At 36.2% G+C, this 922,746-nt stretch carries 868 protein-coding genes, 9 tRNA genes, 9 rRNA genes, 1 other RNA gene, 14 pseudogenes and 2 riboswitches (1 of these 903 running past the window's edge); of the genes and pseudogenes, 508 read left to right on the top strand and 393 right to left on the bottom strand.

What is annotated here, in order from left to right; translation table 11 throughout:
* The first annotated feature begins 83 nt into the window (after positions 1-83).
* From EIB73_RS09385 to EIB73_RS09365, 5 genes are all read left to right on the top strand, one after another.
* Positions 84-518, top strand: a complete 435-nt coding sequence (locus EIB73_RS09385) for an RrF2 family transcriptional regulator (protein WP_125024795.1) — start codon at positions 84-86, stop codon at positions 516-518.
* A gap of 54 nt (positions 519-572) precedes the next feature.
* Positions 573-1,697 (top strand): DUF2249 domain-containing protein, encoded by a 1,125-nt coding sequence (locus EIB73_RS09380; protein ID WP_125024793.1) that lies wholly within the window; start codon positions 573-575, stop codon positions 1,695-1,697.
* Positions 1,698-1,926: 229 nt separating this feature from the next.
* On the top strand, positions 1,927-2,760 hold the full coding sequence (locus tag EIB73_RS09375) for a DUF2249 domain-containing protein (RefSeq protein ID WP_125024791.1): 834 nt from the start codon (positions 1,927-1,929) through the stop codon (positions 2,758-2,760).
* Entirely contained in the window at positions 2,761-4,026 is a 1,266-nt protein-coding gene (locus tag EIB73_RS09370; RefSeq protein ID WP_125024789.1) for a hypothetical protein, read from the top strand.
* On the top strand, positions 4,023-4,352 hold the full coding sequence (locus tag EIB73_RS09365; RefSeq protein WP_125024787.1) for a metal-sulfur cluster assembly factor: 330 nt from the start codon (positions 4,023-4,025) through the stop codon (positions 4,350-4,352). The genes EIB73_RS09370 and EIB73_RS09365 overlap by 4 nt, the downstream gene beginning before the upstream one ends.
* A gap of 112 nt (positions 4,353-4,464) precedes the next feature.
* Here the strand turns inward: EIB73_RS09365 and EIB73_RS09360 are convergent, their stop codons facing one another.
* The 5 genes from EIB73_RS09360 to EIB73_RS09340 all read right to left on the bottom strand — a co-directional run bounded on the left by EIB73_RS09360 (position 4,465) and on the right by EIB73_RS09340 (position 8,066).
* Positions 4,465-4,932, bottom strand: coding sequence for a DUF6702 family protein (locus EIB73_RS09360; protein ID WP_125024785.1), 468 nt, complete (start codon positions 4,930-4,932; stop codon positions 4,465-4,467).
* A gap of 40 nt (positions 4,933-4,972) precedes the next feature.
* Complete coding sequence (locus EIB73_RS09355) at positions 4,973-5,731, bottom strand: LOG family protein (RefSeq protein WP_125024783.1); 759 nt, start codon at positions 5,729-5,731, stop codon at positions 4,973-4,975.
* 3 nt (positions 5,732-5,734) lie between these two features.
* Entirely contained in the window at positions 5,735-6,448 is a 714-nt protein-coding gene (locus tag EIB73_RS09350) for a nucleotidyltransferase family protein (protein WP_125024781.1), read from the bottom strand.
* Between the two features lie 51 nt (positions 6,449-6,499).
* Positions 6,500-6,925, bottom strand: a complete 426-nt coding sequence (locus EIB73_RS09345; protein WP_125024779.1) for a RapZ C-terminal domain-containing protein — start codon at positions 6,923-6,925, stop codon at positions 6,500-6,502.
* Positions 6,926-7,043: 118 nt separating this feature from the next.
* Positions 7,044-8,066, bottom strand: coding sequence for an aminoglycoside phosphotransferase family protein (locus EIB73_RS09340; RefSeq protein ID WP_125024777.1), 1,023 nt, complete (start codon positions 8,064-8,066; stop codon positions 7,044-7,046).
* 53 nt (positions 8,067-8,119) lie between these two features.
* Between EIB73_RS09340 and xrtF the strand changes: the two genes are divergently transcribed.
* Positions 8,120-8,662 carry an exosortase family protein XrtF gene (gene xrtF, locus EIB73_RS09335; protein ID WP_125026092.1) on the top strand — a complete coding sequence of 181 codons (543 nt, stop codon included), beginning with the start codon at positions 8,120-8,122 and terminating at the stop codon, positions 8,660-8,662.
* Positions 8,649-9,080 carry an exosortase F system-associated membrane protein gene (locus EIB73_RS09330; protein ID WP_125024775.1) on the top strand — a complete coding sequence of 144 codons (432 nt, stop codon included), beginning with the start codon at positions 8,649-8,651 and terminating at the stop codon, positions 9,078-9,080. The genes xrtF and EIB73_RS09330 overlap by 14 nt, the downstream gene beginning before the upstream one ends.
* Here the strand turns inward: EIB73_RS09330 and EIB73_RS09325 are convergent.
* The 10 genes from EIB73_RS09325 to EIB73_RS09280 form a co-directional block, all read right to left on the bottom strand.
* Positions 9,077-10,078, bottom strand: a complete 1,002-nt coding sequence (locus EIB73_RS09325) for a cation diffusion facilitator family transporter (RefSeq protein ID WP_125024773.1) — start codon at positions 10,076-10,078, stop codon at positions 9,077-9,079. The genes EIB73_RS09330 and EIB73_RS09325 overlap by 4 nt on opposite strands.
* A 79-nt stretch (positions 10,079-10,157) precedes the next feature.
* Complete coding sequence (locus EIB73_RS09320; protein ID WP_125024771.1) at positions 10,158-11,150, bottom strand: aspartate-semialdehyde dehydrogenase; 993 nt, start codon at positions 11,148-11,150, stop codon at positions 10,158-10,160.
* A 25-nt stretch (positions 11,151-11,175) separates the two neighbouring features.
* Positions 11,176-11,622, bottom strand: coding sequence for a hypothetical protein (locus tag EIB73_RS09315; protein WP_125024769.1), 447 nt, complete (start codon positions 11,620-11,622; stop codon positions 11,176-11,178).
* 142 nt (positions 11,623-11,764) lie between these two features.
* Positions 11,765-15,073: a TonB-dependent receptor gene (locus tag EIB73_RS09310; protein WP_125024767.1), complete on the bottom strand. Its 3,309-nt coding sequence runs from the start codon at positions 15,071-15,073 to the stop codon at positions 11,765-11,767.
* A 218-nt stretch (positions 15,074-15,291) separates the two neighbouring features.
* Positions 15,292-16,152: a carboxylating nicotinate-nucleotide diphosphorylase gene (gene nadC, locus EIB73_RS09305; protein WP_125024765.1), complete on the bottom strand. Its 861-nt coding sequence runs from the start codon at positions 16,150-16,152 to the stop codon at positions 15,292-15,294.
* Between the two features lie 97 nt (positions 16,153-16,249).
* The gene (nadB, locus tag EIB73_RS09300; RefSeq protein ID WP_125024763.1) at positions 16,250-17,821 is read right to left on the bottom strand and encodes an L-aspartate oxidase; all 1,572 of its coding nucleotides are present in this window, start codon (positions 17,819-17,821) and stop codon (positions 16,250-16,252) included.
* A 40-nt stretch (positions 17,822-17,861) separates the two neighbouring features.
* Positions 17,862-18,491, bottom strand: a complete 630-nt coding sequence (locus EIB73_RS09295) for an NAD(P)H-dependent oxidoreductase (RefSeq protein ID WP_125024761.1) — start codon at positions 18,489-18,491, stop codon at positions 17,862-17,864.
* 193 nt (positions 18,492-18,684) lie between these two features.
* Positions 18,685-19,167: a ribonuclease HI gene (gene rnhA / locus EIB73_RS09290; protein WP_125024759.1), complete on the bottom strand. Its 483-nt coding sequence runs from the start codon at positions 19,165-19,167 to the stop codon at positions 18,685-18,687.
* 2 nt (positions 19,168-19,169) lie between these two features.
* Positions 19,170-20,771, bottom strand: a complete 1,602-nt coding sequence (gene dnaB, locus EIB73_RS09285; RefSeq protein ID WP_125024757.1) for a replicative DNA helicase — start codon at positions 20,769-20,771, stop codon at positions 19,170-19,172.
* Between the two features lie 250 nt (positions 20,772-21,021).
* The gene (locus EIB73_RS09280) at positions 21,022-22,260 is read right to left on the bottom strand and encodes an MFS transporter (RefSeq protein ID WP_125024755.1); all 1,239 of its coding nucleotides are present in this window, start codon (positions 22,258-22,260) and stop codon (positions 21,022-21,024) included.
* A gap of 239 nt (positions 22,261-22,499) precedes the next feature.
* Here EIB73_RS09280 and EIB73_RS09275 point away from each other — a divergent pair, with 239 nt between their 5' ends.
* On the top strand, positions 22,500-22,838 hold the full coding sequence (locus EIB73_RS09275; protein WP_125024753.1) for a DMT family transporter: 339 nt from the start codon (positions 22,500-22,502) through the stop codon (positions 22,836-22,838).
* A gap of 2 nt (positions 22,839-22,840) precedes the next feature.
* On the opposite strand, the gene EIB73_RS09270 is transcribed toward EIB73_RS09275, so the two are convergent.
* The 5 genes from EIB73_RS09270 to EIB73_RS09250 all read right to left on the bottom strand — a co-directional run bounded on the left by EIB73_RS09270 (position 22,841) and on the right by EIB73_RS09250 (position 26,342).
* Positions 22,841-24,340 (bottom strand): GH3 auxin-responsive promoter family protein, encoded by a 1,500-nt coding sequence (locus EIB73_RS09270; protein ID WP_125024751.1) that lies wholly within the window; start codon positions 24,338-24,340, stop codon positions 22,841-22,843.
* Between the two features lie 68 nt (positions 24,341-24,408).
* Positions 24,409-25,023: a hypothetical protein gene (locus EIB73_RS09265; RefSeq protein ID WP_125024749.1), complete on the bottom strand. Its 615-nt coding sequence runs from the start codon at positions 25,021-25,023 to the stop codon at positions 24,409-24,411.
* On the bottom strand, positions 25,020-25,391 hold the full coding sequence (locus EIB73_RS09260; protein WP_125024747.1) for a hypothetical protein: 372 nt from the start codon (positions 25,389-25,391) through the stop codon (positions 25,020-25,022). Before EIB73_RS09260 ends, EIB73_RS09265 begins: the two co-directional genes overlap by 4 nt.
* 65 nt (positions 25,392-25,456) lie before the next feature.
* A complete protein-coding gene (locus EIB73_RS09255; protein ID WP_125024745.1) occupies positions 25,457-25,741 on the bottom strand; it encodes a hypothetical protein in 285 nt (94 codons plus the stop codon).
* 181 nt (positions 25,742-25,922) lie between these two features.
* A complete protein-coding gene (locus tag EIB73_RS09250) occupies positions 25,923-26,342 on the bottom strand; it encodes a hypothetical protein (RefSeq protein WP_185144615.1) in 420 nt (139 codons plus the stop codon).
* 258 nt (positions 26,343-26,600) lie between these two features.
* On the opposite strand from EIB73_RS09250, the gene mfd reads away from it, so the two are divergent.
* Genes mfd through pth form a run of 3 tightly spaced genes read left to right on the top strand, consistent with a single transcriptional unit; the run spans position 26,601 to position 31,479 of the window.
* Positions 26,601-29,963 (top strand): transcription-repair coupling factor, encoded by a 3,363-nt coding sequence (gene mfd, locus EIB73_RS09245; RefSeq protein ID WP_125026090.1) that lies wholly within the window; start codon positions 26,601-26,603, stop codon positions 29,961-29,963.
* A gap of 55 nt (positions 29,964-30,018) precedes the next feature.
* Complete coding sequence (locus EIB73_RS09240; RefSeq protein WP_125024743.1) at positions 30,019-30,906, top strand: hypothetical protein; 888 nt, start codon at positions 30,019-30,021, stop codon at positions 30,904-30,906.
* A 9-nt stretch (positions 30,907-30,915) separates the two neighbouring features.
* Entirely contained in the window at positions 30,916-31,479 is a 564-nt protein-coding gene (pth, locus tag EIB73_RS09235) for an aminoacyl-tRNA hydrolase (protein WP_125024741.1), read from the top strand.
* 43 nt (positions 31,480-31,522) lie between these two features.
* Here the strand turns inward: pth and EIB73_RS09230 are convergent, their stop codons facing one another.
* The 7 genes from EIB73_RS09230 to EIB73_RS09200 form a co-directional block, all read right to left on the bottom strand.
* Positions 31,523-32,158: a carbonic anhydrase gene (locus tag EIB73_RS09230; RefSeq protein ID WP_125024739.1), complete on the bottom strand. Its 636-nt coding sequence runs from the start codon at positions 32,156-32,158 to the stop codon at positions 31,523-31,525.
* 41 nt (positions 32,159-32,199) lie between these two features.
* On the bottom strand, positions 32,200-33,798 hold the full coding sequence (locus EIB73_RS09225; RefSeq protein WP_125024737.1) for a SulP family inorganic anion transporter: 1,599 nt from the start codon (positions 33,796-33,798) through the stop codon (positions 32,200-32,202).
* 142 nt (positions 33,799-33,940) lie between these two features.
* Positions 33,941-34,234 carry a hypothetical protein gene (locus tag EIB73_RS09220; RefSeq protein ID WP_125024735.1) on the bottom strand — a complete coding sequence of 98 codons (294 nt, stop codon included), beginning with the start codon at positions 34,232-34,234 and terminating at the stop codon, positions 33,941-33,943.
* A gap of 17 nt (positions 34,235-34,251) precedes the next feature.
* Positions 34,252-34,932 (bottom strand): carbonic anhydrase, encoded by a 681-nt coding sequence (locus EIB73_RS09215; protein ID WP_125024733.1) that lies wholly within the window; start codon positions 34,930-34,932, stop codon positions 34,252-34,254.
* A 126-nt stretch (positions 34,933-35,058) separates the two neighbouring features.
* The gene (locus EIB73_RS09210; RefSeq protein WP_125024731.1) at positions 35,059-35,613 is read right to left on the bottom strand and encodes a serine acetyltransferase; all 555 of its coding nucleotides are present in this window, start codon (positions 35,611-35,613) and stop codon (positions 35,059-35,061) included.
* 31 nt (positions 35,614-35,644) lie between these two features.
* Positions 35,645-37,138: a phosphoethanolamine transferase gene (locus tag EIB73_RS09205; RefSeq protein ID WP_125024729.1), complete on the bottom strand. Its 1,494-nt coding sequence runs from the start codon at positions 37,136-37,138 to the stop codon at positions 35,645-35,647.
* Positions 37,138-38,289 (bottom strand): glycosyltransferase, encoded by a 1,152-nt coding sequence (locus tag EIB73_RS09200; protein ID WP_125024727.1) that lies wholly within the window; start codon positions 38,287-38,289, stop codon positions 37,138-37,140. The genes EIB73_RS09205 and EIB73_RS09200 overlap by 1 nt, the downstream gene beginning before the upstream one ends.
* An 80-nt stretch (positions 38,290-38,369) precedes the next feature.
* Here EIB73_RS09200 and EIB73_RS09195 point away from each other — a divergent pair, with 80 nt between their 5' ends.
* Positions 38,370-38,672 (top strand): DUF4298 domain-containing protein, encoded by a 303-nt coding sequence (locus EIB73_RS09195; protein ID WP_125024725.1) that lies wholly within the window; start codon positions 38,370-38,372, stop codon positions 38,670-38,672.
* A 47-nt stretch (positions 38,673-38,719) separates the two neighbouring features.
* On the opposite strand, the gene EIB73_RS09190 is transcribed toward EIB73_RS09195, so the two are convergent.
* From EIB73_RS09190 to EIB73_RS09165, 6 genes are read right to left on the bottom strand one after another with little or no spacing between them, the layout of a single operon-like run.
* Positions 38,720-39,280, bottom strand: coding sequence for an acyltransferase (locus tag EIB73_RS09190; RefSeq protein WP_125024723.1), 561 nt, complete (start codon positions 39,278-39,280; stop codon positions 38,720-38,722).
* A gap of 1 nt (position 39,281) precedes the next feature.
* Positions 39,282-40,424: a glycosyltransferase gene (locus EIB73_RS09185; protein ID WP_125024721.1), complete on the bottom strand. Its 1,143-nt coding sequence runs from the start codon at positions 40,422-40,424 to the stop codon at positions 39,282-39,284.
* 35 nt (positions 40,425-40,459) lie between these two features.
* On the bottom strand, positions 40,460-41,479 hold the full coding sequence (locus EIB73_RS09180; RefSeq protein WP_125024719.1) for a glycosyltransferase family 2 protein: 1,020 nt from the start codon (positions 41,477-41,479) through the stop codon (positions 40,460-40,462).
* Between the two features lie 48 nt (positions 41,480-41,527).
* Positions 41,528-42,439 carry a polysaccharide deacetylase family protein gene (locus tag EIB73_RS09175; protein ID WP_125024717.1) on the bottom strand — a complete coding sequence of 304 codons (912 nt, stop codon included), beginning with the start codon at positions 42,437-42,439 and terminating at the stop codon, positions 41,528-41,530.
* Positions 42,423-43,469 carry a GNAT family N-acetyltransferase gene (locus EIB73_RS09170; protein ID WP_125024711.1) on the bottom strand — a complete coding sequence of 349 codons (1,047 nt, stop codon included), beginning with the start codon at positions 43,467-43,469 and terminating at the stop codon, positions 42,423-42,425. Before EIB73_RS09170 ends, EIB73_RS09175 begins: the two co-directional genes overlap by 17 nt.
* 3 nt (positions 43,470-43,472) lie before the next feature.
* A complete protein-coding gene (locus tag EIB73_RS09165; protein WP_125024709.1) occupies positions 43,473-44,291 on the bottom strand; it encodes a glycosyltransferase family 2 protein in 819 nt (272 codons plus the stop codon).
* A 190-nt stretch (positions 44,292-44,481) separates the two neighbouring features.
* Between EIB73_RS09165 and EIB73_RS09160 the strand changes: the two genes are divergently transcribed.
* Together EIB73_RS09160 and EIB73_RS09155 are read left to right on the top strand one after the other, a co-directional pair.
* Positions 44,482-45,486, top strand: coding sequence for a glycosyltransferase (locus tag EIB73_RS09160; protein ID WP_125024707.1), 1,005 nt, complete (start codon positions 44,482-44,484; stop codon positions 45,484-45,486).
* Between the two features lie 25 nt (positions 45,487-45,511).
* Positions 45,512-46,372, top strand: a complete 861-nt coding sequence (locus EIB73_RS09155; RefSeq protein WP_125024705.1) for a glycosyltransferase family 2 protein — start codon at positions 45,512-45,514, stop codon at positions 46,370-46,372.
* A gap of 12 nt (positions 46,373-46,384) precedes the next feature.
* Here the strand turns inward: EIB73_RS09155 and EIB73_RS09150 are convergent, their stop codons facing one another.
* The 10 genes from EIB73_RS09150 to EIB73_RS09105 form a co-directional block, all read right to left on the bottom strand.
* On the bottom strand, positions 46,385-47,323 hold the full coding sequence (locus EIB73_RS09150) for a glycosyltransferase family 2 protein (RefSeq protein ID WP_125024703.1): 939 nt from the start codon (positions 47,321-47,323) through the stop codon (positions 46,385-46,387).
* A gap of 13 nt (positions 47,324-47,336) precedes the next feature.
* Positions 47,337-47,972 carry a TDP-N-acetylfucosamine:lipid II N-acetylfucosaminyltransferase gene (locus EIB73_RS15050; RefSeq protein ID WP_164467877.1) on the bottom strand — a complete coding sequence of 212 codons (636 nt, stop codon included), beginning with the start codon at positions 47,970-47,972 and terminating at the stop codon, positions 47,337-47,339.
* A gap of 514 nt (positions 47,973-48,486) precedes the next feature.
* The gene (gene rffA / locus EIB73_RS09140) at positions 48,487-49,629 is read right to left on the bottom strand and encodes a dTDP-4-amino-4,6-dideoxygalactose transaminase (RefSeq protein WP_125024699.1); all 1,143 of its coding nucleotides are present in this window, start codon (positions 49,627-49,629) and stop codon (positions 48,487-48,489) included.
* Between the two features lie 21 nt (positions 49,630-49,650).
* Entirely contained in the window at positions 49,651-50,442 is a 792-nt protein-coding gene (locus tag EIB73_RS09135; RefSeq protein WP_125024697.1) for a hypothetical protein, read from the bottom strand.
* 7 nt (positions 50,443-50,449) lie between these two features.
* Positions 50,450-50,746 (bottom strand): hypothetical protein, encoded by a 297-nt coding sequence (locus EIB73_RS15345; RefSeq protein ID WP_394341099.1) that lies wholly within the window; start codon positions 50,744-50,746, stop codon positions 50,450-50,452.
* Between the two features lie 28 nt (positions 50,747-50,774).
* The gene (locus EIB73_RS09125) at positions 50,775-51,653 is read right to left on the bottom strand and encodes an IS982 family transposase (protein WP_125021619.1); all 879 of its coding nucleotides are present in this window, start codon (positions 51,651-51,653) and stop codon (positions 50,775-50,777) included.
* A 40-nt stretch (positions 51,654-51,693) separates the two neighbouring features.
* The gene (locus tag EIB73_RS09120) at positions 51,694-52,710 is read right to left on the bottom strand and encodes an ABC transporter ATP-binding protein (protein ID WP_380219201.1); all 1,017 of its coding nucleotides are present in this window, start codon (positions 52,708-52,710) and stop codon (positions 51,694-51,696) included.
* An 88-nt stretch (positions 52,711-52,798) separates the two neighbouring features.
* On the bottom strand, positions 52,799-53,647 hold the full coding sequence (locus EIB73_RS09115; RefSeq protein ID WP_125024695.1) for an ABC transporter permease: 849 nt from the start codon (positions 53,645-53,647) through the stop codon (positions 52,799-52,801).
* Between the two features lie 35 nt (positions 53,648-53,682).
* The gene (locus EIB73_RS09110) at positions 53,683-54,660 is read right to left on the bottom strand and encodes a hypothetical protein (protein WP_125024693.1); all 978 of its coding nucleotides are present in this window, start codon (positions 54,658-54,660) and stop codon (positions 53,683-53,685) included.
* Positions 54,661-54,692: 32 nt separating this feature from the next.
* Positions 54,693-56,003, bottom strand: a complete 1,311-nt coding sequence (locus tag EIB73_RS09105; RefSeq protein ID WP_125024691.1) for a UDP-glucose dehydrogenase family protein — start codon at positions 56,001-56,003, stop codon at positions 54,693-54,695.
* 188 nt (positions 56,004-56,191) lie between these two features.
* Here EIB73_RS09105 and rimP point away from each other — a divergent pair, with 188 nt between their 5' ends.
* The 14 genes from rimP to EIB73_RS09035 all read left to right on the top strand — a co-directional run bounded on the left by rimP (position 56,192) and on the right by EIB73_RS09035 (position 77,881).
* A complete protein-coding gene (rimP, locus tag EIB73_RS09100) occupies positions 56,192-56,659 on the top strand; it encodes a ribosome assembly cofactor RimP (protein ID WP_125024689.1) in 468 nt (155 codons plus the stop codon).
* Between the two features lie 99 nt (positions 56,660-56,758).
* On the top strand, positions 56,759-58,006 hold the full coding sequence (gene nusA, locus EIB73_RS09095; protein ID WP_125024687.1) for a transcription termination factor NusA: 1,248 nt from the start codon (positions 56,759-56,761) through the stop codon (positions 58,004-58,006).
* A gap of 75 nt (positions 58,007-58,081) precedes the next feature.
* Positions 58,082-60,964 carry a translation initiation factor IF-2 gene (gene infB, locus EIB73_RS09090; RefSeq protein ID WP_125024685.1) on the top strand — a complete coding sequence of 961 codons (2,883 nt, stop codon included), beginning with the start codon at positions 58,082-58,084 and terminating at the stop codon, positions 60,962-60,964.
* A 291-nt stretch (positions 60,965-61,255) separates the two neighbouring features.
* On the top strand, positions 61,256-64,153 hold the full coding sequence (locus tag EIB73_RS09085; RefSeq protein ID WP_125024683.1) for a SusC/RagA family TonB-linked outer membrane protein: 2,898 nt from the start codon (positions 61,256-61,258) through the stop codon (positions 64,151-64,153).
* Positions 64,154-64,163: 10 nt separating this feature from the next.
* A complete protein-coding gene (locus tag EIB73_RS09080) occupies positions 64,164-65,741 on the top strand; it encodes a RagB/SusD family nutrient uptake outer membrane protein (RefSeq protein ID WP_125024681.1) in 1,578 nt (525 codons plus the stop codon).
* A gap of 155 nt (positions 65,742-65,896) precedes the next feature.
* On the top strand, positions 65,897-67,825 hold the full coding sequence (locus tag EIB73_RS09075; protein ID WP_125024679.1) for a putative porin: 1,929 nt from the start codon (positions 65,897-65,899) through the stop codon (positions 67,823-67,825).
* Between the two features lie 9 nt (positions 67,826-67,834).
* Positions 67,835-69,421, top strand: coding sequence for a bacillithiol biosynthesis cysteine-adding enzyme BshC (gene bshC / locus EIB73_RS09070; protein ID WP_125024677.1), 1,587 nt, complete (start codon positions 67,835-67,837; stop codon positions 69,419-69,421).
* Positions 69,422-69,457: 36 nt separating this feature from the next.
* Entirely contained in the window at positions 69,458-71,410 is a 1,953-nt protein-coding gene (locus EIB73_RS09065; protein ID WP_125024675.1) for an amino acid ABC transporter substrate-binding protein, read from the top strand.
* 45 nt (positions 71,411-71,455) lie between these two features.
* A complete protein-coding gene (gene fabD, locus EIB73_RS09060; RefSeq protein WP_125024673.1) occupies positions 71,456-72,334 on the top strand; it encodes an ACP S-malonyltransferase in 879 nt (292 codons plus the stop codon).
* 8 nt (positions 72,335-72,342) lie between these two features.
* Entirely contained in the window at positions 72,343-73,248 is a 906-nt protein-coding gene (locus EIB73_RS09055; RefSeq protein WP_125024671.1) for a GYDIA family GHMP kinase, read from the top strand.
* Positions 73,249-73,369: 121 nt separating this feature from the next.
* Positions 73,370-74,974 (top strand): phosphoenolpyruvate carboxykinase (ATP), encoded by a 1,605-nt coding sequence (gene pckA / locus EIB73_RS09050; RefSeq protein ID WP_125024669.1) that lies wholly within the window; start codon positions 73,370-73,372, stop codon positions 74,972-74,974.
* 179 nt (positions 74,975-75,153) lie between these two features.
* Positions 75,154-76,500, top strand: a complete 1,347-nt coding sequence (gene radA, locus EIB73_RS09045) for a DNA repair protein RadA (protein WP_125024667.1) — start codon at positions 75,154-75,156, stop codon at positions 76,498-76,500.
* Between the two features lie 231 nt (positions 76,501-76,731).
* Positions 76,732-77,259 (top strand): basic secretory protein-like protein, encoded by a 528-nt coding sequence (locus EIB73_RS09040; protein WP_125024665.1) that lies wholly within the window; start codon positions 76,732-76,734, stop codon positions 77,257-77,259.
* 49 nt (positions 77,260-77,308) lie between these two features.
* Positions 77,309-77,881 carry an acyl carrier protein phosphodiesterase gene (locus tag EIB73_RS09035; RefSeq protein WP_125024663.1) on the top strand — a complete coding sequence of 191 codons (573 nt, stop codon included), beginning with the start codon at positions 77,309-77,311 and terminating at the stop codon, positions 77,879-77,881.
* Here EIB73_RS09035 and EIB73_RS09030 read toward each other — a convergent pair.
* Positions 77,878-78,381, bottom strand: coding sequence for a DUF6702 family protein (locus tag EIB73_RS09030; protein WP_125024661.1), 504 nt, complete (start codon positions 78,379-78,381; stop codon positions 77,878-77,880). The genes EIB73_RS09035 and EIB73_RS09030 overlap by 4 nt on opposite strands.
* Before the next feature lie 15 nt (positions 78,382-78,396).
* Between EIB73_RS09030 and EIB73_RS09025 the strand changes: the two genes are divergently transcribed.
* From EIB73_RS09025 to groL, 4 genes are all read left to right on the top strand, one after another.
* Complete coding sequence (locus EIB73_RS09025; protein ID WP_317132661.1) at positions 78,397-79,008, top strand: HupE/UreJ family protein; 612 nt, start codon at positions 78,397-78,399, stop codon at positions 79,006-79,008.
* Positions 79,009-79,217: 209 nt separating this feature from the next.
* Positions 79,218-81,587: a M1 family metallopeptidase gene (locus tag EIB73_RS09020; RefSeq protein ID WP_125024660.1), complete on the top strand. Its 2,370-nt coding sequence runs from the start codon at positions 79,218-79,220 to the stop codon at positions 81,585-81,587.
* A gap of 283 nt (positions 81,588-81,870) precedes the next feature.
* The gene (gene groES / locus EIB73_RS09015; RefSeq protein ID WP_125024658.1) at positions 81,871-82,149 is read left to right on the top strand and encodes a co-chaperone GroES; all 279 of its coding nucleotides are present in this window, start codon (positions 81,871-81,873) and stop codon (positions 82,147-82,149) included.
* 92 nt (positions 82,150-82,241) lie between these two features.
* Positions 82,242-83,864: a chaperonin GroEL gene (gene groL, locus EIB73_RS09010; RefSeq protein WP_125024656.1), complete on the top strand. Its 1,623-nt coding sequence runs from the start codon at positions 82,242-82,244 to the stop codon at positions 83,862-83,864.
* An 80-nt stretch (positions 83,865-83,944) separates the two neighbouring features.
* On the opposite strand, the gene EIB73_RS09005 is transcribed toward groL, so the two are convergent.
* The 11 genes from EIB73_RS09005 to EIB73_RS08955 all read right to left on the bottom strand — a co-directional run bounded on the left by EIB73_RS09005 (position 83,945) and on the right by EIB73_RS08955 (position 95,345).
* Positions 83,945-85,147, bottom strand: coding sequence for a hypothetical protein (locus EIB73_RS09005; protein WP_125024654.1), 1,203 nt, complete (start codon positions 85,145-85,147; stop codon positions 83,945-83,947).
* Between the two features lie 317 nt (positions 85,148-85,464).
* On the bottom strand, positions 85,465-86,910 hold the full coding sequence (pyk, locus tag EIB73_RS09000) for a pyruvate kinase (protein WP_125024652.1): 1,446 nt from the start codon (positions 86,908-86,910) through the stop codon (positions 85,465-85,467).
* Positions 86,903-87,373 (bottom strand): IPExxxVDY family protein, encoded by a 471-nt coding sequence (locus EIB73_RS08995; protein ID WP_125024650.1) that lies wholly within the window; start codon positions 87,371-87,373, stop codon positions 86,903-86,905. Before EIB73_RS08995 ends, pyk begins: the two co-directional genes overlap by 8 nt.
* The gene (gene rnc, locus EIB73_RS08990) at positions 87,348-88,112 is read right to left on the bottom strand and encodes a ribonuclease III (RefSeq protein ID WP_125024649.1); all 765 of its coding nucleotides are present in this window, start codon (positions 88,110-88,112) and stop codon (positions 87,348-87,350) included. Before rnc ends, EIB73_RS08995 begins: the two co-directional genes overlap by 26 nt.
* 16 nt (positions 88,113-88,128) lie before the next feature.
* Positions 88,129-89,373, bottom strand: coding sequence for a beta-ketoacyl-ACP synthase II (fabF, locus tag EIB73_RS08985; RefSeq protein ID WP_125024647.1), 1,245 nt, complete (start codon positions 89,371-89,373; stop codon positions 88,129-88,131).
* Positions 89,374-89,397: 24 nt separating this feature from the next.
* Positions 89,398-89,637, bottom strand: a complete 240-nt coding sequence (locus tag EIB73_RS08980; RefSeq protein WP_002976354.1) for an acyl carrier protein — start codon at positions 89,635-89,637, stop codon at positions 89,398-89,400.
* Between the two features lie 319 nt (positions 89,638-89,956).
* Positions 89,957-91,624, bottom strand: coding sequence for a GEVED domain-containing protein (locus tag EIB73_RS08975; RefSeq protein ID WP_164467876.1), 1,668 nt, complete (start codon positions 91,622-91,624; stop codon positions 89,957-89,959).
* Positions 91,625-91,888: 264 nt separating this feature from the next.
* A complete protein-coding gene (gene hutG, locus EIB73_RS08970; protein ID WP_125024643.1) occupies positions 91,889-92,815 on the bottom strand; it encodes a formimidoylglutamase in 927 nt (308 codons plus the stop codon).
* 180 nt (positions 92,816-92,995) lie between these two features.
* On the bottom strand, positions 92,996-93,937 hold the full coding sequence (gene paaA / locus EIB73_RS08965; RefSeq protein WP_125024641.1) for a 1,2-phenylacetyl-CoA epoxidase subunit PaaA: 942 nt from the start codon (positions 93,935-93,937) through the stop codon (positions 92,996-92,998).
* Positions 93,938-93,971: 34 nt separating this feature from the next.
* On the bottom strand, positions 93,972-94,229 hold the full coding sequence (locus tag EIB73_RS08960; RefSeq protein WP_125024639.1) for a hypothetical protein: 258 nt from the start codon (positions 94,227-94,229) through the stop codon (positions 93,972-93,974).
* 27 nt (positions 94,230-94,256) lie between these two features.
* Complete coding sequence (locus EIB73_RS08955) at positions 94,257-95,345, bottom strand: FAD-binding oxidoreductase (protein ID WP_125024638.1); 1,089 nt, start codon at positions 95,343-95,345, stop codon at positions 94,257-94,259.
* Positions 95,346-95,673: 328 nt separating this feature from the next.
* Here EIB73_RS08955 and clpB point away from each other — a divergent pair, with 328 nt between their 5' ends.
* Together clpB and EIB73_RS08945 are read left to right on the top strand one after the other, a co-directional pair.
* The gene (gene clpB / locus EIB73_RS08950; RefSeq protein ID WP_125024636.1) at positions 95,674-98,265 is read left to right on the top strand and encodes an ATP-dependent chaperone ClpB; all 2,592 of its coding nucleotides are present in this window, start codon (positions 95,674-95,676) and stop codon (positions 98,263-98,265) included.
* 542 nt (positions 98,266-98,807) lie between these two features.
* The gene (locus tag EIB73_RS08945) at positions 98,808-100,733 is read left to right on the top strand and encodes an ABC-F family ATP-binding cassette domain-containing protein (RefSeq protein WP_125024634.1); all 1,926 of its coding nucleotides are present in this window, start codon (positions 98,808-98,810) and stop codon (positions 100,731-100,733) included.
* A gap of 86 nt (positions 100,734-100,819) precedes the next feature.
* On the opposite strand, the gene EIB73_RS08940 is transcribed toward EIB73_RS08945, so the two are convergent.
* Positions 100,820-101,695, bottom strand: coding sequence for a DUF4846 domain-containing protein (locus EIB73_RS08940; RefSeq protein WP_125024632.1), 876 nt, complete (start codon positions 101,693-101,695; stop codon positions 100,820-100,822).
* Between the two features lie 182 nt (positions 101,696-101,877).
* Here EIB73_RS08940 and EIB73_RS08935 point away from each other — a divergent pair, with 182 nt between their 5' ends.
* From EIB73_RS08935 to EIB73_RS08905, 8 genes are all read left to right on the top strand, one after another.
* Positions 101,878-102,711, top strand: a complete 834-nt coding sequence (locus tag EIB73_RS08935; RefSeq protein WP_125024630.1) for a hypothetical protein — start codon at positions 101,878-101,880, stop codon at positions 102,709-102,711.
* Positions 102,712-102,862: 151 nt separating this feature from the next.
* Positions 102,863-104,191, top strand: coding sequence for a hydroxymethylglutaryl-CoA reductase, degradative (locus tag EIB73_RS08930; protein ID WP_125024628.1), 1,329 nt, complete (start codon positions 102,863-102,865; stop codon positions 104,189-104,191).
* 1 nt (position 104,192) lies between these two features.
* Positions 104,193-104,363: a hypothetical protein gene (locus EIB73_RS15045; protein ID WP_164467875.1), complete on the top strand. Its 171-nt coding sequence runs from the start codon at positions 104,193-104,195 to the stop codon at positions 104,361-104,363.
* A gap of 1 nt (position 104,364) precedes the next feature.
* Positions 104,365-104,751 (top strand): DUF423 domain-containing protein, encoded by a 387-nt coding sequence (locus EIB73_RS08925; protein ID WP_125024626.1) that lies wholly within the window; start codon positions 104,365-104,367, stop codon positions 104,749-104,751.
* Entirely contained in the window at positions 104,751-105,008 is a 258-nt protein-coding gene (locus EIB73_RS08920; RefSeq protein ID WP_125024624.1) for a zinc ribbon domain-containing protein, read from the top strand. Before EIB73_RS08925 ends, EIB73_RS08920 begins: the two co-directional genes overlap by 1 nt.
* Positions 105,009-105,011: 3 nt before the next feature.
* Positions 105,012-105,878, top strand: coding sequence for a DMT family transporter (locus tag EIB73_RS08915; RefSeq protein ID WP_125024622.1), 867 nt, complete (start codon positions 105,012-105,014; stop codon positions 105,876-105,878).
* A 321-nt stretch (positions 105,879-106,199) separates the two neighbouring features.
* The gene (gene azu / locus EIB73_RS08910) at positions 106,200-106,724 is read left to right on the top strand and encodes an azurin (protein WP_125024620.1); all 525 of its coding nucleotides are present in this window, start codon (positions 106,200-106,202) and stop codon (positions 106,722-106,724) included.
* Between the two features lie 171 nt (positions 106,725-106,895).
* Positions 106,896-107,315: a hypothetical protein gene (locus tag EIB73_RS08905; protein WP_125024618.1), complete on the top strand. Its 420-nt coding sequence runs from the start codon at positions 106,896-106,898 to the stop codon at positions 107,313-107,315.
* 101 nt (positions 107,316-107,416) lie between these two features.
* Here the strand turns inward: EIB73_RS08905 and EIB73_RS15040 are convergent, their stop codons facing one another.
* Positions 107,417-107,590 (bottom strand): hypothetical protein, encoded by a 174-nt coding sequence (locus EIB73_RS15040; protein WP_164467874.1) that lies wholly within the window; start codon positions 107,588-107,590, stop codon positions 107,417-107,419.
* A gap of 185 nt (positions 107,591-107,775) precedes the next feature.
* On the opposite strand from EIB73_RS15040, the gene EIB73_RS08900 reads away from it, so the two are divergent.
* The 5 genes from EIB73_RS08900 to EIB73_RS08880 all read left to right on the top strand — a co-directional run bounded on the left by EIB73_RS08900 (position 107,776) and on the right by EIB73_RS08880 (position 114,401).
* On the top strand, positions 107,776-108,153 hold the full coding sequence (locus EIB73_RS08900; protein WP_125024617.1) for an HYC_CC_PP family protein: 378 nt from the start codon (positions 107,776-107,778) through the stop codon (positions 108,151-108,153).
* A 98-nt stretch (positions 108,154-108,251) separates the two neighbouring features.
* Positions 108,252-108,722, top strand: a complete 471-nt coding sequence (locus tag EIB73_RS08895; protein ID WP_125024615.1) for a DUF3347 domain-containing protein — start codon at positions 108,252-108,254, stop codon at positions 108,720-108,722.
* A 178-nt stretch (positions 108,723-108,900) separates the two neighbouring features.
* The gene (locus EIB73_RS08890; protein ID WP_125024613.1) at positions 108,901-111,396 is read left to right on the top strand and encodes a heavy metal translocating P-type ATPase; all 2,496 of its coding nucleotides are present in this window, start codon (positions 108,901-108,903) and stop codon (positions 111,394-111,396) included.
* 10 nt (positions 111,397-111,406) lie between these two features.
* On the top strand, positions 111,407-111,889 hold the full coding sequence (locus EIB73_RS08885; protein WP_125024611.1) for a DUF305 domain-containing protein: 483 nt from the start codon (positions 111,407-111,409) through the stop codon (positions 111,887-111,889).
* A gap of 76 nt (positions 111,890-111,965) precedes the next feature.
* Entirely contained in the window at positions 111,966-114,401 is a 2,436-nt protein-coding gene (locus tag EIB73_RS08880; RefSeq protein ID WP_380219202.1) for a multicopper oxidase domain-containing protein, read from the top strand.
* A 48-nt stretch (positions 114,402-114,449) separates the two neighbouring features.
* Here the strand turns inward: EIB73_RS08880 and EIB73_RS08875 are convergent, their stop codons facing one another.
* Positions 114,450-115,424: a phosphatidylserine decarboxylase gene (locus tag EIB73_RS08875; protein WP_125024608.1), complete on the bottom strand. Its 975-nt coding sequence runs from the start codon at positions 115,422-115,424 to the stop codon at positions 114,450-114,452.
* A 452-nt stretch (positions 115,425-115,876) separates the two neighbouring features.
* Between EIB73_RS08875 and sucC the strand changes: the two genes are divergently transcribed.
* Positions 115,877-117,070: an ADP-forming succinate--CoA ligase subunit beta gene (gene sucC, locus EIB73_RS08870; protein ID WP_125024606.1), complete on the top strand. Its 1,194-nt coding sequence runs from the start codon at positions 115,877-115,879 to the stop codon at positions 117,068-117,070.
* A gap of 239 nt (positions 117,071-117,309) precedes the next feature.
* On the opposite strand, the gene EIB73_RS08865 is transcribed toward sucC, so the two are convergent.
* Positions 117,310-118,164, bottom strand: a complete 855-nt coding sequence (locus EIB73_RS08865) for a mechanosensitive ion channel family protein (protein WP_125024604.1) — start codon at positions 118,162-118,164, stop codon at positions 117,310-117,312.
* A 99-nt stretch (positions 118,165-118,263) separates the two neighbouring features.
* Here EIB73_RS08865 and rnpB point away from each other — a divergent pair.
* An RNA gene (gene rnpB / locus EIB73_RS08860) (RNase P RNA component class A) lies at positions 118,264-118,592 on the top strand.
* A gap of 164 nt (positions 118,593-118,756) precedes the next feature.
* On the opposite strand, the gene EIB73_RS08855 is transcribed toward rnpB, so the two are convergent.
* Together EIB73_RS08855 and EIB73_RS08850 are read right to left on the bottom strand one after the other, a co-directional pair.
* On the bottom strand, positions 118,757-119,626 hold the full coding sequence (locus EIB73_RS08855) for a polyphosphate kinase 2 family protein (protein WP_125024602.1): 870 nt from the start codon (positions 119,624-119,626) through the stop codon (positions 118,757-118,759).
* Between the two features lie 78 nt (positions 119,627-119,704).
* The gene (locus tag EIB73_RS08850) at positions 119,705-120,163 is read right to left on the bottom strand and encodes a DUF1573 domain-containing protein (RefSeq protein WP_125024600.1); all 459 of its coding nucleotides are present in this window, start codon (positions 120,161-120,163) and stop codon (positions 119,705-119,707) included.
* A gap of 126 nt (positions 120,164-120,289) precedes the next feature.
* Here EIB73_RS08850 and EIB73_RS08845 point away from each other — a divergent pair, with 126 nt between their 5' ends.
* From EIB73_RS08845 to EIB73_RS08815, 7 genes are all read left to right on the top strand, one after another.
* Complete coding sequence (locus EIB73_RS08845) at positions 120,290-122,911, top strand: valine--tRNA ligase (protein WP_125024597.1); 2,622 nt, start codon at positions 120,290-120,292, stop codon at positions 122,909-122,911.
* Positions 122,908-123,543, top strand: coding sequence for a DUF4241 domain-containing protein (locus EIB73_RS08840; RefSeq protein ID WP_125024595.1), 636 nt, complete (start codon positions 122,908-122,910; stop codon positions 123,541-123,543). Before EIB73_RS08845 ends, EIB73_RS08840 begins: the two co-directional genes overlap by 4 nt.
* A 57-nt stretch (positions 123,544-123,600) precedes the next feature.
* Positions 123,601-124,494, top strand: coding sequence for a ribokinase (locus tag EIB73_RS08835; RefSeq protein ID WP_125024593.1), 894 nt, complete (start codon positions 123,601-123,603; stop codon positions 124,492-124,494).
* A gap of 97 nt (positions 124,495-124,591) precedes the next feature.
* Positions 124,592-125,431 carry an alpha/beta hydrolase family protein gene (locus tag EIB73_RS08830; protein WP_125024591.1) on the top strand — a complete coding sequence of 280 codons (840 nt, stop codon included), beginning with the start codon at positions 124,592-124,594 and terminating at the stop codon, positions 125,429-125,431.
* Positions 125,432-125,493: 62 nt separating this feature from the next.
* Positions 125,494-126,063, top strand: a complete 570-nt coding sequence (locus tag EIB73_RS08825; RefSeq protein WP_125024589.1) for a cob(I)yrinic acid a,c-diamide adenosyltransferase — start codon at positions 125,494-125,496, stop codon at positions 126,061-126,063.
* The gene (locus EIB73_RS08820; RefSeq protein ID WP_125024587.1) at positions 126,053-126,706 is read left to right on the top strand and encodes a thiamine diphosphokinase; all 654 of its coding nucleotides are present in this window, start codon (positions 126,053-126,055) and stop codon (positions 126,704-126,706) included. Before EIB73_RS08825 ends, EIB73_RS08820 begins: the two co-directional genes overlap by 11 nt.
* A 57-nt stretch (positions 126,707-126,763) precedes the next feature.
* The gene (locus EIB73_RS08815) at positions 126,764-128,155 is read left to right on the top strand and encodes a type III PLP-dependent enzyme domain-containing protein (protein WP_125024585.1); all 1,392 of its coding nucleotides are present in this window, start codon (positions 126,764-126,766) and stop codon (positions 128,153-128,155) included.
* Positions 128,156-128,327: 172 nt separating this feature from the next.
* Here EIB73_RS08815 and EIB73_RS08810 read toward each other — a convergent pair whose 3' ends face one another.
* From EIB73_RS08810 to EIB73_RS08790, 5 genes are read right to left on the bottom strand one after another with little or no spacing between them, the layout of a single operon-like run.
* Positions 128,328-128,987, bottom strand: a complete 660-nt coding sequence (locus EIB73_RS08810; protein WP_125024583.1) for an HAD family hydrolase — start codon at positions 128,985-128,987, stop codon at positions 128,328-128,330.
* Positions 128,988-129,008: 21 nt separating this feature from the next.
* Positions 129,009-129,221, bottom strand: a complete 213-nt coding sequence (locus EIB73_RS15210; protein ID WP_125024581.1) for a DUF5808 domain-containing protein — start codon at positions 129,219-129,221, stop codon at positions 129,009-129,011.
* Positions 129,222-129,260: 39 nt separating this feature from the next.
* Positions 129,261-130,613: an alpha/beta hydrolase family protein gene (locus tag EIB73_RS08800; protein ID WP_125024579.1), complete on the bottom strand. Its 1,353-nt coding sequence runs from the start codon at positions 130,611-130,613 to the stop codon at positions 129,261-129,263.
* A gap of 10 nt (positions 130,614-130,623) precedes the next feature.
* A complete protein-coding gene (locus tag EIB73_RS08795) occupies positions 130,624-131,202 on the bottom strand; it encodes a YIP1 family protein (RefSeq protein ID WP_125024577.1) in 579 nt (192 codons plus the stop codon).
* 1 nt (position 131,203) lies between these two features.
* Entirely contained in the window at positions 131,204-131,473 is a 270-nt protein-coding gene (locus tag EIB73_RS08790) for a DUF2089 family protein (protein ID WP_125024575.1), read from the bottom strand.
* Between the two features lie 199 nt (positions 131,474-131,672).
* Here EIB73_RS08790 and speB point away from each other — a divergent pair, with 199 nt between their 5' ends.
* Positions 131,673-132,527 carry an agmatinase gene (speB, locus tag EIB73_RS08785; RefSeq protein ID WP_125024573.1) on the top strand — a complete coding sequence of 285 codons (855 nt, stop codon included), beginning with the start codon at positions 131,673-131,675 and terminating at the stop codon, positions 132,525-132,527.
* A gap of 53 nt (positions 132,528-132,580) precedes the next feature.
* Here speB and EIB73_RS08780 read toward each other — a convergent pair whose 3' ends face one another.
* On the bottom strand, positions 132,581-132,871 hold the full coding sequence (locus EIB73_RS08780) for a GNAT family N-acetyltransferase (RefSeq protein ID WP_125024571.1): 291 nt from the start codon (positions 132,869-132,871) through the stop codon (positions 132,581-132,583).
* 242 nt (positions 132,872-133,113) lie between these two features.
* Positions 133,114-133,866: an RDD family protein gene (locus EIB73_RS08775; protein WP_125024570.1), complete on the bottom strand. Its 753-nt coding sequence runs from the start codon at positions 133,864-133,866 to the stop codon at positions 133,114-133,116.
* A gap of 22 nt (positions 133,867-133,888) precedes the next feature.
* Here EIB73_RS08775 and EIB73_RS08770 point away from each other — a divergent pair, with 22 nt between their 5' ends.
* The 9 genes from EIB73_RS08770 to EIB73_RS08730 are packed head-to-tail and all read left to right on the top strand — an operon-like array spanning position 133,889 to position 142,009.
* Positions 133,889-134,893, top strand: a complete 1,005-nt coding sequence (locus EIB73_RS08770) for a stage II sporulation protein M (protein ID WP_125024568.1) — start codon at positions 133,889-133,891, stop codon at positions 134,891-134,893.
* On the top strand, positions 134,850-135,818 hold the full coding sequence (locus EIB73_RS08765) for a DUF4013 domain-containing protein (RefSeq protein WP_125024566.1): 969 nt from the start codon (positions 134,850-134,852) through the stop codon (positions 135,816-135,818). Before EIB73_RS08770 ends, EIB73_RS08765 begins: the two co-directional genes overlap by 44 nt.
* Positions 135,808-136,596, top strand: coding sequence for a DUF4129 domain-containing protein (locus EIB73_RS08760; protein ID WP_125026087.1), 789 nt, complete (start codon positions 135,808-135,810; stop codon positions 136,594-136,596). Before EIB73_RS08765 ends, EIB73_RS08760 begins: the two co-directional genes overlap by 11 nt.
* 26 nt (positions 136,597-136,622) lie before the next feature.
* Positions 136,623-137,780, top strand: a complete 1,158-nt coding sequence (locus tag EIB73_RS08755; protein WP_125024564.1) for a DUF4350 domain-containing protein — start codon at positions 136,623-136,625, stop codon at positions 137,778-137,780.
* Positions 137,781-137,829: 49 nt separating this feature from the next.
* On the top strand, positions 137,830-138,837 hold the full coding sequence (locus EIB73_RS08750) for an AAA family ATPase (RefSeq protein WP_125024562.1): 1,008 nt from the start codon (positions 137,830-137,832) through the stop codon (positions 138,835-138,837).
* A 58-nt stretch (positions 138,838-138,895) separates the two neighbouring features.
* Positions 138,896-140,218 (top strand): DUF58 domain-containing protein, encoded by a 1,323-nt coding sequence (locus EIB73_RS08745; RefSeq protein ID WP_125024560.1) that lies wholly within the window; start codon positions 138,896-138,898, stop codon positions 140,216-140,218.
* Between the two features lie 44 nt (positions 140,219-140,262).
* Positions 140,263-140,694, top strand: a complete 432-nt coding sequence (locus tag EIB73_RS08740; RefSeq protein WP_125024558.1) for an OsmC family protein — start codon at positions 140,263-140,265, stop codon at positions 140,692-140,694.
* A 60-nt stretch (positions 140,695-140,754) separates the two neighbouring features.
* A complete protein-coding gene (locus EIB73_RS08735; protein ID WP_125024556.1) occupies positions 140,755-141,537 on the top strand; it encodes a hypothetical protein in 783 nt (260 codons plus the stop codon).
* Positions 141,527-142,009: a PIN domain-containing protein gene (locus EIB73_RS08730; protein WP_125024554.1), complete on the top strand. Its 483-nt coding sequence runs from the start codon at positions 141,527-141,529 to the stop codon at positions 142,007-142,009. Before EIB73_RS08735 ends, EIB73_RS08730 begins: the two co-directional genes overlap by 11 nt.
* 25 nt (positions 142,010-142,034) lie before the next feature.
* On the opposite strand, the gene EIB73_RS08725 is transcribed toward EIB73_RS08730, so the two are convergent.
* A complete protein-coding gene (locus tag EIB73_RS08725; protein ID WP_125024552.1) occupies positions 142,035-144,659 on the bottom strand; it encodes an MGH1-like glycoside hydrolase domain-containing protein in 2,625 nt (874 codons plus the stop codon).
* Positions 144,660-144,771: 112 nt separating this feature from the next.
* Positions 144,772-144,875, top strand: a riboswitch (SAM riboswitch).
* A gap of 264 nt (positions 144,876-145,139) precedes the next feature.
* Between EIB73_RS08725 and EIB73_RS08720 the strand changes: the two genes are divergently transcribed.
* Positions 145,140-146,678, top strand: a complete 1,539-nt coding sequence (locus EIB73_RS08720) for an ACT domain-containing protein (RefSeq protein ID WP_125024550.1) — start codon at positions 145,140-145,142, stop codon at positions 146,676-146,678.
* 180 nt (positions 146,679-146,858) lie between these two features.
* Here EIB73_RS08720 and EIB73_RS08715 read toward each other — a convergent pair whose 3' ends face one another.
* From EIB73_RS08715 to EIB73_RS08700, 4 genes are all read right to left on the bottom strand, one after another.
* Positions 146,859-147,647 (bottom strand): SDR family oxidoreductase, encoded by a 789-nt coding sequence (locus tag EIB73_RS08715; RefSeq protein WP_125024548.1) that lies wholly within the window; start codon positions 147,645-147,647, stop codon positions 146,859-146,861.
* A gap of 8 nt (positions 147,648-147,655) precedes the next feature.
* On the bottom strand, positions 147,656-148,888 hold the full coding sequence (locus EIB73_RS08710) for a 3-phosphoshikimate 1-carboxyvinyltransferase (RefSeq protein WP_125024546.1): 1,233 nt from the start codon (positions 148,886-148,888) through the stop codon (positions 147,656-147,658).
* 40 nt (positions 148,889-148,928) lie between these two features.
* The gene (locus EIB73_RS08705; RefSeq protein WP_125024545.1) at positions 148,929-149,261 is read right to left on the bottom strand and encodes a nucleotide pyrophosphohydrolase; all 333 of its coding nucleotides are present in this window, start codon (positions 149,259-149,261) and stop codon (positions 148,929-148,931) included.
* Positions 149,262-149,422: 161 nt separating this feature from the next.
* Positions 149,423-150,808: a hypothetical protein gene (locus tag EIB73_RS08700; RefSeq protein ID WP_125024543.1), complete on the bottom strand. Its 1,386-nt coding sequence runs from the start codon at positions 150,806-150,808 to the stop codon at positions 149,423-149,425.
* Positions 150,809-150,992: 184 nt separating this feature from the next.
* On the opposite strand from EIB73_RS08700, the gene EIB73_RS08695 reads away from it, so the two are divergent.
* The 4 genes from EIB73_RS08695 to EIB73_RS08680 all read left to right on the top strand — a co-directional run bounded on the left by EIB73_RS08695 (position 150,993) and on the right by EIB73_RS08680 (position 154,844).
* A complete protein-coding gene (locus tag EIB73_RS08695) occupies positions 150,993-151,244 on the top strand; it encodes a type B 50S ribosomal protein L31 (RefSeq protein WP_125024541.1) in 252 nt (83 codons plus the stop codon).
* 315 nt (positions 151,245-151,559) lie between these two features.
* Positions 151,560-152,720, top strand: a complete 1,161-nt coding sequence (locus tag EIB73_RS08690; protein ID WP_125024539.1) for a GlmU family protein — start codon at positions 151,560-151,562, stop codon at positions 152,718-152,720.
* Positions 152,721-152,818: 98 nt separating this feature from the next.
* Positions 152,819-154,174, top strand: coding sequence for an oxygen-dependent tRNA uridine(34) hydroxylase TrhO (trhO, locus tag EIB73_RS08685; protein WP_125024536.1), 1,356 nt, complete (start codon positions 152,819-152,821; stop codon positions 154,172-154,174).
* Positions 154,175-154,256: 82 nt separating this feature from the next.
* Positions 154,257-154,844: a 5-formyltetrahydrofolate cyclo-ligase gene (locus EIB73_RS08680; RefSeq protein WP_125024534.1), complete on the top strand. Its 588-nt coding sequence runs from the start codon at positions 154,257-154,259 to the stop codon at positions 154,842-154,844.
* Here EIB73_RS08680 and EIB73_RS08675 read toward each other — a convergent pair.
* Positions 154,781-155,365 carry a hypothetical protein gene (locus EIB73_RS08675; protein WP_125024532.1) on the bottom strand — a complete coding sequence of 195 codons (585 nt, stop codon included), beginning with the start codon at positions 155,363-155,365 and terminating at the stop codon, positions 154,781-154,783. The genes EIB73_RS08680 and EIB73_RS08675 overlap by 64 nt on opposite strands.
* Positions 155,349-156,518, bottom strand: coding sequence for a hypothetical protein (locus tag EIB73_RS08670; protein ID WP_125024530.1), 1,170 nt, complete (start codon positions 156,516-156,518; stop codon positions 155,349-155,351). Before EIB73_RS08670 ends, EIB73_RS08675 begins: the two co-directional genes overlap by 17 nt.
* Before the next feature lie 170 nt (positions 156,519-156,688).
* On the opposite strand from EIB73_RS08670, the gene EIB73_RS08665 reads away from it, so the two are divergent.
* Positions 156,689-157,030, top strand: a complete 342-nt coding sequence (locus tag EIB73_RS08665; RefSeq protein ID WP_125024528.1) for a hypothetical protein — start codon at positions 156,689-156,691, stop codon at positions 157,028-157,030.
* Between the two features lie 54 nt (positions 157,031-157,084).
* Here EIB73_RS08665 and EIB73_RS08660 read toward each other — a convergent pair whose 3' ends face one another.
* The 5 genes from EIB73_RS08660 to EIB73_RS08640 form a co-directional block, all read right to left on the bottom strand.
* Positions 157,085-157,852, bottom strand: coding sequence for a TrmH family RNA methyltransferase (locus EIB73_RS08660; RefSeq protein ID WP_125024526.1), 768 nt, complete (start codon positions 157,850-157,852; stop codon positions 157,085-157,087).
* 69 nt (positions 157,853-157,921) lie between these two features.
* The gene (gene rmuC / locus EIB73_RS08655; RefSeq protein WP_125024524.1) at positions 157,922-159,304 is read right to left on the bottom strand and encodes a DNA recombination protein RmuC; all 1,383 of its coding nucleotides are present in this window, start codon (positions 159,302-159,304) and stop codon (positions 157,922-157,924) included.
* A gap of 226 nt (positions 159,305-159,530) precedes the next feature.
* Positions 159,531-160,712, bottom strand: coding sequence for a nicotinate phosphoribosyltransferase (pncB, locus tag EIB73_RS08650; RefSeq protein WP_125024522.1), 1,182 nt, complete (start codon positions 160,710-160,712; stop codon positions 159,531-159,533).
* Between the two features lie 87 nt (positions 160,713-160,799).
* The gene (locus tag EIB73_RS08645) at positions 160,800-161,276 is read right to left on the bottom strand and encodes a Dps family protein (protein ID WP_125026086.1); all 477 of its coding nucleotides are present in this window, start codon (positions 161,274-161,276) and stop codon (positions 160,800-160,802) included.
* Positions 161,277-161,380: 104 nt separating this feature from the next.
* Positions 161,381-163,012, bottom strand: a complete 1,632-nt coding sequence (locus tag EIB73_RS08640; protein ID WP_125024520.1) for a leucine-rich repeat domain-containing protein — start codon at positions 163,010-163,012, stop codon at positions 161,381-161,383.
* 306 nt (positions 163,013-163,318) lie between these two features.
* Here EIB73_RS08640 and rpsL point away from each other — a divergent pair, with 306 nt between their 5' ends.
* The 6 genes from rpsL to EIB73_RS08610 all read left to right on the top strand — a co-directional run bounded on the left by rpsL (position 163,319) and on the right by EIB73_RS08610 (position 168,054).
* Positions 163,319-163,729 (top strand): 30S ribosomal protein S12, encoded by a 411-nt coding sequence (rpsL, locus tag EIB73_RS08635; RefSeq protein ID WP_125024518.1) that lies wholly within the window; start codon positions 163,319-163,321, stop codon positions 163,727-163,729.
* Between the two features lie 25 nt (positions 163,730-163,754).
* Positions 163,755-164,231 carry a 30S ribosomal protein S7 gene (rpsG, locus tag EIB73_RS08630; protein ID WP_125024516.1) on the top strand — a complete coding sequence of 159 codons (477 nt, stop codon included), beginning with the start codon at positions 163,755-163,757 and terminating at the stop codon, positions 164,229-164,231.
* Between the two features lie 6 nt (positions 164,232-164,237).
* Entirely contained in the window at positions 164,238-166,355 is a 2,118-nt protein-coding gene (fusA, locus tag EIB73_RS08625; RefSeq protein WP_125024514.1) for an elongation factor G, read from the top strand.
* 19 nt (positions 166,356-166,374) lie between these two features.
* Complete coding sequence (gene rpsJ / locus EIB73_RS08620) at positions 166,375-166,680, top strand: 30S ribosomal protein S10 (RefSeq protein ID WP_002661363.1); 306 nt, start codon at positions 166,375-166,377, stop codon at positions 166,678-166,680.
* 277 nt (positions 166,681-166,957) lie between these two features.
* Positions 166,958-167,230 carry a DUF1294 domain-containing protein gene (locus EIB73_RS08615; RefSeq protein ID WP_125024512.1) on the top strand — a complete coding sequence of 91 codons (273 nt, stop codon included), beginning with the start codon at positions 166,958-166,960 and terminating at the stop codon, positions 167,228-167,230.
* Positions 167,227-168,054, top strand: a complete 828-nt coding sequence (locus tag EIB73_RS08610) for a GLPGLI family protein (RefSeq protein WP_125024510.1) — start codon at positions 167,227-167,229, stop codon at positions 168,052-168,054. The genes EIB73_RS08615 and EIB73_RS08610 overlap by 4 nt, the downstream gene beginning before the upstream one ends.
* Before the next feature lie 290 nt (positions 168,055-168,344).
* On the opposite strand, the gene EIB73_RS08605 is transcribed toward EIB73_RS08610, so the two are convergent.
* Complete coding sequence (locus EIB73_RS08605; RefSeq protein ID WP_125024508.1) at positions 168,345-171,020, bottom strand: hypothetical protein; 2,676 nt, start codon at positions 171,018-171,020, stop codon at positions 168,345-168,347.
* Positions 171,021-171,022: 2 nt separating this feature from the next.
* Positions 171,023-171,991, bottom strand: coding sequence for a hypothetical protein (locus EIB73_RS08600; RefSeq protein ID WP_125024506.1), 969 nt, complete (start codon positions 171,989-171,991; stop codon positions 171,023-171,025).
* A gap of 185 nt (positions 171,992-172,176) precedes the next feature.
* Here EIB73_RS08600 and rplC point away from each other — a divergent pair, with 185 nt between their 5' ends.
* The 28 genes from rplC (at position 172,177) to rplQ (ending at position 186,142) form a co-directional block, all read left to right on the top strand.
* Entirely contained in the window at positions 172,177-172,803 is a 627-nt protein-coding gene (gene rplC, locus EIB73_RS08595) for a 50S ribosomal protein L3 (protein ID WP_125024504.1), read from the top strand.
* Positions 172,794-173,423 carry a 50S ribosomal protein L4 gene (gene rplD, locus EIB73_RS08590; RefSeq protein ID WP_125024502.1) on the top strand — a complete coding sequence of 210 codons (630 nt, stop codon included), beginning with the start codon at positions 172,794-172,796 and terminating at the stop codon, positions 173,421-173,423. The genes rplC and rplD overlap by 10 nt, the downstream gene beginning before the upstream one ends.
* 3 nt (positions 173,424-173,426) lie before the next feature.
* Positions 173,427-173,714 (top strand): 50S ribosomal protein L23, encoded by a 288-nt coding sequence (gene rplW / locus EIB73_RS08585; RefSeq protein ID WP_125024500.1) that lies wholly within the window; start codon positions 173,427-173,429, stop codon positions 173,712-173,714.
* 18 nt (positions 173,715-173,732) lie between these two features.
* On the top strand, positions 173,733-174,554 hold the full coding sequence (rplB, locus tag EIB73_RS08580; protein ID WP_125024498.1) for a 50S ribosomal protein L2: 822 nt from the start codon (positions 173,733-173,735) through the stop codon (positions 174,552-174,554).
* Positions 174,555-174,556: 2 nt separating this feature from the next.
* Positions 174,557-174,835: a 30S ribosomal protein S19 gene (gene rpsS, locus EIB73_RS08575; RefSeq protein ID WP_125024496.1), complete on the top strand. Its 279-nt coding sequence runs from the start codon at positions 174,557-174,559 to the stop codon at positions 174,833-174,835.
* 2 nt (positions 174,836-174,837) lie between these two features.
* Positions 174,838-175,239, top strand: a complete 402-nt coding sequence (gene rplV, locus EIB73_RS08570) for a 50S ribosomal protein L22 (RefSeq protein WP_125024494.1) — start codon at positions 174,838-174,840, stop codon at positions 175,237-175,239.
* Between the two features lie 7 nt (positions 175,240-175,246).
* Positions 175,247-175,990, top strand: coding sequence for a 30S ribosomal protein S3 (gene rpsC / locus EIB73_RS08565; protein WP_125024492.1), 744 nt, complete (start codon positions 175,247-175,249; stop codon positions 175,988-175,990).
* Between the two features lie 83 nt (positions 175,991-176,073).
* The gene (rplP, locus tag EIB73_RS08560; RefSeq protein ID WP_125024490.1) at positions 176,074-176,499 is read left to right on the top strand and encodes a 50S ribosomal protein L16; all 426 of its coding nucleotides are present in this window, start codon (positions 176,074-176,076) and stop codon (positions 176,497-176,499) included.
* Positions 176,500-176,510: 11 nt separating this feature from the next.
* Positions 176,511-176,699, top strand: a complete 189-nt coding sequence (gene rpmC / locus EIB73_RS08555) for a 50S ribosomal protein L29 (RefSeq protein WP_125024488.1) — start codon at positions 176,511-176,513, stop codon at positions 176,697-176,699.
* An 11-nt stretch (positions 176,700-176,710) separates the two neighbouring features.
* Entirely contained in the window at positions 176,711-176,968 is a 258-nt protein-coding gene (gene rpsQ, locus EIB73_RS08550) for a 30S ribosomal protein S17 (protein ID WP_088263399.1), read from the top strand.
* Complete coding sequence (gene rplN / locus EIB73_RS08545) at positions 176,968-177,336, top strand: 50S ribosomal protein L14 (RefSeq protein ID WP_031503404.1); 369 nt, start codon at positions 176,968-176,970, stop codon at positions 177,334-177,336. The genes rpsQ and rplN overlap by 1 nt, the downstream gene beginning before the upstream one ends.
* Positions 177,337-177,354: 18 nt before the next feature.
* On the top strand, positions 177,355-177,681 hold the full coding sequence (gene rplX, locus EIB73_RS08540; RefSeq protein ID WP_125024486.1) for a 50S ribosomal protein L24: 327 nt from the start codon (positions 177,355-177,357) through the stop codon (positions 177,679-177,681).
* Positions 177,682-177,692: 11 nt separating this feature from the next.
* On the top strand, positions 177,693-178,244 hold the full coding sequence (gene rplE, locus EIB73_RS08535) for a 50S ribosomal protein L5 (RefSeq protein WP_125024484.1): 552 nt from the start codon (positions 177,693-177,695) through the stop codon (positions 178,242-178,244).
* Positions 178,245-178,247: 3 nt separating this feature from the next.
* Positions 178,248-178,517, top strand: coding sequence for a 30S ribosomal protein S14 (gene rpsN, locus EIB73_RS08530; RefSeq protein ID WP_125024482.1), 270 nt, complete (start codon positions 178,248-178,250; stop codon positions 178,515-178,517).
* 127 nt (positions 178,518-178,644) lie between these two features.
* Positions 178,645-179,043 carry a 30S ribosomal protein S8 gene (gene rpsH / locus EIB73_RS08525; protein ID WP_125024480.1) on the top strand — a complete coding sequence of 133 codons (399 nt, stop codon included), beginning with the start codon at positions 178,645-178,647 and terminating at the stop codon, positions 179,041-179,043.
* A 17-nt stretch (positions 179,044-179,060) separates the two neighbouring features.
* A complete protein-coding gene (rplF, locus tag EIB73_RS08520; RefSeq protein WP_125024478.1) occupies positions 179,061-179,606 on the top strand; it encodes a 50S ribosomal protein L6 in 546 nt (181 codons plus the stop codon).
* Positions 179,607-179,623: 17 nt separating this feature from the next.
* A complete protein-coding gene (rplR, locus tag EIB73_RS08515) occupies positions 179,624-179,971 on the top strand; it encodes a 50S ribosomal protein L18 (RefSeq protein ID WP_125024476.1) in 348 nt (115 codons plus the stop codon).
* Between the two features lie 18 nt (positions 179,972-179,989).
* Positions 179,990-180,511, top strand: a complete 522-nt coding sequence (rpsE, locus tag EIB73_RS08510; RefSeq protein WP_125024474.1) for a 30S ribosomal protein S5 — start codon at positions 179,990-179,992, stop codon at positions 180,509-180,511.
* Positions 180,512-180,520: 9 nt separating this feature from the next.
* A complete protein-coding gene (gene rpmD, locus EIB73_RS08505; protein ID WP_125024472.1) occupies positions 180,521-180,697 on the top strand; it encodes a 50S ribosomal protein L30 in 177 nt (58 codons plus the stop codon).
* Between the two features lie 73 nt (positions 180,698-180,770).
* Complete coding sequence (gene rplO, locus EIB73_RS08500) at positions 180,771-181,217, top strand: 50S ribosomal protein L15 (protein ID WP_125024471.1); 447 nt, start codon at positions 180,771-180,773, stop codon at positions 181,215-181,217.
* An 8-nt stretch (positions 181,218-181,225) separates the two neighbouring features.
* Positions 181,226-182,608 (top strand): preprotein translocase subunit SecY, encoded by a 1,383-nt coding sequence (gene secY, locus EIB73_RS08495; protein ID WP_125024469.1) that lies wholly within the window; start codon positions 181,226-181,228, stop codon positions 182,606-182,608.
* Positions 182,609-182,616: 8 nt separating this feature from the next.
* Complete coding sequence (gene infA, locus EIB73_RS08490; RefSeq protein WP_015806726.1) at positions 182,617-182,832, top strand: translation initiation factor IF-1; 216 nt, start codon at positions 182,617-182,619, stop codon at positions 182,830-182,832.
* A gap of 140 nt (positions 182,833-182,972) precedes the next feature.
* Positions 182,973-183,089 (top strand): 50S ribosomal protein L36, encoded by a 117-nt coding sequence (gene rpmJ / locus EIB73_RS08485; protein WP_007839480.1) that lies wholly within the window; start codon positions 182,973-182,975, stop codon positions 183,087-183,089.
* Between the two features lie 9 nt (positions 183,090-183,098).
* Complete coding sequence (gene rpsM, locus EIB73_RS08480) at positions 183,099-183,476, top strand: 30S ribosomal protein S13 (protein ID WP_125024467.1); 378 nt, start codon at positions 183,099-183,101, stop codon at positions 183,474-183,476.
* 12 nt (positions 183,477-183,488) lie between these two features.
* Positions 183,489-183,878 carry a 30S ribosomal protein S11 gene (gene rpsK / locus EIB73_RS08475; RefSeq protein ID WP_027376638.1) on the top strand — a complete coding sequence of 130 codons (390 nt, stop codon included), beginning with the start codon at positions 183,489-183,491 and terminating at the stop codon, positions 183,876-183,878.
* 89 nt (positions 183,879-183,967) lie between these two features.
* Positions 183,968-184,576, top strand: coding sequence for a 30S ribosomal protein S4 (rpsD, locus tag EIB73_RS08470; RefSeq protein ID WP_125024465.1), 609 nt, complete (start codon positions 183,968-183,970; stop codon positions 184,574-184,576).
* A gap of 33 nt (positions 184,577-184,609) precedes the next feature.
* On the top strand, positions 184,610-185,605 hold the full coding sequence (locus EIB73_RS08465; protein ID WP_125024463.1) for a DNA-directed RNA polymerase subunit alpha: 996 nt from the start codon (positions 184,610-184,612) through the stop codon (positions 185,603-185,605).
* Positions 185,606-185,611: 6 nt separating this feature from the next.
* Complete coding sequence (gene rplQ, locus EIB73_RS08460) at positions 185,612-186,142, top strand: 50S ribosomal protein L17 (protein ID WP_125024461.1); 531 nt, start codon at positions 185,612-185,614, stop codon at positions 186,140-186,142.
* A gap of 169 nt (positions 186,143-186,311) precedes the next feature.
* Here the strand turns inward: rplQ and EIB73_RS08455 are convergent, their stop codons facing one another.
* Positions 186,312-186,734 (bottom strand): hypothetical protein, encoded by a 423-nt coding sequence (locus EIB73_RS08455; protein ID WP_125024459.1) that lies wholly within the window; start codon positions 186,732-186,734, stop codon positions 186,312-186,314.
* Between the two features lie 178 nt (positions 186,735-186,912).
* On the opposite strand from EIB73_RS08455, the gene eno reads away from it, so the two are divergent.
* The 9 genes from eno to EIB73_RS08410 all read left to right on the top strand — a co-directional run bounded on the left by eno (position 186,913) and on the right by EIB73_RS08410 (position 196,036).
* The gene (gene eno / locus EIB73_RS08450) at positions 186,913-188,205 is read left to right on the top strand and encodes a phosphopyruvate hydratase (protein ID WP_125024457.1); all 1,293 of its coding nucleotides are present in this window, start codon (positions 186,913-186,915) and stop codon (positions 188,203-188,205) included.
* An 81-nt stretch (positions 188,206-188,286) separates the two neighbouring features.
* The gene (locus EIB73_RS08445; protein ID WP_125024456.1) at positions 188,287-189,573 is read left to right on the top strand and encodes a citrate synthase; all 1,287 of its coding nucleotides are present in this window, start codon (positions 188,287-188,289) and stop codon (positions 189,571-189,573) included.
* A gap of 248 nt (positions 189,574-189,821) precedes the next feature.
* A complete protein-coding gene (locus EIB73_RS08440) occupies positions 189,822-190,511 on the top strand; it encodes a DUF6624 domain-containing protein (protein ID WP_125024454.1) in 690 nt (229 codons plus the stop codon).
* Between the two features lie 43 nt (positions 190,512-190,554).
* Positions 190,555-190,836 (top strand): hypothetical protein, encoded by a 282-nt coding sequence (locus EIB73_RS08435; protein ID WP_125024452.1) that lies wholly within the window; start codon positions 190,555-190,557, stop codon positions 190,834-190,836.
* The gene (gene paaZ, locus EIB73_RS08430; RefSeq protein WP_125024450.1) at positions 190,833-193,325 is read left to right on the top strand and encodes a phenylacetic acid degradation bifunctional protein PaaZ; all 2,493 of its coding nucleotides are present in this window, start codon (positions 190,833-190,835) and stop codon (positions 193,323-193,325) included. Before EIB73_RS08435 ends, paaZ begins: the two co-directional genes overlap by 4 nt.
* Before the next feature lie 89 nt (positions 193,326-193,414).
* Positions 193,415-193,792 carry a GxxExxY protein gene (locus EIB73_RS08425; RefSeq protein ID WP_125024448.1) on the top strand — a complete coding sequence of 126 codons (378 nt, stop codon included), beginning with the start codon at positions 193,415-193,417 and terminating at the stop codon, positions 193,790-193,792.
* A 48-nt stretch (positions 193,793-193,840) separates the two neighbouring features.
* The gene (locus EIB73_RS08420; RefSeq protein WP_125024446.1) at positions 193,841-194,530 is read left to right on the top strand and encodes an SMUG2 DNA glycosylase family protein; all 690 of its coding nucleotides are present in this window, start codon (positions 193,841-193,843) and stop codon (positions 194,528-194,530) included.
* The gene (locus EIB73_RS08415; protein ID WP_125024444.1) at positions 194,530-195,297 is read left to right on the top strand and encodes an enoyl-CoA hydratase/isomerase family protein; all 768 of its coding nucleotides are present in this window, start codon (positions 194,530-194,532) and stop codon (positions 195,295-195,297) included. The genes EIB73_RS08420 and EIB73_RS08415 overlap by 1 nt, the downstream gene beginning before the upstream one ends.
* A gap of 4 nt (positions 195,298-195,301) precedes the next feature.
* On the top strand, positions 195,302-196,036 hold the full coding sequence (locus tag EIB73_RS08410) for an SDR family NAD(P)-dependent oxidoreductase (RefSeq protein WP_125024442.1): 735 nt from the start codon (positions 195,302-195,304) through the stop codon (positions 196,034-196,036).
* A gap of 74 nt (positions 196,037-196,110) precedes the next feature.
* Here EIB73_RS08410 and aspS read toward each other — a convergent pair whose 3' ends face one another.
* The 3 genes from aspS to EIB73_RS08395 form a co-directional block, all read right to left on the bottom strand.
* Positions 196,111-197,865: an aspartate--tRNA ligase gene (aspS, locus tag EIB73_RS08405; protein WP_125024440.1), complete on the bottom strand. Its 1,755-nt coding sequence runs from the start codon at positions 197,863-197,865 to the stop codon at positions 196,111-196,113.
* 160 nt (positions 197,866-198,025) lie between these two features.
* Positions 198,026-198,235 carry a helix-turn-helix domain-containing protein gene (locus EIB73_RS08400; RefSeq protein ID WP_125024438.1) on the bottom strand — a complete coding sequence of 70 codons (210 nt, stop codon included), beginning with the start codon at positions 198,233-198,235 and terminating at the stop codon, positions 198,026-198,028.
* Positions 198,236-198,237: 2 nt separating this feature from the next.
* Positions 198,238-198,834: a DUF2975 domain-containing protein gene (locus EIB73_RS08395; protein WP_125024436.1), complete on the bottom strand. Its 597-nt coding sequence runs from the start codon at positions 198,832-198,834 to the stop codon at positions 198,238-198,240.
* Positions 198,835-199,242: 408 nt separating this feature from the next.
* On the opposite strand from EIB73_RS08395, the pseudogene EIB73_RS08390 reads away from it, so the two are divergent.
* Positions 199,243-199,318: pseudogene (locus tag EIB73_RS08390) on the top strand (30S ribosomal protein THX); the annotation flags it as partial.
* Positions 199,319-199,573: 255 nt separating this feature from the next.
* Here EIB73_RS08390 and EIB73_RS08385 read toward each other — a convergent pair.
* Positions 199,574-200,242 (bottom strand): DUF937 domain-containing protein, encoded by a 669-nt coding sequence (locus EIB73_RS08385; RefSeq protein WP_125024434.1) that lies wholly within the window; start codon positions 200,240-200,242, stop codon positions 199,574-199,576.
* Between the two features lie 114 nt (positions 200,243-200,356).
* Positions 200,357-200,863: a DUF2480 family protein gene (locus tag EIB73_RS08380; RefSeq protein ID WP_125024433.1), complete on the bottom strand. Its 507-nt coding sequence runs from the start codon at positions 200,861-200,863 to the stop codon at positions 200,357-200,359.
* Positions 200,864-200,930: 67 nt separating this feature from the next.
* Here EIB73_RS08380 and lpxB point away from each other — a divergent pair, with 67 nt between their 5' ends.
* The 14 genes from lpxB to trmB all read left to right on the top strand — a co-directional run bounded on the left by lpxB (position 200,931) and on the right by trmB (position 218,020).
* A complete protein-coding gene (gene lpxB, locus EIB73_RS08375) occupies positions 200,931-202,037 on the top strand; it encodes a lipid-A-disaccharide synthase (RefSeq protein ID WP_125024431.1) in 1,107 nt (368 codons plus the stop codon).
* A gap of 27 nt (positions 202,038-202,064) precedes the next feature.
* Positions 202,065-203,861, top strand: coding sequence for a ComEC/Rec2 family competence protein (locus EIB73_RS08370; protein WP_125024429.1), 1,797 nt, complete (start codon positions 202,065-202,067; stop codon positions 203,859-203,861).
* A gap of 123 nt (positions 203,862-203,984) precedes the next feature.
* The gene (locus tag EIB73_RS08365) at positions 203,985-204,647 is read left to right on the top strand and encodes a succinate dehydrogenase cytochrome b subunit (RefSeq protein WP_125024427.1); all 663 of its coding nucleotides are present in this window, start codon (positions 203,985-203,987) and stop codon (positions 204,645-204,647) included.
* Between the two features lie 57 nt (positions 204,648-204,704).
* Entirely contained in the window at positions 204,705-206,717 is a 2,013-nt protein-coding gene (locus EIB73_RS08360; RefSeq protein ID WP_125024425.1) for a fumarate reductase/succinate dehydrogenase flavoprotein subunit, read from the top strand.
* A 20-nt stretch (positions 206,718-206,737) separates the two neighbouring features.
* A complete protein-coding gene (locus tag EIB73_RS08355; protein ID WP_125024423.1) occupies positions 206,738-207,505 on the top strand; it encodes a succinate dehydrogenase/fumarate reductase iron-sulfur subunit in 768 nt (255 codons plus the stop codon).
* A 181-nt stretch (positions 207,506-207,686) separates the two neighbouring features.
* Positions 207,687-209,195, top strand: a complete 1,509-nt coding sequence (locus tag EIB73_RS08350; protein WP_125024421.1) for a TlpA family protein disulfide reductase — start codon at positions 207,687-207,689, stop codon at positions 209,193-209,195.
* A 77-nt stretch (positions 209,196-209,272) separates the two neighbouring features.
* The gene (locus tag EIB73_RS08345) at positions 209,273-209,578 is read left to right on the top strand and encodes a hypothetical protein (RefSeq protein WP_125024419.1); all 306 of its coding nucleotides are present in this window, start codon (positions 209,273-209,275) and stop codon (positions 209,576-209,578) included.
* Between the two features lie 102 nt (positions 209,579-209,680).
* Positions 209,681-211,090 (top strand): 23S rRNA (uracil(1939)-C(5))-methyltransferase RlmD, encoded by a 1,410-nt coding sequence (rlmD, locus tag EIB73_RS08340; RefSeq protein ID WP_125024417.1) that lies wholly within the window; start codon positions 209,681-209,683, stop codon positions 211,088-211,090.
* A gap of 18 nt (positions 211,091-211,108) precedes the next feature.
* A complete protein-coding gene (locus EIB73_RS08335; protein WP_125024415.1) occupies positions 211,109-211,588 on the top strand; it encodes a DUF6452 family protein in 480 nt (159 codons plus the stop codon).
* On the top strand, positions 211,554-212,213 hold the full coding sequence (locus EIB73_RS08330; protein WP_125024413.1) for a DUF6048 family protein: 660 nt from the start codon (positions 211,554-211,556) through the stop codon (positions 212,211-212,213). The genes EIB73_RS08335 and EIB73_RS08330 overlap by 35 nt, the downstream gene beginning before the upstream one ends.
* A gap of 255 nt (positions 212,214-212,468) precedes the next feature.
* Complete coding sequence (locus EIB73_RS08325; protein ID WP_125024411.1) at positions 212,469-215,387, top strand: reprolysin-like metallopeptidase; 2,919 nt, start codon at positions 212,469-212,471, stop codon at positions 215,385-215,387.
* A 167-nt stretch (positions 215,388-215,554) separates the two neighbouring features.
* On the top strand, positions 215,555-216,346 hold the full coding sequence (locus EIB73_RS08320) for a hypothetical protein (protein WP_185144614.1): 792 nt from the start codon (positions 215,555-215,557) through the stop codon (positions 216,344-216,346).
* A gap of 211 nt (positions 216,347-216,557) precedes the next feature.
* The gene (locus EIB73_RS08315; RefSeq protein WP_228411219.1) at positions 216,558-217,277 is read left to right on the top strand and encodes a DUF6759 domain-containing protein; all 720 of its coding nucleotides are present in this window, start codon (positions 216,558-216,560) and stop codon (positions 217,275-217,277) included.
* Between the two features lie 65 nt (positions 217,278-217,342).
* A complete protein-coding gene (trmB, locus tag EIB73_RS08310; RefSeq protein ID WP_125024407.1) occupies positions 217,343-218,020 on the top strand; it encodes a tRNA (guanosine(46)-N7)-methyltransferase TrmB in 678 nt (225 codons plus the stop codon).
* A gap of 91 nt (positions 218,021-218,111) precedes the next feature.
* Here trmB and rpsB read toward each other — a convergent pair whose 3' ends face one another.
* The 4 genes from rpsB to EIB73_RS08290 form a co-directional block, all read right to left on the bottom strand.
* Positions 218,112-218,888 carry a 30S ribosomal protein S2 gene (gene rpsB, locus EIB73_RS08305; RefSeq protein ID WP_125024405.1) on the bottom strand — a complete coding sequence of 259 codons (777 nt, stop codon included), beginning with the start codon at positions 218,886-218,888 and terminating at the stop codon, positions 218,112-218,114.
* Positions 218,889-219,050: 162 nt separating this feature from the next.
* On the bottom strand, positions 219,051-219,437 hold the full coding sequence (gene rpsI / locus EIB73_RS08300; RefSeq protein ID WP_125024403.1) for a 30S ribosomal protein S9: 387 nt from the start codon (positions 219,435-219,437) through the stop codon (positions 219,051-219,053).
* Positions 219,438-219,442: 5 nt separating this feature from the next.
* Positions 219,443-219,898: a 50S ribosomal protein L13 gene (gene rplM / locus EIB73_RS08295; RefSeq protein WP_125024401.1), complete on the bottom strand. Its 456-nt coding sequence runs from the start codon at positions 219,896-219,898 to the stop codon at positions 219,443-219,445.
* A gap of 162 nt (positions 219,899-220,060) precedes the next feature.
* On the bottom strand, positions 220,061-220,393 hold the full coding sequence (locus tag EIB73_RS08290) for a hypothetical protein (RefSeq protein ID WP_125024399.1): 333 nt from the start codon (positions 220,391-220,393) through the stop codon (positions 220,061-220,063).
* A gap of 148 nt (positions 220,394-220,541) precedes the next feature.
* On the opposite strand from EIB73_RS08290, the gene EIB73_RS08285 reads away from it, so the two are divergent.
* The 48 genes from EIB73_RS08285 (at position 220,542) to EIB73_RS08045 (ending at position 274,145) form a co-directional block, all read left to right on the top strand.
* Positions 220,542-220,937 (top strand): hypothetical protein, encoded by a 396-nt coding sequence (locus EIB73_RS08285; protein ID WP_125024397.1) that lies wholly within the window; start codon positions 220,542-220,544, stop codon positions 220,935-220,937.
* Between the two features lie 93 nt (positions 220,938-221,030).
* On the top strand, positions 221,031-224,411 hold the full coding sequence (locus tag EIB73_RS08280) for a methylmalonyl-CoA mutase family protein (RefSeq protein ID WP_125024395.1): 3,381 nt from the start codon (positions 221,031-221,033) through the stop codon (positions 224,409-224,411).
* Positions 224,412-224,781: 370 nt separating this feature from the next.
* Positions 224,782-225,180, top strand: coding sequence for a GlcG/HbpS family heme-binding protein (locus tag EIB73_RS08275; RefSeq protein ID WP_125024393.1), 399 nt, complete (start codon positions 224,782-224,784; stop codon positions 225,178-225,180).
* A gap of 143 nt (positions 225,181-225,323) precedes the next feature.
* Entirely contained in the window at positions 225,324-226,463 is a 1,140-nt protein-coding gene (locus tag EIB73_RS08270) for a serine hydrolase domain-containing protein (protein WP_228411218.1), read from the top strand.
* Positions 226,464-226,985: 522 nt separating this feature from the next.
* A complete protein-coding gene (locus EIB73_RS08265) occupies positions 226,986-227,657 on the top strand; it encodes a response regulator transcription factor (protein WP_125024391.1) in 672 nt (223 codons plus the stop codon).
* Positions 227,658-227,671: 14 nt separating this feature from the next.
* Complete coding sequence (tssO, locus tag EIB73_RS08260) at positions 227,672-228,211, top strand: type VI secretion system TssO (protein WP_125024389.1); 540 nt, start codon at positions 227,672-227,674, stop codon at positions 228,209-228,211.
* 9 nt (positions 228,212-228,220) lie between these two features.
* Complete coding sequence (tssO, locus tag EIB73_RS08255) at positions 228,221-228,748, top strand: type VI secretion system TssO (protein WP_125024387.1); 528 nt, start codon at positions 228,221-228,223, stop codon at positions 228,746-228,748.
* Positions 228,749-228,766: 18 nt separating this feature from the next.
* Positions 228,767-229,684 (top strand): PKD domain-containing protein, encoded by a 918-nt coding sequence (locus tag EIB73_RS08250; protein WP_125024385.1) that lies wholly within the window; start codon positions 228,767-228,769, stop codon positions 229,682-229,684.
* A gap of 25 nt (positions 229,685-229,709) precedes the next feature.
* Complete coding sequence (tssR, locus tag EIB73_RS15035; protein ID WP_164467871.1) at positions 229,710-232,076, top strand: type VI secretion system protein TssR domain-containing protein; 2,367 nt, start codon at positions 229,710-229,712, stop codon at positions 232,074-232,076.
* Between the two features lie 124 nt (positions 232,077-232,200).
* Entirely contained in the window at positions 232,201-232,608 is a 408-nt protein-coding gene (gene tssD, locus EIB73_RS08240; RefSeq protein WP_125024384.1) for a type VI secretion system tube protein TssD, read from the top strand.
* A 49-nt stretch (positions 232,609-232,657) separates the two neighbouring features.
* A complete protein-coding gene (locus EIB73_RS08235; RefSeq protein ID WP_125024383.1) occupies positions 232,658-233,539 on the top strand; it encodes a lytic transglycosylase domain-containing protein in 882 nt (293 codons plus the stop codon).
* Between the two features lie 83 nt (positions 233,540-233,622).
* Positions 233,623-234,063 (top strand): GPW/gp25 family protein, encoded by a 441-nt coding sequence (locus tag EIB73_RS08230; protein ID WP_125024382.1) that lies wholly within the window; start codon positions 233,623-233,625, stop codon positions 234,061-234,063.
* Between the two features lie 12 nt (positions 234,064-234,075).
* Positions 234,076-235,956 (top strand): type VI secretion system baseplate subunit TssF, encoded by a 1,881-nt coding sequence (locus EIB73_RS08225; RefSeq protein ID WP_125024381.1) that lies wholly within the window; start codon positions 234,076-234,078, stop codon positions 235,954-235,956.
* Between the two features lie 21 nt (positions 235,957-235,977).
* Complete coding sequence (locus tag EIB73_RS08220) at positions 235,978-236,922, top strand: type VI secretion system baseplate subunit TssG (RefSeq protein ID WP_125024380.1); 945 nt, start codon at positions 235,978-235,980, stop codon at positions 236,920-236,922.
* A 52-nt stretch (positions 236,923-236,974) separates the two neighbouring features.
* On the top strand, positions 236,975-237,895 hold the full coding sequence (locus EIB73_RS08215) for a TssN family type VI secretion system protein (protein ID WP_125024379.1): 921 nt from the start codon (positions 236,975-236,977) through the stop codon (positions 237,893-237,895).
* 7 nt (positions 237,896-237,902) lie between these two features.
* A complete protein-coding gene (locus EIB73_RS08210) occupies positions 237,903-239,048 on the top strand; it encodes a hypothetical protein (protein WP_125024377.1) in 1,146 nt (381 codons plus the stop codon).
* A 154-nt stretch (positions 239,049-239,202) separates the two neighbouring features.
* Positions 239,203-239,649: a type VI secretion system contractile sheath small subunit gene (locus EIB73_RS08205; protein ID WP_185144613.1), complete on the top strand. Its 447-nt coding sequence runs from the start codon at positions 239,203-239,205 to the stop codon at positions 239,647-239,649.
* 24 nt (positions 239,650-239,673) lie between these two features.
* Complete coding sequence (locus EIB73_RS08200) at positions 239,674-241,044, top strand: DUF5458 family protein (protein WP_125024373.1); 1,371 nt, start codon at positions 239,674-239,676, stop codon at positions 241,042-241,044.
* A 358-nt stretch (positions 241,045-241,402) separates the two neighbouring features.
* The gene (gene tssD / locus EIB73_RS08195; protein ID WP_125024371.1) at positions 241,403-241,813 is read left to right on the top strand and encodes a type VI secretion system tube protein TssD; all 411 of its coding nucleotides are present in this window, start codon (positions 241,403-241,405) and stop codon (positions 241,811-241,813) included.
* A gap of 235 nt (positions 241,814-242,048) precedes the next feature.
* Positions 242,049-244,034: a type VI secretion system Vgr family protein gene (locus EIB73_RS08190; protein ID WP_125024369.1), complete on the top strand. Its 1,986-nt coding sequence runs from the start codon at positions 242,049-242,051 to the stop codon at positions 244,032-244,034.
* Between the two features lie 3 nt (positions 244,035-244,037).
* Positions 244,038-245,090 carry a hypothetical protein gene (locus EIB73_RS08185; RefSeq protein WP_125024367.1) on the top strand — a complete coding sequence of 351 codons (1,053 nt, stop codon included), beginning with the start codon at positions 244,038-244,040 and terminating at the stop codon, positions 245,088-245,090.
* Between the two features lie 24 nt (positions 245,091-245,114).
* On the top strand, positions 245,115-246,377 hold the full coding sequence (locus EIB73_RS08180; protein ID WP_125024365.1) for a PAAR-like protein: 1,263 nt from the start codon (positions 245,115-245,117) through the stop codon (positions 246,375-246,377).
* A gap of 1 nt (position 246,378) precedes the next feature.
* Entirely contained in the window at positions 246,379-247,305 is a 927-nt protein-coding gene (locus EIB73_RS08175; protein WP_164467870.1) for an ankyrin repeat domain-containing protein, read from the top strand.
* Positions 247,306-247,470: 165 nt separating this feature from the next.
* On the top strand, positions 247,471-247,878 hold the full coding sequence (gene tssD, locus EIB73_RS08170) for a type VI secretion system tube protein TssD (protein WP_125024361.1): 408 nt from the start codon (positions 247,471-247,473) through the stop codon (positions 247,876-247,878).
* Between the two features lie 253 nt (positions 247,879-248,131).
* Positions 248,132-249,163 carry a hypothetical protein gene (locus EIB73_RS08165; protein WP_125024359.1) on the top strand — a complete coding sequence of 344 codons (1,032 nt, stop codon included), beginning with the start codon at positions 248,132-248,134 and terminating at the stop codon, positions 249,161-249,163.
* A gap of 4 nt (positions 249,164-249,167) precedes the next feature.
* Positions 249,168-249,917: a DUF4280 domain-containing protein gene (locus tag EIB73_RS08160; protein WP_125024357.1), complete on the top strand. Its 750-nt coding sequence runs from the start codon at positions 249,168-249,170 to the stop codon at positions 249,915-249,917.
* A 16-nt stretch (positions 249,918-249,933) separates the two neighbouring features.
* A complete protein-coding gene (locus EIB73_RS08155; protein ID WP_125024355.1) occupies positions 249,934-252,507 on the top strand; it encodes a CHAP domain-containing protein in 2,574 nt (857 codons plus the stop codon).
* Between the two features lie 7 nt (positions 252,508-252,514).
* Entirely contained in the window at positions 252,515-253,681 is a 1,167-nt protein-coding gene (locus tag EIB73_RS08150) for a hypothetical protein (RefSeq protein WP_125024353.1), read from the top strand.
* A gap of 270 nt (positions 253,682-253,951) precedes the next feature.
* On the top strand, positions 253,952-254,707 hold the full coding sequence (locus tag EIB73_RS08145; RefSeq protein WP_125024351.1) for a hypothetical protein: 756 nt from the start codon (positions 253,952-253,954) through the stop codon (positions 254,705-254,707).
* Between the two features lie 304 nt (positions 254,708-255,011).
* The gene (locus tag EIB73_RS08140) at positions 255,012-256,073 is read left to right on the top strand and encodes a hypothetical protein (RefSeq protein ID WP_125024348.1); all 1,062 of its coding nucleotides are present in this window, start codon (positions 255,012-255,014) and stop codon (positions 256,071-256,073) included.
* A 53-nt stretch (positions 256,074-256,126) separates the two neighbouring features.
* Positions 256,127-256,477, top strand: coding sequence for a hypothetical protein (locus EIB73_RS08135; RefSeq protein ID WP_125024347.1), 351 nt, complete (start codon positions 256,127-256,129; stop codon positions 256,475-256,477).
* The gene (locus EIB73_RS08130; RefSeq protein WP_125024345.1) at positions 256,477-257,310 is read left to right on the top strand and encodes a hypothetical protein; all 834 of its coding nucleotides are present in this window, start codon (positions 256,477-256,479) and stop codon (positions 257,308-257,310) included. The genes EIB73_RS08135 and EIB73_RS08130 overlap by 1 nt, the downstream gene beginning before the upstream one ends.
* A 202-nt stretch (positions 257,311-257,512) precedes the next feature.
* Positions 257,513-258,199 carry a DUF4280 domain-containing protein gene (locus EIB73_RS08125; RefSeq protein WP_228411217.1) on the top strand — a complete coding sequence of 229 codons (687 nt, stop codon included), beginning with the start codon at positions 257,513-257,515 and terminating at the stop codon, positions 258,197-258,199.
* Between the two features lie 18 nt (positions 258,200-258,217).
* The gene (locus EIB73_RS08120) at positions 258,218-260,467 is read left to right on the top strand and encodes a hypothetical protein (protein WP_125024343.1); all 2,250 of its coding nucleotides are present in this window, start codon (positions 258,218-258,220) and stop codon (positions 260,465-260,467) included.
* An 11-nt stretch (positions 260,468-260,478) separates the two neighbouring features.
* The gene (locus EIB73_RS08115) at positions 260,479-261,558 is read left to right on the top strand and encodes an SH3 domain-containing protein (protein WP_125024340.1); all 1,080 of its coding nucleotides are present in this window, start codon (positions 260,479-260,481) and stop codon (positions 261,556-261,558) included.
* A gap of 110 nt (positions 261,559-261,668) precedes the next feature.
* Complete coding sequence (locus EIB73_RS08110; RefSeq protein ID WP_125024337.1) at positions 261,669-261,956, top strand: hypothetical protein; 288 nt, start codon at positions 261,669-261,671, stop codon at positions 261,954-261,956.
* A 317-nt stretch (positions 261,957-262,273) separates the two neighbouring features.
* Positions 262,274-264,214 carry a glycoside hydrolase family 19 protein gene (locus EIB73_RS08105; RefSeq protein WP_125024333.1) on the top strand — a complete coding sequence of 647 codons (1,941 nt, stop codon included), beginning with the start codon at positions 262,274-262,276 and terminating at the stop codon, positions 264,212-264,214.
* Between the two features lie 13 nt (positions 264,215-264,227).
* Positions 264,228-265,400 carry an SH3 domain-containing protein gene (locus EIB73_RS08100; RefSeq protein ID WP_125024331.1) on the top strand — a complete coding sequence of 391 codons (1,173 nt, stop codon included), beginning with the start codon at positions 264,228-264,230 and terminating at the stop codon, positions 265,398-265,400.
* Between the two features lie 81 nt (positions 265,401-265,481).
* Positions 265,482-265,820 (top strand): hypothetical protein, encoded by a 339-nt coding sequence (locus EIB73_RS15205; RefSeq protein WP_228411216.1) that lies wholly within the window; start codon positions 265,482-265,484, stop codon positions 265,818-265,820.
* A complete protein-coding gene (locus tag EIB73_RS08085; protein ID WP_125024328.1) occupies positions 265,817-266,455 on the top strand; it encodes a hypothetical protein in 639 nt (212 codons plus the stop codon). The genes EIB73_RS15205 and EIB73_RS08085 overlap by 4 nt, the downstream gene beginning before the upstream one ends.
* Complete coding sequence (locus EIB73_RS08080; protein ID WP_125024325.1) at positions 266,430-266,900, top strand: hypothetical protein; 471 nt, start codon at positions 266,430-266,432, stop codon at positions 266,898-266,900. Before EIB73_RS08085 ends, EIB73_RS08080 begins: the two co-directional genes overlap by 26 nt.
* Positions 266,901-267,380: 480 nt before the next feature.
* Entirely contained in the window at positions 267,381-268,583 is a 1,203-nt protein-coding gene (locus tag EIB73_RS08075; RefSeq protein ID WP_125021533.1) for an IS256 family transposase, read from the top strand.
* Positions 268,584-268,731: 148 nt separating this feature from the next.
* The gene (locus EIB73_RS08070) at positions 268,732-269,814 is read left to right on the top strand and encodes a hypothetical protein (protein WP_125024322.1); all 1,083 of its coding nucleotides are present in this window, start codon (positions 268,732-268,734) and stop codon (positions 269,812-269,814) included.
* A 386-nt stretch (positions 269,815-270,200) separates the two neighbouring features.
* Entirely contained in the window at positions 270,201-270,428 is a 228-nt protein-coding gene (locus EIB73_RS08065) for a hypothetical protein (RefSeq protein ID WP_125024319.1), read from the top strand.
* Between the two features lie 307 nt (positions 270,429-270,735).
* Entirely contained in the window at positions 270,736-271,938 is a 1,203-nt protein-coding gene (locus EIB73_RS08060) for an IS256 family transposase (protein ID WP_125021533.1), read from the top strand.
* 69 nt (positions 271,939-272,007) lie between these two features.
* The gene (locus EIB73_RS08055; protein ID WP_125024316.1) at positions 272,008-273,138 is read left to right on the top strand and encodes a hypothetical protein; all 1,131 of its coding nucleotides are present in this window, start codon (positions 272,008-272,010) and stop codon (positions 273,136-273,138) included.
* Between the two features lie 83 nt (positions 273,139-273,221).
* Positions 273,222-273,488: a M23 family metallopeptidase gene (locus EIB73_RS08050; protein WP_125024313.1), complete on the top strand. Its 267-nt coding sequence runs from the start codon at positions 273,222-273,224 to the stop codon at positions 273,486-273,488.
* 189 nt (positions 273,489-273,677) lie between these two features.
* Positions 273,678-274,145 carry a transposase gene (locus EIB73_RS08045; RefSeq protein ID WP_125024311.1) on the top strand — a complete coding sequence of 156 codons (468 nt, stop codon included), beginning with the start codon at positions 273,678-273,680 and terminating at the stop codon, positions 274,143-274,145.
* Positions 274,146-274,156: 11 nt separating this feature from the next.
* Here the strand turns inward: EIB73_RS08045 and EIB73_RS08040 are convergent, their stop codons facing one another.
* From EIB73_RS08040 to EIB73_RS08015, 6 genes are all read right to left on the bottom strand, one after another.
* Complete coding sequence (locus EIB73_RS08040; RefSeq protein ID WP_164467869.1) at positions 274,157-274,540, bottom strand: integrase core domain-containing protein; 384 nt, start codon at positions 274,538-274,540, stop codon at positions 274,157-274,159.
* A 286-nt stretch (positions 274,541-274,826) separates the two neighbouring features.
* The gene (locus EIB73_RS08035; protein ID WP_125024304.1) at positions 274,827-277,319 is read right to left on the bottom strand and encodes an ATP-dependent Clp protease ATP-binding subunit; all 2,493 of its coding nucleotides are present in this window, start codon (positions 277,317-277,319) and stop codon (positions 274,827-274,829) included.
* Between the two features lie 366 nt (positions 277,320-277,685).
* Positions 277,686-279,488, bottom strand: coding sequence for an SdrD B-like domain-containing protein (locus EIB73_RS08030; RefSeq protein WP_125024301.1), 1,803 nt, complete (start codon positions 279,486-279,488; stop codon positions 277,686-277,688).
* A 118-nt stretch (positions 279,489-279,606) separates the two neighbouring features.
* A complete protein-coding gene (locus EIB73_RS08025) occupies positions 279,607-280,125 on the bottom strand; it encodes a hypothetical protein (protein ID WP_125024298.1) in 519 nt (172 codons plus the stop codon).
* Between the two features lie 533 nt (positions 280,126-280,658).
* Entirely contained in the window at positions 280,659-281,372 is a 714-nt protein-coding gene (locus EIB73_RS08020; RefSeq protein WP_125024295.1) for a hypothetical protein, read from the bottom strand.
* Positions 281,369-281,692: a PadR family transcriptional regulator gene (locus EIB73_RS08015; protein WP_125024292.1), complete on the bottom strand. Its 324-nt coding sequence runs from the start codon at positions 281,690-281,692 to the stop codon at positions 281,369-281,371. The genes EIB73_RS08020 and EIB73_RS08015 overlap by 4 nt, the downstream gene beginning before the upstream one ends.
* A 115-nt stretch (positions 281,693-281,807) precedes the next feature.
* Between EIB73_RS08015 and ruvC the strand changes: the two genes are divergently transcribed.
* Both ruvC and EIB73_RS08005 read left to right on the top strand, forming a co-directional pair.
* Positions 281,808-282,362, top strand: coding sequence for a crossover junction endodeoxyribonuclease RuvC (ruvC, locus tag EIB73_RS08010; protein ID WP_125024290.1), 555 nt, complete (start codon positions 281,808-281,810; stop codon positions 282,360-282,362).
* A gap of 143 nt (positions 282,363-282,505) precedes the next feature.
* Positions 282,506-283,579: a DUF4407 domain-containing protein gene (locus tag EIB73_RS08005; protein WP_125024288.1), complete on the top strand. Its 1,074-nt coding sequence runs from the start codon at positions 282,506-282,508 to the stop codon at positions 283,577-283,579.
* Between the two features lie 60 nt (positions 283,580-283,639).
* Here the strand turns inward: EIB73_RS08005 and EIB73_RS08000 are convergent, their stop codons facing one another.
* The 22 genes and pseudogenes from EIB73_RS08000 to EIB73_RS07895 all read right to left on the bottom strand — a co-directional run bounded on the left by EIB73_RS08000 (position 283,640) and on the right by EIB73_RS07895 (position 300,714).
* On the bottom strand, positions 283,640-284,209 hold the full coding sequence (locus EIB73_RS08000; protein ID WP_125024285.1) for an SCO family protein: 570 nt from the start codon (positions 284,207-284,209) through the stop codon (positions 283,640-283,642).
* Positions 284,206-285,057, bottom strand: a complete 852-nt coding sequence (locus EIB73_RS07995) for a formylglycine-generating enzyme family protein (RefSeq protein WP_125024282.1) — start codon at positions 285,055-285,057, stop codon at positions 284,206-284,208. The genes EIB73_RS08000 and EIB73_RS07995 overlap by 4 nt, the downstream gene beginning before the upstream one ends.
* 47 nt (positions 285,058-285,104) lie before the next feature.
* Positions 285,105-286,082, bottom strand: a pseudogene (gene nirK / locus EIB73_RS07990) (copper-containing nitrite reductase); the annotation flags it as partial.
* Positions 286,083-286,275: 193 nt separating this feature from the next.
* A complete protein-coding gene (locus EIB73_RS07985) occupies positions 286,276-286,725 on the bottom strand; it encodes a DUF6759 domain-containing protein (RefSeq protein ID WP_125024275.1) in 450 nt (149 codons plus the stop codon).
* Positions 286,726-286,824: 99 nt separating this feature from the next.
* Positions 286,825-288,285 (bottom strand): IMP dehydrogenase, encoded by a 1,461-nt coding sequence (gene guaB / locus EIB73_RS07980; protein WP_125024272.1) that lies wholly within the window; start codon positions 288,283-288,285, stop codon positions 286,825-286,827.
* Positions 288,286-288,529: 244 nt separating this feature from the next.
* Positions 288,530-289,054, bottom strand: a complete 525-nt coding sequence (locus tag EIB73_RS07975; RefSeq protein ID WP_125024269.1) for a DUF4252 domain-containing protein — start codon at positions 289,052-289,054, stop codon at positions 288,530-288,532.
* Between the two features lie 4 nt (positions 289,055-289,058).
* Positions 289,059-290,330: a DUF4252 domain-containing protein gene (locus EIB73_RS15030; RefSeq protein WP_164467868.1), complete on the bottom strand. Its 1,272-nt coding sequence runs from the start codon at positions 290,328-290,330 to the stop codon at positions 289,059-289,061.
* 77 nt (positions 290,331-290,407) lie between these two features.
* On the bottom strand, positions 290,408-291,082 hold the full coding sequence (locus EIB73_RS07965; RefSeq protein WP_125024266.1) for a hypothetical protein: 675 nt from the start codon (positions 291,080-291,082) through the stop codon (positions 290,408-290,410).
* Positions 291,083-291,093: 11 nt separating this feature from the next.
* Positions 291,094-291,606, bottom strand: a complete 513-nt coding sequence (locus EIB73_RS07960; protein ID WP_125024263.1) for an RNA polymerase sigma factor — start codon at positions 291,604-291,606, stop codon at positions 291,094-291,096.
* Positions 291,607-291,860: 254 nt separating this feature from the next.
* Complete coding sequence (locus EIB73_RS07955; RefSeq protein WP_125024260.1) at positions 291,861-292,217, bottom strand: helix-turn-helix domain-containing protein; 357 nt, start codon at positions 292,215-292,217, stop codon at positions 291,861-291,863.
* A 5-nt stretch (positions 292,218-292,222) separates the two neighbouring features.
* The gene (locus EIB73_RS07950) at positions 292,223-292,516 is read right to left on the bottom strand and encodes a type II toxin-antitoxin system HigB family toxin (RefSeq protein WP_125024257.1); all 294 of its coding nucleotides are present in this window, start codon (positions 292,514-292,516) and stop codon (positions 292,223-292,225) included.
* A gap of 109 nt (positions 292,517-292,625) precedes the next feature.
* Positions 292,626-293,039, bottom strand: coding sequence for a PaaI family thioesterase (locus EIB73_RS07945; RefSeq protein ID WP_125024254.1), 414 nt, complete (start codon positions 293,037-293,039; stop codon positions 292,626-292,628).
* A gap of 61 nt (positions 293,040-293,100) precedes the next feature.
* Positions 293,101-294,240 (bottom strand): 3-hydroxyacyl-CoA dehydrogenase NAD-binding domain-containing protein, encoded by a 1,140-nt coding sequence (locus tag EIB73_RS07940; protein WP_125024252.1) that lies wholly within the window; start codon positions 294,238-294,240, stop codon positions 293,101-293,103.
* Positions 294,241-294,280: 40 nt separating this feature from the next.
* The gene (locus EIB73_RS07935) at positions 294,281-294,631 is read right to left on the bottom strand and encodes a four helix bundle protein (protein WP_125026081.1); all 351 of its coding nucleotides are present in this window, start codon (positions 294,629-294,631) and stop codon (positions 294,281-294,283) included.
* Positions 294,632-294,670: 39 nt separating this feature from the next.
* On the bottom strand, positions 294,671-295,468 hold the full coding sequence (locus EIB73_RS07930) for an enoyl-CoA hydratase-related protein (RefSeq protein WP_125024249.1): 798 nt from the start codon (positions 295,466-295,468) through the stop codon (positions 294,671-294,673).
* Between the two features lie 161 nt (positions 295,469-295,629).
* Entirely contained in the window at positions 295,630-296,103 is a 474-nt protein-coding gene (gene paaD, locus EIB73_RS07925) for a 1,2-phenylacetyl-CoA epoxidase subunit PaaD (protein ID WP_125024246.1), read from the bottom strand.
* Positions 296,104-296,244: 141 nt separating this feature from the next.
* Complete coding sequence (paaC, locus tag EIB73_RS07920; RefSeq protein WP_125024243.1) at positions 296,245-296,994, bottom strand: 1,2-phenylacetyl-CoA epoxidase subunit PaaC; 750 nt, start codon at positions 296,992-296,994, stop codon at positions 296,245-296,247.
* A gap of 144 nt (positions 296,995-297,138) precedes the next feature.
* On the bottom strand, positions 297,139-297,420 hold the full coding sequence (paaB, locus tag EIB73_RS07915; RefSeq protein WP_125024240.1) for a 1,2-phenylacetyl-CoA epoxidase subunit PaaB: 282 nt from the start codon (positions 297,418-297,420) through the stop codon (positions 297,139-297,141).
* A gap of 35 nt (positions 297,421-297,455) precedes the next feature.
* Positions 297,456-298,679, bottom strand: coding sequence for an imidazolonepropionase (gene hutI, locus EIB73_RS07910; protein ID WP_125024237.1), 1,224 nt, complete (start codon positions 298,677-298,679; stop codon positions 297,456-297,458).
* Between the two features lie 76 nt (positions 298,680-298,755).
* A complete protein-coding gene (locus EIB73_RS07905) occupies positions 298,756-299,901 on the bottom strand; it encodes an MFS transporter (protein WP_125024234.1) in 1,146 nt (381 codons plus the stop codon).
* 148 nt (positions 299,902-300,049) lie between these two features.
* Positions 300,050-300,403 carry a transporter gene (locus tag EIB73_RS07900; protein WP_164467867.1) on the bottom strand — a complete coding sequence of 118 codons (354 nt, stop codon included), beginning with the start codon at positions 300,401-300,403 and terminating at the stop codon, positions 300,050-300,052.
* Positions 300,400-300,714, bottom strand: a complete 315-nt coding sequence (locus tag EIB73_RS07895; protein ID WP_125024229.1) for a hypothetical protein — start codon at positions 300,712-300,714, stop codon at positions 300,400-300,402. The genes EIB73_RS07900 and EIB73_RS07895 overlap by 4 nt, the downstream gene beginning before the upstream one ends.
* A gap of 105 nt (positions 300,715-300,819) precedes the next feature.
* On the opposite strand from EIB73_RS07895, the gene ruvB reads away from it, so the two are divergent.
* From ruvB to coaE, 5 genes are all read left to right on the top strand, one after another.
* On the top strand, positions 300,820-301,842 hold the full coding sequence (gene ruvB / locus EIB73_RS07890; RefSeq protein ID WP_125024226.1) for a Holliday junction branch migration DNA helicase RuvB: 1,023 nt from the start codon (positions 300,820-300,822) through the stop codon (positions 301,840-301,842).
* 146 nt (positions 301,843-301,988) lie between these two features.
* Complete coding sequence (locus EIB73_RS15330) at positions 301,989-302,183, top strand: GxxExxY protein (protein ID WP_317132660.1); 195 nt, start codon at positions 301,989-301,991, stop codon at positions 302,181-302,183.
* A complete protein-coding gene (locus tag EIB73_RS15325; RefSeq protein ID WP_317132659.1) occupies positions 302,167-302,367 on the top strand; it encodes a GxxExxY protein in 201 nt (66 codons plus the stop codon). The genes EIB73_RS15330 and EIB73_RS15325 overlap by 17 nt, the downstream gene beginning before the upstream one ends.
* A 116-nt stretch (positions 302,368-302,483) precedes the next feature.
* Complete coding sequence (locus EIB73_RS07880) at positions 302,484-303,350, top strand: MBL fold metallo-hydrolase (RefSeq protein WP_125024224.1); 867 nt, start codon at positions 302,484-302,486, stop codon at positions 303,348-303,350.
* Between the two features lie 23 nt (positions 303,351-303,373).
* A complete protein-coding gene (coaE, locus tag EIB73_RS07875; RefSeq protein ID WP_125024222.1) occupies positions 303,374-304,000 on the top strand; it encodes a dephospho-CoA kinase in 627 nt (208 codons plus the stop codon).
* A 144-nt stretch (positions 304,001-304,144) separates the two neighbouring features.
* On the opposite strand, the gene EIB73_RS07870 is transcribed toward coaE, so the two are convergent.
* Positions 304,145-308,362 carry a T9SS type B sorting domain-containing protein gene (locus tag EIB73_RS07870; RefSeq protein WP_125024219.1) on the bottom strand — a complete coding sequence of 1,406 codons (4,218 nt, stop codon included), beginning with the start codon at positions 308,360-308,362 and terminating at the stop codon, positions 304,145-304,147.
* Positions 308,363-308,550: 188 nt separating this feature from the next.
* On the opposite strand from EIB73_RS07870, the gene EIB73_RS07865 reads away from it, so the two are divergent.
* On the top strand, positions 308,551-309,816 hold the full coding sequence (locus EIB73_RS07865; RefSeq protein ID WP_125024215.1) for an alkaline phosphatase family protein: 1,266 nt from the start codon (positions 308,551-308,553) through the stop codon (positions 309,814-309,816).
* A 133-nt stretch (positions 309,817-309,949) separates the two neighbouring features.
* On the opposite strand, the gene EIB73_RS07860 is transcribed toward EIB73_RS07865, so the two are convergent.
* The 5 genes from EIB73_RS07860 to dinB all read right to left on the bottom strand — a co-directional run bounded on the left by EIB73_RS07860 (position 309,950) and on the right by dinB (position 315,320).
* Entirely contained in the window at positions 309,950-311,011 is a 1,062-nt protein-coding gene (locus EIB73_RS07860; protein WP_125024212.1) for an NAD(P)-dependent alcohol dehydrogenase, read from the bottom strand.
* An 86-nt stretch (positions 311,012-311,097) separates the two neighbouring features.
* A complete protein-coding gene (locus EIB73_RS07855) occupies positions 311,098-311,487 on the bottom strand; it encodes a barstar family protein (protein ID WP_125024209.1) in 390 nt (129 codons plus the stop codon).
* Positions 311,488-311,537: 50 nt separating this feature from the next.
* Positions 311,538-313,010: an alpha-amylase gene (locus EIB73_RS07850; RefSeq protein ID WP_125024206.1), complete on the bottom strand. Its 1,473-nt coding sequence runs from the start codon at positions 313,008-313,010 to the stop codon at positions 311,538-311,540.
* Between the two features lie 326 nt (positions 313,011-313,336).
* Positions 313,337-314,011 carry a YceI family protein gene (locus tag EIB73_RS07845; RefSeq protein ID WP_125024203.1) on the bottom strand — a complete coding sequence of 225 codons (675 nt, stop codon included), beginning with the start codon at positions 314,009-314,011 and terminating at the stop codon, positions 313,337-313,339.
* Positions 314,012-314,270: 259 nt separating this feature from the next.
* Positions 314,271-315,320: a DNA polymerase IV gene (dinB, locus tag EIB73_RS07840; RefSeq protein ID WP_262706689.1), complete on the bottom strand. Its 1,050-nt coding sequence runs from the start codon at positions 315,318-315,320 to the stop codon at positions 314,271-314,273.
* 146 nt (positions 315,321-315,466) lie between these two features.
* Between dinB and EIB73_RS07835 the strand changes: the two genes are divergently transcribed.
* Positions 315,467-316,222 carry an NYN domain-containing protein gene (locus tag EIB73_RS07835; RefSeq protein ID WP_125024198.1) on the top strand — a complete coding sequence of 252 codons (756 nt, stop codon included), beginning with the start codon at positions 315,467-315,469 and terminating at the stop codon, positions 316,220-316,222.
* An 82-nt stretch (positions 316,223-316,304) separates the two neighbouring features.
* Positions 316,305-316,742 carry a DUF2059 domain-containing protein gene (locus EIB73_RS07830; protein WP_164467866.1) on the top strand — a complete coding sequence of 146 codons (438 nt, stop codon included), beginning with the start codon at positions 316,305-316,307 and terminating at the stop codon, positions 316,740-316,742.
* A 69-nt stretch (positions 316,743-316,811) separates the two neighbouring features.
* Here EIB73_RS07830 and EIB73_RS07825 read toward each other — a convergent pair whose 3' ends face one another.
* Positions 316,812-317,630, bottom strand: a complete 819-nt coding sequence (locus tag EIB73_RS07825) for a purine-nucleoside phosphorylase (RefSeq protein ID WP_125024192.1) — start codon at positions 317,628-317,630, stop codon at positions 316,812-316,814.
* Positions 317,614-318,639, bottom strand: coding sequence for a tetraacyldisaccharide 4'-kinase (lpxK, locus tag EIB73_RS07820; RefSeq protein ID WP_125024189.1), 1,026 nt, complete (start codon positions 318,637-318,639; stop codon positions 317,614-317,616). The genes EIB73_RS07825 and lpxK overlap by 17 nt, the downstream gene beginning before the upstream one ends.
* Before the next feature lie 163 nt (positions 318,640-318,802).
* Between lpxK and EIB73_RS07815 the strand changes: the two genes are divergently transcribed.
* The 3 genes from EIB73_RS07815 to EIB73_RS07805 all read left to right on the top strand — a co-directional run bounded on the left by EIB73_RS07815 (position 318,803) and on the right by EIB73_RS07805 (position 320,976).
* Complete coding sequence (locus EIB73_RS07815; protein ID WP_125026080.1) at positions 318,803-319,789, top strand: D-alanine--D-alanine ligase; 987 nt, start codon at positions 318,803-318,805, stop codon at positions 319,787-319,789.
* Positions 319,790-319,858: 69 nt separating this feature from the next.
* Positions 319,859-320,326, top strand: coding sequence for a pantetheine-phosphate adenylyltransferase (gene coaD / locus EIB73_RS07810; RefSeq protein ID WP_125024186.1), 468 nt, complete (start codon positions 319,859-319,861; stop codon positions 320,324-320,326).
* Between the two features lie 71 nt (positions 320,327-320,397).
* Positions 320,398-320,976 (top strand): trimeric intracellular cation channel family protein, encoded by a 579-nt coding sequence (locus tag EIB73_RS07805; protein ID WP_125026079.1) that lies wholly within the window; start codon positions 320,398-320,400, stop codon positions 320,974-320,976.
* Positions 320,977-321,289: 313 nt separating this feature from the next.
* Here EIB73_RS07805 and EIB73_RS07800 read toward each other — a convergent pair whose 3' ends face one another.
* Positions 321,290-321,856 (bottom strand): DUF2892 domain-containing protein, encoded by a 567-nt coding sequence (locus tag EIB73_RS07800; protein WP_125024183.1) that lies wholly within the window; start codon positions 321,854-321,856, stop codon positions 321,290-321,292.
* 71 nt (positions 321,857-321,927) lie between these two features.
* Positions 321,928-322,425, bottom strand: a complete 498-nt coding sequence (locus EIB73_RS07795) for a dihydrofolate reductase (protein WP_125024180.1) — start codon at positions 322,423-322,425, stop codon at positions 321,928-321,930.
* 77 nt (positions 322,426-322,502) lie between these two features.
* Between EIB73_RS07795 and EIB73_RS07790 the strand changes: the two genes are divergently transcribed.
* From EIB73_RS07790 to EIB73_RS07780, 3 genes are read left to right on the top strand one after another with little or no spacing between them, the layout of a single operon-like run.
* Positions 322,503-323,111, top strand: coding sequence for a LemA family protein (locus EIB73_RS07790; protein WP_125024178.1), 609 nt, complete (start codon positions 322,503-322,505; stop codon positions 323,109-323,111).
* Entirely contained in the window at positions 323,111-323,539 is a 429-nt protein-coding gene (locus EIB73_RS07785; RefSeq protein ID WP_125024175.1) for a TPM domain-containing protein, read from the top strand. The genes EIB73_RS07790 and EIB73_RS07785 overlap by 1 nt, the downstream gene beginning before the upstream one ends.
* A complete protein-coding gene (locus tag EIB73_RS07780) occupies positions 323,520-324,326 on the top strand; it encodes a TPM domain-containing protein (RefSeq protein WP_125024167.1) in 807 nt (268 codons plus the stop codon). The genes EIB73_RS07785 and EIB73_RS07780 overlap by 20 nt, the downstream gene beginning before the upstream one ends.
* Before the next feature lie 276 nt (positions 324,327-324,602).
* On the opposite strand, the gene EIB73_RS07775 is transcribed toward EIB73_RS07780, so the two are convergent.
* Complete coding sequence (locus EIB73_RS07775) at positions 324,603-325,400, bottom strand: head GIN domain-containing protein (protein ID WP_125024165.1); 798 nt, start codon at positions 325,398-325,400, stop codon at positions 324,603-324,605.
* A gap of 78 nt (positions 325,401-325,478) precedes the next feature.
* Between EIB73_RS07775 and EIB73_RS07770 the strand changes: the two genes are divergently transcribed.
* The 11 genes from EIB73_RS07770 to EIB73_RS07720 all read left to right on the top strand — a co-directional run bounded on the left by EIB73_RS07770 (position 325,479) and on the right by EIB73_RS07720 (position 334,495).
* A complete protein-coding gene (locus EIB73_RS07770; protein WP_125024164.1) occupies positions 325,479-327,689 on the top strand; it encodes a M3 family metallopeptidase in 2,211 nt (736 codons plus the stop codon).
* Positions 327,686-327,988, top strand: coding sequence for an immunoglobulin-like domain-containing protein (locus EIB73_RS07765; protein WP_317132715.1), 303 nt, complete (start codon positions 327,686-327,688; stop codon positions 327,986-327,988). The genes EIB73_RS07770 and EIB73_RS07765 overlap by 4 nt, the downstream gene beginning before the upstream one ends.
* Positions 327,989-328,245: 257 nt before the next feature.
* The gene (locus tag EIB73_RS07760) at positions 328,246-329,451 is read left to right on the top strand and encodes a pyridoxal phosphate-dependent aminotransferase (RefSeq protein WP_125024160.1); all 1,206 of its coding nucleotides are present in this window, start codon (positions 328,246-328,248) and stop codon (positions 329,449-329,451) included.
* 195 nt (positions 329,452-329,646) lie between these two features.
* Complete coding sequence (locus EIB73_RS07755) at positions 329,647-330,165, top strand: DUF2199 domain-containing protein (RefSeq protein ID WP_125024158.1); 519 nt, start codon at positions 329,647-329,649, stop codon at positions 330,163-330,165.
* Between the two features lie 3 nt (positions 330,166-330,168).
* Positions 330,169-331,188, top strand: a complete 1,020-nt coding sequence (gene murB / locus EIB73_RS07750; protein ID WP_125024156.1) for a UDP-N-acetylmuramate dehydrogenase — start codon at positions 330,169-330,171, stop codon at positions 331,186-331,188.
* A gap of 251 nt (positions 331,189-331,439) precedes the next feature.
* Complete coding sequence (gene proC, locus EIB73_RS07745; RefSeq protein ID WP_125024154.1) at positions 331,440-332,243, top strand: pyrroline-5-carboxylate reductase; 804 nt, start codon at positions 331,440-331,442, stop codon at positions 332,241-332,243.
* A gap of 171 nt (positions 332,244-332,414) precedes the next feature.
* Positions 332,415-332,657 carry a 50S ribosomal protein L28 gene (rpmB, locus tag EIB73_RS07740; RefSeq protein WP_125024152.1) on the top strand — a complete coding sequence of 81 codons (243 nt, stop codon included), beginning with the start codon at positions 332,415-332,417 and terminating at the stop codon, positions 332,655-332,657.
* Between the two features lie 3 nt (positions 332,658-332,660).
* Positions 332,661-332,843, top strand: coding sequence for a 50S ribosomal protein L33 (gene rpmG / locus EIB73_RS07735; protein WP_015806891.1), 183 nt, complete (start codon positions 332,661-332,663; stop codon positions 332,841-332,843).
* A gap of 19 nt (positions 332,844-332,862) precedes the next feature.
* Entirely contained in the window at positions 332,863-333,018 is a 156-nt protein-coding gene (locus tag EIB73_RS07730) for a DUF4295 domain-containing protein (RefSeq protein WP_125024150.1), read from the top strand.
* A gap of 116 nt (positions 333,019-333,134) precedes the next feature.
* Positions 333,135-334,088 (top strand): signal recognition particle-docking protein FtsY, encoded by a 954-nt coding sequence (gene ftsY, locus EIB73_RS07725; protein WP_125024148.1) that lies wholly within the window; start codon positions 333,135-333,137, stop codon positions 334,086-334,088.
* Between the two features lie 152 nt (positions 334,089-334,240).
* Complete coding sequence (locus EIB73_RS07720) at positions 334,241-334,495, top strand: GlsB/YeaQ/YmgE family stress response membrane protein (protein ID WP_125024146.1); 255 nt, start codon at positions 334,241-334,243, stop codon at positions 334,493-334,495.
* Positions 334,496-334,556: 61 nt separating this feature from the next.
* Here EIB73_RS07720 and sppA read toward each other — a convergent pair whose 3' ends face one another.
* Positions 334,557-336,314, bottom strand: coding sequence for a signal peptide peptidase SppA (gene sppA / locus EIB73_RS07715; RefSeq protein WP_125024144.1), 1,758 nt, complete (start codon positions 336,312-336,314; stop codon positions 334,557-334,559).
* A gap of 21 nt (positions 336,315-336,335) precedes the next feature.
* Here sppA and folK (EIB73_RS07710) point away from each other — a divergent pair, with 21 nt between their 5' ends.
* The 5 genes from folK (EIB73_RS07710) to fmt all read left to right on the top strand — a co-directional run bounded on the left by folK (EIB73_RS07710) (position 336,336) and on the right by fmt (position 342,371).
* Entirely contained in the window at positions 336,336-336,767 is a 432-nt protein-coding gene (folK, locus tag EIB73_RS07710) for a 2-amino-4-hydroxy-6-hydroxymethyldihydropteridine diphosphokinase (protein ID WP_125024142.1), read from the top strand.
* A 1-nt stretch (position 336,768) separates the two neighbouring features.
* Entirely contained in the window at positions 336,769-337,866 is a 1,098-nt protein-coding gene (locus tag EIB73_RS07705; protein ID WP_125024140.1) for an OmpA family protein, read from the top strand.
* 81 nt (positions 337,867-337,947) lie between these two features.
* Positions 337,948-339,381 carry an OmpA family protein gene (locus EIB73_RS07700; protein ID WP_125024138.1) on the top strand — a complete coding sequence of 478 codons (1,434 nt, stop codon included), beginning with the start codon at positions 337,948-337,950 and terminating at the stop codon, positions 339,379-339,381.
* An 88-nt stretch (positions 339,382-339,469) separates the two neighbouring features.
* The gene (locus EIB73_RS07695) at positions 339,470-341,377 is read left to right on the top strand and encodes a RecQ family ATP-dependent DNA helicase (protein ID WP_125024136.1); all 1,908 of its coding nucleotides are present in this window, start codon (positions 339,470-339,472) and stop codon (positions 341,375-341,377) included.
* Positions 341,378-341,423: 46 nt separating this feature from the next.
* Entirely contained in the window at positions 341,424-342,371 is a 948-nt protein-coding gene (gene fmt, locus EIB73_RS07690; RefSeq protein ID WP_125024134.1) for a methionyl-tRNA formyltransferase, read from the top strand.
* Positions 342,372-342,375: 4 nt separating this feature from the next.
* On the opposite strand, the gene EIB73_RS07685 is transcribed toward fmt, so the two are convergent.
* Together EIB73_RS07685 and tsf are read right to left on the bottom strand one after the other, a co-directional pair.
* Positions 342,376-344,688, bottom strand: a complete 2,313-nt coding sequence (locus EIB73_RS07685; protein ID WP_125024132.1) for a choice-of-anchor L domain-containing protein — start codon at positions 344,686-344,688, stop codon at positions 342,376-342,378.
* A gap of 99 nt (positions 344,689-344,787) precedes the next feature.
* Positions 344,788-345,612: a translation elongation factor Ts gene (gene tsf, locus EIB73_RS07680; RefSeq protein WP_125024130.1), complete on the bottom strand. Its 825-nt coding sequence runs from the start codon at positions 345,610-345,612 to the stop codon at positions 344,788-344,790.
* Positions 345,613-345,747: 135 nt separating this feature from the next.
* On the opposite strand from tsf, the gene EIB73_RS07675 reads away from it, so the two are divergent.
* Complete coding sequence (locus EIB73_RS07675; protein WP_125024128.1) at positions 345,748-346,326, top strand: DUF6759 domain-containing protein; 579 nt, start codon at positions 345,748-345,750, stop codon at positions 346,324-346,326.
* Positions 346,327-346,329: 3 nt separating this feature from the next.
* Here EIB73_RS07675 and EIB73_RS07670 read toward each other — a convergent pair whose 3' ends face one another.
* From EIB73_RS07670 to EIB73_RS07660, 3 genes are read right to left on the bottom strand one after another with little or no spacing between them, the layout of a single operon-like run.
* The gene (locus tag EIB73_RS07670) at positions 346,330-347,025 is read right to left on the bottom strand and encodes a tRNA1(Val) (adenine(37)-N6)-methyltransferase (RefSeq protein ID WP_125024126.1); all 696 of its coding nucleotides are present in this window, start codon (positions 347,023-347,025) and stop codon (positions 346,330-346,332) included.
* Between the two features lie 47 nt (positions 347,026-347,072).
* The gene (locus EIB73_RS07665; RefSeq protein ID WP_125024124.1) at positions 347,073-348,554 is read right to left on the bottom strand and encodes a sensor histidine kinase; all 1,482 of its coding nucleotides are present in this window, start codon (positions 348,552-348,554) and stop codon (positions 347,073-347,075) included.
* A complete protein-coding gene (locus EIB73_RS07660) occupies positions 348,535-349,137 on the bottom strand; it encodes a riboflavin synthase (RefSeq protein ID WP_125024122.1) in 603 nt (200 codons plus the stop codon). The genes EIB73_RS07665 and EIB73_RS07660 overlap by 20 nt, the downstream gene beginning before the upstream one ends.
* A gap of 129 nt (positions 349,138-349,266) precedes the next feature.
* On the opposite strand from EIB73_RS07660, the gene pdxA reads away from it, so the two are divergent.
* The 10 genes from pdxA (at position 349,267) to EIB73_RS07610 (ending at position 358,610) form a co-directional block, all read left to right on the top strand.
* The gene (gene pdxA / locus EIB73_RS07655; RefSeq protein ID WP_125024120.1) at positions 349,267-350,355 is read left to right on the top strand and encodes a 4-hydroxythreonine-4-phosphate dehydrogenase PdxA; all 1,089 of its coding nucleotides are present in this window, start codon (positions 349,267-349,269) and stop codon (positions 350,353-350,355) included.
* An 89-nt stretch (positions 350,356-350,444) separates the two neighbouring features.
* The gene (locus EIB73_RS07650) at positions 350,445-350,966 is read left to right on the top strand and encodes a YceD family protein (RefSeq protein WP_125024118.1); all 522 of its coding nucleotides are present in this window, start codon (positions 350,445-350,447) and stop codon (positions 350,964-350,966) included.
* Positions 350,967-351,034: 68 nt separating this feature from the next.
* Positions 351,035-351,238 (top strand): 50S ribosomal protein L32, encoded by a 204-nt coding sequence (gene rpmF, locus EIB73_RS07645; RefSeq protein ID WP_125024116.1) that lies wholly within the window; start codon positions 351,035-351,037, stop codon positions 351,236-351,238.
* Positions 351,239-351,353: 115 nt separating this feature from the next.
* On the top strand, positions 351,354-351,836 hold the full coding sequence (gene accB, locus EIB73_RS07640) for an acetyl-CoA carboxylase biotin carboxyl carrier protein (RefSeq protein WP_125024114.1): 483 nt from the start codon (positions 351,354-351,356) through the stop codon (positions 351,834-351,836).
* Between the two features lie 89 nt (positions 351,837-351,925).
* Entirely contained in the window at positions 351,926-353,278 is a 1,353-nt protein-coding gene (accC, locus tag EIB73_RS07635) for an acetyl-CoA carboxylase biotin carboxylase subunit (RefSeq protein ID WP_125024112.1), read from the top strand.
* A 104-nt stretch (positions 353,279-353,382) separates the two neighbouring features.
* Positions 353,383-354,633: an ornithine--oxo-acid transaminase gene (rocD, locus tag EIB73_RS07630; RefSeq protein WP_125024110.1), complete on the top strand. Its 1,251-nt coding sequence runs from the start codon at positions 353,383-353,385 to the stop codon at positions 354,631-354,633.
* 6 nt (positions 354,634-354,639) lie between these two features.
* Positions 354,640-355,416 (top strand): glycosyltransferase family 2 protein, encoded by a 777-nt coding sequence (locus EIB73_RS07625; RefSeq protein WP_125024108.1) that lies wholly within the window; start codon positions 354,640-354,642, stop codon positions 355,414-355,416.
* Positions 355,413-356,372, top strand: coding sequence for a glycosyltransferase family protein (locus tag EIB73_RS07620; protein ID WP_125024106.1), 960 nt, complete (start codon positions 355,413-355,415; stop codon positions 356,370-356,372). Before EIB73_RS07625 ends, EIB73_RS07620 begins: the two co-directional genes overlap by 4 nt.
* Positions 356,369-357,304: a glycosyltransferase family 2 protein gene (locus EIB73_RS07615; RefSeq protein WP_125024105.1), complete on the top strand. Its 936-nt coding sequence runs from the start codon at positions 356,369-356,371 to the stop codon at positions 357,302-357,304. The genes EIB73_RS07620 and EIB73_RS07615 overlap by 4 nt, the downstream gene beginning before the upstream one ends.
* Positions 357,305-357,311: 7 nt before the next feature.
* On the top strand, positions 357,312-358,610 hold the full coding sequence (locus tag EIB73_RS07610) for a glycosyltransferase (RefSeq protein WP_125024103.1): 1,299 nt from the start codon (positions 357,312-357,314) through the stop codon (positions 358,608-358,610).
* A 69-nt stretch (positions 358,611-358,679) separates the two neighbouring features.
* Here the strand turns inward: EIB73_RS07610 and EIB73_RS07605 are convergent, their stop codons facing one another.
* Positions 358,680-359,024, bottom strand: a complete 345-nt coding sequence (locus EIB73_RS07605) for a phosphomannose isomerase type II C-terminal cupin domain (protein ID WP_125026078.1) — start codon at positions 359,022-359,024, stop codon at positions 358,680-358,682.
* Between the two features lie 173 nt (positions 359,025-359,197).
* On the opposite strand from EIB73_RS07605, the gene gltX reads away from it, so the two are divergent.
* On the top strand, positions 359,198-360,709 hold the full coding sequence (gene gltX, locus EIB73_RS07600; RefSeq protein WP_125024101.1) for a glutamate--tRNA ligase: 1,512 nt from the start codon (positions 359,198-359,200) through the stop codon (positions 360,707-360,709).
* 47 nt (positions 360,710-360,756) lie between these two features.
* The gene (locus EIB73_RS07595; protein ID WP_125024099.1) at positions 360,757-361,713 is read left to right on the top strand and encodes an acetyl-CoA carboxylase carboxyltransferase subunit alpha; all 957 of its coding nucleotides are present in this window, start codon (positions 360,757-360,759) and stop codon (positions 361,711-361,713) included.
* A gap of 189 nt (positions 361,714-361,902) precedes the next feature.
* Here EIB73_RS07595 and EIB73_RS07590 read toward each other — a convergent pair whose 3' ends face one another.
* Both EIB73_RS07590 and rpmH read right to left on the bottom strand, forming a co-directional pair.
* On the bottom strand, positions 361,903-362,613 hold the full coding sequence (locus EIB73_RS07590) for a cell division ATP-binding protein FtsE (protein WP_125024097.1): 711 nt from the start codon (positions 362,611-362,613) through the stop codon (positions 361,903-361,905).
* A 157-nt stretch (positions 362,614-362,770) separates the two neighbouring features.
* Positions 362,771-362,929 carry a 50S ribosomal protein L34 gene (gene rpmH, locus EIB73_RS07585; protein WP_125024095.1) on the bottom strand — a complete coding sequence of 53 codons (159 nt, stop codon included), beginning with the start codon at positions 362,927-362,929 and terminating at the stop codon, positions 362,771-362,773.
* 367 nt (positions 362,930-363,296) lie between these two features.
* Here rpmH and EIB73_RS07580 point away from each other — a divergent pair, with 367 nt between their 5' ends.
* Both EIB73_RS07580 and EIB73_RS07575 read left to right on the top strand, forming a co-directional pair.
* Positions 363,297-364,304: a DHH family phosphoesterase gene (locus EIB73_RS07580; protein ID WP_125024093.1), complete on the top strand. Its 1,008-nt coding sequence runs from the start codon at positions 363,297-363,299 to the stop codon at positions 364,302-364,304.
* A 366-nt stretch (positions 364,305-364,670) separates the two neighbouring features.
* Positions 364,671-366,248, top strand: a complete 1,578-nt coding sequence (locus EIB73_RS07575; RefSeq protein ID WP_125024091.1) for a T9SS-dependent choice-of-anchor J family protein — start codon at positions 364,671-364,673, stop codon at positions 366,246-366,248.
* A gap of 76 nt (positions 366,249-366,324) precedes the next feature.
* Here the strand turns inward: EIB73_RS07575 and EIB73_RS07570 are convergent, their stop codons facing one another.
* From EIB73_RS07570 to EIB73_RS07555, 4 genes are all read right to left on the bottom strand, one after another.
* Positions 366,325-367,107 carry an alpha/beta fold hydrolase gene (locus EIB73_RS07570; protein ID WP_125024089.1) on the bottom strand — a complete coding sequence of 261 codons (783 nt, stop codon included), beginning with the start codon at positions 367,105-367,107 and terminating at the stop codon, positions 366,325-366,327.
* 12 nt (positions 367,108-367,119) lie between these two features.
* Entirely contained in the window at positions 367,120-367,626 is a 507-nt protein-coding gene (locus EIB73_RS07565) for a hypothetical protein (protein WP_125024087.1), read from the bottom strand.
* A 69-nt stretch (positions 367,627-367,695) separates the two neighbouring features.
* Complete coding sequence (dtd, locus tag EIB73_RS07560; RefSeq protein ID WP_125024085.1) at positions 367,696-368,145, bottom strand: D-aminoacyl-tRNA deacylase; 450 nt, start codon at positions 368,143-368,145, stop codon at positions 367,696-367,698.
* Positions 368,146-368,165: 20 nt separating this feature from the next.
* On the bottom strand, positions 368,166-368,615 hold the full coding sequence (locus EIB73_RS07555; RefSeq protein ID WP_125024083.1) for a hypothetical protein: 450 nt from the start codon (positions 368,613-368,615) through the stop codon (positions 368,166-368,168).
* 99 nt (positions 368,616-368,714) lie between these two features.
* On the opposite strand from EIB73_RS07555, the gene greA reads away from it, so the two are divergent.
* From greA to EIB73_RS07520, 7 genes are all read left to right on the top strand, one after another.
* The gene (gene greA, locus EIB73_RS07550) at positions 368,715-369,185 is read left to right on the top strand and encodes a transcription elongation factor GreA (RefSeq protein ID WP_125024082.1); all 471 of its coding nucleotides are present in this window, start codon (positions 368,715-368,717) and stop codon (positions 369,183-369,185) included.
* A 144-nt stretch (positions 369,186-369,329) separates the two neighbouring features.
* On the top strand, positions 369,330-369,719 hold the full coding sequence (locus tag EIB73_RS07545; RefSeq protein ID WP_125024080.1) for an HIT family protein: 390 nt from the start codon (positions 369,330-369,332) through the stop codon (positions 369,717-369,719).
* Positions 369,720-369,780: 61 nt separating this feature from the next.
* Entirely contained in the window at positions 369,781-370,962 is a 1,182-nt protein-coding gene (clpX, locus tag EIB73_RS07540) for an ATP-dependent Clp protease ATP-binding subunit ClpX (protein WP_125024078.1), read from the top strand.
* A gap of 99 nt (positions 370,963-371,061) precedes the next feature.
* Positions 371,062-373,044, top strand: coding sequence for a T9SS type A sorting domain-containing protein (locus EIB73_RS07535; protein ID WP_125024076.1), 1,983 nt, complete (start codon positions 371,062-371,064; stop codon positions 373,042-373,044).
* A 10-nt stretch (positions 373,045-373,054) separates the two neighbouring features.
* The gene (locus EIB73_RS07530) at positions 373,055-373,279 is read left to right on the top strand and encodes a signal peptidase (protein WP_125024074.1); all 225 of its coding nucleotides are present in this window, start codon (positions 373,055-373,057) and stop codon (positions 373,277-373,279) included.
* Between the two features lie 58 nt (positions 373,280-373,337).
* Positions 373,338-374,621, top strand: coding sequence for a peroxiredoxin family protein (locus tag EIB73_RS07525; protein WP_125024072.1), 1,284 nt, complete (start codon positions 373,338-373,340; stop codon positions 374,619-374,621).
* Between the two features lie 46 nt (positions 374,622-374,667).
* Positions 374,668-374,741, top strand: a tRNA-Met gene (locus EIB73_RS07520).
* A 428-nt stretch (positions 374,742-375,169) separates the two neighbouring features.
* Here the strand turns inward: EIB73_RS07520 and EIB73_RS07515 are convergent.
* From EIB73_RS07515 to EIB73_RS07500, 4 genes are read right to left on the bottom strand one after another with little or no spacing between them, the layout of a single operon-like run.
* Positions 375,170-376,246: a DUF3810 domain-containing protein gene (locus EIB73_RS07515; protein ID WP_125024071.1), complete on the bottom strand. Its 1,077-nt coding sequence runs from the start codon at positions 376,244-376,246 to the stop codon at positions 375,170-375,172.
* Positions 376,230-377,678, bottom strand: coding sequence for an MFS transporter (locus tag EIB73_RS07510; protein WP_125024070.1), 1,449 nt, complete (start codon positions 377,676-377,678; stop codon positions 376,230-376,232). Before EIB73_RS07510 ends, EIB73_RS07515 begins: the two co-directional genes overlap by 17 nt.
* Before the next feature lie 41 nt (positions 377,679-377,719).
* Complete coding sequence (locus EIB73_RS07505; RefSeq protein ID WP_125024067.1) at positions 377,720-378,445, bottom strand: lysophospholipid acyltransferase family protein; 726 nt, start codon at positions 378,443-378,445, stop codon at positions 377,720-377,722.
* Positions 378,446-378,490: 45 nt separating this feature from the next.
* A complete protein-coding gene (locus EIB73_RS07500; protein WP_125024065.1) occupies positions 378,491-378,949 on the bottom strand; it encodes a GtrA family protein in 459 nt (152 codons plus the stop codon).
* A gap of 214 nt (positions 378,950-379,163) precedes the next feature.
* On the opposite strand from EIB73_RS07500, the gene EIB73_RS07495 reads away from it, so the two are divergent.
* Positions 379,164-379,412, top strand: coding sequence for a hypothetical protein (locus EIB73_RS07495; RefSeq protein ID WP_125024063.1), 249 nt, complete (start codon positions 379,164-379,166; stop codon positions 379,410-379,412).
* Positions 379,413-379,540: 128 nt separating this feature from the next.
* Positions 379,541-380,971 carry a CCA tRNA nucleotidyltransferase gene (locus tag EIB73_RS07490; protein ID WP_125024061.1) on the top strand — a complete coding sequence of 477 codons (1,431 nt, stop codon included), beginning with the start codon at positions 379,541-379,543 and terminating at the stop codon, positions 380,969-380,971.
* Between the two features lie 68 nt (positions 380,972-381,039).
* Here the strand turns inward: EIB73_RS07490 and EIB73_RS07485 are convergent, their stop codons facing one another.
* The 4 genes from EIB73_RS07485 to ppk1 form a co-directional block, all read right to left on the bottom strand.
* Positions 381,040-382,002: a T9SS type A sorting domain-containing protein gene (locus EIB73_RS07485; RefSeq protein ID WP_125024060.1), complete on the bottom strand. Its 963-nt coding sequence runs from the start codon at positions 382,000-382,002 to the stop codon at positions 381,040-381,042.
* A 117-nt stretch (positions 382,003-382,119) separates the two neighbouring features.
* Positions 382,120-383,160 carry a DUF5074 domain-containing protein gene (locus tag EIB73_RS07480; protein ID WP_125024058.1) on the bottom strand — a complete coding sequence of 347 codons (1,041 nt, stop codon included), beginning with the start codon at positions 383,158-383,160 and terminating at the stop codon, positions 382,120-382,122.
* Between the two features lie 11 nt (positions 383,161-383,171).
* Positions 383,172-384,998 (bottom strand): TonB-dependent receptor plug domain-containing protein, encoded by a 1,827-nt coding sequence (locus tag EIB73_RS07475; protein ID WP_125024056.1) that lies wholly within the window; start codon positions 384,996-384,998, stop codon positions 383,172-383,174.
* A 28-nt stretch (positions 384,999-385,026) separates the two neighbouring features.
* A riboswitch (cobalamin riboswitch) is annotated at positions 385,027-385,207 on the bottom strand.
* A gap of 195 nt (positions 385,208-385,402) precedes the next feature.
* A complete protein-coding gene (ppk1, locus tag EIB73_RS07470; RefSeq protein ID WP_125024054.1) occupies positions 385,403-387,469 on the bottom strand; it encodes a polyphosphate kinase 1 in 2,067 nt (688 codons plus the stop codon).
* 143 nt (positions 387,470-387,612) lie between these two features.
* Between ppk1 and EIB73_RS07465 the strand changes: the two genes are divergently transcribed.
* Together EIB73_RS07465 and EIB73_RS15105 are read left to right on the top strand one after the other, a co-directional pair.
* Positions 387,613-388,215: a Crp/Fnr family transcriptional regulator gene (locus tag EIB73_RS07465; RefSeq protein WP_125024052.1), complete on the top strand. Its 603-nt coding sequence runs from the start codon at positions 387,613-387,615 to the stop codon at positions 388,213-388,215.
* Between the two features lie 50 nt (positions 388,216-388,265).
* Positions 388,266-389,480, top strand: coding sequence for a hypothetical protein (locus EIB73_RS15105; RefSeq protein WP_185144612.1), 1,215 nt, complete (start codon positions 388,266-388,268; stop codon positions 389,478-389,480).
* 66 nt (positions 389,481-389,546) lie between these two features.
* Here the strand turns inward: EIB73_RS15105 and EIB73_RS07455 are convergent, their stop codons facing one another.
* The 8 genes from EIB73_RS07455 to EIB73_RS07420 all read right to left on the bottom strand — a co-directional run bounded on the left by EIB73_RS07455 (position 389,547) and on the right by EIB73_RS07420 (position 396,882).
* Positions 389,547-390,101, bottom strand: coding sequence for a fasciclin domain-containing protein (locus EIB73_RS07455; protein WP_125024050.1), 555 nt, complete (start codon positions 390,099-390,101; stop codon positions 389,547-389,549).
* Between the two features lie 154 nt (positions 390,102-390,255).
* Positions 390,256-391,023 carry an ABC transporter permease subunit gene (locus EIB73_RS07450; RefSeq protein ID WP_125024048.1) on the bottom strand — a complete coding sequence of 256 codons (768 nt, stop codon included), beginning with the start codon at positions 391,021-391,023 and terminating at the stop codon, positions 390,256-390,258.
* Positions 391,020-391,751 (bottom strand): ABC transporter ATP-binding protein, encoded by a 732-nt coding sequence (locus EIB73_RS07445; RefSeq protein ID WP_317132658.1) that lies wholly within the window; start codon positions 391,749-391,751, stop codon positions 391,020-391,022. The genes EIB73_RS07450 and EIB73_RS07445 overlap by 4 nt, the downstream gene beginning before the upstream one ends.
* A 51-nt stretch (positions 391,752-391,802) precedes the next feature.
* Complete coding sequence (locus tag EIB73_RS07440; RefSeq protein WP_185144611.1) at positions 391,803-393,047, bottom strand: nitrous oxide reductase family maturation protein NosD; 1,245 nt, start codon at positions 393,045-393,047, stop codon at positions 391,803-391,805.
* A gap of 43 nt (positions 393,048-393,090) precedes the next feature.
* Positions 393,091-393,504 (bottom strand): nitrous oxide reductase accessory protein NosL, encoded by a 414-nt coding sequence (locus tag EIB73_RS07435; protein WP_125024046.1) that lies wholly within the window; start codon positions 393,502-393,504, stop codon positions 393,091-393,093.
* 46 nt (positions 393,505-393,550) lie between these two features.
* Positions 393,551-394,138 (bottom strand): hypothetical protein, encoded by a 588-nt coding sequence (locus tag EIB73_RS07430; RefSeq protein ID WP_125024044.1) that lies wholly within the window; start codon positions 394,136-394,138, stop codon positions 393,551-393,553.
* A gap of 149 nt (positions 394,139-394,287) precedes the next feature.
* Positions 394,288-396,282, bottom strand: a complete 1,995-nt coding sequence (nosZ, locus tag EIB73_RS07425) for a Sec-dependent nitrous-oxide reductase (protein ID WP_125024042.1) — start codon at positions 396,280-396,282, stop codon at positions 394,288-394,290.
* A gap of 93 nt (positions 396,283-396,375) precedes the next feature.
* Complete coding sequence (locus EIB73_RS07420) at positions 396,376-396,882, bottom strand: c-type cytochrome (protein ID WP_125024040.1); 507 nt, start codon at positions 396,880-396,882, stop codon at positions 396,376-396,378.
* Positions 396,883-397,019: 137 nt separating this feature from the next.
* Between EIB73_RS07420 and EIB73_RS07415 the strand changes: the two genes are divergently transcribed.
* The 14 genes from EIB73_RS07415 (at position 397,020) to EIB73_RS07350 (ending at position 409,298) form a co-directional block, all read left to right on the top strand.
* Complete coding sequence (locus tag EIB73_RS07415) at positions 397,020-397,406, top strand: c-type cytochrome (RefSeq protein ID WP_125024038.1); 387 nt, start codon at positions 397,020-397,022, stop codon at positions 397,404-397,406.
* A gap of 161 nt (positions 397,407-397,567) precedes the next feature.
* The gene (gene dnaK / locus EIB73_RS07410) at positions 397,568-399,466 is read left to right on the top strand and encodes a molecular chaperone DnaK (RefSeq protein WP_125024035.1); all 1,899 of its coding nucleotides are present in this window, start codon (positions 397,568-397,570) and stop codon (positions 399,464-399,466) included.
* Positions 399,467-399,697: 231 nt separating this feature from the next.
* Entirely contained in the window at positions 399,698-400,267 is a 570-nt protein-coding gene (locus tag EIB73_RS07405) for a helix-turn-helix domain-containing protein (protein ID WP_125024033.1), read from the top strand.
* Positions 400,264-401,511: a site-specific integrase gene (locus EIB73_RS07400; RefSeq protein ID WP_125024031.1), complete on the top strand. Its 1,248-nt coding sequence runs from the start codon at positions 400,264-400,266 to the stop codon at positions 401,509-401,511. Before EIB73_RS07405 ends, EIB73_RS07400 begins: the two co-directional genes overlap by 4 nt.
* Positions 401,508-402,290, top strand: a complete 783-nt coding sequence (locus EIB73_RS07395) for a mobilization protein (protein WP_125024029.1) — start codon at positions 401,508-401,510, stop codon at positions 402,288-402,290. Before EIB73_RS07400 ends, EIB73_RS07395 begins: the two co-directional genes overlap by 4 nt.
* Positions 402,291-402,402: 112 nt before the next feature.
* Positions 402,403-402,780: a helix-turn-helix domain-containing protein gene (locus EIB73_RS07390; protein WP_125024027.1), complete on the top strand. Its 378-nt coding sequence runs from the start codon at positions 402,403-402,405 to the stop codon at positions 402,778-402,780.
* The gene (locus EIB73_RS07385; protein WP_125024018.1) at positions 402,777-404,015 is read left to right on the top strand and encodes a primase-helicase family protein; all 1,239 of its coding nucleotides are present in this window, start codon (positions 402,777-402,779) and stop codon (positions 404,013-404,015) included. Before EIB73_RS07390 ends, EIB73_RS07385 begins: the two co-directional genes overlap by 4 nt.
* Positions 404,016-404,236: 221 nt before the next feature.
* Positions 404,237-405,121, top strand: a complete 885-nt coding sequence (locus EIB73_RS07380; RefSeq protein ID WP_125024016.1) for a toprim domain-containing protein — start codon at positions 404,237-404,239, stop codon at positions 405,119-405,121.
* A complete protein-coding gene (locus EIB73_RS07375; protein WP_125024014.1) occupies positions 405,118-405,756 on the top strand; it encodes a cyclic nucleotide-binding domain-containing protein in 639 nt (212 codons plus the stop codon). The genes EIB73_RS07380 and EIB73_RS07375 overlap by 4 nt, the downstream gene beginning before the upstream one ends.
* 392 nt (positions 405,757-406,148) lie before the next feature.
* The gene (locus EIB73_RS07370) at positions 406,149-406,637 is read left to right on the top strand and encodes an RNA methyltransferase (RefSeq protein WP_125024012.1); all 489 of its coding nucleotides are present in this window, start codon (positions 406,149-406,151) and stop codon (positions 406,635-406,637) included.
* 81 nt (positions 406,638-406,718) lie between these two features.
* The gene (locus EIB73_RS07365) at positions 406,719-407,645 is read left to right on the top strand and encodes a WYL domain-containing protein (protein ID WP_125024010.1); all 927 of its coding nucleotides are present in this window, start codon (positions 406,719-406,721) and stop codon (positions 407,643-407,645) included.
* Between the two features lie 16 nt (positions 407,646-407,661).
* Entirely contained in the window at positions 407,662-408,372 is a 711-nt protein-coding gene (locus EIB73_RS07360; RefSeq protein WP_125024008.1) for a hypothetical protein, read from the top strand.
* Positions 408,360-408,590 (top strand): hypothetical protein, encoded by a 231-nt coding sequence (locus EIB73_RS07355; protein WP_125024007.1) that lies wholly within the window; start codon positions 408,360-408,362, stop codon positions 408,588-408,590. The genes EIB73_RS07360 and EIB73_RS07355 overlap by 13 nt, the downstream gene beginning before the upstream one ends.
* A gap of 165 nt (positions 408,591-408,755) precedes the next feature.
* Positions 408,756-409,298 (top strand): YqiA/YcfP family alpha/beta fold hydrolase, encoded by a 543-nt coding sequence (locus EIB73_RS07350; RefSeq protein ID WP_125024005.1) that lies wholly within the window; start codon positions 408,756-408,758, stop codon positions 409,296-409,298.
* 40 nt (positions 409,299-409,338) lie between these two features.
* Here EIB73_RS07350 and EIB73_RS07345 read toward each other — a convergent pair whose 3' ends face one another.
* Together EIB73_RS07345 and EIB73_RS07340 are read right to left on the bottom strand one after the other, a co-directional pair.
* Positions 409,339-409,521: a hypothetical protein gene (locus tag EIB73_RS07345; RefSeq protein WP_125024003.1), complete on the bottom strand. Its 183-nt coding sequence runs from the start codon at positions 409,519-409,521 to the stop codon at positions 409,339-409,341.
* Positions 409,522-409,536: 15 nt separating this feature from the next.
* Complete coding sequence (locus EIB73_RS07340) at positions 409,537-409,890, bottom strand: DUF2493 domain-containing protein (RefSeq protein WP_125024001.1); 354 nt, start codon at positions 409,888-409,890, stop codon at positions 409,537-409,539.
* A 234-nt stretch (positions 409,891-410,124) separates the two neighbouring features.
* On the opposite strand from EIB73_RS07340, the gene EIB73_RS07335 reads away from it, so the two are divergent.
* Both EIB73_RS07335 and EIB73_RS07330 read left to right on the top strand, forming a co-directional pair.
* Positions 410,125-411,786: an ATP-binding protein gene (locus tag EIB73_RS07335; protein WP_125023999.1), complete on the top strand. Its 1,662-nt coding sequence runs from the start codon at positions 410,125-410,127 to the stop codon at positions 411,784-411,786.
* Between the two features lie 240 nt (positions 411,787-412,026).
* Positions 412,027-412,260: a hypothetical protein gene (locus EIB73_RS07330; protein WP_125023997.1), complete on the top strand. Its 234-nt coding sequence runs from the start codon at positions 412,027-412,029 to the stop codon at positions 412,258-412,260.
* 105 nt (positions 412,261-412,365) lie between these two features.
* On the opposite strand, the gene EIB73_RS07325 is transcribed toward EIB73_RS07330, so the two are convergent.
* Positions 412,366-412,917 (bottom strand): WG repeat-containing protein, encoded by a 552-nt coding sequence (locus EIB73_RS07325; protein ID WP_125023995.1) that lies wholly within the window; start codon positions 412,915-412,917, stop codon positions 412,366-412,368.
* Positions 412,918-413,051: 134 nt separating this feature from the next.
* Between EIB73_RS07325 and EIB73_RS07320 the strand changes: the two genes are divergently transcribed.
* Genes EIB73_RS07320 through EIB73_RS07305 form a run of 4 tightly spaced genes read left to right on the top strand, consistent with a single transcriptional unit; the run spans position 413,052 to position 415,452 of the window.
* Positions 413,052-413,324, top strand: a complete 273-nt coding sequence (locus EIB73_RS07320) for a beta propeller repeat protein (RefSeq protein ID WP_125023994.1) — start codon at positions 413,052-413,054, stop codon at positions 413,322-413,324.
* Positions 413,325-413,384: 60 nt separating this feature from the next.
* Entirely contained in the window at positions 413,385-413,834 is a 450-nt protein-coding gene (locus EIB73_RS07315; RefSeq protein WP_125023992.1) for a hypothetical protein, read from the top strand.
* 42 nt (positions 413,835-413,876) lie between these two features.
* Entirely contained in the window at positions 413,877-414,515 is a 639-nt protein-coding gene (locus EIB73_RS07310; RefSeq protein WP_125023990.1) for a metallophosphatase domain-containing protein, read from the top strand.
* Between the two features lie 37 nt (positions 414,516-414,552).
* Positions 414,553-415,452, top strand: coding sequence for a WYL domain-containing protein (locus tag EIB73_RS07305; protein ID WP_125023988.1), 900 nt, complete (start codon positions 414,553-414,555; stop codon positions 415,450-415,452).
* A 55-nt stretch (positions 415,453-415,507) separates the two neighbouring features.
* On the opposite strand, the gene EIB73_RS07300 is transcribed toward EIB73_RS07305, so the two are convergent.
* Genes EIB73_RS07300 through EIB73_RS07290 form a run of 3 tightly spaced genes read right to left on the bottom strand, consistent with a single transcriptional unit; the run spans position 415,508 to position 418,233 of the window.
* On the bottom strand, positions 415,508-416,365 hold the full coding sequence (locus tag EIB73_RS07300; RefSeq protein WP_125023986.1) for a hypothetical protein: 858 nt from the start codon (positions 416,363-416,365) through the stop codon (positions 415,508-415,510).
* 45 nt (positions 416,366-416,410) lie between these two features.
* Positions 416,411-417,271, bottom strand: a complete 861-nt coding sequence (locus tag EIB73_RS07295; RefSeq protein ID WP_125023984.1) for an AlbA family DNA-binding domain-containing protein — start codon at positions 417,269-417,271, stop codon at positions 416,411-416,413.
* 11 nt (positions 417,272-417,282) lie between these two features.
* Positions 417,283-418,233, bottom strand: coding sequence for a hypothetical protein (locus tag EIB73_RS07290; protein WP_125023982.1), 951 nt, complete (start codon positions 418,231-418,233; stop codon positions 417,283-417,285).
* Between the two features lie 198 nt (positions 418,234-418,431).
* Between EIB73_RS07290 and EIB73_RS07285 the strand changes: the two genes are divergently transcribed.
* The 16 genes from EIB73_RS07285 to EIB73_RS07210 all read left to right on the top strand — a co-directional run bounded on the left by EIB73_RS07285 (position 418,432) and on the right by EIB73_RS07210 (position 440,699).
* Positions 418,432-419,352, top strand: a complete 921-nt coding sequence (locus tag EIB73_RS07285; protein WP_125023980.1) for a helix-turn-helix transcriptional regulator — start codon at positions 418,432-418,434, stop codon at positions 419,350-419,352.
* Positions 419,353-419,535: 183 nt separating this feature from the next.
* Complete coding sequence (locus EIB73_RS07280) at positions 419,536-421,014, top strand: DUF2779 domain-containing protein (protein ID WP_125023978.1); 1,479 nt, start codon at positions 419,536-419,538, stop codon at positions 421,012-421,014.
* 57 nt (positions 421,015-421,071) lie between these two features.
* Complete coding sequence (locus tag EIB73_RS07275; protein WP_125023976.1) at positions 421,072-421,761, top strand: hypothetical protein; 690 nt, start codon at positions 421,072-421,074, stop codon at positions 421,759-421,761.
* 109 nt (positions 421,762-421,870) lie between these two features.
* Entirely contained in the window at positions 421,871-422,920 is a 1,050-nt protein-coding gene (locus EIB73_RS07270; RefSeq protein ID WP_125023974.1) for a hypothetical protein, read from the top strand.
* A gap of 28 nt (positions 422,921-422,948) precedes the next feature.
* Positions 422,949-423,239 (top strand): hypothetical protein, encoded by a 291-nt coding sequence (locus EIB73_RS07265; protein WP_125023972.1) that lies wholly within the window; start codon positions 422,949-422,951, stop codon positions 423,237-423,239.
* A gap of 34 nt (positions 423,240-423,273) precedes the next feature.
* Positions 423,274-424,872, top strand: coding sequence for a class I SAM-dependent DNA methyltransferase (locus tag EIB73_RS07260; protein WP_125023970.1), 1,599 nt, complete (start codon positions 423,274-423,276; stop codon positions 424,870-424,872).
* Positions 424,869-426,101 carry a restriction endonuclease subunit S gene (locus tag EIB73_RS07255; protein WP_125023968.1) on the top strand — a complete coding sequence of 411 codons (1,233 nt, stop codon included), beginning with the start codon at positions 424,869-424,871 and terminating at the stop codon, positions 426,099-426,101. The genes EIB73_RS07260 and EIB73_RS07255 overlap by 4 nt, the downstream gene beginning before the upstream one ends.
* Positions 426,102-426,139: 38 nt before the next feature.
* Positions 426,140-428,164, top strand: coding sequence for a DUF262 domain-containing protein (locus EIB73_RS07250; RefSeq protein WP_125023966.1), 2,025 nt, complete (start codon positions 426,140-426,142; stop codon positions 428,162-428,164).
* Entirely contained in the window at positions 428,161-430,326 is a 2,166-nt protein-coding gene (locus EIB73_RS07245; protein ID WP_125023963.1) for a DUF262 domain-containing protein, read from the top strand. Before EIB73_RS07250 ends, EIB73_RS07245 begins: the two co-directional genes overlap by 4 nt.
* Before the next feature lie 17 nt (positions 430,327-430,343).
* A complete protein-coding gene (locus tag EIB73_RS07240; RefSeq protein WP_125023961.1) occupies positions 430,344-433,517 on the top strand; it encodes a type I restriction endonuclease subunit R in 3,174 nt (1,057 codons plus the stop codon).
* Between the two features lie 170 nt (positions 433,518-433,687).
* On the top strand, positions 433,688-434,650 hold the full coding sequence (gene rhuM / locus EIB73_RS07235; RefSeq protein WP_125023959.1) for a virulence protein RhuM/Fic/DOC family protein: 963 nt from the start codon (positions 433,688-433,690) through the stop codon (positions 434,648-434,650).
* A 266-nt stretch (positions 434,651-434,916) separates the two neighbouring features.
* On the top strand, positions 434,917-435,018 hold the full coding sequence (locus EIB73_RS15340; RefSeq protein ID WP_376751233.1) for a HipA N-terminal domain-containing protein: 102 nt from the start codon (positions 434,917-434,919) through the stop codon (positions 435,016-435,018).
* A gap of 666 nt (positions 435,019-435,684) precedes the next feature.
* Positions 435,685-436,518: an AraC family transcriptional regulator gene (locus EIB73_RS07225; RefSeq protein WP_164467865.1), complete on the top strand. Its 834-nt coding sequence runs from the start codon at positions 435,685-435,687 to the stop codon at positions 436,516-436,518.
* Between the two features lie 93 nt (positions 436,519-436,611).
* Positions 436,612-437,922, top strand: coding sequence for a TolC family protein (locus tag EIB73_RS07220; RefSeq protein WP_125023955.1), 1,311 nt, complete (start codon positions 436,612-436,614; stop codon positions 437,920-437,922).
* Between the two features lie 15 nt (positions 437,923-437,937).
* Positions 437,938-439,092, top strand: a complete 1,155-nt coding sequence (locus tag EIB73_RS07215) for an HlyD family secretion protein (protein WP_125023953.1) — start codon at positions 437,938-437,940, stop codon at positions 439,090-439,092.
* Positions 439,092-440,699, top strand: a complete 1,608-nt coding sequence (locus EIB73_RS07210; RefSeq protein ID WP_125023950.1) for an MFS transporter — start codon at positions 439,092-439,094, stop codon at positions 440,697-440,699. The genes EIB73_RS07215 and EIB73_RS07210 overlap by 1 nt, the downstream gene beginning before the upstream one ends.
* Before the next feature lie 244 nt (positions 440,700-440,943).
* Here the strand turns inward: EIB73_RS07210 and EIB73_RS07205 are convergent, their stop codons facing one another.
* From EIB73_RS07205 to EIB73_RS07195, 3 genes are all read right to left on the bottom strand, one after another.
* The gene (locus EIB73_RS07205; protein ID WP_228411299.1) at positions 440,944-441,495 is read right to left on the bottom strand and encodes a tetratricopeptide repeat protein; all 552 of its coding nucleotides are present in this window, start codon (positions 441,493-441,495) and stop codon (positions 440,944-440,946) included.
* Positions 441,496-441,722: 227 nt separating this feature from the next.
* A complete protein-coding gene (locus EIB73_RS07200) occupies positions 441,723-442,577 on the bottom strand; it encodes a T9SS type A sorting domain-containing protein (RefSeq protein WP_125023946.1) in 855 nt (284 codons plus the stop codon).
* A gap of 297 nt (positions 442,578-442,874) precedes the next feature.
* Complete coding sequence (locus tag EIB73_RS07195) at positions 442,875-443,732, bottom strand: T9SS type A sorting domain-containing protein (RefSeq protein WP_125023944.1); 858 nt, start codon at positions 443,730-443,732, stop codon at positions 442,875-442,877.
* Positions 443,733-443,909: 177 nt separating this feature from the next.
* On the opposite strand from EIB73_RS07195, the gene EIB73_RS07190 reads away from it, so the two are divergent.
* The 3 genes from EIB73_RS07190 (at position 443,910) to EIB73_RS07180 (ending at position 446,485) form a co-directional block, all read left to right on the top strand.
* Positions 443,910-444,923: a nucleoid-associated protein gene (locus EIB73_RS07190; protein WP_125023942.1), complete on the top strand. Its 1,014-nt coding sequence runs from the start codon at positions 443,910-443,912 to the stop codon at positions 444,921-444,923.
* Positions 444,924-445,007: 84 nt separating this feature from the next.
* Positions 445,008-445,670, top strand: coding sequence for a phosphatase PAP2 family protein (locus EIB73_RS07185; RefSeq protein ID WP_125023940.1), 663 nt, complete (start codon positions 445,008-445,010; stop codon positions 445,668-445,670).
* Positions 445,671-445,750: 80 nt separating this feature from the next.
* Positions 445,751-446,485, top strand: coding sequence for a DNA-formamidopyrimidine glycosylase family protein (locus tag EIB73_RS07180; protein WP_125023938.1), 735 nt, complete (start codon positions 445,751-445,753; stop codon positions 446,483-446,485).
* Between the two features lie 53 nt (positions 446,486-446,538).
* Here EIB73_RS07180 and cysK read toward each other — a convergent pair whose 3' ends face one another.
* Together cysK and epsC are read right to left on the bottom strand one after the other, a co-directional pair.
* Positions 446,539-447,468, bottom strand: a complete 930-nt coding sequence (cysK, locus tag EIB73_RS07175) for a cysteine synthase A (RefSeq protein WP_125023936.1) — start codon at positions 447,466-447,468, stop codon at positions 446,539-446,541.
* Positions 447,469-447,514: 46 nt separating this feature from the next.
* Positions 447,515-448,330, bottom strand: coding sequence for a serine O-acetyltransferase EpsC (epsC, locus tag EIB73_RS07170; RefSeq protein ID WP_125023934.1), 816 nt, complete (start codon positions 448,328-448,330; stop codon positions 447,515-447,517).
* Positions 448,331-448,652: 322 nt separating this feature from the next.
* On the opposite strand from epsC, the gene EIB73_RS07165 reads away from it, so the two are divergent.
* From EIB73_RS07165 to EIB73_RS07155, 3 genes are all read left to right on the top strand, one after another.
* Positions 448,653-449,579, top strand: a complete 927-nt coding sequence (locus EIB73_RS07165; protein ID WP_125023932.1) for a malate dehydrogenase — start codon at positions 448,653-448,655, stop codon at positions 449,577-449,579.
* Positions 449,580-449,908: 329 nt separating this feature from the next.
* Positions 449,909-451,549 carry an alkaline phosphatase PafA gene (gene pafA, locus EIB73_RS07160; protein ID WP_125023930.1) on the top strand — a complete coding sequence of 547 codons (1,641 nt, stop codon included), beginning with the start codon at positions 449,909-449,911 and terminating at the stop codon, positions 451,547-451,549.
* 175 nt (positions 451,550-451,724) lie between these two features.
* Positions 451,725-452,927 (top strand): IS256 family transposase, encoded by a 1,203-nt coding sequence (locus EIB73_RS07155; protein WP_125021533.1) that lies wholly within the window; start codon positions 451,725-451,727, stop codon positions 452,925-452,927.
* Between the two features lie 339 nt (positions 452,928-453,266).
* Here the strand turns inward: EIB73_RS07155 and EIB73_RS07150 are convergent, their stop codons facing one another.
* The 23 genes from EIB73_RS07150 to EIB73_RS07040 all read right to left on the bottom strand — a co-directional run bounded on the left by EIB73_RS07150 (position 453,267) and on the right by EIB73_RS07040 (position 473,776).
* The gene (locus EIB73_RS07150; RefSeq protein ID WP_125023929.1) at positions 453,267-453,770 is read right to left on the bottom strand and encodes a hypothetical protein; all 504 of its coding nucleotides are present in this window, start codon (positions 453,768-453,770) and stop codon (positions 453,267-453,269) included.
* Positions 453,771-453,773: 3 nt separating this feature from the next.
* A complete protein-coding gene (locus EIB73_RS07145; RefSeq protein WP_125023927.1) occupies positions 453,774-454,262 on the bottom strand; it encodes a hypothetical protein in 489 nt (162 codons plus the stop codon).
* A 38-nt stretch (positions 454,263-454,300) separates the two neighbouring features.
* Positions 454,301-454,546: a hypothetical protein gene (locus tag EIB73_RS07140; RefSeq protein WP_125023925.1), complete on the bottom strand. Its 246-nt coding sequence runs from the start codon at positions 454,544-454,546 to the stop codon at positions 454,301-454,303.
* Positions 454,527-454,964 (bottom strand): hypothetical protein, encoded by a 438-nt coding sequence (locus EIB73_RS07135; protein ID WP_125023923.1) that lies wholly within the window; start codon positions 454,962-454,964, stop codon positions 454,527-454,529. The genes EIB73_RS07140 and EIB73_RS07135 overlap by 20 nt, the downstream gene beginning before the upstream one ends.
* 12 nt (positions 454,965-454,976) lie before the next feature.
* Positions 454,977-455,864, bottom strand: a complete 888-nt coding sequence (locus EIB73_RS07130) for a phage baseplate assembly protein V (RefSeq protein ID WP_317132711.1) — start codon at positions 455,862-455,864, stop codon at positions 454,977-454,979.
* A gap of 625 nt (positions 455,865-456,489) precedes the next feature.
* Positions 456,490-457,173, bottom strand: coding sequence for a hypothetical protein (locus EIB73_RS07125; RefSeq protein WP_125023921.1), 684 nt, complete (start codon positions 457,171-457,173; stop codon positions 456,490-456,492).
* Between the two features lie 2 nt (positions 457,174-457,175).
* Positions 457,176-457,619 (bottom strand): hypothetical protein, encoded by a 444-nt coding sequence (locus EIB73_RS07120; protein ID WP_125023919.1) that lies wholly within the window; start codon positions 457,617-457,619, stop codon positions 457,176-457,178.
* Positions 457,620-457,635: 16 nt separating this feature from the next.
* Positions 457,636-458,769 (bottom strand): hypothetical protein, encoded by a 1,134-nt coding sequence (locus tag EIB73_RS07115; protein ID WP_125023917.1) that lies wholly within the window; start codon positions 458,767-458,769, stop codon positions 457,636-457,638.
* 1 nt (position 458,770) lies between these two features.
* A complete protein-coding gene (locus EIB73_RS07110; protein WP_228411320.1) occupies positions 458,771-459,520 on the bottom strand; it encodes a phage baseplate assembly protein V in 750 nt (249 codons plus the stop codon).
* A 284-nt stretch (positions 459,521-459,804) separates the two neighbouring features.
* A complete protein-coding gene (locus EIB73_RS07105) occupies positions 459,805-460,455 on the bottom strand; it encodes a hypothetical protein (protein WP_125023915.1) in 651 nt (216 codons plus the stop codon).
* A 40-nt stretch (positions 460,456-460,495) separates the two neighbouring features.
* On the bottom strand, positions 460,496-461,302 hold the full coding sequence (locus EIB73_RS07100) for a DUF7738 domain-containing protein (RefSeq protein ID WP_125023913.1): 807 nt from the start codon (positions 461,300-461,302) through the stop codon (positions 460,496-460,498).
* Complete coding sequence (locus EIB73_RS07095; RefSeq protein WP_125023911.1) at positions 461,303-463,777, bottom strand: HET-C-related protein; 2,475 nt, start codon at positions 463,775-463,777, stop codon at positions 461,303-461,305.
* 11 nt (positions 463,778-463,788) lie between these two features.
* The gene (locus EIB73_RS07090; RefSeq protein ID WP_185144636.1) at positions 463,789-464,505 is read right to left on the bottom strand and encodes a phage baseplate assembly protein V; all 717 of its coding nucleotides are present in this window, start codon (positions 464,503-464,505) and stop codon (positions 463,789-463,791) included.
* Between the two features lie 220 nt (positions 464,506-464,725).
* Positions 464,726-465,139: a hypothetical protein gene (locus EIB73_RS07085; RefSeq protein ID WP_125023909.1), complete on the bottom strand. Its 414-nt coding sequence runs from the start codon at positions 465,137-465,139 to the stop codon at positions 464,726-464,728.
* Complete coding sequence (locus EIB73_RS07080) at positions 465,133-465,705, bottom strand: hypothetical protein (protein WP_125023907.1); 573 nt, start codon at positions 465,703-465,705, stop codon at positions 465,133-465,135. The genes EIB73_RS07085 and EIB73_RS07080 overlap by 7 nt, the downstream gene beginning before the upstream one ends.
* Positions 465,671-466,261 carry a hypothetical protein gene (locus EIB73_RS07075; RefSeq protein WP_125023905.1) on the bottom strand — a complete coding sequence of 197 codons (591 nt, stop codon included), beginning with the start codon at positions 466,259-466,261 and terminating at the stop codon, positions 465,671-465,673. Before EIB73_RS07075 ends, EIB73_RS07080 begins: the two co-directional genes overlap by 35 nt.
* Positions 466,262-466,364: 103 nt before the next feature.
* Positions 466,365-467,567: an IS256 family transposase gene (locus EIB73_RS07070; protein WP_125023903.1), complete on the bottom strand. Its 1,203-nt coding sequence runs from the start codon at positions 467,565-467,567 to the stop codon at positions 466,365-466,367.
* Positions 467,568-467,703: 136 nt separating this feature from the next.
* Entirely contained in the window at positions 467,704-468,330 is a 627-nt protein-coding gene (locus tag EIB73_RS07065; RefSeq protein ID WP_125023901.1) for a hypothetical protein, read from the bottom strand.
* Positions 468,331-468,717 carry a hypothetical protein gene (locus tag EIB73_RS07060; protein ID WP_125023899.1) on the bottom strand — a complete coding sequence of 129 codons (387 nt, stop codon included), beginning with the start codon at positions 468,715-468,717 and terminating at the stop codon, positions 468,331-468,333. It lies immediately after the preceding gene.
* Between the two features lie 467 nt (positions 468,718-469,184).
* On the bottom strand, positions 469,185-469,799 hold the full coding sequence (locus tag EIB73_RS07055; protein ID WP_125023897.1) for a hypothetical protein: 615 nt from the start codon (positions 469,797-469,799) through the stop codon (positions 469,185-469,187).
* A 5-nt stretch (positions 469,800-469,804) separates the two neighbouring features.
* Positions 469,805-470,761: a hypothetical protein gene (locus EIB73_RS07050; RefSeq protein WP_125023896.1), complete on the bottom strand. Its 957-nt coding sequence runs from the start codon at positions 470,759-470,761 to the stop codon at positions 469,805-469,807.
* A gap of 8 nt (positions 470,762-470,769) precedes the next feature.
* Complete coding sequence (locus EIB73_RS07045; RefSeq protein WP_125023894.1) at positions 470,770-471,807, bottom strand: hypothetical protein; 1,038 nt, start codon at positions 471,805-471,807, stop codon at positions 470,770-470,772.
* A gap of 1 nt (position 471,808) precedes the next feature.
* Positions 471,809-473,776, bottom strand: coding sequence for a type VI secretion system Vgr family protein (locus EIB73_RS07040; protein ID WP_125023892.1), 1,968 nt, complete (start codon positions 473,774-473,776; stop codon positions 471,809-471,811).
* Between the two features lie 492 nt (positions 473,777-474,268).
* Between EIB73_RS07040 and tssD (EIB73_RS07035) the strand changes: the two genes are divergently transcribed.
* Positions 474,269-474,679, top strand: coding sequence for a type VI secretion system tube protein TssD (gene tssD / locus EIB73_RS07035; RefSeq protein ID WP_125023890.1), 411 nt, complete (start codon positions 474,269-474,271; stop codon positions 474,677-474,679).
* A gap of 744 nt (positions 474,680-475,423) precedes the next feature.
* Here the strand turns inward: tssD (EIB73_RS07035) and EIB73_RS07030 are convergent.
* Both EIB73_RS07030 and EIB73_RS07025 read right to left on the bottom strand, forming a co-directional pair.
* Positions 475,424-475,957, bottom strand: a complete 534-nt coding sequence (locus EIB73_RS07030; RefSeq protein WP_125023888.1) for a DUF4136 domain-containing protein — start codon at positions 475,955-475,957, stop codon at positions 475,424-475,426.
* A gap of 107 nt (positions 475,958-476,064) precedes the next feature.
* Positions 476,065-476,253 carry a DUF5522 domain-containing protein gene (locus EIB73_RS07025; protein ID WP_125023886.1) on the bottom strand — a complete coding sequence of 63 codons (189 nt, stop codon included), beginning with the start codon at positions 476,251-476,253 and terminating at the stop codon, positions 476,065-476,067.
* A gap of 39 nt (positions 476,254-476,292) precedes the next feature.
* On the opposite strand from EIB73_RS07025, the gene EIB73_RS07020 reads away from it, so the two are divergent.
* From EIB73_RS07020 to EIB73_RS07000, 5 genes are all read left to right on the top strand, one after another.
* Positions 476,293-476,625, top strand: a complete 333-nt coding sequence (locus EIB73_RS07020) for a hypothetical protein (RefSeq protein ID WP_125023884.1) — start codon at positions 476,293-476,295, stop codon at positions 476,623-476,625.
* 152 nt (positions 476,626-476,777) lie between these two features.
* Positions 476,778-477,683, top strand: a complete 906-nt coding sequence (locus EIB73_RS07015) for a 1-aminocyclopropane-1-carboxylate deaminase/D-cysteine desulfhydrase (protein WP_164467864.1) — start codon at positions 476,778-476,780, stop codon at positions 477,681-477,683.
* A gap of 218 nt (positions 477,684-477,901) precedes the next feature.
* Positions 477,902-478,951 (top strand): glucosaminidase domain-containing protein, encoded by a 1,050-nt coding sequence (locus EIB73_RS07010; RefSeq protein ID WP_125023882.1) that lies wholly within the window; start codon positions 477,902-477,904, stop codon positions 478,949-478,951.
* A gap of 137 nt (positions 478,952-479,088) precedes the next feature.
* Entirely contained in the window at positions 479,089-480,372 is a 1,284-nt protein-coding gene (hemL, locus tag EIB73_RS07005) for a glutamate-1-semialdehyde 2,1-aminomutase (RefSeq protein WP_125023880.1), read from the top strand.
* 66 nt (positions 480,373-480,438) lie between these two features.
* Complete coding sequence (locus EIB73_RS07000) at positions 480,439-480,645, top strand: hypothetical protein (protein ID WP_125023878.1); 207 nt, start codon at positions 480,439-480,441, stop codon at positions 480,643-480,645.
* A gap of 67 nt (positions 480,646-480,712) precedes the next feature.
* Here the strand turns inward: EIB73_RS07000 and EIB73_RS06995 are convergent, their stop codons facing one another.
* Together EIB73_RS06995 and EIB73_RS06990 are read right to left on the bottom strand one after the other, a co-directional pair.
* The gene (locus EIB73_RS06995) at positions 480,713-481,759 is read right to left on the bottom strand and encodes an NADH:flavin oxidoreductase/NADH oxidase (RefSeq protein ID WP_125026073.1); all 1,047 of its coding nucleotides are present in this window, start codon (positions 481,757-481,759) and stop codon (positions 480,713-480,715) included.
* Positions 481,760-481,899: 140 nt separating this feature from the next.
* On the bottom strand, positions 481,900-482,472 hold the full coding sequence (locus tag EIB73_RS06990) for a DUF892 family protein (protein ID WP_125023876.1): 573 nt from the start codon (positions 482,470-482,472) through the stop codon (positions 481,900-481,902).
* Positions 482,473-482,810: 338 nt separating this feature from the next.
* On the opposite strand from EIB73_RS06990, the gene cdd reads away from it, so the two are divergent.
* Together cdd and EIB73_RS06980 are read left to right on the top strand one after the other, a co-directional pair.
* Positions 482,811-483,290, top strand: coding sequence for a cytidine deaminase (gene cdd, locus EIB73_RS06985; protein ID WP_125023874.1), 480 nt, complete (start codon positions 482,811-482,813; stop codon positions 483,288-483,290).
* A 97-nt stretch (positions 483,291-483,387) separates the two neighbouring features.
* Positions 483,388-484,272: a Ppx/GppA phosphatase family protein gene (locus EIB73_RS06980; protein WP_125023872.1), complete on the top strand. Its 885-nt coding sequence runs from the start codon at positions 483,388-483,390 to the stop codon at positions 484,270-484,272.
* 20 nt (positions 484,273-484,292) lie between these two features.
* Here the strand turns inward: EIB73_RS06980 and EIB73_RS06975 are convergent, their stop codons facing one another.
* Positions 484,293-484,784, bottom strand: coding sequence for a metallophosphoesterase family protein (locus EIB73_RS06975; RefSeq protein ID WP_125023869.1), 492 nt, complete (start codon positions 484,782-484,784; stop codon positions 484,293-484,295).
* Positions 484,785-485,021: 237 nt separating this feature from the next.
* Between EIB73_RS06975 and truA the strand changes: the two genes are divergently transcribed.
* Both truA and EIB73_RS06965 read left to right on the top strand, forming a co-directional pair.
* Positions 485,022-485,753 (top strand): tRNA pseudouridine(38-40) synthase TruA, encoded by a 732-nt coding sequence (gene truA, locus EIB73_RS06970; protein WP_125023867.1) that lies wholly within the window; start codon positions 485,022-485,024, stop codon positions 485,751-485,753.
* 90 nt (positions 485,754-485,843) lie between these two features.
* Positions 485,844-487,586, top strand: a complete 1,743-nt coding sequence (locus EIB73_RS06965; RefSeq protein ID WP_125023865.1) for an ABC transporter ATP-binding protein — start codon at positions 485,844-485,846, stop codon at positions 487,584-487,586.
* Here the strand turns inward: EIB73_RS06965 and EIB73_RS06960 are convergent.
* Positions 487,583-487,999 carry an FEKKY domain-containing protein gene (locus tag EIB73_RS06960; protein ID WP_125023863.1) on the bottom strand — a complete coding sequence of 139 codons (417 nt, stop codon included), beginning with the start codon at positions 487,997-487,999 and terminating at the stop codon, positions 487,583-487,585. The two genes, EIB73_RS06965 and EIB73_RS06960, sit on opposite strands and share 4 nt — an antisense overlap.
* A gap of 124 nt (positions 488,000-488,123) precedes the next feature.
* Positions 488,124-489,410: an aldehyde dehydrogenase family protein gene (locus tag EIB73_RS06955; protein WP_125023861.1), complete on the bottom strand. Its 1,287-nt coding sequence runs from the start codon at positions 489,408-489,410 to the stop codon at positions 488,124-488,126.
* Between the two features lie 248 nt (positions 489,411-489,658).
* Between EIB73_RS06955 and gcvH the strand changes: the two genes are divergently transcribed.
* From gcvH to rrf (EIB73_RS06870), 17 genes are all read left to right on the top strand, one after another.
* Positions 489,659-490,036: a glycine cleavage system protein GcvH gene (gene gcvH, locus EIB73_RS06950; RefSeq protein ID WP_125023859.1), complete on the top strand. Its 378-nt coding sequence runs from the start codon at positions 489,659-489,661 to the stop codon at positions 490,034-490,036.
* 55 nt (positions 490,037-490,091) lie between these two features.
* A complete protein-coding gene (locus EIB73_RS06945) occupies positions 490,092-490,388 on the top strand; it encodes a VanZ family protein (protein ID WP_228411298.1) in 297 nt (98 codons plus the stop codon).
* A gap of 715 nt (positions 490,389-491,103) precedes the next feature.
* Positions 491,104-492,620, top strand: a 16S ribosomal RNA gene (locus tag EIB73_RS06940).
* Between the two features lie 196 nt (positions 492,621-492,816).
* A tRNA-Ile gene (locus tag EIB73_RS06935) sits at positions 492,817-492,890 on the top strand.
* Between the two features lie 85 nt (positions 492,891-492,975).
* Positions 492,976-493,049: transfer RNA gene (locus tag EIB73_RS06930), tRNA-Ala, on the top strand.
* 376 nt (positions 493,050-493,425) lie between these two features.
* Positions 493,426-496,189: ribosomal RNA gene (locus EIB73_RS06925) — 23S ribosomal RNA — on the top strand.
* A 150-nt stretch (positions 496,190-496,339) separates the two neighbouring features.
* A 5S ribosomal RNA gene (rrf, locus tag EIB73_RS06920) occupies positions 496,340-496,447 on the top strand.
* Positions 496,448-497,551: 1,104 nt separating this feature from the next.
* Positions 497,552-499,068, top strand: a 16S ribosomal RNA gene (locus EIB73_RS06915).
* 196 nt (positions 499,069-499,264) lie between these two features.
* Positions 499,265-499,338 (top strand) — tRNA-Ile (locus EIB73_RS06910).
* Between the two features lie 85 nt (positions 499,339-499,423).
* Positions 499,424-499,497, top strand: a tRNA-Ala gene (locus EIB73_RS06905).
* A gap of 376 nt (positions 499,498-499,873) precedes the next feature.
* Positions 499,874-502,637 (top strand): 23S ribosomal RNA (locus EIB73_RS06900).
* A gap of 150 nt (positions 502,638-502,787) precedes the next feature.
* Positions 502,788-502,895 (top strand): 5S ribosomal RNA (gene rrf / locus EIB73_RS06895).
* 1,104 nt (positions 502,896-503,999) lie between these two features.
* Positions 504,000-505,516 (top strand): 16S ribosomal RNA (locus tag EIB73_RS06890).
* A gap of 196 nt (positions 505,517-505,712) precedes the next feature.
* A tRNA-Ile gene (locus EIB73_RS06885) sits at positions 505,713-505,786 on the top strand.
* A gap of 85 nt (positions 505,787-505,871) precedes the next feature.
* Positions 505,872-505,945, top strand: a tRNA-Ala gene (locus tag EIB73_RS06880).
* 376 nt (positions 505,946-506,321) lie between these two features.
* Positions 506,322-509,085, top strand: a 23S ribosomal RNA gene (locus EIB73_RS06875).
* Between the two features lie 150 nt (positions 509,086-509,235).
* Positions 509,236-509,343: ribosomal RNA gene (gene rrf, locus EIB73_RS06870) — 5S ribosomal RNA — on the top strand.
* Together the 16S, 23S and 5S rRNA genes with 6 tRNA genes alongside form the textbook arrangement of a ribosomal RNA operon.
* Before the next feature lie 116 nt (positions 509,344-509,459).
* Here the strand turns inward: rrf (EIB73_RS06870) and EIB73_RS06865 are convergent.
* The 3 genes from EIB73_RS06865 to EIB73_RS06855 all read right to left on the bottom strand — a co-directional run bounded on the left by EIB73_RS06865 (position 509,460) and on the right by EIB73_RS06855 (position 514,041).
* Entirely contained in the window at positions 509,460-511,007 is a 1,548-nt protein-coding gene (locus EIB73_RS06865) for an IS1182 family transposase (RefSeq protein ID WP_125026038.1), read from the bottom strand.
* Positions 511,008-511,746: 739 nt separating this feature from the next.
* Positions 511,747-513,237 (bottom strand): histidine ammonia-lyase, encoded by a 1,491-nt coding sequence (hutH, locus tag EIB73_RS06860; protein ID WP_125023855.1) that lies wholly within the window; start codon positions 513,235-513,237, stop codon positions 511,747-511,749.
* 252 nt (positions 513,238-513,489) lie between these two features.
* On the bottom strand, positions 513,490-514,041 hold the full coding sequence (locus EIB73_RS06855; protein WP_125023854.1) for a hypothetical protein: 552 nt from the start codon (positions 514,039-514,041) through the stop codon (positions 513,490-513,492).
* A gap of 202 nt (positions 514,042-514,243) precedes the next feature.
* Here EIB73_RS06855 and uvrC point away from each other — a divergent pair, with 202 nt between their 5' ends.
* Positions 514,244-516,037, top strand: a complete 1,794-nt coding sequence (gene uvrC, locus EIB73_RS06850; protein ID WP_125023852.1) for an excinuclease ABC subunit UvrC — start codon at positions 514,244-514,246, stop codon at positions 516,035-516,037.
* Positions 516,038-516,041: 4 nt separating this feature from the next.
* On the opposite strand, the gene EIB73_RS06845 is transcribed toward uvrC, so the two are convergent.
* From EIB73_RS06845 to EIB73_RS06835, 3 genes are all read right to left on the bottom strand, one after another.
* Entirely contained in the window at positions 516,042-516,818 is a 777-nt protein-coding gene (locus tag EIB73_RS06845; RefSeq protein WP_125023850.1) for a hypothetical protein, read from the bottom strand.
* A gap of 84 nt (positions 516,819-516,902) precedes the next feature.
* A complete protein-coding gene (locus tag EIB73_RS06840; RefSeq protein ID WP_125023848.1) occupies positions 516,903-517,985 on the bottom strand; it encodes a putative type IX sorting system protein PorV2 in 1,083 nt (360 codons plus the stop codon).
* The gene (locus EIB73_RS06835; RefSeq protein ID WP_125023846.1) at positions 517,985-518,878 is read right to left on the bottom strand and encodes a DMT family transporter; all 894 of its coding nucleotides are present in this window, start codon (positions 518,876-518,878) and stop codon (positions 517,985-517,987) included. The genes EIB73_RS06840 and EIB73_RS06835 overlap by 1 nt, the downstream gene beginning before the upstream one ends.
* A gap of 327 nt (positions 518,879-519,205) precedes the next feature.
* Here EIB73_RS06835 and EIB73_RS06830 point away from each other — a divergent pair, with 327 nt between their 5' ends.
* Together EIB73_RS06830 and EIB73_RS06825 are read left to right on the top strand one after the other, a co-directional pair.
* A complete protein-coding gene (locus tag EIB73_RS06830; RefSeq protein ID WP_125023844.1) occupies positions 519,206-520,834 on the top strand; it encodes an acyl-CoA carboxylase subunit beta in 1,629 nt (542 codons plus the stop codon).
* A gap of 17 nt (positions 520,835-520,851) precedes the next feature.
* The gene (locus EIB73_RS06825; RefSeq protein WP_125023842.1) at positions 520,852-521,460 is read left to right on the top strand and encodes a hypothetical protein; all 609 of its coding nucleotides are present in this window, start codon (positions 520,852-520,854) and stop codon (positions 521,458-521,460) included.
* 77 nt (positions 521,461-521,537) lie between these two features.
* Here the strand turns inward: EIB73_RS06825 and EIB73_RS06820 are convergent, their stop codons facing one another.
* Positions 521,538-522,047 carry a YceI family protein gene (locus EIB73_RS06820; protein WP_125023840.1) on the bottom strand — a complete coding sequence of 170 codons (510 nt, stop codon included), beginning with the start codon at positions 522,045-522,047 and terminating at the stop codon, positions 521,538-521,540.
* 158 nt (positions 522,048-522,205) lie between these two features.
* On the opposite strand from EIB73_RS06820, the gene EIB73_RS06815 reads away from it, so the two are divergent.
* The 3 genes from EIB73_RS06815 to EIB73_RS06805 all read left to right on the top strand — a co-directional run bounded on the left by EIB73_RS06815 (position 522,206) and on the right by EIB73_RS06805 (position 525,588).
* A complete protein-coding gene (locus EIB73_RS06815) occupies positions 522,206-522,874 on the top strand; it encodes a phosphatase PAP2 family protein (protein WP_164467863.1) in 669 nt (222 codons plus the stop codon).
* Positions 522,875-522,984: 110 nt separating this feature from the next.
* On the top strand, positions 522,985-525,126 hold the full coding sequence (locus EIB73_RS06810) for a S9 family peptidase (RefSeq protein ID WP_125023836.1): 2,142 nt from the start codon (positions 522,985-522,987) through the stop codon (positions 525,124-525,126).
* 3 nt (positions 525,127-525,129) lie between these two features.
* Positions 525,130-525,588, top strand: coding sequence for a DUF1801 domain-containing protein (locus tag EIB73_RS06805; RefSeq protein ID WP_125023834.1), 459 nt, complete (start codon positions 525,130-525,132; stop codon positions 525,586-525,588).
* Between the two features lie 83 nt (positions 525,589-525,671).
* Here the strand turns inward: EIB73_RS06805 and EIB73_RS06800 are convergent, their stop codons facing one another.
* Positions 525,672-526,220 carry an L-threonylcarbamoyladenylate synthase gene (locus EIB73_RS06800; protein ID WP_125023832.1) on the bottom strand — a complete coding sequence of 183 codons (549 nt, stop codon included), beginning with the start codon at positions 526,218-526,220 and terminating at the stop codon, positions 525,672-525,674.
* A 149-nt stretch (positions 526,221-526,369) separates the two neighbouring features.
* Here EIB73_RS06800 and EIB73_RS06795 point away from each other — a divergent pair, with 149 nt between their 5' ends.
* Positions 526,370-527,389 (top strand): LLM class flavin-dependent oxidoreductase, encoded by a 1,020-nt coding sequence (locus EIB73_RS06795; RefSeq protein WP_125023830.1) that lies wholly within the window; start codon positions 526,370-526,372, stop codon positions 527,387-527,389.
* A gap of 109 nt (positions 527,390-527,498) precedes the next feature.
* On the opposite strand, the gene EIB73_RS06790 is transcribed toward EIB73_RS06795, so the two are convergent.
* Together EIB73_RS06790 and EIB73_RS06785 are read right to left on the bottom strand one after the other, a co-directional pair.
* On the bottom strand, positions 527,499-530,537 hold the full coding sequence (locus EIB73_RS06790) for an AAA family ATPase (protein ID WP_125023829.1): 3,039 nt from the start codon (positions 530,535-530,537) through the stop codon (positions 527,499-527,501).
* 3 nt (positions 530,538-530,540) lie between these two features.
* Positions 530,541-531,746 carry a metallophosphoesterase family protein gene (locus EIB73_RS06785; RefSeq protein WP_125023827.1) on the bottom strand — a complete coding sequence of 402 codons (1,206 nt, stop codon included), beginning with the start codon at positions 531,744-531,746 and terminating at the stop codon, positions 530,541-530,543.
* A 140-nt stretch (positions 531,747-531,886) separates the two neighbouring features.
* Between EIB73_RS06785 and EIB73_RS06780 the strand changes: the two genes are divergently transcribed.
* Complete coding sequence (locus EIB73_RS06780; RefSeq protein ID WP_125023825.1) at positions 531,887-532,135, top strand: VF530 family protein; 249 nt, start codon at positions 531,887-531,889, stop codon at positions 532,133-532,135.
* A 176-nt stretch (positions 532,136-532,311) separates the two neighbouring features.
* On the opposite strand, the gene EIB73_RS06775 is transcribed toward EIB73_RS06780, so the two are convergent.
* From EIB73_RS06775 to gldB, 5 genes are all read right to left on the bottom strand, one after another.
* Positions 532,312-532,689 carry a YchJ family protein gene (locus EIB73_RS06775; RefSeq protein WP_125023823.1) on the bottom strand — a complete coding sequence of 126 codons (378 nt, stop codon included), beginning with the start codon at positions 532,687-532,689 and terminating at the stop codon, positions 532,312-532,314.
* 5 nt (positions 532,690-532,694) lie between these two features.
* Positions 532,695-533,207, bottom strand: coding sequence for a DinB family protein (locus EIB73_RS06770; protein WP_125023821.1), 513 nt, complete (start codon positions 533,205-533,207; stop codon positions 532,695-532,697).
* Positions 533,208-533,276: 69 nt separating this feature from the next.
* Complete coding sequence (locus EIB73_RS06765) at positions 533,277-534,416, bottom strand: trans-sulfuration enzyme family protein (RefSeq protein ID WP_125023819.1); 1,140 nt, start codon at positions 534,414-534,416, stop codon at positions 533,277-533,279.
* Between the two features lie 47 nt (positions 534,417-534,463).
* Positions 534,464-534,790 (bottom strand): gliding motility protein GldC, encoded by a 327-nt coding sequence (gldC, locus tag EIB73_RS06760; protein ID WP_125023817.1) that lies wholly within the window; start codon positions 534,788-534,790, stop codon positions 534,464-534,466.
* A 108-nt stretch (positions 534,791-534,898) separates the two neighbouring features.
* Positions 534,899-535,879: a gliding motility lipoprotein GldB gene (gene gldB / locus EIB73_RS06755; protein ID WP_125023815.1), complete on the bottom strand. Its 981-nt coding sequence runs from the start codon at positions 535,877-535,879 to the stop codon at positions 534,899-534,901.
* A gap of 43 nt (positions 535,880-535,922) precedes the next feature.
* On the opposite strand from gldB, the gene EIB73_RS06750 reads away from it, so the two are divergent.
* From EIB73_RS06750 to EIB73_RS06735, 4 genes are all read left to right on the top strand, one after another.
* Positions 535,923-536,471, top strand: a complete 549-nt coding sequence (locus EIB73_RS06750; protein ID WP_125023813.1) for a GNAT family N-acetyltransferase — start codon at positions 535,923-535,925, stop codon at positions 536,469-536,471.
* Between the two features lie 168 nt (positions 536,472-536,639).
* A complete protein-coding gene (gene nadE / locus EIB73_RS06745) occupies positions 536,640-537,431 on the top strand; it encodes an NAD(+) synthase (protein ID WP_125023811.1) in 792 nt (263 codons plus the stop codon).
* A 111-nt stretch (positions 537,432-537,542) separates the two neighbouring features.
* Positions 537,543-538,067, top strand: coding sequence for a ribonuclease domain-containing protein (locus tag EIB73_RS06740; RefSeq protein ID WP_125023809.1), 525 nt, complete (start codon positions 537,543-537,545; stop codon positions 538,065-538,067).
* A 203-nt stretch (positions 538,068-538,270) separates the two neighbouring features.
* Positions 538,271-538,564 carry a barstar family protein gene (locus tag EIB73_RS06735; protein ID WP_125023807.1) on the top strand — a complete coding sequence of 98 codons (294 nt, stop codon included), beginning with the start codon at positions 538,271-538,273 and terminating at the stop codon, positions 538,562-538,564.
* A gap of 61 nt (positions 538,565-538,625) precedes the next feature.
* Here the strand turns inward: EIB73_RS06735 and EIB73_RS06730 are convergent, their stop codons facing one another.
* Positions 538,626-539,849 carry a hypothetical protein gene (locus EIB73_RS06730; RefSeq protein ID WP_125023805.1) on the bottom strand — a complete coding sequence of 408 codons (1,224 nt, stop codon included), beginning with the start codon at positions 539,847-539,849 and terminating at the stop codon, positions 538,626-538,628.
* Positions 539,850-539,882: 33 nt separating this feature from the next.
* Complete coding sequence (locus tag EIB73_RS06725; RefSeq protein ID WP_125023803.1) at positions 539,883-542,477, bottom strand: TonB-dependent receptor plug domain-containing protein; 2,595 nt, start codon at positions 542,475-542,477, stop codon at positions 539,883-539,885.
* Between the two features lie 192 nt (positions 542,478-542,669).
* Here EIB73_RS06725 and EIB73_RS06720 point away from each other — a divergent pair, with 192 nt between their 5' ends.
* The 10 genes from EIB73_RS06720 to EIB73_RS06675 all read left to right on the top strand — a co-directional run bounded on the left by EIB73_RS06720 (position 542,670) and on the right by EIB73_RS06675 (position 553,707).
* Positions 542,670-543,347 carry a response regulator transcription factor gene (locus EIB73_RS06720; protein ID WP_125023801.1) on the top strand — a complete coding sequence of 226 codons (678 nt, stop codon included), beginning with the start codon at positions 542,670-542,672 and terminating at the stop codon, positions 543,345-543,347.
* Positions 543,348-543,389: 42 nt separating this feature from the next.
* A complete protein-coding gene (locus EIB73_RS06715) occupies positions 543,390-544,421 on the top strand; it encodes a sensor histidine kinase (protein ID WP_125023799.1) in 1,032 nt (343 codons plus the stop codon).
* 132 nt (positions 544,422-544,553) lie between these two features.
* Positions 544,554-545,126, top strand: a complete 573-nt coding sequence (locus EIB73_RS06710) for an IS1096 element passenger TnpR family protein (protein WP_125023797.1) — start codon at positions 544,554-544,556, stop codon at positions 545,124-545,126.
* 156 nt (positions 545,127-545,282) lie between these two features.
* Positions 545,283-546,632, top strand: coding sequence for an alpha-amylase family glycosyl hydrolase (locus tag EIB73_RS06705; RefSeq protein WP_125023795.1), 1,350 nt, complete (start codon positions 545,283-545,285; stop codon positions 546,630-546,632).
* A 54-nt stretch (positions 546,633-546,686) separates the two neighbouring features.
* On the top strand, positions 546,687-547,127 hold the full coding sequence (locus EIB73_RS06700; protein WP_125023793.1) for a GreA/GreB family elongation factor: 441 nt from the start codon (positions 546,687-546,689) through the stop codon (positions 547,125-547,127).
* Between the two features lie 73 nt (positions 547,128-547,200).
* A complete protein-coding gene (locus tag EIB73_RS06695; protein WP_125023792.1) occupies positions 547,201-547,995 on the top strand; it encodes a thymidylate synthase in 795 nt (264 codons plus the stop codon).
* Between the two features lie 131 nt (positions 547,996-548,126).
* Positions 548,127-548,351 carry a hypothetical protein gene (locus EIB73_RS06690; RefSeq protein WP_125023790.1) on the top strand — a complete coding sequence of 75 codons (225 nt, stop codon included), beginning with the start codon at positions 548,127-548,129 and terminating at the stop codon, positions 548,349-548,351.
* Between the two features lie 45 nt (positions 548,352-548,396).
* Positions 548,397-550,907, top strand: coding sequence for a M1 family metallopeptidase (locus EIB73_RS06685; protein WP_125023788.1), 2,511 nt, complete (start codon positions 548,397-548,399; stop codon positions 550,905-550,907).
* Positions 550,908-551,365: 458 nt separating this feature from the next.
* A complete protein-coding gene (locus EIB73_RS06680) occupies positions 551,366-552,610 on the top strand; it encodes a copper resistance protein NlpE (RefSeq protein WP_125023786.1) in 1,245 nt (414 codons plus the stop codon).
* Between the two features lie 182 nt (positions 552,611-552,792).
* The gene (locus EIB73_RS06675; RefSeq protein WP_125023784.1) at positions 552,793-553,707 is read left to right on the top strand and encodes a DMT family transporter; all 915 of its coding nucleotides are present in this window, start codon (positions 552,793-552,795) and stop codon (positions 553,705-553,707) included.
* A 209-nt stretch (positions 553,708-553,916) separates the two neighbouring features.
* On the opposite strand, the gene EIB73_RS06670 is transcribed toward EIB73_RS06675, so the two are convergent.
* Both EIB73_RS06670 and EIB73_RS06665 read right to left on the bottom strand, forming a co-directional pair.
* Entirely contained in the window at positions 553,917-554,729 is an 813-nt protein-coding gene (locus EIB73_RS06670) for a metallophosphoesterase (protein WP_125023738.1), read from the bottom strand.
* Between the two features lie 131 nt (positions 554,730-554,860).
* Positions 554,861-555,388 carry a hypothetical protein gene (locus EIB73_RS06665; protein WP_125023782.1) on the bottom strand — a complete coding sequence of 176 codons (528 nt, stop codon included), beginning with the start codon at positions 555,386-555,388 and terminating at the stop codon, positions 554,861-554,863.
* 743 nt (positions 555,389-556,131) lie between these two features.
* Here EIB73_RS06665 and EIB73_RS06660 point away from each other — a divergent pair.
* Together EIB73_RS06660 and EIB73_RS06655 are read left to right on the top strand one after the other, a co-directional pair.
* Complete coding sequence (locus tag EIB73_RS06660; protein ID WP_063970727.1) at positions 556,132-556,695, top strand: Crp/Fnr family transcriptional regulator; 564 nt, start codon at positions 556,132-556,134, stop codon at positions 556,693-556,695.
* Positions 556,696-556,896: 201 nt separating this feature from the next.
* A complete protein-coding gene (locus EIB73_RS06655) occupies positions 556,897-557,574 on the top strand; it encodes a type 1 glutamine amidotransferase domain-containing protein (RefSeq protein ID WP_031503614.1) in 678 nt (225 codons plus the stop codon).
* Between the two features lie 189 nt (positions 557,575-557,763).
* Here EIB73_RS06655 and EIB73_RS06650 read toward each other — a convergent pair whose 3' ends face one another.
* The 4 genes from EIB73_RS06650 to EIB73_RS15195 all read right to left on the bottom strand — a co-directional run bounded on the left by EIB73_RS06650 (position 557,764) and on the right by EIB73_RS15195 (position 560,760).
* Positions 557,764-558,057: a putative quinol monooxygenase gene (locus tag EIB73_RS06650; protein WP_088468742.1), complete on the bottom strand. Its 294-nt coding sequence runs from the start codon at positions 558,055-558,057 to the stop codon at positions 557,764-557,766.
* 437 nt (positions 558,058-558,494) lie between these two features.
* Positions 558,495-559,349, bottom strand: a complete 855-nt coding sequence (locus EIB73_RS06645; protein ID WP_125023780.1) for a hypothetical protein — start codon at positions 559,347-559,349, stop codon at positions 558,495-558,497.
* Between the two features lie 53 nt (positions 559,350-559,402).
* The gene (locus tag EIB73_RS15200; protein WP_228411297.1) at positions 559,403-559,921 is read right to left on the bottom strand and encodes a transposase; all 519 of its coding nucleotides are present in this window, start codon (positions 559,919-559,921) and stop codon (positions 559,403-559,405) included.
* 11 nt (positions 559,922-559,932) lie between these two features.
* Positions 559,933-560,760, bottom strand: coding sequence for an IS110 family transposase (locus tag EIB73_RS15195; RefSeq protein ID WP_228411296.1), 828 nt, complete (start codon positions 560,758-560,760; stop codon positions 559,933-559,935).
* Between the two features lie 589 nt (positions 560,761-561,349).
* On the opposite strand from EIB73_RS15195, the gene EIB73_RS15375 reads away from it, so the two are divergent.
* A complete protein-coding gene (locus EIB73_RS15375) occupies positions 561,350-561,727 on the top strand; it encodes a phage integrase N-terminal SAM-like domain-containing protein (RefSeq protein ID WP_449404362.1) in 378 nt (125 codons plus the stop codon).
* A pseudogene (locus EIB73_RS15370) lies at positions 561,685-561,876 on the top strand (IS91 family transposase); the annotation flags it as partial. The gene EIB73_RS15375 and the pseudogene EIB73_RS15370, both read left to right, overlap by 43 nt.
* 248 nt (positions 561,877-562,124) lie before the next feature.
* Here the strand turns inward: EIB73_RS15370 and EIB73_RS06625 are convergent.
* The 3 genes and pseudogenes from EIB73_RS06625 to EIB73_RS06610 all read right to left on the bottom strand — a co-directional run bounded on the left by EIB73_RS06625 (position 562,125) and on the right by EIB73_RS06610 (position 564,515).
* The gene (locus EIB73_RS06625) at positions 562,125-563,198 is read right to left on the bottom strand and encodes a serine hydrolase domain-containing protein (protein ID WP_125023778.1); all 1,074 of its coding nucleotides are present in this window, start codon (positions 563,196-563,198) and stop codon (positions 562,125-562,127) included.
* 179 nt (positions 563,199-563,377) lie between these two features.
* Positions 563,378-564,055: pseudogene (locus EIB73_RS15185) on the bottom strand (DUF2461 domain-containing protein).
* Complete coding sequence (locus EIB73_RS06610; RefSeq protein ID WP_125023772.1) at positions 564,048-564,515, bottom strand: YdeI/OmpD-associated family protein; 468 nt, start codon at positions 564,513-564,515, stop codon at positions 564,048-564,050. Before EIB73_RS06610 ends, EIB73_RS15185 begins: the two are co-directional and overlap by 8 nt.
* 265 nt (positions 564,516-564,780) lie before the next feature.
* Here EIB73_RS06610 and EIB73_RS06605 point away from each other — a divergent pair, with 265 nt between their 5' ends.
* Entirely contained in the window at positions 564,781-565,983 is a 1,203-nt protein-coding gene (locus EIB73_RS06605; RefSeq protein WP_125021533.1) for an IS256 family transposase, read from the top strand.
* 244 nt (positions 565,984-566,227) lie between these two features.
* Here the strand turns inward: EIB73_RS06605 and EIB73_RS06600 are convergent, their stop codons facing one another.
* The 6 genes from EIB73_RS06600 to EIB73_RS06575 form a co-directional block, all read right to left on the bottom strand.
* Positions 566,228-566,446 carry a hypothetical protein gene (locus EIB73_RS06600; RefSeq protein WP_125023770.1) on the bottom strand — a complete coding sequence of 73 codons (219 nt, stop codon included), beginning with the start codon at positions 566,444-566,446 and terminating at the stop codon, positions 566,228-566,230.
* 84 nt (positions 566,447-566,530) lie between these two features.
* Entirely contained in the window at positions 566,531-568,849 is a 2,319-nt protein-coding gene (locus EIB73_RS06595; RefSeq protein ID WP_125023768.1) for an outer membrane beta-barrel family protein, read from the bottom strand.
* 465 nt (positions 568,850-569,314) lie between these two features.
* Complete coding sequence (locus tag EIB73_RS06590) at positions 569,315-569,638, bottom strand: type II toxin-antitoxin system PemK/MazF family toxin (RefSeq protein WP_125023766.1); 324 nt, start codon at positions 569,636-569,638, stop codon at positions 569,315-569,317.
* Entirely contained in the window at positions 569,629-569,874 is a 246-nt protein-coding gene (locus EIB73_RS06585) for an AbrB/MazE/SpoVT family DNA-binding domain-containing protein (protein ID WP_125023765.1), read from the bottom strand. Before EIB73_RS06585 ends, EIB73_RS06590 begins: the two co-directional genes overlap by 10 nt.
* Positions 569,875-570,091: 217 nt before the next feature.
* Positions 570,092-570,640: a hypothetical protein gene (locus tag EIB73_RS06580; RefSeq protein ID WP_125023764.1), complete on the bottom strand. Its 549-nt coding sequence runs from the start codon at positions 570,638-570,640 to the stop codon at positions 570,092-570,094.
* 230 nt (positions 570,641-570,870) lie between these two features.
* The gene (locus EIB73_RS06575) at positions 570,871-571,818 is read right to left on the bottom strand and encodes an alpha/beta fold hydrolase (protein WP_125023762.1); all 948 of its coding nucleotides are present in this window, start codon (positions 571,816-571,818) and stop codon (positions 570,871-570,873) included.
* A 117-nt stretch (positions 571,819-571,935) separates the two neighbouring features.
* Between EIB73_RS06575 and EIB73_RS06570 the strand changes: the two genes are divergently transcribed.
* Together EIB73_RS06570 and EIB73_RS06565 are read left to right on the top strand one after the other, a co-directional pair.
* The gene (locus EIB73_RS06570) at positions 571,936-573,384 is read left to right on the top strand and encodes an IS1182 family transposase (protein WP_125023760.1); all 1,449 of its coding nucleotides are present in this window, start codon (positions 571,936-571,938) and stop codon (positions 573,382-573,384) included.
* A gap of 92 nt (positions 573,385-573,476) precedes the next feature.
* Complete coding sequence (locus tag EIB73_RS06565; RefSeq protein ID WP_125023758.1) at positions 573,477-574,679, top strand: IS256 family transposase; 1,203 nt, start codon at positions 573,477-573,479, stop codon at positions 574,677-574,679.
* Positions 574,680-575,044: 365 nt separating this feature from the next.
* On the opposite strand, the gene EIB73_RS06560 is transcribed toward EIB73_RS06565, so the two are convergent.
* Positions 575,045-575,626: a DUF7010 family protein gene (locus EIB73_RS06560; RefSeq protein ID WP_125023757.1), complete on the bottom strand. Its 582-nt coding sequence runs from the start codon at positions 575,624-575,626 to the stop codon at positions 575,045-575,047.
* Positions 575,627-575,980: 354 nt separating this feature from the next.
* Between EIB73_RS06560 and EIB73_RS06555 the strand changes: the two are divergent.
* Positions 575,981-576,922: pseudogene (locus tag EIB73_RS06555) on the top strand (tyrosine-type recombinase/integrase).
* Entirely contained in the window at positions 576,906-578,012 is a 1,107-nt protein-coding gene (locus EIB73_RS06550) for an IS91 family transposase (protein ID WP_125023755.1), read from the top strand. The pseudogene EIB73_RS06555 and the gene EIB73_RS06550 overlap by 17 nt, the downstream one beginning before the upstream one ends.
* 247 nt (positions 578,013-578,259) lie before the next feature.
* Here the strand turns inward: EIB73_RS06550 and EIB73_RS06545 are convergent, their stop codons facing one another.
* Positions 578,260-579,120, bottom strand: coding sequence for a CPBP family intramembrane glutamic endopeptidase (locus EIB73_RS06545; RefSeq protein ID WP_125023754.1), 861 nt, complete (start codon positions 579,118-579,120; stop codon positions 578,260-578,262).
* Between the two features lie 360 nt (positions 579,121-579,480).
* Between EIB73_RS06545 and EIB73_RS15180 the strand changes: the two are divergent.
* Positions 579,481-580,499, top strand: a pseudogene (locus tag EIB73_RS15180) (IS91 family transposase).
* Positions 580,500-580,747: 248 nt separating this feature from the next.
* Here EIB73_RS15180 and EIB73_RS06530 read toward each other — a convergent pair.
* A complete protein-coding gene (locus tag EIB73_RS06530) occupies positions 580,748-581,530 on the bottom strand; it encodes a leucine-rich repeat domain-containing protein (RefSeq protein ID WP_125023748.1) in 783 nt (260 codons plus the stop codon).
* Between the two features lie 259 nt (positions 581,531-581,789).
* Between EIB73_RS06530 and EIB73_RS06525 the strand changes: the two genes are divergently transcribed.
* A complete protein-coding gene (locus EIB73_RS06525; RefSeq protein WP_125023746.1) occupies positions 581,790-582,731 on the top strand; it encodes a tyrosine-type recombinase/integrase in 942 nt (313 codons plus the stop codon).
* A pseudogene (locus EIB73_RS06520) lies at positions 582,715-583,822 on the top strand (IS91 family transposase). The gene EIB73_RS06525 and the pseudogene EIB73_RS06520 overlap by 17 nt, the downstream one beginning before the upstream one ends.
* Positions 583,823-584,091: 269 nt before the next feature.
* Here the strand turns inward: EIB73_RS06520 and EIB73_RS06515 are convergent.
* Both EIB73_RS06515 and EIB73_RS06510 read right to left on the bottom strand, forming a co-directional pair.
* On the bottom strand, positions 584,092-584,964 hold the full coding sequence (locus tag EIB73_RS06515; RefSeq protein ID WP_125023744.1) for a WG repeat-containing protein: 873 nt from the start codon (positions 584,962-584,964) through the stop codon (positions 584,092-584,094).
* 138 nt (positions 584,965-585,102) lie between these two features.
* Positions 585,103-586,641, bottom strand: a complete 1,539-nt coding sequence (locus EIB73_RS06510; RefSeq protein ID WP_125023617.1) for an IS1182 family transposase — start codon at positions 586,639-586,641, stop codon at positions 585,103-585,105.
* Positions 586,642-586,972: 331 nt separating this feature from the next.
* Here EIB73_RS06510 and EIB73_RS06500 point away from each other — a divergent pair, with 331 nt between their 5' ends.
* Both EIB73_RS06500 and EIB73_RS06495 read left to right on the top strand, forming a co-directional pair.
* Complete coding sequence (locus tag EIB73_RS06500; protein ID WP_125023742.1) at positions 586,973-587,914, top strand: tyrosine-type recombinase/integrase; 942 nt, start codon at positions 586,973-586,975, stop codon at positions 587,912-587,914.
* Complete coding sequence (locus tag EIB73_RS06495) at positions 587,898-589,004, top strand: IS91 family transposase (RefSeq protein WP_125023740.1); 1,107 nt, start codon at positions 587,898-587,900, stop codon at positions 589,002-589,004. The genes EIB73_RS06500 and EIB73_RS06495 overlap by 17 nt, the downstream gene beginning before the upstream one ends.
* Before the next feature lie 245 nt (positions 589,005-589,249).
* Here EIB73_RS06495 and EIB73_RS06490 read toward each other — a convergent pair whose 3' ends face one another.
* Both EIB73_RS06490 and EIB73_RS06485 read right to left on the bottom strand, forming a co-directional pair.
* Positions 589,250-590,062, bottom strand: a complete 813-nt coding sequence (locus tag EIB73_RS06490) for a metallophosphoesterase (protein ID WP_125023738.1) — start codon at positions 590,060-590,062, stop codon at positions 589,250-589,252.
* A gap of 131 nt (positions 590,063-590,193) precedes the next feature.
* The gene (locus EIB73_RS06485; RefSeq protein ID WP_125023736.1) at positions 590,194-590,721 is read right to left on the bottom strand and encodes a hypothetical protein; all 528 of its coding nucleotides are present in this window, start codon (positions 590,719-590,721) and stop codon (positions 590,194-590,196) included.
* Positions 590,722-591,464: 743 nt separating this feature from the next.
* On the opposite strand from EIB73_RS06485, the gene EIB73_RS06480 reads away from it, so the two are divergent.
* From EIB73_RS06480 to EIB73_RS06465, 4 genes and pseudogenes are all read left to right on the top strand, one after another.
* Positions 591,465-592,028, top strand: coding sequence for a Crp/Fnr family transcriptional regulator (locus EIB73_RS06480; RefSeq protein ID WP_063970727.1), 564 nt, complete (start codon positions 591,465-591,467; stop codon positions 592,026-592,028).
* 201 nt (positions 592,029-592,229) lie between these two features.
* Positions 592,230-592,910 (top strand): type 1 glutamine amidotransferase domain-containing protein, encoded by a 681-nt coding sequence (locus EIB73_RS06475; RefSeq protein ID WP_138089451.1) that lies wholly within the window; start codon positions 592,230-592,232, stop codon positions 592,908-592,910.
* A 121-nt stretch (positions 592,911-593,031) separates the two neighbouring features.
* Positions 593,032-594,233, top strand: a pseudogene (locus tag EIB73_RS06470) (IS256 family transposase).
* A 146-nt stretch (positions 594,234-594,379) separates the two neighbouring features.
* Positions 594,380-595,927, top strand: coding sequence for an IS1182 family transposase (locus tag EIB73_RS06465; RefSeq protein WP_125026049.1), 1,548 nt, complete (start codon positions 594,380-594,382; stop codon positions 595,925-595,927).
* Positions 595,928-596,185: 258 nt separating this feature from the next.
* Here EIB73_RS06465 and EIB73_RS06460 read toward each other — a convergent pair whose 3' ends face one another.
* The 15 genes and pseudogenes from EIB73_RS06460 to EIB73_RS06390 all read right to left on the bottom strand — a co-directional run.
* The gene (locus tag EIB73_RS06460; RefSeq protein ID WP_031503611.1) at positions 596,186-596,479 is read right to left on the bottom strand and encodes a putative quinol monooxygenase; all 294 of its coding nucleotides are present in this window, start codon (positions 596,477-596,479) and stop codon (positions 596,186-596,188) included.
* Between the two features lie 468 nt (positions 596,480-596,947).
* A complete protein-coding gene (locus tag EIB73_RS06455) occupies positions 596,948-597,523 on the bottom strand; it encodes a hypothetical protein (RefSeq protein WP_125023734.1) in 576 nt (191 codons plus the stop codon).
* Entirely contained in the window at positions 597,524-598,063 is a 540-nt protein-coding gene (locus EIB73_RS06450) for a mechanosensitive ion channel domain-containing protein (RefSeq protein ID WP_125023732.1), read from the bottom strand.
* 8 nt (positions 598,064-598,071) lie between these two features.
* Positions 598,072-599,241, bottom strand: coding sequence for a cation:proton antiporter (locus EIB73_RS06445; protein WP_125023730.1), 1,170 nt, complete (start codon positions 599,239-599,241; stop codon positions 598,072-598,074).
* Between the two features lie 18 nt (positions 599,242-599,259).
* Positions 599,260-599,883: an HdeD family acid-resistance protein gene (locus EIB73_RS06440; RefSeq protein ID WP_228411294.1), complete on the bottom strand. Its 624-nt coding sequence runs from the start codon at positions 599,881-599,883 to the stop codon at positions 599,260-599,262.
* Positions 599,884-600,100: 217 nt separating this feature from the next.
* Positions 600,101-600,460, bottom strand: coding sequence for a hypothetical protein (locus EIB73_RS06435; RefSeq protein WP_125023726.1), 360 nt, complete (start codon positions 600,458-600,460; stop codon positions 600,101-600,103).
* Positions 600,457-601,455 (bottom strand): sigma-70 family RNA polymerase sigma factor, encoded by a 999-nt coding sequence (locus EIB73_RS06430; RefSeq protein ID WP_125023724.1) that lies wholly within the window; start codon positions 601,453-601,455, stop codon positions 600,457-600,459. Before EIB73_RS06430 ends, EIB73_RS06435 begins: the two co-directional genes overlap by 4 nt.
* A 174-nt stretch (positions 601,456-601,629) precedes the next feature.
* Positions 601,630-602,598 carry a DnaJ C-terminal domain-containing protein gene (locus EIB73_RS15315; RefSeq protein ID WP_125023722.1) on the bottom strand — a complete coding sequence of 323 codons (969 nt, stop codon included), beginning with the start codon at positions 602,596-602,598 and terminating at the stop codon, positions 601,630-601,632.
* 15 nt (positions 602,599-602,613) lie between these two features.
* Complete coding sequence (locus EIB73_RS06420) at positions 602,614-603,312, bottom strand: zinc metallopeptidase (protein WP_228411293.1); 699 nt, start codon at positions 603,310-603,312, stop codon at positions 602,614-602,616.
* 309 nt (positions 603,313-603,621) lie between these two features.
* Positions 603,622-603,990, bottom strand: a complete 369-nt coding sequence (locus EIB73_RS06415) for a hypothetical protein (RefSeq protein WP_125023720.1) — start codon at positions 603,988-603,990, stop codon at positions 603,622-603,624.
* Positions 603,991-604,247: 257 nt separating this feature from the next.
* A complete protein-coding gene (locus EIB73_RS06410) occupies positions 604,248-605,192 on the bottom strand; it encodes a YfdX family protein (RefSeq protein WP_164467862.1) in 945 nt (314 codons plus the stop codon).
* Positions 605,193-605,213: 21 nt separating this feature from the next.
* Positions 605,214-605,651 (bottom strand): Hsp20/alpha crystallin family protein, encoded by a 438-nt coding sequence (locus EIB73_RS06405; protein ID WP_076781576.1) that lies wholly within the window; start codon positions 605,649-605,651, stop codon positions 605,214-605,216.
* 78 nt (positions 605,652-605,729) lie between these two features.
* Positions 605,730-606,170 carry an Hsp20/alpha crystallin family protein gene (locus EIB73_RS06400; RefSeq protein WP_125023716.1) on the bottom strand — a complete coding sequence of 147 codons (441 nt, stop codon included), beginning with the start codon at positions 606,168-606,170 and terminating at the stop codon, positions 605,730-605,732.
* Positions 606,171-606,281: 111 nt separating this feature from the next.
* On the bottom strand, positions 606,282-606,965 hold the full coding sequence (locus EIB73_RS06395) for a Crp/Fnr family transcriptional regulator (protein WP_125023714.1): 684 nt from the start codon (positions 606,963-606,965) through the stop codon (positions 606,282-606,284).
* A 193-nt stretch (positions 606,966-607,158) separates the two neighbouring features.
* Positions 607,159-607,422: pseudogene (locus EIB73_RS06390) on the bottom strand (efflux RND transporter permease subunit); the annotation flags it as partial.
* 191 nt (positions 607,423-607,613) lie between these two features.
* Between EIB73_RS06390 and EIB73_RS06385 the strand changes: the two are divergent.
* From EIB73_RS06385 to EIB73_RS06370, 4 genes and pseudogenes are all read left to right on the top strand, one after another.
* Complete coding sequence (locus tag EIB73_RS06385) at positions 607,614-608,021, top strand: hypothetical protein (protein ID WP_228411292.1); 408 nt, start codon at positions 607,614-607,616, stop codon at positions 608,019-608,021.
* Positions 607,987-608,127, top strand: a pseudogene (locus EIB73_RS15365) (IS91 family transposase); the annotation flags it as partial. The gene EIB73_RS06385 and the pseudogene EIB73_RS15365, both read left to right, overlap by 35 nt.
* Before the next feature lie 1,235 nt (positions 608,128-609,362).
* The gene (locus EIB73_RS06375) at positions 609,363-609,629 is read left to right on the top strand and encodes a phage integrase N-terminal SAM-like domain-containing protein (protein WP_262706729.1); all 267 of its coding nucleotides are present in this window, start codon (positions 609,363-609,365) and stop codon (positions 609,627-609,629) included.
* 638 nt (positions 609,630-610,267) lie between these two features.
* Positions 610,268-611,806 (top strand): IS1182 family transposase, encoded by a 1,539-nt coding sequence (locus tag EIB73_RS06370; RefSeq protein WP_125023617.1) that lies wholly within the window; start codon positions 610,268-610,270, stop codon positions 611,804-611,806.
* Positions 611,807-611,857: 51 nt separating this feature from the next.
* Here the strand turns inward: EIB73_RS06370 and EIB73_RS06365 are convergent, their stop codons facing one another.
* The 4 genes from EIB73_RS06365 to EIB73_RS06350 are packed head-to-tail and all read right to left on the bottom strand — an operon-like array spanning position 611,858 to position 614,059.
* A complete protein-coding gene (locus EIB73_RS06365; protein WP_125023712.1) occupies positions 611,858-612,049 on the bottom strand; it encodes a hypothetical protein in 192 nt (63 codons plus the stop codon).
* Positions 612,046-612,903 carry a DUF4236 domain-containing protein gene (locus EIB73_RS06360; protein ID WP_125023710.1) on the bottom strand — a complete coding sequence of 286 codons (858 nt, stop codon included), beginning with the start codon at positions 612,901-612,903 and terminating at the stop codon, positions 612,046-612,048. The genes EIB73_RS06365 and EIB73_RS06360 overlap by 4 nt, the downstream gene beginning before the upstream one ends.
* A 57-nt stretch (positions 612,904-612,960) precedes the next feature.
* A complete protein-coding gene (locus tag EIB73_RS06355; protein ID WP_125023708.1) occupies positions 612,961-613,164 on the bottom strand; it encodes a DUF4236 domain-containing protein in 204 nt (67 codons plus the stop codon).
* Positions 613,154-614,059, bottom strand: a complete 906-nt coding sequence (locus EIB73_RS06350) for an ion transporter (RefSeq protein ID WP_228411291.1) — start codon at positions 614,057-614,059, stop codon at positions 613,154-613,156. Before EIB73_RS06350 ends, EIB73_RS06355 begins: the two co-directional genes overlap by 11 nt.
* Positions 614,060-614,283: 224 nt before the next feature.
* Here EIB73_RS06350 and EIB73_RS06345 point away from each other — a divergent pair, with 224 nt between their 5' ends.
* From EIB73_RS06345 to EIB73_RS06335, 4 genes and pseudogenes are all read left to right on the top strand, one after another.
* On the top strand, positions 614,284-614,763 hold the full coding sequence (locus tag EIB73_RS06345; RefSeq protein WP_228411316.1) for a phage integrase N-terminal SAM-like domain-containing protein: 480 nt from the start codon (positions 614,284-614,286) through the stop codon (positions 614,761-614,763).
* A pseudogene (locus EIB73_RS15360) lies at positions 614,729-614,869 on the top strand (IS91 family transposase); the annotation flags it as partial. The gene EIB73_RS06345 and the pseudogene EIB73_RS15360, both read left to right, overlap by 35 nt.
* Before the next feature lie 359 nt (positions 614,870-615,228).
* Positions 615,229-616,194, top strand: coding sequence for a tyrosine-type recombinase/integrase (locus EIB73_RS06340; RefSeq protein WP_125023706.1), 966 nt, complete (start codon positions 615,229-615,231; stop codon positions 616,192-616,194).
* Positions 616,178-616,330: pseudogene (locus EIB73_RS06335) on the top strand (IS91 family transposase); the annotation flags it as partial. The gene EIB73_RS06340 and the pseudogene EIB73_RS06335, both read left to right, overlap by 17 nt.
* Before the next feature lie 128 nt (positions 616,331-616,458).
* Here the strand turns inward: EIB73_RS06335 and EIB73_RS06330 are convergent.
* Together EIB73_RS06330 and EIB73_RS06325 are read right to left on the bottom strand one after the other, a co-directional pair.
* Complete coding sequence (locus tag EIB73_RS06330) at positions 616,459-617,691, bottom strand: dicarboxylate/amino acid:cation symporter (protein WP_125023704.1); 1,233 nt, start codon at positions 617,689-617,691, stop codon at positions 616,459-616,461.
* 80 nt (positions 617,692-617,771) lie between these two features.
* A complete protein-coding gene (locus EIB73_RS06325) occupies positions 617,772-618,416 on the bottom strand; it encodes a hypothetical protein (RefSeq protein WP_125023702.1) in 645 nt (214 codons plus the stop codon).
* A 122-nt stretch (positions 618,417-618,538) separates the two neighbouring features.
* Here EIB73_RS06325 and EIB73_RS06320 point away from each other — a divergent pair, with 122 nt between their 5' ends.
* From EIB73_RS06320 to EIB73_RS06290, 7 genes are all read left to right on the top strand, one after another.
* Complete coding sequence (locus EIB73_RS06320; RefSeq protein ID WP_125023701.1) at positions 618,539-619,456, top strand: DnaJ C-terminal domain-containing protein; 918 nt, start codon at positions 618,539-618,541, stop codon at positions 619,454-619,456.
* Positions 619,453-619,746, top strand: coding sequence for a chaperone modulator CbpM (locus EIB73_RS06315; protein ID WP_125023699.1), 294 nt, complete (start codon positions 619,453-619,455; stop codon positions 619,744-619,746). The genes EIB73_RS06320 and EIB73_RS06315 overlap by 4 nt, the downstream gene beginning before the upstream one ends.
* Positions 619,747-620,146: 400 nt before the next feature.
* Entirely contained in the window at positions 620,147-620,518 is a 372-nt protein-coding gene (locus EIB73_RS06310; RefSeq protein ID WP_125023697.1) for a PadR family transcriptional regulator, read from the top strand.
* A gap of 4 nt (positions 620,519-620,522) precedes the next feature.
* A complete protein-coding gene (locus EIB73_RS06305; RefSeq protein WP_125023695.1) occupies positions 620,523-622,232 on the top strand; it encodes a PspC domain-containing protein in 1,710 nt (569 codons plus the stop codon).
* Positions 622,233-622,533: 301 nt separating this feature from the next.
* Entirely contained in the window at positions 622,534-623,100 is a 567-nt protein-coding gene (locus tag EIB73_RS06300; RefSeq protein ID WP_125023693.1) for a 1-acyl-sn-glycerol-3-phosphate acyltransferase, read from the top strand.
* Positions 623,101-623,175: 75 nt separating this feature from the next.
* The gene (locus EIB73_RS06295; protein ID WP_125023691.1) at positions 623,176-623,592 is read left to right on the top strand and encodes a PaaI family thioesterase; all 417 of its coding nucleotides are present in this window, start codon (positions 623,176-623,178) and stop codon (positions 623,590-623,592) included.
* 43 nt (positions 623,593-623,635) lie between these two features.
* On the top strand, positions 623,636-624,607 hold the full coding sequence (locus tag EIB73_RS06290) for a chorismate-binding protein (RefSeq protein WP_125023689.1): 972 nt from the start codon (positions 623,636-623,638) through the stop codon (positions 624,605-624,607).
* Between the two features lie 103 nt (positions 624,608-624,710).
* Here EIB73_RS06290 and EIB73_RS06285 read toward each other — a convergent pair whose 3' ends face one another.
* Both EIB73_RS06285 and EIB73_RS06280 read right to left on the bottom strand, forming a co-directional pair.
* Entirely contained in the window at positions 624,711-625,088 is a 378-nt protein-coding gene (locus EIB73_RS06285) for a DUF1634 domain-containing protein (protein ID WP_125023687.1), read from the bottom strand.
* Positions 625,088-625,918 carry a sulfite exporter TauE/SafE family protein gene (locus EIB73_RS06280; RefSeq protein WP_125023685.1) on the bottom strand — a complete coding sequence of 277 codons (831 nt, stop codon included), beginning with the start codon at positions 625,916-625,918 and terminating at the stop codon, positions 625,088-625,090. Before EIB73_RS06280 ends, EIB73_RS06285 begins: the two co-directional genes overlap by 1 nt.
* Positions 625,919-626,029: 111 nt before the next feature.
* On the opposite strand from EIB73_RS06280, the gene EIB73_RS06275 reads away from it, so the two are divergent.
* The 7 genes from EIB73_RS06275 (at position 626,030) to purE (ending at position 632,241) form a co-directional block, all read left to right on the top strand.
* Complete coding sequence (locus EIB73_RS06275) at positions 626,030-626,581, top strand: DUF1543 domain-containing protein (protein WP_125023683.1); 552 nt, start codon at positions 626,030-626,032, stop codon at positions 626,579-626,581.
* Between the two features lie 3 nt (positions 626,582-626,584).
* Positions 626,585-627,709 (top strand): 5-(carboxyamino)imidazole ribonucleotide synthase, encoded by a 1,125-nt coding sequence (locus EIB73_RS06270; protein ID WP_125023681.1) that lies wholly within the window; start codon positions 626,585-626,587, stop codon positions 627,707-627,709.
* Positions 627,710-627,755: 46 nt separating this feature from the next.
* The gene (locus tag EIB73_RS06265; protein ID WP_228411289.1) at positions 627,756-629,237 is read left to right on the top strand and encodes a TonB-dependent receptor; all 1,482 of its coding nucleotides are present in this window, start codon (positions 627,756-627,758) and stop codon (positions 629,235-629,237) included.
* A complete protein-coding gene (locus EIB73_RS15165; protein WP_228411288.1) occupies positions 629,234-629,782 on the top strand; it encodes a TonB-dependent receptor in 549 nt (182 codons plus the stop codon). The genes EIB73_RS06265 and EIB73_RS15165 overlap by 4 nt, the downstream gene beginning before the upstream one ends.
* A gap of 105 nt (positions 629,783-629,887) precedes the next feature.
* Positions 629,888-630,355 (top strand): CYTH domain-containing protein, encoded by a 468-nt coding sequence (locus EIB73_RS06260; protein ID WP_125023679.1) that lies wholly within the window; start codon positions 629,888-629,890, stop codon positions 630,353-630,355.
* Between the two features lie 52 nt (positions 630,356-630,407).
* A complete protein-coding gene (locus EIB73_RS06255) occupies positions 630,408-631,574 on the top strand; it encodes a BaiN/RdsA family NAD(P)/FAD-dependent oxidoreductase (RefSeq protein WP_125023677.1) in 1,167 nt (388 codons plus the stop codon).
* 163 nt (positions 631,575-631,737) lie between these two features.
* Positions 631,738-632,241, top strand: coding sequence for a 5-(carboxyamino)imidazole ribonucleotide mutase (gene purE / locus EIB73_RS06250; protein WP_125023675.1), 504 nt, complete (start codon positions 631,738-631,740; stop codon positions 632,239-632,241).
* On the opposite strand, the gene EIB73_RS06245 is transcribed toward purE, so the two are convergent.
* Positions 632,242-633,069, bottom strand: a complete 828-nt coding sequence (locus EIB73_RS06245; RefSeq protein ID WP_125023673.1) for an alpha/beta hydrolase — start codon at positions 633,067-633,069, stop codon at positions 632,242-632,244.
* A 63-nt stretch (positions 633,070-633,132) separates the two neighbouring features.
* Positions 633,133-634,335, bottom strand: a complete 1,203-nt coding sequence (locus EIB73_RS06240) for an aminotransferase class I/II-fold pyridoxal phosphate-dependent enzyme (protein ID WP_125023671.1) — start codon at positions 634,333-634,335, stop codon at positions 633,133-633,135.
* 153 nt (positions 634,336-634,488) lie between these two features.
* Here EIB73_RS06240 and EIB73_RS06235 point away from each other — a divergent pair, with 153 nt between their 5' ends.
* Positions 634,489-634,944: an Lrp/AsnC family transcriptional regulator gene (locus EIB73_RS06235; RefSeq protein ID WP_125023669.1), complete on the top strand. Its 456-nt coding sequence runs from the start codon at positions 634,489-634,491 to the stop codon at positions 634,942-634,944.
* A gap of 18 nt (positions 634,945-634,962) precedes the next feature.
* On the opposite strand, the gene EIB73_RS06230 is transcribed toward EIB73_RS06235, so the two are convergent.
* Positions 634,963-635,601, bottom strand: a complete 639-nt coding sequence (locus EIB73_RS06230) for an alpha/beta hydrolase (protein ID WP_125023667.1) — start codon at positions 635,599-635,601, stop codon at positions 634,963-634,965.
* A gap of 227 nt (positions 635,602-635,828) precedes the next feature.
* Here EIB73_RS06230 and EIB73_RS06225 point away from each other — a divergent pair, with 227 nt between their 5' ends.
* Positions 635,829-636,548: an SDR family oxidoreductase gene (locus tag EIB73_RS06225; RefSeq protein WP_125023665.1), complete on the top strand. Its 720-nt coding sequence runs from the start codon at positions 635,829-635,831 to the stop codon at positions 636,546-636,548.
* 107 nt (positions 636,549-636,655) lie between these two features.
* Positions 636,656-637,438, top strand: a complete 783-nt coding sequence (gene folK, locus EIB73_RS06220) for a 2-amino-4-hydroxy-6-hydroxymethyldihydropteridine diphosphokinase (protein ID WP_125023663.1) — start codon at positions 636,656-636,658, stop codon at positions 637,436-637,438.
* Between the two features lie 148 nt (positions 637,439-637,586).
* Here folK (EIB73_RS06220) and EIB73_RS06215 read toward each other — a convergent pair whose 3' ends face one another.
* Together EIB73_RS06215 and tyrS are read right to left on the bottom strand one after the other, a co-directional pair.
* Complete coding sequence (locus tag EIB73_RS06215) at positions 637,587-638,339, bottom strand: acyl-CoA desaturase (protein ID WP_125023661.1); 753 nt, start codon at positions 638,337-638,339, stop codon at positions 637,587-637,589.
* A 102-nt stretch (positions 638,340-638,441) separates the two neighbouring features.
* A complete protein-coding gene (gene tyrS, locus EIB73_RS06210; RefSeq protein ID WP_125023659.1) occupies positions 638,442-639,737 on the bottom strand; it encodes a tyrosine--tRNA ligase in 1,296 nt (431 codons plus the stop codon).
* A gap of 285 nt (positions 639,738-640,022) precedes the next feature.
* Here tyrS and EIB73_RS06205 point away from each other — a divergent pair, with 285 nt between their 5' ends.
* Positions 640,023-640,754: a sterol desaturase family protein gene (locus tag EIB73_RS06205; RefSeq protein ID WP_125023657.1), complete on the top strand. Its 732-nt coding sequence runs from the start codon at positions 640,023-640,025 to the stop codon at positions 640,752-640,754.
* A gap of 342 nt (positions 640,755-641,096) precedes the next feature.
* On the top strand, positions 641,097-641,543 hold the full coding sequence (locus EIB73_RS06200) for a KTSC domain-containing protein (protein WP_125023655.1): 447 nt from the start codon (positions 641,097-641,099) through the stop codon (positions 641,541-641,543).
* A gap of 136 nt (positions 641,544-641,679) precedes the next feature.
* Here the strand turns inward: EIB73_RS06200 and EIB73_RS06195 are convergent, their stop codons facing one another.
* The 3 genes from EIB73_RS06195 to EIB73_RS06185 all read right to left on the bottom strand — a co-directional run bounded on the left by EIB73_RS06195 (position 641,680) and on the right by EIB73_RS06185 (position 645,113).
* Complete coding sequence (locus EIB73_RS06195) at positions 641,680-643,131, bottom strand: FAD-dependent oxidoreductase (protein WP_125023653.1); 1,452 nt, start codon at positions 643,129-643,131, stop codon at positions 641,680-641,682.
* A 271-nt stretch (positions 643,132-643,402) separates the two neighbouring features.
* Positions 643,403-643,717, bottom strand: a complete 315-nt coding sequence (locus EIB73_RS06190) for an HPF/RaiA family ribosome-associated protein (RefSeq protein ID WP_125023651.1) — start codon at positions 643,715-643,717, stop codon at positions 643,403-643,405.
* A 331-nt stretch (positions 643,718-644,048) separates the two neighbouring features.
* A complete protein-coding gene (locus tag EIB73_RS06185; RefSeq protein ID WP_125023649.1) occupies positions 644,049-645,113 on the bottom strand; it encodes a Gfo/Idh/MocA family oxidoreductase in 1,065 nt (354 codons plus the stop codon).
* A 280-nt stretch (positions 645,114-645,393) separates the two neighbouring features.
* Here EIB73_RS06185 and EIB73_RS06180 point away from each other — a divergent pair, with 280 nt between their 5' ends.
* On the top strand, positions 645,394-646,707 hold the full coding sequence (locus EIB73_RS06180) for a M16 family metallopeptidase (protein ID WP_125023647.1): 1,314 nt from the start codon (positions 645,394-645,396) through the stop codon (positions 646,705-646,707).
* A gap of 6 nt (positions 646,708-646,713) precedes the next feature.
* Positions 646,714-648,762, top strand: coding sequence for a M16 family metallopeptidase (locus EIB73_RS06175; RefSeq protein ID WP_125023645.1), 2,049 nt, complete (start codon positions 646,714-646,716; stop codon positions 648,760-648,762).
* A 158-nt stretch (positions 648,763-648,920) separates the two neighbouring features.
* Here the strand turns inward: EIB73_RS06175 and EIB73_RS06170 are convergent, their stop codons facing one another.
* The 5 genes from EIB73_RS06170 to EIB73_RS06150 all read right to left on the bottom strand — a co-directional run bounded on the left by EIB73_RS06170 (position 648,921) and on the right by EIB73_RS06150 (position 653,474).
* Positions 648,921-649,388, bottom strand: a complete 468-nt coding sequence (locus EIB73_RS06170; RefSeq protein ID WP_125023643.1) for a GNAT family N-acetyltransferase — start codon at positions 649,386-649,388, stop codon at positions 648,921-648,923.
* 204 nt (positions 649,389-649,592) lie between these two features.
* Entirely contained in the window at positions 649,593-650,135 is a 543-nt protein-coding gene (locus EIB73_RS06165) for a hypothetical protein (protein ID WP_125023641.1), read from the bottom strand.
* A gap of 42 nt (positions 650,136-650,177) precedes the next feature.
* Positions 650,178-651,056: an IS982 family transposase gene (locus EIB73_RS06160; RefSeq protein ID WP_125021619.1), complete on the bottom strand. Its 879-nt coding sequence runs from the start codon at positions 651,054-651,056 to the stop codon at positions 650,178-650,180.
* Positions 651,057-651,252: 196 nt separating this feature from the next.
* A complete protein-coding gene (locus EIB73_RS06155) occupies positions 651,253-652,815 on the bottom strand; it encodes an Rne/Rng family ribonuclease (protein WP_125023639.1) in 1,563 nt (520 codons plus the stop codon).
* A gap of 368 nt (positions 652,816-653,183) precedes the next feature.
* Complete coding sequence (locus tag EIB73_RS06150) at positions 653,184-653,474, bottom strand: HU family DNA-binding protein (protein WP_039346147.1); 291 nt, start codon at positions 653,472-653,474, stop codon at positions 653,184-653,186.
* A gap of 47 nt (positions 653,475-653,521) precedes the next feature.
* Here EIB73_RS06150 and mutY point away from each other — a divergent pair, with 47 nt between their 5' ends.
* From mutY to EIB73_RS06125, 5 genes are all read left to right on the top strand, one after another.
* The gene (gene mutY, locus EIB73_RS06145; protein WP_125023636.1) at positions 653,522-654,565 is read left to right on the top strand and encodes an A/G-specific adenine glycosylase; all 1,044 of its coding nucleotides are present in this window, start codon (positions 653,522-653,524) and stop codon (positions 654,563-654,565) included.
* Between the two features lie 202 nt (positions 654,566-654,767).
* Positions 654,768-655,325 (top strand): gliding motility lipoprotein GldD, encoded by a 558-nt coding sequence (gldD, locus tag EIB73_RS06140; RefSeq protein ID WP_125023635.1) that lies wholly within the window; start codon positions 654,768-654,770, stop codon positions 655,323-655,325.
* A 101-nt stretch (positions 655,326-655,426) separates the two neighbouring features.
* Positions 655,427-656,347 (top strand): PfkB family carbohydrate kinase, encoded by a 921-nt coding sequence (locus EIB73_RS06135; protein ID WP_125023633.1) that lies wholly within the window; start codon positions 655,427-655,429, stop codon positions 656,345-656,347.
* Positions 656,348-656,484: 137 nt separating this feature from the next.
* Positions 656,485-658,314, top strand: coding sequence for a peptidylprolyl isomerase (locus tag EIB73_RS06130; RefSeq protein WP_125023631.1), 1,830 nt, complete (start codon positions 656,485-656,487; stop codon positions 658,312-658,314).
* Positions 658,315-658,379: 65 nt separating this feature from the next.
* Positions 658,380-659,753, top strand: a complete 1,374-nt coding sequence (locus EIB73_RS06125) for a peptidylprolyl isomerase (RefSeq protein WP_125023629.1) — start codon at positions 658,380-658,382, stop codon at positions 659,751-659,753.
* 352 nt (positions 659,754-660,105) lie between these two features.
* Here the strand turns inward: EIB73_RS06125 and EIB73_RS06120 are convergent, their stop codons facing one another.
* Positions 660,106-661,191 (bottom strand): tyrosine-type recombinase/integrase, encoded by a 1,086-nt coding sequence (locus EIB73_RS06120; RefSeq protein ID WP_125023627.1) that lies wholly within the window; start codon positions 661,189-661,191, stop codon positions 660,106-660,108.
* A 185-nt stretch (positions 661,192-661,376) separates the two neighbouring features.
* On the opposite strand from EIB73_RS06120, the gene EIB73_RS06115 reads away from it, so the two are divergent.
* From EIB73_RS06115 to EIB73_RS06090, 6 genes are all read left to right on the top strand, one after another.
* On the top strand, positions 661,377-661,808 hold the full coding sequence (locus EIB73_RS06115; RefSeq protein ID WP_125023625.1) for a hypothetical protein: 432 nt from the start codon (positions 661,377-661,379) through the stop codon (positions 661,806-661,808).
* A 163-nt stretch (positions 661,809-661,971) separates the two neighbouring features.
* Positions 661,972-662,544 carry a hypothetical protein gene (locus tag EIB73_RS06110; protein ID WP_125023623.1) on the top strand — a complete coding sequence of 191 codons (573 nt, stop codon included), beginning with the start codon at positions 661,972-661,974 and terminating at the stop codon, positions 662,542-662,544.
* Positions 662,541-662,981 (top strand): DUF3276 family protein, encoded by a 441-nt coding sequence (locus tag EIB73_RS06105; protein ID WP_185144635.1) that lies wholly within the window; start codon positions 662,541-662,543, stop codon positions 662,979-662,981. Before EIB73_RS06110 ends, EIB73_RS06105 begins: the two co-directional genes overlap by 4 nt.
* A gap of 179 nt (positions 662,982-663,160) precedes the next feature.
* Positions 663,161-663,898, top strand: a complete 738-nt coding sequence (locus EIB73_RS06100; protein ID WP_228411287.1) for a phosphodiester glycosidase family protein — start codon at positions 663,161-663,163, stop codon at positions 663,896-663,898.
* A 176-nt stretch (positions 663,899-664,074) separates the two neighbouring features.
* Positions 664,075-664,581 carry a Crp/Fnr family transcriptional regulator gene (locus tag EIB73_RS06095; RefSeq protein WP_125026066.1) on the top strand — a complete coding sequence of 169 codons (507 nt, stop codon included), beginning with the start codon at positions 664,075-664,077 and terminating at the stop codon, positions 664,579-664,581.
* Positions 664,582-664,637: 56 nt separating this feature from the next.
* Positions 664,638-665,189 carry a DinB family protein gene (locus tag EIB73_RS06090; RefSeq protein WP_125023619.1) on the top strand — a complete coding sequence of 184 codons (552 nt, stop codon included), beginning with the start codon at positions 664,638-664,640 and terminating at the stop codon, positions 665,187-665,189.
* A gap of 218 nt (positions 665,190-665,407) precedes the next feature.
* Here the strand turns inward: EIB73_RS06090 and EIB73_RS06085 are convergent, their stop codons facing one another.
* A complete protein-coding gene (locus tag EIB73_RS06085) occupies positions 665,408-666,946 on the bottom strand; it encodes an IS1182 family transposase (protein WP_125023617.1) in 1,539 nt (512 codons plus the stop codon).
* Between the two features lie 137 nt (positions 666,947-667,083).
* Here EIB73_RS06085 and EIB73_RS06080 point away from each other — a divergent pair, with 137 nt between their 5' ends.
* From EIB73_RS06080 to EIB73_RS06060, 5 genes are all read left to right on the top strand, one after another.
* Entirely contained in the window at positions 667,084-667,497 is a 414-nt protein-coding gene (locus tag EIB73_RS06080; RefSeq protein WP_125023615.1) for a hypothetical protein, read from the top strand.
* A gap of 2 nt (positions 667,498-667,499) precedes the next feature.
* Positions 667,500-668,105 (top strand): hypothetical protein, encoded by a 606-nt coding sequence (locus EIB73_RS06075; protein ID WP_125023613.1) that lies wholly within the window; start codon positions 667,500-667,502, stop codon positions 668,103-668,105.
* Between the two features lie 148 nt (positions 668,106-668,253).
* A complete protein-coding gene (locus EIB73_RS06070; protein ID WP_125023611.1) occupies positions 668,254-669,138 on the top strand; it encodes a hypothetical protein in 885 nt (294 codons plus the stop codon).
* Between the two features lie 167 nt (positions 669,139-669,305).
* Positions 669,306-669,854: a GNAT family N-acetyltransferase gene (locus tag EIB73_RS06065; RefSeq protein ID WP_125023609.1), complete on the top strand. Its 549-nt coding sequence runs from the start codon at positions 669,306-669,308 to the stop codon at positions 669,852-669,854.
* Positions 669,855-670,004: 150 nt separating this feature from the next.
* Positions 670,005-671,609: a DUF4435 domain-containing protein gene (locus EIB73_RS06060; protein ID WP_125023607.1), complete on the top strand. Its 1,605-nt coding sequence runs from the start codon at positions 670,005-670,007 to the stop codon at positions 671,607-671,609.
* Positions 671,610-671,840: 231 nt separating this feature from the next.
* Here EIB73_RS06060 and EIB73_RS06055 read toward each other — a convergent pair whose 3' ends face one another.
* From EIB73_RS06055 to EIB73_RS06025, 7 genes are all read right to left on the bottom strand, one after another.
* Complete coding sequence (locus tag EIB73_RS06055; RefSeq protein ID WP_125023603.1) at positions 671,841-672,959, bottom strand: IS91 family transposase; 1,119 nt, start codon at positions 672,957-672,959, stop codon at positions 671,841-671,843.
* Positions 672,943-673,908, bottom strand: coding sequence for a tyrosine-type recombinase/integrase (locus EIB73_RS06050; protein WP_125023601.1), 966 nt, complete (start codon positions 673,906-673,908; stop codon positions 672,943-672,945). Before EIB73_RS06050 ends, EIB73_RS06055 begins: the two co-directional genes overlap by 17 nt.
* Positions 673,909-674,155: 247 nt before the next feature.
* The gene (locus tag EIB73_RS06045; protein ID WP_125023605.1) at positions 674,156-674,545 is read right to left on the bottom strand and encodes a hypothetical protein; all 390 of its coding nucleotides are present in this window, start codon (positions 674,543-674,545) and stop codon (positions 674,156-674,158) included.
* 255 nt (positions 674,546-674,800) lie between these two features.
* The gene (locus EIB73_RS06040; RefSeq protein WP_125023603.1) at positions 674,801-675,919 is read right to left on the bottom strand and encodes an IS91 family transposase; all 1,119 of its coding nucleotides are present in this window, start codon (positions 675,917-675,919) and stop codon (positions 674,801-674,803) included.
* A complete protein-coding gene (locus EIB73_RS06035) occupies positions 675,903-676,868 on the bottom strand; it encodes a tyrosine-type recombinase/integrase (protein ID WP_125023601.1) in 966 nt (321 codons plus the stop codon). Before EIB73_RS06035 ends, EIB73_RS06040 begins: the two co-directional genes overlap by 17 nt.
* A gap of 907 nt (positions 676,869-677,775) precedes the next feature.
* Entirely contained in the window at positions 677,776-678,882 is a 1,107-nt protein-coding gene (locus tag EIB73_RS06030) for an IS91 family transposase (RefSeq protein ID WP_125023599.1), read from the bottom strand.
* On the bottom strand, positions 678,866-679,807 hold the full coding sequence (locus EIB73_RS06025) for a tyrosine-type recombinase/integrase (RefSeq protein WP_125023597.1): 942 nt from the start codon (positions 679,805-679,807) through the stop codon (positions 678,866-678,868). The genes EIB73_RS06030 and EIB73_RS06025 overlap by 17 nt, the downstream gene beginning before the upstream one ends.
* Before the next feature lie 511 nt (positions 679,808-680,318).
* On the opposite strand from EIB73_RS06025, the gene EIB73_RS06020 reads away from it, so the two are divergent.
* A complete protein-coding gene (locus tag EIB73_RS06020) occupies positions 680,319-680,567 on the top strand; it encodes a hypothetical protein (protein ID WP_031504859.1) in 249 nt (82 codons plus the stop codon).
* Between the two features lie 248 nt (positions 680,568-680,815).
* Here EIB73_RS06020 and EIB73_RS06015 read toward each other — a convergent pair whose 3' ends face one another.
* Positions 680,816-681,922, bottom strand: a complete 1,107-nt coding sequence (locus tag EIB73_RS06015; protein WP_125023595.1) for an IS91 family transposase — start codon at positions 681,920-681,922, stop codon at positions 680,816-680,818.
* Positions 681,906-682,847, bottom strand: coding sequence for a tyrosine-type recombinase/integrase (locus EIB73_RS06010; protein WP_125023593.1), 942 nt, complete (start codon positions 682,845-682,847; stop codon positions 681,906-681,908). The genes EIB73_RS06015 and EIB73_RS06010 overlap by 17 nt, the downstream gene beginning before the upstream one ends.
* Positions 682,848-683,140: 293 nt before the next feature.
* Between EIB73_RS06010 and EIB73_RS06005 the strand changes: the two genes are divergently transcribed.
* Positions 683,141-683,866, top strand: coding sequence for a M949_RS01915 family surface polysaccharide biosynthesis protein (locus EIB73_RS06005; RefSeq protein WP_125023591.1), 726 nt, complete (start codon positions 683,141-683,143; stop codon positions 683,864-683,866).
* A 399-nt stretch (positions 683,867-684,265) separates the two neighbouring features.
* The gene (locus EIB73_RS06000) at positions 684,266-684,559 is read left to right on the top strand and encodes a putative quinol monooxygenase (protein WP_031503611.1); all 294 of its coding nucleotides are present in this window, start codon (positions 684,266-684,268) and stop codon (positions 684,557-684,559) included.
* Between the two features lie 454 nt (positions 684,560-685,013).
* Here the strand turns inward: EIB73_RS06000 and EIB73_RS05995 are convergent, their stop codons facing one another.
* The 4 genes from EIB73_RS05995 to EIB73_RS05980 form a co-directional block, all read right to left on the bottom strand.
* Positions 685,014-685,574, bottom strand: a complete 561-nt coding sequence (locus EIB73_RS05995) for a Crp/Fnr family transcriptional regulator (RefSeq protein WP_125023589.1) — start codon at positions 685,572-685,574, stop codon at positions 685,014-685,016.
* Between the two features lie 81 nt (positions 685,575-685,655).
* Positions 685,656-686,654: an alpha/beta hydrolase gene (locus EIB73_RS05990; RefSeq protein WP_125023587.1), complete on the bottom strand. Its 999-nt coding sequence runs from the start codon at positions 686,652-686,654 to the stop codon at positions 685,656-685,658.
* 114 nt (positions 686,655-686,768) lie between these two features.
* Positions 686,769-687,668, bottom strand: a complete 900-nt coding sequence (locus EIB73_RS05985) for a 3-hydroxyacyl-CoA dehydrogenase (protein WP_125023585.1) — start codon at positions 687,666-687,668, stop codon at positions 686,769-686,771.
* A gap of 65 nt (positions 687,669-687,733) precedes the next feature.
* On the bottom strand, positions 687,734-689,641 hold the full coding sequence (locus EIB73_RS05980) for an oleate hydratase (protein WP_125023583.1): 1,908 nt from the start codon (positions 689,639-689,641) through the stop codon (positions 687,734-687,736).
* A gap of 1,278 nt (positions 689,642-690,919) precedes the next feature.
* Between EIB73_RS05980 and EIB73_RS05975 the strand changes: the two genes are divergently transcribed.
* Both EIB73_RS05975 and EIB73_RS05970 read left to right on the top strand, forming a co-directional pair.
* Entirely contained in the window at positions 690,920-691,963 is a 1,044-nt protein-coding gene (locus EIB73_RS05975; RefSeq protein ID WP_125023581.1) for a tyrosine-type recombinase/integrase, read from the top strand.
* A gap of 139 nt (positions 691,964-692,102) precedes the next feature.
* On the top strand, positions 692,103-692,711 hold the full coding sequence (locus EIB73_RS05970; RefSeq protein WP_125023579.1) for a hypothetical protein: 609 nt from the start codon (positions 692,103-692,105) through the stop codon (positions 692,709-692,711).
* 244 nt (positions 692,712-692,955) lie between these two features.
* On the opposite strand, the gene EIB73_RS05965 is transcribed toward EIB73_RS05970, so the two are convergent.
* Together EIB73_RS05965 and EIB73_RS05960 are read right to left on the bottom strand one after the other, a co-directional pair.
* Complete coding sequence (locus EIB73_RS05965) at positions 692,956-694,062, bottom strand: IS91 family transposase (protein WP_125023578.1); 1,107 nt, start codon at positions 694,060-694,062, stop codon at positions 692,956-692,958.
* Positions 694,046-694,987 (bottom strand): tyrosine-type recombinase/integrase, encoded by a 942-nt coding sequence (locus EIB73_RS05960; RefSeq protein ID WP_125023575.1) that lies wholly within the window; start codon positions 694,985-694,987, stop codon positions 694,046-694,048. The genes EIB73_RS05965 and EIB73_RS05960 overlap by 17 nt, the downstream gene beginning before the upstream one ends.
* A 342-nt stretch (positions 694,988-695,329) precedes the next feature.
* On the opposite strand from EIB73_RS05960, the gene EIB73_RS05955 reads away from it, so the two are divergent.
* A complete protein-coding gene (locus EIB73_RS05955) occupies positions 695,330-696,127 on the top strand; it encodes a class I SAM-dependent methyltransferase (protein ID WP_125023574.1) in 798 nt (265 codons plus the stop codon).
* A 232-nt stretch (positions 696,128-696,359) separates the two neighbouring features.
* Here EIB73_RS05955 and EIB73_RS05950 read toward each other — a convergent pair whose 3' ends face one another.
* Complete coding sequence (locus tag EIB73_RS05950; protein WP_125023572.1) at positions 696,360-697,478, bottom strand: IS91 family transposase; 1,119 nt, start codon at positions 697,476-697,478, stop codon at positions 696,360-696,362.
* Complete coding sequence (locus EIB73_RS05945; RefSeq protein ID WP_125023570.1) at positions 697,462-698,403, bottom strand: tyrosine-type recombinase/integrase; 942 nt, start codon at positions 698,401-698,403, stop codon at positions 697,462-697,464. The genes EIB73_RS05950 and EIB73_RS05945 overlap by 17 nt, the downstream gene beginning before the upstream one ends.
* 271 nt (positions 698,404-698,674) lie before the next feature.
* Here EIB73_RS05945 and EIB73_RS05940 point away from each other — a divergent pair, with 271 nt between their 5' ends.
* From EIB73_RS05940 to EIB73_RS05920, 5 genes are all read left to right on the top strand, one after another.
* Positions 698,675-699,373, top strand: coding sequence for a hypothetical protein (locus EIB73_RS05940; protein WP_125023568.1), 699 nt, complete (start codon positions 698,675-698,677; stop codon positions 699,371-699,373).
* A gap of 161 nt (positions 699,374-699,534) precedes the next feature.
* On the top strand, positions 699,535-699,936 hold the full coding sequence (locus EIB73_RS05935; RefSeq protein ID WP_125023566.1) for a hypothetical protein: 402 nt from the start codon (positions 699,535-699,537) through the stop codon (positions 699,934-699,936).
* A 63-nt stretch (positions 699,937-699,999) separates the two neighbouring features.
* A complete protein-coding gene (locus EIB73_RS05930; RefSeq protein WP_164467861.1) occupies positions 700,000-700,239 on the top strand; it encodes a hypothetical protein in 240 nt (79 codons plus the stop codon).
* Between the two features lie 28 nt (positions 700,240-700,267).
* Positions 700,268-700,519 (top strand): FUSC family protein, encoded by a 252-nt coding sequence (locus tag EIB73_RS05925; RefSeq protein ID WP_125023562.1) that lies wholly within the window; start codon positions 700,268-700,270, stop codon positions 700,517-700,519.
* Positions 700,520-700,672: 153 nt separating this feature from the next.
* Entirely contained in the window at positions 700,673-701,011 is a 339-nt protein-coding gene (locus tag EIB73_RS05920) for a cupin domain-containing protein (protein WP_125023560.1), read from the top strand.
* A gap of 136 nt (positions 701,012-701,147) precedes the next feature.
* Here EIB73_RS05920 and EIB73_RS05915 read toward each other — a convergent pair whose 3' ends face one another.
* The gene (locus EIB73_RS05915; protein ID WP_125023558.1) at positions 701,148-702,446 is read right to left on the bottom strand and encodes a DEAD/DEAH box helicase; all 1,299 of its coding nucleotides are present in this window, start codon (positions 702,444-702,446) and stop codon (positions 701,148-701,150) included.
* 423 nt (positions 702,447-702,869) lie between these two features.
* On the opposite strand from EIB73_RS05915, the gene EIB73_RS05910 reads away from it, so the two are divergent.
* From EIB73_RS05910 to EIB73_RS05895, 4 genes and pseudogenes are all read left to right on the top strand, one after another.
* Complete coding sequence (locus EIB73_RS05910) at positions 702,870-703,211, top strand: hypothetical protein (RefSeq protein WP_125023556.1); 342 nt, start codon at positions 702,870-702,872, stop codon at positions 703,209-703,211.
* A 316-nt stretch (positions 703,212-703,527) separates the two neighbouring features.
* Entirely contained in the window at positions 703,528-704,472 is a 945-nt protein-coding gene (locus EIB73_RS05905) for an NAD(P)H-dependent flavin oxidoreductase (RefSeq protein WP_125026065.1), read from the top strand.
* A gap of 46 nt (positions 704,473-704,518) precedes the next feature.
* Positions 704,519-705,921: pseudogene (locus tag EIB73_RS05900) on the top strand (DUF1800 domain-containing protein).
* Between the two features lie 39 nt (positions 705,922-705,960).
* The gene (locus EIB73_RS05895; RefSeq protein ID WP_228411286.1) at positions 705,961-706,776 is read left to right on the top strand and encodes a DUF1501 domain-containing protein; all 816 of its coding nucleotides are present in this window, start codon (positions 705,961-705,963) and stop codon (positions 706,774-706,776) included.
* 170 nt (positions 706,777-706,946) lie between these two features.
* Here EIB73_RS05895 and EIB73_RS05890 read toward each other — a convergent pair whose 3' ends face one another.
* Positions 706,947-707,282 carry a HopJ type III effector protein gene (locus EIB73_RS05890; RefSeq protein ID WP_125023554.1) on the bottom strand — a complete coding sequence of 112 codons (336 nt, stop codon included), beginning with the start codon at positions 707,280-707,282 and terminating at the stop codon, positions 706,947-706,949.
* A gap of 138 nt (positions 707,283-707,420) precedes the next feature.
* Here EIB73_RS05890 and EIB73_RS05885 point away from each other — a divergent pair, with 138 nt between their 5' ends.
* Positions 707,421-708,131: a hypothetical protein gene (locus EIB73_RS05885; protein ID WP_125023552.1), complete on the top strand. Its 711-nt coding sequence runs from the start codon at positions 707,421-707,423 to the stop codon at positions 708,129-708,131.
* A 212-nt stretch (positions 708,132-708,343) separates the two neighbouring features.
* Here EIB73_RS05885 and EIB73_RS05880 read toward each other — a convergent pair whose 3' ends face one another.
* Positions 708,344-712,360 (bottom strand): AAA domain-containing protein, encoded by a 4,017-nt coding sequence (locus EIB73_RS05880; protein WP_125023550.1) that lies wholly within the window; start codon positions 712,358-712,360, stop codon positions 708,344-708,346.
* A gap of 123 nt (positions 712,361-712,483) precedes the next feature.
* The gene (locus EIB73_RS05875) at positions 712,484-713,821 is read right to left on the bottom strand and encodes a cytochrome P450 (RefSeq protein WP_164467860.1); all 1,338 of its coding nucleotides are present in this window, start codon (positions 713,819-713,821) and stop codon (positions 712,484-712,486) included.
* A 272-nt stretch (positions 713,822-714,093) separates the two neighbouring features.
* Between EIB73_RS05875 and EIB73_RS05870 the strand changes: the two genes are divergently transcribed.
* On the top strand, positions 714,094-716,514 hold the full coding sequence (locus EIB73_RS05870) for a S8 family peptidase (RefSeq protein ID WP_125023546.1): 2,421 nt from the start codon (positions 714,094-714,096) through the stop codon (positions 716,512-716,514).
* Here the strand turns inward: EIB73_RS05870 and EIB73_RS05865 are convergent.
* The 3 genes from EIB73_RS05865 to EIB73_RS05855 all read right to left on the bottom strand — a co-directional run bounded on the left by EIB73_RS05865 (position 716,511) and on the right by EIB73_RS05855 (position 720,126).
* Positions 716,511-717,536, bottom strand: coding sequence for an AAA family ATPase (locus EIB73_RS05865; RefSeq protein ID WP_125023544.1), 1,026 nt, complete (start codon positions 717,534-717,536; stop codon positions 716,511-716,513). The genes EIB73_RS05870 and EIB73_RS05865 overlap by 4 nt on opposite strands.
* A gap of 162 nt (positions 717,537-717,698) precedes the next feature.
* The gene (locus EIB73_RS05860) at positions 717,699-719,057 is read right to left on the bottom strand and encodes an acyl-CoA dehydrogenase family protein (protein WP_125023542.1); all 1,359 of its coding nucleotides are present in this window, start codon (positions 719,055-719,057) and stop codon (positions 717,699-717,701) included.
* 67 nt (positions 719,058-719,124) lie between these two features.
* Complete coding sequence (locus tag EIB73_RS05855; protein ID WP_125023540.1) at positions 719,125-720,126, bottom strand: helix-turn-helix transcriptional regulator; 1,002 nt, start codon at positions 720,124-720,126, stop codon at positions 719,125-719,127.
* Between the two features lie 135 nt (positions 720,127-720,261).
* Between EIB73_RS05855 and EIB73_RS05850 the strand changes: the two genes are divergently transcribed.
* The 3 genes from EIB73_RS05850 to EIB73_RS05840 all read left to right on the top strand — a co-directional run bounded on the left by EIB73_RS05850 (position 720,262) and on the right by EIB73_RS05840 (position 724,285).
* On the top strand, positions 720,262-721,641 hold the full coding sequence (locus EIB73_RS05850) for an RtcB family protein (RefSeq protein ID WP_125023538.1): 1,380 nt from the start codon (positions 720,262-720,264) through the stop codon (positions 721,639-721,641).
* A gap of 119 nt (positions 721,642-721,760) precedes the next feature.
* Positions 721,761-721,866, top strand: a tRNA-OTHER gene (locus tag EIB73_RS05845).
* A 178-nt stretch (positions 721,867-722,044) separates the two neighbouring features.
* Complete coding sequence (locus EIB73_RS05840; RefSeq protein WP_125023536.1) at positions 722,045-724,285, top strand: hypothetical protein; 2,241 nt, start codon at positions 722,045-722,047, stop codon at positions 724,283-724,285.
* Between the two features lie 74 nt (positions 724,286-724,359).
* Here EIB73_RS05840 and EIB73_RS05835 read toward each other — a convergent pair whose 3' ends face one another.
* Complete coding sequence (locus EIB73_RS05835; protein WP_125023534.1) at positions 724,360-726,627, bottom strand: polyribonucleotide nucleotidyltransferase; 2,268 nt, start codon at positions 726,625-726,627, stop codon at positions 724,360-724,362.
* A 341-nt stretch (positions 726,628-726,968) separates the two neighbouring features.
* Here EIB73_RS05835 and EIB73_RS05830 point away from each other — a divergent pair, with 341 nt between their 5' ends.
* Positions 726,969-727,211 carry a GlsB/YeaQ/YmgE family stress response membrane protein gene (locus tag EIB73_RS05830; RefSeq protein WP_125023532.1) on the top strand — a complete coding sequence of 81 codons (243 nt, stop codon included), beginning with the start codon at positions 726,969-726,971 and terminating at the stop codon, positions 727,209-727,211.
* 209 nt (positions 727,212-727,420) lie between these two features.
* Here the strand turns inward: EIB73_RS05830 and EIB73_RS05825 are convergent, their stop codons facing one another.
* Complete coding sequence (locus EIB73_RS05825; RefSeq protein ID WP_125026064.1) at positions 727,421-728,968, bottom strand: IS1182 family transposase; 1,548 nt, start codon at positions 728,966-728,968, stop codon at positions 727,421-727,423.
* 108 nt (positions 728,969-729,076) lie between these two features.
* Complete coding sequence (gene rpsO, locus EIB73_RS05820; protein WP_125023530.1) at positions 729,077-729,346, bottom strand: 30S ribosomal protein S15; 270 nt, start codon at positions 729,344-729,346, stop codon at positions 729,077-729,079.
* A gap of 177 nt (positions 729,347-729,523) precedes the next feature.
* Between rpsO and EIB73_RS05815 the strand changes: the two genes are divergently transcribed.
* Positions 729,524-730,135 carry a pyruvate decarboxylase gene (locus tag EIB73_RS05815; protein ID WP_185144634.1) on the top strand — a complete coding sequence of 204 codons (612 nt, stop codon included), beginning with the start codon at positions 729,524-729,526 and terminating at the stop codon, positions 730,133-730,135.
* Positions 730,136-730,200: 65 nt separating this feature from the next.
* Here the strand turns inward: EIB73_RS05815 and EIB73_RS05810 are convergent, their stop codons facing one another.
* From EIB73_RS05810 to EIB73_RS05785, 6 genes are all read right to left on the bottom strand, one after another.
* Positions 730,201-731,151 (bottom strand): ADP-ribosylglycohydrolase family protein, encoded by a 951-nt coding sequence (locus tag EIB73_RS05810; RefSeq protein ID WP_125023529.1) that lies wholly within the window; start codon positions 731,149-731,151, stop codon positions 730,201-730,203.
* A 239-nt stretch (positions 731,152-731,390) separates the two neighbouring features.
* Positions 731,391-731,966, bottom strand: coding sequence for a pentapeptide repeat-containing protein (locus tag EIB73_RS05805; RefSeq protein ID WP_125023527.1), 576 nt, complete (start codon positions 731,964-731,966; stop codon positions 731,391-731,393).
* Positions 731,967-732,109: 143 nt separating this feature from the next.
* Positions 732,110-732,625 carry a hypothetical protein gene (locus tag EIB73_RS05800; protein ID WP_125023525.1) on the bottom strand — a complete coding sequence of 172 codons (516 nt, stop codon included), beginning with the start codon at positions 732,623-732,625 and terminating at the stop codon, positions 732,110-732,112.
* 35 nt (positions 732,626-732,660) lie between these two features.
* A complete protein-coding gene (locus EIB73_RS05795; protein WP_125023523.1) occupies positions 732,661-733,224 on the bottom strand; it encodes a hypothetical protein in 564 nt (187 codons plus the stop codon).
* A gap of 59 nt (positions 733,225-733,283) precedes the next feature.
* Positions 733,284-733,979 carry a hypothetical protein gene (locus tag EIB73_RS05790; RefSeq protein WP_125023521.1) on the bottom strand — a complete coding sequence of 232 codons (696 nt, stop codon included), beginning with the start codon at positions 733,977-733,979 and terminating at the stop codon, positions 733,284-733,286.
* Positions 733,980-734,164: 185 nt separating this feature from the next.
* Positions 734,165-734,623: a hypothetical protein gene (locus EIB73_RS05785; RefSeq protein ID WP_125023519.1), complete on the bottom strand. Its 459-nt coding sequence runs from the start codon at positions 734,621-734,623 to the stop codon at positions 734,165-734,167.
* A gap of 409 nt (positions 734,624-735,032) precedes the next feature.
* Between EIB73_RS05785 and EIB73_RS05780 the strand changes: the two genes are divergently transcribed.
* From EIB73_RS05780 to EIB73_RS05760, 5 genes are all read left to right on the top strand, one after another.
* Positions 735,033-735,362 carry a single-stranded DNA-binding protein gene (locus tag EIB73_RS05780; protein WP_125023517.1) on the top strand — a complete coding sequence of 110 codons (330 nt, stop codon included), beginning with the start codon at positions 735,033-735,035 and terminating at the stop codon, positions 735,360-735,362.
* A gap of 80 nt (positions 735,363-735,442) precedes the next feature.
* Positions 735,443-735,889, top strand: a complete 447-nt coding sequence (locus tag EIB73_RS05775) for an HRDC domain-containing protein (protein ID WP_125023515.1) — start codon at positions 735,443-735,445, stop codon at positions 735,887-735,889.
* A gap of 125 nt (positions 735,890-736,014) precedes the next feature.
* A complete protein-coding gene (locus EIB73_RS05770) occupies positions 736,015-736,497 on the top strand; it encodes a GNAT family N-acetyltransferase (RefSeq protein ID WP_125023513.1) in 483 nt (160 codons plus the stop codon).
* Positions 736,498-736,589: 92 nt separating this feature from the next.
* Complete coding sequence (gene hisS, locus EIB73_RS05765; protein WP_125023511.1) at positions 736,590-737,939, top strand: histidine--tRNA ligase; 1,350 nt, start codon at positions 736,590-736,592, stop codon at positions 737,937-737,939.
* A gap of 210 nt (positions 737,940-738,149) precedes the next feature.
* The gene (locus EIB73_RS05760; RefSeq protein WP_125023509.1) at positions 738,150-738,566 is read left to right on the top strand and encodes an EamA family transporter; all 417 of its coding nucleotides are present in this window, start codon (positions 738,150-738,152) and stop codon (positions 738,564-738,566) included.
* 7 nt (positions 738,567-738,573) lie between these two features.
* Here the strand turns inward: EIB73_RS05760 and EIB73_RS05755 are convergent, their stop codons facing one another.
* Positions 738,574-738,792 carry a hypothetical protein gene (locus EIB73_RS05755; protein WP_125023508.1) on the bottom strand — a complete coding sequence of 73 codons (219 nt, stop codon included), beginning with the start codon at positions 738,790-738,792 and terminating at the stop codon, positions 738,574-738,576.
* Positions 738,793-738,937: 145 nt separating this feature from the next.
* Here EIB73_RS05755 and EIB73_RS05750 point away from each other — a divergent pair, with 145 nt between their 5' ends.
* The 5 genes from EIB73_RS05750 (at position 738,938) to EIB73_RS05730 (ending at position 742,627) form a co-directional block, all read left to right on the top strand.
* Positions 738,938-739,729: a class I SAM-dependent methyltransferase gene (locus EIB73_RS05750; RefSeq protein WP_125023506.1), complete on the top strand. Its 792-nt coding sequence runs from the start codon at positions 738,938-738,940 to the stop codon at positions 739,727-739,729.
* Between the two features lie 82 nt (positions 739,730-739,811).
* A tRNA-Ala gene (locus EIB73_RS05745) sits at positions 739,812-739,885 on the top strand.
* Positions 739,886-740,347: 462 nt separating this feature from the next.
* Complete coding sequence (locus EIB73_RS05740; protein WP_034716917.1) at positions 740,348-740,623, top strand: hypothetical protein; 276 nt, start codon at positions 740,348-740,350, stop codon at positions 740,621-740,623.
* 99 nt (positions 740,624-740,722) lie between these two features.
* Entirely contained in the window at positions 740,723-741,952 is a 1,230-nt protein-coding gene (locus EIB73_RS05735) for a primase-helicase family protein (protein WP_125023504.1), read from the top strand.
* A 210-nt stretch (positions 741,953-742,162) separates the two neighbouring features.
* The gene (locus EIB73_RS05730) at positions 742,163-742,627 is read left to right on the top strand and encodes a hypothetical protein (protein WP_125023502.1); all 465 of its coding nucleotides are present in this window, start codon (positions 742,163-742,165) and stop codon (positions 742,625-742,627) included.
* An 81-nt stretch (positions 742,628-742,708) separates the two neighbouring features.
* Here the strand turns inward: EIB73_RS05730 and EIB73_RS05725 are convergent.
* Positions 742,709-743,769 (bottom strand): annotated as a pseudogene (locus EIB73_RS05725) (IS3 family transposase); the annotation flags it as partial.
* Positions 743,770-743,856: 87 nt separating this feature from the next.
* Between EIB73_RS05725 and EIB73_RS05720 the strand changes: the two are divergent.
* The 17 genes from EIB73_RS05720 (at position 743,857) to EIB73_RS05640 (ending at position 766,235) form a co-directional block, all read left to right on the top strand.
* Positions 743,857-744,306 (top strand): toprim domain-containing protein, encoded by a 450-nt coding sequence (locus tag EIB73_RS05720; RefSeq protein WP_125023500.1) that lies wholly within the window; start codon positions 743,857-743,859, stop codon positions 744,304-744,306.
* A 248-nt stretch (positions 744,307-744,554) separates the two neighbouring features.
* Positions 744,555-745,013, top strand: a complete 459-nt coding sequence (locus EIB73_RS05715; RefSeq protein ID WP_125023498.1) for a plasmid mobilization protein — start codon at positions 744,555-744,557, stop codon at positions 745,011-745,013.
* Complete coding sequence (locus EIB73_RS05710; protein WP_125023496.1) at positions 745,006-746,154, top strand: relaxase/mobilization nuclease domain-containing protein; 1,149 nt, start codon at positions 745,006-745,008, stop codon at positions 746,152-746,154. Before EIB73_RS05715 ends, EIB73_RS05710 begins: the two co-directional genes overlap by 8 nt.
* An 11-nt stretch (positions 746,155-746,165) precedes the next feature.
* On the top strand, positions 746,166-746,804 hold the full coding sequence (locus EIB73_RS05705; protein ID WP_125023494.1) for a hypothetical protein: 639 nt from the start codon (positions 746,166-746,168) through the stop codon (positions 746,802-746,804).
* A gap of 396 nt (positions 746,805-747,200) precedes the next feature.
* The gene (locus tag EIB73_RS05700) at positions 747,201-748,760 is read left to right on the top strand and encodes a type I restriction-modification system subunit M (RefSeq protein ID WP_125023492.1); all 1,560 of its coding nucleotides are present in this window, start codon (positions 747,201-747,203) and stop codon (positions 748,758-748,760) included.
* Entirely contained in the window at positions 748,750-749,880 is a 1,131-nt protein-coding gene (locus EIB73_RS15095) for a restriction endonuclease subunit S (RefSeq protein ID WP_185144633.1), read from the top strand. Before EIB73_RS05700 ends, EIB73_RS15095 begins: the two co-directional genes overlap by 11 nt.
* 13 nt (positions 749,881-749,893) lie before the next feature.
* Positions 749,894-751,036, top strand: coding sequence for a PDDEXK-like family protein (locus EIB73_RS05690; RefSeq protein ID WP_125023490.1), 1,143 nt, complete (start codon positions 749,894-749,896; stop codon positions 751,034-751,036).
* A 112-nt stretch (positions 751,037-751,148) separates the two neighbouring features.
* Positions 751,149-754,325 carry a P-loop NTPase fold protein gene (locus tag EIB73_RS05685; protein WP_125023488.1) on the top strand — a complete coding sequence of 1,059 codons (3,177 nt, stop codon included), beginning with the start codon at positions 751,149-751,151 and terminating at the stop codon, positions 754,323-754,325.
* Between the two features lie 99 nt (positions 754,326-754,424).
* Positions 754,425-754,769, top strand: a complete 345-nt coding sequence (locus EIB73_RS05680; protein WP_125023486.1) for a DUF3024 domain-containing protein — start codon at positions 754,425-754,427, stop codon at positions 754,767-754,769.
* Positions 754,770-755,100: 331 nt separating this feature from the next.
* On the top strand, positions 755,101-755,715 hold the full coding sequence (locus EIB73_RS05675) for a DUF6088 family protein (RefSeq protein WP_125023484.1): 615 nt from the start codon (positions 755,101-755,103) through the stop codon (positions 755,713-755,715).
* Positions 755,705-756,700, top strand: a complete 996-nt coding sequence (locus EIB73_RS05670) for a nucleotidyl transferase AbiEii/AbiGii toxin family protein (protein ID WP_125023483.1) — start codon at positions 755,705-755,707, stop codon at positions 756,698-756,700. The genes EIB73_RS05675 and EIB73_RS05670 overlap by 11 nt, the downstream gene beginning before the upstream one ends.
* Positions 756,701-756,706: 6 nt before the next feature.
* Entirely contained in the window at positions 756,707-759,847 is a 3,141-nt protein-coding gene (locus tag EIB73_RS05665; protein ID WP_125023481.1) for a type I restriction endonuclease subunit R, read from the top strand.
* A 20-nt stretch (positions 759,848-759,867) separates the two neighbouring features.
* The gene (locus tag EIB73_RS05660; protein ID WP_125023479.1) at positions 759,868-761,901 is read left to right on the top strand and encodes an McrB family protein; all 2,034 of its coding nucleotides are present in this window, start codon (positions 759,868-759,870) and stop codon (positions 761,899-761,901) included.
* A gap of 6 nt (positions 761,902-761,907) precedes the next feature.
* Positions 761,908-763,140 (top strand): McrC family protein, encoded by a 1,233-nt coding sequence (locus EIB73_RS05655; RefSeq protein WP_125023477.1) that lies wholly within the window; start codon positions 761,908-761,910, stop codon positions 763,138-763,140.
* 148 nt (positions 763,141-763,288) lie between these two features.
* A complete protein-coding gene (locus EIB73_RS05650) occupies positions 763,289-764,401 on the top strand; it encodes a hypothetical protein (RefSeq protein ID WP_125023475.1) in 1,113 nt (370 codons plus the stop codon).
* 155 nt (positions 764,402-764,556) lie between these two features.
* Positions 764,557-764,775, top strand: coding sequence for a hypothetical protein (locus EIB73_RS05645; RefSeq protein WP_185144632.1), 219 nt, complete (start codon positions 764,557-764,559; stop codon positions 764,773-764,775).
* Between the two features lie 257 nt (positions 764,776-765,032).
* Positions 765,033-766,235 carry an IS256 family transposase gene (locus EIB73_RS05640; RefSeq protein ID WP_125021533.1) on the top strand — a complete coding sequence of 401 codons (1,203 nt, stop codon included), beginning with the start codon at positions 765,033-765,035 and terminating at the stop codon, positions 766,233-766,235.
* A gap of 52 nt (positions 766,236-766,287) precedes the next feature.
* Here the strand turns inward: EIB73_RS05640 and EIB73_RS05635 are convergent, their stop codons facing one another.
* The 6 genes from EIB73_RS05635 to EIB73_RS05610 form a co-directional block, all read right to left on the bottom strand.
* Complete coding sequence (locus tag EIB73_RS05635) at positions 766,288-767,247, bottom strand: HipA domain-containing protein (RefSeq protein ID WP_125023474.1); 960 nt, start codon at positions 767,245-767,247, stop codon at positions 766,288-766,290.
* Complete coding sequence (locus EIB73_RS05630) at positions 767,237-767,566, bottom strand: HipA N-terminal domain-containing protein (RefSeq protein WP_125023472.1); 330 nt, start codon at positions 767,564-767,566, stop codon at positions 767,237-767,239. Before EIB73_RS05630 ends, EIB73_RS05635 begins: the two co-directional genes overlap by 11 nt.
* A complete protein-coding gene (locus tag EIB73_RS05625; protein WP_125023470.1) occupies positions 767,553-767,765 on the bottom strand; it encodes a helix-turn-helix transcriptional regulator in 213 nt (70 codons plus the stop codon). Before EIB73_RS05625 ends, EIB73_RS05630 begins: the two co-directional genes overlap by 14 nt.
* A gap of 253 nt (positions 767,766-768,018) precedes the next feature.
* Positions 768,019-768,471 (bottom strand): DUF3853 family protein, encoded by a 453-nt coding sequence (locus EIB73_RS05620; protein WP_125023468.1) that lies wholly within the window; start codon positions 768,469-768,471, stop codon positions 768,019-768,021.
* A gap of 8 nt (positions 768,472-768,479) precedes the next feature.
* Entirely contained in the window at positions 768,480-769,730 is a 1,251-nt protein-coding gene (locus tag EIB73_RS05615; protein ID WP_164467859.1) for a tyrosine-type recombinase/integrase, read from the bottom strand.
* 239 nt (positions 769,731-769,969) lie between these two features.
* A complete protein-coding gene (locus EIB73_RS05610; RefSeq protein ID WP_125023464.1) occupies positions 769,970-770,158 on the bottom strand; it encodes a hypothetical protein in 189 nt (62 codons plus the stop codon).
* A 147-nt stretch (positions 770,159-770,305) separates the two neighbouring features.
* On the opposite strand from EIB73_RS05610, the gene uvrA reads away from it, so the two are divergent.
* The 4 genes from uvrA to EIB73_RS15160 all read left to right on the top strand — a co-directional run bounded on the left by uvrA (position 770,306) and on the right by EIB73_RS15160 (position 774,873).
* Positions 770,306-773,137 carry an excinuclease ABC subunit UvrA gene (uvrA, locus tag EIB73_RS05605; RefSeq protein ID WP_125023462.1) on the top strand — a complete coding sequence of 944 codons (2,832 nt, stop codon included), beginning with the start codon at positions 770,306-770,308 and terminating at the stop codon, positions 773,135-773,137.
* 83 nt (positions 773,138-773,220) lie between these two features.
* Positions 773,221-773,739 (top strand): DUF421 domain-containing protein, encoded by a 519-nt coding sequence (locus tag EIB73_RS05600; protein WP_125023460.1) that lies wholly within the window; start codon positions 773,221-773,223, stop codon positions 773,737-773,739.
* Between the two features lie 14 nt (positions 773,740-773,753).
* The gene (locus EIB73_RS05595; protein WP_125023458.1) at positions 773,754-774,251 is read left to right on the top strand and encodes a GNAT family N-acetyltransferase; all 498 of its coding nucleotides are present in this window, start codon (positions 773,754-773,756) and stop codon (positions 774,249-774,251) included.
* 130 nt (positions 774,252-774,381) lie between these two features.
* Entirely contained in the window at positions 774,382-774,873 is a 492-nt protein-coding gene (locus tag EIB73_RS15160) for a hypothetical protein (protein WP_228411284.1), read from the top strand.
* Between the two features lie 73 nt (positions 774,874-774,946).
* Here the strand turns inward: EIB73_RS15160 and EIB73_RS05585 are convergent, their stop codons facing one another.
* From EIB73_RS05585 to EIB73_RS05575, 3 genes are read right to left on the bottom strand one after another with little or no spacing between them, the layout of a single operon-like run.
* Positions 774,947-775,195: a DUF6952 family protein gene (locus tag EIB73_RS05585; RefSeq protein ID WP_125023456.1), complete on the bottom strand. Its 249-nt coding sequence runs from the start codon at positions 775,193-775,195 to the stop codon at positions 774,947-774,949.
* Positions 775,196-775,504 (bottom strand): thioredoxin family protein, encoded by a 309-nt coding sequence (locus EIB73_RS05580; RefSeq protein WP_125023454.1) that lies wholly within the window; start codon positions 775,502-775,504, stop codon positions 775,196-775,198.
* A gap of 7 nt (positions 775,505-775,511) precedes the next feature.
* Positions 775,512-776,150 (bottom strand): peroxiredoxin, encoded by a 639-nt coding sequence (locus EIB73_RS05575; protein WP_125023452.1) that lies wholly within the window; start codon positions 776,148-776,150, stop codon positions 775,512-775,514.
* A gap of 242 nt (positions 776,151-776,392) precedes the next feature.
* On the opposite strand from EIB73_RS05575, the gene EIB73_RS05570 reads away from it, so the two are divergent.
* The 4 genes from EIB73_RS05570 to murA all read left to right on the top strand — a co-directional run bounded on the left by EIB73_RS05570 (position 776,393) and on the right by murA (position 779,714).
* Positions 776,393-776,890, top strand: coding sequence for a heme-binding domain-containing protein (locus EIB73_RS05570; RefSeq protein WP_125023450.1), 498 nt, complete (start codon positions 776,393-776,395; stop codon positions 776,888-776,890).
* Complete coding sequence (locus EIB73_RS05565) at positions 776,890-777,300, top strand: thiol-disulfide oxidoreductase DCC family protein (RefSeq protein WP_125023448.1); 411 nt, start codon at positions 776,890-776,892, stop codon at positions 777,298-777,300. Before EIB73_RS05570 ends, EIB73_RS05565 begins: the two co-directional genes overlap by 1 nt.
* Positions 777,301-777,762: 462 nt before the next feature.
* A complete protein-coding gene (locus EIB73_RS05560; protein WP_125023446.1) occupies positions 777,763-778,404 on the top strand; it encodes a DUF4290 domain-containing protein in 642 nt (213 codons plus the stop codon).
* A 2-nt stretch (positions 778,405-778,406) separates the two neighbouring features.
* A complete protein-coding gene (gene murA / locus EIB73_RS05555) occupies positions 778,407-779,714 on the top strand; it encodes a UDP-N-acetylglucosamine 1-carboxyvinyltransferase (RefSeq protein WP_125023444.1) in 1,308 nt (435 codons plus the stop codon).
* A 282-nt stretch (positions 779,715-779,996) separates the two neighbouring features.
* Here the strand turns inward: murA and EIB73_RS05550 are convergent, their stop codons facing one another.
* On the bottom strand, positions 779,997-781,919 hold the full coding sequence (locus tag EIB73_RS05550) for a DUF2207 domain-containing protein (protein ID WP_125023442.1): 1,923 nt from the start codon (positions 781,917-781,919) through the stop codon (positions 779,997-779,999).
* A 3-nt stretch (positions 781,920-781,922) separates the two neighbouring features.
* Positions 781,923-782,477: a LemA family protein gene (locus tag EIB73_RS05545; RefSeq protein ID WP_125023440.1), complete on the bottom strand. Its 555-nt coding sequence runs from the start codon at positions 782,475-782,477 to the stop codon at positions 781,923-781,925.
* 190 nt (positions 782,478-782,667) lie between these two features.
* On the opposite strand from EIB73_RS05545, the gene der reads away from it, so the two are divergent.
* Positions 782,668-783,975, top strand: coding sequence for a ribosome biogenesis GTPase Der (gene der / locus EIB73_RS05540; RefSeq protein ID WP_125023438.1), 1,308 nt, complete (start codon positions 782,668-782,670; stop codon positions 783,973-783,975).
* Positions 783,976-784,056: 81 nt separating this feature from the next.
* On the top strand, positions 784,057-784,707 hold the full coding sequence (gene upp, locus EIB73_RS05535; RefSeq protein ID WP_125023436.1) for a uracil phosphoribosyltransferase: 651 nt from the start codon (positions 784,057-784,059) through the stop codon (positions 784,705-784,707).
* Between the two features lie 54 nt (positions 784,708-784,761).
* Here upp and EIB73_RS05530 read toward each other — a convergent pair whose 3' ends face one another.
* The 3 genes from EIB73_RS05530 to EIB73_RS05520 all read right to left on the bottom strand — a co-directional run bounded on the left by EIB73_RS05530 (position 784,762) and on the right by EIB73_RS05520 (position 788,040).
* Positions 784,762-785,415, bottom strand: coding sequence for a ComF family protein (locus EIB73_RS05530; protein WP_125023434.1), 654 nt, complete (start codon positions 785,413-785,415; stop codon positions 784,762-784,764).
* A 72-nt stretch (positions 785,416-785,487) separates the two neighbouring features.
* Positions 785,488-786,465 carry a tetratricopeptide repeat protein gene (locus tag EIB73_RS05525; RefSeq protein ID WP_125023431.1) on the bottom strand — a complete coding sequence of 326 codons (978 nt, stop codon included), beginning with the start codon at positions 786,463-786,465 and terminating at the stop codon, positions 785,488-785,490.
* A 105-nt stretch (positions 786,466-786,570) separates the two neighbouring features.
* Complete coding sequence (locus EIB73_RS05520; RefSeq protein ID WP_125023429.1) at positions 786,571-788,040, bottom strand: helix-turn-helix domain-containing protein; 1,470 nt, start codon at positions 788,038-788,040, stop codon at positions 786,571-786,573.
* Positions 788,041-788,218: 178 nt separating this feature from the next.
* Between EIB73_RS05520 and aceB the strand changes: the two genes are divergently transcribed.
* The 10 genes from aceB (at position 788,219) to EIB73_RS05470 (ending at position 800,176) form a co-directional block, all read left to right on the top strand.
* Entirely contained in the window at positions 788,219-789,796 is a 1,578-nt protein-coding gene (aceB, locus tag EIB73_RS05515; RefSeq protein ID WP_125023427.1) for a malate synthase A, read from the top strand.
* 226 nt (positions 789,797-790,022) lie between these two features.
* Positions 790,023-791,309 carry an isocitrate lyase gene (gene aceA / locus EIB73_RS05510; protein WP_125023425.1) on the top strand — a complete coding sequence of 429 codons (1,287 nt, stop codon included), beginning with the start codon at positions 790,023-790,025 and terminating at the stop codon, positions 791,307-791,309.
* A 491-nt stretch (positions 791,310-791,800) separates the two neighbouring features.
* Entirely contained in the window at positions 791,801-792,247 is a 447-nt protein-coding gene (locus EIB73_RS05505; RefSeq protein WP_125023423.1) for a 6-pyruvoyl trahydropterin synthase family protein, read from the top strand.
* 102 nt (positions 792,248-792,349) lie between these two features.
* Entirely contained in the window at positions 792,350-793,114 is a 765-nt protein-coding gene (locus EIB73_RS05500) for a UDP-2,3-diacylglucosamine diphosphatase (protein WP_125023421.1), read from the top strand.
* A 94-nt stretch (positions 793,115-793,208) separates the two neighbouring features.
* Positions 793,209-793,622 carry a hydroxyisourate hydrolase gene (uraH, locus tag EIB73_RS05495; protein ID WP_125023419.1) on the top strand — a complete coding sequence of 138 codons (414 nt, stop codon included), beginning with the start codon at positions 793,209-793,211 and terminating at the stop codon, positions 793,620-793,622.
* A gap of 106 nt (positions 793,623-793,728) precedes the next feature.
* Positions 793,729-794,199 carry an IS200/IS605 family transposase gene (gene tnpA / locus EIB73_RS05490; protein ID WP_125023417.1) on the top strand — a complete coding sequence of 157 codons (471 nt, stop codon included), beginning with the start codon at positions 793,729-793,731 and terminating at the stop codon, positions 794,197-794,199.
* Between the two features lie 575 nt (positions 794,200-794,774).
* Positions 794,775-795,821 carry a LuxE/PaaK family acyltransferase gene (locus EIB73_RS05485; protein ID WP_125023415.1) on the top strand — a complete coding sequence of 349 codons (1,047 nt, stop codon included), beginning with the start codon at positions 794,775-794,777 and terminating at the stop codon, positions 795,819-795,821.
* A gap of 12 nt (positions 795,822-795,833) precedes the next feature.
* On the top strand, positions 795,834-796,379 hold the full coding sequence (locus EIB73_RS05480; protein WP_125023413.1) for a hypothetical protein: 546 nt from the start codon (positions 795,834-795,836) through the stop codon (positions 796,377-796,379).
* A 171-nt stretch (positions 796,380-796,550) separates the two neighbouring features.
* Positions 796,551-797,201, top strand: a complete 651-nt coding sequence (locus tag EIB73_RS05475) for a DUF4230 domain-containing protein (RefSeq protein ID WP_164467858.1) — start codon at positions 796,551-796,553, stop codon at positions 797,199-797,201.
* Positions 797,202-797,308: 107 nt separating this feature from the next.
* Positions 797,309-800,176, top strand: coding sequence for an alpha-amylase family glycosyl hydrolase (locus tag EIB73_RS05470; RefSeq protein ID WP_125023409.1), 2,868 nt, complete (start codon positions 797,309-797,311; stop codon positions 800,174-800,176).
* A 190-nt stretch (positions 800,177-800,366) separates the two neighbouring features.
* Here the strand turns inward: EIB73_RS05470 and EIB73_RS05465 are convergent, their stop codons facing one another.
* The 3 genes from EIB73_RS05465 to pfkA all read right to left on the bottom strand — a co-directional run bounded on the left by EIB73_RS05465 (position 800,367) and on the right by pfkA (position 803,976).
* On the bottom strand, positions 800,367-801,566 hold the full coding sequence (locus tag EIB73_RS05465; protein WP_125023407.1) for an oxygenase MpaB family protein: 1,200 nt from the start codon (positions 801,564-801,566) through the stop codon (positions 800,367-800,369).
* 385 nt (positions 801,567-801,951) lie between these two features.
* Positions 801,952-802,956, bottom strand: a complete 1,005-nt coding sequence (gap, locus tag EIB73_RS05460; RefSeq protein WP_125023405.1) for a type I glyceraldehyde-3-phosphate dehydrogenase — start codon at positions 802,954-802,956, stop codon at positions 801,952-801,954.
* Positions 802,957-802,989: 33 nt separating this feature from the next.
* Complete coding sequence (gene pfkA, locus EIB73_RS05455; RefSeq protein ID WP_125023404.1) at positions 802,990-803,976, bottom strand: 6-phosphofructokinase; 987 nt, start codon at positions 803,974-803,976, stop codon at positions 802,990-802,992.
* Between the two features lie 166 nt (positions 803,977-804,142).
* On the opposite strand from pfkA, the gene EIB73_RS05450 reads away from it, so the two are divergent.
* From EIB73_RS05450 to EIB73_RS05370, 17 genes are all read left to right on the top strand, one after another.
* Positions 804,143-804,499, top strand: a complete 357-nt coding sequence (locus EIB73_RS05450; protein WP_125023402.1) for a hypothetical protein — start codon at positions 804,143-804,145, stop codon at positions 804,497-804,499.
* Positions 804,500-804,589: 90 nt separating this feature from the next.
* Positions 804,590-806,974: a TonB-dependent receptor gene (locus EIB73_RS05445; protein ID WP_125023400.1), complete on the top strand. Its 2,385-nt coding sequence runs from the start codon at positions 804,590-804,592 to the stop codon at positions 806,972-806,974.
* A gap of 12 nt (positions 806,975-806,986) precedes the next feature.
* The gene (locus EIB73_RS05440; RefSeq protein ID WP_125023398.1) at positions 806,987-807,544 is read left to right on the top strand and encodes a hypothetical protein; all 558 of its coding nucleotides are present in this window, start codon (positions 806,987-806,989) and stop codon (positions 807,542-807,544) included.
* Positions 807,545-807,671: 127 nt separating this feature from the next.
* Positions 807,672-809,006 carry a trigger factor gene (locus EIB73_RS05435; protein WP_125023396.1) on the top strand — a complete coding sequence of 445 codons (1,335 nt, stop codon included), beginning with the start codon at positions 807,672-807,674 and terminating at the stop codon, positions 809,004-809,006.
* A gap of 259 nt (positions 809,007-809,265) precedes the next feature.
* The gene (locus EIB73_RS05430; RefSeq protein ID WP_125023394.1) at positions 809,266-810,243 is read left to right on the top strand and encodes a hypothetical protein; all 978 of its coding nucleotides are present in this window, start codon (positions 809,266-809,268) and stop codon (positions 810,241-810,243) included.
* Positions 810,244-810,272: 29 nt separating this feature from the next.
* Positions 810,273-810,764 carry a DUF4280 domain-containing protein gene (locus EIB73_RS05425; RefSeq protein ID WP_125023392.1) on the top strand — a complete coding sequence of 164 codons (492 nt, stop codon included), beginning with the start codon at positions 810,273-810,275 and terminating at the stop codon, positions 810,762-810,764.
* Complete coding sequence (locus EIB73_RS05420; RefSeq protein ID WP_164467857.1) at positions 810,764-813,277, top strand: phospholipase effector Tle1 domain-containing protein; 2,514 nt, start codon at positions 810,764-810,766, stop codon at positions 813,275-813,277. Before EIB73_RS05425 ends, EIB73_RS05420 begins: the two co-directional genes overlap by 1 nt.
* Positions 813,249-814,328: a DUF2931 family protein gene (locus EIB73_RS05415; RefSeq protein ID WP_125023388.1), complete on the top strand. Its 1,080-nt coding sequence runs from the start codon at positions 813,249-813,251 to the stop codon at positions 814,326-814,328. Before EIB73_RS05420 ends, EIB73_RS05415 begins: the two co-directional genes overlap by 29 nt.
* A gap of 13 nt (positions 814,329-814,341) precedes the next feature.
* Positions 814,342-815,367 carry a DUF2931 family protein gene (locus tag EIB73_RS05410; protein WP_125023386.1) on the top strand — a complete coding sequence of 342 codons (1,026 nt, stop codon included), beginning with the start codon at positions 814,342-814,344 and terminating at the stop codon, positions 815,365-815,367.
* 12 nt (positions 815,368-815,379) lie between these two features.
* Positions 815,380-816,402 carry a DUF2931 family protein gene (locus EIB73_RS05405; RefSeq protein ID WP_125023384.1) on the top strand — a complete coding sequence of 341 codons (1,023 nt, stop codon included), beginning with the start codon at positions 815,380-815,382 and terminating at the stop codon, positions 816,400-816,402.
* A 274-nt stretch (positions 816,403-816,676) separates the two neighbouring features.
* Entirely contained in the window at positions 816,677-817,666 is a 990-nt protein-coding gene (locus tag EIB73_RS05400; RefSeq protein WP_262706726.1) for a DUF2931 family protein, read from the top strand.
* A gap of 274 nt (positions 817,667-817,940) precedes the next feature.
* Positions 817,941-818,933: a DUF2931 family protein gene (locus EIB73_RS05395; protein WP_262706725.1), complete on the top strand. Its 993-nt coding sequence runs from the start codon at positions 817,941-817,943 to the stop codon at positions 818,931-818,933.
* Between the two features lie 12 nt (positions 818,934-818,945).
* The gene (locus EIB73_RS05390) at positions 818,946-819,974 is read left to right on the top strand and encodes a DUF2931 family protein (RefSeq protein WP_125023378.1); all 1,029 of its coding nucleotides are present in this window, start codon (positions 818,946-818,948) and stop codon (positions 819,972-819,974) included.
* A gap of 11 nt (positions 819,975-819,985) precedes the next feature.
* Entirely contained in the window at positions 819,986-821,011 is a 1,026-nt protein-coding gene (locus EIB73_RS05385; protein ID WP_125023376.1) for a DUF2931 family protein, read from the top strand.
* 12 nt (positions 821,012-821,023) lie between these two features.
* On the top strand, positions 821,024-822,049 hold the full coding sequence (locus tag EIB73_RS05380) for a DUF2931 family protein (RefSeq protein ID WP_125023375.1): 1,026 nt from the start codon (positions 821,024-821,026) through the stop codon (positions 822,047-822,049).
* A 10-nt stretch (positions 822,050-822,059) separates the two neighbouring features.
* Complete coding sequence (locus EIB73_RS05375) at positions 822,060-823,103, top strand: DUF2931 family protein (protein ID WP_125023373.1); 1,044 nt, start codon at positions 822,060-822,062, stop codon at positions 823,101-823,103.
* Between the two features lie 37 nt (positions 823,104-823,140).
* Positions 823,141-824,157 (top strand): DUF2931 family protein, encoded by a 1,017-nt coding sequence (locus EIB73_RS05370; protein ID WP_228411283.1) that lies wholly within the window; start codon positions 823,141-823,143, stop codon positions 824,155-824,157.
* Positions 824,158-824,604: 447 nt separating this feature from the next.
* Here the strand turns inward: EIB73_RS05370 and EIB73_RS05365 are convergent, their stop codons facing one another.
* From EIB73_RS05365 to EIB73_RS05355, 3 genes are read right to left on the bottom strand one after another with little or no spacing between them, the layout of a single operon-like run.
* On the bottom strand, positions 824,605-825,249 hold the full coding sequence (locus tag EIB73_RS05365) for an MgtC/SapB family protein (RefSeq protein ID WP_125023369.1): 645 nt from the start codon (positions 825,247-825,249) through the stop codon (positions 824,605-824,607).
* A gap of 24 nt (positions 825,250-825,273) precedes the next feature.
* Positions 825,274-825,858 (bottom strand): DUF3109 family protein, encoded by a 585-nt coding sequence (locus EIB73_RS05360; RefSeq protein WP_125023367.1) that lies wholly within the window; start codon positions 825,856-825,858, stop codon positions 825,274-825,276.
* Between the two features lie 7 nt (positions 825,859-825,865).
* A complete protein-coding gene (locus tag EIB73_RS05355) occupies positions 825,866-826,771 on the bottom strand; it encodes a DUF6427 family protein (protein ID WP_125023365.1) in 906 nt (301 codons plus the stop codon).
* Between the two features lie 41 nt (positions 826,772-826,812).
* Here EIB73_RS05355 and EIB73_RS05350 point away from each other — a divergent pair, with 41 nt between their 5' ends.
* A complete protein-coding gene (locus EIB73_RS05350) occupies positions 826,813-827,049 on the top strand; it encodes a hypothetical protein (RefSeq protein WP_125023363.1) in 237 nt (78 codons plus the stop codon).
* A 74-nt stretch (positions 827,050-827,123) separates the two neighbouring features.
* Here the strand turns inward: EIB73_RS05350 and EIB73_RS05345 are convergent, their stop codons facing one another.
* The 5 genes from EIB73_RS05345 to EIB73_RS05325 form a co-directional block, all read right to left on the bottom strand.
* On the bottom strand, positions 827,124-827,558 hold the full coding sequence (locus tag EIB73_RS05345; protein WP_125023361.1) for a universal stress protein: 435 nt from the start codon (positions 827,556-827,558) through the stop codon (positions 827,124-827,126).
* 58 nt (positions 827,559-827,616) lie between these two features.
* Positions 827,617-828,225 (bottom strand): fumarylacetoacetate hydrolase family protein, encoded by a 609-nt coding sequence (locus tag EIB73_RS05340; RefSeq protein ID WP_125023359.1) that lies wholly within the window; start codon positions 828,223-828,225, stop codon positions 827,617-827,619.
* A gap of 51 nt (positions 828,226-828,276) precedes the next feature.
* Positions 828,277-828,699 (bottom strand): putative signal transducing protein, encoded by a 423-nt coding sequence (locus EIB73_RS05335; RefSeq protein WP_125023357.1) that lies wholly within the window; start codon positions 828,697-828,699, stop codon positions 828,277-828,279.
* A 34-nt stretch (positions 828,700-828,733) separates the two neighbouring features.
* Complete coding sequence (locus EIB73_RS05330) at positions 828,734-829,498, bottom strand: 3'-5' exonuclease (protein WP_125023355.1); 765 nt, start codon at positions 829,496-829,498, stop codon at positions 828,734-828,736.
* Between the two features lie 64 nt (positions 829,499-829,562).
* Entirely contained in the window at positions 829,563-830,279 is a 717-nt protein-coding gene (locus tag EIB73_RS05325; protein ID WP_125023352.1) for a CDP-alcohol phosphatidyltransferase family protein, read from the bottom strand.
* Between the two features lie 115 nt (positions 830,280-830,394).
* Between EIB73_RS05325 and EIB73_RS05320 the strand changes: the two genes are divergently transcribed.
* The 9 genes from EIB73_RS05320 (at position 830,395) to EIB73_RS05280 (ending at position 841,440) form a co-directional block, all read left to right on the top strand.
* The gene (locus EIB73_RS05320; RefSeq protein ID WP_125023350.1) at positions 830,395-832,317 is read left to right on the top strand and encodes an LTA synthase family protein; all 1,923 of its coding nucleotides are present in this window, start codon (positions 830,395-830,397) and stop codon (positions 832,315-832,317) included.
* Positions 832,318-832,456: 139 nt separating this feature from the next.
* Entirely contained in the window at positions 832,457-832,876 is a 420-nt protein-coding gene (locus tag EIB73_RS05315; RefSeq protein WP_125023348.1) for a DUF2147 domain-containing protein, read from the top strand.
* A gap of 115 nt (positions 832,877-832,991) precedes the next feature.
* Complete coding sequence (locus EIB73_RS05310; protein ID WP_125023346.1) at positions 832,992-833,975, top strand: pyruvate dehydrogenase complex E1 component subunit beta; 984 nt, start codon at positions 832,992-832,994, stop codon at positions 833,973-833,975.
* A gap of 96 nt (positions 833,976-834,071) precedes the next feature.
* Positions 834,072-836,057: a KUP/HAK/KT family potassium transporter gene (locus EIB73_RS05305; protein WP_125023344.1), complete on the top strand. Its 1,986-nt coding sequence runs from the start codon at positions 834,072-834,074 to the stop codon at positions 836,055-836,057.
* Between the two features lie 76 nt (positions 836,058-836,133).
* Positions 836,134-836,607, top strand: a complete 474-nt coding sequence (locus EIB73_RS05300) for a Fur family transcriptional regulator (RefSeq protein ID WP_125023343.1) — start codon at positions 836,134-836,136, stop codon at positions 836,605-836,607.
* Entirely contained in the window at positions 836,607-838,340 is a 1,734-nt protein-coding gene (locus EIB73_RS05295) for an OstA-like protein (RefSeq protein ID WP_125023341.1), read from the top strand. The genes EIB73_RS05300 and EIB73_RS05295 overlap by 1 nt, the downstream gene beginning before the upstream one ends.
* A 162-nt stretch (positions 838,341-838,502) precedes the next feature.
* The gene (locus tag EIB73_RS05290; RefSeq protein WP_125023338.1) at positions 838,503-839,237 is read left to right on the top strand and encodes a hypothetical protein; all 735 of its coding nucleotides are present in this window, start codon (positions 838,503-838,505) and stop codon (positions 839,235-839,237) included.
* 337 nt (positions 839,238-839,574) lie between these two features.
* Positions 839,575-840,159 (top strand): ATP-binding cassette domain-containing protein, encoded by a 585-nt coding sequence (locus tag EIB73_RS05285; protein ID WP_125023336.1) that lies wholly within the window; start codon positions 839,575-839,577, stop codon positions 840,157-840,159.
* Between the two features lie 105 nt (positions 840,160-840,264).
* Entirely contained in the window at positions 840,265-841,440 is a 1,176-nt protein-coding gene (locus EIB73_RS05280) for an aspartate aminotransferase family protein (RefSeq protein ID WP_125023334.1), read from the top strand.
* Between the two features lie 85 nt (positions 841,441-841,525).
* Here the strand turns inward: EIB73_RS05280 and EIB73_RS05275 are convergent, their stop codons facing one another.
* Positions 841,526-842,176, bottom strand: coding sequence for a hypothetical protein (locus EIB73_RS05275; protein ID WP_125023332.1), 651 nt, complete (start codon positions 842,174-842,176; stop codon positions 841,526-841,528).
* Between the two features lie 572 nt (positions 842,177-842,748).
* On the opposite strand from EIB73_RS05275, the gene EIB73_RS05270 reads away from it, so the two are divergent.
* Together EIB73_RS05270 and EIB73_RS05265 are read left to right on the top strand one after the other, a co-directional pair.
* Positions 842,749-843,135 carry an START-like domain-containing protein gene (locus EIB73_RS05270; RefSeq protein ID WP_125023330.1) on the top strand — a complete coding sequence of 129 codons (387 nt, stop codon included), beginning with the start codon at positions 842,749-842,751 and terminating at the stop codon, positions 843,133-843,135.
* Between the two features lie 67 nt (positions 843,136-843,202).
* Positions 843,203-844,012 (top strand): aminotransferase class IV, encoded by an 810-nt coding sequence (locus EIB73_RS05265; RefSeq protein WP_228411282.1) that lies wholly within the window; start codon positions 843,203-843,205, stop codon positions 844,010-844,012.
* A 378-nt stretch (positions 844,013-844,390) separates the two neighbouring features.
* Here the strand turns inward: EIB73_RS05265 and EIB73_RS05260 are convergent, their stop codons facing one another.
* Positions 844,391-844,939 carry a YqgE/AlgH family protein gene (locus EIB73_RS05260; RefSeq protein ID WP_125023327.1) on the bottom strand — a complete coding sequence of 183 codons (549 nt, stop codon included), beginning with the start codon at positions 844,937-844,939 and terminating at the stop codon, positions 844,391-844,393.
* Between the two features lie 53 nt (positions 844,940-844,992).
* Here EIB73_RS05260 and pdxH point away from each other — a divergent pair, with 53 nt between their 5' ends.
* A complete protein-coding gene (gene pdxH, locus EIB73_RS05255; RefSeq protein ID WP_125023326.1) occupies positions 844,993-845,637 on the top strand; it encodes a pyridoxamine 5'-phosphate oxidase in 645 nt (214 codons plus the stop codon).
* A 46-nt stretch (positions 845,638-845,683) separates the two neighbouring features.
* Here the strand turns inward: pdxH and EIB73_RS05250 are convergent, their stop codons facing one another.
* On the bottom strand, positions 845,684-845,986 hold the full coding sequence (locus EIB73_RS05250) for an HU family DNA-binding protein (protein ID WP_125023324.1): 303 nt from the start codon (positions 845,984-845,986) through the stop codon (positions 845,684-845,686).
* A 402-nt stretch (positions 845,987-846,388) separates the two neighbouring features.
* Here EIB73_RS05250 and panD point away from each other — a divergent pair, with 402 nt between their 5' ends.
* Positions 846,389-846,739, top strand: a complete 351-nt coding sequence (gene panD, locus EIB73_RS05245) for an aspartate 1-decarboxylase (RefSeq protein ID WP_125023322.1) — start codon at positions 846,389-846,391, stop codon at positions 846,737-846,739.
* Between the two features lie 20 nt (positions 846,740-846,759).
* On the top strand, positions 846,760-847,809 hold the full coding sequence (locus EIB73_RS05240; RefSeq protein ID WP_125023320.1) for a lysylphosphatidylglycerol synthase transmembrane domain-containing protein: 1,050 nt from the start codon (positions 846,760-846,762) through the stop codon (positions 847,807-847,809).
* A 66-nt stretch (positions 847,810-847,875) separates the two neighbouring features.
* Here EIB73_RS05240 and EIB73_RS05235 read toward each other — a convergent pair whose 3' ends face one another.
* Together EIB73_RS05235 and EIB73_RS05230 are read right to left on the bottom strand one after the other, a co-directional pair.
* Positions 847,876-848,253, bottom strand: a complete 378-nt coding sequence (locus EIB73_RS05235; protein ID WP_125023318.1) for a cupin domain-containing protein — start codon at positions 848,251-848,253, stop codon at positions 847,876-847,878.
* Position 848,254: 1 nt separating this feature from the next.
* Complete coding sequence (locus EIB73_RS05230; RefSeq protein WP_125023315.1) at positions 848,255-850,270, bottom strand: M3 family metallopeptidase; 2,016 nt, start codon at positions 850,268-850,270, stop codon at positions 848,255-848,257.
* 124 nt (positions 850,271-850,394) lie between these two features.
* Here EIB73_RS05230 and EIB73_RS05225 point away from each other — a divergent pair, with 124 nt between their 5' ends.
* The 6 genes from EIB73_RS05225 to EIB73_RS05200 all read left to right on the top strand — a co-directional run bounded on the left by EIB73_RS05225 (position 850,395) and on the right by EIB73_RS05200 (position 857,293).
* Positions 850,395-851,030 (top strand): hypothetical protein, encoded by a 636-nt coding sequence (locus tag EIB73_RS05225; protein WP_125023313.1) that lies wholly within the window; start codon positions 850,395-850,397, stop codon positions 851,028-851,030.
* Between the two features lie 232 nt (positions 851,031-851,262).
* Positions 851,263-852,327: a DUF6263 family protein gene (locus EIB73_RS05220; protein WP_125023311.1), complete on the top strand. Its 1,065-nt coding sequence runs from the start codon at positions 851,263-851,265 to the stop codon at positions 852,325-852,327.
* Between the two features lie 67 nt (positions 852,328-852,394).
* Positions 852,395-852,610, top strand: a complete 216-nt coding sequence (locus EIB73_RS05215) for a hypothetical protein (protein WP_185144631.1) — start codon at positions 852,395-852,397, stop codon at positions 852,608-852,610.
* A 48-nt stretch (positions 852,611-852,658) separates the two neighbouring features.
* The gene (locus tag EIB73_RS05210) at positions 852,659-855,217 is read left to right on the top strand and encodes a YfhO family protein (RefSeq protein WP_125023307.1); all 2,559 of its coding nucleotides are present in this window, start codon (positions 852,659-852,661) and stop codon (positions 855,215-855,217) included.
* A 210-nt stretch (positions 855,218-855,427) separates the two neighbouring features.
* Positions 855,428-855,835, top strand: coding sequence for a GxxExxY protein (locus EIB73_RS05205; protein ID WP_125023305.1), 408 nt, complete (start codon positions 855,428-855,430; stop codon positions 855,833-855,835).
* Positions 855,836-856,000: 165 nt separating this feature from the next.
* On the top strand, positions 856,001-857,293 hold the full coding sequence (locus tag EIB73_RS05200) for a glycosyltransferase family protein (RefSeq protein WP_125023303.1): 1,293 nt from the start codon (positions 856,001-856,003) through the stop codon (positions 857,291-857,293).
* Between the two features lie 197 nt (positions 857,294-857,490).
* On the opposite strand, the gene EIB73_RS05195 is transcribed toward EIB73_RS05200, so the two are convergent.
* Together EIB73_RS05195 and EIB73_RS05190 are read right to left on the bottom strand one after the other, a co-directional pair.
* Entirely contained in the window at positions 857,491-858,471 is a 981-nt protein-coding gene (locus tag EIB73_RS05195; protein ID WP_125023301.1) for a PLP-dependent cysteine synthase family protein, read from the bottom strand.
* Between the two features lie 158 nt (positions 858,472-858,629).
* A complete protein-coding gene (locus tag EIB73_RS05190) occupies positions 858,630-859,859 on the bottom strand; it encodes an ABC transporter permease (protein ID WP_125023299.1) in 1,230 nt (409 codons plus the stop codon).
* Positions 859,860-859,863: 4 nt separating this feature from the next.
* On the opposite strand from EIB73_RS05190, the gene EIB73_RS05185 reads away from it, so the two are divergent.
* Entirely contained in the window at positions 859,864-861,060 is a 1,197-nt protein-coding gene (locus EIB73_RS05185) for an exo-beta-N-acetylmuramidase NamZ family protein (RefSeq protein ID WP_125023297.1), read from the top strand.
* A gap of 153 nt (positions 861,061-861,213) precedes the next feature.
* Here the strand turns inward: EIB73_RS05185 and EIB73_RS05180 are convergent, their stop codons facing one another.
* Positions 861,214-864,405, bottom strand: coding sequence for a hypothetical protein (locus EIB73_RS05180; protein WP_125023295.1), 3,192 nt, complete (start codon positions 864,403-864,405; stop codon positions 861,214-861,216).
* A 192-nt stretch (positions 864,406-864,597) separates the two neighbouring features.
* Between EIB73_RS05180 and EIB73_RS05175 the strand changes: the two genes are divergently transcribed.
* Positions 864,598-865,338: a T9SS type A sorting domain-containing protein gene (locus tag EIB73_RS05175; RefSeq protein ID WP_125023293.1), complete on the top strand. Its 741-nt coding sequence runs from the start codon at positions 864,598-864,600 to the stop codon at positions 865,336-865,338.
* A gap of 148 nt (positions 865,339-865,486) precedes the next feature.
* Positions 865,487-866,266: a T9SS type A sorting domain-containing protein gene (locus tag EIB73_RS05170; protein ID WP_125023291.1), complete on the top strand. Its 780-nt coding sequence runs from the start codon at positions 865,487-865,489 to the stop codon at positions 866,264-866,266.
* Between the two features lie 55 nt (positions 866,267-866,321).
* Here EIB73_RS05170 and EIB73_RS05165 read toward each other — a convergent pair whose 3' ends face one another.
* A complete protein-coding gene (locus EIB73_RS05165; protein WP_125023289.1) occupies positions 866,322-869,144 on the bottom strand; it encodes a gluzincin family metallopeptidase in 2,823 nt (940 codons plus the stop codon).
* A gap of 78 nt (positions 869,145-869,222) precedes the next feature.
* Between EIB73_RS05165 and EIB73_RS05160 the strand changes: the two genes are divergently transcribed.
* Positions 869,223-870,101, top strand: coding sequence for a DUF4846 domain-containing protein (locus EIB73_RS05160; protein ID WP_228411281.1), 879 nt, complete (start codon positions 869,223-869,225; stop codon positions 870,099-870,101).
* A gap of 56 nt (positions 870,102-870,157) precedes the next feature.
* On the opposite strand, the gene EIB73_RS05155 is transcribed toward EIB73_RS05160, so the two are convergent.
* Positions 870,158-870,736 (bottom strand): YceI family protein, encoded by a 579-nt coding sequence (locus EIB73_RS05155; RefSeq protein ID WP_125023285.1) that lies wholly within the window; start codon positions 870,734-870,736, stop codon positions 870,158-870,160.
* A 160-nt stretch (positions 870,737-870,896) separates the two neighbouring features.
* On the opposite strand from EIB73_RS05155, the gene EIB73_RS05150 reads away from it, so the two are divergent.
* Positions 870,897-872,060, top strand: coding sequence for an MFS transporter (locus EIB73_RS05150; RefSeq protein WP_125023283.1), 1,164 nt, complete (start codon positions 870,897-870,899; stop codon positions 872,058-872,060).
* Positions 872,061-872,070: 10 nt separating this feature from the next.
* Here the strand turns inward: EIB73_RS05150 and EIB73_RS05145 are convergent, their stop codons facing one another.
* The 11 genes from EIB73_RS05145 to EIB73_RS05095 form a co-directional block, all read right to left on the bottom strand.
* Positions 872,071-872,571 (bottom strand): GreA/GreB family elongation factor, encoded by a 501-nt coding sequence (locus EIB73_RS05145; protein ID WP_125023281.1) that lies wholly within the window; start codon positions 872,569-872,571, stop codon positions 872,071-872,073.
* Positions 872,572-872,691: 120 nt separating this feature from the next.
* Entirely contained in the window at positions 872,692-873,396 is a 705-nt protein-coding gene (locus EIB73_RS05140) for a DsbA family oxidoreductase (RefSeq protein WP_125023279.1), read from the bottom strand.
* 142 nt (positions 873,397-873,538) lie between these two features.
* A complete protein-coding gene (locus tag EIB73_RS05135; RefSeq protein ID WP_125023277.1) occupies positions 873,539-874,465 on the bottom strand; it encodes an AEC family transporter in 927 nt (308 codons plus the stop codon).
* A 136-nt stretch (positions 874,466-874,601) separates the two neighbouring features.
* Complete coding sequence (gene pyrF / locus EIB73_RS05130; protein WP_125023275.1) at positions 874,602-875,960, bottom strand: orotidine-5'-phosphate decarboxylase; 1,359 nt, start codon at positions 875,958-875,960, stop codon at positions 874,602-874,604.
* A gap of 156 nt (positions 875,961-876,116) precedes the next feature.
* A complete protein-coding gene (locus EIB73_RS05125) occupies positions 876,117-876,503 on the bottom strand; it encodes a response regulator (protein WP_125023273.1) in 387 nt (128 codons plus the stop codon).
* Entirely contained in the window at positions 876,500-877,066 is a 567-nt protein-coding gene (locus tag EIB73_RS05120) for a chemotaxis protein CheB (protein WP_125023271.1), read from the bottom strand. Before EIB73_RS05120 ends, EIB73_RS05125 begins: the two co-directional genes overlap by 4 nt.
* On the bottom strand, positions 877,067-877,888 hold the full coding sequence (locus tag EIB73_RS05115) for a CheR family methyltransferase (RefSeq protein WP_125023269.1): 822 nt from the start codon (positions 877,886-877,888) through the stop codon (positions 877,067-877,069).
* 1 nt (position 877,889) lies between these two features.
* On the bottom strand, positions 877,890-878,264 hold the full coding sequence (locus EIB73_RS05110) for a response regulator (protein ID WP_125023267.1): 375 nt from the start codon (positions 878,262-878,264) through the stop codon (positions 877,890-877,892).
* 11 nt (positions 878,265-878,275) lie between these two features.
* Complete coding sequence (locus EIB73_RS05105) at positions 878,276-881,857, bottom strand: response regulator (RefSeq protein WP_125023265.1); 3,582 nt, start codon at positions 881,855-881,857, stop codon at positions 878,276-878,278.
* Positions 881,854-882,993 (bottom strand): ATP-binding response regulator, encoded by a 1,140-nt coding sequence (locus tag EIB73_RS05100; protein ID WP_125023263.1) that lies wholly within the window; start codon positions 882,991-882,993, stop codon positions 881,854-881,856. Before EIB73_RS05100 ends, EIB73_RS05105 begins: the two co-directional genes overlap by 4 nt.
* Positions 882,994-883,205: 212 nt before the next feature.
* Entirely contained in the window at positions 883,206-883,526 is a 321-nt protein-coding gene (locus EIB73_RS05095) for a VOC family protein (protein WP_317132693.1), read from the bottom strand.
* A gap of 92 nt (positions 883,527-883,618) precedes the next feature.
* Between EIB73_RS05095 and EIB73_RS05090 the strand changes: the two genes are divergently transcribed.
* On the top strand, positions 883,619-885,169 hold the full coding sequence (locus EIB73_RS05090; protein ID WP_125023261.1) for a serine hydrolase: 1,551 nt from the start codon (positions 883,619-883,621) through the stop codon (positions 885,167-885,169).
* A 74-nt stretch (positions 885,170-885,243) separates the two neighbouring features.
* Here EIB73_RS05090 and EIB73_RS05085 read toward each other — a convergent pair whose 3' ends face one another.
* Entirely contained in the window at positions 885,244-885,720 is a 477-nt protein-coding gene (locus EIB73_RS05085; protein ID WP_125023259.1) for a SixA phosphatase family protein, read from the bottom strand.
* A 366-nt stretch (positions 885,721-886,086) separates the two neighbouring features.
* Here EIB73_RS05085 and ruvX point away from each other — a divergent pair, with 366 nt between their 5' ends.
* From ruvX to mazG, 4 genes are all read left to right on the top strand, one after another.
* Positions 886,087-886,503: a Holliday junction resolvase RuvX gene (gene ruvX / locus EIB73_RS05080; RefSeq protein ID WP_125023257.1), complete on the top strand. Its 417-nt coding sequence runs from the start codon at positions 886,087-886,089 to the stop codon at positions 886,501-886,503.
* Positions 886,500-887,072, top strand: coding sequence for a peptide deformylase (gene def, locus EIB73_RS05075; protein WP_125023255.1), 573 nt, complete (start codon positions 886,500-886,502; stop codon positions 887,070-887,072). The genes ruvX and def overlap by 4 nt, the downstream gene beginning before the upstream one ends.
* Positions 887,073-887,126: 54 nt before the next feature.
* On the top strand, positions 887,127-887,675 hold the full coding sequence (locus tag EIB73_RS05070) for a DUF5606 family protein (protein ID WP_125023253.1): 549 nt from the start codon (positions 887,127-887,129) through the stop codon (positions 887,673-887,675).
* Between the two features lie 121 nt (positions 887,676-887,796).
* Positions 887,797-888,564, top strand: a complete 768-nt coding sequence (gene mazG, locus EIB73_RS05065) for a nucleoside triphosphate pyrophosphohydrolase (RefSeq protein WP_125023251.1) — start codon at positions 887,797-887,799, stop codon at positions 888,562-888,564.
* A 51-nt stretch (positions 888,565-888,615) separates the two neighbouring features.
* Here mazG and EIB73_RS05060 read toward each other — a convergent pair whose 3' ends face one another.
* From EIB73_RS05060 to EIB73_RS04935, 26 genes are all read right to left on the bottom strand, one after another.
* On the bottom strand, positions 888,616-889,107 hold the full coding sequence (locus EIB73_RS05060; RefSeq protein WP_125023249.1) for a hypothetical protein: 492 nt from the start codon (positions 889,105-889,107) through the stop codon (positions 888,616-888,618).
* Entirely contained in the window at positions 889,104-889,475 is a 372-nt protein-coding gene (locus tag EIB73_RS05055; protein ID WP_125023247.1) for a hypothetical protein, read from the bottom strand. The genes EIB73_RS05060 and EIB73_RS05055 overlap by 4 nt, the downstream gene beginning before the upstream one ends.
* 99 nt (positions 889,476-889,574) lie before the next feature.
* A complete protein-coding gene (locus EIB73_RS05050; protein ID WP_125023245.1) occupies positions 889,575-890,699 on the bottom strand; it encodes an ABC transporter permease in 1,125 nt (374 codons plus the stop codon).
* Between the two features lie 205 nt (positions 890,700-890,904).
* Positions 890,905-892,005 (bottom strand): ABC transporter permease, encoded by a 1,101-nt coding sequence (locus EIB73_RS05045; RefSeq protein WP_125023243.1) that lies wholly within the window; start codon positions 892,003-892,005, stop codon positions 890,905-890,907.
* A 289-nt stretch (positions 892,006-892,294) separates the two neighbouring features.
* Complete coding sequence (locus tag EIB73_RS05040; protein WP_125026063.1) at positions 892,295-893,047, bottom strand: ABC transporter ATP-binding protein; 753 nt, start codon at positions 893,045-893,047, stop codon at positions 892,295-892,297.
* A 4-nt stretch (positions 893,048-893,051) separates the two neighbouring features.
* Positions 893,052-893,975 (bottom strand): ABC transporter ATP-binding protein, encoded by a 924-nt coding sequence (locus EIB73_RS05035; protein WP_125023241.1) that lies wholly within the window; start codon positions 893,973-893,975, stop codon positions 893,052-893,054.
* A 229-nt stretch (positions 893,976-894,204) separates the two neighbouring features.
* Positions 894,205-895,176, bottom strand: a complete 972-nt coding sequence (locus EIB73_RS05030; protein ID WP_125023239.1) for an HlyD family secretion protein — start codon at positions 895,174-895,176, stop codon at positions 894,205-894,207.
* Positions 895,177-895,256: 80 nt separating this feature from the next.
* On the bottom strand, positions 895,257-896,504 hold the full coding sequence (locus tag EIB73_RS05025) for a TolC family protein (protein WP_125023237.1): 1,248 nt from the start codon (positions 896,502-896,504) through the stop codon (positions 895,257-895,259).
* Positions 896,505-896,616: 112 nt separating this feature from the next.
* Positions 896,617-897,213, bottom strand: coding sequence for a TetR/AcrR family transcriptional regulator (locus EIB73_RS05020; RefSeq protein WP_125023235.1), 597 nt, complete (start codon positions 897,211-897,213; stop codon positions 896,617-896,619).
* Between the two features lie 132 nt (positions 897,214-897,345).
* Positions 897,346-898,725 (bottom strand): NADH-quinone oxidoreductase subunit N, encoded by a 1,380-nt coding sequence (locus EIB73_RS05015; protein WP_125023233.1) that lies wholly within the window; start codon positions 898,723-898,725, stop codon positions 897,346-897,348.
* Positions 898,726-898,808: 83 nt separating this feature from the next.
* On the bottom strand, positions 898,809-900,302 hold the full coding sequence (locus EIB73_RS05010) for a complex I subunit 4 family protein (RefSeq protein WP_125023231.1): 1,494 nt from the start codon (positions 900,300-900,302) through the stop codon (positions 898,809-898,811).
* 3 nt (positions 900,303-900,305) lie between these two features.
* On the bottom strand, positions 900,306-902,201 hold the full coding sequence (nuoL, locus tag EIB73_RS05005) for an NADH-quinone oxidoreductase subunit L (RefSeq protein ID WP_125023229.1): 1,896 nt from the start codon (positions 902,199-902,201) through the stop codon (positions 900,306-900,308).
* Positions 902,202-902,207: 6 nt separating this feature from the next.
* On the bottom strand, positions 902,208-902,537 hold the full coding sequence (gene nuoK / locus EIB73_RS05000; protein WP_125023227.1) for an NADH-quinone oxidoreductase subunit NuoK: 330 nt from the start codon (positions 902,535-902,537) through the stop codon (positions 902,208-902,210).
* A 4-nt stretch (positions 902,538-902,541) separates the two neighbouring features.
* Positions 902,542-903,036, bottom strand: coding sequence for an NADH-quinone oxidoreductase subunit J family protein (locus EIB73_RS04995; protein WP_125023225.1), 495 nt, complete (start codon positions 903,034-903,036; stop codon positions 902,542-902,544).
* A 1-nt stretch (position 903,037) separates the two neighbouring features.
* A complete protein-coding gene (locus tag EIB73_RS04990; RefSeq protein ID WP_125023223.1) occupies positions 903,038-903,586 on the bottom strand; it encodes a NuoI/complex I 23 kDa subunit family protein in 549 nt (182 codons plus the stop codon).
* 55 nt (positions 903,587-903,641) lie between these two features.
* Positions 903,642-904,703 carry an NADH-quinone oxidoreductase subunit NuoH gene (nuoH, locus tag EIB73_RS04985; RefSeq protein WP_125023221.1) on the bottom strand — a complete coding sequence of 354 codons (1,062 nt, stop codon included), beginning with the start codon at positions 904,701-904,703 and terminating at the stop codon, positions 903,642-903,644.
* Between the two features lie 2 nt (positions 904,704-904,705).
* Positions 904,706-905,704, bottom strand: coding sequence for a 2Fe-2S iron-sulfur cluster-binding protein (locus tag EIB73_RS04980; protein WP_125023219.1), 999 nt, complete (start codon positions 905,702-905,704; stop codon positions 904,706-904,708).
* A gap of 40 nt (positions 905,705-905,744) precedes the next feature.
* On the bottom strand, positions 905,745-906,578 hold the full coding sequence (locus EIB73_RS04975) for a hypothetical protein (protein ID WP_125023217.1): 834 nt from the start codon (positions 906,576-906,578) through the stop codon (positions 905,745-905,747).
* 92 nt (positions 906,579-906,670) lie between these two features.
* On the bottom strand, positions 906,671-908,026 hold the full coding sequence (nuoF, locus tag EIB73_RS04970; protein WP_125023215.1) for an NADH-quinone oxidoreductase subunit NuoF: 1,356 nt from the start codon (positions 908,024-908,026) through the stop codon (positions 906,671-906,673).
* 12 nt (positions 908,027-908,038) lie between these two features.
* Positions 908,039-908,548, bottom strand: coding sequence for an NADH-quinone oxidoreductase subunit NuoE family protein (locus tag EIB73_RS04965; RefSeq protein ID WP_125023213.1), 510 nt, complete (start codon positions 908,546-908,548; stop codon positions 908,039-908,041).
* Between the two features lie 278 nt (positions 908,549-908,826).
* A complete protein-coding gene (locus EIB73_RS04960) occupies positions 908,827-910,050 on the bottom strand; it encodes an NADH-quinone oxidoreductase subunit D (protein WP_125023211.1) in 1,224 nt (407 codons plus the stop codon).
* A gap of 65 nt (positions 910,051-910,115) precedes the next feature.
* Positions 910,116-910,610 carry an NADH-quinone oxidoreductase subunit C gene (locus EIB73_RS04955; RefSeq protein ID WP_125023210.1) on the bottom strand — a complete coding sequence of 165 codons (495 nt, stop codon included), beginning with the start codon at positions 910,608-910,610 and terminating at the stop codon, positions 910,116-910,118.
* Between the two features lie 5 nt (positions 910,611-910,615).
* The gene (locus tag EIB73_RS04950; RefSeq protein ID WP_125023208.1) at positions 910,616-911,173 is read right to left on the bottom strand and encodes an NADH-quinone oxidoreductase subunit B; all 558 of its coding nucleotides are present in this window, start codon (positions 911,171-911,173) and stop codon (positions 910,616-910,618) included.
* A gap of 40 nt (positions 911,174-911,213) precedes the next feature.
* Complete coding sequence (locus tag EIB73_RS04945) at positions 911,214-911,585, bottom strand: NADH-quinone oxidoreductase subunit A (RefSeq protein ID WP_125023206.1); 372 nt, start codon at positions 911,583-911,585, stop codon at positions 911,214-911,216.
* Positions 911,586-911,703: 118 nt separating this feature from the next.
* Complete coding sequence (locus EIB73_RS04940; protein ID WP_125023204.1) at positions 911,704-911,892, bottom strand: hypothetical protein; 189 nt, start codon at positions 911,890-911,892, stop codon at positions 911,704-911,706.
* The gene (locus EIB73_RS04935; RefSeq protein ID WP_125023202.1) at positions 911,892-913,037 is read right to left on the bottom strand and encodes a GTP cyclohydrolase; all 1,146 of its coding nucleotides are present in this window, start codon (positions 913,035-913,037) and stop codon (positions 911,892-911,894) included. Before EIB73_RS04935 ends, EIB73_RS04940 begins: the two co-directional genes overlap by 1 nt.
* Before the next feature lie 109 nt (positions 913,038-913,146).
* On the opposite strand from EIB73_RS04935, the gene EIB73_RS04930 reads away from it, so the two are divergent.
* The gene (locus EIB73_RS04930; protein ID WP_125023200.1) at positions 913,147-913,854 is read left to right on the top strand and encodes a zinc metallopeptidase; all 708 of its coding nucleotides are present in this window, start codon (positions 913,147-913,149) and stop codon (positions 913,852-913,854) included.
* 36 nt (positions 913,855-913,890) lie between these two features.
* Here the strand turns inward: EIB73_RS04930 and EIB73_RS04925 are convergent, their stop codons facing one another.
* The 7 genes from EIB73_RS04925 to EIB73_RS04895 form a co-directional block, all read right to left on the bottom strand.
* Entirely contained in the window at positions 913,891-914,499 is a 609-nt protein-coding gene (locus EIB73_RS04925) for an IMPACT family protein (protein ID WP_125023198.1), read from the bottom strand.
* A 2-nt stretch (positions 914,500-914,501) separates the two neighbouring features.
* Positions 914,502-915,524: a bifunctional diaminohydroxyphosphoribosylaminopyrimidine deaminase/5-amino-6-(5-phosphoribosylamino)uracil reductase RibD gene (ribD, locus tag EIB73_RS04920; RefSeq protein WP_125023196.1), complete on the bottom strand. Its 1,023-nt coding sequence runs from the start codon at positions 915,522-915,524 to the stop codon at positions 914,502-914,504.
* A gap of 56 nt (positions 915,525-915,580) precedes the next feature.
* Positions 915,581-916,174, bottom strand: coding sequence for a hypothetical protein (locus EIB73_RS04915; RefSeq protein ID WP_125023194.1), 594 nt, complete (start codon positions 916,172-916,174; stop codon positions 915,581-915,583).
* Positions 916,175-916,178: 4 nt separating this feature from the next.
* Positions 916,179-918,269 (bottom strand): DUF349 domain-containing protein, encoded by a 2,091-nt coding sequence (locus EIB73_RS04910; protein ID WP_125023192.1) that lies wholly within the window; start codon positions 918,267-918,269, stop codon positions 916,179-916,181.
* 65 nt (positions 918,270-918,334) lie between these two features.
* Positions 918,335-919,072, bottom strand: a complete 738-nt coding sequence (locus EIB73_RS04905; RefSeq protein WP_125023190.1) for a shikimate dehydrogenase family protein — start codon at positions 919,070-919,072, stop codon at positions 918,335-918,337.
* Between the two features lie 295 nt (positions 919,073-919,367).
* Positions 919,368-921,410, bottom strand: a complete 2,043-nt coding sequence (locus tag EIB73_RS04900; RefSeq protein WP_125023188.1) for an endonuclease — start codon at positions 921,408-921,410, stop codon at positions 919,368-919,370.
* A gap of 227 nt (positions 921,411-921,637) precedes the next feature.
* On the bottom strand, positions 921,638-922,746 hold the 3' portion of the coding sequence (locus tag EIB73_RS04895; RefSeq protein ID WP_125023185.1) for an ABC transporter permease. The gene runs 103 nt beyond the window's last position; 1,109 of the gene's 1,212 nt are visible here — the last part of the coding sequence; the start codon falls outside the window, past its right edge; the stop codon is at positions 921,638-921,640.

Below are 922,746 nucleotides of genomic sequence, written 5' to 3'. Positions count from 1 at the left end.
TATACTAATATTAAATTTAATTAAGATAAATTAGTCCGAAATAGAAAGATTGTTTTATCTTTGTCTTATCGAAATCAAAAAGTATGTTATCTAAAACCTGTGAATATGCATTAAGAGCAATGATTTATATCGCTCAGCAGTCACGAGACGGAAGTACGACCAACATCAAAAAAATTGCGGCAGAAATAAACTCTCCGGAACTTTTCATTGGAAAAATACTGCAGGCATTAAGCAAGCACGGATTTCTAAAATCCTCCAAAGGGAGAAACGGCGGATTCTATATTTCCGATGCAGAGGCGAAACATTCCCTCGCAGATATTATTACTGCGATTGATGGAGATAAAATATTTGCCGGTTGCGGAATCGGGTTAGCCTATTGTTCCGAAACAAATCCCTGTCCCATTCACAACACGTACAAAGCGGCAAGAGATCAGTTGTATGAAATTTATGGGAAAACAACTTTGAGCCAATTCAGAACCGAAAAATGCGGAGAAAAATTACAACTTAGAAGAGAATAAATAGCAATTATTGTACTTGAATTATCAATAAAATTTAACTAAAAATTATTAAAAATGGCGACAATAGAAACTTTAGATGTGACGAAATTAGAACCTCGAATGAAACATCCTACTATTTTTAAATATTTTGATGCTTTGCAGCCCGGCGAAGAATTCGTGATTGAAAATGACCACGATCCAAAACCACTTTATTACGAGTTGATCGGGGAGCGGGGAAACATTTTTACTTGGGAATACTTGCAAAAAGGCCCTGAATGGTTTATTGTAAAAATTTGTAAAAATCTTTTAGAAGAACAAAAAGAGGTCGAAAGATTAATAGTGACCACCATAGAACCGAAGTTTAAACACCCAACTATTTTTAAATATTTTGATGCTTTACAACCCGGCGACCGTTTTATTATTGAAAATGATCATGATCCAAAGCCGCTTTATTATGAATTAATCGCGGAAAGAGGAGATATATTTACGTGGGAATATTTACAACAGGGTCCGGAAGTTTTTGAAGTGCAGATCACCAAAAATCCACTCACTGAAAACACAGACTCACTCCCTGAAAAAGATATTAAAAAAGCCGAAATGCTGAAAGCCAAAGGGGTTCAGTTTCAGTGCAGTTCTTCGAAAAATGACAGCGATACAAAATCTCCAACTTACGATTACGATAAATGGGAACTCGATTTTCTGGTAGATTATATCGCAAATACCCATCACCGTTATATTAAAGACAATGCAGAAAATCTGAATGATCTGGCTATAAAAATAGCCGAACATCACGGTGATAATCATCCGGAATTAAACAGAGTTTCTACCGTCATGTATCATTTCTTACAGGATTTATTAGACAATATCGCAAGAGAGGAAAAAGTATTATTCCCTGTGATTAAGCAGATGGTTTCAAAAAAAGCAAATGCAGCCACAGAAATTACCTATAAAATGGGTTCATTAGAAGAACCTATCAATCTGCTCAAGAAAGACCACGAAGTTGCCCTTGCAGATTTATCATTCTTCAGAATATTGACAGGCGATTACACTCTTCCGACCGATGCTTGCAGTTCTTATCAATATCTGTTTCAAAAAATGAAAGAATTCGAAAATGAAGTGCAAACCCATATTCGGTTAGAAAATATTATTCTTTTCCCGAAAGCAGTTCTCTTAGATGCAGAACTGGTGCTATTGAATTAGAAAAGTGAGGATGCGCTATTTGGAATAAAAGCAATTTTCATTGCGAAATTTGAGATGTGAAATTAAGATTTTACAAAATCACACGAATGTTCAAGCCTCTGCATTAAAAAGTGTAAGTAGGTAGAAAAACGCACATTTATAAAGGAAATTACAGCAGACTAATGAGATGTTTAAATTTGAAAAGTTAAAAAATGTCTGCAGTTTTTTCCTTTAAATACCTAATCAAATTATGGAAGATATTACGGCTAAAACGAAAATTTCTGAATTGATAAAAGCCAATCCGAAAAGTATAGATGCGATTGCTTCTTTGGCAAAACCTTTAGAAAAATTAAAGAATCCAATCCTCCGGAAAATTATGGCCTCGCGAGTTACAATCGGCGAAGCTGCGAAGATGGGCGGAACAACTGTAGAGGAATTCAAGCGCGTTCTTTTACCGCTTGGTTTTACTTTTAAACAAGAAACTTCCACGAAAGAAGAAACAATTTCAGAACCGAAACCCACGTGGTTGCAACAGGCAAATAAATCCGACATCGACTTTTATGATGTTCGACCTATTATTGATAATGGTGCAGATCCTTTAAAGGAGATTCTGGGACGTTTCAAAACCACGCAGCCCGGGAAAATTCTCTGTATCATTAATAATTTTGTGCCGACGCCTTTAATTCACCTTTTAAAACAGGAAAAAGCTGAAGATACTTTTGTAGAAACCTTTAGTGATAAAGAGTTCTATACCTACTTTTTGAAAAAAGAAAAAGAAGCAAGTCAATCATCAGAAACTGCGGAGGAAAAATTGCAGATGAATGATGAAGAAAGTTTCGCGGCAATTTGCAGTCATTTTACCAAAGACCAAACCAAAGAAATCGATGTTCGCGAACTCGAAATGCCCGGACCAATGCAATTGATTCTTGCGGAGTTAGAAGAACTTCCTGTTGGTCATGCTTTGTATATCAATCACAAAAGAGTCCCGGTTTATTTACTGGAAGAACTTGCGGATAAAAATTACCAAGTTCACATTAATAATAGAGAAGAAGGGAACGTGAAAATGTTGATTTTTAAAAAATAAATGGCACAAATTAGTATCGGAAAAGCCCCTGGAAATCGCGCTGTACTTCCGTTTTATGCAACAGGAGCGGTCATGTTTTTTGTTCTATGTGTGTTGATGGTTTTCAGCCCCGAATCATTTACGCGTCATTATTTTACACCGCATTTATTGACCATTGTTCATGTCGCAGCTTTAGGTTGGGGAACAATGATCATTTTGGGAGCGGCTCATCAGCTGTTACCTGTTATATGCGAACAGGATCTGTACAGTGAAAAAATGGCATCTTTTGTTTGGTATACTTTGACTTTGGGAATGATTTTACTCACGACCAATTTCTGGAATCTAACCGTAGGGTGGGTGATGATTGCTGGTGGTTCCTTAATTGTGATATCAGCGGCGCTCTATTTATTCAATGTTTTGAAAACGACTAGAATTTTTAATAAATATTCGATTCAAAAACTCTTTCTGGTCAGTTCGGCGATTTGGCTTTTGTTTACGGTAATTGTCGGTTTGTTGCTGGCAATTAATTTAAAATTTCCTTTCTTTAAACAAAGTCATTTAGAAATATTAAAACTCCATTCTCATGCGGGAATTGCGGGTTGGTTCTTACAGCTAATTACCGGCGTTAGTTCCAAATTAGTTCCGATGTTTTTATTGGGGAAATCGAAGAAAGACTATTTATTAAACTGGGCTTTTATTTTTCAGAATCTTGGACTTATTCTTTTCCTTGTTGATGGTTATTTTATCGGAGTAAGCGTCCGAGTTTTAATTTACGCAGCGATTGTTTTAATCGGAGTGGTTTTTTGGTTGTTGTATTTATATGACAATTTCAAAAACCGTTTAAGGAAAAGAGTAGAGTTGTTGATGAAACACGCTTTTCTTTCTTTTTTAGCCTTGGTGATTTCTATCTTACTTTTGCCTGCCGTCTATTTTTCCAGTGGTTATCGCTGGACCATGCTTTATGGAACACTTTTGTTTATGGGCTGGATTACCAGCATTATTTTAGGAAAAACCTTTAAAACCCTGCCTTTTATTATTTGGAATGACCATTATAAAAATCTTTCCGGAAAAGTGAAAGTTCCACTTCCAAAAGATTTGTACAGCGAGAAACTCACCGTTTGGCAATTCAGAATTTTCATCGCTGCCTTTTTGGTGTTTGCCTCGGGAATTATTCTACAACAGGTAATCATCATCAGAATTGGTGCGATATTGTGGGTTGCAGTCGCCGTTTTATACAATGTGAATGTCTTTAAATTATTGTTACACAAAAGAAATAACAAATCATGATACTCGATTCTACCGATAAAAATTACGATAAAATAAGCCGCACAGAAATGGCGTTGTACGAAGTTATAGATCCTGAATTGATGGTCAATATTGTTGATCTGGGTTTGGTCTACGATGTTGAAATAATAGATGATACCATCATTAAAGTTACCATGACTTTAACCACACCACATTGCCCAATGGGCGACGCCATTCAAACCGGAGTTAAAAATGTTTTGGAAAAAGAACTGCCCGGACATGAAGTGGAAATCAATCTCGTCTTTGAACCCGCCTGGAATTACGATATGGTTTCTTCCGAAGGAATGCAGCAACTGAATAACCGATAAGTAGTATTTTTTTATAATTGTTTGGCGAAATACATTCGTGTATTTCAAATAAAAATCCGCCTCAATTGATGAGACGGATTTTGTTTTCTTATAGTTGTTATAAAAGGTACGGTTAGAAATTAACCTCATTTACCTCTTTCCCTCTTTGAAAATTCATGGTTTTCTGAGCACCTTTGTAAGCAATATTCACCAAGTTAAACTGTTTCGGGAAAGTACTTAATAAAATGGTATTTTTAATTTTAATTGAATTGATGTCGGTAACGCCGCCCGCTTCAAAATAAACCCATACTGATTCCCCATTTACCTGACTTCCTGTAAAAGTGAGTGTCTTGGCACTTCCATTTACATATAAGTCGAAATTATTGTTCACATACTTTTTAACTTCCGCTTCAAAACCCGCAGTATTTGGATTTATTTTAATCGCATCTGATATATGTGAAGTATTCATTTTGGTCGTAAACTTCAATGTTTTACTTCCTTCAAGATAGTCAACTTTTGTCATTGAGGAGTAAAATTCTGCAGCAGCAAAACTCATCATTATCAAAGCAAAAATAGATAAACTATATAAAAATTTTTTCATCTCCCTAATTTATATTGGGTTAGCTCAAATATAATGCCAACTAAAAGTTTACGTTAACCGAGTATTTATCGTAGAAAGCTTTAATGTGAGCGACCGCTTCGTCCGCAGTATCTACCACTCTGAAAAGCTCAAGATCAGTCTCCGCGATCATGCCGTTTTCTACCAGAGTTCCTTTAAACCAATCTAACAGGCCAGACCAGAATTTTGATCCCACCAAAACGATAGGGAATCTGCCGATTTTATTGGTTTGAATTAAAGTAAGCGCTTCCGTTAACTCATCCAGCGTTCCAAAGCCGCCCGGCATTACGATGAATCCTTGCGAATATTTCACGAACATGACTTTTCTTACAAAGAAATAATCGAAATCGATGCTGTATCCTTTGTCAATATATGGATTAAAATGTTGTTCGAAAGGCAAATCGATATTCAGTCCGATCGATTTTCCTCCTCCTTGATGAGCACCTCTGTTTCCGGCTTCCATAATTCCGGGGCCACCGCCGGTAATGATACCGAAGCCAATTTCTGTGATCTTTTCGGCGATTTCTACGGCAAGTTTATATCGGTCATCATCTTCCTGTAATCTTGCGGAGCCAAAAAGTGAAACGCAGGGACCAATTTTTGCCATTTTCTCATACCCATCTACGAATTCTGCCATGATTTTAAAAACCATCCAGCTGTCTTTGGTTACGGTTTCATCCCAGGTTTTTTCTTTAAAAGAATTTTGAACTTTCTGGTCGATTTCGAAGGTGTTTCCTGCGGCAAGTTTTGTAGTTCCTTTGCCTCTGCTTATTTTGCTCATTGTTTATTTAAAAATTTTTTCAGCTTCCAAAATCGATTCAGGTCTTCCGACATCCACGATGGTTGCTGAATGTTCATATCCGCGTATACTTTCGTAGCTCATTAAATCAAGATACTCTTCCATGATTGAAAATTTTCCGCTTCTTTTGATCTTTCGGAAAATTTCAGGATTGATACAGTGAATTCCGCTAAAAGCCAATGGTTTAAATCCTTTGTTAAATTCTGCAAGTCTTTGCTCGCCACTTTCAACATTCAGCCAACCTTTCAAAATCATTTCGGGATTGAAAAGCAGTTTTCTGGAGCTTTTACGATCGGAGACTGCTAAAGTAGCGAAATCTTTTTTTTCCCGATGATATTCCACAAAATAATTTAAATCCAGATCTGTTAAAATATCAGCGTTCATAATCAGAAAATCTTCGCCATGGTCAAGAAATTTTCTTGCAAAAACCAATCCACCACCCGTTTCTAAAAGTTGATTTTTCTCATCTGAAATTTCGATATTGGAATTGAAATTATCATTCTTTTTAAGGAATTCTACGATCTGCTCTCCAAAATGATGAATATTAATCACGAAATCATTGATTCCAAAACTTTGTAAATATTTAATATTTCTTTCCAGCAAAGGAACTTCATTCACGACCGCCAAGGCTTTCGGATGATGATCTGTAAATGGTTTCAGCCGCGTTCCTTTTCCGGCTGCGAAGATGAGTGCTTTCATAATATTATCGAAGATAATTGAGGGTTTCTAATTGATCTTAATCACGATCGATTAACGATCGTTTATCAATGAGGAGTTTAATTGTGGTTGCTCATCGTGCTGCAGGAAGACGGTTGCCTGAGGATATTTCTCGCGGATGAATTCTGCTGTTTTTTCCGCTGCGTAAACCGAACGGTGTTGTCCACCGGTGCATCCAAAATTAATTTGTAGATTCTCAAAACCTCTGTCCAGATAATTTTCAATGTTAATGGAGGTGATGCTTTTTACCAATTCTAAAAATTTGGGCATCTCTGTTTTAGTTTCCAGATAATCCTGAACACCAATATCACAACCGGTTTGGGTTTTGTATTCTTCAACTCGACCGGGATTTAATATGCCCCGACAGTCGAAGGCAAAGCCGCCGCCGTTACCGGAATTATCTTTTGGAATGCCTCCTTTTTTATAGGAGAAACTGTGTATTTCTATTTTTAAACTCATGATTTATTTTAAATTAAATTTTTAAAATTGGCCACTGGAACTTTTACCATTAACAACTATCAATTTTAATGTTTGAAGACTTAGCTTCTTAATTCAAACTTAATTGTAAAAGTTTATTCTACTTTTTCGCAATGATCATTTCAATTTTACTTCTAATTTCTTCCGATTTCAATTGCAAAATTAAATTCTTCAACTCCGGATATTCTTCCATCTCCTCCCATGACTCTGAAAATGCGTAAAGGTTTTCAATCCCTTTGTCCAGACTGGAAATAAAATGTTGCTTCCGCTGAATTAAGCCGCGGAAACCATACGCTCCCAAGACCTGTACAAATCTTATCAATTGAATGGGCTTCACCGACCTTTTTAGTTGTGTAACGATTGTTGGATCTTCCCAAAGAGAGAAATAATAATCCAACATTTCATTTTTAAAATCCTGCGGAAAGTTTGCCTTTGCCTGATAAAGAAAGGAGATGACATCATAGATCAAAGGGCCTTTCATCGCGGATTGGTAATCGATAAAGAAGATCTTGTCTTCATCATTCACCATGATGTTTCGTGACTGAAAATCACGCATCATCAACCCCGTAGGTTGTAGATCTTCTATTTTCGTAACCAGTTTTTTAAACTCTAAAAGGAGGCTAGATTTGTGATAGGGAATCTCTAAAACATCTGCAATAAAACTTTTGAAATAAAATAAATCGTTGGTGATCGGTAGTTCATCGTACTTTTTGTATTCAAATGTTTTTGAATAGTCGATGAGATCAATGGTTTTACTTTGGGCGTCCGCCAGTTGCTGAAGTGTTTTTTTTACTAAAACTTTAACCCGTTCCGAAAGACCTTCTTTTTCGATGATTTCAGATAAAGTGTGGTTTCCCAGAAATTCCTGAATGTAAAGTGTACGGTTTTCGCTGATTTTTAAAACCTTTGGCGCCTGTATTTCGTGGTCTGAAAAAATTTGAGAGAAATAATAAAAACTTTCATTCTCCGCAATATTTTCGTTGTAGGTAATGATATATTTCAGGCCGGCACTTTTGCCCACAAAATTAATGCGGGCAGATCCGCTTTGAGCCAATGTGAAAAATTCCTGTGCTTTTTCGCCCGTAAATTCTTCTAAGAAAAGTTGTGCCGTTTTGCTGGTCATAGGTTTACAAATATAGGGAATTTCATATTTTGGAAAGCAGTATATTTGCAGGAATGTTCAACGATTTCAAGCCCGTTCTCAAAATATTACTGCGTTTCATCATTATTTATGTGGTGATGGTTTTGGCGTACCAGCTTTATTTGAATGGATATAAGAACGCTGGACTGGATCCTTTCTCAACCTGGATTATGAGACAAGTCGATTTTTTACAAAATAAAATTGGATATCCCTCTGAAATGGTTCCCGGAAAACCGGAAGATGAAACCACCTGGTTTTTTGTAAGTGGCAAATATGTCTCCCGGATGGTGGAAGGTTGCAACGCGATCTCGGTGATGATCTTATTTTTGGCGTTTATATTTGCTTTCTACGAAGGTTCGAAAACTTTTTTGTTTGGTGCAGTAGGAGTAATTGCTCTTCACATTATGAATGTCTTGCGGATTGTTGGGTTGAATGTTTTATTGGTAGAATATCCTCAGTATTCCAGAATGGGACACGATTATCTTTTTCCGGCCATCATTTATGGCAGCGTGGTTTTGCTTTGGCTGGTGTGGATTAAATTTTATGCTTTAAAAGATACGGAGCATGAAAATACTTAAATGGTTATTGGTTGGCATTCTGATTTTTGGTCTTGTCGGCGTGAGGATTTTGGAGGCTCAAATTTTTTATGATCCATTTCAGGCGTTTTTTCATTTGGCAAATAAACATGCACCTTTCCCAGATTTCAACTGGACTCCTTTGATCCTGAATTACCTTTTCCGATTTGGAATGAACTTGCTGTTATCTGCGGGCGTCGTTTATTTAATTTTTAAGAATAAAAAATGGACGATACAAGCGGTTGTTTTAATGCTCATCGTTTTTGCCATCACTTTTCCCCTTTACCTTTATTGCATTCATACCAAGTTTGAGATCGGATATCTTTTCTCTTTTTATATGAGACGCTTTGTAATTCAGCCTTTAATCCTGTTACTGATTATTCCGTTGTTCTACTACCGTCAGCACGTGGAGAAGATTTAATCTTCCACGGAATGCTTATCAACTTGGGCAATCGTTTTTTTGTTCCATTCCACTTTTTTAACGAACGTATTTTGACGGACAGGACACTCATATAATTCACAAATTTCGCAGGAAAAAGATTTGCAGTCATCTAAATGAAAATTAAATTCTATGGTACGATCTGTATTATTTGCAATCAATTTATACACTTCTTCCATTTCTTTATGGGCTTTTCGAAGTTCATAATACCAAGGCAAAGTTAAATGGGCATCAATATGAAGTCCGCTTCCGTGCTGTTGTATCCGCATATTATGAATGTCGATCCATTGGCGCTCCCGATTTTCATTAAGGAATTTTGAGAGGTTTTCCAGCATTCCCAAATCGGCTTCATCCATAATTCCACTTAATGATTTCCGGATGATTTTATATCCTACAAACATAATATAGCTCCCGAAGAGAAGGGCGACTAACGCGTCGATCCAGTACAGTTTTGTAAGCTGTACCAAGACCAAACTTATCACCACTCCTAGAGTCGTTACTGTATCGCTTTTTAAATGCTTCCCGGAACTTTGTAATACGAGGGAGTTTTCTCTGATGCCTTTTTGATGAGAAATATGGCCCATTAAATAATTCACGACGGCTGTAGCAGCAACAATCCAAATTCCCCAATCTAACTGCTTTGGTATATTGCCATGCAACAGCGAATCTACCGACTGCACAATGATAATAACACCAGCGAAAATAATCAGAGCACCTTCTACACCAGAAGTAATAAATTCCACCTTCCCATGCCCGTAAGGATGATCAAAATCTTTTGGTTTTGCCGCGAGATAAAGAGAATACAAACCCATGAAAGCTGCAATGATGTTCACAATACTTTCCATAGCGTCTGAAAATACCGCATCGGAATTGGTGAAGTGCCACGCCAGCAATTTCGCCAAGAAAAGAATGATGCCGATAATGGCAACATTTCTTTGGAAAGTAAAATTATTGAGGGATGGATTTTTATTTTCTGCCATAGGGTTTTATTAAACTTATGATGAATGTTTGATGGGTCTAAGCGATAAAAAAAATGCTCACTTTTCGTGAGCATTTAATTTAGACTAATTTATTTTGGTAAAGATATTCTGCAATCTGAACTGCGTTGGTAGCAGCGCCTTTTCGGAGGTTATCTGCAACAATCCAAAGGTTTAAAGTTTTTGGATTAGAGCGGTCTCTTCTAATTCTTCCGACAAATACCTCATCTTTCCCTTCAGAGTACAAAGGCATAGGATAGATGTTGTTTTTCACATCATCTAAAACAATGACTCCCGGTGTTTGAGAAAGAATAGTTCTGATTTCGGCCAGATCGAAATCGTTTTCGAATTCAATGTTTACACTTTCTGAATGTCCGCCCTGAACTGGTACTCGAACTGCAGTTGCGGTAATAGTAAAACTGTCATCACCCATAATTTTTTTGGGTTCTGTCATCAGTTTTATTTCTTCTTTGGTGTAATCGTCTTCTGCGAAAACATCACATTGTGGCAGTGCATTTTTGAAGATGTCGTAAGGATAGACTTTTTCAACTTCGTTATTTCCCGCGATTTCTCCATTCAACTGATCTACGGCATTTTTACCGGTTCCTGTAACCGACTGATAAGTGGAAACGATAACTCTTTTAACATCGAATTTTTGATTTAAAGGATGTAGAATCATGACCAACTGAATTGTGGAACAATTTGGATTGGCAATAATTTTATCGTCTTTTGTCAAAACAGTTGCGTTGATTTCGGGAACGACTAATTTTTTGTCTGCTTCCATTCTCCACGCCGAAGAATTGTCAATCACCGTAGTTCCAACTGCCGCAAATTTCGGTGCGAATTCTAAAGAAGTTGCTCCGCCTGCAGAGAACATAGCAATTTCGGGCTTTCGGTCTATCGCGTCTTGCATCGAAACAATTTCGATTTCGTTGCCTTTAAATATAATTTTTTTACCGATTGACTTTTCCGAAGCGACAGGAATCAGTTCGGTAATGGGGAAATTTCTTTCTTCCAAAACCTTCAACATGATTTGTCCCACCATTCCGGTAGCGCCTACTACTGCTATTTTCATTAAGAATATCTGTTATTAAAAATGTTTATGCGAAAAGTGAAGGAAAGACTCTCATCCATGGGAAGGCATATGCAAATAATGCAACAGCGATTACGCCCATAATAACGATCTTCATGGCAAGCGTTTCATTGGTTTTCATGTACTTATTAATGATGGTCATTAATACCACTCCAATTAACATGGAGACTGGATGCTCCACATAAGAGAATCTTGAGGCTGCGTTGCTCATCAAAGTTCCGGTTTCCAATGCTCCTTTTAATCCGGGAGAAAACACCAACATAAAAATTCCCACGATTAATTGAACGTGGAAAAGAATCATGGTAAACAAAGTTGATTTTCTCAACAGTTTAGAAATTTTTCCTGAATACCCAAACATGGTAACCAATAATGCAACGATGAAAATGATGCCCGCAAGCAAAATCAGATAAGCAAAACCTTTGTGTGCTTCAGTAATAATTTTAAATGTATCCATAGTATTTTTTGTTAAAAGCAAAGATAAAAAAAATCCCGGTGATTCGTGTATAGTCCGTGAATTGTTAAAGTTCAGTTTAAAGCCAATAAAGAAGCCTTACAAAATTAATTGTAAGGCTTCTTTTTATATCACATTGAAAGTGTTAGAATGAATATTTAAATCCAAGCATTGCACTCCAAGTAGTAAATCTTGAACTTGCTGGTCTGTATGGTGATTTAACTAAATTAGCTCCATCACGTAACATTGTAAAAGTTGGGTCAGGAGATAGATTCCCTGATCTTCCTAATACTGCTGCTCCATAAGAACTTACCGTATTGTCCTGAATTCCCCATTCTGAATTAAGTAGGTTACCAAAGTTTAAGATATCTAAAGTAATTGCAACTTTGTCTCCTTTTTGAACCATATCAGTAAAGATATTCTGAGCAATTCTTACATCAACACGGTTTAACCATGGTAACAAGAATTCGTTACGTGGAAGAATTTGACCTCTGTATTTTTCTAAACCATTATCAGCGATGAACTGGTTGAAAGCAGCATCTTGTTGTCCTGCAGTAAACAAAGTAGTTGTACCACTTTTAATATCAGCAAACTTAGTTACTTCTCCAACATTAGGGATGTACATTAAGTCATTCGCGATACCATCACCATTCACATCATTAGAGTAGTAGTAAGAGAATCTTCCTTGGTTTGCACCTGAATAGTAAACTCCAATTGTCGTATTCTTGATGTTATAACTAATATTTGCAACAATTCTGTGTGGAACTGAGAAGTTTGAAATACTCAAATCTTGTTGATTTGGTGAATCAACTGTTGGTGATGCTTGCCATGCTGAACTTGCACTTGATCCTGCGTTTGCAGAGATTTCTTTTGCTTCAGAGAAGGTGTAGAATACAGACCCAGAAAGTCCTTTCCATGTTCTCATATTTGCCCCAAACGTTGCAGAGAAAGCAGTTCCTTTAGTATCAGAGTTCGTTAAAACTACCGCGCTGTTTGCTCCAATTGCAGTGTTGTATTGGTATGATGCAGCATTCGGGTAATAAGCACGATCTTGACGAGTCATTCTCGCTGTAGATTCTTTTCTGTTTGCTCCATATTGGAATACAGAATTTACGTCTTTAGTATAGAGAATGTCTGTTGTTAATGTGAATACAGAGTTTGGAATTTTGTAGTCAGCACCGAAACTTGATCTCCATACTGACGGCATTTTGAAATCTCTATCAACTAAAGCGAATGATGCTGGTGCACCTGCTTTTGGATTGTTGATGAACACACTTCCTGCACCTGCTGGTGGATTATTTACATAGTAATAAATGTCTTGTGGCTGGAATCTTACGTTTCCGATCCATCCTGCAACTTCAGCATAAGAACCTGGCTCTACAGTGTTTTGTAAAACTCCCGCATTGGTTGGCATATTTGTTAACCATACGAAAGGAACACGACCTGTAAAGATTCCTGTGCCTCCACGTAAAGTTAAACTTCTGTCTCCCATTACGTCATAGTTAAATCCTAAACGCGGAGAAAGAGAAACTTTAGATTTTGGCCATTCACCTGAAGCATAGTTTCTTGGGTTTCCGTTTTTGTCTAATAAATCTAAAGCATCAATTGAAGGATTTGCTGTAAGATCATTTAAATAATTAGGAAGTTCTGCTCTTAAACCTATTGTAACGTTGAATTTGTCATTTAATGTAATTCTGTCCTGTAAATAAGCAGATGCTAAACCGAAGTTAACTCTAGAGTAAGTATCTTGATTAGCATATGGATAAGTTAAACCAAACATAATTGGTGCAACCTCTGCGGATGTTCCTGTTTTCAAGAAATCTTCTACTGAAGCATAACGGTAATAACCTGTTCCCATTCTGGTATAAGAGTTACCAAATTTCTGAACTTCGTATGCGATACCTGCAGTGAAGTTATTTTTTCCTGTGGTATAGGTTAAGTTATTGGTAAATGAGAAGTTATCATTCACAACATCATTCAGGTAAGAGAATAATTCTGTACCGAAACTGATGTAGTTTCCACCAGTTGGCGAACCATCCCAGATATCAACAAAAGGGAAAAGAGATTCTGAAGGTGATGTTCTTTTATCTTGAATTTTCGAGTAGGTAAATAATAATTTATTTGAAAGACTCGAGTTGAAAGTTGAGTTTAATTCAGCTGTAACAGAACTTACCGTGTTTTCAAATCCATAATTACCACTTTCAAAAGTCATTGCTTTATCACTCACACGACTCCAAGAAGATCTTGGCGCTGGACCGGAAGAAGCATTTGCAAGTTGCTGTGATGTTCCTTTCAACATATTATAACGAACCGCAAACTTGTGTTTATCGCTGATGTTCCAGTCTAAACGAGCTAGGAATTTGTCACCTTGTTGTTCTGCTTCATTAGCATAACCTTGGTAACGTCCTGGATTATAACCCCATCTGTTGATCAAGTGATTTTGAACAGCGATTAGGTCAGATTCTTTAACTCTTGAGATGTTATTTGCAGGATCTGAAATTCCGTCTTGTGAAGCTTTCCAAAGATTCGCGCCAGAAGCATTTGCTCCAGTAGCAGTTTCTCTTTCACCACTAACAAAGAAGAATAATTTATTTTGAATAATTGGTCCACCTACAGTAAGACCATTGGTCATTTTAGCACCAGACACTTTTTGAATGTCTTCACCATTTATTTTCCAACCGTTCAATTCTTTACCATTATAATAACCGTATAATGAACCATGGAATTTATTAGTACCTGATTTGGTAATCGCATTAATACCAGCACCTGTAAAACCAGACTGTGTAACATCAAAAGGGGCAATGTTTACAGAGATTTCCTGAATTGCATCTAAAGAAATTGGCTGCGAGTTACCCCCTGGAAGTGGGCTGTTGCTTAAACCAAAACCGTTATTGAAATTCGCTCCATCAATTTGAAGGTTGTTATAACGAGCATCACGACCTGCAAATGAATTGCCGTTTGCTTGTGGAGTTAATCTCGTAAAATCTGTAATACTTCTAGAAGATTGCGGAAGTTCCTGAATTAGTTTTTGACCAACGTTTGTTGCAGCTCCCGTTTTGTTAGCGTTTCTGCTTACTCCGGTAACTACTACCTCAGCAATATTTGCTGTTTTCTCACCGAATACTGGATTCAGCGCAAATGGTTGACCGAGTTCCAAGTACACATCATCGTATATCATTGGTTGTTCATTACCATAGGTAACTTCTACTTTGTAAGGTCCACCAACACGCATGTTGGATAAGTTAAAAACTCCTGCAGAATTTGCAGTAGCCGAATAAACCGTTCCTGATGGCATGTGTGTTGCCTTAATGGTTGCCCCAGTGCTTTTTTTGCCGTCTGTAGTTGTTACAACGCCCGACATGTTACTGGTAGTAACCTGTGCGTGGATGTTACCATAACCTGCAAATGCAATAGCGGCAATGAGCGCGGTCTTTTTAAGTGGATTAAAATTCATATCAGTTAATTTAAGTTTACCTTTTTAGTAAGTTTGGTGCAAAACTATTATATTTAAACGGTATTTTCGTTAACAAATTGTTAAATTTTAAAGTTTTGTTAATTTGTGGAATAATTGATTGAAAATCAATGGTTTAAAATTATTATTTAATGCCTTTAATCTCAATTTGTGTTGTCTATTTGTTCTAAAGTACCTTTTTTAATTACCATTTCGATAAATTATTTTACCGCTTTTAAACTCAAATCAATATTCTTCGCTGAATGAGTAAGCGCTCCCGCAGAAATATAATCCACTCCCGTTGCGGCGATTTCTTTCAACATGTCTCGTGTAATTCCACCCGAAGCTTCGGTTTCGCACTGTCCACCAATAATTTTTACAGCTTCTTTCATGGTTGCGACATCCATATTGTCAAGCATAATACGGTCTGCTCCGGCCTTCAGCGCTTCTTCCACTTCTTCCAGAGTTCTCGTTTCAACTTCTATTTTCAAAGGTTTGTTAAGTTTTTCAATATATTTTTTCGCCATTTTTACCGCTTTGCTGATGCTTCCGTTGTAATCAATGTGGTTGTCTTTCAGCATAATCATATCGTACAATCCATAGCGGTGATTCGTTCCGCCTCCAATTGCAACAGCCCATTTTTCACAAATTCGGAAATTCGGTGTTGTTTTTCTTGTATCGAGAAGTTTGGTTTTTGTACCAAGTAATCTGGAGTCCCAATCATGTGTTAAGGTCGCTATTCCACTCATTCTCTGCATACAGTTCAGTACGAAACGTTCCGTAGAAAGAATTGATCGTGCACTTCCGGTTACGTAAAAAGCGATATCGCCTACTTTCGCAGCGTCGCCATCATTGAGCAAACGTTCTACTTGCAAGTTTTTATCAAACTGTTTAAATATAATTTCTGCAAGCTCGACTCCGGCTAAAATACAGTCTTGTTTTACAAGTAATTTGGCTTTTTGTTCCAAGTCCTTCGGGATGGTGGCTAAGGTAGAGTGGTCGCCATCCTGAATATCTTCTTCTAAAGCATTTTTAATGAAAGTTTTTAAAGCGTCTTTCGTTACGTATGCTGGTTTTTTCATTTTGTATATTTTAAGAAACCTTTAGGTTTATATTGAGTTAATTATGGGTGCTTGATGGTTTCGAAATTTTCACCTATTTTTTCTGGTACTATTTCCCTCAGACCAAATCTCTGTTAAAAAACGAACCTTTATTCTCTTTCATCTGTAAGGAATGTTTGATAATTAAATAAGAAATATTTGTAAGATTTCTTAATTCCGAAAGTTTTGGAGACAGGATAGAGTAGTTGTACAATTCATTTACAGCGTCAAAAATCTCGTGCTGTTTTTTCTTTGCAATAGCTAATCGGTCGTTACTTCGCACAATGCTTACCAAATCGCTCATCATTTCCTGAAGCTGTCTGCGCAGGTAAGAAACCATCACCATTTCATCCATCATTTTCATTCCGTCTTCATTCCATTCCGGAATTGCTTTCAGATCATCAAAGTTGAAATCGTTGATCCCGAGAAGTTCAACGGTTTTCATTGCGGCGTTGTGCCCGAAAACCATTCCTTCCAATAAAGAATTTGAAGCCAGTCGGTTCGCGCCGTGCAATCCGGAGTTTGTACATTCTCCCACGGCAAAAAGATTTTTAATGGAGCTTTGGCCATCTCGGTCAACATCGATTCCGCCCATTAAATAATGACACGCCGGAACCACCGGAATAAGCTGTTTAAAAGGATCGATTCCTTCATCCATACATTTCTGATAAATATTCGGAAAATGTTCCATAAATTTTTCATGGTCCATATCGCGACAATCTAGGCCTACATATTCATCTCCCGAAATTTTCAACTCATTGTCAATCGCTCTTGCGACAATATCTCTGGAGGCTAATTCTTCACGCTCGTCGTATTTGTGCATGAATCTTTCGCCATCTTTTGTCCGGAGTTTTGCACCATCACCACGCACGGCTTCGGATATTAAAAACAACATCCCATCTAATTTAGAATACAGCGCAGTAGGATGAAACTGGTAATACTGCATGTTCGAAATCTTGCCGCGCGCTCTGTGAACAAAGGCAATTCCGTCACCTGTTGCAATAAGTGGATTGGTTGTGTTTTTATAAACATGACCGGCTCCACCTGTGGCAACCAAAGTTATTTTAGCGGTGATCTTTTTTATTTTCTTGTTTTTCTCATCCAAAATGTAGGCGCCGTAACAGTCTATTTTTTCCAGGTCAAAAACTTTCCCCGGAACATGGTGTTGCGTAATTAAATCGATGACATAATGATGTGCCATGATTTCGATGTTCGGCGATTTGTTGGCAGTTTCCAATAACGCGCGCTCAATTTCTTTTCCGGTAATATCTTTATGATGCACTATTCTGTTTTCGGTATGACCACCTTCCCGCCCCAGCATCAGATGCCCATCTTTCTGGTCGAAATTTGTTCCCCATTCCACGAGTTCACGGAAACGTTCGGGTCCTTCTTCGATGACCATTTTTACGACGTCCAGATTATTTTCCCCGTCGCCGGCTCTCATGGTATCATCAATATGTTTTTGGAAACCATCATTGTCAAAGTCTGTCACCACTGCCAATCCGCCTTGAGCGTATTTGGTATTGCTTTCATCTTCATCTGCTTTGGTGACGATGATAATTTTGGCTTCAGGCATTTTTTCGGAAATCTTTATCGCATAAGAAAGTCCGGAGATTCCTGATCCGATGACGAGTACATCTGCTTTTATCATTAATTTATTTCAGGTATTATATTGTAAGTTCAAATTTTGGTTAAATAAATTTAAACATTTTCTCACTAGGTTTCCTCACTTTTTTCAATTTTTGGAATTCATCTTCTTCAGATCGATAACCAATCGCTAAAGTCACAGCTACTTTTTCTTTCGTGGTGTCAAGGTCTAAAATTTTATCAATTTCCTGTTGTTTAAAACCTTCCATCGGACAAGTGTCTACGTTTTCTAAGGCTGCGGCGAACATCAAATTTCCCAGCACGATATAGCACTGTTTGTCGGCCCAACTTATCATCTCATCTGCAGTTAATCTCTCAATATGGTTGCTGATGCTTTGTTTAAAGGGATTTAAGCTTTCTAAAGAAATTTCGCGGGTTTCTGAAATATAATTGAAGTAACTCCCAATATATTGAGGTTCAATATTGTTTTTAGAAACGATGGCGATTAAATGAGAACAGGTTGAAATTTGCGATGGATTGTAAAATGCCGGAATGAGTTTTTCTTTCATTTCCGGACTTTGAACTATAATCAACTTATAAGGTTGTAAACCTAGCGAACTTGCGGAAAGTCTTGCTGCTTCGAGAATGTGATAAAGTGCATCTGGTGACACCGTTTTTTCAGCATCAAATTTCTTCACCGAATATCTTTTGTTCAGGGCTTCAAGGTAATTCATCTAACAAAGATAAATAAATGAGCCGGAAGTTTTGTGCGCAATTAAGGAATGTTGACCGTTAACGTCAATGATTCATTTCTAAAGATGATTTTAAAACATCCTCAGTTTAAAAAATCCATTCACAGCAAATTTGGTTGAAGATTGTAAATTGACTGTTGAACGAAAAGAAATTTCAGCACAAAGAAATGTGCTGTTAGAATAGGCCTCCGTTTTGTTGGTTTTCAAAAAACTCGTCAACGAGCAAGGGTTCAGTTTGCGCTGCTTTGACAGCAAGTTGATCACAGATTTCATTTTCGATATGTCCGGCGTGGCCTTTTACCCAATGAAAAGTGGTTTGATGCATTTTAAGTAAAGGAACCATTCTTTTCCACAGATCCGGATTTTTCACATTTTTAAAACCTTTTTTGATCCAGCCGAAAATCCATTTTTGGTTAATTGCGTCTGAAACATATTTGCTGTCCGTGTAAATATGGATGTCGTTTTCGGTTGATTTAAGTTTCTCTAATGCGGTAATTACCGCCAATAATTCCATGCGGTTGTTGGTGGTGAGACGGAAACCTTGCGCATAGCGCTTTTCGTAATTTTTTTCGGGAACTTTCATGACGATTCCGTAACCGCCTCTTCCGGGGTTTCCACTACAGGCACCATCAGTATAAATTTCTATCTTAAGACTCATTCCTAAAATTGAAAATCATCATCATCATCCAGGTCATTCATAGAAGAGCCTGAGAGGTTTTGTTTGCTCGGCAGATCAAAAGCCGCTCCCGGATCAATGGTTGTTTTTATTTTATCAAAACCACTAGGATTATCAAGTTGTCCAAAATTAGAAGACTGATATCCGGCACCCGATCCATATTGATTTCCAAACAAGTCGAGGTCGGCAAATTTCGCAATATTTTTATAGAAAGACATTCTAACATCGGCAGTTGCACCATTTCGGTGTTTCGCAATAATTAATTCCGCTTGATTTTCGGTTGACGATTCACCACCATCTTCATCGTTGTCCCAAGTTGCAATTTTATAATATTCCGGGCGGAAAATAAAGGAAACGATATCGGCATCCTGCTCAATCGCTCCGGATTCCCGTAGATCAGAAAGCATCGGTCTTTTTCCAGGTCTGGTTTCCACACTTCTGGATAGCTGAGAAAGTGCAATTACAGGTACGTTTAATTCTTTTGCAATCGCTTTCAAAGAACGGGAAATCATTGCAATTTCCTGCTCACGGTTTCCTGCGCCACCTTTTCCATTGTTTGCCGTCATCAGCTGAAGATAATCGACCATGATGATTTTTACACCATGTTGCATCACCAAACGTCGGCATTTTGCGCGGAAGTCAAAGACCGAAAGGGAAGGTGTTTCATCGATATATAAAGGCGCATTTTCTAAAGCAGAAACATTGGAGAACAATCGTTGCCACTCTTCATCGGTCATTTGTCCTTTTCTCAGTTTCTCGGAAGAAATTCCTGTTTCTGAGGCAATCATTCTTGTAATTAACTGTACAGAGGCCATCTCCAGGGAGAATAATGCCATGGGAATATTATGTTCTACCGCAATATTTCTCGCCATAGAAAGTAGAAAGGCCGTTTTACCCATCGCCGGACGCGCCGCTATGATAATTAGATCTGAATTCTGCCAGCCTCCAGTTTCTTTGTCGATATCTCTAAATCCAGAAGGAATCCCGGAGATTCCTTCTTTATCTTTTAAAGCTTTAATGGTGTCGATGGCTTGTTTTACCAAAGTATTTGCCGTATCAAAACCTTTTTTAATGGTTCCGTTTGTGATTTCGAAAAATGCCTGTTCAGATTTATCCAGCAATTCGAATACATCTGTCGATTCTTTGTAAGAACTGTCGATTACGTTGGCAGAAACATTAATTAAACTTCTTAGAATAAATTTTTCCAAGATGACACGAACGTGATATTCTATGTGTGCACTGGACGAAACACCCATCGTTAAATCAATGATATAATGATCGCCACCTGCCAAAGCAAGTTTATCTGTTTTTTTTAATTCCTGAATTACGGTCATTAAATCAACCGGATGGTTTCCTTCAAACAAACGAACTATAGCTCGGAAAATCTCCTGATGTCTGGGATCGTAAAAAACGTCTGCTGTTAAAAGATCAATGGAATAATCGAGTCCTTTTTTATCGATAAGAAAAGTTCCGATGACGAGTTTTTCGAATTCTACTGCATTGGGTGGCATTTTGCCGTCGGAGATTGAAAGCTCCTTGGCGAAATTACCGTGTATAAGAGATGATAAAGTGTCCTTTTGTGTCATGTCACAAAGATAGTTTTTTTAAGTTTTTGTTCTAAATATTTAACCAACATTTAGCGTGGTTTTTGGGTTAAGTTTTTGGTTTTCAGGTGTTTTGTCTGTTGGTAAGTCGACTTAATGCCCGGTTTTCCTTATAGCCCGGATTGTAATGAAAATCCTTTTTTTTGCGTGGGACAAAGGTAGGGCAAAAAAGATTGTAATGGAAAGCCGGACGGTATTTGAAAGAAGCTGAAATTGTGATGCTCCTAAAAAATTAATAGTTCATTTTGCGAAGTTTTGGAACGGTACTTCCGACTAAGAGTGCAATCAAAACGGTCATAGTACCACCAAATACTACCGATCTCACGACGCCTAAAAGTTTGGCTGCAACACCACTTTCAAACTGTCCCATTTCGTTGCTGGACATAATGAAGATTGAATTCACACTCAAGACTCTGCCCCGAATATGATCGGGTGTTTTCAACTGAACGATGGTGCCGCGAATAACAACTGAAATTCCATCCAGCATTCCACTTGCGACCAAGAGGAAAAAGGAAAACCAATAAAGTTCTGAGAGGCCGAAACCGATGATGCACAACCCAAATCCAGCAACGGCAAGTAAAAGAATTTTTCCTTGATTTTTCTTTAAAGGGACAAAGGCGAGAAATGCTATAATACACATAGAACCAATATCTGACGCGGCATTTAGCAGACCGAATCCTTCTGAGCCAACTTTTAAAATGTCGGTTGCGAAAACGGGGATCATGGCAACGGCGCCACCAAAAAGTACGGCGAACATATCGAGACAGAGTGCACCTAATATTTCTTTCGTTTTGTAAATATAGGCGAGCCCTTCGCGCATGCTTTGTACCACTCCAATTGTCTTATCGGTGTTTTCCGACGGGTGTTTATTCAGAAACCAGAAAAAGATAGAGGAAAAAATCATTAATCCTACAATCACCAGAATGGTTCCGGAAATATCAATCCAGTGAATCAGAAATCCTCCCAACGCGTGACCGGAAACCGAAGCGGTAAGAAATGTCGCCTGATTTAAAGTGATGGCATTGGGAAGTTGATCCCGGGATACAATTTTTGGAATCATGGAAGGGATAATTGGACCTATAAAAGCCCGACAAAATCCGGTGAAGAAAATGACGGCGTAAATAAAATAGGAAATCTGAAGATTGCTGAAGTGCAGTAGCTGATGACCAAAAAATGCCGGTATTGCGAGCAGGCCGATCAGAAATACGTAAGCATAATTACAAATGAGCAAAAGTCTTTTCTTTTCAGAATTATCGATCACATGACCCGCATATAATGCCGTGGAGACGGCGGGAATGACTTCTGATAAACCAATTAAACCGATGGCAAAAGGATCTTTGGTTAACTGATAAATCCACCAACCCATTAAGGTAGCCAACATTCGAAAGGATAAAACCAGAAAAAACCGGCCGGTCATAAGGTTTCGAAATTCGGGTATTTTTAGGGTTTGAATGGGTTGCAGAGAAATCATTCTGCAAAAGTAAATTTTCGCAAGGAAAAATCATCCATGAATTTTGTTGGAATTCTTATTTTTTTTGCAAGAATTTATCAGTTTATTTTTGGAGTTTTCTTTGAGATTTTGGTAGAGGTTTTTGATGTTGAATTGTATTACTATTACATTAATGATCTTGATTCATCATTAATAAATTTTAAGCTCTTACTTTTTATCTCGATGAGGTTTTGAAGTCAGAAAAAAATTATCTTTGAAAAATGAATTGGATTTTACTTATTATTGGCGGTTTATTTGAAACCGGTTTCGCAACTTGTCTTGGAAAAGCACAGGAAACCACGGGCAGAGAAAGTTATTTCTGGTGGGCAGGATTCGTGATTTCCTTATTTCTAAGTATGTTTTTGTTGTACAAAGCAATATCTGTCGGGACAAGTCCAATTCCGATTGGGACCGCTTATGCAGTGTGGACGGGAATTGGTGCTGTTGGCGCTGTTTTTATGGGAATTTTTATATTTAATGAACCTGCAACATTCTGGCGGATGTTTTTTGTGTTTACTCTGATCGCTTCGGTGGTTGGATTGAAAGTGGTTTCGAATTAAAATTACTTTTTAAAATTAATTAAGAAATCACCTATCTTCCGATCGTTCGCTAATCTTGGGATTTTATTTTGTCCGCCCAATTTTCCTTGGGATTTTGCATAATCCTGAAATGCATTTTTATTTAAACTGGTGATAATCAAAGGCTGCAAAATTTTCCCGGAGATGAGGTCATCATAATAGGAATTTCTTTTCCGCATTTCTTCATCCAGATTATTTCTAAAATCTTCTAAACTTTCGGGCTCTTTTTCAAACTCGATAAACCATTCATGATACGGCAATCCTTCTGCAGGATTTACTTGTGGTGCCAAATGAAATTCTGTGATCTGCGCGGGATATTTTTCTACTGTTGCTTTTAGTGCTTCCTCCACTTCAAAAGCAATGACATGTTCCCCAAAAGCCGAAGTAAAATGTTTTGTTCTGCCTGAAACTAAAATTCTATAAGGGTTTTTGGAAATAAAACGCACCACGTCACCAATGGAATAAGCCCACAATCCAGAGTTTGTAGTCAATATTAAAGCGTAATCTCTATGAAGTTCAATATTTTTTAACGTTAATCTTCGGGGATTTGGTTTTCCATATTCTTCAAGCGGAATAAATTCATAAAAGATTCCGTGATTGGTCAAGAGCAATAAACCGTCTTTTTCAAAATCGTCTTGAAAGGCGAAAAAACCTTCACTCGCCGGAAAGGTTTGCAAGGTATCAACCGGTTTTCCCAGTAGTTCATTCATCTTTTCGCGATACGGTTCGAAGTTGACGCCTCCCGTAATAATCAGCTGAAGATTGGGAAAAAGTTCGGTGATTTTTTTACCATTTCTTTCAATTAACTTCTCAAAATACATAATCAACCACGGTGGGATTCCGGAGATCAGTGTCATGTTTTCTTTTTCAGTTTCCTTTACAATGGCATCTACTTTCGTTTCCCAGTCTTCGATGAGGTTGGTTTCTAAACTCGGCAGGCGGTTTTTCTGTAAATAAGACGGAATGTGATGCGCCACAATTCCAGAGAGTCGTCCTGTTTTGATACCATACAGATCTTCCAGTTCCGGACTTCCCTGTAAAAAAATCATTTTACCATTTACAAAATCAGCATTGTTTTTTTGCGTGATATAATGAAAGAGTGCGCTTTGAGCGGCGGCAATTTGGTAAGGCATTCCTTCCTTAGAAATGGGAATATATTTTGAGCCGGAAGTCGTACCGGAAGTCTTTGCAAAATATTCCGGAGTGTCGGTCCAGAGAATATCCCGCTGACCTTTTTTTATCTTTTCGATATAGGGCTTTAAATCTTCGTAATCTGAAACGGGTACTTTTGTTTGAAAATCCTCTATTGTTTTGAGTTCTTCAAACTGATAAGTGCGTCCAAATAAAGTTTTTTCTGCAGTTTTTAAAAGTGAAAGTAAAAGTTGCTCCTGGTCTTTTACTGCATTTTGTTTAAAGGATTGGGTTCCTTTAACATGCTTTTTTGCCCAAAGCAAGGCGATATTTTTCTTTATGAAATTTAGCATATGCAAATTTAAATCATTTTATAAATGAAGAAACAAGAGGTTAACGAAAAAGAACCTTTTTAGATTTTTTAAAAATTATAGCGGTAACCTAAATTTAAACTGAGAAAAGTAGAGCGGTTATAAAACTTTTTAATTTCTGGGTTTTCGTTGTACACATTATTAAAATAGAAATTCACTTTTCCAGAGACGAAAACCTGCTGGTAACCTTCGCGGTCTAAAGTGTACAGGGCTTTTCCTCCCAAATTGAAACCGGTTGCGTTGTCTTTTATCTTTTTATTTTTCGCATCGATCAATAAATTGGTTTGACGGTAATAACTGAAACCAGCCATTTCTTCAATCGAAAAATCTTCCGAAACCACATGCCGATGAGTGAAGTATAAATCGATGTTCGTAATGGTGGGCGAACCAATATTACCATACAAACTCTGTTCACCGTATTTCACATTAGAAAAGAGAACATTGTAATCTACTCCAACCCCAAAATTCAGCGGAGTCATTAAATTTCCACCAAATCCGAAACCGTAGAAAGGTGACACTAATTTTGCCAAATAATTATTTCCAAGAGGTTTCATCACGATAACTCTTGTTTCGATATTAGAAACCACGTCAAGTTTATTTTTCTTTTTTTGCGCGAAAAATACAGTTGAAAAAACAATAAATGGGAGGACTAAAATTCTCATCATTCCAAATTAATCTCGTTAAAAGTAATGTAGGTCGTGCCAATCGGAATCGTTATCTCCAATGAATCAGTGGAAAGTGAACATCCTTCTTTTGACGCAGAAAAAGTTTTTATTTTCTTCGAAAGCACAAGGGAAAAAGAATCCGATAAAAGAGGACCGGATAATTTGAATTGTCCATTTATATCCGGAATGGTTTCGGCCACGTTTTTCGAATCGCTTCTGATGACGACTTTAACTTCGCTAAAGTCAATTTCATTTCCGGTGATTGTACCTTCGACATAAGCGCGCGCATTATCTCGGTTTTCAGATGTACAACTCATAAAAAAGAGGAGGAACAGGCAAGTCGTAAGAACCAGTAATTTTTTCATCATAATTTTTAAAGATAATAAAAAAACCTTTCGAACGTACTGAAAGGTTATTGAATTGCGACAGAAATTTATTTGTTTTCTTTATATCGTTTGTCTGGGGTGCCGTCTTTTTTTAATTTTTGATTTGCTTTGTACCTTTTATCAGGCGTTCCGTCTTTTTTCAATTTCACTGCAGAATTTGAAGCCGGTGATTTTGCCACTGATAAAGTTTTTGCCTCACCTGTTTTCTTCGCCGGTTGCATCTGTACTGATTTGGCTGGAACCGCATTTGTGGATTTTTGTGGAGTAATCTGTTGTGCAGTTGCAAGTCCAAGGCCTAAAACCAAAGATAGTGCTGATAATAATTTTTTCATCTTATTACAATTTTAATAGTAGCGTGTTGTTATTCAACGCCGTAAAATTAAACAAATAGAGTTATTGTAAATTCTTGAGGGTTCATTTTAACCAAACTTTAACACCAGTTTTTACGATCCTTTTAGTAAAAAAAAGCTGCTTCAAATAATGAAGCAGCTTTTTTATTTAGACATGAAAAATTTATCTGGTACAGTTTGCAGTCCATGTTTTACCATCTGCAAAGTACAGAATTTTCAATTCGTTGTTATCAATTCTGATATAAGAAGTAGCCGTTCCGCCTACCATTACCAAAATATTGTCGCCTTCTTTTTTAAATTCAACACCATTTAGATCTGGAATTCCATCAGAAAATCGGAAGTTGTATTTTGTTCCGCTTGCAATTTTAGTTACAAACACACTTCCATTATCTTTGGAAATGGTTGATGAACCATCATTGTAGGAAATACTTCCATTGTAAGTTCCGGCAAAAAAGTCGTTGTCTACAGGATCATCATCACTTCTACAAGATGAAACTGCAAATAGAGAAAATACCAGAACAAAAAGTCCGAAAAATTTAAGGGCATTTCTTAGCGTAGTCTTTTTTAAAGTCGTTGATTTCATAAATTTTTATTTTTAAGTTTAGGTTTTAGTCTTTTTCAAACTTTATGCCGAGGAACGCACATCCTATTTAATTTGGCTTTTATTATTACTTTTTAAGAAATTTTAAAACAATAGATTAAAATAAGCGGAATATTGGGTGGAAAAGTAGAGTCGCAAATAATTCTTAAATTTGCACTTTCACACGATTTCGGAATCATCCCGAAATCGCTTTTTCCGTTTGTATACGACCTTATTAATAGACAGACCGTCAGAATTTATATGCAGTTAAAAAATATTAGCGATACTTTTCTTCCTCAACTTCTTCAGTTGGGATTTGGGAAAGAATTATTCACCCATTTAGACGAGAACAAACATCTTGCGGTAAAGTCTTCTGCAGGTTCTTCGCCTGCCGTGTTTGCGGCGGAACTGTTTCTTATTAAAAAGAAATCGCTCCTTTTCCTGACCGATGATAAAGAAGATGCGTTGTACGTTACCGATGAACTGGAAGATTTGTTAGGCAAAGAAAATGTGCTCTATTTTCCACCCACCCATTTGGAGCCTTATCAAATTGAAAAGACACAAAATGCAAACCTGGTCTTGAGAACTGAAGTTCTGAACCGCATTCACAACGATAAAAAACCACGGGTAATGGTTGCGCCTTTTTCGTCACTGGCAGAAAAGGTGATGAAGAAAGACGATTTTCAAGCCATTTCACATACCATAAAAACAGGAGATCAACTTGATTTTAATTTCACCGAGGAATTGCTGCATCAGTTTAATTTTAATCACACCGATTTTGTCTCAGAACCCGGAGAATTCTCGGTACGTGGAGGGATTGTTGATGTTTTCTCCTACTCAAATGAAGAGCCTTACCGAATTACTTTTTTCGGTAATGAAGTAGAAAGCATAAAAACATTTGATATTGAAACCCAGCTTTCTAAAGAAAAAATTAAAGAATTCCAGCTCGTTTCAAACATGAATTTTTCGGTAATCGGGAAGAAAGTTTCGTTATTTGATTTGGCACCTAAAGATTTAGTGGTGATCACGAAAAATGCTTTTTCGGGACTTTCTTATATTAAAAATTTCTATGAAAAAGCAGAAGAGAATTTCGCGAAATTAGGGACCGAAATCAGACATCAAACGCCGGAAGAGCTTTTTATTTCTGATGAGGATTTTATAAAGGAAATCAATAAATTTGGATGGATTGATTTTACGTTGCAGGAAGTAAAGGGCAGCGACGCAACCGTTATCGAATTGAAACAGTCGCCGCAACCAAGCTTTCACAAGAAGTTTGAAATGTTGCAGGAAGATCTGGAGGAAAAACAAAATCAGGGTTTTGAAACCTGGATTTCCTTCTCGACCGAAAAACAGAAAGAAAGACTGGAATCTATTTTTGAATCTTTAGAAAAAAATGTTCCTTTTAAATCTTTCAGATCCGAACTTCACGAAGGCTTTGTAGATTTTGAACATAAAATTTCGGTCTATACCGATCACCAGATTTTTGACCGTTACCAAAGATTTAAAGCCAAAAATTCTTTTGCTAAGTCGGAACAGATCACGCTGAAAGATTTAATGCAGATGAAAGTGGGCGATTATATTGCACACATTGATCACGGCATCGGAAAATTCATGGGGTTGGTGAAAGTGAATAACAACGGTAAAATTCAGGAATGTTTTAAACTCGTGTATAAAAATGGGGATTTGCTTTATGTCAGCATTCATTCCTTAAATAAAATCTCAAAATACAACGGACCCGACGGTAAAGAAATCGTGCTGTCGAAACTCGGTTCACCCGCCTGGAAATCATTAAAGCAAAAAACAAAAGCCAAAGTAAAACTCATTGCTTTTGATCTCATCCGTCTGTATGCAGAACGGAAAACAGCAAAAGGTTTTGCCTTTACGCCGGATTCTTATCTTCAAAATGAACTGGAAGCCAGCTTTATTTACGAAGATACACCTGATCAGGAAAGAGCAACGGTTGATGTAAAAACAGACATGGAAAACGATACCGTCATGGATCGTCTGATTTGTGGTGATGTAGGTTTCGGGAAAACGGAGATTGCAATTCGTGCTGCTTTTAAAGCCGCAACCGATGGAAAACAGGTGGCGATTTTAGTGCCGACCACGATTTTGGCTTTTCAGCATTACCGAAGTTTCACGGAAAGGTTGAAGGATTTTCCGGTGACAATTTCTTACATGAACAGATTTCGGTCTGCCAAACAGAAAGCAGAAACTTTAGAAGGGTTAAAATCTGGAAAAATTGATATTGTCATCGGAACGCACCAGTTGGTTGGCAGTTCGGTGAAATTTAAAGACTTAGGTTTATTAATTATTGATGAAGAGCATAAGTTCGGCGTATCAGTAAAAGATAAACTGAAAACAATGAAAAGTAACGTTGATACGTTAACCTTGACTGCTACACCGATTCCTAGAACTTTGCAGTTTTCCCTAATGGCAGCGCGGGATTTATCCGTCATCAAAACACCACCGCCAAACAGACAGCCGGTAGAAACGTCTATTGTTGGCTTTAATGAAGAAGTAATTCGGGATGCGATTTCATACGAAATTCAACGGGACGGTCAGGTTTATTTCATTAATAACAGAATTGAAAATCTGAAAGATATTGCCGGTTTAATTCAACGCTTAGTTCCTGATGCTAAAGTGATTACAGGTCACGGGCAAATGGAGGGTAAACAACTCGAACGAAACGTTCTTGATTTCATGGAGGGGAAATATGATGTTTTAGTCTCTACTACGATTATTGAAAGTGGAGTAGATGTTCCGAATGCAAATACCATTTTTATCAATGATGCCCAGCGTTTCGGCATGGCAGACATTCACCAGATGCGTGGTCGTGTGGGTCGCAGCAACCGTAAGGCTTTTTGTTATTTGATCACGCCGCCCTTTGATATGGTGACGCCGGATGCACGTAAGAGATTGGAAGCCATTGAGCAGTTTTCTGACTTGGGAAGTGGTTTCCAGATTGCCATGAAAGATCTGGAGATTCGTGGTGCAGGAGATCTGTTGGGTGGAGAGCAAAGTGGTTTCATTAATGAAATGGGCTTTGACACCTATCAGAAAATTATGCAGGAAGCTTTGGAAGAATTGCAGAATGATGCAGAATTCGAAGATTTATTTGACAATGAAGAAGACCGTAAGAAACTCTTTAAATCAACGAAGGAAGTCAATATCGATACCGATTTAGAATTGATGTTACCAGATTCTTACGTTCAAAGTATTGAAGAGCGTTTGTCTCTCTATCAGAAATTAGCAGAGATCGAAAATAAAGAAGATCTGCAGAAATTAGAAAGTGAATTGGTAGACCGTTTTGGAGCACTGCCTTCTGAAGCGATTAATCTTTTGAAATCTGTTGAATTAAAGTGGATTGCGGCTGACATTGGGTTTGATAAAATTGTGGTGAAGAACGGAATTTTCCTCGGTTATTTCCCACCAAATCCGCAGGACAAATTTTATCAAAGTGAAAAGTTCAGGAATATCATTTCTTACTTATCTAAAAATCCGAAAGATGCGACTTTAAAAGAGAAATCAAATAAAGAAGGAACACAGTTAATGATGCGTAAAGAGAATGTGCAAAATGTAGATGAGGTGAATGCTGTTTTGGAGCGGATTTTAGCGAAATAGCATGAACGCTTAATTTTCTAAAAAAAATGTACTTTTGCTAAAACGTTTTTAAATAATGAAAAAAATTATAAGTTTTCTAAGTTTTGTTTTCAGTTTGGTTATTCTGTTCTCTTGTGAACCAGGCCGTGACGAAAATGGCGATTTGCTTTTCGGTGTGAACCAAAACCCAGAAACAGGCGGCGGAACAACTGGTGTTTCCAAACTGTTAAAGAAAATGACGGCCACCGATAAGGAGGGGAATATGTCTACTTTTATTTACAATTACGAAAATGGGTTGTTGAAAAGCGTGAGCATTAATGAAAACGAAGATCAAAGAGACCTTGATTTAACGTACGATAAGGATAAGATCTCTACAATGTTGATGACGGAGACCGATGGTTCAAACATCATTACGACAACTACAGATTTAATCTATGATAACAATAATAAGTTGATTAATACTGCAGGAAAAATGGAATCTGGTGGTGAAGAAATCTCTAAAAACAAAACCACTTTTACCTATAACGGAACAGTACTTAAAAAAATTGAAACATCCATCCAGCAGAAAGATCCAGAGAATCCTGATACTTACGTAGACTTATTTAAACAGGTAAGTGATATTTTGTTTCAAGGAAATAATATCGCTTCCTGGAAAATGACAATGACAACCATTTCACCTCTGCCGGTTGGCATTCCACCCATTGTTTTAGACGTGAAATTCAGTAATTATGATGCCGCAAAAAACCCTTTGGCGACATTACCACGGGAGTTAAATATTGCGGCAGCACATTTGTTAAGTGGAACAAATTCAATTCAGGGACTTTCGGTGAACAACTATAGAACCGCTTCAACTACGGCGGGAGGAACATCGCAAGATGTTACTTATGTATACGAGTACGACAAGGATGGCTATCCGAAAAGTGCAACGTCTACCCAGGGAACTATAACATACGAATACCAATAAAATTTATTTATGAAATACCTAATCGTAGGGCTCGGAAATAAAGGCGAAGAATATACTGAAACCCGGCATAATGTCGGGTTTAAAGTTGCGGAGAAAATCGCGGAAACTATTGAAGCTTCCTTTAAATCATCTAACTTCGGATTGCTCGCCGAAGGTAAATATAAAGGCAGAAAAGTGTTTATTCTGAAACCAGATACCTATATGAATCTTTCCGGTAATGCCGTAAAGTTCTGGCTTCAGAAAGAAAATATCCCTTTAGAAAATTTAATGATCGTAACCGATGATCTGTCTCTACCCTTCGGAACTTTACGAATGAAAATGAAAGGTTCTGACGCCGGACACAACGGCCTCAAAAGTATTCAGGAGCAACTTCAAACCCAAAATTACCCAAGGTTGAGATTTGGCATTTCTGCAGAATTCAGCGAAGGGAAACAGATTGATTACGTTTTGGGAAAATGGACGGTGGAAGAACAAGAAAAACTTGCCGAAAGAATCGAGAAGTCTGCTAAGGCTTGTCTGTCATTTGTTTTTGCTGGAATTCAAAATGCAATGACGACGTTTAACGGGAAATAATAATAAAAAAAAGGCGAAGATAATTCGCCTTTTCTACTATATTCTAATTCCAGGTTACTTCGCCTGTATCGACGTCGTAATGAGCGCCGGCGATGATAATTTCTTCATCCTCTTCCATCTTTTTCAGCGTGGAGCTTTTTTTCCGGATGTTGCTAATCGTATTGTCGATATTTTTAAAGGTTAACCTGTTAAGCAAATCATCATTGGTAGAGCATTTTTTTTCGCCTTCTTTGATGATCTCCTGAATACTGGAATCAAAATTATTCACCAGTTTTGTGAGATAGTCTATACCCAAAGGTCCGATCTTTTCGGCATCTAAAGCACCTTTCAAGGCGCCACATTTAGAATGTCCGAGCACTAAAACCAATTTTGAACCTGCAATTTTACAGGCATATTCTATAGAACCTAAAATATCTTCGTTGCTGAAATTTCCGGCGATTCTAACGCTGAAAATATCACCCAAACCCTGATCAAATATTAATTCGGAAGAGGTTCTGCTGTCAATACAACTTAATATTACTGCGAAAGGAAACTGGCCTTCTCTGGTATCATTTACTTGCTCCAGCAGGTTTCTGTTCATTTTCAGGTTATTAACAAAACGCTGGTTTCCCTCTTTTAAAAATTGTAAGGCTTTATCTGGTGAAATGGTTGATTGTGTCTCTAAAGTATGTGCTTTCATATAATATGAATTTCTTTTATTTTTATTGATTAACTGCATGATTACATCGCTCTTCTATGGGCGATCAGAACGTGAGAGTCTTTAACGGCATGTTCAAGCGGCGTGTACGATGTTCGAAAACCCACCAGCCGAACGTCAATCTCTTCCTCTTTTGCTCTTATGTTTGCAAAATCCTGTATCATTTCTAAAATATCATCGGCGATATAAGAAGTGCCTTTGGCATCGATGGTTACCACCGAATTTGGTTTGATGTTTTTTAATGTTTTCTTAATGGCTGCCTTATTTAAAAACGAAACTTCTTCAGCTAATTTTATTTGAATGTCATCAGCATCGTTCAATTCTTCGCGACTTAAATAGTAAGCTCTCTTCATATTTCCCTGTAAAATGTAGAAAACAGAAATGAGTAAACCGATCCCCACTCCTTTTAATAAATCAAGGAATACTACGGCCAAAACCGTCGCAATAAACGGGATGAACTGATATTTTCCTTTTTTCCAAAAATGCATAATGGTGGCAGGTTTCGCGAGTTTATAACCGACTAGAATTAAAACTGCAGCCAAAGTTGCCAACGGAATTAAATTCAAAATAAAAGGAATTGAAAGAACGCAGATTAATAAAAGTGCACCATGAATCATGGCCGAAACTTTTGTTGTTGCACCGGCCGCGGCATTTGCAGAACTTCTTACTACGACAGAAGTCATGGGAAGCCCACCAATTGCAGCGCTGATAAGATTTCCGATTCCCTGCGCTTTAAGCTCAAGATTTGTGTCTGTTGTTCTTCTGTGCGTATCTAATCTATCTGATGCTTCAATGCATAAAAGTGTTTCGATCGACGCTACGATAGCGATTGTGGCTCCGACTATCCAAACTTTGGGATCAAGAAATCCCTGTACATTCGGAAAGACAATCATGTTTTTAAAATCATCCACGTTTTGTGGTACGGGTAGTGAAACCAAATGGTCCGCGCCGATGGCTAAAGAGCTCCCGGAGATCTTAAAAATAAAATTAAGTAAAATGCCGACCACCACAGCAACTAAAGCTCCGGGAATCATTTTCAGCTTTTTTAAGGCAGGAAAACGATCCCACGCCAAAAGAATTCCTATCGAAACAGTGGTGATGATGATCGCGCCGGGGTTAATGCCGGAAAGTAATTCTGTAAAATAGGTGGGATTAAAACCGTTTACGAAAAGACTTTCATTTCCCTCGAAATCTTTATCGAAACCTAAAGCGTGCGGTATCTGTGTTAAAATTATAATGATTCCGATCCCCGCCAACATTCCTTCAATAACATTGTTGGGAAAGTAATTTGAAATACTGCCGGCTCGAATAAATCCTAAGATCAGTTGTAGTGCTCCGGCAATAATTCCGGCACACAGAAAAAGTTCAAATGCTCCTAAATCGGTAATTGCTGTAAGAACAATAGCGCTTAAGCCCGCTGCAGGACCAGAAACTGAGATGTTAGAATTACTTAAGAATCCTATTACCAAACCACCAATGATACCGGCGATAATCCCGGAAAGTGGTGGTGCGCCCGAAGCCAGAGCGATTCCTAAACAAAGTGGAAGCGCAACTAAAAAGACCACGAGTCCTGAAGGGAAATTTTCTTTAATTCCTCCGAATGCTAATATTGCTTTTTTCATTTTTTTGAAAAAGTATTTGGGTGTTGTGATCAGAACACCGGAAAGTGTGATCAAAACACAAGATTGTTTTAATTTAAAATCAAAATAGAATCTGCTCAAAATCTTGATGAAATGAGTGTTTCTACTTTTTTACGATAAAAAATTAAGCATTCGGAGGTGGAGAAAAAATACTGAGAAAAGGCGACAGATGAATAGAATCATCTGCTGGAATGAAAGATTTAACGAGTAAATCGGTTTCAAAGAATTTGATAAAATCATGAACGTTCAACGTTTTGGGAACGGTTTTTTCGTTGATGACTAAAGGAGCGTGCTGGGTTTCTTCTTCAGAGAGTACTACATTAGTCGTCGAAAAATCCCAATCGAAAATAGTGGCCATACTGGGTAAAGCCATAAAATTCAAAAAGACCGTTAATGTAAGAATACTCCAAAATTTCATATAGAAACTGCTACAAGTTAGATGAGGTTTTTATTATTTAATCTGCTCATCACCCAATCAGAATTGGTAAGGTTATATATTTTTTGAATGTCTTTCAAGATTTTCTCAAAATCAATTTCTAAATCGATAATGTTACCCGTTCTTAAATCGAAAACCCACCCATGAACAATAGGATATTCATCGATTAAGTACTGTTCCTGCACCACTGCCATTTTAATAACGTTGATGCATTGTTCCTGCACATTAAGTTCTACAACTCGATCGTAACGTTTTTGTTCATCTTCAATAGCATCTAATTCTGTCTGATGCAAGCGGTAAACGTCCCGAATATTTCGCAGCCAAGGATTCAGTAATCCGAGATCCTGCGGGGTAAGTGCGGCTTTTACTCCGCCACAGCCGTAATGTCCACAAACGATAATATGTTTCACTTTCAAATGTTCCACAGCGTACTGAATTACTGCTGTTGAACTCATATCTAAACTGTTGACTACATTAGCAATATTACGATGAACAAAGAGCTCACCAGGTTTCATACCCATCATTTCCTCTGCAGAAACGCGACTATCTGAACAACCGATGTAAAGAAATTCCGGCGTCTGTGTAGAAGATAAAGTCTTAAAAAACTCTTTATCCTGAGCCAGTTTAGATTCTACCCATTTCTTGTTGTTTTCAAAAATAGCTTCGTACGATTTTTTCATGTGTATAATAGTCAAAAGTTAATATTAAACGGAATCGTTTAATTAGTTTTCAGATTTATAACGATGCAAAAGTATTGTTTAGAAAATAAAAAAAAGAGAAATTAACAAAATTTAATAGTAAGAATTTTAGATTTTATGATTGATGTAACCTTCTGTAGCTTGCGTGTTGGGGACAATATTGCCGGGATTTCCGACAACAACGGAATGTGAAGGCACATCAAAATTGACGTAGGCATTTGGCGCGATCAAAACATTGTTTCCAATGATTATTTTCCCAACGATAACAGCGTTGGGGCCAATCCAAACCTCATCGCCAATTTCCGGCACGCCTTCGTTTTTACCGCGATTGGCTTGTGCGATCGTCACACCCTGGGCGATATTACAGTTTTTTCCGATTTTTGCTTTTGGATTAATAACCAGCGCTCCCCAATGTCCGAGATATAAACCTTCCCCAATCTGAGTTTCCGGGTAGATCTGAAAACCATATTTTATTTGATAATGTCGTAAAATCAAACGCCAGATTTTTCCTGAGAAGGAGCTTTTAGGATGTTTTTGCGCTGTTCTTAAAAGATAGATGAAATGCAGATTGGGACTGAAGCATTTTTTCCACATTTGAAAAGTGGAAAGCCATTGCCCGCTTTCGCGATAGAAATCTTTTTGAAGGGGAGTTTTATTATGCATTAGGACAAAGCTAGCGGATTAAAGATAAGATTTATTCTTTTAATTCAGAATACGGAATGACGCTTAAATCTAATTTTAAATATTTTAATCTTTCGTCCTTGTATTTCTCCGGTTCTTTTAAACCCATAAATCTTGAGATTAAAGGGAAAATTTTAGTGGTCTGTGTTACTTGGTTCACAGTTCCTATTTCTCTGTATTTGTCTGCAATGTCATCTGAATACCATATGAAAAAAGGAACTTGCGTTGATTCTTTTGAGTCAGTGTGAAGAAATTTATTTCCCTTTATTTTAACTCCGTGATCCGAGAAATAAATAACAACGGTATTATTCTTTTTTGAAAATTTAAAAACTTGTCCGAGGAGTTTATCGGTATACTGAATCGATTGATCATAACAGTTTAGTTTATCTGATTTTTCCTCCGGCGGAATTCTGTCGCAAGGATTTGGATGACTTCCATTTAAATGAATGACGACCAAATTCTTAGTTTTGGGATTATAAATCTCTTTAAAATGTGAAATTGAAACCTCATCATAGCCATTTAACCATTTTTTATAGGCGGCCATATTGGCAATACTAGTTATTCCGCGGGCAGCTCCCTGCATACTGATCCAAGATGTTTTGTAACCTACATGATTTGAGAGGTTTATGATATTATCTGAAATTTTATTAAAATGAGCTTGAAATTCACTGGGCTCAACCGTTGACAAAACCAATGGTACACTTAGATTTGTTATTCCCGCAGGCGAAACGGCGTTTTCAAATAATAGCATATTCTTTTTCTCGGCATCCTCATAAGGAGTAGTTTTTTTATGATATCCGTAAAGGGAAAAATTTTGTTTTCTAGCGGACTCCCCAATAATCAAAATAATATTTTGAACGCCTTCGTCAATTTTCTGAACATCAAACGATGGTTGAACTGCTGAGATTTCCTCTGATTCCTTTCTAATCTGTAAAGACTGATCAATATAATTTGATAAATAAAAAACATTTTTTATCATTTTTCCCCCGCCTTTGTTACTGATATACTTATGTTTCATAAAGAAAATGAAAGGCATTAAAATCCACAAAGATGAAATTACTGCTGTTTTCCAGTTAAGACGAATGGTATTTTTAATGGTGATCGCACAATGTATGGAAAGCGCCAACATAATTAATCCTATAACGGATGGAAGAATAAACATGGTTGACATACTTACAGCCTCATTAATGTTCGTATCCATGATACTCAGAATCATACCGATATTTACATCTGACTTATAAATTAGGGCAGCGCCAATTGATAATCCAAAATTGAGCGTAGCTAAAAAAATTAAAATATAGGCGATGACCGAAGTAAACTTATTTTTTAGAAGAACACTGCAAAATATAATCAGTGACACAAACATGACGCTGTATTCGACAATATTTCGGCTTAAATCTAAAAGTTTACCTGGAGTAAGTGCTTCAAAAAGATACGAAAAGGCTAAAAAGAAACCTAGGAGGTAGAGTATTGTCACTAGCGCTAAAAGAAGAATTGTTTTTTTCATTAAATAGTATCAATTATCTCAGTGATTATTTTTACAGAGTTTTCCAGGTCAAATGGCATATTATAATTTATCAGGCTTTCAGTGTAGGTGTCAAAGATAGGGTCGTTTTGTAAAGCTTTTTTCATTCCTTCATAAATTCCGTTTTCCGAATTATCGACAATAAGTCCCAGTTTTCCCTCTTCCAGCATTTCGCGAACCCCGGAAACATCGGTTGCGATAATCTTCTTCTTCAAAGTGATGGCTTCAAATAAAACAGTGGGAAATCCTTCATATCTTGAACTCAAAATATAGAAATCAGCTTTTTTAAAGTAGGGATAAGGATTATCAGTAAAACCCAGCAACGTCACCGTTCCCGCAACTCCCAATTCTTTTTTTAAGTTTTTTAGATTTTCAAAATCGTAACCATCGCCAAGAATGAGAATTTTATGATTTAAACCTTCATAAAGAAGTCTTTTATGAGCTTTTAATAACCGGTCAAATCCTTTTTGAGGAAAAACGGTGCCGACTGAAACAAAAGTTTTTGCACGTTTATCAAAATTATAATTCTTGAGTTCTAATTTTGATTTTGATAAAATTTCTTTTGTATCTAATGGATTGTAAATTCTTACAATTTTATCTTTTTCTTCTTCAGTTATTGCTATTGTTTCGAAATCCTGTTTAATTTTTTCTGAGATCACCATGATTTTATCGAACCCAAAAAACTTTCTAAATTCTTTGTCAGTATAATTATGAAATTCTGTTTTCTTTAAATCATTATGAATCCAAATTAATTTTTTTGAAAACTTTAACGGTGAATTTAATATTTCATCGCGCATTCCATGGATCGCAGCAAATTCGATATCGTATTTTTTACCTTTTAAGATAAATTGGTAAAGAATTTGAGGAAACATTTTCAGAATTTTTTGATACAAAACACGGAAAGCTTTCACCGGTAAATCCTGAATCCGATTGGTAGTGATCATTTCCCCTTTATTCAAGTATAAAATATTGACCCAACTCGGAACTTCTTTCAGATATTTCCCCGAATGTAAATTCAATAAAAGGTCGATTTCATATTTGTCTTTGGGTAAGTTTTTTAGAAAAGTCACCAATACTTTTTCTGCGCCGCCATGACGCAGGGAACCGATTCTGATGAGGATTTTCTTTTTCAAACGATTGTGTTTCTGCAAAGATAATAAAGCGGGTCAGTTGAGAAAAGTTATCCGTATATTTAATTCTAAAATAAAATTGAATGGAAAAACGTCTTGAAAATATTACTAAAATGGAAAACATTCTGAACCGCACGGATGAACTGATTTCAGAAATGGAAAAATTACTCGAAAAGTGGGAGCAGAATCAGCAAGATTTTAATGATTTGATGAATTATTATACCAGTGAAGAAAGAGGAAAAGATCTTGAAGACGACCGTCTGCAAATCATTCCGCAAGATTTACCGCGTGGTGTTTTAAGTGAAGATGCAGTTTTCGATACCTATGGGAACAGAAAAGATCTTTCTATAAAAATGATCAAATTGGGAGTAGCAGGTTTGGAGTGATTTTTTAGAATGTAGAAGTCTTTATTGGATTTCCTTTTTATCTAAATTTATTTTACGGGTTTATAAATATGCGGAAGATATTCTTTAATATATTCGTCTAATTTTGGGCGGTCAGTTTCCAGTTCTCTTGGATACAGTACGTTGTTCTTCAATGCTTTGTCGCCGTATTGTTCAATTGTACAGATGAATTTTGCCGGAGTTCCCGCATAAACAGAATTGGAGGGCATCGAAGAATTAAGCACAGAGCCTGCGCCCAAAATGCAGTTATCACCCATTTCAACACCTGGAAGAATCGTACAGTTGTTTCCAATAAAACAGTTTTTGCCAATCTTTATTCGTCCGAAATTTCTTGTATCTCGGTATTTTTCCATGGAGCGAATCGTATACATTGCCCCATCATGATTGATGAAGGTGCAGTTTGCTGTGATTTTAGTGCGGTCGCCAATTTCTATTAAATACGGTTCGGAACCGAATTTTGGTGCTTCAATGAAGATCACGTCTTTGCCAACTTTCAAACCGCGGGATTTGCAGATTTCAATGTAGGCTTTGTCGCGCAGTCTTTTCAAAATATCTTCAACTTTTAAAATAATTCGGTAGAGTAGGTTCATATTATTGAAATAATTGATCTAATTGCTGAAATATACGATTGTTTTTTTCTTTCAATTCTACTAAAGAATCCTGTTTAGATAATATTTTCTCTAAAGAAGGATTGTCCAAAACCAATTTTATTACTTTATAAAGTTCCTCTTTTCCAGGATTAAATAATAATCCATTTCTATTATTTTGAACCATTTCCGATATTCCTCCTACGTTGGTTGATAAAACGGGTTTGTTAAGACAAAGTGCTTCGCCGATGACCATTGGGTAACTTTCACTATAAGATGGAAGCACGAAGTAGCGGGATTCTTTAATGTATTTTATTGGATTTTCAGAAAATCCATAAAGTAGGAAAGTGTCCTCAATATGATATTTTTCAATGAGCATTTCTAAATCTTTACGCTGAATACCCTCGCCAATAATAGCTGTTTTTATTTTGTACCCCTCACAAACCAGTTGGTTATGAGCTTTCACCAAATCTTTGAAACCTTTTGCTGAAAACAATCGTCCCACCGATATAAAGTCGATATTTTTAAACGGCTCTTCTGCAGGTTCTTTCGCTTGTGCAAGTATTTGATCTATCTCTAAGGGATTGTAAATCACCTGAGCATTTTTTAACTGAACATTCCAATGCTTCTCCACGATATTTTTGCCATGGTTAGAAACGAAAATTCCAGTGTCAAATTTTTGCATTAATTCAACAAATAAATTATTCTGTTTAACGCCGAAACCGGAATTTCGTAAGTCTCCGTGAATCCAGTATATTTTTTTACTTTTTTTATTCGGGCTGTTGTAGACATCTTTCAACATGTAATGACTGAAAGCTACTTCGAAATCATAATCTAAAAGCTGGTGTTTTTTATAGAAAAATTTAGGATAATTTTCAAAAATCGCATATTTCAACCTTCGTTTTGCTTTTTGAATGAAATTCAAATATTTATTTTCTGAAGAAAGTTCGCTGTCCTGACCAATGTATAGTACTTTGACTTCTGTAGGTACACGATGGAGAAATTCACCTTGTTTGTAATTGAGCAAAAGCACCACCTCATACTTATTATAATCCAGGTAGTTTAATATATTTAGCAGCACCATTTCTATGCCGCCCATTTCAAGGGAGCGGTGGCGGAAGAGTATTTTTATTTTGTCATTTGACATTTTGTGTGCTTATGTGGATTATAGTATTTCCCTTTTTAATCATCGACAGTTGCTCCCAAATTTCGGTATTGTTCTTTAAATCTATCAACCCATTTGGTAAATTCTTCAGTTTTAATAGTAGAATCTAAGAAAATAGTAAAATAATCGATTGAAAAATCTCGTGGAAAATTTTGCATCACATCAAACTTCCCTTCTAACCAGGCTTTATTGATGAGATGATTAAAGTAATTAACATCAAAATCAATGTTATACTGATGATAAGAATTGGTGGCTGACGATTGAAAGGTGGTTTTTAAAACTTCGGTTTTTGTTCTCGCAATGAAATTAGGATTTTTATTTTTATGATAATAAGTTGCAGCATTTCTGAGCTGCTGTTTTTCATCCACTTTTTCCCGCGAATCTTTCCATATATGAAGCCAATATTTTTTCTCATAAATTCCCATTGCAATGGAATTTAGCGCGTAATATTTTCTTCGCGTCTCATTATTCACGACACCTAATTTATATAAAATAGTAAAAAACTTAAATCGGTTGTACATAAAACAATCCATTATAAATTGATTTCCGGTAAAAAGATGGAGAGGAATTACCTTAGAAATTCTGTCATTAATCGGATTTATTTCAAGGTCTTTGTCGTCTATCTGATTTCCAAGCCAACCTAATTTTAGCAGTGAAATATCATGGGTCGAAATGTCGTTTTCCAGATCTGATAAGTTGAGGGGCTTTGTAAACCACACATCATCTTCAGTAACAAGAACATAGTCATCTGCATTTTTTACGCTGTCATACCATAGCGTAGTCGGGATTTTAAAACCATTGATTTCTGTTCCCGATTCGATATTTTTTTGAATTGAATTTATCTTTTCATCATATTGTAATGAGGTTCGAATTTCAATCGTCGGATGGAGTTCTTGAATTTTCTGCAGATATTTTTCTGGCGTTCCATCATCCAAAATAATAACCTTATAATTGCCGCTAACATTTTGCTTAATGCTTTTTAAGCAGCGGTCCAGATAATATGGTCGGTTAAAAGATTTTATTAAAATACTTGTCATGTTTAAGTTTTCAAAATCTAAACTAGTGATTTATATAATTATATAACGCTACAATCTAAACTTTTTCTGCAACTTTCGTCTGTATTTATCTTCGTTATTTAAAAACTGTTTTTTCACAGGTTCCCAGAGTGCTCCATATCTTAGTTTATTGCGTATGAAGTCCTTGTTTCCATGATACAGACCATAGCGTGGAATCGCCAATAAATTATTATTAGGACTTAAATTTTTAAATTCAAAGGAGTAGGCATATTTAACTCCGGATTTCTTTAAAAACTCAATTTCTCTGGGACCAAAATCCAAATTTACACTTCCATTGGGGTAGGCAAAAGTGGTGATATTTCTGTGGAGCAGTTCACCTAAACGGGTAATAGATTTGGTAATTTCAAATTCTGCGGTCGCATCCTTTTCATTTGATAAAATGGGGTGATTCAAGGTATGAGCTCCAATTTCAAAAATACCTGATTTCTCCATTTCAAGTAATTGATTTAAGTTGACATACTGACTAATCTTAGCGGGGCTATTAAATTTTTTTTGATATAATCTTATGATTTTCCAGATTTGATCCAGCCTCAGCAACTTCATCAAGGACCGTGGATAAATACCCATAAGATTTTCGGGTTTTATATTTAACATCTCACCTATACAAAATATTAATTTCTCTTTATCATAATCACAGCTTTCAGAAAACCAAAAGTTGGATTCTTCTTCAATAATTTTAGGGGAAACAAATATTGATGCCGTCAATCCTCTCTTCTTTAAAACAGGATAAATAATTGAATAAGTAGAAATGTGCCCATCGTCTACGGTGAGGTGGGCTATGTTTTTCGTCTTTACTTTTCCATTATAGAAATTTTGAATTTCATAGAAAGGTACCACTTCATAAAGGTCTTGAATCACATCAAGGGTATCTTCAAACCAGTCTTTATCATGAATTTCATGAAAATTAATAATCTTCGGCATAGTTGAATTTTCCTAAGTTAGAATGCATGTCCAAGTCGCTGTCTGCAAAACTCATAACCAGATGATCGTGGGTTTCTTGGGTATTTTTAAAATTAAAAGGGAATGTCGTGAGAACAACTTCATGCTTGAACTGTGTAAAAAAGTGCTCGGAGAGCCATTGATCAGTGATGTTTTGAGATGAAGATATTATAGTACCATAAAGTTTTAGTTTTTTTCTCAATAATTCCGCGCTCATCAATATAGCGGTAAACTCGTTTATTTTATGATTATTAAAGCGATAGTCCACTATCTTCAACCAATTTACTCCTTTATAAAAATAGGGTTTTGCCACAAAATAAGTGGGGTTTTCATCCAAAGATGACGAAGAGATGTAGAAAAAATAGCGGTCTGGTTTATAAAAAAATCGCCATTGGAAATACCTTTTATCTCTAAGTGTTTCAATTACATTCTTATTCCAGTTTAAAGTGGATAAATTTAATTGTGCTGCATCCTTTATTCTTTGAAATCTACCGATATTATCTGGGAATTGATAACTCTTAATATCTTTTGGTGGCATACGAAAAACTCTTTGGGTTAAGAATTTCAGCCTATGGAAGATAGATCCCCATTTAAGGTAAAAATTGAGATGACTTATTACTTTTGCACCCCTATCCTGATGAATTCTTGCAGACTTCTCTGAAAACCCTACGGCAATGTAGTAATCGTTTTTAAGATAATAATCGGCTAGCTTTTTTCCTATTCCTTTATTTCGGTATTCTTCCAAAACATAATAGTCCTGCCCCCAAAAGGCAGGAATGACTTCTTCATTTAAAGAAAGAGGTGCCGGCATAGTAAGCATTTGGGCAATGTATTTACCATCATTCTCTACACAATATATGAAATCTGATTTGATAGAGGAGAAGGGATTATCAATAAAACGGAAGTGGTCATATTCATTATGATTCTGACGGATTTTAAAACAAGAATTATTAAATTTTGTTACATCCGAGATAGAAAAACCGGAATCTGAGAAAAGTGGGAAATAGCGCATCAATTAGAATTTTTTACGGATGTACCTGTTTAATTTCTTTCTAAACGTATTCTCTCTTTCAAAAAGAACTTTTGCGAGATTAATATCCGTGGATGCTTTAATATTTCCAAATTGATGAATATTTCTTCTTACGCAGGTATCAAAAAGAACTTTATTCCAACTTTCAATAACTGTTTTTTTTCTGTGTTTATTCTGTGAGACTCCACTAGAATGTTGTCTGTAATAATATAGAGGACTGTTAATAAATTCAAATTTTCCTTTTTCGTAAAGCTTGAGATAAAGATCGAAATCTTCAGATGCGATAAGTTCTTCATTAATGCCATCTGTTTTAAAATAAAAATCTCGCCGAAATGTAAAAAAATGAGAAACTTCATTATTAATGTTAAAAAAATATTGATCACCATTTTTAATTCTTTTAGTTCTAGAATAAATTTTTTGAGGCGTAAGTAAATTATCGCACAACATGATTTGGGAATAGGTTGCAACAATATTTGGATGATCAACATATTTTTGGATACTAAGCTCCAAAGCGTCTGATACTACAGCATCATCTGGGTCAATGAATCCACAAATTTCTCCTTTTGCCAATTCTACACATTTTCGTTTTGTAAAACCTACTCCTTTATTTATCTCGTTTTTATAAATCTTTACGGCTTTGTTATTTTCAGTTAACGATTTAATTTTTTGCAAAGAATCATCGGTAGAACAATCATCAACAATGATGATTTCAAAATTCTGGTACGTTTGATTGAGAACGCTTTTATAAAAATCTTTGAAGTATTCAAAGTTATTGTAATGTGCAACAAGTATAGAGAATAGCATAGTTTTTTTTAATTAACAGAAATATGGTTCATTATATCTTCAATTATTCTCGTAAACTCTAAAAATCTACAAAATAAAAATAGAGTGTCGGTAATTTTTAGATACAATGCAGTAAAAACAAAAGTAGCGTTTACTGTTTTTCTATCTTGCAAAGATATGGATTTAGGAATTATTAAGTATTTTTGGGAAAATGAAAATGATAAATCCCCTAGTCACAATCTCCATCCCACTTTATAACTGCGCCGATTTCCTGGAAGCCTGTCTGGAATCCGTTCGGTTGCAGACTTATGCTCATATCGAAGTGACGTTGATTAATGATCAGACTCCTGATAACAGTGTGCAAATTGCAGAGGAATTCATTCAAAAACATCAACTTGAAAATTGGAGAATTATACACTTAGCAAAAAATTCAGGACTTTCAGTGGTAAGAAATAAAGGGATTGATACCGCTTTAGGTAAGTATATTTTTTTTGTTGATAGTGATGACGTTATAACACGGGACTGTGTTTCAAAACTAGTCGTGATCTCTGAGAATAGTGGTGCCGAAGTTACGATGTCTCAATTAGAATGTGTAGAATTAAAAACTGGTAAACGTTCAATCTGCATTAAATTAAATTCTGAGGAGAAATTAATCAGTGGTAATATAAATATTTTGACAGCTTTTTCAAATAATGAGCTTGTTTCTTATAGTGTAAACAAATTATTTCTGGTAGATTTCATTAGAAAAAATAGCATTTATTTTACTCCAGGCTTGTTTGCAGAAGATGAGCTGTGGAATTTTCAGATGATTTTAAAACTAAATAAAGTTGCGATTCATAAAGATGTGACGTATACTTATTTTTTGCATCAAAAATCAATTATTCATAATAGAGACAGAAAGTATTTCAATAACTGGTTTACAATCGCCAAATATGTAGATGAGGCCTTAAAAACAGAAGACAACAATATTCGAAAAGCTTTAATTTTAAGATACCTTATTAGCTACAAATCTATGACATTAATGATGAATTGGCGAGCAAAGAAAGATGAGCAACTGTGGAAGGAAAGTTATTGCAATTATAAAACGTTATCAGGTTTACATTGGAGCGATTACTTCTCAACAAAAATTCCGTTATCGATTAAAAAAGCTGATCTATTAAATAGTTTACCTACTGATTTAGGATTTAGGTTTTTCAAGTGGAGATGGGAACGGTAAACCAATATTTTAATATCTTAACAATATGCTATTTACCATTTTTACTCCTACTTACAATAGAGCCTATACGCTGCCTAAATTATACGAAAGTTTAAAAGCCCAAAATCATAAGAATTTTGTGTGGCTAATTGTTGATGATGGATCTACAGATGGTACACAAGATCTTATTGAAGGTTATAAAGCTGAGGATAAAATACCTATCCGGTATTTTAAGCAAGAAAATAAAGGTAAACATATTGCGGTCAACGAAGGGTTAAAGTATGCTGATACTCAATGGTTTTGTATTATTGATAGTGATGACTATCTTGAAAGTACGGCGACGGAAGTTTGGGAGCAGCTTTCACGGGAGATTGCGAACCATAAAAATTACGCTGGTTTTTCATTTATTCATTTTTCAGATAAAATTATTTATGACGAGAAAGAATATGGAAATAAACGTTTATCTAAGGTCAGTGATTATAAATGGGAGCATTATGGGGAAATGTTATTTTGTTTTAAAACGGATGTAATCTCCGATTTCTCTTTTCCTATTTTTCCTGATGAAAAATTTTGCCAGGAGTCAGTTTTGTTTTTTCCGATATTAAGAAAATATAGGATATTGGTAACAGATCACGTTCTTGTTCATGGTGAGTATCTTACAGATGGACTGAGCCAAAACCATTATGCATCAATGTTGAAGAGTCCTAATTATGGATTGTTATCAATTCAAGAATATTTTTTAGACGCTACAACTGCTAAAGAGAAAATGTATTTAGCAGAAGCGTATTGGGATATTGTTTTGAAATCTAGGAGAATACCTGTGATGAAAGCACTTACGGGATTACCATTTATATGGACTATAAAAGTATTTAAAGATAAAATTTTAAAGAAAATAGGGAATAAGTGATTATATTTCTTATTAAATATATCTTGTTTTGCTTTTGTTTCTTTTGGTGATGATCAAAAAATAGATACTTAGGAAGGACACTAGATTCGATCGGGTAAAACCGCCTGTGAAAATTGCTTTATTTAAGAGTTTATATTTTTTACCCATAATCAGAATTGGAATATATTTTTTTCCAAAATCTTGGAAAATAATATCAATATTAGAACTGTATTTTCCTTTTCTCTCTAAAAAAGATTTTACGATTTTTCTGGCGCAGATATAATTGTACGTTCGATCATACAGTATTTTTGAATTGTAAGACATTCCATCAGGATGTTGTCGCAGAGAAACTAATTGTTTATCAATAGTCTCGTACTGATCAAAGTCAGCAAATACTCTAATGTAAAATTCCCATTCTTGAGCTGCTTTCAGCTTTTCATTAAACCGGTATGCGTTAGATTTTATAAATTCAGTCTTAAAAACTGATGATGGCGTCATCACTTTAATTTTATCTGAAATATAATCTAAAAGTGGGTTATCGCTTTTAATCTCGTTAATTACAAAATCTTTTGCTTCACTTTGCTTCGTGCTAAACTGGTTACATTTACACACGCTGAAAGAAAAAGCTGAGTTAATTAAAAGAGATAAGTGTTCGTTTAAAAAGTTTGGGAGCATTATATCATCGCTGTCAAACCAATTTATATATTCTCCTTTTGCTAGATCTAAACCGTAATTACGTGCACCATTTCCCCCGCTCGCATAAATAGGTGGTCTTTTGTAATATATAATTCTCGGATCAATTGTTGAATAATGCGAAATTATATCTTCAGTATGATCGGTGCTTCCATCATCTATAACCAAACATTCCCAGTTTTTGTAAGTTTGCTCAATAATTGAATCCAATGTTTCAACCAAAAGATCAGCACGGTTGAAGGTGGGAATGATGATCGAAACTAAACCTTTATTAATCATAGAGATAAATTAATCATTTTTTTTTCAAATCTGAAAACACTTCTTCAACAGATTTTTTAAGTTCTTTTTTTAAAGTTTCACTACTAAAAATCTTAGTGAGAATTGTTCTGTTATATTCTATCTCTTTTTGAGAAAAAGCGGTGTCGAAATGGTGTGAAAGTAAATCTTTTTCGTAGGAGAAAACTTTTATTTTATTTCTCTTTAGGTAATGAAAGAACGTACTTCTTTCACTTATAAAAACTTTAGCGCCTGCATAGATTAATGCTATTATATTCCCAACGGCTTGTTGCCGACGGGTGTTTAAAATTGCTACTTGAACATCATCTAATACGTTTTGGTAATCTTGTAAACTCATAAAATCCTCCATGAACGCAAACGTATTCCCGGGAATAAGAGCTTTCTCCCTAATCGCAGAAATATACTTTTGATCACCATATGAAACGGGGCTAAAGATTTCTTTATTTTTTATTTTAAGTTCACTCAGACGCTTAAAAACATCAAGATGGTTGTTTGTTTTAAAGCCTGAATTTCCAATCATTACTTTTGATTTATTCAAATTAATAGGGGCATCGGTTTCAAGAATCTTTTCCAGTGGATAATACCAAAAATTAAACACTGGTCTTTTTAAACCCAATAATTTTTGAATCATCACGTGCTCTTCTTTGAATGATGTTCCAAAGTAGTCTAGTCTTCTTAAGGCATTTATCTTTCTTTCTCTTTGCGTAAGATAAAGATCTTTTTTTACGATTCTGTAAATTGGCCAAATTTTCTCTTTTAGTTTTTTCTTAAAGGTTAAACTTTTATCTGCAAAATATAATTTGGTAAGGGGTGAAAGTGCTTTGTTTTCGGAATATAGAAAGGGGTCATTGTACACTTCAAAGCCAAAAAATAATCCGACTGTTATTGCTTTTTTTGGTAGAAATTTTAAATGCTCGATGATATTTTGGGGTAAGCTATGGAATATTATGATGCTTTTCTCAGGGAGTTCTTCTATGGTTTTTTTTAAATTATCAATGATGGTAAATCGAGAATTTAAATGAATGTGTTTTGGGATAGATTCATTTAAATTATAAATATAGAAATGGTTTTGCTCGGGATATAATTCTTCAAACTGCGCATAGCCCGAATTTATAAATTTTTCATCTTCGCAAAAATGATAGATTTCAGGCATTATAAAACTCTTTAAGTTGTGCTATTACTAAATCCTGTTCGGCAACGCTAAGCTCAAAATAAAAAGGCAGACGTAAAAGGCAGTCGGTAAAATGATCAGCATTAGGGATGTCTATTTCTTTTTCTTCGTTCAAGAAAAACTCACTTTTATTTAAACTTAAATAATGAAAAACAGGATGTATGTCTTTCTCTTTCATACATTTGATTAATGCTGTTCTTTCTTCATACGATTTGCAAATGATATAAAACATATGACCATTATTCGTGGCATACTCCGGAATTACAGGAAGCGAAATTTTGCCTTTTTCTTCAAGTGTTTTTAGTTCAGTAATGTACTTCTTCCAAATGGATATTCTTTTGGTTTGAATTTCTTCCAAATGTTCTAACTGACCATAAAGAAAAGCAGAAATGATTTCTGAGGGTAGGAAAGATGAACCTAAATCTACCCAACCATATTTATTAACTTCACCACGGAAAAATGCACTTCTATTCGTTCCTTTTTCACGGATGATTTCAGCGCGTTCATTATATTTTGGATTATTAATGGAAAGCATACCACCTTCTCCAGCAATAATATTTTTGGTTTCATGAAATGAAAATGTGCCAAAATCACCAATAGAACCCAGAGCCTTTTCTGTACCGTCGCTAAAAGTATAATAACTGTCAATTGCTTGTGCAGCATCTTCCACTACGAAAATGTTGTGTTTTCTCGCAATCGATATTATGGCTTCCATATCACAGGCAACTCCGGCATAATGAACCGGAACAATGACTTTTGTTTTTTCGGTGATTAATTTTTCAATACTTTTCGGATCAATATTGGGATTGTCTGGATAAGAGTCAGCGAATACAATTTTTGCTCCTCGTAGGGCAAAAGCATTTGCAGAAGAAACAAAAGTATAACTTGGAACAATCACTTCATCTCCTTCTTTGATATTACAAAGAAGTGCAGCCATTTCTAAAGCATCAGTACAAGAAGTGGTTAATAATACTTTTTGAAAGCCAAATTTCTCTTCAAAAAACTGATTGCATTTTTTTGTGAAAATTCCGTCGCCAGAAATTTTCCCACTTTTTACGGCTTCTTCAATATATTTTAATTCATTACCGATGATAAAAGGTTTGTTGAATGGAATCATTTTTCAAGATATTATAATTTCTTAAAATTCTATAGGTGTAAATTTAGCTTTATCAGGAAGAAGAAATCTCATAAACTCAATTTCTTCAATAGATTTCCTCTTGGTATACTCACGAGTTTCAACATTGAAAAAGGAAATACTTGTATTGTCAACGTCAACGTCATTGAAATTCTTAACTATTTCTATTGTTTTGCAGTTAGGATCAAATTTATTTAAATATTCTTTCATCTTTTGAAACTTATCTACTATGGAATTTTCAATAAACTGAAATCCCACTTTAGATGATATTGATGATGCAGGAGAACCTGCATATATTTCATTAAATTTCATGTCCTTAGTTATTACAGAGCCAGCCATTGCCATTGATTTATCTTCTGCCGTAATCGGAGAAACTATACAATGCCCAACAAACCAAACATCATTTCCTATATTCATGCTCTTTTCAGATAAAAATCTACACCCTTCCAGAGTGTCTCCAAATTTAATATGACTCCATATTTGGGAATGTGCTCCTATCCCACAATTGTTGCCTATCGAAGTTCCTCCTATCGAATCGATAATAGTATACTGTCCAATCCAAGCATTATGTCCAATTTTGCACGGCAGATAACCATGAATATTGGTGTCATGTTGAATCTTGCTATAATCTCCCAATTCGAAATTGTTACATATTATTTGAACGTTATGTCCAATGTAACAATTGTCTCCGATAATTATATTATCAGCGTCACCGTTTACTCCTCTTATTGTCGCCGTGGGTTCTATAATAGTGTTTTTACCAATAGTTATTTTTTTGGATTTAATATTTTTCATTACATTTTTATTTAAAAGAAGCGTCTAATAGAAGAGAACTGCCAGGTCTGATTTTTCGCCCGACATTAAAAAAATCAGATTCTATTACCGTAATACTTGCTGCATTATGGAGTACATCACAAAAATCTTTTGGACTTGTGGTCTTATGTGATATCTGATACGTGAAATAATAATTTTCTGCCCTCAAATTAAATTGGGGGACTTCTAGTATTATCTTATTATTAGCTGAAACATTGAAAGGCATTTCGTCTGATACCCAAGACACTATTTTGTTTTCGTACTTGTCAGTAAATCCACAGGCAATTATTAATTCGTTTAAACCTGTTGTGCATTTAGCACAAATTAACTTTTAGTTTATTCAAACTTCTTTTGAAGACGAAAAAATTGAGGTATTGAATCATCGTAAAAGAAGTTATTTTCGACACTATCCTTGTCGCCAAACCTTGAAAGGTTTTTGCAAAGTTCACGTTTATTGTAAACTGGCCGCATAGTTGCGATATATTGGTTTCAATCCGTTTCCTTATGTTTGATTTTGTCCTTGAAAACTCTACAAAACCATGCTGGTTTTTCCTCATCGGGACCGAAAGATTTATCTTGGAATAGTTGAATAAATCTACTTGAAATTTTTTACTGATATATCCTCTGTCCCCGATCAATAAACAGTTTTTAAAGTTTTCCTTAATATCCTTGAGGTAATTTACATCATGAACATTTGCAGGGGTGAAATCAAAAGAGTGAAAGATTCCATTCTTGTCACAAACCGCATGAAGTTTATAGCCAAAATACCTTGACTTCTGCGCGGCACAATATCCAAACGAAGGTTTGATATCATCTGTGGAACAAATTGCCGAACGGTTTGCACGACTGAATTTACATATTTCAATCGGTGTTGAATCAACAATGAAGACATCGCTGAAATCAGAAAATTTACCGCTTAAGGTCTCCCTTATTTTTTCAATATATGGAAAAAGCCTCCTCCTTCTTTTATTGTAGACGCTCCTCTCGATCTTCCCATCCAAATCGGTTCCCGAAATACATCTAAACAACTGTAATTCAGAGTTAATGGACATGTATTCAGCGGTAATATTAAGTGCCACAAGTTCCAAGTCAGACATTTTCGGGAGTCTGATCTGCTTATTTGACTTAATATGTTTACAGGTTGCTGTCAATTCTTTTAAAATAATTTCGTAGTTTTGAATGAGATTGTTCATGTATTTAAATGACTTGGTAATCAATTAAATATACGATTTTTTAATCAAATGGACAATCTTTTTTCCTTTCAATTTCTAAATGCACAACAGGTTCGTTTAAATTAATTTCAGCATTATTCTGCAAAGAAAACTCAACAATAAGTGAATCTCCGGACAGTATTTCTGAAGTTCTTTGATTATATTTATTCTTAAAAATAACATCTAGAACTTCTACTTTTTTATTTCCAATTTTATCATCGCGCAATTGGATTGATTCGTCCATATTTCCGCTGGTAGAAATGAGGTATTTTGAAATAGTATCATCAATTTTTCCTTGATATTGTAATAAGCCGTCTTTCAAATAAATACCAGTTTGACATAATGTTTTTACTGCCCCAATATTATGACTCACAAACAAAACCGTCCTCCCTTCACCCTTACTCACATCGCCCATTTTTCCCAAACATTTTTTCTGAAATTCCGCGTCACCTACTGCTAAAACTTCGTCGACAATCAGAATTTCTGACTCTAAATGCGCAGCGACGGCGAATGCCAAACGCACATACATTCCAGAGGAATATCTTTTTACCGGCGTGTCAATATATCTTTCTACACCTGAGAAATCGACTATTTCATCAAATTTGCGCTTGATTTCCTTTCGGGTCATTCCGAGAATGGCTCCGTTTAGATAAATATTCTCACGGCCTGTCATTTCTGGATGAAATCCGGTTCCTACTTCTAATAAGGAGGCAATTCGTCCATTGGTGTAGATTGTTCCCGTAGTTGGTTTTGTTACCTTACTTAATAATTTTAGCAAAGTCGATTTTCCCGCGCCGTTTCGGCCAATAATTCCTACGGCATCTCCCTGTTCAATTTCAAAATTTATATCGCGTAAAGACCAAACATAGTCACTGTTTCCTTTGGAACTGCGGTCGTTCGTTTCCCCAATCTTTAAATAAGGATCTTCTTTTCCGCGCACCTGATGCCAAAAGCGGTTCAAGTCATGCGACAGCGTGCCTGTTCCAACCTGTCCGAGCCGGTATTGTTTTGATATGTTCTCTGCCTTTAATGCCAGCATTTTATTTTCTTTAATAAATTTTTAAAATTATTGAGACTGCTTTTAATCACAATTTTAATTGGTTCTTTTTACTTTTTACTTGGATCTTCTAAACCGTATCCATAAAGCTTTTCTCAACTTTATTAAATACCACAGTTCCGATCGCTAATAAAATGAAGATAATGACACTGCTGGTTAATAACATAGCAGCGGAGAAATCTCCTACGCCAAGCCAGGCATATTTGAAACATTCAAAAATTCCGGAAAGGGGATTATAGTATGCAATTGCTTTAAACCGTTCGGGAAGTGCAGAAAGTGGATAAATAACTGGAGTTACATACATGAATAAACTCACACCAAATCCCAAAAGCATCTGGATGTCGCGGTATTTCGTCGTTAAAGAAGAAAATATCATTCCCATACCCAATGCAAAGGCTGCCATTAAAATAATTAAAAAAGGCGTGGCCAAAATCCAGATATTCGGTTGTACTTCTCCTTTAAAATAGTAGTAAAAGAAAGCCACGAGAAAAAGCCCCATCTGTACGCCAAAGCGCATGAGGTTTGAAATCACAACGGTTAGTGGCATCACCAATCGGGGGAAATACACTTTTCCAAAAATGGAGGCATTGCCTGTAAAAACATTTGAGGTTCCTGTTAAGCAGGAAGAAAAATAGTTCCACAATGTAACACCGGCAAGATAAAAGAGAACTTTCGGAGCGCCATCAGTAGATAAATTGGCGATGTTTCCAAAAACAATTAAATAAACCAGAGTCGTGAAAATAGGGTTAATGAAAAACCATATCGGACCCAAAATCGTTTGCTTAAATCCCGACACAAAATCCCGTTTCACAAACATATAAACCAAATCTTTGTACCGCCAGACTTCTTTTAATTTGAGGTCAAAAAGAGAGTGGCTGGATTCGATGGTTTCCGTCCATTGTTGTTGAGGTTCGGTCATTTGTGTAAATAAATTTTTAGCAAAATTAAGGTAAATTAATCAATTCTAGAAAGTTCCGTTCTGCTAAGCAAAAGCGAGGTGAGAAATAGTGGAATATATAGACGGACTTCATAAAGGATTCCCGTGTAAAAACATAAAATGATGTAGGGGAAAGAAAGAAAATGAAACAAACAAATCGCTCTGATTGCATTTTTGTCTTTTGCTAACATTAATGTGAAAATAAAGAACACCAGCCAAAACATAATCCCTAAGATGTTTTTAGGTTGTGTGAAATTCTGGAGTAAAAGATTTCCATCATTGGTGGAAAAATTTTCATTGATGAATCTCAATCCCAAATACACCCCGATAAAGATCAGGCCTAAAAATAAAATCGGTTTCAAAGTTTCTTTTTTTAAACCGAATTTCCCATATAACAATGTTGCAGCTAAGGACAATGAAAGTGCTGACGATTCGCGATTTAATGTTGAAAACAATATAATGACGCCTAACACCATTAAGATGGAAGAAGATTGATCCTTTAAATATTTTAAAAGGAAGAAAAAGAAAAGCGCCAGGAAAAAGTAGCTGGAAATATCATAAGGAACGATCACGAATTGAGAGAGACCAATTGCTAAAATTGATAAACCTGTTATTAATAGTTTTTCGGACGAAGTCGCAACGAAAGTTTTAGTTTCAGTAATTAAAACCATTAGTCCGGCGAAAAGTATCAGAAAGAATGTATTTAAAATATAGATTGATAAATACATTTGCGGTTCCGAATCGGGTTGTAGAAACTTTAATTTGAAAATTCCGTAATCTAAATTTAAAGTAGAAAAAAAATCATAAACTGCTATGAGCAAATATCCACTCAAAATACGGTACTGATAAATGCCTGACTGAAACTGCTCCTGAAAACTTTGAATATTTAAAATTTTTGAGGAATAAATATTTGCAAAACCGAAATAAACAAAACTATTGACTGTGAAAGCCAATAGTATCGAAAAAATGAGTTTTGAAAATAAATTTAATTTCAAGTGTAAACGTTCTAATTACTGATTCCGAAATTTTATTTTAATGTTTTTCTTCCGATCGACTTGTAGAAAAATCCAGTATCTTCTAATTGTTCCAAAGCAAACATATTCCTTCCGTCAAAGATGACTTTGCTTTTCATTTTCTGCGCCATCAGTTCAAAGTTAGGATTTTTGAATTCACTCCACTCCGTTGCGATCAAAAGACAGTCTGCATTTTCTAAAGTAGAATACATGTCCTGAGCATACGATATTTGATCACCAAGTACATTACGCACATTTTCTTCTGCAATTGAATCGTACGCCGTGATTTCTGCGCCTTTCTCTAAAAGCAATTTAATGTTATCCAAAGATGAGGCTTCTCTGATATCGTCAGTATTCGCTTTAAAGGCCAAGCCCCACATTGCAATCTTTTTACCTTTTAAATTGCCCTCGAAATACTTTTCAATTTCAGAAACCAAAATAATTTTCTGCGCATGATTCACTTCTTCGGTCGCTTCAAGAATTTGAAAATCAAAACCTTCCTGTTTGCCGGATTTTATTAAAGCTTTTACATCTTTCGGGAAACAGCTTCCGCCATATCCAATTCCGGGGAAGAGAAAACGGTGGCCAATTCGGTCATCAGAACCCATTCCCAAACGAACTTTATCAACATCAGCTCCTACTTTTTCACAGTAATTCGCGATTTCATTCATAAAAGTAATCTTAACGGCTAAGAACGAATTTGCGGCATATTTTGTCAATTCAGACGATTTCTCATCCATAAAAATAATAGGAATTCCCGTGTTGGTAAAAGGCTGATAAATTTTAGCCATGATTTCCTGCGCCTTTTCAGATTCGCTGCCAACAATCACCCGGGCCGGATTCATAGAATCTTCTACCGCAAAACCCTCTCTTAAAAATTCTGGATTAGAAACAACGTCAAATTCGACGGAAGTTTTAGAAGCAATAGTTTCGCGAACTTTATCAGCCGTGCCCACAGGAACCGTTGATTTATTCACAATCACTTTGTATTCCATCAGCAATTCTCCAATTTGGTTGGCGACGGAAAGTACGTAAGAAAGATCGGCAGATCCATCTTCGCCCGGCGGCGTTGGTAAAGCAAGATAAATGACTTCACTTTTCCCCAGAACTTCTTTGATATCGGTGGTGAAAAATAAGCGCTGTGCCTGAATATTTCGAAGGAACATTTCTTCCAAACCCGGTTCGTAAATAGGAACGACGCCTTCTTTCATGCGTTCCACCTTTTTCGCATCAATGTCAACACAGTATACGGTGTTTCCCAATTCTGCCAAAGTAGTTCCTGTAACCAATCCTACATATCCAGTTCCAACGATCGTAATATTCACAGTTTAAGTGTTTTTAAATTTTTGCAAATATAGGAATTAATCGTTTGTACCTTGATTTCGGGCATTGAAGAAAGTATAATATTTTGGTATTTTATTTAAAAGATGTATATTTGCATCGGATTAACGGAAAAACAATGAAAAGGCCTTCGGAAGAAAGCCTTTTTTCGTAAGAGTATTTTAAATAAAACATGGAGTTTAGAGCACAAATAGAACAACTTTTAAACGACTTTCTGGCAGAGAGAGAAGATCTTTTTTTAATTGATATAAAGTTTTCTGCAACAGATCATATTAGAGTCATTTTAGATGGTGATGAAGGAGTAACGCTTCAGGACTGTTTGGATGCAAGTCGTGCAATTGAGTTTAATATGGATCGCGACGAACACGATTTCTCGCTGGAAGTAATGAGTGCTGGCTTAAGTGAGCCACTTAATTCCCTCAGACAATACCGTAAAAATATTGGCAGATCGCTGGAATTGATCTTAAATGATGGTTCGGAAGTGGAGGGCGAATTGGAAAAAGTGGAAGATGATCATATTACCCTTGTTTTGAAATACAGAAAGCCGAAAGACATCGGTAAAGGAAAAGTAGATGTTGTAGAAGAAAAAGATTTTCTTTATTCCGACATTAAGAAAGCTTTAGTTGCAGTAAAGTTTTAAAGCACTGAGGAGCGGTGACCACATCGTGTTCTCATAAAATTGAATTAAATATAAAGTGTAAAAACTTTTTATCTCAAACCTAAAACAAAACATATATAAATGGACGGTTTAGCATTGATTGAAGCATTTGGCGATTTCAAAGAAGAAAAAAGCATCAGCAAAATTGACTTGATGGCAATTATTGAGGATTCTTTGAAAACATTATTAAGAAAAAGATTTGATTCCGACGATCATTTTGATGTGATCGTGAATCCTGATAAAGGTGACTTTCAGATATTTTTAAATAAAACCATTGTTGAAGACGATATGTCGGAAGATGATGATTTGGAAATTGAATTGGCAGAAGCGAAGAAAATAGATCCTACTTTCGAAGTGGGCGAAGATTTTACCGTTGAAATTCCAATTGAAAAATTAGGAAGAAGAAGTATCTTAACATTGAAGCAGATTTTAGCAACGAAACTTCAGGAGCATAATAATGCGCTTTTGTATGATCAGTTCCGTGATAAGATTGGTGAAATCGTTATGGGTGAAGTACATCATATCCGTCACAAACATGTTATTTTGTTGGATGATGAAGATAATGAGTTCATCTTGCCGAAAGAAAATCAAATTCCGTCGGACTTCTTCAAAAAAGGAGAAAGCATTCGTGCCATTGTAGAAAGTGTAGATTTTAAAGGGGCAAAACCTCAAATCATCGTTTCAAGAACAGCTCCACGATTTTTGGAGAAATTATTAGAACTTGAAATTCCTGAAATCCAGGACGGTACCATTATTTTGAAAAAAGTAGTTCGTATTCCGGGAGAGAAAGCGAAGATTGCTGTAGATGCTTATGATGACCGAATTGATCCGGTTGGTGCCTGTGTTGGAGTGAAAGGTTCCCGAATCCACGGTGTGGTAAGAGAATTGAAAAACGAAAATATCGACGTGATTCAGTGGTCTAAAAACCCTGAGATCATGGTGAAAAGAGCCTTAGGAAATATTACCATCAATAAAATTGAAATTAACGAAGAAACCAATTACGCTTTGGTTTATACTCCGGTTGAAGAAATTTCGAGAGTGATTGGTAAGCAGGGACAAAATATCAGACTGGCTTCTTGGTTAAGCGGTTATGATATTGACGTGTACAGAGAAGCAAGTGAAGATGATGATGTAGAATTAAGAGAGTTTGCAGGATCTGATGAAGGTGACATCGAACAGTGGATTATCGATGAATTCCGAAAAGTTGGGTTGAATACCGCGAAGAGCGTTCTGGATAAAGAGACAGATGCGTTGGTCAACATGACAGATTTGGAAGAAGAAACGATTGCGGAGGTAAAACGCATCCTAAAAGAGGAGTTAGAGGACTAAAAATCTCTAAATACCATATCTAAAGTTAAAATAGGTTAACTTTGCCAAAAATTAAAATAAAAGTATAAAGTATACATGCCAAAAATTAGATTAAATAAAGCGGTTAAGGAATTTAATATTTCGATGACAAGACTTGTAGAATTTCTGCAGTCAAAGGGAATCGAGGTAGAAAGTAACCCGAACGCTCAATTGGAAGAATCGGCATATTCTGCATTAGAAGCTGAGTTTCGCAAAGATGGGGAACAAAGAAAAGCTTCTCATGAGGTGATAATCGCTAAAGTTCCGGAAGAAAAACTGGAAATTGAGCCATCGCAACCTGAGGTAATAAGAGCCAAAGCGAGTCTGAGACCTGAAACAAAAATCTTAGGTAAAATTGACTTGGACCAAAAGAAAACCGAAGCCAAGGTAGAGCAGCCCGCTCCACCCGCAGAGGAACCAAAACCGGTTGTGGAAAAATTAACCACTCCTGAAAAACAGGAATTTAAAGTTTTGGATAAAATCGATTTGTCGCAGATTGAAGGCAACAAGCCACGATCATCCAAAAAAGATCAACCTAAACCACAGGAAGTTCCTGTGCGAAAACCAGTTGCTGCTGAGCCAGTTGCTGAAAAACCTGCAGTGGAAGCACCACCTGCGGAAAAGGCAGCAGAAACACCTGCAGCAAAGAAAGAAGAACCTGCTGCTTCTGCAGAGCCTAAGACAGCGGACTCACCAGACCCTGACAGAATTGAAACCGTTTATAAAAAATTAGATGGTCCTAAAATTCTGAAGCAAACGGTCGACTTATCTCAATTTAATAAACCGAAACCTTCAGCAAATTCATCCGCTGCCAAAAAGAAAAGAAAACGTATTGAAAAACCAAATCCTACGGGAGGAGCTACTCAACAGGGTGCTCAGGGGAATCGTCCGCCGGGACAAGGTGGCAACCGTCCTCCAGGTCAAGGTGGGAATCGTCCTCCTGTTCAAGGTGGTGGTGGAAATCGCCCTGGATATCAAGGTGGTGGTAACAGAGGTCCTGTAAGAAGAGGTCCGAATGTAATGCCGGTTGAATTAACAGACGAGCAGGTTAAAAATCAAATTAAGGAAACTTTAGAAAAACTGACCAGCAAGGCCGGTAAAAATAAAGGTGCCAAATATAGAAAAGAAAAAAGAGTATACCGTCGTGAGCAAGATGAGCGTCAGGAGGAAATTGATGCAGCAGACAGATCATTAAAAGTGACGGAGTTTATTACCGTAGGCGAATTGGCCTCGTTAATGAACGTAAGTCCAATGGAAGTTATTTCTGCATGTTTCTCTCTTGGAGTAATGGTGACAATGAATCAGCGATTAGAAGCAGATACTTTGTTACTTGTAGCTGACGAATTTGGATATAAAATTGAATTCTCTGATGCTGATGTTGAAGAATCAGCGTTAGAAGAAGATACAGATACTGAAGAGGATTTATTATTCAGAGCGCCAATCGTAACCGTAATGGGTCACGTGGATCATGGTAAAACTTCCTTACTGGATTATATTAGAAAGACCAATGTAATCGCCGGGGAATCCGGAGGAATTACACAGCATATTGGAGCATATAACGTGCAGCTGGAAAATGATCAAAGAATTACGTTCTTAGATACACCAGGTCACGAGGCATTTACCGCGATGAGAGCCAGAGGGGCGCAGATCACTGACATTGCAATTATCGTAATTGCAGCTGATGATGATGTGATGCCACAAACCAAAGAGGCGATTTCTCACGCACAGGCGGCGGGAGTTCCTATGATCATTGCCATCAATAAAGTAGATAAGCCAAACTCTAACCCGGATAATATTCGCCAGCAACTTTCTGCAATGAATGTATTGGTAGAAGAATGGGGTGGTAATGTACAGTCACAAGAAGTATCTGCCAAATTTGGTAACAATATGGATGCTTTACTTGAAAAAGTATTGCTTCAGGCGGAACTTTTAGAATTAAAAGCAAATCCTAATAAAAGCGCAAGTGGTGTAGTAATCGAAGCTTCTTTAGATAAAGGTAGAGGTTATATTTCAACCATTCTTGTACAGGCAGGAACACTTAAAGTGGGTGATTATATTCTAGCAGGTAAAAATCACGGTAAAGTTAAAGCATTGCTTGATGAAAGAGGAAAACCGATGGAAGAAGCAGGACCTTCAATTCCGGTAACCGTATTGGGATTAGATGGAGCACCAACTGCTGGTGATCGTTTCAGAGTTTTTGCGGATGAAAGAGAAGCAAAAACCATTGCAACCAAACGGGAACAGTTACAGCGTGAGCAATCTGTTAGAACGAAAAAACACGTAACGTTAGACGAATTAGGAAGACGTATCGCACTTGGAGATTTCAAAGAATTGAATATTATCTTGAAAGGAGATGTGGATGGTTCTGTAGAAGCACTATCAGATCAGCTTCAAAGTTTATCTACTGAGGAAATCAGCGTTAAAATTATTCACCAAGGCGTAGGACAAATTACTGAGTCAGATGTTTTATTAGCAGCAGCATCAGATGCGATCATGATTGGTTTCAACGTGAGAGCTGGTGTTAATGCGAAAGAATTAGCAGATAGAGAAGAAATTGAAATCAGAACTTATTCTATTATCTATAAAGCGATTGATGAAGTGAAAGAAGCCATGGAAGGCATGCTTTCTCCGGAAATCAAAGAACAGGTAATTGGTAATGTTGAGATTCGCGAGGTGTTCAAAATTTCTAAAGTAGGATCTATCGCAGGATGTATGGTTCTTACAGGAAAAGTAACCCGTAATTCTAAAATCAGATTACTAAGAGACGGAATCGTGAAATTTGATGGAGAACTTGAAAGTTTGAAACGTTTCAAAGATGATGTGAAAGAAGTAACAAAAGGTTACGAATGTGGATTGAACATCAAAGGCTACAATGATATTGAAGTCGGCGACATCTTAGAGGTTTACGAAGAGATTTCAGTGAAGAAAAAGTTGAAGTAATTGTTTAAATATGATACAAAATCTGCTATTCTAGCAGGTTTTTTTGTGCGTTGTAATTCATACTTGTTCTAAATAGCTTTTTACGCACCACCTTTTCTGTAAAAAGAATATACTGAAACTACTAAAAATTCAATAGATGACCGAAAATGGGAAACATTTTTACATTATATGTTTTTAATTGTTATATAATTACCATTAATGCTCTCAATATTGAAAATATAACACATCACTGTATTGCCTATGTTAAATTTTATTAACATATTTGCCACTTAAATATTAAAATGTGTTAATATGAATGTTAAACTAAAAATCTTAAGTGTTGGTGTTGCATTTTTCGTAACCCAAAACTTATCAGCTCAGCAAGACAGTGCTAAGGTTCAGGATATCGACGAGGTGATCGTTGTTGGATATGGTGTACAAAAAAAGAGCGAAGTTACGGCCGCAATCTCGCAGGTGAAAGGATCTGAAATTGCAAACTTAAATACGCCGACTTTTGAAGCCCAGCTAGCAGGTCGCGCAAGTGGAGTTCAGGTTACAACCAATTCAGGGATTTTAGGGGATGCTCCCAGAATCAGAATTAGAGGAGTAAATACCATTTCTTCCGGTGCTTCTCCATTGTATGTGGTAGATGGTATTCCGATTTTTTCAGGTGATACCGGCGGTGGATATACCGGTTCAAACGCTCTTTCCGATATCAATCCAAATGATATCGAATCCATGGAGATCTTAAAAGATGGTGCAGCAACCGCGATCTATGGATCAAGAGCGGCAAACGGCGTTGTCTTAATTACCACTAAGAAAGGTAAAAATGGAAAGTTTGTTTTCAATTACAACAACATGATGAGTTTCGCTACGCCGGTGAAATATTTCGATTTACTGCATACCCCGGATTTTCTTGCAATTAGCGCAGAAAAAACAGTTGCTGCAGGTCTCGCCCCGGATTATTGGGCAAATGGAAGTGAGTTTGATACCGATTGGCAAAAGGCTATTACAAGAAGTACTCTACAACAGGATCATTATATTTCTTTCGGTGGAGGAACTGCAAAAGGAAAATACTTTTTCTCCTTGGGGTATGCCAACCAGGAAGGAATTATTGTAGGAAACAGTATGGATCGTTTCACCGTTCGTGCAAATGCCGATCAGAAATTAACCGACTGGTTAGAAATTGGTGGAAGTATGTCTGCAGCCAGAACCCGTTATGACGGATTAAACAATGGACAGTCTTCTCTGTCTGGAGCAATGTATAATGCGTTAAGACAATTACCAAATACGCCAATTTACGATCCAAGTACGCCAACGGGATATAATATTTATACGCAGGGTACGGTAAGTGTTGTTGGTCCGTGGGATAACAATTCATTTATCGCGAACAACATTACAAATATCGCTTATGTATTGAACAACAATATTAACAATTCAAAGCTTACCAGATTTATTGGAGATGTGTACACCAATGTAAAAGTAACCGATTGGTTGACCTATAGATTTCAGGGAAGTGCAGATAATTCAATTACTGATGGAAGATTGTACTGGAATAAAATTCATGGAGATGGCTTTTCCAGTAACGGTGTAGTTGAAGGGAATAACCTAAATATGTTGAGATGGAATATTCAAAATATGTTAACCGCTAATAAAGCTTTTGGACAACACAGCTTAAACTTAACATTAGTACAGGAATATTTAGAGCAAAAATCTGATTACATCGTGGCTGGAGGAAGTGGTTTGCCGGATGACTATTTCGGTCAGGGTGGCCCAATTTCAAACTCCATGACCGTACAAACCTCCGGAGGTAGTGTGAATGGAAACAGCTTATCTTCCTACCTGGGTCGTTTCAATTATAATTTTGCTAAAAAATATTTTGTTCAGGCTTCCTTGAGAACTGATGGTCTTTCAAAACTCCCTTATGCAAACCGATGGGGAACATTTCCCGGAGTTTCTGTAGGTTGGACGGTTTCTAATGAAAACTTTATGCAGTCTATCAATTCTACGGTGTCAGACTTTAAATTGAGAGCTTCCTATGCAAAAGTTGGAAACACTGATATTGGAAACTATCCATTTATGTCACTGTACGGAAATGCCAGATACGGAAATAACACAGGTCTTGCACTGGTACAGGGTGGTAACCCTGATTTGAGATGGGAAACAAGCATCAAGTATGATTATGGAGTAGATATAGGATTGTTTAATAACAGAATAACTATTAATGCAGATTATTTTATTAATGATCAAAATGATATTATTTTGGATCGACCGACTGATCCTTTGGTGGGAATTCCAAATAACTTTATTCGTCAAAACATCGGTGCAGCAACCAATAAAGGTTTTGAATTAGGTTTAAATGCAGATGTTATTAAAAGACAGGATTTTAACTGGAGTATTGGCGGGAATGTCTCTTTTGTACAAAATGAAGTGAAGGCATTGATCGATGATAAAGATATTTTATTTAATATCGATTCGAAAAGACAGCAAGTTGGAATCATTAGAGTTGGAGAGTCAATTCGTTCACTTTATGGGTTTGAATATTGGGGAGTAAATACTGCAAATGGAAACCCGGTTTACTATAAAGCAGATGGAAGTTTGGTTGAGCAGAACGCAAACACGGGTGCTTACACTGTATTTAATGCAGCAACGCCGGGCGTAGTAGGAGCAGCATCCAATTTAATTTCTGATGATAAAAAGATCCTGGGAAATACATTGCCAAAATATTTCGGCGCATTCAATACCACTGTTAGATATAAAAACTTTGATTTAGGAGCATTGGTAAGATTTAGCGGCGGGAATAAAATTCTCAATTTAACAAGAAGAGATTTATTAGGAATGGACTTTACCAATAACTCTACCGAAATTCTGGGAAGATGGCAAAGTGCTGCAAATCCTGGAGATGGATGGACGCCGAGAGTGATCGCCGGAAAAAGTAATTACATAAACTTTGATGGAGTTGCAACCTCTCGTTTTGTTGAAGACGGCAGTTTTGTGAAAATTGATAATATTAGTTTAGGATATACCTTGCCGAAAGATTTAATCAGCGAGTTGGGTTTAAGCGGATTTAGAATATTTACAACTTTACAAAATGCCTTTACATTTACAAAATATAAGGGAATCGATCCGGAAATGGAAGTGAATGGAGTAGATTTTAACGCCGCGCCAAGACAAAGAACTGTATCTGTAGGTTTAAACGCATCATTTTAATTAAAGAGCTATGAAAAAATATAATTTAAAACTTAATAAAAACTTGAAAGGTATTTTTGCCGTCGCAAGTTTTGCATTTCTGCTTGCTACTGCTACAGGGTGTAGCGAAGATCGATTAGATCAACAGCCTTTCAATGAAGTCCCGGAAGAAACGATCTTCACAAGTCAGGCGCTCGTAGAACAGGCCGTGAATGGAATGTACAATGCCGCTCAAATAGGAGATTATGCGGGTGCCGGTAGAGGCTATCCTTTTGGCGCAGCATATCAAATACAAAATGATATGCGTGGCGAAGATATGGTGAGTACCGCAACCTTCTTCCAAAATACCTATATCTCTGCAATTAATGGAGCAGCAGCTCTTAATAATATTTATTACTGGCTGGATACTTACCGATTGATCAATCGTGCGAACTTATTGATTGAAGGTATTGATAAGGCGGTGGCAGCAGGAACCGTTTCCGCTGCAGATACCGATAAGTTTAAGGGAGAAGCTCTGTTTTTTAGAGCAATTTCTCATTTCGAAATGCTTAAACATTTTTCAAGACCCATTCAGCTGACGGGTTCAGATTTATTTGATTACGGAGTTCCGTATATGTTGAAAGGTTCTACAAATTTGCAGGATGCACTGGAAAATGCAAATGTTGATAGAGAAAATGTAGGCGTTACTTATGGTAAAGTTTTAGCAGACTTAGACGCTGCGGAAATACTTTTAGCGAACCAATATACCGTTTACAGAATTTCTAAGGAAGCTGCGATTGCCTATAAAACGGTAGTAAAATTACACCAGAGAGATTGGGCGGGAGTAATAACTGAAGCCAATAAATTGGATGGTAAATTTACCATGGAACCAGATCCAAATACCCCTTGGGCTAATAATAGCGGAAACAAAGAAAGTATCTTCTCTATTGAAAATACTGACACGAATAACCCAACCGTGAATGGAGCATTGCCGTCTATGCACGCTGGTCGTAACTTGATCGCGATTAGTCCTGTGCTTTGGAATAAAGCAATGTGGCTTGCTACAGATAAAAGACGGTCTGCAAATATGGTACTCACGCCTGCTTCCGGCGCAACGGCCGGTCGTAAATATTCTCTTAAATATAAAGATACGACTACACGCAAAGATGCAGCTCCGATCATTAGATATGCTGAAGTATTACTGAATCGTGCAGAAGCAAAAGCCAGATTGGGTGATGCTACATATTTAGCTGATTTAAACGCGGTACGAAACAGATCATTAGCAAACCCCGCTACAGAAGCATATACTGCTGCGAGTTTCGGAACAATGGTTTCCCAGGTCGATGCAATTTTAACAGAAAGAAGAATCGAATTTGTAGCAGAAGGGAAAAGATGGGGAGATATTCACCGTCTGATCAATGATGATTTAGCCCCAACTGCAGGTGTTCCACAAAAATATAAAAATGGCGTACCTAAAGCAACTGATTATACCATCGGAACTCCATATGTATTTGGATCAGGTGATGTGGGAGCAATTCCTTACACCGACAGAAGATTCTTATGGCCAATACCGGATGCTCAGGTCAATGTAAATCCTACCCTAAAAGCGCAGCAAAATAAAGGTTGGTAGAAACAGTATTCTTCAATTAAATTTTAATAAAAAACCACCAGCAATGGTGGTTTTTTTATGATCCAATTCGTGATTAGACTGTTTAGATCGCAGCAAAAATGACAGCCCTTTTTTATTTCATCATATTTCTTACATTTGTACCCCAAACACAAACAATGCGGCATCTTCTTTTTTGTCTCTTCTTTATCACCTGCGGATTACAGGCGCAAACGCTTAATAAAACCGATTCCAACCGAGTGAAACCGAGCGATACCCTGGTGATTGACTCCGGTTTTAAAGATTCGCTTAAAGTCTTTAAACCAACCATTTACGACTATACCTATCAAACCCAATTTTCCGAAAAGAAGATTTTTGATACCGCTTTTACCCAAGATAAAACTTTCATTTTTTCTCAGTATAATAACAAAGACAACTTTGGAAAAATTCAGTTTGCGAATATTGGATCGGGTTTTCAACCGCTTGTTTTTGAAGTGAATACCGACCAGAATTTATCATTGTTGCCGACGAACAAAAGCGCGTTTCTTCGCGGCATTAATGATATTAAGTATTATGATGTAAAAACGCCAACGACTACCTTTATCTACCATAATGCGGTGCGAAACGGTGCTGTTTTGTATTCTACGTACACCCAAAATATCGGTAAGAACTTTAACTTTGCCGTGGAATATACCGGACTTCGTTCCCAGGGAAATTATCTGAAATCACTTGCTGCTAACAATACGACCCAATTTTCTGCCCACTATCTATCGGAAAATAAAAAGTATGAAGCATTTGGTCACTTTATTCATCAAAATATAAATAATGAGGAGTATGGCGGAATTGCAGATGTAAATTTATTTTTGAACGGCGATTCAGACTTTAATAATCGGGAGAACTTAGAGGTGAATTTAAACAATTCAAATTCAAGGTTCGCCTACCGAAGATTTTATTTCAGTCATGAATTCCGACCGTTCGCCTCAGAGAAGTTCCCCTTTAAAATACGACATACTATTTTTAATCAAAGTAATAAATACTACTACAATCAGTCGCAACCGGAAAGTTTTTACTTTACCGATGCTTCAGATTTAATTAATTATAGTGCAGACTCTAAAAAATATTCAAAAAATCTAAGCAATACCGTAAGTATTCTTTTCGATAAAGAAAGTTTTAAGCTTGATGCAGGAATTCGTCATCAACTGATCAAACTGGGAATAGGATCACCTTTGCCGGTGTCGCAAAATATTCCACAAGAACTTTCGGAGAGCAGAATTGGTGCAGTCGGAAATCTTAAAATAAATCTTTTGGGTAAAATCGCCCTAAATTCAAATTTTGAATTTTCTACCGGAACAGAATTTGGAAGCTTTCTACGCTCCCAGAATCTAATTAGATTTGAACCGATTCCAGAGTATTTTGTGAATGCAAAAGTGAATTTTCAAACCGGATCTCCAAGTTTTAACCTGTTACTGAACCCTTCAGTCTATAGAAAATTCAATTATTATTTAGAAGATCCGAAAAATGAAAGCATTACTGAAATTGGTGGTGATGTAAATCTGAAATGGTTCAAGAGTAATGTTTTTGCTAATTTTTTCCGCGTTGATAACTATACCTATCTTGATGATTTAGCACAACCACAACAAAGTGCAACTTCATTAAATATCTCCCAAATTGGCGGCGAAGCTACTTTTTCTTCTGGTAAATTTCATTTGAATCCAAAGGTTCTTTTTCAAAGTGCTATTGGCAACAAGGATCTTTTACCGATGCCAAATTTCGTAGGTCGCGCCAATCTTTACTGGCAATCAAAAGCCTTCAAAGATGCCGCGGAAATTCAAGCCGGAGTTAAAGTCTATTATTTTTCTAAATTTGCCTCACGGGAGTTTTTTCCAGTCTTAAATGAATTTATTTTACCGAGTGCAAACTCATATTCGATTGGTGGCCAACCAATTGCCGATGTTTACTTTAATTTAAAGGTTAAAAGAATGTTTTTCTTTATAGAAGCGCAGCATTTAAATACGACCTTTATGAAGAATAAATCATTTACCGTACCTTATTACCCAATCTATGATTTCCGTTTAAATCTGGGAATCGTTTGGTATCTTTTTAGTTAAAAATTCGTTTTGAAAAAAATTAACCACATACCGTTTCTAGAAATTGAGAGCATTCCACAGCTCATCAAAGATTTTCTGAAACAAAATATTCCCGGCTTCGAATCGCAGTTTTTTAATCTGGAAAATATTGAAAAACAGTTTCAATTAAAAGGTTCCTCATTTTCTGAGGCTCAAAGAAAAGTATTGGTCGATGTTTTAGAGGATCAGTATTCGGATTTTCGAAAATCAGAAAAACAAGAGTCCAATTTAAACGATATTTTATCAAATCAAACCTTTACGGTAACCACAGGACATCAGTTAAATTTATTTACGGGACCTGCATTCTTTATTTATAAAATTTTGCAAACCATAAAATTGGCGGAGTTTCTTAAACAGAAATTTCCGGAGCAGAATTTTGTCCCTCTTTTTTGGATGGCTTCAGAAGATCATGATTTTGAGGAGATCGATCATTTTAAAACAAAGAATCACTATTACGAAACCAAAGCAAAAGCGGGTGGCGCGGTTGGCCGTATTAAAATAGAAGATGATTTTTTTATCTCTCAGTTTGAAGAGGAATTTAAGGATTCTGTATATGGAACTGAGTTGATTTTATTGCTCAAAAAGGCGTATAAGAAAGGAAATAATTTATCCCAAGCTACCAGGATCATTGTACAGGAACTGTTTGCTGATTACGGACTTATCGTACTTGATGGAGATGATGTACGGTTGAAAACAGAAATGAAACCTGTTTTTAAAGAAGAACTTCTACACCAGACCTTATCCGATTCTACCCAGGAAACCGTGCGTTTTTTAACAGAAAAATATGGTAAAGTTCAGGTAAATCCGCGTGAAATTAATTTATTTTACCTCTCAGAAACTCGTGACCGTATTGTTTTTGAAAATAATGTATTTAATATTGTTTACCGAAGTAAAACATTTACAACGGAAGAAATTTTAGATGAACTGGAGAATCATCCCGAACGTTTCAGTCCAAACGCTCTTTTAAGACCTGTATTTCAGGAAACCGTTCTGCCCAATATTGCATATATTGGTGGAAACGCGGAAATTATGTACTGGTTAGAATTAAAGAATTTCTTCAGCCAGATCAAACTTCCTTTTCCTGTTCTTATTCCGAGAAACTCCATGTTGATGTTAATGGAGAAAACGGTGGAAAAAATGGATCATTTAAATTTAAAGATCAATGATTTTTTCAAAAACTTCGCCACCGTTACGAAAGACATGATTCTTGAAAATAATGAGATTCTACCTCTTTTGGAAAATCAGGAAATGACCTTAAAAAACCAGTTCCAAATATTAAAAACCGAAGCGGAAAAGACGGATCAAACCTTTGGAAACCTTGTAGAAGCTGAACAAACGCGCCAGCTCAAATCTTTTAACCGTATGCGAAAAAGACTGCTTCGTGCAGAAAAAATAAAACAGAATGAGAAGTTAGAACGTTTAGAAAACCTCTTCCTCACCATTCATCCGGGTAAAAACTGGCAGGAAAGAACCTATAATTTTTCCGTATTCTATGCAGATTTAGGCAGAGACTGGCTTCATAATTGTTACGACGGAATGGAGATTGAAAGTTCTGAATTAATAATTTTTACTATTTAATTTTAAAGCAGTATTTTTGTAAATATTTATCTGAAGATGATCAAAAAGTTTTTTATTATAGCTGGTTTAACGGCATTTGCAGGCTTATCTGCCCAGAAAACCCATACCGTGGTGAAAGGAGACAATCCCTACAACATCGCGAAAAGATACGGCATGACCGTAGATGATCTGGTGAAGCTGAATCCCAACGCAAAAGATGGTAAAATTGCCATCGGGGATGTGCTAAAAGTAGATAAATCAACAACGAAGGTGGCCGCATTTCAACCAAAAGCAGCGACTCAAAACGCCGCATCTTCGGGGAAAGTCGGTACGATCATTCTGAAGCCTAAGCAAACTATTTACGGAATTACGAAACAATATCAAATCTCCGAAAGTGATTTAAGAAAACTGAATCCGGACCTGGATTCTCATATGAAGATCGGTGATCAGGTGACCTTGCCTTTAGCTAGTATTCAGAAATTTGGTGATGCTGATAAAAATGTAGTTGAAGTGGCTGAAAATGCTGCCAAAGATGCAAAGGAAGCAGCGGCAGTAGCGGTTTCAACAGAAGTGGCTAACGTGGTAAATGAAAATTCATATACCGTGCAGCCAAAAGATAATTATTATAAACTCAGTCGTAAATTTAATCTTTCGCAAAAAGAACTTTTTGCTTTGAATCCCGGTTTAGAATCCAGAGGTTTGCAGGCAGGTGACATCATCACCATTAAATCAAATGCTTCTTCCGAACAGTCCGTTTCTCAAACCGTTGCAACGACAAGCAAAGTTGATGAAGAAACTTCAGTACAAACTTATTCTACTACATCAACAGCCGACGATTATGTAACGTACACCGTTCAGGCTGGTGATACCGTTTTTGGTATTTTAAATAAATTTGGAATTACCCTGGATGATTTGTTGAGCCTTAACCCTAATTTGAGCCAAGGTTTAAAATCAGGAATGGTTTTAAAAATTAAAAAATTAGATGCGGCCTACGTTAAAAAGAATGGCGATGCTCTGAATGTGGTTTTAATGTTGCCTTTCGGTTTTGATACCAATGATTCAAAATATAGAAATTTATCTCTTGATTTTCTCGCTGGTGCAAAATTAGCCATTGAGCGTCAGGCGAAGACCGGTCAAATCTTAGATGTTAAAGTCATTGATGCCGGCAACGAAAAAAGTTTCAAAAACTCTTTAACTCAGATCAATCAGAATAATACCGATCTTATTATCGGCCCGTTCTTTAAATCCAGTGTTTTAGAAGTTTTAGACTATGTGAAAACAAGCAAAATACCGGTGGTTGCGCCATTTGCAAATTCCGATGATTTGTTGGGTTACAGCAATTTGATCATGGTGGAAACCAATGAGATGATTTATGCAGACCGCATTGTAAAAGAAGTGAAAGATGTGTTTTCAGATCAGAAAATATATGTTCTTTCAGATAATGACCAGACTTTTGCAAAATATCTGAAAACCAATTTAGAGAAGGAATTGAAAAATCCGAATATTGTGATAGTAAAATCAGCTACAGATATTCAGGTTGATCAGAACATGATGACAGGTCAAGCTGCACCTGTAATTGCAATTTTGGCTAATAATAATGACCAAGTGGGCGATGCTTTTGGTAACCGATTAATCGAATTATCAAAAGAGGCGCTGGGGACAAAAGGTTTCAGCATGTATTATTCTCCAATCTTCGAGAAAAAAGAAGATGAGCTTCTGCCAAGTAAATTAGTTTACATCATGGATCGCAAAATTAATACCGAGGGAAGTTTTGAAAATGAGATTTTAGCAGAATACAAAAAGAAATATTGCAAATCTCCGTCAAAATATGCGGTAATAGGATTTGATGTGGTTAATGATATGTTAACCCGAGAGAATAAAAAAGGAGAAATCTTCAAACAAATGAATAAAGTGCAAACTCAGTTGGCAACAAAATTCGAATTTGAAAAAACGAAAACAGGTGCTTATGTAAACAGAGGATACAGAGTCGTTCGTTTAAATCCTAACTAACAAGACACATTCAGAATAAAATAAAATAATTAGCCTTAAAACTTTATGAAAGCACTTGTATTTCCTGGGCAAGGTTCACAATATGTCGGCATGGGAATCGATTTATATGAGTCCCGCAAGGATATCAAAGATTTGATGGACTCTGCCAATCACATTTTAGGTTTCGATATTCTCTCCGTGATGTTCAGTGGAACTGATGAGGATCTGAAGAAGACTGAAGTAACACAGCCTGCAATTTTTATATATTCCGTTGCTGCTTTGAAAGCTCTGAATAATGGTTCTACGCCTTCTATGGTGGCAGGGCATTCTCTGGGAGAGTTTTCCGCCTTGGTTGCCAATGGCGTTTTAAGTTTCGAAGACGGACTGAAGCTTGTTTCTACGCGTGCAAAAGCAATGCAGGAAGCCTGTGATGCAAACCCAAGTTCCATGGCGGCCATTTTAGGTCTGGCTGATGAGCTGGTAGAAAAAATTTGCGAAGACACACCCGGAATTGTTGTTCCGGCAAACTATAACTGTCCCGGTCAGCTCGTAATTTCCGGTGAAACTGCTGCAGTAGAAATGGCCTGTGAGAAAATGAAAGAAGCAGGTGCAAAACGTGCTTTGTTGCTACCCGTAAATGGAGCATTCCATTCGCCGTTAATGCAACCAGCACAGGAAAAATTAGCCGAAGCCATTAATAATACCAAATTCTACAAGCCAACCATGGATATTTATCAAAATATCACCACCACGGCAGTAGAAAATCCCGAAGAGATTAAACTTAATCTAATTGCACAGTTAACAGGTCCTGTAAAATGGACGCAATCTGTACAAAATATGATTAAAAAAGGGGCAACTTCTTTCGTAGAAGTTGGTCCGGGAAAAACTTTGCAGGGTTTAATTAAAAAAATTAACAGCGAAGTTTTGGTTTCTTCCGCAATATAAAATACAACATGAGTACGATTTTTTCGCACGGAAAATTATTGCTCACCTCCGAATATGTCGTCTTAGATGGCGCTTTAGCTCTTGCCGTACCGACTAAATGGGGGCAAGAGTTTTTTGTTGATGAAAATCCCGATGGGAAATCCTTCGTTACCTGGACTGCGCTTCATCAGGGAAAACCTTGGCTGAAAATTCTGATTGATTATAATCAAGAAGAGGTTTTATCCACGAATATTCCAGAATCTGCAACATTTATTTTAAAGGTTTTAAAAGAGATCAAGTTGGTTTCGAAAATTTGTCTGCAATCCGATACTTCTTACTACATCACCACAGATTTACAGTTTCCGGCAGATTACGGGTTGGGAAGCAGTTCTACTTTGATGAATAATTTAGCACAGTGGGCCGCGATCGATGCTTTTGACCTTAATGAAAAATGTTTGGGTGGAAGTGGGTATGATATTGCGGTAGCGCAGGCTAAATCATCTATTATTTACCAAAATCAACCGCAAAGAAATGTTGAGAAAGTGATGTTTGATCCCAGCTTTAAAGATGATCTGCTTTTTATTCACTTAAATGAAAAACAAAACAGCCGCGAAGGAATTCAACTCTATCGAAGCAAAGAAAAATCGCCGGAACTTATAGATGAGTTTTCGCTTATTACCCAGCAAGTTTTACAATGTAAAACTTTAATAGAATTTTCTGATTTAATGAATCTTCACGAAAAAAAATTAGGAAACTTTCTTGGAATTGAAACGGTAAAAGAAAAATATTTCGAAAATGGACCTTCTTTCGTCAAAAGTTTGGGAGCTTGGGGCGGCGATTTCATCATGACATCGAAATTTTCTGGTTTTGAGGACTATTTTCGGGAGAAAGGTTTTTCAACAATCTATTCCTATAATCAGTTAATTTATTGCTAATCAATATTTTATCAATTTTATAATTTCTTGGTCATTCTGACGAATATCAGTATTTTTAGATCCTCATTAATGCAGATTATGATTAAATTTGTATTTTACTAAAAATCAGAAATAAGAAGTTATGAAGAACATTAAAATCATTCAGCAACTCCATGATCTAGGAATCACAGGTTATGAAGAAGTATCTTATAATCCCACCTACGAGGAATTGTTTGTTGCAGAGATGTCAAGTAAAAACAAAGGTTTTGAAAAAGGCGCACTTACAGACTCCGGCGCAGTAGCGGTAAAAACAGGTGTTTTCACGGGACGTTCCCCGAAAGACCGTTTTATCGTAAAAGATGAGGTGAGTAAAGATACCATTCACTGGGATGGTAAAGTTAATTTACCAACCACTCCTGAGATTTTTGAAAGTTGCAAGCAATTGGTTTTAAAGCAATTATCTTCATCAAAGAAAATATATGTGGTTGATGCATTCTGCGGAACCAATCCTGATACAAGACTGAAAGTTCGTTTCATTATGGAAGTGGCGTGGCAAGCGCACTTCGTGACCAATATGTTTATTCGCCCTTCAAGTTTTGAATTGGAAAGCTTTGGTGAACCAGATTTCATCGTGATGAATGGTTCTAAAACAACCAATCCAAACTGGAAAGAGCAAGGATTGAATTCTGAGAATTTTGTAATGTTTAACCTTACAGAAAAAATGCAGATCATCGGTGGAACTTGGTACGGTGGCGAAATGAAGAAAGGAATGTTCGCGATGATGAATTATTACCTTCCATTAAAAGGAATGGCTTCTATGCACTGTTCAGCTAACGTAGGTGAAGACGGAGATGTCGCTTTATTCTTCGGACTTTCCGGAACTGGTAAAACCACGCTTTCTGCAGATCCAAAAAGATATTTGATCGGTGATGATGAGCACGGTTGGGATGATAACGGCGTTTTCAATTTTGAAGGCGGGTGTTATGCCAAAGTAATTGACCTTTCCGAAGAAAAAGAACCGGATATTTTTAAAGCGATCAGAAGAGATTCATTGTTAGAAAATGTGGTGGTAAATGAATATGGTGAAGCGGACTACACGGATAATTCAATTACAGAAAACACCAGAGTTTCTTATCCGATCTACCATATCAGCAAAATTGTGTTGCCTTCAAAAGCAGGGCACGCGAAAAAAATCGTTTATTTATCAGCAGACGCATTTGGAGTATTGCCTCCTGTTTCTATTTTAAATGAAGACCAGGCACAATATCACTTCCTTTGCGGATACACCTCTAAATTGGCAGGAACAGAGAGAGGAATTACAGAACCACAACCTTCATTCTCTCCGGCGTTTGGTGAAGCGTTCTTAACTTTGCACCCAACTATGTATTCTAAAACATTGATCGGTAAAATGAAGGAGCATGGTGCAAAAGCCTATTTAGTGAACACGGGTTGGAATGGAACTGGAAAAAGAATTTCTTTGAAAGATACGCGTGCGATTATCGATGCCATTATTGATGGTTCAATTGACAACGCGGAAAAAACGACGATTCCGGTGATGAACTTAGAAATTCCTACCGCATTGCCAAATGTTTCAGAGGGAATTTTAGATCCAAGAGACACTTATTCCAGCGCTTCTGAGTGGGAAGTTAAAGCAAAAGATCTGGCAGCACGTTACATCAAAAACTTTGAGCAGTATTGTGATACTGAAGAAGGAAAAAGATTGGTGCCGGCTGGACCACAGCTATAAGAAATTTTGATTTATAAAATAATTCCTTCAGTTTTTGCTGAGGGAATTTTTTTTATGCAATTCAACAGGTCAGTATCAGGGAGAGATTTCCGTTTACCGTCAAATCATCGCGCAGAATAATTACGCTGCAGATGATAATTAAATAATTAAATGTCAAAAATTTTCAAGAAATTCGCAACATGGCAAAAGTGAAAACGGCATATTTCTGTCAAAACTGTGGATCCCAGTATCCGCAGTGGTTGGGACAGTGCAAAAATTGTGGAGAATGGAATACTTTGGTGGAAGAAATTGTAGAAAAATCGCCCACGAAATCGTTTACCGATAGATCTAAACAACACATCATTAATATTATTGAAGTAGAGACTTTTGAAGAACCTCGAATTGTAAGTCCTTCCGAAGAATTAAACCGTGTGTTGGGAGGTGGAATAGTTTTAGGTTCTGTCACTTTAATTGGCGGTGAGCCGGGAATCGGAAAATCTACGCTCTTGTTGCAACTGGCTTTGAAAATGAAGAAGAAAATTCTTTACGTTTCCGGTGAAGAAAGTGCATCGCAAATAAAAATGCGGGCGGACCGCTTGACGGAACTTCAGAATCCAAACTGTTTTCTTTTTACTGAAACTTCCGTGGAAAAAATTCTTCACGAAGCCAAAAAATTGCAACCGGATTTTTTAATTGTAGATTCTATTCAAACGCTTCAAAGCCAATTGATTGAAAGTTCTCCGGGAACGGTTTCTCAAATTCGGGAATGTTCCAATGAGATCATTAAATATGCGAAAGAAACCAATACACCTGTTTTTTTAGTTGGACACATAACAAAAGACGGCCAAATTGCGGGGCCTAAGGTTTTGGAACATATGGTGGATGTGGTTTTAAATTTTGATGGAGACCGAAATCATCTGTTTCGATTGTTGCGGGCAAGTAAAAACCGTTTTGGCTCTACGGCAGAAATTGGAATTTACGAAATGGTTTCCCAAGGCTTAAAAGAGATCAAAAATCCTTCAGAAATATTAATTACGAAGAAATTCGAGGAACTTTCCGGGAATTCTGTCGCCGTAACTTTAGAAGGAAACCGCCCGATGCTCATCGAAATTCAAGCCTTGGTAAGTTCTGCCGTCTATGGAACTCCACAAAGAAGCTGCACTGGTTTTGATTCTAAAAGATTAAATATGCTGTTGGCTGTTCTGGAAAAAAGAGCCGGTTTTCAACTCGGTGCGAAAGATGTTTTCCTCAATATTACTGGGGGAATAAAAACCGGCGATCCTGCGTTGGATTTAGCGGTGGTGGCTTCCATACTTTCTTCGAATGAAGATATTGCTATTTCTGAGCATTTCTGTTTCGCAGGAGAAATTGGGTTAAGTGGAGAAATTCGTCCGATTCCACAGATCGAACAGCGGATTTCGGAAGCAGAAAAATTAGGCTACGAAAAAATATTTGTATCGAATCTTAATAAAATTCCGAAGAAAAAATTCGGGATTGTAATTGTAGAAGTGAGCAAGATCGAAGATTTTCACGAATGTTTGTTTTAAAAATACTATTTCCTTCCGAATGATGTTGTTATATAAAAATAGAGGAACAAAATAATCCGTTTTTTATCGTTTTTACTCCTGATCGGCTTTACCGTATCCTGCTCCAGAAATGATGATGAAACCTTTGAAGATCCAAACTTTTTAGAGAGTTTTGATTATGATCAAAATGTCTTCAGTCATGACGGTTTAAAATTAACTTTCCTAATTACCAGCGGAACTCTTTCAGCGCCAATGAAAAAGGATCTTGTCGAAAATTTCTTTGTCGTTTATCCAAAACTGAAAAATGATTTTAATACCAAGGCTCCTGTTAATATTACGTTTGAAATAGAATCGGCGATCTCCTCACCGGCGTACGCAAGTGGAAGTAAAGTGACCTATCAATCGGAGTGGTTAGCGGAACACCCGGAAGATCGCGATATTGCGACGCATGAGATGACGCACTTGGTTCAAGCCTACAACTGGGGAAATATTCCGTGGTGGATTACCGAGGGAATCGCTGATTATACCAGAGATAAGTACGGGATATCAAACGCGGGATGGACTTTAACACCTTATTCAGAAGGTCAGAATTATGATAATGGATACCGAATTACCGCCCGCTTTTTAAAATGGATCGAAGTGAAAATTAAACCGGGTTTTGTAAAACATTTAGATACGCAATGCCGCACGGGAAATTATTCAGAATCTGTCTGGTCTTCCTTCACCGGGAAAACTTTGCAGGAATTATGGACCCAATATAAAGCCGATCCCACTATTTAATCTGAAACCATTTAATCTTCTTAACCGAAGATTTTTTTTATATTTGAGTATGAACTATCTCGCCCATTCTTTTCTCTCTTTTTCCGACGAGCAAATCGTGGGTCAGTTTCTGGAAGATGTTATTCCGAACAGAGATCGCTTTTCTTATCCCGAGAAAATGCAGCAGGGAATTACCCTGCATCGCGAAATTGATACTTTCACCGATGCTCACCCCGCGCTTCGGGATGCTAAGAAGATTTTCAGTCCGCTCGTGCGCTTGTATTCGGGTGCGTTTGTGGATGTAGCGATGGATTATTTTTTGGCAAATTCTCTTTCAGATCAAGAGTTGAAAAATCATGCAGAAAAAGTATATCTCGTTTTACGGAAATATGAAGAGTTGCTGCCCGAACGATTGGTGCGAATGGTGAGTGGCATGGAAAAAGACAATTGGCTCTACAATTATAAAGAGGAATGGGGTATTCAATATTCCATGCAAAATGTCCTGAACAAAGCCAAGTATTTAGATAAAGATTTAGCGGTTTTCGAAGTTTTCAGAAAAAATAAGCCGCAGTTACAAAAGCATTTTAATGTGTTCTTTCCGGAGCTTTTGTCTCACGCAAAAAAAGTTAATGCTGCCTTTTAAAAAGTCTTGTATAGATACCGATTCGGATAATTCAATCGTTCGCTCTGGCGCTTCCCGTTGACGATGATGTGAATGATATTCATTTGATCATCAAAAAAATTATACAGAAAGCTCACGGCAGTTTCTACTTTTTTTGGAGGATTTACGGTTTCAGATTCCAGAAAAATATTTACGGATTCGTTATCTTCTTCAAAACCGATGTAATTGATTGTTAAAAATTTGTTATCCGTTTTAAGTTTCAGATATTCTTCGCAATATTTCTTTAGCAGTGAATTTATTTCTGCCGTATATTTCCCGTCATTAAAATGTACTGGACTTCCATACTTTTGCTTCAAGGCATTTTCTAAATCATCCAGAAAGAATTTCCCTGTAATTTCAAAAGTTTTCGATTTTGAATTATAATTGAATTCTACCGAACCAACGTGATATGGATGAATCTCCTTCGCTTGAGAACAAACAAAAAGAACCATCGCAAAAAGCACCAGAAGTTTTTTATACATCAATTTTAAAATAAGATGACGAAATTAATCATTATTTTCGTAAAAAATTACAGAATGACGGACTTCTTCTTCTATCTTAAACTTGGCTGGGAACATATTATTTCTTTAGATGCCCTTGATCATCAATTGTTTATATTGGTTTTGGTGGCTGTTTATTTCTATAGAGACTGGCGTAAAATTCTGATCTTAATTACGGCATTTACCATCGGGCACTCTATAACTTTGGCTTTAAGTGTTTTAGATGTGTTCCGGCTTCCATCAAACCTGGTAGAAATTTTAATTCCTGTCACCATTATGCTCACTGCATTAGACAATATACTGTTTCGAAAAAATCAAAAAAAATTGATGCAGATTAATTATTTTCTTGCTTTGGTATTTGGATTAATTCACGGGATGGGATTTGCAAATACGGCCAGAATGACGATGGCTTCTGAACAGAATATTGCACTGCCACTTTTAGGATTTAATATTGGGTTAGAATTAGGACAGATCACCGTAGTTTTATTGGTGATGGGTTTGCTTATTTTACTTTCTAAATTTGTAAAATTCCAGCAGAAATACTGGATTATCGGAATTTCTGTGGTTTCTGTTTTACTGTCCGCACAAATGATTTTAGAACGTATTTAGATTTTTATGTGGGCGCACATTTCCGCCCTCCGTTCCCACTTTTTTATAGAATTTGCCACTGCTGAATCCCGCCGCTAAAATTCTATAAAAAGAGTTCCACTCAGGTCGGGGCGCAAGTCTTTATTAGATTCAATTTTATTGATGAAAAAATATCTTCATCCGAATTAAATTAATTAAATTTGATTCTTATTCCCAATATCTTATCACCTATGAAATTTACCCTTTTATCTTTTCTGTTTTTAACCGTGTCTATTTTCGCACAGGACATTAAAAACAATCCAACGAGCAATCACGGTAACAAGTTTGAGCAGCTCGGAACTATTCTTCCCACGCCTAACATTTACAGAACGGGTTCAGGAGCTCCCGGACAGGGATATTGGCAAAATAGAGCAGATTATGACATCACCGCTTATTTAGATGAGGATAAAAGAAATTTAAAAGGTTCAGAAACAGTAACCTATTATAATAATTCTCCTGATGATCTAGAGTATTTGTGGTTACAACTTGACGAGAATGAACATTCTTCAGTGAAAAATGCCGGCTATGACAGTTCAACATTTTTACCGAAACTAGCCAATTCCGATGATTTAAAACCGAGTGAATTACCGGTTAAAAATAATGGCTATGGCGTTAAATTAGACAAAGTGACGGATGCTGCGGGGAAACCTTTAAATTATGTCGTCAATAAAACCATGATGAGAATTGATCTTCCCCAGGTTTTAAAGAAAGGACAAAAATTTATTTTCAAAATTGACTGGAATTATAATATTTCTGACCGTATGAAAATGGGCGGTCGTGGCGGTTATGAATTCTTCCCGGAAGATGGAAACGATTTGTATACGATCACACAATGGTATCCAAGAATGTGTGTTTACAGCGACTTCAAAGGATGGCAGCATAATCAGTTTACAGGTCGTGGCGAATTTGCTTTGGTTTTCGGTGATTTCAAAGTATCTATGAATGTTCCTGCAGATCACATTGTAGCGTCTACAGGAGCAGGGAAAAATTTTGAAGAGGTTCTGAGTCCTGCTCAGTTCGCAAGATGGAAAGCCGCGCAAACTGCGAATGAGCCGATTGAGATCGTTACGCTGGACGAAGCTAAAAAAGCCGAGAAATCTAAATCCAAGGAAAGAAAAATCTGGAAATTTGAAGCAAATGACGTTCGTGATTTTGCCTGGACTTCTTCCCGTAAATTTATTTGGGATGGAATGAAAGTGATCATTCCGGAAAATAAAAATGAGGTGATGGCGATGAGTTTTTATCCAAAAGAAGCCTATAACCTTTACCGAAAATTTTCTACCAAAGTAATTGCGCATACCATAAAAACCTATTCAGAATTTACGATTCCTTATCCGTATCCTGTGGCGCAGTCCATAGAAGCAGCTAACGGAATGGAATATCCGATGATTTGTTTCAATTTCGGACGAACCGAAAAAGATGGAACGTATTCCGAAGGAACTAAAAACGGAATGATTGGCGTGATCATTCACGAAGTAGGACATAACTTTTTTCCAATGATCATTAACTCCGATGAAAGACAATGGTCTTGGATGGATGAAGGTTTGAATACTTTTGTAGAATATCTTACAGAAGAAAAATGGGATAATAAATTCCCTTCACGTCGTGGCCCCGCGCACACCATTGTGGATTACATGAAATTGCCGAAGGAGCAACTGGAGCCGATCATGACGAATTCTGAAAACATCATTCAGTTTGGTCCAAATGCCTATTCAAAACCCGCAACGGGACTAAATATCTTGCGTGAAACCATCATGGGTCGGGAATTATTTGACAAAGCTTTTAAAACCTACTCGAAAAGATGGGCCTTTAAACATCCGGAGCCTGCAGATTTCTTTAGAACGATGAATGATGCGAGTGGCGAAAACCTTGATTGGTTTTGGAGAGGTTGGTTTTACGGGATTGATCCTGTGGATATTGCAATTGATAAAGTGACGGTTCTAAAACCTGATTTTGATGCAATGCCGCCAAGTCGAGAGTTTTCCTATACGGTAGATAAACCTTTGCAGAATGAGTTTGAAGACATTTCAAAAGTTAGAAACCGAGAAGATAAAAATATCACCTTCTATACCGATAAGGATAAAGAAGTTCAGGATTTCTACTGGCGTTATAACCGCGGACAGGAAAAAGTTGATGATAAAAAGGAGTATATAATTAAATCAGATAATTTAGAAAAAGTTCCGGCGAAGGACAGAGCCAAGTTAGAAAATATTTACGCCTATCAAATTGATTTCTTAAATAAAGGAGGTTTGGTAATGCCTATCCTTTTAGAGTTTACCTTTGAAGACGGAACGAAATTAACTGATAAGTCATCTGCTCAGATCTGGAGAAAAAATGAGGGTAAAGTTTCTAAAACGTATTACTTCGACAAGAAATTAAAATCAGTGCAACTTGATCCCATGCGGGAAACAGCAGATATTGATACTTCAAATAATTTCTGGGGTGAGATCTCAGAACCGACTTCGAAGTTTCAAGTCTTTAAACAAAAAAATGCAGGAGCTGCAAGAGGAGCTGCGAACGGAAAAACAAATCCAATGCAGGCTGCCGGAAAGAAAAAATAAAAGCTGTAAAAATAAAAAAAGCTGTTTCAAATAATTGAAACAGCTTTTTTTATGATCAATATCTAACTGCGATTTGCCGAATAAAAGTGGTGGTTTGAAAAAAAGCAAAAATGAAAGTAGTTTTTTGCATAAAGTGTTGCCTGTAATTTTTTGCGATAAAGAGGAATCTTAAAATTCTGCCATAATTTCTTACTCAGAATATTTAAAGTGCCATTTTATCACCTTTTTTACGTGGCACAAATTTAGTGAAACAATCAACATAATATTAAAATAATTTAAAAATATGTCATTAAATTTCAAACCTTTAGCGGATCGCGTTCTTGTAGAACCAACCGCAGCTGAAACTACAACCGCATCAGGAATTATTATCCCAGACACTGCAAAAGAAAAACCTCAGGAAGGGACTGTTGTTGCAGTAGGACCGGGGAAAGTTGATGAACCTACCACCGTAAAAGTTGGTGATAAAGTGCTTTACGGAAAATACTCAGGCTCAGAATTGAAGTTAGATGGTAAAGATTATCTTATCCTGAAAGAAGGAGATCTTTTAGGAATCTTAGGATAAAATTTAAAGAGCGAATAATAAGTCGACTCAATTATTAATAGTAATTAACCAAATCCCGTACATGTTATCATGTACTTTAATTAAATAAAAAGATGGCAAAAGAAATAAAATTCGATATTGAATCAAGAGATGCACTGAAAAGAGGTGTTGATGCTTTGGCAAACGCTGTAAAAGTAACACTGGGACCAAAAGGAAGAAACGTTGTAATTGAGAAATCATTCGGCGCTCCACATGTAACAAAAGACGGAGTTTCTGTTGCGAAAGAAATCGAACTTGAGGACCGTGTAGAAAATATGGGAGCTCAAATGGTAAAAGAAGTAGCATCCAGAACCAATGATATCGCTGGAGACGGAACAACAACTGCAACAGTATTGGCACAGGCTATCGTTCGAGAAGGTCTTAAAAACGTAGCTGCTGGCGCAAACCCAATGGATCTGAAAAGAGGGATTGACAAAGCAGTTTCTGCAGTTGTAGCAAACTTAAAAGGTCAATCTAGAGAAGTTGGTGATTCTTCTGAAAAAATCAGACAAATTGCCTCTATTTCAGCAAATAATGATGATACCATCGGAAGTTTGATCGCAGAAGCTTTTGGAAAAGTAGGTAAAGAAGGAGTGATCACTGTTGAAGAAGCAAAAGGAACTGACACTACAGTTGATGTGGTAGAAGGAATGCAGTTTGACCGTGGATATCAGTCACCATATTTCGTGACCAATCCGGAGAAAATGATTGCTGAATTAGAAAATCCTTATATTCTTTTGGTAGAGAAAAAAATCTCTTCAATGAAAGAATTACTTCCAGTTTTAGAGCCGGTTGCTCAGGCAGGAAAATCTTTATTAATTATTTGTGAAGAAGTTGAAGGTGAAGCTTTGGCTACTTTAGTTGTTAATAAATTAAGAGGTTCGTTAAAAATTGCTGCTGTAAAAGCACCAGGATTTGGAGACAGAAGAAAAGCAATGTTAGAAGACATCGCGATTTTAACTGGCGGAACTGTAATTTCTGAGGAAAGAGGTTTCACAATGGAAAACGCTACTTTGGAAATGTTAGGTACTGCTGAAAAAGTGGTGATCGACAAAGACAATACAACATTAGTAAATGGTGGAGGTGACGAAGCGCAAATCAAAGGCCGAGTAAGCCAGATCAAAGCGCAAATGGAAACCACAACATCAGATTACGATAAAGAAAAACTTCAGGAAAGACTGGCGAAATTAGCTGGTGGAGTAGCTGTACTTTATGTAGGTGCTGCTTCTGAAGTAGAAATGAAAGAGAAAAAAGACAGAGTTGATGATGCCCTTCATGCAACTAGAGCTGCAGTAGAAGAAGGTATCGTTGCCGGTGGTGGAGTAGCCTTAGTTAGAAGCATCGAAGCTTTAAATTTCGAAGGTGATAACATGGACGAAACAACTGGTATCAAAATCGTAAGAAGAGCCATCGAGGAGCCATTGAGACAAATTGTGATCAATGCAGGTGGAGAAGGTTCCGTAATCGTTGCGAAAGTAATGGAAGGTGAAGCTGACTTTGGTTTTAACGCGAAAAATGATGAGTACGTAAATATGTACGAAGCAGGAATCATTGACCCTACAAAAGTAGTACGTGTTGCTTTAGAAAATGCAGCTTCTGTTTCTGGAATGCTGTTGACTACAGAATGTGTGATCACAGAAATTAAAAGTGCAGAGCCAGCAATGCCGATGGGCGGTGGAATGCCGGGAATGATGTAATATCAAGCCACAATTGTAGCAATACTTGCAAATATAAAATCCGTTCAATTAATTTTGAACGGATTTTTTTATTAATTTTTTTACGACGTTTGGAGAAGAGATTGGTCAGCACAGGTTCTGGCTTTTAACAGCTCACGCAGTCTTCCCGAATAATAAGTAAAATGAGTTTCTTCTATCAATTGCGTTAATTCGTCAATAATTTTCGATATTTCTTCCCGATCGGCGAAGTTATAGTATACAAAATAGTACATAATCGAATAATATTTTTTCCAGCCCAGCGCAAGTTTATCCAAAGAAACTTTATTCAAATATGATTTAGATTTTGCCTGCTTTTTTGCTTTAATATAGGCCATAGCACACATGATGTTCCAGCAAGTGTCATGGTTTTCTTTGCGGTGTTGCGTTATGAATTTGCGGTCGCTATGAACCTGAAAAGTGTTATTCTCAATTAGAAACAGCATTTCCTCAGTTTTATCTGTAAAGATTATATGCTCGAGAACTGCATATTCAAAACTGCACACCGATCTTTCTGAAAACTCTTTATATCTTTGTCTCACAAACAGCATTTCGTTCCAGATTTTATTGAATTTAATTTCGTCTTTTCGCAACCACACTTCAAGCAACAGCACTCCAAATTTTCTGCCGGCCGGTAAGATGTAAACATCTGTGGTTAAGGGTGTTTCTTCAATTTTATTAAAGTAAATATTCCTGAATTCATTATTTTGAGTTAAAAATGAACCCATGTAAAGAAAACCGTAGGCGAAAAGTCTTGCTTCATTTGTTTCTTCGTATTTTAAATATTCCTGAAAATATTGCAGATAAACTGTGCCCGCCAAATCCCGCATTGGGTGGTGTTCCATAAAAAATGTTCGGGCTAAAGGATATTTTAATAATTGGTGATGAACGCTTGCTAATAGGGATGGTGATTCTATAATTTTAGAACAAAGGGTTTCACTTAGTTTCCAATAGTCAAATTCCTGACTTTCCGTTTTTACACCTTCCAGAAATAATTCAAGTTCATCGTCAATTAAACTTTTTTTAAAGGTGGCAAAATCAGAAAAATCACAATATTGTGCTAAAGTATCGAGGGTATAAATGTGGAATTTACCGCTACTTTTGATCAGACCAAAAAATCGTCGGAAGGTTTGGGGATTAATTACAATTCCCATTTTTTTTATCTCTGCAGCAAGTTCCTCACAGTGTGATGATGAAGAAATGTCCTTTCCCATCTTGTTTTTTACCGCCTGTCGTAATTCGTTCAGGATTCTACTTATCGTATTCATCTCTTTTCAAATGTGCTTAAACAAACTTAACAAATTTTAACAAAACTTTAATGTACAAAATTGTACACAAAACAAATCATTTTTAATTGTAATTTTGTCCTACAAACACAAATGCTAAAAATAAAATTTTAGGAAGACGGATCAAGAATAATTAACTTCTTGCGAAGTCTTCTTTTTTTTAATGACTCAGATATTGAGTTCGTTTCAAATAAAATCTTTTTGTTTCCATTACTCACAAATATAACATTCTCCTTATCTAAAATAAAAAAAATTGCGTTCAAGATGAACGCAATCATGTTTTTTAGAAGTCGGAGAAATTAAATCGTCGTTAATCTCAACGTGTTTGTTTTACCGTCTTCGTAGGCAGGAGTGGCATTTAAGTTTAATACGAAATCACCTTTTTGCACGTAACCGTGGGTATGTGCAAGCATATTGACTTGAATAATTGTTTCGTCGGTTGATTTCTGCATATCGTAATGGAATGCGCGAACGCCCCAAAGTAAATTAAGCATTGTAATCACCCTTTTGTTGGAACTGAATACGATAATATTGGAATTCGGTCGGTGAGCCGAAATTTGAAAAGCCGTGAAACCTGAATAGGTAAGCGTAACAATCGCTTCTACGTTCGTCGTTTTTGCAATCCTTACAGCAGCTAAACATATTCTTTTGGTGATAAAACGCTCATCGATACAATCAAAATCGTGTTCAATAGGGGAATTTTTGGTTCTGTAAAAATGTGTTTGCTCAATATTTTTTACAATCTTCGCCATGTTTATTACCACATCTACAGGATAGCGTCCAACGGAGGTTTCTCCCGAAAGCATCACGGCATCCGCTCCATCTAATACAGAGTTTGCAACGTCATTAACCTCCGCTCTTGTCGGTGTTAAACTGTTGATCATGGTTTCCATCATCTGGGTCGCGATAATGACCGGTTTGGCATATTTACGTGCAATTTCTACCAGGTTTTTCTGAATTGCAGGAACTTCTTCCATCGGAACTTCTACACCCAGATCGCCACGTGCAACCATTAATCCATCACATTCCTGCAGAATTTGCTCGATGTTTTTTACCCCTTCAGGCTTTTCAATCTTCGCAATGATCGGAGTTTTCTGCTTGTTAGTTGGGTGATTTTTAATGATTTCTTTTAAATCAATAATATCCTGTGCATGACGAACGAAGGATAAGGCAATCCAATCCAGTTCTAAATCCAGGATGAAGTTTGCGTCTTCGATGTCTTTTTCTGTTAAAGCAGGAAGGGAAACATTCGTATTCGGCAGGTTAACTCCCTTCTTGGAACTTAGCGGTCCCCCTTGAATTGTTTTTGCTCTAACGGTGTCTTTTTCATTGGTTTCAATAACTTCTAAAACCAATTTTCCATCATCGATCAGAATTCGTTCTCCAACTTTTACGTCTTGCGGGAATTTCTGATACGTCATATAAACGCGCTTAGAATCGCCTTCTATTTTTTCATTGGTAAAGGTAAGAATGTCGCCTGGATTCAAGTAGGATCCTTCCTTCACAACGCCTACACGAAGTTTAGGACCTTGTAGATCTCCAAGTATTCCAACAGATTGACCCAATTCCTTATTTATTTCGCGTATAGTTTCTACATGCTTTCTTACAAGGTCGTAGTCTGCATGCGAAAAATTTATTCTGAAAACATCAACACCGGCCTGAACCAGTTGGGTCATCGTTTCTTTATCTGAAGAAGCCGGACCTAAGGTGGCGATTATTTTAGTTTTTTTTAAATATCTATTCATAATATTGAATTAAATGGTAAAGCTCCGCGCTGGGGCATAAATGAAAATCCTGTATTTGAAACATGAGATTTTCAGGGAGCAAAATTACTGAAAAATCACCAAATGGTTCTGAAGTAGATATTATATAATCAACATCTTCATAATTTTCCAGTAAAAATTTTGTATCTTCTTCATTTCCAAAAAGTTCTGTGCTTTCTTTTTTTAAAACACTGTGGTCAGATTTATTGGCGATAAAGTGAATACATATTTTAGAATCGTGATGAAAAGCTTCAAATTTGGGATAGTAGTAGTCATAGTAAGTTCCGTGAAATACCAAATCATTGACCCTCTTAAACTGAAAAGTATTAAGAGTATTCAGATGATAAAAAAGTTCATAGTCAGGAACTTGCTTTGCAAGACGAACCAATCCAAGTGTAATTTCTTCGTCCGCATCAATCTCAAGAGTGAGCTTTTGGGTTTTCAAGGATGCTTTGTTTTTTATTGAGAATATAAAAAGCCCGTTGTGCCGCTTTTTCTTCCGCTTTCTTTTTTGAAGTTTCGGTTGCGTTTGCTATTCTTTCCTGATCTAGCCAAACATAGGTACGGAATACCATATTTTTATTGGGCTGCATTTCTTCACAGGTTTCATACTTTATGACGACTTTCTTCTTTTGGCTCCATTCTAAAAGCAGGCCTTTGTAGCTTACAATTTTGTTTTCCAACTTATTGATTTCAGACGGCGTTAGTAAGCGATCTAAAACAATTTTCTTACAGATTTCATAATCTAAATCCAGATAAATGGCGCCGACTAGAGACTCAAAAAGGTTTCCCGCAATATTCTCACTGAGTGAAGTTGTCGTCTCATTTTGTAAAAATTTGATAAGGTTCAGCTCTGTGCCTAACTTATTTAGATTTTTACGGTTGACAATCTTCGATTTCATTTGGGTTAAATATCCTTCGTTTGCATCCGGGTAGGTTGCAAAAAGATGGCATGAAATGATTGTTCCTAATACAGAATCACCTAAGAACTCTAAGCGTTCATAGTTTTTGGATTGTTTGTGTTTAGAAGATGTTTTCAACGAGAAAGCCTCCCTATAAAGATTAATGTTTTGAACAGCAAAACCCGTAATTTTCGTGATTTCACTGCTTAAAAAATAGTCTTTTTCGGAGAGAGAGTTTTTTCTTCTGGCTAGGAATTTAGAAAAGTATTTCTGTAACTCCATAGAATGAATTTAATTCTTAAATTTTGGTAAAGAGAACACATGCATTGTGCCCGCCAAAACCGAAAGTATTGCTCATGGCAATATTTACCTCCTTTTTTACAGCATGATTAAATGTGAAATTTAATCGACTGTCAATTTTAGGATCATCCATAAAATGGTTGATGGTTGGTGGAACGATGTTATGAATAATCGTGTGAATTACGGCAATCGCCTCAACAACTCCGGCAGCACCTAAAAGATGACCGGTCATTGATTTGGTTGAATTAATCTGAATGTCGAAAGCATGATCTCCCAATAATCTGGAAATCGCGTTAGATTCTGCGATATCTCCCAATGGAGTAGAGGTCCCATGCATATTGATGTGATCTACTTCATCGGCAGTAATACTTGCATCTTCTAAACAATTCTTCATTACCAGGTATGCTCCTAAACCTTCAGGATGTGGTGCGGTCATGTGGTAAGCGTCTGCGCTCATTCCGCCCCCTTTTAACTCAGCGTAGATTGTTGCTCCACGTTTTTTGGCATGTTCGTACTCTTCCAGAATAATGGTTCCTGCGCCTTCGCCCAATACAAAACCATCTCGGTCCTGATCAAACGGTCTTGAGGCAGTGGTAGGATCATCATTACGGGTCGAAAGTGCCATCATTGCATTAAATCCACCTACACCACTTGCGGTAACTGCTGCTTCGGAACCTCCACAAACAATGACATCTGCTTTTCCCAGTTGGATGAGCATTTTACCATCGATCAGCGCATTGGCAGATGAAGCACACGCAGAAACTGTCGTGTAATTAGGACCATGAAAACCGTATTCTATTGAAATTTGGCCTCCTGTGATATCGGCAATCATTTTCGGAATAAAGAATGGATTGAATCGGGGGATTTCTGTATTCGCCCAACCCAAAACTTCTTTCTCGAAGGTTTCTAAACCACCAATCCCGGAACCCCAAATTACACCAACTCGGTTTTTATCGACGTTGTCTTCCATAATCCGCGAATGTTCCACGGCTTCTCGGGCAGCTACGACTCCCAGTTGGGTGTTGCGGTCCATTTTTTTAGCTTCCTTTTTGTCAAAGTGAGCTAATGGGTCGAAGTCTTTGACTTCACACGCAAATTTGGTTTTGAAATTTCTGGCATCAAAAAGAGTAATAGGAGCAGCACCGCTCTCACCTTTTACAAGGCTTTCCCAGTAATCTTTGGCATTTTTTCCAATGGGTGTAATAGCGCCGAAGCCGGTTACAACTACTCTTTTTAATTCCATAAATTTTTCTTTGTTGATAGAATATTATTTGTTCACTACTTCTTCAATGTAAGCAATAGCGTGTCCTACCGTAGTAATTTTTTCTGCTTGATCATCTGGAATCTGAATATTAAATTCTTTTTCGAATTCCATGATTAATTCTACAGTATCCAAAGAATCAGCTCCTAAATCGTTTGTGAAGCTAGCTTCTGGAGTTACCTCTGTTTCCTCAACGTCGAGTTTATCAGCGATAATCGCTTTTACTCTTGATGCAATGTCTGACATAGTAAGTTATTTTTAATTAATTGTTAGTTGCTGCAAATATATAAAATTCTTTATCAATTCGACTTCTTTTTACACTTTTTAAAGATAAATTGGAATGAATTTTTATTATTCCACAGCGTATTTTCGCTTTTTAAGTATGATGCTAATATAATATTTTTCTTTTGAATTTAAAATTATATAAAAATTTCTTTTTTAATGGATTGATAGTCAAATGCATAAATAATAATTTCCTTCTATCGTTGATGAATAGTAGATGTCTCATAAAAAAAAGCCAGTCTGAAAGCATTTCAGACTGGCCTTAAGTTGAGGGTTAAAAATATTATTTTTTAATCACTTTGAATGATTCATTTTTGCCACCTTCTAGAATAGTGCTGATAATGTACATTCCAGGAGCTAATTTGCTCATGTCTACTTTACCGTTTACTAATTTTGAAGATACCTGCATTTTCTGACCAGAGATGTTATAAACATGTACTGTTTCAATTGCTTTTTTAGAATTGATGGTCAAGAAATCTTTCACTGGGTTAGGGTAGAAGTTTACCTGTGCCGTTTTTGTGTCGTTTACTGCAAGCCCATTACACATTAGGTTAAATACATAATCATCTGTACCAATAACCCATGCTCCTGATGTACCGCTATTTTGGAATGCATCTTTAGTTCCCAGAGTAGCAATTGACGAAGATTCCCAAGCTACAGCATCAGTTACTATTTCTAACCAGTATTTTGTATTTGCATCAAAATTGAATGGAGAATCGAATGATACAGTATATTTGATGAAATCGTAACCGAAATTAGTTCCCGTCGTCATATTTCCATTAATAGTACCTACGCGTGTTCCTAGTAGTGTTCCAGGCAATCCTGCATTGTCACTATAGAAATTGAAGTTGAAACTGGTGGCTGTTCCGATAACGGTAGGCTCTATACCGTATATGGTAAATGCGGTGCTTCCAATTGGTAAATCGATAGCCAGTTTTTGTGCAGTTTCCCCATTAAAGAAGCCTCCGTTTTCTAAGTTATTTGAAAGAACTTTAAAGTCTTCACATGAGGTAGGAGCAGGTGGTGGAGTTCCACATTTAATTGATCTTGTGTGAATTGTTGCGCTTGTTCCACTTCCACAAGCTGCATCAGTGTGAACATAAAAACGAACCACTCCTGAAAGGGTAGAGGTCCACGTAAGACTTCCTGTTCCGGATCCTAAAACGGTTGTTCCATCAGCATCTGAAATAGTGATGAAATAGTCAGGTTTAGAAACAGAGAAGGTATAAGAGGTACCGCTTGTTACGTTAACCTTAGAGTATTCTCCTGCATAACCTACAGTCGTAATATTTGCAACAAGACCATTACAGTTTGGAGTATATGTTGCTGACGGATATTGTCCATTTGGTGAAGTAAGACATCCTGTTGCAGCTGGAGCTTCGATCACTAAGGTATAATCTTCAGTTTCACCATAGGCATTAGGAACACAAGCATCGGTAATAGCAGGATTACCACTTCCTGTTGCACCAACCATTACCCTTAATCTGTACGAACCAGCGGCTAAATTAGCAGGAATTGAAATGTTTCCAGATAATACTCCTCCTACATCTGTTCCTTCGCCGATCTCTCCTAAGTATTCATCTGCGTCAAAAACGTCATTCTTGTTAAAGTCAACCCAAGCAGAAACTCTTTCAAACCATCCGCCTCCTACGGTTACAGATATTGGATAGGTTTGTCCTGCTTCGATTTGACCCTGCATTGCCGTGTAATCGCCATATCCACCGGTACTGCAGGTGGTAGTGTTGTTAATACCAGCTACCGTAACGTTGGTAATTACGTCACCGTCACTACAATCTGAACTTGGTAAGCAATAAGCGGTTGGAACCAGCTTAGAAGCTATTTTTACTGACACCACGGTTTTTTTTGCACTGTTCGGGTAAACCGAGGCTTTTGATGCGGTACGGCCTGTTGTATTTTGGCCGAAAGCGATTAATGGCATTGCAGCCAACATCAACAAAGATAATTTTTTCTTCATAATAAATAATTTAGTTAAACAATAAATTTCATTGCCTCTAAATTATTATAATGTTCAAAGATGTGCAAGTTTTTTTAAACTTTTAATTAAAAAAGTGTGTTTTTATTGATGAGTACGGAAGTAACTAGGGTATTATCTTCTTATAATTTTATTAAAACTGGAGATTTAAACATGGTTAATTGCTTTTAAAATCTTTTAAATAACTTTTAAAAGGAAAGATGAAGTGAAATTTCACATCAACTACATGCTTTTATTAATCATAAACCACTCATTTATAAGAGATGCAGCAAGTCTTACGGTGATTTCATTCTGGTCGTAAATTGGATTAACTTCTGCAACATCCATCGCAATTAATTTATCCGATGTTAAAATAAGTTTAAACAAATGCATAAATGTGGCATCGGCAAAAATTCCGTTGTAAGCCAAAGCTGAAACTCCGGGAGCGATTGCAGCGTTAAATACGTCCATACATATCGTTAGATAGATGACATCGGATATTTCTATAAATTCCTCAATTTTTGGATAAAGAGTAGGAAGATTTTCGAAAAAAACTTCTTCTGCGAGAATGTAATTCATTCCATATTGATGTGCAGTATCGAATAGTTTCAAAGTGTTAGAATTCCTTTGAATCCCTATATGTAAAGATTGAATGTTTCCTTCCTGCGCAATTTGCCAGAAGCCGGTTCCGGAGCTTGCGCCAATTTTAGGGTCTATTTCACGGTTGTCAAAATGGGCGTCTATATTAATGATCCCAATTTTTTTAGTGGGAAATGCTTTTTTAATTCCTGAGTAATGTGCAAATGTTACTTCGTGCCCGCCACCGAAAACTATTGATTTTCCGCCTTTCTGTAAAACGAGTTGAACTTTTTCAGCAAGTTTATTTTGGACATCTTCTAAATTTTGGTCTTCACACGTGATATTTCCAAAATCCTTTAGATTAAAATTTGGATGAACAACAGGAAAATTTGAACAGTTTTTTCTAATGACATCCGGAGCATCTTTAGCGCCTATTCTTCCCTTATTACGCTTCACGCCTTCATCTACGGCAAACCCGTGCAAAACGAAATCGTTCGGTGAAATGTTTTCGTAATTGTCCTCCAAAGAGACCCGTTGGAAAATCCTGTGATATAATGGTTCATCACCATCGAAACGTCCTTGCCAGATCATAATTTAATTTTTAATTAATTGATTAGAAATGTATTTTAAACCGGAAAAAAAAGAAACTATTCAAAAGAATGCAAGAAGTTGAACTATCGTTTGATCATTCTTCTGCAATCTTTTGAATAGCTTGTTAGAAAAAAAACATTTAGTGTTTTTTGCTTCGTTTCAAGAGAACTTTAGAGTTGTTTAATTATTTACCAGTTCGCCTTTTTTCTTTGCAAACGCCATCGCCGCCTCTTTTACCCAAGAATGCTCTCTTTGAGCCTTTCTCTTGGTTTCCAAGCGCTTTTTGTTACACGGACCATTTCCTTTTAGTACCTCCATAAACTCATCCCAAGGCAATTCTCCAAAATCATAATGTTGTCTTTCCTCATTCCATTTCAAATCTTTATCAGGAATTTTTAAACCCACAAATTCAGCCTGCGACACTGTAACATCTACGAAACGTTGTCGTAAATCGTCATTGCTTTCCCGTTTCACACGATAATTCATAGATTTTTGAGAATTCGGCGAGTCTGCGTCATTTGGTCCAAACATCATTAAAGCCGGCCACCAAAAACGGTTCAGTGCTTCCTGGGCCAGATCTTTCTGCTCTTTTGTCCCTCGACAAAGCGTCATTAAAATTTCATAACCCTGTCTCTGGTGGAAAGATTCTTCTTTACAAATCCTCACCATCGCTCGGGAATAAGGTCCATAAGAATTACCCATCAACATCACCTGATTCATGATCGCAGCGCCATCAACGAGCCAGCCGATTGCGCCAATATCTGCCCAGGAAAGTGCAGGATAGTTGAAAATACTGGAATATTTTGCTTTTCCGGAAAGCATATCATTATAAGTAGAATCCCGGTCTGCCGCGATTTCTCCGTTGTTCAAAGTTTCTGTGGCGGCATAGAGATAAAGTCCGTGTCCAGCCTCATCTTGAATCTTTGCCAAAAGAGCCATTTTTCTTCTTAAAGTTGGCGCACGAGAGATCCAGTTCGCTTCTGGAAGCATTCCTACGATTTCTGAATGGGCGTGTTGCGAAATCTGTCTCACCAATAGTTTTCTGTAATCATCGGGCATTACATCCTTTGGTTCTACTTTGTTTTCTGCCTGTACGTATTCTAAAAATTTATCTTGGTTCATAATAAGTGCTTTTAAAAATTATAAGAAATTCTATTTACTGAGAATTAATAGCGATTTCTTCCGGTAAATAAAGTCCGATCCGACCTTCGGAAAATTCTCCGACGACAAAAGAAATTGTTTTTTCTGGAGTTCGGATTTCATAGTGGTTAAACAAATACGGATTTCCGCTGAGCGGTCCAATCACTTCGATCTTGCGGTCTGCACAATGCCAGTAGTGATTCCAGATGTTTATGCCATCTATTTTAAACTCTTTATCCTCTTCGATTATTGATTTGAATTTCCAGGTGCTCATCTTTCTAAATTTTTACGGTTATATCATTTAAACGTCATAATTCAACATCACCACATTAGTGGTCGGGTGACATTGACAAGTAAGTACAAAACCACGCTCAACCTCATCGTCGGTCAATGCGAAGTTTTTCTCCATAAATACTTCTCCTTCCATAACTTGCGCTTTGCATGTACAGCAAACACCTCCTTTGCAGGCAAATGGAACGGGAAGTTTCTCGTGCAACGCCTGATCCAAAATGCTTTTTTTCTTTGAATTAAGGTGGAACGAGTATTCGTCGTCATCAATAATCAAAGTTACCATGCTTTCCAGATTCGGGATCGCTTTAAATTCGTCGCTCATTTCTGCATTTCCTTCATCATCAGGAGCGGAATAATATTCATACATAATTTGAAGGGAAGGAACCTTCTTCTCTTTTTTCAAATAATCCGAAATTCCTTTAATCATTTCTGAAGGACCACAAATAAAATAAGTAGCATCCTGTACGGGTATTTCGGGAAATCTTTCAAATAAAAGATCCAGTTTTTCTGCAGAAATTCGGCCTTCAAAAAGTTCATCTTCAAAATGTTTCTCTCTGGAGAGTAGATAAATCACTTTTAATCTGCCCTCAAATTTTTCTACGAGCGCATCAATTTCTTTTTTAAAGATAATTTCATTCAGACTTTTATTGCTGAAGAAAAGATACGCAGAACTTAAGGGTTCCTGATAAAGCGCTTCTTTGATATTTGATATTACCGGAGAAATTCCGCTTCCTGCCGCTAATCCAATATACGTTTTTTGATTTGAAACATGGTAATGGGTATAAAAATGTCCTGCAGGAGCCATTACTTCTATAAAGTCCCCTAATTTTAATTCCTGATTAAGATAGGTTGAAACTTTTCCTTGATCCAAATGTTTAACTAAAATTTCGATTTCCGGGTTATCTTCACTGGGCGCATTAATAATAGAGTAGCTTCTGCGCAAGTCTTCTTCCCCAAAAACAAAACGTACATTCAAATACTGTCCTTGTTTAAATGAAAATTCATGTTTTAAATGTTCCGGAATTTCGAAAGCAATATGAACGCAATCGTTGGTTTCCCGTGAAACTTTTGTTGTTTTTATCTTATGAAAATGATGCATAGTATTTTAAAATCTCTATATTTGGGAGTTCAACAAATATACTTATTTTTTGAAACGTGTAAAAGTCAGGTTTTTAATTCTTTCTGTAAATGAAACTGAATGTTCATTAATTTTAGATTAAAAAGGATCAAATTGGAAATTTTGGCCGATTAAAAAAGCTTAAAATTTTTGATTTCGGAAATTTTGACCGAATTTATTTAATTATTGTCAATAGAATGGTTTTTGAGCATTGGTAATCAGAATTAAATAATGATTGACAGTAAGAGTAGGAATTCGTATCTTTGTAGGGATTCTTACTGTTTCTGAAACCTAAAAAAAACTTATTGATATGAATTTAAACCAATACACCGTAAAATCTCAAGAAGCCATCCAGAAAGCGCAACAAATCGCTATGGAATTTGGCAATCAGAGTATCGAGCCTCAACATTTGCTTGAGGGAATATTTCAGGTAGATGAAAATATTTCTGAATTTTTATTGAAGAAATCGGAAGCTGAATTAACTTTAGTCAGAGAAAGAAACCGCGAGAATATCCAGAAACTGCCGAAAGTGGAAGGCGGAAATATTTATCTTTCACAATCTGCAAACAAAGTTTTGCTTGATGCTCCAAATGTAGCGAAGAAAATGGGCGATGAATTTGTTACCATTGAGCATCTCTGGCTTTCACTTCTCGACGTAAATTCCGATGTTTCAAAAATGCTCAAAGATATGGGCGTTACTAAAAATGGACTGGAAATGGCGATTAAAGAACTGCGAAAAGGTTCAAAAGCCACCTCTGCAAGTTCAGAAGAAACCTATCAAAGCTTAAATAAGTATGCAAAAAACTTCAATGAACTGGCTGCAGAAGGAAAACTCGATCCCGTCATCGGTCGTGATGAGGAGATCCGTCGTGTTTTGCAGATTCTTTCAAGAAGAACCAAGAACAATCCAATCTTAATTGGGGAACCAGGCGTAGGTAAAACTGCTATTGCGGAAGGGATTGCGCACCGAATTATTTCTGGCGATATTCCTGAAAATCTCATGGATAAAACGCTTTATTCCCTGGATATGGGAGCTCTGATCGCTGGTGCAAAATATAAAGGTGAGTTCGAAGAAAGGCTGAAATCAGTCATTAACGAAGTTACTAACTCCGATGGACAGATTATTTTGTTTATTGATGAAATACACACCTTGGTAGGAGCTGGCGGCGGTGAAGGTGCGATGGATGCTGCAAATATTCTGAAACCAGCGTTGGCAAGAGGTGAACTTCGTGCAATTGGTGCCACGACTTTAAATGAATACCAAAAATATTTCGAGAAAGATAAAGCACTTGAAAGACGATTCCAGAAAGTGATGGTGGAGGAGCCTGATACCGAATCGGCCATTTCGATTCTGCGTGGTATTAAAGATAAATATGAGGCGCACCACAAAGTCAGAATTAAAGATGAAGCCATTATTGCTGCCGTAGAAATGTCTCAGCGCTATATTTCCGACCGGTTTTTGCCGGATAAGGCGATTGATTTGATTGATGAAGCGTCTGCAAAACTTAGAATGGAAATTAATTCAAAACCCGAAGAACTCGATGTTTTGGACCGTAAACTCATGCAGCTGGAAATTGAACTGGCCGCGATTTCACGGGAAGGCAATGAGATTAAAATCAATCACTTGAAAGAAGATATCGCAAGGGTTTCTGAACAGCGCAACGAAATCAACGCCAAATGGCTCAAAGAAAAACAAAAATCTGAAGATCTTACCCGTATTAAAAAAGAAATTGAAGCTTTAAAATTAGAAGCTGAAAGAGCTTCCAGAGTGGGTGATTATGCAAAAGTTGCTGAAATTCAGTACGGAAAACTTCGGGAAAAAGAAGAAGAACTTCAAAAGCTGGAGCTTGAAATGCAGAATAGTGAAAATGAGTTGATTAAAGAAGAGGTTACTGCTGAAGATATCGCGGAAGTCATTTCAAAATGGACCGGAATTCCTGTCACCAAATTAATTCAGTCTGAACGAGAAAAATTATTGCATCTGGAAGATGAGCTGCACAAAAGGGTAGTTGGTCAGGAAGAAGCCATAGAATCCGTTGCAGATGCCATCAGAAGAAATCGCGCCGGATTAAATGACGAAAAGAAACCAATCGGAAGTTTTCTATTCCTCGGGACAACCGGAGTTGGGAAAACGGAATTGGCAAAAGCACTCGCAGAATTCCTCTTTGATGATGAAAATAATATGACGAGAATCGACATGAGTGAATACCAGGAAAGACATTCGGTGTCGCGATTGGTTGGTGCTCCTCCGGGATATGTGGGTTATGATGAAGGTGGACAATTAACGGAGGCAGTTCGAAGAAGACCTTATTCTGTCGTGCTTCTAGATGAAATTGAAAAAGCGCATCCTGATGTTTTCAACACTTTACTTCAGGTTTTAGATGACGGTCGTTTGACGGATAATAAAGGTCGGGTGGTGAATTTTAAAAACTCCATTATCATAATGACGTCTAATTTAGGATCGCACATTATTCAGGAGAATTTTGAAAATATTACCGATGATAATGTTGTGGAAATCGTTGAGAAAACGAAGGAAGAAGTTTTCACTTTATTGAAACAGACCTTAAGACCGGAATTTTTAAATAGAATTGACGAAACGGTTCTCTTCCAGCCTTTAAGCAAGAAAGAAATTGGTAAAATCGTACATTACCAGTTACGCGGTTTCAATCAGATGTTGGAAAAACGTGGCATTATCATGACGGCGACCGAAGATGCAATTGCTTATATCACCGAAAAGGGTTACGATCCAAGTTTTGGAGCAAGACCATTAAAAAGAGTCTTGCAGCAGGAAGTTTTAAATAAATTATCGAAAGAAATTCTTGCCGGACATGTAAACGATGGAGACCGAATTATACTGGATTACTTCGATGAAAGTGGTTTGGTTTTTCGACCAGCAGAGTAATTTTAAAAGGTAACTGCTTCTATGTCTTATTTTTGATATTACTTAAAGATCAAATAATTTATGCAAGGCATTGCAATTTATACCGATCCGCTAAGCATTTTAGCGGATTTTTATTATGTAATTATTAAAAAATAATTAATCAGTTAGGCAATTTCTATTCTAAATATTTTGCCATGTGAAAAAAATAGCTAATATTTGCATTGTTCTTATGCTTATAACAAGTAAAGAATAAATTTTTTTTCATCATTTGTGTTTTTAGAATCCACTTTCATCGGTGGATTCTTTTTTATTAATTCTTTTCCAAATATTTTGATAAGGAAATTAGAAGAATTAAAAGTCTTCAGAACTACTTTCCTCAGCGCTAAAAGGATTAAAAATTCAAAAAGGGTGTTTTATTTTTACATTTTGCCCCTAGCGTGATCTTAAAAAATAATTATTCCTTTTCAAATTAGAGGAACTGAGTTTACAACTTGGTCTGTAATTCAATTAGTTTCACTACTTTTGCACCTCGAAAATTCACTCATTAATTAGCATTCATCAATATGATTTCGGTTCAAAATTTAGGTCTTCATCATTCTGGAAATTACCTTTTTCAAAACGTCAACTTCACCATCAAAAAAGATGATAAAATTGGGTTGGTCGGTAAAAATGGAGCAGGTAAATCTACTTTGTTAAAGATGCTTACGGGCGAAATTAACTTTTACGAAGGTAGTATTGTTCAGGAAGGAGCCGTGACAATTGGATTTCTAAAACAGGATTTAGATTTTGTAAAAGGTCGTACCGTGTGGGACGAAACACTTCAGGCATTCGAAGCCATCAATGCGATGAAAAACGAACTCGAAGACGTAAATCATCAAATGCTTACCAGAACAGATTATGAAAGTGATTACTATGAAAATTTAATTCATAGAATGACCGAACTGAATGATTTGTTAATGCACCACGATGCCTACAATTTGGAAGGTGATGTGGAAAAAGTATTATTGGGTCTGGGTTTTAAGGCAGATGATTTCCATAAAATCACCGATGAATTTTCTGGAGGTTGGAGAATGAGAATTGAATTGGCGAAACTGCTTTTGCAAAAAAATGATTTAATGTTACTCGATGAGCCAACCAATCACCTGGATATGGAATCGATTATCTGGCTTGAAGCTTTCTTGAAAGATTATCCAGGCGCCATCGTATTGGTGAGTCACGACAAACAGTTTATGACCTCAGTTTGTAACAGAACTTTTGACATTAATAATAAAAAGGTTGACGACTACAAAGCCAACTATACCAAATATTTAGAGCTCAGTAAAGAGCGTAAGGAAAAGCAAATTCAAGCCAAGAAAAATCAGGATGTCGAAATTAAGCAGATGGAAGATAACATCAACCGTTTCCGTGCTTCTGCAACTAAATCATCATTCGCGCAATCGTTGATCAAGAAATTAGATAAACTGGAAAGAATTGAAGTGGATACAGATGATGTTTCCAAATTTAATATTCGCTTTCAACCGGCCATAACTCCGGGGAAAGTAATTTTCGAAGCTAAAAATTTAGGAAAAGCGTACGGCAACAAGCAGATCTTTGATAAGGTCGATTTCTTTATTGAACGCGGACAGAGAATCGCTTTGCTGGGTCAGAATGGTCAGGGTAAAACTACCTTGGCGAAAATATTATCAGGTGAAATTAAAGATTATACCGGAGAATGGAATCTGGGACACAATGTAAACATTGGTTATTTTGCTCAGAATCAGGAGGAGGTTCTAACACCAAACAAAACCGTTTTAGAAGAAGCCGAAGATGCGGCGACGGAAGAAACACGTCCCAGAGTTCGGGATTTGCTGGGAAGTTTCCTTTTTCAGGGGGATGATGTAACCAAAAAAACAAAAGTGCTCTCCGGAGGGGAACGTAACCGTTTGGCTTTGTGTAAATTGTTGCTGCGTCCTTTCAATACCTTGATTATGGATGAGCCGACGAATCACCTGGATATTCAGTCGAAAGAAATTATCAAACTGGCTTTACAAAAATTTGAAGGAACGTTAATCGTAATTTCTCACGACCGGGAATTTTTACAAGGTTTGAGTGATAAGATTTTCGAATTCCGAGATGGAAGAATGAAAGAATTTCTCGGTGATGTTAATGAGTACTTAGAATTCCGTCAGAAAGAAAGCATTCGTGAAATTTCTGCCGAAAAATCGAAATTGCAGGAATTGCGAAACGAACCGGCACCGGTAAAGGTGGTGGAAAAACCTGTTGAGAAAAAAGTGGTGATGGTTTCTAAAGACCAGAAAAATATTCAGAATAAAATAAAGAAAGTAGAAGAAAGGATTTCTGACCTCGAGCAGAAAATTGAGGAAATGGAAGCTTCTTTTACCACCGAAAATCCCTCCGCAGAAACTTTAGAAGTTTACAATACAAAGAAAGCAGATTTAGATCTGGCATTGCAGGAATGGGAATATTTGGGAACGCAGTTAGAAGCGTAACCGAAAATTAATTAAAAAATATTCTTATGTAACCGTGTCAAGGCTCAAAATCTTGACACGGTTTTTTTTGTAGGATTGCTAATGGCTTAAAAACTTCTAAAATTGCTCGGCTCAAAAAAATACCGCGCTGTTTTAGTTTCAGGCGAATTCACATCCAACTTATACCAAGGTGAAATTTCTTTATCAAAAGGATTTTTTAACAAATGAATTGATTGTGCGGGTGTAAAACCTTCAGATAAAAGAAATAATTTGTCTCCTTTTTGATTTTCAGCCACGCCGGAAATAAAGACAATATGTCCCGGACTTCCAGCGGTGATCAAAATATCTCCCGTCTTCAAATCGTTTGTTTTCAAAACGGGTTTTGTTTCTTTATTTAAAGAAATCGTGCCGGCATAATTGAAAATTAAATCCAGATATTTTCTAAAATTTTCTTTTGAGTCATCAAAATTCTCCGTCTTTCTGAATTGCACCGAATTTCCATTAACAAAGGCGCGGGTTCCATTTTTATAATTGTTCCAAGTCATTAAATCACCACTCGTAAAATGAAATTGAATATCATCGAATCTTTTGTTTTTAAATAAATATTCTGCCCGCAATCGAATGATTGCATCCGCACACTGTTGCAAGTCTTTGGTTCCCGTATCGATATCGAAAATAGCTTCGTGAAGATCTTGAGTTGAAATCGGTGTTCCATCGTATTTCAAAATAGGAGCACCATATTTTTGAAGCCGGAAATTTTCAATATAGGATCCGAAAGAATTGGGATCTTCTTCAGTCCAATGGTAATCATCAGGTGCGGGAAAGCGTTCTCTAATGGTGTTTTTGTCTTTATTTATTTTCAAAGAAGATGCAGTTTGTGTCACTTCACTAAGGTCTCCATCAACAATTTCCGATGAAGAATCCGGTGTTTTCTCACAACTGAAAAGAAAGAAAACGGCACATAGAAATGATATTTTTCTCATGGGTTAAATATAACTAAAATCTTATATTTAGCATATAAGGCTCAATATCTAACGCTAAACATCTTACGGTGTCAAGGTTCTAAACCGAGATACAGTTTTTTATTATCCATAAAACTTGAATATTTCATGTGAAGTTGGAGTCGCAGAAAATATTATATTTGATTTTTAGAAAAATACTTTCTATGAAAATAAAATACCTTTTTCAGCTTCTTCTTTTTTCGATATTAATGATTTCTTGCAGTAGAGACGCAGAACCCGAAAAAATGGTAAAGAATGAAATATTAACTAGTAAAGTTAAAACCGGCATTCTTTACCCAGATTTGCGGATACAAAATTTAGCTGAAGTTAATTTTATGTTCGAATATGACAGCCAAAAAAGAGTGACGAAAAAAAACGGAGGATTTCTTTCAATTTCCGGATCAACAGGTTTTAATGCAGCATTTACTGATAAAATATATACGTCACTCCTTTATAATAATGATAAGGTAACCGTAGAAGATTTTTATAATTCCAAAGAATTTACCGTCCCAAAAAATAGTAAGTATTTTACTTTAAATTCTTCGAATTTGATTGCGGAAAAAGAAGTTCCAGATAGGTTTAGTTCTTATAGTTATAAAAAAGAATTTTACTCTTATAAAAATGGTCTTTTAGACGAAATAAAGACCACTTTTCCCAATGCACTATATGAGCCAACTGATCCCAATGATTATATCGAAACTTATTCTGAAAGATTTTATTATGATGCTACAGGAAATTTAACGAGAACAGAATACTTTGAACTTCATGATGGGGTTAAAACGGAAAACAAACGCATTCGACAGTTTGAAAATTATGATAATTCGGGCAATCCGTTCAAAAGATTTACACTTTTGGATGAATATTTTTACCGCTCACTTTCCAAAAATAATTTTAGAAGTTACAGGGAAGAAGTGTATAGATTTGATGAAATAATCTCGACAAAGACGCAAGAATGGACTTTTAATTATGATGCAAACGGACAAATCATAATCAATTAAGAATCTTTTTGTGCAAAACGTCATTAGTTTTTGGCTACAAAAATATTTTAGAAATCACCAAATTCTCGGTGATTTTTTGATTTTTAGAAATGATAATCAACATGAAACATCCCACCGAATTTGCTATCTTTACATTTCAAATTTTGTTTCTATGAATCACAGTCTTGTTGAAGGTTTTTCTAAGCTTTCAAAACAAAGAAAAATCGATTGGCTCATCAAAGAATATCTGAGTGAAGACCGCAGTTACGAGCAAGTTCTTCAGCAATATTGGAACGGCGATGAAACCCTGCAAAAATTACACGAAGAATTTTCGGAAAATACCATTTCCAACTTTTATATGCCTTATGGAATTGCACCCAATTTTCTCATCGACGGAAAATTGCTGGCTTTACCAATGGCCGTAGAAGAGAGTTCGGTCGTTGCAGCAGCTTCAAAAGCTGCGAAATTCTGGATTGACAAAGGCGGTTTCAAAACCACCATTATTAACACCAAAAAACTAGGACACACGCATTTTATCTTTAATGTGGAACCTCATAAAATCTTGCATTTCTTTAACTTTAAATTAAAGAAAAGGTTATTTGAGGCCACGGAAGATATTACCAAAAATATGCGTAATCGCGGTGGTGGAATTCTGAACATCCATTTGATCGACAAATCGGCCGAATTAGAAAATTATTTTCAACTGAAGGCAAGTTTCGATACAGTAGATTCAATGGGAGCGAACTTTATTAACTCCTGTTTGGAGCAATTTGGTAAAACTTTAAAAGAAGAAGTTGAAAAAGAAGAAAGTTTCACTCGGGAAGAGAAGGATTCTTTGCAAATTGTGATGAATATTCTCTCCAACTTTACACCCGACTGTATCGTTCGAGCGGAAGTTTCCTGTAAAATTGAAGATTTAAAAGACGACAGCGGAATTTCAAATGAGGAATTTGCGACCAAATTCAAACGCGCCGTTACCATTGCCGAAATTGAACCTTACCGTGCAACTACGCATAATAAAGGAATTATGAACGGTGTTGACGCCGTTGTAATTGCAACCGGAAATGATTTCCGTGCTACTGAAGCTTGCGCACACGCTTACGCAGCGAAAGATGGAAAATATACGAGCTTAACGCATTGTACGATTGATAACGGAATTTTTAGATTCTGGATCGATCTGCCAATTTCCGTTGGAGTTGTGGGAGGTTTAACCAATCTTCATCCTTTGGTGAAGTTTTCGTTGGCTTTGTTAGGAAAACCTTCTGCGCAGGAACTTATGAGTATTTTGGCGGTTTCCGGCTTGGCGCAAAATTTTGGCGCATTGCGTTCCTTAGTTACCACCGGAATTCAGAAAGGTCATATGAAAATGCATTTATTCAATATTCTGAATCAGTTAGGGGCGACCGAAGAAGAGAAAAATCACTTTGTGTCTTATTTTAAAGATAAAACAGTAACGCATCATGAAGTGATTGAGGAGTTTAACAAAATGAGAAATAAATAGGATGTTTCAAATCTTTTTAGGACTGTTAATTTTAATTTTTGGTGTTTTTCTTAAAGTGACCAAAGATCCCGGATTTTCAAGAACAAAGAAATTTTGGTGGATGTTTGTCTCCATCGGAGTTTTAGCCATTATCGGCCAATTATTTATTAAATATCAATTAGGAGAATTATAATATGAAAACATTTACGCTAATTATTGGGGCAGTTTACGGCTTAGTCGCCGTTATTTTAGGTGCTTTTGGGGCGCATGCTTTAAAGAAAATTATTTCTGTAGACAAACTCGCAAGTTTTGAAACTGGGGTAAAATACCAAATGTACTCGGCGCTTTTTCTGCTGATCGTGGGGTATATTTTAAAATTTGAATCGCCCTCAGAAAAATGGATTTCTATATTAATGATCGCCGGAACTTTTATTTTCTCCGTAAGTATTTATCTGCTGGCTTTTAGTGAAGTCGCGGCAATCCCGTCAAAAGTAATTGGTCCCGTTACTCCATTGGGTGGATTGATGATGATCATTTCCTGGGCAATGCTTATTTTTTATTTTGCTAAAAATAAGTTGTAATGCTTTTCATTGCGGGAAACACTAAAAAATTAATCGGTCAGGAGACCCGTAAAATCAATAAAAATGGTTTTTTAGTGAATGCTGAAATTAAAGTTTTTAGAAACTTTATCACCTTGTTCTTCATCCCTATTATTCCCATTGGAAGAAAGTACAGCATTTACATTCCACATTCCGACGAATATTATGAGAACGGCACTTTTTCTAAAATGCCCGCTGAATATTTGGAGATCTGCAAAGAAGTCGGTAGAAAATTTTAAAAAATGACAAAGCCTAGAATCGCCCTCTTTATCGGGATTTTGTGCATTTCTATTTTTCCCGTGATCGTGAGGATGAATTTAACCTCCGGATTAATTTCTGCGTTTTATAGAATGGCCATTGCGACGGCGATTATTTTGCCTTTTGCACTTTACACGAAGAAACTGAAGTTAGAAAGTATAAAAATGCTCTTGCCGATTATGGTTTGTGGTATTTTGTTTGCGTCTGATATTGCGGTCTGGAATATTTCGATTCAGAATTCTACGGCAACACAGGCGACATTGCTTACGAATCTTTCTCCTATTTGGGTCGGTGTTTTTTCTTTGATCTTTCTGAATTTTCGACCACGAAGAAGCTTTTGGCTCGGAACGGTTATCGCACTGATTGGCATGACTGTTTTTGTTGGAGTTGATACGATTCTAAACTTACAACTGGACTTTGCGTTTTTCCTCGGGATTTTATCTGGTGTACTTTATGCGCTTTATATTTTGGTCAGTAAAACTGTTTTGGAAAAATTGGAAGTCATCACATTCATTACCTATAGTATGATTTTCAGTACTCTGTTTCTTTTCATTATCAATGTGGTTTTCGGAGAACAATTTTTCGGCTTCAGTAATGTGGCTTGGGTTTCTCTTTTGATTCAAGGGATTGTTTGCCAGTTGATCGCGTGGTTGCTGATCAGTTATTCAACCCAAAACATGCGTGCAACGAGAGTTTCTTTAAGTTTATTGAGTCAGGCCATATTTGCTACAATCTTAGCAGCGATCTTTCTTAATGAAAAAATATCGGTGATTCAAATGGTTGGCAGTGTCATCATATTAGCAGGAATCGCAACTACTTTTTATGAGAAAAATTCAATAGAGAATTTATAATTTATATTAAAAGTAAATAAGCAGCTCGCATAACGAATGGTGATTTTCAACTTTTAATAAATATAATTTAGAATCTCTTTGTATACTATTTTTAAAAATATTGGAGTTAAATTGCTGTTAATAAATACTGTATAAGTAAATTGCTTCCAGATAATTAAAAATAGCATTGTTGGATTTAACTTAACTACGGCAATCATTTTACGAAAATTAAAAGTTATAGACCTTTTGTTAATGCAGTTTACTCGATTTCATTCGGTACTATTCAAATTTGAACTTGCTTAATTCATATTTATTAGCTATATTTGTTAAAAATATTACAATATGAAATATTCAAAAATCAAATCCGTTTTGGCGTTATTAGCAATTAGCAGTACGCTTCTAATTTCTTGTAACAAAACTGAAAAAAATGAAGTGGTAACTGAAGCTCCCGTTGAGACTGTTACCAATGATGTCGATGACGCTGCTAAGCAGGACACGATCAAGATCACATTGAATGGCAATGATAAGATGCAGTATGATCTTTCAGAAATTGATGTTTATGAAGGGCAAACGGTTGTTCTTACTTTAAACCACACCGGAACAATGCCGGCCGCGTCCATGGGACACAACTTCGTGCTGTTAAAAAATGGGACTGATCTTGAAAAATTCGAAGCTGAAGCAGCGAAAAATCAGAAAGATGGATATATTCCAACGGACACCAGTGAAATTATCGCGCGCACCAAACTACTTGGTGGTGGAGAAAGTGACACAATAACTTTCCAGGCGCCAGAAAAAGGAACGTATGATTTCCTTTGTTCATTCCCAGGACATTATTCTATGATGAAAGGGAAATTCAATGTAAAATAATTTTTAGAGATTTGTAATCTCTTGGATTTTTTAAATAAAAGGATTGGTAAGTTTTTACTGATCCTTTTATTTTTTACGCTCAATTCATTAAAGTCGAATTTCTGCCCAGAAATAATTCAAGTTAATTAGTAAATTATTTAAACTTACAAAAAATAAAATTAAATTTTAGAAATGAAAGAAACGATGTTAATTCTTCACTTTATTGGTTTGGCCATGGGCGTAGGAACCAGTTTTGCGCATATGTTTTTAGGACCTACTTTATCTAAATTAACACTAGCCGAAGCCGAGACATTCAAAACTCAAACGAAAGGTTTAAGTCTTATGGGAACGGTGGGGACCGTTGTGCTACTTGGTTCTGGAATCTATCTCATCATTCCCTATTGGCCCGTCATTTTGACCTTGCCACTTTTAATTGCGAAACTGGTATTATTTGTTGTTTTGGTGGTATTGATCATTCTTATCAACCTCGGAGCCCGGAATAATTATCAAAATCAAGACCTTGCAACTCTAAAGCGGATAGAGCTCCTGGGGAAAATTTCCATGGTTATTGGTGTTGCGATCGTGATTCTCGCGGTTAATGTTTTTAATTAAACAGAACTTTTGAAAGACAAGAACCTCATTTATATTGCTTTCAAAAAGTAATACGATGTTTGTCCCACTGAAAGTTAGTTGAGAAATGGAGGACGAATATTTTATTCCGAAAAATCTCCACCTTGATCTTTGGTTCCTGTGTACAATAGATTCATAGGATGGTCTAATTCTTTTTGTTTTATATTGATTTCAGTCCACGCTATATTTTTATCACAGGTGTTGATGGTTTCAAATATTACGGCAGAAAATATATTCTGGATAATTTCGAAAATCATGAGCGCTGAATGATGATTTCAATTAATCTCTCAATCTCATGAGATAATCCCTTAGTTCGGTGTAATTATTGCTCTATCAATTCGCTTTGGATATATTATTAAATATCATACTCATAAGATTAATAAATAATTGCTAAAGTTTTTTTTAATTCTAAATTTGTATTTTTGTACTCAATATCAATCAATTGAAAAAGTATCTGGCCATAATGTTTACGTTCTTCTATTTCGGATTTTCATCCGGGATGGTCTATAACGTGCATTATTGTCTGGATCAAATTTTTGTTTCTTCCACTTCTTCCTCTAAAACATGTGAACTGTGTGGAACCAAAAAAGAAAAGGATTGTTGTAAGAGTGAAATTAAGATCTTGAAAACTGACGTTGCTCAGAAAGCCGATATTTCATTTATAAATAACGCTCCTTTAGTAGCAATTGTTCCTGAAGTTATCTACGCGGAGTTTTTGATGCCTATTGTAGAACGGAATCAATTTTCTGTACAGGTTAACGCGCCACCCGACAAAGCAGAACTTCCTCTCTTTATTTCTTATTGTAATTTTAGAATTTAGAATCGATCCATCGTTTTTTACTTGAAGAATGATGCTCAACTGTGTCCAAATATTTTTTTGGACTTACTCTATTTTAAAACAATCTAAAATTTATTACAATGAAAAAGTTAATTTTCACAACCCTATTCTCTGTATTTTCAATTCTAAACCTGTCGGCTCAAAAGAACGATGCTTCGATTTCAAAACTGTATCAAAACTACCTGAATATTAAAACAGCCTTGGTCTCAGATAATTCTGATGACGCTTCTAAAGCAGCCAATGCTTTTGTTAAATCAGCCTCAATGGTTGATTACAAGGTTTTATCGGAAGGCAATCTAGATGTCTTGAGAAAAGGAGCAAGTACGATCGCAGATAGCAGAAGTATTGAAACGCAGAGAGAATCATTCAATGGTCTTTCTAAAAATATGATTGCACTCACGAAAAATTTTAAACTTGCGGACGATACCGTTTTTGTTCAGTACTGCCCAATGGCAGATGCAAGCTGGTTGAGCGCCGAAAAAGCCGTCAAAAATCCTTATTACGGAAAATCCATGTTGACGTGTGGCAGTGTGAAATCTGAAATAAAGTAAACTACTTTAAGGATGCATGTACTGATTTTCAGATTATTGTAAAGTTGAATAGTTAGTTCATGTTCAAAATTTCAACAACCTTTTCTGAGTCCAACAATCAAAGAAATATAAATTTCTCATTGTTGGTCAGAAGGGTTTAAGGATTTCTTTCACGAGCAATTAATTTAAACATTTTTCAATGAAACACATTTATCATATCCATGGAATGACTTGTGGCGGTTGTCGGGGTCATGTAGAAAAAACACTCTCTAATATAGAAGGAGTTTCAAGCGTTTCTGTAGATTTAGAAAAAGCAGAAGCAAGCATCGAAATGGGTTCTCATATTCCCCTCGAAAAATTTCAGGAAGCTCTGAAAAAAGATGGTGATCAATATACCATTCATAATCCCGGTGAACATCACCATATTGAACCGAAACAAGAAAAACCGAAAGTAAAAGGAAACGGAACTTTCTACTGCCCAATGCACTGCGAGGGTGAGAAAACCTACGATAAAGCGGGTGATTGTCCGGTCTGCGGAATGGATTTGGTTGAAGAGCAAAAATTAAGCAACTCCAATTCGGAACAATGGACTTGTCCGATGCATCCGGAAATTATAAGAGATGAACCGGGAGCATGTCCGATTTGTGGGATGGATTTGGTGCCGATGCAGCCTGATATTTCCGCCGAAGAGAAAACCTATAAAAAATTATTAAGCAAACTATGGATTGCTGCAGCTTTTACGCTACCCATTTTTATAATGGCGATGAGTGAGATGATTCCAAACAATCCACTCTATAATTTGATGGAGCAAAAACACTGGAATTGGGTCCAGTTTGCTTTGTCGATTCCAGTTGTATTTTATGCAACCTGGATGTTTTTTGAACGTGCCTATAAAAGCATCAAGACGTGGAATCTCAATATGTTTACACTGATTGGAATTGGAGCTGGAGCAGCTTTTCTGTTCAGTGTTTTCGGAATGTTTTTTCCCGATATTTTCCCGGAACAATTTAAATCGCATACCGGAGCAGTTCACGTTTATTTTGAGGCTGCCACGGTGATTTTGACTTTAGTTTTATTAGGACAAGTGTTGGAAGCCAGAGCGCACAGTAAAACAAATTCCGCGGTTAAAGAATTATTAAAACTCGCCCCAAACAGAGCTATCAGAGTTAAAAACGGAGTTGAAGAAGAAGTAACAATCGAACAGATCGTGATCGGTGACATTCTCCGGGTAAAACCGGGTGAAAAAATTCCTGTCGATGGTGCAATTACAGAGGGTGAAACTTCTGTAGATGAATCAATGATCACAGGTGAACCAATTCCCGTAACCAAAACAATAGACGACCAAGTAAGCAGCGGAACCATCAACGGTAATCAATCCTTTTTAATGAAAGCCGAAAAAGTGGGGTCAGATACGTTACTTTCTCAAATTGTGGAAATGGTGAATAACGCCAGTCGCAGTCGTGCCCCAATCCAGAAATTAGCCGATACCGTTTCGGGTTATTTTGTGCCGATCGTGGTACTTGTTTCGATCATTACCTTTATAGTCTGGGCAGTTTTTGGGCCACAGCCAGTTTATGTTTATGCTTTTGTAAATGCGATTGCAGTGCTGATTATTGCCTGTCCATGTGCTTTAGGATTAGCAACACCAATGTCTGTAATGGTCGGTGTTGGCAAAGGTGCTCAAAATGGAGTATTGATAAAAAACGCGGAAGCTTTAGAAAAAATGGACAAGGTAGATACTTTGATCATCGATAAAACAGGAACCATCACGGAGGGAAAACCAACCGTTGAAAAAATAGGAGTTTTCGGAGATAACTTTACAGAAAAAGAAGTTTTACAGTTCATTGTTTCTTTGAATAAAATGAGTGAGCATCCCTTGGCAGATGCTACCGTAAAATATGGAAAAGAACAAAATATAGAAATTGTAAATGCTGAAAATTTCAGTGCAGTTACAGGCAAAGGTGTTGAAGGGAAAGTCAACGGCAAAAAAGTCGATTTGGGTAATGCCAAGATGATGGAATATGCCCAGGCTGAAATTACCTCTGAAATGGAAACTGAAGCCCAGAATTTTCAGAAACAGGGGAAAACAGTTTCGTACCTATCTGTAGAAGGAAAAGTTGCCGGATATGTCGTTATTGGTGACAAAATAAAACCGACCAGTGCAAAAGCAATTAAAGAATTAATGGAAAAGGGCATTGATGTCATCATGCTTACGGGTGACAATCATGATACTGCACAAGCGGTTGCAAAAGAACTCAATCTTGTCCATTTTAAAGCCGGAATGTTACCTGAAAATAAACTGCAGGAAGTAGAAAAACTTCAGCAAAGCGGGAAAATTGTAGCAATGGCAGGAGACGGAATTAATGATGCACCTGCTCTGGCAAAAAGTGATGTCGGTATCGCCATGGGAACCGGTACTGATGTTGCAATCGAAAGCGCAATGATCACATTGGTACAAGGCGATTTGCACGGAATCGTAAAAGCAAGAAACCTAAGTGATGCGGTGATGAAGAATATCAAACAGAACTTATTTTTCGCTTTAGGCTATAATATATTAGGAATCCCAATTGCAGCTGGCGTTTTATTTCCAGTTTTTGGAATCCTTTTATCACCCATGATTGCAGCGCTGGCGATGAGTTTCAGTTCCGTATCAGTAATCGGCAATTCATTACGTTTGAAAAACATTAAAATTTAAAAATAAAATAATGGATAATTCAATGGACCACTCAAAAAGTAACGTGTACACCAAATTTGTTTTAATGCTTGCTGCCTCATTTGTAGCGATGTACATTACCATGTATCTCAATACCTATGAACTGGATCATGTTTATTTCAGCATGACCAGATTTTATATGGTATGTCTTGGAATTTCTGCGATGGCTTTGATCATGTTCTTTTTTATGCGAAAAATGTACAAGAATAAGCAAAAAAACCTTGGAATAATAGTGGGAAGTGTAGGTTTGTTTTTCGCTGCGCTAGGTTTGGTTCGCGAGCAAAGTCCTGTCGTAGGTGATGTTTTTTGGATGAAAGGAATGATACCCCACCACTCAATCGCAATTTTAACAAGTGAAAGAGCGGATATTAAAGATCCTGAAGTAAAAAAATTAGCAGAAAGCATCATTTCTGCGCAGAGAAAAGAAATAGAAGAAATGAAAACAATGATAAAAAGATTAGAAAATGAAAAATAAGATACCCAACTTTTTCAAATTATGCACGCTCCTCTTTCTCGTCGTATCGGTTCAGGGGTTTTCTCAGGACCATACCATGCATGTGGAGAAAAAAGAGACCGCAAAAGAAGATGGCAATGGCAAAATTTCTTTTGGCGGTAAAACAGTTCGTTATGATCTTTACGTAAAAGACACGCTTGTTAATTTTAGCGGAAAACCCGCTAGAGCCATTTCGACGAATGGAAAATTGCAGGCACCAACTTTATATTTTAAAGAAGGCGACACGGCAGAAATTTATCTGCATAATCAATTGAAAGAAAACACAGGTCTTCACTGGCACGGCGTAATTCTTTCCAATGAAATGGATGGGGTTCCCTATTTAACTACGAAAGAAGTGAAACCTGGTGAAACGCATCTTTACAAATTCCGTATTTCCCAAAACGGAACCTATTGGTACCATTCTCATGAGGGAACTCAAGAGCAGATTGGAATGAATGGCATTTTGGTTTTCCAAAAAAGAGATGGTCAGCCCGACAAAAAATTCGATGCTGATATTCCGGTGCTTTTAGGAGAATGGACGGATGAGAATCCGAAACAAATTATGCGTCGTCTGCATATGGATCAGGGAGATTATTGGTCAGTAAAAAAAGGTACCGTTCAAAGTTATTCCGAGGCGGCGAAAGTCGGTCATTTCGGCACCAAACTTCTGAATGAATGGAAACGAATGGAAGCCATGGATGTGAGCGATGTTTACTACAATAATTTTCTCATCAATGGTAAAATCTCTTCGGATTATAAAAATCTGAAAGCCGGTGATAAAGTTCATCTGCGCGTTGTTAACGGTGGATCTTCGTCTTATTTCTGGTTAAATTATGGTGGCGGAAAATTCACTGTGATTGGCAATGACGGGAACGAAGTGGAACCCGTGGAGGTTGACCGATTGATTGTTGGCGTTTCTGAAACCTACGATATTGTAGTGACTATCCCCGAAAATAAAAGTTTTGAATTTCGTGCCACGTCGGAAGATAGGCAAGGTCACGCATCGCTATATTTAGGAGATGGAGAAAAAATTGGTGCACCAAATCTGCCAAAATTAATGCTTTTTGAAGGCATGAAAATGATGAACGGCATGATGGAAATGAGTGGTGATATGAAACCGATGACCATGACCATGGGGAATCAGATGATGGATATGAATGAAGTCATGTATCCTGAAATTCCAGAAAGTCAAAGGATGCAGACGATGAAGCATATGAATGAAATGATGGGAATGAAGGAGAAATCTTCAGACATGGAAATGGATCACAGCAAGATGGATCACGGAGCGATGGATATGAAAGCTGACATGAATAAAGATTCCAAGGAAAGAGATCACAGCAAAATGGATTACAGCGAAATGAAAATGGATGCTGACAAAGAAGTAGATCACAGTAAAATGGATCATAGCAAAATGGACATGAACTCTGATATGAAAATGAAAGATGATAAAATGGATCACAGCATGCATGATATAAGTTCCACTGACCAAAAAAGTATTAAACGCTTAAATTATAACATGCTCAAATCTCCCTTCAAAACAGTTTTGCCTGATGACAATGTAAAAGAATTAAATTTCACTTTGGAAGGAAATATGAGAAACTACCTGTGGACTTTGGATAATAAAACGGTAGCCGAAAGTGACAAAATTTTAATTAAAAAAGGTCAGGTCGTAAGAATTACACTGTATAATAATTCGATGATGCGTCATCCGATGCACCTTCACGGCCACGATTTTCGTTTGATAAATTCCAAAGGGGAATATTCGCCACTGAAAAATGTGGTCGATATGGCACCGATGGAAACCAACACCATCGAGTTTGCGGCGAATCAGGATGGCGATTGGTTTTTCCATTGTCACATCTTGTACCACATGATGGGCGGAATGGGAAAAGTTTTCGAGTATGAAAATTCAGCACCGAATCCGCAACTGCCAAATAAAGAAGCAGCTTACAGAAAATTTTTGAAAACGAATCAGATGATCAGTACTAAAGCGATGTTGGATGTTGCTTCTAATAAATTGCATTTTGAAAATATGACCATGGTTGGTGCAAGATGGATGAACGTTAATGAATTTCACAGCAACTACAAATTTGATCATTACGAAGGAAGTGTAAAAGTTGGCCGCTTTCTTGGGAAATACCAATGGGCAATGCCTTACGTCGGTTTCAGAACTCAGAAAACGCATGACCTGGCAAAAACCTGGTTTGGACAAAATGTAATGCCTGAGAATGAAAACGTAGCGATTGCGGGGATTCGGTACATTTTACCATTTTTGGTAACGGCCGATGCTAACGTTGATCACAATGGGAAAGTACGCCTGGAATTAGGCAGAGAAGGAATTCCGATCTCTCCAAGAATTCGCGGAAGTTTTGCCGTCAATTCTGATAAAGAATTTGATTTTGGACTAAAATATATAGTGCAAAAATGGGTTTCAATATCCACAAACTATGATAGTGAGTTTGGGTTTGGAGCTGGTTTGACGTTTATGTATTAAATTCTGCAATCTGCATTATTATCAGCCGTCTTAGCAATAAGGCGGCTTTTATTTTTTTATCGCAATCTGTTCACCCATTTTTATGGTCGTTTCTAGGCTGTTTGCTGTATTGGTCAATAAATCAGCATCAATTTTAATTTGATCTTTTTCAAACAACAGAACTACCGTAGAACCGCCAAATTTGAAATATCCTTTTTCTTGCCCTTTTTTTACTGTCGTACCCGAGTAGGTTTGAATCATGCTTCCAACCATTGTGGCGCCAACTTCTACCATGACGACATTGCCGAATAACGGAGTTTGAATGACGCCGTATTCCCGTTTATTGAGCCAAAATATTTCCGCTTTTTTACGAAGAGCCAAAGGATTGACGGAGAAGTAATCACCATCAATTTTAATATTTGAAGATGAGGTCATCCCACTTACCGGAAAATGATAGCGGTGATAATCGGGTGGCGCAAGGCGAAAAACAATCATCGAGCCGTCCTTGTATTTTTGAGCTAATTCGGTATTGTCCAAAAATGAGTCAACATTAAACCGAAAACCTTTGATATAAAAATCGGAACTGCTAACGTTCTCGTAGGCTAAGATTTTACCGTCGGCAGGAGAAGCTACTGCCAATGAATCTGAAACAATTGGTCTTGCTTCCGGTTTAAGCTGCCGAATAAAAAAATCGTTGAAACTTTTGAAGTTCTGTTTCTGAGCAATGGTAATATCTACGTCGTATTCTTTTACAAACGGCACGATCTTGTCGGCAGAGGCTGGCTTTTCCATTTGATCGCCGTACAGGGAAGTTACAATTTTGCGTTTTGCAATGGTCCATAAAGTCGCTTCGCCTACGGGATTATGATATAGCCAATCGAGCCATTTCTCACCATAAACATTTTCAGTTTTTACCTCTCCACTTTCTCTATCGATATATCTGATGGGTTTTTGTGGTGGAACAGGCAAAGCAGCAAGCACGAAAATTAGGGCTAAAATAAACCAGACGATTGTCCAATTTTTATTCGGTTTTGTAAATTTCATCGTATAAAATTACTTGTAGATCAATTTTTTTCAAATTTAGAGTTATTTTCTGTAAATAAAGATTCTTGGTCATCTTGCAATTATTCAAATTGCTTTGAGTGCCGAATACGTAAAACAGACAAGTCTACTTAGGAGAAACAAGTCGCGCCCCGGATTGAACGGCGTGTTTGAGCTCTCCCGAGGCATTTGCTCGGGAAGCGAGTAGTGAAAGCCGGAATTGTGCGCCCAAATAAAAATAATAAAAAGGCCTTTTAATGTAGTCAATTGTGCGCCAAAAAAAATAGAGACAGTGCCTGTGGAGGAAATCACTCGTGCAACCAAAATGAACTTTTTCCAAAGCTGAACTCGAACTTATGTATATAACTAAAAAAAAAGAATTTGCGGTCCGTATGTATGCAAATTTTCTTAAATTTGTAAATCTTAAAAAAAAATAAATATCTAATTTACATAATATGAATCTTCACGAGTACCAATCGAAAGAAATTTTGGCAAAATACGGCGTAAACATCCAAAGAGGTTTTATCGCAAATAATGTTGACGAAGCTGAAGCTGCAGCAAAAAAGTTAACAGAAATGAACGGAAATGAAGGCTGGGTTGTTAAAGCACAGGTTCACGCAGGTGGACGTGGTAAAGGCGGCGGCGTTAAGTTTTCTCCGAACATGGAAAAACTGAAAGAAAATGCTGGAAACATTATCGGAATGCAGTTGGTTACTCCACAAACTTCTGCCGAAGGGAAAAAAGTAAATTTCGTTTTGGTGGCTGAAGATGTTTATTATCCAGGGGAAACTGAAACCAAAGAGTTTTATGTTTCTATCCTTTTAGACAGAGCGCAAGGGAAAAATATGATCGTTTATTCTACGGAAGGTGGAATGGATATTGAGCACGTTGCAGAAGTAACTCCTCACTTAATTCATAATGAAGTTGTAGATCCTGCTGTGGGATTGCAAGGTTTCCAGGCAAGAAAAATCGCTTTCAACTTAGGTTTAGAAGGTGCTGCTCACAAAGATTTCGTAAAATTTATTGGAAACCTTTACAACGCTTATGTTGGAATTGATGCAAATCTTTTTGAAATCAACCCGGTTTTAAAAACTTCTGACAATAAAATTATCGCTGTTGATGCTAAAGTTTCTTTAGATGACAACGCCTTGTTCCGTCACAAAGATTTGGCTGAATTAAGAGATACAAGAGAAGAAGATCCTACTGATGTTGAAGCTGGAGAAGCTGGTTTGAACTTCGTGAAATTGGATGGTGACGTTGCCTGTATGGTAAACGGTGCTGGTCTTGCGATGGCAACTATGGATATCATTAAATTATCTGGGGGTAACCCAGCGAATTTCTTAGATGTTGGTGGTACGGCTGATGCGGAAAGAGTTCAGAAAGCTTTCGGAATTATCTTGAAAGATCCAAATGTAAAAGCAATTTTGATTAACATCTTCGGAGGAATCGTACGTTGCGACCGTGTTGCTCAAGGGATCGTAGATGCTTACAAAGCGATGGGAAGTCTTCCTGTTCCATTGATCGTGAGATTGCAGGGAACCAATGCAGTAGAAGCAAAACAATTAATTGATGATTCTGGTTTACCGGTTCATTCTGTAATTACTTTGGATGAAGCTGCTAAAAAAGTAAAAGAAGTTTTAGGTCACTAAGATTTTCATAATATAAAAGAAAAACCGCTCAATTTATTGGGCGGTTTTTTTATTTATTTTCAGGAGCCGAATCTAACATGAAATTGATCCTTACCTTGTAAAATGATTCTATATTTTTTCTTCTGTTTCGTAGTCAAAAAAAGGATTTCGCTGTGATTATGGCCAATCACCATGCTAATTTTCTAACTAGATCTGATTGGAGAAATACCTTTTATACTTTGATGATACTAATCCTCATCTTATTCTGCGCCCACTTTATTCAGAACCTGAGGAGCAAGATCAGCCTGTGTCGCCAATAGAATTCCCTCACTTTCCAATTTGGCTTTTAGACGGATGAGTGCATCGGATTTTACCTTATTAATGCTGGCCCCGCTTTTCATAAAAAATCTTGCCTGCATATAAAAAATACCAAATGATTGTTTTTGAATAAATACTTGAGCGTCATCAACATGGTCAGCAAATTCAAAAGTTTTAATCTCATTCAAAATTAAATCGCTGACTTTTTCCAGATCCTGATTATTTGAAATTTGGATATCAAGAAAAACCTTCCGCTGTCCCGAAGCAGAATAGTTGGTGAAGGGCGCACTGAAAATCAATTGATTTGGAACGTGTACTTTTTTACCTTCATCGGTGATTATTTTAGTAGTCAGAAAATCGATGCTTTCAACCGTTCCGGACACGTCTTTAATAGTGATGTAATCGCCCACAGCAAAAGCTTTATCTACACTGATCAATGCTCCGGAAAACATAGAGGAAACCAAATCTTTTAAAGCCACCCCGGCAATCACCCCGGCAACTCCCAGACTTCCGATAAACTTTAAAACAAAGCCGCCCATTCCCATGATTTCCAGAGAAATGAAGGCTCCGGATAAAATGATGAGAAATTTAAAAACTTTAATTAAAGTAACGATCGAAGTGTTTTTACTTTTCGGAAAGAACCGATGCCATATTTTTACAGAGACTTTACTTAAAAAAGTACTCAGAGTTAAAAAAAGAAGGAAGACCAGGATCCCTACCGCAAGTCTAGGCGTTGCTTCTGCAAATCCCCTGTACCACTTGTTCAGGACACTCATTATCGTTTCGTAGTAGTTCATAAGTCAAATATATCAATAAATTAAGTTCTCTTCATAGCAAAATTCTTTCCAAAAAATTAAAGTGCTTAAATTTTCAAGTTTATGTATCTTTGTGGCCCACAAGAAAAACGGCCTGTTGATTCCAAATTCGTTTGGGGTAGGAAAGTCCGGACACCATAGAGCAGCAAAGCGGATAACATCCGTCGGTCGTGAGATCAGGACCAGTGCAACAGAAAGTATGTATATTAATTTATAGTGAAACCAGGTAAACTCTTTGCGGTGCAATGTTAAGTATATCGGATTTCTCGATTCGTTGAGATAGGAGTGGCTCGCTCCAAAAACCGAGGGGTAAACAGCTCAAGTTTTGCAGCAATGTAAAGCGTAGATAAATAACAGGCATTTTGGTTTCGGCCAATTTACAGAATCCGGCTTATAGTTTCTCTTGTGGGTTTTTAAAATAATTTTCAGACGACCCTCAAACCAAAAAATCTTCCAAAATTTAATTTGAAAGACTTTGAGGATTTATATATTGTTTAAAAGGATTCCTGTATTTTGGCAAAATTCAAAATTCAAAATTCAAAATTCAAAATTCAAAATTCAAAATTCACCATTCCTAGTCCTTCTCCAATTCTTCTTTCGCCGCTTCCAATCCTTTCATCGCAGTGTCGGAGAGTGTCGGGAATTTTAAATCCATTTTTTCCAGCGCATCAATGATGATCTGTATTGCTGAGACCCGCGCAAACCATTTATGATCAGCCGGAATCACATACCAAGGTGCGTGATCTTTTGACGTTTCATTAATTGCCTTTTCATAAGCATCCATATATTCGTCCCATAAGGCACGTTCGGGCAAGTCACCGACGGAGAATTTCCAGTTTTTTTCAGGCTCGTTGATGCGGTCCAGAAATCTCTTTTTTTGCTCCTCTCGGGAAACATTCAGAAATATTTTGATAATGGTTGTGCCATTATCAGCCAAGTGTTTCTCGAAGTTGCGGATACTTTCGTAGCGGTTGTCCCAAAACTCCTCATCGAAATCTTTTACAGAATCCCAAACTTTTTCATTTAAATTATATTCGGGATGTACTTTACACACCAATACGCTTTCATAATGACTGCGGTTAAAAATCCCAATTTTCCCTTTCGCTGGTAAAGCGAGATAATGTCTCCACAAGAAATCGTGGGAATATTCTCTGTCACTCGGCGTTTTAAAACTGTGGACTTCGCAACCTTGGGGATTTACGCCACCGAAAACGTGCTCAATTAAAGAATCTTTTCCTGCAGCGTCCATGGCCTGCAGAACGATGAGTAAAGATTTGCTTCCATCCGCATACAGTTTTTCCTGTAAATCACGAAGTTTTTCCTGTTCCTTCTTCAGCATCTCATTGCCTTCACTTTTTTCCAGTTTTCCCTGGTATTCGGTGTCGGCCTTTTTCATTGAAAACTTTCCTTTTACAATAAAATTATCTGTGAAATCTAAATCCATCGTTTTAATATTTCTACTAAAATAAAAAAATCATTTCAATACTGAAATGATTTTAAGGTTTTTGTGATAAAAGGATCTCTATAGAGATTCCATTTTTCTGGCTTTTTGAGCTGGAGCAACTTTAGTTGCTTTCACTGCTGCAGTTTCTTTTACTTCAGCTGCTGCCGGGGCACTCGCATCAACGTTTCCTTTAATGTTGATTACAGATCTGCTGTTTTCCGGATCATTAGAATATACTTCTATAATTTTAGTAAAAGGACCCACCAATGTTGTATTATAACCTACTTTTAATTGAGCAGTTTTTCCGGGCATAATAGGTTCTTGGCTCCATTCTGGGGTTGTACATCCACATGCTGCCTGAACTTTTGAAATAATAAGAGGCTTATCGCCCGTATTTTTAACGGTAAAAAAACGATGTCCATCTGCTCCAACTTTTACAGTTCCATAGTCGAAAGTTGTTTTATCAAATGAAATTGTTTGAGCGGAAGCAAAAGCAAAAGAACCGGCTAAAAATAGGCCTGCGAAAATCTTTTTCATATTTTTTTTATTTTAATAATTGTTGATTTGATGAAAAGTAACAGGCAAAGTTAAAAATTATTTTATTAGTAAGGTCAATTTTTTTTATTTCCCTATTTTTGCACCTATTAAGCCTAAGAAAAGATTATGCAGATTTCAGAAAAATATTCGCCGCAAGAAACCGAACAGAAATGGTATCAGTATTGGCTCGAAAATAATTACTTTCATTCTGAGCCGAATGAAAAACCGCCTTATACCATTGTAATTCCACCACCAAACGTGACTGGGATTCTTCATATGGGGCACATGCTAAACAATACCATTCAGGATATTTTGGTTCGCAGAGCAAGAATGCAGGGATTTAATGCATGTTGGGTTCCGGGAACAGATCATGCTTCGATTGCGACGGAAGCCAAAGTAGTGGCGAAACTGAAAGAAGAAGGAATTAATAAGACAGATATTACGCGTGAAGAGTTTTTGAAACACGCGTGGGACTGGACTGACAAATATGGCGGAACCATTTTGGAGCAGTTAAAAAAATTAGGGTGTTCATGTGACTGGGACCGTACCCGTTTCACCATGGAGCCGAAACTTTCTCAACAAGTCGTTAAATCCTTCGTTGATTTATATAATAAAGGCCTTATATACCGCGGTTATCGTATGGTCAATTGGGATCCTGAAGCTAAAACCAATATCTCTGATGAAGAGGTCATCTTCAAAGAGCAAAACGGAAAACTGTATTATTTAAAATATAAGATTGAAGGAACTGAAGAGTTTCTATCTGTTGCGACAACCCGTCCGGAAACGATCTTTGGTGATACTGCCGTTTGTATCAATCCAAATGATGAGCGATATGCGCATTTAAAAGGAAAGAATGTTATTGTTCCTATCGTAAATCGTATGATCCCAATTATTGAAGATGATTATGTTGATATTGAATTCGGAACTGGTGCTTTAAAAATTACGCCGGCTCACGATACCAATGATTATGAAATCGGAAAGCGTCATAACTTACAGATGATTGATTCTTTGGATGATGATGCGAATTTGAATGAACACGGTCTACATTACGTAGGTAAAAATAGATTCGTTGTTCGTAAAGAAATCGTAAAAGAATTAGAGCAAAATGATCTTTTGTTAAAAGCAGAAGATTACGTAAATAAAGTAGGGACATCTGAGAGAACTGGCGCAGTTATCGAACCTAAAGTCTCGGTTCAGTGGTTTTTGAAAATGTCTGAAATGGCAAAACCTGCATTGGATGTTGTCATGAATGATGAGGTGAAATTCCACCCCGAGAAATTCAAAAACACCTATAAACACTGGATGGAAAACATCCGCGACTGGAATATTTCCAGACAGTTATGGTGGGGCCAACAGATCCCGGCTTTCTTTTATGGTGAAGGACAGGATGATTTCGTTGTAGCAGAAACCATAGAAGAAGCTTTGACTTTAGCTCAACAAAAAAGTGGAAATCAAAATCTGACTTTAGAAAATTTAAAGCAAGACGAAGACGCACTCGATACCTGGTTCTCTTCCTGGTTGTGGCCAATGTCTGTTTTTGATGGAATTACCGATCGAGAAAATAAAGATATTAATTATTATTATCCAACCTCAGATTTGGTTACTGGTCCGGATATTATCTTTTTCTGGGTGGCCCGTATGATTATGGCGGGAATCGAATACAGAAACGAAGTTCCGTTTAAAAATGTTTATTTCACCGGAATTGTTCGTGATAAACAAAGACGTAAAATGTCCAAATCACTCGGTAATTCTCCGGATCCGATTGAGTTGATGGAGAAATATGGAGCAGATGGCGTTCGTGTTGGAATCCTCTTAAGTTCTGCGGCTGGAAACGATTTGTTGTTTGATGAAGAATTAATGTTGCAGGGACGTAATTTTGCGACAAAAATATGGAACTCCAATAAGTTAATTCAAGGCTGGAAAAAAGACGATGCTATAAAAGCCAATGAAGCTGATCAACAGGCGATTGACTGGTTCGGAAAGCAAATGGATAAAACCATTATCGAAATTGCAGATCAGTTTGAAAAATTCCGTATTTCCGATGCTTTACATTTGTTGTATAAACTCATCTGGGACGATTTCTGTTCTTGGTATCTGGAAGCCATTAAACCAAATTATGGGGAAGCAATTTCTACAGAAGTGTACAATCAAACCATTCAGTACTTTGAGGAGTTAATGAAATTACTGCATCCATTTATGCCGTTTTTATCGGAAGAGTTATGGCAGAATATTTCTGAAAGATCAGTAGAAGAAGCTTTGGTTATTGCACAGCAAAGAAAGGCTACTGATTATGACCACGATTTAATCAAGAATTTTGATGTTTCAAAAGAGTTGATTTCAGGCGTTCGAAATTACCGCCAAAGCAAAGGAATTTCTCCACGTGAAAGTGTAGAGGTTTACACCAATGCAACAGCTTTTGATAATGAAAATTTAGTTCGGAAACTGGCGAATATTGATCAGATCCACTTTGCCGAGAAAACAGATAAACCAACCTTTTCCTTCTTGATTGGGGGAACTGAAGTTTCTATTCCTTTGAGTGAAAACTTAGATTTAGGCGAAGAAAAAATAAAAACTGAAGAAGAGATTAAATATTTAAAAGGTTTTCTGATTTCAGTGGAGAAAAAATTATCCAATGAGAAATTCATGGCCGGCGCACCACAGCAGGTAGTAGATATTGAATTGAAAAAGAAAAAAGACGCGCAGGACAAATTGATCCTGCTCGAAGAAAAACTGAAAACCTTATCATGAATCACCTTGAAAATATAAAGAAGCTTTTTACAAAGAATTTTGTTGAAAGTCCTTTGATTGAAACTTTTGAAGCGGGAAATATTCATTTGTCAACCGGTAAACTGGTAGCCTGCGATCCTTTGATTACAAGTGAGATGCCCAAATTTTCAACGCTTTTTCCCATTGGTGATTTCCAAGTTTTGGTTCATAAAGAAAGAGAAAGCAACTGTATCGCCTACGTTGAAATTGTTTTTAGTGAGGCTGCGATAACCGACTGGAAAATGGCGACGTTGGAAGGTCAGGATATCGATGATCTTGAAGAAGGCGAAATTTATGGTTATCCGGTAGAAAGCGGCATGGGCTGTTTTATGGATTTAGAAACGCAGGAATGTTTAAACCATTTAGAAAAACAATTGTTTCATCGAAAAGGCGCAGATTTTCTGGGTATTTATGAAGAGTTCTTCCATGAACATTTCTTTCAGGAAGAAGGCGCCATCAATCAATTTGCTTTTTTAGAGCCGAAAGAAGACCATAAGGGAAATATTTTCGCTTTTGAAACAGGATATGGTGAAGGATTTTATGCCAGTTATATCGGCTTTGACAAAAATAATAATGCCGTAAAAGTAGTTTCTGAGTTCATCGAAATTAATTAGGAGAAAGATTTCCCAATCCTACATATTTAAGTACATTTGACTGATAAGTTTTAAAAAATGAATATTACTAGCGAGCAACCAAAGATTATTGTAATTGGCAGTTCTTCTATCGATTTAGTTTTAAATACGACGAATCCGCCCCAGCCAAATGAAACCGTTATGGCGGAAAAGTCTGAAAGTTTTTTTGGTGGCAAAGGAGCCAATCAAGCTGTAGCAACATCGCGGTTAGGAGCAAGCGTTTACTTTATCGGTGCGGTTGGTATGGATCCTTTTGGACAGCAAATTTTACGTAATCTTGTAGATGAAGGCGTAAATGTTGGCTATGTCGTGGAAACGGAAGAGGCAGCAACAGGTACGGCTTATGTAGTGGCAGCAAAAGGAGTGAATTCAATTGTTGTCGTTCCGGCTTCTAATTATTGTCTAAAACCCAAACACGTTGCAGAAGCCGAAAAGTTCTTTGCGACGGCTGACTTAATTTTAATTCAACTGGAAATCCCAATGGATGTGGTGGAATATTCCTCCCAACTGGCAAAAAGTAATGGCAAAAAACTAGGGATTTACGCCTCACCCGCCAAAAAGCTGTCCGATGAAGTGATAGAAAATGCTACTTTCATCGTCGCTAAGAGTAATGAGCTTTCCATAATTTTTGGGGATATGCCACGTGAGGAAATTTTAAGAAAATATCCAAACAAATTATTTGTTCGCGATGATACCAATTCTACCACTTATTTCAATGGTACTGAAATGAAATATTACCGCAACGACCATGATTCTGTATTACACAAAATGGGCATGGGTGACGCTTTTACCTCTGGATTTGCTGTCGCACTTTGTCATGGAAACAGTATTGATGACTGCGTGAAATTTGGAAATGACGTCTCTTTGAAAGTAACCAAGAATCGAGGTTCTCAAAGCGGATTGCCTTATTTAAAAGACTTTGAAATAAAATAAATAGTATTCATTACCTATCATTTTTACTTCTACATTTCTTAAAAATGTTTAATTTTAAAAAAATAATTCCACTTATTTAAAGTGGATTTTTTATTAAATGAAAGAACTGATTTTAAAAACACCTGATCATTTTCCACTTTCCGTGAAGATTTTCGAACCAGAAATTTCAAATGGAAAACTCTTGCTCATCAACTCCGCCACAGGAGTGAAACAACAGATTTATTTTTCTTTTGCCAAATATTTAGCGGAAAAAGGCTTTACCGTGATCACCTACGATTATCGTGGAATTGGGGAGTCGAAGCCAAAGAAAATGAATGGCTTCAAAGCGAGTATGCGAATTTGGGGAACTGTAGATTTTAAAACGGTCACTACTTTTATTAAAAAAGAATATGTTGGATTTGATCAATTCTGTCTGGGACATTCGGTGGGTGCGCTAATTCTTGGAATGAATGCGGATTCACAAATTTTTAAAAAATTTATTTTCGTTGCAACGCAAGATGCTTATTTGGGGAATCTGAATTTTAAAGTCGCAGTTGCAGGTTTACTCGGTTTTGGAATCGCGCTTCCGATCATGACTCATTTCCTGGGCTATTTTCCGGCAAACCGTTTTGGCTTAGGTGAATCTTTGCCAAAAGGCGTGGCTTTTGACTGGCAGACTTTAATTTTAAATAAAAAATCCACAAAAAGGCTCTACGAAACCAATGAGGCTGATTTTTCAAAAAATCTGTATCAACCTACGTTTATCATTCATGCCGAAGATGATTCCTGGGTTACCCAAAAAGGAATGCGGAATTTAATGAAAACAACATATCCCCATTTGAAAACAACCTATCGGGAAGTTAAAATTTCAGAATCCGATAAAAGCGAAATTGGTCATGTGAATTTTTTCAGATCTTTTAACAGAGGTCTTTGGAAAATTGTTTTGGAACAACTCTAAGCCAGTCATTTAGAAATTAGCAGAAAAACCTTAAATTTACCCAACAGCTAAATCAGCACAGTATGAAAATATATACCAAGACCGGCGACAAAGGGGAAACGGCACTTTACGGTGGAACCCGAGTTTCCAAAGCCTCTGCCCGAGTTGAATCTTACGGGACCATCGATGAATTAAACGCATTTATAGGCGTCGCGAAAAGTGAAATTAAAGACGAACAGGTTTTAAATCAATTGAAGAAAATACAGTTTGATTTATTCACTCTGGGTTCAGAATCCGCGACACCAACAGATAAATTAACTTTAGCAAACGGAAAATCCCGCTTGGCTTTAATGATTACAGATACTGAAATCGAAGAGCTCGAGCATTGGATGGATGATTTTGAGAAAGAGTTGGAACCGTTGCAATACTTTATTTTGCCGGGTGGCGGAAGATCTGCGACCTCACTTCATGTGTGCAGAACGGTTTGTCGACGCGCAGAACGCAGTTTGGTTTTCCTCAATGAATCTGAAGAAGTGCGGCCGGAATTGATTAAATACCTGAACCGACTTTCCGATTATCTATTTGTTTTGGCTCGTTATGTTTCAAAATTAAATGGGGAATCTGAAGAATACTGGAATCCAAATGACCGATAAAGCCCTTTTATTCATCAATGGAATTCCACCAAAAAACCTACCCGAAATTACTGAATATTCTTTGATTGCCTGTTCAGACGGTGCGTTTCATTATTTAAAGGAACAGAATTTCCCAGTGGAGCGCCTCGATTTTATCTCCGGTGATTTTGATTCGCATTCCGGTAATGATGAAAATATTTATGGAAATAAATTCATCTACACGCCGGATCAGGATAAAACAGATTTTCAAAAGTCTTTAGAAATTATAAAAGAAAAAGGATATAAAACCATCGATGTGTACGGCGGAAGTGGCGGCGAAATGGATCATTTCTTGGGAAATCTAACGGTTGCTTTTTTATTTAAAGAAGACTTGAAAATTACGTTCTTTGATGATTATTCGCAGTATTATTTTGCACCGAAAAAAGTAGTTTTAAACGGCATCAAAAATCAGCTGATTTCACTTTATCCGTTCCCTGTCGCAAAAGATGTAACTACAACCGGTTTAAATTGGCCATTAAATAAGGAAACTTTAAACATTACCACCAGAATTGGAACCCGAAACTTTGCCAAAGAAGATACGGTTACTATTGAATTTCAAAGTGGAGACTTGATTATTTTTACAGGCAATAAAGATTCTGAGAATTTTAACGGAATTTTAAAATAAATACTCAACTTTTTTTACCAACTTTGCACTTTTATAACAGTAAAATTTCAGCACCTAATGAAAATTAAATATTCAGAGCTCATCGACCAAACTTTGTATTTTCCGACCGAAGAATTCAGCGTCACCGAAAATACACTTCAATTTCATGATATACCGCTCATGGAGGTGGTAGAAAAGTTTGGGACCCCTTTGAAATTTAATTATCTGCCGAAAATTTCTATGAATATTCAGCGGGCAAAAGCCTGGTTCAAAGAAGCTTTTGAAATCAATGATTACAAAAAGGATTACAGATATTGCTATTGCACCAAATCAAGCCATTTCGCTTTTGTATTAGAAGAAGCTTTGAAGAATGATATTTCCCTTGAAACCTCGTCTGCGTATGATATCGACATCGTAAAATCTCTTTATGAAAAAGGGAAATTCGATAAAACGGTTGAAGTAATTTGCAACGGTTTTAAAACGGATGATTATTTAGCAAAGATTTCCGATTTGATCAACCACGGTTTTCAAAATATAACTCCGATTCTGGATAACTATAGAGAACTTGATAAACTCACGGAAAGTATTGATACCAATTTTAATATTGGAATTAGAATCGCTTCCGAAGAGGAACCTAAATTTGAATTTTATACATCTCGATTAGGGATTGGGTACAAAGATATTATTCCATATTACAGCCAGAAAATTGCAGATCATCCGAATGCGCGATTGAAAATGCTGCACTTTTTCATTAATACCGGAATTAAAGATACCGCTTATTACTGGAATGAATTATATAAATGTTTACGCGTTTACGCCCGTTTGAAAAAAATCGCTCCGGAAGTTGATTCCCTCAATATTGGTGGTGGTTTCCCTATTAAAACTTCTTTGAATTTCGATTACGATTACCAATATATGGTCAACGAAATCGTGTCTCAAATCAAAAAATTCTGTGAAGAAGAAGGCGTGGAAGAACCAAACATTTACACCGAATTCGGTAGTTTTACGGTTGGTGAAAGTGGCGGTCACCTTTATAAAATTATCTCTCAGAAACGTCAGAATGACCGTGAAAAATGGAACATGATCGATTCTTCTTTCATGACCACTTTACCAGACACCTGGGCGATTTCACGCAAGTTCATCATGCTTCCGCTTAACCGTTGGGAAGATACATATGAACGCGTTTTCTTAGGTGGTTTGACTTGTGATTCCGATGACTATTACAATTCTGAGCAGCATACCAACGCGATTTATTTACCGGTTTTCAGCGATACAAAGCCGCTCTATATTGGCTTTTTCAATACGGGCGCTTACCAGGAAACCATTGGTGGTTACGGCGGAGTTCACCACTGTTTGATGCCGCAGCCGAAACATATTTTGATCGATAAAGACGAAGAAGGAAACTTTACATATACCGTTTTCCGGGAAGAACAAAAACCGGAAGATGTCTTAAAATTACTAGGATATTAAACTGAATAAGGAGCAACAAAAACGTTGCTCCTTTTTTATTTGCGGTCCCGCTGTCCACTATATCCCGCCAAGGCGGGGATGCCGTTCCCATCGGGGCTAGAATAACGTTTAGGATTCTTTTCAAATGATACTTCTACAAAATACTTTTCGACGCTCGCTTCGCTCGCGCCCCTCAAAAATATTTTTCTACTTTCTGAAACTCAATCTCCGAAAAGTCTGAAATGACCAGATTCGCTTTCTCATAATTCTGGCCAACAGAATGTTCACTTTTATAAGCTGTACAGAAAATCGCCGCAGAATGAGCGGCGATAATTCCGTTTGTAGAATCTTCGATAACCATACAGTTTTCCTTTGATTCATCAGCAATTTCAGACGCTAAAAGAAAAATTTCCGGATGAGGTTTAGATTCTTTTAAATCTGCGCCACTAATTTTCCCAATGAAATATTTTTCCAGATCAAATTTCTCAAAAACCATATCAATCGTAACCATGCTTGCAGAAGAAGCCAAAACGAGTTTAATGTTATTATCAAAATAATTTTCAATCAAACTTTTAACTCCCGGAAGTAAATTAAAATCTTCGTCATTATAAAAAAAGTGTCTGAAATACTTTCTCTTAATTAGCGCCAACTCTTCATGCGATTGCCTTAACTGAAATTTTTCGATTAAAGTAGTGCAAACTTTCTTAGTCGATGCTCCGGTAAACGAAGTATACAATTCTTCGGAAACTTCAATTTCCAAATCATCGAACGTGCTGAAATAGGCTTTGCGATGGAGTGGCTCGGTGTCAACGATGACACCGTCCATATCGAATAGCACTGCTTTTAATGGCATAAATATTTAGTTAAAGGTGGATTAGTTTCGGAGTACATAAAAAATTGCTAGCATAGCACCGATTAAAATTAAATATGCAAAAATAGAATAAGGATTTGCAAAATTGATCGTCCAGCCTAAGTATTTAAATCTTTTAGGTGGAAATGATCGCTGATCATTTTTGTTGAAGTAGAAAAGCCCTAAAATCCAATGATCTGGATTGTTAACGTCTCCTATATTGCTGTTAGTTTTCATAAATGTTGAACTGGTTTTTATTAAAGAAATCTTTTAGAATCATTTTAATGCTAAAATCCACGAACTGATTTTGTCCAAAACTTTAGGTGAAAAGGTTTCCTCGATTTGTCCGTATTCAGATGGATTGCCTGTTGTAGCCGTTTGGAAAAGATGATTTAGACCTTCAAATTCCAGGACTTCAAACTTTTTATTTCCTGCTTTTATTAAAGATTTTTTAATTCCTGCTAAATTTTCTTTTGCCGAAACCTGCATATCCAAACTTCCGTCTACTGCCAAAACTGGGATTTTAACTTTGGATAAATAATCATCCGGATTAAACTTGATGAAATACAGAAACCACTCCGACGACATTTGAGCGATGTAAGGTTCTCTTTCCTGCGCTGTCATTTTAGGGAAATGTTCTTCCAGATATTTAGTAAAGTCTGTTTTGAAATCTTTTCCTTTATAGTTTTTTGCGTACGAAAATGTTTTCGATTTTATCGCCAATACGTCATCAATCGCGGCTTGTGGTAAATTTGTAATTTCTGCCAGTTTTTTATTTTGATCCAAAACCAGGTCCAGAATTGGAATTCCGGGGGCGGCAAGAAGAACTAAAAATTTTACATTTTTATTCAGATCTGCAACCATCGGCGCAATCATTCCACCTTCCGAATGACCGATTAATCCAATGTTTTTGTAACCGTTTTTTACGAGATAGTTCACGGCTGAATTTATATCTGTCGCAAAATCTTCTGAGGTGGCACCTTCTTTTCCTTTTTCTGATCCGCCAATTCCGCGGTCGTCCAAACGTAAAGTGGCAATTCCTTTTTTAGCCAAATCATCTGCAATGACTAAAAATGGTTTATGCTCGAACATTTCTTCATTTCGATCCTGTGCACCACTTCCGGTAATCATTACTAAAATCGGTTGGTTTTTATTGAAGTTTTTAGGAGTAGCCAGTGTTCCCGCAAGTAGATTTCCCTCCGTTTCATTTTTAAGAGTGACGTCATCGCTGTTGTAACTAAAAGGTGGTTTGGGAGTCTGCGGCCGGCTGACAGTTGTTGTTTCTGCGTTTCTTGTAAGAATCAAAGGAAAGTTCATTCCGCTTTGGGAAAAAATTCCGTAAATTTTTTGAGTGTTTAATTTACCACTAAAAGTAATTCCTAAGTTAGAAGCATTAAACGTCAATTCGTTATTTTCAAATAAAGTTTTCTGAATCGGAATTCCTTTTGCTCCCTGTGTTGGACTGTCAAAGGTTGATTTTAAATCATTTCCTTCTTTTTCGATATGAAATACCAAAGGCAGTTTTTGTCCCTGAACATCTAGGGTTCCGTACCAAGACCCCGTAATATTTTGGGAGAAAAGATTTTGGAACATTAGTAATAATGCAATGAAGACGAATTTTGTTTTCATGACGATTTTATTAAAGGTTATTAATAAGGACTTTAGAAAGTACTTCGGCAATAATCAAGGCGATTGCGAAATAAATATAGTATTGCCATTTTTTCAGATTTGTTGCCGTTCTGAATCCATTAACCAAAAGTACGATGGCATAAATCAAAAAGATCATTAAAATTGAAGAAACTGCCATAATGGAAATAAGTTCCATGGTGTCAAATTTTAAATTTTCTAAATGATCTTTATTATTTAAAACTTGTTCCGATATCTTATCGAAAAGAGGAAGACTGATTAAAGTACTTGAAATGTAAATCGGAATTCTGTAAATCAGCGAAATATTAATTATATCGATGAATCGAGTTTTTGGATAAATCACTTTTCCTAAAATAACCAACAGAACGAAAATCGTCAAAATATTTATGGCGTTTTCTTTTAATGAATTTATAAAAGTATTCGGCGAAGAATGTGCATCAAAAATACCATCATAAGTTGCCGAAAAGTATTTCCCAATAAGACTTCCAGCGATTACAGACAGAACTCCGATAATCAGTAAATTTCTTTCGGAGAATTTTAAAAACGGGTTGAAAATATATTTCCAGTTCATTTTAAAGAGTTTTTAATTGTTTGATTTTTTCGATGAGATCATCCATTTTATTTCGCATCGTTGGGTAAGAAAGTTCGGCCTGCTTGGCCATTTCTTTAATACTGCCGCTGGACAGGAAAAATGCAAGAATAAAATCCTGCTCATCTCGACCTAACTTTAAGTAAAGCGGTAAATCATAATTTCCGTTCACCGTTGTGTCACAATGATTACATTTCATCTGACTTACATTGAGTGAACTTTCACAACTTGGACAAAATATAGGGAGTTTCATTAGTTTTCTGAATGTTTATTTTAATAATATTAAAAATTAATTTAACAAAGTTAAAAAATATTTTGATATTTTAAAGTTTTCTTTCTTTAAATTGTAATTAAATTGTTTGGAAAAAAATTGAATTGTTCAAAATCTATAATTCGATATGAAATATTTATCTTTGAACTTCAATTATTATAAAACTAAAATCAAAGACAATATGAAAACATACGCAGATATTCCGGAAGAAAATGCTCAACTGGAAACCTCAAAAGTAATGCTGGTAACCGTTCCTTATGATGGAACTTCCACTTGGGGAAAAGGTGCTGATAAAGGACCGGAACTTTTTTTAGACGCTTCCGAAAACATGGAATTGTACGATATTGAAACCGGAACCGAGCCTTATTTAGAAGGTGTTTATCTGGCTGGTGAAATCTCCGAGAAATCTTCTCCTGAAGCGATGACCGAAGCGGTTTATCAAAAAACGAAAGAACTCCTTGCAAACGACGGAAAATTATTTACTCTTTTTGGGGGTGAACATTCGGTGTCAATTGGATCGATTCGCGCGGTTGGTGAGAAATATGAAAACTTAACGGTTTTGCAATTGGATGCGCACACCGATTTACGTCCGGATTTTCATGGTTCAACTTCTAATCATGCTTGTGCAGTGTATGAAGCGAGCCAAAAACATAATTTGGTTCAGGTCGGAATTCGTTCTTGCGACATCGAGGAAATGCAGTATGTGAACAAAGAACAGTGTTTCTGGGCGCACCAAATTGCAAACAACGAAAACTGGATCAATGACGTTTTGGAAAAAGTTTCCGGAAACGTTTATATTACGATTGATTTAGATGCATTTGATCCTTCAATTGCTCCGTCAACAGGAACTCCGGAACCGGGCGGTTTGCAATGGTATCCAACTTTGGAGTTGTTGAGAAAAGTATTTGAAAAATGCAATGTGGTGGCTTTTGACATTGTAGAATTGATGGATTCTCCGATGCCGAAACCTACTGCTTTCTTAGCAGCGAAATTGTATTATAAAATGTTGGCGTATTATCACATCAATAAGAATTAAGAAACGATACCTCAAAAAATCAAAACCCATAGAATTTCTATGGGTTTTGTGTTTTAATGTTCTAATAAAATATCATCAGCATCTTTCATTCTGTGCATAACGGAACGCGCATAAGAACAATGTGGATAAACTTTCCAGTTGTTTTCCCGGGCGAATTTGATGCCTTCTTCGACCAAATATTTTCCCATTCCTTTTCCTTCAAATTTTGAATGAACCAAAACGTAAGAGATTACTAATTTATTTTCGTCGGGGAAAATGGTGTAGGTTAATCTGCCCACTTCTTCGTCTTCTTTATTCAAAGTTAAAACGCCTCCATTTCCTGATCTGTTATTTTCGTATTTCATGATAATCGATTTAGTTCCTTAAAATTAAGGAAAATAAATGGAAACGAGATTTTTCTACTGTTAACTGATTTTGTTAGGATGTAAACGCTGCAGCCCGACTTGAGTGGAAATCCTTTTTTTTTGCAGAGGACTTTAGAAATTGCAAAAAAAGATTGGGAACGGAAGGCGGAAATCGCTGCCATAAAGAACAATAAAAAATTATAAAAGATTCGGCTTTGCCAAATGTCTGCCCAAATAATAATTTACAAATCTTTTCCCGTGTAGAAATTGTAGTCTTTGATGACGACGCTGATGAATTGCCGTTCTGTCATTTTGGTGGGATCGATTTCTAATTTCAGGATTTCTTTGATTTTTGTGGAGAGTTTTGAAACCACTTGTCGGTCATCAATTTTCAGGGCTTTTTGATAATTTTCCTTGATGATTCTCACGTCGTTATCGGTCAATGCTATCACTTGCGGGAAAAGTGGAACGTAATCTTCTTTCAGGTTTTCTAAAATGGTATGCGAAATATTGACGCGATTTTTTAAGGAAATAACGGCCGTCCCGGAAGCCATATCGCCCAACCTTTGATTGTTTTTTGAAACGATCATACTGATTAATCCGACCACGCCGGAGTTGGAATAAACATCGATCAACCGGAAAAACCACCGCATCAGATAGTCCCCAAAACTTGCCTGGAATCCATCGATTTTCACCACTTTTATTTTCACCAGTTTCTTTCCAAAAGTTTGACCTTCCATCAAACTTTCGCTGACTAAGGTGTAAATGTGGATTGGGATTGTAAGGATAATGTACACAGACATTTGCGACCAATTATCGAGCCCGTCCATATAGGAACCGAAATTAAATACACGGAACAGGAACCAAAAAAGCGTAAATACGTACGCCCCTTTGATAAGGAGATCAATGACAAAAGCCAAAATTCGCTCGCCAATACTTGCGGTACTGAAATTAATATTTACATTTTGTGAAGTATTTATAGCGATCAGCGACATATTTTTATTATTTTAGCATCAGATGAGAGAGGTTGCGTTTATCAAACAAAATAAAGAAAAATGGTTGGGAATCGAGCAGGTTATCGCAGGAAAAGTCAAAAAAAATCCCGATGATCTTTCTTCGCTGTACATTAATTTGGTGAATGACTTGTCGTTTGCGCAAACTTATTACCCGAAAAGTAAAACGACGGTTTACCTAAACAATCTTTCTTCACTTATTTTCCAAAGAATTTATAAAACCAAAAGAACAGAACAAAACCGTTTGTTTGAGTTCTTTAAAACTGAGGTTCCGCTTTTGGTTCATCACTATCGAAGGTATTTATTTTATGCCTTTGGATTCTTTATTTTATTTGCTTTAATTGGTTTTATTTCAGCGTATTACGATAAAGAATTTGTAAGAATTATTTTGGGTGATGAGTACGTCAACAAAACGATTGAGAACATTGAAAAAGGAAATGCAGTCGGCGTTTATCAGCAAGGTTCCAATTGGGGAAGTGCCATTGCTATTATTTTTAATAATCTAAAAGTCGGAGCTGTTCTTTTTATCTACGGCGTTTTCGGTGGCGTAGGAACGTTGTATGCGTTGTTGCAAAACAGTATTATGCTCGGAGCGTTTCAATATTTTTTTCATGAACATGGAGCGTTGAAAGAAAGTGCGAGCGGAATTTGGCTTCACGGTGTTTTCGAAATTTTCAGCATGGTTGTGGAAGCGATGGCAGGTTTAATTTTAGGCGCTTCGATTTTATTTCCAAAAACTTATTCGCGATTTAATTCCTTTAAATTAGGTTTTAAAGATGCCTTTAAAATATTTTTAAGTACTGTTCCATTTACGATTGTCGCGGGAATTATTGAGGGTTATGTCACCAGATATGCGTTGGTAATGCCTGGCATAATTAATGGAATTCTCATTTTTGGAACCCTTTCTTTAATCGGTTATTATTATTTTATCTATCCTTATTTAGTAGCAAAAAAATCAAAAATACATGATGCAATTTTATCAGAAACGGGACTTCGGCCAATTCATTAGCGATACGTTTGCTTTTTTTAAAGAGCACGGAAAAAACTATTTCAAAAATTATCTTTTGATCAATGGGATTTTATTAATTCTGATGGTTATTATTTTCGTTTTTGGATATCGGGAATTGTTCTCGCAAATGATGGGTTCCAATACCAGCGGGCAAAACTATTATTTTGAAGCCTACTTTCAAGAAAATTCAGCAATGCTGATTTTAGTTTCTACAATCGTGTTTGTTCTGTTTCTGGCGGTGACGATGGTTTCCTATTCTTATCCGATTCTGTATCTGAAAAGATTGACAGAAACGGGAAATAAGAATATTAAAGCCGACGATATTTTAAGTGATTTAAAAAATAATATCGGACGGTTTCTAATTCTGTTTCTGGGATTATTTTTCATCGTAACTCCTTTAGCAATGATCGTTTTCGGCTTAACGGTGGTTTTAATGTTTATCCTTATCGGATTCTTTTTACTGATATTATTAGGACCTGCTTTAATGAATGTCGTAAATTTTTTAATGTTTGATTATTTCAATACGAAGAAAGGTTTTTTTGAATCTTTGAGTTATGCGGTTAGAGCGCAATTTTCCTATAAAAACGGAAGAGAGAAATCTCCTTTTTGGAAATATTGGGGTTCAACGATCGTGATGTATTTTATTATTCAAGTAGTTGCTTCGATTTTCACCATGATTCCGATGATGTTTATATTTGGTGGAATGATGACTATTCCTCAAACTGGAGAATTGCAGCAAAATCCCTTTGAAGGTCCGATGGGAATTTTCATTTTCATATTGTATGGCGTGTCGCTTTTATTTTCATTTTTAATGATTAACGTGATTTTTGTAAACTCCGGATTGCAGTATTATGACAGCCGAACAGACCTTCACCGCAAAGTGGACTTATCAGAAATCGACACGATTGGCACCCATGAAATTTAGGATATTCCTCTTCTTTTTTATCTTGCAATTTATATCCGGAAATTCTCAGGAACTTCCGCCACCGCCAATTTCCCATATTAAAGATTCTGCTGAAGTTCCCTATAACGAGCAATTTTACAGCGATTCTATTTTACTCAAAAAACCTACAACTGATAATATTGTTTTCCCTAAAAGTTTTGAGGATAAATTTCAATCCAAATACAAAGGTTCAGATTACGATTACACCACCATAAAACCCAGAGAATCGCTTTGGCAAAAGATTCAGAAAAGAATAAAGAAAATTCTGGAAGCAATCTTTGGTAAAGTTGATCCCAGCAAAACCGGAAAGTACGCTGAGAATATTATGCGGATTTTCGCGGTCATCATTATCGCTTTTGTCCTTTATTTTTTAATTAAATTTTTACTGGGCAAAGACGGAAATTTCTTTTTCAGTAAAAAGAATAAGAAAATCAATATCGAGAATCAGGATCTTCAGGAAAATATTCATGAAATTAATTTCAGTGAAAGCATCGAGAAATTTGAAAGACAGAAAGATTACCGTTCTGCCGTTCGTTATCAGTTTTTATTGGTTTTAAAGAAACTGGCAGATAAAAAACTCATCAATTGGAATCCCGAGAAAACAAATAAAGATTATTTATCAGAGTTAAAATCCAATGATTTAAAAACGACGTTCAAAGATTTGGCTTATATTTTCGATTACGTTTGGTATGGCGAATTTGAAGTTAACGAAGAGAGTTACGCTCAATTCAAAGAGAAGTTTTTAAATTTTAAGATATAGAAAAGCCTTTTGGGTTTTAGTTAAATATGAATAAAACGTTCAAATTATATGGTTTAATTTTCATCATCGTGATGGCAGTTTTGGCGTTGCTGGAACTCAGTAAATCCGATGTGACCGATTGGCGTAAGAATTTTGATGTGAATGAAAAATCGCCTTTTGGATTGTATATCTTTAGCAAAGAAGCGAATCATCTTTTGAATGATAAGGTAAAGCGAACCGATCTTTCGCCTTATGATTTCTATAAAACTCAAAAATTAAAACCTCATAATATTTTAATTATCGAATCTAAACTGGATTCGGAATCCTGGAATAAAATTTTTGAGAACGTAGAAAAAGGGTCGGATGTGATGGTGATTTCGGATTTCTTTCATCAGAGTATTTCTGATTCTTTAGGTTTCTCGTTGTCGACGATCAGTTATGAAGATTTTAATTTGTTATTACTGACCGATAATAAATTTGCGGCTGATTCTTTAAAGTTAGATAAATTGCCCTCCGGAAAAGGATTTGAATTGATTTCAAAAGATCACGAAATTTTAGGAAAGGAAGAAAGTGATAGCAAAATGGCTAATTTCATTAAAGTCAATCATGGAAAAGGTCATCTTTATTTGCATTCAGAACCGTTGATTTTAACCAACTATTATTTGCTAAAGCCCGGCAATGAAAAATATGTTCAGGATGTATTTTCTTATCTTCCTGATCGTGAAACTGTTTGGTTTTCAGGTGATAATAAAAATGTAGCCGAATCCCGTTCACCCTTGCGATTTATTTTGGCAAATCCTGGTTTGCGTTATGCTTGGTGGTTATTATTAGCCGGACTTTTACTGTTCATCATTTTTAATGCAAAACGCAAACAGAGAATTGTTCCGATCATCGAACCGAAGAAAAATAAATCCGTTGAGTTTGTAAAAAGCATCGGGAATCTATATTTACAGGAAGGTGATTTCCACGATATGATGGCGAAGAAAGCACAATATTTCCTCAATCGCGTCCGAATGGATTTGTTGATTGACACCAAAGATTTAGATGAAAAGTTCATTCATCTTCTTCATTTGAAAACTGGTAAAAGTGTAGAAAAAATTAAGGAAGCGACCGAATTAATTAAGAAAGGTCAAGATCCTTATGCAAGCGTGATGCAGTCAGATTTAATAAAAATGAATAAATTGTTAGACGAGATTTTACTGTAAAACTTCAACAATTGAATTAAAATAGAATACCATTGAACCCAATATAATTATGGAAAATTTTGAAAATCAAAATCAAGAAAATATAAATACAGAGTTTCATTCCCGATTGGATATGACCGAACTTCAGCAAAGTTTGGAACAGGTAAAAGCGGAAATCGGCAAAGTGATTATCGGTCAAGAATCGATGATTGAACATTTATTGGTCGCACTTTTATCGAATGGTCATGTTTTGATTGAAGGTGTTCCGGGCGTGGCGAAAACGATTACGGCAAAATTGTTGGCAAAAACGATCGATGTTGGTTTCAGTAGAATTCAGTTTACACCAGATTTAATGCCGTCTGATATTTTGGGAACTTCTATTTTCAATGTTAAAAATTCTGAGTTCGAATTTAAAAAAGGACCTATATTTTCCAGTTTTATTTTGATTGACGAAATCAACCGTTCGCCCGCGAAAACGCAAGCCGCTTTATTTGAGGTGATGGAAGAACGTCAAATCACAATGGACGGAAAGCAATACGAAATGCAGGAACCTTTCCTTGTTGTGGCAACTCAAAATCCAATCGAACACGAAGGAACGTATCGTTTACCAGAAGCGCAACTCGACCGTTTTCTTTTTAAAATAAATGTCGGATATCCGAATCTTACGCAAGAAGTACAGATCATTAAAAACCAACACGAAAACCGATTAGAAGATAAATCAGATGCCGTGCAGAGAGTGATTTCCGGAGCACAGTTGAAAACGTATCAGAATTTGGTAAAAGACGTTGTTGTAGAAACTCAGTTGTTAGAATATATTGCGAAAATTATTGTGAACACGAGAGAAAATCAATTCCTTTATTTGGGTGCGTCTCCGAGAGCGAGTTTGGCTTTATTGACGGCTTCTAAATCATTTGCTGCAGTTCGTGGACGAGATTTCGTAACGCCGGAAGATATCAAAGAAGCAAGTTACGCCGTTCTTCGCCACCGAGTCATGGTTTCCCCAGAACGCGAAATGGAAGGATTAACTGCGGATGAAATTATTCGCCAGATTTTGGAGGCGATTGAAATTCCGAGATAGGTTTTAATGAGCAATAAGTAATTGGTAATGAGTAATTTGAAAAAGGTTAACTTTTAAAATGAGGAATTTGTACATCAATAACCGTTTTTTCTTCACGCTTTTTGGCGTGGGATTTACTTATATTCTGGCTTTTTTCTTTCCGGTGTTGATGTTGGTTGCGCATGGTTTATTGACTTTGGTGGTGATCGCTTTCATTGTGGATTACATGCTTCTTTTTAATCAAAAAAATGCAGTTCAGGCACAGAGGATTTTACCGGAGAAGTTATCAAACGGCGATCAGAACTCAATAAAAATAGATATTAAAAATAATTATCCATTTACCATTAAAACCAAAGTGATTGATGAAATTCCGTTTCAATTTCAGAAGCGTGATTTTAATATTGAAAGAACTATTGAGAAAAATAAAAACATCCTTTTTGAATATATTCTGGAACCGAAAGAACGCGGTGAATATAGTTTTGGAAACCTCAATGTTTTTGCGGAATCGCCTTTAGGATTGGTTTCTAAGAGATTTACTTTTCAAAAAGAAGCGATGCTGCCGAGTTATCCGTCGTTTATTCATTTAAGAAAATATGAATTGATGGCGCTTCAAAACGAGTTTCTATTGGGTGGAATTAAAAAGATCCGGAAACTCGGTCACACCATGGAGTTCGAACAAATCAAAGAATATGTTCCCGGCGATGATGTGCGAACGATTAACTGGAAAGCGACTTCGAAACGAAATCAGTTGATGGTGAATCAGTTTCAGGATGAGAAATCACAACGGATTTTTATGCTGATTGATAATGGAAGAACGATGCAAATGCCTTTTAATGGTTTGAGTTTACTCGATTATTCGATTAATGCAACCATGGCTTTAAGTCACATTATTCTTAAAAAAAATGACCGCGCCGGAATGATGACCTTCTCCAAAAAAACAGAACATAAAGTTGCGGCAGATAATAAATCGGGCCAGTTGAGAAAGATTTCTGAAGCACTTTATAATATTCAAACCAATTCGTACGAAAGTGATTTTAGCCGTTTATATCAAGATGTAAAATACACGATCGGACAAAGAAGTTTGATTTTGCTTTTCACCAATTTTGAAACTTTGGATGCTGTAAACCGACAAATGAAGTATCTGCGTGGAATTGCAAAAAACCATTTGTTGGTAATTATTTTCTTTAAAAACTCTGAACTTCAAAGTTTAATTAATACCAATCCGGAGAACATTCAGGAAGTGTACGATGAGATTATTGCGGAGAAATTTGAGTATGAAAAGAAATTAATTATTCAGGAACTTCGGAAATATGGAATTTACACGGTTTATACTTTACCCGAAAATTTGAATATTGAAGTCATTAATAAATATTTGGAAATTAAAGCGAGAGGAATTCTTTAATTAAAATCCCTATTTTTACTTATCCAATTTTAACAATCAATTTTATGAAAATTACCCTAAATAGAATCAACGAGGATTATTTATTTGAATGCACCAATTCGTTGGGCAACAAAATCCTTTTAGACAATACCTCACAATCAGAAGGAACAAAAGGGGTTTCTCCGATGGAAACTATTCTGATGGCCGTGGCAGGTTGTAGCGGAATCGATATGGTTTCAATCTTAAAAAAGCAAAGACAGGAAATCACGAAGTTTTCCGCAGAAGTTGTGGGTGAAAGAATTGAGATTGACGAAGCAAAACCATTCAAAACAATTACGGTTTCTTTTCATCTTGAAGGAAATATCGATCCCAAAAAAGCAGAACGTGCCGCTGCACTTTCATTTGAAAAATACTGTTCTGTTTCAAAAACCATGGAGCCGAATGTAACGGTGAATTATGAGGTTTTTGTGAATGGTGAGAAAGTGGGACAAGTGTAAGAAAAATTTAAAAATAAAATAGAATGCAATGTAAATGAAAAAATTGTCTAATTTTGAATTGTGGAAAAAATTGGTCAAATAGAAATAAAAGTTTCTGGAAAAATTGGAAACGCCGATATTACTCCTGACAACTTTGATATCAGGGAGATTATTTCTGTTTTAGAAAACGTCGATAATCTGTTATATTCAGGAGAAAAAAAAAATAGACCTTTAATATCATATGAAATTAAAGAAGGATCCGTTAGAAATATTTTTAAAACAGGAATTCAATATATAGTTAGTTTTAATGCGGTTTTAGGTTTAATTTCGCAAACATATTCAATTGACTATTTAGATTTAGGTACTGCGAAAGCAATCGAAAATCTGCAAGATTTGGCAAAGAAAAAAGATTTAGCTTTTGATATTACTACTTCAGTCAAAGAATCAAATAATATTCGTATCGATAAATTCACAGATTTCAAAAGATCAGAAGCTATTTGGGCTGAAGCTGAATTCTATTTTTATGGAAAAATAACAAATGCAGGAGGAAAAGATAAAGCAAATATTCATCTATTGACTGATGAGTATGGGACTGTAAGAGTGCAGACTCCAATCTCGTTTTTAGAGAATCAAGAAGAAAATATTTTATATAAACATTTGGGTTTAAGAGCCAAAGGTAAGCAACATACAGAGAATGGCGAAATTGATTTTACAAATTTAGAATTTATTGAATTAATTGACTATCATCCATTGTTTGATGAAAATTATCTAAAAAAATTAAGAGATAAAGCAAAGCAATCGTGGCTTTCGGATATTAATGCTGATGAATGGTTAAAGCAAATACGAGGAAGTTATGAAAGTTAATGGAGTTTTATTAGATACAAGTTTTTTTATAAGATTTTTAAATGATGAAGATCCATTATTTAAAAATGCTATGGATTATTATAGATATTTTTTGAATAAAGAAATCAAAATGTATATCTCAACGATCTCTATTGCAGAATACTGTGTGGGAGGGTCGATAACAGAACTGCCATTAAGAAACTTAGCAATTTTACCCTTCAATCTAAATCATGCGACCAAAACCGGAGAGATTGCGAGAATAGTATTCACTAAAAAGGGAAAGTTAAAACTTACCGAAAGAAATATTATCCCTAATGATTCCAAATTATTTTCCCAAGCAGATGTAGAGATGACAATAGAATATTATTTATCTTCTGACAGTGAAAGTCTTAAAATATATGATTTATTAAAAGATGAAGGTAAAGTTTTAAATTTTAATTTTATTGATTTGCTTACTCCGCCAAATGAATATTTCGGATATCTAAATTTTTAGATTTTTTATTTTTTATTTTGCCTTCTTATCTCGACCTCGAGCCCATTCTCGGTTGAATCAATTTCGCAATCGTCGCCGTCCAGCCGGTTTGGTGAGAGGCACCAATTCCTTCGCCGGTATCGCCATTGAAATATTCGTGAAACATCATGTAATTTTTAAAGAATTCATTGTGATTTAATAAATCATTTCCACCATTGAAAGGTCGGTTTCCATGTTCATCTTTACTGAAAATAGAGTAGAGTCGTTTGCTTAAATCGGTCGCCACAAAATCAAGATTGCGACTTTCACCGCTGTTGGTCGGATATTCGATTTGCAAACTGTCGCCATAATAATAATGGAAACGCTGTAAACTTTCTACAATCAGGAAGTTAATTGGGAACCAAATCGGACCGCGCCAGTTGCTGTTTCCGCCGAACATGCTGCTGTCACTTTCAGCGGGAGTATATTTCACTTTGAAATCTTTTCCATCGACTGAAAAGGTGTAAGGATTATCTTCATAAACTTTGGACATCGATCTAATGCCGTAGGGAGAGAGAAATTCCTTTTCGTCAGCCATTCGCTGCAGAATTCGGGTCAACCTGGTTTTCCTTAATACGCTCATTAAGTGTTTTCCACCTTTACCCTCCACTTCCCAGTGGGAAACTAAATTAGCGAGTTCCGGCTTGTTCTTCAGAATCCAATCCATTCTCTTGCGGAAATTAGGGAGTTTTTCAAGTAAAGTATGTTCTACAACTTCCACCGCAAACATTGGTATAAGGCCCACAATGCTTCGCAGTTTTAGAGAAACAGAATCACCGTTATTCAATTGCAGAAGGTCGTAGAAAAAGCCATCTTCTTCGTTCCACAGACCATTTTTAGTTTCCCCCAGATTATCCATGGCTTCGGCAATATATAAGTAATGTTCGAAAAACTTAATCGCCATATCTTCATAAATCGGATTATAAAGAGACAGTTCCATTGAAATCCGCATCATATTCAAAGCGTACATCGCCATCCAACTTGTCCCGTCGGCTTGCTCTAAATGGTCTCCGTTTTTGAATTCCATATTTCGGTCAAAGGCCCCAATATTATCCAACCCTAAAAATCCGCCACCAAAAACATTATTTCCGTTTTTATCTTTTCGGTTAACCCACCAGGTGAAATTCAATAGTAATTTTTGAAAAACACTTTCCAAAAAAGGAACATCAGGTTTCCCATTAATCATTTGATCAATTTTAAAAACCCGGAAAGTAGACCAAGCATGAACAGGAGGATTTACATCACTGAAATCCCACTCGTACGCCGGCAACTGCCCATTCGGATGAATATACCATTCTTTCGTCAACAATTTTAATTGATGTTTTGCAAAACCGGAATCTAAAATAGCATAAGGTACACAGTGAAAAGCCAGATCCCAAGTCGCAAACCAAGGATATTCCCACTTATCAGGCATCGAAATAATATCCTTATTCTGCATATGTTCCCATTCCAAATTTCGCACGTGATGGTCCAGGTTTCTCGGTGCATCAAATTTAGGATCTCCTTTCAACCACTTAGAAACATTATAATGATAGAATTGTTTGTTCCAAAGTAAACCTGCAAATGCCTGTCTTTGAATCATTTTTTCTTCTTCATCCGTAATCTCTTTTTGGATTTCACCGTAAAATTCATCGGCTTCTTTTTGTCTTAAACTAAAAACATCGTCGAAGTCAAAGAAGGCATTTTCCATATCATGTGGACTCAATCGGAAATCGAAAGATTGACTTCCGCCAGCGTCGATTTCTGTATTGATTACGAAACAGGCTTTCGTTCCCGTTTTGTCAGGGTTCATTGCATCTTTGTCGTTATGAACTAAGAAATTATTTATACCGTCTTTATAGTATCTTGGTTCGCTGCTTGCACCGGAAATGATTGCGGGATTACTTTCATTATTACAAAAAAGTGCTTCTGTATTTTGATCTCTTGAATACAGTTTTATAACCGGCAAAGATTCATGATGAATTTCAATGTCGCCACTCGCCGAAGATTTTAGTTGAGGTTCATATTCTCCGTGACCCCAACTCCAGTTGTTTCTAAACCAAATCGTTGGAAGAATAACCAAGGGTGCTTTTTGTCCGCTTCTGTTTTTTACAGTGACACGAATTAAATAATCATCATGATTTATTTTAGCATATTCAATGAAAATATCAAAATAACGATCATCATTAAAAATCCCGGTATCTACCAATTCATATTCTGACTCATGTTTAGATCGTCGGCCATTTTCCGCAATTAAATCGTCGTAAGGAAATTCATTGATCGGATATTTATACACCATTTTCATGTAGGAATGCGTAGGCGTATTGTCTAAATAATAGAAAATTTCCTTAATGTCTTCCCCATGATTACCTTCGTGATTGCTCAAGCCGAAAAACCGTTCCTTAATCATTTTATCTTTGCGGTTCCAAAAAGAAAAGGCAAAACAAATCTTTTGTTTGTTATCACAAATCCCGGCAATTCCATCTTCGCTCCATCGGTAAGTTCGGCCAATAGCGTCGCTGTAAGTCGTGTAACCCCAGGCGTTTCCATTATGGCTATAATCCTCACGCACCGTTCCCCACTGTCTGTTGCTGAGATAAGGTCCCCAGGTTTTCCAATTCTTATCGAGCATTCTCTCTTTCTCCGTCGTCATTATAAATAATTTCTGGTGCAAAACTAAGGAATAAATAAAATTCGGGAAATTTGTAATATTTGAATTTAATGCTTTTCTTTGCATCGAAATAAGTTCATTTACATATTTGAAAATGTTATTAAGAAAGGTGGAGAGATTAGACTCAATGAAACCTTAGCAACCCTTCGGAAACGGAGAAGGTGCTACATTCTATCCCTATTTGGGAAGAGATAACAGAAACTATTTTACCTTTCTCAGGTAGCATTTTCAATTTTAATTTTAAGAAAAATTGAAAACTTCGCTACAACATATCAAACTCAATATTCAATATTTAATATCAGGAGAAATTCCAGATATTCATTTGTCATATCCCATTCAGTCGGCATTTATATTCTGTTCCAAACATTTTGGTACAACATCCTTTGTTGGATATTCATTCGACGTTGTAAGATTTTTTTAATGGAATACCGCCAACTTCATCAACTTTAAATACCAGCATTTATGAAAAATAAGAACGAAATAAAGATTTTAAAAAACAGATCAATCATCAAATTCGAAGGAAAAGATTTCTTAGGAGAAGTCGGAATAGATGGCAGAATCTTCAAAGCACTGACTTACGCCAGAATCAGCGTGGGCGTTATTTCTCAGCAAGCCGTAGAAAACGGGATTTCAGTTTTAGTCAACGAAAGTGATTCCGAAAAAGCCGTAAACTGTTTGATCGAGGAATTTGAAAATGAAAGAAAATCAGGAAAAGTTAGTCAGATTTTCAGCATTAATAATGTTTCTGTTTTAGGATTCGTGGCTCCGGATTTTAATAAAATAATGTCTGAACTGGCGAGAAATAATATTTTCCCTTTAATTTTAAATCAGGTTTTGGCAGAGAATAGAATTAATTTGGTCGTCACTTCTTCGCAAGATGAAAAATCAAAAAACATCATCGAGGCTGAGATTTTTTCCAAACCGAAAACAGTTCATTTGGCAATCATCGGTCATGGCAGAGTAGGTTCTACCTTAATTGATCAGGTTCTTCAAAAATCAGAAGATATCAGGAACCGAAAAAAAATTGATTTAAAAATTGTCGCGGTGGCAAATTCCCGCAAGATTGCCTTTAATAAAGATGGATTTAATGCAAACTGGGCCGATGAGGTTTCGGTTGCTGAAGAAAAGTCAAGTGTGGAGTCGCTTATTCATTTTTCTCAGCTTCATCAGCTTGAAAATCTAATCGTAGTCGATAATACCACGAGCAAAGATTTTGTCAAAAATTATACGCGGTTGGCAGATAATGGATTTGATCTGGTTTCTTCAAACAAAATTTTCAATACCGCTCCAATTTCAGAATACCGGGATCTAAGAAATGTTCTGACAAAAAAGAATAAGAAATACCTTTATGAAACCAATGTGGGAGCCGGATTGCCTTTGATCGACACAATAAAATTGCTTCATCTTTCAGGAGAGAATATTACAAGAATTAAAGGGGTCTTCTCAGGCTCGCTGAGTTATATTTTCAATAATTTTTCAGTTCGGGAGGAAAAGTTTTCGACCATTGTAAAAGAAGCCATAGAAAAAGGTTTTACATCACACGATCCACGGGAAGATTTATCGGGAAACGATGTGGCGAAGAAACTTTTGATCCTCGCAAGAGAACTTGATTTAACTAACGAACTCACCGATATCAATATCCAAAGTTTAATTCCTGAAAAGTTAGGTAAGCTTAATAAAAATGAGTTTCTAAATAGTTTAGATCTTCTTGATTCTTATTTTGAGGAAATAAAAAAGAACCAGAAAGAAAATCACGTTCTGCGCTTCATAGGGGAATTGCATGGCGATTTGCAACAGGAAAAGGGCGAATTGGATGTTCAGTTAATTTCTGTTCCTGCCAATTCTGAGATCGGACAGTTAAAAGGTTCCGATTCTATTTTTAAAATTTATACCGAAAATTATGGCGAAAATCCGCTCGTGATCCGGGGTGCCGGAGCAGGAGCCAAAGTTGCAGCCAGAGGGGTTTTCGGAGATATTTTACGATTGTCTGAAAATAAATAGACCTGTAGTAGTAAATTTTCCAAAGTAGATTACCGCGATGAATATTTTAAAGATGGAATTATTCTTTAAAAAAGAAATCGCGGTTTCTTTTTATTTCGCCAATCCATCAGTAATACTTTGCAAGCAGATCAAAATTAACCATGCTGAACTTTTAATTTAAATGTTAGTTTGAGGAGCAACTTAATCCATCTTGTTATATTTCCGCATCAAATTTTCATAAAAATTCTGGGGCAAGATCCATTTCAAAGGAATGCCGATTTTCTGACCGAATTTACCGAAGTAAAAATGGGCTTTCCAGGTTTTTTTATTTAATAATTTCTCAATGTATTCTGCAACTTCGATTGGTTCTGTTCCCTCATCCACATGAGAATTCATGATCGCATATATTTTGTTAAAAGTTTTTTGATACGGTTCCGAAACTTTAGTTTTAACGCGATTCTCCGCAATATTTGTTTTAATATCCCCGAGATGCAAAGTACAAACTTCAATATTCCAGGGAGAAACTTCATAACGAATTGCTTCTGTCACCTTGTCCAAAGCAGATTTCGATGCTGAATAAAATCCTCTAAACGGAAGTCCCATTTCACTCCCAATGCTTGAAATATTGATGATCTTCCCAAATTTCTGTTCTCGCATTTTTGGAAGAACTGCCGTCATCATTTGAACAGAACCTACCAGATTCAGATTAAATAATTTTAGAATTTCCTCTTGAGTAGAATCTTCAACCGCACCAACCATTCCCATACCGGCATTGTTGATCAGCACGTCGATTCTCGATTCCGTTTTTAAAACTTCGGCAATTGCCCTTTGAACTTGAGCATTGTGTGTAATGTCGGTCGCAATCGTTTTGAAATAATCCGATTGTACCATTTTTCTGCTTAAGCCGAAAACGGTATGTCCTTTTTTTCCAAAATATTCGGCCAGAGTAAAACCAATTCCGGCCGAGGTGCCGGTGATAATTATAGTCATTTTGATATTTAATTTTTTTCGAGAACTTTTTCCAAGTCTTCCCAGAATTGCGGATAGGATTTTTCAACCACATCTTTGTTTTCGATCGTTAATTCTTTGATCAGGCAGAAAGGTGCGAAACTCATGGCCATTCGGTGATCATTATAAGTCTCAATAGAAATTTGAGAATTTGGTTCGAAGAATTTCAGTGAAAAAATGGAATCATCGGTAATTTCAGAAATACAGCCGATTTTAAAGAGTTCATTTTTTAAGGCCACCAAGCGGTCTGTTTCTTTCACTTTCAAAGTTTCCAACCCTGTAATCTCAAAAGGAATCTGCAATGCTGTAGCCGTTACACAAAGGGTTTGTGCAATATCCGGACAGTCATTCATATTCAGGTAAATTTTTTCAGGAAATATAAAAGAGCTCTCGGGTAGTAACGAAATTTTACTTTCCGAACCTTGCGAGATCGTATTTACACCAAAGAAATTCCAATAGATTTCTTTCAGATCAGAATCTCCCTGCAGAGAGTAAGGCCGGAAGCTTTTTAAATTAATCGATTTTCGACCAATCGCTGCTAAGGAATAGTAGTAAGAAGCGGAGCTCCAATCACTTTCTGTAATACATTTGATGATCTGAGAATTCTTTTCACTTTGAATATTTGGAAATATTTTGATGATTTGACCTTCCCATTGTGTCCCAATTCCAATACTTCGCAGGATTTTTAAAGTCATTTCCAAATACGGTCGCGACGTTATTTTCCCTTCCAGATCAATCTCCAGACCATTTTCCAGTTTTGATCCAACCAAGAGCAGAGAAGAAATAAACTGACTCGAAATATTTGCCGGAATAGAAACTGAGCTTTTATCTAATCTTTTTCCGATAATTTTTAAAGGCGGAAAACCCTCTTTTTCGACGTAAGTGATGTCGGCGCCTAAGTGTCGCAAAGCATCTACCAGTGATCCAATCGGTCTTTCTTTCATGCGCTCAGAACCTGTTAATACAGTAATTCTTCCTTCCTGTAAGGCAAAGTACGACGTTAGAAAACGCATCGCGGTGCCGGCATGGTGAATATCAATAATTTCAGCATCGCTGCTGAGTGCCTCCTGCAAAAGTTGAGTATCTTGAGAATTGGAGAGATTCTCGATCATAATGGTATTCTCAAAAAGATGACTCAAAATCAAAAGACGATTCGAAATACTTTTCGAACCGCTTATTTCAATGGTGACATTGTCTTTTAAGTCTGATTTTTCCAGCTTCATTTTTTAAACGATTTCCATAATTTCCCGGTGAAGATTACCATCATTCTCCCTTCAATTTTTTATTATTTTGATGGCGCTCTTTGTCGCGCTCGGTTTTCACCTTCATTTTTCGGTCAAACGCTTCCTGCAAATTCGTTCCGGTTTGATTGGCCAAACATAAAGTTACAAATAAAACATCCGCCAACTCTTCGCCCAAATCTTTGGTTTTATCCGATTCTTTTTCGCTCTGTTCCCCGTATCTTCTCGCAATAATACGCGCAACTTCGCCTACTTCTTCCGTCAGCATCGCCATATTGGTGAGTTCGTTAAAATAGCGAACCCCAACATTTTTAATCCATTCATCAACCTCTTGCTGAAGTTTGGTGATCTCCATATATTTTTAGTTTTTAGGGCAGACATTTCCGCCTTCCACTCCCAATCTTTTTTTTTGCCTTGCTTCTGCCATTCCCGAAAAAAAAAGGATTTCCGTTCAAGTCGGGCTGCAGATTTCGTACTATTAAAAAGATCTCTCCAAGTTGGAAAAATCAGTTTGTTTTATTGATAAGCGCCCATGCTTGGACTGACTGTTCTTGAAACCTTTACAATATCGAAAGGAACAGTTGCGGCCACTGCCACACTTCCTTTTCCTTTGGCCGGAGAATCATCCTTTAATCGCAAATTCATTTTCTGCGTAAAATAATTCTGGAATTTAGGATCTTCATTTTTAATAGAACCGGAACCTAAATCGTAATTAGATCCGTTGCCATACTTTAATAATGAATTTTGGAAAACATAATTAAATGTTTGGCCGGCAGTTGGCTGAAAGACCACCGCGTTTTCTTGTGACGTATAAATAATCGAATTTTTAATATTCAAAGTCAACGCACCCTGTTCGACAGAAGTTCCATTGTCATATTCATTTGTCGCGTACAATCCCAAACCTGGCAGTGCCGAATTTAAGTCCCAGTAATTCGCCAGAGTAGCGTGCGTGATGTTATACGTTCCACCTTTAAAAATTCCAAAATTTGCCTCGCCGCAATTATTCATGACAAGATTATTCGCCGTAACTACTGAATTCACAGCAAAAATTCCAAATTCCTGATGCGTGTGAAAAATCGAATTCTCGATGACCGCAGTTGCTCCCATTAATTCAAGTCCGCGGGTTCCGCCGAAAACCTTTGCGTAATTCATATTTAAAGTGGAATTCGTATCCATCAAAATTCCATTCCAGTTTTTAGGGATCGTGTCGTACCGCGGATCATTTCGATCGCCACGGAAAATAACTTCATTTCCCAGATCACCGTTAACGTTGAGTTTGGCGTTTTTAGAAATTCTTATCCCACTGTTTTTATGGAAATAAACTTTTGTTCCTTCTTGAATATCGAGGGTTTTACCTTCTTCAAGAGTAAGATTCCCGAAAATAATTTTCGCCTTATTGTTAGTCCAGGTCGTGTTGGAACTTAAAATATTCGGATTCGTTTTACTCTCAATAAAAAACTCAGCATCTTGTACAACCGAGAATAAAGTGATGTTTTGGTTTCCTGCCGGGGTCTGAATGTTGATTCGGTCTTCAGCAATAGCTTCCGGTGCATTGGCGATCGGCGCAATTTCAACGAAGATATAAAGACTGTCTTTTTTTCGCAAAGGAATATTGCTAAAGTCAGTTCCGGATTGTCCGTCAACATTAATCCTATAGAGAGAACCAGCGCCACTTTCGAGTGTGATTTTTGGGATCATCACATCTTTGTCTTCGTCATTGTAGAGTTTTACCGCATAGGTTTCGGATCGTACTTGATTGTAAACGGTGTCCAAAAAAACGGTGTCTGCGGAAAAACGGAGCATTTGTGAAGGACTTTCAAAATTAATGTCGTCTCTGTTACAGCTTACTGCCGTTAAAAGAGTCCAAAATGAGAAAGCCAGTATGAGTTTAAATTTGTTCATTTAATTGGGAATAGGTAGAAGTTTCAAATTTAAATAAAAATGTTGAACAGAAAAATTATAAATTTAGTTGTCATAGTATTTGGAGATTAGAAAAAATATTGTACTTTTGCGGTCTAAAATTTAGCAGAGAAATACCATTACTATTTCGAAAGCAAAGCTTTAATTATTAATAATAAAATAAGTTATGAAAAACGGAATCCACCCAGAAAATTATAGACTTGTTGTTTTCAAAGATATGAGTAACGACGAGATGTTTCTTTGCAAATCTACTGCAGATACAAAAGATACAATTGAATATGAAGGTTCAACTTATCCATTAATCAAAATGGAAATCTCTTCAACTTCTCACCCTTTCTATACCGGAAAAGTGAAATTAGTTGATACTGCAGGTAGAGTTGATAAATTCATGAATAAGTACAAAAAATTCTCAAAGTAATTTTTGAATTTTAACGATAATTAAAGTCTTTCAATTTTTTTGAGAGACTTTTTTTATTGTAAATTTGTTTTACACATGTCGCAGGCGATGAAGTTTAAAAACTTTCAAATCACAAAGTCACAAAATTAAATTGATTGGGATTGTAAGATTTCCTCTTTAAGAAAACATGAAGCTGCGAAAATCTTTAGATTTTACGTTTTGTGAACTTCTTTTTAATTTAGGTTTTGAAACATTATTTTGTGACTTTATGGTTGCAAATCAAGTCTTCATGTAATGACAGTTATAATATTATTTAGCAATCATCAAATATAATCTATGCAACTCGTATTTTCAGATGCCCAGTTCTGGGAAGATTTCTTACCACTCACTTTTACCCGACCCGTTGCAGAAATGCGTTGCGGTATTTTGACGTTTTCAGAAAGATGGCAAAAATTACTCGGTTTTTCAGAAGTTTCTTTTCTCACCGAAGATTATCTGCAGGAAAAATTCAGAAAACCTGAGTTGAAAGAAAGCCTTTTTATTGTTCCTAATTTTTTACCGAGCGAGAATCTTTTAAATCAAATCAAAGAGTTGCAGTATGGCGAAGCTTTGGTTTACAAAGATGAATTGTTGGCCGTAAGAATCAACATGGATAATTTTTCTCTCAGTCAAATTAATAAAATGACTGATATTGAAGAAGAAGTTTTGTTTTTTAATCAACCTACAGATTTGTTTACCTTTAATGAAAAAGCCATTGATTTTGATTTTGAACTGTTAACTAAAGACAGAACTTCCGCGCCACTTTCTAAAACCAATGGATTCTTGGGCGACGAAAAAGATTTATTTATTGAAGAAGGTGCAGTAATCGAATTTTCTACGCTAAACACAAAAACCGGAAAAATCTACATCGGAAAAAACGCCGAAGTCATGGAAGGTTGTAATCTTCGAGGTCCGATCGCACTTTGTGAAGAATCTAAATTTAATTTAGGAGCTAAAATTTATGGTGCAACTACTGTTGGTCCGCATTCTAAAGTAGGCGGTGAAGTCAATAATATCGTTATTTTCGGATATAGCAATAAAGGTCATGACGGTTTCGTTGGGAATTCTGTCATTGGCGAATGGTGTAATCTCGGTGCTGATACCAATTCTTCTAATCTTAAAAATAATTATGCACAGGTAAAACTCTGGAATTACAAAGCCAAAAAGTTTTTGAATACCGGACTTCAATTTGTGGGATTAATTATGGGTGATCATTCCAAAGCTGCCATTAATACACAGTTTAATACCGGAACTGTGGTAGGAATTGCTGCCAATATTTTCAAATCTGGATTCCCACCAAACTTAATTGATAACTTCTCCTGGGGCGGAATGAAAGGCGACGAAAAATTCAAATTGGAAAAAGCCTACGAAGTTGCTGAATTAGCCATGGGAAGAAGAAAAGTTCCGTTCACTAAAGAAGATCGAAATATTTTGAAATATATCTATAACGAATTTTAAATAGAATTTTTAGAAATTCTCTCAGCTCGTTGCCAATTCATCCCATTTGAATTTGGTATCTTTGCAAAAATATTTTTCTCACTTAAAACGTTGATAGCATGCAACTGTATAATACTTTAAGCGCAGAAGAAAGAGCTCAACTTATTGATGAAGCTGGTAAGCAACGACTTACTTTGTCTTTCTATGCGTACGCCAAAATCTCAGATCCCAAAAAATTTCGCGACGAATTATTTATAGCCTGGAATGCACTCGATGCATTGGGACGTATTTACGTGGCACACGAAGGTATCAATGCTCAAATGAGTATTCCTGCTGATCAAATGGATGCTTTCCGGGAAACCCTGGAAGTTTATGATTTCATGAAAGGAATTCGATTAAATGTCGCCATAGAGCACGATGATCATTCTTTCTTAAAACTTACCATTAAAGTGCGTCCGAAAATCGTTGCCGATGGTTTAAACGATGAAACTTTTGATGTAACCAACAAAGGAGTTCATCTTAAAGCGAAAGAATTCAATAATCTATTAGAGGATCCAAACACCATTGTTGTCGATTTTAGAAATCATTATGAAAGCGAAGTCGGTCATTTTGAAGGTGCAATTACGCCGGACGTAGAAACTTTTAGAGAGAGTTTGCCTATCATTAATGAGCAATTGCAGGATTTCAAAGAAGATAAAAACCTGCTCATGTATTGTACAGGTGGGATCAGATGTGAAAAAGCAAGTGCCTATTTTAAACATCAGGGATTTAAAAATGTCTATCAACTAGAAGGTGGAATTATCGAATATGCGCGTCAGGTAAAAGAAGAAAACATTGAAAGTAAATTTATTGGAAAAAACTTTGTCTTTGATCACCGGTTAGGTGAACGAATTACAGATGATATTGTCTCACAATGCCATCAGTGTGGGAAACCTTGTGACAATCATACCAATTGCGCCAATGAAGGTTGTCATTTGCTCTTTATTCAATGTGACGATTGTAAAGCGGCCATGGAAAATTGCTGTTCAACCGAATGTTTAGACATTATTCATTTGCCCATTGAGGAGCAGGTGAAATTGCGAAAGGGCGTTCAGGTTGGTAATAAAGTATTCAGAAAAGGAAAATCTGAAGCGCTGAAATATAAAAAATCAGGCGAGTTACCGCACAAACCTTTGGCGAAAGCGGAAACTAAAGATATCCGTAAGAAAATAGTGGTTAAAAAGACACTGATCGGAAAAGCGGAGCATTATTACACAAAGTCAAAAATTGCCCAGTTCTTAATTGCTAAAAATGGACTTTCAATCGGTGATAAGGTTTTGATTTGTGGACCGACAACGGGAGAAGAAGAATTGACCATCACTGAACTTTTCGCAAATGGGATTCCATGTGAAACCGCGAAAGAAGGAGATCAAATTACTTTTTCAACACCATTCAGAATTCGTTTATCGGATAAATTATATAAAGTTTTAAGTTAAGCAGCATTTTTTTAAATCACATCTTAAAATTAGTATCACTTAAATTACGTTCCCCGAAGCGTAATTTTTTATATTTTTGAAGATGGAAAAGTCCACTCTTAGAAAGATTTATTTGGAGAAACGAAAGAAACTCCATGAAAATGATATACGTTCTTTGTCAAAGAAGATCTTTGAAAATTTTATTTCAGAATTTCCGGTAAGCAAAAATCAGAAAGTTCATTGTTTTCTCTCCATTTCGAAGAAAAATGAAGTGGATACCAACTTTTTTCTTGAATATTTCTTTAAAAATAATATTTGGGTATTTGTACCGAAAGTTGTAGGTGAAGAATTGATTTCTATAGAAATTACAGAGGAAAGTGCTTTATTAGAAAATTCCTGGGGAATTAAAGAGCCTGTTGAAAATATCGATTCTGGAATCAAAGATTTTGATCTGATTTTGGTTCCTTTATTATATGCTGACTCTTTTGGAAATAGAGTAGGCTATGGCAAAGGCTTTTACGATCGCTTTTTCTCTGAAATCAAGCCGAATAACTTAAAAATAGGACTTAATTTCTTTTCGCCAGAAGAACTGATTGATGATGTTGCACCATTTGATATTGCACTGGATTATTTAGTAACACCAACGGCGGTACTGTCTTTCACAGGCTTTACATCAAAATCTAAGAAATAAAATTTAAATTCTTTTTGGAATTTTACGGGAGAAGTTTTTAAGATGTATTGCGCATTTTTTTCAAAATTCCCAATCGAGCGATTTTTATAGTCGAAATATTCTACATAGAATTTCGCAAAATCCAAAGTGTCATTTCCTTTAATCGTCTTAGAAACCGTGATATTTCCCACCTTTGCCGTTTGGACTTTCAAACTGTCCAGTTCATATAATAGAGGGCTTAATTTATTTGAGTCCTGTTCGGCGAAATAGCTTTTCATCTGTGCATATATTACAGAATCTATTTCAGTGTCGCGGTTCCCGGAAGTATATAACGTTGACAAATCAAGAAGTTCTTGAATTTTTTGCTTCGTAATGGAATTAATGGCCTGCGCACTATCCATTTTTGTTACCGGATATGTTATTTTATTGTTGTTATTTCGTACAATTTCCAGATCAGACATATGTTCCTTTTCTTTTGTGCAGGAAAAAAGAAAGAGGAAAAATGATAGGGCAAAGAAGAATATTTTATAATGACTTTTCATCGGTAGGAATTTTAAATTTAATCATGATTATTTTATTATTTTTATCATTCTTAGTGTCGATCACTTCTAATTTTTCAAGCGAGGTAGAGGGCAAGGTCACAAGATTGATGTACCGCTGTTTGTCCATCGTTTCTACGCCATAGGTCTCATTGTCGTACACTTGATAAATAAGCGCATCGTCACTGATGAGATAATTTAATGTTTCTCTTTTTCTTTTCAAATCCTTCAGGGATTTAGAATAGTAAAAAAGCATAATGGCGTAATCATTTGGTTTAAGTTCGATATTCTCCGCTTCCGGTGCGGTTTCTAGGTTTCGGGTAATCGTGTCTGTTCGGTAATAGGGCGAAGAAACGACCATTGTTAGACTCTTTGATTTGGTCGTATAAACAAAAGCCTCATTAGGTTTTGCGGTGTACAGAATGGGCGATTCATTGTCTTTAAGAATCTGAACCTGCAATTCTGCATTAATTTTCGAATTTCGATCTGCATCAATGAAGCTGTAATAGAATTTTTTGCTGAACAGTTCATCTTTAAAACCAAGCAGTCCTACTAAAATAGCCAAGACACCCGAAATTCCGAGCCAAATATATTTTTTTACAAGAGAAAGCGTCGATTTTTGTTCAGAAGTATCGTAAGTTTCGAAACTCGATGTATTTTGTTTAAGTGATTGATTTTCAGTAGCCGATTTTTGTAAATCAGTTTTTTCTTCGCTTTTTAATGCGTCGTTAGGAAGGTTTATTTCTCTTTTTGGGAAAATTGAAGGTTTTTCTTCCAAATCTGGAATCTGGTCGAGTTCCTTTTGCAATTCTTCAGATAAATTCTCATCATCTTCTCCGTACTCTTTTAATATTTCATCTGAGAATAGGTGCTTTTTTTTGAAATCGTACCACGACACATAACCTGCATAAATAGACAGGATATTTAGCATATCGATGCGTGGAAGTTTGGTCACGGGAGAATTTTTGAAATAGGTGTAAAAGGTTTTTTCGCTGATGTTTCCTTTCGCTATTTTTCTTAAATCTTCCTGAAAATAGATAATGTCAATGCCTTTCCATTTTGATATATCATCAAAGGATGGCGTGTGATTCTCTAAATATTGAGATTGAACCTCATTTTTTAGCTGTTCAAAGTGTAATAAATCTAAATCGCTCAATTGCTATTTTTATGTAATTTACTGGTTTACAGAGGTCTATTTTTGTAAAACGATTTTACAAATATATTACAATTAATTTTCCAAAACAAATTTATTTCTCGCTATACCTTTGTCCTGTTCAATTAGATGAACCAATTAAAAAGAAAACAAAACAATTAATTTATTTTATTATGAAAAAATCATTTTTCTTAGCTGGATTCGCAGCTATCGCATTAGTAGCTTGTAACAAAACTGAAACTGTAGAAACTGCAAACGCTGCTGATTCTACTGCTGTAGCTATGTCTGATTCAGCTGCTATGGTTGCTGACTCTGCTGCAACTGTTGTTGATTCTGCTGCTGCTGTAACTGTTGATGCTGCTAAAGATGCTGCTTCTGCAACTACTGAAGCTGGTGCTGATATGGCTAAAGATGCTGCTTCTGGAGCTGCTGATGCTGCTAAAGGTGCTGCTGACGCTGCTAAAGATGCTGCTAAAGATGCTAAAGATGCTGTAAAAGACGCTAACGCTAAATAATTAGCTAAGTTTTTAACAACTTATAAACCGTTTCTCCATGAGAAGCGGTTTTTTTTATGCCATGTTCTGTCTTAAAATTTCATAGCAGCAGATCGCAACTGCATTGCTCAAATTCAATGAATCAATACTTCCGCTCATCGGAATAATCGTATTGTCTCCTTTTTGTTTCCAAAATTCCGTCAAACCTGAATGTTCCGTTCCAAAAACGATGGCACTTTTTTCTTTTAAATCTCTAAAATGAAGAGGCTCCGCACTTTCATCCATCAGCGTGGTGTAGACATTATAATGATGATCCTCTAAAAACTCAACTACCTCGTTATTGGAAGAAGAAAAAATATTCATTCCGAATAAGCAACCAACGCTGGAACGAATAACATTTGAATTGTAAAAATCGACACGCGTGTCTGCGACAATTAAGGCATCGATTCCAAAAGCTTCACAACTTCTTAAAATCGCCCCAAGATTTCCCGGCTTTTCTATGCTTTCTACAATAATGACAGAGGATTTTTCCGCAGGTTTAAAATCTTTTAAAGAGGCAAACTTAGTTTTATAAATACCAATAATCCCTTCCGAGGAACCACGATAAGCAATTTTTTCGTAAATTTTCGGAGAAACCAAATGGATTTTACCTGTTGGCAAATCATTATTAAATATACTTTCTTCGATGTAGAATTCCTGAGGTTCAAAACCAAATTGCAAAGCGCGCTCATTTTCCTGTTTCCCTTCCACAACGAAAACATCTTCTTTTTTCCGGAAGCGATTGTCGGTGATAAGGCGCGTGACGTATTTTACTTTTTCGTTTTGAAAGCTTTCAATAATCATTTTGCAAAGGTAGTTAAATGGAAGAAAAGTTACATGAATAGTTGGGCATAGGAATGGGGATATACTAATTTAATCATCGATGGACCCCAATATATTTTCGGAAGATTCCTCCAAACTTTGCGGAAGATTCTTTTTGTTCTTAATTCCCAGTGATTTAAGTTTAACCGTTTGCGTGATTAAATTATCATTTCCAGTCGATAACTGCTTGAAGGCATCGTTATAAGTGTTTTTTGCCTGGTCTATATTTTTGCCGAGTTTCTCCATGTTTTCTACAAAACCTACAAATTTATCGTACAATTTAGCACCGCGCTCCGCAATTTCCATAGCATTTTTGTTTTGATATTCCCGCTTCCATAGATCAGATACCAATTTTAGGGAAGTAATTAAATTGCTGGGATTTAGTAATAAAATTCTCTTATCGTAAGCAAAATTCCACAGATTGGGATCAGCCTGCATTGCTGCAATATAAGCTGATTCACTCGGAATAAACATCATGACAAAGTCAAGGGATTTGTCGTAATCATCGTAGGCTTTGTCGCTCAATTGTTTAATGTGATTTCTTATCGAATTTAAATGCTGATGAAGTTTTACCTCATAAATTTCGGCATCTGTTTCGTCGACCAAGTCTGTAAAAGCAGTTAATGAAACTTTGGAATCGATAATCACATTTCTTTCATCAGGATATTTTACCACGGCATCCGGACGCATTTTTTTACCGGAAAACTCAGAGAATAAGGCTTTGTTATCTTCATCCCGAAGTTCATGTTCCAAAAAATATTCACGCCCTTTAACCAAACCTGATTTTTCCAAAATACTTTCCAGAATCATTTCGCCCCAGTTTCCCTGGGTTTTACTTTCACCTTTTAGAGCGCGCGTGAGTTTTTTAGCGTCCTCTGAAATTTGTTGGTTCAGCAACGCCAATTCCTTTACTTTTTCTCCTAAAGAAAATCGTTCCTTCGACTCTTTATCATAAGTTTCGCCCACTTTATTTCGAAGTTCTGCGATTTTTTCCTGGAAAGGTTCCAGAATCGTCTTTAGATTATTCTGGTTGAGTGCAGTAAATTTTTCAGATTTTTCATCTAAGATTTTATTGGCTAGATTTTGAAATTCACTTTTTGCTAATTCCTGCATTTTTGCAACTTCCTCTTTTTGAGTTTCAAGAAGGGTTTGAAGATTTGCGTTTTTTGAAGAAAGTTCAGAGCGAAGAATTATTAAATCCTGTTTTTCATTTTGAAGATGAATAAGCTCTGATTTTAATACAGAGTTTTCTGCAGCCAATTCTTCATTTTTAAAATTGATGTTCTTGATATCCGCCACAGTTCTGATATAATTTTGATTTAAATCATCAAATACTGTTCGGGGAATATGTGAAGATTTTACAATAAAATAGAGAACGACGGCCCCGATGATACCGCCGATTATAAAGCCAAGGAAAAGAGAAGTGAAATCCATTTTTCAAAAATAGGAGAAAATAGTGAGTTTGTCTTAATTGTTATTTAGAAAGCAAATCTAAAGATTTCCGTATATAATTTAGAAAGCTTTTTTTAATGGGAGAAACAAACCTCTAGCCCCGATCAAAGCGGCATCCTTTTTCTTTTTTTTAGAGGGGAAATGCAATGGCAAAAAGAAAAAGATAGAGCGGCGAGCGGGATTAAGCTCCTAAAAAAATAAAATATAATTAATCTGTAATTCGTAAAAATTCTTTTGCCAGTTCGATCATTTTCGGGTCGCCCGTATATTTGCCGTGTTCGTCGGATAGTTTTACGGTTGGAATCCAGTCGCCGTGAATTGATTGTGCCGCAATAAGTTTCATAACGATGTTCATTGGTTTCAAGCCGACGTCGTTTGTCAGGTTGGTACCAATTCCGAAAGAAATTCCGATTCTGCCTTCGCAGGCTTTTGTAATTTCTTCCACTTTCTCCAGATTAAGTCCATCGGAGAAAATAATATATTTAAAGAGAGGATTGATGCCGTTTTTCTTGTAATGCTCAATGGTTTTGTTTGCGAATTCAATCGGATCGCCGCTGTCATGTCGAACACCGTCAAAAAGTTTTGCGAATTTTTTATCGAACTGTCGGAAGAAAACTTCGGTCGTGTACGTATCGGAGAGGGCAACTCCCAGATCACCACGGTAAACATCAACCCAATGTTCGAGCGAAAGTGCATTTGCCATCTTAAATCCGTATTCTGCCGCATGAAACATGAACCACTCGTGGGCGTGCGTGCCAATTGGTTTTACGCCATATTTCATAGCGAAATGTACGTTTGAGCTGCCGATGAAATTGCCTGACGTGTTATTTCTAACCAATGATTCTACGACCAAATCATGTACTTTATAAGAATGTCTTCGGCGCGTTCCAAATTCTGCAAAGGTCACCCTAAGACGTTGCAGCTGTTCTGCTTTTTCGAGTGTCTTCTGAATTACAGCATCATTGGAGTTTCTTTCCATATGATTCATTTCGTAGTGTAATTCAGAAATCAAAGCCAGGATCGGAACTTCCCATAAAATAGTACGGTACCATTCTCCTTCCACTGTCACTTCCAAAGTATCTTCGGTTTGGTGTATATGAACTTCGCTCGGATCGTAATGGTAACCGCCTAAAAAATCAAGATATGGTAAATCCAGGTACGGACAGGTTTCACGTAAGAACTGTTTCTCTTCCTTTGTTAATTTCAGTTCTGCCATTGCGTTCACCGACTTTCTGAGTTCTTCTGCGAATCCTTCTGGGAAATGATGTTTGCCCCGATTAATGAATTGGTATTTTACCTTCTCATTCGGGAAAAGTTTGATGACCGCATTTTGCATCGTGATCTTATAGAAATCATTATCTAGAATTGATTTTAATCGAACTTCAATCATAGTTTATGGTATATAAAAACAAATGTAAAAATTCAAAAACAAAAATCGCCTCTTTAAAGGCGATTTTATAATTTATTCGGGAAGTTTTTATTTTCCGAGGAAAGAATTGTACATCCAAACTTCTTTTTCCTGTTCGGTGATATAATCACTCATTTGCGAATTCGTTCCTTCGTCGCCGGCTTTTTCTGTCATTTCTAAAATTTCTCTCTGCAGATCAATCACGATCTTAAACGAGGCCAAAATGTTTTCGACCGCTTTGTTTGCATCAGAAACTTCTTTACTTTCCTGGATGGTTGAAAGGGTCAGATAATCAGAATAGTTGTGATTTGGAGTGGATCCTAACGTAAGAATTCTTTCTGCGATTTCATCAATTTTCAAAACTAAATTATTATAGAGTTCTTCAAATTTTGGATGAAGGGTGAAAAATTTGTCTCCTTTAATATTCCAGTGGGCACCTCTTGTGTTTTGGTAAAAAACAGAATAGTCGGCCAAAAGGATATTTAATTTATCTGAAATCTGTTTACAGTCGGTTTCCTTTAAACCAATAATTTTTGAATTGTTCATCATCTTTTAATTTAAAACTCAAAGATAGTGAAGATTTGAAGCATTTCAAAGTTTAGCTGATTGATGAGGGCTATTGATTTTATTTGCTCAATTTAATGAGTCAATTATATTTTGATTAATTTAAATGATTTCAATCCGCCGGAAGTTTTAATTGAAATAATATAAGTCGCAGAAGGCAAGTGATCCACATTGATTCTTTTTGACTTTTCGGTCATGATTAATTTTCCGCTTAAATCGAAAATGAAAACTTTTTCAATGTCGAGCTTGGAGGTTTTAATGTTAATGAAATCACTTGTGGGATTTGGATAGACCATTAGATCGACTTTAACTTCTGCAGTTCCTAATCCATTCTCCAAAGTCACAGGCTCCCGGAAGAAAGAAATTTCAAGCAGTTCTCTTGGGAGCTTTTCAAAATAATAAGCTTCACATGTGTAAGCGGTAAAATCTTCTTCTTCCACTTTGCTGATGTAGTAACTTTCCGTTGTAAGTGGAGTTTTTTGATCTAAATTTTTAAACCAGGTAAATTGATAGTCATCTCCGGAAAGAGATTGCGGCAAAGTCGCGGAGTTACCAAGCATCGCATAAACGGTTTTGGGCTCATCATACCGTTGGGGAGAAAATGTGAAATCAGTCAGCTTTTTTTCTTTTAACAAGAAGGTTTTGATATCTTCTTTTGAGAAACGATTATTATCAAGAAAGGTGAGTGCCGGAATCTGCTCCGGAATTTCGCCGGAAAGTTCATTTCCAGTGAGTGAAAGCATTTGAAGTTTTTTCAATTCCAATAAGGAGGAAGGAAATGCGCCTGATATTAAATTTTTATCCAAATAGATCTGTTCGAGATTTTGTAAGGCGCCGAGGTTTTCAAATCCACCTGATATTTTATTATCTGAGAAATTTAAATGGATGAGTTTCTGTAGTTGTGAAAGTTCGGCGGGAAAAGCAGTCATTTGATTACCGGCCAAAGAAAGCCATTCCAGATTTTTTGGGGCTGCTAAAGAATTTGTCAAATTTGCGGGAATTGCATTATTGCTTAAATCAAGTGATTGCAGTTGTGTAAGCGTATTGATTTCCGTCGGAATCTTCGTCAGTTGATTTCCGGAGAGATTCAATTCCTTTAAACCAATTAAAGTTGACAGATAATTAAATTTTTGCGCAATTTTATTGTTGCTTAAATTAAGCGACTCCAGTTTTGTTAAAGTTGAGATCTTTTGTGGCACGGCAGTTAAGCCACTATTTGACAGGTCAAGAATGATCACATTCGGAAAATTCTGCACGAAACCTTCAATATCTGAAAAGACAAATTGATTGTTTCCGAGGGAAATTTCTTGTAATTTCGAAAGGGGTACAATCGCGGAGGTTGGATCGCCCGTTAATCTGTTATTGCTAATATCAAGTCGCGTCAATTCCCCTAAACTTGAAACGGTGTTGGATGCTTCACCTTCCAGTTGGTTGGAGCTTAAATCCAGTTTTTCCAACTTGGTTAAGGAAGAAAGTGAAGATGGAAAATTTCCTTTCAGCGCATTTCCCCGAAGGTTGATCTCTGAGACGCTGCCTTTTTTTATTTTGATTCCATACCAATACCGCGGATCTTTGTCTAAGTCCCATTTGGTGCTCCAGTTTTCGCCATGAGTTGCTGTAAAAAGCTGAACAAGGGCGCTTCTCTCCGCAAATGAAATGGACCATTTTTGAGAAAAACATAGCGGAGAAAGGAAAAGAAAAAGTAAAATTTTATTCAAACGGTTTGTGTTTTTAGAGGCTACAAATATATTATAAATGTTGATTGGTTAGGATGATCTTAGAAAAATTTTCTACTCATTATATATTAACTTTATTAGAGGACTTTATTCAATTTCACAGTACCTCTAAATATGGGGATTTCAACAAAATTTTCACTATATATATTACGTATCGCCTGGGATTTTCATTATCAAACATGAATTAATTTGACCGGTATTTATTAAAAAATGTAAATATTTGTAAATCAGTGATTGCCAATTGGAAATAATTTCCTATTTTTGCCCCCTAAAATAAAAAGCAATTAAATGCCTACTATTCAACAATTAGTAAGAAAAGGAAGAGTCTCGCTTGCCAAGAAGAGCAAATCGGCTGCCCTTGAATCTTGTCCACAAAGACGAGGTGTATGTACAAGAGTATACACCACAACTCCAAAGAAACCAAACTCTGCACTTAGAAAAGTTGCCAGAGTTAGACTTTCTAATGGTAAAGAAGTTAACGCCTATATCCCGGGCGAAGGACATAATCTTCAAGAGCACTCGATAGTATTGGTTAGAGGCGGAAGGGTGAAAGACCTACCGGGAGTACGTTATCACATTGTTCGTGGAGCTTTGGATACCGCAGGAGTAGCTGGGAGAACCCAGAGAAGATCTAAGTACGGAGCTAAAAGACCAAAACCAGGTCAAGCAGCAGCACCTGCAAAAGGTAAGAAAAAGTAATCATTAATTAGTAAGAAACGAAACAATGAGAAAGACAAAAGCGAAAAAAAGACCGTTGTTACCGGATCCTAAATTTAATGATCAACTGGTAACGAGATTTGTAAACAATTTGATGTTTGATGGTAAAAAATCTATCGCATTCAAAATTTTCTATGATGCTATTGATATCGTAGAAAGCAAAAAAGGAGATAACGAAAAGCCTGCTCTGGAAATCTGGAAAGATGCTTTAACAAACGTTATGCCTCACGTAGAAGTACGTTCAAGAAGAATCGGTGGTGCAAACTTCCAGATTCCAATGCCAATTCGTGCAGATAGAAAAATTTCTATGGCAATGAAATGGTTAATCAAATATTCAACTGCAAGAAACGATAAATCAATGGCTCAGAAATTAGCTGCTGAAGTAATCGCTGCTGCAAAAGAAGAAGGTGCTGCTTATAAAAAGAAAACAGACACTCACAGAATGGCTGAAGCAAATAAAGCATTTTCCCACTTTAAATTCTAATCTGAAATGGCAAGAGATCTTAAACTTACAAGAAACATTGGTATCGCTGCACACATTGATGCGGGGAAAACCACCACGACAGAAAGAATTTTATTTTATTCCGGAAAGAATCATAAAATTGGTGAAACCCATGAAGGTGGTGCTACTACCGACTGGATGGAGCAGGAAGCTGAAAGAGGGATTACCATTACATCTGCAGCAGTAACTGTAGACTGGAAATTTCCAACTGAGCAAGGAAAACCTCTTCCGGACGCAAAAAATTATCATTTCAACATTATCGATACACCGGGACACGTTGATTTTACCGTAGAGGTAAATAGATCACTTCGTGTACTTGACGGACTTGTATTTCTTTTCTCTGCAGTAGACGGAGTAGAGCCTCAGTCTGAAACGAACTGGAGACTTGCAGACAACTACAAAGTTGCGCGTATGGGCTTCGTAAACAAGATGGACAGACAGGGAGCTGACTTCCTGAACGTTTGTAAGCAGGTGAAAGAAATGCTTGGTTCTAACGCAGTTCCAATCGTATTGCCAATCGGTGACGAAGCTGATTTCAAAGGTGTTGTTGACTTGGTTAAAAACCGTGCGATTGTATGGCACGATGAAAACCACGGTTCTACCTTTGATATTGTAGAAATCCCAGCTGAAATGGCTGACGAAGTGAAGCAGTACAGAGCACAGCTGATTGAGGAAATCGCGGCTTACGATGAAAATCTTTTGGAGAAATTTATGGAAGACGAAAATTCCATTACCGAAGAAGAAGTTCACACTGCACTTAGAGCTGCAACCCTTGATATGAGTATTATTCCGATGACTTGTGGTTCTTCATTTAAAAATAAAGGAGTTCAGTTCATGCTTGATGCGGTATGTAGATACCTTCCATCTCCAATGGATAAAGAAGCAATCGATGGTATAGATCCAAGAACAGATGAGCCTATTTCAAGAAAGCCTTCCATTACGGAACCTTTCGCGGCATTGGCGTTTAAGATTGCAACCGATCCTTTCGTAGGAAGGCTGGCATTCTTTAGAGCCTATTCAGGTCGACTGGATGCTGGTTCTTATGTTCTTAATACAAGATCAAACAGTAAAGAAAGAATCTCCCGTATTTTCCAGATGCATGCTAATAAACAAGAGCCAATCGAGTTTATCGAGGCTGGAGATATTGGTGCTGCAGTTGGATTTAAATCCATCAAAACTGGTGATACGCTTTGTGACGAGAAACATCCGATCGTTCTTGAATCTATGGTATTCCCTGATCCTGTAATTGGTATCGCGGTAGAACCTAAGACAAAAGCTGACCAAGATAAAATGGGTAATGCTTTGGCAAAATTAGCTGAAGAAGATCCTACTTTCCAGGTTAAAACTGACGAAGCTTCAGGACAAACGATCATCTCCGGTATGGGTGAGCTTCACCTCGACATTATTGTTGACCGTATGAGAAGAGAGTTTAAAGTAGAGGTTAACCAAGGTGAACCACAGGTAGAATATAAAGAAAACCTTACTCAAGTTGCTCCCCACAGAGAAGTTTATAAAAAACAATCTGGTGGACGTGGTAAATTTGCTGATATCGTGTTTGAATTGGCTCCGGCTGATGACAACAAACCAGGTCTTGAATTCGTGAACGAAATCAAAGGAGGTAATATTCCGAAAGAATTTATTCCTTCCGTAGAAAAAGGTTTCAAAGAAGCGATGAAGAATGGTCCTTTAGCAGGTTTCGAAGTTGAAGGAATCAAAGTAACCTTGAAAGACGGTTCGTTCCACCCGGTGGATTCCGATGCACTTTCTTTCGAACTTGCAGCGAAAATGGGCTTCAAAGAAGCTGGTAAAAAAGCGAAACCGGTAATCATGGAACCAATCATGAAAATTGAAGTGGTAACTCCAGAGGAATACATGGGTGATATCGTAGGTGACCTTAACAAAAGAAGAGGTACTGTAAACGGTATGGATGACCGTAACAATGCGAAAGTAATTAAAGGATTCGTTCCACTTTCGGAAATGTTCGGTTATGTAACTACATTGAGAACCCTTTCTTCAGGTAGAGCAACATCTTCTATGGAATTCGAAAAATACGAAGCAGCACCACAAAACGTCGCTGAAAAAGTAATCGAAAAAGCAAGAGGTTAATTATTTAAATTAGATCAAAATGTCACAAAGAATCAGAATAAAATTAAAATCTTACGATTACAATTTGGTAGACAAATCTGCTGAGAAAATCGTAAAAACGGTAAAAGCTACCGGTGCTGTTGTAAACGGTCCGATTCCTTTGCCAACGAATAAGAGAATCTTCACTGTGTTGAGATCTCCTCACGTAAACAAGAAAGCAAGAGAACAGTTCCAACTATCTGCACACAAAAGATTGATGGACATCTATTCTTCTTCTTCTAAAACTGTAGATGCTTTAATGAAATTAGAGTTACCTTCAGGAGTTGACGTAGAAATTAAAGTGTGATAATTTGCACTTTGCTATGATAATAAATCCCTTTTCGAAAGATTAGGGATTTTTTAATTGTTCAAAGTTTCCAGTCTTTGACAAAGTTTGTAAAAAGCAGTCTTGATCAGAAGCAACAAGATTTTTCCCACTCTTCAAAACCAGTCCCGCTTTCCATTGCAATCTTTTTTCGCCGCAGCAAAGCAACCGCAAAAAAAAAGGATTTCCATTGCAATCGGGGCTAGAATATCAGACAGTACTATTTCCAAAAATACACTAATTTTAGTATTTTTACTAAATGAACGAATTTTCCACGGCCTTTTTGGCAACCTTGAATATCGGTAGTTTTATTTACTTCGGAGTCGACAAACGGAAATCAAAAAAAAACAAACAGCGTATTCCGGAAAGATCATTACTAATAATGACCCTTTTTGGCGGAACAATCGGTTCTGTTTTAGGAATGTTAATTTTTAATCATAAAATCTGCAAGAGAAATTTCGTCTTCAAAATTTTGGCGATAATCGTGATTCAGATTTTAGTAATATATTTGATTTACAATTATTACAAATGAAATATCTCCTCCTTCTTCTTTTCCCATTTTTCATTTCCGCCCAAACGCATCGTTTCATCTACGAATATCAATTCAAAAGTGATTCACTTGCCAAAGAGCTGACCAAAGAAAATATGATTCTGGACATCAATCCTGATGAAATTAAATTCTATCCGTATTTTTTTGCCGAAAACGATTCCATTTATAAACTCAAAAATAATAACAATTCAAGTTGGGATGATCTTCTTCCTGTAATAACCAGAAGTCGGAACACCAATAAAAATACTTCTTATGTTTTACTAAATGATCTTTTCAGCGTTCAAACCGTAGATCCAATCAATTGGAAATTATCTACCGAAACAAAAAAGGTTGGAAATTATAGTCTTCAAAAAGCAACAACAACTTTTGGCGGCAGAAACTGGACCGCTTGGTTTAATACAGAAATCAATTTGAATGAAGGTCCTTATAAATTTCGCGGTTTACCAGGATTAATTTTCGAAATTTCTGATGATAGAAATAACTTCAGTTTTAGTCTGGTGAAAAGTTACCAACTTAAATCAACGTATGACACTTCTGACTTTTTAGAATCATTTGCCGGTCAAAAATCCGTTCCGATCACCGAAAAAATGCTCCTTAAAAAACAGTTGGAATTATTTAATGATCCATTGCAGGATTTCAAAGAGATGTTTAAAAACAGCAAAGGGGAAGGTTCATTTTCCGTAATGGGAGTCAAAATAAAAAGTCTCGACCAGTTCAAAGAATTAACCACAATGACGCAGGAAAGAATGCGAAAGGAGAACAATCCTATCGAACTGGATAAAGTCATTCACTATCCGAAAAAATAGAATTGAGATTTTCGTTAAACCTTGTCAAGGTTCTGAACCTTTACAAGGTTAGTCAAAGTTCAATCTTTAGATTTTGCGACTGATAAAATTTAATTTCAGTACACTTTAATGTTAAATAAAAAAGGAATCGCAGTGATTCCTTTTTTGATTTTCTCTCTTTACAAAATTACCATCAATAAAATTACTTCTTTTTCACCTTGCTCAATGGAACGGCTTTGCGATCTTAAATAAACAGTTTTATTATTCAAAGAATAGTTTGTACATCTTTGCGTGAAAATTTAATTCACGTATTAATTTCGTTTCATGAAATAATCATAATACGAACAACTTCCCTGCAGTGATTTTGAAGATTGAGTATGACCATAATTCTTTTTTAGTTCGGCAAAATAGGTTTTGTATTTTTGATATTGCATGGCATTGATTTTCTGTGCATGTTCCTCCTGCTTTTTCGAATAATCCGGATCATCATATTTCAGATCGAGGGATTGTTTTTCTGCATACTGATAAAATTTCCCCTGTTCTGCACTTGCCATTTGAAATAGAATTCTGGCTTTCTGTTCCTCATCGTGACTTTGTTTCAAAGCCTTCTGATAATAATCGATAGAAAGGTCAAAATTGTCCGGTTCTATAAAGCTGTTCCATGTAAAGTTTTTATAGTAGTATTTGAATGTTGGTTCGTCGGTATTATAAAAGTGAAATTTGGGACTGTTTTCATTGTCAATATCCATTACAAAAACATGTCGGTAATATCCAAGAATCGAAGTGTTGTACAAAAGATTTCCAATCAGTTGATTTGCCTGAGATGCTTTTGTGCCGCTTCCCATTCCAATTTTCTTTAATTCAATCAGTGCGCCGGCAAGTTCAGACTTGTTCATCGTATTTTTGATGAAATCAAATCCTTCAAAATTCTCCGGTTTCATACTTTGCGTTTCCGGACTGTTGAAACTTTCCCAATTATTATGTCCGAAAATCAAAGAAGAGATATTTTGGAATCCATTATAAGCATCGCCATAATTTATTTTCTTAACAATAGGTTTTTCACCTTCCTGCCAATCGTAATCAAATCGCGGTATTCCCGAAAATCCTTTCGCCTTATCATATAAAGACTTCGCTTTTTCGAAATTCGCCAGTCGCATTTCGCGGTCTCCATAAATCACATTGAAGAACGCCTGTATATTTCCGACATCATCAATGTTTTTTGCAATGATCTTTTGTTCTAAACTGGACTTGTTCGGTTTTTTATAAAAGTCTTCTACACTCTTCACCAACTTAGAATTTGGATTATACTGCAGATCTGAAAGTTTGTTGCTCATTAAAAAAGACTTTCCTTCTTCGCCCTGTATAAAATATCGGTTCGCCAAAATATCCCGGATAAAATCTTGCGTGGCATTACGATCATCACCATAATAATCCGGCGTGAATTCGGAAGAAGTCATCGCTCCAAAAAGTTCCGGATAAGTGTTCATCAAATGTTCCTCGTATTCGGCGGTAATTTTTGGTTGTGACACAATATCATTCAGCATTTTCATGCGGTTGATCTCTGTAATGTATTCCGGATTCGTCGTTTTAATTTGGTTTAAAGTTTCTGTACTTTTTTTATAATCCTTTTTTAGAAATGAAAGATATGCATCGGCAATTTGCCAAAACTCATCACTGGATTTTTCTTTAATTTTAGCCGTGATCTTTTCAAATCCATCCAGGTAATTTTCTGAGCGTTCGTCCGTCCAAAGATTCGTATTTTCAGTATAGAAAGGAATACGGTTGGGGTTTTTTAATAAATCACTGTCATTCTGATCACTTGCTTTTGTCGGAACTTCTTTCTTGTCTGAACTGAATAAGTTGCTAAAGAAGTTTTTAATCTTTTGCCAAAAGCTGAGTTCTGTAGAAACCGTATTTTTCTCCGTTTGTGGACTTTGATCTTTGGTAACAGTACTATTGCTGTTATCTTTATTATCTGCGGCGAAATAAATGGGCAGATAACTTCTTTCCAGATCGTTGATACTTCTTGCAGCAAGAACTTTTAGGATTTCAGAGTTCGGATCAATGTCGTACATCTTTTCCATCATAGGAACGGGATTATTAAAATCCTCATACCCCAAAAGAAAATACGCCATATTTTTTTCCTGAGGCGTTTGGGCTTTTTTCAGCAGATTGTCAAAAGAAGCTGAGTCCGATAATCGCATGGAGACAAAGGCACTTTCTTTCCTGCTTTTACTGTTCATAAAAACCTGAAAGAAATTATAGTTCGCTTCACTGCTCATTTTCAAACCACGCTGTGCGCCCGCCAATTGATCCAACGCCATGAAATAAGGAGCTGATTTTATTTTCAAAGGCTCCACAAACTCCCGGAAAGCGTCCGTTGACGAGGCGTAATTTCTGGTGTAGTGATTAAACCGTACAAGTTGATAGCCATAACGCAATTTAATTTCCGGGTTTTTTGCTGCATTGTAAAGGGAAGTTAGCGCTGCCACCGTTTTGTCATAATCAAGTTGCGTCGCATTTTTAGCATTTTCATCGCCGGAATAATACCAGGAATCCGGACTTTCAATATAATTGATGCGCATAAATGGTTCCAGATATTTGGCTTCAATCAGATAGTCAATTCCTTCTTTGTACTTTTCATAGCTTCCCAGTTTCTGTAAAAGAGAATTTCCCGAACTTCCTTTTTTAAAGCTATTCAATTCTTCCATGGGCGCTTTCTCCACCAGGAATTTCGTCTCCTTATAATTCAAGGTGTTGCCGAAATACTTTTGCCAGCTTTCGATATTCTCGTCCGGAATCTCATAATGCTCATGTCCGTAAAAACGGTTAGACAAAGTATGGAGAAAAGGCAGATAGCTTTTATCTTTAATAATGCTTTGCGTAAACAGATTGAAATATTCGTAATCCGGATCGTACCAGGCGCAGGCCTCCGATTTCGAATACATGAGAAAAAACAGGGCGGTGGATAGAATAGCTTTTTTCATAATTATAGTGCGTGGTGTTCTGTAAATTTACGATCCAGATGATAATATACAATAGTGTAACCCGGGATTTTTTTATCAAGATAGTTTTTAACTTCTTTTAATTGCTCTTCAGAAATCTCTTCTGCTTTTATAGTGAAGCCTTTGTTCAGATAATTGCCGAAATAGAAACCGTCTTTCATAATTTCAACTTCAGTCTCTGATATTTTTTTAAAGTTGGGATTTTCTAAATCGGCAGTGGAAAGCGCATTGATCAGTTTATGTTTTCCTACGTGATTGGTCACAATTCCCCAGGAGTAGATGGGCAGCGCAACATCCATTTTAAGTGGATAGGCTTGAATGTTGTTCAGATAATTTTTTAAAGTCGGAATATCAAGAATTGAATTACGGTCAGAATTCTCCAGAGGCGAAGAAGTAGAGTAGCACATCAGGTAAACTTTCCCCACCGGCGGGATGCCGGAGAGTTTACTGTTTTTTACCTGATGAAGTCTGAGCGTGCAGGTGATCTCCTTTTTTGACCGCTTTTGAAGTCGGATTAAAAATTCAAAATATTCTTTTTTTGTTCCCGCTGTCCAGTCGCAGTCGATCTGTATTTCTTTGGAGGGTTTGAAACCAAATTCGTTCTGTTTTTTCTTAATTAAAGAAGAAATATTCTCCACAAGAAAATCCAGGTCATCTGAAGTAGTATTATAAAACACATCATTTTTTATGAAGATAACCGGCACGATTTCTTTGTCAGTTATAAAAGTGTTATCTTTTGTAATGACAGCCACGGGCCGAAATTTTCCATCTACCTTTTCAATATCAAAAAATCGAATATAAAGGTAAGTGACACTCGCGTTTTTAAGTGCTGCTTTTTCTTCATGATTTAGGGAAAGATGCGTTCGCCAAAAATAAAAGGTGTAAGGATGCTGCTGATTATTTTCACAAGACAGGAGAAATGCGAAAAGAAAAATGAAACAGAATATTTTCATGTGATAAAAGTATAAAAAATTGTAATATGTTAAAAATCAAAATATTTTAAGGTCTTATATTGTCAATTAAAATATTCTTCATACATTTGCACACTCAATTTAAGGAAGAAGTGCGCCTATTTCAAAAGTAGAAATCACCACCACCTTGATTGACAAACCAGAACTTAATTAGATATATATAAACAATGTCAGGTATTATTGGTAAAAAAATCGGGATGACATCGCTGTTTGACGAAGCTGGGAAGAATATTCCTTGTACCGTTATTCAAGCAGGTCCATGCTCGGTTTTACAGGTCAGAACCGTTGAAAAGGATGGGTACAAAGCTGCTCAACTTGGTTTCGATGACAAGAGTGAAAAGAACGTTGGTAAAGCGTTAGCCGGCCACTTTAAAAAGGCAGGTTCAGCTCCAAAAGCTAAATTAGTAGAATTCTATCATGAATTCGTAGAAAAATTAAGCGTAGGAGACGAAGTGAAAGTGAACTTATTTGCTCAAGGCGAATATGTTGACGTAACAGGAACTTCAAAAGGTAAAGGTTTCCAAGGGGTTGTGAAAAGACACAATTTTGCGGGGGTAATGCAAGCAACTCACGGACAGCATAACCGATTAAGAGCCCCGGGTTCTATTGGTGCAGGTTCCGATCCATCTCGTGTATTCAAAGGAATGCGTATGGCGGGAAGAATGGGTGGTAAGCAAGTTACCGTACAAAACCTAGAAGTGTTAAGAGTAGATGAAGAGCAAAATCTTTTAGTAGTAAAAGGCGCTGTTCCGGGAGCAAAAAATTCTTATGTAATTATTAGAAAATGGAATTAGTAGTATTTAATACATCAGGAAAAGAAACCGGAAGAAAAGTAACTCTAGACGAAGCAATCTTCGGAATTGAGCCAAATCAGCACGCGGTTTACTTAGAAGTGAAGCAATATCTTGCGGCACAGAGACAAGGAACTCACAAATCGAAAGAGAGAAGTGAAATTACAGGATCAACCAAGAAACTTAAGAAACAAAAAGGGTCAGGATCTGCTAGATATGGTGATATCAAATCGCCAGTTTTCAGAGGTGGAGGTCGTATTTTCGGTCCAAAACCAAGAGATTACCGTTTCAAGCTGAACAAAGCTTTGAAAAGATTGGCTAAAAAATCAGTTCTTTCACAAAAAATGAGAGATAATTCAATTAAAGTTTTAGAATCGTTTAATTTCGATGCTCCTAAAACTAAAGAATTTATCACTTTGAACAATGCGTTAGGATTTGAAGGTAAAAAAGCTTTATATATTTTACCGGAAGCAAACAAGAACGTTTACTTGTCTTCAAGAAACTTGGCAAAAACCAAAGTTTTGACATACAATGAAATTAGTTCTTATGACTTGGTACACGCTGGAGAGATCGTATTCTTAGAAGGTGCAATAGAGAAATTTCAAGAAAATTTAAGAAAATAAATCATGTCAGTTATTATTAAACCAATTATCTCAGAAAAAGCAAACTATCTTACAGATTTGAGAGGAGCTTATTCTTTTTTAGTTAACCCTAAATCGAATAAAATCCAGATCAGAAATGCAGTAGAGCAGCTTTACGGTGTTAAAGTAGCAGACGTTAGAACCATGATTTATGCGCCTAAAGTTTCTTCGAAACACACCAAAAAAGGATTACAGGTTGGGAAAACCAACAAATTGAAAAAAGCAATCGTATCCCTTGCAGAAGGAGAAGTGATTGATATTTTTGCAAATTAATTAATATAAATAATAGTAATGTCTGTTAGAAAATTAAAACCTATCACCCCGGGACAGAGATTCAGAGTTGTAAACAACTTTGAGGAAATTACTACCAACAAACCAGAGAAATCTCTAACCGTTGGTATTAGTAAGTCAGGTGGTCGTAACAATACTGGTAAAATGACCATGCGTTACACCGGAGGTGGACACAAACAAAAATACAGAATTATCGACTTCAAAAGAAACAAGTTTGATGTTGAAGCTACGGTAAAATCTGTTGAGTATGATCCAAATAGAACTGCTTTCATCGCACTATTGGAATACGCAGATGGAGAGAAGAGATATATCATCGCTCCAAACGGTATCAAAGTAGATCAGAAAGTAATCTCCTCTGAAGCCGCAGAACCAAATGTTGGTAATGCAATGAAGTTGAAAAACATTCCTTTGGGAACTGTAATTTCTTGTATCGAATTGAAGCCTGGTCAAGGTGGAATTATGGCAAGAAGTGCAGGATCATCGGCACAGTTAACTTCTAGAGATAAAAAATATGTGATCATTAAATTACCTTCAGGAGAATCTAGAATGGTTCTTGCAGAATGTATGGCAATGATTGGATCGGTATCTAACCACGATCACCAGTTAACCGTTTCAGGTAAAGCCGGTAGAAGCAGATGGTTGGGTAGAAGACCTAGAACAAGACCAGTAGTAATGAACCCTGTAGATCACCCAATGGGAGGTGGTGAAGGTAAATCTTCTGGAGGTCACCCAAGATCAAGAAATGGTATGCCTGCTAAAGGTTACAAAACCAGAAAGAAAAACAAAGCGTCTAACCGACACATCATATCTAAAAGAAAATAATTATGTCAAGATCACTTAAGAAAGGACCTTTTATTGCACACACTTTAGATAAGAAGGTTCAGACAAATATAGAGTCTGGTAAGAAGACAGTAATCAAAACTTGGTCTAGAGCATCAATGATCTCTCCAGACTTCGTAGGACAAACCATCGCAGTACACAACGGGAAATCTTTTATCCCGGTTTATGTAACTGAAAATATGGTAGGTCATAAGTTAGGCGAATTTTCTCCGACAAGATCTTTTAGAGGTCACGGCGGTAACAAAAATAAAGGAGGTAGATAATCATGGGATCAAGAAAAAGAGAAAGTGCATTAGCACGTAAAATAGCAAATCAAGATGTAGCAAAAGCGTTACATAATGACTGCCCTTCTTCTCCAAGAAAAATGAGATTGGTAGCAGATATCATTAGAGGAGTTGAAGTAGATAAAGCGTTAAGTATCCTAAAATATTCCAAGAAAGATGCTTCTAACAAATTAGAGAAAGTACTTCTTTCTGCGATGGCAAACTGGCAATCAAAGAATGAAGGTGCTGATATCGAAGAAGCAAACTTAATCGTAAAAGAAATTATGGTTGACAGTGCAAGACAATTGAAGAGACTAAGACCAGCACCACAAGGTAGAGGTCATAGAATCAGAAAAAGATCAAACCACATCACTTTAATTTTAGGAACTAAAGATAATAAATAATCAAGGTATGGGACAGAAGACAAATCCAATTGGTAACAGATTAGGTATCATCAGAGGATGGGATTCAAACTGGTATGGTGGTAAAGATTATGGAGACAGAATCGCAGAAGACTACAAGATCAGAAGATACCTTGAGGCGAGATTATCTAAAGGTGGAATTTCAAAAATCTTTATCGAAAGAACATTGAAATTAGTCACTATTACAATTACAACTGCCAGACCCGGTTTAATCATCGGTAAAGGAGGACAGGAAGTTGATAAATTAAAAGAAGAATTAAAAAAATTGACGGATAAAGACATCCAGATCAATATCTTCGAAATCAAAAGACCTGAACTTGACGCAGTTTTAGTTGCAGACAGTATTGCAAAGCAAATAGAAAACAGAATCTCTTATAGAAGAGCCGTGAAAATGGCAATTCAAAGCACCATGAGAATGGGAGCGGAAGGAATTAAAGTTCAAATCTCTGGTAGATTAAACGGAGCTGAGATGGCAAGAAGCGAATCTTTCAAAGACGGAAGAATCCCATTGTCAACCTTTAGAGCAGATATCGATTACCATATCGGTGAAGCACTTACTCAGTACGGTAAATTAGGGGTTAAAGTTTGGATTATGAAAGGCGAAGTTTACGGAAAAAGAGACCTTAGCCCACTCGTAGGACAACAGAAAAAAGGACCTGCAGGAAGAGGAGATCGTAACGATCGTAATGACAGAAGAGAAAGAGACGACCGTAGACCAAGAGATAGAAAATAATTAATGAAATTTTGGAGGATATTTTTTAAATGACCGTTACTTTTTTAAAATCTAAAATCTAAAATCTAAAATTCCTAGAAATTATGTTACAACCAAAAAGAACCAAATTCCGTAAAGTTCACAAGATGAAAATGAAGGGGATTGCTCAAAGAGGCAGTCAACTCGCTTACGGAACTTTCGGTATCAAAGCCAATGAAGGTGCTTGGATTACTGCAAGACAAATTGAAGCCGCGCGTATTGCTGCGACAAGATATATGAAAAGGGAGGGTCAGTTATGGATCAAAATATTCCCAGATAAACCAATTACTAAAAAACCAGCCGAAGTAAGGATGGGGAAAGGAAAAGGTGCTGTAGAATATTGGGTATCTGTAGTGAAACCTGGTAAAATTATGTTCGAAGTTGGAGGTGTTCCTTACGATGTGGCAAAAGAAGCATTGCGTCTTGCTGCTCAGAAGCTTCCGGTAACTACAAGATTTGTAGTGGCGAATGATTTTGTTCAACCTCAATAATCTGAATTATTATGAAAAAAGCTGACATCAAAAATCTAAGCGCAGGAGATCTTCAAGCAAAATTAGCTGAAACTAAAGCAGATTTCAACAAATTGAAATTATCGCACAGCGTAAGCCCAATTGAAAATCCTATTCAAATCAGAGACATGAGAAGAACAATCGCACGTCTGGAAACTGAATTAACACTTAAACAACAATAGAATTTCATTTTATCATGGATAGAAATTTAAGAAAAGAAAGAATCGGAATTGTTTCCAGCAATAAAATGGAAAAGACCATTGTTGTAAGTGAAACTACGAGAGTAAAACACCCAATGTACGGTAAATTCGTTCTAAAAACGAAAAAATATACCGCTCATGACGAGAACAACGAGTGTACAGAAGGCGATACAGTATTAATTACTGAAACAAGACCTTTGAGTAAAAGTAAGAGATGGAGATTAGTACGAATCATTGAAAAAGCTAAGTAATGTTACAAACCGAATCAAGATTAAAAGTTGCTGATAACACAGGTGCGAAAGAAGTACTGGTGATCAGAGTTCTGGGAGGAACCAGAAGAAGATATGCTTCAGTTGGTGATAAGATCGTAGTAACTATCAAAGATTCTACACCACAAGGAAACGCAAAAAAAGGAACCGTATCTAAAGCAGTAGTCGTAAGAACCAAAAAAGCAGTTAGAAGAAAAGATGGATCATACATCAAATTCGATGACAATGCTTGTGTGCTTCTTAACGCTGCCGGCGAAATGAGAGGAACCCGTGTTTTTGGTCCTGTTGCACGTGAACTAAGAGACAAAGAATATATGAAAGTCATTTCATTAGCTCCTGAAGTACTTTAATTTTAAAATTTACAAAAAATGACAAAGTTAAAAATCAAAAGAGGAGATAACGTAATCATCACTACCGGAAAGAAAGCAATTAAAGGTAAAACTGGTGAAGTTATTGAAGTGATCAGAAAAGAAGGCAAAGACGCAAGAGTAATTGTTGCAGGTTTGAATATTGTTAAAAAACATACCAAACCATCTGCAGGAAATCCACAAGGCGGAATTGTAGAAAAAGAAGCATCTATACACATTTCAAATGTTATGCTTATCGACAAAAACGGTAAAGCAACCAAAACAGGAAGTAAAGTAGAAGGTGATAAAAAAGTAAGAGTTGCTAAAACAACCGGTGAAACTTTATAATATAAAAGACGATGGAATATATAGCAAGACCAAAACAACAATATAAAGAGAAAATTGTTCCTGCAATGATGGAAGAATTTGGGTACAAATCTGTTATGCAGGTTCCTAAATTATTGAAAATCGTTGTTTCGCAAGGTTTGGGTGCTGCAACAGCTGACAAGAAAATTGTTGACTATGCAATCGAAGAACTTACCGCAATCACCGGACAAAAAGCAGTAGGAACTCTTTCTAAGAAAGATGAAGCGGCTTTTAAATTAAGAAAAGGAATGCCAGTAGGAGCTAGAGTTACTTTGAGATCAAATCAAATGTATGAGTTCTTAGACCGTTTAGCATCTTCAGCTTTACCACGAATCCGTGATTTTAACGGTATCAAAGCTGATGGTTTCGACGGAAGAGGAAACTATAACTTGGGGATCACCGAGCAAATTATTTTCCCGGAAATCTTAATCGATAAAGTAAAGAAAATCCAAGGGATGGACATTACTTTCGTAACTTCTGCGAAAACAGACAAAGAAGCGAAATCATTATTAACTCACTTCGGTTTACCTTTCAAAAAGAACTAAAAGATGGCTAAAGAATCAATGAAAGCGCGTGAGCGCAAAAGAGAAGCTACGGTAGCAAAATATGCAGAGAAAAGAAAAGCTTTGAAAGAAGCCGGAGATTACGAAGCATTACAGAAATTGCCGAAAGACGCTTCACCTGTAAGACTACACAACAGATGTAAATTAACAGGAAGACCTAGAGGTTACATGAGAACATTCGGTCTTTCTAGAGTAACTTTCAGAGAAATGGCCAACAAAGGTCTGATCCCGGGAGTGAAAAAAGCAAGTTGGTAACAAATTTAGAACAATCGAGATAGTAAAGTTATTAGGTTGTAGGTTATAGTTCATAGTTTTTAACTGTAACCTAAAGCCTACCACCTTTTAAAACTAACTATCACAAACCAATAATTAAAATAGAAAAATGGTAACAGATCCAATTTCAGATTTCCTAACCAGAGTAAGGAACGCACAAAGCGCAGGCCACAAAGTGGTGGATATTCCTGCATCGAAAATTAAAAAGGAGATTACAAAAATTTTGTTTGACCAGGGTTTCATTTTGAACTACAAGTTCGAAGAAAACGCTGTTCAGGGAAATATCAAAATCGCTTTAAAGTACGACAAACAAACCAACAAACCTGCAATCAAGAGCATTCAAAGAGCTTCAAGACCAGGTTTAAGACAATACAAAGGAACAGGTGAGCTGCCAAGAGTATTAAACGGTTTGGGAGTGGCTATTATCTCAACTTCACGAGGAGTTATGACTGATAAAAAAGCCAGACAAGAAAAAGTTGGTGGAGAAGTAATCTGCTATGTTTATTAATAAATAATCAAAGGAAAATGTCAAGAATTGGTAAATCAATTATAGAAATTCCCGCTAATGTTACCGTAACGGAGAAAGACGGACTGGTAACTGTGAAAGGACCGAAAGGAGAACTTACACAGCAGTTAGGTGAAGGAATCACTCTAAAACAAGAAGACGGGATTCTAACTTTAGACCGCGCTTCTGAGTCAAAATCACACAAAGCATTACACGGTCTTTACAGAGCGTTGATCAACAATATGGTTCAAGGAACTGCCGAAGGGTGGACCAAAAAACTAGAATTAGTAGGAGTAGGATACAGAGCATCTAATCAAGGAAACAGATTAGACTTAGCCCTTGGATTCTCACACGGTATCGTTATGGATCTTCCAAAAGAAGTGGTGGTAGAAACTTTATCTGAAAAAGGTAAAAACCCGATCATTACTTTAACATCATTTGATAAACAATTATTGGGAATGGTTGCTGCAAAGATCAGATCTTTCAGAAAACCAGAGCCGTATAAAGGAAAAGGTGTTAGATTCGTTGGAGAAATTGTAAGACGTAAAGCTGGTAAATCTGCTTAATTTTAAAACTTAAGAACATGGCACTAAGCAAAGTACAAAAAAGAAATAGAATTAAAAGAAGAGTAAGAGGGAAAATCTCTGGCTCTGCTGAATTACCAAGATTATCAGTTTACAAAAGCAATAAAGAAATTTACGCGCAATTGATCGACGATAAAGAAGGTAAAACATTAGCTTCAGCTTCTTCAAGAGCGTTGAAAGCTAAAGGAAATAAAACAGAAATGTCTGCAGAAGTTGGTAAAGCAATCGCTGAAAAAGCTAAAGCTGCAGGTATTGAAAGTATAGTGTTCGACAGAAACGGATTCGTATATCATGGTAGAGTGAAAGCTCTAGCTGACGGTGCGAGAGAAGGCGGACTAAAATTCTAATCATTAAATTTCGGAAATATGTTAGGACTAGATAATATAGAAAAAGTAAAACCGGGAGGATTAGAACTTAAAGATCGTCTCGTTTCAGTAAACAGAGTAACCAAAGTTACCAAAGGGGGTAGAGCTTTCGGATTTTCTGCAATCGTGGTTGTAGGAGACGAAGCTGGAACCGTTGGTTTTGGTTTAGGAAAATCTAAAGAAGTTGCCTCAGCTATTGCAAAAGCAGTAGAAGATGCAAAGAAAAATTTAGTAAAAGTTCCTGTAGTAAATCATACCATTCCTCACCAAACTTCAGCTCGTTACGGTGGTGCAGATATCTTCTTGAGACCTGCAACTCACGGTACCGGTGTAATCGCTGGTGGTACAGTTCGTATGGTAATTGAAGCTGCTGGTATTAAAGATATTCTTTCAAAATCAAAAGGTTCATCTAACCCACATAACGTTGTGAAAGCTACTTTCAAAGCATTATTGGATATCAGAAGACCTGAAGAAATTGCAAAAATGAGAGGTATTTCATTAGATAAAGTGTTTAACGGTTAATTTAATACAATGGCAAAAATTCAAGTAAAACAAGTAAAAAGCGCTATTGGTAGAACAAAAACCCAAAAGAGAACGCTAGAAGCATTAGGATTAAAAAAACTTCACCAAGTTGTTGAGCACGATGATACTCCTGCGATTTTAGGAATGGTGTCGGCAATCAGCCACCTTGTAGAAGTTGTAAAATAGAAGTCAAGTCAAGAGAAAAGAGACTTTCAACAGTCTCTTGTCTCTTATCTTAAAATCTCAAATCTAAATAATAATGAATTTAAATAATATTAGACCTGCAGCAGGTTCTACACACAGTACAAAAAGAATCGGTAGAGGACAAGGTAGTGGTAAAGGTGGTACAGCTGGGAAAGGTCACAATGGCCAGCAGGCAAGAGCTGGTTACTCTCAAAAAATTGGTTTCGAAGGGGGTCAAATGCCTTTGCAAAGAAGATTACCGAAATTCGGTTTTAACAATATCAACAGAAAAGAGTATAGAGGAATTAACATCGATACGCTTCAATTATTAGCTGATACTCAAAATATCACTGAAATTACACAAGAAGTATTGGTAGCAAACGGTCTGGCTAAGAAAAGCGAAATCGTGAAAATTATGGGTAGAGGAGAATTGAAAGCTGGTATTTCAGTCTCTGCGCACAAATTTACTAAATCTGCAGAGGAAGCAATTTCTAAAGCAGGAGGAAAAGCAATTACTCTATAATTATAATAATGAAAGAATTTATACAAACACTAAAAAACATTTGGAGTCTTAAGGAATTGAGAGATAAAATACTTTTTACTCTCGGTATCGTCCTCGTGTATAGATTCGCATCTTATATTTCTCTACCGGCCATTAACATGGCAGAGGTAGGGAATCTTTTGGATAATTATAAAAACCAAGGAGGCAACAAACAAGGAGCAGGACTTCTTGGGTTGCTTTCTTCGTTTACAGGAGGGGCATTCTCCAGAGCGTCGATCATGGCACTCGGTATTATGCCTTATATTTCTGCTTCCATTATTGTGCAGTTAATGGGTATGGCAATTCCATACTTACAGAAATTGCAGAAAGATGGGGAAAGTGGTAGAAATACCTTGAACCAAATTACAAGATGGCTAACTATTGCAGTTTGTTTGGTGCAGGCACCTTCTTACCTTACTTCAATCACACAAATGTTCTTGCCGCATGCTCAGTTTGCTTCTGCTTACTATGTGCATCCGGATTCCATTATGTTTTGGTTGCCAAGTATCGTGATTTTGGTTGCAGGTTCCGTATTTGCCATGTGGTTAGGAGAGAAAATTACAGATAAAGGAATCGGAAACGGGATCTCTATCTTGATTATGGTAGGAATTCTTGCCGATTTTCCGGGAGCTTTCATTCAAGAAGTAGCGACTCAAACAGGGAAAGGTGGTTTTGGTACCATTATGATTCTGATTGAAGTTTTATTCTGGATGTTGGTGGTATTACTTGCAATCGTTCTTTCGGTCGCGGTACGGAAAATTCCAATTCAGTATGTAAGTAGAGCACAGGCTAGAGGTGGTGTAAACAGAAATTTAATGCAGGGAGCGAGACAATGGATTCCTCTAAAAGTTAATGCTTCTGGAGTAATGCCGATCATCTTTGCACAGGCATTAATGTTTGTACCTGGATTATTAACAAAAGTTGACGAATCCAACACCTTCCTGGCAGGATTTAAAAATGTATTCAGTTGGCAATACAATGTATTGTTTGCAATTTTGATTATTATTTTCTCCTTCTTCTATACTGCAATTACAATTCCGGTCAATCAAATGGCGGATGATCTAAAGAGAAATGGCGGGCTAATTCCGAAGGTAAGACCCGGTAAAGAAACCTCTGATTATCTGGATGATATTTTGTCAAAAATAACTTTGCCAGGTTCTATCTTTTTAGCTATCTTTGCAATCCTTCCAGCAATTGTGTATGGAGCGTTTGTTCAAACCGATAGGTTTGCCCTGTTTTTTGGGGGTACTTCACTTTTAATTATGGTCGGAGTAATCTTAGATACTGTACAGCAGATCAATACGTATTTGTTGAATCATCATTATGATGGATTGATGCAGTCTAAATTATCCAGAACAAACAACAACCTGTAATTAGATAAATGGCAAAACAAAAACATATTGAACAAGACGGCGTTATTACGGAAGCACTTTCGAACGCTCAGTTCCGTGTTGAACTAGAAAATGGGCATATTCTTATCGCCCACATTTCTGGTAAAATGCGAATGCACTACATTAAACTTTTACCCGGAGATAAGGTAAAATTAGAACTTTCTCCCTATGACTTGTCAAAGGGAAGAATTACATTCAGATATTAATTTCAGAGCAATTTGAATTACTATAAAAGGAAACTTTCAAAATCGCAGGATTTTACAAGAGTTTAAAATTTAAACAAAATGGGAATGATTCCGTAAGATCTCATTTAACCGTTGGAAAATTAAAAAAGAAAAGAAACAAAATGAAAGTTAGAGCATCTATCAAAAAAAGAAGTGCTGATTGCAAAATTGTTCGCAGAAAAGGCGTTCTGTTTGTAATTAACAAGAAGAACCCAAAATTTAAACAAAGACAAGGTTAAAATTAAATTATGGCGAGAATTTCAGGTATTGATTTACCAAAGAACAAAAGAGGCGTTATCGGCTTAACTTATATTTATGGCGTTGGGAGAAGTACTTCTTCTCAAATCCTAAAAGCAGCCGGAATCAGCGAAGACAAGAAAGTCAACGAATGGAATGACGATGAATTGGCATTGATCAGAAATTATATCACTGAAAACATCAAAGTGGAAGGTGAATTACGTTCTGAAACCCAAACAAACATCAAGCGATTGATGGATATTGGTTGCCAACGAGGAATACGTCACAGACTGGGATTACCTTTAAGAGGCCAAAGAACTAAAAACAATTCTAGAACCCGAAAAGGAAAACGAAAAACTGTTGCTAACAAGAAAAAAGCAAGTAAATAATCGGTAAGAATTATGGCAAAACAGACGAAAGCAGTTAAGAAAAGAAAAGTTAAAGTTGAAGCAATTGGAGAAGCACACATCCAGGCGACTTTCAACAATATCATCATTTCTTTAACAAATAAAAGTGGTGAAGTGATCTCTTGGGCATCAGCCGGAAAGATGGGTTTCAGAGGTTCTAAAAAGAATACTCCTTTTGCAGCGCAAATGGCTGCAGAAAATTGCTCTACAGTAGCACATGATGCTGGATTACGCAGAGTAAAGGTTTACGTGAAAGGTCCTGGTGCTGGTAGAGAATCTGCCATCAGAACCATCCACAATTCAGGAATTGAAGTAAGTGAAATCGTTGATGTGACTCCAATGCCACACAACGGATGTAGACCACCAAAAAGAAGAAGAGTATAACACTTAGAATTTTAAATGTTAGATTTTATTTATAATAGTAATATTATATATGTTATCTAAAATTTTTAATCTATAATCCTTAAAACAATATGGCAAGATATATTGGTCCTAAAACTAAGATTGCGCGTAAATTTGCTGCAGCAATCTACGGAGATGACAAAAGCTTCGAGAAAAGAAAAAACCAACCACCAGGACAACATGGTCCTAATAAAAGAAGAAACGCAAAGAAATCCGAGTATGCTGTTCAGTTAATGGAAAAGCAGAAAGCTAAATATACTTATGGTATTTTAGAAAAACAATTTGCTAACCTATACGAAAAAGCGGTAAGAGCAAGAGGCGTAACAGGGGAAGTTCTTTTACAGTTATGTGAATCAAGATTAGACAATGTAGTGTACAGATTTGGGTTTGCAAAAACCAGAGCTGGAGCAAGACAATTGGTTTCTCACAGACACATTACAGTAAATGGAGAATTGGTAAACATCGCTTCATATTCTTTGAAACCAGGTGACGTAGTTGCAGTTAGAGAGAAATCTAAATCTCTGGATGTAATTGCTGATTCATTGGCTTACAGAACAAACTATGAGTGGTTACAATTCAACGACGAAACTAAAACAGGTACTTTCGTTTCTGCACCGGAGAGAATTCAAATCCCGGAAGATCTGAAAGAACAGCTGATCGTCGAACTTTACTCTAAATAATAATTTTTTCAAATTTTTGCTCAACCTAATTATATGGCAATTTTAACATTTATTAAACCCGATAAAGTAATACTTCTTAACTCTGATGAATTCAAAGGGCAATTTGAATTTAGACCATTAGAGTCAGGATTTGGACTTACGATCGGTAATGCTTTGAGGAGAGTTTTACTTTCTTCTCTTGAAGGATATGCTATTTCATCTATCAAAATAGAAGGCGTAGAGCACGAATTTTCAACTATTCCAGGGGTAATTGAAGATGTTACAGAAATCATTCTGAACCTAAAACAATTAAGACTAAGAGCTAAAAACGAAACTGCAACCGCAGAAGTAGTAACAGCTAAAGTTTCTGGACAAAATACGGTAACAGCTGGCGATTTAGGAAAATCAATGCAGGAATTCGAAGTTTTGAACCCTGACTTGGTGATCTGTTCGACCAACAAAGACGTGAAATTTGAAATCACGTTTAATATTGAAAAAGGAAGAGGGTATGTTCCTTCAGATCAGAATAAATCAGCGAATGCTCCTATCGGAACTATTGCGATTGATTCAATCTTTACTCCAATCAAGAAAGTACAGTACAGTGTTGAAAACTATCGTGTCGAGCAAAAAACAGACTACGAAAAACTCGTTTTGGATATTGAAACTGATGGTTCCATCAGTCCTCAAAATGCTTTAACTGAGGCGTCTAAGATATTAATTTATCATTTCATGTTGTTCTCCGATGAGAGAATTACTTTGGAAACTGAAGCCGTAAAAGCATCCATTCAGTACGACGAAGAAACTTTACATACAAGACAACTCCTTAAATCGAAATTAGTAGATATGGATCTGTCGGTAAGAGCACTAAACTGCTTGAAAGCTGCTGAAGTTGAAACTTTAGGAGAACTGGTTTCTTACACCAAGTCTGATTTGATGAAATTCAGAAATTTCGGTAAAAAATCTTTAACAGAATTAGAAGAATTAGTGCATGCAAAAGGTCTTAACTTCGGTTTCGACGTTGCTAAATATAAATTAGACGCTGATAAATAACAAACAATGAGACACGGTAAAAAATTCAATCACCTATCTAGAACAGCTTCTCACAGAAGTGCGTTGCTTTCTAATATGGCTTGTTCTCTTATTGAGCATAAAAGAATCAACACAACTGTTGCTAAAGCGAAAGCTTTAAGAGTGTATGTTGAACCGATCCTTACAAAAGCGAAAGAAGATACAACACACAACAGAAGAACAGTTTTCTCTTACTTGCAAAGTAAAGAAGCAGTTACTGAATTATTCAGAACAATTGCTCCTAAAATCGCAGAAAGAAATGGTGGTTACACAAGAATCATCAAAACTGGATTCAGACAGGGCGATGCTGCCGATATGGCAATGATCGAACTTGTAGATTTCAATGAACTTTACAACCCGAACGCTGAAGAGAAAAAAGTAACTAGAAGAAGCAGAAGAGGAACTCCAAAAGCAGCGGAAGCTGTAGCTGAAGTTAAAGAAACTCCTGCTAAAGAAGTAAAAACTGAAGAGCCTAAAGCAGATGCTGCAGATTCTACAGAAGAAAAAGCTGGGGAATAAAATTTCCAAGCTTTATAAATTAAAATCCGTCGCGTTTTTACGTGACGGATTTTTTTTATTGATGTAAAACTTTTCTTTAAAAAAAGCCTGATTTGAAATGTATTAAAAAACCATTTATTCAAATACTCAATCACACTTTATCCTGCTTTTTTAACTTGGCCTTTCAGACTTATTGGCCTCGCGCTTTCTTCAGTGTGATAATATGATCTCCCTGTGTGATTGTAACCGTATCATTTTTTGCAACGATTTCAATATCGAAGTTTCCATAAACACCACCTTTTTCCCATGCTTCTTTTTGAGGCGCAGAAATGGTTTTATTATTACTTCGGATACTGATGGTCTTTTCTTCACCACCATTGTTAAAGGTTACCAAAGCTGATGATCCATCGTCTCCAACATAACGCTCTGTATATTCTGCTGGAGCAGCTTCGTCTCCAGTCTTTTCCGCAACACCTTGAAGAGAGTCAGACGGCAGTGTTAAAGAGTCGCTTGCCTCTGTTTTGATGACACTTTTGTTGCCTTCTGTATTTTTCTTACAACTGAAAGTAAGAAGTAGCAATGCGCTTGATAAAATTAATAATGTCTTTTTCATTTTAAAATTTTTTTGTGGGTAATTCAAATTTAAAGATAACTTTTCTAATTCTCAATATATCGAGATAATTAACTAAATTTTAACTGAAACCTTGCTAAAATCATCGCATAAAACCATAGCAATCATTCAATTTTAACTAAATTTGTAGTTCAATATAAAAATACTAAATAGATATACAATGAGTTACATTTCTTACATTGAAGCAAGACAGATTTTGGATTCACGAGGAAATCCTACAATTGAAGTTGATGTGTTTACTGAGGGTGGTGCTATGGGCCGCGCTGCAGTTCCTTCCGGAGCCTCTACGGGTGAACATGAAGCAGTAGAATTACGTGATGGAGCGAAAGAATTCGGTGGAAAAGGAGTATTAAAAGCAGTTGAAAATGTAAGAGAAGTGATCGCTCCTGAATTAATCGGGATGCCTGTTACTGACCAAAATTATATTGATCAGTTGATGATCGAATTAGATGGTACAGACAATAAAGGAAATCTTGGCGCTAACGCTATTTTAGGTGTTTCTTTAGCCGCTGCAAAGGCCGCTGCAACTGAACTGAGAATGCCATTGTATAAATATGTGGGGGGCGTTAATGCCAACACCCTTCCAGTTCCGATGATGAATGTAATTAACGGAGGTTCGCATTCCGATGCGCCAATCGCTTTCCAGGAGTTTATGATCATGCCCGTAAAAGCAGAATCGTTCTCTGATTCATTAAGAAAAGGTACAGAAATCTTCCACAGTTTAAAATCAATCTTACACGATAGAGGACTTTCTACCGCAGTGGGCGACGAAGGTGGATTTGCACCGAAATTCAAAGGAACCGAAGATGCCTTAGATACCCTTTCTCAGGCCGTAGAAAAAGCTGGGTACAAAGTAGGTGATGATATTATGTTTGCTTTGGATTGTGCAGCTTCAGAATTTTATAAAGACGGAATCTATGATTATACGAAATTCGAAACCTCAGAATCCGCAAAATTTAGCAGAAGCGAGCAGGTAAATTACCTCGCTGAGCTTGCGGCAAAATATCCAATTATTTCCATTGAAGACGGAATGCACGAAGATGATTGGGCAGGTTGGAAAATGCTTACCGATAAAATTGGCGATCGCGTTCAGTTGGTGGGTGATGATTTATTTGTGACCAACGTACAAAGATTGTCTCGCGGAATTAAAGAAGGAATTGCTAATTCAATATTAGTAAAAGTAAACCAGATTGGTACCCTTTCTGAAACAATGGATGCCGTTCAAATGGCGCAACATAACCGTTACACGTCCGTAATGTCTCACAGATCCGGTGAAACTGAAGATGCTACCATAGCAGATTTAGCTGTTGCTATGAATTGTGGACAAATCAAAACAGGCTCTGCTTCCCGTTCAGATCGTATGGCGAAATACAATCAGTTGCTTCGTATTGAAGAAGCTTTGGGAGAAACTGCTTACTTCCCAGGACTTGATGCTTTCAAAATAAAACGATAATAGAAAAAATTAATCGAGAACCGCGAAATTCGTTTGCTGTTTTCTTTCAATATTCATAAATTAGTAAAAAAATATATTATAATGTCAGATAATAAAGTTGTATTGAACTATGATGGTAAAGCATTTGAGTATCCAATCATAGAGAGCACCATCGGCGACAGAGGAATCGATATTTCAAAACTAAGAGACCAAACCGGTTTAATTACCTTAGATTTAGGATACAAAAATACAGGAGCTACCTTGAGCGACATCACTTACCTTGATGGTGACAATGGCGAATTGTACTACCGCGGATATCCAATCGAGCAAATTGCAGAAAAATCAAACTTTACCGAAGTAATGTATTTGTTGCTGAACGGAAGTTTACCTACAACAGAGCAATTCGCTGGTTTCGAAAAAGGGATCAAAAAATACAATTTCGTTGCAGACGAAATGAAGAGATTGATCGATGTATTTCCTCGTTCTGCTCATCCAATGGGCGTTTTATCATCTCTGACTTCTGCATTAACAGCCTTTAATCCAAAAGCAGTAGACGTAACTTCAAAAGAAGAAATGGATCACGCAGCAGAAATGCTTATCGCGAAATTCTCTCACCTTTGCGCCTGGACTTACCGTAAGAAAATGGGCTTACCGATTAACCACGGTGACGATAGCTTAAATTACGTAGAGAATTTCTACAAAATGTGTTTCCGTCGTCCAAATCAGGAATTCGAGTTAGATCCTGTAGTTGTAGGAGCCTTAGATAAATTATTGATTCTTCACGCAGATCACGAGCAAAACTGTTCTACATCTACAGTAAGAATGGTTGGTTCCGCACATACTGGTTTATTCGCTTCAGTTTCTGCAGGTATTTCTGCACTTTGGGGACCACTTCATGGTGGAGCAAACCAAGCAGTAATAGAAATGTTGGAAATGATCGAACAAGATGGCGGCGACGTTGCGAAATACGTGGAGAAAGCTAAAAACAAAGACGATAATTTCCGCTTGATGGGCTTCGGACACAGAGTGTATAAAAACTTTGACCCAAGAGCAACCATCATCAAAAAAGCAGCAGATGACATCTTAAATTCATTAGGAATCGAAGACAAAGCTTTAGATATTGCACGTCAGTTAGAAAGAGTAGCACTCGAAGACGACTACTTCGTAAGCAGAAAATTATATCCAAACGTAGATTTCTATTCCGGAATTATTTACCGCGCTTTAGGAATTCCAACAGAAATGTTTACCGTAATGTTCGCATTAGGAAGACTTCCAGGCTGGATTTCTCAGTGGAAAGAAATGCGTTTGCACAACGATCCAATCGGACGTCCAAGACAGGTTTATCAAGGTTCAGCCAAACGTGATTACGTTGATATGAGCGCAAGATAATCTTAACCATATTTATAAGATCCCTTTCAATTCATTTTGAGAGGGATTTTTTATGCTTTATTTGGGCGCACATTTCCGTCTTCCGTTCCCGCTTTTTTATTTTTCCCTTGGCTCTTCCCATAGCTAAAAAACAAAAAGAGCTCCACTCAAGCCGGGGCGCAAATTCGTCCCCGAAACAAAATTTTAACGAAATTGAAAATTTCAGTATCTTAACCCCTAGAAAAATCACTATAGATATTCTTTGCCAAATGAAATTCTTTTATCAAATTCTTTTTGTCCTCATCACCGGCTTTACAGTACTTTCGTGTAACTCCCGAACGAACATCAATACTGATTTAAAGAAAGAATTGGATGCAATAATGTTTGCAGATCAAGCCTTCCGCCGACAATATGATCCTACTATGTCAGAGAAAGAACGCCGGGATATTGCAGACAGTCTTAATATGGATTACGACGAGATGCGTAAAAATCTTTTAGGACTGATGAATAAATATGATGCAGAAAACATTAAAAAAATTGAAACCATCATTGCCAAATATGGTTACCCCGGAAAATCATTAGTCGGCGAGCCAACAAATCGTGCCGCTTTTTTAGTCATTCAACATTCTGATAAGATTTCGAATTATCTACCCATTGTTAAAATCGCAGCAGAGAAAAAAGAGTTACCTTTTCGAAGTTATGCTTCAATGCTGGATCGATATCTTATGGGGAAAGAAGAAGAACAAATATATGGTTCTCAAGGTCTGGAAATGGGTGGTATTTCGATTATTTGGCCGATAAAAGATCCTGCTAACGTTAATGAATTAAGGAAAAAAGCAGGCTTTTCGCAAACCGTCGAAGAATATTCGAAGGACCTTTACGGTGAAAATTTTGAGTATAAAATCTATACCCTTGACGAAGTCATAAAAATGTTTGCTGGAAACGTCATTTTAGAATAAAAGAAAGAGTAAATGTTTTTCCAATCAACGATATAAATTATAAATGAATTCAAAAAGTAAAAAGATACTCGCAGCTGCAGGAATATTTTTGGTTGCACTTAATATTATAGCCTTCTATATTCTTCAAAAAGGAATCGGCATATCTAAAGCCATTAATAATACAGAAAATAAAGAGGCTTTAAAATCATTGGAGCAAAAACAGATCTTAAGTGATGTTTTGCCATCATTGGTTTTTACCATTGACATTGCTCTAATTTTCTTCTTATGCTATGTCTTAATTAAAATGCTGTTCAAAAGTTTAAAAAAATCCACATCTAATAAATAATGAAACTAAAAAATTACATCAGCGGACAATGGATCGAAGGTTCAGGAAATGAAGTCCCACTTTATAATGCAGTTAATGGTGAATTGGTCGCAATTTCAGATACCGAAGGAATCGATTTTGAAGCAGCTTTAGATTACGGAAGAACCGTTGGTTACAAAAATCTTTCCTCCATGACGTTCTACGATCGTGGTGAAATGTTGAAGAAAGTAGCTTTGTATTTATTAGAAAGAAAGAAAAAATATTACGATTTATCCTATAAAACAGGTGCAACTCACGCAGATTCCTGGGTCGATATCGAAGGAGGTTTCGGAACTTTCTTCACCTATTCGGGACTTGCAAAAAGAATGTTGCCCAACACGCCATTTTGGGTTGATGGTGATACTCAGAAAATTTCAGCCAACGGAACTTTTTTAGGAACGCATATTTTGACTCCAAGCGAAGGAGTTTCAGTCCAGATCAATGCCTACAATTTCCCGGTTTGGGGAATGTTAGAAAAATTATCGACTTCGCTTCTAGCCGGAGTTCCGAGTATTGTAAAACCTGCAACTCCAGGATCTTATCTTACTAATGCCGTTTTCCAGGATATGATAGAAAGTGGAATACTTCCGGAAGGAGCAATTCAATTGGTTTGTGGAGAACCTGGAAACATTCTGGATTATGTTCAGGATGGCGATTCTGTCCTTTTCACCGGTTCCGCTTTCACCGGGAAAAAATTAAAATCTTTACCTTCAGTTTCTAGAAATGCCGTGCGTTTCAATATGGAAGCAGATTCTTTAAACTGTTCAATCCTCGGTCTTGATGCAAAACCTGGAACACCGGAATTTGATTTATTCATCAAAGAAGTCAGAACAGAAATGACGACAAAAGCCGGACAGAAATGTACCGCAATCCGAAGAATTATTGTTCCCGAAAATTTAGTTGGTGATGTTCAAAACGCTTTGAGCAAAGCCTTAGATCAAACCAAAATAGGAAATCCATTAAGCCGAGAAACCAGAATGGGATCTATTGTCGGCAAAAAAGAAATGGCAGTTTTGGAAGAAAAAATAGAATTGTTAAAAGCCGAAACCGAATTGATTTATGACGGAAAACATGAACTTGTAGATGCGGATTACGAAAGCGGTGCATTTGTGACACCAAAAGTATTTTACAACGATAAACCTTTCGAAAAAAATAGTTCCCATGAAGTGGAACCTTTCGGTCCGGTTTCAACCATCATGTCATACAAAGATGCAGATGAAGCGGCCGCTTTAGCCAAACGCGGAAAAGGAAGTTTAGTTGGCTCCATTATTTCTCGTGACGAAAAATTCGTGGCTGAAACCTCCTGGAAAATGGCTTCAAGTCACGGAAGAATATTCGTTTTAAATAGAGATAATGCCAAAGAATCAACCGGTCACGGTTCACCATTGCCAACATTAATGCACGGCGGTCCTGGAAGAGCAGGAGGTGGTGAAGAAATGGGCGGATTAAATGGACTTCATTTCTTTTTACAAAAAACAGCGATTCAAGGTTCACCAGATGTTTTAACTGCGATTACAAAAATTTATCAGCAAGGAGCAACTCCAACCTATTCAGATAAACATCCATTCAGAAAATATTTTGAAGAAATAGAAATCGGTGATTCTTTAGAAACTGCCGGAAGAACCGTAACCGAAGCAGATATCGTGAATTTCGGAAATGTTTCTTGGGATCATTTCTATGCGCATACGGATTCCACTTCTTTGAACGGAACCATTTTCGATCAAACTGTTGCACATGGATATTTCATTCTTTCTGCTGCGGCAGGACTATTTGTGTCCGGTAAAAAAGGACCGGTGATTGCAAACTATGGGTTAGAACATGCAAGTTTCTTTAAACCAGTTTATGCTGGAGATACGATTACTGTTTATTTAACTGCAAAAGAAAGAATCAACAAAGGCGTAAAAGGCAGAAATGTTCCAAGTGGCGTGGTGAAGTGGTTGGTAGAAGTGGTTAATCAAAGAGAGGAAGTAGTTTGTGTTGCAACAATCTTAACTTTGGTAGCGAAAAAATCACCTTTCATTAAAATCGATTACAAGGATTTTGCTAAACGTTTAAATAATTTAACAGAGAAATCGGTGCCGCAGTGGGGACAAATGAATGCTCAACAAATGTTGGAACATTTAGAAACTACCATGAAATACAGCACCGGCGAATTGGAAACTTCTGAATGCAAAACGCCGGAAGAACATTTAGAGAAATATCAGGATTCACTATATAACTTTAGAAAAATGCCTAAAGATTTTCCAGCACCTTTTTTAGAAGATGGAAAATTACCGGAATTGAGATATAAAAATCTAGAGGAAGCTAAAACGCATTTCATTGAATCAGTGAAAAACTATCAGATTTACTACCGTGAAAATCCAGACGCAGAACATTTGCATTTCGTCTTCGGAAAATTAAATAAAGAAATGATGGAATTATTCCACCAAAAGCACGTGACGCATCATTTTGAGCAATTTGAATTGCTGTAAACAATTGCCGGCACACAAATCTTTTAAGATTTTGGCGCACAGATTCCACGGATCTTCACAGATTTTTTTAATGCTATTAATATTTGATCATGACAGAGAACGATTTGACATACGCAATTCGAAAAGGAATTTTTGATGTCTACAATACGCTAGGTTCTGGGTTACTGGAAAGTGTTTATGAAAAGGCGTTAATTATCGAACTGGAAAGTCAGGGTCTAGAAGTAAAAAGTCAGTTTGCAATTTCTGTAATTTACAAAGAAATAGACTTAGGAATTGCATTTCGAGGTGATATATTAGTGGAAGATCAAATTATTGTGGAAGTAAAATCGGTGGTAGAATTACTACCAATTCATCACAAACAATTATTAAACTATTTAAAATTAGCAAATTTACATCTGGGACTTTTAGTTAATTTTAACTGCACGGAAATAAATAAAAATATTGTTAGAATTATAAATGGTTATTGAAAATTGAGGGGATTATCTGTGTTAATCTGTTAAATCTGTGCGAACAAAATGAAAAAAAACATCGGAGAAAAAGTTGTAGCATTCAACAAGAAACTGCATTATTCAGGAGAACTTCCTGGAGGTTTCGATGTACTCAATCCTTTCTTCGATAATCCTGAAACTTTAACGGTGATGACGGACTTCTATAAAAAATTCTACAATGACCACAACCAAAGAAAATTCATCATCGGAATTAATCCAAGTCGTCATGGAGCAGGAGTTACAGGCGTTCCGTTCACCGATACCAAAAGATTAGAAAGCGTTTGTGGAATTGAAATGAAATCTGCTCATACGCATGAAATTTCCTCTGTATTTCTTTATGATGTTATTGATAATTTCGGCGGACCGGAAAGGTTTTATAAAGAGTTTTATATCAATTCACCTTTTCCTTTGGCGATAGTCAGAAATACGATTAAAGGAAATTTAAACGCCAATTATTACGACGATAAAAATCTCTTCGAAGCCGTAAAACCCTTTATGATTCAAAGTTTAAAAGACCATATCAGTTTGGGTTTAGACACTTCAGAAGTTTTTATTTTAGGAAAAAAGAATGCAACTTTTATTGACAAGATAAACAGTCAGGAACATTTCTTTGATAAACTGACAGTGTTGGAGCATCCGAGATATATCCAGCAATATAAAAGCAAACAGAAACAATTATACATCGATAAATATTTAATAGCCTTAAACAAAGCATAATGAACAACGGATTTGTAAATCATAAACTTAAAAATAATATTTCAGAAATCACTTTTGGGCATCCAAAAAGCAATTCTTTGCCTAGAGAAATTTTAGAATTACTCGCGCAAAATATTTTAAATGAAGGATCAAAGGAAGAAGTAAAAGCAATCCTTTTAAAATCAGAGGGGGAAAAAGCATTTTGCGCCGGAGCAAGTTTCGATGAATTATTATCAATCGATGAATTGGAAAATTCTAAAAAATTCTTTGGCGGATTTGCCAAAGTATTAAATGCAATGCGATCTTGCGGAAAATTAGTCATTGTTAGAGTTCAGGGAAAAACAACTGGAGGTGGAGTTGGAATTGCGTGTGCTGCAGATTACTGTTTCGCCACGAAAGATTCGGCTTTGGCTTTAACAGAATTAAATTTAGGAATTGGACCTTTCGTAATCGGACCGTATGTTGAAAGGAAAATGGGCAAATCTGCTTATGCTGCAATTTCGATTGATGCCGATTTCAGAAGTGCCGATTGGTGTGAAAAACACGATGTCTACCATTCCGTTTCTGAAAATATTGAAATGATGGATGAAGAGATTAATAAATTCTTACAAAAATTATCAACCAGAAGTGCTGACGCTTTATCATTAATAAAAAAAGTTTCCTGGGAAGGAACGGAGCATTTTGAACAGTTAATGCCGGAAAGAATTTTGATGAGCGCCTCATTAATTCTGGAAGATTCTGCGAAGAAAAATATTGAGAAGATTAAAGAACGACTTCGCGCAAAATAAGTGGATGATTAATAATTCTAACAAAACAATTCTCATTTTAGGCGCCAATTCCGATGTTGCAAAGCAATGTATTTTGCAATATCGGGAAAAGGGATTTTCGATTATAGCTTCGTCCAGAAATCTGGATTCTTTGGAGCGTTTTGTAAAAGAAAATAATATTGATTCTTCGAGAATCACTCTTAACTATTTTGACGCATCGGATTTTTCATCACATCAAAAATTTTATGATGAACTTCCAAGAAAACCAAACATCGTAATTTACGCTGCAGGTTTCTTAGTTGAAAATCAAAAAGCGCTTCACGATTTCACAAGTGCTAAACAAATGATGGAAGTGAATTATATGGGCGCGGTTTCTATTCTTAGTATTATTGCGATGGATAAATCCAATGAAAGTCTAGAAAGAATTATTGGTCTGTCTTCACTTTCCGGAGTTCGGGGGAGAAAAAGTAATTTCATTTATGGAAGTACAAAATCTGCGTTCACTCAATATTTAGCCGGACTTCGGCAGGAATTATCTTCGAGAAATATTATCGTGAATGTTTTGGTGAGCGGTTATATCAATACTAAAATTAATGAAGGTTTAGACCTGAATAAAAGCCTTTTGATGGAACCAGATTATGTTGCGAAACATATTTTAAAAGCTGGAAGTTCCTTTTCCATCGTTCCCAATTTCAAATGGAAAATCATTTATTACATCTTGAAAGTGTTACCGGAAAGTTTAGTGGCGAAATTGCCTTAATAATTTCTTGGTCAGATTAAAAACAAAAAAAGAGGAAGCAAAATTTCCTCTTTTATTATGTATTGTAATTCAAACTAGTCTTTCAGTTCAACTTTCAAAGCCAACTCATTCAACTGCTCATCAGCAATTGGACTTGGCGCGTCGATCATCACGTCACGTCCGGAATTATTTTTTGGGAAAGCGATATAATCTCTGATCACTTCATTTCCATCTAAAATAGCAACCAAACGGTCAAAACCCAAGGCTAAGCCTGCGTGCGGCGGTGCTCCATATTGGAAAGCATTCATTAAGAATCCGAATTGTGCTTCTGCATCTTCTTTGGTAAATCCTAAGAGATTAAACATTTTTGCCTGTAAATCTTTATCAAAAATTCTTACCGAACCACCACCGATTTCATTTCCGTTCAGGATTAAATCGTAAGCATTTGCTCGGGCTTTTCCGGGATCTGTTTCTAACAAATGAACATCTTCCGGTTTTGGTGAAGTAAACGGATGGTGCATTGCGTGATAACGGTTTGTTTCTTCATCCCATTCTAACAATGGAAAATCAATCACCCAAAGTGGTGCGAATTCTATCGGATTTCTTAATCCTAATCTGTTCCCCAGTTCCATTCTTAAGGCGGAAAGTTGGGTTCTCACTTTATTTTCATTTCCGGACATTAGGAAAATTAAATCTCCTGCTTTTGCGCCGAATTTTTCTGTGATTTTCTTTAAATCTTCTTCGTTGTAAAATTTATTTACGGAAGAAGTAACGGTTCCGTCATTTTGGAATTTAATCCAAATCATTCCATTTGCGCCAATTTGTGGACGTTTTACCCAATCGATCAATTCGTCGATTTGTTTTCTGGTATATTCTGCACAACCTTCAACATTGATTCCAACCACCAATTCTGCATCGTCGAAAATTTTGAAATCTTTTCCTTTTACCAATTCGTTTACTTCAACGAATTCCATCCCGAATCTAATGTCGGGTTTGTCGTTTCCGTATTTTTTCATCGCGTCGGCAAATGTCATTCTTGGGAATTTACCGAATTCTTTTCCTGCGATATCTTTCAATAAAGTTGCGGTCATTCCTTCGAAGATTTCCAAAACATCTTCCTGTTCTACAAATGCCATTTCACAATCTATCTGTGTAAATTCAGGCTGTCTGTCGGCTCTTAAATCTTCATCACGGAAACATTTTACAATCTGAAAATAACGGTCCATTCCACCGATCATCAATAATTGTTTGAAAGTTTGTGGCGATTGTGGCAATGCATAAAACTGTCCTGGATTCATACGACTTGGAACGACGAAATCTCTAGCCCCTTCCGGCGTTGATTTAATAAGAACCGGAGTCTCTACTTCGATGAAATTCTGATCAGACAAATAGTTACGGACTTTCTGCGCCATTTTGTGACGGAAAATCAATTTGTCTTTTACCGGATTACGTCGAATGTCTAAATATCTATATTTCATTCTCAATTCTTCACCACCATCAGTTTGGTCTTCAATGGTAAATGGTGGAACTTCTGATTCGTTTAAAATCGTTAATTTTTCCACAAGGATTTCGATTTCTCCCGTTGGAATTTTTGGATTTTTACTTTGTCTTTCAATGACTTTTCCTTCCACTTGGATCACGAATTCCCGTCCCAATTTATGAGCGTTTTCTAATAATTCCGCGGAAGAACGGTCTGCATCAAATACCAATTGCGTAATTCCGTAACGGTCACGTAAATCGATCCACATCATAAAACCTTTGTCGCGAATGGTTTGAACCCAGCCGGAAAGGGTTACGTTTTGATCAAGATTTTGGATGGTTAATTCTCCGTTGGTGTGCGTACGAAACATATTATTAAGATATTTGATATTAGACTTTGGATATTAGAAATGGTCTAAAATTTCCGGTGCAAATATAAGTTTTTTGTATGGAAGGCGTAGATAAAAACCTCGCTTTTAGTAAGAGAGCTTCTTGTGATAATTATCGTATTTTTTTTGTTAGGTATCCTTTTTAATCCTCAGATTGAAATTCAAGTAAATCTCCCGGTTGGCAGTCTAAAGCCTTGCAAATGGCTTCCAAAGTAGAGAGTTTTAATGCTTTTGCTTTTCCCGTTTTCAGAATGGAGAGATTGGCGGGAGTAATACCTATTTTCTCTGCTAATTCTTGGCTCTGCATCTTCCGTTTTGCAAGCATTACGTCTATGTTGATGATGATCGCCATAATTATATTGTTAGATCGTTTTCAGATTGCAGTTCATATCCTTTTTTGAAGAAGGCTACAATAAAGAGAACCATGCTCCCCAGAAAAACCAGAAAAAAGAACTGAAAAAAAGAAGAAGTAGTAATTTTATTGTATCCTATACCTTCTACTAAAGATAATATTCCGAAGATTAGATTGAGGTATCCGAATCTTTGTAACCACTTAATTGCATTTGGATTAAAGATTTTATCCGAACTCATTTCTTTAAAACTTCTATAAGAAAAGTAGAAAAATAAGGTCACGAAGAGCATTCCAATGATATTGTAAATGATTTGAGTGCTTCCAAAAACACCTGTTGAAACCTGTAGGTCTGTAAATGGATAATTGATTCTGAATTTCAGTAAATCCTTCATGGGAATGGTCCACTTGTTTTGAGTCCAGCCAACATCATTGTTCAAAATAAAAGTTTGAGAAAAAATTTGACTTCCTGTTTTAAACTTGTACGTGAGTATCGAGTGGCCAATGATCGTATAAAGAAAATGAACGGCACAAACAAAAAATATAAAAAAGAGAACGTAGCTTACGTACAATGACAGCGATTTTTTTCCAATGATTTTCATAATGGTATTCTTTAATGATATTGTAAATGTATAATTAATTATCGTAATACAATAATTAATGAGTAAAAATTTCAATTTTTTATTTACGGGCGCGAGCGAAGCGAGCGCCTAAAAGTGTTTTTGTATCACTGTTTTCTTTGCGCGGATTTCCGATTTGTGATTTTAAGCTTTGATCTATTATTATAAATTCAACGTCTCTTTGCGTGAGGGATTGCAGTGGAAATCCCGGAATGCAGCAAAGCGGAATGAGGAATTGCAACGGAAAGCCCGACCCGCGGTGCTGGAAATATGAAGTGTTTTTCTAAGCGTTGGAAAGGGACACGCCCATAAATTTATGATTTTTTAAGAATAAGTTGCCAAATTATTATGCTAACTTTGGAATAGTCAACACATTAAAAATTATTAATTATGGGTAAAGGAGACAAAAAATCGAAAAGAGGAAAGATTATCGCGGGCAGTTATGGTAAGAAAAGACCAAGAAAACCAAGTTCTGCCTTAAATATACCGGTTAAGGTTCTGGATGAGGATGATAAAAAAGCTTCTAAAGAAAAAGTAAGAAAAGAAGTAGGTTATCCCGCGGAAAAATCAGAAAATGCTGAAGTTGAGAAAAAACCTAAAGCTGCCGCAAAGCCTAAAACAGAAAAGAAGGAAGAAGTTACAGACGCCAAACCGAAAGCTGATAAAACTAAAAAAACCGAAGAATAATCTTCGGTTTTTTATTTATAGAAAGTGGTTGAAATTATTTTCCTCCTCCCAATATGCTGCCTAACAATCCTCCAAGTCCTCCTTGAGACTGTTGCTGTTGATTACCACCGCCAAGAACGCTGCCAAGAATATCATTTAAAGGATTACTTCCTGCATTGGCCTGCGAACCGCCACCAAGTACGCTTCCTAAAATATCATTCAGCGGGTTGGATGGTTCTGCCTGTGCCTGGCTTTGTGCACCGCCTAAAATTCCTCCCAATAAATCTCCTAAACCTCCGCCGGAAGTTACGGCACTCGATTGTTTCTGTTTTCCGATATATCCCATAATCAAAGGTGCTAACATAGCCATAATTGGTCCAATTTTATCCATTGAAATACCCGTGTTTTGGGAAAGTTGATTTTCTACGGTGGCTTTCTGACCGCCAAAGATATGATCAAGAATAGATCCTCCTTCCTGCTGTCTCGCTGCGGCTTGTGATGGGTCATTTAAAATGCTGCCATCATGATCTTTGTCCAGTGCGTTATTCAGTGCATCTGCTTCTTCAGAATTTTCCTGTGATTTCTTTTTTAAATAGGAAATGACCAAAGGTGCTGCAACTGCCAATAGCGCAATTACTTGATTTTTGCTGATCCCGAATTTGTTTTCTGCTTCTGATGCTACTTGGTTTCCGGCATTTCCGGTGATTAAATCGATTAAACTCATAGTTTATATTTTTAATTTATTAAAAGTGTTACCTGAATTTACCAAAAATTATTCCGTAATTTTTTTCAAACAGATAAAAAATTGTTAAATGTTTTATCTACTGTAAAATTTCTTTTAATTTTTAAAAATAGGAACATTTGAGCAGGCCTCTCCGAACATGAGTGACTTCACCAGAGGTTTTAACTGCTCAACCAATTCGATGTAGGCATTTTCAGGAATGCTTTCGTCGCTGCATCCTTTTACCAAAACCCTTTGATTGATTAATTCGCTGAAATCATAGGTTTCAATGGCGTTATGCATTAACAATACTTCTAAATCTTCCCGGTTTCCGAAGACAATCTTTTTTGTGTATTCGGTTAATTTTGCGGTGATAAGAAAATAAGCCCATAATGGAACAATAGCATCTGCAGAATTATAGATGTAAACATATGCACCTTCATATTCATCAGCATTCATTGCATTTACTTTTTCCCGAAAATCTTTTTCTTTAAGAATTAATCCTTCAAAAAGGAAGTCCTTTAAATCAATTCCAATTCGTTTTCCTTTTGGGATCAGTTGTGAGAGATCAAAATTGATCAATCCGCTTCCCGCTACTTTATTTTTTATTTCTAAATCAGACATTTTTTTATCTTTGAACAAATTTAAGGCAAATTAATGATTTGATTTGCCGGCAAACCCCAAAACTATTTTGAAATATTATATCATCGCAGGAGAAGCATCGGGAGATTTACACGCTTCCAATCTCATGAAATCGATTCTTAAAAAAGATTCCACCGCAGAATTTCGTTTCTGGGGCGGTGATTTAATGACTGCTGTTGCCGGATTTCAGCCCGTAAAACATTATAAAGATCTTGCATTCATGGGTTTTTTAGAAGTGGCAAAAAATCTAACCACCATTCTGAAAAATATTAAATTCTGTAAGGATGATATTCAAAAGTTTAAACCGGATGTTTTGATATTGGTGGATTATCCAGGCTTTAATCTAAGAATTGCGGAGTTTGCAAAAGGTTTGGGTGTTAAAGTGATGTATTATATTTCCCCACAACTTTGGGCCTGGAAGGAAGGTCGTGTAGAGAAAATCAGAAAGTTCGTGGATGAAATGTTGGTAATTCTTCCTTTTGAAAAAGACTTTTATAAAAAGCATAATGTGAATGCTCATTTTGTAGGACATCCTTTATTAGATGCTATTGCCGATTTACCTGAAATGGATATTGCGAAGTTTAAAGCAGAACATCATCTCAACGAAAAAGAAATTATTGCTCTTTTACCGGGGTCCCGTGAACAGGAAGTTACTAAAATGCTGGAGTTAATGCTTTCTGTTCGTCCGCATTTTAAAGAATATCAGTTTGTGATTGCCGGCGCTCCAAGTTTACCGAAGGATTTTTATCAGAAATATGTGGATGAAAATGTACATTTTGTTTCTAATAAAACCTATGATTTACTTAGAAGTTCAAAAGCGGCTTTGGTAACATCTGGCACAGCGACTTTGGAAACTGCGCTTCTCAATATTCCCGAAGTGGTATGCTACAAAAGCAGTACAATATCCTATGAAATTGGGAAACGTGTAGTAAAAAACATTAAATATATTTCTCTGGTCAATTTGATAATGGATGAGGAAATAGTGACTGAACTTATTCAGAAAGATCTGAATACAAAACGTTTGGTCCAGGAGCTCTCAGATATTTTAGAAGGCGAGCGAAGAAATAAAATGTTACAGGACTTTAAAAAACTTCAGGAAAAATTAGGTGGAAAAGGTGCGAGTGACGAAGCTGCAGCCTTGATTGTTAAAGGGTGATTTTACCCGTAATTTTATCAATGAAAGTTGATAGTTTTACGTAAAAAGAAATTGCATAAAGAACCTTTACTTATTCTTCTTGTTTGTTTTGTACTTGGAATTTTCGCTCAGGATTATTTCTATTGGTCTGAGGGTTACGTTTTTATTGTTTTGATAGGGAGCTTCTTCTTGCTTTCTTTATTCTTTCTTAAAAATTTTTACGTTTTCAAATTTCGAAGTATTCTATTGGGTGTCTTATTCTTTTCCCTCGGAATCTTTTCTCATTTCTTACATTCCCAAAAACCTGAACTTCCAGTGTTGAAGGGAAAAGAAAATATCACCTTTAAAATGACGAAGAAACTAAATTCTAATGAGAAGAACCGCAGGTATGAAATAATAGGCTGGAAAGATAAGGAACTCTTTAAAAGTGTATTGTCATATCCAAAATCAGAGAGGGAACTTGATTTTAATCATTATTATAAAGCCGAAGTTTATATAAACAAACTCGAAAAGCCCTATCGTGATTTTCAGTTTGATTATGCAAAATATCTATCCAGAAAAGGAATTTATTTTCAGAGCTACCTGCCAAATTCTATAAGTGTTGGAGAACGAAACGATCTGTCATTCAGTGAAAAGATTCGGCAAAAACGTCTTAATATTTTAGCTAAAATAGATCAAACATCTTTGGATAAACGTTCTCGGGAGTTTATGAAAGGGATTATTCTCGCGGATCGAACTGAAATGGATAAAGCAACGGTACGAGATTTTCGGAATTCCGGCATGATGCATATTTTAGCGATTTCAGGAACGCACATGGCGATCATATTCGGCGTCATACTTCTTGTTTTGAACTTTCTTTTTCCACCTAAATTTAGAAGACACAAAATTGTTCTCGCGTTACTCCTTATTTGGTCCTTTGCTGTTTTTATAGATTTTGGAAATTCTGTGGTTCGAAGCTGCGTCATGATTTCTGCTTATTATATGTTTGTCCTCTTACAAAGAAAAACCGATTTGCTGCATTCTATGGCGATTGCGGGTTTTGTTATTCTGGCTGCTAATACAAATCAATTGTTTGAAGTTGGTTTTCAATTGAGTTTTGTCGCAGTTTTTGGAATCTACTGGTTTAATCAGCCTATTTTAAAATATTTGCCACAACCTAAAAATAAATTTCAGAATTTTATGGTGAATATCTTTTCCATCAGCATGTCGGCCCAATTAGCGACCATACCTTTGCTTATTTACTATTTTCATCAATATTCGTTCATCTCTGTTATAGCAAATCTGGTCATCATTCCTTTTGCAGAAATTGTTATCGTATTTTCTTTAATTATGGTAATTTTGATCGGCCTTTCCTTTAATTTTTTATGGATTGAAAATTTATACAATGTTGTAGTTAAGGGTACTTTAAAGCTGATTCATTTTTTTGGAGAAGTAGATTTTGCAATGAATGAAATGCTTCCCATGACTTTATTGGAAATGGTTCTTTTATTTAGTGTACTGTATTTTTTACGATTTATGATTAAGAAAATGAGCATTAAAAGTTTTTCTAAAGTGCTGTACTTTTTGCTCGTTTTTATAGCTTTACGAATAATGCTTAACTATCGAGCAACAAAAATTGAAGAAGTTTTGGTACATGAGTTTTTCAAAGAGAACATCGTTTCCGCGAAAGAAGTGGGAAAGGTGACCTTTTATATTTCGCAGAATGCGGATCAGGAAAAACTGAAGCAATATATTATTGAACCTTATCTTACGTCGCGCAGAACAAAAGAATTTGTTGTGAAAGTGCTTCCGGAAAATATTTCAACCATTGATATTAACGGCAAAAATTACAATGTTGGTCAGTAAACCGAACGCTTCTATCGCCATCTTATTTAGAAAGATTACAAACTAAAATATTCTGACATTTCTCACGTGGTAATCGCTCTGCAATTTTCTAACTTTGTAAGAATTCAAATTTAAACATTAATTATGGCAGGATTAACAAGTTCTACTATTGGTAGAAAGTACGCAATGGCATTGTCTGCGATGTTTTTGCTCATTTTCCTAATTATCCACCTTGCGGTGAATTTACTCTCAGTTATTAGTCAGGATGCCTACAATGGTGCATCAGAATTTATGGGTTACAATCCCTTAGTTCAATTTTTGATGCAACCGATCCTGGGTTTTGCAGTTATTTTCCATTTTATTATGGGATTTGTTCTGGAAATTAAAAACAGAAATGCAAGGCCAATTAAATATGCTGTGAACGGTTCTTCTGCAAACTCCACGTGGATGTCTAGAAATATGATTATTTCCGGGTTGGTGGTTTTGGCATTTTTAGGATTACACATGTATGATTTCTGGTGGCATGAGATGGATTTTAAATACATCCAGGGAAATACACCTGATGAAGCTAGATTTTGGCCGGAGTTGCACGCTAGATTTGCAAATATCGGAAGAGTCATTTTCTATGTAGTTGCTTTCATTCTATTAGGTTTGCACTTGGCGCACGGTTTTCAATCGTCATTCCAGTCTGTTGGAGCAAGACATCCTAAATACACTCCGGTAATTAAAGCGGTGGGAAATTGGTATTCAATCCTTATTCCGGCAGGTTTTATTTTTATCGCAGTTTTTCACTTCTTAACTCAATAAATTTTAAGTTTTTAAACGACATTAAAATTTAAAATTTAAAACTTAAAATCTCTAAAAATGAGCAAATTAGATTCAAAAATTCCGGCAGGTCCATTAGCGGACAAATGGAAAAATCATAAAGATCATATGAACTTGGTTTCCCCAAACAACCGTGATAAAATTGATATCATCGTAGTGGGAACAGGTTTGGCAGGAGGTTCAGCCGCTGCAACATTAGCAGAACAAGGTTATAATGTAAAAGCATTCTGTTATCAGGATTCTCCAAGACGTGCACACTCAATTGCTGCACAAGGGGGAATTAATGCTGCTAAAAATTATCAGGGAGACGGGGATTCAGTATACCGTTTATTCTACGATACCATAAAAGGTGGGGATTACCGTTCAAGAGAAGCAAACGTATATAGACTTGCAGAAGTTTCTGCGTCGATTATTGACCAGTGTGTTGCACAGGGAGTTCCTTTCGGACGTGAATATGGAGGCCAGTTAGATAACCGTTCTTTCGGAGGTGTACAGGTTAAAAGAACCTTTTATGCAAAAGGACAGACAGGACAACAACTTTTATTAGGTGCTTATTCCGCAATGAGCCGACAAATCGGTAAAGGAAGAATAAAAATGTACAACCGCCATGAAATGATGGAGTTGGTGATCATCGATGGTAAAGCCAGAGGAATTATTGCCAGAAATTTGGTGACCGGCGAAATTGAAAGACATTCTGCTCACGCGGTTGTTATCGCTTCCGGAGGATACGGAAATGTTTATTTCCTTTCAACGAATGCAATGGGATCAAACGTTTCAGCTGCCTGGAAAATTCATAAAAAAGGAGCGTATTTCGCAAACCCTTGTTACGTACAGATTCACCCGACTTGTATTCCGGTACATGGGACGGCACAGTCAAAACTGACGCTGATGTCAGAATCTTTAAGAAACTCAGGTAGAATTTGGGTTCCTAAAAATATAGATGATGCAGTTGCAATCCGTGAAGGAAAACTGAAACCTGAAAATATCGCCCCGGAAAATCGTGATTATTATCTGGAAAGAAGATATCCTGCATTTGGAAACTTGGTGCCAAGAGACGTAGCGTCCAGAGCAGCAAAAGAAAGATGTGATGCGGGTTACGGAATCGAAAATAATGATACCCACGAAGGTGTATATCTTGATTTCTCTACCGAGATTCAGAAGAAAGGAAAAGAAGCTGCCATCGAGAAAAATATTCATAACCCAACCGAGCAGCAGATCTACGACTTAGGAAAAGCTTGGATTGAAGAGAAATATGGTAACCTTTTCGTGATGTACGAAAAAATTACAGCTGACAATCCATATGTAACCCCGATGAAAATTTATCCGGCAGTTCACTACACCATGGGTGGCGTTTGGGTTGATTATAATTTACAATCTACCATCCCGGGATGTTTCGTTATTGGGGAAGCTAATTTCTCTGATCACGGGGCAAACAGGTTGGGAGCTTCAGCATTGATGCAAGGTTTAGCCGACGGTTATTTCGTACTTCCTTACACCATTGCAGATTATCTGGCTGCAGATATTAGAACCGGAGCAATTCCGACAAACGCTGCAGAATTTGATGTTGCTGAAAAAGAAATTCAGGATAAAGTAAACTTCTTCATTAATAATAAAGGAATACACAGTGTAGATTATTTCCATAAGAAATTAGGTCACATTATGTGGAACAAAGTTGGGATGGGAAGAACTCCTGAAGGTTTACGGGAAGCAATTGCGGAGATTGAAGAAGTAAGAAAAGAATTCTGGGCAAACGTAAAAGTTCCGGGTGATGCAACAGGCATGAACATGGAATTAGAAAAAGCCTTCAGAGTTGCCGACTTCCTGGAGTTAGGACAGTTGATGGCGAAAGATGCGCTCGAAAGAGAAGAATCTTGTGGAGGGCATTTTAGATGGGATCACGCAACGCCGGAAGGTGAAGCAGAAAGAGATGATGAAAACTTCAAGTACGTAGCTGCTTGGGAATATAAAGGCATGGACATCAATCAAGAAGTGATGCATAAGGAGGAATTGATTTATGAAAATATCGAAGTTAAAACAAGAAGTTATAAATAATCTCCAAAATATATAAAAAAATGAGTGCAAAAAAAGGATTAAGCCTGACTCTGAAAATTTGGAGACAGAAAAATAATAAATCAAAAGGACAGTTCGAGACCTACAAAATTTCTGATGTTTCCACCGATTCGTCATTCTTGGAAATGTTGGATATGCTCAACGAGAACCTTAACAATGAAGGTAAGGAGCCTATTGCTTTTGACCATGATTGTAGAGAAGGAATTTGTGGAATGTGTTCTCTTTATATTAACGGGCGCCCTCATGGTCCAGATACGGGAATTACTACCTGTCAGTTGCATATGAGAATGTTCAAAGATGGAGAAACCATTCATATTGAACCTTGGAGAAGTGCGGCTTTTCCAATTATTAAAGATTTAGTGGTAGACCGAAGCTCTTTTGACAGAGTTATGGCTGCTGGTGGATTTATTTCGGTAAACACCTCCGGGAATACCTTGGATGCAAACGCGATTCCGGTTCCAAAAGATGATGCTGATCATGCCATGGATGCTGCTGCCTGTATCGGTTGTGGTGCCTGTGTTGCAACCTGTAAAAATGGTTCTGCAATGTTGTTCGTAGGAGCGAAAGTTTCTCAGTTCGCATTACTACCTCAAGGTAGAGTAGAAGCAGAACGAAGAGTGCTGAATATGGTGAAAGCGATGGATGAAGAAGGATTTGGTAACTGCTCAAATACTGGTGCTTGTGAGGTAGAATGTCCGAAAGGAATTAGCCTTTCTGTCATCGCCAGAATGAACCGTGAATATATGGCAGCGACTCTGGATAAAGGTTAAAATTTTAGCCAAAATGTATAAAAGCTGTTTTCAGAGATGAAAGCAGCTTTTTTCTTTGTTAAACTTTCATAATTGTGACCAATTAATTTTAATTAACTCAACGAATACCTTATTTTTGCCGCAAATTAGAGTTCGATTCCTAATTTTTATATAACAGACTTTAAAAAAGAAAAACAATAAGATGAGTAAGTATTTTTTCATGCTAATGATTGCCTTTGTTGCAATGTCATGTTCGAAAAAGGTTGAGGTTACCGGTAATTTTGCGGGCGGCTCTCCATTAGAAAGAATTGAATTTATTGAAGCTTCAGGTGTGGCAACGCTTCCCTTGATCAATATTGGTGTTGATGCGAAAGGAAATTTCTCCGGGAGTTTTGATGCTCCTAAAGACGGAATGTATATTATGAGCTATGCAGGAAAGCAAGCCATGATTTATTTAAAAGGTGGTCAGAAAATAAATATCTCCGGTGAAGCAGCAAATTTCCCTACGAAATTTACAGTAACAGGTGACGGCAAGAAAAATAATGACTTTTTACAGGAAGCTACCAATTTAATTCAAACCTATGCAGCAAAAATCAATGTTGGTGAATTGGTAAGTAAAGATGAACCTGCGTTTTTAAAGGAAGCAGAAAAAATCCGTTCAGAACTGGAGAAAAACATCGATAAAGCTGCTGCTAAAACTTCGCCGGACAGTGATGTGCTCCAGTGGAAGAAAGACGAATTGAACGCCAGTATTTTAGGTTTAATGAATCAATATGAAATGAACCGTCCACAAGCGAGTCAAAATCCAAACTTTAAAGTTTCCAAAAACTTTACGGATATCGAAGAGAAATTAAGAAAAGATGATACACGTCTTCTTAAGAATCAGCCGATCTACAGAAACTATCTTTTAGGAAAAGTAAGCAAGGAATTTCAAACATTCCATGACGCGAATAATAAAGGAGGAACAGAAATTTCTTCCGTTTTATTCTCTAATTTCTTAGATACGAAAAAAGATATGCCGCAATTGGCGAAAGATTATCTATTGGCTTATGTTATGACCACCGGTGATATCAGTCCTTCAACAACGCCGGAAAACGCAGCGAAAGTGAGCAAAATCATCGATGAAAAAATTAAAGATTCCGAAATAAAAAAAGATCTGAAACAAATTCAGTTTGTTATTTCCGGACCTAAAATTGGTGATGCATTTCCTACCGCGAAGCTGGTTAAGCAAGACGGAGGAGATTTCAAAATGGGAGCTTCCAAAGCGAAACCAACAATGGTTCTGTTTTACGCGTCTTGGAACCCTTATATTGCAGAAGCTACTGTACCTGTTTTAAAAGAAGTTGCGAAATTTTATCAGTCAAAAATGGATTTCGTTTTTGTAAATCTGGATGATACCAAAGATCAGTTTGTGAAAACAAGCAATGCGCTTTTAAAAGATATTCCGGGAACCAATGTTTATGCAGAAAATGGAATGAATTCTCAAATTGCAAAAGATTTAGGAATTTACGGATTCAAACTTCCCTCATTTGTAGTGTTAGATAAAGAGGGAAAAATTGCAAGTAAATTCTTCTATAATTTAGGAGATGAGGAATTAATTAAGGTATTAGATAAAATGACGGGCTTGAAAGCTCCAGAAGCAGCTCCAGAAGTAACTTTGCAAAATGACTTAGTTGCTCCGTCTTTGCAGCCCGCTCCTGCGACAAAATAAAGAGCATATAATTTGAAAGAATGAGTCCTGTACATTATTGTGCAGGATTTTTTTTATATTTAATCAAAATTAAAATGATGAGAAAAAAACTTCTTCTTCCTTTAAATATGGTTTATTTGCTTATCCTGGTGGGATTTGCTTTTAGTTTTTTCACCATATCTTTTGATGTCCCGGCTTTAGGAGTTCCACCAAAAGTTGGAAGCTTGCTTGTTTATGTGGGATTGATATCGAGTTTTGCAGCATCGGTCATTTTAATCATCGATGTTTTTAGTAATAACGTCAATGGTAAATATCTCTGGACCGTCGCTATTCTTTTTTCCGGTGGTCTCATCGGCTTTTTCTATTTACGCGGCCGTGATTATTATTTAAAGGGAAGTGATTAGTTTTTGGTAAATTATTTTCTTTAATTTAAAAAAGAATACAATGCGGGCGACTTACCCATTTTTTTATTTTAAAACCTTACTTTTGCCTTCAGATTAAATTCTATGAGAAAGAGAAATAAGAATATTGTTCTAGAAAATATTAAGCTGGTTTCAGCTGGGTCTAAAGGAGTTGCAGTTGGTAAAACAGCGGAAGGAAAAACAGTTTTGGTTTCCGGCGCTGTTCCCGGCGATGTTGTGAATGCGCGCGTAAAGAAATCGAAATCCAATTACTTCGAATGTGATGTCGCCGAGATTGTAGAAAAATCTCCTTATCGTGTAGAGCCGAGATGTATTCATTTCGGCGTGTGTGGCGGTTGCAAATGGCAGAACCTTTCCTATGAAAAGCAACTTGAATTTAAACAGGACGAAGTTTTTAATCATATTAAAAGAATTGCAGGGATCGAAGATTTCGAAACCTTACCGATTCTTGGAAGCGAAGATCAATATTTCTATCGTAATAAAATGGAATTTTCTTTCTCCAATGCCCGTTGGTTAACCCAATATGAAATCAGTGCCGAAGAAAATTACGGTAACAGAGATGCTTTAGGTTTTCATATTCCCGGAATGTGGAGCAAGATTTTGGATTTGAAAGAATGTTTTCTTCAGGAAGATCCCTCGAATGCAATCCGTTTGGCCATTAGAAATTATGCGGTTGATAACGGCTTAGAATTTTTTGATGTTCGAAATCAGGCAGGTTTTTTAAGAACAGTTATGTTTCGTCAAAACTCAAAAGGAGAATGGATGGTTCTTTTCCAGCTCTTCCGAAAAGAGAAAGAAAATATGCAGAAAATGTTCGATTTCCTATTGAGTAAATTCCCGGAAATTAAAACGTTGATGTTTGCTATTAATTCAAAACAAAATGACTCCATTTATGATCAAAATGTAGAGACTTATTTCGGCGATGGCTTTTTAATGGAAGAAATGGAAGGTTTGAAATTTAAAATCGGGCCGAAATCTTTTTTCCAAACCAATTATAAACAAGCTTTAAATTTATACGCTAAGACCTTAGAATTTGCCGATCTAAAAGGGGATGAGGTTGTATATGATCTTTATACGGGTACCGGAACAATTGCACAATATGTTGCGCGGAAAGCAAAACAGGTCATCGGAATTGAGTCTGTTCAGGAATCGATCAATGCGGCAAAAGAGCATGCAGAATTAAATGGTCTTGACAACTGTACTTTTTATTGTGGTGATATGAAAGAAATCTTTAATGATGAATTTATCGCCCAGCATCCAAAAGCTGATGTCTTGATTACCGATCCGCCGAGAGACGGAATGCATCAAAAAGTGGTAGAGCAGATTTTGAAGATTGCTCCGGAAAAAATCGTGTATGTGAGTTGTAATTCGGCAACACAGGCGCGAGATCTGGCTTTGATGAAAGAGCAGTATAAATTGGTTAAAATCTTGCCGGTTGACATGTTTCCGCAGACGCATCATGTTGAAAATATTGCACTTTTGGTAAAGATTTAATTCCTTTAAATTTAATTGATGAAGTTTTTGAAAACACTTTTTGTTTCCCTCTTTCTACTTTCTCTTTTTTCCTGTGGAAGTGATGACGACATCTGCATTGGTGGTGAAGCTTCGCCTCGCATGAAGATTAAATTTAAAACGCAGGCAACAGGTAAGATGAAGACATTGGATTCTCTTTTTATAAAAATAGATTATGGTCAGGGACCAATTCCGGTTTTTGGCAGCGTGGTAAAAACGGATTCTGTTTTAATTCCGTTGCGCGTTGATGACACTCCCTTTACTAAAGTCTATGTCGGATTGTCGCGGGACGAGGTTAATTCAGAAATAACAGTTAATTATACCACCAAATCAGAATATGTTTCTCCCGCTTGCGGAATTAAAAGACTCTATGAAAATGTAAACTCAGAATTGGTTGTGCCCAATGCTGTAAAAGCTTTAGAACAAAATCAAACCCAGATCATCGATGAAAGCAAAACGCATCTTTTCCTTCTTTTTTAGTTTTCTGTTCGTAATTGCTTTTGCACAAAAGGATCAGGATTCACTTCAGAAAAAATGGACGTATGAACCAAATTTTATGGTGGGTCTGGATGTTTTGAATGCCGGAGCCGCTGCATTTTCTGATCGTAAACTGTTTCAGGGTTTTATTTATTCCAATATTAAAAACAATTGGTATGCGGTTGCAGATGCCGGTTTTGAAAAAAATATCTACCAAAAAAATGGTTATGATGTTTCAGCAAATGGTCCTTTCGTAAGATTAGGAGGACTTTATATGTTGGCTTTCGACAAACAGAATCCCAAGAATGGATTTTACGTGGGCGGCAAAGCCGCGGGTTCTTTTTATTCTCAGGAATATAAATCGGTGCCCATTCGTGGTTTTGGAGACAGTGAAGTTTCTCAGGCATTTCCGGAGTCTACACAAAGTTCATACTGGATTGAAGCCAGTATTGGAGGCCGAGTGCAACTCTTTGAATCTCCATTTTATATAGAAGTAAATGCACAGCCCAAATACCTTATCTTCTCCACTACGCAGGAAGAAATCAAACCAATGATCGTTCCGGGATTTGGCAAGAGTTCTGCCAAATTTAACATGGGATTTTCTTGGAATGTTGCCTACTCTTTTTAGGGAACCTATGCTTTACATAAAATAATTTAAGTGTTAATTTTAACACTTTTTTTTGTAAAAAATTTCTTAATCTTTTTCAGACCATTTCAGTATTGATAAAAAATAAGCTAAATTGTTATTACGTCGCTAATTAATTTTTCATTTAATTACCTATATTTTTCAAAAACATTAAAATTTCTACAACTTTTATTTTGGGAGTTGGGAAAAAAAAATTACTTTTGGCTATTATTATTTTTTAACAATTAATTTAGTCTTATGAAGAAAATTTTTACTTCTTTGCTTTGCGGATTGATGAGTACGGCTGCCATTGCCCAATGGAGCCCCACATCAATGCAGGGTGAGAAAATCCGGCCGACATCTAATGTCACGAGCTATTACTCATTAGATCTTAACAAAATGAGATCTGCACTTGCCAACGCGCAAGAGACTGGTAAGAATGCTGTTCCAGTAGAAATTAAGATCCCTACACTCGATGGTAAAGTAGAAAGATTTGCTGTTTACAGTGCACCGGTTGTGGTGAAATCTGTGGCAGACCGCTATCAGTTGGGTTCTTACGTTGGGGTTGGTATTGATAATCCTACAGCATATGTAAGATTCTCTGTTGCTCCAAACGACTTTCAATCAATGATGGTTAGAAATGGTAAATATGAATTTATTGAGCCACAAAATACCTCAAAATCAGTTTACGGAGTTCACGCAAAAAGCAATAAATCCGAAGCAGACAAAGCTTTTGTTTGTTCTACAAGCGAAGCACCTTTAACCAAGCAGCAGATTGATAAGATGTATTCTGCAGGTCAGAACTTTACAAACAATCCTTTGGATTTCAACAAAGCATCTGATAAAAAATACAGAACAATGCGTCTTGCAATGTCTGTTAATGGGGAATATACGCAATACTTCGGTGGAGTAGAGCAAGCTTTGACAGCGATCAATGCAACTATTACCCGTTGTAACTTTGTATTTGAAAAAGATTTCGCTTTAAAATTAATCCTTCAGGATTTCCCGGAATTGATCTTTACAGATCCGGCAACAGATCCTTATACAACATTAGCAAACTGGAACGTACAGTTGCAGCAAACTTTAACCAACACGATTGGAAACGACGCTTATGATATCGGCCACATGTTCGGTGCATCAGGTGGTGGTGGTAATGCAGGTTGTATTGGTTGTGTATGTATCAATCCTACAGGTCCAAATGTTAAGGCAAAAGGTTCAGGAATAACTTCTCCAGCAGATGGGATTCCAATGGGAGATAATTTTGATATTGATTATGTTGCCCATGAAATTGGTCATCAATTAGGAGCAAATCATACTTTTTCTCAAGGTCTTGAAGGTACAGGCCAAAATGTTGAACCTGGTTCAGGGTCTACTATTATGGGGTATGCTGGTATTACTGGTGCTACTGATGTTCAGCAACACTCAGATGCTTATTTCCACATTAATTCTATCAATCAGGTACAAACCAATTTGATCTCAAAAACATGTGATGTAGAAACTGATCTTACAGGGAATAATCCACCAGTAATTACTCCGATGGCAGACATAACAATTCCAAAAGGAACTGCTTTCGTATTAACTGCACAGGCAACAGATCCGGAAAATGATCCATTGATTTATACTTGGGAACAAGTAGACAATGCCACCACTCCTATTTCTAAAGCTAATTTAGGAAATACTACATCCGGAGCTAGTTTCCGTTCAATTACAGGTACAGATAATCCAACAAGATATTTCCCTAAACTGGAGACTGTGATGGCTGGTAATGTAAGCAATCCAAATGATTGGGAAGCAGTTTCGTCTGTAGCAAGATCCTCAAACTTCCGAGTTACAGTTCGAGATAATAATGCAGATACTGCTCAACAACAGACAGAGCAAGCGTTGCAAAAAGTGACAGTTAGTGCAAACGGTCCTTTTAAAATCACCACCAATAAAGTGTATAATAATGCACCAGGTCCATTAACTTGGGATGTCGTAGGCACAGATGCAGCACCATTTAATGTTGCAAATGTGAAAATCGATTATACAACTGACAATGGAGCGACTTGGACTGTTTTAGCAGCTTCAACTCCAAATGACGGTTCTGAAGATTTTAGTTTCTCTTCTTTTGCAACTGATACTGCATTAAAAGTAAGAATTTCTGCAATCGGAAATGTATTTTATGCTGTTGCACCAGTAACGGTTTCCGCAATCGTAGCTTGTGATGGTACTGCACCGGCAGGTCTTGCAGCTTCAGGTGTAACTGTGAATTCAGCAACGGTTTCTTGGGATCCAATCGCATCAGCAACTTATACATTAAGATATAAGAAAGCTGCAGATGCAACTTGGACTGTAGTGCCACTGACGACAAATTCATACACAATTACAGATTTAGAGGAAAGTACAGCGTACGATGTTGAAGTTGCCGCAGTTTGCTCAGGAACCACTGGAGCTTATGCAGCGACCACGTTTACCACTTCAATGTTTGCTTACTGCTCCTTGAGTTCTACGAATTCTACTGACGAATATATTTCTAACGTGAAAATCACTGCCGAAGGTGCTTTAGGTGTAAACAGTACCTCGGGTGCTTCAAACTATTCAAACTATTCTTCAGATCCTGCAAGACTTGTTAACTTAGCGAGAAATACCACAAACAATGTTATTTCTGTAACTAAAGCATGGCCGGGAACTAAATACAGTGAGGCGGTTACCGCTTGGATCGACTTCAACCGAAATGGTGTTTATGAACCAAGTGAAGTGGTTATGTCAACTGCTGCTAATCAAACTACTCCTGTCACTGCAACTTTCGCAGTGCCGGCTGACGCCTATGTTGGAGATAAAACAGTTGGAATGAGAGTAGCCCTTCGTTTCAATTCACCTCAAACTGATCCTTGTGGAACATACAGTTATGGTGAAGTTGAGGATTATGCAGTGAAAATTTCTGCAACTCTTGGAGTGAATGATAACGTAAAATCTACTGAAGTTCAGGTATATCCTAACCCTGCAGTTGATGTATTAAACGTAACTAAAGTAACTGACAAAGCATCTTACACCATCTACAATATGGCCGGTCAAGCGGTATCTAAAGGTAAAGTTGCTGATAATAAAGTACAGGTTTCTAAATTAGAGAAAGGTGTCTATATTATTGCAGTTGATTATAATGGTGATGTAACGAAAGTTAAATTCATCAAAAAATAAACTTTAAGTTTTTTAACTATAGAATCCCCGGGAATTTCCCGGGGATTTTTTTTGGCACAAGCATCAAATTAATTAACAGTAATTTTGAGTCTTTAACCAAACTTTAACCGCTATTTACCATCTAAAAAGGTGTTGTTTGAAAAAAAATCATTTATTTTGCCCTCTGTATGAAGAAGTTATTACTACTCTTTGCTTTACTGATTTTAAGTAACGCTCAAGCCCAATTTTTTTCGGGAGAAATTATAATAAGAGATAAATCGGTTTATTATCTTAATCAGGTATATGTAACCAATATTACTTCTCATAGAACGGTTTATACCGATCATTTCGGCACCTTTAAAATCCCCGCAAAACCTGGAGATGTGATCCGTTTTACCTCAATTGTGACCGATCGAACGGATGTTAAGGTGACAGCGGAGCAACTCCAGAATCCAAACAATTTTGTAGAGCTGAAGATTGCTTATTATGACATTCAGGAAGTGGTCATCAGTAAATTTAAACCAACGGGCAACCTGCGGAAAGATGTAAGTTCTCTTAAAAATGGGGAGAAAAATTTAGCACTCCAGAAAATGATCGGGCTTCCTTCTCCAAAAGGAAATGGTCTTCCACCTCAACTTCCTGTAGCTGGATTAAGTGGAGGGGGTTTGACTTTCAGTTTAGAAAGTATTTATAATATTTTATCAGGAGAACGTAAAAAGCAGGAACGGGCGCAGCAATATGAAAAAATGAGCGTTTCAGTTTCTAATATTAAAAACTATTTTGGAGAAGAATATTTCACCACACTTAAAATACCTAAAAATCTGATAGACAATTTTCTACAGTTTGTTTACAGCTCAGATGATCTTTATCCTTTTGTGCAGAGCAATAATTATGAAGCAATTGGAGTTTACATAGAGAAGTATTTACCAATTTACCAGCGCCGTTTAAGGAATTCACATCTGTTAGACGAGCTAAAGTAATCGCTTCTTATTTATTTCCTTTATAAATTATTTTTTATCTTTGGCGCTTCGGTTTTTTTCCGAAGATTAATTGGTCTTATCGAACTTTACATTAATTAATTCTTAAATTTTTTAAGTCAATATTTACTATTTTTTTATGAAATTACTAAAAAATCTTTTGTTCTTGTGTTTTATTTCGAGCTCATTCGTGAACCTGTCTGCTCAGAAAAAAATGAAAGATTATTCGTTGATTATGCGCAGTACCAATATTTATGAAATTGATGCGTATCTAAAAAATGCACATCCCGACGATCCCAAAAGAATCATTCTAAAACCACGATTAATTAAGTTGCTTAAAGAGTATATAAAAACTGCGCATCCTGCTGATCAGCGTGTGGTTGATTTTCAGGAAAAACTTGCCTTACTCAGAAGTAAGCCTTCCACAAAAATAAGTTTTGAGGAAATGGGTGAGATCATTAAGCAAAAACAAATAGCAAAGTACAAAGAAGAACTGGAGGCAAAAAGTCAAAATATAGGGCAACAAGGCGCTGTGGCGCAAAATTCTGCTACCCTTTCAAGTACAGTTAAAACGACGGCTTCGGCACTTTTAGATACTGATGAGCAGGAGGAGTTTTTGATGCTAATGTCTGTTTCCCCAATGGAGCATAAAAATAAGACCGTTCAGATCCTTAATTCCTTATTTGATAATGATCCGAATGGCAAGGAAAGCATTGTGATGATTGAAAATAAATCAGACTGCAATATGATTATGAGAATTGAGGGCGTTGGAAACACACGTTACAGACTGGCAGTTCCTTCAAAGGAAGAAAGTGCCATCGTGGTACAAAAAGGCAGTTATCTCTTTTCCAGTAAAGTTTGTGGCGCGGAATACGCTTCCCAGAAAACACTTCAGAAGCCCATTATGGTTTCTCTAAATAATCCTGGACAGTAAGATTAAAACTTAATTTTGATTCCTCAAAAAATTTATTTTAAATAAAAATTCGCTCCGACCAATCTATGGGTAAAAATAAAATGGCAAGATTTGCCGAAAACCGTACGCTATCAAATGTTTTTCAGCCGACCAGAGAAGAAGCTTTGGCAGATTTTCACCTGAAAGGGAAGTGGCGGGAAGAATTTTTTAAAAATGATAATCCCATCGTTCTGGAGTTAGGTTGCGGAAAAGGAGAATATTCCGTAGGATTAGGTAAAGCCTTTCCGGAGAAAAACTTTATTGGGGTTGACATTAAAGGAGCTCGTTTTTGGTATGGTGCCAAAGACGCGCTTGCAAACAACTTAAGTAATGTGGCCTTCCTGCGTACACAGATTGAATTGATCGATCATTTTTTCGCAACAGATGAGGTTGATGAGATCTGGATTACCTTCCCGGATCCTCAAATAAAATACAGACGTACAAAACACAGAATGACCCATCCTGATTTTCTGGAGCGGTATAAAAAAATTCTAAAGAAAGATGGCGTAATGCATTTAAAAACCGACTCCGAATTTTTGCATGGCTATACTTTAGGTCTGCTTCAGGGATTAGGACATGAGATTATGTTTGCGAACCACGATATCTATGGTGCACCGGAATTTGATCCCGGAACTCCTTTATTGCGTGAAATTAAAACTTATTATGAAGGATTATTTGAAGCAAAAGGCAAAACCATCACGTATATTAAATTCAAAATAAAATAGACGATAATTATTGATCTATTTTTAAAAATAAGACATAAAAAAAAGGTTCAGAAAATAAATTCTGAACCTTTTTTAATTTGAATATAAAATCTTATTCTGCTGCTGGAGCTTCAGAAGTAAAATCTGCATCAGCATCAGCTGAAACTTTTTCTCCTTCTTCTTTAGATTTTTCTTTTTCTGCTTTTCTTTGAGACAATCCGTCTTTGATTGAAGCTGAAACGATGCTCAGGATCATATCAATAGATTTAGATGCATCATCATTTCCAGGAATTACATATTCTACTTTTCTTGGATCTGAATTCGTATCTACGATTGCGAAAATTGGGATACCCAATTTTTTAGCCTCCGTAATTGCGATGTGCTCTTTCATAATATCAACAACAAAAAGTGCTGATGGAAGACGAACCATGTCAGAAATTGAACCTAAGTTTTTCTCTAAGTTTGCTCTTTGACGATCAACTTGAAGTCTTTCTTTTTTAGATAAAGTTTCGAAAGTTCCATCTTTCTTCATTTTATCAATGTGGTTCATTTTTTTAACGGCTTTACGAATGGTAACAAAGTTTGTTAACATTCCTCCTGGCCATCTTTCAGTAATATAAGGCATATTAAGTTCTGAAGCGTATTTTGCAACCACTTCTTTCGCTTGCTTTTTAGTCGCTACGAAAAGAACTTTTTTACCTGCAGAAGTAATTTTTTCTAAAGCTGAACAAGCTTCGTCTAATTTTACTGCTGTTTTATGTAGGTCGATGATGTGAATACCATTCTTCTCCATAAAAATGTATGGAGCCATATTTGGATTCCACTTTCTGGTCATGTGACCAAAGTGTACTCCTGCCTCTAAAAGGTCTTTAACATTTGCTTTTGCCATGTCTCTTTTTTGTTTTTAGTTTACGTGCCGCTTTATGCAATCAACAATTTCTTTAGATGGGAGAAATGTTTGGGTGCTAAACTAACGGGGCATTTTTGATTAGATAATAAATACGAGATAAAAAATCTCCAACTTGTTCTCCAGTCGTTTTCTGTATACAGATTAACGTTTCGAGAATTGGAATTTCTTTCTTGCTTTTTTCTGACCTGGTTTTTTTCTTTCAACCATTCTTGCGTCTCTTGTAAGCAATCCGTGTGGCTTAAGAAGCAAACGGTTTTCTTCGTTGATTTCGCAAAGTGCTCTGGAAATTGCTAATCTGATAGCTTCAGCCTGACCAGTAATACCACCACCGAAAACATTCACAGTCACGTCATACTGACCTGCTGTTTCTGTTAATAAAAATGGTTGATTCACCTTGTAAACTAAAACGTCAGTTCCAAAGTATTCCTTAGAATCCTTTTTGTTTATCGTGATCACACCAGAACCTGGTCTCACGTAAACTCTTGCAACAGAAGTTTTTCTTCTTCCGATTTTATGAACTATTGACATATTAATTATTTGAATTCGTTAATATTAATTTCTTTTGGCTGCTGAGCTTCATGTTTGTGTTCAGTTCCTTCATATAAATAAAGGTTCTTAAACAATACAGATCCTAATTTGTTTTTTGGAAGCATTCCTTTTACAGATTTTTCCAATACTTTTAAAGAATCTTTCTTTTGAAGTTCAAGTGCAGTCATCGACTTTTGACCACCTGGATAACCAGTGTGCCAAATGTAAGTCTTGTCAGCCCACTTGTTTCCGGAAAGTGTAATTTTCCCAGCATTCAAAACGATTACATTGTCTCCGCAATCTGCGTGAGGTGTAAAATTCGTTTTGTGCTTACCTCTCAAAATCTTTGCAACCTTAGAAGCTAGTCTTCCTAACGGTTGTCCTTCAGCGTCTACCACAACCCATTCTTTATTTGCAGTAGCTTTGTTAGCTGAAACGGTTTTGTAACTTAATGTATTCACAATTTATCGTTTACGATTAAACATAATTTTCCCCAAAACGGGTGTGCAAAGGTATGAATTATTTTTCTATCTCGAAATAAAATAAGAAAGTTTATTCACAATGATTTTTTCTGAAATCTTTCAAATCCTATTTAAAGTCTCTTCCAGTATTTTAAAATCCTCTTACCTTCTTAAAGATTTTGTCCTTTTAAAACTGGCAAGAACATAGTACGCCACAAAAACCATAGAGAATTTGATGATGGATGGAACTGCCAATTCGAAAGTAAATAAAAGCAGACCTAAAAGAATTAAAATTGCCATCGCGAGAAACGAATAAATTAATTTCTCAGGTAGCGAAAATTTTTCATCATCTAGAAAGTAGGCAGTCGCCCAAGCCAAACCAAAAGCAAATCCGTAATACAAATCCAGTTCCCAGCCCTGACTTCCCAATAGAAAGTAGTTCAATAAAAAACTGATTCCGGTTCCGGCGAATAAATAAAGAAACGTCTTCTGCATTTGAAATTAATTTGCGCAAAAATACCAATTTTAATTTTTAGCCAAACCTTATCAATTCGGTGGTTTAATAGTTAGGTCCGCAAACCTCTGATTGCTTTATATATATTGTAGACATTCCGATTAAAATATATATTTGTAGAAAAATAATATGAGAATCTACAAATTCATTATCCTGTTCGCATTATTTTCCCTCTTCTCTTGCCAACAAATTGTAGACAATTATTGGGAGCGAAAAGCAGAAGAAAATTATAGCTCACCTTATAAAGGAGTATATATTGGTACCTATTCAGGATCGGATCAGGGAACGCTTCGTATCGAAATATCCGCAAAAGATTTTGTTGAAGTCAAAAGAATGTCAACACTTAATGCGGTCAACGAGACATTTGAAGGAGGTATGATTGGCGCTTCTTTTAATCAAGTGAAATCCCGCACTTCTGGATTTACCATTTTAGGCAATGTCATCAGCAGTCCACAAAATACCTATTCTGGCACCTGGAAAATTGACGAAGGTAATTCTGGTACGTGGATTCTGAAAAAACAATAACTTTTAGAAGAAAACCTTTTAAGAAATCGCAAAGGCTTTTCTTTTTCCAAAATTTCTAAAATTCCTATCTTTGGGGACAATCGAAACAATATTATGAATCAAGAAAAATATACTCCAAAAAATAAAGTAAGAGTCGTTACAGCCGCTTCTTTGTTTGATGGACACGACGCTGCTATTAATATTATGAGAAGAATGATTCAGGCCACAGGTGCCGAAGTTATACATCTCGGTCACGATAAATCTGCGGAAGAGGTTGTTGACTGCGCTATTCAGGAAGATGCAAATGCAATCGCTTTAACTTCTTATCAGGGCGGTCATAATGAATACTTTAAATATATCTACGATCTTCTTCGTCAGAAAGGTGCACCTCAAATCAAGATCTTTGGTGGTGGCGGCGGTGTAATTCTTCCCGAAGAGATCAGAGAGTTAATGGAATACGGAATTGACCGCATTTATTCTCCTGATGATGGCCGTGAAATGGGCTTGCAGGGAATGATTAATGATTTGGTTCAAAGATCCGACTTCGCAACCGGAGAACATATTGAAGTTTCAGATTTAGATAAAATTAAATTTGAAGATTCTAAATCAATCGCAGAAGTAATTTCAGCCGTAGAAAACTTCTCCGATGAAAAACCGGAATTGGTAAAAGCCATTGATGAAAAGGCAAAAGATTCGAAAATTCCGATTATCGGAATCACCGGAACTGGTGGAGCAGGGAAATCTTCCTTAACGGATGAGTTAGTTCGTCGTTTTTTACGTTCAAATCCTGATCAGAAAATTGCGATTGTTTCCGTGGATCCTTCCAAAAAGAAAACAGGAGGAGCACTTTTAGGCGACAGAATCCGAATGAACTCTATTAATGATCCGCGTGTTTATATGCGTTCGATGGCGACTCGTGAAAATAATGTTTCCGTTTCTCCATATATTCATTCTGCCTTAAATATTTTAAAATTAGCAAAACCTGATGTCATCATTTTGGAAACTTCCGGAATTGGTCAGTCTGGTTCTGAAATTACAGATATCGCAGATGTTTCAATGTATGTGATGACGCCTGAATATGGTGCATCTACACAACTGGAAAAAATCGATATGCTGGATTATGCAGATTTAATTGCTTTAAATAAATCAGACAAACGCGGAGCATTAGATGCACTTCAAGCCGTTCGAAAAACGTATCAGAGAAATCACACCGCTTTTGATAAAACGTTGGAAGAAATGCCCGTGTTTTCCACGAAAGCAAGTCAGTTCAACGATTACGGAACCACAGAATTATACAATGCTTTAATTAATAAAGTTAATGAAACTTTAGGTTCGAAATTTGGTGAAAATGCAGCGCAGTTTGAAGAGTTTGTAGAGCAAAATGTTTCTGATGATACCACGGTGATTCCTCCGAAACGCGTTCGTTATCTTTCTGAAATTGTAGAAAGCAATCGCGCTTATGATAAAGAAGTAGAGCATCAGGCGCTTATCGCGAAGAGAATGTATCTTTTAGAAGGTGCAAAAGTTCTCATTACTGATGATCAGCACACCACTGATAAATTGGAAAAAGTTTTCCTTAAAACGAAAAAAGAACTTTCTGAAGAGAATATGGCGTTCTTGAAAGGTTGGAAAAACTTTAAAGAAGAAATGAATCAAGATTCTTTCTCCTATTTCGTTCGTGGAAAAGAAATTAAGGTAGAAACCAAATATGAATCTCTTTCACATTTAAAAATTTCCAAAATTTCTTTGCCAAAATTTCAAGATTGGGGAGATTTGATACGCTGGAAAGGGCAGGAAAATGTTCCCGGACAGTTTCCGTATACCGCCGGTTTATTTCCTTTTAAAAGAACTGGTGAAGATCCAACAAGAATGTTTGCAGGTGAAGGTGGACCGGAAAGAACAAACAGAAGATTTCATTATGTATCCGCAGATATGGATGCAAAACGTTTGTCAACTGCATTTGATTCCGTGACTTTATATGGACAAGATCCCGCTCTGCCACCCGATATTTATGGTAAAATCGGGAATGCCGGAGTTTCTATTGCGACTTTAGATGATGCGAAAAAATTGTATTCCGGTTTTGATCTGGTGAATGCCATGACTTCGGTTTCAATGACCATTAATGGACCTGCACCAATGTTGCTCGCGTTTTTCATGAATGCGGCGATTGATCAGAATGTAGAGAAATATTTAACAGAGAATAATCTTTGGGATGCTGTTGAAGCAAAATTGAAAGCGAAGTTCGATGACAAAGGTTTGAAAAGACCAAGTTATGAAGGCGAACTTCCAAAAGGAAACAACGGTTTAGGCTTAAAATTATTAGGGCTTACCGGTGATGAAGTGATTGATGCAGAAACGTATAATAAAATTAAAGCAGAAACCATTACAACCGTGCGCGGAACTGTTCAGGCTGATATTTTAAAAGAAGATCAAGCACAAAATACCTGTATTTTCTCCACTGAATTTGCCTTAAGATTAATGGGCGACGTGCAGCAGTATTTCATTGACCAAAAAGTAAGAAACTTTTATTCAGTTTCGATTTCCGGTTATCACATTGCAGAAGCCGGCGCAAATCCGATTACACAGTTAGCTTTTACTTTGGCAAATGGCTTCACTTATGTGGAATATTACTTGAGCCGCGGAATGGATATCAATGATTTCGCACCAAATTTATCATTCTTCTTTTCTAATGGAATCGATCCCGAATACGCTGTAATTGGCCGTGTTGCAAGAAGAATCTGGGCAAAAGCCATGAAGTTTAAGTATAATGCGAACGAAAGATCGCAAATGTTGAAATACCATATTCAAACTTCAGGACGATCTTTGCACGCACAGGAGATTGATTTTAATGATATCAGAACAACTTTGCAGGCTTTATATGCGATTTATGATAACTGTAACTCGTTGCATACCAATGCGTATGATGAAGCAATTACCACTCCTACTGAAGATTCAGTAAGAAGAGCGATGGCTATTCAGCTTATCATTAATAAAGAATTAGGTTTAGCGAAGAACGAAAATCCACTGCAAGGTTCTTTCATTATTGAAGAATTAACAGAATTGGTGGAAGAAGCGGTTTATACTGAATTTGATAGAATCACTGAAAGAGGAGGCGTTCTTGGTGCAATGGAAACGATGTACCAACGCTCAAAAATTCAGGAAGAAAGTATGCATTACGAAATGCTGAAACATACAGGAGAATATCCAATTATCGGCGTTAATACTTTCTTGGGCAAAGATGGTTCTCCAACGGTTTTACCACGCGAAGTAATTCGTTCGACCGAAGAAGAGAAGCAACTACAGATTCAGAATTTGGAAAATTTCCAGAAATCTCATGCTGATAAAAGTGATGAAATATTGAAAGACTTACAACTTGCCGCCATCAACCAGGAAAATTTATTTGAAAAAATGATGGAAGCCGTGAAATACTGTTCACTGGGACAAATCACCAATGCTTTGTTTGAAGTCGGTGGAATGTACAGAAGGAATATGTAATGAGATAATTTCAGTCCTAATATTGACCAAACCGTGTCAAGGCTCTAAACCTTGCCACGGTTTTTTTTATTTTTAACACTGTTAATGTTTGTTAAATCACATAATTACAACGGTTTTCTCGAAATCAATTTTTATCTTTATTATTATAAACCTTTAATTAAATAGAATTATGGAAAATAATAAGTGTACCTGTAATTGCGAAGGTTGCAAAACAGGAAGCTGTAAAAATTGCACGTGTACCAATTGTACCTGCAAAGGTTGTACTTGCAATCAATAAATTTCGAAGTAAAAACCAATCAAAAAAACCATCAAACTGCAAAGTTTTTTTATCCTTATTAAAAAGCCTATCTTTAAAAATAAAACATTTTATATGAATATTACTTTATCACAAGCTGAGAAATTAATTTCAGCAGCACAGGAAAAAGCAAGAGCGATTGACTGCAAGATGAATATCGCCGTTGTTGATGGTGGTGCAAATTTAGTTGCCTTCGCAAGAATGGACGGAGCTTGGTTAGGATCTTTAGATATCTCGATTAAAAAAGCAAAAACAGCAAGATTCTTCGACATGAATTCCGGAGAAATTGGTAAGCTTTCTCAACCCGGTGGATCACTTTATAATATTGAACATTCGAACGGTGGTTTAATTACTTTCCCGGGCGGTGTTTTAGTGAAAAACAGGGAAGGCGAAATTATTGGTGCCATCGGAGTGAGCGGAAGTTCTGTAGAAAATGATCACGCCGTTGCTGAAGCTGGAGCAAAAGCGCTTTAAAAAAAAATAAAACCTAATTTACATTCTCTCATTTGCTTGGGGGAATTTTTTATTTAAAATTAATCATCAAATAAGGGATAATTTACCTCGTAAAAATCCATTTATTTTTCATTCTTTATATTTGAAAAAAATGAATATTATCTATGAATTTTAAATCGATTTTTTTCTTATTGAGTCTAATGCTGACGTTTTCCTGCAAATCGGAAGCAGAAAAGAGGGCTGAAGAAACAGCTTCCCGAAATTCCATTATCGACAGTACTATTTCACAATTTCAAAAGAAATTATTGACGGAGCAGATCGACTCTGTATTTTCAAGATATCATTTTAATGGTTCGGTGGCAGTTATAAAAAGCGATGAGATCCTTTACGAGAAACATAATGGTTTTGAAAACTTTGAAACACAGAAAAAACTTGACACCAGTTCTGTTTTTGCCATTGCATCTTTAAGTAAACAATTTACCGCTGTTTTGGTGCTTTTGCAGGAAGAACAGGGAAAACTGAATACCAATGATCAAGTCTCTCAATATTTAACCGCTTTTCAGGGCAATCAATTTAAGAATATTACCATTAAAGAATTGTTGAATCATACTTCAGGTATTAGTGATTTTGGTGATGGTTTACTTTCAGAACCGGGAAAGGAGTTTCATTATTCCAATAAAGGATTTCGGCTTTTAGGACAAATTATCGAAAAAGTGTCGGGGAAGTCCTACGATGAAAATGTTACAGTACTTTTTGCAAAAGCCGGAATGATCAATTCATCTACTGCTACAAGTTTTAAAGGGAGCAATTTAGCCGGAGCACATACCGGAAATGCAGATAATGCGCAAAAAGTTCAAAATATGCCGAAACGTCTCGCGGAGGCATCGATCAGTGTTCCGGCAGGTGGAATATTGTCTACTGTAAATGATTTACATCGTTGGAACACGGCGCTTTATAACGGTAAAATTTTAAAGCCTGAAACATTAAATAAATTTTCAGCAAAAAGTTCAGAGAGAAATCATCAGATTTTAGGGAAAATGGATTATGGTTTTGGGATCATGATGAATATCGGTAAGCCGAATGCGTATTTTCATACCGGTTATGTGAAAGGCGCTCCCTCGCTCTTAATTTACTATCCGGAAAGTCAGACTTCCGCGATCATTCTGTCGAATATTGCAGATGAGATGAAGGGTAAAAATGCCGTCTTCAATCCACATAAAGAGATTAAGCGCATTACAGATGCTATTCAAAATACAGTTATTGATTTGCGTAAAGAAATGATAAAGTCTGATCTGGAAAAATAAGGGCTTTGTTTTATAAAGGAAGGATTCGATACTGAGTGGTGTCGGATTTATTTTAAATATTTCCAAAGTCTTTGAGATTGTTTAATTTTATAATTCAATGGTACTCAGCTTCAGCTTTTTTATTGTATAGTGTATAAATATCTTTTAAGAAATTAAACAGACGTTGTACAAATTGACTTTTAAGTGCTAAAAAATGAATTGAAAATTTAGGTCATTTTTCAGAGTTTCTGCGGAATTTATTCAATGTTTGTTAATATATAAAGCACTTAGAAATTTTTTCATTTGTCATTTATTTTCTTTAATACCTATTAATGAGTAGTATAGCATAGCATTTTCGCAATCAATAACTAAATTGAATTATGGTGAAATTGTTAACATAATTATTTTTTCAGTTTAGTTAAATAATACTATATTTATAAAATATTTTACAAGTAAAACAAAATTCATCTAATGATGAGGATTGTTTTACGGTAGATTACAATTCAAATTAACATATGTAAAGCATAACAAAAATCGTACTTTATGGAGAGAAAATCTACCGGAGTAATCCGTTTTTCGATAGCTGATAACGACTTTTATTTTAAGCAGTTTTTGCTTAAGATGCTTCTTGAGAATCCTTTTTATAGAGTAGTTAATGATTGTAATAACGGACACGAATTAATCAACAGAATCTATTGGAAACAAGAAGATGTTTTTCTTATTGATTTATATATGCCAATTCTCAGCGGATTAGAAGCGATTAAGTTCATCCGCAAATCAAATACCCATACCCCGATCTTAACCTACTCCGGCACTTATCAAAGTGATATGGATGAGATCCTGTCTGAAATTCCAAACACCTATTACTGCCAAAAGAACAGTATTATCATTAAAGATATTTTAAAGAACAGTATCCTTTCTGATAATGTAGATTTCGAGGAGTATCGGAAAGAGTGGTCGCAGCAGATGCAGGCTGTTCAGAATTATTTGGACAGACAAAAGAAAAGTCAGCAGGATTTATCGGTTATAGAGATTCAGATGATTAAACTCTGTTACGAAGGATTTAGCAATAAGGATATTGGAGACCACATGAACCTCAGCCCCAGAACAGTAGATACTTACATAAAAAGACTGACCGAAAAATTGGGATTAAAAAGTAAGTTGGATCTGGTTCGTTTTTGTGTAGAGACCGGTTTTTATAACACAAGCATGTAAAGCAATTATATATTATGATTTCTTCAGGACAAGAAAAATTAAATAAGAAGGCAGTAAATATGGGGATTTGGGGATTTATCTTCTCCTTCGTTATGCTTACCGGCGTTACTTTTTTAGCCGTATTTCTGTTTTTTAAAAGCAGTGAACTGCAGCAGAAAGCAGTGGAGAAGGAAGTGAGCAACTACAAAATGCTTCAGAGTAAAAATGAATTGCTGCAAACGAAGATGGAGAATATTTATTCCCGAATGACACAACTGGCATCTGACAAAGTGCAGAATGAAGTTTTCTTGCGTGATAATATTATTGAAGAAATTAGGGATTGTAAAAATATTATGGGTGCAGACAGCATCAAAGAATTTAAACAGTATGCGACCCTCATCAAGAACATGAGCGAAATGATCATCATGAAAAATGATCTGATTTCAGTTACTGCAGATGAGCAGGTGGCGAGCCGTAATTTACTAGAATGCCAAAATCGCTTAAACTCTGCTACAGAAAATTTGATGAACAGCGTCCCAAGACCCAGAAGACTCCCAACTCCCAGAAGAAGATAAACGATAAATATGCAGTTAAAAATTACTTTATCAAAAAAGGAGAAAAGATATTATTTCATTTACCTTCTCGCGATGCTTTTATTAGGCGTTGTTTTTTTAGGTATTATCTTTTTAAGTAAACTGAGCTCTCCTTTCGGGGATTCAGACAGTATTGCCATCAAAACATTACAGCAGAAATCGATTTTTGATACGCGACAAAAAGCCATTCAGCCAAAAGTTGACAGCACCTTTATTAAACTAAAAAGACTCTCCAGCGAAAAACCACAGCCGGTAGAAGAAAACGAATTGCGTTATGATATCAATGATATTAATGATGCCTTTTCCGATCTTGCCATCACCGATTCCAGAAAGAATAATTACAACCTTATTGCCAAATTTTACAAAATGTATTACGATGACAAAAAGGTGATGGTGAAGAAAAACGAAAATGTAAAACGATTTACAAAACAGTTTGAAGACTGTACCATCGGTATGAAAGACATGCAACAACAAATCAACCAGCGTAAAAATGCGCAGATTATGGGTGCTAGAAATTAGAATTAAATATTTGAAATAATGAACTACTTTCAGAAAAACAAGAAAAACATCATTATCGCCGTGGTCTCTACCTTGCTTGTTGCATCGTTGATCGCGATTTGGCTGCAGAGAAAATCTGTGAATCCAGATGATATCGTAGCCGTAGCATTTCCCGCAAATTTAACAGTGGGTGACTCCCTGAAATTCGAAGACAAAACGAATAATGCCAAAACAAAGAAGTGGGATTTTGGCGATGGTAAAACTTCTGAAAGAAATAAAGGGGTTCATTTTTATTCTAAACCTGGTTTCTATGAGGTAAAGCTGACCATTGATAATAAATATACTAAGACATTTCCCGTGCTGGTTTCAAACAGCATCACAGCACAACCACTTTTCACAGAAAATACTGCAAGTATTGAGGGACCTTCGCAATCTATGCAATTACAGAATGTTATTTTCCGGGCAGTTTCTTCAACCTCAAAAACTTTTAACTGGAAATTTGGAGAAACAGGAGATATTGACTCCCGAGATAAAATGGCAATCTATTCCTATAAAAAACCGGGTAATTATATTGTCACTCTTTTTACAGATGATGCCGAACCGGTGACGCATCAAATCAGTGTTTTGCCAGCTTATAATCCTATCGAAGTAATAGAGCAGGATATTTCAACAACAGAAGTTGATGTAGAAAGTGATATTGATGATGATCTGAAAAGAGTCATTCAGCAAATCGCGTATGGCAATAACTTTAATTCAAACTATAATTATTTGTTGCGGTCTTACATGTGTAATAATGATAATGTGGCTGTTACGGTGAATGAGGAGAAAGTAAAAAATTTCTATTATTATTTGACCGGGTTACAGTTTGATAAAAATAACATCATACAAGAGGTGAAGGCAACTTATGATAACCAGAAAGCCTGTGTGATTAAACTGGAAATTACCCAAAGTAAATAGATCTGTAAACGCTCAAATTCGTACTATGAAAAATACAATTTCTACCATATCTTTATTAGGAGCCGGCTTTGTGCTTACGGCTTGTGCAGTAAGGGTTCCCTCGGTTAAAACGCCAAAACCAAATTATTATGGCAACATAGAGCAAACCATGGTCATTAATGGTTTTTCTAAAAATCCTTCGCCGTGGGTGGTGTATTCGGATCGGGAGAAAAACACGGCATTTTTAAAGAAAGAAAAGAACGAATCGCCCAAAGAAATTAAGTTTTTGGAGCCTTTGTTGGTTTTGGATCATAATAAAGCCCGCGGTCTTGTAAAAGTAGCGGAATATAATCCCGATGCGTTATTGAAAAAAATTCCGTCGAAATCTGTAAAATCTTACGGTTGGATCTCTGAAGATAATTTATTACTTTGGAGCAATGCTTTGAGTGATCGAACTTCCGGTTTTACCATGAAAGCTGCAGTAGTTCCCAGTAATATTGACGTCATTAGAAATGCAGGCGCTTACCTGAAAAATGATTCGGCAATCGTTTATACTTCGCCAAGTCTTTCAGAAACGGCAAAAGTGAAAATCCCGGTGGGCCAGTTGGTGTATGTTTATAAAAAATCTGCGGATGAAAGAGGCTATTTAATTGGTCAGAAACCCAAAATCAATTTAGACAGTATTGATCAAAATATGTACGGCTGGGTAAGTGCGAACATGATCTCAACCTGGGGAGAACGATCCGCCATTAAACTCGACAGCAATTTCGACTATGGCAATTCACCCAACTTAGGAATCTTTAATACTTTACCGGAATATACCAATGATAATCCGATCATTCCATTATCTGAATTGGTGAACCGAAGTGTGATAGAGAATATTTTTCCAACTTCGATTTCGCTAAATAAAAATTCTACGAAATATTTTACAAACGCATTTGATTACAGCCAAAACTATATCTTCAATGTTAGTGGTGAAAAATTGCCATTTAACCGTTACAAGGAAATCACAAACAGAAGTCACAAACTGAATATTGTTTTTACGGTCGACATAAGTGCTGAAAACAGATCATATGCCTCCATTGCTAAATCTCTGATTCAGGATATTCAGCTTAAAGTTAGTCAGCTCCCGTACTACAGAAGCGTGAAATATAGCGTGGTGTTGTATAAAAATAATCCATGTGGCTCCAATGTGATCGCTTCGGTTTTATCCAGCAATGCCAGCGGAATATTTAATTATATGGATGAGAAGACGGCAGAAATGAATTGTGAAAGAGCAGGCGGACAGCCGGTAAATGAAGCATTGACGATGGCCGGAGAGTTACTGAACACCGTTCCGGATGAGACCAATCTTATTGTTCTAATCGGTTCTACTTCCGATTCGGGTGCGGCAGCTTCCAGTGCAGTACGTTTAATTTCAGCATCGAAGGCGAAAATTGTTTCTTACCAGACCGAGTCGGGTGCTTCTGATATGTATAACAATTTCGTTTTGCTCTCAGAAAATATGGTCACTTCGACTTCAAAGAATATTGCGGATCTTAACAAAGAAAAAGTAGCAGATCAAAGTCTTATTAAAAATAAAAATAACTTTAACCTTGTGGAAGGGGATGAAGGTGTGTACTCCTTGGACTATCCCGCAAAAAGTATGACGCAGGGATTTGTACTGTATCCGAAAAGAAGGGAGGCCAACGATAATTCTAATTTAATAAAAGCTTTAGACACTTTATTGGCAGAGGTAACGCATGAAAATGTCTTTACAAAAAAGTCCTTAACTTCTTACTTTAAGTCAGAGATCGGTTCTAATAAAACCATTTTAGATGGTCGTTACAGCTTCAAATTTCCGGGAGCGCCAAGTCCGCTTCCTGTTCCTGTATCTTCGGAATTGATCACCTATGATTATCCTATGATTGCTTCCGGATATATTCCGGTTGATTTAAGAAAATCCTCAGAAGGCGTGCACAAAGGAATTTTAATTTCTGAATCAGAATACGACAACCTTCGAAAGATGTATACCGAGATTTTTAAAGAAACGCAGCCAGATAACAAAAACTTCAACCAAAATCGAGCGATCTCAAAATTTGTAAAGATTGTGAATAAGTACAATCCAACCATCGAAGAAATTTCGACTACTAAATTATACAGCAAACCAATGGCTTATGCTGTTGCATTAAGTACCGGACTCGACAATTCAGATGAATCGATCATGTCAGAATTTATATTGAGTGACTGGAAAAACAAGAAATTGATCAGCAAGGATGTTGTGCAGAAATATTTTAAAAATTATCAGCAGTTGTCGAACCGTCTTCTTGAAAATAAAAATAATCCTAAGATCAAAATTGACCAGAATGGAACAACGTTCTACTGGTTGAACGAGTATTTTATGCCAACGATTTTAGATGGTGCAGTGCTATAATATTTGAAAAGTAGTAAAACTACTACAATTTGCAAAGTTTTAGAAAATTATGGTCTTAACCATTTTAGGTCCACTACTTTTGATATTATAAATCAACCAAAATATTAATTTAAAATTAGAAATTATGGCAGCAGACAATTCAAGAGGAGTGCTAAAGTTCAATGGAGGTGAAGCGCAAAAAGTATTAAAACTGAATTATGGAGTACAGCGCTCAACAGATGTTTCTGGTCGTGTCGCTTCCGATCCTTCGAATGCTTTGGTAAGAGTTACCGTTGAGGCAAACGAAAGTTCCAGAATTTTAGAAAGTTTACTGAATGGTAAATATAAACCAACCACAGGTGAAGTAACCTTCAACAAATCCCACGAAGAAGGAACCTTGATCACTTTAAACTGGGAAAACGGATATGTTATTGAGCACGAAGTTAATTTCGACGCGCTTAGTGATAACAATATGCTGATCACGTTCTTGGTAAGTGCAGAAAAAATCAACTACGGTGGATCTGCTTACGAAGGGATTTGGCCGGGCAACTAAAAATAACAAATCCGCTATATATCTTATGTAGCGGTTTTTTTTTATTATTATGAATCAGATTTTGACCAAAATTTTACTGGTAAGTTTTGCCACCATTCTTTTTTGCAGCAATACTGCAAATGCGCAGGTACTTACCGTAACCGATACTTCGGAGGCACATGCAAAGAGGATTCGAAGTGCAATTAATTCGAATCGCGAAATTGTAAACTATATAGAATATACTTTGGTGAGTCGTGGATTGCCCCGACATTTACGAAACCTTTCGCTTTTAGAATCAGGGTTTGATAATGGCAGTGTTTCCCATGCAGGTGCGGTCGGGATTTGGCAGATTATGCCTGATCATGCTGTTGATCACGGATTGAGTCCGGAAGACCGCGCAGATGTTTACCGAAGTACGCAGGCCGCTGCAAATTCTTTGACCCGGCTTTATAATAAATATAAAAATTGGATCACCGTTCTGGCTGCTTATAACTGCGGCGAGGGGAATATTGCAAAAGCAATGACCAAAGCAGGTTCGAAAAACTACGAGGATTACTATATGTATCTTCCTAATGAAACCATTAATTCCATCAAAAAATATATTAATGCCTGTTATGTGACGGGAGAATTGGATGATCTGTTGCGCGGTTCACGCTCAAACCGTACGACAATGAAAACTAAAGTTGTGAAAGCCCGAAAGCCTGCAATCAATTTGCTACCAGGCGAATCAAAAGATCCATCTTTATTGAAAACCGAAATCAATTCAGGGTATGATTTAGAGGTGATTACAGATTTTTTAAATGTCACTTTAAGCGATATTAATAAATGGAATCCTGATATTGTAAACAGATTAAAACAAAAATCCGAGGTACTTTTTTATTTGCCCGCGGATGAAATGGGAATTTTTGAAGCCAATAAAAATAAGATCCTACGACTTTCTTTATTAAAGTAAAAAAAGTCCTTAATTTTAACTAGTTACTCGATTAAATTTTCGTAATTTAATCGAGTTTTATTATTCATACGATTGCTGCAATTATGGAAAGTTCAAATTATATTCTTCCCTTTAATCCTTCTTCTTTAATGAAAGAGAACGGCGCCATAGAAACCTGCGATATTGCAGAAAGTATTGCGCAAAATATCATGTTGCTCATTATCACCAAAAAAGGGGAGAACCGCTATGATGATCAATATGGAAATGACGTTTGGAACCTCGAATTCGATAATGGTGTTTCTTCTTCAGTATGGGAAAATATATTTATCAAAAGCTTGAAAAGGCAGATCGCCGATTATGAACCCAGAATTGTCTCCCCACAAATTAAAGCTCACATTATATTCGTAGAACATAACTACGATACCAGAGATTTTACAGAAATTAAAAAGAAAGTAAAAATAGCAATCAATGCGAAATTAGAAGCGACAGGCGAGCAGTATAACTTCGTTACCGAACTTTTTTTAAGTCCAATGTCTATTGACTAAAGTTGATAAAAGATGAATTTAGATCAGAATATATATTCCAAAGAAACGATAAAGGCCAGAATGCTTCAAAACGCGACCAAATTGTGGGGCGTAAAAAGTGTACAGTCGCTGGATCCTTTTGTTAAACTTCTTATCGATGCTTTCAGTACGGAGGTTTTTAAAGCAAATAATGAAATTCAAAATGTTAACAGCCGATTGTTGGAACGACTGGCGAAAATGCTCACGCCAACAAAATATACGCATCCCGCGCCGGCGCACGCCATTGCTTTTTACAGACCCGAAGATCCCGTAGAAACATTGATGAATTATGATGAATTCTTCTTCAAAAAAAGTATAAATTCTTACATCAAATCCCAGTCTGATAAACAAATTGACGTCGCCTTTACGCCTGTAGAAAATATTAAAGTCATCAATGCGCAGGTTTCTACGATGATTGTGGGAAATACCTGCTACACCTTTGATGAAAGTTTAAACAGAACTCCGATTTGCAGAGTGAGTAACCGCATTGAAGATTATCGCAGAATCACGATCGGAATTGATGTTTCTCACTACACCGGCGGCAAACTTCCGGATACCTTTAGTTTATATTGTGCCAATCTGGCTTTCGAACATATCGATTATGTGTATCGTCTTTTACCTCACGTAAAAGTGACCAGCAACGGAAAGCCTCTACAGATTAATCCAGGAAGAAAATACGAAGATCAGAATACGTATTCAGGTTTTGAAGAAGTATTTCGGGAGCAGTCGATTCGCTACAAAATTACCGAAGACATCAAGAAAATTTATGATCACAAGTTTATTGAGGTCGAAGGAATTAATGATGAACTTATTCTTGAAAAAGGAATTTTTCCTTTTGAACTGCAACATCTGCGCGATAGTACTCCGCAAGTAGAGCAGTTGATCAGGGATCATCGATTTGTCTGGTTGACTTTCGAATTTCCACCCCAGTTTACAGAGCAGATTTTAGATAATTTTTCTTTTGCCTTAAATGCTTTCCCGATTTATAATAGAGCCTGGAAAAAGACAGAGTATGTGCTCGATATTATGGGTAACAATATTCCGCTGGAAACGGGAGAAGGTGAATATTTCCTTTATGTTCAGGAGGTGATTGACGGACACGGAAAAAAGTATGACGAAATTCCGTTTACCCCAAACGACAGTTTAAGCAAGGGACTTTATACCGTAAGAAAAGGCGGTATGGAAAGATTCAGTAAAAGAAATGCAGTTGATTTAATGATTCACGTGCTTGAACTTACGCGTGATGAGGTTGCTGCATTCTCCGTTTTTAACCGCGACAAAGTAAAAGATGTTCTGAGTGAAATGTCTGACAAGATGAAAGGCATGATCAAAAAAGTAGAAAATGCGGATAAATCACTGGTGCAAGATGTAAACTATGTCATCATTGAACCGATTGATAATATGGTTCACTGCTACGCTTCCTTTTGGGTAACTCACTGTACCTTAGCGAATAATGTAAGACCAAGTACGGTTTTAAATTCTCAGGAAAAAACAAAAAAGATCACTTTACTTACCGAAACGAGTGGCGGAGATTTGGAGCAAAAAGGAGCTAACAGTATTCAGGCTTACCGATATGCTTTGATGACTCGGGATAAAATAGTTTCTGTGGAAGATATAAAAGCGTATTGCCAAATGATGATGAAAGATGATTTAAAATCAATAAAAGTGACGCGCGGTACCATAATTAGTGATAAGCCGAAAGAAGGTTTTGTGAAAACGGTAGATGTGAACATTATCCCGCAGAGTTATGCCTTTTACGGAAAATCATATTGGGATAATCTGGCTTCTGTTCTCGCAAATAATATTAAAATCAGGGCGATCGATGGGGTAATTTATCGGGTGAAAATAACGGAAGATACGGCAGTTAAAGTATAAGATCGTATAATAATTAAGAATATGGAGAATACCGATATTTCAATTTCCGGGAAAAGATATAATCAGCTGCAGACCGACTTTCGGGTAGAAGCTGTGGCGGCAAATATCCTGAAATATTATAATCCGGAGGCTAATATTTTAATTAAAAGAATTGGCCTGAATGACCGGGCTTATTTAAAAGATATTAAAGGAATCACTTCCTCTTTTTACGATTTAGATGAAGAAAACATCATTATAGAAACTTATCGTGAAGGGATTTACGACTATATGCCTGAAGGGATTTTTCACCCACCTTCCTTAGGGATTTCGAGTAAAAATGTAGATAGTGTTGTAAAGGAAATGCGAAAACAAAAACTGGTAGAAGAAGAGGCCAGAAAGTTTTTTCAACCTTTTGAACTGGAGTTTTTCTATACGCACGTCAGCGCATTACTAAAAGAATCTGAATTTGATGCAGAAAGTAAAACAGATTCCCTCCTGGAATTTGCGATTGAACTGTGGCCCATTTTACAAAAAATTAATATTGATTCGGCAAAAGTTTTAATTAATTTGCTGCCATTCATTCATGAAGTGCGGGGGAATAAAACCTGGATTGAACGTTTTTTGAGTGCGTTTTTAAGAGTGCCGGTAAATATTACTTTTATTCCCAATCATATTGAAGCGCAGGATGATAAAGACGGAATTACTGCGTTGGGGAACGCAAGGCTTGGAATGACTTTGATCCCGATGGGAAAACATATGGATGGTGACCGAAACTGGCAGATTAATATTGGAACAATTCCTTACGAAGAATTACATAATTATATTCCCGGGGATCCATTTAGACAGCTTTTGACTGAGCTTTATGACTTTTTTGTGCCAGTTTCAGTGAAAATATTTGAGAATTTTATTACAGAAAAGGACGCCAAATCCTTTAGAATAGATGCGAAAACGGAGGGTAATCGATTGGGTTATTCTACCTTTTTATAATTAGTTGGAAAACATTATATTTACTTTTATATAAAAAATTTTAAAACGGAGTATGGAGATATCGTCTATTAAAGGTATTTTTTTCAGGTATATTTTAATGCCTTTGTTTGCGGCGATTATGATGTTCATAATGGTTCGGATTCGGAAGAATAAGCCGGCTATTAAAATAAAACACATCATCGTATATGTTCTGCTGTGTGGGTTATGCTTGGCTATTCCCGGTATTTTCGGATTTACAGGAAATCTTTTTAATCCCTATTGGTATATGGGTGCACAGGTTTTGTACCTGGGATTGGGGATTTTGCATGTTAATTTACTTCACCATTATTTCCGAAAGCATTTTATCTCCAATACACGAAGCATTATTTTCGAAATTATATTAACCATTACCTGCATGGTGATCGGGGGCTATCTTTTCACTTTAATATTTAAGTGGATCAGCATGGATCAGGGAAATCCGTATATGGCAGCCTCAAGTTTGGTGGCTTTTATGATTCCGCTTTTATTTTATTACTGTTATGTTGCTTTTATCAGTATTCCTTTGGATATTTATAAAACATGGCGTTATGATTCCAGCTTGAAACCTTATGATTTCCGTGGTGTCGATTTCGACCGGCTGATGGTTTTAAATGTGGAACTGAGTAAGAATTCAGAAGATGAACAGCGTTTTAGAATCAAAGCCAAAACATTGCCAACCGGGATTACCTATGGAGACTGGTTTTTCAGAGTAGTAGATGATTATAACCATAAGAATCCGAATTCGAAAATTCAGTTAATGGATTCGAACAGCAGTGCGTATTACTGGATCTTTTATATTAAAAAGTCATTCTTCAGTTCTCGGAAATATATCGATTTTGAGAAAGATATTGCTACCAATAAAATTGCTGAGAATGAGGTGATTATCTGTAAAAGAGTCCTCAATCATCAGGAAGAAGACAATAAAGAAAAATTAATTATCACCGAACAAAAATAAGGAAAACATGATACAGCCGATAAAACATAACGCCATCAATTGGGTTGATGGAATGAAAGTTTCGCAAACCCATTTTAACGATCAGGATAATTTTATTATTGATAGTGTAAGAGACTCAAATTCTTTACAGATCAATAGTTTTAATTATGGTATTTTGCCCGTTGCAGGACAGTTTTCTGAAAAAACAGTGTTCGAAATTTACAGTACAGCCACGAATGATGCACAGCTTGTTATAAAAAACTGCAGCGCAATCACGTTAGCTGGATATCGAATTGAAATTCATGATTTTAGCGTTAATGTAAGATCGCTTGCAAAGAATATAAATACCACCGAAGAAAACATTGATGGTGATTATTATATTTTGATCTCGGTAAATCCTTTTAATAAAATTCCTTACGGAGAAATTGATCCGGAAGAAACACCGCCACGCCACCCACATACAAAACCCAATTACACCATAGAAATGGTAGATGTGGCATCATTGAACAGCAATTTAGCGGGTGGTAACTACATCGTTTTGGGCAAGGTCAACTTCAAATCAAATTTTGCGCAGATCGACACCGATTTTATTCCGCCAACCACCTCGCTGCAAAGTCATCAAAAGATGGTGGATTACTACACCGGATTCGTGCGTTCCGTCTCAAACTTACAACAGTATACCTTTAAAATTTTACAGAAAGCTTCTCATAAAGATCAGAATACGGCCTTAGCGACCAACGTTCATTCCTTATGTAAAGTCCTCATCAATACTTTGGCTGATAATTATTTTCAGTTCAAAAATATGGCGATGGATCAACCGCCAATTCATTTGATCAATATTTTTTCAAAAACAGCGTTGCATCTTTATAATGCCACGCAAATTATTCCGAATGCGGAATTGGAAGAAATGCTGAATTACAGTTTAGAATGGAGTGAAGTGGCGCCTCATACTTTTATCGGGCAGTTAACGGTAGTTTCAGAAATAACTTATGATCACTACAGTTGTGGCGAATATTTAAAGAATATTCAGTCGATGCTCAATTGTCTGGAAATTGTTTTTGGAAAACTGAGTGAGTTGGATTACATCGGTCAGCGCAAAGAGAATATTATTGTAACCGAGCAGGAAGTGCGATCTAAAACCGATCCTAAGAAAGGTTGGAGTGTATTGGATTAAGAAAAATAATTAATAATGTTTGCATTATAATCATTATAATTTACTTTTTAATAAATATATGTCTAACTTTTTTTCTAACTTTAAAAAATCATTAAACAATCTTTTCGAAATAAAGGGTAAGAAAGAAATAAATTTAACTAAAAAAACATCGAATATGGCAATGTACAATTATGGTGTTGGTGGAAACGAAATAAAAGTTGACGCCAACGAAGCAATTCAGGAAATTCAGGAGAATAGATCCCTGATTGTGAGTCAATTAACCTCGGATGAGACCATGATTCCGGAAATTGTTAGAGGATTAAAAACAGTAGAAGATGTTTTCAGACATTTCGAGCCTGCTGTTTCCGTACAGCACGAAAAGGAAGATGGTTCCATTGTTGACGAAGAGTTTCGTTTTCAGACTTTGGGGGACTTTACTCCAAAAAATCTAACCCAGAATTCCGCGTATTTGCAGCAATTAAGTATTGAGCAAGAGCAATATAATAAAATCTTGCGCCAGTTGAAAAATAATAAAATTCTTCGCAGCATGCTCGAAAATGAGCAGACAAAAACTGCGTTCATAGAGGTTCTAAAAGAAGTAGCCAACGAGTTAGAAAAATAGACATCATCAAATTAAAAAACTGTTATGGAAAATAAAAAACAAATGGCTGCTCAGGAAGATAATCAACAGCAGCACCAGCAACAACAAGCACCACAAAGACAGAAGAATCCGATTGATGAATTGGGTAAAGTAGGAGGCTTTGGTTTTGTAGAAACGGTGATTGATGGTATCGCAAACATGAACCCTACCAGAAAAGCGCGTAAAGAAATCTTCATTAATGATCAAAATAAGGAAACTGAAAGAAGAGATCTTTTAAAGAGAATTAATCTTTGGGTTAATCTTTTAGAAAATAATAAATCGGTAGAGGAAATGGCAGAAGCTTCTAAAAAGAAAGCCACTTCTGCAGAAAATAATCTGAAGCACAACCTTAAAAATACTTTGGATACGGTAAGAGAACTGGAAACATCTTACAGAACCGTTGCACAGTTTTATAAAAATACAGAGTTGGACAAGGTGGATAATGTGAGTATCATGAACGCCACTTTAGAGCAGATAAAAGATATAGACAATCCATTATTTATCGATGCGGTTGCCGAAGAATTTAAAGAAAATTATGACCGATTAGATCTTCGCGACAATTATTCAATTTTGGCGGTTCCAGGTTATTTAGGTTCTAATAAAGTAATTGAAAAATGGGCCAAAATCTGTAACGAGAATAAAGTGATGATGGTCACTGATTTCGCAAATCTTGACAAACCGGATGATGTTGTAGATCTTTTCCATTCTGCAAATCTTACCGGTGGTGAGATTCACAGAAGTAATGTAATTATGACCTGTAATTACCTTGTAGGGCGCGGAAAAGCGGAAGAAGTAGGAGAGGAAGAAAATGTAGATCTTCCACCTTCAACTTCATTAGCGGGGAAAATCCACAGAACTTTAATGTCTCAGGTTGCGGCAGGTAAAAAGCACGGAAATATCAACGAAGTAGATGCGGTAAAATTCAATTTGAAAAAGAGCGAGATTTCTCAGTTAGAAAAAATGGGCTTGGTACCGATGGTGAATGAGTACGGAAAAATTATGGCCTTCTCTGCAAAAACATTATTTACCGGTGATAATATTGGATTACAAACCTATTCTGTAGTTCGTGTATTTGACTATGTGACGAAAGTACTTTTGGATTTCTTAAACAGAAGAGCTTTTGAAAACTGGACTCCAAAAAACGAAGACGATTTAAGAAAGCAAATCGTAACCTTCTTAGATGGTATTAAAGGTGCAGATAAATTGATCGAAAACTTCAAAATTGTAAGATTCGAGCAAGATAAAGTTAACAAAGACCGCGTTTGGTTAGACATTCGTTTAACGCCGTATTTCCCAACCAAAAGTTTTGTAATTAAACTGGATGGTCACAAAGGTGATGATGGTAATGAGTGGGAATCAAGTTATAACCAAGATTAATTCTTATAATTTTAAAACTTAGATAGAAAAGCCTTATGAAATTTCATAAGGCTTTTTGTTTTGGCCACTTTAGATGTTTAGCAAGGTTCTTATTTATTTCAATTTATAATTTTAATTAAAAGGTAGATAATTTCTTTAACATATCATATTCATCATTTAAAGTTTTCTATGATTTTTTTTATAATGTTCTGTTAATCATTAGGTTGTGTTTTTTAATTTATCTTTAATTTTTAAAAAGTAGTAAAACTACTACAATTTTCATTTTATTAAAAAAAGGTTCGTTATTTATTTTTAAGACGTGTAGCTTTGAGTATCAGATAACCAAAAAATAACAGGTAACACTTAAAATCGAGAAATCATGGCAGCAAACAATTCAAGAGCAATCTTAAAATTCAACAACGGAGAAGATCAAAAAGTTTTAAAAATGAACTACAGCGTAGCACGTTCTACGGATGTTTCAGGAAGAGTAGCCTCAGATCCTTCCAATGCGATTATTAAAGTAACGGTAGAAGCAACCGAGAAATCAGACATCATCGAATCTTTATTGAACGGTAAGTATAAACCAACAGTAGGAGAGGTGACATTCAACAAATCTCATGAAGAAGGAACTTTAATTAAATTGAACTGGGAAAATGGTTATGTTATTCAGCACGAAGTAGAATTTGATGCAATCGACAGCAATAGTATGTTGGTTAGTTTTGTAATCAGTGCAGAGAAAATTACTTACGGTGGTGGACAATACGAAGGTATTTGGCCGGGAACCAAATAAATCTGAACTTAAACGGAGGAGTAATGCATTTCAAAAAAGTGCATTATTTTGTCGTTTACATATCTGCCATTTTTAATGTTAAGTCAGATTTTAAATTACCGATTGTATAAACAAGAGTAAATGATCCGTTAAAATATTATAGATAATAATCAGTTTAAATAAGAAGAAGAATTTACGATTGATCATTATTATGAAGAATTATTGTTTAAATCTTACCTAAAACAACTGTAAAATTATGTTCCAAAAAAATAATACATCTAAAAGTAGACAGTCAGATTCCGAAACCGTTGATTTGTGGGAAAAACAACCCACTTCAAAAATATTTAATGCAAAAGGTATTATCGAAAATGCACTGCATGGAATCAACCGCGTGGTTAAACTTCTAATTGTAATTGATGGACAGATCATTCACAATTTTAAACATTTTAAATTGACGCAAAGTGCCGTAAAACACCATCATTTCAGCCTAATGATTCCTCACGATGCAATGGGTGAAGCAGAAAGTTATAATTTAGAAATTGGTCAGAATTTTCTGGGTAAAAGATTAACGGTTGTTTTTAGATATAAAGATGTTGAAAAAGGACCCGAAAGAACGTTTGTCGGCGTGATTACAGAAGTGGGATTCAGCCAGGAAAAAGGAAGTCTGGGCGATATCATCATCACAGGATTCAGTCCCACTATTCTTTTAGATGCTTCTCCTCATACCCAAAGTTTTGGCGGCAGCAAATCCATCAGTCTCAACAGTATTGTAGAAAATGTAATTAAACAGGGACTAAACAAAAGCTCCTACGATTATCGGATCGATTCTAAATATGGAAATCTGGACTACAGTGCCCAATATGAAGAAACACATTACAATTATCTCGCTCGAATGGCCGAAGCATACGGAGAACAGTTTTTCTACGATGGTGAAGTCCTGCATTTCGGACAATTACCGCCCTCTGAAAAACCAATTACCCTCAAGTACGGAAGCAATATCAATGACATAAAAGTCCGAATGAAAGCACAACATGTGCAACCTTCATTCTATGGTTACAACAGCAGTGAAAATCAAAAACTGACTACTGGTGTCTCGTCCATCGACCACAAATCAGATATCGCAAAACGGGCGTACACTATTTCTCAGCAAACATTTACAACTCCAGCCTTACGATTGGCGCCAATAAAGGCGAGTACCGATATGGATATTGGCGCTTCGCAAAAAAGTAGCGCTGGAAGTAAAGCGGTAGAGGTTTTCGTAACATCGGGTACGACTACCGTTCCGTTTATGTATCCGGGATGTACTGCAGATATAGAGATGAGAAAGCCCGGCAAAGTGACCACGAGCTATTTTACGAAGTTAATGATTACCGAAGTTACGCATGAAGTGGATGCACGCGGATATTATACCGGAACCTTTGAAGCCATTGCGGCGGATACTGGTTTTATGCCACGTCCGGAATTTGAAATGCCCAGATCTGAAGTTCAGGTAGCGCATGTTGTTTCTAATACTGATCCCAAAAATCAAGGTCGTGTAAAAGTTCAGTTTGATTGGCAGCGTGGTCCTGACACTACCGATTGGGTTCGTGTCATGACTCCCGACGCGGGCGGCAGTGATAAAGTAAGTAAAAACAGAGGATTTGTGTCCATTCCCGAAGTTGGCGATCAGGTCATGGTAGGTTTCCAGCATCAATTACCCGACCGGCCTTTCGTGATGGGGTCTATGTTTCACGGCAAAGTTGGCGGCGGTGGCGGAAGTGGTAATAATGTGAAGAGTTTAAGCAGTAAGAGTGGGAATATTATTTGTTTGAATGATGGCGCAGGTATTGAAATAAAAGACAAAGCTGGGAATTTTCTAACGCTAAGTGGTGCAGGAGATGTTACGACGCAAGTCAGCAACAACAATGTTGAAACCATTGGCAATGAACATACCACCAATGTTGCTGCAAAAAGTTCACTTAATGTGGGAGAGGGTGCAGAAGCTAAAATGTCATTGGACAGCTCGGGGAATATTTCGATCGAGGGAACTACCAAAATTGAATTGAAAGTTGGTGAAAATAGTATTACAATCACAAAAGAAGGAATCACCATCTCTTCGAAAGCCGGTATGCTGGATCTCAATTCAACGGAGAATGCAATTTTGGTAACCAAAGATAAGTTAAGTATCCACAGCCAGTCGATCATGTCAGTCAATTCAAGCGACAGTATTTCTATTACGGGTTCTCAAGTAGATATTAATTAAATTATGGAGTTCACAAAATACGATATAAGGGAAGGAAGTACGCTGGAATCAATTGCAAAAGAAAATGGCGTAAGTGTAAAGGAATTAATCGATTTTCATAATTCAAAGGTTCCGTTGACCCAGCAAATTCATAGTGATTACATTCCTTTGCATATCAAAGCAATTATGTTAAAACCGGAACTCCAAAAAAGTGGTCAATTGACCAAGCAAATAGAGGTTGATTTTTCTAAAATAATTTTAGGATTTAAGAAACAAGCTCAATATAAAGTAGAAATTGCAACCTCCTTATTCTTCTTAGGTAAACCCATCAGTGAAAATAAAATTGAAAGTATTTGGGCCGTCGATTATGATCAGACAAGTAATACTGTTCAAATAGAAGTTTTAGGTAAAAAAAATATTAAAATAGATGGTCAGATAAAACCATTGCTTGAAGTAGTAGAAAAGATAAACAAAACAACAGAGTTTTTACATCTTCAGTTAAATCCCGACAAAACGGTAAAAGACGTGCTAAACGTGAAGCAACTGTTAGAAAAATGGGAAAATATAAAATTTGATGAATTAAAATCTTTGGAGCTGGAAGATGATTACTTTAAAGTAATTATAAAAGCCTACGATGAGGAGTTTACCAACCTTTCAAAAAGTTTACAGATGAATATTTTGTATCAGATTTTCTTTTACCCTCAGGGAGCAATAAAAATTCCGATGCATAAATCCACTTTATTAGCGGAAAACAAAAAGACAATGTCGCAGCTTTTCCCACAACAGCATATTCATTATGATTTGAATTATAGAAGTAAAGTGTTAGAAGATGAGATTCAGGTTGCGTGTACAGCATCGCCTGCAAAAAATTGGAAGTCCGATTTGCTACAGGGAGAATATAAGAAGAATTATGCGCAACTCATACCTGATCATTTTCACTTTGATTACGTTTTAGAAGGTAAATATATCTATGATTCCCAGGGCGTATTACGACAGTGTAAAAACTATATTAAAGAACAGGCAAACGATAAATTATTTTATATCGGAGAATACAATATAACCCTTTTAGAAGAGTAGATGAATGCACTAAATTAAAAATCAATGAGTCAATTATATGTTCCGGATGGTACCTGGACCTTATGTACCGAAGGCAAAAAAATTCCACGTATACAAGTGAGTTCCCAATCAACTGTAAAAATCGCTGGTGGCAAATTAGCAGCGACCAAAGACGATCGGTTTGATGGAAATTTTATATGCTTTAAAATGACCATTGCAGGTGCGGCTTTGGGGGCGGTAGCTGCGATTGCCATTGCTGCGACGGGCGGCGCTGCTCTTGGAGGGATTTTAGCGGTCGCGGCGGGATCCGGCGCGGGCGCTTTAACTGCAAGATTGCCGAGTATATGTTCCTTATTATGCAAACCGTCCCAGTGGACAGAAATTCACCCAAAAGTAAAATTCGAGCAAAAAGAAGCCTTGTTGCAAAATGCCACTCTAAGTTGTCTTTTGGGTGGATTGGTTACCATAAAATTGCCGAACTTAGATTTGTCTATCGATTTGGGACTTATAGCGGGAGAAGATGTCTACAAGGATAAAGCGAATGATCTTACAGGACTTGACGAAAAGAATAAGAATAAAAGTAATGCCTCCCCAGAACAAATTGCCCGTATTGCAGATTATAACAGACTGGAGGAAAAAGATATGAGAGCTTTAGGTTTTGATCCAACGGATTTTCATCCAAGAAAAGCGGACGGTTCAATAGATGAAGGTTTTTATGCCCAACTCTATGAAAAAGACGGCAAATATGTGTTGGCATTTAGAGGAACCCAGGAAGGTCCTGATATTGTAGAAGATGGGGTGCAGGGTATTGGAATAAGTTCAAGCCAATATGATCAGGCAGCGAAATTGGCTCAAAAGGTAAAAGATAACCAATATACAGGTAATAATACAGTAATTACCGGACATTCTCTGGGTGGCGGTTTAGCGGCCATTGCCGGCGGAGTTACGGGTTATCCGACCTACACGTATAATGCGGCGGGTGTGCACGATAAAACTTTGAAGAGAAACAGTGTACATCGAGAGTCTATGAATAATGTTCAGGCGTATAACGCGAGTGATGATCCCTTAAATCTCGCTCAGGATAATCGGGAATCAGTTGTGGGAGCGATCGGCAGTAAATTCCCAATTATCGGTTCCGTGCTGGGACTTAGTGGGGCTTTGCCGAGGGCTTCCGGCCAACGCATGCAAATAAATACAGACGTAGGAATTTTAAAGGGCCACACCGCCATTCACATTGTTAATCAACTTGAAAAAGAATTAGCGGAAATGGGCGGTGGAAATTCAACCGTAATCTCAAATGACAGATAAGATGAAAATAACAGTTCTATTTTTAGCAATTTTAATAAATACAATCAGCTGCATGAATACCAACGAGAAAATAAGTAAAAATACGCCACCGCCGGAAGAGTTTTTTCAGGGAAAAGATTTGATAATGGCCAAAGCAATCGCTGAAAGTAATATCACCGAGATTGAACGGTTAATCGCCCGGGAAAATTATGATGTGAATGTCAGAGGTCAAGTGACAAGTCATGGTAGAGTACAACAGTTTACTTATTTGAATTATGCAGTTTTAATTAGAAATGTAAAATCAGCTGAAAAATTATTGCAATTGAATGCCGATGTTAATTTGATCGCACTTGATGGAGGCGGTCAATTGGGAAACATGAATATTGCAAGTGGAGGAAAAAACAGATCCTTGATGGAATTGCTTTTAAAGTACAAAGTGAATTTAAATAATCCATTGGCCGAATCGCCGGTAAATCCATTATTGATAGGAGATTCCGATAAAAGTCTGATCACATTATTGATTGAAAACGGCGCTGATCTCAATCATCAAAATTATATTGATGGAAGCACACCCTTATTCACGGCTTTAAGTATTGGCAAATTTGAGTACGTAAATTACTTCTTAGATCAAGGTGCCAATCCGCTTCTCTTAGATTCGAGTGGTAATTCGGTCGCTTATTTGGTACAAAAAGAAATAGAGGAAGGGCGCCTAAGTGATTTCGGTTTAAAAGAGTATTCTAAATTATTAAACCGCTTCAAAAATGAACTTCGTATTCAATTTCCTTTAAATAGAAATAATAGAAAAAGTTTAGAGCAGAGCATTTCCCGCTATGAAAATCTAACAAAAGAAGAGAAAGATCTGTTGGGATCAGAAGAATTGGAACGCATTGATAAATACAGAAATAGCTTGTCGAAAGGAGTAGACCTTATCGAAAGGCCTTTGGATTAAAGGATTTTATATAATAAATATTAAATTGATTTTTGCCGTGATTCTCAAAAAGTAGTAAAACTACTACAATTTTCAACTTAATTAAAAATCGTTCGATATTTGTTTTTAAGCCCCGTACTTTTGAATTATTAAATCAAACAAAATATTAATTAAAATTTAGAAATCATGGCAGCAAACAATTCAAGAGCAGTCTTAAAATTTAACAACGGAGAAGAATCGAAAGTATTAAAACTGAACTACAGCGTAGCAAGATCTACCGATGTTTCAGGTAGAGTAGCTTCCGATCCCTCCAACGCAATCATCAAAGTAACAATCGAAGCGACAGAGAAATCAGACATCATCGAATCGTTATTAAACGGAAAATACAAACCAACCGTTGGTGAAGTAACCTTCAACAAATCTCATGAAGAAGGAACGTTGATCAAACTAAATTGGGAAAATGGTTACGTAATCCAACACGAAGTAGATTTCGATGCAGTTGACAGCAATAGTATGTTGATCAGTTTCGTTATCAGTGCGGAGAAAATCACTTACGGTGGCGGACAATACGAAGGTGTTTGGCCGGGAATGTAATCAAACACATTCAAATAAATAATAGCCTCACTTATGAAAATATTTGGGGCTTTGTTTTCAGTAGTTTTCAATTTTAGTGGTAAGGCTTTATTTTAATGACTAAAGTTGTTAGTGCTTTTTTTCCTTTTTATTTGTAGCTCAACTAAAGTGACGAAAAAAAAATCAATTAATTTTTTGGCCTTTTTTATAGCAATTAATTTAATTAATTTAACTTAGTTGAAACTTAAAACATTCTATTTTAAAATGATGTGGTATGGAAGATTCCTTTTTAATATATGAAGTCAAAGATACTGATTCGCTTGGCTCGATTGCAGGAAGCATAGGCATGACTGCGGAGGAACTTCGGGATTTTCATAATGCCAATTGTCGGGAAGCCGGCCTTTTATGGTTTAATGGTTTGACTGGAATTCAAAAAGTGCTTATTCCAAAAAATTATAAAAGTGCGACTCAGATAAGAAAGGAAAATTCAGCTGCAGCCCCTTCTAAAAGCGTATCTCCGGAATTTTATGCAGAAACATATCAGGTTGTAGAATCTTATGAAAGTGATTTCGAAAATAAACTCGAAATTAATTACACGCTTGATATTCAGCTTACCAAAATTGAAGAAAATCATGTAGAAAATTTCGTCGCATCTGTCCACTGTTATGATTTTAAAAAGAATGGAGAAAAGCCGGATGATAAAATGAGCGAACTTTCGATTGCCTGCGCGGAAAGTATTGCACCGATCAAATTCATCATTTCCAATGAAGGAAAAATTTCCGGAATTTTTAAATTTGAAAAACTTCTTAAAACTTTTGAAGAAAAAAGAAAAGACTTAGAAGATTTTTTTATCGGTGAAGTTTCAAAAAAATATATAGATAAGTTTGCCGAAAGTTTATCCAATAAAGAATATTTTGAAAAGCAGCTTCGTTCGACTTTGTTATACCAGGTTTTATTTCCGAAAATGACCTGGTTTCACAAGTATGATGCGTGGAGGGATGAGTTCTATTTAGTGAAAAATTCTTTCCCTTTAAATTGTATTTGTAAGGCAGATTTTATTCATTTGGATGAGGACCAAATTCAAACAGATATTAAAGGAGAAATTGAAGATAAAATCAGTCTGCAGGAATTGCTGACTGGAAGAAAATTTGGTGAAGTGCCAGAAGAACCTTTAATTGGAGTTGTAGAAATAAAATATACGACACAAAAAAAGACGAAACAATTAATTTCAGCAGAAGCAGGCATTGCACTTTTGCAGGAAGGTGAAATCTACAGAAAACAAAAAATATCAGTTTCACAAAATTAAAATAATGGACGATTTCAATAAAATGGGAACTGGAAAATTAGATAAATATAATTCTTCCACTTCAAAAATGGCTGATGATAATGCTTCTCCGGCGAATGAGGAAAATCATGAAAATGGTTCTTACGAACTGTCGGCAGGGAGCGATGAGGTTGCAAGTTCTGTAAATAAACCTGAAGATGAAGCAACGGTCAAAAATGAAAATTCAGCCTCTACAGAAAATCCTGAAGGAGATGATAAGGAAGAAGAGAAACAGGAGCAAAGTGAGAGCAAATCCAGCGAACACGATGGTAAATATTTTGTGATCCCGAGAGGGAAGGCGATGTGTAATAAAGGAACAGCTTTTCCAAATTTTAAAGTCACAAGTCACCAAAAACATTACTGGAACGATGCAGAAGGACAGGCCGATTATCTCGCCGTAACCGAAGATGATCTTACTTTTAATCCGCCGGCTGCACCCTTTGGCAGCTGCTCGGTGAAGAATGGCAATCCCTGCACTTTCGCACCAGCCGGAAAATGGCAAAAGCCGTATGAGAAAGTAAAAGTTATGGGTAAAAGCTGTTTAACCGAAGCTTCAGAATTGATGTGCTCCATCGGTGGAAAGATTACGGTGATGAAACATGGGCAGCAAAGTGAGGCCGGTAAAAGTAATGCAATCGATGCAAATTCAGCAGAACAGGAAATATTAAATCCTGTTGTGGATTATGATGAATTTAAAGAAGAGATTGAAGAAAATGATGATCGCCATGCGTGGTAATTGTAAATTTTAAATTATGGCAAAAGGAGGAGTTTATAGAATAAAGGGGGATAAAAGTCCCTTGACTGGCGTTAAAACTTTCTACAATGTTGTAGAATGGTATGCAGATACGCCTTTGGCGAAGAGAAGAGAAGAGTTAGTAACTTGGGAACTGTTTGTCAAAGGAGAAAATGGGTATAGAAGCACCGGGATTAAAAAACGAGGGATCAATCATTTTACTTTTGGACCCAACGCGCACAAGTTTTCTTATAAAGTAGAAGGGTATCTCCATGAAGCTGAAGGAAAAGAACCAATGGCAATTTTTGTCCAGCCTCAGAAAAATGAAAAAGCAAAACCTGTAGAAAAGGATATTTTAGGAGTCAGTCTCACTTATCATGATGGATCTAAAATTACGAAAGCACTTAGTTACAGAGATCGTCTGAAAGCTACAGCGAAATGTCAGGGCTTGGAAGGCTTAAAAATTGTTTTTACTCTTTGGGAGGATGATGAGAATAAGGCGGGACACAACACAAAAAATCAGTATATCACGAAATCTCCGGAGATAGAAGTTGACAGTAAAGGATATGCCCGCTGGAATTTTACGCTTCTAAATACCTTTATCAATCTTGCCAACAAAAGAGAAGATGACAAAAAACAACACGAATACTATGTTACTGCAGAGTATGTGGGTAAATATAAAAGTTCGGCAAATGTGAATGTTAACAATCCCAGTGCGAGCGCCCCTTCCTCATCTTTCAAACCAAAGCCGAAATCAAGTACGGCAAAATTCCCTACCAATTCTGCCTCACCAAAAAAACAGTCGGATCCGAAAGGGAAAATTTCAAAAGCAGAATTCGTTGATGCTAAGGGAAATAAAATAAATTCTGCAAAGATTGATACTAACGCAATAATTAAAATTACCGGTGAAAACGTAAAAGGCAAGACAGTCAAAGTTAGGATATGGGAAGAGGATACGATCAACAATGATCTGTTGTTCGAGAGAAATTTAGTGTTAGCAGGAAATGAATCTTTCTATACCGTGAAACTGACTAAACAAATGTACGATAAAGGCCAAAGATATGAAGTTGAAGGTGATACTCAAGAGTTTTTTATTGAGATTGAGCATTTAAGCATTATTACCGAATCATCAAGAATAGACGTGGGCCTGCATGAGGCCCCGAGAAGGCACGAATACGGGAAGTCGCCCGCTATTAAAAAGAACGATGAAAGTCCAAGAAAACCCGAAAGTTGTGTATGTAAAGATGAATACAAATTAATATGGGGCAATAGAATACGCTGTTCTGAGAGAAAAAAGGTAGTAGAGGTTTGTAAAAATATCTGGGGAGAATCAAAGAAAATAGAGAAAGCTAAGGAACTGATGGCGATAATGCATTTGGAAACTGCCGGCTCATTTTCACCGGCACAGAAAGGGGTGAGTGCAAGAGGGACTAAATATATTGGCCTTGTCCAATTTAGCGAAACTACAGCACAATCTTTAGGAACGACCTATGAGGCCTTAGGAAAAATGACATTTCTGGATCAAATGACTTATGTCGAAAAATACTTGCAGAAAAACAAAGATCAAATGAATACTTTAGTTGATTTTTATCTGCAGGTTTTAAATCCAGCCGCTGTAGGAAAAGGTTCTGATCCTACCTATAAGGTCTTTGATGAAAGCATTTCCGTCCCCGATGGGGATGGTAGTAAAACTTCAGAAAAACAACGGTTAATAAATATTACAAAAGATCCCTGGGTCAGGAAATATGGGTATGCCTCAAATCCACCTTTCATGAAGGGTGATGAACGTAAGAAAAGAAAAAAATGGGTTTATACAAGGCAGAGATTTGAAGATCGGTATGGTTACGAAAACGGAAATACCACCATAAAGGAGATTGATGACGTTGTAAGACTTGAGCATTATAATCCGGGACAAGCGGAATTGTACATTGACATATGCGAAGACAAACCAGTCGAGAAAAAAGATGATCAGGGAAAAAGAGCGCCGTGGATGAAAATCGTACTGGAAGAGGCCAAAAATTTTGGAGGTTATGCTGAAGGTGATGATCCACTATATTCAAGAATTAAATCTGAATATTTTGCAATAAAAAATGAATTTACCACAAAAAATACAGATCCTTCAAAAATTTCTTGGTGCGCGGTTTTTGCAAGCTGGTGTTTGCAAAAAGCCGGATATGCTAATCCAAGCACATGCAGAGCGCTGGAGTTTAATCCTGACTATAAGCATGATGGTCCGAATAAACCTGATAGAGCCTCAGGTATGAGAAGAATAAGTAAACCCTGCTACGGATGTATAGTGGTTTGGAAAAACACTAAAGGTGGAGGTGGACATGTGGCATTTTATTATGGAACTGATAGCTCCGGAAATATTATTCCTTTAGGTGGTAATCAAGGTAGCAGTTTAAAGTTTAGCAGTAGAAATCCGAATGGAGATTACGGACAAAAAGTGGTTGGATACTTTCTACCAGATGATTATCCAGATAATCCAGAAGATGAATTTACGGACGAAGAAAAAAGGCTCGATCCAAAAAAGCTTAATAAAAGTTCTCTACTAAAAAAATCTAACGAAGCCGTAAGTGGTAAAACAACTTAAATCTTTTATGAAAAAATTAATAATATTTTTACAATTATTGAATATACTATTATTTTCTTGTCAAAAACAATCAAAAGTAATGGTCGAAAATGGTAACATGAAAAATAACAGTATTATGAGTAATGAAATTAATATATTGCAAAAGCAATTAGCAAAAGGTTTGAAAGCAACGATCGGTGATGCAGTAGATTATCAAATTGAGTACACTGATGAAGATTTAGCTATTGAGGGAATCATTTTAGAAAATATTCTACGGAAAAATGGTTTTAAAGATATAACACCTACAGAATTCCAAAGTAAAGTTAAATCTGTATTTAACAGAGAAATAGATTTCTCTTCGAATAAAAATTTTCTTTATTTGAACAATTTTTCGGCTTGTGATAGGACGCCCATTTACTATCAAAATAATGGAATAGATTATAATGGTATGTTCTTATTTAAAAATAACAGACTTATCGCTCCGTTATTTACGATCCCTGAATTAATTGATTACCATAAAAATTATCCGGACATTATTAATTTTGAAAAAAAATTACCTACGGAATTTAATACCAATTCCGGGGAGTTGGTAAAGGTGCGGAAATGGATGAACGAAAAAGATTTGCAGACTGATAGATATAATAATATACAAATTATTGTCGCACGCAACAAATATCTTTTTAATGACAGCAAAGCGGATTTTGTGTGGTTAAAAGGTAATGATAAAGATTTTTTAGAATCTTTAGTGAAAACTTTTGGCTATACAATGGATAATGATTTATTAGAATTTGTTTTGAAAGACAATTATAAAGATGAATCCAATCTTGAAGTCGTTTTGTGGAATCAATTGTGCGACGGAAATATTAAGGTGAACAAGGAGGTTTTTGAGATTGTTAAAAAATGGGACGCAAAAGATGCAACCTTGTTCTCACATAAAGTTCAAGCTGCGATGAACAACATGTTAAAAAGGATGAATGAAGATAAATCTATTAGTTTTATTAATCAAGCAAAAGCACTGGGTTTAATTGCTTATTATGCCACAAAAACTAATCAAGACTTTTATTATCGCTTTTTTCCACTTCTTAATGACCCTGACTTTGATGCAGAATTTAAGAAAGCCAATTACTACAACATTCCCGATTTTAAAGAAATTTATGAGGATGCAAGATATGGTGGTATTGGTCAAGCAGAATAATTAAAATATTCAAAATAAAAAGCATTCGATTAGTTTTTAAGTAAAAGTCTAATGAAAGCCTTTGTGCAGAACCGGCGCGTGAATTTTCTCTTACAAAAAGAGAGATTAATTATCTTAAAGAATTGTGCGCTAAAAAGAGGGAGAGGTTAAAACTGTATATCATGCTGTCCTTTCTCTTATATAATAAATAATTATATAATAGATGAAAAATTCATTAAGATTTCTATTTTTTATAGGTGTGATTACAACTTTTGGATTGAATTTAAATTCATGCTCAAAACTTCAATAAAAGCAGATAAGCCCAAAATTGAAAATAAGGTAGTTACTTCAAAAATTGATTCCGCAGCAGATGGAAAGATGACCTTCTTCCAAATGCCTTCACTTCAAAAATTAGCAAATGAATCGCCTGTACTAAAGGCGGAAGCTTTCGGAAATGCCAATGAAAAAATCAGATATATAGTAGGAGATATAATAATCTTATCTGTTGATGAAAAAATAGTCTATTTAAATCTTTTGCCTAAAACTTCCGAAGATGACAATTTTTATATTAATCTAGTTATTCAAAACAAAACTGATAACATTCCAAAAATTGCGAAAGAATGGCTGATTAATAACGAAGATGGTAATTCAATTATTCTAGCAGAATTTTATGAAAATTATAAAGATGAAATTTTAGAAATTCTTCATAAAGAAAAAATACAACTTTTAAATAAAAATCTTTCTTTAAAACCATATGGTCAAATAGAAGACACGTCTTTTATAAGCACATACAGGAATATTGAAAATGATATGCAAGTATTAAGTAAAGTTCAAATTAATTTTAGCGATCAAAAATCAATTTTTCTGGATCAAAATTCAAAGAATCAATTATGTGCAGAATGTAATTCGATATTGCTTTTTAAGGGAGATTTTCTCGGAGAATTAACTGATGATAATAATTCTACAAAAATACTCGTTTTGGGATTTTTAGAACAGATAGATCATTCTCCCAGCGCTTTACACCTAAGGTTTTTGAACCTACAATAAAAAATTTTCAAAGCTTTATGCGAAGTCTGTTGTTTGGTTAGTCAATGGTCTGATTAAAATATAAATAATGTATAAATTTTTTTATATATAACATTTCTGCGCGCATTTGCATCATTTTCTTTTCAAAAAAGCAATTTTAAAAACAGAGTCTTAAAACATTACTAAAATAAAAACTAATACGTTTAATGTAATTTATTACGATAATAAAAAAATCAAAGCAGTTGATTGATAGGAATATGACGGTGAAAACAATGATAAAATTATTAACTTATATTAGATTACATGAAAACTAAATTTGATGAGAATGGAAATACTTTATAGTAGAAAAATAATAGCTCTTTTTATAACTTTACTTACGATTTTATATAGTTGTGAAGAGCAGAAAAATAGCGTTGCGCAGCAAGATTTAAAAGAGAATATTTTAGTAAAAAATAATGCTGCGAAAAATGATGATATCAACTTTTTTAGCAAAAAATTTAAATCTCCATTTGAATTAGTCATTGACGAGTCAAATATTTCTGATCATCCTTTTCAACGTTACCTAGATTGCGCAGATGAAGGGTATTTTTCAATTCATTATATACCAAAATCAAAAGATGACAAAACTTTTTGGGAAAAAGAATTTTACAGCAAAATTGATTTTAACACCCATAATTTTACCAAAGATTCACCTAAAATAAAAAAATTGATTAGTGATGATTTTGCAAATTATAACATCTTCGCAGTTTGGGTTAAAGAAAAATTCTTAGAAAAAAATAATGGGTGTACTGTCGAAAGCATTTATTTGACCAAGAATGCAAAAGCCGATATTTTTTATTACAACAACCACACAAAAATTTGGGAAAAGGTTAAGGAAGGTGTGATTGTAGAAAAATTACCTCCTTATTACGATAGTGACTATTTCACTTCTGAATTCCCAAACCTATTTTCAAATCAAAAGGAGACCGTTGAAGAAGAACAGAACATAGTTAAATTAAATGGGAATTGGGCGGTAGATTGTAGAAATGAGTTAACTACTTTAGATATTAATAATGCAACTGGGTTTTTATCTTTAAATAGTAACAATGCGATTTTCATTAACTTAAAAGTTGAAAAAGCAGCAAACAAGAACGCGTACAATCTTAAATACGCAAGTTTATCTTCCCAACAAGCTTATTATAAAGATCAATTAATGATCGTAGATGAAGAGATTTCAAAAGAAAAAGTCATCGGTCAATTCATTATTAAAAACGATGGCAAAGCAGAATTGCTTTGGACTGGTTTGTACAATATAAAAAAACAAAAATTAGAGTTTGCAGGAAAAGATTTCTTATTAATCAGTGAAAATGGCGGTCGCACTCCTGTCATTCTTGAGCGATGTGACTGAGATAAATTTTAATAAACCTTAGGATTTACCTGCGATATTAAAATACGCTAATAATGACTTTTTTTAACGATTTCAGTATTGAGAAAGGAGAGTCTTTTGAGGGAATTATGTCTCATAAAAATGGGATGAATGGAGATTTGCGCTACCTCAGAAAAGATAAAAAAGGAGGGTCAACAAATCTGTTTAACAACGGGGAATTGACCGGATGGAAAGGGTTGGATGCAGAAAGACAAAACAACTTTAACGACGCTTTATATAAATTTGGTTGGAAAAGCATGTTATCACAATATTATGGCGATAAAAAAGAAAAACTATTGAATCACGCTACCAATGATAAAGACAATAATCATAACGATCACCTGCATATTCAGGGGTTTAAACCAACTTTAAAAGAAACTACATAATGAAATTTATTTTGTGCCTCCTCCTTTTAATCCAAATTCAAAAATGTAAACCGGAAAATGTTGCCATCTCTCAATTTGATGGAAAGGAAAGATTGAAAGATCAAAAAAGTCATATTGATACATATCTGATAAACTTTGTTGAAAAAAGTCTGATTGGTAGCGAAATTTTAGATCAAAAAAAAATAACTGAATTAAAAAACACATTAAAAATTGCGCTTTCTAGACAAACTGAAAGACCCTATATGTGGGATGTTTTTGTGTCTTCAAACAGTGATTTGCTGCAATTTTATGATTATAAAGTTTTCACGATTGAGAACTCTAAATTTACATCATATTATTTTAAAATTAATTATGAAGATGGAAAATATGAGGGGATTATATTATTAAATGAAAACTCCTCAAATGAGTATAACAGCATGATTGTTTATGAAGAATTAAAGTCAGAAGAAAATTATCAAAGAACTACCGAAATTGAAGACAATCAAATAAACATAAAATTCGCCAGTAGTAACGATTACAAAAATTTAACGTTTAAAATGGTAGACGGGGTTTTCTTGGATTATTTTGATAAACAAAAAATCGATCAAAAATGGGGTAGAAAGGAGAATAATGATGTATTGGAATACGAGCTTAAAGGAGATACCAAAAACCATTTAAAGAATGGTTATTGGATAGAGAAAAAATATTCCGTTGAGTATGGGAAAAATGTAATCGAAGATGGAAATTATAATTCCGGCATCAGAAATGGAGAATGGAATTTTTCTGTTGATGGACCTGTAGATCAAATAAAAACATATGATAAAGGTAAAGTTATAAAAACCTTATTTCTGTAGGAACGTTAATATGAATAGCTATTTATATGTTGGTGTTAATCTCTGCTTGCCGAGGAAAAGACCTTATATTTCCTTAATGTACTAAAAAGAAATAGTTATAGACCATCAGCATTTCTTTGCTGAGATTGAAATTTAATCTTTAGCTGTTAGATTAGCGACAATTTAAGCAAAACAAAAGGGAGACGAAAAATTTTCTCCGGATTTGGAGGCAGATTTGGTTGAGCCTTTCAGCGGTTTACCAGACGGTGAAGATGAGTATAACGATGTTTCGATGGGATATGATGGGGGCGGAGCTCTCAGTTCAAATGAAGATTTAGATTCAGAAGAACCAAATGCTGCACAGAATCCCGAAGAGGGAAAAAGCTGTGAAAACGAAGAAGAAAAGGAGAAAAAGGAAAGCGGAAGTCAATCCAGCGAACACGACGGCAAATATTTTGTCATCCCAAAGGGCAAAGCGATGTGCGACAAAGGCACAACCTTCCCCAATTTTAAAGTTACGAGCCACCAAAAACATTACTGGAACGATGCAGAAGGACAGGCCGATTATCTCGCCGTAACCGAAGATGATCTTACTTTTAATCCGCCGGCTGCACCCTTTGGCAGCTGCTCGGTGAAGAATGGCAATCCCTGCACTTTCGCACCAGCCGGAAAATGGCAAAAGCCGTATAAGAAAGTAAAAGTGATGGGCAAAAGTTGTCTAACGGAAGCCTCAGAACTAATGTGTATCATTGGTGGAAAAATTACGGTGCTAAAGCATGGGCAGCAAAGTGAGGCGGGGAAGAGTAATGTTAAAAAAGCCAGTGCGAAAGAACAGCACGTCTACAATCCTTTAGTGTATTTTGAGGAGTTTCAGGAGGAGATTAATGGTAATGAAGCAGAAGTCTGGTAACATTTAAAAAGAAAAGTTATGGCAAAGAAAGGAGTATCAGCAGTTTCTGGAAATATCATTCCAGTAGTGGGCCAAAAATATAATTATAAGATTGCTTCATGGTATCCGGCTACGTCTGCTTCCGAAAAAAATCCCGCAAAAGTTACCTGGGAATTGTATAAAAAACGGAAGAACGGAAAATTTACTTCTACCAATATCAAAAAAATTGGAGAGAGTGATTTTACTTTTGGCGAAGCTGCCGCCGGAGAAACCTATCGCCTGGAAGCTTACTTATATAAACCGGAAGGGGGTGGACTCATCATTACGCCTAAGCCTGCAAAAACTCCGAAAATAAATAAAGTCGAACTTTTTTATGTTGACGATACAAAAGGCACTTTGTTCAGTTTTATGGAAAAGCTCCGCGCTCGCGCCAATTGTGTGAACATGTTGGGAAAAGAACTCGTTTTTACACTTTGGGAAGACGATGCAAAAGGAGCAGGTCACAATACGAGTAACCGTGCCATTGATGCGAAAAAAGCAAAAGTAAATAAAAATGGGATTGCTGTAGCAGAATTTTCGCTCACTACGGCATTAATGTTGAAAGCGGCGCAAGGCGAAGCCGATTGCAAACTGGAGTTCTACGTCACGGTGGAATATTACAAAACAAACAAGCATGCGACAAATAATGTCAACGTAAAAAATCCTTATCCGCAGCAATCAACGTCAAGAACAACTTCACCACAGACTCCGGCAAAACCGAAAGCTAAAAGTTCCCCGGCTGCTCAGAAACCTCCAAGTAAGAAAGAAGAAAAGGGAATATGGGATAGTTTTACTGATAGTGTTTCACAAACAGGCGGCGAAATATGGGATTGGGCAGAAAGCTTAGGAACAGCGGTTATGGAAAAATCACCAACGACACCTAAACCGGAAGGGAAAGGAACTTCTGAGGTTAAGAAAGTGGAAAAACCAAAAGAAAAATTTGAAAAGATAACTGGCTTAGGTAAAGAAGCAGTCCTCTATATTTCAAGTGAAATCGCGACAGAAATTAAAGTCAATAAAAGTGATAAAATAACTTCCTATCCTGATTATGGTGGATTTAATGGGATGAATGAATACAAAGAAGGAGGAAAACTTTATTGTAAAAAACTTCCAAATGGTAAAAGTGCATTCCCACTTTATAAAATGTACATTTATAGAGGTAGTAAAATAGGCGAAGCTGTAAAAAAACTAAAACAGGACCTGGAGAACCAAACACATGAGAATGCCGAATCTACTATTTTAACAGTTGCCAGACACGCCCAAACTAACAACAAAGATTATGGTAAAAGTGGACCATTGCCACCAAATACAATCACATCGCTATATAGGTTAAGATATATGCAGGCCTGGAATCATGCAAAAAAGGAAAGTTTTAGATATAGAATTGTAAGTGATACTACTTCAAACTTAAAAATAGTTGAAGATATATCAAAAGAAGTTTCAAGTGGTGCAATGACTTTAGGAAATAGAGGATCTATTTCAATAGATCCTTGGAAATCAAAAGATTTAATAGGATGCGTAGGAATTAGAGCAAGTGATGGTACAAACCACTCTAGTTATTCGACAGAGATAAAAGATTTAAGTGCGACTAATTACAAATACGTGTACCATTCTTTGAATAATTATTTGGAAACCATAGTTCCAGAACTTACAGGTGTTTATGGTAGGAGAGGATATTCAAGTAATGGAAAAGTTATTGTAAAACCATCTGAATTTAAAGAAGAAGTAAAGGTTTTTGTTCTGGTTGATAATCTTCCAGAGATATCTAAAGACGAAAAACTTTTTAATGAAGAAGATGCAAGAAAAGCATTACGGATAATACACGATAAGTATGGTAAAGACATTGCAGTTATTGTGGAAAAAATGTACAGATTAGAAACAGCACATTTTACTTCAAAACAATATAAACATTGTGGAACTGGTGGGATGGAAGTTTTTGGAAGTGCTCCATATTATGGATGGGACTCTACAACGTATAAAAATCACCCTGAACATACTCCAATAGGAACTTGGAGTGCAATGGAAGGTGCTGGACTGAGCGGAAAAGGGGGAAATGTGCAACAAACAAATAAACCAAAAACATTTGTAAAATTGCCAACTGTTTTGGCGGGAATGGAATATAAAGCAGAATATATTAAAAGATATGATGGAAATTATGCACGCTGGTTTAATAAGGATAATGCTATAGCACAAGAAGCATATAGAGAATCTCTAAAAGGTATAAAACCTAGAATTGTAGACGGATTTTAAAAAATAAAACTATGAAATATATATTATTACCAATATCCTTGTTCATAATAAATTCTTGTAAAGGACAAAAGGAAGATAAACTAATCATTATAAAAAAAAATGATTGCCATGATATTCTAAAAGAATTTGTTATTACTTCAAACATCACAAATCCATTTAAAAATAAAATGGATGTTGAAATAGAAGATATAGATTCAAACAAAGCAACTTTAAAATTATTTGTAAAAGACAATATTACTAATGAAAATACAGTAGGCTGGCTTGTTATTGATAAGAAACAACAAAAACTATTAGATATAACAAATGATATTGAACATCCCCAAAACCTAATTTATAAAAAGAAAATATGGGAAAATATAATGGAATGTTATTTCAAAAATACTAATAAAAAAAATCATAAAATGAATGCAATAAAATTTTCAGATTTATTTAATGAAGGAACTAATATAGAATTTAGCCCCAATGATTTAAAAACTGATAACAGACGGGAAGTTACAGACTTCAAAAATAAATTAGAATTATATGAAAAACAACATGCAGATTTAGCGAGTTTTGATATTAAAAATTTATCATATTTAATTAATAATGAAACTTTTTTCGATTTACAATATTATACAAATAGCGGTTGGTTGCAATATTTTATTAAGACTTATAAAATTGATTCTTCAAGACTAACCGATATAATGAGTTTGGCTATTAAGCAAGAAGATTTTATTGCAGTAAAGATATTAATTGAAAATAATTACATTGTTTCAAAGAAAGATATAGATATTATATCCTACACTGAAAATGAAGTTAAAGAAAAAATAAAAGAAAATAAAACGGATGGATATGAAAGTTATTTAATTTCAAATTCTAAAATAAATATGATTTCAAATTTATTATTAGCGAAATTCAAGGCAAATAAAATTCAAGATTCCGACGGCTATACTAATCTTAGAAAAGACAAACTTGCAACATCAGAAGTTTTACAAAAAGTAAAATCTGGTGAAAATATCGAAGTTATAGACAATTCTGGTGATTGGTTTTTAGTAAAAACTAAAGAAGGAAAAGAAGGATACATTCATAAAAGTAGAATTAAAAGCAAATAAAATTTCAATAAAAAACTGCTTTTTCCGAGCAGTTTTTTATTTTTTGGAGAAGAATCAGATCTTTGACATTTATGATGAAGTACATTTTATGATCCCCAAAGGGAAAAGCGATGTGCGACAAAGGCACAACCTTCCCCAATTTCAAAGTTACGAGCCACCAAAAACATTACTGGAACGATGCAGAAGGACAGGCCGATTATCTCGCCGTAACCGAAGCTTCAGAATTGAGGTGCTCCATCGGTGGAAAGATTACGGTGATGAAACATGGTCAGCAAAGTGAGGCGGGGAAAAGCAACGCGGCAAATGCGAATCCGAAGGAGCAGGAAATCTATAATCCGGTGGTGGATTATGATGAGTTTCAGGAGGAAGTAAATCCAGATGATTTTGAAGTAGAATAAATTGTAAAGCTATGAATGTAATTAAAGGAAATACAGCACCCAAAGCCGAAGAAAAAACTTTCTATGAAGTTGGTAGTGGTCTCTTTGCAATTAGTCCCTCCCCCTTTTTTAAAGAAGAACAAGGGAAATATATCTGGACTTTGTCTAAAAAAGAAAAAGGTACTTGGATTCCGGTGGCTAAAAATATAAAATATGGCAAGAAAGTTCCGTACACTTTTGGAGAGAAAGTAGTTGGAATCCCGTATAAAATAGAAGTACATCAGGAAGGAAAAAATTTATTAAATCAGGTAGAAAATAAATTTTTTGCAACACTAATCGTGACGCCAAGAACTGCAAAAGAACCTTCAATAGGTCGTGTTATTTTATTAAACCGTGGGAAAGCCAATGTAAACAAGGCGGATTTTAATGAATCCTTATCGGCGCAGGCAAGAACTGCCAATTTAGTTGGAAGAGAAATTACTTTTTATCTTTGGGAAGAAGGAGCAAAAGAGGAGGACAAATACAAAAAGCCCAAGAAAGCAAGAGTAGATAAAAACGGAATTGCAGAAGTGAAATTCAGTTTAATGGAATACGCTTCACAACCCACCTTGATGGATTATTTCATGGCCAAAGAAAATACAACAAAGAACTTTTTTGTTACAGCCGTATATGAAAATAAAAAAGCGACAAATAAAGGCGCGGTAGAAGCGAGTGATGCAAATTCTAACGCACCAAAAAAAGAAGATTCTGACGGCATTTTAAGTAAAGGTTCTGAAGTTTTGGGAGAAGGCTGGAAGTATGTTGTGGATGCTGTTGAAAAAGTACTAACGGCGACGAGTATTGATAATCAGCAAACTGAGAAAGATAGTATTGGTGGTTGCCCGAGATGTAAAAACGATATTACCTTAAAACAAATTAAAGGAATTTGTGTTGGTAAAAAAGATAAATATGGAAAAGAAACATCTCTAATCAAAGATGATACTTTTATTAGATCTGCTTTACCATATTTAAATGAGTACAGAAAAAAAGCAGGAATAAATACATGTATAACAAAAGCACATTTCTTAGCACAAATTTCTCAAGAAACCAAATTTTATGATCTTCAAGAACGCTTTAAATATACAAATCCTGAAAGAATGCGAAAGTTGTTCTATTCTTATTTTAAACAGTTTGGCACGTTGGAAAAGCAACAAATAGAATCTAAAAGGTTGTCAGATTTATCACTTAATTCCGCCAATTGGAAAGAAGTTGCAAATGCTATTTACGGGAAAACTCATCCGAATGGAAATCATAATACCGATAAAGATGATGGTTGGAGATATAGTGGAAAAGGATATAAGCAAATTACTTGGCGTGATAATTATTCTTCTCTGAAAAGTGTCGCTAAAAAAACTTTTGGAGTTGATGTAACTTGGATTGATAATGATAATCCATACAAATTAAAGAATAACCAAAAGGATGCAATCCTTTCTGGATTAGCTTTTTGGAAACAAAAAAATATAACTGGAGTTGCAACTGAAATTAGCGATTCTGCAGTAAAAATTGTAACCTCACTTATAAATCCGGCGTTAGCAGGATTAGATGAAAGAAAAAGATTCTTCAAAAAAGCTGTTGAAATTTTAGAAGTAGAAAAATGTAAACCAAAAGGAAAAATTAATATTTCTGATGAAAATGGAACAGTTGTAGTAGTTTCAGGTACGGATACAAAAATAGAAAAGGATGCTTTTAAACCAACTGAATTTTCTTGGGTTATGTATAAAACTATTGTATTTAAAGACATGTCTTTGAAAACATATTATGATTTAGAAAAAGATAATCAACTTCCTTCACCTGACTACACAACATATTTAAGTAGAGATACACATCAAACATCAACTTCTAAAGGAAAAATTTTAAAACATTCTGATAAAAGATTTGGTCAGTATAATGAAATTCCTCCGGGTGAGTATTTTTTGGTACCAGGTGTTTCCGGGCAGAAATATAAAATTTATGTAATTGATTCTGAAAGTAAATCAGCTGCTTCTGAAAATGGTATTGAGGGACCAGATGGTTCAAGAGGTGGTGTTGCACTTCATCAATATTCTCCACGTTTTTCCGTGGGATGCTTTACATTTAATTCAGGAAAGAATACGAAACCAATACAAGATTTAATAGACAACATTCCCGATTTGCCAATTGGGGATAAAAAACCAGTAAGGTTTATTGTTGAGCCTCGAAAAATTATAGAAAGCACTTGGGACGATCCAAGCTTTGGAACTAAAAAATGGAAAGGAATTTAAAATAAACTTGAATATGAAAATAATAAATTTATGCATTATTAGCATTATTTTTCTTTTTATTTCCTGTAATGGGCAAGATAAAGATAAAAGTAAAATTGTAGAACAATCAAAAACAAAAAAAAAAATGAATACTTTGAAAGAAGCACCTTATAATATTTCTGACGAAGGCGACGGAACAAAGTCTAATTATGACAATCTTTCGCTCGAGTTCATCAATAAAGCGAAAGAAATCTTGGAACAAAGAAGATTTCAATTTCCAAACGAAGAAAACTTTAATTTAAGAATTCAAGAAGTTTTCGGTTTTCAACTTTCTGAATATAAAAATAGAATTTTTGCATTGCAACCTTCAATGTTTCCCGAAGTGGCAATAAGAAACGAAAATTTTGTTTTTATACAAGATCCGAGTGCTAATTCACCTGAATATTTGAATCCTGATTTATTATTTCATTTTAATTCATATATATTTTACAATACACCAGTTTCTTATCTTTGGCTACAAACTCATGAGCAAGATATTTTGTATAATTTGGTTATACATTATGGGTATAATAAGGATAAAAAACTTGTAGATGCGGTTTTTAAAAAATTTGATTTTAACAGTTTATCTAATATGGAGGAATTAATTTTCAAAGATGAAAACTCTCGAAAAGTATTAAAAAAAAATATATTTGATGATATCGAAAATATTATATATAAAGGTCCTGTGGAAGATTTTTCTTATGCAAAAGAGGGAAATGGTTTTTTGAGAGTTGGTGATATTATTGATAAAATTTCTTTAAATCCTAAAGAATATTTTGAACCTGACCAAATCAAAGCTTATTTATTTGAAAGAGAGTTAAGGGTTGGAATACAAGGTGATATTGAAAGTTATATTAATAAAAATAAAAACTATAAATCTATTTTAGAAAAAAATAACTATTATAATTTACCAAAACTAAAGGATTACATGGAAGTAATATATCAGTCTCCACATGATTTAGAAATGGAAAATACTATTTATACTATCCAGGACCCAGATGGTTTTACCAACCTCAGAAAAGAAAAAAATTCCACTTCAGATATTTTACAAAAAATAAACTCTGGTGAAGCCATTAACGTTCTTGACAATTCTGGTGATTGGTTTTTAGTAAAAACCAAAGAGGGAAAAGAAGGTTATATTCATAAAAGCAGAATAAAGTCAGACTAAATAAAAAAGCATTCGAAAGGATGCTTTTTTAGAATCAGTCGTTCATTGAAATATTTAAAAAGTACACTGTAACAGATTCAAATGCACCAAGGTTTTAAATTTCCAAAATTCAAAGTTACGAGCCACCAGAAACATTACTGGAATAATGCTGAAGGGCAAGCCGATTATCTGGCCGTAACCGAAGATGATCTAGGAACAAGTTTAGATATCAGTGCTAATCCCGATATGTTTGACGGTGTCAGACAAAATAAATGGAATAATGCACTATTTCGATTTGGATGGAAAAGTATGCTGGGTTGGTCATACAAAAGGAATGGTAAGGTAATTTATCCTGATCATATAACAAAAAACACCAAAAATCATCACCATCATCTCCATGTACAAGGATATGACCCTAATTTTAAAGAAATTAAAAAATGAAGTATTTTATAATATGCGCTACAATGATTTTATTTTCCTGCATTGAAAGTAATGGAAAGAAACAAGTGCAACAAAAAAAAGAAATAATCCAAAAATCATCTGAAATGAACGAGATATTTCCATACACTGATAAAAATGTTGGTGAATTCTATACTTTCTCTACTGAACAAGATCGTTATATTGTAACTGCCGACGAAAAAAAAATGAATAATTTTCAACATGACAAACTAATTCTTCCTATTAAAGAAAATGATTTTGTGATAATTCCAACGGTTAAAGATAAGTATGCTATCACTGAAACTCTGAGTTTTTCATCATCCATTTTCTGTAAAGTCATTGTTTATAATACAATAGGTGATAACGACACACCAATTTTAAATGTACAGTTGGATAGTTACTATAATGGTCAATTAAGAGATCAATTACTTCTTGACAGTCGGTTCACATTTGAAACGGAATATTATCGAACTTTTGTAATTAATAAAGATAAGAGCATCAAGATAAATAAATTTTCGGTAAATAAATTAGAATTTAACGAAGCAGGGGACATTTTAGGAGAGAAAAAGGTAGCAGATACAGTTAAGGTTACTGTAGATTATAAATTAACAGATGAAGGATATTTTAAGAAATTATAAAATGAATGGAATAAAAACAGTTTTCCTTATAAGTATTTTTCTTTTAAATTCGTGTCACAAATATAATAAGGGGCACAATATAAAGAACACAAAGCATGAATCTTCTACTGTTATAATACCTAAAATATTCTACGGTGAGTTTAGTGCAGTTACAAACACTGAGGAAACAACAACGGGAACGGCTTCAATTTCTTACAATTTTGCAATCACTAAAAGTGGAGCGATACTTTCTACAGAAAGCTATCATGAACCAATTAGATGTAATGGTAAATATGAGGTTAAATTAAATGTTGATATTTTAGAGCTGTTTTATGCTGGTACGGAGCAAAATTGTAAAAGTGACCATCCGACCTTTAAAATTAAAAAATCAGATCAAAACCTTTTTGTTCAAGGCTTAGGCGGTGAAGCAACATTTAATGAATGGATCGAATTGAAACAAAAATAAAATATACTTTAAAAAGGTTGAACAATTATTTTAATTCATCAAGGAGGACTTGAAAATTAGCCGTCAATAGGCAAGTCAAATCTAATAAAGAAGTAAGTAGTTGATCTATGTTGCTTAATATGTTAAATAATATTTGAACATTAGACCATTTTAAAATGATCAGAAAAAGTAATTACTGCACAACTACAACAAAATATAGGAAGACCTATTGGGAGACAAAGGGTTTTTGCAAAATTTCAGATAAGTATTCCTTTGATTTCAATAAGAAACATTTATAGATCATCAGCATTTCTTTGCTGAGATTGAAATTTAATCTTTAGCTGTTAGATTAGCGACAATTTAAGCAAAAGAAAAGGGCAATTAAAGGTAGTGTTTCACTAACTGTGTAAGTTGAAAAGTTATTCTGAAAAATTTTGAGCCTTCAAAAGCTCAAAACTTTTTCGGAAATAACTTTTTACTATTTTTAAACTTTATACAGTTATGATCGACAAAGAAGAATTATTAAACAACAAGGATTTCTACAAATCCTTCAAGAGTGGAGAAGATTTAACCTCTTTCTTCAAAACAATGCACAAACGAGCCGTAGAACATATGCTCGAAGCCGAATTAGATGACCATCTGGATACCGAGAAACATCAAAAAACAAAAGACGGAAATTATCGCAATGGCCATCAAACCAAGAAGATAAAAACCTCTTTTGGCGAAGATGAAATTAAAGTTCCGCGGGATAGGGAAAGTACTTTTGAGCCAGCCTTAGTTCCCAAAAGGCATAATATTATTGAAGGTTTGGAAAATGTTATCATCTCATTTTATGCCAAAGGAATGAGTGTAAGTGATATTGAAGATCAGATCAAGGAAATGTATGATTTTGATGTTTCAACATCCACAATATCCAGGATTACCAATGCGGTTTCCAGTGAGATTGTCGCTTGGCAAAATCGGCCACTAGAGGATTTATACCTCATTGTTTGGATGGATGGAATTGTTTTTAAAGTCCGTGAGAACTCAAAAGTTATCAACAAAACCATTTATCTTGCCGTTGGTTTAAGACGGGATGGAAGAAAAGAAGTTCTGGGAATGTGGCTTGGAAAAAACGAAAGTTCCAGTTTTTGGATGAGCGTTTTAACTGACATAAAAGCACGTGGCGTAGAAGATATACTGATCACTGCAACGGATAATCTCAATGGATTTACCCAAACTATTCGCAGTGTTTTCCCACAATCTCAAACTCAGATCTGCGTGGTGCATCAGATTAGAAATGCTTGTAAATACGTAGTTTGGAAGGACAGAAAAGCCTTTACTTCCGACATGAAACACATTTACAACGCTCCCACCAAGCAAGCCGCAGAAGCCGCCTTAAATGATTTTGCAGAAAAATGGGAATCTAAATATTCGTATGCCATCAAATCCTGGAGAGATAATTGGGATGAATTAACGGTATTTTTCGAATTTCCGGTGGAAATCCGTAAAATCATTTACACCACCAATTTAATAGAAAATCTCAACGGAAAAATAAGAAAATATACTAAAAATAAAATGTCTTTTCCTACTGATGATGCGGTTTTAAAGTCAGTTTTCCTTGCCTTAAGAGAAGCAACAAAAAAATGGACAATGCCGATTCGAGATTGGGGAATCGTATTAAATCAATTTATGCTTATATTTGAAGAAAGGCTCAAGTTATAAAAAACTCAAGTCTTAAACTTTTCAACTTACACACTTTGCGGGACAGTGTCTAAAAATTTTTTGTTTTGGAATTATTTATAAATATTCTTTTAAAAATTCTGAAAAATTTCTATTATTTAAAAAAAGGTAATTTCAAAATGTTATAATAGTGAAATGTGCAATCAAAGTTTTCATCTCTTTTTCAATCTTACTTTCTTGCCAGAAAACGCAAGACTTAAAAACGCAAGGCGATAAAATAAATCAGAATTTGCAGCAAGATTTAAAGGAAAATTTAAAGGAAAATCGTACCGTAAAAAATAGCATACCGGTTGCTAATGATATCAACTTTTTTAGCGAAAAATATAGCTCTCCATTTGAATTAGTCATTGACGAGTCAAATATTTCTGATCATCCTTTTCAACGTTACCTGAATTGTGCCGATGAAGGGTATTTTTCAATTCATTATATACCAAAATCAAAAGATGACAAAACTTTTTGGGAAAAAGAATTTTACAGCAAAATTGATTTTAACACCCATAATTTTACCAAAGATTCACCTAAAATAAAAAAGTTGATTAGTGATAATTTTGCAAATTACAACATCTTCGCAGTTTGGGTTAAAGAAAAGTTCTTAGAAAAAAATAATGGGTGTACTGTTGAAAGCATTTATTTGACCAAGAATGCAAAAGCCGATATTTTTTATTACAACAACCACATAAAAATTTGGGAAAAGTTCAAGGAAGGTGTGATTGTAGAAAAATTACCTCCTTATTACGATAGTGACTATTTCACTTCTGAATTCCCAAACCTATTTTCAAATCAAAAGGAGACCGTTGAAGAAGAACAGAACATAGTTAAATTAAATGGGAATTGGGCGGTAGATTGTAGAAATGAGTTAACTACTTTAGATATTAATAATGCAACTGGGTTTTTATCTTTAAATAGTAACAATGCGATTTTCATTAACTTAAAAGTTGAAAAAGCAGCAAACAAGAACGCGTACAATCTTAAATACGCAAGTTTATCTTCCCAACAAGCTTATTATAAAGATCAATTAATGATCGTAGATGAAGAGATTTCAAAAGAAAAAGTCATCGGTCAATTCATTATTAAAAACGATGGCAAAGCGGAATTGCTTTGGACTGGTTTGTACAATTTAAAAAAACAAAAATTAGAGTTTGTAGGAAAAGATTTCTTATTAATAAGTGAAAATGGCGGTCGAACTCCTGTTATTCTTGAGCGATGTGACTGAGATAAATTTTAATAAACCTTAGGATTTATCTGCTATATTAAAATACGCTGGTAGTAATTTTTTTTAGCGATTTCAGCAATCAGAAAGGAGAGAGAGTCTTTTGAGGGAATAATATCTCATAAAAATATGATGAATGGCGATTTACTTTATCTCATAAGAGATAAATAAGAAGGGTGGACAGATCTATTAAACGAGGGGGAATTTACCGGATGCAAAGGGTTGGATGCAGAAAGACAAAACAAATTTAATGACGCTTTATATAAATTTGATTGAAAAAGCTTGTTATCAAAATCTTATGGCAATAAGAAAAACTCTTGAATCACGCTACCACTAATAAAAAATAATCTGCGTATTTAGGGGTTTAAATCAGCTTTAAAAGAAACTAAATGATGAAATTTATTTTTTGCCTTCTCCTTTTAATCCAAATACAAAAATGTGAACCGGAAAACGTTGCCATCTCACAAGTAGATGGAAAGGAAGGATTGAAAGATCAAAAGATTCATATTGATCCTTATCTGATAAACTTTGTAGGAAAAAGTTGTATTGGTAGTGTGATTTTAGATCAAAAAAAAATAACTGAATTAAAAAAACATATTAAAAATTGCGCTTTCTAGGCAAACTGAGAGACCCTATATGTGGGATGTTTTTGGTCTTCAAACAGTGATTTGCTTCAATTTTATGATTATAAAGTTTATGAAGAACAAAGTGAAAATGAAAGAAATTCCCAATTAAATGAAAAAAGCAGAGGGCAAATTAAGGAGGTTAATGGTTCTGCACAACTAGGCACAAGTAATTTATTTTAAAAAGGTAGTGTTTCACTAACTGTGTAAGTTGAAAAGTTATTCTGAAAAATTTTGAGCCTTCAAAAGCTCAAAACTTTTTCGGAAATAACTTTTTACTATTTTTAAACTTTATACAGTTATGATCGACAAAGAAGAATTATTAAACAACAAGGATTTCTACAAATCCTTCAAGAGTGGAGAAGATTTAACCTCTTTCTTCAAAACAATGCACAAACGAGCCGTAGAACATATGCTCGAAGCCGAATTAGATGACCATCTGGATACCGAGAAACATCAAAAAACAAAAGACGGAAATTATCGCAATGGCCATCAAACCAAGAAGATAAAAACCTCTTTTGGCGAAGATGAAATTAAAGTTCCGCGGGATAGGGAAAGTACTTTTGAGCCAGCCTTAGTTCCCAAAAGGCATAATATTATTGAAGGTTTGGAAAATGTTATCATCTCATTTTATGCCAAAGGAATGAGTGTAAGTGATATTGAAGATCAGATCAAGGAAATGTATGATTTTGATGTTTCAACATCCACAATATCCAGGATTACCAATGCGGTTTCCAGTGAGATTGTCGCTTGGCAAAATCGGCCACTAGAGGATTTATACCTCATTGTTTGGATGGATGGAATTGTTTTTAAAGTCCGTGAGAACTCAAAAGTTATCAACAAAACCATTTATCTTGCCGTTGGTTTAAGACGGGATGGAAGAAAAGAAGTTCTGGGAATGTGGCTTGGAAAAAACGAAAGTTCCAGTTTTTGGATGAGCGTTTTAACTGACATAAAAGCACGTGGCGTAGAAGATATACTGATCACTGCAACGGATAATCTCAATGGATTTACCCAAACTATTCGCAGTGTTTTCCCACAATCTCAAACTCAGATCTGCGTGGTGCATCAGATTAGAAATGCTTGTAAATACGTAGTTTGGAAGGACAGAAAAGCCTTTACTTCCGACATGAAACACATTTACAACGCTCCCACCAAGCAAGCCGCAGAAGCCGCCTTAAATGATTTTGCAGAAAAATGGGAATCTAAATATTCGTATGCCATCAAATCCTGGAGAGATAATTGGGATGAATTAACGGTATTTTTCGAATTTCCGGTGGAAATCCGTAAAATCATTTACACCACCAATTTAATAGAAAATCTCAACGGAAAAATAAGAAAATATACTAAAAATAAAATGTCTTTTCCTACTGATGATGCGGTTTTAAAGTCAGTTTTCCTTGCCTTAAGAGAAGCAACAAAAAAATGGACAATGCCGATTCGAGATTGGGGAATCGTATTAAATCAATTTATGCTTATATTTGAAGAAAGGCTCAAGTTATAAAAAACTCAAGTCTTAAACTTTTCAACTTACACACTTTGCGGGACAGTGTCTTTAAAAATTAATTTTCATATGAAAAACAATATTTTTTATACTATCTTTTTTTTAATCATTTTTTTTTCTTGTAAAAAAACAGCTCTAATCGACCCAACAAAAGAAAAGGTTTCTTCTATAAAAACTACCTCAAATAATAGTTTTACATATAAAGAAGTCTTAGACATAACAAAGAATTCGGATTATAGCATAAAACATAATGTCCAAAAATTAGATCTAGGGTATCATACCCTTTCATTGAAAATAAGATATATTGAAGATAGAGCTTATGTTTCTATAGAAAATGACAATATTAAATTTATCGATTGGAAACCAATTAAAATTAATTTTTTTTATGACATGGATTTTGCAGATGCAGAAAAAGACATACATCTTTTACTAAATGATGATGATACTTCTAATGGATATGTGTTATTTCCTGCATTTACAGAGCAATATTCTACATATTTTGTTTATTATTTTAAAAAAAATGATCTTAGTTATTTAGGAAATTATCAATGTGTCGATTTTAAGAAAGGTACTTTTTTATTTAATGAAAAATCAAAAGAATTATACATTTCATCTAATAAAATTTTAAAACTGAACAAAATAAATGAGGTAAATGAAGACGGATTTACTGGAGGAGATGAAGATTTAAAATTATTAAAAGAAGATAATAATAATAATAATAATTTTCAAACAATAACTATTGATCAATACATCGGAAATAAAAATTATTTCATCAAAACTTTCGATATCAATAAAGACGGGATTAAAGATAAAATTGTAAGCCATAACCGTTATCAAGGAGATGAATTATTAGTTTTTTTAGGAGATAAAAACAACAAATATAAATTTACCTTACAAACAACGAACTTTTCTGAAGATGGAGGCAATCAAATTTTTGATATTAATGAAACTAAAGAAGGTTTTCAAATTATCACACTATTTCCAGACCGTGGTGACTTTCGGAAAAATTATTTTGTATCATGCATAAACAATATTTTTATCTTAAAAAAAATTAAAAGTGAATCTTATTCCTGGCAAGATAGATACACCGAAAATTGTGTTACAAATTTAAATTTTAAATTAAATAATTCTCTTGAAGAATTATTTAAAACAATTAATAAAATACAACCTGATTGTACTAAAACTTATGATAATAAATAAAAAGAAGAGCATCATTAAAAAGGATATATATATGTTGGTTCTTAATTTAAAGGAGATCTGATTGGCATCATCCATTAACACGTATGGAACTTAGAGGCTGGTACGGAAGTGGTTTTTATCCAGACTCAAGTGATCATGGCTTTGCCTCGATACGAAATAGTAAAACACATGATGGTCTTGATCTTTATGCTCCAGTAGGAACTACAATCTATGCTTGTGTTGATGGAGAAATTTATGATGACTATATTTCTACAACTTATGGAAGAACTTTAGGAATTAAAGAAACTTATAACGGCTCTACCTATTATTTTTTATATGGCATTTGTCGGAAAGAGATGTTGTGTGTGTAAGCTCCCCCGTGGAAAAAACGGACAAATTGACCACCCAGATTGGGAGTAAATTGACCACCAGATTCGGAGCAAACTGACCACCTGGATTCGGAGCAAACTGACCACCTTGATTTTGGTTGATTTTTTCAGGTAAAAACGATTGATTTTTTCATGTTGTTAGCGTCATAAATTCGTATAAAAATACGGATTATGGCCAATAAAACAACCGACATGAGTAAAATTAGAAAAGTCCTTAAATTTTATAGCAACGGAAAGAGTAAGTTGTTTATCAGCAATTACTTATCGCTTTCCAGAAACACCGTAAAGAAGTATATTTCGTTATTTGAAGTCCTTGGATTAAGTTTTGAGATCATTAACGAAAAGACAGACGCAGAACTTGAACTTTTGTTTTCTCATACTACTGAGGAATCGGTGAGTCCCAAATTACAGACTTTGTACGATTATTTTCCGGTGATGGAACGGGAATTAAAAAAGGTAGGAGTCACTATTTATCGAACTTGGGAGCAGTATATCGCTTTGTATCCCGATGGTTTTCAGATCACCCAATTCCGGCATCACTACAAAATATGGGCAAAGCGGGTGAATCCCGTGATGCACATGAATCACAAATCTGGTGATAAAATGTATGTGGATTATGCCGGTAAAACCCTCTTGTAATCTTCCCCTTTTTAGGCACACTCAAAAGTAGAGTTTTTTGTTAATATTTTATTGTTGTCGTTGTTGAAATTTTGTTGGAATGTGGGAAACTCATCTGCGCTATTTTGATTGAGTTTTCCATATTTCAATAAAAAATCCCGTGGTGTAAGGTATTGTAACGCACTATGTGGTCTCTCATTATTGTACATCCACATCCATATTTCTGCATAATTTCTCATTTGTCTGATGTTTTCAAAAAGGTAAACACTTAAAAACTCTGTCCGGAATGTTCTGTTAAATCTCTCAATCAATGAGTTTTGTGTAGGTTTCCCTGGGTGAATGAAGGCTAGTTCGATATTCTCTTTGTTGCAATAATCTTTCATTTTTTCTGCAGTAAATTCCGGTCCGTTGTCCACTCTTATTTTTTCAGGTTTTCCCCGCCACTCAATTAATTGTTCCGCAGTACTTTTTAAGGGAGATTTTCTAGGAGAATTAACTGATGAGGATAATTCTACAAGAATACTCGTTTTGGGATTTTTAGAACAGATAGATCAGTCTCCCAGCGCTTTACACCTAAGGTTTTTGAACCTACAATAAAAAAAAATTTAGCGGTTGTAATAACAATCTGAAAAATCAGTCAATTTTAGCCGAAAAAATCAACCAATAAAAAATCCCTGAATATTTCATTCAGGGATTTAGCTTTTATACTTGTGGCTTAATATTCCATATTAATTCCTGCAAATCTGCGTCCCAATCCACGCAGATTGTTTCGCCAGCTTTTACTTCTTCGCGCACGATTTTTTTAGAAATGGGTCTGGCCAGTCGCGACCGAATAACACCCGAAATCTGTCTCGCTCCATATTTGCTGCTGAAACCGTTTACGGCTAGGTTATGAACGGCCTCATCGCTGATTTCGAGTTCCATTCCCAAACGCGTAAGGGAAGTAATTAAAGACTTTAACTGGATTCTGAAAATGCGTTCTGCTATACTTTCCGTAATAGGCGCAAACGGAATGATCTCCGTAATCCTGGCCAAAAACTCGGGGCGGAATTTCCCTGAATTAGACATGATCTGCATTAGTGATTTAGAATCCGGGATTTTATCTTCTTCGAACTGTTTCACAATTTCTTCACTTCCTATATTAGAGGTAAACAAAATCAAGGCATTGCTGAAGTCTCCTTCTTTGCCCAGTTTGTCATGAACTTTTCCTTCGTCCATGATCTGAAGAAAAACATCAAAAACCGACGGGTGTGCTTTCTCAATTTCGTCAAATAAAACCACCGTGTACGGTTGCTGGCGAATTTTATTCACCAACATTCCGCCTTCTTCATAACCCACATATCCCGGAGGCGCACCATAAAGTAAGGCTGCAGAGTGTTCTTCCTTAAATTCCGACATGTCAAAACGGACCATGGCTTTTTCATCATTAAATAAAAGTTCGGCCATCGATTTTGCCAACTCTGTTTTTCCAGTTCCTGTTGGTCCCAGTAAAAAGAAAGATCCAATCGGTTGCCCGGGTTTATTCAATCCACTTCGGCTTTCAACAATCGCATCCGATAAAACTTTCAGCGCGTGGTCCTGCCCAACAACGCGTTTTAAAAGAAGCGATTCCATATTAATCAATTTCTCTTTTTCCTGGGCCTGAATTTTCCCGATCGGAATTCCGGTTTTTGCCGCCATCACCGCCGCCAATTCCAGTTTATTAACTTTCTCTCTTTTTACAGCAGCGTGGGTTAAAAGTTCGGCAAAGGTATCATCAATAATTTTTTTAATATGGTCAATGCTCATAGAGTTGTCAATGTCATTCTGCTCGGCCAAAGAGCCCCACAAGATTGGACTTAAGCGATCCTGCAACAGTCTGAAGTGCCAAATTAGTTCTTCGGCCAGATCAGATTCTTCGGCGAATTCTTCTTTTAATAAAGCATCGTATTCTTCCTTCCATTTTGCCAGTTCATTTTCCGACAGCTCATCCAGCATCTTAACGGCCGCCATGGTTCTGTCTAATAAATCAATTGCTGCATCGGGCAGTTTTTTTCCTTTTGCATATCTTTTAGAAAGGCGCACGCATTCTGGGAGTGCAGCACGATCTACTTCTACTTTATGGTGCATTTTATAGCCATCCAAAAGTACCTCCATCATTTTGACACAAGTGGCATCATCGGGTTCTTCAATAGTTAAAGCTTCAAATCTTCTGTTAAAGGCTTTTTCGGGCTCTATAATTTTTCGGTATTCTTCCTGAGTGGTCGCTCCAATAACGGTTAATTCTCCACGTGCTAATTCGGGTTTTAGGAGATTGGCAACATTGCCGGCACTTCCTTTTGAATCTAAAAGCGCATGAATTTCATCAATAAACAAAACGGCTTTTTCCATCTGTTTACATTCATTAATGACTTTTTTCAAGCGGTCTTCAATTTCTCCTTTGTAGGAAGTTCCTGCCAGCAGCGCTCCTGTATCTAATTCTAGAAGTGTTGCATTTTTTAATAATTCCGGAACATTGCCTTTGTTTATTTCTTCGGCAAAACCTTCAATTAAGGCCGTTTTTCCCACGCCCGGTTCTCCCACAATAATAACATTCGGTTTTGATCGTCGGCAAAGAATTTCAATTAACATGCGGAGTTCCTTATCACGACCTATAATTTGATCTAATTTTCCTTCTTTTGCCTGTGCTGTTTTGTCGATACAATAGGCGCTGATTGATGGAAAAGAGACATTGTCTTTAAATGGAGAATTAAAAAGAGCGTCGATCTTTTCTCCAATATTTTGATCTTCCGCACGGTAATGGTTTAAAATTTCCTGCTCCCGAAGTGGTAATGATTTTAATTCCTGTGCATTGTAAACGACGTGTGGTTTGGTAATACTTGCCAGGATACTCAGCGGTGTGATCTCGTCTAATCCGAGCTTCACGCTTATTTCATCAGCTTCCTCCAGGATTTTATCAACATCCGCTGATTGCGCTACTTCATCTGGAAGATGTGCTGTTTTCGGATAATCTTCAATTCTTACATCTGCCCATTCATAAAAATATCCCGGATCTTTATCTATACTCTGTAAAAAACTGCGGAGGCCGATATCCTGATGCATTAGAGCCTGAAGCAGGTGTGGCGCACCAAAAGTGACATTGTAGTTTTCTTTTGCGATCGATTGTGCAATGTGGAAGAGTTGCTTCACCGTTTCATTAGATATTAATACGCTCATATTTGTTTTTATTAATGTTAAGGATGTTCTTCAAATATAAAGTATTTATTTGTAACAACTTCTGTAAAACACAACAACTTTTCGCAGTATTATGGGCCTTTTTTTGAGAATTAAAATAAAATGGTCAATTTTAATGTAGTTGTTATTTATCTTTTATTTTTTTAATGATTTTCTATATTTTAATGAAATTTAAACCATATTATGATGTTCCTTATTCTTCTCACTTTATTTTTTAGGTAAATTTCATTCGAGGCAATCATTTTAATTATTTTAAGGGATAAAAAAATCCGACACTTTAATAGTGCCGGATTTCCTTAATAATATCTTTTTATTACGCTTTTTCTAAAAGTTTTTTGTTGAAAAAATTTAGTTGGTTGGACAGGTCTGCTTGGTCAGACACTTCCAGCTAAAAGTTGCTGAATCGTCAGTCGTAGTATAAATCTTCAAACAGTTTGCTTCTTCATCGTAAACCATCATTCCTTCTATGGGATTTGCAATTGCATTTACTTTAGCAGTCGTCGGAATTCTGTTGACAACAAATCCTTTGGTCTTCGATTCAAGAGCGGTCCAGGCTCCTTTTCTTACCATTGGCCAATTGTCAGCATTTTGACTTCCTGCTCTTCCCAGAGAGGTAATTCCATGTTTTGTATCCAGTGTCGTCCCTGTAGTAGCTGAAGGTCGGTAACAGAAATCCTCTACTTTAATGAAGATAATTCCTTCATTGCTGAGTAGGTTGGCAGTATCTCTAATCGTGTATTTTACACTGGTAGGAGTTCCGGTAAATCCGGAATCAGGCGTAAAAGTGAAAACGCCGGCAGAGTTTACGGAATATGAACCTTGTCCCGGCATTGTAAAAGATTTGATGAGGCCGTCTAGCGATAAAACATAGTTTGTCGCTCCTGGGGGTAGAATTAAATTAATAGTATTGGGAACCACGGCACCGTTATTAGGATCTACATCATTGGTAGAGATATTAAAACTTACTGGTGTATTAAATTGCGCGGAAACGTTATCATCAAATGCTTTGGGAGGTTGGTTAATTCCAAAATTATTTCCGGTAACCGGATTGCTTCCCACCGTAATTGGCAGAACGTTATTGGTGTTGCCCTGTGCGTTTCCGACCACAAAAAATCCAGCAGGTGTCGTTAATTCAACGGTGTAAGTGCCTCCAGATATATTCGGAAAAGAATAATTTCCACTTGAATCTGTAGTTAATGTGTTCACCGTATTGCCCAACGCATCTCTAAGCAAAACTTTCGCACCTACATACCTATTTCCATTCGGAGTTCCTGCATTGTTATCATTAAATACGGTTCCGGAAACAGTTGTCTTTAAAACAATAGAACTTGTGTTAAATGCAATAAAAGCAGCATCGCTCTGGCCGGAGAAAATCTGTACCAGTTTTCGAACCTGAGAGATATTGCTCACGTTAAGACCTAATTCTGACCAGTCGAAGGCCAACAGGCGTAATTTTCTGGTAGGATTGTTAGATACGCCAGCATTATAGGTTGGTGGGCTGGAATTCGTATTGTAAAATTTCCAGTCTGCATTGCCGACTGCCGGAACAGTGCCAAAGTCAACGCTGTATATATTTCCAACCAGATTTCCCATGCTATCCACAAAATAGTATTTATCCAAAACACTGCTGATATCCCCAATCTGTGTGATGAGTACATCGGGAGTTCCATCACCTATTGAAAGCGGATTAATACTCGTAATATCGTAGGCGATATTTCCGGAGGAGGGGAAATTAAAAACACCGGTTCCCAAATCTAAACCGTTTTGTCCATCCGTTAAATATTTCGCCAAATCGTTTTCTACAGGTACTTGCATAACATTGCCAGATCCGCCGAAATTTTTACCCACACCAATATAAGAGGGCGATATTAAACTTTGCGTATAGGAGGTTGGGAAAGCCTTAAATATATTGGGTTGAAAGCTTATTCCATTGGAAGTTAAAACGGAATTGTCTACTCCGGTTGAATAAGTGATTCCATTCCAGGTAAATCCTAAGAGATTATGGCTGTTATTCGGATTAACAGGGTTTATTGCGGAGGTGCCACTTTTCCAAAAATTATTAAAGTCGGTATAAATATTTGTAACGGCAACTTGTGAAAATCCTAAGATGCTCAGTAAGAAAATTCCTAGTAAAAATGTTTTTTTTATCATTTTTGTTTTTTGTACTATTTGTAAGAGAAGAGGATCGGGTTAAAGAAAATTCGTGAACCTTCAATTGAAAATACGAGATTCACACTATCTGAAATTTAGCGCTTAAGGTTTGTTGAACCTAAGGTTTCCAGAAAGACCACACAGCACCATTAAACACAGCTAACTGTTTGTTTACGGTGTCATAAACCATCATCCCGGCGGAAGGATTTACAATATTCAAGTGTGGATTTGCAACCTTTGGTAAAACCATTGCTTTGTCGTTGTCGGTCAGCACTAAAATTCCTGGTGTTGTGTTATTGGCAGCTGTTTTACCGATGGCCACAGTTGATGAGGGGAGTTCAGATAGCGTGTTTTGTAATGAGGTGTCGACCGTTCCTGTGGTATCTACAGTTAAATCAAACCAACTACCGGCTTTTAGATATTTTACTTTCTTATCAGCACTATCAAAAATAAGGGTTTCGTTAACCGCGCCTGTTACCGCAGTAGCAGAATTTACCCAAGGTAAAATTATTCCTCTGTTTTCCGTACCAAATTCTAAAGAAACGGACGAATTGCTTATAGATCCTTTTCCGAGGGCTACTTGAGAGTAGGCCGAACTGATAGTAAGTGATAGTAAGAATATGTAAATTTTGTTCATATTTTATTTTATGTTAATAAAGCTTCTGCTTTTAAAACTCTGATCATTAAGTGTTTAAATTTTTAAAAATGTTAAGCATACAATCCATGAGGACGCATTTAATATTATAAAATCACAGAGGTTTGCTTAATTTTATTGAGCCGCAAAGGTATTAAAAATGATTTATGTTTCTCCTTTTTTGTGATCTCAATTACTGAGAAAAAACTAGAGAGTTTTAAGTACTAAAAAAAATGGGGAAGGGTGAAAAAACTCTATATTTAAAAGATCGTTTTTTCTTGATTTATTTCTTGAAGTAATATATCATTTACGTTTTCTACAACAAATTGTCGCTCACAAAAAATCCGACACTTGAAATGTACCGGATCTTTGTTGTTGCTAGAAGCGAGCTTAGCCATAAGAATTAATGGTTTTTATAAACCTTAATGCTTTTTGCACTTATTAGGTGGATATGTACCTTTTTTTTGATTCCAATAAAGAGTAGGAATTTAAATGAATTCCAAGCAGTAAAAACATCGCTTAAGCATAAACTCTTTCTAAGCAATTTGGAATTTCTTGATCTTCTTAATCGATTTTGCCCGGTCGTTTAGCATAAAGAAAAGATAAAAAGTAACGCCTCTGGTGAAAAGCATGCTTACCACCGCGGCGAAAAAGTAATCTGCTGAAAATTGATTGACACCGTTTACAAAATCATAAATAACTTTAAAAGAATTGGTAGGAAGTTTTGTGAATGCTCCAAAAATACCCAGAATGATATAAAAAATAAATATTTGAAGAAGTTGATTATTAAAATACTGTTCTGCTCTCGTTCTCTTTTTATCGATTTTCGAAAAAATGTAAACCAAAGTCATTTCTAGAATTAAGAGACCTGCCATAAGATAGATGAGCACATTAATCAACAAATAATATTCATGCGCCATAAATCGGGCGGTAATCAACTGAAAGAAAAGTAACGCAAACGTAATAATTGAGGATTTAATAATCAATTTCGAGGTAACCTCTTTTTGAGTCTCTTTTACAATTCTCGGAACACGATTGAACGAAAAAAGGGATTTTCTCACTAATTTAAAATCTTTTTCCCAACTCATTTTTGAAAGAAGAAAGGCTTCCTGGAAAGAAATATTATTCTCCCTTTCGAGTGATTCTATTTGATTTTCAAAATGATCCTGAACTTCCAGTAAAATATCGATCGGAAGTTTTTTATAAATTAAATAATCACGAATTTGCGTTTGCTCGGTAGATGAAATCATATATTAAAAATGGTATTTAAGTTTAACAGATAACTTTTCATTTCTGCCTCCTGTACTAATTGCTGCTTTTTTCCTTTTTCTGTCAGAAAATAATACTTTCGATTTCGGCCATTTACGATTTGTATTTCAGAAAAGATCATTCCTTCTTCTTCAAGTTTATGAAGAATAGGATACAGCGCACCTTCGGTCATTTCCAGTTCGCCTTCAGTTAATTCTTTCGCACGCTGGGTCATTTGGTAACCATACATTTTTACTTCTTTCGCCAATAGTTTAAGAATAATGTTTTTTAAGGTACCTTTATAAAGTGAGTTCTTTTTCATTACCAGATCAAATCTTTTTCAAATATATATATAAGTTTCTTATGTATCTTATTTATTTGTGATTTTTTTTGAACTTTGTTTTCAAACCCATTTCATAAAGATTAAATTTGCCCCAATGCAAACAGAAAAAATAATTTTAGGCATTGATCCGGGGACTTCTATTATGGGGTTCGGACTTATTTCGGTGAAAGGTGGTAAAATGGAAATGATTGCCATGCATGAGCTTATTCTTAATAAATATCCGAATCACGAAACCAAACTGAAATATATTTTTGACCGCACTTTATCTTTAATTGATGAATATCACCCGGATGAAGTTGCCTTAGAAGCGCCTTTTTTTGGTAAAAATGTACAATCGATGTTGAAGTTAGGACGTGCACAAGGCGTGGCAATGGCCGCATCACTACACCGCGATGTTCCCATCACAGAATATTCTCCGAAGAAAATAAAAATGGCCATCACCGGAAACGGAAACGCCAGTAAGGAACAGGTCGCAGGAATGTTGAAAAGTCTTTTAAATCTGAAAGAATTTCCGACCAAATATTTAGATGCGTCGGATGGTTTGGCAGTCGCGGTTTGCCATCATTTTAACTCCGGTTCTTTGTCTACAGAGAAATCTTACACCGGCTGGGACACTTTTCTAAAGCAGAATCCAGATCGTTTAAAGTAAGATAACCTATTCATTAACAATGGTTTGTTTTGTAAAATTAGATTACGACAACTTCACAAAAGTTTTACTTGGTTAAACCTAATACTATCTGTAACATTGTTGCGTTTTCTAAGACCTATTAGATATCATTTAAATTAAAAAAAATGAAAAATCAAAAAATTAATCCAGTAAGTCCAGTGAATCATTCAATGAATTGGTTTCAAAAATTTCTTATGGTTTGCTCTGGGGGAAATATTCATATTTTAAAAAAAACGCCAAGCGAATGGAACAAGTTTGCGGGGATTGGTGGCATCGTCTTATTTACGGCAGTTTTCGCCACTCTTTCTGCGGGTTACGCCATGTTTACGGTTTTTGATAATCTGTGGATTTCTGTCGGTTTCGCTCTGATCTGGGGTTTAATGATCTTCAATTTAGACCGCTATATTGTATCTTCTATTAAGAAAACCGGAACATGGTGGAATCAGGTTTTAATGGCGATTCCGCGACTGATACTAGCCGCTTTCTTGGGCGTGATCATTTCTAAACCTTTAGAATTAAAGATATTCGAAAAGGAAGTCAATAAACAGTTGAACACCATTATTCAACGAAATAAAACGCAGCTTCAGGGCGAAATGAACGGCAGAATTTTACAACAGTCCGGGCCTTTTGAAACGGAAAAAAAACAAATTCAAAGTAAGATTGCAGAATATCAGAAATCGTATGATTCTGCAGCGGTAGAACTTGAAAAAGAAATATTAGGAAAGCAAAGTGGCTTAACCAGCGGAAAAGTAGGCTTCGGCACGAACGCAAAACGAAAAGCGGAATTAAAAGAACAGCGCCGTGTGGATCTCGAAAACTATCAGAAGCAAATCGCTCCGCGTCTGGAATATCTTGATAAAGAAGTTTCAAAGGTTTATACCAATATTGAAAAGGAAAGATATAAAACCGAAGTTTTTGAAGATCAGTTTAATGGTTTTGCGGCGAGACTGCAGGCCTTAGATGAACTTGGAAAAAATTCTGCGATCATCGGCGTAGCTGCTGCATTTATAATGGGACTTTTTATTTCCCTCGAAATCGCGCCCGTTTTAGTCAAGTTAATTTCCGGGGTTGGACCGTACGACCATCTTTTAGAAAAAACGGAAAATGATTTTAAACTCTATGCGAAAGAAAAAATAGAAAAAGGAAATGCTTTAACCGACTTCCGCATTGATGATTTTAAAGATAATTTGGGCAAATAAGAACAAAAAAAATACCTGCAAAATTTCTTATGCAGGCACCATGGCTGATTTAGTGTTATTTTAATTCAGACCATTTACTGTTTTTGCAACCTCATCGGAGTTCACTGTACCTTCTGTTTGATTGATCATTTCTCCTTTTTTGTTAAAAACTGTAATGATGTTAGAGTGTGAAAACACAATTGGAGAGATTTTTTTATATTTCACCGCCAGAACATTTGCCAGTTCCCGAATCGATTCTTTATCACTTCGTAATAAAAGCCAGGGTTCGCCCTCCAAATGTCTTTGTTTAGCATAAGCTTTTAAGACTTCCGGCGTATCATTTTCCGGATCAATGGAAACCAGAACCATGGTTGTTTCTTTTAATTTTTTGGGATCAATTTTCGAGGCAATTTTTTGCATATCAGCGACCAAGATCGGACAAGCAGTTTGGCAACTCGTGAAAATCATCACCATGACAATGTTTTTTCCCTTTAAATCTTTTAACTGAATTTCCTTCGCATCCTGAGTCTGCCATTTTGAGTCCAGCAGAAATATGGATTCTTTCAAATCGGTATTTTCTTGCTGATCTTTATGTTCCTGACAGGAAAATAAAAATAGACTGGTTATTAATAAGAAGATTAAATTTTTCATTTTGTAGTATTTGCAGCATCTTTTGCACATCGGAAACCTAAATTTCCTACCGTATAATTTGCTTTTAAACTGGAGCGAAAAGCGTATCTCATAAACGATGCGTAATTTAAAACATCGGTTGTACTTGTTGCAGCGGAAGCGCAAAATAATCCTTTGTCATCATATTCTGCCGTTCTGGAATCGCTCGTTGTCATGATGGAATTGAAATCATCCGTCCATTCCCATACCAAATCGAACATATTGTACACGCCCCAATAATTAGGTTTTGAAAGCTGAACTTTGTGTTTCTCTCTTTCCTTTTGATTATAAAGATTAATAAGATGGGCAGAGTAGGAGGGCTTATTTCGGGCATTTGAAGTTTCTTCGTCTGCCATGGCCACATATTCCCATTCATCTAAAGTTGGAAGTCTTTTACCGGCGCTTTTTGCGTAAGCTTTTGCTGCAAACCACGAAACAAAAGTAATCGGCGCATCCGGATCTGCATTTTTTGGAAGTGTTTCATCGTCTTGCCAGTCTTTCAGATAGGTATCGTCGGCGAAAACTTCTTTTACCTGACTGCGTTTCCATTTCGGATTTTTCTTTACGAAATCTAAAAACTCCCCGTTCGTAACCGGTCTTTCATCCAACAGAAAATCTTCTACCCGCACCAAAGTACTGTCTTCCCCGTAAAACGGCTGGTATTCTCCACCTTTAATAAGGGCCATTTTCACGTTTGGAGTTATGGGCACTTCTTGCTGAATTTTTTCAGTAGAAGTTACCTTCTTTTCCAAGATGTTTGCTTTATCGCAGGAATTTAGGAGAAAAAAGAAACCACCGAAGTACAGAATTCTTTTAAAAAATTTAGACATGGCAGTTTCTTTTATGATATTTAGTGTGATGATTATTGAACTTTATGATAAACTTTCGGATTTTTTTCGCCTGTTACTTTCAAGGTTCCAATTGCTCCTTTGTTAAAGGCTCGGAAAATAGAGTGGTCTACCAAGATGTAATTTCCTGGTTCTTCCACTTTAAATTCAACCATTGCAGCGCCACCGGCTGGGATCACAGTTGTCTGAATGTTTTTATTAATCGTTGTTCCTCCTTCAACATAAACTCTGTCGAAAATTTCTCCAATTACGTGGAAAGAAGAGACCAAGTTTGGACCACCATTTCCAACAAAGAAACGTACGGTTTCACCTACTTTTGCTTCTAAAGCATCAGGACCCATCAAAGCATTTTTCTTACCGTTGAATACGACGTAGGTTGGTTTTTCGTCTAAACCTTTGTCCTGATCAAATTCCTGTAATCCTTTTTCGTCCGTTTTTCCTTTGGTATAAAATTCACCCTGCATAATGTAATATTCACGGTCAACTTTTGGCAAACCACCTTCTGGTTCCACGAGAATTAGACCATACATTCCGTTCGCGATATGCAATGGAACTGGAGCTGCAGCACAATGGTAAACAAATAATCCCGGATTTAGTGCTTTGAAATTGAAGATGGCTTCTTTCCCCGGTGCTACGTTAGTTGCTTCTGCGCCACCACCTGGACCATTCACCGCGTGAAGATCAATATTGTGCGGCATAACACTGTTACTTGCATTTTTTAGGTGAAGCTCTACTTCGTCTCCGACTCTGATTCTAATAAATGTTCCCGGAACTGTACTGTTGAAAGTCCAGAATTTATAAGTTACACCATCTGCTAATACACCTTCTTCTTCCGTAGCTTCTAAGTGTACCACGACTTTTTTGGCAGCGCGGTCTCCGATTGGAGCAGGAACCATAGGTGCATTTATTTTAGCCTGAGTTTCAGTTTCTCCGCTCACCTTCATATCTATGGCAGAGTTATCTGCTTTTCCTGAAGTATCAGAAGGGTTCTGTTTGCATGCCTGCATTGTTAAAAGTGCCAGAGCAAAAGTTGTTGCAATTCGTTTCATGTTTGATAATATTTTAACTGTTTTTTAATAAGACAAATTATCCGATTTAAATTAGATTTGAAAATTTTCAGGTATGAGTTTTATCAGATATCAATTTGAGGCGGTTAATTTTAAATTTACTCTGGAAATATAAAGAAAAATATTCTAAAATTTAATTAGAAAGTTTCAATATGAGTGGGTCACTTAGATTTTTCTGGGAATAATAATTTGCGCCACAGATTTTAGACTTTAAGGTATAAGATCCTTTTTTTACCACAAATTGATTTTTTGAATGTCTTGCGATGGGTAAATTGTAGATTTCGTCGGAATTGATGCCTACCAATCTTAGAATAATATTGCAGTTTGACGTATTTTCAATCACGGCTGCTGTACTTAAATCTTTTGGATCTGTATCGTTGAGAAGGTACGTTAAAACTTCTGCAGTAACTCTTTTTTTATTTATTGCATCTTTCTGCATCAAAGAAGTAAATTCTTGATTTTCGTTGGTTGAGGAACCTGAGGAACTTGCAGAAGGGTATGGCCGATATACGGGATTGGTCATCGGTAAAGCGTCACAGCTAAGGACCAGGAACAATACGCTAACCGCATAAATAATTTTCATAAGGTTTATTCTAAAAAGTAAATATAACAATTTCTGAAAGTCTGAACATAAAAATGCCGAAGACCAAAGCTTCGGCATTTATATTATTAACCTTATAATTTACAAAGAGTAATTCGGAGCTTCCTGTGTAATAATTACATCATGTGGATGAGATTCTTTTAAACCACTTCCTGTAATCATGACCATTTTTCCGTCTTTCTGTAAAGTCTCAATATCTTTCGTTCCGCAATAACCCATTCCGGCACGGATTCCTCCCGTTAATTGAAAGACGACATCTTCTAATTTCCCTTTGTGTGGAACTCTTCCTTCAATTCCTTCCGGTACGAATTTTTTAGCTTCACTCTGAAAATACCTTTCTTTTCCGCCTCTTCTCATTGCAGACAGTGAGCCCATTCCTTGGTAAGCTTTAAATCTTCTTCCCTGGAAAATAATATCTTCACCGGGTGCTTCGTCGGTTCCTGCTAATAATGAACCGAGCATCACTGCACTTGCTCCGGAAGCTAAGGCTTTTACAATATCGCCAGAGAGTTTAATTCCACCATCGGCAATTACTGCAACATTTTTGGTCTTCGCATATTCAAAAACATTATAAATTGCAGAAAGTTGAGGAACACCAACTCCGGCTACAACTCTTGTCGTACAGATAGAACCTGGACCAATCCCAACTTTTAATACATTGGCACCAGCTTCTATTAAATCTTTAGCCGCTTCTGCAGTAACGATATTACCACCCACAATATCAAGGTCCGGGAAGTTTCTACGAATTTCTGCGACTTTATCTAAAACGCCTCTTGAATGTCCGTGAGCAGAATCTACGGCAATAATATCAACGCCAGCTTTTACCAAAGCGGTAACTCTTTCGATCGTATCTTCACCAATTCCAACGCCGGCACCAACCATTAGTTTCCCATTGCTGTCTTTGTTGGCATTGGGATATTCCAATTGATTGTCGATATCTTTGATGGTAATTAAGCCTACTAATTTGAACTCTTTATCAACGATAGGAAGTTTCTCGATACGGTTTTTTAAGAGAATTTGTTTGGCTTGTTCCAGTGTTGTAGACTTGTCCGAAGTGATGAGTTTTTCTTTCGTCATCAATTCTTCTACTTTTGCGTCTAGGTTTTCCTGATATTTCACATCTCTATTGGTGATAATTCCAATTAAAGTGTTTTCCTCATCAACCACAGGTAGACCGGAAATTTTATAATCGGCCATTAAATCTTTTGCGTATTTTAAACTGTGATCTTTGGTAAGAGTCACCGGATCAGAAATCATTCCGTTTTCAGACCGCTTCACCTTGTAAACTTGGGCAGCCTGCTCTTCAATAGGCATGTTTTTATGGATAAATCCAATACCGCCAACTCTTGCTAATGCAATGGCCATTTCTGCCTCGGTTACCGTATCCATTGCTGCGGAAACGATAGGTGCATTGAGCGTAATTTTATCGGAAAGTCTTGATTTTAGGGAAACCTGATTCGGTAAAACTTCTGAGTAAGAAGGAATAAGAAGAACGTCATCGAAAGTGATGGCAGTTTCTACGATTTTGTTGTGGATAGACATCTTTACTTTCTGTGCAAAATTAAGTTATTTTTATTTAAAATGAAAATTTATGCATTGTGTTAACATAAATTTATTTAAAAAACGAGTCCTAATAGCCCTGATCGAGTGGCATGTTTGAGCTCTTTTTTTGGCGGATTCGCCAAGCGGCGGATCTGCCAAAAAAAAGCGAGTAACGAGAGCAGGTTCACGGCTCCAAAAAAAATAGCCGCAAATAATTGCAGCTACTTTTAATGAAAATCTAATTTTATTTTTTGAGCGCTTTGGTCACGTCGTGATTTTCGGAATAGTTAATGATCCTGGAAATGTCATCGGCGGTAAATCGTCCCGAAACATCTACGTAAACTAATTCGCTTACGGAGGCAATTGTAATAAGGAGTTTACGGATTTCTTCGCCTTTCTGTTTCGCCTGAAAGTTGATGGTTTCTTTATCTTTCCGGACCGTTATCCATTCTTCAAAGTTGTTTTTTATAAGGTATTTTGCAAAATCTGCTATCATTTCCCGGTTTCCGTTTTCTACGGTCATCACTTTAATATCCGATATTTTTTTGATGAGGTTAATGAGTTCTTCACTTTCGCCATCTTCACGCAAGGCCTTTTTAACAATTGGTTTTGCCAGAAACATGGGCACATTTATACTCATAAATTGTGCGTCTTTATAATCATAGTGAGGATTTTTAAAAAAGTCCATTTTTGGATTTTTAGAGACCATACACGACTGCATTGAGAAAAGCAAAAGCGTAAATGCGGATAAAAAATATAATTTTTTCATGATTTTAATTTTCAGGTTTTACACTTCCTCCGCTTACACTTTTTCCGCCTCCCATTAAATTTTTCGGATTTCCTTTATAACGGATGGATGCTCCGGAACTTGCGCTGGCGTTTAGATTCTCGGTAACATACATTTTAATATTTGCACCGGAAGAAGCTGTCGCGGTTCCATTTCTGGAGATTAAATTTTGAGCGTTACAGGCAGCAGCACTACTGGCTTTAATGGTCGTGTTTTCGGCATTTCCATTGACGGTTGCCATGGAACCGCTGCTTCCGTCGAATTCGAAATTTTTGGTTGCAACATCCATTCGCATGGAAGAGCCTGAACTGATTTCCACGCCGGTAGAATTTTTAATATTTAAATTCGCAATAAGATTTGCACCGGAGGAAATGTCAGCAGTGAAATCGTTCTCCTGAATCATATTCAGCGTGGTAAGTAACGATCCGGAAGAAAGCTTCACGGAGGAAAGACGGGGTGCTTCCACCGTAACCAATAGTTTCTTGAAGTTTAAATTTCGTTTCTCCTTATTTCTAACAGCGATAACGAGGATTCCGTTTTCAACTTCAGTATACACATTCTGCTGTAAATTTGCATCGGTATCTACCACAACCGACTGATTGTTGCTTTGAGTAAAGTTAACAGTAATGCCACTGGATACGGAAACTCCCGTGAATTTGCCCACATTTCTAACCTGCGTTGTTCCATTTGAAGTTACATTTTCCGTAATTATTGAACTTTTCAGACTGGAATTTTGCGCTTCGTTAACGAGGGTATTGACATCGTCCATGGAGATTTTTCCGTCGAGAATCATCAAAACGGTATTTCCATCTGAATTAATGCTAAGTAACAAATCATCAAGAATTCCGTTTGTCGCATCAGAAGAGAGGAATTTAATCTTATTATCTTTGCTGTGAACCGTTATTAACTCTTCATATTTTAGGTTTTTTAGAGAACTTGAAATATCAGACTGCAGTTTTTCGAAAAGGTTTAATTGTCGTTGCGCTTCACCGCCCATATTTTTATCGGATGTGGGTTTTTCAAGAATTAAAATCTTTAACCCATTAATTTTACTTAATAAAGGTTTGATCTGCGCCAGTTCATCGTCGGCAATATTTAATTTGTTCAGCATATTGAACATAGGCTTTGCAATCTTAATGGAGGTGACACCTTCTGCTTCCTGGTATTTATCAAAAAGTTGATTCAGTTTATCTTTCTGCGCATTCAGCTGAAAGAACCAAGAGAAGATGAGGGTGCATATAATGAGTAATTTTTTCATGATGATATTTTTTTAAGGTGATCTAAACGCATTATTTATTCACTGATGTTACGTACGTTTCTTTTGAGACCTTTGATTTAATATTCGCTTTTAAAGTCATTAAAAAGGTCGGTTTGAGCCACTGTTTTAGAAACATTTTCAGACAGAATTCGGAAGGAGTATTTGGTCAGGTCAATCGCTTCCTGTTCGTTTTCAATTTTTTGACCGTTGATAATCACGTAACTGGATTCGTATTTTGGTCTTTTAGCAGGCGAAGTTGGAGTGGGGATTTCCTTTTGTTTTACTTCAGCATACCGTGGTCGAAGTTCTTTTTTTATTCTGCCTCTTTTTGGTAAAATTTGATCCATTAATGTAGATTCAGAAAGTTGCTCCACCGTTCCGCTGGAATCTCTGACCAAAGTGTCAGACGTCACTTTCAAAGTATCAGAAATCGTGTTCACTGCCAAATTAGATTCCTGGTGAAAACTGTCTTTCTGTTTTTTAATTTCATTCTGAACCAGTTGATCGTTTTCAGAAACTGTATTTCCGCTTTCATAATTAAAGAAGATTCCGATTGATACCAGCAAAATTACACTTGCCGCCATCCAAAATGTTTTTGGGAAAGAACCACCTTTCGTCTTGGGAACTAAGGGAATAACTTTCTCTTCCTGCTTTGTTTTCTCCAGGAAATCTTCAAAATCCCAATTCATTTTCTCCTCCTTGAGTTCTTTGGTGATTTCCTTGTACTTATCTTGAGTTTGATCTTTTTTCATTGTAATAATTGTTATATACTTTCAATCATTCTGTTTTCGAAATCCATTAGTTTATGGATCTGCTCTTTCACTTTTTGTCTTGCGCGCATCAGATTTACCCTTACTGCGTTTTGTTCCATTTCCAGAATTTCAGAAATCTCCGCAACATCGAAATCTTCCACATCTTTCAAATGAATCACGGCTTTCTGCTTCTCCGGAAGTTCATTAATAAAACCGATAATCTGATCTTTCATATTATTCGATTCTACTTCATGAATCTCACTTCTGTGCTTTTGAAAATCTGCAAAACCCATCTTCACGTCTTCGTGTTTCAATCGGTTCAGGCATTCATTTTTCACCGACTTCATCGCATACGATTTCAAGTTGCTGAAACTCGCGAGTTCTTCTTTTTTCTGCCAGAATTTCATCATGAGATCCTGTACAACATCTTCCGCCTCGTCACTGCTGATCACGAACCTTTTCGCAAAACGATACATCTCATCTTTGAGACAGAATACCGTGTTTTTAAAGATTTCGTGAGTCATTGTTTTGTTTCTATTAGTAAGACAACTAATTTCCGACTTATATTACATTAAAATAAAAAAAACTTCAAAATAGTTTTTGAAGTTTGATTTTTGCTCGAAATTGGTTGGTAATAATTCTCTTTAGTTGGGCAGACATTTCCGCCTTCCACTCCCGCTTTTTTAATTGGTGGCTTCTACAAGCTCAGCCACCAATTAAAAAGAGCTCCGTTCAAGTCGGGCTGCAGACCAGGATTTTTTGAAACTTACTACAATGATTAATAAGGTTGAATAAGTACTTCAGTTGGGATTTTCATAGTTTCATGTAAATTTCGGATCATTTCCAGAGAAAGTTTTCTTTTTTTGTTTAAAATTTCGCTCGCACGACTTTTTAAACCAATCACTTTTGCCAAATCATTTTGGGAATAATTCATTTGTTCCATTCTGAATTTTATGGCTTCAATTGGATCCGGCAAATCAATCGGAAAATGATCATCTTCATATTTTTCAATTAGAATTCCTAAAACTTCTAATTCGTCTCCTTCTTTCGTTCCTTTTTTTGCATCAAAAATTACTTCAAGTCTTTCCAAGGCTTGATTATAATCTTGTTCTGTTTTTATAGGTTTTATTTCCATTTTCTTTAAATTTCGTTTGCGTCAATCTTAGCATATTCAGCGTGAGTTCCAATAAATCTGATCCAGACCATTTGATATTCATAATTAACTTTCACAATCAGTCGGTAATGCTTTCCTTTGATATTAAAGACGATTCTTTGATCATTTAAAATACTAGCACTTGGGTATTCAGTTTTAATTTCATTGGAGTTAGTCCATTCTGCAATGCTTGCTTCCTTGAACCAAGATTTTAATTGTTGCTCACAATCACTATGTTTTTCCCAAAATTCACGAAGAATCTTTTTTGCTATGACTCTCAATTTCAATAGATTTAATACAAATGTACAACTATTTCCCAATATGGGAACTTCTGTAAATAAAAAACTTCGAAATAGTTTCGAAGTTTAAAATATATTTTATAAAATGAATCTACAAATCCGTCACCTTCTTATCAATTTTATAAACCGTTCCTCTAAATGTAGCCACCAAAACTTTATGCTGATTCGTAATCGAAATATCATAAACTCCGGTTTTTCTGGTATCGGAAATCAAAACACTTTCTGCGGTTAAAGTATCTCCCAGTCGAATTGCTTTTGTAAAGTTCATGGAACAATGTAGCGCAACCGAGGCTTCATTCGTATTATTGCTCGAAAAAGCCAAGGCAGAATCTGCGAGGGAAAAAGTAACGCCGCCGTGAACCGTTCGCAATCCGTTGATCATTTCTTGTTTTACAGGCATTTCAATCAGGCAATATTTCTCGCGAACTTCGATGAGTTTTATTCCCATCCATTGTGAGAAGTGATCCTGATTGAGCATATATTGAGCGAGTTCGTGTGGAGTCATTTTGAGTAATTGAGTTTTTGGGTGATTGAGATTTTAAGTTTTTAGTATTGCCTATTACCAATTAAACATTACGCATTTTACGCAGTAAAGGACTTTGCCTGTATCGTTCCTCCTGGTATTCGTTATAAAGATTTTGCAAAGTTTCAGAAACTCTTTCAAACCCAATATCAAATCCCCATTGCAGCAAACCTTTAGGATAATTCACGCCTTTTTGCATGGCTAATTCTATGGCTTCATCGTTGGCAATTCCGAGTCGTTTTGCTTCTACGGCTTCGTTAATCAACATTGATAATATTCGCATGAAGATTTCCTGGTACAATTCTTCGTCTTTTTCGGGAGCAGGTTTTTGAGCGTTTTCTGAATAGTCATAAAAACCTTTTCCCGTTTTTCGTCCGTGCAATTTGGCCTCGCTCATTCTTTGTTGAAGCAAACTCGGTTTGTATTTCGGGTCGAAAAAATAATCTGTGTAAACCGTTTTTGTGACAGAGAAATTAACATCAATTCCAATGAGATCCATCAGTTCAAAAGGTCCCATTTTGAAATTTCCCAAAGTTCGCATAGCGTCATCAATCTGTTCCGGCGTGGCGATATTCTCTTCCGCAATTCTCAACGCTTCTCCGTAAAACGGACGCGCAATTCTGTTCACAATAAATCCGGGAACATCTTTCGCAATCACCGGTTTTTTTCCCCAACTTTCCATTAAGGCTGTAATGTCGTAAGCCAAAGTTTTCTCGGTTAACAGTCCAGGAATCACTTCCACCAAAGGCATTAAAGGAGCCGGATTGAAAAAATGAATTCCAATAAAACGTTTCGGATTCTTTAATTCTGAAGAAAGGGAAGTAATCGAAATAGAAGAAGTATTGCTCGAAATAATACAATCCTCAGAAACGATTTCTTCTAATTGTTGAAAAACTTTGGTCTTGATTTCTTTATTTTCAATAATGGCTTCAATCACCAAATCGCAATCTTTAAAATTCTGAAGTTCCGAACAAGGTTTTATTTTAGTAAAAATATCTTCGCTTTTCTCTGCAGATATTTTTTGTTTTTCAACCAATATTTCCAGAACCTTTTTAAGAGTTACTAAAGACTTTTCTGTTTGTGCTGAGTTTTGATCATACAAAAAAACCTCACAACCAGAAGTTGCAGCAACTTGTGCAATTCCAATTCCCATGGTTCCAGAACCGATAATTCCTATATTCATATGATTAATTTAAAAATTTGATAATGTGTTAATTTGATAATTAGGATTTAGATGTTGAAATAATTTTGGAGAGGATCAATTGAATTGCTTTTAAATCATCAAACATTTCTTCGTTAGGAGAAGTTAAATATTTCGAATGTTTACAAAGGAGTAACCAGTATTCGACTTCATCTGCTTCTTTTGCAGAAATTTTCATCTTATGAATGAAATCCGCTTTGCTTTCAGCATTCTGACTTTCTCGCACATTTGCACCAATAGAAGTTCCAGATTTGAAAATTTGATTTGCCAATGAGAATCTCTTTTGTTCAAAAAACATCTCGGAGAATTCGATAATCTGAAGAGCAAAATCAAAGGTTTTATTAACGATTAAATTTTCTTTATCATTTCTCATCATTCTCAAATTTTAAAATTATCTCATTTTCAAATTATTTTACTTCCCTTTATATTCCGGTGTTCTTTTTTCTAAAAATGCTGAAACTCCCTCCATAAAATCTTCTGATTCTGCCGCCGTTTGTTGCAATATTCCTTCTACGTCCAGTTGTTGACTCAATGTATTGTCGTAAGATTCATTGAAGGCTTTCTTGGTTAAAGAAATGGCTTTCGTTGGTAAATTCGAAATTTGCGTCAGAACTTCCATTGCATTCTCCATGAAATTTTCATCTGGAAAAACATCTGCAATCAATCCTAGATTTTTCGCTTCTGTAGCGGATAATTTTTTACCAGTAAACGCTAAATAATTTGCCTGTTGTCTGCCCAAAAGTTTTGGTAACCAATACGTTCCACCAGTGTCAGGAATTAATCCGATGTTGACGAATGCCTGTGAAAAATATGAAGATTCAGTCGCTAAGGTAAAATCACAGATTAACGCTAACATCGCTCCGGCACCAACTGCAGGACCATTAACCAAAGATATTACAGGTTTTCTGGCGTTTGCAATTTCTTTCACCAAAGGATTATAATAATCAATCACTATTCTTTGAATAACCCGATCTTCGTCCGGATCGCTGAAAGACATGGCGTCTTTCAAGTTTTGTCCGGAACAGAACGCTTTCCCACGACCTGAAATCGCCAGACAACGAACATTTTCATCCCGACTTCCATCATGAATAAAAGTTTTAAGTTCAGAAAGTAAAGTTTTATTTAAACTGTTATAAGTTTTTTCGTCGTTCAGATAGGCAATTTGCAGTTTCCCATCCAGGTGAGATTCTATTTCGAGTTGTGTGTACATATAATTAATTTGAGAATTTTAAAATTTGAAAATGTGATTGGATTTTTCCGTTTAAAAAAAGGATTTTAACAAAGATAAACGATTAATTATATTTAAAATAATGCTCTGAATAACGATTCTTAAATCATCAAATTTACAAATTAGCACATTTTCAAATTGAATTAATGACATTTAAAATAATCGAAAGGTTCCAGACAATCATTGCATTGATAACTGGCTTTGCAAAGGGTAGAACCGAAACGACTGATTTGCTTCGTGTTAATAGAACCACATCTTGGACATTTTTTCGGAACGTTTAAATGATCTTCGTGATTTCCTTTTTCGGGTGGCGTAATTCCGTAAACGCGAAGTTTCTCCCGCGCTTCATCGGTAATCCAATCGGTCGTCCAAATGGGAGAGATTTTGGTAATCACTTTCGCCTGAATTCCTTTTTCTTTAAAGAGTTTAACAATGTCCTCTTCAATATTAAACATCGCCGGACACGCCGAATAAGTAGGCGTAATCACGATTTCTACTTCGTTATCGGAAATCATTTTTGCTTCCCGAACAATGCCGAGTTCCACAATATTGATAACGGGAATTTCGGGATCGGGAATTTGGGAAAGTATCTCTAATAAGTTTGCTTGATTAACCACGGGATTTATATTTTTTTAACCACAAAAGGCACAAAAGTTTTATGATTATTAATGTGAAATTATGCCTTTGAAAAGTTCATCCAAGTTTATAATCAATAATTTTTCAACTATCAACTATCAACTATCAACTATCAACTAATATTACCAAGCGCAGTTCGGATAAGTTCTTTGCATGTATTGCAATTCACATAAAATATAACCGAAATATTCGGTGTGATAACCAGTTCGGGAACCTTTTTGCATAAAATCATTTTCTGGAATTTCTATGCCGAAATTTTGCAAATCTTCTGTAACTGTTTTAGTCCAAAGTTCGTGAATATCTTTTCCGTTCGGAACAACTTCTAATTTTGCTAGATCTTCTTCGCCCGGAGTTTCTGCAAACATTCCCACCGTATATTCCCAAAGATTTTCAACCGCGTTTTTCAACCGGGTTTTGCTTTCCTCGGTTCCGCCAGCAAACATTTTAATCCAGGTTGAAGTATGCGTATAATGGTATTTTACTTCTTTCAAAGATTTTTCAGCAATCGCAGAAAGTTGTTCGTCGCTGCTTTTCATTAATTCGGTATAAAGAATTTTCTGATAAACCGAAAAGAAATACACTTTCAAAAGCGTATTTGCATAATCACCATTCGGAAGTTCCGACAACTGACAATTCAGATATTCTTTTTCCAAACGCAAAAATGCCAAATCGTCTTCTGATTTTCCAAGATCCTGAATTTGTGCGGCGTATTTATAAAAATTATTAGACTGTCCGAGATAATCTAAAGCGATATTCGTCAAGGCGATATCTTCTTCCAGATAAGGTCCCTGTCCGCAAAGTTCGCCCAACCTTTGACCAAAAATCAAAGTATCATCGGCTAATTTTAAAGTATAATTAAAAAGTGGATTCATTTATTTTGTTTTAAGAGCCAAGTAAAAAGAGCCAAGAATAGTAAATAGTCAATTTAAAAGTGAATAGTGACTTTTCTAAATTATTATCACCAATCACTAAATCAGATGTCTATCATCTTTTAGTCTATTATCTATCCGTCTATTTTACATATTTTTCACATCATTAGGGATCTCGTAAAAAGTCGGGTGGCGATAGAGTTTATCATCGGCCGGATCGAAGAATGCTTCTTTATCAATTCCTTCCGAAGTCACCAAATATTTACTTGGAACGACCCAAATTGAGGTTCCTTCCATTCTTCTCGTGTAAACGTCTCTCGCTGCCTGTAGTGCCATTTCCGCCGTTGCTGCCTGCACAGTTCCTGCGTGTTTATGGGAAAGTCCCGGTTTTGTTTGTATAAAAACTTCCCACATATCTAAGTTGCTCATTGATCTGAATTTTATGGTTTAAAGATAAGATTTTTTTAAAACTTTTCACCGTCAATGTAAACGTTTTCCGCTTTTAAACTTCCTTGATGATAAAGTACATTCTGGAAATTATCTGTTTTAAAAGTAACGAAATCTGCTTTCATTCCTTTTGCTAGAGTTCCGCGATCTTCTAAACTCAAAGCGAAAGCCGAACGGAAAGTAATTCCCGCTAAAACTTCAGCCGTGGATAATTTTTCAAAAGTCGCTAAAATACTAGCCTGAGTAATTAAATTTCCCATCGGTGCAGAACCGGGATTCCAATCGGATGCGATGGCTAAAATTCCATTTGCATCTAAAATTTTACGGGCTGGCGTAAACTTTTCTCCCAAACCTAAACTCGCTCCCGGAAGTGCAGTTGCGACTGTTTCTGACTGCGCTAAAAATTCAATATCTTCATCAATTGTTGCTTCCAAATGATCGGCTGATTTTGCACCAACTTCCACGGCAATTCTTGAACTTCCTGAAGTAAATTGATCCGCGTGAACGGTAATTTCAAAACCTAATTCTTTTGCTTTCAATAAAAACGCTTTGCTTTCTTCGGGTAAAAAAGCCGATTTTTCAATGAAAATATCAACTCGTTCTGCTAGATTTTCTTCTTTTACTTTGGGTAAAATTTCATCAATAATATATTGTAAATATTCCTGTGAACTTCCTTCAAAATCTCTGGGTTTTAAATGCGCAGAAAGACAAGTTGGAATTAAAGTCGCTTGTGTAAATGTTTGTGCTTTTTTAATGACACGCAACATTTTCAGTTCACTTTCAACATCTAAACCATAACCGGATTTTATTTCAATCGTAGTAATTCCTTGTGAAATCAAGAAGTTGATTCTTTCTAAAGTTGTTTTTAATAATTCCTCTTCGCTCGCCGATCTTGTATGCTGAACCGAACTCCAGATTCCACCGCCAGTTTCGGCGATTTCTAAATAAGTTTTTCCCGCATTTCGCATGGCAAAGTCATTGGCGCGGTTTCCCCCAAAACAAATATGCGTGTGAGAATCTACGAAAGCCGGCAAGCAGATTTGTTCACCTTCTATATTTTCGACTTCTATATTTGGAAATTGATCTTTTAATTTTTGAAAAGAATCTGCGGTTTCTATTTTTCCATCTTTAATTAAAAGTCCGCCATCATTGATAATTTCGAGTTGATCATCTGAAAGTTTTCCACGCAAAGGAAGATTGGCAAGTGTAACAATTTGTTTGAAAGGACCGATTAATTTCATGAGGATAGTTTTTAAAATATTTTCAAATTTAAAATAAAAGACTTCAAAACCTAATTAGATATTAATTTTAAAATATCTAACTGGTCTTTTTTAAATGATCAAAAACCATTTTGGAAAGTGGAATAAACATTAATCCAGCGACAATAAAAGTGATAAATGCTTTTTGCAATCCAAAGGCACTTGCAAGATAACCAATAATTGGCGGGCCTAAAAACATACCGACCGTAGAATACGTGCTGATAATCGAAATCACAATCGGAACCGAATATTTTTTTGCTTTACCGGCAAGAATAAACGTCATTGGAAAAAGGCCGGAGACTCCAAATCCTACCATGCAAAATCCAATAAGAACGGGCACAAGAAAGGGAAAGAGTATTGCAAGAAGAACTCCGGAAACGATAAGAACTGAACTTGTGATGAACAGTTTCTGCATTCCAAATCGACTCATCAAATTATCAATGGTTAATCTGGAAATCGTCATACATACCATGAACAGTAAATATCCATACGTGAAAACTTCCTGGTTAACAATTTCTTTTAGATAAACGCCGTTCCAGTCATACATTCCGCCTTCACAAACTGCGGCGAAAAAGACGATGAAACCAAGTAGGGAAATGTATTTGCTGGGTTTTTGAAATTTAAAAGGGTTGCTTGTTTTGGCTTTATCATTTTTGATGAGGAAAGGAAACATGCCGATAATTATTAAAAGCCCAAACAGCATGGTTATCAAAAAGTGCCAAAATATCGAGACTTCATATTTAATCATGATTGTTGAAAAAAGTACACCCGCAATACCACCAATGCTCCAAACCCCGTGAAATTTCCCCATGATTCTCTTCTCGAATTTCTCCTGAATAGAAAGTGATTGTGTATTAATTGCGACATTAATAATTCGGAGCGCTATTGAAAATACAACCAGGGAAATTACAAGTCCAACCAATGAAAAACCCCAACCAATCGAAAATAAAGACAGCAGAAAAAGTACGCTGGCAAATTGCAAAGGAATTCGGCTGTCATATTTTGCGACCAACCAACCCGAAAGAGGAATTCCGATAATCGCGCTTGCAGGCATGATCATTAAGAGATTTCCTAAATCTCCTTCCGTAAGATTAAAAATTGCTTTGATGGTGGGGATTCTGGAAGCCCAGGTAGAAAAACAAAGTCCTGATAAAAAGAAATAGGACGATAGGGCAATTCTTTGCTTTTGAGGTGTTGAAAACATATTCGCACAAAATTACGACTTTAGGATTTCAAATGGTGCGTGTTTTAGCGATTAAATATCAAGTTGAAAAGGCGAATTAAATCGATTTTCACAATCTGTATTATATGAAGTTGATAAAAGCTTTATCTAACTCGAATGAATTGCTCTTTTATCTGAACTGATAAGAAATTCCGGTACTTAAAAAATATTGATCAGAAATATTTCGAAGAGTACTTCCTAACGATAAATCCAGTTGCAGTCGGGGAGATGCTAAATAAGTAATGCCAAAATCGGAGCCATGTTCGGGAGATAGTGTTGAGTTGAAATAACCATAATATTCGCCGAATATTGCCCACCGTTCCCCCAAACTATAATCCAGACCAAAAGAAAGAAAATAAAAATCGTCATCGTCTTCTTTCACAAAGCCGGTTCCCAAGGAGCTGCCGAAGTTTTCTGTGAGTTGTTTATCTGAGGCTAATATGAAGGAATAGTTTTTAAAGTGGAAATCGGAATCTGCGATCAAAGTGAGCGAAGGTTCAAAATCCTCTCCCGCGAGGAAATTAAATTTGAAGAAAAACCATAAGTACTTTCTGATGAGTCACTTAAATCTTGGTTAGTTTGCAGTCGAACTTCCCATCTCTCAGTTAGACCAAAACGAAGAAGGTGATCCGATGTAAATCCTTTTCCGCTTCTGTGATATATAATTCCACTTTCTAACTGAATGGTTTTTGGCGCAACGATGTCACTGGCCGTTCCCTCTCCGGGTCGATCTGTCGTCATTTGACCAAGGTAGAAAGCCGGTAAAAAAGTGAGGAAAATAATTACATATTTCATAGGAAGTAAATATAAACCGTTTTTCAATTATAAAAAATTTTTTGCAGTCCGCTTTTAAACGTTTTGTTGTAAATATATTATCTTTGAAAGATTTCAAATAGTACAATGTCAGATTTCTTACACCCAGATAAAGAGAATTTTTCCGAAGATGAATTAATGCATGAGGAGAAAATCCGTCCGCAAAGTTTTCAGGATTTTGCGGGACAGCGCAAAACCTTGGATAATTTGGAAGTATTTGTCGCAGCTGCGAAAAACCGTGGTGGCGCTCTTGATCACGTTCTTTTACACGGTCCTCCGGGATTGGGAAAAACAACTTTAGCAAATATTATCGCAAATGAATTGGGAGTTGGCTGCAAAATAACTTCAGGTCCTGTTTTGGATAAACCCGGAAGTTTGGCTGGATTACTCACGAATTTAGAAGAAAATGATGTTCTTTTTATCGATGAAATTCACCGACTTTCGCCGATTGTAGAAGAGTATTTATATTCAGCGATGGAAGATTATAAAATCGACATTATGCTGGAAAGCGGTCCGAATGCGAGAAGTGTTCAGATTGGGTTAAATCCTTTTACTTTGGTTGGAGCAACGACCAGAAGTGGGATGTTGACAAAACCAATGTTGGCGAGATTCGGAATTCAGTCGAGATTAGAATATTATACGATCGAACTTTTATCAATGATCATTGAAAGAAGTGCGCGGGTTTTAGATATTAAAATCTATGAAGATGCGGCTATGGAAATCGCGAGAAGAAGTCGTGGAACGCCCAGAATTGCAAATGCACTTTTGAGAAGGGTTCGGGATTTCGCGGAGATTAAAGGAAATGGCGAAATTGAAATTAATATTACGAAATATGCTTTAAACTCCTTGAATGTTGATGAATTTGGATTGGATGACATGGACAATCGAATTATGCGCGTGATGATCGAGAACTTCCGAGGGAAACCGGTGGGAATTTCTGCGTTGGCTACTTCGATTGGAGAAAATCCGGAAACTCTGGAAGAGGTTTATGAACCGTTTTTGATTCAGGAAGGTTTTATTATTCGAACACCGAGAGGAAGAGAAGTGACGGAGAAAGCGTATAAACATTTGAATATTTCGATTCCGAAAAGACCGGATGAACTATTTTAGACTTTAGATAATGGAATAAAAGATCATTAATCATTTTTAACGCAAAAGGCGCAAAGAAATTTTAATATATTTGTTATTATTTGGTCGCAAAGGCGTTTCACTTAGCCAAGGCTTGAGTAAATTAGTTACAAGTAAATCCCTGAAATATGAATGAAAATGAAATTTTAAAAGTTGTATTTGAGTCGGGGTTAAAAATTCATCGTAAACTTGGAATTGGATTGTATGAAGCGGTTTATGAAGAATGTTTGGTTTATGAATTAAAGAGGAACGGTTTAAAAGTTGAAAAACAAAAAGACATTTCAGTTGAATATGAAGGATTGATTATTGAAAAGGCTTTTTAGATTGGATTTATTAATTGAGAATAAAGTAGTAATAGAGATTAAAGCTGTTCCTGAGATTAATAGTTATCATACCTATCAACTTTTAAATTATTTAAGAATTACAGGATTTAAACTGGGAATGATTTTAAACTTTCACTCATTATTGTTTAAAGATGGTGTTAAAAGAATAGCTAATAAATTATAGAATACTGTTACTTCGCTGAGTGAAACGCCTTAGCGCTCTTAAAAGGGAAGTGCATGTATGAAAGTCTTTGCGGATCGTTGCGCTAAAAATATATCAAGATAAAAAATTAAAATTTTATGAAACTCTATCCTATACAGTGCGGAAAATTTAAATTAGATGGTGGTGCCATGTTTGGTGTGGTGCCGAAAACGCTTTGGCAACGGACAAATCCGGCTGATGAAAATAATTTGATTGAATTGGGAACGCGTTCACTTTTGGTGGAAGACGGTAAAAAACTGATCCTCATCGATTGTGGTTTAGGCAATAAACAGGACGATAAATTCTTTGGTCATTACTCCCTTTGGGGCGATGATACTTTGGATAAAAACCTGAAAAAATATGGTTTTGTAAAAGAAGATATTACGGATGTTTTTTTGACGCATCTTCATTTTGATCATTGTGGTGGAGCGATCGAGTGGAATGACGACCGAACCGGTTACAGACCTGCTTTTAAAAACGCACACTTCTGGACCAACGAAGAACACTGGAAATGGGCAACTGAACCTAATCCGAGAGAAAAGGCAAGTTTTTTGAAGGAGAATATTCTGCCGATGCAGGAAAGCGGACAATTGAATTTTTTGCCAACCCCGAAAAGTGGGAATTACGGTTTTGCTCCAGATTTGAAAATGGATGTTATTTTTGTTGATGGACACACCGAAAAACAAATGCTTCCCGTGATTCAGTATCAGGAAAAAACGATTGTTTTTGCGGCAGATTTAATTCCGACTGTCGGGCATATTCCACAGGTTTATGTAATGGGTTATGATACGCGTCCACTTTTAACAATGGAAGAAAAAGCCAAATTTTTAAAACAATGCGTTGATAATGAATATTTACTGTTTTTTGAACATGATGCGCACAACGAATTGGCGAGTTTGAAAATGACGGAGAAAGGAATTAGATTAGATGAAACCTTCAGCATGAATGAAGTTTTTGGTTATTAAGATTAGAATATTAAAATAAAATTATGATAGAAGAAGAACCTGAACCCGAACCCAGGGAAAAGACAAAGATTATTGGAATAACCGGTGGAATTGGCTCCGGAAAATCAACCGTATCGAAATATATTGAAGAAGCAGGTTTTCCTGTTTATTTTTCCGATATCCGCGCGAAAACAATTGTGAATGATGACCCACAACTTCAGCAGCAGATCAAAGAACTCTTGGGTGAAAAATCCTATGATGAAAGTGGCTTCTATGATAGAAAATACGTAGGTGATCTTGTTTTCGAAGACGAAGAATTATTGTTGAAACTCAATTCACTGATTCATCCTGCGGTGAAAGTTGATTTTGAAAAATGGGTATCTGAGCAAACGACAGCGTTTGTTTTTAAAGAAACAGCCATTTTATTTGAATTGAAATTAAATGAAACTTGTTTTAAATCTGTTTTGGTGACGGCGGATGATAACTGCAGACTGAAACGCGTGATGGATCGCGACAACAAAACGTATCGCGAAGTTGAAACCATCATGTTGAGACAAATGCCTGAAAAAGACAAAGTGAAACTGGCTGATTATGTTATATATAACAACGAAGGTCTGGAAGAGTTAAAGGAAGAAACTTACAAAGTTCTGGACGAAATTAAAGCCTTATAAAAAGTTTCTCTTAAAATATAAAACCTGAATTCATATCGAATTCAGGTTTTTTTGTGGATTCTTATAATTTCGATTATTGTTTTATTTAATTGAAAAGTCTAATTTCCTCGATAACTATAGAACTTAAGACTCAATAATTTCACCTTATTCCCTGCTTTTCACCAAAATCCAGCCGCTTGATTTTGAAATCGTTGGAGATCCTGGTTCCTGCCATTGCAACACATACCAGTAACTTCCGGTGGCTACGGATTTTCCGGCAGATTTTCCGTCCCAGGAGAAATTGTTATTTTTATCGCCTTTAAACATCGAATTTCCGTACCGGTCGAAAATTTGTAACATCGGGTTGTCTTTTTTCAGGAGCCCTGAAAGATTAAGGAAATCGTTAATTCCATCGCCATTTGGAGTGATCGCATTGTAAACTTCAATCACACTAAAATCTTCAAAAACAGGATTACAATCGTCTTTTGAAATTACATAAACCCTGTGATCACCTCCTTTTACATTTGTGAAAATATTTGAAAGTTGATAATTATTTGGGCTATCCAACGAATACTGGTAAGGAGCGTTACCGCCACTTACATTAACCGTGACGGTAGAACCTTTGATTTCAATACTTGTAATTTCTGGTAAATCGACCGCTTTTACAGATACATTTTGTCTGTATGTACATCCATTCTTGGTGAGATCAACCCAATATTCTCCAACAGGAACATCGGTAATGGAGGGCGTTGTAAAATTATTAAAACTCCATTGATAAGTGTCAAAGCCAGGTCCTGCATCAAGGCTTGTGGTCGTGCCGGAACAAATTTCTTTATCAACCAACAGGTCTGAGATTTCAGGAATCTGAATGGTAATGTTTAATTGTCCAATAGCATCACAGTAGGGATTTTTATTTAAGCGCAAATAATAAGTTCCTGATTGCTTAATGGTGACGGGATTTGTAATCTTGTTAAGGTTATTTTGAGCATCTTCCAGTGTAGCAAAAGCGTCGGCTTTAACTCCATTTTCTGAAGTGAATCTTGAAATGTAGTTCATCAAATTAACCGATAATTCACCATCTAAATCATCATCACATTCTTTCGTTGTAATTGAAGTTTTTGCCGGCAGTTTATTTCCGAATTTAAAATTGATTTTTCCCGGAATAAAAGTACAGTACGGTGATTCTACTCTAACGTAAACCGTTTTTTCGGCGGAGAATGTCCAATTGGTAAGATTAGGGATGGTGTTGTTATTTCCCGCATCACGATCGCTCTCCACTAAATAATATCTCACATTAAAAAGCCCCGGATTGGCCGCGAAATTTGGAACAATAACCGGAGTAATACTGTTAAAGTTGATCGGATCACTATTTCCATCAAAGTCGATATCACAGCCCGTCGCATTATACGCCGCTATGTTCAATTGGGGTTTTGGAGAAGCAACTACGGTAATGTTTTTGGTGAAGACACAGTCAGATAGATCGGTAAATGAAATCTTGTAAACTCCCGCACTCAAAGATGCGTTCTGCGTGGTATAGATTACCGTACCTCCTTTTTCCCAAACCCATGCTTTATAAACCGATGAACCTTCAGCCTTGAGGGGAATCGAGCCACCTTCACAAACAAAGTATTTGTCTTCTAATGCGGTAGGTGTAGATCCTCTCAGGGTGATATTTAATATTCCAATTACTTCACAGAATGCCCCACTTTTAATCCGATAATAGAACGTGCCTGTACCGGAAATGGTCTGTTCGTCAGCAGTCGTTGGGGTATTAGTTTGTGCATCGGCGAGGGTTTTATAGAAATTTACTTCAACCGTTGGATCAGGTGTAAAAAGACCCGTGTAATCTGAAAGCTTTATATTTTCTGAATTATTCAAATCATCATCACATTTTACAATTGATACAGAATCTGTAATTGTCAGTTTCGTTCCTGTTTTCAACTTAATTTCTCTAATCACCGGGCCGCAACCATTGGGAGCATCAACGCGGATCCACACCGAACGGTCGGCGGTAAAGCTATAAACTCCGGTGATATTATCGCCACCACCAGCATCTGCTTTTATAGGATCATCATAGTATTTTACTACAAAATTAGAAGCCTGTACTAAAACAATCGGTGTAATCGAAGCTAGATTTACTTTGTATACTCCATCAATTTTCTGGTCAATATCTTCGTCGCAATGTACTGCGGTATAAAGATTTTCTCTTACCTCGGGGGCTAACTTTGATTTTAAATCGATCTTTGCAACGACAACACATCCTAACGTATTTTTAATTCGCACATAAACGGAAGTGTCTGCCGTAGAATAATTATCGAAATCGAGAATTTTATCTGCAGCAATATCATTTAACGCTCCATTTTCAGTTTTAAAATACGTTTTGCTGATATCGATATCCGGACTCACAGCTGCATTAGATAATTTGTAGGTTGCAATTCCATTTACAGAGCATTCCTGCAAAACAGCATCTTTTTTTTCAATCATTTTAATGGTGATCTGCACCGTTTCACAATCAGGAATACTTCCGACGCCACAAAATGTAAATTTGAAAGTATCCAATCCACTCGCATCTGCATTTGCGTTGTATATTACCTTACCATCAGGAGCTATAGTCACTGTTCCTTTCGTTGGTTGAGTTACGATTTGAACCGTAGCTGGATTAACAGTTTGAGAACTTAAGGCAAAAGCTGGGATAATGGTTTCATTTCCGCAGCTCTTATAATCATAATTAGTATAGGTGGTACAATTGTAGAATTTATAGGATCCCGTCCGTATTTTTGCACAGATTCCCTGCTGAACTTCAACCGCATAAATTCCGGCTTGGGTAGGGTAATATTCAAACTGAGAATTGGATGGATGTTCCGCAGTTACGGGTGCAGGCTGAAAAACACCATTAACCTCTATAAGCCATAAGTAGGAATCAAAACCTTCGGTAACTGCAAGCTTCACTGGGGGCGAATTTTGTAAACAGTCTCCCTCGGTTTTAAGAATGAGGGGAATAGCTGAAAATCCTGCAAAATAACCCCCATAACCAAAAGCGTTATTTCCACTCGCAATTCCGGCAGTGACTGCTTTGTCAGATTCTACGGTAATATTTCCTACCACACCAGGAATGGAGTAGGTCACCCAGTTTTGATTTGTTGAAATAGTGGAGATATCGTAAGGTCCATACTGAGAATTTGGGACTACACCGTTCACTTTTACATTAGCCCCTTTAGCAGTAATGATATTTAATTTTGTTAGGAAAGTGTAATCTGAATCAGTTTGAGAAATTCTGCTGATATAGCTTAATTCATCAATTTTTTTCGGAAGATAACAGTTTAGTGGTGGAATATAATTCATACCGCCTGTCGCAAGAAATGATGATCCATACTCCACACCGCCCAGCAGTTGATAGACATATACATTTTTATCAGTCTTAATATGCAGATTATAATGATTGTTGCCCCGCAATACATAGTTGGATTCATTTACCAGATAATAATCTCCTTTGGTTGCTAAGGTCTTGATAGGAACAGTAGAATCGTTTAAGTAAATCGATGTATTTGGTTCGGTTGCAACAACGATTGCACCTTCCATATTATTACCGATTGCTCCATAACCTTTTACGATTACAAATTCGTCACCTAATTTGTCAACAGGAACGGATTGATCCATTAATATATCTGATCCAACGTCTGAATCTGTTGTGGCATATTGGCCATTAAAATTTCCATTACTCATAGAAATAGGTTTGTCTGCAGTCACAGTGGCTCCAATAAAGCCATTAAAATTGGCGGCACTCGTAGAACGTCCGTCGATAATGTAACTTTGCCCTTTATTTAAAGTAAATGTAAAACTGTTTGCAGATCCATAATTTGTGAAAGTCAGATTTTTTTTGAAGTTACCGACCGTTACTTTAGTGTTATCTTCAGTCGCCAAAAAACTCGCTGCGAAGCCAAGATTGTTGTTGTTTTGAACATTTGGAGCAACAACCGTGTAAAACTCTTTTCCAATTCCGGCAGTTCCTTTTGAAGTGATAATTTCCGCATGATTGATGACTTTAAAACGAAGGTTAGCAAAACAAGGTTTATCGGCTTTTACATAAAGTCCTTTGTTTCCGACTTTATGAATATCGAAATAAGAGTCTGTGATGATGTAGCTCCTGTCGATACTGATGACTCCCGGATCTCCTTTACTAATTGTTTTTTGGTAAACAACCACGTTATTGCTGTAAACCTGCACATTAAACGGCGTAGTTTCATTGGTTGAAAGATGAAGATATTGCTCCGGATTACCGTTGCTTTGACCATCATACATCGGGGCAAACCAATGCTCGCGGTCGAGTTGTGCAAAAGAAGTAAGGTAAATGAAGTAAAATATAAAGAGTAGTAATTTTTTCATATTAAATAGTAGTTTCCTTACAAATGTAATATTTTTTAACAAATAGAAAGAAATTTTATAATATTGATATTAATTAGAACTAATACGTTGTAAATCTTTTAATCTTGCTTTTCTTTATTGCAAATTTTTAAAACTTCAAGTAAACTTAAAACTTTTTTAAATTGATAACTTTGTTCTTATTCTCTATTATGAAAAAAATATTTTCTGTGCTGTTTATTCTGAGCTTTCTGATTGGTTTTTCTCAAACCGATACTGCTCAAGTCGTGGATATGAATCGAATAAATTCAACTGAAGTTCTTTCAAAACCTTACGTGATTTTAATTTCTGCTGATGGTTTTCGGTATGATTACGCTGAAAAATATAAAGCTGAAAACCTTTTGAGACTTGCGCAATCCGGAGTTTCTGCAAAAGCGATGATTCCCAGCTTTCCTTCAATCACTTTTCCGAATCACTGGAGTTTGATTACGGGTTTATATCCTTCACATCATGGACTGATTGATAATTTTTTCTACGATTATAAAAGGGAAAAGTTCTATAAAATGAGCAGTGCCGAAAACGCGGAAGATGGCTCCTGGTACGGCGGAACACCGCTTTGGAGTTTGGCCGAAAAACAGGGAACGCTTTCTGCTTCGATGATGTGGGTAGGTTCTGCGAGTGATGCAGGTAAAGTGAGACCTACTTATTATTACCATTATCATGAGAAATTTTCGCCTCAGCAGAAGGTTGATAAGGTAATCGATTGGTTAAAGCTTCCTGAAGATCGCCGTCCGCATTTTATAAGCTTATATTTCCCTGAAGTCGATGGAAGTGGTCATCATTTCGGACCGGATGCTAAAGAAACAGAGAGAGCTGTTCATTTGATTGATGATGCCATTGGGAATCTGGTGGATCAAGTAGATCAGTTGGGACTGAAAAACGTGAACTTTATCTTCGTGGCAGATCATGGAATGATTGCGGTAGATACTCAACATCCACTCGAAATTCCCGAAATGCTTTTTGATAAAACTCGATTTGATTTTTATAATTCCCAAACCTTATTGCGTATAGTAGTAAAAAATCCTGATGATGTAAAAGCTGCATTTAAAGAACTGAAGAAAAACAGAACACCGGATTATAAAGTTTATCTCGACAAGAGATTTCCTAAGAAACTTAAGTTCGGTCAAAAGGATGATCGTTACAACAGGATTGGTCAAATTATTCTTATTCCAAACGCACCGAAAATATTTTTAGAAAAAGATAAAAAAACCTCAGCAGGGAAACATGGTTATAATCCGTATAAAGTTCCGGAAATGAAAGCTGCATTCATTGCTTTTGGTCCCGCCTTTAAAGAAAGTAAAAAGCTTGGTGAATTTCAAAATGTTAATGTTTATCCAATCGTGACCGATATCTTGCAATTGAAAATAACGGAACCGATTGATGGAACACAGAAAGTAGCAAACGAGATATTGAAATAGAAATAAAAAATCCGGCTGAAACTCAACCGGATTTTCTATTTTAAAAATACTGAATTTACCAATTTGTGAAATTATCAGTAGTGCAATTTCACATTAATAGTAATAAAAAATTTTGTGACTTTGTGGTTCAAAATTAAACTTTCAAAGACTGCATATCAATCACAAATCGGTAACGAACATCGCTTTTCAACATTCTTTCGTACGCTTTATTAATGTCTTGCATGTTGATCATTTCGATTTCAGGTAAAATATTATTTTCCCCACAGAAATCAAGCATTTCCTGCGTTTCTTTAATTCCACCAATTACTGAACCTGCTACAGAACGTCGTCCCAGAATCATAGGAGGAGTTGATAGTGCATCTTGCATTTGACCAATAAAACCTACCAAAACAAGCGTTCCACTAATGTTGAGTGTCGCCAGATAAGGATTGATATCATGGTCATAAGGAACGGTATCGATGATCAGATCGAATTTTCCTGCCGCTGCTTTCATCTCATTTTCATAGGTTGAGATGACAACTGAATGGGCTCCAAGATCCAATGCATCCTGAATTTTGTCTGGACTTCGGGATATTAAAGTAACCTCGGCGCCTAAACCTTTTGCCAGTTTGATCGCCATGTGCCCCAATCCGCCTAATCCGACCACGGCTACTTTGCTTCCTTCTTTTACGTTCCAGTGTTTCAAAGGAGACCACGTTGTAATTCCCGCACATAATAGTGGAGCAACCGCTTTTAAATCTAAATTTTCCGGAATTTTTAGTACGAAATCTTCCGTCACCAAAACTTTTTCCGAATATCCGCCGAAAGTTTGTTGATTTAAATATTTATCATTCCCATTATAAGTTCCGGTGGAACCATTTAAACAATACTGTTCCAGATCCTGTTTGCAACTTTCGCATTCTTTACATGAATCGACCAAACACCCAACGCCGGCTAAATCGCCCACTTTAAATTTGGTGACTTCGTTGCCCACTCTGGTAATTTTACCAACAATTTCGTGTCCGGGAACGGCCGGATATTTTGTGCCGCCCCAGTCATTTCTGGCGGTATGAAGATCGCTGTGGCAAACACCACAATATAAAATATCAATTTCAATGTCTTTCGGTTGCAAACTTCTGCGTTCGATCGTCATTTCTTTTAAGTCTTCATCTTTGGAGGCAGCTCCAAAAGCTTTTATATTTGAATTATCGTTCATTTATTTTATTTTTTGTCTAACAAATTTAAACCTAAAAATTCCACTATTCTAGTGATTAGGTATTTTTAATATTTTCTTAACAATTTTTACAACGCAGTTAAATTGATGTTGGAATGGTCTGAAATAATTTCCAGAATAATTTCAAAATACGTCCGTCCTTTTCCTGATTCTAATTCTTTTATCTTTTCCCTCACAAAATCAATGTTGTATGTTTCGGGTGCCTGCAGCTTGCCTTCATAAAAAGTTTTTGTCGCATTAAAACCGAGCTGCTTTTTATTTTCTTCAAAATTTTTCCAAATTAGTTGGAGGGGTTCGTTGCCTTTAATTTCTCCGAATCCACCATACAGTAGATCATTGAACGCATCTAAACTTTGAGAAATATCCCAGTCTTCATTTTGCATAAAAACACGGTTAATTTCTTTATAAAATGTTTCAATATCGGTAATATGTTTTCCTTCAATAATGATGTTTTTCACTTAAAATAAATGTTCAGGTTGAAAAATGATAGGACGAAGAAATTCTACAGTTATTCTGCCACCCAAACGGAAACGTTTCCTGCCGGAACCGGGAAATTTCCCCAACCGTTTTCGTCAATGGTCACTTTCTCCTCAAACCATCCGAGGAAATCATAAAAGTTTTGTCCGGCATATTGCACACCCATTTCCATAGGTTTTGTATAGGAATCTTTATTGCTCAGGACCACAGCACAACCGCTATGTTCCTCATCACCTTCGCGAGTCCAGCCCAAACAGTTTGCGTCTTCAAAATAATCGCGCTGAACGCCATATGCAAAAAGTTGTCGTGCTTTCAAAAGTTCTTCAATTTTTTCTACTTTATCTAAAAATATTTCCTGGTCATTTCCTTCTTTGTCTTTGTCAGTGTAGTGAGCCCCAAATAAATCGGGATAGAAAATACAAGGATAACCATCTTGCCTCAACAAAATTAAAGCATAAGCCAAAGGTTTAAACCATTTTTCAACCGGAGCTTCTAGATCCTGCAAGGGTTGCGTATCGTGATTATCAACTAATGTTACCGATAAAAGTGGGTTGCTCAAAGTTAAAGTTTCATCAAAGATGGTGCGCAAATCGTAATCTGCTCCTGCAAGAGAAGCTTCGTGAAAGTGATGTTGCAGCGAGGAATCAAAAAGACTCATCGATCCTTTCGTGGCCTCAATATATTTTTCCAGCAGCGTTACTTCTCCTGGAGCCCAATATTCGCCAACAGCAAAAATATTTTTCCCCGTATTTGCCCCTAAAGTATAAAGCCATTCCTGATAAAATTCCGGAGATTGATGTTTCACCGCATCCAGTCTCACTCCATCGAAATGAATCTGGTCATGATACCATTTTCCCCAGGTATTCAGCTCTTCGCGTACAAATGGATTGCGATGATCTACATCATTGTACATCAAATAATCGTAGTTTCCTTTTTCATCATCAATCATGGGTTCCCAGCCATCTCCATAATCATTAATAATTTGAAAAATTCCTTCTTCCTGACCTTCCGCATAATCAACACCGGAAAAGCATTGGAAATTCCATTTAAAATCGGAATATTTTTCTCCTCTGCCCGGAAAAGTGAATTTCGTGTATGATTCTATTTCAAAAGGTTCTGAAATGTTTTGCTGGCGGTTTTCCGGATCGACCTTTACGGCGTGAAATTTTTCTTTCTCGTCGCCACCCGCTTTGTGATTCAACACAATATCAGCAATAACCGAAATTCCTTCTTCCTGAAGAGTTTTACAGGCTTCTGTATATTGATCTTTCGTTCCATATTTTGTTGCAACTGTTCCTTTTTGGTCAAATTCACCCAAGTCAAATAAGTCGTACGGATCGTAACCTACTGAATAACCGCCACCTGCACTTTTATAAGCCGGCGGAAACCAGACCGCAGAAATTCCTAATTCTTTTAAATAGTTTGCCGAATCTTTTATCTGATCGTATAATTTGGCATTTCCATCAGCGTACCAATGGAAAAATTGGATCATGGTTGGGTTCATCGTTTATAAATTTTGAAATGGAGGAGCAAAAACCATCCCGATTTTGATTATTAATAAGTATTCCTTAGTTATTCAAAGATACTATATTATGAAGTTTCTCTTTTTTAAATTGGAGAATACGATTTTTGGTATGAGGAACTTACTCAATTCGGACCTTATTTTTAACCAATTAGTTTATAAAATTTCCTAATTAGGCTCAGGTGTGAGAAGAATTATTAAATATGTTCGGAAGAATTTTAATCTTAAAAGATATTAGGAACCGCTAACCATTAGAAATGAAAAAAGCCGCTAAAATTGCGGCTTAAAGTAATAAACTATAAAAAAAACTATTTGTTTGCGACAATATTCAGTTCCAGATCAACTTCCTGAGAAATCATCCAGTCTTTTGGATCGCCTTCTGCGCCATACGCTAAGCCCCAATCCTGTCTGTTAATCGTGAATTTGGAAACTAAATTTATTTTATCTGCAGTGATATCAACTTTCGCCGGGAAAGTAACATTTACAGTTTTATCTTTGATGGTCAAATTTCCGCTTACCTGTTTGTTTGCTCCTTCTACTTTGCTTACTGTACCTGCAGGAAGATCTTCTACTTTGGTAATGTCAAATTTCACACTTGGGTATTTTGCAACATCGAAGAAGTCTGCACTTTTCAAATGCGTGTCAAGATCTGAAGAAGTTTTTCCTTCGGTGATCGCAGGATCTACCGAGCTCGCATCTGTAGTTAAGGTATTAATATCAGAAACCAGACTACCGGAAATAAGATTTCCGTTTTCTACAGAAAGCAAACCTGTTGTTTTGGTCGTTCCAAATCTTGGGTTTAAACCGCCTTTGTGGTAAGCAGTCCATTTTACCATGCTGTTGTCTGTATTTACGTTGAAGGTTTCTTCGCTGTGTTCAGCCACGGTTTGTTCTGTAGTAGAAGTAGCTGTGTCCGTTTTTGATTCCTTACATGATACTACAGCAAGAGCCACTGAAAGCGCCAAGATTGATACTTTTTTCATTTTTATATATTTAATTGTTATCTGGGTGCAAAAATAAAGCGCCCAATCGAGACGGAGATTGACCTATGATAAGAAGTGACGTATAATTCAACAAAGTTTCAGTGTGGGAGAAGCGAATTCTTACTGAATGCAGAAAAGCGCCTAAAAAAATTTATTTTAAATAGGGCAGAAATTTTTTACATTATTTTTTTAATGATATGGTTTCTGTTCATAAGGGAAATTAATTTAATCCGTACTGAATTGCATTCTTGATTCAGCCCTACTCAAATTCCTCGAAAGGTATTTTCAGCTGCACCGAAATATGTTTCTTCTCCTGTGTATTTAAATTAGAAAGCGATAGTCCCAGTAACCGAACAGGTTTGTCAAAAGGCCGTAGTTCCCAAAGTTTTTGTGCCGTTTCGTAAAAATCCTGCGCATTGTCGAAATAAACTTCCTGCGTCCTGCTGCGGGTATAAACGGTGAAATCTTTATATTTAATTTTCAGGGTGAGAGATTTTCCTTTGATTTCTTTCTTAGAAAGTCGGGTTTCTAATTCTTCGCTGATGATTTGCAACTGCTTGAAAACAGATTCTTCATCCACCAGATTCTCCCAAAAGGTTTCTTCAACTGCCACACTTTTCTGGATGCGATGAGGTTTTACTTCACTGTGATGAATTCCGCGCACGACATTATAATAATAATTTCCGGATTTTCCGAAAAGGCGTGTCAGTTCTTCTAGTGATTTTTGCTTTAATTCCTTTCCCGTATAAATGTGAAGTTCGTGCATTTTGTTGGCCGTCACCTTTCCAATCCCATAGAATTTCTCAATGGGAAGTTTTTCCATGAATTCCAGAATCTGCGTCGGATGAATGGATTTCTGGCCATTCGGTTTTCGATAATCCGATGCGACTTTTGCTAAAAATTTATTCACCGAAATTCCTGCGGAAGCTGTCAAACCAGTCTCTTCAAAAATCCGGCTTCTTATCTGCCGGGCGATTTCCTGTGCCGATTCGATTCCCTTTTTATTTTCAGTAACATCCAGATAAGCTTCATCTAAAGAGAGTGGTTCTACCAAATCGGTAAACTCATAAAAGATTTTTCTGATCTGTTGCGAAATTTCTTTGTAGCGCGCAAAACGCGGTTTTACCACAATTAAATGCGGGCATTTTTCCAGGGCGATTTTCCCCGGCATTGCAGAACGGATACCGAATTTTCTGGCCTCGTAACTTGCGGCGGCAACTACGCCGTATTGTCCGCCACCCACAACCAGTGGTTTTCCTTTCAGTTCCGGAAAGTCGTGCTGTTCTACAGAAGCGTAAAACGCATCCATATCAACATGAATTATTTTTCGGTCAGATTGCACGACGCAAAATTAGGGAATGGCGGTGGGAAAATGAGCAGTGTTGAATAACTTTAACCTAAATGATGTAAATTTGACTTTAAATTTAAACCCAAGTACAAGAAATAAATTAAGATATGACCGACGATAAATTAGCAGTTCTCATCGACGCAGATAATGTTCCGTATAAAAATGTGAAAGAAATGCTGGAGGAGATTTCCAGAAACGGAACACCCACCATCAAAAGAATTTATGCAGACTGGACCAAACCCAACGCTTCGGGATGGAAGAACGTGCTTTTAGAAAATGCCATTACACCAATTCAGCAGTACAGTTACACGACTGGAAAAAATTCGAGCGACAGTGCTTTAATTATTGATGCCATGGATATTCTGTATTCTGAAAAAGTAGATGGTTTTTGTATTGTTTCCAGTGACAGTGATTTTACACGATTGGCGACACGCCTTCGGGAAGCGGGAATGAATGTCATCGGATTCGGAGAAAAGAAAACGCCAAAACCTTTTATTTCTGCATGCGATAAATTTATATATCTGGAAATTTTGAACAGTACAGATGATTCCGATAAAGATTCTGAAAGTACGGTGACAAAGAAAACAGAAAAACCGAAACGTAAAAAAGAACCGCTGAGTAAAGTCGATTCCAGAACGATAAAATTGATTACAGAAAGTATTAATGATCTGGGTGATGAAGATGGTTGGACTTTCTTGGGGAATCTTGGCAGCTTTATCATTAAAAAGAAACCGGACTTCGATCCACGAAACTTTGGATTTGCGAAACTCTTGCCTTTAATTAAAAGTATTGGGAAAATTGAGATCGATGAACGGGAAACAGGAGTGAATAATATCAGACATATTTATGTGAAAGTGAAATAGTCGACATTCCTTTTATTAATTTAAAAAAAATATTTCCGATGAAAAAGTGTTTCGTGATTGTGAGCTTTTTATTTTTGAATTTTTGTGCAGCACAAAATCAGCAGTCGGAAATATTTCAAAATTAGCATCATCATTAAAAGATTTTAAGGTTAATACAAGTCCAGTTCCGGAAGATCAATTAACCCATAAAATCCGGAAGTTAAGAGAAATAAAAGGTGGCTTTAATTTTAACGAAGCCATTTTATTTAAAATAGGTGAAGATCTGTCAAAAGGAGATTTGACTCAATTGGATGGGGAGAAATTAGATCATTATTTCAAATTAGGACAGGGCAAAGCCGATTTGGATAATGCGGTTATTTGGATTTATCGTGATTTATTCTCCTCCTCTGAAATTAGAAAATTAACCAAATTTTACAGGAGTTCCGCAGGTCAAAAACTCTCGGAAAATTTTCCCATCATTATGTTAGAATCACTAAGATCTGCCGAAGAAATTATGAAGAATTTAAAAAAATCAGAATAAACATTTATTATTAAATAACAAAAACGCATCGCTACAGATGCGTTTTTCAATTAATATTGTAACTGAAGATTACTCATTATAATTCTTTACCAAACCTTTTACAATTTTTATAACATTCGGCATTGCTCTATCCGCAGCTTGCAAAACTTCTTCGTGAGAAACGGTGAGTGCGATATCTGGTCCGCCAAGGTCTGTAATAATAGATATTCCAAAACAATTCATTCCCTGATGTTTCGCTACGATCACTTCCGGAACGGTGCTCATTCCAACAGCATCGCCACCAATCGCGCGAATCATTCCGTATTCGGCCGGCGTCTCAAATGTGGGACCCTGCAAAGCCACATAGCAACCTTGGTGCACTTTGATGCCTAAGTCTTTAGCAACATTCGTCGCCACGGCAATCATCTTTTTATTGTAAGGTTCACTCATATCCACAAACCGCGGTCCGAGCTCATCCATATTTTTTCCACGCAGTGGGTGCTCCGGCATCATGTTGATGTGATCGTTGATAATCATCGTATCTGCTACATTAAATGCGGGATTTACGCCGCCGGCAGCATTCGATAAAATTAAATTTTTAATTCCCATCAAATGAAAAACGCGGAAGGGGAAAACTACTGTTTCCATATCGTATCCTTCATAGTAATGAAATCTACCACTCATCATCAGAACCTTTTTCCCCTCCAGCGTTCCGAAAATTAATTTTCCACTGTGTCCGGTAACGGTTGTTTGTGGGAAGTGGGGGATTTCGGTATAATCTAAGCTATGAATCGCTTCAACTTCGTCTTTAAGTTTTCCTAAACCTGACCCTAAAACAATGGCAAAGTCCGGGGTTTCTTTAATAATATTTTTAATGAAGTTTGCCGTCTCTTTAATTCTTCTCAACATAATTAAGGATGATTTTATTAAACTCTTCTTTCCTGTCAATATTTACATTGATTGGCCAATAGTAAACAAGATCTCTAAGGTAATCAAAAGTTTTCAGCCGTACATAATCCTTCTCTGTGGTAAGGATCAGTTTGTACTCACCCAGTTTTTTATATTCTTCTACAATTTTTTTGATGTCCTGATCCGTGAAATTATGATGATCCCGAAATTTTAAATGCTTTACTTTTTGAGAAAATCGGGATAAATGTTTCAACAGGGGTTTTGGATTCGCAATTCCGGTGATCAGCAGAATATCGTAATAGCTGAGGTTATTATCCGGAAGCACTTTATCCCTTGCATAAACATTTTCATCGTACCCAATGCTCGAAAAAAATACTTTCTGGTAATGCTGAGGTTTAATTCTGGAGATATAATATTGCTTTTTCTCGTCTGTTAAATCATCCGGGCATTTAGAAACCATAATAATTTGAGCCCGTTTCGCGCCACTTCTGCTTTCCCGAAGATCACCGGCCGGCAATAGAAAATCTTTGAAGTAGGGATCATTATAATCCGTCATTAAAATATTAAATCCGGGTTTTATAGCTCGGTGTTGAAAAGCATCATCCAACACCAGAACATTTAGATCCATATCTTGGATCATTTTTTTTGCCCCGGGAACGCGCTCTTCGGAAACACCAATGACGAATCTGTTTTTAAAGCGTTCGAAAAGCTGCATGGCTTCATCTCCCACCGTTTTATAATTGCTGTCGTAATTTGTAATTCCGTATCCTTTCGTCACTCGCCCATAACCGCGGGACAAAACGCCTGTTCGGTAATGTTTTGATAAAAGGTCCGCAATATACATGACCATCGGAGATTTTCCACTGCCGCCCACAGAAAGATTTCCGACATTAATGATCGGAGTTTTAAATTTGGTCGATTTAGAGATTCCCCAGTCATACATTACATTTCTAACAGAAGTTGCCAAATGATAAACCAGGGAAAAAGGGTAGAGATACCATCTTTTCATAGTCCGCAAAAATACAATTTTTTAATACACATAGAAATAGCAAATAAACCCTTTTTAAAATTCAGCCTTGTTTAAGTAAAATGGGTTCAATATGATTAAAATTAGGAATAAGCACCCTAGTTTTTAAACAATTTGCTTAATTTTGCTTCAATAGTTTTACATGATGAGCAAAAAAAATGTAGCCGTTGTCATGGGCGGATATTCAGACGAATATAAAGTTTCCTTAAAAAGCGGGCAATTGATTTATGATTCCCTTGACCGTGATCAGTATAATGTGTACAAAGTCGTCATTTTAAAAGACGAGTGGTATTTTCTGGATGACCGGGGAGAAAAAGCTGCAGTTAACAAAGCAGATTTTACGGTGACTTTAAGCAGTGGATTTGAAGTGAAATTTGATGTTTGCTTTAATATCATCCACGGCAGACCTGGAGAAAATGGAGAGCTTCAAGCGTACTGGAACACCATCGGTCAGAAATATACAGGTTGTGATTTTTACCAGAGTGCTTTAACTTTTAATAAGAAAGACACATTGGCCGTTCTTTCAAAATACGGAATTCCGTCTGCAAAAAGTATTTATCTAAGACATGGTGAAGAAATTAATGAAGACCATATTATTCAGGAATTAGGTTTGCCTCTTTTTGTAAAACCAAATCAATCGGGTTCTTCTCTGGGTATTTCCAAAGTAAAAGAAGCGTCAGAGCTAAAAAGCGCTTTGGAATTTGCTTTTGCTGAAGATGAAGAAATTTTAATTGAGAGTTTCTTAGACGGAATGGAAGTTTCTGTAGGGGTAGTTGATTTTAATAATGAAACCATTGTTTTAGGAATTACCGAAATTGTTTCTCACAAGGAGTTTTTCGATTACGAAGCAAAATATGAAGGCGCTTCAGAAGAAATTACGCCGGCCAGAATTGATGATGAAACCCGTAAAAGAGTAGAAGAAATTGCTAAACGTGCGTATAACGCTTTGGGAATGAGTGGCTTCTCCAGAAGTGAATTCATCATTATGAATGAAATCCCTTATATGTTGGAAATGAATACCAATCCAGGATTTTCACCCGCATCGATTTTACCGCAACAGGCAAAGATTTACGGAATTTCTATAAAAGATCTGTGCGGAAACGAAGTTGAAAAAGCATTAGCGAAAAAATAATAAAAACGTTTTATTTTAGATTTAAAATTATTTTCATCTAAAATTCATCCTTTAAATCTAAAATCATTTATGAGAGTTGCCGTTTTCCCGGGTTCATTTGATCCTATCACTCTTGGTCACTATGACATTGTCGAAAGAGCGTATCCTCTGTTTGATAAAATCATCATCGCAATCGGGCAGAATTCCCAAAAAAAATATATGTTTTCTCTCGAGGAACGAATGAATTTCATTCGCAAGTCTTTTGCGAAATTTCCCAATATCGAAGTCGATCATTTTGAAGGCTTAACAGTAGATTACTGTAGAAGCAAAAATGTGAACTTTATTTTACGTGGACTTCGGAATCCCGCAGATTTTGAATTTGAAAAAGCCATTGCACAAACCAACAGAGAGTTGACAAAGGATAATAAAATTGAAACGATTTTCTTACTCACCTCCGCCGGTAAATCATTTATCAGCAGCAGTATTGTTCGTGAGATCATCACCTTCAAGGGGAATTATGAAATTTTAGTTCCGGAAGCAGTACGCGTCGCACTTTAATAATAAATAAATTGCAGGTTCAAGAAAACTTTACGCTGGCCATTGAGATTCTAGGAACCATCGCTTTCGCGATGTCGGGGACTTTTGCGGCAATGCAAAAACGTCTGGATCCATTTGGAGTTCTTATTATTGCTTTCGTTACCTCAGTCGGTGGCGGAACAATTCGTGATCTTTTGCTTGATGTTCCCATTTTTTGGATGCACGATATGGTCATCTGCACCGTCATATTTATTACGTGTCTCGTGTCTATGATTTTTAAATCTCTGGAGAAGAAATTTAAAGTCACTTTATTTCTTTTTGACAGTTTTGGCCTGGGATTATTTACCATCGTTGGAATTCAGAAGGGGATGAATGCCGATTTACATCCTTTGATCTGTATCACTCTTGGAACAATTACAGGGTGTTTCGGTGGGATAAGCCGGGATATTTTGCTCAACAGAATTCCTTTAATTTTCAGGAAAGAAATCTATGCAACCGCGTGTATTGTGGGAGGTGGAATTTTCCTGACTTTGGTAGAATATACCACGCTTTCTTATGGGTTTGTTCAAATTTCTACCATACTTTTAATTGTGGCGATCCGCACTTTGGCCGTAAAGTTTCATTGGCAGATTCCAAAAATATACAGCATCGACAACAGTTCGGAGATGTGATTTTTCCGGAGCATCCCCATTAATTATTATTTTTAAAGTTCGGTCCCGCTCTGCATTACAATCTTTTTCAAGCGCCATTTCCAGCGCCAAAAAAAGGATTTTCATTTCGATCGGGGCTAGAATCTCGGGCAGGTTTCATCTTCAATTTTTCGGTTGACCCCATTTTTTAAACTTTTTAGTTTTTAGATTCGGACTATTTTCCACAATATATTTGGTCTTTTCGGCGCTCGCTTCGCTCGCGGCACCCCACAAAAAAAAGCCTGAACAAATTCAGACTCTTCTTTATATTACCCTTAAAAAACTATTTGCCAGACTAAGAGAATTTTCCTCTCTGTCTCATGTTCGGATTATGCATATGTTTTTGCATGGAAGGCATTTTTAATTGATCCTTCAGCATTTTAATCTGATCGGTCATCATTCCGGCGGTGTCTAATTTTTTAGCCTCTTCCAAAAGGTTTTTAGCTTCCTGTCTTCTTCCTTTTTGCATGGCTCCGGCAGCAATGTTTAAAGTCGCCATGGCGCGGTCATGTTTCATATTTAAGCCGTACTCCAGCGCTTTTTTCATATAAGGTTCCACTTTTGAAGGATTGTCTTGCGCGAGCGTTAATCCTTGTAGATAATGAAAATACCCATATTGGGATTTGTGCAGTTGAGACTGATAATTCGTTATTTTCGATAACCAGCTCGACGCTTTTACCATGTTTTGTTTTCTTAAGAACCAAAATGCCAATAAGATGTATTCGTTTTTGAAGAACAAAAGAACAGGGATCGCAGATAAAATAACCACGACAATTCCCCAGCCGATATTTCTATTCATCATCAGATAAACTCCGGCAGCAATCATGAGCGCGGTGATTACGAATTTTATGTATTTATTCATTGTTAAATTTATGTGGTGCAAAGATAATAATTTGAGTCGAAACTTGCAGGCCGGTATAGAATTCTTAAACGTTAAGTCAACTTCACCTTTCGTTCGTACGTTTGGAAACAAAAATCGAATTCGTTATGTTCATCTTTTTCATGACAGATTTCATTCGTCTTATCCCAAATTTTCGGACTTATTTTCGGAAAAAAAGTATCGGCTTTTAATTCCGTTTTTACCAAAGTCACTTCTAATCGATCGGTGAGTTCCAACGTTTGTTCATAAATATTTCCCCCGCCGATAATGAAAACATTTTCGTCGATCTTTTTTGCAAATTTCACGGCTTCTTTTACGCTCCCTACAATTAGGATGCCTTCTTCAAACCAGTCTTTTCTGCGGCTGATGACAATATTTGTTCTGTTGGGAAGTGGCTTGCCTATACTTTCATAGGTTTTACGACCCATAATAATTGGATGTTCAGATGTGATTTCTTTGAAATGTTTTAAATCCTTCGGTAAATGCCAAGGCATCTGATTGTCAGCACCAATTTCATTATTCAAGCCCATTGCAACAACAATTGTTATCATTTTTAGTAAATTTTCACAAATTTAGCACATAATTTGTATATTTGGGTAGCAAATTAAAATAAAATAAATTATAAACTATGAGAAATAAAGGGTGTATGAGCGCCGGTACCATCGGTATTGCGCTTCTTGTAATTGCTGCAGTATTATTCTTTTGGGGCAAAAACGGCTATAACAGTTTTACCACAAAAGAGCAGACCGTAAATACCAAATGGTCCAACGTAGAAACCGTGTATCAGAAACGGGCGAACTTGATTCCAAATTTGGAGCGTACGGTTAAATCGTATTCACAATTCGAGAAGGAAACTTTAACCCAAGTTATTGAAGCTCGGTCCAAAGCGACTTCCATAACCGTAGATCCAACCAATATGACTGAAGCTGATATGGCAAGATTCCAGGCTGCACAAGGGGAGTTAAGTGGTGCACTTAGCCGTTTGATGGCTGTGGTTGAGAGTTATCCAAATTTGAAAGCAGATCAGCAGTACCTTAATTTCCAAAGAGAATATACCGCGATTGAAAACAGTATTCGAAGCGAAACCGTCTACTATAACGAAGCTGCTCAGGATTACAACACTTCAATTAAGACGTTCCCAAATAATATATTGGCGAACTTCACCAATTTCAAAGAAAAACCATATTTCAAAGCAGCAGCTGGAGCTGAAAAAGCGCCGGAAGTTTTTACTAATTAATGAATACCTATCTTACAGAATATCAAATGGCTTCTCTCGTAGAAGCCATTCAAACAGCAGAAAATAATTCTACCGGCGAGATTCGGATTCATATCGATTCCAATACCGAAGGGAATAATGCAGAAATAGCTTTTGAAGTTTTCAAGAGACTCTGCAAGGATAAAACTGCTGAACGTAATGCGGTGCTTTTTCATGTCAATTTTGAACAGCAATATCTGACCATTATCGGTGACGAAGGAATTCACCAAAAGGTTCACCAAAGTTTTTGGAACGCCATGCACGATCGGATTACTCGCGAATTTTCTGCGGGGAATTATCACGACGGACTGAGAAATGCAGTTTTAGAAACCGGACTTGAACTTAAAAAATATTTCCCGATTTCGGGAGAAAATCCCAATGAACTTCCAAATGAGATTACTTTCTCGTAAATTTTTTATAACGCTTTTATTATTAGGCTTAAGTATTTTTACTTTCGCCCAAAAAGTTCCTGATAAACCTAAAATCCTTTATCCCATAACGGATGAAGTCGGTTTGTTAACACAAGCTGAAAAAAATCAACTGAATCAAAAACTGATTAAATTTTCCGATTCTACTTCTACCGAAATCGTCGTAATTATTATTCCCACAACTGACGGCGAAGATGTGAATTACCTGGCGACCATGTATGGTGAGAAATGGGGTATTGGGCAAAAAGCAACGGATAACGGAATTGTATTTTTAATTGCGACAGAAGACCATACAATGTCCATTCAGCAGGGAAGATCGGTAGAGCAGTATTTAACCGCTGCTGTGGCAGGACAGATTATGGATTATATTGTAACCCCAAATTTTAAGCAGGGATTATGGTTCCAGGGAATTGATCGCGGAACTACGGCTTTAATGGAAGCGGTCCAGGGAAAATATAAACCGCTTGTTACAGATACCCAAAAAGGAAATGGTTTATCAACAACCGAAATATTGTGGATCGCATTTTTGGTTTTTATCATTTTACGATTTTTATATAAGTCTGGCGGTGGCGGCGGTGGTCATGGTTTCGGAGATGATGAAGATGTGATATTGTCTCGCCGTGGCAGAAGTACTTTTCCAGGTGGATTCTTCCCTTTCCCCGGAAGTTTCGGCGGTGGCGGCTTTGGCGGCGGCGGTGGCGGTGGTGGCTTCGGTGGTTTTGGCGGCGGCGGAAGTTTCGGCGGCGGTGGAGCCTCAGGAGGTTGGTAAAGAGCCACGTAAAAAGTAAGAAGAGCCAAGTATGGATATTTTAATTCAGATTGGAAAGAACAAATTACACTTCAGGTAGAGAAAAATATTTTTGTTAAATACGAAATAATCAATATGAACGGGCTTTAGCTCGTTTTTTTATTTCAACTGACGGATTGGCTTTATTCAAAACTTATAAAAGGTAAAAGCAAATGAATAAAATAGTCTTCTACCTCTTTAACGAAAAAAGTCAGAATTTAAATTCTGACTTTTATTAATAATGATATGGTATTTTATTTATCGAATGGAAACACTTCCGCCACTGCTTTCAGTTTTGCTGATGACATTTAGCTCTCCTTTTTTAATAATATTTACATCACCGGAAGAACTGGCTTTTGCCCTAAGTTGTTCTGAAACCGCCAATTCAACACTGCCACTGCTGGAAGCACTTACGTCGGCATTTTCTGCAGTCATATTTTTCGCATTCAATGTTCCGGAGGAAGACGCTTGGAAATTAGCATTTTTTGTTTTACCTGAAATAATGATATCTCCCGAAGAAGTTACTTCAGACTCTAAATTTACAGCCCATACTTTTCCTTCGTAAGTTCCCGAACTCGAAACATTAATTGAAAATTCATTGGCTTCCAGATCTCCATTAACCGATCCTGAGCTGGACGCTTCTACTTTCATACGGTCTTGTGTAAACTGATCGCGGATATTAATTGAAGCAGACGAACTGGCTTTAACTGCTGAAAAATCCTTTGCGAAAATTTTAACAGCAACGTTTCTGGAAGAAATATTAAGATTCGGTTTAAAATGAATATAAAGTTTTCCGTCAGAATTTTCAACCAAAACATCATCCAGGATGTCAGATGGAGCAGTAACCACTACTTTTTCTACATCCGATTTTACGATTTCTGCGTTGATCGACTGTGCAACTCTAATCTCATCAAAGGACATTTTGAACTCTTTGTTTTTTATCGCGCCGGTTCCTTCTTTAGGCAGTACATTAAAGGGAAAGCCATTGTCGGGCTTTATATTACAGGAAAATAAAAGCATTGAAGCCGAGAAGGCATAAATGGAAAGTGTTTTCATAGGTGTGGTATTAGTTTTATTGTTTGTCTAAAGATAAATTTAAAATTAATATCTTTATACTTTAATAACAATTTACGAATGAAAAATATTACATCTCTTTTTTTAATTTCATCTCTGGCGATTACAAATGCCTGTACCACTATGAAAACTTCAGAAAATACCGCTACCGAAATTCCTGCACCCGATGCGAGTTTATCTTCCAATCCATTTATGAAAAAAAGTTCCCTGCAATATCAGGCACCGGAATTTGATAAGATAAAAGATGAGCATTTTAAACCTGCTTTCGATTATGGTATGAAAGTTCAGATGGCAGAGGTTGAAAAGATCGCAAATAATTCCGCTGCTCCAACCTTTGAAAATACCATTCTGGCTTTAGAAAACAGCGGTGAAGTCCTGAAAAGAGCACAACTCGTATTTTATAATCTTACCGGTTCCAATACCAATCCCGAACTGCAAAAACTGGAGGAGGAATATGCACCAATTTTTTCCGCCCTCAGCGATAAAATTTTGCTGAACGAGAAATTGTACAATAGAATTAAAGCCATCAAAACTGCAGATCTAGGCTCGGAAGAAAAAAGAGTGCTGGAATTATATACGACCAATTTTGAAATCGCCGGTGCAAATTTATCTGCGGAAAACAAAACAAAGGTTAAGAAAATTAATGAGGAACTGGCGACCCTTTCTACGCAGTTTTCCAGTAAGTTATTGGATGCCAGAAAAAATGGCGCGCTGTTAATTACCGATGTTAAAGAGTTGGATGGTCTTTCTCCGGATGAGATCGCAGCTGCAGCGGCTGATGCAAAAAGTGCGGGTCAAACAGGTTATCTTCTTCCTTTACAAAATACAACGCAACAGCCCTTACTTCAAAATTTAAAAAATAGAGCAACAAGAGAAAAGCTGTTCAAAGCATCTTGGTACCGCGCTGAAAAAGGAAATGGGGATGATACCCGAAGTATTTTAGAAAGACAGGCGAAGCTGAGAATGGAAAAAGGACAATTGATGGGCAAAAAATCTTTCGCTGAATGGAAACTTCAGGATCAGATGGCGAAAAACCCTGAAAATGCGATGAATTTATTGGCACGTTTGGCAACTCCGGCCGTAGAAACTGCGAAAAGAGAAAGTGACGAAATTCAGAAATTGATAGATAAGCAAAAAGGGGGATTCAAAGTAGAACCTTGGGACTGGAATTTCTATGCAGAACAGGTTAGAAAAGAGAAATATGATTTAGATGAAAACCAGATCAAACCGTATTTCGAAGTAAGAACAGTTCTGGAAAAAGGCGTTTTCTTCGCGGCTGAAAAATTCTATGGTATTACTTTTAAAGAAAGAAATGACCTTCCTGTTTATCATCCTGATGTGAAAGCTTATGAAGTTTTTGACAGAGATGGAAAATCTTTGGCGATTTATTATCTTGATTTCTATACCCGAAATAATAAAAACGGTGGAGCCTGGATGAGTAATTTTGTAGAACAATCTCATCTTTTGGATCAAAAACCTGTTATTGTGAATGTGTTCAACTTCCAAAAACCGGCAGAAGGAAAACCGTCTCTCATTTCTTATGATGATGTGACCACCATGTTCCACGAGTTCGGCCATACTTTGCACGGATTATTTGCCGATCAAAAATATATCTCCATCTCCGGAACAAATGTTCCGCGTGATTTTGTAGAATTCCCTTCTCAAATTAATGAGTTTTTCGCCCTGGAACCTTCAGTTTTGAAAAATTATGCCTTGCATTATCAAACGAAACAACCGATGCCTCAAGCGTTAGTTGATAAAATTAAAAAAGCCGGAACATTTAACCAGGGATATTCTACAACTGAATTGGTTTCTGCTGCAACGATTGATATGAACTGGCATTCTGTGACCGATGCTTCTCAGTTTAAACCTACTTTAGAATTTGAAAAAGACGTGTTGGCGAAATATGGTTTCAACTTAAAAGAAGTTCCACCAAGATACCATTCTCCTTATTTTGCACACATTTGGGGTGGTGGTTATTCTGCAGGATATTACGCATATATGTGGAGTGATATGTTGAATTCCGATGCTTGGGACTGGATTACGGCCAATGGGGGAATGACACGTGAAAACGGTGACCGTTTCCGTAAATATATCTTATCGGTCGGTAACTCAATGGATTTAAATGAAGCCTTTAAGAACTTCACCGGAAGAAATCCTGATTTGAAACCGTTGTTGAAGGATAAAGGATTTATTTCCGAAAATAGCGGCAAGGTTAAAATGGATGTAGCTGCCAAGTCCGTAAAACAGCAAAATTCAAAAAAAAAATAAATATTGTTGTCTACAATGAAACTTCGGACCTCATCGGAACGGGGAATGCATTTGTTATTGAGCACTGGAACGGTAAAAATTGGGTGAAAGAAAAATATATAACCAACCGTATTTTCACTTCAATTGGATATGATATAGAACCTGGCGAAAAGAGGGTGTTTGAGACTGACGTTTATGCGTATTATCCGAATTTAAAGAAAGGAAGATATAGGATTTCCAAATCTTATAATTTTGATAAAGACCGACCGATAACAGAAGATGAAGTTCACTGGATTTATGCAGAATTCACTATCGAATAATTAATAACCGCAGATTTATATTCTGCGGTTTTTTATTTTTTGAAAGTTTGGTTTTCCTTTCGAAGGGAAAAAATGCCTGAAATTCTAGCCCGGATGGGAATGAAAATCCTTTTTTTTACGGTGGCAATTCCTCTTCAAAGAAAAGGGAGGTTGAAAAAGTAAAAAAAAGATTGTAGTGTACAGCCGGACTGTGTTTTCGGGAGGGAAAAAATCGTGTTGCTTCAAAAAAATCCTTAATTTTGTAAAAAATAAATAGAATGCCGAAAATTTCTGAGCGCGCACAAAATATGCCTGCATCGCCCGTTAGAAAATTGGTTCCTTACGCTTTACAGGCGAAACAAAAGGGGATCAAAGTATATCATTTAAATATTGGTCAACCCGATATAGAAACACCGCAATCTGCTTTGGATGCTGTAAAAAACAATGATCTGAAAATTTTTGAATATGCACTTTCCGAAGGAAATTTAGAATACAGAACGGCACTCAAAGATTACTATCATACTTTGGGATTTACCGATTTAACAACGGACAATTTCATTGTAACCAATGGAGGTTCGGAAGCGTTGAATTTTGCACTTTCTACTTTGTGTGATGACGGTGATGAGGTGATCATTCCGGAGCCTTATTATGCAAATTATAATGGCTTTGCCAGCACGTTCAATGTAAATGTTGTAGCGGTAACTTCTTCTATTGATACTGGTTTTGCTTTGCCTCCGATTGAGGATTTTGAGAAAAAAATTACTCCAAAAACAAAAGCGATTTTAATTTGTAATCCCGGAAATCCTACCGGCTATTTATATACGAGAGAAGAGCTGCAAAAGTTAGCTGATATCGCTTTGAAACATGATATCGTGATTATTTCTGATGAAGTGTACAGAGAATATGTTTACGATGGGAAACAGCAGGTTTCTATGTTTGAGTTTCCTGAAATTGCAGATCACTGTATTATTATTGATTCAGAATCTAAAAGATACTCTATGTGCGGCGTGCGAATTGGCAGCATGATTACGCGTTCTAAGAAAATTCATGATGCAGCCATGCTTTTTGCACAGGCGAGATTAAGTCCGGTTTTATTGGGACAGATTGCGGCAGCTGCGGCACATCAAAATGATGCAGATTATATTTTGAAAGTTCGTACGGAATATACGCATCGCCGTAATGTTTTGGTGGATCTGTTAAACGGAATTCCGGGCGTTATTTGTCCGAAACCTAAAGGGGCATTTTATTGCGCGGTAGAACTGCCGGTTGATGATACTGATAAGTTTGCGCAATGGTTGCTCGAAAGTTATTCGCATAACAACGAAACCATTATGGTAGCGCCGATGAGTGGTTTCTACAGCGATCCGGAACTCGGTAAAAAGCAAGTCAGAATTGCCTATGTTTTGAAAGAAGAAGATTTGCGAAGAAGTGTGGAATTGTTGAATGACGCACTTCAGAAATATAAAATTGAATTTGGTCTTTAATTAACTGAGAGCGGGTTTTTTGCCCGCTTTTTATTTTGTCTTTAGTGATTTGTTTTAACGCAAAGATGCAAAGGTTTAGTTCTTAATATTGCTAAAATTACGTACGCAAAGGCGTTTCACTTAGCGAAGTTTGCAAAGAATTTGTAGTTTCAATTACTTGCATAGTACAAAACAGAATTTTTATAAATTTTAAAAATGAGTTCAGAAAATAAATGTGGCATTTGTGGTGAAATTCATCACACTTATCCCGCGCTCACTTTTGCCTATCCCAATTCGTATTATTGGTTGAGCGAAGAACAGAAAAACACGTATAATATTTATATTGATGCTGATTTTTGTACGATTGAATATCCAGATCGAGCGGATCGGTTTATTCGAGTGGTGCTGAAGCAGAAGATTATGAAATCTTCCCGTTATCTGGAATATGGACTTTGGGTTTATTTAAATGAAGAAGATTTCGAAGATTATAAGGCCAATTTCAATAATGAAAATCATGAAACCGTGTACTTTGGTTGGCTGAGCAATGCGTTGCCGGATTATCAATTCGAAAAAAGCATTGCAATGGATGTGAAATCAAAACCCGGTAATGAACGACCGGAAGTTTATCCTCAACTGGATTTTAGCCACCCGTTTGTGGTTGACTTTTATCACGGAATTACCAGAGAGGAAGCCGAAAAAAGAATTCACAATATGCCCACAACTATTTCTCAATAAAAAATGAATATCCAAGAAAATTATTCTCTTAAACACCACAATACTTTCGGTGTTGAGGTGTCCGCTAAATATTTTGCAGAAGTTAACTCTTTGGACCAACTGACTCAGATTCTCCGGAACACTTCTGTTCGGAAATTTAAACTGCTTTTCTTAGGTGGAGGAAGTAATGTTTTGTTTACTCAAGATTTTGATGGCGTAGTTCTTCAATTAAATTTGAAAGGTATTTCAGAAAAGATTTTGAATGATAATGAAGTTTTGGTCACTTCGCAGGCAGGTGAAAACTGGCATGAATTTGTTCAGTACTGTTTAAATAAAAATTACGGTGGCTTAGAGAATTTATCATTAATCCCAGGAAATGTAGGAACTTCTCCCATGCAAAATATCGGTGCTTATGGAACCGAAATCAAAGACACTTTTGTGCGATGTAAAGTATTGAATTTAGATACTTTGGAAGTGGAAGAATTTGATCATAACAAATGCAATTTTGGTTATCGTGAATCGATTTTTAAAAGAGAAGGAAAAGGAAAGTATGTTATTTTAGACGTTACCTTTAAATTAACTCGGAAAAACCATGCAATTAAAACAGAGTATGGTGCAATAAAATCGGAACTTGAAAATTTGGGAATTCATAATCCCACCATTCAGGATATTTCCCGAGCGGTCATCAACATCCGACAAAGTAAACTACCGGATCCAAAAATTATTGGAAATGCAGGTAGTTTTTTTAAAAATCCTTCGATTCCGATGGATCAGTTTTTAGAATTACAGAAAACATATGCGGAAATGCCTCATTATCCGAATGGAGACTTGGTTAAAGTTCCGGCAGGCTGGTTGATTGAACAATGTGGTTGGAAAGGAAAACAAATCGGAAATGTGGCTTCTCACGAACTTCAAAGTTTAGTAATAGTCAACAAAACCGGATTGGCATCAGGCAAAGAAATTTTTGATTTTTCGACTATGATTATTGAGTCTGTAAATGAAAAATTTGGAATTGATTTGGAGCGAGAGGTTAACATCATTTAGATGAAAATAAAAATTTATTTTGCTTTCCTCATTATTGTAATCAGTTCGATTCTAATTAATACGGTTGGAATTTTCAATACAATGACAAGTTTGAAATACGAAACGGAGAGTTCGGGCAATTGTGTATCAATAATTTCAGGACATTATTTATGTGCTGCAATTCTTAATATGAAGATTATGATTGTTGTCGCTGTCGTTGTAATTTATTTTCTTCTTTATTTCCAAAGCAAAATTTTTAAAACACAAAACAAATGAAAATAGCCGTTCTTGGTGCGGGAAAAATGGGTATTTCTTTTTCAAGATCTTTTTTAAAGTTTGAATTAATTAAGCCTGAAAATCTCCATTTAATTACCCGAAGAAAAGAAAATATTCAACAACTTGAACAGCAATTTCCTGGGTCGAAGGTTTCTGATTTTTTAGGTGTTTCTACAGTAGATGCAGACCTCATTATAGTCGCAATAAAGCCTCAGGATTTTCAGTTTGTCGCCGAGAATTTAAAGTTTCGGTTGAATGAAAGCCAGATGATCCTTTCGATCATGGCTGGGATCAAGATTAAAAAAATTCAGCATCTTTTTAATCACAAAAAAGTAGTTCGTGCGATGCCAAATTCACCCACGCTGCTGGGAATGGGAATCACAGGTTATACAGCTGCAAAAGGGATTTCCTTTGTCGATCTTATGCAAATTGAACGGTTTCTGAATTCTACAGGAAGGTCCGTTTATCTGGAAAATGAAAATCTTTTGGATGGCGTTACAGCACTTTCGGGGAGCGGGCCTGCGTACTTTTATTACATTGTAGATGCTATGATCAAAGCAGGAACAGAAATGGGTATTGAGAAGAACTTGGCCGAACTTTTTGTAAAACAAACCATGTTAGGAGCTTATCATTTGATGAATACTTCTGATAAAAGTTTAGAGGAATTGATTAAAGATGTTGCATCAAAAGGGGGAACGACCGAAGCGGCACTGCAAACCTTTGAAGAAAATCGGCTGAAAGATTCTTTGAAAAAAGGTATTTTGGCGGCGGAAAGACGATCAAAAGATTTAAGTGAATAGGTATTTCCTGCCGCTCCTTTTAAAATAGAGCAACGAGAGGTGTTGATCTTTAAAGTCGCGAATTTTTTTTGTAAAATATTGATTATTATTTTGAAATATATTTGTCTAACTAAAATATTCTTCGTTATTTTGCACTCTCAAATATTTATTCAGAAATAAGAACGTCGAGATATGTCAAGAATTTGCCAAATAACAGGAAAGCGTGCCATGGTAGGAAACAATGTTTCTCACGCTAATAACAAAACGAAGCGTCGTTTTGAAATTAACTTATTGGAAAAGAAATTTTACCTTCCAGAGCAAGAGAAATCTGTAACTTTAAAAGTTTCAGCTCATGGATTGAGAATTATCAATAGAATAGGGATTGAAGAAGCAATATTAAGAGGGACCAGAAGTGGTTTCATCAAAAAATCATAAATCATGGCAAAAAAAGGGAATAGAGTACAGGTGATTTTGGAGTGCACTGAGCACAAAGAAACAGGAGTAGCAGGAATGTCAAGATACATCACTACTAAAAATAAAAAGAATACTACAGAGAGATTAGAGTTGAAAAAATTCAACCCTGTTCTTAAGAAGTACACTCTTCACAAAGAAATTAAGTAATTTTTTAAAACAATAAAAAATGGCAAAGAAAGTAGTAGCTACCCTACAAGGTGGTGTCGGTTCAAAAAAAATGACCAAAGTTGTGAAAATGGTAAAGTCTCCTAAAAGTGGAGCTTATATTTTCGACGAGAAAGTAATGAACGCAGACGAAGTTGATGCTTATTTGAAAAAATAATTTCTACTCCAGCGAGAATATATAAAACTATCCTAAATGGATAGTTTTTTTATTTTATCTTTGTTTGCGAACCGCAACTGGTGGTCATTCGTAATATAATATTTGTAATTGATAGCATGAGTTGGTACAAAAAAATTTTTAGAAAAGAGGAGAAAGAATCTTTAGATAAAGGTTTGGAGAAATCGAGTCAAGGTTTCTTTGATAAGATCTCGAAAGCAGTTGTCGGGAAATCCAAAGTGGATGATGAAGTGTTGGATGACTTAGAAGAAGTTTTAATCGCTTCTGATGTGGGCGCCTCTACCACCATTAAAATAATTGACAGAATTGAAAAGCGTGTGGCCCGTGATAAATTTGTGGGAACCGATGAACTTGATGTCATTTTGCGGGAAGAAATCACAGGTTTACTTTTAGATAATCCACACGCGCAAACAGGCAATGTAGATGACACTAAAAAACCCTATGTAATTATGGTAGTAGGCGTAAATGGCGTCGGGAAAACCACAACCATCGGCAAACTAGCGCACCAGTTTAAGTCGGAGGGAAAAAAAGTCGTACTTGGTGCTGCAGATACTTTCCGTGCGGCAGCGACCGAACAGTTGACGATCTGGAGTGAAAGAGTAGGCGTGCCCATTGTGAAACAAAATATGGGATCTGATCCCGCTTCTGTAGCCTTTGATACGGTGCAAAGTGCTGTGGCGAATAATGCCGATGTGGTCATCATTGATACCGCCGGAAGACTTCATAACAAGGTTAATTTAATGAATGAACTGAGTAAGATTAAACGCGTGATGCAAAAAGTAATCGTAGATGCACCGCATGAAATTTTACTGGTTCTTGATGGTTCTACAGGTCAGAATGCTTTTGAACAGGCCAAGCAGTTTACAGCAGCTACTGAAGTGAATGCCTTAGCCGTTACAAAATTAGATGGTACTGCAAAAGGAGGCGTGGTAATCGGTATTTCAGAAGAGTTTCAGATTCCCGTAAAGTATATCGGAGTGGGAGAGAAGATGACTGATTTACAGCTTTTTAATCCTGCAGAATTTGTAGATTCTTTCTTTAAGAAAAGATAAAATCTTGCCCAAATTTTTTAGTTAAAAAAGGGTTCTTTTTTATATTAATGAAGATATTTGAATAGAAATTTTCATTCTTTTTAATATTTTGGTCTTATGTTTGATTTATAGAAAAAAATCAGTAATTAATTATAACATTAAATTTTTAAACTATGGGAATTTTAACTTGGATCATTTTTGGTCTTATCGCAGGAGCAATCGCTAAATTTATTATGCCAGGAAACCAGAATATGGGATGGCTTTTAACAATCATCTTAGGAATTGTTGGAGCTTATGTTGGAGCGTTCATCGGACAGTTATTAGGCTTAGGAGATGTTACAGGATTTAATATCGGTAGTATGTTCCTGGCAGTAGCAGGTGCCTTAGTTCTGCTCTGGATTTATGGAATGGCCACGAAACGTGGATAGAAAATAGTCTTTAATTAAAATCCCGTATTGAATTTCAATACGGGGTTTTTTAATGATTTAATTAATCAATTTTAATCTGAAAGGGCATTTGCATCATAACACCCTGTTGAAGTTTCGGATCTGTAATCTGCTCAAAAAGTCTATAATTTTCAGTGCCGATTTTGTTTTTGATAAGTCGCGCTGAAATTTCATTCTCATCCAGGTTTTTAAAGATCTGTTGAAAAGGAGAGATCTTTTTAGGATAGCTGGAAATGCTGAAATCTTTCACTTTAATTTTAGTTGCAGCAAAATTGATAGCATCCTGCAAAGTTCCAAGTTCATCTACAAGACCTATGTTTTTTGCACGGGTCCCACTCCAAACTCTGCCGCCTCCGATTTCATCAATTTGTTCAAATGATTTTTTACGGTTTACGGTAACAAAGTGTACAAATCTTTTATAAGTCTGTTCCACACTTCTGGTTAACATAGAAACACCGCCTGGAGTTACCCCATTTATGGGGGAATACATATTGGAATTTGCATTGGTTGTTACAGGAATCGCGGTAAAGCCATTTTTGTTTGCGATCTCTTTAAAGTAAGGAATCATTCCGAAAACACCAATTGAACCCGTTAAGGTGTTTGGCTCAGAATAAATTTTATCGGCGGCCATCGCAATGTAGTAACCTCCCGATGCTGCGTAGTCACCAAATGAAACTACAATTGGTTTTTTCTTTTTTAACTGTTGCAGTTCAAAGAGAATCTCATCAGAGGCATTTGCGCTTCCTCCCGGTGAATTGATTCGTAAAACAACTGCTTTTATTTTCTCGTCATCTGCTAGCTTTTTGATATCTTTTACAAAGTTATCTGCGAATATATTTTGATAGCCTTCACCATTATAAATTGCTCCTGATGCATACAGTACAGCAATTTGATTATCTTTATTAGACGATTCTTCCCTGTAAGAATTGATGTATTTTGTAAAAGAAACCTTCGTCAATTTATCTTTTTCCTTTAATTGAAGTTTCGTTTTAATCATTTGATCATATTCGCTTTTTTGAAGGAGTCGATCCACCAACTTGTGCTGCAGGCTCAGCTCTGGAATCGTTCCATACAGACTGTCTACAACCACCCGAAACTGAGCGCTGTCTATTTTACGTGAGGCTGCAATCTTTTGGGAATTAAGGGACCAGATATCATTTAGTAATGTTGAAAGCTGCTCTTTGTTTTCCGGAGACATATCATCTCTCATATACGGTTCTACCGCAGATTTGTATTTACCATGTCGAATGATTTGAATTCCAATACCATATTTATCTGCAAAATTTTTCATGTAGAGCACTTCTGTAGCGAGTCCTTTTAAATCAATTCCGCCTGCCGGATTCAAAATATACTGATCTGCAACAGAACCTAAATAATAAGCAGACTGAGACACTACATTTCCGTAAGCATAAACGAATTTTCCACTTTTCTTAAAGTCTTCTAAAGCTGCGCGAACATCATCCAGCTGCGTAAATCCTGCCCGGATCCCATCGGTTTCTACACTTATCCCTTTAATTTTTGAGTCATTTTTTGCCTTTTTGATGGCATCCAGCATATCTAAAATCAGAATATTTTTGTTGGTTTCACTAAAGGCAAACATTTCTCCCTGATCCTCAGTTGGGCTGTCGATCAGGTTGGTTTTAAAATCGAGTGTTAAAATAGAATTGTCTTTTATATAAGGTTTTTGATCTCCACTTAGCGCACTGGAAGCGATAATCATTATTAAAAATAGCGAAAAAACCGCCGCTATAATGATTATTGCAACTATATTTGCTAACACATTCTTAAAAAAACTCTTCATAATCTTTATATATTTTGCAATATGTCGCAACATGAAGCTACTTTGTTACTAGGAAGTAATTTGGGTGATCGAAAAATAAATATTGAGGTCGCACTACGCAGAATTGAAACTGAGGTCGGTGTCATTATAGAAAAGACAGACCTTATTATTACAGACCCTGTAGAATTTGATAGTAATAATTTTTTTTGTAATATTGCAGTATTAATAAAAACACAATATTCTCCTAAGAAACTCTTAAATTTGTTAAAAACGATAGAGAGGGAAATGGGCAGAGCAAAAGATACGTTAATTGCAGGCGGTTACCAAGACAGAATCATTGATATAGATATTGTCTTGTATAATGGTCTTCGTTTCTATTGTAAGGATTTAGAAATCCCGCATCAGAAGCATATGTATGAGCGTGATTTTTCCCGAAGACTGTTGGATGCATTAATAAAACATAAAAAACAATAATATGAAATTAAATTTATTATTAGCATTAGCTTTGCCTATAGCGATGTATTCGCAGAGCACTGATGTTGGAAATACCAGCGATTATCCGAATCAGTTTACTTCTGGTTCTGCTAATGTTCACCCTTTCAATAACTCTTCCAGAATGTTTCGCGATTGGTCTATTTCGGTAGGTGGTGGTGGAGCTTTTTTGCAAGCTGCGGATGTAAATTCTTTTTACGATGGCAAAGTTAATTTTGGATACAATGCCTACATCAGTTTAGATAAGCAAATTTCTCACACCTTTGGTATGAGTCTGCACTATCAAATGGGTAAAACCAACCAAAAAGCCATGTTGCCAGGAGCAGCGGGTGTTGCAGCAGGTGTTGCAACCGCTTGGACTGAATATAATCAAGTTTCCATATTAGGAGATATTAACTTCTCTAATTTATTACGTCGCACCGACAATAATTCAACATACCGTTGGGCTTTACATGGCTATGGAGGAATCGGTTTGCAGGGTTACAAAACTTTGTTGCTTGATAACGATATGTCGAGATACAGTACCTCCCCGAAAAGAATTCCTATCGAAATCGATCAAAATATCGGTTTAGATACTTTTTTCTTTGAAGTGGGTACCGGTTTAAAATATAACGCGTCAAAATTAATTGATGTTGAATTAAGAACCATGTACATTATTACCGGAGACGATTCCTTTGATGGTGGTGGTTACGGTAAAAATGCAAGACCACCTTATAATGCGATTGCTAAAGGAGTTTCTGATAACTTCTTTACTGTAAACTTAGGATTGTCATTCAAACTGGGTAAACACGAAAAACATTTAGCATGGGTTGACCCATTGCAGGAAATTAACAACAGAATTTACGTTTTAGAAACTACAGAACCTGAGTTCGTGGTTTGTGAAAGTGGTGATGCGGACAATGATGGAGTTTGTGATGATTGGGACAGACAACTTGATACTCCTGCCGGTGCGAGAGTAGATGGTGCAGGTGTTGCTTTGGATATGGATCTTGACGGAGTTATCGATTTGTACGATAAATGTGTAACTGTTCCGGGACCTGTAGAAAATAATGGGTGTCCAACAAATTATAAACCTCAATAATTCGAAGTTTTAAAGTTAGAAATTATACATCTCTCTATTTAACCGAAAAAATTGCTTAGTAAAAAACAAAAATATAAAAATATGAAACTCAATTTAACAAGCGTTGCACTAGCTCTAGTTTTACCTACAGCGGTGTTTGCACAGGATTCGATTATGAGTACTGCGGGGAACTACCCCAATTCTTATACGTCCGGTTCGGCCAATGTTTCTCCATTCACTCAGGAATCCAAAAGATTCAATGATTGGGCAATATCTGCCGGTGCTGGTGTTCCATTGATGCAGTCTTCAGACCTTACTTCCATTAAAGGATTTGGAGCAGGTAAAAATCTTTATGGATGGTCTGCTTACTTAAGTGTTGACAAAGCCATTACGCATGCGTTCGGTCTTAAACTTCAGTATGATAAAGGAGAATCAAGACAAGGTTTTGTGAATACCAAAGATAACGAAGCTTCTACAGCAGGTGATGGAGCAAGAACTCAGTATGACGCTCTTTCTGTTTTAGGTGATATTAATTTTTCTAATTTATTAAGAAGAGTTGATAATCATTCGCCTTTCAGATGGGCACTTCACGGTTATGCAGGTGTTGGTACTTTGGCTTACAGAACTTACAGACAAGATGCTGGACCGGTATACAATCAAAGTATGGTGACAGAGGTTAAACCTTTTAAATTAGGTAGCTTATTCGGTCAGGCTGGTGCAGGTTTAAAATACCGTGCAACCCGTTCGTTAGATCTTGAAGCAAGAGGAATGTATATCGTAACTGGTGATGATACCTTTGATGGTGCAAGAAGCACTACGGTAAACGATAGCCCTTCTGATAATTTAATTAATATTACTTTAGGAGCAACTTTAAATTTAGGAAAACACGAATCTCACTTATTCTGGCATGATCCATTGCAGGAAATTTATTACAAGTTAGATGTTTTGGCTGACAAAAACCAAGACGTTGAAGTTTGTAAAAAAGGAGATGCTGATAATGATGGAGTTTGTGATGATTGGGACAGACAGTTAGATACTCCTGCCGGTGCAAGAGTTGACGGAGCTGGTGTTGCTTTAGATACTGATTTAGATGGTGTAATTGACTTGTACGACAAGTGTGTTACAGTTCCGGGTCCAGTTGAAAACAACGGATGTCCTACGAACTCATCTTCTACAGTGACTGATAACACAAGAACTTTAGAAGGAATTGAATTTGACTTGAATTCAGACCGAATTCTTCCATCAAATACTCCAATTCTAAACAATGCAGTAAACTACATTAACTCTTCAGAAGGATCTTACTACGTAATTGGAGGAACTGATACCAGAGGAACTGATGCTTACAACCAGAAATTATCTGAAAGAAGAGCAAACAACGTTAAGAATTATTTAATTCAGAATGGTGTAAATGCAGGAAAAATTGATGCGATAGGAAAAGGGGAAACGAACCTTAAATATCCAGAATGTGATCCGGCAACAAAATGTCCAGAATGGAAAAACAGAGCGAACCGAAGAGTATACTTCGAAGCAAAGTAATTTTCTAAACGTTTTAGATACTAAGAAAAAAGCCACGTTAATCGTGGCTTTTTTTGTTTTATGAATTTTGTTTCTGTAATTTTACTCCATGATCTCACATCAGGATTTTGAAAAGTTAAAACAGCAAACCTTAAAACATTTTTGGGGCTATGATACCTTTCGGGATTCTCAGGAAGAAATCATCAACAGCATTGTTTCTGGTAAAGATGCGCTTGCCCTCTTGCCTACAGGAGGCGGAAAATCACTGTGCTATCAACTTCCAGCTTTAATTTTAGAAGGTACCTGTCTGGTGATTTCGCCGCTTTTAGCATTGATGAAAGATCAGGTTTATCAAATGAAGATGCTGGGAATAGAAGCAGAGTATTTATCCTCGGAGTTAGACGAATTTGATGCTGAAGTCATTTTTAACCGATGCAAAGATGGTCTTACCAAATTACTGTATGTTTCTCCCGAACGCTTAACGAACCGCCTTTTTCTTCAGCACTTAGAAGAGATCCAGATTTCCTTTATTGCCGTAGACGAAGCGCACTGTATTTCAGAATGGGGTCAAGATTTTCGTCCCAGTTATCAGCACATCAAAGCTTTTCGCAATCATCTGGAAAAAATTCCCTGTTTGGCACTTACCGCCACGGCAACACCCAAAGTTTTAGACGAAATAGTGTTAAAAGTTAATCTTAAAAATCCGTTAATATTTCAGAAAAGTTTTAGAAGGAACAATCTTAAAATTATTGCTGATAAAATTTCCGATAAATATGAAAGAGTACGTAATCTGCTAAAATATAACGATTCATCCGGCATTATTTATGTCCGCACACGAAAGGAAGCAGAGGAATTGACTGCCTTTCTCCATCGCAATCAAATTACAAATGTTGATTTCTTCCACGCCGGAATTCCTGTAAGAGAGAAGAATGCAAAACAAAGTCTCTGGCTACAAAGTAATAATCAGGTCCTAATTTCCACCAATGCATTTGGAATGGGAATCGACAAAGATAATGTGCGCTTCATCATCCATTTTTCTCCCGCCGCATCCATCGAAAATTATTATCAGGAAATCGGGAGAGCGGGTCGTGATGGCGCTGATTCATACGCCTTTTTATTTTGGAATGAACAGGAATTAAAGAATTTTGATCAGATTTTAATCAATCAAATCCCCTCAAAATCAGAGTTTCAAAATATTGTGACTTATTTATATTCTACTTTTCAAATTGCTGACAATGATTTGCCAGAAAATGTTTTCCAACTCTACATCCAAAAAATTCAGAAATTCACCAAAGTTTCTTTAGCCAAAATTCGAAACGTTCTTAATTTTCTTCATCATCAGGAAATTATTTATTACAATGCACAGAACTCATTATCTTCTTTAGAATTAAAAATTAAACCGGAAGAAATTGACTTATTGGCGAAAAAAGATTCTTATTTTATAGAACTTCTACTTCGGAATCTTTCGGGACTTACGACGCACAAAATTATGTTTAGTGAAAAATCTTTCAGTACGAAGATTGGTTCCGATATTCATTTGGTGAAAGAACGATTGCGGGAATTACAAAATCAAGGATATTTAGATTATATCGACGGTGCACTCTCAAGCGTGAAATTTTTAAAACACCGTGATCAACGAGCGATTGAGGGTAAATACTGGAATCTTTTTGCGCAGATTCAAAAAAATAAAATCCAGAAATGGGAGGAGATGAAATTCTTTGTGCAGGATCGTGATTTCTGTAAGATGAAACTTATTCTGTCTTATTTTGGAGAAAAGAACGTTAAAAATTGTGGACAGTGCTCTGTATGTGAGCAGCAGAAAGAAACCGTCTTCGGCCGTGATGTTTCGAAAGAAATTTTGGAACTGCTAAAAAAATCTCCGGCGAATGTGGAAGAAATTTCCATTAAACTAAATTACTTTGCCAAAGATAATATTCTGGAAAATCTCATTCATTTGCTGGATTCAGGAAAAGTGAAAATGCTTAATTTTAGGACCTATGCCTTTAATCACGATTAAAAAAATCACTTCTTTTTTTTAAAAACTCAACTTTCAATTAAATTTAATGAAATCACTAAAAGTTATATTTTTCGGAACTCCAGAATTTGCCAAAACTTCTTTAGAAGCGATCCACAAGTCCCATCATGAAGTTGTGGGAGTGGTGACCGTTGCCGATAAAGCCAGTGGACGTGGGCAAAAAATTCATCAGTCCGCTGTAAAAGAATTTGCGGTTGAAAATGGTTTACTTGTTTTTCAACCTGAGAAGTTAAGAGATCCTCAGTTTTTAGAAACCATTCAAAATTTGCAGGCCGATGTCTTCGTTGTGGTGGCTTTTCGTATGATGCCAAAAATTTTATTTGAAATGCCGGAGATTGGAACGTTTAACCTTCATGCCTCGTTGCTGCCCGATTATCGCGGCGCTGCTCCCATCAACTATGCGGTGATTAATGGGGAGAAAAAAACAGGTGCAACTACTTTCTTTATTAATGAAAAAATTGATGAAGGAAATATTCTTTTGCAAAGAGAATTAGAAATCTTGCCGGAGGAAAACGCCGGAGAATTGCATGACCGATTGATGGAAATGGGAGCTGAATTGGTCGTTGAAACCTTAAATGGACTGGCGGAAAATTCCATTCAGGAAAAACCACAGCCAAAAGTCGAGCATGTGAAAAATGCCTTTAAAATTTTCAAAAAGGATACGCGGATTGATTGGCATCAAAATGCGGAGACCATTCACGATTTCATCCGTGGAATGTCACCTTATCCTTCAGCTTTTACCTTCATTAAAATTGGAGAAGATGAAAAGTTCCTAAAAATTTACAAAGGAAAATTTGAAATCTTTGGTCATGAGGAAAAGCCCGGAAAATTAGAAGTTGATAAGCATCATTTTAAGATTTACACAAAAGATGGCGTTTACCTGCCCGAAGAATTACAGTTGGAAGGAAAAAAAAGAATGACTGTTAAAGATTTTTTAAATGGTTTTCAGCATTTTGATCATATTTCAATAGGATAATTTGTTACCTGTTTTTTAAGAGAATCCAGCCTTTGTAGGTTGCAGGTAAATTGGTTTCAGGTTCGATCCAATTCAGAATATACCAATAAGTTCCGGTCGGTAAAACACGCCCATTTATTTTGCCATCCCATAAATAGGGCTGGTTTTGTGAATTGAAAACCGAAGTTCCGTAGCGGTCGAAAATTTCAATTTTAACGTCTTTTTTAATGCTTAAATCCGAATAATCCAGCACGTCATTTTTTCCATCCGCATTTGGTGTAATGACATTTATTAAATTGAGAACTAAAAATTCTTTTGTAATAGTTGTGCAATTCTGAGCATCTCTCACGTAGATGGTGCCAAGACCGCGCGGAACATTGCTGAATACATTGGAGTCTTTATATGTAATATTATCCAGAGAATATTCATAAGGTTGATTTCCGCCGGTCACGAAAACGGTTGCCGTATTTCCATTGACTTCTACGTTGGTAATCTGGGGAAGTTCTGCTACCGTTACTTTTACATATTGGCGGTATTTACATCCATTGGAGCTTAGGTCTACCCAATAATCTCCAATTCCAATGTTTGAAATACTTGATTCTGAAGGTCCCTCTTCTCCGGTGCTCCATTTGTAATAATCAAATCCATTCCCAGCATCCAGCGTTGTTGTCGCATTTTCGCAAATGGGTTTATCTTCTAAAACCGTGGAATTATTTGGCGTTTTCTTTTGGATAACAATCTCGCCTACATTTGGGCATGCATTTGTACTTTTTACTCGGATGCCGAAAGTTTGAGAATCTGCATCTAAGATTTGTAATGAAGAAATCGGATTTACATTATTTTTTGCGTCGTCTACTGAAGCGAAAAATAAAACAGAAGAAGAATTGTCATCCGTGAATTCGTTGATATACGGTGTTAAATCAACTTGTACCGTACCGACTCGTTTGTCATCGCAGACAGACTCTGTAAACGTATTCTTTAAAAGAGGCGTTTTGTTTCCGATCGCCAATGTGATTTTACCCACTACAGGAATGCATCCGGCAGCGCTTTCTACTCTAATAAAAATTTCTGTATTTTCTGTTAATAGCCAACCGTTGGTCAATGGAGTTCCTACTCCTGTTTCTGCTTCACCCTGCTTTAGATAATATTTTGAAATATAAGCGGTGCTGAAATTATCGATGACTGCATTGCTTAAGTCCGTGAAATTGATTGGAACGCTTCCGCTCAATTGGTTATCACAAAAGGAATAATTTCCATAATTAATGAGGGCTTTTTCCAAAATTTCGACTTTAATTGATCCAGTTAGGGAACATCCGCCGAGATTTATTTTCACTTCATAGTTGCCACTATTGCCGGGTAAACCGGGAATTTGTAAAAGAGCGTTTGTTTCGCCCGGTAGTAAAACTCCTTCTTTAAACCATTGATAAGAAGTGGCTCCAGGAGTGGTAGCATCAATGGTTTTACTTTCGCCTTCGCAGATCGAGTTGTTTGTTGAGATTAAGAGATCCGGACCCAAATCCTTTTTTCCAATAAAACTACCCGCCTTTAAAAATACGCCCGAATCATATCGCCCGGTTCTGTCGGAACTTGCCAAATGATCAGCGATCACCAATTTTATATGGTATTTTTCTCCGGGGATAACGTCGGTTTGTGCCGTAAGTAATTTAGTTTGTCCATCAAAAGCAGTTGGCGATTCTGTGCTGTTGAATCCTCCGAAATATTCTGTATTTCTGGGGCAGTTGGGTGATGTGTTGATCGTTAGGGAAGTCACAGGGTCATTTGTACCGGGAACAAGCGCAATATTAGTATATGAATCTTGCGTGCCCGCTTTTTTTATCAGGAAAGCAAAACCGTCTGAATACTGACAGTTGTTCGGTCGATATTCTTCGGAGAGAAACATATATTGAAAACTGATGGAGGTCGTGTTATTGGCAATGAAGTCAAATTCAAGAGATGTCGCATTGAGGTATTCTGAAGGTGAATTCCCTAAAGCGTTTGCCAAATCCACGTCGCCAAGCCAGTTCACATCAGCATCATCCAGTAATCTGTTGTTCGGACCCGCTGCATTTTGAACAGTTCCTGTACTCAGAATAACACCTTTTTCTATATCAAAAGGCAAAGTTCCTTTTTCAAAATAACCGAAACTGAAAGGATTGTTTCCGTAATCCTGCCATCCATTTACAGAGATATTTGAAACCGTAATACAACTTGCGTTTTGAGATCCGATAAAAACATCCCGCACCAGTTCATCTGCGGTTTTCGTGGTAACCGTAATATATTTTTGGGAAAAACCGGCGATAAAAACGAACGCAAGTAAAAACGCAAGTAAATTTTTCAATGAGGTAGAAATATGGTGCACAAAATTACTTCTAATAAACCAATAAAAAATCTCTTCCCGGATCAGGAAGAGATTCTTAATTTATTTAAACGTTAGAAGTTAAGTAAGACTTACTCTTACGAATCCTAATACTTTTAAATCACTGTTGATTGATTTTACGTAGTCACCAACTGATACACTTGAATCTTTAATAAAAGACTGGTGTACCAAAGTGTTGTCTTTGTAGAATCTCTGCATTTTTCCTTTAAGGATATTATCGATAATATTTGCAGGTTTTCCTTCTTTAGTAAGCAATTCTCTTTCGATATCTAATTCTTTATCGATTGTTTCTTGAGAAACCATAGTTTCATCTAAAGCAATTGGATTCATTGCAGCCACCTGCATTGATACCGCTTTTGCAGCTTCAGCAGCACCATCAGCGTTTCCTGAAAGTGAAGTTATTGCAGCAATTTTGTTTCCAGCGTGGATGTAAGCTCCTAAGAATGGACCTTCAATTCTTTCGAAAGAACCGATCTCGATTTTTTCCCCGATAACACCTGTTTGCTCGATTAATTTTTCAGCAACGGTCATTCCGTGGAAGTCAGACGCCAAAAATTCTTCTTTGTTTGCGTAAGCAACAGCCTGCTCTGCAAGTTCGTGAGCCAACTCTACGAAATTGTCATTTTTAGCAACGAAATCTGTTTCACAATTTAAAGCGATGATTGCACCCATGGTGTTGTCTCCGTTTAATTTTGCAATTACAGCACCTTCTGCAGAATCTCTGTCGGCTCTGTTAGCAGCAACTTTTTGACCTTTTTTTCTAAGGTTCTCAATCGCTTTGTCGAAATCTCCTTCTGCTTCAACTAATGCTTTTTTGCAGTCCATCATTCCTGCGCCTGTAATGTTTCTTAATTTAGCTACATCTGCAGCAACTGGTGTATACATATTCTTTTTTTTATATTAAAATTTGATTAATTTCGCTATGTTTAAAGCGTTGCAAATATAATAAATTTAGGACAAACTAAAAAGAACAATTCTTCGTTATTATTTATATTAAAATTTCTAAAAATTAACTCATTGATGAAAAAAATCCTCTATTTATTTGTTTTTTTTATTTCGATATGGTCTTGCGCTCAGTCCAAATATACAGCGGCACAGGTGGAGAAAAGTGCTGATCCACAAGTGATTGCTAATTTTATTAAATATAATCCGAACCATCCCAAAACTCCGGAATTTAAAAGGAAGCTATTTGCGGTGATCAATAATGATAAAAGTCCGGCGCAAAAGGCAAGTGTCGCAAAACCGACTGTAAAACCAGTTAGTACAAGCAAACTTAAGAATGACATTAATAGAGATGTAGCGAAAAACGGCACCAATGCTAAACACAAAAGAACCGAGGACCTGCTAAATCATCTCTTTAACACCGATACCAGCAGCAGGACTGCCTATGTGCAAATCGTGAATCGCTCCAAGTGCAACCTGATTGTGAAAATAAGTGGTAAACGGTTTTATAATCTGGATGTTCCGGCAAATAACCAAAATTTCATCTTACTGGATAAAGGCAGTTATACGGTGACAACTTCCGTTTGCGATGCCAAATATTCTTCCACTAAAAATATTTCGAAAGATATTGTGATCACGCTTAATGCGCCGAAATAAAATCTATTTAGAAAAGTGATGAAAATCTTTTGTCAGATCAAGATATTGCTCCGTGTAAATTCGCGGAGCTTTTTCTATGATTAATTCAGAGTGTGTGATCTCTTTTTTTTGAAATCCAAACTCTGAGATTACCCGTTTGGCTTTTGAATGAATCATGCCATAAATTATTTTTTTTCTTTGAAGAAAAAGATTTGATTCCGAAGCGATATTTTCAAACTCTTCGCCGGCATCAAAGGGAATGATCACCGAGAGTACCCCATTTTCAGAAAGTGCAGCTGCTGAGTTTTTAATTAATGTTTTAAAAGACAGTTCTTTCTGCTGTCTGGCTAATATATCTTTATTGGACGGGTTCTCTTCAAAATAAGGCGGATTGGACACAATCAGATCAAATTTTTCCATTGATTTGAATTCTTTAAAATCGATATGATCCGATCGCAGTCTTTCATTAAAAGGAGAATTCTGAAAATTCGTTTGCGCAAGATCGGTCGCGTCTTTATTAATATCAATGGCTAGAATTTCAGCTTCTCTGTTTCGCTGCGCCAACATCAGCGATATTAAACCACTTCCGGTACCCACTTCCAGAATATTTTTTGCGCCATCGACTTTTGCCGATGCACCAAGAAGAACGCCGTCTGTTCCGACACGAAACACATTTTTCGACTGTAAAATACTGAATTCTTTAAACTGAAATGGTTTCATTTTTTTTGATTGAGACACGGAGAATTTTAAGGAAGGATTCGCAACGATCAGTTCACTCCATTGAGTGTGGTCTGTGGAACATTGCTCGGCAAGGAAATGGTAAACGTTGTTCCTTTTCCTACCGTTGATTTCACAGAGATTTCTCCTTTGTAATCTTCGACCATTTTTCGAACCATCGTTAGTCCCAGACCCATTCCGCTGGATTTAGAAGTGAAATTCGGTTCGAATATTCTTTGGTAAAGATCTTCAGGAATTCCAACACCATTGTCCTCAATAGTTACGATGATGCGTTTTTGACGTTGTTCTACATCAACATTAATAATGTTTTCCCTGTTTTCATCTCTTGCCTGTCGTGCATTGGATACAATATTGGTAACAATTCGGGATAAATAGATTTTATCCATATCGACTAGAATTTTATCTTTATTGCTGTGAAAATAAATCTTTTCATCACTAAAAATCCGGATGATGTTTTTTATTTCTTGATTCACGTCGAAGATTTCATTATGTTTTTCCGGCAACTGCGCAAATTGAGAAAATGCATTGGCAACCGTGGCGACCAAATCGATTTGATCCACCATAATCTTACTCATTTTTTTAACTTTCTCTGTAATTTGCGGATCAGCTGGATCAAATTTTCGTTCAAAATTTTGAATGGTCAGTTTCATTGGAGTTAGAGGATTTTTTACCTCATGTGCTACTTGTTTTGCCATTTCACGCCAGGCTTCTTCTTTTTCTCTAAAACTGAGTCTTTCCTTTTGTTCTTTAATTTGAAGGATCATTTTATTATATGCTTTAACCAGCTGGTTAAGCTCATCGTTTTGATAGTAACGAATAGGTTGTGGATCGTTCTCAAAAAGGGTAATTCTGTTAATGAGTTCAGAGAATTTCGTTACCGCTTTAGTTAAGTTATTAGAAATAATCCAGCTCAGCCAAATACCGATGGCGATCACGATAAGATTAACGAGTAAAATATAGTTTAAATATTTATTGAACACACTGATGTAAGAAGCATCATTATGGTAGTATGGGAAGTAAACAATTGCGATGGGCTCCAGCATATTGTTCTTCAAAACCATATAAGAAGAGGTAACATTCGCATCAATGTTTTTATCGTAGGTCAGAAAATCAATTCTTTTGTCTGTTTTCAGAACCTTATTGACGATTTCTAAAGGGAGTTTTTTATTGGCAATAAAATTAAGATCTTTATTTGAAATTACGAAATTTCCTTCCAGATCATAAATAATAATATCTTGATTGTTGATGTCTGCAATCTCGAAAATAGTATTGGATAATATATTTGGTAAATCGTCGGTTTGTGCCTGGGTATGGCTTACTGCGTAATCTAAAGACGACAGCAGGGATTCTGATTTTTTTTGAAGATCGGTTTTGCTTTGTACCGTTGCATTGTTTCGCAGAATGAAATAGGAAAGGACAGAAGATCCTGTAATGCTGAGAAAGCATATCAGCAGAAAACCTCCAAAAACTTTATTTCTAAGACTGTAACCTTTATATTTTGTAAGCGGCATTATTTTTCATTAGTTTATTTACGTACTTCCCAATAATATCAAATTCCAGATTTACAGTATCTCCTATTTTTAAATTCTTCATATTAGTAAAGTCCCAGGTGTAGGGAATAATTGCAACCGAAAAATCATCTGAATTACTTTCTGCAACGGTTAGGCTGATGCCATTCACGGTGATGGAACCTTGGGGAACTGTTGTATATTCATTTGACTGACCGTAAGAAATTGTAATAAATAAACTACCTTCTTTATCCACGATATTCTGCACGACACCGATTTTATCCACATGACCTTGAACCAAGTGTCCATCCAGTCTGCCATCAAACTTCAAACAGCGTTCCAAATTCACTTCTGTTCCCACTTTCCATTGGCCAAGATTGGTTTTTTCTAAAGTTTCGTTGATTGCTGTTACCCGATAATAATCCTCTGTAATTTCAACTACAGTAAGGCAACACCCATTATGAGCCAGACTCTGATCAATTTTTAATTCCTGTGTGAAAGGGCAACTTAAGATAAAATCAATGTTGCTTTCATTATGCTTAATTTCTTGTACAATTCCGGTGGCTTCTACGATCCCTGTGAACATATGGTGAGGTTTTTTAAACAAATAAAGATTCATTATATCCAATTCAAGTACTGAATTAAAATAAAATAATTTAGTTAATCCTAATTTGTTAAATTTGTAAAATTCTAATAATTTTCAAAGATAATAAAAATGAGTTCGAAACAGCAGAAAATAAAAGTAGGTATTTCTATCGGTGATTATAATGGTATCGGTCCGGAAATCATCATGAAATCACTGAAAGATAAAGCTATTACTGATTTTTTCACACCCATCATTTTTGGTTCGGGAAAATTATTTACATATCAGAAAAACATATTTAAGCTTCAGCATAATTTCAATTACATCACCGAAGTTTCGCAAGCTGTTCCGGATAAAATCAACATGGTTAATTTGTGGAAAGACAATGTAAATGTTGACCTGGGAAAACCTACGGAAGAATCTACCAAAATGGCGATCGAATCTTTAGAGGCTGCAACTATGGCCTTGATGAATGGTGAAATTGATGTTTTAGTAACGGCGCCCATTAATAAAGAGGAAATGTTAAAATATGGTTTTCAGCATGCAGGCCATACCGGTTATCTGGAAGAGAAATTTGGCAAGAAAGGATTGATGTTTTTGGTAACAGACGATTTAAAAGTGGCGGTTTCTACACACCATATTCCTGTTTCAGAAGTGGCAGCGAACATTTCTAAAGAGAAAATTAAAAAACAAATCAAATTATTAAATCAGTGTTTGGTAGAAGATTTCTGTATTGAAAGACCGAAAATTGCCGTGCTTGGATTAAATCCTCATGCGGGTGACGGCGGAGCGATTGGTAAGGAAGAGATCGAAATTATTGAGCCAGCGATTCGTGAACTATTTGACAATGGTATTTTAGCTTTTGGACCGTATCCGGCAGACAGCTATTTTCAACCCAACAAGTATAGGAACTACGATGCTGTTTTGGCCATGTATCATGATCAGGGATTAGCACCGTTTAAAACTCTTGCTTACGAAGAAGGCGTAAATTATACGGCTGGTTTGCCGTTTATCAGAACCTCTCCGGATCACGGTGTGGCTTATGATATTGCCGGGAAAAATATTGCAGATGAACAAAGTTTTAGTGAAGCAATTTTTATGGCAATTAAGATCTTCAAGAACAGACAGGAGTATAATGATTTAATGACCAACAGAATGCAACCCCGCAGAAACTCGTCTAATAACAATGCAGCCGAAGATTTAACCGTGGACAGAGCTTAGTAAATTGGCATAAAAAATATTTACTTCAGATTTGTTTTGAAATTAATTTGTAATATTAAAAAAAATGCATATTTTTGCACACTCATTTTATGGACAAGTTTAGAAACTACGAAATTGCGTTTTCGGGACTTAAAAACGGAAAACATCAATTCAGTTTTGAGATAGATAAGAAGTTCTTTCAACTTTTCGATACTGAACAGGAATTTACAGATCCTAAAATTGTGGCTGATGTTTTAATGGAGAAACATACTACATTTTTAGAACTATGGATTAAAACGACGGGAACAGTCAATTTGGTTTGTGATATTACAAATAAAAATTTTGATCACCCCATAGAAAATGAAATTGAAGTTTTGGTAAATTTCGGGGAAGAATTTGATGACAGCAATGTTGATGTGATTACGATTCCACGAACCGATCATGCCTTCAATGTTTCACAGTTGATTTATGAAGATGTCATGTTGAGTATCCCAATGAAGAAAGTGACTCCTGATATTTCTGATGAAGATTTAAAAGTTTTAGAAAGATTCAGCCCGGAAGAAGAGATAGAAGAAGAACCGAAGAGTGACCCACGTTGGGAAGCGTTAAAGAAATTAAAAGATAAAAATTAAATAGTTTAAAATGATGAGCATTGTGCAAATAAATACTCATCGCTCATCAAATTAAAAAATTATAGAAAATGGCACATCCAAAGAGAAGACAATCGTCAACAAGAAGAGATAAGAGAAGAACTCACTACAAAGCAGTAGTTCCTCAATTGGCAAAAGATGCAACTTCAGGTGAAATGCACTTGTATCACAGAGCACACTGGCATGAAGGAAAACTTTATTACAGAGGTAAAGTAGTCATGGAAAAAGAAGTAGAAACTTTAGAAGAAAACTAAGAGTTAAATCTTAGAAAAACTTCGTTTTTATACAAAAACCACTCAATTTTTTCAATTTTGAGTGGTTTTTTATTGTTTTTTAGTATCTTTGACATAATAATAAAATACCAAATATATGGACATTAAAGACATACAGAATCTTATTAAATTTGTGTCTAAAGCTGAGGTTTCGGAAGTAAAATACAAGACGAAAGATTTTGAAATTACAATCAAAACCCCATTAGCAGGAAGTGAAACAAATTATATGACTTCACCTGCAGTTTATCATACAGCACCACAACAAGCGCAAGCTCCCGCACCGGCAGCAAGTGCACCTGCAGCTTCCTCTCCAGAAGTAAAAGCAGAAGACGACAGCAAGTTTGTCACCATTAAATCCCCTATGATCGGGACATTTTACAGAAAACCAGCTCCAGACAAAGATTTGTTTGTAAACGTAGGAGATGAAATTTCTGAAGGAAAAGTAGTGTGTGTAATCGAAGCAATGAAATTATTCAACCAAATTGAATCTGAAATTTCAGGTAAAATTGTAAAAGTTTTGGTAGATGACGCTACGCCTGTAGAATATGATCAACCATTGTTTTTGGTAGACCCTTCTTAAAGTAATTTTAAATTATAAATTATAAATTTTAGGTCAAAGTATCTAAAATAATTTAAAATTCAGGATTTAAAATTTAAAATTTCTAATAGATGTTCAAAAAAATATTAATCGCCAATCGCGGCGAGATTGCAATGCGAATTCTTCGTACCTGCAAAGAAATGGGGATTAAAACGGTCGCGGTATACTCTACAGCCGACAAAGACAGTCTTCATGTAAGGTTTGCAGATGAAGCAGTATGCATTGGTCCTGCGATGAGCAAAGATTCTTATCTTAAAATTCCCAATATTATTTCTGCAGCGGAAATAACCAACGCAGATGCGATTCATCCTGGATACGGATTTTTGTCTGAGAATGCAAACTTCTCCAGAATCTGTCAGAAAAACGGAATCAAATTTATCGGTGCGACTCCAGAGCAAATCGATAGAATGGGAGATAAAGCCAACGCCAAAGCGACCATGAAAGAAGCCGGTGTTCCTTGTGTTCCCGGTTCCGAAGGTTTGATTGATTCTTACGAACACGCGATCGTAATTGCTAAAGAAATCGGTTATCCGGTGATGATTAAAGCAACTGCCGGTGGTGGTGGAAAAGGAATGAGAGCGGTGTGGAAAGAAGAAGATATGAAGGAGCACTGGGAATCTGCAGTTCAGGAAGCGGTTGCCGCTTTCGGAAATGGTGGGATGTACATGGAAAAACTTATTGAAGAACCTAGACATATCGAAATACAGATTGCAGGTGACCAATATGGAAAAGCATGTCATTTATCTGAAAGAGACTGTTCCGTTCAAAGAAGAAATCAAAAATTAACTGAAGAAACTCCGTCGCCATTTATGACCGACGAACTTCGTCAGAAAATGGGTGAGGCTGCAGTGAAAGCTGCTGAATATATCGGTTACGAAGGAGTAGGAACGATTGAGTTTTTGGTTGATAAACACCGGAACTTCTATTTCATGGAAATGAATACAAGAATTCAGGTGGAGCATCCAATTACGGAACAGGTTGTTGATTATGATTTGGTTCGTGAGCAAATTCTTTTGGCATCCGGAAGTGCGATTTCGGGTCAGAATTATTTACCAAAACTTCATTCAATTGAATGTAGAATTAATGCAGAAGATCCTTTTAATGATTTCCGCCCTTCACCGGGAAAAATCACCGAACTGAATATTCCAGGCGGTCACGGAATTCGCGTCGATACCCATGTTTATTCAGGATATACCATTCCTTCCAACTACGATTCTATGATTGCAAAGCTTATTACCACTGCACAAACGCGTGATGAAGCGATTGCAAAAATGAAGCGCGCTTTGGAAGAATTTTACATTGAAGGTGTAAAAACCACCATTCCTTTCCACAGACAATTGATGGAAAACGAAGATTATCTTGCAGGAAATTACACCACAAAATTCATGGAAGATTTTAAAATGGATAAAAAGTTTGATAACTAATTCTTCATTATTTATATAAAAAATTGCCTCTTTACGAGGCAATTTTCGTTTTGTAGGATTACAATAATTATCATTAAATTTGTAGAAAGTAAAAAGTAAAATTTATGTCAGATACAGCAGTTTTAAAAAATTCACAATATTATATTGATTTGGAAAATGAGCACGGCGCTCACAATTATCATCCACTCCCTGTAGTTTTAGAAAAGGGAGAAGGAGTATTTGTATGGGATGTTGCAGGTAAAAAATATTATGATTTTCTATCTGCCTATTCTGCCGTGAATCAGGGACATTCGCATCCTAAAATTGTCGAAGCTTTGGTCGATCAGGCAAGGAAATTGGCCTTAACTTCTCGGGCTTTTTATAATTCAAGTTTAGGCGAATACGAAAAAAAGGTCACTTCTTTATTCGGATTTGATAAAGTATTACCAATGAATTCTGGTGCAGAAGCAGTAGAAACTGCCGTTAAACTTGCCAGAAAATGGAGTTACGAAGTAAAAGGAATTGCAGAAAATGCTGCAAAAATAATCGTGTGTGAAAATAATTTCCATGGAAGAACAACCACGATCGTTTCTTTTTCTAATGACCCTGATGCCAGTAAAAATTACGGGCCTTTCACTCCCGGATTTATCAAAATTCCTTACAATGATATTCAGGCTTTAGAAGAAGTTTTAAAAAATGATGCACCAAACATTGCGGCATTTTTAGTTGAACCTATTCAGGGTGAAGCGGGTGTTTATGTACCGGATGAAGGTTATTTAAAACAGGCATCTGAACTTTGTAAAAAATATAATGTTCTTTTTATTGCTGACGAAGTTCAAACTGGAATTGCACGAACAGGAAGATTAATTGCATGTCATCATGAAGATGTACAACCCGATATTTTGGTTTTAGGAAAAGCTATTTCTGGAGGAATGTATCCTGTTTCCGCAGTTTTAGCCAACAATTCGATTATGAATGTTATTCATCCGGGTCAGCATGGATCTACTTTTGGTGGGAATCCAATTGCCTGTGCCGTTGCGATGGCCGCTTTAAAAGTTGTAGAAGAAGAGAAATTATCCGAAAGAGCAGAAGAACTGGGAAAATTATTCCGTTCGGAAATTGAAAAGGTGATTGAAAAAACAGACTTAATTACCAAAGTTCGCGGAAAAGGTCTATTGAATGCGATCCTTATTAATGATACCCCGGAAAGTTCAACCGCTTGGGATCTATGCTTGGCTTTGAAGGAAAATGGCTTATTGGCAAAACCAACACACGGAAATATCATCCGTTTGGCACCACCGTTGGTCATCACTGAAGAGCAACTTTTGGACTGTGTGAAGATTATCGAGAAAACCATTTTGGAGCATAAGAAGTAATTTAGATTGGAAGTACAACCTAAGGTCAGCGGACTGATCATCACTTTTAACGAAGAAAAAAACATTCAGGAAATTCTTGAAAATTTTAATTTCTGTGATGAAATCATCGTGGTTGATTCTTTTAGTACGGACAAAACAGTTGCAATCGCCTCGCAAAATCCAAAAGTCAAAATTATCAGTAATCCATTCGAAGATTTTACAAAGCAGCGAAATATAGCATTGGATGCAGCTAAAAATGACTGGGTTCTTTTCCTAGATGGCGACGAAAGAATAACACCGGAATTGCGTCAGGAAATCCTGGATGAGCTGCGTAAGCCCCAAAAAAAAGATGCTTACTATTTCTATCGTAAATTTTATTTCGCGGGGAAGCCCATTAATTATTCGGGAACGCAAACCGACAAGAATTTCAGACTCTTTCGAAAAAGCAAATGTCGCTATGTTTCAGAAAAAAAAGTGCATGAAACCTTATTAGTAAATGGAAAAATTGGAGTTTTTAACAATAAACTCCTGCATTTTTCCGTTGCTGATTATGAAAGTTACCGAAAGAAAATGATTCATTACGGGCAATTAAAAGGACAAGAGCTTTTTACAAAAGGCAAAAAATACAGTATCACTACTCAATATATTAAATCTGCATTTAAATTTTTTAAAACTTATATTTTAAGAATGGGTTTTATGGATGGTAAAGAAGGTTATCAACTGTCAGTTTTACAAACTTTAAGCGTTTTTGAAACCTATGAATCATTAAAAAAGCAATACAGAATTAATATCAATCGTTCATGAAAATTTGCGTTATCAGTTTTGATTTTTGGAATTACGATGCTCATATTGTTGAAGAGCTTCGTCGCAAAGGTGTAGACGCGCATCATATTAATATTGGAGCATATCAGCATAAAGATTTATCTGCCCGGGTTAAAAATACCATTTCCAAAATCGTACTTCAGCGAAATTTAAAGAATGAATTACGTCAGGAAATGATTTTGGATACGCTGAAGAAATTGGGACCTCAGGACCAAATTTTGGTAATCAATCCCGAATTGATTGACATGGAGTTTCATCATCAAATTAAGCAGTGTACAAAGCGTTACATTGCGTATTTATATGACAGTTTGGCCCGCTGTCCCGCCCAGCATCTCTTCAGTGAGTTCGATGAAATTTTCACTTTTGATAAAAAAGATGCGCTTGATCATCATTTTAAATTGATCACCAATTATAATTATTTGCCGGAACAAAAAAGTCCTGTCCAGCCGAAATATGATTTAGTTTATCTCGGTTCCTTTGATAATCGAATTTCTTTGCTTTCTACCATTAGTGCGCAGATGGAGAAGTTGAATTTAAGTTACAATTTCGTAGTAGTTGGTAAAAAAAGCTGGACGAAAAATATCAGTTTTCAGAATCAAAATACCATTCTTTATAAACGACAGCGTGTAAAGCACGAAGATATTCCAGATTTCTATTTGCAGGGCAATATCGTACTGGATTTGGTGCGCGATAATCAAACGGGCCTAAGTTTCAGAATATTTGAGGCGATGGCTTTAAAAAAGAAAATCATCACCAACAATCCAACGATTAAGGATTACGATTTTTACAATCCGGAAAATGTTTTTATTTTAAATGAGGAAGCTTCAAATATAGAAAAGTCATTTTTTGATGGTTCATATCAAGAGATTCCTGCAGAGATCTATGAGAAATATACTTTGAGTTCTTGGGTTGAAACGATTTTTAGTCTAGATTTATGAAGACATCGGTTGCAATTTGTACGTATAATGGAGAGCGTTTTCTAAAAAAACAGATTGATTCTATTCTTAATCAGACTATTCCCGTTGATGAAATTGTAATCTGTGATGATTGTTCTACGGATTCTACGTTATCTATTTTAAATTTCTATAAAGAAAGATTCCCGAGTATTTTTAAAATTCATGTTAATGATCATAACCTTGGATGTGTAAAAAATTTTGAAAAAGCAGTTTCTTGCTGTGAAAATGAAATCATTTTTTTATGTGATCAAGATGATATTTGGAAGGCAGAAAAGGTAAGTTTTTTCTTAAATCACTTTAAAGAAAATATTTCGTTAAAAGTTTTAGCCTCTAATGCCTGGATTGTAGATGAGAGTGAAAATGTTATTGATAAAAATACAATTTGGGACGTTGTTAGTTTTCTGCATAAGAGAAATATTGAATACGATTTTTTCACCATTTTTTCTGTTGTGGGTAATTTAGCTACGGGCGCAAATATGGCTTTTAGAAAATCTTTTGTCTCGAGTGCATTGCCTTTTCCAGAGAAATACTTCTATCATGATGAGTGGATTTCGTTGTCAGCAAGTTCAAAAAAGCAATTTGGTTTTATGGAGGAAAAAACTTCTTTTTACCGTGTACACAGTTCACAGCAGGTTGGTGGTGTCTTTTTTGACAGCAGTAAGAATACGGAAAAAAATCTGCTGCGTAGATTTGATGTAAATAGTAAATGCTATAGTTTTAGGGAAATTAAAAGAAGAATAAGGTCATTGAACCAAAATAGAAAAAAAATTATCTCCGTATCTGCAAACAGTCACAATAAAGTTTTGAATGATGCCTTGCAGATTATAGAAAATTTTGAAATAAATTTAAAGAATGATTTAAAGAGAAAAAGTTATTTGAAGTATCTTTTTTATAAAATTTTCTATTTTCAGTAATTATTTTATGGAGGACAAAAATAAAAATTTTGGGTTAAATATTTCGGGCTATATTAATAAGCAGTTCGGTCTGGGAGAAGGAGTTCGCTCGAATGTCAGAGCAGTAAAAACTACTTCGGTTCCATTTGTTATCAATGATTTTAATATTGTTATTTCAAAACATATTCAAGATGATGTACAAAACGCACTCGAAACAACATCTGAAAATCCGTACGATGTAAATCTGGTTCAAATTAATATTGACCGTCTTCATTCTGTTTTGCAGGAAACGGATAACTCCTATTTTAAAGACAAATATAATATTGCTTTTTGGGCTTGGGAGTTAGAAAATTTCCCAGACGAATCTAAAGTGTTTTTTACTTTATTTGATGAAATTTGGGTTCCAAGTAATTTCTGTGCCGAAGCAATTTCAAAAATTTCTCCAGTTCCAGTCATCAAAATAATGCACTCCATTGAGATTGAAAAAACGACTATGAAAAGGCGTGATTTTAATTTGCCGGAAGATTCATTTATTTTCATGACCATGTTTGATTATTACAGCTCGGTTGCAAGAAAAAATCCTTTGGCAACGATTGAGGCTTACGAAAAATCTTTTGGTAAAAATAATAGGGACGTTCTATTAATTATAAAAACATCCCTAAGTATCGAGTTTCCTGAAGAAAAAAAAATGTTGCTAGAAAGAATTGCAGATAATAAGAGCATTATTGTTTATGAGGAAATTATGGAACGGGATAAATTATACAGTTTGATGAGTTGTTGTGATAGTTTTGTTTCTCTTCACCGCTCGGAAGGTTTTGGTTTGACCATGGCAGAAGCAATGTATCTCGGTAAACCCGTCATTGCAACCGGGTATTCTGCAAATCTCGAATTTATGAATGTTAATAACAGTTTTTTGGTAAAATTTGATGTTGTGCCTACGGGCGATCAATATTATTTCAGTACCGAAAAAGACTTTTGGGCGGATCCCAATGTTAGTCATGCATCAACTTTAATGAAAATTGTAGTGGAGAATCCGGAGATAGCAAAAGAAATAGCGCTTCAGGGTCAGTTAGATGTTCAAAAAAATTTAAGTCCGAGCAAAATGGGAGAAAAAATTGAAGCGAGGTTACGATATATTAATGATACAATTATTCCAAATAAAAGCAAAGAAAACTCCCAAGACATTCAGTTTTATAAATTTAAAAATGAATTGTTGCAGAAGAAAATCGATAAGATGAAAACCCTCTTCGGGGTCCGATTAAAATTGAAGTTTAAAAATTTACAAAATAAAATAACTGGTAAAAATCGCAAATATTTCTGGGAGTAAATATTTTAAATCGAGGTTAGATCATTGAATTTTTTCTAAAATTACCTAAGCAAGTTGATGAATTTTGATTTATTGTCGCTCATAATCATCCTGTAACCTTACAATATCATCTTCCCCAAAGTAAGTTCCTGTTTGCACTTCTACAAATACAAGCAGTTCATCACTACGGTTTTCAATACGGTGTTTTGCGCCTAAAGGAATGTGAATGCTTTCCCCATATTTTACAGTGATTTCTTCTCCATCTAAAGTTACGACAGCTTCTCCCTCAACAATGGTCCAATATTCCTGGCGGTGATGATGAAATTGGTAAGACAATCTATGACCCGGATTCACTTCGATTCTCTTCAATTTATAATGAGGCTCATCAGCCAATACAAAATATTTTCCCCAAGGTCTTTCCCCAATTTCTAACATATCACACATAATTTATATGCAAAAATAAGTATTTTTATGTCACTGCCACATTAGATTTCTCCTAAACTCAAACAATTGCTTAAAGAGTTCCTAAAACCATCGAAATGAACACGAATAAAAAGAAGGAACCGCGATATTTTCTTTAAATTTGTACTTTAAAAATTTTACGGAAAATGAGCAAAGTAAGAGTGCGTTTTGCGCCAAGTCCAACCGGACCGTTACATTTAGGCGGAGTGAGAACTGCTTTATATGATTATCTTTTTGCCAAGAATCATGGCGGCGAATTTATATTGAGAATTGAAGATACAGATACTGCAAGATATGTTGAAGGTGCCGAGGAATATATTATGGAAGCCTTGGAATGGTGTGGTATTATTCCAGATGAGAGCCCGAAGCACGGTGGTAAATTTGCACCCTATCGTCAGTCCGAAAGACGCGATATTTACGAGAAACACTTAGCAGAAATTCTAAAAACCGACTACGCCTATATCGCTTTTGATACGCCGGAGGAGCTCGATGCTGTTCGGAATGAATTCGAAGCGAACGGGGAAGTTTTCGCCTATAATTACCTGACCAGAAACCGACTTAAAAATTCCTTAACTCTTTCCAAAGAAGAAGTTCAGAGATTAATAGATGAAAAAGTTCCTTATGTGGTTCGTTTCAAAATGCCGGTGGACCGCGTACTGAATCTGGAAGATATTATTCGTGGAAAATCTTCTGTGAATACCAACACTTTGGATGACAAAGTTTTGGTGAAGAATGACGGAATGCCAACCTACCACTTTGCCAATATTGTTGATGATCATGAAATGGAAATTACGCACGTCATTCGGGGCGAAGAGTGGTTGCCTTCTCTAGGTCTGCATTATTTATTATATGAAGCCATGGGTTGGGAACGGCCCCAGTTTGCACACTTATCTCTAATTCTTAAACCGGAAGGTAAAGGAAAATTGAGTAAAAGAGATGGCGATAAATTTGGATTTCCTGTATTTCCATTAAATTTTAAAGATCCGGAAACTGGAAACATTTCAAAAGGATACCGTGAAGCGGGTTATCTGCCCGAAGCCTTTATCAATATGGTCGCTCTTTTGGGTTGGAGTCCTGCAAATGACAGAGAGATCTTAACATTGGAGGAAATGGTTCAGGAATTTGATTTGAATAAAGTACATAAAGCCGGTGCCAGATTTAACAAAGAAAAGGCAGAGTGGTTTAACAGCGAATATCTGAGAGCTAGAACTGATGAAGAAGTTCTAGGACTTCTAAAAAATGTAGATGAAATTAATCTTGCAAATTCAAGCGACGCTCAATTATTGAAAATTATTTCATTAATGAAGGAAAGAGCCACTTTCGCAAAAGATATTTATAATGAAGGCAAATTTTTCTTTGAAGCGCCGACGCAATATGAGGAGAAGGCCGTTAAGAAAGCGTGGAATGAAGCTGCTGCAGAAGTAATGAATGCATTTTCTTTAAAACTTGAAAGCGCTGATTTTGAAACTGATGATCTAAAGCAACTGATTCACGATTTTGCAGAAAGCAAAGGTTTGGGAATGGGAAAAGTCATGATGCCCCTTCGTTTATGCTTAGTAGGAGAATTAAAAGGACCAGATGTTCCCGATATTATGCAAATCCTTGGAAAAGAAGAAACTATCGCCAGAATAAAAAATGCGGTGAATAATATTCTCTGATTTCCTATTATTTTCCCTAAATTTGAAAGATAATTTTAATTACTAAAATGGAATACTTAAGTTTTGAACTTCCGATTAAAGATCTAATGGATCAGTACCAAACCTGTTCATTGGTGGGTGAAGAAAGTGGAGTAGATGTAAAGCTCGCTTGCTCACAGATCGAAGATAAAATTATAGAAAAGAAAAAAGAAATTTACCTCAATCTTACGCCTTGGCAGCGGGTTCAACTTTCCCGTCATCCGGATCGTCCTTATACTTTGGATTTTATTAAAGGAATTACCGATAAAGACAGTTTCCTGGAACTGCACGGTGACCGGAATTTCGCTGATGATCCTGCGATGATCGGCGGTTTGGCAACAATCGATGGCCAAAGGGTAATGATCATCGGTACACAAAAAGGCCGTACTACTAAAGAAAGACAACACCGAAGATTCGGAATGAGTAATCCTGAAGGCTACCGAAAAGCTTTACGATTAATGAAACTGGCAGAGAAATTTAAAATTCCTGTTATTTCCTTAATTGATACACCAGGAGCTTATCCGGGATTAGAGGCGGAGGAACGTGGACAGGGAGAAGCAATCGCCCGTAATATTTTTGAAATGACCATGCTTAAAACTCCAATTTTTGTTTACATTATTGGCGAAGGAGCGAGTGGTGGAGCTTTAGGAATTGGTGTAGGAAACAAAGTGTATATGTTAGAAAACACCTGGTACACGGTAATTGCACCAGAAAGTTGTTCTTCAATCCTTTGGAGAAACTGGGATCATAAAGAAGATGCAGCCAATGCTTTGAAACTGACACCTCAGGATGCTTTACAGGAAAAGTTTATTGATGGTATTGTAGAAGAACCGCTTGGTGGCGCACATTACAATCCGCAGACTGCTTATGATCATTTAAAAACTTCAATTTTACAGAATATTAAAGCATTCTCTAAGTTTACCGGCAAGGAACTGGAAACACAGAGACAGGATAAGTTTATCGCAATGGGTCAGTTCAAAGGATAAGATTTATCTTTAAATTACCAGATAATAAATTTTGATAATAAAATAAAAACGGGCTTTCGGCACGTTTTTTTAGTTTTAAATATTCGATAGCTTTAGCCAAAAGTTATATAAGTCAAGTTGCAAGCTGAGGATTAAAAAAAATCCTGTAAAAAATTACAGGATTTAATTATTTTTAAAAGAAATCTTTTGTTATTCGAAAAGTTCACTCGTATCTAAGACCGTTACTTTGCCGTCTTCGCATCGTATGGCTTCTCCAGGGAAGTTTTGAATCATGTGGTAATCATGTGTTGCCATCACAACTGCTGATCCATTCTCAAATGCAACCTGCTTTAAGAGTGTCATAATTTCGTTCGACGTCTCAGGATCCAGGTTTCCGGTGGGCTCATCTGCCAGGATCAATTCAGGGTGGTTAAGAAGCGCTCTTGCGATGGCAATACGCTGTTGTTCGCCTCCCGAAAGTTCATGGGGCATCTTGTGCTTTTTAGATTTCATCCCAACACTTGCCAAAACCTCATTGATGCGGTCATCGATTTTTGTTTTATCAGTCCATCCTGTGGCTTCCAGCACGAATTTTAGATTTTTCTCTACGGTTCTGTCCGGCAACAATTGAAAATCCTGAAATACGATTCCTAATTTTCTTCTTAAGTTCGGGATGTCAGACGGGCGTAATTTTTCAAGATCGAATCCCGCGATATTGCCTTGTCCTGAACCAAGGGGAATATGTCCGTACAAAGTTTTCAATAAAGAACTCTTTCCCGACCCTGTTTTACCGATAAGGTAGCAAAATCTTCCTTTTTTAATACTCAGATTAACCTCATTGAGAACGGTGAAATTTTTCTGTGCAATTTTCGCATTTTTCAGTCGAATTACATCTTGTCCTTCCTGATAAGTATGTGGCATATTTAGTATGATTGTAGTAATTAATTAGAATTGCTGCAATAGCATCCCAAAAGTAAAAAAAAACTTTCTCTTTGGGTTACACTTTAGCAAATTTTAACAACAAAAAATGCCTGAAAAGTTACTTTTCAAGCATATTTGTATATGATTGTACAAGAGATTATCTCTTAGCTCTTTGCCCACTTACCGTTAGACTTTTTCTGCCTTTTGCTCTTCTAGCAGCCAAAATTCTTCTACCGTTAGGTGTTGACATTCTTTCACGGAAACCGTGTTTGTTTCTTTTCTTTCTTTCAGATGGCTGGAATGTTCTCTTGCTCATTGCTTATATTTTTAAGTAAAAAACTATATCTTATTTTTCAGACTGCAAAGATAGTAAAGTTTTTATTTTCTGCAAATTAAATTCAAATTATTTGTGGGAATTCAAATCGGCCTTTCAGAAGAAAAAGCTTTCTCTTTACTATGGAGTTGCAATAATAGGTTAATATTTTTTTTATTCATTATTAAAGTTAAGTTTTCTTCATTCAAAGGTTGAAAATCATCTTTTTCCTCTCATCAAAATTGAAAGATCTAAGTCCTTTAAAAGAGAATGTTTGTTTTATAATAATTCTATTCTAATTTATCTGCCAATTTTCTTTAAAATAAAAACAAAACCTATCTTTGCTCCTCTCAAAAAAATATCCCCGTTCATGTTTACTCCTACAGAAATTACAGAAATTCAGAAACTTTTAACACCCAACCATAATATCGTGATTATTACGCATTATAATCCCGATGGAGACGCAATTGGATCCAGTTTGGGTCTGAAGCATTTTCTAAAAGCAAAGGGTTTAGAAGCGGATGTTATTGTTCCAAATGACTTTCCGAAATTTCTAAAATGGATGCCGGAAGCGAAACAGATTATCATTGCAGATTATAAAAGAAAACAAGCCGGTGAAGCTATTTATAATGCAGATGTTATCTTTATTCTCGATTTTAATGCATCACACCGAAGTGGGCACTTAGTAGCACCCTGGATTGAAAAGGCCCGCGCAAAGAAAATTTTGATCGACCACCATCAGCAACCTGATAATTTTGATTTTATTTATTCAGATGTGACTGTGCCGGCAACTTCGCAGATGATTTATCATTTTATACAGGAATTGAACGAAGAGCATTTGGTGAATAAAGATATTGCAGAATGTTTGTATACGGGGATTATGACCGATACGGGTGGTTTCCGTTTTCGTTCTACGAGTGCAACAACCCACCGTATTACGGCGAACTTAATTGAAAAAGGCGCAGATCCAGCCATGATTACTTCGAATACGTGGGATACAAATACGGTTTCCAGACTGCATTTGTTGGCTTTAATTCTGGGTCGTATTGAGGTAGTGAAAGATGGTAAAGTCGCTATTCTTTGGCTAAAACGTGATGAATTAAAAGAATTTGGATTTCAGAAAGGCGATACGGAAGGCTTTGTAAATTACGGCTTAAGTATCATGGGAACGCAGGTTTCTGCATTTTTCATGGAGGATCTTTATGATGATTTTGTTAAAATTTCTTTCCGTTCGAAAGAAGATGTTGATGTGAATCAGTTCTCCCGAAAATATTTTAATGGTGGGGGACACATCAATGCTGCCGGTGGAAAGTATATGAAAACCATTGAAGAAACTATTGTAGATTTCAAAGAGAAAATTGAGCAGGAAGATTTTTAATTGGCCTTGCTTAATAGTATCAATGTTTATCAGTAGACTTTTAGAGGAACTTAATTAAATCTCTTTTATAACGATTCATTGAAATTGTCTTACCATTTTTTTTAAGGCGACTTTTTAAACTTTAACGTTTGAATTGTACATTAATCGATTTACTGTTGTATCAATTCTTTTTTATTGCATGAGGATTTAAATTGGTGAATTTCATCATTTACGTCTTAAGTTTTCATTGTCCATAGATATTTTTAAGGCTTTTTCAATTATTTCTATGATGAGATAAATTATTCTTAAATTTTTTAAAAAAATGTTTGGTATTTCATAATAAGCTCTATATTTGTTCGAATATTTTAATAAACAAATCGACCTATTATGAAGAAAAAATTACTTCCTTTGTTACTTGTTCTGCCTTTCTTAGCAAGTGCACAATTCTCAGAAAATTTTGATGCAGGAACAGTAAAACCAGTAGGTTGGACTGTATTAAATGGTGGTGATACCAATGGTTTTATTTTCGGTCCTGGTGCTCCGGGATCATCACTTACGCAACCCAATGCGGCTCAAATTAATTACAGTGCTGCGGCACATGATGATTATTTGATTACGCCTCCAATTACTGTAACTGCCGGTTTGAACGACCGACTTTATTATTTCGTAAAAAGTCAGGATCCAGCTTATTTGGAAGCCTATGCTGTCAAGGTTTCTAAAACAACGCCGGTTGCTGCAGAGTTTACAGATGTAATTACGCCTACTGCAAATGCTTCGGGCGAGTGGACTTATTTTTCTGTTGATCTTTCGGCTTACATGGGACAAACGATTTATGTTGGTTTTCATGCTACTTCTGCAGATAAGTTTAGATTACTTTTTGATAATGTAGTTAATGGTACAATGCCAACAGTGGCTCCAGATTGTCCTTTGGCCTTAACTGGCCCTGCTGCCGGTGCAACTGGCGTAAACTACGATACAGTAAACTTTACATGGACCGCACCAACAACTGGTGGACCAGTAGAGCATTATGAATTATATTTAGATACCAATCCAAATCCAACCACTAAAAAAGGAATTACTGTTGATGCTAAACTGGCAGTATCTGGTTTAGAAGGAGGAACTACTTATTACTGGAAAGTTGTTTCTAAAAATGGTGCCAGTGATGCAACGGGTTGTTTGGTTTCCAGCTTTACAACAAAAGCAAATCCATTCTCACCTTATTGCGGACCATTAACGTACTCCAGTGGAGTTGAGCCGATGACCGGAATTGATTTTGGTGGAATGACCAATACTTCCTCTCCGGCAGTTGCAGGAGCAGCTCCTCATGAAACATTCTTAGACAAAGTGGCTACAGTTGAACAGGGAGGTACTTATCCTATCACATTACAAGGGAACACTGCTGGTAATTATACCAATCGATTTATTGTTTTTGTAGACTGGAATCAAGATGGTGATTTCTTAGATGCCGGCGAAACGTATTTCGGTACTACTGCCTTAACCATTATGGGTTCTACAGGCGTTGATGGAAAAACTGCGGTTGGCAACATTGTAGTTCCTGAGGGAGCCATGTTAGGCAATACAAGAATGCGGGTAAAGAAAAATTTCGGCACAGCGGCATATCCTAATCCTTGTGCTTCTGCAGGAACACTTGCAGCTCCAGCGCTTACCGGATACGGACAGGCCGAAGATTATATGGTGACTGTAAAAGAACCAGGTTTAGGAGTTTCTAACACGACCAAAGGGCAAATGTCGGTTTATCCTAATCCAGTAAAAGATCTATTGAACATCGAATCTGCGGATAGAAAAGTGACTGAAGTTGCCTTCTATTCTATGGATGGTAAATTGGTGAAAACAGTGAAAGAAAATGTTTCAAATATCAATGTAAGCACCCTTCCAAAAGGAGTTTATATTGTAAAAGTGAAAACGTCTGATGCTGAGAAATCATTCAAAGTAATCAAAGAATAACATTCTTAGTATTTTTAAACTAAAAAAGGTTGTCGAAAGACAGCCTTTTTTTATTTGTTTGACTTAGTAAGATTTTTTAGAAGACCAGTTTTTTAGGTAAATGATGAAGTAATTCTGTATTGATGATTTCTGCACAAATGCCTGGTTTTTCCCAATGCCCATTGTGTCCGCAGTCAATAAGATAAGATTTAATATTGGTTCGGTCCGGTAAGTTCTTTAGTGTAATATCGTTTTTTACAGCGTTATCATGTTTTCCCGCAATGACCAGAATTTTCCCTTCAAAATTCTTTAGTACTTCCATTTTGTCTGTTCTTTCGATCATTCCTTTTACCGCAGCCAAAACGCCGTCATTATCAGTTGAAAGCGCAATTTTTTTTGCCAGTTCAATTTTTCCTTCCAGAATATCTTTTTCGTTGGAATTAAATAGGTTTGGAACACCTGCATTCACGTAGTTGGGAAACGCTTCTTTTATAATTCTTAAACTTTTTTGGCGCTGTTCTTTCTTCTCTGCATCATCTTCCAGATACGTAGAAAAAAACAAAGTGATGCTTTTTAATACTTCCGGAAATTTTTCTGCGAAGGCTAAAGTGGTATATCCACCCATCGAATGCCCCAGCAAATGAAATGAATTAAGTTGTAAAGAATCGGTCACTTTCTTTACTTCTTCGGCCATCAGTTCCATCGTATGTACTTCTTTATAGACTTTCGATTTCCCGTGGCCAGGCAAGTCTATTTTAATTAAAGTAAAATGTGCTGAAAGTTGAGGTGTCATTTCTTCCCAGATGGTAAGATTCTCCATAAATCCATGGAGTAAAACAAGATGTTCTTTGCCTTGGCCTGATTTCTCGTAATGTAACATAATCGCTGTTTTTTAAAAGTAAATGTCGATGTAATCTACAAATCCTGAACCGTTTATTTTATTCTGTAAACGCCAGAAATTACCTTTGCCTTCATCAAAAAAAGTGGTTTTATCCGTTCTCTTATAGGTATTTCCGTTTATATTCTGCACAATTTCACCCTCGAAGTTGAGGTGTTTTTCAGATACTCTTTTCACAGTTCCTTTAACAGATAATGTATTATTTTCGGATGATGCTTTACCGGAAACATCATATAAATCTCTTCCCGTTTTTGTAAATGTTAGCGTTCCTTTAAGTGCATTAGCTTCATCTGAACTAAATTTTAGTTGATGATCACCACTTAAATCTTTAAACTTATTCTGTTGATTTTTAATGGCAATGCTGTCGTTCATTTTTTGTCGAACAGTATTAATGGATTCAATTTTTTTTGCTTCAGGAGAAAGCGTATTTTGGTCTGAAGACTCTTTTTTTGTACAGGACCAAAGTAAAACCAGAGAAAGTACGGCAACTGTTCTTTTCATATTAAAGGATTATTTCCTCAAATTTAATTAAAAATTAGAGTTCAAAAGTAGTATTGAGAATGAATGAGCTTACATTTTAGTTTTAGAATCCATAACAATTGTTACGGGACCATCGTTGAGGAGGGAAACCTTCATATCAGCGCCGAAAATTCCGCTTTCAATCTTGAGACCTGATTTTGCCATCTCTTCTTTAAAATATTCAAAAAGAGGAATCGCCACATCGGGCTTTGCCGCTTTTATGAAAGAGGGTCGGTTTCCTTTTTTATAATCAGCGATTAACGTAAATTGGCTGATGCAAAGGATTTCACCTTCCACGTCTTTCACAGAAAGATTAAGTTTCCCAATTTCATCCCCAAAAATTCTCAGATTTAAGACTTTCTGAATAAGCCAGTCAGCATCCGACTGCGTGTCTTCTTCATCAATACCAATCAAAAGAAGTAGTCCGTAGCTAATATTTCCGACAATAGTCCCTTCAACTTTTACATTCGCTTCAGAAACTCTTTGAATAACAATCTTCATTTTTTATGATTTAAAGGCATTTAGTAATAGACGGAAAGCACATTGCTGTAATTGTCAAAAGAGTAAGAATAAGTTTTTGGAGGAATTGAACTTGTTTTTAATGGCTCACCGGTGAGAAGGATCCATTCTGCACCATCTTTAGGGCATACAATTTTGATATCGTTCTCAACATTCAGCGTTGTATTTGAATCGGGGCAAATATGAGGTGCATTTCGGTCGTAAACTTTGAAACCGTTGGTGGTTTTTACGATGATCAAACCTCGCGTTCCGGATTGCTGTTCGTTCACATAAATCCAGCCTCCTACGGTTTGTAAATCAAAATAAGCCGGCAGATTTAGATTTATGACAACGTTAATGGGAGTACTCGGAAAGCAGGAAACCGTTTCCGCTCTGTCGGAGCAAGAGCTCGCATTTAATAGGCTGAAAATGAATAATATTGCAATAATGCGGAAGGAAAACTTTCTTTTCATTTAAAATAAATTTATATCTTTGTGAAACGAATCACCATAAAAATCATTGTCCGGCAAATGTCGGATTATTTTTTTATACTAACGCTAAATATATATACTATGGCAACTTATGTCACCCAAGAAGGTCTGGATAAAATGAAGGTTGAACTGGAACAGCTTGAAAAGATCGAAAGACCAAAAATCACACAACAAATCGCGGAAGCGCGTGATAAAGGGGATCTATCTGAAAACGCGGAATATGATGCGGCGAAAGAAGCACAAGGAATGCTGGAGATGAGAATTTCTAAATTAAAAAATATCATCTTCGATTCTAAAATTATTGATGAATCTAATTTGGATATTTCTAAAGTGTCCATGCTTACCACGGTGCGTCTTAAAAATAACGCGACGAAAGCAGAACAAAAGTTTACCCTTGTACCGGATAACGAAAGCGACATCAAAGCAGGTAAAATTTCAATAAATACTCCTATTGCCAAAGGTTTATTAGGTAAAGTAATCGGCGATACAGCTGATATAGAATTGCCAAATGGTAATAAACTTTCTTTCGAAATTTTAGAGATTTCTTTGTGAAAAAGATCTTAATAATCAGTAGTCTACTAAATCCAAAATAGAGGCTGCTGAAAAATTACGAGTTTTTTAACAGAGATTTTTCTTTACATTTTGTAATTTTGTTCCCTCGCAACAGCGCGGGTTTTTAATTAAAATTCATTCATCATGGCTTCTATCTTCACTAAAATTATCGACGGAGCAATACCTGCTTATGTCATCGCAGAAGATGATAAACATTTGGCTTTTTTAGATGCCATGCCTTTGGTTAAGGGGCACTGTCTTGTAATCCCGAAGCAGGAAACTGATTTTATTTTTGATTTGGAACAAGATGAGTTTAAAGAATTGTGGAGTTTTGCACAATCGGTAGCAAAGAAAATGGAGAAAGCTTATCCGGATCGAAGGATTGCCGTTGCGGTAGTTGGTCTGGAGGTTGCCCATGCTCACATTCATCTGATCCCCATTCATAAAATGGAAGATATGAATTTTAAAAATGAAAGGTTAAAATTTTCCGATAGTGAATATCTGGAAATTCAAAAACAAATTATTAATTCTTAAATATCATCATTTGTCAGAGTCAAGCGCTTTGGCAAATGTTTTTTTAAACTAACTATATTATATGGATTCAAACCAATGTTCTTTTTGCGGCAGAAAGCGAGATCAGGTTCAAATGTTAATTTCCGGGAATAACGGTTTTATTTGTGAAGAATGTATCGAGCAGGCGCATGGCATTGTAAAAGAAACTAGTTCCAAGAGTAGTACTTCTGCAGCAACAACCATTGAGGATTTAAAGAAGCCAAAGGAGATCAAAGAATTTCTGGATAATTATGTCATAGGACAGGATCAGGCTAAAAAACAACTTTGTGTTGCGGTTTATAATCATTACAAAAGATTACTGCACGCAAAGGATGAAAATCGGGAGGTAGAAATTGAGAAGTCAAATGTAATCATGATTGGTGAGACGGGTACGGGTAAAACGCTTTTGGCAAAAACAATTGCGAAAGAGCTTAATGTTCCCTTTTGTATCGTTGATGCCACTATTTTGACAGAAGCAGGTTATGTAGGGGAAGATGTGGAGAGTATTCTTTCCAGACTTTTGATGGTAGCTGACTATGATGTTGAAAAAGCAGAAAAAGGAATTGTATTCATTGATGAGATTGATAAAATTGCCCGTAAATCAGATAACCCAAGTATCACCCGAGATGTTTCTGGTGAGGGAGTGCAGCAGGGTCTATTAAAATTATTAGAAGGAAGTATTGTAAATGTTCCACCACAGGGAGGGAGAAAACATCCGGATCAGAAATACATTCAGGTGAATACCCAAAATATTCTTTTTATTGCTGGTGGTGCCTTTGACGGTATAAAGGAAATCATTGAAAGAAGGCTGAATAAACAAGCGATTGGCTTCAGCGCAGAAAAATTAAATAAAATTGAAGAGGATGATTACATCTTGAGTCAGCTTAATGCCATTGATTTGCGTAAATTTGGTTTAATTCCTGAGCTTTTAGGGCGTTTTCCTATCATTACCTATTTGGAGAAATTAACAAAAGAAACCATGATCAGGATTATGACCGAGCCTAAAAACTCTATTGTTAATCAGTTTGTGGAATTATTTAAAATGGATGGAGTGGAGCTTGAATTCACTACGGACGGTTTAGAACGTATTGTCGAAGAGACTATCGAAAAAGGTTTAGGAGCCAGAGGTCTGCGCGGAACAACAGAAAAGGTTTTGGAAGATTATATGTTCAACATCGCAGAACAAAAAGAAGTTATTATTAGTAAAGATCAACTTAATTTCTAATTATTTTTGATTAGGAAGTGTGATTAATTAAAAAAAATAAATATATTTGTGCTTGAATAGATATGTTCAATTTCAGAAACACATAAACACACAATATCGATGAAAAGAAATTTATTAACTGTGGGTCTATTAACTGCTTTCTTTGCAGTTAATGCACAAATGACCACGGATCCAAAAGTTCTTAGCCATATTGATGACAATGCTACTTTTTACGTAGGAAAAGGAGCGTTGGTATACAATGGCGGAGGTTTACAGGTGAAAGACACCGGGATTTTAGAAAACCACGGCAATATTATGATTGTCGCTAATGATCCTGCGAAGGATGTACTTAGAACTCTTAACGGAACAAGTGATAAAGTTGAAGGTTCCACGGTTGGAGGTACTATTGTAAATAAACTCAATGAACCAACTGCTTATGCAACTTGGAACACGAATAGTTCAACAGCAACTCCAGCTTATACCTATGGACAGCTTTATATTCAAGGGATTTCGCAAGATAACATCAAGGGAATTGTAAATCAAGAATTTAGATCCCCAAATCATGGTGGTTATCAGGAGTTCTCTGTTCCTTTTTTCGGAAAAACAGCGTCAACTTTAAGTGCTGAACTTGGCAAAACTTTTAATACTACTAGATGGTTACAAAATGAAATCCTCGTTTGGAACAACGATAAAATTGTTTTTGATAATTTATCTAGTATTTCAGAGGTTTTGGGAACTAATACACGAGCTCCTTTCTCTTATTATATCTTAGGTGGAAAGAATCTAGATGTGGCATCGGTCACTAGAACAGTACGCGGTGTTCCGGTTTCTGACCTTACCAATAATTCAAGAACATTATCGGGAGCAGGTGCAGGTATCGTTTATGGAACTAATGGAACTGCTATCAACCAATATAATGAAAGATATAACACGTATCTTGGTGATAATTTCGCGCGAACAAGAAACAAAATTTGGGATGGAACGGATTATGGAAAAAACATGTATTTTTTCACTAATCCTTATCTTACTAATCTTGATTTACGTAATTTAAACGTGTTAACAGATGTAAATTACATTCCAAACATTAATGGAATTAGACTTGAACCAACGAATGTACAATATCAACCAGGAGTTGGCGGAAGTATAGTAGGATTTAAGTATGTTACAAATTCAAATGGAGTTTGGACTGGTGATACGGATTATCTTCTAGTGAGACCTATGGGTACGTTCGTTATCAAATTGTTAGATAACTCTCAAACTCCTACACTCGATCTTTCGAAGCTTAGACGATTTAATTATTATTCGAGAGATACTTCAACGCCTTATACAGTAACGGCAAATCGTGGTCAAGCCAATGGAACCGTGAAAGAATTAGCAATAATTGGATTGAATAGTAGTGGAGGAGAAGTGGCAAGAATGTATTATGTGGTCTATCCTGAAGGTATTTCGGGTAACTCAGTCAACGTAAAAGGTCAAGCTGCAGCAGGTTCCACAAGCTTGTTGGGATCCTATGAGGAAAATCCAGTTAGTGGAGGTTATGATAATAATTACACCAACTCCTATTGGCTTTATATCAACGAAGCTAATGAAAATGATTTCAAGGGTAAGAATATCAAGATGGTAAAGTATAGCAATGATATTGTTTCTTTCAAAGTTCAGCTAAAAGAAAACGGATCTTTGGTTTCAGATGGTCAACATTTGCTTTCAACAAATGAAGGATTTTATTTTAAAGGACCAGATGGAAATGTTCAATCTTTAAGTCAAAATATGGTTTTACCTTCTGCTGGAAGTTCAAACCAAGATTATGATGTGTACTATGGTCTTCCGTCTGGAGTTTTAGGAAGTGATCAATCTACTGTTCCATCTAGAACTATGATTAGCTATGATCCTTACATCGGTAAGTATGTTGTAATATTCGATCCTAATTGGAAAAAAGCTGATGTTCAAGTGTATGATATGAGTGGAAAATTAGTAATTTCTTCAAAAGGTATTAACACTACATCGAATTATGAAATAGATCTTGTTCAAAATGTCAAAAATGTTTATTTTGTAAAGGTTGTTTCTGAAAAAGGGGTAACGGTTCAAAGCAAAATTATCAAATAAAACTTAAATTATGAAAATCTTCAATAAAGTAATTTTATTCTTATTTTTTGTATCCTATTCGGCAATGTTTGCAGAAAATCCGCCACCTTTACCTGCGCCACCAGGTGATGGTGGTGATACTGGAACACCCGGTGCGCCCGCCTCTCCAATCGATATGTATCTTTACTTATTGGTAATTGTCGCGGTGGGATTTATGGTTTATTATCATCATAAAACACGCAAAAGCATAGTATAAAAAATTTTTAATAATACAAAACTCATCGAAACTCGGTGAGTTTTTTTATATTTACATTATGAAAAAAATAGCCCTTTTTGCAACGGTATTGTTAGTCAATTCCTATCATGCACAGTTTAAGATTAAAATCGATGCTCCTGCGTCTTTCACCCCTAAAGAAGTTTATCTGTACACCCTGAACGGCTCCAAGGATGTTTTAAACAGCAAAGAAATGAAGAAAGGCAATTCATGGCAGTTTGATGTAGCCAAGCCTTATACTGGAATGTTGAAGCTGTATTTTCCGGAAGTGAATGCCTCAATTAATTTTATCTCAGAAAACAAAGATGTTCAGTTAAAATTTGATACAGATAAAAATAAGATCGTAAACATTGATTATCTTGATGAGGCCAATTTTACAATGAATCAGATTCAGGATATTCAGCAGAAGAAAGAGGTCATTTTACCCGCACTTTATCAAATTAAAGAATATTATAAAGGAACCGCTGGATTTGGCGGCGCTCTGGATACCGAAATTTCGCGGCTTTCAAAACCGATTGGGGATATTAGCAAATTCCCTTTTATTAAATTCTACAATTCCAATTATAGTAAATTTCTCGAAAAGAGTGCCGACAAACCTGCGATTACTCACACAGAAATCATCGATTTTTTAAATAAATCGACGGACATGCTGGAGACCTCATCACTTCTAAGACCTGTTTTGGTATCTTATCTTAATGTTGGTCCAAGTACGAGTTTGTCAGCTGATGTGGATAAGTTATTGGCAGCTGTGAATGTAGAAACTCCCCGCGGACAAACAATACTTTCTGAATTGATTGAAATTTTTGATACGTACGGAATGCAGGAATTAAAAGATAAATATCTGGCAGAAGCCAAAAGCTTGAAATGCACGATTAATGACCGCTTGTCTAAAACGATTGCGACCAACTTGAATACCGAAATTGGTGCTGTTTTTCCAAATTATGTATTTAATAAAGCCACAAATACCACGGCAAAATCAATTTATGACGTAAAAGCAGATAAAAAAATTATTATTTTCTGGGCTTCAACCTGTTCACATTGTGAAACCGATTTGCCGAAAATCATAGAGAAATACAGTTCCATTAAAGCAATGAAAGGAGAGGTTATTGCTTTCTCTTTAGACAGTGACAAAGCTGCTTATGACAACAAAGTCAAGATGTTACCGTGGATCAATGATACTGAATTGAAAGGGTGGTACAGTTCATTTTCAGAAACATATAACGTGCGTGCTACTCCCACATACTTTGTTTTAGACAGCAACAATAAAATTATTGCAAAGCCTGATCATGCAGCAGATGTAATTTCTTACTTAAAATTAAATTAATCTTTTGCTACCTCACAAAATATTTTTATATTTGCACCACTTTAGCGGCGAGGTAGCTCAGTTGGTTAGAGCGCAGGATTCATAACCCTGAGGTCACGGGTTCAATTCCCGTCTTCGCTACAAAAAACCCGACATCATGTTGGGTTTTTTTATGCTTAAATTTTAAGGTTTTCCTCATGTTCTATAAAATATTCGATGTTCATTCACTTTTTGGGGAATTGAAAAAGTCTTAACATTTGATTATGAGCCTATTCCATACTGAGAATTTTTTTCTAAGGAAAATTCACACAGTAAAAATTTAATAAATAATATTAATTTAATGTCAAATATTAAAAAAATTGTAAAGGTTAGCAGGTTTTATAGATAAAGTCGTAAATCTGTGGGGAGACCTATAATTTTAACAAATATTTAGAATAAAAAGTTTGCTATCTAAAAATTTAAGCTTACTTTTACAACGCTTTAATAATGGCATTCGTCATTGCTGAAGCAATAAATTTTTTTTCATCATTTGTGTTTTTAGAATCGTATCGTAAGATTCGATTCTTTTTTTATTTTAAATGAGGTGTTGATTCGTATCTCAACAGCAAATCAATAAAGTAGGAATACGTGATGCTTCCTTCCTGTTGATTGCTTTTCAAAAAAAGATCGTTGGTGTACCCAAAGAACACTTCCAGCAGACCTTCGTGTTTTTTCACAAAATCTTTTTCGGCCTTTCGGTCTCTCTGCATTCCGGCAGAAAAGTTTAATAAAACATCTTTTACAAAATCGGCGTCGGTTTCTGATAAACTGCTCAGCAGGGATTTTAAGACAAAATACTGCGTGCTGTATTTAAGATCTGCATTTTTGGAATCTTTACCTACCAAATAGCCAATAAAGTTTGCTTCCTGCTCCCGTGCATAACCGAGCTGATGTGCACTTTCATGAGATAAGGTAAAGGGAATGTAGGTAGCCGGCAGATCTGCGTTGTATTGCGCTTCTGCAGTGAATGGATTGTAATAACCCAAAATACCGGTGTAACTCATTATTCCTTTAAAAAGGCTTGGCTTCATGCAGTTAATTTCCGGACTTCTTTTAGCATTGAGGAAACTGGGTAGTTTATTTTGTTTTTGTAAGATCTCTTTCTTTATTGCATCGAGATTATTAATGTCGAAAACTCCGTTCACGTCTTCCCTCACTAAAAGTCTGCTTTCTTTGCAGCTGTTGAGATATTTTAACGTTAGAGTTTTCATTTGAGATATTTCAATTTCTTTTTCAGGAAGTTGATCCCTCAAAGGCTTCTGAAAATAGAGCATTCCCCAAAATACCTGATAGGTTAAATATAATATGTTTAATAACATTAAACTTTTAATCCATTGCCGATTTCTTTCCTTCTTTTTTATCGATTGAATGACCAGGTAAATTAGAAAACTAATCACTAAAATATAAAATACATCTCCCACAGAGAAAGGAAACGAGGCAAATAATTGTTGATGCCACTTCTTTTGAAGTTCAAAAAACATTTCAAAAAATGCAATAGCAAAATCGATTCTAGAAGCCACGTAGAATAAAAGAAATTGGGCAAGTAATATACCCGCCCAAAATCTTTTTTTTCTGTAAATCGGATATCTTTTAATTTCCGCCTTCATTTTTAATTTGATCTAAACTAATTCCCTGATTTTTCAAGATTTTGGTCACAGTAACTGCATAAAATGCAAGATATGCGAAACAGATCACACCCACGATGTAACTGATATGAATATTGGTGTAATCAGCAAGCATCCCTTGAAGCCAGGAAACGATACCGCCTCCCATAATCATCATAATTAAAAAACCGGAACCTTGATTGGTATGTTTTCCTAAACCATTAATGGCGAGTGCAAAGATACATGGCCAAAGCGTAGAACAGAATAACCCTACACTGGTAAAGGCGTAAACGGAGAGCATTCCTGTGGTCATCATTCCGATAACTAAAGCTAAAATTCCCATGACGGAGAAGATAAGTAACATTCTGGCCGGATTTCCTTTACTTGCAATATCACAGGCGATCATTACCAAAATTACAAGTCCATAGATGTAGAAGTGCGATAAATCGTGTTGTGCAATTGCATTTACCAGAAGAAAAACGCCGAATGCCAAATAAGGAGCTATAAATCTTAAGATTTTTTTTGCACCTGCCGTGATATCGAATGCTTCTACGGCGCCTGTCCATCGACCGATCATTAGTGACGCCCAATATAATGAAACATACGGAGCGATATCTTTGGTTGAAAAACCGAGAGAATTTTCCATATAAGCCGGCAAATTACTTGCGGTAGATACTTCAACACCAACGTAAACAAAAATAGCAATCATTCCTAAAACCAACTGCGGATATTTCAGCGCAGAATCGCGGTGTTCTCCTGTTACAAAATCTTGTGTATCTTCTGCAATTGTTGGGGTAATTTGTGGCAGTGAGGAGAATTTTAATAAAATAGCAACTAATATAAAAGCGCCTCCTAAAACCATATAAGGGATTTTCACAGATTCTATACTGGCTTCCGTGTTTGACGCAGTTGCAGAACCAAAGATGGCAAACGCGACGATCAACGGACCAATGGTAGTTCCCAGATTATTAATTCCGCCCGCCATGGTGAGTCGTTGAGATCCTGTTTCGGTAGGCCCAACTTCAATAGCCAATGGATTTGCTACAATTTGCTGTAATGAAAAACCCAGACCTAAAATAAAAAGACCGGAAATCATTAAAGGAAATGATCCCATATTAGCCGCCGGATAAAATAAAAGAGTTCCAGAAGCCGATATTAAAAGTCCTACTATAAGTCCGTTCTTATACCCAATTCTATTGACAACATCCTGTTTTATCGCTTTCGAAATAAACATATAAATTAAAGAACCAACCGTGTAGGCAACATAAAATGCAACCGAAACCAGCTGACTCTGTCCTTGGGTTAAATTAAAGGCTTTTTTAAATACGGGGATCAAAATATCGTTACTTGCTGCAACGAAACCCCAAAAGAAAAAAACAGTAACCAATGGTACGAACTGTCCCCAATTGGTTTGCTTAGAATAATTTGTTGACATAGTTAATTTATTATAGAAACAAATATAACTATTTAATTTGCTCACACCGGATTTTGCAAAACATTTTTAATTTTTTCGCGCGCCTCCATTTTCAGGATATCGACCTTGCAGTCGGGCTCCATGATATCGATGAAATAAACTTTTACTTTCCCAGGATAACCTTTCGAGGCATCAAAAGGAAACATCTCTTTTAAACCAACAAATGTGTAGATAACGAGCGGTGAATGGTGTTTACAAGCCAAAGTAAAAGCACCATCTTTAAAATCGTCTAAAATAACGGACGTATCATCAGGCACGCCTCCTTCCGGAAAGATAACGATACTCTGGCCTTCTTCCATTCTTTCTGCACATCTGCGGTAAACATCAGCCCGACTCTTTGCCGAACTGCGGTCCACCATGACGCAGATCCTTTTATAAATAATGCCGAAAATAGGGATTTTAACCAATTCCTTTTTACCGACATAACACAGCGGGTGATGCGGCATTAAGATACAAGGCAACATCACATCCATTATAGAAGTATGATTTGAAATGAACACGTATTGCTGTGATTTATCGATCTTTTTTTCGGTGAGTTTTTTAAGCTCATAGCGAAAGCCCATGCCATAAAACATTCCAAAACACCAAAAGCGTATAAATTGATAGGCGATCGGATAATGATTTTTTCTGATTGAAAATAAAAGAACCGGTATTCCAAAAACAATGGTTAAAACAGCTCCCAATAGAATCATCCAACCGCGCCAGATATAATTTAAAACTTTTTTCATTTGATTTTTTACTTTTTAAAGATCACGAATAATATCCTGAAGAAATTATCCATTAAAAATAATTTTTTTCTTAACGGAATAGTTAAGAATTGACACCACCAGAATCGCGGCAATTTTACTTAGCATTTCTTGACTGAAAACAAAGAAGCCCACATCAAAATGTTCTTTAAATACAAATCTGAAAAATATTTGGAAAAAGCTTAAACTCAAAATTGTAGAGAAAAAGGAGACGACCATAAAGTAAACAAACTCTCGACGCTTAGAGTGTTTGCCACGCTCAAAAACAAACCAAATACTCAGAAAGTAATTGGTGATTATTCCACAACTTGTTGATAATATGTTGCTTAGTGGGAAATGAATCCCGTGAAAGTTGTTTTCCTGCGACAAAATGGTCGGCAAATAAACGCTGAGCATTTTAAAAGATCCAATTTCGACTACGGCGCTTAGTGCACCGGCGATTACGAATAATAAGATCTGTTTTTGTTTAAATATAAATTCCTTCATCTCTATACATGCAAATTTAAAATTATATGTTAAACAATCAGAAAAACTTGTTAAAATATTTTTTTGTGTGAATTAATTGTCTAAATTTAATTTTTGAAACAGAGCAAGTAAGAGATATTATTTTTCATACTTTAGAAGATATTGTAGTGAAATTTCATCTTAAAAACCGGAACAGATTTATATTATCCGTTAAAAAACTAATAACACAATAAAAATGAGTATTAATCGACCTTACAGAAAATTCAAACCTCAGCAGGATAAAATTGAAAAGTTAGAGAAAAGCAGTCCCCGGTTCAAACGGGTGTACTCAGAATATGAATTGATGAGCAATGAATTATGGGATTTAGAAAATACAGATACTTCCACAATTCCGGATGACTTTTTAGAAGCTATTAAATTACAGACAGAATATTTGGAGGAGGAAATTGATGACTGGTTGTTGGGTGCTCCACAAGTCGATTAACTATGCTTACAAAAAACTCATATTCAATATGTTTTTTTTTTGTGCCCTTTGAGGAGTGTTTTTGACCCGTTCTTCCCCAATCATTGCGTGAGAAACTTTATCTTTGCAGAAATTGTCGAAGAATAGTTATGAACATCAATCTTGCCCAAAATAAAAATCTAAAACTCTTTAAACTTATTTCAGAAGTTGCTGAGAAAAATAATCAAACGGTTTTTATTGTTGGAGGTTACGTTCGGGATTTATTGATGAAGAGAAAAGCGCCAACCGATATTGATTTTGTAACGGAAGGCAATGGAATCGATTTGGCAAAAGCCGTTTCAAAAGAAATTAATCCGACACTGAAAGTTTCTGTTTTCAAAAATTATGGAACAGCGATGTTCAAATTTGATGGTTTAGATTTAGAATTTGTGGGAGCCAGAAAAGAAAGTTATGCTGAAGATTCCCGAAAACCGTCCGTAGAAATTGGAACATTAGAAGACGACCAAAAACGTCGGGATTTTACCATCAATGCTTTAGCGATTTCTTTAAATAAAGAAAATTTCGGCGATTTAATCGATCCCTTTGATGGAATTCACGATATCAAAAAAAGAATTCTCCGCACGCCATTAGAACCGAGCCAGACGTATTCCGATGATCCTCTGCGAATGATGCGGGCGATTCGTTTTGCGTCAACTTTAAATTTTAAGATTGAAGAAAATTCCCTGAAAGCCATCAAGAAAGAAGTAGAGCGAATCAAAATCGTTTCTATGGAAAGAATTATGGTGGAATTCAATAAAATTATGCTTTCCGAAAAACCTTCTGTCGGTTTAAAATTAATGGAACAAACGGGAATTTTACATTTAGTTATTCCGGAATTGACGGCTTTGAAAGGAATTGAAGAAGTAGAAGGACAAACCCATAAAGACAATTTTTGGCATACTTTAGAAGTAGTTGATAATATTTGTGAAAACACCGATAATCTCTGGCTTCGTTGGGCAGCCTTACTCCACGATATAGGAAAAGCACCAACCAAAAAATTTGTAGAAGGAACAGGCTGGACTTTCCACGGACATGAATTCTTAGGTTCGAAAATGGTAAAAAATCTTTTTTATCGTTTAAAGCTTCCCCTCGGAACCGATATGAAATATGTTCAGAAATTGGTAAAATTGTCTTCAAGACCAATTGCCTTAATTGATGATGGGACTTCTGATTCCGCACTGCGAAGACTTTTGTTCGATGCGGGCGAAGATTTGGAAGATTTATTTATTTTAAACAAGGCAGATATTACCACCAAGAATTCTTCAAAACAAGCGAAGTTCAAAAAGAATTTTGAATATGTGGCTTTGAAAATTAAGGAAGTAGAAGAAAAGGATCAGGTTCGCAATTTTCAGCCGCCGATTTCTGGAGAAGAAATCATGGAACTCTTTAATTTAAAACCCGGACGGGAAATCGGGATTTTAAAGGAGAAAGTAAAAGAAGCCATTCTGGAAGGTGAAATTGGAAATGACAAAGACCAAGCCCGGGAATTTGTCATTAAAGAAGCAAAATTACTCGGACTGGAAATTGCAGACTCAGTATAATTGTGTGTACCTACCTTATAGAAACAAAAAAAACGCCTTTTTCAAAGCGTTTTTTCGTTTATTATAAGTTATTTTTTAATGATTTTCTGGGTGATCTTTCCTTTAGCGGTAATTATTTCTAAAAGATAATTTCCGGCAGGAAGATTTTTCAGGTCAATTTTTTCATTTTCAGAAACGATCAGTTTTTGTCCTGTGATAGAATAAACATTGATTTTTTTAATTTCTTCTCTTGATTTAATTTGAACAAAATCACTGGTCGGATTTGGATAAATCTGGAAATCAGATTTTGATAAGTTTGCGGTTCCTAAAACCTCCGTGAATTCATTGATAACACCCACTGCATCGAGATCAAAACCTCCGGAAGCAAAATTTGTCGGATAGGGATCATTGACAATATTTCCAACACTGTCTAAGGTTCCATATTGCGGATTAATAGTCCCCACCACATCAATAATTTTCACATGGGTGATCTTATCTTTATTCAGCAACGAATGGTCTGGAAGTTCAGAAATGTCGAAAGGGGTTCCATAATTTGCTTTGTATTTTCCTGCCAGATTATTGATTTTTGTTGCATCTACAGCGCCAAAAGTTCCCACCTGAGTTGCTGTAGATGTAAGACTTGTTGCAGGGAATCTAAAAAAGTTAATCCCATCTGAACTCGCTTCCACAAAAGCCAGTTCCAAAAAAGTATCATTAAAAGAGTTCTCAAAGACCGCGAAATCTGCTCCGGAACCATTGGTAATTGGTTTAGCGAAAGTTAAAACCGCTGTTCCACCATCTCCCAAACTTACAATACCGCTTCCATCGGCAATTCCGGTAGCATTCACTGCAGTTCCCACCGAAGCTAAAACCACTGTACTTGCAGCAATATCTTGCGGTCCTCTAACTACTGACGCTTCTGTTGCCCAACTTTTAAAAAGTGGATCATTTTTAAAAATCGCTTTAGATCCGGCTTGGCCTGCAGGTGGATCGAATTGAGCGAGTAGAATCGATGGTAGTAAAGTCAGTAATAAATGATAATTTTTTGTCATTTTTTTTTAAATTTAGATGTAGAATTTTAAGACCTGTGCTTTTTGGTCTTTTTTAAGGTGTAAAAGTTTAAGAAAAATCCGCCTCAACAAAAATTATTGAGGCGGAGGAAATAATTTTTAGTTCTGGAAAAAACCGTTGGTTGCTCTTCCGGCCTCAAAAGTTTTGATCACACTTCCTGTAGTGGAATAAACGGTTACTTTGCTGTCTGCCGTAAATCCATTTGCATCCGAAGTATAGATTTTTCCGTTGATCACATTAAATCCGTAAAGAGCAGAATACTGTCCTCCTGTTGCAGTTACAATTGGTGTTGTAGGTGTTACAGTAGCACTCATATCCATCGAATAAACTTTGTTTCCAGAGGAAAAATAGTATTTTCCACCGTCAATATCAAGATTTGTCGCATTGGAAATTCCCGTAAGTGTAGTCGTTTTTGTAATCGTTCCTGCCGCCGAGATTTGATAAATATAGGAATCTGTAGTTCCTGCAGCAATGGTATAAACGGTTGAATTATTGGAAATGGTCTTATTAATATTCCCGTTTGGCAAAGTTACTACCGGAGCCACCTCATTTGTAGCAGGATTTATTCTGGTCAGTGTATTTCCGAAACCAAAAGTTGCATTTTGTACGAAAATAGTTCCACCTGCTTCAACAATGCGTTCTGCCGTATCTGTGAATGCGATTTTTTTAACAAAAGAAAGATCAGATAATTTGTAAATAGTCACAGATTTTGGACCTAAATATTCATCGTTCGTTACGTAAATGAAATTATTGGCAATTGTAATATAACGCGGCTGATTGATTTGAGCCGTGATTTCACCTGTTTTTTTGAAGGTATACCGATTGACAACTGTGATTTTATTTGAATTATTTAAAACCAGATAAGCATTATCGCCATTGTAAGTTAGGGTTTGTAATACATCACCCAGATCGGTACCGTTATTTTTTTTGTAAACATCCTGTTCAATGGTTGCTAAATCGTTGGAAAGAAAAGTAACTGATGCACTTGGAGTTCCGAAATTCCCTTCATTAAGAACGAATATTCCGTTTTCATATGCACCTTTTGGAAGTTCAATTGGTTCATCAGATTCAGTTCTACAGGAAATGTTGAACAGCAGAGTAAGTGCAAGAACCGACGAAAGAATTTTAGGAAATTTCATACTATTTATTTTTAAAAGTTGATTAAGAGATTAGCTGCATAATTCCTTTTTGGCAAAGGAAAGTAGGCTGTAGTTTCATAGATTTGATCAAATAAATTATTCGCTTTGAAACCAATTTGATAGTGTTTTAAGATTTTTATATGGAGTCCTGCATTCATTACAAAATAACTTTTCAGGGCGGAACCCAATTTTTCATCTTCGCTGGTAAACGTTAAACCATTGAACATTCCCTGCGCATAAATTTCGATGAAATCATAACGATAAGAAGCATTTCCGAAGATCTTATTTTTAGGAACGTATGATAAAAACCGATTGGTTTCTACATTTTTTGAATTTGTATAAATGTATCCAAGAGAGAATTTTGCATTATTTTTTCCGAAATCTTTTACAAAATCAAGTTGAGATTCCAATCCGTAACTTTCTACATTATTAATGTTGCTTGGCGACCAGATCCCGCCAGAATTCGGCAACCAACGAATCATGTTTTCGATGTTGATGTAAAATGGCGTTACATTCAATTTAAAATTTTTGTACTGAAAACGATTTCCCAGATCGGCCTGCAGCGAGGTTTCTGATTTCAGATCCAAATTTCCGCCCGGTTGCCAGTAGAGATCATTAAATGAGGGAAATCTGAAATTTTTTGAAGCATTAAAAATAAGGGAATACCAATTATTTACATTGACTTTTCCTGAAAACGAATATAGAACCGGAGTTTCAATTGCTTCTACAAAATCTTTCTTGAGTCCGGCTTCAAAATTAACTTTTTGCGAAGGATTCCATCTCACTAAACCTGCGATAGAACCTGCATTTCTTTCCACATTTGTAATTCCGGACTGAAAACCTTGGCCTTTGTTCAGTTGATATTCGCCTATGAAATTAAATGCCAGTTTTTCATTAAGAATATAATTGAAATCATTTTTCGCCAAATAAATTTTCGCACTTCCACCGCTGCTCTTTGCTTTGTTGATATTGCTGAAATATTGAAATTCATCTTCCAGATAGGCCAACCGAAAAATATTCTGCACTTTTTCTGTATGAAAATTCCAATTGACCAGACTTCGGAAAGTATCGGCGATATATTTCGTTTTCGTCACCGACTCCGAGAAAATAGGGTAGTGTTGAACACCGTTATAGATTTGAGTTTGCCAGGAAATGGTATTTTTCGAATTGATCCTGTAAGCGGCTCCCAAATTGAAATTACGGTTGTCGTATTCGCCGTTCAAATTGGTGTAGTTCTTTTCCGGAACATCATAATCATTGTCACTTTTTACAAAATTTCCAGACACTTTTACGGATAATTTTTCGTCGCTGTAGGAGCTTTTTAAGAAAGAATTAAAGGTGTTAAAAGAGCCGAATTCTGAAAATAAAGTGGTGTTAAAACCTTTATTAAAAGCCAATTCATTGTTCATGTGAATACTTCCCCCAATTGCGCCACTTCCATAGATTACGCTTCCGCCGCCGGATTTCACTTCGAGTTGGTCATAACCCAAAAGATTGAGATTGTTAATATCACCCTGTCCTAAAAAAATGGAATTCACATTAATTCCGTTCCAGATGAACGCAGTCTGTTGCGCAGTGGTTCCGCGAAAAGAAGGCGAAGAAACGGCACCACGACCATTTTCTTTGATGTACACCGACGATTGAAACCGTAAAACATCGGAAATATTTGCCGTATTTTTTAGCAGATCTTCTTCGTTTAAAGTAGAAATTTTCTGGAATTTTTTAGAATTCTTCAACTGACTGTCGAAGATATAAACGGTATCAATGGCAACTTCCTGAGCGAAACTCATAGAAATACAGCATAATAAAACCGACGAAAAGTGGTGTTTTAGATTCATTTTCAACCTTTCCTCCGAAAGTTATTTTTTATGTTAAAACTTTCAGCAAGGTCTCCTGACTTTCACATTTTTGCACCTTCCCGAAATTAATCAGTGGTTTGTTTGCAAAAATTTTTTATTAATAAATAGTGATTTACAGTTGCGGGGACAGTTTGTGATTTGCACACAATTCCCTTTTCTAAAAGCAGTGCAAAGATAGTAATTTCGTTTAATAACAATCTAAAAATAAAAATCTTTACTTCTTAAACCGCAAAAGAACATAATACAAATCAAAAAATAAACATCTCAAAAGTTCAAAAAAAATGGAAAATCTTTCTTGAATTTCGCTTCTGCAAAATTTTTGGCTTATTTAGATCAAAAAAAACTTTTGTCTTATTCGAGGTTAAGAAAAATCAGGCTAAAGTTTAATCCAGGACAGATTTATTTTTAAGATAATGATAAATTTCGATCTGCGAACGAATGGGTATTTTGCCTGAACTCACATATTCGTTGCGCATTTTTTTATCCAGGATACGCGCTTTTACGTTGTCACTCAGCTGAATGTCAAGCTGGTCTTTGATCTCTTTCTTCAGATTTTTCTGAGTTATTTTTGCGGCGGCCTCTATTCGGTAGTCCATATTCCGCGTCATCCAGTCAGCAGAAGAAATGTAAATATCTTCATGCCCTTTGTTATAAAAGTACATGATTCTGGAATGTTCCAGATATTCATCAACAATACTGATGGCCTCTATTTTTTCTTTAAAATCCTTCTGATTGATCGCACAATAAATTCCGCGGACAATCATTTTTATTACAACACCGGCTCTAGCTGCGTCATATAATTTCTGAATCAAATCGCGATCACTTAAAGAATTAACTTTTATGATGATCAACGTTTTTCGGCCGGCTTTTGCTTCTTCGATTTCTTTATCCATTTGTGCTATGATTTTTTCGCGCATCAGTTCAGGGCAGAGCACAAGTTTTTTACAAGATTTAAGTTCCGAAACTACATCATGTTTGGGTTTCCGAAGTACCGTAAATACTTTATTGATATCTGCCATAATTACGCGGTCGGAAGTCAACAGAAGATGATCTCCGTAAATTTTGGCGGTTTTTTCATTAAAGTTTCCGGTACTTACAAAACCGTATTGGATGGTTTTATTGTGCGCTCTTTTTTTAATGACACACAACTTCGCATGAACTTTTTTATCAGGAATTCCAACCAGAACTTTTACACCTTCCTGTTCCAGAATTTCTTTCCATTTTAGATTGTTCTCTTCATCGAAACGCGCGCGCAGTTCTAGCATCACGGTGACCTCTTTGCCATTTCTCACTGCATTGATCAAGGCATTAATTATTTTGGAATTGCTCGCCAATCGGTACGCCGTAATTTGAATCGATTTCACTTCCGGGTCCATGGCTGATTCCCGCAACAAATCGATGACCGGCGTATAGTTATGATAAGGGAAAGAAAGTAAAATATCAGTTTTTTGAATCACATCGGTAATTCGTTTGCCAACAAGATCGGGATGATCAAAAGATGTTCTTTCTTCCGGTTTTTTATACTTTTCGAAAACTTCGGGAAATTCCATAAAATGGCGGAAATTATGAATTTTTCCACCTGGGATTATGCTGTCTTTTTTGCTTAGATTTAATTTACGAATCAGGAATTCAAGCAAGGCTTTATCCATCTCTTTATCAAAAACAAAGCGGGTTGGTTTGCCTTTTCTACGCGATTTAACTCCTTTTTCAATTTTTTGGGCCAGCGTTGTTTTTATGTCGTTATCCAGATCGAATTCTGCATCTTTCGTTACTTTGAAACAGTGGGCCTCAAATTCTTCATAACCAAAATAAGAGAAAATGTGGGGAAGATTGAATTTGATCACATCTTCCAGTAAAATAACATTTTTTTCAGGACCTTCCGTAGGGAGCAAAACAAATCGCCCTAAAATCCTGGAAGGAATTTCGATAATGGCAAACTTACTTTCATATTGAAATTCTTTCTTCCGCATCGCAATCCCCAGATATAAAGATTTGTCGCGTAAGTAGGGCATTGCAGAATTATCATGAAGCAAAATAGGAATTACATTGCTCTCTACAATTTCATCAAAATATGCCACCACAAATTTCTCTTGTTCTTTAGTAAGATTTTTTGCGGTTTTAATGAAGACTTTTTGATCGGCCATTTCAACTTGAATCTTCTTCCAGGTTTTATCGAAATTTTGCTGCTGCTTGATCACGATTTCGTTTATTTTCTGCAGAATTTTCGTCGGAGGTTGATAAAAAGATTCCGTGATAAATTTATCTTTAAAATCCATGGCCCTTTTTAAACCGGCGACACGCACCCGGAAAAACTCATCCAGATTATTGGAAAAAATTCCCAGAAAGCGAATTCTTAAATGCAGAGGAACTTTTTGATCCATGGCTTCCTGTAAAACACGCTCATTAAATGCGAGCCAGGTGATATCTCGGGGATTAAAGTGATTGGACATTTTATCTTTATTGGTTGGTCAAAAATAGAGATTATAGTTTAATTTAGAAGGAATCCAAATTTAACATATTCTTCGGTCTCCCCATATAATTTTCGCAATCCTTTAAAAAATTTCTTATATTTGAAAAACTACAACTCTACCAGATGAAATTTTTATTGGATGACGACCTACTCGAAAGTACGAACGCGGATTTTAAAAAATATTACAAAGGTGATATTATTTTAAATGAGGGTGAGTGCTCCCAATATTTTCATTATCTAAAAGAAGGAGAGTTGTCGGTTTCTAATTTTACAGAAAAAGGAAAAGAACTACTTCAGCATAAAGTTAAAAGCGGTCAGTTTTTTGCGGAACCTGCCGTTTTGCTGAACGAGCCTTTTCCAGGGAACGTTGAGGTAAGTTCTGCGAAAGTTGATATTATAAAATTTAAGCGCCAATGTCTTATTGATTATTTAATATTACATCCCGAAAAACTCTTTCAGTTTACGCTTTCCGTCGCCAAAAAATCCCTGAAGAAAAGTCAGCTTTTAAAGCAGATTGTTTTATTTAATCCCGAAGACCGAATTCTGCAACAGTTAGAAAACTACAAACGGGAAAATGGTTGTGTGGACGAATCGGTGCTGATCAAACTCACACGTAAAGAAATTTCTCAAATGACGGGCCTTCGAATCGAAACAGTCATTCGTACGATAAAAAAAATGGAAAAGGAAGACAAGTTAAAAATTGTCAACGGCAAAATTATCTTCTAAAGTGACCTAAATCATAATATTAATCAGATTTTTCGACTTAATTTTGTAAGATGAAGAATATTATTTTTTGGCTCCGTTTTTCAGTTCTGAATTTTTTTATGGTTTCTGTTTTAGGCGTTTTGATGCGTTACAAAATTGCATTTTCTCTGCCCATGGTCGATCAGAAACATGTACAGGAGGCGCATTCGCATTTCGCCTTTTATGGGTGGATTACCCAAATTATTTATGTTCTCATTATTCGGTATTTACAAGGGATATTATCAGAAGAACAACTGAAGAAATACAATGTTTTATTAATTGTCAATGCGGTTTCGGCCTATATCATGATTCCAAGTTTTATTTATAAGGGATATTACTGGCTTTCAATTGCGGGGTCTACCGCAGCACTGTTGACGAGTTTCGTTTTCTTCTTTTTCTTACTTCGGGATCTGAAGGGCAAGCGGAATCTGATAAAATCCTGGTTCCTGGGAGGGTTGTTTTTTGCTGTCATTTCCTCTGCCGGCGTATTCATGTTGAGTTATATGATGATGTCCGATAACGTAACTCAAACCTTATATTTGGCGTCTACTTATTACTATTTACATTTTCAGTACAACGGATTTTTCATCTTTAGCTGTATTGGATTTTTGCTTTTGTCGCTCCGAAATATCGGCGCAGAAATATCTGAAAAAGACACCAAACTCATATTCTGGCTTCTGTTTTTTGGAACACTAATAGGCTATGGCCTTTCTGTACTTTGGATGAAACTACCGCTTTGGATTTTCATTGCTATTGTTTTGGCAACCATCGCGCAAACCATTGGAGCAGTGAAATTATACATGGTTGTGAAACAGAACTGGACCAAAGTCGTCTTGAGTTTTTCAGCTTTGCAACGTTTTGTTTTAATGTATGTCGGTTTTGCGTTTTTTGCAAAAATTATGTTACAACTGGGTTCCAATATTCCGGTGTTGAGCCAGTTTGCATTTGGTTTCAGAAACGTGGTCATCGCCTATCTGCACTTAATTTTGTTAATGTGTGTTTCTGTGTTTCTGCTGAATCAGATTTTAGCGACCAATGTTTTCAAAATGACCAAACCCGTAATCACCGGCCTAAAATTATTACTTCTCGGAATATTTTTAAATGAAGCGGTTTTGGGTATCATGGGCGTGCTTTCAATCAAATATGTTGCGGTGCCTTTTTCCGCGGAAATACTGCTCGCGGTGTCTTTACTGATGATGTTTTCCCTGCTCCTCATTTTCTTCAGTTTAAAGAAGAAATCGCTATAAAAAAAGCACTTCCCGAAATTTCAGGAAGTGCAACAAGACAATAAACTTAATTTAGGGAATTTCTTTTTAATCCGGTAAAATTACAGAATCTACAACGTGCACAATTCCGTTGGAAGCGGGCACGGAAGCCAAAATATTAATAGTGCCGTTCACCACGGGCTTTCCATCAACCATTTTGATGCTGATGGGTTTTCCATCGACCATTCCTAAGTTTTGTCCGTCTGTCAACTGATCTGTTTTTATAACGCCCACATAGGTGTGATGGCTCAGAATATCATTCAATTTATCTGCATTTTCAGGCTTCATTAAGTCATCTAAAACTCCCGCAGGCAATTTTGAAAATGCTTCATTGGTAGGAGCGAAAACGGTGAAAGGACCTGCGTTGCTTAGTGATGTGGCTAAACCTGCTGCCTGTACCGCTTTTACTAAAGTTGAAAGATCCGGATTGCTTACCGCCAATTTTACAATATCCGGTGCACTGTCATCATCTTTTACGGTTTCCTGTCCTCCTGGAGTGGTTTCTGCGGTGGCAGTTTCAGTAACTGTCGCTGTTCCTTCAGTCTTGTTGCAAGATGACAAAGCAAGGGCAACCACTGCAAGGATCATGATTGATTTTTTCATAGTTTCTATTTTTATTTGTTAGTTTTAAATTCTTTGTCTTTTAATTTCACTATAAAATTAACAATAAAAATCTCTGTTTTATATGATTCTATTCACATGATAAGTCATTAAATAGCTGAGTTTTATCAGCTGTTTTTAAGTCATATTTTAATCATTAAAGGTTCTTTTTGTTGAATAAAATGAGCGACCATAAGAAGGGTACGAAAGTCCAGATCGTAAGAATGAGAAGCGAAATAACCATTCCGCCACCGGCACCAAATACCTGTTTGAAAATTGCGCCCGCCTGACCTAACATCGCTGCAACATCTAATTGAAGAAGTACGAAAATTCGCGAAAGTCCGATGGGATTAATTGCTGCCAAAGTCGCCATAATTCCTTCAATAGGATAATCGGCAAACTGAAACATAAGGAGTAATAAAATTCCGTCGTAAATAATAGCAAAAAACATCCAGATAAAAATAGAAATCCCAATTCCTTTCGCACGGTCCCGGCTGAAGATGGCCGCCAACATCGCCAATGATGTAAAAATGATCGACAGAAAAATTCCTGTAATCAAAACCGAAAGACCGGTCTCAATGGAAGAGTAGAGTAGAATGGGAATTCCACATCCGAGAAGAAAAGCAAGAATCAAAGCCGTGGAAAGTCCTAGAAATAAATTAAACCAAACTTTCCCCCGCGGAACAGGCTGGCTCAGGAGCAGTTCGATAAACTGGCTGCTATTATAGACATAGATCGTAGAAAAAATAATACTCACCAAAGGCACAACGAGCAGTACGACGTTGAGTAAACTTAAGGTGGCTTTGGTTTCATTATTATCCAAGCCTAAAACTGACCAGGAAATAATGAAAAGTAAAATCGTATACATAATAACGATTTTGTTTTTTAAAATATCAAATAGGATGAAGCGTGCAATCTTGTTCATTTTTTCATGCTTTTTAAGATAGAAATAATTCCGTCAGAGATTTTCTCGGTTTGTGTTTCTTTTTTCAGATCTTCTACCGACTGGTGTACCACCACTTGACCTTCATTCATAAAAACGATCTCTGTGATGATGTCATCCAGTTCGCTTAGTAAATGAGAGGTGATCAGAATTAATTTTCCTTTGTTTTTTTCTTTGATGATCTTATTTTTTAGGATCTCGGTTGCCAATGGATCGAGTCCCGCCGTGGGTTCATCCAGAATGATGATTTTCGGATTAAAAAGAAATGCAAGCACTGCACTTACTTTTTGCGTCGTTCCGCCGGAAAGGGTGCGCATTTTTTTGTCATATATCTTTTCCAGTTCGAAAGCTTCCAAAAGTTCGGTATCAAGAGTAACATCTTTAATTTTCCGGGTGTCCTTGATCATTTTAATGGTTTCCTCAATGGTCATATTTTCCGGATATCGGCCAATTTGGGGCATGTAACCGATGATTTCACGATAGCGATAATCTTCTTTTACGCTTTTCCCATCCACCAAAACATCGCCGTCTTCTACTACATTTAAACCAAGAATGCATTTGATCATGGTGGTTTTTCCGCATCCGTTTGGACCAATCAGTGCGATAGAATGGCCGTTGTTAAAAGATAAATTCACCTTATTCAGCGCCGTGAACTTATTAAATTTTTTGCTTAAATTCTTAATTTCAATCATATCATGAGCTGCCTTCATTATCAGCTTTTCTTTATTTGAAAATATTTTTTTACTTTAAAATTGGTCGCCTTAATTTGGCGTTTGCAGAGGTTTCATTAAAGGTTGATCGTCTACAAAACTTTCGGGCGTAAGGCTTGGAATTATTTTTTCTGTACGGTCCAGCATATCGACCAGAAAACTTCTGAAAAGCAACATCACCGAAGGATTTTGCTCCACTAAAACGGAATATAAACTCAACGGATGAAAGGGCACATCGCCTATTTTGTCTTTATCCAGATCATAGCCTTCATATTTATCCCAGTAATTAAAACGGAAATCATTCATGACGGTAGAACCGCTTGTGCTGATGTCGAAAGTATTATTAATGAAATTATTTCTCATTACGCGGTTTTCCATACAATTGGCATTTATTTTTATGGCCCACCCATTATCTTCGAATTGATTCGTGTAGAAATCGATTTTGGTGGCGCCGTCGGCAAAAACTCCGGTCGTATTGTTTTGAAAAGTGTTGCCTTTAATTTTACTGTAAGAAATTTCCTTTAATAAAAGTCCGTACACGCTGTCGCCCCAGTTATTAATGAATTTATTGTTAAACATACTTACATTCATCGCATACATTACGGCCACACCGGCTCCATTATTATCAAAAACATTGGAGGTGTACACGCTGTCATTTGAGAACATAAAGTGAAGCCCGTAGCGTAAATTATTTCGGGACAGGTTGTGATATACGTAACATTTTGCATTTTTTTCTAAGTAAATGCCATCTTTGTGACCGCTGATGAAATTGTTTTTTATCCAGATTTCACGGCTGCCCAAAATGTGAATACCATCGCCGGAATTTTCCTGAGAATTCCCGCGGTTCGTGGTGATTTTATTACGATTAATAAGGATACGGTTTCCACGCTGCACATAAATGGCGAAATAATTATTTTCGAAAATATTGTTTTCGATGACCGAATCGGTGCTCGTGTAAATGTGAACTGCCGCTACACTGCGAATTTCTTCGCGTCCACTGTTGATGAGTTTAAAACCTTTTAATGTAATGCGGTCGGCTCGAAAGGTGATGATCTCTCCGTTTAAATTTCCGTCTAAAATTGGTCGGTCGATCCCGATAAGGCTTATCGGTTTTTCAATATCGATCGTACCTTCCCGGTAAATGCCTTTTTCAACGAAAATAGTATCGCCGCTTTTTGCTGCGGCGATTGCTTCTTTAATTGTTTTAAAATCTCCGCTTTTACCGACTTTTATCGTAGCTGAAAAGCAAAAAATCGGAAGGAGTAAAGCGAGGAAGTAAAATATTTTGTTTTTCATATTCATACCTACGGTCATCGCTATGGATTACGCGTTTGTAGATTTATAGGGTGGTTAAAGTTGCTCCAAGTGTTGCCGCTGATTTTTCTGCGGTGGCTTTATCTTTAAAAGCCTGGGTATTTCCGCCCATTGGACTTTTGATCTCGCCGCCTTTAATTAAAGTGGCCGTATTTGTTTCGATAAATTCACCCGTAGGAAAATCAACAACGTACGTTTTAGCATTCTTTGCGTTTTCGGGGTTGGACGATTCATAGTCCTTCAGACAGCTGATGTCATCAAATTTATATATTCTGCCTTTTTCCGTTAAAAGTTCGGTGGCATATTTTTGATCAGAAATGGTCATTTTACAGTTGTCACACTGATCTTTCCCGACTGCGATTTCCTGTGGGCCTTTTTCTGCACAAGCCATTAAAGTCATTACACTTCCGGCAACTAAAACGTTTTTAAATAATTTCATAATTTTAATTTTATTGAACTTCTTTTTTTGGAATAAAGGTAAATGATCAAACTGATTTTTTAGCCAATTTAAATTCCATAATCGCTAAGATAAACAAAATTACACCGGCTCCTATCATAATGCCACCACCAATATTTGGATAAGACCATACTTCAAAATTAAGCAACTGCTTGTAACCAAGTAACGGCGGTTGATAAGACATTCCGGGTACGATAATCGCTGCTTGAGGGTTAAGGTTGTGACCGTAGTCGTAAAGCCATCTCCAGAAATCGAATACGAATCCTACACCGAAGAGTAGATAAACACCTGTTAAGGTATAAAGAATTTTTCTGCTGTTAAGGAACGCGGCGAGGAAACACAAAATCGCGAAAATTCCCAGTGCGTAAGGCAATATTGTAAATTCCCAAAATTCATCGGCGTGTATTTCTTTCATTCCGATATAATGGTTCAAGCCATTAATAATCGAGTATTCTCCAGATACTTTATTGGAGTGAATGTACATGGCAAGACCTTCCGGATATTGCGGAGCATTCAGAAAGATGGACCAGATGGGAACAAAAATCGAGACGATTAATCCGATGCCCAAAAGGATTAGAAGTACTTTGCTCCATTTTTGTATTGCGTTTGTTTTCATTTTGATTTTTTTTAAGGTGCTTATTTCTTTAATATTTGGTCTAGTAAAGTTAATGACTTTGCTGGTTTTCTTTTGTAATGTTTGTTACAAAATGATATCAATCATAAAAAGAAAAAGGGCAGTGAAAACTGCCCTTTAATTAAAATAATTTACTTCGTTTCACCTTGTTTTACTGGGCTTTGAGCGTTGTCCTTTTTATTATTCAATGAATAAATAAGTGGAGTGTTGCTGCCTGCTGGTGATACCCTTACATATCCCTGCATCTCTTGGTGTAAAGCAGAACAGAAATCTGTACAATACATCGGATACATTCCTGCTTTCAATGGAACCCATTTCAGCGTACTGGTTTCACCCGGCATGATCAGGAGTTCGGCATTTTGTGCACCTTTGATTGCGAATCCATGAGGAACATCCCAGTCTTGTTCTAGGTTAGTTACGTGGAAATAAACTTCGTCACCTACTTTTACACCTTCGATGTTATCTGGAGCAAAGTGAGAACGGATAGAAGTCATATAAACATGAACTTTATTTCCTTCTCTAACCACTTTACTTTCGGCTTCACCTTTGGTTACGTATGGGTGTTTGTTATCTTCCAGTTTATAGAATTTCACCTGGTTTTTAGTAAACAATTCTGCCGGACCTGCCTGTGCGTAATGCGGCTCACCAATGGTTGGGAAATCAAGAAGCAGTTTCATTTTATCACCACTAATGTCAAAGAGCTGAGCAGATTGTGCCAATTCTGGACCTGTTGGCAGATATCTGTCTTTTGTGATTTTGTTGTAAGCAACAAGATATTTTCCGTAAGGTTTTGCAGTATCTCCTCCTACAACCATCAGGTGACCTGTAGAATAGAAAGTTGGCTGTCTGTCTAGAACTTTACAAGTTTTGATGTCCCATTTCACGATCTCAGAAGAAACGAACATGGAAGTATATGCATTTCCTTTTCCGTCAAACTCAGTGTGGAGTGGTCCTAAACCTGGTTTTTGAACTTCACCGTGTAAAACTGATTCATATTTTAGAATAGGAATTCCATCAAATTCACCAGAGAAATCTTTCTTTTCAATAGCTTGCATCAATTTATCAAAACTGAAAACAGGAATCAAAGCGGCCAATTTTCCAGAACCGATAATATATTCTCCTGTTGGATCAATATCACAACCATGCGGAGATTTTGGACATGGAATTAAATAACAGATGTCTTTTAATTCTTTAGCAGATAGTACAGAAACCTCTTTTAAAATTTCTGATTTCGCCATTTGGGTAGACTCATCAAAGGTATTGTGAGCATATTCTACGGCCATTTTTTTAGCTTTCCCAGCTTTCAGATATTCTTCTGCTTTTTTCCAGTTCACTGCCATGATGAAGTCTTTCTCATTTTGAGAAGCATTTACTTCCAGCAGCGTGTTGGCTTGCTCAGAGTTATAGCAAGAGAAGAAGAACCAACCGTGTGATTTACCTTTACCTGCGTGTGACAAGTCAAAGTTAAAACCTGGCGCCTCAATTTGGAAAGTGATATCCATTTTTCCATCTTCTTTACCAATTCCTATGAAAGAAAGATATCCTTTAAAGTTTTCTTTAAATGATTCGATCGGTACGTCTCCCTGGCCATCAGCAGGCACTGCGAAACGTGTTCCAGCAACTACATACTCTGTGTTTTCTGTAAGGAAAGGGGAGGAGTGATTTCCTGCAGAGTTTGGGATCTCGAGGATTTCTGTGGTTCTAAAGGTTGTGAGGTCAATTTTGGCAACACGAGGGGTATTGTTCGCATTTGCAAATAAATATCGACCGTCAATTTCACCTTTTGTCTGCGACAGCGCAAGGTGATGCTGGTCATCCCAAGGTACAAAACCGTGAGAAGTTTCAAGCATCGGCTTTGTTTCTTCACTGAAGCCGTAGCCGTTTTCCGGGTGTACAGAGAAGACCGGAACGATTTTTAAAGTTCGTCCACTTGGCAATCCCACCACACTAATTTGGCCATTAAAACCTCCACTGACAAAGTTGTAAACTTCATCATGTTTTCCTGGAGCTACATACACTTTCTCGGCTGCATCACCCGAAACGACGTTTTTAGTGCCTTTGGGTTTACATGCGACCATACTGACCGCAGCAAGAGCCGCAAGTCCAATTTTTTGGTAAGTTTTCATATATAATTGATTAATTCTTTTCGGAATAGAAAGGAACAAGAAAAGATGAATGGCAGATTGTTAACTGCATCTACCATTCATCGGGTAGGAAAATTATTTTGCTCCGTCGATTTCTCTCATGTATTCGAGAACTTCTCTGGCTTCTGTATCGCTAAGACCTTGATTCGGCATTCTCACCAAACAAAGTTCAAGTTGTTTCTGCAATTCTGGATCTACGTCGATCATTGGATCTGGATTTGAAATAAAGTTCATAATCCATTCTGGAGTTTGTCTTTTGGTTACGCCTAACCATCCTGGTCCCACTAATTTCTCATCTGTAGGTTTGTGGCAAGAAGTACATTTTACGTCTGCTACTTTTTTACCTGCAGCTGCCATGGCTGGATCGAATTTACTAACATCTACATTCTCATGTTTTCCAATACCTCTGTTTGGGTCGTATTTGGCTGCGTTAGCTTCCATTTCAGCAGTGCTTTCGTCTGTGGTTGAAGCTGCAGTAGTTTCAGTTGAACCCGATGGGATAGAATCTGTTTTTCCGTCACCTCCACAAGAGAATAAAGTAAAGGCTAGTGTTGCGAGTGCAATTGTTCTTAATGATTTCATTATATTTATTTTTTTGTATGTTCAAAATTACCATCATTTGCCCAATTTTTGTTATGACCGTAATCATATTCATCATATGATAATTATCGTGAAATTTGTGTCACTAAAAATTAGAGTAGAAATTTAAAAATAAGGGAATGAAAAAATACTTAGTAATCTGTGGGCTTATCGCAGTTGTTTCATGTAGTAAGAAAGAAAGTAATCCTAATATGGATTCTAATGTGATGCTGGAAGAACCGGTGGCTAAAGTCGTTGATTCTGCCGCAGCCGGTAAGAATGAAGGTCTGGCACTCATTGAAGGCGGAGACTGCTTAACGTGTCATAAAGTGGATACCCGAGTGGTAGGACCATCTTATCAGGAGGTTGCTGATAAGTATACCGAAGCAGATATTGAAATGCTTGCCACTAAAATTATTGAAGGAGGAAAGGGAAATTGGGGAGAAATACCGATGACACCACACGCAGGAATGAGTAAAGACAATGCGAAAAAAATGGTAGAATATATTCTTACATTGAAAAAATAAAAGCCATCAACATCATAATAAGGCATCTTGAAATACAGGATGCCTTTTTTAATGGAGATTTGACAGACATTGTGTCAATTTGTCATAATTTTTTGCTTGGTATAAATATTGAGAATTATGGAATATAAAATTTAACTAATTAAAAATTAAAAAATAATAATATGAGCAAAATAATTGGAATTGACTTAGGTACAACCAATTCATGTGTTGCGGTAATGGAAGGTAAAGATCCTGTAGTTATCCCTAACGCTGAAGGTAAGAGAACAACACCATCTATCGTGGCTTTCACAGAAGATGGAGAAAGAAAAGTGGGTGATCCTGCAAAAAGACAGGCAGTAACCAATCCAACTAAAACAGTATTCTCTATTAAAAGATTTATTGGGACTCACTTTAAAGATGATGCAAAAGAGGTTTCTAGAGTGCCTTACAAAGTAGTTTCTGGACCGAATGACACCATTAAAGTAAAAATTGACGACAGAGAATATACCCCTCAAGAAATTTCTGCAATGATTCTTCAGAAAATGAAGAAAACTGCTGAAGATTATTTAGGTCAGGAAGTAACTAGAGCGGTAATTACAGTTCCGGCTTACTTTAACGATGCCCAAAGACAGGCAACTAAAGAAGCGGGTGAAATCGCTGGTTTGAAAGTAGAAAGAATTATCAATGAGCCTACTGCAGCAGCTTTGGCTTATGGTTTAGATAAAAGTCATAAAGATCAAAAAATCGCAGTATACGATTTAGGTGGTGGTACGTTTGACGTTTCAATCCTTGATTTAGGAGACGGCGTATTCGAAGTATTATCTACAAATGGTGATACGCACTTAGGTGGTGATGATTTTGATGATGTAATCATTAACTGGTTGGCAGATGAATTCAAAACTGAAGAAGGTGTTGACTTAAAAGGAGATCCAATCGCATTACAAAGATTGAAAGAAGCAGCAGAGAAAGCAAAAATCGAATTGTCTTCTTCTTCTCAAACAGAAATCAACCTTCCTTATATTACAGCAACTGCAACAGGCCCGAAACACTTGGTTAAAACTTTAACTAAAGCGAAATTCGAACAATTAGCAGTTGATTTGGTAAGACGTTCAATGGAGCCTTGTAAAAAAGCGCTTTCAGATGCAGGTCTTTCAGTTTCAGATATTGATGAGGTAATCTTGGTTGGTGGTTCTACAAGAATCCCAATTATTCAGGAAGAAGTAGAAAAATTCTTCGGTAAAACCCCTTCAAAAGGAGTAAATCCAGATGAGGTTGTAGCATTAGGAGCTGCGATTCAAGGTGGAGTTTTAACAGGTGATGTAAAAGACGTTCTTTTATTAGATGTTACGCCACTTTCATTAGGAATTGAAACAATGGGTTCTGTGTTTACCAAATTAATTGAGGCGAACACAACCATTCCAACTAAAAAATCAGAGGTATTCTCTACCGCAAGTGATAACCAGCCTGCAGTTTCTATTAGAGTAGGACAGGGAGAAAGACCAATGTTTAATGATAACAAAGAAATCGGAAGATTTGACCTGACAGACATTCCACCAGCACAAAGAGGAGTTCCTCAAATCGAAGTTACTTTCGATATTGATGCAAACGGAATCTTGAGTGTTTCTGCAAAAGACAAAGGAACAGGAAAAGAGCAGTCTATTAAAATTCAGGCGAGTTCAGGACTTTCTGAAGAGGAAATCGCAAAAATGAAACGTGAAGCTGAAGAAAATGCAGCCTCAGATGCGAAGAAAAAAGAAGAAGTTGAAATCTTCAACAAAGCTGACGCATTGATTTTCCAAACAGAAAAACAATTGAAAGAGTTTGGTGACAAATTATCAGCTGACAAAAAAGCCGCGATCGAAACTGCACACGCAGAATTGAAAACAGCTTTTGAAGCAAAAGATATGGACAGCGTAAAAACAAAAACAGAAGCATTAGACGCAGCTTGGATGGCCGCTTCTGAAGAAATGTACGCCGCAGGAAACCAAGGACAACCAGGTGCTGATCAAGCGCAGGGAAATCCAGGAGGTGATGCAGGTACAGAAGATGTTCAGGATGCTGACTTCGAAGAAGTCAAGTAATTAGTAATTATCATCGATTAACATCGATTGAAATAAAGTAGTAAATCGCTGTAAACGTAATGTTTACAGCGATTTTTTTGTTTTTAACTTTTTTCAATAATAGTCGATTTTAATCAATTTTTATCGTATTATTGTATCTTAATTGTACCGCGTCTTAATAGCAGACAATCTGCTTCTTATTATGTCTTATTTAGGCTAATTTGATTTTTATTTATTTAAAATAGTGGAATTATGGGCTTTAGTAATCTTAGGATACCAAAACTTTGTGAATTTTGTGAGAAACCATTTGAAGCAAAAACAGTTACTACAAGATTTTGTAGCAAACTTTGTTCGGAAAAATCTGTAAAAAGACAAAAAAGACTAGTTCAGGAAGTAGAAGCGAAACAAGTTTTATTGGAAAAATCAATAAATAAAATTGCGGAAATTCAAACTCGACCCTATCTTTCTGTAGGTGAAGCTGCTGTATTTTTTGGAATGTCGAAGGATACAATTTATAGATTAATCAAAAGCAATAGAATTTCAGCACATAATTTTGGTGAAAGATTAACCCGAGTTTGTAAGTCGGATTTGGAATCAATATTTACTGCGGTAAAAATTGCGCCGGAAAAAGAAAAGATTGAGAAAAAACAAGTTTTTGAAATAGGTACTTGCTATACAATTTCAGAAATTAGTGCAAAATACCATGCTGATCCGGGAACGGTAAATAGTGTCATTAAAAGAAACAAAATCCCAACTAAAAAGGTGGGAAGTTTTGTGTACGCACCTAAAAATTTAATTGACAAAATTTTTGACGGAAAATGAAAGAGTTATTAAAAACCAAAGTTACCGTACGATTGCGAAAAGCCGAATTCAGAAGAGAATGGTTCATTTATTTGGAAAGTTATCCAGTAATGGTTCAAGGTAAAAATGATCCTCAAAGAATTCGGGAATACTTGAACCGGAGTGTAACAACTGTAGATTTCGATAAGAAAAGACCGGCACGGACAACACAAAATTCAGTTTCTTTTAAACCCAAACGAGATGATAATGGAATTATCGTTTGCAAAAGTGAAAATGACCGCGAGACCATGTTTTACGCAGATTCATTGCGAAAATTGAGACAGAGAGAATACGATAACATTGAACTTTATAACGAGCTTGATATAATTCAGCAGGAGGAAAAAGAAAGATCTCAGGAGAATTTTATAAGATATTTTGATTTGCTTGTCAATAAAAGGCATAAAAATAATTCCGAATCTATTCAGGTAAATTGGTATCGCTCGATAGAATTTCTAAAAGATTTCGGAGGTGAAAAAATTATGTTTTCACAGATTAATACAAAATTCTGTGAAAATTTCAAATCGTATTTGTTGACTGCAAAAAGTGGTAGCAATAAAGATGCGATAATTTCTCAAAATACAGCTTCAACCTATTTTTCTGTTTTCAAAGCTGCACTGAAAGAAGCGTTTATCGATGGCTATTTTACAATTGATATTGCGGCTAAAGTAAAATCAATTCCACATGAAGAATCGAGAAGGGAATATTTAACACTGGAAGAACTGAATACTTTAGTTGAAACACCATGCGAACTTGATGTTCTAAAACGTGCAGCGCTATTTTCTGCATTGACAGGTTTGCGACATTCCGATATTCAAAAATTGACGTGGAATGAAATAAGTATTGAAAACAATCAAGCCAGAATAAATTTCACTCAAAAAAAGACCAAAGGTGTAGAATATATGCCGATGTCTAAACAAGCTTTACAACTTTGCGGTGAATCTGGCGGTCCAACTGATTTGGTTTTTAAAGATTTAACGAACCCAGCTTGGATTTCTCGACCACTTAAAAAATGGATTGAAAGTGCAGGAATTACCAAAAAAATAACCTTTCACAATTTCAGACACACTTTCGCTACTTTGCAACTTTCTAGCGGAACAGATATTTATACAGTCAGTAAAATGCTTGGTCATACGAACGTAAAAACTACGCAGGTTTATGCAAAAGTTGTTGATGAAAAGAAAAATGAAGCATCAAAAGCAATTCAATTGAAAAACTTACAAAAATGAACTTGAAATATTTTGAATATATTGTTATTTACCTTTCGGTTCTGGTGGTATGTGTAGTCGTGGGAGCGTTAGCAAGAATCTCTTTTATTGGTAAAGGTGGTGATGAGTATACCGCAAATATTGTATTTTGGTCAATTACAGCATTAAGTATTTTATTTTATGCGATCATCATTTTGTTTCTTGATGTCATAATTGTTGGATTTAGAAAAATATTTCGCAAAAAGAATAATTCCACAAATTCTACTGTAGATTTTATTCAAACTAAAAATCATGAGAATATTACAATTGGGCAAATTGATGACAATACAACAAATCAGTTAATTCAAGATTCAAAGGAAGATATTAAGGTTCAAACTTCGGAAAAGGTAAATCTTGATTCTATAAGAAAAAACCAACTTCAGCAAAAGCAACAGATTGAAAGTGAAAAATTACAACTCGCTTTAGATTATACTCGAAATCAATTTATTTTATACTTAAAGGATGAAGATCTTGATGCACTTTGCGACGCGGTAAATTTATATTCAATAAAAGAAGATATTCTTAATAATATTTCTATTTACACAAATGGCTTAACAAATCTAGACCTTTATCACTTCGGCTGGAATATCTGGAATCATTTTAGACCAATAAAACAGGAGGAAGTTTCAAAACTACTAAAAAATGTTTTCGTTTCGCTTGATGATATTGATCTAGAAAGTATCAAATCACACCTGAAAGATGAACCTAAAAAAGGGATTATCAAAATTCTAGAAAATTTGGCAGACTACCAAAAGACATAAAAAATCACAAAACGAAGTGTTTATAAAGTGATTCCTCTGTGATTGCGTGTTTGCGCCCATCACAGATGAATCACTTTTTTTCTTTGCACCATAACAATCAAAAACAACAGTTATGGAGAGTAATGAGATCTCATTTGAAAATCTACCAAAAGCAGTGGCGCATCTGGTCAGCGAAATTGCGATAATAAAACTTTTGGTAGAAGTAAAGCAACCACAGCAAGTTCCGCAAAAAAGAATTCCAATAGATATAACGGAAGCCTGCCAAATTATTGGAAAAGCCAAACCTACCGTTTACACTCTTGTGCGCAAAAGATTAATCCCCTGCTATAAAAATGGGAAGAAACTTTATTTTTTCGAGGAGGAACTATTGGAGTGGATTTCCAAAGGAAGAAAGAAAACTTTGCAGGAAATCGAATCTGAAGCAACTGCAGATTTTAAAAAGAATTTTAGAAAAACTTCAGCAGAATTTAATCTAAAATCTAAATTATGAGCACAGAAATCCCTTATTTAAGAGTAGGAACTTCCTACTACAAAACCATTGAAAAGCCACTGATTTCTGGTGATAAAATCTCAATTCTCGTTCGCTGGAATCGAGAAACGATCATAAGCGACCACGGAAAAACATACGTTTCAAGCGTTCCGAAATTTGATGGCTTTTGCTGTATTCCAAGCCATTTAGATTATCAACAAGTCATTGAAGGATTCTACAACGTATACAATGAAATGCCTTTTCAACCAAATGGTGAAAAAGAAGACCCTCAATCATTAAGAGAAAAAATTCCGTTTTCATTGAATTTCATGGAGCATATTTTCGGAGAACAGATAGAACTGGGATTAGACTATTTAAAAATTCTGCTGCTATATCCAACACAAATTCTTCCTATACTTTGTTTGGTCAGCAAAGAAAGAGTTACTGGAAAAACAACATTTATAAAATGGCTCAAATGTATTTTTGGATTGAATATGACCTACATCAAAGGAGACTCATTTGGAAGTCAGTTTAACGCAGATTGGACCTCTATGCTAATTGTGGCAATTGATGAAGTTTTCTTTGATAAAAAAGAGATTACTGAACGTTTAAAATATCTTTCCACCACAGATAAAGATAAAAAAGAAGCGAAAGGTAAAGACCGGGAAGAAGTTGATTTTTTTGCGAAGTTTATTCTTTGTTCCAATAACGAAGATAATTTTATTCAGATCGATGAAAACGAAGTACGCTTCTGGATTATCAAAATCAAGCCAATCAAATCTGAAAGAACAGAATTTCTGCGTGACCTTAACGCTGAAATTCCATACTTCTTAAACTACTTGATACAAAGACCATTTTACAGCCAGAAGAAAACAAGAATGTGGTTTACTCACACGGAACTTAGAACGACTGCCTTGCAAAAATTAGTCTGGAAAAATAATAACAAACTTGAATCCCGGATCATTGAATTACTGTTTGAATTTTTTGAAAGTGTAGAAGATCAAGAAATAAATGCAGTTCCACAAGATATTCTGAATATGCTTAACAAAATGTTCAAAAGCAGTTACTGGACCATCAATGATGTGCGAAAATTATTAAAAGAAATCTGGAAACTCGAACCGCAACAAAATTCTTTGGCTTACATCAAATATGACATGGATTATGGTGGAAGTTTTTTTCAGCAAAATAAATTAGGTCGCTATTTTTCCATAAAAAGGAATTTTATTTCTGAAAAATTTGATGAAATGATGAGATAATTGATAATGAAAAGAAAATCAATGAATTACTACTCATCAAAGTACTCATCAAATTTGAAAACACTGTTTTTTGATGAGTGTTTGATGAGTAAATAAATTGAAGTTTGATGAGACGATGAGCGTTTGATGAGTGTGTAACTAGGTTATATACAATTAAATACAGCGTTTCCTCATCAATTCATCAAACTTTCCCCAAAACTCAACCCCAAAACTTTACTGCAATGAACTGCACACAATTTAATAAAATATTGGTGGAAGAAGTCCTGCAATCTCTCGGACATTTTCCCACGAAACAAAATGAAAAAGAAGCATGGTTTATAAATCCTTTTTCCAAGGAAAACAATGCCTCCTTTAAAATTAATAAGACCCTCAATTATTGGTATTTATTTTCCGAAGGAATTGGTGGAAATAACATTGATTTGATGAAGAAATATTTAAACGCTTCAATATCTGAAGTTTTGAAGTGGGCAGAAAACCAGAATTTTTCTTCTTTTCACCAGCAAACCAAAAACCAAAAATTTTTCAACCTTCCCAAAACATATGAAATAGTAGAGGTGAAAGAAATTCAGCATCCTGCATTAATTCAATATTTAAAAAGCAGAAGAGTGGAAAATCAAAAACATTTAATTCAGGAAATTCATTATCAAATGAATGATAAAAAATATTTTGGAATCTGTTTTAAAAATGATTCCGATGGTTATGAAATTCGGAACGCTTATTCTAAAATTTGTCTTGGTAAAAAAGACATTACCACCATAAAAAATAACTCAAAATCGCTTCTGGTTTTTGAAGGGTTTTTTGATTTTCTCTCCTTTAAAAATATTGAAGAATCGTTAGAAAATGAACCTTCAGATTACATGATTTTGAATTCAGTTTCAATGATAAATAAGATTAAAAATTCACTTGAAACTTATGAAAAAATAGACCTCTATTTTGACAATGACGAAGCAGGAAATCGCGCCGTTGAAATCATCAAAAATGAAAAAATTGAAGCCGAAGATTGCCGGGTTTTGTATTCCGATTTTAAGGATTTAAATGATTGGTTGATTCATGGAAACCCAAATAATGAAGTTAAAATTCAATATCAATCAACATTTAAAAGATGAAAAATATTAATCTCTTTCCCTCAACTTTATTTCAAAAAATTTTTGAATTAAATTCTAAGAACAAAATTGGCTCAAACACAATTGTTGTTTTTACATTTATACTTTACAAATGCGAAGAACTTCAAAAGGAAATTGTACTGTCGGATTACGAGATGGCAAGAGAACTTGGACTTTCCAGACAAACGGTAATTACTGCGAAAAATAAACTAAAACAATTGGGGATTTTAGATTATCACAGAAATCCTGGTTTCCCGAATCGTTTCGTTTTGAATGAAAATGAATTACCCAAAGAAATTCCGAAAATAGTTGAGACAAAAGAAATTTCGATTGAAGAATTATATCGAGATCCAGAACCAAAAATTATTGCAAATAGTTCATTTTCTCGATATCCAACATTACAACAGTTTATGAGTTTTTCCAAAACGTTACCAAATTATTCCGAAAAATTAGATGACGTATTGATTCACAAATTTCATCAATGGGATAAATCGGATTGGAAAAACGCCATCGGAAAACCAATCTTAGATTGGAGATCTGTTGTTGAAAAAAATATGATAATGTTTGAATCCCATAGTTCTTTGCAAAACAAATCTGAACTGAAAATTCCAAATATCAAAAGACCGAAAGTAGACTAAAATATACTTGTAACCAGACTAAAATAAGGTAGACTAAATAAAATTTCTTACTTCTGAAAAAAGTACTAGCAAGATGTGTCTTTGTGCATACAAAATTTACATTTTATACTACCAAAGACTCTCTTGCCTTTTCTTCGAAAAGGGTGAAAAAACTTCGGAACTCGTTTTTTTTATAGTACAACTTGCAGATGATGAGCATAGCAGATAATTTCAGTATTTTGACGGGTTATCATAAAACTCTGAAAAGGATTTTAATTTAGGAAGAGAAGGACTCCCGATTCAAATAAATGAATCGGGAATTTGAGCATCAATTACTATTCATTGAGTGTGATATTAAATGGACTTATTCTGGCTGTCAAGAATTTTATCTTTGAAGAATAAAACTTCTTAAAATGACAAAAGATTATCCTAACGCAACTGATTTTCCGAAGACAAAAGTTTATTTCGGGATCGGCATCGAAAACGCTTTGCAAACTCAAAATATTGGAACAATATGGCGTTCTGCTCAAATTATGGGCGCAGATTTTATTTTCATTATCGGCGGAAATTATAAAAGAATGAAAACTGATACTATTGCGGCACATCGACATATTCCGTTGTTTTATTTTGAGAATTTTCAGGATTTCTATAAATCTTTACCGTTTGAAGGTAAATTAATCGGTATTGAATTAGACGAAAAAAGCGTTCCGGTCTCTGAATTTAAACATCCAAAACAAGCAGTTTATTTATTAGGTTCAGAAAAAATCGGATTGTCGGAAGAAGCAAAAAAAAAATGTGATCTTCTGGTACAATTACCTGGCAAACTTTCGCTGAACGTTTCTGTTGCTGGTTCAATTATTATTTATGACCGATTAATGAAACCTACATTTTATAACATCTAAATATTAAATTTATAATTATAAAAGCAAATAGCCATGTTTCGTCCGTTTGATTGAATACATTTGTAGTATAAAATAAAAACAATGGCAAGAAGAGATCAATTGTTGCGTTTGATGCATATTTCAAATCTGCTTCAATCAAAGAGTAAAAACGGTGCAACTTATCACGAAGTCAAGCAATATTTAGAAAATCAACATTACAGCGAAAAAGGATACGATAATGATTTGCCTTTCAGTGAAAAAACATTTAAGCGAGATCGGAATATACTTTTAGAATTATTCGGAGTTGAAACGCAATATAAAAGATCAACCATGACGTATCAAATTATTGATGATGAAAATTTAGAAAACTCGAAAGGTATTTTTGAAAATATTTTGTTGATAAACGCATATAAAAAAACGACGGATCATTCTAAAATAATGCTTTTTGAAAAAAGACAAGCTTCTGGACTTCAACATCTGGATGGAATTATTCATGCCATTAAAAATTCTAAAGTCATCAGTTTACAATACAGAAAATATTGGGAAACTGCTTCTCAGAAGAAAGTTTTGCAACCTTATGCATTAAAAGAATTCAGACATCGATGGTATCTTTTGGCAAATGAAGATGATGGAAAAGAATTTTTGCTCAAAACTTATGGTTTGGATCGAATGACCGATTTTGAAATTCATGCCAAGACTTTCGCAAAACAAGAAGTTAATATTGATGCACTTTTCATTAATTCTTTCGGAATTGTTTCTACATTGAACGAAAACCCAGAAACGATTATTTTGTCTTTTAATAAAAACCAAAGTGGATTTGTGAAATCATTGCCTATTCATCATTCCCAAAAAATTCTCGTGGATAATAATGAAGAATTTAGAATTGAAATAACTTTAGTTCCGACCTACGATTTTTATCAAGAATTATTAACGCACGCTGAAAGGTTGAAAATTTTGGAACCAAAAAATGTGAGAAAGAAATATTTGGAATTTATTCAGAAATCGATGGAAATGAATAAAATATCTTAATCTTAAAAACTGAATTATGAAAACTCTTTCTGCACTGGTAATTTTACTTTTGACCATGATAAGTTGGTCGACTAAAAACCCAGACTTCACTTCTTCGGAAACTACAAAGCATGAAGATTCTTTAAAACAAAGAATTGAAATTTTTAATAAGGAATTAGAAAATCATGTTATTGAACCCAATTTCACAATAAATATGGATTCTTCAACCGTTACATTTCTTGATTTTAAAATTGACAGTTTTAGTGATGAAAATGGATTGGTTATAAAAGTAAATAATGATGAAATAAAAACCTACCGTTTACAAACACAGAATATTGTTTGGACAGCAAAAGATTCGGTACAATATGCCAATCAAATTTCTCAAATCAAATATTATAAATACGAGAAATTATTGCTGTTTCAGATTACTTATTATCCTTGTTCTGGTCTCGGTTGCGGAGCGAATTATCAGATTATTTACGATTTAAAAAACAAAAAATCATTTGCTTTCGGGAGATTTCGAACCGGATTTGATATGAATTTGTACCAATATCAGACTGATGAAAAAACTTATTATTTGAGTAAAAGTTTCCAAGGCAGAAATGAACAATTGAAAGACACCATTACCAATGAACTCTTTGAACTCACTCCGAACTTACCTTTAAGACTTTCCGAATATTCCGCAAAATTCATGTATGAAAATGATTTCGAAAGAGAAACAAAATTTGAATCAAAATGGATAAAATAATTAAAGACAAATTTAAAAATATACCTATAGATGACGATACCATTGTTTTGTATTCGCAGGAAGCTAAATTTGGAGAATTAGATGTTTTGTACGAAATCTGGATTTTCGATCGGGTTGTAAAAGCGCAGAGTTTTATATTTCTTAAAGATGATATTTCCCATTTAAAAAATGAAGGCCTCATAAAAATGATCAATGAATCGACAAAACATTTGACGTAAAAATAAATGAAGTTAATGAAAACTATGTTTTTGCTAATTTTGGATATCAACTTTTAAATGAGTTTACTTTGGAAGTTATTGAGAATTAAATTTAAAAACATCCTTAAAGATTAAATACAGTAAAAATTTTAACAGAACTGATCAACAAAAGATGAATAGAAAATCATGAATAATAAAAAACTCCTCTACATCCACGGACTCGGTTCCGATCGAAACTCCAGAAAATTTCTGCATTTGAAAGATTATTTCAAAGACCAATTCCAATATAATTTTGTCGAGTGGAATAATGATTCCGACATTTCCGGGCTTTTAGATACGGCGGAAAAATGGTTGAATTCCGAACCTGAAGATCAAATCGTTTTGGTGGGCGATTCAACTGGGGCAAACTTTGCCTATCAATTGAGAGAAAGGTTGAAAGCAAATACGATAAAACCGATTCTTGTACTGACCAGTCCTTTGTTGAACATTGCCAATAGAACTTCAGATTTTGAATTTCCAAAAAATATTCTTCCCCAATTGTGGAAAATAGAAAATCCGGAAGATGCGCTGATTATTGCAACGCAGCAAGATGAAGTCCTCAACCAAATTCCTTTGTTTGAAAAATCTTTGAACAACGTTAATCTGATAGCTGTTGATGACAGTCATCGCTTATTGAAATTTGAAAATTATCTAGCCGATATCGAGAATTACATTCAATCTAAATCATAAAAAAAATGCAGGAAAACAAATCCTGCATTTTTCATTTAAACTACTTTTCCAGCTCGTTTATTTTTTCTAAAAATTCTTTGTCTTCCAAATAGAAAAGTTTGGGATTTAATTCTTCAATCTTTGCCAACCATATTATTAATTGTCCAAATCTATAATCTGGATTTTTCAACCACAATTGTTCAATTCTAACTAAGAATGGTTTTATTCTTTGTGGATCTCTCATCGTTTTTTACAAATTTTAGTAATTGAAAATCAATAATCTTTTATTCAATTTTTCCGCTTTTTTAATGCTGTCATGCGTTCCTTTTGATTTACCATCCCAAAATGCAAATACAACATCCGATTTTTGAATGATTTGAGTATTTCGTGCAAGAGCAGCACCTCTTCCAAATTTTTCAAAATCAGGTTTGAAGACAATCATTTCAACATCCATTTCAGTGGCAAATTTTTCCGCCAAAGTATCGGCTCCTTTCGCACCGCCCGAAACAATGTAATTAAGTGAAATACTATTTTCTTCAGTAAATTTCGATAGTTCTTTTTTAAGTGATTCATAGTCATTAAAACCGCGACCACCAACAATTCCTATTTTCATAAAGCTTTATTTTAAGCGAAATTAATAGTGGCAATAGACGAATGGTGTCCATTTGGAATTTGGGTTTTTTTAGATTTTTGTTTGCAGAAAGGTAAAGGAGAAAAAGAAATCATGGTAAGCGCTTTAATATCGAATCTGAAAAGAATTCATTATTCTGCACAATTGATTTTTTATTTAAGTAAGACTTAAATTGGCGTAGTCAATTTTCATCTTTGTATTCTAAAACAAAAGAATATGGAGACAAAAGAGAATTTCAACGCAATGGAATGCATCGAGAGTATTTACCAATTTTCTAAAGACAGTAAACTTCAACCGCCGCTTTTTGAAGTAGTAGAAAACGAAATCAGGTTGCTTTCAAAATATTTGCAACTTAATGACATTGAAACGGTTTTGTTTGCCAATGCATTTGTAATTTGTTTTGAGAAAAGCGATTTTACACAGGTTTTTGAATATTTCGACTTAGCCAAATTTCAGGTTTTGAAGTATCGTGCGCCCATCGAAATGTTGTACAGCCGTAATCTCTTGATCAATAAAAATTCCCACAAAAAACAAATTTCCGCGTACGACCTTTCACAAAATATGATCAACAGTATTTCTAACAATGAAGTTATTAAATATGCTAAAATAGAAGAATCTTCAGACGAAAAAAACTTCGTAGATCTGCTCGAAGACTTCGATAAAAAAAGTGATCAGCTGAACGAAGGATTAATTAGTCCTTACGATTTCAGAGAATTTATTTCGACTCTGTGTGAGGGAAATTTAGACCTGCCTATATTTCGTGAAATTAAAAATTACCAGCTCAATGCTTTCGAAACTTATTTCTTTTTAGATACGATTTGGGATGCTATTCAATATGGTGACAATGATTTTCATACCCATGTACAGATGACTGTAAATGATTACTTTACACGAAAAAGTCAGGCAATGAAATTTCAAAAGTTAATTATCAACAACGAAACTAAACTTTCAAAATTCAATTTAGTTGAAATTTCAAAGGAAAATTTTCAAGATCGGAGTAGAGCGAAACTGACCAGAAAAGTCACCGATTTTCTAAAAAATAATGAAGATCTGCTAATTGACGATATTTCTAAAGACGATTCAAAATTGATCAGAGCAAAAGACATTTCAACAAAAAAGCTTTTTTACAATGCGGACGAAAATACTCAACTGCAACAGATTTCAAATGTTTTGCAAGATGATAAATTTAAAGAACTGCAACGACGTTTGAAAGAAAAAGCTATGCCGATCGGAATTACAGCAGTTCTTCATGGCGTTCCCGGCACTGGAAAAACAGAAAGCGTTTATCAACTGGCAAAAAATTCGGGTCGGAATATTTTTAAAGTAGATATTTCCGAGACCAAAAGCATGTGGTTTGGTGAAAGTCAGAAATTGGTGAAGAAAATTTTTACTGAATATGAAATAATGAAACGCAATGAGGAACTTTGTCCCATTTTACTTTTTAATGAAGCAGATGCAATCATCGGTAAACGAAAATCTGCAGGAAGTTCCAATGTTGCCGACACCGAAAACGCCATTCAAAACATAATCCTGGAAGAAATGGAAAATTTCGACGGAATTCTTTTCGCTACCACAAACCTTGTCGAAAATATGGATGCTGCTTTTGAGCGCAGATTTTTATTTAAAGTAAAATTCGAGCAACCATCTTTAGAAAACTCTGCTAAAATTTGGAAAGAAAAATTGCCGATTCTCTCTTCAAAAGAAAGTAGAACTCTCGCCGAAAAATTTCAATTCTCAGGTGGAGAAATGGAAAATATTGCCCGGAAATGTGCGATGCAGGAAATTCTGCATGGGTATGCTCTGAAATTTACAGACATCGAAGGTTTGTGCAAAAATGAGAAGTGGAGTAGTGAAGAGAAACGCAAAATTGGATTCTAAAAACACTAATGATGAAAAAAACTTTTAAAATCTTTTTTGAAAAAATTCCGGCGGAGCAATTAATTCACGAAAGAATATTGACGTGGACAATGTTGCTTCCAAAGTCACGAGAAAATGGAGGTTTAAAATTTCTCAAAATAATCCTTCTTGTATTTTTTACATTTTTGATGGTGTTCTCATTATCAATTATTGTAGCGATAATATTTAGAATACGATAAATCAAATTTAAAAATTGCAAGTATGTCACAAGTTATTTACATTGGAATTTTACTCATCAAAATCCCAGCTGAAAATCGATTTCAGTTAATAAGTTCGGATAATGCCGGGATTTCTTGGCAAATTATTTTTGACGGATCAAATGAAACAGGAGAGTTTTTTGAATTGGGAACGAAAGGTAAAATTGTTTTTGCGAAAACCTCAAACGGGAAATTTCGATCGGTCACAGAAGGTAGAACTTGGACAAAAATAAGATAGACTAGGAATATTACTCTGAACTACTTTAAATCAGAATTTCATTCTGAGTTATTAAAGAAATAAAGAAGAATTGTTACATTAGGTAAATTTAATTTGGAAAATAAATCATAATTGAAGCCACTCTCGCAGTGGCTTTCTTCTTTTCAATAGTAACAGAACCACTTCCGTAAATGTTGGGATCTCCTCAAAAATAAATGGAATGATAAAATGTTCTTGAAGATCAATAACTGCATATTTTACCTGTCCTCGAATGTTTTTCCCTACAGCAAAAAGCGATTTCCCCAGATGTTTTCCTTTCAGATAGTGATCTGTAATTTTGATTTCACCGTTTCGGTTCACGAATCCAAAGCTGTTTCCATTTCTACTTACACAGGCGTATTCGTTACAAAAAGTAGTAACATGCTTGAATTCTATTCCGTTTATTTCAATGTTTTTAAAATTGTAAAGTTTCCATTTGTGATTTTTTCGAGCCCAAAAGTGAAAATCAAACGCGGGAATAATTTCTTCATAAATCGGTGGAATGATAGATCCAAAATCGTCTGCAATAAGACCTAACAATCCTTTTGAGGAATACACGAACACTCTTTCAAATAAACAAATGTCTGTTAGTGGTGTTTGATAATCCAGTCTTTCTATTTTTAAAATTGGGTATTTCATATTGCTTCAAAAATAATACACTTCTAAGACAAAATGAGTCATTATTCTCTTCATCAATTTTAATGAATTTTTTTTTAAGTGTCCTGTTTTGTCTTACCAGTCAATTAAATTTGCTTCCTAATTTTAAAAAGGAAATGTCGCAAATTATAGAATTTAAAGGAACATTTATTAGAATCTGCCCTACAAATCCATCGCATTTGCTTCAATTGAAAGATCGTGGAAAATCGTGGAGTTTGCTCTATGATGGATCAGAAACGATGAACTCAATAATGCAAATTGCTGCTGACAATACGATCATTCTATTATTTTGCAATAAAGGTTTTTTTATTTCCAAGTCGGGAATTGTCTGGACAAAAATCAGAGATCGACAACAGCTTGAAGATTTAAAGACTGATTACGAAATTTAAAAGACTAAAATGGAAAGAAAAAACTATCTTTAATTCAAAACAAAAACCAATAGAAACGCTGTGGAAACGATTGATTTAATTAAAGAACTGAAACAAAATATTCTTCATATAGATAGTACGGAATCTCTTGATGACTTGAAAGAATCGGAGTTCTATGAGTTTGAAATTATGGATGCTGTTTTTCAATACTGTCTAAAAAATAAATATTCAACTGAAGGATTCCCCGAGAAATATCAAGATCTCTTGGATAGTGAGGATGAAGATTTTCAGGATTTTTTAGATTTTAGCGTGAAATCATATTATGTTTATAAAGTTTCTTTACAACAAAATGATGTTTTCAAAATGGTGAAACTTTATTGTAATGATTCTGAAGTTGTTTACAGCGATCAAGATTGTAGGAACGATATTTTAGTAGCGATTAAAATTCTTGAACAAGAAGGTGTAACTTTAGTTTTTAATCCTGATCTTTTTGTGAATATTCCACTTTTTAGACCTAAACTTCCAGGATAAATGTAAGAAGAATCTTATTAATTTTAAAGATAAACAACTTTAATGAAAATCGTTTTTATTTCCGACACTCATGGGCAGCATCGCAAACTTAAGAATCTCCCAAAAGCGGATTTGATTATTCATGGTGGCGATGTTTCAAAATTGGGAAAAGCTCATGAAGTTGAGGATTTTATCTACTGGTTTCTTAGATTAGATTATGCTCACAAAATTTTTATCGCGGGAAATCACGATTTCTATTTTGAAGATTATTCTCGCGATTTTATCCAGAAAAAACTAACTTCAAACTGTCATTATCTTTGCGATAGCGGCGTTGAAATTGAAGGTGTTAAAATTTGGGGATCACCGGTTACGCCCACTTTTTTTAATTGGGCTTTCAACGTAGATCGTGGAAAACCCATTCAGAAATATTGGAACATGATTCCCTCCAATACCGATATTTTGGTAACCCATGGTCCGGTAGGTGGGATATTAGATAGAACGACGTCCAACATCAATGCAGGTTGTGAAGATTTATTGAAGACGGTAACAAAAGTAAAGCCTAAATTTCATTTGTTTGGCCATATTCATGAAGCTTATGGAAAAGAGAAAGTAAAAGAAACCACTTTTGTCAATGGCAGTTTGTTGAATGAATATTACAATTTGGTGAATAGTCCTTGGGAATTTGAGTATCCGAAAGAATAGATCTTTTTTTGTCTAAATTTGTTCAAAATGGAATAGAATGAATAGAAAATTTCTGAGAATGACCTTAGTCGTTCGGACAATTTTAAGTGAAAATGGAAAGCTAAGTGTTGGAGAAATTCTTAAAAAAGTCGAAAAACAATTTGAGGCTTATGCTGACATGGTTGACCTTAGATATGAAAATTATTCTCCTTCAACGTTTAATAAAGATAAATCAGCAATCAAAGAAGCCTGGAAGATTGATCTTGAATGTGATAGCCGGAATCGATATTATATCAATTCAGACTTTGAAGGCGTCTTTCAAAATGACTTATTAAATTCTGCCATCTTTTTAGCCTCATTAAATACAGACATGTTGTTGCCTGCCTTTGTTATTCCTGAAACAAGAAAGAATACAGGCATGCAGCATTTCTATCAAATCTCGAGAGCAATTGAAGAAAAGAGCGAACTCAAAATTTCTTATTTCGATTATATTTCTGAACAGGAAAAAAACAAAACGATTCAACCTTACCGTTTGAAACAGAAAGATTTTAAATGGTACGTTTTAGCCACGGATTTGAGTGAGGTTCCGTTTAAAAGTTATGCTTTGGAACGAATTCGTGATATTGAAACTGCAGGAAAATTTAGACCTAAAGAAATTAATTTTGAAACCCCTTTTCAAAATGCGGTCGGAATGTTTACCAATGAAGAAGCCACAAAAGTGATTTTGGAGTTCGACCACCGCGACGGACATTATCTGAAAGCCAATCCAATTCATCCTTCTCAAACAATGCTTTCTGAAAATAAGGAAACCATTCAGTTTGAGTTTTTTATTAAACCCAATGAAGATTTTATCATGGAAATCATGAAACGATCCTGGTCTTTAAAAGTGATTGAGCCGAAATTTTTGAGAGAGAAATTTCTGGATTATTGGAAAGCTGCGTTGCAGAGAAATGAATAGGAAAAGCCAATAACTTATGGCTTTTCCAAATGTACTGATACAGATTTAAATTTATTTACTTCTTATTTTTCCAATTTATTTGAATATTATTAGAAATAATATTTGGATTATTGACTTCTTTAATCATTGCCATATCTTTAAATTCATCGTAAATTTTTGGAAACTCTTTAGATATATAATTTTCCACATGTTGTAGTAATTCTTGTTCTTCCCCAAGTCTTTTCCCAAAATATTTTATCAATTTATTTTTTGGTATCAAAAAAGAGTTTAATGGATGTATTAATCTGACAAAGTGTGCTTTTATTTTTTTTATACTTTCATCATCAAATTCTGTATTTAAATCTATTCTTGTATTATGGTCGTTACTCCAATCGTTTCTATCAGAATTAACTATAATTTCACTAAAATTACAAAAATTCACGGTGTGTAAATGTGAAAGTTGCCATCCGTTTGCATTAAATTTAGAGTTGGTAATAATTGCTCCTGCATTTTTGTAGAAAGATAATTCTCTTTCTTCTTTTGTTGTTATAAAAGCACATATTAGTTTATTTTGATTAAATAAATTTTTTAGGTTTTCCATAGAATAGCTTAAATCAAAAAGTTTCATTGCATTAAATAACATAACAAATGTATTATCACAGAAAGCTATATTCAAGTTTTCTTTTTCAAAATATATTTTAAAGCCTCTTCTAAGATTATGATAATTATCTTTTGATGCGGTATTATAGTTTCTCAAAAAAAATAAATTTTCCTCGTCAATATATGATTTTATAGTATTATGAATTTCTCCGATTGTTATTTTATTTTCAAATTGATTTTTAATTAATTTATCAACTAGATCTTCATACGAGTTAGCACTTCCTTTTTGCACTTTTGGATAGGTGTGTTTTTTTACTTCGAAAAATTTTTCCATAATTTTTATTTTTCTCAAATATACATTTTAACTTAAAATGTCCAGCTAAGAAAAGTTCTTATCTAAATCTAAAACATTACCCGTTGCGCACCGATAATAAAAATGTTCATTATAAAAGCAATCTCTGCCACTTTTTGTTATAGTAATTTCTAAAAATTGACGCCCCAGCAAACTTCTTTTTTTAAACGTAAAATGATCCTGTTCAAATGGGTAAGATAAAGGAAGTAAAAGCTCCATGATAAAAGCCATTCCTCGAACGAGATGCTGATCTTTTTTATCGTCCATCGCTTGGTACTGACCGAAAATTATGGTTCCTCCTTCAGTGTTTAAAAAGGCGCAGCTGCTTTCTAAGAGCTGCTCCAGACTTTCTTTTGCGCTAACATTACCTATAAAATCTATTTTTTCTAAAGACGTTTCTTTAATTCGATTAAGTTCCGCCATTGATTGCAGTCGTTTTGCTGTACCTGCAAGGTTCTCTTTTTGGTTTGCGTCAGACTTTATTTTTAATAATTTGAAATATTTCTCTTCTGTGTTCTTTCCCAATTTTAGTCGATTCTTATCCCGGGTTGAAAGGTCGAAATGCCCTCCAATAATGTAGAGAGTCTCAGCTTGATCTACAATGCCGAATTTATTGACATCCTCATTGATTCGCATATAAATTGCAATTCCCCGATCATACTTTTCGGGATTTTTATAAGTGATTTTACCAGAATTTTCATCGATTTCAATCTCGTTTTCACTTTTTAAATATCCGATGGCTGCCTCATAATACTCAAATGCATTTTGTCGGGCAGTCAAAATGTTTTCATAAGTAAATACTTTTTGATATAAAGTTTTTAAGCCGGCTTTGTTAGTGACATACTGCGTTTTTACAACGTAACTCAGGAGCGGTTTTTTGGTTTCCATAATTCTTATTTTTAAATGATTTCGATAATGTTTTGTAATTTCTGGTCAATAGCCGGCATGTCGGTCAGGTCGGAAAAAGTGGTATTTTCATCAACTTCTTTTACGCCATTTTGATCTCTGATATACAGTTTGCCTGTTTTCGAAAAGGTGAGTGCGCAAGAAACAGGATCGTGCTTATAAACATAAAATTTAACTCCCTCAATTTCTACAGCAGTATGAAATTCATATTCATTTTCAGGCGAATAAGTTTGTACCAGTAAATCAATGACAGCCGTTGCATTTTTATGAAAATGTTCTGGTACAAAAAGATATTTAGTAATGATAAACGTATTTTGAAAGGATAAGAAAATCCTTTCAAGCGCTAAAAAGGAGTTTGTATTTAATATTTCCTTTTGATAATTATTATTTTGATCAAAATATAATTGTTTAGCTTCCTGTATTTTCAGTTTTTCGAAATAATTGAGGTTCATATTTTCGTTTCTTTTGCGCACGAAAGGATTGCCACTGCTTTCTCTTTCTTCATTTTTAATTTTAATGACTGTTGATCTGGAAGGTTTGTCAGATTGATTTTCGATCAAAGCGAAAAAACCGTAGGATGCTATTTTTTGGGAGGGACTTCCATGACGGTGCCGATTGAACACCGCATTTTTTATAATGTAACTGTTAAATGTGTATTTAATTTTACATTCAAGAATTCTTTCAAAATTGAGAATTCCATTTTCTTCTGCATAAATGGAACTTTCCAGATTAGTAATTTTTTTTAGATCTGCACTGACTTCATTATCAAAGTCCCAAATTTCAATGATTTCTTTTTCCACCGCATCCCTTAAAACTTTGGATAAGTAAGAAAGCGCTTCATTTTTTGCTGCTTGTGGTTCTTGATGTTTAAAAATAGCTGTTTCCAAACCTAGAAGTAGATAATGGATGGGTGGAATCTCGACCGTGTAAGTAATTGATGACATAATTTTCGTTTTAAATTCTTTCGCAAAGAAAAGCCGAGAGACTTCCAAAAACGGGTAGTCAAAAAATAATTTTGATATTTTTTAGAACGGTCGCTATTTAATTGGCCTTAATTACCAGTGTTTGAAAAATATCATCTTGTTTTCTTAACCGCCGTATTTTGTCGTTTAACTTTTCTATCTTTACCTAAACTTAAAACAATGGCAAAAATTGAACAAATGCTTCGGATGAAATTTATCGAAGATTTCCTACGAAGTAGAAAAAGTACAGGCGCTTCTTACGAAGACATTCAGGATTATTTGGAAAAGAAATATCAGGAAGATGATATCGATTTGGATGATTTAAAATTCACGAAACGGACATTTTTGCGAGATAAAGTAGCAATTTCTAAAGTTTTAAAAACGAGTATAATTTACCGTCGTTCCACCAATACTTACGCAATTGATGATGAAAATGAAAATGAATTTCAAGAAGATGTTTTTGATAATTTATTGCTTGTAGAAGCCTATCGCAATGTAAAAGGCAAGAAAAACATCTTGCTATTTGAGCAAAGAAAATCCCGAGGTTTGCATTGGTTAAGCGGTTTGATTCACGCAATTACCCATCAAAAAATCGTCACTTTGCAATACACCAAATTTTGGGAAGGCGTTTCACACACAAAAGTTCTGGAGCCTTATGCGGTGAAAGAATTTAAAAATCGGTGGTATCTTTTAGCTCACGAAAAAAATGATGAAAAATATTTTCTCAAAACTTTTGGTTTAGATCGGATTTCAGAATTAGAAATTGCACCTTCATCCTTCAAGCCAAAGAAATACAATGTCGAAAAAGATTTTGAAAATTCTTTTGGCATTATTTCAACCTTAGATGAAACGCCAGAAGAGATTATACTTTCCTTCGATTCTAATCAAGGGAAATACATCAAAACACTTCCGCTTCATCATTCTCAGGAAATTTTGGTTGATGATGACGATGAGTTCCGAATTAAATTAACACTCGTTCCAACCTATGATTTCGAACGGGAAATTCTTTCTCATGGTAGTTCCGTAAAAATTATTTCGCCAGAAAGTTTTAGAAATTCGATGAAAGCAGAAGTGGTAGAAATGTTAAGAAACTTCAACTAATTTTTTTTAACACATTAGTTGATTTTTGAGACTTCATAATTTAGTAAGCATTAGTTCACACTAGTTTTGTAAATCTAAGATTTTCAACTAATGTTTTCTAAACTATTTTCAAAGCAGAAAATCTAAATCTTATGTGACTTATGTGTTAAAAATTTTAAATAGTTCCATTTAAAAACTCAAACTATGAAAAACCTCTCCAAATCTCGCTTCGTTTCCGGAATCCAATGTGACAAAAAACTATGGTTTGATTTCTACAGAAAAGATTTGAAACCACAAATAGATGATCAAACTCAAGCCGTTTTTGATCTTGGACATCGCATCGGAACTTTGGCTCAAGAAATGTTTCCCAACGGAAAAGATGCAACACCAGAAGATTTTTCCAATTTCCAACCATCTATTGAAAATACGAAAAAATGGATTTCCGAAAAAGTAGAAACGATTTATGAAGCCACTTTTAGCGCGAATAATACTTTTTGTATGCTCGATATTTTGCACCGAAAAGATGATGAAGTCTGGGCAATAGAAGTAAAAAGCAGCACTTCTGTAAAAGATTATCATTTTACGGATGCCTCTCTGCAATATTTTGTGATGAAAAATGCAGGTTTCGCTCCAGATCGATTTTTCATGATGTACATCAATAATCAATACGTAAAACAAGGAGAATTGACCAGCGAAATTTTCACACTCACAGATATTACCGAACAGGTTTTGGCAAATCAAGAATGGGTTGAAGAAAACTTGGATAGATTATTGAAAATGTTGGAGATTGAGCAAGAACCAGTGGTGGAAATTGGCGGTCATTGTTCCAGTCCTTTTGGTTGCGATTACGCTCATCATTGTTGGAAACATGTTCCCGAATATTCTGTTTTTAATTTATACCGAGGCGGTAAAAAAGGTTGGAATCTCTATGACCAGAATATCTTGCAAATTGAAGAAATTCCTGATGATTTTACCTTAACCCATTTTCAAAATCTTCAACGAAATGGCTTGAAAAAAGATGAAAGTTATATGGATCAGTTAGCAATCAAAAATATCATTTCACGATGGGAATTTCCTTTGTATTTTTTCGATTTTGAAACTATTTTCCCAGCGATTCCGGTTTTAGATGGAACTAGACCTTATCAGCAAGTTCCTTTTCAATATTCGCTGCATATTTTAGAAGAAGATGGGAAGTTGACGCATAAAGAGTTTCTCGCCAGTCCAAAAGATTTTAGCAATGGCGAAAATCCTTTAAAACAAATGATAGAACAACTGAAAAAAGATTTTGGCAACACAGGAAATATTGTGACTTACAACCAAAGTTTTGAAGTCGGTCGATTGAATGACTTGGCAAAATTTTTCTCGGAAGATGCCCATTTTCTATATCAATTAGTAGATAGAATTGTAGATTTACTTCCCGTTTTCCAGGGTGGACATTGTTATTTCCCTGCGATGAAAAATTCGGCTTCCATCAAATCTGTTTTACCTGCGATTGCGCCAGAATTTACTTATGAAAATTTGGAAATTCAAGATGGTGGATCCGCAAGTTCTTTGTTTCATCAATCCATAGAAAACGGAAATTTCACAGATGAAAATTTGAGAGAAAATCTTTTGAAATATTGCGAAAGAGATACTTTGGCAATGGTGATTATTTATCAGTTTTTAGTTGATTTAATATTTTAGCTACGACGCAATTTGTCTGACTAACAACTTACCTTTAGCTCAATAAAAATTAATAAAATGGAAAAGCAACAAGTGACTTCATTCGAAATGCATAATAATGAAATTATCGTGGCGATCAAATGCCTCGAAAAGGAAAATGAAGTGGGTTTTGATTATTTTCTGGAATTCACCCCAATCAGTAATGAACTAGAAAAAATAGCGACAGATCAAAACCAGATGCACGACAGTTTTTACGGTGCATTTGATGAGCTGAATGAGCGTTTTCCCTGGCATGATTTTCAACCCGTAGATATTGATGAGGATTTTTCGGAGTATGTCGCAGACCTTTTGGTAGAGAAGATCAACGACAGCAACAGACTCTTTCGCAATGCGCAAAAAAAAGAGTTTGAAGAAATTTTAGGCATTCATTTAAAAACCAGAGAGGTGGAGGTAAAAACGGGCATTTTTTCAATCGATGTCGAAAGCCTGAACAAAGTAACCGAATATGATTATCAGGAATTTGTAGATTCTTACGCGCAAGAGATCGGGCAGAAATTTAAATTGCAGAGTACAGTGGAAAGATGGGAAACTTTCAACGCAGAATCTTTCGAATTTGTGGGCAATATTGAAATCGCCGGAAACTCCGTCATTCTCAAAGACAGTGATAATGATATTCGGTATATTTTAGCTGCTGATAAATATAAATTCACGGTTGATCCTTTGACATATAGTGCGGAGAAATGGGAATGGGTTTCGGTGAGAAAGTAGCTTTTAATATGGACGGAAGTTTTATTTAACTAAACCTTAAAAAAATCGTTAATTTTTCTTAAATTTCAACTTCTAATAAATAATTTATCAATTCAATATTTACTTCCTAATGAATCATATTTCCACCCTACTTCAGGAAATGAACCTGGAGCAAAAAAAAGCTTTCGTTCAGATATTAGGTTTAAAGCAAAATGATGATAAAGAAATTGTTTCTAAAATCTCAAAGCTGTTACTTCCGGCAAAGGGATTGTTTCAGGATCCTTTAAATTACAAACAGTTTATTATTTCAATTGCTGAAAAAAATGGTGAAAACATTGATATTAGCAAAGGAATTCTTCATGCTGAAAGAGAACTTTATTTAAAATTATTTCAAAATGAATTTGAAAAACTAAGTCAGGAAGAAAAAGACAAAATCATTGAAGAGTTGGGAAAAGCGGGATTAGATAAAAATCAAATTGCTTCTTTAAGTGGAATTGGTGCTCTGGGAGCAGCTCAACTCTCTGGCTTTGGTATTTATATGTTGGCGAGTTCTACGGTCGGTGCAATTACTTCTCTTTTGGGGATTACGCTGCCCTTCGCTTTATACACCGGAATGTCTTCTGCTATTTCTTTCGTCATCGGTCCTGTCGGTTTTTTGGTTATGGGTGTTATGCTGTACCGCAGTTTCAAACATGTTAAAAGCTGGAGTGAAGCCCAGGAAATATTGCTGGCAAGTTGGAATGAATTAGGAACGCTCGTAAAAGGTGATTTTGCAAAAGGAACGCAGATCTTTAAATATATTGCCGCTTCCCGAATTGTTTTGGAAACGAATTATGCCAAGGAAATTGAAGAAAATGAAAATAAAATAGAAGCGTTTAGTCGTAAGGCGGAAAATTTACAAAACGAACATTTAAATATGGAGTCAAAAATTTCTTCAGTTGAAAATGAAGTGATGGAAATGAAATCATCAGTCAGTGATCTTAAAATAGAAATACTTCAACTGGAAAAACAAATCAATAATATCGGTTTGGAAATTTCGGATTGTGAAGCGGAAATGAATAGTCTTAAAAATAGTCAGACAAAAATTGAAGATGAAAAGCGCTCTCTACTCTCAGAGAGTAATACTGTGAAAATGAAATCTTCTCAGCTTACTCAAAAAATAAAAAATATTACTGAATAACATTTACCAATTTTAAAGATTAATAACAATGGCGAAAAAAATTGATGCTCCAGAATTTTATAAAATAATTACTAAAAAATGCGTAGAGGAAGCAATCGAAATGCTTTCTACAGGAAAACATGATTTAAAAAAATCTACGAAATATGATGTACTTCTAGCCAATGGGGATGTTTTGCCCCCAAAAGAAGTAATGAAACACGCTGCATTAAAAATGGGTTATGAACTAAAGCGAGGAACTGTATTTGGTGGCAAGGCAGTAAATAATCCCCTCAAGAAACTAGGATTTAAAATTGTAGATAAAAAAGGAAATCCAATTTAATTTTCAAAATTAGAATTCAACTTTAAAAAGAAAAATGACCCAATCAAACATCAAAAAACTCGAAATAGAACTTTGGGAAGCCGCAGACGAACTGCGTGCGAACTCTAAACTCACGGCTTCTGAATATAAAGATCCTTTGCTGGGATTAATATTGCTGCGTTTTGCAGAAAATAAATACGAAGAAGCTAAAGAAAATTTAAGCCAAACTTTACCCATCAATCCTCGGACAAAAGAAAGACGTGAAGCCACTAAAGAAGATTTTGCAGCTGCAGGTTCTATGCTTTTGCCGGAAAAAGCACAATACACTTATCTTGCATCTTTGCCAGAAAGTGAAGATTTGGCAGAAGCTGTAAATACTGCCATGAAACTTATCGAAGCGGAATATGAAGAACTGGCTGGAATTTTACCAAAAAATTATCAGGATTTAACGCCGGAAGACGATTCTGATAATAATCTTTTAGCAAATCTCATCCGGATTTTTAATTCCGATTCGGTGCGGAATGCAAAAGGTGATGTTTTCGGTCGCGTTTATGAATATTTCCTGATGAAATTATCCATGATGGGCGCCGGTGCGCAGGAAGGCGGTGAGTTTTTTACGCCACCATCTTTGGTACAGCTGATCGTCAATTTCATTCAGCCCAATCACGGGATTATTCATGATCCGGCGTGTGGATCGGGAGGAATGTTTGTGCAGACCGCGCATTTTATCAAAGACACCGAAAACAAAAGTGTCAACGAAGCCATCACCGTTTATGGCACAGAATATAAAAGCAACACCACGCGTTTGGCGAAAATGAACTTAGCCATTCACGGCATCGAAGGGAAAATTGCGAACAACAATTCCTTTTATTCCGATCCGTTTGAGTTGTTTGGCAAATGCGATTTCGTGATGGCGAATCCGCCCTTTAATGTGGATAAAGTAGATGCGAAAAATAAATTTTTGGCAGAAGATCAGCGTTTGCCTTTTGGTGCGCCTTTAACGGGGAAAGGTACGATTGGGAATGGCAATTATTTGTGGATTCAGTATTTTATGTCTTACCTCAATCCGACCGGAAGAGCCGGTTTTGTAATGGCTTCTTCGGCAACGGATGCCGGAAATGCGGAGAAACGCATTCGGGAAGAACTCATCAAAACGGGCAATGTGGACTGTATTGTTTCCATCAGCAACAACTTTTTCTATACGCGTTCTCTGCCGTGTCATTTATGGTTTTTCGATAAAGGAAAATCGAAGAGCAACCGCGACAAAATTTTAATGATTGATGCCCGAAATGTCTATCGGAAAGTAAGCACCACCATCAACGATTTCTCGGAAGAGCAGATGGAAGGTTTAACCGCCATCATGGCGATGCACCGTGGCGAAGAACCCAAAGTTACGAAAGATAATGCCTGGTTCAACGAGCATTTCCCAGACGGAAAATACCGCGACATCGAAGGTTTGTGCAAAGCGGTGACTTTGGACGAAGTTGCCGAACAGGATTACAGTTTAACGCCGGGAAGATATGTAGGCGTGAACATCGATATTGATATGGATTTCGATTACAAAAGCCGCATGGAAATCTTGCACAGCGAACTGGCAGAACTGAATACCGACGCCAATGATTTGATGAACCAAATTCAATCTTTTAAATTATGAGAGAAGGTTGGAAAGAGGTGAAAATTGGTGATTACTGTAGAGTTTTATCCAGTAAAAGAGTATTCGCTAATGATTATGTAGAGAAAGGAATTCCATTTTATCGGTCTAAAGAAATTATTCATAAAGCAACTGGCGTATTTTCCGGTGATGAAGTTTTTATATCTGAAAAAAGATTTCGAGAATTTAAAGAAAAGTTTGGAGCTCCTATAAAAGGAGATATTTTAATGTCATCGGTCGGAAATCGATCTGGTGTTGCTTATTTTGTAAAAGAGGAATATGATTTCTATTTTAAGGATGGAAATTTAATCTGGATGAAAGACTTTTCGAAAGGATTATGCTCCAAATATTTGGAATTTTATTTAAGATCTCAATTAGGTGAGAAATCAATTGAATCAATGATGATTGGTGCTGCTCAAAAAGCATTAACAATTGATGGTGTAAAAAAAATTAAACTAAATCTTCCACCTATTGAAACCCAGCGAAAGATTGCTTCTATATTATCGGGTTATGATGATTTGATAGAGAACAACTTGAAGCGCATCAAAATTCTGGAAGAAATGGCACAACAAACCTACGAAGATTGGTTTGTGCGAATGCGTTTTCCGGGCTATGAAACTGCAGTGATGAATGAAGAAACGGGATTGCCGGAAGGTTGGGAGAACGGAACTATTGAAACTGTAACCAAATATTTAAGTGGGTTTGCTTTTAAAAGTGCACATTTTAAAGATAATGGAAATGGTGTAATTCGTATTAAAAATATCGGAAACAATACTATAAACCTGTCAGATGTTGCTTATGTTGATAATGAATACGCTTCTAAACAAAAACGCTATTTGCTAAAATCAGGTGATTTACTGATTGCAATGACTGGAGCAACTATTGGAAAGGTTGGGATTATGCCTCATTCCAATGAAAGTTTTTATTTAAATCAGCGAGTTGGAAAGTTTGTTACTGAAAATACTGCATTTTTAAATTGTTTTTTTAATTCAACTTACGGTATTAATCAAGTAATAAATATTGCTGGCGGAGCAGCGCAACCAAACATTAGTGCACAGCAAATATTAGATATTGAACTAGTTGTTCCTTCTAAGCAAATTTTAGATCAATTTTCAGATACATTTAATAAAGGAATTTCAATAATTATAAATCTTCAATCTCAAAACCAGCGATTACGCGAGGCGCGGGATCTTTTGTTGCCGCGGTTGATGATGGGGATTGTGGAGGTGTGAGGAAAAATGAATTTAAAAAATAAAAAACATAAATAATTATGAATGAAACGGGTCTTAATGAACTAGAATTGATAGCCATACCAGATTTAATGGAAAGAAATTTTTTCATTCCAGATTATCAAAGAGGTTATCGATGGGAAGAAATACACATTTTTCAATTGCTTTCTGATATTTGGGATTTTACTAATAAGAATAGTGGAGATTTCTACTGTTTACAGCCAATTGTAGTAAAAGAATTAGACCCTACAATTGTTGCAGAAAATGAATTAGAATCTAAATATGATAACAACAGATGGTTTGAAGTAATTGATGGTCAGCAAAGATTGACTACCATAAGACTTATTATTCAAATGAATAATATTATAACCCCTATTTCTAAAATTAAAAACTGCTACAATCTATTTTATCAAACGCGGCCAGAACTTAAAGATGTTTTTGAAAAATTAAGTATTATTTCAGAAGATGATAATTTAAGTGTAGCAGTTGATAGAACAAGTATCGACTCGTTTTATTTAACATCTGGCTTAAAGCATATCGTAGATTGGTTTAATCTACCAGGGAAAGATTATGAAAAAAGAGCAACAATGCAACAGTTTCCAAGTTTTTTTTCAGTGTTTTTTGGGCAAAAATCTTCAGCAGATTCTCAAAGGCAAGGTAAGTCTACACAAGTAATTTGGTACGAAGTTAATCAAACTGAAAAAGACAGTGCGTTAGATTCTAAAAAATTGTTTAATAGATTAAATGATTCCAAAATTCCGTTGACTAATTCTGAATTGATAAAAGCATTATTTCTCTCAGAAGACAGTAAATTTAATTTAGATTATCTACTAAGCAATAGTGCGAATGAAGATTTGCAAAATACTGCATTGAAAATTGATAAAGCTAAAAAACAAAATCATATTTCCAAAAAATGGGATATGATTGAACATTCTTTGGGAAGTCCAAGATTTTGGAATTTTGTAACCAATAAAGACATAACAAAATACAGTTCAAAAATTGAATTGTTATTTGATTTAGTTTCCAAAAAGTATATTAAGAATGAAAAATTTAGTGATCTAAATAAAAATGACAACTTATATACTTTCTTATATTTCGACCGAAAAATAAGAAAAGGTAGTGATTTATGGGAGATTTGGATGCAAATAGAACTTTATTATGAAACCATCTGCTATTGGTATGAAGACCGAGACCTTTACCACAAAATTGGATATCTTGTTTGTATCATGGGAGATACCATTTTGATAGACTTATTAGCCAAAGCATCAACACAGAATAAAAATGATTTTTTAAAACATTTAAAAAGTGTAATTACAGGAAGTGTAAGTTTTGATTTGGCAACAATAGATTATGTAGCAAATTATGAAGAGATACAGCGCATTCTTATCTTGTATAATGTAGAAACGGTTCGCAAATTAGAAAGTTTAGATTTTTATCCTTTCCACCTTCATAAAGAAATGAAATGGACTTTGGAGCATATTCACGCCCAGAATTCTGACAACTTAAATAAAGATGAAAAAAAATCTTGGTACAATTGGATTGATGAGCATATTCCTGTTTTATCACATTTTACAACAATTGACACTATTTCAGATAAAAATAAATCTGAACTTCAACTAATATTAAAAAGTTTAGGAACACAGCGTGAAAATTCCAAATTAGATTTCTCAACATTTTTAAATGAATTTAATAGAGTTATTAAATTTTTAAATTTAATAGATACATCAAGCGGTTTAAAAAATAAAATTCATTTGCTTTCAAATATGGCATTACTTGGAGGTTTAGAGAATACGGTTTTAAGTAATTCTATTTTTGAAGTAAAAAGAAAAGAAATCCTTAGAATGGATGCAGAAGGAAAATATATTCCACTTTGTACAAAAAATCTATTTTTGAAATACCACAATGTAAATGATGAAAACTTTCTTAATCAGCAATTATATTTTTGGAGTGAAAATGATCGTAAGAATTATTTGTCGCACATAAATTTAATTTTAAGCGAGTATCTTGAAATAGAAAATCTCTCGCCAATAACAGAAAGCCTAAAACCAGAATTAGTAGAAGAATGAAAAATAGAAAATACACTTTTTGGTCACTATTGCAAAGAGGTAGGATCGTAATACCGCAAATTCAACGAGATTATGCGTATGGAAGAGATACAGAAAAAGCAAACAATGTTAGAAAAGATTTACTAAATGCCATGTTTGATGCTCTTAAAAATGATACAGCCAGCATAGAAGAAACCCTTGTTTTAGACTTCATTTATGGAAGTATTTTGAAAGATAAAAGTATGACACCGATTGATGGGCAACAAAGATTAACGACTTTATTTTTACTTCATCTTTATGCATCTTTAGAAAATGGACTTGTTAAAAATAAAGAGTTGTTACTGTTTTCATACGAAACAAGACATTCTGCAAATGAGTTTTGTAAATCTTTAGTTAATGATTTTATTTTTGATTTAGATTCCAGTAAAACTATTTCAAAACAAATTCAAAATCAAGCAAAGTTTTTAAATTCTTACAACGATGATCCAACGATACAATCAATGTTGGTTGTTTTAGATGCTGTACACGATCAATTTTATAATGTAGATAAATTATGGGAAAAACTTACTCAGCAGGAAAGAATAATATTTTATTATTTAGATCTAGAAAAATTTGGACTTACTGATGATTTATATATAAAGATGAATTCTAGGGGTAAAAGTCTCACTCGCTATGAGATTTTCAAATCTTCTTTTGAAAAGTATCTTGAAGAAAAATTTCCAACTTATAAAGAAGAAATATCAAATAAGCTAGATGTTCAATGGACAAATATGCTTTGGAAAGAAGATTGTAAAATTGATTCTGGTTTTTTAAATTTATTTAAAAACATATTTACAATTAGATATTACGTACTAAATTCTGAAGCAAAAAAAATTGAGGATGCAGATAAATGCTTTCGAGAAATGCTTGCTACTGAAGAAGATTTAAAATTTTTCATTCAGTTTTTAGATTCATATTATAATCTGTATGACAAAGATAGAAAAGGAATCAGCGAATACTACAATAATTATTTTTACCATTCTACTAAAGCATTGGGTAAATCTGATTTAATTAGAGTTTTTTGGCAAGGTGATGAAAATCTTTTTATAAAAGCAACTACATCTACCTTACGTTATGCTGAATTAATCATGTTCTACGCATTAACTCTTTCATTGCAAAACCCAGTCGATCAAAATGTTTTATTTTTTAGATTTAGGCAGTTGCGAAATTTAATTTCAAACAGTGGTTTTGAAATGAGACCCGAAAATATGCATAGTTTCTTATTACATGTAAATGATCTTATTTTATTCGGAAAAATTCCATTTGATACCTTTAATCAAAATCAAATTGATGAAGAAAATTTAGAGGAGAAATTAACAGATATAGAGAGTGAGCTTTTAGCTTATGAAAACCACGATATTCTTCGCGGTTCCTTATCACTTTTTATAAATCATAAAAAACAAAATTATCATAGTATATTAGAGAAATTTGTTGAGGTCTTCGATAATGATTACAAAGCAGAAACACCATTAATAAGAAAGGCTTTACTTTCAACTGGTGATTATTCCAATCGTGACAAAGATGTACGCAAAAGATTTTTAATTCACAAGAGTGATGCTTGGCGAGATTTCTTTACAACAAATCAAAGAAGATTCGAACAAGAAAACATTGTTAAAACGTTAGATGAAATAAATATTGGAATAGATCTAAAACAATCACTAGAAAATACTTCTGCTGATTATCTAAATGTATCTAATAAAGACTGGAGGTATTATTTTATTAAATATGATAATCAATTGCATTACGCTGAAACTCAGGGTTATTACTTTTGGAAAAATCGAACTGAAAATCCTTTAGAAGTAATAATGCTAAATAGTAGTATGGAATCTTCCACTAATTTAGAATGGAATATTTTCAATTGGATATTGTTTGACAATAATAGACAAATAATTCATTTGGATTATCATGGTGCTTCGAAAATGCTTTTGCTAAAGGCAGGATTAACAATGGATGCAAACCCAAAAGGTTTTAAAATAGAAATAGCAAATGAGCAAAATAATTTATTTAATAATTTATTGCAAGAAAATTTAGTAACTGAAGAAGGTTTTTATAAAGTCGAACTTAATGAAGATTTTATTGAAAAAGGTCAATTATTAATTGATAAAATAGAATTAATTTTACAAGAAATGGTAGTTTTAGATTAATTGTTAAACTGTATTATATGTCCTACGAATACTCAGAAGACGCACTCATAGAGCAAGCCACAGAAGACGTCCTGAAAGAACTCGGTTGGAAAGTGGTAACTGCGTGGCAAAATGAAAGTTTTGGCGAGCAGGGTTTGTTGGGTCGGGATAACAAAACGGAAGTGGTTTTGGAACGGTATCTTTTGGCAGCTTTAAAAAGATTAAATCCTGATTTGCCGGAATTAGCGTATTCCAGAGCCATTGAAAAACTGGTGCAGCACGAAGCAGATAAAACCATAGCACAACAAAACAAAACCAAATACCAGTTTCTAAAAAATGGGGTAGAGGTTTCGTTTGTGAATGCAGAAGGTAAATCTCAAAAGAAAATCTTAAAAATATTCGATTTTAAAGATTATAGAAATAATGATTTTTTGGCGGTTCGTCAGTTGGAAGTCAGTGGCGAACTGCATAACCGTCGTCCAGATGTCGTTGGTTTTGTAAATGGAATTCCTTTGGTTTTCTTTGAATTAAAATCGCATGCAAATGATTTAAGATCTGCTTACGATGATAATTTTAAGGATTATAAAGACACCATTCCGCATTTGTTCTACCACAATGCTTTCGTAATTCTGTCTAATGGTACTGATGCAAAAGTTGGTACGATTACAAGTCCTTATAAATATTTCCTGGACTGGAAACGAATCACGGAAGAAGCGGAAGGGATAGTCAGTTTAGATACCATGCTGCGTGGAACTTGCGCTCCTGAAAATTTGATGGATCTTTTTGAAAACTTTTTGCTGTTCGATGAAAGCAATGGCAATATTGTAAAACTGATGGCTAAAAACCACCAGTTTATTGGTGTTAATAAAGTGCTGGATAATGTTTCCAACATCGAGGATCTGGAAGGGAAATTAGGGGTTTACTGGCATACGCAAGGTTCGGGAAAAACCTATTCCATGGTTTTTCTGTGTGAAAAAATCCACCGAAAATTTGGCGGCTCATATACTTTCTTAATTGTCGTAGATCGTACTGAATTGGAGAATCAAGCCTACGATACTTTTTCCGGTGTTGGAGTAGTCAATAATAAAAATGTAATTGCAGGTAAAAAGAAAGGAATTTCCGGCCGCGATCATTTGCGGGAATTATTAAGTGAAAACCATAGATATGTATTTTCTCTGATTCATAAATTTTCGATTGATCCAAATTTGGAAACCGAATATCCATTGATTACAGACCGAAAAAACATCATCGTTATTTCCGACGAAGCACACCGAACCCAAGGTGGAAAATATGCCCGAAACATGCGCTTCTTCGGTTTGCCAAATGCTTCTTATTTAGGATTTACCGGAACACCTATTATCAAAGATGAGGAAGAAGTTACTAAGAATATTTTTGGAGAATATGTTTCTGTTTATGATTTCAAAAGAGCAATCGAAGATGAAGCAACCCTTCCATTGAAATATCTGAATCGGGGCGAAAAATTAAACATAGAAAATCCTGCTTTGGATGAACAAATGGCGGAGATTTTGGAACAGGAAAATCTGGATGAAGATCAGCAGAAAAAACTTGCCTATCTCTTCAGTAAAGAATATCCGATATTAACCGCCGAATCCCGTTTACGCGCCATTGCGAAAGATTTAGTTTGGCATTTTAATGAAAGAGGTTATCAGGGAAAGGCAATGTTGGTCGCACTGGATAAACCAACTGCTGTTCGGATGTATGATTATGTAATGGAATACTGGCCGGAATATTTGGCAGAATTACAGCAACGCATTACAAAAGCCGCTGATATTCAGGAAGAGCAGGAATTGCAGCGTAAGTACAATTTAGTGGCGGCAACTGAAGTTTGTGTGGTCATTAGTTCAGAGCAAAATGAGATCGACAAGTTTAAGAAAATGAATTTGGAGATTGAGCCGCATCGCCGGAGAATGGTAGAACGCAATCTGGAAAAAGAATTTAAAGATGAAGAAAATCCATTTCGTTTGGCAATCGTTTGTGCAATGTGGATTACTGGTTTTGATGCACCTTGTGTTTCTACCGTTTACCTAGATAAACCGATTAAAGGACATACTTTGATGCAGACAATCGCCCGTGCCAATCGTGTGTATGATGATGAAAAGGAAAACGGATTGATCGTTGATTACGGTAATGTTTATCAGCAGTTAGAAAAAGCTTATGCCATTTATGGTGAAGGTCAGAAAGGAAAGGGTAGCGACGATGGAAAAAAAGACACGAAACCGTTTGAGCAATTAAAAGCAATGGCTGCCGAAATTCAATCCGCGATTGAGGAGGTGGAAACGATGTTGAAGGAAGAAGATTTTAGTTTGACTGCTTTGATAGAAGCAACAGCGATGGGAAAAATTGCAGCGGTAAATAATGGAGCCAATGCCGTTTGCAGAAATGAGGAATCACGGGCGAAGTTTGAGATCGCGGCTCGAAATGTTTTTCGCAAATACAAAGCGTTATTTCCCGAAAAAGAAGCCAGGAAATTTACGAAGCAGTACAATGCGATTGATGCGATTTACAATAAACTCAATCAGAAAACTAAAAGTGCCGATGTTACAGAAATCATTATGAAACTGCAAAGTGTTGTAAATGATTCCATCGTCATCGATACCGTTTCTGAACCTATAAATATTGCCATTGATTTATCCAATTTAGACGCAGATGCATTACGAAAAGCTTTTGAAAAAGTACAGCGTAAAAATGAACTGGTTTATGATTTGAATAAAGCAGTTGAGCAGAAATTAGAACAAATGCTGAAAGAAAATCCTTTGAGAATGGAATTTTACGAACGCTATAAAGAAATTGTAGAAGCCTATAATAATGGTAAATCCGAAGCAGAATTAAAGCGAAGTTTTGAACAATTGACAGCTTTTGTTCAAACCCTCTCTAAGGAGGAGAAAAGAGCTTTTACAGAAAATTTGGATGAACCCACTTTATCGATTTTCGATTTACTCATTCAAAATAAAGAGCTTTCAAAGTCAGAAAGAGAGCAGGTCAAAAAAGTTGCAAAAGACACTTTGGAAAAACTTCAGAACGAAAAATTAAACATTCCGAACTGGAAAGAAAGCCGGGAAATGAAAGCCGGAATAAAAACTACGATTTACGATCAATTGCTTTGGTTACCTGAAGATAAATATACCGATGAGGAAGTGAGTTTGAAAAGTTTGGCGGTCTATCAGCATGTTTATAGTTATGCTTATTTTTAATATTGCTTTAATTAATATTTGTGGCAAGTGAAAAGAAATTGATGAATTAGATAAAGTGTAGCTTTTCATTAAAACGGTTACCTCTTATTGTAAAAAATTCTATATTAAAGTGATTGAAAATCTTTTAATTACTAAAGAAATTACTTAAATTCACAAAGCAATTACAACCGATGAAAACAGAAAATCAAATAGAAATTTACGAAAATATAGACTCTGGTGTTTCACTTGAAGTGCAGTTTGAAGGAGATACTGTTTGGTTATCCCAAAGTCAATTGAGCGAATTATTTAAGCAAACAAAACAAAATATAAGTCTGCATATAAATAATTGCTTCAAAGAAGGAGAGTTAGATGTAAAATCAGTTGTCAAGGATTCCTTGACAACTGCAGCAGATGGAAAGAAATATAAGACCAAATTTTACAATTTAGATGTCATAATCTCCGTGGGCTACAGAGTGAAATCCAAACAAGGAACACAGTTCCGAATCTGGGCAAATAGTATTCTAAAAGAATATTTAGTAAATGGTTATTCCATAAACGAAAAAAGATTAGAACAAAAAGAACAGGAAGTTCAACTTTTGAAAAATGGTATTCAGATTCTAAGCAGAGCTATTGAAGAGAAATCTGAAGAAAATGAATGGCTATCGATTTTCTCTAAAGGACTACAATTATTGGATGATTACGACCACGAAGAATTGGATTCCAAAGGTTTAACGAAAAAACAAGCACTTTACCCGACCAGAGAAGATTATCAAGAGCTCATTAATGAAATGGTTGTCGATTTTGATTCACAAGTATTTGGAAAAGAAAAGGATCAAAATTTTGAAAGTTCAATTGCCCAAATAGAAAAGGGATTCGGAGAAAACGATTTTTATCCAACCTTGGAAGAAAAAGCGACGATGCTTTTGTATCTCGTGGTGAAAAATCATTCTTTCGTAGATGGTAATAAGAGAATTGCCGCAGCGTGTTTTTTGAAATTTTTGCAAACCAATAAAATGCTTTTCAATGCGCAAAATGAACTAATTATTAGCAATGACACTTTGGCGAGTTTAACACTGTTTATTGCTTCGAGTAAACCTGAAGAAATGGAAACTGTAAAGCGATTGGTGATTAGTGTATTGAATCGGAACAAGTAAAAACTTATGTCAGTGCATTAAAGATATAGAAATAGTAATTTATTCTGTCGTAAATATATCCCAAATTTGCGACAAAATAATTAGAAAATAAGTATGTAAATAATTGATTTTAAAATAGTTGAGAAAATTTAATAAGCGAGTAGGAGTTCGCTATTTTACCAAAATTATTTGATGGGAATAACTACAGAAACATCCGAGGGTGATTATACTTTCGTGACGATACAAATTATATTCAAAAATTACCTAATCAAGAGATTACTTTTTCGATGCCGGTTTCAGAAAAAATTTATAAGGAAAAACGAATTTTTCCTTTTTTTGAAGGATTAATTCCTGAAGGTTGGTTGTTAGAAATTGCTGCAGAAAGTTGATTATCAGTATCCGGTATTTTCGAAGAAGTGAAATAATCACCTGCCAAACCTTTAAGGAGTTGAAGAAGTAGAAATTTTTGTTTCCCTCCAATAATTCAAAATAAATATCTGATAGACAAAAATACAGCGAACCGCTAAAAGACGTACCTGTTGTACATCTGCAATTGCCGGCTTACTTTCATAAAAACCACCTCTTTTATAGCTATTGAATGGAGTTTTCTGGTGGTCTTGTGGTCGAGTTTCAGTCCAACTAATCTGAATTCCGCTTTTACTATTTTTTCCATAAGCCTATAGGACGGACGAACATCACAGCAGACTCTGCCGAACTTATTGGAGATCAGGAATTTCGTGGCACAGGTGACTGAACAATTTTGACTAAAATTTTGACCGTAGGGAGTTTTGAACACCTGGACACCTATTTTGTTGGCCTGAATGTTTATGACTTCAATACTTCCGCAATCCAATCATATAAAAACGCCGGTTTTAAAGTTGAAGCTGTTAACGGCGTAATAACCCCAGCAAACAACGAGCACTGGACCTCCTATAAAATGATGGTTAGCCGAGAGGAATTTATGGTTAAGGTTAGGTATAAGGTTAAGGCCTTCGAGAAACGGCACTCTTGTTCAGAACAATCTTAAATCATTATATTTGCTTAAAATGCAGACTTTGGAATACCCTATCCAGATTTTTGATACCGGGAATATTTTTGATTTTATCGCGGTGGGCAGGCCGCATCATCCTAAAAATCCCGCTTTTCTTATTCTGAAAAAAGGAAAGCTTATTTTTACCGAAAGCCTGAACAGCATCAAACTCGGCGAGAATTGTGTGGCACTGATCGATTCGCGACAGGTATATGAACTTCAGGAAATAAGCGAAAACCCGGAAATACTGGTAATCGCATTTGCGCGTGAATACACAGAAAAGCTCCCCCTGAAGATCAACCGGCTGAATGCTTTTGTCTATTTCCGAAACGAACTGGTTCGCAATTTCTGTCTTGAACCTAAAGCCTTCACCAGAATCTGGAATAATGCAGAACTTTTGCAGAGCATGCTTGAAAACGGGGATTCATCTGCCAATCGCGAGGAGATTATCCGGCATCTCTTTTCGGCCGCGGTGTATCAGTTTGGGGATATTATTTCCCAACATTCTAATTTTTCAAAAAATAAGGTATCACGTAAACAGGAAATAACCCTGCAGTTTCTGAAAAACGTTGGTGAACATTTTCTGCAGGAGCGCGAAGTAACTTGGTATGCTGAAAAACAATTTATTACTTCCAGACATCTCTCGGCGCTTTTAAAGGAAGTGACTGGCAAAACGGCAGGGCAGATTATTGCGGCCTACGTGATGAAGGAAGCAAAAGCATTGCTTTCTTCCACGGAAAAGAGTATGTACGAGATTTCCATGGATCTTAAGTTCAGCGACCAGTATTCATTCGGGCATTTTTTCAAGAAGCACTCAGGCGAAAGTCCGGCTGTTTACCGCAGGCGTTTTAAAAACTAAATCTTACTTTTAAACATTTTATTCGTTCTTTCCGTCATTTTATGGGGTTGCATATACCGGTAGCTTTGCACCGTTAAATAAACCACAGAAAATATGAAACTGAAAAACACGCTGACTTTATTATTGCTGAGTCTGTTTTTTTTCCAAGCCACCGCTCAAACCACGGAACGCACCTTACAGCTGGACGAGGTGGTGCAAATGGCTCTCGAAAATCATACGCAGCTTAAGCTTTCGTCAGAAAACATCCTGATTGCGCGCCAGCAGACCAAAAATGCAGCGCTGCAGAAACTGCCCAGCATCACCGCTTCTGCCAACGCCTTTTATCTGGGTGATGCGCTGATCCTCGATAAAGACCTGTCTAAAATTGCAACCGTAAGCATGCCGCATTTTGGCAATACCTACAGCATTCAGGCGTCTGAACTCATCTTTAAAGGCGGGCTCGTGAAAAAATCGATTGAAGTTTCAGAACTGCGCGAACAACTTGCTGAACTCGATCTTGAGAAAGATGAGCAGAATATTAAGTTTCTTGTGATGTCGAATTATCTCGATATTCAAAGGATTATCAACCAGAAGAATGTGTTTCTGAACAACCGCAAACTCGCTACTGAACGCCTTGAGAACGTAAAGAAATTTTATAAGCAGGGCATGGTGACGCGGAATGAGATCATACGTGGCGAACTGCTGCTGAAGAACCTGGAGCAGGGAATACTGTCGCTCGACAACAACCGTGCAAGTTTAAATTATCAGTTAGCTACCGCTATAGGACTTTCGCCCGATGTTCTTATTGTGCCCACTGCATCACTCAGCGTGGTGGCGGCCGATGAGGGGCTGAACTATTATTTAGACCGGGCTCATCAGAATCATCCGGCCTTACAATATGCGCAGACCGGAATTGAACTCGCCAACAAAAACATCGAGATCATCAATACCGATAAAAAACCCACCATCGGGGTCTTTGGCGGCTACGATATGGCGCGGCCCGTTACAAGTTCGCTTCCTGCGCAGGATTTTTACACCAACACGTGGCAGGCCGGACTCAGCATCAGCTATAATATCGACAACCTTTATAAAACCAAAGAAAAGGAGCAGCTGGGGAAACTGCAGCTCAACCAGGCCAGAAACGTGCTTGTGCTGCAGCAGGAAAATCTTGATGTGCAGACCAACGCCGCCTATCTCAAATGGCAGGAAGCGGTGCAACAGGCGCGTCTTAACAAAGAAAGCGAAGAACTTGCGAGTGAAAATTATAAAATCATAGAAGCCAAATACCTTAACCAGCTCGCGCTACAGGCCGATATGATCGATGCTACAAACGCCAAACTCGAAGCCGAACTGCAATATGCCAACAGCGAGATCAACGTGCAGTACCAGTATTACAATTTATTGAAAACAACAGGAACTTTATAAAATAAAATTACAGCGATGTCAGACAAAACTCCCGATAACGAAAATATCATCCAGCCCGGAACTGAAGCAAACGTTTCACACAAAAAGCATGAAGAAAAAGCGCCGCAGCCGGTGAAAAAGCCTAAGAAAAAAAGCAATAATGTGAAAACAACGGTGATCAACCTGCTCGTTTTTGCCATTGCGGTGGGCGGCTTCTACTGGCTGGTGAAACATTATTTTCACCTTGGCGACGATAACTTCACGAACTCCGCACAGGTTGAAGAATTTATCAACCCCGTCAACACGCGCGTTGCCGGGTATATTAAAGAAATAAAATACACCGAACATGAGGCCGTGAAAAAAGGCGATACCCTGGTCATACTGGACGACCGCGAGCTCCGTACCCAATTGGCGCAGGCCGAAGCGGCGTGGCAGAATGCACGGGCTTCGCGGGACGTAACTTCCTCCTCAGTAAATACGGTTTCAAATAACGTGAACGTTGCCAATGCGAACATCGCCGGCGCTAAAGCCCGACTTTGGAATGCAGAACAGAACATGAACCGCTACAAAAACCTGCTGGCTTCGGAAGCGGTGACAAGGCAGCAGTATGATCAGGTCAAAACTGAGTACGATGCGACCAGAGCGGCTTACGAAACATTGCTGAGCCAGAAAAACTCAGCGAGTCTTGCCACCGGCGAAACCCGAAGCCGCCTCGGGGTAAATGACGCCGAGATAAAACGAACCTCCGCAATGCTCGACATGGCCAAAATCAACCTTTCATACGCTGTGATTACCGCCCCTTACGACGGCGTGATGGGCAGAAGGCTGATCAACGAAGGGCAACTGGTACAACCCGGGCAGCAGGTAGGCACCATCGTGCTGAACGGCCAGAAGTGGATCACCGCAAACTTCCTCGAAAGCCAGATGCCGCGCGTTAAAATTGGCGAAAAGATGAATATCACTGCGGATGCTTTAGACGGGAAGAAATTTATCGGTACCGTGACGGCCATTTCTGCTGCTACTGGATCGAAATATTCGAATGTTCCGGTCGATAATTCCACAGGAAACTTTGTTAAAGTACAGCAGCGGATTCCGGTTCGGATTGAATTTACCGCAGATAATAAAAAAGAAGATGTGGCGCAGCTCCGTGCCGGGATGAATGTGAGTGTGACTTTAAATAAACCGCAATAATGTCGGATTATAACAAAGGGCTATATAAAAGTTGGGTACCTAAACCATTGCAGCTTCTGCTTATTCTGGTATTCACCATTCTGATCATGACGCTGAATCCGGTGAACAGCGGGAATATCAGTATGATGGTCGGCGATCTCGGCATTATGCCCGACTATCTGATGATGGCCAATTTCGCCTCTTTTATCGGAATGGCCACTGCAATGCCGCTGATACTGAGGGTGAAGATGAGATTCCGGACTAAAGAAATCATGGTGACTTCACTGGCCGTGTCGGCGGTGCTGTCTTTCGTGATCGCTACGACCAATGTCGCAGAAATCATTATTGCTTCAGCACTCATCATGGGATTTTTTAAGATGTTCATGATGCTGGAATTTATCCTTCCTTTGATGTTCATTTTAAGTCCGGACGGCAAACGGGGCCGCTTTTACGCGATATTTTACCCTTTTTCCATCATCACCGGAAATGTTGCGGGCTACTACCTTTCCAAATTAGCCTATCACACCACGTGGCAATACCCGCACCTGCTTACGGCGGGGCTTTGTCTGGTGCTGATCATGATTACGGTGATCTTCCAGCATAACCAGCGTTTCGCACGCAAACTGCCCTTCTCGCAGGTCGACTGGCTGAGCATGGTCTTTTTTGCGGGCACATTTCTATTTATGGCCTATTTTCTGTCGTTTGGTAAAACCCTTAACTGGTTCGAGGATTCTGCGATCCGTGTTTCGTTCTGGGGTACGCTGATCAGTTTTGTGCTGCTCGCACTGCGCCAACTCAGTTTAAAAAGAAGTTATATCTCCTTTGGCATCTTCACCAAGAGCAATGTGCAAAGCGGCTTGCTGATGCTGCTGTTCACCGGCGTATTTCTGGGCGCGAGTTCGCTTCAGAGCTCATTTGCCGTCGGAATACTCGGTTATGATATGGTGACGAATTCGTCACTGAGCATCATGATGATTCCCGGGGTGATTTTAGCAGGAGTGGTGGCTTTCTACTGGTTTAAAGCCGAACGGTCCCTGAAGATGTTGGTATTCTCCGGTTTTGCTGCTTTTTTCCTCAACAGTGTGATGATGTATTTTATGATGGTACCGGAACTCAGCTACATCAGTTGGCTGCTGCCCATGATTCTCAAAGGTTACGGCTTATGTGCACTTTTTATCGTAGTGTGGTATTATACGTGCGATAAGCTGGAGATGGAAGCAATGCTTCAGGCCATTGGGCTGATCCTTGTATTCCGGAGTTTCGTGGCGACGGCAGTATTCTCATCATTCTTATCCTGGCTGCAATATCAGTTCCAGTGGGAAAGTGTACAAAATCTGGCGGTGTATATGGACGGAAATTTAATGTCGGCGCAAACCGCTTTATCAGGTTACAAAAGCATACAGCTCAACGCGATCTTAGCCGCCAACAAAAAGGTTTACGGCCTGATCTGCATTGCGGCGATAGGAATGATGATCTATGTACTGCAACATCATTTCGGAAAAGTGAGATTCTTGAGGTTCCGGTGGGCTAAAGCCAGATTTACCGGAGCCTTACGCAGGAGAAAAATCGTTAACGTAAAAATATTTCGTGAAAGAATAGAAGAGTCAGAAGACGTCACGGGGGCGTAAAGTATTGATTACTAGTAAATTGGATGTTTTTCGGTCTAAAAACAACCATAAATCAATACCTTATTTGTACCATTAAATCACAACCAATTGATTATCAGTATCCGTTATTTTTGAAGAAGTGAAGTAATTAAATAACGAGAATGCTTCAATAGCAATGTGTTGACATAAAGATTCCCCGAGTGAAAACTTGGGGAATTTTATTTTAAATAGTGCCAAAAAATATGCCTCAATCGAGGCATAATAATTATTGATTTAAAAATGTATTAAGTTTTTTCGCTTCTTCGTTTGTCGCATCATATTGTAAAGATTTTGCAATATGTTGTTTTGCCTGCTCTTTGTCAGTCTCCTGAAGTTTATAAGCCACAAAGAAATGTGCGTATGCTAAATTCTGTTTATTCGCTTCTACCTCTTCCGGTTTAACAGCAGCAATATACTTTTCGTAGGACATTTTTGCGTTATCCTCATCTTTCATATTTTGAAACACATAAGCTTGGCTATAATACGATGCCGCCCAGTCTGGCAATAGCGCTGACATTTTGTTCCAAGTTGCTAATGCATTTGTCCAGTCTTTAGCATCCTGATACGCGGTCGCCAGCTTTACGATGGCTTCTGTATCGTTCGGATTGGCCTCAATTTGCTTTTTCAAGGCTTCGACTGCGGGATTTTGTCGCGTAGTTTGCGCTTGCTCCGTAGGAGTAGCAACGGTGTCAGTGGCTTGAGCTGTTTCCTGTGCGTAACCAAAAGTAGTCGCACCAAAAAATAATGCAGCAATTACTGCTTTCTGTGTGTTAATCATTCTTTCCTTTTTCATATTCAATTTTTTTTTGATTAATATTTATAGCGGTTTCTGACATCAACAATAATTCCACGTCTAAAATTTTTTAGAAAGTTTAATACAATTTATAGAATCTTAACTTTTATGAAATGGTTTAGAAAAAACAGTTGTATTAAGGATGATCACGAAGGGTTCAAATAAAATCCCCAAGTAAAAACTTAGGGATCATTTATTTAAAGATAAATAGGTTAATATTTAATCAACTTATTGCTGACTTTTTTACCGGATTTGGTGGTGTACTGAATAATGTAGTTTCCTTTTGTTAAAAATGATAAATCTACGGTATTCGCATTTGTTAATATCGATTTTACAGATTTTCCAGTCATGTCGAATAGAGAAATTTGCGAAACTTTTTCGGCAAAGGTAATGGTGCTTTTAACGGGATTTGGATAGAACGCCAACTTGCCGAATTCAGTATTGTCAACTCCAAGAACTGCGCAGTTACCTTCCAAAGTATATACGACTTCCTCGCCAACTCCGTTTAGCATCCACACTTGTGAAGTACTGGAGTTTCTATACGCGAAATTACTGCCCGATACTACGGCATTTTGATTTTCCCAAGCCCTTGCATCGCTTTGAACTTCCATCCAGAATTTCGTTCCGCCGGAGAGCGTGAGTGGTGCAGAAAGGTTGACCGTATGCCGATAATAATCAAATCCATAGTTCGTCCCAATCATTACTGAATTTGTGTTCACATTATTTAAGATGTCAACAACTGCTCCCGGTTTCCCGTCAATATCACTGTAAAAGATCAAATTTACAAAACTGGAAGCTCCAATCAGATTAACTTTAATGCTGGAAATAGTAAAGCTGTCTCCAGACGGTACCAGAATGTCTGCTGCAATCGCCTGATTGATTACATCTCCTAGCACTGACCCATTCTGAAGGTTATTTGAGGGTACTTCTTGAATGCACCCTGCTACACTTTTAGAGACCGTATGGTAAACCTGTGGGTTGCTTGAGCTTATATCTTTTACTAAGTTTTGTTGTGCAAAACTCATGGTAAAAAGACCTGCACTTAAAACAGTAAAAATCCTTTTCATAATATTTAAATTTTGTCGTTAAAAAGCAGCAAAGGTAAATTAATGTTTTCGATGAGGGTGTCTTTTGTTAGTAAGTTATAACATTATTTACATGGCTTAGATACGAGCCTAAAAAAGCTTCAATTTTTGAATTTTGTTGCGTGGTTTGCGCTTGCTTTTTTGCAATGGCAACATTATTTATAAGTTGAGCCATGTCCTAATCATAACCTAAAATAATTTTTCTAAAAAAATAGCAAGTAGGTCCAAATAAAAATCCCCAAGTAAAAACTTAGGGATCATTTATTTAAATATAAATTGTTACTCTTTAATCAACTTATTGCTGACTTTTTTACCGGATTTGGTGGTGTACTGAATAATATAGTTTCCTTTAGCTAAAGAAGATAAATCAACTGCGTCCGTATTTGTTAAAAAAGATTTTACAGATTTTCCCGTCATGTCAAAAATAGTAACATTCGAAACCTTCTCTGCAAATTTAATGGTGTTTTTTACCGGATTCGGATAAAATGCCAATTTGCTTACGGATGAATCATCGACACCTAAGACAGCACCACACTCTCCCTCTAAAGTATAAACCATTTCTGCTCCGCTACTGATTAGCCACTCTTGGCTGGTGCTGTTATTTTTAAAAGCCATTTTGGATCCTACTGTGACCAGCGTTTGGTTTTCCCAAGCGAATGCATCGCTTTTAACCTCAAACCAAAACTTGGTGGCATTCGACAGCAAAATCGGAGTTGGTAAGTTAATCGTGTGACGGTAGAAATTATACCCAAAATTAGCGCCGATCACCGTTGAATTAGCGATTTCAACATTGTTTAGCGTTTGTAAAACAGTACCTGGCTTACCATTGATATCACTGTAAATTACCAGATTTATATAAGTTGCAGGACCTGCAAGGTTAAGCTTAATCGTAGATATTTTATATTGCTCTCCTGAATTTACTAAAATATCTGCAGCGATTGATTGATTGCCAGTTCCAATAAATAGAGAACCATTTTCAAAATTATTAGAGGGTACATTCTGAGTGCATGACGCTAAAACGGTTTCAACGTTTTTGTAGATGCGCGGATTGGAAGCTGTTTGGCCATTTGATAATTGCTCCTGTGCGAAACCCAGAGTAAACATTCCTACACTTAAAAAAGTAAAGATTCTTTTCATTTTATAAATTTTTTGATTAATGCGCCCAAAAATAATAAACTATTTTTAAATTCATTATCACTACTGTAATGAAATTTCCATTTTGTATGCGATATGATATTCTGATCCCTTTCTGAGAAATACTTTGGTCGAAGCCTTTTAATAAAATATCTTTGCAGACCAAAAATTTTTTTAAAAATGCTCACTAAACTCATCATTCATAAAGTAGGAAACAAAATCAATCAAGATTCTCTTATTCTGTCGCAGCAAGAATATCAGCTCGATGAAGAATATCGCGAAATGTTGGAGGATTTTTTTCTGAAAGCTTTTAAATCCGAAGAGCAGTTTCAGTTTTACGGCGATTCTTATTTGGTGAACAATCCCATTTACAGCTCGGTTTCAGAGATTTTCGAAGACTTGGCAAAATTTCAATACGAATCTGAAAATATTGCAGAGCATCTTTATGATATAACTGAAAATCCACGCGTGCAAGCCGGCGAACTGTTCATCGCCCACTTTGAAGGCGAGGAAACCGAGGGGGTCAAAATCGATTCGATAGGGATTTTTAAAACGGAGAATAAAACCCCTTTCCTGAAAATACAACCTGAAGGGGAAACATTTGATATTGAAAAAGATTACGGGATCGGACTTACAAAATTAGATAAAGGATGTATCATTTATAATAATTTTAAAGAATCCGGCTATGCCGTTTCGGTGGTGGATAATAATAAAAATGGGGATCAATATTATTGGTTTGAAGATTTTTTGAAAGTAAAACAGCGTGATGACGAATATTTCCATACCCAAGAAACATTGGCGGTGTACAAAGATTTTATTGTCAAACAACTTCCGCAGGAATTTGAAACAACGAAAGCAGACCAGGCAGAATTTCTAAATAAATCAATTGAATTTTTTAAAGAAAAAGAAAAATTCGATTACGAGGAATTTACCAAAGAAGTTTTACAGGATGCAAATGTCATCGAAAGTTTTGGCAATTTTAAATCGGACTATGAACAGGAAATGCAGGTTTCTATTTCAGAAGATTTCGCCATCAATGAATCTGCGGTTAAAAAACAAAGTCGTGGCTTTAAAAGTGTTATTAAACTCGACAAAAACTTCAGTATTTACGTTCATGGTGACCGCAAAATGATCGAGCAGGGAAGTGACGAAAAAGGAAAATATTACCGACTTTATTTTGATGAAGAAAAGTAAAGTTTTTTAAGACAAGTACGAATTAGAAGAGTATAATCTTTATTTTTGACCATCCTCAGAAGCAAACAAAATAAAATATATATTATGGTTCAATATTTTAAAGATTATTATCATAATAACTCCGCAAAATTGCCGATATCAGTGCTGTTCTTTGTTCTGGCAATTGTCATTTTCGCCGTGATTACGGATGAAGTTATTTTGGAGAAAGAAGAAACAATTGATTTTTTGGTTTTTAAATTTTTTAAGAGATATATAATTACAGATCACTTAACACCGCAAATGTATATGATCAGCCAGTTTTCTTCGGTAACTTTGATGAAAATTGCGTATCCATTTTTAATTGGGATTTTACTGGTTTTTAAATATTACCGCAAAGCGATTTTTACATTTTTTGCCGGCGTAGGCGGATTAGCTCTTATTTATTTCATGAAAATGTTTTTTGAAAGAGCACGGCCCTTGGATCCCATCCTTTACCGGGAAGAAAGTTTTAGTTTTCCCAGTGGTCATGCAACTTTCAGTTTTATTTTTTATGGGACAATGGCTTATTTTATTTGGCTCACGAACTTGCCCAAGATTTGGAAAATCATAGCGATGACCTTCTTGATATTGCTTTCCCTAACGATAGGATTTAGCCGAATTTACCTTCATGTACATTATGCAAGCGATGTTTTGGGCGGATTCTGCCTTGGCTATTCCTGGTTGTTTTTGATGATTTATACATTTCGAAGATGGTTTCCTTTGACTTAATCAAAAGAGCTTTTATCAAAGAAAGCTGAGAAAAAATCTCTACTTTTGTTAAACCAAGAGCAGTTAAATTAAAACAGATTATGCCAGAAGGACCTTCCATACTTTTTCTTAAAAATAAACTCCAGCGCTACAAAGGAAAAACCGTTTCAGAAGCTTCGGGCTATGGCGAAATGGATAAATCGCAAATCAACAATATCAAATTGCTGGATATCGAAACATACGGCAAAAATTTGCTTTTTGTTTTTAAAGACTTTTTTGTAGGCGTCCATTTGGGTTTATTTGGCAGTATGCTCGTGAATAAAAGGAAAAAAGTGAATGCCAGCTTTGCGCTTCATTTCGCTTCCGATGAAATTAATTTTTATGTGGCTAAAACCAAATTCTATGAAGGCAAGCCTACGGATCACTTCAATTTTAAAACCGATATTCTAAAACCGGAGTTTGATGAAGATTTTGTCTTAAATGAACTTCAAAACAAACATGCCGAGGAAATGATTGGTGATGTTTTAATGGATCAGCATTTATTTGCAGGCGTAGGAAATATCATCAGAATTGAAGCGCTCTATCACGCAAAGATCCATCCTGAAAGTATCGTAAAAGCCATTCCGGAGAAAAAATTAATTTTCCTTCTCAAGATGATCGTGGATTATGCGGAAGAGTTTCTGAATTTACTCAAAACTGACGGTGTGAAAGAAGCTGCTCTTATTTATGGCAAGAAAATCTGCCCGAAAGACAAAACGGAACTGATCATTGAAGAAATGGGAAAAGTGAAACGTAAAACCTATGTCTGTAAAAAGTGTCAGAAATTATTTACATAAAAAAATCCTGCCATAGCGCAGGATTTTCAGTTTAATTCTATTAATTTTTAAAGTTACCCTTTGTAACTGTTTTCTTCAAAGAGTCCTTCTACCGACCAGTATCGTTCTCCGGTATCGTAGTTAAAAGTAAGGATTTTAGATCCTGCAGGAATTTCTGCCAGTTTTTTGTTAACCGCTGCTAACGATGCACCGGTGGAAATTCCACCTAAAATTCCTTCTTCACTTGCCAGTCTCCTTGTAAACTCAAAAGCTTCTGCCTTTTCTACTTCGATGGTTCCCTCAAGAATTTCCGTATTTAATACTTTGGGAACAAATCCGGCTCCGATTCCCTGTAAAGGATGCGGACCTGGAGCGCCACCGGAAATAACCGGTGAATCTTTCGGCTCAACAGCAAAACTTTTTAGACCGGGAAATTTTTCTTTCAGCACTTCAGTGACTCCCGTAATATGTCCACCTGTTCCCACTCCCGTGATGAGGTAATCAAAACCTTCCGGGAAATCATTTAAAATTTCCTGAGCTGTTGTTTTTGCATGAATTTGTGGATTTGCATCGTTTTCAAATTGCTGAGGAATCCAGGAGTTTTGTATTTCTTCTGCCATTTCCAGGGCTTTCGCGATGGCACCGGAGGTTCCTTTTTCTTTTGGCGTCAAAACGAAGGATGCTCCATAAGAGCTCATGAGTTTTCTTCGTTCAACACTCATGCTTTCGGGCATCACCAAAACCAACTGATATCCTTTTACAGCGCAAACCATTGCTAAACCTACGCCCGTGTTTCCGGAAGTTGGTTCAATGATCAAGGTGTCTTTATTGATTTTTCCGTCTTTCTCTGCTTTTTCAATCATGGCCAAAGCAATTCGGTCCTTAATGCTTCCGCCCGGATTTTGTCGTTCCAGTTTCATCCAAACCTCGTGGTCAGAAAAAAGTTTATTAAGTTTAACGATCGGCGTATTTCCGATGGATTCTAATATATTCTGAATTTTCATATATTGTATTTTAAAGTTCTATAAATTTATTTTAACTAACTATTTTTTAAATACTGAAAATGATCGGTTCATTTCCCGGGTATTTATTTTTCACCGTCACTTGACCTTTATGGAAAACTACAGAATTTGGCGCCACACTTTCTGTAATCCAAACGTTTCCGCCAATCAATGCATTTTCTCCGATGACCGTTTCTCCACCCAGAATTGTAGCGTTCGCGTAAATAACAACGCCGTCTTTAATGGTAGGGTGTCTTTTTTTATTCTGCATATTTTTCGTCACCGAAAGCGCACCCAGAGTGACGCCCTGATAAATTTTCACATGATTACCAATGATGGTGGTTTCTCCAATGACAATTCCTGTGCCGTGATCGATGAAGAAGTGCGTTCCAATTTCTGCACCGGGGTTAATATCGATTCCTGTTTTGCTGTGTGCAAATTCCGTCCATATTCTGGGAATGAGCGGAATGTTACTTTTATAAAGTTCATGCGCAAAGCGATACACCGCAATACTGAAAAATCCGGGGTACGAAAACATCACCTCTTCCATGCTTTTTGCAGCGGGATCATTTGCTAAAACAGCTTTTGCGTCGTTTTCGAGCATTTTATAAATAGCAGGAAAACTGGCAAAAAATTCTTCGGTCTTTACGGTTTTGTTTTCTTCGGTAACGGAAGACAGGATCTCATGAAACTCCGTTCTAAAATCGTTTAAACGTCGCTCAATATCAATCAGTTCTGAACATTGCTGATATTCCAGAAAGAAAATGAAACGAAAAAAACGATCGATAAAATCTTCAATTTTCTTTTTATCGATATCATATTTTCGGTTCGAATATCCTTCATGCAGTCTTTTTGCAAATCCCATTTTAATGTCTAATTTAAAACAAATTTAGCGCTTAATAATTGCTAATTTGTTGATTTAGGGTAATAAATTTGGTTCAGCTCTATTTACTAATGATCTTGAAAAAAGATTAAGAAAACTTTAATAACAACAATTTTTGCTCACAACTTTAACATTTCGTAAATTTGAATTCTTAAAGAATTAGAAAATCATTCGTAATAATATTGGACGATTAAAAGTAACTAAAAAGGAAAACGAAAGTATCAATATCATCTTTAAAAATTAAAAAATAAACAGGAGTTCGCAGGATTCCATATTGTCTTTAAAAATCAATAAATAAATAAATATGAAAGTTACCGTAGTAGGAGCAGGAGCAGTTGGCGCAAGTTGCGCAGAATACATCGCGATGAAAGATTTCGCAGCAGAAGTTGTTTTGGTTGATATTAAAGAAGGTTTTGCCGAAGGTAAAGCCATGGATTTAATGCAAACTGCTTCGTTAAATGGTTTCGATACTAAAATTACCGGGACTACAGGAGATTACAGCAAAACTGCTGGATCAAAAGTGGCCGTAATTACTTCCGGAATTCCAAGAAAACCAGGAATGACGCGGGAAGAATTAATCGGGATTAATGCCGGAATTGTAAAAGATGTAACTGCAAACTTGGTAAAACATTCACCAGATGTGATCATCATCGTGGTTTCTAACCCAATGGATACTATGGCTTACCTGGTTCACAAAACTTCAGGTTTACCGAAAAATAAAATTATTGGAATGGGTGGAGCTTTAGATTCTGCACGTTTCAAATACAGATTGGCAGAAGCTTTGGAATGTCCGATTTCTGATGTTGATGGAATGGTAATCGCTGCTCACAGTGATACAGGAATGCTTCCTTTAATGAGCAAAGCAACCAGATGTGGAGTTCCGGTAACCGAATTTTTAGACGAAGCAAAACAAAATCACGTTGCTGAAGAAACCAAAGTTGGAGGTGCAACGCTCACTAAATTATTGGGAACATCAGCTTGGTATGCGCCGGGTGCAGCAGTTTCGGTAATGGTTCAGGCGATTCTTTGCGACCACAAGAAAATGATTCCGTGTTCTTTAATGCTGGACGGAGAATATGGCGAAAGCGATATTTGTCTTGGAGTTCCGGCGATTATCGGCGCTAATGGTGTAGAAAAAATTATTGAAATCAGTTTAACTGATGCAGAAAAAGAAAAATTTGCAACCGCTGCAAAAGCAGTTCGTGAAGTGAATGGTGATTTGAAATTCTAAGATAATCATCATAAAATATAGGAACGCATCTTTTCGAAGGTGCGTTTTTTTTTGGAGCATGTAGACAGGGACTTCTTTCCAAAACAGGTCCCGCTTTCCACTCTATCTTTTTTGTAATTGCGAAGAAAGATAATGTGTTTTTTGAAAATGTTGGGCAACGCAATAACAAAAAAGGATGCCGTTTCAATCGCGGCTAGAATTACAGTCCGTTTTTCTTTCCACCTTCTCTTTCCTCTCATTTCAAAAAATTCACAAAAAGTTCATTTTCTCTTTCAATTTTAAACCCTTAAATTTGACCTTTAAAATTCATCATCTGTAAATTTCTTATTATGTTAAAAAATCTCGGAATTACCTTTTTAACCGTTCTGTCAACCGGCTTTACTGCTCAGAAAAATAAATCCGCACAAATCGAAAGACCAAAATTGGTGGTTGGTTTAGTGGTTGATCAAATGCGGTGGGATTATCTGTATCGCTATTACGAAAAGTACCAGAATGATGGTTTCAAACGACTTTTAAAAGAAGGATATTCCATTAATAATGTACATATCAATTACATTCCAACGTATACGGCGATTGGCCACACCACGATTTACACGGGCTCTGTACCTGCGATCCACGGCATTGCCGGCAATGACTGGTTCGACAAAACAACCGGAAAAAATGTGTACTGTACGACGGATGAAAGTGTAAAACCAGTGGGCACCACGGATGTGAAATCAGGAAGTCATTCCCCAAAAAATTTATGGTCCACCACCGTCACAGACGAACTTTTATTGGCGACCAATTTTCAGGCAAAAGTAGTGGGCATTTCTTTAAAAGACAGAGCCTCAATCCTGCCTGCAGGTCATCATCCTACGGGTACTTATTGGTTTGATGATACCACCGGAAATTTTGTCACCAGTTCTTACTACATGAATCAGTTGCCAAAATGGATGAATGATTTTAACGCGCAAAAAATGCCGGATCAGCTTGTAAAAAATGGGTGGAATACTTTGCTTCCGATCGCGGAATATACCGAAAGTTCGCCGGACAATTCCCCGTGGGAAGGACTTTTGGGAAGCGCCAAAACGCCAACTTTTCCCTACAGTAATCTGGCGGCAGATTATCAGTTGAAAAAAGACAATATCCGATCAACTCCTTTTGGAAATACTTTGACCTTAAAAGCTGCGGAAGCTGCAATTAAAGGTGAACAGTTAGGCGCGGACGTCATTACGGATTTTCTTGCTGTGAACCTGGCTTCTACGGACTATGCCGGACATAAATTCGGTCCCAACTCAATTGAAGTGCAAGATATTTATTTAAGACTGGATCGTGATCTGGCAGAATTCTTTAAATATCTGGATGATAAAGTAGGGAAGGGCGAATACACCGTTTTCCTGTCTGCAGATCATGGTGGAGCGCATTCCAAAGGCTTTATGGAAGAGCACAAAATGCCAACAGGTTTTTATGGGGAAGACAATAAAGAATTCAATGTAATGTTGAAAGACAAATTTAAGGTGGACCAATTAATTTCTAAAATAACGAACAATCAGGTTTATTTAGATGATAAATTGATGAGTGAAAATAATTTAGATGCCGAGCAGGTAAAACAATATTTGATTGATATTTTGAACAAAGATCAATCGGTATTATTTGCGGTAGATATGAAGAAAGCAGGCTCCTCTTCAATCCCGGAACCCATTAAAACGCGAATTGCAAATGGATACAATTGGCAGAGAAGTGGCGATATTCAAGTCATTTATCATGATAACTGGTTGCCAACTTATGCTAAATTAGGAACCACTCACGGAGCGTGGAATTCCTATGACTCTCATATTCCTTTAATTTTTATGGGTTGGGGAATTAAAAATGGGGAGAGCAATAAAGATTATAATATGACCGATATTGCACCCACAATTTCTGCGTTGTTGCACATTCAATTCCCGAGTGGAAATATTGGAAATCCAATTGTGGAGGTGATTGGAAAATAATTTTCTGGATTTTTTTATAAAAATGAAAACCGCTGAAGAGCGGTTTTTTTTGGTAAAGTCGGTAGTGTTTCACTAACTGTGTAAGTTGAAAAGTTATTCTGAAAAATTTTGAGCCTTCAAAAGCTCAAAACTTTTTCGGAAATAACTTTTTACTATTTTTAAACTTTATACAGTTATGATCGACAAAGAAGAATTATTAAACAACAAGGATTTCTACAAATCCTTCAAGAGTGGAGAAGATTTAACCTCTTTCTTCAAAACAATGCACAAACGAGCCGTAGAACATATGCTCGAAGCCGAATTAGATGACCATCTGGATACCGAGAAACATCAAAAAACAAAAGACGGAAATTATCGCAATGGCCATCAAACCAAGAAGATAAAAACCTCTTTTGGCGAAGATGAAATTAAAGTTCCGCGGGATAGGGAAAGTACTTTTGAGCCAGCCTTAGTTCCCAAAAGGCATAATATTATTGAAGGTTTGGAAAATGTTATCATCTCATTTTATGCCAAAGGAATGAGTGTAAGTGATATTGAAGATCAGATCAAGGAAATGTATGATTTTGATGTTTCAACATCCACAATATCCAGGATTACCAATGCGGTTTCCAGTGAGATTGTCGCTTGGCAAAATCGGCCACTAGAGGATTTATACCTCATTGTTTGGATGGATGGAATTGTTTTTAAAGTCCGTGAGAACTCAAAAGTTATCAACAAAACCATTTATCTTGCCGTTGGTTTAAGACGGGATGGAAGAAAAGAAGTTCTGGGAATGTGGCTTGGAAAAAACGAAAGTTCCAGTTTTTGGATGAGCGTTTTAACTGACATAAAAGCACGTGGCGTAGAAGATATACTGATCACTGCAACGGATAATCTCAATGGATTTACCCAAACTATTCGCAGTGTTTTCCCACAATCTCAAACTCAGATCTGCGTGGTGCATCAGATTAGAAATGCTTGTAAATACGTAGTTTGGAAGGACAGAAAAGCCTTTACTTCCGACATGAAACACATTTACAACGCTCCCACCAAGCAAGCCGCAGAAGCCGCCTTAAATGATTTTGCAGAAAAATGGGAATCTAAATATTCGTATGCCATCAAATCCTGGAGAGATAATTGGGATGAATTAACGGTATTTTTCGAATTTCCGGTGGAAATCCGTAAAATCATTTACACCACCAATTTAATAGAAAATCTCAACGGAAAAATAAGAAAATATACTAAAAATAAAATGTCTTTTCCTACTGATGATGCGGTTTTAAAGTCAGTTTTCCTTGCCTTAAGAGAAGCAACAAAAAAATGGACAATGCCGATTCGAGATTGGGGAATCGTATTAAATCAATTTATGCTTATATTTGAAGAAAGGCTCAAGTTATAAAAAACTCAAGTCTTAAACTTTTCAACTTACACACTTTGCGGGACAGTGTCGTAAAGTCTTTTTTTGTAAGTATAATTCATATAGGAGCGATGATTCAACGTGTATGTCATCACTTTAATATTTAAAAACTATATTTTTAAATGATCCTATTTTTGGGGAAGATTACACTGCCATTAACCCGTAAAAATTATTCTACACCTTTTATTCCTAAATTTTTAGCAGTCTCTAAAGTATTCTGAAAGAGGTAAAGGTTTGCATTTATAACAGGCTTCATATTCTGTAAAACGAAAATTTGTTACCAGAGTTTTTTTGTGCTATGTTGTAGAGCTTCTTTAATAATTAACCATTATTCAAACAACTTTGAATATCTTCACTAACATTATTTCTGTTTTTTTCAACATAATCCATCAAGCCTTCAGGTATCTTACAGTTATTTTGAATAAAATCGAATTGAATCTTAAAACATTTAAAAGCTGGAATTTTCTGATTTTCATAGAGGTAAATAAAAGCGATATCCCCATCTTTTAAATTGGCAGTTGTTTTTGAACATAAAGAAATCCCTAAATCATTATTTTTTTTAACAAATTCAACTACTAATGAAGTTTTATCTTTATTTTTTAAAATATCATTATAATCTTGATTCTTTATTAAACTATTTTGGTTTTTATTCCAAAGCAAAATTATGTCCTTTGAAATATTAATATGAATAGTGTCAGATTTGCCTTCTAAATCTTTTTTTTCTGTTTGATTTATAGTAGGTTTATTGAAACGCTCTCTATTCTCACTTTTTTTATTTTGACATGATAAAAGAAAGATGGTAAATAAAAATATTAAATGTTTCATTAGTTAACGATATATAAAATGATTAGGAATCGAATTTGCCTGAGAACTATTTAATCTTACTTGGGTTCCATGCCATGAGCCATTCCTGTAAAAATTTATGTAACCCCTTGTTCTCCAATATAAAGTACTCATTTGAACAGCATCAGCATGACCATAAGATATACTCCTTTTTACTCTACCATAACCATGTCCCAACATTTCATGTGCAAGAAGTTCTGCAGGCATTGAACGTCTTGGATAATCGACACCATTTTGTGAATAAGTAAAATCTCCGATGTCTGCTTTTGAATCTAATATTACAACACTTAATGTTCCCATTCCATATGAAGTATTAACACCACCACCATAATTATCATCTGCATATTTTCCTTTTGTTCCTGCTGCCAATCCTAATTCCGAAATTGAAAGACTATTTAGTGTTTCGTAAGTGAATGTCATGTCTACATAATGTGCGTCGGCTCCATTAATTGCTAAATAATATGCATAAGCCATACATTGTATATCTTTCGAAAAACCACGAACAGCATCATCTAATACTTTTTTTGTATTGGCTTTATTCTTAAACCATTATTTTCTAATTCAAAAATTTTTTTTATTTGAGAGTGATTGAAAAATGTATTTTGAATCTCATTTAAAATTCTCATCCCTGAAACTCTACTTACACCAATGATACCACCGGTAGAAACTTTTAAAGAAACATTATGAAAACTCGTGTCTCCGTCAATTTCAGAAATAACTAATCTCCTTTCCATAAATTTATTTAATTTGTGTTTCATTAAAAATGATTGACTCCAAAAAGATTTCTTCTTTTAAATATGATATTCCTCCTTTTATTATTTTTCCCGTAAGAATAATTTCAGTTTTTCCTTTTTGGATTTCCTTATCGTCAATCTCTTTAATCTTTAAGCAGATTGTTTCGCCTTCTTCATAATTTGCAGTTCTTACTTTTAAACTTACATTAACTCCCGATGTAGATTTAGAAATTGGATTTTCGTCAGCATCTAGCCATTCGACACTTATTATCTTCTTTCCAATGATTGGCGGCTTCTTAGGCTCCCCATAAGATACACCACCTTCTTTTCCAACCTGTATTATTTTGGAACCGCTGTTTTCGATATCATCTTTCGAATATCTCTTATAATCTCCGCCGATAATTTTAGTGATATTTCCCTTAACAATTCTTGTCCTACTCATAATATCAGAGTTTTAAAAATTATTGCTTTTTTCAGAACTATTATTTTTTACTATTTTATCCGAATGCTGCTCATTTGTCCCGTTACTTTGAGTTACAATTTTACCTGCGCTTACTTCATTTCTTTCTTTCTTCGTCTCACTATGCACGTCTCCTTCTATAATCTCCATTAACTTCCCTGTAATAAACATACTCGCATCTCCCAAGACAGATGTCATCTTCATCGCACCAATACTTTGGGTCGCATTCATTCCAACCGTTTGGCTGTTGTTCATTCCAATCATTTCGCTGGCATTCATCCCAACATTTGTTGTCATATTTTCACCCACATTAATATTCATATTCTTACAGTTCAACGTCATCGTTTCGGGCGCCGTAATATTAATATTGCTTCCCGTCGTATCTAAATGAATCTCATTACCAGATTTATCGGTGATAATAATGCTTTCATCTTCTGTAAAAACGATGCGATGTCCACTTCTGGTTTGGATAGACTTTACGCGGTTACTTGCACCACCGCCCAAGCCAACCTGGCCATGAAACATTCCACCCATGACAAATGGTCTATCTGGATGATTATGCACAAAACCCACCATCACCTGATCCCCAACTTCTGGAATCGCCACATAACCGCGATTTTGGGAAACCTGATCCGTTCCGCCGGCATCGGGAGACATCATTCTGATGAAATCGGTAGTGTCGTGCAGTTGCCAGTCGAATTTTACTGTAATTCGTCCTTGTCCGCTCGGATCGCTGTTAGACATTACTGTGGCTAATTGGGGTTCTGCAATTGGAATAGTGAATTCCGGTTTTGGTAAAAAGCCCGTGTCACTCGCAATGGCTTTGAAGGTTCCTTTGTAATGTCCTAACGTATCTACATCGTGCGTAGTTTCTACGATCATTAACTAGTTAAATAGGAAGTTTAATCAATGTTCTTCTTGGTTTATAAACAAGCTTAAGTATCAGTTTATATTTTTTTACCGGAGGAAAACATTATGTATAAAAAACAGTCTTTAGATTAGATTTTCTGACATTAAATATTCTAGATTTTGAACAAAATTTGTAAGAATTTTTCTCAAATAGTCAGTTTCAAAACTGTCATATGTGCTTCTGGCAAAACGCGGACCTAAAAAACCAACAACTAATATATTAAGAAAAACCAGATTATTCTTTCGTCTTTTTGAAAATTTCAGATGAACTTTATCCCGAAGAAGTACTTTTAATGAACTATCAACTTTTAAATGAATCTATTTGCTTTTGAAAGTGACCAACTTCTTTTAAAACATCAACATTGATGCTACAACTTTCTTTTTGATTTGCGTCCACAGCCAAGTCTTTCAAAAATAAAAGATATTTATTAAGTTTTTGCTTTTCATCCACTATACTTACACCTTAGTTGTTATTTACTCTTAACTAGTCGTATTTCAACTATACAATCATTCAAATATCTGCAGAAATTTACTTATCATACAAATACGGGTTCAATAATTATGGACTCAGAAACAGCTAAACATAAAGATTACCTCATTAATTAGATTCTTTTTTATAAAAATCTTTATCACAACTGAACATATATCTTGGATTGGCTTTTACTAATGAATCTACATCATAAATAATTGCTTTATTTTTATTGAAGCAATAGCGAATGCCAATGTTTTTATTATCATCAACATCTTTAATATTAATATAAAAAATAACATTAGAAAGACTTTTGTTAATATTCCTCTGTACTTCTGATGAAAGATTTTTTAATAATATTGAATCACCTTGTTTTTCATCATTTAATAGAAACTTTATTTTGGGATCCTTTTCTAATTCTTTCTTTGAAATAGGGGTTTCAAAATAGAAAATAATTTTATCTGTAATACTTGAATACATAATAATATTTTCTTTTAAATCACCACCCCGATATTTTTTTCCATTTAATAATAAATATGAAAAATAAGGATTACTTAATTGTTCAATTCTTTTGTATTGGAAATCATTTTTTGTCCTATTTATAAGATTAAATGAAATTGGAGTACTAATAACGAGACTATCTTTTTCACCACTAACACTATTACGATAACCAACATAGGTGTAATCTAACACGAAAGGATATAGTGAATTTTGTACCTTTGTTTTTTCTAATTGTACGGATGTCACTTTATTTTTACACGCAGTAATGAACCAGAATGTGATTATTGATAATATAAGTTTTAAAATATTCATAGCTATTGCATTATAATGGTTTCTAATAAATATCGTATTTCAGAAATCTTGTCGTTTTCGGGCATAATTTTGAATAACAAAGCATATTGTTGACTTGAAGAAGTTATAGGATATTTACCTAAATCTGATTCAATATTATCATACTTCTTCCTTTTTCCTATAAGTATCTCATTTAAAACTTCTTGTGGTATATTTTCTAACAATCTATAGTTTTCAATGATCCATTGGTTAGTTCTAAACAACTTTCTAACTCCTACCAAACCCTTTAATTTGGAGTTTTCCAATTCTACCATCATTGCATTTTCGACAAAATCATCCATGTCTCGTATTACTCCTGCAACGATAGTGGCTTCAAATACAGCTAATCCAAACATCACTGCATTTGCTCCGAATGGTATTTTTATTGGGCTTCCTGCAGCTTTTGCAGCAATTTCTGCTGTATTCACTACGACTCCTACCGCGTCATAGACAGGGACTTTTTCGCCATTTGGCGATGCTTTTCAAATCATTAAAATAATCTAAATATCCCAATATTTCAAGGGATTCTTGCAAGCCTTTGAGTCCTGTTTTTCCAATATCATTAACATTGTAATAATCTGAAATGGATTTTTTAACATTTTGGGTAATGTCTCCTTCTTGAAATATCTGTTTACCATCTTTTTTAATCCTAAATTCTTTTTTTTCCGTCTCTTCAAACAAATCCTCGTGGGTATCCAAACCCGTATCCATATTATAGGTTTGTTCATAAATTTTTGTGGTGACTGAATTAAAATTTGAATGGTATTGAAACTCTTTAAACACCCTAACTTTTACAGTGTGAAAATTCTGTATGGTAGAATCAAAATCGCCCACTACGGCTCCACTTTCATTTGCCAAAAATACGATAAAATCCCCCAAAGAATCTCTGAATTCTGGCAGTTTATATTTTTCCGCAGCTGGTTTTATAAAAATGGTTCTAGACGTGTTCCTTACTGTCAAATATTTTTCCGTTGATCTTGGGAGTGTGGCTTTTTCAAATCCTATCCCTTTGTAAGTACAAATAAAATATAATTCAATTTCTACACCTGCATCTTCATCAATATATTTCTCTAGCATTTCAGTGAGATGAATGCTAAATATTACAAATCCATCAGCATCTACATATGCAATTACCTCTTTATTTTTATCTCTAATGTCAAAAAATGGTAGGGAGTCGTCAAACGGTCTTGCTTCCATTAGCATACCGCCACCTAAAGGAAGAAATATGCTACCATCATATTCCATTAATTGAAGTGTAACCGGTGTATGTAGAGGTAGATTTTGAGTTTTAATTTTAAAATATACCACATCTCCAATTCTTGCATCGCTTGTTATTTGTCCTTGTTTTTGACTTCTTTTAAATGTTTTACCGTCTTTATCTAACCATTCTCCGTCAATTATGTATTCTGATACATCAATTTGTCTTTCTTCAAAATTGCCATATTTGGAACCGGTAGTCTCCCCGTTATCATATATTTTTTTTAAAGAGCTAAATTCAATAGAATCTTCTGAATGTATAAAATGTGTACCATTGGTAATTTTTACATTATTTCCGCCTACATACCTTATTCTGCTCATTTTAGTGGGAGTTTGATTTTTCACCTGAATTATTCACAATTTCTTTTTTAGAATTTTTGTGGATGTTTTCTCCAGCGGTAACTTCTGTTTTTCCTTTACTAAATTCTTGTCGTTCTTTCATTGTCTCACTATGCACATCACCCTCAATAATCTCCATCAATTTTCCAGTGATAAACATACTCGCATCTCCCAAGACAGATGTCATCTTCATCGCACCAATACTTTGGGTCGCATTCATTCCAACCGTTTGGCTATTATTCATTCCAATCATTTCGCTGGCATTCATACCCACATTCGTGGTCATATTTTCCCCCACGTTAATATTCATATTCTTACAATTCAGCGTCATCGTTTCCGGCGCAGTAATATTAATATTGCTTCCCGTCGTGTCCAAATGAATCTCATTTCCTGATTTATCAGTAATAATAATACTTTCATCTTCGGTAAAAACAATGCGGTGCCCGCTTCTGGTCTGAATGGATTTTACACGGTTATCCGCTCCACCGCCCAAGCCAACCTGGCCATGAAACATTCCGCCCATCACGAATGGTCTATCTGGATGATTGTGCACAAAACCAACCATAACCTGGTCACCAACTTCTGGAATCGCAACGTAACCACGGTTTTGGGAAACTTGATCCGTTCCGCCTGCATCCGGAGACATCATTCTTATGAAATCTGTGGTGTCGTGCAATTGCCAATCGAACTTTACGGTTAATCGTCCTTTTCCGCTTGGATCGGTGTTGGAAATGACGGTTGAAAGTTTTGGTTATGAAATAGTTGGCTTTTAAACATTTTTAAGAATCTGTCTAAATTTTTAGTTTTTGATTTTTTTAAAATTATTTCTCTCGCAGATTTTTGTGATTTAGCAGATTTTTACGCAAATTAATCTGCAAAATCTGCGAGAGTATTTAATACAATCCTTTTAAATTAATATTTTTAGACAGTTAGTAAGATTGCTTTTATTTGTTTTATTTTATTTCACAAAAACCTTCAATATCTTTTTTTGAAAAGTTAAATTACTTATTAACATTATCATTTTAAAAGAAAAGAAACAATTAGTAGAAAAATTTGCAAAAAAATCAAAATCCAAAATAACTTTAACGAAGGTTTAGCAGTATTTGAAATAAAATCATAAAATTTTACTTTTAGAATATGAGACAATTTTAAATTTTCATCTTTGAAATTTATATCGTCTAAATTTATTTTTTTGAAACCATAATTTATTATTTTTCGCTGTAATTTAGAAGTATCAGGATCAGATTTAGTTTCTTGCAAAATTTTAGCTTGTAAGATGGCTTTGTTGGTAATTTCAGTTTTCCAGCCGTCTTTCTCTGTAAATTTGCTGGTGATGTTTTCTACTTTGTCTGAAATATAGTCACCTGCTTTGGTTTTCCATAACTGGTACAATGCATTTTGAATGGAAATTTTATTTGCAAGAATAAAATATAAGGCGAGAAAAATTGGCGCACCGATTACGACAAAAAAGGCAAAAATATTTTGGGTAAACAATCCTATAACAAGTGCAATAGGACTTCCATGCCCACCACCTGCATATTTTGCATTTGTGAAAATTGCCACCAAAAATGTTATCAAAGTAACGATGTTTCCAGTAATAAAGATAAGTAGCCATTTGGCGATTACTTTGCTACTTATTTTTGCAAATAGTTTAATATGGTCGTTCATTTAATTCTTTTAATTTTAATATATTAGTTTTTGAAAAAAATCAATCATTTTTATCGTAATATTCTACTTTTATAAATTCTAATTCATGGTTGCTAAATTGTGCAATATTACGAATGAATGTACTTTGTGAAGGACACATATCTCTTTTTTCATTATTCCAATATTCTCCATCTTCTTCTTTGGTATCGCCCCATTGATTATTACCATCTAAATTATTGTCTCGGAAAGATAAAATTTCCAAATCTTTAGATTTTCTTTTTTTATTGAGTTCCTTTAATGATATTCCGGGATTTATTGCAGAACCGTCGATAGAAATAGATTTTTTATAAGAAAGTGCAGGGTAAATTAAAAATTGTTTAATAAGTTCAATATTTTGGAATTCTCCGTTTTCGTTAATATCAAATAATTCAAGATTTTGAGTGCCTTGAATCTTATGCTTTTCTTGATATTTCCTTTGTGCCTCAAAAAAATCAAATTCATCAACGAATTTTAATTTCCCTTTTTTACCTGAAGGACTATCTAAATTAGAAAAGAATATGTATAATTGATCGTATTTTCTTATCTCATAATCTGGGCTGTACTCATCATCTTTTGTTGTTCCCACATTCCAAATAATTACACCTAAATTATCCCATATAAAAACAACATCATATTGTTTTCTTGTCGGTTTTCCAAATAGTTTCTCCCATTCTTCAATAGGTTTTCCGAAGGGCAAAGGTTTTCCTTTGTAGGTGCCACCACAATCTGATAAAGAAAATTCTGCATTGGATACTTCTGTTTTCTGGGCTTTGTTTTCTGTGCAAGACATAAGTAAAGTTATTAATATAAAGGTTATTGTAATTTTCATTTATTTGAAATATTTAATTAATTCATCTAATTTTTCTTTCCCAATAAAAACTTTTCTTTTTGCAACATCATGCGCATGAGCTATTGGAGTTGGAAAATATAAACTTTCTAAAAAGTATTTATCATTTTTTTTAAAATTTGCCCAATTCAAAACAGGAGCATCCATCCAAGTTACACTTCGCGGATGTCTGGAGTAGGTGTTTAAAATATAATTAGCAAGTAAATCTCCATTAGGATCAATTGTTCTTCCTTCCCAAATATCTTTAATTCTTTGCCCAATGTCTGCAACTGCTATCTCTGCCAATTCCGATGCTAATCCATTTAAAGGATGCTCTATTGTATCTTTTGCTATTTGGGTATGGGTAGGATTTTCACCATAATTTTTATTGGTGACCTCGGTTTGTGTTTCTTTGATGTCATCATCTGTTGATTCTATTAAAATATTAAAAATAACATTGGTGAAATTAGTCATTACTTCACCAAGAAAATGAGATATTTTATCAAAAAATCTTAAAATATATCCTAAAGGATTTTCTCCACTTTTCATTTCAAGGATATAATCGGATAATTCAAGTAGTTTATTATAATATTCAAATAATTCTACGGAGTCCATCCCCAAGTAAGTTTCATTATTTTTTGTCGGATCTTCTTTTTGCCCCTCTGCTAAATCCTTTAGTACGGTGTAAATCGTCTGTTGCCCGAAAGTTCTCTCTCTTGGTTTTGCCAATTTATATTCAGTAAAACCAATCGGCAAAAGCATATCTGCCATTTTAGGAATAATACTTGCTGCTGTGTCGTCCAATAAAAATTTTCCTGTTACGATCGGGATTTTTTTGTAATCTGTTCCTTGTTTTCCTTCTACCCAAGGATATACTTTTTTTAAGTGTACAAACTGCGGATTAGTGTACCCTAATTTGCATAGTGATAATTCCACAAAATTGGTATGAGAAAAATAATCTTCTAAAACATGAAAAGCTCCACCTAAATGCCTAAAGCCATCGCGGGTTTTGCCATATTTTACAGCCAACTTCAACTCGTTAATCATATAAGTGTCTGCTGACGGTCTTAAAGCATCTGCTTTAATAAAATCTTTTTCCCGACCCGCTTTTTTTTGTCCATCTTCACTATCTCTGTAAATATAATATTTCTGTCCAAAACTATTGGTTTGAAAGCAATCGGGTGTTTCTCCTGCATAAAAATCCCACTCTTCGAATCCATTGATTGTTTCTCTTTTAAACATGATTTCACCAATCCGATCATCAGTTAAATCTTTAGGGTTATCGATATGTTCTTCTGGTCTGTAAATACCCAAAATATCTTTGGTCATTTCCCCATATTTTTTTCTAAAAATGTCGAGATGCTTTACATAATTTTGAGTTTTCATATCTTCACCTCCCATTGTGTAAACAAATTCTTTTGCAGCGAATAATTCTATAAGTTCCACCCAACCATCGTGAGAAAATTTAGCAGTATTTCCAGCTAATAAATGATTTATCTTATTTTTATCATTCTTATTATTTTGCTCAATTTTGCTTCGTACCTCTTTCGTAAAACGTATTGTCATTGGCACCAACACTTGAGATACATCTCTGAGCCAGTTTCCATAATAAATTTGTAATACCTCTTCTTGTAAAAAAATGTTCTTTTTAAATAATGCATTCATTTCTATTCCTCCATGCGCACCTTTTCCAAAACCAAAACCAAAATTTTCTATGTCATCGTCTGTAGGATCATCGTCATACCATTGTTGTTGATCCACAAATTTTGATAAGTCCTGACTTTGCGTAGATAAATCTAAAATTAATTTTCCTGTATATTCCGGTGTTTCAGTTTCTGCAAAATCAAGTTGTGGTGTATTTGCAAAATCAACCGTTAGTAAAAAATAGGCAAATTTTGCGCCTTCATCTATTCTATCTTTATCTTCTTTGCCATGGGTCGCGTACTCTGTCCTTAATAAATTATCAATATGATGACCATATTCTTCTACCAATGAAGCCAGTAATTGCGCTTTTATTTCATTATTTTTTGTTGCTTCCTCTAAAAAACCACTACTCACTAATATTACTTTGCGCTTATTACTGTAGTTCGCCTTATAATTTTTTATGGGGTCTTTGGTTACAATAATTTCAGGTGGCTGTAATTTTTTATCACATAAGTCTTTATATAATTTTCCTAATGCTTCTATCTCTATATCATCTCCAAAAATTTGTAACATGATTAAAACAAAAGTCATTTCAGAAAGTTCTTTAGCTATTTTAAGCAATTGTTCATGAGCAAAAGGACTTTTTAACTTATATTCAGTCGATTCATATTTCAAATCGGGAAAATTAGGTTTTCCATAAAAGACACCACTTTGCTCACCTTTTTGAATGACTTTTGTGGCGGCATTATTTGTAATAGATCCTTTAGAATATATGAAATGATCTTTTCCTGTAATTTTAGTAATCTTTCCTTGTACTATACGTGTTCTGCTCATAATTATTATTTTTAATAATTATTACTTTTTTCGCCGCTATTATTTTTAACCTCCACTTTTGCATTTTGGTGAATTGTACCATTTGATGAAGAATTTTCTACTTCTGCCGCATATTCATTCCGTTCCATCTTTGTTTCACTATGTACATCCCCCTCAATCATTTCCGTCAGTTTTCCGGTAATAAACACACTTGCATCACCTACAACAGAAGTCATTTTCATAGCTCCAACACTTTGAACAGCATTTAAACCTATACTTTGGCTTCTGTTCATTCCCACAGTATCGCTTTGGTTCATCCCCACACTTGTCGTCATATTCTCCATCACATTAATATTCATATTCTTACAATTGAGCGTCATCGTTTCAGGAGCCGTGATATTAATATTGCTTCCCGTGGTATCCAAATGAATTTCATTTCCGCTTTTATCTGTAATAATAATACTTTCATCTTCCGTGAAAACTACTTTATGCCCACTTCTGGTCATAATAGATTTTACCCGGTTGTCCGCAAATCCTCCCAACGCAGTTCCTCCATGAAACATTCCACCCATCACAAAAGGTCGATCCGGATGATTATGTACAAAACCCACCATCACCTGATCACCAACTTCGGGGATCGCAACATAACCACGATTCTGAGAAACCTGATCCGTTCCACCTGTATCCGGACTCATCATTCTGATAAAATCGGTCGTGTTGTGTAGTTGCCAGTTGAATTTTACCGTCACTCTTCCCTGTCCGCTTGGATCCTTGTTGCTGATGACGGTTGCTAATTGTGGTTGTGCGATTGGAACTGTAAACTCCGGTTTTGGTAAAAATCCGGTGTCACTTGCAATGGCTTTGAAAGTTCCTTTGTAATGTCCTAAAGTATCAACAACATGATTCGTTTCGATAATTATTAATCTCGTAGAATAGGAGATTTGATGGTGTTTTCCTTGCGCAAGAATACTATCTATTTTTAATTAAATCGACTACTTTTTTTAAAATACCAATCACTAAACTTCTATTTGGATCGAAGATTATATATCCACAGACAGCACATTCTATTTTTTCTTTTTTTCTCGCACCTGTAGAAAAATCTTCTTTTTTGTAATAGGAAAGGCTCCAACTGTTTGTCGGATAATAATCAACCAAATAAGAAAAACACTTAGAAGACCCACATCTTCTACAAAGACCTAGAGGTTTATGTTTGATTATTAATTTTTGTATTTCTTTTTTGCTTAAACTAAGTTCGCTAAACAAAAATTCTTCAATTATTTTCTGTGTTTTTAGTGTTTGCTGTTTGAAACGAAATCTATAAAAGTATGCGAGTTCTTGTTCAGAAAAATCCTTTAAATGATTCTTGATGTTATCTTCTACCATTCTATTTTTTTTCCAATAATTTTTGTTTTTCCTTTTCCAAAAACTAAATTTAATTTTAATGAATCAGATTCCTTTCTCATATTTGTAATAAATTGAGGGTTGTCTTCTCGGAATTTTTTATATGAGGTTAGAGTTATTGAATCATTGTCAGACTGCAAATTGCTAAGATTTGAGTTAGGAGCATATCTATTAACTAATTCTAAAGCTTTTTCTTCTTGAATTGAAATACGCCTATCAATAATATATATATTTGCAGGGTATTTTTGATTAACTTTTTTAATGTCAAACAATAATTTTTGATTACTAGCACGGTCATAAACGGCGTAATCTTCTGATAAAGAACTGAGTTTACCGTTTGATATATAGTATATCCTCACATTTTTTATCTTTTCTGAATTGAGATTTAATGTAAATTCTAATGGTACATTTAGAACCAATACTTTTTCATCACTATCTTTTCTAAAGGAAATGGTTACGTTCTTATCAGAAATTGTTTCTAGTATGGAAGGATTTTCGCAACTTAAAAACAAATTAAAAGCTAGGAAAAAATGAACTGTTTTTTTCATTGGTATCATTTATAAAAATACAATCTATTAAATCGAAATATTCTTCAATTTGAGGCTCCTCAACCCTGTATGTAAATATCGTATGCGTTTTAGGATTTGAATCCCTTGCAATTGCAGTAATTAGTTCGTTTATTTCTTTAAAATCACCTCTTAAAACACGGTTAAGCAATTGGTGACTTAGTGATTCGTGAAAAAATCCATTTTTTTTGGCCCAATCAAGACCTGCAAAAAATCTTGCTTCTTTTAAGCCTTTGGCCTTTGAATTCTGCCATCGAATCCACATTTGTTCATCTAACCACTCGTCCATTTCCTTAATCATATCCGCTGACACCCATTCTAATACAGCAACACCAAACGCTATAATTTGAGCTCCAGGAATCATTCCTACAAAAGTTGAAAGTGCGGGTTTATTAAATTTTCCATTACTACTTATTTCTGGAATCATTTGTGCCATTTCTTCGATAATAAGATATTTATCAAGTGCTTCTGAAACAGCTTTTCCAAATTTGATTTTTTTATTTAATGAACTGTACATGGAGAAAGAATCCTCATCCATTAACGGAATTTTCTTTAAATTTTCTTCTATAAAAATATATTTTGTTCCTTTTTTAAGACACTATCCCGCAAAGTGTGTAAGTTAAAAAGTTAGGGCTTGGGTTTTATAATCTGAGCCTTTCTTCAAAAATAAGCATAAATTGGTTTAAAACAATACCCCAGTTTTGAATGGGCATGGTCCATTTCTTAGTTGCTTCTCTGAGAGCAAGATAAACGGATTTTAACACTGCATCATCTGTCGGGAATGACATTTTGTTTTTGGTATATTTTCTTATTTTTCCGTTCAGATTTTCGATTAAGTTGGTGGTATAGATGATCTTACGGATTTCCAAAGGGAAGTCGAAGAATACCGTCAGTTCATCCCAATTTTCCCTCCAGGATCTGATGGCGTAAGAATATTTGGATTCCCATTTTTCGGCAAAGTCCTTTAATGCCGCTTCTGCAGCCTGTTTATTTGGTGCGGTATAAATGTGCTTCATATCTGCTGTGAAGGCTTTCCTGTCTTTCCAAACAACATATTTACAGGCGTTTCTGATCTGGTGAACGACGCAAATCTGGGTTTGTGACTCAGGGAAAACAGAACGTATGGTTTGGGTAAATCCATTGAGATTGTCAGTAGCAGTAATCAGGATATCCTCTACGCCGCGGGCTTTTAAATCAGTCAAAACACTCATCCAAAAACTTGAACTCTCGTTTTTGCCAAGCCACATTCCAAGAACTTCCTTTCTACCTTCACGGTTTAAGCCCACTGCAAGATAGACGGTTTTGTTGATGACCTTTGAATTTTCCCGAACCTTGAAGACGATACCGTCCATCCAGACAATCAGGTATAAATCTTCCAACGGGCGGTTTTGCCAGGCAGTAACCTCGCTTGCTACGGCACTGGTAATTCTGGAAATTGTAGAAGTAGAGACTTCAAAATCATACATCTCACGGATCTGCTCCTCGATGTCGCTTACGCTCATGCCTTTGGCATAAAAGGAGATAATGATGTTTTCCAGACCCTCGATAATGTTGTGCCTTTTCGGAACCAATGCAGGCTCAAAACTACCTTCACGATCTCTGGGAACTCTTATTTCTGCCTCTCCAAAAGAGGATTTAATTTTCTTGGTTCCATGTCCGTTTCGGTAATTTCCGCCTTTGGTTTTTTCGTGCTTCTCATTGTCAAGATGTGCATCGAGTTCGGCATCAAGCATATGTTCTACGGCACGCTTGTGCATTTCTTTGAAGAAGGATGTCAAATCCTCTCCGCTCTTAAAGGACTTGTAGAAATCCTTGCTGTTTAATAATTCTTCTTTGTCGATCATAACTATGTAGGTTTAAAAATAGTAAAAAGTTATTTCCGAAAAATTTTTTGAGCTTTGAGGGCTCAAAATTTTTCAGAATAACTTTTCAACTTACACAGTTTGTGGGAGGCTACCAAAATTTAAAATACTTTTATACTTAATCTTCTATTTTACTTCCACGAAAAGGTCTAAGCGACTTTTGAGACAAAGACATTATTGTATCTTTAGAGTTATAAATTATGTAGATTTCTAAAATATTATCGTGCGAATCAATAACACAAAAAGATTGAAACGGCTGTTCTTTCTTCTTTAATAAATAAATTAGATTTTTATCTTCATTATATTTAATAAATTTAAAGTCAATAGAATGTTTTAATAGATAATCTTCAATTTTCTTTTTACTGTCAAATTCTTTTGTTTCATTTATTTTATAATGTTTGGAATAATACCTGTACAATATCGTATCATTTTGAAATACATAATCAATATATTCTCCATTCATTTCGTCTCTTATGTACTTGTTGAGGTATTGTAAATCGTATGGATCCGTAGCTTTTATTAAAGTTTTTGCTTTTCGAGGGTCATTCAAACTAGGCTCAATAGGTGTGTATAAAATAAGATTAGGATTAAACGGATCTAATAAGGAGTATTTATGATATTGCTTTTTAATAATTTCTTTATTAGGATATAAATTAATAGGTTCTTCTTGTAAAAGTGATTTATTATTTTTACAAGAAAATATTGATATCATAAATATTACTGTATATAATGTATATTTTGTCATTTATTTGAAATTGAATATTGTTTTTAAATTTTCAAATTTTTCTAATGCGTCTTTTTTCGAACCTAGATCATTTGAATCATAAGCAGGATCTAAGGTTGGGGTTTGCCATTTTTTATCCCAATTATCATCAGTAGTCATATAATTTCGCCAGTTTTTCCAATAAACATCTGATATTACTACAGGTCCTTTAAATTTAAATAGGTTATCTGATAGACGGAAGGTAGAGTCTATATCACAAAAGTAGGAAACTAATGCAACAGAAGATTGCAAAGCTTTAACAAATACTCCACCACTAATTGCAAAAGGAAGTGCTGCTATTCCCACGTAACGTTTTGCTTTTTCCAGTGCTTCTTTTTCCTCATGTGCGATTGCATAAATATAATTCATATCAAAACACCGATTGAAAATTGATACTTCTTTAATTTTTTTTTCAAAATAATCTACACTTTTCTTCCACCTTTTGTGTCGAATGGTAAAGCATTATTTTTTTTCGGAAGTCTTTTATTCTCATCTAAGGGTTCAACAATGGTATAAATATTAGATCGAAAGGAATCTGATTTTTGAATATTATCTCGCAAGTATCCACTATCATATTTGTAAAAATTGCTTTCAGAGAAAGGAACATTCTCTATAATATCAGTGTCAATGCTTATTTTTTTTGTTTGACAAGAATTAATAAGAATGAAGATAAATATATATTTGATTAATTTTATTTCAGTTGGAAAACGGGTTATTTTATATTTTTTATTTGCTCTCCCAAAACTGTTTCAATTTCTAAAAACGCATTTACAGCCGTAATTTTTTTTAGATCATCATTTCTTAGATCTGTTCCTCAAAATATTTTTTTTATGAAATTAAAAGTAAAAATTTGCTATGATATTTTTATAGGGTTTGAAGTTTATCGTATCCTTTTTATTGTAGAACAAATAACTTTCAAGCAGTCCATTATTCAAGATAATTTTATAAAATTTATTTTCTATTTCAATGTCAATTATATCTGTTTTTACGTTCCTTTTAAAATTTAAAACATCGAATTTTACATTTTTTCTTTTCAAGAATTCTTTTAATTCATTAATATTTCTAGGTTTATTGATATCCAATTGTGAATCAGCACTATAATCATAATAGACATTTCTTACAACAATTGTATCATTCTTTTCTAAGTATGAAATACTTTCCCCTTTTAATTCTTTTTGAAAATATACTTTTGAATCTTTCCAATAACTTCCGACTCCAAATATTTTTTCAGGGACATTATTATTTTCTTTGAGTGGTTTGACGTTTGAATATAAAATTGGGCTGAATTCATGACCAATTACATTATATTTTGACTTAGTAGTATATTTATTAAAATCTTGCTTATTAAAAGATTTCGTTTCAATTATAGAAGTTAAATCGTCGCTTTTATTTATATTACAAGATAAAAAAGGCAGGATTAGGACAGTGGAGATCAAAATTTTTATTTTCATTAGATTTATATATTTGGTTCTTTTATCTTTTTTATTTCATTCCCCACTATAGTTTGTATTTCTAAAAAATCATTTAGAGCACTAAGTTTCTTTAATTCAGTATTTCGCAGATCACTACCACCATCTTCTATTTTAGGTTCTGGGATAATGTCTCGTTGGGGATCGAAGTTCATATTAGTAAAATAATTAGTGAAAACATCTGAAATAACTACAGGTCCTCTAAAATCAAACAACTTATCTGATAGTTTCATAACATTATCAGCAGTACAAAGGTAATTGATCAATGTTATTCCTGTTTGCAAAGCTTTAACCCAGGCATATCCTTCAATCATTACTGGTATAGAAACTACAGCAATTACTTTTTTAAACTGTTCCCATTCTATTTGCTTTTCTTGAGCAATGGAATACACGAATGACATATCCATACTGCGATTATAGATTGAAACCGTTTGTAATAGTTTATAAAAATCAGATTGAGTATTTATTTTTAATTCTAGCATGCCTTCTAAATTAAAAACTTTATCGATAAAAATTTCTTTATGCAATAAGTTTTCTTCAGAATCCCTTTTAAATTTTCTTTGATAATTACTTTTTACAGTTAATTTCTTAGGAAGATTATCTTCGACAGAATGCATATTGAAGTTCAGTTCATGATATTGTCCAGATACTATATAACCTCCTCTATCCATATAAATTGTCAAGGTTTTAACTATACGATTATGATTTGGGTCATTTAAACCGATCCCAATACTTTCATATTCACAAAAATGATCCTCTACCCAGCTTACCGCTGTTAGACACGCATCTAAATTATCTTTGTATTTATTACCCGTATTCATTGGGGTTGGCTCGTTCAAGGTAAAAGCCACACAAAAAGAGGTACTAACTCTTCTATGATAAGGGTGTAAATCCTTCTCCACTTGCCCATGCACCAATTTTTCAGGCAAATATATTTCACTCATTTTAATAACTATTTAGTTTTTGATAATGTTTCGCCTAATATTTCAAATTCATTAGTTACTCTATAGTGTTCAGGATCCTGCATAATATCGGAACTATTATTTCTCACGCTTAAAGTTTCTGAAAGTTGTATAGGACCACGAAAAGTTTTTAAGCCTGCCAAATCTTTTACGTCACTTACTGTGCCTGTGGCATAACTAACTACTCCAAATATTTCCTTAAACAAAGTTGCACCTGCAAAGTTGTTAAATGCGAATTCCAACATAGGTGCATCCACAGCGAGTGAAATTTTATCTGCACTATCATTTATAGTATCTAAAAAATCTTTAGCATTACTAGTACCTGCGTAAATATAAGATATATCTGCTCTCCTGTTAAAGCGGCTTGCTTCTTTAAGAAAATCACCCAAAGCATCATACAATCTGAAAGGTTCTTTTGTTTTACTTCCAAAATTAACAGCTCTCTCCATACCATCGGCAAAAATCAATTTGCCATCTAAAAATATTTCATCGTGAAGCTCTTTTCCTTTAGATTTTAATTCATTTCTAGATTTTTGAAAGATAATTTTTTTACTTCCTTCTTGTTTTTCTATTTCCCTATCAGTAGAGCCTACCAAATTATTACTTTTATAGGTAATTGTATCTAGACCACCTTCAACAAGTTCTCCCCGATTATTCATATAAACTGTTAAGATAAAAACCCAGTTATGATATTTATATTCTGCCTTAGAATCCAAATCATAGCCTTCAAATCGTATAATAGAGGATATTCCAGTAAGGCACATATTCACCTCAGTATTTAATCCTAGATCGGTTATTGGCACCATTTTATTAATTGTATGTCCAAAAACACAATGATACCAATCTCTCCTAGGAAATGATTTCCATGGTTCATATTCCTTTGCAATACCATGTAATATACCATCATCAATTCCTTCCTCATGAATAGGTTCTAAGGATGAAGTTGATATGTTATCATCCGAAAACATATAGTGATTTTCTTTGGTGAGTTTTGTGTATTTACCACCAACAATTCTTGTTCTACTCATATTAATGGAAGTTAGATTTCTCACCAGAGTTATTCTGAATCTGCTTTTGTGCATGTTTTTTAATGGTCGCATCCGAACCAATTTCCATTTCACCTTTACTATATTCCTTTCGCTCTTTTTTACTTTCACTTATCACATCACCCTCAATTATCTCCATCAATTTCCCCGTAATAAACATACTCGCATCTCCCATCACAGAAGTCATCTTCATCGCACCAATACTTTGGGTCGCATTCATACCAATTGTTTGGCTATTATTCATTCCAATCATTTCGCTGGCATTCATCCCAACATTCGTTGTCATATTTTCTCCGACATTAATATTCATATTCTTACAGTTCAACGTCATCGTCTCCGGCGCCGTAATATTAATATTACTTCCCGTTGTATCCAGATGAATCTCATTTCCAGATTTATCGGTGATAATAATACTTTCGTCTTCCGTAAAAACGATTCGGTGTCCACTTCTAGTTTGAATGGATTTTACACGGTTATCCGCTCCACCGCCCAAGCCAACCTGTCCATGAAACATACCGCCCATCACAAACGGTCGATCCGGATGATTATGCACAAAACCCACCATCACCTGATCACCAACTTCGGGGATGGCAACGTAACCACGGTTTTGAGAAACCTGATCAGTTCCACCTGCATCGGGCGACATCATGCGGATGAAATTCGTGGTGTCATGCATTTGCCAATCGAAGCGAACGGTCACTCGACCTTGACCAGAAGGATCGGTGTTTGAGATTACAGTCGCTATTTGAGGTTGAGCAATCGGCGCTAAAAATGTTGGTCTCGGCATATAACCAGTATCCGAAGCAATGGCTTCAAAAGTTCCGGTGTAATGGCCGAGGGTGTCGATTTCGTGCGTCACTTCGGTCATCATGACTCTGGTGAAGTAACTGGTTTGGTTAGAATCGGTCTTACGCATTTTTAAATCTGCGACACAACCCGGATACAGAAAAGGAACCGTTGTTCCACCGGAAACAGTGAAGACTTCTACGGCTTTACTTCCCGCTGCACTCGTTTGAGAATTCACCACGTCCATATCGGTATTTGCTTTGATGGGAGCTACCTGTAGGGAAGGGGTTTTAAAGATTCCCTTGTTTTTTTCATAGGATGTTTTCGCAAGATCACTTTTATGTTTAATGAGCGTTTCTCCGGAAGTTAATTTCGCATGAGAACTGCTGTTGTATCCATAGAAACTCGGTTTTATATGAACGGCTTTTAATTCCACATTAATATCTGAGACATTGCTGCCGTAAATCAATTCAATGGCTTTGTTCTGCGGTGGCATATTTCCAAAATGTAAAACTTCACCATCATAGAAAAACTGTTCGCCATAAGCTTCGGCCATTCGTGCCAGATAATTATAATGCGTTTCTTCATATTGAGCGCTATATAATATTTGAGAAGAAGCTTTGGCATCTACTCGCACATCATATCCACTTCCAATGCCCTGTTTGATGACCCGATCTGCAATAATTCCCATATTCACGGGAGCATCGCCACCAAAACTTTGGGTATGAGGTGCAGCATCCAATAAAATGGTCGGACTGAAGCCTTTTAAAACAACATTTCCTAAAGTATGACCTTGCTGACTAAATCCAACCCCCGTAATGACTCCTACAAATACGCGTTCCGGGCTGTTCTCAATATCTTTGTGCATGATTTTTACCGTCAGTCGGTTTCCCAAAAATTGATTCGCCTGCTCCAGCTGATGGTTTTGTCTTTCTCCCAAAGCATCGTGCGCTAAGGTGAGTTCAAAACTATGGTGTCCTCTTGCACTTTGAGAAAGTTTGAAATGCTTATAATGTTTGATGATCTGTCCATCAATCACCACAGATAATTTTACCAGTCGGTTAATGCCGGCGTGATGGTTTTCTTTAATTCCATCGGCATTATTTTCCGGCGTGAATTTCTGAGGTTTGAAGAATATTGCTTCAGAGTTGCCATTCTTTTCCATATCGTAGGTGTTTGTGATTAAGTGATTTGTTGGAGATTTCTAGATGTTGAATTATTTAATTACCCCATTTGGTAAATGATAATATTTAAAACTAGTTAAAATCAACCAAGTAACTACACAAATTTAGTTTAAAATAAACAGTCCGTGTGTAGTAAAACTACTACAAAATAAAAAATTTTTAAGCCTTCGTATTTAAAAAAAAGCAGCTGTATTTTCTCAGATTTACAGTAAGAAGTCTTTTCTATTCCTTTAAAATAAAGAAAAACACGCACGGAAGAAAAAAAATTCTCCCAAAATCAAAAAGTCGTAGAATTACTACAAATTTTAAACTTTCTAAAAATGATGATTTTCCTATCAAAAAAGCATTTTATCTTTGACTTAAAAGAAATAGAAAGACCTTTTTAAGTAAATTATTCTTAATTCTCATATTATTGAGTTGGATAAAGAAATTAAAATAACATTATAAACATTTAACCTTAAAATTTAGAAATCATGGCAGCGAACAATTCCAGAGCCGTCTTAAAATTCAACAACGGCGAAGACTCAAAAGTTTTAAAACTAAATTACAGCGTAGCACGTTCTACGGATGTTTCCGGTAGAGTAGCTTCAGATCCCTCAAATGCGTTAATCAAAATAACGATTGAAGCGACTGAGAAATCAGACATCATCGAATCGTTATTGAATGGTAAATACAAACCGACCGTGGGTGAGGTGACTTTTAACAAATCTCATGAAGAAGGCACCTTGATTAAATTAAACTGGGAAAATGGTTATGTGATCCAACATGAAGTAGAATTTGACGCCATCGACAGCAATAGTATGTTGATCAGTTTTGTCGTTAGTGCAGAGAAAATTACGTATGGTGGCGGACAATACGAAGGGGTTTGGCCGGGAAGCAATTAAGACCGAATCAATCATCGTCAACTATAAAGCCTTAAATTATAGGTATTTAAGGCTTTTGTTTTTAATGAAATCAAGTGCAGTAATTTAAAGGATTAGTATTTATCAGGTTAAAAGTAAAAAGTTGTAGAATTAACAAATAGAAAGAAATTTTAATCCAGAAACCACAGTAAAAGTTAAAGGACGCCTCAATCTTTTTTCTGATTTTGATCCGATAAAAATATATCTAAAAAAGCGACAGAATTATACTGACAACTGCAACAATATTTATTGGAAAATAGGGACCAAATTAAAATTCAATTCCCCGTCACAAAACAATCCGGAAAAGAAAACTCTTCCGGATTGTTTATTATCTGATTTAAGTACAATTAAACTTAAAGATTTTAGTTCTCAATCACTTTGATAGTGGTACTCTGCGTATCAAAATTTACTTTTACAATATAAGTTCCTTATGCAAAGATGCTAAGATCAATTGTCGAATTTTTCGAGCCAGGGTCTGATTTAAAACTCTTCATCGATTGACCGGTCAAAGAGTAAACCTGCACATTATCTAGCTTTAATAGATTGTTATTCTGAATGTTCAGTACTCAAGCCCTTAAAACTAATACTCTTTAATTCATTATAAGACGATCTTTTCTCAAGTACAATTCGCTTTTGGAACAGATTAAAATTCTTTAAGGAAAAAAAAATTGAATATAAAAAAAGACCGATCTTTCAATCAGTCTTTCTCTATATTTCCAAGAAAAATTATTTTCCTCTCTGTGGCGGATAATTCGCCATGATTTCCGCAACAATTTCCGGGATTTGTTTTTGTTTCGATTTCGGAGAATCTACGGAAATTCCGCTTCCGATGCCTTGCCAAACCAATTTCTGACTTTTTGCATCAATCAAATCAACCGTCAATGCACCTTGATTATAATTTTGCGTCCAGATTCTGCTCATGCCAACGCCCCAACCATAAGGACCGCCCCAACCATACATGCCGTAAGGACGGGAACTTTGTACATCCTGAATTTTTTTATGATTCGCTTTCACATTTACAATAAGATCCGGATTGTCCGAACTCTGTAAACCTTTCGTTTGAAGTTGTTTTGAAACCTCGTTCAACACGCGGTCTTTATCAATATCGTTTAATTTCAAATCATCAATACGCAATTTATACGTTTTGTACATATTGAAATTCGCGGTTTCTGCATAATCAGATTTTACCTGAAAAGGGCTACATGAAGTGAGTCCCAGCGTGGCAGAAGCCAATAAAAGTAAGATATATTTTTTGCTCATGACCTGAATTTTTATTTATTAAAATTATAATTACCAATGATGTTGTACCGGATTGCTCATTTTTACAGACCCAAAAACTCAATCAACTCCATACTCAATACTTTCTGTTATTTTTTAATTTCCTGTTTTACTGTTTTCTTAAAAGTATCCGTCTTTTTATCGTAACCATATGGGCAATGTTTGCATCCACTTTTGCAGCAATATCCACGTTTCAGGTGGTATGCTTCCGTAAAAACTTTATAGCCCTGTTCGTTATAGTAAAAGTCTTCGTGTTCTTTGATTATTTTCTGGTACATAAGTTAAATCGGAATGGTCGAAATTAATATCTTTGTTTCATGATCCTCATTTGGCAAAGACTTCTCAAAAATACAAAAATTTCAGGGATTACTATTTTCCCTTTTATTATTCTGAAAAAGCCGGAATACAAGAAGGATCAAATACTCATCAATCATGAGAAAATTCATTTGCGTCAACAGCTGGAACTCCTGATTATTTTCTTTTATATCTGGTATGTGGTCGAATATTACTATTGGGTCTTCAGATTAAAGAACCACTATTTAGCCTATAAATCGATTTCCTTCGAGCGCGAAGCTTATGCGATGGAAGACGATTTAAATTATCTCGAAACCCGAAAATTCTGGAGTTTCTGGAAATATATTTTAGATTAATTTTTTTATTTTTTTTGGGCGCCTATTTCCGCCCTCCGTTCCCGCTTTTTTGTTCCGCTTCGCTGCACAAAAAGAGCTCCACTCAGGTCGGGGCGTAGATTTCGCGTTAAATAAAATGAGTTTTATCAATTATTTTTTTCAATTTTGCCCCAATGAAAATCCCCACCGTTTCCATTCCAATCATCCAAATCCCTCTTCAGAAAAACATCCACCTTTTTCTGAAAAGAGAAGATCTCATTCATGCCCAGATCTCCGGGAATAAATACTGGAAACTCTTCTATAATATCAATTCCTATTTAGAGCAAAGTCCAGAAAATCCTTTTATTATCACTTTTGGTGGAGCCTTTTCCAATCATATTGCTGCCGTTGCTGCTTTGGGAAAAGTTTATCAGTTGAAAACTTTGGGAATAATTCGTGGCGAGGAAATTCAGGATAAATGGAAAGAGAATCCAACTTTAAAACTGGCCCAACAAAATGGAATGGACTTTCAATTTGTAACCCGTTCAGCATATAAAGACAAATATGCTTTAACCCAAAGCCTGCAAAAAGAATTTCCCACCGCTTTGATTATTCCGGAAGGCGGAACTAACGAATCTGCCGTGGAAGGGATTCAGTTCATGCTCAAAGAGGAAACAAAAAGTTTTGATTATCTTTGCATCGCAGTTGGAACCGGTGGCACAGTCGCCGGAATTTCCAGATTTGCAGAGAAGAATCAGCAGGTTTTAGGTTTCAAGGTAGTCGACGATCGTTCTTTGAATGATAAGGTTTTAGAACTTTCAAAAAGAAAGAATTTTAAACTTCTTGAAGCGCATGATGGAGGTTATGGCAAAATAAGTGACGAAAATATCCGTTTCATCAATGACTTTAATGAAATATACAACATTCAACTGGATCCAATTTATACCGGAAAGATGATGATGATGCTTTTTAAATTAATAAACGAAGATTATTTTCCGGCAGGAAGCAAAATTCTGACTTTTCACACCGGCGGTTTACAGGGGATTTTTGGAGCCAACGAATTGCTGAAAAAACAGAACCGGGAATTGATCAGATTTTGACCTATAAAAGTCAAAGAGGATAAAGTTGGTCATTATAGAAACTGAACGATAACAAAATTGTTCTCTCTCAGATTTTAATGATATATAAAATCCGTGAAATCTGTGCGAGATTTAAATCAGCAACGAAGATTTCTGTTATTGGATTAGAAAACCTGCGATGAAAAATTCTCGATAATTAAATGATGAGAACTCAATTTCGAAGTCATTAAAAATAAAATATGAAGAAAATATTTTTTGCTCTTACCGTTATTATTTGTGCTAAATCCCATGCACAAACCTGGAAAACAGATGAGCAATATATCCAGAGATTTGCGCCGTACGCGGTAGAGGAAATGGAGAAATACAAAATCCCGGCCTCGATTACTTTAGCACAGGGACTTCTGGAAACCGGCGGCGGACAAAGCCGTTTGGCACAACAGGGAAACAACCATTTCGGAATTAAATGTAAAGAAGACTGGACGGGCAAAACAATGAAACACACGGACGATGCGCCGAATGAATGTTTCCGGGTGTACGATGATCCGCGCGAGTCTTATGAAGATCATTCGAAATTTCTCGCGTTTCGTAAATATTACGTGAATCTTTTCAAACTCGATATGATGGATTACAAAGCCTGGGCACACGGTTTGAAAAAAGCGGGCTACGCTACGAATCCAAGATACGCTTACATTCTGATCGACAAAATTGAAAAAAATAAACTTTACGAATTCGACAAAACAAATTCTAAAGAAGTGCTTTATGCCGTTTTAAAAATGTATCCTGACTTAAAGAACGACCGTATTTTTATGGCGAAACTGGATCAGAGCAATGCAACGGCGAAACCTGTAACTGTGAAGGTTCCTTATGAACAGGTTTCCTATGCAAAACAGCAGAAAAACGTTGATAAAATTGTCTCAAAGGCAGAAGCATTAAAATCAATATTGATCAAAAGCCATCCGAACGGAGGTAAAAAATTCGTTATTATTCCTGATGATTTGAGTCTGGAGGAGATTTCTAAGAAATTTGGTGTTTCTGAAAGTCGTTTGATGCAATGGAATGAACTCGACGGCAATCAACTGCGTAGAAATGATATTTTATTCTTAGAATCAAAATCTTCCAGCGGAAATGTGGCAACTTATAAAGCCCAAGCCGGCGAATCCATGCACGACATTTCTCAAAAATTTGGAATAAAAGTCAAAAAACTGTATACTAAAAACAGAATGGATTTCGGTCAGCAGCCAAAAGCCGGTCAACTGATGTACCTGCAAAGTAAAAAACCAAGAAAGTAATTCAGGTTTCAGTTGCTAGAAATTAGAGCTTGTTGTGATGGTAGTTATAACTTTAAACAACCGGAGAAATTTTCTTTAAAACTTCTAAGATCATTATTCTAGAACCTTCAACCTACAACCCAAAACCTAAATAAAAAATGTTATACCAAAGAAGTTCTGCTTTATTCGATGAAGCGTATAAATATATTCCAGGCGGTGTTAATTCACCCGTTCGTGCTTTTAAATCTGTAGGCGGTGTTCCTGTCTTTATGAAATCTGCGAAAGGCGCTTACCTGACCGATGCCGATGATAATCAATACCTCGATTATATTAATTCCTGGGGTCCTGCCATTTTAGGACACACGCATCCTGAAGTTTTAGAAGCCATTAAAAAGCAGGCAGAGAGAGGTTTTTCTTATGGAACTCCAACTGAATTAGAAACTGAAATTGCAAAATACATTGTAGAAAATGTTCCTAATATTGACCAGATCAGAATGGTTTCTTCGGGTACAGAAGCGTGTATGAGTGCCATTCGCTTGGCGCGCGGTTTTACTGGTAGAAATAAATTCATCAAGTTTGAAGGTTGTTACCATGGGCATTCCGATTCTTTTTTAATAAAAGCGGGTAGTGGTGCAGCAACTTTTGGAAATCCAAGTTCTCCGGGGGTCACTTCCGGAACGGCGCAGGATACTTTGAATGCAAGATATAACGATATCGAACAGGTTGAAGATTTATTCCGTCATAATGAGGGCGAAATCGCGGCCGTCATTATTGAACCGGTTGCCGGAAATATGGGTTGTGTTTTACCGGAAAATAATTTTCTGCAAAAACTCCGAACATTATGTGATAAACATGGTGCACTCTTAATTTTTGATGAAGTGATGACAGGTTTCCGTTTGGCATTCGGTGGTGCACAGGAATTATTTGACGTGAAGGCCGATTTAGTGACGTTCGGAAAGGTCATCGGAGGTGGACTTCCGGTAGGAGCTTTTGCGGGACGAAACGAAATCATGGATCATTTGGCACCAAAAGGTGCGGTTTATCAGGCTGGAACCTTGAGCGGAAACCCTTTGGCAATGCGTGCAGGTTTAACGACGTTGCAAATCATTAAAAATGATAAGAATTTCTACGAAAATATTAATAAGACGACCGAAATATTGGATTTCGAAATTGGTAAAATATTGAACTCAAAAAGTATAGAGCATCGCATTAACCGAAAAGGAGCAATGATGAGTATCTTCTTCCACATCAATTCGGTTTCTAATTTCGACGATGCATCCAACGCAAACCATGCTTTGTTTAATAATTTCTTCCATCAGTTATTGGCGCAGGGAATCTATTTGCCACCAAGCGGTTATGAAACCTGGTTTATTTCGGATGCTATTAAACAAAAAGAAATTGATAAAACTTTGGAGGTAATTAATAATTTCAAATATTCTTAATCTTAAAATTTTCAACACTAAACATTGCTGATTTGTCGTTTTAAATACTAACTTAAAATGGAAACCATGAAAAAAGCACTCTTAAATATTTTGGCTGTTTCCTCCATTCTGACCACAATCGGTTTTATAATAGATGCAGATCCTAAGGTGCCAAGCATGGTATTGAGATTTACAGAATTTTTTCTCATGTTGGGAATGGTCTTCTTATTTATGTCTTTTTTTTATTTTGGCAGTGTATTTATCAAACGAAGCTTTAGAAAATTAAGGAGTTAAGAAAAAATAATAAAGTAAAAAGCCAGTTCAAATAGAACTGGCTTTTGTATTGGAAAGACTAAAATTTTTAAATTCTCGCTCTTTCATATTGGTGTGGAAAATCACAATCTCCTTTCCCCTCGAACGAACCCTGAACTGCTAAATAAGGGTTTCTTAGAATTTCCCGCGCTACAAATATAAGGTCGGCTTCTCCTTTTTCTAAAATTTCTTCCGCGTGTTCTGCAGATTTTATTAAACCTACCGCACCGGTTTTCATTCCGGTTTCTTTTTTAATCTGTGCTGACAAAGGAACTTGATAGCCATCAAACAATGTGATTTTTGCGCCGTGAATATTTCCTCCACTGGAAACGTCCATTAAATCGACCTTTTTATTTTTCAACACTTCTGCAAGTTTTACACTTTCTTCGATGTCCCAACCATTTTCAGCGTATTCTGTTCCGGAAATTCTCACGAATAACGGGTGGTTTTCATCCAGCAACTCATTCACTGCATCACCAATTTCCACGAGAAAACGAATTCTGTTTTCAAAACTTCCGCCATATTCATCGGTTCTGTTATTAGAAAGCGGTGACAGAAACTGGTGAATTAAATAACCGTGTGCTGCGTGAATTTCTATAAGATCAAAACCCGCTTCCAGTGCTCTACTCGCGGAATCTTTAAAATTCTGAACTAGTTTCTTGATCTCCGGAATCGTTAATTCGTGCGGAATTCTTTCATCCTCTGCGTAGGGAATTTTTGATGGTGCTACGGTTTCCCAACCTTCCTCCAAAGATAGTTGTTTGCCATTCCAGGTCGAAGCTTTTCTCCCCGCGTGACCTAATTGAATTCCAATTTTACTTTCAGAATTATTGTGAACGAAGTTGACTGTTTTTTTGAAAGCCTGGGTTTGTTCATCATTCCAGAGACCTGTACACTTGTGTGTAATGCGACCTTCCGGAACAACTCCCGTAGCTTCTACAATGATTAATCCGGTTCCTCCCTGCGCACGGCTTCCGTAATGAACATAATGGAAATCATTAGGAACACCATTTTCGCAAGAATACATACACATGGGCGACATCACCCAACGGTTTTTAAGTTCCAGATTTCTAAATTTGATCGGAGAATATAAAATCATAAATATTTTTTTTAATTAGATCTCAAATTTACGAAAAGTGGAGCTGGGAATATTTAAATCGTTATTTATAATGTCGATCAAAAGAAAAGAGGCTTTCAACCTGAAAACCTCTTCATGAGTCGTACTTAAAAATGGAATCAGTTTTTATATCCCTGTACATGCGAGGTTAGAAATTCATCAATAATCCCATTTAAATTTTCTGCAATATATTCTTCTTCTTCCTGTGCGCTAAAAGCCAGTAGGGTAGCAGCTTTATAATAATTTAAGTTAATGGCCAAATGAGCAAGGCCACCGTAGGAGGCGATTTTATAATGCGCCAGTTTTTGTGACACCAGAATTAGTGCGATTTCCCAGTTCGCAATATCGGTTGAAAAAAGAGAAAGATGACTTAATCCTTCAGATAGTAAGGCGGTAAAAGTTGCGCATTTTTTACTCTGTATTGATTCGTCGTTTAAGAGAAATATTTTTTTTAGGCGCTCCTTATGCTTCAAGTGAATTGCATAATGGTTATGAAGAATTTCCTTTAAATTCGGCGACATGATATGATTTTCAATTCTTGCAAATTCTTTAGCGATTTGATTCTCTGCGTAGTACATTTCCTTCAAAGAGTTCAAGAAAAACACATCTAAAACAGCTCGTGAATTTGATTTTGTGCCTTTTGGAGCGGGGTGAACTGTTTTATGCAGATTTTTCATAAGGATCATGTCCATGGTTTTTAAAGGTATCGACCATGAATTATTTAGGTAAAATTACGCTATTCATTCCTTCTAAAAAGCATCTTTTTTCAGGTGATTTCACCCAATTTTAAAATTACTTTTCATAATTATTAGGAGTAAAACGAAAATTTTTCATTTTTATTGACGGAGAAGAAAAATTAAACCCTGATTTCTATACATTTTTAAATCTTGTGCCCATGAAAGAAGGCCTTTCGCAAAACAGAGGAACACCATCTTATCTCAAAGAAAATCTCTCGGTTTTACTTTCTGACTTTCTTTGATCTGCGGTGTTCTAAAAAATATAGTTATCTTTACTCTCCCATTTTTAATACATGCAAAAAGAATATACCATTAATTTTGAAGCCATCGAAAGTTACGACCACCTTGATGCAATAGAAAAAAAGCTTTTTGATAAGGCCATGCAAATTCGCGAGATCGCCTATGCACCTTATTCGGATTTTACAGTTGGTTGTGCTATTTTACTGGAAAATGGCGAGATTATCACCGGAAGTAATCAGGAAAATGCGGCGTATCCGTCGGGTTTATGTGCAGAAAGAACCACCATTTTTTATACCGGCGCTAATTTCCCGGAGGTCAAGATCAAAAAACTTTTTGTTATTGGAGCACCAAGAAACGCCACTTCATCAGTGCCAATTCCCCCTTGTGGAGCTTGCCGACAATCTATTTTGGAGTATGAAGCAAAACAGAAAGAGGAGATAGAAATTTATTTTGCCTCTCTCGGCGGTGCTATCTATAAAACAAAATCTATCCGCGAACTGTTGCCTTTTTCTTTTGATTCCTCTTATCTTTAATCAGTGATAATTGAATTAATTGCAATCTTTTTTTGATCCTAATTGCACAATCTAAGTTGATGTAAAAAAAGTTTTCCAAACCAAATTTCTATAGACTATGAGAATAGCAGCCATCGATATCGGGAGTAATGCAGCACGACTCTTAATTAATGAAGTCACGGAACCTAAAAAAGGAAAACCTCAATTCACCAAATTAAATCTTCTGCGAATTCCACTTCGTTTGGGAATGGATGTTTTCACGACAGGTGAAATTGGTCCTGAACGGGAAAAAATGGTGCTCGATTCCATGAGTATTTTTAGCAGTTTGATGAAAATTTACAAAGTGGAACATTTTCGGGCTTGTGCCACAAGTGCGATGCGGGACGCTAAAAACGGTCAGGAAATTCTAAAAGAAGTCAAAAAATCATCGGGTATCGATATCGAAATTATCACAGGCGATCAGGAAGCTGCGTTGGTTTTTGAAAATCATGTGGCTGATTCCTTAGATAAAAACTGTGCTTATCTTTACATCGATGTAGGTGGTGGTTCCAGTGAACTTACCTTTTATGAAAATGGACAAATGGTGTACGAGAAATCTTTTAATATTGGCACAATCCGATTGTTAAATGGTTTGGTGAAGGAAGATCTTTGGAAAGAGATGAAAGAAGAAATCCGAAAAAACATCAACAGTAAAAAGCCGATTGTGGCCATTGGCTCCGGCGGAAATATTAATAAGATATTTTCGATGAGCAAAACCAAAGACGGCAAACCCATGTCGAGTGCTTATCTAAAAAAATATTTTAAAGAAATGAGTGATCTCACCGTGGAAGAGCGAATGAGCAAATTCGGCTTGAGGGAAGACCGCGCGGATGTTTTGGTGCCCGCGCTTAAAATCTTTAACAACATTATGACTTGGAGCGATATCGACAAGATTTTTGTTCCTAAAATTTCCGTTGCCGATGGTTTAATTCACAGTATTTATGAGGGTTTGAAAAAGAAATAGACTGTTAATCTGATAGTCTCTTATTTCTTTCCCAATTCAATCACTTCCAGATTTTCGATTTGATCACCATTAATTTCAAAACGCATCATCGTTCGCATCTGATGCCAGCCAACTTTTCCCATCGCACCCGGATTTAAGTGGAGCAGTTTATTCCTCTGATCGTACATGGCTTTTAAAATATGAGAATGTCCTGATATAAATAATTTTGGAGTTTTTTCTTCGATTTCTTTTTTAGCTAAAGGCGTGTATTTCCCCGGATAACCGCCGATGTGAATCATCAAAACTTCAACATCCTCGCATTTGAATCGTAAAACTTCCGGGAATATTTTACGAATTTCTGTGCCATCGATATTCCCGTAAACTCCGCGTAAAGGTTTTATTTTTTCTAATTTTTCAATCACTTCCAGATTTCCGAAATCTCCACAATGCCAAATTTCATCTGCGTTTTTTGCATAATCTAAAATTCGGTCGTCTATGTAAGAATGAGAGTCGGAGAGGAGCAGTATTTTCATACCGTAAATTTCCTACTTTTTTTTAAATCACCTATGATATGGGGAGAAATTTCTATCACCTCTATTTTTTCTTAGGATAAGAAAAATTGTGAAAGAATAAAGCGGTTGCACTTTTAGCCCAGATTGTAATGAAAATCCTTTTTTGTGTCAGCAAAAAAGATTGTAATGGAAAGCTGGACTGCACTTCTGAAAAATCGATGATTTAATGCTCCTAAAAATTCTGTAAATTTGCACCCCATGCGGTATTTCATAGAGTTTTCTTATTCAGGTAAAAATTATTTCGGTTTTCAAATTCAGCCGAACCAAATTTCTGTTCAGGAAGTTTTGGAAAAAGCGTTGTCCACGATTCTGCGGGACGAAATTAAAATCACCGGCGCGGGAAGAACCGATACCGGTGTTCACGCGAAGAAGATTTTTGCTCACTTCGATACTGATAAGAAATTGGGTGAAAATCTAACCTATCAATTAAATAGTTTTTTGCCACAAGATATTTCGATAAAACGAATTTTTCCTGTTAAAGATGACTTTCATGCTCGGTTTGATGCTACTTTTCGAACCTATGAATATTATATTTCCCTGGAAAAAAATCCGTTTACCCAAGATTCATCCTGGCAGATCTGGAAACGGGATCTGGATGTTAAACGAATGAATGAAGCCTGCGAAATCCTTTTTGAGTACGAAGATTTCACGAGTTTTTCTAAACTGCATACCGATAATAAAACGAACAACTGCAAAATTTACAAAGCCTTTTGGGAACAGAACGGGTCAGAATTAAAGTTCACTATTTCCGCTGACCGGTTTTTGAGGAACATGGTTCGTGCAATCGTTGGAACCATGATCGAAATTGGAAATGGTAAAATTGAACCAGCGGATCTGCGAAAAATCATCGAGAATAAAAATCGCAATTCCGCCGGAACTTCAGCGCCTGCGCAGGGTTTGTTTCTGGTTGATGTTGGTTACGACTTTTAATCTTCAATCACTCTTATATTTAAACTCGATATTTTTGAACCTCTTGTCCCTGCAAAATTCCTTATTTTTGCAAAGAATTTTTAATTAAATATGAAGAAACAATCGACCTGGGATATTATTAAGCGACTATTTGTCATTGGAATGAAATTTCGTTCCTGGTTTATTGTTACGTTGATTATTTCTATCGTTTTATCTGTTATTTCTACCTATCGGCCATACTTGACGATGCAGATTGTAGATACGGATATTATTCAGTTACGCGATAAAAAATTGATGATGCGCCATATTTATATTTTGGTGGCTTTGGTTTTTGGCGAAACTATTCTTAATTTTTTCCTGGTTTATTTTTCAAATTTCATTTCTCAGAATGTCATCCGGGATATTCGGGAAAGACTGTATCATAAGCTTATTTATTTCCGCACGTCGTTTTTCGATAAAACCGCCATTGGACAATTGGTAACCCGTGCGGTGGGCGATGTAGAGACTATTGCGACCGTTTATACGGATGGATTTTTGATGGTTTTCGGCGATATTCTGCGCATCGTTTTTGTCTTGTTTATGATGTTTCAGGTTGATGTTCATTTGAGTTATATCTCCCTGGCAATTCTTCCTCTAATGTTACTCATTACGCGGTTTTTTCAAAAAAGATTGAAGAAAGCTTTTGGAGACGAAAGAACCTGGACTTCTAATCAAAATTCATTTGTTCAGGAAAGGCTGGCCGGAATGTCATTGGTTCAGGTTTTTAACCGCCAAAAATCAGAGTTTAAAAAGTTCGATGATATCAATATTACTTTAAAGGAAGCGCTCTTAAAAACGGTTTTTATTTTTTCTTTATTCTTTCCGGTGGTTGAATTGATTTCCTCCTTATTTATAGGATTTATTCTTTTTTACGGTGGATTTATTTCCATTACGGCCGGTGCAGTCATCGCCTTTATTCAGTTTATTTCCATGTTGATTCGTCCGCTTCGTCAGATTGCCGATCGTTTTAATAATATTCAAAGAGGAATTGTGGGAGCGGAAAGAGTCTTAGGTGTAATGGATGAAGACTTTGCGATGCCAAATCACGGGACGATTGCAAAATCTCATTTTGAAGGGAAAATAGAATTTAGAAATGTTCATTTCGCGTACGATGAAAAACAGGAAGTTTTAAAAGGAATCAGCTTCAAAGTTAATCCGGGCGAAACCGTAGCCATCGTAGGTGCAACCGGAGCCGGAAAATCCACGATCATCAGTTTAATTACAAGATTATACGATATCAACTCAGGCAAGATTCTTTTAGATGATGTGGAGCTGAAAAACTATGAACTCTACAATCTTCGAAGTCATATCGGTGTGGTTTTGCAGGATGTGTTCTTATTCCACGGCAGTATTTTCGAAAATCTTTCTTTTGGCGATGAATCCGTAACATTAGAAAAAATAAAAAGTGTAGCGAAAGATATTGAAGTCGATCATTTTATTGAAAGTCTTCCTGGCGGTTATGAATATGTCGTTCGCGAAAGAGGTTCCTCCATTTCTTTGGGTCAAAGGCAATTGCTGTCATTTTTGAGAGCTTATCTTTCCGATCCGAAAATTTTGATTTTAGATGAAGCCACGTCTTCAATTGATCAGGAAAGTGAAAAGTTAATTCAACGTGCGACTGAAAAAATTACAAAGAACAGGACTTCCATCATTATTGCACACCGACTTTCCACTATTGTAAACGCTGATAAAATTATCGTAATGGAACACGGTAAAATTGTGGAAGAAGGCAAACACGAAGATTTGCTTGAAAAAGGCGGCTATTATTCCACGCTTTACAAATCTCAGTTAAAAGTTGGGGTTGCAGCGAATTAATTCATTCCAAAAGGCAGTATCCCTAAATCAGCTATCCAGTCCGTGCTAAATTTCTCATTTAAATAATCTGAAATAATTCGATTATTTAGGAGCGCGATTTTTGAAATTCCGGGGGTGATTACGCAGTTTTCGGTTCTAACTTTGATGCCATATTTTCTTTCAAAATCTGAATAATCATTAGTGACCATACCGAATACGACAAATGTGGCCCGTTCTTCTTTCAAAAGCATATCTAAATTTGTTTCGTCTGCATAAACTAGGAAGTCATGTCTATGTACGGCCTTCGTTTCCTTAGATTTCATTTGATCGAGGCCAGCTGTAAAATCTTGATTGATGTCAACTTGATTACTTTTTGTGGAACAGGACAATAAAAGTGAAATTCCCAAAAGAGTAATTAATTTTAGAGAGTTCATAGATTGGTTTTAAAGTAGACTTGTATTTCTGCAAAAAGTTAAACCGACTTCCAAATTTTCGCAAAAAAAATCCGCTTATGTTCTGAAGCGGATTAATTTTTAATGAATATCTAGAAATGGAGAATTAATTTCCGACCACTGTTTTTACGTTAACAAATTCCTTCAGTGCAACCATAGAAAGTTCAGTTCCATAACCTGAAGATTTTGCACCGCCAAACGGCAAACGCGGATCAGAACTTGACCCCTTATTAATACTCACACTTCCGGATTCTAGATTTTCTATAAAAAACTGCTGTCTTTTTTTATCTTTCGTCCAGACCGAATCCGATAAGCCGAAAGGAATGTCATTGGCTAATTTTAGAGCGTGCTCATCGTCCTTTGCGATCATGACCATTCCCAATGGTCCAAAAAGTTCTTCCTGTAGAATGGGATTTCCCGCTTTTACTTTGATTAAACCCGGCACAAATTCGTTGTCTGAAATACGTTCAAGAGGTAAAATAATTTCGGCTCCATTTTTAAGGGCTTTGTTGTACTGCTTTTCCAGATCGTCAGCCAAATCTGCTCGAGCCATTCCCGCCATATTTGTTTTCTTTTTTAAAGGATCACCGGCCACGAATTTCTGGTATTCCTTTACAAAAACAGGCATAAATTCTTTTTCAACATTTTTCTGAATGATGAATCGTTTCGCTGCATTACAGGCTTGCCCACAATTCAGTAATCTAGAACTCGCGCCGGCTTCAGCGGCTTTTTGAAAATCAGCGTCATCCAGCACAATAAATCCGTCGCTTCCGCCTAATTCCAGAAGTGATTTTTTTATATTTTTCCCTGCGATAGACGCTACTTCAGCACCAGCTTTTTCACTGCCGGTTAAACTAACTCCTTGCACGATGGGGTTTTCCAGAACTGTTTTAACTTCCGCATGTCCAATCTCCAGATTTTGAAAAACCCCTTTCGGAAAACCGGCTTTCAAGAACAACTTTTCAATTTCATTGCCGCTTCCAAAACAAATCGAAGCATGCTTTAAAACAACCGTGTTTCCGGCCAAAATCGCGGGCACTGCAAAACGCAAGACTTGCCAGAAAGGGAAATTCCACGGCATCACGCCTAAAATTACGCCTTTCGGAACGTAGTGAATTTCTGAAACTCTAAATTCGGTTTTTATTTTCTCCGGTTGTAAAATGTTTTCTGCTTCTGCATAATAGCGAACCATCAATGCACATTTTTTAATCTCTGCTATGGATTGTGAAATGGGTTTATTCATTTCCTTCGTAATCACTTTTCCCAGCTTTTCCGACTCGTCATCCAAGAGTTTTGCCAGTTTTTTGAGCGCCTGTTGCTTCTCTTTAAAAGGAACAGCTTTCCACGTCTTAAAGGTTTTTTGTGCTTTATTGAGTTTACGTTCTATATTCATTATAATAGGTTTAAGTTTTGCGACGGTTTTCTTCAATAGAATTAAACTTCTGCAAAATGAATTTTATCTTTAGAGTTAACAAATTTAAGAAATTGAGTGAGAACAAAGGATTGATACCGACAATAATCATCATATGTATTGATAGACGTGTAATTTGGATGAAAAAATAATTAAGTTGTACTTTATTCCATTGAAACTTTTGAAGATCACATAATTTTAATTATTTTTGAACCATAAAATTTAAAAAAATGAATGCACCGGCTGAACTAAAGTACACCAAAGACCACGAGTGGGTTAGAATAGAAGGAAATACCGCTATTGTCGGGATTACAGATTTCGCACAGGGAGAATTGGGCGATATCGTTTTTGTAGATGTTGATTCTGTTGACGATGAGCTTTCTGCAGGAGATGTTTTCGGTAGTGTAGAAGCAGTAAAAACGGTTTCTGATCTATTCTTGCCAATAAGCGGAACAGTTACTGCCTTCAATACAGCGTTGGAAGATCAACCAGAACTTTTAAATACCGATCCTTATGGAGAAGGTTGGATCATTAAATTAGAGATTGCAGAAGGTGCAGATCACTCAGAATTAATCACGGCAGAGGAATACCAGGCATCACTTGGATAAACTCACGAAAATATGTAGTAAGATTTTGCCCATTTATTGGGCATTTCTTACTTTTATGCTGCTCAAACCCGGCGTCGAAAATCTCGAATATCCTTTCATGTTCCCTGGAATAGATAAAGTCTTGCACTTGGGGATCTTTACCTTCTTAGGGTTTTCTTTTATGGCAGCCTTTCCGAAGATTAAATTCATCTATTTCATCCAGATTATGCTGATTTATGGCATGCTCACCGAAATATTACAGGATGAAATGCATTTCGGGCGTTCCTTAGAAGGATTGGATTTGGTAGCCGACACCATCGGCATTTTGATAGGATACTTTATCTTGAAAAAATTACAGCGTACTATTATATAGTGCGTTTTTTTATTTCTTTGGGCGGTTCCCCTCCTGGCTTACAAAAGGTCTGCATAACTTTCCCTACGCCAGGGGACCGGGCTCTTCGTTACAATTCCTCGCGCCTTGCAAGTCCTGCGCATGCTGTGGGATTTCCACTGCGATCCCTACCGCAGGTTTGGTAAATGTCCTCATTTCTGGATAAAATAGATAAAGTGGAAAACTTTTTAAGTTGGTATTTCGCTGTAAAACAATTTGTTATAAAATGAATTCTTTGAATGTTAATAATAGTTCACAAAAGAGTTGCGAGATTAGTTAAGTGGGGTTACATTTGCACCACTCAAAAAAACAGAGTAGCGAAGTAGAATAGTAAGTGATAGGAGGTAATGAGGGGATTAATAAATTTTCATGATTATCAAAATAAAAGCTTGCGAATTAAGAAAAACTTCTTATCTTTGCAGTCCCAAATCGAGAGAGAAGGGGAGCGAAGTAGGAATAGATTGAATGATTAGAGAGGAGAGTTATTGGTTACTTAAAAAACTTTTAACAATCTTTATAAAACATTTGGTCAATTAGAAATAAGTTTATACTTTTGCACTCGCAAATCAAATCACACGACAGAAAGATGATTCGGTGTTAAAGCGAGAAGAATAGAGATCATTGACATACAAATAACAACCAAAAGAAATTAAGGAAAAACAAAGCGTCAATAACTTTGAGTGAGTCAGACAAACATACAATGGAGAGTTTGATCCTGGCTCAGGATGAACGCTAGCGGGAGGCCTAACACATGCAAGCCGAGCGGTATGAGTAGCTTGCTACTCAGAGAGCGGCGTACGGGTGCGTAACACGTGTGCAACCTACCTTTATCAGGGGAATAGCCTTTCGAAAGGAAGATTAATACTCCATAATATATTAGATGGCATCATTTAATATTGAAAACTCCGGTGGATAGAGATGGGCACGCGCAAGATTAGATAGTTGGTGAGGTAACGGCTCACCAAGTCAATGATCTTTAGGGGTCCTGAGAGGGAGATCCCCCACACTGGTACTGAGACACGGACCAGACTCCTACGGGAGGCAGCAGTGAGGAATATTGGACAATGGGTGAGAGCCTGATCCAGCCATCCCGCGTGAAGGATGACGGTCCTATGGATTGTAAACTTCTTTTGTATAGGAATAAACCTACCCTCGTGAGGGTAGCTGAAGGTACTATACGAATAAGCACCGGCTAACTCCGTGCCAGCAGCCGCGGTAATACGGAGGGTGCAAGCGTTATCCGGATTTATTGGGTTTAAAGGGTCCGTAGGCGGACCGATAAGTCAGTGGTGAAATCTCATAGCTTAACTATGAAACTGCCGTTGATACTGTCGGTCTTGAGTAAATTAGAGGTAGCTGGAATAAGTAGTGTAGCGGTGAAATGCATAGATATTACTTAGAACACCAATTGCGAAGGCAGGTTACCATGATTTAACTGACGCTGAGGGACGAAAGCGTGGGGAGCGAACAGGATTAGATACCCTGGTAGTCCACGCCGTAAACGATGCTAACTCGTTTTTGGGGCGCAAGCTTCAGAGACCAAGCGAAAGTGATAAGTTAGCCACCTGGGGAGTACGTTCGCAAGAATGAAACTCAAAGGAATTGACGGGGGCCCGCACAAGCGGTGGATTATGTGGTTTAATTCGATGATACGCGAGGAACCTTACCAAGACTTAAATGGGAAATGACAGGTTTAGAAATAGATCCTTCTTCGGACATTTTTCAAGGTGCTGCATGGTTGTCGTCAGCTCGTGCCGTGAGGTGTTAGGTTAAGTCCTGCAACGAGCGCAACCCCTGTCACTAGTTGCTAACATTCAGTTGAGGACTCTAGTGAGACTGCCTACGCAAGTAGAGAGGAAGGTGGGGATGACGTCAAATCATCACGGCCCTTACGTCTTGGGCCACACACGTAATACAATGGCCGGTACAGAGGGCAGCTACACAGCGATGTGATGCAAATCTCGAAAGCCGGTCTCAGTTCGGATTGGAGTCTGCAACTCGACTCTATGAAGCTGGAATCGCTAGTAATCGCGCATCAGCCATGGCGCGGTGAATACGTTCCCGGGCCTTGTACACACCGCCCGTCAAGCCATGGAAGTTTGGGGTACCTGAAGTCGGTGACCGTAAAAGGAGCTGCCTAGGGTAAAACAAGTAACTAGGGCTAAGTCGTAACAAGGTAGCCGTACCGGAAGGTGCGGCTGGAACATCTCATTTTTGAGACTCTTCGTTAGGAGAGTATAAACAAACAAAAGATACTTAAATGTATCAGAGCACTTGCTCAAAGTTAGCTTTGCTTTTTCTTTATTTTGGTTGCTATTTTATAAAAAACATACCCACTAGGATTAGTAATCAGGGAGGAGAGATAATTAACAATTGATAATTAATAAATTATTAATAATTAATTAAATAGAGTCTCGTAGCTCAGCTGGTTAGAGCGCTACACTGATAATGTAGAGGTCGGCAGTTCGAGCCTGCCCGAGACTACTAATTAAAAGGAATTATAGATTATAAATTATAGATTTTAGATTCATTTAAAATTTATAATTCAAAATTTAAAATTCATACTAGCGGGGAATTAGCTCAGTTGGCTAGAGCGCCTGCCTTGCACGCAGGAGGTCAAGGGTTCGACTCCCTTATTCTCCACAGAGTTATAGTGATATAACAACGGGAACAAGTTACAGAGATGTAGCGACAAGCTTCTTAAAAGAAGCAAGCACAGAAGATATTTACATTTAGAGATTTAAGAATTATGCCGATTGGAGGCAGAACAGACTGGATAACCGGGAAGTTTGGATAGGATCGAGACCTATATATTCACAGTTTTGAAGGACTGATTTCAAAGTGACGGAAAGAGCCAAAAACAATTTCTGTTTATCAGTAGGACAAGAAGAAATACGATCATTGACATTAACGATAAGAACATCACAAAGAGAAAACCGCGCACTTTCGAGTGCCGAGTTTAAATAAAACTAGTTTAACAGCAATGTTAGACAAAAAACTGAACTAATATATTATTAGGAAAGAAATCGTTAAGGGCGTATGGCGGATGCCTAGGCTTTCAGAGGCGAAGAAGGACGTGGTAAGCTGCGAAAAGCTGCGGGGATCGGCACACACGAATTGATCCGCAGATGTCCGAATGGGGCAACCCGGCTGGTTGAAGATCAGTCACTCTATTTATTTAGAGAGCAAACCCGGAGAACTGAAACATCTAAGTACCCGGAGGAAAAGAAATCGAAGAGATTCCGTAAGTAGTGGCGAGCGAAAGCGGATTAGCCCAAAAGCTAATATATGTTTAATAGAATGTTCTGGAAAGAACAGCCATAGAGGGTGATAGCCCCGTATATGAAAGGCATATTTAAGTGATAAATGAGTAGGGCGGGACACGTGAAATCCTGTCTGAATATGGGGGGACCATCCTCCAAGGCTAAATACTCCTGAAAGACCGATAGTGAACAAGTACTGTGAAGGAAAGGTGAAAAGCACTTCGAATAGAAGGGTGAAAGAGAACCTGAAACCGTACGCCTACAAGCGGTCGGAGCCCACAAGTTGGGTGACGGCGTGCCTTTTGCATAATGAGCCTACGAGTTAATTTTACTAGCGAGCTTAAGTACTTCAGGTACGGAGGCGGAGCGAAAGCGAGTCTGAATAGGGCGCTTAGTTAGTAGGATTAGACGCGAAACCTTGTGATCTACCCATGGGCAGGTTGAAGCTTTGGTAACACAAAGTGGAGGACCGAACCGGTTGACGTTGAAAAGTCTTCGGATGACTTGTGGGTAGGGGTGAAAGGCCAATCAAACTGGGAGATAGCTCGTACTCCCCGAAATGCATTTAGGTGCAGCGTTGCAATATAGTTTATTAGAGGTAGAGCTACTGATTGGATGCGGGGGTTTCATCACCTACCAATTCCTGACAAACTCCGAATGCTAATAAATGTTCTGCAGCAGTGAGGGCATGGGTGCTAAGGTCCATGTCCGAGAGGGAAAGAACCCGGACCAACAGCTAAGGTCCCCAAATCTATACTAAGTTGAAATAACGCGGTTGAACTGCATTGACAGCTAGGATGTTGGCTTGGAAGCAGCCATTCATTTAAAGAGTGCGTAACAGCTCACTAGTCGAGCGGTTCGGCATGGATAATAATCGGGCATAAGTATAGTACCGAAGCTATGGATTTATAACTTTTGAGTTATATCTGGTAGGGGAGCATTCTGTTTGCGCCGAAGCAGGGTCGTGAGGCCTTGTGGAGCGGACAGAAAAGAAAATGTAGGCATAAGTAACGATAAAGCGGGCGAGAAACCCGCTCACCGAAAGACTAAGGTTTCCTCAGCTATGCTAATCAGCTGAGGGTTAGTCGGGACCTAACGCGAACCCGAAAGGGGAAGTGGATGGATAATGGGTTAATATTCCCATACTTGCTCACACTAAAAAGGGGACGGAGTGCCGTACTTACTGGAGACTGACGGAATAGTCAAGACCTAGCCTTCGGGCGAAGTTGTTGTAGGGAAAGTGCTTCCAAGAAAAGCCGAAGTGAAGCAACTCGTACCAAAACCGACACAGGTAGTCGAGGAGAGAATCCTAAGGTGCTAGAGTGAATCATGGTTAAGGAACTAGGCAAAATAGTCTCGTAACTTCGGAAGAAGGGACGCCAGCAGCAATGCTGGCCTCAGTAAAGAGGCCCAGGCGACTGTTTATCAAAAACACAGGACTCTGCTAAATCGAAAGATGCTGTATAGGGTCTGACACCTGCCCGGTGCTGGAAGGTTAAGGAAGGTTGTTAGGGTAACCGAAGCAATTAACTGAAGCCCCAGTAAACGGCGGCCGTAACTATAACGGTCCTAAGGTAGCGAAATTCCTTGTCGGGTAAGTTCCGACCTGCACGAATGGTGTAACGATCTGGGCACTGTCTCAACCATGAGCTCTGTGAAATTGTAGTCTCGGTGAAGATGCCGAGTACCCGCAATGGGACGAAAAGACCCTGTGAACCTTTACTATAACTTCGTATTGACTTTGAATAAACAATGTGTAGGATAGGTGGGAGACTTTGAAGCTGGCACGCTAGTGTCGGTGGAGTCAACGTTGAAATACCACCCTTTGTTTATTTGGAGCCTAACTTCCTTTTGGAAGGACACTGCGTGGTGGGTAGTTTGACTGGGGTGGTCGCCTCCAAAAGAGTAACGGAGGCTTTCAAAGGTACCCTCAGCACGCTTGGTAACCGTGCGTAGAGTGTAATGGCATAAGGGTGCTTGACTGTGAGACCTACAAGTCGATCAGGTGCGAAAGCAGGACATAGTGATCCGGTGGTTCCGTATGGAAGGGCCATCGCTCATAGGATAAAAGGTACTCCGGGGATAACAGGCTAGTCTCCCCCAAGAGCTCATATCGACGGGGAGGTTCGGCACCTCGATGTCGGCTCGTCACATCCTGGGGCTGGAGAAGGTCCCAAGGGTTGGGCTGTTCGCCCATTAAAGTGGCACGCGAGCTGGGTTCAGAACGTCGTGAGACAGTTCGGTCTCTATCTATTGCGGGCGTTAGATGTTTGAGAGGGCTTGAATCTAGTACGAGAGGACCGATTTGAACAAACCTCTGGTGTATCAGTTGTTCCGCCAGGAGCACCGCTGAGTAGCTACGTTTGGAAAGGATAAGCACTGAAAGCATATAAGTGCGAAACCTGCCTCAAGATGAGACATCTTTTAAGGGTCGTTGGAGATGACAACGTTGATAGGCTATAGGTGTAAAGGCAGTAATGTCATAGCCGAGTAGTACTAATTACCCGTAGATTTATTGCCTAATTAAGGTACTCGATCGTGCAACTACGGTTGTCTCTTTGTGAACGTTTTTATCGATATTTATAAGGTATCAGTTATAAGGTATTGGGTATTAGTTTAACAACTACAACCTATTCCCTACTAACTACCTCCTTCATATAAAACAACTTTTAGGGTGGTTTTAGCAGAGGGGCTCACCTGTTCCCATTCCGAACACAGAAGTTAAGCCCTCTAGCGCCGATGGTACTGCGAAAGCGGGAGAGTAGGTCGCCGCCAGTCTTTTTAAACCTCATACATTTATTTGTATGAGGTTTTTTTGTACCCAAAATCTAGAAAAAAAAACAACAAACGAAAAAAACTAAAAGATAATAGACGGATAGATGAGAGACTCAAGACGCAAGAAACTAGAGTTGCAACACAAGAGCAAGAACTTAACACTCAACACAAAAAGAGAATAGACTGATATATGATTAACGCTTTAATTTTAGTATAAATTACAGCACGAGAAAGAATTAAGATCGATCTAAAGAGACAAATACTGAACAGGTATTGCCAATTTCCTGAGGGAATTTGTGTTCTTAATCGCTTCATCAAAATCTATACAGAATATTTCCGATAAAATTTTTGAAAACAGAAATAATTTTAAGGATGTAATGAGTGTATATGTCCTATTCCCCGGAATTTCCAGGTTAAAAAATACAGCATCATTTAAGTTATAACTTTTCACTTCCGTCTTTCCCTAATAAAACATAAGTACGATCTATTACTTTAAACTTAAATCTAACTTTTTTACTCCAGTATTTAAGTTTATTTATTAAGTATCTAAAAGGTTTTGGATCTAAATATCATCTTCCACATAAAGTGGATAACTTAAGAAACTTCATAAAGTTATCACTTTCAGATGTTTAGAGAATTAGTTATACACATGTTTAAAATAATTCAATAATAAGTTGCGAGATTAGTTAAGTGGGGTTACATTTGCACCACTCTAAAAAACAGAGTAGCGAAGTAGAATAGTAAGTGATTGGAGGTAATGTGGGGATTAATAATTTTTCATCATTATCAAAATAAAAGCTTGCGAATTAAGAAAAACTTCTTATCTTTGCAATCCCAAATCGAGAGAGAAGGGGAGCGAAGTAGGAATAGATTGAATGATTAGAGAGGAGAGTTATTGGTTACTTAAAAAACTTTTAACAATCTTTATAAAACATTTGGTCAATTAGAAATAAGTTTATACTTTTGCACTCGCAAATCGGATCACACGACAGAAAGATGATTCGGTGTTAACGCGAGAAGAATAGAGATCATTGACATACAAATAACAACCAAAAGAAATTAAGGAAAAACAAAGCGTCAATAACTTTGAGTGAGTCAGACAAACATACAATGGAGAGTTTGATCCTGGCTCAGGATGAACGCTAGCGGGAGGCCTAACACATGCAAGCCGAGCGGTATGAGTAGCTTGCTACTCAGAGAGCGGCGTACGGGTGCGTAACACGTGTGCAACCTACCTTTATCAGGGGAATAGCCTTTCGAAAGGAAGATTAATACTCCATAATATATTAGATGGCATCATTTAATATTGAAAACTCCGGTGGATAGAGATGGGCACGCGCAAGATTAGATAGTTGGTGAGGTAACGGCTCACCAAGTCAATGATCTTTAGGGGTCCTGAGAGGGAGATCCCCCACACTGGTACTGAGACACGGACCAGACTCCTACGGGAGGCAGCAGTGAGGAATATTGGACAATGGGTGAGAGCCTGATCCAGCCATCCCGCGTGAAGGATGACGGTCCTATGGATTGTAAACTTCTTTTGTATAGGAATAAACCTACCCTCGTGAGGGTAGCTGAAGGTACTATACGAATAAGCACCGGCTAACTCCGTGCCAGCAGCCGCGGTAATACGGAGGGTGCAAGCGTTATCCGGATTTATTGGGTTTAAAGGGTCCGTAGGCGGACCGATAAGTCAGTGGTGAAATCTCATAGCTTAACTATGAAACTGCCGTTGATACTGTCGGTCTTGAGTAAATTAGAGGTAGCTGGAATAAGTAGTGTAGCGGTGAAATGCATAGATATTACTTAGAACACCAATTGCGAAGGCAGGTTACCATGATTTAACTGACGCTGAGGGACGAAAGCGTGGGGAGCGAACAGGATTAGATACCCTGGTAGTCCACGCCGTAAACGATGCTAACTCGTTTTTGGGGCGCAAGCTTCAGAGACCAAGCGAAAGTGATAAGTTAGCCACCTGGGGAGTACGTTCGCAAGAATGAAACTCAAAGGAATTGACGGGGGCCCGCACAAGCGGTGGATTATGTGGTTTAATTCGATGATACGCGAGGAACCTTACCAAGACTTAAATGGGAAATGACAGGTTTAGAAATAGATCCTTCTTCGGACATTTTTCAAGGTGCTGCATGGTTGTCGTCAGCTCGTGCCGTGAGGTGTTAGGTTAAGTCCTGCAACGAGCGCAACCCCTGTCACTAGTTGCTAACATTCAGTTGAGGACTCTAGTGAGACTGCCTACGCAAGTAGAGAGGAAGGTGGGGATGACGTCAAATCATCACGGCCCTTACGTCTTGGGCCACACACGTAATACAATGGCCGGTACAGAGGGCAGCTACACAGCGATGTGATGCAAATCTCGAAAGCCGGTCTCAGTTCGGATTGGAGTCTGCAACTCGACTCTATGAAGCTGGAATCGCTAGTAATCGCGCATCAGCCATGGCGCGGTGAATACGTTCCCGGGCCTTGTACACACCGCCCGTCAAGCCATGGAAGTTTGGGGTACCTGAAGTCGGTGACCGTAAAAGGAGCTGCCTAGGGTAAAACAAGTAACTAGGGCTAAGTCGTAACAAGGTAGCCGTACCGGAAGGTGCGGCTGGAACATCTCATTTTTGAGACTCTTCGTTAGGAGAGTATAAACAAACAAAAGATACTTAAATGTATCAGAGCACTTGCTCAAAGTTAGCTTTGCTTTTTCTTTATTTTGGTTGCTATTTTATAAAAAACATACCCACTAGGATTAGTAATCAGGGAGGAGAGATAATTAACAATTGATAATTAATAAATTATTAATAATTAATTAAATAGAGTCTCGTAGCTCAGCTGGTTAGAGCGCTACACTGATAATGTAGAGGTCGGCAGTTCGAGCCTGCCCGAGACTACTAATTAAAAGGAATTATAGATTATAAATTATAGATTTTAGATTCATTTAAAATTTATAATTCAAAATTTAAAATTCATACTAGCGGGGAATTAGCTCAGTTGGCTAGAGCGCCTGCCTTGCACGCAGGAGGTCAAGGGTTCGACTCCCTTATTCTCCACAGAGTTATAGTGATATAACAACGGGAACAAGTTACAGAGATGTAGCGACAAGCTTCTTAAAAGAAGCAAGCACAGAAGATATTTACATTTAGAGATTTAAGAATTATGCCGATTGGAGGCAGAACAGACTGGATAACCGGGAAGTTTGGATAGGATCGAGACCTATATATTCACAGTTTTGAAGGACTGATTTCAAAGTGACGGAAAGAGCCAAAAACAATTTCTGTTTATCAGTAGGACAAGAAGAAATACGATCATTGACATTAACGATAAGAACATCACAAAGAGAAAACCGCGCACTTTCGAGTGCCGAGTTTAAATAAAACTAGTTTAACAGCAATGTTAGACAAAAAACTGAACTAATATATTATTAGGAAAGAAATCGTTAAGGGCGTATGGCGGATGCCTAGGCTTTCAGAGGCGAAGAAGGACGTGGTAAGCTGCGAAAAGCTGCGGGGATCGGCACACACGAATTGATCCGCAGATGTCCGAATGGGGCAACCCGGCTGGTTGAAGATCAGTCACTCTATTTATTTAGAGAGCAAACCCGGAGAACTGAAACATCTAAGTACCCGGAGGAAAAGAAATCGAAGAGATTCCGTAAGTAGTGGCGAGCGAAAGCGGATTAGCCCAAAAGCTAATATATGTTTAATAGAATGTTCTGGAAAGAACAGCCATAGAGGGTGATAGCCCCGTATATGAAAGGCATATTTAAGTGATAAATGAGTAGGGCGGGACACGTGAAATCCTGTCTGAATATGGGGGGACCATCCTCCAAGGCTAAATACTCCTGAAAGACCGATAGTGAACAAGTACTGTGAAGGAAAGGTGAAAAGCACTTCGAATAGAAGGGTGAAAGAGAACCTGAAACCGTACGCCTACAAGCGGTCGGAGCCCACAAGTTGGGTGACGGCGTGCCTTTTGCATAATGAGCCTACGAGTTAATTTTACTAGCGAGCTTAAGTACTTCAGGTACGGAGGCGGAGCGAAAGCGAGTCTGAATAGGGCGCTTAGTTAGTAGGATTAGACGCGAAACCTTGTGATCTACCCATGGGCAGGTTGAAGCTTTGGTAACACAAAGTGGAGGACCGAACCGGTTGACGTTGAAAAGTCTTCGGATGACTTGTGGGTAGGGGTGAAAGGCCAATCAAACTGGGAGATAGCTCGTACTCCCCGAAATGCATTTAGGTGCAGCGTTGCAATATAGTTTATTAGAGGTAGAGCTACTGATTGGATGCGGGGGTTTCATCACCTACCAATTCCTGACAAACTCCGAATGCTAATAAATGTTCTGCAGCAGTGAGGGCATGGGTGCTAAGGTCCATGTCCGAGAGGGAAAGAACCCGGACCAACAGCTAAGGTCCCCAAATCTATACTAAGTTGAAATAACGCGGTTGAACTGCATTGACAGCTAGGATGTTGGCTTGGAAGCAGCCATTCATTTAAAGAGTGCGTAACAGCTCACTAGTCGAGCGGTTCGGCATGGATAATAATCGGGCATAAGTATAGTACCGAAGCTATGGATTTATAACTTTTGAGTTATATCTGGTAGGGGAGCATTCTGTTTGCGCCGAAGCAGGGTCGTGAGGCCTTGTGGAGCGGACAGAAAAGAAAATGTAGGCATAAGTAACGATAAAGCGGGCGAGAAACCCGCTCACCGAAAGACTAAGGTTTCCTCAGCTATGCTAATCAGCTGAGGGTTAGTCGGGACCTAACGCGAACCCGAAAGGGGAAGTGGATGGATAATGGGTTAATATTCCCATACTTGCTCACACTAAAAAGGGGACGGAGTGCCGTACTTACTGGAGACTGACGGAATAGTCAAGACCTAGCCTTCGGGCGAAGTTGTTGTAGGGAAAGTGCTTCCAAGAAAAGCCGAAGTGAAGCAACTCGTACCAAAACCGACACAGGTAGTCGAGGAGAGAATCCTAAGGTGCTAGAGTGAATCATGGTTAAGGAACTAGGCAAAATAGTCTCGTAACTTCGGAAGAAGGGACGCCAGCAGCAATGCTGGCCTCAGTAAAGAGGCCCAGGCGACTGTTTATCAAAAACACAGGACTCTGCTAAATCGAAAGATGCTGTATAGGGTCTGACACCTGCCCGGTGCTGGAAGGTTAAGGAAGGTTGTTAGGGTAACCGAAGCAATTAACTGAAGCCCCAGTAAACGGCGGCCGTAACTATAACGGTCCTAAGGTAGCGAAATTCCTTGTCGGGTAAGTTCCGACCTGCACGAATGGTGTAACGATCTGGGCACTGTCTCAACCATGAGCTCTGTGAAATTGTAGTCTCGGTGAAGATGCCGAGTACCCGCAATGGGACGAAAAGACCCTGTGAACCTTTACTATAACTTCGTATTGACTTTGAATAAACAATGTGTAGGATAGGTGGGAGACTTTGAAGCTGGCACGCTAGTGTCGGTGGAGTCAACGTTGAAATACCACCCTTTGTTTATTTGGAGCCTAACTTCCTTTTGGAAGGACACTGCGTGGTGGGTAGTTTGACTGGGGTGGTCGCCTCCAAAAGAGTAACGGAGGCTTTCAAAGGTACCCTCAGCACGCTTGGTAACCGTGCGTAGAGTGTAATGGCATAAGGGTGCTTGACTGTGAGACCTACAAGTCGATCAGGTGCGAAAGCAGGACATAGTGATCCGGTGGTTCCGTATGGAAGGGCCATCGCTCATAGGATAAAAGGTACTCCGGGGATAACAGGCTAGTCTCCCCCAAGAGCTCATATCGACGGGGAGGTTCGGCACCTCGATGTCGGCTCGTCACATCCTGGGGCTGGAGAAGGTCCCAAGGGTTGGGCTGTTCGCCCATTAAAGTGGCACGCGAGCTGGGTTCAGAACGTCGTGAGACAGTTCGGTCTCTATCTATTGCGGGCGTTAGATGTTTGAGAGGGCTTGAATCTAGTACGAGAGGACCGATTTGAACAAACCTCTGGTGTATCAGTTGTTCCGCCAGGAGCACCGCTGAGTAGCTACGTTTGGAAAGGATAAGCACTGAAAGCATATAAGTGCGAAACCTGCCTCAAGATGAGACATCTTTTAAGGGTCGTTGGAGATGACAACGTTGATAGGCTATAGGTGTAAAGGCAGTAATGTCATAGCCGAGTAGTACTAATTACCCGTAGATTTATTGCCTAATTAAGGTACTCGATCGTGCAACTACGGTTGTCTCTTTGTGAACGTTTTTATCGATATTTATAAGGTATCAGTTATAAGGTATTGGGTATTAGTTTAACAACTACAACCTATTCCCTACTAACTACCTCCTTCATATAAAACAACTTTTAGGGTGGTTTTAGCAGAGGGGCTCACCTGTTCCCATTCCGAACACAGAAGTTAAGCCCTCTAGCGCCGATGGTACTGCGAAAGCGGGAGAGTAGGTCGCCGCCAGTCTTTTTAAACCTCATACATTTATTTGTATGAGGTTTTTTTGTACCCAAAATCTAGAAAAAAAAACAACAAACGAAAAAAACTAAAAGATAATAGACGGATAGATGAGAGACTCAAGACGCAAGAAACTAGAGTTGCAACACAAGAGCAAGAACTTAACACTCAACACAAAAAGAGAATAGACTGATATATGATTAACGCTTTAATTTTAGTATAAATTACAGCACGAGAAAGAATTAAGATCGATCTAAAGAGACAAATACTGAACAGGTATTGCCAATTTCCTGAGGGAATTTGTGTTCTTAATCGCTTCATCAAAATCTATACAGAATATTTCCGATAAAATTTTTGAAAACAGAAATAATTTTAAGGATGTAATGAGTGTATATGTCCTATTCCCCGGAATTTCCAGGTTAAAAAATACAGCATCATTTAAGTTATAACTTTTCACTTCCGTCTTTCCCTAATAAAACATAAGTACGATCTATTACTTTAAACTTAAATCTAACTTTTTTACTCCAGTATTTAAGTTTATTTATTAAGTATCTAAAAGGTTTTGGATCTAAATATCATCTTCCACATAAAGTGGATAACTTAAGAAACTTCATAAAGTTATCACTTTCAGATGTTTAGAGAATTAGTTATACACATGTTTAAAATAATTCAATAATAAGTTGCGAGATTAGTTAAGTGGGGTTACATTTGCACCACTCTAAAAAACAGAGTAGCGAAGTAGAATAGTAAGTGATTGGAGGTAATGTGGGGATTAATAATTTTTCATCATTATCAAAATAAAAGCTTGCGAATTAAGAAAAACTTCTTATCTTTGCAATCCCAAATCGAGAGAGAAGGGGAGCGAAGTAGGAATAGATTGAATGATTAGAGAGGAGAGTTATTGGTTACTTAAAAAACTTTTAACAATCTTTATAAAACATTTGGTCAATTAGAAATAAGTTTATACTTTTGCACTCGCAAATCGGATCACACGACAGAAAGATGATTCGGTGTTAACGCGAGAAGAATAGAGATCATTGACATACAAATAACAACCAAAAGAAATTAAGGAAAAACAAAGCGTCAATAACTTTGAGTGAGTCAGACAAACATACAATGGAGAGTTTGATCCTGGCTCAGGATGAACGCTAGCGGGAGGCCTAACACATGCAAGCCGAGCGGTATGAGTAGCTTGCTACTCAGAGAGCGGCGTACGGGTGCGTAACACGTGTGCAACCTACCTTTATCAGGGGAATAGCCTTTCGAAAGGAAGATTAATACTCCATAATATATTAGATGGCATCATTTAATATTGAAAACTCCGGTGGATAGAGATGGGCACGCGCAAGATTAGATAGTTGGTGAGGTAACGGCTCACCAAGTCAATGATCTTTAGGGGTCCTGAGAGGGAGATCCCCCACACTGGTACTGAGACACGGACCAGACTCCTACGGGAGGCAGCAGTGAGGAATATTGGACAATGGGTGAGAGCCTGATCCAGCCATCCCGCGTGAAGGATGACGGTCCTATGGATTGTAAACTTCTTTTGTATAGGAATAAACCTACCCTCGTGAGGGTAGCTGAAGGTACTATACGAATAAGCACCGGCTAACTCCGTGCCAGCAGCCGCGGTAATACGGAGGGTGCAAGCGTTATCCGGATTTATTGGGTTTAAAGGGTCCGTAGGCGGACCGATAAGTCAGTGGTGAAATCTCATAGCTTAACTATGAAACTGCCGTTGATACTGTCGGTCTTGAGTAAATTAGAGGTAGCTGGAATAAGTAGTGTAGCGGTGAAATGCATAGATATTACTTAGAACACCAATTGCGAAGGCAGGTTACCATGATTTAACTGACGCTGAGGGACGAAAGCGTGGGGAGCGAACAGGATTAGATACCCTGGTAGTCCACGCCGTAAACGATGCTAACTCGTTTTTGGGGCGCAAGCTTCAGAGACCAAGCGAAAGTGATAAGTTAGCCACCTGGGGAGTACGTTCGCAAGAATGAAACTCAAAGGAATTGACGGGGGCCCGCACAAGCGGTGGATTATGTGGTTTAATTCGATGATACGCGAGGAACCTTACCAAGACTTAAATGGGAAATGACAGGTTTAGAAATAGATCCTTCTTCGGACATTTTTCAAGGTGCTGCATGGTTGTCGTCAGCTCGTGCCGTGAGGTGTTAGGTTAAGTCCTGCAACGAGCGCAACCCCTGTCACTAGTTGCTAACATTCAGTTGAGGACTCTAGTGAGACTGCCTACGCAAGTAGAGAGGAAGGTGGGGATGACGTCAAATCATCACGGCCCTTACGTCTTGGGCCACACACGTAATACAATGGCCGGTACAGAGGGCAGCTACACAGCGATGTGATGCAAATCTCGAAAGCCGGTCTCAGTTCGGATTGGAGTCTGCAACTCGACTCTATGAAGCTGGAATCGCTAGTAATCGCGCATCAGCCATGGCGCGGTGAATACGTTCCCGGGCCTTGTACACACCGCCCGTCAAGCCATGGAAGTTTGGGGTACCTGAAGTCGGTGACCGTAAAAGGAGCTGCCTAGGGTAAAACAAGTAACTAGGGCTAAGTCGTAACAAGGTAGCCGTACCGGAAGGTGCGGCTGGAACATCTCATTTTTGAGACTCTTCGTTAGGAGAGTATAAACAAACAAAAGATACTTAAATGTATCAGAGCACTTGCTCAAAGTTAGCTTTGCTTTTTCTTTATTTTGGTTGCTATTTTATAAAAAACATACCCACTAGGATTAGTAATCAGGGAGGAGAGATAATTAACAATTGATAATTAATAAATTATTAATAATTAATTAAATAGAGTCTCGTAGCTCAGCTGGTTAGAGCGCTACACTGATAATGTAGAGGTCGGCAGTTCGAGCCTGCCCGAGACTACTAATTAAAAGGAATTATAGATTATAAATTATAGATTTTAGATTCATTTAAAATTTATAATTCAAAATTTAAAATTCATACTAGCGGGGAATTAGCTCAGTTGGCTAGAGCGCCTGCCTTGCACGCAGGAGGTCAAGGGTTCGACTCCCTTATTCTCCACAGAGTTATAGTGATATAACAACGGGAACAAGTTACAGAGATGTAGCGACAAGCTTCTTAAAAGAAGCAAGCACAGAAGATATTTACATTTAGAGATTTAAGAATTATGCCGATTGGAGGCAGAACAGACTGGATAACCGGGAAGTTTGGATAGGATCGAGACCTATATATTCACAGTTTTGAAGGACTGATTTCAAAGTGACGGAAAGAGCCAAAAACAATTTCTGTTTATCAGTAGGACAAGAAGAAATACGATCATTGACATTAACGATAAGAACATCACAAAGAGAAAACCGCGCACTTTCGAGTGCCGAGTTTAAATAAAACTAGTTTAACAGCAATGTTAGACAAAAAACTGAACTAATATATTATTAGGAAAGAAATCGTTAAGGGCGTATGGCGGATGCCTAGGCTTTCAGAGGCGAAGAAGGACGTGGTAAGCTGCGAAAAGCTGCGGGGATCGGCACACACGAATTGATCCGCAGATGTCCGAATGGGGCAACCCGGCTGGTTGAAGATCAGTCACTCTATTTATTTAGAGAGCAAACCCGGAGAACTGAAACATCTAAGTACCCGGAGGAAAAGAAATCGAAGAGATTCCGTAAGTAGTGGCGAGCGAAAGCGGATTAGCCCAAAAGCTAATATATGTTTAATAGAATGTTCTGGAAAGAACAGCCATAGAGGGTGATAGCCCCGTATATGAAAGGCATATTTAAGTGATAAATGAGTAGGGCGGGACACGTGAAATCCTGTCTGAATATGGGGGGACCATCCTCCAAGGCTAAATACTCCTGAAAGACCGATAGTGAACAAGTACTGTGAAGGAAAGGTGAAAAGCACTTCGAATAGAAGGGTGAAAGAGAACCTGAAACCGTACGCCTACAAGCGGTCGGAGCCCACAAGTTGGGTGACGGCGTGCCTTTTGCATAATGAGCCTACGAGTTAATTTTACTAGCGAGCTTAAGTACTTCAGGTACGGAGGCGGAGCGAAAGCGAGTCTGAATAGGGCGCTTAGTTAGTAGGATTAGACGCGAAACCTTGTGATCTACCCATGGGCAGGTTGAAGCTTTGGTAACACAAAGTGGAGGACCGAACCGGTTGACGTTGAAAAGTCTTCGGATGACTTGTGGGTAGGGGTGAAAGGCCAATCAAACTGGGAGATAGCTCGTACTCCCCGAAATGCATTTAGGTGCAGCGTTGCAATATAGTTTATTAGAGGTAGAGCTACTGATTGGATGCGGGGGTTTCATCACCTACCAATTCCTGACAAACTCCGAATGCTAATAAATGTTCTGCAGCAGTGAGGGCATGGGTGCTAAGGTCCATGTCCGAGAGGGAAAGAACCCGGACCAACAGCTAAGGTCCCCAAATCTATACTAAGTTGAAATAACGCGGTTGAACTGCATTGACAGCTAGGATGTTGGCTTGGAAGCAGCCATTCATTTAAAGAGTGCGTAACAGCTCACTAGTCGAGCGGTTCGGCATGGATAATAATCGGGCATAAGTATAGTACCGAAGCTATGGATTTATAACTTTTGAGTTATATCTGGTAGGGGAGCATTCTGTTTGCGCCGAAGCAGGGTCGTGAGGCCTTGTGGAGCGGACAGAAAAGAAAATGTAGGCATAAGTAACGATAAAGCGGGCGAGAAACCCGCTCACCGAAAGACTAAGGTTTCCTCAGCTATGCTAATCAGCTGAGGGTTAGTCGGGACCTAACGCGAACCCGAAAGGGGAAGTGGATGGATAATGGGTTAATATTCCCATACTTGCTCACACTAAAAAGGGGACGGAGTGCCGTACTTACTGGAGACTGACGGAATAGTCAAGACCTAGCCTTCGGGCGAAGTTGTTGTAGGGAAAGTGCTTCCAAGAAAAGCCGAAGTGAAGCAACTCGTACCAAAACCGACACAGGTAGTCGAGGAGAGAATCCTAAGGTGCTAGAGTGAATCATGGTTAAGGAACTAGGCAAAATAGTCTCGTAACTTCGGAAGAAGGGACGCCAGCAGCAATGCTGGCCTCAGTAAAGAGGCCCAGGCGACTGTTTATCAAAAACACAGGACTCTGCTAAATCGAAAGATGCTGTATAGGGTCTGACACCTGCCCGGTGCTGGAAGGTTAAGGAAGGTTGTTAGGGTAACCGAAGCAATTAACTGAAGCCCCAGTAAACGGCGGCCGTAACTATAACGGTCCTAAGGTAGCGAAATTCCTTGTCGGGTAAGTTCCGACCTGCACGAATGGTGTAACGATCTGGGCACTGTCTCAACCATGAGCTCTGTGAAATTGTAGTCTCGGTGAAGATGCCGAGTACCCGCAATGGGACGAAAAGACCCTGTGAACCTTTACTATAACTTCGTATTGACTTTGAATAAACAATGTGTAGGATAGGTGGGAGACTTTGAAGCTGGCACGCTAGTGTCGGTGGAGTCAACGTTGAAATACCACCCTTTGTTTATTTGGAGCCTAACTTCCTTTTGGAAGGACACTGCGTGGTGGGTAGTTTGACTGGGGTGGTCGCCTCCAAAAGAGTAACGGAGGCTTTCAAAGGTACCCTCAGCACGCTTGGTAACCGTGCGTAGAGTGTAATGGCATAAGGGTGCTTGACTGTGAGACCTACAAGTCGATCAGGTGCGAAAGCAGGACATAGTGATCCGGTGGTTCCGTATGGAAGGGCCATCGCTCATAGGATAAAAGGTACTCCGGGGATAACAGGCTAGTCTCCCCCAAGAGCTCATATCGACGGGGAGGTTCGGCACCTCGATGTCGGCTCGTCACATCCTGGGGCTGGAGAAGGTCCCAAGGGTTGGGCTGTTCGCCCATTAAAGTGGCACGCGAGCTGGGTTCAGAACGTCGTGAGACAGTTCGGTCTCTATCTATTGCGGGCGTTAGATGTTTGAGAGGGCTTGAATCTAGTACGAGAGGACCGATTTGAACAAACCTCTGGTGTATCAGTTGTTCCGCCAGGAGCACCGCTGAGTAGCTACGTTTGGAAAGGATAAGCACTGAAAGCATATAAGTGCGAAACCTGCCTCAAGATGAGACATCTTTTAAGGGTCGTTGGAGATGACAACGTTGATAGGCTATAGGTGTAAAGGCAGTAATGTCATAGCCGAGTAGTACTAATTACCCGTAGATTTATTGCCTAATTAAGGTACTCGATCGTGCAACTACGGTTGTCTCTTTGTGAACGTTTTTATCGATATTTATAAGGTATCAGTTATAAGGTATTGGGTATTAGTTTAACAACTACAACCTATTCCCTACTAACTACCTCCTTCATATAAAACAACCTTTAGGGTGGTTTTAGCAGAGGGGCTCACCTGTTCCCATTCCGAACACAGAAGTTAAGCCCTCTAGCGCCGATGGTACTGCGAAAGCGGGAGAGTAGGTCGCCGCCAGTCTTTTTAAGAAGCCGTCTCAAAATAAAATTTGAGGCGGTTTTTTTATTTTCTTTTGTAAAGCGTTAAATTTTGATTATTTGTGATTTTTGCACATTAGGATAAAAAGGTGCTCTTACTTAAGCACTCTTTTTTCTTAGATTGTGTGCTAAAGCGTGTAATCCGAACTCTAATTCCACTTTTTCTATTCCAGTGTGTGTAAAACGCTTGAAGTTCCGATTGGATTTGATATGTGCAAAGACGGGTTCTACATCCGCCGTGCGTTGTTTGCGTTTTATTTCACCGATTTCACTCAAGAGGTTTTCCCGAACTCTCTCCTTATGCCGTTCTAAATTTTGGTTGCGTTCTATTATTCTGTTTCCCTGGGCTTTATGGCAAGCCCCTCGCAGCGGACAACCGTTGCAGTTTTGAGCCTGGTACAGTGAACTTGTCTGAGCATAACCGCTTTTGGTTTTTCGATTTCGGTTGGTGATTTTATTCATCGGTTGCCCCATCGGACAGATATACTGATCTTTCTCTTCGTTATAATAAAGTTTATCGCGGTGAAAGTCTTCGTTGATTTTCTTTCTTTTCGATTTTAAAATACCCTGTTCCTTATCGAAGGTGTTGTATTTTACGAAGGTTTCTATATTTTTCTCTTCCAGAAAATCATAATTTTCTTCACTGCCGTAACCAGCATCAGCAGTAAGTTCTTCCGGCAAAAACTGATAAAGTTCTTCAAAAGTATTGAGGTGTGGTTGAAGCGTATTTAAATCATTGGTGGTTTGGTGTAAAGTATAATGAATAACAAACTGGGACTGCGAACTTACCTGCACGTTGTAGGCGGGTTTAAGTTGCCCATTCTGCATATGATCATCTTTCATGCGCATAAATGTGGCATCGGGATCGGTCTTACTATAACTGCCACGTCCGTCCAAAAGTTTTTCCTGCTCCTCGTACTTATCCAGGTTCTGAGAAAAATTCTTTTGAATGTATCTTAATTTTGCCTTTGCTTTGGTGGATGCCTGCGGGTTTTTGCTGATGATCTCTTCTATTTTCTTGGCGGTCTTCTCTATTTTATCTCTATCGATGGTTTTAAACTCCGGTGGTGTAGGATCGCTGTCTTCTTCCTCAGCAATGCTTTGGGCATAGTTCCACATTTGTTCAAGTTGTTCTGCCATCTTCTCTTTTCTGGTTTTAATGGCATTGCCCCAAACGAAGGTATATCTCCCGGCAATAGACTCTATCTTAGTTCCATCGGTAAAAACTTCTTTCAAGCTAACGAGTCCTTCCTCTGCTAATAACAGGACGACCTGTTTGAAAATGTCTTTGAAAATAGTCTTGAGTTTCTTGCTCCGAAAACGTGCGATGGTGTTATGGTCTGCGACCTGTTGAGCGGACAACCACATAAAATTAATATTCTCACGCATCGCTTTTTCAATCTTCCTGCTGGAATACGTATTATCCATATAAGCGTAAACCATCACCTTAAGCATCATCTTGGGATGAAAGCTCGGTTTGCCATCTTTACTATACTCTTCAATGAGCAATCGTAAATCCAGTTGTTCAATAATTCCATTAACGACCCGAACGGGATGATTTTCTGGAATCAATTCCTCGATTGATGGTGGGAATAACCAATTTTGTTGCTGGTTATAATCTTTAAATTTAATACTCATATAATTGATTATCAATACTTAAAGATAGTAAAACCCTTTAAAACTGACAAATGTTAAACACAGAAAAAACCGCCTCAGTATTGAGACGGCTTCTTTTTTTTGTCTAAAAATTAACAAATGAAAATATACCGACAAGAAACTAAATGCCTAAAAGATAATTGACTGATAGATAATAGGCTCAAGATTCACGATACCAGTGTTGGAAAAACAAGAGCAAGATAAACTACGCGACTAGAGGTCTAGATCATCGATTTTATGACTAATTTGATTTCCCTTTGTAAAAGAAAACTGACTGAAGTAATAGCCCGGATGGGAGCGGCATCCTTTTTTGCTTAGTGAGGGTTTTATATTTAAGCTGGAATGTAATAAGCAAAAAAGATAGAGCGGACAGCCGGACGGGTTTTGAAAAAATACTATATGGCTATGCTCCTAAAGTAATATAGCAATGTTTTTAAGAAATAAGCTTTTACTGAATTTCTGACACATGCGTAGCTTTTTATTATTCTTAAATTATTTTACTAAATCAATTTATAAATCTGGCTATTTTTAATCACTGGTGGTCATATATTTATCTTTTTATTGAGACTACAACCAAAAAGCCTTTTCTTTTAAGTCTAAAAGAAAAGGCTCTAACAGCAGTTTTTATGCTACATTGTTTTACTACTCGCTGATCAAGAGGATATCACTTATAGGTGAAGTGCTTTTGAATATATATCCCATTTAGAGTCAGATCTTTGTGACCTTATTTTCAATTGACTTCAAATTTTCGTTCTCTGATCAAATCTGCAATGGCCAGCATATCTTCACCGATTAATCGGTCTTCTTCCAGTTTTGCAACTTTTGTTCTGATCAAATCATAGGCATTTTCAACGTATTTTGAGCATTTTGCAGGACGTCTAAATTCTAATCCCTGCGCACCAAACATGAGTTCTACCGCCAGAATATTTTCTAAATTACCTAAGACTTGGTTAAATTTCCGACCTGAAATACTTCCCATGGAAACATGATCTTCCTGTCCTAAACTGGTCGGAATGGAATCTGCAGAAGCTGGGAAACATAAGGTTTTATTTTCGGTTACCAAAGCTGCAGAAGTATATTGCGGAATCATAAAGCCTGAATTAAGACCTGAACTTTCCGTCAACAATCTTGGTAAACCATATTTGCCTTCTAATAATAGATAACTTCTGCGATCTGATATATTACCAAGTTCCGCCGCGGCTAAAGTGGCATAATCCAAAGGCATCGCCAACAATTGACCATGAAAATTCCCACCGGATATTGATTCTTCAGCACTCAAAACGATCGGATTGTCAGTTACTGAATTCAATTCGGTTTCTGTTAAGTTTTTCAAATGTTCAAATGCATTTCTACTCGCCCCGTGAACTTGTGGAACGCATCGCATTGAATAAGGATCCTGAACGCGGTCACAAAATTCATGTGCCTGCAGGTTTTCTGAGTTTTTCAGAAATTTACGCATTCTTGCCGCTACTTTTTGACTTCCGTCAAAAGGCCGTATTTCATGAAGTTCTTTTTTAAAGGGACTTGAAGAACCACGATACGCTTCTAAACTTATAGCCGCCGTTAGATCTGCTAAATCTAAAATATATTCAAATTTATGTAGGCCTAAAATAGAATGTGCCAGGATGAACTGCGTGCCATTGATTAAACCTAAACCTTCTTTTGGGCCAAGTTTTAAAGGAGCTAAACCATTTTTTTCTAGAACAGGTCCGGCTTCCTTAATCTCATTTTTCTGCCATACTTTTCCTAAACCTAAAAGCGGCAAAACCAAATGAGCCAAAGGTGCAAGATCACCGGAAGCTCCCACTGATCCCTGCTCCGGTACGACGGGAATAATGTCTTTTTCCAGCATAATGATTAAACGCTCAATCATTTCCAGAGAGACTCCGGAAAAACCTTTAGACAAAGCATGAATTTTTGCAATCATCATGACTTTAGAAAGCTCTTTCGCAATTGGTTTACCCACACCCACGGCATGAGAAATAATCAAATTGTGCTGCAGAAGCGCAGTTTCTTCTTCGGATATTTTTACATCGCAAAGTGGTCCAAAACCAGTATTAATACCATAAACCGTTCGGTCTGAGGCTACGATCTTTTGAACATTCTGCTGAGATTTTAGTATTTTCTTTTTTGCTTCTTTGTTAAGTTTTGCTCTTTTTGGATCTTCCAAAATATCCAAAACATCTTTAATTGTAAAGGTATCTACTCCGTAAATTTTCATTGATAAGAATTTGCCTAAAATTACATCTTTTTAAAAGGTTGAGAAAATAGTTGATTGTCTTTTTTAGATGTTTACAAAAATCCTATAAAGAACATTTATCCTTTAATGAACGGTTAAATATTAGGTCAATTTTTGATCCTGTTATTTTATAATTTCCAAAAAGGCACTACAATATTTCATCAAAATATGAATCCCACTATTAGGATTTATTTTAAGATGATCAAAGTTTTTCGGAAAAATTCTGAAATCGCGCTATTCCCAAATCACGGGTAAGTTTTCGAAAACAACCGGTTGGGGATTTGAAAGCTGATCTTTAGGATAAGCATAAAGAATCAAAGCCCGAATGATTGGAAAATAGTTGGTGCTTTTCTTAAAAAATAGGGCACCTCTGTAAGGAATTCCGTCAACCAAATCAATAACCCGGATTTTACCATCGGTGGTTAGAAAAACCTGCGGGGTGTGATATTGCTTTCCTTGAGAATCTACGAGAACAGCTTTTTCGAATTGCAGGGATTTATGTAACTCTGAACTCATGTTGGTGTAAGAGAATTCTATAATGACGGTACCGTCCTTTTTTAATCCCCGAACATCATTGATGCTCAACCGTAAATTTTCAAAATCTGCGCTGCGGATGGCTTTTGAAAAATTAAGTGCTTTTTTGTAATAATCAACCTGTTTGGTCAGTTCTTCGATTTGCTGTTTGTCGATTTTACTTTGCTCCACTAAGGATAGTTGTGGTCCATTTTGTGCGGGCAGAAGTTGTGCTGCCAGTAATACCAGCACCAATTGTAGTTTTTTCTTCATGGTTAGTGTTTTTAGTTTGATTTCCGAATTATCTTTACAATATATTGATAATCAGAATTCGACGTTAAAATTAATATAATTTTTTGACAATCATATTCATTTTCTATCCAAGTTTTTAATTTCCGGTTTTTTATTTTGAACAAATGATGGGAACATTCACTGTCCTTATCGAAAGCTAGCGACATTTTCTTATTTTTGTAGAATGAATGTTGATCTGGAACTTCAGTTAAAAACTTTGCCTTCTCACCCTGGTGTTTATCGTTATTATGATAAAAAGGGACAGTTACTGTACGTGGGTAAAGCGAAAAATTTAAAAAAAAGAGTTCTTTCTTATTTTAATAAAACCTTGGCGGGTTACCGGACCAGACTTATGGTTGGCAAAATTCACCGTTTAGAAACAACCGTTGTAAACAGTGAGTACGATGCGCTTTTGCTTGAAAATAACCTAATCAAAGAACATCAGCCATTTTATAATGTCATGCTCAAGGATGATAAAACCTATCCTTGGATCTGCATCAAAAATGAAGATTTTCCACGCGTTTTTCTTACGCGGACGAAGATAAAAGACGGATCCGAATACTACGGTCCTTATGCAAAAGTCCGTCCCGCAAAAGTTCTGCTCGATACCATTAAACATATTTACAAAATACGCACCTGTAATTTAAATTTGGCTCCGGCTAAAATTGCGGAAGGCAAATACCGCGTTTGTCTGGAATATCATATTAAAAACTGTGAAGGCCCCTGCGAAATGCTGGAAATGAAAGAAAGCTACGATTTGAAGATTGAAGCAATTCGGGGTATTATTAAAGGCGATTTCCGTATTGCGAAAGAATATTTGGTGAGTCAAATGATGTCTTTCGCGGAAAATCTGGAATTTGAAAATGCCCAGATGGTCAAGGAAAGAATGGATTTGTTGGATAATTATCAGGTGAAGCATACGGTGGTAAATCCGAGTATTAATGATGTGGATGTTTTTGGAATGACGAGTGACGAAGCCGCGGCTTACATTAATTATTTTAAAATCCAGAACGGAAGTATTATTCAGAGTTTTACCACAGAGATCAAGAAAATTCTGGAAGAATCAGATGAAGATATTTTAGAAGAAGCTATGATTGAGATTCGCCAGAAATTTGATTCTAATTCTAAAGAAATTTTGATTCCCTTTCACTTGACTTTAGAAATTCCGAATGTAAAGTTGATCGTTCCTAAAGTTGGTGACAAGAAAAGAATTATAGAACTGTCTGAAAAAAATGCGAAAGAATACCGTGTTGAAAAATTGAAACAGGTTCAGATCGTTGATCCCGAAAGACATACCAACAGAATCATGGCCGAAATGCAAAAATTGCTGCGAATGCCCGTGGAGCCGAGACATATAGAAGGTTTTGATAATTCAAATATTCAGGGGACAAATCCAGTGTCTGCCTGCGTCGTTTTTAAAGATGGAAAGCCGAGCAAATCTGATTATCGGATTTTTCATCCGAAAACAGTTGTGGGCCCCGACGATTACAAAACCATGGAAGAAGTCATCTATCGACGGTACAAAAGACTTTTGGAAGAAGATGATGATCTTCCGCAACTGATCTTAATTGATGGAGGAAAAGGACAGCTTTCGTCTGCCGTAAAAAGTTTAAAGTTGCTCGGTTTATATGGAAAAATAACCATTATTGGAATTGCGAAAAGACTCGAAGAAATTTATTTCCCCGAAGATCCTATTCCTTTATACCTGGATAAAAAATCTGAAACGCTGAAAATTCTGCAAAGAGTTCGGGATGAATCTCACCGTTTCGGCGTAAAACATCACCGTGCAAGAAGAACGAATTCTACCATAAAATCTGAACTCGATGGAATTCCCGGCGTTGGTGAAAAAACCGTAGAATTGCTGCTCCAAAAATTGAAATCTGTAAAGCGGATCAAAGAATCAAATCTGGAAACTTTAGAGGAAATCTTAGGTAAATCGAAAGGCAAAGTAGTTTGGGAATATTTTAATTCAAACTAAATTTTTATTTTTTCTCAAAAATTTCCTTTCTTAGACTTCTGTCGGTATTGGTTATTTCTACAATGATACTTCCGTTCTCTAAATAACCTATTGTCGAATTTCCATCCTGAAGCTGCACTCGATATACTTCTTTTTTAGTGGAAGGTTTAAAGGTCGCATATGGAATAGAATTGTTTGGATTTACTAAAATAAATTCTCCGTTCGTCAAGAATATTTGGTGAAGCGTTAATGAGCCTTTTTGATAGACTTCAGCTTTCTGATCTGCGGTTGCCAGTGTTTTTGGGGCCGGAACAATTTGAATATCTTTCACTTCTTCTACAGATCGATTCTCTTTTTTAGGTTCCTCTTTTTGTAAAGCAACTGTTTTTTTATAGTTCGATATTGAGATTGAATTTGTCGCATTTTGTAAAGCATCGCGCAATCCTTCGTCGAATTCCTTTATAAAAGATTTGCCTTCTATGGAAGCGATTGTTTTATTGTGGCAGTCTTTAAACTCAATTTTAAGTCGGTTTTTAAAAATATTGCTGGTGTTAACAACGTCAGCGTTAAGAACCTCACAAGGATCCTGTTTTGCTTCCGTAGGCCATTCCGTCTTATTTTCATTAAGAATGATGAACTTTTTTTGCTTCAGTTTCTCTTTTAACAAATCATTTAAACCATATTTATTCTGCTCAAAATCGGTGAACTTTTGTGGGACATAAATGTATTGGTAATCAGAAACATTTTGTCCGAACAAAGAAATTATTAAAAAGAGAGGCAAGATCTGCAGAAATTTTTTCATAATGTAATTTAAAGTGAAGATAGTAATTTTAAAAAAATAATGCTGAAGAGCGTGTTCTTAAAATGTAAATTTTAAAATGCTGAATTAATTTCTAAAATCACCCATATCCAATTTCAAAGAAAAGAAATTAGAGTAAAAATTAGAACCGCCAATCCCAGAATTGGTGATCGCGTAATCAAGTGTTAAGCCCTGGTATTTAATGCCAATTCCCGCACTTGGCTGGAAGGAAACTTTTCTTTTTAAATTCTCGATATCGGTAATCGTTTGAAAGCGGTTTAAACCTACTCTCACAAAAATCATATCCTGGAATTTCAGTTCAGCTCCGGCATATGGAGTAATACTTGCAAAATCAGTTGAAATAACTGCAGCAGTTTTGGCAAAATCAACGTTTAATCCTGCTTCGGGTAACAATTCGAACTCTCGGCTCAGCTCAAAGTTTTTGCTCACTCCGATGTTCAGTTTAGGCATCGTGATTTCCAGTTTGTCTTTTGGTGCCGGATTGAATTCTTCCCCGTTTACCACCGTAGAAAGTTCTTTCTGATTAACCGTCCAAAAATTAACTGTTGTTGTCGCATCTTTTAAAACCGCTCCATAGTTCCAGCCGTCATCGGAATGGTAAATTGCACCTACATCAAATCCAAAACCATATCCGCTCGCAAATTTCCCTACGTTTCTGTAGACCAGTTTTGCATTTACCCCTACATCTAATTTCTGATTTCCACCGGGGTGAAAGGCATAAGAAAGCAAAGCTGCGTAGTCCGACTGCGAAAAACTTGTAATTTTATCGTAATCTATATTTCCTTCCGGATCGATTAATTGCGTAGTATTAAGAATATTGTCAATTCCCAAACGAACAATTGAAATCGCGAAAACGCCTCCATTATTATCCAGTGGTTTGGCAAAGGCGAGGTAATCATATTTTGCAATAGATTCAAAGTATTCTGCATGCATTGCAGCTCCTTGCCAATCGCGGTCAATACCCAGTAAACCCGCAGGATTCCACATGGGCGAGTACACATCATTTTGGTTTGAAATTACGGCGCCACCCATTGCAAGACCACGCGCTCCTGCACCAATGCTTAAGAATTCATTGGAATATTTACGTACAATCTGCGCTTCAGAACAAATTCCCGTGGCGAGTAGAGTGGCAAAAAATAATTTTTTCATCAATGCGGTACTTTTTTTACAGCTGCGTTTTTTCGAGATTTCAAAACACCATTAACTACAATGGCCAAGATCATAATCAAAGAAGCGACATAAAATATCGGACTCATTTCCTCCGAAGCTCCAAAGATAAAAAAAGCAAGGATAATTCCGTAAACCGGTTCTAAATTTACCGTTAAAATCAAGGTAAAAGGAGAAATATATTTCATGAGGTTCACCGATTCCAGCATCGGAAATGCCGTAAAAATACTTGCTAATATAATAATTAACGCTAAATCACGACCACTTATTTCGTTCATCTGAAAAATTTGTCCCGTGACCATATAGAAAATCGTCAAAATAAGAAGGCCGGAAAAAATTTCGTAAAAAATAATGTTTCCGGAGCTTGTCTTACCAAAGATCTTTCCATTAAAAACAGAAAATATAGTTCCGAAAAGTGCGGTAAGTATCCCGTAAAAAATACCTTCTTTATATTGAAATTCAGTTTTAAAGATCATGCCCATACAAAGAACAATTACGATTCCCATAATAACTTCTATAATGTCAACTTTCCTTTTAAAGATAATCGGTTCCAAAATGGAGGCGAAAAGCGTAGAAAGAGAAAGGCAGCTTAAGGCGATAGAAACATTAGAAACTTTAATAGAATAGAAAAAGCAAAGCCAGTGAAACGCCATAAAACCCCCAATTATAGAGAGTTGTATAAAAAGTTTTTTAGAAACTTTAATGCTTTCCTTTTTGTAGAATCGAATAAATATGAAAAGAAAAAAGGCCGCAAAAGCCATTCGGTAGAACACCAATACATTTGCGTTTGCGTGAATCAGTTTACCTAAAATGGCGGTAAAACCCCACAAAAAAACAATTAAATGAAGTCGGAAAAGAGCGGAGTTTTTGAACACAGTATTTAATTTTTTGAACTTCTGCAAATCTACAAATCCCTTTTCGATTTCGTGGTTATTCCCAAAATGATTTTTAGGTAAAAAAAAACCTGAAAATTTTTAAAACTTTCAGGGTCTTCAAATAATAAACTATTAAAAAAAATAAACTAGGGATGAAATTAAAGGTAATTTCTCGTTGTTTAAACGAGACATTTAGCCATTTATTTTTTTTAAAATGTTAAAGTTTTCTGTAAATAATTTTCTGACCGTCAAAGTATTACTGCCACGCGGGTATTGCGTCGTAAATTATTTTAAAAAATCTTACCTTTAGACAAATTTTTGCAACCTATGAACTTAGAATTTAATAAAAGAGAAGATCAGAATAAATTGAAACTCGGCGCGATAAACAGTTTGCTCACTGAAATAAAAAAAGGGGGCGGCGAAAAAAGATTGCAGAAGCAGCGTGATGAAGGAAAGCTTACCGCACGGGAAAGAATCGACTATCTTCTGGATAAAAATTCGGATTCAATTGAGATCGGAGCCTTTGCAGGTTATGAAATGTATGAAGAACAGGGCGGTTGTCCGAGCGGCGGCGTAGTAGTAGTGATGGGGTATGTCTCAGGACGACAGTGTTTGGTTGTGGCCAATGACGCTTCGGTGAAAGCGGGAGCCTGGTTTCCTATTACAGCAAAAAAGAATCTTCGCGCACAGGAAATATCAATGGAAAATAAACTACCCATTATTTACCTTGTAGATTCTGCAGGGGTTTTCTTGCCGATGCAGGATGAGATTTTCCCCGATAAAGAACATTTTGGCAGAATTTTCCGAAACAACGCAAAAATGAGTTCCATGGGAATTCTTCAGATTTCTGCCGTTATGGGAAGTTGTGTTGCGGGTGGAGCGTACTTACCGATTATGAGCGACGAAGCCATGATTGTTGATAAAACAGGTTCTATTTTTTTAGCCGGAAGTTATTTAGTAAAAGCTGCAATTGGAGAAACCATTGATAATGAAAGTCTGGGTGGTGCGACCATGCATTGCGAAATTTCAGGGGTAACCGATTATAAAGCAAAAGATGACAAAGATGCTTTAGACCGAATTAAAAATATAATGAAGTCAGTCGGCGATTACGAAAAAGCCGGATTCGACAGAATTGAAAGTTTCCCACCAAAACAAAAAGTGGAGGAGGTTTTCGGACATATGCCAGTTTCCAGAACAGAACAATATGATACTTTTGACATTATAAAGTCTTTGGTTGATAACTCAGAATACGAGGAATATAAAGGAGATTACGGAAAAACAATTATTTGCGCTACCGCCCGAATCGATGGCTGGAGTGTTGGAATTGTTGCGAATCAACGTAAATTAGTAAAAAACGGAAAAGGAGAAATGCAGTTTGGCGGCGTTATTTATTCGGACTCTGCAGATAAAGCCACCCGATTTATTGCAAACTGTAACCAAAGAAAAATCCCTTTAATATTTTTACAGGATGTTACCGGATTTATGGTGGGATCAAAATCAGAACAAGGTGGAATCATCAAAGACGGAGCGAAAATGGTGAACGCAGTTTCTAATTCTGTGGTTCCCAAATTTACAGTGATTACAGGAAATTCTTATGGTGCCGGAAATTACGCAATGTGTGGAAAAGCATATGATCCAAGATTGATTATTGCGTGGCCTTGGGCAGAACTTGCCGTAATGGGAGGCAGTCAGGCCGCAAAAGTTTTGGCTCAAATTCAAACTTCTACTTTGAAAAAGCAAGGAAAAGAAATTTCTGCAGAAGAAGAGCAGGAAATTTTGAAAACCATTTCAGAAAGATATCAGAAACAAACTGAACCGACGTATGCTGCAGCCAGATTATGGACGGACGCCATCATTAATCCAGTCGATACCAGAAAATGGATTTCGATGGGAATAGAAGCGGCAAATCATGCTCCGATTACTGAAAAATTTAATTTAGGAGTCATTCAGGTTTAATGCCTAAAAAAGTAACCATGAAAAATTTAACCTTCCTTTTTGCCATTTTGAGTTTCAGTCTTTTTTCCGCACAATGCGTAATTAAAGGGACTGACCAGGTTCAGGTGGGTGAAAAACAATTGTATACCGTATATTCTAATCAGGAACCTTGCACAAACTGTCTGCAGTGGAAACACGATGATCAGAAACTGATTTTTGAAACTGAAACAAATATTCCACAGGTCACCATCAAGGGGTCTGTTCCCGGAACTGCGGTTTTGTCAGTAGAAGGAAAGTCTGCTACTGGATTGTTGAAATGTGAGAAGACGATTCAAATAATTGCGCCACTTGAATCTATTTTGGCTCCTGAAAAAGTGGAATGTGATATTAAAGTCGAAGAATTGCGGGAATTTAAAACAGCTCAGAATAAAGTGACTTTTGAATCTGCACCAGTCGGAAAAAATGACACTTACACTTGGACGGTCACTTACAGAAGCGGTGAAAAGAAAATTTCCACGGATAAAACGCCGCAGTTTGATTTTTCGAATGAAAATGTAATTTCTGAAGTTGAATTAAAAGTAAATACGCCAAAGTGTACACGAAAACTTTCAAAATCGTACAATGATTATTTTTGGTATTTCTTTTAAATTTTGATTACCAATATTTAGAAAAACAAAAAGTTCACCCGACTACGGGTGAACTTTTTTTGATAAAAATTATATTTTTACGCTTTTACAAACTGCAGTTCTCCAGCGATTTTCACTTCGTCAGAAACCATTACCCCGCCTGTTTCCAGAGCTGCGTTCCAATTTAAGCCGAAATCACTTCTTTTGATTTTACCTTCAAATGAAAAGCCAGCTTTGGTTTGGCCGTAAGGATCAACATTGATCCCACCGAATTCAACATCTAATTGAACAGGTTTTGTAACGCCATTCATCGTAAGATTTCCGGTGATTTCATTATTTAAAGAATCAGTTTCAAAAGTAATTTGTGGATTCGCTTCTACGTTGAAAAAATCTTCACTTTTCAAGTGTTTATCTCGGTCTGCACTGTTTGTACTGATAGAATCAGTCTGAATCGTTGCTTTTACTTTTGCATTTTTAAAAGTGTCATCTTCTGCTTCCATTTCTGCAGTGAAGGTGTTGAATGATCCTTTAACATTAGAAATCATCATGTGTCTTACTTTAAAAGTAATTTCGCTGTGACTTGGGTCTAAATTCCATTTATTTGCCATAATAATATATTTTATGTGTTTTTAATTTTGATAATGCAAAGATATGCCGGTATAAATGTATATCCATTGATGTAGGTTAAGAATGTATTAATTTTTACATTTGTTACTACGACTTTACTATGAAAAAATATTATGCTTTCTTATTGATGTGCTTTTTTATGAGTAACAATTACGCTCAACAAAAAGATTCCGTGAAAATTAAAAATCAGCGTTTCGATTTCCAATATAAAAAATTGTATGTGCCCGCTGGATTAATGATTTCCGGAATCATCGCTGACGGGCGCGGGAAAGAATCGCTAAAAAATGAAATCGTAGAAGAACGTAATGAACATCTTTTTGGTTTTGAAAATCACCTGGATGATTATGCGCAGTTTTTACCCTTCGCCGCAATTTATGGCTTTGAAATCGCAGGTATGAAACCCAGAACGGATTATAAGAACCGAACGGCGATTTTAGTTAAGGGACAATTAGTCAATTTAGGTTTGGTCTATATCCTGAAAAAATCTTTAAAGGAAACCCGTCCTGATGGGACCGCATATTCTTTTCCTTCCGGTCACACTGCTAATGTTTTTGCAGGGGCGACTATGCTTTCTATCGAGTATGGGGAGCAGCACAAATGGGTTCCGTACGCTGCGTATGGCGTTGCAACAACCGTGGGCGCGATGAGAATGATTAATAATAAACACTATATTTCTGATGTTCTTTTCGGCGCTGGTTTAGGAATTCTCTCCATGAAAGCCGCGTACTGGACCCATCAGTACAAATGGAACCGCCCGAAAGCTGACCAAGATCCGCTCACCGTTTTGTACACTTCGCCAAAGAATTAGGAGCTTTATTGAAATCAATTTTATTTATTAATTTTAGCCATCCTTTGATAGAGGCTTAAAACCTATAATTAAAGGGTTCTTTTCTATTTTAAAATAATATTATATATCTAATGAAATTATCTAAACTCTCTTTTCTTGTTCTGTTTTCCGGAAGTTGTCTGTTTGCCCAAAATCAAAAATTCACCATTGCTGAAGCCGTAAACGGATTAAGAAGCAATCTTGCCGTGAAAAACATTTCCCAGTTTTCTTGGTCTGATGATGGCAAATCCTATTATCAAGCAACTAAAAATGGTTATTTGGTAACTGACCTTGCTACGCAGAAACAAGATACTTTGGTTTCATTGCATCAGTTGAATACTACATTGTCTTTGGATAAAAAATTAAAATCTTTTCCCAGAATTACATTTGTAACAAAAGATAAGGGATATTTCAGTCAGAACTCTCAAGACTTCTGGATTGAGCGTTCCGGCAAAGTGTGGAAAATAAAAGAAGGAATATCGCGGGATAAAGAAGCGGAAAACGCGGAAGCATTTAGTGATAATGAAGGCTTCGTGTATACCATCAAAAATAATTTATACTATACTAAAAACGGAAAAGTAATTCAGATTACCAATGATTCCAACGAAGATATTCTGAACGGACAGGCAGTTCATCAACGGGAGTTTGGGATCACAAAAGGAATTTTCATTTCCCCGGACAATTCCAGAATTGCTTTCTACAGAATGGATCAGTCAATGGTGAAGGATTATCCAATTATTGACTGGAGTGTGGTACCGGCGGTGAATAAAAATATTAAATATCCGATGGCGGGAACGCCGTCTCATCATGTGACTTTAGGAATTTATGATATCAAAACCAATAAAACTACTTTTTTAAATACTGAAGGCGATCCGGAACAATATCTGACCGTTATTACCTGGAGTCCAGACTCTAAATCAGTTTTTGTTGGAGTGCTAAACCGAGATCAGAATGATTTGAAAATGAATCAGTACAATGCTTCTACCGGAAGTTTTATGAAGAAATTATTCGAAGAGCAATCTGATAAATATGTAGAACCACAACAGCCTTTATTATTTTTCCCGAATTCAAATACCGATTTTATTTGGCAAAGTCAGCGACCAGGATATAATCATCTCTTCCATTATAATGTAGATAAAGGCTTGGTCGCGCAGCTGACGAAAGGTGATTGGCTTGTGACTGATGTTCTCGGTTTTAATGAAAAGAAAAAAGAAATATTTTACGTTTCTACGCAGGAATCTCCGCTGGAAAGACATCTTTACAAAGTAGACTGGACGAATTTTAAAACCCAACGACTGGATCAAGGTGCCGGAATGCACTCCGGTATTTTGAGCAAAGACGGAAATCACCTTTATGATATTTACAGCAACGCAACAACGCCAAGAAGTGTAAATCTAATCAATACGAACACAGCGAAAGTCAAGAATATTTTGACGGCAGAAAACACCTTAAAAACGTACCAGCGACCGGAAATTAAAAATGTCACTTTAAAAGCAGATGACGGAACACCTTTATACGGTAAAATCATTCTGCCAACCGATTTTGATGCGAACAAAAAATATCCGGTAATTGTGTATTTGTACAATGGTCCGCACGCTCAACTGGTAACCGATAGTTTCCCAGCCTCAGGGAATTTGTGGTACGAGTTTATGGCGCAAAAAGGATACATTGTTTTCACCATGGACGGACGAGGTTCTTCTAACCGTGGATTAAAATTTGAACAGGCCATTTTCAGACATGCCGGCGAAACTGAAATGAAAGATCAACTGCAAGGTGTTGCTTATTTAAAATCTCTACCTTACGTAGATGCCGATCGATTGGGAATTCATGGTTGGAGTTATGGTGGATTTATGACCACAAGTTTCATGTTGAAACATCCAGACGTTTTCAAAGTAGCGGTTGCAGGTGGTCCCGTGATCGACTGGAATATGTATGAAATTATGTACACCGAACGATATATGGATTCGCCACAAAATAATCCGGAAGGATATAAACAGGCCAATCTTTTAGATAAAGTCCAAAACCTAAAAGGTCATTTATTAATGATTCACGGCGCCCAAGATAATGTTGTGGTTTGGCAACATTCCATGAACTTTTTAAAGGCTGCGGTAGATCATGGAGTGCAGATGGATTACTTTGTTTATCCGGGACATGAGCATAATGTTTTAGGAAAAGACAGAGTTCACTTAATGCAAAAAGTGACCGATTATTTTGATGAATATTTGAAAAAATAAAATATGAAAATCGAGGCAAATTCTGTGGAAGAATATTTGAATCAAGTTCCGGAAGAAAGAAAAGCTTCTTTCCGAAAATTGTATGAAACAGTTTCTCAAAATTTGCCTCCTGGTTTTCAGGACCAGCTCAGCTACGGTATGATTGGGTGGAGCATTCCACTGGAAACCTATCCGGCTGGTTATCATTGCACGCCAAATACACCTTTGCCTTTTATAAATTTAGCTTCTCAGAAAAATTTCATTGCACTTTACCACATGGGCATTTATGCCAATCCAGAATTATTAAACTGGTTCGTAGCAGAATATCCAAAATATTCTCCCCGAAAATTAGACATGGGAAAATCCTGTATAAGATTCAAGAAAGTTGAAGACATTCCGTTTGAATTAATTGCGGAGTTATGTCAGAAAATAACTCCGGAAGATTGGATTACTTTATATGAAAGGGAATTTAAAAAGAAATAGTTAGCTGTTTTTTGTGAACTTTTATGCAGTGTACTTTCACTTAGTAATCATTAAACTTTTGTGACTTTTGTGGTTCAAAAATATTATTCCCGGATCACTTTAATTCGTCCATCATTCCAAATTCTAATCACTGAAGATCCAGAATATTCCGAAACTTTATCGTGATTTTCTTCGGCTACAAAATCTACAGCCTCCACAATTTCCTGTGAAATATCTGAAAATTTCATCGGTGATTTTTCACCGCTAAAATTCGCTGAGGTTGAAACCAAAGGTTTATTTAATTTGGTAATAATCTTCTTTAAAAATAAATCATCAACTAACCGAATTCCGAGACTTCCATCTTCTGCCAGGATTTCTTTCGGTAAACCTTTCGGGTTATCATAAATTAAAGTTACCGGTTTTTCCGACAAGTCCATAATTTCCCAGGCCATTTCGGGAACTTCAACCAAATCTTCCAAACGTTTTGCAGATTCTACCAAAATGATCATCGACTTGTTTTTCTCCCGTTTTTTGATTTCAAAGATTTTATTGATGGCTTCAATATTGGTCGCATCACATCCGATTCCCCAAATAGTGTCGGTAGGATAGAGGATGGTTCCGCCGGATTTTAAAGTTTCGATGAGTTTTTCCATGGATGATTTATGGTGAATTTTTTTAAAATTTCAATAGATGCAAAAGTAATTAAAAATTTGACGTTAATTTTTAAGATCGGTTCTTATCATTCATCAATGCTTTTAAATTTCAATTAAAGTAATTTTGTAGAATCAAAAATCAAAGTGTTATGGAATTAGGAATTGGAATGTTTGGCGACTTAGCCGTTGACCAAAATACCGGAAAATATAAAGATGCGGGCGTTAAAATCCGCGAAATTTTAGGTCAGGTAAAATTAATGGATGAAGTCGGAATCGACGTCTTTGCCATGGGGGAACATCATCGCCAGGATTATGCCGTTTCATCTCCTGAAATGGTTTTAGCCGGCGCGGCAAGCATTACGAAAAATATCAAATTAGCAAGTGGAGTAACTGTTTTAAGTTCCTCAGAACCCGTAAAAGTATATGAGGATTTTGCAACTTTAGATTTAATTTCTGATGGTCGTGCTGAAATTTTCGTTGGTCGTGGCAGTTTCACCGAATCATTTCCGCTTTATGGTTACTCACTAAATGATTACGAGCAACTTTTCGATGAAAAACTAGACCTTTTACTTAAAATAAATTCCGAAGAAAACGTTTCCTGGACAGGAAAACTTCGGGCACCGATGAAGAATCAGACGGTTTATCCACGGGCTAAAAATGACGGCAAACTTCCAATCTGGCGAGCCGTGGGCGGAACACCACAATCAGTTTTAAGTGCCGCGAAATTAGGAATGCCGCTCATCGTGGCCATCATTGGCGGAATGCCGGTTCAGTTTAAAAGTCTGGTCGATTTTTATAAGCAGGAATATCTGGCCGCAGGTCACGCAGAATCTGACATGCAGATCGCCATTCATTCCCACACTTTTGTAAGTGAAGATCAAAAAGTGATCGATGGATACTTTGAAAATTATAAATCGCAAATGGACCGAATCGGCGCGACCAGAGGTTGGGCACCTTACACCAGAATGCAGTACGACGGTGGAAGAAGCAAAGAAGGCGCATTATTTATCGGGAATACCAATGAAGTTGCAGACAAAATTCAGCAGGTGAAAGAGATTTTCGGTCTCACCCGATTTATTGGACATATGGATGTTGGCGCACCGGAAAATGACGTGATGATGAAATCTATTGAGCTGTTTGGTGAAAAGATAGCACCTTTGGTCAGATAAATTTTTCAAGTAAAGAAATACTTAAAAAGGCGGGTTTTACCGCCTTTTGTTTTATTGAAAATTTTAATCTGAAAAGGTTTTTATTCCTTAAGATTTCTCCGCCGTCAAATTAAATCACTTCGATCAAACTTCCCCTTTCCTCATCTTTTGTAATATTCAGGGAAACCGGCATTTTCTCTTTCAGTTCCTCAACGTGGGAAATTATTCCCACAATTCTGTTTTCTTTTTGAAGAGTGGTTAAGGTTTCAAAAACCACGTTTACCGATTCCAAATCCTGCGTTCCGAAACCTTCATCGATAAAGAAAAAATTCTTTTCTGCCTTCGCATTTGACTGTACACTTTCGGCGAGCGCCAAAGCCAGACTCAGCGACACCTGAAATGCCTGTCCGCCAGAAAGCGTTTTTACACTTCGGCATTTTCCTTCATTCAAATAGTCGATGATCTCAAAATCATTATTTTCATTTAGTTGCAAACTCAGCTGATTTCTCGTCATCCGATGAAACCGAATATTGGCGTGATCACACAATTGTCTTAAATAAATAGAGGAGACAAACTGCACAAAACCTGCACCTTTGAATAGATTAAACATCACTTTCAGATCATCTGACCGTTTCTGAAGTTTCGCTAAATTCTTTAATAAAGTTTCTTTTTTATTAAATTCTTTCTCCAGTCTTTCGAGATCAGCATTTGTTTTTACTACCGCATCGTTTGCGATTTTTAATTCCTGTTCAGCAGTTTGAAATTGAGTTTCGACCTTCGTAAATTCTTCTTCATCAAAAGAAAAGTCTTTTAGTTTCAACGTTAATTCGTCAACACTGTTCTTTAAAGTTTCAAATTCGATCCTGAACTTTTGAATTTCATTTCTGGATTCTGCAACCTTAATATTCTGCGCTAAAATGAGTTCAACCTCTTTGAAATCACCGAAATTTTGAGTGATTAACGATTGACTTAAAAGTTTTTCATTATCCGAAATTTCTTTTTCTAATTCACTGATTCTTTTTACTAAATGATCGACACTTGTTTTTTGAGCAGCGAATTTGGGCGAAATTTCCTTCTCCTTTTCAATTAACTGCTTGTAATTGCTTTCTGTATCAAGATTGCGTTTTGATAATTCATGCAAAGATGCTTCGACTTCATTTATTGATTTTTCCTCATAATCATTCCAGTTTAAAACTTTAAGATTGGAAAGATTAGAATTAATCTGCGTTTCTTTTTGCGCTTCTTTCAGTTTAAATTCTTCCAAAACCTTGCTGTATTTTTCCAAGGTTTCTCGCTCTTTTTCTTGGTTTTTCTGCTCGGTTGAAATGGATTGACCTAATTCTTCAATTTGCTTTTCGATACCAAAAGACTGTAGACGTTTCTTTTCAAATTCAGATTCATTTTCTGCGTTGAATTCTTTCCAGATAAAATCCCGCTGATGCTTATCAAGTTGAATTTTTATTTGGCTGAATGTTTCCTGTTCCGCTTTCAACTGATCTTCAAAAGTTTTTTTTCGATAAAGGATTTTTTCAATTTCTCCTAAATTCTTCTGAAGTTCTTTCTGTTGATTTTCCGCATTTTCAAGTTGTTTTAAAATTAAATGCAGTTCAGATTCAACATCTTCGAAAGCAACAATATTCGGATGTTCCAAAGCGCCACAAAGCGGACAGGATTCGCCATCATGCAAATCACTTGAAAAATGTGCTAACTTTTGTTGAACTTCCAGATGCGTTCTCTTTTCGGAAAGTTCTTTTTTGTGAATTTCTAATGCTTCATTTTTTACTTTAAAATCTTCATTAAATGTTTCAACATTAAATTTAAAAGGTTTTAATTCAATTGAAATATCATTGATTTTGATTTGAAGTTCTTCAATTTTTTTAGTTTGAATTCCCAGATTTTCTTTCAGTTTTTTGTTTTCTGAAAACCAACTTCCAACAGTTACCAAAAGATTCGATTCTAATTTTTGAGATTTTAATAACTCTGATTTTTCAGAAAGATCTTTAATATGTTGCTGAATGTTTTTAATGTTTTGCTCAACTTCTTTTACCTGTTTTGAACCATCTTTAGTGCGGTCTTTTAGTGTTTTTATTTCTTCAGAAAACTGCAACATTTGCAAAATTAAGTTCAAATCATTTTCCTGAATTTTGGATTCATTCAAGGCTTCATATTTTGGAAGAATTAATTTTAACTGTTCATTAAGCGACTTAACTTCAGTTTCAATTTTCTTTAAAAGTTCGTCCTGATTTTCTTTTTCCTTTTTCTGGCCTGAAATTTCTTTTTGCAGTTTATTTTTCTCTAAAACCAACGGATTGAAAATTCTAAAAACTTGGTCAAATAGTTCTGTTTTTACTTCTAAAGCATCGATTGCCGATTTTCTCTCCGATAATTTTGCGAAGTCTTCTTTCTTCTGTTTCAGAATTTGAAAATCTGTTTTTAAATTTTTAAGTTGTTGATAATGTTGATCAATTTTTTTAAAATTGTTTTCAGTTTCATTAAAATGAATTTTCTCCAGTTTTAATTTTTCAGTTTGAACTAAGATCTGTTCTTTAGTTACTTCTTCAAAACCTTTTAATTCACCTTCCAACTTATCGAGTTCAGATTTGTTTTTAATGTTTAATGCGGAGACATTATTTTGCAAATCAAAACGATGAAGACCAAAAATTTCTTTCATCATATTGGTTCGTTCCGTGGCACCGAGTTCTATGAATTCTTTAAACTGACCTTGTGGAATAATGATGGTCCGTTTGAAATTTGCGTAACTCAATCCAATAATTTCTTCCGTACTGGAACTTTCCAGCGGAATCCATTTCTCGTCTTTCCATTCATATAAAATCAGATTTGGAGATTTTACATCTTCGAAATTTTTAGAATTCCTCTTAAATTCACGTGTTGCCCGAAATTTTTTATTTTCAAAATTCATGAAATCAAACGCGATAAAAGATCGGTTCGATTTCAGATTCATCATATTGTAAGCACGCTTGTCGCGAGAATTCAGTCTTTCAGTTTCGCCATAAAGCGCAAAAGTAATCGCTTCTAAAATCGAAGATTTACCCGAACCAACGGAGCCGAAAATTCCAAATAAACCAGCGTCTGTCAATGCTGTAAAATCGATTGTTTGGCGCTCCTGATAAGAATACAAACCTTCTAAAGTCAATTGAATAGGAATCATTTCTTATGCATTTAAAATTTCGTTAAACAAATTGAGTAAGTCTTCATTGGGTTCCTGCGCATTGTTTTTAGATTTAAAATAATCTTTAAATAAACTCTGAATGTCCTGATCGAGATTGATATCGTACAATTGCTTTTGATTGATTTCCTGATTTTTAACTTTCGGAATAAGATGCACAATTCCGTGATGCGCATTATTGATCATTTTTCTTTCTTCCGCTTTTAAGTACGTTTCACTTTCTAAAGTAAGTTCGACGAACGTATTCTGATTTTCAGACAACCATTCTATCGCTTTTTCAACCTCATCAAAAGTTTTACGGACCAAAGATTTTCCATTTTTCAAGGCAATCTTTTCGTAAGAAACATTTTGATTCGGTTTGGCTTCAATAATCGAAACATATTTCGTCTGACCGGCTTCACTAAAACTGTAGCACAACGGTGAAGACGAATAAACAACCGGTTTTTCTTCCGTTCCAATATTTCGAAAAGCGTGCAAATGTCCCAAAGCCGTATATTGAATTTGTGAAGGAATCGTATCCGAATAAATCAAATCAGCATTTCCGATTTTGATGGGTTTTTCACCGTCTGGTTCTTCCAGAACTGGTGCGCCTCTTTTGTTCATATACAAATGAGCCATCAGAATATTGACGCCATTTTCATCACAGAATTCGTCAGCAATAGTTGCCCAGTTTTCGGCCAAAACCTGATTGAGTGCTTCTTCTTTATTTTCACCGAAATATTCTTTTAACCGGATCTCATTGGCAAAAGCGGTATGTACAATTCGAATTGGGAAATCGTGGTTTTTGAGTTTTAATTCAATCAGACCTTCCACTGAATTTGAAATTTCAAAATCTTGAAGTTGAAAAGGAGTTACTTTTGCTTTCGGATGTCCGATTAAAATAATTCCGCATTCCCGTGCTAAAGGATCCGGAGCATCAATTAAATAGGGGGAATCATGGTTTCCGGAAATAGCGATTACGGGACGTTTTCCATTCTGAGATAACCGTTTAAGTGTTTTATAAAAAAGTTCAATCGCCTCAACGCTCGGATTGAAATTATCGAATAAATCGCCGGCCACCAAAACCAGATCAACGTTTTCTTCGTCGGCAATCTGAACGATTTCGTTCATCACTAAAATTTGTTCCTCTAAACGCGAAAAACGGTCTAAACGTTTACCCAAATGCCAATCGGCGGTATGCAGAATTTTCATATCTCAAATGTAAGAAACAAAAAGAGGATTTGAAATTGGTACGTGAAGTTTTAATCAATTTAAACTTGATATTTTTTGTTAAAGAAGCAGAATTGTTTTGTGAATTGTGAATTGTAAAATCCTTATTTTTACCAATAATTATGGAACAGAAATCAAAAGATCCTTTACACGGAAAACGCTTAGATGCAATTCTTGAAGAACTGGTAGAATATTACGAGGGTTTTGAAGAACTCGGCGAGCAGATTAACATCAAATGTTTTACGGATAATCCGAGTATTAAATCTTCTTTGAAATTTTTACGAAAAACAGATTGGGCCAGAACCAAAGTGGAAAGTTTGTATCTGTATGTTTTAAGACAGAAAAAGAAAGAGGAAAGATTAAAAGAATAATTTTTTTAACGCAAAGGTTTAATGTAATTATTGTTCAAAAATAAAGGGCGCAAATCAAAGATTCATCTATTCCATTAAAATCAATAAATAAATGAGATAATGGCGTTTGACTTCGTCGAATCTTCGATTTCACTCAGAAAAGGGAATTATTTTTTTGACTGTTATTCTTAAAAAATCTAATCTAAAAATTTCCCCGAAACATAATACCAACGATCATTCAGTTTTCGAAAAGTAGAAAGTTCATGATGAACTTGTTGTTTTCCGTTTTCATCGGTATAAAATGCTTTGAATTCTACTTGGTTGATGTTGGGCGTTTTTACAATTTCCAGTTTCGTCCATTCATTGATTTCTCCCCATTCCTGCAAATCTTCGGTATTGTGAAGTTTTCTTTTTGAAGGTAAAGTGGTTTCTATTAAATAGATTCCATTTGGAATTGCAAAGGCGGAAAATCGAGAGCGCATTAAGGTCTCAGCAGTCGGTGCATTTTTTTTACCACTATGAAATGGTTTACAGCAGTCTTCGTAGGTTTTTCCTGAGCAACAAGGGCAATTCATTTGTATTAAATCTGATTAAGAATTGGCAAATACCTTTCTTTGATAATGTTGAGATGGTGAATATTATGACCCACAATTAATTTCCCAATAATTTCAACTGAGATTTCATTCTTATTTGCAACTCCCGTTTGATAAAGAAGGTTTTGATTTAGATGTTCAAAAAAATGAATCGTTGATTTTCGCAAACTCTCAAATTCTGAAAGTAAATTTTTAATAGAAATTTCTTCAAGATGATATTCTTTTGCATATAATTCTTCATCCCAACCTGCCAATTCTGTCTGGTCTTTTCTGGAAAACCTTAAAGCACGATATACAAATATTCGTTCCGCATCGATGAGATGTTGCAATAGAATTTTTAAACTCCATTTTCCTTCTGCATAAGCGAAATCAGATTGCTGTTCAGAAAATTGCTGATAAATTTCCATAGTTTGATTTCCCGAATTTTTCATTTCTTCGAGCCAATTATCACTTGAAATGAGATCAAGGTATCTTTGAATATATTTTTGAAATTCTGTCATATTCAAAATTATAAAAAAACCTTCAAGCTTTAATAACTTGAAGGTTTTATTTTTATAAAGTTTTTTCGATTATCCGAAAGCTCTTTCCAAATCTGCCAACAAATCTTCTTTGTCCTCGATTCCAACACTTAGTCGAACTAAATCATCGGTAATACCTAATTCTGCTCGTTTTTCTGCCGGAATAGAAGCATGCGTCATCAAGGTCGGATGATTCGCCAATGATTCAACTCCACCTAAAGATTCTGCTAAAGTGAAAACTTTTACTTTTTCTAAAAATTTAATGGAATCTTCTTTTTTTCCTGATTTAAAGGTGAACGAAACCATTCCGCCCGATTCTCTCATTTGTCTTTTTGCTAACTCAAACTTTGGATGCGATTCCAATCCTGGATAAAAAACTTTATCAACAGCTGGATGATTCTCTAAGTATTTGGCAACAACCAATCCGTTTTCTGAATGTCGTTGCATTCTTAAAGCCAACGTTTTAATTCCTCTTAAAACTAAGTAAGAGTCGTGTGGACCTAAGATTCCGCCACTTGCAAACTGAATAAAATGTAATTTTTCGCCAAGTTCTGCTGTTTTTGCAACTAGTGCCCCTGCGATTGCATCGGAATGTCCGCCTAAATATTTTGTTGCAGAATGCATGACAATATCTGCTCCTAGATCGATTGGTCTTTGAATATACGGAGTTGCAAAAGTATTATCAACGGCAACCAAAATATCTCTTCCTTTCACCAAATCCGTTACGGCTTTGATATCCACCAGTTTCATTAATGGATTGGTCGGAGTTTCCAGCCAGATTAATTTTGTCTTGTCCGTAATTACATCTGCGATTTTTGAAACATCATCAAAATTTACGAACGTAAACTTCAGCTGGTATTTCTCAAATAATCGGGTGAACATTCTGTAACTTCCACCGTACAAGTCGTCTACAGAAATAACTTCATCTCCGGGATTTAATAATTTCAAAACACAGTCGATTGCAGCTAACCCAGATCCAAATGCCAAACCTCTCGCACCATTTTCAATTGAAGCTAAACTGTCTTCTAAAGCTTGTCGTGTTGGATTTGCAGCGCGGGAATATTCATAACCTGAATGAATGCCTGGTGATTTCTGCGCAAATGTTGAGGTTAAAAACACTGGAACATTCACAGATCCTGTTGCCGACTCGTGGTGCTGACCACCGTGTATTACTTTGGTATTGAAGTTCATTTTTTTTATTTTTTTATTTTAAAATACGACGTATCGTTAAATTTATTTTACATTTTAATCGCAGCTTTCTGTGCAAATTCTTCCGCCATTTGTTCCAGCCAGAATGCAACATCTTCTTCTCCGGTCGCTCTCTCGTAGGTATTTCCCATAGAAATTAAGATTTGATGAATAAACATTTTCATTTGATCAACCGGCATATCTTTCGTCCACAGATCAATTCTTAAAGCTTCCTTTCTTTTATCATCCCAAACAGAGATCATGGTGGCTTTCGTCTCTTCTTTTTCAATGCCACCGTCCTGGGCATTCCACATCATTTTTTCCGGAACGTTGTTTTCATCCAGCTCGACATCTATGGTAATCTGAGTCTTTTTCATATGTAGATTTTTATTTTTTAAAGTCATATGGAATCGATTTTACTAAAAAATAGAGTTAAATGCGATTTCATAATTTTAAAGATTATATTATTTAAAGAAAAATTTTAATTAATTCTTTGGTTTGTAATTGCTTTGATTAAAAATTTGCTGTGCATTCATCTTTAGAAAATCGGGCAATTTGGTGTCGGGATTTTCCTGATAGAATTTCTTGCAAATTTGCCATCCGGTATAAATTCCCACGCGCGGCGAAGAATCGTTATCAATTTCGGTATAGAATTTTGAAAACGGTCCGGGTTTTATAAAACGCTCTTTTAACCGTACGTCATCACTAAATACCAGATTGTTTTCTACAAAGAAATTCCAGATATTGGCTTCGTTTTCTGCTGCCCATTCGTACTGTGCTGGCGTATAACTTATTTTCAGATAATTGGGTTCATTTGGTAAAAAAGCGTCCTGCAAAGTCATCAGTTTACCTTCGTAAATAAGTTGGTCTATAAATTTCTGCTGATCCACACTCGGCTGCACAAAATATTTAGCAAAAGTTTCTGAAACTTTCGGCAGAATGTTGTTAGGATTCATACTCACTTGGAAATATTGCTCCAAACCTTTATAATTAGGATTGTTATTGCCCATAAAACCGGTCACGTCAATGAAAAGTAGATTTTCCTCGGATTGATAAAAAATCGGCTCCATTATTCCTTGCAAAGCAGAGGAGTATAAATAAACCTTTGGTGCCTTAAATTCTGGAAAATGATACATGATATGTGAAAAAAGAGTACCCAACTCACTGCTTAGTTTCTGAACGTCAATTTTAGAAATTGCTTCTTTGTAAATCGCAGCTTCTTCCGGATCGGCACGTCGGACTGCAAAATCCTCATCCGGCACTGTTCCTTGAAACCATGGATATTTTTGTGTAAATGTTGCTAAAGTAACCGCGCCATCATAAAACTCCTTTGAAATATCCGCAACATCGGCTTTTTCTACAGGATTTTTAATCTCAACTTTCCAAAGTTCTTTGGGATCTTTTTTACACGAATTCATTCCAAACAGGAATGCGGAAGAAAACAGGAGATATCTAAAAAACTTCATTATTTTTACATCGAATTTTGAAACGCAAAAATAAGGAAAATTAATGGCAAAAGTATTCATTGAAACATCCAGACTTATTTTAAGAGAAATTGTTACTGAAGATGTTGACAGAATATTTTTACTGGACAGCAATCCGGAAGTCATGAAATACATCGGCGTAAAACCGGTGACGAAATTGGAGGAATCTGAAGAAACCATTAATAAAATTCGAAAACAATATCACGAAAATGGAATCGCGAGATGGGCAGTCATTGAAAAAGAATCCAATCTACTCATTGGCTGGAGCGGTTTAAAATTATTGACCGAACCCATCAACGGTTTTAAAAATGTATACGAATTAGGATATCGTTTTTTACCGGAGTTTTGGGGAAAAGGTTACGCCACTGAAGCAGGAAAAGCCGTTTTGGATTATGGTTTTAATGAAATAAATTTAGAAGTCATTTACGCCTGTGCCGATATTGAAAACTTGGATTCCAATAAAATTTTGAAAGACAAATTGGGCTTTGAATCAGTCGGAGCTTTCGTTGATCCACTCGATAACGCCACGTGTTTTTGGTATGAACTAAAGAAAGAAAAATATTCAGAGATGTAAAAGCTATTGCGAACTTTGCTAAGTGGAACGCCTTTGCGACCTTAAAAGAAAAGTGAAAAACAGCATTTTTGTAAAGAAAACTTTGCGATTCTTTGCGTTAAAAAGACCATGACCATTAAATTTAGTACGAATATTTTTAGATAAGATTTTAAATAAAGAAAAGATTAAATGCAAACAGATAAAATAACAGAAAGAATCGTTACTTGGCTCAAAGATTACGCTGAAAAGGCACATGTAAAAGGATATGTAGTGGGAGTTTCCGGCGGAGTTGATTCCGCGGTCGTTTCTACGCTGTGTGCAATGACAGGTTTAAAAACTTTGTTAATTGAAATGCCGATCCGTCAAAATCAAGATGAAGTAAATCGTGCCTGGGAACACATGGAATATTTGAAAAAACGGTTCTCAAATGTTGAAGCAATTTCCGTTAATTTGACGCCAGCATTTGAAGAACTCTATAAAACCTTCGATGTTAAAGATGAAGACTTTCCTGCGGAAAAATTGGCGTTTGCGAATACCAGAAGCCGTTTGAGAATGTTAACTTTATATTATTATGGACAAATCAACAGTCTTCTCGTTTGCGGAACCGGAAATAAAGTCGAAGATTTCGGAGTTGGTTTTTTTACCAAATACGGCGATGGTGGAGTAGATGTTTCCCCGATTGCAGACTTGTATAAAACTGAAGTTTACGCTTTGGCAAAATCATTAGATCTTGTAGAATCCATTCAAAATGCCATTCCGGCAGACGGATTGTGGGATGAAGCCCGAACCGATGAACAGCAGATTGGCGCAACATATCCGGAATTGGAGAAAATCCAAAAAGAGTGGGGAACCAAAACAGAAGCAGATTATTCAGGACGGGATTTAGAAGTTTTCAAAATTTTCCAGAGAATGAATCGTGCGGCGCAACATAAAATTCAACCCATTCCGGTTTGCAATATTCCGGAAGAATGGCGCAATTGATTGGAGATTTAAGAGCGTTCCTTAGGAACGTTATCTGTGTAGCAATTAATAAGAAAGAAAGCCAGGTTCCGGACGAACGCTATCTAAAACAAGAAGTAACATTTGAATCATATGAACAAACAAAACATAAAACTCTTCCTATTTTTCATCATCGGATTGCTCACGGCATTTCTGGCGATGTATCTGATTAACAATTACCGTATTGAAAAGAAAAATAAAGAGGTCATCAATTCGGAGGTTTCCATTAATGCAAATAATAATGAAAACTTTAAAGAAAATAAAACTTCAACATCACCAAATTTCTCCGGAAATATTGATGAACTCACGAATGAAAATACCGTCATTAATTACGTGAAATCCAATCACCGACTTCCGGATTATTATATCACAAAAGGTGAAGCACGGAAACAGGGTTGGGTTGCCTCAAAAGGAAATCTTTGCGATGTTCTTCCCGGAAGAGCAATTGGCGGTGATAATTTCAGCAACCGGGAAAAAACCCTTCCTTCCGGAAATAAATATTTCGAAGCCGACGTCAATTACAACTGCGGAAACCGAAATGCCGACCGAATCGTTTTCACCAAAAATGGAGAAGTTTGGCTGACAAAGAATCATTACAAGAGTTTTGAAAAGCAGTAAGATAAGAGCAAGGTAAAAAGTAAAAAGAGCCAAGTCAAATGCTGGTGTATTTCCCTTTGCTATGCGAAGCGCCGTTGCGATCGTAATTTTTTTGTAAATAAAATAGAAAAAACTTTGCGTCTTTGCGTTAAAAATAGATTTTCACTTTAGATTAATAAACTTTAGAACCAAAACCTACTACCTAAAACCCACAACCTAAAAATATGAACACCGTATATATAGACTTTACAGAAATCGGAGATATGGAAGATTTCTTCGATCAGTTGAAAGAAAAATTAAAACTGCCCGAAACTTTTGGCGATAATCTGGATGCGCTTTACGATTCGATTACCGGATTTGTAGAACTTCCTTTACATATCGAATTCGTAAATATGAGCGTGGAACAACTCGAAGATTTCGAAGATTTGCTCACGACTTTAGAAGATGCCGATGAGGAACTTGAAGATTTTTCTTTCGCATACTATCTGGAGCAATACGAAGACGAGGATACAGAATAAAAAAAAGGGCTTTTCAAAATATTGAAAAGCCCTTTTAATTTGATATGAAAAAATGAAGAATTTATTGAAGTGGCGCAAGTAAGTTTTGACCGTTTACCGTTGCCCAAGCACCACCAACCATAGAAACTTTGGTTACCGTTGTAGCATTGGTGTAGGTTAATGGATTTGTTGACGTGAAGCCGTATCCAAATTTTAATTGATTATCGTTGTTGGCTGTTGTAAATAGCGGTTCAACTTTAATTTTACCCGTTGCCAATTGGCTCGTTTCAGTGGCTAAATCCTGGATTAATACTGCAAAGGCATTTTTCCCGCCCGTGTTTTTGTACCCATCGATATAGACATTGGAGAAAATTCCGGTTCCCTGTTTTTTAAACTGAATGGCTGAAACTTCTGCGGAACCTGACACTTCAGGTAAAGTTCCTGCGGCTCTCATCAAAGTGATATTGCTCACTTTCGGTGCGATATTATCTGCGTTTGAAGAGGCTTCGATTTCCATTCCGAAATTACCAATTCCCGTTTGGTAAGCAAACCAGTTGGAATTGTTTTGTCCGCTCCAGGAATCCTGCCAGTCAAAAGCATCATCGTAATTTCCGTAAGAAATTAGATTTTTAGCACTTACCGTTCCACCGAAAAATTCGTAACCGTCATCGGTTCCTTTGTATGCGACTAAGTTTTCTAAAGTCGTTCCGGCACCAACTGCATAAAAAGTCATCGAGTTCGTTTCCGAAGTTCCGTCGCCAATTTTACGTCCGCCATATTCCACTCTTACGAATTTCATGGTTCCGGAGTTTGAATTCGCATCAGAGCCACCGTAATATTGATTATTTCCATCCTCGGAAAGTGCCGTTGTTGCGCCGTTTAAGGCTTTAATTGGTGCGTCACCATACAAAGTTACACCGCCCCAATCTCCCGGCGTTTTGTTATCAGAGGTGAAAACAATGGGTAAATCTGCCGTTCCAACCGCATTAATTTTTGCTCCTTTTAAAATGACCAATCCGCTCACATCGCTCGTGGTTGCGGTAAATGTTGCACCCGGTTCAATGGTAAGCGTTGCTCCGGATCCTACTTTTACAATACCTTTCAGAATATAATTTCCTTTTTTTATCAAAAGGTCTTTTGAGATTTCTCCCGTTAAAGTTCCGGAACCATCCATCACATTTCCGGTTGTTTGTTGATTTCCGCCGGTGTTTGTTGGCATGTCATTATCTTCACGAATGTCTACCGTACAAGAGGTGACCGATAAAACCAGGGCCAGCGATACTAAAGTTAAAATGTTTTTTTTCATTTCTTTTTATTTTTTATGAGATTTAAATTTGAGTTAGAAAGTGTAACCAACGGTCATATTAAATGAAGTTCCCTTTTTATAATTTTCCATCATCAGGGAACTTTCCTGAACCTGAACTAAACTTTTGTCGCCCAGTTTCAGTTGATATTCTGAATTCAATAAATTTTGAATGGTCAGTTTTACGTTCCAGTTTTTAGAGATTTGATTATTGTAAACGAAATCCAGTTGATGGAAAGGCATTTCGAAAATATTATCGAGTTGGGAGAAACCAACGCCGTAAATCTTTTTACCGGAAACATTATATACTAAGGAGTACGTTTTGGTTAAATTTTGACTGTTTTTGTATTCGTATTTCAAGTCTGCGTTCACGGTCCAGGGCGCAGCTCCTTGCAAAGCACGTTTTCTGTTGGCTTCCACATCGGTTTCTTTATTCTGATCTGCGCTTCGTTCTACATCGGAATACATAATTGTTGTATTGGCTCCTAAGGTAAACCGTGATAACGATTCACTGATTCTGTTTAATGAAAGTATTCCTTCCAGTTCAACACCGGCTAATGTTGCTGTTTTAGCATTAAAGAAGGTAATTGTTTGTCCGTTTGAATTTCCGGAAGCGATGTAAGAACGCTCAATTGCATTATCAATTTTCTTTGCAAAAAGGTTGACCGCAAACATTTCTTTATTGCTTGGGAACATTTCATATTTCAGATCAATATTATAATTTTCACTATTGCTCAGATCCTTATTTCCAAAGATATTTTCGTTGTCCGGATTGATATAAGTGATTGGCATATATTCAATAAGAATCGGTCTTGTAATGGTTTTACTGGCTGCAAAACGGATATTCGATTTTTCATTCAGAGCACGCTTAACCGACAAAGAAGGGAGAATATAATATTGGTTTTTGGTGATATTATCGAAATTGTCATTAATACCAACACTGATCGGTTTGTATCTCGTGATGTTGATGTTATTTTCAACTCTTCCGCCAATTAAAATGTCCCACAATTCCGACGGTTTATAATTAATGTTAAGGTAACCCGCATTCACAAACTGATACAAATTGTTTTTATATTCCGACGTTGAACCTTCGCGATAATGGTAGGTTCCATTTAAAATCGACTGATCAAAAATCGCTTGCGGCGTATCTCTATCAACCGTAACCTGTGATTGCGAAGGATCATTTAAAACAGAATAAATAAATCGGTAAGACGTATTTCGAACATCTGCAAAACCATTATACCCAATTGCCAATTGCCACGGATAATCTTTTTTATCACCTTTCTCTCCAAGGTTTAACGCATATTCCGCAAATGCTGAAAAGTAGTTTTTACCATTTACATCCAGATATTGTCGCAGTAAATTGTTTCCACCAAAAGATAAATTAATATCGTTTCCTTCACCAGGTTGTCCGTACATGATTTTACGGTCTGGTTGCTGATAGAAATTGTTCACCCAACTTGCGCCGGCTTTTAGAGAATGTCTGTCGTTGATTTTTTGTGACGCTGTTAACTGCAGATCTGTAAACCTTGAAATATCCTGTTGATTCACGCGGATAAACTGCTGATTATTCGTTTCTCCATTTCTAAATCCTAAATAATCCTGAATAAGGTTCTCGGAGTTTTGAAGAAAAAATCCATTTAAATTAATGGCGGTCCCTTTATTTTTAAAACCTAAACCTAACAGGACAGATGATTCGGTTTCATAGGTATATTCTTTTCGGTTGAGGTTGTTATTATAATCAATCGAATTTCCATTTAAACGAAACTGGTTTTTTACGCCATCTTTGTATTCATAATGGTTTCCTTGATTTAATGAAAAGAGAAAACCTAAGTTTGAAGTTTCACCGATTTTAAATTTCTGAGCCGTCGTAAAACCCAAACTCGTATTCGGTAAAGATTTAATATTATCTACATTCCAGCCTTCGCCAAAAGAATTTCGGGACTGATTTGCATTAAAATTGTAACTTGATGGTCGATAGCCTTTTACTTCATCTGGCAATTGTTTGTCTCTCGAATTCAAACCCACATAACCTTCGATAGAATTCGCGTTTGGATTAATTTTAAAATCATTTCTAAACGTACTCAAAGTATTCACTCCTATTCCAAATTCAATTTTAGAAAATGGTTTTTCGTAAGTTAGAGTTTCAATATCGAAAGTCGCTCCCGCAAAATCCGCATATAGATTAGAATTAAAAGTTTTGTAGATATTCAGTTTTCCCACAACATCGGTTGGGAATTGTTTCAAAGCAATGATTTTCTGAAAAGGATTATTTGATGGTGAGCCCAATCCATTAATTAGCAAAGTATTATAACGGTCTTCTAAACCTCTTACAAATAAACCTCGTCCTTCAACGCTGGTGATTCCGGTCACTTTTACCAAAGCCTGTTCGATATTTGAAATTCCTTTTCGGGAAATTTCTTCAGAACCCATTGATTGTTTTTGGATAATGGCTTTCTTTTGATCCACCAAGAGAGCGCTTTCTGATTTCTTATTTGCGGAACTTTTAATCGTTACTCCTTCAATTTTTCTTTCCTTGCTTAAACTGTCGTTTACCGTAACCTGTCCGTACAGGTAAGTCGCAGAGACATTTAGTATAACGAGTGCAAGACCCAGTTTTCTGATTTTCATTTCTTCTTTTTGGTTAGATTTCTTTCGGGACAAAGGAAGAAATTATGACTGCAAATGGTGTTTCGTCAGTTTTAATTTTATTTTACGATTGTTTTAACAAAAAGGCTTCAATGTTAATTTAATATGAATATTCATTCTTGCTGATTTTGGAATCATTTAAATGATTAATTTTGAAAGGATAAACAATGAATAATGAATCAGAAGAAAATTCTTTTAATAGACGATGAAGAAGATATTTTAGAACTCCTTTCTTATAATCTGGAAAAAGAAGGTTATATCGTAACCACAGCCAACAATGGAAATGAAGGCATTCAGAAAGCCAAAGAAATTATACCTGATCTTATTTTACTCGATGTCATGATGCCGGAAAAAGATGGTATCGAAACCTGCACAGAATTACGGACGATAAAGGAACTGCAAAAAACCTTGATTGTTTTTCTTTCTGCGCGAAGTGAGGAGTTTTCTCAGTTAGCAGGTTTTCAGGCGGGTGCCAATGATTATATCGTAAAACTCATCAAACCCAAAATTCTCACCTCCAAAATAAATGCGTTGTTGCAACTGAGTTCCACCGTGGGTCAACATTCCAAAATGATTACCATTGGCGATTTAATTATTGATAAAGACAATGTAAAAGTTTCCAAAGCAGGTCAGCCGTATTTTTTGCCAAAGAAAGAATTTGATCTTTTATATTTATTGGCTTCCAACACCGAAAAAGTTTTTAAGAGAGAAGAAATTTTAGAAAAAGTTTGGGGAAATGAAGTGGTGGTTGGAGAAAGAACGATTGATGTTCATATCCGCCGTCTCCGTGAGAAACTGGGCATTCATACCATTCAGACTTTAAAGGGAATTGGTTATAAATTAGTTGTGTAACTTTATAAATCTCGCAATTTTTAAGATCGATTGACCAGCACCATGAAATTTCAACGGCTTACTCTTTTGGCGTCCCTTGTCCTCACCGCAGTCATGCTTTTGCTGGCGTTAATTTTTGATGAAGCGAAAGAGAAATTTTCTACGACCGCGCAGGAATTTTACTGGATCTTGCTCCTTAGTTTTGTGGTGATGGCCGTGATTAATTATCTCGTCGTTGATTTCCTCTTTAATTTTTATGGGAAAAGACAAATAAAAAAAATTTCCACCATTTTACCTGAAGAAATCAGAGATGAAGAAGCTGATCTTAATTTCAAAGAATTAAGTCAAAGATTTTCTGATCTGAATTTAAAGAATACGACCGAAATCGATACCATGAAAGAAATGGAAACGTATCGTAAGGAGTATATGGGAAATGTTTCGCATGAGCTGAAAACGCCACTTTTCACCATTCAGGGTTATGTAGATACTTTATTGGAAGGTGGCGTGGAGAATCTGTCCATTCGCGATAAATATCTGGAACGGATTGACCGATCATTGGAACGCTTGCTTAACATTGTAAAAGATCTGGATATGATCAATCAGTTCGAAAGTGGCGAAATTACTTTAAACCAAAGCAGATTTGATTTAAATCAACTCATCCGTGAAATGATCGATCTGCTGGATCTGGAAGCTCAGAATAAAAACACGCGAATTGTCCTTCAAACGACATCGAATCAAATGTTTGTGCATGCAGACCGCCAAAAGATATCACAGGTTTTAATGAATCTCATATCCAACGCTATCAATTATTCCAATCGCGAAAGTGCAACGGTCACTGTACGAACGAGCCTTAAGAACGCCAAAGTTTTAGTGGATGTTGAGGACAATGGAATGGGAATAAAACCCGAAATGTTGACCCGTATTTTCGAGCGGTTTTACCGTGTAGAATCCAGCAGGAACAGAAATGATGGTGGCTCCGGATTAGGATTGGCCATCGTAAAACATATATTGGAAGCACACCAGGAAAACATTACTGCAGAAAGTGTGTATCTGGAAGGGACAAAGTTTAGTTTCTCTCTACAAAAAGCCATTTAAGGCAGCGCCAAAATGTAAGCAAAACTTTTTAAATAAAAAGACATCATTATTTTTCTTGCCATATTTCAATTGTTTTATATTTGTACCCGAACAAATACAACTAAAAAATAATCGTAAAAATTTAAAGTAATAATGGTTTATAAACTCCGAATTATTTTAGACACCAAAGAAGATATTTTCAGAGATGTAGAAATCAAATGCAAACAAACGCTTTGGAATCTGCATTTAGGGATCAAGAGTGCATTCTCGCTGATGGGAGAAGATTTGTCTCTATTTAATATCTTAGACGAAGAGGGCGTGGTCATGAGATCTGTACCACTGGAAGACATGAGTGATGATGGCGAAGGAGAAATTATGTCTGATGTTTACCTGACCGAAGTTTTTGAAAAACCGGGAGACAAAATTCACTTTCAGTATGGTTTTATGGACCTTTGGGAATTTTTCGTCGAATTGGTTGAAGTGATCGATGAGAAACCCGCCGTTAATTATCCGATTACGGTTTTCCGTTTTGGCAAAATGCCATTGAAAGCACCAAACAGAACCGCTGCGAAAGCTAAAAGAAATGGCGTAATTCCTGCGGTAGACGATTTCCCAAGTTTTGAAGATGAATTCAACGTTACTGCTTTTGAAGATGAAGATGACGAAACCTTTGATGATGAGGACGATGATTTCATTGACGATGCTTTTGATGATGATTTGGATTAATAAGCAACACTAGAATATAAGCCCCGAAATATCGGGGTTTTTTTATGGAAGTAAGGAGTGTAAAGGAGCTTATTCTTCTTTTGAAAAGTAATAAAGCGCTTTTACGGCTGTCAAAATTTCAATAATAAACAATATATTTGCCCTAAATCTTCACCTATGAAAAGACTTATGCTTTTAGCAATTTTAGGCTTGGGAGTGATTTCCTGCAGCACGCAAACAAATACAAAAAAAATGGATTTACCCAGCGAGTGGAAGCATACCACGAATATATACGAAGTCAATGTTCGACAATATACTCCGGAAGGAACTTTCCGTGCCTTTGAAAAAGAAATGCCCCGTTTAAAAGAAATGGGCGTTAAAACTTTGTGGTTCATGCCGATTACGCCGATTTCTCAGGAAGTCAAAAAAGGAACCATGGGAAGTCAATATGCAGCTCATGATTATACCGCCATTAACCCGGAATTCGGAACGATGGAGGACTTTAAACATTTGGTAGATGAAGCACACAAAATGGGTTTCAAAGTGATTATCGACTGGGTGGCAAATCATACCGGCTGGGATCATGTCTGGACCAAATCTCATCCCGAATATTATTTAAAAGACGAGGATGGTAAATTCCATATCGCTTCCGGAATGGATGATATCATTGAACTCGATTATTCAAATCCACAAATGCGACAGGCGATGATCGATGCCATGAAATTTTGGGTGAAAGAAACCAATATTGATGGATTCCGTTGTGACCTTGCAAGTTGGGTTGAAGTCGATTTCTGGGAACAGGCGCGGCCTGAAGTAGAGAAAATAAAACCCCTTTTCTTTTTAGGGGAATTTGATGAACTCGATAATCCGGAATATGGGAAAGTCTTTGACGCCAGTTACGTTTGGACTTGGATGCATAAAACAAAAGACTACAATGAAGGAAAAGTTTCTTTTTCAGACCTAAAGAATTTGTTGACAAGATATTCTAATATCGGTGATTCTTCCATGAGAGCTTGGTTTACCAGCAATCATGATGAAAATACATGGAATGGAACTGAGTATGAAAAGTATGGGGATTTGGCTTTACCTTTAGCAGTATTTTCAGTGACTTGGAATGGAGTTCCGCTGATTTATAATGGTCAGGAATTACCTTTGAAGACCAAACGTCTGGAGTTTTTCGAGAAAGATCCAATTCCGTGGAATGGTAAATATGAACTGCACGATTTCTATAAGACTTTATTGACTTTAAAAACCAGTAATCCTGCCTTGCGAGGTGGCGATCCTGTGGCATCAACTCAAATTCTAAAGACTTCTGCAGATGATAAAGTCATGGCTTACGTTAGAAAGAATGGAAAAGATGAGGTCTTAACGGTTTTAAATTTCTCCAAAGAAAATGTTTCTTTTACGATCGATGATGAAAATGTTTCCGGAATATTTAAAAATGTTTTTTCCGGTCCGGTGAAAGATTTTGCAAAAGATAAAAGTTTTTACTTGCCGGTTGGCGGATATGCAGTGATGGAAAAATAATGTTAGAACCCTTTCGGCTTTTTAGAGGCTGGAAGGGTTTCGAAATAAATCAAAATGAACAAATCCGAAATCCTTCAAATTATACAGGGTAGACTTTCAGAAAAGATCGCAACTTTAGAAAGAATGATATCTGAAACTCGAGCATCAAATAACGAAACCAAAAGTTCGATGGGTGATAAATATGAAACCTCCCGGGAAATGGTTCAGCAGGAAATCAACAATCTTCAGGTTCAGCTCAATGAAAATATTCAGGCGGGGAATTCTTTAAAAACACTCAACACCAATCTTCATCAAAAAATCGGTTTGGGAAGTTTAGTGCAAACTGATAAAGGATTTTTTTACATCGCCGTTTCATTAGGTGATATTACTTTTAATGGAAAGAAGATCTTTGTCATTTCTACGGAAAGTCCTTTAGGCAAAGCCTTAAACGGAAAGAAAAAAGAAGAAGAATTTTCTTTAAATAATCTTAAGCAAAAAATTCTAAAAATTTGGTAAATTTGAAAACTGATCTTTTCTGAGAATTTACATTTTCAAATTAGCCCATTATCACATCTTCAAATTAATTTCAATGCAAAATTACCTTGACCTCCTTCAACATATTTTAGACAACGGAACAGATAAAACCGATCGAACCGGAACCGGAACCAGAAGCGTTTTTGGTTACCAACTGCGTTACGATCTTTCAAAAGGTTTCCCGATGGTGACGACCAAAAAAGTCCATTTGAAATCGATTATTTATGAATTGCTTTGGTTTTTAAAAGGCGATACGAATATTAAATATTTGAATGATAACGGCGTTTCAATCTGGAATGAATGGGCGGATGAAAACGGCGATCTCGGTCCTGTTTACGGTGCACAATGGAGAAGTTGGACTGGTGCCAACGGAAAAGTAGTTGATCAGATTACCGAAGTCATTGATCAAATCAAAAAAAATCCGGATTCGCGAAGATTAATCGTTTCCGCCTGGAATGCTGCGGAAATCCCGAACATGGCTTTGGCGCCTTGTCACGCTTTGTTTCAGTTTTATGTAGCCGATGGAAAATTGTCACTTCAGTTGTATCAAAGAAGTGCAGATGTATTTTTGGGAGTTCCTTTTAATATTGCGAGTTACGCGCTTTTATTAATGATGGTTGCACAAGTTTGCGATTTAGAAGTAGGCGATTATGTTCACACTTTCGGTGATGTTCATATTTATAATAATCATTTTGACCAGGTTCATACACAGCTTTCCAGAACTCCGAAGACCTTACCAACAATGAAATTGAATCCAGAAATTAAAGATCTTTTCGATTTTGATTTCGAAGATTTTACGTTAGAAAATTATTCACCAGATCCCGGAATTAAAGCGCCGGTTTCGATTTAATTTACGTTTTCAAAGTTCAAAATCTTTGATAACGTTTCAAATGTACAGGTTTGAAAAAATGAAAAACCAAAGTGAAGTTAAAGCTTCACTTTTTTTGTAACTTTTCTTTTAAATTATATACCTATCATTCAATGAAATCTTTAAAAATCAACCTCGAAGAAAACGCAGATCTTGGCAAATTGACGGAGCTTTTAATTCAAATTAAAGGCATAAAATCTGTGGAAATCATCAATCATGAAAATGAGGAAAGTGATCTGAAAAAAGCGGTGAATAAAAGTAAAGAACAGTTGAAAAGTGGCGACTATGAATCTTTTGTGAATGATTTATTCGAAACTTTTGTCAATAAAAAATCCTAAATCTTTTAAAGGTTTATTCTTTAAAATAACAAATTATATAAATAAATGAAAAAGCTGATCATCTCCATTAGTTTACTCGGAATTTTATTTTCGGGAAATGTTTTTGCCCAAACTGAAACTTCCGGAAGAACCGAAGTGTACAGAGCGTCGCACACCAAAATGACCGAACTGAAACATACGAAACTAAAAGTGAATTTCGATTACCAAAAAGAACAAATGGGTGGAGAAGAATGGTTAACTGCGTCGCCATATTTCTATCCAACCGATTCTTTGGTTTTGAATGCGAAGGCCATGCTGATTCATGAAGTTGCGTTGGATAAAAACGGAAGCAAAACTCCTTTGAAATACGAGTATAAAGATGATATGCTCAAAATTAATCTCGATAAAATCTACAATCGAAATCAGGATTATACGGTGTACATCAAATATACGGCTCGTCCAAATGAAATAACACAAAAGGGAAGCGCCGCAATCACTGATGCGAAAGGTCTTTATTTTATTAATGCTCAAGGAACTGATCCTGATAAACCAACGCAGATTTGGACTCAGGGAGAAACAGAATCAAGCTCGGTTTGGTTTCCAACCATCGACAAAACGAACCAAAAAACTACGCAGGAAATATACATGACCGTTCCTGATAAGTACGTAACATTATCAAATGGTTTAATGAAATCATCAACCAAAGAAAGCAATGGTTTGCGAACCGATCACTGGGTGATGGATAAAAAACATGCTCCATATTTATTTTTCATGGGCGTAGGAGATTATGCGGTTGTAAAGGATAAATGGAGAAATATTCCTGTGGATTATTATGTAGAAAAGGAATATGAACCTTATGCAAGACAGATTTTTGGAAACACTCCGGAAATGATGGAGTTCTTTTCAAAAAGATTAAACTACGACTATCCGTGGTCTAAATATGCCCAAATCACCGCCAGAGATTACGTTTCCGGGGCGATGGAGAATACAACTGCGACTCTTCACCAGGAATCTGCTCAGCAAAAACCCGGCGACTTAATTGATGAAAACAGGTGGGAAAGTACCATTGCGCATGAATTGTTTCACCATTGGTTTGGTGATCTGGTTACGGCAGAAAGCTGGAGCAACCTTACAGTAAATGAATCGTTTGCCAACTATTCAGAATACCTTTGGAACGAACATAAATACGGAAAAGACCTTGCTGACTATGGTATGATGAAGGAGATTCAAGGTTATTTGATGGATCCTTCCAGCCCCACAAAAGATTTGGTGCGTTTTAATTATCATTCCCGCGAAGATATGTTTGATGGCGTTTCTTATAACAAAGGAGGCGCGATTCTTCACATGCTTCGCAATTACTTGGGCGACGATGCTTTTTTTGCAGGTCTGAATGATTATTTGAAAACCCACGAATATGGAACGGGTGAAGCCCATCAACTGCGCCTGTCTCTAGAAAAAGTTTCCGGTAAAGATTTAAACTGGTTTTTTAATCAATGGTATTTTGACAGTGGACATCCGAAAGTTGGTTACACCACAACTTTTGAACCTGTAAAAAAACAGGTGACCATTACCATAAACCAAACGCAGCTTGGGAAGAATTTTCAGTTTCCTTTGGCGATCGACATTTATGAAAATGGAAAGCCTTCCCGTAAAAACGTATGGGTAAGTGCCAAAGAGAAGAATGATTTTACTTTTACGGTGAGTAAAAATCCTGAGTTAGTCAATATTAATGCAGACGGAGTAGTGTTGGGAGAGTTTACCGATACCAAAACACCGGAGCAATATTTGATGCAGTATCAGAATTCTAAAGAGTTTTTGAGCCGATACAAAGCCGTAGAAAATGCAGTGGATCAGGTTTCTAAAAATCCGGTTGCTTTAAAAACTTTGATCGCTGCTTTAAAAGATTCGAACTTCAGAATCCGAATGAAAGCTTTGAGTGGTTTGGATTTATCAAAGACAGACCACGCAAAAGCTGCGCTTTCGGAAGTTGAAAAACTGGCTGCCAATGATCCGAAAACATTGGTTCAGGGCGCTGCAATCGCGGCTTTGGGAAAAACAAAAGATAAGAAATACCTTCCACTTTTCGAAAAAGGATTGAATGCGGTTTCCAATTCCGTAAAGGCGAATTCACTTACGGGAATCGCAGCGGTAGATCCGGCAAGAGTGGTGGTGTTGGCAGAGAAAGTAGATTTAAATGGCGCCAGTGACGATTTAATTTTAGAACTTTTACCCATCATTGTAAAAAATAAAATTGAAAAGCAAATGCCCGCTATTGCTGCGACGGTTGCATTTTATCCGTTCCTGAAATTTCAGAAACCGGAATTGGGAGCTTCTGCAGAAGAGGGTTTCAACTGGATCATGAGTTCCGATAACTTAAAAGCTACAGAGAATTTGACCCAAGTTTTAACGCAGGTTAAGGGCCAGATCGGCAATAATCCACAGGCGAAAATGATGATTGTGCAAATTCTGAAAGATGGTCTTGCGAAGAAAATGATGGTCTTAAAAGCCAATCCTTCCAGTCCTACTATAAACAAGCAAATCGACTTGATCAATAAAACGATTGAAGCGTATAAATAATCGAATTTGTTCTAAAAGAAAAGGCTGTTTCTCTGGAAACGGCCTTTTGAGAGTGATTTTATTTTAAGATTGAAGATGATATTATTCTAAACGTATTCTACCACACTCTTTAAAACGAATTGCATCAGAATTGAGAATGTTTTTTCTAAATTCATTTTGGCTATTTTCGTTCATTTTGACGAAACAGACTTCAACATGATTTTCCATAGTCGATCAGACCTAAAGGTTATCCATGTAGTTTTTATTTTCAGGTTTTTGTGCAAACTCGTTTAGATAGTCACATCGTTTGCGTGACGAAAAAAGATCTTAGGCAATCTCCTTACCTCGGATAAAAATCTTGCCTTTTAGCCGCTATAACTGTACAATTTACATGAATAATTTTTTTTTATAATTGTGTAGCGGCGCAGTTTTTGTGTACACCCATGCCTAAATCGAAATTTTAAAAATAACAATTAATTATGCGCAACTTTCTTTATATTATTATCGTTTTATTGGCACTCACTGCATGTAGCAAAGCTAAAAAACAAGAAACGCCAAAAGGGCAACAGTCAGCGGAATATGCTTTAGATGATCAGGGAGTTTACAAAGGAACTTACCCCTGTGCCGACTGTAGTGGTATTGAGGTTTCTCTGATTCTGAATGAGGATAAAACTTTTAGATATGAAACCGTTTATGCTGGCAAAGCAGATGCTGCTTTTACTTCTGAAGGAAACTATACCATCAAAGACCATATCTTAACCATTCAAGAAGAGGGAAAGCCTTTGCATTTTTTAACAGGTAAAAATGAATTAACACTTTTGGGAAGTGATATGAAACCCAATACCGGTAGTCTGAAAGCGTTGTACCAATTAAAGAAGCAACAGAAGTTTTCCTACCAAGGGGTGTATGAAACTTATCATGAGGAAAAAGGAAATTATACGGAGACCCTTTCTATTATTCCCAAAGGGGAGCAATATGAAATTATTTTTTCGTCATCTCCCGTAAAAGACCAAGAGAACTGCCGTTTTTCCGGTATCGGAATGTTGAAAAAAGATACGCTGTGGGTGAATATTGCGGGTAAAAAGGATCTGGCAAAAAATGAAGCAGTCTTGATGTACATTGCTCCTTCTCACGACAATTTAGGAGTAGACGTATTTACTGAAAAATTTGATGAGCGTTTTGCGATGATGCAGTATTGCGGGGGTGGCGGCTCACTGGCAGGAAAGTACCTTAAAAACAGGGTTGCGGCAAACAGCATTGGCGCTTATACCAATCAAAATACGATTGCTGAAGTATTGCAGACCATCCCTAATGCCCAGATTAACAAAAAAGTTGAACACGGCGAATTTGCAGATGATGTTTATAGCAATTACGAAATATCCAGCCCTGATAGCCAACTTCTTTTTACACTAAGCCCTAAAGATACCGGTAAGGTGAATCAAAAAATCAACAGAGTCTTGATCAACAGTCCTTTTTTTAAAACCGAAAAAGGAATCAGCAAAAATTCAACGTATGCTGATATTAAAAAGGCATATCCTATAACTAAAATTGAACCTACCGAAGGGCACATTGTGCTCACTGTAAATGAAATTCATGCGAGTTTTTCTATTGCAAAATCCAAATTATCCAAAGATTGGTGGAATGCTAAAACTAAAAGCGTAAACACCAACAGCATCCCTTTAAATGCGAAAATTGATGATTTTATTCTCTGGTGGAATGATTAAATGATAAGGTGTATAAAAGTGTTAGGGTAGAGACAAGAGGCAGAGAATTTCTACCTATTAATCGAAAAAAGGGTTACAATATCTGAAATCGAAGAGAAAAAAACTAATTAAACGACATTGGTAAACCCGCTACCAAATAAAAAAAATTAAATTTGCCAATCTAACAAAAATTCAACCTATTTATGAGGCAATTCATTCAGAACAAATATTTTTTACTCATTATCATATCCATAACCTGGGGTTCTTCTTTTATCCTTATTAAAAAATCTTTACCAGTCTTTGACCCTTATCAAATTGGAGCCTTTAGGGCGGGATTATCAGGACTTATTTTATCATTTATTGGATTCCCCGCCTTGAAAAAAATGACGAAAAAGGATATTTTTTGGATTGCCCTCTCCGGTTTATTTGGCAACTTTTTGGTCGTCTTTATTTTTCCCATTGCACAACAGGGTGTAAGCAGCTCGTTAGCAGGAATCATTAATGCATTAGACCCTATTTTTACACTCATTCTAGGTGCTTTTTTATTTGGAATTCGAAATAAGATGATTCAATACGCGGGAGCAATAATTGGTTTTGTAGGTGCTATTGTTTTAGTATATTCGTCTAATTCGGGAACTGGCGAAAGTCATCTTTATTATACCATTTTATTAACGATAGGTTCGGCATTGTACGCTGTTGCAGCTCTTATTATTGAAAAAAAACTAAGCCACATTAAATCGACCGATATATCAACAGGAATCTATACAGTTTGGATGGTGCCGTCTCTTTTGATTTTAGGATTTTCAGGTTTTTTTACAGATATTGATTATACCCAAAACGAAACACTCACAGCATTAGGTTATCTGGTATTTTTAACGGTCATAAGTACCACTTTGGTCATGTTTTTATTTTTCAAACTTGTTCAGGATACCTCTGCTGTTTTTGCAAGTACGATTTCACTTTTAATACCGGTAGTTTCAGTGATTTGGGGTGTACTGGATAATGAACAGTTTACCATTTGGTATGCATTGGGTGGGATATTGATTTTATTGAGTGTATATTTGATCCGGGAAAAGAAAATACCGAAAAATTCGACCGGGTCTATAACCAAGCTTTAATGTTGTTTAAAATATTTCTCTGAAGGATTCACCTCAGTTCCCAAAAAAAGCAGTCCTTCTTAAAAACTGCTCTAATATCCTAAATTCTAAAATCGATAACTCCATAAGGTGAGCAACTGGGGAGGAAAAACCACTGGAGGTTCCGTTTCAACAGGCTTTCATCTCGTGTCCTGCGGACAAGACGAAAGCTTAGTTATTACCAGTAGTTTTTATATTTCCATTTCTACCACTTCTGCTCTTGCCCCAAATCTAATTGGTAAAATACTCGTTCCAATTCCTTTTGAAATATACATTTTTGGTTCCGAGTCTTTATACCAACCTTTTAAATATCTTCCACTTCCTTGAGGTTTGAAAGGAACAATTCCTAAAAATGTAATTTGTCCTCCGTGAGTATGACCAGAAAGAACTAGATCAATATTTAAATTTCCTTTTTGTTTTGCAATTATATCTCTTTGTTCGGGACAGTGTGATAAAACGATATTTGTTTCAGTATCTTTTAGATTTTCAGTCGCTTTTCCGAAATCAGGATTGCCGCCAATTAAATCGTCAATTCCAATTATTGTTATATCACGATCTCTTATTGAAACATTTCTATTCTCGTTTATTAACAATTCGCAATTATTTTTCGAATAGACACTTTTAAGTTCTTCAAGATTAACATTTCCCCAATATTCCCAATTTCCCGTTATAGCGTACTTTTTAATCGAATTATCAATTAATTCAAGGAATAAGTTCAAATGTTCTATTTTTTCTGTTTTATCAACAGAATCTCCGGTGATGAATATTAAATCGGGTTTCATTGAATTTATTTTTTTCGCAATAGATTTGTGAAAGTATCTTAATTGATCTAAATGTAAATCCGAAATTTGTATGATTCTTATCTTATTCTTTTCCGATTTTGAGATGTCAAAATAATTCCAGTCAATTAAATATTTTTCAAACCAAAGTGAGTCCAAAAGTACTAATCCAATTGTGGCTAATATTCCTGTTTTTATAAATTTCCTCCTGGTTAATTTCTTCATTTCTAAAATTACTGGTAACGGTTTGGTATTTCTGTAGGAGGGATAAATATACGAAAACGTTCTACTTGCTAAAAACTAAATTAACCGCTAAAATCGTCGACGAAAACTAGATACCCGCTTGTATAAATATGTTATCTGCAGTACTTTTTTTCTAAATCATCAATTTCCTGCAGTAATATTTTATAGATTTTATGAATTTCCTCTACAGTAAGTTCTAATTTATCATCTATTAATATGAATTTAAAATTACTTGCAACTTTTTTAAATTCCGGGGTTGGTCTATGACTGTTATGTACAATTGATTGTCTTAGTTTGTTAAGTTCGTAATAAACTTCACTGTTGATAACATCAATATTTACTTCTTTCGAGATCTTTTTTCGATACTTATCTTCCCATATTTGATAAAAATTAACAATCGCTGATGAAGAAACTAAAAATTGATACTTACCATTATCAAAAGTTTCCTTAATCATATTCTCACCATCGAAACGAACTGATTCATTGATTTTATCTTCAATTACAAAATTTTCTAAAGTATGCTCGTTACTTTTTTCTACATAATATTTGTGAATATAAAATAAGCTAAAATGATTTAAACGATAACTCTTATAAAGCTCAGCCGTATCAGCGCGTAATTTGTCAAATAATTCTTTACACATAGTTTGGTGAAATATTGCAGATACGTTTTGGTATTTCTGCAAGTGGTTTAAAAATACGAAAACTTTCTACTTGCTAAAAAATTCAATTGATCGCTAAAATTTTCGATGAAAACTACTTATATACGTATTTACATTCTAAAAACGATATCCCCATAAGAGAACCATCATACTGCTGAAAAACTACCGGAGCTTCCGTTCAACGGGCTTTCATCTTGTGTCCTGCAGACAAAACGACCCGAACGAAGTGAACAGAGCGAAGCTAAAGCTTAGTTATTATACGACGTGTTTTTTTTTGAGATAAAATTTTTATTTCAACTGCGAGACAATTTTAATGGATGGTATACTTATATAGGTTCGTTAAAATTCCATTTTCCTAAGATTACCAATTTCAATGCAATCATCGCTGTGATAGTTTTGGCTAAAGAATTAACAGTAAAAATAGAGTTGTATGAGGCATTAGTTCCGTCAGATCCTGAAAACTTTTTTGCGATATTTATTTGTTGTTTCAGTAAAATGATAAACTGCTTTTTCGGATTTCTTTTATCAATTGATTTTTACAATCCACAAACACAAAAATAGGTCCGACCAAGATATCATTCTATAGCTTTTGTTTTCTCCAACAATCCATAAGAATTCCATCTACCATATTTAAAAAGCCCATCAAGAGTGATGGATTTTTTGGTTTCAATAGTTTACATTTGGAGGCAACAATTCTTTTGTTTGCAATTTAGAATGATAAAAATATGAGTGAGATTTTAAGACGTCAAATTGAGAAAATTACGCCATTAACTGACCAGGAGTTCGAGTACATCCTGTCTCATTTTACCTTGAAAAAATTTAAAAAGCATCAGATTTTAATTCAAGAAGGAGATACCGTACAAAATGATTATTTTGTGATGAATGGTTTGTTAAAAGCATCTTACCTGAATAAAGAAGGGAAAGAGCACATCATGCAATTTGCAATGGAAGATTGGTGGATTACCGATTATCAGGCGTATTTTAATCAAACGGAAGCTACTTTTACCATTGATGCATTAGAATCTACCGAAGTACTTACTTTGTCTCTCTATAACCGAGAGAAACTCTGTGCAGATATGCATAAAATAGAACATTTTTTCAGGAAAAAGTCTAATAATGGTTATATAGCACTCCAAAGAAGAATTTTGTCTCTGCTGAATAGCAATGCCAAAGAACGCTACGAACAATTTATTTCTCAATATCCCACACTTTTACAACGATTGCCCAAAACATTAATCGCTTCATATTTAGGTGTTTCCAGAGAAACCTTGAGTCGGCTTTCGGTGTAATGTGATGTAGGTCACAAAAAAGTTGTGAGGTAGGTCCTGTTGTTTGTGGAGAGGTGCATTTACCTTTGCACTATCAAATCATTAAAAATCAATAGTAAAATGAATCACAACAAGTTTTTATCCAAGATTATTTTCTTAACGGGTTGTATTCTTTTTTTAGGGATTAATATGATAAATGCACAAACAATAAAATCTAACAGAATGAGCAAAAAAGTATTATTCGTGGTTACGAGCCACGGCGAATTAGGAAACACTGGTGAATCTACCGGTTATTATTTAGGTGAAGTTACGCATCCTTGGGCGGTATTAGTAGATGCTGGTTACGAAATAGATTTCGTGAGTCCAAAAGGTGGAAATCCGCCGTATTATGGAAATACTCCAGATGATAAGGTTAATGAAAGATTTTTGGCAGATGAATATTATCAAAATAAAATTCAGAACACCATGACGCCTTCAGAAGTAAATCCTGATGAATATGTGGGGATTCTTTATGCTGGAGGTCACGGTACGATGTGGGATTTTGCAGATAATGAAGAATTGGCAGTAATCGCACAAAAAATCTACGAAAAAAATGGAATCGTAAGTGCGGTTTGTCACGGTCCTGCTGGATTGGTGAATATTAAACTCAGCAATGGAAAATACTTGGTAGATGGCAAAAAAATCAATGCTTTCACCAACGAAGAAGAAGCTGCGGTTAAATTAGATGAAGTGGTTCCATTTAGATTAGAATCTAAATTAATAGAACGTGGAGCCAAGTTTGAAAAATCTGGTTTATGGCAAACACACGTTACCGTAGACGAAAGAGTGGTAACAGGACAAAATCCTCAATCTGCTCATGCAGTTGGCGAAGCTGTTTTAGAAGAACTTAAAAAACTCTAATAGTTAAGAATAGAAAAGAGACTGTTTTCAGTCTCTTTTTTTTATGCGAAATTAAAATTTTCTTTGAATAATCAAGATAAATCTTGTATACACAGCAAAGGTTCAACCTTTCACAAAATGATATAAAAAAATGGAGCCGGGGAAATGCCTTGCTCCATTTAACTGTATTAAAAATTTGTGTTCGATTGCTTACTTTACTGCTAGTAGATCTACCATTTCAAGTACAGGTTCTTTAGCAAGTAATTCAGAAGCATTGGCCATTAAAGCCTTTGCAATCTCACCATTCAAGTGAGCATCTCTTGCATCTGTAGTTCCGAAAGTATCGAATATTCCAAAAGTAGAAGGACCGATTTGTAAAGCATACCATCTTACGGTTCCTGGCTCACCTTCCGCAAGTGGTAAGGCTGACTTTAGGAATTCCAATACGTCATTTTCTTTACCCGGTTTTGCTTCTACTCTAGCTAATATTGCAAACTTTTCCATAATTTAAAATTTTAATGTTATTAAGAGTGTTCTTCAACTCTTTCTAACAAAAATAGGTTTTCCTAATCAAACTAAAAATACAAAAGATGTTAAATAACGTTAATGTTAATCATCGAAAGTCAGCCAATTTTGTAATGTTCTCCCCCATCAGAATTTGTTCATCATAAAATATTTCATCCGATTCCTAGGAGAGTTTAACGTTATTGTAGAAAGTTACTAAAAAATGGAAACGACCAAAAAAAGAGATTCTTCTAGAAGTCTCTTCAATATCTTTAAAATTTTCCGTGGATAATCCACTGAAGCTCAAGAAAAGCTACCGGAGCTTCCGTTCAACGGGCTTTCATCTACTGTCCTTAGGACAAGACGACCCGAACGAAGTGAACAAAGCGAAGCTAAAGCTTAGTTATTAGCAGCAGTAATTCTTTCTCTGTCCATTATCATTGGTCGTCAATTTTGATAATATTTTGCACCAAATCTGTTCGTTTAAATTTATCAGTGTCTAAATCTAAAAATATTTTCTGTTTATCAACTGTTACGAAACCGAACCAAAGTAAAAATCTGTCAAAAGTCCGAACACCGTAACATCTAAAAAATTGTCTTTCAGGAGTAGAGTAGTCAGGTTGGAAAAACGTAATGAATTTTGGAAATGCTTTTAAATATTTGTCAGCATAAAAGTCAACCGTTTGTGGTTGGTCGCCATATTTGTCAAGCATAATTATTGAAAATGCCCAACCCAGTTGTCCGATTGGTTGTTCCGGATAACCGTCATTAAAACTCCAAAGAAACTTGTCTGTAAACGCTTTAAAAAACTGTTTGAATATTTGTAAGCGATTGTTAGTCTCAAGAAGTTTGGTTGCTGTTTTTGTCAAAGTTAGTTTACCTGATATTTTTTTTACAAGTCCTGCAAGTTCGACTGTCAGTCTTGCACTCCTGATGGAAATACTGTCTTCTTCTCTCCAAAGTTTAGTTATGCCGTTTTCTATATGTTCTTCGAGCAAATATCTCTTGTCGTAAAGTTCTACCATTACTTTCTTCGGTAATGCTCCGAGAGGTGTCAGCTTAATTTGTTTGTCACGTTGAATTATTTTCAAATAATCTTCTACAATTCTAAAAATAGGAATTTGGTCGAGGGTTTTGCCGTCAATACCTTCATGAAATTGAATTGGAGATTTGTCGCCAAATGTGTCGTAAAGTAAATGATGAATTTCAGTCGGTGATAGTCCCAAAAAGTCATCCATCGGAGAGTTGTTCCGTAGTAAGATATTTGTTTCTATGTCGTCAGGTAATTTCATTGTTGCATGGTCGTAATATTATTCTGACTAACGTTAATTTTATTTATTGAAAATCAGTTGGTTATAAAACTTAGATCTTCATTAGTCAAACCAAATTTAGTAATTTGTTTTTGAATCCTCTTTACCATTCCCATCTTTCTTTTTTCGTCAAGGAAAAGGTATTGTGTTGGTGGATTGTAGTTCTGACCTTTCACCAGCGTATTCCAAATAATGACTGCCAGTTTTCTGGCCAAGGCAGTCACAGCAGTGGCTCGTCCTTTTTTATAATTGATCCTCTTGAAGAAGTCAACAAGCCAGCCTTCTTTCAGATTCCCTATGGCATTGGCCGTGGTTCGAAAAGCAATTTTTAGTCTTGAACTTCCTTTTGGAATGTGATGAGACAAGACTTTCCCGCCGCTTATCTTGTTGTTTGGCGCAAGCCTAAGCCATGCCGTGAACTGTTTAGCAGTGGGGAATTTCCTAATAAAGTCTAATCCGATTTCAGCAATAAGGGTCATAATCAATCCCTGACTTACCCCTTCAATAGCCATCAGATCTACACCTTCGAAGTATTGGTAAGCAATTAAATTCATATCCGTTTGGCTTACCGCATTTTTGTTTTTTCGCTTGTGCTTTTTTTTTCAATGGTATGCTGTTTCTTATGGTCGTCTTTATCGATGAGTTCTTTCAGCAGTTGATCAATTTGTAAATCTGTCTCTGTGATTTGCTGTTGAAGGTGTTTATAGGAGTTCCATTCCTGTTGTAAAGCGAAAAGATAATCTTTACGACCCTTAAATTGGAGGGCTTTTGCAATTTCTTCCTCTGATTTCCGGCAATTATAATGACGGAGTTTTGCCAAGTCCTCACCTTGATGCTCACCATTTAAAAAAGCCTCAATAATCGATGATCCGGTAAGACCAACTACATCCCTTACCACGACTTCTAACCGCATATTCATCAACCGAAGGTATTTTTGAATTCTCCTGACGCATGATGCGGATTGCTTCAGCAGATTCTGCCGGTGTCTGGAATAGGTCCGTACAGTATCCGTGTCCGAATCTGGCAAAAAACTGGCACTCAAAAGCCCGAGAGAATGCAGTTTCTGTATCCACTGACAATCTTTAATGTCGGTCTTTTTTCCTTTGATGTTTTTGGTTTGTCTGCCATTCACCAAAATCACCTCAAAACCCTGGCCCACCAAAGTGGAAAATAGGTTTTGCCAGTAAGTTCCGGTGGATTCCATTGCAATGGAGGTAACACCTTTTGAGTGTAGCCAGTTACACATCTCGAGCTGATCTTGGCTGTACACCCCAAATTCTTTTACATCCTGCGCATTTTGCCCTACAGCTGCCCAGTGGCTGCGGCTGCCAATGTCTATTCCACACGCATTGGGATGTACCACTTCGAGTGAAATCTGCTTCTTAATTTCCATGTCTTAATTTTTTAAATTAAACCAATAAAAACTCCAAGGATTGCACTTTGCTAAATTTGAAATTATTCTGATCGGGATATCTGCTTTTGGCGGACTCACCATTAAAAACTAACACCGTCTGAAGTATTACTACCAAAGACTTTTGTGCAATCTTACCTGAATTGCAGACGGGTTTTTTAAACACCATTGCTTAAACCGGTCTTTTCAAGGAGCAGTATAAAGGTAAAAAAAATTGCTTTTGGGTGGGATTATTTTCTTCGTTAGCACGAAAACTCAACTGTTTTTCATGGTAGGGGGATTGCAGATAACGGTTTGGTATTTCTGCAGGCGGGCTAAAAATACGAAAACTTTCTACTTGCTAAAAACTTAATTAACCGCTAAAATCTTCGATGAGAACTTGATACCCGCTTGTAGAAATAGCTTGTTGAACTAAACCTCCGGTAGCTTTTCCTGAGGCTGTTTTATTAACTTTGTTTGATCATAACATAAAATAAAATCTCTAAAATGGCTACAAAAAAAAATCTCCGGAGGATTTAAGGACGAACAAAATTTTGAATCGCGCTTCAAGCGAAGTTAAGGTTTTTCGGAACTGATACAACGTTTCGAAAGAAATATTTCAATTCAAGGAAAAAGTCCCAGAACCTTTGATAATTATTCCCGTCACGTTGCAGCCTTAGCGCTTCATTTCGGTAAAGTCCCTACCGAATTAGACCCGGAAGACATCAAAGATTACCTTTTTGAACTTCAAAAGCGATCAAAAACCCCTTCTCAGTCGTACTTTAAACATACCGTTTACGGCCTGCGGTTTTTGCTAAAAACCGAAGGCTTGCCTTACAGCTACCTCCATCTTCCCGCGATTCCAAAAGTGAAAAAACTTCCCACTATTTTAAGCCGTGAAGAAATCTGGCGAATGCTTCAAAGTACAGCTGGGAACGTGGGAAATTCCATGCTCTGCAATCCGATTTAAAGATCAAGATCCCGGAGGTAACACCCAAAACGCTGCTTAAGAAATGTCGGTGTTGCAAGGAAGGAAACTTGATCACCATCGCCCTTTTCGGACAAAGAGGTCCGCCACAGGATTTTCTTTTCGTTACCCAAATTCTGTCTGCAAAATAAACTTTGTGGGTAAGGGATTTTATATCTTAAAAGTAAAGAAAAGCCGGTGAGTGCTTCAAAAAATCTCACCTCAGTTCCCAAAAAAAGCAGTCCTTCTAAAAAACTGCTCTAATATCCTAAATTCTAAAAACGATAACTCCATAAGGTTACCAACTGGGGAGGAAAAGCCACCGGAGGTTCCGTTCAACAGGCTTTCATTTCTTGTCTTGCAGATAAAACGAAAGCTTAGTTATTAGCTGTAGGTGTTATTATTTAATTTGCTCAATAAATTGAAAACCTATTTCATTTAACAAATCATCTAATCTAAAATCTCCACTTTTATTTGTCAAAACGGTAATTACAAGTGATTCTTTTGGATATATTCTATATTCTGTTGTCGTTCCTTGATAACCTCCATTATGTCCAAAATAATAATTCCCATAAAAATCTCTTCTTGAAGAAAAACCAAACCCATAACCTGTTTTTTTTCCATCAAGTGTTTCTTGAGTTTTAATGAGTTCTTTAATCGTTTCTTCTTTTAATAATCGGTCTTTATAAATTATTCCATTAGCTAATTTAATAATGTCTTCAGATGTAGAAATGTAACAACCTTGAGCGTGTTTGAATGTGCAATCCAGACAAGGAGCTAAAACATTTTGTCCTTTTTCTTCAATGTAAAAATTATTGTTTAAAGATTCGTTATTTTTAGAATCGGGAGTTATATTGTCAAGATTCAATTTATTTAAAATTAATTTTCGGTGACAATTTGTAATATTGTCTCCACATTGTTGTTCAATTATCAAACCAAGCAATTTATATCCGTAATTACTGTAACTCAATTGTTTTTTTGGTTCAAAAAGTAAATCATCATTTTCAAAAGAGTTATAAAAATCCGCTTGTGAATATGTATTTTTACAATCGTATCTTTCTCCAGATGGAACTCTTATAATTCCAGCCAAATGTCCGCCAACATCTTTAACTGTAAAGTCATATTTTTTCTTGGGTAATTTTTTCAGGTATGAATATACACTTTTATTAATGTCGATGGAGTCCATTTCCATTAATTTTCCGATAGTTAATGCAGTTAGACTTTTTGTCATACTTGCAATTCTAAATTTTGTTTTCGACGGATCAATTGGTTCTTTTGTTTCTAAATTTGAAACTCCAAATCCTTTTGAATAGATAAGTTTATCTTTATAGGAAATTGAAACAGCAATCCCTGGAATTTTATTTTTGTCTTGAAATTTCTCAACTAATTTCTCTGTTTTTTTAATTGAATTCTCAAAATTTTGAGCAGTTAAATTTAAAGATAAAATGATTAGAAAAAAAAAGTAATATTTCATTTTGATACGTGATTTTTTGGACACTTACAGCTAACGTTTTGCCGCTTTGCGAAGGCGGGGATTTTCAGTACTAAACTTCATTAGATGCACAAAGTTTGAATTTAGCACTTCACTGTCATAGAAGTATGAAGCCCCCGCTTTTGCAAAACGAAAGTTTAGTTATTAGCGGTTCGGGCTTTTTATTCGTCATACTCAATTGCTTTGTTTATGTAGTCAATAATTGGTTTTGTTGTTTTGTAAAAGTCCATTACAGTTTTAATACAGTCTTTACTTGTTAATACCTTGTCATTGAGCGGTTCTTTGGTGCAAAATCCTTTCATTTTCAGAAGTTCGTTTGCCGGATTAGTATCGTCATAGCCGTATGGCATTTTTTTGAGTTTTCCAACACCTTGTATTCCGTTAGGAAATGTTTTTTGAAATTCAGAAGTGGTTATGATTTTGTTGAAGGCTGTAAATGAATAATCAATCTCTTGACGAATTTTCTTTAAATACTCAGGCGTTGTCTGCCAAACTCCACCACCAACCGAACAATTTTATGGTTCTATGTGAATAAAATATTCTGCCTTGTTTGGCTGCGGGTAATTCTTGTTAAAAACAATTAAGACATAATTTTTGTAAGGTGTCTTATCTTTTGAAAACCTTAAATCTCGGTTTACTCTCGTCAAGCACTTTTTAGGGTCTAAGTTGGCTTGTAAAATTGCGTTATCAATCTTGGATAATTCTTTCAAAAGATTTTCAGTCAATTGAAGTATGTCACTTCTATAATTTTCGTACAAGTCCCTATTTTGCTCAAACCATTCTCTTGAATTGTTTAGTTTAAGATTTGAAAGGAAGTCAAGTGATGTCTGCTTAATCATTGCTTTTACTTAATTGGTCAATAAATTTCAAAATCACTTTAATTTGTTTTTCTTCCGATTTGGTAGAAGCAATTTTTCCAATAATTTCTTTTTGTTCTTCGTTAGTCAACTTTTTGAAGGCTTTCAGAACCCCTTCTCCTTTGAATGTTTCTAAGATTTCTTTTTCGGTAATTTGTTCTTTTGTAGTCAATAGGCAAAGTGTCACTGTAACCTTGTCGCCACCGCTTTTATTTATCGCTTTTCTGATTTTGTCGTTGATGGAAATTAGTTTGTCTTCGTCACCTAGTTTTGCGAGGTTGATACTTTCAATTTTATAATTGTCAATAGTGCCTGAAACTTTCATTGAACCCCATTTTCCAACTATGTGTTTCGTGTTTGGAATTTGGATATGGTAAGTCCACGCACCTTTGCCTGGTTGATATTTCAATTCTAATATTTCGTCTTTTACTAAGTATTCCATTCTGTTACGGGTTGTCTTTTAGCCTGACCGCTAACGGTTGGGTATTTCTGTTGGCGGGGACTTTTTATAAATGATCTTTGTAAATATAACAAATTGAACAATTAGCAGAAATCTTCATGATAGGAACTTCCGACCCGCTAATAGATATACGGTAGTGTTTCACTAACTGTGTAAGTTGAAAAATTATTCTGAAAAATTTTGAGCCTTCAAAAGCTCAAAACTTTTTCGGAAATAACTTTTTACTATTTTTAAACTTTATACAGTTATGATCGACAAAGAAGAATTATTAAACAACAAGGATTTCTACAAATCCTTCAAGAGTGGAGAAGATTTAACCTCTTTCTTCAAAACAATGCACAAACGAGCCGTAGAACATATGCTCGAAGCCGAATTAGATGACCATCTGGATACCGAGAAACATCAAAAAACAAAAGACGGAAATTATCGCAATGGCCATCAAACCAAGAAGATAAAAACCTCTTTTGGCGAAGATGAAATTAAAGTTCCGCGGGATAGGGAAAGTACTTTTGAGCCAGCCTTAGTTCCCAAAAGGCATAATATTATTGAAGGTTTGGAAAATGTTATCATCTCATTTTATGCCAAAGGAATGAGTGTAAGTGATATTGAAGATCAGATCAAGGAAATGTATGATTTTGATGTTTCAACATCCACAATATCCAGGATTACCAATGCGGTTTCCAGTGAGATTGTCGCTTGGCAAAATCGGCCACTAGAGGATTTATACCTCATTGTTTGGATGGATGGAATTGTTTTTAAAGTCCGTGAGAACTCAAAAGTTATCAACAAAACCATTTATCTTGCCGTTGGTTTAAGACGGGATGGAAGAAAAGAAGTTCTGGGAATGTGGCTTGGAAAAAACGAAAGTTCCAGTTTTTGGATGAGCGTTTTAACTGACATAAAAGCACGTGGCGTAGAAGATATACTGATCACTGCAACGGATAATCTCAATGGATTTACCCAAACTATTCGCAGTGTTTTCCCACAATCTCAAACTCAGATCTGCGTGGTGCATCAGATTAGAAATGCTTGTAAATACGTAGTTTGGAAGGACAGAAAAGCCTTTACTTCCGACATGAAACACATTTACAACGCTCCCACCAAGCAAGCCGCAGAAGCCGCCTTAAATGATTTTGCAGAAAAATGGGAATCTAAATATTCGTATGCCATCAAATCCTGGAGAGATAATTGGGATGAATTAACGGTATTTTTCGAATTTCCGGTGGAAATCCGTAAAATCATTTACACCACCAATTTAATAGAAAATCTCAACGGAAAAATAAGAAAATATACTAAAAATAAAATGTCTTTTCCTACTGATGATGCGGTTTTAAAGTCAGTTTTCCTTGCCTTAAGAGAAGCAACAAAAAAATGGACAATGCCGATTCGAGATTGGGGAATCGTATTAAATCAATTTATGCTTATATTTGAAGAAAGGCTCAAGTTATAAAAAACTCAAGTCTTAAACTTTTCAACTTACACACTTTGCGGGACAGTGTCAGATATACCTTCTTTAGCCACAGTTTTTAGTTCATTTTTGCGCCTAAAACTAATTAAATTGGAATTCCCCACATTCCCTAAAACGAATAGCCTCTGAATTTGAAATATATTTTCTAAAATCTGCTTCACTATTTTTATCCATTTTTTTAAAGCAAACTTCAATATGATCTTCCATTTGTGACCAGCCGGAGAGATTAGATGTTATTTTTTTTTTCAGGCTTTTGTGCAAAATTATTTAGATAATCCATAATATTATTCAATTCCTTATTCGAATACTTTGTACTCTGAAATCGGATTTTATTACTTCCTATAATTTTTATAACTTTTGCTTTACCATTTTCCAATTTTCCTTTAATATTTATAACTAAATTTCCTTTTTCGTCTATGAATCCACCACCAAAATAATCAGGCATCTTTTCACCGTAATGTTTTAGAAGTTTACTTAACTTCTCATTTGCTTCCCACTGAAAATCTGCATCTGCTTTTCAATTTTTGCATTAAATCCTGTCCACAGTTTCATTGATTTGCTTCTCTTTATATTCTGAATTTGAAACTTTTCCAAAGTTGTACTTTATTCCTACAGAAAGAGTTGGCGTATTTCCATAAAAACTGCCTTTCGTTATGATTTTGTCATAACTTAATTTTTGGACAAATGTATTTTGATTGAAAACATCATTGTAACGCAAAGTGAAGTCAAAATTTGAAATTGATTTAGTCAATCCCAAATTTAATAATACCATTTTGTTGTACTCATAAATTCCTTGCATTCTTTTGGTAATCCAAGTGCCATCTAAAAGAAAATTAAAGCCTTTTCCAAGTTTTATCGTATTATTTGTATAGAGATAAAGATACGGTGTGGATTGTTTTATAACTGCAAGACGGTCTTCTGTTTTTGAATAATTGATGGATAAACTATTCTGGGAAGTTAAAATTTTATATTCAAATGGAACATCCAATCCTAAACTTGCCCCACTTTCTTTGTCAAAATTTTTGGTAGTAAACTTTGATATATTTTCATTTTCATTATAAAAAAGTCCGAAGCCTATGGGGTTTTTGCTTTCATACACAGAAGCATTTATTGCCCATTTTTTCAAGTTGATGCTTGCTGAAAGTTCGTTGGTGTAAGAGGGCAAAAGATCTGGATTCCCTTGATATTCAACATATGGACTGCTGTATAAACCGCCCGAAGCTAGATCACTATAACCCGGTCTGTCAATACTTTTTTTAAAGTTTAGCGTATAGATGTAATTCTCATTTTGTTTAAAGGATAATTCTGCGCTCGGAAACCAATCGACATAATGTCTGGAAATATTTTTCTCCTTCAAGATCTGGTAAAAACCATTTGCGGATGTTGTTTCCAAACGAATGCCACCCTTAAAACTTAATTTTTCTTTTTCACCTGAAAACTCTGCATAGGAAGCAAAATTTTCTTCATTAAAAAAATATTTAAAATATTCTAAAGGTTTTGTGTTTCTATAATCAATAACATTATTGGTCGTGGCATCTGCTTTGGTAAAAATACCGCCAATTCCCAATTGGTAGTTTTCCTTAATTTTTTTCTCGATGTCAATTCTTCCCGAATAAGCATTCACTGCATATTTTTGTTTTCTAAACTGGCTAAAATTGTACCCAGAATTATCAATATTGTTGTAAAAGTCCAGATCTACATTATTGCTTTCCCGCGTATATTGCAAACCTGTGAAAATAGTAGCGTTTATAGATTTCAATTGCTTATTATAATTAAAAATAGAATTGATAGTCGCTCTTTTTCTGTCCTGCGGATTTAATGTTAATATTTGAGATTTCAGTCCGTTAACTTCATAGTTCGTGACCGTATTATTATCACCTTTATCGGGCCTTAAATTTCCATTTACGGTAAATGTTAAGTTATCTCCATCATTCAATTCCTGATATAAGCTGGTGCCTAAAATGACTTGTGGACGGTTGGTAATTGAGGTAATGATATAGTCCGACTTAATATTTTTGCCGGGAACAGAATAATCAAAACCATTGCTTTCCCAATGTTGTATTTGATTATAAGCAGCATTTAGTTTCCATTCGGTTTTATTTTTTTTCTGCTGAAAATTGGCTGAAAAATTATTGCTGAAACGTTTGTTGAATACAGCTGTTTCGTTCAGCGTTAATTTATAGCCTTCTTTTCTACTGTTTTTTAATATAATTTTGATCACCGCTTTTCCTGCTGCTTCATATTTTGCTGAAGGATTTCTGATGATTTCAACAGATTTAATTTCATCAACAGATAAGGCAGACAAAACATTGAAATCAACTTTTTGGTTATCAATATACAAAAGTGGACTGCCTTTGCCTACCATCGACAAACCTTCTCCATTTGCATCTACGTAGATAAAAGGCAATTTGGCCAATAGATCTGTGGATGTTGAAACTTTACTTAAAGAGGAATTTGCGATCTCAATATTGATATTTCCATTTTGAACCTTGAAAATATTTCTAGTTCTTGCAATTTGAACTTCTTCAAGATTGGAAATTTTTTCTTTAAGAATTATATTAAAAGTAAGATCGGAGGAAAGCTGAAACAGGGGTTCATTTTGTGTGATATCATTTGATACAATTTGCAGGTAATATTGACGGGGTTTGAGTCGGGAAAATTCAAAATTCCCATTTTGTACAATGGTGGTTCTTACGAGTTCATTATTTGCAGTAAAAAGATAAATTTCAGCTGATGAAATCTTATGATGATCATTGTTCGTAAGCTTACCGTTTATTTTTAAATTTTCTTGTTGTGCAGAAATATTTAAGCTCACTAATAAGGTAAGCAGTTTAATTAATCTAAACATTGTTGAAAGTAAAATTTTTAATTGTAAATAAATTTTTTCCCTATATTAAAACAATTAGCAACGGGAAATCATTACATCCTACACTGGCTTTTTTTCATGCAGCTAACGCTTTGGTATCTATGCCAGTAGGATAAAAAAATGAAACTTCTACTTGCAAAACTTAATTAATTGCTGATAAAGTTCCTGAGTCCTTCTAAAAAACTGCTCTACTATTCTAAATTCTAAAAATCATAACCCCATAAAGTTACCAAGTGGGGAGGAAAAGCTCACTGGAGGTGAGCCTGTCCAGAGCGTAGCGAAAGGATCTAACAGGCTTTACTTCGTAATTTCTATTTTTTAAAGGTCTTAGTGATTTATCAATTCATTTGGCTTCGCCGAACCTTCGGTTTCTTGTCTTTCAGGCGAAACGACTCGAGGCACAGCCGAACAGAGCGCAGCTAAAGCTTAGTTATTACCTGTGGTTTTTTAATCTACAAATGTTTCTTTTATTACACTTTTTACTTTTTGAATTTCTTTTTCAGACAATTCTCCAAAAATTTTTGAAATTCTTCGCTTGTCAACAGTTCTTATTTGGTCAATCATAACGCAACCTTTAGTTTTATTTCCTTTAATTTCAACTCTGGTAGGATAATTTTTGGAACTGCTTCCAATAGGTGCAATAACTATCGTTTGCAAATATTTATTCATTTCATTTGGCGAAAAAATAAGGCATGGTCTTGTTTTCTTAACTTCGCTTCCAATTGTTGGATCAAGATTAACCAGTACAATTTGATATTGTTTTAATTCCATTCGTCAAAATTTTCGTCTTCAAAAACATCATCAATTAAAAGTTGATCGTCTCCGTTTTCGTGCATTTCTTTAAATGCTTCTTCCCAATCTTTCCTTGGTTCCGCTTTAGGTTTCAAAATTATAAAACCTTTTTCGAGGATAATTTCAATTTTGTTCTGAATGTTATATTTTTCAAGAATAGTTTTAGAAAGTCTAATTCCTTTCGAGTTTCCAATATTTATAACAGATAATTCCATAATTCTATATTTTGTTATCACAAAGTAATTACATTAATTTCAATTAGGCAAATTTTATTTTGGAAACGGCTATTAAAATCGCTGGTAACGTTTCGTGTATGAGCTGTGGCGTGTTTCGGCACAGACCTTTCCTGATAAAAACTGGCTTTGGAAAATCCGCAGGATTTTCCAAGTGAGGACTGACCAAGCCATAGCTTATATACTTTGTTGTGTAACGTTATTTTAGTTTTTCTAATGATTTCAAGATTCTTTTTTTGGTTTTGTCTGTTTCTAAAGGACTATTATCATAAACATATCTTTCAATCATTTTCCACTTTTTATTTTTATTGTCAATTACATACAACATCATAACTCCTCTGTTTATATCTCCGAAATAACCATTTATCGATATAAAAATTGAATTTTCATATTTGTCCGTAAGAAGTTCAGTTGGGGCATTTTCAGTTTTATAACTAATTCCTCTTTCTAATGACGAATTGATTGTTCTATAATCTTTAAATAGAAAAGGGATTTCAATATATTCTGCATTTGGATATTCTGATTCCAAAGTTTGAATTGTAAAATCTGTTAAGTTTTTCCTTTTGTCAGGATGCTCAATAAATGAAAAATTTGACCTTTCCTTTATTTCGATATATGGTGTAATTATACTTACACTGTCCTTGTTAATAACAAAATTTCCATTTTTGTTATTTGATTCCAGCGTATTTTTTTTAGTGGAACATGCCACTAAAATAAAAGTTAAAATAAGTATTGTTATTTTTTTCATAATCTCGACTAACGTCCAATTTTTTAGTTAACAAAATTACCACAAAAAATTCCGTTAGCTTGAGAAGTTAATCGGATTCTGATGTGGGGAATGTCGCATAACGGTTGGGTATTTCTGCAGGCGGGCTAAAAATATGAAATCTTTCTACTTGCTAATAACTTAATTAATCGATAAAATCTTCGATGAAAACTTCATACCCGCTTGTAGAAATATGTTACCTGTAGTTTCTTTTATTCACGAAACCATTTTTTTATTTCCTTAAATGTTTCAGTCGGTTGTTCAATCCACGGAAAATGTCCGGCTTTGTCTATGATTACTAACGTGGATTTGGGAACCCAAAAATGTAATTCCTCAGCAAACTCCTCTGGATTATTTGTGTCGTATTTACCGTTAATAATCAAGACTTTAGTTTTAAGGAACCTAACTTTCTTCTGAATTTCCAAATATTTTTTTCTTTCATCACTAGTTTCTAGGTAATATTCATTTCCAACAGGTTTTCTTCTTCCTGCTTTTGTAATTTCTGATACAATAGGGATCACATTCTGCGAGGTTTTCTCATTATATGTCCACCATTTTGTCTTTGCAGTAGAAAGGTCATTTCCGTTTTTATCAAGAGTTGTATTTTTTGCAACCATATAGTCCCAATCTTCAATGACTTTTGCAAACCATTTAGATTCTGCTATTCTTTTTTTTTCAGAATTTTTCCTTCGTTCAATGGATTCGTTTTGAGTTCCAACTAAACTTGTTCCTGATAAAATGAGCCCTGCGATATTTTTTGGATATTCCACTGCATATTGTAGAGCAATCGCACTTTGGTCAGAATGCCCAAAAAGCCAAATTTTGTTTGCGCCAATTCTCTCTCTTAAAAACTCAATTTCTTTTACTGAATATTCTGGTTTGTAAAATTCAATTTTAGTTGGGGCATCAGATTTTCCAGTTCCACGAGAATCATAGTAAACTATTGTGAAATTATCCTCAAGTGGTTTTAATGTTAATTCATAACCGATTTTTCCTGAACTCGGGTGTCCAACCAACATAATAGGACCTTTTCCACGGACTTCATAATTTATATTTAATCCATCAATTTTCTCGACATGGTTTCCAATTTCAAGTTTTGAGTTTGAAGCACAAGAAATAAGAAAGATTGAAACTATTAAAATTCTAAAAATTTGTTGCATTTACGAGGTTTTGGATGAAATTGCTGGTAACGTCAGTCTGTGAAAAAACCTCCGTTTATTACTTCAAAAATAGCTAAATTATTTCAATAATACGGGAGGAAATTCGTATATTTAATAATGCAACACATCACAGGAATAGCCCGCAATCAAATGGTTTTTACAAGTTTAGAAGATTCGATTTCTGAAGATAATTCGGTTCGGTTTGTAGATGCCTTTGTTGAGAATATCGATTTAAAAGCATTAGGTTTTGAACTGCAAATGCTAAAAACGGAAGGACGAAGGAGTTTCAGTACGCAAACATTTCTCAAAATCTATTTGTATGGTTATCTCAATGGACTTCGGAGTTCACGGAAACTCGAAAAAGAATGTGTGCGCAATATTGAATTACAATGGCTTTTATTTGGACTTGTACCCAATTACCACAGCATTTCTGATTTTAGAAAAAACAATCCGTCGGGTTTAAAAAAGCTGTTCAAAGTATTCGTTTCTTTTTTGAAAGATGCAGATCTAATTGCCGGAGAAACCATCGCCATTGACGGTACTAAAAGTAGAGCACACAACAGCAAAAAAGCCAATTTCAATCAAAAGAAAATCGATAAACACCTGGCTTATATTGAAGAGAAAACACAGCAATACCTGGATGAATTGGCTCAGAATGATGAGAAAGAAAATAGTGTGACAATCACTAAGATTCAGGAAAAGATTGAAAGATTAAAGAAAAATAAACTCGGCTACGAAGTCTTAGAAGAAAAACTAAAAGCAAGTGGCGAACCTCAGATAAGTACTACCGATGAAGATTCACGAGCACTGTTGGTTCAGGGGCAAGTTGTAGAAGTAAGTTATAATATTCAAGCCGCTGTTGATGCTCAATATAATTTGGTTGTGGCTACACACACCATTAATCGTAATGATCGTAATGCTTTGAGCGCAATTGCAATTGAAGCTAAGGAGAATTTGGGAATTGAAACATTCACTGCTTTAGTTGACAAAGGCTATCACAATGGTCGGGAAATCACCCAATGCAAAGAGCAAAACATTATCACCATTGTTGCGCATCCAGATCAGGGAAAAAGCAACGAAAATGGCACTCAACCAGATTATTTTGTTTCAAAATTCATTTACAATACAGACGATGACACTTACACTTGTCCGGCAAACCAAGTTTTAAAAACGACGGGACGATGGCACAAGAAAACCCGCGATAGAGACAGCTACGACTTCAAAAAATACCGAACTCCAGCTTGTAAAGAATGTCCTGTAAAATCACTTTGTACGAGCAGAACAGGAGGCCGAGAGATTGATAGAAGTCAATATGCCGATGCTGTTGCAGAAAACAATCAGCGCTACCAAGCTAATGCGCAATTATACCGAAAGCGGCAGGAGATCAACGAGCATATTTTCGGAACAATCAAAAGGCAGTGGGGCTACAATCACACGAATTTAACGGGACTTGAAAAAGTAAATGGTGAACACAGTTTAATCATGCTGGTGTATAACATCAAACGTGCGATAAATATTCTTGGAGTTCCGGAATTAATTGCCGGTAGCATCCCACTAACTGTGTAAGTTGAAAAGTTATTCTGAAAAATTTCGGGCCCTTACAAGCCCGGAAATTTTCCGGAAATAACTTTTTACTATTTTTAAACCTTTATACAGCTATGATCGACAAAGAAGAATTATTAAGCAACAAAGAATTTTACAAATCTTTTAAAAGTGGAGAAGACTTGACGTCTTTCTTCAAACAATTGCATAAAAGTGCCGTAGAGCACATGCTAAACGCTGAACTCGATGCCCATCTGGACAACGAAAAGCATGAAAAGACCAAAGACGGAAATTACCGCAACGGTCACGGAATCAAGAAAATAAAATCCTCTTTTGGAGAATCTGAAATCAAGGTTCCCAGAGACCGCAATGGGGATTTTGAACCTGCTTTAGTTCCTAAAAGACATAATATAATCGAAGGCTTGGAAAACGTCATCATCTCTTTTTATGCAAAAGGGATGAGCGTAAGCGATATTGAAGAACAGATTCGGGATATGTACGATTTTGAGGTCTCTACTTCCACTATATCCCGCATTACCAGTGCAGTAGCAAGTGAAATGGTGAGCTGGCAGAACCGTCCTTTGGATGATCTTTATCTCATTGTGTGGATGGATGGTATCGTTTTTAAAGTTCGGGAAAATTCCAAAGTCATCAACAAAACCATCTATCTGGCGGTGGGCCTGAACCGCGAGGGCAGAAAGGAAGTCTTGGGAATGTGGCTTGGAAAAAATGAAAGTTCCAGCTTCTGGATGAGTGTATTAACTGATCTTAAAGCCCGTGGCGTAGAGGATATCCTGATTACTGCTACTGACAATCTCAATGGATTTACCCAAACCATACGTTCTGTTTTCCCTGAGTCACAAACCCAGATTTGCGTCGTTCACCAGATCAGAAACGCCTGTAAATATGTTGTTTGGAAAGACAGGAAAGCCTTCACAGCAGATATGAAGCACATTTATACCGCACCAAATAAACAGGCTGCAGAAGCGGCATTAAAGGACTTTGCCGAAAAATGGGAATCCAAATATTCTTACGCCATCAGATCCTGGAGGGAAAATTGGGATGAACTGACGGTATTCTTCGACTTCCCTTTGGAAATCCGTAAGATCATCTATACCACCAACTTAATCGAAAATCTGAACGGAAAAATAAGAAAATATACCAAAAACAAAATGTCATTCCCGACAGATGATGCAGTGTTAAAATCCGTTTATCTTGCTCTCAGAGAAGCAACTAAGAAATGGACCATGCCCATTCAAAACTGGGGTATTGTTTTAAACCAATTTATGCTTATTTTTGAAGAAAGGCTCAGATTATAAAACCCAAGCCCTAACTTTTTAACTTACACACTTTGCGGGATAGTGTCATTGCCAAATTGAAGAACTGGAAGTCACCTTACAAAGCGAAAACTTGTTTTGTTTTTAGACAGACTTGTTTTGCGTTTATTTTAGCTCCTTTGGAAAATACATTATCAATTGCAGCCTAAAAAATAGCCGGTCTTAAAACGCATTTATTGAGGTGTGGAAGGTTGGTTTTCTTAAGGAATTATTGGAAAGCTGAGTTTTTTCACAGCCTGACGTTTCGTGTATGAGCTGTGGCGTGTTTCGGCACAGACCTTTCCTGATAAAAACTGGCTTTGGAAAATCCGCAGGATTTTCCAAGTGAGGACTGACCAAGCCATAGCTTATATATTGTGTTGTGGTGCGTTTTTATTCCCACTTTCTTCTTTATTTCCCCTGTTTTTCAAAATTCCGATTGTTATTATATAAATCAGTACAATTGCGAATGGTATAGCAATAAATCTATATTCGGGTAATAAATACCAAAGTGCAAGAACTATTGTCGTTCTGAAAGTTGCGTGGAAAATTCCAACCCAATGATTAATTATCCAAGAAAATGGCAACCACATTAATCCTGTCAAAATTCCGACTGTCATAGGCAATGAAGAATAATCTATAATAAAAAATGGAATTGCAATAGAATAAGCTAAAAGTGCTTGTCCAACCGTAAAAAAGAAAAGCTTGTCAAATTCGTTTTTTGGTTTTGTTTTGTCGAGGAAATCCTCGCCTGTATATTTTGAAATAAACATAGCTAAATATACAATACTACCTGTTCCAATAAAAATTGACCAAACTACTATAAAATCAGAGAAAAATATTCCAACAAACCCTATAATTGTCCAAACTATTAGTCCAGCTAAAGGTGTAGCGAGAAATTTTTGATTTGAAAATTCAATTCGTTGTTCTTCGAGAGTTCTTTTATTCATTGGTTAATTCGGTCAGTTTATCTTGTTATATTTCTCAAGTATTGTTATTAAAATTACTTTATTTTCTAAAATTTTAATGCTATTACGAATTTTTCTTAAATGCACCACAACGTTTGGGTATATGAAAAGTAGCGGCGAAAAAAACGAGAACTTTCGGTAACTAACTAATTTTGTTAATATGCCAAAATTTCAATTTAGCACAGAACCCGCTATTTTTTATATACCGTGTTGAACTAAACCTCCGGTAGCTTTTCCTGAGGCTGTTTTATTAACTTTGTTTTTATTCAACCAAAAATAAAATCTCTAAAATGGCTACAAAAAAAATCTCCGGAGGATTTAAGAACGAACGAAATTTTGAATCGCGCTTCGAGCGAAGTTACTGGTTTTTCGGAACTGATACAACGTTTCGAAAGAAATATTTCAATCCAGGGAAAAAGTCCCAGAACCTTTGATAATTACTCCAGGCATGTTGCCGCCGTAGCGCTTTACTTCGGTAAAATCCCTACCGAATTGGATCCGGAAGACATCAAAGATTATCTCTTCGAACTTCAACAACGCAGCAAAACACCTTCCCAAACCTATTTTAAACATACGGTTTATGGACTGCGGTTTCTTTTAAAAGCAGAAGGATTACCTTACAGTTTTCTGCATCTTCCGGCTATTCCACGAGTCAAAAAACTGCCCACTATTTTAAGCCGTCAGGAAGTTTGGCGCATGCTTCAAGCTGCCCAATTGCTGAAACATAAACTGCTCATCGGTCTGATTTATGGGTGTGGACTTCGATGTATGGAAGTGCGCAATATCGAACTTCATCATCTTGATTTTGACCGACAAATGCTGCACGTTGTTCAGGGTAAAGGTCAAAAAGACCGTTATGTTCCTTTATCCGAACATTTAATTCGGGGACTTAAAACCTTTATTTCCGTGGAAAATCCGACTCAATATTTATTCAATGGAAATCAAAATAGAAATATTGAAGAGATTGATACTTCCACAACGCACACCAAAGATTTTGATTCCAGATACAGTCAAAGAGGCGTTCAATAGGTCATCAAAACGGTGAGTAAAAAAGCCGGAATCACCAAAGTTGTTCATACGCACACTTTGCGACACAGTTTTGCCACGCATTTATTGGAAGATGGCGTTTCGATCATTATGGTTCAGAAACTTTTGGGTCATGAAAGAATAGAATCGACGATGGAATATCTTCATGTTTGCCAATTGTCTGACCAGAAACCGCACAGCCCTTTGGATACTGTTTTCGCTTTGTGCAGCAAAAATGGAAACCCGAAGTAGAGGCGGAAGCGTTGCTGATGTGCTTCGTAAAATCAATTTGTCGGCTCAGAATTTTACAGTTCATCAGGAAAAAACGCTTCGCGCTTTGTCGTATTGTAGAACTTCTGCCTTGGGCGGTCACATTGATGCGTGCGATGGTTGTGGAAATCTTTCCATCAGTTACAACTCGTGCCGTAATCGGCATTGTCCGCAATGTCAAGGTCATAAAAGAGAAGAGTGGATCCAGAAACGCGAGCAGGAATTATTGCCGTGCAGTTATTACCACGTGGTTTTTACACTTCCCGAAGAACTCAATAGTTTGGCGATCTCTCAACCGGCATTATTGTACAAAACCTTATTTGAAGCAGCGTGGGCAACATTAAATCAGTTTGGTAAAACAGAACAGATCCAGTTGGGAATGATTGCGATTTTGCATACTTGGGGACAGAATCTGAGTCTTCATCCTCATTTACACTGCATCGTTCCAGGTGGTGGAATTGATCACAATGGAAAATGGAAAAAGAAAGTAAGAACCGATAAATATCTCTTCTGTGTAAAAGCGATGAGCAAAGTTTTTCGGGCAAAGTTCGTGGCTTTATTAAGAGCTTCCGGAATTAAAGACCAGGATTTAATGGACAAACTCTTCACCAAAAACTGGGTGGTTTATGCGAAAAGACCTTTTGGTGGTCCGAAATCGGTGATTGAATATTTAGGAAGATACACTCACAAAGTTGCAATCAGCAATCATCGCATCAAAGAAGTTACGGATCATGAAGTTTGTTTTGGGTACAAAGATTATCGCAAAGAAGGTCAGAAAAAGGAAATGACTTTATCGAATACTGAATTTGTGCGCAGATTTAGTCTTCATATTTTGCCCAAAAGATTTGTGAGAATAAGGCATTACGGGATTTTGAGCAGCTCCTGGAAACGCGGAAAACTTCAGGATTTACAATCAGATTTAAAAATCCAGATTATAGAAGTAAAACCGAAAACTTTGCTTAAGAAATGTCGGTGTTGCAAGGAAGGAAATTTAATCATCATCGCGCTTTTCGGACAGCGTGGCCCACCTCAGGATTTTCTTGCCGTTTTTAATACCTCGTCTGCAAAATAAACTTTGTGGGTAAGGGATTTTATATCTTAAAAGTAAAGAAAAGCCGGTGAGTGCATGAAAATACCTCACCTCAGTTCCCAAAAAAAGCAGTCCTTCTAAAAAACTGCTCTATTATCCTAAATTCTAGAAACGATAACTCCATAAGGTTACCAAGTGGGGAGGAAAAGCCACCGGAGGTTCCGTTCAACAGGCTTTCATCTCGTGTCCTGCGGACAAGACGAAAGCTTAGTTATTGTGCGATGTTTTTTTAATGTAATTCGCTTTTGTCGTAATCCAATAACAACTTTTTAAATTCTTCCTTAGTCAAACCTTTTTTGGATTCCATTTTCATATTGATTAAAATATCATCTCTATTTCTCTCGTACTGACATAAAGAGTCTAAAATATGGTTAAAAGAATATTCTTCGATAGCTATTTTAAAAATTCTATTAGAAGTAGAATCAATTTGGAATTTTTGTGGTTTACTTGTGTTATAATTCAAATATTCAATATTTAATTTATAATCCTCTGTCATATGTTCGTATGGTTTTTCGAATATGGATATTAATATTGGTATAATTGTTAATATTCCGTTCCATAAAACGTGAGAAACAATAGAAGTTAAAATATTAAATCTTACTCTTAAAAAAGTTAGAAAAATTCCTCCAATTAATTGTGTAGATACTAAAATTGGTAAAATACAGTAAAAAAATGTGGAACTGTTTTCAAAATTACTACTATGTACAAATCCAAAAAGAATTATGGATATATAAACAAGAATTTTAAATAAAAAATTCCATTTATTTCTATCTATAATTTTTGAAAAAAGTTTATTGTAACGCAATAGATATCTGAAAATCATCTCTTCAGCAATTGGAACAAGAAAGGCTGTGATTAATAATGTTTGTAAGAAAGTGTTACTATTATAATCTATTCTTATTTCATATAAAATAGGTTCTACTTTATTCAAAAAATATATTAGAGGAAAAAATATTAATGCATTAATAACAAGTTCAAAACATAAAATAACGAGTATATATTTTACATTTTTTTTGAAAGTCCAATTTTCGATTCTTTGGTCAGTCGGATTTTTTATAAAGTAATAGACTTCTAAAAGAATATTTTTCATTAATATTTTAAGAGAATTTAATTTTAATACGATGTTTTGTAAAATATCGCACAACGGTTGGGTATTTCTGCAGGCGGGCTAAAAATACGAAAACTTTCTACTTTCTAAAAATTGAATTAATCGCGATAATCTTCGATGAAAACTTCATACCCGCTTGTAGAAATACCGTGTTGAACTAAACCTCCGGTAGCTTTTCCTGAGGCTGTTTTATTAACTTTGTTTGATCATAACATAAAATAAAATCTCTAAAATGGCTACAAAAAAAAATCTCCGGAGGATTTAAGAACGAACAAAATTTTGAATCGCGCTTCGAGCGAAGTTAATGGTTTTTCGGAACTGATACAACGTTTCGAAAGAAATATTTCAATCCAGGGAAAAAGTCCCAGAACCTTTGATAATTATTCCAGGCATGTAGCAGCAATTGCGCTGCATTTTAAAACTTTACCCACCGAATTGGATCCTGAACAGGTCAAAAATTATCTCTTCCAACTTCAACAGCGATCAAAAACACCTTCTCAAACCTACTTTAAACACACGGTTTATGGACTTAGGTTTCTTCTGAAAGCAGAAGGATTACCCTACGATTTTCTACATCTTCCAGCCATTCCAAAAGTCAAAAAACTGCCGACTATTTTAAGCCGTCAGGAAGTTTGGCGTATGCTTCAAACGGCGCAGTTACTGAAACACAAACTGCTCATCGGTCTGATTTACGGGTGTGGACTGAGCCTTCATCCGCACCTGCACTGCATTGTTCCCGGTGGAGGCACTAATAAACAGGGAAAATGGAAAGACAAAGTACGAACCGATAAATACCTTTTTCCGGTAAAGGCTTTGGGCAAGGTATTTCGGGCGAAGTTTGCAGCTTCATTAAAGGCTTGTGGAATTAAAGATGCTGATCTCATGGACAGGCTCTTCGCCAAAAACTGGGTCGTCTATGCCAAAAGACCTTTTGGCGGCCCGAAACAGGTGATCGAATATTTAGGCAGTACACCCACAAAGTCGCCATCAGCAACCACCGAATCAAAGAAGTAACGGATAAGGAAGTGCGTTTTGCCTACAGGGATTACCGAAAGGGCGGCGAAAAAAACGAAATGACTTTATCGAATACTGAATTTGTGCGCAGATTTAGTCTTCATATTTTGCCTCGAAGGTTTGTAAGAATAGGGCATTACGGGATTTTGAGCAGCTGCTGGAAGCGTGGAAAACTTCAGGATTTACAAGAAAGTTTAGAAGTGAAAAGAACTGTTTTTGTACCTCAAACTTTGCTCAGAAAATGCCGGTGTTGTAAGGAAGGAAACTTAATTACCATCGCTCTTTTCGGACAACGTGGACCGCCTCATGATTTTCTTGCCGTTTTCAATGCTTCGTCTGCAAAATAAACTTTGTGGGTAAGGGATTTTGTATCTTAAAAGTAAAGAAAAGCCTGTGAGTGCTTCAAAAACCTCACTTCAGTTCCTAAAAAAAGCAGTCCTTCTAAAAAACTGCTCTAATATCCTAAATTCTAAAATCGATAACTCCATAAGGTGACCAACTGGGGAGGAAAAGCCACCGGAGGTTCCGTTCAACGGGCTTTCATTTCTTGTCTTGCAGACAAAACGAATGCTTATTTATTAGCAGAAGTAGTTGTTTACCATTCCTTTTCGGCATAGAATTTTTTGTTTTTAAAATCCCAATCTATAAAAAATCCAGAATCAAGATTTTTATTATTTTCCAAAATCGAATTTCTCACCTCTTCGTCAATTTTAGAATCCAAATCTAATCTTCTTATATTTTTTAGATCCGCAATCGGAGTGAAATTTTTACTTAAAATATTACAGTTTAATAAATCTAAATGCTCTAAATTATTCAAGAATTTGATGAATTCTATATTATTTAATTTTGATTTTTTAGGAGCAAACATGTCTCCATTAATTTGTAATCCATTTAAATTTTTTAACTCTGAAACATGTTCATAATTGTCTATCTTAAAGCATTTTTCGATTGATAATTTTCGAATATTTTGAATTTTACTGATAGGTGAAAGATCAGTCAGATTAGAGAAACCTTTTAAATCCAATCTTTTTAGATTAATTAATTTAGAAATTTGAGATATGTCAGTAATGTTAGAATTCCAAATCTCTAAATTCTCCAGATTTTTAATTTGACAAATTGCATTGAAGAAAGTACTGTCAACTTTATGTCTTACTGATAAAGATTTTACTCTGTTCAAAATCTGTAAAGTTTCTAACCATTCAGCAATTATTTTTTTCTTCTCTTTAGTGGAAATATTATTATCAAAATCTACAGAAAAAAGATTTAACGTAATATTTTCTTTTTCTAATATTTTGTCTTCAAATATTTGGGCTTGGTAAGAATTTGAATATTCGTTTTTACCATTAAAAAAAAGATTCTTTTTGTATCGGTCTTTCATTTTACTATTTCTGCTAACTTTGGGTATTTCTGCAGGCGGGCTAAAAATACGAAAACTTTCTACTTACTGAAAACTTGATTAATCGCTAAAATCTTCAATGAAAACTTCATACCCGCTAGTAGAAATATCATGTTGAACTAAACCTCCGGTAGCTTTTCCTGAGGCTGTTTTATTAACTTTGTTTGATCATAACATAAAATAAAATCTCTAAAATGGCTACAAAAAAAAATCTCCGGAGGATTTAAGGACGAACAAAATTTTGAATCGCGCTTCAAGCGAAGTTACTGGTTTTTCGGAACTGATACAACGTTTCGAAAGAAATATTTCAATTCAAGGAAAAAGTCCCAGAACCTTTGATAATTATTCCAGGCATGTAGCAGCCGTAGCGCTTCATTTCGGTAAAATCCCTACGGAATTAGATCCGGAAGACATCAAAGATTATCTCTTTGAACTTCAACAGCGATCAAAAACACCTTCTCAAACCTACTTTAAACACACGGTTTTTGGACTGCGGTTTCTTTTAAAAGCAGAAGGTTTACCCTACGATTTTCTACATCTTCCAGCCATTCCAAAAGTCAAAAAACTGCCGACTATTTTAAGCCGTCAGGAAGTTTGGCGTATGCTTCAAACGGCGCAGTTACTGAAACACAAACTGCTCATCGGTCTGATTTACGGGTGTGGACTTCGATGTATGGAAGTGAGGAATATCGAACTTCATCATCTTGATTTTGACCGACAAATGCTGCATGTTGTTCAGGGTAAAGGTCAAAAAGACCGTTATGTTCCTTTATCCGAACATTTAATTCGGGGACTTAAAACCTTTATTTCCGTGGAAAATCCGACTCAATATTTATTCAATGGAAATCAAAATAGAAATATTGAAGAGATTGATCAGGTAAGTTTAAATAGACCGGACTTCGATTCCAGATACAGTCAAAGAGGCGTTCAATGGGTCATCAAAACGATTTCAAAAAAAGCGGGAATTACCAAAGACGTTCATACTCGCACTTTGCGACACAGCTTTGCCACGCATTTATTGGAAGATGGTGTTTCGATCATTATGGTTCAAAAACTTTTGGGTCATGAAAGAATTGAATCCACCATGGAATACCTTCATGTCTGTCAGTTGTCGGATCAAAAACCGCACAGCCCTTTGGATACCGTTTTCGCTTTATGCAGCAAAAATGCAAACCCGAAGTAAAGGCGGAAGTGTTGCCGACGTTCTTCGCAAAATCAATTTATCGGCTCAGAATTTTACGGTTCATCAGGAGAAAACGCTTCGGGCTTTATCGTATTGCCGGACTGCTGCTTTGGGTGGTCATATTGATGCGTGTGATGGTTGCGAAAATCTTTCCATCAGTTACAACTCGTGTCGTAATCGGCATTGTCCGCAATGTCAAGGTCATAAAAAAGAAGAATGGATTCAGAAACGCGAACAGGAATTATTGCCGTGCAGTTATTACCACGTGGTTTTTACGCTTCCCGAAGAACTCAATGGTTTGGCGATCTCTCAACCGGCATTATTGTACAAAACTTTATTTGAAGCGGCTTGGGCAACTTTAAATCAGTTTGGTAAAAATAAGGGAATCCAACTGGGAATGCTTGCGATTTTGCACACTTGGGGACAAAACCTGAGTCTTCATCCACATTTGCACTGCATTGTTCCAGGTGGCGGAATTAATAAACAAGGCAAATGGCGGGCGAAGATAAAATCTGATAAATATCTCTTCTGTGTAAAAGCGATGAGCAAAGTTTTCCGCGCAAAGTTCGTGGCTTTATTAAGAGCTTCCGGAATTAAAGACCAGGATTTAATAGATCAACTCTTTACCAAAAACTGGGTCGTCTATGCCAAAAGACCTTTTGGCGGCCCGAAACAGGTGATCGAATACTTGGGGAGATACACCCACAAAGTCGCCATCAGCAACCACCGCATCAAAGAAGTTACGGATCATGAAGTTCGTTTTGGGTACAAAGATTACAGAAAAGGCGGTAAAAAAAAAGGAAATGACCTTATCGAATACTGAATTTGTGCGCAGATTTAGTCTTCATATTTTGCCTCGAAGGTTTGTAAGAATAAGGCATTACGGAATTTTAAGCAGCTCCTGCAAACGCGGGAAACTTCAGGATTTACAAGAAAGTTTAGAAGTGAAAAGAACTGTTTTTGCACCTCAAACTCTGCTCAGAAAATGCCGGTGTTGCAAGGAAGGAAATTTAATCACCATCGCACTTTTCGGACAACGAGGACCGCCTCAGGATTTTCTTGCCGTTTTCAATGCCTCGTCTGCAAAATAAACTTTGTGGGTAAGGGATTTTATATCTTAAAAGTAAAAAAAAGCCCGTGAGTGCCTGAAAAAACCTCACCTCAGTTCCCAAAAAAAGCAGTCCTTCTAAAAAACTGCTCTATTATCCTAAATTCTAGAAACGATAACTCCATAAGGTTACCAAGTGGGGAGGAAAAGCCACCGGAGGTGAGCCTGTCCAGAGCGTAGCGAAAGGATCTAACAGGCTTTCATTTCTTGTCTTTCAGACAAAACGAAAGCTTAGTTATTAGCGGTAGTTTTTTAATACCCTGTTTTCATTCCTTCTTCAATTAATTTCTCTTTTTTTAATAATTTCCCATCAATGTCAAAGTAATATCCATAACCGTTACTTGTTGCATAAATTCCTGTTCCTTCAACATCTATTAAATACATTTTTTCAAAATCATTAGGCAATATTGCTTTTAGATTATGGTCAACTAAATTATATTTGTTTCCTTTCTTAATTCCAATAGACTTTACGGTTACAAACACTAAATCAGTTTTTGGAAGTCGAAAAATAAATTTATGATTTTTATCTATAATACCATTTTTATTGTCTTTTGAAACAATAACGTAGAACGTGTTTGCCAATTCATTTTCAGCAAAACTAAAAATATTGTCATAAATAAATGGAACTAAAATTTTGTTTTCTTTTGTAATGATACCATATTTAGTGTTTTTTTTAGCAATTATAACCCCTTGTTTTTTAATATCCAATTCTTCGTATTCTATTGGTACTAATATTTCATTTTTATCATTAACGACGCCGTAAAAATTATTTCGGATTACGTATATCAATCCCTTTTCCACTCCAACGAAGTTGTAATTGTCACTAAAATTAATAATAAATTCTCCTTTGGAGTTTAACAAGCCAAATTTTTCTGTATTTGGAATATGATTCTCTTTTCTTCTACCATCTTCGTAATATTCGTGTTCTGCCTTTGAAACCATATAATACCCATCAATATTATAACCTGCAGTACAGAACTGACCTTTAACTACGTTAGTTCCATCTGCAAGATAATACCCCAGGAAACCAACTTTTCGGTCATTTACAGGAAATAATTCAGGGTCATTTTGCGCTTTTAAAGAATAACTTAAAGTTAAAATAAAAATTAGTAAAAGTATTTTCATATGTAGTTGTCATTTATTTTCGTGTCGTTGTAAAATTACCGCTAACGTCAGGCTGTGAATAAACTCAGCTTTCCAGTAATTCCTTAAGAAAACCAACCTTCCACACCTCAATAAATGCGTTTTAAGATCGGCTATTTTTTATGCTGCAATTGATAATGTATTTTCCAATGGGGCTAAAATAAACGCAAAACAAGTCTGTCTAAAAACAAAACAACCTTTCGCTTTGTAAGGTGACTTCCAGTTCTTCAATTTGGCAATTAATTCCGGAACTCCAAGAATATTTATCGCACGTTTGATGTTATACACCAGCATGATTAAACTGTGTTCACCATTTACTTTTTCAAGTCCCGTTAAATTCGTGTGATTGTAGCCCCACTGCCTTTTGATTGTTCCGAAAATATGCTCGTTGATCTCCTGCCGCTTTCGGTATAATTGCGCATTAGCTTGGTAGCGCTGATTGTTTTCTGCAACAGCATCGGCATATTGACTTCTATCAATCTCTCGGCCTCCTGTTCTGCTCGTACAAAGTGATTTTACAGGACATTCTTTACAAGCTGGAGTTCGGTATTTTTTGAAGTCGTAGCTGTCTCTATCGCGGGTTTTCTTGTGCCATCGTCCCGTCGTTTTTAAAACTTGGTTTGCCGGACAAGTGTAAGTGTCATCGTCTGTATTGTAAATGAATTTTGAAACAAAATAATCTGGTTGAGTGCCATTTTCGTTGCTTTTTCCCTGATCTGGATGCGCAACAATGGTGATAATGTTTTGCTCTTTGCATTGGGTGATTTCCCGACCATTGTGATAACCTTTGTCAACTAAAGCAGTGAATGTTTCAATTCCCAAATTCTCCTTAGCTTCAATTGCAATTGCGCTCAAAGCATTACGATCATTACGATTAATGGTGTGTGTAGCCACAACCAAATTATATTGAGCATCAACAGCGGCTTGAATATTATAACTTACTTCTACAACTTGCCCCTGAACCAACAGTGCTCGTGAATCTTCATCGGTAGTACTTATCTGAGGTTCGCCACTTGCTTTTAGTTTTTCTTCTAAGACTTCGTAGCCGAGTTTATTTTTCTTTAATCTTTCAATCTTTTCCTGAATCTTAGTGATTGTCATGCTATTTTCTTTCTCGTCATTCTGAGCCAATTCATCCAGGTATTGCTGTGTTTTCTCTTCAATATAAGCCAAGTGTTTATCAATTTTCTTTTGATTAAAATTGGCTTTTTTGCTGTTGTGCGCTCTACTTTTAGTACCGTCAATGGCGATGGTTTCTCCAGCAATTAGATCTGCATCTTTCAAAAAAGAAACGAATACTTTGAACAGCTTTTTTAAACCCGACGGATTGTTTTTTCTAAAATCAGAAATGCTGTGGTAATTGGGTACAAGTCCAAATAAAAGCCATTGTAATTCAATATTGCGCACACATTCTTTTTCGAGTTTCCGTGAACTCCGAAGTCCATTCAGATAACCATACAAATAGATTTTGAGAAATGTTTGCGTACTGAAACTCGGTCGTCCTTCCGTTTTTAGCATTTGCAGTTCAAAACCTAATGCTTTTAAATCGATATTCTCAACAAAGGCATCTACAAACCGAACCGAATTATCTTCAGAAATCGAATCTTCTAAACTTGTAAAAACCATTTGATTGCGGGCTATTCCTGTGATGTGTTGCATTATTAAATATACGAATTTCCTCCCGTATTATTGAAATAATTTAGCTATTTTTGAAGTAATAAACGGAGGTTTTTTCACAGACTGACGTTTTCGGGCTTGGCGAAGGTGGCGATTTTCACCACAAATGTTGATGCGGAGAACCAAACTTTGATTAACCACAAATGTGTCTGCGGAGCACTAAACCGCCACTTTTGCCAAACCCGTGTTGAACTAAACCTCCGGTAGCTTTTCCTGAGGCTGTTTTATTAACTTTGTTTGATCATAACATAAAATAAAATCTCTAAAATGGCTACAAAAAAAATCTCCGGAGGATTTAAGAACGAACAAAATTTTGAATCGCGCTTCAAGCGAAGTTAAAGGTTTTTCTGAACTGATACAACGTTTCGAAAGAAATATTTCAATACAGGGAAAAAGTCCCAGAACCTTTGATAATTATTCCCGGCATGTTGCTGCAATTGCGCTTCATTTCGGTAAAATCCCTACGGAATTGGATCCGGAAGACATCAAAGATTATCTCTTCGAACTTCAACAACGCAGCAAAACACCTTCCCAAACCTATTTTAAACACACGGTTTTTGGACTTCGCTTTTTATTGAAAATGGAAGGGTTGCCCTACAGCTTTCTGCATCTTCCAGCCATTCCAAAAGTCAAAAAACTGCCGACTATTTTAAGCCGTCAGGAAGTTTGGCGTATGCTGCAAACGGCGCAGTTACTGAAACACAAACTGCTCATCGGTCTGATTTACGGGTGTGGGCTTCGATGTATGGAAGTGCGGAATATCGAACTTCATCATCTGGATTTTGACCGACAAATGCTGCATGTTGTTCAGGGTAAAGGTCAAAAAGACCGTTATGTTCCTTTATCCGAACATTTAATTCGGGGACTTAAAACCTTTATTTCCGTGGAAAATCCGACGCAATATTTATTCAATGGAAATCAAAATAGAAATATTGAAGAGATTGACCAGCCAGATTCCGGCAAAGCGGATTTTGATTCCAGATACAGTCAGCGCGGCGTGCAGTGGGTCATCAAAACCGTGAGCAAAAAAGCAGGAATTACCAAAATTGTTCATACGCACACTTTGCGACACAGCTTTGCCACGCATTTATTGGAAGATGGTGTTTCAATCATTATGGTTCAGAAACTTTTGGGTCATGAAAGAATTGAGTCGACCATGGAATATCTTCATGTCTGTCAATTGTCGGATCAAAAACCGCACAGCCCTTTGGATACCATTTTTACTTTGTACAGCAAAAATGGAAATCCGAAGTAAAGGCGGAAGTGTAGCAGAAGTCATTCGTAAAATCAATTTATCGGCTCAGAATTTTACGGTTCATCAGGAAAAAACGCTTCGCGCTTTATCGTATTGTAGAACTTCTGCATTGGGAGGTCATATTGATGCGTGCGATGGTTGTGGTAATCTTTCCATCAGTTACAACTCATTTCGGAATCGGCATTTTCCCGGGTGTCAAGGCCATGAAAGAGAAGAATGGATTCAGAAACGAGAAGCGGAATTATTGCCGTGTAGTTATTACCACGTGGTTTTTACGCTTCCTAAAGAGTTGAATGGTTTGGCGATCTCTCAACCGGCATTATTGTACAAAACCTTATTTGAAGCGGCTTGGGCAACATTAAATCAGTTTGGTAAAAATAAGGGAATCCAACTGGGAATGATTGCGATTTTACATACTTGGGGACAGAATTTAAGTCTTCATCCTCACTTGCACTGCATTGTTCCGGGTGGCGCCATTAATAAACAAGGAAAATGGCGGGCGAAGATAAAATCTGACAAATACCTTTTCTGTGTAAAAGCGATGAGCAAAGTTTTTCGGGCAAAGTTTGTGGCTTTATTAAGAGCTTCCGGAATTAAAGACCAGGATTTAATCGATCAACTCTTCACCAAAAACTGGGTCGTTTATGGCAAAAGACCATTTGGTGGACCGAAACAGGTGATCGAATATTTAGGACGATACACCCACAAAGTTGCGATCAGTAATCATCGGATCCAAGAAGTTACCGATAAAGAAGTTCGTTTTGGGTACAAAGATTATCGTAAAGAAGGTCAGAAAAAGGAAATGACTTTATCGAATACTGAATTTGTGCGCAGATTTAGTCTTCATATTTTGCCTCGAAGATTTGTGAGAATAAGGCATTACGGGATTTTAAGCAGCTCCTGGAAACGTGGAAAACTTCAGGATTTACAATCAGATTTAAAAATCCAGATTACAGAAGTAAAACCGAAAACTTTGCTTAAAAAATGTCGGTGTTGCAAGGAAGGAAATTTAATCACCATCGCACTTTTCGGACAACGTGGCCCACCTCAGGATTTTCTTGCCGTTTTCAATGCCTCGTCTGCAAAATAAACTTTGTGGGTAAGGGATTTTATATCTTAAAAGTAAAGAAAAGCCGGTGAGTGCTTCAAAAAATCTCACCTCAGTTCCCAAAAAAAGCAGTCCTTCTAAAAAACTGCTCTATTATCCTAAATTCTAAAATCGATAACTCCATAAGGTGACCAACTGGGGAGGAAAAGCCACCGGAGGTTCCGTTCAACGGACTTTCATTTCTTGTCTTTCAGACAAAACGAAAGCTTAGTTATTACCAGTAGTTTTTATATTTCCATTTCTACCACTTCTGCTCTTGCCCCAAATCTAATTGGTAAAATACTCGTTCCAATTCCTTTTGAAATATACATTTTTGGTTCCGAGTCTTTATACCAACCTTTTAAATATCTTCCACTTCCTTGAGGTTTGAAAGGAACAATTCCTAAAAATGTAATTTGTCCTCCGTGAGTATGACCAGAAAGAACTAGATCAATATTTAAATTTCCTTTTTGTTTTGCAATTATATCTCTTTGTTCGGGACAGTGTGATAAAACGATATTTGTTTCAGTATCTTTTAGATTTTCAGTCGCTTTTCCGAAATCAGGATTGCCGCCAATTAAATCGTCAATTCCAATTATTGTTATATCACGATCTCTTATTGAAACATTTCTATTCTCGTTTATTAACAATTCGCAATTATTTTTCGAATAGACACTTTTAAGTTCTTCAAGATTAACATTTCCCCAATATTCCCAATTTCCCGTTATAGCGTACTTTTTAATCGAATTATCAATTAATTCAAGGAATAAGTTCAAATGTTCTATTTTTTCTGTTTTATCAACAGAATCTCCGGTGATGAATATTAAATCGGGTTTCATTGAATTTATTTTTTTCGCAATAGATTTGTGAAAGTATCTTAATTGATCTAAATGTAAATCCGAAATTTGTATGATTCTTATCTTATTCTTTTCCGATTTTGAGATGTCAAAATAATTCCAGTCAATTAAATATTTTTCAAACCAAAGTGAGTCCAAAAGTACTAATCCAATTGTGGCTAATATTCCTGTTTTTATAAATTTCCTCCTGGTTAATTTCTTCATTTCTAAAATTACTGGTAACGGTTTGGTATTTCTGTAAGAGGGATAAATATACGAAAACGTTCTACTTGCTAAAAACTAAATTAACCGCTAAAATCGTCGACGAAAACTACATACCCGCTTGTATAAATATGTTATCTGCAGTACTTTTTTTCTAAATCATCAATTTCCTGCAGTAATATTTTATAGATTTTATGAATTTCCTCTACAGTAAGTTCTAATTTATCATCTATTAATATGAATTTAAAATTACTTGCAACTTTTTTAAATTCCGGGGTTGGTCTATGACTGTTATGTATAATTGATTGTCTTAGTTTGTTAAGTTCGTAATAAACTTCACTGTTGATAACATCTATATTTACTTCTTTCGAGATCTTTTTTCGATACTTATCTTCCCATATTTGATAAAAATTAACAATCGCTGATGAAGAAACTAAAAATTGATACTTACCATTATCAAAAGTTTCCTTAATCATATTCTCACCATCGAAACGAACTGATTCATTGATTTTATCTTCAATTACAAAATTTTCTAAAGTATGCTCGTTACTTTTTTCTACATAATATTTGTGAATATAAAATAAGCTAAAATGATTTAAACGATAACTCTTATAAAGCTCAGCCGTATCAGCGCGTAATTTGTCAAATAATTCTTTACACATAGTTTGGTGAAATATTGCAGATACGTTTTGGTATTTCTGCAAGTGGTATAAAAATACGAAAACTTTCTACTTGCTAAAAAATTCAATTGATCGCTAAAATTTTCGATGAAAACTACTTATATACGTATTTACATTCTAAAAACGATATCCCCATAAGAGAACCATCATACTGCTGAAAAACTACCGGAGCTTCCGTTCAACGGGCTTTCATCTTGTGTCCTGCAGACAAAACGACCCGAACGAAGTGAACAGAGCGAAGCTAAAGCTTAGTTATTATACGACGTATTTTTTTTTGAGATAAAATTTTTATTTCAACTGCGAGACAATTTTAATGGATGGTATACTTATATAGGTTCGTTAAAATTCCATTTTCCTAAGATTACCAATTTCAATACAATCATCGCTGTGATAGTTTTGGCTAAAGAATTAACAGTAAAAATAGAGTTGTATGAGGCATTAGTTCCTTCAGATCCTGAAAACTTTTTTGCGATATTTATTTGTTGTTTCAGTAAAATGATAAACTGCTTTTTCGGATTTCTTTTATCAATTGATTTTTACAATCCACAAACACAAAAATAGGTCCGACCAAGATATCATTCTATAGCTTTTGTTTTCTCCAACAATCCATAAGAATTCCATCTACCATATTTAAAAAGCCCATCAAGAGTGATGGATTTTTTGGTTTCAATAGTTTACATTTGGAGGCAACAATTCTTTTGTTTGCAATTTAGAATGATAAAAATATGAGTGAGATTTTAAGACGTCAAATTGAGAAAATTACGCCATTAACTGACCAGGAGTTCGAGTACATCCTGTCTCATTTTACCTTGAAAAAATTTAAAAAGCATCAGATTTTAATTCAAGAAGGAGATACCGTACAAAATGATTATTTTGTGATGAATGGTTTGTTAAAAGCATCTTACCTGAATAAAGAAGGGAAAGAGCACATCATGCAATTTGCAATGGAAGATTGGTGGATTACCGATTATCAGGCGTATTTTAATCAAACGGAAGCTACTTTTACCATTGATGCATTAGAATCTACCGAAGTACTTACTTTGTCTCTCTATAACCGAGAGAAACTCTGTGCAGATATGCATAAAATAGAACATTTTTTCAGGAAAAAGTCTAATAATGGTTATATAGCACTCCAAAGAAGAATTTTGTCTCTGCTGAATAGCAATGCCAAAGAACGCTACGAACAATTTATTTCTCAATATCCCACACTTTTACAACGATTGCCCAAAACATTAATCGCTTCATATTTAGGTGTTTCCAGAGAAACCTTGAGTCGGCTTTCGGTGTAATGTGATGTAGGTCACAAAAAAGTTGTGAGGTAGGTCCTGTTGTTTGTGGAGAGGTGCATTTACCTTTGCACTATCAAATCATTAAAAATCAATAGTAAAATGAATCACAACAAGTTTTTATCCAAGATTATTTTCTTAACGGGTTGTATTCTTTTTTTAGGGATTAATATGATAAATGCACAAACAATAAAATCTAACAGAATGAGCAAAAAAGTATTATTCGTGGTTACGAGCCACGGCGAATTAGGAAACACTGGTGAATCTACCGGTTATTATTTAGGTGAAGTTACGCATCCTTGGGCGGTATTAGTAGATGCTGGTTACGAAATAGATTTCGTGAGTCCAAAAGGTGGAAATCCGCCGTATTATGGAAATACTCCAGATGATAAGGTTAATGAAAGATTTTTGGCAGATGAATATTATCAAAATAAAATTCAGAACACCATGACGCCTTCAGAAGTAAATCCTGATGAATATGTGGGGATTCTTTATGCTGGAGGTCACGGTACGATGTGGGATTTTGCAGATAATGAAGAATTGGCAGTAATCGCACAAAAAATCTACGAAAAAAATGGAATCGTAAGTGCGGTTTGTCACGGTCCTGCTGGATTGGTGAATATTAAACTCAGCAATGGAAAATACTTGGTAGATGGCAAAAAAATCAATGCTTTCACCAACGAAGAAGAAGCTGCGGTTAAATTAGATGAAGTGGTTCCATTTAGATTAGAATCTAAATTAATAGAACGTGGAGCCAAGTTTGAAAAATCTGGTTTATGGCAAACACACGTTACCGTAGACGAAAGAGTGGTAACAGGACAAAATCCTCAATCTGCTCATGCAGTTGGCGAAGCGGTTTTAGAAGAACTTAAAAAACTTCAATAATTAAGAGGTAGTGTTTCACTAACTGTGTAAGTTGAAAAGTTATTCTGAAAAATTTTGAGCCTTCAAAAGCTCAAAACTTTTTCGGAAATAACTTTTTACTATTTTTAAACTTTATACAGTTATGATCGACAAAGAAGAATTATTAAACAACAAGGATTTCTACAAATCCTTCAAGAGTGGAGAAGATTTAACCTCTTTCTTCAAAACAATGCACAAACGAGCCGTAGAACATATGCTCGAAGCCGAATTAGATGACCATCTGGATACCGAGAAACATCAAAAAACAAAAGACGGAAATTATCGCAATGGCCATCAAACCAAGAAGATAAAAACCTCTTTTGGCGAAGATGAAATTAAAGTTCCGCGGGATAGGGAAAGTACTTTTGAGCCAGCCTTAGTTCCCAAAAGGCATAATATTATTGAAGGTTTGGAAAATGTTATCATCTCATTTTATGCCAAAGGAATGAGTGTAAGTGATATTGAAGATCAGATCAAGGAAATGTATGATTTTGATGTTTCAACATCCACAATATCCAGGATTACCAATGCGGTTTCCAGTGAGATTGTCGCTTGGCAAAATCGGCCACTAGAGGATTTATACCTCATTGTTTGGATGGATGGAATTGTTTTTAAAGTCCGTGAGAACTCAAAAGTTATCAACAAAACCATTTATCTTGCCGTTGGTTTAAGACGGGATGGAAGAAAAGAAGTTCTGGGAATGTGGCTTGGAAAAACGAAAGTTCCAGTTTTTGGATGAGCGTTTTAACTGACATAAAAGCACGTGGCGTAGAAGATATACTAATCACTGCAACGGATAATCTCAATGGATTTACCCAAACTATTCGCAGTGTTTTCCCACAATCTCAAACTCAGATCTGCGTGGTGCATCAGATTAGAAATGCTTGTAAATACGTAGTTTGGAAGGACAGAAAAGCCTTTACTTCCGACATGAAACAGATTTACAACGCTCCCACCAAGCAAGCCGCAGAAGCCGCCTTAAATGATTTTGCAGAAAAATGGGAATCTAAATATTCGTATGCCATCAAATCCTGGAGAGATAATTGGGATGAATTAACGGTATTTTTCGAATTTCCGGTGGAAATCCGTAAAATCATTTACACCACCAATTTAATAGAAAATCTCAACGGAAAAATAAGAAAATATACTAAAAATAAAATGTCTTTTCCTACTGATGATGCGGTTTTAAAGTCAGTTTTCCTTGCCTTAAGAGAAGCAACAAAAAAATGGACAATGCCGATTCGAGATTGGGGAATCGTATTAAATCAATTTATGCTTATATTTGAAGAAAGGCTCAAGTTATAAAAAACTCAAGTCTTAAACTTTTCAACTTACACACTTTGCGGGACAGTGTCAATTAAGAATAGGAAGCCGTCTCAATACTGAGGCGGTTTTTTCTGTGTTTAACATTTGTCAGTTTTAAAGGGTTTTACTATCTTTAAGTATTGATAATCAATTATATGAGTATTAAATTTAAAGATTATAACCAACAACAAAATTGGTTATTCCCACCATCAATCGAGGAATTGATTCCAGAAAATCATGCCGTTCGGGTCGTTAATGGAATTATTGAACAACTGGATTTACGATTGCTCATTGAAGAGTATAGTAAAGATGGCAAACCGAGCTTTCATCCCAAGATGATGCTTAAGGTGATGGTTTACGCTTATATGGATAATACGTATTCCAGCAGGAAGATCGAAAAAGCGATGCGTGAGAATATTAATTTTATGTGGTTGTCCGCTCAACAGGTCGCAGACCATAACACCATCGCACGTTTTCGGAGCAAGAAACTCAAGACTATTTTCAAAGACATTTTCAAACAGGTCGTCCTGTTATTAGCAGAGGAAGGACTCGTTAGCTTGAAAGAAGTTTTTACCGATGGAACTAAGATAGAGTCTATTGCCGGGAGATATACCTTCGTTTGGGGCAATGCCATTAAAACCAGAAAAGAGAAGATGGCAGAACAACTTGAACAAATGTGGAACTATGCCCAAAGCATTGCTGAGGAAGAAGACAGCGATCCTACACCTCCGGAGTTTAAAACCATCGATAAAGATAAAATAGAGAAGACCGCCAAGAAAATAGAAGAGATCATCAGCAAAAACCCGAAGGCATCCACCAAAGCAAAGGCAAAATTAAGATACATTCAAAAGAATTTTTCTCAGAACCTGGATAAGTACCAGGAGCAGGAAAAGGTTTTGGACGGACGTGGCAGTTATAGTAAGACCGATCCCGATGCCACATTTATGCGCATGAAAGATGATCATATGCAGAATGGTCAACTTAAACCCGCCTACAACGTGCAGGTAAGTTCTGAATCCCAGTTTGTTATTCATTATACTTTACACCAAACCACCAATGATTTAAATACGCTTAAACCACATCTCAATACTTTTGAAGAACTTTATCAGTTTTTGCCGGAAGAACTTACTGCTGATGCTGGTTACGGCAGTGAAGAAAATTATGATTTTCTGGAAGAGAAAAATATAGAAACCTTCGTAAAATACAACACCTTCGATAAGGAACAGGGTATTTTAAAATCGAAAAGAAAGAAAATCAACGAAGACTTTCACCGCGATAAACTTTATTATAACGAAGAGAAAGATCAGTATATCTGTCCGATGGGGCAACCGATGAATAAAATCACCAACCGAAATCGAAAAACCAAAAGCGGTTATGCTCAGACAAGTTCACTGTACCAGGCTCAAAACTGCAACGGTTGTCCGCTGCGAGGGGCTTGCCATAAAGCCCAGGGAAACAGAATAATAGAACGCAACCAAAATTTAGAACGGCATAAGGAGAGAGTTCGGGAAAACATCTTGAGTGAAATCGGAGAAATAAAACGCAAACAACGCACGGCGGATGTAGAACCCGTCTTTGCACATATCAAATCCAATCGGAACTTCAAGCGTTTTACACACAAAGGAATAGAAAAAGTGGAATTAGAGTTCGGATTACACGCTTTAGCACACAATCTAAGAAAAAAGAGTGCTTAAGTAAGAGCACATTTTTATCCTAATGTGCAAAAATCACAAATAATCAAAATTTAACGCTTTACAACAGAAAATAAAAAAACCGCCTCAAATTTTATTTTGAGACGGCTTCTTTTGTCTAAATTGAAATTTTCTTTGAATAATCAAGATAAATCTTGTATACATAGCAAAGGTTCAACCTTTCACAAAATGATACAAAAAAATGGAGCCGGGGAAATGCCTGGCTCCATTTAACTGTATTAAAAATTTGTGTTCGATTGCTTACTTTACTGCAAGCAGATCTACCATTTCAAGTACAGGTTCTTTAGCAAGTAATTCAGAAGCATTGGCCATTAAAGCCTTCGCAATCTCACCATTTAAGTGAGCATCTCTTGCATCTGTAGTTTCGAACGTATCGAATATACCAAAAGTAGAAGGGCCAATTTGTAAAGCATACCATCTTACGGTTCCTGGCTCACCTTCCGCAAGCGGCAAAGCTGACTTTAGGAATTCCAATACTTCATTTTCTTTACCCGGTTTTGCTTCTACTCTAGCTAATATTGCAAACTTTTCCATAATTTAAAAATTTAATGTTATTAAGAGTATTCTTCAACTCTTTATAACAAAAATAGGTTTTCCTAATCAAACTAAAAATACAAAAGATGTTAAATAACGTTAATGTTGATCATCGCAAATCAGCAATCTTTTTTTATGTTCTCTTGCATTAGAATTTGTTTATGATAAAGTGATTCACATTAATGAAAATTACATAATTGCTAAAAAACACGCACAAAAAAAGAGACCTTTTTGAAAGTCTCTTTAATATCTTTAAAAAATTTTTGCGATGAATCTAGAATGCTGAAAAAAGCTCCCGAAGCTTCCGTTCAACACGAGTTTCATTGTTCGTGCTTCGCACGCAACGAAAACTTAGCTATTTTATCACTGAATTTATAATCAACTTAAGTGCTACAGCAACAATGATGTCATTATGACATTTTTATTTGGTAGAAAAATGCCATATTGCCGGTTTAGGGGCTGACAATATCAATTGTCCGAAAAATCCATAAGTTCATTTGTTTTAAGAATAAGTTTTTCAAAGGATTGAACATCCATATCTTGCTTTGCCTTATTATCTAAAATATCGTTTCTTATTTCAACCGAAACCAGTGACATTTCATCTAACAAATCATCCAGGTCTTTTTCAGAAATCTTTTCATTTTTCGCCAGCCTAACAAACCGGATAACAAACTTATTGAACGCAACCAAAACATTTTCACCAGCAATAAAAATCATTCGTTGGCTTAAAAGCCTTAATTCTATTATATCCTCGTGGGTAATCTTTTCTTTACGCACAATATCTTCCAATTGCCTTATAAGTTCCTGGTAAATGGTGGTTTTTAAAGTTAAAAAACGAATACGTACCTCTTTGTTAAGCTCATTTTCGGTTTGTTTCCCCAGCAACGACCAGGTTGTTAGGGCAGTTATTGCGAAACCTATAATGGCTGCAAATATCTCGTATGTAAAAGGTTCTGTCTTTTCACTATTTAAAACCATACGCAAAATCAAATACCCAAAAAAGAGTATAAGAGCTATTATTATCAGTTTTTTAAATGTGTTCATTTAATTTGGTTGTGTTTTTTCCGCATTAATACCCTTGACGGTTTTTTGAAAGAAAGTATTATTTGGTACGTTAAAGATTCTATCATCATCTTCTAATTCAGTAAACAACAGATTTATATTTACTACTGTCGCTTGTACTTCAGGGTCATACAGCTTTATTTTCGAACCTATTTTGAAAGGGTTCATTATAAAAATAAATATTCCTGAAATAATATTGCTTAAAATACTCCATACAGCAAACAACTCAATTGCTGCAACAGAGAGAAAACCACCAAGATATACCCAAATATTATTTAGGTTTACCCCCGAAATTATAAGCGTTAAAAAAATCAAAGCAATCCAAAAAGCTATAGCAATCGTTTTTCTTACCAGAAATAGGACGATGTGGTTCATATGAATAAAGTGCAGAAAGCTTAATAAGTCGTTTTTAACGCTTTCAGAAGGAATACAACTATCACCAAAATAATGGTTAATCCCATCTTTATGAAATTTGAGTTCATTGAATTGAATAAGTCTGGGTTTAAATGGAATCCATTTCATAAGATAATTTAGTTCTGAGGTAATTTAGGGAGCTTATAAATGAAATTTTGTATTATCCCTATCCAAACAGAAGTTATCATCATGGTAGCAGTTATTACAGCTAAGGTCATTTGATAACTATAATCGCCTATTACCCCCAGGGAAGCAGCCGCACTAACAAGAACAAAACTAAATTCGCCAATCTGAGATAACAAAGCTCCGGCATATATACTATCATGCCATGTACTGCCCATGCCTTTAAATATCAGGGCATTTATTAAACTATTAATAACCATAACTGCAAGGGTGATTAACGATATAACACCAATGTTTTGGTATGCGAAGTGTAGGTTAAGTTGCAAACCAACTGCTAAAAAGAAAAAGGCTAAAAAGAAAACACGAAAAGGGACCAGGGCATGGTCTAACCATTGGGTGGACTTATCCTGTCCGACCAATATACCTGCCAAAAGCGCCCCCAAAGCAGCCGATAACCCAAACCAATGACTTAACTGTGCCATTCCAAAACACAAAACAAAACCCAAAAACACTTGCAAGTCGTGGTCTCGTATCAAATCATGCCTGAATGGAATTTTTATTAGTTTTTTGCGAATGGCGACATGCATAAAAATCAATATGGCCAGACCGCCAAATACTGTTCTTGCTAACTCAATGGTCTCCAATTTACCTTTGGCCATAAAGTTTAAGGTAAGCATCATTGGTACGATGAGTATATCTTGCATGATTAATACTCCGGATGTTAACAGCCCTATTTTACTTTTAATTTGCCCAGTGTTTGATAAATATTGAAAAATAATGGCAGAACTACTTAAACTGATGACAAAACTCAAAAGTATAATTACCTGCCAGGACCAATTTAAAATTTGACCTGTTATAACCATGAAAGCAAAACTGAGTAGCAATTGCGATAATGTACCCAGTAATGGTTTTTTAAAACTTTTAGAAAAGTCGGGCAGGTTAATTTCTGCTCCGATAAAAAACATGAGCAATATTACACCAAGTTCTCCAATTTCGTTAATCGTTGATGAATTCGAAATAACCCCGAACACCTCAGGCCCCAGAATGATTCCCGCTATGATATAGGCAATAAAATAAGGTTGTTTCGCTCTTTTTAATAAAAGTGCTAAAAATAATATCGTAAGCGATACTATAAACAGTCCGTTTAACAATCCATGATTCATCTCAAATAAAAGTTAAAGTTACCAAAGTTTTGTTTTTGCACCATTTTCTGATGTTTTTTTTAATTTAAAACCCAAAAAGAAATAAGTCATTGCCGATAGAAACGCATTAATTCCAAGCAACCAACCCGAAGCCAACAATACATTTTCAGGTTGGGTTATAAACATCCAGAGGATGATAGCTCCCAATATAACTGAGAATAATCCGCTAAATATCATCCACAATTCTCCTTTGATTTCTTTGCGAAGCCGAAGGGCTGTTATTATTTCTGATATGCCAACGAATATTGACCAAAAACTAATGCTGGCCCATAAAAAGCTGGCAATTGCAACAGTGGCAATAAGTGGAGAAACAATAACAGCAATACCTGCCAGTATACTTATAATAGCGCTAAAAATAAGCCATCCCCACCGCTTTCCCTTCCTGATTTTCCGAACCGATGCAATAATGCCAAAAATACCATCAGCTAAGGCAAATGCACCAAAAACAATTGCCAGGGCAAGTATGGCTGTAGCGGGCATAATAAAAGCCAACACAGAGAATATTAGCGCAAGGAAGCCTTTAATGATGAAAGCCCACCAGTTTGAGGAAATACTTTTTATTACCTTTTGTTCGTCTTGAAATTCATTACTAATTGTTGTCATTTTTATTGTTTTTTAGTTTAAAAGTTTGAAACTATTTATTCCCTCGAATATATTTTTAATTAGACATCTGCTTTTTAAACACTAATAATCGTCAAAATTGACTTTAACACTTCTATTTCCGTGGAACCCTCTTGTTTATTGCCTTTGGCGAGCTCGCAAGCTCGGTTCATGTCCTTGTTGTGGACGGCAGTGCATAAGGGTTTCATTAAGAAATAAATCAGACCATTTTTTTTAACAACTCCCATTGAAAACGGCCAACTAAAGGATTGTCTGGGTTGCCATTAATCATGGTTAGGAAATACGCCGTTTTAGACATTTGCCAGTCAATCTTTAAGGTATGCGAATCGCTGTTAGAAACGTACCTTTTGCGGAAGTGCTGCTCAAGCGGAAACCCTAAATTCCTGCAAATAGCCATTGCCCGTTTAATAGCCATCCCCAACTCCTTATCTGATTCGAAAAATTGTTCCATGGATGCAGCATTGAAGTGCATTTCCAATTGTTCTATGGCTTCAATAAAAGCTCCAATATGCAATGGCACATTTTGGTTGTACAGAACTATTGTTTCTATCTTTTTCATACATTTTTATTTTTTAGTTTTGATACAATACTGAATGAGATATAATCAATGATATTTTCGACAGCTTCAATTTGCATACGCATCGACTTTGCAATCTCATTAGCAGTCATTTCATGTAGCCAGAACAGTTCAAAAGCCCGTTTAGCATTTTCATCAACATTAGCCAAAACCTCGTTTACAACGGGTTCTATTTCAATATCGGCAGGGAGTTCAATTAGTGCATCGTTGTTGAGAATATCATTGCCTAATTTTGTGTTCTCGTAAGAAATATCATCCAAATCTTCCTGCATGATAAGTTCTCCGTCTGCATCAGCGGTAAATTTTTCTTCCATGCTTAAAAGTTCTTCTTCAGCCAGCTTATCGAACGAAATATGTGCGTTTTTTGTGTAATGCTTTTCCATAAAACTTTCCAAAGTTTCGCGGGCAATTTGAAAACTCCATGGGGAGAACTCTTTGTCATTTTTAGGTCGTTCTTCAAATCTTTCATAAAGAGCAAGGTATATCTCATCCACCAAATCATCAATTGTAAACCCGCTGGCAACTTTTGTTTTGCTATACGAAAGATACCTGGCTACAAATCCGCGGATAGCAGGCAAAAGTTGTTTTATAAGGAAGTTAAAGTGTTCTTTATCCTCTTCGTTTCTTAGCTTATTAAGTTGGGATAAATGCTTGCTTGCTATGTTAAGTCTTGTTTTTTTTTGTGAAGCTATAAATTGCCTTAAAAACCTGGATTTAAGCCGGGTCATTATTTGTTCAGCTAAGATCGCCGGTTTAGTGCCTTCAGCTTCTGCAAAAACCTGGTTAGCTCCTTGTTTTAAATAAAAAGTTGCTTTTATCCCCTTATTGGTTTCTGTTAAATAAGCATCCAGTTTATTGGAATTAAGAAGAACATTCATGCGGTCAAACCATTTATTATGATTTTTTATGACCTCTTCAAACTGACTTGCCAAGTTGCTATCTGTCAATAAATGTTTGTTATGAATTGTTGTTTTCATCTTATTTCATTTTAAAGCACCGGTTTTTTTTGAAATATAAGCGGCATAACGTAATGCATTATATGTGCAATCAGAAAAATCGGTAGGTACAATTATTGTTTTCATTTTAATTGGCTATTAATTTTGATTCTTATTTGATTAAACTTTTTTCATATTTAATTTGGTCATTTTCAATCAACGATTTATTTTCTGAACACTGTCTCTCAATTTCATAACCAGTTCTTTTTGTTCCGGGGTCAATTTATCCGGTAGCTTCACCTGAATTTTAACATATAAGTCACCATGCGAAGATTTACCATATACAGGCATACCCTTTCCTTTAAGCCTGAACTGTCTGCCGTTTTGAGTACCTTCAGGAATTTTCATGTTTATTCTGCCTGACAGGGTTTGGATTTCCATTTTGCCACCAAGTAGTGCTGTAAACAAATCCACAGGCATGTTCATATGCAAGTCGTTTCCTTTGCGCTCATAATCCGGGTGAGGGGACACGTTGATGGTGATGTACAGGTTGCCTGCCTTTCCTCCCTGGGCTTTCTCTCCTTTTCCTTTTGCGAGGAGTTTTAATCCAGAGTAAGCTCCAGGTTTTATTTTCAGCTTAATCTTTTCACCCCCAATGTCAATAATGCGTTCGGTACCTGTGTAGGCTTCCTGTAAAGAAATAGTTATTTCTCCTGCCAGGTCGTTACCGGGTATATCTGCACCGAACCCGGAAAACCCGCCGGTACCAGAGAATCCTTTCCCCTGTCTGGTTCCTCTTCCAAAGAAAGACTCAAAAAAGTCTGAAAAACCACTGCTACCACCTCCAAAAAACTCAGAAGGGTCGCCTTCAAACTCATAATAATATTGCCCCCCGGGTGCACCCTGTGAATATCTTGCTCTTCCACCAGCGGTTGATGGGTCATAGCCAGCATCCCGGTATTGCTTCCAATTGGAGCCCAGTTGGTCGTATAGTTTTCTTTTTTCCGGGTCACTCAATACTTCATTAGCCTCACCAATTTCCTTAAATTTTTCTTCTGCCTCCTTGTTCCCGGGATTTTTGTCCGGATGGTATTTTACCGCCAGTTTGCGATATGCCTTCTTTATTTCATCCTGAGAGGCTTTCTTATCAACACCCAGTATTTTATAGTAATCTTTGTATTCCATAATCTTAAATAGTTGTTATTCATCACTATGTCCAAGCAAAGCAAACAAATAATAGAGTAAAGTAGCAAGCGAATACGAAGCAGCTATTACATAAGTTGAAGCTGCCAAACGCAATGCTTTTTCAGCCTTTGAGCGTGAATAATAATCGGTTATTCCGGTACGTTGAATCCATGCTAATGCCCTGCTGCTTGCATCAAATTCAACTGGTAGTGTAATAAATGCAAAAAGTGTAAAAACTCCATAACATGCAACAATTATTAAAAGTGCCGTTTGCATGGAGAACAAACTTCCGAGTAAAAACGAGCCGAAAAACATTCCAATAAAAATCTTATTTAAAATAGTTGCGCTGATATTTTGTAAAGGCACAAGCGCTGAAGGCAGGCCAGACCAAGCATACGCATTAGCATGTTGCACGGCAAGGCCTGCTTCGTGAGCGGCAACGGCAGCTGCCGCTACATTTGTACCATAATAAAAATCTTGGCTAAGATTTACAGTTTTGGTTTGCGGATTGTAATGGTCGGGTAAAGTTCCTTGAACCGACATAATATTAACATCATAACAACCATGGTCGTAGAGCATTTTTCGGGCAACTTCGGCTCCGCTCATGCCGTTGGCAGTAGGAATTGCTGAATATTCCCTGAATTTGGATTTTAGTCTGCTTCCCGCTATCAAACTTAAAATAAAAAATATCCCGAATATCAACCAAAGCATCATAATGTTAAAGATTTTAAGATTAAACAACTACTTTTTGCTACACAATCTGCAATTATGAAAATGTAACATTTCTATAAGCTTCTTTTCACTATATTTTAATACAATTTTGTTCCTTTCAGATGGTTCTTTTTTCCTGATGTAATGAAACGGACATTTCTCGGCAATTTCGTCTTTTAAGGGGCAGCCGAATATTAAACCCAAAATACTATATTTATCAATATCATCCATTTTCTCAAGAATTACAGTTATTTGATGTTTATAATCTGTAACCCTATTTATTCAGGAATAACGATTTATAGTGAAATAATGTTATTCATTCTTTCCTTTCTCAGGAAATTGTTCCATGAAAAACTTGTTTTCGATAGAGTCCATTTCCCAAAATAGTCTTTCCATTTGTTGCATATTATTCATAAAACGTTCGTGAAAAAAGTCGTTTTTGTAAAAATCATACTTCAACAAGCTGTCTTCGAAAAACAAATCATTGAAATATGGCGTTGTTGAGAAAGAATAATTGTCTTCAAACATATTCCGGAAATTATTAAAAATACTGTCGGCAGCAATTTCATCTCCTTCAATATTTGAATAGTAATAGGTATAAGTAGAATCATAACGGATTAAATTTCCTTTCTCATCGTACTCTTTATTTACCTTAATATCTTCTTTAGGTTGGTTACCCAATATTAAAGTAGTATCAGACTCATTATTATTCTTTTCCTTTTTTTATTTCCTGTCCATTGCATGACGAAAAGGTTATTGAAAAAGCATTGAACAAGGTTATGTAATTTGCTTTCATGTTTGCACTGTTTTGGAATTATTAATCAACATTTTTAAACTTTCGAAATATTATTCCGGCTTTTATTGCCTAAAGGGGCTGTATGTTATTTAATATTTTACAGCCCCGGTTAATTTAATCTAAAAGTTAAGAATAAAAATTGTTATGAAGCTATTCTTTTCTTAAAATCAGCAAGTTTTGTTTTAAATTTCTCAAACAATGCCTGAGAATCACCATTATCTTTCACTGATTTTTTCAATTCTTTAATGGTTTTGTTTAGTTCTTCATATTCACGGTCGCGGTCGCCATAACCAAGCTCTTCGGCCATAATTAACTGGTATTCTGCATTGTCAAGAAGTGCGAGCACCTCTTTCTTTTTGTCTTCATTGGAAGCATCATCGGTTATGGCCTGTGCGATAAGCGCCTGTGCCCTCAGTATAGGCAAAGGAATGCGTTCTTCGCTTATAACTAATGTGTTAAGAGCTGTGTATAGCACTACTTTGGCTTCATCAGTTTTCCCTTTGTCAATTAAAGCCGCTGCTAATTTCATGGCTTCGGGAAAAGTTGCTAAAGGTAATTCAACTTTAGTAACCTGCAATTCACTGGCCAGTTTTGCTAACTCATAGCGCAACACCTGGAAATGGTTCTCTTTTAAGGCCTTTCTTGCTGCTCTTTTTATATCCCTGATTGTTTCAAGGTCGGTCACCAGATCAACGGTTTTAACCGATACCTCAATAGGTACCAGTGCCAAATCGGGTTTACGGGCCAGTAAAATATTTAACTTGCCGGTTGATTTTTCAAGCGCTACCAGAGCTCCTTTGGTATCCTTTGCTTCGAGGGCGTCAAGCGCCACGTAAACTTGTCCGATAGCTTCTGAGGCTTCTGCCACTATTTGGTCATTCAATGATTCAACAGCATCAATTGCCTGCTCCTGAACCTTACCTGCAAGTGAATCGGCATTCATACCCAACTCATCCGGTTTTTTAATTCGGATTTCTTCCGTTTGCGCGACACTATTTTCTTCGCTTTTGTTTTGGCTTTTATTTCCGCAACTTGTTAGTAAAACTATTGCCAGAAATGTATAAAGAATTTTATTTAATATTTTCATGATCATTTAATTATGTGGTTACTATTTAATTTCTATTGCCTTTTTGTTTTCTTCTTTACCCTTTATTTTACCAACTTTTATTTTCAATACCCCGTTTTTCATAGAAGCATCTATATATTCAGGGTCGGCATTCTCGGGTAATTGAAACATTCGTTGGAACGAGGCATAACCATATTCACGGCGCATCCAGTTGCCTTCGTTTTCTTCTTTTTCGTATTGTTTTTCAGAAGAAACAACTAAGCAATTGTCCTTAACTTCAAGTTTAATGTCTTTTTTATCCATTCCCGGCACGGCTAAAGAAACCTCAAAGGTGTTGCCTTTATCGTTGATGTTCACTGCGGGTACGCTGGCGATTTCTTCCGAACCCGAAGCCTGGTCGTCAATTTTTTTACCAAAAAATTTCTCAACAACATTTGGAAATTTTGGTTTAATGTTTTTTGTCCATTTAATTAAGTCCATATCAGCTAATTTTTAAAGTTTTACAATTAAATTCAATAACAGGTCATGGCAATTTTTGCGATGACCTGTTATAATAAATTACGAAATTTCAATGCTTTTTGGCGGTTTAGGCTTAGCTTCTTCCTTTTTTGGAATAGTAACGGTTAAAATACCATCGTTGTAAGAAGCGCTGACTTTATCAGCATCGGCGCTATTGGGCAGGGTAAAGGAACGGGTAAAAGCCTGGTAGGCAAATTCTCTCCTGGTGTATTTTTCACCTTCGCCCTCTTTTTGTTCTTCCTGCTTTTGCGAAAAAATTGTAAGCAGGTTGTTATCAACGTTAATTTTAAAATCGCCTTTTTTCATACCCGGCGCAGCCATTTCAACTACAAACCCATTTTCGTCTTCCTTAATGTTTACTTTAGGAAGTGTGGTGTTGGTAGCCGAATAGTTTTGGTTTCTCCAATCGGCCAATTCGGTGCCAAAGAAATCATCAAAAAGATTTCCGAATAATGGATAATTTGTTTTTACTAGTGCCATAATTTTTAAGTTTAAAGGTTAAAAACGAATAATTTAAAATGATTCTAGTCAAAGTTATGTATTTTAGAAATGCTTTTCCTTGATTCAAGTCAAGACACTGAAAAAAATTGTTCAATCGTTCATATTTGATATTTTAAATAATTTGTCTTTTCTTAAAAGTTCAATCATTCCGTTTATAGATTTAATAAGTCCGGATTCCTGAAACCTGGTTAAATACCTGCTAAGCGTTTCAGGGCTAATGTTTATCATTTTAGCCAGATCTTTTTTAGGTAAACGAATCAGGCTGTCATCATGCACAGGGCTATTTTCAGATGCCTGTTCGAGATCTAATAATAAAGTAGCCAACCGTGAATCAATTTTCTTTGAATGCAGGTTCACAATTTGTTTTTCACTGCTCCATATCTCATTACACAACATTTGAATAATTGACCTGGTAAAATCATTGTTCTCATGTATAAGTGTGAGGAATACATTTCGGGGGATAAAGTATAGCTCGCAATATTCTAATGCCTGGGCATTGTCAGGGTATGGTGTATCTTTTAATAAAGATACATAACCGATAAATTCGTTATGCCCAAGCATCCGCAATATAACCTCATCACCTTCATTGCCACCCCTAAATATTTTAACCCACCCATATTTTATAAAATACACACCTTTAGGCTGATTACCTTTTCTGTATATAAATCCTCCTTTTTTAAAAGTCCTTATCTCAAAGGGGCTATTTATTTCATTGGTGAAATGGTTGCAAAGCTCTGCAAAAAGTTTGTTCGATATGTTTCTTTTTTTACTCATTTTTGTTTCCTTGTTTACAACACTTCATTGAACAGACTATTACAGAGGCGAAATTTCAAGAAAGCATTAAAATTGATAGATGCAATTTACGTATTATTGGCAATAATTTAAGTGTTTTCCCGCAGTAATTCTTCCAATAATAAATCAAGGTTTACCGATGCAAAAGACGATGCATAGTCACTCATGGCATAGAAATATACACCGATTGGTCAAATTCGTAGGAGATCTTCACGTCATGGGGCATATTACGCGGAATGTCCTGCAACTGTTTCTTTAGCGTGTTTACAACATCTAGTGTAGAGGCATTACCTGTTTTTGCAATATTGATATATACGGAACGTTTTCCGTCAATAAGGGCATAGCCTGTGGCAATATCCGCACCATCCTTAACGGTTGCTACATCACGGATATATACATTATCCACTGTGCCCTTGAAAATTGGCACATCACCCAGTTGAACTAAACCTCCGGTAGCTATCCCAATCGCATAAATCAGTTACTTTGTAAAGTTAATTAAAAAATCACTAGAATGGCAACAAAAAAAAGAGTTTAGACGAGCTCAGAGAAAACAAAATCATCAATCAGGCAAAGCGCGAAGGTCTCGGTTTTACAGAACTTTTAAGCCGTTTTGAAAGTACCGTTTCGGTGTTGGGACGCAGTCAGAGTACGTTCAATAATTACTCCAGACACGTGGCTGAGGTGTCGCTGCATTTTGGGAAAATTCCGACAGAATTGGATCCTGAGCAAATCCACGATTACCTTTTTTACCTTCAGAAAAAATCAAAATCACCATCGCAATCTTATTTTAAACACACGGTTTACGGACTGCGGTTTTTGCTGAAAACCGAAAGTTTGCCTCACAGTTACCTCCATCTGCCCGCGATTCCAAAAGTCAAAAAACTTCCCACTATTTTAAGCCGTGAAGAAATCTGGCGAATGCTTCAAAGTGCCGAACTCCTGAAACACAAACTGCTCATCGGCCTGATCTACGGTTGCGGACTGCGCTGTATGGAAGTAAGGAATATCAAGCTTCAAACCCAAAACGCTGCTCAATAAATGTCGGTGCTGCAAAGAAGGAAACCTGGTCACCATTGCCGTTTTTGGGCAGCGCAGTCCGCCGCAGAACTTTCTTTTCGTCACCCAACCTTTGTCTGCAAAATAACCTTTGCGGGTAAGGGAAGCTGTGCTCTACAGCCAGTAAAACCCCGCAGAAACCACTTCCAAAGGCTACCCAACGCCACAAAAAAAGCAGTCCTTCTGAAAAAACTGCTTTGCACCTCTAAATTCTAAAAACGACATCCCCATAAGAGGACCATCATACTGCTGAAAAGCCACCGGAGCTTCCGTTCAACGGGCTTTCATCTTCTGTCCTGCGGACAAGACGAAAGCTTAGTTATTAGCAGAAGTTTATTTTATCGTCTCGGAGCTCTTCTTGTATGAGATCTGACATATGTTCCATCTTTTCTGTAATAACCTCTAACATAAACAGGACCTCCTGAATTTTCTACATTATTAGGTTCAATATAATCATTTGATCGAATCAAATTCTTTTCCGGTTTAAATTTGTCCGGTTCAATTGTTATAATTTCATAAATACCTCCATTATTAACGCAGGCATTTTCATCTATTGATGAAACAATTCTCCCATCTCGACAAAGACAACCAATTTTTATTATTTCAGGGTTATTTTTGTTTCCTAATGACTTGTAATAATTATCCTTACTAACCTCGGATATATATTCCTTATTTTTATATTCATAACTGGATTTATAATTATCAACTCTTTTTTCAATTTCCTTTGAGTAAAAGAAAGATTAAGCCTTGTTCGGATTTAGATTTTTTGAAACTGGAAGAGAAATTATTATTGTGATGAAAAGTGCAAAAATAGTAGAAAAACATCCTAGTTCTTTACCCCTGATTTTTAAGATTATATTGCTTATAATTATGTAAACTATAAATGACGAGATAAAAAATATAAACAATTCTATCATTACATGGGTTCAAAATTTCTGCTAACGGAAAAAGTATTTGCGAAGGGCGGGCTAAAATTGGACGAAAAGTTCAATTTCGACCGAACGAAGCAAATTGCTTTTTCAGATTACCAAATTACAAAAAAAAGTAATATGAAAACCAAGTTGCGACTAAATGCATCGGGTTTTTCTATTATGAATTCAACCCCGCCTTTTGCAAATACTATGTTGAACTAAACCTCCGGTAGCTTTTCCCATTCGCCGTTTTAGTAACTTTGTTTTTATTAACCTTTTAAAAAACATATAAAATGGCTACAAAAAAAAATCTCCGGAGGATTTAAGAACAAACAAATTCCTGAACCGTGCCTCGAGCGAAGTTAACGGTTTTGCCGAACTTCTGCAACGCTTCGAAAGAAATATCTTCATCGTGGGCAGAAGCAAGCGTGCCTTCGACAATTATTCCCGTCACGTTGCGGCCTTAGCGCGTCATTTTGGTAAAGTCCCTACTGAATTAAACCCGGAAGACATCAGAGATTACCTTTTTGAACTTCAAAATCGATCAAAAACCCCTTCTCAGTCGTACTTTAAACATACCGTTTACGGACTGCGGTTTTTGCTGAAAACCGAAGGCTTGCCTTACAGCTACCTCCATCTTCCCGCGATTCCAAAAGTGAAAAACTTCCCACTATTTTAAGCCGTGAAGAAATCTGGCGAATGCTTCAGTCCTTCTGAAAAAACTGCTTTGTGTATCTAAATTCTAAAAACGACATCCCCATAAGAGGACCATCACACTGCTGAAAAGCCACCGGAGCTTCCGTTCAACGGGCTTTCATCTCGTGTCCTGCGGACAAGACGAAAGCTTAGTTATTGTGCGCAGTATTTTCGGTTCGGCGACTTAATTCAACCTTTTGAATTCAGTCAGAGAAGTGAAAATCAAGCATGACAATTTTTTTCAAGATCGAAAATGCAAATAAGATTCAGATTTTTAGTAAGTTTTTAGGTCCGGACAGATTTTATTCACGTAGTTAAGCGCAAAGTTGGAAAAAGTCAGCGTCAAATTTTTTTTCGGCATTTTTTTCACGCATATTTTTGTCGGCGCCGGATATGTAAAAGTCAGCGCAATTTTTAAAAATTCAGACTGATTTTCAGGGTTAATTTTTAAAATTCAGCGGAGTAGAAGCCAGCGTAATTTGAATTTTCAGACCGAAATTTCTATTGAAAACTGCTTTTCGATATTGCGCACAACGTCAGTCTGTGAAAAAACCTCCGTTTATTACTTCAAAAATAGCTAAATTATTTCAATAATACGGGAGGAAATTCGTATATTTAATAATGCAACACATCACAGGAATAGCCCGCAATCAAATGGTTTTTACAAGTTTAGAAGATTCGATTTCTGAAGATAATTCGGTTCGGTTTGTAGATGCCTTTGTTGAGAATATCGATTTAAAAGCATTAGGTTTTGAACTGCAAATGCTAAAAACGGAAGGACGACCGAGTTTCAGTACGCAAACATTTCTCAAAATCTATTTGTATGGTTATCTGAATGGACTTCGGAGTTCACGGAAACTCGAAAAAGAATGTGTGCGCAATATTGAATTACAATGGCTTTTATTTGGACTTGTACCCAATTACCACAGCATTTCTGATTTTAGAAAAAACAATCCGTCGGGTTTAAAAAAGCTGTTCAAAGTATTCGTTTCTTTTTTGAAAGATGCAGATCTAATTGCTGGAGAAACCATCGCCATTGACGGTACTAAAAGTAGAGCGCACAACAGCAAAAAAGCCAATTTTAATCAAAAGAAAATTGATAAACACTTGGCTTATATTGAAGAGAAAACACAGCAATACCTGGATGAATTGGCTCAGAATGACGAGAAAGAAAATAGCATGACAATCACTAAGATTCAGGAAAAGATTGAAAGATTAAAGAAAAATAAACTCGGCTACGAAGTCTTAGAAGAAAAACTAAAAGCAAGTGGCGAACCTCAGATAAGTACTACCGATGAAGATTCACGAGCACTGTTGGTTCAGGGGCAAGTTGTAGAAGTAAGTTATAATATTCAAGCCGCTGTTGATGCTCAATATAATTTGGTTGTGGCTACACACACCATTAATCGTAATGATCGTAATGCTTTGAGCGCAATTGCAATTGAAGCTAAGGAGAATTTGGGAATTGAAACATTCACTGCTTTAGTTGACAAAGGTTATCACAATGGTCGGGAAATCACCCAATGCAAAGAGCAAAACATTATCACCATTGTTGCGCATCCAGATCAGGGAAAAAGCAACGAAAATGGCACTCAACCAGATTATTTTGTTTCAAAATTCATTTACAATACAGACGATGACACTTACACTTGTCCGGCAAACCAAGTTTTAAAAACGACGGGACGATGGCACAAGAAAACCCGCGATAGAGACAGCTACGACTTCAAAAAATACCGAACTCCAGCTTGTAAAGAATGTCCTGTAAAATCACTTTGTACGAGCAGAACAGGAGGCCGAGAGATTGATAGAAGTCAATATGCCGATGCTGTTGCAGAAAACAATCAGCGCTACCAAGCTAATGCGCAATTATACCGAAAGCGGCAGGAGATCAACGAGCATATTTTCGGAACAATCAAAAGGCAGTGGGGCTACAATCACACGAATTTAACGGGACTTGAAAAAGTAAATGGTGAACACAGTTTAATCATGCTGGTGTATAACATCAAACGTGCGATAAATATTCTTGGAGTTCCGGAATTAATTGCCAAATTGAAGAACTGGAAGTCACCTTACAAAGCGAAAGGTTGTTTTGTTTTTAGACAGACTTGTTTTGCGTTTATTTTAGCCCCATTGGAAAATACATTATCAATTGCAGCATAAAAAATAGCCGATCTTAAAACGCATTTATTGAGGTGTGGAAGGTTGGTTTTCTTAAGGAATTACTGGAAAGCTGAGTTTATTCACAGCCTGACGTGTCGCGGCTTTGCGAAGGTGGCGATTTTCACCACAAAACTTCAATCGAAGCACTAAATTTTGATTAACCACTAAACTGTCATACGAAGCACTGAACCGCCACTTTTGCAAAACCGCAGTTGCCAGCTGTGCTTCTGTTTCTGTCGTCATTGTCCTATGATTTTTTGATATGCTTTAAAAGTCATTGAGAACTGCTCTGCCTTGTCGTGATTACTTAAAGAATATGCTTCGTTTAGTCCAGTCGAGCTTTTAATTTCAATGTTACCGTATAAGCAAATTGGAATTTGATAGTTGTCTTTAAACCTTTTGTCGGGGCTTCCATTTTTATTGACTTTTGCCCAAGTGTTTCCAATCACATTTGAGTCAGATGGAACTCTTTCTTCTTCCAAGAATTTTTGAGAGATAAAATCAAATTCAACTTCACGAATATCTATTAGTCCGAATTTTTTGTTGCTGTCAACTATTGCAATAAACGCAGGATAAATGTATAAATCTCCACCATTTGCATTTTTAAAATGTAGTGCGTCAAATTTTGATTTAATAATGTCAAAGTTGCCAAATCCAAATTTTACTTGCTTTCTTGTAATTGATTCTGATGCTGCTGAACGTGTTGCTGTTTTGTCAATTTTAGAAGTAGATGTGATGTCCCATATTTTTTGGCAAGTAAGTAAAGTCTTGTAGCTGTCGAGCAGTTGTAAGTATGATTTTTCAATTTGTTCATCCGTTTTGATGTCTATATTTACATAGCATTCAGAAAGTTGTTTTTCAATGTCTTCTAAATATTCTTTCTTGTCATCTCTGTTTTGCTTGAACCACTTAATAAAAAAGCCAACAATAATTAGATAAGAAAATACAAGTAAGATTTGACTTGTTTGTAGGCTTGATTTTGCTCTTACAATTTCTCTCTTTAACTCGCTCTTTTCTTGATAGCAAGATAGTAAAGTGTCTCTAAGTTCTTGAAGTCCTTCGGTCGTGGTTTCTTCAACATTTTCCGTTGATTTCAATTCTGTTCTTTGGTCTGGAATTATCTCTTGCTGTGGTAATTTATAGTCTTGGAAGTTTTAATTTGATTGGTTAGATTTTTTCTGTCCACCAATTCTTTTACGGTCATAAATACCTGTTCCGGGTAAGCCTGTGTTTAAAAATGTTCCTTGTTTGTTGAAGTTTACACTTGCTCCCGGAACACCAACTGCTGTGCTGATGCCTGTTTTGCTAAAGTTTAAAGTAACTCCAGGAAATAATTTTACTCGTCTTCTAAATCTCATTTTGTTCTTTTTTTATTGTTTGACCGCAAGTTGAGCAGTAATCGTCTTGTAATTTTCTACGTGAAATTTCATCTGAAAACCCTGAAGCTAAAATACCTGACGGTAATGCAAAAAGTCCAATTCCAATAATCGCAATTACACCACCCAAAAATCGTCCTAATGGTGTAACGGGATAAATGTCTCCATAACCTACCGTTGTCAATGTCGCAATGCCCCACCACATTGTTTCGGGTATGCTTGAAAAGTTTTCGGGTTGACTTTCATTTTCAACGTAATACATTAATGTTGAAGCAATGAGTAAAAGAAAGACTGTGAAGATTAACGAAATAACAAGTTCTTCTTTTTTCTTTTTAAAAACTCGGGTGATAAAAGAAAGTGCTTCAATGTATCTGGCTATTTTGAATAAACGGAAAATCCTAAAAATTCTCAACATTCTCAATAGTCGTAAGTCAACTCCAACGAATGGCAGATAAAACGGAAGAAAAGCCAATAGGTCAATTATTGCAAGAGGCGTGAGAGCATATTTTAAATTTCCTGCTATAGGTTTTTTGAATTCGGGTATCAAATTCGCTGTCCAAATACGAAGTATATACTCTACCGTAAATACTATAACTGAAAAAAGTTCAAAGTAGTCAAAATGTGTTTGAAACTGTTGTCGTAATGGTTCAATAGATTCTAATACTATGGCAATTACATTCAAAATTATCAATGTAATGATGAATACGTCAAAATACCAACTTAGGTCTCCTGACTTTTTAGATACTGTCAATATGTTATGTATGCGTCTCTTCATAGCATTGATGGCAACGGGAAACGGCTTTGCGAAGGCGGGGATTTTACAAACTGAAAGTTCTACTAAAACCGAACCGAGCGAAAACCATTTTCGTTTTTTCAAAATTACAAAAAAATAAAAAACGAAATGGTTTTTTGCGACTAATAATGACGAAACTTTCAACTCAAGAGAAATTCACCCCCGCTTTTGCAAAACCGATGTTGAACTAAACCTCCGGTAGCTTTTTCCATTCGCCGTTTTAGTAACTTTGTTTTTATTAACCTTTTAAAAACTCATGAAATGGCTACAAAAAAAAATCTCCGGAGGATTTAAGGACCAGCAAATTCCTGAACCGTGCCTCGAGCGAAGTTAACGGTTTTGTCGAACTTCTGCAACGCTTCGAAAGAAATATTTCCATCCTGGGCAGAAGCAAGCGTACCTTCGACAATTATTCCCGTCACGTTGCAGCCTTGGCGCTTCATTTCGGTAAAGCCCCTACCGAATTAGACCCGGAAGACATCAAAGATTACCTTTTTGAACTTCAAAAGCGATCAAAAACCCCTTCTCAGTCGTACTTTAAACATACCGTTTACGGACTGCGGTTTTTGCTGAAAACCGAAGGCTTGCCTTACAGCTACCTCCATCTTCCCGCGATTCCAAAAGTGAAAAAACTTCCCACTATTTTAAGCCGTGAAGAAATCTGGCGAATGCTTCGAAGTGCTGAACTCCTGAAGCACAAATTGCTCATCGGCCTGATCTACGGTTGCGGACTGCGCTGTATGGACGTAAGGAATATCAAGCTTCACACCCAAAACGCTGCTCAATAAATGCCGGTGCTGCAAGGAAGGAAACCTTGTGACCATTGCTATTTTTGGGCAGCGGGGGCCGCCGCAGGATTTTCTTTTCGTTACCCAAACGCTGTCTGCAAAATAAACTTTGTGGGTAAGGGATTTTATATCTTAAAAGTAAAGAAAAGCCGGTGAGTGCTTCAAAAAATCTCACCTCAGTTCCCAAAAAAAGCAGTCCTTCTAAAAAACTGCTCTAATATCCTAAATTCTAAAAACGATAACTCCATAAGGTTACCAACTGGGGAGGAAAAGCCACCGGAGGTTCCGTTCAACAGGCTTTCATTTCTTGTCTTGCAGATAAAACGAAAGCTTAGTTATTGAACTAAACCTCCGGTAGCTTTTCCTGAGGCTGTTTTATTAACTTTGTTTGATCATAACATAAAATAAAATCTCTAAAATGGCTACAAAAAAAAATCTCCGGAGGATTTAAGGACGAACAAAATTTTGAATCGCGCTTCAAGCGAAGTTAATGGTTTTTCGGAACTGATACAACGTTTCGAAAGAAATATTTCAAGCCAGGGAAAAAGTCCCAGAACCTTTGATAATTATTCCAGGCATGTAGCAGCCGTAGCGCTTTACTTCGGTAAAATCCCTACCGAATTGGATCCGGAAGACATCAAAGATTATCTCTTCGAACTTCAACAGCGATCAAAAACACCTTCTCAAACCTACTTTAAACACACGGTTTATGGACTGCGGTTTCTTCTGAAAGCCGAAGGTTTACCCTATAGTTTTCTGCATCTTCCCGCTATTCCAAAAGTCAAAAAACTGCCGACTATTTTAAGCCGTCAGGAAGTTTGGCGTATGCTTCAAACGGCGCAGTTACTGAAACACAAACTGCTCATCGGTCTGATTTACGGGTGTGGACTTCGATGTATGGAAGTGAGGAATATCGAACTTCATCATCTTGATTTTGACCGACAAATGCTGCATGTTGTTCAGGGTAAAGGTCAAAAAGACCGTTATGTTCCTTTATCCGAACATTTAATTCGGGGACTTAAAACCTTTATTTCAGTGGAAAATCCGACTCAATATTTATTCAATGGAAATCAAAATAGAAATATTGAAGAGATTGATGCTTCGACTACGCTCAGCACAGGTGCTTCCACAACGCACACCAAAGATTTTGATTCCAGATACAGTCAAAGAGGCGTTCAATGGGTCATCAAAACGGTGAGTAAAAAAGCCGGAATCACCAAAGTTGTTCATACGCACACTTTGCGACAAAGCTTTGCCACGCATTTATTGGAAGATGGAGTTTCTATCATTATGGTTCAGAAACTTTTGGGTCATGAAAGAATTGAATCGACCATGGAATATCTTCATGTCTGTCAGTTGTCAGATCAAAAACCCCACAGCCCTTTGGATACCGTTTTCGCTTTATGCAGTAAAAATGGAAACCCGAAGTAAAGGCGGAAGTGTTGCTGATGTTCTTCGTAAAATCAGTTTATCGGCCCGGAATTTTACGGCTCATCAGGAAAAAACACTTCGCGCTTTGTCGTATTGCCGGACTGCTGCTTTGGGTGGTCATATCGATGCGTGTGATGGTTGACCGCCAACTCTCAAATATACACAATGTCAACATTAAAACTGTGTAATAAATTACTATTACACAGGATTTTATTAAAATTGCCGTGTTTTTTATAGAAATAAAAGAGATATGATGCTCAATTCTTAAATTACAACCTCTTCCGCTTCAACAAATTTTTCTCCCGAAATTTTTGTCACAAACATTGCCGCAACGGTGTCGCCTGTAGAGTTAAGCACCGTCGCCAAAGGATCCACCAATGTTCCAATGATCATCACGGCCGGAATGGCTTCCTGAGGTAGACTGTACACAGAGATCATCAACATTTCTCCAATATAGCCACCATTGGGAATTCCGCCTGCGACGATACTGACGAAGACCGTAATTCCTAAAGCCAACAACAGATTCATCGGATCGAAAAAATCTTTGCCAATAATTAGAAATGCCACATAAATTTTAATAATAGAGGACATAGAGGAACCGTTTTTGTGCAGCGTACTTCCAATGGGGATCACAATATTCGCGATAGAAGAGGGAACGCCAATTTTACCTGCCGCCAGTAAATTTGCGGGCATAGTTGCGAAACTGCTGCACGTAGAAATTGCCGTAAGTGACGGATAAATATTGTTCATCCAGAATTCTTTAATACCACGTTTTCCTTTAGCCAAAAAGGCGTAGAGTGTAAAGAAAACAAAGAAATAAACGACCCCGGAAATATAATATAAACCAAGAGGTTTTGCGTAAAAACCGAAAAGTTGTGGTCCAATAGTCGCAACTTGAAAAGCAAAGTAAGCGCCCAAACCGATGGGTGCACCTTTCATCACAAGCAGCAGAAGTTCTTTCATTACTTCATAACCCGAGGCTAAAAAATCGCGGAAAACTTTTCCGGCTTCTCCAGTTTTTCGGGCTGCAGTTCCGGTAAGGAAAGCAAAAATTAACAAGGCAAGCATGTTTTTTCGGGAGAACAGTTCGGAGAATTCACCCACTGTAAAAAAGCGGACAATGCGATCGCCCCAAGAATCATCTGCCCCAGAATTATCCAGAATATCATTTGAAGTAGAAGGCAAAGCCTGGGTTGGAAAAAAATAAACCACGGCGATGGTAAAGATTGCCGCAATAAGAATGAAAAGTAAAAAGGTGATGATCATTGAGAAAATGATCTTTCCAAATTTTCCTCCTTTTTCTACACTGGCAATCGAATTGGCCACCGCAAAATAAACGAGCGGCACAACGCTGACAAAAAGAAGGTTTAGAAAAATATCGCCGAGCGGCTTCAGATAAGAAACGACATTGGGTGAAAATATTCCTGTAAAACTCCCGAGAATAATTCCGAATAAAAGTAAAATAATACCGGAATAGTTTTTCAGAACTTCTTTCATTTATTTAAATTTAGTCAAATATAATTCTAAATATTAAAAGTAGGATACTTACCAGATCATCATTTTATCTTCCAATCCAATTAGGTCGTCCAGGAATTATTGATGACCGCAACAAGATAGTATTGGCCTTCATATTCTGAAAACACAAAGAAAAGAGAATTCCAATCCATTAATCCGTATTCTTCTGTTCCGGGAATGTAGTTTTCGACCAGTGAACCTTCATAAGTTTTGCGGATGTTATTAATTGTGTTTCCTTGACCCTGATAGGAATTGAGAGAAAATTGACTCTGGGTAAAATCTTTTTTAAATACCCACTGTTCCAGATAATCTTTCAGAGAAAGGATTAGAGGATCGCCGGTTCCATCTTTTTCGCCCCACGTAAATTTAATGGGAGAAGAACTGTATTTTCGGAAATCTTCCAGACTGAAATGTTTGTCTTTCTTTGTGTTTACATAAGAATACATGGAAAATGTCACTCCTTTTTCCGGATGAATAAAAGTGGAAAATTTTTCATAATCTTTCATCTTTAAAGATTGAAGAACTTCATCATTTATAACTTTTAAATGTTCCACTACATCTAAAGTGTCTTTGGTAGCTTCAGGCTTGGTTACGGAGTCCTTGATAATCTTTGAAGTTTCCATAGATTTATCCGACGTTAAGGCGGTTTCCTGCTTCGAACAAAATAGGAGAGAGAGCAGGGAAAATAAATAGGGAAGTTTTTTCATAGTGCTACAATTTAGGCTAAAGTCCTGTTCATTAAAATTAAGAAAAATAAACAGAAAGTTTTAACACAACTTTAAAATAGAAAATCCTTTACTTTTTGTAAATTTGAAGAAAGCATTATTCAATGGCATATATAGATTATTATAAAGTTTTAGGAATTGATCAGAAGGCCACGGCCGATCAAATCAAAAAGGCGTACCGTAAGTTAGCGCGGAAATACCATCCCGACGTGAATCCCGGTGATAAAGAAGCCGAAAGAAAATTTAAAGAAATTAATGAAGCCAACGAGGTTTTGAGTCATCCGGAAAACCGTGCTAAATATGACAAATACGGAGAAAACTGGAAGCATGGCGAACAATATGAGCAAGCGCAACAGCAACAGCGCGGTCGGCAATCCAGACAGAGCAGCAGTTATGGCGGCTTTGCAGATACCGATTTTGAGAATGGTGCAGATTTTTCGGACTTTTTTCAAAGTATGTTTGGTGGCGGCGGATTTGGCGGTGCTTCGCGAGGCAGCGCTTCTGGGAAGTTTAAAGGCCAGGATTTGGAAGCCTCATTGAATCTCCATTTGCGTGATGTAGCGAAAACCCATCAGCAAACTTTTGAGATCAATGGTAAAAAATTGCGCATCACCATTCCGGCCGGAGTTGCAGATGGTCAGAAAATCAAATTAAAAGGCCACGGAAATCCGGGTCATAACGGCGGTCCCAACGGTGATTTATTCATCACGTTCAATGTGCAGGAAGATGCTGAGTTTAAAAGACAGGGCGATAATCTGACTTCAGAGGTTGATCTGGATTTATATACCGCCATTTTAGGTGGGGAAATTGAGGTGAAAACACTGGATGGCGCGGTAAAACTTAAAGTGAAACCCGAAACGCAAAGTGGAACAAAAGTGCGCTTGAAAGGTAAAGGTTTTCCTGTCTATAAAAAGGAAGGCGAATTTGGTGATCTTTTGGTGACGTATAACGTCCAACTTCCTAAAAATCTGACTGAAGCGGAAAAAGAATTATTCCTTCAACTTAAAAATCTAAAAAAATGAGCGAAAGAATATCACGCGAAGAACTCGTAAAAATCTATAATATCGAAATCACATTTTTTGATTCGCTGGAAGAAGCCGGACTTTTGAAACCTGTGGTCGACAATGAAGTAAAATATTTACTGTACGAAGAATTACCGGCTTTTGAGCGGTTTGCAAATTGGCATTACGATCTGGAAGTTAACCTTCCCGGTTTAGAAGTGATTCAACATCTTTTAGATAAGCTTGAAAAACTTAGACATGAAAACGAAAGGCTGCAATATCTTTCGAGTAAATTTCATGATATCGATTAATTTCTTGTCTTTTTTAAAAAAATGAAACTTCGAAAAGCTTAATTCGAGAAAATATTTGATGAGTTTCTGCAATTATTTTTCGGAAAATGACGTTATTTTTAACTTTTCAACTGTTTTAACAAGCCATCTCTTCTCGGGATGGTTTTTTTAATTTAAAATTTTATTTCTCACAATGTGTTATTTTATTAGGCTTTCAGGGCTTTTCTATTGTAATAAAAGTAATTGATATAAAAATAATATTGAAAGTTTTACTACTTTGTATTGCATAATACTAAATTTATTACATATCTTTGTAATGTAAGATTTGAGAAGGTGTTGAAAATTTGCGAATCGATGGATATCAATCATTCAAAAAATCACCCTCAAGTTGAACATCAACCAATTAATAACCTAAAAGAATATGAACACAGAAAACACCAAAGCGCAAATGCGGAAAGGTATTCTGGAATTCTGTATTTTAAGTTTGATTAATGAGCGCGAAATGTATGTTTCTGATCTTATTGATGAACTCAAAAAAGGAAAACTGGATGTAGTGGAAGGCACTCTTTATCCGCTGTTGACCCGACTTAAGAACGGAGAATTCCTTTCTTACCGTTGGGAAGAATCCACCGGCGGGCCACCCCGAAAATATTACCAGATGACGGAGAAAGGCAAATTATTTCTTGCGGAACTTCAAAATACCTGGAACGACCTGACAGACTCTGTAAACTTGATTACTAAAAACAATAACCCGACGGGCGCACCTGAAAGCGCGTTCCTACCAAATTCTTAATATCATGAACAAGACACTCTCCATAGGACTCGCCGGTTTCTCTTTCACAATCGAGGAACACGCTTACATCAAACTCAGCGATTATCTTGCGGCACTCAAAAGCTCTTTAGATGCGAATGAAGCAGAAGAAGTAATGCATGATATTGAAATCAGAATGGTGGAAATATTTAAAGATGCACTCGGAAAACGCGAAGTGATTAATGATGTTGATGTTGACCGCGTGATCTCACAAATCGGCTCGCCGGAAAAAATAGAAGAACAGGAAGAAGCCTATTTTTCCGAAACTAATTCAAACCAGAAACGTCAACAAAAAAGCAATGCAAATTTCAATGGTCAAAAGCAACTTTTCCGAGATCCGGAACTTGCTAAAATCGGTGGAGTTTGTGCCGGATTAGGGCATTATGTAGGTATGGATATCAGCGCCATGCGTGCGATCTGGTTGGGAATTGCGATTTTAGGGGTATTTACCGCTGCAATTTCTACATCAGTTATTATTTTAATCTACATTATTCTGTGGATCGTGTTGCCGAAAGCGGAAACAGCAACCGATTTTTTGAAAATGAAAGGCAAACCTTTAAATTTCGATAATTTAAAACAGGAATCGACAAAAATTGTACAGTTTGCCAATGAATCTACGCAGAGAGTAGGAGAACTTTATAACGAAAATAAACCCTATATCAACAAAGCGGGAAACGGCTTGTGGAATGTAGTTCGTTATCTACTGGGAACGATTTTAGCAATCATGGGACTTTCACTTCTTATAGGATCGTTCACCGTGTTAGGACTTGGTTTTTCCGGAGCCAGTAACATTAATTTCTTCAACAATTTAGGATTTTATCTGCAGGACAGTAATTTTGGATTCCTCGTGATCGCTCTCGGATTCTTGTCTTCTTTTATTCCGGGACTAATTTTCTGTTATCTCGCAGTTAAATTATTTTCTCCGAAAACAAGGTTTAATAATACGGGATATGTGATCGGAGCCTTAGTTTTGATCTGGATCGGACTGGTTGCTGCGACAGGATTTAGCGCAATTCGATATAAAACGCAGTACAGCGGAAGCAATGACAGTACGCAAAACGTCGCCATCAATACTTCTTCAGATTCCCTCTTAATTGATGTGAAAAGAGTCGTAATTCCGCAAAACTTTAAATCGTACTGGGATGATGTATATTCTGATGGGAAAACTATTTTCAAAGAAGATTATCCTAATTTAGATGTCATAAGAAAAGACGTAAGCGTTCCTTATCTCGAAATTAAAAAAAGAGCAGATGGATATAATTTACCTTTAAATGTGAATGTTCCCGTGGAAATTGTAGATAATAAAATCTTGCTTCCGAATTATATTTCTTATTCCTATAATGACCGTTTAAGAGATTACAGAGTCGACTATAATTTGATTGTCCCAAAAAGTATGAAGGTGATTGCCCTGAACGATGGGCGTGGTTTTTCCATAGATGATGAGGCAAATGATGATCATGAAGAAAACGATAACTCCACCGGAATCGTGATTGAGAAAAATAAGGTGAAGATCAACGGATCTACGATCGAATATAACTCAAACGATAGAGACAGTGTAATTATCAATGGCAAAAAAGTACCGAAAAAAGAAGCAGATAAAGTGATCGATTCTATGAAATGGAATCTGAATAAGCTTCAAGACGTCGACATCTCCATCAAAAACGGTAAAAAAGAAATCGTCATCAAGACAAAATAATTTAATCTTGATATCAATAAAACTTTAATAAAAATTAACACGTTCGAAATTTCTTTTTTAGATTTTAATTACTAATTTCGTAGTGTTAATTTAATGTAAGATTATTAACACCAAAAAACTTCCAATTATGGTTCAGATTGTTTTAGACATCGCAATAAAAATAATTGATTTCGTAACTAATTTGTTATAGACAAAATTATATTTTAATATATTTGTTAGGTATAACCAACGCTGTTTGGTTATACTTTTTTGTTTATCAGTCTTATAAAAAGTGGGTCTTTGGAACCAAAATTTAGATTTTATGAAAAAATTATTCGGCAAATTAATGCTTAAACTGGTCGGTTGGAAAGTGGTCTTAGAAGGCGACGTAAATAACCTGGACCGCTGCATTCTGGTCGTCGCTCCTCACACCGCAAATGATGAGTACATGCTCGGGAATTTTGCGTATTGGTCCTTGGGTAAACCCTTGAAAGTCATTATTAAAGATCAGCATACGAAAGCTTGGTATGGCTTTTTAATAAAGGCAATGGGTGGTATTGGCATCGACCGTTCTCAGAAAAATGATTTGGTTAATTTTGTCGTGAATGAGTTTAAAAAAGATGATTTCAGTTTGGTAATTACGCCCGAAGGAACCAGAAGTTGGGTGCCTAAATGGCGCAAAGGTTTTTACCATATGGCATTGGCTGCAAAGGTTCCCATCGTTATTGCTGCCGGAGATTTTAAAGATAAAGTAATTTATTTGGGTAAGAAAATTTCGGTGGAAGAATTAGAAACAAGATCGTATGAAGACATCATGGCGGAAATGGAGGAATATTACAAAAAGATCACGCCGAAATTTCCTGAAAAGTGGAATCCGAAGATATACTAGCTCAACCTTAACCTCAACCTTAACCTCAATCTTAACCTCAACAAAAACCTCAACCTTAAACTGACTTCAACCTTTATGGAAAATAGAGAAGAAATTTTAAATAAATTAAATAACTGGGGCGGCGAAACCCTGGGAAAAACTTTAGATATCGTTTTTACAGATGTTACTGACGATTCCCTTTCTGCAACGATGCCTGTAACGGCAAAAGTGCATCAACCTTACGGTATTCTGCATGGTGGTGCAAGCTGCGTTTTGGCAGAAACTTTAGGTTCCTCTTTATCTGTATTGCATGTCGATACCGAAAAATTTGCGCCGGTGGGAACGAACATTAATTCAAATCATCTGCGAAGTAAAAAAGATGGAATCGTGACTGGAACGGCAAAATTCATTCGAAAAGGCAGAACAATGCATGTTTCGGAAATTGAAATTCGCGACGAAAAAGGGGAATTGATCAATCACACCACGATGACAAATAATATTATTCCCCGTTAATAATTTTCATCAGATGTTTTAACTTCAGTTGATAAAAACTAAAATGCTGTATTTTCGATTTCCTTTTTCCGAAGACTATAATTTCGTTGATGAAAATCTCGATAAAAATCCGGTATCTTTTCATTCTTTTGATAATTTAGAAATCCTTGATTTTAGCGGAGAAATAGAATCTATTTCTAAAGATGAAATTTTAAGTGCTGAAATTCTGAGCGATTCTTTATCCTCAAAATTGCCTTTATTTGAGGAGGAACAGCAATCGGATTATCAGCAGAAACTTCTTAAAGTTATTGATTTTATTAAAGAAAATGATCTTTCAAAATTGGTGATTTCAAGAAGAAAATTAGTGAAGTATGAAGGTTCACCAATTAATTTGTCCAGAACTTTTCTTAATCTTTGTAAAGCTTATCCAAACGCTTTCGTTTATTTCTTCATCAAAGACGAAAAATGTTGGCTCGGCGCTTTTTCCGAACTGCTCGGGAAATTCAATAAAAAAACTTCCGAGTTTGAAACCATGAGTTTGGCCGGAACAATTCCGGTTCATGAAAGTTGGACGAGCAAAGAAATTGAAGAACAGAAACCGGTAACCGATTTCATTAAAAATATTTTAAATGCTTATTCCGAAAAAGTGGAATTATCGGAGACTTATGATCATCTGTCCGGAAATATCAAACATTTGAGAAACGATTTCAAAGCACAAATCGTGAGAGAGGATGTAGAGAAAATTATTTCTGAACTTCATCCAACGCCGGCAGTTTGTGGGATTCCAAAGGATTTTTGCAGAAAGGCTATCGGCAAGTTTGAAAAGGATCCAAGAAATTTTTACGCGGGTTATATCCGCGTGGAAAACGACGATTTTGTTCAATATTTCGTTAATCTGCGGTGTGCTGAATTTTTTCAGGATGCGGCGCTTATATATGTCGGCGGGGGAATTACCGCAGAAAGTTCGCCTGAAAAAGAATGGCGAGAAACTGAATTAAAAGCCGAAGCTGTTCTGAAAAATATAGATTTTAGCTAATTTCTTGCGGTAAAAATTGAACTAATTTTTGAAATTAAAGTCGTCTAAATCGATAAAAATCTCTGGTCATTTTAGAAGTTTCCGAGACTCTTAAATTATTTTTTTAGTGTGCAAAACCCATGAGGAAACTCACAAGCATAATGGCCAAAACGATAAGAGAAACGATGACGTAAGTGTAATCTCTTTCTTTAATGTAACCGACGAGCGCAAAGATAATTCGAACCAGTGGCGTTAAAATCAATATCAGAATTCCGAGCTGAATAATTCCTATTCCTTCAAAATTTTTCAAAGAATTAAAGAAACTTTGCCAAATCGTACCTTCCGGAACTTCCAGGGAAATGTAATCTTTAGGCATTGTAAACCCTTCAATAAACAATTTCACAAAACCAAAGAGGGAAGTGACAACCGAAATGATGACGCCTAACCGAAGAAGATTTCCGACGGAACGGTTAAGATCCAGATCTGTAAAATGTCTTTTCATTATTTAAAATTATGGTTAAGACCGTTATACATCATATAAATCGAAAGAATGGACACGACCACTGCAAAAACAATTTTCAGCTTTTTAGTTTGAGAAACCATAAGGGTTTTCGAGCCGATATAACTTCCCAAAACCACACCGATCAAAACCGGAGCTACAATAACGGGAATAATTTCACCCCTTTGAAAGTAGATAAGAGAACTCGCAACTGCAGTCACTCCGATCATGAAATTACTGGTTGTGGTAGAAACTTTAAAAGGCAGTTTCATTAAATTATCCATGGCTAAAACCTTTAATGCACCGGATCCAATCCCTAAAAGTCCCGACATCACTCCGGCAAAAGCCATCATAAAAAATCCGGAAATGGTATTTCTCGCGGCGTAGGATTTAATTACTCCTTTGTCGGGAAAAGTGCCGTACAGTTGAAGTTTATGTTCTAAACTTCCTTCTATTAAAGGTTCTTGATGATCTGGTTTTTTTCTGAGATTAAGAATAACGGTCAGAATCAAAATGCTGGCGAAGATAATTCCGATCGTATTCGCATTCAGCATTCCCGAAATTAAAGCGCCTCCAATTGCCCCGGTCGTCGTGGCAATTTCTAAAAACATTCCGATCCGGACATTCGTAAATCCTTCTTTCACAAATGCAGCGGCAGCCCCGGATGAGGTTCCGATGACTGAAATTAACGAAGCTCCAATTGCATAATGCATAGGAACACCGAAGCCAAGAGTTAATAAAGGAATGATGACAACACCGCCGCCCAATCCGGTTAAGGATCCCAATAATCCAGCAGACACGGCTCCGAAGAACAGAATTAATATTTCCGACATTTCACAAATTTAAGGATTTTATGCCTTTTAAGAAAAATTTATTTTGTTAAAAAAGAGAACATTAAAATTTTATAGAATTTATTTAAAACGTATTTTTGTTTTTTCCAGAAGATGAAATTATTTTACACCATTCTCGGAGCCATACCTGCAGGCAGAAATATTGAACAGCATGATGTGTTTTTCGGTATTGGTGAAAGCATGAAATCGCTCGTTCCCGCAATAAAAAAGTTTTGGCCCGAAGCCAAAGGGAAAATCCATATCGACTGTTATCAGGAAGTGAAATTTGTAGACGGCTTTGAAATAAAGATCGTAGAAAAAACGGCAGAGCTTTCCGAAAATCATCTTTTCTTCATCAATCTTGGCGGTTACGAACACGGAAAGTTTGAGGAACTGCATCAGCAATATTTGATGGTCGGCAAATCACTGTCGGAAATCACGAAAAGAGTCAAGAAAACGGAATTCTATAAAACCATGGGTTTTACAGATGCCGTGAGTCATATTGATGATAAATACGGGGTTGATATTGATGATATTTTTAAAGTGAACGATATTTTACCCCTCGAAATGCGGGATAAGTATTCCATTATTCTGGAAAAAACAGAAGCAACAAATCAAGAGAATTTTACTCATATCGGTTATTTGAAACTCAGCAAATTAAAATAAAAAATGAAAATAGGAATTTTAGGAGGTGGGCAACTTGGGCGCATGTTAATTCAGGAAGCGTTAAAATATGACGACGAATTTTACACACTTGACCCCAATGCAGATTGCTCCTGTGCTCATATTTCGCACTTTACACAAGGAGATTTTAATCAAAAAGACGAGGTCGTGAATTTCGGAAAAGATAAGGATGTCGTCTCCATCGAAATTGAGCATGTGAGTGTAGAAGGCTTGGAAGTGCTTGAAAAACAGGGTGTAAAAGTGATTCCTAATTCAAATATCATTAAGATAATTCAGCAGAAAATTTTGCAGAAGCAATTCTATGAGCAAAACGACATTCCGAGTCCGGCTTTTCAGGTTATTTTATCTAAAGAAGAGGAAATCAAAATACCATTTCCGTTTGTTCAAAAACTTAATACAGGCGGTTACGACGGAAAAGGCGTCCAGGTCATTAAAAATGAAAGTGATCTGAATAAAATGTGGGACGAACCTTCCGTCCTGGAAAATCTCGTCGATATTGATAAAGAACTTTCTATAATTATCGCGAAGAATGAAAGTGGAGAAATTAAAACGTTTCCCGTCACAGAAATGATTGCGGATCCGAAATTGAATCTTCTAGATTTTAATATTTGTCCGGCTCAAATTTCGGAAGACGTTCAAAATCAAATTCAAATCATTGCTGAAAAATTTATGAAAGCGGCCAAGTCTGAAGGTTTATTTGCAATTGAATTATTTTTGGATAGAGAGGGTAAAATTTGGGTGAATGAAACCGCACCACGCTTACACAATTCAGGCCATCAATCGCAGGAGGGAAATGCCAATTCTCAGTTCGAGCAGTTTTACAGGGTTTTAAAAAATCTACCACTCGCCAACACTTCTGACCATGGATTTTCCGGAATGTTGAATTTGGTAGGGGAAGCAAATTATACAGGAAAAGTAAAGTATGAAGGTATAGAAGACGTTCTTAAACTACCAAATACTTACGTTCATCTTTACGGAAAAGGTGATACGAAACCAGGACGAAAAATGGGTCACATCAATGTTTTGGCGGATTCAAGAGAAGAACTTTTGGAACAGTTGGTTGCCATAAAATCGATGGTAAGAGTGATTTCAGAATACGACCCAAAATAGGTTGATTTGTTATAATTGATAAAATTTGATTAATTAAAATGGGACGATGAAATTTTATCTTTTGCTTTTCTCGATAACTTCGTTCTCTGTTTTTGCGCAGGAACAGGATTCGGCGACGCTTATTTCTGAAGTTAAAATCGAGGCGTACAAAAAGCCAAGTTCGTATATCGGCTCTACAAAATCGGTTTCCGTTATTTCAGATCATCTTTTACGTTTAAATAATCCTGAAAGACTTCTGGAGGCGATCAATCAAAATGCCGGCAGTAGAATGGAAGAACGCTCACCGGGAAGTTACCGTCTGTCCATACGTGGAAGTTCTCTGCGTTCGCCCTTTGGGGTCAGAAATATCAAAGTTTATCTGGATGATTTTATTTTATCCGACGCTTCCGGAAATACTTATTTGAACAGTATTTCACCCGAATTAATTCATCGAATTGAAATTTACAAAGGTCCCGAAAGTGGCGATTTTGGTGCTGTAACGGGTGGGACACTTCTGTTAAAAACCCGGACCGCAGATCATTTATCAGGCAATATTTCGGTTGGGAGTTATGGAACCTTTAACCAAAGTATCGATTTTTCAAAGCAGTTTAAAAAACATTTTCTTCAGGTTTTTCAGAATTATTACCAAACTGATTCCTATCGTGAGCAGTCTGCCGTACAACGAAAGCAGCTTTTCATAAAAGATCTTTTTCAATATCGTGAAAACGCAGAATTAAAAGCCCTGCTCCTTGTATCAGATTTATATTATCAAACGCCTGGCGGTTTAAGTTTGGAACAAATGCAGATGAATAGAAAGCAAGCGCGACTTCCAACAAAGACTTTGCCCGGCGCAAAAGAACAACATGCCGGAATTCGGAATAAAATGATTTTAGGCGGACTTTCGCACGAGTTTAAGATCACTCCCAACTTGTCGCAATTTATTTTAGTGCAGGGATCATATGTGGATTTTGAAAATCCCTTTATTACTAATTTCGAGAATCGCTTTGAAAGTAATTTTGCGCTGCGAACCCATTTGAATTATCAGAAAAACTGGAATAAATTGAGTCTGGAATGGAGAGCGGGTTATGAAGGAGGAACCAATTCTATTTTAATTAAAAACTATGATAACAATAGAGGAATTGAGGGAGATCCGCAGAATTTTGACCAACTTAAAAATAATTCAGGATTTTATTTTTTGTCCCAGAAACTGAAATTTAGTGATAAATTATTCAGTGATATTTCAGTCAGTTTAAATTCAAATTCTTACGATTGGGAAAATATTTATCCAAATATTGAAAACGGAAAGGTGAAATTTAAAAAGCAGGTGCTGCCGAACTTTGGAGTTACCTACATGTTAACGAAAGATTTTTCGGTGAGAGGCAAAATTGGTAAAGGAAATTCTTCGCCCACAAATGAAGAAATCCGTTCTTCAAATCAGAAAATTAATAAAGAGCTTATTCCGGAATATGGCTGGAACAAAGAAATAGGTCTTCGAAAACAGTTTGCAAATCTCTTCTTTCTGGAGACACTTATTTTGATTTCCGCATGAAAGATGCCATTGTCAGACGACAGAATGAAAATGGAGAAGAGTATTTTGTGAATCAGGGAAATACCGTACAGAAAGGAGCAGAAGTGCTTTTGGAATCTAAAAATTTTAAAATTAATAATCCGGTATTAAATGGTGTGAAGTTTAGATTTTCCGGGAGTTTTTACAATTTCAAATTTGAAAATTGTCGGCAAAACGACGTCAGTTTTTCCAGAAATGATTTAACAGGAGTTCCCGCAACCACGATTAATAGTTTATTGAATTTTATGTTTTTTAAAAAATTGGGAGTTGATTATTCTCATTATTATACGTCCAGAATTCCTTTGAACGACGCAAATTCGGTTTGGTCAGATGCGAGTTTTGTCGGAAATATTCAATTTCGTTATCCGCTGCTTTTTGATAAGACGCAAGTAAATATGTTATTTCAAATTCAGAATCTATACAACACGGAATATGTTTTGGGTTACGACATCAATGCTTTTGGTAACCGCTTTTACAATCCTGCGGCCAAAAGAACATTTAATTTTGGTGTTAATTTCATATTTTAGAAACCTATCACAATAAATTCTCAACCTTAATTTTAATTCTTAAAAAGTGATAAAGTTTGACAGGGTTTTTTAATAGGTACGATTAATAATGATAAATTTATAGGGATGGCAATAGAAATAGAACGAAAATTTTTGCTCAACCGCGAAAAATGGGAGGAAGTTGAAAAACCTTTGGGCGAGTTTTATCGCCAGGGATATTTATTGACCGATCCGACAAAAACTATTCGCGTTCGTCAAACAAGTGACAAAGGATTTTTAACCATCAAGGGAATTTCCGTGGGAGCTTCCAGAGCGGAATATGAATATGAAATTCCGTTGCAGGAAGCCAAAGAATTGCTGGATCAATTTGCGGTTGCAGAACTTTCCAAAATCAGATATAAGATTTCAATCGGCAATCATCTTTGGGAAATTGATGAATTCTTGGGAGATAATAAAGGTTTAATAGTTGCAGAAATCGAGTTGCAAAATGAGGACGAAACCTTCAATATTCCAGACTGGATTGGGGAAGAAGTAACCGGAGAGGAAAAGTATTACAATTCAAACTTAGTTCTGAAGCCTTATCAGAATTGGTAGAAATAACACCCGTAAACTTATCGGAAGAGACAATGTGAATTTTTAAATCATAATGGAAGACGATCAAATTATCATTATCGGTGCTGGTCCTGCAGGATTAATGGCCGCGCAAATTTTAGCCGAAAAAGGATTTAAAGTTCACGTATATGAACAAAATAAAGCAGCAGCGAGAAAATTTTTGGTGGCGGGAAATGGTGGATTTAATTTGACGCACAGTGAAGAATTGGATCATTTTATTCAAAAATATGAAGCAAAAGAAATTCAGCAAATTGTAAAAAGTTTCGATAATCAAAAAGTGATTCAGTGGCTTTTGGATTTAGGAATAACAACTTACGTCGGAAGTTCCGGAAAGATCTTTCCCACTAAAAATTTCAAGCCTATTCAGGTTTTAAAGGCCTGGCTGGAGATGATGGAAAAACTCGGAGTGGTCTTTCATTACGAACATACCTTTATTAACTTTGATGATACGACCGTTTATTTAAAGAATAATGATCAAACGATTTCTATTAAATATTCAAAACTCATCTTGGCAATGGGCGGCGGCTCCTGGAAAAAAACCGGTTCAGATGCTAAGTGGGTAGAAATATTAGCTCAGAAAAATATTGAGATAACCCCCTTGCAGTCCGCGAATTCCGGTTATAATACGAATGTGATATTTCATCATTTACAAGGTCAGTATTTAAAGAACATCAAAGTTTCTTTTGATAAAGAGGAAAAAACTGGAGAAATTGTTTTTACAAAATATGGGATTGAAGGAAGTCCGATCTATTATCTTAATCGTTTTACACGAAAACATAATTTCCCTTTAACGCTGAATATCGACTTGAAACCCAACCTATCAGAAACTGAAATTCGGGAACATTTAAATGGAAGTTCAAAAATAAGTTCTGTACTGAAAAGAAACTTAAAATTGTCAACAACCGCAATCAATCTTTTAAAAACGCTTGATAAAGAAAGTTATCTGGATTTAGATAATTTAGCAAAAACCATCAAGAAATTTCCGATTGAAGTTTTAAGTTTCCGACCGATTGATGAGGTGATTTCGACGGCAGGAGGCGTGGCTTTTTCGGCCTTAAATTCTCAACTTGAATTGAGAGATTTTCCAAATGTTTACTGCGCGGGGGAAATGATCGACTGGGAAGCACCAACAGGTGGATATCTTCTGCAAGCGTGTTTCTCCACGGGAGTTTTTGTAGCAAATTCGATTGCAAATTCTTAATTGTATTATCAAATTTGGCTGTAATTATTCTCAAAATTAATAGCTGTCATTTTTAAAATCTGCAGAAGAATTATCAAAATCATCCAATTTGCAGGTTTATTAAATATCCATTCCTAGAACTTCTAAATTTTCTTAACTTTAAACCTTAAAATTTACACGCAAAATGGTCGGAATAATAATGGGAAGTCAAAGCGATTTGACAGTGATGGAACAGGCAGTTGATTTTCTTAAATCATTGAATATTCCTTATGAATTAACGGTGGTGTCCGCACACCGCACACCGGAACGAATGTTTGATTATGCAAAAACTGCAAAATCCCGTGGTATTAAAGTAATCATCGCCGGCGCAGGAGGCGCTGCCCATTTGCCGGGAATGGTCGCGAGTTGTACCACGTTACCCGTCATCGGTGTTCCGATTTTATCTTCCAACTCAATTGATGGTTGGGATTCTGTCTTGTCAATTTTACAGATGCCGTCCGGAATTCCCGTGGCAACGGTTGCTTTAAACGGTGCAATGAATGCAGGGATTTTAGCGGCAAAAATATTAGGAAGTTGCGATGACGAAGTTTCACAAAAACTGGAAGCTTTTCAGGATTCTTTAAAAGACAAAGTTTTGGGAACCGTGAAAGCAATCAGTAAAGTACATCCCAATCACTTCGACAAATAATTAAAGATCCACCCAGAGGAAAGCGGCCGGGAAAACCCGTCTCCAAAAGAGTTCGTTGTGTTTCCCTGTTTCATCTTCTTTAAAAAAAATGTTCTTAGACTTTACTTTTTTAAGTTTAAGATTTGCGATGACTTTCAAGGTTTCCTTATCCATTCCTTCGTCTTCGTGTTTGCCTTGAATAAAATAATATTTCTGGTTTTTTAAATTTGAGTTTTTCGAAGAGATGAAGTCATTAAGTTCTTTTGAATTGAACCAGAAAGCGGGACTGAAGGCTAAAATATTCCCGAACGTTTTCGGATATTCAACAGCGCCATAAACAGAGATTAAACCTCCCAGAGAACTGCCGCCCAACGTGGTGTTTTTTCTGGTGCTTTTGGTTCGGTAATTTTTATCGATGTAGGGTTTCAGCGTTTCTACAATAAATTTCATGTAAAGTTCCCCTTTTCCACCGCCATATTTTTCATTTTTAAATGGAGACAGTTCTTCTATTCTTTTTTCGCCGCCATTATCTATACCTACGACGATAGCACTTCCTTCTTCTTCCTTAAAAAGTTGGTTTAAAGTTTCGTCGATTTGCCATTCCCCGGCATAGGAAGTTTTATCATCAAAGAGATTTTGACCATCCTGCAGATAGATTACGGGATATTTTTTTCGGGACTGATCATAATCGGGTGGAAGATAGATCCAGATTCTCCGCGTGGTTTGAAGTTGAGGCATTTCAAACTTTTCTGAAATAATTTTTACATTTTCAGCGGCGGTTGATTTTTTTTCCTGAGAATTGCCAAAGCTAAAATGGAGAAGTAAAAAAAGATACAGCAGTTTTTTCATGAGGTAAAATTAAAAAAAGACTTCGAGTTGAAGTCTTTTTAAATCAATTATTTAATTAAGAATTTATAAAATTCCTACCTGCTGCATGCACCATTTCATTTCTTCGTACGTTCTTTTAATATCGTGGTCTAAACCTATTGACATGCGGATTAAGCCTTGTGAAAGTCCCATTTCTTTTTGCTCATCTTCCGGGATTTCAGAAGAGGTAGAACTGCCAGAACAGGAGAATAAAGTCTTATAGAAACCTAAACTCACTGCCAGATAACCTAAGTTTTCCTTTTGCATTAATTCCAGTAATTCATTGGCTTTTTCTACAGTTTCTACATCCAAGGTCAACAAGCCACCAAAACCATATTCGGGACTCATCATGCTTTTATAAAGCTCGTGTTGCTTATGACTTTTCAAGCCGGGATATTTTACTTTCAGTCCATCTTTTTCAAACTGTTCGGCAAGATATTGTGCATTTTCGCTGTGTTTCTTCATTCTGATATGAAGCGTGCGTAGATTTTTAAGAATACTTGCGGCGCGCAAACTGTCCATGGTTGGTCCCAGCAACATACAGGCTCCGGAATTTACATCTTTCAAATCGTTAATAAATTGAGAAGACGCACAAACAACACCGCCAACGGCATCACTGCTTCCGTTTATGAATTTCGTTAAACTGTGAATGGTAATGTCGGTTCCTAAAGTTTGTGGTGCAATCGACAGCGGTGAAAAAGTGTTGTCCACGATCAGTTTCAAATTGTGTTTTTTTGCAATTGCCGCCAATCCGCGTAAATCAGCAACTTCTAAAAGTGGATTGCTTACAGTTTCACAAAACAGAACTTTTGTATTTTCATTAATGGCTTTTTCAACCACTTCCAGATCGGTAATGTCTACGAAAGAAGTTTTGATCTGAAAACCTGGCAGAAAATTTTTCATAAAAGCATAGGTTCCACCATAAATCGTACGGCTGGAAATAATATGATCGCCAGTTTTACAAAGCTGCAGAAGGGTAGAAGTGATGGCTCCCATCCCGGATGCCGTTACATTTGCACTTTCCGTTCCTTCCATCTGAGCCAGCGCTTCACCTAAATAAAGATTGCTTGGGGAAGAGTGTCGGGAATATAAATAGCATCCTTCTGTGTTGCCTTCAAACGTATCGAACATGGTTTTAGCCGACAGAAAAGTGTAGGTTGATGAGTCTGAAATTGAGGGATTTACACCTCCGAATTCTCCAAAGTATTGCAGATCCTGAATCTTATTAGCTGCATTAAAGTTTTCCATTAAAGTTATTTTTTTATAAACTTCAGTATTTTGGAATTAAAAGACAATATAAACGCAGAACTTTAGAAAATAAATCTATGAAATGAAGCAGTTGTAGATTTAAATTTTATATTTGAAGAATAATAAAAACATTTACCGAAAATATTTCATTGCATGTTAGATTCAAAAGATAAAAAATTACTCATTTTGTTGCAGAACGATTCCAAGAAAACCACGAAACAACTCGCAGGCGAACTTGATCTGTCCGTAACTGCAGTTTTTGAACGCATTAAGAAATTAGAAAAACAACAGGTGATTGATAAATATGTGGCTTTGGTTGACAAGACGAAATTGCACAAAAGCTTCATCGTGTTATGTCATGTGCGTTTGGCGCAGCATAAAAAAGAATACATTTCTCAGTTCGAAAAAGAGATCATTCAGTTTCCCGAAGTGCTGGAATGTTTTCATGTATCCGGCGATCATGATTACATCTTAAAAATTTGTGTTCGGGATATTGAGGAATACCGGGATTTTATGGTCAGTAAGTTGACGAATCTGCAGCACATTGCGAGCACGCAAAGCTCCTTCATGATCAAAGAAGTCAAAAATTCTACGGTAATTGAACCTTAGTGAAGGAAAAGTTGCTCTTTATTTCTTGAAAAAATCCATCAGATCCATATAATTTTTTTGGTTCACGCCGTGGCCACTGATATATTCGCGGAAAGAGAAAAAACAGCTTAGGTCATAAAGTAAGTCTGCGGCTTTTCTACCCCATTCAATCGGAATAATAGCATCGTCGGTACCATGGGAAATGAAGAAGCGAAGACGTTCAAGTTTCTTTTTATCCTTAACAATATTGGTCAATAATTTTTCTTCCGGATAACAGCTCATACAAGCGACCTTCGAAAATAACTCGGGATGATGAAGTGCCAGTGCGTAGGTTAAAATTCCGCCTTGAGAAAAACCGGCAAGATGGGTTTGGTTTTCTGTCAAGCCATATTGATTGGTGATTTTCAGAATGTTTTCTAAAATTAATTCCAGAGATTTTTTAGCCTGGGTGACATCAATGCGGTTTTCCGGATTCATGAGATCGATGTCGTACCAAGAATAACCTTCGTAAGCGCTTTTCATTGGGGCGCGGAAACTCACAATTAACCAGTCTTCCGGCAAGGTTGGCGCAAAGCTGAATAAATCTTCTTCATTGCTTCCGTATCCGTGCAATAAAATCAGTAAAGTTGTTTTAGAGTTGATGTTATGAGGTTCGCGTACGACGTATTGTAAATCCATGGCACAAAGATAATGAATTAGGTTAATTTTATTCGAAACGTTGTGAATCCTTTCTGTCTCTAATTTTATGTTAAGCGTCAGAGTTTAATTTTCCGTTTTAATTACTTTTCCTTTATTTTTAGTAATTAATAAACTGAAGTTTTTGTCAATCCAAGAAATAAGTGTTAATTTTATAAGTCGTGCTGAGTGCAATCATTGCGCTTAAGTTTATCACCAAATAAACGAATATGAAAAATTATGCTTTGGTCACCGGTAGTGCCGATCGAATTGGAAAAGCGGTGGCAGTTCATCTTGCCAATCAAGGCTATCATTTGGTTTTGCATTATAACTCTTCGAAAGAAAAAGCTGAAAAGCTGAAAAATGAAATTGAATCGATTTATGAAAATATAAAGGTAGAATTGCTTCAAATTAACTTTTTAAAAGAAAATGATTTCAATCAGATTTTTAAAGATTTAAAGAAGAAAAAAGTTATTGTTGATCTTTTGGTGAATTGTGCATCGGATTTTATTCCATCCAACTTTGAAGAGGAGGGAAGTGAACTTTTTGAAAAAGAAATGACTATTAATTTTAAAAATCCTTATTTGCTGACCAAAGCTTTTGCAAGCGTTTTTGGGAAAGGAAATATCATTAATTTCATCGATACAAAAGCAACGAAAAACAGCACCGTTCATCTTGATTATATTTTAAGTAAAAAGTTGTTGAGTGATTTTACCAAAATTTCTGCCGTGGAATTAGCACCTCATATTCGCGTTAATGGAATAGCACCGGGCTTAATATTGCCTCCGGAAGGTAAAGATGAAAGTTATCTTTTAAATCTGGCTAAAAATATTCCTTTAAAATCAATAGGCAGTTTAGACGAAATTGTAAAAGCTGTACAATTTATTTTGGACAGCACATTTTTCACGGGACAAATATTATATATCGACGGCGGAGAGCATTTGGTATAAAACCAGACTTGGGATCAGAAAACTACTGATAACGGACTATTTGGCAACAGTAATGTAGAGAATACCTGTTGCATTTTTAAATAAAACAAAAGTAAAAGTAAGTATTTATGGGAGCAACCTATCATCCGAAATTATCCGAAATTAGGGTAGAAAAGCTTAGACTTCGGGCATACATTGGTTTTATTGACTGGGAAAAGGAAAAATTGCAGGATGTGATTATTTCGTTTTCCTTTAAATATGATACGGCCTTGGCTTCGGAAACTGATGAGGTAGCACATGCGGTCGATTATAAGAAAATAACGAAAAAAATTATCGATTTCGTGGATCTTAAAAGCTTTCATCTTATCGAAAGTTTGGCCGAAAAGGTTTTTTTACGGATTCAATCTTTTGGTCCTGCGCTAGAGGATATTAAGGTCAAAGTTGAGAAACCCCATGCTTTGCGTTTTACAGATAATGTCCTGGTCGAAATTGCAGGTCACGATCGGTACAACACGGCGGTAATCGCGCTGGGTTCTAACATCAATTCTGAAGAAAATTTCAGCAAAGCCTTGGTTAATCTTCAGGAATTAGGCTTCATCATGCAGCGTACAACTTTTATAAAAACCGCTCCTTTAAAATTTGAAGATCAACCGGATTTCCTGAATGGTGCGCTTCTTTTGAACACTAAAAAAAGTCTGTCAGAATTGAAGATGAATTTAAAACAGATTGAAGCTTTGCTTGGAAGAGTACGGTCTGAAAATAAAAACGCGCCACGGGAAATTGATTTGGATGTTCTTACTTATAATGGATTTCTGATTGATGAAGAAATTCAAGAACTGCCTTTCCTGCTGGATTTCGTGCGCGAGTTGCAACCGGAATTTCAGGTGGATCGTTCAGCATTAGAAAAATAATTGATCTCACTATTCTTAGTTTACTAAGATTTTCTCAAGCATTTATTTCCCGTTGTAAACTTAAAAATGTGTTACACATTTCATTCAGATTTTAAGACAACGTAAAAGAAAAACGTCTCATCAAATAATGATGAGACGTTTTATGTATTTAATGTTCTCTATTAACAACGGCAACCGGATTTAATTTAATCAGTTTCATTTTGTCAAGTAAAATCATAATTTGATAAGTGACATCCATTTCATGCCATCTTACCCCACCGAAGTTGGCTCGGCCTCCATGTTTGTGGTGATTGTTATGATAGGCTTCCCCCATCATTAACCAATCAAAACGTAAAAGATTTTTAGAGGTATCAGAAACTTTGAAGTTCGTATAGCCATAAATATGTGCAAACCAGTTGATAATTACGCCATGAATCGGCGCCATCGTATAAGCGACGGGTAATAAAAGCCACTGCCACCAAGCTGTTGCAAAGAAATAGAAAAATACAGTATATGCGATTCCCCAAGCCAATCTGGAGCCCCAAGAACTTGCGAACTTATCGAAACTCGCCCATTGTGGAACATTTTTCGTGAATTTTTCTTCGATGATTGCTTTCTGACTGTTGATGTCCGCATAGATTTTCTTTGTCCGCCACATCATGGTAAATAAATTATCATCGTATTTTGGTGAATGCGGATCTTTTTCAGTATCGGCATAAGCGTGGTGCATTCTGTGCATAACGCCGTAACCGTAAGCGGAAAGATAGTTGGATCCCTGCGTAACCCAAGTTAAGACGTAACACAATTTCTCGCCAAATTTTGACATTTTAAAGGATTGATGAGCTGCGTATCGGTGCAGAAAAAAGGTCTGAAAAAAAAGTCCGGAATACCAAAGGACTACAATAAAGATGATAATAACCATGTAATAAATTTAATTAACAAAGGTACAATGCTTTTAGCAAAAATAAAAGCCGGAAATCATCCTGCTTTCACAATAATATGTTAAATGTTATCTAAATAATATTTAAATCGCTTTCACGATGAAGTAATTTTTCTTTCCTTTTTGTAATAACAGGAATTTTCCATCAATTAAATCTTTTTCTGAAACTTCGAAAGTCTCGGTAACTTTCTCTTTATTAATAGAAATGCTGTTACCCGTTAATTCTCTTCTGGCTTCTCCTTTTGATTTAAGAAAACCTGATTTTTCAGATATAAGATCAACAACATTACAGCTAAGCACTTCGTTTTTAGCGATCTCTTTTTGAGGAACACCTTCGAAAATTTCTAAGAAAGTCGCTTCCTCCAATTTTACTAGATCTTCTGCGGTTGATCGTCCGAATAATATTTCAGATGCTTTCGCTGCTTTCTCGAATTCTTCGCGGCTGTGAACCCAAACTGTTACTTCTTCAGCTAATTTTTTCTGAAGCTTTCTTTCGTGCGGTGCTGTTTTATGATCTTCAATTAAAGCCTCAATCTCTTCTTTGCTTAAAAACGTATAGAATTTTATAAAGCGTTCTGCATCAGCATCGGTTGCATTGACCCAAAACTGATAGAATTTGTACGGCGACGTTCTTTTCGGATCGAGCCAGTAATTTTCCCCAGCTTCAGATTTTCCGAACTTAGAACCGTCGGCTTTTGTAATTAACGGAACCGTTAAAGCAAATGCTTCACCCTGAACTTTGCGGCGGATTAATTCTGTTCCTGTTGTAATATTTCCCCACTGGTCAGAACCTCCCATTTGTAGTCTCACATTTTTCTCCTTATACAGATGCAGGAAATCATAACCCTGTAAGAGCTGATAAGAAAATTCTGTAAAACTCATCCCTTCCGCGCCACCTTCACCGGTGATTCTTTTCTTCACGGATTCTTTGGCCATCATATAATTCACGGTGATATTTTTTCCCGTATCACGAATGAAATCCAGAAACGAAATTTCTTTCATCCAGTCATAATTATTCACCAATTCTGCATTATTAGTTTCGCTACCGTCGAATTTTAGAAATTTAGAAAGTTGACCTTTCAAACAATCTACGTAATAATTCAGGGTATCTTCATCTAAAGCATTGCGCTCATTAGACTTTCCGGAAGGATCCCCGATCATTCCTGTAGCACCGCCGACCAAAGCGATAGGTTTGTGGCCATGCTGCTGGAAATGCGCCAACACTTTAATGGGAATTAAACTTCCGATATGCAGTGAGTCCGCAGTAGGATCGAACCCAATATAAGCAGTCGTCATCTCCTTATTCAGTTGTTCTTCAGTTCCCGGCATCATGTCGGCAAAAAGGCCGCGCCATTTCAGTTCTTCAATAAAAGAGTTCATTTTCTTGCAAAATTTTAAGAAGCAAAGGTAACGATTTTGTTGGGAAGAGGCGTGCTGGTGCGAGCGAAGTTTTAAAAGCCAGGCGAAATAATCATAAAAAATTCCTTTAAAATAATCTCTTTTCTTAGGATTATCGTACTTACCTGAAATCACAAAGAGGCAGGAGAAATTTCATTTGATTTTTATAAGAAATGTCTTGCATTTAAAAAGAAAATGAAATGCAGATGACGTGGGTTTTCATAACTTTGATTTTTAATTTAATAAAAAGTTGATTAATATTTAAAAATGGGAGGTTTTCTTGCGTATGTTTTGATTTTTTTTATAATTCTGCTCATTCGTTATTTTGTGACCGCAGGATTTTTCTATGCCTTTTATTTAAAGGTGAAGAAAAGTAATACCGACAAAAAAATATTAAGTCAAAGACCCTTAAAAAAGGAACAGGTCAAAAAAGAGATTTACTGGAGCGTCATTTCCTCCGCGATTTTTGCCTTTTTTGGAGCAGTGACGTATTGGCTTTATTTGAATCAATTCACCTCCATTTATCTGGATCCTGCTACTTATGGATACTGGTATTTACCGTTGAGTCTGTTGATTGTTTTGCTACTGCATGAAACTTATTATTACTGGGTTCATCGCGCGATGCATTTTCCGAAAATTTATAAAGTCGTTCACAAAGTTCATCATCAAAGTTTAAGTACCACGCCCTGGACTGCGTTTTCCTTTCACCCATGGGAAAGTATAATTGAGGCTTTAATTGTACCACTCATTTTAATCGTAGTTCCTGTTAATATTTATGTGTTGCTTTTTTATCTGATTTTAATGACTTTCAGCAGCATGATCAATCATTTGGATATTGAAGTATATCCGGAATCATTTCGAAAAAGTGCGTTCGGAAAACTTTGGATTGATGCAACTCATCATCATTATCATCACAAAGAATTCAATACCAATTATGGTTTGTACTTTACGTTTTGGGACAAACTGATGGGAACAGAAAGCCGAAAAATGGATGTGTAATAATTGTGCTGCTAAAAAGTGAAGAATCTTTTTCATTTAATGTAAAGAAGAAAATTGATACGAGTTTTTTCAGTTTAAAACCGTGGTTTCTTAAAGCCTTTTAGCAGAAAATCCCTTCCTCCTTGCGACAGATTCATTCCTTCCAATTCAAAAATTAATTTATAAACACTCAAAGTTTCATCATTAATTTGCTCGAAATCAGCGTGTTTTAATAGTGTGATTAAATTTTAATTCACTAATTTTGCACCCGCAAAAAAAGGGCAAGTAGTAGACTGATTATTATCAAATACGGATGATGGTCGTTATTACATGAAACCTTTGAAAATCAGAAAATATTTGCATATGAAAAGAGTAGGTGAGCACAGAAAGCTTCTTGGGGTTGATAAAACCGCGACATTAAAAGATTTAAAAACGATTTACAGAAATACGATGAAGGATGCGCATCCGGATAAATTTGTAAATGATGAAGAAGGGAAACTGGAAGCAGAAGAAAAAAGCAAGTCCGTTATTGAAGCCTACCACTTTTTGGTGAGCATCAACCCGGAGACGCAGGAAAAATATAAGGAAGAATATACAGAAACGATTACAAAATCCAATATTCAGGATTTTTATTTAGAGAAATCAATTCTAAAAATCCAGCATTTGAACGGAAAAATATTTGAATATATTGGTGTTCCAAGAAACACTTATATTAAAATGGTGAATTCAGATTCGCCGAGCCGTTTTGCAAGACGTCATATTTATGGCAATTATATTTACCGTAAAGATGGTGAAGCGATGGTAGATTAATTTCCCGTTTTTTTATTAACAAAATTTACATCAACCAAGAGGTGAGTTTATTCAATAATATGATTAACTAATTTTAAATTGGTAAAAGAGAAGAAGTACAAATCGAAATAGATTTATGTACTAGTAGAAATTTTTATTAAGATTGCCTCTTCAAGATTCTTCCTCTCGGCTCATCCCCTTTATAAAGCGCAATTTCAGAATGTAAAAATTGTGCAGCTGCGGCGGAATCTATAACTTTTGATTTACTGCGTTCCAACATTTTATTTTCAAAGGGAATTAATACGCTCTCTCTAATTCCGCTTTCCCTCCACTCAGAAAAAGGTTTGCAGTTTTTAAAAATTTCACGGGCTAAAGAAAGTGCATCGAGCAAAGCTTGATTCGCGCCCTGACCTTTAAATGGACTCATCGGATGCGCTGCATCACCAATTAAGGTTGCTGCTCCCGCATTTTCTAATAATTCCGGCTGGAGCAAAGCGCGGTCATAAACCGGATAACCCGAAATCTGAGCTTCCTGTGTAGCTGCTAAAATTTGTGGAATAGGAGCGTGCCACTGCGTTCTGCGAATGGCTTCTTCTTTCAGTGCTTTCGGTCCTTTTATACTTAAAATTTTAGCTTCCTCTTCTGACAGTGGAAAGCTTAATTGCCACATCACCGACTCCGCATCAAATGGCATTACATAAATTCTTTCATTTCCATTGGCGGTTTGGAAAACCGTCGCTGAATCCAGCAGAGAACTTTCAACGTCTTGAAGTGCGGATAAGGGGCAAATCCCCAAAATCACAATGCAATCCAAATAGCGCAAAGGTGAAATTTCCTCTCCAATGAGTAAGCTGCGAACAGCGCTTCGAATTCCATCAGCTCCAACAATCAAATCTGCTTTTTCAGTTTTCGCTTTTCCGTCTACCAAAAAGTTGAGTTCAATTCCGTGTTCTTTATTCTCTTTAAAATCCAGAAGTTGATGTCCCCACTGCACCGATTTACTCCCGCCAAGTTGGTCGAGTAAAGCCAAACGCAAAGATTGTCGGGCAATGTGAATATTTGTTTTTTTGTGGGAACTTTTAGGAGTGTTTTCTGTTTCGAGCCACTTTCGCATTCCCCATTCGCCGACTATTTTTCCCTCCGGTGTATGAACCAAATGTCGCGTAGAAACTACGCCTTTTTCCAAATGTAAAATTCCAAAACCTTCGATCGCTTTACTTGCCTGTTGCAAAGTCAGCCCATAACCTTGGGAGCGTTCGTCGAAACTGGTGTCGCGTTCGTAAAGTGTAAACGGAATGCCTCGGTGCAGACAAGCCACTGCTAAAGCAACGCCGCCAATTCCACCTCCGATAATGGCAACGTGCGGATAGTTTTCAGAGTCTGGAGCAGGTGGGTTTTCACAAGGAATTAAGCCGGAGCCGGAACAGGTTGGACAAATATAAAGTTGAGCTTCCGGACGAACTGGAGGAGCTCCTTTGCCATTTCCTTTTTCGAATTTTTCCAATTCCTCTTGGTAACGCAGTCTCAAACTTTTTTTAATTCTGCGCTTTTTTTTGCCGAGACTCTGACAGTCTGGGCAGAAAGTCCAATGGTGTTGTTCCTTTTTCATCTGCTTTTAGGCGGTTGTCTAAGTTTGAGTTTGAAATCTATTTTGTGGGTGTTTTCTCATAATTTCGAACAGGTAACAAAGGTACCAAAGAGAATTAGTAGATAAAAATGTTTTCGTTGATTTATAAATGACACATATTATAAACAATTTTAGTCAAAAGCAGACTGAAAATTATAATATTTTTGAAAAATCATGCATCTCCATTAACTTAAAAGCAAAAAATAAAGACGCCTAAGAAAGCGTCTTTATAATAATGAACAGTAAGTTCTTCTTAATAGCTGCGTAATTTTCCCATGGTCGTATCCAGGGAAGTTTTCAACTTGGTAGAAGCATCACTCAGCGCCTGATCAATCGAATTTCCTTGACCTGTTACGGCTATCGGTTGCATTCCGCGCAAGCGGGCTTCTAGCACACATTTTTTATCATTTTCCCCTTCTTTGTGGCTATTTTCATCGCTTATTTTCACTTCCAGGCGGGTTAGATGCTCGGCAAAACGTTCGAAGTTTGCTTCTAAATCTGCTGTGAGATGCGTTCTCATCTCTGCACTTGCAGTAATGTTGTTGTCGGTGTTGATTAATATTTCCATATTTTTTTAACGTTTTAAGAGTTTATTTTTACTTTAAATTAAAGATATGAAATACTGCGTTATTTTGAAAAATTGTGCTGTGGTTTAACATCAGATTAACATTAAAGAAGGCTTGGTTTAACAATTTCATAACTTTTTTGAGGTTATACTGTCCATGGATTTACCACAATGCTTTTTATTTCCAAAGCCGCGCCCCGGAATGAGTGGAACTTTTTTTGTTGATGGCTGAACGAAAGTCAAAGCCGCTGATAACAAAGTGAGCGTGGAGGAAGGAAAAAGGCGCCCAAATATTACCTATCTTTCTCGTCAAACCTTTCCTCAAAAGCCTTACTTAATAATGAGACAGGACAATCGTTTTGTTTTGTTTCGAGCTTTCCAAGGCGGCTTCAATGATTTTCATGTTCTGAATTATTTCCGAGCCGGGAGAAGGCAAAGCGTCACCGAAAACAATATGTTCATAAATCTCCTGATAGTAATTCATGTAATTTCCCGGCTCGCTGGAGGTCAAAAGCCGCTTGGTCTCTGAATCTGCTGTCAGATAATTTAAGATGCCGTCGGGTTCATTTAAAGGTTTTGTCCAGTCTTCGTTATAAGTTGGAGTGGCACCGGCAACCAATTCTATTTCCTGACCGTCCGTTCTTTCCTGCAGAAAACTCCCTTTATTACCGTGAAGAATATAGGCATAATGCGCTTCTTTGCTGAAAACTGAAGATTTTAAGCGAACACGCAGGTTATTTTTATAGTAGAGCAGAATTTCAAAATAATCGTTCGCAAAATCAGAACCTTTCATTGAAAATACATCGGCAAAAATTTTCTCCGGGAAACCAAAAAGTTGTGTGGCCTGATCTATAAGATGCGAACCTAAATCATGAAGAGCGCCGGAACCTTTTAAGGCAGGATTTTCTTTATGTTCTTTTGAGCCGGGTTCGGTACGGAACCGGTCGAACCGGATTTCAACTTCTTTAAGAGCTCCTAGTTTTCCTTCTTTTAAAATTTTTTCAACTTGTAAATAATCACGGTCAAATCTGCGGTTTTGGTAGACACTGAGGAAGAGATTTTTTTCTTCGGCGAGTTTTACAAGTTCTTCCGCTTCGGAAGTTGTCACGGTAAAAGGCTTTTCTACGATCACATTTTTTCCTTCCTCTAAAGCCATTTTTGTATATTCGAAATGGGTTTGCACGGGCGTGTTCACGACGACGAGTTCAATGTCTGCATGCTGAAGCATTTCTTCCACTGATCGGAAAATTTCGGTTTCGGGATATTGGTCTTTTGATTCTTCTTTGGACCTTTCCACGATGGCCGACATAAAAAATCCGGGATGTTCTTTCAGAAAAGGTGCGTGAAATACTCTTCCACTCATTCCAAAAGCACAAAGTCCCACTTTTACGAGTTGCATATTCTAAATTTTAACAAATGTATAAAAGCTTTTTTAAATTTTTAAAAACCAATTTTTAATGTGCAATAATCTGCGCCCCGGCCTGAGTGGAGCTCTCCGCCGCGGCGGAAGCGGGAACGGAGGACGGATGAAGGCGTCCAAATCAACTCAATAAAAGGTGCCCGGATGAAGAATTTAAGACATGAAGTGACATATTTCTTAAAATCTGACAAAATTTTTAGGATTCTGTAACTTTTACAGGAATTTTGCTACTTATTGACCATAGAATTAATATAAAATTATGATAAAAAAATCTTTTTCAGCTTTTGGCCTTCTGCTTTTGGGAGTTTTGTCACAGGCTCAGGAAATTAAATTTGAAGAATATGATTTGCCGAACGGCATGCATGTAATTCTGCATCAGGATAATAAGGCACCGGTGGTGACTACCGCGGTGATGTATCACGTAGGTGCTAAAGATGAAATCGCAAACAGAACAGGTTTTGCACATTTTTTTGAGCATTTGCTTTTCGAAGGAACACCAAACATCAAACGTGGAGAATGGATGAAAATTGTGGGCGCAAATGGCGGTACCAACAACGCCAATACGACCGATGACCGTACGTATTATTACGAAACTTTCCCGTCCAATAATCTTCAGCTTGGTTTATGGATGGAATCTGAACGTTTGAGACATCCTGTGATCAATCAAATTGGAGTTGATACGCAAAATGAGGTGGTGAAAGAAGAGAAAAGACTGCGCGTTGATAATCAGCCTTACGGTAATATTATGAAAGCCATTAAAACAGGTCTGTTCAAAAAACACCCTTACAAAAACACCACCATTGGTGAAATGGAAGATTTAGATTCTGCCAAGCTGGAAGAATTTTTAGCGTTCTTTAAAAAATATTACGTTCCAAACAACGCAACTTTGGTTGTAGCCGGAGATTTCAAAAAGGAGGAAACCAAGAAATTAATTGATACCTATTTTGCTAGCATCCCGAAAGGAGCGCCGATTGTAAGAAATTTACCACAGGAAGATCCCATCACAAAGGAAACGGTAATGACTTTTACGGATCCGAATATTCAGCTGCCGGCTTATCTTTATACCTATAGAACGCCAAGTGATAAAACCCGGGATTCTAAAGTTTTAGATATGCTTTCTTCTTATCTAAGTAACGGTAAATCATCTGTGCTTTATAAAAAATTGGTTGATCAGGATAAAAAAGCATTGCAGGTTCAGGCCATTAATTTAGGTGAAGAGGATTACAGTGTATTTGCATTCTTTGCGATTCCTTTGGGAGAAACGACTGAAGCTACGCTGAGAGCAGACATTGATGCAGAGGTGAAAAAACTACAGACCACATTGATAAGTGAAGAAGATTTTCAGAAACTGCAAAACCAGTTCGAGAATCAGTTTGTTAATGCGAATTCAAGTATTCAGGGAATTGCCAGTTCATTGGCGACCTATCACGTTTTACAGGGCGATGCCAATTTGATAAATAAAGAAATTGAGATCTACCGTAACATCACGCGTGAAGATATCCGCGAGGTTGCAAAAAAATATCTGAACAGTAACCAAAGAGTTATTATTAATTATTTACCAGAAAAAAAATAATCGAAAATGAAAAAATCATTATATAGTATCGCCGCCGTATTTTTTATTTCTGGCTTTATGAGTGCACAGGTTATCGATCTTAACCAAATGCCAAAACCGGGACCAACACCAACGGTAAATATTGCGACACCCCAAACTTTTAAACTGAAAAATGGTTTAACGGTGATGGTGGTAGAAGATCACAAACTTCCGCGCGTAAATACCACGTTATCTTTTGACCGTCCCCCAATGGTGGAGGGGAGTAAAGCCGGTGTTAGCAGCATTATGGCTGACCTTTTGGGAAGCGGAACTTCAAAAATATCTAAAGACGAGTTTAACAGGAAAGTAGATTTCCTGGGAGCTTCCATTAACTATGGGGGAAATGGAGCGAGCGCCAACACGCTTTCGAAATATTACCCGGAAATTTTAAATCTTTTTGCAGCTGGAATTACCGATGCAAAATTCTCTAACGAGGAGTTGAATAAATCTAAAGAAAGAGGAATTGCAGGTTTAAAATCCAGTGAACTAAGCGCCGAAGTCATCGGTAATCGTGTCTACAACGTGCTGACCTATGGCAAAAATTCGGCGATGGGTGAGTATGAAACTGAGGAGACCCTAAAAGCTATTACTTTAAACGATGTTCAGGATTATTATAAGAAAGCGTACGCACCGAACAACGCTTATCTCGTCGTGATTGGAGATGTTAAGTTTAATGAAGTGAAGAAGATGATTGAAAGCGCCTTCGATGGCTGGAAAAAATCGGATTACAAATATCCTTCTTTACCGAAATTTACAAATGTTGCCAAAACTGAAATCGATGTGGTTGATGTTCCCACTGCGGCACAGTCTGTCATTAAATTAGGAGGTCTTCACGATCTAAAAATGAAAGATCCCCAATATTTTGCAGCGACTACCGCCAATTATATTTTAGGTGGTGGAAGTTTGGAGACCCGTGTGAATATGAATCTACGGGAGAAAAACGGATTTACTTACGGTGCATACACTTCAATTGATACCTCTAAATACGATTCTAGTTTTGGAGGAACGGCAAATGTTCGTGGTGAAGTAACGGACAAAGCCATCAAAGAATTCATGACGGAAATTAAAGGTATTAAAACCATTAAACCGGAAGAACTGAATAATGCGAAAGAAAAATTAAAAGGTACCTTCATTATGTCACTGGAGCGACCTGAAACGGTGGCGCGATTTGCCTTGAACTTAATGACGCAGGATCTGCCAAAAGATTTCTACACCAATTATTTGAAATCGGTGGATGCGTTGACGATTGATCAAGTTCAGAAAGCGTCGGACTATTTCATCAAGCCGAATAATATGAGAATATTTGTGGCAGGGAAATCGAGTCAGTTTGCGGATCAACTTGATACCTTGGGTTATCCGGTAAAATATTTTGACGCCTACGGAAATCCTGTTGCAAAACCTGAAGTAAAGAAAGTTGATGCGAACGTAACCGTAGCAAGTGTGGCGGATAAATACATTGCAGCTATTGGCGGCAAAGATAAAGTGTCGAAAATTACCTCTATTACTTCTGTTTCTACGACAAAAATGCAGGGAATGGAACTGGGTATTAAAAACACGCAAGCGCTGGGTGGAAAAATGAATATGGAAGTTTCGATGATGGGAAATACCCTTCAGAAAATGACCTTTGACGGAACCAAAGGTTCGATGACCGCACAGGGAAATAAAATGGATATGCCCGCAGAAATGCAGGCAGCGTATGCCAAAGAAAAAAACCTTTTTCCGGAATTAACTTTTGCGACTTCGAAAGATTATACGCTAGGTGGAATTGAGAAAATAGAAGGAGCCGATGCTTATGCAGTGAAAACTGCAGATGCTACCTACTATTACGATATGAAAACCGGTTTAAAAGTAGGAGAGGTTAAAAAGCAGAAAATGCAGGGTCAGGAAATCGAAATTCCGACCTATTATTCCAATTACAAAGAAGTAGACGGAGTAAAACTTCCGTTTACCGTAAAAGTAAATCAAATGGGACAGGATATGCAGCTTGATGTTCAATCTTATGAACTAAACAAGGCGACCGCAGACGATTTTAAATAAATTTTCTCGTTTAAATAATTGATTAAACGGCATCGAAAGATGCCGTTTTTTTTACTTCGAAAAATTTTTAGCCTTTGCTTACAACGTGGTTACCGTATTCTGAATACAACAAAATTTATATTTCCTCTAAAAATGTTTTGTTTCCCTACTTTTTCTTCTTAAAGCCGTTTTTCCATTTTGATATTTGCTCTTTCATACAATCCTTTTTGCAATTCGATTTCGTAAAAACCATATTTTCGATAGAGGTGAATCGCAGGTGCCAATTGCGTGTTTGAGTAAAGAATGAGCGTTTTAATTTGGTGATCTTTCGCAAAGTTTAAACAGTGTTCCAAAAGTAATGTTCCAATTCTGTGGCCTTGCGCATTTTCGGAAACTGCCATTTTTCCTATTTCGAAAGTAGTGTCATTTTTCTGTAACAAAGAACAAGTTCCCACGATTTCATTGTTCAGTTTAGCATAAAAAATAAATCCGCCTTTATCTATAATTTCTTCTTTAGGATTTGAAAGGGAACGTATGTCACTTTCTTCAATCTTAAAATATTTTTCAAGCCATTCGTAATTCAGAGTTTTGATAGGTTCTTCCAGTCCTTCAGCGAAATTTATGATTTCAATCTTATTTTGATCCATTTTTGTCCTCTTTCTCTTATTTCTAAAAGTTACTTACACGAAATTACCACCATCTTACCTAGTGGTGATTTTCATCTTAAGAGCATTTTCGTTCTTTTTTAGTGAGTAAATTTTAGGTGAATTTTAAACGAAGTCTACAGCTTTTGTCCGTTGTACAATAATTTAATAACATAACTTATTCTTCATATTAGCAAAGGGTTAACATTAGTTCACTCCCTTTTCCCCTTGAAATTTCCTACGCTCCAGATTCAAATTGCCTAATCTGTTTTGCTTATCCAATGTCCAGATATTGATAATTTTTTCGTCATTTAAATCTTGCTCATTAGGTTTAATGATTTCTATTTCTTTAATGCTTTTGACTGCTATTTTATAATCCGATTTTTTTAATAGATAGCCATCAACATAGATCTTTGTATTTGCATCTGCACCAAAAAATGAACGGATTTCAGATTGCGTTTTGGTCGCTATTTTAAAGTCGCTCACTTCGATAATGATAAGTCCGTATTGACTAAGATTTGGGAAGTCTTTTACGTGTTCATCGGTCAGCGTTTGTTTCGGTTTAATGACGTCCATACTTTTTATTCCCTCAGCGGAAATATAGTCTGTAAAATCGGAACCAACAATGGTATTTTTATTCACGATGTAGGTCGGCGCATTTTTTTTGGAATGCAGTAATTTTTCGAACTGTTGTCCGAAAACCGCGCTGGAGGAAAGCAAGACGGTTAAAAATGCTAATTTGATTTTCATAGGAATTTTTGTTTAGATTATTAAAGATAACCTGTTGTGCATTTAGCACAAATTAACTTTTAGTTTATTCAAACTTCTTTTGAAGACGAAAAAATTGAGGTATTGAATCATCGTAAAAGAAGTTATTTTCGACACTATCCTTGTCGCCAAACCTTGAAAGGTTTTTGCAAAGTTCACGTTTATTGTAAACTGGCCGCATAGTTGCGATATATTGGTTTCAATCCGTTTCCTTATGTTTGATTTTGTCCTTGAAAACTCTACAAAACCATGCTGGTTTTTCCTCATCGGGACCGAAAGATTTATCTTGGAATAGTTGAATAAATCTACTTGAAATTTTTTACTGATATATCCTCTGTCCCCGATCAATAAACAGTTTTTAAAGTTTTCCTTAATATCCTTGAGGTAATTTACATCATGAACATTTGCAGGGGTGAAATCAAAAGAGTGAAAGATTCCATTCTTGTCACAAACCGCATGAAGTTTATAGCCAAAATACCTTGACTTCTGCGCGGCACAATATCCAAACGAAGGTTTGATATCATCTGTGGAACAAATTGCCGAACGGTTTGCACGACTGAATTTACATATTTCAATCGGTGTTGAATCAACAATGAAGACATCGCTGAAATCAGAAAATTTACCGCTTAAGGTCTCCCTTATTTTTTCAATATATGGAAAAAGCCTCCTCCTTCTTTTATTGTAGACGCTCCTCTCGATCTTCCCATCCAAATCGGTTCCCGAAATACATCTAAACAACTGTAATTCAGAGTTAATGGACATGTATTCAGCGGTAATATTAAGTGCCACAAGTTCCAAGTCAGACATTTTCGGGAGTCTGATCTGCTTATTTGACTTAATATGTTTACAGGTTGCTGTCAATTCTTTTAAAATAATTTCGTAGTTTTGAATGAGATTGTTCATGTATTTAAATGACTTGGTAATCAATTAAATATACGATTTTTTAATCAAATGGACAATCTTTTTTCCTTTCAATTTCTAAATGCACAACAGGTTAAAGATAGCAAATTTCCGCATCCAATCGAAAAAAAAACTCCCGACTGAGTCAGGAGTTTCTTTTTTGAAGTGAGCAATTTTTTTTATCGGTTTTTGGAACCTTTTAATTTGAGTAACTCATTAATTCTTCTTTTTTAGAATTAATCAGTTTGTATTCCAGATATTTAAAGGAATCTCTGGGGATGATGGTGACCCATTTTTTGTATTTTAAGTACCATTTTGTTTGAATACTCATAAGACCTTTTGTCAAATAAGCTTCTACAAAGGGGTGCACGTGTAGGAAAAGTTTTCCTTTTTCAGTTTGTATTAGGGTTCTGATGACTTCCTCCATTCTTTCAACCACCACGATCGGCGCCAGGATTTCACCATCGATGTTTGGATTGTCTTCCTGCGTTTTAATTACTTTTTCCGGACGGGTTCTTTGTCGAGTCAATTGGATCAAACCAAATTTACTTGGCGGCAGAATTTTATGTCTGGCCTTGTCACGACTCATTTCTTCTTTAAAATGTTCGTACAGATCTCGTCGGTGGTCGGCATTGATCATGTCAATGAAATCCACGACGATAATTCCTCCCATATCGCGAAGTCTAAGCTGTCGAGCGATTTCAGTTGCTGCCATTTTATTCACCGTCAGTGCGTGTTCTTTGTTGCTGGAACCTGCGCCTGAAGAAAGATTATTCCCCGAATTCACATCGATCACGTGAAGTGCTTCGGTGTGTTCGATGACGAGATAAGCTCCTTTGGAACTTGGAATGTTGACGTGTTTGCCGAAACTTTGTTTGAGTTGTTTTTCTACGTTATAATATTCCATCAAAGGAATAGGTTTGTCGTAGAATTGCACGATATTTTTTCGTTCCGGTGCAATGACTTCAATGTAGTTACGCATGTCATCAACCATCTGCTCATCATCACAGATAATTGAAACGAAATCTGCATTGAAATTGTCCCGTAAAATTGCGGAAGCTTTATCTTCTTCACTCAACACTTTACTCGGAACTTTGTTTTTCTGAAGGTTTTTGAAAGTCGTTTCCCACTTCTGAATCAGCTGATTCATATCATTGTGGAGTTCAGCGACTTTTTTGCCTTCTGCAACTGTGCGAATAATCACACCAAAACCTTCCGGTTTAATGCTTTCTATTAAGGTTTTCAGTCGTGTTTTCTCTTCCGAGTTCCCAATCTTTTTAGAAATTGAAACACTTTTATCAAAAGGAATTAAAACCAAAAACCGTCCTGTTAGGGAAATTTGGGTTGAGATTCGTGGTCCTTTTGTGGAGATTGGTTCTTTCGTAATTTGCAGAATAACGCTGTCATCTTTCGCCAGAACTTTATCAATGGTCCCGTTTTTATTAATTTCTTTTTGAATTTCGAAATTTTTGAGAGAAGAGTTCTGTTGTTTTTTGGAAACCGTGTCCTGTAGAAATTTTTTGTAGGTCAGAAATTGAGGACCTAAATCCTGATAGTGCAGAAAGGCATCTTTTTCGTACCCAATGCTGACAAAAGCAGCATTCAGGTTGGGTGCGAGTTTTTTTACTTTACCGATAAATAAATCGCCTACCACGAAGTCGCTTTTGTCCTCCTGTTCATGGAGTTCAAAAAGACGGCCGTCTTCGAGCAGGGCAATTTTAGATTGCTCACCTTCATGTGATATTATCAGTTCTTTCTTCATTCTTTAGTTTGGGGATTAAGGATGGTAAATTTCTCTTCTTGTGAGAAACATCTTAATCGGCCCATTTTTTTATAGTTTCTATGCTTTGTTTAAAATGGTCATCATGCTTTAAGTATCATGATCAGGACCAATTTTTCAACTTCATTAAAAACAAAAATATAGCTGGTGAAGTTTTAAACATATAAAAACACCAACTATATTGTTATATTGTAAATCGCAAAGAGATTATTTTTTCTTGTGTCTGTTTGCTCTTCTTCTTTTCTTTCTTTTGTGAGTTGCAACCTTGTGTCTCTTTCTTTTCTTTCCGCTTGGCATAATTTAAATTTTTTGGTTTGTAACGTATATTTTTCTTGAGTTAATTAATTTAATTATTTTACTGCTACTTTAGTTTTTACTTTCTCTACGAAGGTTTTCGAAGGTTTGAAAGCAGGAATATTATGAGCAGGAATTTCAATTGCAGTATTTTTTGAAATATTTCTTCCCGTTTTTGCAGCTCTGGTCTTAATAATGAATGAACCGAAACCTCTTAAGTAAACATTGTCTCCATTGTACATTGATGTTCTGATCTCCTGCATAAAAGCTTCTATAACTTTCTGTGTTTCATTCTTTTCAGTTCCCAATTTATTTGAGATGGTATTCACCAATTCCGCCTTTGTCATTTCCTTTATTTATTTATATTTTTGGTGTGCAAATATAATAACTATTTTTGAAAACAAAAAAACAAAATGCTGATTTTCTTCATGTTGGTAGGAAATTACTGGATTGGTACAAAATCCATGGCAGAGATTTACCCTTTAGAAAAACCAGCGATCCATATAAGATTTGGATTTGCGAAATTATTTTTCAGCAAACCCGAATTGAACAGGGTTTAAATCATTACAATAATTTTATCCAAAGGTTTCCCGATCTAAAAACATTAGCTGCTGCTGAAAATGATGAAGTGCTGCTTTACTGGAAAGGTTTGGGCTATTATTCCCGGGCCTTAAATCTTCACAAAGCAGCGCATCAAATTATGACTGAATATAAAGGAGTGTTTCCGCAGGAATATGATGATATTTTGAGGTTGAAGGGTGTGGGCAAATATACCGCCGCTGCCATTTCAAGTATCTGCTTCGGAAAAAAAATCCCGGCCGTAGATGGGAATTTTTACCGGGTTTTATCGCGCGTTTTTGCAGATGATTTCGACGTTTCAAAATCCAAAGCTTTTGATTATTTTTCCGATCTGGCTTTAAAGGCAATGCCCGAAAATGAAGCTGGAACTTTTAACGAAGCCATGATGGATCTGGGCTCAGAAATATGCAAACCCAAAAATCCTTTATGTGAAAATTGTCCTTTAAACGAAGATTGCCTTGCTTTTAATCTGGGCAAGATTCAGGATTTTCCCGTAAAAACTAAGAAAACGAAACCCACCGATTTAGCACTTCAGTATTCTTTTGTAGAATTTGAGGGTGAATTTCTCATTAAACAGCGGGGCGATGACTTTATCTGGAAGAAATTATACGAGTTTCCCATTGAAGTTCCGAAAGAATGGAATGCTTTTATTACCCGTCAAAAAACGGTTCTTCATAAACTGACCCATAAAAATTTGAGCATAGTCATCAATCACATTGTGGTGGAATCGCGGGAAATGATGGAAATATTTGCCGACGAAAATGGTTTTATGATCGTGAATGAAGAAGAAGCGCATCAGAAATCGTTCCCGAAACCATTAGAGAATTATCTTGCGGATCGATTTAAAAGTAAGTTATAAATGTCAACTGGATTGGTATTTTTCAACCACAAAAGTCATAAAAGCTTTATATTTATTAAAGTTCGGATCTACGTTATAAATCTGCGAAAGCTTGTACGTTTCGATTTTGGATAATTTCCCTTTATTTTATCGTTTTCCAGAAGTCATTTTGATCCATGACGATCTTTATTTAAAATTTAAAACTAATTCGTATTTTTGCGCAATGTTTAAAAAACTCATTTTCACTTTTTTAGGATTGTTTTTGATTTCCTGTTCAGAAGAGGCGAAACCAAAACCGAGTGGAGAACTCCGTTTGGAATATCCGGTGGCGAAATATCAAACTTTTATCAGCCCTTGTGATTTTACTTTTCAATATTCTGATTACGCCAAAGTTGAAAAAGCGAAAAATGAATGCTGGTATTATATTTCATATCCTAAAATGAAGGCCAAGGTTTATTTAACCTATTTTCCTATTCACAATGATTTTGATCTGCATGTAAAGGAATCTGAGAAAATGGTGTACGAACATACCATAAAAGCAAGTGCGATCGACACGAAATCCTTCAGCTTTCCGGAGCGTAAGGTTTTTGGCAATTTTTATGAACTTAAAGGTCAAACGGCCTCCAATATTCAATTCTTTGTCACGGATTCTACCCGGCATTATGTGACCGCAAACCTTTATTTTAATTCGCGCCCAAAACCTGATTCTTTAGGTCCGGCGGTTGATTATATAAAGAAAGACCTGCAACATATGATCGATACTTTTGAGTGGAAAAATTAAACAATGATCACATCAGATGAGATGTGAGCTCAGAATTGGCGTTTTAAAAATGAAGATACAATTCTAAGAGATAGATATTTTAAAAATAAAAAATTAGATAAATGAAATTATTAGTCGTTGGTTCAGTCGCTTTTGATGCTATTGAAACCCCATTCGGGAAAACAGATAAAATCTTAGGCGGTGCAGCCACTTATATCAGTATCGCATCATCTATTTTGGGTGTGGAATCCGGAATTGTTTCGGTTGTCGGAGGAGATTTTCCACAAAGTGATTTAGACATGCTTTCCGGAAGAGGTGTAAACATCGAAGGAATAGAAATCGTAAAAGAAGGTAAAACTTTTTTCTGGAGTGGTAAATATCACAACGACTTAAACTCCCGTGATACTTTGGTTACTGAAGTGAATGTTTTAGAGAACTTCGATCCAAAAATTCCGGAGTCTATGCAGGATGCAGAGATTCTATTGTTAGGTAATTTACATCCGGGCGTTCAGCTTTCTGTTTTAGAAAAAATGAAAAACCGTCCGAAACTGGTGATTTTAGATACCATGAATTTCTGGATGGATTCTGCGTTGGATATTTTAATGCAGATGATTGCAAAAACCGATGTCATCACCATTAACGATGAAGAAGCAAGACAGTTATCGGGTGAATATTCATTGGTGAAAGCCGCGAAAAAGATTCATGAGATGGGTCCGAAATATGTGATTATTAAAAAAGGAGAACATGGCGCCTTATTATTTCACGACGGAAAAATATTCGCAATTCCGGCATTGCCTTTAGAAGAAGTTTTTGATCCAACCGGAGCAGGCGATACTTTTGCGGGCGGATTTGCCTCTTACCTCGCCAAAAAAGGATCCTTTACTTTTGACAATATGAAGGCAGCTTTAATTGTAGGATCTGCGATGGCTTCCTTTACCGTGGAAAAATTCGGAACCCAAAGACTGGAAGAAGTAACAGAAAGCGACATGATGGAAAGAATCAACAGCTTCAAAGAATTAACCACTTTTGAAGTAGAAGTTTAACTTTTCTGTAACGTACGAATCTGAACAGCTACTCATCTAGCCTTAATAAGAATGAGTTTGATGCTTTTAAAGCATTTTCAGAAATCCAATAAAAACAACAATTGAATTAATCTTCAACGAAAATGACAGATAGAACAATGAAAAAAATATTCGGAGCCATTATGTTATTTGGTTTAACATCTGCCGTTTCCGCGCAGTATATGATCATCGGAAAAGACAGTATTTCCCTGGATCAGTTCAAAAAAGAATATAAATACGGCTTAGAAAATGCAGGGATTGAGAATACCATTAATACGACTCAGAATTTCTATCTGTTTCAGCAATTTGCAGCTGATATGAAGGCAGATACGTTATCTTCTTTCCAAGATAAGATGAACGAGAAGCTGGGAGAATTACGGTCGAAATATTTCTTTCCGCCGAAGGTGATGGATCCTGTTTTAAATCAGTATGTGAAAGACAATCAAACGGAGAAAGAAGTTCAGGTTTTTGTTCTGGAGAAAAAGGAGGGTGACCAAACCAATTATCAGCAGGTTTACAACGATGTGAAATCCGGTAAAATAACAATTGAAGAAGCGATAGAAAAATATACGAAGGCCGATCCAAAACCTGTTTTTATTAAAGCTGGAAGTTTAGATAATCAAATGTATTCGGAAATTAAAACTTTGCCGAACAATTCCCTGACTAAGTTTTACGACACGCCATCTTATATTGGATTTGCCAAAGTTTTAAATTCCAGACCAAGTTTGGGTTATATGATTTTCGGTACCGTATCTTTCCCGAAAGATGAAAATTCTGAAAGTATCAAAAATAAAATTTATGCTGACCTAAAAGCGGGCAAAAAGTTTCAGGAAGTTGCGAAGTTGTACGGCGCCAACGACCACGAAAAAAACAATGGAGGAGTGGTAATGGGTTCACCTACGCTGCCCAATGAAGTTTATTCAGTATTCAAAGGTCAGAAAGCCGGTTTTTATACGCCGGAGCCTATTCTGTTTGGGGAAAACTATTTCATTTTTAATATTTACAGTATAGAACCTTATATTTTAACGGAGAAGAACAGGGCTTTCTTTTTACGGGAAATGAACAGTTCACTGTATGCGGAAATGGTGCAGGATCAAATGACGGCTTATTTAAAAACAGATCCTACCTATAAAGAATTTCCGGCGTTTAATAATGTGAAGAAGTCTTATCAAAATTTTGCGGCAGCGAAAGACAGCGATCTTCTTTATCAATATAAAAACGAGAAAATCACCGTTGGAGATCTGAAAAAGCTGATGGGTGAAAAGAAAAGCGAAGCTGAAAAATTGTCACCCGCGAAATGGTCAGAAGTACTTTCAAACGTAAATACGCAGGATGTGCTTCGAATCTACAGCAAAAATTTCACCTCACTTAAAGAGGTGAAGCAGGAGCTGAACGATTATAAAAAAGGATTGTTTTCGGATTTTATTTTCTCCAAATATTTGACGGAAGAAATTGCGAAACACCCGGAATGGCTTACCGAATATTACAACCAAAACAAAGCGAAATATGTTTGGGGCGAAAGAGCAGACGGTCGCGTTGCCATCATTGCCGATCCGAAACTGAACACAGAAATTTCGAAAGAAATAAAAGATCCGAAAGGCTGGGAGGCATTGAAAGCTAAATATGCAGGTAAATTAAATGCACAAAAGCAAGTTCTCGTGAGTTTTGAAAAAGGAGAAATGTCGAAGGAAGCCGATGTCTTTACAAAATACAAGGTGCCTTTTAAAACGGGAGTTCACCAAACCGAAATGGGAGCGCGCTCTTTGGTTATTGCCATTGATCAAATTTTGCCGCCAACGCAAATGACACAAGCAGAAGCCACGGAAGAATTAAAAGACGCAGTGAACGAAAAAAAATTGAATGAAATCATTGCGCTGCAAAAAGCAAAAACAAAAATTGTGATTCAACCTGAATTCATGAAGGATTTAGAAAAGAATTTTAAGAAATAATTATAATAAAATATGCAAGTTATTTGGATTAGAATGATAATTTTGCAGATTGATAAAAAAGCTATATGAATAAGAACGTAAAAACAACCTTGCTCCTGACCCTTTTAATGGTGTTTTTTGGCATCCACAGTCAGGCACAGTCGCAATTGAAAACCGGCGATTTGGTCGATGGGATTGCCGTGGTTGTAGGTGATGAAATTATTTTGGAATCAGATATAGAGGATCAGGCCACCTTTGCGAAGCAACAGGGCGCAGCGGTTACAGATAAATGTGAATTCGTAGAAAGCATCATCAATAATAAACTGTTGATCTATGAAGCCAAAAGAGATACGCTGATTGAAAACCGTTCGGCGGCGATCAAAGAAAACGCAGGTCAGAAATATGACCAGATTTTGGGTCAGTTTCCAGACGAGAAAACAATGCTCGCTACTTATAAATTCCGTACGTCTTACGAAATGAAAAACGCCATCGAGAAAATTGATACCGATAATTATTACGGACAGATGAAGTATGGTCGTATTACGGATAAAGCCGATGTTACGCCAAATGAAGTAACCGACTTTTTCAATATGTACAAGTTTCAGTTACCGGAAGTGAAAGATGAGGTTTCCCTCTCCCAAATTACCATGTATCCGAAACTTACGAATGCACACAAAGACGAGATCATTGCAAAGCTGAATAAAATAAAACAGGATATCCTGAACGGCGAAAGTTTTGAAAGCCAGGCGCGTATTTATTCTGAAGATCCGGGATCTGCGGCAAACGGTGGATTGTACAAGAATATTGCGAAAGGAAAGATGGTAAAACCCTTTGAAGCCGCGGCTTTAAATTTACAGGAAGGCGAAATGTCAGATCCGGTAGAATCTGATTTTGGCTATCACCTGATCATGTTGGTGAAGAAAAGCGGAAAGAATTACGACGCGCGTCACATTCTTTTAAAAGCAGAACCGAACGATGAAGAAATTGCGTCTGCAAAAAAGGAAATGGACAGCATCCGAACTTTGATTATGGATGGTAAACTGACCTTTAAAGATGCGGCCTACCGTTTCTCTGATGACAAACAAACCAAGTTCAATGCGGGAATTGTAACCGCTGAAGATGGATCTGATAAAATCGAAAAACTCAATTTGCCGCCTACCATCGCTTATCAGATTGCGGGCTTGAATAAAGGAGATATTACCGATGTATTTCAAGATGTGGCACAGCAGGACCGAAAAACCGTAACCATTGTAAAAGTAGATGATGTGATCGCGGCGCACCAACTGGACATTGCCACCGATTATAACCGAATTAAGCAAATGGCGCTGAACAAGAAGAAAAACGAAATGGTAGAAAAATATGTGAAGGAAAGATTACCGAATGTATTTATCTCCATCAACGACCGCTACAAGAGTTGTGTTTTCAAAACCGACTGGCGAAAAACGGCCGACAATAAATAAGATCAAAATCTCTGCAATCGCGGAGATTTTTTTTTGCTCTTTATTTTCTTTTTTTAGGAGTCTGAAGGTTTGGGGTTCTGTGAAGTTCCGCACCTGCTTTCCGCTGTATCTTTTGCTTCACGCTGTTCCGCAAAAGGATGCCGCTGCAATCAGGACTGGAAGAAAGGAACCGTCTCTTTTTTTAAGCAAAATGTTTTGGGAAGGGGCCAAATCTGCAGCCCGACCTGAGTGGAGCTCTTTTTCTTTTTTCGCAGAAAAAAGAAAAAAGCGGGAACGGAGGGCGGAAATGTCTGCCCAAAGAAAATGTAACAAATTAATCCTATTGCTCAATTATCCACAACGCTGTAGTCTTCTAAAGACGGTCTAAAGGCGATGAAACGCTGGAAACGGTGCGGTCGGTGACGTGAGTGTAATTCAGGGTGGTTTTGATATCGTTGTGACCCATTAATTTTTGAATCAGGGAAATATCAGTACCAAATTCGAGCAGATGAGTTGCGTAGGAATGGCGCAAACTGTGAATGCCGACGGTCTTTTTTATGCCGGCTTTGTTCATTGCGGTTTTAAAAACCGACTGCGCACTTCTGATGGAGTAGGGGCCGCCAGCTTGCCCTTCAAACAGAAAAATCTTGGGCAAATAGGCGCGGTAGTAGATCCTTAAATCTGCCAGGATGGTGAGCGGCAAATTGACATAACGGTCTTTTTTTCCTTTGCCTCGGGAGATGAGGACTTTCATGGTTTTGGAATCGATGTGTTCTATTTTGAGTTTTACGATCTCGCTCACACGCAGTCCCATGCCGTAGCACAACTGCAGAATGAGTTTGTGTTTTGGGTTTTGGGTCACCTCAAACAGCTTTTTTATTTCTGAAGTATTTAGGGCTTTTGGGAGCAGCATTGGTTTTTTGGGTCGCGGAATATCGAAAAATATTTTGTCCTGATGCAGTACTTTTTCAAAATAAAATTTGACGGCGTTCATTCGGCTGTGGATCTGGTTTTCGGAGAGGTTCAAGTCTTTGTGACAATAGAGGAAATAGCTTTGCAGTTTTTCTTTGGAGAGTTCTTCTACGGGAAATGATTTGAGGATGTAGAGGAGTTGTGCAAATTCTAAGGCGTAGACGCGCATGGTGTTTTGACTGAATCCTTTCAGTATTAAATGGTTGTGATATTTTTGAAAGGCGACTAAATTACAAGGGTGAATTTTCAGAAGTACTTCTTTGCCGACCATCTTTCTGTCGAGTCCAAAGAGGTCGCGGTTAAAAGGGGTGTCGGCAACGTACCAGGATTTTTGGGTATTTGACCAATGGGCTTTTGTTACGCTTTTCAGCATTTTAACCAAAGTGAAATCATTTGGAAATTTGATCCAGATGATATTTTTATTACGGTGCGTGCCTTCTGTTGGGACGAAGTATTTTTTATCAAAAACGGGCTGCGTATTTTCCATAGCTGAAGATGCGTATTTGAATAGTTAAATCTGCGTGTTTTGTATAGTCGTAAAGTTAAAACAAAACCAAAGCTCTGGGAGTGGTGTTTTCACCCTAAATAAAAATTTTTGTTGGTATGAGAAAGTTGCGTATATTTGAGAGTTAGCAGAAATGGTAAAACGAAATATTATCAAAATAAAGTAAAATGAAAAATTTAGTTTTAATTGTAATTGTAATTCTTTCAGTTTTTTCTTGCAGAGAAGACGATTGTTTCACTCCGCCTGAACCAACGATATTTAAATTTGTCAATATTAATAACGAAGACTTGATTAAAAACGGAACAATATCTACTTCAAATATATTCATTCAAGAAAACCTTGGAAATGGAAATTCAAATGGTGTACAATTTGAAATAACCGACGATAGTAAGATTTTGCTAAAAAATATTGGCAATACCGACGGAATAAAAAATTACGATGTTTATATAAACCTTCAACCAGAAGTTAAAAAATTTAGTTTCTCCCTTAAATCTTCAAAAATTACTGGGAAATGTTCAGGATATAAAGTTGAAAATATAACATTTCAAAATATAACGGCAGTAAAAGAGAATGCATATTACAAGTTAACAATTGAATAACCACATCTGCTAACATCGTATTGGCAATAGTGCGGAGGAATCGCAAGTTTGACCATTTTAGATGTTCCGAAGAGTAATTTATAATAAGAAAGTTTCCGCGTTAAAGCCGCACCATCGCCAATACGCGGAACGTTAGCTGTCATTTTAAACAAAACTCTCGTCTATGAACAAACTTCCGACCTTTGACATAAGACCAAACGGAGAAATATCAAACGAATTCTTGAAAAGAAACGTTTTAACATTTCTTCAAGCGACTGAATATATTCAAAATTTGAATTACGGAAGAAATTCAAATAAAGACGACTTAAAGACCATTTTTACAGACAACAAAGGAACTTGTAGTACCAAACACGCTGTACTAAAGCAATTAGCAAATGAAAATGATTTTGACACCATCAAACTGACACTTGGAATTTTCAAGATGAGTGCAGATAATACACCAAAAGCTGGAAATACTTTATCAAAAAACAACTTGAAATATATCCCAGAAGCACATAACTATTTGAAGTATGAAAATGAGGTCTTCGATTTTACTAAACAAAACTCGTCATCGGCTGATTTCATAAATGATTTACTCTTTGAAACGGAAATCCAACCAAATGAAATTAACCAACCTAAAATTCAAATACATAAGAATTTTTTGATAAATTGGCTTCACAAAAATAATAACATCAATTACACTCTTGATCAACTTTGGAAAATTAGAGAGCAATGTATTCAAGATTTATCAGAATGAACAAAAATGAATTACATACCGACAAAATAACCAAAGGAAACCGAACTTACTTTTTCGACATCAAAAAAAGTGAGAAAGGAGATTTGTATCTAACTATTTCTGAAAGCAAAAAGTCCGACAATGGTTCAGAACATCACAGAGTAATGATTTTTGAAGAAGATTTAAAAGACTTTGTAGATACATTTAGAAATTCATTAGTAAAATTTAAGGAACTTCAACAACCTCAAACAGAAAGCAAAAAATATTCGGTGGAAACAATTCGGGAAGTGCATCAACAAGCCTACCAACCTTGGACTAAAGAAGACGATGAAAAACTTGAATTGTTATTTTGTGAAGGAAAAAAAATAAAAGAACTTGCTCATATCTTCGCAAGAAAAGAAGGAGCAATAACATCTCGAATTAAAAAACTCGAACTAAAAGAAAAATATGGACGATAAAACCACCCACACGCTGAAAAAACGACAGCTAACAAGGTATTGGCTATATGGCGGGGAAACCGCTCCGATTAAACATTTGTGCAAAATTGAACGTCAGTAATTCTAATCAACTTTTGTGCTAAAAATCCGCCACATCGCCAATACCCCACCCGTTACCTACAACCATTTCAAAACAATCCGTGAAAGTAAAGAAAGTTTTTATATTGATGTTATTACTTATTCTTGTGATTGCAGGAATATTTGCTTACTCTCAAAAACTAAAAGTTGAGGACGATCAATTTGTATATTACATTGTTGACACGAAAAAACAAGAAATCATACTTTATTGGAAGGACAATAAAAAGAATAACTTTAAAAGTATTCAAAATTTGAAAAATTGGGTTGAAAAAGATAACAAAAGATTAGTTTTTGCAATGAACGGGGGAATGTATAAGCAAGACAACTCACCACAAGGACTTTTTATAGAAAATAAAAGACAGATAACCCCTTTGGATACGACAAATGGAAATGGAAATTTCTACTTAAAACCGAACGGAGTTTTTTATATCACGATGGATAATTTGCCTGCGATTTGTAATGCATCAAAATTAAGTAACAAATTAAATATAAAATATGCAACTCAATCAGGACCGATGTTAGTAATTAACGGACAGATTCATTCTGCGTTTAAAGAAGGTTCAACAAATCTAAATATTAGAAACGGAGTTGGAATTTTGCCAGATAATAAAGTCGTCTTTATAATGTCAAAAAGCGAAATAAATTTCTATGATTTTGCTAACTATTTCAAAAGTTTGGGTTGTAAAAATGCTTTATATCTTGATGGCCTTGTTTCACGAACATATCTTCCTGAAGAAGATTGGGTGCAAACAGATGGAAATTTTGGAGTAATAATCGGCGTAACGACAGATGAACAATAAAATATAGCAGCAGGTAACACAGTATTTCTATTAGCGGGTCGGAAGTTATATCATAAAATACTTTTGTTAGTTATTCAATTTGGTATATTTACCAAGACTTGTTATAAAAAGCCGCCGCCAACAGAAATACCCAGCCGTTGGCTGCAAGCATATCGAAACTCACGACCAGACAGAAGATGAAAGAAATAGTTGAACTTTCGGACAAAGAAATTACAATCGACAGAAATGAGTTTCTGAAAGTAAAAGGTAGCATTGACACTAATTTGTATTATATCGAAAGCGGAAGTTTAAGAATTTTTGTGTTAGACGATTATGAAGAACAAACAATACGTTTTGGTTACAAAGAAAATTTAATCGTTTCGTTGGACTCTTTTTTGACGGGAAAACCTTCTGACTTATATATTCAAGCAATTAAAAAGACTGTTGTAAAGGTTATAACCAAAGAACAAATTGAAAAATTTTTAGAAACTGAAAATAATAGAAATTTATGGACGAAGATTTTGGAAAACTTAGTTCTTCAACAAATGGAACGTGAAATTGATATTTTGAAAAATTCACCCAAAGAACGATACGAAAGAGTTTTAAAACGAAGTCCGCAACTTTTTCAGGAAATTCCAAACAGACATATTGCAAATTATTTGAGAATGAGTGCCGAAACATTATCAAGACTAAAAAAGTCTTGACTTCAATCAAGGTTTATGGAAAATGCTTTTTAGAACTTTGCATAAAATTTAAAATTATGCAATCAGAAAAATTGATACAAACACTACTGGAGCAGACAAGACAAATAATCAACCAAGCAGAAAAACTAAAATCTTATGATTTGAATACATTAACGTGGAAAGAAAACGAAATTTCGTGGAGCGTTTTGGAGTGTTTGGAACATTTGAACTTATATGGCGACTTTTATTTACCACAAATGGAAAGTAAAATAAAAAATTCATCTACCAAAACCGACATTGAGTTTAAAAGTGGAATTTTAGGAAGTTACTTTGCAAAAAGTATGTTGCCAAAAGAAAAGTTGAATAAAATGAAAACATTTAAAGACAAAAATCCATTAAATTCAAATCTTGACAAAATTGTAATTGACAAATTTATAAACCAACAAATCAAACTTTTGGATTTGCTAAATCATTCAAGAAATGTGAGTTTAAACAAACTGAAAATTCAGACTTCAATTTCAAATTTAATCAAACTAAAATTAGGTGACACTTTTCAGTTTTTTATCAATCATATTATTAGACATTTAAACCAAATTGAAAGAATACAACAAAAAATGAAAAATGCCTGACAGCCAACAGCAGTTTGGCAAAATGGCGGGTTTAGTGCTAAATTCAACGGCAGTTCTTCGATTGAACTTTTGTGCAAAACTGAACATTTGTGCTTCGATTTCCGCCACTTCGCCAAGCTGCAAAACGTCAGGCTGTGAATAAACTCAGCTTTCCAGTAATTCCTTAAGAAAACCAACCTTCCACACCTCAATAAATGCGTTTTAAGATCGGCTATTTTTTATGCTGCAATTGATAATGTATTTTCCAATGGGGCTAAAATAAACGCAAAACAAGTCTGTCTAAAAACAAAACAACCTTTCGCTTTGTAAGGTGACTTCCAGTTCTTCAATTTGGCAATTAATTCCGGAACTCCAAGAATATTTATCGCACGTTTGATGTTATACACCAGCATGATTAAACTGTGTTCACCATTTACTTTTTCAAGTCCCGTTAAATTCGTGTGATTGTAGCCCCACTGCCTTTTGATTGTTCCGAAAATATGCTCGTTGATCTCCTGCCGCTTTCGGTATAATTGCGCATTAGCTTGGTAGCGCTGATTGTTTTCTGCAACAGCATCGGCATATTGACTTCTATCAATCTCTCGGCCTCCTGTTCTGCTCGTACAAAGTGATTTTACAGGACATTCTTTACAAGCTGGAGTTCGGTATTTTTTGAAGTCGTAGCTGTCTCTATCGCGGGTTTTCTTGTGCCATCGTCCCGTCGTTTTTAAAACTTGGTTTGCCGGACAAGTGTAAGTGTCATCGTCTGTATTGTAAATGAATTTTGAAACAAAATAATCTGGTTGAGTGCCATTTTCGTTGCTTTTTCCCTGATCTGGATGCGCAACAATGGTGATAATGTTTTGCTCTTTGCATTGGGTGATTTCCCGACCATTGTGATAACCTTTGTCAACTAAAGCAGTGAATGTTTCAATTCCCAAATTCTCCTTAGCTTCAATTGCAATTGCGCTCAAAGCATTACGATCATTACGATTAATGGTGTGTGTAGCCACAACCAAATTATATTGAGCATCAACAGCGGCTTGAATATTATAACTTACTTCTACAACTTGCCCCTGAACCAACAGTGCTCGTGAATCTTCATCGGTAGTACTTATCTGAGGTTCGCCACTTGCTTTTAGTTTTTCTTCTAAGACTTCGTAGCCGAGTTTATTTTTCTTTAATCTTTCAATCTTTTCCTGAATCTTAGTGATTGTCATGCTATTTTCTTTCTCGTCATTCTGAGCCAATTCATCCAGGTATTGCTGTGTTTTCTCTTCAATATAAGCCAAGTGTTTATCAATTTTCTTTTGATTAAAATTGGCTTTTTTGCTGTTGTGCGCTCTACTTTTAGTACCGTCAATGGCGATGGTTTCTCCAGCAATTAGATCTGCATCTTTCAAAAAAGAAACGAATACTTTGAACAGCTTTTTTAAACCCGACGGATTGTTTTTTCTAAAATCAGAAATGCTGTGGTAATTGGGTACAAGTCCAAATAAAAGCCATTGTAATTCAATATTGCGCACACATTCTTTTTCGAGTTTCCGTGAACTCCGAAGTCCATTCAGATAACCATACAAATAGATTTTGAGAAATGTTTGCGTACTGAAACTCGGTCGTCCTTCCGTTTTTAGCATTTGCAGTTCAAAACCTAATGCTTTTAAATCGATATTCTCAACAAAGGCATCTACAAACCGAACCGAATTATCTTCAGAAATCGAATCTTCTAAACTTGTAAAAACCATTTGATTGCGGGCTATTCCTGTGATGTGTTGCATTATTAAATATACGAATTTCCTCCCGTATTATTGAAATAATTTAGCTATTTTTGAAGTAATAAACGGAGGTTTTTTCACAGACTGACGTTAGTGGCTAGTTAACCTGAACGAAACGTAAAAAATAAACTTAATAAGAAATGAAAAAAATATTTATATTGCTTACAACTCTTTTGTTTATGACTTCTTGTCAATTAAAATCTGATAAATCATTAACCAAAATCATTGAAACGAAGATTAAAGACAATCCAACGAAAATAGATTTAACTTTGATTGACAAACTAGATTATGACAAATTATTAATTTTAGAACCATATTCTAACATAGAAAAAACTCAAACTGAATTGAACATTGATTTATCAAACATAAACGGAAATCAAATTCATCTATCAGATGGAATTAATTTACTAGTTTTTTTGAAAAATAATAAATCAATTAAAATATCTGAATTAAATCGGAAAAATGGTGATTTTGAAGATTATAAAGTTTTTATAGATAGAGAAAATGCATTATTTGAAAAGGACAAAAATGGAATTATAACTTTAGCAAAATAATTATGAAGAAAATATTATTTATTTCAGTAATACTTTTAACATTAAACACTTTTGGACAAATAAAATCTGAAAAAGTAAATGGATTAAAAATAGTAAAGCAAGAAACTGTATCTGAAAATGATACTATAATTAGCGTAAATTATATAAATAAAATTGAAAGTGATAGAAAGCCAGCTTATTTTATAAATGGAAAACTAACAAATGAAAGTGTTTTGAAAACATTAAATCCAAATGAAATTGAAAATGTTAATGTCGAAAAAGGTAATTTTGAAATCGAAAATGTAAATTATAAGGGAAAATTATATATTGTAACTAAATCGACTTATAAACCAAAATTAATTTCATTAAATAATTTGAAAATGAAATATACAAGCATAAAAGAAAACTCTACAATTTTTAAAATAGATAATGAAATAATAAATGCTGACTATGAAAATTATGTAGTTGATGAGAATTATATTTTAAAAATAAATGTAGAGAAATTTGAAAATAGTCAAGAAAAATTGAAATTTAACATTGTCAATCTAATTACTAAAACCGAAGAAAACATAAAAAAATCAAAAGAAATAATAATTCGTGGAAAAGACAAATTTGCAATAAATAAATAACCAGACACTAACAGCAGTTTGCAAAAATGGCGGGTTTTGGGCTTAATTTAAAGTTGGTTTTGTACTTGCAAAGTCAAGTGAAGAACCGAAAGTCTAGGCTCCCTTAATCCGCCACTTCTGCAAGCTGCAAAACGTTATGCGACATTTTATGAAAACACCGCTAATATTAATATTTTTTGTTTTAAACACATTTTTATTAAATGCACAAATTTCTAAATTTGTGTTGATTGACGGTATTGATAAAACACCGATCAGATATGCAAACATAAAATCTCAAAATAGTGATTACGGAACGTCATCTGATTCTCTAGGAAATTTCCTTTTTGAAAAGCAATCCCAAGTTTTAATAAACGCTGTTGGATATGAGAAAATCAGCCTTGATTTGATGCAAAAAAATTCCAACATTGAACTTTTTCCAAAAGAAAAACTACTTCAAGAGGTCATTTTATTCAAAAGAAAAAACCAAAATGAAATACTGCTTGACGAATTTAAAGCATCAAAAATTAATCAATATTATGGATTATCTGCAACACAAAATTCGTCGTGGATAATCGGAAAATTCTTTGAAAACAAATCTTACAAAAATAAATTTGTAAAAAACATAAAAATTCTAACCAACAGTATGGTGGAAAATTCAATTTTCAATGTTAGAATTTATTCGGTTGACAATTATGGTAATCCTATGAATGAATTATATAACGAAAACATTATTGGAATCGCAAAAAAAGGCAAACATAAAACTAATGTAGATTTATCATTCACAAATGTTATAATTCCTGAAAATGGAATTTTCATCGCTGTAGATTGGATCAAAAATCAAAAAAATTCATATGAATATAAACATACAATGAAAAATAGTAGCGAAAAACTGTTAGGTAAATCGTACTCTCCTTCTTTCGGAAGTATTCTAAGTCAGGATGAAAATAAGACGAAAATTTTTAGAGGTAACAATTGGCAACCAGCAATTAAAGACATGACCAAAAATACAAATAGTTACTGTATTCTTGCTATGGAACTGACATTAACAGATTAAAAAAACGCCGCATAACATCGTATTGGCAATAGTGCGGAGGAATCGCAAGTTTAACTATTTTAGATGTTTCGAAATTTAATTTTTAATAGAAAAAGGCGGTATTTTAAGCCGCAACATCGCCAATACGCAAAACGTTATACGAGATTGCAAAAAAATATCGTCACCAAATGAAATTTCTTTTAATAAACCAAGAAACGGACAGATTAAAATTTCGAAATTTAGAAGATTCTGACTTTGAAAATTGGTTGGAATTATTCAAGGATGATGAAACTGCACAATTGCTTGGAATGACAGAATATAAATCGCCACAAGAACGTTGTGAAAAATGGTTTGAATGGACATTTGACAGGTATGAAAATAATCTCGGTGGACAAAATGTTTTAATTTCCAAGGAGGACAATAAATTAATTGGGCAATGTGGACTTTTAGTAAGGGAAGTTGAAAATAATTTTGAATTAGAAGTAGCCTATTCTATTCTGCCTGAATATCGAATGAAAGGATTTGCAATTGAAAGTGCAAAAAAATGTAGAGACTATGCTTTTGAAAATAATTTTCACGATAGACTGATTTCTATTATTGTTCAAGAAAATCTAAATTCAAAAAAAGTTGCCTCAAAAAATGGAATGAAATTAAATCGCCAAATAAATTATGGAAATAAATTGATGGATTTATTTCAAATTAATAAAGCAGATTGGGAACACAGCAACCCCGTATAACACGGCATTCCTACAAGCGGGTATGAAGTTTTCATCGAAGATTTTAGCGGTTAATTAAGATTTTAGCAAGTAGAAAATTTTCGTATTTTTATCCCGCCTGCAGAAATACCCAACCGTTATGTGGCATTTTAGAGAAACACCTTACAAAATATGAACATACAATTACCAACTAAAAAAGGACAACCAAATACTAATCCGATTATTGACTTTGAACAACTCGTTATCGTGGGTGCAAATGGTGCAGGAAAAACAAGATTCGGTTCAGATATTGAAAAGAGGTATTTAGGGCAGACTCACAGAATTTCAGCCCAAAAATCTTTATCCTTTCCCACAGAAGTTAGCCCAAAATCAAAAGTAAGGGCTGAAAACGAATTTCTATATGGTTATTATCAAGAGAACCAAAACCAACAGCAACAAGTAAACAACAAAAATTACTATCGCTGGCAAAATAATTTCAATACTTTTTTATTAAATGATTATGAAAAACTTCTTGTGCTACTGCACACAGAAGAATACGAAGAATCTCTTGATTTCAAAGAAGGAAGAATAGAAAAACCTATTACAAAACTTGACAGAGTTCAAAGTATTTGGGAATCGGTACTACCACATAGAAAATTACACAAAAGTGCAGGTGTAATACAAGCCTACCCATCAGGACAAGAAGCTTCAAAATATAATGCTTCTGAAATGAGTGATGGTGAAAGAGTTATTTTTTATTTAGCAGGTGAGGTTATTTGTACACCATCAAACTCAATAATAATTATAGATGAGCCAGAGATGCATATTCATTCTTCTTTAATAAAACCATTTTTCGATTTAATTGAAGCAGAAAGGCTAGATTGCTCATTTATCTATTTAACTCATAACATAGACTTTGCCTTCACAAGACAAAATGCCAAGAAAGTTTGGGCAAAATCTTACGAGAATAATGTTTGGGATTATGAAATATTAGATGAAAACTTACCTATACCAGAACAATTATATTTAGACGTACTAGGTAGCAGAAAACCAATAATTTTCATAGAAGGCGATAGTAGTAGTATTGATTATGAATTATACGAGCAAGTTTATAATGATAAAACTTTGAAGCCGGTTGGTAGTTGCGATAAGGTTGTTCAAGTTGTGAAAGCATTTAGAGACCAACAAGGATTTCATCATATTGAATCATTTGGGATTATTGATAGAGACAGACGTCAGCAAATTGATGTAAGTGCATTAAATAGAAATGGAGTTTGGGTTCTTGACGTTGCGGAAGCAGAAAATCTACTTTTAATAGAACCTATTGTCAAAGAAGTTGCAGGCCATATGGGAAGAGATGTAAATGACGTTTTCAATCAAGTGCGTCAGAACATAATTGATTTTTTTGCAAGTAAAATCGACAACCAAATATTATTGCATTACAAAGAAATGTTGCGAAGAGAGTATTTAGCATTATCAAACTTTACATCAATCGACATTGCATCTGCACTTGTTGAGATTGATTCAACTTTTGGAGGAATTGACAAACAGGCAATCTATACTCAAATAGACACTGAATTTAGGGACATTCTCGCAAGACAAGATTATGATGCAATTTTGAGAGTATTTAATTTAAAGAATGCTTTGATTCCAAACTCGAAAGTTTGCGAATTAACGGGAATTAGAAACAAACTAGATTATAAGAATATTACTGTAACTCTCTTAAAGCGAAAGGATGAAATTTCAAGCATCATAAAAGTTGGTATTGACAGTAAAATAATAAAAAACGCCACATAATAACTAAGCTTTCGTCTTGTCCGCAGGACACGAGATGAAAGCCTGTTGAACGGAACCTTCGGTGGCTTTTTCTCCCCAGTTGGTCACCTTATGGAGTTATCGTTTCTAGAATTTAGGATATTAGAGCAGTTTTTTAGAAGGACTGCTTTTTTGTGGAACTGAGGTGAGATTTTTTAAGCACTCACCGGCTTTTCTTTACTTTTAAGATATAAAATCCCTTACCCACAAAGTTTATTTTGCAGACGAGGCATTGAAAACGGCAAGAAAATCCTGAGGTGGGCCACGTTGTCCGAAAAGTGCGATGGTGATTAAATTTCCTTCCTTGCAACACCGGCATTTTCTGAGCAAAGTTTGAGGTACAAAAACAGTTCTTTTCACTTCTAAACTTTCTTGTAAATCCTGAAGTTTTCCACGCTTCCAGCAGCTGCTCAAAATCCCGTAATGTCGGATTCTCACAAATCTTTTAGGCAAAATATGAAGACTAAATCTGCGCACAAATTCAGTATTCGATAAAGTCATTTCCTTTTTCTGACCTTCTTTGCGATAATCTTTGTACCCAAAACGAACTTCTTTATCCGTAACTTCTTTGATCCGATGATTGCTGATTGCAACTTTGTGGGTATATCTTCCTAAATATTCAATCACCTGTTTCGGACCGCCAAAAGGTCTTTTCGCATAAACGACCCAGTTTTTGGTGAAGAGTTGATCCATTAAATCCTGGTCTTCAATTCCAGAAGCTCTTAAGGAAGCCACAAACTTTGCTCGAAAAACTTTGCTCATCGCCTTTACACAGAAGAGATATTTATCGGTTCTCATTTTCTTTTTCCATTTGCCATTTTGATCAATTCCACCGCCTGGAACAATACAATGTAAATGAGGATGAAGACTCAGATTTTGTCCCCAAGTATGCAAAATCGCAATCATTCCGAGTTGCATCTGTTCTGTTTTACCGAACTGATTTAATGTTGCCCAAGCTGCTTCAAATAAGGTTTTATACAATAATGCCGGTTGAGAGATCGCCAAACCATTCAACTCTTCAGGAAGCGTAAAAACCACGTGGTAATAACTGCACGGCAATAATTCCTGCTCGCGTTTCTGGATCCATTCTTCTTTTTTATGACCTTGACATTGCGGACAATGGCGATTACGACACGAGTTGTAACTGATGGAAATATTTCCACAACCATCGCACGCATCAATATGACCACCCAAGGCAGAAGTTCTACAATACGACAAAGCGCGAAGCGTTTTTTCCTGATGAACTGTAAAATTCTGAGCCGACAAATTGATTTTACGAAGAACGTCGGCAACGCTTCCGCTTTGTTTATTTACCTTACTTCGGGTTTCCATTTTTACTGCATAAAGCGAAAACGGTATCCAAAGGACTGTGGGGTTTTTGATCTGACAACTGACAGACATGAAGATATTCCATCGTCGATTCGATTCTTTCATGACCCAAAAGTTTTTGAACCATAATGATCGAAACTCCATCTTCCAATAAATGCGTGGCAAAGCTGTGTCGCAAAGTGTGCGTATGAACAACTTTGGTAATTCCGGCTTTTTTGCTCACCGTTTTGATGACCCATTGAACGCCTCTTTGACTGTATCTGGAATCAAAATCTTTGGTGTGCGTTGTGGAAGCACCTGTGCTGAGCGTAGTCGAAGCATCAATCTCTTCAATATTTCTATTTTGATTTCCATTGAATAAATATTGAGTCGGATTTTCCACTGAAATAAAGATTTTCAGTCCCCGAATTAAATGCTCGGATAAAGGAACATAACGGTCTTTTTGACCTTTACCCTGAACAACATGCAGCATTTGTCGGTCAAAATCAAGATGATGAAGTTCAATATTTCTTACTTCCATACATCGAAGTCCGCACCCGTAAATCAGACCGATGAGCAGTTTGTGTTTCAGTAACTGCGCCGTTTGAAGCATACGCCAAACTTCCTGACGGCTTAAAATAGTCGGCAGTTTTTTGACTCGTGGAATAGCCGGAAGATGTAGAAAACTATAGGGTAATCCTTCTGCTTTCAGAAGAAACCGCAGTCCATAAACCGTATGTTTAAAGTAAGTCTGGGAAGGTGTTTTGCTGCGCTGTTGAAGTTGGAAGAGATAATTTTTGACCTGTTCAGGATCCAATTCGGTGGGTAAAGTTTTAAAATGCAGCGCAATTGCTGCTACATGCCTGGAATAATTATCAAAGGTTCTGGGACTTTTTCCCTGGATTGAAATATTTCTTTCGAAACGTTGTATCAGTTCCGAAAAACCATTAACTTCGCTCGAAGCGCGATTCAAAATTTTGTTCGTTCTTAAATCCTCCGGAGATTTTTTTTTGTAGCCATTTTAGAGATTTTATTTTATGTTATGATCAAACAAAGTTAATAAAACAGCCTCAGGAAAAGCTACCGGAGGTTTAGTTCAACAAGGTATTGCCAAAAGCGGGGTTGAACGGCTTCAATTGAGCATTTGTGCAAAGTTTAACATTCGTTCTTCTATTAAACTTTTGTACTAAAAATCCCCGCCTTCGGCAATACCCGAACCGTTATGCGACAGTTTCATCAAAGATTGCGTTTAAAGCGTTGTGTGAGAGTTTTAAATTTTTACCACCTCTTGACTGAAGTAAATCTTCTATTTTTTGAAAATGATTAATGAAATAATTAATCTCCCTATTAGATATATTTTCAAATAAAACCTTTTCTTTGGCTTTTATGTAATCGTACAATTCCCGAGCATCATAATCCATATCTTCTTCACAGAATGAATTTCTTTCTGGTCTCATTTGGGGTTCTTCCAAAACATTCCCATTTTCATTACACGGCACAAACATTTCGAGTTTTAGCGGTTGTTTTAGGAAATCTTTATAGTTATGTAAAACACGCAATTGGTAGTTTAGGTCACCTGTGTGTAGGAATTTATCAATAAAATCCGTCATCGGGATTAAAAAACCGTCGCATAATAACTAAGCTTTCGTCTTGTCCGCAGGACACGAGATGAAAGCCTGTTGAACGGAACCTTCGGTGGCTTTTTCTCCCCAGTTGGTCACCTTATGGAGTTATCGTTTCTAGAATTTAGGATATTAGAGCAGTTTTTTAGAAGGACTGCTTTTTTGTGGAACTGAGGTGAGATTTTTTAAGCACTCACCGGCTTTTCTTTACTTTTAAGATATAAAATCCCTTACCCACAAAGTTTATTTTGCAGACGAGGCATTGAAAACGGCAAGAAAATCCTGAGGTGGGCCTCGTTGTCCGAAAAGTGCGATGGTGATTAAATTTCCTTCCTTGCAACACCGGCATTTTCTGAGCAAAGTTTGAGGTACAAAAACAGTTCTTTTCACTTCTAAACTTTCTTGTAAATCCTGAAGTTTTCCACGCTTCCAGCAGCTGCTCAAAATCCCGTAATGTCGGATTCTCACAAATCTTTTAGGCAAAATATGAAGACTAAATCTGCGCACAAATTCAGTATTCGATAAAGTCATTTCCTTTTTCTGACCTTCTTTGCGATAATCTTTGTACCCAAAACGAACTTCTTTATCCGTAACTTCTTTGATCCGATGATTGCTGATTGCAACTTTGTGGGTATATCTTCCTAAATATTCAATCACCTGTTTCGGACCGCCAAAAGGTCTTTTCGCATAAACGACCCAGTTTTTGGTGAAGAGTTGATCCATTAAATCCTGGTCTTCAATTCCAGAAGCTCTTAAGGAAGCCACAAACTTTGCTCGAAAAACTTTGCTCATCGCCTTTACACAGAAGAGATATTTATCGGTTCTCATTTTCTTTTTCCATTTGCCATTTTGATCAATTCCACCGCCTGGAACAATACAATGTAAATGAGGATGAAGACTCAGATTTTGTCCCCAAGTATGCAAAATCGCAATCATTCCGAGTTGCATCTGTTCTGTTTTACCGAACTGATTTAATGTTGCCCAAGCTGCTTCAAATAAGGTTTTATACAATAATGCCGGTTGAGAGATCGCCAAACCATTCAACTCTTCAGGAAGCGTAAAAACCACGTGGTAATAACTGCACGGCAATAATTCCTGCTCGCGTTTCTGGATCCATTCTTCTTTTTTATGACCTTGACATTGCGGACAATGGCGATTACGACACGAGTTGTAACTGATGGAAATATTTCCACAACCATCGCACGCATCAATATGACCACCCAAGGCAGAAGTTCTACAATACGACAAAGCGCGAAGCGTTTTTTCCTGATGAACTGTAAAATTCTGAGCCGACAAATTGATTTTACGAAGAACGTCGGCAACGCTTCCGCTTTGTTTATTTACCTTACTTCGGGTTTCCATTTTTACTGCATAAAGCGAAAACGGTATCCAAAGGACTGTGGGGTTTTTGATCTGACAACTGACAGACATGAAGATATTCCATCGTCGATTCGATTCTTTCATGACCCAAAAGTTTTTGAACCATAATGATCGAAACTCCATCTTCCAATAAATGCGTGGCAAAGCTGTGTCGCAAAGTGTGCGTATGAACAACTTTGGTAATTCCGGCTTTTTTGCTCACCGTTTTGATGACCCATTGAACGCCTCTTTGACTGTATCTGGAATCAAAATCTTTGGTGTGCGTTGTGGAAGCACCTGTGCTGAGCGTAGTCGAAGCATCAATCTCTTCAATATTTCTATTTTGATTTCCATTGAATAAATATTGAGTCGGATTTTCCACTGAAATAAAGATTTTCAGTCCCCGAATTAAATGCTCGGATAAAGGAACATAACGGTCTTTTTGACCTTTACCCTGAACAACATGCAGCATTTGTCGGTCAAAATCAAGATGATGAAGTTCAATATTTCTTACTTCCATACATCGAAGTCCGCACCCGTAAATCAGACCGATGAGCAGTTTGTGTTTCAGTAACTGCGCCGTTTGAAGCATACGCCAAACTTCCTGACGGCTTAAAATAGTCGGCAGTTTTTTGACTCGTGGAATAGCCGGAAGATGTAGAAAACTATAGGGTAATCCTTCTGCTTTCAGAAGAAACCGCAGTCCATAAACCGTATGTTTAAAGTAAGTCTGGGAAGGTGTTTTGCTGCGCTGTTGAAGTTGGAAGAGATAATTTTTGACCTGTTCAGGATCCAATTCGGTGGGTAAAGTTTTAAAATGCAGCGCAATTGCTGCTACATGCCTGGAATAATTATCAAAGGTTCTGGGACTTTTTCCCTGGATTGAAATATTTCTTTCGAAACGTTGTATCAGTTCCGAAAAACCATTAACTTCGCTCGAAGCGCGATTCAAAATTTTGTTCGTTCTTAAATCCTCCGGAGATTTTTTTTTGTAGCCATTTTAGAGATTTTATTTTATGTTATGATCAAACAAAGTTAATAAAACAGCCTCAGGAAAAGCTACCGGAGGTTTAGTTCAACAGTGTATTGGCAAAAGGCGGGGTTGAATCTATAAAACCACTACCCGATGTCTTTAGCCGCAGCTGCTTTTCATATTGTTTTTTTCCTTAATTTAGACAATCTGAAAAAGCATCTGCTCCGGTTGGTCGAAATTGAACTTTCAGTTAAATTTAGCCCGCCCTTCGCAAATACTTTTTCCGTTATGCGACATTTTACAAAAACACTACAGAAAAACCAATAAATAAAAATAGAATTATGAAAATATTAAAATTAACACTATTAATCATAGGATTGATTGGAATACTCGCTTCTCTTTACAACATTTATATTGAAGAAACTTTAAATGGAAACAAGTTTGGTTTGATTTGTTCCGCTTTTTTGATTTACATTTCATTTAGAACTAATTCCTTGGAATCATACATTGAGGCTGTAAATGTTAAATCAAACAAAAATTGAATATAGATATTGAGTGGCGGAAAACTGTCTAAAAGTGTTTTCACAAAAATTATGAAAATTACAGTATTGAAATATAGAATACGTGGATAATTATTAAAAAACCGTCGCATAATAACTAAGCTTTCGTCTTGTCCGCAGGACACGAGATGAAAGCCTGTTGAACGGAACCTTCGGTGGCTTTTTCTCCCCAGTTGGTCACCTTATGGAGTTATCGATTTTAGAATTTAGGACAGTAGAGCAGTTTTTTAGAAGGACTGCTTTTTTTAGGAACTGAAGTGAGGTTTTTTGAAGTACTCACAGACTTCTTTTTACTTTTAAGATATAAAATCCCTTACCCACAAAATTTATTTTGCAGACGAGGCATTGAAAACGGCAAGAAAATCCTGTGGCGGTCCTCTTTGTCCGAAAAGCGCGATGGTGATCAAGTTTCCTTCTTTACAACACCGGCATTTTCTGAGCAAAGTTTGAGGTACAAAAACAGTTCTTTTCACTTCTAAACTTTCTTGTAAATCCTGAAGTTTTCCACGCTTCCAGCAGCTGCTCAAAATCCCGTAATGTCGGATTCTCACAAATCTTTTAGGCAAAATATGAAGACTAAATCTGCGCACAAATTCAGTATTCGATAAGGTCATTTCCTTTTTTTTACCGCCTTTTCTGTAATCTTTGTACCCAAAACGAACTTCTTTATCGGTAACTTCTTTGATGCGATGATTGCTGATCGCAACTTTGTGGGTATATCTTCCTAAATATTCAATCACCGATTTCGGACCACCAAAAGGTCTTTTCGCATAAACCACCCAGTTTTTGGTGAAGAGTTTGTCCATTAAATCCTGGTCTTTAATTCCGGAAGCTCTTAATAAAGCCACGAACTTTGCGCGGAAAACTTTGCTCATCGCTTTTACACAGAAGAGATATTTATCGGTTCTCATTTTCTTTTTCCATTTTCCATTGTGGTCAATTCCGCCACCCGGAACAATGCAGTGCAAATGCGGATGAAGACTTAAATTCTGTCCCCAAGTATGCAAAATCGCAATCATTCCCAGTTGGATTCCCTTATTTTTACCAAACTGATTTAATGTTGCCCAAGCCGCTTCAAATAAGGTTTTGTACAACAATGCCGGTTGAGAGATCGCCAAACCATTGAGTTCTTCGGGCAAAGTAAAAACCAAGTGATAATAACTGCACGGCAATAATTCCTGCTCGCGTTTCAGGATCCATTCTTCTCTTTTATGACCTTGACATTGCGGACAATGCCGATTACGACACGAGTTGTAACTGATGGAAATATTTCCACAACCATCGCACGCATCGATATGACCACCCAAAGCAGCAGTCCGGCAACACGACAAAGCCCGAAGCGTTTTCTCCTGATGAACCGTAAAATTCTGAGCCGATAAATTGATTTTGCGAAGAACGTCGGCAACGCTTCCGCCTTTACTTCGGGTTTCCATTTTTACTGCATAAAGCGAAAACGGTATCCAAAGGACTGTGCGGTTTTTGATCTGACAACTGACAGACATGAAGATATTCCATCGTCGATTCGATTCTTTCATGACCCAAAAGTTTTTGAACCATAATGATCGAAACTCCATCTTCCAATAAATGCGTGGCAAAGCTGTGTCGCAAAGTGTGAGTATGAACAACTTTGGTAATTCCGGCTTTTTTGCTCACCGTTTTGATGACCCATTGAACGCCTCTTTGGCTGTATCTGGAATCGAAGTCCAGTCTGTTTGTAACTACCTGATCAATCTCTTCAATATTTCTATTTTGATTTCCATTGAATAAATATTGCGTCGGATTTTCCACTGAAATAAAGGTTTTCAGTCCCCGAATTAAATGTTCGGATAAAGGAACATAACGGTCTTTTTGACCTTTACCCTGAACAACATGCAGCATTTGTCGGTCAAAATCAAGATGATGAAGTTCGATATTCCTCACTTCCATACATCGAAGTCCACACCCGTAAATCAGACCGATGAGCAGTTTGTGTTTCAACAATTGAGCAGTTTGCAACATGCGCCAAACTTCCTGACGGCTTAAAATAGTCGGCAGTTTTTTGACTTTTGGAATAGCGGGAAGATGCAGAAAACTATAGGGTAAACCTTCGGCTTTCAGAAGAAACCGCAGTCCATAAACCGTATGTTTAAAGTAAGTCTGGGAAGGTGTTTTGCTGCGCTGTTGAAGTTCGAAGAGATAATCTTTGATGTCTTCCGGATCTAATTCCGTAGGAATTTTACCGAAATGAAGCGCTACGACGGCAACATGCCTGGAATAATTATCAAAGGTTCTGGGACTTTTTCCCTGGATTGAAATATTTCTTTCGAAACGTTGTATCAGTTCCGAAAAACCATTAACTTCGCTCGAAGCGCGATTCAAAATTTTGTTCGTTCTTAAATCCTCCGGAGATTTTTTTTTGTAGCCATTTTAGAGATTTTATTTTATGTTATGATCAAACAAAGTTAATAAAACAGCCTCAGGAAAAGCTACCGGAGGTTTAGTTCAACATAGTATTTGCAAAAGGCGAGGTTGAATCTATAAAACCACCACTTGATTCCTTTAGCCGCAGCTGCTTTTCATATTGTTTTTTTGCTTAATTTAGACAATCTGAAAAAGCATCTGCTCCGGTTGGTCGAAATTGAACTTTCAGTTAAATTTAGCCCGCCCTTCGCAAATACTTTTTCCGTTATGTGCAATGCTATCAAAATATCGTCATAGAGAGAAAATTTTCATTATCTTGAAAAAAAATATCTGAAAAATGAATGGAAAAATAAGATTGAAATTAAATGAGAAATCTTCCTTTTTTCTTATTGCTGTTAATATATTCAACTTTGAGAAACCAGAAATTAAACTAAACTTAAAATAAAATAACCTTCAAAAAAAATAAAAAATGGATTTAAAAAAAGTATTTTTATATGTTGCTTGTCTTGTTCTTTTGATAAAAGGCGGAAAAACTATTTGGGAATTAATAAATTTTAATCAGATTATGGAATTAAACGACGTAGCAAATTCAACTGCCTACAAAATTGGCTTTGTTGTGGGAATGCTAGTCGAAGTAGTAGTGTTTTTTGGTCTTATTAAAATCATTTACGATTATTTTTTGAAAGAAAAAGAAATGACCTCAAATACTATAAATTAAAAAGCACTGCACATAATAACTAAGCTTTCGTCTTGTCCGCAGGACACGAGATGAAAGCCTGTTGAACGGAACCTTCGGTGGCTTTTTCTCCCCAGTTGGTCACCTTATGGAGTTATCGATTTTAGAATTTAGGATATTAGAGCAGTTTTTTAGAAGGACTGCTTTTTTTGGGATCTGAGGTGAGGTATTTTCATGCACTCACCGGCTTTTCGTTACTTTTAAGATATAAAATCCCTTACCCACAAAGTTTATTTTGCAGACGAGGCATTGAAAACGGCAAGAAAATCCTGTGGCGGTCCTCTTTGTCCGAAAAGCGCGATGGTGATCAAGTTTCCTTCTTTACAACACCGGCATTTTCTGAGCAAAGTTTGAGGTACAAAAACAGTTCTTTTCACTTCTAAACTTTCTTGTAAATCCTGAAGTTTCCCGCGTTTCCAGGAGCTGCTCAAAATCCCGTAATGCCTTATTCTTACAAACCTTCGAGGCAAAATATGAAGACTAAATCTGCGCACAAATTCAGTATTCAATAAAGTCATTTCCTTTTTCTGACCTTCTTTGCGATAATCTTTGTACCCAAAACGAACTTCATGATCCGTAACTTCTTTGATGCGATGATTGCTGATTGCAACTTTGTGAGTGTATCTTCCTAAATATTCGATGACTTGTTTTGGGCCACCAAAAGGTCTTTTCGCATAAACCACCCAGTTTTTGGTGAAGAGTTTGTCCATTAAATCCTGGTCTTTAATTCCGGAAGCTCTTAATAAAGCCACGAACTTTGCGCGGAAAACTTTGCTCATCGCTTTTACACAGAAGAGATATTTATCGGTTCTCATTTTCTTTTTCCATTTTCCATTGTGGTCAATTCCGCCACCCGGAACAATGCAGTGCAAATGCGGATGAAGACTTAAATTCTGTCCCCAAGTATGCAAGATCGCAATCATTCCCAACTGCATCTGTTCTGTTTTGCCGAACTGATTTAATGTTGCCCAAGCCGCTTCAAATAAGGTTTTATACAATAATGCCGGTTGAGAGATCGCCAAACCATTGAGTTCTTCGGGCAAAGTAAAAACCAAGTGATAATAACTGCACGGCAATAATTCCTGCTCGCGTTTCAGGATCCATTCTTCTCTTTTATGACCTTGACATTGTGGACAATGCCGATTACGACAGGAGTTGTAACTGATGGAAAGATTTCCGCAACCATCACACGCATCGATATGACCACCCAAAGCAGCAGTCCGGCAATACGACAAAGCGCGAAGTGTTTTTTCTTGATGAACCGTAAAATTCTGAGCCGATAAATTGATTTTGCGAAGAACATCAGCAACACTTCCGCCTTTACTTCGGGTTTCCATTTTTACTGCATAAAGCGAAAACGGTATCCAAAGGGCTGTGCGGTTTCTGGTCCGACAATTGGCAAACATGAAGATATTCCATGGTGGATTCAATTCTTTCATGTCCCAGAAGTTTCTGAACCATAATGATAGAAACTCCATCTTCCAATAAATGAGTGGCAAAGCTGTGTCGCAAAGTATGGGTATGAACTTCTTTGGTGATGCCGGCTTTTTTTGAGATGGTTTTAATCACCCATTGAACGCCTCTTTGGCTGTATCTGGAATCGAAGTCCAGTCTGTTTGTAACTACCTGATCAATCTCTTCAATATTTCTATTTTGATTTCCATTGAATAAATATTGCGTCGGATTTTCCACTGAAATAAAGGTTTTCAGTCCCCGAATTAAATGTTCGGATAAAGGAACATAACGGTCTTTTTGACCTTTACCCTGAACAACATGCAGCATTTGTCGGTCAAAATCCAGATGATGAAGTTCGATATTCCGGACTTCCATACATCGAAGCCCGCACCCGTAAATCAAACCGATAAGCAGTTTGTGTTTCAGCAATTGAGCAGTTTGCAGCATGCGCCAAACTTCCTGACGGCTTAAAATAGTCGGCAGTTTTTTGACTTTTGGAATGGCTGGAAGATGTAGAAAATCGTAGGGTAAACCTTCTGCTTTCAGAAGAAACCGAAGTCCATAAACCGTGTGTTTAAAGTAGGTTTGAGAAGGTGTTTTTGATCGCTGTTGAAGTTCGAAGAGATAATCTTTGATGTCTTCCGGATCTAATTCCGTAGGAATTTTACTGAAATGAAGCGCTACGGCTGCTATATGCCTGGAATAATTATCAAAGGTTCTGGGACTTTTTCCTTGGATTGAAATATTTCTTTCAAAACGTTGTATCAGTTCCGAAAAACCTTTAACTTCGCTTGAAGCGCGATTCAAAATTTTGTTCGTCCTTAAATCCTCCGGAGATTTTTTTTTGTAGCCATTTCATGAGTTTTTAAAAGGTTAATAAAAACAAAGTTAATGAAACGGCGAATCGGAAAAGCTACCGGAGGTTTAGTTCAACATAGTATTGGCAATAGTGCGGAGGAATCGCAGGTTTATCCATTTTAGATGTTCCGAAGAGTAATTTAAAAAAGAAAGTTTCCGCGTTAAAGCCGCACCATCGCCAATACCCAGCCGTTGGGCGATATGCTTAACTAACAGCTGTCCAAAAATTGAAACGATAGAAAATGAAACAACTAATCATAATACTGGCAGTTTTTCTTTTCCAATCTTGTGGAAACGAAACCAAAAATCGCCAACAGACTGAACCTGAAAAAAAATTAGAAGATAACTCGGTTTTGACTTCTGAAATTAAAAAAATCAACCCTATTATACTTAACGTCAGTGAACTTCCTAACGATATAAAATATGAGGGAAAAATTGTAAATGCAATCAAGTGGACGGATAACTTGGGAGAAAACATTGTCATTACAACTGAAACAGGTATTTATGAGAGTAAAAAATTCAAACACGAAAATGACGGAGGAGATGCAGAAATTTTTGCCTATCATTTTATTGTAGAAAACAACAATGCTAAACAAACTTGGAAAGTTTATGACTACATAAGTGATTGTCCTGTTGATATTGTTGCTGAATTTATTGATAATACGTTTCAAATAACTGACCTTGACAATAATGGAGTTGCTGAAATATGGTTGATGTATAAAACTGTTTGCCACGGAGATGTAAGTCCTTCTGATATGAAAATCATAATGTATGAGGGACAGCAAAAATTTGCAATAAGAGGTGAAAATAAAGTTATGCACGGAATTGATGATGACGGAAATGAGATGTATATGGGAGGAGAATATAAAATTGACAAAGCCTTTTCTGATGGACCAAAAGTATTTTTAGATTTTGCAAAAAAACTTTGGAACAAAAATATAATTGAAACTTGGAAAAATAAGTATTGAAAACAGCACAATCGCACAATAGCCAAGTTTTCGTTGCGTGCGAAGCACGAACAATGAAAACCCTGTTGAACGGAAGCTTCGGGAGCTTTTTTCAGCATTACGGGCTTATCGACGAAGGATTTTAAAGATATTGAAGAGACTTCTAGAAAAATCTCTTTTTTTTGGTCGTTTCCATTTTTTAGAAACTTTCTACAATAACGTTAAACTCTCCGAGGAATCGGATGAAATATTTTATGATGAACAAATTCTGATGGGAGAGAACATTAGAAAATTGGCTGATTTTCGATGATCAACGTTAACGTTATTTAACATCTTTTGTGTTTTTTAGACTGGTTTATAAAACCTATTTTTGTTATAAAGAGTTGAAGAACACTCTTGATAACATTAAAATTTTAAATTATGGAAAAGTTTGCAATATTAGCTAGAGTAGAAGCAAAACCGGGTAAAGAAAATGAAGTATTGGAATTCCTAAAGTCCGCCTTGCCGCTTGCGGAAGGTGAGCCAGGAACTGTAAGATGGTATGCTTTACAAATTGGCCCTTCTACTTTTGGTATATTCGATACGTTCGAAACTACAGATGCAAGAGATGCTCACTTGAATGGTGAGATTGCAAAGGCTTTAATGGCCAATGCTTCTGAATTACTTGCTAAAGAACCTGTACTTGAAATGGTAGATCTACTAGCAGTAAAGTAAGCAATCGAACACAAATTTTTAATACAGTTAAATGGAGCAAGGCATTTCCCCAGCTCCATTTTTTTGTATCATTTTATGAAAGGTTGAAGCTGTGCTATGTGAACAGCGTTAATCCTGAAAATGTTCCCGTATCGATTTCTAATGATGATGTGCTTAGATGAAAAGAGTATCAAAAGCGGATCATGAGAAGAAAAAGACCAACCGCTAATAACCAGAGTTTCCATGCACTTGCAAACCCAACATGATGCTCCTGTTGAAAGCAAGTCCTGCAAGCTTTTGGAACCTTTCAGATTGACTGTCAGCAGAGATTTTAAAGAGATTTTGAAAAAAAGTCTCTTTTTTTGTGAATGCTTATTCCTTTATCCCGCCTGAAGAATAAAATCTTTACAAAATGTACAATTATTTTTCACACCGCCACTCAAGCAGCATCTCTGTCTGTACTTTGATATCTTTTCTAAACCTCACTTCTGATCCTACTTAAAGTTTCCTGAGAAATGCCAAGATAAGAAGCTATCATCCCAAGAGGAGCACGCAAAAGTATATCAGAATTTTCTTCCAAAAGCTGAATATATTTTTCCTTTGCCGTCATATACTGCAAGGAATTGATGCGCCTTTCCATATTCGACATCAGAAGCCCCAAAACACGACGGCTGAAATTGGCGATGGTGAGCGAAGTTTCGCAGAGTTCTTCCATTTTCGAGTAAAGGAAAAAGACAACTTCACTGTCTTCTATCGCTTCAATGGAATGCCGCGCCGGAATTTTCTCAAAAATGGTGTCTTTATTGGCCAGAATGCTGTTTTCAGGATAAAAATTGGTGGTGATGTCTTTTCCTTTTTCAAAATAAAACGAGCGCAGAAGTCCTTTTTCTACAAAATACACCTTGCGGTTTAAAGTGTTTTGATCGCTGATAACGGTACCCTTTTTCACAGAAATTTTTTCGGTCTGGGTGTTCAGAAAACTGCGGATATCATCGTCGATGGTGATGTAGGTGGCAAGCATTTCGGGAAAAGTCATCAGGATTCAATTTGTACAAAAATAAAAATAATGGCCCACAAATGAGGCATTATTCACAAACTAAACATTAAAAATAAACTATTAAAAATCAATCTCTTGTAACCACCTGAAAAGTTCGTCATACAATTTTATGCGCACCGGTTTTCTGGAAAGCACCAAATCGTGAATGCCTCCTTTTACGGGAACTATCGTGACATTCCCCTTAAAATTTTCAGCATTTTTATGAATATCATTCACGTTCAGGATGATATCGGTGGTCGTTACTTCCTCATTCCAGACTTTGGGATAGCCCGATTTTTCAGAATGCATCACCAATACCGGAACCTTGAGTTCTGCGTTGCGGATGTCTCTCTGTGCACGGTGAATAGCGCGGATAAAGCCAAAATTCACTTTCCCGTTGGCATTGGGTTTCAGTTTTAAATCATAATTCCATTCGCCCTTGAAATTTTTATGCAGGCTTTCACCGTATAACGTGGAAAATCCACCGCCAATTTTCGTGTCAGGATAATGTTTTCCCAAACCACTGATGATGGGAACCCCAATTTTTTTTGCCATAAACCCCATATTGAAATCGTAAAACGGACTGTTCACCCAAAGTCCGGCAATGTTCGGATTTTCAGTATGATATTTCATATACCGTGTCGTAATCAAGCCGCCGGTTGAGTGTCCTGCCAACAGAATTTTGTTATGATTTTCGGCACCAATGATTTTTAAAGCCTCATCGATTTCGGCATTGTACTCGTCCAGATTTCTGACATTGTTAAAAGTTTGATGCGGCAAATAAGAACGCCCATATTTTCTTAAATCCAAAGCATAAAAGTCAAACCCTTTTTCATTGAATTTTTCGGCCATTTCTGCCTGAAAAAAATAATCGTTAAACCCGTGAATATACAACACTGCTTTATGGGTGGGACTTTCCGCTTTTTTACGGATGACTGTTGCGGTAACTTTTCCTTCGTAATCGTTTGGAAAATTCAATGTTTTCTGCTCAAAACCGTTTCCCAAAATATCCGGCTTATATTCCTGCGAGAAGAAAAACCCCGAAAGGAAAATCAGCAGCAGTAAAAAGTTCTTTTTCATTGTCCAGTTGTTTGTTAACGGAAAGTTCGGGCTTCTTTTGAAATTTGGCTTTGACATTTATCAAAAAAAACGCCCGGAAATTTCCGGACGCTCTTTCTATAATAATGAAAACTTCTATTTCAAAAAGTCTTTACCCTGAAAAGTGGGGTTGGGATATTTATAAAAACCTTCGCCGCTGGAAACGCCAAGTTTTCCGGCATCGATAAACTGATTTTTCAGCACGTTGACAAATTTCATTTTTTCCTCATTTCCTGAGCGTTCCGATTCGGTTTTAAAAATGTGGTATACCGTTCCCAAACCAACCACATCCAAAATACCGAACGGTCCTATTGGCGAACCGGTTCCGAGCATCCAGGTTTTGTCGATGGTTTCAATGTCCGCAACGCCTTTCGCATATAAAGTGATTCCTGAACTCAACAGCGGCACCAAAAGCGTATTGAGAATGTAGCCAGGCTGTTCTTTTTTCAGTGGCAGCGCAATCATTCCGATTGATTTGGCGAATTCCACGAGTGTTGCAAATACTTCGGGATCGGTCTTTTCAGTGCCCATAATTTCCGCCGTGTTGTGTTTCCAGATTTCGTTGGCGAAATGCAAAGCGAGAAATTTTTCCGGCCTTCCGGTTTCATCCATCAATAAACTTGGCAAAAGCGTGGAAGTATTGGTGGCAAAAATGGTTTTTTCGGGGGCGATTTTGGATAAATTTCTGTAAAATTCCTTTTTAATGCCGATACTTTCCGGAATGGCTTCAATCAGCAGATCCGCATCGGAAACCGCGTCGTGAAGGTTGATTGAAAACTGCAGTTTTTGATAGGCTTCTTCCAGTTTTTCGGATGAAATCTGCAGGTCCGATTTGTATCGGGGCAGAAAAGTGTCAATCAGTTTTTTGGATTTTTCAATGGCTTCCCCATTGATGTCGTAAATGGTCACGTCATAGCCGTGCAGTGCGGATTGGAAAGCAATTTGCGAACCCAAAACGCCGCTTCCGGCTACGGTAATTTTTTTTATTGTTGTCATTTTTTTTTAAATTTTAGAAAACCTTAGAGGTATTCAAAACCTATAAGGCTTTTCAGGTTAAATAATTACTCCCCTTCTTGCTTATGCTCAAAGAGACTTTTTAGTTTGTCCCACTGCTGCGCGAAAAAACCATCGGCTTCGTCGTGCGAAATTTCCGGCAGAATATGCTCGAAATAGGTATCCTTCAAAACTTTATTCAGAATTCCGCTGCCCGGAAAACCTTTGCCGTCGTTCAAAGTATTGGCGGCTTTTAACAAATGACGGATGTCGTATTGCAACGGATTGATATCAGGGACCTGTTTGTTACTGTCAAGAAGTTCATAAACCGCAATTCTTGCCGTTCTTACTGAACTTTCCATTGTAAAAACTACATCGTTATTGGTTTCCACAAACTGTCCTACCAGTCCGAGATTCACACAGCCATCGGGAACAACCTGTGGACGGTCACCTTTTGCACGCGGTAAAAACATGGAAGTGATATACGGCATGTAAGAGGTTTTCACGATCGTATTTTCTATGATATTATCCAGTTGATTTTCAATTCCTAAATGATAGGCCAACTCTGCCAAAATCTCGTTTCCAGTACATTCCGGCATTGTTTTCTGAACGTAATTTCCTTTTTCTTCCATCAGCAAAGCATACACCCAGATGACCAAAACATCATCCGGCTGATTCGGGAAATGAGGCTGTCTGTTGCAGGTAAAACTCATCACCCAGTTGCTGTCGGTAATCGAAATAATACCTCCTGTAACGGTTTTGCCGGAATAGGGATCGTTCACCGAATACTCTTTCAGTTTTTCTACAAAAGCAGACGGTTTACAGGTAAGCGTTGCCGACATCCATGCCGATTTGGAAACATCGGAATTGAATTTTTCAGGTTTGCCAAAAACTTCAGATTTTTTTGCCAGATTGTTCCAAACTGTCCATCCTTTTGATTTTCCGGAATTTTCTTTGGTAAAATCTACCAAGGGTGCCGTAACATTATCGCCGTAGCGTGTGTCTTCCGTCATAGAGCCGGTTGTGACGATCACAAAATCATTTTCGCGTACTGCAATGTTCACTTCAGAACCGTTCTGTTCGGTAATAATATTTCTGACAGTTTTTTTATCGCCTGCGATTTCGATATCCAGGTCTTTTACCACGGTATCAAACTGAATTTTGACGCCCAGTTCCTGTAAATGTTTCCGTAAAGGAACTACGAAGGTGTCATACTGATTGTATTTTGGAAAAACCAGCGAGGAAAGGTCATTCAAACCGTCAATAGCGTGCAGGAAACGGTGAAAGTACAGTTTGAGTTCCAGTAAACTCTGCCAGTTTTCGAAAGCAAACATGGTGCGCCAAAACCACCAAAAATTACTTTCTAAAAATGTTTCGGAAAACCAGTCTTCTATGGTTAAATCATCCAGTTCTTCCTTTTTCGCGAGCAGAAGTTTCATCACCGCCCACTGGTCTTTTTTGCTAAGCCCGAATTTGCTGAAATCCTTTACTTCGCCTTTGTTGTGAATGAGCCTTGCTTTGGAATGGTTGCGGTCGTTGTCGTTTACAATCCGGTATTCATCGAGCACGGAATAAGGCTTGGGAAGTTCCAAAGCGGGAATATCCTGAAACATATCCCAGAAATTTTCGTAGGTAAAATCCATTTCACGTCCGCCGCGAATAATGTATCCGGTTTGTGCGTTTCCGGAGCCGTCCAAAGAACCGCCTTCAATTTGGAGTTTTTCCAAAAAAGTAATATTTCCGGCAGGAATTTGGCCATCCCGAATGAAATAATAGGCAGATGAAAGTCCGGCGATTCCGCTACCTACAATATAAACTTTGCTGTCTTTAAATTTGCCGTCCGGAAGTCCTATATTTCTTTGGTAATTCCCAATCTGATCGGGAAAAGGCATTGTGTCGGTGGGAACATTCTGCAGGCGCGTTTGGCTTGCATCGGGTTGGTGATTGACTTTTCTGTGATTTTCGGTTGTGTTCATAATTAATTTTTTTGTAGATTAATGATGACTCGAAGGTACGACCGCAGGTTTTTTTATCTTTTGACATTTGTCAAAAAGTGATTTTAACTGAAAGGAGCAAAGTTTAATAGGAGTAAGATCTACTTCATTTTTCGAATAAATAACATCACAAAGATTTTGTTCTTTTCCTTCAATTTGGAGTATTTTGCATCGGTAACCAAACCTTCCTCGAAATCGTTCAATAGAATAAATAATCAATGGGGTTTTTGTTTTTTTATGATAGCCGAGATAACCACGCTGTAAAACCCTATAATTTTTCAAGTTTTGTTCCAGTGCTTTGTACATTGCAAAATCCATATTTTATTTATTTAGTTATTTAAGTGTTTATTTATTACGTTATTTCATTAATAGTATTAACGCTCACTAGGGAAATATAATGTTGAATTTTCCAACCAAACTGTAAGTTCAAATATTGCGATTGAAGCCGACTGAAAGTAATGCAATAAAATTATATTCAGATTTCCATCTTGAAGTTCCATCGAAAATGCAATATCATCAATTTTGTTATTTTCCCAACTTGAAAATCTTCATTAAAGACTTGCGGGTTTTTTAGTAGTTCTATGATTTGGTTAACAATTGTAAATGCGTTTTTTGCTTGTAAGTAATGATCTAGGGTAGTGGTGACAAAAAGATTTTTCATGATGATAATTATTTAGTTAATTAGTGCTTTCGTTATTAGTCCATTTATTTTATTCGTTATTTATTTGGTAATGAAGATGCTTTTTTCTTTTATCATACCTATCTACCATGGATTAAGGAAATTTGAGGTTTTTAAAAAATATAAATGAACGATGCGCTTTTATCTTTATTCGTATAATGGCGGTGTCTTTTTCTTTGCTTAATGATTAAAAAAATGCGAACAATTTCTAGAACTGAAACGACGTGGCAGCCCGAAATGAATTTGCCTGGAAGGGTAGGTGGGTTCGTCAATATTTAAATTTTGTTTTAGAATAAATATTGATGGATTCCCAAATTCATTTTTTTAGGAAGATTTTCCATTTTTAATTTTGCATGCAGAAAAACACCAGAAATAGGAGAAAAGGATAAGAGCTTCCGATTTTAGATATTTTAAACCTTAATGGGTGATATAAATTTGCTTTTTAGTTTTACTTACCTACGATGAAAATAAATTTCCGAAACGTTGGACAACATTCATCTCAATAGACGCCAAAATTGATAACCATATATAATCACGTAGTGGTCAAATTTGATTATCTTTATTTCTTAAAATCAGGCATTATGATTTGGTCTGCAAAATTAATCAACCATAGAAATGAGGATCGCATTGGTGTAAAGTTCGAGAAAGATAAAGAGTTGATCCAACGGATAAAACTAATTAGTGGAGCGCGATGGAGTCAGCAGAAAAAACTATGGCATATTCCGGATACACGGGAAAATAGAGAACGGTTTCAAATCGCACCGGAAGAAGACACCGTACTTTCATCGGAGGGTCGAAAACATCACGATTTATTTATACGGTGGCTTTCTTCCAAAAGATACAGTCCAAATACAATCAAAACCTATTCTGATGCACTACGATCATTTTTACTTTACTATAAGTCAAAAGACGTTTGTGAGCTCACCAATGCAGATGTTCTTGATTTTAATAATGATTACATTTTGACAAAAAAATTATCTGCGTCTTACCAGAGCCAGATCATTAGCGCTATAAAATTATACTTTAGAACAATACGGGAAACAAAAATAGAAGCCGATAAACTTGACCGCCCTAAAAAACCAAAGACATTACCAAATGTTTTGAGTAAAGAGGAAGTTAAGATCATCCTCGAGGCTCATGCTAATTTGAAACACAAAATGATGCTTTCTTTAATCTACAGTTGTGGTTTACGATGCAGCGAATTACTCCAGCTAAGACCACTTGACATCGATTCTAAACGGAATATTGTTCTGATTAAGCAAGCAAAAGGTAAAAAAGATAGAATTACGCCTTTATCTCCAAAGATTTTAGAATTATTGAGAGCATATTACCAGCTTTACAAACCAAAAACTTTTTTATTTGAAGGTCAAGAACCAGGCAGTAATTATTCTGCAAAAAGTCTTCAGAGCGTATTAAAACAAGCATTACGAAAATGCGATATAAAAAAGCCCGTCACTTTACATTGGTTAAGGCATAGTTATGCCACTCACTTATTAGAAAGCGGCACTGACTTGCGATATATTCAAGAGTTATTAGGACATAACAGCAGCAGAACGACAGAAATCTATACGCACGTAAGCACAAAAAGTATACAACAGATCAAAAGTCCGTTTGATGATTTATAAAGAAAAAAAATATATCTTAGTCATCAGAAATAAGTCTCACGGAAATCAGACAAATCACTACCAAATACGTTGTATTTGTCTGACGAAGTAAGACATATAAACGAGTTAGGCGACATTTTATAAAAATACCGATAAAAAATTGAATAAGAATACATTATCCAGATTACAAGAGTTAAAAAATGGAGTAGAAAAACTTCCAAATATATTATTATCTGAATCTGATTTTAACAATTATTATGGTGGCAAAACTGAAGAAGAAAGAGCTATAATTGATAACAAACTAGCAAAAATTCATGAAGAAAAAAATAAACTAATGAGGCAAATTATTGGTTTTTTTAATGCAAATCTTGATGAAAATAGCAATTATTATACAAGTTTAAGTAGAATAACATTTAGACCAAAAGAAGGTATTTATAATGTTGGACATTATAAAAATGATGAAGCTTGGAGAAATGACAAAAACAACTTATTAAATCTTCTTGATATATTGGAAAGTGAGATAAAAGAAACTATGAAAAAAACTCCTGAAACTTCTGAAAACATATTCAAATCTCCACTTTTTTGGACTATACTGCCAATTGCAGTTGGCTTATCATATTTTTTAGGAACATATAAAGCTGAATTTGATAAATCTGAATTAGAAAAAGAAAATGCAAAACTCAAAACAGAATTAAATGAAACAAAAACTCAAAATTCAAATCTGAAAAAAGAATATAATAATCTCAAACAAAAAAGTAAGATAAAGTAAAACGTCGCCTAATAACTAAGCTTTCGTCTTGTCCGCAGGACACGAGATGAAAGCCTGTTGAACGGAACCTCCGGTGGCTTTTTCTCCCCACTTGGTAACCTTATGGAGTTATCGTTTCTAGAATTTAGGATAATAGAGCAGTTTTTTAGAAGGACTGCTTTTTTTGGGATCTGAGGTGAGGTATTTTCATGCACTCACCGGCTTTTCTTTACTTTTAAGATATAAAATCCCTTACCCACAAAATTTATTTTGCAGACGAGGCATTGAAAACGGCAAGAAAATCCTGAGGTGGGCCACGTTGTCCGAAAAGTGCGATGGTGATTAAATTTCCTTCCTTGCAACACCGACATTTTTTAAGCAAAGTTTTCGGTTTTACTTCTGTAATCTGGATTTTTAAATCTGATTGTAAATCCTGAAGTTTCCCGCGTTTCCAGGAGCTGCTCAAAATTCCGTAATGCCTTATTCTTACAAACCTTCGAGGCAAAATATGAAGACTAAATCTGCGCACAAATTCAGTATTCGATAAAGTCATTTCCTTTTTCTGACCTTCTTTGCGATAATCTTTGTACCCAAAACGAACTTCATGATCCGTAACTTCTTTGATGCGGTGATTGCTAATGGCAACTTTGTGCGTATATCTTCCCAAATATTCGATCACTTGTTTTGGTCCGCCAAAAGGTCTTTTGGCATAAACGACCCAGTTTTTGGTGAAGAGTTGATCTATTAAATCCTGGTCTTTAATTCCGGAAGCTCTTAATAAAGCCACAAACTTTGCCCGAAAAACTTTGCTCATCGCTTTTACACAGAAGAGATATTTATCGGTTCTCATTTTCTTTTTCCATTTTCCATTGTGATCAATTCCACCACCTGGAACGATGCAGTGTAAATGAGGATGAAGACTCAGATTCTGTCCCCAAGTATGCAAAATCGCAATCATTCCGAGTTGCATCTGTTCTGTTTTACCGAACTGATTTAATGTTGCCCAAGCTGCTTCAAATAAGGTTTTATACAATAATGCCGGTTGAGAGATCGCCAAACCATTCAACTCTTCAGGAAGCGTAAAAACCACGTGGTAATAACTGCAAGGCAATAATTCCTGTTCGCGTTTCTGAATCCATTCTTCTTTTTTATGACCTTGACATTGCGGACAATGCCGATTACGACACGAGTTGTAACTGATGGAAATATTTCCACAACCATCACACGCATCGATATGACCACCCAAAGCAGCAGTCCGGCAATACGACAAAGCGCGAAGTGTTTTTTCTTGATGAACCGTAATGTTCTGAGCCGATAAATTGAGGGTACGAATGACTTCTGCTACACTTCCGCCTTTACTTCGGGTTTCCATTTTTACTGCATAAAGCGAAAACGGTATCCAAAGGGCTGTGCGGTTTTTGGTCAGACAACTGACAGACATGAAGATATTCCATGGTGGATTCAATTCTTTCATGTCCCAGAAGTTTTTGAACCATAATGATAGAAACTCCATCTTCCAATAAATGAGTGGCAAAGCTGTGTCGCAAAGTATGGGTATGAACTTCTTTGGTGATGCCGGCTTTTTTTGAGATGGTTTTAATCACCCATTGAACGCCTCTTTGGCTGTATCTGGAATCGAAGTCCAGTCTGTTTGTAACTACCTGATCAATCTCTTCAATATTTCTATTTTGATTTCCATTGAATAAATATTGCGTCGGATTTTCCACTGAAATAAAGGTTTTAAGTCCCCGAATTAAATGTTCGGATAAAGGAACATAACGGTCTTTTTGCCCTTTACCCTGAACAACATGCAGCATTTGTCGGTCAAAATCAAGATGATGAAGTTCGATATTCCGCACTTCCATACATCGAAGTCCGCACCCGTAAATCAGACCGATGAGCAGTTTGTGTTTCAGTAACTGCGCCGTTTGAAGCATACGCCAAACTTCCTGACGGCTTAAAATAGTCGGCAGTTTTTTGACTTTTGGCATGGCTGGAAGATGTAGAAAATCGTAGGGTAAACCTTCTGCTTTCAGAAGAAACCGCAGTCCATAAACGGTGTGTTTAAAGTAAGTTTGGGAAGGTGTTTTGCTGCGTTGTTGAAGTTCGAAGAGATAATCTTTAACTTCTTCCGGATCCAATTCAGTAGGAATTTTACCGAAATGAAGCGCTACGGCGGCAACATGCCTGGAATAATTATCAAAGGTTCTGGGACTTTTTCCCTGGATTGAAATATTTCTTTCGAAACGTTGTATCAGTTCCGAAAAACCATTAACTTCGCTCGAAGCGCGATTCAAAATTTTGTTCGTTCTTAAATCCTCCGGAGATTTTTTTTTGTAGCCATTTTAGAGATTTTATTTTGTTGAATAAAAACAAAGTTAATAAAAACAGCCTCAGGAAAAGCTACCGGAGGTTTAGTTCAACAGTGTATTGGCAAAAGACGGGGTGAATATTGTCTTTGAGCATTCAGTTAACAATATCCGCAAAATGCTTTCCATATTTCTTTTTTTTCGTAATTTAGAAATCTGAAAAAGCATTTTGCTCAGGTCGGTTCTCCTTTGAAATTCTCAGCAAAGTAGCCCGTCCTTCGCCAATACTTTTTCCGTTATGCGACATCTTATCAAAACCCGTTACCAAAAGTGAATTTCGAAAAAAAATATGATAAAATCGGCGACGAATATAATTCAACAAGATTTGCAGATGAATACTTGACTGAAAAACTTTTTCAATTTCTAAATGCACAGCCGAACGAAATAAATCTCGATATTGGTTGCGGAACAGGAAATTATACTGTTGCTTTGGCGAACAAAAATCTAAATTTTATCGGCATTGAACCATCTGAAAAAATGTTAGAGATTGCCAAATCTAAAAGCAAAAAAATTGATTGGAGAATTGGAAGTGCGGAAAATATTCCTGCTGAAAACGAATATTTCGACAATGTTATTGCGACCTTAACAATTCATCATTGGACGAAACTTAATGATGCTGTGAAAGAAATTTTCCGAGTGCTGAAACCAAATGGAAAATTAATAATTTTCACTTCCACACCTTCACAAATGAAAAACTATTGGCTCAATTATTATTTCCCAAAGATGATGGAAAAATCAATGCTTCAAATGCCAACTCTAGAAATAATAGAAAGCGAAGTAAATAAATGCAATTTTAAAATCACAGAAACTGAAAAGTATATGGTTACAAATGAATTGCAGGACTTTTTCCTTTATTCCGGAAAAGTGAGACCGGAAATTTATTTACAAGAAAAATTCAGAAAAGGAATTTCATCTTTTGCTTCATTGTCAAGCCAGGAAGAAGTAAATAGAGGATTAAAAATTCTGCAAGAAGATATTTCGAACGGAAATTTTAACAAAATAAAGGATAGTTTTTCCGAAAATTATGGAGACTATATTTTCATTGTGGCAAAAAAAGACGTCGCATAATAACTAAGCTTTCGTTTTGTCTGAAAGACAAGAAATGAAAGCCTGTTGAACGGAACCTCCGGTGGCTTTTTCTCCCCACTTGGTAACCTTATGGAGTTATCGTTTCTAGAATTTAGGATAATAGAGCAGTTTTTTAGAAGGACTGCTTTTTTCGGGATCTGAGGTGAGGTTTTTTGAAGCACTCACCGGCTTTTCTTTACTTTTAAGATACAAAATCCCTTACCCACAAAGTTTATTTTGCAGACGAGGCATTGAAAACGGCAAGAAAATCCTGAGGCGGTCCTCTTTGTCCGAAAAGCGCGATGGTGATTAAATTTCCTTCCTTGCAACACCGACATTTTTTAAGCAAAGTTTTCGGTTTTACTTCTGTAATCTGGATTTTTAAGTCTAATTGTAAATCCTGAAGTTTCCCGCGTTTCCAGGAGCTGCTCAAAATCCCGTAATGCCTTATTCTTACAAACCTTCGAGGCAAAATATGAAGACTAAATCTGCGCACAAATTCAGTATTCGATAAAGTCATTTCCTTTTTCTGACCTTCTTTGCGATAATCTTTGTACCCAAAACGAACTTCATGATCCGTAACTTCTTTGATGCGATGATTGCTAATGGCAACTTTGTGCGTATATCTTCCCAAATATTCGATCACTTGTTTTGGTCCGCCAAAAGGTCTTTTCGCATAAACCACCCAGTTTTTGGTGAAGAGTTGATCTATTAAATCCTGGTCTTTAATTCCGGAAGCTCTTAATGAAGCCACGAACTTTGCGCGGAAAACTTTACTCATCGCTTTTACACAGAAGAGATATTTATCGGTTCTCATTTTCTTTTTCCATTTTCCATTGTGATCAATTCCACCGCCTGGAACGATGCAGTGTAAATGAGGATGAAGACTCAGATTCTGTCCCCAAGTATGCAAAATCGCAATCATTCCGAGTTGCATCTGTTCTGTTTTACCGAACTGATTTAATGTTGCCCAAGCTGCTTCAAATAAGGTTTTATACAACAATGCCGGTTGAGAGATTGCCAAACCATTGAGTTCTTCAGGAAGCGTAAAAACCACGTGGTAATAACTGCAAGGCAATAATTCCTGTTCGCGTTTCTGAATCCATTCTTCTTTTTTATGACCTTGACATTGCGGACAATGCCGATTACGGCACGAGTTGTAACTGATGGAAAGATTGCCACAACCATCACACGCATCAATATGACCACCCAAAGCAGAAGTTCGGCAATACGATAAAGCCCGAAGCGTTTTCTCCTGATGAACCGTAAAATTCTGAGCCGATAAATTGATTTTGCGAAGAACGTCGGCAACGCTTCCGCTTTGTTTATTTACCTTACTTCGGGTTTCCATTTTTACTGCATAAAGCGAAAACGGTATCCAAAGGGCTGTGCGGTTTTTGGTCAGACAACTGACAGACATGAAGATATTCCATCGTCGATTCAATTCTTTCATGACCCAAAAGTTTTTGAACCATAATGATAGAAACTCCATCTTCCAATAAATGCGTGGCAAAGCTGTGTCGCAAAGTGTGAGTATGAACAACTTTGGTAATTCCTGCTTTTTTGCTCACCGTTTTGATGACCCATTGAACGCCTCTTTGACTGTATCTGGAATCGAAGTCCAGTCTGTTTGTAACTACCTGATCAATCTCTTCAATATTTCTGTTCTGATTTCCATTAAATAAATATTGATCCGGATTTTCTACGGAAATAAAGGTTTTCAATCCTCGAATTAAATGCGCGGATAAAGGAACATAACGGTCTTTTTGACCTTTACCCTGAACAACATGCAGCATTTGGCGGTCAAAATCAAGATGATGAAGTTCGATATTCCGGACTTCCATACATCGAAGTCCGCACCCGTAAATCAGACCGATGAGCAGTTTGTGTTTCAGCAATTGCGCCGTTTGAAGCATCCGCCAAACTTCCTGACGGCTTAAAATAGTCGGCAGTTTTTTGACTTTTGGAATGGCAGGAAGATGCAGAAAACTATAGGGTAAACCTTCACATTTTAAAAGAAACCGCAGTCCATAAACCGTGTGTTTAAAGTAAGTTTGGGAAGGAGTTTTGCTGCGTTGTTGAAGTTCGAAGAGATAATCTTTGATGTCTTCCGGATCTAATTCCGTAGGAATTTTACTGAAATGAAGCGCTACGGCTGCTATATGCCTGGAATAATTATCAAAGGTTCTGGGACTTTTTCCCTGTATGGAAATATTTCTTTCGAAACGTTGTATCAGTTCCGAAAAACCTTTAACTTCGCTTGAAGCGCGATTCAAAATTTTGTTCGTCCTTAAATCCTCCGGAGATTTTTTTTTGTAGCCATTTTAGAGATTTTATTTTATGTTATGATCAAACAAAGTTAATAAAACAGCCTCAGGAAAAGCTACCGGAGGTTTAGTTCAATATCGGCTTCGCAATATGGTCGTTTTAATTCTACAGAGAAGATTTGCGCTTCCTCTCAAGTTAAGTGATTATAGAAAGTTTCGGCTTGTTATCCGCCATTTTGCCCATCCACAATCGTTAACCGCAATATTGAAAAAACTATTTATGAAAAAAAATTTCACTGTATTTTTTGTTCTTGCATTTGCAATGTTCTATTCGCAGGAATTCAAAATAATATCTTTAAAGGATTCGATTCCAGAAAAGAAAAATTATGAAGTATTTGAATTTATAAACAATAAATCTTCCACCGAAAATAGTCAGTATTTGGCAACTATAAGTTGTGAAGGTGAAAAATCGCTCTTTTCAAATATTTACGAAATTGCAAAATTTCATTCTCAAAATCTTGGCGCAAATTCTTTTAGATATATAAAGAAGGAAGAAACTCCCAATACCATTAAAATTTACTTTGACATTTATTATTCAACCAATGAATTTATAATCGAGAATAGAAAAAATGAGGAGGAAAATAAAATTTATGTTTTCGGTAGTGACAATTTGAACGATAAAAAGAACCGCTATTATAAACTCAATGGAAAATTGAGAACTATTGAAAATCGCAAATTTGATAAGATTGATTATCACTTGGGTTATAAAGTGAAAATTGGGCAAAAAGATTTTATGGCCAGTCCAATCAATTTTCAAATAAATCGAAATTTTAAATCTATCTTTTTAAATACGGACGGTTGGGGCAGGAATGAAAGCCGGGAAGGCGTTAAAGATTACGGAATTGTGACCGTAACGACCTACGAATTATTTTATAAGTTTGACAAAAATCTGGGTTATACCTTACTTGAAATTTATTAATTGAAAACACTTTGTTTACCAATTGCTATTATAGGTCGGAAGTTCCTTTCGTGAAACTTTTCGTTAATATTTCAATTTGTTATGTTTACAAAGATTTTTTAGAAAAATTCCCGCCAGCAAAAAACACCGACTTATAAAAACCACATAAAATTAAATCATCTATGAAATTTACCATTACATTTTCCACTTTACTTATTACAACAGGTTTCTTATTTTCTCAAAATAATACGACAGACCAAGCCGTGCAGATGATTGAAAAATCAATTAAAGCGCAAGGAGGCAAAGACTTTTTAAAAAATATTAAAACATTATACTCCAATTCTGAAACAGTGATGGATGGTAGAAATGTAAAATGGGTTACCAAAGAAATGGCGCCCAATAAAGGAAGTTTCGAAATTGTATACCAGGGAAGAGTAGTGTACCAATCGTTCTACGATGGAAAAACCGGTTATGATGTGGTAAACGGACAAAAAACCATTGCTGATCAGGATGAAGTTAAAGATAAAGTCTATCGAAAACATATTATGAATTCACTGGATTATATTGATCCAACACTTTACTAGGTAGAATATATCGGCGAAGAAAAAACGGGAAATAAAGACTGTCACAAGATTAAAGCGACCTTAGTGAATGGAAAAGTAACTTACCTTTATTATGATAAAGCTTCCGGTTTTCTCGTGAAGTCTGAAGTGGTTAAGGATCCTGAAAAGAATTCAGACTCCACGGTTTTGTATGATGATTTCAAAAAGTTCGGGGATTTAATTTACGAAACCAAACAAACATTTGTGTCAGAAGATGGCAATCAGGAATCGAAAATTATAGATTTGTATTACAATAAGAAAATCTCTGAAAAAGACTTTAAATAGTTTCTTTATCAAAAAAAATAATCAATAAATGATTCAAAAAGAATTGTCCCAATTAACCAATGAAGAACTTTTGCTGGAAGGTAAAAAAATAAGATCAGGCAATATTGTAAATGCCGTCTTGTTCGGAGTGATGATCGGTGTTGCAACGTGGAGTACCGTAAAATATGGGCTGGGAATTATTACGTTCTTTCCCTTGCTTTTTATTCAAATGCTCCTGAAAAATAATGCCCGCAAAAAAGCCTTTGAAACTGAATTGAAAAATAGGAATCTCACTTTGTAAAGTTGTTTAAATTCAATGGGTTGAAGATTCTCTTCTGTCTTTTATAGGAGAAATATAAACTGTTTAAAAATTAATTCTAAAAATTTCAGCAGGTCGAAAACTGCATTATTCGAAAGATTTTTGGTAACTTGAATAATTATTAAAAAGTATATTATGAAAACAGCCTCTTTAAGAAACGACCTTAAGTACAACGAAGATAAAGTTGCCGTGACGGTGATGATGGAAACTGAATCCTCCAAAGAAATACGAATCCTTTTTAGAAAAGGGCAAAGCATGAAGGAACACAAGGCCGGTTTTCCGATCACAGTGGAGATTCATGAAGGTGCAATTGAATTTGGCGTGAACGGCGAAAAAATGTCTTTAAAAGCAGGCGATTTAATTTCCCTGGAAGCTAATGTTCCGCACGATTTACTTGCACAGGAAGACAGTATCGTTCGCTTAACTCTATCGAAATTTGATAAAGTAGAAAGGGTGAAAAAAGTAGTGGAGTAGACTTCCAACTTGTACTCACATAGAAATTGTACCGAAAAAATCTGTAAAGGATTATTATAACAGAAGCGGTCTAAATTTGAATACAAATGTTCAAATTTAGACCGTTTCGTTAATTGATATTTAGAAAGTAAAAAGTTTATTTACTGTTCTCCGCTAAATAATTGGAAAGTACTTTATCCATCAATTCCTCTTTTGTCAAATGGTGAAAAATCGTTTTCACCTGCTGTCTTACTTCTTCCGGAATCTCGCGGTTTGGTTTTGTTTTAAATACTTTCTTAGCCCAAACCAAAGTATTATTCCATTCGATGTCTTCAGCATTTGCTTTTTTAACAGGATGAAATTTAATTCCTAATTCCTCTTCAAACTCAGCAATTTCTTTAACTTCCTCTTCCTGAATAATCGTCATCGAAAGTCCTTTTGCGCCCGCTCTACCAGTTCGTCCGCTACGATGAACATAAGCTTCAGGCGTGTCTGGTAAGTGATAATTGACAACGTACGCCAATTCCTTCACATCAATTCCACGCGCCACCAAATCGGTCGCCACCAGAATATCAATATAACCTTCACGAAACTGATCCATAATTCGGTCTCGAATTCCCTGCGTCAAACTTCCGTGTAAAGCTCCTGAGGAGATTTTACGGATCGCTAAATTTTTTGCTAATTTATTTACGGCTGCTTTGGTTTTACAGAAGATAATTCCTCTTCCGCCTTCCTGCGAATTCAAAAAGTGTAAAAGCACATCTAATTTTTCGATCGGATCGACCACGATATATTGATGATCAATTCCTTCATGTCCAATCGTCGCCATATCAGAATTAATGGAAACCGCATTCTTTGACATATAATTATGAACGATATCTTTCAGTTCACCCGGCATGGTCGCACTGAATAAATACGTACGACGGTTTTTAGGAACTGCTTTCAGGATCGACATTAAATCTTCTTTAAGCGCCTGAAACATTTCGTCAGCTTCATCTAAAACCAAGTTCTTCAAAGACTTAATATCAAAAGCACCTTTTTCCAGTAAATCTAAAAAACGACCCGGCGTTGCCACAATAATTTGAGGCGCAGATTTCAACTCTTCAACTTGCGATTTCACGGTGTTTCCTCCTGTTAATAAAACAATAGAAACCTCAGGCATATATTCCGCTAAATCCTTCAGGTTATTATAAATCTGTTGACTCAACTCTCTGGTCGGCGATAAAATCAAAGTTTGCACAGGGGTGTTTTCAGGATCTACCAACTGCAAAAGTGGCAATCCGAACGCCGCAGTTTTCCCCGTTCCCGTTTTGGCAAGTGCCACCAAATCCTCACTCTGCTCCAGAATGATCGGAATCACCTGTTCCTGAATATCTGTTGCCACCGTAATTTCTAAATCGGTTAAAGCGTTTTGAAGTTTTTTAATAATTCCTAAATCGGAGATGAGTCTGGACATGCTAATTTTTTTGCAAAGATAACCACACTTTTCCTCAATTGATTGATCCGGTCCTAGAATTAAAATAATTATGGGAATTTTTTAGGAAATCATTCGATGATCGCTACTGGCCGGAATGCTAAGTTTTTTTAGGAGCAACAAAATATTTGCTTCTTTTAAAATTACGACCTGCTCTACGTTACAATTCCTCGTTTCGGCGCTCGCTTCGCTCGCGCCTCACTCCGGGATTTTCACTGCGATCAGGGCTGGAACTTCAGGAGGTTTATTTTTTTTTCAGCTGTCGCACGAATTATAGTGTGTGATGTTGTGAAAATTAAAAATTCCGAAAACTTTATTTCTCTTAATAATTTTTTTATTCCAATATTTCCCGTTTATTCGCATTGACCAAATTTGAATATCCCTCCACCGAAACCCCCCAAAACTATGGAACCCTTAAACACCCTCGAATCAAATCTTTTAAACCTTTTAACCGAAAAATATCCTGCATTAAAATCTCATCTTCCGTATCTGAAAGTGAAAGACCGGGAAATCACAAAAACCGGAATGACGGTCAATTTTGACTACACCAATGCTGAAGAAGAACTCAAATTTGATGATATCAACGCCTTGTTTAGCGGTGGAGAAAATATAGAAGTGAAAGGCTTAAAACAAGGGTTAAGCTATGTAGTTGATGTTACCGACGGTCAAATTTTATACATCGAATTCACAACCTACGGCGAAAACTGGAATGGCAAATTAGGTGATTACAAAATTATTACAGAATAAGAGTTGATCTACAGTCTTTTTTTCACCACAAAAGATGACCAAAAGCTTTGATATAGTAAATTGTCCAACAGTAAGTAAAGGAGCGTTTTATTAGATTATACTTTTTGCATTCTTTTGATAATCTTTTTCTTCATTTATCTTTTGTCTCTTTTGCTGTTAAAAATTAAATATTTGCACTTTTAGACCATTACAAACTTCAAGTATTTTCTTCTATTCTAAATTTTTTACTTCAACATTTTTTCCTCTTCATTGATTTAATTAAATTTACCCCATGAGTAATTTTATCGATTTTGGCGCGGCTAAAAAAATGAAAGAAATGAGTGAGAAAGAAAATAAAGTCACTGACTTATTTAAAATAAAATATCCCATTATTCAGGGTGGAATGATTTGGCATTCCGGTTGGCGGTTGGCTTCTGCGGTTTCTAATAATGGTGGTTTAGGCTTGATCGGTGCCGGAAGTATGTATCCCGATATTTTGCGCGAAAACATTCAGAAATGTAAAGCGGCGACAGATAAACCATTTGGAGTAAATGTGCCAATGCTTTATCCCAATTTAGATGAAGTCATTCAGATTATTTTAGAAGAAGGCGTTAAAATCATTTTTACTTCCGCTGGAAATCCGAAAACGTATACAGAAACATTACAAAAAGAAGGTTTAAAAGTTGCTCACGTCGTTTCCTCCACCAAGTTTGCCATGAAATGTGAAGACGCTGGCGTTGATGCAATCGTGGCAGAAGGTTTCGAAGCGGGCGGACATAACGGTCGCGATGAAACCACCACGTTCTGTCTGATTCCAAACGTAAAAAAACATATTTCAAAACCGCTTATTGCTGCGGGTGGAATCGCTTTAGGTTCCCAAATGAAAGCCGCTATGATTCTTGGAGCGGACGGCGTTCAAATTGGTTCCCGTTTCGCCGCCACATTGGAAGCGAGTTCCCATGAGAGCTGGAAAAATAAAATCATCTCCCTGAATGAAGGCGACACCCATTTGACTTTAAAAGAGTTAGCGCCCGTAAGAATGGTCAAGAATAAATTTTTCCATGACTTAGAAAAGCTCTACGACACCGGGCGAAATGTAGAAGCATTAAAAGAAACCCTCGGCCGTGCCCGTTCGAAACGTGGAATGTTTGAAGGTGATCTGGAAGAAGGTGAACTGGAAATTGGTCAGGTTTCCGCTTTAATCAAAGAAATAATTTCCGTAGAAGAGGTTTTCCAAAATTTATTGAAAGAATATCGGGAAGTGAAGTCCTTTGATTTATAAAGGGTTAACATAAAAAAGAAGGTTTTCCTTTAACCTCCTGTAAAACATGACATCAAAGTTGCAAACAGGCGGTATGAGCATATCGCAACTTCAGAAAAATAATCACCTCCTTCTGCGTGCAGGTTTTGGACCGGAACTTTCGCAATTTGAAAAAATAGAAACCTGGAAGGACAGTGAAATACGAGATGTTTTATTTAAAAATTATCCTTTTCAACCCCTGGCTTTGAAAGAAGAGCTGATTGCTGTTGATTATCAGAACATCAAAAAGATGGATTCCGTCACCAAAAAGATGGTGATGCAGAAAAATCGGAAACAGATTTATCAGCTTAATCTTTCCTTTTTGGATCAAATGGTTTTTTCAGAAGATCAGTTGCGGGAAAAAATGGCCTTTTTCTGGCATGGTCATTTCGCCACACGGACCAATAATGCAGCCTTTAATCTTCAGTTGCTCAACACCATTCGCGAAAAAGCTTTGGGTAATTTCGGCGATTTATTGATCGCGGTTTCCCAATCTCCGGCGATGCTGCAGTTTCTCAACAATCAGCAAAATAAAAAGACCATCCCAACGAAAATTTTGCGAGGGAAGTCATGGAGCTTTTCACTTTAGGTCGCGGAAATTATTCGGAGAAAGATCTTCAGGAAGCTGTGCGCGCTTTTACAGGCTGGAGCTTTTTACCCGACGGAACTTTTTTTGAAAGATCGAAACTGCATGATTTCGGCATCAAAACATTTCTGGGTAAAACTGGAAACTTCAACGGCAATGAAGTTTTAAAAATAATTTTAGCTCAAAAAACTACCGCAAAATTCATCACTACTAAAATTTACAGATTCTTTGTTAATGAAAAGCTGAATACTGAAATCATCGAAGATTTAAGCAATCAATTTTATGCTTCTAACTATAATATTAAAGAGCTGCTGCAAAACATCTTCAGTTCAGACTGGTTTTTTAGGGAAGAAAATATTGGTACCAAAATAAAATCACCCATTGAATTAATGGCGGGAATGAGACGAATTCTTCCAATGGAAATTCAAAATCCGGAGAATTTAATCGCGTATCAAAAACTATTAGGACAAATGCTGCTTTATCCGCCAAACGTCGCTGGCTGGCCGTCGGGGAAATCCTGGATCGACAGTTCTACTTTGATGTTGAGGTTGCAAATGCCGCAGATCTGGTCGGGTTTGAAACCTTTGGAAGTGGAACCAAAGTCTGATGATGACGTGGAAATGGGCATGAAAAGTGCGCAGAAGCAGACGAAAGGATTCAAAAATCCCAAGATTGTCATCGACTGGAAAAAAGTAGAAGACGTTTTTAAATCAAAAAATATCGAGGATTATCTGTTGCAAAGAAAATCTCCGGCTTTGGCGAAAACTATTCAACAATATTCCGGCTCTTCCGTGCAATCGCAGATCATCAACGTGATGTCTACGCCCGAATTTCAATTGTGCTAAATTACTCATTACTCATTACTCATTGCTAATCATAAAAATATGTTACTCAAACGACGCGACTTTCTCAAAATATCCTCCCTAGCCACAGCTTCCCTCATGATTCCTAATTTCCTCCAGGCTATGGCGGTTCCGGAAGCTTTAGACAAAGAAAACCGAATTCTGGTTATTCTCCAGTTCAGCGGTGGGAATGATGGTTTGAATACCATTATTCCGACCCGCAACGATATTTATTTTCGGGAAAGAGAAGCCATTGCGGTGAAAGATGCTTTACGCCTAACCGATGACGCTGGCATTAATCCGAGTTTAAGTTATTTTAAAGAACTCTTTAATAACGGAGAACTCGCTGTTTTAAACAATGTTGGATATCCAAATCCCGACAAATCCCACTTCCGAAGCATGGATATTTGGCAGTCTGCAAGTAGAAGCGACGAATTTTTAGAAACCGGTTGGGTCGGCAGATATTTGGATGAAGCCTGTTACAATTGCGAACATCCAACACAGGCTTTGGAGATTAACGATATGTTGAGTTTGGCTTTGAAGGGCGAGGAGCAAAAAGCTTTTGCCTTCAAAGAGCCCCAAAGATTATTTCAAACTTCGCAGGAAAAGTTTTTCAAAACCCTTGCCGACAATCACCATCACGAAGAAGAAACCGTCGATTATCTTTACCAGACAATGTCTTCCACCATTAATAATGCCGGCTATATTTTTGAAAAAAGCAAAGCAAAATCCAGCAACGTCATTTATCCGAATACGGCTTTAGGAAAAGATTTTAAGAATATTGCGTCCCTCATTAATTCCGATATCAATACGAAAGTGTATTATTTGTCCGTGGGAAGATTAGTATTTTTAAGATAAATTTGTTTGCCTTTTGAATTTTCTGCTTATAAACTTCACCTTGTCACCTCGAATTCTAAACAATTCTTCCCGAAAAAACCTTGTCAAGGTTCTGAACCTTGACAAGGTTGATGACGCTGATTTTCACAAAAGCTTTTTACTAGAAACCATCTTTTTCTAAGCTCTAAAATCTAACTTCTCTTCCTCAAAGCTTCCCCTTCAAAAGAAATTCCATCCCACCCAAAGTCTATAAAGTTTCTAATATTTTGGTGATCATTTCCTTCTGGATTTTTTAAGACATCGTTTCTATAAAAATCTCCAAAAAGAAATAAAGTTTCTTCCTTTGATAAATTATTTGACTTTGCAAAACTGAACACTTTGCACGATCCATTATTTTGATTGGCTTCATTTAAGGTGTTTCCATTTTTGAATGGAGTTGGGCTGAAATCATAATGCTCATCAATAAATGAAATAACATCTTTAAACTCTATGTTTTCTGGATCTTGCTTTAATTGCTGTATGATCATTTCTTTTAATTTTCTTTAAAAATAGGAAAACGTTCTCACTTTAAATAGTATATCTTTAAAGAAGAAAACGTGATATCACCCTAATGAGATCGGTCCTAATAATCGATATTTGCTTGTACTTCAATTAAAATCTAACCTATGGAAATGCCTAACATCCACCAACTGGCCGCTGAAAAAACGGATTCAACAACCATTTCTTACTTTCTGCTGAGACAGTTAATCGGCATTCTCGGAATCCTCTTGCCGTTTGCTTTAATGATTTTTGGCGGAAGATTACAACCCTCTCTGAGCCACTATTACTACAGTTTTTCTCACACCATCTTTATAGGAACATTAGCATCGCTCTCTACATTTTTAATTACTTACAAAGGAGAATACAGGATCGAAAACTGGCTGGCCAACATTGCGGGAGTTTGTGCGGCCGGCGTAGCGATATTTCCGACCAATGTTAAAGGTTTCATCGGCACGAAATTTATCAGTCTTCCTATTTCTGCTGAATCTTCGCACTTAACAAATGCGCTTCACTACGGGTTTGCGACGGCTTTGTTTATCTGTTTTGCTTTATTCTGCGCCGTAGTTTTTCAAAAACCTGATAAAAATGAAATCATTGATGATAAAAAAAGAATGCGTAATAGAGTCTACCGCATCTGCGCTTACATCATGATTTTAAGTATTCTCGCTATTGCTTTTCTTTCGATTTTTAAAAACTTAGATTTTCCTTATTCAACCCTTATTTTTGAATCGACCACTTTACTTCCCTTTGGGATTTCCTGGTTATTAAAAGGCTCTTACAATTGGACTCATTCCAGATATGATATTTTAAAAATATTGGTTAAGCCTTTCAGATAGGTTTATTGCATTTTTAATCGAAAAAAAACTCCTGAAATTTTCGGGAGTTTCTAATTTTTTTACAAGAATTTCAGCTGGTACCGTTATTTTCACTCGCTTCGTTAACTTTTTCCGTCCTTGAATTTTGTTGAATGAACTGTAATTTTGACAACGAAAATAAGGACCTTTTTAAACTTACTATTTTCTGAAAAGCCTTTTGATCTGTTCTAAAATCATCCTAATTTCTTTACTATTTTCTGCATTTCCGAATCTAAATTTTGCCAGCAATTCTGACTCCAGATGCGCACATATTCAAACCCCGAATTCTGCAGAATTTTTGCTTTGTGAAGATCTTCCAGATAACCCAGTTCGCCATCATACTTTTCCTTACTCATGCATTCCACAATAATGGAGCGGTCGTCAGGCTTTTCAATAAGCAGATCTAAAACATAGCCGCCAAAATGATGGTTTTTAGAAATTTTTAATTCCGGAAATTTTTCTTTTAAATGCTCTTCAATCTCGTTGATGAAGGAAGTTGTTTCAGCATCTTTTTCCGTGGAAGCTTTATGTCCGTAAACATCCAGAACATTTAAAACTTCATTTCTTTGGGTTTCATTTTGATCACTCACCGCTTTGCAATACGCCAGATACGCATAGAAAACTGCTTTTCTATTATTGGCGCCTTCCTGTTCGATCGCATCTTTATAATTCATGAAAAATTCTTCGGGAATAGAATTGCAGATGTAAATTTTCTCCTTCGCTCTCGTAATGATCACATTCAATAATTTATAGCCTTTCGAATGATTTACGGGACCAAAGCTTTGCACAAATTTCCCGCTCGGTTTCCGTCCGTATGTGGTCGAAATAATGATGATGTCTCTTTCGTCTCCCTGAATGTTCTCTAGGTTTTTAATGAACATTCCAGCTTCTTCCAAACCTTGAATTTTCTCTTTGAAAAGTTCGTTTTCCGGCAGATTAATTTGATGAAGGATCTTTCGTTTGATATAATTTCGTTGCGTAATATTAAAAGTAGCGATTCCTACGGAAGGATATTTTCCATCTTTATTAGGCTCGATCGTTGCCAAAATTTCAAGCACTTTATCCGCTTCTTCAGTATTGATATGATCATCGAAAATACCATCGACCTGAAAGAATTCAATCGGTTTATTTTGCGTTTGGGTTGGTAGCGGTTTTAGTCTTGAATTATAAAAAGCGTGGTTTGAAAAGTCAATGAGATACGGATGTCTGGATCGATAGTGGAAATCCAGATGGTTTTTCTCAAAGTTATTTTCCATGGCGAAATCCAGTAAAGATTCGATATTGAGCATGGCATTTTTGTAGGTGATAATTTCGTTTTCACCTTCCAACTCATATTCATCATCTACGGAACCGTCAAAAACTTTACTGAAATAATTGGAGGGCGGCATTTGATGCTCGTCTCCCGCGATGATGATATTTTTTCCTTTTAGCAAAGCCGGCAGGTTATCTTCCAGTTTCAACTGGCTCGCTTCATCAAAAATAACATTATCAAAATAGAAATTTTTATTCTGAAAAAGATTGCTGCAAACATCCGGGGTCGTCAAAATAATAGGAAAAAAGTTGGTGAACAGATCAGTGTCTTTTTGGGCAATTTGTCGCAAAGTTAATCGCGTATGATTGATGCTGCTGCGTTTGTTGTAAAGATTCGCGACCGTAATATCTTTGTTGTTCTTTTCGAAAGTTTTCACCGCTTCCTGCTGCGCCGTATTCCAAAATTGTTCGATGAAACTTTTCTGGGTAAAACCGAATATTTTTAGTTTCTTAATAATCTCTGCGTATTGCTGCTCATTAAAATTGAGTTTCTCATCGCTGTGATATTTCAGCAAAAGCGAAAAATAAGCGGTAAGAAAAGAGGATTTCCAGTTTTGGAGCGGATATAATTTCTCCAATAGATCTTTCTGGAAAGTAGATAAATTTTGATGAAATGAAAACCAATTATATTCCGCCAATAAAGGATTCGACGGATGATTCCGAAGTCCTGAATAAGTAGAAAAGAGATTGTTTAACCGTTCTTTAGTTTGCGAATACGTATTTCCGAAATCGGAATTTTTAATCCAACGGTCATTCAAAATTGACTTTTTCAAATTCTGAATTTTTTGTGAAATTATTTCTGTTTCTCGACCTGAAATAGCTGGATCAAAAAGGTTTAGAAAATCCAGCGACTCATAATTTTTCTCAATATTGAATAAAAACTGAGTTTGGGCTAATTCTGATTTCTGACGGTAATTAAGAATCTCATTTTTATTATTCCAAAGATTTCCGGAAATCTCAATAGTAGGGAAAAGCGGATTTAAACTGATCTCTTTAATGGAAGAAGAAATTGCCGTTAATCTTTTCTGATTCTTAATTTTCCTTTTCTTCGTGGAGGAAAATAATGCGCCCAATTTATAAAAGAAACCTTCTGTGACTTCCGGTAAAAACTCCTCAGAATTAGAGTTCAAGGTCGAAGTCATAATTTCTGTCTCGTTAATTAAGGAAGTCAGCTTTTGTAAATTTTGTCCAAATTCCTGCTTTTTCTTCTCGACATAAACCGGTTGAAAATCCCGTATCAACAATTGAACTTCGTTCCAGGATTTTTGGTAGCCTTGGAAAGATTGATCTAAGTTTTGCAAACTGCTGAGAAAATTTTCCTGAATTAATTTTTCTGTATTCAGAAAAGAGGCAGCAATAAAAGGCTCATATTCTTTATAAAGGGATTCTCCTGCATTGAGCAAGGTTTCAATTTCAGTAAACTCTTCTTTTGAAAAGGAAAAAATGGAATCCTGCAGATCCAGCGTTTCCTTAGAATCTCTAAATTCCAAAAGATAACCCACAATTTCCGACCAGTTTTTCTCCGGCAGTAATTCGGTATTTAACAAGCGATGAACGGCGTTGACGTTCTTTTGATGGCCCGTTATTTCCGAAATTTGATCATTTAAAGATTGCGCAGAATAGAGTTGCATCTGTTTTTTAAAATCTGCGGGATCGATGAGATTTCGCACAGCATTCACGACGAGTTTTCGATCGGAAATACTGTCTTTGATCATCGTGCAATATCGGCCATAACCCATTTTATGAAGTGCGTTATACAAAACTTCAAGGGCGGTTTGTTTCTCGCAAACCACGATCGTCTTTTGTTTATTTTCTAAAGCATTCACCAAAACCGCCGTCAAAGTCTGACTTTTCCCTGTTCCGGGCGGACCTTGGATCAGAATTTTGTTTTGAGATTTCAGTGATTCCAAAATTCCCTGTTGCGAAGGATCGGTTTCGATGGAAGTGATGGATTGAAAAGGAAGTTTTGCCGGATCTTCCAAAGGTTTAAAGTTGCTTTTTAAAATCTCATAATCATTGATGATATTCTGTTTCTGAACTTCAAAAATGGAAAATATGCCGGATTTTATAATGAAAGCGTCGCCTTTCTTCGGCAGCAAAGTTTCATAAACCGCTTTCGTCTTGATGGCTGGGATTTCAGCATAATTATTCATGATGAAATCCAGATTCTGCGTGACTTTGAGCTGACTTAAAATAGTTTCGCAAATATTGAACAGTTCGGGTTTGTCGATCTTTCCATCCGCGAGTATTTCTTCTGAAAGCTGGTCTAAAATAACGCCGGAATCACTTTGTAAATGGTTGATGAGAACTTCGTTCAGATAAATCGGATCATCTTCCGCGCGACTGATTTCCCACGTATTCATTTCGTTCGTCGGCTTGATATTTATAGACCAGATCAAAAGGGGAGACGCCGAAATCTGCCCGTCAGACACATCTTTGCGGATCAGTATCGGAAAACCAAATCCCAGAGAATTGACGCCTTTTTCGGAGTAAATTACTTCATTCTGAAAAATGAGATTTTCTAAACTTCGCGACAGTTTTTCCTTGTTCTTATCCTTTGTTTCATCCTTTAAAAGTTCGGCCCCTGTAGGACTTTCTTCATTTTCAACTTCTTGCGTTTCCTCCTTATCTTCTTCAAAAGAAAGGGTTCTGCGAGATGAATCAGCAGAGTCTTCCTCCACGATTTGGTCGTGGATCGAAAATTTAAAAGAAACATTTTTCTGCGTCAGAAGGTTGACAATAAAATGTTCGGGCAAACTTTTATGGATTTCCGAAAGCTGCGCGAGATCCAGTTTATAACGCGAACTCCCGGGAATAGCATTAAGATGAACGCCGCGACGGTTACCGGTTTTCAGTTTGTTTTGAAAAGCTTCGAAGATTTCTGGAGTAAGGTTGAGCATGGGATTTTGAAGGAAAATTGTTGTGGATTAAAAATAGGAATTTTAGTTGGAATGCAATGAAAATAATATTTAGCAACAATCTTTATTTTAAAGCACTTCCTTCCTCAATTTTTGCTCATCAATCTAATTACCCACAGAATTTGAAATGATCTTTCCTCTTAATTCTACCGGTCGCAAAGTGATTAAGGCGATGGTTTTCATTTCTTTGGTCTCCAGGTCCAGGTGGTATTTTTTATAAAGCAATCGTAAAAATAAAATCATTTCCATGTAGGCAAAATGTTCACCGATACAATGCCTCGCTCCATTTCCGAACGGAAAATAAGGTTTACTTTTGATATCACTTTCGTTAAATCTTTCGGGAAGAAAAGAATTCGGCTGCTCCCAAAAAACTGGATTTCTGTGCATATCGTAAAGTAAAAATTCCACGATCGTGCCTTTTTTCCAGGAGAAGTCTTTAAAAGAATCATCTGCCAAAGCCACGCGGTCGATGATCCACGCGGGCGGATATAATCGCAAGGATTCTTTGATGATCGTCATTGTTTTAGAATTCCCAAAAAGAGATTTTAAGGATAAAAAATCCTCTCCCAGATCGTTGATCTCCTTTACTAATAATTGCTTTTCGTGGTCATTGTTTTCAATTAAAAATAGGGTGAAAGCCAACGCATTCGCAGAAGTTTCATGTCCGGCAACGAAGAGGATGATGATCTCGTCGATCAACTGTTCCATCGCCATGGGTTCGCCGCTGTCTTCATAACGGGACTGCAACAGATTTTGTAGAATGTCATGATAGTCTCCCGTTTCACTTTGTCTTTTCAGAATAATTTCCCGGAAAACATCACGCATTTCCTCCGACAGTTGCAGGTGCTTTTTCAGTTGACCCGAAATTTTATACCAGGACATCAAAAAAGGTTTTCGCACTTCTTTGATGAACATTTTCTGGATTTCTGTAATAGAATCCGCAATTCTCCGGATCTGCGTATAGTCGATGGAGTTGCCAAATAAAGTTTTCGCGATGATATTAAAAGTGAGACTGTTGGTCATCTTATAAAGATCGATCGTTTCATTCTTCATCTGACTTTCAATTGTGGCGTTGATCTCATCGATCATCGTTTGATGCAGCAGTTCTATATTTTTATTGCTAAAATTGGGCTGAATAAGGCGGCGTTGTTTCAGCCAGTTTTTGCCGGTATTCGTCAATAAACCTTTACCCAGATATTTTCCTAAAACATGGGTTTGAATGGCAGATTTCTCATAATTCTTTTGATTCTTCCGCAAGACATAATCAAACAGTTCCGGATCGCGGCTAAAGACAAACCGCTTTTTCACCAAAAAGGAATTTAAAGTATAGGTATTTCCCAATTCCTGAAAATTCTGAGAAATAATAGCGATCGGATCACTGTTCAACTTCAACAAGGTTTTCCAGATATTTTTCTCGGTGACTTTTGGGGGGTAGTTGTACACGGTTTTTTTTGTATTTTGAGCGAAATTACGGGAAAAATTTTTGGAAAAAATTTGTTAGAATTGTTAAAAGAGCGATTTTAACTTTCACAAATATTTTTGTTTTTAAATTAATTTTTATTTTGTATGGAATATTCTGAATTAAAATCAGAGAATTTTCTAACTACGAAATTTTTTTCATCAATTTATAATAAGTTCATCAATTTAATTAATTATAAGCAAAAAAATATTTATTGCAATAATTTTAATTTAAATTAGCATAAAAACACAGATGAATGAATAGACATATATTTTTAAGTAATGAGAAATCAAGCCATCCAAAATTTAATAGACAAAGAAATGTTGGAGGCGGCACAATAAATCTTCAAGAATCTCAAGATGAAGTTGAGGAGACTTTGCCTAAAATAATTGAAGAATATCAAAAAACAAATTTCAGATTATACAATCTCATTTTTTATTCTAAACGTAAAAAAAGAAATGACACTAGGTCAATAATTTTTCCGAAAAATATTGATTTGATTAAAATACAATTTTATAATATTCCCGATACTTCCCTAAGAATCAAATTTTTAGAAAAATATGGAATTAACCCAATCGAATATAAAGACTTCAACAAAACTATCGTTTTTGAAATTTTAGATAAATCATTATTTGAAAATTTTAAAAATCACGTCAATGATATTATTGAAAGTCCAAGTAAAACTTCTTATGAGAATCAGCCCTACAATATACTTGCATTGATGTACAAATTTGAATTTATTGATAGTAGAGCAAGAATTTTCACATACAATAAGGAAGGAATTTTATTAGATTTTATAGATAGTGTTGATAGCATATATGACGTTCAAAAAGGTGAGTTAATTAAATATTTGAAAGAAAATGAGTTGAATTATTCATATTCTGAAGATTATGAAAGTATTTTAGAAATCGAAGATATTAATAGAGAAAAAGTTCAATTTATAGCTGATAATTTTGACATAGTCAAAGCTATAACTAGTTCTCGAACGCAAATATTAAGTCCGAGTTATAATGGACCAACTAGAGAATACGGATTTGAAATTAATGTCGCTGGAAATATTACAAAAGTTGGTGTAATTGACACAGGTGTGGAATTAATATCTCCACTGGAAAGTGCAATTTTACGAGATTATGTTGACCATACAAACAATGGTGCTTTTTGGGATGAAGTTGGTCACGGTACAATGGTTTCAGGTTTGATAATTTTAGGAGATGAATTTTATAATAATGTAAAAACTATCTACAACGCAAAAGCAAAAATTTTTGTTTTAAAAGTTTTACAAAACGATAATGATCCGATTGACATTCCAAGATTGTTAAATGATATAAAATTTGCTAAAAGAGAACATGGTATTAAACTCTTTAATATGTCACTAGTTATACCAAACGCAAAAAAATACAATGAGACATTTAGTAAATTTGCATACGAATTAGATAAGTTATCTTTCGAAGAAGATATTTTAATTTTTATCTCAGTAGGTAATTTTAACAGCGAAAGTTTAAAAGCGCTTATTGAAGAAGAAGAGCATCCAGATCATGATTATCCGGACTTTTTCTATAAGTTAGATCGGACAACTGAGGTCCATAATTGTGAAGATACAAATATTTGTTCCCCGTCAGAATCATTAAATAATATTTCCGTAGGAGCATTGGCAGGAAATATGGATGTCATTGACCACTCCGACGTGACACCAAATGAACTTTATCCTGCATATTATACAAGAAAATTTCATTATGATTATTCGCAAAATATTAACTCACAATCTATTAAACAAAAAAACAAACACTTAAATAAACCTGATTTTGTTTTTTATGGAGGAGATTTATTTAATGCTGAATCAGGATTAGAAATTTTACGGTCGCCAATGGTTTTAGAAGATAAATTTTATGGCAGATCTTGTGGAACTAGTTTAGCAACACCCTTAATCACCTCTTACGCAGCAGAAATTTTAAATGAATACCCCAATTTGAAGACTCAAACGGTGAAAGCATTATTAGTTAATTCCGCAAACTATTTTAATGCACATCATTTTAAGGAAAAACCAAATTCCTTATTAAAGAGCTTAGTTGGATTTGGTAAACCTGATAAGAAAGGGTTAATTGAAAATGATAAAGACTCCGTAACTTTTGTAGTGGAAGATGCAATTAAAATTGGTGAAATAATTAATATACCAATAAATCTTCCTGAATATCTTAAGAAGTCCGGTAATAAATTGCAATTTGATATTTCTTTGTGTTACAGCTTCTTACCAATAAAGGATAATCAGTTAGATTATCTTCCATTATACATGTCATTTAGTCTAGTAAAAAATGTACAAGCCAATATCTTTGAAAATGGAATTCAAAAAGATTTTGGAATAAAGAACTTTTCATGGAGTGAAGATCATTTTGGAATAGACAATAGACAATTTTCTAATAGTCAATTTATGTCTTACAGAATTCAACCAAATGATTATGCGAAATTGGATGATAGTATTGCTATAGCAATTAGATGCTTATGTAAAAATCCATACCTCGATGAATTATCAGTGAAAACACATATGTTTTCAGTTGTTGTTAAGATTACTGAAATTCTCACAAATGAAGGAACTGGAAATTTATATTCTGAAATGCTGGAAATAAATAATTATCTTGATATCTCTAATAATTTAGATTTGGATCTTGAAGCAGAAAACTAAATCCCAATCGATTGCTTTTCGATATAAATTAATTCCTGCCATTTTTTTGTATCAATTTTTGCAGAAATTATGTTAGCGGTATTTTCCATAGCAAATAAACTTCTTTTTATAGCGGTTACTAGCGTTTTTTGAATGCTATAATAAGATAGTCCTACAGATGTTTTAATCACTTTGTTTGCTTTAATTTTACTGTCGAAAATGAAGTTACCGTTTTTTAGGGTTAATGATACTAAATCTTTTATTTCTTTTTCTGTAGGTAAATTAAATCCAATTGAAAAATCAAATCTTCTCAATAATGCTTCATCAAGCATTTCTCTTTGATTTGTTGCCGCAATAACAATACTATTTTGAGGAAGATAATCAAATAGTTGCAGAATTGTATTAACTACTCTTTTCATTTCCCCATGATCTTGTGAATAGTCTCTAACTTTACCTAATGAATCGAATTCATCAATGAAAATAATACAGTCTTCAGAAGCTGCCTTGCGAAATATTTTTGCTAGATTTTTACTTGTTTCTCCAAGTTTTGATGAAACAATTGCACCTAAATTTACAACAACCATCATTTTTTCAAGTTCCCCGGCAACAACATAAGATGCTAATGTTTTGCCGCAACCAGAAGGTCCATGAAGCAGTAATTTATTAGCAACAGGCAAATCGAATTTCCGCAGTAAATCTGCTTTTTGATGTTCTTCAATAAAATATTGTAAACTATTAATAACTGAATTGTCAGCAATAATATTATCCAAACGATAGTTAGAAGTTAATTTTTCTAAAATCAAATCTCCAACTTCCTTGTCTTCAATTCTATTAAAATAAGATTCAGAACCTACTTTAGTAAGCGAATCACTTCTTTGTTGTTTAAATGAATCTTTTAAAATTGATTGCAATTGTACTGCAAAATTTATCTTTTTTGTGTTTTTAGAATGCTCAATAAGTTCATTAAGTACAGATAGTAAATTTTCTTGATCATTTTCAAGACCAAATTTAGCAATGTTTTTTATGTAATCTAATTGACTCATTTATATTGCGAAAATAAACATTTTTTTATTGTTAAGGTACATTAATCTATTAAAAAACACTAGTTTAAAATTTGAAAAAAATTATATGATATAATTAATCTTAAAAAATTAAACTTTATTATACCAATAAATTTCCAAACAATATTTCATTAATTGCTTATTTTAAACAAACGCACTAAATCCCGTAATGCTTCTTCCCACAATCAAAGAATTAATTTCTTTCGTGCCTTCGTAGGAATAAATGGCTTCGGCATCGGCGACAAATCTGGCAACGTCGTATTCCAGTAAAATACCGTTTCCACCCAGAACTTCGCGGGCTCTGGAAACAATATCTCGGGTTCTCATCGTACAGAATACTTTGGCGAGTGAGGCGTGTTCGTCTTTTAAAATTCCTTCGTCCTGCATTTCGGAGAGACGGAAAACCATGGTTTGCATCGCTGTCAAATTAGAAAGCATTTCGACCAAATGTCCCTGTATCATCTGGAAAGACGCAATGGGTTTCCCAAACTGTTCACGCGTTTTGGTGTAGGCCAAAGCACTTTCGTAGGCGCCTCTTGCGCAACCGGTCGCCATCCACGCCACGCCGGCTCTGGTCATGCGCAAAACATTTCCCGTGTCTTTGAAAGAGTTGGCGTGTTCCAGTTTATTTTCATCAGAAATAAAACAGTCGGTTAAAGTGATCAAACCGTTTTGCACAATTCGAAGCGCCATTTTTCCTTTAATCTTTTCCACCTTAAAGCCGGGATTGTCTTTTTCTAAGATGAAACCTTTCACTTCGCCATCGTCTAAACTTCTTGCCCAGATAATAATGACATCCGCAAAAGTAGCGTTGCCGATCCATTTTTTCTGACCGTTCAGAATGTAACCTTCAGGTGTTTTTTTACAGGTTGTGGTTAAACCGCCTGCCGCGCCGGAACCCACTTCCGGTTCCGTTAAACCAAAGGCCCCAATTTTATCAAAATTCTGCATTGCAGGCAACCATTTTTGTTTTTGTGCTTCTGATCCACAAAGATAAATCGAGCCCATTGAAAGTCCGGACTGAACGCCAAAGAACGTCGCGATCGACGCGTCAACTCGTGCCATTTCCATGGCCAAAACACCTTCCATTAAAAAGGGTAGGCCGGGACAACCGTAACCGTCGTAAGTCACGCCACAGACATTGAGTTTTTTAAACTTTTCAATAATTTCAAACGGAAAGGAATCGTGTAGCCAATGATTATTCACCAAAGGTTTTACTTCGGTTTCCATAAACTCCCGGACGCGCATCTGGATTTCTTTCTGCTCGGGAGTTAAAGTTTCGAAAACATCGTAAAAATCTCCGTCAACAGGGGGCAAATCTTTCTTCTTTTTTTCCGGATCAATGGCGCGCATCAGCATTTTGATTTGCTTATCATCCATTTTGGAAAAACCTTCCATCATTTTGGGAAGATCTACTTTTCCGGATATTTTGGAGAGTTCATCAAGATCAATTGATTGGAATATTTCAATAGCGTTTCGGACTTTGGAAAATATATTGGCCATAGGATTTAAATTTGAAAAAAAGATACAAAAAAAGTTTTGAAGGAAATTTGAGGAACTTAATGTAAAATTAATCGCGATAATTTTTAACCGCATTTTTCAATGTCTGCTCTATTCTCATTCGCAGTTTTCGTGGTTGCATAACCGTTATCAGATCTCCGAAACCCAGGATCATACGTTCTAATTCAAAATTCAGTTGAACTTTTATTTTGAATAAAGTCCCGTTTTCATTTTCTTCTAAAACTTCCTGAGAATGGTGAAACGGTTTGGTTTTTACATAAGGTGCATTGTTCTTTTCCACAAAAAAGATGACATTCGTGGGACGATTTCTTTCGGAAACAGTTGCACCGATTACTTCGTTGAAATAGGTATCTCCATCCACCTTTTTATCGATATAAGTTTCTGCTAAATCATCAGCAATCTCCTCAATCCGGTCTAAAGCCAGGTTGTAAATTCGCGTTTTGTGCCAACAGATGACAAACCAGCGGTTATTGAATTCCTTCAATAATTGTGGATGGATCTGCATTTGATTTATTTCTCTTGCTTTAAAAGATTTGTAAGAAACATTCAACACCTTTTTCTTTAAGATCGCTTCATATAAAACATCAATAAATTCCAAACCTTTTAGATTTTCATTTTTATCCAAATGAATAATGGATTTCTGATTTTTGCCTGAAATAACAGAATCTTCCAGTCTTTGAATAACGCCACTCATTTGTTTAAACAAAGAAAAATCTTTGAACTGCTTTAATAACTGTATGGATTCATTGATGATCTGAACATCTTTTTCCGTCACAGGAATATTTTTAATACTAAAAGTATCATCAGAATAACGATAGAACTTTCTGTCATACACTTCTATCGGCGCATTGTATCCCAATTTTTCACTCCTCATATTTTGAATATCCAGCTGTATAGTTCTCTTACTTAAAAAAGATTCTTTGCCTTCAAATTCAAATAAAGCATCCGAACAAACATCAATCAGATCTTCCAAAGTGTACTCTTTTGCTCTGTTGCGAAGGCAACTATCAATTGTTTTGTAGCGAATAAGGGCGTTTTTGTTGGATGACATATTTGTAAAACTTTAGTTATCTCTATCTTTTTATGATTTTGTATTAAATAATTTCAAAAATAATTAAAATAATTTGACCTACGCAAAATGATTGCGCAATTGACCATTTACTTTGCATCATCAAATAACTACACAATGAAAATTACAGGAAACGAAATCATCGAATTAGGTTACCGACCAGGAAAATGGTTTGCCGATGCTTTAGAGCACATCAACGAAAATGAATTGAACCAGGAAGAAATGGAAAATTATTTAGACCAGTTTAAGGATCCGGATCCACTTCCGTTAAATGAAAATCCTGCAGATTTTATCGTAAACATCACAGCAGAAAACGAAAGCGAGCAGGATAATGTAGAAAAAGTGACGAAAACAATGCAGACTTTGATGAAAACGCCAACTTTGGTTGCCGGTGCAATTATGCCCGATGCCTGTCCTACAGGTCCGGAAGGTCATATTCCGGTTGGTGGTTTGGTGGTTGCAAAAAATGCGATTCATCCGGGATTTCACAGTGCAGATATTTGTTGTTCTGTAATGTTGACGGATTTTGGAAAAACAGATCCGAAAGAAGTTTTGGATGCAGCACATTCCATCACCCATTTTGGATATGGCGGGAGAGAAAGAGGACAGCAAATGCCGATGTCTGCAAAATTAATGGAGGAATTTCGTGGAAATTTATTTTTGAACGAAGAACGATTGATCAGTATTGCGAGGTCTCATATGGGAACTCAAGGAGATGGAAACCACTTTTTATTCGTGGGAATTTCTAAAAATACAGGAAATACGATGATGATCACGCACCATGGTTCAAGAGCACCTGGAGCGATTTTATACGATAAAGGAATGAAAGTAGCCAACCGTTTTCGCCAAATTTTATCCCCGGAAACATTGAAAGAAAATGCCTGGATTCCATTTGACACTGAAGAAGGCGAATCCTACTGGGAAGCATTGCAGATTATTAGAAAATGGACGAAGGAAAACCATGAATCCATTCATAATGCGACTTTGGAAAAATTAAATGTAGAAGAATTAGACCGATATTGGAATGAACATAATTTTGTATTCAGAGATGGTGATTTATTTTACCATGCGAAAGGAGCAACTCCGCTGGACGACAAATTTTTACCGGACATCACAGGCCCAAGATTAATCCCTCTGAATATGGCAGAACCTGTGTTGATCGTGAGTGGAGCCACAAACGGTAGAAATTTAGGATTTGCTCCTCATGGTGCAGGAAGAAATTTCAGCAGAACGCAGCACAAAAAATCTTTGGCTCACAAAACCATTGAGGAAGTTTTTGAAGAAGAAACGAAAGGTTTAGACATCCGTTTCTTTACGAATGACATTGATATTTCTGAATTACCAAGCGCATACAAAAATGCTCAAAATGTAAGATCTCAAATTAAAGAATTTGGACTTTGCGAAGTTTTGGATGAAGTAATGCCGTATGGTTGCATTATGGCAGGAGATGTGCAGAAAAATGCGCCCTGGAAAAAGAAGAAAAAATTTAGAAAATAAAATCAACAACGCAAAATGATTGCGCATACAAGCAATTACTTTGTATTATTAATTAAGAGGTCAATTGAGAGTTACTTCAAAAAATTTAAGGTATTCACTTTGATCCTTACCTCTTTTATGGGGCAGTAGCTCAGTTGGTAGAGCAATTAAATTTTATAATTATCAATTTGGTCAAATAAAATTTACTACTGAAATGTGTCGAAGGTTCGATTCCTTCCTGCTCCACAAATGGTCAACAGAGACTTACTTCTAAATTGGTAATGCCGATGCAAATCGGCTTGTGGTTCGAGTCCGCGGGAAGTTTCTGAATTACCATGATCAAGGTCAAGCACATCTTACTACAATCCACCATTTGAAATAGATATGCAATTACCTGATCTTATTTTAACTAAAAAAAACCACTATGAAAAACAAAAATTTTTTAAAAGTAGCCATTAGAAATAATGCAGTTTATATTCCTGAAATCAATGATTCTACAAGTCAGAATTTGAGTAAATCGACTTTTGAATTGGTTGAAAATTTGAAAAAATTAGGTTTTTCTTTTAGTGAAGAATTACTTTGGAGCGTCAATCAATGTGATGTCAATTTTCAAAAGGAAATCTATACTGTTTTTCAAGAAATCTTGGGAACAAAATTGAATTGGACTCCTTTAATAAAAAACTGGAAAATCCCAACTGGAGAAACTAAAAGCGACCATTGGATTACTTTTTTCGCTCAAATTTTTAACGATAAAAAAGGGAGAATTTTGGCTTGCGGACATTTGATTCCAGAAAACACTTTTCCTTTGGAAAGATACAATGGTTGTCCGTTTTGCGGAACTCCTTTCAAATTTGGTGGAATAGAATCTTTCGGAGCCGGAAGCAAAATGAAAGTCTTGGAATTGTTGACTGATAAAGACATTGAGAACTATTTCCATTCTTTATTAAATTCAAAAACAGCATTGGATGCTTCTCAAATTGATTCTTTGAAAAATTTAATTTCAGAATTAGACATTCCTTCCATCGAAATAAAAATGAAAGAAACTTTGATGGTTGTGGTTGATGCTTTAATTGAAAAAGGAAAGGAAAGAGATGCTGGAAAATTATTAAAAACTCCGAATGATATTTTGAGATATTTATGGTACAAAAAAACAGGTTTTCTTCAATTGGTAGAACCAAAAACCATCATTAAAAGAATCTCAAAAAACAACCGAAATTTTTCAGTTTCTTTAGATAAAAGAGTGGAAGTTAAAGTAGAATCCAAGGAATCTCTCAAATTGAAATACTCCCGAAAAGAATCTTTGATGGTCGCAAAATGGTTGAATGAAATAGAATTAAATTCTGAAGTAATCTGCGAAAACATGCATCCAAAAAGAAACATGTGGATCCGATTTATTCGTGCGTTGCGATTGGCAGAATACAGCAAAAGAAGAGGATTTGAGCAATTGGCAAAAATTTTAGATGATTTTTACAACAAAAATTACACGGTTTTGCAAGGTAGAATTAATCATTTTCGATTGAAGTCTGATGCGGAAAACACTTTTGCATTGCTTAAAAAACGACATGGATTATTTGCGCGTTCATTATTTTCAAACATTTTGTGGTTTGGTGAAGATTTGACTTTGAAACATTTTGAAGAAATTGTTGATAAAATCCCGATGCGTTTGGTTTTAACTTTAAATATGTACGCAGAAATTTATTTTGATAATGATGCACACAGAAATATAAAAACTTTGGGCGGAACCAACAAAACGATTCCGGCAAATAAATGGTTAAAAAGTTTTGAAGATGATCACTTGAATGAAATTAAAATCAAAATTGAAGAAATGACTTTAAGCGCCATTGAAAAGAGATTTTCTGCAATGAAAACTGAAAATAAAACAATGTTTATCAGTCCAGAATTGTATAATATTCCTCTGAGTATAGGAGATAGAAGTGATAATATTCAAGATTTACCATCTGCTTTGATGGGAACAAAATTTCCTTTGGAAGGAAACGAAATTCGATTATTTATGCAATGGGGAAAAGATTTGCCTGCGCAACATCTTGATATGGATTTGAGTTGTCATATTGCTTATGAAACCAGTTCCGAAGTTTGTAGTTATTTTAATTTGACCACAAAAGGATGTCAACACAGTGGAGATATTATCAATATTCCGAACAAGATTGGGACCGCAGAATATGTGAATTTGAATATTTTCGAATTGCAAAATGCAGGTGCAAAATATGTTACTTTTACGTGTAATGCGTACAGCTACGGAAGCATTAGTCCAAATTTGGTTGTCGGATGGATGGATTCGAAATTTCACATGAAAATCTCCGAAACTTCGGGTGTTGCTTATGATCCATCGTGTGTGATTCATCAAGTTAGAATTTCAAATAATCTTTCAAAAGGTTTGGTATTTGGTGTTTTAGATGTTGAGAAAAGAGAAATTATTTGGTTAGAAATGACATTTTCTGGACAAAATATTCAAACTTTAGACACGAATGGAGTTGAAGTATTGATGAAAAAATTAGATTCAAAAATGAAAATCGGAAATCTCTTGGAGATAAAAGCGAAATCTCAAAATTTGAAAATAGTAAATAATTCCCAAGATGCACATGAATATTATGATTACCAATGGGCAATAAATTCTGCAAATGTAACGGAATTGTTTGTGGATTGAACTAATTCTAGGGGTAATAAATAAAAAAAAACTCCCAAATCACTTTGGGAGTTTCTATATAATCTCAGATCTTCTTAGTTGTGGTTATCTTCTTGACGTGGTCCGTTATTTTCCGGACGGTCATCTCTTCTTTGAGGTCTGTCACCTTGCGGACGATTTTCTCTCGGACGGTCGTTGTTATATTGTGGACGATCTCCCTGTGGACGATCTCCTTGAGGTCTTTCTTCACGAGCCGGTCGGTCTAAAAGAACTTTTCTCGAAAGTTTCATTTTCTTACGGTCATCGTAACCCATGAATTTCACTTCTACCATATCGCCTTCGTTGTACGGAACTTTGTCCAAACGCGCCCATTCGATTTCCGAAATGTGAAGTAAACCTTCTGTTCCTTTTGCAATGGCTACGAATGCTCCGAAATCCATTACTTTAACAACTTTACCGTTGTACACGCTTCCAACTACAGGAACGAAACAGATTTCGTTAATTGCTGCAATCGTTGCATTAATATTCTCTCTTGAAACACCAGAAATTTCGATTCTTCCGATTTCGCCAATTTCTTCAATTGCGATAACCGTTTCGAAATCTTTCTGCATTTGCTGAATGATTTTTCCTCCAGGTCCAATGATCGCTCCGATGAAATCTTTTGGAACTTCCAATACTTCCATTTTCGGTGCGTGTGGTTTTACGTCTGGTCTTGGTGCGTCAAGTGTTTTCAATAATTCATTAAGGATATGCAATCTTCCGTCTTTCGCTTGGATTAAGGCTTTTTCCATAATGTCCATGGTCAAACCTTCTACTTTAATATCCATTTGACAAGCCGTGATTCCGTCTGCAGTTCCTGTTACTTTAAAGTCCATATCACCTAAGTGATCTTCGTCTCCTAAGATATCGGAAAGTACCGTGAATTTACCTGATTTTGGATCAGTTACCAATCCCATTGCAATTCCGGAAACCGGTTTTGAAATTTGAACACCTGCATCCATTAAAGCTAAAGTTCCGGCACAAACCGTTGCCATTGAAGACGAACCGTTTGATTCTAAAATATCAGAAACGATACGAATGGTGTAAGGGTTTTCTGTAGGGATCATTTTCGCTAAAGCTCTTTGAGCCAAGTTTCCGTGACCTACTTCTCTTCTTGAAGTTCCTCTTAAAGGTCTTGCTTCACCCGTTGAAAAAGGTGGGAAGTTATAGTGTAAGAAGAATTTTTGATCGTAGTTGATTGCAACCGTGTCCACCATGTTTGCATCTTTTACAGATCCTAAAGTTACTGCAGTCAATGACTGAGTTTCTCCTCTTGTAAAGATTGCAGAACCGTGTGCTCCCGGTAAATAATCAACTTCTGACCAGATCGGACGAATCGTTTCCGGCGTTCTTCCATCCAAACGGATTTTTTCGTTCAAGATCATCTGACGCATTGCTTCTTTTTCTACATCGTGGAAATAGATTTTTGCGAAAGGTTTTGCAACTTCTAATTCTTCTTCAGAATACTGAGTTAAGAATTCTTCTAAAATAGCCTGGAAGTTATCATGTCTTTCTTCTTTAGCAGAAGGAGTTTTTGCAACTTCGTACACTTTATCATAAGTTGCTGCCCAAACTTTTTCGCGAATTTCTTCGTTGTGATCTTCGTGCGTGTATTCTCTTTTTGGAAGAGATTTTCCAACTCTCTCAGCTAATCTTTCCTGAGCTGCTACCTGAACTTTAATTTCTTCGTGTGCGAATTTAATGGCTTCGATCATTTCCTGTTCAGAAATTTCATCCATTTCACCTTCTACCATTACGATAGAATCTTTTGTTGCACCCACCATAATGTTTAAATCTGCTTTTGCAAGATTTTCCATACTTGGGTTAACAACTAATTTACCGTCGATTCTCGCGACAGTAACTTCAGACATTGGTCCGTTGAAAGGAATATCGGTAATTGCGATTGCTGCAGAAGCGGCTAATCCTGCCAAAGATTCTGGCATACATTCTTTATCATAAGAAATCAGGGAAATCATCACCTGAACTTCTGCATGGAAATCGGATGGGAAAAGTGGACGTAAAACACGGTCAACTAATCTCATTGTCAAAATTTCTTCATCAGATGGTCTTGCTTCTCTTCTGAAAAAGTTTCCCGGAATTTTTCCTGCTGAATAAAATTTCTCTCTGTAATCTACTGTTAAAGGTAAAAAATCGACACCTGGTTTTGCATCTTTACTGGCTACAACAGTTGCTAAAAGCATAGTTCCGCCCATTCTTACTACTACAGCACCATTAGCTTGTTTCGCTAATTTTCCTGTTTCGATGGTAATCTCTCTACCATCACTTAATTGAATTTTTTCAATAATTGCTTGTGGAGCATTCATAAATTTGATCGTCTTTAGCACTCCGTATTGAGTGCATTACTATTTAAAATATTTAAATTTTCGTTTGCAAAGATACGGAATTTTCCCGAGCGACAGGTTCTGATTTGGTGGAAAAATCAATCTTAAAAGCGTTTAAGTTAGCCTCATAGACTTATATTATTTGAGGAGAGAATAAAATATTAACATTTAGAAAAGGGGAGCTTTTAAGTAAGTTGATAGAAATGAAATCAATATTGAACGCTTGTTTAAATGATTGATAATTAACATCAAAAATATTTTCGGCACAAATTTGGATAACAATTTTAACACTAAAATAAGACAAACATTGAAAATTTAACATTATGGGAATTCTTTGGACATTAATTATCGGAGCAATAGCAGGTTGGTTAGGATCACAAATCTTTAAAGGCGGAAGTCTTGGACTAATCGGAAATATCGTCGTAGGTATCGTAGGTGGTTTTATAGGATATTGGTTATTAGGAGGAAGATTGGGCGACGGCGTAGTTGGAGAAATTTTAACAGGAACAATAGGCGCAATCGTACTTTTAGCGATAGTCAATTTATTTACAAGAGGAAAAGTATAAATATTTATTCTTTAAAAAAGGAAAGCAACTCATTACGAGTTGCTTTTTTTTGAACTGTTTAAATTCAGCGCTGATGAATCTGAGTTTTAAAATAAAAAAAGAAGCCGTCTCAAAATAAAATTTGAGGCGGTTTTTTTATTTTCTGTTGTAAAGCGTTAAATTTTGATTATTTGTGATTTTTGCACATTAGGATAAAAATGTGCTCTTACTTAAGCACTCTTTTTTCTTAGATTGTGTGCTAAAGCGTGTAATCCGAACTCTAATTCCACTTTTTCTATTCCTTTGTGTGTAAAACGCTTGAAGTTCCGATTGGATTTGATATGTGCAAAGACGGGTTCTACATCCGCCGTGCGTTGTTTGCGTTTTATTTCTCCGATTTCACTCAAGATGTTTTCCCGAACTCTCTCCTTATGCCGTTCTAAATTTTGGTTGCGTTCTATTATTCTGTTTCCCTGGGCTTTATGGCAAGCCCCTCGCAGCGGACAACCGGTGCAGTTTTGAGCCTGGTACAGTGAACTTGTCTGAGCATAACCGCTTTTTGTTTTTCGATTTCGGTTGGTGATTTTATTCATCGGTTGCCCCATCGGACAGATATACTGATCGTTCTCTTCGTTATAATAAAGTTTATCGCGGTGAAAGTCTTCGTTGATTTTCTTTCTTTTCGATTTTAAAATACCCTGTTCCTTATCGAAGGTGTTGTATTTTACGAAGGTTTCTATATTTTTCTCTTCCAGAAAATCATAATTTTCTTCACTGCCGTAACCAGCATCAGCAGTAAGTTCTTCCGGCAAAAACTGATAAAGTTCTTCAAAAGTATTGAGATGTGGTTTAAGCGTATTTAAATCATTGGTGGTTTGGTGTAAAGTATAATGAATAACAAACTGGGATTCAGAACTTACCTGCACGTTGTAGGCGGGTTTAAGTTGACCATTCTGCATATGATCATCTTTCATGCGCATAAATGTGGCATCGGGATCGGTCTTACTATAACTGCCACGTCCGTCCAAAACCTTTTCCTGCTCCTGGTACTTATCCAGGTTCTGAGAAAAATTCTTTTGAATGTATCTTAATTTTGCCTTTGCTTTGGTGGATGCCTTCGGGTTTTTGCTGATGATCTCTTCTATTTTCTTGGCGGTCTTCTCTATTTTGTCTTTATCGATGGTTTTAAACTCCGGTGGTGTAGGATCGCTGTCTTCTTCCTCAGCAATGCTTTGGGCATAGTTCCACATTTGTTCAAGTTGTTCTGCCATCTTCTCTTTTCTGGTTTTAATGGCATTGCCCCAAACGAAGGTATATCTCCCGGCAATAGACTCTATCTTAGTTCCATCGGTAAAAACTTCTTTCAAGCTAACGAGTCCTTCCTCTGCTAATAACAGGACGACCTGTTTGAAAATGTCTTTGAAAATAGTCTTGAGTTTCTTGCTCCGAAAACGTGCGATGGTGTTATGGTCTGCGACCTGTTGAGCGGACAACCACATAAAATTAATATTCTCACGCATCGCTTTTTCGATCTTCCTGCTGGAATACGTATTATCCATATAAGCGTAAACCATCACCTTAAGCATCATCTTGGGATGAAAGCTCGGTTTGCCATCTTTACTATACTCTTCAATGAGCAATCGTAAATCCAGTTGTTCAATAATTCCATTAACGACCCGAACGGCATGATTTTCTGGAATCAATTCCTCGATTGATGGTGGGAATAACCAATTTTGTTGTTGGTTATAATCTTTAAATTTAATACTCATATAATTGATTATCAATACTTAAAGATAGTAAAACCCTTTAAAACTGACAAATGTTAAACACAGAAAAAACCGCCTCAGTATTGAGACGGCTTCTTTTCTTTTTGTTTTGGAAATGGATTATTTTCTTAATCCTAATTCAGCAATAATAGCTCTATATCTAGTAATATCTTTTTTCTTAAGATAATCTAAAAGAGCTTTTCTTTTACCTACTAAAAGAACCAAAGAACGCTCAGTAGCATAATCTTTGTGATTTCTTTTCAGGTGGCCTGATAGGTGATTAATTCTGTAAGTGAAAAGGGCTACTTGTCCCTCTGCGCTTCCTGTGTCTGTTTCAGACTTTCCATGTTTTCCGAAGATTTCTTTCTTCTTTTCAGTTGTTAAGTACATTCCAATATTATTTTAAATGATTATTATGTAACGGGTGCAAAAGTACAAATAATTTTTCATTGGTAAAAACATTATAAGCGCCCTAACTCAAATAATTTCTTAATAAATGTTAAAAAAATCATATTTTTTATTGTCTATATTAGTTGGATGGCAGTATCTTTGCAATACACAAAAAACATGAAAAATCTTTATCTCTTTCGATCTTCTTTTGCTGTTTTATTTCTCCTGACGGGCTATCTAGCGCTGCAAGGCCAAAATATTCCCTCTCCTAAAGATTTTAAAACCTATAATATTCTCTATTTCAACCCGGAGATTTTTCCTGATATCGAAGAGATTAAAGAACCTACTTACACTGCATTTTTCTCGGCTTTATCTGATCACATAAGCTTGTCGAGCCAGCATAAATTGCTGCGCGTGGACTATGATGTTCCTTTTGATGCACCGGATTCTACTCTTATTGCAGAATTTTGTGAAAATAATAATGCTCAGTTCGCCGTGATTCCGAAAGTAAAATATTTTAAAGTTGGTTTTGGAAAGTATGTTTTTTCAAATCAAGTCATTGTGAGTATGAAAATTTATAGCGCTACCGGTACTTTGCTTGCAGAAACTTCTTACGATACGTACCGCAAAAACGGAAGGTTATTGGGTTCCGCCGAAAACTCCATTAAAATCGGAACTTTTGGTGCACTAAAGAATTTGAACAAGATCCTGCGTAAAAAATACCGCCCCGAATTAAAAACGGCTACTCATTTCGAACTTTTTCCGTCGGAACAGTTTTCTTTGAATTAAAGTGCTCACTTTCAGTAGACATTTTAAATCTAAAAAAATAAATTGCTTTTGATCTGTGTCCTCTTTTAAGAAGAATGATTTTTCTTCGCCAGTCTTTCTGCCAAATCTTGAATATCTTCTCTGCGAACCAGTTGCTCAACCCAATTTTCTGGAATGGTATCAAAACCATAAAGTAAGCCGGCAAGTCCGCCCGTTATTGCAGAAGTCGTGTCAGTGTCTTCTCCTAAATTTACCGCTTTTAAAGTTGCATCTTTATAATTATCGGTGGTGAGTAAACACCAAATGCTCGCTTCTAAAGAATGAAGAACATAACCGCTGCTGGAAATTTCATGCTCTGCTAATTCTGAGATATCATCTTTTAAAAGTCGATTAAAAAATGAGATCTCATGCTGATCAATTGAAAGTGAATTTAGAAATTCTGGGATTTCCGTCTGAAGTTTTTGATAAATTTCGAATTTGTTTTTTCCTAAAAGAATTTCTTTCGCAAATTCAAGATAATAAAAACAGGAAATTACCGACCGAATATGTCCATGTGTAATTGAAGAAACTTTTTTCGTTATTTCATAACGTTCAGAAATTGGGAAATCTTTTATATAAAATAGAAGAGGTAAAATACGCATCAAAGATCCATTTCCATTGGAGGAAGCGTCGGTGCTTCCCGCGAATTCTGGTTTTTTTCCCTGAGCAATTTTGTTGATGGCTTCCCGGGTTGCGATACCGATATCGAAAACTTCACCGCGTGCTGCCCAAAAATTTTCATGATACCATTTAACAAAGTTTTGAGCGATTTGGTTTAAATCAAAATCGTGGGTCAGTGCTTCTGCTAAACAAAAAGTCATAGAACTGTCATCGGAGAAAGTTCCGGGCGGCAAGTTATAAGTTCCGTAACCAATCATATCGGTTACCGGGTTTTTAAGAATGTTTTCTCTGCTTTTAAATTCTACGGGAACACCGAGAGCATCTCCAACAGCAACTCCAAAAAGGGCCGATTTTATATCATATTTTAGTTTTTCCATGGACTGTTTTTATAATTGATTTGTCGTTGAACTGAAATGATTGTAAATTTTATAAAAATTTTGTAAAAAAGCAATATGAAACTTTCGAAAGAGAAAAGGTGAGATCTTTTAGCCCCGATCGTAGCGGCATCTCTCGTCTGAAAGACGAGAATAGAGCGGAGAGCGGGACCGAACTGAGAAAGAAAAACTGCTTTTGTTGCTCCTTCTTTGCCTGCATGAAAGTAGCGTTAATCTTGATTTCAAAAATTATTTTCAATCAAAATATCATGTTGATCGAGAAGTCCGGAAATTCCGGAAATAGAGAATTTTGCTTTTTTTAAACGGTTTGTTTCGGGATCGATCGAGTAGTTCAGCGCGGTTCGGAAATCTGCTTTTTCGAGATTGGAGCGATTAAATGTGGCGCCCGAAAGATCACTTTTATCAAACAGGGACGCGGTTAGATTACATTCTGTAAAGTCGGTTTCCTGCAACTGGCAATTTTTGAAAAGGGTCTTTTTTAAAGTGGTTCCATAAAAAGAGGAGTGGTTCAGCTGGCAAGTGTCGAAGGACAGCGAAAGTCCAAACTGGTTGGCATCTTCAAAACGAAGGCCCAACATTTTACACTCTTTAAATTTTACGTCTCTCAGAGCGGTATCACTGAGTTTTACCAAGCTCAAATTACAGTAGTTAAATTCACAATCTACAAACTTAAATTCGGAAAAATTTTGATCGCCAAAATTGCAGTTGTTGAAAATGCAATGGTCATATTCTGCGTGAGGAAGTTGGATTTGGGTAAAATCTTGTTTATCGAAAGTTTGATCTTGAATTTGAAGCATTATTTTTAATTGATTTGAAGAATGTGTAGAACGAATAAGTTTTTTGTAACACAATTTGATCGTAGAGGAAATTTTATGCGCATCCAAAAATACGTTTATTGATTGGCTTTATAAAATCTGAACACGATGACGCTGTAAAATAATTAATTCATGTTTAAAAGAGATAAAAGACCCACTGCCAGAATCGCCAGAATAAAAATGTTCGCGTAAAATCTGCTGGAATCTTTTTCCGCTCGATGTATTCTGACCGCATCTACAATTAAAACTAAAAAAGTTAAAATAACGCAGGCAATTCCCGCATACGCAATTCCGTAACCCATAGGATCGGATTTCCCGGCCGTAATTACAACATAAGATAACACAAAAATTCCGATGATGACCAAGAGTCTGCTTGCAATATGACCGAATATTTTTTTTGGAGTGTTCGAGTGGTGAGGTTCTGTTTTTCCATTCTCTCCTATTGCTAATGCAGATTTGTCTTTGTACAGCGCAATGAAAAACGGCAAAGGAGCAAATACCGCAAAGGTGTAGAGAATTTTATATATGGTTTGAACACCGAACCCCGAAGTTAAAAATAGAAGCGGAGATATCACATCGACGACCCAGAAGATCATATGAAGTAGTACAGCGGCGAGCGCTAATTTTAATTTATTTTTCATGTTGCAGGTTTAGAGGAGAAAAGAATTTTAATTTTTTATTGCATTTTTTTCTTTTCCTCATAATAGAGATCACTTGACTTTTCTTGAAATACATTTAAATAGTGGCCATCATAATTGTCCAGGTAGATTTTTGGAAAAACCATTTTGGATTTAATTGTCGGCATTTTGATCAGTTCTTTTTTGCTGTTATCGTAGTGATACCATTCTCCGATATACATATTGGTAAGGAGATTTACACTTCCTTCGCCACTGCCGTCATTACTGGCGGGTCCAAAATTATAAGTGCTCATTCCGATGAGTCTTATTTTTTTATCCTTTGGTTCATATCTAAACTGGTGTGCATAACCCGCCCGCATGTAGTTGATAAAAAATTCGAAACCACTTTTTGTTTCCCGTACGCCGGAATTCATCTCATCGGCTAATTCTGGCTGGCTGTAAATTGGTTTAAAATTTTGCGTCGATAATTTACATACGATCATTCCTTTTTCCGAATTAAAAGTAACGGTATCTTTTATAAGATCGCCATCTAAATCTTTGATGACTTGGGAGCTGAAGATTTGAAAGGTAAATAAAAGGAGAACTAAAAGTGGTAATTTCATGCAGTTTTATTATTGTTGTGTAACTGGAACGATTCTGAAAGATAGGAAGAAATTGATTTTCATTCCAATATAACTTTTTTAAATAAGTGAATTCCGCCAATACTGTAGGCGATATCAATGAGGACCGGTTTGTCTTTGAGGTAAAAATTACCATTTCGGAAGGATGTAATTCTCTCATCAACCCAGAAAAAATAATCTTCTCTTTTTGTCAGGACATCCAGATTATCGTTTGTCAGTGAAACTTGTTCTACATATTCTACCAAGCCCATCTTATTTAACTCCGGGATTGTTATTTGCTCTCCATTCATTTCACAAACATGCTTTTCTCCCAAACCGGGCATTCCAAACCAAGGTAAAGCTTTGGATGATTTAAGGGTAATTTTTGACGTATCACCTACGAAAAGAAAATATTTATGTTCGAAATTTTCAAAAATTGGAGGGAGAGACTTTTTTAGAAATTGCTCTTCGGCCTTCCAAAAAAACATGACTTTATTTTGCCATTCCTGATCTTCGCGGTTTTTGTTTTCTAAATTTTTCGTCCAGTAATGCATGTAAAGTTGACCTGTTCTGAGCAAGATGGTGGATTTTTCAATACTTTCTTTCTGTTGATCCGTAAGTGATCTGATCACTTTAAAGAATTGGTCGTCTCCTGCATCGATAATGATTTCTCCCTTTTTTAATTGTTCCGTTTCAGATAATTCTGTGGAAGGATCATCCTTTTCTCCTCTTCCGAAAAGCTTATTAAAAAGTCCCATTGAGTATTTGTTTTTGATGTTAAGAATAAACTCTTTTTAAAAAGTTGATTGAAATTCACCTGGCCTTAGGTGTTGATGTTGAAGTTTAAAATATTATTAAGTAGTTTTTTATATTCGGTAAATAGAGATAAATATTTGCTGGCCAGACTTATAGGATAGAAGTCAATGAGAATTTATTTATTGCCTTATTCTTGATCAACATATTTTGATCGCAGTTGCAATATTTTATTCCACGTTTTGTTATCATGAGCGTTTTTCTTAGAAATGTCTTTTCCTTCCAGTTTTAAGATAATGGTTTGATCCACTCCATCTACAGGTTGAACTGATTTGCCTTCAACCGCATTTTTAAAATCTTCGATATCAATATTTTGAAATATTTCTTCTGCTTCTGTAGGTGGAATTGCCTTTTTTGACTCAATTTTTTTATTTTCTGAGGCCGTCATATCAGATTGAAAAATAACAGAATCTTCCGAAATTATGAAGTGAGAAACGTAACCTAATTGTCCGCCCGCACTGTTAATTTCTATCGATTTTATTTTTTCCTTTTGCACCGTTTCAGGATGTTCTGTTGGAGAGGTTGCAGTTGGTTTCTTTTGCCCGCAGTTGATCAGTAATAGAAAGCACAGAAGGAGTAATTTATACATGGTTTTATGTTTCACGTTAACTTGTATAAATATAGGAGTTTTTGGGCTTCTATAATATTTTCTTGTGCAGTTATATTAGATTGAAATAGTGCGGACCTATTTCAAAATCTTGGGAATAGAAAAACTGCTCTTTATTCTAGCCCCGATCGAAGTGGAAATCCTTTTTTTCCTAAAAAAAGATTGAAACGGAGAACGGGTCCGAAATTTAAAAGAAAATATAATCTTGTTGCTCTTGAAAATAAAATCTTAAATTACTGATTATCAATTTAATAAACGATACAAACGAATACAAATGATAGTAAGCGCTTCATTACCGACTAACTTTTGAAAGCTGGTGAACCTTTGCAACAGAGATTCGAGACAGATCAGTGAGACTCGATTCTAATGTTTAATTATAAAATCTAAAGCCATGTCACTAAGAAACAAAGTTACCTTAATCGGTAGAACAGGAAAAGACGTCGAAATTGTACAATTCGAGAACGGAAAATTAGCGAAAGTAAGTTTAGCAACCAGCGATTACTACACCAACGCCATGGGCGAAAAAGTGGAAGAAACGCAATGGCACAATTTGGTCTGCAACGGAAAACTGGCCGACCTGATGGAAAAATACGTAGAAAAAGGGAAAGAGATCGCCGTAGAAGGTAAGATCGTCTACCGCAATTACGACGATAAAGAAGGGCAAAAACGCTATATCACAGAAGTTCGGGTGGATCAACTTGTCCTTTTGGGAAGTAAATAGAGGTGGAGCGATAAGCCGGATTTTGTCCCATGGAATTCGGCTTGCTCGCCTTTTCAAATTAAAACTAAAAACACAATACCATGAAAGTTCAAATATTTAAAATACGATTGTCAGACGAATTTATTTACGCTGACCAAAAAGTGCTCGATCGTTTTCTACAGGAAAACAATATTCTAAAATACGAAACTGCCTTTGTAAAGGAGGACGAAAGTTACTGGTCGGTGGTTCTCTATTTCGAAGAATCAAAAGTACAGGTCAACGAACCGAAACCTGAAAAATATAGTGCCGCACTGGAAGAACTCAACCATGATGAAATAAAAATTATGGATTCGCTGAAATTATGGCGCTCGGAAAAAGCGCGTGAAAAAAGTCTGCCTGTATATTTGATTGCGACAAACAAAGAATTGTTTTCCATCGCCAAATATAAACCTGCGAAAAAAGAAGAGCTGCTTGACATCAAAGGTTTCGGTAAATATAAAATCGAAAATTATGGAGAGGAAATCATTGAGATTTTAGAAACGGTTTAAAAACACAAACTCTATATGTTTTTACAGAAACCGGAGAAGTTTTCTTCGGTTTTTTGATTGTAGATTGGGCAAACTGGAGATTTTTCTTTATGTTTTAATTCACCAAGTTTTTTTAAATTTATAAAATGGAAATTAATATTAGAAAAATTCAGAAGTCAGATAATACATTGTTGGCAGAAATAATACGCAGTTGCTTTCATGATTTTAATGTTCCTACGCCAGGAACTGTTTATGAAGATCCTACGACAGACCATTTATCGGAATTGTTTAACGAAGAAAATTCAGCATTGTTCGTTGCCGAAGTCGATGGCGAACTATGCGGTTGCTGCGGCATTTTTCCCACCGAAGGTTTGCCGGAAAAATGTGGCGAACTCGTTAAGTTTTATATTCACAAAGATTTTCGCGGAAAAGGTTTGGGCAAAAAATTAATGGAAAAAAGTATTGAGTTTGCAAAAAATGCCGGTTATCAATCAATTTATATAGAAAGTTTACCCGAATTTTCTACGGCAGTTTCAATCTACGAAAAGCAGGGTTTTAGTTATCTGGAAAAACCATTGGGCAATTCTGGACATAGCGGCTGCAACCTTTGGATGATCAAGCATCTTTAGGAGTTTAGATTAATAATTTTGTATTTTTGCAGACTGACGTAAGTTTATTGCCAGCATAATTACTCACTACTTATTATTCATTACCTATATCTATGAAACCCAGTTTAGCCAAAGGAACCAGAGATTTTTCTGCCGAAGAAGTTTACAGAAGAAAATTCATCATCAATATTTTACAGAAGAATTTTGAACTCTTTGGTTTTCAGCCATTAGAAACTCCAAGTTTCGAAAATCTTTCTACATTAACGGGAAAGTACGGTGAAGAAGGAGATCGTTTGATTTTTAAAATTTTGAATTCCGGTGATTATGCTTCGAAGACAAAAGAGGAAGATTGGTCGGCTAAAAATTCGCAGAAACTGATTTCGCAGATTTCGGAAAAGGCGCTACGTTACGACTTAACCGTTCCTTTTGCAAGATATGTAGCCATGAATCACGGACAAATGACTTTCCCTTTTAAGCGGTATCAAATTCAGCCGGTTTGGCGCGCGGATCGTCCACAGAAAGGTCGTTTTCGTGAGTTTTATCAATGTGATGCTGATGTAGTAGGAAGTGTAAGTTTGTGGCAGGAAGTAGAATTGGTTCAATTGTATTTAAAGTCTTTTGCTGAATTGAATGTGAAAGTTGCACTTCATTTAAACAACAGAAAAATACTTTCTGGATTAGCAGAATTTGCCGGAATTTCTGACCAGTTAATTGACTTTACGGTTGCATTGGACAAACTGGATAAAATAGGTAAAGAAGGCGTTGTTAAAGAACTGTTAGAAAAAAATATCAATCAGGAATCAATCGATAAATTAGATTTTCTTTTTAACCAAAGTGAAAATGCTCTTGAAAATTTAGCACAGTTAAAAGAGAAATTCCAGGGCAATGAAATTGGAACAAACGGAGTAGAAGAACTGGAATTTGTTTTGACTCAATCCTTTGAATTAGGAATTTCCGAAGAAAGTTTAAAATTCGATATCACTTTAGCCAGAGGTCTTGATTATTATACCGGTGCGATTTTCGAAGTGAAAGCCACAGATGTTGCCATGGGTTCCATTGGCGGTGGCGGTCGTTATGATAATTTAACTGAAGTTTTCGGCGTGAAAAATATTCCGGGAATTGGAGTTTCGTTTGGTCTCGACCGAATTTATTTGGTGATGGAAGAACTAGGATTATTTCCGGAGGATTCGGTGAAAACGGTGCAATATCTTTTTGCCAATTATGGAGAAAATGAATCTTTGGCCGCGATGAAAATTATCGGTCAACTTCGCGCGAAAGGAATTTCTGCAGAACTCTATCCTGAATCTGCAAAATTGAAAAAGCAGTTTACCTACGCCGAAAAGAAAGGAATTCCAAACTTGGTTTTCTATGGCGAGCAGGAAATTTCAGAAGGAAAAATTACCGTTAAGGATTTGAAAACCGGAGAACAAATTATTCAGACGACAGAAGAGTTTCTAGCCTAACCATGAATTAACCTTGTCAAGGTTCAAAACCTTGACAAGGTTTAACGGTTTGATACTATCTTTGATAAGGGAAATAGAAGATTTTGCGAAGTCAAACAGCGTTGCGCGTTACAAACTACCAAATACATAATTTCACGAACTAAATTTTCGCGTTTTAATTTTTCATTGTTATTCGAACTGGATTTTTATTACAATTAACAACTCAAAAAAATGTGGTGGATTTACGCTTTACTTTCGGCTTTCTTTGCTGCATTAACTGCGATTTTTGCGAAAGTCGGCGTAGAAAATGTAAACTCGAATCTGGCGACTGCCATTAGAACAGTGGTTGTTTTGATCATGATTTGGATGATCGTTTTCTTCCGAAACGAATATAAAGCAATCGGCGAATTATCTTCCCGAAACTGGATTTTCCTTACCATCTCAGGATTCGCAACCGGACTTTCCTGGATCTTTTACTTTAAAGCATTACAAATGGGCGAAGTTTCAAAAGTTGCCGGAATCGATAAACTCAGTTTGGCCTTAACTATTATTTTTGCAGTCATATTTTTAGGGGAAACCTTAACCTGGAAAACAGCCGTTGGCGCAGGTTTAATTATCGCTGGAACTTTATTTTTAATCTGGAAATAATGGAAAATTAATCTTCCCAGCCACAAAGTTCTTTATCTAACGTCTGTGCTTTTTGAAGACTTACCTTGATGATTTGCGCTTTGCAATTAGACAATCCTCTGCAGTTTTTTAAATAATGGTATTTTTTGCCACCGCTGCTGTTGCAAAGATAAACATCGGTTTTTGTAACAAGAGTTCCTTGCCAATTTAATATAACCATCAAAAATAGGAGTAAAGATTTTTTCATGATAGTGAATTAAATTTCGGCGGTTTTATCAAATTTCTGCACTTTTAAGTTCTTGTGTAAAAATATAAATAATACGTCGGATTTGCGACCCAAATCGTCAACCCTAAATTTGTTTTTAAATTTCTATTTTTACATAAAACCGCTCATGGAAAACTATCTCGACATCAACCGAAAATTATGGAATGCAAAAGTAGATTCGCACCTCAAATCTGATTTCTATTTTGTAAATGAATTTATAAAAGGCCGAACTTCTTTAAACTCAATCGAACTTGATCTTTTAGGAGATATTAAAGATAAAAAAATCCTGCATTTGCAATGTCATTTCGGACAGGATTCTATTTCACTTTCCCGACTCGGTGCAAAAGTTACAGGAATCGATTTGTCTGATAAAGCCATTGAAGCAGCAAAAGATTTAGCCGCGAAATGCGGAACAGATACCGAGTTTATCGTTTCAGATGTGTATGATTTGCCAAATGTTTTGCATCAGAAATTCGATATCGTTTATACCACTTACGGAACAATTGGTTGGCTTCCCGATTTGCAGAAATGGGCAGAAGTAGTTTCTCATTTTTTAAAACCCAGCGGCAAATTAATTTTCGTAGAATTTCATCCCGTCGTTTGGATGTACGATAATGACTTCACTTTTGTGCAATACAGTTATTTTAATGACAAACAGATTATAGAAACCAACGAAGGAACTTACGCAGACCGAACCGCCGATGTGGCCAATGAAGAAGTCAGTTGGAATCATTCTCTGTCCGAAGTTTTGACCAGTCTGTTAGGGGAGAATTTGCAGCTGCAATCGTTTCAGGAATACAATTGGTCGCCGTATCCATGTTTCCGCCATATCGAAGAAATCGAAAAAGGAAAATATCAAATTCCCCAGTTTGGAAATAAAATACCACTTGTTTATTCTCTGGTGGCAGAGAAAAAATAAAGCCAAAATATTGCTTTTGAATCACAAAAATTTGTATCATTGCAAATCTGAAATTTACATCGTAAAATTCAGCACCCAAAATGGGGGATTAGCTCATCTGGCTAGAGCGTTTGACTGGCAGTCAAGAGGTGGTCGGTTCGATCCCGATATCCTCCACGTTTACAAATTAGAAACTCCTGATTATCAGGAGTTTCTTGTTTTTTAAAAAATTATTTGTCTTGTATTTGTCTTGCAAAAGATAAATTCTCTTAAAAATTCCACAAATTTCCATTTTAGATTTTACTAACAATTAGTAAAATCAAACAGCTTTCAAATTAGCAATTTTCGATTTCAAATTCTTAATTTACTGTCTCAAATTTAAAAAATAATTTTTTTAAATATTTATCCATTTTATAGGATTGTTTTTTCTTAACATCCTTTAACATTTCGTTGAAACCACCTAACTCTTTTTTAATAGTATTTAATCCACAAGTACAATGGAATAGTTAAAGTGGTTGCAGAATGAATTCCAAAGCATGAAATTCTGGAGTTTCCAGTCTAATTTTGTCGTGTTCAAATCGAATAAATAGTTGAATTTTCAACTTTTCAATTAATCACAAAATACAAAATTATACTATTATGCAAATTACTTTCGAAACATTACCAATGGCAATTGAAATCCTCATCAAAGAGGTAAGAAGTTTAAAAACGGATATTGATAAAAATAATTCTAAAGACAACGAAGGGAAAGTTGTTGATAGATTAGAAGCACGAAGAATTCTCGGAACGCATGGAAAAAGATTGTCTGAAGCACGTTTTGCCCAACTGAAAAATGAAGGACGAATTACCACATACGGTTTTGGTGGCAAACATTTTTACAACGTGGAAGAATTAGAAAGTCTGAAGCGTAAATAAATCTGCCCATCCATTAAAAAGAAATTGATGATGTGAAATTTCATCAAATGTTTAAAGTTTCTTTTAACGATTCCGTATTACCATTAAAACTCCCGAAAAATGAGCAATAAAACTCCCTATTTACGAGTAGGAACGACCTACTACAAAACCATAGAAAAACCATTGATTTCTGGTGATAAAATTTCCATATTAGTTCGATGGAATCGAGAAACTATAATTAGCGATCACGGAAAAACCTACGTTTCTAAAGTACCGAAATATGATGGATTTTGCTGTATTCCAGAGCATTTAGAATACAGGCAAATCGTTCAAGGTTTCTATAATATTTACAATGAAATTCCATTTTTACCTTCATCTGGCAAGGAAAATTTTATAGATAGCATTCCATTTTCAATGAATTTTGTGGAGCATATTTTCGGTGAACAACTGGAAATGGGATTGGATTATTTAAAGATTCTACTGCAATTTCCAACACAAATTCTACCGATTTTATGCTTGGTCTCTAAAGAAAGAGTTACTGGAAAAACAACTTTTATTAAGTGGTTAAAAGAAATTTTTGGCTTGAATATGACTTATATTAAAGGAGATTCTTTCGGCAGCCAATTCAATTCCGATTGGGCAGCAATGTTGGTTGTAGCAATTGACGAAGTATTCTTTGATAAAAAAGAAATTACAGAACGATTAAAATATCTATCGACAACCAACAAAGATAAACTGGAAGCCAAAGGAAAAGATCGAGAAGAAGTCGATTTTTTCGCCAAGTTTATTTTGTGTTCCAATAATGAAGAAAATTTTATTCAAATCGATGAAAATGAAATCCGGTTTTGGATTTTAAAGATCAATCCAATCAAGACTGAAAACACAGAATTTCTAAAGAATCTCATTTCAGAAATTCCAGATTTTCTTCAGTTTTTAATTGAAAGAAAATTCTCAACTGAAAAGAAAACAAGAATGTGGTTTTCTGCGGATGAAATAAGAACAAAAGCACTACAGAAGTTGGTTTTCAAGAACAATAACAAGTTAGAATCGAAAACCTTAGAATTACTATACGAGTTCTTTGAAAGTAATGAGGATGAAGAAATTAGTGTAGTTCCGCAAGACTTACTCAACATGATGAACAAAATGTTTCGCCCAACTTATTGGACGAGAAGCGATATTCGAAATCTACTAAAAGAAACCTGGAAACTGGAGCCGCAAAAAAATGGCTTAACCTACATCAGGTATGACATCGATTTTGCAGGAATATTCTATCAAACTAATTCGGTTGGTCGCTATTTCACCATAAAAAAGGATTTTATCCTTAATAAATATGTTGAATTGTTGAATTGATTGATAATGAAAAGAAAATCAAATAGTTAAGTCTCAACAAAGTTCTCAACAAACTTTTATATCCTCGATTTTGTTGAGCAATAATACTCAAGTTTGTTGAATTGTTGAGTGTTTGTTGAGGGAGTAAATGTAATACAATCAATAAGTTACGCGGTTTTCTCAACAATTCAACAAAAAATCTCTCACCCAAAACCCGGAAAATATACAACAATGAATTGCAACCAATTTAATACAATCCCATTGGAAGAAGTCCTACTTGCTATCGGACACCTTCCAACAAGACAAAATGAAAAAGAAGCCTGGTATCTTAATCCATTTGGAACAGAAAACCACGCATCTTTTAAACTCAATAAACACCTCAATATATGGTATTTATTTTCAGAAGGTATCGGAGGAAACAACACCAATTTTATGCAGAAATTTCTAAATACTTCCATCAGTGAAATTTTAATTTGGGCAAAAAATCAAAATTTTTCTTCTTTTCAAAATCAAAAAACTCCGAATATAAAATCAAAAAACCCATTAAAAACATACGAAATAACTGAAGTAAAAGAAATTGGACATCATGCTTTGTTAGAATATTTGAATAGTCGAAAAGTAGAAAATCAAACTGAATATATTAAAGATGTAGACTCCCCATTTTCAGTACACTTCAAAAGTAGAATTTTTTCTTGATATTTTACTGCTGTTGTTGTCGGATGTGGAAAAGTGGGCAGGAAAAGTGCTGGCATTAGCTTTTGCTTGCTGTCCATTTTTCCACATCACGGGTGACAGGCCACCCAACGAATCATGGGGTCTTTCATAGTTGTAATCCCTTACCCATTCCGCTGTCACGCTCCTTACTTCATCCAAACTTTCAAAAATATATGCATCCAGGATCTGATTTCTGTAGGTTTTGTTGAACCGCTCGATATAGGCATTCTGTGTAGGTTTCCCCGGCTGGATATAAGCAAAGTTGATCTCGTTAACCCTGCTCCAGACTTCAGCGATATTTGCTATAAACTCAGGGCCATTATCCATGCGGATTTTCTCAGGCTTTCCATAGCGGTTTACCAGATGATTCAGTATCCAGATTACCCGCGAACTTTTCAAGCTGTAATCGGCCTCGATGTGTAGAATTTCCCGGTTATAATCATCAATCACATTAAAACTGCGGAACTTTCTTCCGCTGGCCAGTACGTCACTCATAAAATCAATACTCCACGTGTGAGTGAATGTTTCCGGTACCTCCAAGGGCGATTTTACTCTGGCAGGGAGCCGTTTCTTTATCTTGCGTCGCAAAGGAAGCTTCATTTTCTTATAAATCCTGTGTAGCCGTTTATGATTGATTTTTTCTCCACGGTTTCGCAAGCGGTAATAATATTTCCAGAAACCTTCTCTCGGATGGCTCTGTGCAAGCTGTTCAAGCTCCATCATGACCGTTGAATCATCTTTCAGTGAGCGGTAATGAAAACTGCTTCTACTGATTTTAAGTACGCGCAAAGCCTTGCCGGAATCTTTCGGACGGAGCTCACGGATCTCCATGACAATTTCCCGTTTCCGACAAGGCTTTAGAGCTTTTTTTCGATAATGTATTTAGCTACGTCAAGTTCCATTGCCAAATTGGCGTACATGCGCTTGAGGCGGGCATTCTCTTCTTCCAGCTCTTTCACCCGCTTGAGTTCACTGGCTTCCATCCCGTTGTACTTTTGACGCCACTTGTATAAAGTGGCCGTGCTGATGCCATTTTCCCTTGCCAATTCATCGGCACTGCGGCCGCCGGTAAACTCCTTTAAAATACCTGCAATCTTTGCAGGACTGAATATGCTCTTTTTCATTGTCTTTATTACGATTTAAAGTTAATAATTTTTATACTTTTAAACCGTACTGTTTGCGGGGGAGCTTACAAAGAAATCCATTATCAAATGAATGGTAAAAATTATTTCGGAATAGGTTTTAAAAATGATTCTGATGGTTATGAAATTCGAAATGCATATTCTAAAATTTGTTTGGGTAAAAAAGATATTTCAATCATAAATATTGACTCAAATTCAATCCGGATTTTCGAGGGCTTTTTTGATTTTCTTTCCTTTAAGAATGTTGAAAATTATCTGGAAAAAGAAGCTTCGGATTGCCTCATTTTGAATTCAGTTTCTATGATTGCTAAAATTAAAAATACAATTAAAAATTATGAAAATATAGAACTCTATTTTGATAATGACGAAGCTGGAAATCGAGCCGTTGAAATGATAAAAAGTGAAAACGAAAATGCCGAAGATTGTCGGATTTTGTATTCCGATTTTAAGGACTTAAATGATTGGTTGATTCATGAAAACCCATCAAATGAAAGACAGTTGAAATACAAAAGAAGGTGAGGAAAATGAGCACAGGTAAAATGAGATATAAAAATTATGGAAGATTTCAGACTGTGTTCTTTTTACGCAGGTGCAACCTAAACCAACCTGTGTAAAATAGAATCAGGTAGAATATGGTAGGTTGATAGTGCAAAAAGTACCCATTGTTTACAATAAGCGTTTCACGCTTTTTATAAAACTGGGATTTTTGATTTCTTCCTATCGTCAGAAATACAAATTACTGTAAATAATAAAATAAAAATTAAAACATGAAAGAAGATTTTTTTAAAAAATTTGTGCAAAAAGCAACAGAGGAAAATGAACAAAAATTGAATGCTGAAAAAAGAAAAAATTACTTCAAAGATTTAGGTCGAAGGGGTGGTTTGAAAAAGAAATCTGATCCACAATTAACGAGAATAATTTCCTTCAGGATGACTGAAATTGAATATCAAATTGAGTTAAAAAAAGCCGAGAAAGTCAAGCTGAAATTATCAACTTTTGCCCGAATGGTTTACCAGGAAAAAGTGCTGAAAATTAACGAATTTAAAACTGATGAAATCTTGTTGGAATACGGAAATAATTTTAAAAGGATTAAAAATTTATTGCGCCACAATGAATGGAATGTTTTCTCGAATAAAAAGAAAATTATTATGGAGATCGAAGAAATAATTGAACTCATTCGACAGTATTTATATTCTAAAAGAAATCAAAAAATAGCGGATGAATAATTCAGCAACAACTAGAATGATTTCTAAAATTGCGTTGGAATATAATGGGAACGATAAAGGAATGGCAATCGCCGCAGCATCTAATTTTCTTTTAAGCAGCAATCCGGAATATCAATACCAGGAAATGAAAACGGTAGCCGACAGAAATTCAAAAGTGAAAAAGTGGGCTTTAACTGGATATATTTCTCCACCTACTGAAAACACAAAGCAATTATCAGATGAAGAATTAACTGAAATTTCAATTGAAGCTTTGCAGAAGATTGGAGTTACAGATAGAAATCAATACCGCTTGGATATCCACAACAGCACGAGGCAGAAACATATTCATTTTGTTGTGAATCGAATTGATATCAATGGAAAGTGTACCGTAAAAGCACACGATGTAGGAAAGCGTTTCGGTGAAGCGGTTCGGAAAGTTTGTCAGGAGAGAAATCTTAAAACTGACGTTGAGATTGGAATTGAAAAAAAGGCGTTTATGTTGAAAAATCTTACTGAGAGCTTGAAGAACTCCAATAATTTTGATGACCTAACTTCAGCAATGAGGAAAAGAGGTTTTTTGACAGAACTTTCTAAAAATGAAAAGATTGGAATTTCGGGAATGCGAATTATTCTGGAAAGCGACATCAACCACCAAACCGAACGACAATACAAGCCGGGTTATAAACTTTCGGAGATAACATCAAATCTCAAAATAGCGGAGATCAAGAATATATTTGAGTTAAAAAATTTATTAATTCAAGAATTAAAAACTCAACCCAGTTTAAAAGAATTTCGGGAAAATCTGCATCGGCAAGGATGGGCGATGAAAGTTCAGTATAAAAAAGAATTCCGACCCAATCAAATTAATCAAGTTCATGATATCTGGATCAAAAGAGTTGCGACCACAACTTCCAATCAGCAGAAAGATGGTTTCTTTTACAAGAAATACGAGGGATTTTCTCTTTCTGCAACTGATGGTAATTTTCAAAACATTGAAAAATTAATAAATGCTACCGCACAATCATCAGTTTTTCCTGCCAGCAGCAAGAATGAAAATGTATTAGAAATTGCTTTGGAAACAGTTGAAGAACTCCTAAAGCCAAATTACGTTTCACAAGCGGAAGATGAATGGTGGAAAAAGAAGAAAAAATTTAAACGATAAAAAAATATAAAATGGAAAACAATAATCAAATTGAAGAATCAAAATCTGATGGATTTGAACTTTTAGAAAAGGTGATTAGGTCGAACGAAGACAATATAAAATCAAATAATAATAGAATTGAAATTTATTCAAAATTAGCATTTGCATTGGAAGATCACTTAACTATCATGGGTCAGACTCAATTAGATTTTGAAGCGGTTGGCGAGACATATGAAGATGCAATGAAATTTCATGAATTAGAATCTGTAAAAAGAACTGAATTCTTAAAAAATATTCCGACCAAAATCGAAGCGGTTCTTTCGCCAGAAACAGTAGAAGATTTTGAGAAGATAAATTCAAAAATGAAAGAAATGAAAATCGTTTCATGGTCCGGATTAGGAACGATGATTTTAGGGATTTTAATATTAGTTATTTCCATCAACTTTGCCACGAATTGGTATAAAGAAAGCATTAGATCAAAAAGTGAAATCAGAGTAGATATTTTAAATGAAATTGCTTCGGAAGGAAAAAAAATCTATGATGAAAATGAGGTGAAAGTTTTGAGTGAAAATACTAAATTGATGCAATTGTGGATTAAAAATAATCCTAAAAAAGCCGAAGATTTTTTGAGGTTTAAGGATGGGTATGAGGCGGAAAGGATTGAGAGATAATTGTTTCTCGTTTACTTTACCACTGATTTTTATATTTATACATAAATGTCCAGTTTTTTAATTAATAAACTGGACATTTTGCTTTAGTAACTATCGTTAAATAAGGTTTAAATATTTGTTGATCAATTTCTTATGTTATATTATTTCTCCGTAATAACGCGCTCACCTACCAAAATTTTATATAGGTGTGAATTTACAATCGTAGCACCAAAGTGAATGGCTACATCCACAAATATTAATATTTCCAATTTTTTATTTTGAGTTATAAAATTAACAGGTAGAACAAAACCTTAATCTATATTTTAAAAAAAGATTTTCATTAGGAATATTTTATCTCGTCCGGACTCTTTTTCTTTACTTTCTTTTCGTATTTTTGAAAGATTACGTAAAAATTAAATGGCCAAAAAAATACAAACTAAATCCACCGAAGAAATCCTTTGGGATTCCGCTAATAAATTAAGAGGTTCTGTGGAACCTTCCGAATACAAACACGTTGTCCTCAGTTTAATATTCCTGAAATTTGCCAACGACAAATTCCTCCGAAGAAGAGAAGAATTACTCGCAGACGGCAAAGATGCTTTTCTGGAAATTCCGGAATTCTACCAGGCAGAAAATGTATTTTATTTACCCGAAGAATCCCGCTGGACTTACATCATCGAAAATGCCAAGCAGGAAGATATTACGCTGAAAGTAGATTCCGCCCTGAAAACTATTGAGCGAACCAATAAATCTCTAGAAGGGGCATTGCCAGATAATTATTTTTCCCGTTTAGGTTTGGATCAGTCCAAATTCTCAGCTTTGCTGGACACCATTAATAATATCGATACTTTAAAAGATGAATCTCAGGATATTGTGGGGCGCGTTTATGAATATTTTCTTAGCAAATTTGCCATTGCCGAAGGAAAAGGAAAAGGCGAGTTCTATACTCCGAAATCTATTGTAAACCTGATCGCAGAAATGATAGAGCCTTATAAAGGCAAAATTTATGATCCTTCTTGCGGTTCCGGCGGTATGTTTGTGCAGTCGCTGAAATTTATTGATAAACACAAAGGAAATCAAAAAGACATTTCGATTTACGGACAGGAGTTGACCAACACCACTTTCAAACTGGCAAAAATGAATCTGGCTATTCGCGGAATTTCAGCCAATATGGGCAGTAAAGCAGCGGACACTTTTAGCGATGACCAACACCGCGGATTAAAAGCCGATTATATTATGGCCAATCCGCCCTTTAATTTAAAAGACTGGCGCGCCGAAAATGAATTAACCGATGATCCACGTTGGGCAGGCTACAGAGTTCCGCCGAAATCCAATGCCAACTACGCCTGGATTTTGACTATGATCTCTAAACTTTCTCAAAACGGAGTTGCCGGGTTTATCCTCGCGAATGGAGCATTGTCTGGAAGTGGCGAGGAATATGAAATTCGGAAACAGATTATTGAAAATGATTTGGTAGAAGCGATTGTTATTTTACCCAGAGCGATGTTTTATTCTACTGACATTTCGGTGACGCTTTGGATTCTGAACCGGAATAAAACGGCAAGAACAGTAGAAGTGGTTGATGATGTTAAGAAATATAGAAACCGCCAAAACGAAGTGCTGTTTTTGGATTTAAGGCAAAAAGGCGAACCTTTTGAGAAAAAATTCATCCAGTTTGGAGAAGATGAAATTTCGAATATTGCTAAAAACTTCCACAATTGGCAGCAGGAAAGCCATCAGGAAACCTATCAAGATATTCCGGAATACTCTTATAGTGCAACCTTAGGAGAAATCCGTAAAAAAGATTATTCTTTAGTTCCAAGTAAATATATTGAGTTCGTGAATCGTGATGAACAAATTGATTACGATGTACAAATGGAATCATTGCAAAATGATTTAAAACAATTGTTTCAGCAGGAGAAAGATTTAAAAAGAGAAGTAGAAAACGTTTTTAAATCTTTGGGATATGAGTTATAAAAAATTAGGGGAATATATTCAACAGGTCAACGAGCGAAATCGTGATTTGGAAACTACGGTTCTTTTGGGAGTAAGTATTACTAAAAAACTGATTCCTTCTATTGCCAATACAATTGGGACCGATATGTCTGTTTATAAAATTATAAAAAGAAGACAGTTTGCTTACGGAACAGTTACTTCTAGAAATGGTGAAAAAATTTCGATTGCTTTAGCAGACGAATATGAAAAAGCATTAGTCTCGCAGATTTATGTCGTATTTGAAGTTGTAGATACTACCTTTTTATTGCCTGAATATTTAATGATGTGGTTCTCTCGTCCTGAGTTCGACCGTTATGCTCGTTATCATTCTCATGGAAGCACCCGTGAAACTTTTGATTGGGCAGATTTATGTGAAACTGAACTTCCGATTCCTTCTATTGAAGAACAAATAGAATTAGTAAAGCAATACTACACGATCAGCGACAAAATAAAAGTAAATGAGCAAATCTGTGAGAAGTTAGAAACCACGGCTCAAACTTTATACAAGCATTGGTTTGTGGATTGTGGGAATGAAGAGCTGGTTTTTATAAAGGATTATATTGAATCAAATCCATCATTACCAATGAAAAAAGGAATGAAAGCAAAATATACTGAGATGAGAGATTTATCAGAAAATCACCTTTCTATTAAGCAGCCTATCATCAAAGAATATATGGGAGGTTCACGTTTTCAAAATTTCGATACACTATTTGCGAGAATAACGCCTTGTCTTGAGAATGGAAAAACTGGATTTGTTAATTATTTGGTAGAAAATGAAATTGCATTTGGATCTACTGAGTTTATAGTTATTCGGCCAAAATTTTCTATCAGTCCATATTGGGTGTATTGTCTTTGTAAAGATGAAAATTTTAGAACTTATGCTATTAGTACGATGATTGGTTCTTCTGGAAGACAAAGGGTTCATGAATCTTATTTACTAAAATATAAATATCCTAGAATTGATGAACCAAAAATGATGAAATTTGATTTGTACGTTAAATCAATATTCCAATTAGTAAAAAACTTCAATAATCAAATTCATAAGCTCGCTCAACTTCAATCGTTACTATTATCGCGATTGGCAACATTAGAAGTAAATTAAAACACAATTTAAAATGAATGAAATTTCGAAACTTCTTGAAGAAGTAAGTTGGTTTAATAAAATTAAAAAATTGAAAGTCGAAAAAAGTGATGACCAATTTAATATGTTTCGTATCTGTGGAGTAAACCATTATGAGAATACACATTCATCCATTATTGCAGAATTATTAAATCCAAATGCGACTCATCAATTTAATCATCTTTTCTTAGAATCATTTATTCAAGCACTAATTTTTTCAAAAGTATTACCTGCAGATTATGAATTTAAATATGAAAACGTTCAGGTGAAAAGAGAACATCAGACAAGTTTCGGTCGGTTAGATATTCTATTAACGAACTCCGCAAATGAAGCAATTCTTATAGAAAATAAAATTTATGCTGCTGATCAATTTGAGCAGTTAAAGAGATATAGTGATTATGGTAAGCAAACTTTTGCGGATAAATTTAAATTATTATATCTGACCCTTTGGGGAAATGAATCTCAGGCGGCAACTGTTTCCAATGTCGAGTATGTACAAGTTTCGTATTGTGATACTGTACTTCAATGGCTTGATCGATGCGTTGAAATCGCAGCTCGCTCTCCAGTTGTACGAGAAACTTTAATACAGTATAGTAATCATTTAAAAAACTTAACCAACTCTAATACTAATGCAATTATGGATCAAGAATTAATTAATAAATTATCAACTCTTGAAAATCTGGACTCTGTATTCAAAATTGCAGATAATGTTGATAATGTAAAAAACAACATAATCAACACTGTTTTTTTAAAGCAGTTACAAGAAATTGGTGAAGAATTAAATTTGAATTCTTTATCAGAAAAAGGAGAATTTGTAAATAGTTCATGGGCGGGTTTTTCTTTTTCCAATCCTGATTGGAGAAATTTTAATGTGTTTATGGAATTTAGTGCTAAAGGATTAAGAAACCTAATTATTGGAATTTCATCAAAAAATGATCAGGTTGATATTTCTTCTTTACCACTTATAAAGGAAAAAATAGGCGGGGGAAATGGCAGAGCTGCGTTCGTAAGATTTCCAACTTATCCAAATTGGGATGTTGATGCAATGAAAGCAATTTTGAATGGTGATATGAAGGATATCGTAAAAAATAAAATAATCGATCTAATTGAAATTACCAGAGGCGTAGAAAATTTATAAAGCTATGTATAGTTATAAACTGTTCAATTTGTAAATGGAGAGGTTGGAGCAATAAAAGGTTACGTAATTACTACGGTAGTAATTGAAAATAAAAACACAAATAATAATTATAATGGAGAGCAAATCTACTAATGAAAAGAATAATCAGTATAAATTCTTAACAAATAAACCGTTAGGCGAAGATTTATTTAAGAATAGATCTCAAGAAAAAATTGCTACTGTAATTAGCGAAAAAATTATCAACGAAGACGATTTTAAGATTATTGGTATTGATGGTGCATGGGGATCTGGAAAAAGTAATCTTGTTTTTCAGGTAAAGAAGAAATTATTAGAGACCCATAAATTTTTTATCTATGATGTTTGGGGACATCAAGAAGATGAGCAAAGGAAAGCAATCTTAGTTGAACTAACTGAATTTATTAAAAATGAAAAGGACGTTCTTAAGAAAAGTGATAAAAAAAATTGGGATGATAAGTTGAAGATACTTCTTGCAAATTCTAAAGAGACTACTACGGTTAATCAACCATATTTAAGTGTTGGATTTATTTTTAGTCTATTATCAATAATTTACATCCCGACTGTAAATGTGTTCAAAGATTCTTTAAAAGATTTTCTTCAGATCGAATCTTGGTTTTGGAAATTAGTTTTGGTTACATTTCCTGTACTAATCGTTTTTGGAATTTATTTTTATAATGTTTTTAGGAGTTGGAAAAATAAAAAGGGATTTTGTAAATCATTTCGCTTTGCTGCAGAAGAAACTTTTCAAGTGTACACTAATAAACAAAAAGAAGAAACAAAAATTGAAACGATTTCGGAAAACCAACCTTCGGTTAGAGATTTTCAAAAATGGATGGAAGAAATCGATGGGGATTTAAATAAAAAAATAGTTTTAGTTTTTGACAATTTTGACAGATTGCCAAAAAAACATATTCAAAATATATGGTCGTCCATTCATATATTTTTTGCGGAAAAGAATTATCAAAATATCAAAGTTATACTTCCATTTGATAGAGAACATATCCAGAATGCTTTTAAAGAATTAAATCCTGATGGAAAAGATAAGACATTTGGTGATGATTATGTGAACAAAACATTTGATATTGTTTTTAGAGTTACGCCGCCTATTATGTCTGACTGGAAGCAATTTTTTCAAAATCAATGGAAAAATGCTTTTCACAATTTTGAAGAAGAAGAATTACGATTGGTAATACAAATTTATGAATTTTTGTGTAAGAGGATAACTCCGCGAGAGATTATTGCTTTCATTAATGAGATTTTGACAATCAAACTTTTAGATGAAAATTTTAAAGAAAGATATATCGCAATATTTGTATTGAAAAAAGATGAAATTTTGCACAATCCATTATTAGCGATTACTGTCCTTGATTACCTAAGTGGACTAAAATCAATATATGATAATGATTCTAATTTTGGAAAGCAATTAACTGGTATCGTTTATCATATTGATGTTGAAGATGCTGTTGAATTAATTTATACTCAAGAATTGAAAGAAGCTCTAAATAAAAATGATATTGAGAAATTTAATTCTATTTGCAAATCAGATTTCGCAGATTCTATATTTAGTTCGGTAATTATGGATTTGGAAGTTTTAGAAAATCCCATTAAAACGTTGTGTCAAATTGAAAATGAGACAGGTATTTCAACTTCTCAAATTTCGCAAGCATGGGAAACCTTCTACTATAAAATAGTTAATAAAGAAATTAAGGTTGAAAAGCTCGTGATCGAAGAGTGGCAGTTACTTCTGCTTGAGAATTATGATGATGATCAATACTTACAAAAGTTATTAGTTGAATATAGTGGTCTAATCGACGAATCAAATACATTGGAATACGTTTCTCTTATAGACAGGTTAATTGAAGTGTTAGGTGAGGAGAGAATCTTGCCGCTGTTACGTTCTAAAAATCTAACTGCCGAAAATTTAATTCAGGTTATCGAAAATAAAGGAGTTGATTATGCAAAATATAAATTATCTGGTAGCAATAAAGAAGTCGATGCTCACATGTCAGCACTAATAATGGATGATATTTTGAAATTGAATCATACAGATGTTTTATGTGAGAATTTTGAACTTTCTGATTATTCCTTACATTTAAAGGAGAATCTGATTACAACTATTGATCAAAACAATGCCCAAAAAACTAATGATATTTTCTTAAAAATAAAGGAAACAACTAATGGTGAGAGTACATTTTTAAAAGAATTTTTAGATGATACCAAGATTTATTCCTTTTATGCTAATAATGTTTCATCATTACTACCTGTGATGAATGAATTTATTGCCATGTATATTGCCAAAGGAGTGGAATTTAATAGTTCTTATGTAAGTACCTTTAATACTATTATGGCTAGTGATGATGAGGTAAAAGCTATAGAAATTGGAAACACAATTCTCAACTACATCTCATATGGGGACTTGCTTTTAAGTTCAGGGCATTTTAAGGGAAGCCTTTTATTTAAGGAAATTGTTCTCACACTTTTTTCGAATTCTCCAATGACGAAAGCAGCAAATATTTATAACCTTATCGAAAAATATAAAATAATAAAAGAATCATTAGATGTACCGGGTGAAGCGTTACTAAAAGAACTTGATAGATGGCCAGTTGATAAAACTAAATTAAAATTAGACGAATTAGATGATATATTTATTGAAGACTGTTTTACCTATGATCAATTCTCAATTTCAAAAAGTTTTATAGATAAATTTAACACAGAATTTAATGGGCTAAATGATGAAGATTATAACATTGTTTTTGATGCCGATACAGATATACATTTTAGATACTTTCAGTTTTTATCTGGTGATTCACTAACCCAATCCTCTCTTGATGTTTTTAAGAAGCGACTTTTGGATAAAATTGAAAAAGGTGAAGCTGACGAAAATTGGTGGAAAATATTACTTAAATATGAGAGTAATAATTCAAAATTATCAATTGTTAATACTTTGAAAGATATCAGAGATCAATTTCTAAGTAATCAAATAGAATTAGATCTGGAAACAGCTAAAAGGATTCTTCCAATTTTTATAAATTATAATATTTTGGATAGTTCATTAGATATTTTCAGAACTATTATTAAAAATGGCTTTTTAAATGATGGAGAATTTATAGATATCTTATTGGAAAATAAACTATTCATTAAGAATTTATATCAAAGTACCACTTCTTCTCAAAAAGAAGGTTTCAGAAATATCTTAAACGAAAAGAGAGGAGATAGTTCTAAATTAGAAGAAATAGCAAAAGATATTGGTATTAGAAGAGCTAAAGAATAAATGAATACACCAATCAGAAAAAGAATACTAAATCTGTCGCAAATATTTACTAAATTTTAGTACTCTCATCATTAAGTAGTTGAATTAAAAAAAATAGAGATGGAGCAAAAAAATATAAATATCCAAGAACAGTATTTAAAAACCTTTATAGAAACTCTACGTCCGCAGGATCTAGAAATCCGTAAACAGGTTGACATTGGTTATTCCTGGCAAAATAATACCGCTATTCTATTTGAGATTCGCCCAAAATGGGATCATCCAGAAGAGTTGATGAATACAGAGTTTGCAAAAATCCGTTATACAAAAACACAAAAAGAATACAAACTATATTGGATGCGTGGTACAGGAAAGTGGGAAATTTACGAACCTTTTCCTACCGCTACCAATCTACAAGAGTTGCTAAACGTAATAAAAGAAGATGCCCATTCTTGCTTTTTCGGATAAGCATCTTTTAAATAAAAATAAAATAAACCATAAAACTTCTTATTTTCCAAAATACGGATAAATAAGCACATTGTAATCTATCTATTTTGTATAGAATATTCAGAAACAGATTTCTTACTTAAAGTAGGTTATAAAGAATTGCAATAAAAAAACCCTTCTTCAGACATGTTACAAAACAGCGAAAATCATAACACGTTAAGAAGATGTGTTATAAAAAAGCCAAAAATAGAACATACAGAAGTTAAGAGTGAAGTACACCGAATTTAAAATAGAATACTAGATCTGTCACAAATATTTACTAAATTTGTGACAGATTCATTTTTAAAAATCAATGGAAACCTCTAAAAGTCAAATAGAAAATAAGATTATGAAATCATCACGTGGCGAATTATTTTTCGCTGATGATTTCTCAAAATATGGTTCATCTGAAAATATTCGTCAGGTGCTTTCCCGTTTGGAGAAAGAAGGTGTTTTAGAAAGAATTGCGCATGGCATCTACTTAAAACCTAAAATAGATTCTTTATTAGGAACTGTTTATCCTAACACCGAAGAGGTTGCTAAAGAAATTGCCAAGAGAGACAAATCTCTAATTGCCCCAACTGGTGTTTTAGCACTTTTCCTTTTAGGATTAAGCAGTCAGGTACCCTTAAAAGCAGTATATCTAACCGATGGCTCACCCAGAGAAATAAAAATAGGAAAACGTTCTGTTAGATTTAAAAGAACAACTCCAAAAAGTTTTGCGATCAAAGATGAATTATTACATCTCATCGTTCAAGCTTTCAAAGAAATTGGCCAAAAAGAAGTGTCAGCTGATTTTCTACATCGAATTAAACCTGCAGTTAAAAAATTAACTAAAGAAACGATAAAGTCACAATTGAAATACGCTCCGGTTTGGATTCAGAAAAATATAAATAACCTTTATCAATCAACAAAGGATGTGGATTAATCTCGAGGAAAAACAAAAAATTCAGATTTTAGAGCAGGCAGGAAGCGCTTTAGCTTTGCCCGCATTTGTTATTGAAAAAGACTGGTGGGTTTGTATCATCCTTAAAGCTGTTTTCCAATCTCAATACGCAGATTCTATTATCTTCAAAGGCGGAACTTCATTAAGTAAAGTTTATAATCTGATCGATCGTTTTTCGGAAGATATAGACTTAATTATCGACAGGCACTTATTAGGATTTGAGGAATTGGATTCAAAATCAAAGATTAAGAAATTAAGAAAAGCATCTGGTGGATTTATTATTAATGAATTCCGTGAAGAACTTATACTTCAGCTGTCAAATTTAGGAATTGATAATAGTCAGTATGATATCAAATACAATGAAGTAATTGATGACACAAGTGATCCAAATACTTTGGAAGTTTATTATAACTCTGTGGTGCCTGTCAGCAATGCTTATATCCAGCAACGGGTGCTATTGGAAATGGGTGCAAGATCTTTGACTGAACCCATGGAAAAAAAACCTGTACTCTCATTTATTGATGAGCAATATGCTGAACTTCCATTTTCTGAGCCAAGTTTTGATGTTCAAGTAGTGATTCCCACCAGAACTTTTATTGAAAAAACTTTATTATTACATGAAGAGTTTTCAAAACAAAGAGATAAAATCCGAACCGATCGTCTTACAAGACATCTTTATGATTTAGAGAAAATCATGGACACAGAATATGGTGAAACTGCTATACGTGATCATGAACTTTTCGAAACAATCGTTCACCATAGAAAAACGATTACGCCACTACGTGGAATCGATTATTCCAATCACGAAAAAGGGAAATTAAGCATTTTGCCTCCTGCTGAAGTACTCAAAAACTGGGAAGCCGACTACAAAACAATGCAGGAAAATATGATTGCTGGAGAAAGTCTGCCGTGGGAAAAATTGCTGGAACGGATAAAGACCATTCAAGATCGATTTAATAAAGTCTAACGAATTATGAAATACACCGAATCTAAACTCGAACAGGCGTTCATCCATCTTCTGAAAACTGAAAGATACACCTACGTTTCTGGTCAGCATATCCAGCGCAAAAACAATCAGGAAGTATTGATTAAAGAAGACCTGCGTAAATTTTTGCTGAACCGTTATCCGGATTTAGAGGATCTTGAACTGGAAACAATCATCAACGAGCTGGCTTTTCAATCTGCCTCAAACCTATATGAGAGCAATAAATACATTTGCAAATTACTGGCAGACGGATTAATTTTCAAGCGGAATGATCCATCTAAAAAAGATTTACATATTCGGTATCTGGATATAGATCCGGAAACTTTAGCAAAAAATAATTCTTTTAAAATTGTCAATCAGTTAGAAATACAGGGCAAAGAACTCCGTATCCCAGATTTGATTATCTATATCAACGGAATTCCGGTGGTTGTTTTCGAATTCAAAACCACCATCGAAGAAGATATTAGCATCCATAATGCCTTCAAGCAATTAACAAAAAGGTACAGAAGAGATATTCCGGAGCTGATGAAATACAATGCTTTTTGCGTCATCAGCGACGGCGTAAATAACAAAGCCGGAACAATATTCTCTTCCTACCAGTTTTTCTATGGCTGGAATAAAATTACCGGCGACGAGAAAAAAGCTTTAACCGGTATTGATACCACAACTTCTATTGTTCACGGAATGATGAATCAGGAAAGGTTGTGCGATATCATTCATCATTTTATCCTGTTCCCGGATACTTCAAAACATGAACTGAAAATCCTGAGCAGATATCCACAATATTATGCAGCAAATAAACTCTTTAAGAATATATTGAAACACCGCAAACCTGAAGGTGATGGAAAAGGGGGAACTTATTTTGGCGCGACCGGATGTGGGAAAAGTTACACCATGTTATTTCTGGCTCGTTTGCTCATGCGTTCTACCTTATTTTCAAGTCCTACGATTGTGATTATATCAGACCGAACCGATCTTGATGATCAGTTATCAAAAGATTTCACTAACGCTAAGGATTTTATCGGTGATGAAAATATCATCAACATCACTTCTCGTGCGGACTTAAGATCCCGATTGCGAGGGAGAGAAAGCGGCGGCGTTTTCCTGACCACGGTACAAAAGTTCGAAGAGGATTTGGAAATACTTTCGGACAGAACCAATATTATCTGTATTTCTGATGAAGCACACCGCAGTCAGGTGAACTTGGACTTGAAAGTGAAGATTGACGAAAACGGCGTTACAAAATCTTACGGTTTTGCCAAATATTTACATGATTCATTACCCAATGCAACCTATGTAGGATTTACCGGAACACCGATAGATAAAACCCTCACCGTCTTCGGAGAGGTAGTGGATGCATACACCATGTTTGAATCGGTAAATGATGAAATTACCGTACGTTTGGTCTATGAAGGACGCGCTGCCAAAGTAAATCTCGATCATTCAAAAGTGGTAGAGATTGAAAAATATTATGAAAATGCAGTAGCGGAAGGCGCTTCGGAATATCATGTGGAAGCAAGTCAGCAAGCTATTGCCAGAATGGAAGTCGTTTTAGGAGACAGAGATCGTATAAAAGCCATCGCACAGGATTTCGTGACCCATTACAAAAATAGGCTGGCTGAAAATGCTACTGTCGCAGGCAAAGTTATGTTTGTATGCGCCTCCAGAGAAATTGCCTATAAATTATTTAAGGAAGTTATTGCACTTCGTCCTGACTGGAATGAAGTGAAAACACCTGATCACCTTTCTCCAAAAGAGCAAAAGGAAGTGGCGCCTATCGAACGCATCAAAATGGTCATGACCCGTAATAAGGATGACGACGAAGATTTGTGGAATCTATTAGGAAATAAAGAAGGCCGAAAAGATTTAGACCTTCAGTTTAAACAGCTTCATTCCAACTTTAAAATAGCAATTGTCGTTGATATGTGGCTCACAGGTTTCGATGTGCCGTTTTTGGATACCATTTATATTGACAAACCATTGCAAACGCATAATCTTATCCAGACTATTTCTCGGGTGAATCGAAAATATGAAGGGAAAGATAAAGGTCTTGTGGTAGATTACATCGGGATTAAAAAGAACTTGAATCATGCCTTAGGAATGTTCAATTCCAGTGCAGCCGATGATTTCGAAGATATTGATAAAGCCATTATTCTGATTAAAGATCAATTGGATTTGCTTCGCCAGTTTTTCTATCAATTCGATTCTTCAAAATATTTTGAGGGAAATCCTGTGGATCAGTTGCAATGCCTGAACAAAGCGTCTGAACTCGTTTTGCAAACTGAAAAATCAGAACAATTTTTTGTAGAAGTAACCAAGAAATTAAAAAGTGCTTACAATTTAGCATGTGGTGCAAATGATTTTACAGAACGGGAAATTGATGAGATCCATTTCTATTTTGCCATCAAATCCATTGTCGTAAAATTAACCAAAGGCGAAGCTCCCGATACTGCCCAGATGAATGAAAAAGTAAGCAAGATGGTAGAAGATGCCATTATTTCTGAAGGGGTAGAAGAAATTTTCAAATTGGATGATAATAAAGCCAACGCAATTGATTTGTTTAATGATAAGTTTTTAGAAAAGATCAGCCAACTGGAATTGCCAAATACCAAAATTAAAATTCTGGAGCGATTATTAAAACAGACTATTTCGGATTTTAAAAAAGTAAATAAAATGAAGGGTATCGAATTTTCTGCCCGCCTACAAAGTATCATCAACCGCTACAATGAGCGAAGTGAGCGCGATATTTTAGATTATGACGGAATTCAAACCGATACGTCGGAACAAATTTTAGATTTGATTTTAGAGTTGCGAAAGGAGATGGCCTCATTTGAAGATCTGGGAATTGATTATGAGGAAAAAGCCTTCTATGACATTCTTGACGCCATCTGCCGTCAGTATGGTTTTGAATTTGACCAGGAGAAAATGCGGGAATTAGCCCGTGAAATAAAACACATTGTAGATGATGCTGCAAAATATCCGGACTGGAGTGAAAGAGACGATATCAAAGCGCAGTTAAAAATGGATATCATTGTAAAACTTCATCAATTTGGTTACCCACCAATAACACAAGACGACGTGTATAAAAATGTGTTGGAGCAGGCGGAGAATTTTAAGAAGAATAGGTAATTAATATAGAAAATATTAAAATGAGTTTATATAAAGATTTGCAAATAAAAGTTTATGATTGGTTAAAAGCTAAACATGATAGAGATCAAAATTTTACTTTTTCTTTACGCCAGAAAGCGAACAAAGGTGCAGAGTTAAATTACTTTATAGGAACAGAAAAGTCAAAATACTTTTCCACAACTTTTTGGTTTATTCCAGTTGCTTACCCAGGATCTTCGGGTGATCTCATTAATTTAGTAATTGATCTGCGAAAGAAAAAAATTGAGTTTTTTGTACAGTTTAATCAGACTAAAACACCACATGATAAGCAGAATAGACTTGCGTTAGAATTCATCAGAAGCTTAAAAGAAAAAGTTAAAAGCGATTTTGACAATGTTTATGTAGGTTCGGATAAAAATAAAATGGAATTCTTTGGTGCTTATTCTACGCCAAAATATTCAGATTTTGAAGAAATGAAAGATGATCTTGAAAATATGATCAATAAAATAATTCCAATGATTGATGAGCAACTTGCACTTTTCAAATCTAATAATCCTGATTTCATTGGAGATAAATTTTCTAAAGAAGATCAAAAGAAAATGATTTCTAAAATGCATGATAGAATTGAGAAATATTCTGACCAAAAATACATTGAAAAAAGTAAGGGTGAGAAAAAGGAAGATGAGGAAGAATTATTTGTTGATTTTATTATAAACCCTAATATTCCATTGAATCAAATTCTTTACGGCCCACCTGGAACAGGTAAAACTTATAACACTATTAATAAGTCATTGGCAATTATTGAAGGTAAAACAGACGAAGATTTATCAGATGAAGAATTAAATGAGGGAAGAATTACGTTGCATAATAGATTTAAAGATTATGTTGTAGACGGAAGAATAGTCTTTACTACTTTTCATCAAAGTATGAGTTATGAAGATTTTATTGAAGGAATAAAACCGGAAATTGAAGATGGAATAGACGGTTCCCGTACCGTTATTTATAATGTGCATGAGGGAATTTTTAAAAAGATTGCAGAAAATTGCAAGAATGAACATACCGTTTCGGATAATTACGGTTTTACTTTTGAAGATGCATGGGAAAGTCTAATCACAAAAAGTGAAACAAATGACAAATTTTTTCTAAATACATTATCATCTAAGGAGGGTTTTTTAGTAAAAGATTTAACCGAAAATGGAAATCTTAGACTTACAAATAATCTTGGAGAAAAAGAATATGTAGTTTCATTCAATAGAATGAAGAAACTTCAGGAAAAAATACAAAATTTAACTGTTGTAAAAAACATAGATAAAGAGTTTCGAGAAGTGATCGGAGGTATGAATTCTACAGCATATTGGTCTGTATTAAATTATATAAATAATTGGTTGAAAAATAATCACACCAATAAACAATACATTCCGTCTAATCAACCTTGTGTTCTTATCATCGATGAAATCAATCGTGGAAACGTTTCGCAAATTTTTGGGGAATTAATTACTTTGATTGAAGAAGATAAAAGGATTGGGATGCCCGAAGAGCTAGAAATTATTTTGCCATATAGCAAAAAACCCTTTGGTGTACCTTCCAATCTCTATATTATCGGAACTATGAATACCGCCGACCGAAGTGTGGAAGCATTGGATTCTGCACTCAGACGAAGATTTGTTTTTGAAGAAATGCCACCTTTGTATCATCTTGAGGATTTGCAAGATGAAGTCTACGGTTTTAAATTATCTGATATTTTAAAAAGAATTAATCTAAGAATAGAAAAATTATTAGATAGTGACCATTCAATCGGTCACGCTTACTTTTTACATAAAGATGAAAATTCAATTATCAAGTCATTTTATAAAAATATTATTCCATTGTTGAAAGAGTATTTTTTTGGAGATCACGGAAAAATAGGATTGGTTTTAGGAAATGGCTTTGTTCAGAAAACTGAGAATGACTCTGTTTTCGCAGACTTTGAATATGACGGAAAAGACCAGTATGACGAAAAGGAAAGTTATACAATTATCGATCATTCCGATAATAAAAATGCTTTCGAAATCGCTCTTTCAGAATTAATGAAATAAAATTCCATGAATCTAAAAAGCATCGTAAGATTTGAACATGAGAAATTAATTTTCAACCTCAAAAATGAGGATGAAAAAAAACTGCATGATGCTTTGGAAAATTATTACGGTAATTATTCGCCTTTTTTCAAACTCATTAAAAATGGAGTTCAGTTTAATGAATATGTTGGCGTATTACAAATTGGAAGAACTAAAATTGAAATCCTTCCCAAAGCCGACAAAAACGGTGAAGAAAAATGGAGGGGTTTACTCATTGATATGATTCGAACTGTTTGGGGGTTTAATGTGAAATCTACTGGATCTTCAACTCTAAAACTTAAATCCAATTCAATTTTGGATTTGTATTTTGAACTTTTCATCAATGAACTAGAACTTATTTTTCATCGTGGCCTCATTAAAAAATACAGTCAAACTGATGTCAATTTACAATCTCTAAAAGGTTCCTTGCAATTTTCAAAACATATTTCAAAAAACTGTACTCATCAGGAGCGTTTCTATGTGAAATATTCACACTATGACAAAGACCATTTAATTCATCAAATTTTATTTAAAGCGTTGAATCTTATTAATCAAATTAATACTACAAATTCGTTAAAAAGTAAAATTGGAACATTGCTTTTGGATTTTCCAGAGGTATCGAATATAAAAATTTCTGAAACCGTTTTTTCCAAAATAAATTATGATCGGAAAAATATTCATTACAAAACCGCTTTAGAAATTGCAAAATTGGTTTTACTCAACTACCATCCAGATTTGTCAAAGGGAAAGAATAATGTTTTAGCATTAATGTTTGATATGAATTCCCTTTGGGAACAATTCATCTTTATGACTCTTCATAAAAAGATGAAAACGCACCAGATCACCTCTCAAGTGACAAAATACTTTTGGAAACCCACAGAGGGTAGTTTATCAAAAATGCGCCCTGACTTAATCTTAAAGAATAGAATAACGCAAGAAACTATTGTACTGGACACAAAATGGAAGAATCTTAACGGTAGAAATCCTTCTCCGGAAGATTTAAGACAGATGTATGTTTATCATAAATATTATGATGCAACAAAAACTGCACTCGTTTATCCTGGAGAAGAACATTTTATAAAAAGAGGAAATTATTTTAATACAGAAATAAAAGCCGAGATATCCTTAAAAGAGTGCAGTATCGTACATGTTAAGACCGTAGATGAAATTGGTTTTTGGCAAGATGAAATAGTCGAACAAATTAAATCATTTTTGCGGTAATTGAATATAGCTTTATTGCTTGTCTTAAAAGCTACGAACTAATTTTGTTTGGAAAATTTTGAAATAAATAGTGTTTTTTTTTCTATTTTTTACGCTTTCAAGTTTTTCGCTAATTTTACTATTGTACTTACAATTAATTTAAGGCGCAATGAAAAATTCAATCAAAATTAGCAGACAAGAATTGTACGAAAAAGTATGGTCTTTTCCATTAACGCAATTGTGTAAGGAGTATAATCTATCCGACAATGGATTGAGAAAAATTTGCATTAAGCATAATATTCCTTTGCCGATAGCAGGATATTGGAGCAAAGTAAAATTTGGAAAAAAAGTTATTAAAACAAAATTACCGGCAAAAGATGAGATCAATATAATCATTGAAATAAAGCCATTTGAAGATAAATCATCAGAGAGCTTTAGGGATTCATTATCAGAATTTCCTGATTTAATTTTTATTGTTCCTGATGAATTAAACAATCCTGACAAAATTACTAAGGCGTTAAAGCAGGATTTAATCAAGAAAAAACCTTCATCTAATGGTCAACGTGAAAACGTTATATCATCCAGTTATAATTTGGAAGTTCCTGATGTAGTAATTTCTAAAGATAACCTTAGTAGAACTCTCCTAATTATAGATGTGCTCATAAAAAATTTTAGAATTTTAGGATTTAAAGTGTATTGTACTTTACAAGGACTTATTATTGAAAATGATGAAGGAGAAAAAAAGAAAATCAGTTTAACGGAAAAAAGCAGAGCCAAAATAGTTGTGCAAGGAAACTACAATTGGGAGCGAAGGTTATTTTTTCCAAATGGAAAATTAATGTTGAGAATTGGAGAGAGTTATAGGATGGCGGAATTTACAGATACGGCAACTGAACCAATGGAAAAGAAGATGCGAAAAATACTTTTGCGTGTTGCACATAATTTTGAAAAAGAGAAACAAGAGCGATTTTTATCTGCAATTCACCACGCAGGCCGAAAAGAGGAAGAAGAAATTAGAAAAATTGTAAGAAAACTAAAAGAAGACGAATATCAAAGATTTATCAATTTTTATAATGAAGCCGAAAGGTGGAAAAAGTTTATGGTTCTAAAAGAGTTTTATGATTACAAAAAGCAAGTGAATCCAGAAGATAAAAATTGGTTAGAATGGGCTAAGAAAAAATTAGATTGGTATGACCCTTCAAAAAATGTTGATGATAGTTTGCTTGATGAAGTAGATAAAAATACTTTAGAATTAAGGAAAAGAAATCATTGGGGAAATTAACACTCCTGAATCTTTGAAAGAAATTGATGAATGAGACAACGAATAGTTTTTTACTAAAACGGTTTCCACTTTTCGTAAGAAATTCTATATTAAACAAGTTTAAAACTTTTCAATTTTTAAGAATATATCGGAAATTTACTGTGCATTTATAACTGATGAATACAGAAAATAAAATAGAAATCTACAAAGCTGATGATGGCTCTACTCAAATCAATGTGCAATTTGAGGAGGATACGGTTTGGCTTACACAAGCGCAGATGGCAGAATTGTTTGGGAAAGGAAGAACTACAATTACAGAACAGATTCAAAATGTGTTTTCGGAAAACGAACTGGTTCAAGAAGCAACATGTCGGAAATTCCGACACATCATTTAACAGGGTTCTGTAGTTGAGAAAATACATACTTAGGAATTAACTTTGTACAATTTAACTGTCAAGGTTTATCTGGTATGTTGAGTAAAATCTATTAGTTTTAAATCTTGTTTTTTAAAATTTAAAGACAATCAAAATTTTAATGGGTAGTGTTTCACTAACTGTGTAAGTTGAAAAATTATTCTGAAAAATTTTGAGCCTTCAAAAGCTCAAAACTTTTTCGGAAATAACTTTTTACTATTTTTAAACTTTATACAGTTATGATCGACAAAGAAGAATTATTAAACAACAAGGATTTCTACAAATCCTTCAAGAGTGGAGAAGATTTAACCTCTTTCTTCAAAACAATGCACAAACGAGCCGTAGAACATATGCTCGAAGCCGAATTAGATGACCATCTGGATACCGAGAAACATCAAAAAACAAAAGACGGAAATTATCGCAATGGCCATCAAACCAAGAAGATAAAAACCTCTTTTGGCGAAGATGAAATTAAAGTTCCGCGGGATAGGGAAAGTACTTTTGAGCCAGCCTTAGTTCCCAAAAGGCATAATATTATTGAAGGTTTGGAAAATGTTATCATCTCATTTTATGCCAAAGGAATGAGTGTAAGTGATATTGAAGATCAGATCAAGGAAATGTATGATTTTGATGTTTCAACATCCACAATATCCAGGATTACCAATGCGGTTTCCAGTGAGATTGTCGCTTGGCAAAATCGGCCACTAGAGGATTTATACCTCATTGTTTGGATGGATGGAATTGTTTTTAAAGTCCGTGAGAACTCAAAAGTTATCAACAAAACCATTTATCTTGCCGTTGGTTTAAGACGGGATGGAAGAAAAGAAGTTCTGGGAATGTGGCTTGGAAAAAACGAAAGTTCCAGTTTTTGGATGAGCGTTTTAACTGACATAAAAGCACGTGGCGTAGAAGATATACTAATCACTGCAACGGATAATCTCAATGGATTTACCCAAACTATTCGCAGTGTTTTCCCACAATCTCAAACTCAGATCTGCGTGGTGCATCAGATTAGAAATGCTTGTAAATACGTAGTTTGGAAGGACAGAAAAGCCTTTACTTCCGACATGAAACACATTTACAACGCTCCCACCAAGCAAGCCGCAGAAGCCGCCTTAAATGATTTTGCAGAAAAATGGGAATCTAAATATTCGTATGCCATCAAATCCTGGAGAGATAATTGGGATGAATTAACGGTATTTTTCGAATTTCCGGTGGAAATCCGTAAAATCATTTACACCACCAATTTAATAGAAAATCTCAACGGAAAAATAAGAAAATATACTAAAAATAAAATGTCTTTTCCTACTGATGATGCGGTTTTAAAGTCAGTTTTCCTTGCCTTAAGAGAAGCAACAAAAAAATGGACAATGCCGATTCGAGATTGGGGAATCGTATTAAATCAATTTATGCTTATATTTGAAGAAAGGCTCAAGTTATAAAAAACTCAAGTCTTAAACTTTTCAACTTACACACTTTGCGGGACAGTGTCTTTTAATGATAAATAATTCCAAATTTTGTTTTCACAAGATCAGTATATCTTGTTTTTTCTTCATCAGGCAAAAAACTATGCTCTATAAATTTTAACCATTTTCGAAGCAATTTTTCAAATTTTCCAAATATATTTTCAATTACTTTCGGTTCAATTCCAGATTTGGCCATAGAAAGTTCAAAATCTTTTCTCGTGATTTTTTTCTTCTTTCCGTTTAGCGTTAAAGCGAGTTCTTCATCATCATCTTCATTTGCCAATTGGGAGGAAACAAGATCATAAGCAGGGCAAAGGGAATATTCCTTAATTACTTTTAAAAGTGAAAAATTTTTAAGGTGCATATCGTTGTTTCCTGTTAGAAAACTGAACAATACCAGTTCGTAGAAATCAACAATATCAAGGCCAGAATTTACTGAATATTGCTTTATTTTTTTTGCAATTTGTTCATAAGAACCTTTATATTTCTGTTCGGTAAGCCGTTCTGTTAACTGACACATGTCTTCCATGTGTAGTTTTTCTTTTTTGTTTCGGTCAACTCTTTTTGTGATATAAGCTAATTGACCAGACTTTAATCTTATCAAAGAATGTTCAACCGTTCTAATCTTTGAAATTTCAGCCAAATTCATCGTTAAATCTTCATTTTCTGGGAGATTTGCGAACTGTTTAGTTTGAGGTTTTAAAATATAGTCTCCCAAAACACCTACAATGGTAAACCTTCGTGAATTATTTTCATCCAAACTAATTTCAAGAGAAAGTTTTGGCTGTACACCTGTTACAGATCGCTGTGTTTTGATGATTTGTTCAGCAAATTCTTTTATTTTGTCATCGGTAAGATCCAATATGGGTGGTTCTAAAGTTCCAAAGAACTTTCTGCTGCATTTCGGGTGATAGTCTGATCTTCCTGCAGGAGTTTTCCGTTCAGTTTCGTCAATGATTTTATAACAGTATAAACATCTAATTTTCATCTCGTGCTATTTCTTGAATTGAAACCGCACCGATACAATCTTGGCAGGTTTTTAGAAGAATTTCCATTCTGTCACGTGGATTTAATTTCCAATTTTTTTGTGCAATATCCAGCAACCAACCTTCAGGAATTAAGCCGTCAAAAAATGGAAATAAGTTAAGATCAGTGTATATTTCTTGCTGAATTGGAAGGGTAAGACTAATTGGTTCCGGATTTTCAGAATTTAGATATTCAGAATCATACTGAAAATGATAACCTTCACTGTCTTCCGTAATAATTCCTGCAAGTTGATTGTGCATAAAAACTTTACCGCTCTTCATTATTTACTATTTTAGTTGGTGTTAACTCATGTCCGAATAATGATAAAACCTGGTTCACTTTATCCATTCGCAAAGTTGGTTTGCCTTGTTCTAGTTCACGAATAAATCGCAAACCAACTCCAGCTTTTAAGGATAAATCTTCCTGTGTAAGTCCGGTTGATTTCCTTTTCTGTTTCACAAAATCACTTAAATTCTTCATAAGTATTTATTCGTTTTTTAATGTCTTATGCAATCGCTTAACTTCATGAGTATTTGTGTACAAATATTATAAAAGCGATTTCATAATATACCTCTACGGGTATAAAGATAAGAAAATTTTTGATATTGTACCCAAAAGGGTATAAAATTATACTAAATAGAAATTTTATACCCGATAGGTGTTTTTTAAATATAAATTGAAATGGTTTTGTGAAAGTTAAAATTATTAAAGAACACAGTGCAAAACTGACAAATTACTTCAAAAAATTCGCCCACAATTTGATAAATTCTTCATCTACGTTTTCCCTCAATTTGAAAGATTTCCAAGGTTTTTTTTTCGGCAAGCAAATTTCCAAAATTTCGTCTTCGTTAAAATATAGTTTCGATTTTTCATAAATAATTGCTTGGTCAATACTTCCCGAGTTTTTTAATTGTTGAGCGGTTTTTACGCTTACGTTAAGAAGAGTAGATAAGCCCTTTATTCCTTTAACTTTTTTAGTGATGAAAAGTTGATTTTCTGCTGTTCGTAAAAGGTAGAAAAGTGCTTCAGTAGGCGCCATCTTATTGCATTCAGTTTTTAAAGCTGAAATGTATTTTTCAGACAGATCTTTATCGGATAAATAATTTTTAATAGTACTAATGTCTGATTTATCCAATGTAGTAATTAGCTCCCTTATTTCATCATTCAAACCTATAAATGCATTCATGTTTGTATTTATTTAAGGTTTTTAAATATCTGCAAAGCTCTTTCGATGGGTTTGGCTTTAATATATTGTAGCAACATTGCTTCGGTGCTGTGTCCGCTGAAATACATAATATCTGAGGTTGGCCAAACTCCATAGTGATTGGTACAGAAACTTCTACGAGCAGTGTGTCCCGCAATTAAATCCTTTTTTGAGTAATAGCCTGGAACTCCACGCCAAATTCCGCTTTCTTCATCTTTTGGATCTACTAATACTTTTATTCTTTTTACTCCTAAAATTGTTTGTGTAATTTTTGATTTTTCACAAACAAGTTTAATATAATCATTGAATTTTTGATCAGAAATTCTTCGTGGAAACTCACCATTGCGTTTTTCAAGTATTCTTAACACTCTACTGCTTAAAGGTAAAAGCATTTGTTTTCGTGTTTTCTTCTGTATGAAATTGATAAGAGTAACACCATTGATGGTTTTGAGCATTTTTTTATCGAACCGTAAATAATCAGAAATTCTTTGACCAGTTTCATAACCAATTAAGAATAAATCTCGCGCATTGTCCAAGTATTCTGGCAAATCATTATTCTTTTCAATCTCCTCTATTTCTTCGGGTGTTAGGTAAGCTTCCAAAATTTCCTCAGGATTATCACGATTATCTGTGAAAGGATTTTTTATTTTTTCTAATTTGTATTTTACACGGTCAAGTTTGTCAAAAATTTCTAAATCAAGTTCGGTAGAGGCGTAGTAACAAATCGTACGTAAAAAAGTAAGATCTCTTGATATTGTCCCAGAAGCGTATTGGTTTTCATTTGACCATTTTATAAATTCATCTCGAAAATTCGTATTTATATCCGTGATTTTTAATTTGATGTTTAGATCATTTTCATATCGCTCCAATTTACTTTTAACAACACCCATTTTCTTTACAGTATTTGAAGCCAAGTTAGATTTGTAATTTTTATAATGATCAAGAACTGCAATCAGATCGTTTCCTACAATTTTTACTTGATATTTCTTCTTTTTGAAGCCTGGATGTAAATATTCGCTGATAATATCCTTAAACCATTCTTTGGTTAAAGTTTCTGGGTTTTCAATCGCTCTAAATTGATCTATCACTAAGTTTCTGATGATGTTTTCTTCTGCATCTAAATCTGATGCTACCTTTCTTTTATCTAAATTTTTAGAATTTTTTTCCTTTTCTCTTAAAATTGGGTCTTTATATGTCTTGCTAAAGTACTCTTTGTCAACAAAAAATCTTTTATCTTCCAAAAGTGCGTCAAAGTAGATATCTTTTGGTTTTTCGCCAAAGTCAATCCTATACTGAAACCGCGCGGTTAAGTAGCCTTTATTTTTTGTAGATCTGTATTTATAATGGAGTGTTGACATCGCAAGACAAGTTGTGAAAATTTGTCTTGTAAATGTATAATTAATTGAAATAGTATGAAAGTGTTAAAAATACAAATTATTTAAAATACTGATAATCAGCAATATAATTATTTTAGATTTCGTTAAATTTCATTAAATACCGCAAAAGTGGGGCGATATCCTCCACAAAAAAAGAGTTGCATTAATTTGTAACTCTTTTTTTTATGGCGCACATTTCCGGCTTTCCACTTCAATTCCTCACGCCTTTGCTTTCCCTGCGCTTGTTCCGGGGTTTCCGTTGCAATCCGGGGCGCAATTTCGGCTACAAACAAAATCAGTTTTCAACCTCATTCCGGTATTTTTACGTCAATTCTATTGGAAGTGGAGTTTAAATACAACTTTGAATTCGTACCGAATTATCCTCTAAAAAATCCGTATTTTTGCAGAATTCCAAAAATTCAAATTTTGGAAAATTTAAAATGAAAGACCCCAAAGAATATATAGAAGTTTACGGCGCTCGTGAACACAATTTAAAAAATATCGATGTTAAAATTCCCCGCAATGAACTCGTGGTACTCACAGGTCTTTCCGGGAGTGGAAAATCGTCCTTGGCTTTTGACACCATCTTTGCAGAAGGACAAAGAAGATACATCGAGACCTTTTCTGCCTACGCAAGACAATTTCTTGGCGGTCTGGAAAGACCCGACGTAGATAAAATCGATGGCCTTTCTCCCGTAATTGCCATCGAACAGAAAACAACCAATAAAAATCCCCGTTCCACCGTAGGAACGGTGACAGAGCTTTACGATTTCTTACGTTTGCTCTTTGCCCGAGTTTCAGATGCGTATTCCTTAACCTCCGGACAAAGACTCGTGAGTTATACAGAAGAACAAATACTGGAAGCCATTAAAAATAACTACAAGGGAGAAAAAGTAATGTTATTGGCACCTGTAGTTCGTTCCCGAAAAGGACACTATCATGAGCTTTTCGTGCAAATGGCAAAAAAAGGCTATGGTCAGGCGAGAATCGACGGAGAAATCAAAGACATCGAATACGATTTAAAACTCGACCGTTACAAAACACATGATATCGACATTGTGATCGATCGCTGGATTATTGGCGAAAGTGCCTCCGAAAGTCGTATGGAGCAATCCCTGAAAACCGCGCTGCACATGGGCGAAGGTCTTGTAGGTATTCAAAAGTTGGAAAGTTCAGAAATAGAATATTTTTCTAAAAATTTAATGGATGCCGATACAGGCCATTCCCTGGCTTTACCGGAACCGAATACGTTCTCCTTTAACTCTCCGAAAGGAAGTTGCCCTTATTGTAAAGGTTTGGGAACCGTGAAAAAAGTGAACACCAATTATTTTGTGGAAAATCCGAAACTTTCCATTAATCAAGGGGGTTTGCTGCCTTTGGAGGATATTAAATCAAACAAATGGATTTTAGGTCAGATCAAAAATATTTTGGAGATTTTCGGTCTTTCTTTAGCCACGCCAATGAAAGATATTCCGAAAGAAGCGCTTGATTATATTTACAACGGTTGCCATAAAGAATTCAGCAAAGATTTAAAATATGCCGGAATTAATAAGAAAATCAAAGTGAATTTTGATGGACTTGTTCCCATGATCAACGAAATTATCGATGACAAAGAAAGTTACGATGCAACCTTGTTAGAACGACATTTCACGACTGAAGAAATTTGTCCGGAATGTCACGGTACGCGATTACAGCCTTCCAGCTTAAGTTTTAAAATTGACGGAAAAAACATTGCAGAAATCAATGCCTTGTCGCTTCTTGATTTAAAAGAGTGGTTAATTCAGGTCGAAGATAAGTTCAGCAAAAACAACAAAATCATCGCCCACGAAATTCTGAAAGAAATTAAGACCAGACTGCAGTTTCTGCTGGATGTTGGTTTAGATTATCTTAGTTTGAGCAGAAGTTCAAGAACCCTTTCCGGCGGGGAATCTCAAAGGATTCGTTTGGCCACCCAAATCGGCTCGCAACTCGTGAATGTTCTTTATATTTTAGATGAGCCTTCGATTGGTTTGCATCAAAGAGATAATGAAAGATTAATTGCGTCTTTAAAGAATTTACGCGATATTGGAAATTCGGTGATCGTCGTGGAACATGATAAAGATATGATCATGGAAGCCGATGAGGTTTTGGATATTGGGCCACGTGCAGGGAAATTTGGAGGTGAAGTTCTTTGGCAGGGAAAACCCGGTGAATTACTGAAAGCCGATACTATTACTGCAGATTATCTGACCGGAAAACGCAAGATCGAAGTTCCCGAAATTCGCCGAGAAGGAAACGGAAAATCATTAATTCTAAAAGGCGCAACAGGAAATAATCTTAAAAATGTGAATTTAGAAATTCCTTTAGGTAAACTCGTTGCCGTGACGGGAATTTCAGGAAGTGGAAAATCTTCTTTGATCAATGGAACTTTGTATCCAATATTAAATCAGCACTTTTATAGAGCAGTAAAAGATCCTTTGCCGTATAAAAAAATGGAGGGAATTGATAATATCGACAAAATTGTAGATGTTGATCAAACACCGATTGGTCGAACGCCACGTTCGAATCCGGCAACTTATACGGGAATGTTTACCGATATCAGAAATCTTTTTGCAGAACTTCCGGAGTCTAAAATCCGGGGTTATAAAGCAGGACGATTCTCATTCAATGTAAAAGGCGGACGTTGCGAAACCTGTCAGGGTGGCGGTTTGAAAGTCATTGAAATGAATTTCTTGCCCGATGTCTATGTTCACTGTGAAACCTGCAATGGAAAACGGTTTAACCGGGAAACTTTGGAAGTTCGGTACAAAGGAAAATCAATTTCTGATGTACTGGAAATGACCATTGATGAAGCCACAGAATTCTTCCAGCCCATTCCTAAGATTTATATGAAAGTAAAAACGATGCAGGATGTTGGTTTGGGATATATCACGCTCGGACAACAATCTACAACGTTAAGTGGAGGCGAAGCGCAAAGAATTAAACTCGCGACAGAATTATCAAAAAGACAAACAGGAAATACTTTATATATCCTCGACGAACCTACGACAGGCTTGCATTTTGAAGACGTAAAAGTTTTAATGGATGCGATCAACAAATTGGTGGAATTAGGAAATTCGTTCATTATCATTGAGCATAATATGGATGTGATTAAACTTGCCGATCATATCATCGACATCGGTCCGGAAGGCGGAAAACACGGCGGTGAAATTATCGCCAAAGGAACGCCGGAAGAAGTGGCAAGGTCGAAAAAATCATTAACGGCGAAGTTCTTGAAAAGAGAATTGAATTAGTTTAAAATATTTTATAATTGAAAAACCGAATGTAATGTTCGGTTTTTTTATTTTCTTTACTTTGTAATACAAAATTAAAACCGATGAATCCCTTTCTCGATGTTGCTTTAAGAAGTTTGGCAGTATATCTTTTTATGTTTGCCGCAATCCGAATTTTCGGAAAAAACCAATTATCTCAACTCAATGCCGGTGATATCGTTCTGTTGCTTTTGATTTCCAATGCGGTGCAAAATGCAATGGTCGGTTCAAATGTCAGTTTGGAAGGTGGCTTGGTTGCAGCAATGGTGCTCTTTACGGCAAATTTTGTAGTGAAGAAAATCATTTTTAAAAATCCCCGAATTAAAAGTTGGGTAGAATCTGATCCTGTCATTTTGATAAAAGATGGAATTGTGGATAATATAAAAATGAAAGAACAGGAAGTCAGCTTCGATGAATTGGAAGAAGCCGTCCGCGAACATGGGGTCGAAAAAATAGAAGAGGTGAAACTGGCGGTTTTAGAAGTTGATGGAAATATCAGCGTGATCTCCCTGGATAAGGAAAGTACGCGGACGAACTTTACTCGACACCGTAGAAAGTTTCCAAGAAAAAGTCATAAATTTTAATAAAAGAATTAAATATGAATTACGAAATCCGACCGATGCAGACCGAAGATGCTGACAAGGTTTTAGAAATATTTCAGCAGGGAATTAATGGTGGAAATGCCACTTTTGATAAAGTAGCGCCCACTTGGGAAGCCTGGGATACGAAACATTTTAATCTTTGTCGATTTGTTTTAGAAGACGAAAATGATCAAGTGGTGGGTTGGTGTGCTTTGCAACCGGTCAGTAATCGAGATTGTTTCAAAGGGGTAGCAGAAGTCAGTATCTACCTGGATGGTTCGGTTCAGGGGAAAGGTTTAGGAACTATTTTACTGAAAAAATTAATTCTCGATAGTGAGGAACATGATTTTTGGACCTTGCAGGCGGGGATATTTCCGGAAAATAAAGTCAGCATCGCTATTCATCAAAAACAGGGATTCCGCACCGTAGGAACACGTGAAAAAATAGGTGAACTGAATGGTCAGTGGCGCGATATTGTTTTGCTGGAGCGCAGAAGTAAAAATGTGGGGATTTAATTTTAAGTAAAAAGGAACAGTTTAACCAATGAAGATCTCCATTCAAAATTTACATTATTGTAAATCAGTGTTTTATAGATCTTGGCATTATCATTGAAAGACATAAGATCAATCTATAAAATTTAATGAAATGACCAATCTATTTAAAATATTGCTGGGTTCAGGATTAGCTTTAACCTTAGCATCTTGTGGAGCCGTTAACGATAACTATGGTAATAATTACCCGAACAATGGAAATAGCTACCCAAGAAACGGTACAAACAATGGAACTGTTTACAGAGCACCCGATGGAAAAGTGTACGGACGAAATGAAGTCTATCGAGATCGCCAGGGAACAGTTTATCAAAATGGAAGAATTATCAGAACTGGTGACCCTACGGGAAATCCCGGAATCTTAAGAGGAAATCAAACCGTTTATTATCCGCAAAGAAATGATCGAAAACTGCCACCCGGACAAGCAAAAAAAATCTATGGTGGAAATGCAAAAGATTACGCAAAAGGCCAGCAGAAGAAAAGATCCAATCAGTGGAAGAAGTACGATGATGACCGTGATGAGCACAGAAAGGGAGAGTATAAAGATTACAAAAAGAAGCACAATAATAAGAAATCGCACAAGAAATAAAGTTTTCTTGGTTAAAACCAAAATAAAAAAAGCGGGAATCAATTCCCGCTTTTTTCTTGCTTTCTATTTCGACTTATTTATCGATAGAGCCTAAAACCTTTTGTGCAAAAGAGTTCAGCGCATCTTTTTCCGCCATTCCCTGGTCAACATTGGCATGAACTTCTAGTGCTCCGCAGATATTGGTGATCAATTCTCCGGTCACATTTAAATCCTCTTCTGTTGTACCTCTGAATTCTGAAAATGCTTCCAAAACTTCTAAAGTTTTTTCTAAGTTTTCAGGGGACTGCGTTTGATAAAACTGTCTTATTACAGGGAGTTTCATTTAATTTAATTCTTTAAAAAGATTAATAAGGCTTTCTGCCTGATTGGTTTGAACCTGGTTCACCAGTTCTCCGTTTTTGAAAATTGCAAAGGTCGGTAAGTTATCTACTTTCGCTAATTTTCTACTTTCGGGCAATTTTTCTGCATCAACATAAAGAAATGGAATTTCTTCATTTTCACTTGCCAGTTTTTTGAATTTTGGTTTCATAATCCGGCAGTTGCCACACCATGTAGCACCATACTGTACCACAACCTTTTCATTTTCTGCAACGATTTGTTGCAACGTATCATCTGCTAATTCTGTGTACATAATTTTTTTAGTTTTTATGAGAAGCTAAATATTCTGCGGTAGATTCTCTATTTGCTTTCATTGCATCTTTCCCTTCTTCCCAGTTAGCCGGACAAACTTCACCGTGTTTTTGTACATGGGTGTAAGCGTCGATTAATCTTAAAAATTCTTTTACGTTTCTACCTAAAGGCATATCGTTTACCGCTTCGTGGAAGATTTTTCCAGTTTCATCGATAAGGTAAGTTGCTCTATAAGTTACATTTGACCCCGTGAAAGATTCGTTTCCTTCTTCATCGTAATCAAAATCCTGATCTACGATTCCTAAAATATTCGCTAATTGTCTGTGCGTATCTGCTAAGATCGGGTAAGTAACTCCTTCGATTCCTCCGTTGTCTTTCGGGGTGTTTAACCATGCAAAGTGAACTTCATTGGTATCACAAGAAGCACCGATCACTTTGGTATTTCTTTTTTCAAATTCACCTAAAGCCTCCTGGAATGCATGAAGTTCTGTTGGACAAACAAAAGTAAAATCTTTTGGATACCAGAATAAAAGAACTTTCTGTTCGTTTTTAGTTGCTTCTTCGAAGATGTTGATTTTTAAATCATCACCCATTTCAGACATTGCATCGATCGCAATGTTGGGGAATTTTTTTCCTACTAATGACATAATATATTGTTTTTAAAATTTGATAGTGCAAAAGTACAACGTTTTCATCAATTATAAAAGTAAATCCGATTTATAAAATCTATAACACCGAGTGTTTTAATAAAAGATGAAATAATTGTTGATGTAAATTTAATAATACTTTTTATCAATAACCAGTGAGCTGAGAAAAGTCACTTCTTACGCACAAAATAAACCTGATTTAAAAAAATAATAAGTAAATTCACTTCCTCAAATCTGAAGTCATGAAAAAAATTCTAGTTATTTTGCTTGTCGCATTTATTTTGATTCAATTTTTTAGAATTGATAAGAATAATCCCGCGCCTACACCTCAAATGGATTTTTTGCAAATAAAAAATACGCCGGAAAATATTGCCACTTTAATGAAGAATGGATGTTATGACTGCCACAGCAATGAATCAAAATATCCCTGGTATTCTAATGTACAGCCGTTAGCCTGGTTTTTGAAAAACCATATTGATGAAGGAAGAAAGGAATTGAATTTTTCTACTTTTGCGGTTTATTCAAAGAAAAAGCAAGCGCACAAATTAGATGAAGCCTCGGAAATGCTGGAGAAAAATGAAATGCCACTGGATTCTTACGTGATCGGTCATCCCGAAGCTAAGTTTACTGACGCTGAAAAAGCAGAACTGATTCATTACTTCAAAACCATGGCACAGGAAACCCGTTTGATGAATGATTTACCAACAGAAGTTGAAAAATCTGAATTTAAAATACAATAATGACAACAGTTGATTCAAATAAATATTATGTTTTTTACGATGGCGAATGTGGCTTTTGTAATTTTTGGGTGCACTGGATTTTGAAGAAAGATGTAAAAGATAATTTTCTTTTTGCTTCTTTACAATCCGATTTTGGGCAACAGTTTTTAAAAGAAAGAAATCTGGAATTGAAAAACCTAAACACGCTTTACCTTTGGAAACCGAATGCATACTATCTTCAGAAATCCCATGCGGTCTTTAAAATTGCTGGAATCATCGGTGGTTTTTTCAAGCTTTTGTCTGCCTTCCATTATTTACCCACTTGGTTGACAGATTTCTTTTACGATCGCGTTGCAGAAAACCGAAAAAAACTTGCCTCACAAGCCTGTGAAATTCCCACGCCCGAAGAAAGGAAAAAGTTTGTCGATTAATTTGATTAGAACATTTCCAATGAGTATAATGGTTTCTCTAATTTGGTAAGTCAGTTGGAACGCTGGATTTGTTCAATAGTTTAACATTACGCTGGCTTTGTCTCGAATGATTTTGTGCGATTTAAAATATTTCCCGCGATAAAAAGTGCCACATTATATTTTTATTAATTAGAAACAGGTTTTAGTCAAAACTAATCTGATCCCCAACCTGAAAATTTTTCCTGAAATTATAATTCATAATTTGAATTGTTAAAACAAGTGAAGTTAAAGCCTCGTCTGCGTGAGGGCGGAGGCGGAAATCCTTTTTTTTCTCCGTATTGACCTTAAAAAGTATTCTTCAAAAAAAAAGATTGGGAGCCGCAGACCGACCCGAGCGGTGGGAAAGGAGGTGGCGAGGGGCACGCCCAAAAAATTAAAGAAAACTAAAACAGATAACCTTTACAAATTCATATATTTGCACTTATGGAATATAATACACAAAAAACCTTGCTTCAAATGCCCGAATACGGTCGCATTATTCAGCAGCTTGTAGAGCGTTGTAAGGAAATTGAAAATAAAGAAGAGCGTAATGAAATGGCTGTTGCCATTGTCGATTTTATGGGACAGAGAAACCCGCAGTTGCGCGACGAAGAGAATTACAGACACAAACTATGGGATCATCTTTTTATATTGGCGAGTTATGATTTAGATGTTGATTCACCCTATCATATCCCAACGCCGGAAGAAATGCAGGTGAAGCCGAAGCGTATGGAATATCCGAAGCTTCAGGGAGATTTTAAATTTTACGGCAAAAGTATTCTGCAGTTGATTGACAAAGCGATCGAACTGGAACCTGGTGATGAAAAAGATGCTCTGATTCAGGTGATTGCGAATAATATGAAGAAATCATATAATGTTTATAATAAAGAACATGTACAGGATGATGTGATTTTTCGCCATTTGAAAGATCTTTCGCAAAACCGTTTGGATTTAACCGGATTAGATTCTCTGGAGAAAAGTAAAATTTATTACGCCACGAACAGAACGAATAAATCTAACCCAAGACATAATCCAAAGAACCAAAATAACAGAAAAACCTTTCAAAACAATAAAAACCGGAAATAAGAATGAGCGGAAGTTTTCAAATTAGAGGTGGAAAAAAGCTGCACGGCGAAATTACGCCGCAAGGTGCAAAAAATGAAGCGCTTCAGATTTTATGTGCGGTTTTACTGACCGATGAAGAGGTACGCGTCAAAAATATTCCAGATATTCATGATGTTAACCGGTTGATCGAAATTTTAGGAGACTTTGGAGTCAAAGTCACCAAGAATAGTCACGGCGACTACACTTTTCAAGCCAATGAGGTTAAATTTGACTATATAAAATCTCCGGAGTTTAAACAGGATGGTGCAAAACTTCGTGGCTCCGTTATGTTACTCGGCCCCATGCTTGCCCGATACGGAGAAGCCTATATGCCAACTCCAGGCGGGGATAAAATTGGAAGGCGCCGACTCGATACTCATTTTCAAGGTTTAGTAGAATTAGGTGCAGACTTTCATTATGACGAAAAAGAATATTTTTATACCCTAAAAGCAAAAGAACTGCGCGGCAAATTTATTCTGCTGGAAGAGGCTTCCGTTACAGGAACTGCCAACATCGTCATGGCCGCTGTTCTGGCGAAAGGGAAGACTCGAATTTACAATGCCGCCTGCGAGCCGTATTTGCAGCAACTATGTAAAATGCTGAACAGAATGGGCGCCAATATTACCGGTATTGGTTCTAATCTATTGACCATCGAAGGGGTAGCGCATTTACGCGGTACCGAACATACCATGCTTCCGGATATGGTAGAAATTGGTTCCTGGATTGGTTTAGCAGCCATGACAAAATCTGAAATAACCATTAAAAATGTTAACTGGAAAGAACTGGGGGTTATTCCAAACACTTTTAGAAAACTAGGTATTCAGTTGGAGCAGCGTGGGGACGATATTTATATTCCGGCGCAGGAAAATTACAAAATTCAGAAATTTATCGACGGTTCCATCTTAACGGTTTCCGATGCGCCTTGGCCAGGGTTTACACCGGATCTACTGTCCATTGTTTTAGTCGTAGCGACACAGGCAAAAGGGACGGTTTTAGTGCATCAAAAAATGTTTGAATCCAGATTGTTTTTCGTTGATAAATTAATCGATATGGGCGCGCAGATTATTTTGTGCGATCCACACAGAGCAACCGTTGTTGGTTTAAACCACGAATATCCACTTCGCGGTACGACCCTGGTTTCCCCGGATATCAGAGCCGGAAATGCTCTTTTAATTGCGGCGCTTTCGGCCGAAGGAACTTCGGTTATTCAAAATATAGAACAGATTGACCGCGGTTACGAAAATATCGACGGAAGATTGAAAGCTTTAGGAGCTGATATCGAAAGAATTTAATTTCCAAAATATAAGGTTAAATACGAGACGCCATTTCATAATTTGATGTGGCGTTTTTCTTAGGAGCTTGCCGATTTGGCCTCTTTTCAAAAGAAGACCCGCCTTCCACTATATCCCGCCAAGGCGGGGATGCCGTTGCAGTCGGGGCTAAAAGAAAGGTGGTTATTTTTGTAAACCTTTTTTTAGATTCTATTTCTCAGTCATCATTCTGTTGAGATTGCCCAAACCCGATCAATTTACAAATAAAAAAAGTTCTGCAAAATCAGAACTTTTTTGTTTGTATTACCAGCCACCGCCGCCACCGCCACCGCCACCGCCACCGGAAAATCCTCCGCCGCCGGATCCACTTCCCGAACTGGAAGGTTGCGTGGAGGAACTTGCGATACTTTGAGACAGAGAGGAATTTAAGCTGTGTGCAAAATTCATATTCATCATCGAGCTGCCAACGTACCAGCTCGATACATAATTTTGAGATTGGCCCAAAGCGGAATTTTTCAGCATATTCTGGAATTTATCTCCCCAGATTTTATCAACACCCAGAACCATGGCAAAAGGCAACATCTTTTCGAAAACTGCGGGCGTCATTTGAGGTGGATTATGAAACTGTAGCGTTTTCTCTTCTGCCGTTCCCAGGTACATCTTAAATCCATCGATGAGAGATAGCGTTTCCAGCTTTTCAGGCGTAGGTTGTTTTATCAGATATTGGTAAAGAACGAGAGAAATAAACCCAAAAAGTAAGAAACCGTAACATGCATAAAATCCAAGATTTTCCATTCTTTCGCGGTCGACCGAAAATGCGCTAAAGAGTGCGAAGATCAAGCCGAGTGAAATGAGCCCGAATATCCATTTTGTCACCTTGTATCTTTCAAACAAAAAGGAGAATACGATTGCAAAAATAAAGGTCAATATTCCAAAAAATATTCCTGCCCCTACATAATTGTCATTGTAACTCATTCTGTAACTAAAAAAAATACCGCCTGCATATAGTGCGATGATAAGCAGTGCTGGTAGAACCACTTTTCCCGTATTGTTCCCGGTTTTTAAAAATTTACGGTGTTGATATTCAAGATTAGCTTTAAAATCGTTTACGGCATTTTCAATTTTCGAACTGTATTTTCCATCAAAAGAAAGCGATGTCGAACTACCTGGGAAGAACTTATTCATCAAATTAATTTCCTCTTTCGGCAGGGTTTGGTCTGGATCTTTTATTTTTTCTAAAGTGTATTCGCGTCCTCCGAAAATTCCCAAAATCCGCTTATCGTCTTCAATAATTTTAATAAAACCTTTCACAGCCAAGCTTACGATCGCCGCTGAAATCATCTGACCTGTATAATATCCTTTCTCTAAAAAGCCTACGGAAGCAGGGGAGAGATTTTGAGGCGCATTGAACTGTGGATAAACTACCGGTTTTTCTGGATCAATTCCGTATTTCTGCCAAGAGCTGTAGAAGTATGCAACTAATCCCAACGCTGCTAAGATTAAAACAGCCAAAACCCCATACTTTTGCAGAAAACCGGGTGGCGGTGGCGGAGTAAATATTCCTTTGCTGAAACCTACAGCTATGGTAAGACCTTCATTTTCTCCCAAATTCGTCGCGGACCATTCAATGCTGTTGGCAGCAAGCTTCTTACCTGTGCAGTTAGAGCTGTTCGATCCATATGCTCCTGTATAGCAGGAGTTTTGCGTTATTTCTGCACCTTCCGGTAACGTTACTTTAGCGGAAATTTCATCTACTTTAAAATCCCACAGTGCACCGTTTACGTTCCAATAGAATTCATCATAGGTATCAAAGAACCCTATTTGATTTCCGGTTTTGTAGGTTAGTTCATAATCATAAACTCCGGAGGGAAGTATATAGTCTTTGCTGCCGAAATAGATCGCGTAATCGGAACCTGTGCTTTCGGTATGGTATTTTTCTTTAACGCCATCTCTCTTCACCGACAAAATATCATAGGTGATTCTTATTTTCTTACCATTGATATTACGCCACAAAGGCAGCGACCGGAATATTCCACGCTTAATTCTATTTTCTCCGGCATACACTTTTATATGTTCTGTGATGGTTGCTTCTGCATCTTTGGAGATTAGAATATCTGAATGGAAAGCAAGAATATGTTCATAATTCTGGTCCGCAGATTCTACAGAAAAATCCTGAGCAGATACGAAGCTAAAGATAAGCAGGAAGAAGAGGAAAAAGCGTTTCATGATTTAGAATTTTACATTCGGTACCGCTCTTTCTGCAATATTATCCAGTTCGAAGAAGGCAGACTTGGTAAATTTGTACATGTTCGCAATAATATTACTTGGGAAAGTATCCACCAAAATATTGTTTTCGCGAACGGTTCCATTATAATATCTTCGGGATTTTTCGATGTCTCCTTCCAAGGCTGAAAGCTCGCCCTGTAATTGTAAGAAATTGGTATTGGCTTTTAAATCAGGATATTGCTCCGCAACAGCGTTCAAATTCATCATCGCCTGGTTTAGATTTTTCTCGGCTGCTTCTTTTTCCTGAATAGTGTTGGCGTTCATAGCAGCTGTTCTGGCACGTGTTACACTTTCAAAAGTTTCTCTTTCGTGCGTCGCATATCCTTTTACGGTTTCCACTAAGTTTGGAATTAAGTCATGTCTTTTTTTCAACATGACATCAATGCTGCTCCAGGCTTCCTGAACCATCGTACGAAGTTTTACCAGGCGGTTGTAAATAGAAACACCGTACATGAGGAAGATAACGACCAATGCAACAATTATTAAAATAGTAATCATAATTTTATTTATTTTTAGTTAATTTTTTAGAAGTCTTTAATAGTTAAAAGATAAGTAGTCAATTACGTGCTGAAGTTACGAATATTAGCACAATTACTTTATCAGTCAAAAAAAACTATCTTTGCAAAAAATTTTTGGGCTCGAAAAGTTCGAGTAACCCATTAATAATATCATTATTAAACAAAATTTTATGTCGAATATCGTCGCCATAGTAGGGCGTCCCAACGTAGGGAAGTCCACCCTTTTTAACCGTTTTCTAGAACGTAGAGAAGCAATCGTAGATGCAACTGCCGGAGTTACCAGAGACCGTCATTACGGAAAATCTGACTGGAATGGAGTTGAATTTACCGTAATCGATACTGGAGGTTACGAAGTAAATACTGAAGATGTCTTTCAGGAAGAAATTACCAAACAAGTTGAACTGGCAGTAGATGAAGCAACTTCTATCATCTTTATGCTGAATGTTGAAGAGGGTTTAACTGATACCGATCAGGAGATCTATGAACTGCTGCGCAGGTCGAATAAGCCTGTGTATATTGTCGTAAATAAAGCAGATTCTGCTAAGGAAGAATTGGCGGCAACAGAATTTTACCAGTTAGGAATAGAGAAATACTACACCATGTCATCTGCAACCGGATCCGGAACCGGAGAGTTGTTAGATGATATTGTTAAAGATTTTCCTACAACAGAATATAAAGATCCATTTGAAGGATTACCAAAGATCACCATCGCAGGACGCCCAAATGTGGGAAAATCTACTTTGACCAATGCATTGCTTGATGCGGAGAGAAATATTGTAACTGATGTGGCAGGAACCACTCGCGATTCTATACAGACTCTTTATAATAAATTCGGATATGAATTTGTTTTGGTTGATACCGCCGGAATGCGTCGTAAAGCCAAAGTAAAAGAAGATTTAGAATTCTATTCGGTAATGCGTTCGATTCGTTCCATTGAGTATTCTGATGTGGTAATCATTATGGTTGATGCTACTTTAGGCTGGGAATCTCAGGATATGAATATTTTCGGACTGGCTCAGAAAAATAGAAAAGGAATTGTAATCGTTGTCAACAAATGGGATTTGGTAGAAAAAGAAACCAATACAACCCGTGACTTCGAAGCCAGAATTAAAGAAAAAATTGGTCAGTTTACGGATATTCCAATTTTGTTTGTATCTGCTTTAACGAAACAGAGAATTCTAAAAACCGTAGAAGTTGCGATGGAGGTTTACCAAAACAGAGCGAAGAAAATTAAAACTTCGAAACTGAATGAAATTATGCTTCCTATTTTTGAGAAAACACCGCCACCAGCATTGAAAGGGAAATACGTGAAAATTAAATATTGCGTACAACTTCCAACTCCAAGTCCGCAGTTTGTATTTTTCTGCAACTTACCTCAATACGTAAAAGAAGCCTACAAAAGATTTGCGGAAAACCAACTTCGAAAAGAGTTCGGATTCACCGGAGTTCCTATTGAAGTCTATTTCCGTCAAAAATAAAAACCCAAGCCTTTTAGATTTTATCTAAAGGGCTTTTTAATACTTAAAATTATCACGAACTTTGCAGCCTAACTTATAGCAATGATAACAATTCTTTCAGACAATTTCTCTTTAGTAAATACTTGGATTAATGAACTTCGGAATGTAGATGTTCAAACTGACCGATTACGATTTCGCAGAAATATGGAGCGTATCGGCGAAATTGCCGCCTTTGAAATAAGCAAAGGATTAGAAACTGAGGAAATCGAAATCACGACTCCTTTAGATAAAATTAAAGCGACAGAAGTTGCGGTGCAACCTGTGATTACTACTATTTTGAGAGCAGGAGTTCCTTTATTTCAGGGAATTTTAAATTATCTGGATAAAGCAGATTGTGGTTTTGTTGCCGCTTACAGAAAACATGACGCAAATGATTATTTTTCCATTAAACAGGATTATTTAACTTGTCCGAGCGTTGATGGAAGGCCGTTGATCGTTGCAGATCCAATGTTGGCGACTGGTGCCAGTTTAATCGAGGCTATCAAGGATTTATTAAACCATGGAAAGCCGACACAACTTCATATCGTTGCAGCCATCGCATCTCAGCAAGGAGTTGATGCCATTCAAAACGCCTATCCTGAAGCGAAAATTTGGGTTGGAGTTATTGATGAAAAACTAACTTCAAAAGGATATATCACACCGGGATTGGGTGACGCAGGAGATTTATCTTACGGTGAAAAATTACAGAGATAATATATTTTAAAATATAGATAAGCATAATTCCTTCTCATTTCGAGGAGGAATTTTTTAATCCATCGCCATTACCAAAACACTCACCTTATTATTTCCTTCCTTTAAAATTTGCCAGGCCACGGCGCTCATCGTATTTCCAGTCGTGAAAACATCATCGATTAATAAAATATGCTGATTTGAAATTTTCTTGTTAATTGAAAACAGATTTTCATTAAATGTTCTTTGTTCGCGCCGTTTTTTGGCTTGTGCTTTTTTGTAGAAATTCCTTTTAATTAAAGTGTGATCGCACGAAATTTTTAATTCTTTTGAAAGTGAATCTGCAAACAAATGCAATTGATTATAACCACGTTCTTTCTCTTTTTTCGGATGAAGTGGAACCGTTGCCAAAAGATCAATTTTCATAGAATTGAAATCAACTTTTTCTAAAGTCCAGTTCGCGATGATTTTTCCGATTTTCTCCCGACTGCCGTATTTTAACTGATGAATAATTTTCTGACTTGTGCTTTCTTCCTCAAACTGCATCAGCGCAAAAGCACTTTCAATAGGAAAAAGTAACCGACATTTCTCCAGTAAAAGATTGCTTTCGGAATGGTGATGATGCGTAAAATGAATCTGATCAAAACACAGTTCACAAACCACTTCATTATGATGGATGATTCTGTTGCATTCCAAACAGCGGTTGGGAAAAAGTAAGTCGACTAAAAACATACTTCATTTATTTACTGAAAGTTACGATTTAGTTTTGAATTTAAATCTGGAAGAATTGTAGTGAATAGATGATTATTTATTTTTGGAATTTAATTCTTTTGTAAAGTTAGAAATCAAATCATCCAGTTGGTCACCATAAATAATTTTTGCATTCTCGTACGTTTGATTTTCGGAAAGTTGTAAAAATTTGTCTTTATCGTATTTTATCAAAAACCCTACAAATGCGCCGGAAATTGGATAAAGCAAACTTTCATCGATTTCTTTTCCATCTTGCCACATTTTCTGAATAGAAACGGGATTTGAAAGATTGATTTCCTTTGCGCTGGTCATTTTATCATTTTTATTCTGATCAAAATATACCGCAATTCCTTCATTTATAAATCTTAATTTCAAACTGTTTGGGTTTCTCCAATGAGTTATGCTGTGGGCGATTTCATGTCCTGCAGATTGATTTGTTCTGTTATGAGAAATGCAAAATTCCGGATTTGTAAATCCTAAGTTTTTGTTTAAATGTGGATTGAAATTAGAAGGTAAATCCCAAACAAAATAGTCAATTTTCTTTGGAAGTTCAGATTTGAAAAAGGAATTAATCTTATCGAAAGCGTCTTGTCTTGAAGATACAATTGATTTAATATTTTCTTCTGAAATCGTATTTTGGAAATGGAAAATAATGTTTTTTGACTCCACAGTTTTCCAATCTTTGTATAACTCATCAAACCCAAACAGAATTCCCCAATATTTTAATTCATTGTCTGAGTTTTTAGTTCCTGGGATTGCTTTCGCCTCTTCGTAAACATTTTTTGCCTCTGAAATCTTGCCAAGTCCATAATACGTTTGGATTGATTCAACTGAAATCCAGGCTTTTTGCCAGTTTTCATTACTAAGAACCTTTGCTTTCTCAATAAATAATTCAGCATTTTTGTAATCTTTCTTTTGATTGTACGCTTTCGCAAAAAGAAAATGCATTTCAAATGAATTGGAATCGTTATTTGAGTCTTGTCCAATTTTAATTGCTTTATCCGGCTGATTTAATTTTAATGCTTCCATCATTTGCTTTATTTGAGAAAAGCAAAGTGTTGAAATTGAGAGTAATACGAGTGTTAGATATTTTTTCATATTAAAACGATAAGGTAAAATTAAGATTTAATAATTTTCTTAAAGCATTTCCTTCCGAATTTTCTGAATTGATTTCTTCATATTTTCATTAAAGATTTCTTTCTCCAGTCTTGAGGGGGGCGCTTGTCGAACCTCACAATCTGGAATGCTGCAGACTTCGCAGGTTACACCAACATTCACGGTTTTAATTTGATCGCTTTTGGCAAATTTTATTTTCTTTAAAGAATTCGAATTCAATAAAATCCCAATACAATAACTTCTGTTTGTTCCGTCCGAAAAAGGGTTTTTCTGTGAAGTGGAAATCACCAGATAAGTCAATCCGCTGTCTTTATAATGGGAAATTTGAGCATCTGTCAATTTCTCGTTTTCTTTTAAATTTGAAAGGTTTTTAACGGCAATCCAACGTCGGCAATAGTGTTCGTTCGTTGCGTTGGCGTGCGGTGCCTGCTGTTGATTCAAATGCAATTCTTTTAAAATCTGAATTTTATCTGAATTTTTCTTTTTCGTGAAACAGAGATAAAATAGATCTTTAATTCCCAGTTCTTGCGGCAGAATGTTCGTTAAACGGTAATAAAAAGTTTCCGGCGAGTTCGTAAATTCTTCAATTAGATTTTCAAAAAGTTTTGGATTCCATTCTGGGTTTTGAAAAAACTCGTTGATTTCCTGGGACAATATTTCCTTACGAATCAGCAAACATCCAGCGAAATAAGAAACATAATAGTTATTTAAAAGTTCTTCAAAACTTGTGAAATCTAACCACGAATACGTGTTCGGACGGGGATTTAGATTCATTACATTAAACCCGATTTCTTTTGCCAGAATAAATGTTTTCTGATCTTCATCTAAAAGTTCATTCAGTATAAGTAATTTCTTTTCCGGAATATAAAGCGACCGTAATTTCCCCGAAGCGCCATATTGTTCCAAATCCAAAGATTTGATTTCGTACTCAAACTGTGTTTTTAAAATATCTTCAAATTCACCTGATTTTGGTTTAGTTGAAATGTTATTTTCCAGAATATAAGCCTTTGCTTTTTCCTCAATGTCCGGGAAATAATTATCATGCAATTCCTGAAAACTTCGAATCACCGCAAAGAAAAAACGCTCTTTACTTAAATTGTAATTCTTTGAAATTTCAATTAAAGTATTGATAAATGCAGTGACTTTTTTCGGAGCATCGCTGATGATGCTGATGAGGTTCGTTTTATTAATTCCAAAAAGATCAAGTGGAATTTCTTTGAAAAAATCGGATTGTATAATTTCTGCAATCGGCGCTAAACTTTTATCAAGTTTTGTGGAAACCAAATCGTCATAAGTACAGTTCAGTGCAGTAGCAAGTTGCGCAATTTTATCGTGCTTCGGATATTTTTTACCATTCTCAATCTCATTTAAATAAGATTTAGAAACGCCTGTTAAATTCGCCAAATCCTGTAAAGAAAAATTCTTCTTTTGTCGGAACTGCTTCATTTTCAATCCGAAAACTGTTTTTATGAAATCACTGTCGCTTGCCATTAAGTAAAAATTAATTTATAATATTTCTAAATAGATTGTAAAATCCGATGAATACAAAGGTAATTAAAATTAAGCGGTTGTTCGCATAATAATAATTTAATAATGGTAGCGAACGTTCGCTGTTGGTGAAAGTTTTTTGCTTATGTTTGTAATACCAAATCATTAAAGTTTATACAAAATGGAAACGGCAACACAATTTCAAATTCTTCCTCAAGAACAATACAACGATTTATTTACTTCCGAATTAGTTAAGTTCTTAACTGCACTTCATTCGAAATTTAATAATGAAAGAATTGCGCTTCTTCATTCACGAACCATGAAACAGGTAGAATTCGATCATCATCAACTTCCTAAATTTTTAACTGAAACGGAAGAAATCAGAAATGGAAACTGGGTTTGTAATCCACTTCCAAAAGATCTATTGGATAGAAGAGTCGAGATTACGGGACCTGTGGAAAGAAAAATGGTCATCAATGCTTTGAATTCAGGGTCTTCCACTTTTATGGCCGATTTTGAAGACAGTAATTCTCCGACTTGGGAAAATTGTATGGATGGTCAAAGAAATCTTTTTGATGCAATCAACAGAACCATCAGTTTTGAAAATGAAAACGGAAAAAAATACGAACTGGGTGAAAATTTAGCGACGCTTTTAGTTCGTCCGCGAGGTTTGCATCTAGAAGAAAAAAATATTGAATTTAATGGTGAAAAAGCCTCAGGTTCTTTAATTGATTTTGGAATTTACTTCTTTAGAAATGCGAAAAAATTAATTGAGAAAGGAAGCGGACCATATTTTTATTTGCCAAAATTAGAACATTATAAAGAAGCGAAATGGTGGAATGAAGTTTTCAAATTTTCTCAGGATTATTTAGAAATTCCACAAGGAACTGTCAAAGCCACAGTTTTGATTGAAACCATTACGGCTGCTTTTCAACTCGATGAAATTTTATATGAATTAAAAGAACACAGTTCCGGTTTGAACTGCGGGCGTTGGGATTACATTTTCTCCTACATTAAAAAATTTAGAAATCTTCCTGAATTTTTAGTTCCGGACCGAGATCAGGTTACGATGGGTTCTCCTTTTATGAGTGCTTACTCGAAAAGAGTAATTCAGGTTTGTCATCAAAGAAATGTCCACGCGATGGGGGGAATGGCTGCTCAAATTCCAGTCAAAAATAATGAAGCAGAAAACGAAATCGCTTACGCAAAAGTTCGCGCCGATAAAGAACGAGAAGTTAAAAACGGACACGACGGAACTTGGGTTGCCCATCCAGGATTAGTTTCTGTGGCAAAGAAAATCTTTGATGAGTTTATGCCGACGCCAAATCAAATCAATAAAAAATTTGAAGAGTACCATATTTCTGAAGAAAATCTCCTTGAGATTCCAAAGGGAACGATTACTGAAAATGGGGTTAGAAAAAATATTAATGTCGGCATCTTATATATAGAATCCTGGCTAATGGGCGTCGGCGCCGCCGCTTTATACAATTTAATGGAAGACGCCGCCACCGCAGAAATTTCCCGAACACAAATTTGGCAATGGCTAAAAAATGAAGCAAAACTGGACGACGGCAGAACTTTAATGCCGGAAATGGTGTTGAACTGGCAAGAAGAGGAATTAGAGAAAATCAAAAATTACGTCGGCGAAGATCGCTACAATAATGGAAAATTCGAGTTGGCAACTGAACTTTTTGATGACCTCATTCTCAATGACAACTTCGCAGAATTCCTGACTTTGAAAGCGTATCAGTTTATTTAAGAGCCAAGGAAAAAGTAAAAAGAGCCAAAAATAAAACCACAAAAGTCACAAAAGTTTAAGATAATCTTTATTCTAAAAGTACAAAAAGGAAATTCTCTTTGCTAAGTGAAATCGAAGATTCGACATAGTCAAACGCCTTTGCGTCCGTAATTTTCAGAAGTATATTATTCAAAAAACCTTTGCGCCTTTGCGTTAAAAGAAACAACAATCACAAAAACAAATCGATATGAACAAGCAAGAACAAATCCAGCAGCTGGAAAAAGAATGGTTAGAAAGTCCAAGATGGAACGGTATCAAAAGACCGTACGCCGCAGAAAAAGTATTGAAACTTCGGGGATCTTACAAACTTGATTACACGATTGCCAAATTAATGTCGGAGAAATTATGGGATAAATTAAACAACCAGGATTTCGTAGCAGGATTAGGAGCTTTAACCGGAAATCAAGCCGTACAGGAAGTTGACGCCGGTTTAGAAGCAATTTATCTTTCAGGATGGCAAGTTGCTGCAGATGCAAATTTGAGTGGTGAAATGTATCCGGATCAAAGTTTGTATCCTGCGAATTCAGTTCCGTCGGTGGTGAAAAGAATCAATAATGCGCTGTTGCGTGCTGATCAAATTCAGTCCGTAAATGAAGTTAAAAGTGAAGATTGCAAAGATTATTTAGTTCCGATCGTAGCAGATGCTGAAGCAGGTTTCGGTGGAAACTTAAATGCTTTTGAACTGATGAAGCAAATGATCGAAGCTGGTGCAGCCGGAGTTCACTTTGAAGACCAATTATCTTCCGCAAAAAAATGTGGACATTTAGGTGGAAAGGTTTTGGTTCCGACTCAGGAAGCAATCAATAAATTAGTTGCCGCTCGTTTGGCAGCCGATGTTTGCGGAGTTCCAACGGTCTTGGTAGCGAGAACTGATGCTGATGCTGCAGATTTATTAACCTCAGATATTGATGATAGAGACAAAAGATTCGTGACCGGAAAAAGAACGAGTGAAGGTTTCTATGAAGTGAAAAATGGAGTAGAACAGGGAATCGATAGAGGTTTGGCTTATGCACCTTACGCAGATCTGATCTGGATGGAAACTTCAAATCCAGATTTGGATTATGCGAGAAAATTCGCAGAAGGAATCCACGCAAAATTCCCGGGAAAAATGTTGGCATATAACTGTTCACCATCTTTCAACTGGGCTGCGAAATTATCAGTTCCGGAAATGGAAACGTTCCGCGAAGAATTAGCCGCAATGGGTTACAAATTCCAGTTCATCACTTTAGCCGGATTCCACGCTTTGAATACTTCCATGTTTGAGTTGGCTTTGGCTTACAAAGAAAGAGGAATGGCGGGTTACAGCGAATTGCAGGAAAGAGAATTCGCCTTACAATCCAAAGGTTTCCGCGCGGTTAAACACCAAAGTTTTGTTGGAACTTCCTATTTTGATGAAGTTCAAACCGTAGTTACCGACGGAACTTCATCTACGAATGCCTTAGCCGGTTCTACCGAAGCAGAGCAGTTTCATTGATTAAACACAGATCCTCCATATTTTATAAATTGTTAGAAAATTCCTTCCCATATTTTTGGGAGGGGATTTTTTTTGGGCGTCCCTTTCGCAGATGCATTTCCCTCCGCCAAAAGACCGCGCTTTCCGTTGCAAAACGAGGAACGAGTTTCGACGATTCAGATAAAAAAATAAATATTAGAGTCAATCTTTTTTTGGTTCGGGCGGCGAAGCCGCCCGAACCAAAAAAAAGATTTTCACTGCAATCGCTCACGCAATTGGGATTTTCAAATTGAAATTTCACCTAATTATTAAAATCCGTAATCTTTTGAGATTATCAAAATGTGTATTCCCTTTGCTAAGTGAAATCGAAGATTGGACGAAGTCAAACGCCTTTGCGACTGTAATTTTTACGAAGCATTACAAATGAAATATTTGTCTTGTCCTTTAGACGAGATGAAAAGGCATTTTACTTAATTACTCCAAAAAGATTAAACTTTCTTTATCTTTGCAAAATGATACGAATCACCAAAATTTTCACTTTCGAAACTGCTCACGTTCTTTACAACTACGATGGCAAATGCAAGAATATGCACGGACATTCCTATAAACTTTTTGTTACCGTAAAAGGAACTCCGATCAATGATTTAGACCATCCAAAAAATGGAATGGTTGTAGATTTTGGCGATATCAAAAAAATTGTAAAATCTGAAATTCTTAATGTTTGGGATCATGCCGTAATGTTGAATGAAAATTCTCCGCACAAACAATTGGGTGAAGATTTAGACCAGCAAGGTCATAAAGTAATTTACTGCGATTATCAGCCGACGTGTGAGAATATGCTTTACGACATCGCAGCTAAAATAAAAAAGCAACTTCCTGAAACGGTTTCTTTGGCTTATCTTAAACTCCACGAAACCGAAAATTCTTATGGAGAATGGTTTGCAGAAGATAATTCTTAAACACTAATTCCACTACTGGAATCACGAATGACCCTAATTTTAAATAAATATTTGTGATATTTGTGAGATTAATTAGTGCTATTTGTGTTTAGATCTCTATAAATGAAAATCAATTTAGAACAAAATAAAAAAGTCTATTTCGCTTCCGATCAACATTTCGGCGCTCCGACGCCGAAAGAAAGTAAAGTTCGCGAAGAGAAATTCATTCGTTGGCTGGATGAGATAAAAACCGATGCGCAGGTTTTGTTTTTGATGGGCGATTTGTTTGATTTCTGGCACGAGTGGAATCATGTTATTCCGAAAGGATATGTTCGGGTTTTAGGCAAATTGGCAGAGTTAAAAGATTCCGGAGTTGAACTGTATATGTTTGTCGGAAATCACGACTTGTGGATGAAAAATTATTTCGAGGAAGAGATTGGCTGCAAAGTTTATTTTGACAAGCAATATTTTGAAATCAACGGCAAGAACTTTCTACTTGCTCACGGTGATGGTTTAGGTCCGGGCGATAAAGGATATAAGAGAATGAAGAAACTTTTTACTAATCCTTTGGCACAATGGGCTTTCAAATGGTTACATCCTGATATTGCCATGAAAATCGCCATCTATTTTTCCACTAAAAACAAAATGATTTCTGGAGAAGAAGACAAAGAATTTTTAGGGGAAGACAAAGAGTTTTTAATTCTTTATTCTAAGGAAAAATTAAAAACAGAAAAGATAGATTTTTTCGTGTACGGTCATCGACATTTACCAATGGTGTTGGATTTAGAAAATGGGAAAGCCAAGTACGTTAACCTTGGTGACTGGATTTCTTACTTTACTTACGGTGAATTTGCTTATGATTTTGAGCTGAAGAAATTCGAAAAGTAAATATTAGCGGCACTATTGTTGACCAAGAGAATCGCCGTTAAGATCAGTGATTTTTGCGGTGAAAATACCTTAAAACAATCTATAAATTATCATCATGAAAAATTCTTTTATCGCACTTTTCTTTGTGCTTATCTCTGCTTTTGCTTTCGGACAGAAAAAAGAAGTGACTTACCAATTATCAAGTCACATTTTAGATGTATCGAAAGGAATGCCTGCGCCGGGAGTTACCATTAAACTGGAAAAATTTAATGACGCTAAAAAAACATGGACTTTCGTAGAAGAAAAAGTAACCGATAAAAACGGTCGTGTGCCTGATTTTTTACCAAACGACAAATCGAACTTAGGGATTTACAAATTGACGTATTACACCAGTGAATATTTCAAAAAAATGAATACTGAAAGTTTTTATCCTTGGGTGGAAGTGGTTTTCCAAATTACAAATGCGGATCATTATCACGTACCAATCACGCTTTCTGCTTACGGTTATTCAACTTACAGGGGAAACTAAAATTATTTTTTATTAGACTAAAATTTAAAGCGGAATTCAAAACTTGAATTCCGCTTTTTCTTTTTTAAAAGTTGTACTTTTAAGGACGCTTGCTAAGGAAAAAAATATGAGTTCCGGAACATTTTCACAAATTTATATTCAGCTTGTCTTTGTCGTCAAAGGCAGAGAGAATCTTTTGAAGAAAACTTTTAGGGAAGAAGTTTTTAAATATATGAGCGGAATTGTAAAAGCTAACGGACAAAAAAGTATAATTATTAATGGTGTTGAAGATCACGTTCATCTTTTTATTGGGTTGAAGCCCAGTATGCGCCTTTCTGATCTTGTGAGAGATATTAAAAATAATACTACTAATTTTATTAATGAAAAAAGATTTGTTGTGGGGAAATTTGCGTGGCAGGAAGGTTACGGTGCATTTTCTTATTCCCAATCCCAGATAGACAATGTTTATAAGTATATTTTAAATCAGGAAACTCATCACGAAAAAAAGAGTTTTAAAGAAGAATATTTGGAACTTCTTAAGAGATTTGAAATTGATTATCAGGAGGAATATTTATTTGAGTTTTATGGTGATGAGTAGCAATTGTTGAATGTTTTTTACAATCATTTCACCGCTTCGCGGTTTAGATTACTTTAGGGTTTTTTAGAATAATAACACGCCTTCGGCGTTTTGCATTTCGATGTTGGTAGGTGTATAATTATTTCACCGCTTCGTGGTTCAGTACACTTTAGCATTTTTTAGAATATAACGCGCCTTTGGCGTTTACATTTTGATTTTGGAGGGTTTATAATTATTCACCGCTTCGCGGTCAGGTTCACTTCGGTTTTTTCAGAATAATGATATCCATTTGTCGTTTGAGATTTACTGGATTATTGTTATATTATTTAACCGCTTCAAGATTGGGCCGGCCTGTTTATTACTTGAAAAATTATCTCACCACTGATCCATTAATAAATTTATCGAACCTTGCGGTTATTATTGTTTTTTTTAATTCCGAAGGAATGATATTATTCTAACAGCAAGAATGATATTAAATGAACGCCGAAGGCGTGATATTTTTTCACCTCTATTTTAAAATATTTTCAACCTTCAACATTACTATTGCTACTCATATCATTTCTTCTTCATTTTATTTATCAGTATTTTTGCAAACTATGACAAAGAGTGTTTTTAACATCCAAACCGAAGAAGAATTCCAGCAGAAATGTCTGGAAACTTTTCAATATCAATATCATAACATCGAGGTTTACAGAAAGTTTGTCGATTTTCTAAACATTAATCCGGACGAAATTAACGAAGTTGAAAAGATTCCTTTTCTGCCGATCGAAATGTTTAAAAATCACAAGCTATTAGATAAAAATAAAAAGGCAAATCTATTTTTTCAAAGTTCAGGAACGACTCAAATGAATCTTTCCAAACATTGGATCGCTGATGAAAAGTTGTATCAGGAAAGTATTGAGAAAAGTTTTGAACAGTTTATCGGAAAGCCGGAAGATTATATTTTCTTGGGACTGTTGCCAAGTTATCTGGAAAAACAAAATTCCTCTTTAATTTATATGGTCGATTTTCTGATGAAGAAATCGGGGAAACCGGAGAATGGATATTTCCTTTATAATCATCAGGATTTATTTGAATTGTTAAATAAACTTTCAACAGAGAATAAAAAAGTCATTCTTTTCGGAGTTTCTTTTGCGCTATTAGATTTTTTAGATTTCGCAGAGACGAATCATCAAATCATCAAGTCGTCAGATCAGCTCATCATCATCGAAACGGGAGGAATGAAAGGTCGGAAACAGGAAATGACCAAAGACGAACTGCTGGCAATTTTTCACAAAGGTTTTGGGACAGAAAAGATTTACTCAGAATATTCAATGACTGAATTGCTTTCTCAGGCATATTCATTAGGTCAAAATATTTACGAAAGTCCAAACTGGATGCGCATTCTCATCAGAAATACGGAAGATCCTTTTTCTTATGTTGAACCCGGAAGAAATGGTGCTATAAATATTATCGATTTGGCGAACCGTCATTCCTGTAGTTTTATCGCCACGCAGGATTTGGGCAGAATTCTGTTAAATTCTGAGATTCTTCGCTTTGCTCAGAATGACAAACATTTGGCAGAAATTAGCAAAAATCAATTTCAGGTATTAGGAAGAATCGATCATTCTGATATCCGTGGTTGCAGTTTATTGGTTTCTTAATTTTTAAATTTCATGCTGAAAGTAGAAGAGCTTACGTATAATTATATTTCTCAATTTTGTGATTTTGAGAAAGATTTGGTGTTGACGAATCACTTTCATTCTGATTGGGAAGCTGATATTTTGATTATTAATGAAGACGGTTTCAGTCATGAACTGGAAATTAAATTATCAAAAGCAGACTTTAAGAATGATTTCAAAAAACAATATCAGAATCAGAAAACCAAAGAAAAATTTTTGAAACACGATAAAATTTCCTGTGGTGATTATCCGTGTAATACGTTTAGTTTCCTTTTGCCACAAGGCATGGTTGCCGCCGAAGATATTCCCGAACATTGTGGAATCATTGAGTTTTACCACAATCCGGATTCCTGGAAAACTACTTTTGATGAAATTCGAAAACCCAAAAGAGTTCACGAAGAAAAATTCTGGAAATTATTTGATAAAGATTTAATGCTCAAAATAATGGCGCGGAATCTTTACTTCAAAAAGCTGGAAGTTAAAGGAAAATTTGAAGAGCTCATTTTGCCACCCGTGTTTCTTCAAAAAAAAATAGAATAGGTTTTGCTTTTAGAAAATGTTTCGTGCAAGATCTTATTTCTTTTAAAAGAACTTTTTGAAAATTCCTATCTTTACCTAAATTGAATTCACATGAACTTTAAAAAATATAAAATCATACTCTGGTCAGCCGGCATATTAATCCTTCTTTTTATCGGTTTTTTTCTTTATCGAATGACACAGAGTGAATCCATTAATTCGATGATGACCATTATAATGTTGTTGCTTGGATTGGTTTTGGGAGGATTAATTGCTTTTTTAGCATCGAAAAAAATGACGGCCGAACCGCCGGTAGTTACCGAAAGTTCCCACACGATTGCGGAAAGTATGCGCAAAGTTTTTAAGGTCGTTTCCGCAGAAGGTCATTTCAATGAAATCTATAATTACGAGGAAACAACCAAGCTTTTTAATTTTATTCCTTCGAAGAAGAAGGCCTTAGTCATTGTGCAGGCAAAAATTTTGGTAGGCTATGATTTTGAAAAATTTCAGTGGGAAGTTGATGAACAAAACAGAAAAGTAAAATTGTTGAATTTTCCGGCCCCGGAAATCCTGTCCACCGAAACCGATTATAAATACTATAATATTGAAGAGCAGTTTTTCAATCTTTTCAGTAAAGAGGATTTGGCGAAAATTCAGCAAAATGGAAAAAGACAGGTGATTGAAGCTGCGAAGAAATCCCATCTTCCGGAAGTTGCAGCAGAACAAATGAGAACTTTGTTAACCGAACTTCTTGCCGGTAAAAACTTCTTCTTAGAAAACGCCGGAGCTATTTCCGAGAGCAAGAAATTCATCGATTACCAGCCTTCTGATAAATTAATTTCTTAAAAATCGAAATTCAAATTTTAGCAGCGCGGGATTTTATTTTATTCAAAAGTTAAAAAGTATTTTTAGAGCCCAAGTTTTAGTATTTTTACATTCTAAATTTTACTAAAATGAAATACTTTTACACGCTGCTCTTGGCTATACTTTTACCGTATTTTGCAAGTGCACAGCAGAATATTACTTATTCTGTGAATCCTCCATCTTTTAATGAAACAGAGTCCGTCACAGCAACGTTTACGGTGAATGAAGGTGCTTTTGGAGTGACTTCTTCCCATCAGCTATATCTGTGGGCCTGGTCTTATGATTCTAATAATGTGCAGGCAGATTGCCCTACAAACGGCACTTGGACGGCTTCAAATGCTGCGAATAAATTAACGTATGTATCAAGTTCCGGTTCAAACGGAACTTATACCTTCACCATGAACACTGTGAAATCCTTTTTTGGAAACCGGGCAAATCCTCTTTCTAAAATTGGATTTTTAGTTAAAACGATAAATGGCAGTGTTCAATCCCAGGATATTTTGGTTAATGTGGGGAAATTTCAGTTCAATCTGACGAACCCCTTGGCGGGAAGCACGAATGTGGTGACGTCGGGAACGGTTTTAAATATTACCGGAACCTCTTCTGTACCTGCCAATTATGTTGTTAAAGCAAATGGAACTGCGGTATATACAAGTCCGTCTGCTTCTACGGCTTTGAATTTCCCATATACCGTAACACAGGACGCTAATATGGAAGTTACTGCTACGAACCCCGGAGACGGAACAATAGTTACAAAGACTTTTACTGTTGCGGTATCTGTGCCGGTTCAAACGGCTGCAATTCCATCTTACATGAGACAAGGGATTTCGTATGATCCTGCAGATGCGACGAAAGTTGGATTGGCACTTTATGCGCCCGGAAAAGCATTTGTTCACGTGATTGGAAGTTTTAATGACTGGATGGTAAATTCTAATTACCTGATGAAAAGAGATACCGTAAATCCAAATCTATATTGGCTGGAACTTACAGGACTTACGCCACAACAGGTTTACACTTTCCAGTACAGAACGGCCGACGGAATCAAAGTTGCGGATCCTTATTCCCCGTTGGTACTCTCGCCTTACGACGATCCTTATATCAATCAAAATGCAACAATTTATCCGAATCTTCCGGCTTATCCCGCAGGACAGGATTTTGAAGTTTCAGTAATACAAACCGCAAAACCAACTTATAACTGGACGGTTTCAAACTTTAACAAACCTGCAAAAGAAAATTTGATCGTTTATGAATTGTTGGTGCGAGATTTTACGACTGAAAAAACATGGCAGTCATTGATTGATAAAGTTAACTATTTAAAATCCCTAAAAATCAACGCTGTAGAATTAATGCCCGTAATGGAATTTGATGGATACAGTTCTTGGGGTTACAATACCGGTTTTCATTACGCCTTAGATAAAGCCTACGGAACTCCGGAAAAGTTTAAAGAATTTATTGATCTGTGTCACCAAAACGGAATCGCCGTGATTTTAGATGTTGCGCTGAATCATGCAACCGGAAGAAGCCCTATTGAAAGAATGTGGATGATAGATCCTGATGGTGATGGTTATGGTGAGCCTGCGGCGAATAATCCTTACTTCAATCAGGTTGCGAAGCATTCTTACAGCGTGTTTAATGATTTCAACCATTCATCTTCTGCAACAAAATATTATGTGGAAAGAGTTTTGGAGCAATGGATTAAAGAATATAAAATTGATGGATTCCGTTGGGATTTGACGAAAGGCTTTACCCAAAACTGTACAGCAAATGATCAAACCTGTACGAACGCATATCAACAGGACCGCGTAGATATTCTGAAAGGTTATGCAGATAAACAGTGGAGTTATGATCCTACTTCTTATATCATCTTCGAACACTTAGGAACCGATAATGAAGAACAGCAGTGGGCGAATTACAGAATCAGTGAAGGAAAAGGCGTGATGATGTGGGATAAAGAAACCAATCCGTACAATCAAAATACAATGGGTTACGCTTCCGACAGCAATTTTAACCGGGTGAAATTTCAGGAGCATGGTTTTGCAGACTTAAGAGCAATAAGTTATGGGGAAAGTCATGATGAAGAAAGATTGATGTACAAGAATTTAACCTACGGCGCATCTGCAGGAAGTTATAATGTAAAGGATTTAGCGACTTCTCTGGAAAGACAGAAAGCATATGGTGCCGTCTTCTTAACGGTTCCCGGTCCGAAAATGATCTGGCAGTTTGCGGAATTAGGTTTTGATAAAAGTATTTATACCTGTGAAAATGGAACGGTAAACACGGAAGGCGACGCAACGCCGGGAGATTGTAAATTGGATCCTAAACCTTCCGCGTTTGGATTGGCTTACGATACCAATGCAGCCAGAAAGTCGGTGTACGATACGTGGGCTAAAATCCTGGAATTAAGATTGGCAAACGAGGTTTTCAACACCAAAACTTTTACAGTAGAATCCGGAAATCTAATGCCGAGAATTTTGATAAGCAACCCAACTACTTCGAGTGCTTTGAAGGATGTGGTTGTTTTGGCCAACTTCACTTTAATCGCTCAAAACATCGTTCCTAATTTTCCTTACACAGGGAATTGGGTTAATTTGATGGATAACAGTTCCATTTCAGTAACGAATCAAACGGCACCGATTACCATTGAACCGGGAGGTTTTAGAATTTTTGGTAATGCTTCTGCTTTGGGAACTAATGAAGTGGCAAATAATAAAAATGCCGTCTCTTTAATACTGACTCAAAATCCTGTCACCAATGGAATTGCAAATATTCGTTATACCAACGCCAAGAATGGAACAATTGCTGTTTATGATCTGGCGGGAACATTAGTGAAAACAGTGAAAGCGATTAAAGACAATGGTGATGATATGATTTCTGTTAGTGGATTAAAAAGTGGAATGTATTTGCTACAATTGAAATCTGAAAAAGGAGTAGCAGTTACAAAAATGATTGTGAAATAATTTGTTTTAAATTATATTGAAAAACGGTTCGCAGCATATGCGGACCGTTTTTTTATTGTTATTTACAAGATTTATTATTCTTAAAAAATATGCAGGATTGATTTAGATTATTTACTAAATCCTCTTTTTCGATGAGCTTAAGCCAGAACTTTTCTCCAGAAATGATTCATTATTTTGAAAGGTCATTTTTTTAATAATGAAAATCTTTTGGCGTGTGTTTAATGTAGTCTGCAAGAACTTTCCTCTGTTGCTCACTTCCTATTTCTACCAACTTTTGATATTTTGCTGGATTTTTAAGATAAATTTTCTGTGTTATTTTATTTCCTTTGATGACCATTTTTGGAAACATCAAAAATATTTTTGAGGGTTTTGGAATATTAAGTCGCTCGTTTATTTCTTTGTCCAGTAAAAACCAGTTCATACTTTGGTGAAGATTCATCAGCATTTTTCTTTGAAACGGATATTTATAAATCGTGTTTTCCAAATTTTCGTTCAGCAGTGCGAGTGCGAGCTGCGCAGAATCGTGATCCCCTTTATCCTGAATACTCGTCCACCAGTAAAACTGTTCTACGGCTTGCTGCCGGTTGTCGGGTAAGAATGCGGCGGGAATTCCGAGCAGATAACCAATGTATTTCCAAAGGTGGAACAAGCCTTTTTCTTCCTCTTCAGAAATTTGAACGCCTAATTTTTTTAAACCCTGCATAAAAACCAGTGAAAAGCCCGTGTAAGTTGCGATCATATCCCAGGAATTAATCGGTTCGCCCCAATTCTGATAGTCCCATTTTTCCGTTTTTTCTTTTATCTTGAGGCGCGCGTAAGAATGCATGAGCCGTGTTCTCACGATCAGTTGATAGGCTTCTGAATTTGGTGCTAAAGCGTTTTCTCTGGTGACGTTGACCCAGAATTCCAAGGTGTCTTTTAAACGTTTTACAGCGCCTTTCTTTAAAGCTTCGGTGAAGATCAGAGGTTTGCTCAAATACGCGAAATCATAACCGCCCATCAAAGTGAAATCTCGCAGAATAATTAAAGCATTTGTTCCCGCCCGCATGCAGAATCTTGCGCCGATATTTACCGATTTTTCGTCGAGCCATTCGGGGATTTCCTGCATTTGAAGAAAAAGTCTTTTTATGCTTTCCGGTGCATCTTCATTTTCTGTAATAGGGTGTTCAGAATATTTCTTGATAATAGCACTTGCTTCTTTGTATTTAAGTTTCAGATAGGTTTCTTTTACGACCTCGTCTCCCAAATGATCCACCTCATAATAAAGTGGAGCGTATTTTTTAAAGGTTTGAAATTTCGGGTGAATGTCGGCCCAGTCAAGCAGGTCTTTACCATTTCCTTTTTTCCAGAAATTTTTGTAGTGCGTGTCATTTTGGAATTTTGGGGTCATCGTTTTTTAGATAGTGATAAATTTAACGTAAAGACGCAAAGCTTTTTAAATATTATGCTTCTCAAATTACGGAGGCAAAGGCGTTTGACTTCGTCGAATCTTCGATTTCGCTCAGCAAGGGAAAATTCATTTTCTTCTGAAATACATTGGAATTTTCTGCACGTTAATTTACGTATTTTTTTTTACAATTTTTAAACCAATATTGTTTCTATAACTGTCTTACAATAGGGATAGAAGTGGAAATCCTTTTTTGTAAAAAAAGATTGCAACGGATAGCCCGACCCGAGCGGCGGGAAAAGCGGGGCGAGGGGATTGCCCAAATTATCATACAAAAAAACCTCCCGAAAATTCGAGAGGTTTAGTATTTTCATTACTGAAATTCTGACTATAGAGAAGCAGAATGTACCAACAAATCAGCTAATTTGTTAGAGTATCCCATTTCGTTGTCATACCAGGAAACGATTTTCACGAATTGTGGAGATAACATGATTCCAGCGTCTTTATCGAATACTGAAGTTCTTTTTTCACCCACGAAATCCTGAGAAACTACGGCATCTTCAGTATAACCTAAAATTCCTTTTAGTTCACCTTCTGAAGCTGCTTTCATTGCTGCACAGATTTCTTCGTAAGAAGTTGGTTTTTCTAATCTTACCGTTAAGTCAACTACAGAAACGTCTGCTGTTGGTACTCTGAAAGACATTCCGGTTAATTTTCCGTTCAAGGCAGGAATTACTTTTCCTACGGCTTTTGCAGCACCTGTAGAAGAAGGGATGATGTTGTTCAAAGCAGAACGCCCACCTCTCCAGTCTTTCATTGATGGTCCGTCAACAGTTTTTTGAGTTGCAGTTGTTGCGTGAACAGTCGTCATTAAACCTTCAACAATACCGAAGTTGTCGTGCATTACTTTCGCAATTGGTGCCAAACAGTTGGTTGTACAAGAAGCGTTAGAGAAAATTTTGATATCGTCTGTCAAATCTTTGTGGTTTACCCCCATTACAAACATTGGAGTATCGTCTTTCGATGGAGCAGAAAGGATTACTTTTTTTGCACCAGCGTTGATGTGTGCCTGAGCCAAATCTTTTGATAGGAATAACCCTGTAGATTCTACGATGTATTCTGCACCTACTTCATTCCATTTTAGGTTGTTTGGATCTTTTTCTGCAGTAACTCTAATTTTTTTTCCGTTTACTATCAGATCATTTCCTTCTACAGAAATTTCTCCTTTGAATTCACCGTGTACTGAATCATACTTTAACATATACGCCATATATTCGGCATTGATAAGGTCGTTGATTCCTACAACTTCGATGTTTTCTCTTTCGGCCATTGCTCTGAAAACAAGACGACCAATTCTACCGAATCCGTTGATTCCTACTTTGATTGTTGACATAATTTTTATTTTAAAATTAAATTTATTGTTAAATTAAATGGCCAGAATTTCTGAAATTTTCAATAAATCCTGGTCTATTTCATTGTGTTTTTTAATTGCTTCTTCAATAGCGGTGTAGACCATTCTGTTGGACTGCATTCCCACCATCACATTGGTTTTCCCTTCCATTAAACCTACGACCGCACCGTATCCTAATCGGCTTGCTAAGACCCGGTCGGCACAACTTGGCGATCCGCCCCGTTGAATATGTCCCAACACTGCGACGCGGATATCATATTGGGGGAAGCTGTTTTGTGTGGCTTTTGCAATATCGTAAATACTGCCCATTCTTTCTCCTTCTGCAACAACAACGATGCTTGATGATTTACCTGCTTTCTCAGCTCTTTCAAACGTTGCAAAAAGTTCTTCGATGCTGTCTTTTCTTTCTGGAATTAAAATATCGATGGCGCCCGTTGCTAAACCACTGTTTAAAGCGATAAAACCCGCATCCCGTCCCATAACTTCTACAAAAAAAACTCTGTTGTGAGAGGTTGCCGTATCTCTGATTTTATCAATGGCATCCATGGCGGTGTTTAGGGCCGTGTCATAACCAATAGTGTTGTCGGTTCCGAAGATGTCATTATCAATAGTTCCCGGAACGCCGATCACTTTGATGCCATATTCTTCATAAAATACTTTTGCTCCTCGAAAAGTTCCGTCACCACCAATACAAACAATGCCCTCAATGCCATGTTGTAGACAGTTCTCGTAGGCTTTCTTTCGTCCTTCAGGAGTTTTAAATTGCAGAGAACGTGCAGATCTTAAAATGGTACCCCCTTCGCTGATGATATGTTTTACGGATCGGGGACCCATTTTGGTGAAATCATTATTGATTAATCCATTGAAACCTTCTCTTATGCCATAACAATCTATATTGTAGTGACTTGCAGTTCTTACAACCGCCCGCAATGCTGCATTCATTCCCGGTGCATCTCCACCTGAGGTCAAAACAACAATCTTTTTCACTGCACTTTCATTCATAGTTAAAAATTTCAGCACAAATTTACGAAATCTCTCTCAATTAAATAAGTCTTAAATGATAAGATTTATCAGTTTATAAAAGGCATAATTTAAAGATATTTCATCGATTTGAGGAGAACACCAATTCTAATTTTTTATTCCTCTAAAAATTCTTTAGTTTTGCGGTATGCTTAGGAATAAACAGATCCAGAAATTTTTAGCGACGCTTTCTGCTTCCGTCTATCTTTTCGTGGCTTTGTTTTCTCAAAATTTCCATGAACATGGAAGCGGGGAAGTTTTTAAGGATTTTCATTTTCAAAAGACGGAGAAAACTTTTTCAACTTCTTCAACGATTGCAAATTATTCCGACTGTCTCTCGTGCCACATTCTGCATGACAGCAAGTATGTTAATTTACAGGAGTTTTTCTTTTCGGCCCTTTCTGAGTCTTATTTTCAGGTCGAAATTTTCACTGATCAACAATCCGTAGTTCAGCAAACGATTTACGGTTTTCATTTGCGCGGCCCGCCGGCACTTTTCATTTAAAAACAAACTTTTTTTTCGAAAATGAATGGTAAGGAATTGAATTTCAATTTTTTACAAAGTCGTATTTTATTATTTTTAAAATTAATTTAAATGAAATTTACTTTAAATATCATCGCAATCTTTCTTGGGTTGCTATTTACAAATGCCCAAACGACTTATATTGTTAAAGGAAAGGTAATAGATTATCATGACAAAACTCCTTTGAAAAATGCCACCATTACCCTTGGGAAATCGACGCAGATTTCAGATTCAAATGGTCAATTTATTTTTAAATCGCTGCCCGGCGGTAATTTTACACTCCTCGCAAACCATCCCGACTGCGAACCTTTTTCGGAGGAGATTTCATTAACAAAAGATCTGGAAATAACCATACAGCTGGAACATCACATCGCAGAAATTGAAACCATTACGCTGCACGGAACACTTAAAAAAGCGAATTCTTTAATCGTGAAATCTTTGGATCGAAGCGATATTGACCGTAATTCTACGGAAAATCTGGGAAATATTTTATCTTCTATTTCAGGTGTTGGCGCTTTGAAAAGTGGGAATAATATTGCGAAACCTATTATCCACGGACTTTACGGAAGTAGAGTTCCTATCATCAATAACGGTGTGAAAATGGCCGAGCAGGAATGGGGCGTAGAGCATGCTCCCAATATTGATGTTAATCAGTTCGATCATGTGGATGTGATAAAAGGAGCATCAGCTTTAAAGTACGGAAGTGACGCAATCGGCGGAGTAGTTGTTTTGGAACCTGCTGTTTATAAAAGAAAAGATACCATTCAGGGCAATGTAAATCTTTCCGGCATCTCTAACGGTAAGGGAGTGGGACTTGGAATTAATTTATTCAAAACCTGGGAAAATGGCTGGGCCATAAAAACGATGGGTGGCTTTAAGAAATTGGGTGATTTGAAAACGCCGAATTATAATCTGATGAACACGGGATTGCAAAATCATTCTTTTGGTTTTACCCTGCAGAACAATACTTACTTACAGGGGATTTCTTTTGATTACAGCGTGACTGACTCTGAAATCGGAATTTACCGCGGTTCTGATTTAGGGAATTTAGAGGATTTTTACAAAGCGTTGACGTCGGATATTCCTATTTATGAAAGAGATTTTTCTTACACCATTAACAATCCAAAACAGGATGTTCAGCATCATATCGCCAAGATTTCTGCTTTTAAAAGATTTGAAAATTTGGGGAAATTTTCTGTGGATTATAACTTTCAATACAATCATAGAAAGGAATATGATGTGAGAAGAGGCGAGTTGGCTCAAATTCCATCTTTGGATTTGGAATTGTTTACGAATCAAATCAACATCAATGATTTTATCGAGCGCCAATATTGGAGTTTAGAAACCGGAATCGATTTAAAATACCAGTTTAACTATTCCACGCCGGAAACTCAGGCTAGAAGATTGGTGCCAAATTATGATCAATATTCCGGCGGCGCTTATTCGGTTTTTAAATATAAGTTGACTCCGAAATTAAATGCTGAAGCCGGATTGAGATATGATGTCACGAAATACGAAGTTAAAAAATGGTATGATTTAAACGACTGGGAAAATCGGTACGCGCAGGATTTCTCACAATATTATATAAAAACGGAGGGAAATCGTGTTTTCACAAAACCGAATTTCACTTACAACAATTTATCATTTAACGCAGGTTTAGATTTTCAGTCTTCTAAGAATTTGGATGTGAAATTGAACTACGCGAAAGTCGGAAGAACGCCAAATATTGCGGAACTGTTTGCGGATGGACTTCATCATTCTGCCGCGATTATTGAAGTGGGAAATATGGGTATGAAAAATGAAGACGGAAATCAATTCAATTTAAATATCGACGGAAAAATGAATGTTTTAGAAGGTTTGAGATTTACGGTTAATCCATATTTGTTCATTACTAAAAACTTCATCACCGAAATCCCGACCGGGATTCAGAACACCATTCGTGGCGTTTTTCCGGTGTGGTCTTACCAACAGATCAACGCTAAAATGTACGGGTTAGATGTTGATGCAGAATTGAAATTCAACAATCATTTTGAGTATAAAGGGAACTTTTCTTACGTGAACGGTCAGGACGAAACAAACGATCAGCCTTTAATAATGATGGTTCCAACGAATTTTACAAACAGTCTGGAATTTAAAAATGAACAGTGGAAGAATTTCTATTTCAAAGTTCAGCAGCAGACATTCCTTCATCAAAACAGATTTCCAGTTTACAATCCAACCATTATTATTTTCGAAAATGGGGTAGAGGTTGAAAAAACTTTAGATCTTTCTACGCCGCCGCCAACGTATACTTTGTGGAGTTTACAAACAGGTTTCGACTTTACTAAACATTTTTCAGCAGGATTAAATGTGACCAATCTTTTTGATACGAACTACAAAGATTATCTGAACAGAATGCGATATTTCTCTTTTGAAATGGGCAGAAATATCATCTTGAATCTTAAATATAACTTTTAATATTTTTTAAAAATGAAATCATTAATTAAACTAAAATATATCGCTTTTTTATTGTTAACCGTATTTGCAATAAGCTGTAGCCGCGCCGATGAAGATGACGATGTACTTTCCCAGGAAGACATTTCAAATATAATTTTGAACGTAAAAGATGAGGAGACTGGGGAAACGCAGACTTATAATTATACGGTTAACTCGGCCACAAATCCGGAGATTAAACTGATGGATGGAACATCCTACACGGTAAATGCCGTTTTTTTTAATGGAAATGAAGACGAAACCGAAAGCATCAAAGAAGCGAAAGACGAACATTTTCTTTTGTTCGATTTTCAAAACTCCCAAATTAACATGGAAAGATTTGACAACGAATCTTCCACCAGAAGTGATGGCGCAAAAGTAGGACTCATTACAAGATGGACCGTCATTAAAGCAAAGAACGGAACAAATCCGCAACTTGTTTTAACGCTGATCCACGATGCTTCGTCGGTAAGTGAGGCTCAAAACGGAAGTCAGTTTGGTTCTGTAGTTGGGGGCGAAACTGATGCGATGGCGACCTATTCAATTTCTAACTAAGAGACTTTAATTAAAATAGATGGAGAAATTTTTCCTTCCTTCATTAATAAGGAAAAGAAAATTTCTCCTTTAAAAATAATCAAAAAAAAATTCCTATTTTTGCAACCTAAATTTTCAATACATTAAAATGAACGTTACAGCGACCAACCACGATGAAGTAAGTGCGTTACTTACAGTTACATTAGATAAGTCAGATTATAAAGATAAAGTTGAAAAACAATTAATCAACTACGCGAAAAATGCGCAAGTTCCCGGATTTAGAAAAGGGAAAGTGCCATTGAGCATGGTGAGAAAGCAGTATGAAGCAGGAATCGCTTTTGAAGAAATCAACAAGCAAGTTTCTGAAGCATTGAACAACTATGTTAATGACAATAAACTAAGATTGGTAGGTCAGCCGGTTCCACAGCCAGTTGATGAATTAAATCATAATGCAGAACAGCTTTCAGTTGCTTTTGAAGTTGGTTACGAACCGGAATTCAATGTTGATTTATCTAAATATGAAGCGCCTCACTTTAAAGTAGAAGCTTCTGACAAGGAAATCAATCAAAGTATTGAAAATATGCAGAAGCGTTTTGCGGAGCAAATTCCTCAAGATGCGATTGGTGACGATTCTACCATTGCGTTAGAAATCAGCCAGGTTGTTGAAGAAGGAGCAGAAGGAGAGCACAATCACGCGCCAAAAAACATTACTATTGATGCAACCAAAAAAGAAGCATTCAAATTGGTAAAGTCTTTGAAAAAAGACGAATCTGTGAAAGTTTCTAAAGCAGATTTAGAGAAAAAAGAAGAATTAGCAAAAGAATTAAACTTCAGCAAAGAAGAAATCGAGCATTTACACCACAACGAAATTGAAGTGAAAGTAAAAGATTTCTTTGGTTTGAAACTGGCAGAATTAAACGAAGAACTGTTTGATAAAGTGTACGGCGAAGGAACCATTAAAACTGAAGAAGAACTTAAAGAAAAAGTAAAAACAGAATTGGATGAATATTTCCAGCAAAATGCTGATGTTCATTTCGTAAACAAAATTTTGGCTCAGATCAACGAAAAAGAAGAAGTGAAACTTCCGGAAACTTTCTTGATCAAATGGTTAATGTTCAGTAATGCACAAGTAACTTCTGAAGAGCAGGCAAAAGAAATTTTGGAAGCTGAAAAAAATCAGTTGAAATATCAAATTCTTGAAGGCAAGTTGATGACCGACAACGAGATCAAATTAGACTACGCTGATGTTTTAGCTCAAGCTGAGCAATTGGTTCGTAATCAATTAGCGATGTACGGAATTCACCACTTACCGGATGAAGAAGTACAGAAATATGCAGCTGAAATGTTGAAAGATCAGGAGCAGGTTCGTCAGATTTCTTCAGAAGTTGGAATGGCGAAATTGAAAGATGTAATTTTGGAAAAAGCATCTAAAAAAGAAACCAAAATCTCACACGATGAGTTTTTGGAAGAATTGAAGAAGTAATTTTTCTTTTAAATATAAAATCCGTCTCGTTAATTCGAGACGGATTTTTTTTGCTTTAAAATTATAAATACGAAATTCTAAAGATGTATTGCAAAAAGCTTTGCACAAATGCCACAAATTTGTTATCATGCTATATTTATTATTAAATTCTAAACGGTAAATTGTATTCTTTAAATAATTGGTGTTATTCTTATTTTAAAACTGATTATCAAGGAAAAAAAGCACTATTTTTATTGATTCAACTCAGCTAAGGGAACGAATGATAGAAAAACAAGAATATAGTAAGGTGAAAATTGAAGGACTGTTCAATCTTGAAGAATTCTCCGCAGAATATCAATTAAGTCCGGATGAAGTAATTCGTTTTCATAATAGCCACTGTTCTATTTCGGAGTTGTTGACGATGAGTTTGCCGAAGCATGTCGACTTTGTTTATTTGCCCGCAAAGAATTATGATGAAAGGCAAAGGAAGCTTTTGAAAAACACCAACCTTAATTTACCAATAAACAGCAGTGAAAAAACGTATGGTGTACTGCTAAAGTTTCATCCTAAAGAACTTCAAATTCATTATAAAGTCAGGATTAAAAGAAGTTCTCACTTTATAGAATTGCAGAAAGAAAAAACATACGTTAATGATAAGGAAATTGATCAAACCGTCGAGCAGATGTTTGAGAAAGTAGCACAGGTTTTATATCCTTTGCAAATTTCCTTAGATAAGAACGGTAAGATTAATCAGATTTTGAACCATGAAGATATTGCGGTCAGATGGAAAAATGAGTGTCGCCCAAAATTAGAGGAATATTATCAATCAAAAACTACAGACGACCTTCTGCAAAAACTCGATGAGGCATTTTGCAATATTCAGGAAAAGCGAGCATTGTTGGAAAGGAATGTTTTTTACAAACTTTTTTTTCTGCCCATTTATCAAAGTTATCCATCCTTTTTAAAAGATGACGTTTTACAAGTTTATTTTTCGAGTATTGGACAAGAAGTTACCTACAACATAAACTATCAGTTAGAAAAAGAATTTACCGCAACCGATAAGATCGTTTTACGGCTATCTGGACTAGAGGAAGAGAGCTTTTTTAATAAAGACAGGGAAAACGGAAGAGTCGACTTATTATACAAATTGCATAAAGACACCCAAGAAATATCCTCGATCACAGGAGTTCTTTCTGTATTTGAAAAAGACCAGAAATTTAAACTCGAATTTCAGCTTTATGAATTAGAAAATTCTTAGTACATTTAAATCACACAAAAACACAAAAGATGAGTGAAAAACATTTAGTCTGCCAAGGCGCAATTTGCAGCTGCACCTACGGCGCTACTCCCGATAAATTAAAGGTATTAACCCAAACGAAACGCTACATCAATGATAAAGAAGGGAGCACCAAATTGATGGCTACTAATATGGATATTGGGGCGACCTTCGAAAAAAATACTTTTGGCCCTTGCAAAATGCAACCCCTTCCGGGAGGAGGTTTCAAACCTTGCCAAATTGTAGTAACAGCGTGGACTGGCTTTTACGAAAAAATTACTTTGCAAGACAATAACGGAAAAGCGCTGCTGGAAGACAGCAAAGCAACCTGCCCAATTGGTGGCCCGGATTGTATAAAGATTATTGACCACGGTCAGACTGCAGAAGTTTCTGCGCAAAATGTGGAGAATGCGGATAAGGAGGTGCTGGCGGAATTGATGCCATTTGTGGACTTGGGGGAAAATAAGAATACAATATATCATATCATAAATTCTAATCAATGATGAGTAAGGGATTACATTTAGAGTTAGATACAAAATCACTAACAAATTATAGTTTTACTCAAGGAGAATTAATCTTGGACAAAGCGAAAGGTTTTACTGTTTTCATAAGAGAAAAAAACAATCTGGAAAGGAGAATCCTTGAGCTTGAAAAAATTTTATCGGTAACACCAAAAAACGCAGCAGCTATAAAAGAAATGTCTGATGCGAAAACAGCAATAGCAAAATTTAACACTGTTAATTGGGCCTGGAATACCGTTTTCAGAAAGGAAACCAAGACGGGTAGTTATAATGAATTTGTGATAAAAGGCATTTCAAATTTGGGTAAAAATTTTGTATTTCCAGAGGTTTTGGAAGGTGGTGGATATTGTTATATCGAAGCTTTCTTCGAAGGAGATTCCCCTGTAGGAAATATACCCAATGGAATTGTAGTAAAAGCGACTGGAAAACCCAAAATCATTAAGATAGAATGGACTGATAGGCAGTACAATCCGATCAAAGATACAAAGGTCGCCTTTGGTTCTCAGCTTTTACTGCATATTTACACACAAGGTCTTTACGGTCAGGAAATTCTTGTGGGCCTGAAAGATGTAAACGGGCTAAACAAAGATCTGAATATAGCGAACAGTGAATTTTTTGAGAGAGAAGTAAAAACATATCCTGTACAGGCATTTGAAGACGGGCAAAAAGTGGTTTCTGGTCTTCTGGTGAAAGATGATAATCCTAAAGAAGCTGCAACGACCATACAAAAAGCGGTGATCGAAGTTGGGATCGATCACATTTGGCAATTTGGGCAGATTTTGGATTTAAAGGGTTCGTTTGGGGACGAATTACAGATTGAGACAAGGGTACTTCAAAAAGCGACAGGTAAAGATGTAGAAGTACTAAACAAGGAAAGTTTAAAACCAGTTTTAAATGTTTCTAAAAATGATGGCAAACCGTTCAGCAGTACTGTGGAGGTTACCAATATGCCTGTAATGGTAGGCGAAATTGATACTGTTGTAAAAGATATAAAACAAGGTGTAAATTTTACTTTCGGCGTGTTTATAGACGGTACACTCAACAATATGTACAACACGGAAATGAAGCAGAAAATGGATAGTTTGGGATCTCCAAAAAAAACTGCTCCGAAAAATGCAACAGGTTTGGGTAATCTTGATGTTGATGATATGAAAGATATCTACAAAGATTACGGCGATCCCGAATATAGCGAAACTAGCTATGAAAATGATCTTTCTAATCCTGCTATTTTATTTAAAAATTATATACAAAAAGAAAAGGAGTTTCAATTTAAGATCTATACGGAGGGAGTAGGTACTCACAGTGCTCCACAAAATCAAGGCGGAACTTTAGAAAGAGAAGATTATAAAAAAGACGATGCGATGCAGGCACCTGCATTTGGTGCAGGGAATGCTGGAATTCGAGCTAAAGTAAGAAAAAGTATTGGTGATATTGTTAATATTATTTCTGAAAATATTGATACTAGTAAGCAATTTCTAGAAACTATAACGTTTGATGTATTTGGTTTCAGTCGTGGCGCAGCGGCCGCGCGGCACTTTGTACATGTAGTAAAACACGGACCCTATGTGGCCAAAATGGGTCTTATCTATCCCGTAGAAGATTTACAAAGAAACCGTTTGCCATTGTCCTACTCAGGAAAATTAATGCCCGATTTCGGTGTTCTAGGACAGCTTTTGCAGGAGATGGATCTTTTGGATTTGCGGACGAAAGTTAATGTGCGTTTCGTTGGAATTTATGATACGGTCCCTCATCACGGACTTGTTCAGGGAAATGACGCTAAACATTTGGGGTTACATGATGTAAATAAGTCAAACTATGTAGTGCATATGGTGGCAGATGATGAATATAGAACTAATTTTGACTTGGTTAAAATTTCCTCAGTTGCTATTGCATCTGCCGATAGTGGTAAAAAAGGAGGGATGGAACTTACCTTTCCGGGGGTGCATTGTGATGTAGGCGGAGCCTATTCGGAAGGTGGTCGAAATTTGTGTTATAGGTTGCTCCTTTCTCACGACAAAGATGATTTGGAAAAAGAGAAGAAATATTTTATACAGCAGGGATGGTTCAAAGAACCAGAATTGAATATCAAAACGACCATCAGTGAGTATTATGGTAAATATCGCTTAGAGGGCGATAAGCTAAATGTAAGCAATCAGTATAGTTTTATACCACTGCATATTATGTCCGGTTTTTGTCAAAAAAAGGAAGTACCCATAAATGATGAAACCTTGCTAGAATTTAAAAATTTCAGCATGGACCATAAAAAATTTCTTCAAAAAATAAAAGATAAGCTCTGGGCTTATAGTTTTGAAGGAGGCGAACCTATCAGATATGTTGACAATGGAAAAGAGAATGAAAATTTGAAAAAGCTCCGCTATCATTATCTACACTGGAATGCTACGTACGGCTCACCAAGAGAGGCCTTAGGAACGTGGCTATCTGGCAAAAATCACCCCAATTTACAAGATGGAAAAAGAAAACGGAATGTACATTAAATTAAAAATAATTTTTGCTTGTTTCTTATTTATATCAGTTCAGGCATGTAATAAGCAGGATAAAATGAGTAGAAACGAAAATACAAAATTCAGTTATAGCGTTACAGTTAGCGCTCCTGAAGACTACCCAGTAGAAGTACATGAAGGATGGTTAATGGATGATCAGAAAAAATTTATCTGCTCTATGCCAAAAGCAGGTACTGAAGGTGGAGGATGGGAGTATGACGGTAGCAAAGCCGGACAGGGTGGCAGCAGAATCCCTTATCATTTGAACCTGACGTATGTAGCCTATGCCGAAAAAAAGTTTTACACGGTAGATGCTGATCTGCCAGTGGATAAGATTTTGGAGGAATTTAAAAAAGGTTTTGATGTACAGGGAAGAAAAAAAGTTGATGGGGAAAATCCAGTGGTACATGATACCTATGATACGTTCACGGTTGGCGCTGCTCCCGGTGGTGTGATTGTAATTTGGCTCTCCGGCAATCATAATCGGGTAGAAATATGCAGACTGCAGGCTAAAGAGGTTTTTGTTGATAGAAATGATTTTTATGATAATGCGCATGAGCGTACTCAAGAAGGTTTCTTTGATAAAATGTTTGAGATTCAGCTGCCGGATGCAGCGCAGGAAGAGATCAAGGAAAAAGGTATTCCTTTCGGTTTATGGGACAACTATCGGCAAAGATTTAAATACCGTTTTGTACTCCAACCCTACGATGACAAAGATGTTATCCTAACCAATGATATTAGATTTTATAATGGCGAACAGCGGTTTTATTTGCGACCAAATGAGCTTGCAAAAGGCGAATATCACCTAGCAGCAATACCTTTTAGTACTTATCCGATGTTCACAAAATATAACACAGAGATTCTTTTTGATGACAAAGAAATGCTCTCCGTATTTAAAGAATTACAAAGTAAACATCCCAATAAACCTATGGATATCATTATAATTCCTACTTTTATGTACACTGATTTTAAACTCTCTGTAAAATGCGAAGACGAAATAATACCACTAACCAAATACAAAGTAAAAGGAGTCTGGGGTGGGTAGAAAAAATAAATGAATGAAGAAAATCATAATTTCGACTTTATTAGCATTACTTTTTTGGGCGTGTAAGGAAAAAACAAAATTCAGTTACAGCGTAACTGTAACCGCTCCAAAAGAATACCCAGTAGAAGTACATGAAGGTTGGTTAATGGATGATCAGAAAAAATTTATCTGCGCGATGCCAAAAGCAGGCGTAGCTAATACCAGATGGTTATTTGATGGCAAAAAAGCCGGACAGGGTGGTAGCAAAATCCCTTATCATTTGAACCTGACTTATGTAGCCTATGCCGAAAAAAAGTTTTACACGGTAGATGCTGATCTGCCAGTGGATAAGATTTTGGAGGAATTTAACAAAGGGTTTGACGTAGAAGCAGATCTGAAAGTAGATGGAGAATACCCATTAGTGCATGACACTTACAATACATTCACGATTGGCGCAGCTCCTGGTGGCTTTATTGTAATTTGGCTCTCCGCGGGACATCATCGCGTAGAAATATGCAGACTGCAGGCTAAAGAGGTTTTTGTGGATGTAAATGACTTTTATCAAAATGCTGATGATGAAAATCAGCAGCAATTTTTTGATTCTTGGTTTAAAATTGCTGTTCCTGAAGCAACACAGGAAGAAATTAAAGAACAGGGTATTCCTTTTGGTTTATGGGACAACTATCGGGAAAGATTTAAGTATCGATTTGTATTGCAGCCCTATGATGACAAGGATAAGTTTACCTTTCAATCAGTTGGTTATTTTAATGGAGAAGCCAATCTATTTTATTTACCGAATCTAAACAAGAATGACTATACATTAGTCGGAATACCAAACATTGCAAAATTATCTTTTACTCAGTACAATACCGATATAGAATTTAACGATCAAGAAATGCTCTCCGTATTTAAAGAATTACAAAGTAAGCATCCCAATAAACCAATGGATATTCTGGTAGTCCCCACTTTTATGTACAAAGATTTTAAACTCTCTGTAAAATGTGAAGATGAAATAATACCACTAACCAAATACAAAGTAAAGGGTGTCTGGGGTGGATAGTAAATTAAATGAATGAAGAAAATTATAATTTCGACTTTATTAACAATACTTTTTTGGGCGTGTAGCAATAAAACAAAATACAGTTACAGCGTTACAGTTAGCGCTCCTGAAGAGTACCCAGTAGAAGTACATGAAGGTTGGTTAATGGATGATCAGAAAAAATTTATCTGCTCGATGCCAAAAGCAGGTAATGAAGGTGGAGGATGGGAGTATGATGGTAGCAAAGCCGGACAGGGTGGCAGCAGAATCCCTTATCATTTGAACCTGACTTATGTAGCCTACGCCGAAAAAAAGTTTTACACGGTAGATGCTGATCTGCCAGTGGATAAAATTTTGGAGGAATTTAACAAAGGTTTTGATGTCGAAGCAGATCACAAAGTAGATGGAGAATATCCATTGGTACATGACACTTACAATACATTTACGATTGGCGCAGCTCCTGGCGGCGTTATTGTAATTTGGCTCTCCGCGGGGCATCATCGCGTAGAAATATGCAGACTGCAGGCTAAAGAGGTTTTTGTGGATGTAAATGACTTTTATCAAAATGCTGATGATGAAAATCAGCAGCAATTTTTTGATTCTTGGTTTAAAATTGCTGTTCCCGAAGCAACACAGGAGGAAATTAAAGAACAGGGTATTCCTTTCGGTTTATGGGACAACTATCGCGAGAAATTTAACTATCGTTTTGTGCTCAATCCTTATGATGAAGAAGATGAACTCACAGGATATTACAACATCAACTTTAATGGAGAATCAGAATTAACAGATGATGTAAAAAGAGCAAATGAGTATAAATTAAATTCAATTCCTTACGATGCCAATTTATATTTTAAAAAATATTTTACTGAAATTTTTTTCAACGACAAAGAAATGCTCGAAGTTTTTAATACTTTAAAAAGTAAACATCCAGATAAACCAATAGACATCATCATTACACCTACTTTTATGTATAATGATATGAAGGTTTCTGTAAAATGCGAAGATGAAGAGATCCCTTTAAAAAAATATAAAGTTGAAGGAGTTTGGGGTGGGTAAAAAGTAGATAAAAAATAAAATTTTCTTGGTATTAATATTTTCACAAGTTCGCAGAAGCAAATAAAAAAAATGAAACGCTGAAATTCCTACGCAATCACTATTTGCATTGGAATTCTACCTATGGAGAATCTGGAATGGATATCGCCGTACAAAAAAACTACCCGAACAAAGAACATGGCAAACGCAAAAGACACGTAAGATGATGAAAGCACTACTAATAAATTTATTTTGTAATCTACTATTATTACAAAGTTGCAACCCAGAAAAACAAAAAATGACACAAGAAAATTTTCCGTATATGGTCACAGTAAGTGCACCAGAAGAATATCCGATAGAAGTACACCAAGGATATTTAAGTAATGGATTAAAAGACCTCATTTGCGGTGTACCAAAAGCTGGTATGGAACAGGCAGGTTGGCAAGGAGATGGTTCAAAAGCAGGAATGGGTAGCGCAGAAATCCCATCTCATCTCTACCTTACGTATGTTGCTTATGCAGAAAAGAAATTCTACACCGTAGATGCAGATCTGCCTAAAGACAAAATTTTACAATTATTTCGTAAAGGTTTTTTGGTGCAAGATAATAGTAAACAAACCATTGTAGATGGGCAAGAATATTATGAAATGGTTCCAGGTACTTATGACGTTCTTACCATTGGTGCTGCTCCAGGTGGTGTAATTGTGATATGGCTTTCGGGAAATCATCACCGCACAGAAGTTTGCAGGTTGCAGGCGAAGGAAGTTTTTGTTGATAAAAATGATTTTATGGGTTTTACTGATACAACAGAAAGTCAGCAACAATTTTTTGATGAACTTTATAAAATCACCGTTCCCGACAGCATAAAAGCAGAAATTACAAAAAATGGAATTCCGTTTGGACTTTGGGACAAATACCGCGAGAAATTTAACTATCGTTTTGTGCTCAATCCTTATGATGAAGAAGATGAACTCACAGGATATTACAACATCAACTTTAATGGAGAATCAGAATTAACAGATGATGTAAAAAGAGCAAATGAGTATAAATTAAATTCAATTCCTTACGATGCCAATTTATATTTTAAAAAATATTTTACTGAAATTTTTTTCAACGACAAAGAAATGCTCGAAGTTTTTAATACTTTAAAAAGTAAACATCCAGATAAACCAATAGACATCATCATTACACCTACTTTTATGTATAATGATATGAAGGTTTCTGTAAAATGCGAAGATGAAGAGATCCCTTTAAAAAAATATAAAGTTGAAGGAGTTTGGGGTGGGTAAAAAGTAGATAAAAAATAAAATTTTCTTGGTATTAATATTTTCACAAGTTCGCAGAAGCAAATAAAAAAAATGAAACGCTGAAATTCCTACGCAATCACTATTTGCATTGGAATTCTACCTATGGAGAATCTGGAATGGATATCGCCGTACAAAAAAACTACCCGAACAAAGAACATGGCAAACGCAAAAGACACGTAAGATGATGAAAGCACTACTAATAAATTTATTTTGTAATCTACTATTATTACAAAGTTGCAACCCAGAAAAACAAAAAATGACACAAGAAAATTTTCCGTATATGGTCACGGTAAGTGCACCAGAAGAATATCCGATAGAAGTACACCAAGGATATTTAAGCAATGGTTTAAAAGACCTTATCTGCGGTGTACCAAAAGCAGGTATGGAGCAGGCAGGTTGGCATGGAGATGGCTCAAAAGCAGGACAAGGAAGCAATGTAATCCCTTCTCACCTCTATCTTACTTATGTTGCTTATGCGGAGAAAAAATTCTATACGGTAGATGCAGATTTGCCTAAAGACAAAATACTACAATTATTTCGGCAGGGTTTTTTGGTGCAAGACAATAGTAAACAAACCATTGTAGATGGGCAAGAACATTATGAAATGGTGCCAGGTACTTATGATACTTTTACCATTGGTGCTGCTCCAGGAGGTATAATTGTAATATGGCTTTCGGGAAACCACCACCGAACGGAAGTTTGCCGTTTGCAAGCGAAAGAAGTTTTTGTTGATAAAAATGATTTTATGGGATTTACAGATACAACAGAAAGTCAGCAACAATTTTTTGATGAACTTTATAAAATCACCGTTCCCGACAGCATCAAAGCAGAAATTACAAAAAGTGGAATTCCGTTTGGACTTTGGGATAAATACCGCGAGAAATTTAACTATCGTTTTGTGCTCAATCCTTATGATGAAGAAGATAATTTTACTCATAATTACTATCTCTATTTCAATGGCGAAGCAGATGAACTATTTGCAAAAGATTTAGAAAAAAACGAATATCTATCTCGAGGAATTCCCTACAATTGTACCTATATAATGAAAAAATACAGCACAGAAATATTTTTTAATGATAAAGAAATGCTCGAAGTTTTTAATAATTTAAAAAGTAAACATCCAGATAAACCAATAGACATCATCATTACACCTACTTTTATGTACAACGATATGAAAGTTTCTGTAAAATGCGAAGATGAAATAATACCACTAACAAAATACCAAGTAAAGGGAGTCTGGGGTGGATAGTAAATTAAATGAATGAAGAAAATCATAATTTCGACTTTATTAACATTACTTTTTTGGGCGTGTAAGGAAAAAACAAAATTCAGTTACAGCGTTACAGTTAGCGCTCCAAAAGACTACCCAGTAGAAGTACATGAAGGATGGTTAATGGATGATCAGAAAAAATTCATTTGCGCGATGCCGAAAGCAGGAGTAGCTAATACTGGATGGTTATATGATGGCAAACAAGCCGGACAGGGTGGCAGCAAAATCCCTTATCATTTGAACCTGACGTATGTAGCCTACGCCGAAAAAAAGTTTTACACGGTAGATGCTGATCTGCCAGTGGATAAGATTTTGGAGGAATTTAACAAAGGTTTTGACGTAGAAGGAGATCAGAAAGTAGAAGGGAAATATCCACTGGTACATGATACCTATGATACGTTCACGGTTGGCGCAGCGCCCGGTGGTGTGGTTGTAATTTGGCTCTCCGGAAATCATAATCGGGTAGAAATATGCAGACTGCAGGCTAAAGAGGTTTTTGTAGATGTAAATGATTTCTATCAAAATGCCGATGAGGAAAATCAGCAGCAATTTTTTGATTCTTGGTTCAAAATTGCTGTTCCTGAGAAAGCACAAGAAGAGATTAGGGAGAAAGGAATTCCTTTTGGTTTATGGGACAACTATCGGGAAAGGTTTAAATACCGTTTTGTACTGCAACCCTATGATGAAAAAGATGTTATCCTTACCAATGACATTAGGTACTATAATGGAGAACAGCGGTTTTATTTACGACCAAATGAGCTTGCAAAAGGTGAATACGAATTAGCATCAATACCATACAGTATAGAACCCATGTTCACAAAATATCACACAGATGTTCTTTTTGATGACCAGGAAATGCTTTCCGTATTTAAAAAATTACAAAGTAAGCATCCCAATAAACCTATGGATATCATTATAATTCCTACTTTTATGTACACTGATTTTAAACTCTCTGTAAAATGCGAAGACGAAATAATACCACTAACCAAATACAAAGTAAAAGGAGTCTGGGGTGGGTAGAAAAATAATGAATGAAGAAAATTATAATCTTATCTCTATTAGTATTACTTTTTGGAGCATGTAAGGAAAAAACAAAATTCAGTTATAGCGTTACAGTTAGCGCTCCTGAAGAGTACCCAGTAGAAGTACATGAAGGTTGGTTAATGGATGATCAGAAAAAATTTATCTGCGCGATGCCAAAAGCAGGTAAAGAAGGTGGGGGATGGGAGTATGATGGTAGCAAAGCCGGACAGGGTGGCAGCAAAATCCCTTATCATTTGAACCTGACGTATGTAGCCTACGCCGAAAAAAAGTTTTACACGGTAGATGCTGATCTGCCAGTGGATAAGATTTTGGAGGAATTTAACAAAGGGTTTGATGTCGAAGCAGATCACAAAGTAGATGGAGAATACCCATTGGTACATGACACTTACAATACATTTACGATTGGCGCAGCTCCTGGCGGCGTTATTGTAATTTGGCTCTCCGCGGGGCATCATCGCGTAGAAATATGCAGATTGCAAGCTAAGGAGGTTTTTGTCGACAGAAATGATTTCTATGACAATGCAAATGAGCGAACGCAAGAAGGCTTCTTTGATAAAATGTTTGAGATTCAGCTTCCAGAAGTAGCACAGGAAGAGATTAGGGAGAAAGGAATTCCTTTTGGTTTATGGGACAACTATCGGGAAAGATTTAAGTATCGATTTGTATTGCAGCCCTATGATGACAAGGATAAGTTTACCTTTCAATCAGTTGGTTATTTTAATGGAGAAGCCAATCTATTTTATTTACCGAATCTAAACAAGAATGACTATACATTAGTCGGAATACCAAACATCGCAAAATTATCTTTTACTCGGTACAATACCGATATAGAATTTAACGATCAAGAAATGCTCTCCGTATTTAAAAAATTACAAAGTAAGCATCCCAATAAACCAATGGATATTCTGGTAGTCCCCACTTTTATGTACAAAGATTTTAAACTCTCTGTAAAATGTGAAGATGAAATAATACCACTAACAAAATACCAAGTAAAGGGAGTCTGGGGTGGATAGTAAATTAAATGAATGAAGAAAATCATAATTTCGACTTTATTAACATTACTTTTTTGGGCGTGTAAGGAAAAAACAAAATTATCTTATTCCGTAACCGCCACATCCCCAACAGAATATCCTACAGAAGTACATCTAGGGTTTTTTACCGATGCTAAAAATCAACTGATATGTGGTGTACCTAAAACTGGAATGTTGCAGGCGGGTTGGCAAGGAGATGGTGCTAAAGGAGGACAAGGCGGTTCTGTAATCCCAGCTCATATAGATCTTACGTATGTAGCTTATGCAGAGAAGAAATTTTATCATTTAGATGCTGACTTGCCCAAAGAAAAGATTTTAGAAGTGTTTAGAAAAGGGTACCTCACACAAAGTAATGAAATAGATGAAAATGGAAAAAAAATGATGGTCCCTGCGCATTATGATATATTAACTGTAGGTATGGCACCAGGTGGTATGGTGGTTATCTGGCTTTCCGGCAACAAATCCCGAGTAGAAATTTGTCGCTTGCAGGCCAAAGAAACTTTTGTGGATGTCAATGATTTTTATCAAAACGCAGATAATGAGAATCAAGAGCAATTTTTTAATTCCTGGTTTAAATTAGCGGTTCCGGATAGCATTCAGGCAGAAATAGAGAAAAATGGAATACCATTTAAACTGTGGGATGATTATCGGATTCGATATAAGTACCGTTTTGTAGTAAATCCTTATGATGATAAAGATAAGGTAACTGGTGTACACAATCTGCAGTATAGCGGCGAAGAAGATTTTATCACAAAGCAAAGCGATGCAGAAAAATACCGGGAACAAGGGATTCCTTATAATGTGACTGTAGAATTCACAAAATATTTTGTAAACATTATTTTTGATGATCGGGAGACGATTTCAGTATTTGAAGCACTTCAAGAAAAACATCCTGGTAAGCCGATTGATATCGTTTTAACGCCTACCTTTATGTATGAGGATATCAAAGTTTCTGTAAAATGCGAGCAGGAAGAAATTAAATTACAGAAATATAAGTTGGATGGTGTTTATGGAGGTTAGAATTTAAAGAATGAATAAAATTCTATTACCATTTTTAATGTCACTATTTCTCCTGTCTTGTCAGGAGAAAGGAAAAATTGGACAAGAGAACTTCCCATATTCCGTAACAACATCTGCACCGTCGGGTTATCCAATAGAGGTTCATTTGGGATTTTTTACAGATGATAGAAACCAACTAATTTGTGGAGTTTCTAAAACTGGAATAGAAAGAAGTGGTTGGCAGTGGGATGGAGATGAAGGAGGACAAGGCGGTTCTGTAATCCCAGCTCATATAGATCTTACGTATGTGGCTTATGCAGAGAAGAAATTTTATCATTTAGATGCAGACTTGCCCAAAGAAAAGATTTTAGAAGTGTTTAGAAAAGGGTACCTCACACAAAGTAATGAAATAGGTGAAGATGGAAAAAAAATTATGGTTCCTGCGCATTATGATATATTAACTGTAGGTATGGCACCAGGTGGTATGGTGGTTATCTGGCTTTCCGGCAACAAATCCCGCGTAGAAATTTGTCGCTTGCAGGCCAAAGAAACTTTTGTGGATAAAGATAAATTTAGACCAATTCCAAAATCCGGCGAAACTCAAGAACAATTTTTTGACACAAAATTTAAGATAGCGGTTCCGGATAGCATTCAGGCAGAAATAGAGAAAAATGGAATACCATTTAAACTGTGGGATGATTATCGGATTCGATATAAGTACCGTTTTGTAGTAAATCCTTATGATGATAAAGATAAGGTAACTGGTGTACACAATCTGCAGTATAGCGGCGAAGAAGATTTTATCACAAAGCAAAGCGATGCAGAAAAATACCGGGAACAAGGGATCCCTTATAATGTGACTGTAGAATTCACAAAATATTTTGTAAACATTATTTTTGATGATCGGGAGACGATTTCAGTATTTGAAGAACTTCAAGAAAAACATCCTGGTAAGCCGATTGATATCGTTTTAACGCCTACCTTTATGTATGAGGATATCAAAGTTTCTGTAAAATGCGAGCAGGAAGAAATTAAATTACAGAAATATAAGATGGATGGTGTTTATGGAGGTTAGAATTTAAAGAATGAATAAAATTCTATTACCATTTTTAATGTCACTATTTCTCCTGTCTTGTCAGGAGAAAGGAAAAATTGGACAAGAGAACTTCCCATATTCCGTAACCGCCACATCCCCAACAGAATATCCTACAGAAGTACATCTAGGGTTTTTTACCGATGCTAAAAATCAACTGATATGTGGTGTACCTAAAACTGGAATGTTGCAGGCGGGTTGGCAAGGAGATGGTGCTAAAGGAGGACAAGGCGGTTCTGTAATCCCAGCGCATATAGATCTTACGTATGTGGCTTATGCAGAGAAGAAATTTTATCATTTAGATGCAGACTTGCCCAAAGAAAAGATTTTAGAAGTGTTTAGAAAAGGGTACCTCACACAAAGTAATGAAATAGGTGAAGATGGAAAAAAAATTATGGTTCCTGCGCATTATGATATATTAACTGTAGGTATGGCACCAGGTGGTATGGTGGTTATCTGGCTTTCCGGCAACAAATCCCGCGTAGAAATTTGCAGGCTGCAGGCCAAAGAAACTTTTGTGGATAAAGATAAATTTAGACCAATTCCAAAATCCGGCGAAACTCAAGAACAATTTTTTGACACAAAATTTAAGATAGCGGTTCCGGATAGCATTCAGGCAGAAATAGAGAAAAATGGAATACCATTTAAACTGTGGGATGATTATCGGATTCGATATAAGTACCGTTTTGTAGTAAATCCTTATGATGATAAAGATAAGGTAACTGGTGTACACAATCTGCAGTATAGCGGCGAAGAAGATTTTATCACAAAGCAAAGCGATGCAGAAAAATACCGGGAACAAGGGATCCCTTATAATGTGACTGTAGAATTCACAAAATATTTTGTAAACATTATTTTTGATGATCGGGAGACGATTTCAGTATTTGAAGAACTTCAAGAAAAACATCCTGGTAAGCCGATTGATATCGTTTTAACGCCTACCTTTATGTATAAGGATATCAAAGTTTCTGTAAAATGCGAGCAGGAAGAAATTAAATTACAGAAATATAAGATGGATGGTGTTTATGGAGGTTAGAATTTAAAGAATGAATAAAATTCTATTACCATTTTTAGTGTCACTATTTTTCCTGTCTTGTCAGGAGAAAGGAAAAATTGGAAAAGTAAACTTCCCCTAACAAGTTACCGTTACCGCATCAGAAAGCTATCCCGTTGAGATTCATCATGGCTATTTCAGCAATGAAAAAAAAGAACTCATTTGTGGACTGCCAAAGGCAGAGAGAACTATACGCAGTGGGCAAGTAACCGGTTCTTATGGATTAAAAGAAAGCAGCACCACTAATAGTGATATTACACTCAATTACTTAGCGTATTTAGTAAAATAGTTTTATATCGTATATGCTTAAAAGAAACCAAAATCTCTCACGATGAGTTTTTGGAAGAATTGAAAAAGTAATTTTTTCTTTTACATATAAAATCCGTCTCGTTCATTCGAGACGGATTTTTTTTAAAGATAAACTTCTATTTAATAGCTGAAAGATTCTACATTTTCATTTTCGATGAGGTAGATTTCCAGTTCATCGATCTGTTTATTGGTAATATGAAGATCCATGGTTACAACAATGAAGTCTTCTTTTTTCTCCATGGCAATTTGGTAGGCAACTTTCGAGATTTTTTTTATTTCCCTTACGATTACTTTCTTTTGAACGAACTGCGCACTGGGAATTTTAAACTTTAATATTCTGTTATGATGATACGACAGAAAATGCTTCGATAAAACTTTAGAAACATACATCACCACGAGGGCTACAAGAAGAAAGACAAAAGCAATATAAATTTCACCAAAGCCGATCGACATTCCGATAGCGGCTGCGATCCAGATGATGCCGGCTGTGGTTAAGCCGTAAACATTAAAACCTTCTTTAAAAATAACACCTGCGCCCAGGAATCCGATTCCGCTCACAATGTATGAAGCGATCCTGGTTGGATCGCCATTTCCTGCTAATTTATAGGAAAGGATAGAAAATAGAGTAGAACCCAGGCAAATGATGGTAATTGTTTTTAAACCCGCAGATTTATCCTTCATTTCACGTTCAAATCCCAGAATCAATCCGGCAATCAATGAAATGACGGCTTTATAGATATCTAAAATTTCAAAATGTTCAGACATTTTAGCTTAAAGTTAAAAATTATTTTAAGAACCGTATTCTTTTTTCCACTCATCTGCAGCATCGCAAAGTGTCTGGTAAAATTCTTCTCCATATTTTCTGATTAAAGGAATTTTTACAAATTTGTAGATCGGAACCTGTAATTCCCGGCCCAGAGTACAGGCATCGCTGCATATGTCCCACTTGTGGTAGTTGAGTGCCGTAAACGTTCTGTATTCATCTACACGAATAGGATAAAGGTGACATGAAATGGGTTTCTGCCAATCTACAGCGCCATCTTCGTAGGCTTTTTCAATTCCGCACTTTGTAATTCCTTTTTCATCAAAAATTACATAGGCACATTCTTTATCTTCTACCATTGGCGTTACGAAATCGTTGTCGCGCGGATCAATTTCCCATTTCCCCTGTTTCTCGATTGCTGCAATTCCTTCCGGACGGAGATAAGGTTTTACTTGTTCGTAAATACGGTCCAGTATTTCGGTTTCACTTTTGTCCAGTGGTGCTCCCACATCGCCTTCTACACAACATGCGCCTTTGCATTTGCTGAGGTTACATACAAATTCTTCAGAAAAAATATCTTCAGAAATTAATTTATCGTCAATTTGAATCATGATCTTTTTAGTAAAAATTAAAATAAGTCGAAAGTTTAAAAATGATAAGACACGCAATAATCACCCACAAACCCACTTCCTGCATCCAGTATTTTTTAGAAAATCGCAGCATCCGGCTTAGAATGATGGAGGCCGGTAAAGCGAGCAAAAGTAAATATTCGTACGTTTTTCCCATATAAAGAATAATCGTAATTAATTGGGCCAGAGAAAATACGAGTAAAAAAGTATATTTAAATCTGCTGGTGGGGCTTTTTCTGTTAAAGTTTCTGAAATGATCCATCACTGCGTGAATCAATAACAAGAGAATTGGAGTCAGCCAGTAAAGATTGTCAAATTTCGTCATTAATTTTAACCCTTTAAATGGAAAATAGGCAGGATTAAATGAATTTAAATTAAAGAAATAGGCAATCCCCAGATAAGATAAAATAACGAGGGTAATTCCGAATAATAATCTGAACATGTGCAAACCGATTCGGTCTGAGGTTCCAATAATATGGAAAATCACAAAAATCGTCATGGGCCAAGTGGTCGGCAGAAAAATAAAATTGAAGGCCAAAATAGCTCCCACTAAAATATAAGAGTAGTTACGCACCGAAACATCATCATTGGTTAAAAGTAAAATGATAATGGAGTTGGTGAAAAGCGCCACTGCGATGCCGATATCCAGATCACCCGGATATAATGCGAAAACAAACACCGTGTACAAAAACAAAGGTAAATGGGTCTGATAATTCAATGCAATGGCATTAAAACAAAAGTATCCTAAAGCAACACCGCCAAAAGTTACGGCGGCTGAAATAAGTTCTAAAGTGTTGAAATCTAAAAAGTTAAAACTAATGACGATCAAGAGAAGAACCCCGATATAAACCGGAACTGAAAAAATATTGCTTTCTTTTGAAAGTAATCGAAACATTTTTTATAAATTTGTGCAAAGTTAATTTAAAAAAGAAAATAATGACATCAATATTTCTACTAATCAGCAGGTTTTTCAAATGGTCTTTCGGCTTTTTTGATTTCGCATCTAATTTTGTGAACTGGGTTCTCTTCTTTGTTGCAACAGCGTTGTTTTGTTACTGGTGTTATGTTTTACTTAAAGTTTTGGGAGGTGATGAAGACAAGGAGTATTTTTCTCCTACAGAAGGTCATCATCCTTACTACGACCCTAGAATTTACAACAAAGAAAGTAAATAATTGATATCCCTTTTTACTATAAAAATCCCGAAATTATTTCAATTTCGGGATTTCTTATATCATGTTAGGATTTATTAATGAATCGGAATAACCAAAACAGGAATTGGCGATCTGCGGGTAAGCTCTTTTGTTAAACTGCCCACGAATACATCATACATATTGCTGCGTCCGTGAGAACCCATCACCATATAACTGGCTTTTTTTTCTTTGGCGTATTCTAAAATAATATCACCGGCAACGCCTTGTTTCAGCAGATGCTCACAATCGACGCCTTGTGCAATAATTCGTTGCTCCAAATTGTTGAGCTGCATGAGTTCCTGCTTAATTTCGTTCTGTTCAACTTCAGGAAAATACTGAAATCCCATGTCCCCAATTGCAAAACCAATATCGGAAGGTGCCACGTGAATCAAGCATATTTTTCCCTTCGTTTCCTTTGCAAATTTCAGTGCGCCTTCTACTAATTTATCAGTGGCTTCTGAAAAATCTACAGGTAAAATAATATTTATCATGATTTTAAATTTTGTTCCTTAAAGTTACAAATATTAACCGAGACCGTCAAGTCAGAACCTACTGAATTCGCAAATCAAATACTTTTTCATCTTCCAGGAATGCTTGGAGCATATCGTTCTCTGAAACCTTTCCCACGCCTTTTGGCGTACCCGTGAAAATTAAATCGCCCACTCGCAATGTAAAGTATTGGGAGACAAAGGCAATGATCTTTTCCGGGGAGAAAATCATCATCGACGTAGTTCCATTCTGCACTTCTTCCTTATTTTTTCTTAAAGAGAAGTTCAGATTTTTCATATTGAAATTTTCTTTTTTATAAAATTCTGAAAGCACCGCACTTCCATCAAAGCCTTTTGCCAATTCCCACGGAAGTCCTTTTTCTTTTAATTTACTTTGCAGATCTCTGGCTGTAAAATCAATACCTAAACCGATTTCATCATAATATTTATCAGCATTCTCATCCTGTATATATTTTCCACCTTTTGATATTTTCAGCACAACTTCCAGTTCATAATGCACGTCGTCTGAAAATTCCGGGATATAAAAATCACTGCCTTTCTTTAAAACCGCGGTATCAGGTTTCATGAAAATGACAGGACTTTCGGGAACTTCATTTCCTAATTCCTGTGCATGTTCTGCGTAATTTCGGCCGATGCAAATTATTTTCATTCTATAAATGGTTTTAGTTAACTTTTAGATGATGTTTTTTTAAAACTCTTGCTATATTTTAAATTCGTTATTGCAATAATAACAATGATAAATAGGGCTTGGTGATTTTATAGGAAAACCGAAAAAGAGAAGAGAAACGCCAAATAATCCTCCGGGATTTTCATCTCTATAAAGATGATTGGAACCGCATTTCGGGCAGGTGAAATTAAATTCAGGGTTAGAAATCGTATGCTCGACCTCTAACTCCATATGTTCATTTTCTAAAAAGTTCTTTAAAATCTCTTCTGCTTTTTCTTTTTCATCCTCAAAAACCTGGAGCTGTATTCCTCCCAAGGCTTGGGACAAAAGCCAGTCTGACTGTATGGTCTGTTCATTGGCGATAAAACTTTGTAACCCATTATTTGCGAGAATCTGCTTGTCGCGATTGGCTTCAAGGCTGTTATTGTAATATTTAAATTTTACCAGAGACGCCATAAGATCAGATTTATTTAATGGTAGGAAGTGTTCTTTAGAACTTGCTTCTTAATTGAATAGAAGTTAAAACTTTCTTCGTGTACAAAGGAAAATCGGCATTCTGAATCCAGCCGTAATATCCCAGATCTTTCTGAAAAACCTCTTTTACTCTTTGACCTTTATATTTACCGAAAGTGAAAACTTCTTTATTTTCTTTGTCAAAAGCGATGAAACCTGCTAAATCTGCAAATTTATGATGAGAAGATATTTCGCTTAAACCGGCGATATCGTTTGGTAAATCCGGATAGTGGCCCACCTGCGCATCTAAAACTTCGAAAGTTGCCAAGACGTCCGCTTCTGCGGAATGCGCATTTTCAAGGTTCTTTCTACAGTAAAACTGATAAGCTGCCGTTAAATTACGCGGTTCCATTTTATGGAAAATGGTTTGCGCATCAACCAGTTTAAATTTACTCAGATCGAAATCCAGACCGGCTCTCAAAAGTTCTTCCGCTAAAAGAGGAACATCAAAACGGTTAGAATTAAAACCACCCAAATCGCAGCCCGAAATCATTTCCAGAACTTTGCCGGCAATTTCTTTAAATTTTGGCGAGTCTTTCACTTTTTCATCCGTAATTCCGTGGATGTCTGATGACTCTTTCGGAATCGGCATTTCAGGATTAACCAGCCAGGTTTTGCTCTCCCGCGAAGCATCAGGATTAACTTTTAAAATTGAAATTTCGACGATCCGATCTTTCGCCACCTGAACTCCGGTTGTTTCTAAATCAAAGATACATAGTGGTTTATGGAGTTTTAAATTCATTCTTTTTATTTTGTGGTGTAGGAGCAAGCCAAGACTTGTCCAAATCTATTAAGGTTTGAAAGTTTTATGCTTTCAATTGTTTTTGAAAAATTACGGAAATTAAGATATAATATAACATCGATAAAGGAATCCCGACCGTTTTAAAGAAGATCAGAATTAAAATCACGCCAATGGCTAAGGCCACTTTAGGATAATTATCCTCAATTTTCATGGACTTAAATTTCATTGAAATCATTTTTACAGGACTTACCAGAAGAAATGAAGAGATTAAAGTGATCAAAATTAAAAGCGCTGAATGATCAAAGAAAATTTTAAAAGCACCTGTTTCCATGAATGCATAGTATAATCCGAAGATTAAAATCGTATTGGAAGGTGTATTTAAACCTTTAAAATAATAAGTCTGCTCATCATCTAAATTAAAAATGGCCAGTCTTAAACATGAAAATAAAGTGATGAAAAGTCCGATATATTTAATTTCAAAAGGGAGATCGACTCCCAAAAACTGCGTGCTAAAAGGTTCCAAAGCTTTGTACATAACCACACCGGGAAGAAGTCCGAAACTGACCATATCGGCAAGAGAATCCAACTGAACACCGAGCTCAGAATTTGATTTCATCGCCCGCGCAATGAATCCATCGAAAAAATCCAGAATTAAGGAAAGAATGATGCAGATGGCGGTAATTTCGTAATTCCCTGTAATTAAATTGATTACCCCAATACTGCCGGAAAATAAATTGGCCAGCGTGAAAACATTTGCCAGATTGTTCTTGATAAAGTTCATAAACACAAAAGTAAGGTTTTTATTAAAATGATTCCCGATGTTTTACCAGCATTGTTTTCCAAATTTGGAAACACTAAATTAATGTAAATTTGCAGGATTATTTTGATAATATTCTATGAAAGAAATTAGATTTCACGAAATTTTGGCGCTGATTTACCGACTCGCATTGGCCTACTTTTTTTATCAGGTTGCGAGATTGCTATTTTGGTTCTTCAATAAAAATTTAATTCCGGTGGAGGGAATTGGGGAATATCTTAAACTTGCTTATCACGGGATTGCTTTTGATACTACGGCAATTTTGTATGTGAATTCACTTTTTATTTTGCTTAGTTTAATTCCTATCCTCATCAATACAAAGAAAGGATATCAGAAGTTTCTTTTTTATCTCTATTTCATTACGAATGGGATTGCGTACAGTATGAATTTCGGTGATTTTGTGTATTATAAATTCTCCCAGGCGCGCTTAACTACTGCGGTAATGAATGTTGCACAGCATGAAAATAATATTGGAAAAATATTTTTCACTTCAATTGCAGAGCATCCTTTTGTCGTAATTTGGTTTGTCGCATTGATTGCGTTGTGGATTTTCTTATATAAAAGAGTAAAAGTTCCTATTCAAAAACCTGTAAAATTAATTCCTTATTTTATTTTTTCTACTGTCACTTTATGCCTAACAGCCTTACTGGTTGTGGGCGGGATTCGGGGCGATTTTAAACATTCTACAAGGCCCATCAATTTGGTTGATGCTAACCGTTATGTGAAAAAACCTTCTCAGGGAAATCTGGTGTTGAACAGCGTTTTCTCCTTTTTCAGAACTTTGAATACCAATAATTTCCGCGAGGTGCATTTTGTAGATGAAAGTTTCATTACTGAAAATATTAAACCTTATAAACTATACCACCGGGATGGCGTAGATCCAAAACCCAATATCGTCATCTTCATCCTGGAAAGTTTTGGTAAAGAGTATTCGGGCGCCTTTAATAAAAATACAGATATTAAAGATTTTGTTTCCTACACGCCATTTTTTGACAGTTTAGCAACCCAGAGTTTAATTGCCACCAATGCTTTTGCCAACGGAAGACAGTCCATTCACGGAATGAGTTCTGTTCTCGCCGGAATTCCGAGTTTAAAAGATGCGTTTACGGGTTCCCCTTATTCAAATCAAAAGATTCAGTCTATTGTTTCTGTTTCTAATGATATGGGTTACGATACTTCTTTTTTTCATGGCGCACCCAATGGATCCATGGGATTTTTAGGCTTCGGAAATATTTTGGGTTTCAAACATTATTACGGAAAAAATGAATATAATAATGATGCAGATTTTGATGGAATTTGGGGAATTTGGGACGAACCGTTTTTTCAGTATTTCGCGAAAACTTTAAACACGAAGAAATCACCTTTTATGGCGACCTTATTTTCGGTCTCTTCGCATCATCCTTTTAAAGTTCCGGAAAAATATCGCGGAAAGTTTAAAAAAGGGCCTTTAGAAATTCATGAACCCATTGGATATACGGATTACGCGCTGAAGCAATTCTTCGAAACAGCCAAGAAAATGCCTTGGTATGAAAACACCATATTTGTGTTGGTTGCCGATCATACGAATCAGATCGGTTATCCTGAATATGAAAAAGCCATGAACCGTTTTGCCATTCCTATTTTATTTTATTCACCCAATCCCAAATTTAACTTAAAAGGGGAGGTTAATGAACCATCGCAACAAATGGATATATACCCAACTTTGGCTGATTTAATGGGATATAACAAAAAAATTCGGAGTTGGGGACGAAGCTTGGTTTCAGATAAAAAAGAGGATTATATTATTGTAAATTCAAGTGGAGTAGAACAGTTTATTATTGGGAATTATATCTACCTCTTTGATGGAAAAGATTTTACCGGAATTTACGACATCAAAGATCTTGGGTATGAAGACAATCTGCTCGGAAAAGTGAACACGCCCGAAATTAAAAACGGTGAATTAAAAAGTAAGGCGTGGTATCAGGATTATATGGATCGTGTCATTAACAGAAAACTGAATTAGGGAGAAATTATTAAACCAGCGTTTAATTATTTGAGATTTCGAAATCTGCATTAAAGTTATGATATGAATAATTTATTATTTGGCGTTTAACTTTTTTTAGTTACTTTTATCAAACCAATTGAAATTAAAATTTTAAAAAATGAAAAAAATAATTTTCTCTTTTGTTGCTTTATTATTCGCAACACTTTCTTATGCCCAAATCGAAGGTAAATGGAAAACCATCGATGATGAAACAGGACAAGCAAAATCCATCGTTGAAATTACCAAAAAACCAAACGGTCAATATTATGGTAAAGTCACTCAACTTTTGATCAAGCCTGCAAACGCAAATTGTACCGATTGTAAAGATGACAGAAAAAACAAACCCATTTTAGGAATGGAAGTCATTCGCGACATGAAAAAAGACGGTAACGAATTTACTGGCGGGACAATTACAGATCCTAAAACAGGAAAAACGTACAAATGTAATATTACCCGTTCTGGTGATAAATTGAATGTACGTGGTTACGTGGGCTTCTCTCTTATCGGTAGAACGCAGACTTGGCACGCTGTAAAATAATTTCAGCATCATAAATTAACAAAAGCATCTCTTTACGGGATGCTTTTTTAGTAGGCGAAATGTCAGAATTAGCGAAAAAATCTTTACTTTTGTACTTTAATTTTTTGAATTGATTATGAAGGAATATACTTTTAGAGAGGTAATTGCACAGGCAATGAGCGAAGAAATGCGCAAAGATGAATCCATTTATTTAATGGGGGAAGAAGTTGCAGAGTATAATGGTGCTTACAAAGCTTCAAAAGGAATGCTTGATGAATTCGGGCCCAAAAGAATCATCGATACGCCAATTGCAGAACTTGGCTTTACAGGTATTGCCGTAGGATCTGCAATGAACGGAAACAGACCGATTGTAGAATATATGACCTTCAATTTTGCTTTGGTAGGAATTGATCAGATTATTAATAACGCCGCGAAAATTCGACAAATGAGCGGTGGTCAGTGGAACTGTCCTATCGTATTCCGCGGTCCAACTGCGTCTGCAGGTCAGTTGGGAGCAACACACTCCCAAGCGCTGGAATCCTGGTTTGCAAACTGTCCCGGTTTAAAAGTGATCGTTCCTTCAAATCCATATGATGCAAAAGGTTTATTAAAGTCTGCAATTCAAGATAATGATCCCGTAATTTTTATGGAATCTGAGCAGATGTATGGTGATAAAATGGAAATTCCTGAAGAAGAATACTATATCCCAATTGGGAAAGCCGATATTAAGAAGGAAGGTTCAGATGTAACTTTGGTTTCCTTGGGTAAAATCATGAAGTTGGCGATGCAGGCCGCTGAAGATTTGGCAAAAGAAGGAATTTCTGTCGAAGTTATTGATTTAAGAACCGTAAGACCTCTGGATTATGACACCGTTTTGGCTTCGGTAAAGAAAACAAACCGTTTGGTGATTTTAGAAGAAGCTTGGCCTTTTGGTTCTGTAGCTTCAGAAATTACCTATATGGTACAGCAAAAAGCGTTTGATTTCTTAGATGCTCCAATTAAGAGAATCACCACACCGGACGCTCCGGCACCTTATTCAGCGCCACTTTTTGCAGAGTGGTTCCCGAAATTAGAAAAGGTAAAAGAAGAAATAAAGAAAGCTTTATACATCAAAGCATAATAGATAAAAACTCTCGAAAGAGAGTTTTTTCATTTATAAAAACAAATAAAAGAGAGGGTCATAATCATTTACCTTTGATGAAATTTTTTTAATTGTATGTCAGAAGTTGTTTCATCCCATTTTGATACCAAGAAGCTCACGGCTATGGGAGTTTTGGTTTCTCTCGGAATTGTTTTCGGAGATATCGGAACCTCACCTTTATATGTTATGAAAGCCATCGTGAATGCCCGAAAAGAAACGGGAAATTTACCTTTCACAGAATATATTGAAGGAGCACTGTCCTGTATCATCTGGACTCTTACGCTACAAACTACCGTGAAATACGTGGTCATCGCTTTAAGGGCAGATAATAAAGGGGAAGGTGGTATTTTATCATTATACTCTCTGGTCAAAAAGCTCAAAAAGAAGTGGCTCTACGTCATTGCCATTATTGGCGCCTCAACTTTGGTTGCAGACAGTATTATCACGCCATCGCTTACCGTAATGTCAGCGGTTGAAGGGCTTAAGATATTTTCTCCCCATACTCCCGTTGTAGGGATTACGTTGGTGATTCTGGCTATTGTTTTTTTGGTTCAACAATTTGGGACCGCCTCGATCGGAAAACTGTTTGGACCTGTAATGGTGTTGTGGTTTTTGGTTTTGGGTGGCTTTGGCTCTATTCATATTTTCGATCATCTTGAGATTCTAAATGCCTTTAATCCCTATTATGCCTACAATTTAATTACCCATTCGCCGAGCGCCATTGTTATTATGGGTGCAGTATTTCTCTGTACAACAGGTGCCGAGGCGCTTTACTCTGATTTGGGTCACTGTGGCAAAAAAAATATCCGCGTGAGCTGGGCTTTTGTAAAGTCGATGCTAATTTTAAATTATTTGGGTCAAGGTGCTTGGTTATTAGATAATCCTACGAGTGTAAGTGAAGGTATTAATCCAATTTTTGGGATTATGCCGGAATGGGCAATTTTACCCGGAGTTATATTAGCAACCGCAGCGGCAATTATTGCGAGTCAGTCTGTTATTACAGGTTCTTTTACAATGTTTTCAGAAGCCATGTCGGTTAACTTTTGGCCAAATCAACAAATTGATTATCCTTCCGGAGTAAAAGGCCAAATGTATATTCCAAGAATTAACTGGGGCTTGATGTTCCTGTGTTTCATCGTTGTGATCTATTTCCAAAAGTCAGAAGCCATGGAAGCGGCGTATGGATTAACGATTACGATTACCATGTTAATGACCACTATACTGTTGTTTTTCTGGCTCAGCCGAAATAAAGCAACCCGTGTTTTCGCGGTAGGTTTTATCGCAGTGTATTTGTGTATTGAATTAGGTTTCTTCTATGCTAATGTCATCAAGTTTTTTGATGGTGGTTGGTTAACAATGGTTTTAGGCGGATTTATCGCGGTCTGTATGTATGCATGGTACAACGGAAGACTCATCAAAGCAAAGTTTATCAAGTTTGTAAAGCTCAATAAGTATATCGCAGTCATTAAAGATTTAAAACTTGATGAAACCATTCCGAAATACGCGACCAATCTCGCGTTCCTAAGCCGGGCGAAAAATCACGATGAAGTTGAATCTAAGATTATCTATTCTATTATTCGCAAGCAACCGAAAAGAGCAGATCATTATTTTATTCTGAACATCACCAATCAGGAAGATCCATATACCTTCAAATATACCATTGATGAGATTATGCCGGGTACTATTTACCGCGTAAATTTCTTACTGGGCTTTAAAGTAGACCGTAGAATTAATGATTATTTTGATCAGGTTTTACAAGATATGATGGATGAAGGAACAATTCCGAGCCGAAGCAGTCATCCATCGCTTCGTGGTTACGATATACCGCCTGATTTAAAGTACGTGATTATTGACAATACTTATATCAACGATACTTTGCTGACGGTAAAAGAAAAAATTACCCTTAATATTTACAATTTCGTGAAATATATTGGCAGCGATGATTTCAAAGCTTGGGGAATATCTTCGCATAATGTAACTGTAGAATCTGCACCGCTCTTGGATCAGAAAGTCTTTACCAAGAAAATCAAACAGGTAGATTTCCGTCATTACGATTCTTAATTATGTTAATACTACGGTTTTTGTACGGCGTTTACGTTAATAAAAAATTCGATAAATTTGCATATAATTATTTTTAATGGACGCGAAACAGAAGGAATTGAATATTTCAACAATTAAGGAAGTTCTAAGACAATATCTTCAGGAGAAAGGTTTTAGAAATACGCCTGAACGGTATACTATTTTAGAGGAAATTTACAATATGGAACATCACTTTAATGTTGATGACCTGTATCTTTTGATGATGCAGAAAAAATACCATGTTTCCAAAGCAACCATTTATAATACCATTGAAATATTTTTAGATGCAGGTTTGATCAGAAAACATCAATTCGGAGAAAAAACCTTAACATCGTCCTCCTACGAAAAATCATATTTCGACAAACAACACGATCATTTGGTCATTTATAAGAAAGATTCCGACAAAGAAATTCAGGAAATCATAGAATTCTGCGATCCCCGAATTCAGGGAATTAAAGATTCTATAGAAGAGGCTTTTGGTGTAAATATTGATTCCCACTCTCTTTATTTTTACGGAACCAAAAAGGATTAATGAAAAAAATCTTCGTTTTATTTCTCTTCATCAGTGCAGCTGTTTTTGCACAGATTCCCACGCAACCACAAAATCCTGCGGTTAAAGATCCATTTTTCAATCAAACCAATCAATCTCAGCAGGAAAAAGTGAAATTAATCCATTCCGATGAATTTGGGATTGTTAAGGGAAAATATGATGACAATCCTTTTTTCCATGGAAATGTCCGGTTCTCGCACCAAGGATCAGTTCTTACTGCCGACGAGGTCATTTTTTACAGAGAGCAGAACTTTGTGAAAGCTATTGGGAATGTAAAACTTCAAAATGCCGATGGTTCGATCATAACCTCCGGAGAAATGGAGTACGACGGAAATACCCAAAAAGGAATTGCACGAAAAAATGTTTTGTTAACAGATCCGGGCCAAACCATTGAAACTGAAACTCTTTATTACGACCGGCTTTCCAACAAAGCCTATTTTAATACTGGTGGAACCATTAAAAAAGAGGGCAATGTCATGTTCACCAAATCGGCAACTTATGATTTAAACAGTAGAATTATTGATTTTGCAGGAAACGTAAAAATCGATAACCCCGAATATATCATAGAAGGAGTTAACATCGTTCAGAATCAAAATACCAATACGGCCACTTTTAACGGCGCCACCACCATTACGAATAAAAAAAATCCAGCCAATCTGATTTACACCGAAAAGGGAACCTATAATATGAATTCCAAGGAAGTGTATCTGAAGAAAAATTCCCGCATCAATTATAACGGAAAAATTCTGACCGGAGACGATATGTATTTTAACCAGATCACCGGCTTTGGTACCGCCAAAGGAAATGTAACCTTACGCGATCCTTTGGAAAAGCGATATATGAAAGGAGGTTACGGTGAGATCTATGAGAAGAAAGATTCCGCAATGATGACCGAGAAACCTTATGCAGTGAAGATTTTGGAAAAAGATTCTATGTACTTCTCTGCCGACAGAATTTTGGCCTATCAGAAGTTAGATACCGTAAATCCGCTGAAGAAAAAAAGCTTCCTCCGCGCTTACAAAAAAGCCAGGATGTATAAATCGAATATTCAGGTGAGAACAGATTCTTTAAGTTTCAATGAAACCGACGGAATTATGCACCTCGACGGTAAACCCATTGCCTGGAGCGGCGAAAAACAAATCACCGGCGACAAAATAGAAGCCTATTTCGATACCGAAAATGAGTTCATCGATTCACTTCGCGTCATTGGAAACGCTTTTGCCATAAGCAAGGCAGATTCGCTGAATATGAAAGACGAATTCAATCAGGTAAAAGGAAAGCTCATGACGGTTTACTACGAAAAAAACGATGTTAAACTTGCCAAAGTAATTGGGAATGGACAAGCCATCACCTACGCCGATGACCAGAATGAGAAAACAAAAGAAGTAGAACGTATTGGAGTTTCCCTTTCAACATGTGGTACTATAGAGGCTGAATTTGAAGACCGAAAGGTTCAGATCATTTCCTGTAATATCGGGGCGAATACCGATATTTATCCCATGAGTTTAATTTCTCGTGAGAAGCGGTTCTTCCCCGATTTCAACTGGAATACCAAAGATCGCCTCAGAACGTGGCGCGACATTTTTGTAGATTCTCCAAATTACGAAGAAATAAAATACGAATCCGACGATGCTCTCTACAATGCCGCTCAGAAAGCGATTGATGACGAACGGGCAAAAGAAGAAGCCAAAAAACCGAAGCGCGTTCGTAAATAATTTTTTTATTTTGGCGCCTTTTTCCGCCTTCCGTTCCCGCTTTTTTTCTTCCACTTTGTTCCAGAAAAAAGAGCTCCACTCAGGCTGGGGCGCAAATTGATTGCTCAAAAATAGAGTTTAGTTTAAATTTGTATTTTGCTGTACTATTAACGCACAATAAGCATGAAGTATATTTTACTATATATCAAAACCAGATTAAATGAAGGTGGCGAATTCAGAGCTAGCGAATTGGTTAATAATTGGTTAAAGAAAGTTTTGGATCGTAATTTTATTTGGTTCTATCTGGTTTCCATTTTTATCTACTTTTCAATTATTAGCTTTGTTTCTATTGGTTTTGGCGCTGAAAAGGGAATTGAGATTTTGCTTAATGATGAGCACTTTTTGATATTTAATTTTTACAATTATATCAGCGTTTTAATTTTAGGTTCTCTTTTTTTTAAATTGATGTCCAATGCCGCAATGAATCAAAACCAGACTTTTTTTTACATGATCAACTTGTATTTCCAGAATCCGACAAAACGATTATGGGAATTAAAGAAATTGATTTTTTTTAATGGCTATGGCTTTAGAATTTTAGTCAGTTCCCTCATTGCAATTCCCATCGTTATTCCTTTCTATTTTTCAGAGAATATTTACTTCAATATTTTTATTGCTTACATTGCTCTTATTCTATCAATAATTTTATTGAATTCAATTGAAACCTTGCTTTATTTGTTAGAACAAAACTTGAAAGTAAATGCATCTATTTTTACAATTGTTTTGTTTGTTTTGGGTTTTGTAGCCAATTCTTATTTCGATTCAATACGTGTAGTGAATATGACTGATTTTGGGATCGTTTTAAGTCTGCTATTATTTTCTTCGGTTGGAATTGATTATTTCATAAAATCTAAATTATGATGATCTTCAAATATTATCTCATTCTGTTTTTAAAAAGGTTTATATGGATTCATTATCTGACCTTAGTAAGTCTTTTTTTTGTGAACGAAGAAGTCAAAGGTTTTTTATTAATCATTCTTTTAGCTAATATTTTTATTCAGCAATTTAAATTATTTTCTGAGTTCAAAGACTTAGTCATTCTATGTAAATTGTATCAAAAACCAGTTTATTTTATCGCAATCTATAATTTAATTATAGCGAGTTTATTGCTATTTGTTTTTTCAGAAGTTGTTCCACCAGCTTTAACAGTTGGAGTCCTTTTACCAGGATTTACGTTTAACATTTTTAAAACTGTATTATGCTAATTGAAATTAAAAATCTTAACAAATCTTTTAAAAATAGAGTAGTTTTAGATAACGTAAATTTTGACATTCCAGAGAAAGGAATTATTCTGCTGAAAGGGAAAAATGGAACTGGGAAATCAACTTTATTAACAATCATTTCTAAATTTATTAAAAAGGATTCGGGTTTAATTACTTACAGCGATGATCGGTTTTTTGAAAAGTCTGGTTTTTTATTAGATGTCAATATCTTAATCGACGATCTTAGTTTTGAAGACAATATGCAATTGATTGGCAGTATATTAAAAATGGAAAAAGTTGAGGTTGAGAAGAAGATAGCTTTTTATCAAAACTTGTTTTCTCTACCTAGAAAAGAATTTTACAAGAACTATTCTCTAGGAATGAAAAGGAAAGCTGAACTAACACGAACGCTCATTAACAATCCACAGTACATTTTTTGGGACGAACCATTTAATTCTTTAGACCAAGAAAGTGTGAAAATTATTTTAGATCAGATCTTAGATAAAAATAAATTATATTTCATCATTACCCACGAAGATTATTTAGATGAAATCGCACACGAAATTTTAATTTTAGACTAAAATAAATCAAAATCTACATTAGAAATAATAGATATTCATTTTAGAACGAAGCAAAAATTTACCGAACTTTGTCAAAGTTTATATCTATGACAAAGTTTTTCTTTTATGCAACACGATTTTTTTAAATACCAAGCACAAACCACCCAATTCGCCGCAGGTTTCGAAGTAGAAAAAGCTGCAGGTTCTTATATCTATGGGAAAAATGGTCAGCGATATCTGGATTTTGTAGCCGGAGTTTCTGCCAATACTTTAGGGCATTCGCATCCGAAAATTGTAGACGCCATCAAAACGCAAGCAGAGAAATATTTGCACGTGATGGTTTACGGGGAATACGCACAGGAAATGCCAGTGAAATTATGCAAGCTTTTAGCTGATGCAACACCGGAACCTTTAGAAGTTACCTATCTTGTGAATTCAGGTGCAGAAGCGATTGATGGCGCTTTGAAATTAGCAAAACGGTATACAGGAAGAGAAGAAATCATTTCGATGACCAATTCTTACCACGGAAATACGCATGGCGCTTTGTCGGTTTCGGGCAACGAATACCACAAGCGGGAGTTTCGTCCACTCTTGCCAATGGTGAGTTTTATTGAATTTAATAATCAGTTTGATTTTTCTAAAATTACTGAAAAAACAGCCTGTGTTTTAGCTGAAACCATTCAGGGGGCAGCGGGATTTTTAGTTCCTGATTCCGACTATTATTATAATTTGAAGAAGCGTTGTGAAGAAGTTGGTGCTTTATTAATTCTGGATGAAATTCAACCCGGATTCGGACGAACAGGTAAACTGTTTGCCTTCGAACATTTCGGCATGGTTCCCGATATTCTGGTCATGGGAAAAGGCATGGGAGGCGGCGTTCCAGTAGGTGCTTTTATGAGTTCTAAAGAAATAATGCATTCGCTTTCCCATTCTCCGAAATTGGGACATATTACGACTTTTGGTGGAAACCCATTAATTGCTGCAGCTAGTTATGCCACTTTGCATGAAGTTCTGGAGAGCGGTTTGATGAATGAAATTCAGGAGAAAGAAAATTTGTTCCGACAATTATTAGTTCATCCTAAAATTAAAAAAGTAAACGGAAAAGGTTTAATGTTGGCGGTAAATCTTGGTTCACCCGATTTCACTTTACAAGTTGCAAAAAAGTGCATGGAAAAAGGGTTGGTGGTTTTCTGGCAACTGTACCGAAATGAATATTTACGTATTTCACCTCCGCTTACGATTTCATTGGAAGAGATCCGAGAAGGTTGTGGGATTATAATTGATGTTCTAAACGAGAATTAAAACACTTTTCAACAGAAAAACAAACCTCTTTTAAAAAGCTTTAAAAGAGGTTTGTTTTATTAATTAATTTTTAATTGATTAGAAGTTAATTCTTATTTAAACGAATTGTAGGTCTTGGCAAAGCGATAAAATCAGCCATATATTTGGGTCTGTTGTCGCGAATGTTGGGACCAAACTGTGCTATTTCCCCACCGTATCCTCTCTTACTTAAGGAGAAAAGAGAAATTCCTTTTTGGCCGGAAGCATCTTCAAAGTTGGCGTAACGGTAAACATTCCATTCTAAAATGGTGCTTTCTCCCGAACCTTCGCTCATCATAAAGTCTAAAATTAATTCTTTGGTTTCTTTATCTTCTTTTAAGGCATAATTTGAAACGCGGTCTGTGGCTTTTCGTGCTTCTATTTCCTGAATTTTTTGATCAACGGCATCTTTGGCTGTTAACGGACCGGTAACCAATTCTACGGAAATCATTTCCTTGTATGTTTCAAGCTCGTTGTTTTGTGGAATATATTCCTGCTTATAATAATTCGCGCTGGGATGAGAACTCCAGGATAATGTAAAATCAGTTCCATTCAGTTTGATCTGCGTTGGTGTATTTAAATAATTTTCGACCGCAGCGACTTCATTAGTTTCGGTGTTTTGTATATTTTCTTTGGAAGATTCTTTAACATCAGCTTTTGAATCATTGCATGAACCTAAGATTATCAGTGTAAAAATGGACAAAATTGCTTTGTTCATAGTTAAATATTTAGAATTTCGTGTTATTGTGTTGCTGCATTTTTAGATCAGTTCTTTCTTATCAAACTTTTTTCGAGAGCAGCTTAAGAAAACTTGTATGTCCATCATGTGAATTTTAGATTCTAATTCCGTATTAAAATAGAAAACAAGGTCATTTTCTTTAAAAGGTAAATCGTGCCGAAGATTTCACTATTTAATTTTGAATAGAGGATGAACTTTCGTCCAGATTTAATTTAAAATTTTCTGATTATGATCAAATATACAACTTCCCACAATAGATAATACATAAACAAAATTTAATATTAAAAATCTGCAGATTCTACTTGCGCCTAAAAGTGGTGACAGAAATAAGGGGTCGTCATTTAGCCCCGATGGAAGCGGCATCCCGCGATGATATTTGTCATAGTTTTTATACGAATTTTTCGAAATCGCGGATATAGCAGACAGCGGGACGGGTTTTGTAAGAAAACGAATATTTGATGCTCCCATTCTCTATAAACTATTTCAACAAATATATTGCGTATATAAGAAATTAATTTATATATTGCGACACATTAAAAATAGGTAGCAATATGGCGAAAACGAAAGTGCAATATGAATTTCCAATGCACTGTCAGTCAGAGATTTTATACGAATATATGGCGAGCGCAGAGGGACTTTCTGAGTGGTTTGCAGACGATGTGGTAGAAAAAGGAGATGATTTCTTCTTTAGTTGGGGCGATGGACCCGAAGAGAAAGCCACGCTTGTTCGCTACAAGCCCGAAAGCTTCGTGCGTTATCGTTGGGAAGAAGATGAAGGAACGAAAAATTATTTTGAAATGACCATCGTTATTGATGATATTACGGAGGATTTGGCATTGAATATTGTAGACTTTTGCGATGCCGGTGATGAAGAAGAAAACCGTCTTTACTGGGAAAATTTAATTGAAAACTTAAAATTGAAATTGGGCGCGTCCTAATTTTTTTAATCTAATGATAAGAATGGACGATTTATCGTTCATTTTTTGTTATAAAAATTATCGTATTTTGGAATTATCATTTACTTCTGAGCACTTTCTCCCTCAGAATCGTGCTTTTTTATATGGCGACGCCATTCAGGTTTCTTTTTTTGTGCGAAACTCACACCTCATTATGGCAGAGGAATGCTATTTTTATTTAATGGCATCGATGCGTAAGATGAGAATGGCGATTCCGCTTTCTTATACGCTGGAGTTTTTTCAGAATCTCTTTGAAGAAAAGATCCGGGAGAACAACGTAACCCATGCAATTATCCATTTTTTTGTATACCGCAATACAGAAAATAAACCTTTGTCGAAAAGTGGTATTTCTTATTATTTTGAAATCGAAGAAGTTGATGATGTTGTGAGCATGCAGCGCGATTTTGAAATAGATTTGATCAAGGAAATTAATGTAAATACCAATCTTTTAAGTGGTATTCACGTGCACTGTCCGGAAAATATTTATGCGGAGATTTACGCCAAAGAAAATGATCTGGATGATGTGATTTTCCTGAATCCAAACAAAAGGATCGCACGAAGTATTTACGGGAATTTATTGTTCCTGGAAGAGAATAGGATTAAGATTCCTAAAACCACAGAAGGTGCGTACATTTCGCCGTTGCTGGAGAATTTTGTAACCTTTATACATAAGAATAATTTAGCTCAAATTCAGGAGTCAGAAATGATTGCATTTGAATCTCAGAAAGCAGAAGAGGTTTTGCTGATGTCTGACTTAAAAGGAATTTTTGCGGTGACCAAAATCCGAAATAAATCTTTTGGAAAAGGCCGTTTCGCCGAAATGATTGAAAAGTGGAAAAATAGTTTTGACCAAAATTGACAAACCCAGTCAACCACCTTTAAAATAAAAGTCATTGACCAGGTTTTGAAAGAGTATTTCTCTTATTATTCTTTGATAAATTATACTTTTATCCGTTAATCGGAAGGTTGATTTGGTTTATCAAAATAACGAAATAAATTGATTGAAATTTTATAATGAAAACTTAAACTTATGGTAAAGTTTTGTTAATGCTTTTTGCGTTTTCCATTATTTAAAAATTAGTGATTTTTATGGAGTATAAGATAACTTTAGATCAATAAAGAACATAGTTTTATTTTATTCTATCCTATATAACTTCGGAAAAAGTGTTGATTAATAAAGAATTGATTTTCTTTGCAGCAACTATGTAGAGAGGATTTTCTCCCACATTCTGAATGATTAATTCATCGAGACATCTTCCGGCGCATTGGCCCAAAGTAAAAATTCACCGCCTAAATTTTGCATAATATTTTTCCAGAGACTTTGATCATTGGGGGAAGTGTAATCAAGATTATAAACATCTACAGGCGTCCACATTTTTCGTAGAATTTCTCCATCCAACTGCTGAATTCCCCAACCGGAATACCCGGCAAATACTTTCACCTGCTCTATGGAAAGTCGCTCATCCAAAATTGCGGCAACTACATTTTCTATGTCTTCAGTAACATAAAACTCATCATTGAGGTCCAGATATTCCTCTGTTATTTTTTCACCTTTGCAGATAAAGAAAATTTTATCTTTTTCCACCGGTCCACCTTCATAAACTGTAACTTGGAAACCAAAAATCTCCAGCAGGCGCGAAGACATGTTTTCATTTTTTTTGTTAAGGATCAAGCCAAACGCGCCTTGCTCGTTGTGATCGATAATGAGAACCACTGAGCGGGAAAATATGTCACCCGAAATATCCGGAGTGGAAATTAAAATTTTACCTTTGTAAGAATAATTCATCTCAAATGTCAGGTCAAATAAGGGAACCTTTGACCAAAAGTAATAAAAATTTAATGGAAAACTTACACCACAAACGAAAAGTTTACGACAAATCTGAACTTTTAGAAAGTCAGATCAAAGAAAATCCAATGGAACAGTTCCGCGACTGGTTTATGGAAGCAGAGGAAAACGCTCAGATTTCTGAAGCCAATGCCATGGCGATTTCTACTTTGGAAAATGATGGATGTCCCCGAACAAGAATGGTTCTTTTAAAAGCATACACGTGGGAAGGTTTTATTTTTTATACCAATTATGACAGTAAAAAAGGTAAGGCGCTTGTTGAGCAACCCAAAGCTTGTCTGCATTTTTTCTGGCCGAATTTAGAACGTCAGATCATCATTAAAGCAAATTTAGAGAAACTGGCAGAAAATCTAAGTGATGGTTATTTTCACTCTCGTCCGAAGGGAAGCCAATTAGGAGCCGCGGTTTCTCCGCAGAGTCAAGTTATTCCGGACCGAAATTATTTAGAAGAAAAATTGAAAAATCTGGAAGAAGAATATAAAAATACAGAAATTCCCCGACCGGAGAATTGGGGCGGTTATTTGGCGAAACCCTATGAGATTGAATTTTGGCAAGGTCGTCCAAATCGTTTACACGACCGAATCATCTACGAATTACAGGAGGATTTTGAATGGAAGATTTCTCGCCTGGCCCCATAAAAAAGTCCCGAATATTCGGGACTTAAAATTTCATATAATCTAAAGATTATTTTTTCTTCTTTGGAGCCATATCTTCCATAACAGCGCTCGCCAGATCAGCTCCAGCTTTGAATTTAGCAACTTTTTTCGCTGCAATTTGAATTGGTTTCTTAGTTGCTGGATTAATTCCTTGTCTTGCAGCTCTTTCAGCTACAGAAAAAGTTCCAAATCCTACTAGTGATACTTTACCGTCTTTCTTTTTCAAAGTTTCAGAAACATTAGAAATAAAAGATTCAAGAGCTGCCTTTGCTGCAACTTTTGTGATGTTCGCGTCTTTTGCAATAGCGTCGATTAATTCAGACTTGTTCATAATAATAATTAGTTAAGGTTAGTTTGATTATAAAAGCAAATATAAAACATTTTTCATATTGTGCAAATTTTTTGTAAATATTTAATCAAAACTCAATAATAACTCAAATTTAACAAAAAGTAATAAAAAATGCTTCTCACGCTTTATCAGCCTTTGGGAGTGCTATAATCATGCCAAACTCAATGCAGACGGTTCTTTGCAAAAATCATGATCATAAATTTAAGAATTATGAATTATGGAAATTAATTTTTTATGAAAATATGATTCATTTTGGGATTTTCTCATTTTTAAAAGACCGGAGCTGGTTTTTGCGTGAGAGCTCATTCTCACTGGATTTACGACCGATTTTCAATTATATTTGATTTAGGTTTATGTTTTAATTAAAATAATTAAATTTGCGCCATGTTAATTGAAATTTTTAAATCGAAAATTCACCGCGTTCGGGTGACCGAATCTGACCTGAATTATATAGGGAGCATCACCATTGATGAAGATCTGCTTGATGCCTCGGGAATCATGGTAGGCGAACGTGTTTATATTGTTAATGTAAATAACGGGGAGCGCTTCGATACGTATGCGATAAAAGGCAAAAGAAAATCAGGAGAAATATGTTTAAATGGTCCGGCTGCGAGACGTGTACAGAAAGGTGATGTCATTATCATCATTGCATACGCTCAAATGACACCCGAAGAAGCAAAAGTATTTCAGCCCAAGATCATCTTCCCCGATGAAAAAACAAATCTCCTTACTTAATTTTCGAAAATCCTCCAACTTTGGAACAGAAAAATTCTTCAAAACCTCTTAAAACATTTCTCACCATTGTAATTTCCCTTGCGATCGCGGCCCTCTTTATGTGGTTTGCTTTAAAGGGAATGGAATTTAAAAAGATTGCGGGGTATTTCTCAAAAGCCAATTATCTGTGGGTGTTTGCAGCGTCAATTTTCGGCATTCTTGCCTATTGGTTTCGTGCGATTCGTTGGAATCTTTTGTTGGAGCCCATGGGATATGAAATTTCAACATCCAATTCATTCTGGACCATCTCTTTTGGATATTTAATGAATCTCACAATTCCGAGAAGTGGTGAACTGGCCAGATCTACGGCTTTATTTGGCGTTGAAAATGTACCGGTTGAAAAATCTTTCGGAACCATCATTCTGGAACGCATTGTCGATTTGATTTGTATGATGGGATTTCTGGGACTTACTTTAATATTTAAGTATAAAGCCTTTGTCGCATTTTATGATTATGTCACCAAGCAAAAAGAACAGTCCGGAGTGGAATCTTCGAATTCTAAATTATATATTGTTGCCGGAATTTTTGCAGTTTTTGCAATTCTCTTTTTTTTGTTCAGAAAAAAATTATCCCAATTTTCAATCTATCAAAAAGTCATTGACTTTGGAAAAGGAATTATTCATGGATTGACTTCCATTTTTAAAATGAAACAAAAGGGGAAATTCATCGCCTACACTTTAGGAATTTGGGTTTCTTACTATTTAGCGGCATATTTAGTTTGTTTTGCACTGCCCGAGACTTCACAGTTTACTTTCGCGGATGGTTTCTTTATCATCGTCGTAGGAACATTGGGAATGATGGTGCCTGCTTCTGGTGGAATTGGTGCTTTTCACTTCGCATTAAAAATTGGAATAATGGCACTCTTCCTTTCCATGGGTAAAAACCCCGAAGAAGGTGGTGAAGTAGGTCTTTCCTACGCTTTTATTTCGCATACCATGCAACTGGTAATTATGTTGGTGATGGGAGTGATTTCCATTCCTGTTTTAGCAAAAGCCAGAAACGCAGCAGTAAAACGCAAAAAATTAAATTAAAAAAGATTAGAAAAAAGGGTTTACTTTTACAGTAAACCCTATTATTTTTATATAAAGACAGATCTATTACTCTTTTTCAAAATAAATATCGGAGTCGTCGACCAGTGGAATATAAATGCGATGCCAGGTTTCATAACCTTCAATCATTTCCCATTCATGACCTTCACCCTCAATATCTTCTGCCAATAAGACAATTCCGGGTTCTATAATGAATGTTTTATCATCGCTAGTAGTGAATTTCAAATTTCCGCTCAGTGTGATAACAAACTGTTTTCTTGGCGCCTTGTGTGCTCGAATTTGCCAGGCATCAATTTCATTTGCGAACCATAATTCCTTCGTCTTTATTTTAAAGTCTGTGCGTATTTTCCCTCTTTCAAAAAAGCTTTCTCCATTTTTGTTTTTCAGGAGGCGAATTGCGGGAATATCATTTAATTTTTCCTTCATATTATCCGAAAGCTCTTTTGAGTAAACTTTCTACTTTAGGCTCGCTTCCACGGAAATTTTTATATAGTTCCATAGGATCTTTCGTTCCACCGGATGAAAGTAAAACTTTATATTTCGCCGCAATTTCCGGATTAAAAATTCCATTTTCTTTAAAATATTGAAATGCATCGGCATCTAAAACTTCCGCCCATTTGTAAGAATAGTATCCTGCAGAATAACCGCCCTGGAAAATGTGGGAAAAACTTGTACTCATCACGGTTTCCGGATTGCTCGGGTAAAGATTGGTTGCTTTGGTTTCTTCAACTTCGAAAGTTTTTATATCACCAACTTTTTCTGCGTTGGTATGATATCCCATATCTAAAATTCCGAATCCTATTTGTCTTAAAGTTTGGTAACCTTCCATAAAATTCTTGGAATCTGATATTTTCTGGATTTTCTCATCCGGCAAAACTTCCCCAGTTTGATAATGTTTTGCAAACGTTTTTAGGAATTCTGGCTCGTAGCAGTAATTTTCTAAAAACTGAGATGGAAGTTCTACAAAATCCCATTTTACCGACGTTCCGGAAAGATTTGGATACGATGTATTTGCTAAAACACCGTGCAGAGCGTGACCGAATTCATGGAAAAGCGTTGTCACTTCCTGAAAAGTTAATAGGCTTGGCGTATCAGCAGTTGGTTTTGAGAAATTACAAACCACTGAAATATGCGGACGAATATTTTCTCCATTTTTAATGGACTGGCTTCTGAAACTGGTCATCCAGGCGCCGGCTCTTTTGCCTTTTCTTGGGAAGTAATCTGCGTAGAGTAGGGCTTTGAATTTTCCGTCTTCGAAAATTTCGTAGGTTTTTACCTCGTCATGGTATTTCTGAATCTCATGGGTTTCTTTAAATTCTAAATTGAATAGTTTTTCCGCCAAACCAAATACCGCTTCCTGAACTTTTTCCAGCTGAAAATAGGGCTTCAGTTCTTCATCATCAATATTGAATTTCTGTTTACGAAGCTTTTCTGCATAGAACGTATGATCGTAACTTTGCATCTCTTTAATACCATCAGCTTTTGCCAATGATTTCAACTCTTCGATTTCTTTTTCTGCAAAAGGTTTTGCTTTCTCTAAAAGTTCACTTAAGAATGATTTCACTTTGGCCGGAGATTTCGCCATTCTTTCCTCTAAAACGTAATCAGCATAAGTAGTATAGCCCAACAATTTTGCTTTTTCCTGTTTTAAAGAAATGATTTCTTTAATTAAATTCTGGTTATCAAATTCATTGTTTTGAAATCCTTTTTTACCGTTTGCCAGCGCCAGTTCTTTTCTTAAACCACGATTTTCAGCGTACGTCATTAAAGGCAGAAAGCTTGGGTACTGAAGCGTGATCACGAAACCTTCACTATTTCTTTCTTTCGCTTCTTCACGATATTGTTGCAGAATAGGTTTCGGAATTCCGGCCAGGTCTTTTTCGTCGGTAATGTGTTTGAAATAGTTATTTGTTTCGGATAAGACGTTTTGGCCAAACTGCAGTGATTTTGTCGACAGCTCAACGCTTATATTTTTAAATCGCTCTTTATCAGCATCATCTAGCAGCGCGCCACTTCTTACAAAACCTTTGTAGGTCTCATTTAGAAGCATTTCCTGTTCATCGTTCAGATCATATTTTTCTTTTTGATCGTAAACTGCTTTAATCTTTTCGAAAAGAGCAGCGTTTTGAGAAATCTTGGCTGAAAATTCAGTTAAAATTGGCGAGACTTCCTGTGCGATTTTCTGAATTTCATCATTGGTCTCCGCGGAATTTAGATTAAAGAAAATTCCCGAAACAACTTCTAGTTTTTCACCTGAAAAAGCCAACGCTTCGATGACGTTTTTAAAAGTTGGTTCTTCCGAGTTTCCTACAATTTTATCAATCTCTTTTTCGGAAATTTTGATCAGTTCCTGAAAAGCAGGAAGAAAATGTTCTTCTTTAATTTCGTTAAATGGTGCAGCATTATATTTTGTAGTAAAGGTTTGTAGTAAGGGATTTTGCATTTTTAATTGAAGTATAATTATAAGTCTTATTAAATATTGAAAAGCAAATTTACTGAAAATTAAAATTTTTAACTTTTATTAATAGGAAATATTTATTTTTGTGTCCCAAATTAAAATAAACTTTATGAAAAAAATCTTTACAATTTTAGTTCTTGTGGCATCTTTGAATGTCATTGCACAAAAGCAAATATTTGAATCACCAAAGCTTGCAGAAAAAATTGCGGAACAAAAGACGGTTGCAATTATTCCATTTGAAGTAACTATCAATTACAAAAAGCAACCAAAAAATTTTAGTGCTGAGGCAAATAAGGAGCAAGAAAGAAAAATGTCTGAAAGTATCCAGTCGAGTATGTATACTTTTCTTTTAAGAAAGCGAGATAAGTATAGCGTTGCATTTCAAGATGTGGATAAGACAAATATTTTGCTAAAAAGAGCTGGTTTATTGGATAAATTAGATGAAACAACAAAGGATGAACTTGCTGCTGTTTTAGGGGTTGATGCAGTTGTAGGTGGTAATTATGAAATTGAACAAACAAAATCTGAGGCAGGAGCTATTGCAACTGCAGTTTTATTTGGCGGATTTGGTGGAAAGACGGGAACTGGCTCTTTAACTTTAACTATTAACGACGGAAAAGATGGAGAATTACTTTGGAGATTTTTCAAAACATTGGATGATAGTATAGCTACATCAACTGACGATGTGGTAGAACGTATGATGAGAAAAGTTTCTAGAAATTTTCCTTATGATAAAGAAAAATAAAAATAACATTTAATCTAAAATGTAGTATTTTAAGTCGGGTTTTTATACCCGACTTTTTTATGATCCGTTTAAATGTACAAATATTCTTTTCCGAAATTCTAGAAGATTGTTAAAATTGTTATAATGTTTGAAACCATCAGAAATAATTAACTTAAATTTGTCCTTCATTTTGAAAAAGACTTTATTTTTAATCAAAATGCTTTAAGAAAATTAGAAACAGAAATAACATTTAATGAGAAAATTCACAGCCATTGCGCTTCTTTCAATAACTTTAGCAGCCTGTAAACAAGAAACAAAAACCGTAACTAAAGTTGATCCGGAAACCGGAAAAACAATAACGGTAGAAGTTCCTGTAGAAAACCCAACAGATCCTGCAAAAGTTGAGAAGACACAAGCAGCAGTTCCTGCTATTCATGATTCGCTTGGAATTTACAAACAGACTTTCAAATTAGAGAAAGGCCAAACTTATCCTTTAGTTACTTATCAGAAAGACATTCAAACAATGACGGCGCCGGACGGGAAATCCCAAAGCGGAACCAGTGAAATGACCGATGAAATGTCTTTTACCGTGAATGATTTCAAAAATGGAACTTACGATATTACCATTAATTTAACCGGAAAAAGAAATTCACAATCTGCCAACGGGAAAACAGTTTCCGTTGATACCAAACAAGCAGAGCCGAAAGACGAGCAGTTGAAGATGATGTGGAAAGTGAACAAGGCTTTGGTGGGCAATAAATTGAATTTAAAAATGACCGAAAACGGTAAAGTGCTTTCCATTACTGGTTTTGATGCGGTTTATAATAAAATTTCAGCTTCTGTCGGAAGCACAATTAAAGATCCAAAAGAAAAAACAGCTTTTTTGAGTAGTTTCAAGCAGAGTTTTAACGAGAAAATGCTGAAAGATCAGTTTGATAAAAACCTGGTTATCATTCCAGCGAAAGGAGCTAAAATTGGGGAGAAATGGTCTCACAGTGAAAATGCGACGCCCGATGGAAAAATCAAATTAACCACCACTTACACCTTGAAAAGTGTAGACAATGGTGTTGCCCAAATCGCAGTGAACGGTGGTATTCCAAAAAAATCGGATAAGAAAACCCAAGAGGGAATTACAAGAAGCATGAGTTCAGAATTGTCTCAAAACGGAACCATTACTTTGGACCAAAATACAGGTTGGGTGAAAAATCAAAATATTGCAGTGAAAACTGTTCAGACGGAAACATTATCGGACGGGAAACAATCCCAAACTATGAAATCAAGTTCGAATTCCACAGTGGTGGTTAATCCTTCAAAATAGGAATTCGGCCTCAGATCATCGACCGAAGTTATATTTAAAGAACTTTCATCCTTTATTAAAAATAATAATGAAATATATTTTTGAATTAATTCTGACGACTATTATTATCTTTTTTCTTTGGAATTTTTTAAAGCGAATATTTTTCACCGCTTTTTACAAATTTCCAAAACCCCGGAATGAAGAAAATGTAACGCAGCATAAAACAAAACAGAATCTCGATTCCAAAATCCATTGGGATGCAGAAACAGTAGATTACGAAGAAGTAAAAGAAACCAAAAAGTAGAAAATCCTTTGACCTTGTCGAAGGGTTTTTCTACATATAAAAGTAAAGATGGCAAAAAATAAAAATTTAATTTTCATTATCGGAAGCCTCGTGGTTTTCGTTGTATTGGCGGTGATTTACGCCAATCCGGTGCTGACCGGAAAACAGCTCTTTCAACATGATATTGTGCAGTACAAAGGCGGTGCAAAAGAACTGTTGGACTACCGCGCGCAAAATGGCGAAGAAACCTATTGGAGCGACTCTATGTTTGGTGGAATGCCAACGTATCAAATGGGTTCCCAGTTTCGCGGCGATGTTATTAAAAGCATTGATAATTTGTTAAACTTTTTACCAAAACCTGCGAATTATATATTTCTGCTTTTTTCGGGATTTTTTCTTTTGGGATTGGTTGCCGTTCGAAATTGGAAATATGCGCTTTTAGGTGCTACCTTCTTTGGCCTTTCAACCTATTTTTATATCGCTCTGGCTGCGGGTCACAATGGAAAGATTGCGACCGTTTCTTACTTCGCACCACTTTTAGCGGGAATTCTTTTAGTCTACATTAGAAAAAAATATATTCTTGGGTTTATTGTCACTGCGCTTTTTATGGGATTGCAGATTGCTGCGAACCACCCACAAATGACGTATTATCTCTTTATTGCACTCGCATTCTTATTCATTTCAGAACTGATTCGGGCAATTCTGGGTAAAACAGACTGGAAGCATTTTGGAATATCAACCGGAATTTTAGCCTTCGCGTTTGTCTTGGGAATTGGTATGAATTCGCAGAGACTCATGGCGAATTCTGAATATATCACAGAAACCGTTCGTGGAAAACAAATTCTAGATAACGAAAAACATTCTGCCGATAAATCCGGCATGGATAAAGAAAGCATGTTGATGTGGAGCTACGGAAAACTGGAAACACTGAATTTATTTATTCCGAGATTAATGGGCGGCTCCAGCAATGAAGAAGGGTCTGATCAAATGATGGCGGAAGTGCAGCAGCTTGTACAGGACAACGTGAGTTCTCAGCAGGAAATGGACCGTATTTCCAAAGGTTTCAGTTCTCTTACTTATTGGGGTGAACAACCTGGAACTTCCGGACCGGCATATCAGGGAGCAATTGTATGTTTTCTTGCGGTTTTAGGTTTCTTTTTCGGCTGGAAAAAATACCGATACTGGATTTTAGGAGCGTCTGTTCTAACCATCTTTTTAGCGTGGGGAAGTAACTTCATGGTGATTTCTGATTTCTTCATTGATTATGTGCCTTTTTATAACAAATTCCGGGCTCCGAGCTCTATATTAGTCGTTGTAGAATTGCTGTTTCCACTCATCGCCATTATTGGCTTGTACCGATTCTTTAATTCTAATGAAAACACAGAGACATCTGCTGAAAATATTTTAACAGAGGATTATAAGAAGAAAATTTTAATTTACGTGAGTTCTGCTGTTTTAGGAGTTACATTGCTTTTATTATTTTTCGGGAAATCACTTTTAGGCTTCCATACTGAGCAGGAAAAAACCTATTTACCACCTTATCTTTTGGAATTTTTGGTCGATAAACGTTTTAAAATGTTCAGCATTGATGCGATTAAAGCATTGGTTTTCGTGGCGATCACGGCGGGGGTATTATTTTTAAGTTTAAAGAATAAAGTCACACAAAATGTCGCGATAATCGTTATCGGATTGGTGAGTTTCTTTGATTTATGGAGTGTAAACAAAAGATATCTGAATAACGATAACTTCATCGATAAATCATTTACCGAAAATCCTTTCCAGACGGAAAATTCGGAACTGCTCATGCAGAAAGTGGGTGACAATGCCAATTTAAGGTCACTTCTGAGTAATGCCACTATTAACAAAACATTAGAGACGATTTCCGAGAAAGATAAAACCCATTACCGAATTTATAATCAGACGTTAGGTGCCTTCAATGAAACGAATACTTCGTACTTTAAATCTTCTATAGGCGGATATCACGCCGTGAAATTAAGACGGTATGACGATTTAATCAATGAGTATTTTGGGAAGATGGATACGGTGAAAGTTCCACGAATTCTGAATATGTTAAACACCAAATATATGATTTTTGGTAGTGCAGAAAATCCGGAAGTCGTTCCAAATCCTGCGACCAACGGAAATGCATGGTTTGTTTCTGAAGTTAAATTTGTGAATTCTCCAAATGAAGAACTTGATCAGATTGGAATAGTTGATAATAAAAAGGTTGCTGTAATTGCAAAAGAAGATCAGAAATATTTTGAAGGAAAACCTTTACAAAAAGATTCTACAGCTTTTTTAAATCTTACAAAATACCAGGCCAACGAACTCGAATTTAAAACACAGTCGAAGACACCGCAACTCGCTGTATTTTCCGAGATCTACTATCCAAAAGGCTGGAGAATGATGATTGATGGAGTAGAAGTGCCGTACATCAAGGCAGATTATCTGTTACGTGCAGTTTACGTTCCCGCCGGAAATCACACGGTAACGATGATTTTTGCACCTGATGTTATTGCGAAAGGGAAGTTGATCTCCATGATTGCTTTTGGATTGTTTTTATTGTTGAGTGGATTGGGGATTTATTTTTTATACCGTAAAAGAGAACAAAGAAATTTGGCTGTGTAAGAACTTCAAAATTACATAATGTACTGGGAGTTCTTATAATTTTTTAATTTTTTACCGCAAAAGAGACAACAAAAGAATTTTGTCTGAATAAGTAAATCAAAAGTTTGCAAAAAGTTTCTGGAATATTCCTGCTTCTGACTGGAAAATAAAATAAAGTAAATTGTTTACTTTAAAGCGATCAAAAGGTTGCAAAATCGTAATTAGACATTTATGATAACTCAGAAATACATTACTGATTTAACTTATAAAATTAATGGGGCTTGCATTGAAGTCCATAAGATTTTGGGTTCAGGTTTGGCAGAGATTGTTTATCATAAAGCGTTAGAGGAAGAATTTAGAATTCGGGATATTCAATTTAAATCAGAATTTGTAATTCCGGTTTTTTATAAAGATAAAAATCTTGAGTGTGATTTTAAATGCGATTTTCTCGTGGAGGATCTGATTGTATTAGAAATAAAAGCGGTCACTCAGATTATGGATATTCATAAATCTCAAGTTTTAAATTATAAGAATTTACTAAAAGTTCCAAAAGGGATTTTGATAAATTTTAATGTAAAGAATCTTTATCATTTCGGTCAAGAAACGTTCATAATTAAATACTTTGATCAGTATGATTAAGCAGTTGTAGAACTTTTTTTAATCGCAAAAGAAACAAAAGATTAGATTAGTAAACTATTCAAAAGTTTGTAAAAGGTTTAAAAACATACATTTTGCCATCTTTTGAATTTCTTATTTTCGCAATGGTCTTTTGCCTCTTTTGCGGTTAAAGATTTTAGAATAATAATGAAACCAACAAAAAAAATATTAATCATCACCTATTATTGGCCGCCTGCTGGTGGTCCGGGTGTTCAGCGTTGGTTGAAATTTGTGAAGTATTTACCGGACTTCGGTTGGAAACCCACTGTTTTTATTCCAGAAAATCCGAGTTATCCGATTGTTGATGAAACTTTACAGAAGGATGTTTCTGATGATTTAGATATTATTAAAACGAAGATTTGGGAGCCCTATCAACTGGCAGAAATCTTCGGAAAAGACAATAAGAAATTCAAAGCCGGACAATTTGATGTCGGTAAGAACCAATCCTGGAAATCTAAACTTTCGATTTGGGTTCGTGGAAATTTCTTTATTCCCGATGCTAGAGTTTTTTGGGTAAAACCGTCTGCTGAATATTTGAAGAAGTATTTGAAGGAAAATCATTTTGATGCTTTTGTCACAACCGGTCCGCCACATTCAATGCATTTGATTGGTTTGGAATTAAAGAAGGAATTTCCTCATCTAAAATGGATTGCCGATTTCCGTGATCCCTGGACAGAAATTTCTTATTATAAACATTTGAAACTGACGAAATCTGCAGATCAAAAACACAGAAATCTCGAACAAAAAGTTTTTGAAACTGCTGATATTACTTTAGCCACCAGTTTTTCCGATTCTGAAAATTTCAGAAAAAAGGGAGCCAATGCTTTTTGTATTACCAATGGATTTGATAAGGTTGAGGTGAAGGTTGAGCAAAAGATTGCGCAAAAGAGTTCCAAATTCACTTTAAGTTATATCGGAGTTTTAGAACAGTTGCGAAATCCTGAAATTTTGTGGAAAGTTTTAAACGAACTGATTTCCGAGAATGAAGATTTTAAAAATGATTTTCAATTAAAATTTGTCGGAAGAATTGATGATAAAATTTTGAACGAAATCGAACAAACTGCATTGAAGAATTTAGTAAATAATCTAGGCTATCTTTCTCATTCAGAAGCAAATGTAGAAATGGCGAATTCTGATTTACTGTTAATTACCAATTTTCCCGATGACAGCTCAAAAGGAATTATTCCCGGAAAGATATTCGAATATTTAGCGACAGGAAAACAGATCGTTTCTTTTGGTCCGAAAGAAAGTGATGTCAAGAAAATATTAGAGGAAACCAGCGCTGGAAAGCATTTTTCCTATGATGATGAATCAGAATTAAAAGTATTTTTACTTCAAAAATTTGCAGAATGGAAATCAGGAATTTTAAATTCTCAGACTCAAAATATTGAGCAATTCTCCCGAAAAAACTTGACTAAAAAACTGACTGAACTTTTGTGATCCACTTTGCGTGAGGGAGGAGGTGGAAATCCTTTTTTTCTGATCCTAACTTTAAAAATGAGATAGAACTTCATGAAAAAAAGATTGACTTCGTCGAACCACTTCGTTAGGTTTGGGAACCGGATACCGACGTTTATAAAAATAGCCGTAAAAGTTACTTTTACGGCTATTTTTATAAAGGGCACGCCCAAATTAGTTTACAACCAACCCATTTCTTTCATCCAATCATCATTGTAGATTTTTCCCACATATCGGGAACCGTGATCGTGTAGCAAAACCACAATCACATCATCTTTTGTGAATTGATCTTTCATCTGAATCAAAGCAGCAATCGCACTTCCCGCAGAATATCCACAGAAAATACCTTCTTCTTTTGCCAGTTTTCGAGTGTAAATTGCACCGTCTTTATCGGTTACTTTTTCGAAATGATCGATCACCGTCATATCGTAATTTTCAGGAATAATATCTTCGCCAATTCCCTCTGTAATATAGGAATGCGCGTGTTCCGGATGAAATTCACCCGTTTCATGATATTCCTTTAAAATCGAACCATAAGTATCAACTCCGATGATTTTAATATTTGGATTTTTTTCCTTGAAGAACCTGCCACAACCTGTTACCGTTCCACCTGTTCCGGCACCCGCCATGAAATGTGTTAACTTTCCATCAGTTTGCTCCCAGATTTCCGGTGCAGTTTGTTCGTAATGCGCCAAACGGTTCGATAAATTATCATACTGATTCACGTACCAACCGTTTTCGGTTTCTTCTCCCAATCGCTTAGAAACAGAATAATAAGAACGTGGATCTTCCGGCGTTACGTCCGTCGGACAAACGATTACTTCAGCACCAACGGCTCTTAAAATATCATTTTTTTCTTTCGACTGTTTCGCGTTCGTTACGAAAATACATTTGTAACCTTTCACGATTGCCGCCAAAGCCAAACCCATTCCGGTATTCCCGGAAGTCCCTTCGATAATGGTTCCGCCTGGTTTCAAACGTCCGTCTTTTTCAGCGTCTTCAATCATTTTCAGCGCCATTCTGTCTTTTACAGAATTTCCGGGATTGAAGGTTTCTACTTTTGCCAAAACCAAGGCTGGGAAATCTTCACCCAAAACTTTGTTAAGTTTTACAAGCGGCGTATTTCCGATGGTTTCCAGAATATTTTGTGCGTATTTCATTAAATTAAATTTTTTGGAGCCACAAAAGTAGGAATTCTTTTACACTCAGTCCCGCTTTCCGTTATATCTTTTTCTTGCCACGCCAAATGCCCTTTCAAAGAAAAAGGATGCCACTGCAATCGGGGCTATAATTTCTTACGGTCTTTTTTGACAGGATTTTAATTGTACTTGATCGCTTTTACCGGAGAAATTTTACTGATCAAATAACTTGGTACAACGAGTGAAATTCCCGATACAACCAAGATTCCAAACGATACTAGCAAGATGTGAAAAACATTCAGTTCTACAGGCACCACACTGAGGTAATAATTTTCCGGATTCAGCGTGATAATGCCGAAATATTTCTGAATAAACAAAAATATCAAGGCGATCAGATTACCGAATATGAGTCCCGGAATCATAATCAGTAACGTGTAATTAATAAAAATCATTCGGATCTGTCCATTCGTTGCACCCAGTGTTTTCAGCATCCCGATGGAGTTGGTTCTTTCAATGATTAAGATCAATAAAACCATGATGATATTAATGATCACCACCACCAGCATAATGCTGATAATTAGCGCAATATTCATATCGAAAATTGCAATGAAATCCATGATTTGCGGGTATTCGTCCGTGGCTTTTACCGTGTAGTTCTTATAGCCGACCAGTTGGTCAATTTTTGGCGCATCTTCATCGATATAATTAATGTTTTTTAGAAATACATCAATTCCACCGACTTCGGTGTTGCTCATTCCCTGTATTTTTCGAGCGTGATTAATTCCTCCGATCACAAAAAGATCGTCGATCATTTTGATGTCGGTTTTGTAAATGCCGACTACTTCAAATTTACGGTAAAGTGGACTTTGGTTTTCTTTGGAAAATATTGCTACGATACTGTCTTTAACGTTAATATGAAGATCAGTCGCGATTTTTTGAGAGATGCAGATTCCGTTTGAAAATCCTTTCTCTGTCACCACCGGAACATGTCCGGCAACAATAAATTTTCGAAAACGTGCGGAATCAAAATCTTTTCCGACACCTTTGAAAATGATACCCGCGAAATTATGTTCATTTCTTAAAATTCCGCTTGCAGCAACAAATTTCTGAGTAGAAGCTACATCGGGCATTTCTTTGATCTTTTGCAGTTGTAGATCTTCGCTGCTTAGGATTGAAGAATTGTAAGAATTATTAGACTGTTTTGATTTAATCGATATATGTCCCGAAAAATCAGCCATCCTTTCTTTAATCGCTTTCTTTGACCCTAAACCAATTGAAATCGTAAGCAGAGAAACAATGACGCCAAGCGCCACGGATAGCCGACCAATAAAGACAATAACCCGTGAGAGATTATTTTTATTATCTTTGGAAAACGCAATCTTTTTAGAAAAATATAACGGAAAGTTCAATCGTATGAATTTAAGACCCAAAAATAAAGCTTTACTTCTTATTGTGCTAATTTATTTTGGTTTTTGCCAAATGAGTTTTGCTCAAAACCTCGATAAAAACTGTTTTAAAACTGGTGCAGACCGCCCTGAATTGTATCTGCCCCTTTTGAAAAATAAAACAGTCGCCATCGTGACCAACCAAACCGGTTTAATGAGCGACAAAACTTTCCTCGTTGATTTTCTGGTTAAAAATGATATCGATATAAAAACCATTTTTGCACCTGAACATGGTTTCCGTGGTGATGCTGATGCAGGGGAACATGTGGAAAATGGATTAGATAAAAAAACAGGAATTCCCATAATATCACTTTATGGAAACAACAAAAAACCAAAACCTGAGCAGTTAAAAGGAATTGATATCGTACTTTTTGATATTCAGGATGTTGGCGTGCGTTTCTACACTTATATTTCCACGTTAACTTACGTGATGGAGGCCGCAGCCGAAAATAGTTTGGAAGTCATAGTTCTCGACCGACCAAATCCACACGACGGTTATATCGACGGACCGGTTCTGAAAAACCAGTGGAAAAGTTTTGTCGGAATGCACCAAATTCCGGTGGTTTATGGATTAACGATGGGCGAATATGGTAAAATGGTGAACGGTGAAAAATGGCTGACAAACGGAATTCAGGCGAAATATACGGTGATTCCAATGAAGGGTTATCACAAAAAACAACGCTATGAAATTTCTGATAAACCGTCACCAAATTTGCCAAATGACAAATCCATCAACCTTTATCCAAGTTTATGTTTCTTTGAAGGAACACAAGTTTCTGTAGGTCGCGGAACCGAGTTGCCTTTTCAGATTTATGGTTCGCCCTGGACTAAAAACTTGCCATTTCAGTTTACCCCAAAACCTTCTGCGGGCGCAAAAGATCCTTTCTTAAACGGTAAATTATGTTACGGAGAAAATTTATCAGAATATCCGGAAGATTTAAGGGTACTCAATTTAGAATGGCTTTTAAAAGCATATAAGAACTATCGAAATTCTAAACAGGATTTCTTTTTAAAGAATTTGTTCTTCGATAAATTGGCAGGAACTGATGAACTGAGAAAACAAATTATTGCTGGAAAAACTGCTGATCAAATTAAAGCTTCGTGGAAAAGTGATTTAGAAAATTTTCAGGAAATAAGAGCGAAATATGTGATGTATGAAGATTGATCGGGAAGAACCAGGTAAAAATTAAAAAGAGCCAAGATATGCAGTGAAAGGTTCTGCTTTTTGAAATTTCTCTCCCAAACTTTAGCTTTAATTCTTTGAAAGTTCAAAGGATAAGGCTGAAAATAATGGTGTATTCGTGGCAAAAATGAAAGTCTAAAAACTAGCCTTCACCTGCATGGAACCAATATGGATCGTGCGTTCACCCGAGTTTCTTCCCTCATAATTTACATTTAACTGAATAAAGGAATTGACGGATTGTTGTAAGAACAGCGACCAAACTTGATTTTTTCCGGGTTTCAGACCATCGAGCATTTGATTTCCAACGATTGAAAAATTATTCCCTGTAAAATCGTTATTGATAAAGGAAAAATTCCCTCTTACAGATGTTTTGCTGCGTTCCCACTGTAAACTTCCTGTTAAGTCAAAGGTCTTCAGAAATTCTTCACCATCAGTTCTTTTCTTCTGGCGAAATGCGGAGGAAACTTCTGCCTGAATTGCTTCTGTAAACTTGTAAGTTGCTTTCGGTTTCGTTTCAAAATTTTCTAAATGAAAGTTTCTGGCGCTGAACAATTGTGAGGCATTTTCAATACTGTGAACCGAATTTTCCCAGTCTATTCTAAAATCTTTTGTAAAGAAATGACCAATATTTAGAAAGTGAGACGTTTGTTTTCGCTCTTCATTGCTGAAATTAGCATTGATTAAATTACTGTTCGCAATAAAACGGTAATTTCCGTTCCATCCCGATTTATCGGTTTGATTAAGCTGCGCAGAAGCAAGAATGTTTTGATTCTTAAGAATATGTTCTTCATTCTTTTCAAAAGGATTTAAGACCAGAATACGTTCTCTTTTAAAATAGGAGTTTTGAGAATTGATGGAAATATTAAAATTCCAGCGTTTCAGAAATTGGTTTTCAGAATCAAAGATGACAGAAGGATTCACAAAAAGCGCGAGTTGCATTTTATTCTTGTTGGAGGGAATATAATTCACAGTATTCGTGTAAATCCTTATATATTGCGCCAGATCGGCGTATTCTGCAATCTCGAATTCATCAAGTTGCTGTATTCCATCGCCGTTATAATCGGTCCATTTATAAATTCCCTGTCCGTCAATAACTTTAATATATTGAAATTCACGTTGCGCTTCCTGCCCGTTTCCTAACTCATAAAAAGCCTGCAAACGCATTCCATTATTGAAAAGCTGCTGTTGATACGTCAAATTTCCGATGACAAAATCCTGATTGTAATCAACCGCTGTATTTTCTTCCTGACTAAAGAATTTACGATAATGCAATAAGGCCTGAAGCGTGGTTTTCTCTGTTTTAATTAACTGGCTTTCGGCCATGAAGCCTAAGATGTTATTGACCTTCTGTATGGCATTGTTTCGTACGGAATCATTGTCGCGGAGGTAAACTTTTGCGAGCAATTTCGTTCTCGCCGAATCTCCTATTTTTCTCTGTAGGAAAATTTCTTTCCATCGGAAGCTGGTGACATCAAGAACTTCTGTCTGGTTGAATTTTTTTATATTATCTTCCATTCCACCACCCACGGTCCAGGATCCTTTTTCTCCCGAATATTCCGTCTGTATGCCACCTCGCAAATATCTCGTATCTTGAAAAGTAGATTTTGTATCGAGGTAAGAGAAATGACCTGTAGTGTTAAAGTTATTTTTGATCCAACCAAATTGCAGGTCATTTTTTAAACCTTGATAGGTGTTTTTTTCGTCCAGATAGTTGAGTTGATAATTTAAAAAGGAGGTATTTTTCCATTGATTCAGAAAACTGAAAATGAAGCGGTTTTGGGTAATTTGATTAAACTCCTTCGCCAGATTAAAATCGTTTGCAAATTCTACACTGTTGATGCGGTCTAAAATATGAAACTGCGAATTGATGTGTTGGTATTCGAAGCTGGGCGTTCCCTGCCAGTTGTTTTTTCTAAAGGTTTTATTTCCAAAAATTCTTCCCGCGTAACCTAAATTTTGACTCGCATCTTTGGAGGAGAATAAGTTGATGTCATAATTACTCAAAGAAAAGTCTGCACCAATTTTTCCTTCTTTTAAAAGCACTTCGGCATTTGTCGAAAAAACCTGAGCTTTCTGGGGAGCCGGTAATTTTCGCACGGCTCTGTAGTTCCCCGAATTGGGCCCCACATATTCGAATACACGACCATTATTTATGGTTTGTTTGAGGCGATAATCACCGCTATTTTCTCCAAAATAAGTGAAAGCGACCTGATATAATGTTTGATTTTGATCGGTAGAAAATTCATAATAATTCCCGGCGGGACTTTGAATCAACTGATAAAGAATTTTGTTAACATCGTATTCTGAAACTGTTCCGGACGGAGCAAACATTAAATCTGGATTATTTCCCGCATTGGCTAAAATTTGCTCATCTTCTTTTGATAGATTTAAAGCCAAGGGTGCGTTCTTATTGTCATTTTCCAAAAACCAGTTGAAACCTACCTTTAATTTCTCTCTCTCGTGCTGCACGCCGCCAGTGATCAAAAACCGCGTATAATTTCGGTTGGTATAATTATAAGAAATGACAATACGATTCTCTTTGAAAATTGGGCGGAAACTCGTGAATGTTATTTCCCCCGTGTTATAATTAATGACATAATCCTGACTTTCTCCCCTTTTCATCAGAATGCCATTAATGAAAACTTGTTCAGATCCGGAGATGACGGTGATAAACTGTTCTCCATTTTTACCATTTAGGCGGTAAGGTCCCTGATTTCCTTCGACACCATCAAAACGTACGCGGAAGAATTCACTTCTTGCAACGCCCGCAGAGAAATCAATATTGGTTTTGTTTTCAGTGCCGACTTGGGTTTGAAATTGAAGCCCCATGCTTCGTCTCTGAAATCGTCCGAAATATGTTTTATCATCCAGTAAGTCCAGATGACCAGCACGAAGGATTGACTTCTCTTTGATATTAAGTTGCATGTAAATTTTATCAAATTCCTCCAGCGTCTGGGTGTAACCGTCGGCTTGTATAGGCAAATTATGGTCAGAGATCGAAGCGAGAACGGACACGTCTTTGGACAGCTTCCCGGAAATCTGGAGATCCATTGAACTTTGGACACTTTGTCCTTGATTATTTCCAAAAGTTATTCCCCGAATGATGGAACCTTTGGAATTCAGATCTCCTAAAATTTGGGAGCGCGTATTTTTAACTAATACTCCATCGTCAATAATAGTTTTGTTTGGGAGTCTGATAAAATCCAGCGTGTCTTTGGAAAATACGTCTTTTTCTATTTTTGCAGTCAGTATCGAATCTTTCTTTAAGGAATCGTCTGCTACATTGGGGTTTTTCCACGTGAATATTTGGGCATCAAATTGAGACAATGCCAGAAGAATTAGGAATAAAGAAAATATTTTTTTAATCAAAGTGCTTAAAAAGGATCTGTAAAAATAACGAAAAATCACTTTTAAAATTGCCAATGCATAATTAACAATTAATTCACATTATTATTATGAGGATTGCAAAAATCTTTGTATTTTCGCCACCGAAATTATTAATAATTAAATTTTTTAAAAATGAAAAAATTCTATTCTTTGGTTGCAATTGCAATGTTTTCTGTAACAGCAATTGCTCAAACTACCTTATTTTCGGAAGATTTTGCTTCTGTTACAACCGGTGACAATACAGGTACAAATGGTCAGAATGCGCAATGGGACGGAAATGATAACTTTCCAACAGTGGTGAAAGCTTATCAAGCTGGCGGTGCTGTAAAAATAGGTACTGGTTCAGTAACAGGATCAATTACAACAAAAGCGTTAGATCTTTCAACCGATGGTGGTGATTTCACTGTTACATTGGATGTAAAAGGTTGGACTAATGTTGAAGGTGATATCAAAGTTACGGTAACTGGTTTAGCTTCACAGTCTGCAACTTATCAAGCAACGAGAACTGATGCTTTTGAAACAAAAACATTTACGTTCACAGGCGGTACAGCAGGTTCTACCGTTACAATTGAAACTACATCAAAAAGAGCTTTCATAGATAATGTAAAAATAGTAACAAATCCTGTGATATTAGCAGTTGGTGATGTAAATGCTACTAAAGTAAATCTTGTTAAAAATACAGTAGTAGAAAACAATATTTTATTCGCTGCTAAAGCAGACGTACAAATCTTAAACATGAGCGGTCAGGTTGTTAAAACTGCCGTTGTTAATGAAAACACTTCATTAGACGTTACATCTTTAGCAAAAGGAATGTACGTTGTAACTGCAACAGTAAACGGAAAAGCAGTTTCTCAGAAAATTATGAAAAAATAATTTTTCTTAAAAAAGTTAGCATAAAGACTATCGGAAACGGTAGTCTTTTTTTTGTGAACAGAATTTAAAATGGTAATATTTCTTATTGTAAAAACTAATGCCTAAATTTGCTCTATAATTTAATTATAAACCTTTAAATTTCAATACAATGAAAAAAATCTTTACAATTTTAGGAGTGGTTGCTATTACCGCAACCGCATTTTCTCAGGAACTGTTAGTTAATCCTGGCTTCGAAAGTGGACTGACTCCTTGGGCTGGCGGTCCATCTGGATCATACACTGCACCAGTGGTTTCTACTACCGATGTTCACACTGGAGCTCAGTCTGTAGGTTACCCTAGTGTAAGTGCTACTACTGGCTTTTTCCAAAATGTTCCTGTAGTTGCAGGAAAAACTTATGTGATTTCTTTCTGGTATAAATCTGCAGGTGATGAAACCGACACCAGATTATGGAGTGTATATAAAAATGCAGATGGTGCACCAGTTTATACAACTGATGATTCCAGCACCGATTCTTTCCGTACCAACAACGGATACTTACCTTCAGTTGCGGCCTGGACTAAACATACTGCAGAAATGCCTGCAGGAGCTGGAGTTACCAATCTTGATGTAGCAGTGAGAGCATACACTGGCGCTACGGTTGCACAATTTGATGATTTCTCTTTGATGGATAAAGCAACAATGGCGGTATCCGATGTTTCTAATTTTGATCAGCAAATTAAAATGAATACCAATGTTGGTAATGCTTTAACGGTTATTCTTCCTGGAAGAGCAACAGTAAATATTTTTAATGCTGACGGAAAATTAGTAAGTTCAAACAGAATCAACAGTGGGGAATCGATCAACACTTCTTCATTAAGCAAAGGAATGTATATCGTAACAGTTGATAACGGTTCTGCGAAAGTGAGCAGAAAAGTTATGAAAAACTAATATTCCTTTCCATAAATAAAAAAGCGACTCAGATTTGAGTCGCTTTTTGTTTGATTTAGAACCAGCCTCTTCTAAAGTAGCCCGTAATCGCCGATAAATTTAAGCTTAAAGTAAACCGAATTCTTCTGCCATAATCTTTAAAAGACGGCTCAAATCCGAGGGAACTCTGGATCGGAAAATAAACCTCCAGGAAATCAGGAATAACTTTTACTTTTACACCGGAATCCCAAATGAACTGTGGATCCTGCATTTTACTTTTAAACAGGCCGGCATCGGCATATACGTTAAACCATCGCCAAACGTGCGCATCTGCGTTGAACGAGGTAATCCACTGATTTGCGCTGTCTCCAACATATGATTTAAAACCTCCTTCAGCCAGAATAAGCTGTTGTGTCAGCAAGCCCGACGTTGCACTTTGCCCCAAAAGACCGTAAGAAAAAGCATAATTTGAAACCCTGGAGATCCCATAATCAAAAAGATTGTTTTTCGTATTATTCTTAATGAAATAACCGCCGAAAAAACGCATGCTTATTTTTTTATCCTCTGCAAATTCCCACCGGTAAGAAAGTTCGGTCGAGATTTTCTGAAAATCTTCCATCCACTGCAAACCGGCACTAATATATTTTTCGTGAATGATACTGCGGTCCGAATAAGCATATCCCAAATTCCAAAGGTTATATTTTGAATATTCATCAAGATTAATTCTTTGAGGATCCAAATCTTTATCAAAGTAATTATAACTGAAACCGAGACTGCGACCAATATCTGATCTGGGATTCTTTGTGAAATTAATTCCAATAAAAGCTGAAATTTTTCGGTACGTCAAATCATAATCATAATGAAAATAGGAGCCGGAAACACCGAGATCTAAACTTCGGTAAAAACTTTCGGCCGGTTGAAAAGAGTAGGAGACCCCTCCCGAACCCGCCAGTTTTCCTGTACCGGAACTGTAATACGGCGTAAAGGAATAATTGAATTTTCGCTCAAATAAAGAGGCATTCTTAAAATTAAGACCCACTAAAAATCGGTCATAAACATTAAAGTTTAAACGTGGATTCACATATATTTCGTTGTATTCCGGGTTGGGAATGTCTCGAAATAATTTAAGTTTTATTTTTTTTGTATTTGCGAAAAGTCCTTTGGTGTAAAGATAATTGTCCCGAAAATTTTTCTCCGGGAATATATAATCACTGTTAATAACTATTTTTTCGGCGTTGGCTTGCGGAATCGTGTACTCCGTTATTTCTTCTGAGTCGTCGGTATCAAACCAGAACGTTTCTTTTTTACCTGATTTTTCTTCGGTCTCAATTTTAAAAGGGATGGTTTGCCGTGTATTTTTAGAAATTTTTACTTGAAAATTATCATCTAACTTTCGATATCTTTTTAAACTAAAGTTTACCCGATTTTTATGTGCAATAAAATTTTCCAGAAAGTCTGCCGAATACCCTGAAGCAATTGTAAGTTCATCCAAAAAAGCCTTTTTATCAACATGCTTACCCGCTTGATTTTTCAGATAACGGATTACAAAATCATCAAATTTTTCAGGGCCCATCTTTTCTGCAATAAAGTCAAAAAGACTTCCCGTTTCAAAATGGCTGATCGCATTTGCATTAAAGTTGCTCAACTTTTCAAAAGGCTCACTTATTTTCTGATCCAGATTTTGCGTCAGCATATATTGGTAAGCCAAACCATAGCGTTGACTCAATTCCAGTTGCGAAAGATGGAAAAACTTTAAAGGTTTTAGACCGAAAACTTTAAGTTCATTCGGTAAATCTCCCAACAATTTTCGATCATGATAATATCTGTCTAAGTATTGAATTTCAAGATAGGTTTTCAGCCCGTTCATCAACCAGTGATCGCTGCTTTTTTCGAAAATTGCGGAACGCTGCACAACTGCTTTTGACAAAACACTGAAGTAGTTGAGGTCAGTTTTTTCAGCATCGGTAAACAGTTGATATTTAAACTTCCAGAATTTAATATCATCAATACCTATAAAATCTTCATCTTTTTGAAATTTTTCAGAAATGAAAATATGGTCCGGCAAAAATCCTAATTTATTTTTAATGAAATGAAGTTGCAATGGAAGATAGAATTCGAGATTTTGTTTCTCAGATTCTGTTAATTTATAACCGAAGCTTATTTTTATATTTTGGTCGTCAATCTGAGTCGTCATTTCATCGACTTCATTTTGAGTTAAAAGAAATTCCACATCTTTAGTTAAACTTCCTTCAAAATTATTTTCCCCTGTACGACCAAGATTACTTTCGGAAAAATAGTGATCAGGCAGGTCGAAATTTACTTTCCAGTAAGTGCCGGGACTTTGATTTTCTTCTATATTCCGAAAAAATTTTGGGCTTTGTTTTTCATCTTCAAATCCACCAGGAACAATAAAGAAATATTTAAGCGCTATTTTGTTGTCCGCAATTCCATAGCCTGTAAATTTCTGCTTTGGTAAATTCAATGTATATTTCAGCGAAATTTTTACATGACCCCCAGGTTGAAGCGCTTCAGTAAGTGGGACATAAATATTTTCGGAGTTTCCGTCGAAACTGATCCATTCCGTTGTGGAATTAGGTTTAATGATCAGATCTGTGGTACTTCCCAGCTCATCTTTTTTTGCAAAATACATCTCATTTTTACGGTCCTGCAATGTTCTGGAAAGTAAGGGAGTGTCTCTGTTTTTGTAGGCAGAAATCCAGTTTAGCAAATGTACTTTGGTGAGGGGCGTTTGTGTCGTATTTTGATATATAATATCCTGAGTCACCGAAATTTGATTGGTGTTTTCAACCAATTTTGCGGTAAGACTGATGCTGTCTTGCTGAGCTGAAACCTCGGCAAAAAGGAATAAAAATAAAAACGCGCTGGAAAATCTTATCATGTTCAAAAGTGACCCAAATATAACAATGTTTTTTAAAAAAAGGTCTTATTGCCGCATATTTAGAGATAATAATTAATTTTGAGTATACTTTTAAAATTACGATTTTTGAAACGGTTTGGATTGTTATTCCTGCTTCTTTGCTCTTACAATGTCCCGTCCCAAGTGATTGAGACGACGATGCCATTGAATGTTAATTCTAATAAAAGCACCATTATCACCCGTTTTTCCCCACCGAAAGGTTTTAAGTGGGTGATAGAGCAACCTGGAAGTTTTGCACAGTTTCTTAATTATTTACCGCTTCACCCTGCCACTTTACCAGTTCGTGATTATAAAGGCGTTCCCATTGAAAGACAAAATAACCATGCAGCTTTACTGAAGATTGATGTTGGTGATAAGGATTTACAGCAGTGTGCTGATGCCTGGATGCGATTGTATGCTGAATATCTTTGGTCTCAAAAGAGGTTTGACGAAATTGGTTTCGAATTTACAAGTGGTCAGTTTTTTTCCTGGGATGATTTTAAGAATGGTGTGCGAACGAAAGAAGTGAAGAAAAAAGTAAGCTTCATCAATACTGGAAAAGTTGATGATTCTTACCAAAGTTTCCGGGAATATTTAAATGTAATTTTTAGATATGCAGGAACGATTTCTCTGGACAGAGAATCTAGGCCTGTGCTTCAGAATTCCCAAATTAGAACGGGTGACTTTCTTATTAAACCCGGAAGTCCGGGGCATTCCGTGATTATTGTTGGAGTCGCAAGTAATCTGGCCGGAAAACGTCTTTATCTTTTAGCAGAAAGCTTTATGCCCGCACAGGACATTCATATTTTGGTCAATCATAAAAATCCTGTTCTTTCGCCTTGGTATGAACTGGATGTGAACGCTTCCGAAACCGTCACCGCGAAATACGTCTTTAAACCGACTGCTATTAAAAGATTTCATGCGCTAACTGGAAAATAGAAAGGAGCATACTTCAACCAAGTATACTCCTTTTTATCAGAATGAAAGTCCAGATTTTACTTCTCAGTAAGTTCAAAATCACCTTTAATTCTCACCAAATTACTTACCAGCATTTCCGGGAATTTAGGACCTACGCCGAAGTCGAGTCTTTTCAATGTGCCAAGAACCTGATAAGAATGGGTTTCTTTTTTACTCATCGGGTTTATGGCAGAACCTCTGTAAACCAACATCAATGAAACGGGTTTTGTAACACCATGCATGGTAAGATCTCCTTTCAAAGTGTAGTAATTTTTACTTTTCCCTTTTGTAATGGATGTAGAAACAAACATCATTTTAGGATAGGTTTCCGCATCAAAAAAGTCAGCGCTTTTCAAATGTTTATCGCGGGCTTCGATGTTCGTATTAATCGAATTCATCTCCGACGAAAACATGATTTTAGAGTTTAAAAAGTTCTTTTCATCCGTATTGATGGTTAGATCAGTTTGGTCAAAATTCCCCGTAATATCATTTATGCCAAGGTGAATAACGGTAAACTGAATACGGGAATGCGCGGGATCATTTACTAAAGTTTTCTGTGCAAATGCTGATACGGTTATTAGCAGGACTGCCAACAGAGAGGTCATTTTTTTAAACATAATTTAATTTATTTTTAAGGTTAAACGTATAAATACCAATATAAGAATCCTTTACCAACAGAACATTGATCTAAGATAAGAAATACGGTTATTGCTCTATTAACATGCCGGGAAGTCGTATTTTTGCAATTATTTCGACTTAAATTCTCTAAAAATATTCATGAAAAATAAATTACCCAACTCTTTACTTTATCTCCTGAGTGTTTCGGCAGGTTTGGTGGTAGCGAATTTATATTACAACCAACCGTTGCTGCACGATATTGCGCTTAGTCTTCACGTTAAAGATGCTGAGGTGAGCAATATTGCGCTTTCGACGCAGATCGGTTATGCCTTGGGTTTACTGTTTATTATTCCGCTTGGTGATAAAGTCAGCAATCTGAAAATAATCAGATTAAATTTTCTAATTTTAGTTCTTTCCCTTTTAGGAGCAGCACTTTCTCAATCTTTACCTTTATTGATTTTTAGCAGTTTTTTAATTGGATTTACTTCTACACTTCCACAATTATTTGTACCAATGGTTGCTCATCTCAGCAATAATGAAGGTCGCGGGCGCGCAATCGGAATTGTGATGAGCGGTTTATTAATCGGTATTTTAGGAAGCCGTGTTTTGAGCGGTTTGGTCGGCGAATATTTTGGATGGCAAAGTGTTTTCTTTGGCGCAGCCGGATTAATGACGATGCTTTTCTTTTTGTTAAATGCGAAGTTACCGGTTATTCAACCCAAGTTTGGAGAGAGTTATGTGAAGTTGATGAAATCTCTTTGGTTTTATTTAAAGACCGAACCAGCCTTACGATTAGCAACTTTGCGTGGTGCGTTGGCTTTCGGAAGTTTAAGCGCGTTCTGGACGACCTTTGTCTTTCTGATGCAAGATTCTTTTGGTTACGGAAGCGCAGTTGCCGGCGGATTCGGGTTGTTCGGAATTGCCGGAGCACTCGGAGCAACCGTCGTTGGGAAGTTGAATAACAGAGTTAAGAAAAGTAAATTGATCATCGCCGGAACCCTGTTAATTATTGTTGCCTGGTTGATGTTTTTAGTTTCTCCTCATTCCATTATTGGGTTAATCATTGGCGTTATTCTGATTGATTTAGGAGTACAGGGCGTTCACATCACGAATCAAAATATTGTCTTTTCAAAAAATACAGAAGCCAGAAATCGAGTGAATACCATTTATATGGTTGGGTTTTTCATCGGTGGAGCAGCAGGAACAAGTTTCGGTTCACTCGCCTGGAATTATTTCGGCTGGACCGGAGTTTCAGTTGTCGGTCTGGTATTTTCCGGGATTATTTTGATTGTTCAATTGTTGACCAATAAGAAGACGATTTAAGTAAAGAGATTTAATATTTTATTTTCAAAATTTCAAAAATACTTTTCCTTTCACCCAAATTTAAAATTGCCTGTTCGCCTACTTTCTTATGCATCAATGCTTTTGCTAAAGGCGTAATGAAAGAAATTTTCTTCCGCGAAATATTGGCTTCATCCACACCAACCAATTGAAAAGTTTGAGTCGCATTATTTTCTACATTTTTAAAGGTAACTGTTGCGCCAAAATGAACTTCATCTTGAGGTAGTTTTGTAGAATTCACAATTTTTGCAGACCCAATTCTTTCATTCAATAACTGGAATTTTGCATTGAGATGATTAAAGGCAATTCGGTAGTCTTTCTCTTGAGAAGAATCTAAATTTTCCTGTTCCCTCAGCAATTCTTCTTTTTCTTTGAGTAAAGAATCCATTCCGTTTTGCGTCACAAAATTTTCCGTTCCAGTTGGTAAATCGGCTCTTGGTGGAACCAACGGAACTTCTTCCTGATCATCTTCTTTTACAAATCCTCTGCTCATAATTTAAATTTAAGTAGAATTAATGCAATTACCAGACCTTGAGGTGGTCATTTATAAAGTTAAAAAAACTTCCGAAATCTGTGACTTCGGAAGTTTGTAAAATTTTCTTGAGAAAAACATTTAGTCACAGTTGCCATCAACATCACAACTTTCTCCGCTGTGAATAATTTGCAAACCTTTATCTCCAGCAGAAAACTCCTTCCAGGAACTTTCTAATACTTCTGTAAATGTTGCCGGAGGTTGTGCGCCTGAAACTCCGTATTTATCATTAATCACAAAAAACGGAACACCACTGATTCCCATTTGACTGGCCATCATCATATCCCGAGTTACATCCATTCCGAAATCGTCTGATTCCAAAGCCGCTTTTATTTCATCTTCTTCCAAAGAAACCGATTTCCCGATTTCAATTAAAGTCGCTTCATCATCAATGTTTTTACCATCGACTAACTGTGCTTTAAATAAGGCTTCTTCAGTTTCGTTGGCTAAATTTTTTGTGGCTGCCAGTTGCAGTAAAAGATGTGCTCTATAAGAATTGGCCACTTTTTGGTGATCGAAATTAAAATCAATTCCGGCTGATTTTCCGGCTTTGTAAACGTGCTCGTACATTTCTTTTGCCTGCGAAACAGGAACTCCTTTTGCTTCTGAAAAATATTCTAAAGAACTTTTTTCAGGCTGCGTTTTCAAGTTCGGATCCAGTTGGAAACTATGCCAGGTTACTTCAATTTTATCTTTGTCTGGAAACTGTTCCAGCGCTTTTTCAAAATTCTTTTTTCCTACATAACAAAACGGGCAACGAATGTCGCTCCAAATATCTACTTTCATAACTTTTAAATTTTTAAGAATAACAAAGGTACTAATCTTAAATTCCGAAACCCTTGACTTATGATAGGAAGAACTTATTCATGTTATTGAATTGAATAATTTTATAAATGGAAAGTGAGTGATTCATTTGTAAGAGAGAAGATCACATTCCAAGCATTCCCGAATATTTCATCACTATATACCAGAAAGCTAATGTGACAAATGAAAGTGGAATTCCGACACCCAAAATTAAATTACAAAGTTTTGGTTCTAATTTATGCGCCGCCGCAATAATTGCCGCCGTCACCATTGGTCCCATGGCTGATTCTAGAAAAGCGACTTCAATCATTTCTCCGCTTTGCTTTAAAATCAAAAAATAGAGAATGAAAATTACGGCTGGAAATAAAATCAGTTTGAATAAAAGCGCCCAGAATAGAGGTTTCGCATCGTGATCTAATTTCTGCCAGCGGAGTTGACTTCCGACCGAAACCAAAGCCAGCGGAACGGTTGTAGCACCGAGTTTGGCAAAGACATCATCAATCTGTAAAGGAATATTTACATTAAATATATTTAAAAGTACAGCCACACAAAAAGCAATAAAAGGCGGAAATTTCAAAATCTTTTTGATGATTTCTGAAACTGCAATTTTCTCACCCGAGTAAAAACTGGCAATCGTAATTCCCAAAGTTGAAAGCGCAACAAAAGAACCCGGTTGATCAACGAGCATTACCGTTTTTAATCCACTTTCACCATACAAAGATTGGATTACGGGAATTCCAACAAAAGAAGTATTACCGAAACCTGCACACATTATTAATGCGCCAATCAGTGTTTTCGACCAGTTCATCTTCTTTCCTAATAAAATAAAAAAAAGAATCGCTAAACCAATATTAATCCAGGGAACCATCACCGGGAAAATCACCTGTAGGTTCAGAGTAATCTTCGGAATATAGTACAATGACAAGGCTGAGAGTGAAATATTAATCACAAAAGAATTCAGGGCGAGATGTCCGTTTTCGGGGAACAGTTTTGTTTTCCGCAGAAAAAATCCCAGAAATAAACACAGAAAAAGCAAAATTATATTTGACAACTTTTAAATTTTATTTAAAGATTTAATAAAACTAAAAACTCCCGCAGATGAAGAAGACTGAGCCGATTTGTTGATCCTTAATCTGCTTGTCTGCTACATTTGCGAGAGCATATCTTTTTTGAAAATGATGAATTATCTACAAACTTGCTTCGTAAGCATTCCAGCCTGCAATTTTATAACTCAAGGCCGCCTTTTCTGCATCTTCTGATTTATAAATTCCACGGCCTACAATAATGAAGTCAGTTTCAAGTTGTTCAAAAGCATGTTGTGGCGTATTGTACTGTTGACCTTTATCATCGCCCGCTTCTGCCAGGTTAATTCCAGGCGTGAATAGAAGCAACTCGTTCGGTGTTTTATTTTGGGAAACTCCACCAAAAACGTTAGGATGGGAAAGGGCAATCTTGGTTGCTGCTTCACGGTAATCGGAATCGGTCAAAGTTCCTTTGGATGACATACCTAAGATGGCAACAACTCCCACATTTCGGAAACAGTCGAGTGATTCATAACCTGCAATTACTTGCGCAGTTACAAAATCTGCCCAGTTTGAAATCTTATAGATCCCGTAAGCAAATTGTAGTTCCTGCGTGTTTCCGATGTCTGCAAACTTGCGGTCTTCCATTAAAAGGAAATTGTATTTTGTCGCTAGATCTTTCAATGGTAAAATGGTTCCATCAGGATCAAAATCCATAATAATATCCATGTGCGTTTTTAGCGCGACAATGTGTGGACCCACTTTTTCAGCTAAATCCAGCAATTCCTGGGTAGTTGTGACATCAGCGGAAACAATAAGATTTGATTTTTTCTCACTCGCAATTTCGAGTAATTTTTGAGCTACAGAATGGTCGCAGATCTCTAACTTTTCCTCGTAAGAAATTCTTTTTTCTTCTTCAAATTTTACCACATTTCCTGCTAAGAAATCGTTGATCCTTTGTACTTCCTCATCAACTAAATGACCTTCTTCTTTTAAAATAGAACAAACTTCAGAAATCGTAAAAAGGGTATGAACACGGAAACCTTTATTTTCTAAAATTTGTTTTCCACCTTGCTGACGGTCCAAAACAACCACGATATCAGAAACAGTTATTCCTTCGTTTTCAATTTCCGGAATTGTTTCCAGTAAAGAAGCACCGGAAGTAATCACATCTTCTACCAAAAGACAGTTTTGGCCAGTTGTGAAAATACCTTCCAGTATCTTTTTTGTACCGTATTGTTTGGCCTCTTTCCTTTTAATAATCAATGGGATGTAACTCTCCAGAGACATTGCGGTCGCCATGGGAAGTGCTGCGTAAGGAACGCCACAAATCAAGTCGAAATTATCTAACGGAAGCATATCCAATAAATAATTTGCGAGTAATTTCAGGATTTTTGGATCAGAAGAGAGCGGACGTAAATCCACATAAAACGGACTTTCAATTCCCGATTTCAGGGTAAATCTCCCAAACTTGATGATGCCGAGTTTATAACACTCCAGAAAAAATTCTTTCTTAGTTTCCATTTACTTTTTACTTTATTACAAAGTTAAGATTTTCAGGGAAATTCGAAGAAATATAAATCATTAAAAACATTAAAATACCCATTAAATTTTTAAAGGATTCGGGTAATTTAAATTAAATGAAGAGAAAGGTAATTATAGGCAGTCGTTAAAATAAAATTATGCTCCCGTATATTTCAACACAATTTCCTCCAATAAGAAAATATCAAAAGGTTTGGCGAGAAAATCATCAGCACCAGCTTCTGCAGCCAATTCATTTATATTGCTGTTTGCAGAGAAATAGATGACCGGAATATTCTTTAATTTTTCATTGGATTTCAACAATCTTGTCGCTTCAATTCCACTAATATCCGGCAGCCAGTTATCCATAAAGATAAGGTCGGGCATAAATTCCGAGACCTGTATATCAATATCGTTTGTTGTGGGCGAGGTCTTAACTTCAAATCCGATATCGGTTAAAATATCGGTACACAGTTCCAGAATCTCCAGATTGTCATCAAAAATAAATACTTTTTTACTTGCTTTTATTGCTGCGTTTTCAGTCATTTTCCTAATTGATTTATATAGTTGGCCATTTCGTCTGCATTGAGAATGGCGTCTGCATTACAATGTTCCAGGGCATATTCAGGCATAAAAGGAACAATTGCAGAAGCCGGATTTTGAATAATTACGATACCGTTATTTTCTTTAACTTTTTGCACTCCTTTTGTTCCGTCACTGTTTGCACCGGATAAGAGCAAACATACAAGATTTTCTGAAAATACGTCGGAGGCACTTTCAAATGTAACATCTATGGAAGGTCGGGAAAAATTGATTTTTTCTGAAGCATCCAGAGAAAAAGTTTTGTTATTTTCAATGAGCACATGATAATTGGGCGGTGCAATGTAAATATGAGCGGGAGTGAGTTTTTCTTTTTCTTCGAGTTCCTTAACCTTTAAGAGGGTTTTGGCGCTCAAGAGTTGAGTTAACATGCTGTCTTTTCCGGGTTTGCGGTGAAGGACGATGATGATGGGGAAGGGAAGCAAAAGGTCGATGTCCGGTAATACTTTTAAAAGTACATCCAGACTGCCGGCAGAACCTCCTATAACCAATGCTTCACAATTTTTCATCTAATGTATTTTACGCCAGATCTTGTCGGTGTTCAATCTTTCAAAGTTCTTGGAAACGGTTGAAAAATCCAATGTTTCTTTCGTTCCTAAAGCTAAATATCCAAATTTTTCCAAACTGTTATCAAAAAGTTCAAAAACTTTTGCCTGTAGTTGCCTGTCAAAATAAATGATAACATTTCGACAAAGGATCAGCTGAAATTCATTAAAAGAATTATCAGAAACCAGATTGTGCGTAGAAAAAATGATTTTAGTTTTCAGTTCATCTTTCAGTTTTCCTAAAGAATAATTGGCGGTGTAATACTCCGAAAAATTTTCCGTTCCGCCCGAGGCTATATAATTTTCTGTGTAGAGTTTTATTTTGTTTAGTGGAACGATAGATTGCGCCGCGGTTTCTAAAACAGCACTGTTAATGTCGGTTGCATAAATCAGGGACTTGTGCAGCAGATCGAGTTCTTTTAATAGAATGGCGACAGAGTAGGCTTCTTCACCCGTGCTGCAGCCCGCGATCCAAATTCGAATGAAAGGATAGGTTCCCAGGCGCGGCAGAATTTCATTTCTTAACGTCTTATAGAATTCCGGATCACGGAACATTTCGGTAACATTAATGGTGATCTGCTCCAAAAACCTTTTAAAATAACTGGGCTCGGTCCTGATTTTATACCTGAATTCTGCAAAACTTACAAAGCCATCAAGCGCATAAAGACGCAGCATCCTACGTTTTATAGAAGCACGCGAATATCCTGTGAAATCGTATCCATAGACTTCAAGTACATCTGAAAGCAGGGTCTCAATGTGTTCGTCGTTATTTTCTGTTGAGTTCACCTTAGTCGATTAATTGGTTAAGTAACTGAAGCAGTTTATTAACATCTACCGGTTTCGATATATAGCCGTCTGCACCGGCTTCTATACATTTTTCACGGTCTCCCGCCATGGCCTGTGCTGTAATTGCGATCACCGGAATATCTTTCAGTTCGTGGTCACTTTTCATTTTTCCGATCGCTTCGTAACCATCCATTTCAGGCATCATCATATCCATCAACACGACGCCGATATTTTTATTGGAGGAGAGAAGTTTGAGCCCTTGACCCGCACTGATCGCAGAAATACACTGGTATTTTTTCGCCTTCAATACTGCACTCAGGGCAAATATATTTTTACTGTCATCATCGATGATGAGAATTTCCTTTGCGTTTTTCATAAACTCAAACTTTAAATTTTGTCGTATAGCCAAACTCGTAATAAAGAAACCAACTGGTCAATATCTACCGGTTTAGAAATGTAATCTGAGGCCCCGACCGCAATACATTTCTCTCGGTCTCCCATCATCGCTTTTGCTGTGACTGCCAGGATCGGTAAATTTTTATACTTCTGTTCAGTTCTGATTTCCCGTATGGTTTCATAACCATCCATCTCCGGCATCATCATATCCATAAGCACCACATCTACGCTGTCATCTTGTTTCAGAACCTTTAGGGCTTCTTTCCCATCCATCGCGGGAAGAACTTTCATTCCTTGAAGTTCCAATGCTTTGGTAAGAGAGAAAATATTTCGCACATCATCATCTGCAATCAGTACTTTTTTATCTTTCAGAATGTTTCGCAATTCACTTAGATTTTCGAAACCCGATACTTGATCTTGTTTTTTCTTGTTTTTTTCTTCCACGAGATGCAGGAATAATCCAGCTTCATCCAAAATACGCTGGTAGGAATATGCTGTTTTAACCACAATGGAATCTGCATATTTTTTAATTCTGCTTTCTTCCCCCTGTGAAAGATTTTTTCCGGTGAAAACAATGATGGGAAGATGTTCCAATCCTTTGTTTTGTTTAATGGTTTCAAGGGTTTCGTAGGCATTTCGATCCGGCATTCCCATATCGAGAATCACGCAGTCGATTTCTTGGTTCTGCAAGGCATCTATACTTTGTGCAACATTATTTACAATATCAGTATTAATGCTGTTTGCGCTTAAAAAGTAACTTAAAGCTTTCGCGTGCTGTTCATTTTCTTCTACGATTAAAACCTTTTTCGGCGAGCGGTTCAGTGCATTCTCCAGCTTTTTGAAAACTTCCTGCATTTGCTCCAGGGCGAAGGGTTTGTTGATGAAATCTACTGCACCTCGTAGCAAACTTTCCTGCTTCATTTTCATAGAAGACATGATATGAACAGGGATTGGTTTCGTTTCCGGATTTGATTTCAAGGCTTCCATCACTTGCCAGCCATCCATAATTGGTAACTGAATATCGAGTAAAATAGCAAGCGGTTTGTAATGCTGTGCCATTTCAATCCCCACATCACCTCGAACTGCCGCAATTACTTTATAGTTTTTCGTTCGGGAGAAATCCATTAAAATCTTCGCAAAAGCGGTATCATCTTCAATGATGAGAATTACTTTATCTCCTTCGACAATATTTTCACGGTCGTCGGGAATCGCTTGAGGAATGCGGTCAGCAATATATCTCTCCGGTTGTTTTGGAGCTTCTACGACGGGATAAACCACTTTTTCCGGAACAGGTTCAATTTCCTCAATTGGGGCTTCTTCTAAATCTACAGGAACGATTAACGTAAATTCGCTGCCAACACCTTCCGTACTTTTTAACTCAATTTGCCCACCCAATAAGCGTGCGAGTTCGCGGCTGATAGACAATCCCAAGCCGGTGCCGCCATATTTCCGCTGCGTAGATCCGTCGGCCTGCTGAAAGGCTTCGAAAACCATTTTCAATTTGTCTTTTGCGATACCAATTCCCGTATCAATTACTTTAAAGAATATTTTTTCTTTCGCTTCGTCGGTCGATACATTTAAAGTAATGCTTCCTTCAGAAGTAAATTTGATCGCATTGGAAAGTAAATTCTTCAATACTTGCTCCAGGCGTAATTTATCGGTGTTTAAAATTTGCGATGTCTCGGGCTCGATTTCAATATTTAAGGCAAGATTTTTTTGCTTTGCGACCGGATTAAATAACATCTTCATATCCGTGGTAATTTCCTCTAAAGGAACTTCGCTGATCTCAAGCGTCATTTTACCGGACTCAATTTTCGAAAGATCCAAAATTTCATCAATAAGCGTAAGTAAACCCTGACCTGAACTCTGCATGACTTCGGCATATTCTACGTATTGTTCATCAAGGTCGTCGCTGTCTGCCATCAATTTTGAGAGCAATAAAATTGAATTAAGCGGCGTTCGCAATTCATGAGACATGTTCGCTAGAAACTCCGATTTGTATTTCGTGCTCTGTTCCAGTTCACGCGATTTCTGTTGAATATCGATATTGTGTTGTTCGATCAAGGCATTTTTTTCTTCCAGTAAACTGGTTCTTTCTTCCAACTCCTGATTGCTTTGCATCAATTCTTCTTGTTGTACACGCAGCTCTTCTTCGGAGGCGAGCAGTTTTTGAGATTGGGCTTCCAGTTCAGCATTGATGTTTTCCAGTTCTGAATGCTGGGTTTGCAATTCCTCAGATTGAGCCTGTGTTTCCTCCAGAAGTTCCTGCATTTTTATGCGGCTTTGCGCACTATAAACGGCCAGTCCAATATTTCCGGAAACTGATGTAAGAAATTCAATTTCCTGTGCGGAAAACTCCTTCGTTGTTCCTATTTCAATTACGCCGATCGGAAAATTATATCGAGTAATTGGGAGGGCAATAATATTTTTCGGTTTCGTGTTTCCCGAAGCATAACTGATGGTGGATTCACTGTCCTGTATGTTTTCGACCTTAATTTGTTTTGATGAACGGAATGCCTCGCCGATAATTCCTTCGCCAGTTTTGAAGACTCTGTTCAGTCCACTGTCCGTCAAAGCATAACTTCCGCGCAGGTGAAGCTTGTTGTCTTCTTCTAGCAGATAGAGCGCTGCAAAATTACTTTCCGTACTTTCGATGATACTTTCCAATACATCTGTAGACAGTTTTTCGATGCTTTTTTCCCCCATCGTTCGCGCATTCAATTTTGCAATCGCAGAACTTAACCATTCTTTTTCTTCCAGTGTTTTAAAGGAGTTTTGAAGGGATTCTGCCATTTGGTTTAGTGGAAGGGCGACGTTTCCGAGACTGTCTTTGGCATTTTGATCTAAAAGAACGTTGTAATCGCCCGCCGAAATTTGGGCTGCAACCTTTTCAATCGCAATAAGTCGGTTCTCTGTTTCTTCGTTTTTAAGTTCCAAAGCACTGGTCAGTTGATTCTTTTCATTATAGTCCTGAGAAACTTTTCGGAAGAAAACAAGCGTAATGATTATGGCGAGCAAGGAGGAAAGAATAATAAGAAATGGAGTGTAGGACGCGAGTTTATCCATACTTTCGGTGCGCGACTGCAAAATCAGTTTTTCTTCATTTTGCATCATACTCACCGTACTGCGGATATTGTCCATATAGTTCTTGCCTGCTAAAAGCTGCTGTGTCGTTACAGCATTTTTATTTTTTTTATCATTTAAATTCTTTTCTAAAATTTCTAGACGGTCGTTAACAGAAGATTTTAGTTTTTCCAGGTTTTTGCTCTGCGTCGCAGTATTGCTGATTTCGGAAGATAATTGATCTAGAGCTCCAGAAATTTTGTCTTTTGATTTGGTGTAAGGTTCCAGAAATACCTGATCTCCGGTTAAAAGATAACCGCGCTGTCCGGTTTCTGCATCTTTTACTAACGAAAACACGTTATCGAGGTCTTTAATAATCTGGTTACTTTTCCGAACCATCTGCGAATTATCAATCAGAGTTTTAATGCTGAAATAGGATGCAAAAGAACTGAAGAATAAGAGGATCAGTGCGGTCCCGAGACCATATAGTAGATTTCTTTTAAAAGTCATAATTGAGGTTGTTTTTTTTCTTCTTTTTCAGAATATAGGGGTATTTGGAAATAAAACTCAGAGCCCTCGCCAAGTACGCTGTGAGCACCAATTTTTCCTTTATGCCGGTCAATGATTTCCTGGCAAATGTATAATCCGATTCCCAGTCCCTGAAATCGTTCAGAGGTTTCTTCGATGCGGTAAAATTTTTCAAAGATCTTTTGTTGATGTTCTTCAGACATTCCAATACCGAAATCTTTTACAGAAAAATATAATTCATTGTCTCTAATTTCAGAGTTGATGTGAATTTCCTCACCGTCGGGACCATATTTAATCGCGTTGGTGATGAAATTTATAATGACCTGCTCGATGCGCATTTCGTCCCCAAAAATATTTCCATCGACGCTGCCTTTTTTTACAATCTTAACCTGAGGATTTGACTGCTGCATTACTTCTATCAAATGCTCGAGCAAGTTATCGAAGGAAAAATACTGTTTGTTAAATTTCAATTTTCCACTTTCAATTTTAGAAATATCCAGGAGGTCAGCAATGAGTACATTTAGTTTTTCGATTTGATTCTGTACTTTATGAAGGCGTGCCCGAATGGTTTCTTTATCATTTTTATCCAGACTTTTTTCCAGGAGTTGAATGTATCCTTTAATACTCGTCATGGGTGTTTTAAGTTCATGACTGGCAATGCTGATGAACTCATCTTTTTTGCGTTCTGCCTCTTTCCGGAATTCGATTTCTTCGCGCAGGGCTTTCTGCATTTCATTCAGCGCGCGGCTCTGTTCGTAAATACGGTAAAATGTTTTTACTTTTAAAAGAAGAATATTCATATCAACAGGTTTGCTGATATAATCCAGACCGCCAGACGAATAGCCGCGCGTAATAAGATTTACATTTGCAGTAGCCGCAGACAGAAAAATAATGGCAGTTTCTTTGGCCTTGCTGTAACCGGAGACTGCTTCCGCAACTTCAAAACCGTCCATTCCCGGCATTTGAACATCAAGAATAATCAAAACATAGGACTTCTTCAGTATTTTTTTTAAGGCCTCTTCACCCGATGATGCAGTATCTACCTCGAAATCATTTTTTTCAAGAACTTTTTTTAAGGAAATTATATTTTCCGGCGAATCATCGACGATTAGGATCATTTTATAATAATAAATTTAGAATTGACTGCAAAAAGATAACAAAGATAATACTTTTGAAATGATGAGAACCGATTTATTTGTCACATCGATCTCTTATTTATTTTGGAAAAAAGCAGTTTCGTCATTTAGCTTCAATGATTTTAAAAATGTAGTATAAACAGACACTATTTTATTTAATCTAAAGGGTTTCCCCAAAAGTTAAGAGATTATGATCAGGATCGAGCACTGAAAATTCCATTGGTCCCCAGACTTTTTTTTCGCAGTTTACCATTGGGGTGTATTTCAACGCCATTATCGATAAAGCTTTGGTAGAGATCCTCAATATTTACAGTTCTGATATAAACCTGGCCGTAATTTTCTTTTGGATCAAGATCTTTAAAAAGAAAGAAATGGATCTCTATTTTGTCTTTTGAGAGCAGTAAATAGTCCGGATATTCACGCACAATATCAAACTGCAATTTTTGCACATAATGACTTTTGGTGAAATCTTTATTTCGCATAGGTAATTTGGGAATGACCGACTGAAGCATCATGGTTTGTCTACTTGTAAATTATGAATTAAAAGTAGTGAAAACTTTTCTTAGAAAAAATATTATCTTTGAAAACCTAATCAATAAACAATATTATGAAACGTCAGTTTTTTATTTTCTTTCTCTTCTTTTCCCTATTTGCTTTTTCTCAGGTAGAGGAACAAAAACTGGATCAATTGATTCAAAATACTTTAAAAACTTTTGATGTTCCCGGAATTTCTGTGGGTATTGTAAAAGATGGAAAAGTACTTTATGCTAAAGGTTTTGGCGTAAGTTCTCTTACTTCAAAGCAGAAGATGGATGAAAATACGCTCGTAGGAATTGCTTCCAACTCCAAAGGTTTTACCGCAACAGCTCTTGCTATGTTGGCAGATGAAGGTAAATTAAATTTTGACGATAAAGTGTCAAAATATATTCCCGAATTTCAGATGAATGATGCGTACGTTTCCCAGGAAGTCACCATAAAAGATTTAATTACCCACCGCGCAGGATTGGGACTGGGACAAGGCGATTTGATGTTTTTCCCGGAAGGTGGACCATTAACAGTCAACGATATCATTCATAATGTTAGATATTTAAAACCGGAAAATCCCTTCCGCACCACGTTGGATTATAACAATATTATGTTCATTGTCGCCGGAGAAGTGATTCACAGAGTTTCGGGGCTTTCCTGGGCAGAATTTATTGAACAGAGAATTTTGAAACCCGTAGGAATGACTTCCAGCTTTGGAAGTTATAACAGAGCAAAAGCCGCTAATGTTTCCAATATTATCGATGCACACGCGCCTGTAGATGGTAAAGTAGTGGCCGTTCCGCACGACTGGAATGAAACAGGGAACGCAGCAGGCGGAATCATGAGTAACATCAAGGATATGACCACTTGGGCAGAGTTTTTAATCAATGGTTTTACTACAAAAGACGGTAAAAAACTTGTCACCGATAAGCAAATTCAGCAATTGTGGAATCTGCAGATTTCTACTCCGGTAGCCTTAAAGAATCCGTACGATTCAAATTTCGGAGGATATGGTTTAGGTTGGTTTTTAACGGATGTAAAAGGCCATAAACAAGTTTATCACACAGGAGGTTTAATTGGTACAGTAACGCAGTTTACCTTAATTCCAGACTTGAAATTGGGCATCATCGTACTAACGAATCAGCAAAGTGGTGCGGCGTTCAGCACCATTACCAATACCATAAAAGATTCCTATCTGGGAATGCCGCAAAAAGATTGGTTGAAGACCTATGGCGACAGAATGGCGAAAATGGAAGCCGAATATGTCAAAGGGAAAAAAGAAATATTTGCAAAATCAGATACCTTTAAAAAAGATAAAAATTCCCAAATAAAAGGAGAACAAATCGTCGGGACTTATACTGATCCTTGGTTTGGCGATATCCAAATTTCTAAGGAAGGAAATGCTTTCCGCATTTTTTGTAAAAATTCTCCGAGATTAAAAGGGGAATTGTTGCCGTATTCCCCAAATGTGATGATCGCTAAATGGGATGATCGAAGTTATGATGCCGATGCATTTGTTAACTTTAATTTAGATGAAAATGGTAAAGCACAAGGAATGAAACTAAAGCCTATTTCTGATGTAACCGATTTTAGTTTCGATTTTGAAGATTTAGATTTGAAGAGAACGAAATAATTCAACGCAACTTAAAGACAATGAAAAACCTCACCAATTGATTTTGATGAGGTTTTTTAATTTTTGGTGTTTATTTAAATCTTCTTCGGGTCGTAAAAGAAGATCAGTTTCTTATTTGCTCCATGAAATTCTGACCAGGAATCACAATCGATCTGAAAACCTGCAACGCCGCAAGTTGGGAACATAAACATATCATCGGACATGCTGTTGGCGAAATTGGAAATTCCATTGTTATGAGAAAACATGGCCACCGTATTGAGTTGATCATCTAAATCGACCGTAATATTTTCAAAATTGGTATCAGAAGCGTTATACAATTTTTGAATGGTCTCTATTTCAATATGATATTCTTTATTGAAAATTTCACACGTCGAAAGCGCACGTAAGGCCGGACTGGAAAAGAATTTTTCGATTTCGATATTTTTTTCTTTCAAAAAGTGAGACATTTTTTCAGCATCATGAATGCCTTTTTCCGCAAGTGGCCGATCAAAATCATCGGTATTTTCGGGCCAATCACTTTTGGCGTGCCTTACAAGAATTATTGTTTTCATGCTGAAAGTTTTTAAAACATTAAAATTATAAATTATTTTGAATATAGACTTGAAAAAAATATAAACCTCTAAAAATATTAACGTCAAAATTTTAAATCATGAATTTGGGGTTCGCAGCTTTGCTTTAAAAATAAATTGTTCAGTGTATGGAAAAGTTTTAAATCAGAATAAAACAGAATGGCAATATGGAACATGAAAATGTCTGTTATCTTAAACTTGTAAGGTTAAATGAAGATGTCCTCTTGGAAGCAATTTCAATCAAAAAAAGAAAATATTTTGGAAGGGAGAATTTTTTTGGATTTGGGGAAATAAAAATAAAATGCCAGTCAAAATTATTTCAGCAAAATTTTATTAAATTTGCACACGATGTCACAAATATTAGCAATTGATTATGGAAGAGCGCGGTGCGGTCTGGCTGTAACCGACGATATGCAGATCATTGCAAGTGGTTTGGAAACCGTTCCCACAAAAGAGATTTTTTCTTTTTTGAAAAAGTATTTTCAGGAAAATGCGGTGGGACAAATTGTAGTGGGACTTCCCACGGATTTAAAAGGTAATTTGAATGAGGTAGAAGTTGAAATTTTAAAATTCCTGGAAAAATTTAAATCCCAGTTTCCTACGGTTGAAATAGCGCGTTTTGATGAGAGGTTTACCTCCAAAATGGCTTCCTTTTTTATCTCCCAAAGTGGGAAAAGCAAAAAGAAGCGCGAAGAAAAAGGATTAATTGATAAAGTGAGTGCAACACTTATTTTGCAAAATTATTTAGAGCAGATAAAAAGATGATACTACCGATTAGAGCATTTGGAGATGCCGTTTTAAGAAAACATTGTCACGATATTGATAAAGATTATCCCGAGTTACAAACCTTGATTGATAATTTATTTGAAACCATGCACAGTGCCAATGGTATTGGTTTGGCCGCGCCACAAGTGGGTCTGGATATCCGCTTATTTGTCGTGGATATTTCTCCATTGGCAGAAGATGAAGATTATGAGGATATTGCAGAAGAACTGAAGGATTTTAAAAAAGTTTTCATCAATGCGAAAATTTTGGAAGAATCCGGTGAAGAATGGAAATTCAATGAAGGTTGCCTCTCGATTCCGGATGTTCGGGAAGATGTGAAAAGAAAAGAAACCATTGTAATCGAATATTATGACGAAAATTTCGTTAAACATACCGATACTTTTTCCGATATGCGCGCAAGAGTTATTCAACATGAATATGATCATATTGAAGGAATTCTGTTCACCGATCATTTAAGTTCATTAAAGAAAAAATTAGTCAAAGGAAAACTGATGAAGATTTCACATGGTGACGTATCTGTGAATTATAAAATGCGATTTCCCAAATAATCCAATCTGTATTGGAGCCAAAAAATAAATTAAATTCAAACAAATAATAAAAAAATGAAGTTAGAAAAAATAATCTCAATTTCCGGAAAACCAGGACTTTACAAATTGATTTCACAGTTGAAAAACGGGTTTATCGTAGAAGATGTTTTGACGAAGAAAAAAGCCAGTATTTCTAATTCTTCACAAGTAAGTTTATTAGATAATATCGCGATGTTTACTTTTGATAATGAAGTTCCCTTGTTTGAAGTTTTTGAAAATTTAGCAAAAAACGAAGATTATAAAGAAACCATTTCTCACAAATCTTCAGAAGATGATTTGAGAGCTTTGATGAGCAAGTCCTTGCCAAATTATGATACCGAAAGAGTGTATGTTTCTGATATTAAAAAATTGGCACAATGGTATAATATTCTTCACAAAGCCGGTTACATTACACCAGAAAGTTTTGTAAAACCGGAAGGAGCGAAAGAAGAAGAACCTGCAATTGCAGAAAAGAAAGACGCTAAAAAAGCAGCGCCGAAAACAGAAAAAGCTTCAGCTCCAAAAGCAAAAGCTTCTACAGCAGCGAAATCTGCACCGAAAAGTACACACAGAAAAATGGGATAAATTCCCGTTCTCTTATAAAATTACCTTGTCAAATTTAAAAGATTGACAAGGTTTTTTATTTAAACTAAATTTGGAGCTTGTATCAATCATCCATCATCCACCATCAAACATCCAACAATCTATGAATTCCAGACAAGAACAACTCGACGCTTTCAATCGCTTACTCGACATTATGAATGATCTGCGGGAGAAATGCCCGTGGGATCAAAAGCAAACTTTGCAAACGCTTCGACATTTGACTTTGGAAGAAGTGTATGAACTCTCAGATGCGTTGCTGGAAGAGGATTTACAGGAAATTAAAAAAGAGTTGGGCGATGTTTTACTTCATCTTGTTTTCTACGCTAAAATTGGGTCCGAAAAAGGAAGTTTCGATATTGCTGACGTCATCAATTCTTTAAATGAAAAATTAATTTTCCGCCATCCGCATATTTACGGCGATGTTGAGGTGAAAGATGAAGAAGAGGTTAAGCAGAATTGGGAGCAATTAAAATTAAAGGAAGGTAACAAATCGATTCTTTCCGGCGTGACGAAAGGAACTCCGAGTTTGATAAAAGCCTACAGAATTCAGGATAAAGTAAAAGGAATCGGGTTTGAATTTGCCAATGCAGAAGATGCCTGGAAAAAAGTAGAGGAAGAATTAGTCGAGTTTCACGCTGAAACCGATCTTTACAAAAAAGAGCAGGAATTAGGCGATGTCTTTTTTTCGCTTGTTAATTATGCCCGTATTTCCGGTATTAATCCCGACACGGCTTTAGAAAGAACCAATAACAAATTCATCAACAGATTCCAGAAAATGGAAAATATGGCTTTAAATAAAAATCTAAATTTGGCAGATTTGAATTTAGAGCAAATGGATGAACTTTGGGAAGAAGCTAAGAAAAATGAATAAACCTCCAGATTTCTGAAGGTTTAATTACTAGACAAAATTTGTACGTCGTTTTTAATTAAAATATTCGTGATACGTTTCCATGGATTCTTTTAATTCGCCTACAATTTTGTTTGCGTGCTCTCTGTCTTCTGCATTTTTTAGTTTCTCGATTTCTTTCATGTGAGGCGCTAACCAAGCGTGAAGATTATCATGTGGAACTCCGGTCATGGTGCAGCTTTTTACTAAATTCTCATTAGAAGTGCTGAGATTTGTAGCCAACATTTTGTAATCGCCACTTTCCGGTTGGTAGGCTTTAAGTTGGGTTTCCATTTCGGCGACATACGGTTTCATTTCATTGTTCACCTTCCATTTTCCGCCATTGTTGAGTTCAAGTTTTGCGTGCTCATCATGGTCATCAGATTTTGCTTCTTCAGCATGATCTGCGTGATCCTCTGCGGCGGTCTGCTCCGTAGTGGTCATGTTTTCTGCATGTTCTTCCTGTTTTTTCTCGCAGGAAACTACTACTGCCAAGGCTAATAAGGCTGATAAGATTACTTTTGTCATTTTTTTAATATTTTGGTTGTTACTAATATAAATATTGCGGTTACCCCGATCCGGAAAGCCATGGCTCCGATGGTTTTTGTTTCATATAATCCACCATTATTGATGTGAATAAATAAACCAATATAAGCGAGAATTAAAATGATTAATGCTATTGTTAAAGGAAATCTGGCCCAAATTTGATGATGCATAATTCCGTAAGCAGCAACCACATAAAGAATTCCACAAACAAAATTTGCCCACACAATTCCGGGAACATAATTGCCCTCTTTTGCCCGAATCCCAAACCAGTCGAAAAGAACAGAACTGCTCATAAAAACCGTTACGGCTCCGAAGAGAATGAGGAAGATCAGAAGTATTGTTTTTTTCATTTTTGTAAATATTTAAAGATAAGGATTATAAATTCATATTCTTATGATTTGAATCATCAAGAAATCAATGCTCTTTTTCTACCATCTAATTTCTACTTTCTAACTTGTTTTGTGATAGCGCAAAACAGACCACGAAATAACGACAATAGCCAGTCCGATAATAAATACAAAGTGCGGAAGCAGATCCATAAAACCACTGTCTTTCAACATTATTAAACGTACACCATCAACACCATACGTCACAGGATTTAAATAGGCGATATATTTTGCCCAATCGGTCATGCTTTCTGTCGGCGTGAAAAGTCCACTCATTAATATAAAAATCATCATAAAAAAGAAGACCATAAACATCGATTGCTGCTGCGTATCACTGTACACTGAAGCCAAAAGTCCCATTCCCAAAATCGCGATGAGGTAAACGGAAATGAAAGCATAGAGAAGAAGATAACTTCCCTGCATTTGAATTTTATAAACGAAAATAGTAACCAAAAGTCCGATCGTAAAAGCAACCATTGATAAAATCCAAAAGGGAATTAATTTTCCTAAAATGAAATCTCTTTTCTTAATTGGCGACACATTGATCTGTTCGATGGTTCCGATTTCTTTTTCTTCTACGATATTTAAAGCGGTCAAATAGCCACCGATTAGAGTCACCAGAAACGCCAGGATTCCCGGAACTAAAGAAAGTCGGTAATTATAGGTTTCATTGAACCAGAATTTAGGCACGATTTCTAAGCCTGAATTTTTCTTCACCGTTTCCAGTTCCGGATTCATTTCTAACTGAATTTGCTGATTGTAATTCTGCAGAATCTGTCCTAGATAACTGGCGGAAAGTCCGGCTTTTGTTCCGTTGATGGCGTTGATGGCGATTAATACTTTTTCATTGTTTTCGCGCACCAGATCTTTTTCGAAATTATTCGGGATCTCAAGGATTAAATCGATTTTGTCTTTTTCAACTTCCTGGTAGGCGTCGTTGTAATTCTCGCCATAATTCATGATTTTAAAATATCCCGACGCCGTAATTTTCCGAATGAGTTCGCGGGACTGGGTTGATTTATCGTGATCTACGACGGCGATTTTAATATCTTTTATTTCATAGTTTGCGGCCAAAGGAAGAATCACCAACTGAATCACCGGCATCACGAAAATGATGGCCAATATAGATTTGTTCCTGAATATTTGCAGGAATTCTTTTTTGATTAATATGAATAATGTTCTAAACATTTTTTGTCTATTATCTTTTATTTAGGAGCAAAGCGTCATATTATCTAATTTTAATCTCACTTTTTATATTATCTAAAACCTGCAGCCCGACTTGAGCGGAGCTCTTTTTTATTGGTGGCTGAGCCTGTCGAAGCCAGCAATAAAAAAAGCGGGAGCGGAAGGCGGAAATGTCTGCCCAAATAATTATTCTCATTTTATTAAATATTTATTCTAATCTTATTTTAAATTTTTTCACGGCGATGACGAATAAAACCATCATCATTCCGATGAGGACGAGCACGTGTTTCCAGATGACTTCCAAGCCGGTTCCTTTGATCATGATGTTTTTGACGATTTCATAATACCATTTTGCGGGGATAACGTTGCCAATCATTTGTAAAGGAAGCGACATATTTTCGACGGGAAACATAAAACCACTCAGCATAATTGTGGGTAACATCGTTCCCACTAAGGCAATAAGCATGGCGGTTTGCTGACTATCGGTGACGATTGAAATTACAATTCCCAACAGCAGATTTGTGATGATGAAAATAATGCTGATTCCGAAGAGTAGAAGCAGACTTCCTTTGATGGGTAAATCGAGGACGGTGACGCTCAAAATCAGGATGGAAACCAAAATGATCATCGATAAAATAAAGTACGGAATTGCTTTGGCTAAAATAATAATATACGGTTTCATGGGCGATACGAGTAATACTTCCATGGTGCCCATTTCCTTTTCGCGCACAATGGCGATGGCAGTCATTAAAACACAAATGATTAAAAGAATTAAGGCCATGACGCCGGGAACGAAATTGGGTGCGCCTTTCAGTTGTGGATTGTAGAGCATTCGGATTTCCGGTTGTACGCCGGACTTGGGCTGAAGTGTTTCCTGGCCGTAAAAATCCATAATAATATTTGACATGAAATTATAGATTTGGTTTGCCATATTAATGTCGGTTCCATCGGTGATGAGTTGCAGTTGCGCTTTTTTGCCACTATTTATATCCTGGGCAAACTGCGCCGGAATCACCAGAATCATTTTTATTTTTCCCCCTTTGAAAGCGTTTTCTGCTTCTTCTATTGATCTCAAATTTTTGTCAACATCAAAATATTGGTTGGCCTTAATTTTCGAAATGAGCTCGATGGAATTTTGAGATTTGTCTTGATCTAAAACACCAATTTTAGTGTTTTTCACTTCGGTACTTAAGGCAAAACCAAAAAGAAGAACCTGCACGACCGGCATTCCAAAAAGAACCAACAAAGTTCTTTTGTCACGCAGTACGTGCCAGAATTCTTTTTTCACAAAAGTGATTAACTGTTTCATTTCTTCAGTTGATAGTTGATAGTGGAGAGTTGACAGTTACTGTCTGCCTAAATTTTCTTTAGTCTTTGTTTCTACTTTATATTATAAAATCACATTAAATGTTTTTGTTTTAACGCAATGGCGCAATTTTTTTTATTTCTTTGAAACTACTTAAGGCGCAAGGTTCGCCCTCGGCGAATTGGCACCGCTTATAAAATTGACAAAGTCAATTTCATTGCGTCTTAAAACATTTTATTTAATAAATCTTTGCGCCATTGCGTTAATTTTTTTTTAATCTAATATCTATCAACTATTCAACTCTTTTCGCTCCGCGTGCTAATTCATAAAAAACATCATCCATGTTTTGCGCATTGAATTGTTTTTTCAATTGTGCTGGAGTATTCAAGGCGGCTATTTTTCCATCAACCATAATCGAAACGCGGTCGCAATATTCGGCTTCATCCATATAATGCGTCGTGACGAAAATCGTAATTCCACGATCTGAAGCATCATAAATCATATTCCAAAACTGACGTCGGGTAACAGGATCTACGCCTCCGGTGGGTTCATCGAGAAACACAATTTGGGGTTCATGAAATATAGCGACGGAGAAAGCGAGTTTCTGTTTCCAGCCCAAAGGAAGTTGGGAAACAAGTTTGTTTTTTTCATTTTCTAAGCCCAGTTCTTTAATGAGTTCGTCCCGTTTTATCTTTAAGTCTTTTCTCGGAATTCCATAGATTCCGCCGAAGAAATTGAGGTTTTCTTTCACGGTTAGATTTCCGTACAGAGAAAATTTCTGACTCATATAACCGATATTCTTTTTAATTTTCTCCGTTTCTTTATAAACATCAAAACCCGCGACCGTCGCAGTTCCGGAAGTCGGAATTGAAAGTCCGCTGAACATCCGCATCGCCGTAGTTTTACCGGCACCATTTGCTCCCAGGAAACCGAAAATTTCGCCTTTGGTTACTTCAAAGCTGATATGATCAACCGCCGTAAAATCGCCAAAATTTTTGGTAATGTTTTCTGCTTTTATAGCGATATTATGGTGGTCTGAAGTCATCATGTTAATTGGATAATAAGCGAATAAAACTGTCTTCTATACTGGCTTTGATGAGATTAATTTCAATATTTTCAAATCCTTCTTTTTTCAAATATTCTGTAATGTTTTCGATTTTGAAATTTTCATTTAGTTCCACACTTAAATGCACAAATTCCCCGTACGCATAGACATTTTTCTTTTGGTCAAAGTTTTCCAAAGCACGCAAAACATTTGCAGTTCGGCCGGCTTTCACTTCGAAAAGTAAGTCAGGATAGGAATTGCTGATGTTTTTCGGCGTATTGATTGAAAGAATTTTTCCGTGTTGCATTAAAGCAATTCGGTCACACAAAGCCGCTTCATCCATATATGGTGTGGCGACGACCATTGTGATTCCCTGTAACTTTAAACGCTGGAGCATTTCCCAGAATTCTTTTCTCGAAACGGGATCAACTCCTGTGGTTGGTTCATCCAGAAATAAAACTTTCGGCTTGTGAATTAAGGCGCAACATAATGCGAGTTTCTGTTTCATTCCGCCTGATAATTTTCCGGCTCTGCGATCTTTAAAAGGTTCAATTTGAATATAGATGTCTTTGATCAAATCATAGTTTTTTGCTATGGTTGTATTAAAAACGCTGGCAAAAAATTCCAGATTTTCTTCAATCGTTAAATCCTGATAGAGTGAAAAACGTCCCGGCATGTAACCCAAAATCTTCCGAATTTCTTTATAATCTTTGACCATATCAAAACCTTCAATTGAAGCGGAACCGAAATCGGGTAGCAGTACTGTAGTCAACATTCTAAAGATGGAAGTTTTCCCTGCACCATCGGGTCCAATCAATCCGAAAATTTCTCCAGGATTCACGTCGAAACTCACGTCGTCCACTGCAAGTACTTTTTCAGTTAGCTTGCCGTAGGTTTTGGTGAGATTGTTGACGATGATTGATTTCATTTTTTTTAGTTGAAAGTTGACAGTTGACAGTTGATAGTTGACGGTTAACAGTTAACAGTTGAAGGATTTTTTACCGCAAAAGAGACAAAAGTTAACTGCAATTTTTTAGTTAATCAAAAGACCGTAAAAGTTTGAGTGTTTATATCTCTCCATTTTGTGATCTTTTATTTCCAATAATTTCCCTTAATCTTTTGTGACTTTGTGGTTGAATTCTTTCGTTTTTTTTATTTTAAAATTTCACGTCGCCGTACATTCCGATTTTGAGGTAGCCATCATTTTTGACGTGGATTTTTACGGCGTAAACTAAATTGGCTCGTTCGTTTTTGGTTTGAATGGTTTTCGGGGTAAACTCGGCTTTTGAACTGATCCAGTAAATTGTTCCGGGAAGTTCTTTCGTTTTTCCTTCTCCTGCATCGATCAGGACTTTCACTTGTTGTCCGATTTTTATTTGGGGCAGTTGATCTCCTGTTACAAAGGTTTTTAAAGTCATTACCTCTAAATTTGCCATTTTGAAAATAGGTTTTCCAACGGTGGCAAACTCACCTTGATTTAGATATTTCGTTAAAACCATTCCGGAAATCGGACTTTCAATCGTGTAATTTTTTAACTGTTCATCGATTTGCTCCACCTTTTTCTCGGTTGGTTTTCTTTCACTTAGAATCGCGCGGTTTTGAATTGAGACATTTTCTTTGGTGGTGGAAATCTGTTGCTGTAAAATATTCAACTGACTTTGAGCCGCAGCAATCTGTTTCTGAATCACTTTTATTTGTCCATTCGCATCATCGAGTTGCTTTTTTGTTGCGGCATCTTTGGCCACTAAATTTGCAGTTCTGTTTCTTTCCCGAATTGCATTTTGAAGTTGTTCCTGTAAAACGGAAACATTTGCAGATTGGCCGGAAATCTGGGTTTGCAAAACCTGAATTTGCGGAAGAGCAGAATTCGTTTTTTGCTCAATCGCATCCATGCTTGCGATAATCTGTTCCTTTTGAAGTTCTACATTTTTAGGATCTATTTCGCCGACTTTTTCATTGAGTGACAATTGCTGACCTTCTTCTACATTGAGTTGCAGAATAGTTCCATTGGCTTTGGCAGTGACCATCAGTTCGTCGGCTTCGAAAGTTCCCGACGCATCGTAGGAATTATTTGAGTTATTGCAGGCAGCGAGGGAAAGTAGGGCTGCAAGTAAAATATATTTTTTCATCAGAAGTTTTTTAAAAGAGTTCTTTATTTAATTTTCAACTATCAACTATCAACTATCAACTATCAACTATTACCTGTCAACTATTGATTAAGTTGCGCTTTTAGATTATACTGTGTTAAAAGATACTGGATCTCGTGGATGATTTTTTGATTTTTTGCACGGTCGAGTTCATTTGCTTCGCGCAGATAATCATTGGTGGTAATAACACCGTTTTCCAGTTGGGCTAAAGAAGCTTTCTTAATGCTTTCACGTAACTCGATGAGTTCATTGTCCTTATTAATCAATTGCTGGATTTTATCGAGGTCGCTGTTGTTCTGAATGGTTTGAAACTGTTGATTAAAAAGGAAGTTTTCTTTCTGAACATCGATTTCCTGTTGTTGGGTTTCGACCAAAGCCAAATCATTTTTCCTGGTGTAAAATCCCGAAATTGGAATGTTTAAACGCAAACCACCGATGTAGAAAAGATCGAATTCATTTTTCAACATATTGAAACCGGGTTTTCCATAACCACCTTGAAAGAAGGCTCCGAGTTTTGGAAGGTTTTTCGAGTTGATATTTGCTTTCTGCTGTTCTAAACCTTGTTTTTGCAAATCAAAGAGTTTCAGTTCTGCACGTTTATTTTCATCTTGTATTAAGATTTTTTCTGGTTTTACTAAAGTCGTATTTTCGTCAATATTCTTATTAATGAAAAGAGAAAGCATTTGCAGGAAACTTTTTTTCGTGGATTGAAGTTCCAATTGTTTTTGTTCGAGATTGTCGATTTGTGCTTTCAAAACATCAATATTACTTCTAAAGATAACGCCGTTTTCTAATTGTGCTTCGGCTTTTTTCAGCCCGCTTGATAAGTCGGATTTCGTTAATTCTGTTTGTTGGAGTTGTTCATCGGTTTGTAAAATTCCAAAATAAATTTGGTTGATTCTCATTTCTAACTGATCGGTTTCGACTTCAGTTTTTTGGAGTTCTATTTCAGAATTGATGATGGCCATTTTCTTTTGATTGGCAATCATTCCGCCGTCGTAAATATTTTGCTGAACATCGGCATAGACTTTATACTGATCTTTACTCAAGGGTTCAATCGTCATATTTGGTAGTTGAATCGGGAACTGAATGACATCATTTTGATAAGTGGCCTGTCCCACAATCTGGATTTGAGGAAGCCAGCCTTTTGCTGCATTTTCCAAATTGTATTCTTTGGTCTTCGCAATGAGATCGTGCCTTTTAATGAGCGGAGAATTTTGTTTGGCCAAATCGTAACATTCTTCTAAAGTCAATGTCTGGGCATTGCCGGAGAAGAAGAGGAGAAGGAAAAGGTATTTTAAAATTTTCATTTGAATTAATTTAAACGCAAAGGGCGTAAGATTCTTTAATTATTATGAAACTAATTACGAACGCAAAGGCGTTTGACTTCGTCGAATCTTCGATTTCACTTAGCAATGCTCGCTAAGAGTTTAGCATCATCTTGATCCACATTGGAACCATGGTTTTTCTTTCTTCTACAAATTTTTGAAATTCATCATCATTCATTAAATCGAATGATTGAAGAATGGGTTTTCCTAAAAAGGGAAAAACCGTCATGCTTAGAAAATTCAACAAAAAGTGAAAAGGATTAACGTCGGGCTTTCTTTCTTTAATTTGTTTCATTAAATAGGAATTATTCAATACTTTTTCAAAAGGAAGAATTGATTTCACATCCGAGGTTTTCTTCTGAATTTCACTTAAAACAAAAATCGGAAGGTTTGGATTCTTGGTTAAAATGTCAAAATACTTTGCACTTGCTAAATCTATTTTTTCATCTAAAGACGTTTTCTCATTTGTCACGATGGGAATGATTTGTCCAAATAGTAAAACGATTTTCACTTTCATTACTTGTTCGAACAGTTTTTCTTTGGTTCGAAAATAGTAATTGAGAAGAGCCAAATTAATTCCGGCTTCCTCTGCAATGTCACGTGTTCGCGTTCCTGAGAATCCTTTTTCAGTAAAAACTTTGGAGGCAGCGATCAGGATTTTATCTTCTGTTGAAAGTTCTTCGGTATTCATGTTTTAAATTCTTAAGTAAAGTTAACATTAATTTTTTGATTTAAACAAATGAATTAATCAAATGATTAAATCTTATTTATAAAAAAACGCAAATCGAAAGAAATGCGTTTTTAATATATTTAAAAAAGTTAACTACAATCCAAACTGTTTCGCAAACAAATCGGGGAAAACACCCATTGCGACTAAAGCTAAGATAATGAAGACCGAAACGATATTGTAAGTTAAAGAAACTTTTTCTGAAGTTTTGAAACTGCTTTCTTTAGGGAAAAACATCGCCATAATTAATCGTAAGTAATAGGCAATTGAGATTGCTGATCCTAAAACAGCGACTAAAACCAAGAAGGGTGATTTGTCAATCGCCTGGGCGAAGATCGCAAATTTCCCCATGAAACCTGCAGTTAACGGAATCCCAGCCATTGATAATAATGACACTGTAGCTGTCACTGCCAAGATTGGTTCGGTGTGAGCTAAACCTTTAAAGGCATTGTAGGAAGTTTCTCTTTTCAGTTTTTCTACCCAGATCAAACACATCATTACACCAACTGTGGCTAATGAATACGCGAATAAATAGAAAGCCAAATTATAACTTGACAGACTGTTCATTCCGTAAAAAATTAAGGATAAATATCCAACGTGAGAAACGGAAGAATAGGCCAACATTCTTTTTGCGTTGCTTTGAGCAAGACCCATTACATTCGCCAGGAATAAAGTGATGATAATTAGTACACCAATGATATTAATCCATTCTCCGGTAATTCCGATGAAGCCAATAGTCATTAATTTGAAGAAAGCGAAGAAAGCTGAAATCTTCACAACCGACATCATAAATGCCGTGATGAGTGAAGGTGAACCTTGATACACATCCGGACTCCACATGTGGAACGGCGCTAAAGAGACTTTAAAGGCTAAAGCAACTAACATTAAAACTGCTCCCAAATTGAACATTAAGTTCTTCGGATCATTCACTGCAAATTCGTGGATCTTATACAAATCAAAACTTCCGCTGCTTCCGTAGATTAAGGCAACTCCGAATAATAGAAATCCTGTAGCGAATGCTCCCATCAGGAAATACTTTATTGAAGCTTCATTCGAACGTAAATCGGTTTTGTTACTTCCTGCTAAAACATATAATGGAATAGAAAGGATTTCGATTCCTAAAAACAAAGTAACCAAGTTTTGGAATCCAAATAAAACCACGCCTCCAGAAAGAGAGAATAACATTAAGGCATATAATTCTGACTGGTGATTTCGGTGATTACTAAAAGCAAATCCAGCGATAAAGAAGAGGAGCACCGTTGTTACAATGGCGATTCTGGTGAATAAGGCTGCGTTGGCTCCAAATTCATACATGTGTTGATATTGACTAAAGAATGAAAGTTCCGGTAAGAAACTGACATAGAAAGCAATCATCAATCCCAGAATACCGATATATCTGGAAAATTTTCCCTGTTCGAAAACTCCTGCAAACAGAGCAGCAACTGCGGTAAGGAATATAATTATTAAAACGCTCATTGAATATATATTTGAGATTTATAGATTTGAGATTTAGTTTTCACCGGATCTCGATCTCTTTATTTCTTAATTATTAATTTTTCTTAATTCATCATTGAAGTGAAAATAAACTTCAGTGAACTGCTTACCATTTCAATCATAGGCTGAGGGAAAATTCCCAGTATGATCACGAAAACTGCTAAGCTTGCTAGGACTGAGAATTCAACTCCTGATAAATCTCCGGAACTTTCTAACACTCGTTCATCGCCTGGCCCGAACATCGCTTTTCCATAAAATCTGAAAAGATAAACGGAAGAGAAGATCATCGTTAGTCCGGCGATTACTGCGGCAAGAACACTATAGTCGAAGATTGATTTGATGAGTATAAATTCTCCCACGAAACCATTGGTTAAGGGAAGTGCGATGGATCCTAATAAAATCACCATAAATAAAACAGCAAATTTAGGAGCTACTTTCGCTAGACCACCCATTTGGCGAATATCGCGTGTTTTGAATCTTTTGTAAAGAATATCAGCACAGTAAAATAATCCAACAACATTAATCCCGTGCGCAAAAGCTTGAACTAACGCACCTTCTGCACCTTCAATCATTAAAGTTCCTTTCACGGTTAAAATTGCAGAAGCCATAATTCCCGCAGTCATTAAACCTACGTGAGATAACGAGGAGTAAGCGATGAGTCGTTTTGAATCATTTTGAATTATAGCGATCAGCGCGCCATGTACAATTCCTATAATTGCTAAAACCAATACAATCTGTCCGGAAATTCCCAAAATCGGAGCCGGAGTTATGGGTAATAGATATCTTAACAATCCATAAACCGCCATCTTCAGCATAATCCCCGAAAGTAGCATAGAGCCTTGTGTTGGTGAATAGGTATAAGTGTCCGGCTGCCAAGTATGGAAAGGGAATATCGGTAACTTTACTGCAAAAGCAAAGAAGATAAACCAAAATATAACGGTTTGTTCTGAAAGATTCAGATCAGCATTGTATAAATCAGTCAGTGCAAATGAGGCTGAATGGGTATAAACGAAAATGAGTCCGATCAACATGAACAGAGAGCCAACAAACGTGTATACAAAGAACCGTGTAGTAAACTGAATTTTTTTATTTTCCTGTCCCCAGATTCCCGCGATTAACCAGATCGGGATTAAGGTAACTTCCCAGAAGATGTAGAATAACAAACCATCTAAAGAAGTGAAAACACCAACTAAACCAAATTGCATCAAAAGAATCAATCCGTAGAAGGTATTTCGGTACCCCGGTTTTTCATTGAAAGATGAAAGAATGATAAGCGGTGTTAAAATGTTGGTTAATAACAACATCAACATACTCATCCCATCAATCCCAAAATGCAGATTACTCTTGATATAATTGGACCACGGATAATTGATCTCGTACTGCAAAACCCCATCAACAGTAGGTTTAAAATCGAAATTCGAAAGCATATAAAAGGTAAGGAACATTTGTGCAAATGCAACTCCCAATGCTAGATATTTACTTGCGGGATTCTTCCACGCGAACACCAATCCTGAACCTACAAGAGGTAATAGTAGTAATGTTAATAATAGATATGACATTTACTATTGTAATATAAAGTTAACAATTAAAATAATTCCTATGGCCAAAGACATGATGAGAACATAATTCTCTACATTTCCGTTTTGAAGTCGTTTTGCTGCACGACCGGAGTCTTCAGCACCAGTACCGATATAGTCTACAAATCTTTTAAGAACGCCTTTGTCAAACATATTGCCGCCAACGCCAAGACCCTCAATAAACTTTACAAACGTAGCGTTGTTCAATTCATCGATATATAATTTTCTGTTAGAAAGTCTTTCCCAACCGGTATAATTTTCTTCCGGTAAGGCCATTTTTTTCTTGTCCACGTAAATTCTCTTCACCATAAACCATACTACAAAGAACATCAGAACCGTTAAGCCAAGCAAGATCATTTCTGTAGCCAAAGGCACTTCAGCCGATTCAAGATCGTAAACATAAATTGTTTTTAACCAGTCGCCCAGTTTGGCGTATTCGCCATGTCCAATAAAATGAGGCAGATTAATAAATCCTCCAACAATCGACAGGACGGCTAAAACCATAAGTGGTAAAGTCATATTTAAAGGACTTTCGTGAAGGTGATTTTCCTGTTCTTTCGTTCCTCGGAACTCACCGTGAAAGGTTAAATAATACGCTCTAAACATATAAATTGCCGTCATGGCTGCAATTGCAAATAAAACTAGCCAGATAAATGGATTTTTTCCGAACGCACTGGTTAGAATTTCATCTTTAGAGATCATCCCTGAAAGGAAGGGAAATCCTGAAATTGCCAAGGTTCCAATCAAAAAGGTGATATGGGTAATTGGAATTTTTTTCTTTAAACCACCCATTAATCTCATATCCTGTTCGCCGCTCATCGCATGAATTACAGACCCTGATCCTAAGAATAACAAGGCTTTGAAGAATGCATGCGTCATCAAGTGGAACATCGCAGTTGTGTAAGCTCCAACGCCAACTGCTACAAACATAAATCCTAACTGAGAAACAGTAGAGTAGGCCAACACTTTTTTAATATCATTTTGGCGAAGACCAATAAAGGCAGCAACCAAAGCAGTTAGCAAGCCGATAAAGAGAATTCCTTCCAACGTTGTTGGTGCCAAAGAGAATAAAAAGTTTGAACGAACTACCAAATAAATACCCGCAGTTACCATGGTCGCAGCGTGAATTAATGCGGAAACCGGAGTCGGTCCAGCCATCGCATCAGGAAGCCAGGTAAATAATGGAACCTGCGCCGATTTACCAACTGCTCCAATAAATAAACTTGCTGTAATAAAGATGATGATGGTCGAATCCAATTCGAATTTTGCGGAGTTTTGTGCTACTGAAAGATAGTCGATGGCATTGGTTTGATAAGCGATCATCAGAATACCAATGATCATTCCCAAGTCACCAATACGGTTCATGATAAAAGCTTTTCTTGCTGCTGCGCCGTATTCTTTGTTTTTGTACCAGAATCCGATAAGCAGATAGGAACATAATCCAACACCTTCCCAGCCAATAAAAAGAATTAGATAATTGCTTCCCATAACCAAAAGCAACATCATGAAAATAAATAGATTCAGATAAGCGAAGAATTTATAAAAACCTTCGTCTTCATGCATATATCCAATAGAATATAAATGAATTAACGACCCGATTCCTGTAATAATCATAATCATCATTAGGGAAAGTTGGTCGATCTGAAAGCCGAAATTAATCTGGATCCCATTCACTCTGAACCATTCAAATGCTCGAACCACAACGGGTTGAGAGTCTGCGTTAAACTTTAAGAATAAAGTCAAAGCAATGATAAATGAAGCAAATACGACTACAGTTGCCAAAGTCCCAACCACCATCTTCGGAAGCTTTTTCCCGAATAATCCGTTGATCAGAAATCCTGCAAGAGGTAAAAGTATAATTGCGTAAACTAAATTTTCCATCCTTTATTAACCTCTTAATTTATTAAAAATACTGATGTCTACTGACTTTGTGTTTCGGTATAACATGGCAATAATTGCTAAACCTACGGCAACTTCTGCTGCGGCAACCACCATGATGAAAAATACCAGAATTTGCCCGTTCCCGTCTCCTTTATAAGAAGAAAACGCTGCCAGCATAAGATTTACAGAATTCAACATTAACTCTACACATCCTAAAATAATAATGGCATTCTTGCGGATCAAAACCCCCAAAACACCCAAACTAAACAAAACAGAGCTCAGAATAATAAAATATTCCAGCGGCACTGCCTGTATAAATGAATTTGCTTCTCCCATAATTCTATAAATCTTTTTTACCAATTAATACCGCACCTACAATTCCTGCAAGAATAAGGATCGAGGCCAATTCAAAAGGTAAAACATATTCGTTAAATAATAATTTACCAAGATTCTTTGTTAATCCCACCGTTGAATCTACATCAACTGCATATGTTTTGTGGTTTAAACCTTTAAAAGCTCCTAAAATCCCCACCAACAATAATCCCGATGTAAACACACCGATAAATTTTGGAAGATTCTTTTTCGCACTTTCATCTTCTTTGTTCAGATTTAACATCATTAAAATGTAGAGGAACAAGACCATAATCGCACCTGCATATACAATGATTTGAACAATTCCTAAAAATTGCGCATTCAGCAATATGTATAATCCTGCAATCGAGAAGAAAGTAATAATTAGAGACAGAATGGCGTACATCGCATTTTTCGCGAAGACAAAATAAAATCCACTAACGAGTGCCAAAGCTGCTACAAAGAAAAATATGATTTGTTCCATACTATTTTACTGCTTTTTTTTGTAATTCACTTTGACGCGCGGTGATGTCGATTCTTTCATTAATTTTCTCCACCAATTTATCTTTACCATAAATGAAACTGCCACGATTGGTCTGAACATCTACCAAACGGTCGGTCATATAAATGGCTGATTTTGGACAAGCTTCCTCACACATTCCGCAGAAAATACAACGCAACATATTGATTTCGTAAACCGATGCGTATTTTTCTTCACGATAAAGATGTTTCTCTTCTGTTGTACGCTCCGCTGAAGTCATCGTAATTGCTTCTGCCGGACATGCCACTGCACAAAGTCCACACGCGGTACAACGTTCACGACCTTCTTCATCGAGTTTTAACACGTGTTGACCACGCCAAACTTTAGCAATCGGTTTTTTAACTTCTGGATAAGCGTATACTTTTCCTTTCGGTCCTTCGATCGCATGCCTCAATGTGATGGCCATTCCTTTGAAAATCTCCGGAAGATATAATTTTTCCATAAAAGTCATCTCTTTATTAGAGACTACTTTTGATCTGTTTGTCAGTTTCATATTGATGGGTTTAAGCTCTACTTTAAATAAAGCATTAAAACTTTTCTATTTAAATTTAATTGGCAAAGAATACGATCACTGCCGCAGTAATTACTAAATTAATCAATGCGAGTGGAATTAATTTTTTCCAGCCCAAATGCATTAACTGGTCATATCTAAATCTCGGGATCGTCCAACGGATCCACATAAAGATTAAAATTCCAATCACTGTTTTTCCTAACATTGCCAAAATACTTAAAATACCGGCAACATTTTCGCCCCAGTTTTCTGAAACCCAGTTAATTCCGGGATAATTAAATCCACCAAAAAACAAGGTTGCTATTAAAGCGTTAGAAATAAACATGTTTACATATTCTCCAAACATGTACTGTCCGAAGTTCATGGAGGAATACTCGGTCATATAACCATTAACCAACTCAGATTCACACTCCGGTAAATCAAAAGGGTGACGGTTCGTTTCTGCCATTGCAGCCACAAAAAATATGATAAAGGCTAAAGGTTGATAAAAAATATTCCAGTTCATTCCATCAGCAGGAATAAAACCCCAGATCTTTCCGGTTCCCTGAGACGAAGTGATGTAGTGAAGATCTAAACTTCCCGCCATTAAAATAATGGAAAGAAGGGAAAGACCCATTGCCAATTCGTAAGAGATCATTTGAGAAGATGCACGGATTGCTCCAATCAAAGAGTATTTATTGTTGGAAGCCCAACCACCGATCATCATTCCGTAAACTCCGATGGAGACCATTCCTACAAGATAGAGAACGCCAACATCAATATTGGCAACCTGAATATCAAAAGAATTACCACCAATGTTCAGGGTTTTCCCCCAAGGAATAACCGCACCGGTAATTAAGGAAATAAACATGGTCAGTGCGGGACCGATGTAGAACAGAAATTTATCTGCACCCTGGGGAACAAAACCTTCTTTGAAGAAGAGTTTTCCCCCATCAGCCAAGGGTTGTAAAATCCCGAAAGGACCTGCTCTGTTCGGACCAATTCTGTCTTGAAGAAGAGCTGCCACTTTACGCTCACCCCAAGTGGAGTAAGCTGCTACACCTAATGATAAAGCAAAAAGGCTGACAACCAATATGATTTTAAAAGTAAGTAACTCCATAGTTATATTTCGTCTTTTTCACTGATTTCTTTTGCATCTGGATTGTCCAAAAGATTAATCATGTTTTTAGGTTTTTCGTAGTGATTCAAAGAAATGACCGAGTGTCTGTCGATATGGCGAGGTCCTTCGATATTCCAAAATTTTAAATCTTTTTTGTGGAATCTGCAATCGTCGCAGATCCAATCCTGAACTTCGTCGTACTGATCTTTTCTCGCAGTGACACGAATTACTTCATCTCCTTTCATCCAAACAACGGCTTTTCCGGCGCATTTAGAACATTCGCAAGTTCCATTCATAGGTTTCGTAAACCAAACCCGGCTAGCAAATCTTGCGGTTCTGTCTGTTAGAGCACCTACAGGACAAACGTCGATCACGTTTCCGATGAAGTCGCTTTCTAAGGCTTTATTTAAATTGGTAGAAATTTCGGCATGTTCTCCGCGGAACAAAATACCGTGTTCTCTGTTTTCTGTTAACTGATTCGCTACCAAAACACATCTTGCACACAAGATGCAACGGTTCATATTTAATTTAATATTAGGACCGATATCTTCCGGTTCGAAAGTACGTCTTTCAAATTCAGTTCTCGTATTTTCAACGCCATGTTCGTAACTTAGATCCTGTAAATGGCATTCACCGGCCTGATCACAAATTGGGCAATCGAGTGGGTGATTGATCAACAAAAATTCTGTTACTGCATGTCTGGCTTCCTGTGTTTTTTCGGAATGGAGGTTTTTTACCTCCATACCATCCATCACACTGGTTCTACAGCTGGCTACTAATTTTGGCATCGGTCGGGTATCAGCATCTGAACCTTTAGAAACTTCTACCAAACATGTTCTGCATCGTCCACCACTTGTTTCAAGCGGTTTATAATAACACATTGCAGGCGGAACAGATTTGCCACCGATTTGTCTTGCCGCTTCCAAAATAGAAGTGCCGGGCAAAACTTCAGTCGTTTGTCCGTCGATGGTTATCTTAAATTTTTTTATTTCTTCGCTCATATTATATCGCTTTAAGCTTCACGCCTTAAGCATTTGGCTTTTAATTATTTTTTCTTGTATTAAAGGTATATCCAATCCCAAAATTAAACTGGCCGAAAGCAAAATCCTGCAATGCTTTGTCAGGTTTATTGTTTAAGGTCGTTTTAATATCGAACATATTAATGTACCCGCCTTTGGCTTCGATCCTGGCAACAATATGTTTCCAAAAAACAAAATTCAAACTCGTTCTACCGTCTAATCCAATACCAGCTACATGAAACCGGTCACTTCTTTCGTTACCAAATAATTTAACATTGCTTTTCGGAAACATAGGTCCTAAGCCGGCGCCGTAACTCCAAACAATATCAAATTTATCTCTGTTATAAATATTCTTATACTTTTCTAAACCAAAGTTAATATAGTTTAATCCATCGGTATGTTCAAAAGTTAAAAATTCTGAATCCGATAAATCAATCTGTCCGTTCTGCACCATAGCAACGTAAGTTGGATCGGTAATCTTACCCGAAAATTTCACTGTTTGATCCTGATCCATCACATATTTCATATGATCAACCCCGATTACAAATGCCACATTATCTTTTACAAAATACGCAAATCGCTGATTGGTTTGCGGAATTGTAATACGATCCGGCTGAAAGTAATTGTGGTACGAAAAATCTGATGGTCTGTCGTGAGCAACTACTTTATGAAGTACAAAATCATATCCCTGGCCTTTAAAATGGATGTCAGAATTACTAAACATAGCACGATTCCAACCCCAAAAAATTAACATTTGACCTTTTTTTGTTAAAGGTTCAGGTTTGGTATTTACTTCCTGTGCGGTTGCAAAACCAATTCCTATTAAAAATGTTAATAAAACGCTTATCTTTTTCATTGACTTCCGAGGAAATTATCCTTTTCTTAATTTAATCTAGTAGAACGTTAAATCCCGTTCTATAAATGCGTCATCCTTCGTGACTGTTTTTTTTATTCCGCTTTTGCAGCCAACGGAATAGGATCAGCATAATGTGCTAAACCATAGGTGCTTCTTGTAGCTTCCGGATTGTCAATGTACCACTCAAATTCATCACGGAAATGACGGATCGCAGCGGCAACCGGCCAAGCAGCAGCGTCACCTAATGGACAGATGGTATTTCCTTCAATTTTTCTTTGAACATCCCAAAGTAAATCGATATCGGCCATTGTTCCCTGACCACTGTATATTTTTTTCAAAATCTTATACATCCACGGAGTTCCCTCACGACAAGGTGTACATTGCCCGCAACTTTCGTGTGCGTAGAAATGAGCCAAAGTCATGGTGTGTTTTACCACGGACTGATCTTCATCTAAAACAATAAATCCACCTGATCCCATCATGGTTCCGGTCGCAAAACCACCATCAGCCAATGATTCATAATTCATATAACGCGGTTCTCCGTTGATGGTTCTTAGTAATAAATTAGCAGGTACAATCGGCACAGAACTTCCACCCGGAATACAGGCTTTCAATCTTTTACCATTCGGAATTCCACCACAGTATTCATCAGAATAAATAAATTCTTCAACGGTAATGGTCATGTCGATTTCGTAAACTCCTGGTTTGTTGATGTTTCCACAAGCAGAAATCAGTTTCGTACCTGTTGAACGACCAACTCCAATTTTCGCATATTCAGCGCCACCCAAGTTAATTACGGGAACAACGGCTGCAATAGTTTCAACATTATTTACAACGGTTGGTGATTCCCAAAGTCCTTTCACAGCAGGGAATGGTGGTTTTAAACGAGGATTTCCTCTTTTTCCTTCCAACGATTCTAGTAAGGCAGTTTCTTCACCACAAATATAAGCTCCGGCACCACGGTGCACGTAAATCTCTAAATCGAAACCGGTTCCTAAAATATTTTTTCCTAAAAAGCCTGCCGCTTTTGCTTCGTCGATGGCTTGTTCTAAGATCTCCGGAATCCAGGCATATTCACCACGAATATAAATGTATCCTGTATTTGCACCTAAGGCAAAAGAAGAAACGATCATTCCTTCGATTAAGAGATGGGGAATAAATTCCATCAAATACCGGTCTTTGAAAGTTCCGGGTTCAGACTCATCAGCGTTAACGACCAAATATCTTGGTACGCCTTCAGGTTTTGCCACGAAACTCCACTTCATTCCGGTAGGAAATCCAGCACCTCCACGGCCTCTTAATCCAGAAGTTTTTACCTCTTCTGTGATTTCTTCCGGCGACATTTTCAGGGCTTTTTCTACAGACGCATAACCGCCTTGTTTGCGGTAAACGTCGTAGGTTCTGATTCCTTCTATATGGGCGTCTTTAAGTAAAAGTTTTTTACTCATTGTTCTTTATAATTAGTCTATAGCAAGCGTTCCTTGTCTGCAAAGATCCAGGATTTCGTCTACTTTGTCTTTAGTTAAATGTTCATGATAAAATTTCCCCAGCTGCATCATAGGTGAGTAACCGCAAGCTCCCAGACATTCTACCGTTTTCAAGGTAAACAATCCATCGGCAGTGGTTTCCCCCACGTTGATGTTTAAAGTTTCTTTGATGTGCTGAATAATATCATCACTTCCTTTGAGCATACACGGACCGGTTTGGCAAACTTCCAAAACAAATTTCCCTACAGGCTTCATGTTGAACATACTGTAGAATGTAGCTACTTCATAAACCTCGATTGGTTTAATCTCCAGCAGTTCTGCAACATAGTCCATTACAGGAACCTGTAACCAACCTCCAAATTCTTTTTGCGCTAAATGCAGCACCGGAATCAGCGCTGATTTTTTTCTTTCCTGAGGATACCGGGCGGTAATTTTATGAACCTGAGCTAATGTTTCAGGTGTAAAAGCAATCGTTTCGCTCACTTCGTTATAATTTTAAATTTTAAATTTTAGATTATGAATGACTAAAACTTAATTTATACTATTTAGTTTATTTTTTGTCTTTTAATTTCCTTGTACAGTAAAAAATACATTGACGCGAAAATAAATAACGCAGAAAATGCTGCTATGATTTTCCAGTTATTTCCTGAATTTAAACTTCGATAAACAGAAAACAATGAAAATACAATCATTAAAATTATCCCGTTCAGAGAAGTTAATTTTTTATTTTTCATAATCTAAAATTCATCATATATAATGTCTTACGCGTCTAATTCTCCTGCAATCACATTTAAACTACAAAGCGTTAAAATAGCATCTGAAATTAAAGCACCTTTAATTATTTCAGGATACGCCTGATAATATATAAAACAAGGTCTTCTAAAGTGTAATCTGTAAGGGCTACGGCCGCCATCACTTACCAAATAGAATCCTAATTCTCCGTTTCCACCTTCTACCGCATGATATACTTCTCCTTTCGGAATATCGGTTTCGCCCATCACGATTTTAAAGTGATAGATCAACGCTTCCATTTTAGTGTAGACATCTGCTTTTTCCGGCAGATAAAAGTCAGGTACATCGGCATGAAAATTTCCTTCCGGTAAATTTTTATATGCCTGTTCTATTATTTTCAAACTTTCCCAAACCTCCTGCTGACGAACCATAAACCGGTCATAAGTATCTCCTGAGCTTCCTACCGGAATGATAAAATCAAAATCCTCATACGAAGAGTAGGGAGTCGCAACGCGAACATCATAGTCGACGCCTGTTGCTCTTAAGTTTGGACCTGTAAATCCATAACTTAAAGCTCTTTCGGCAGAGATTGGACCTGCGTTAATGGTTCGGTCCATAAAAATTCTGTTTCTTTCATTTAAAGAACAAAATTCTCCCCAAATTCTTGGGAAGGTTTTTAACCAACCGGATAAAAGTTCATGAAATTTGGGACTGAAATCTCTTTCGAAACCTCCAATTCTTCCCATATTGGTTGTAAGTCTGGCGCCACAAATCTCTTCATACATTTCATATACTTTCTCTCTTTCTCGGAAAAGATAAGTTAATCCTGTAATCGCACCGGCATCCATTGCAGTTACCCCATTGCAAATCATGTGGTCGGTAATTCTTGCCAGTTCCATCATGATGACGCGCATATAATGTACGCGTTTTGGAACTTTGCATCCTATGAGTTTTTCAACCGTCATGTGCCATCCGAGATTATTGATCGGGGAAGAACAATAGTTCATACGGTCGGTAAGGGTAGTGATCTGCGTTAAATTTCTGCGTTCAGAAATCTTTTCAAAAGCGCGGTGAATGTAACCCACCGTTTGCTCTGCATGTACAATCCTTTCCCCGTCCATCGTAAGAACATTCTGAAAAATCCCGTGAGTGGCAGGGTGCGTAGGACCAAGATTCAGGGTATATAACTGTCCGTCAATATGCTCCTTAGAATCGTATTGGTTCAATATATTTGAGAGTGCGTTGTCTTTCATAATTATAATTGATAATTGATGGTGGATAAATGATTTTTGGATCAATTACCAGTCATCTTTTATATTTATCGTCCGAACATTTTATCGTCTTTGTCCATTCTGGTTCCATCTTCAAGTCGATATTCCTTCAACATCGGATGATAGCCAATATCTTCCATATTTAAAATAACCCGTAAATCCGGATGTCCTTTAAATTTGATACCGTAGAAATCATACGTTTCTCTTTCCATCCAGTTCGCACCAGCGTAAAGGTCAACCATAGAATCTACTTCTGCATTTTCCCGCGGCATAAATACTTTTAAACGAATTCTAAAATTCGTCATCATATTATGCAAATGATAAATCACGCCCAATTCTTTTTCCGGAGTTTCTGGATAATGAATACCACAGATATCCGTCAGAAAATTGATCTGTAAAGAGGAATCCCGTAAATGGTGAATGACTTTTTTAATATCGGATTTCTTAATTTCTAAAGTTAAAAAATCATAAGGCGTATCGTGGGAAATAACAGATTCCGGAAATTCTCTTGTAATGGCTTCTAATACAAATTCGTTCGTCATCTCCATTATTTTATATCGTAAGAGGCTAATAACTGTTGATATTCCGGCATGTCTCTTCTGCGAATGCTTTCGCTCTCACAAAGTGCCTGAACCTGCATCACTCCTTCAATAATCTGTTCCGGTCTTGGCGGGCAACCGGGAACGTAAACATCAACAGGAATAATACGGTCGATTCCCTGTAAAACGGAGTAGCTGTCAAAAATTCCGCCACTGGAAGCACAAGCTCCTACGGCGATGACCCATTTTGGCTCAGCCATCTGGGTGTAAACTTGTTTTAGAACTGGTCCTAATTTCTTAGAAATGGTTCCGCAAACCATAAGCATATCTGCCTGTCTTGGGGAAAATGAGTTTTTTTCCATTCCAAAACGGGAGGCATCAAAGGTTGGATTTAGGGTCGCCATAAATTCAATTCCACAACAAGAAGTTGCGAAAGGTAAGGGCCAAAGCGAAAATTTTCGGGCCATCCCGATTACACTGCTCAGTTTTGTGGCAAAAAAACCTTCTCCTTCAAAACCATCTGGTGCTTCCGCATCCATTCTGATTACTGGTTTATTATCTGACATTTTGTTTTTTCTTTAATTATTAATAATCTGCATTGGTTTTTTACTTGTCCCAATCGAGTGCGCCACGCTTCCAAACATAAAAGAAAGCAATGAAGAACACAGAGATAAAGGTCAATACCGCAAAAAATCCTTCTACACCAAACTCCCGGATGTTCACCGCGTAAGGATAAAAGAATACGATTTCAATATCGAATAATACAAATAAAATAGCGGTAAGAAAATACTTTACCGAGAAAGGATTTCTGGCATTTCCTTCTACTTCAACACCACACTCAAAACTCTCATTTTTCTTGGTCGAAGAGGCTCTTTGTCTCGGACCTAAAAAATGAGTTCCTAAAATGGAGAGTAAAACGAATCCAGCAGCAACCGCGATCTGAATAATAATCGGAATATAATTTTCGGGAACATTCATGTAAACGTAATTTTCTTAATCCTGCAAATTTAATGAAATAAGATGTAAGTGTGAAATTTCAATCCGTGAAATGTTATTCAAAGAATCTATTTGTTTAATTTAGAATTATTAAAAACAACTATTTCTTACCGGTGTCTTTTAGCTTTTTTAAAACCAGGTATGCAATATAGCCAATATATAAAAACAGAAAACTGGCAAATAAAATATTGATGATCGCATTCATCTGCTCATCCTGAACTTGAAAAAACTGATTATACACAATAAATGCGACAATCATTGCAATATAGAAATAGAGTTGCTTCTTCATTATGCATCTGGGTTTTCGCTGTTAATTTTCATTGAATAGGTCCTGCGGCGCTTATGATTCGTTGGATTGTAATCATGCCACAACGCCTGCACGCTTTTATTCTCTTCCAGTTCGGGATTGGTTTCAGCGAATTTAATTCCCATTTTATTAAAACGGATAAATATTTCCTTAAAAATAATTGCGGTCACCCCACGCCTTTGATATTCCGGATGAATACCAATCAGATAGAAATTTGCGCGGTCATTCTTTTTACCGGCCTGTAAAAAATGCCACCAGCCGAAAGGAAACAATTTACCTTTCGCCTTTTGCAGTGCTCTGGAATAAGATGGCATGGTAACAGCAAAAGCAATCAACTGGTGATTTTCATCCTCCACACAAATGACATAATTTTTATCGATAAAAGGGAAGTACTTTTCCTTGTATGTTTTTATTTGATCATCAGAGATGGGTGTGTAGGTGGAAAGGGTGTTGTAGGTTTGATCCAGCAAATTAAACATGGGCTCTATGAGCGGAATAAGTTCCTTTTTATTCTTAAAGTGCAATACCTTCAGTTTGTATTTTTCAGCAATTAAAGAACTGAATTTATTTAGCTTTTCTGAAAGAACAGTTGGGAAATCCATTTCATATTCTACCCATTCTTTTTCTTTAACAAGACCTAGTTTTTCTAAATGTTGAGGATAATATTCAAAATTATACAATCCGATCATCGTCGCCAATTTATCGAATCCCATGGTGAGCATACCGGATTTATCCAAGTTTGTAAAACCCATTGGACCTTCAATCATCTTCATCTTTTTCTCCACCGCAAATTCAATGGCTTTATTAATGAGGGCTTTTGAGACTTCGAAATCATCAATAAAATCCAGCCACCCAAAACGTACTTTTTCAGCTCCTAATTCTTTAACCTCTTTATGATTGATGAGTACCGCAATTCGACCCACCACTTTGTTGTTTTTATAGGCAAGATATCTTTTAAAATCAGAAAAATCCAACGCTGCATTTTCTGCCGGATTCCAGACGTTTTTTTCCTCTTTTATAAGTGGGGGAACATAGTTGTCATTATGGGCATACAGATTCATCGGAAATTTGATGAAATCCATCAATTCACCGTCGGTTTTTACTTCCTTAATCTTAATATCAGACATTCTAAATAATTTGGGAAAACAAAGATAATTGATTCGCTCTGAAATAAAAACTTTGGCACGCTTTTTATTATAATTAGTCGATCATTAATAAATTAAAAAAGTAGTAAAAATGACAGGGTATTATTTAATTATAGGGGTTTCGATGTTGGTGAGCTGGCTGGTTTCATCCCGATTAAAATCGAAATTTGCCTATTATTCTCAAGTCCATTTACGTAATGGGCTGTCGGGAAAAGAAATAGCAGAAAAAATGTTGCATGACAACGGTATAAATGATGTAAAAGTGATTTCTGTGCCCGGACAATTGACTGACCATTATAATCCTGCCGAAAAAACAGTTAATTTGTCAGAAGGTGTGTATATGCAGAGAAATGCCGCTGCAGCTGCTGTTGCCGCGCACGAATGTGGACACGCTGTGCAGCATGCTGTTGGTTATTCAATGTTGAAACTTCGTTCTAAGTTGGTTCCAATAGTAAATATAAGCTCAAACTTAATGCAGTTTGTCCTGATTGGAGGAATATTCTTGATGACCGCCACACAAACCATAGATAATCCAAGAGGAAATACCACCGTTTTAGCGATTGGTGTTGCGATGTTTGCAGTGACTACACTTTTTGCCTTTGTTACTTTACCAGTAGAATACGACGCCAGTAACAGAGCGATGAAATGGTTGAAAAGTACAGGAACAGTAACCGCAGAGGAATACGTTGGCGTGAAAGATTCTTTAACTTGGGCAGCGAGAACTTATGTAGTTGCGGCACTTGGTTCTTTAGCACAACTCTTATATTGGGCTTCTATGCTGATGGGGAGAAGAGATTAATATCTCCAGAAAAAATTAAATATTGATTTCTTATATTTAAGAATCTAGAAATTCAAACGATATATTTTGCATCTCAGACAACTGTTCTGAGATGTTTTCTTTTTCTGCTAATTTGATTTTAGAAAGAATGGTACATTTTTCCGCGGTTTTAAAATCCAGGATTTTCGCCTCGTTTTTATTTAATAAGGTAAAGATTATATTTTGCTGGCTATAATCAAAAGTGATTTCGAGCTCAATTTGCAGTTCTTTGGTAATGATCGTGCTTTCGTCCAGTGTTAATTTTGCAGAATCTTTGTAGGCTTTTACCAAACCGGAAACGCCGAGTTTTGTGCCGCCATAATACCGAACTACAATAACTAAAATATTGGTCAGATGGTGCGCAAGCAATTGATTGTATATTGGTAATCCAGCACTACCGGAAGGTTCGCCATCATCGTTTGCGCGGTAATTTTCCCCGGAGAGTCCGAGTCGGAAAGCATAGCAATGGTGCGTGGCTTTCGGATGTTCATCTCTAATCTTTCCTAAAGCTTCTTTCAGCTCTTTTTCATTATTAATGGGAAATGCAAAACCTATGAATTTACTTCCTTTCTCTTTTGAAAGAACGTTTTCTACGGGAGATTGTATGGTGTCAAAGGAAAACTCCAATCTTAAATGTTTTTATAAAATTCGATACCGTTATTGTCCAAATATTTCTCTGCGGTTTTTTCAAAATTAAAATCCGGCGCTTTTGTTCCGTTTTTTAAATGAAGGTTTTCATTTTTGATGATCATTGTTTCGTCCCAAATGTTTTGATCAATAAACTGCTGCAGGGTAAAAGCACCACCTTCAATGATGACCGATTGAATCTGAAGTTGATGTAATTTCTGCAGTACATTACTTACAAAATTCTCTTTTGGCAGCAAAATATATTTGATATTTCCTTCCACACTTTCTTTGTGACTGTTAAAGACAATAGTTTCAGCTTCGTTATTTAATATATTAAAATCTGCCGGGACTTTTAAATCAAAATCAATTAAAATCCGAACAGGATTTCTACCTACAATTTCCCGCGTTGTTAAGCTTGGATTGTCATTAAAAGCGGTTCTTGTTCCTACCAAAATAGCATGTTCTTGACTGCGTAATTCATGTACAAACTGTTTCGTCAAAGGATTTCCTATTTGCGTAGGTTTAAAATCTTGATCCAAAAATCTATCAGCCGATTGTGCCCATTTTAAGATGATGTATGGTCTTTGTTTTTGATGAAAAGTAAAAAACCGTTTATTTAATTCCTGGCATTCTTTTTCCAGAACTCCCGAAATTACTTCAATACCTGCGTCTTCAATGATTTGCTTTCCTTTACCATTTACCTTCTCATGAGAATCCAGAGTTCCAATCACTACTTTTTTAAAGCCAAGTTCTACAATTTTCTTTGCACAAGGTGGTGTTTTTCCAAAGTGAGCACATGGCTCCAACGAAACATAAATCGTAGATTCCTTTATTAATTCCGGATTCTTTACTGAATTAATGGCGTTGATTTCTGCATGAGGTTGCCCGGATTTTTCATGAAATCCTTCCCCAATTATTTTGCCGTCGTGCACAATAACACTTCCGACCAAAGGATTCGGATAGGTTTTTCCCAAAGCCTTTTTGGCCAGCTCAATACACCGCTGCATGTAAATTTCGTCACTCATCTTTGTTAAAAAAAACACCCAACTATTTGTCGAGTGTTCTATTTTAAGGTTTTAAATTATTGATTATCTGCGACTTTAATATCCGGAACTTTATATTCAATCATGGTTGTCATTAAATGATCTCTTTGTCGTGCAAGTGATTTTGCACTCGATTTCAAATCGCCGTACATTCTTTTCGCATAGGATAAAATTAAAAAACTTTTTGCGTTTCCTTTTTCTAAGGTAATGAAACGGTCGATATTATATTCTACAAAACTATCGCCCTTTTCTGGACTTTCTGAGGTAAAATAATCTACTATATATTCTTTACCATCCGGACTTTCCGCCACATTAACTTTGGCAAATTTATCCGATTTTGCAATTTTCTGAATATCTTCCACTTTTTGACGAACGGCCAAGTCCATTTCTATTTCTTTATTAAAAAAAGAAAAGTCGAGCAATTGTGTAAAGTCTTCAATTCGCTCGTCACTCGGTAAATACTGTTGACGGAAGAGCGTCTTAGAAACAGGTTTACTCCAGGATAAAAAAAATTCTGTGCCGTCATATTCAATCGGGCCGGGAATTGATAAAAGATCGGTGGCATTTTCCTGTGCTTTAACAAAGGAGAATGCGCTGATCAAAACAAGGGCAGTTATTTTTCTGAATGTCATTTTTCTACTGGTTTTCTCCGGATAAAATACTGTGTAAGCTTTGCTTCATCGATTCCAACTGAGATTTTTTATCGTCAATTTTATCGTAAGTTTCTTTTGGCAATGGATTTTCGCGGGAAGGGTTGCTGAAGAAGCCAAGATTGTTTTCCATCTTCACAATTTCCGCTTCCAGATCTGCGATTTGATTTTTAATTTTGCGCGCTTTATCGGTCAGTTGATTTTCAGATAAACCTTCTTCACGTAAATCGTATTCGTGAATTTTGTTTAGTTTCAGTTTTTCGCGTAACGTTTTATTGAATTCAGAATTAATGGTGATTTTCTCACGTGGAACTTTTCCAATATTATTCCAGCTCGTTTTAATCTGCTCAATTTTTTCTACACTTCCTTCTTCATTACCAATCTCCTTTAACTCCTCCAGAAGTTGTTTTTTATGCTTGTAATTTTCCTTCCAGTTGTCGTTCGCTGCATTGTTTTTCTCCCGGTAATTATTGAAAAATGTATTACAGGCTTCGCGGAAATCATCCCAAACTTTATTGGTCATACTTCTTGGTACATGTCCAATTTTCTTCCAGTCTTCCTGCAGTTTCTTAAACAAAGGAACTGTGATTTCCCAGTCTTCAGAAAGCATATTATCTTTTGCAGTGGCAATTAATTTAAGCTTTTCTTCAAGGTTTGTTTGTTGGGAGTTTTTTAAACCTTTGTAAAATTCGTTTTTAGTAATATTAAAGTTTCGAAGGTGCTCTTTAAAATCGTTCCAGTTTTGATTGGAAACTTTTCTCGGCACATTTCCTAAACGTAAAAATTCAGTGCGAAGTTGTTCTACTTTCTTAATGGAGTTTTGCCAGTAATTATGGTTTGCTTCTTTTGCAGAAGTCGCCATTTTTTTGATCTCTTCGATGATCTCGTTTTTACGGATCAGGTTTTCGTTCTGTTCCTTCTCGATTTGCTCTGTAAGTTCAGATTTACGGTCATGGATTTTGTTGGAAATATCTTTAAATTCATCCCAGGTTTTTTCCCGGAATTCTTCAGCAACAGGTTCTGCCTCTTCTTTCCAAAGTTTGTGCAAATACTGTAATTCGTTCAAAGCCTTCTGTACGGAAGGTTCTGTTTGAAGTTCTTTTGCACGCTCGATGATGTGCTGTCTTTTTTCCAGATTATGGGCATATTCCTGCTCCATGTATTCTTTGTTCATATCAAGCATCTGATAGAACTGATTTAAATGATGGAAATAATTGTTGTTCAGTAACTTAAATTCTGACTTGGCAACCTGACCTGCATTTTTCCATTCCTCTTTTATCTCGCGAATGGCTTTGAAAAGATTGGTTCCGGCTTCTGTATTGGTATAAAGATTTTTTAATTTCTCAATAATTCCCTGGCGGTGTTCCAGATTTTGGTGCTGCTGCTCTTCCTGCTTCTTGTGATATTGCTCGTTTTTTTCACGATAAATATGCAGTAATCCGGAAAGTTTAGCTTGAGAAGAATGTTGCGCCGTGAATAGTTCCTCCGGATTTCCTGCAGCTACGAATTCGCTTTTAAGGTTTTCAGTTTCCTGATGAATCATATGATTGGCGCGCTCTTTTAACTGATTGAATTTTCGGAAATGTGATCCGGCATCGCTTTTATTTACGATAACTTCCATCTCAGCAAGGACTTCAGCTAGAGATAAATTTTCAATACTTTCCAATTCTTCTTCGTGATGAGGCTCTGGTTTTTTTTCATCCTTTGATTCTGATGCAGTATCTTTTAATTCTGCAGAAGTCTCGGTTGACGCTTCCTCTACCTTTTCTGTTTCTGATTTTTGTTCTTCCGTAAAATTATTTTCTACGACATCCTGTTCAGTCACCGTCTCATCGGTTAAAATTCCGGTATCTGACCGCTCATCTTTAGGAGCTTCTTCGACTGCTGGTGTTTCTTCTACAGGATCTTCCTGAGTTTCCGGCACTTCTGTTGGCTCTTGAACTTCTGATTCTTTGCCCGTTTCTTGGGGCGCATCATCCGTATTTTCCGATTGAGTTTCCGAAGTGTTTTTATTTAAAACCTCTTCTTGCTGGGGTTTCTTTTCTAGGTTCTCAGAATGTGAATCTTCTGTCATCATAGCAGTCGTTTTATTAGATTTTGTAAGCAGTTTACTTTTAATGATAAACCGCGCACTAAATTAACTTATTTTTTTTGAAAGTTCCAAATTTCCCAGGCTTTTTCTGCTTGCTGTTCAAGCATATAAAAACCGTTCACCGTTTTCGCACCTTCGTCTGCCGATCTTTTTAGGAAAGCAGTATATTCCGGATTATAAATTAAGTCGATCACCAAATGCTGATCCGTAAGTCCTGAAAAGGGAAAATTCAGAAATTCTTCCGTATTCGGGTAGGTACCAACAGGCGTGCACTGAATGATCAGAGGACTTTCCTTCACCAATTCCTCGGTCAGGTTTTCGAAATTTAATTTTCCGTTTCTACTTACGGTTTTATAGTCAATTCCATATTTCTCTAAAACATATTGTACCGCTTTTGCCGCGCCACCATTTCCTAAGATCAATGCGTTTTGATGATGTTCTTTTTTATGGATCAAAAGCGTTTTCTCAAAACCGATCGCATCAGTATTGAAGCCCTTTTTAATACCATCTTTAAGCAGAATGGTATTTACAGCACCAATTTTTTCAGCTTCCTCACTCAGTATATCCAAGTAAGGGATTACTTTTTCTTTAAATGGAATCGTCACATTGAGTCCACGCAACGCTTTGTTTTGAAAAAGAGTATTTACTTCTTGGATATCATTCAAATCAAAGATATCGTACGAATAATGGGGTAGAAAAAGTTTTTGAAATTTCTTTTCGAAAAATTTTTTAGAAAAAGAATAGGAAATGTTTTTTCCGATAAGTCCGAATTTGATCGATTGTTTCATGGTTCAAAATTAGTAAAAAGAGTGATGATTAAGTATAGTTGAAGTTCAATTTTATTTGAAGTGATATTCTTGATTTTTAATTAAAATTGTGTTCTTCTGTTTGCTTAATCTTTTCCATTTACCGGAATACGTCTTTCATAAATGTTGTCCCTTACTTTTAACAACGAAAATTAAGTTTTGAAATCCAAAATCAGAGCAAATTATCTACTTTAAAAACATAAATAGTTCTAATAAATTTTAAACAAAAAAAAGACTGATGTTTTCATCAGTCTTTTACAATAGTGATATGCTTTTATTATTGAACAATAAACTTCGCAGTTTGCGTTCCGGCTTTTAAAATATAAACTCCTTTAGCTAAGTTTTTCAGAGCAATTTTGTTCGTATTTTTAAAAGGTTGAGAAACCGTTTGAACCAATTTTCCACTGAAATCAAAAATTTGAGCCGTGGCAATATTTTCTAAATTTTTTCCACTGATATTCAGTTCCCCGTTTCTTACAGGATTTGGATAGATGGTGAAATTCGATTTTGAAACGGTGTTTTCGCCAGTAGCCAAGTTTGTATAACAGCTCCACGTCATATCATCGATCGCAACACGGTTCGTAGAACTTGAATTTACCAAACTAATTTCTACAGGACCTGCAATATTGATTCCTGTTACGGTCGTGGTGGTCGCCGTAGAACTGTATGGAATTGTTTTTCCAGTATCTACTTCATTTACGAAAATCTTTAATGTTCCTGCAGAACCGGAAAATTTAAGTTGAGTAGTTACTGTTAAATTTCCAATACCATTCGGTACAGACAATGCTGTAAGTGACCCGTTTCTGATGGTGATTGCACGTCCGTTCAAAGTTTGATCGGTTCTTGAATCTTCTGAAGTCCAGGAAATTCCATTGCTTGTCCAGTTATAAGTGGAGTAGATCGATGCACTTGCGGGAATTGTTTCAAAATTTTCATCCCCACAAGTTGTTCCGATCGCCAGAGTAGTTGCGGTTACGGAATTACTTTGTGGCGAAACATTTCCACCCGCATCTTTTGCTACCACATAAATGGTATAGGTTGTTGACGGATCTAAATTCGCAATATTACTGTTGGTAGAAGTTGTAGAACCCATAATGGTTCCGTTTACGTAAATATCATAAGAAGCAACTCCCACGTTGTCAGTAGCAGCCGTCCAGCTTATCGAAATGTTGTTGGTGCCTACGGAACCCAGCGTCAAATTGGCTGGTTCCGTTGGCGCTTCATTATCAACCAAGGTTATTCCTGTCGCGGTATTACTTTGCGGGGAAAAGTTCCCTGCGGCGTCTGCTGCGACCACGTAGAAAGTATACGTTGTCCCCTGCATGAGGCCGGAAATGGTAGCAGAATTCGTTGGCGAATTGCTATGGAAATTACCATTAACAAAAATTCGGTAATAAGGAACCGCAATATTATCAATAGAAGCCGTCCATGTTAAATTTGCAGATGATGTAGAAGTTGAAGTAACCGCTAAATTGGTTGGAGTAGAAGGCGCTTCATTGTCTACAACCTGAGTTCCCCAAATTTGCTGAACCCACTCCGGATGATCTATAAAAGGGTTTCTGTTCTTCTGGAAAACGTATGATGCGTTATTTCTTTCAATTTCTGTTGGAGAAACAGGGTCCTGTGTTGCCCAGCTAAGTAAAACATCTCTTTCCCATGCCTGTAAACCTGGATAAGCAGAACCTCCCAACATATTTCCTGTAGCAAAAGTAGAAAGCTGACTTTCATATCTTGTAACGAAATAGAAAATCATACGGGCAATATCACCTTTAAATTCATCAATGGGCTCACAAACCGTCCCACCGTATCCTGCGGAAGAACTTGGACCTACTTTAGTTCCGTTTTTTGAAGTAAATGAAGGATTTGTCACGGCTCCAAATGGATAGTTGCTGCGCATTCCATTAACTTTTCCATCGGTCGGACGAATAAAATGAATGTCGGAAACCATCGGTGGTCTGGAATTAAAAAAGCTTTGTGGAACAACGTGCTCTCTGTTGTAACAGTCGCCTTCTGCACTGTAATTTCCACATTTTTTCACACCATGTTGATAATTATAAGGATCCGGTCCCGTTGGATTTTCGGAATACATGTCCAAAACAGAACCGTCATTCTCATAAAAATGATCGCGATCGGTGGTCGGGTAACCGTCGTAAAGACCGCCGTAACCATTATCCTGGGCGCCAGCAGTTATGATCTGGCTGAGTTTTGTTTTTAAAGCGGCACCTGTTAACCCGGAGGTTCCGTTGTAATAATTGGCGGGAGCTTGCGCAAATGTTAGGGAAAACAAAAAGGCAAGTACCAAAGAGGTAAATTTTTTCATAATATTAATTAAAAATTGGGGGGCTAAGTTAGTAATTATTAAATGGTTTGAAATTTAAAAACGTTTTTTAACATGTTAAATTTTGAACGAATAATGAATTATTGATAAACTAACATGTTGATAAGAGTCTGGGATCTAAACAGAATCAGCCTTCTTCAGGAAAAGAAAAAATTTAATGTTGAAAAAGAATCTTATTAATGATCACCGAATGCGAAAGGTAGAAAACCTTAATCGTTTTTAAAATGTCTTTTGTTGACTTTCGAAAATAAGCGTGCGACACCTATACCAAAAACACCAGCGGTTGCACTCACTATAATATAGTTAAGGAAATTGACCCGAACCGGAAAGGCAAGGTCGCTGCCGGCGCCCGCTTTGATGAAGCCCGTATTGATTTGCAGATAACAGATAATTGTGCCTATTATTAATCCGCTGATAATCCCGAAAACTACAATTAAAACCCCGGTGTAAAAATAAATATTACGCAGGGATTTCAAATTCATACCCAATGATATGAGTGATTTTGCCTGCTCTTTTTTGTCGAGCTGCAAAATAATAATGGCACCTGCAAGATTAAAAGTGGTAATAAAAATAACCAGCACAAAAATCAAATAGATGAAAAGCTTCTCTGTATTGATCATTTTCCAGAAAGCCGCATTTTCCTCTTTCTTTGTTTTCAAGTCATATTTATTGCCCAAAAGTTTCACCAATTGGTCACGAACTTCCTCCGCTTTTTCAGGATTTTTAAGTTTAATTACAATTTCATAAGCTGCATCTTTTGGCAGTTGCAGTAATTCCTGAGCGAGCTCAATTGGAGAAATAATGGTATTGTCGAGTTGATCATTTCCCGGAAATACACCAGAAACATAAATCTCTCTCTTCATAAAAATATCTTCCTCTTTGCTTATCATTCCCGTGCCAGGTTTCGGCATGAGAATCGTGGCGTAATCTGCGCCTTCACCAATAGGAATCGTTAAACGGTTATCGAGTTTATTTTCCATGAGAACCTCATTGGAATACTTAAAACTTGGATAGGTTCCGTAGAAAATATTTTTATGAATAGGATTTACGAAAATGTAAGCAGAATCTACGCCCCGAAGATTGGCAATATCACCGTTCTCCCGAAAACTGACGTATGCTTTCTCCTCAATGACTTTTGAAAAGTGCGCAATCTCTTTATTTTCAGCTAAAATTTTTGTGGCTTTTTTGATGTCCGGTAAAGTTTTTCCTTCTTTACTTTTCATGGTAATATCGGCATGAAGATTCGCAATCAGCTCCTGATTCAAATCTTCAAGTCCCGAAAAAACCGAGATAATGATAAACATTGCCGCAACTGCAA

The sequence above is a fragment of the Kaistella carnis genome, from assembly GCF_003860585.1.
GTDB lineage: Bacteria > Bacteroidota > Bacteroidia > Flavobacteriales > Weeksellaceae > Kaistella > Kaistella carnis.
This window is presented reverse-complemented; position numbering and strand designations above follow the sequence as displayed.

Coding starts and splice junctions, on each gene's coding strand:
- EIB73_RS09385 (WP_125024795.1), top strand. CDS start 84: ATGTTATCTAAAACCTGTGAATATGCATTAAGAGCAATGATTTATATC.
- EIB73_RS09380 (WP_125024793.1), top strand. CDS start 573: ATGGCGACAATAGAAACTTTAGATGTGACGAAATTAGAACCTCGAATG.
- EIB73_RS09375 (WP_125024791.1), top strand. CDS start 1,927: ATGGAAGATATTACGGCTAAAACGAAAATTTCTGAATTGATAAAAGCC.
- EIB73_RS09370 (WP_125024789.1), top strand. CDS start 2,761: ATGGCACAAATTAGTATCGGAAAAGCCCCTGGAAATCGCGCTGTACTT.
- EIB73_RS09365 (WP_125024787.1), top strand. CDS start 4,023: ATGATACTCGATTCTACCGATAAAAATTACGATAAAATAAGCCGCACA.
- EIB73_RS09360 (WP_125024785.1), bottom strand. CDS start 4,932: ATGAAAAAATTTTTATATAGTTTATCTATTTTTGCTTTGATAATGATG.
- EIB73_RS09355 (WP_125024783.1), bottom strand. CDS start 5,731: ATGAGCAAAATAAGCAGAGGCAAAGGAACTACAAAACTTGCCGCAGGA.
- EIB73_RS09350 (WP_125024781.1), bottom strand. CDS start 6,448: ATGAAAGCACTCATCTTCGCAGCCGGAAAAGGAACGCGGCTGAAACCA.
- EIB73_RS09345 (WP_125024779.1), bottom strand. CDS start 6,925: ATGAGTTTAAAAATAGAAATACACAGTTTCTCCTATAAAAAAGGAGGC.
- EIB73_RS09340 (WP_125024777.1), bottom strand. CDS start 8,066: ATGACCAGCAAAACGGCACAACTTTTCTTAGAAGAATTTACGGGCGAA.
- xrtF (WP_125026092.1), top strand. CDS start 8,120: ATGTTCAACGATTTCAAGCCCGTTCTCAAAATATTACTGCGTTTCATC.
- EIB73_RS09330 (WP_125024775.1), top strand. CDS start 8,649: ATGAAAATACTTAAATGGTTATTGGTTGGCATTCTGATTTTTGGTCTT.
- EIB73_RS09325 (WP_125024773.1), bottom strand. CDS start 10,078: ATGGCAGAAAATAAAAATCCATCCCTCAATAATTTTACTTTCCAAAGA.
- EIB73_RS09320 (WP_125024771.1), bottom strand. CDS start 11,150: ATGAAAATAGCAGTAGTAGGCGCTACCGGAATGGTGGGACAAATCATG.
- EIB73_RS09315 (WP_125024769.1), bottom strand. CDS start 11,622: ATGGATACATTTAAAATTATTACTGAAGCACACAAAGGTTTTGCTTAT.
- EIB73_RS09310 (WP_125024767.1), bottom strand. CDS start 15,073: ATGAATTTTAATCCACTTAAAAAGACCGCGCTCATTGCCGCTATTGCA.
- nadC (WP_125024765.1), bottom strand. CDS start 16,152: ATGAAAAAACCAGCATACGTAACGAAAGACGCTTTAAAAACTTTCATT.
- nadB (WP_125024763.1), bottom strand. CDS start 17,821: ATGATAAAAGCAGATGTACTCGTCATCGGATCAGGAATCTCCGGACTT.
- EIB73_RS09295 (WP_125024761.1), bottom strand. CDS start 18,491: ATGAATTACCTTGAAGCCCTGAACAAAAGATATTCGGTGAAGAAATTT.
- rnhA (WP_125024759.1), bottom strand. CDS start 19,167: ATGAGTCTTAAGATAGAAATTTATACTGATGGTGCCTGTAGTGGAAAC.
- dnaB (WP_125024757.1), bottom strand. CDS start 20,771: ATGACACAAAAGGACACTTTATCATCTCTTATACACGGTAATTTCGCC.
- EIB73_RS09280 (WP_125024755.1), bottom strand. CDS start 22,260: ATGATTTCTCTGCAACCCATTCAAACCCTAAAAATACCCGAATTTCGA.
- EIB73_RS09275 (WP_125024753.1), top strand. CDS start 22,500: ATGAATTGGATTTTACTTATTATTGGCGGTTTATTTGAAACCGGTTTC.
- EIB73_RS09270 (WP_125024751.1), bottom strand. CDS start 24,340: ATGCTAAATTTCATAAAGAAAAATATCGCCTTGCTTTGGGCAAAAAAG.
- EIB73_RS09265 (WP_125024749.1), bottom strand. CDS start 25,023: ATGATGAGAATTTTAGTCCTCCCATTTATTGTTTTTTCAACTGTATTT.
- EIB73_RS09260 (WP_125024747.1), bottom strand. CDS start 25,391: ATGATGAAAAAATTACTGGTTCTTACGACTTGCCTGTTCCTCCTCTTT.
- EIB73_RS09255 (WP_125024745.1), bottom strand. CDS start 25,741: ATGAAAAAATTATTATCAGCACTATCTTTGGTTTTAGGCCTTGGACTT.
- EIB73_RS09250 (WP_185144615.1), bottom strand. CDS start 26,342: ATGAAATCAACGACTTTAAAAAAGACTACGCTAAGAAATGCCCTTAAA.
- mfd (WP_125026090.1), top strand. CDS start 26,601: ATGCAGTTAAAAAATATTAGCGATACTTTTCTTCCTCAACTTCTTCAG.
- EIB73_RS09240 (WP_125024743.1), top strand. CDS start 30,019: ATGAAAAAAATTATAAGTTTTCTAAGTTTTGTTTTCAGTTTGGTTATT.
- pth (WP_125024741.1), top strand. CDS start 30,916: ATGAAATACCTAATCGTAGGGCTCGGAAATAAAGGCGAAGAATATACT.
- EIB73_RS09230 (WP_125024739.1), bottom strand. CDS start 32,158: ATGAAAGCACATACTTTAGAGACACAATCAACCATTTCACCAGATAAA.
- EIB73_RS09225 (WP_125024737.1), bottom strand. CDS start 33,798: ATGAAAAAAGCAATATTAGCATTCGGAGGAATTAAAGAAAATTTCCCT.
- EIB73_RS09220 (WP_125024735.1), bottom strand. CDS start 34,234: ATGAAATTTTGGAGTATTCTTACATTAACGGTCTTTTTGAATTTTATG.
- EIB73_RS09215 (WP_125024733.1), bottom strand. CDS start 34,932: ATGAAAAAATCGTACGAAGCTATTTTTGAAAACAACAAGAAATGGGTA.
- EIB73_RS09210 (WP_125024731.1), bottom strand. CDS start 35,613: ATGCATAATAAAACTCCCCTTCAAAAAGATTTCTATCGCGAAAGCGGG.
- EIB73_RS09205 (WP_125024729.1), bottom strand. CDS start 37,138: ATGAAAAAAACAATTCTTCTTTTAGCGCTAGTGACAATACTCTACCTC.
- EIB73_RS09195 (WP_125024725.1), top strand. CDS start 38,370: ATGGAAAAACGTCTTGAAAATATTACTAAAATGGAAAACATTCTGAAC.
- EIB73_RS09190 (WP_125024723.1), bottom strand. CDS start 39,280: ATGAACCTACTCTACCGAATTATTTTAAAAGTTGAAGATATTTTGAAA.
- EIB73_RS09185 (WP_125024721.1), bottom strand. CDS start 40,424: ATGTCAAATGACAAAATAAAAATACTCTTCCGCCACCGCTCCCTTGAA.
- EIB73_RS09180 (WP_125024719.1), bottom strand. CDS start 41,479: ATGACAAGTATTTTAATAAAATCTTTTAACCGACCATATTATCTGGAC.
- EIB73_RS09175 (WP_125024717.1), bottom strand. CDS start 42,439: ATGCCGAAGATTATTAATTTTCATGAAATTCATGATAAAGACTGGTTT.
- EIB73_RS09170 (WP_125024711.1), bottom strand. CDS start 43,469: ATGCGCTATTTCCCACTTTTCTCAGATTCCGGTTTTTCTATCTCGGAT.
- EIB73_RS09165 (WP_125024709.1), bottom strand. CDS start 44,291: ATGCTATTCTCTATACTTGTTGCACATTACAATAACTTTGAATACTTC.
- EIB73_RS09160 (WP_125024707.1), top strand. CDS start 44,482: ATGAAAATGATAAATCCCCTAGTCACAATCTCCATCCCACTTTATAAC.
- EIB73_RS09155 (WP_125024705.1), top strand. CDS start 45,512: ATGCTATTTACCATTTTTACTCCTACTTACAATAGAGCCTATACGCTG.
- EIB73_RS09150 (WP_125024703.1), bottom strand. CDS start 47,323: ATGATTAATAAAGGTTTAGTTTCGATCATCATTCCCACCTTCAACCGT.
- EIB73_RS15050 (WP_164467877.1), bottom strand. CDS start 47,972: ATGATTCAAAAATTATTGGGTTTAAAAAGACCAGTGTTTAATTTTTGG.
- rffA (WP_125024699.1), bottom strand. CDS start 49,629: ATGATTCCATTCAACAAACCTTTTATCATCGGTAATGAATTAAAATAT.
- EIB73_RS09135 (WP_125024697.1), bottom strand. CDS start 50,442: ATGAAAAATATTAAATCCAAAAAAATAACTATTGGTAAAAACACTATT.
- EIB73_RS09125 (WP_125021619.1), bottom strand. CDS start 51,653: ATGAACAATCTCATTCAAAACTACGAAATTATTTTAAAAGAATTGACA.
- EIB73_RS09120 (WP_380219201.1), bottom strand. CDS start 52,710: ATGCTGGCATTAAAGGCAGAGAACATATCAAAACAATACCGGCTCGGA.
- EIB73_RS09115 (WP_125024695.1), bottom strand. CDS start 53,647: ATGACCGAACCTCAACAACAATGGACGGAAACCATCGAATCCAGCCAC.
- rimP (WP_125024689.1), top strand. CDS start 56,192: ATGGAGTTTAGAGCACAAATAGAACAACTTTTAAACGACTTTCTGGCA.
- nusA (WP_125024687.1), top strand. CDS start 56,759: ATGGACGGTTTAGCATTGATTGAAGCATTTGGCGATTTCAAAGAAGAA.
- infB (WP_125024685.1), top strand. CDS start 58,082: ATGCCAAAAATTAGATTAAATAAAGCGGTTAAGGAATTTAATATTTCG.
- EIB73_RS09085 (WP_125024683.1), top strand. CDS start 61,256: ATGAATGTTAAACTAAAAATCTTAAGTGTTGGTGTTGCATTTTTCGTA.
- EIB73_RS09080 (WP_125024681.1), top strand. CDS start 64,164: ATGAAAAAATATAATTTAAAACTTAATAAAAACTTGAAAGGTATTTTT.
- EIB73_RS09075 (WP_125024679.1), top strand. CDS start 65,897: ATGCGGCATCTTCTTTTTTGTCTCTTCTTTATCACCTGCGGATTACAG.
- EIB73_RS09065 (WP_125024675.1), top strand. CDS start 69,458: ATGATCAAAAAGTTTTTTATTATAGCTGGTTTAACGGCATTTGCAGGC.
- fabD (WP_125024673.1), top strand. CDS start 71,456: ATGAAAGCACTTGTATTTCCTGGGCAAGGTTCACAATATGTCGGCATG.
- EIB73_RS09055 (WP_125024671.1), top strand. CDS start 72,343: ATGAGTACGATTTTTTCGCACGGAAAATTATTGCTCACCTCCGAATAT.
- pckA (WP_125024669.1), top strand. CDS start 73,370: ATGAAGAACATTAAAATCATTCAGCAACTCCATGATCTAGGAATCACA.
- radA (WP_125024667.1), top strand. CDS start 75,154: ATGGCAAAAGTGAAAACGGCATATTTCTGTCAAAACTGTGGATCCCAG.
- EIB73_RS09040 (WP_125024665.1), top strand. CDS start 76,732: ATGAAAAAGGATCTTGTCGAAAATTTCTTTGTCGTTTATCCAAAACTG.
- EIB73_RS09035 (WP_125024663.1), top strand. CDS start 77,309: ATGAACTATCTCGCCCATTCTTTTCTCTCTTTTTCCGACGAGCAAATC.
- EIB73_RS09030 (WP_125024661.1), bottom strand. CDS start 78,381: ATGTATAAAAAACTTCTGGTGCTTTTTGCGATGGTTCTTTTTGTTTGT.
- EIB73_RS09025 (WP_317132661.1), top strand. CDS start 78,397: ATGACGAAATTAATCATTATTTTCGTAAAAAATTACAGAATGACGGAC.
- EIB73_RS09020 (WP_125024660.1), top strand. CDS start 79,218: ATGAAATTTACCCTTTTATCTTTTCTGTTTTTAACCGTGTCTATTTTC.
- groES (WP_125024658.1), top strand. CDS start 81,871: ATGTCATTAAATTTCAAACCTTTAGCGGATCGCGTTCTTGTAGAACCA.
- groL (WP_125024656.1), top strand. CDS start 82,242: ATGGCAAAAGAAATAAAATTCGATATTGAATCAAGAGATGCACTGAAA.
- EIB73_RS09005 (WP_125024654.1), bottom strand. CDS start 85,147: ATGAATACGATAAGTAGAATCCTGAACGAATTACGACAGGCGGTAAAA.
- pyk (WP_125024652.1), bottom strand. CDS start 86,910: ATGAATAGATATTTAAAAAAAACTAAAATAATCGCCACCTTAGGTCCG.
- rnc (WP_125024649.1), bottom strand. CDS start 88,112: ATGGAGTTACAGAAATACTTTTCTAAATTCCTAGCCAGAAGAAAAAAC.
- fabF (WP_125024647.1), bottom strand. CDS start 89,373: ATGGAATTAAAAAGAGTAGTTGTAACCGGCTTCGGCGCTATTACACCC.
- EIB73_RS08980 (WP_002976354.1), bottom strand. CDS start 89,637: ATGTCAGACATTGCATCAAGAGTAAAAGCGATTATCGCTGATAAACTC.
- EIB73_RS08975 (WP_164467876.1), bottom strand. CDS start 91,624: ATGTTGGCTGCAATGCCATTAATCGCTTTCGGCCAAAATACAACAGGC.
- hutG (WP_125024643.1), bottom strand. CDS start 92,815: ATGATCTGGCAAGGACGTTTCGATGGTGATGAACCATTATATCACAGG.
- paaA (WP_125024641.1), bottom strand. CDS start 93,937: ATGAACCAAGATAAATTTTTAGAATACGTACAGGCAGAAAACAAAGTA.
- EIB73_RS08960 (WP_125024639.1), bottom strand. CDS start 94,229: ATGAGCACCTGGAAATTCAAATCAATAATCGAAGAGGATAAAGAGTTT.
- EIB73_RS08955 (WP_125024638.1), bottom strand. CDS start 95,345: ATGCATCATTTTCATAAGATAAAAACAACAAAAGTTTCACGGGAAACC.
- clpB (WP_125024636.1), top strand. CDS start 95,674: ATGAATTTAAACCAATACACCGTAAAATCTCAAGAAGCCATCCAGAAA.
- EIB73_RS08945 (WP_125024634.1), top strand. CDS start 98,808: ATGATTTCGGTTCAAAATTTAGGTCTTCATCATTCTGGAAATTACCTT.
- EIB73_RS08940 (WP_125024632.1), bottom strand. CDS start 101,695: ATGAGAAAAATATCATTTCTATGTGCCGTTTTCTTTCTTTTCAGTTGT.
- EIB73_RS08935 (WP_125024630.1), top strand. CDS start 101,878: ATGAAAATAAAATACCTTTTTCAGCTTCTTCTTTTTTCGATATTAATG.
- EIB73_RS08930 (WP_125024628.1), top strand. CDS start 102,863: ATGAATCACAGTCTTGTTGAAGGTTTTTCTAAGCTTTCAAAACAAAGA.
- EIB73_RS15045 (WP_164467875.1), top strand. CDS start 104,193: ATGTTTCAAATCTTTTTAGGACTGTTAATTTTAATTTTTGGTGTTTTT.
- EIB73_RS08925 (WP_125024626.1), top strand. CDS start 104,365: ATGAAAACATTTACGCTAATTATTGGGGCAGTTTACGGCTTAGTCGCC.
- EIB73_RS08920 (WP_125024624.1), top strand. CDS start 104,751: ATGCTTTTCATTGCGGGAAACACTAAAAAATTAATCGGTCAGGAGACC.
- EIB73_RS08915 (WP_125024622.1), top strand. CDS start 105,012: ATGACAAAGCCTAGAATCGCCCTCTTTATCGGGATTTTGTGCATTTCT.
- azu (WP_125024620.1), top strand. CDS start 106,200: ATGAAATATTCAAAAATCAAATCCGTTTTGGCGTTATTAGCAATTAGC.
- EIB73_RS08905 (WP_125024618.1), top strand. CDS start 106,896: ATGAAAGAAACGATGTTAATTCTTCACTTTATTGGTTTGGCCATGGGC.
- EIB73_RS15040 (WP_164467874.1), bottom strand. CDS start 107,590: ATGATTTTCGAAATTATCCAGAATATATTTTCTGCCGTAATATTTGAA.
- EIB73_RS08895 (WP_125024615.1), top strand. CDS start 108,252: ATGAAAAAGTTAATTTTCACAACCCTATTCTCTGTATTTTCAATTCTA.
- EIB73_RS08890 (WP_125024613.1), top strand. CDS start 108,901: ATGAAACACATTTATCATATCCATGGAATGACTTGTGGCGGTTGTCGG.
- EIB73_RS08885 (WP_125024611.1), top strand. CDS start 111,407: ATGGATAATTCAATGGACCACTCAAAAAGTAACGTGTACACCAAATTT.
- EIB73_RS08880 (WP_380219202.1), top strand. CDS start 111,966: ATGCATGTGGAGAAAAAAGAGACCGCAAAAGAAGATGGCAATGGCAAA.
- EIB73_RS08875 (WP_125024608.1), bottom strand. CDS start 115,424: ATGAAATTTACAAAACCGAATAAAAATTGGACAATCGTCTGGTTTATT.
- sucC (WP_125024606.1), top strand. CDS start 115,877: ATGAATCTTCACGAGTACCAATCGAAAGAAATTTTGGCAAAATACGGC.
- EIB73_RS08865 (WP_125024604.1), bottom strand. CDS start 118,164: ATGAACTACTACGAAACGATAATGAGTGTCCTGAACAAGTGGTACAGG.
- EIB73_RS08855 (WP_125024602.1), bottom strand. CDS start 119,626: ATGGATTTAGATTTCACAGATAATTTTATTGTAAAAGGAAAGTTTTCA.
- EIB73_RS08850 (WP_125024600.1), bottom strand. CDS start 120,163: ATGAAAAAGATTTTCGCAGGCCTATTTTTAGCCGGTTCTTTTGCTTTT.
- EIB73_RS08845 (WP_125024597.1), top strand. CDS start 120,290: ATGCAGATTTCAGAAAAATATTCGCCGCAAGAAACCGAACAGAAATGG.
- EIB73_RS08840 (WP_125024595.1), top strand. CDS start 122,908: ATGAATCACCTTGAAAATATAAAGAAGCTTTTTACAAAGAATTTTGTT.
- EIB73_RS08835 (WP_125024593.1), top strand. CDS start 123,601: ATGAATATTACTAGCGAGCAACCAAAGATTATTGTAATTGGCAGTTCT.
- EIB73_RS08830 (WP_125024591.1), top strand. CDS start 124,592: ATGAAAGAACTGATTTTAAAAACACCTGATCATTTTCCACTTTCCGTG.
- EIB73_RS08825 (WP_125024589.1), top strand. CDS start 125,494: ATGAAAATATATACCAAGACCGGCGACAAAGGGGAAACGGCACTTTAC.
- EIB73_RS08820 (WP_125024587.1), top strand. CDS start 126,053: ATGACCGATAAAGCCCTTTTATTCATCAATGGAATTCCACCAAAAAAC.
- EIB73_RS08815 (WP_125024585.1), top strand. CDS start 126,764: ATGAAAATTAAATATTCAGAGCTCATCGACCAAACTTTGTATTTTCCG.
- EIB73_RS08810 (WP_125024583.1), bottom strand. CDS start 128,987: ATGCCATTAAAAGCAGTGCTATTCGATATGGACGGTGTCATCGTTGAC.
- EIB73_RS15210 (WP_125024581.1), bottom strand. CDS start 129,221: ATGAAAACTAACAGCAATATAGGAGACGTTAACAATCCAGATCATTGG.
- EIB73_RS08800 (WP_125024579.1), bottom strand. CDS start 130,613: ATGAAAACAAAATTCGTCTTCATTGCATTATTACTAATGTTCCAAAAT.
- EIB73_RS08795 (WP_125024577.1), bottom strand. CDS start 131,202: ATGAACTGGAAATATATTTTCAACCCGTTTTTAAAATTCTCCGAAAGA.
- EIB73_RS08790 (WP_125024575.1), bottom strand. CDS start 131,473: ATGAAACTCCCTATATTTTGTCCAAGTTGTGAAAGTTCACTCAATGTA.
- speB (WP_125024573.1), top strand. CDS start 131,673: ATGAAAACATACGCAGATATTCCGGAAGAAAATGCTCAACTGGAAACC.
- EIB73_RS08780 (WP_125024571.1), bottom strand. CDS start 132,871: ATGAAATACGAAAATAACAGATCAGGAAATGGAGGCGTTTTAACTTTG.
- EIB73_RS08775 (WP_125024570.1), bottom strand. CDS start 133,866: ATGTCGCTGATCGCTATAAATACTTCACAAAATGTAAATATTAATTTC.
- EIB73_RS08770 (WP_125024568.1), top strand. CDS start 133,889: ATGAGAGAGGTTGCGTTTATCAAACAAAATAAAGAAAAATGGTTGGGA.
- EIB73_RS08765 (WP_125024566.1), top strand. CDS start 134,850: ATGATGCAATTTTATCAGAAACGGGACTTCGGCCAATTCATTAGCGAT.
- EIB73_RS08760 (WP_125026087.1), top strand. CDS start 135,808: ATGAAATTTAGGATATTCCTCTTCTTTTTTATCTTGCAATTTATATCC.
- EIB73_RS08755 (WP_125024564.1), top strand. CDS start 136,623: ATGAATAAAACGTTCAAATTATATGGTTTAATTTTCATCATCGTGATG.
- EIB73_RS08750 (WP_125024562.1), top strand. CDS start 137,830: ATGGAAAATTTTGAAAATCAAAATCAAGAAAATATAAATACAGAGTTT.
- EIB73_RS08745 (WP_125024560.1), top strand. CDS start 138,896: ATGAGGAATTTGTACATCAATAACCGTTTTTTCTTCACGCTTTTTGGC.
- EIB73_RS08740 (WP_125024558.1), top strand. CDS start 140,263: ATGAAAATTACCCTAAATAGAATCAACGAGGATTATTTATTTGAATGC.
- EIB73_RS08730 (WP_125024554.1), top strand. CDS start 141,527: ATGAAAGTTAATGGAGTTTTATTAGATACAAGTTTTTTTATAAGATTT.
- EIB73_RS08725 (WP_125024552.1), bottom strand. CDS start 144,659: ATGACGACGGAGAAAGAGAGAATGCTCGATAAGAATTGGAAAACCTGG.
- EIB73_RS08720 (WP_125024550.1), top strand. CDS start 145,140: ATGAAAAATAAGAACGAAATAAAGATTTTAAAAAACAGATCAATCATC.
- EIB73_RS08715 (WP_125024548.1), bottom strand. CDS start 147,647: ATGACTATAATTATCACCGGCACCTCGGCCGGAATTGGTTTTACTCTG.
- EIB73_RS08710 (WP_125024546.1), bottom strand. CDS start 148,888: ATGAAGCTGGAAAAATCAGACTTAAAAGACAATGTCACCATTGAAATA.
- EIB73_RS08705 (WP_125024545.1), bottom strand. CDS start 149,261: ATGGAGATCACCAAACTTCAGCAAGAGGTTGATGAATGGATTAAAAAT.
- EIB73_RS08700 (WP_125024543.1), bottom strand. CDS start 150,808: ATGAACAAATTTAAACTCATACTGGCTTTCTCATTTTGGACTCTTTTA.
- EIB73_RS08695 (WP_125024541.1), top strand. CDS start 150,993: ATGAAAAACGGAATCCACCCAGAAAATTATAGACTTGTTGTTTTCAAA.
- EIB73_RS08690 (WP_125024539.1), top strand. CDS start 151,560: ATGCAACTCGTATTTTCAGATGCCCAGTTCTGGGAAGATTTCTTACCA.
- trhO (WP_125024536.1), top strand. CDS start 152,819: ATGCAACTGTATAATACTTTAAGCGCAGAAGAAAGAGCTCAACTTATT.
- EIB73_RS08680 (WP_125024534.1), top strand. CDS start 154,257: ATGGAAAAGTCCACTCTTAGAAAGATTTATTTGGAGAAACGAAAGAAA.
- EIB73_RS08675 (WP_125024532.1), bottom strand. CDS start 155,365: ATGAAAAGTCATTATAAAATATTCTTCTTTGCCCTATCATTTTTCCTC.
- EIB73_RS08665 (WP_125024528.1), top strand. CDS start 156,689: ATGAAAAAATCATTTTTCTTAGCTGGATTCGCAGCTATCGCATTAGTA.
- EIB73_RS08660 (WP_125024526.1), bottom strand. CDS start 157,852: ATGATTATTGAAAGCTTTCAAAACGAAAAAGTAAAATACGTCACGCGC.
- rmuC (WP_125024524.1), bottom strand. CDS start 159,304: ATGGATTTCACTTCTCTTTTCCTTGGCTTTATAATCGGCGGTATCATC.
- pncB (WP_125024522.1), bottom strand. CDS start 160,712: ATGATTGAAGTTCGATTAAAATCAATTCTAGATAATGATTTCTATAAG.
- EIB73_RS08645 (WP_125026086.1), bottom strand. CDS start 161,276: ATGAACAATTCAAAAATTATTGGTTTAAAGGAAACCGACTGTAAACAG.
- rpsL (WP_125024518.1), top strand. CDS start 163,319: ATGCCTACTATTCAACAATTAGTAAGAAAAGGAAGAGTCTCGCTTGCC.
- rpsG (WP_125024516.1), top strand. CDS start 163,755: ATGAGAAAGACAAAAGCGAAAAAAAGACCGTTGTTACCGGATCCTAAA.
- fusA (WP_125024514.1), top strand. CDS start 164,238: ATGGCAAGAGATCTTAAACTTACAAGAAACATTGGTATCGCTGCACAC.
- rpsJ (WP_002661363.1), top strand. CDS start 166,375: ATGTCACAAAGAATCAGAATAAAATTAAAATCTTACGATTACAATTTG.
- EIB73_RS08615 (WP_125024512.1), top strand. CDS start 166,958: ATGAACGAATTTTCCACGGCCTTTTTGGCAACCTTGAATATCGGTAGT.
- EIB73_RS08610 (WP_125024510.1), top strand. CDS start 167,227: ATGAAATATCTCCTCCTTCTTCTTTTCCCATTTTTCATTTCCGCCCAA.
- EIB73_RS08605 (WP_125024508.1), bottom strand. CDS start 171,020: ATGAAAAAAGCTATTCTATCCACCGCCCTGTTTTTTCTCATGTATTCG.
- EIB73_RS08600 (WP_125024506.1), bottom strand. CDS start 171,991: ATGAAAATATTCTGTTTCATTTTTCTTTTCGCATTTCTCCTGTCTTGT.
- rplC (WP_125024504.1), top strand. CDS start 172,177: ATGTCAGGTATTATTGGTAAAAAAATCGGGATGACATCGCTGTTTGAC.
- rplD (WP_125024502.1), top strand. CDS start 172,794: ATGGAATTAGTAGTATTTAATACATCAGGAAAAGAAACCGGAAGAAAA.
- rplW (WP_125024500.1), top strand. CDS start 173,427: ATGTCAGTTATTATTAAACCAATTATCTCAGAAAAAGCAAACTATCTT.
- rplB (WP_125024498.1), top strand. CDS start 173,733: ATGTCTGTTAGAAAATTAAAACCTATCACCCCGGGACAGAGATTCAGA.
- rpsS (WP_125024496.1), top strand. CDS start 174,557: ATGTCAAGATCACTTAAGAAAGGACCTTTTATTGCACACACTTTAGAT.
- rplV (WP_125024494.1), top strand. CDS start 174,838: ATGGGATCAAGAAAAAGAGAAAGTGCATTAGCACGTAAAATAGCAAAT.
- rpsC (WP_125024492.1), top strand. CDS start 175,247: ATGGGACAGAAGACAAATCCAATTGGTAACAGATTAGGTATCATCAGA.
- rplP (WP_125024490.1), top strand. CDS start 176,074: ATGTTACAACCAAAAAGAACCAAATTCCGTAAAGTTCACAAGATGAAA.
- rpmC (WP_125024488.1), top strand. CDS start 176,511: ATGAAAAAAGCTGACATCAAAAATCTAAGCGCAGGAGATCTTCAAGCA.
- rplN (WP_031503404.1), top strand. CDS start 176,968: ATGTTACAAACCGAATCAAGATTAAAAGTTGCTGATAACACAGGTGCG.
- rplX (WP_125024486.1), top strand. CDS start 177,355: ATGACAAAGTTAAAAATCAAAAGAGGAGATAACGTAATCATCACTACC.
- rplE (WP_125024484.1), top strand. CDS start 177,693: ATGGAATATATAGCAAGACCAAAACAACAATATAAAGAGAAAATTGTT.
- rpsN (WP_125024482.1), top strand. CDS start 178,248: ATGGCTAAAGAATCAATGAAAGCGCGTGAGCGCAAAAGAGAAGCTACG.
- rpsH (WP_125024480.1), top strand. CDS start 178,645: ATGGTAACAGATCCAATTTCAGATTTCCTAACCAGAGTAAGGAACGCA.
- rplF (WP_125024478.1), top strand. CDS start 179,061: ATGTCAAGAATTGGTAAATCAATTATAGAAATTCCCGCTAATGTTACC.
- rplR (WP_125024476.1), top strand. CDS start 179,624: ATGGCACTAAGCAAAGTACAAAAAAGAAATAGAATTAAAAGAAGAGTA.
- rpsE (WP_125024474.1), top strand. CDS start 179,990: ATGTTAGGACTAGATAATATAGAAAAAGTAAAACCGGGAGGATTAGAA.
- rpmD (WP_125024472.1), top strand. CDS start 180,521: ATGGCAAAAATTCAAGTAAAACAAGTAAAAAGCGCTATTGGTAGAACA.
- rplO (WP_125024471.1), top strand. CDS start 180,771: ATGAATTTAAATAATATTAGACCTGCAGCAGGTTCTACACACAGTACA.
- secY (WP_125024469.1), top strand. CDS start 181,226: ATGAAAGAATTTATACAAACACTAAAAAACATTTGGAGTCTTAAGGAA.
- infA (WP_015806726.1), top strand. CDS start 182,617: ATGGCAAAACAAAAACATATTGAACAAGACGGCGTTATTACGGAAGCA.
- rpmJ (WP_007839480.1), top strand. CDS start 182,973: ATGAAAGTTAGAGCATCTATCAAAAAAAGAAGTGCTGATTGCAAAATT.
- rpsM (WP_125024467.1), top strand. CDS start 183,099: ATGGCGAGAATTTCAGGTATTGATTTACCAAAGAACAAAAGAGGCGTT.
- rpsK (WP_027376638.1), top strand. CDS start 183,489: ATGGCAAAACAGACGAAAGCAGTTAAGAAAAGAAAAGTTAAAGTTGAA.
- rpsD (WP_125024465.1), top strand. CDS start 183,968: ATGGCAAGATATATTGGTCCTAAAACTAAGATTGCGCGTAAATTTGCT.
- EIB73_RS08465 (WP_125024463.1), top strand. CDS start 184,610: ATGGCAATTTTAACATTTATTAAACCCGATAAAGTAATACTTCTTAAC.
- rplQ (WP_125024461.1), top strand. CDS start 185,612: ATGAGACACGGTAAAAAATTCAATCACCTATCTAGAACAGCTTCTCAC.
- EIB73_RS08455 (WP_125024459.1), bottom strand. CDS start 186,734: ATGAAAAAGACATTATTAATTTTATCAAGCGCATTGCTACTTCTTACT.
- eno (WP_125024457.1), top strand. CDS start 186,913: ATGAGTTACATTTCTTACATTGAAGCAAGACAGATTTTGGATTCACGA.
- EIB73_RS08445 (WP_125024456.1), top strand. CDS start 188,287: ATGTCAGATAATAAAGTTGTATTGAACTATGATGGTAAAGCATTTGAG.
- EIB73_RS08440 (WP_125024454.1), top strand. CDS start 189,822: ATGAAATTCTTTTATCAAATTCTTTTTGTCCTCATCACCGGCTTTACA.
- EIB73_RS08435 (WP_125024452.1), top strand. CDS start 190,555: ATGAATTCAAAAAGTAAAAAGATACTCGCAGCTGCAGGAATATTTTTG.
- EIB73_RS08425 (WP_125024448.1), top strand. CDS start 193,415: ATGACAGAGAACGATTTGACATACGCAATTCGAAAAGGAATTTTTGAT.
- EIB73_RS08420 (WP_125024446.1), top strand. CDS start 193,841: ATGAAAAAAAACATCGGAGAAAAAGTTGTAGCATTCAACAAGAAACTG.
- EIB73_RS08415 (WP_125024444.1), top strand. CDS start 194,530: ATGAACAACGGATTTGTAAATCATAAACTTAAAAATAATATTTCAGAA.
- EIB73_RS08410 (WP_125024442.1), top strand. CDS start 195,302: ATGATTAATAATTCTAACAAAACAATTCTCATTTTAGGCGCCAATTCC.
- aspS (WP_125024440.1), bottom strand. CDS start 197,865: ATGTTTCGTACGCACACCAACGGAGAATTAACCATCCAAAATCTTGAT.
- EIB73_RS08400 (WP_125024438.1), bottom strand. CDS start 198,235: ATGGCGATCATCATCAACATAGACGTAATGCTTGCAAAACGGAAGATG.
- EIB73_RS08395 (WP_125024436.1), bottom strand. CDS start 198,834: ATGAAAATCATTGGAAAAAAATCGCTGTCATTGTACGTAAGCTACGTT.
- EIB73_RS08385 (WP_125024434.1), bottom strand. CDS start 200,242: ATGAGTTTAATCGATTTAATCACCGGAAATGCCGGAAACCAAGTAGCA.
- EIB73_RS08380 (WP_125024433.1), bottom strand. CDS start 200,863: ATGTCTGATTTAGAAATAAAAAATAAAGTAGCGGGAAGCGGATTGATC.
- EIB73_RS08365 (WP_125024427.1), top strand. CDS start 203,985: ATGGCAGGATTAACAAGTTCTACTATTGGTAGAAAGTACGCAATGGCA.
- EIB73_RS08360 (WP_125024425.1), top strand. CDS start 204,705: ATGAGCAAATTAGATTCAAAAATTCCGGCAGGTCCATTAGCGGACAAA.
- EIB73_RS08355 (WP_125024423.1), top strand. CDS start 206,738: ATGAGTGCAAAAAAAGGATTAAGCCTGACTCTGAAAATTTGGAGACAG.
- EIB73_RS08350 (WP_125024421.1), top strand. CDS start 207,687: ATGAGTAAGTATTTTTTCATGCTAATGATTGCCTTTGTTGCAATGTCA.
- EIB73_RS08345 (WP_125024419.1), top strand. CDS start 209,273: ATGAGAAAAAAACTTCTTCTTCCTTTAAATATGGTTTATTTGCTTATC.
- rlmD (WP_125024417.1), top strand. CDS start 209,681: ATGAGAAAGAGAAATAAGAATATTGTTCTAGAAAATATTAAGCTGGTT.
- EIB73_RS08335 (WP_125024415.1), top strand. CDS start 211,109: ATGAAGTTTTTGAAAACACTTTTTGTTTCCCTCTTTCTACTTTCTCTT.
- EIB73_RS08330 (WP_125024413.1), top strand. CDS start 211,554: ATGAAAGCAAAACGCATCTTTTCCTTCTTTTTTAGTTTTCTGTTCGTA.
- EIB73_RS08325 (WP_125024411.1), top strand. CDS start 212,469: ATGAAGAAAATTTTTACTTCTTTGCTTTGCGGATTGATGAGTACGGCT.
- EIB73_RS08320 (WP_185144614.1), top strand. CDS start 215,555: ATGAAGAAGTTATTACTACTCTTTGCTTTACTGATTTTAAGTAACGCT.
- EIB73_RS08315 (WP_228411219.1), top strand. CDS start 216,558: ATGAAAGATTATTCGTTGATTATGCGCAGTACCAATATTTATGAAATT.
- trmB (WP_125024407.1), top strand. CDS start 217,343: ATGGGTAAAAATAAAATGGCAAGATTTGCCGAAAACCGTACGCTATCA.
- rpsB (WP_125024405.1), bottom strand. CDS start 218,888: ATGGCAAAAGCAAATGTTAAAGACCTTTTAGAGGCAGGAGTACACTTT.
- rpsI (WP_125024403.1), bottom strand. CDS start 219,437: ATGTCAATAGTTCATAAAATCGGAAGAAGAAAAACTTCTGTTGCAAGA.
- EIB73_RS08290 (WP_125024399.1), bottom strand. CDS start 220,393: ATGCAGAAGACGTTTCTTTATTTATTCGCCGGAACCGGAATCAGTTTT.
- EIB73_RS08285 (WP_125024397.1), top strand. CDS start 220,542: ATGAGAATCTACAAATTCATTATCCTGTTCGCATTATTTTCCCTCTTC.
- EIB73_RS08280 (WP_125024395.1), top strand. CDS start 221,031: ATGAATCAAGAAAAATATACTCCAAAAAATAAAGTAAGAGTCGTTACA.
- EIB73_RS08275 (WP_125024393.1), top strand. CDS start 224,782: ATGAATATTACTTTATCACAAGCTGAGAAATTAATTTCAGCAGCACAG.
- EIB73_RS08270 (WP_228411218.1), top strand. CDS start 225,324: ATGAATTTTAAATCGATTTTTTTCTTATTGAGTCTAATGCTGACGTTT.
- EIB73_RS08265 (WP_125024391.1), top strand. CDS start 226,986: ATGGAGAGAAAATCTACCGGAGTAATCCGTTTTTCGATAGCTGATAAC.
- tssO (WP_125024389.1), top strand. CDS start 227,672: ATGATTTCTTCAGGACAAGAAAAATTAAATAAGAAGGCAGTAAATATG.
- tssO (WP_125024387.1), top strand. CDS start 228,221: ATGCAGTTAAAAATTACTTTATCAAAAAAGGAGAAAAGATATTATTTC.
- EIB73_RS08250 (WP_125024385.1), top strand. CDS start 228,767: ATGAACTACTTTCAGAAAAACAAGAAAAACATCATTATCGCCGTGGTC.
- tssR (WP_164467871.1), top strand. CDS start 229,710: ATGAAAAATACAATTTCTACCATATCTTTATTAGGAGCCGGCTTTGTG.
- tssD (WP_125024384.1), top strand. CDS start 232,201: ATGGCAGCAGACAATTCAAGAGGAGTGCTAAAGTTCAATGGAGGTGAA.
- EIB73_RS08235 (WP_125024383.1), top strand. CDS start 232,658: ATGAATCAGATTTTGACCAAAATTTTACTGGTAAGTTTTGCCACCATT.
- EIB73_RS08230 (WP_125024382.1), top strand. CDS start 233,623: ATGGAAAGTTCAAATTATATTCTTCCCTTTAATCCTTCTTCTTTAATG.
- EIB73_RS08225 (WP_125024381.1), top strand. CDS start 234,076: ATGAATTTAGATCAGAATATATATTCCAAAGAAACGATAAAGGCCAGA.
- EIB73_RS08220 (WP_125024380.1), top strand. CDS start 235,978: ATGGAGAATACCGATATTTCAATTTCCGGGAAAAGATATAATCAGCTG.
- EIB73_RS08215 (WP_125024379.1), top strand. CDS start 236,975: ATGGAGATATCGTCTATTAAAGGTATTTTTTTCAGGTATATTTTAATG.
- EIB73_RS08210 (WP_125024377.1), top strand. CDS start 237,903: ATGATACAGCCGATAAAACATAACGCCATCAATTGGGTTGATGGAATG.
- EIB73_RS08205 (WP_185144613.1), top strand. CDS start 239,203: ATGGCAATGTACAATTATGGTGTTGGTGGAAACGAAATAAAAGTTGAC.
- EIB73_RS08200 (WP_125024373.1), top strand. CDS start 239,674: ATGGAAAATAAAAAACAAATGGCTGCTCAGGAAGATAATCAACAGCAG.
- tssD (WP_125024371.1), top strand. CDS start 241,403: ATGGCAGCAAACAATTCAAGAGCAATCTTAAAATTCAACAACGGAGAA.
- EIB73_RS08190 (WP_125024369.1), top strand. CDS start 242,049: ATGTTCCAAAAAAATAATACATCTAAAAGTAGACAGTCAGATTCCGAA.
- EIB73_RS08185 (WP_125024367.1), top strand. CDS start 244,038: ATGGAGTTCACAAAATACGATATAAGGGAAGGAAGTACGCTGGAATCA.
- EIB73_RS08180 (WP_125024365.1), top strand. CDS start 245,115: ATGAGTCAATTATATGTTCCGGATGGTACCTGGACCTTATGTACCGAA.
- EIB73_RS08175 (WP_164467870.1), top strand. CDS start 246,379: ATGAAAATAACAGTTCTATTTTTAGCAATTTTAATAAATACAATCAGC.
- tssD (WP_125024361.1), top strand. CDS start 247,471: ATGGCAGCAAACAATTCAAGAGCAGTCTTAAAATTTAACAACGGAGAA.
- EIB73_RS08165 (WP_125024359.1), top strand. CDS start 248,132: ATGGAAGATTCCTTTTTAATATATGAAGTCAAAGATACTGATTCGCTT.
- EIB73_RS08160 (WP_125024357.1), top strand. CDS start 249,168: ATGGACGATTTCAATAAAATGGGAACTGGAAAATTAGATAAATATAAT.
- EIB73_RS08155 (WP_125024355.1), top strand. CDS start 249,934: ATGGCAAAAGGAGGAGTTTATAGAATAAAGGGGGATAAAAGTCCCTTG.
- EIB73_RS08150 (WP_125024353.1), top strand. CDS start 252,515: ATGAAAAAATTAATAATATTTTTACAATTATTGAATATACTATTATTT.
- EIB73_RS08145 (WP_125024351.1), top strand. CDS start 253,952: ATGCTCAAAACTTCAATAAAAGCAGATAAGCCCAAAATTGAAAATAAG.
- EIB73_RS08140 (WP_125024348.1), top strand. CDS start 255,012: ATGGAAATACTTTATAGTAGAAAAATAATAGCTCTTTTTATAACTTTA.
- EIB73_RS08135 (WP_125024347.1), top strand. CDS start 256,127: ATGACTTTTTTTAACGATTTCAGTATTGAGAAAGGAGAGTCTTTTGAG.
- EIB73_RS08130 (WP_125024345.1), top strand. CDS start 256,477: ATGAAATTTATTTTGTGCCTCCTCCTTTTAATCCAAATTCAAAAATGT.
- EIB73_RS08120 (WP_125024343.1), top strand. CDS start 258,218: ATGGCAAAGAAAGGAGTATCAGCAGTTTCTGGAAATATCATTCCAGTA.
- EIB73_RS08115 (WP_125024340.1), top strand. CDS start 260,479: ATGAAATATATATTATTACCAATATCCTTGTTCATAATAAATTCTTGT.
- EIB73_RS08110 (WP_125024337.1), top strand. CDS start 261,669: ATGTGCGACAAAGGCACAACCTTCCCCAATTTCAAAGTTACGAGCCAC.
- EIB73_RS08100 (WP_125024331.1), top strand. CDS start 264,228: ATGAAAATAATAAATTTATGCATTATTAGCATTATTTTTCTTTTTATT.
- EIB73_RS15205 (WP_228411216.1), top strand. CDS start 265,482: ATGCACCAAGGTTTTAAATTTCCAAAATTCAAAGTTACGAGCCACCAG.
- EIB73_RS08085 (WP_125024328.1), top strand. CDS start 265,817: ATGAAGTATTTTATAATATGCGCTACAATGATTTTATTTTCCTGCATT.
- EIB73_RS08080 (WP_125024325.1), top strand. CDS start 266,430: ATGAAGGATATTTTAAGAAATTATAAAATGAATGGAATAAAAACAGTT.
- EIB73_RS08075 (WP_125021533.1), top strand. CDS start 267,381: ATGATCGACAAAGAAGAATTATTAAACAACAAGGATTTCTACAAATCC.
- EIB73_RS08065 (WP_125024319.1), top strand. CDS start 270,201: ATGATGAAATTTATTTTTTGCCTTCTCCTTTTAATCCAAATACAAAAA.
- EIB73_RS08060 (WP_125021533.1), top strand. CDS start 270,736: ATGATCGACAAAGAAGAATTATTAAACAACAAGGATTTCTACAAATCC.
- EIB73_RS08055 (WP_125024316.1), top strand. CDS start 272,008: ATGAAAAACAATATTTTTTATACTATCTTTTTTTTAATCATTTTTTTT.
- EIB73_RS08050 (WP_125024313.1), top strand. CDS start 273,222: ATGGAACTTAGAGGCTGGTACGGAAGTGGTTTTTATCCAGACTCAAGT.
- EIB73_RS08045 (WP_125024311.1), top strand. CDS start 273,678: ATGGCCAATAAAACAACCGACATGAGTAAAATTAGAAAAGTCCTTAAA.
- EIB73_RS08035 (WP_125024304.1), bottom strand. CDS start 277,319: ATGAGCGTATTAATATCTAATGAAACGGTGAAGCAACTCTTCCACATT.
- EIB73_RS08030 (WP_125024301.1), bottom strand. CDS start 279,488: ATGATAAAAAAAACATTTTTACTAGGAATTTTCTTACTGAGCATCTTA.
- EIB73_RS08025 (WP_125024298.1), bottom strand. CDS start 280,125: ATGAACAAAATTTACATATTCTTACTATCACTTACTATCAGTTCGGCC.
- EIB73_RS08020 (WP_125024295.1), bottom strand. CDS start 281,372: ATGATTTCATCTACCGAGCAAACGCAAATTCGTGATTATTTAATTTAT.
- EIB73_RS08015 (WP_125024292.1), bottom strand. CDS start 281,692: ATGAAAAAGAACTCACTTTATAAAGGTACCTTAAAAAACATTATTCTT.
- ruvC (WP_125024290.1), top strand. CDS start 281,808: ATGCAAACAGAAAAAATAATTTTAGGCATTGATCCGGGGACTTCTATT.
- EIB73_RS08005 (WP_125024288.1), top strand. CDS start 282,506: ATGAAAAATCAAAAAATTAATCCAGTAAGTCCAGTGAATCATTCAATG.
- EIB73_RS08000 (WP_125024285.1), bottom strand. CDS start 284,209: ATGAAAAATTTAATCTTCTTATTAATAACCAGTCTATTTTTATTTTCC.
- EIB73_RS07995 (WP_125024282.1), bottom strand. CDS start 285,057: ATGTCTAAATTTTTTAAAAGAATTCTGTACTTCGGTGGTTTCTTTTTT.
- EIB73_RS07985 (WP_125024275.1), bottom strand. CDS start 286,725: ATGAAAATTATTTATGCGGTTAGCGTATTGTTCCTGGTCCTTAGCTGT.
- guaB (WP_125024272.1), bottom strand. CDS start 288,285: ATGTCTATCCACAACAAAATCGTAGAAACTGCCATCACTTTCGATGAC.
- EIB73_RS07975 (WP_125024269.1), bottom strand. CDS start 289,054: ATGAAAAAATTATATTTTTTATCCGCATTTACGCTTTTGCTTTTCTCA.
- EIB73_RS15030 (WP_164467868.1), bottom strand. CDS start 290,330: ATGAAAAAATTACTCATTATATGCACCCTCATCTTCTCTTGGTTCTTT.
- EIB73_RS07965 (WP_125024266.1), bottom strand. CDS start 291,082: ATGAAAAAAGATCAAACTCAAGATAAGTACAAGGAAATCACCAAAGAA.
- EIB73_RS07960 (WP_125024263.1), bottom strand. CDS start 291,606: ATGACTCACGAAATCTTTAAAAACACGGTATTCTGTCTCAAAGATGAG.
- EIB73_RS07955 (WP_125024260.1), bottom strand. CDS start 292,217: ATGGAAATAAAACCTATAAAAACAGAACAAGATTATAATCAAGCCTTG.
- EIB73_RS07945 (WP_125024254.1), bottom strand. CDS start 293,039: ATGACTCCACACGAACTCGCTCAATATATGCTCAATCAGGATCACTTC.
- EIB73_RS07940 (WP_125024252.1), bottom strand. CDS start 294,240: ATGAATATAGGAATTATCGGTTCTGGAACCATGGGAATTGGAATTGCA.
- EIB73_RS07935 (WP_125026081.1), bottom strand. CDS start 294,631: ATGAGAAATGATAAAGAAAATTTAATCGTTAATAAAACCTTTGATTTT.
- EIB73_RS07930 (WP_125024249.1), bottom strand. CDS start 295,468: ATGTACACACAACTCGAAATAGAATCTCACCTGGATGGGAAACTGCAA.
- paaC (WP_125024243.1), bottom strand. CDS start 296,994: ATGAATCCACTTTTTAATTATACTTTAAAATTAGCCGATGATACTTTG.
- paaB (WP_125024240.1), bottom strand. CDS start 297,420: ATGAGCAACTTAGATATGTGGGAAGTTTTTATACAAACAAAACCGGGA.
- hutI (WP_125024237.1), bottom strand. CDS start 298,679: ATGAAATTAATCGGTCCTTTCAAACAAATTGTTACACTTGCCAATCTT.
- EIB73_RS07905 (WP_125024234.1), bottom strand. CDS start 299,901: ATGTTTTCAACACCTCAAAAGCAAAGAATTGCCCTATCGTCCTATTTC.
- EIB73_RS07895 (WP_125024229.1), bottom strand. CDS start 300,714: ATGAAATATGTAATTATTTTCCTCACTTTTTTACCGGCTTTCTACCTT.
- ruvB (WP_125024226.1), top strand. CDS start 300,820: ATGTCAGATTTCTTACACCCAGATAAAGAGAATTTTTCCGAAGATGAA.
- EIB73_RS15330 (WP_317132660.1), top strand. CDS start 301,989: ATGAATGAAAATGAAATTTTAAAAGTTGTATTTGAGTCGGGGTTAAAA.
- EIB73_RS07880 (WP_125024224.1), top strand. CDS start 302,484: ATGAAACTCTATCCTATACAGTGCGGAAAATTTAAATTAGATGGTGGT.
- coaE (WP_125024222.1), top strand. CDS start 303,374: ATGATAGAAGAAGAACCTGAACCCGAACCCAGGGAAAAGACAAAGATT.
- EIB73_RS07870 (WP_125024219.1), bottom strand. CDS start 308,362: ATGAAAAAATTACTACTCTTTATATTTTACTTCATTTACCTTACTTCT.
- EIB73_RS07865 (WP_125024215.1), top strand. CDS start 308,551: ATGAAAAAAATATTTTCTGTGCTGTTTATTCTGAGCTTTCTGATTGGT.
- EIB73_RS07860 (WP_125024212.1), bottom strand. CDS start 311,011: ATGAACGATAATTCAAATATAAAAGCTTTTGGAGCTGCCTCCAAAGAT.
- EIB73_RS07850 (WP_125024206.1), bottom strand. CDS start 313,010: ATGAACCCAACCATGATCCAATTTTTCCATTGGTACGCTGATGGAAAT.
- EIB73_RS07845 (WP_125024203.1), bottom strand. CDS start 314,011: ATGAAAAAAGTATCAATCTTGGCGCTTTCAGTGGCTCTTGCTGTAGTA.
- dinB (WP_262706689.1), bottom strand. CDS start 315,320: ATGGATGCGTTTTACGCTTCTGTAGAACAGCACGACTTTCCGGAACTG.
- EIB73_RS07835 (WP_125024198.1), top strand. CDS start 315,467: ATGACCGACGATAAATTAGCAGTTCTCATCGACGCAGATAATGTTCCG.
- EIB73_RS07825 (WP_125024192.1), bottom strand. CDS start 317,630: ATGTTGAGAAGAATTAAAGAGACGGCAAACTTCATTAAAAATATTATT.
- lpxK (WP_125024189.1), bottom strand. CDS start 318,639: ATGAAAAGATGGTATCTCTACCCTTTTTCCCTGGTTTATCATTTGGCA.
- EIB73_RS07815 (WP_125026080.1), top strand. CDS start 318,803: ATGAGCAAAAAAAATGTAGCCGTTGTCATGGGCGGATATTCAGACGAA.
- coaD (WP_125024186.1), top strand. CDS start 319,859: ATGAGAGTTGCCGTTTTCCCGGGTTCATTTGATCCTATCACTCTTGGT.
- EIB73_RS07805 (WP_125026079.1), top strand. CDS start 320,398: ATGTCGGGGACTTTTGCGGCAATGCAAAAACGTCTGGATCCATTTGGA.
- EIB73_RS07800 (WP_125024183.1), bottom strand. CDS start 321,856: ATGAATAAATACATAAAATTCGTAATCACCGCGCTCATGATTGCTGCC.
- EIB73_RS07795 (WP_125024180.1), bottom strand. CDS start 322,425: ATGATAACAATTGTTGTTGCAATGGGCTTGAATAATGAAATTGGTGCT.
- EIB73_RS07790 (WP_125024178.1), top strand. CDS start 322,503: ATGAGAAATAAAGGGTGTATGAGCGCCGGTACCATCGGTATTGCGCTT.
- EIB73_RS07785 (WP_125024175.1), top strand. CDS start 323,111: ATGAATACCTATCTTACAGAATATCAAATGGCTTCTCTCGTAGAAGCC.
- EIB73_RS07780 (WP_125024167.1), top strand. CDS start 323,520: ATGAGATTACTTTCTCGTAAATTTTTTATAACGCTTTTATTATTAGGC.
- EIB73_RS07775 (WP_125024165.1), bottom strand. CDS start 325,400: ATGAAAACACTTTCCATTTATGCCTTCTCGGCTTCAATGCTTTTATTT.
- EIB73_RS07770 (WP_125024164.1), top strand. CDS start 325,479: ATGAAAAATATTACATCTCTTTTTTTAATTTCATCTCTGGCGATTACA.
- EIB73_RS07760 (WP_125024160.1), top strand. CDS start 328,246: ATGCCGAAAATTTCTGAGCGCGCACAAAATATGCCTGCATCGCCCGTT.
- EIB73_RS07755 (WP_125024158.1), top strand. CDS start 329,647: ATGAGTTCAGAAAATAAATGTGGCATTTGTGGTGAAATTCATCACACT.
- murB (WP_125024156.1), top strand. CDS start 330,169: ATGAATATCCAAGAAAATTATTCTCTTAAACACCACAATACTTTCGGT.
- proC (WP_125024154.1), top strand. CDS start 331,440: ATGAAAATAGCCGTTCTTGGTGCGGGAAAAATGGGTATTTCTTTTTCA.
- rpmB (WP_125024152.1), top strand. CDS start 332,415: ATGTCAAGAATTTGCCAAATAACAGGAAAGCGTGCCATGGTAGGAAAC.
- rpmG (WP_015806891.1), top strand. CDS start 332,661: ATGGCAAAAAAAGGGAATAGAGTACAGGTGATTTTGGAGTGCACTGAG.
- EIB73_RS07730 (WP_125024150.1), top strand. CDS start 332,863: ATGGCAAAGAAAGTAGTAGCTACCCTACAAGGTGGTGTCGGTTCAAAA.
- ftsY (WP_125024148.1), top strand. CDS start 333,135: ATGAGTTGGTACAAAAAAATTTTTAGAAAAGAGGAGAAAGAATCTTTA.
- EIB73_RS07720 (WP_125024146.1), top strand. CDS start 334,241: ATGGGAATTTTAACTTGGATCATTTTTGGTCTTATCGCAGGAGCAATC.
- sppA (WP_125024144.1), bottom strand. CDS start 336,314: ATGAAGAGTTTTTTTAAGAATGTGTTAGCAAATATAGTTGCAATAATC.
- folK (WP_125024142.1), top strand. CDS start 336,336: ATGTCGCAACATGAAGCTACTTTGTTACTAGGAAGTAATTTGGGTGAT.
- EIB73_RS07705 (WP_125024140.1), top strand. CDS start 336,769: ATGAAATTAAATTTATTATTAGCATTAGCTTTGCCTATAGCGATGTAT.
- EIB73_RS07700 (WP_125024138.1), top strand. CDS start 337,948: ATGAAACTCAATTTAACAAGCGTTGCACTAGCTCTAGTTTTACCTACA.
- EIB73_RS07695 (WP_125024136.1), top strand. CDS start 339,470: ATGATCTCACATCAGGATTTTGAAAAGTTAAAACAGCAAACCTTAAAA.
- fmt (WP_125024134.1), top strand. CDS start 341,424: ATGAAATCACTAAAAGTTATATTTTTCGGAACTCCAGAATTTGCCAAA.
- tsf (WP_125024130.1), bottom strand. CDS start 345,612: ATGTATACACCAGTTGCTGCAGATGTAGCTAAATTAAGAAACATTACA.
- EIB73_RS07675 (WP_125024128.1), top strand. CDS start 345,748: ATGAAAAAAATCCTCTATTTATTTGTTTTTTTTATTTCGATATGGTCT.
- EIB73_RS07670 (WP_125024126.1), bottom strand. CDS start 347,025: ATGAAACCATTTCAGTTTAAAGAATTCAGTATTTTACAGTCGAAAAAT.
- EIB73_RS07665 (WP_125024124.1), bottom strand. CDS start 348,554: ATGCCGCTTACAAAATATAAAGGTTACAGTCTTAGAAATAAAGTTTTT.
- EIB73_RS07660 (WP_125024122.1), bottom strand. CDS start 349,137: ATGTTCACAGGGATCGTAGAAGCCACCGGAATTGTACAAGAAATTAAG.
- pdxA (WP_125024120.1), top strand. CDS start 349,267: ATGAGTTCGAAACAGCAGAAAATAAAAGTAGGTATTTCTATCGGTGAT.
- EIB73_RS07650 (WP_125024118.1), top strand. CDS start 350,445: ATGGACAAGTTTAGAAACTACGAAATTGCGTTTTCGGGACTTAAAAAC.
- rpmF (WP_125024116.1), top strand. CDS start 351,035: ATGGCACATCCAAAGAGAAGACAATCGTCAACAAGAAGAGATAAGAGA.
- accB (WP_125024114.1), top strand. CDS start 351,354: ATGGACATTAAAGACATACAGAATCTTATTAAATTTGTGTCTAAAGCT.
- accC (WP_125024112.1), top strand. CDS start 351,926: ATGTTCAAAAAAATATTAATCGCCAATCGCGGCGAGATTGCAATGCGA.
- rocD (WP_125024110.1), top strand. CDS start 353,383: ATGTCAGATACAGCAGTTTTAAAAAATTCACAATATTATATTGATTTG.
- EIB73_RS07620 (WP_125024106.1), top strand. CDS start 355,413: ATGAAAATTTGCGTTATCAGTTTTGATTTTTGGAATTACGATGCTCAT.
- EIB73_RS07615 (WP_125024105.1), top strand. CDS start 356,369: ATGAAGACATCGGTTGCAATTTGTACGTATAATGGAGAGCGTTTTCTA.
- EIB73_RS07610 (WP_125024103.1), top strand. CDS start 357,312: ATGGAGGACAAAAATAAAAATTTTGGGTTAAATATTTCGGGCTATATT.
- EIB73_RS07605 (WP_125026078.1), bottom strand. CDS start 359,024: ATGTTAGAAATTGGGGAAAGACCTTGGGGAAAATATTTTGTATTGGCT.
- gltX (WP_125024101.1), top strand. CDS start 359,198: ATGAGCAAAGTAAGAGTGCGTTTTGCGCCAAGTCCAACCGGACCGTTA.
- EIB73_RS07595 (WP_125024099.1), top strand. CDS start 360,757: ATGGAATACTTAAGTTTTGAACTTCCGATTAAAGATCTAATGGATCAG.
- EIB73_RS07590 (WP_125024097.1), bottom strand. CDS start 362,613: ATGCCACATACTTATCAGGAAGGACAAGATGTAATTCGACTGAAAAAT.
- rpmH (WP_125024095.1), bottom strand. CDS start 362,929: ATGAGCAAGAGAACATTCCAGCCATCTGAAAGAAAGAAAAGAAACAAA.
- EIB73_RS07580 (WP_125024093.1), top strand. CDS start 363,297: ATGTTTACTCCTACAGAAATTACAGAAATTCAGAAACTTTTAACACCC.
- EIB73_RS07575 (WP_125024091.1), top strand. CDS start 364,671: ATGAAGAAAAAATTACTTCCTTTGTTACTTGTTCTGCCTTTCTTAGCA.
- EIB73_RS07570 (WP_125024089.1), bottom strand. CDS start 367,107: ATGTTACATTACGAGAAATCAGGCCAAGGCAAAGAACATCTTGTTTTA.
- EIB73_RS07565 (WP_125024087.1), bottom strand. CDS start 367,626: ATGAAAAGAACAGTTGCCGTACTTTCTCTGGTTTTACTTTGGTCCTGT.
- dtd (WP_125024085.1), bottom strand. CDS start 368,145: ATGAAGATTGTTATTCAAAGAGTTTCTGAAGCGAATGTAAAAGTTGAA.
- EIB73_RS07555 (WP_125024083.1), bottom strand. CDS start 368,615: ATGAAAAGAAAGTTTTCCTTCCGCATTATTGCAATATTATTCATTTTC.
- greA (WP_125024082.1), top strand. CDS start 368,715: ATGGCAACTTATGTCACCCAAGAAGGTCTGGATAAAATGAAGGTTGAA.
- EIB73_RS07545 (WP_125024080.1), top strand. CDS start 369,330: ATGGCTTCTATCTTCACTAAAATTATCGACGGAGCAATACCTGCTTAT.
- clpX (WP_125024078.1), top strand. CDS start 369,781: ATGGATTCAAACCAATGTTCTTTTTGCGGCAGAAAGCGAGATCAGGTT.
- EIB73_RS07535 (WP_125024076.1), top strand. CDS start 371,062: ATGAAAAGAAATTTATTAACTGTGGGTCTATTAACTGCTTTCTTTGCA.
- EIB73_RS07530 (WP_125024074.1), top strand. CDS start 373,055: ATGAAAATCTTCAATAAAGTAATTTTATTCTTATTTTTTGTATCCTAT.
- EIB73_RS07525 (WP_125024072.1), top strand. CDS start 373,338: ATGAAAAAAATAGCCCTTTTTGCAACGGTATTGTTAGTCAATTCCTAT.
- EIB73_RS07515 (WP_125024071.1), bottom strand. CDS start 376,246: ATGAAGGCGGAAATTAAAAGATATCCGATTTACAGAAAAAAAAGATTT.
- EIB73_RS07510 (WP_125024070.1), bottom strand. CDS start 377,678: ATGTCAACAAATTATTCTAAGCAAACCAATTGGGGACAGTTCGTACCA.
- EIB73_RS07505 (WP_125024067.1), bottom strand. CDS start 378,445: ATGAAAAAAGTTTTAAATTATATCTGGCGCGGTTGGATGATTCTATTG.
- EIB73_RS07500 (WP_125024065.1), bottom strand. CDS start 378,949: ATGAAGGAATTTATATTTAAACAAAAACAGATCTTATTATTCGTAATC.
- EIB73_RS07495 (WP_125024063.1), top strand. CDS start 379,164: ATGAGTATTAATCGACCTTACAGAAAATTCAAACCTCAGCAGGATAAA.
- EIB73_RS07490 (WP_125024061.1), top strand. CDS start 379,541: ATGAACATCAATCTTGCCCAAAATAAAAATCTAAAACTCTTTAAACTT.
- EIB73_RS07485 (WP_125024060.1), bottom strand. CDS start 382,002: ATGACAAAAAATTATCATTTATTACTGACTTTACTACCATCGATTCTA.
- EIB73_RS07480 (WP_125024058.1), bottom strand. CDS start 383,160: ATGAAATTTCCTAAAATTCTTTCGTCGGTTCTTGCACTTACTCTGCTG.
- EIB73_RS07475 (WP_125024056.1), bottom strand. CDS start 384,998: ATGAATCTAAAACACCACTTTTCGTCGGTTTTATTATGCTGTATTTCT.
- ppk1 (WP_125024054.1), bottom strand. CDS start 387,469: ATGTCCAATCACTTTAATCCCCGAGATATCACCTGGCTCGCATTTAAT.
- EIB73_RS07465 (WP_125024052.1), top strand. CDS start 387,613: ATGAAATTTTTATTGGATGACGACCTACTCGAAAGTACGAACGCGGAT.
- EIB73_RS15105 (WP_185144612.1), top strand. CDS start 388,266: ATGAAGAATATTATTTTTTGGCTCCGTTTTTCAGTTCTGAATTTTTTT.
- EIB73_RS07455 (WP_125024050.1), bottom strand. CDS start 390,101: ATGAAAAAATCAATCATGATCCTTGCAGTGGTTGCCCTTGCTTTGTCA.
- EIB73_RS07450 (WP_125024048.1), bottom strand. CDS start 391,023: ATGAACAAGATTGCACGCTTCATCCTATTTGATATTTTAAAAAACAAA.
- EIB73_RS07445 (WP_317132658.1), bottom strand. CDS start 391,751: ATGAAGGCAGCTCATGATATGATTGAAATTAAGAATTTAAGCAAAAAA.
- EIB73_RS07440 (WP_185144611.1), bottom strand. CDS start 393,047: ATGAAAAACAAAATATTTTACTTCCTCGCTTTACTCCTTCCGATTTTT.
- EIB73_RS07435 (WP_125024046.1), bottom strand. CDS start 393,504: ATGAAATTATTTAAAAACGTTTTAGTTGCCGGAAGTGTAATGACTTTA.
- EIB73_RS07430 (WP_125024044.1), bottom strand. CDS start 394,138: ATGAAAACAAACGCAATACAAAAATGGAGCAAAGTACTTCTAATCCTT.
- nosZ (WP_125024042.1), bottom strand. CDS start 396,282: ATGAAAACTTACCAAAAAATTGGACTTGCGGCTCTTGCTGCGGTCAGT.
- EIB73_RS07420 (WP_125024040.1), bottom strand. CDS start 396,882: ATGAAATCATTAAGAACAATTGCACTCGCAACACTAGCCTTTACTTTA.
- EIB73_RS07415 (WP_125024038.1), top strand. CDS start 397,020: ATGAAAAAATACTTAGTAATCTGTGGGCTTATCGCAGTTGTTTCATGT.
- dnaK (WP_125024035.1), top strand. CDS start 397,568: ATGAGCAAAATAATTGGAATTGACTTAGGTACAACCAATTCATGTGTT.
- EIB73_RS07405 (WP_125024033.1), top strand. CDS start 399,698: ATGGGCTTTAGTAATCTTAGGATACCAAAACTTTGTGAATTTTGTGAG.
- EIB73_RS07400 (WP_125024031.1), top strand. CDS start 400,264: ATGAAAGAGTTATTAAAAACCAAAGTTACCGTACGATTGCGAAAAGCC.
- EIB73_RS07395 (WP_125024029.1), top strand. CDS start 401,508: ATGAACTTGAAATATTTTGAATATATTGTTATTTACCTTTCGGTTCTG.
- EIB73_RS07390 (WP_125024027.1), top strand. CDS start 402,403: ATGGAGAGTAATGAGATCTCATTTGAAAATCTACCAAAAGCAGTGGCG.
- EIB73_RS07385 (WP_125024018.1), top strand. CDS start 402,777: ATGAGCACAGAAATCCCTTATTTAAGAGTAGGAACTTCCTACTACAAA.
- EIB73_RS07380 (WP_125024016.1), top strand. CDS start 404,237: ATGAACTGCACACAATTTAATAAAATATTGGTGGAAGAAGTCCTGCAA.
- EIB73_RS07375 (WP_125024014.1), top strand. CDS start 405,118: ATGAAAAATATTAATCTCTTTCCCTCAACTTTATTTCAAAAAATTTTT.
- EIB73_RS07370 (WP_125024012.1), top strand. CDS start 406,149: ATGACAAAAGATTATCCTAACGCAACTGATTTTCCGAAGACAAAAGTT.
- EIB73_RS07365 (WP_125024010.1), top strand. CDS start 406,719: ATGGCAAGAAGAGATCAATTGTTGCGTTTGATGCATATTTCAAATCTG.
- EIB73_RS07360 (WP_125024008.1), top strand. CDS start 407,662: ATGAAAACTCTTTCTGCACTGGTAATTTTACTTTTGACCATGATAAGT.
- EIB73_RS07355 (WP_125024007.1), top strand. CDS start 408,360: ATGGATAAAATAATTAAAGACAAATTTAAAAATATACCTATAGATGAC.
- EIB73_RS07350 (WP_125024005.1), top strand. CDS start 408,756: ATGAATAATAAAAAACTCCTCTACATCCACGGACTCGGTTCCGATCGA.
- EIB73_RS07345 (WP_125024003.1), bottom strand. CDS start 409,521: ATGAGAGATCCACAAAGAATAAAACCATTCTTAGTTAGAATTGAACAA.
- EIB73_RS07340 (WP_125024001.1), bottom strand. CDS start 409,890: ATGAAAATAGGAATTGTTGGTGGTCGCGGTTTTAATGACTATGAATCA.
- EIB73_RS07335 (WP_125023999.1), top strand. CDS start 410,125: ATGGAGACAAAAGAGAATTTCAACGCAATGGAATGCATCGAGAGTATT.
- EIB73_RS07330 (WP_125023997.1), top strand. CDS start 412,027: ATGTCACAAGTTATTTACATTGGAATTTTACTCATCAAAATCCCAGCT.
- EIB73_RS07325 (WP_125023995.1), bottom strand. CDS start 412,917: ATGAAATACCCAATTTTAAAAATAGAAAGACTGGATTATCAAACACCA.
- EIB73_RS07320 (WP_125023994.1), top strand. CDS start 413,052: ATGTCGCAAATTATAGAATTTAAAGGAACATTTATTAGAATCTGCCCT.
- EIB73_RS07310 (WP_125023990.1), top strand. CDS start 413,877: ATGAAAATCGTTTTTATTTCCGACACTCATGGGCAGCATCGCAAACTT.
- EIB73_RS07305 (WP_125023988.1), top strand. CDS start 414,553: ATGAATAGAAAATTTCTGAGAATGACCTTAGTCGTTCGGACAATTTTA.
- EIB73_RS07300 (WP_125023986.1), bottom strand. CDS start 416,365: ATGGAAAAATTTTTCGAAGTAAAAAAACACACCTATCCAAAAGTGCAA.
- EIB73_RS07295 (WP_125023984.1), bottom strand. CDS start 417,271: ATGGAAACCAAAAAACCGCTCCTGAGTTACGTTGTAAAAACGCAGTAT.
- EIB73_RS07290 (WP_125023982.1), bottom strand. CDS start 418,233: ATGTCATCAATTACTTACACGGTCGAGATTCCACCCATCCATTATCTA.
- EIB73_RS07285 (WP_125023980.1), top strand. CDS start 418,432: ATGGCAAAAATTGAACAAATGCTTCGGATGAAATTTATCGAAGATTTC.
- EIB73_RS07280 (WP_125023978.1), top strand. CDS start 419,536: ATGAAAAACCTCTCCAAATCTCGCTTCGTTTCCGGAATCCAATGTGAC.
- EIB73_RS07275 (WP_125023976.1), top strand. CDS start 421,072: ATGGAAAAGCAACAAGTGACTTCATTCGAAATGCATAATAATGAAATT.
- EIB73_RS07270 (WP_125023974.1), top strand. CDS start 421,871: ATGAATCATATTTCCACCCTACTTCAGGAAATGAACCTGGAGCAAAAA.
- EIB73_RS07265 (WP_125023972.1), top strand. CDS start 422,949: ATGGCGAAAAAAATTGATGCTCCAGAATTTTATAAAATAATTACTAAA.
- EIB73_RS07260 (WP_125023970.1), top strand. CDS start 423,274: ATGACCCAATCAAACATCAAAAAACTCGAAATAGAACTTTGGGAAGCC.
- EIB73_RS07255 (WP_125023968.1), top strand. CDS start 424,869: ATGAGAGAAGGTTGGAAAGAGGTGAAAATTGGTGATTACTGTAGAGTT.
- EIB73_RS07250 (WP_125023966.1), top strand. CDS start 426,140: ATGAATGAAACGGGTCTTAATGAACTAGAATTGATAGCCATACCAGAT.
- EIB73_RS07245 (WP_125023963.1), top strand. CDS start 428,161: ATGAAAAATAGAAAATACACTTTTTGGTCACTATTGCAAAGAGGTAGG.
- EIB73_RS07240 (WP_125023961.1), top strand. CDS start 430,344: ATGTCCTACGAATACTCAGAAGACGCACTCATAGAGCAAGCCACAGAA.
- rhuM (WP_125023959.1), top strand. CDS start 433,688: ATGAAAACAGAAAATCAAATAGAAATTTACGAAAATATAGACTCTGGT.
- EIB73_RS15340 (WP_376751233.1), top strand. CDS start 434,917: ATGCCGGTTTCAGAAAAAATTTATAAGGAAAAACGAATTTTTCCTTTT.
- EIB73_RS07220 (WP_125023955.1), top strand. CDS start 436,612: ATGAAACTGAAAAACACGCTGACTTTATTATTGCTGAGTCTGTTTTTT.
- EIB73_RS07215 (WP_125023953.1), top strand. CDS start 437,938: ATGTCAGACAAAACTCCCGATAACGAAAATATCATCCAGCCCGGAACT.
- EIB73_RS07210 (WP_125023950.1), top strand. CDS start 439,092: ATGTCGGATTATAACAAAGGGCTATATAAAAGTTGGGTACCTAAACCA.
- EIB73_RS07205 (WP_228411299.1), bottom strand. CDS start 441,495: ATGATTAACACACAGAAAGCAGTAATTGCTGCATTATTTTTTGGTGCG.
- EIB73_RS07200 (WP_125023946.1), bottom strand. CDS start 442,577: ATGAAAAGGATTTTTACTGTTTTAAGTGCAGGTCTTTTTACCATGAGT.
- EIB73_RS07195 (WP_125023944.1), bottom strand. CDS start 443,732: ATGAAAAGAATCTTTACTTTTTTAAGTGTAGGAATGTTTACTCTGGGT.
- EIB73_RS07190 (WP_125023942.1), top strand. CDS start 443,910: ATGCTCACTAAACTCATCATTCATAAAGTAGGAAACAAAATCAATCAA.
- EIB73_RS07185 (WP_125023940.1), top strand. CDS start 445,008: ATGGTTCAATATTTTAAAGATTATTATCATAATAACTCCGCAAAATTG.
- EIB73_RS07180 (WP_125023938.1), top strand. CDS start 445,751: ATGCCAGAAGGACCTTCCATACTTTTTCTTAAAAATAAACTCCAGCGC.
- cysK (WP_125023936.1), bottom strand. CDS start 447,468: ATGAAAATTCAGAATATATTAGAATCCATCGGAAATACGCCGATCGTT.
- epsC (WP_125023934.1), bottom strand. CDS start 448,330: ATGGGATTTGCAAAAAGACTGCATGAAGGATATTCGAACCGAAAATAT.
- EIB73_RS07165 (WP_125023932.1), top strand. CDS start 448,653: ATGAAAGTTACCGTAGTAGGAGCAGGAGCAGTTGGCGCAAGTTGCGCA.
- pafA (WP_125023930.1), top strand. CDS start 449,909: ATGTTAAAAAATCTCGGAATTACCTTTTTAACCGTTCTGTCAACCGGC.
- EIB73_RS07155 (WP_125021533.1), top strand. CDS start 451,725: ATGATCGACAAAGAAGAATTATTAAACAACAAGGATTTCTACAAATCC.
- EIB73_RS07150 (WP_125023929.1), bottom strand. CDS start 453,770: ATGAAACATTTAATATTTTTATTTACCATCTTTCTTTTATCATGTCAA.
- EIB73_RS07145 (WP_125023927.1), bottom strand. CDS start 454,262: ATGGCTTATGCATATTATTTAGCAATTAATGGAGCCGACGCACATTAT.
- EIB73_RS07140 (WP_125023925.1), bottom strand. CDS start 454,546: ATGAAACACAAATTAAATAAATTTATGGAAAGGAGATTAGTTATTTCT.
- EIB73_RS07135 (WP_125023923.1), bottom strand. CDS start 454,964: ATGAGTAGGACAAGAATTGTTAAGGGAAATATCACTAAAATTATCGGC.
- EIB73_RS07130 (WP_317132711.1), bottom strand. CDS start 455,864: ATGATCGTAGAAACTACGCACGATGTAGATACGTTAGGACATTACAAA.
- EIB73_RS07125 (WP_125023921.1), bottom strand. CDS start 457,173: ATGAATATTTTAAAACTTATATTATCAATAATCACATTCTGGTTCATT.
- EIB73_RS07115 (WP_125023917.1), bottom strand. CDS start 458,769: ATGAGCAGAATAAGGTATGTAGGCGGAAATAATGTAAAAATTACCAAT.
- EIB73_RS07105 (WP_125023915.1), bottom strand. CDS start 460,455: ATGAACGACCATATTAAACTATTTGCAAAAATAAGTAGCAAAGTAATC.
- EIB73_RS07100 (WP_125023913.1), bottom strand. CDS start 461,302: ATGAAAATTACAATAACCTTTATATTAATAACTTTACTTATGTCTTGC.
- EIB73_RS07095 (WP_125023911.1), bottom strand. CDS start 463,777: ATGAGCAGAACACGTATAGTACAAGGAAAGATTACTAAAATTACAGGA.
- EIB73_RS07085 (WP_125023909.1), bottom strand. CDS start 465,139: ATGGTAGAAGATAACATCAAGAATCATTTAAAGGATTTTTCTGAACAA.
- EIB73_RS07080 (WP_125023907.1), bottom strand. CDS start 465,705: ATGAAAAAAACAGTTCATTTTTTCCTAGCTTTTAATTTGTTTTTAAGT.
- EIB73_RS07075 (WP_125023905.1), bottom strand. CDS start 466,261: ATGGATGAGGATTCTTTCTCCATGTACAGTTCATTAAATAAAAAAATC.
- EIB73_RS07070 (WP_125023903.1), bottom strand. CDS start 467,567: ATGATCGACAAAGAAGAATTATTAAACAGCAAGGATTTCTACAAGTCC.
- EIB73_RS07065 (WP_125023901.1), bottom strand. CDS start 468,330: ATGACAAAATATACATTATATACAGTAATATTTATGATATCAATATTT.
- EIB73_RS07060 (WP_125023899.1), bottom strand. CDS start 468,717: ATGAATTATATTTATGCAATCGCACATGAGGAAAAAGAAGCACTGGAA.
- EIB73_RS07055 (WP_125023897.1), bottom strand. CDS start 469,799: ATGAAAATAAAAATTTTGATCTCCACTGTCCTAATCCTGCCTTTTTTA.
- EIB73_RS07050 (WP_125023896.1), bottom strand. CDS start 470,761: ATGAGTGAAATATATTTGCCTGAAAAATTGGTGCATGGGCAAGTGGAG.
- EIB73_RS07045 (WP_125023894.1), bottom strand. CDS start 471,807: ATGAGTAGAACAAGAATTGTTGGTGGTAAATACACAAAACTCACCAAA.
- EIB73_RS07040 (WP_125023892.1), bottom strand. CDS start 473,776: ATGGAAAAGAATGGCAACTCTGAAGCAATATTCTTCAAACCTCAGAAA.
- tssD (WP_125023890.1), top strand. CDS start 474,269: ATGGCAGCGAACAATTCCAGAGCCGTCTTAAAATTCAACAACGGCGAA.
- EIB73_RS07030 (WP_125023888.1), bottom strand. CDS start 475,957: ATGAGCAAAAAATATATCTTACTTTTATTGGCTTCTGCCACGCTGGGA.
- EIB73_RS07025 (WP_125023886.1), bottom strand. CDS start 476,253: ATGTACCAGAAAATAATCAAAGAACACGAAGACTTTTACTATAACGAA.
- EIB73_RS07020 (WP_125023884.1), top strand. CDS start 476,293: ATGATCCTCATTTGGCAAAGACTTCTCAAAAATACAAAAATTTCAGGG.
- EIB73_RS07015 (WP_164467864.1), top strand. CDS start 476,778: ATGAAAATCCCCACCGTTTCCATTCCAATCATCCAAATCCCTCTTCAG.
- EIB73_RS07010 (WP_125023882.1), top strand. CDS start 477,902: ATGAAGAAAATATTTTTTGCTCTTACCGTTATTATTTGTGCTAAATCC.
- hemL (WP_125023880.1), top strand. CDS start 479,089: ATGTTATACCAAAGAAGTTCTGCTTTATTCGATGAAGCGTATAAATAT.
- EIB73_RS07000 (WP_125023878.1), top strand. CDS start 480,439: ATGAAAAAAGCACTCTTAAATATTTTGGCTGTTTCCTCCATTCTGACC.
- EIB73_RS06990 (WP_125023876.1), bottom strand. CDS start 482,472: ATGGACATGATCCTTATGAAAAATCTGCATAAAACAGTTCACCCCGCT.
- cdd (WP_125023874.1), top strand. CDS start 482,811: ATGCAAAAAGAATATACCATTAATTTTGAAGCCATCGAAAGTTACGAC.
- EIB73_RS06980 (WP_125023872.1), top strand. CDS start 483,388: ATGAGAATAGCAGCCATCGATATCGGGAGTAATGCAGCACGACTCTTA.
- EIB73_RS06975 (WP_125023869.1), bottom strand. CDS start 484,784: ATGAAAATACTGCTCCTCTCCGACTCTCATTCTTACATAGACGACCGA.
- truA (WP_125023867.1), top strand. CDS start 485,022: ATGCGGTATTTCATAGAGTTTTCTTATTCAGGTAAAAATTATTTCGGT.
- EIB73_RS06965 (WP_125023865.1), top strand. CDS start 485,844: ATGAAGAAACAATCGACCTGGGATATTATTAAGCGACTATTTGTCATT.
- EIB73_RS06960 (WP_125023863.1), bottom strand. CDS start 487,999: ATGAACTCTCTAAAATTAATTACTCTTTTGGGAATTTCACTTTTATTG.
- EIB73_RS06955 (WP_125023861.1), bottom strand. CDS start 489,410: ATGAATATAGAACGTAAACTCAATAAAGCACAAAAAACCTTTAAGACG.
- gcvH (WP_125023859.1), top strand. CDS start 489,659: ATGAATGCACCGGCTGAACTAAAGTACACCAAAGACCACGAGTGGGTT.
- EIB73_RS06945 (WP_228411298.1), top strand. CDS start 490,092: ATGCTGCTCAAACCCGGCGTCGAAAATCTCGAATATCCTTTCATGTTC.
- hutH (WP_125023855.1), bottom strand. CDS start 513,237: ATGAAAATTTACGGAGTAGATACCTTTACAATTAAAGATGTTTTGGAT.
- EIB73_RS06855 (WP_125023854.1), bottom strand. CDS start 514,041: ATGAAGAAAAAACTACAATTGGTGCTGGTATTACTGGCAGCACAACTT.
- uvrC (WP_125023852.1), top strand. CDS start 514,244: ATGAATGTTGATCTGGAACTTCAGTTAAAAACTTTGCCTTCTCACCCT.
- EIB73_RS06845 (WP_125023850.1), bottom strand. CDS start 516,818: ATGAAAAAATTTCTGCAGATCTTGCCTCTCTTTTTAATAATTTCTTTG.
- EIB73_RS06840 (WP_125023848.1), bottom strand. CDS start 517,985: ATGAAAAAATTATTTTTTGCCACTCTACTCGCCACGGGAATTTGTTCT.
- EIB73_RS06830 (WP_125023844.1), top strand. CDS start 519,206: ATGAACTTAGAATTTAATAAAAGAGAAGATCAGAATAAATTGAAACTC.
- EIB73_RS06825 (WP_125023842.1), top strand. CDS start 520,852: ATGAAAAATTTAACCTTCCTTTTTGCCATTTTGAGTTTCAGTCTTTTT.
- EIB73_RS06820 (WP_125023840.1), bottom strand. CDS start 522,047: ATGGCAAATAAATGGAATTTAGACCCAAGTCACAGCGAAATTACTTTT.
- EIB73_RS06815 (WP_164467863.1), top strand. CDS start 522,206: ATGAGTAACAATTACGCTCAACAAAAAGATTCCGTGAAAATTAAAAAT.
- EIB73_RS06810 (WP_125023836.1), top strand. CDS start 522,985: ATGAAATTATCTAAACTCTCTTTTCTTGTTCTGTTTTCCGGAAGTTGT.
- EIB73_RS06805 (WP_125023834.1), top strand. CDS start 525,130: ATGAAAATCGAGGCAAATTCTGTGGAAGAATATTTGAATCAAGTTCCG.
- EIB73_RS06800 (WP_125023832.1), bottom strand. CDS start 526,220: ATGGAAAAACTCATCGAAACTTTAAAATCCGGCGGAACCATCCTCTAT.
- EIB73_RS06795 (WP_125023830.1), top strand. CDS start 526,370: ATGGAATTAGGAATTGGAATGTTTGGCGACTTAGCCGTTGACCAAAAT.
- EIB73_RS06790 (WP_125023829.1), bottom strand. CDS start 530,537: ATGATTCCTATTCAATTGACTTTAGAAGGTTTGTATTCTTATCAGGAG.
- EIB73_RS06785 (WP_125023827.1), bottom strand. CDS start 531,746: ATGAAAATTCTGCATACCGCCGATTGGCATTTGGGTAAACGTTTAGAC.
- EIB73_RS06780 (WP_125023825.1), top strand. CDS start 531,887: ATGGAACAGAAATCAAAAGATCCTTTACACGGAAAACGCTTAGATGCA.
- EIB73_RS06775 (WP_125023823.1), bottom strand. CDS start 532,689: ATGAATTGCCCTTGTTGCTCAGGAAAAACCTACGAAGACTGCTGTAAA.
- EIB73_RS06770 (WP_125023821.1), bottom strand. CDS start 533,207: ATGACAGAATTTCAAAAATATATTCAAAGATACCTTGATCTCATTTCA.
- EIB73_RS06765 (WP_125023819.1), bottom strand. CDS start 534,416: ATGAACTTCAATACCAAAGTAATACACGGTGGTCAGCACCACGAGTCG.
- gldC (WP_125023817.1), bottom strand. CDS start 534,790: ATGAAAAAGACTCAGATTACCATAGATGTCGAGCTGGATGAAAACAAC.
- gldB (WP_125023815.1), bottom strand. CDS start 535,879: ATGAAGTTTTTTAGATATCTCCTGTTTTCTTCCGCATTCCTGTTTGGA.
- EIB73_RS06750 (WP_125023813.1), top strand. CDS start 535,923: ATGGCAAAAGTATTCATTGAAACATCCAGACTTATTTTAAGAGAAATT.
- nadE (WP_125023811.1), top strand. CDS start 536,640: ATGCAAACAGATAAAATAACAGAAAGAATCGTTACTTGGCTCAAAGAT.
- EIB73_RS06740 (WP_125023809.1), top strand. CDS start 537,543: ATGAACAAACAAAACATAAAACTCTTCCTATTTTTCATCATCGGATTG.
- EIB73_RS06735 (WP_125023807.1), top strand. CDS start 538,271: ATGAACACCGTATATATAGACTTTACAGAAATCGGAGATATGGAAGAT.
- EIB73_RS06730 (WP_125023805.1), bottom strand. CDS start 539,849: ATGAAAAAAAACATTTTAACTTTAGTATCGCTGGCCCTGGTTTTATCG.
- EIB73_RS06725 (WP_125023803.1), bottom strand. CDS start 542,477: ATGAAAATCAGAAAACTGGGTCTTGCACTCGTTATACTAAATGTCTCT.
- EIB73_RS06720 (WP_125023801.1), top strand. CDS start 542,670: ATGAATCAGAAGAAAATTCTTTTAATAGACGATGAAGAAGATATTTTA.
- EIB73_RS06715 (WP_125023799.1), top strand. CDS start 543,390: ATGAAATTTCAACGGCTTACTCTTTTGGCGTCCCTTGTCCTCACCGCA.
- EIB73_RS06710 (WP_125023797.1), top strand. CDS start 544,554: ATGGTTTATAAACTCCGAATTATTTTAGACACCAAAGAAGATATTTTC.
- EIB73_RS06705 (WP_125023795.1), top strand. CDS start 545,283: ATGAAAAGACTTATGCTTTTAGCAATTTTAGGCTTGGGAGTGATTTCC.
- EIB73_RS06700 (WP_125023793.1), top strand. CDS start 546,687: ATGAACAAATCCGAAATCCTTCAAATTATACAGGGTAGACTTTCAGAA.
- EIB73_RS06695 (WP_125023792.1), top strand. CDS start 547,201: ATGCAAAATTACCTTGACCTCCTTCAACATATTTTAGACAACGGAACA.
- EIB73_RS06690 (WP_125023790.1), top strand. CDS start 548,127: ATGAAATCTTTAAAAATCAACCTCGAAGAAAACGCAGATCTTGGCAAA.
- EIB73_RS06685 (WP_125023788.1), top strand. CDS start 548,397: ATGAAAAAGCTGATCATCTCCATTAGTTTACTCGGAATTTTATTTTCG.
- EIB73_RS06680 (WP_125023786.1), top strand. CDS start 551,366: ATGCGCAACTTTCTTTATATTATTATCGTTTTATTGGCACTCACTGCA.
- EIB73_RS06675 (WP_125023784.1), top strand. CDS start 552,793: ATGAGGCAATTCATTCAGAACAAATATTTTTTACTCATTATCATATCC.
- EIB73_RS06670 (WP_125023738.1), bottom strand. CDS start 554,729: ATGAAGAAATTAACCAGGAGGAAATTTATAAAAACAGGAATATTAGCC.
- EIB73_RS06665 (WP_125023782.1), bottom strand. CDS start 555,388: ATGTGTAAAGAATTATTTGACAAATTACGCGCTGATACGGCTGAGCTT.
- EIB73_RS06660 (WP_063970727.1), top strand. CDS start 556,132: ATGAGTGAGATTTTAAGACGTCAAATTGAGAAAATTACGCCATTAACT.
- EIB73_RS06655 (WP_031503614.1), top strand. CDS start 556,897: ATGAGCAAAAAAGTATTATTCGTGGTTACGAGCCACGGCGAATTAGGA.
- EIB73_RS06650 (WP_088468742.1), bottom strand. CDS start 558,057: ATGGAAAAGTTTGCAATATTAGCTAGAGTAGAAGCAAAACCGGGTAAA.
- EIB73_RS06645 (WP_125023780.1), bottom strand. CDS start 559,349: ATGAAATTACCTGACGACATAGAAACAAATATCTTACTACGGAACAAC.
- EIB73_RS15200 (WP_228411297.1), bottom strand. CDS start 559,921: ATGAATTTAATTGCTTACCAATACTTCGAAGGTGTAGATCTGATGGCT.
- EIB73_RS15195 (WP_228411296.1), bottom strand. CDS start 560,760: ATGGAAATTAAGAAGCAGATTTCACTCGAAGTGGTACATCCCAATGCG.
- EIB73_RS06625 (WP_125023778.1), bottom strand. CDS start 563,198: ATGAAATATTACTTTTTTTTTCTAATCATTTTATCTTTAAATTTAACT.
- EIB73_RS06610 (WP_125023772.1), bottom strand. CDS start 564,515: ATGGAATACTTAGTAAAAGACGAAATATTAGAATTGAAATATCAACCA.
- EIB73_RS06605 (WP_125021533.1), top strand. CDS start 564,781: ATGATCGACAAAGAAGAATTATTAAACAACAAGGATTTCTACAAATCC.
- EIB73_RS06600 (WP_125023770.1), bottom strand. CDS start 566,446: ATGCCTGATTATTTTGGTGGTGGATTCATAGACGAAAAAGGAAATTTA.
- EIB73_RS06595 (WP_125023768.1), bottom strand. CDS start 568,849: ATGTTTAGATTAATTAAACTGCTTACCTTATTAGTGAGCTTAAATATT.
- EIB73_RS06590 (WP_125023766.1), bottom strand. CDS start 569,638: ATGGAATTAAAACAATATCAAATTGTACTGGTTAATCTTGATCCAACA.
- EIB73_RS06585 (WP_125023765.1), bottom strand. CDS start 569,874: ATGGAATTATCTGTTATAAATATTGGAAACTCGAAAGGAATTAGACTT.
- EIB73_RS06580 (WP_125023764.1), bottom strand. CDS start 570,640: ATGAAAAAAATAACAATACTTATTTTAACTTTTATTTTAGTGGCATGT.
- EIB73_RS06575 (WP_125023762.1), bottom strand. CDS start 571,818: ATGCAACAAATTTTTAGAATTTTAATAGTTTCAATCTTTCTTATTTCT.
- EIB73_RS06570 (WP_125023760.1), top strand. CDS start 571,936: ATGCAACACATCACAGGAATAGCCCGCAATCAAATGGTTTTTACAAGT.
- EIB73_RS06565 (WP_125023758.1), top strand. CDS start 573,477: ATGATCGACAAAGAAGAATTATTAAGCAACAAAGAATTTTACAAATCT.
- EIB73_RS06560 (WP_125023757.1), bottom strand. CDS start 575,626: ATGAATAAAAGAACTCTCGAAGAACAACGAATTGAATTTTCAAATCAA.
- EIB73_RS06550 (WP_125023755.1), top strand. CDS start 576,906: ATGGAAACCCGAAGTAGAGGCGGAAGCGTTGCTGATGTGCTTCGTAAA.
- EIB73_RS06545 (WP_125023754.1), bottom strand. CDS start 579,120: ATGAAAAATATTCTTTTAGAAGTCTATTACTTTATAAAAAATCCGACT.
- EIB73_RS06530 (WP_125023748.1), bottom strand. CDS start 581,530: ATGAAAGACCGATACAAAAAGAATCTTTTTTTTAATGGTAAAAACGAA.
- EIB73_RS06515 (WP_125023744.1), bottom strand. CDS start 584,964: ATGAAAATACTTTTACTAATTTTTATTTTAACTTTAAGTTATTCTTTA.
- EIB73_RS06510 (WP_125023617.1), bottom strand. CDS start 586,641: ATGCAACACATCACAGGAATAGCCCGCAATCAAATGGTTTTTACAAGT.
- EIB73_RS06495 (WP_125023740.1), top strand. CDS start 587,898: ATGGAAATCCGAAGTAAAGGCGGAAGTGTAGCAGAAGTCATTCGTAAA.
- EIB73_RS06490 (WP_125023738.1), bottom strand. CDS start 590,062: ATGAAGAAATTAACCAGGAGGAAATTTATAAAAACAGGAATATTAGCC.
- EIB73_RS06485 (WP_125023736.1), bottom strand. CDS start 590,721: ATGTGTAAAGAATTATTTGACAAATTACGCGCTGATACGGCTGAGCTT.
- EIB73_RS06480 (WP_063970727.1), top strand. CDS start 591,465: ATGAGTGAGATTTTAAGACGTCAAATTGAGAAAATTACGCCATTAACT.
- EIB73_RS06475 (WP_138089451.1), top strand. CDS start 592,230: ATGAGCAAAAAAGTATTATTCGTGGTTACGAGCCACGGCGAATTAGGA.
- EIB73_RS06460 (WP_031503611.1), bottom strand. CDS start 596,479: ATGGAAAAGTTTGCAATATTAGCTAGAGTAGAAGCAAAACCGGGTAAA.
- EIB73_RS06455 (WP_125023734.1), bottom strand. CDS start 597,523: ATGAACACATTTAAAAAACTGATAATAATAGCTCTTATACTCTTTTTT.
- EIB73_RS06450 (WP_125023732.1), bottom strand. CDS start 598,063: ATGAAATGGATTCCATTTAAACCCAGACTTATTCAATTCAATGAACTC.
- EIB73_RS06445 (WP_125023730.1), bottom strand. CDS start 599,241: ATGAATCATGGATTGTTAAACGGACTGTTTATAGTATCGCTTACGATA.
- EIB73_RS06440 (WP_228411294.1), bottom strand. CDS start 599,883: ATGACAACAATTAGTAATGAATTTCAAGACGAACAAAAGGTAATAAAA.
- EIB73_RS06435 (WP_125023726.1), bottom strand. CDS start 600,460: ATGAAAAAGATAGAAACAATAGTTCTGTACAACCAAAATGTGCCATTG.
- EIB73_RS06430 (WP_125023724.1), bottom strand. CDS start 601,455: ATGAAAACAACAATTCATAACAAACATTTATTGACAGATAGCAACTTG.
- EIB73_RS15315 (WP_125023722.1), bottom strand. CDS start 602,598: ATGGAATACAAAGATTACTATAAAATACTGGGTGTTGATAAGAAAGCC.
- EIB73_RS06420 (WP_228411293.1), bottom strand. CDS start 603,312: ATGATGCTTTGGTTGATATTCGGGATATTTTTTATTTTAAGTTTGATA.
- EIB73_RS06410 (WP_164467862.1), bottom strand. CDS start 605,192: ATGAAAATATTAAATAAAATTCTTTATACATTTCTGGCAATAGTTTTA.
- EIB73_RS06405 (WP_076781576.1), bottom strand. CDS start 605,651: ATGGACTTAATTAAATGGACAAAAAACATTAAACCAAAATTTCCAAAT.
- EIB73_RS06400 (WP_125023716.1), bottom strand. CDS start 606,170: ATGGCACTAGTAAAAACAAATTATCCATTATTCGGAAATCTTTTTGAT.
- EIB73_RS06395 (WP_125023714.1), bottom strand. CDS start 606,965: ATGAGTAAAAAAAGAAACATATCGAACAAACTTTTTGCAGAGCTTTGC.
- EIB73_RS06370 (WP_125023617.1), top strand. CDS start 610,268: ATGCAACACATCACAGGAATAGCCCGCAATCAAATGGTTTTTACAAGT.
- EIB73_RS06365 (WP_125023712.1), bottom strand. CDS start 612,049: ATGACGACAGAAACAGAAGCACAGCTGGCAACTGCGGTTTTGCAAAAG.
- EIB73_RS06355 (WP_125023708.1), bottom strand. CDS start 613,164: ATGAGATTTAGAAGACGAGTAAAATTATTTCCTGGAGTTACTTTAAAC.
- EIB73_RS06330 (WP_125023704.1), bottom strand. CDS start 617,691: ATGAAAGAAGTTCTGAAAAACTATTCCGGTATTATTTTACTTTTATTC.
- EIB73_RS06325 (WP_125023702.1), bottom strand. CDS start 618,416: ATGAAAAAACTTCCCTATTTATTTTCCCTGCTCTCTCTCCTATTTTGT.
- EIB73_RS06320 (WP_125023701.1), top strand. CDS start 618,539: ATGGCATATATAGATTATTATAAAGTTTTAGGAATTGATCAGAAGGCC.
- EIB73_RS06315 (WP_125023699.1), top strand. CDS start 619,453: ATGAGCGAAAGAATATCACGCGAAGAACTCGTAAAAATCTATAATATC.
- EIB73_RS06310 (WP_125023697.1), top strand. CDS start 620,147: ATGAACACAGAAAACACCAAAGCGCAAATGCGGAAAGGTATTCTGGAA.
- EIB73_RS06305 (WP_125023695.1), top strand. CDS start 620,523: ATGAACAAGACACTCTCCATAGGACTCGCCGGTTTCTCTTTCACAATC.
- EIB73_RS06300 (WP_125023693.1), top strand. CDS start 622,534: ATGAAAAAATTATTCGGCAAATTAATGCTTAAACTGGTCGGTTGGAAA.
- EIB73_RS06295 (WP_125023691.1), top strand. CDS start 623,176: ATGGAAAATAGAGAAGAAATTTTAAATAAATTAAATAACTGGGGCGGC.
- EIB73_RS06290 (WP_125023689.1), top strand. CDS start 623,636: ATGCTGTATTTTCGATTTCCTTTTTCCGAAGACTATAATTTCGTTGAT.
- EIB73_RS06285 (WP_125023687.1), bottom strand. CDS start 625,088: ATGAAAAGACATTTTACAGATCTGGATCTTAACCGTTCCGTCGGAAAT.
- EIB73_RS06280 (WP_125023685.1), bottom strand. CDS start 625,918: ATGTCGGAAATATTAATTCTGTTCTTCGGAGCCGTGTCTGCTGGATTA.
- EIB73_RS06275 (WP_125023683.1), top strand. CDS start 626,030: ATGAAATTATTTTACACCATTCTCGGAGCCATACCTGCAGGCAGAAAT.
- EIB73_RS06270 (WP_125023681.1), top strand. CDS start 626,585: ATGAAAATAGGAATTTTAGGAGGTGGGCAACTTGGGCGCATGTTAATT.
- EIB73_RS06265 (WP_228411289.1), top strand. CDS start 627,756: ATGAAATTTTATCTTTTGCTTTTCTCGATAACTTCGTTCTCTGTTTTT.
- EIB73_RS15165 (WP_228411288.1), top strand. CDS start 629,234: ATGAAAGATGCCATTGTCAGACGACAGAATGAAAATGGAGAAGAGTAT.
- EIB73_RS06260 (WP_125023679.1), top strand. CDS start 629,888: ATGGCAATAGAAATAGAACGAAAATTTTTGCTCAACCGCGAAAAATGG.
- EIB73_RS06255 (WP_125023677.1), top strand. CDS start 630,408: ATGGAAGACGATCAAATTATCATTATCGGTGCTGGTCCTGCAGGATTA.
- purE (WP_125023675.1), top strand. CDS start 631,738: ATGGTCGGAATAATAATGGGAAGTCAAAGCGATTTGACAGTGATGGAA.
- EIB73_RS06245 (WP_125023673.1), bottom strand. CDS start 633,069: ATGAAAAAACTGCTGTATCTTTTTTTACTTCTCCATTTTAGCTTTGGC.
- EIB73_RS06240 (WP_125023671.1), bottom strand. CDS start 634,335: ATGGAAAACTTTAATGCAGCTAATAAGATTCAGGATCTGCAATACTTT.
- EIB73_RS06235 (WP_125023669.1), top strand. CDS start 634,489: ATGTTAGATTCAAAAGATAAAAAATTACTCATTTTGTTGCAGAACGAT.
- EIB73_RS06230 (WP_125023667.1), bottom strand. CDS start 635,601: ATGGATTTACAATACGTCGTACGCGAACCTCATAACATCAACTCTAAA.
- EIB73_RS06225 (WP_125023665.1), top strand. CDS start 635,829: ATGAAAAATTATGCTTTGGTCACCGGTAGTGCCGATCGAATTGGAAAA.
- folK (WP_125023663.1), top strand. CDS start 636,656: ATGGGAGCAACCTATCATCCGAAATTATCCGAAATTAGGGTAGAAAAG.
- EIB73_RS06215 (WP_125023661.1), bottom strand. CDS start 638,339: ATGGTTATTATCATCTTTATTGTAGTCCTTTGGTATTCCGGACTTTTT.
- tyrS (WP_125023659.1), bottom strand. CDS start 639,737: ATGAACTCTTTTATTGAAGAACTGAAATGGCGCGGCCTTTTTGCCGAC.
- EIB73_RS06205 (WP_125023657.1), top strand. CDS start 640,023: ATGGGAGGTTTTCTTGCGTATGTTTTGATTTTTTTTATAATTCTGCTC.
- EIB73_RS06200 (WP_125023655.1), top strand. CDS start 641,097: ATGAAAAGAGTAGGTGAGCACAGAAAGCTTCTTGGGGTTGATAAAACC.
- EIB73_RS06195 (WP_125023653.1), bottom strand. CDS start 643,131: ATGAAAAAGGAACAACACCATTGGACTTTCTGCCCAGACTGTCAGAGT.
- EIB73_RS06190 (WP_125023651.1), bottom strand. CDS start 643,717: ATGGAAATATTAATCAACACCGACAACAACATTACTGCAAGTGCAGAG.
- EIB73_RS06185 (WP_125023649.1), bottom strand. CDS start 645,113: ATGCAACTCGTAAAAGTGGGACTTTGTGCTTTTGGAATGAGTGGAAGA.
- EIB73_RS06180 (WP_125023647.1), top strand. CDS start 645,394: ATGATAAAAAAATCTTTTTCAGCTTTTGGCCTTCTGCTTTTGGGAGTT.
- EIB73_RS06175 (WP_125023645.1), top strand. CDS start 646,714: ATGAAAAAATCATTATATAGTATCGCCGCCGTATTTTTTATTTCTGGC.
- EIB73_RS06170 (WP_125023643.1), bottom strand. CDS start 649,388: ATGGATCAAAATAAGATTGAAATCATAAATTTCGCTGAAGGACTGGAA.
- EIB73_RS06165 (WP_125023641.1), bottom strand. CDS start 650,135: ATGAAAATCAAATTAGCATTTTTAACCGTCTTGCTTTCCTCCAGCGCG.
- EIB73_RS06160 (WP_125021619.1), bottom strand. CDS start 651,056: ATGAACAATCTCATTCAAAACTACGAAATTATTTTAAAAGAATTGACA.
- EIB73_RS06155 (WP_125023639.1), bottom strand. CDS start 652,815: ATGAAGAAAGAACTGATAATATCACATGAAGGTGAGCAATCTAAAATT.
- EIB73_RS06150 (WP_039346147.1), bottom strand. CDS start 653,474: ATGACAAAGGCGGAATTGGTGAATACCATCTCAAATAAATTGGGAACT.
- gldD (WP_125023635.1), top strand. CDS start 654,768: ATGTTTAAAAAACTCATTTTCACTTTTTTAGGATTGTTTTTGATTTCC.
- EIB73_RS06135 (WP_125023633.1), top strand. CDS start 655,427: ATGAAATTATTAGTCGTTGGTTCAGTCGCTTTTGATGCTATTGAAACC.
- EIB73_RS06130 (WP_125023631.1), top strand. CDS start 656,485: ATGAAAAAAATATTCGGAGCCATTATGTTATTTGGTTTAACATCTGCC.
- EIB73_RS06125 (WP_125023629.1), top strand. CDS start 658,380: ATGAATAAGAACGTAAAAACAACCTTGCTCCTGACCCTTTTAATGGTG.
- EIB73_RS06120 (WP_125023627.1), bottom strand. CDS start 661,191: ATGGAAAATACGCAGCCCGTTTTTGATAAAAAATACTTCGTCCCAACA.
- EIB73_RS06115 (WP_125023625.1), top strand. CDS start 661,377: ATGAAAAATTTAGTTTTAATTGTAATTGTAATTCTTTCAGTTTTTTCT.
- EIB73_RS06110 (WP_125023623.1), top strand. CDS start 661,972: ATGAACAAACTTCCGACCTTTGACATAAGACCAAACGGAGAAATATCA.
- EIB73_RS06105 (WP_185144635.1), top strand. CDS start 662,541: ATGAACAAAAATGAATTACATACCGACAAAATAACCAAAGGAAACCGA.
- EIB73_RS06095 (WP_125026066.1), top strand. CDS start 664,075: ATGAAAGAAATAGTTGAACTTTCGGACAAAGAAATTACAATCGACAGA.
- EIB73_RS06090 (WP_125023619.1), top strand. CDS start 664,638: ATGCAATCAGAAAAATTGATACAAACACTACTGGAGCAGACAAGACAA.
- EIB73_RS06085 (WP_125023617.1), bottom strand. CDS start 666,946: ATGCAACACATCACAGGAATAGCCCGCAATCAAATGGTTTTTACAAGT.
- EIB73_RS06080 (WP_125023615.1), top strand. CDS start 667,084: ATGAAAAAAATATTTATATTGCTTACAACTCTTTTGTTTATGACTTCT.
- EIB73_RS06075 (WP_125023613.1), top strand. CDS start 667,500: ATGAAGAAAATATTATTTATTTCAGTAATACTTTTAACATTAAACACT.
- EIB73_RS06070 (WP_125023611.1), top strand. CDS start 668,254: ATGAAAACACCGCTAATATTAATATTTTTTGTTTTAAACACATTTTTA.
- EIB73_RS06065 (WP_125023609.1), top strand. CDS start 669,306: ATGAAATTTCTTTTAATAAACCAAGAAACGGACAGATTAAAATTTCGA.
- EIB73_RS06060 (WP_125023607.1), top strand. CDS start 670,005: ATGAACATACAATTACCAACTAAAAAAGGACAACCAAATACTAATCCG.
- EIB73_RS06055 (WP_125023603.1), bottom strand. CDS start 672,959: ATGGAAACCCGAAGTAAGGTAAATAAACAAAGCGGAAGCGTTGCCGAC.
- EIB73_RS06045 (WP_125023605.1), bottom strand. CDS start 674,545: ATGACGGATTTTATTGATAAATTCCTACACACAGGTGACCTAAACTAC.
- EIB73_RS06040 (WP_125023603.1), bottom strand. CDS start 675,919: ATGGAAACCCGAAGTAAGGTAAATAAACAAAGCGGAAGCGTTGCCGAC.
- EIB73_RS06030 (WP_125023599.1), bottom strand. CDS start 678,882: ATGGAAACCCGAAGTAAAGGCGGAAGCGTTGCCGACGTTCTTCGCAAA.
- EIB73_RS06020 (WP_031504859.1), top strand. CDS start 680,319: ATGGATTTAAAAAAAGTATTTTTATATGTTGCTTGTCTTGTTCTTTTG.
- EIB73_RS06015 (WP_125023595.1), bottom strand. CDS start 681,922: ATGGAAACCCGAAGTAAAGGCGGAAGTGTTGCTGATGTTCTTCGCAAA.
- EIB73_RS06005 (WP_125023591.1), top strand. CDS start 683,141: ATGAAACAACTAATCATAATACTGGCAGTTTTTCTTTTCCAATCTTGT.
- EIB73_RS06000 (WP_031503611.1), top strand. CDS start 684,266: ATGGAAAAGTTTGCAATATTAGCTAGAGTAGAAGCAAAACCGGGTAAA.
- EIB73_RS05995 (WP_125023589.1), bottom strand. CDS start 685,574: ATGACTTTTCCCGAAATGCTTGCCACCTACATCACCATCGACGATGAT.
- EIB73_RS05990 (WP_125023587.1), bottom strand. CDS start 686,654: ATGAAAAAGAACTTTTTACTGCTGCTGATTTTCCTTTCGGGGTTTTTC.
- EIB73_RS05985 (WP_125023585.1), bottom strand. CDS start 687,668: ATGACAACAATAAAAAAAATTACCGTAGCCGGAAGCGGCGTTTTGGGT.
- EIB73_RS05980 (WP_125023583.1), bottom strand. CDS start 689,641: ATGAACACAACCGAAAATCACAGAAAAGTCAATCACCAACCCGATGCA.
- EIB73_RS05975 (WP_125023581.1), top strand. CDS start 690,920: ATGATTTGGTCTGCAAAATTAATCAACCATAGAAATGAGGATCGCATT.
- EIB73_RS05965 (WP_125023578.1), bottom strand. CDS start 694,062: ATGGAAACCCGAAGTAAAGGCGGAAGTGTAGCAGAAGTCATTCGTACC.
- EIB73_RS05950 (WP_125023572.1), bottom strand. CDS start 697,478: ATGGAAACCCGAAGTAAGGTAAATAAACAAAGCGGAAGCGTTGCCGAC.
- EIB73_RS05940 (WP_125023568.1), top strand. CDS start 698,675: ATGAAAAAAAATTTCACTGTATTTTTTGTTCTTGCATTTGCAATGTTC.
- EIB73_RS05935 (WP_125023566.1), top strand. CDS start 699,535: ATGAAATTTACCATTACATTTTCCACTTTACTTATTACAACAGGTTTC.
- EIB73_RS05925 (WP_125023562.1), top strand. CDS start 700,268: ATGATTCAAAAAGAATTGTCCCAATTAACCAATGAAGAACTTTTGCTG.
- EIB73_RS05920 (WP_125023560.1), top strand. CDS start 700,673: ATGAAAACAGCCTCTTTAAGAAACGACCTTAAGTACAACGAAGATAAA.
- EIB73_RS05915 (WP_125023558.1), bottom strand. CDS start 702,446: ATGTCCAGACTCATCTCCGATTTAGGAATTATTAAAAAACTTCAAAAC.
- EIB73_RS05910 (WP_125023556.1), top strand. CDS start 702,870: ATGGAACCCTTAAACACCCTCGAATCAAATCTTTTAAACCTTTTAACC.
- EIB73_RS05905 (WP_125026065.1), top strand. CDS start 703,528: ATGAGTGAGAAAGAAAATAAAGTCACTGACTTATTTAAAATAAAATAT.
- EIB73_RS05895 (WP_228411286.1), top strand. CDS start 705,961: ATGTTACTCAAACGACGCGACTTTCTCAAAATATCCTCCCTAGCCACA.
- EIB73_RS05890 (WP_125023554.1), bottom strand. CDS start 707,282: ATGATCATACAGCAATTAAAGCAAGATCCAGAAAACATAGAGTTTAAA.
- EIB73_RS05885 (WP_125023552.1), top strand. CDS start 707,421: ATGGAAATGCCTAACATCCACCAACTGGCCGCTGAAAAAACGGATTCA.
- EIB73_RS05880 (WP_125023550.1), bottom strand. CDS start 712,360: ATGCTCAACCTTACTCCAGAAATCTTCGAAGCTTTTCAAAACAAACTG.
- EIB73_RS05870 (WP_125023546.1), top strand. CDS start 714,094: ATGAATAGACATATATTTTTAAGTAATGAGAAATCAAGCCATCCAAAA.
- EIB73_RS05865 (WP_125023544.1), bottom strand. CDS start 717,536: ATGAGTCAATTAGATTACATAAAAAACATTGCTAAATTTGGTCTTGAA.
- EIB73_RS05860 (WP_125023542.1), bottom strand. CDS start 719,057: ATGGCCAATATATTTTCCAAAGTCCGAAACGCTATTGAAATATTCCAA.
- EIB73_RS05855 (WP_125023540.1), bottom strand. CDS start 720,126: ATGTCATCCAACAAAAACGCCCTTATTCGCTACAAAACAATTGATAGT.
- EIB73_RS05850 (WP_125023538.1), top strand. CDS start 720,262: ATGAAAATTACAGGAAACGAAATCATCGAATTAGGTTACCGACCAGGA.
- EIB73_RS05840 (WP_125023536.1), top strand. CDS start 722,045: ATGAAAAACAAAAATTTTTTAAAAGTAGCCATTAGAAATAATGCAGTT.
- EIB73_RS05835 (WP_125023534.1), bottom strand. CDS start 726,627: ATGAATGCTCCACAAGCAATTATTGAAAAAATTCAATTAAGTGATGGT.
- EIB73_RS05830 (WP_125023532.1), top strand. CDS start 726,969: ATGGGAATTCTTTGGACATTAATTATCGGAGCAATAGCAGGTTGGTTA.
- rpsO (WP_125023530.1), bottom strand. CDS start 729,346: ATGTACTTAACAACTGAAAAGAAGAAAGAAATCTTCGGAAAACATGGA.
- EIB73_RS05815 (WP_185144634.1), top strand. CDS start 729,524: ATGAAAAATCTTTATCTCTTTCGATCTTCTTTTGCTGTTTTATTTCTC.
- EIB73_RS05810 (WP_125023529.1), bottom strand. CDS start 731,151: ATGGAAAAACTAAAATATGATATAAAATCGGCCCTTTTTGGAGTTGCT.
- EIB73_RS05805 (WP_125023527.1), bottom strand. CDS start 731,966: ATGCTTCAAATTCAAGATCAAACTTTCGATAAACAAGATTTTACCCAA.
- EIB73_RS05800 (WP_125023525.1), bottom strand. CDS start 732,625: ATGAAAAATAAATTAAAATTAGCGCTCGCCGCTGTACTACTTCATATG.
- EIB73_RS05795 (WP_125023523.1), bottom strand. CDS start 733,224: ATGAAATTACCACTTTTAGTTCTCCTTTTATTTACCTTTCAAATCTTC.
- EIB73_RS05790 (WP_125023521.1), bottom strand. CDS start 733,979: ATGGGACTTTTTAATAAGCTTTTCGGAAGAGGAGAAAAGGATGATCCT.
- EIB73_RS05785 (WP_125023519.1), bottom strand. CDS start 734,623: ATGTATAAATTACTCCTTCTGTGCTTTCTATTACTGATCAACTGCGGG.
- EIB73_RS05780 (WP_125023517.1), top strand. CDS start 735,033: ATGTCACTAAGAAACAAAGTTACCTTAATCGGTAGAACAGGAAAAGAC.
- EIB73_RS05775 (WP_125023515.1), top strand. CDS start 735,443: ATGAAAGTTCAAATATTTAAAATACGATTGTCAGACGAATTTATTTAC.
- EIB73_RS05770 (WP_125023513.1), top strand. CDS start 736,015: ATGGAAATTAATATTAGAAAAATTCAGAAGTCAGATAATACATTGTTG.
- hisS (WP_125023511.1), top strand. CDS start 736,590: ATGAAACCCAGTTTAGCCAAAGGAACCAGAGATTTTTCTGCCGAAGAA.
- EIB73_RS05760 (WP_125023509.1), top strand. CDS start 738,150: ATGTGGTGGATTTACGCTTTACTTTCGGCTTTCTTTGCTGCATTAACT.
- EIB73_RS05755 (WP_125023508.1), bottom strand. CDS start 738,792: ATGAAAAAATCTTTACTCCTATTTTTGATGGTTATATTAAATTGGCAA.
- EIB73_RS05750 (WP_125023506.1), top strand. CDS start 738,938: ATGGAAAACTATCTCGACATCAACCGAAAATTATGGAATGCAAAAGTA.
- EIB73_RS05740 (WP_034716917.1), top strand. CDS start 740,348: ATGCAAATTACTTTCGAAACATTACCAATGGCAATTGAAATCCTCATC.
- EIB73_RS05735 (WP_125023504.1), top strand. CDS start 740,723: ATGAGCAATAAAACTCCCTATTTACGAGTAGGAACGACCTACTACAAA.
- EIB73_RS05730 (WP_125023502.1), top strand. CDS start 742,163: ATGAATTGCAACCAATTTAATACAATCCCATTGGAAGAAGTCCTACTT.
- EIB73_RS05720 (WP_125023500.1), top strand. CDS start 743,857: ATGAATGGTAAAAATTATTTCGGAATAGGTTTTAAAAATGATTCTGAT.
- EIB73_RS05715 (WP_125023498.1), top strand. CDS start 744,555: ATGAAAGAAGATTTTTTTAAAAAATTTGTGCAAAAAGCAACAGAGGAA.
- EIB73_RS05710 (WP_125023496.1), top strand. CDS start 745,006: ATGAATAATTCAGCAACAACTAGAATGATTTCTAAAATTGCGTTGGAA.
- EIB73_RS05705 (WP_125023494.1), top strand. CDS start 746,166: ATGGAAAACAATAATCAAATTGAAGAATCAAAATCTGATGGATTTGAA.
- EIB73_RS05700 (WP_125023492.1), top strand. CDS start 747,201: ATGGCCAAAAAAATACAAACTAAATCCACCGAAGAAATCCTTTGGGAT.
- EIB73_RS15095 (WP_185144633.1), top strand. CDS start 748,750: ATGAGTTATAAAAAATTAGGGGAATATATTCAACAGGTCAACGAGCGA.
- EIB73_RS05690 (WP_125023490.1), top strand. CDS start 749,894: ATGAATGAAATTTCGAAACTTCTTGAAGAAGTAAGTTGGTTTAATAAA.
- EIB73_RS05685 (WP_125023488.1), top strand. CDS start 751,149: ATGGAGAGCAAATCTACTAATGAAAAGAATAATCAGTATAAATTCTTA.
- EIB73_RS05680 (WP_125023486.1), top strand. CDS start 754,425: ATGGAGCAAAAAAATATAAATATCCAAGAACAGTATTTAAAAACCTTT.
- EIB73_RS05675 (WP_125023484.1), top strand. CDS start 755,101: ATGGAAACCTCTAAAAGTCAAATAGAAAATAAGATTATGAAATCATCA.
- EIB73_RS05670 (WP_125023483.1), top strand. CDS start 755,705: ATGTGGATTAATCTCGAGGAAAAACAAAAAATTCAGATTTTAGAGCAG.
- EIB73_RS05665 (WP_125023481.1), top strand. CDS start 756,707: ATGAAATACACCGAATCTAAACTCGAACAGGCGTTCATCCATCTTCTG.
- EIB73_RS05660 (WP_125023479.1), top strand. CDS start 759,868: ATGAGTTTATATAAAGATTTGCAAATAAAAGTTTATGATTGGTTAAAA.
- EIB73_RS05655 (WP_125023477.1), top strand. CDS start 761,908: ATGAATCTAAAAAGCATCGTAAGATTTGAACATGAGAAATTAATTTTC.
- EIB73_RS05650 (WP_125023475.1), top strand. CDS start 763,289: ATGAAAAATTCAATCAAAATTAGCAGACAAGAATTGTACGAAAAAGTA.
- EIB73_RS05645 (WP_185144632.1), top strand. CDS start 764,557: ATGAATACAGAAAATAAAATAGAAATCTACAAAGCTGATGATGGCTCT.
- EIB73_RS05640 (WP_125021533.1), top strand. CDS start 765,033: ATGATCGACAAAGAAGAATTATTAAACAACAAGGATTTCTACAAATCC.
- EIB73_RS05635 (WP_125023474.1), bottom strand. CDS start 767,247: ATGAAAATTAGATGTTTATACTGTTATAAAATCATTGACGAAACTGAA.
- EIB73_RS05630 (WP_125023472.1), bottom strand. CDS start 767,566: ATGAAGAGCGGTAAAGTTTTTATGCACAATCAACTTGCAGGAATTATT.
- EIB73_RS05625 (WP_125023470.1), bottom strand. CDS start 767,765: ATGAAGAATTTAAGTGATTTTGTGAAACAGAAAAGGAAATCAACCGGA.
- EIB73_RS05620 (WP_125023468.1), bottom strand. CDS start 768,471: ATGAATGCATTTATAGGTTTGAATGATGAAATAAGGGAGCTAATTACT.
- uvrA (WP_125023462.1), top strand. CDS start 770,306: ATGAAAGACCCCAAAGAATATATAGAAGTTTACGGCGCTCGTGAACAC.
- EIB73_RS05600 (WP_125023460.1), top strand. CDS start 773,221: ATGAATCCCTTTCTCGATGTTGCTTTAAGAAGTTTGGCAGTATATCTT.
- EIB73_RS05595 (WP_125023458.1), top strand. CDS start 773,754: ATGAATTACGAAATCCGACCGATGCAGACCGAAGATGCTGACAAGGTT.
- EIB73_RS15160 (WP_228411284.1), top strand. CDS start 774,382: ATGACCAATCTATTTAAAATATTGCTGGGTTCAGGATTAGCTTTAACC.
- EIB73_RS05585 (WP_125023456.1), bottom strand. CDS start 775,195: ATGAAACTCCCTGTAATAAGACAGTTTTATCAAACGCAGTCCCCTGAA.
- EIB73_RS05580 (WP_125023454.1), bottom strand. CDS start 775,504: ATGTACACAGAATTAGCAGATGATACGTTGCAACAAATCGTTGCAGAA.
- EIB73_RS05575 (WP_125023452.1), bottom strand. CDS start 776,150: ATGTCATTAGTAGGAAAAAAATTCCCCAACATTGCGATCGATGCAATG.
- EIB73_RS05570 (WP_125023450.1), top strand. CDS start 776,393: ATGAAAAAAATTCTAGTTATTTTGCTTGTCGCATTTATTTTGATTCAA.
- EIB73_RS05565 (WP_125023448.1), top strand. CDS start 776,890: ATGACAACAGTTGATTCAAATAAATATTATGTTTTTTACGATGGCGAA.
- EIB73_RS05560 (WP_125023446.1), top strand. CDS start 777,763: ATGGAATATAATACACAAAAAACCTTGCTTCAAATGCCCGAATACGGT.
- murA (WP_125023444.1), top strand. CDS start 778,407: ATGAGCGGAAGTTTTCAAATTAGAGGTGGAAAAAAGCTGCACGGCGAA.
- EIB73_RS05550 (WP_125023442.1), bottom strand. CDS start 781,919: ATGAAACGCTTTTTCCTCTTCTTCCTGCTTATCTTTAGCTTCGTATCT.
- EIB73_RS05545 (WP_125023440.1), bottom strand. CDS start 782,477: ATGATTACTATTTTAATAATTGTTGCATTGGTCGTTATCTTCCTCATG.
- der (WP_125023438.1), top strand. CDS start 782,668: ATGTCGAATATCGTCGCCATAGTAGGGCGTCCCAACGTAGGGAAGTCC.
- upp (WP_125023436.1), top strand. CDS start 784,057: ATGATAACAATTCTTTCAGACAATTTCTCTTTAGTAAATACTTGGATT.
- EIB73_RS05530 (WP_125023434.1), bottom strand. CDS start 785,415: ATGTTTTTAGTCGACTTACTTTTTCCCAACCGCTGTTTGGAATGCAAC.
- EIB73_RS05525 (WP_125023431.1), bottom strand. CDS start 786,465: ATGATGGAAGCATTAAAATTAAATCAGCCGGATAAAGCAATTAAAATT.
- EIB73_RS05520 (WP_125023429.1), bottom strand. CDS start 788,040: ATGGCAAGCGACAGTGATTTCATAAAAACAGTTTTCGGATTGAAAATG.
- aceB (WP_125023427.1), top strand. CDS start 788,219: ATGGAAACGGCAACACAATTTCAAATTCTTCCTCAAGAACAATACAAC.
- aceA (WP_125023425.1), top strand. CDS start 790,023: ATGAACAAGCAAGAACAAATCCAGCAGCTGGAAAAAGAATGGTTAGAA.
- EIB73_RS05505 (WP_125023423.1), top strand. CDS start 791,801: ATGATACGAATCACCAAAATTTTCACTTTCGAAACTGCTCACGTTCTT.
- EIB73_RS05500 (WP_125023421.1), top strand. CDS start 792,350: ATGAAAATCAATTTAGAACAAAATAAAAAAGTCTATTTCGCTTCCGAT.
- uraH (WP_125023419.1), top strand. CDS start 793,209: ATGAAAAATTCTTTTATCGCACTTTTCTTTGTGCTTATCTCTGCTTTT.
- tnpA (WP_125023417.1), top strand. CDS start 793,729: ATGAGTTCCGGAACATTTTCACAAATTTATATTCAGCTTGTCTTTGTC.
- EIB73_RS05485 (WP_125023415.1), top strand. CDS start 794,775: ATGACAAAGAGTGTTTTTAACATCCAAACCGAAGAAGAATTCCAGCAG.
- EIB73_RS05480 (WP_125023413.1), top strand. CDS start 795,834: ATGCTGAAAGTAGAAGAGCTTACGTATAATTATATTTCTCAATTTTGT.
- EIB73_RS05475 (WP_164467858.1), top strand. CDS start 796,551: ATGACACAGAGTGAATCCATTAATTCGATGATGACCATTATAATGTTG.
- EIB73_RS05470 (WP_125023409.1), top strand. CDS start 797,309: ATGAAATACTTTTACACGCTGCTCTTGGCTATACTTTTACCGTATTTT.
- EIB73_RS05465 (WP_125023407.1), bottom strand. CDS start 801,566: ATGACCCCAAAATTCCAAAATGACACGCACTACAAAAATTTCTGGAAA.
- gap (WP_125023405.1), bottom strand. CDS start 802,956: ATGTCAACAATCAAAGTAGGAATCAACGGATTCGGTAGAATTGGTCGT.
- pfkA (WP_125023404.1), bottom strand. CDS start 803,976: ATGAATGAAAGTGCAGTGAAAAAGATTGTTGTTTTGACCTCAGGTGGA.
- EIB73_RS05450 (WP_125023402.1), top strand. CDS start 804,143: ATGCTTAGGAATAAACAGATCCAGAAATTTTTAGCGACGCTTTCTGCT.
- EIB73_RS05445 (WP_125023400.1), top strand. CDS start 804,590: ATGAAATTTACTTTAAATATCATCGCAATCTTTCTTGGGTTGCTATTT.
- EIB73_RS05440 (WP_125023398.1), top strand. CDS start 806,987: ATGAAATCATTAATTAAACTAAAATATATCGCTTTTTTATTGTTAACC.
- EIB73_RS05435 (WP_125023396.1), top strand. CDS start 807,672: ATGAACGTTACAGCGACCAACCACGATGAAGTAAGTGCGTTACTTACA.
- EIB73_RS05430 (WP_125023394.1), top strand. CDS start 809,266: ATGATAGAAAAACAAGAATATAGTAAGGTGAAAATTGAAGGACTGTTC.
- EIB73_RS05425 (WP_125023392.1), top strand. CDS start 810,273: ATGAGTGAAAAACATTTAGTCTGCCAAGGCGCAATTTGCAGCTGCACC.
- EIB73_RS05420 (WP_164467857.1), top strand. CDS start 810,764: ATGAGTAAGGGATTACATTTAGAGTTAGATACAAAATCACTAACAAAT.
- EIB73_RS05415 (WP_125023388.1), top strand. CDS start 813,249: ATGGAAAAAGAAAACGGAATGTACATTAAATTAAAAATAATTTTTGCT.
- EIB73_RS05410 (WP_125023386.1), top strand. CDS start 814,342: ATGAAGAAAATCATAATTTCGACTTTATTAGCATTACTTTTTTGGGCG.
- EIB73_RS05405 (WP_125023384.1), top strand. CDS start 815,380: ATGAAGAAAATTATAATTTCGACTTTATTAACAATACTTTTTTGGGCG.
- EIB73_RS05400 (WP_262706726.1), top strand. CDS start 816,677: ATGACACAAGAAAATTTTCCGTATATGGTCACAGTAAGTGCACCAGAA.
- EIB73_RS05395 (WP_262706725.1), top strand. CDS start 817,941: ATGACACAAGAAAATTTTCCGTATATGGTCACGGTAAGTGCACCAGAA.
- EIB73_RS05390 (WP_125023378.1), top strand. CDS start 818,946: ATGAAGAAAATCATAATTTCGACTTTATTAACATTACTTTTTTGGGCG.
- EIB73_RS05385 (WP_125023376.1), top strand. CDS start 819,986: ATGAAGAAAATTATAATCTTATCTCTATTAGTATTACTTTTTGGAGCA.
- EIB73_RS05380 (WP_125023375.1), top strand. CDS start 821,024: ATGAAGAAAATCATAATTTCGACTTTATTAACATTACTTTTTTGGGCG.
- EIB73_RS05375 (WP_125023373.1), top strand. CDS start 822,060: ATGAATAAAATTCTATTACCATTTTTAATGTCACTATTTCTCCTGTCT.
- EIB73_RS05370 (WP_228411283.1), top strand. CDS start 823,141: ATGTCACTATTTCTCCTGTCTTGTCAGGAGAAAGGAAAAATTGGACAA.
- EIB73_RS05365 (WP_125023369.1), bottom strand. CDS start 825,249: ATGTCTGAACATTTTGAAATTTTAGATATCTATAAAGCCGTCATTTCA.
- EIB73_RS05360 (WP_125023367.1), bottom strand. CDS start 825,858: ATGATTCAAATTGACGATAAATTAATTTCTGAAGATATTTTTTCTGAA.
- EIB73_RS05355 (WP_125023365.1), bottom strand. CDS start 826,771: ATGTTTCGATTACTTTCAAAAGAAAGCAATATTTTTTCAGTTCCGGTT.
- EIB73_RS05350 (WP_125023363.1), top strand. CDS start 826,813: ATGACATCAATATTTCTACTAATCAGCAGGTTTTTCAAATGGTCTTTC.
- EIB73_RS05345 (WP_125023361.1), bottom strand. CDS start 827,558: ATGATAAATATTATTTTACCTGTAGATTTTTCAGAAGCCACTGATAAA.
- EIB73_RS05340 (WP_125023359.1), bottom strand. CDS start 828,225: ATGAAAATAATTTGCATCGGCCGAAATTACGCAGAACATGCACAGGAA.
- EIB73_RS05335 (WP_125023357.1), bottom strand. CDS start 828,699: ATGGCGTCTCTGGTAAAATTTAAATATTACAATAACAGCCTTGAAGCC.
- EIB73_RS05330 (WP_125023355.1), bottom strand. CDS start 829,498: ATGAATTTAAAACTCCATAAACCACTATGTATCTTTGATTTAGAAACA.
- EIB73_RS05325 (WP_125023352.1), bottom strand. CDS start 830,279: ATGAACTTTATCAAGAACAATCTGGCAAATGTTTTCACGCTGGCCAAT.
- EIB73_RS05320 (WP_125023350.1), top strand. CDS start 830,395: ATGAAAGAAATTAGATTTCACGAAATTTTGGCGCTGATTTACCGACTC.
- EIB73_RS05315 (WP_125023348.1), top strand. CDS start 832,457: ATGAAAAAAATAATTTTCTCTTTTGTTGCTTTATTATTCGCAACACTT.
- EIB73_RS05310 (WP_125023346.1), top strand. CDS start 832,992: ATGAAGGAATATACTTTTAGAGAGGTAATTGCACAGGCAATGAGCGAA.
- EIB73_RS05305 (WP_125023344.1), top strand. CDS start 834,072: ATGTCAGAAGTTGTTTCATCCCATTTTGATACCAAGAAGCTCACGGCT.
- EIB73_RS05300 (WP_125023343.1), top strand. CDS start 836,134: ATGGACGCGAAACAGAAGGAATTGAATATTTCAACAATTAAGGAAGTT.
- EIB73_RS05295 (WP_125023341.1), top strand. CDS start 836,607: ATGAAAAAAATCTTCGTTTTATTTCTCTTCATCAGTGCAGCTGTTTTT.
- EIB73_RS05290 (WP_125023338.1), top strand. CDS start 838,503: ATGAAGTATATTTTACTATATATCAAAACCAGATTAAATGAAGGTGGC.
- EIB73_RS05285 (WP_125023336.1), top strand. CDS start 839,575: ATGCTAATTGAAATTAAAAATCTTAACAAATCTTTTAAAAATAGAGTA.
- EIB73_RS05280 (WP_125023334.1), top strand. CDS start 840,265: ATGCAACACGATTTTTTTAAATACCAAGCACAAACCACCCAATTCGCC.
- EIB73_RS05275 (WP_125023332.1), bottom strand. CDS start 842,176: ATGAACAAAGCAATTTTGTCCATTTTTACACTGATAATCTTAGGTTCA.
- EIB73_RS05270 (WP_125023330.1), top strand. CDS start 842,749: ATGGCGAAAACGAAAGTGCAATATGAATTTCCAATGCACTGTCAGTCA.
- EIB73_RS05260 (WP_125023327.1), bottom strand. CDS start 844,939: ATGAATTATTCTTACAAAGGTAAAATTTTAATTTCCACTCCGGATATT.
- pdxH (WP_125023326.1), top strand. CDS start 844,993: ATGGAAAACTTACACCACAAACGAAAAGTTTACGACAAATCTGAACTT.
- EIB73_RS05250 (WP_125023324.1), bottom strand. CDS start 845,986: ATGAACAAGTCTGAATTAATCGACGCTATTGCAAAAGACGCGAACATC.
- panD (WP_125023322.1), top strand. CDS start 846,389: ATGTTAATTGAAATTTTTAAATCGAAAATTCACCGCGTTCGGGTGACC.
- EIB73_RS05235 (WP_125023318.1), bottom strand. CDS start 848,253: ATGAAGGAAAAATTAAATGATATTCCCGCAATTCGCCTCCTGAAAAAC.
- EIB73_RS05230 (WP_125023315.1), bottom strand. CDS start 850,270: ATGCAAAATCCCTTACTACAAACCTTTACTACAAAATATAATGCTGCA.
- EIB73_RS05225 (WP_125023313.1), top strand. CDS start 850,395: ATGAAAAAAATCTTTACAATTTTAGTTCTTGTGGCATCTTTGAATGTC.
- EIB73_RS05220 (WP_125023311.1), top strand. CDS start 851,263: ATGAGAAAATTCACAGCCATTGCGCTTCTTTCAATAACTTTAGCAGCC.
- EIB73_RS05215 (WP_185144631.1), top strand. CDS start 852,395: ATGAAATATATTTTTGAATTAATTCTGACGACTATTATTATCTTTTTT.
- EIB73_RS05210 (WP_125023307.1), top strand. CDS start 852,659: ATGGCAAAAAATAAAAATTTAATTTTCATTATCGGAAGCCTCGTGGTT.
- EIB73_RS05205 (WP_125023305.1), top strand. CDS start 855,428: ATGATAACTCAGAAATACATTACTGATTTAACTTATAAAATTAATGGG.
- EIB73_RS05200 (WP_125023303.1), top strand. CDS start 856,001: ATGAAACCAACAAAAAAAATATTAATCATCACCTATTATTGGCCGCCT.
- EIB73_RS05195 (WP_125023301.1), bottom strand. CDS start 858,471: ATGAAATACGCACAAAATATTCTGGAAACCATCGGAAATACGCCGCTT.
- EIB73_RS05185 (WP_125023297.1), top strand. CDS start 859,864: ATGAATTTAAGACCCAAAAATAAAGCTTTACTTCTTATTGTGCTAATT.
- EIB73_RS05175 (WP_125023293.1), top strand. CDS start 864,598: ATGAAAAAATTCTATTCTTTGGTTGCAATTGCAATGTTTTCTGTAACA.
- EIB73_RS05170 (WP_125023291.1), top strand. CDS start 865,487: ATGAAAAAAATCTTTACAATTTTAGGAGTGGTTGCTATTACCGCAACC.
- EIB73_RS05165 (WP_125023289.1), bottom strand. CDS start 869,144: ATGATAAGATTTTCCAGCGCGTTTTTATTTTTATTCCTTTTTGCCGAG.
- EIB73_RS05155 (WP_125023285.1), bottom strand. CDS start 870,736: ATGTTTAAAAAAATGACCTCTCTGTTGGCAGTCCTGCTAATAACCGTA.
- EIB73_RS05150 (WP_125023283.1), top strand. CDS start 870,897: ATGAAAAATAAATTACCCAACTCTTTACTTTATCTCCTGAGTGTTTCG.
- EIB73_RS05145 (WP_125023281.1), bottom strand. CDS start 872,571: ATGAGCAGAGGATTTGTAAAAGAAGATGATCAGGAAGAAGTTCCGTTG.
- EIB73_RS05140 (WP_125023279.1), bottom strand. CDS start 873,396: ATGAAAGTAGATATTTGGAGCGACATTCGTTGCCCGTTTTGTTATGTA.
- pyrF (WP_125023275.1), bottom strand. CDS start 875,960: ATGGAAACTAAGAAAGAATTTTTTCTGGAGTGTTATAAACTCGGCATC.
- EIB73_RS05125 (WP_125023273.1), bottom strand. CDS start 876,503: ATGACTGAAAACGCAGCAATAAAAGCAAGTAAAAAAGTATTTATTTTT.
- EIB73_RS05120 (WP_125023271.1), bottom strand. CDS start 877,066: ATGAAAAATTGTGAAGCATTGGTTATAGGAGGTTCTGCCGGCAGTCTG.
- EIB73_RS05110 (WP_125023267.1), bottom strand. CDS start 878,264: ATGAAAAACGCAAAGGAAATTCTCATCATCGATGATGACAGTAAAAAT.
- EIB73_RS05105 (WP_125023265.1), bottom strand. CDS start 881,857: ATGACTTTTAAAAGAAATCTACTATATGGTCTCGGGACCGCACTGATC.
- EIB73_RS05100 (WP_125023263.1), bottom strand. CDS start 882,993: ATGATCCTAATCGTCGATGATTCGCCGGAAAATATAATTTCCTTAAAA.
- EIB73_RS05095 (WP_317132693.1), bottom strand. CDS start 883,526: ATGATGCTTCAGTCGGTCATTCCCAAATTACCTATGCGAAATAAAGAT.
- EIB73_RS05090 (WP_125023261.1), top strand. CDS start 883,619: ATGAAACGTCAGTTTTTTATTTTCTTTCTCTTCTTTTCCCTATTTGCT.
- EIB73_RS05085 (WP_125023259.1), bottom strand. CDS start 885,720: ATGAAAACAATAATTCTTGTAAGGCACGCCAAAAGTGATTGGCCCGAA.
- ruvX (WP_125023257.1), top strand. CDS start 886,087: ATGTCACAAATATTAGCAATTGATTATGGAAGAGCGCGGTGCGGTCTG.
- def (WP_125023255.1), top strand. CDS start 886,500: ATGATACTACCGATTAGAGCATTTGGAGATGCCGTTTTAAGAAAACAT.
- EIB73_RS05070 (WP_125023253.1), top strand. CDS start 887,127: ATGAAGTTAGAAAAAATAATCTCAATTTCCGGAAAACCAGGACTTTAC.
- mazG (WP_125023251.1), top strand. CDS start 887,797: ATGAATTCCAGACAAGAACAACTCGACGCTTTCAATCGCTTACTCGAC.
- EIB73_RS05060 (WP_125023249.1), bottom strand. CDS start 889,107: ATGACAAAAGTAATCTTATCAGCCTTATTAGCCTTGGCAGTAGTAGTT.
- EIB73_RS05055 (WP_125023247.1), bottom strand. CDS start 889,475: ATGAAAAAAACAATACTTCTGATCTTCCTCATTCTCTTCGGAGCCGTA.
- EIB73_RS05050 (WP_125023245.1), bottom strand. CDS start 890,699: ATGTTTAGAACATTATTCATATTAATCAAAAAAGAATTCCTGCAAATA.
- EIB73_RS05045 (WP_125023243.1), bottom strand. CDS start 892,005: ATGAAACAGTTAATCACTTTTGTGAAAAAAGAATTCTGGCACGTACTG.
- EIB73_RS05040 (WP_125026063.1), bottom strand. CDS start 893,047: ATGACTTCAGACCACCATAATATCGCTATAAAAGCAGAAAACATTACC.
- EIB73_RS05035 (WP_125023241.1), bottom strand. CDS start 893,975: ATGAAATCAATCATCGTCAACAATCTCACCAAAACCTACGGCAAGCTA.
- EIB73_RS05030 (WP_125023239.1), bottom strand. CDS start 895,176: ATGAAAAAATATATTTTACTTGCAGCCCTACTTTCCCTCGCTGCCTGC.
- EIB73_RS05025 (WP_125023237.1), bottom strand. CDS start 896,504: ATGAAAATTTTAAAATACCTTTTCCTTCTCCTCTTCTTCTCCGGCAAT.
- EIB73_RS05020 (WP_125023235.1), bottom strand. CDS start 897,213: ATGAATACCGAAGAACTTTCAACAGAAGATAAAATCCTGATCGCTGCC.
- EIB73_RS05015 (WP_125023233.1), bottom strand. CDS start 898,725: ATGAGCGTTTTAATAATTATATTCCTTACCGCAGTTGCTGCTCTGTTT.
- EIB73_RS05010 (WP_125023231.1), bottom strand. CDS start 900,302: ATGTCATATCTATTATTAACATTACTACTATTACCTCTTGTAGGTTCA.
- nuoL (WP_125023229.1), bottom strand. CDS start 902,201: ATGGAAAATTTAGTTTACGCAATTATACTTTTACCTCTTGCAGGATTT.
- nuoK (WP_125023227.1), bottom strand. CDS start 902,537: ATGGGAGAAGCAAATTCATTTATACAGGCAGTGCCGCTGGAATATTTT.
- EIB73_RS04995 (WP_125023225.1), bottom strand. CDS start 903,036: ATGGAACAAATCATATTTTTCTTTGTAGCAGCTTTGGCACTCGTTAGT.
- EIB73_RS04990 (WP_125023223.1), bottom strand. CDS start 903,586: ATGAAACTGACAAACAGATCAAAAGTAGTCTCTAATAAAGAGATGACT.
- nuoH (WP_125023221.1), bottom strand. CDS start 904,703: ATGGAGTTACTTACTTTTAAAATCATATTGGTTGTCAGCCTTTTTGCT.
- EIB73_RS04980 (WP_125023219.1), bottom strand. CDS start 905,704: ATGAGCGAAGAAATAAAAAAATTTAAGATAACCATCGACGGACAAACG.
- EIB73_RS04975 (WP_125023217.1), bottom strand. CDS start 906,578: ATGAAAAAGATAAGCGTTTTATTAACATTTTTAATAGGAATTGGTTTT.
- nuoF (WP_125023215.1), bottom strand. CDS start 908,026: ATGAGTAAAAAACTTTTACTTAAAGACGCCCATATAGAAGGAATCAGA.
- EIB73_RS04960 (WP_125023211.1), bottom strand. CDS start 910,050: ATGAAAGACAACGCACTCTCAAATATATTGAACCAATACGATTCTAAG.
- EIB73_RS04955 (WP_125023210.1), bottom strand. CDS start 910,610: ATGACGAACGAATTTGTATTAGAAGCCATTACAAGAGAATTTCCGGAA.
- EIB73_RS04950 (WP_125023208.1), bottom strand. CDS start 911,173: ATGTCAGATAATAAACCAGTAATCAGAATGGATGCGGAAGCACCAGAT.
- EIB73_RS04945 (WP_125023206.1), bottom strand. CDS start 911,585: ATGAATGTTCCCGAAAATTATATTCCGATTATTATTCAGATCGCGGTT.
- EIB73_RS04940 (WP_125023204.1), bottom strand. CDS start 911,892: ATGAAGAAGCAACTCTATTTCTATATTGCAATGATTGTCGCATTTATT.
- EIB73_RS04935 (WP_125023202.1), bottom strand. CDS start 913,037: ATGTCTGATATTAAGATTAAGGAAGTAAAAACCGACGGTGAATTGATG.
- EIB73_RS04930 (WP_125023200.1), top strand. CDS start 913,147: ATGACAGGGTATTATTTAATTATAGGGGTTTCGATGTTGGTGAGCTGG.
- ribD (WP_125023196.1), bottom strand. CDS start 915,524: ATGAGTGACGAAATTTACATGCAGCGGTGTATTGAGCTGGCCAAAAAG.
- EIB73_RS04915 (WP_125023194.1), bottom strand. CDS start 916,174: ATGACATTCAGAAAAATAACTGCCCTTGTTTTGATCAGCGCATTCTCC.
- EIB73_RS04910 (WP_125023192.1), bottom strand. CDS start 918,269: ATGATGACAGAAGATTCACATTCTGAGAACCTAGAAAAGAAACCCCAG.
- EIB73_RS04905 (WP_125023190.1), bottom strand. CDS start 919,072: ATGAAACAATCGATCAAATTCGGACTTATCGGAAAAAACATTTCCTAT.
- EIB73_RS04900 (WP_125023188.1), bottom strand. CDS start 921,410: ATGAAAAAATTTACCTCTTTGGTACTTGCCTTTTTGTTTTCCCTAACA.